This window comes from Acinetobacter sp. YH16040_T, from assembly GCF_024605785.1.
Lineage (GTDB): Bacteria > Pseudomonadota > Gammaproteobacteria > Pseudomonadales > Moraxellaceae > Acinetobacter > Acinetobacter amyesii.
This window is the reverse complement of the sequence record NZ_CP094541.1, coordinates 1-922746: the sequence shown is the minus strand read 5'-3', so window position 1 is coordinate 922746 and position 922746 is coordinate 1. Positions and strand designations below refer to the sequence as shown.

The window sequence follows — 922746 nt, the reverse complement described above, 5'->3', positions numbered from 1 at the left end:
ATTTCGATCTGCTACTAACTGCTGATCGGCAGGGCTAAGACGCGCTTTATTTTTTTGAGCCAAGCTGTATGTTTCATTGACTAAGTCTTGATATAGCCCACATACTTCCTGACGCTTTGCTTTTTTCAATTGGCGACCACCATACCAAGAACGCTCAAAATCGTCGGCTTTTAGTGTTTTTCCCCATTCCTCAATACGCTGATTTTGCCTTTGCTGCATTTCCAGCATGCCCTGCTGGATTTCAGCCTTAGTAAAAGGCTTGATCACCTCAACCTTCGGTACAACTGGAACATTTTCTGTAGTTGCAGTGACGGTCACTGGTGTCTGTTCTGTTGTGTTCGATACGGTTGGATTAGCCCAACTCATTGATGAAATGAATCCGGTCGCAATCACGACACCAAAAGCTTTTAAATTTATAGATTTCAAGTTTTAAGTACCCGTTTTATTTCTTCACAGTGTTCTTATACACATTTTTATATTGATGCTGAAGTTTTTAAGCCCTTATTTTACAAAACTTCATTGCTGTAAACGGTTCACTGTGTTCACTCCCAATAAAAAACCGCTCGATAGAGCGGCTTTTTGAACAGATCACACTTAGACCAATTCTTTAAAGTCTTGCTGACGCCAAGCTTCATATAAAATCACAGCAGTAGCATTAGACAAGTTTAAACTGCGTGAATTTGGTGCCATCGGCAGGCGAATCCAATGTTCTTTTGGGAACATCATACGGACATCTTCCGGCAAACCACGTGTTTCTGGCCCCATCAACAGCGCCACAGGACGATTTAAATTAGAGGTATGCGGTGTTTCAAAACCTTTGGTGGTTAATGGATAAATGGCATCCATCTCAATACCTTGTGCTTTTAAGCCCGCAAGGCATTCTTCAAAGTTTTCCCATACTTTCATGTGTGCCCATTCATGATAATCCAAACCGGCGCGGCGGAGTTTTTTATCATCCAGCTCAAAACCTAATGGCTTGACCAAATGCAACTGCGCTCCAGTATTGGCACATAAACGAATGATATTCCCTGTATTTGCAGGAATTTCTGGCTCGTATAAAACAACATGGATCACAGTTTTTTTCTCTACTCTTTAGTTAAATAATGACTTTAAGCTCGGGCTATAGTTACAAAGCTGAAGCATAAGTTTAGATGGTACTACAAGCGCTTGCTTATCTACGTTGCTTAGCTTTCGCTTTACACGAGGACAATCCACTTACTCATATCCTTTGTACTTAGCTTTCGCCTTGCAATTGGACAATACAATAACTTGCTTATCCTCTTTGCTCTGGCATAGCCTTCGCCTTGCACGTGGACAATTCAGCAGCCTGCTTATCCTCTTTGCTCAGACATAGCCTTCGCCTTGCATTTGGACAATTGAGCAGCTTGCTTATCCTCTTTGCTCAGGCATAGCCTTCGCCTTGCGCTCGGGCAACGCGTTGCGTTGCTTATCCTCGCTCATGCCATTGAAGCTGTTCACGCAGACTCACCACATCACCAATAATCGTCAATGTAGGCGCCTGAATTTGGTATTCACTGACTTTAGATGCAATATCTGCCAATGTCCCGACCACGACTTTTTGTTCAGGTGTCGTCCCTTTAGAAACCAATGCGACAGGCATTTCTGAACGCTGCCCATGCGCGATGAGTTTCTCACAAATTTTTTCTAGACCGACCAAGCCCATATACAGCACGAGCGTTTGATTTTGATAAACCAACTCATTCCAAGGTAGCTCAGGTGAACCTTCTTTGAGATGCCCTGTCAAGAAGCGTACACTTTGCGCATAATCTCGATGCGTTAAAGGAATCCCTGCATAAGCCGAACATCCAGAGGCAGCAGTAATTCCCGGAACGACTTGGAAGGCAACGCCTGCCGCAAAGAGTTCCTGAATTTCTTCACCGCCGCGGCCAAAGATGAACGGATCTCCACCTTTTAAGCGACAGACGCGTTTGCCTTCACTTGCGTATTTTACCAGTAAGGCATTAATGCCTTCTTGCGGAACAGCATGATTGGATCGTGCTTTACCTACATAGATTTTTTCAGCGTCACGGCGGCAGAGGTCCATAATCGGCTGAGAAACCAAACGGTCATAGATCACCACATCCGCTTGCTGCATTAAACGCAGGGCTTTTAAGGTCAGCAGTTCAGGATCACCCGGCCCTGCACCTACCAAATACACCTCACCTTTCGGCTGTTTCCATTCCAATAATGCCTGTTCAATCAAACGATTGGCTTCAGTCAAATTGTCATTGAATACCTGCTCTTTGAGCGGGCTTGCATACAAGTCTTCCCAAAAAATACGGCGTTCATCTGGATTGACGATTTTGGCTTTAACGGCTGCGCGCCATTGGCCTGAGAACTCAGCCAGTTTGCCCATGCCATGCGAAATCGAGCTTTCTAACTGGGTGCGTATTTGGCGCGAGAGTACTGGCGATGTGCCATTAGATGCAACGGAGATGACCAGTGGAGAACGGTCAATGATCGCAGGAACCATAAAACGGCAATGCGGCGGATCATCGACACTATTAACCAAGACATTTTCAGCTTCGCAGGCTTCAAAAACCGCCTGATTGACCGCTTTGTCATTGGTTGCTGCAATCACTAAACGAAACTGACGCAGCGCAATGGCATTTTCTTGATAAACCGATTCGTGATAAATCGAGTTGAGATATTGACCTTGAGTTTGATTAACCAAGCTCAATAAATCATCTTCAATTTCGGGTGAGCAAACAGTCAGCTGTGCGCCCGCTTTCGCAAGCAGCACAGCCTTTCGATATGCAATTCGACCACCACCAACAATCAGACAAGGTTGCTGCTGCAACTTCAAAGAGATTGGAAAGATATCCACACACGACCTCAATAGTTTAAATCTGATTGTCTTAAGCAATTTTTGTGCACAAATGTATGCACTTTATCGACTATTAATCGATAAATTCAGCACCGCCCATATATGGACGAAGTACTGCTGGAATTTCAATTGAACCGTCTGCACGTTGATAGTTTTCCATCACGGCAAGTAAAGTACGGCCAACTGCCAAACCTGAACCATTTAGCGTGTGTACAAACTCAGTTTTCTTTTGGTCAGTACGGTAACGTGCTTTCATGCGACGTGCTTGGAAGTCACCCATGCATGAGCAAGATGAAATTTCACGGTAGGTATTTTGACTTGGCACCCAAACTTCTAAATCATAAGTTTTGATTGCACCAAAGCCCATGTCTCCGCCACACAGAACGACTTTACGGTATGGTAAGCCTAATGCTTGAAGAATACCTTCGGCATGACCCGTTAATTCTTCCAAAGCATCCATCGAAGTTTCAGGTTTTACAATCTGAACCATTTCTACTTTGTCAAATTGGTGTTGACGAATCAAACCACGTGTATCACGGCCATACGAACCCGCTTCACTACGGAAACATGGCGTATGCGCTGCATATTTTAATGGCAAACGTTCTGGATCAATGATTTCATCACGCACGAAGTTGGTTACAGGCACTTCTGCAGTAGGAATCAGGTAGTATTCTTTTTCGCCTTGAAGTTTAAATAAATCTTCTTCAAATTTAGGCAATTGGCCTGTACCACGTAAAGAGTCTGCATTAACCAAATAAGGTACATAAGCTTCGGTATAGCCATTTTCCAAGGTATGTGTATTTAACATAAATTGGGTAATTGCACGTTGTAAACGCGCCAATGGGCCTTTGAGTACGCTAAAACGAGTACCAGTCAATTTGGTCGCGGTTTCAAATTCTAAACCGCCCATCATTTCACCCAAGTCAGTATGGTCTTTGATCTCAAAATCAAACTGACGTGGTGTACCCCATTTTAAAACTTCAACATTGTCGTTTTCGTCTTTACCTTCTGGCACAGACTCATGAGGCAAATTCGGAATCGATAAAGATTTGGCTTCAAGTTCAGCCTGAAGCTCAGAAAGTGCAACTTCTGCGGCTTTAATTTCATCACCAATAGCAGACATACGTGCCATGATTTCAGATGCATCACCGCCAGCTTTTTTAATTTGACCAACTTGTTTTGCACCAGCATTACGTTCAGCTTGTAACGACTCAGTTTTAGACTGAATTTCCTTACGGCGAGCTTCAAGGTCTGCCCACTCTGCTACGTTAAGTTGAACACCACGTTTTGCTAAGGCTAAGTTTACAGCCTCAATATTATTTCTGAGTAATTTCGGGTCGATCATAGCCAATCTTAAGTAAAGAAAAAAACTGGCTATAGTGTAAGCTCTTAACACTCAAAAATACAGTGACCGAGCTTACAGCTGCCCCTTATTAGACCAATAATCTTGCTGCAAATTGTCTTATTTGGTTTCGTAATTTGGCAAACTTGGTAAATATTCAGGTTTAAATAGCCCTTTAGCCGTAAAATATGGAAGTTTTAGCTCAGGCATGCCCTCTGCATAACTCGCCAATTCATACAGTGGATAAGCAAATACAATCCCATTCGCACCATAATAAAAATTATCGCTTAACTGAAGTTTTGAACGTTCAATATCATGACTATCTAACCACATATAGTTGGCATCAAAAAGTGCGCTAATCACTTTCGCATCTGCACCTTTGACCAAGACATCTTGTAAAGCCAAACGTTTTTTGGCTTTTAAATCAAAATTGACATATTCAACATGGGACATACCATGAGCCGCATGCGCTGCATAGGTATAGCTTTCGATCGCAAAAGTTGCAATATGCCCCCACTGACTAATGTATCGAACAGAAGTGGTACTTTGACTTAAGCCTGCATCCGTCTTGTCCGATAAATCAATTTTTTGATTCGGCTCAGTTGAAAATGCAATCGGGTCTGCTTTTTTAATCCGATCAGTAAAATATTGATTAATCCAATCAACATTGGTTTCAACCGTTTGAATCGTATATTGGGTACAACCTTCCGCATCGCAAGCTTGTGCTTTCGGCAATTGCATCGCAACAGATTTCGATTGAATAAGTGGAATCGCATCAGCGACGACCGCTGACTTCTGTTCCGTCGTTGCACCTTCAACAGGTTCATTTCGAGGATGACAGGCCGTTAATGACCCAATTAAAACCACAGCTGAAACAGCCCAAGCTATATTATTCATATGATTTTTTTTCATCCCAAAATTCCCTATAGCAACAGTCAAAACCACAAGTCACTTCATTTAAGCAACCTGCGAATATCAGCATACTACTAAATTTCACTTAAATTCAGCTTGCTTGCTTTACATTTCTCCATAAAAAAAGCAGACCGATGTCTGCTTTTTTTCGTTCATGAGAATTATTGATCAATAATGTCCGTACCTTTTGGAGGTACAAAGTTAAAGGTTGACGCTGGAATAGACGCATTCACCTTCACATTATTGAAACGTACATTTGTTGTTTGACCTAATGAGTCTTGGAGAATCATTAAGGTTGGTGCATTTTTCGCACCAAAACTAATGGTTAAGCTTTGAAATACGCCATCATCACTTTTTGGATATAAGGTGTAATAAGTTTTGGTCTTATTTGGCTGTGTAATACGATAAGACTTCATGATTTGAGCCGTATTACCTGACAATAATAATGCAGGTGTATTCGCAACTTGGTCATCTAAGCTTTGGCGTACCGCTTGTTGTAGGTCTGGGTCATAAATCCAAACTGTTTTACCTGTAGTCGCAATGGTTTGCTTAGATGGGCTGGTTGTTTCCCAATAGAATTTACCCGGACGCTGAACTTTCATGACCCCAGTAAAAGTTTGGTTCATATGCTGCGCACTTAAACCTTTCTTTTGAGTAGCTTTCGGGTTGGTCACTTTTGTAGTTTGCTGAAAGTTAGCAGTAAAACTTTTAATACCCGATAATTGTTTCACCAAATTGGCAGTTGCCTGCTGCTCCGACGCTGCAACTGGTGCCGCGAATACTGTCGTACTCATAACCGGTGCCAGTGTCGCTGCACCTAATGCCATAGCACAGATGGTTTTACGAAGCATTTTCATAGATTCACCTTTTATATTTGCATCAACGCAATTTGTTAGATGGCTCCATCTTAAACCACTTTCATTGACTAAATTTAGAGAAAATAAGAAGTTTTGTATGGTTATTAATGCAAATTGCTGTTTTTTATTCATCATGATGGAGAAATATAAACTAAAAAGGCACTTGATTTGACTCAAATGCCTTTCAAATAATTAAACCATGATTTAGCAATTTCAACATTCCAATTTTCAGTTATTTCCATTGCCACCCAATAGCAGCTCCTGCACCAAAGTCACTTTCAGAGTTGCTGGTTACCCCAATTTTATACACATATTTTTTGTTTTCAGTGACACCACTGAAGCCAAGAGCATAGCCTTGTTCACCGTCCCAAGTCCCCATACCTGCACTGAACATGTTGTAACCTGCATCTGTAGGCTGTGGTAAGGAAGCGATTGCAATGCTTGAAGCCACTGCTGCATAGGTTCGATCTTCGAGTTTTCGCATGTCTCTATTCAATGCGTTTACACGACTATTAGTATAGGCGTTTGCCTGGTTAAGAGTTTGTTGCCCAACTTGGTTCACATAAGTTTTTGCTTCATTGTGCTCCAGTATCACCTTTTACACCTTGTGGTCCTTGTGGTCCTTGTGGTCCTTGTGGTCCTTGTGGTCCTTGTGGTCCTTGTGGTCCTTGTGGTCCTTGTGGTCCTTGTGGTCCTTGTGGTCCTTGTGGTCCTTGTGGTCCTTGTGGTCCTTGTGGTCCTTGTGGTCCTTGTGGTCCTTGTGGTCCTTGTGGTCCTTGTGGTCCTTGTGGTCCTTGTGGTCCAGTATGAGGTTTTCCTCCGCCACTATGTCCATAACCATTGCCATTCCCATGACTTGTGTGCCCTTTTCCACCTGAATGCTGATGTGAATCATTACAGCTACTCGAACAGGTTGAACCACCTGAGGCATGCCCTCCTGAACCGCCAGCCCAAGTAATTGAACCCAATGACAGTAAAATACTTACAGCAAGTAATTTTGGTACAGCTTTAATAGCGATTGAAGTCGTTTCACCAAGTCCTAGTGTCTTTTCAAATGCAATTTATTGGCTTTTATCAGGATAATTCCTTTTCTGATAGTCAGTATTGATAAAAACCGTATTCAATATTTTATTCATGTCCTTATCCTTTTTTTGTATTTGTACTCCTCTATTACGCTCTTTATTTTTTGTGATTAAAATCACCATTTATGGTTGTTTATTGATGCATACATCGTTTGTAACAATCTAAAAAAATACCTCACATTTTCTTCAGACGAAAAAAAACCCGCAAAAATGCGGGTTTTTTCTATTAAAGCTTACGCTTCAACAGATACGTAGCGACGACCGAATTGGCCTTTCACTTCGAATTTTACAACGCCGTCAGCAGTTGCAAATAAAGTATGGTCACGGCCCATACCTACATTTACACCAGCGTGGAATTCAGTACCACGTTGACGAACGATGATGTTACCAGCAGTCACAGATTGACCGCCGTAGATTTTAACACCCAACATTTTTGGGTTCGAGTCACGACCGTTTTTAGTCGAACCACCGGCTTTTTTAGTTGCCATGTCTACTTACTCCTCGTAATTAGCCTGAAATAGCTGTAATTTTCAACTCAGTGAACCATTGACGGTGACCTTGTTGTTTACGATAGTGTTTACGACGACGCATTTTGATGATGCGGATTTTGTCGTGACGACCATGGCTAACTACTTCAGCAGTTACTTTAGCGCCAGCTACTACTGGTGCACCAATTTGAATGCTGTCACCGTTAACAAGCATCAACACGTCATCAAAAGTAACAGTTGAGCCAGTTTCAGCTTTCAATAATTCTACTTTAAGGGTTTCACCCTCAACTACACGGTGTTGTTTACCACCGCTTTGGATTACTGCGTACATTTAAGTACTCCAAACATGCCCGTGTTGTCGTGCCGGTAAAGGGATATACCGATCTTAAAACGATCGTCACTGGGGTTTTGCAAAGGCAAAGATTTTAAGGGATAACCCGAAAAACAACAAGTCATTTCCGTAAAATATTAGATGAGTCTGCGTTTATTATATAAACAGCGTCATTAAAACTATTAAAATGAGTGCTCCAATTCACTGAACATGCTTTTGGCAACGATTGACATAGATTTTTAGCAACAATTGGCTAATATACTCTGGATTAGCATCGACAGGATGGTCCTCAAACAACATGCTGTCGATAAAAGTTTGTTAAAAAATAAGTACAATACTTCCGCTTGATGAAAAAAATCACTTAAGATTAAGTCAATTGAGTAAGTTCTTATCTGTTATTCCTATAACAAATTGCTACACTACGTCTGTAATTCAAAAATTATTGAGGTTTCTCTTCATATGACCATCGACTTTAAGCAAGATATTCTCGCGCCTGTTGCCACTGACTTTGCTGCGATGGACAAATTTATTAATGAAGGGATCACATCTAAAGTTGCCTTGGTCATGGCCGTCAGTAAACATGTAGTTGAAGCAGGCGGTAAACGCATGCGTCCCATTATGTGCTTACTTGCAGCAAAAGCTTGCGGCGCAGAAGATTTAGAAAAACATCGTAAACTTGCAGCAATTATTGAAATGCTACATACCGCAACCTTGGTTCATGACGACGTAGTCGATGAATCGGGATTACGCCGTGGTCGCCCAACCGCAAATGCGACATGGAATAATCAAACTGCCGTACTAGTGGGGGATTTTTTGATTTCTCGCGCTTTTGATTTATTGGTGGATCTAGACAGCAAAGTATTACTCAAAGACTTTTCAACGGGCACCTGTGAAATTGCTGAAGGTGAAGTGTTACAACTTCAATCACAACACCAACCCGAAACTACTGAACAAACCTATTTAGATATTATTCACGGCAAAACATCACGTTTATTTGAGCTCGCTACCGAAGGTGCAGCGATTTTGACAGGTACACCAGAGTACCGTGAACCGCTTAGAAAATTTGCCGGACACTTTGGAAATGCCTTTCAAATTATTGACGATATTTTAGATTACACCTCAGATGCTGAAACATTAGGTAAAAATATTGGCGATGATTTGATGGAAGGTAAACCAACTTTACCTTTAATCTCTGCCTTAAAGAATACCACTGGCGAAGAACATGACATTATTCGCCGCAGTATTGCCACAGGTGGTACAGCAGATTTAGAGCGTGTTATTCAGATTGTACAAAGCTCTGGGGCACTTGATTATTGTAGCCAACGAGCGACTGAAGAAACTGAGGCAGCACTAGCCGCTTTAGCAGCTCTACCAGATACTGAATATCGTCAAGCTTTAATCAACCTCGCAAACTTGGCATTACACCGAATTCAATAATTAACAATATTCATCGTAATCCCACTTGCCTATGCATATAAAACTGAATGATATCTTTTTGACCATGCAGCAACAGCTCGATACCCCTCGGGCTGTGCTGGATGAAAACTTGCTGATCGAATTGGTCAACCGAATTCGACCAGAAGATACAAAAAATACCGACGAAATTAAGAAAAAATTTCAGGCTTTCATCCAAGCTTTACTCATCACGCCAGATGCAGCCTCTACCTTGCAAAGTTTTGTCCTAAAACTCATTAGCCGATATAAACAAACCAGTTTATATGCGGACACAGGTATTTTGTCTCTCGATGGTTTTTGGGGACAACTGTTCCAACGGCTTGGCGCACATTTTCTTCCTCTGATCAATGACGAAACTCAATTACAAGATTTAGTCCGTCGAGTTTTTTATCGTCATAGCGACAAATATTGGCTGGACAGTATTGATGATCAGCAATGGATGCAGCTCTTTCGACTATTTAATCAAGGTCATAGCAATCAGGAAGAAAAAAAGAAAATTCGCCGTGAGTTAATTAAAGCCATTACCGTTTTGTCCTATCGGGTAAGTGGTATTGGCTTATATCCTGAATTTATTAATGCACAGCCTGAACTGACCGAATATGAATCACCTTTTTTGGTGCAAAACCGTGAAATAAATGATTTTATTCAGCAGTATAAAAAGCTCCATCAAAGTGCTGAAGAAATGAGTGCTGTGCTACCGCCAGATGCTTCTCAAGCGTTGGTAATGCTGGAACAATGTCGTGATGTGGTGCTGAAGATTCGGCGTGCGACCAAACGAATTGGCGTAAGTGTCAGCCTAACGTACTTATTGTCGCTTTTAGAACAGTGTTTAGATCGCTTAGAAATCTTACTCAACCTGATTGTTGAAGAAGATGATGTCCGCTATGTGTCTATGGGTAGTTTACTCAGTGATGTGACGTCAGCGATTTATAACGAACGCAGTGTGCGCGATTTGCTCGCCACCAATAGTGAATTGGTTGCCCTACAAGTCACCGAAAACGCAAGTAAAACTGGCGAACACTATGTAAGTACGGACAAACAAGGCTTTATGAGCATGTACCGATCTGCGGCAGGTGCCGGTGTGATCATTGCATGTATGGCAACTTTAAAAGTGCTGATGGCCCGTGTCAGCATGGCACCGCTCATGCAAGCCATTTCATATAGTCTGAACTACTCTTTCGGCTTTATGCTGATTCATGTCTTACATTTTACGGTTGCTACCAAACAGCCTGCGATGACAGCTGCCGCCCTTGCCTCGACAGTTCAACATCGTAAAGGCTCGAAAATGGCGCAGATTGCCGAACTTGCCGCGCTGATTATTAACATCATTCGAACCCAGTTTATTGCAATCTTAGGCAACATTAGTATTGCGATTCCTGTTGCAGCATTGATCGCCCTCAGTTGGGACATGGCTTTACATGAGCCATTAATGAATCATACAAAAGCAGCTAAAACCTTACACGACCTCAATCCATTTACCTCATTGGCTGTGCCACATGCTGCGATAGCTGGGGTATGTTTGTTTTTATCAGGTTTGCTTGCTGGGTACTTTGACAACATGGCGATCTATCGCAAAGTTGGACCACGGATTCAAGCACATCCAAAGTTAAAACGCATCATGGGTCAAGAGAGACTGGATAAGCTTGCCGCTTACATTGAGCGAAACTTAGGTGCTTTAGCAGGTAACTTCTTATTCGGGATCATGCTAGGCAGTATGGGAACGATTGGATTTATTTTTGGTTTACCTTTAGATATTCGCCATATCGCCTTCGCCTCGGCCAACTTCATTCAAGGCCTCATCAATATTAATGGTTCACCAGACATTGGCTTAATCATTGTGTCATTCTTAGGAGTTATTCTGATCGGTCTGACTAACTTATTCGTCAGTTTCACGTTAACCATTATTGTGGCACTACGGGCACGTCGCGTAAGATTTGAACAATGGAAACCACTGGCTAAATTGGTGATGACTCATTTTCTAACGCGACCAAGTGACTTTTTCTGGCCACCAAAAGCCCCACTTGAAGTTGAAGATGGCACACAAGCCAGTAAGAACAATCATTAGCAGATTTGTGTTTTATTTTAGTAAGATGTAAATGAACACAAAAAATAAAATCAGTATGATTTACACATACTTGAAATAAAGTGTACTGATGAGTACACTTTAGTCCATTAATTAACCGAGCTCGAACCGGTTAAAATGACAAGGAATAAAATATGCCACGAACGCTACTGTTTGTTGGTTTTTTTGCATTAATTATCAGTGTGTTGTCGCTTTATTCCAGCCATTTAAATCTATTAGATTTGAATCTCGTGGAATGGATGAGTCAGCACCGTATTGCTGTTTTTAATCAAATTGCCATCGGACTTTCCGCGCTAGGGGGCATGCCTTTTGTATTATTTTTCACCACGCTATGGTGTTTACACTTTGCGTGGTATAAAAAATACACAGAGATTGTTTTTATCAGTATAGGGATCTTTGGAAGTATCGGCCTTGCATGGTTGCTTAAATTTACGTTCACCAGACCGCGTCCCCCAGAAATGTACTATCTTGTAGCGTCTTACGGGAGTTCATTCCCAAGCGCACACAGTTGTTATGCTGCATCGCTTGCGTGTCTTATGATCTTGATTTACCGACAACATGCTCAACATCGCTTGATCACCATTTTGGCATTGTTATGGATGCTGTGTATGGGTGTTTCGCGAGTTTATGTTGGGGTTCATTTTCCGACAGATGTCTTATCCGGTTGGAGCATAAGTTTTATTTGGATCACGCTACTTTATTTGAGTTACATCAAAATCAGTAAAGCGTAAACAAATGAATAATTTAGATAAATATCTAATTGAGGTGGAACAATGATGTCTGCAAAGCTTTGGGCTCCTGCCCTGACTGCTTGCGCATTGGCAACAAGTATTGCACTTGTTGGTTGTAGCAAAGATCCTAAAGATGCACAGCAAGCTGCTGCTGCACAGCAAATGCCACCAACTGAAGTCGGTGTCATTGTTGCCCAACCGCAAAGCGTTGAACAATCTGTTGAACTTTCAGGCCGTACATCTGCCTATGAAATTTCAGAAGTACGTCCACAAACCAGTGGTGTAGTACTGAAACGTCTATTTGCAGAAGGCAGTTATGTTCGCGAAGGACAAGCCTTGTACGAGATCGACTCGCGTACAAACCGTGCTTCAGCTGACAGTGCTCGTGCTGCTTTAACACGTCAACAAGCAAACCTAAACGTGTTACGTGTTAAAGAAGGTCGTTACCGTCAGCTTGTTGGCTCAAATGCGATTTCAAAACAAGAATATGACGATATTGTTGCGCAAGTAAAACTGGCTGAAGCAGACGTTGCTGCATCTCAGGCAGAACTTAAAAATGCAGAAATTAACTTAGGTTATTCAACTGTACGTGCGCCAATTTCGGGTCAAACTAACCGTTCAACAGTGACAGCGGGTGCATTAGTTACTGCATCTCAGGCTGATCCATTAGTCACAATTCAACGTCTTGATCCAATGTACGTTGACATTAACCAATCAAGTGCTGAACTTCTTCGTCTACGCCAACAGTTAAGCCAAGGCAACTTGGACAGCAGTAATAACACCAAAGTGAAATTACGTCTTGAAGATGGTAGCGAATACCCAATTGAAGGTCGTCTTGCATTTTCTGATGCGAGTGTAAACCCAGATACAGGTACGGTTACACTTCGTGCTGTTTTTTCTAACCCGAATCATTTATTACTTCCGGGTATGTTTGCCAATGCTCGCATCGTTCAAGGTGTGATTCCAAATGCTTACCTGATTCCACAAGCTGCCATTACGCGTACCCCTACAGGTCAAGCGATTGCAATGATTGTGAATGCAAAAGGTGCTGTTGAATCTCGTCCTGTAACCACTGTTGGTACACAAGGTGCAAACTGGATCGTGACTCAAGGCTTGAATACTGGCGATAAAGTGATTGTTGACGGTATTGCGAAAGTTAAGCCAGAGCAACAAGTTGTAGCCAAACCGTATCAACCTCAGGCTGCTGCACCTCAAGGTGCGCAACAACCTGCTGCAGCAAAGCCAAACGCTAAAGCCGCAGAACAAGCAGCGCCTAAAACTGAACAAAAAGCTACTTCAAACGCATAGGGAGTAGACTGAATGGCTCAATTCTTTATTCATCGCCCCATTTTTGCGTGGGTGATTGCATTGGTGATTATGTTGGCGGGTGTACTCACGCTATCTAATATGCCAATTGCACAGTATCCGACCATTGCGCCGCCAACGGTTTCAATCTCTGCGACTTACCCTGGTGCGTCTGCAGAAACAGTTGAAAACACCGTAACCCAAATCATTGAACAACAAATGAATGGTTTGGATGGCTTACGTTATATTTCGTCAAACAGTGCGGGTAACGGTCAAGCATCTATTACATTGAACTTTGAACAAGGGATCGATCCAGATATCGCCCAAGTTCAAGTCCAAAACAAACTCCAGTCTGCGACAGCGTTATTACCTGAAGATGTACAGCGTCAAGGTGTAAAAGTAACCAAATCTGGCGCAAGCTTCCTACAAGTTGTAGCATTCCACTCACCATCGGGTAAGTTGACTGCGGACGACATTAAGGACTATGTAAACTCGAATATTTCTGAACCTCTCAGCCGTGTGGCAGGTGTAGGTGAAGTCCAAGTATTCGGTGGTTCTTATGCGATGCGTATTTGGCTAGATCCGGCCAAAATGGCAAACCTGAAAGTTACACCGAGTGATGTGGCTACGGCTATCCGTACACAGAATGCTCAGGTTGCTGTTGGTCAGTTAGGCGGTGCGCCTGCAACTGAAGGTCAAGTACTGAACGCGACAGTTACAGCACAAAGTTTGTTGCAAACACCAGAGCAGTTTAAAAACATTTTCCTGCGTAACAGTAGTGATGGTGCTCAGGTACGTTTAGGTGATGTTGCACGTGTTGAATTAGGTGCTGACAACTATCAGTTCAACTCTAAGTTCAACAACAAACCTGCTGGTGGTGTAGCGATCAAACTAGCAACTGGTGCAAACGCATTAGATACAGCCGAAGCTGTTGAAGCACGTTTAAAAGAACTACGTCCAAACTACCCTGAAGGTTTAGAAGACACGCTTGCATTTGATACGACTCCATTCATTAAGTTATCGATTGAAAGTGTTGTACATACCCTTGTAGAAGCCGTGATTCTCGTATTCTTTGTGATGTTCTTGTTCTTACAGAACTGGCGCGCAACGATTATTCCGACATTGGCTGTACCTGTAGTGGTATTGGGTACTTTTGCTGTCATTAACATGTTTGGTTTCTCTATCAACACTCTCACCATGTTCGCGATGGTACTGGCGATTGGTCTCCTCGTGGATGATGCAATTGTTGTCGTAGAGAACGTTGAACGTGTCATGGTTGAAGATCATCTTGACCCAGTGACTGCAACTGAAATCTCAATGAAACAGATCTCGGGTGCCCTCATCGGTATTACCTCTGTGTTAACCGCTGTATTCGTGCCGATGGCATTCTTCGGTGGTACGACAGGTGTAATTTATCGTCAGTTCTCAATCACGCTGGTAACAGCAATGATTCTGTCATTGATTGTGGCATTGACCTTTACCCCTGCCCTATGTGCGACCATGTTGAAACAACATGATCCAAACAAACCAGAAAGCAACAATATCTTTGCCCGTTTCTTCCGTTGGTTTAACAGCTCTTTTGATAAAGTTGCGCATAAATACCAAGGCGGCGTGAACTTCATGACGCACCACAAGATTTTCTCTGGTGTGATTTATGCGGTTGTGATTGGCTTATTAGTGCTTTTATTCCAAAAGTTACCATCATCATTCTTACCTGAAGAAGACCAAGGTGTTGTAATGACACTGGTACAGTTACCACCGAATGCCTCACTTGAGCGTACGGATAAAACTGTCACTGCAATGACCGATTACTTCCTGAAAAACGAAGAAAAATATGTCGATTCTGTATTCAGTGTTGCCGGTTTCTCGTTCACAGGTGTAGGTCAAAACGCAGGTCTTGCATTCATCAAGTTAAAAGATTGGGAAGACCGTACATCACCTGAATCTCAAGTGGGTGCGATTATTCAACGTGGTATGGCATTGAACATGATCGTGAAGGATGCTTCATACATCATGCCAATCCAATTACCAGCAATGCCTGAATTGGGTGTAACTGCCGGCTTCAACTTGCAGTTAAAAGCTTCTGCAGGTCAAACCCATCAACAACTTATCGATGCCCGTAATATGGTGCTCGGTATGGCTGCTCAAGATAAACGCCTCATGGGTGTTCGTCCTAACGGTCAAGAAGATACACCACAGTACAAAATCACGATTGACCAAGCTCAAGCTGGTGCAATGGGTGTGAGTATTTCTGAGATTAACACCACAATGGGTATGGCATGGGGTGGTTCTTACATCAATGACTTCGTTGACCGTGGTCGTGTGAAGAAAGTCTATGTACAAGGTGAAGCTGCGGCACGTATGATGCCTGAAGACCTGAGCCAGTGGTATGTCCGTAACAACCAAGGCACAATGGTTCCATTCTCGACCTTCGCTACTGGTGAATGGACTTATGGTTCACCACGTCTTGAACGTTATAACGGTATCGCATCTGTGAACATTCAAGGTTCACCGGGTGTGGGTGTAAGTTCGGGCGACGCGATGAAAGCGATGGAAGAAATTGTACAAAAACTTCCTTCGATGGGCGTTCAAGGCTTTGACTATGAATGGACTGGTCTATCTCTAGAAGAACGTGAGTCTGGCGCACAAGCACCATTCCTATACGCACTTTCATTGTTAATCGTCTTCCTATGTCTTGCTGCCTTGTATGAAAGCTGGTCTATTCCGTTCTCAGTATTACTGGTTGTACCATTAGGTGTATTGGGTGCGTTATTACTGACTTTCCTTGGAATGGTGTTCTTCAAAAATCCAAACTTGGCGAATAACATTTACTTCCAGGTGGCTATTATTGCCGTCATTGGTTTGTCCGCGAAGAATGCGATCTTGATCGTAGAATTCGCCAAAGAACTTCAAGAAAAAGGTGAAGATCTGTTTGACGCAACATTGCATGCCGCTAAAATGCGTCTACGTCCAATTATCATGACCACTTTAGCCTTTGGTTTTGGTGTACTTCCGCTTGCCCTTTCTTCGGGTGCAGGTGCAGGTAGTCAGCACTCTGTAGGTTATGGTGTATTGGGTGGCGTAATCAGTTCTACCCTACTTGGTATCTTCTTTATTCCTGTATTCTACGTATGGATCCGAAGTATCTTTAAGTACAAACCAAAACAACAAAATAATCAGGAGCATTTATCGTGATGCAAAATGTATGGTCTATTGCAGGTCGTAGCATTGCGGTTTCTTCACTTGCGCTTGCTTTGGCTGCCTGCCAAAGCATGCGTGGTCCAGAGCCGGTTGTTCAGACCAATATCCCCGAAAGCTACATAGCAAGTGCTTCTGGTACTTCTGTTGCTGAACAAGGATATAAAGATTTCTTTGCTGACCAACGTCTGGTACAAGTTCTTGACTTAGCTTTAGCCAATAACCGTGACCTACGTACGGCTGCTTTAAATATTGAACGTGCACAGCAACAGTATCAAATCACTGCCAATGGTCAATTACCAACCATTGGTGCAAGTGGTAGCGTACTTCGTCAAGACACGTTGAATACGCAAAAGCCTATCACCTCTTACAATGTCGGTTTAGGTGTCACTGCCTATGAACTTGATTTTTGGGGTCGTGTACGTAGCTTAAAAGACAATGCTTTGGACAGTTACCTTGCAACTGCAAGTGCCCGTGATGCAACACAAATTGCGTTGATCGGTCAAGTGGCTCAAGCATGGTTAAACTACGCGTATGCCAATTCGAACTTGAAGCTTGCGGATCAAACCTTAAAAGCTCAGCTTGAATCTTACAACCTCAACAAAAAGCGTTTTGATGTCGGTATTGACAGTGAAGTTCCTGTTCGTCAGGCTCAGATTTCTGTAGAAACTGCACGTAATGATGTTGCAAACTACAAGACTCAAATTGCTCAAGCGCAAAACTTATTGAATCTATTAGTGGGTCAACAAGTACCTGCGAACTTGCTGCCGAACCAACGTGTCAATCGAATTACTTCGACCAATACTATTGGTTCAGGTATTCCAAGTGATTTGTTGAACAACCGTCCAGATGTCCGTGCAGCTGAATACAAACTGTCTGCTGCCGGTGCGAACATTGGTGCAGCTAAAGCACGTCTGTTCCCAACGATCAGCCTGACTGGTTCTGCGGGTTATGCTTCAACGGACTTAGGTGATCTATTTAAATCAGGCAACTTTGTATGGTCTGCTGGCCCTAGCCTAGATATTCCAATCTTCGACTGGGGTACACGTCAGGCCAATATTAAAGTTTCTGAAACTGACCAGAAAATTGCATTGTCTGATTATGAAAAATCAGTTCAGTCAGCTTTCCGTGAAGTAAATGATGCGCTTGCAGTTCGCCAAAACATTGGTGACCGTATTGCAGCACAGCGCCGTTTAGTTGATGCAACCAATACAACCTACAAACTATCAAATGCTCGCTTCCGTGCTGGTATTGATAGCTACCTAACTGTACTGGATGCGCAGCGTGCATCTTATGCAGCTGAGCAAGGTTTGTTGTTGCTTGAACAAGCAAATCTCAACAACCAAGTTGAATTGTATAAAACACTTGGTGGTGGTATCAAAGCCAACACTTCTGATGCTGTGCAATACCAACCGTCTACTGCTGAGCGTAAAGCTGCGTCAAAACAATAATTTGATTTAGCCTAGCCAGTAATATTTGAAAAGCTCACTTCGGTGGGCTTTTTCATTTTTAGATCGAAACTTCAAAATAAAAATGAACATATTGCTTTTTACTGAAGAGTTTCCTATCTTCAATTCACCTTTTTATATTGATAACTAAAAAATGCTTTTAAGTAATCTAGAATCTGTTCCGGGTCATACCATTACACAACAACTTGATGTCGTTTATGGCAGTACTGTCCGCAGTAAACATGTTGGTCGTGACTTTATGGCTGGCCTAAAAAATATTGTAGGTGGTGAGCTCAAAGGTTACACAGAACTACTCGAAGAATCCCGTCAAGAAGCCATGAGCCGTATGATTGATAAAGCACGTGCCTTAGGCGCGAATGCGGTCGTCGGCATCCGTTTTTCAACCTCAAATATTGCTCAAGGTGCTTCTGAATTATTTGTGTACGGCACAGCAGTTCGCGTAGAAGCCAACTCAGCAAAACTCCCAGACCCATTTCCAACTCAGGACTAAGTCATGGATGCCTTTATTTTTAAAGTCCTGATCTTTGTGGTGCTCTTTTGTATTGGTTGGGGCTTCGGTCGCCATATCGAACAAAAGCATCTCAAAGAACTCGAAGCTCAAGAAAGGCGATTGGCGCATATTCGCATAGACAACAACCGCTTTAAAACTACTGAACATTTCGGACAACTGATTTCAAGTAATGTAGTGATTTCACATGATTATTTTAAATATGTGATTGCCAATATTCAGAACTTCTTTGGCGGACGTTTAACCAGTTATGAAAGCATCGTCGATCGGGCACGTCGTGAAGCCGTGGTGCGTTTAAAGCAAGAAGCTGAAAAGATGGGCGCAACGCAAATTATGGGTCTGCGTTTAAGCACCACTGAGTTGGGTATGCAAGGCGGCATGGTCGAAGTCTTTGCGTATGGAACAGCAATTCAAAAGAGAGACATCTGATCTCTCTACTTCTCCCCAATTCATTTTTACTATTTAATTTACTTTACACAATGTGTTTTCAAACTCTTCATAACTCACATTTTCATTGCGACAAACTTTAAAACAAACTTCATTAAATTTCTTTTCATCAATATTTGGATCATGATAACTAAATGCAACATCTCCAGCATAAGCACGTGCCAGATCTTGCACCACAATGTCAGCTTTACATCCATATAAAGTTGGACATGCCTCTAATGTTCCTTCGTAATACTCTTTACACTGAGTCGGTTCGACATCCGCCTTATTGGTTTTTTGCATCGACACATTTAAACCATTTTCATTCATTAGAAGAAAATATTGAATTTTTCTAAATGGTTTTAAGTCAATCTCGAGTCCCGAATGATTGATACGAGCCAATTGATCTTTGTAAGAATTATGATCATCTGAGATTAACTCTGCATTACCAGCTTTGTCGATTTTGATAAAGCTATAGTTGACAGGCATATATGCGCCACTCCCCTTATGTGCAATCACTTCGATCAAATGATCTTTCGCAATAAATGCTCCCGTAAATACAGTCGATTCAACACTGGTCAGCAACTTACCTTTCACTAAAACACAATATCCAAAACATTGATCTTTGAATCTAGCCTGATCGCCCTTAAAATCATCAACAGGATGAAATTCAGCTCGCCATTTAAAATCACCAATTTTATTCGAGCTATAAGGTAATTTATCAACATCTGAATCTTGAGGATTTTGACTGTAATACTCAGACTTCAATAATCCTTTTTCATCAAACAGTGCTTCGATCGGTAACCACCCCTCATTTGGTCCTCGCATAACAACTTCTGCACTCGCCGCTTCAACTTTAGGTTCAATCTCAACAGATTCAATAACTGGTTCTGATACAGTTCCTATTTCTTTTTCAGGCTTTTCGAGCGTTGACTTCTGCTCAATTTTTTGAGTTTTCTGTTTAAAATAAAAATATGCCACTGTACCGATTGCACCAATGATTGCGCACAAAATGATGGCTATTCCCCATTTGTTAAAATTATTCTTTTTCATTTCTTATAATCTCGTTACTCATTAAAAAAGTCACTCTTAAAAGTGACTTTTAAACAATTTAAACTTGATAAAACTTACTTCACTTTGGTTTTACGAATCATTTTATACAACGTTGTCGGTGATAAACGTGACACCCAAACACCGAGCTTTTCTTTAGAACCACCCACCACGATGTATTCTTCCCCTCGTTGCAAAGATTGCACTACTGTTTCGGCAAACTCATTGGCTTCTAGACCATTTTCAATGGCTTCATCCTGATGCCCTTGTGGCTTGCCGGCACCATTGAGTGCATTAAATGAAACATTGGTTTTGACAAATCCGGGGAATATCACCGATACGCCCACCCCTTGATCCGCCACTTCTGCACGTAGACTGTTTGCCCACATATGAATGGCAGCTTTTGCAGCAGAATAGGTCGCGCGGTATTGTGTCCCTAATAAGCCTGCAACACTTGAAACAAAAGCAATTCGACCAGACTTTTGTGCTAAAAATGTCGGTAAAACGGTTTTGGTTAAATAGACTTGCGAAAAATAATCTACTTCCATGATGGCACGTTCAGTTTGCATAGTCGTATCCGTGATCAATGCACGCTGACTCAATCCCGCATTATTGATTAGCCAATCAATTCGGCCTTTATGCGCAAGGACTTGTTCATAAGCATGGCGAACTTGTTCTTCATTGGTAATATCTGCACACACTGAAAGATGCTGATCTGGATGTAATAATGAAACCCGGACTTTTTCCAACTCTTCAAAACGACGTGCGGTCAAAATGACCTGCGCCCCTTGCAAAGCACATTCTTTTGCTAAAGCTTCACCCAAACCTGACGATGCCCCAGTAATCCACACCACTTTTCCGTTCAAATCATCACGTTTTGCCATTTTGACATCCTTTTAAATAACTAATTTATTCATTTATATGTATTTTATGCTTTATGTAGTACAGGCTCATTGCTCAAAAACACCATAAAATGGTCAAAGTACTGACTCATCGATTGTGCATCATAAATTTTGCCGAGTTTATCAAAACGTTTATAACCGAGTTGCGTGGTGAGATTGATGACACCGGTTAAAGTTTTATCCACTACCATGTTAAATTTCAGCATTTTTTTCGGTTCTCGCACCAAATGCGTCACCCCGGCATCGACCACTTGTGTAAATGCCTTCAATGCGAGCGGCACATATTGATTCTGCCCTTCTTTCATTTGATTGACATAGGCAAGCAAGTCGGTGGCTAAAGAGGCATCGATCGGATAATGCATATAATGCTGACCATCTTCGCTGTAAAAACGTCCATATAAATAATTTACCATCGGTACAAGGCGGTCATTGCCAAAAAAAGACACCGACCACGGCATATATTTACGGGTCGTTTCACGTATTTGCTGAATAATTTTTTCGGATTCATTGTCTCCAGACTTATTCATGCGCGCCATTTGGCCAAAAACTTGATCTAAAATTTCACATGCAATATCCGCTAAATTATCCCCTAAGGCTTTGGACTGACTTTCTGTTTCACCTGCATTGAGTTTTTGATGAATTGTCTCAAAACGTTGATATGTCGTAGGTTGAACCTTTAAAGAAATAGAATAAGTCATTTGATATTGCTCCTTTTATCTTAGTTTTGGGATCAATGGATACTTCTTATCTTAGGTCCTATCATACGGACTCTTTTATTTACTGCCAAATCCTAAAAGTTAACATTCGCCCAACATCCCTAATTCACCATTTTTTTTGCTACAATAGATCTAATTTTTTATCCACTTTTGATCTGTTTAGACTATGACTGATTCAGCGCAAAATATTGCTACGACCTACGATCCGACCGAGATCGAAAAAAAATGGTACAAGACTTGGGAAGAGAGAGGCTACTTCAAGCCATCTCAAAAAGGTGATTCATTCTGTATTATGATTCCGCCACCAAACGTCACTGGTAGCTTGCATATGGGTCATGGTTTCAACAATGCCATTATGGATGCGTTGACTCGTTATAACCGCATGTCTGGCAAAAATACCCTTTGGCAGCCGGGTACCGACCATGCAGGTATCGCAACGCAAATGGTTGTTGAACGTCAATTGGGTGCTGAAGGCATCAGCCGTCACGACCTTGGCCGTGAAAAGTTCATCGAAAAAGTGTGGGAATGGAAAGAACAATCTGGCGGCAACATTACCCGTCAAATTCGTCGTCTAGGCTCATCTGTAGACTGGTCACGTGAGCGCTTCACCATGGACGAAGGTCTTTCTAACGCGGTTAAAGAAGTCTTTGTTAAGCTACATGAAGAAGGCTTAATTTACCGTGGTAAACGCCTCGTAAACTGGGATCCAAAATTACAAACTGCCCTATCTGACCTAGAAGTTGAATCGGATAAAGAAGAAGCAGGTTCACTTTGGCACTTCAAATATTTCTTTGAAGACAAATCAATCCGCACCCACGATGGTAAAGACCACATCGTTGTGGCGACAACACGTCCTGAAACATTATTAGGTGATACAGCTGTTGCGGTTGCACTGGATGATGAACGCTATGCAGCGCTTGTGGGTAAAAACATTATCCTACCTATTACAGGCCGAGCAGTTCCTATCGTGAAAGACGAATATGTAGACAAAGAATTTGGTACAGGCTGTGTGAAAATCACCCCTGCGCACGACTTCAATGACTATGAAGTGGGTAAACGCTGTGAACTTCCAATCATCAACATCTTCAACAAAAATGCTGAAGTGTTGGCTGAGTTTGAATACATCGCAAAAGCGGGCGAGCAAATTTCTAAAACCATTCCTGCACCTGCGGACTACATTGGTTTAGAACGTTTTGAAGCACGTAAAAAATTGGTTGCTCAAGCGGAAGCTGAAGGCTGGTTAGACCAAATTCAACCGTACACACTTAAGCCACCTCGCGGTGACCGTTCAGGCGTGATTGTTGAACCATTACTGACTGACCAATGGTATGTGAAAATTGCGCCGCTTGCTGAGCCTGCGATTAAAGCGGTTAAAGATGGCGAAATTAAATTCGTTCCTGAGCAATACAGCAACATGTACATGGCTTGGATGAATAACATTCAAGACTGGTGTATTTCACGTCAATTGTGGTGGGGTCACCGTATCCCAGCTTGGTACGATGCTGAAGGTAACGTATTTGTAGGTCGTGATGAAGCTGAAGTTCGTGCGAAAAACGGCATTGCACCTGAAGTTGAATTGAAACAAGACGAAGACGTGCTTGATACATGGTTCTCATCTGGTCTTTGGACATTCTCAACTTTAGGTTGGACTGGCGACGAAGCGAAAGATAAAGAAAACTATTTCTTAAATACCTTCCACCCAACTGATGTATTGGTCACTGGTTTCGACATTATCTTCTTCTGGGTTGCCCGCATGATCATGATGACCATGCACTTCATGAAAAATGAAGATGGCACACCGCAAGTTCCGTTCAAAACAGTGTACGTTCACGGTTTGGTACGTGATGGCGAAGGTCAGAAGATGTCTAAATCTAAGGGTAACGTACTTGACCCATTAGATTTGATTGACGGTGTTGACCTTGAAACTTTAGTACAAAAACGTACTACAGGACTCATGAACCCGAAACAAGCATCGAAGATTGAGAAATCTACCCGTAAAGAATTCCCAGAAGGCATTCAATCTTACGGTACAGACGCGGTTCGTTTCACGTTCTGTGCGCTTGCCAACACAGGCCGTGACATTAAGTTCGACATGAAACGTGTTGAAGGTTACCGTAACTTTGCCAACAAGATCTGGAACGCTACCCGTTTCGTGATGATGAACTGCGAAGAGCAAGTCATTGGTCAAGACGTTCGTCAAGACCTTTGGGAATTGCCTGAACAGTGGATCGTGAGCCGTCTACAAAAAGCGGAACAAGCGGTGCAAACAGCATTTGCAACATACCGTTTAGATTTGGCTGCACAAGCGATTTACGAGTTCATTTGGAATGAATACTGTGACTGGTATGTAGAACTCACTAAGCCAGTTCTCAATGACGAAAACGTATCGGTTGAGCGTAAAGCTGAAGTACGTCGTGTTCTTCTTTCTGTAATGGAAGCATCGTTACGTTTGGCTCATCCGTTAATGCCTTACCTAACAGAAGAAATCTGGCAAACACTTGCGCCAAAACTCAACATTTCTGGCGAAACCATTATGTTGGCGCAGTACCCAGTTGCTGAGCAAGCACTCATTAACGACCAAGCTGAAGCAGACATGCAATGGCTGCAAGGTTTGATTGGTGCGGTACGTAATATCCGTGGTGAAATGGGCTTAGGTAATGCTCGCTTGTTGCCTGTACTGCTTCAAAACACGACGGATGCGGAAAAAGCTCAAATCGCTCGTATTGAACCATTGTTCAAAGCATTGGCAAAAGTTGAAAGCATTACCTTCTTGGCTGATGCTGAACAACCGCCATTATCTTCTTCATCTGTTGTAGGTCATGTGTCTGTATTCGTTCCAATGAAGGGCTTAATTGACCCGAAAGCGGAATTGGGTCGTTTGCAAAAAGACTTAGACAAGGTTCAAAAGCAACATGACCAAATTGCCACTAAACTTGGCAATGAAGGTTTTGTGGCGAAAGCGCCTGCTGCTGTGGTTGAAGGCGAGAAAGTGAAACTTGCTGAATTTGCTGATCAGTTGGCGAAGATTAAAGCGAATATGGAGCAGATTGCAGCGCTTTAATGCTGTAGGTTGATTCAAAAAAACCCCTCTTAGTGAGGGGTTTTTTTATAACATTTTTTCTAAATCTTCAATCCATTTAGGCTTAGTCTCACTTTCCAATTCACAATAGATATTGCAAATTAGCTCTTTATTTTTATCAACAAAATTAAAAATCTCTAACTTATAATTTGATGGATTGCCTTCTAATTCAAATTCTCTTTTAGGATATATAATTGAGTTATCTCCCTTAATAAAACTGAATTTTTTAGTTTCGTCAAATTGGAAATTACTAAAGACTAATTTAATCCGATCATTACCAATGCTCTCAATTGCTTGTGATAATGCTTTATAGAAGGTTTTAGCATTAAGACTTTCTTCAATTTCTGTTGGAGAACGATTTAGATTTTCCAAACGACATAAATTTATTGTGTCACCTTCGATTTGTAATCTTCTTATAATTAAATCTTTCTTCTTAGTTTCAGATGAAAAATTATCTTCCAATGGCAATGCATTAAAATCAGTATCAACTAAACATACAACTTTTCTATTAATTTCCTTAATTTCACTTTTTTGAGAAAGTGGCGCATACAAGTAATTATATAAATTTAAAACAATGCCACACCCACCAACAGGCAAGACTATTAAATCATTTTTTTTATCTTCATCTAAATAATTCAAAATATATTTTTTATCCTCTTCACCTTCAACAATTAGCCAACTTTTATTATGTAATCTTAAAGAACTAACAATTGAGGACACTAGATCAAAAAAACTTTTAAAATGAATATCATCTGGATGACTGCCATTTTCCTGAAAGTAGTTTTTGAAAGAATATTGACTAATGTTTACACTGCTTTTTATTTCATGTATATGATGAAGATTACCTTTATCTAAAATTGGTAAAGCTCCATACCAATGTGTACTAATAAGCATTTGGACATTATATTTTTTTGCAAGTTCATGAAGTCTACTAAATTGTCCATAACACATGGAAATATGCAATGAAGCTTCAGGTTCATCAATTGCTAAAATAATATTTTGTGTAGTATCTCTTTCTTGTGTTAAAAAAGCATATGCAATATCAATTAGAGCTTTCTTCCTTTCCCCAGCCGACAAATGTTCGATTGGTTTTCTATCAATTTTTAAACGTCTTTTATCAAAAAATGTTTCTATAATAATATCGGTCAAATGATTTGCAGTAAGGTTTGACTTCGATTTGTATTCTCTAGCAAAAGAATAGTCACTATCTATTTGCTTAATTGTTTGTTGAACCTCTCCTACAAAACTCTCTAGATCTGAATTTAATAAGTCTAAAATACTTTTATTAACTGTTCTTTCAGCTTTGATTTGTAGTTTTGAAGTAAGAGTTTGCTCAATTCTTTTTTTTACATTTTCGCTCATTAACTCCTGCATACCTTTAGATTCTAAACGTAAGAAGTCATTTAAGGATGTCTCAACAGGAATGTATTGAAATGAATAATTTTTTATTAAATCATTTTTAAGAGTTGCTAAAACTTTATTTTGCTCTTTATCATCCTTTAAAAGCTGACTCTCTTTAATTCCCTTTTTTATATAACTATCAAAAGTTAAAAATAAATTATTTGTATCCTTTTCAGGATAGGGAAAAAATGCATAAGTAATTAAATAATGTGTATTTCTATATTTAAAAAAATTCTCTCTTTGTTTAAAAAAATCATTATAAGAACCATAATTTGTAGATTTACTCTGATCTAAATCAAATAAAAGCTCACTGATAACAGGGATTATTTTTTGTACCTGTCTATCAAATTTATTTAAATCTTCCTTTTTTATTAAGAATGTAGGTGCTACAAATGCTTCATTCTTTTTTTCGGAAAAGTGAACAATAAATTCATTATTATTAAAAAAACAATCCAAAGACTCGAGAATTGAACTCTTTCCTGCTCCATTTTGACCAATAAATAAATTAAAGTTTTCTAATTCATCTAATCCAAATGGAATATATCTTGCACCTTTATATATTTTAAAATGTCGAAGAAAAACACCAACTAGCATACAACCCCAAAGTATAAAATTATTTTATAATTCATAAATTTATCACAATTTAACTCTATTAACCATCCGTAAAATCAAACTGGCAAACTCAGGCTGACGACGAAATTTAAGATTCATAAGTCGCTTGGCACGGAGGAATTGCCACATGAAGTTTTCAGCATCGGTGGCTGTGTGACGCATGGTTTTGGCGAAAATTAAAAGTTGGGGGGCGAGTTTATTGTTCATTACGTTTTGCTTTTATTATTTTCTTTAAATTATCAAATTTTATAACCTCTCCCTAGCCCTCTGATGTGTGCTTAAAAAACAGGAGGGTTTAACTTGGTAAACTATACATACTCATTAGGAGTTTACCATGAGCAAGAAACAGAAGACTTACACCGCAGAATTTAAAGCTGAAGCCATAAAAGCCATTGAAGAGAACCAAGGTAATGTATCGGAATCCGCTAGACAACTTGGCATTTCAATGCAAACCCTTTCGAACTGGAATAACAAAGCAAAGGCTGGAACTTTAGCAGGCACAAAACAGTATTCGCCCGATCTAAACGCCTTACTCGAAGAAAATAAGAAGCTTAAACAACAGCTCAAAACAGCTGAAATGGAACGTGAATTTTTAAAAAAGGCAGCAGCGTACTTTGCCAAAGAAAGTCAGTGAGGTACGCCTATATGAAATCGCAAAGCCACTTATTTCCGATTATTTTAATGGCTCGATTACTTCGTGTATCCGTTTCTCGCTTTTATGATTGGCTAAAGCGAGGCATGAGTAAAAGATCAATTCAGCGAAATCAGCAGACAATTTTGGTCAAAATAGCCCATGAAGAAACCAAACAAAGCTATGGCTATGTTCGATTAACCAAGCATTTACAAGCGCAAGGTATCAAAATAAGTACGTATGCTGTGCGCCAAATAAAAAAATCAAATCAGTTGTATTGTAAGCGCCATAAGCGTTTCAAAAGAACCACGAACAGTGATCACAACCGTTCTATTTATGACAATTTACTCAAGCAACAGTTTTCAATGACGAAGCCTAATCTTGCGTGGTCGAGTGACATTACCTACATTTGGACGGCTGAGGGCTGGTTGTACTTGGCAGCTGTCAAAGATCTTTACACGAAACAGGTTGTTGGCTATAGCTTAAATGAGCGCATGACAGCCAAGCTTGTTTGTGATGCATTGAATATGGCTATTCGCAATCAGAAACCTGCTAAAGATCTCATTGTACATTCAGATAGAGGCAGCCAATATTGCAGTAATGAATATCGAAACTTACTTGAGAAATTTGATTTTCAGGGTTCAATGAGCAAAAAAGGCGACTGCTTTGATAATGCACCGATAGAGAGTTTCTGGGGCATACTCAAAAATGAACTAGTCCATCATCGCAACTACAAAACAAGGGAAGAAGCCAAAGCGGATATTACAAAATATATAGAGTTATTTTATAATCAGGGAAGAATTCAAAAAGGCTTGGATTTTAAGACACCAAATCAAATGGCAGAAGACTTTTATCGGTTAGCTGCCTAGAATCTCCCAAGTGAAAGTCTCCTGCTAATTCAGCACACATCACTCTCCTACAAGGAGAGGGAATATTCATTATTAAGCCGATTGACGGTATTTAATTAGATGCAGCTCCTTCTCCCTATGGGATGAGAAGCACTGCTTCGCAAGGGGGATGAGGGAAACGTGCTTTTAATGAAAAAAGTATCAAAGCACCCCATTCTCCAACAACACTTCCAGCCCCTTCACCTTCTCCATATATTTCAGCCGTTCTTTTTCCCACCTCACTTGTTCTTTCAACACTGAAACATCACCATTAATCACCTTAAACACATCTTTCACCTGCATATTTTTCGGCTTTGGTTTTTTAGTCCAGTGAAAACTATCCGTAATGTCATCTATCTGACTTGCAAGGCGTTGGCTTTGTGCCTCAAGCGCCATTTGATAAAACTTTAAATGTTCATCGGTTAAGGCTTTAGGGCTTTTGCCCTTATTAGTTTCTAGCTGTAATTGCAGTTTCAGTAAATAAAACAAATCCTGTGCTTCATAGGCTTGGTTCACCACTTGCAGCAACTCGGTTTTTTCCGCTTTTTTAGCTTCATCAGGTTCACGGTCCGGGTGAATCATGGCAGTGATTTTTAAATACACAGTTTTCAGTGATTGGTTCACTAACTTTTCAGCTTGCTCACGTTTTTGCGCAAGTCGTTTACGCTGATGCTCTTTTTTCTCACGTTGATATTGTTCGCTGTCCCACGCTTCATAAGACTCATATTCTTCTGTCGTTTCTTGTTCTATATCAACATGACCTTCTACTTTGCTCTGTTCAGTTTGGGCTGACTTAGCTTTTTTATTTGGCTTTTGATTATGCGCATGATGCTGCTGATAAAAGGCATCCACCTCAGTGACTTTTTCAAGTTCGGCAGTATTTAAATAGTTGGATTTTTTTAGCTGCTTAGCCAGTTTCGCAAGCTTTGCATCCAGCTGTGCTAAGTCTGCTTTAGCAAAGTCTTCTTGCTGTATGTGCAACCAAAGCTGTGCAAGCTGGCGGTAGTACACCGCATGCAAATCACGATAAATCGGCACAAGTTTTAACTGAATATAACTCTGAATCTCACTTTTGGCATTTTGCCAAAGATCTAAATCCAGCTTTTGCTGTTCGATTTGCTCAATCAGTTTATTCAGCTTTTTATGCTGTGGGGATAAAGCGTCAACACTCGGGAGTAAACTGACTTTTAACTCAAAAGACATAAGCAAATTTAACGCAAAAAGAAAATTATAGCTGATCTAAGCACGAAACTTATGAGCACCTTATATGAATCAACAATGGATTTTTATCAATTAACCATCAAACTGCTGTAAATATTGACTCAACTCTTCTCGAACAACCACTTCATATCCTGCATGACTTCGACTTTGTTCCAAGAGATGCTCTGAGTCGATCACTGCCACGCGATGACCATCTGCAATCAAGCGATCTACACCTTCAAATAACATACGTTCACCGACATCATGGATCAAAGAAATATTAGTGAGATCAAGGACAATTTGAGTCGGTTCGACAGCTTCATTTTGCAGTATGCGCAATAACATTTCAGACTCCGTAAATTGCAATACGCCGCGCAGTTCATACACCACCACCGAATGATCTATCCCGCAGGTATAGCGACTTTGGACAATCGTTTGCGCTGAAGGAGTTCCCTCCATCACATGCAGCCCCATGTCCTTCGACAGTCGTTCAAATATTTCGACGCCTCGAACACTATTCCCATGTGTATCGAGTTTCGGACTAAAGACTGCCAACCCAACCTGCCCTGGCAAAGCCCCCATGATGCCACCGGCCACACCGCTTTTGGCAGGAATACCGACCGTTGTCAGCCAATCCCCCGCAGCATCATACATGCCGCAAGTCATCATCACACTCAACACTTGGCGCACCACCGAACGTGACAGCAACCGTTTTCCTGTGGCTGCTTGCACACCACCATTGGCAAGCACACTGGCCATTTTTGCCAAATCTTTAACCGTCACTAATATTGCACACTGACGAATATAGCCGTTCACCACATCTTCAGGGTCTTCTTCAAGTACACCGACTGTGCGCAGCATGTAACCGATTGACAAATTTCGAAAAGCCGTCTTCACTTCAGACTGGTAAACCGCGTCATCAAAACTCAGCTCACGCCCTGCCAGTTCACTTAAAAATTCACGGAGTTTTTCAGCTCGAGTGCTGTGTTCGTCATGCGGTAAAAGTGAATGTGTGGTGATTGCACCCGAATTGATCATCGGGTTCTTGGGCAGATTGGTATTTTTATCTAAGGCAATTTGGTTAAAGGCTTCGCCGGAGGGTTCAACCCCGACTTTTTTTAATACCACATCCAAACCTTGATGACGTATGGCCAAGGCATAAGCAAAAGGTTTAGACATCGATTGAATGGTGAACTCGACCTCGTCATCACCTGTAGAATAAATCGTGCCATCTACGGTAGACAGTGCCAAAGCCAGTCTATTTGGATTGGCATTAGCTAACTCAGGAATATAATCTGCCAAAGCTCCGTGTTGATTGGCATCGCAGGCATTAAGGACATGCTGTAAATAATCTGGAACAGGCGTTTTCATAAGGTCTATTTTTTGTTGTGTGCTTTTTTATTTATAACAAATTGAGCTGCATCTGTATAAGTCCTTATGGTGAAGACGCATTCTGAGCTAAAACTTGTATGTGCTGTAGGTTTAAATGGTGCATCATTTCTCGAATAAAAATGAAATAACTAAGTTGAATGATTGCCTGCTCACCAAATAGATTTTGATAATATTCGGTATGTTCAATCATTTCATTAAAGCCATGTTCAAAGCTTTGTCGGTCAATGCGGGGCGCATGTTCAAAAAAGGTTTGCGCCAATATATGCAGCATCGCATCATTCGACTGAGCGTAGCGCTGCGTCTGATAATCAAGCTGTAATCGTTCTAAAATTTCTTCAATTTCATAGATCAAATATTCAATCGCTAAAGCATCGAAGCGCTGATGTCGGACACATTTTTGTACCAAAGCCACTAAGCCATGATCAAAATGAATATTCCGTTGCTCGGTCTGAAAGTCGAGCTGCGCTAATCCGAGCTGAAATTGTAATTGCTGCATAACTATCGTTTAAATTATTTAATCTTCTGCCAAGTTTAACTCACGAAAGCTACGCACTTGGTTACGACCTTGTTGCTTTGCCATATACAGCGCTTGATCGGCCATACGCGTGACCATAGCAGACGGTGTCCCCTCGATCGCAGTTGCTACACCAAAACTTGCACTAATCTTCAACATATGTTGGTTGGCTATCATGGTTTCAGCGTCAGAAATGGCCAATCGACAACGTTCAGCGACCTCTATCGCCTGCTCTAAACTCTGATTTTTTAGAATTAAAATGAATTCTTCACCGCCATAACGCCCAACCACATCTTGTACACGAGTATTGTCATTTAAAATTTGAGCAACACGTTGTAAAACGGCATCTCCTGCATCATGTCCATATTGGTCATTGATCAATTTAAAATGGTCGAGATCAAGCAAAACCACTGCAAATTCAGGCCGTGTCTGTTTGCTGAGCGTATCAAGTTCATGACTGACATAACGACGGTTAAACACATTGGTCAGGCCATCAACACGGCTGAGGACTTCCATCTTTTGTTCACGGTGTCGCCACTGTAAAAGCAAAATCTGAAAAAATACTGCACTGACGATCAATATGGGCAAATACAACTCCGCCATACTCATGAGCCAAAAGGCGTTGTCGTAAAACTCACTCTGTTTTAAAGCTGGGCTGAAAATCGGTGCATATTCTAGATGGTCAATCGAAGTTTGATAGCAAATGTAGCCAATAAACAGTGTGATCGGAAATGTAATACTGAGCATAATCGCAGGACGATAAAAAACCAAACCGACCATCAGCAGATTGACCGTCCCCGCCATAGTGGCAGGACTATAGATCCCGATCATATAGCCACCATAGATCATGCCGATCCCAAACAGGACGGGCGCAAAATAGCTAAAAAACAGTCTAAAATTTAAATATTTTTTGAAATAAAGACTGAGTACTGCCAATACGCCATAACTGAGTAGGACTATACAAGCGACGATGATCCTGAACTTGAGTTCACTCGGATTAAACCAAATCCGATTGGTCGAATAATAAAAATTTATGATGCACCACTTCAACACGCTGACTTGACTCAGCATGCCAAAGATGAGAAGTAAACGCCCTTATCGTAGTCAGACCAATTGATGATGAGATAGTCTGACTCAAACAAAAGATGCTTCAATTTACGCCATTGTACGCCCCATTTCGTACAGACAGCATTGCCCCAATTTTTCCCCATTAATCTTCTTTTTTATTTTATTATTTCGCTAGTTATACAAGGTTTTAACTTCAAAAAGAAAGCCTATTTTCACAGTTAAAAGTGCAACCTTTGAAGCCTTTAAACTTCACTTACACCACTATTCAAATTACTTTTCCGCTATTTTTTTTAGCTCAATTGGTCACTTTTATCTTTTTGAAATAGTACGGTTTATTATTCTAAACGCTCGGTGAATAAGATCCCGTTCAGATGATCGACCTCATGTTGTACGATCCGTGCAGGAAAGCCATTCAGGGTTTTCTCTTTGACTTCACCTTGAAGGGTCAAATATCGCACGTGAATTTGCTCGGCTCTCGGGACTTGCCCTCGTGCATTCGGCACACTTAAGCAGCCTTCTTCACCCAAAACCGTGGTCGTAGATCGAGATGTAATCACTGGATTGACCATCACGATCGCCTCCATTTCAGGTGCGTCTGGATAGCGTAAATTTGCACGTGAAGCCACGATAATCACCCGCTTTGAAACATAAATTTGCGGTGCGGCAATGCCTACGCCTTGACGCTCAAGCATAGTGGCATGCAGTGTTTCACTTAGTGCAGTTAACCATGCAGAACCTATTTCAGATGCTTGTACCTCTGCGGCAGTGAGCGTCAAAATTGCTTCACCACGCTGTGCAACAGCAGCAACATTACTCATGTTTTTATCCTTTTTAAGTCTAGCGGGCTGAAATCACTTTAAAAAAACAACCATGCAATATGCATTATTATCGGTTCTGAGTATAAAACAACAGCGTGCTATGGCTTTGAATCTTTTGTGGTTTATATAGAGCACAAAGTAAAATGACAGATCACACCACCCTATGCTATTGATATTTATCATTTATACATCAAGGTACGCCATTATCTATTACCAATCATTCTTTAAGTTAATGCGACTTTATCTATATTATTTTGTTCTTAATTAATAATATTTTCATAACTATAAGTTTTTAATAAGGCAAAAAAGTTTGATTATTCAATAAAAAATTGAATCACTAAAATCGTCAAATGCTATTTGCTGCTGGAAAATATTTGCATGGAAGCTCAGCCACGCCTGACTCGTCAAGATAAACGCACCCTCGGACTGTCATCCCTCGGTGGCGCACTTGAGTTTTATGACTTTGTCATTTATGTGTTTTACGCCAAAATTATTTCGGAACTGTTTTTCCCCACTGGCCTCAGTCCATTTTGGGCGATGTTGAATACCTACGGTATTTTTGCAGCAGGATATTTTTTCCGCCCATTGGGTGGTGTCGTAATGGCGCATTTTGGCGATTTGATTGGTCGTAAGCGTTTATTTAGTTTGTCTATTTTACTCATGGCTCTGCCTACACTGATGATTGGTGTGATGCCAACTTTTGAAAGTATTGGCTATGCAGCACCACTCCTGCTCCTACTGATGCGTGTGATTCAAGGCATCGCGATTGGTGGTGAAATCCCTGCTGCATGGACTTTTGTTTCAGAGCATGTGCCTGAGCAAAAAATTGGTATCGCCAATGGCTTACTCACTGCTGGCTTATCTTTAGGTATCCTATTGGGCGCACTGATGTCTTTGTTTATTTCATTACAATTTACAGAGTCAGAAATCCATGATTGGGCATGGCGGATTCCATTTATTTTAGGCGGGATCTTTGGTTTTATTGCGCTCTATCTCCGCAGTTATTTAAAAGAAACGCCAGTATTTAAAGCCATGCAAGAAAAGAAACAATTGGCTAAAGAACTTCCAGTGAAACAAGTACTGCAACAGCACAAAACAGGCGTTGTGATTGGTATGCTGTTTACATGGTTCTTAACCGGCTGTGTAGTTGTATTGATTTTAGCGATGCCAAATCTACTCACGGGCGCCTTTGGTTTTGAACGTGCCGATGCCTTCAAAATGCAAAGTGCCGCTATTGTGATGCAAATGGTCGGTTGTATCTTGGCAGGTCTTTTGGCAGATCGCTTCGGTGCGGGTAAAGTGATGCTATTCGGTTCACTCCTTGTTGCGATAATTGCGGGCGTGTTCTATAACAGCTTGGGCCATGTGGCAGCATCGACCGTGTTTGCGCTCTATATGCTGCTCGGTTTGGCATCAGGTACGGTTGGTATGGTGTCTTATAGTATGGTGAAAATGTTCCCTGCACAGATTCGTTTCTCGGGCATTTCATTTTCATACAATTTGGCCTATGCCATCGCGGGTGGTATCACTTTGCCATTGGTTCAATGGTTGAGTTTATACAGCAACATTGGCGCCATGTATTATATTTGGACCGTCTGTTTGGTGACCTTCTTTACTGCGATGCTTTATCGTCAACGTTTTGAAAAAACATCTCATTAAAATAATAAAAAAGCGGTCAATGACCGCTTTTTTTAAATCACTTTCAAATCAATTCAGGCTTTTAAATTTTTACGCAATTCATCTTCTACAATTTCAATCTCAAGCTGACTAAAACGACGAATTTCACCTTCTGCATGTTTTTCAAGTAATCCACCAATCAGTGGAACTTTGACTTTCACCGTCCAGTCCAAATTGAAACTCACTTGTGTTGCATCACCACTGACACTTCGTTTACAACTGGCTTCGAGCGGTAGGTTCGGATCTAGTTTGACGTCAGATGTTAATGCCGCCAAATTACTAATATCCGTACGTTTCAGACGAAACGCATCTTTTAAAAACTTCTTGGCAATATCTGGAATATTTACATCAAGGTTATAGGCACGTTTTAAGGTATACATATCGCCTGTTTTTTTTGATTCTAAAATTTCTAGATTTTCACCCGGTATGCGTTTGCACACCGCTTCATGCAAGCTGATATCTGCGGCTAGTCGTTTAAAATCTTCAAGTGAAACGCCATGAATTGTGGCATTGACGGTAAATTGATGTGCCATTCTCGTAATCCTTAAGGTCAATATTGGTTTTATTGTTTTATTTCGCCCAGTCTACAGTTGCTAAAACTGTGCTTTTAATTAAATCGAAAAGCGTTATGGCTGTCATTGACCTGAAACCAAGCTAGAAAAACAGAATTGCCATACAGCAACTCATTGGACTCTGCCTTAAAGGACTTTTTAATAGATTTGCCCATGCTTATCTTTAAACTCGAGCTGAAATTCCCAGCCCGCATCGATTTTTAAATACATCCCTGCATAGGACAACTTTGCGTACCAATGACCGAAGCCGAGGCTAAAAATATCAAAGCTGGCTTGTTCAGGCAGCTGTTGTATTGGTTTTGCATGTATCAAAGCGCTGGGTTCATAAGACGTGCAGTGCGAGCCATAATGATGAAAAAGTTCAATACATAGCTGATTAACTGATGTTATGCAGTAACCATCAAAGCGCAATTTACTTCAAATAAAAGAACGATACGCGGTAAGGTCATCCGCAAGTGTTTGAGACAGGACTACTTCTAATCAAAAATGTTTTTGCGATGCTTTGAATAATTTGACGGTAGTGAACGAGTTTTGTCGGTGAGGTGCATTGCACCGCAAGATGGTTTCTTTACGAAGCACGCTTCTCATTTTGCCGAATGAGAAACAATGTTCCGTAAGAGTACCTCCAGCCGAAGGCTAATCCCTTTATTCAATCTTTAGATGTAAGACTCCGTCGAATAGACTTAAAAATCATTTTAAAAGTGCATAAGTACTTTTACGTGCGTAACATCAGTTGTTAATTTAAGATCATGCTATGCACCACACCATCCCGATCACGGTGTACCAATTTGATTACTTGTGAATAATCGATCAAAACGCTTTGGTGTTTGTAACTGATTTGGATGCCGTATTCATCTGCACCATCATCCAAACCGCTGATGCTACATTGCGTGCCTTGTGGAAATGCATTGAGCCATTCAGCGTTATACACATCTGCTATTTGTTCAAACTGAAAAAAGCTCGCTTTTTGCTGCAATAGAAACCCAGCTTGTCGATCAAAACGCAGTTGCTGCTCAAGTTGAAAGTCGATAATCATGACTCTGCACGCTCTTTACTTATTCATCGGGTTCGGAATCGGCTATTAAAAGTAGCTTTGCCATCACCCAATGATCCTTATAAAGCTTTCATCGCCTGTTGCTGCTGTTTATTTTTGACTTGTGTCCATTGCCACCAACCAAATGCCGCCAAGCCCACAAAACCAGCATACAACGCCGCAGTGAGATACAGGTCTTTGTATATAAACATACCCACATAGATAATATCGACAAATACCCAAAGCACCCAAGTAGCAATATGTTTCCGGCTGGTCCAATACGTTGCGAGTAAGCTAAACGCGGCCAATTGTGCATCCAAAATCGGTACGGCTGCATCGGTAAAATAGTGCAAACTTAAACCAAAAATCAAACCGCCCACCGCTGCTAAGAGCATTTGAAAGATCACGAGTTTGGTCGCAATCGGTTCAATACGGATGTCATGATCTTGTTGTTTGCCCTTCAACCAGTGATAAAAACCGTAGAAGTTCACCACCACAAAGAAAAACTGCAAAATGGTTTCGCCATAAAGTTTGTAGGTATAAAACAAGTAGGCATACAGCAAAAAAGCTGCAAAGTTAAACCACCAACACCACATATTTCGCTTAATGGTTAAACTCACCCCGATTAAGCTAATAATAACTGCAAATATTTCTAAGTTCGACATGGTTGATTGGGCCTTAAAAAAGCTGCAGCTATTATGGAAAAAATCAGCCCAAAGGCAAGCTATATCACACACTATTTCATATCAACTCTGTAAATTTTAAATCAAACCACTCATCCACCAGACGATGATTTTGATGTTTTGAACGCATCAGTTTTGACAGTTTTCTAACAATCTTTTAAAAACTTAGCTATGCATAAAGAATAATTAGAAGGAATTATCCAAATGTCAGAACAACAAGGTCGTGTAAGTCGAGAAATTCGTGGTCATCTTTATTTAATCGGTTTGGACCGTGCAGATAAACGAAATGCGTTTGACAGTCATTTAATTCATGACCTTTCACTGGCGCTCACTGAATATGAAGATGATCCAAATTTACGCTGTGCGGTGATTTTTGCTCATGGCGATCATTTTACTGCGGGTCTAGATCTGGTCGAACTACAACCCAAACTTGGCAGCGGGCTGTTTAATTTTCCTGATCAGCAAATTAATCCGTGGGGAACCAACTCACGACAACGAAAAAAACCAGTTGTGGTCGCGGTACAAGGGTTCTGTTTTACAGCGGGTATTGAACTCATGCTGAATGCCGATATCGTGATCGCACAGCGTCACACGGAGTTTGCTCAAATGGAAGTGCAACGTGGCATTCTTCCTTTTGGTGGTGCAACAGTTCGTTTTGTCCAAGCAGCGGGTTGGAATAAAGCCATGCGCTATTTACTCACAGGTGAACGTTTCAATGCGCAAACGGCATATGACATGAACTTGGTGACTGAAATCACTGACCAAGCACCCTTATCTCGTGCCATTGAACTTGCGGAACAAATTGCGCAGGCTGCACCACTGGCGGTTCAGGCAACACTCGCTGCAGCACAGCAAGGTGTGCATTTGGGAGCCGATGCTGCCTTTGCTCAATTAGATCAGCACTTACAGCCATTACTAAAAACACAAGATGTACAAGAAGGCGTGATGGCCATGCTACAACGTCGCGCAGCCAATTTTCAGGGCAAATAAGCCTATGGATAAATCGAATAAACCTTTAACGCCCTGCAACATCAAGAGAAAAATTATGCCAACGGATTTAGAACAAGCAACGCAAGAAATACATAGTACACCTGTGAGTTTCACAGCAACCGATGGTTATACGCTTTCAGGCGTTGAATATCGGCCTAATACTGCCGCTAAGGCCAATATTATTATTTCAAGTGCGACAGGTGTACCTCAACAATTTTACCGTCGATTTGCCGAGTATGCCGCAGAACTCGGTTATCAAGTACTGACTTTTGATTATCGTGGTATTGGACGTTCTGCACCGTCAAAACTTAAAGGCTTTAAGATGTCTTATCTTGACTGGGGACGTTATGACCTTTCTGGTGCCATAGCTTATATGCAACAACACGGTCAGGAAACTTTTCTAGTGGGACACTCCTATGGCGGTCAAGCACTAGGCCTTACCTCAAATCATGATCAGATACGTGCCATGTATTGTTTTGGCACTGGCGCAGGTTGGCATGGCTATATGCCCTTTAAAGAAAAAATGAAAGTTCATGTGATGTGGAATATCGTTTTTCCGCCGATGGTTGCCGTCAAAGGGTATTTGCCTTGGAGCAAACTCAATATGGGCGCTGACCTTCCTGTCGATGTCTATAAGCAATGGCGTCGTTGGTGTAAAAACCCAACCTATTTCTTTGCCGACCCTGAGCTGAGTGAGCTATCTCAACAATATGCTGCAGTTCAAACGCCGATTTATGCGGTCGCTGCGCTCGATGATGACTGGGCATTACCCAATTCACGACATGCTTTTATGCAACATTATGCGCAAGCATCAATGCACTATATCAATATTGAAGCGCAAGATTATGGTCTAAAACAGATTGGTCATATGGGATATTTCCGCAAAGGTGCTGAACCCTTATGGCAGGAAGTCATTGGAAGGTTTGACGAACTATTAGTCGGTTAAACCAATTTACTTTATACACATCATAGTGATTTATTTGGATAGAGAGATACATGCGTCCACGGAAAAACACCTCAGAACATCTATTACTACAGTCAGCACACGCCTTTAAACGCTATGGCTATATGGGCTGCAGCATGGGGAAATTGGCTGAAGCCTGTGGACTTTCAAAAGCTGCGTTTTATTATGACTATCCGAATAAAGACGCTTTGCTGATGGAAATTTTAAACCTGACACACGTGAAGTTAAAGCACAGTATTTTTCAGCAATTACAGCAAATTACTACCTCACCTCAACAGGCTTTCTCGCACATCCATCAACAGGCCATCCAGTTTTTTAGCCAAGGTGGATTAGGCTGTTTGGTCGGGATCTTAAGTATGGAGCGGCAACATTTACCTGCCGAGATTTTTGCAAAATTACAGTCCATCTTTCAGGAGTGGCAACTCGCCTTTGAAGTGTTTTTTAAGCGATGCATGACCATCGAACACGCCGCTCAACTTGCCAAAATCAGCTTGGCTGATTATGAAGGCGCTATTTTAATGGCCCGAATAACCGATGATTTGAGTTATCTCGATTTAGTCCAAGATCGCATTTTGCTTCAACTTGCGGAGTCTTGATAGCGATATTCAATTTTATGTTCTTCGCCAAAACGGTCGACATGTGTATAAAAATCACCGTATCGGCCTAAATAATACTCGAGTGATTGATTGTAAAAATTCCAATAAATCGACCATTCATTCAAATCTAATTGGCGAATTTGAGTTTTACAATTCACTGGCATGCGACGTAAAAAGACTTCTTGTAACTGCTCGGCTGCCTGTAGCGAATCTAATTTGTATTGTTGTTGAAAGAAAATTTCCGCAATATCATCAAAAAGTTGCTGTTCATATTCATCAACTTCAATGACCTGATCGACTTGGCGTATAGCATCATCATTCGATGCTAAAGAGATACTGTTCGATTTTTCTGGTGCTTGGTAGCGCGTATATTTTTGACGATATTTTTCTGTTTTTAGGATTTTTTTGACCACAATGCCCGCTGCAGACAACGCGATCAGAATACATATCACAATGAGAAAATTAACCATAATAACAACCTACTGCCGATGACGCGCATGCACATCTTGAATCATCGAATATTTTTATGGACTAATATAACGCACAATAACGTTTAAAATTCATACAAAATTATTTTAAAGCTGAAATTTGGCCTATTTTCTTTGCTAATTTATTTCAAACTATTACACCTGCTGAAATCATTGAGTATGTATACATTTCTAAAAGATCTATTATTACTTTAAAAACAGTATAGTTAGATGCATTTATGTGGTTATTTATCCATATTTAATGATTAATTTATAAATATACATTTGTAAATTTTGCAACAATTTTGAAATAAAAACCCAACCCAACAGCGCAATGGCAGCAAAAAAAACATAAAACGCAACAATAAGCCTCTTTAAGCACAGGGCGATATCTTCTGAAATGGCAGGCTGTTGGAGTTTTTTATAAAAAGAAAAAATTATGATACGCGAAGCACAAATCCAGGACATACCCGAAATTATTCACGTGATTCACAACAGCATTCGTTCATGTATCCAGGACCATCAACGTAATGAAAGTGTGATTCAAACTTGGCTTGAGGAGGCAAACCAATCAAATATTTTAATGTGGATGCTTTACAACGACAGTTGGGTCTACGTCAGTGACAATCGAGTGGTCGGCTTTATTTTAGTCAGTGATCAGGGACAAATTTTACTGAACTATATCTGCCCTGAACGTCAGTACCAAGGCATTGGTAAGGCGTTATTGTTAAACATGATGCACTGCGTCCGGAAAAAGAATATTACCGAGATCAGTCTAGAAAGTACTCATACGGCACTCGCCTTTTACCAAAAATATGGCTTTGTCGCACATCAGGATTTTGAGCCTGCCGATGTTCCGCTCAAATTGGTCAAACAGCTCTGTTAGTAGAGAGGCAAACCTCATAAAAAGATAGATTTTCAAATAGGATGATTATGATAGGTGAATTTAAAGAGAGATCAATCTAAATAAGTATTGGCAATGGATACTACCGATACCTCCACAAAGTTTTAAACCGTTTACGACTAGGTATCAAGGCTTAAGTTGATCGCGTCCTGCCTGTTTGGCCATATATAAATAATGGTCTGCATGTTTCATTAAAGCTTCGATACTGTCAAAGTCATTTTGCTTATCCATCCATGCCATGCCCAAACTTAGAGTGACGTAATTTTTGTCATCACCCCGATTAACATGTTCAAGCTGTTCATTACGCATGGCTTCGAGTACCAATTGTAATTGCTCTTGGGCAATCGCATACGGAACATCATGCATCAATATGGCAAACTCTTCTCCCCCGTAGCGAGCCACATAGGCTGAACTTGGCAGGGTATTTTGCATGGTTTTCACGATCTGCTGTAACACCTCATCGCCTTTGAGATGTCCATAGTGGTCATTATAATTTTTAAAATAATCAACATCTAACATGGCAAAGACCAGTGTTCGATGGCTATGAAAACGGACTTCCGAATATAAGCGTTGAATTTCAGCATTCAGTGCACGGCGGTTGAATGCCCCCGTTAAGGCATCAATACGAATTTGTAGCTCTAGCTTTTTATTCAGCTCGTGAAGCTGTAAGGTGCGCTCTTTGACTTTCTGATCGAGTGAACTGTTTAGCTCAAGCAAACTATTATTCAACTGTTCCGTATGCATCGACTGCTGTGCATAATGATGCGATTGCTGAAACATGATCAACAAGGCATACAAACTGGTTGAAATGAACGATAAATTGACTGAATCAATCAAATTCATCATCAGCAAAAAGTCGTTTAAAAAGGTAATGCACAGGAAAATAACCGCGATTAAATTTAATTTTGAATACGGTTCTTTCTTTTTCAGTGTTAGGTAAAAACCATAAGCAAAATTACTCAGAACAACGATCACATAAGCAAAGCTGTAGGTTGCCAAAGGCTGAAAAATCTCAGGCGTCGAAACAAAAGTCACTGAAATATTCAAAGACAATAGCAACATCGCGATCTGATAATTTAGCGTAAATAAATAGCGACGACTAAGTAAGTGGATATAACTTAAAAAGAAAATCGACGCAAAATAAGTAAATAAATAGTCTAAACGCGTGCCCCATAACCAATTGATATCGGTAAACGTGGTATAGGCATAGGGTGCTGAAAATAAATTATGGAATGCTAAAAAGACAATAAATAAGCCAAATACCAAGTTACTTCGGCTGTTGCGGCCGCGTAAACCTCGGAAGACTGAAAATAGAATCGTAAATAGTCCCACACCCAAGACGGCGCCCGACACCATTCCAATACTCATCATTTGTTGTTGGAATTGGCGGTTTACTGTCTTAGCAATACCAATACGCATCGGGTTTTCAAACCCGCCATGCATACTGTTAAAACTCGAAGCTTGAATGGTTAAGGTGAAATATTCATCTTGTGCCACAAAATAGGCAATTCGCGGCGCATTTTCCGTTTTTTGTTCTGCTTCAGTTTGTCCCACTTCACCCAAACGGACGATCACATCACCATTTAAAAATACCCGATACGCACCGTACTGATTTGGAATCAATATTGCGATACGACGGCCAATAAATTGTTTGGGGATTTGGAAATGTCCAGTAAATGTCCCAAAGCCTTTACTATCCCCTGTGATGTCTTTAAATGAAGCAGGCAGATAGACCGTTTGACCGACCAGAACTGAACTTGGAGACGTTAAAAATTGATTTGGATAAAACAACCATTTGCCTTGCAATAGGCTACTGGTATCTTCTGTGAAGTAGATTTGGTTAACTTCGTTTTGATGCTTTAAATAAAATGATTTAGGCGCAGTTTCATACTGTGCTTGAACAGTCGATACAGTAAATGCCAGTGTAAAAATAATAAAGGTAAAAACCCAGAACAATCTGGTACAAGGCAACTGTAAATACAATGGCTTTGATTCCTGCGTTTATACTCGAGTAATTATTCTAATCTACGGTAAAAGACAAAAATAACAACATCTATTTTATCCAATTGATCAATAACGTCCATGTCATCGATCTAAAACAGTCACTGTATTAATCGCGAGTTTTTACGTCATACAATTCAATCTCAAAAATAAGATTTGAATTGGCAGGAATTACATTACCCATTTTACGCTCACCATAAGCCAAATGTGATGGTACGATTAACTTACGTTTACCACCGACTTTCATCCCCATGATGCCCTGATCCCAACCTTTAATCACACGGCCTGTACCAATTACCGTTTCAAAATAATTACCACGATCCAGTGATGAATCGAATTTAGTGCCGTCTTCTAACCAGCCTGTATAGTGTGTTGTAATCAAAGCGCCTTTAACCGCTTCTTTACCTTCGCCTACCACTAAGTCAATAATTTCTAATTCTTTGCTCATGCTCTCAACCTCAAATGCCGCAATCAAAATAAAACCCTATTATAAACAGGATTACTTTGGATGCCGTAGTAAATACGCTGTTAAAAATTGAGCTCCAGAATATCCTGATCATTCATTAGATCTTGAGTTAATTTTCTATGGTTTGTCGCAGAGCCAATTAAGATCCAACGCCCACTGATTTTATGTTCAGTTTTATGTCGCACACTACGAACCACTTGCATTTGATAGGTTTTAAACAGCTCTTCATAGTCATCCAGCGTTTGTTGTCGAAAGTGACAAACGATACGATAACTCCGTGCTTGGTTTTTCGCTTCAATCCACGCTTGAATATAAATCAAAACAATTAAAACGATCAGCACAATTACCGTACCAATCAAGCTCAGCATGACATAGCCCGCTCCCGCAGCCATGCCTAAGGCAGCGGTCATCCAAATGGTAGTTGCTGTGGTAATGCCTGAAATTCGATTTTCATCTTTAAAAATTACCCCCGCACCCAAAAAGCCGAGGCCAGTCAAAATATTGGCCGCAATTCGATCATGACTATCAACGCCGATACGTAACGATAAGATAGTAAATAAACATGAACTTAAACTGACCATAATCATGGTGCGCAGACCTGCCGACTTACTTCGGTACTCACGTTCCGTACCAATGACAGCGCCAATCATAAGCGCCACAAATAACAAATAAAAATCAGGGTACATCGGCTGCTCCCCATCTTTAAAATTTTCTCATTGTTTGTAGATATACCGAATTTTATAGTCAGGATGCAAGCCTGAACTCACATCCATCGTGATGAGTTAAATCACATCAAATGCTTATTGCAATTGTGTCCATTCAATCACCGCTTGAGCTTTATCACCAATCAAAGTCCATTCGCCGTCCATTACGTTTAATTGTAAAGACATGGTCCGTTCGCATAACTCTTGAATGGCAGCCGCACTCGCTTCAGATAATTGCCAAATTTCAACATTCTTCAGGGTTTTCAATTTGCTGTTGCGTTTATACCATTCGTCTACTGAAGAACCATAAGTAATCACAGCGACTTGTGGGCAACGAGCACTGGCTTTTTTGACTTTATCTTCGTCAGGACAACCGACTTCAATCCATTTCACCAATTGACCTGTTAAATCTTTTTCCCACAACGCAGGTTCATCTGTTTCGAAAAGATCTTTGGTAAATTCTAATGCTTCGTCAGCATAGCGTGCATATGCCAAGACACGTACCATCAAACGTTCAATCGTTTCAGAAGGATGCAAAGCCATCGTCAATTGATAATCACCATATTGGTGTACATCCATATTGGCAATGTTCAAATCTGCTTTATAAATTGTAGCTTTTAGCGCCATGTGAAAGTCCTCAAATTTGGCGCCTAGCATATAAGATTTAGCAAGCTTTTGCTGCGCTGATTTACTTATTTCTCCGCTTTCTCGGCATCAATCCGGCACTGCATTAAGCGATCTTCAAATTCGAGCCATTCACGTTCAGTCTGGTAAATAATTTCGACACGATTATCGATACTTTCCTCGCTTGACTGATAATTAAACTGATCGGGATTAAAGTTAAAGGTTTTCCATCCTTGGTCTGTCTGAAAAATACCTTTGATTCTTAGCCAATCTTGCTGTTCACAGAGTAAGTCCAACAGCTCAAAAAAGTCGAAAATCCATCGTTTTGGGAGTTTCCAACCTGCCACACTATAGCCCTGAGCGGATTCAACATAATGATAAGGCAACTGTTTAATTTCTGTGGGCACATCGACCAACGTTTGCTTTTGTATTGCCAATAAAGGCTGAATTTTACGAGGACTTCCCACATAGGCAAGATCAATATTTGTCAGTTTTAAATCACCTTTGACAACATTGATCCATTGCTGCTGATACGGTAAATACGCTAGTTTCAGTCGTTCTAAACCAGCTTGATCGGCATCACTCATACAATCAACATGAGACACCACAACGATTTGTGCCACTTTGAGTTGATCGGCATACAGGTTTTGCGAAGTCCACTCTTGATCATGTAAGCGTGAGCCATCGACCACGGTCACCAATGCTCGCATAGCTAAATGCGGATGCCAATGTGGCTCAGTCAATTGCTCCAAAAGTTGTCCCGGATGCCCCAAACCTGTCGGCTCAATAAACAGTCGGTCGGGTTTCACCTCTGACAATAACCGTGACAACGCAATTTGCATCGGCAGTTGGCTGCTACAACATAGACATCCACCCAATAATTCCTTCACCGCAAAGCCCTGATCTTGCGGCAACATCTGTTGATCGACCCCAATTTGCCCAAACTCATTCATCAGTACGGCCCAAGTTTCGCCCGCTGGCTTTTGCTTTAATAACTGCTGTAAAACTGTGGTTTTACCCGCACCTAAAAAGCCAGAAATAATATGAACCGGAATCGCACCGTGGGTAGAAACTAATTTCAAAAGTGAGTCACTCAAATAAATAGCCAATGATTGATGGCCTTTACCATAATGATTTCAAAAAAATGCTGCAAGCCTAGTCTTCATTTCTCCGTCTTCATTTTCCTAAAGCATAGATCAGCCTAGTATCCGAGGCATTGAATGATGATCTGGCTGTTAAACAGCCTATTTATTCCATTTGCATGAATGCATGACATATCTGGTCACATTTTATTGGCAAAGTTAACTCTTATATCTCTGTACACGACAAAAATAGATAACTCATTGAAATAATGTCACAATAATTGTTTTCTAACGACGAATACTATGACACATCTCAATGAGTTATATCTTATCTTAAACAAATCTCTAAAATGGAACAAGTCACATTTAAAGTGCTTTGCGCTCATCATGCTTGTGATTATTTTAAAGCAAACATGTAATCTTTCTTCTGCATCTAAAGCCTTGCCCATCAAGTGCTTACCACAATCATTTTATCGACGTATGCAGCGCTTCTTTGCAGGTCAGTATTTTGATTATCGTCAAATTTCTCAGTTGATTTTCAATATGTTTTCATTCGACCAAGTGCAACTGACTTTAGATAGAACCAATTGGAAATGGGGAAAACGAAATATTAATATCCTGATGCTCGCAATCGTTTATCGTGGAATAGCGATACCTATCCTTTGGACATTGCTTAATAAACGTGGAAATTCAGATACGAAAGAGCGTATTGCTTTGATTCAACGCTTTATAGCCATTTTTGGTAAAGACCGTATTGTGAATGTGTTCGCAGACAGAGAGTTTATCGGTGAGCAGTGGTTTACATGGTTAATTGAACAAGACATCAACTTCTGCATTCGTGTTAAAAAAACTTCATTGTCACCAATCATTTAGGAAAGAATCATAAAATTAGTGATTTATTTCGCCATCTTAAAGTTGGTCAAATTGAATGTCGTAAACGACGGATTTTGGTTGGTCGGGTGAAACTATATATAAGTGCACTACAGTTAGAAAATGGAGAGCTTTTACTCGTCGTTTCTCCTCAGTTTAATGCCAATGCTATTCAGGATTATGCATTACGCTGGGAAATTGAAACCTTATTCAGTTGTCTCAAAGGACGCGGGTTTAATCTTGAAAATACGCGCTTGACAGACCCTAGACGAGTGAAAAAATTGATTGCGGTGTTAGCTATAAGCTTCTGTTGGTGTTACTTAACGGGTGAATGGCAACATAATCAAAAAAAAGCGATAAAAATAAAGAAGCATGGACGACTCTCAATGAGTTTATTTCGCTATGGTTTAGACTATGTTCAAATGGCGATTCAGCGTTTAATTGGTTTTGGGAAAAAAGAAGAGTTTAAGGAAATTTTGGCAATTTTAAGAAAGCAGAATCCTGATAGGATAAGGGTTCTGTGAAATTTGTCGTGTACAGAGCTCTTATATTTAAAAAAATAGCCATATCGAAAAGAATCCTTACATTTGGATTTTAGTGAAAATTCTGGATTCAGCTTAATTACGACTTCGATGTAATCATCATGTAAACAATGAATGAATCATGAAGTCGATTTGGTCATTTTTTCTTGCAAAGTTAAATGAAGATTCCGATATTTTTTTTACATTTAAAACACAGGATGGACGGTTATGTATTCATCCAGTTAACCAGTCTGTTTCATTTTGTTGCTCGCATTGATCACTCGGTTTTCTCGATTTAGCATGAGTTCTCTCCTGATGGACGTGATGATCTTTTCAGGACTTACTAAAATATATAAGGATGCTCAAAATGAAATTAACTCAAATTTTACTTGCTTCTACTCTAGCTGCTGCAGCTGCAACAAGTTTTGCTGCGAGCAAAGATAAACAAGAAGCACCTGAACAAGAAAAAGTAGTGGTTAGCACTCAAGAACAGCCAGCGACTGAAACAACTGCTGCTGAAGGTACTGCTGCTCAACCTGCTTCAGAAGCAAATGCTGAAGGTTCTGCACCAGCTCAACCTGCTCAGTAATAGACGGATAGCGTACTCCACACGCTAAATTCATTTAGTCTGCTGCTCAACATTTATCCCTCACTAATAAAATGTTGTGCTAAATGAATTAAAGTCGCCGGATCATTGAAAAATGGTTCGGCTTTTTTATGCTCAAAGCCACTGATTGATAGATTTTAATGATCGATAAATCATTCAAAATGATTGATGATTTTCATATAAATAAATATATATCATTCACTTAAAATAAAACCCTGCAAAAAACACGACAATTCGATTCATCGTTTCGACTTATGCCTAGCTTGTTGAGAGTCTCTGTTTAGAACTTAATAGTGGCATATGTGAAGTGATTGGATGTTTACGCATGAGCAATAAAGCAAATTACACAACGGAAGTTGCCATTCTGGGCGCAGGTCCTGTCGGCTTAACCATTGCAAACTACTTAAGTAAGCAAGGCGTCAATGTCACTGTGATTGAACAACTGGACAGCCTGATTGACTACCCACGTGCGATTGGTATTGATGATGAATCATTACGTACCATCCAATCATTAGGTTTAGTGGATCAAGTGTTACCGCATACGACACCGAACCACGCGATGCGTTTCTTAACCCCTAAAGGCCGTTGTTTCGCAGACATTCAACCGCTCACTCGTGAATTTGGTTTCTCACGTCGTAATGCCTTTATTCAACCGCAAGTCGATAATGTACTGCTACAAGGTTTAAAACAGTACGAAACCACAAATGTTTTATTCTCTCGTCAATTGTCTGATTTTAGCCAAGATGCCAATGGTGTAACGCTCAATATTCAAAATAAAGACGGTGAAGCTGAAAAAATTCAAGCGCAGTATTTGATTGCTTGTGATGGTGGTAACTCAGTGGTACGTCGTACCCTCAACATCGGCTTCGATGGTAAAACTGCACCGAACCAATGGATCGTGATCGACATCAATAATGACCCACTTGCAACGCCACACATTTACCTATGCTGTGACCCTGTGCGTCCTTATGTATCTGCTGCACTTCCACACGGTATTCGTCGTTTCGAATTTATGGTGATGCCTGGGGAGACTCAAGAAGAATTAAGCAAACCTGAAAACATTGCAAAACTTTTGTCGAAAGTACTTCCAACGACCGATGGTATTGAAGTGATTCGTCAGCGTGTTTATACCCACAATGCCCGTATTGCAGATAAATTCCGTGTAGACCGTATTTTACTTGCAGGCGATGCTGCGCACATCATGCCAGTATGGCAAGGTCAAGGGTATAACAGTGGTATGCGCGATGCGTTCAACCTTGCGTGGAAAGTTGCAATGGTTGTACAAGGCAAAGCTGGCCCTGCGCTTTTAGATACGTACCAAGTTGAACGTAAAGATCATGCCAAAGCGATGATTGATCTTTCTGTAATGGCGGGTCATGTCCTTGCGCCACCAAAAAAATGGCAAGGTTTCGTGCGTGATGGTATTGCCTATGCGCTCAATTACATCAAACCGATCAAGCAATATCTATTGGAAATGCGCTTCAAACCAATGCCGAAGTACAACGATGGTGCATTGATCAATAACGGTGTTAAAGACTCACCTGTGGGTAAAATGTTCATTCAACCACATGTTCAACTTGAATCTGGTGAGAAAGTCCTACTTGATGAAGTCATCGGTAACGACTTTGCAATCATTGCTTGGGGCGTCGATCCAAAATGGGGTCTGTCAGATGCGACCATAAAAAAATGGCAAAAATTGGGCGTTAAATTTATCCAAGTATTGCCTGCTGTTCAGCTTAGCAATGAAAATCGCACCAAGTACGACAATGTAATTACGATTGGTGATATTGGTACTGATATTCGTGGTTGGTTTGGTAAAACCACTGAATCTGTTACGATTCTTCGCCCAGACCGTTTTGTTGCAGCGATTGCAATTCCACAAAATTTAGATAGCGTGAGCCAACAATTGTTTGCAAAATTGCATGCTTAATAATCTAAATAGATCTGCAAGAATTAAAAATCACCATGCATAAAGCATGGTGATTTTTTTCTACAATCACTATAAACATCAGATGCTATAATCGTTCAATACATAATTATAAGCTTCGCAAAATGCAAAAAAGATTTCAGAAATTATTCATTTATAGTTTGTTAGGTTTTATTTTTATCTGTTCACTCATTTTCGTAGAGATACATCATTTTCATGCCAATAGTTGGTTAGCTATTTTCGTTTTTTGCCTCTGTTTTCTTATTTCTTTGAATTGCTATTTATTAGGCTTAGAAAAAGATGTGAACAAAAACGAAGAATCTAATTTTTTGTCCTTCCATTTATACATTTCATTTTTTTATGCAGTTATTGCCAGCTTTTTTCTCACCACAGTGATTCTTGCTTTATTTGCATTACAAACTCAATATTTTGGTCAAGATAAAAATATCATTCTAAAAGGCCAAGTCTATTCACCCACATTTACACTAGAAAAGAAGCCCTGCCGAACTCGCCTTAAATTTCCCGAAAGTGGTTGGTCTACCTTCGCGTATCTCTGTCTAGATACCAAGAAACATAACTTTTCTGGTTATTACAAACTCCATTTGAAAACCAGTTTCGCAGGGGCTGCGGTTCAAGATTATGATTGGATTGATGATCAATTAACATATCAGCAGCATCGTGCCTTAGATATGGATCCACATCAAAAAAGACTGCTTGAAATATATGCCAAACTTGAAAGAGATTTAGGCCCACCTCTATCTGATGATGAAGCCCATGATTTTTTAAATAGAACCAACAATGATTGAGTCTATTTAATTTAGCTCAACATTTGCCATACATTATCTAGGCAATAATTAAAATCGCTTTACCATCTTAGTGATTGATATTTAAAACTCTTTCTTTGTAGTTCCAAAGAAAGAGTTACATGATTAGACATATAGCAACGCCACGTTCAGCCAACAATCAAATAAGCATCCAAGTTAAACCGACTGAAACCAATGCACATCTTTTACCGATTCACGTTGCTGAATCTGCTGAATAAAAGGTTTAAATTCATCTAAATATGGCAATATTTTGAATGAAATTGCATACACCATCCAATAAGCCAAATACAAATCTGCTGCGCTAATTTTATCCCCCAACAGATATGGCTGGGCCTGCGCAAGCCCTGTTTTAATAAAATCTAAAAGTATTTTTTCATTACCAAAACTCAAACTGCCACGTTTCTCATCCATCAACTCAGTGCTAATGCCGACATTTTTCATATCCATGTATTCAGTCAGCGGACCATGACAGAAAAACATCCATTTCAAATATTCACCCCGTTTTGGATCATCCAAGGCGGGAGCTAAACCTTTTTCACTAAATTTATCGGCTAAATAACTAAAGATGGCAGCGGTCTCACTAATCACGACAGTGCCATCGACCAAGCAGGGAACTTTGCCCATGGGATTAATCTTTAGATATGCCGCTTGATACATCTCTTCATATGGCACTTCAATAATGTCAACTTCTGACTCGATGTCTAATTCTTTTAATAAAGGCAGAATGGTATTACTGCGTGAGCGTGGATTGCTGTAGAGTTTCATTGTTGGGTTCATTGTAGATATCCTTATTTTCATCCTTGTTGTTCTGTCTATTACTATACGCGGCTTTATGTAGAATTATGTTGCGTTCATCCGTGCTTTAAACACTTTCCGATACAATACGCCCGACTAATAATTACGCTAAATTTGAATTTATATTTAAAGCAAAAAGTATTTACTCCGACTTTCTGATAATCAAACAATTGAGCTCTACATCGATGAAAAATAAATATTTAATTGCCATGTTTACGGTGATTTTAATTTCAGGCTGTTCCAAGAAAACCGAAGAAATGGCAACTGAAGCCAGCGCAGATGCACAACCTGCTCAAGTCAGTACACAGCAAGATCAAGCAGCGGAAAGCACTTCCAATGAGCCGTCTACCACGCCTGCAACAACACAAAAACCTGAAACTATTTTAAATGAGCAGGTCAACCCAGCCGAAGCCTCACGTAAAATGGTACGAGAAGCCAATGTCAGTTTTGAGTCGAAAGATGTCGTTAAAACGGCCTTAGAAATTGAAAAACTGACGCTAAGTTTAGGCGGCTTTATTGAACAGAAAAATATCGACTTTATGGTGCAAGAGAGTCAATCCTACCCGATTGCTGACGGCAAAATTAAAATCTTCGAAAAAGTAAATCCGCAAGCGGAAATGATCATTCGTGTGCCAAGTGAAAAAGCTGCACATTTCGTCAATCAACTGTTGCCACTAATGCATTTTTTGAACCGTCAGCAATATTCGGCAAAACGCTATGAGCTAAAACTACTCGAAGAAAAAATGTCGCAAACACAGGTCGTGCCCGACCATGTTTCTGCAGCGCAAGTCAATGAAATCTCACGCCTGACCCGCTTAGAAGTTCAAGATCGTGTCCGCTATAGCACGATTGTGATTAGCTTTACTCAACCTGCCACTGTCCGTGAACATATCGATATTAACCTTGATGCTGTTGCGCAGTTAAATGGCGATAGTTTCTGGCAAAGAGCATGGTACGGTATACAAAAAGGGTGGCAATTTGTGTTGAGCCTGTTGGTTGTTCTCATTACGATTTGGCCACTCTATCTGATTATACTCATCGGTTTGATTGCCTACCGCGTGATGAAACCCTATTTACAAAAATGGTTTAAATAAATCAGAGTGACAAAGGCTATGTATCATTGAGTCTTTGATTAAAAATACGATAAATAAAAAAATCCCGAAACTCTTAATTCGAGATTTTTTGTTTAACTGATGTTACACACGTAAAAGTACTTTCGCATTTTTAATATGCATTTTAAGTCTATTCGACGGAGTCTTATATCTAGGGATTGAATAAAGGGATTAGCCTTCGGCTAGAGGTACTCTTACGAAACATTGTTTCTCATTCGGCAAAATGAGAAGCGAAGCTTCGCAAGGAAACCATTTTGCGGAGCAATGCTCCTCACCGCAAAACTCGTTCACTACCGTCAAATTATTCAGAGTATCGCAAAAACTTTTTGATTAGAAGTTGTCCTGTCTCAAACACTTGCGGATGACCTTACCGCGTATCGTACTTTATATTTGAATCAAATTGCGCTTCTGATGTTACTGCGTAACATCAGTTATTTAGATCTTACGGCAATATGTAAAAGCTTAGAAAAAGCCCATATAGAACTGCTCTTTTAAGACTTTTAAAATCAATTCGATTGCATCATTTTTACGATCTTTTCGATAGCTCGCATACAAACCAATGGTCGGCAAAGGTTCAACGGTACTTTTAACCAATATTTTATCACCGAGCAATGGAATCACATAAGACGGTACTAAACTCCAACCGACACCCATACCGACCAAATTGACATTTAACAAAATATTGGTCGAATGCTGCACCAAGTTCACATTCAGTTTATTTTGCTTAAAGAAATCTTGAATAATTCGGTATAGCTCAGGTGATGAATGTTCATCACTAATAATAAAATCCTGATTATTCATGTTTTTAATGCTAATGTGCCGCTGTTCTGCCACAGGCGAATTTTTCGGTACAATCAGCGCCAAAGGCTCAGTAAAAATCTGAACAGATTCTATATCAGGGCTTTCTTCGACATAACGGATAAAGGCAATATCAATTTCCCCTTTACGCACTGCACTGATCTGATCGACATCCATTAAACTATGAAAATGAATTTTTAACTCAGGAAACTGAGCACGGATATTCGGCATGATATAAGGAAAGACCTTCATTTCAGCCACAGGAACAAAGCCGATATTCAGTTGTTCTTTACTGAGCTGCGCAATTTGACGCGCATCTATCATGGCTTTTTCAGCATGTTCTAAACTCAAACGCGCTTCTTTTAAAAAGGCCTGACCTTCTGCAGTCAACTCAACTTTTCGGTTGGTTCGCATCAATAATTGCACCCCAACTTCCTGTTCTAGGTCTTTAATTTGCTGACTTAAAGAAGGTTGCACAGTACACATTCGCTGCGCAGCCTTGGTAAAATTTAGCTCTTCGGCAACCGCAACAAAATATCGTAGATGTCGTAATTCCATTATTCAGCTCCTAAAGCACTGCGTTTAAATTGGTTTGCCACGAATAAACGATACATCCACAAAGTGAACAGCACCATCACCGCACAAAATAAATAGGTTGCCTGAAATCCAAAGTATGCAATTAGCACACCCATCATGACCGAACCAACAGCAAGGCCAATATCAAACAAGGCAAAAAAGGTGGATATTGCATGTCCCATTCGGGCTTTTTCTACCGTTTGAATCGCGACCGTTTGCAGACATGGGAACACTGAACCGTAGCCGATGCCCATAAAAACTGCCGATATCCAAAGCACCCATTGATTCGTGAGAAAACTCACAATCACCAAACCAATGGCAAAGCAAATAAAGGACGGATAGATGACTGCACTCGGGCCTTTGCGATCATAGACTTTGCCAACCCAAGGACGGACGACCAACATCGACACAGCAAAGACAATAAAAAAGATACTGGTATAAGCGAGTAAATGCTTCAACTCTGCATAAGCGGTGATAAAGCTCATCACACTTGAATATGCAAACGCAGTGAGTAGCGCCACAAAACTGATGGCAAGTACCCGTGTTTCGATCACATCACGCCATTGGATGGCAGCGGATTTGCTCGCTTGATCACTTGATTTAAGCTGTACGTGTTCTTGTATTTGAACTAACCACGTAAAAACATAGCCCACTGCAACCAAGAAGGCTAATACTGCAAATAAGGTACTAAAACTGCTGAATTGAATCATGCTCAGCGCTAAAAATGGCCCGATCACCACGCCTAAGTTGGTCGACATGACAAAGTAACCCATGCCCTCGCCTTTTCGGTGATCTGGAATGTAATCATTTACGATGGGAACATTGACCGTGGTTAATATACTGAACCAAAAACCATGTAAAAAACGAATGACCAACAACGACCACATGCTGTCAATCCACAAATAACTCAGCGCAAAAACGACAAAAATAAAGCCTGAAATACGTACAGAATTGGCTTTACCAAAACGCTCAATGATCATGCCGGAAAAGGGACGAATCGCAATGGATGACACCAAAAACAGCGTTAAAGCCATACCCGCTTGCTGAATCGAACCACCCAATTCTTTCATAATATAAATGGGTAATATGGTCAGCAGCGCAAAGTAATAGCTAAATAAAAACAAGTTATTACACAGACAAAAAACAAAAGACTTGTTCCATAGTGATGCATGATTTTGATGGATCATGATGTCCTTGCCTCACCACCATGTGTGGCTTCTGATTCAATCAGAATCGGCTTAAGCGCCAACTGCACCAGTCGCTTGATATAGTCTTCATCTGGCTGAGTATTAAAGAAAATGATCTGATAATGAATCGGGCCATACAACATATCTAACATCAGCTCAAAAGGATAATCCGCTCGAATTTCTCCACGTTGAATGGCCAATTGAATCAGCTCACGTGTCGCTTCGCGTCGAGGTAACAAATACTGTTTAAAAAACTCACCCGCTGCTTCACGATGCTCCGCCAAAACGACCAGCAATGCTCGACCCACATGCTGATTTAAAGCCCGTGATAGTTTGAGCAATTGTTGATTTAGATTGAACTCTAAACTTTGTGATAAATCGAGCTCAAACACCGACGCGGTGTGCGCTTTAAAAGCATCGAAAACCAGATCGGACTTATGGTTCCACCAACGGTAAATCGTCGATTTTCCCACGCCTGCGCGAGCCGCAATATCTTCAATGGTCATGCTTCGATAATCACTTTCCGCCAAAGCATCTGTGACCGCTTGTAAGATACATTGCTTACGCCGAGAAGTTTTTTCAGTTTCACTCATAATTTAAAAAACGAAACGATACGTATCGTTTTATATTAAACAGTATTGGACTGAATGACTATCTTTAACTGAGCTTTGAAGAATAAACTTTAGTCGCACACTCGGAATTAAAATCCTTACTGCACTATCCAAACAAATTTCAGATTAAAAAAAAGATCGCCTAAGCGATCTTTTCAAATATTCAGCCACCAAAGCGATTAGCTTTGTGTCGACTTTTTATAAATACTGCAAGAAGGATGATGATTTTCCTGTAAACGTGCCACTTTACGATGTTCCGCAGCTTCGAAACGACAACGTTTCCAGTCATTATCTAGATTCAATGCCGGAATTTGTTTCGGTTTACCTTGATCATCAACTGCGACCATTGTGAAATAGCAACTATTGGTATGACGCACTGTACGTTTTTGAATATTCTGCGCTTCAACACGAATACCAATTTCCATAGAAGTACGACCTACATGGTTCACACTTGCAAGGAAAGTCACTAACTCACCCACGTGAATTGGTTCTTTAAAATTCACTTTATCGACTGATAGTGTCACCACGTAGCTACCAGAATAGCGACTTGCACAAGCATACGCGACTTGGTCTAACAATTTTAGAATCGTTCCACCATGCACATTACCCGAAAAATTCGCCATGTCAGGAGTCATTAAAACTGACATCGATAATTCTGACTGGTCGTCTAGTGCATTCGCAATTTGATCTAATGGGGACATCTTGTTTCTCTAGACTCGTGATATAACAATGATTAATGTGATTATTATATAGATTTTAATCAAGATTAAATGTTCAAATCGGCAAAAAAACCATCATTATTATTTATAGTGATCATACCATCATTCAGTAAAATATATATCGATAACGATATACACCCGATAAACAAGTATTTATCGCGCTATCTATCAATTTTTTAATCCAAGCTATGCTGTGTTTTATATTTAAAACATATTCATTAAAACGCGTTGCTCCATCGATTCAACATAGCACGGCATTAAACTTAATCGTCTAAGACTTTTAACATCTCGAAAGATACGTTGTCATAGCTGGTTTTTTGTCCACCATCATTGGTACTTTCTAGCGTGTAAGAATTATCTACATGCACATGAGTGACAATAAACACGCTCTCTTCCATCATCGCAAGCTTTACTTTTTGTCCTACATCAAGCGTTTTCATCTATAGCCACCTTTAAAATATTTATTGGTTTTAAGTATTAATAACCTGATGATATTCTAAACACTTCAACAGTATTGGTAAACGTAAGCACATGAATAAAAACGCTAATATAGGTATATACTCTTAAAATCTACGTAAAACCAATTAATATGATTTTCTTAATTAATTTCAAATAATTAACTGTATATTTTCTTATTATTACGATTTTTATATTTGGCAAATCTTTTGATTAAGACCTAAAACCAATCATCATCCAATATATTAATGATTACTAGATACTATTGAGCATGGGAAGAGCTGAGAACAAAAATTAAAATGCTTTGCTGAAAAAAATTGCACCCTATTACGTGAACAGGATGCATGTCAATTTGCGAATCGTACCAGCCTAGTCTTTGGCTGCTAAATAAGGAATATGATGTCCCTTGCTATATTGATGTTCAGCATAAACCCGAGAAATCTCTCCAAGTTTTTCTAAGGTTGCCTCTTCACCTGCAAGCATCGTCGCTTCACGACCTTTTACATCAAATATATGTGCTTTTTCACGTAAATCAGGTTGAATCACAATGTCTGCTCGCTTGAGTTCTTCTTGAGCTAAACGATTTTGCATAATATTGATATTTTGGTTAAACAAGCCCCAAACATTCGACGTTTCGGTATGAATCGGTCGTGCCAAAATATCCACCGCAATAATAATATCTGCCCCTAAATCGCGTGCAACGTCCACAGGAACTGGACTGACCAAGCCACCATCGACATATTCTGTGTCTTCAATAATCGTTGGAATAAACATGCTCGGAATCGACACCGAAGCACGAACGGCCTGTCCCGTATTACCATAGTTGAACACGACTTTTTTGCCATCCTTTAACTCGGTTGCCACAACATACATTGGGGTTTTTAGCAACTCTAAAGGCACGTCATCAACTTGCTCATTAATATAATCTTCAACTTTTTTACCATCAAAAAAGCCTTTTTTGTCCAAGCGTATTTCTCGAACATCATTGGCTTTCATATTTAAGGCGATATCTCTTAACTCATTGGCACTTTTACCTGAAGCATAGATTGAACCCACAATGCTACCCGCACTGGTTCCAACAATAAAATCTGGGTGTATTCCCTGCTGTTCAAGTATTTGAATGGCGCCAATGTGTGCATAACCACGTGCCCCACCACTCCCTAAAACCAAAGCAACAATCGGACGCTTTTCCTGCTTTTTCACTTTTTTAAAGTCAATGCGGTTATTCGCCACTTGAGCAGGTGCTGCTGTATAAGTTCGAATTTGTGATGTTGTTTCAGCGCTGACCTTTTTTGAGCCCACACTTTGACAACCTACAAGGCTGATTGCGAATGCAGTCATCAAAACAGTTATGCTTTTCATTGAGAGATATTCCAAATGCAACTCGATATTTGAAGAGAAAAAGTAGTCTAATCAGTCCACATTCACGTCACTGTTATTATTCGTTAATGCCTCTGACCGATGCACATTATATTGACATACAACCTAGAAAGTCATTGGCTGTCAAAATTTCAATGTCTAGCAGAATTTCCACATCAGGATTCAAGCCCTTATCTAGCAAAAAAAGCCCCGATAACGGAGCTTTTTAAAGTTAATTTTTGACTTTACCAAATATCGGAATTAACGCGATCCTTATATTTTGGATGTTCATCCATTTTAAATACTGGCTCTTTTACACCCCGTTTTAACTGTGAGGTGTAGTCTTTCATCAGCATCAATAAGAATGGCGTCAGCAATAAAATCGCAAAGAGGTTAATACTCGCCATTACGCCCATGAAGAGATCCGCTAAGTTCCAAATCAGTGGCACACTCATGATTGAGCCAAAGTACACCATCATGAGGACGACTACGCGGAATATAAACATGACCTTAGGATTGTTATTGATAAACTGCACATTACCTTCAGCATAAGCATAGTTACCGATTACTGAAGAATAAGCGAATAAGAACAAGATTATGGCAAGGAAGTCATCTCCCCATGCGCCAATCTGGCTTTCAAGCGCCATTTGCGTCAAAGCAACGCCTTCAAAGCCTGCATTTTCATACAAGCCAGATGCCAAAATAATGATCGCCGTACAGGTACACACGACAAATGTATCGACAAAGACACCGAGCATCTGAACTAGGCCTTGATTGACAGGGTGTTTAACATCTGATGCTGCCGCAGCGTTGGGTGCAGAGCCCATACCCGCTTCATTCGAGAATAAACCACGTTTAATCCCCTGCATCATTGCCATAGAAACCATGGCACCGAAAAAACCACCTGCCGCAGCATCAAATTCAAAGGCTTTACTGAAAATTAACTGGAAAATATCTGGGAGCATCGCAAAGTTAGCAAATGCAACATAGAAAGCAACTGCGAGATAAAGCAACGCCATAAAGGGTACAAATCTTTCTGCAACTTTGGCGATTCGTTTAATCCCGCCAAAAATAATCAGCGCTGTTATAAATACAAGGAATAACCCTACCCATGAAATTTCAAAACTAAAACTGCCCAAACTCAATACTAGATTGGCTTTATCCCAACCCCAAGCATGTGAAGTTGCACCCGTAATGGCATTGGCTTGTACTGCATTAAACACAAAGCCATAGGTTGAAATCAGGGCAATCGCAAATACTACACCCAACCATTTTTGTTTTAAGCCTTGGGTAATGTAATAAGCTGGTCCACCACGAAATTGCTGATTTTGCGTATCACGCACTTTGAAGAGCTGTGCAAGTGAAGATTCCACAAATGCTGAACTCATGCCTAAAAATGCGGTAAACCACATCCAAAACACTGCACCTGGCCCACCAATTGCAATCGCAATTGCAACACCTGCGACATTACCTACGCCGACACGACTGGCCAGTCCCGTCACAAAGGCTTGGAATGGTGTAATCCCATGTTCATCATCGCCTTCTTTACGGCTAGATTTCATCACTTTAATACTATGAAAAAATAGACGAATCTGAACTGCGCCAGTGATTAAGGTATAGAAAATACCAACCGCCACTAAGAATACGACTAAGAAATCCCAAAGCGGATCATTAAAAACTTTGACCCAGCCCATGAGAGTTGCATTTAATTGTTCATCCATAATCAATACCTAAAATGCGAATAGAAAAACAAAGGCTCTAAATTAGAGCCTTTGTAGAATTAAGCGAAAAATTTGAGAATTAATTGAATAACCGTCGCATTAATTAAGTCAACAAAGAATGCACCACATAGCGGCACAATTAAGAATGCCTTATGTGAAGGGCCATACATATTTGTAATCGCTTGCATATTTGCCACAGCCGTCGGGGTTGCACCCATACCAAAACCACAGTGACCTGCTGATAAAACAGCAGCATCGTAGTTTTTACCCATGACACGGAAAGTAACAAAAGCAGCATACAAAGCCATCGTCAGCGTTTGTGCACCCAAAATGACTACAAGTGGGCCAGCGAGATCAGACAATTGCCATAACTTTAATGACAACAATGCCATCGCCAAATACAAAGATAGAGATGCATTACCAAATACATCGATAGCGCGGTCGAAAATTTGTACACGGAAAATACCTTCCAGTACATTTCGTAAAATTACACCACCAGCCAGTGCCCAAACAAATGTCGGTAATTCAAATACAGTACCTTTACTAAAATCGGTCATGAAGTCCGCAAATGCTAAACACCCTGCAAATAAACCTAATGTGGTAATCGCATTATCTGCTGTAATGAGACGAACTCGATGCGGATATTCAAACGGCACATATTCTGTTGAATTAATATCTGCTAAAGGAGTGTTATCACTTTTTTCAATTTGTTCATGAGTACGTGGCGTTGCAAGTTGATAGCGGTTAATTAATAGCTTAGCCAGTGGACCACCGATAATGCCGCCAATAATCAAACCAAATGTCGCACTTGCCATACCTAAGGCTAATGCACCTTGAATGCCATGTTGAACTTCTAAAATTTCACCCCATGCGCCTGCAGTACCATGACCACCAGTAAGGGTAATAGAACCTGCAATCAAGCCAATCAGAGGGTCAATACCTAGCACCGTCGCAAGACTGATACCTACGAGGTTCTGCACCATGATGAATGAAGCAACAGCGACTATAAAGATGACCAAGCCGATTCCTCCCTCTTTTAATTTGGCAAAGTTTGCACTTAAGCCAATAGAAGCGAAGAAAATCAGCATGAAACTCGTTTGTAATTCACTACTCGTTGTAATGCTATAGCCCCAAAGACTGTGCACCACCAAAGAAATAATCGCGGCAACTAAACCACCGGCAACAGGCTCTGGAATGTTGTATCGACCTAAAAATCCAATACGATTAACAAGAAATCGTCCCAACAAAAGCACAATTACCGCTGCGATTAAGGTATAAAACGCGTTAAAACTAAATTCCATATAATTTGTCCAAAATTATTTGAATATTTTTAAAGCTCTTCTATCAGCATTAGCTGCCTTTATGGTCTGAAATACAACTACATTTTGTAATTTCAAATCAATAATGCAATTCAACGACTCAAGCTAAAGAGTTTGAAAAATATTCATCATCTGATTCAAATAAGTAAGTCTGAGCTTTAAAAATTAACTCAAAATGACTAACAAATCGCTAAAAGTTTTAAATTGAGAAACAGCCTCAAATGAAGCAAATTCAATGACAGAACATTGTGTATGTCTGTACTGTTTCGCACTATTTCTGAAAAGTCGCACATTATGCAGCCTGAATAATAAAATTTCAGTACTTTTTATTACAAAAAGTTAATTTTTCTATAATTTAAAGTTATATCCAATTGTTTTTATTTAAATGCATTCGTATTTTTTATCTATATAAAATATTAAAGATTTAAGCGTGATCTATACACTGTACGTGGTTCAACGCCTGCTTTAACCAGTACGACATCATAACTCAGGCGATTTAATGAATCTATCTGTTTAGTGCTGTGAGTTCATTTGTGTTAATACATCCTCTGTTTAAACAAAAAAAGCCTGAACTAAGTCAGGCTTTTTTGATCGATTCTGATCGATGATTTGAGCTTAGAAGCTATATTTAGCCATTAAGCCAACGCGGTCATCGTTATAAGATTCACCAGCAAAGTTTTTGCGTTTACCGTTCACATATTCCAAGCCAAGTTCAACTGGTTTTACAGGTGCGTAAATAAAGTTAATCCAAGCTTGCTGTGCTTCTTCGTTCGCATTTGAATTCAATGCATCTTTCGCATACGCGCTGCCATCATCCGCAAATAGCGCGCCGTAAGCTAAAGTCGAACGTAGTTTTTCATTAAACTTATAAGTTGCACCCACTTGTACAGCAGTGAATTTGTTTTGCTCGATGTTGCCATCTACAACAGAGTAAGCCGAGTTAGAACCATATAAATAGTTGCTGTTGCCTTCTGTATACGAAACATCACCATTCAATTTCAATTGATCAGTCACTGCATAAGATGCACCCGCTGCTACGCCCCAAGCTGTTTCAGTATCATCTGCAGCTTTAGATTTGTAGTTTTCAACCAATGCACGAGCTGAAGCGGTACCTTTACCTGCGGCAAAACCTTGAGTCACTTTGGCAGTTAAGTTTGGAAGGCGATACGTCGGATCTGCAGCAACAGTCCCTTTACTATCCCCTTCTTCCGCAGAAACAAATAATTGAGTATCTGGAGCTAATTTGTAGTTATAACGAACTTGAGGAATACGTGTAGTACCACCACCCAAGTTTGTATTGAAATCAATCATTTCTGGTGCATGGCTAGACAAAAAGTTAGATGTCGTTTGACCAAATAACCAGTTATTAAAGGTTAAGTAACCGTGACGTAAGCGAAGTCCATCATTTGAACCACTTGCATCTGCAAAGTCGACTTCAATTTTACCGCCCACTTTATTATCACCACCGACAGGTGCTGTAAAATCTAAACCAAAACGTGTGGTTTTTGCAGTTGCGCGAAGTTTATCTCGTGCTTCTTCTTTAGACGTATGTACGTTATTAAAGTCGTTATCCGCACCTTCAATGATGTAGTTTGCATCACCACGAACAAAACCATAAAGACTTACATCTGCACCAGTTTTAGATTTCAAGCTTGCAGCTGGAGAAGCTGGTGGCGGTGGTGGTGCAACAGGACGCGCTTTAACTTGCTGAATCTCTGTTTGTTGCTGTTGTTGAACTTGCTGCTGCGCTTTAATCAAACTTTTTAGTTCTGCGACTTCAGCACGTAATTGTTCAATTTCAGAAGTATTGCTGCCTGCATGAGCCATTGAGACCGTTGCCAAACTCATTGCAACAACAAGGGTTTTCATTGGGTGGAATACAGTTTGAGTTTTCATCCTAAGCTCTCTATTGTCCTGTCATTGTTGTATACCCTAAATCCGGGTGCTTTGTTATTCAGCTATTTGAGCGGACAAATTTCAAGCTGCATATCCGTGCTTTAGTCGCATTAGAACCTTAACTTGTAGCCCCCAATAACGAAATACTTGAAAGCAAAAAGCAAGAAACCTGAATCCATTACTGAAAATAGACTGAAATATTTAGTTAAAATTCAGACTTAGCCGATTCAGATGGCAAAAAAGCTCATTATTCATACCTTAAAGGTAAAAATCCATACTTTATAGGTATGTTATAAAAATGATAAAATCCGACATATTGCCAATAGAGGCATTCGATATATAGTGATCTACATAAAGCACTGTGTTTAATGCAAATAATACTTATTTATCAGTTGCTCTATTTCATTCGAGTGGGACAACAGCGATCCACCGTATCACTAATTATTTCCAAGTGGATGATTGTTTAGATATAAGTTTCGAGTAAACAGCAATAGAATTCATAATGGGAAAATAGCGCCCTCATTCATCGTTATGGATGATGAACATTTATAATGAGTGACGCGGATACTTGATCAATAATACACGTACGTTGATGACCGACGTTTAAGTCAAATGACCTAAACATCATCACCTGCATTCAGCTCACCCCATCGTTGAAGCTTTTAAACTACGCATAGTAATCATTGCAACAACCACAAACAGCAACATAATCAGGGCCATATTGATGAGCGCTGACCATACTAAAAAGTTCAAAAACACTCCGGCCAATAGACCACAGACAAATTGCATACTTCCCATGATTGCACTGGCTGTGCCAGCTCGTGAGCCTTGTTCAGACATCGCCAAAGCCATTGCATTTGGACCAGTGAAGCCGATTGATGCAACACATAAGAACATGCCCAACATTACAACAACGATAGATGAAAGATTAAATAATCCTGCCGCCAATAAGATCAGCACACCACACAATTGAAGTGCATTACCCAATTGCAAACGATGTCGAACCTCCAGTCGATTGGCAAGTTTCTTGTTGAGGGTCGAAAACACCATAATCCCTAAAGCATTCGCCCCAAATACATAAGCAAATTGCTGTTGGCTCAGACCATAACCATCCATTAAAATGGCAGATGAGCCACTGATATAACAAAATAAAATTGCGCCAGAAAAACAGCCTGTGAGCATCGGTTTACGGAAAGTTTCGTCCTGTAAAATCGCACCATATAAACCTAAGACTTGTTTCAAACTTAATTTTAAGCGTCGCTCAACAGGCAGGGTTTCTTGAAAGAAAAAATGTACGCAGAAAAGACAAAAAATACCGACAAGTACCAATACCGCAAATATGTATTGCCATTCAAACACCTGCAATACCCATGCGCCTAAAGTAGGTGCAATGATCGGTGCAATTGTTGTCACGATCATCATACTGGCAAAGGCTTGAGCAGAAGCTTGCATACTTAAGCGATCACGAATTGCTGCACGGGCAATCACCACACCAACACAGCCACCCAAGGCTTGCAAAACGCGAGCCGCGATCAAGCTCCATTCACTTTTGGCAAAGACACACAGAAAACTGGCACAAATATATAAAACCAAACCGAAATATAGCGGTGTTTTACGCCCAATGCGGTCGCTGACCGGCCCGTAAATTAACTGTCCAATCGCCAAACCCAAGAAATACGCTGGAAGACTATTGGCCACTTGTTGCGTTGTCACACCAAAATCGTCGGCCATTTGAGGTAAAGCAGGCAAATACATATCGATTGAAAGTGGACCTAAAGCAGTCAGCAACGCCAACAAGACGATCCAGCGTTGAGAAAATTCCTTTTGTGATTCGACGCTTTTCATAAGAATAATTCATTTATCGCAAGCAAGTTTTGCAGACAAGTTTACACTGCACATAGTATTATTTCTTGGCTTCAATGTGAAAATTCACACGATACACATTGCTTACTGTCCCATCGCTTTAGCAAAGGAAAAATTTTGAACGCCTGGCTCGCACGACTGAAACAAGCAACCTATAACACGACCTTTATGTATAACTTGCGCATGGTCATTGCCTTCGCAGGAACAGCCTTTGTCCCATATTTTTTAGATCAGCAATTGATGACCATTCCCCTCACTTTGGGTGTGGTTGCCGCAGGTCTAAGTGATATCGATGACCGCTTTTCAGTCCGCGTGCTCAATCAAATTTATACCTATATTGGGTTCTTTGTTACTGCGGTATCCATTTATCTGTTGTTCCCGCATCCGATTTTATTTGCATTGGGGCTGATCGTTTCTTGTATCGGTTGGATTCTTTTGGGTTCATTGGGTCGTCGCTATGCCACCATTTCTTATGGCTGTTTGGTGATCTCCGTGTATTCCATGCTTGGGGTCGAACTTTTTGAAAATTGGTATACACAAGCAGGTTTATTGGTCATCGGTGCGATCTGGTATGGACTGCTCTCTACCTTGAGCTTTCTACTGTTTCCTGTACGCCAAGTTCAGGACAAATTGGCGCAAAGCTATTCGTCTCTGGGTGACTTCTTATTTGCAAAATCTAACTTGTTTGATGTCGATATGACACCGGAAAGTTATCAGCAAAGTTTGATTGAGCTATCGCTAGAAAATGGCAAATTAATTGGCATTTTCAACGATATGAAAACGGCCTTATTAACGCGTTTAAAAGGTGACCGTGGACAAAAAGATACGCGTCGTAGCCTGCAATATTATTTTGTCGCGCAAGACATTCATGAACGTGCCGATTCCGCACATATTGATTATCAAAAATTGACCCGTATTTTTGAACATAGTGATATTTTATTTCGCTTTCAACGCGTGCTCTCGATTCAAGGCAAAGCCTGTAAAGATTTGAGTATCAGCATCTTACAGCGAAAACCCTATCATCATAATCAACGTTTTAAGCATGCATTCCATAATCTAAAACTATCACTCGAAAAGCTGCGCGAAGAGCAAAAATACGATGAAGTTTGGATCAACTCTTTATTTGCTTTATACCAAAACCTAAAAGGCATCGATGCGCAATTACGCAACGTCGAAACTGAGCGTTATATTGACCGACAAGCCCTGATTGAAAATCGTTTAAAAGATGATGATTTAAAAGGTTGGGACGACATCGTCATTCGATTCAAACAACATTTGAGCCCAGAGTCCGTGCTGTTCCGTCATGCTGTACGTTTGTCGACCGTGTTATTTATTGGATATATTTTTGTCCAAGTCACCAATATCAGTTATGGCTATTGGATTTTATTGACCGCCCTGTTTGTCAGCCAGCCGAACTTTAACGCCACCAAGCGCCGCCTCTATTTACGTATCATTGGCACATTGGTCGGGATTATTCTAGGTTATGCGATTTTATATTTTGTCCCTTCTGTCGAAGGTCAGTTATTACTGCTCATTTTAAGTGGCGTGCTGTTTTTTGAATTACGTAGTAAGCAATATGCACAAGCCACTGCGTTTATTACGATTTTGGCGCTGATCAACTTTAACTTAGATGGAATGGGTTTTGCCGCAGCTATGCCGCGTATGATTGACACGCTCATTGGTTGTGCCTTGGCATGGTTTGGTGTGAGTTTCATTTTCCCAGATTGGAAATTCCGTCGCCTGCCTCGAACCATCAGCCGTTCGATTCAAGCGCAGTGTGATTATTTGGCCGAAGTGGTTGAACAATACAAATCTGGTCGTAATAACGGGTTGAATTATCGTGTGGTCCGTCGTGCAGCCCATAATACCGATGCAGAAGTGGCTTCACTGATTTCCACTTTAGCCACCGAACCCGATACCGATCCGACTCAAAAAGCTTTGGCCTTTGAGTTTTTGTGTCTCAATCATACCTTTATTAGTTATATCGCAGCCTTAGGTGCGCATCGTGAAAAAATTCAAGATCAACAAGTCTTAACCTTATTGGATAAAGCTACGGATGACATTCAAGGTGCATTACTACGTGACGAAGTACCGGACTTAACGGCGCAAAATATGTTGCAAGAAATCCGTCAGCGTTTGTCACAAAACAGTGAGGAAGATCAAAAATCCTTGATCGTGCTACAGCAGCTTTCTTTGATGTTTAACGTGTTGAACCAATTTAGTCAATTGAAACAAAATCTAAGTCATGAGCATGATCAGGCATCGACTGAACTGGCTTCGCTATAATTTGGATGATTTTGGAACAATATACTCACTGAATTGGTATAAATAATGCTAAACTTTTTACAGTTTTAAATCTGTTACTTTCACTATGACCGCAAAAAATTTATATGCCTACACGCTAGAGCCAGTGGCTTATGAAATTTCTGAAGAAGAACAACGTTATGCTCAACTTGTTCTGTCTCGCAGTAACTTCAAAATTGGCAAAAAAGCATGGCTAATTATGGGTGCAATTCTTGCACTGGCACTCTTGGGCCTCATCTTTATTAAGAACTATTCAACAGTATTTTGCTGGGTAGCTATTGTCTGTGTTGTGATTTACTTCCTTGTGCGTAAATTCGGTATCGAGTGGTATGCGAAACGCAAACTGAACGAAGTCCCTGTACAAGAAATTAAAGGCATTCGTATGGGTGTTCAGCCGCACGGGATCTCTATGCAGCAACGTATGGGCGCAAACATGGGGACGATGACTGTCGGTTGGAAAGACATTCATGAATGGTATGACACTAAAGACTTCATCCTTTTAAACTTTAAAGTGAAGGGTCAAGACGGTGCATACATCTTGCCTAAACGTATGGATAGCAAGAAGTTTCCATTTTCGACCATTCGTAAACACTTAAATGAAACTGTAGGCCCTGCTAAAGCTATTTAAGCCAAACAGACATTTATGTATAAAAAACCTCCGTTTTTTGGAGGTTTTTTATCAGTTTAATTTTCGAATAATCATTGATAATTACAATAATGAGAATGAATATTACTTACTTTTTCCACATTCTCTACTACATCATCGTTTATAATTCGTCGCAATTCAGCAACCTTTTATCAATATTAAATCCATCATGTTTAAGAAAACCCTTTTCCAGATTCACTGGTTCTTGGGGATTAGTGCCGGCTTAATACTCTCGCTCATGGGGGTTACAGGTGCCATTTATTCCTATGAACAGCAAATACTTAAAGCAATCAATCAGGACAGTTATGTGGTTCAGGCTCAACAGCAGCCTAAACTAACCCCTGCTGAGCTTTATCAGCACTTTAGTCAGTCTGATCCTGACATGAAAATTAACAGCATCTCTATTGCCTCAGATGCTACCGCCTCAAGTACCGTGAATATTGTCAAAGAAGGTGCTCGTCGTGGCTATAACATGATGGTTAACCCCTATACAGCCGAAGTTTTACCTGAAATCAAAGGTCAAAAATTCTTCCAATTTGTACAGCAACTACACCGTAATTTAACCGTTGGCCCTGTAGGTAAACAAATTACCGGCGCATGTACACTCATGCTGATTTATTTTGTATTGAGTGGTTTATATCTGCGCTGGCCAAAAAGACATTCAGTAAAACAATGGCTTGCAGTAAAACCAAAGCTCAAAGGACGTAATTTCCTATGGGATCTACATGCAGTCGTCGGCACATGGGTGATTATTTTCTACCTCATTTTGGCATGTACAGGTTTGTATTGGTCTTATGACTGGTGGCGTAATGGCATGTTTAAGGTCATGGGCGTTGAACGTCCACAGCCGCAATTACAAGAAGGTCCAAAACCGAATGGGCAACCTGCTGAACAGGCGGGTGAAAAGCAAAGTGGTGAAAAACAAGCCACTGAAGCAGGACAAGCTCGAGGTGAACACCAAGCACGTTCCGAAAGAAATCCTGCAACGTCAGGCCAATCTGAACACGGCGCTCAAGAAAATAAATATGGTGCTGAAGGTCGCGGAGAAAAACGTGGTCTAAAACCTGAACAAGTGAATATTGCCCTAACGCAAAGTTGGAACGGCTTTAATCAAAATATTGGTCGTGAATACTCAAGTGTCACTTTTAATATTCCGAAAAAAGCCAATGGTGAATTAGAAATTAACTTTGTGGATGCCGTCCCTCAACATGAGCGTGCGCGCAACAAAGCGACTTATAACTACCAAACGGCTGCACTCACCGATATCGAGTTATACGAAGATAAAAAGCTAAATGAAAAAATCATGACCAGCATGTTGCCTGTACATCGCGGTAGTTTCTTCGGACCGATTTATCAGTTCTTTGTGGTTATTGCATCCCTCATGATGCCGCTGTTCTTTGTCACAGGATGGATGCTCTATCTCAAACGTCGTAAACAGAAAAAACTCACACAGCAAGCCCGTCAAAGCTTAGCACCAGTTACCATCGACCCAAATGCACAGCCTTGGTTAATTTGCTATGCATCACAAACAGGTCAGTCTGAACAATTGGCATGGCGTACAGCAACAAGCTTACAAGAGGCTCGTCAGCCTGTCACAGTGAAAGCTGTTCAGCAACTTTCAGCAGATGACTTAACGCAAGCCTCTCAGGTTTTATTTGTTGCAAGTACCTATGGCACTGGCGAAGCACCTGACCTTGCTTCAAGCTTTGAACGTAAACTGATGACACAACGCCTCAATTTGAGTCATGTTCAGTTTGCCGTATTAGCTTTAGGTTCAGAAGAATATCCTGATACTTTCTGTAGCTTTGGTCATGCGATTCATCGCTGGATGCAAAGTAATGCTGCGAAGCCCCTGTTTGACACGATTGAAGTCAATAATGGCGACACCCAAGCCATTCAAGCATGGAATAGCGCTTTAGCCAAAGCGACTAAACTTGAACTTCAGCACATGCAAATTGAAAAAACTTTTGATGCATGGACATTGACCAAACGTGATCTGCTCAACCCGAACAGTTTAGGTGCACCTGCATTTAATATTGAGTTAAAACCGCAACATGAAGCCAACTGGCAAGCGGGTGATATTGCAGAGATTCAGCCGGGTAATAGTGCTGAACGTATTGCAAACTTCATGCAAAAGTACCAGATTCAAAGTCAGCAAGTGGTTGATTCGAATCAGCAACGCATTGAAGATGCATTATGGGATCGTAACCTAAATACGGATATTGAACCATTTGCCAACCTCGATCACTTGCTCGAACAGCTTCCACCGCTTCCAACTCGTGAATACTCCATTGCCAGTATTCCAAGTCAGCAAGTATTACGCTTAGTGGTGCGTCAGCAATCCAATGCGGATGGTGAACTTGGTTTAGGCTCAGGGTGGTTAACACAACATGCAGCGATCAATAGCACACTACAACTGCGTATTCGTACCAATGAATCATTCCATCTAATTGCAGATAATCGTCCTGTGATATGTATTGGTAACGGTACCGGTATTGCTGGTTTACTCAGCTTATTACATGCACGCGTTCGTCAGGACTATACGCAAAACTGGCTGATTTTTGGTGAGCGCCAACGCGCACATGATTTCTTCTATCAAGACATCATTGAAGCATGGCAAAACACGGGCTTAGTTCAACGCATAGACCTCACCTTCTCTCGTGATCAAGCAGAGAAACGCTATGTGCATCATGAGCTACGTGACCAAGCAACCTTACTAAAATCATGGGTAGAACAAGATGCCGTGATCTACGTCTGCGGTAGTATCAATGGTATGGCAACCGACGTTGACCACGCACTGATTGATATATTAGGTGAAGATGTTGTTGCCGAACTGCGTCAAGCTGGGCGTTACCGCCGTGATGTTTACTAATAAGATGTTTACTAATCAATAGCCCCAACTCAAAACCAGACCTCGTGTCTGGTTTTTTTCACGCTATACTTAGGCCAAATACGGATACTGCTTTAATTTTTTGAATGAAAAGAATACTACTGCTTTGTGTAGGCTTGCTGCTCTGTATAGATGCCATTTGGTTACTTACATTAGATAAAATTCATTTAGGCATCCTTTTACCCTTAGTCATTGGGTGTATTTTTATTTTATCGGGACTATTTGCAAGCCAAATCCACAATATTTTAGATCAACACCCCAAACTCAAAATGCTCTGGCATGCTGCATGGTGGTTGTTTTGGCTTTGGCTATTGAGCCTTTTGCTGTTTTTTGCGTATTTACACTTCAATAGCCAGCAATCCAAGCCATTTACTTCCGTCCAAGCCATCATCGTTTTGGGTAGCGGTATTGAAAATGGTCAGCCCTCTCCGACCTTAAAGGCACGTCTCGATGCCGCAGCACCGTATGCCTTGCAACAACCCAATACTATTATGATCATGACGGGTGGTTTAGGCTTTAATGAAAAAATGACCGAATCTTCTGTCATGAAGCGCTATTTACTTCAACACTATGACATTTCAGCGGCAGGCATATATGAAGAAAGTAAAAGTACCAGTACAGAACTCAACCTGATCAATAGTAAAATGATTTTAAAACGACATCAGATTTCGCTTGATGCCCCCATTGCGATTGCCAGTAGTGATTTTCATCTCCCACGTGCAAAAGCAATTGCACAAAAGCTAGGCTATACACAGGTGTATACCATTGCAGCGCCAACACCGCTGTAAATCCGCTACAATTCTTGGCTACGAGAATATTTTGCCTTTTTGAGCGGATTTGTACTCAATGAGTATTAAAAAAAGCCCTTGTTCGATTAGTGAACAAGGGCTTTTTTATGCTGTAAATAAACCATTAATTTAAACGAATGCTACGTGGCAAAGGAATTTTAAGGTTTTCAAAGATTTCTGGTCGCTGCTGGTAGACTTGATATAAATAATTTTTAATATCTAACAGCATCTTTTCAGGTGCAACCAAAATATTTTGCCCTTCCGGGGTCAAATCTAAAGACACCGTAGTGCTCTCGCTACGTAAAAACGGAATGACTTTTTCGATAAAGTCTTTTAATGAAATTTCCTGAATTTCATAATTGGACCAATTGTCTTTAATTAATAAACGTGCCAAACCACGGTTTTGCCAAATGGCGAAGGAACGCTGACCTGTAGGTGTCGCACAAAGTGCCCAACCATCTTGATATAACGCAATCACGCCACCTTGAGCGACCATATTTTCAATAAATTGTTTATAGGTTTCTTGAGGATTGTAATTTGTAGTTTGAGTTTTAGACGCTGCCTTGCGCTGATATGGATTTCTCATAGATCACATACAATATTAAAATTATTATAGAGCGAATTTTATGTAAATCAGAAAATTTAGGCAAGCTTTTGGATAAAGAAGTTTCTATAGAAGAATATGGTGGGCGCTGACGGGATCGAACCGCCGACATTCTGCTTGTAAGGCAGACGCTCTACCAACTGAGCTAAGCGCCCTGAGCGAAGAGTAACAAAGCGGAGCCTTGTCTGAGCGCAAGAGAAAAATCGAAGATTTTTCTAAAGGCATTCTCTTGAACAGAGATTTTTAAGATAAATGGCGCAGCGGACGGGACTCGAACCCGCGACCCCCGGCGTGACAGGCCGGTATTCTAACCAACTGAACTACCGCTGCATCACGTAGTTTCTTTCGAAACACAACCTATATCTTAAAAGATATGGTGGGCGCTGACGGGATCGAACCGCCGACATTCTGCTTGTAAGGCAGACGCTCTACCAACTGAGCTAAGCGCCCTTAAAGGGTACAACAATTATATTCTTTGAAATGGCGCAGCGGACGGGACTCGAACCCGCGACCCCCGGCGTGACAGGCCGGTATTCTAACCAACTGAACTACCGCTGCATCGCAAAAAAATATGGTGGGCGCTGACGGGATCGAACCGCCGACATTCTGCTTGTAAGGCAGACGCTCTACCAACTGAGCTAAGCGCCCTCAAAAGGTCTATCATGTAAATGGCGCAGCGGACGGGACTCGAACCCGCGACCCCCGGCGTGACAGGCCGGTATTCTAACCAACTGAACTACCGCTGCACTTACACAATGTCGCTATTGTGGTTCAAACGAATTAAGATTTAAAGTGGCGCAGCGGACGGGACTCGAACCCGCGACCCCCGGCGTGACAGGCCGGTATTCTAACCAACTGAACTACCGCTGCACTCTAAATATCTTAACGCTGAAAAGGTTTGGTGGGCGCTGACGGGATCGAACCGCCGACATTCTGCTTGTAAGGCAGACGCTCTACCAACTGAGCTAAGCGCCCTTTTCAAAACATGTTCATCGTTTGATGAGGTGCATTATAGAGAATCCTCACGGTCTGTCAAACGCTTTTCTAACTCTTTTCCACTTTTTCTGTTTGAGTGATTAAAAAATAAGTTATATTGCGGAAAAATCAGTATTTTTGAACATTTTTTAGCTATAAACCTGTAAATTTATTACTAAAAATAGGACTTATATTCTGCATCATTCACATAAAAACAGTTTTTCGCGTGGACTCATAACTAATCATTCAGCAAACCGACGATTAATTCACCACACACACTGCATTCTAAAACACCCTAGTGTACAAAATACATTCAAACACGATTTTCTGTTAGTTTGCGAGCATTAGTCCTGACAAAAGTCCTGACAAAAAAACGCCTTTCAAACTCACTTTAATTTTTCAAATCTTTGTTTTGATGCCATGAACTTCGGTTTTCATGGCTTATGCTTATAACGACGTGTTCAATGTTCAGTGATGTAAACCAGCGCATTTAATGGAATCAATTGATAAAGTTCTACAACATCGCTGTTTCGCATGCGAATACAACCATGTGACATCGGTATACCCATAGGCTCGCGATCTGGTGTGCCATGAATATAAATATAACGCTGATAAGTATCACAGCCCTCACCTGCATTAAAGCCGGGTTCTAAACCACTGAGCCATAATATTCGAGATAAAATCCAATCCCGATCAGGGTGTGATGCAGCAAGTTGCTCGTCGTAAACCTCTCCGGTCCACTGACGTGCTTTAAAAACTGCATTTTGAGGTTGTTGTCCACCAAACTTTTCAGCCACTTGATGCCAGCCTCGTGGCGTCTTGCCACTATTTTCCTGCTCACCAATGCCATTTTTACCCGATGAAATGAGGTAAAACTTATTCAGTTTCGGCAAAGTTAAAGTTTGATCTTTCAAGTTAATCAGGATATCTGCTTGATCTTGGGTATATTCAGACATGCTCTTGCTCTTTCTGCTTATCTTTATCTTGTGGTTGTGTCTGCGGCGATGTTTCAATAGTTCTAATCTTATTTGGCTCTGGTCGTGTCCATAACCAAATGCCAACAATCAACATGGTTAAGTCAGTGAATATCTTGACGGCAATCGGTGCTGATGTAAAAAGCATAATCAGGCCACTCACAAACATCATGATCGATGCGAACCATTTTGCTTTGCGGGGGACGGTGCCATTTTCGCGCCAAGCGCGTAGGGTTGGGCCGTATTTAGGATGATTCAACAACCAAGCATCCATTTGTGGCCAGCCTTTTGAAGCCGCCCATGCCGCTAAAATTAAGAAGACTGTCGTGGGCATTCCCGGCAATAAAGCCCCTATAAAGCCTAAAATGACAAAGACAACCACTAAGCTTCGCCAAAACAACGTCTTCATACCGCTACCCTGAACTTTCAATTCAGGTAGTATAAGATGTTTTTAACAATTATCCGTTGTTATTCTGCATTATTCGAAAGGTTTCAATATGGCTGTAACCCCGACAACGTCGTCTTATTTTGAGCCATGGTTGCAATTTAAACAGCCCTTAGTTCGCCAATTAGCTTTCTGTATTGCTAGCCCAAATATTCTGCAGCAAATTCCCTATGAACTCGAAATCCGCTATCCCTTTCATTTTCATCCAAGCGAGCTTTGGCAAAAACATTTTGAAGCCTACCTACCCCGTTTAAAACAACTCGAACAACACCCAAGTGCATTAGTAGAATTTTTACAAAAATTAAAAAGTACTCGTCTTGGTTTACGTTTCGAAATGTTTATGTGGTTTTGGCTTCTCGATCACCCATACCATCCCTACCAGTTACTCGGACATAGCATTCAAAAAATTGACGGCCCTCGTACAGTAGGTGAACTCGATTTTGTTTTAAAAAATACTGAAAGTGGTGAAGTTGAACATTGGGAAGTGGCTTTAAAATATTATCTAGCCGAGCGTGATTTTCAATTACCTTATTGGTATGGCTTAAATCGTAGTGATACTTTGGCTCGAAAGCTCAATCATTTCACCCAAAAACAATTCCAATTTGATGAAGCACTTGGGCAGCAGATTCAACAGCGCTATTGCGTTTTAAAGGGTCAATTATATTTACCTATTCAGCGTACCAGCACATTACCAAACTGGGTCAATCCTGCACGTAGAATAGGTCAATGGGGACATGTCATTCCATCTACGAGTCAAGGCTATTATCGCCTACAACGACATGAATGGATTTGCGTGAAGCAGCAACCGACAAGTGCAACCGCACATTGGTGGACAGATGGTTTATATAAAAAAGACAGTGAGGAAAGCTATTATATGTATAGACAACCACGCTTGGTTTTACCGCAAATCACTTAAAATAACGGAAGACGAAATTTGTAGTTTAGTAGAAATTACATTAATTTACTTAATCACCATAAAAACCACCTACTGTTTAATACGGCCATTTTTTAATCTAAATCTCACATCAGAATAATTTATTCCTCTAAAAATTATTCTTTCATAATGGAGAATACAGTCAATGAAAAAAATTCTAGCTGCATCACTTATGGTCGCTTTTATACTGACAGGTTGTAATACAGTAAAGGGTATGGGTCAAGACGTATCTAAAGCTGGAGATGCGGTAACCAATACTGCAGAGAAAACTTCAGAAGAAATTCGCCGCAATTAATTTATTTCCCAAGATTTTATAAAAGAGCCCTATTTTTTTAATAGGGTTTTTTACGTCTAAATTTCCCTTCGCTTGTTGATTCGCCTATTATATTGCGACATTTTTGACTTCTGTATTTAGCATGACCTCAACAGCAACTCTTGATCTCAGCCTAGAACTACTTCGCCAACCGTCGGTGACACCGATTGACCATACCTGCCAGAACATTATGGCGGATCGTTTAGCCAAAATTGGCTTTAACATTGAAAATATGCGTTTTGATGATGTAGATAATCTTTGGGCACGTAAAGGGACTGAAGCACCAGTATTTTGCTTTGCAGGTCATACGGATGTAGTACCTACGGGTAACTTGGATGCATGGGGTTCTGACCCATTTCTTCCTGAAATTCGCGACGGTAAACTGTATGGTCGTGGCAGCGCAGATATGAAAACCGCGTTGGCAGCTATGGTTGTTGCTTCAGAACGTTTTGTTGCAAAGCATCCAAATCATAAAGGTTCGATTGCATTTCTTATTACCTCTGACGAAGAGGGTCCTTCGATCAACGGGACTGTCAAAGTTGTTGAAACTTTAGAAGCGCGTAATGAAAAAATGACTTGGTGTTTGGTGGGTGAACCATCTAGCACCAACACACTTGGCGATATTGTTAAAAATGGTCGTCGTGGTTCGCTAAATGCCAATTTAACGGTTAAGGGTAAACAAGGGCACGTTGCTTACCCACATCTAGCGGTCAATCCAATCCATACAGCATCAAAGGCACTGGCTGAACTTTGCGATACCGTGTGGGATAATGGCAACGAATACTTCCCCGCAACATCTTTTCAAATTTCCAATATCAATGCCGGTACAGGCGCAACCAACGTTGTTCCGGGCACGATGAATTTACTCTTTAACTTCCGTTATTCAACAGAAGTAACGGCAGATGAACTCAAAGCACGTACTTTGGAAATTTTAGATCGTCATGGCATTGAATATGACATCTCGTGGACGTTATCTGGTTTGCCATTCCTAACCCCAGTAGGTGAGTTAGTAAATGCCGCACGTGATGCCATACGAGAAGTTACTGGGACTGAAACTGAACTTTCGACCAGTGGTGGTACTTCTGATGGTCGATTCATTGCGCCTACAGGAGCACAGGTGCTTGAACTGGGTGTTTTAAATGCTACGATTCACCAAATCAATGAACACGTTAATGTGGCAGAGTTGGAGCCACTTTCTGAAATTTACGAAAAGATTTTAGAAAACCTGTTGGCTTAAATATTCCCCACATAGTCAAAAAAAGGAACTCCATTGAGTTCCTTTTTTTATATCTCGTTTTTGCAAATATTAAGCCGCTTGAAGCCCAATGCTGTTTTGAATATTGGCTAAATTTGGAATATGAAATACCTGATCGGCCATGCGTACATATTGGAAAATATTGGCGTCTTTCACGGCTTTTTCTTCATCAACCACTTCAGAAATACGCAAACGAATGGTTTTCGGCATCTCATTACACATCAGTGCAAAACGCTGTCCAACATCATCCCCTTCAATGACCAAAGCCACACCCTGATTTTTTGCAGGATCATTGACTGAGAAAACAGGCAATTTCAATTCATGCCATTCAACAAAAGGAACATTGGTTGCACTATCGAGCGCTGAAAGAACAATATTTTGTGGCAACAACATTGGCTCTTTACCATGACAGTCAATGATATACGCATCGATAAAACCGGTAGAAACCGTAATGAGATGTTGCAGTTCCTGCTGATCAATTTTATCGCTGACAACCTGAGAAACAGTATTTTGGCTCATAGATTACCCCTGCTTTTCTGCAATTAAAGCTTCAATATTGGCAAGCAATTCAGCTTCTTGGAATGGTTTACCCATATAGTGAGTCACACCTAAGCTAAATGCACGCTCACGATGTTTTTCACCTGTACGCGATGTAATCATAATGATTGGCAAGTCACGGTGAATGTCATGGTGACGGACTAAGTTTGTCACTTCGAAACCATCCATACGTGGCATTTCAATATCGAGTAGCATCAAGTCTGGACGGACATTTTCAAGCTGTTCAATTGCATCCACACCATCTTTCGCTGTCACGATGTCATAACCTTGACGTTCAAGTAAGCGTGAAGTCACCTTACGTACTGTCACCGAGTCATCGACAATCATCACTAAACGACGCGCATTGGCTTGACGGCCCAAATCACGCTGTTCAGCTGAATGTTTAACACGCTGCGTAGTTTGAATTTGACGTGCAATATTTTGCCCATCCAAAATCAAACATACATGACCATCACCTAGAATCGTGGCACCTGCAATCGCGGCCACACTGGTAAATTGTTGACCAATTGGTTTCACCACGATTTGAGAACGTGAACCCACCAGCTGATCTACCAATAAAGCAATGGTTTGACCACTGTTGCCTTTTATTAGCAATACAGGCAATGAATGGCCAACATTATTTAAACGTGGAATTGGCTGATTACCCACAAACTCTGATAGATAACGTAGTTTGTAATTGGTGTTGTCAATTTTAAACACGTCATCCTTACTATTGAAGTAAGTTTCGAGTGCCGTCGGTGCAATACGGACAATACGTTCAATTTGCGCTAACGAAATTGCGTATTGTTGATCGCCGGCTTTCACCATCAAGGCATCGCTGACGGCTACCGTCGTTGGTACACGAATGGTAAAGGTCGTCCCTTTACCTAACTCAGACTCAACGGAAACATGACCACCCAAGGCTTTAATTTCACTTTGCACCACATCCAGACCAACACCACGACCCGAAATTTGCGTTACCGCTTGTGCCGTTGAGAAACCTGGATGGAAGATCAATTGCAAGATTTCTTGTTTATCGAGGAACTGATCTGCTTTGATTAAACCAAGTTTTAAGGCTTTGTCTTTAATCTTGGCTTCATCAATCCCTTTACCATCATCACTGAAAGACACCAGCACATCGGTACCCTGACGACTAATATTCAAGACAATGCTACCCACTTCTGGCTTTTTCAAAGCCAAACGGTCAGCAGGATCTTCTAAACCATGGTCGACCGCATTACGCAGCATATGTTCAAATGGTGTCACCAAACGCTCTAAGATCGTACGGTCCAATTCACCTTCTGTATTTTGAACAATCAATTCTGCAGGACGGTTCAAGGTCGAAGAGGTTTGACGCACAATACGTTGTAAACGTGGTAACAAACGATCAAATGGCACCAAACGGGTACGCATCAGACTTTCTTGAATTTCTGACTGAATACGTGATTGTTGTAATAACAAACCTTCCGCATCACGGATTTTTTCTGCCAAAGTACTCTTGAAGTCAACCAAATCCGACGCAGATTCGGCTAGAGATTTTGACAATTGGTTAATCGATGAATATTGGTCCATCTCCAATGGGTCGAAATCCGCATAGCGTGAATTTTCAGAACCATGTTTGGCAATAATTTGTGACTCAAGCTCACCATCCATTCGACGTAACTGGTCAGCAAGTCGCTTAATTGCTAACTCCATTTCATTCAAGGTATTGCCTAGCTGACCTAAGTCCATCTCAATACGTGAACGGTTAATCGAGTTTTCGCCTGATAAGTCAATCATCTTCTCGACGAGATCAGCCGAGATACGAATCATCTCATTACTGTTATCAGAAGAATTAGCTTCAGACCATTCACCCAACATAGATGGAGGTTCAACACCATCACCTTGAATAAATTCAAAGCCTTTACTGACAATACCTTGTTCTAATTCTGCAACACGGTTTGGCAATTGAACCGTAACATCCACATACTGAATGGATTCTAGGCTCAATTTGATGCTATCAAAATTACTATAGTCGTGGTTGAAGATCGCTTCTTTTAACCATGCCAACGTCGTTTTGAGTAAGCCGTCATATGCATTTGAGTTGAAATGATGAACCGCGAAATGCTCAAACGTCGTCTCAAGTTGATACGCAATTGCGGCAACAGGTTCATTTTCAACCATACGCGCACCACCCTTAATACTGTGGGCAGCACGTTGTAATTGAAGCAATACGTTACGGTCACTACGTTGTTCAGTCCATTGATTTAATAATTGAACGGCTTGTTCAAGAATTTCCTCAGACTCTTCAAGGAAGGTTTCTTCCATGACAGAACGTAGATCGTCATCTGGATGCTCAACATGTTCAGCAACCGCATGTTCAAGATGTTCAACAGCAGACTCAGTGTGAGCAGTCGTTTGAGCTTCAACCACTGCTTCTGCAGTGTCTTCAGCAACATCCATCGGCTCTGACACCGATACATCTGGTTCTACTGCTGTTTGTTCAGTTTCAGCAGAAATAGGGGCCGAAGCCAATGCAACAGCTTCTGAACGCTCTCCTGCCACAATTGACTGAATATTCTTGAGAATATCGATCACATTATTCGCTGGGTAGTCGATCCCTTGGTCACGAATGGTTTGAATACGATCTGAAATATCATCCTGCACTAAACGAATAATTTGAATTAACGCAGGCGTAATCGAAATTTGCTGACGAATAATGCGCTCATAAATCGATTCTAATTCATGCGAAATTAAACCCACATGAGATGCGGCAATCATATTTGCACCACCTTTTAGGGTATGCAAATAACGCATTAAATTATTCAAAGCTGAAGTATTGGTCTGATCACGTGTCCAAGTACTGAGGTCTTGATCAATCCCCACCAATAATTCTTCTGCCTCTTCAATAAAGATCCCTAAAAGATCTTCATCAAAGTCATTATTCGCATCCACCGCTTGCATCTGTTGATGATCAAGTTGAATACGCTGACTTAATTGTGCAAAGTCTACTGCTGTTGTATTTGGAACAGCGGCTTTATCTTCTACAGTGGCAACAGGTTCAGCAACTACATGGGCTTCTGGTGTTGTCGTCGCTGCAACTGCTTCAATGTCTTGTTGAACAAATGCAGTCAGCTCATTTAAGAAACGTTGAACATCTTCACTTAACACCACACGCTGACCCGCAGCTAAAGTGTCAAATAAGTGAATAAACTCCTGATGTGCTTGCGCAAATAACTCATAGCCATAATCAGCATGGAGTAATTCAGGCTTTTCAACTAAAGACTGATATGCTGCACGCAGTTGAGTTGTGAAATCATGGATTCCAACAGACGCACGATTATCCGTATGTTCAATCAACTCTAAAGCTTGTTGACTAAGCTGTTGAATATAGTCTGGGAATTCAGCAAGGGCACGTTTATCAAACTCAAATTCAGCATCTAATAACTGATCAATATTTAATTCGATTAGTTTAGAAACCAAACCTTGCGGATTATCTTCAGGCGCCAATTGATCTTGGCTAGCAAAACCATAATCATCCCAAGCAGCTTTGAAGGTTTCATAAATAGATGTAAGATTTGCCTTATCCCCTGAACGCAGCACGTGCAAATAATCACGAACAAATTCAGCATATTGAATCAATAAAGCAGTTTCTTTCGAGCTCGATACGATTTCGTCTTGTAATAAGGTTTTGAATAAGTTTTCAACTTTTGAACTGGCTTCAAAAATCTCTTCGATTTGCGCCATCGACGAACTACCACGCAAGGTGTGTAGCGCGCGAATCAAGCCATTATAATCTTGTGATTTACTGTCATCAGATTGGAGGAACTGATCAATCGTTTGTAGATGTTCTTCAGCTTCTTCAATAAAAATGCTCACTGTCTCTTCGACCAGTGATGCATCTGCATCCACTTGTTCAGGAGCAGGTTCTGATTCAACAACCGCATCAATTGTGCTTTCAAGCACTTCTACAGACGCTGTAGCTTCAACATCAGTCAGTTCTAAACCAGTGACACCATCTTCAGATTTTAATTGATCTGCCAGTTTTAATAATTCTTCGAGTGCAGGCTCAAGGCTAATATTTTGTTGTAATTGTTGCCCCATTAAAACCAATGGACGTAAGTCAACATCCAATTCGGCAACATTTTTAAACCGTGGATAGAGCTTATATTGATAAACATTTAAAACTGTTTGTGCAAACTTTTGAACGGTCGGCGTTAACTGTACTGAACCCGCAATGACACGGTTCAGCGTATCTTCAACTGCCCATGCAGTTTCACCCGCCGATTTTGCCCCAACCATACGACCTGAACCTTTCAGTGTATGGAAATGACGACGAATCGTCGTTAAAGTGTCTTTATCTTGTGGATTTTCCAACCAAGTTGTAAATAAACCCGCCAGTTCTTCAAAGATTTCTTCTATTTCTTCAACAAAAATCTCTAAAATTTCTGCATCTTGATCAAGATAACTATCTTCAGGAAGCGTAGTTGTTTCAACTAAATTTTTTAATATTTCTTTCATAGCTAAGGCTTCTTATGTTTTGCCACCAAGAAGGTTGCTCAAACTTAATTGTAACCATCACCTAAGACTTAACTGTGACGTTAAGTTCACCTTATCGATGTGTTATCTGTAATCGGTGCAGTACCCTAGCCGTAGCTAAGGTACTGCAGGTTTGCGCCTGACTTACTCTGGGAGTTTAAAGTCAGATACAGATTCACGTAATGATTCAGCCATGTTCGCCAATTCAGATACCGAACGTGCAGTATCAAATGTTGCACTGGTGGTTTGCGAGGTAATTTCTTGTACAACGTTCATCGTTGTCGCAATATGACCAGCTGAAGCAGACTGAAGTTTTGCGGCATCCGAAATGTTTGCAATCAGTTTCGCCAAGTTACCCGATACAGACTGAATTTCATCTAGTGCTACGCCGGCATCCTTAGACAAGTTCGCACCACGTACAACTTCCGAAGTCGTTTGTTCCATTGAAATTACGGCTTCGTTAGTATCCGTTTGAATGGTTTTTACCAAGCCTTCAATCTGTTTGGTTGCAGACGCTGAACGTTCCGCAAGACGCTGTACCTCATCCGCTACCACGGCGAAACCACGACCTGCTTCACCCGCCATCGACGCCTGAATCGCTGCGTTCAATGCCAGGATGTTGGTTTGGTCGGCAATATCGTTAATCAGTGCGACAATATTACCAATCTCTTGAGAAGACTCACCCAAACGTTTAATACGTTTAGACGTTTCTTGAATCTGCTCACGAATCGTGTCCATACCTTCAATTGAACGGTTTACGACATCTGCACCGTTTGCAGCAATTTGTACAGAACGTTCTGCTACGACAGCTGATTCTTCAGCGTTCGAAGATACTTGGTCAATCGACATTGCCATTTCGTTAATCGCGGCAGATGCACCAGCAATTTCTTGCGCCTGATGTTCAGATGCTTCTGCAAGCTGGTTGGTAATACCCTGCGTATTCGCCGTATATTGCGCAACTTCTTGAGAAGTTTCTGTAATACGCGATACAAGGTCACGTAATTGGTCGATTGCGAAGTTAATCGAGTCGGCAATCGCACCAGTAAAGTCTTCAGATACCGTCGCATACGAACGTAAGTCACCGTCTGCAAGATCGGCAATTTCATCGAGTAAACGTAAAATCGCGTTCTGGTTACGGTCATATTCTTCTTGAAGACGGGTTACACGGAATTTATCCGATTGACCACGTAAAGAAAGAAGTTTGAACACACAGATCAAGAAGGCCGTTAAAGCAAGAATCAACAGTACCGCAGGTAAAATGGTTTTCAAGCCTGTGCTAGAAGACAATTGATTTAAGTTGTCCAACAATTTGTCTGACTCAGCAAAAATTTGTGAAGATGCTTTACGTACGTTCACAATTTGCGTTGAGTTTTTCAAAATTGTCGCAGCCGCTGATTTTAATACATCGTCATATTCAGCTTTAATGCCTTCAAGTGACTCACGTAATTCAGGGCTTTCAATACGTTGTACACCAAGCTCTGTACTACCATCCAATTGGGCATTTAAGTACAAACCGAAGGTTTCAGTATCGGCACTGAAGTCATCTGCAGACTCACGTGAGCTATCAGAACCTGAAAGCACCGAACTGATCGAACGTAAAATACGTTCTGCAATGAATACTTGGTTTTTCGCAATCACCACCTGGTTCGAAGGCATGTCTTGACGTGCCATTTGGTCGACCATCAAGTTATATTCCGCCTGAATCCCCGGAATGGTTTCACCAATCGCGATGTTCGTGTCATATAATTTATTAATGATTTTTTGTTGCGAAGTAATCAAGTCAATACTTTTTGAAACCTCAGCCCACTGCGTATCTACAGATTTCAGCGCATCTGTATTTGCATGAATGTCTTTTACAGTTTCTAAGTTTTCTTTGAACGAATCTTGAGAGGCAATTAATTTTTTCATTGCATCTTCAGTACCTGATGCAGTTGCCTCAGTTGCTTGACGCGAAATTGTTTGCGAAAGAAGACGGAGTTCACCCAAACTTTGCGTTAATTGGTTACCGCGAGGAACGCTATAGAATAGGTATAATAAAATAATCGTTGCCAGTACTAATGAACCAATCGCACCATAAATAAATGGTTTGGATTTTTCACTATCACCAAAAACTCGAGATAATTGATCTGTCTGTGATTGCAGTTTTGCCAGAAAAGCATTACCGCCTTTACGACCACTGGTGCTTTCACCCGTATTTTTCTTTTTAAGTTTAAAGCCCATTCAGCTTCTCCCCGATTACGCCTTCTTTCGTTCGTGCGCGACAATTAATTTATAAATTTTATAGATGCGTTCATGTATTTTGGATTTTGCAGTAAACGACTGAAGAGAAATACATTCCACTGCTGGTTATGCTGGTGGAAATACCCCTGACAATATTCCTGCAAATTTCGATCCAACTCATTATCTTTAGAAAAATAACTTTTCTTATTAAAGTGTTGAATACCCAAAACTTGATCGACTATCAAACCGACATAATGGTCATTATGACTAATACATAAAACTTTTTGAGTGGGTGAAAAACTACTTCGATGACCGGTTATATATTGTGCTAGGTCAGACAAAGAAAGTAAGCGTCCCCGAATATTGGCTAATCCCATCACCCAAGGTTGGGTGTTGGGAACTGGCGTATATTTTGGTGGGTAGATCACTTCAGCTACTTCACCTAAAGGAGCAACGTAATATTGCCCCATCATCTCAAAAGCAATGCCTGACCATCGGTTTACTTCATTTTCAGTGGAAACGTAGTTTTTGTTTCCTCGTTTTGCGATTCGAAGTAATTCGATAAATCCATTTGCTGCCATAGAGCTTTATCCTGCATTGAGGTGTTGCTTAATCACATCAATTAATTGTTTTTCGTCTACAGGTTTAGTTAGATAATCAGAAGCACCTTGGCGTTTACCCCAAACACGGTCAGTTGCCTGATCTTTGGTACTTACAATGACAATCGGGATATGCTTGGTGGTCGCACCACGTGCAATTTGACGTGTTGCTTGGAAACCATTCACACCCGGCATTACCACATCCATTAAGACCAAGTCTGGTAACTCAGCTTGAGCCATTGTCACCCCATCTGCCCCATTTGAAGCTTCAATCACTTCAAATCCGTGTTTACCTAAAATTTCTTTAAAACGGAAAGTTTCTGTTGGTGAATCATCAACGATTAGGATACGTGCCATGCTTTTTCCCCAAAAAATAAAAAATCTAATTAAGCTGTAACGTGATTACGGATTGCATTCAGCAATTCATCTTTACTGAATGGCTTCGTTAAGTATTCATCCGAACCCACAACACGACCCTTCGCCTGATCAAATAAACCGTCTTTACTTGAAAGCATAATCACAGGAATATTTTGATAATTTTGAGAGTTTTTAATCAGGGCACAAGTTTGATAGCCATCAAGACGTGGCATCATAATATCGACAAATACGATATCTGGATTTGCATCGGCAATTTTTGACAGTGCTTCAAAACCATCTACAGCAGTGACGACTTCACATCCTTCACGCTGAAGCAGCGTTTCGGCCGTACGACGAATGGTTTTTGAATCATCAATTACCATGACTTTTAGATTTTGGAATTTATCGTCCATTTATTGACCCTACCCATTGAGGATGTACAAACAATTAAGTTAGCAGCATTATTATTTACAAGTTGTGAACATTTTTAACATATCTTTACTTGCGTTTTCAATGAACATTTTCTGCGCAAACACACAAGATTTCTTGTTTTTATTAACTGCTTCACACTTTCCGATGACCAACGATTTTTTTTTAACTTGGAATAGTATTTAATTGTCTTAATTAAGCATATTATAGCAAGATTATTACTTTAAAATAAGTAATTTAGTCAACTTTAAACTGGGGAGTACAAGGTTGAGTCCGTTTACAAAAAAAATTCACTTGATTGGCCTTAAACATTTCTCAAAAAAAGTCATTCTGACGGCTTGTTTGTTGGCTTATACCCCGCTTTTATTTGCTGCACCAACCAATACGCAGCAACCACAAAAGGCGACTTGGTATCGTTACTATGACAGTAAAGGCATAGCAAACATCAGTACCAATGTGACACCAAATCACATCCGCTATGGTTATGAAGCACTTGATCAAAATATGCAAGTGATTAAACGTAACCGCCCCTACAATGCTGAAGCGGACGTTAGACAAGCTCCTCAGCGTGCTGCCCAAGCACGTCAGCAAGCTTCAGATATCAAACTTAAAAAAGCCTATACCAATAGCCGAACTGCGGCCATTAAAAAGCGTGATGCACTGACTGGTATACGTAAACAGATCGTGTTTGAACAAGAACAATTAAAACAATTACAAAATGATCGTGTATTATTTGTTCGCCAAGAACGTGAACATTTTCGAAAAGGTGAAACCGTTCCGGCAAAATTAAAAACAATGTTGGATAATAATCAAAAAAATATGGTAGCGAAAAAAGAATACATTCAATCGTTACAAACTCGCTATCGAAATACAGAAGCTGAATACGACAGAATTATTACGCGTTTAAAAGCAATGGAATAAACTTGTTATTCAATTGCTTTTGTAGACCGCTGATATAAGGACCATTATGCAATCTGCACAGCAATCATCCCCATTTTTAAAGCTTAGCCTGCTTTGCATAAGCCTGACTTTGGCTGCATGTCAAAAAGAAGATTCGCAGCAAAGTGTAAAACCAGAAAATAAGATTGAATTGATTCAACAAGATCTGGTCACGATCGAACAAGGCAACGCCATTTCAAAAACAGCCTTTACAGGCACCATTCGGGCAGTCAATCAGAGCAGTATTCAAGCCCAAGTCACTGCGACTGCAACCAATGTTAATGCAGAGGTCGGACAACGTGTCAGCAAAGGCCAAGTATTGGTGCATTTAAATAATCAAGACAACGCAGCACGTCTTGCTCAATCTCAAGCGAACCTCGCATCCACGCAAGCTCAAGCCAATCAAGCCAAACTAATGATGGAGCGCAAACAGCGTTTGCTGAATCAAGGCTTTATTTCCAAAGTAGAGTTTGAACAAAGTCGTGTCGATTACCAAGCTCAAATGGAAAATGTTCGTGCCCAACAAGCCAATGTCGATATTGCACGTAAAGCCAATCAAGACGGCACCATTTATAGTCCTATCCAAGGCGTGATTACCAAACGTGATGTTGAACCGGGACAAACGGTTGCTGCCGGACAAACCCTTTTTGAAATCGTCAATCCAGACCAATTAGAAATTCAAGCCAAATTACCAAGTGATCAGCAGGCAGCGCTGAAAATTGGACAAAAGATTGAATATAACATCCAAGGCAATAGCAATTTACTCACAGCACAAATCAGCCGAATTTCACCGATTGCCGATCAAGCCAGTCGTCAAATTGAATTTTTTGCAGCCCCAAATGAAACCATTACATCATTAAGTATTGGTGCTTTTGTCGAAGGTCACATCTTAGGCACGGATAATATTTCAGGCCAAAAAATTCCACTCGATACCATTCAAAGTCTAAAAGATAAACCTTACGTCTGGGTCATTCGTCAAAATAAAATTGCCAAAGTACCTATACAAATTTTGAATCAGAGTTATAGCAATAACACCGCGATTGTTCAGGGCTTACAAAATAGTGATCTGATCAGCCGAATTAAATTTAATGATTCAGATATCAAACAAGATGTAAGTATCAGCCAAAATTAAAAGAATAAGGCAGGACAGTTGTTATGTGGTTAACCCGAATTAGTGTGAAATATCCTGTTTTCACCATCATGATGATGTTTTGTCTGATGGTGTTAGGACTTGCTTCTTGGCAACGTATGGGCGTTGAGGAGTTTCCTGATGTCGACTTCCCTTTTGTTGTAGTCTACACCAACTATCCGGGTGCTTCTCCTGAGTCTGTCGAATCTGAAATCACTAAGAAACTTGAAGATCAGATCAATACGATTTCAGGCCTCAAGCAAGTCATTTCACAGTCCAGTGAAGGTTTATCCACGGTTATTGTCGAATTTAATCTAGATGTCTCGTCCTCTGTAGCTGCACAGGATATTCGAGATAAAATTGCACCAGTAACCGCACAATTTCGTGATGAAATTGATGACCCGATTGTAGAACGCTACGACCCTACTACCAGTGCGATTATGTCGATTGTTTTTGAATCGAAGGACATGTCTTTACGTGATTTGAGTTCCTATCTGAATCAACGGATTGTGCCACAGCTTAGAACGGTTCCCGGTGTTGGTACGGTCAATTTATTGGGCGATGCGCAGCGTCAAATTCGGATACAAGTAAATCCACAAAAATTACAAAGTTTCGGGATTGGGATAGACCAAGTTATAAACACCCTAAAATCTGAAAATATTGAAGTTCCGGGGGGGACTTTAAAACAAAAGAACTCAGAATTGGTGGTCGAAATTAAATCTCGGGTTATTCACCCAAATTCTTTCGGAGATTTAGTGGTTGCCAATAAAAATGGCGCGCCGATTTATCTCAAACAAATTGCTGAAATCGAAGATAGCCAAGCTGAAATGGAGTCGAGTGCCTATCTGAATGGTAAAACAGCCGTCGCTGTCGACATTCTGAGAAGTTCGGACTCTAATGTAATTGAGGTGGTTGATAATACCGGTAAAACCTTAAGTAAAATCCAACAGCAATTGCCGCAAGGCACGACCGCAGAAATTGTGGTTGATTCTTCAAAAGGTATTCGTGGCAGCATTAAAGACGTGGCACGTACGATTATTGAAGGTGCAGTACTTGCGGTACTCATTGTTTTGTTATTTCTCGGTTCATTTCGTTCGACAGCTATTACAGGTTTAACCCTACCGATTTCGCTACTGGGCACCCTCACCTTTGTTTGGATTTTTGGTTTTACCATCAACATGATGACCCTACTGGCTCTCTCGCTGAGTATCGGTCTACTCATTGATGATGCCATTGTGGTTCGTGAAAATATTGTCCGCCATGCCGATATGGGCAAAGACCATGTCACCGCCGCACTCGACGGCACGAAAGAAATTGGTTTAGCTGTATTGGCCACGACCTTGACTATTGTCGCGGTATTTTTACCTGTGGCATTTATGGGCGGTATTATTGGGCGTTTCTTCTATCAATTCGGTGTAACCGTTAGTACCGCTGTACTGATTTCGATGTTTGTGAGTTTCACCCTTGACCCGATGTTGTCTGCTCACTGGGCAGAAAGCCACGATCCAAATAAAAAGCCCGGCAAAATCAAACGCTTTTTTAACTGGATTTCGGGCAAGCTCGATAACTTAAGCCATCATTATGAAAAATTACTCAAGCTTGCTTTAAAGTTCCGTCTCATCACCCTTTTAATCGCCGTTGCATCATTATTTGGTGCATTGGGTTTATCCAAACTGATCGGAACCGAATTTGTACCGGTACCAGACAAAGGTGAAATTCGGATCAAATTTGAAACACCCGTTGATGCAACCCTTGAATATTCACAGGCGAAGCTTAAGCAAGTAGATCGTATCATTCGCCAGCATCCAGAAGTCAAAGCCACTTATGGTGCCATTAATAGTGCTACTGACCGCGGCAAAAACCATGCCAGCATTCGTGTCACCGTTTCACCACGTACGGAGCGTAGTCAAACCTTAACGGATCTCAACAATGAATTCCGTACACGTTTAAAACATGTGGCAGGAATTACTATTACCTCGATTGCCTCAGCTGATGAAACAGTTTCGGGCGGTCAAAAGCCGGTCATGATCTCGATTAAAGGCCCCGACTTGGATGAGTTACAACGCATTTCAGATCGATTCTTGGTTGAAGTTGCCAAAGTCGAAGGTATTGTCGACTTAGAAAGCTCGCTTAAAGAACCTAAACCGACGCTAGGTGTACATATCAATCGCGTTTTAGCCAGTGATTTAGGTTTATCCGTCAATCAGATCGCCAATGTGTTACGCCCTCTTCTTGCGGGGGATAATGTAACAACGTGGAAGGATGATAAAGGCGAAACCTATGATGTAAATTTACGTCTCACTGAAGATCAGCGTCGACTACCAACAGACATTCAAAGCATGTACATCACATCGCAAAAAACCGATGCCACAGGCTTACCTATCTTGGTTCCATTGGCAAGTGTGGCTAGCTTTGAAGAAACACTCGGTGCTTCACAAATTAACCGTCGTGATCTGGCACGTGAAGTAATGGTTGAAGCCAACACAGCAGGACGTCCTGCGGGTGATATTGGTGCCGAAATCAATGAGATAGAGAAAAACTTCGACTTGCCACCGGGTTATAGTTTTGTCACGCAAGGTGCCAATAAAGATATGGCTGAATCAGCGGGTTATGCAATGACAGCGATTACGCTCTCTATTGTGTTTATTTATATTGTTTTGGGTTCACAATTTAATAGCTTCATTCACCCTGCAGCCATTATGGCGTCATTGCCCTTATCATTGATTGGGGTGTTCTTGGCCCTATTCTTATTTAATTCAACCATGAACCTCTTTTCCATTATCGGGATTATTATGCTCATGGGCTTGGTGACAAAGAACGCAATTCTACTCATCGACTTTATTAAAAAAGCCATGGATCATGGTGTAGATCGTTATGACGCAATTATTGAAGCAGGTAAAACCCGTTTACGCCCCATTTTAATGACCACCAGCGCAATGGTGATGGGTATGGTTCCGCTTGCACTTGGTCTGGGTGAAGGCGGTGAACAAAGCGCGCCAATGGCACATGCCGTGATTGGTGGTGTGATTACCTCTACCTTACTGACACTCGTGGTTGTTCCAGTGATTTTTACCTATTTGGATGATTTCCGAAACTTCCTTGCACGTCAGGCCAAAAAAATCATGTCATAATGACAAAATCTAAAATGAGGTGACTTTGGAAAATGTTCACCTCATTTTTTATTGTATACTCTCCACTTTAACGCTTAATTTTTTAGGACAGTTTCCATGCGCGCGAGTCGCTTTTTATTTGCAACGTTAAGAGAAACCCCAAACGATGCTGAAGTTATTTCACATCAGCTTATGCTTCGTGCCGGGATGATTCGTAAATTGGCTTCAGGTTTATACACTTGGCTGCCGATGGGCGTTCGCGTATTAAATAAAGTTGAAGCGATTATCCGCGAAGAGATGGATCGTGCTGGTTCACTTCAAGTCCTGATGCCTGTCACTCAACCTGCATCTTTATGGGAAGAATCAGGTCGTTTCGTACAATATGGTCCAGAACTTTTACGTTTTAAAGACCGTCATAACAATGACTTTGTACTTGGCCCTACACATGAAGAAGTGATTACAGATCTTGCTCGCAATGAGTTGAAAAGCTATAAGCAATTGCCTGCAAACTTCTACCAAGTACAAACCAAATTCCGTGACGAAATCCGCCCTCGTTTCGGTGTGATGCGTTCACGTGAATTCATCATGAAAGATGCCTATTCTTTCCATGTTGACCAAGCCTCTTTACAAGAAACCTATGACAACATGTATGCAGCTTACTGCAAGATTTTCACGCGTTTAGGTTTAAATTTCCGTCCAGTTCAAGCGGATACAGGTTCAATTGGTGGTTCGGGTTCTCATGAATTCCACGTACTTGCTTCTAGCGGTGAAGATGACATCGCATTCTCTACAGAGTCAGATTATGCTGCTAACGTAGAAATGGCTGAAGCCGTACTAGTTGGTGAACGTGCTGCTCCGACTAAAGCACTTGAAATTATTGATACACCAAATCAAAAAACCATAGCTGATGTTTCTGAATTCCTTAAATCAAAACCTGCTCAATCTGTAAAAGCATTGTTGGTTCAAGGTGTTGCTGAAGAAGGTAAAGCTGCGCCAGTGGTTGCCTTATTCCTACGTGGCGACCATGAACTGAATGAAATTAAAGCAGAAAAACACCCATTAATTGCTGCTCCATTAACTTTTGCAACTGAAGCACAATTAGCTGACTTAGGCTTAACTGCTGGTTTCTGTGGCCCTCAAGGCTTAACCCAAAAAGGCATTACCGTTATTGTTGACCGTGCAGCGTCTGTACTTTCAGACTTTGTTGCTGGTGCAAACCAAGTTGATAAACATGCTGTAGGTGTAAACTGGGAACGTGATGCACAATACACCGAAGTTTATGACCTGCGTAATGTTGTTGAAGGTGACCCTTCTCCAGATGGTCGAGGTACAATCTTGATTAAACGTGGTATCGAAGTTGGTCATATCTTCCAGTTGGGTCAAAAATACTCTGAAGCGCTTGGCTGCAAAGTTTTAGGTGAAGATGGCAAACCTCTCGTTGTGACTATGGGTTGCTACGGTATTGGTGTAACTCGTGTTGTTGCTTCTGCGATTGAACAAAACTTCGATGACAAAGGTATTATTTGGCCGTCTGCAATTGCTCCTTTCGAAGTTGCTATCGTGCCAATGAATGCACATAAGTCACCACGTACAATGGAAGCAGCTGAAGCACTGTATGCAGAATTAACTGCTGCTGGTTATGATGTTCTTCTTGATGATCGTAATGAGCGTCCTGGTGTTAAATTCTCTGATATCGAGTTAACAGGTATTCCACACCGTATCGTTATTGGTGAGAAAGGTTTGGATGCTGGTACATTTGAGTACAAAGGTCGCCGTGATGAAGAATCAAGCAACCTCAGTAAAGAAGACCTTTTAGCGAAAATTGCAAAATAATTTGCGCTAAATATAAAAAAATCCCGCTAAGTGCGGGATTTTTTTATATTAAATACTTTAAGCCTTAACAGAATTTCAGCCCGCCGAAGCAGTTAGAACGAAACTCCTGTCCAGAAAGTTTTAAATTGTTTAATGGGAAATCAATTAATGACGGGTTTTTAATTTCTTTAACATCTAAAGCCGAACCTGCAACACAACCAAAGATTAAATCTCCACAATTACGAACATTGGTACTTAAGTCATGGTTAATTCCAGCGATCGTTTGTTTCAACACTTCATCCGTAATCGCCACTTTATCTGAAGGTGTAATACTCCCCAAATCGACCTCATCTTCCATCGCCAACCACCAACCTCTTTCTGCTGCAACTGCAGCACCAGGCCAGAGTATTTTTTGAGCTTGTAAGGATAACGAAGCAGGGTTATTTAGATAAAGTGCATGGATCAAACCTAAACTTTGATTTACCGTAATATCGGTTTGTAGTCCAGTAAGATAGCCTGTTACGTCTTTATTCAAATTAATATTTAACCCAAGTAGAGAGATCTGAGCTTCTAATGGACCACTAAAATCTAGACGATCAACTGTACCTGTGCCTTTTAATACCGCAATATTATCCTTAATTCTATTCCCGCTCACGACAGTGGCTGGAATTGTAAAAGGTGCTGTGGTTGATTTTAAATTAAAAGAATAATTATCTGATTTGTAGTGAAGCGGTAGATCAACTTCAGCACCAAATAATGTCCCCTTAACTGCCCCTTCAATGTATTGCTGCGTAGAAGCATAGTCCATCACACGCTCGGCAGTTGTTGCAACACCCGCAGACGCTTTGGTTTTCATATACCCACTAAAGGTGTTGATACCATTGGGTGTATTACTATTTTCTGTACCTAATGTCATTAACCCAGAAATTTTTTCAGCGCTCAGACGAAAGCCCATCACTTCACGAGTTGCAGCTGATTTGGGATCTTTAATTGCAATTTCGATAAAAGGATTGGTCAACAAAGCAGAAGTTGCCGCACGTTCATCAGACGTATAATTGCTATTTACAGGCAATCCACTCAATGAAATATGATCGATATCAATATCACAAGCACCTGAGCCATTTGCACCACCACAACCCAATTGCAGCTTTTTAATATTGGCATTGAGCTCCATTTCAGCTTCTAAACCAAGCTTATAAAAGCCGACATTGGATTGGTCTACGGCTTGTCCACTCTCATCCACAGAATTATACCCCTGCGTATATTCCATGGAGAGTAATGCTTGACCATCAACTTTTGATAAGCTTTCATCATCTAAAGCCATCATTGCATGAGATAAGCTACTCATCGCAAATGTCGAGAAGATCAAACCTCTGATTAACTTCTTTTTCATAACAAATTCCCTGTTCGTTATTTTATTTATTTGTTATTGATTTAATATTATTAGCGTGGAGTAATCCCCATGGTGCTTCGCATTGTTCCACCGGTTAGGGCTATATCCGCCATCTTTTGCATATTGCCATTTGTTAACATCGATACTTCTGCACGAAACGCTTTAGACATATTATTGGTTGGATTAAATTTCACCTGATTATCAAACTCTACCGAATCTTGTTTCATTTTAATTCGAGCATCAAAACCTAGATCGCCCTGCATTTTATTAATATTGATACTTGAAGCTGAAACGACACCGCTGGCATTTACATCTTCATTCATCAAACTTAAATAGCTTCCCATAACTTTTTGATCTTTCTTTTCAGCATCTGTTAATGCTTTAAATTCAAAGCTGCCACGAAAAGATAAATAATTATTTTCTGCACTGTCATTTAGGCCCGGTACTATAAATAGCTCACCTTTACCATCAAGTTTAAACGCAATATTCGTCAACACATCATCACGTTTAGAGAAATTATCTAAAGGTACTGTAGTCCCACATTTGGCAGAAGCTGTAGTCGCACAGTTATAGGTTGAACCCGGAAGTTGACCAATCGCTAACTCGGCATTAGCTGCAATCAATAAATTATCTGCACGTACATAGATGCCATCATTTTCATAACCAATCACACCATCAGATTGAATAAGGGCATTGATGTTTCGTAAGCCTGCATAATAATTGACTTCTTGACCATTAATACCTTTTTTACCATCAATCAAAATAATGGAAGTTGTACTTGGTGTTCCTGTTTTTTTATCAACACCATAACCATCTGTGCTCATTACAAGGTTATAGCCAATACCTGATTTTTCAGCCGCATTTTTATAACTGTATTTTTTCTCTGATAATGCAACATTGGCATTCATATTATAAATCGGGATACCAATCCCCCAACTGTTGTCATTACTTGCAATTGCAGCAATTGAGTTATCAGAAATAAATCGTGCGGTACGCGCGATGGACTGAAAATCCATACCACGAATCGCCACAAGTGCAAAATTTCCACCCGCCGTTTGATTTGACAGATTCTGGGTTAAAACATTATTGGTTAAGCCTAATGTCGCTTTTAATTTATCATTTACCAGAAAATCAAGGCTTTTGGCTTGAATGGTATTGATATAAATATCGCCAAAATCAATATAGGCATTTTTATCAGCAACTAAAGACGTTAAATTAGAAAATTCAATGGCATAACTACCAATACCCGTATGGCCAATTTCTAAGGTTGTCGGTGCTTGACCTGCAACAAGACTCGGATCATCCTTTGAAGTAAAATCCGCGCGCACTCCTAAATGTAAACCACCTGAACCAACAGACTCATATCCTGAAGCTTTCGTTGCTAGACCAAAATCTTTGATTCCTTCTTGATTGGCGTTTAAGGCCACTCGTGCATTAGTGACAGCACCCGATGCTCCCATACGAATTAAATTGCGCTGTGCACCACCATCGGTACCGTATCGTAAATCGATATTAACGCCGGGGTTTGTGGCATCGCTACGTGAGCTATGCACATCTGATGTGTCCTTGACCCGCCCCAAATTGACCGTATGATCTTTGCTCCCTGTGGATTTTGTGGTGAGAACAATGCCTTCATCAGCTGCAACATACATATAACCTGAACCAGCAAAGTTAAAGTTAAAGTCCTTTAAGGTTACGCTATATCCATTCATACCATGACTAATACTGGCATTTTGCAATTGAAATTCCATATACGCCGTATCATTACGGTTAAATAGACCATTGCTGGTTTCAAGTAATACTTTTAAAGGTGAAGATGTTGCAATCGTAAGTGAACCTAAATTTTGTGTAGGCGTTTGGCACGTTGTTCCTTGACACAGCAACATAATATTTTGTGCAACAGCCGTAAATGGGCTGACACTCGCAGCTATACGCATGCCTACACCAGCATCCGTAGTCCCAACATCAAAATCTAATTTTGATGTAATGGTGCTTTGCCCAACGCCATCTATTTGCACATTGTGCAAACCCATTTTCATCTTATTTTGGTCGGTTGGGTCAACCCAATTTAATTGATCGACTTTGACTCTAGAAACTTCATGGGTAATCGAAATACCATCTTGGCCAGTAACTGCACCCAAGCTTTCGTCGGTCATTGCTTCAAAAGCATAGGTGTGTTGAGCAAGTAAAATACTGGTTGCGAGTGCCGTCAAAGTTGTTATTTTTTTCATCACTATATCCTTATATTCAGTCACAGCTGATTAACAGCGACCTGCACCATTTCCAGTGCAGTTAAAACTGAAGATGTTTAACTTTCCACTCATGTGCATGTTGCCATGCACATTAACACCCATAAATCCTTGTTCTGAACCACGATCAAAATCAGGCACAGCTAAAGTTGAAGTTGTTCCATCAGCTTTCTTTTCGGTATAGGTCGTATAAGTACTGGTATTCTCGTAACCTTCCTTACCTGTCGTACCTGTTTCCACCGCCAACGTAGCAAAGCCTAAATTCCTAATTTTTAATGGCTTATCATCATAAAATGTCAACTGCATAGCCGTTTGTGGATTACCTTCACGATTGATAATCGTCACACCATCTAGTGAAAATTGATCGATCTGTAACGTTCCTTGAAACTGTTTAAACACCAACCATTTCTTATTACCATTTGCATCCACATGATTATTGGGCGCAAGTGCTAAGCGACAAAACTCATTGGATGAACATTGATATCCATAAAATGCTTGCGTTGTTTTACCATTCGCATCCATGATTGATATGTTGTTTTTTGACATATCATTGGCATATTGATGATTTAAGGAAAGTGTCCAACTGAGATCTGCACCGCCTTGACCGGTTGCAGCGGTAAGTTCCCTATTATCCATAGACACTAAACCTGCATGAGTTTGTGTCAGTGCAGCACAAACAACAGCGCATAAAATTTTATACATGTGATTTCTCCTACAGCCCTGTTGTTCTTATTTTTAAGTGCTGAATCAATACGCCATCTATGGCAACAGATCCTAAATTCGTGCTTTGTCCATTGACACCTTTAAACACCACACCTGTCGCCGTATCCGTACTTTTTGCATTCAACAGATTACCAGGCAAGCGCTCTACTGTACCGATCGCAATGCTACTGTGTGTTGCATTACGTCCTTGATATAGTGCTGTCGCATCTGAAGAGTTTGCTTTTAACTCCGTGCCACAACTATAGACGTTACAGGTTGATCCTTTAAAGTCTGAGGCATTTAAACCCGATGTACCTGTGGTATTACCAGCGATATCCGTATAGTAAGTATAAATTTTACTGTAAATAGAAGGTACATTTGGAATACGTGTCACTTCCAAAATAATATTTCGACCTTCTGAACCCACAATAAAGGGCTGATACATATTTCCTAAAACTAAATTGATATTTGGGCTATATAAATATAGACCTTCAGTTTCATGAAAGATTGGAGCTGCAGATCGATCCATCGCTGGTGTCGCTGCTGTTCCATCATCCAATTCAGGGCGTGCAGCTGTACTGATACGCATGCCGCGAGCATCCAAATCTCCATCATTGATACTCAGTGACTCAGCACGATCATTGGTATTAATACGAATTAAACTGGCTAAACCTAAGGTTTGGTTGTAATTTGTATTTGTAGATTTTAGGGTTTGAAAAATTCGAACTTGTGATCCATTAAAACTCAGGCCATTCGCAACAATTTGAGTACGTAAACGATAGTCTTTATCTAAGCCGCTAGTCGGCGCACCGGTAATCGGATCGACGACATTGCTTGAATTCAACGACCGTGAAAATACATCCATCCACAAACCAAGCTTGATGTTGTTAGATGCATCATCTGCCGCAATTTTCTTTAATGGTGCCTCAATCGCTAAGTAACCAACATTCCCCTTATTATCTTTCGCAAATTGTTCAACATCTTGATTACCCGCATGGAAAAGCCATGGGTTTTCTGCTGTACCCCAATTAAATCCTTGGTCTGTATAGCGCGTTGCTAATGAACTTTTTCCATTTTTATCTTTGCTATTGGACAGGGCTAAGCCATATATAAATACATCTGCTTTCGATCTGAGGCTCGATACGGTCGCAGTCGAGGCAATTTGTTTTGCTGTAATTTCAGCATTTTTCTTCACCGTTGCTAATGCTGAATCACTCGCCTTTTGAGCTTCAAGCTTGGCATAGTCCGTTGCCAACTGATTGAGGGTTTCTGCAGCTTTGGCATTTAACTGAGCATCTTTTGTTGGATCAATAAGATTTGAACGTGTAATTTTTCCTGAGACATAATTTTTATAAAACGTAGACCCAGTAGGTAAATTACCCGTACTATTGTTACCGTATAGTAACTCAATCATTTCATAGGTATTTTTTAAAGCAGCAGCTTGAGACTTTTCTTTTAACCACGGTGTAATTGATTCTTTCGTTGTACCATCATCTTCTAATTTCAAACCAGACGATGAACCATCATAATAATCTGCATAACGCTGATCGTAATATGCCTGCATCGTTGGCGATTCAAGATAAGACTGTACTAATCGGCCACGATATTCTGTTGAATATGTTGCGATGGTTTCATTGGTTACTCGTGTAGCATTATTGGTCTCATAGGTGCTTTTAGAACTTAAAAAAGTGGAGTCATAAACACCGTTATAGCCCGTAACTCGGCCTTGCTGATAGGCATCAACATATGCAGCTTTATAGATTTTATCGTAAGCACGCTGGCCTAATTGTTCATAGTTTTCACCTGTAGGAATAATTCGAATAAAACCTGTATCATTTTTCCCGGGATCAACCATACCAGACGCATAACTAGAAGCCGCAGAACGGTCATTTGGGCCTTGAAAGACCATTTTGAAATTTTCTAAAGTGAGTGCAACACCTTCACCCGTTGTGGCTGAAAGTGCTTCATCTGATAAATCTTGAAGCGCATAAACAGATGGTGCAGCAAACATGCTGACTGCGGCTGCTAAGCAACTCTGGCGGAATAACTTAGCCTGGGTGAATTGAGTCATCTCGACCTTCCTTTTATCAGATGCTCTGCATCTCTCTTATATTTATTCCTGAGAACTGGCTTTGATGTTATTGTCCATTTATTCCTTAAATGGAGACTTGTGATAGACCAGTCACTTAACTTTTTATTATGCTGAATAATTACTCAATTGCAAAAACTTCCCCACCGAATGGTCTATTTTCCGATGAATGACCCAACAAAAAAGCGGGCTACTTCGCCCGCTTTTTTAAACTAAATCCGAAGGATTAAGCTTTCGGTAAAGTCACACCGGTTTGACCTTGGTATTTACCACCACGGTCTTTATAAGAGGTTTCACACACTTCATCTGATTCGAAGAACAACATTTGTGCGACACCTTCACCCGCGTAAATACGTGCAGGCAAGTTGGTTGTATTCGAAAATTCTAAAGTCACGTGACCTTCCCACTCTGGTTCAAGAGGCGTCACATTGACAATAATACCGCAGCGCGCATAGGTTGATTTACCCAAACAAACGGTTAACACATTACGTGGAATACGGAAATATTCGACTGTACGTGCTAGTGCAAACGAGTTTGGCGGAATGATACAAACGTCTGATTCGATATCAATAAAGCTTTTATCGTCAAAGTTTTTAGGGTCAACAATTGCTGAATGAACATTGGTAAAGACTTTAAATTCACGAGCACAGCGCACGTCATAACCATAGCTCGAGACGCCATACGAAATAAGCTTTTCGCCATTTTCATCATAACGGACTTGGTTTTCTGCATACGGTTCAATCATGCCGTGTTTTTCGCTCATTTCGCGAATCCAACGATCAGACTTAATAGCCATTTATCTCTATCCAAAAACTTAAATCAATTATTGCGTGGTACTTTAACTGAAATCCGACTTAATGAAAATAAGCTTTGCCGAACTAAGCGGATTTAGTCATTTTCAAATCAATTTAAGTTTTAAAATCGCAGAATAACTCAGTGGTATCGAAAAACTAACCAAGACTAGCGATGCTGTTCGTTGTAAATTGGCTTGATTGAGCCAACTAATTTTATTCGATGCCAAAACTGAACCAAGGAAGGTCCAAAAAAATGCAATAGGAACGATCAACAACAAAAAGATCAGCATGTGAGCTACATAATACTGCGCATTTTGCCAAGCCAATGCAGGAAAAATCGCAGATGCAAATAATAGTGCTTTAGGATTTAATAACGTCGCAACAAAGAGTTCGCGTGCACGAATGCCCTTTTGATTAAAATTTTCAGCAACAGTTGCTGTACGCCATAATCGCATAGCCAAAAATAGAATATAGCCAGCACTAAACAGTTTTAAAATGGTCGGCAGTAAAGGCAGATGTACGGAAATTTTACCAATGAGAAAACCCCATAGGCTAATCGAAATAAGATAACCAAAGGCTTCCGCTGGAATGAGTCGGAATGATTTACGTAGCCCAACTTGAATACCCGAAGATGCGAGTAAGGTATTGGTTGGTCCTGGCGTTAACAAAATACTGATAACTAGACCAATAAAAAAACCATGAAATCATACTTTGACCTCAAACTTAATCCGCGAAGATTAATTCAGTTGTTTCGGATTAGCAAAATAAAAAATAGAAATGCTTATAAAAAACTCCTTATTTAATTATAAATTCAGTAACTTAAATAGAAAAACAAAACCTTAGCTGAACAGTCATTCAGAGCACCTTACAATTCAAAGAAATATCTTGAACTTATATTTATAAAAGAAATTTCACATGATTCCATGTATACCCTACAGTTTTTACACGTAACAAAATATTATTAAAATAAACGATATAGCTCCATGCCATTCTTACGCATAACCATTATTTATTGGAGACTAAAAAATCAAAAAAAAATACTTTTCAAAAATAATTGATTAAGTTATGTTCAATTGAGTAGTGGAAATTAAAATTAAAACTCATCAAATCAATATTCAAAATTTATGTGTAAAAGGACGTTTCTATGAACCAATGGACAAAACTCACGTTACTCTCGGTTACTTTGGCGTGTATTACTGCTTGCTCAAATGATCAATCTACTTCAAAAAATACCACGGAAGGAAAAAGCGCAGAAACTGCTACATCTAACCAACTTCAAACCAAGTTCGTAACCATTGCAACTGGTGGGGCATCAGGACCTTACAATGTGATTGGGACAAGTCTTGCAGAAATTTATAACAAAACCTTTGGTGTAAATTCTAAGACTCAAACTACAGGTGCATCCGTCGAAAACTTAAACCTTCTGAAACAGAATAAAGTTGAAATGGCATTTGTTATGAGTGACAGCTTAACAGAAGCACTGAACGGAACAGGAAGTTTCGCAAATGGTAAAGTTGAGAATGTCAGCCAAGTCGCAGCGCTTTATCCCAACTACGTACAAATCGTAACCTCTAAAAAATCAGGGATCAAAAATATCGAAGATTTGAAAGGTAAACGTATCGCTGTAGGTGCACAAAATTCAGGTGTAGAAGTAAATGCACGTACACTGTTGAATGGTTTTGGAATCACCTATAAAGATATTAAAGTTGATTATTTAGGCTATGCTGAAGCCGCTGATGCTTTAAAAGGTGGCAAGCTTGATGCAGCATTCCTGACTAGTGGCATTCCAAATTCATCACTCATGGAACTTCAACAAAGCTTTGATCTACAGTTAGTTTCAATCAATGCAGATAAAGTCAAAGAAATAGCTAAAGATCAAAGTTATTTCTTACCGATGATTATTCCAAAAGGCACATATGGCAATACTGCGGACATTCAAACTGCCGCAATTAAAAATGCATTAGTTGTTCGCACAGATATATCGGATGATGATGTCTACAAACTAACAAAAACTTTCTTTGACAGTTTGCCTCAATTGGCAACTTCACACCAAGCAGCAACAGAAATCACGCTTGAAGGTGCTCAACAAGGCCTTGTAGCGCCTCTACATCCAGGCGCGAAACGCTACTATGATGAAGTGGCTAAAAAATAATAAGCTTCAAAAAAATGCAGTTTATACTGCATTTTTTATATTGTTCTTCTTAATCTATGCTAGCTATCCAACACTGTATACGCAGGTTAGAGTTGAAACTGATATATGCAAAATTTCAACTGATCAATTTGATTTACAGTGGAAGCATTCAGTAGAAAAGACGGCTTGGTCTGAACAATATCAGCGTCAAAAGAATAAGTTTTTACTGCGCCACACCGATTTGATTTCATTTGGTGCAGGTACACCCTCAAATTATCCCATTGAGTTTCAAAAAAATGGTGTGATTAGAATGCGGGTCAATCAAAATATAGATGAAATCAACTGGGTGATTTCTAGAAATATGCAAGGCACGATCCTCGCTGACCAAAAAATTTGGTCTATTTTTCAAAGTTACCCAGACTATAGTTTGGTCAACATCTCGGTTCAATATCAACCCAAATGGAAGTCTTGGTGGATTGGAGAATGCCTATGAATTCCAAAGAAGATAAAGTTGTATTAGAACAACTCGATGAGAAACAACAACAAGCCATATTAGAAAAATTTGATCGGGAATCTGTTACTCGAATCAATATGAGCAAATCTGTTACCTACTTTGTTGCATTTGTAGCGATCTTTTATTCATTATTTCATTTATTTATTACGTTTAATCCTTTACCTGAGTTAATACAGCGTGCAGCCCATGTCGCTATTGGCCTAGCACTCATTTTTTTACTCTATCCAGCTCGTCAAACAAGCTCCCGACAGCATATTTCACTTCTCGATTGGTTCTTGGCTTTGCTTTCCATCTTCAGTTTTTTATATTTATGGAAAGAATATCAATCTATTATGACCACTCGAGGTGGTATTCCAAATACCTTAGATATCGCGTTTGCAATTATGAGTGTGGTATTAGTCATAGAAGCAACTCGCCGGGTCATGGGGTGGATGCTGCCCATTTTAAGTTTAATTTTCCTGACCTATACATTTATCAGTCACTTTGATTGGTTGCCAGATCGATTAATTACTCGCCCTTATACCATCAGCGACATTTTCGGACATATGTATTTAAAAACCGAAGGCTTATATTCTTCGGCAATTGGTGCATCCGTCACTTTTATTTTCTTATTTATCCTTTTTGGTGCTTTTCTTGCAAAATCAGGTATGGGGAAATTGTTCAATGATCTTGCCATGGCATTGGCGGGTCATAAACAAGGTGGTCCTGCCAAAGTTGCTGTAATTTCAAGTGGATTTATGGGCAGTATTAATGGAACTGCTGTTGCCAATGTTGTTGGCACAGGCTCATTTACCATTCCATTGATGAAAAAAATTGGTTATCACAAGAATTTTGCTGGTGCCGTTGAAGCCAGTGCATCCGTCGGTGGACAAATTTTGCCGCCAGTCATGGGTGCGAGTGCCTTCATTATGGCCGAAACAACTGGCGTGAGTTATGGCACAATTGCACTAGCCGCATTATTACCTGCCTTATTGTATTACCTTGGCGTCATGGCTCAAGTTCATTTCCGTGCGGGTAAAGATGATCTGAAAGGCGTACCTAAAGCTGATTTACCTAAAGTAAAAGAAGTTCTAAAAGAGCGTGGACATTTACTTATTCCAATTTTGGCACTGGTCTTTTTCTTATTTCAAAATATTCCTGTGAGCTATGCTGCTGTCTACACCATCGTCCTGAGCATCTTTGTAGCAGCTTTAAGAAAATCAACACGAATGGGTGTAAAAGATATTTTAGATGCGCTCGTTGATGGAGCCAAACAATCATTATCTGTGATGGCTGCTTGTGCTGTCGTTGGTATTATTATCGGCGTAGTAAGTCTGACAAGTTTTGGTTCAGTAATGACTTCTTCAATTATGAGTTTAGGTGCAGGTAGTCTCTTTCTCACTTTATTTTTAACCATGATTGCATCGATGATTTTAGGCATGGGGCTTCCATCTATTCCGGCCTATATCATTACTGCCACCATGGCAGCACCAGCACTCGCAAACTTTGATATCCCTGTATTAGTCGCGCATATGTTTGTGTTCTATTTTGGTTTATTTGCAAACATCACCCCACCAGTTGCCCTTGCCGCCTTTGCGGGCGCAGGAATTGCAGGCGGTGATCCAATGCGCACTGGGTTTCAGGCCTTAAAACTATCTCTTGCTGGTTTTATTGTTCCATTTTTATTCGTTTATAACCCTGCCATGCTGATGATTGATACCACCAATGTTGCAGTCAATGCTCGAGAATTTGCCTTTCCTGCATGGACAACTATAGTGAGTATTACTGTCACTTCAGTGATAGGAATTCTCGCTTTAGGCTCCGCAGTTGAAGGTTATTTCAAGACTTATCTCAACTGGTTCTGGCGTATTTTTTTAGGTGTGGGTGCGCTGTGTATGATTATTCCAGAAACCATTACAGATATTGTAGGCATTATCATGGTCATCATCGCAATTACGGTGAATATTATCACTGCTAAACGTAAAGCAAACCCGTCTCTTTCCTCCTAAAAAACCAATTAAAAAGCCCGGTAATTACCGGGCTTTTTAATTTCTTAGACTAAGGCGTACCCTCATTTGATGGGTGGGTTTTAATGACTTCAAATAATATTTAAAATTATTTGTTCCTCTATATTTTTTCAATGCTAAGCCCCTTGTAACAGAGGACATTTGGCAAAAAATCTAAGACACAATGCGTTTGTACAGTTACTGCCGTTCAAAGAATTGATCCTAGCCAAAATAATAGAAATGTCGTGAAAGCTATTTTGTAAAAACTAAGTACAAACGCGACATCCTTTGATATGCCTCAAGAATTTTATCCTTGGCAGACGGCTTATAATCGCAAGGCAAATAAGAAATTGTGCAAATCTTTTTTTAGATGTGTAATTCATAGACATCATTGAATGTCTAAAGTTCAGTACTCATAATTTTCAAACACTCCCAATACCACGTTATAAAAAATCTGGCACGAGGCCAGATTTTAATACGGTCAACTTAAATTTCAGTTCACCCTTAGAAAATACGGTTTTTATCTTTTTCAGCCTGAGGCAATGCGTCTGCAATTTTTTGCGCAATCGCCATATAGCTTTCTGCAGCATCATCACCAGCAATCACGGACGGTTTCCCTGCATCGGCATTTTCACGAATTTGTACGTTCAGCGGTAAACGACCTAAGAGTGGAATGTCGTATTGGGCTGAAAGTTGGTCGCCACCACCTGTGCCAAAGATTTGCTCTTCATGTCCACAGTTCGAACAGATATGGGTCGACATATTTTCAACCACACCCATTACAGGGATGTGTACACGGTTAAACAACTCAATGCCTTTGGTCGCATCCATTAATGCAACGTTTTGTGGTGTCGTCACGATCACAGCACCTGTCACTGGTATACGCTGTGCAAGCGTCAACTGGATATCACCTGTGCCTGGTGGCATATCAATGACCAATACATCCAGATCAGGCCATAAAGTTTGGTTAAAGAGCTGCATTAACGCCCCCGTCGCTTTCGGCCCACGCCAAGCCACAGGGGTATTGTTATCACCTGTTAAATGGCCAATCGATAAGACTGCCAAACCATAAGCTTCAATTGGTACAAATTGTTCAGCTTCAATCATAGGCGTACGGCCAGCGTTACCGAGCATAGTTGGAATACTTGGACCATAGATATCCGCATCTAAAACGCCAACTTTTAGCCCCAATTGCTGTAATGCCAAAGCTAAGTTAACTGTCGTGGTTGACTTACCCACACCACCTTTGCCTGAAGACACTAAAATTACATTTTGAATGCGTGGATGTTTCGGCACATCACGTTGCAGAGGTGCCGCTTTTTGAATTGGTGGATTGTTTGGATCTTCTTCAGCCTTGGCTTGAGTAGCAGATGCATCCACAACAGGTGGCAGATTACTCGTAGTAGACTTTTGCTCAGTTTGTTCATTAGCTTTAGGCTGTGTTGAACAGCTTTCACCTTCTGCATGGTGATGACCGCAACCACCCGATGTATGTCCAGTTTTTTGCTGAATCACGTGCATATTTAATTCTGTGATGCCACATTTTTCCAATGCATCGGCCAAATCATCATGGATTTTTTGTAAGTCATCGGCTTCTGAAGGAAAGGTATTAATCGTGATCTGTAAGATCTGACCTTGCACATTTACCTGTGTAATACGGTCTTTTAAGGCATTATTTGAATTGGGAAGTACATAGTTTTGTAAAACCTGTTGGATTTCCTCCTCTTTCACCTCTTGGGAGGGTGAAAACACAGATTTTAGAGAAGAAAGCCACGACATTATGTTGTCTCCAAACAGGAACATCAAAAGATAATAGCGATAGTTTACCTGTTCATCTGCCACAGAGTAAGAGGGAGATGAATGACTTATCCCTATAAGCTTATAAAGTTGAGTAACTGATGTTACGCACCTAAAAGTAATTTCGCATTTTAAAAATGATTTTTAAGTCTATTCAACGGAGTCTTATATCTAGGGTTTGAATAAAGAGATTAGCCTTCGGCTGGAGGTACTTTTGTTTTGGCAAAAGTACCCAAAACCATTGTCATCCGCAAAACTCGTTCACTAGCGTCAAATTATTCAAAGTATCGCAAAACCATTTTTGATTAGAAGGAGTCCTGTCTCAAACACTTGCGGATGACCTTACCGCGTATCATTCTTTTATTTGAAGCAAACGGTGCGTCTGATGTTACTGCGTAACATCAGTGAGTAATTTAGTCAGCTTTCAAGCAAGTTTTCAAGCGTGTGCCACTTAAAATGCCCTTATAGTTGATCTATGCGGCTAAACCAAAGCCATTAAATTTTAAATTGATTACATATCAACCATACATTTTCAGCGTAATTTCAGTTTATATTTCAGTCGTTTCAACAGAATAATCAAAGCGATGGATGTGCAATCTAAAGGCACATTTTGTACTTTTAATTTTTAAAATGGGGAAAACTATGTATCAGAAGACTCTCTATAAGAAGTCTGTGTATAAAACGACTTTATGTGCCTTGATGCTCCTGACTTCAGCAGCCTATGCAGAAATTGCGACTGAAGCCATTCAAACACCTGACCGACAAACTGTGGCGATTGGTGATAGCCTCGATCTCATGCGCTCGCGTATGCAAGCTTCTCCGATGAAAATGGTGTCTTATCCGCTGCAAGAGAAAAATCTGCCTGCGAAACTAGCAGTAGATTACACCTATGAAATTGCCAATATGCGCTACGTGATTACCGTAGTCGATGATCAAGTCAAAAATATTAAGACTGAAAATTTAGATGGATTAAAACAATGAATCCTAAAAAAGCCGCTCTTGATAGAACGGCTTTTTTGATCAGCCCCAATTAAGCTTGATCATCTTTTTTAAACTTATGCAGTGTGTCAGTGGCTTTCTTTTTTAACTCGTCAAATTTCTCTGTCGCCTGCACTTTGAGTTCATCAAATTTTTCGACAGCCTCATGTTTAAGTTCGGAGGCTTTGACTTTGGCTTCATCTAATTTGTGACTGGCTTCAGCTTTTAACTGCTCTAGACGGTCTTTGGTTTCAGCATGCTGTTCTGCATGTTCATGTTTGGCGTCATTTAAGGTTTTTTCACCCTCAAGCTTGAGTTCTTCAACTTTATGCTTTGTACCATCGAGTGCTTTTTCACCTTCAAGTTGAGCCTCTTTGGCTTTGAGCTTTAGATCATCACCCAACTCTGACGCTTTATCTTTCAATTGATCAATTTTATTTTCAGTTGTCATCGTTCTCGCCTCTTCTCTGTTATTGTCTAACAATAGTTATAACGCGATTTGAAGCAGATACTTGAAATAGACGCATTTAGAAACAAATCAACCACAGGAAAACGCCATGTGATTGCCTATTTTCACAATGGCTTGATGCAAATATGCATGGTCGATTTTACTCTATGCTTTTAATTTTAAAGGGTGATGTAATGCAAAGAGACCAACACCATTCTGATGCATTGATCTCTTGAAATGAAACTTATTTGCTGACCGTACTCATAAAGCTCACTGCGGAAAACAGCCAAATAAACAGGATAAAACTCCGTCCCTGATTAAAATGCGCAACATCGGTCCCATGCAAAATATTATGACGGGTCATCGCTACGGTAGAGCTACTATCCATTTGATAGGCCGCCAATTCGGCAAAATACGGATTCAACTCATTGGCGATTTTAGATTTGTGCCACAGGCTTTTAATTTCGCTGCCTTTAAGCCCCGGTACAATTTTGTAGACATCGACAAATTTAGTGCCGTTTTGATTTAAGAAACCGGTTTGAATCAACACGTCTGTCAAGATACCTTCAAGCTGTGCATATAACACAGGGATACATCCTGCATGGATGTCTAATTTATACAGTTTAAACGCATCTAAAAGTACCTGACGTCGCGGTGCTTTATGTTCACCAATATTCAAAGCATCAAAGGCTTTCAACATTTCAGTTTGGAAAAACTCGCTATTGATGACATTCAGAAAATCAAAGTCTGCATCATTTTCATGTTGATGAAGCAGTTGCCAAAAATACAATAAATTTAAAGCATCATTCGCTACTTTCATTTCTACCGGCTGATCTAATTCATCGGCCAAAATATCGAAATAAGGCTCATCTTGTGCCAAATGACGCAGAGTTTGAATCAGTAAGGCATGCTCATCTGCTGAAATCTGTTCTAAATATTGCTGCGCATCTTTAATAATGTGATGCCCCAATTTATGACGCTGTTCATTTTGAGGAATACGAGTGATTGGCTGATCGTCTTCATAGTCATCTTCATACATGGGCTTGTTACTCTTAGGCATCACAGTTATGCCCTATTATCACTGTAATTGTGTCAGCAATATAGAATTTTTTACTTTTGCAAAGATTTCACCCATTCCCTTGTGCAAGTACTGGCTATCTCATGTAAAATTACAGCCCATTGCATAAATACGAATGAGAGAGTCATATCCGTGCGTAATATTTTAGTTACTAACGCCCTTCCATACGCGAATGGCCCAATTCATATGGGTCATTTACTCGGTTATATCCAAGCTGATATTTGGGTTCGTGCCATGCGTGCGATGGGTCATAACGTGACTTATGTATGTGCGGATGATGCTCACGGTACAGCGATTATGCTACGTGCGGAAGCCAATGGTATTTCGCCTGAACAGCAAATTGCCAATGTACAAAAAGAACATGAGCGTGATTTTGCTGGCTTTAAAGTTGATTTTGACCATTACGACTCAACCAACAGCCCTGAAAACCAAGCACGCGCTTCTGAGATTTACATTAAGAACCGTGAAGCGGACAACATTGCGGTACGCCCTGTGACGCAATTGTTTGACCCTGAAAAAGCAATGTTCTTGTCTGACCGTTTCATTAAAGGTACATGCCCGAAATGTAAAGCGGAAGACCAATACGGCGACTCATGCGAAGTGTGTGGTACAACATACAACGCAACTGAATTATTAAATCCAAAATCGACTTTAAGCGGTGCGACACCTGTAGAGAAATCTTCAGATCACTACTTCTTTAAACTGCCAAACTTTGGTGAATACCTGCAAAAATGGACACGTGACGAAGGTCGTCTGCCTGTGTCGATTGCCAACAAACTCGATGAATGGTTTGAAGCAGGTCTGTCTGATTGGGACATCTCACGTGATGCGCCTTACTTCGGTTTTGAAATTCCAGATGCGCCAAACAAATACTTCTACGTTTGGGTTGATGCGCCAATCGGCTATATGTCGAGCTTTGAAAACTACATCAAGACTAAACGTCCTGATCTAAGCTTTGAAGACTACTGGAAAAAAGATTCTAAAAATGAGGTGTATCACTTCATTGGTAAAGACATCGTTTACTTCCACGCGTTGTTCTGGCCTGCAATGCTTGAAGGTGCAAACTACCGTACCCCTACAAGCCTATTCGTAAACGGTTTCTTGACTGTAAATGGTCAGAAGATGTCTAAATCTCGTGGTACATTCATTAAAGCGGAAACATACTTAGAGCATTTAAACCCTGAATATTTACGTTACTACTTTGCATCTAAGCTTTCTGACAAAGTTGAAGATTCTGACTTGAACCTTGATGATTTCGTTCAGAAAGTAAACTCTGACTTGGTTGGTAAAGTCGTGAACATCGCAAGCCGTTGTGCCAAGTTCATCAATACTAAGTTTGATAACAAACTTTCTGCAAATTGTGCTGAGCCTGAATTGGTACAAAGCTTTATTGATGCAGGCGCTTCAATCGCAGCGCAATACGAAGCACGTGAATTCTCTGCGGCAATCCGTGAAATCATGGCGCTTGCAGATAAAGCCAACCAATACATCGACGAGAAAAAGCCTTGGGCACTTGCGAAAATTGAAGGCGAGGAACAGCAAGTTCATGATGTATGTTCTGTTGGTATTAACTTGTTCCGTCAATTGGCGGTTTACCTTGCACCAGTACTTCCTACCTTGGCAGCAGAAGTTCAAAGCTTCTTAAAATTAGAATCTTTCGACTTTGCGTCTGGTAAAACGATTTTGGTGGATCATGAAATTGCTCAATTCCAACCATTGATGCAGCGTGTAGACCCGAAAGCGGTTGCTGCAATGGTCGATGCGTCTAAAGATTCTTTAGCTGCGCCTGCTGAAGCACCAAAAGCGGAAAAGAAAAAAGAGAAGAAAGCTGAGAAAAAACCTGAACCTAAAGTTGGAGAAGCTGAGATTATTGGCATTGAAGACTTTATGAAAGTTGACCTGCGTGTCGCAGAAGTTTTGGAAGCTGCTACGGTTGAAGGTTCTGACAAACTTCTTCAATTGACTTTAAATGTCGGTGAAGCTGAACCGCGCAACGTGTTTAGCGGTATTCGTGAGTTCTACCAACCTGAAGACTTAAAAGGCAAATTAGTAGTCATGGTGGCAAACCTTGCACCACGTAAGATGCGTTTTGGTATTTCAAACGGGATGGTTTTAGCTGCGGGTAATGGTGAAGGTGTTTGGGTGATTTCACCTGAAACTGGTGCTAAAGCTGGTGATAAAGTGTCCTAGCCATAAATTATATTTAGGAATAATCCGTTTGTAATAAAACAAACGGATTGTTTGTTGCTGGAAATTTTTTAAAAGACTATGAATGCCATGGCAGAGCATGGATAAAGCTTTCTCTCTCGTCAATGTTATATAAAGGAAACTTAGCGATGTGAGCATTCAACATATTCCCACACATCTCTCGAATTTCCTTATCCTCATGGTTTTTATTATCTTCGAAAAAAGACATGTTAATTTCATTCTTTTTTGAAATATTATTTGTTTGCTCGCTGAATAGTTTAGCACCAAGGCTATTGGTATTAATTTCTACAATCAATCCAGATAAATCTAATTTAAATAATTCCTTCAATGTCTTAAGCTTTTTCATATTATTAGGATTGAATGAATCTTTGTGCATAAAATTATATTTGGGTTTAAAATAATTAATTAATGCTGCTTCTACTAAGTTGATCTTGGTTTTTCTTGGAACATTTCTAGTCCCCATCGACATAAAATGGTTTAATTCTTCATCACTACTAGCAGACACATCTGACATCATATTATTGGATGCCGTAGACATAATTGATTTCGTACTTTCGAATTTATAAAGCAGCAGAATAATGTCATCAGTTGGAAAATCCATCATTGTATCGCATAGAATTCTTTGCAATGTGCTGTGGTGTTTTAATCTATCTATTGCGGTTCGACTTTTTTTTGCACCAATACTCTGCCCAATATATAGCACTTCCAAATTTTCACGACCTTGCCAATCGGGTCTAATTAAAGAAACCAATTGATTCGTAGAGAGCATAAAACGTCCCATTTCCCTATCGATAAATTCAAGATAATTTCCAAGTGAATTTATTGATAGATGAACTATATCCAATTTAGGTCTAAAATTAGTGAAACCATTATTGTTAAATAGTCGAATTCTTTCGTCAAAATGTATACTTTTTAATGTAAAACTTTCTCTATCCCACTCATGATAAATATCACCATGAATAAAAAGATCACCAGTAATCTGCCCATATGAATATTTGATTTTATATGGATCTAAGGTAATTTTTCTTCTTTTACAAATTATATAAATATTATTATTTCTGATTAGTTCTTTTGAAAATTCACTATCCTGACTCATGTAAATATCTTGTAGGGATAGAAGCATCGGATCACTTGAATAAAAGTGTAAAGCTGATTCTGCTAAATATTTTCTATTCATATTTATAACTCCATTTTTTCATTAGTATATTTAAACATTCCTTTAAAAATTTAATAAAACGTCACAAAATGTCGCCACAAAACTAAATAAATGATTTTTATAACTTTATTTATTTTGACAGAATTTTTTACTGTAAATTTTTAAAACTCTTGATTTAGTATAAAATTAAATATTATATTTTTAGTGAATTTAAAATCATCGCCGATCAATAAACTCCAAATACCCTCGCCCCTCCGCTTTTTTACCTTTAAACTCACCTGTCCATTGATAACTTGTAACATAGCCCGCTGCCATATCATAACAATAAGGCGTATCGGCTACTGCAATAATATCTAGCACCTTTTCCCCCTGATGCTGCGCAACCCAGCGAAAATACTGCGGAACATCCATCGCATAACCATCAGGTGTCATTTAAGGCTCGGTTTTAACTGCAATTACTTCAAAGCTTGCTTCATCATATTGGATTGATGTCCCGTCAATATGGCAGTAAGAAATTGCGGTATAAGCTGGTTCGCTAAAAATACCAATAAAGGCTAAAACCAATTGTTCTTCATGGTTTAAGTTAATGATTTAATAAGTGAATGATGTGAGCGGCAAACTGCTTTCTTTAGGTAACAATGCTTGGGGCAGCATAGTTGTAGAAACGGCTTTCCAATGATCAAGCGTACATAAACTGCTGACATCTACTCTTTGGCCCTGCTGTATAAAAAAAACCTCATAATGATAATACGCTAAAGTGCTGGTAGAAAGCGCTATGCGCAAACCATTTCAGTGCTTTCGTCGGCGTTAAATTTATATTGACCTGCAAATCATCTCGTTCGGAAAGCAAATGATAGGTTCCATTTTCCTCACTCAATGAAGAATCATCGGCAAATTGCACTTTAAAAGGCTGCTGCTGAAACTTCAGATGATTTTGAGTGGAATACACGTGGTATGGCTCAGGTAAATCTGGAATCATGATCCCATAATGGGTACTGGAAAAACGCGAAGAAAAAATGTGAGCATCAAAATTATAGTCGCGCGGGAGCTGTGCCTGTAAATGCGGCGGCACAGCGCCTAGCACTTTAGTACTGGCCTGCCCAAGACTGGATTTAATTTTTTGCTGAAAACTGCAGCTGCCTGAAAAAGATTTTAAAAGCGAATGCATAAAACACTCAAAAATTCAAAAGATACTCTACACTAGCTGATTTTATAGCCGTCTGTTTATAGTGAATAAGGCAAGTAAAATGTGATTTAAGGTCAAAATCGTATTATTGTCCAACAATTTTACAGCAGAGAAATATTTCTTCAGCCTAGTTTACTTCATCCCAAAAATCAGCTTTAATCCAAGCACTGTCATCACTGCCCCTGCAGCCCGATCAAAACCCGCTTTAAACTTCAAATACACTTTGCGTGGTTTTTCTGCCGATAAAGCCACAGCGACCAATGAACACCACCCTGCATCAATAAAGAAACACAAAACTGGCAGTACAAAGTAAAAATACGTCGGAATCTCTTTCGGTAAAAGTGCCGTAAAAATACTGGCTAACACAATTGCAATTTTCGGATTCGACAACTGGGTAATTAAACCAGTGGTAAATGCACGATGGAGTGACATTTGCGAACTGCTCGAATTGCCTGCTTCGATGGGTTCTTTGGCATGTTTTATAATTTTAAATGCCATCCAAAGCAGATATAAACCACCACAAATTTTCAAGGCCAAATATGCAGAAGGTACAGCCAATAAAAATGCCTGCAAACCCAATACCGCTAATAGGCCAAATATTGCAGCGCCAAAACCTGTACCAAGAGCGGTAAATAAACCGTGTTTACGTGAAATCGCAATGGAATTCTTCGCCACATAAATTGACGTTGGCCCCGGGCTCATTGCACCAAGTAATAGTGCTGCCGCAATCGAGCCTAATATCCAAAATGATTCCACAGTTACACCGTTTTCACTTAAATTCGTGGCAATTTTACAGATAGAATCTCTGAATTTCTCCCTATAATTTGCAGTGTTTATTTTAATTGACCAAATTTTTCGCTATAAATAACTTGAATACCACATTAATCCATCGCATGATCGCTAAAAGTACAAATTAATATCAAGACAATGAAATTAGCCGAAGCCCTACTTTTACGCAGTGACTTACAAACTAAATTGGCCTCGCTGCAACAACGAATCAATAACAACGTGCTCATTCAAGAAGGTGATGCACCTAGCGAAGAACCGAATGCTTTAATTCAAGAAGCATTTGCCGTAAATACAGAACTTTATGGCTTAATTGAAAAGATTCACGCCACCAACGCACAGGCTAAAACCAGTTCTGGACGCTCCATACTTTCGGTCCTCAATGAACGTGATTTATTGACCCAGCAGCATCGAATCTTGCAACAAGCAATCGACAGCTCACGCCGTGAAAATGGTCGTTATAGCTCGAGTGAAATCCGTTGGATTAAAACCATTGCAGTGGCAGATTTACAGAAACAGGCTGATAGCATTAGTCAGCAACTTAGACAAAATAACTTAGAAATTCAGGCATCCAATTGGCAAATAGACCTGATAGATTGACCTGATTTAAGCATTTGAACCACGGTTCATTCCAGTTCGGGCATACTGGGCGAGTACAGAGCCTTTTTAAATGTTTGTAAGGCTTTAATCCAACAAACTAAACTGCAGAAGTAAGACGTCTACTTCAAAATGTTCACACATCTGACGTAGCACACTGCATCTGTGACTCTTTACATGTCACGTCTCACTACCGTGTACTGACAGTATGTCCACCCTAATTTTTTTACGGGATCCATCTGCTAGTCGTCATCCGCAGCGGCTTCATTGAGCGCAACATCGTCACGCGGTAATTTATAGTCATGGTCATTTACAGGGACACCACCAATAATCATGGTGCGATGTTCATTTTGAGGACGATGCAATTCGTCAGTCGTATCACAACCCACCATCCAAAAACTGCACAGGCACAGCATAGGCAGCACAGCCCGACTTAATTTGCTCATTGGATGCCCTCCATTTTTATAATTATCTTGCTTATAAATTCAGCATAGCATTTTTGTGCAGATATTCACCTTATTTATCTGCCGATTTAGGGTCAATTGTCAGGAATTATGTCTCGGCGGTCTTTCCAATGCGGATGCAGATTGATGCCGATAGAAAAATATTTTCTTTTTAAAATAAATAATTTATTCATTTTCTTATAACCACATAGAAGACAAGTTACAAAACTGCTATCGAATACGATTTTACTTCGGACACTTTTGTCCGTTTAATAGCTAGATAAATTTAGAATGATGATGTCAAAGAATAATGTCCACACGTCAACAACTCGCTGCGCAAAACCGAGAAGTGCTTTTAGAAGCTGCGATTGAGGTATTCCGTATTCACGGGATCAATGCGCCTTTACAACTCATCATCAATCAGGCTCAAGTTGGACGTGCGACGTTTTATCGTAATTTTAATGACCGTCGTGAGTTGGTACTCGCCTTAATGCAAGGTGCCTTGAACCGACTTGAACAGCGTGCGCTTAATTATGCACAGTTCGATGATGGATTTATTCGCCTCATTCAAGACCATATTTATAATATTCCCTATCTCACGGCTTTAATGGAATATTGGCGTGTGATCGATCGGGATGATCCTGCCATGGTTGAAATATACCAACGACGTGATGCCATATTACAACCGATGATTGATCAGGCCATTCAAAATGGTCGCTGTCGAGCAGACTTTAAACCGGCGGACTATGCCATGGTCACCTCTATTTTGCGTGCAGCTTTGCAAGGCCATACCGAAGCAGATCAGGAAAAACTCGCCAAACGTGCCGTGGAGTTTTTACTACATGGTATTTGCGGGTAATACGTCATGTCCAAATCTCCACGTTTATTGGAACCTGCTCCGGATTGGACACCCGAAGAAAAACCGACCCTGCCCGGCTCTCCCGCTGCGATTGCACATCCGACCTATAAGCGTTTTTTATACTTCTTTATCGGTTTATTTGTTGCGATCTCGGGGAGTTTAAGTAATGGATTTATCACGGCAAATTTACCCCTTCTACAAGGTGAATATGGTTTAACGCCTTCAGAAGCGGCATGGATCCCTGCGGCATTTGTTATGGCCAATGTCAGCTCCAACCTGATCTTATTTAAAGCCCGTCAACAATATGGACTTAGGCTATTTTCAGAAATTGGTTTGGTCTTATTTATCGCGGTGATGCTGCTGCATTTATTTGTCCATACCTATGAAATGGCAATTTTTGCACGGGTGATCAGCGGCTTACTTGCAGCTCCACTCAGTTCGCTTGGGATGTATTACATCATGCAAGCGTTTAAACGTGCTCATTTTGGTCGTGGGCTTTATCTAGCTTTGGGCTTTCAGCAGTTGGGGATTCCACTGGCATGGATCATGTCGCCCTATCTGGTCGATGTCAACGATTGGTCTATTTTTTACACCTTTGAATTAGGTTTAGCCTTATGTTGTTTGGCGATGGTGGTCTCTCTAAAACTGCCACGAAGCCTACGTATAGAAGTGTTTGAAAAGCAAGATTTATTCACCTTTGCATTATTGGCACCCGGCTTTGCTTTGCTATGTATCGTGCTAACTCAAGGCCCGATTCTTTGGTGGTTTGAGGCTGAATGGTTGGCCTATTTACTCATCGCCGCTTTGATTCTTTTAGTTGTCGGCCTGACCTATGAACATTTTCGGGTCAACCCCCTGATTGTCACACGCTGGCTCGGAACATCGTCTACCGTGAGTTTTATTATTGGTGCCTTTGCCATTCGCTTTCTCATGTCAGAACAAAGCTATGCGGCCGTGAATTTTTTGAAAACCATGGGCATGGGACCCGACCAATTCGTTTCTTTTTATACCGTTGTGCTGATCGGAATTGTCTTAGGCACAGTGTTTAGTGCCCTGACCTTTTCCAAAGAAAAAATTGTGCTTCATCTGCTCGGTGCAGCAGGTCTCGTGCTCTTTGCCTGTGCACTGGATTACCATCTGACCAGTGATGTACGACCACATGATTTTTATTGGAGTCAGTTTTTGGTGGGCTTTGCCAGTGGCATGTTTATTGGCCCACTTTTGCTTACAGGCATTGTCAGTGCTTTGCAAAAAGGCCCATCGCACATGGTGACGTTTATCGTACTATTTTCTGCAACGCAAACTTTTGGTGGTCTCGTCGGCTCATCGTTCTTTTCGACCTATCAGCAAATGCGTACCCAAACCTATCAGGCACAGATTTATAATGATTTATCGAAAACCTCCCCTATAGTCGAACAGCGCCTACAACAATTGGCGCAAAGTGCGCATCAATATTCTTTAGACTCAAATTTAGACCAACAACAAGCCATACGTAGCCTTAATCAAACCATCACTAGAGAAGCCCAAGTTCGAGCCTATAACGATGTGATTTTTTTAAATGGCATATTCGCCGTTTTATTGTTGCTTTGGGGTTTATTGCTGATGGGCAAAAATAAATATCAATTACGCCAACAGCAACGCACGGATAGTAGTTAAAATTTTCCCGACTTAAACAACATAAGCAACCGCCAAATGACCTAATCGATATTGAGAACAACATGACCGAAGACCATAAAGCCACTGAGCAAGCAGCACCGCAGCAACCACAAACAGCAACCGCTATGCCTGCGCCATCGAGCAAGCTTATTTCTACGCCGCAGCGTACCTTGATTTTCATGTTGATCATCTTCTTGCTGGGGATTGCACTGATCTTATGGACGTGGCGGATTGGTCCATTTCATAACAGTATCGAGTCGACTGAAAATAGCTATGTCAAAGGCAAAACCACGGTGCTTTCATCACAAATTAATGGTTATGTGAAAGATGTTATGGTGACGGATTTTGATCATGTGAAAAAAGGTCAAGTGCTTATGCATATCGATGCAACGACCTATGATCAAAAAGTCACACAGGCTGAATCTGGGGTGGAACAAGCACAGAACTCGCTTGCCAATCAAAGCCAGGCCATTGAACAACGCAGAGCAGATATTACGGCAGCCGAAGCGAAAGTGGACCAATCACGTGCGGCCTATGAATTAGCCCTTGCACAAATGACGCGCTACCAACAACTCGGCAATACTGGCGCTGCATCGAAATCAGAACAAGATAAAGCGATTGCAGACGCTAAAAATAGTTTGGCCCAACTTCATCAAGCAGAAGCCAATTTACTAGTTGCCAAAGAATCATTCAAAACTGCACAAGTTGCAGCGACAGGGCTTAAAGCGCAAGTGAATAGTGCCAAAGCACAATTTGATCAGGCTGTGACCACTAAAGACTACAGCACGATTGTGGCACCTATGGATGGTCAACTTGGCGAAGTCAGCCCACGGATTGGTCAATATGTTGCGGCAGGCTCTCAACTGATGTATTTAATTCCACAGCAGCGCTGGGTGACTGCCAACTTTAAAGAAACGCAAATTGCAGATATGCATATTGGTCAAAAAGCGTGGTTCAGCGTCGATGGCATGAAACATCAAAAATTTTACGGCAAAGTTGAGCAAATCTCCCCTGCGGCTGGTTCTGAATTTAGTGTATTGAAACCTGACAATGCCACAGGAAATTTCACCAAAGTCGTGCAACGCATTGCCGTAAAAATTGCGATTGATCCTAATCAACAAGGTTTAGAAAACTTAAGACCCGGTATGTCTGTCGTCACCTCCGTTGATGTTGCTAGTTAGCAGATATCGACAGTGAAGTGCTATAAGCAGAGTTGAACTGAACAAGATGTCATGGGTTTCATCTTCTGCAGCTCCCGTTTTACAATGCCTACCTATTTGACCTCCAACCACCAAGATAACGATCACCAACATGTTTGAATCTATCGCCCACGCCATTCCTGAGCAGACTATTCAATATCAAGGGGTTGATTTGTGTATTAAGCGTTTGGACTTGGTACACCTGCAAATATCGGGTAATAAATTTTATAAACTTAAATACAATTTTATTGAGGCGCAGAAATTAGGATTTAAACAGGTGCTTAGCTTTGGTGGTGCTTATTCAAATCACATTGCAGCCACTGCATATGCTGCACATTTATTTGGTTTAGGCAGTCTAGGCATCATCCGTGGGGAAGAACTACAACATCAAGCCCGAAATCCTACTTTAGCCACCGCCGAACAGTTTGGTATGCAGCTCAGTTTTGTCACACGCCAACAGTATCGGGAAATGAAACAAGTTGACGCTTTAGCGCAATTACGACAGGAATTTCCCGAACATTATGTCATTCCTGAAGGTGGAACCAATGCATTGGCAATCCGTGGCTGTACGGAAATCTTAAGCCATGAAAATCAACAAAATTTTGATCTCATCTGCTGTGCAGTCGGTACAGGTGGAACCATAACAGGCTTGATCGAAGCAAGTGCTGAACACCAACATGTTCTTGGCTTTTCTGCGCTCAAAGGTAATTTTCTTTGCGACGATGTTGCTCAGTTGACGCAGAAAACCAATTGGAACATCAGTGATGAATTTTGCTGTGGCGGCTATGCCAAAACAACGCCGGAACTTTTACAGTTTATGCAAGACTTTGAACATCGCTATGCGATCCCATTAGAACAGGTTTATACGGCTAAAATGTTGCGAGGTATTTTCAGCATGATTGAGCGGGGTCAGATTACAAACCATCAGCGTGTTTTAGTGATTCATACTGGTGGCCTACAAGGTCGCCTGAAAGGTTCAACCGAAGCGCTAAAAAGCGTATAATCCTGCGTCCTTTCTTCCACGCGGAAACTTACCATGTCGCAAAATCAATATGATGTCCTTGTTTTAGGTGCTGGTGCATCAGGCTTAATGACGGCATATAAAGCGGCGCAGCGTGGACGCAAAGTTTTGGTGGTTGAAAAAGCCAATAAAGTTGGCAAAAAGATCCTGATGTCTGGCGGTGGTAAATGCAATTTCACCAATTTGTATGTCGAACCAGAAAATTATATTTCACATAATCCACACTTTGTTATTTCAGCATTAACTCGCTATACCAACTGGGACTTCATTGGTATGGTCTGCGAATATGGCATTGAGTACGAAGAGCGCAAACATGGGCAGTTATTTACCCAAAATGGTGCAAAAGAAATTCTCGCCATGCTATTGGCAGAATGTGACAAAACAGGATTGGTAGATATTAAAACCAACTGTGAAGTAAAAGCAGTCAATGCCTTACCTGAACAAGGCTTTCAAGTGGCAACCAATCTAGGCTATTTTGAAGCAGAATCGGTGGTTATTGCCACTGGTGGTCTGTCTATTCCTACATTAGGCGGTTCAGGAATTGGCTATGAAATTGCCAAACAATTCGGACATTCCGTCTACCCCACTCGCGCAGGCTTAGTACCCTTCACTTTCTCAGATAGTTTTAAAAAAGTCACCACTCGCTTGAGCGGCAATGCTGTTGAAGCCACGTTATCGAATGAGTTAAACAGTTTTACTGAGGCTTTACTCTTTACTCACCGTGGTTTAAGTGGCCCAAGCTCATTGCAGCTTTCAAACTACTGGGATATCGGTCAACGCTTTAACATCAATTTCCTTCCAGCTTTAGATGTTTTAGATTTCCTCAAATCTAAGAAATCTAGTCAACCGAAAGTGTTACTGCGTACATTGTTTAATGAACACTTACCGAAAAGTGTAGTTACAGAATTACAAAATCTGATTTGGCCTGAACAAGCTGAATTAGCCATTGGCAATATCAGTGATGAAAAACTAGAACTCATTGCAAGCCGTCTGGAAAGCTTTGAAGTGAAACCATCAGGTACTGAAGGTTACCGTACTGCTGAAGTTACACTCGGTGGTGTGGATACCACTGAAGTCTCATCAAAAACCATGGAAAGTAAAAAACAGAAAGGCTTGTACTTTATTGGCGAAGTGCTCGATGTAACGGGGCATTTAGGTGGATACAATTTCCAATGGGCATGGGCTTCTGCGCATGCAGCTTCTGAATACGTCTGATCTCGACATAGCGTTAATTAAGCACTGAAGTTACGCCAGTAAGAGTAATTTCACATTTATAAAAATGATTTTTAGGTCTATTCGACGGAGTCTTACATCTAAGGATTGAATAAAAAAATTAGCCTTCGGCTGGAGGAACTCTTACGAAGCACGCTTCTCATTAGGCAAAATGAGAAGTGAAGCTTCGCAAGGAAACCATCTTACGGAGCAATGCTCCTCACCGCAAAACTCGTTCACTACCTTCAAATGATTCGATGTATTGCAAAAACATTTTTGATTAAATGTAATCCTGTCTCAAACAATTGCGGATGACATTACCGCGTATCATTCTTTTATTTGAATCAAATAGGACTTCTGATGTCACGCAGAAACATCAGATAATCATAATCCGCAGATGAACTCTGCATAAAAAAAGGCTGATTCATTCAGCCCTTTTTCTTGCCCAATCTGACTTATTCAAGATAGTCGGTTTTAAATAATGATACTGACGACGTCGAAGTTCGTTGAATTGTCAGATCCATTTTTTCAACAGCAACTGAAATATGTTGTGGTTGCACGCTTGCGGTTTGTTTGAGTGTCGAAACTAAAGTATTGAACATTGAAATTACCCCCATTTTGTCATTCCTTTGCACGGATCATAGGTGTCATTCATGACAGCAATATGAATCCTAAGTTTTTATATTTTAAGTAATATTCCATATATCACTATTACTTAAAATACCAATTTTCGAGTAAATTTCAATCATTATTTTTGGACTGATTGGTATAATTTTTTTCACTTTCTGGCGGTGATTGTTCTGTCTGCTCCAAATCAGTGCGTTCTGATTTTGCAAAAATAAAGCGTCGTGCGCTCGCCAAAAAACCCACCGTGATCCCTGCAATAATCACTGGGGCTAAAAATTTATTCGGTGCTTTTGCCATACAATATTCCTTATAGAGCATTAAAATCGACCACCTAAACGTGGCCGATTTTGTACAGACGGAACAGGTTAATTAGGGTCATCCGGTTTTGGCGGAGTTACAGGTGCCGAAGGTGCATCGACCTCTTTTTCAGCCTCACCAGTTGAACCAAATGGATTATTTTGGGGTTGATCACTTGGGTTTACATCCAATTGATCTGGCGTGGCAGTTTCTTTTTCACTGACGCCGGGAGCAGCCTGTTGAATGTTTGGATAGCCATCATCGGTTTTCACTTCAGAAGTCATCACAGATGTTGATGGCGTTGGACTTACTGCAGACGATGTAGGCGTATTAAAGGTGGTTTTTGCCTTCGCCTGTTCCTGTACTGGATTCGGTTCGTTGGCTTCACGTTTTGCTTTATCAATAAGATCTGATAACAATCGTTCCGCCGGATTGCGACCACCTAAACCAAAGGCCAAAGCGAAAGCAACTGCAACCGCACCGAGAGTTAAACCAAAGGCCAAATTCACGATCGAGTCGGCAATACCCATGGCACGCAAGCCCATGGCTACAACCAAGCCCATAATCAGCACACGGACCAAATTACCTAACCAACGTGAACTGTTATATTCCCCTCGTTGCACCACATTTGCCACAATATTGGCAAGCCAGAAACCCACCACCAAAATTACAGCACCAAGTAAAATACTTGCACCGAACTGGATAAACATAGCAATAAGGGAACTGATTTGCTCAAAGCCTAAACGGTTAGCAGCTTCAGATACCGCAAACAACATTGTGAAAAATACAATGAGGCAACCGACAACATCCGACACTTTGGTTTTGCCCAAAAAGCGTTGAATGTCTAATTTTTCTGGCACAGTATCAACACCTGTACCCGAGATCACATCCACCACTAGACGTGCTACAAAGCGTGACACCACATAGGCCAAGATTAAGATTAAACCTGCGGCAATGATGTTCGGTATCGCATACATGATCTCATGCAACATGGCTGTTGCAGGCTGAGAAATCGCCTCGATACCAAGTGCTTCGAAAGCCACAATTAAAGCCGTGATAATAACTATAGCAAAGACAAAATTACCCAAAACTTGAGCAAGTTTTGCGTTTTTAAACATGCCCACTTTTTCGACTTGCTGCTGCAAACTCAAACTGTTCACCAAGCCTTCCACGATACCTCGCACAATCTTCGCCAAGATGTACCCCACAAAGACGATGACACCGGCAATAAAGATATTGGGAAGATAAGAAACAACTTCAGTGACCATATTTTGGATTGGGAACAATAGACCGTTCAAACCCAAGATCGATAAAACAATCGGTAGGAAAAGTAACAAAATCAGCCAATATACAATTTCACTGATATTTTGACTGATTGGGCTGACACCAACCTCAGAACTAAGTTTTTCATCGAGTTGGGTTTTATCAAGCAGTTTCTTTGAACCGACTTTGACCAAACTCGCCACGATCCAACCAATAAAACCTACAGCTACCGCAGCCAAGAGCTGTGGAATAAATAACAAGAACTGCTGAATCATGTTACTGAATGGGCCACTGACACTAGTCAAATTCAGTACATTGAGTGCACCAATGACGGCAATGATCAAAATAATCCAGAACACTACTCTGGAGACTATATTTTCAACATTGGAACGGTGCCCAGTTGCATTTGAAAGTTTTTGATTTGTACCTAATTTTTGCAGAACTTTTTTGACGCCAGCAGCAACCAATAAAGCAATGACCCAACCTATCAGGAGAATTGCTACTGCACTTAAAATGGGGTGAAACTGTTCCCAATAATACATGGCATCAAAACGGCCACGCGGACCACCCAGATAATCATTCATACGTTCGCCCTCATTGTTATACATGATCTGTTGTTATGTGCATTTTTACGTATGCCGCGTATCACACAGCATTAATGCTTTGAACTTAAGCTTTCTTTTCCACCTTAGTTTTTGCGTATTTTTTAATCAACCAAAGTATGCATAACTCCAACAAAAGCTCACAATTGAATGTAAAAAAGCCTTGGCATAACCAAGGCTTTATTTGTGTCATTCTGATGAGATGCTTAAGGTTCAGATCTTGCAATCATGTAAATCTGACTCATGTATTTATCATCAATGATCTGTCGCAGTTGCAGTATTTGAATCATTGGCAACAGCTTCATCCCCCGCTGTACCGCTAGTCGTATCATTGGCAGTTGCAGTTTGTGCATTGGGTGCAGGATGATCAGGTGGTGCATCCGAAGCAGACGGTTTCATATCTGCAAACATATAAAACAATAACGCGATTAAGAAGATACCCACTAAAATTAGCATATACACTGGGATACGTTTTTTTTGTGTTGTTTCTTCTGCGCTGGTGGTATGGGGCGGTTTATTAAAATCGTGTGTCATATTCCCCTCGCTATTTTGTTGTTCGTCGTTCACTTTTTATACTAACAATACAATATCCTTTGTTGTGTGAAGAACAATTACAATCCGTGAAAACATGTAACTTGAAAGATCAGTTCAATTTACATCCGTCTTGCTGTTTAAATAGATGACTGATTTTTAGATTTAAAATCAATCACTAAGGTAAAAATATCGGAGCATGAAATGAATGTACCATTTCAATCGTATTCATTTTCAGAGTATCAAGTGTTGCAAAAATAAATGCTTTTTTGAGCTAGATGGAATTCTCTGCTTTTGATGAATGAAATGAGCTATAATCATGCACCTTATTTTTCACCTGTTATCAAATCTATGGCGTACCATCAACAAGGTGTAACGCTTGATCTTGACACTGACGTCACTCATCAATGTTCCCTTCATTACACTCGTGATCAGCATCTTATTGGCATTATTGAATTTAGTAAGCCAAGTTATGTGTTGAAATGGGGTGATTTGGAATATTTCCGCCGACGTACTGAAGAGTTTTCAGTGATGCCATTCCCTGAATGCATCAATGCGATGGTGATTGATATTCGAAATATTGCGGCTTTTTTAGATAATGAAGTGCCTATTATTCCTTGGCGCTTGCTCGAAGAAGAATGCCCGATTCGCTTAGTTGTTCCCCAAGATCGACTGGAGCATTATGCTGGCTTTTTTGAACCGACTTGGTTGACTTCCGACGTAGACACAGCGATTCAAGAAATTCGTGAATTTATGGATATGTTTGTGCATTAACACGGAGATTAAACTAAAGTTTAATCCCGAAAACCTCCATTTGGAGGTTTTTTTATGCCCTTTTATTTTAATGATTTATTTCACAATCAAATTAATTTAAATGATATTCAACAACTTACAACAAATTTACTTATAAAAAATCTTCATAACGTATCCCATTTCTTAGTAACAATTCGGCAATAAATTTTGCTTGAGCCTTGTTCGATTTATCACCTAAGATGTAGAAAATGATCTCTTTTTTATTGTTGAAACATTCTTAAAAACAGAGCAATAAAACTAAATACGTAACAAGATCATAAAAAGTGGATATTAAATCAGGGTAAAAGGAGTTTTAACGATGACGTCAAAAAAACATTTAGCAACTTTGTTCTGTGCAAGTGCGCTCACTTTAGGGCTTAGCGCATGTAGTGACAATAAAGCACCTACAACGGATAAAGCTGCAGGAAGTGAAGCTGCTGTTTCTGACTCAGGGACTTTAGATAAGATCAAAAAATCGGGCACGATTGTTTTAGGCTATCGCGATTCATCGATTCCATTTTCATATATCGCAGATAATCCAAACCAACCTGTGGGTTATGCGCATGATCTTCAATTAAAAGTAGTTGAAGCAGTAAAAAAACAATTAAATCTTCCCGATTTAAAAATCCGTTATAACTTAGTGACCAGCCAAAACCGAATTCCATTGGTTTCTAATGGCACCGTCGACTTAGAGTGTGGTTCAACCACCAACAATAAAGAACGCCAACAACAAGTTGATTTCTCAACAGGTTTCTTTGAAGTGGGTTCACGCTTACTTACTGCAAAAGACTCTGGGATTAAAGACTTCGCTGACCTTAAAGGTAAAAAATTAGTCACCACGGCAGGAACGACATCTGAGCGTTATATTCGTCAACATGAAAAAGAGTTAGGTATTGGTGAAGTCATTTCTGCCAAAGACCACGCTGAGTCTTTCCTCATGCTACAAAATGGTCGTGCAGCGGCATTTATGATGGATGATATTTTGCTGGCGGGTGAAAAATCGAAAGCCAAAGATCCAAATAAATGGGAAATCGTGGGTACAGCACCGATTCAAGAAATTTATGGTTGTATGCTACGTAAAGGCGATACTGGCTTTAAACAAGTGGTTGATGATGCAATCAAAGCGACCTATAGCTCTGGTGAAATCAATGACATGTATAAAAAATGGTTCCAAACGCCAATTCCACCAAAAAATATCAATTTGAATTTCCCGATGTCTGATCAATTAAAAGCATTGATTAGCAATCCACATGACCGTGACGAATAACTTTCCCTAAACATTCTAAAGATGCTTAAGCCAAACGGATTTTGGCTTAAGCTCATTATAGGGAGTTCCTATGAATTATAGCTGGAATTGGGGTGTGCTGTTCCAATCTACTGGTGTAGGTGATTCGACCTACCTGAATTGGATTTTAATTGGAATCGGCTGGCTGTTTGTCATCGCTTTGGTGGCATGGAGCATTGCGATGGTGCTCGGCAGCATCTTGGGTATTATGCGTACCCTACCGAGTCCTGTAGCACGAGGTATTGGTACGGCCTACGTAACTATTTTCCGAAATGTACCCTTATTGATTCAACTGTTTATTTGGTTCTATGTTGTACCTAACTTCCTCCCTGCTGCGATTAAAAGCTGGTGGATGAATGACCTTGGGGCAAATACGACCGCCTTAATTTCCGCAAGTGTCGGCTTGGGTCTTTTTACAGCTGCACGGGTCTGTGAGCAAGTCAGGACTGGTATTGAAGCGCTTCCTTTGGGGCAAACCAATGCAGGTTATGCCATGGGATTTAGCACGGCTCAACTATACCGCTATGTGATCTTACCGCAGTCATTCCGCACGATTTTGCCACCTCTCAGCTCTGAGTTGACCAACTGTGTCAAAAACACCTCAGTTGCGTCTTTGGTCGGTGTTGCAGAAATCATTTCACAGATGAAAACCATCAGTGAATACACGCAAAACACCATCGAAATTTATACCTACGTCACCATTATTTTCATCGTGATCAACATCTGTTTAATTGGTTTCATGAATTTTCTGGAAAAACGCCTACGCGTTCCTGGCTTAATTGCAGGAGATAAATAATGGAATGGCTCAGTTCTTTTATTCAAGACCTCCAAGCGTCTGGCCCTGCACTATGGCATGGTTTCAGCATCACACTCAAAGTGGTGATCACGGCAACCATTGGTGGTGTCTTTATTGGGACTTTATTGGCGTTGATGCGCCTGTCCTCGATTAAGGCTTTTAATATTTTTGCTAAAGGCTATGTGAACCTCTTTCGTTCTATTCCTTTGCTCTTGGTGCTGATGTGGTTCTACTTTGCAGTACCCTTTATCTACACAGGGATCACAGGTAACTATCTAACGATTGATACTGCCCTCGTTTCGAGTATCGTGGCCTTCATGCTATTTGAAGCTGCTTACTTTTCAGAGATTGTCCGTGCCGGGATTCAATCAATTCCTAAAGGTCAAACTTCTGCAGCTTATGCTCTCGGTATGAGCTATAGCCAAGCAATGCGCTTAATTATTTTGCCGCAATCTTTTCGCAAAATGACGCCACTGCTTTTACAGCAAACCATCATTCTGTTCCAAGATTCAACCATGGTTTATGCCATCGGACTGTTAGACTTTTTCCGCACCAACTATGTTCGAGGCGACCTCATGTCATTGTTAACTCAATACATTCTGTTTGCCGGTTTGGTGTATTTCACTATTAGTATGATCGCCACCTATGCAGTTAAAAAATTACAACGGAGGTTAAGTGTATGACCGATCAAAAAACGATGATTGACCTCCAAAATGTCAGTAAATGGTATAAAGATTTTCAAGTGCTTACCGATTGCACGACTCAAATTAAACAAGGTGAAGTGGTTGTGGTGTGTGGGCCTTCAGGTTCTGGTAAATCAACACTCATTAAAACCGTCAATGGACTTGAGCCTTTTCAAGCCGGTACGATTTTGGTCGACGGTATTTCCATTAATGACCCAAAAACCGATTTAAATAAATTGCGTAGTCGTGTTGGTATGGTGTTCCAGCACTTTGAACTGTTTCCACATTTATCCATTACAGAAAACCTGACCATTGCGCAGGTTAAAGTCTTGGGCCGATCAGAAGCCGAAGCCAAGAAAAAAGGCTTGGCTTATTTAGATCGTGTGGGTTTAAGTGCGCATGCCGCTAAATTCCCTGCACAGTTATCAGGTGGACAACAACAACGTGTTGCGATTGCACGTGCGCTCAGTATGGACCCGATTGCCATGTTGTTTGATGAGCCGACTTCGGCACTTGATCCAGAGATGATTAACGAAGTGCTTGATGTGATGGTCGGTCTTGCCAAAGAAGGTATGACCATGATGTGTGTAACCCATGAGATGGGCTTTGCGCGTCAGGTTGCGGACCGTGTGATCTTTATGGATCAAGGAAAAATTATGGAAGACTGCAGTAAAGATGATTTCTTTAATGCCCCTCGTGGTGAACGAGCGCAGCAGTTCTTAAATAAAATTCTGCATTAACATCAAAACGTTTATTTAACTGATGTTACACAGTAACATCAGAAGCGCAATTTGATTGAAATAAAAGTACGATACGCGGTAACGTCATCCGCAAGTATTTGAGATAGGACTTCTTCTAATCAAAAATTTTTTTGCGATACTTTAGATAATTAGACGCTAGTGAACGAGTTTTGTCGGTGAGGTGCATTGCACCGCAAGATGGTTTCCTTGCGAAGCACGCTTCTCATTTTGCCTAATGAGAAGCGTGCTTCGTAAGAGTACCTCCAGCCGAAGGCTAATCCCTTTATTCATTCTCTTGATGTAAGACTCCGTCGAATTGGCTTAACAATCATTTTAAAAATGCAAAATTACTTTTGCATGCATAACATCAGTTATTTAATTTCCGAAAATAAAAAAGCTCATCCATCGATGAGCTTTTTTCATGGCACCTTACCAATAGTTTTCTACAGCAATATTACCTTCACCACGGCGGTTCATGGTCAAACCGCGCGCCTTTAATGCTGCCTTGGTGTCATCAACCATTTGTGGATTACCACACAACATGACATGCGTCGTTTCCACATTAAACGCTAAGCCCGCCGCCTGTTCTAGCTCGCCATTTTCAATTAAAACTGGTAAACGATCATGCAGCGGTGCATTTGGATCACGTGTCACAATAGGTATAAATTTAAAACCCGTATGCCCTTCACCAAAGGTCTCGGCGATTTCTTGAATACGCTCGATATAAGCCAATTCTGATACGGTACGCACACTGTAGACTAGATTAATTTTTTCGTATTTAGACCACGTTTCAAAGTCTTGTAGCATTGATAAAAATGGTGCAAGACCCGTTCCTGTCCCCAACAGCCATAAGTCCTTCGGCAATGGCAACTGATAACGTGCCAAGGTAAGGAAGCCATAAGGGACTTTTTCTAAATACAGCTCATCACCCATTTGTAGATGCTGTAAATTCGAGGTAAAAGCACCATCTGGAACGACGATAGAGAAAAATTCTAAAGTTTCATCAAAGGGTGACGACACCACAGAATAGGCACGAACCACCAATTCATCGCCCACTTTCAAGCCGATTCGTGCGAACTGACCAGCGGTAAATTTAAAATGCGCAGGACGTGTCATGGTAAAACTGAACAAAGTATTGGTCCAACGGTGTACAGATAAAACCTTTTCTAAGCTAAATTTTTCAATTGACATGATTTGAACGTGGCGTGACAGACTGTGCTCATGTTAGCATGACAGCATAATTTATTAATATTTTTTAAATGTTAAGGCCTGATTCATGCGCATGACTTTACGCCAGTTGGCTGTTTTTGTAGCAGTCGCTCAAGAAGGTACCGTTACCAAAGCCAGTGATGCTGTCAAACTTACTCAAAGTGCAGCAAGTATGGCATTGGCAGACCTCGAAGATGGTCTCGGTGCTCCACTGTTTGACCGACTTGGTAAACGCTTGCAATTGAATGACTTGGGTCGTTTTTTATTGCCACAAGCTTTGGAAATTTTAGGGCGCTGTGAAGCTTTTGAACAAGCAGCGAAAGGCGAACTACAAAGTATTGATCTGCGTTTGGGTGCGACCCTAACCATCAGTGACTACTTGATGCCAGACCTCATGGCAGATTTCCTACAAATTCAGCCTCAAGCACATTTACAACTTCAAGTCGGCAATACCCGCCAAATGATTGAAGCGGTAAACCAATTTCAGTTGGATTTGGCCTTAATTGAAGGTTCATGTCATCTGCCACAGCTGCAATGTATTCACTGGCGTGACGATGAACTTGCTGTGTGCTGTTCACCTGAGCACCCTTTAGCGAAGCTGGATCGTGCACTCACTGCGGCTGACTTTGATAACGTAGAATGGATCTTACGTGAAGAAGGTTCAGGCACACGTGAAGTATTTGATAACGCAATTTTAAAAGACCTGCCAGATGCCAATATTCGTTTAACCTTGGGTCATAACGAAGCCATTCTAAAAATCGTGGCAGGTGGTCTTGGTATGTCATGTATTTCTAAACTGGCAATTGAGCCTTTACGTGAAAAAGGTCAATTGGTGGTTTTAGATACGCCGTTTTGGCAACTTGCCCGTCCATTATTCATGTTGGTACATCGTCAGAAATACCAAGGACCGGGTCTCAAAGCCTTTATGCAATTTTGTGAAAAATCTGTCTAAATAAAAAAAGCGCCTAATGGCGCTTTTTTTGTGAATGCTTCCATTACCACCTAGAATCATTCTCACAAGCAATACCGTCATTATCACCATCCATCTTCGTGTTTGGACAATTCTTAATAAACCACTGAGCTTCATCTCTTGAGCGCATTTGACTGCAATACTGTCGTCCATCACAACTAAACTGAGCTTTTTCTACTGCCCTTGGCGAATCACTTGAAGCAGGTGCCTGCGCAGTGTCTTGAACAACAGACTGAGCTTGCGTTGAAGCTGTTCCGTATAGATTTTTTTCACCTTGCTCAGACAGCACCCGATCGGGTAAATCCCCCTGAGCTTTACGTTGTTCTTTTACGATGTTTTCATTTTCTTGCATGAGCTGTTGTAAATGTTGTTGCTTCTGTTCTTGGTACTGCTGATATTTACTATAGACGGCCACAGCTAAAACTAGAATCACAATGAGTCCAATAATACTGATGATTTTACTGCCCCAAACTGTGCCTTTGGCTATATCGTGAGGAGTAACTTGATCGTTTACTCGATCTAGCATTGATTCAAATGACGGATTTATCTGTTCATGAGTGGACTGCTCTTTTTTCAAATCTAAACGGATGATATTTACAGCTTTAAATTTACCTTGATCTGCTTCAATCCTGTATTTGAGATTTTCTCCAACACGTGGTTCGATGTGTCGGCTAGGAAAATCACGAATATGAAAAAATAAATCCTTTGCTTGATCTTGTTGTATAAATCCAAAGCCGCGCTCAACGTTATAGCTTTTGATTTTCCCCTCTTTAAACATAAAAATTGTCTATCATCTTTTCTTTTAATGCTCTTATGATAATAAAAAAAGAGGCCCTATAGACCTCTTTCGATTTCAAAGAAATCTTAAAATTACATTATTTACGCAAATTTGAAAGCAATGCTGAAGTAATCGACTGGTTATTTGCCACGACTTTAGATTTTTTAGCTTTTGCAGATTTGTCTTCTTCACGCTCAATGTTAATGGCCTTATAACGATCACCATTTTCCACCACATTAAATTTCACGCGATCATTACGTTTTGGTTCGACACCATCTGCGGGAAAGTCAGAGATATGGAAAAATACATCACCTTCTTCGCATGAAAGAAAGCCAAAGCCCTTTTCAGGATTGTACTGCTTCACTTTACCTTTATATTGTTCGGACTTCATAAAGTACCCTATTCCATTTATTCCAATGTCTTTAGTATATAAAAAAAGAGGCTATAAAAGCCCCTTTTCTGTTCATGATGCAAAAATTAGTCTTTTTGAACTGAACCGAAAATTTTATCGCCTGCATCGCCAAGACCAGGAACGATATAACCGTTTTCATTTAAACCTTGGTCTACAGATGCTGTGTAAATGATCACATCTGGGTGAGCTTCATTCACACGTTTAATGCCTTCTGGAGCTGCAACAAGCACCATGACACGAATATCTTTACAACCACTGGCTTTTAGAACGTCAATAGCAGCAACGAGCGATGAACCCGTTGCAAGCATTGGGTCAATAATCATCGCTAAACGGTTTTGTACGTCTGGTACTAATTTTTTGTAGTAAGTACGCGCTTCTAAAGTTTCTTCATCACGCTCTAAACCCAATACAGATACTTTCGCACTTGGAATCAGGTTTAAGAAACCATCCAACATACCAATACCTGCACGTAAAATCGGTACGACTGTTATTTTTTTACCGGCAATACGATCTACAGTTACTTTACCATTCCAACCATCAATTTCATGATCGACCATTGGTAAATCTTTCGTTGCTTCATAAGTCAGAAGCATAGTCACTTCTTGAGCAAGCTCACGGAAGTTTTTAGTACTAATATCTGCACGACGAAGTAAGCCGAGTTTATGTCGAATAAGAGGATGACGGATTTCATGGATAGCCACGGGAGAACACCTAAAAGGTTAAGATAAAATTTCAACCATTATAAAGCTATTTAACAAATGATAAAAATAAAAAAGCCCCCTTTACAGGAGGCTTTTTTGTAATAAGCAAATTAATTGCTTAATTCATTAGTTAAAACCACTTTGAATTAAGCTAAAAATGAACTGTTGTAATTCAGGTGAGATCGCAAAGTATGCCACTTGAGAAACTGCAATGATTGGATCTGGATATACACCGATCAACAACACAAGAGCAGCTGCGCCAAGCACCATAATACCACCCACTTTTTGACCCCAATGATCGACAGCGTCGATACGTGGGTTTTCCGGTGGAGTCATGTACATCACAACCATCACACGTAGGTAGTAGTACAAACCGATACCTGAACCAAGGATAACCATCGCAGCTAAGAACCATGAACCACCAGCAACTGCTGTTTTGATCACAAGGAACTTACCAATAAAGCCCGCTGTTAATGGGATACCTGCAAGAGATAACATCATGACAGTGAGTGTTGCAGTCAACACTGGACGACGCCAGAACAAACCACGGTACTCAGCAAGACTACCTGCTTCGTCTTTGTTGTTGTAAGGGCTAGACATCAGTGTCACAACACCGAACGCACCAATCGTTGTTAATACATAAGTAATCACATAAACGTTGACGCTGCTAAATGTTGCAAAGCCTTGTACTTGAACAAAGTCAGTATTACGTGCACTTACAATCGCAACAAGTAAGTAACCAAAGTGAGCGATTGAAGAATATGCAAGGATACGTTTCAAGTTCACTTGACGTACTGCTAGTAAGTTACCCGCAAGGATAGACAATACTGCAATAATGGTCACGATTGTAATGAAGCTGTCAGAAAGGATTAAGCCAGAAGCTAAGAAGTAACGAACGAATAGACCGATCATTGCCACTTTAGCCACAGTCGCTAAGAATGTCGCGATTGGCGCTGGCGCACCGGCATACACGTCTGGTGTCCATTTGTGGAATGGCGCAAGAGACAATTTAAATGCAACAGCAAAGACAATTAGTGCAAGACCAAGGACTACGCCCGGTTGGCTGAAAGTTGTGAACATTTTGCCTGGTTCAGCAACGAATGCCATTGTACCTGTGTACGCATATACATAAGCCATACCCATCAACAACATCGCAGAAGCGGTTGCTGAAAGCACCAAATATTTCACACCCGCTTCAAGCGACTGTGAACGTTGGTGTGTATAAGCCAATAGGCCGTATACAGGAATCGACATTAACTCAAGACTGATAAAGAAAGACGCATAGTGCGAACTTGCAACCATTAACAATGCACCTGTTACAGAGCACAGCATCAAGATATAAAGTTCTTCACGGTTATCTTTATAGGTTTCGATATACGCATGTGACAATGTGCAGCAAGCAAGTGCTGCAATCAAAATCACGAATTGGTACAACATCGTAAATGGATCTACGATGAACAAATTCATTACGTTTGCAGGTGCATACTGCCCTGCAACGAAAACAAAAATAATATAAAAGGCTGCAAGGTTCAGACCGATAACGGAAGTCGTTGCAACTAAATTGTGGTTACGCTTGATTGCAATTAGCAACATCACGACGATCGCAGTTAAAGCCACGATCATCACAGGAGCTAATGGCATAAGCTCAGAAAATGACATTGTGAAGTCCATGGCTTATTGCATCTCCACATTTTCAGGTTGTACAGCAATCTGCTGCACAACATCAACGACTTCTTGAACTGGAATATAGCTATTTGCAATCCACGCCATGCTTGAATTTGAAATATCAAGGAACGTTTGTGGGAATAGACCAAGCCATACTAGACCAAGAGCACAGATTAAAAGAATCACAACTTCACGCGCATTTAAGTCTTTCAACGGATTTGCGTAATGCTGTTTTTGTTCTTCGTTTGGTGTACCAAACAACGCTTTGTGGATCAGGATTAAACCGTAAAGACCGGCAAATACTAAGCTTACTGCAGCAAAAATTGTATACACAGGGAACTTGTCATAAGAACCCATCAAGATCAGGAATTCACCGATGAAGTTACCTAGACCCGGAATACCTACAAGTGCCGCAACAAAGAACATTAAGAAGAATGAAAGGTATTGGAACTGACCACGGATACCGCCCATCAAACGCATGTCACGTGTATGCAGACGTTCGTAAACCTGACCACACATAATGAACAATGCAGCAGAAGATAGACCGTGAGCCAGCATCATAATCATCAAGCCTTGGAATGTCAGGATGTTACCTGCATACAAAGCAAGAAGTACGAAGCCCATGTGCGAAATAGATGTGTACGCAAGCAGACGTTTCATGTCTGTTTGTTGGAATGCACACCATGCACCGTAGAAAATACCGATTAGACCAAGAATGATCGCGATGTCAGCAAACTGAGCAGATGCTACTGGGAAGAATGGAATAACGAAACGTAAAAGACCATAAGCCGCAGTTTTAATCAAGATACCTGCAAGGTCGACAGAACCCGCTGTAGGTGCTTGCGCATGTGCATCTGGTAACCAGCCGTGTAAAGGGAAAACTGGAAGTTTTACCGCAAAACCAATGAACATACAGATCATGAATGCATACGCAAGTGCTGGAGCTTTCGCCTCAACAGTGTGTGCAACACTCATCAAGAAGTCATAGTTAAAGCTGATTTGACCGTGAAGTTGGAAGCCAACAACCACTAGACCCAAGATACCGATCAACATGATCAGACCCGCAACCTGAGTATAGATAAAGAATTTAGTTGCAGCGTAAACGCGTGACTTACCTTCTGCCCCTTTATGACCCCAAAGTGCGATCAAGAAGTAGATTGGTACTAGCATCATCTCCCAGAAGAAGAAGAATAGGAACATGTCAATCGCTAAGAATACACCGATCACACCACCTAAAGACCAAAGTAGGTTTAAGTGGAAGAAACCAACGTTCTTTTGAATCTCACCCCATGAACAGCCGACCGCAAGTACACCCAGTAATGCAGTTAAACCCACCATAAGCAGTGAAAGACCATCCACCGCAAGGTGAATGTTAATCCCTAAAGTGGTAATCCACGGTAGGTTAAATTGAGCAGCCCACTGTGGAGCTTGTGTACCCAACTCGTAGTTATAAGTACCGCTTTGCCATAAAACGACGGTTAACACCAACGTTAATAGCATACCAATTAAGGCAATATAGCGTGGTAAGTGCTTGTCGAGTTTATCGACAAGCCAGCATACAAAACCTGCAATGAACGGAATAAGGATCAGAGCGGGTAGAATTAAATTGTTTGGAGTTTCCATTTTATTTCCCCACGACCTGAATCACGACCAGGATCAATAGTAATGCAAACGTACCGAATGCCATACTAGATGCGTATTCACGCAATGAACCTGTTTGACGTGAACTTGTAAAGCTATTACCGCCTTTAACAAGTGCAGGCAATACAAGCCATAAGCCGTCAATTGGATCACGACCAAAGATTTTAGCCAGTAGCAAATAAGGCTTAACGAAAACAATGTTATACAAAGCATCGAAACCAAGTGCATTACGACAGATATTTGCAAGACCCGCGCCCAGTGAAGTTTTCGCGAACGATTTCACTGCACCATAAGCAAAGGCAAATAACACCACACCAACTGCAAGACCTGCAAGTGCAATACCAACAGCTGTGTATTCAGCGCTATGCATACCGTGTTCTAGTGCTTCTGGAATATTAAACGCTGGGATTTGTGCAGCATTTAAAATATTCGTTACTGGTGCTTTTAATACATAAGCTAAACCAGTTGAAAGCACTGCAAGAATCGCCAATGGACCCCAGTAAGTAACACCTTTGATTTCGTGGTAAGGCGTGTTTTCTTTACCAAAGAATACAACCCAAATAAGACGGAATGTATAAATTGAAGTTAAGAACGCACCTGCTACACCAGTCCAGTACAAGCAGTCATAAACTGCAATCGCTTGACCTTTCACCCATACCGCACCAAGAATCGCATCTTTCGAGAAGAAGCCGATCGTGATGAATGGAATCGCAGCCAATGCACCGCCACCAATCGCGAAACAAGCAAACAAGAATTTGTTTTTGTGGAATAGACCACCCATCTTGAAGATGTTTTGTTCGTGATGGTAAGCCAAAATCACTGCACCAGAAGACAAGAATAATAATGCCTTGAAGAATGCGTGAGTCAGCATGTGGAATAGACCAGCTTGGTAAGCTTCAGCACCTACAGCCATAAACATATAACCCAACTGACTCATAGTTGAGTAAGCAAGAATACGTTTGATGTCTGTTTGTACCAATGCAGCAAAGCCTGCAACTAACAATGTCACCGCACCTGTGATTGAGATGAACATCATCACTTCTGGCGCTTGTTCAAACACGCTGAACATACGGCTACATAGGTAAACACCTGCTGTTACCATTGTTGCTGCGTGGATCAATGCAGATACTGGTGTAGGACCAGCCATCGCATCTGCTAACCATGTTTGTAATGGGATCTGAGCAGATTTACCTGCAGCACCCAAGAACAACATCAATGCAGTCCAAATCGCAATTGAAGAACTCTGAACCAAAACTGTTGGCGCAGCAGCTACAACTTCTGCAATGTTTAAAGTGCCGAATTGTTGGTAGATCAAGAACAATGCGATCAGTAAGAATACGTCACCCACACGTGTCACAGTGAATGCTTTAATTGCAGCAAAACCGTTTGCAGGTGTTTGGTAGTAGTAACCAATCAATAGGTATGAACATAGACCTACACCTTCCCAACCGAGGAATAACAACGCTAAGTTGTCACCCAACACTAAAAGCAGCATGCTTGCTACGAATAGGTTGAAGTATGAGAAGAAACGTGCAAAGTCTTCTTCGCCACGCATGTACCATGTTGCAAAGATGTGAATTAAGAAACCCACACCTGTGATCATGCCCATCATCAATAATGATAAGCCATCTAAATGAAGCGTGAAGCCCGGTGCTAAGTTACCTGCACTGAACCAAGTCCAAAGATGCTGAGTTGTTGCAACTGAACCATTATTAACAAAATCGATACCGGCAATTAATGCAAATAAAGCTGAAAGACCAACTGAACCTGCACCAATAATTGCAGCAACTGATTCAGGAAGATTTTTACGACCTGCCGCCAACAGGATAAAACCAATTAGCGGGAAAAGTACTGTTAAATATAAATAACTCATCCGCGCATCTCACTAGCAGCATCCACATCCAGATGATGGAAGCGATGATAGAACTGAAGGACGATCGCAAGACCGATACAAGCCTCTGCTGCAGCAAGCGTTAAGATCAAGATAAACATCACTTGACCATCTGGCTGTGCCCATGCGCTTCCTGCCAAAACGAACGCTAAAGCAGCAGCGTTCATCATGATTTCAAGGCTCATTAAAATAAATAGTAGGTTGCGTCGAACCATCACACCGTAAAAACCCAGTGCAAAAAGAATGGTTGCAACGATCAAACCATGTTCTAAAGGGATGTTGCCCATTATTCTTTGTCCTCTTCTGCACCTGGCTCACGTTTGCCAAGATGGAATGCAGCGACAAGTGCGCCAAGCAATAACATCGCAGCAACTTCAACCAGCAATAAGTACTGAGTAAAGAGTGAAGTACCCACTTCTTTCGGACCGACAACTTGAGCACCCATGACAGTGCCTGCAGTTGTGTAGTCTGACTTCAACATCCAAACAAGGATTAGACCCATTAGAAAGCTCATCAACGCAGGATATGCCCACGCTGAAGAAGTCAGCCATTTGCTTTCTTGTTCAACTGTATTTTGACCAAGATTCAGCATCATCACGACGAATACGAATAGCACCATGATTGCGCCAGCGTAAACGATAATTTCGAGGGCACCGGCAAACGGCGCACCCACGATCATGAAGATACCTGCAACTGCAAGTAAAGAGATAATCAAGCTTAATAAAGCGTGTACTGGGTTCGTGTTAGTTACAACACGAACGGTAGAGACGATGGCCACAAGCGCCATCAAATAAAATGGCCACATCATGGTAATAGACTCCGTACATCAACTGGTGTGCTTTCGCGTTGAGCCTGACCTTTATCTTTACCAGCAACAGCCATACCTGTTACGCGGTAGAAGTTATAGTCTGGGTATTTACCAGGACCTGAGATAAGAAGGTTTTCTTTCTCATATACTAAGTCCTGACGAACATACTCACCTAACTCAAAGTCAGGTGTCATTTGAATCGCAGTCGTAGGACATGCTTCTTCACACATACCGCAGAAAATACAACGTGAGAAGTTGATACGGAAAAATTCCGGATACCAACGACCATCTTCTTTTTCAGCTTTTTGTAGTGAAATACAGCCGACTGGACATGCAACCGCACAAAGGTTACATGCAACGCAGCGCTCTTCACCATCAGGGTCACGCGTTAACACGATACGACCACGGAAACGTGGTGGTACGATGTCTTCCGCTTTAACCTCTGGATATAAAATGGTGTCACGTTTACGTGTCGCGTGTGAGAATACCATCCACAACGAACGTACAATTGACCCAAATCCAGCTAGAAATTTAAACATTTTATTCTCCCTGCTGTCTTAGGCCTGATTCATCAGAATCACAGCACCAGTTACCAGAAGGTTAACCAACGCCAATGGCAAGCAAATTTTCCAACCAAAGTTCATAACTTGGTCATAACGTGGACGCATTAAAGAACCACGAGCCAAGACAAACATCATTACAAAGAATGCTGTTTTAATAATGAACCAGAACGCAGCTGGAATGAATGGAATATCTAGGTTGAAAGGCGCTAACCAACCACCGAAGAATAAAGTCACGATTAATGCAGAGATCAATACGACGTTGACGTATTCCGCAACGAAGAACATACCCCATTTCATACCGCCGTATTCGACATGGTAACCTTCCGCCAATTCTTGTTCTGCTTCTGGTTGGTCAAATGGATGACGGTGAGTTACCGCAACACCCGCAACCACGAAGATCAAGAAACCTAAGAACTGAGGAATAACAAACCAAACATCACGTTGAGCTTCAACAATTTCACGCATGTTGAATGAGCCTGCAATCGCAACCACACCCATTAGTGAAATACCCAAGAACACTTCATAAGAAATGGTTTGAGCAGCAGAACGTAAACCACCAAGTAATGCGTATTTGTTATTTGATGACCAACCACCGAACAATACTGCGTATACCGCAATACCAGCCATTGCCATAAAGAACAATAGACCGATGCTCATGTCTGAAACACCTAGATAAGGTGAAACAGGAATAACCATGAACGATAGCACCGCAGTTGCCATCGCAACTGCTGGAGCCATACGGAAAGTCAATTTGTCAGCAAATTTTGGTGTCCAGTCTTCTTTGAACATGATTTTCAGCATGTCGGCAACAATCTGGAACATACCGCCCGGACCTACACGGTTCGGACCGTAACGGTCTTGCCACAAGCCGAGTAAACGACGTTCAATAAAAGACATCAACGCAGCGATCAATACCACAACCAGTAAGATCACAATTGCTTGAAGAACTGAATAGGCGATTGGCCAGTTTTCAGCCCACAGCGGCGTTTGACGGATTAATTCTTGTTCCATGAATTACACTCCTACCGCGACTGAAACAGGTTCTGCAAGCGATACTGTAGGTGCTAGACCCACTGGGTAACCGATATAACCTGTAGGTAAGTATTCAATCACTTGAACTGGAAGGACGATTTCAGCATCCCCTGCTTTCACAGCGATACGTTGACCATCTTGAACATTTAAGCGTGCTGCATCTTGTTCACCCACAGCAAACATTGCTTCAGGAATACGCGACTCCATCGCAGGTGTTTTCACTGTAAATTCACCAGAAGCGAAGATGTGATGCATCGGTACAAGACGGAAGCTTTCACCATTAACCGCAACTGGTGCAGGTGCAACGAATGTACGTGCTGGACGTTTCGCTAAACGATCGAATAAACGAACGCCTGCATCGCCACCTTTTAAGTGACCACCCACGTTGTCTTGGAATTTGTTCCAAGCTTGTGGAGAGTTCCAACCTGCAGACCAAGCAAATGGTACAAGTGAAGCTGGAGTTTGGTTACCTACATAACCTTCCATAGAGAACGTCAACGCAGAGTCTTTATCGACTGGTTGTTTTGGTTCATGAATAGAAAGTGGTGCGCGCATCGCAGTACGACCTGAGTAACGACGTGGTTCACGTGCCACTTTCAGACCATGTACACGGAAGCCAGCATCTGGTGCGACATCTTGAATCGCTTCAAGTGCAGGAACGTTTTTCGCTACTGACTCGATCACGTCATCAAGAAGTGTCCAAGAAATCGCTTTGCCTTTCACGCCAGTTTCAATGGCATGTAACCAGCGCCAAGATTCTTTGATCGCAAGTTCAGGTTTATAGTAGCTTGGGTCATACACTTGGTAGAAACGTTGTGCACGGCCTTCTTGAGAGACAACAGTACCGTCACCTTCAGCAAATGAAGCAGCAGAAAGTACGATGTTGGCTTTCTTCACAGTTTCAGTTTCAGAATGATCAAGTACAATCACTTCTTTACCAGAAAGTGCAGCATTCACCTGAGCGGCTGGTAAACGACGATAAAGGTCATTTTCCACCACGATCACGGTATCGTAATCTTGTGCAAATGCTTGTTCTAAGCTTTGACCACCAAAGATCGCTAAGCCCATTGAGTTCACTTCAGGAACAGTCAATGTTAAGCCCGCATTACCAAGGTTCTGTGCAACTTGTGCAGCAGCTTCCATGATTGATGCGTCTTGCAAGCTTGTACCAGAGATGATTAATGGTTTTTTCGCAGCTTTTAAAGTGTCAGCAATGGTTTGTGCAAATGCTTTTGCATCGTCATCCAAACCTAAGATCACTTCACCTTTGACAGCAGCAGCGACCGCAAAACCTAAACGTGCAATGTCGTTAGGTGATGCAACAACTTCACCTGTTGCAACATCAGCTAAACGTGTTTGAGTTGCAGCAAGGATGTAAATCGGAGATTTGGCATCTTGAGCAATACGTTGTACAGGTTCAGCCAACCACTCTTGCGTACGGCGCTCTGCAGCCATTTCTTTAGCTTTATTTTTCGCAGCTTGGCGAACAGATAGAGCCATACGAGGCGCAGTTTGAGTCAGATCTTCACCCAAAATCAACACAGCATCGTAGCTTTCGATTTCACGCATACCAGGGTTATAAACACCTTCGGTTTGCATAATAGAAGCTGCAAGTTCAACAAGTTTTTGCTCTTTTTGAGACATACCCGTTGAGAAGTTGTCTTGACCTACAAGTTCGCGAAGCGCGAAGTTTGATTCAAGTGATGCACGTGGTGAACCGATACCCAATACTTTTTTGCCTTGGATATTTTCAATTACGGTATCCAATGCTTGGTCTACAGAAACTGTAGTTACATTTGCACCAGAACGGAATTGTGGTTGACGTGGACGATCTTCACGGTTCACATAACCTGTACCGAAACGACCTTTATCGCAAAGGAAGTATTGGTTCACGTCACCGTTAAAGCGGTTTTCTACACGACGTAGTTCGCCATAACGTTCACCCGGAGAGATGTTACAACCTGAAGAACAGCCTTGGCATACGCTTGGCGCATACTGCATGTCCCATTTACGGTTATAGCGTTCAGAGTGAGTTTTATCTGTGAATACACCTGTTGGGCAAACTTCAGTCAAGTTACCAGAGAATTCAGATTCTAAAGTACCTGATTCTGGACGACCAAAGTAAACACGCGAAGCGTTTGCATACACACCAAAGTCCGTACCACCTGCATAATCTTTGTAGTAACGCACACAACGGTAGCACGCGATACAACGGTTCATTTCATGAGAAATGAAAGAGCCTAGCTCTTGGTTGTAATGCGTACGTTTTGTGAAGCGGTAACGACGACGGTCATGCTGAGTCATTACAGTCATATCTTGTAAATGACAGTGACCACCCTCTTCACAGACTGGACAGTCGTGTGGGTGGTTGGTCATCAAGAATTCAACAACAGAAGCACGGAAATTCTTTGCTTCGTTATCTTCAATCGAGATGTAGGTATTGTCAGATGCAGGCGTCATACATGACATAACTAAACGACCGCGAGTATCTTCAGGATTCGCGTATTGAGTCACAGCACATTGACGGCAAGAACCGACAGAACCTAAGGATGGATGCCAACAAAAGTATGGGATGTCGATGCCAAGGCTAAGACATGCTTGTAGCAAGTTCTCTGAGCCGTTGACTTCATACGATTTTCCATCGACATGAATTGTAGCCATAGTCGAATTCCTTAAGCTTGTTCTACGTTGCTAGTTTGAGCTGCCGCATTTACGACTTTAGCTTCAAACTCGCCACGGAAATGTTTGAGTGCGCCCATTAACGGTTCCATCGCACCTGGAGCATGCGCACAGAAAGTTTTACCAATCCAAAGCTTACGAGTAAGTTCTTGTAAGTGATCGATATCTTCTTTCTTACCTGTGCCATCTTCCAAGGCTTTAAGCGCTTTAACCGCCCAAGGTAAGCCATCACGGCATGGTGTACACCAACCGCAAGATTCACGCGCAAAGAATTCTTCTAAGTTACGTGTCGCAGAAACCATACACTGAGTTTCATCAACCACCATGAGCAAACACGTACCTAAACGTGAACCTGCTTTCATGATGCTTTCAGCATCCATAGGAAGGTCAATGTGTTCAGCAGCAAGGAAGTCTGTAGAAGCACCACCCGGTAACCATGCTTTGAGTTTTAAACCATCACGCATACCACCGGCATGATCTTCAATCACTTCACGCGCAGTTGTACCAAATGGAAGTTCCCAAAGACCTGGGAAAGTTACCTTACCTGATGCACCGTAGATTTTAGTACCTGGATCTTTCGACTTACCTTCAGATAAACCGATATACCATTCAGGACCACGAAGCATAATTGCTGGTAAGTTGTTGTAAGTCTCTACGTTGTTAACAATCGTAGGACGACCCCAAGCACCTGCAACTTGTGGGAATGGCGGTTTAGTACGAGGGTTCGCACGGCGACCTTCAAGCGAGTTAATCAATGCAGTTTCTTCACCACAGATATAACGACCCGCACCGGTATGCACGTGTAACTCAAAGTTCCAACCAGTACCTAGGATGTTTTCGCCTAAGTAACCTTTGGCACGAATTTGGTCCAATGCTTCATTTAAGTATTGAGCCGCTTCGATATATTCACCACGGATGAAGATATAACCTTGTGTTGCTTCTAATGTATAAGCAGCAATCAACATACCTTCAATCAACTGATGAGGAAGTTTTTCCATCAACAGACGGTCTTTAAAGGTACCTGGTTCCATTTCATCGGCATTACAGATGAGGTAACGAGGACCTGAGTTATCATTTGGTGCCATAAGCGACCATTTGATCCCTGCTGGGAAGCCCGCACCACCACGACCTTTTACAGTCGCAGCTTTGATCACTTCAAGCACTTCTTTCGGTTGCATGCCAACAGCTTTCTTAAAGCCAGCATAACCTTCAAGTGCTTCGTAATCATCTGCACTGCGTACGTGTTCCTGTTTGCTCAAACGCCAAGTTAATGGGTGAGTTTCTGGGTTACCGTCGCCATAAATTGGTTTTGGTTCAGTATTCATACATACTTCTCCAATAACTGTTTAATTGAAGTCACTTCAACTAGACCGTGAGTGTCTTCGTCAATCATTAACGTCGGACCTTTGTCACAGTTACCTAGGCAGCAAATTGGCAATAAAGTAAAGCGACCATCTGCAGTCGTTTGACCAAATGAAATGCCTAATTCACGCTGGAATGCTTCAGCAAGTGTTTCCGCGCCCATCAAGAAGCAAGCAATCGAGTCACATAATAAAATTACGTGGCGACCAACTGGTTGACGGTAAATACGGTTATAGAAAGTAGCAACACCTTCTAGGTCTGCAAGGCTCATGCTAAGCAATTGAGCAATAGCATTCATCTGTGCATCATCTACCCAGCCATTACGGCGTTGTACACACTTCAACGCATCAAGACATGCTGCGCGTGGGTACGGATAGTGACCAATGTGATGTTCGATATCGTGGATTTCTTCCGCAGTTAAAATCCCTTCAACGTTCACACGTGGTTTTTTGTCAGTCAAAATCATCATAATGCGATTACCCCTTAGCGATCCACGTCAGCCATTACGACGTCAATTGTCGCTAAATAAATGATTAAGTCAGACATTAAGCTGCCGTTAATCACAGAAGGCATTTGCTGTAAGTGCGTGAAGGTTGGTGTACGGATACGTGTACGGTAACTCATCGTTGACTTGTCTGAAGTCAAGTAGTAGTTCGACGCACCTTTTACCACTTCCGCCATTACAGAGCTTTCGCCTGCTGGCATTACAGGACCCCATGACACGCTCAAGAAGTGCGTAATCAATGTTTCGATGTCTTGTAAAGTTTTATCTTTTGGTGGTGGAACAGCCAATGGATGGTCTGCTTTGTATGCACCAGAAGGCATGTTGTCTAAACATTGTTTGATGATTTTCAGTGATTCTTCAATTTCACGGAAGTGAACAAGAACACGTGCATAAGCATCGCCTTCGTACTCTAAAGGCACATCGAAGTCGTAGTTTTCGTAGCCGCTATAAGGACGGTATTTACGAACGTCGAAATCAATACCTGTAGCACGTAGACCTGTACCTGTTACACCCCAAGCCAATGCTGATTTTGCATCATACTGAGCAACATTACGGGTACGACCGATAAACACTGAGTTTTTCAGTGCCGCAGTGTAGTACTCGTTCATACGCTTCGGCATCCAATCTAGGATTTCGCGAATGAGGTGCTGCCAGTTGTTTGGCAAGTCGTGCGCTGTACCACCGATACGGAACCATGCTGGGTGCATACGGTAACCCGTGATCGCTTCGATCGCGTCATAGATTTTTTGACGGTCAGCGAACATATAGAATACTGGGGTCATACCGCCGGCATCCTGAATCGCAGTACCAATGAACAATAAGTGGTTATTGATACGGAACAATTCAGACATCATGACACGGATACATTGTGCACGATCAGGAACGGTAATCCCTGCCATTTGCTCTACGCCAAGAACGTAAGGCATGTTTTGCGCACAACCACCTAAGTAGTCAACACGGTCTGTATATGGAATGAATGAGTGCCATGTTTGACGCTCAGCCATTTTTTCCACTCCACGGTGGTGATAGCCGATGTCAGGAACACAGTCTTTCACTTCTTCACCGTCCAACTGCAAGATTACACGGAAGGCACCGTGCGCAGATGGATGGTTAGGACCCAAGTTTAGGAACATGAAGTCTTCATCATCGTTCCCACGCTTCATACCCCAATCTTCAGGTACGAAACGAAGATGTTCTTGTTCGTAATCCTGTTTCGCTTGGTTTTGGCGATAAGGCGTGTATTCAGTCGCACGTGCAGAATATTCTTTACGTAACGGGTGACCTTCCCAATATGTTGGCAACAAGATACGACGGAGCATTGGATGCCCTTCGAAGTTGATACCAAACATGTCGTAAGCTTCACGCTCGTACCAGTTGGCATTCGGCCAAATATTGGTTGCCGTTGGAATGTTTACATCATTCTCAGCTAATGCAACCTTGATACGAATATCACTGTTACGCTCTAACGATAACAAGTGATAGAACACAGTGAAGTCAGATGCAGGCAGACCATCGCGGTGTGTACGTAAACGCTCATCAACCGCAGACAAGTCAAACAGCATCACGTATGGACGTGACACCGTACGCAAGAACATTAAAACTTCTTGTACACGTGCGCGCTCAACCCAGACTGTTGGAAAGTCTTCAAAAGTCGTTTGCACGTAGAAGTTCTCACCAAATTTGGTTTTGAGCTCTTCTACAATTGCAAATGCAGGGCGGGAATCAACTGGAGTTGATTCTGGCATAGCAATGTCAGTTTCAGCCATTGGCTTGGCTTCCTATTTAATACAAATTCAGTCAATCAAAACGACAATTACACCCAGTCCGGGTGTATCAATATTTCGTCGCAGTGATTATTTAATTTCATCCATTGAGCGTAAGTTTTTCACTGCAATACGCTGTGCGTTCTTACGGTCACGTTCTGGCATCATCTTTGGCTTATACACTGGCTTAAGATCATCACCAATCACGGCCGATAAAGGACGGCGCTCAAGTTGAATCTGGTCTTGCAATAACATCAATGCCTGAATTAAAGCTTCAGGACGTGGTGGGCAACCCGGGATATACACATCGACAGGGATGATTTTATCCACACCTTGTACAACTGAATAAATGTCGTACATACCACCAGAGTTTGCACATGCGCCCATTGAGATTACCCATTTAGGCTCAAGCATTTGCTCGTACAAACGTTGAATTACAGGCGCCATTTTCATGAAGCATGTACCTGCAACAATCATCAAGTCAGCCTGACGTGGTGAAGCACGAATAACCTCGGCACCGAAACGTGACAAGTCATGCACGCCTGTTAAAGTCGTTGCATACTCTACGTAGCAGCAAGATGTACCAAAGTTAAACGGCCAAACTGAGTTTTTACGACCCCAGTTTACTGCTGTATGTGCAACATCCTCTAAACGAGTCATGAACACATTTTTATTCACTTCTTCTTCAAGCGGATCGGTAACGATTTGACGCTCTTGAAGTGGATATTGATCAGCATCCGGATTCGCACGGGTTAATGTATATTTCATCCCGTCTTACTCCTTGTCAGATGATGCAGTCGGTGACTTAGATTTCACACGACCAGATGATTGCGCTGGAATTTGACCTGTAGGGTCCATAACCAACTCTTCAATAGAGTTAAAGCGTGTGATTTCTGCGATGTCCATATTTGGTGAACCAATTTTCAACGCTTTACCTGCAGCTTTACGCTTATCAGAAGGCGCCCAATCTAATGCACCTACTTTTACCGCGTAAATTAAAGCAATCAATAAATCGACCACAAAAATAACCACGGTAGTAAAACCAAACCAGCCTGCTTCACGAACAGAAGTAGACCATGCATATAGATAAAGTGCTTCGATATCAAACACGACGAAGAAAATTGCAACTAAATAGAATTTCGCAGACAAGCGAATACGTGCACCACCAGCACCTACTACACCTGACTCAAACTGCTCTTGCTTAGCACGACCCCATGATTTACCCCCAAGGAGTAAAGGGACGGTCAGCATAAAGACGCAAAGGAATGTAACGCCGATCACGAAGGCAATAATTGCCCAATCGTATGGAGTAATGGCACTCATGCGGGGATAACTCCTGGCAGGCCTATTTATTAACAAAGAATGTATGTATTGGCCTTCAAATACACCAAACACAAAATTAATCCCGCCAATTGTACCTGATTGAGGAGGCTTCTTGCTAGCTTATCGGTATTCGTCTTTAGGATGATTTTTTAATCATTTCAGCATTTAAATTGGGTTTACTCCCTTAAAATTAGGATTAATCGCTTAATTAGATTAGATTGCATTTTTTTATTAATTATTACATTTATGTGATTTTATCAGAAAATTATGACTGTTCAGTTTCATCAACAAACCCTTCATTTCTCAGCATACACGTTCAAATTGGCGTATTTTTATCAACTGTGTCATTTATTAAATAAATACTCCCCCACCTCAACCTTGTTGTTTCTTTATTCACTTCTTTTGCTTTTGATCTTTTCTTCAAATGAAAAGCCAGCTGTATTGGTTCTATGTAAAAAGACATTTTTTTAGCTTCTTGTGGCTTTTTTGCAATTCTTTGACACGACCTATAAAGAGTGTGATATTTGTAGTTAAAACACAAAAAGCAATCACAACGGAGAGACAATAATGACTTTAGAATTTACGCATAAACCTGATTATTTTCTATCTGCGCAATTGGTGATTCACCATATTAAAAACTACTTAGATAAGCACCCTGATGCTCAAAATGCCATTTTTGATTTACGTGATATCTATGAGTTATTACGTCAAGATTTAGCTTCTGCAACCACCAACCTTAGCGGGATTATGAATATTGTAGATGAATATAAAATTGAGACTCTAAACGGCGACCAAAAACTCATTAGCAATTATTCTATCGATGCTAAAAACAACTCTTTACTCATCGATTTCAATGCAGATGCCCTTGCTGCTCTGAAAAATGGCAAACCCATTATTGAACCTGATGCAACGATTACCGAATAAATAAAAACCTGATGTAAAAAAGCCATTCAAATTGAATGGCTTTTTATATGTACCACTCGCTAAATACAGCTGAGTTAGATTTCTTAGGCTGTTTAGCTTTCATTGGCACTAAGCTCTTTACCATCTAGCTTCGGCTTATTTTTCTTAAAACGTGTCGCAGGCCATGTAATGGTAAAACGCGCCCCACCCAATGTTGGACTTCCATCAATACCAACAGTTCCACCAAACCAGTAAGCAATACGGCTAACAATCGATAAACCTAAACCATAGCCCCCTGAAGCACGGGTACGACTATCATCTAAACGTGCAAAGGCATCAAAAATACGCTTACGATCTTCTTCTGGAATGCCGGGACCATCATCTTCAACACAGATATAAGCCATACCTTCATCATTCACACCACCACTGATCAGCACTTTATCATCACAATAACGCACTGCATTGCCCACTAAGTTTTGTACAACGCGATGTAAATAGCGACGCTCGGTTTCCACAATCACCCCAATCGGTGGTGCTTGCAATTCCAAAGTTTTCCCAGTCTTTAAGGCTTCGGTTTCAATCAAGACCTGATCTAAAACTTCAAACAAGCTGACATCTTCAAACTCTAAAGATGGCATGCCCTGTTCGAGCTTGGCATAAGTCATGATCTCATCAATCAAGGTATTGAGAGCTTCGATATCTTTGTCGATTTGTTCAACTTGCTGCTGACGGTAGTCGTAGTCGTCTTCATCCGCCATCATTTCTACACCAAAGCGAATCCGCGCCACAGGTGTTCGCAGTTCATGCGATACCGCGCGCATCAACTCACGCTGTGCTTCAATTAAACGTTCAATATGATCTGACATTGAGTTATAGCTCGATGCCAAGGTACCAAATTCATCGGTACTTTCGACAGGCAGACGTACAGATAAGTCCCCGCCCTTCATTTTATTTAACGCATAATTTACAGCACGTAACTTACGTTGCATCGGCACCAATAGACCATAAACACCCAAGCTCAAGACAAATAAGCTTAGTAGCGTAATACCGGCTGCCAACTGGAAAGGCATCCAATTAAATAATGGTACCGGCCCCATGACCAAGACTTCTGAAGTTGAACTTGGAATTGGCGATACAATCGAAATGGTCGTGCCGCGCTCCGTCGCACTGTCACGATACAAAATAATGCTGTGATCTAAGCGTAATCGGCCGATTTGCTCAGAATCTAAAGGTAAACTCTGAACATTTTGAATTGAAATTGGATATGAAAAATGATGCTGAATTTTTTCAAGATATTGTTTTTCTTGACCTGGGTAATAAACCAAATAATCCAGTATAAAGACAGGCAACGCCTTCATTTGGCGTTCTGAAATATTATCGGCTTTGATATACAGCAGATGCGCAGGGTCATCTTTTAAGCCAATAATAATATAGGCTGCCGTCGTTTGTGCATCCCAACGCACTACAGCTTTACGCTCTTCTATACGTTTTGTTTCCGCTCGGGTTAAATCAACCTGATTAGCTTTTACATAATAAATAGGCAACTCAAGTAGATCAGATGCATCTGACACCCAATCTGACTTTTGTTGTTCATTTGGCTGACGTGCAATACCTTCACTTATAATGAAAGCCAAACCGTCAGTAAGCGATTCACGATATTCTTGCGCGCGCTGGTAGTTTATGATTTGCACCAGCAAATAGCCAAATGTAGCGACTAAAAAGACTAAAATCAGTAGCCCCGCATAAACGCGCAAAAATATACTGTGTTTAAACACGTAAAAGTGTCCTACTTTGCCAAACTAAGGGACGGTATTTTACATTAAATGCCGTTGGTTTCTTTTACGAATAAATAACCTTTACTACGTACGGTCTTAATGCGTTTCGGGTTTTCTGGATCATCACCAATTTTTGGACGAATTCGCGAGATACGCACGTCAATTGAACGGTCTTGACCATCGTATTCAATACCACGCAGACGCTCAAAAATATCTTCACGAGAAAGAATGCGACCCGCATTAGATGCCAACAACCATAAAAGGTCATATTCTGCACTGGTAAAGTCAACCAACTCATTATTGAGTGTGACAGAACGACCACCATTATCAATTACAAGATCATCAAATTCGATGCGCTGTGCAACTTCATCTTCTGGTGCTTTGTCTGTACGACGTAATAATGCACGAATACGCGCAAGTAAAACGCGAGGTTGAACAGGTTTTGCAACATAATCATCTGCACCCATTTCTAGACCCAACACTTGGTCCATGTCTTCGGTACGTGCAGTCAACATTAAAATTGGTTGATGGTAGTGTGGACGAACTTCACGACAAATGGTTAAACCATCGGCACCCGGAAGCATCACGTCGAGTAATACCATATCTGGTTGTTCAGCGATAATACGGCGAATCGCACGATTACCGTCTGGTTCTACCCCAACTTCAAGTCCGTTACGGATTAAGTATTCTTGAGTTAAACGAGCAAGACGCTCATCGTCTTCAACAATTAAAATTTTAGGTAACTTTTCTTCTTGGCTCATTGATTGCCCCTTATTTGATTGGGCGTATCCTATTTGAAATCCGATAGATACGCTTAAACATAGTTTGCAATATACACACGTTTACATTGTAAACAAGATGGCATTCACCAAACTGATACATCAATATCGTATTTTGTAATAAATTTTAACCTGCTACATTTTTGCAGCCGTATTTACCAATCATTTCCATGCCCTATTGCTCACAATACCAACAATTATAAATTTGGATACATTTTCATCGAATAAAAACTGACTGATTAATTCACAACTTTTTAGGCTTTCTGAAGTTATCCACAATGTTATCTATAAGCACTCTTTTTCGAGTTTGCTATGCTATGCCCTTGTCGGATAAGGCATATATAACAAAGATAAAAAATAGGGATTTTTTGAGATGGATTTCTGCCAGAAATATTCAAAGCATTTAGTAAAATGTCAATATTGATATACCCTGAATTTTCCCGTATCTTGTGTTCAATAAATTTTTAAACCACTAGGTCTTGTGTTTAAACCTCAAACACTGTGGCATAAAAATTGCCCAGTTCAAACGGTCCTAACATAAAAATAGATGACAAATGGAGCTATGCTAGCATGAGCGTAACGAATTCAACCCCTGGTCAAATTCAGGTGATTAAACGCACCGGTGACGTTGCACCTTTTGATGCAGAAAAAATCTCTGTGGCGATTGGTAAAGCGTTCTTGGCCGTTGAAGGCCAGCAAAGCGCTGACTCCAGCCGTATTCATGACCGTATCTCTCAACTAACTGAGATGGTATTGAATACCTTTAACCGTCGTTTACCTTCTGGCGGTACCATTCATATTGAAGAAATTCAGGATCAGGTTGAACTTGCGCTTATGCGTACAGGTGAGCAAAAAGTTGCTCGCTCTTACGTGATTTACCGCGAACAACGTGCCGAAGCTCGTAAACAAACTGGTGCTCACCACCACCCTACTTTACAAGTGACAGGTTCAAACGGTCAGCTTAAACCGCTTGATCTTGGCGCACTTGAGGCAAATATTGTTAAAGCAGCTGAAGGTTTAGAAGGCATCGATGTTCGAGCGATTATCGATGAGACTGTAAAAAACCTTTATAACGGCGTAAAAGAGTCAGACATCTCAACAACTATGATGATGGCTACTCGTACACGTATCGAACAAGAACCAAACTATACATATGTGACTGCGCGTTTATTGCGTAACGACCTTGTTGCTACAGGGTTAGAGTTCTTAGGTTTAGATAGTGACACGAATGAAGGCGACGCTTTAGAAACTTTCTTGAAGAAAGGTATCGAGCTTGATCTTCTTTCTCCAGAACTACTTAACTTTGACCTTGCAAAATTGGCTGCTGCGATTCAACCAGAACGCTCAAACCAATTTACTTATTTAGGTCTACAAACTTTATTTGACCGTTACTTCATCCACTCAGATGGCGTACGTTTCGAATTACCACAATTATTCTTCATGCGTGTTTCAATGGGTCTTTCATTGAACGAAGAAAATCGTGAAGAACGTGCAATCGAATTCTATAACTTATTGTCTAGCTTCGATTACATGGCGTCTACTCCTACGCTATTTAACTCTGGTACTTTACGTCCACAGTTATCTAGCTGTTACTTAACAACGATTTCAGATGACCTTTACAACATTTATGGCGCAATGCGTGATAACGCAATGTTGTCTAAATGGGCGGGTGGTTTAGGTAATGACTGGACGCCAGTTCGTGCGCTTAACTCGTACATCAAAGGTACGAATGGTAAGTCACAAGGTGTTGTACCGTTCCTTAAAGTTGCCAACGATACTGCTGTTGCAGTCAACCAAGGTGGTAAACGTAAAGGTGCAGTATGTGCATACCTTGAAACTTGGCACTTGGACATCGAAGAATTCCTAGAACTTCGTAAGAACACAGGTGATGACCGTCGTCGTACACACGACATGAACACAGCGAACTGGGTTCCTGACTTGTTTATGCAACGTGTATTCGAAGATGCTGAATGGACTCTGTTCACACCATCTGAAACACCTGATTTGCATGACCTAACAGGTGCAGAATTTGCTGAACGCTATGCTTACTATGAAGGCATTGCGAAAGAAACCAACATGCTACATAAGAAAGTCCGTGCGAAAGACTTATGGCGCAAAATGTTGTCTATGTTGTTTGAAACTGGTCACCCTTGGATCACATTCAAAGACGTATGTAACTTACGTTCACCACAACAACACGTTGGTGTAGTTCACTCTTCTAACTTGTGTACAGAAATTACGCTGAACACTAACGAAGATGAAATCGCAGTATGTAACTTAGGTTCAATCAACCTTGTACAACACGTGCAAGGTGGTGTGTTAGATCGTGAAAAGCTTGCTCGTACAGTTAAAACTGCTGTTCGAATGCTCGATAACGTGATTGACATCAACTACTACGCTGTTCCACAAGCTCGTAACTCGAACTTGAAACACCGTCCAGTGGGTATGGGTATCATGGGCTTCCAAGATGCTTTATACGAAATGAAATTGGCTTATGGTTCTGATGCTGCGGTTGAGTTCGCTGACGAATCTATGGAAGTGATTTCTTACTACGCAATCCAAACGTCTAGCGACTTGGCACTTGAACGTGGTACTTACGAGACATTTAAAGGTTCACTTTGGGATCAAGGTATCTTGCCAATTGACTCTTTAGATATCGTACAAAAAGCACGTCCTGACCGTATGTTCGAAGTTGACCGTACAACACGTTTGGACTGGGATACTTTACGTACTAAAGTTCAAAAAGACGGTATGCGTAACTCAAACGTGATGGCGATTGCACCGACTGCAACCATTTCGAACATTTGTGGCGTGTCTCAATCAATCGAACCAACTTTCCAAAACTTGTATGTGAAATCTAACCTTTCTGGTGAATTCACAGTGATCAACCCGTACCTAGTACGTGCGTTAAAAGATCGCGGTCTTTGGGATTCTGTAATGGTGAACGACCTGAAACACTTCGAAGGTTCGGTTCAAAAAATCGCACGTATTCCTGAAGAGCTTAAAGCAATCTTCGCGACTGCGTTCGAAGTTGAACCACGTTGGATTGTTGATGCTGCATCACGTCGTCAAAAATGGATCGACCAAGCTCAGTCTCTTAACCTTTACATCTCTGGTGCAAACGGTAAGAAACTCGACATGACGTATAAAATGGCATGGTTACGTGGTCTAAAAACCACTTACTACCTACGTGCATTGGGTGCGACGTCTGCTGAGAAATCAACCATTAACACTGGTGCATTGAACGCGGTTAAGCCTGCTACTGTTGCAGCACCTGTAACTGCTGTTGCGAAAGAAGAACCTAAAGCTGAAGTTGCTGCTGAAGAAGAAGGTTTTGGTCAAGCAGCTCCAGTGCCAATGGCATGTTCAATTGACAACCCTGATTGTGAGGCTTGTCAGTAAGTTAACCCATTTAGGAATCAACCGAGATTTTCTCATTATTGCGGTATTAGCAATGGTTGATTCTTATGAGTGGTTAGCATAAGAACTCACTTTATTGCTAATTCGTTATGATTGATTCCCTTAGAGGAAAAGAACATGTCGAAAAAGCTCAAAGAATTTAAAAAGAAAGTTCGCATTGTACGTAAAGAAATTCAAACCTTTTGCTTCACATGCTTACTTCCTTGCTCAGTAGCAATATTTGTTTCCATAAACCAAACGAATGAGCAAAATATTGAAGACATTAAGCCAACTACCCAGGTAGTTGCTTAATAATAAATCCTCCCTAAGTCCCCCTTTTGCAAAGGAGGACTTCCGTGAAGCATTTAAATTCACGTGAAGCCCCTCCTTTATTAAAGGAGGGGTTTGGGGAGGATTCAAAGAAGATAAATAAAAAAGGAAACCACCATGCCACATATGACGCATAACTATCAGTTAGGGCTTATTGCTTTGGTGGTTTCCTTTATTTTGACTTTTTATGTCCCGATCGCCTATTTCTGGTTTAAGGCATATAAATCGCGTAATCAAAATAAGTAGTGGGGATATTTGCTCTACCGAACACTTTTAGAGCAGTGATCGACAAAACTTAATTTTGCTTACACAAATTGAGCGTATAGTAGGACATCTCAGCGACGCTGGATGTCTATAAAAGATATAAAGCAACGAAGAGAGAACTGTTATGTCTATCCTAAGTTGGGACGATTTCGAAGATGATGAACCGAAACAAGCTGCACAAGCTCACCAGCCTGCGCCCGTCGAACCGCAAAAAACGACTGATTCGCAAGTGGTATCTAATGCACAGCACTCATCGCCGAATTTGGCAGCTGCACAACCCGCTCGAACCAGTACAAATCGACCAACAGATCCAACCGATCCGTTGGCAAGAGCATCTAACGCTCTAGAAAATCTAGACGTTGCACCAGGCTTAGAAGAGCTAGAAATGGGTGCTCAGCGTGTTCAAGTTGATGATAAAGCGATGATCAACTGCCGCGCTGACTTAAACCAACTTGTACCATTCAAATACGAATGGGCTTGGCAAAAATATCTAGACGGTTGTGCAAACCACTGGATGCCGCAAGAAGTGAACATGAACCATGACATCGCACTTTGGAAGTCTGAAAATGGCTTAACCGAAGATGAGCGTACTATTGTTATGCGTTCTTTAGGTTTCTTCTCGACTGCGGATTCATTGGTTGCAAACAACTTGGTTCTTGCAATCTACCGTCACATTACCAACCCTGAATGCCGTCAGTACATCTTACGTCAATCATTTGAAGAAGCGATTCACACGCACGCTTACCAATACTGTATCGAATCTTTAGGTATGGACGAAGGCGAAGTCTTCAACATGTACCGTGAAATTCCTTCAGTGGCTCGTAAAGCGGCATGGGGTCTAAAATATACACAATCTTTAAGTGATCCTACGTTCAAAACAGGTACACCTGAAAACGACCAAATCTTGCTTCGCAACTTGATCGCGTTCTACTGCGTACTTGAAGGTATCTTCTTCTACTGTGGTTTCAGCCAAATCTTGTCTATGGGTCGTCGTAACAAGATGAATGGTGTTGCTGAGCAATTCCAATACATCTTACGTGATGAATCTATGCACTTGAACTTTGGTATCGACATGATCAACCAAATCAAGATCGAGAACCCTCACCTATGGACTGCTGAGTTCCAAGAAGAAATCATTCAAATGATTCTTGAAGGTACAATGCTTGAAATCGAATATGCACGTGACACTATGCCACGCGGTGTATTGGGTATGAACGCAGGCATGATGGAAGAATACTTGAAGTTCATCTGTAACCGTCGTTTAAGCCAATTGGGCTTACCTGAACAATTTGCAGGTGTGAATAACCCATTCCAGTGGATGTCAGAAATGATGGACTTACGTAAAGAGAAGAACTTTTTTGAAACTCGCGTAACGGATTACCAAACTGGTGGTGCGTTAAGCTGGTAATAAATTTTTCAGCGAAATATCAAAAGCGGAACCAAGTGTTCCGCTTTTTTTATGAAGAATTTCATTCACCCAAGCAAATCTATGCATTTAATTTAATTCATATTCTGCTAATATAAAACGGTATAAAAATACATCAATTAATAAAAATCACATAAAAAAGAGGACAGAATGAAAGGTCAGATATTAGATTATTCAGTACAAACCAATTCAGGCATCATCAGTGGAGATGATCAAAACCGTTATGAGTTTACAGGTGCAGAATGGCGTGGCCAGAACTCACCTAAACGCGGCGATCATGTAGATTTCGATATCAGTCCAGAAGGTCAAGCTGTTCAAGTATTCAATGCTCTTGGCAGCAGTAATCCTATTCAACAAATTTCACAGCAACTCGATAAAATTTCAAACCAAGACTAAGCTGAATCAAAATTCAACATGATTGATTGGTTTGTCAAATGTCTAAAAAATTATGCCAACTTTACTGGACGTGCACGCCGTAAAGAATATTGGTTTTTTGTATTGGTCTATCTTATCGCAATGATTATTACTCTGATTGTCGATTCAGTGCTTAGAACCAAAGGAATATTCACAGGTATTTTCATCTTAGCAATGGTTATTCCGTCCCTTTCTGTTGCAGTACGTCGTTTACATGATATTAATAAATCTGGTTGGTATTGGTTAATACAAATGATTCCGCTCGTTGGACCAATTCTGGTTCTAATTTGGCTTGCAACAGAAACCAAACCTGAAGTAAACCAATGGGGACAACCTGCCAAATAAATAAAAAATCGTGGCTACTATTTATGTAGCCACCCTATCTACAGCACATTAACTCAGGAAAAATATGAAAGGACAAATACTAGATTTTTCGATTCAAACTAATACTGGGGTGATTAGTGCTGAAGATGGAAAACACTATCAATTTGCTGGTCATGAATGGCGCGGTCAAAGACCACCTACACGTGGAGAACAGGTTGATTTTGCTTTGGATGAAAGTGGGCAAGCGATTCAAGTCTATATTGCATTACACCAACAAAGTTTTTCCACGAATACGCGAGCAAACTACAGTGAAGAAGAGGAAAACTATGACTTTTTCGCGTGGTCATTCAAACCACTGAAAAAGTTTGCTGAATTTGAAGGACGTGCTCGACGTAAAGAGTTCTGGTTCTTTTGGCTATTTTGTATATTGGTCACTATACTTGCCTCTATTTGCGATTTCGTTATTGGCAGTGAACCTTGGCTAGAAAATATTACCAATATCGTTTTACTTATTCCTAGCTTAGCTGTTGGCGCACGTCGACTACATGACACGGGACGTTCAGGTTGGTGGCAACTTTTAATGCTCACAATCATTGGGATCATCCCACTGATTATCTGGTGGGCTACAGACACCAAAGCCGAGAACAACCAATGGGGTCAACCCGCTAGAGATCTGCAACAATAAAATAAGGCGCACAATGCGCCTTATCTTTTAACACAAAAATTTAGCCATATTTACGTGCAAAATCTTCATCTGAAGTGCATAGATAAATAATAAATTCAATAAAAGCAACAATGGATGGAATAAAGGTCCAACAGAATAGTAGATACACAATCCCCCATCCAATACGACCCAAATAGAATTTATGGATACCAAATCCACCAAGGAAGAATGCTAAGAGTGCAGCAACAATTCGACTCTTTTGACCGTATTGCGTGCCTAAAGCATTCGGCACAGCGACTAAGTAAATATCGGTTGCGTAACCCATTCCACTTGTCTCAAAATCAACAAATTGTCCACGAGCAGGAACAGTTTGTCCTTTCCAATCGCTTCCAGAAAATTGATAACGATTCTGATCATCTCCGCTGATGATGCCTGTATTATTTTGAACAGAAAAATCGAGTATTTGCCCTTTCATATAATCCTCTATGTTTTATCTTTATTTGATGATTCTTGGACGTTATTTTCATCAGCAATATAACGAATTATTGATGAATATCATATCATTAACTTATCTTGCCAAATAGCATTTTGTAAACATCAACCTCAATGCATATACCACTGCCATCGCAAATATTGCATAACCTGCGGGTGTGATAAACAACGGAATACACAAAACAATCACCACGGTTAAAGGATATAAAAGTTTTCTAAAACCACTTTGATGATGCAATTCATGGAGTAAATATAAACTTGTCGTATAAATCACAAGGCTGATCGCCACAAAGTAGCTTTCTTTTTCAGAACTAATCAGTGCCTCATGCGAAACCACATCGACTGCCGCAGCTAAACTAGCACCAATCGCTGCAATACTAATAAAGACAAAGAAATGCCCATAGCCCCATGTAAATGCCATTTTGCGGCTATTTAAACGCTCTGCAATACTGGTATCAAAATAAGACCACCACATGGTGAACATCATCATCAGGCCGCCCACCATCAGAAAAATCAGTTCAGTACTAAAACGCTGATTTGTTAATGCATCGGTTATGGCAATCGAGCATCCGACAATAGATTCGCCTAAAACGATAATGGTAAGCAGTGAATATCGCTCTGCAATATGATGCGCATGCCAAGGTGTACGGCTTGCAGCTTCTGCAAAAACTGGGATAGACAGTTCAGCAATTGCGAGCAAAATGAAAAGATAAACGGTGAAATGCAGCGGTGAAAAATGAAAGAACAGCCACCCCACTTGCACCAGTATGATGCCAAAAGCATAGCGTAATGCTGTTTTCCGACGGGACAGATCATGCTTTGCAACGCGAAACCACTGCTGTAACTAAGCCCAGACGCATAATGGCATAACCAATCACAATTACGTCAAAATCCTGCTTTTGAAATGCGCTTGGAATACCTGCAGCAATGACCAAAGAACCAATAATCTGTACAAAAGTTAAGATTCGATAGAGCGCATCATCATTATCATACGCCGAAGCAAACCAACTAAAGTTCATCCACGCCCACCACAAAGCAAAAAACACCATGCCATACAGCGTTAAACCCTGAGCCAAATGATTTTCAACAATGGCATGATGCAGTTGCTGCCCTGCTGTTGCGATCGCGACAACAAAGATCAAGTCAAAAAGCAATTCTAAAGAGGTCGCAACACGATGATGCTCATGTGGATCACGTGGGTGCAATGGTTTGAGCCACTGACTAGGGAATAAAAATGATTTGGACATAGCATTCAGCTTTATTATTTTCTGTCTGAATTTTTTCAAAAGCTTGAAATAGTTACAAGGTCGATTACATATATCAGATGAGAAACAGTTTTCTAGAAAAAGGATAATGGCTTTAAAAACCTACTTAAGCGTTTGATATTTCAATCATGGAAGTAAAAATTCAAAGTGACAAAACTACGAAAGATGTTTTAAACAAAAACTCGATAGATCGATGTGTTTTTTATATCTCAACTATATTTTTCTCTAAATTTTAATGACATACTGCTAGCCACTAAAAACAATAATGAAACCTAAAAGTGATGTTAAAAGAAAAATTAGCGTCTTTTCCTGACGCTGTTTGGGTACAGATTCATTATGATCAAATGCAAGTTTTAACGCGTGATCATCAAATTGTAGCTGAACAAAACTGCCCTCTGGCGTTTATAGAACGCGGAAGTTTTGTCCGAAACTATCATATTGCAGAACAGTGCTTCAACCAACTCATACAACAGTTCCACTTCAAGTGGTATGAGTTTGGACAGCCGGTTATTTTTATTCAGTTAAAAGAACGCTTAAGTGAAGAAGTTAGCGCACTCGAGCTACAAGCCATTCAAGAAATGGCACTAAGCGCAAATGCACATTTTGTATTTGTCTACGATAAACATGGCATCGCACTCGAAGCAGAAACCATCCAAAATGATGAGTCTCCTTTGCTCAAATGGTTTCTCTGTGGGGTGATCTTGCTCATTTTGCTGATTATCTTTAAATAATCAGCATCATTCATTAGGTTCGGTGCAACTACGACACTTTCTGCTGCTGCAATTGCTCAATACTCGAAATCAAATCGCTAAAACGATCAATCACCAAAGCCGGTGCAGCCGTTTGAATTTCTTCTGCACTACCATAACCATAGCTCACAGCAATACTCGGCACAGCATTACGGCGTGCGCCTAAAATATCGTACTCACGGTCTCCCACCATCACACATTCCTTCGCATCCAACTGTTCTTGCTGCAAAATGTATTCAATTAAATCGCCTTTGTTGGTGCGCTCGCCATTTAGTTCACTGCCATAGATCACAGTAAAATATTGTGCCAAATCAAAATGTTCTAAAATTTGGCGAGCATAGACAGTCGGCTTTGCTGTAGCAACATACAAGTGAAAGCCTTGCTGTTGTAAAGTTGCTAGAGTTTCGGCAACGGCAGGATAGACTTTATTTTCAAATAAACCGGTAACGGCAAAGCGCTCGCGATAACCTAGTAAAGCCTGATCTGCAAGTACATTATGCACATCGACATTGAGGATTTTGGCCAAAGAGGCTTTCAAAGGTGGTCCAATGATCCAATCGATATTGGTCTCATCCGAAATGGGATGTCCAATTTTCGCCAGTCCATAGCGTGCTGAAGTGGTAATGCCAACTTTTGGATCTGTTAATGTTCCATCGAGATCGATCAATATATTCTTAATCACAGCTTTTACCTTATCCATTCACTTCTGCAAAAATACTATCGAGTGTTCGCTCAAAGTTGCCTATACTATCGTAAATTTTGTGTAATAAGGACATCATTGTGCGCCCTACTGTACTGTGCTTTTCAGGTCTTGACCCTTCAGGTGGTGCAGGACTGCAAGCGGACATTGAAGCCATTGGTCAAAGTGGTGCACATGCTGCCATTGCGTGTACAGCATTAACCGTTCAAAACTCACAACAAGTGTATTCGTTTGAAGCAACCTCTCGCGAGTTATTGTTGGCTCAAGCACATGCTGTCGTCGGTGACCTCCCTATTCGCTGTGTAAAATCAGGAATGTTAGGAACGACTGAAAATATCGCGGCTCTCGCTGAGTTTTTACGTGAACATCCCGAATATCATTATGTTCTCGACCCCGTTTTAGTTGCCAATAGTGGTGGTTCTTTGGGCGATCAAGCAACGTTGGTCAAAGCCTTTGCAGAACTAATTCCACTTGCCACTGTGCTTACACCTAATACCGTAGAATTACGCGCACTCACAGGTGAAGACGACATATCTAAAGCTACAGCAAAACTTTTTGCGATGGGAGCTCAAGCGGTATTAGTAAAAGGTGGGCATGAAAATACGCCAGACTATATACAAAACTCGTTGTACATTCAGGGTGAATTAGTTTCTGAAACCCGTTGTCCACGACTAGATGGGGAATATCACGGTTCTGGCTGCTCATTGGCGAGTTTTATTGCTGGGCGATTAGCCTTGGGTGATGAGCTCAAAACGGCTGTTCATCATGCCGAAACATGGCTATTTGGTGTGTTGAAAATCGCTGAATCACCTGTTGTGGGCGGACAAAAAATTCCAAAACGTTTTTAGTATTGTTGGTTATTCATGTTAAGCCGATAAAAACTACTTTATATGATTTAAAAGCCCTGTATATCAGGGCTTTTTGTAATTAAGAGTCGAGTTGAACCCAATATACTAAGGTTGGAATTTCCCATGCACCGCCAGCAAATCCTTTGCACTGTGTGGTTTTTGCCATATAAGTTTGGATAAAGCGCTGACCGTTCCATGACCATTCCCCTTTACTTTGACAATCGCCAATGCCTCGTCCACGTTGGTTGGAGAAAATTTGTCCTTCACTAAACCCACTTCCAGAAAAGGTCACAGATTGTTTGATTTGCTTTAGATTTCGATCCATTAACCAATAGCCATTGCCACTGTTATATGCCCCACGCCAACATGGTACTTCGACCAAGGCATTTTTTCCATTGATTGGAAACACCACGACTCGATCATCCTCTAAGAAATTTGCATCAAAGAGTTGAGGACAATCTTCCACTATGGTTTTTTTCTTAATCAATCCAAATAATTGTTTGGATGTGGGCGCATTGACGGCATACCGTGTTTGTAAGCCCTTACTATAATTTTGAATATACACTTTCGGAATACTTTTCGGTTTGAGTACATTGGCCGAACTGCTATTGGCTTTACGCAATAATGCCGAATTTGTCCCTATGCGCTTTTGAAAATCATCCATACGGAGCAAAACCGCACTAGCGCCCTGCACAGACAATAACCATGTTTTGTTGTTGCCTTTCCACACAATTGGTTGGTTGGCTTGTAAGGCTTGAATCAGTTTTTGAGTTTGAGCTGCACTTAACTGACCTTCCGCAGTTTTGGCATCAAGCTGCACAGTTCCCTGATTTTTACCTAAAGTGTAAAGTTGAAGTGGTTTATTTGCCGCACTTAACGTTTCAGGATCGAGTTTCACTCGTGCGCTGACTTGCGCTTGAGCGCCCGCAGCACGTTGTAATAATACAGAAATAGCGGGCTGATTGCCCTCCGCCTGATAACCTGCAACGCGACAAGTCCCCGTATTATCACAAGCGATTTCCCAATCCTTATGTGAAAAATAATTTCCTTGAATTTGAGCAAAACTCACACTACAACCCAATGCAGCAACGTAGCCCAATAAAAGTTGCCAGATGACATTATTTTTGTTCATGTCTTTGGCTCGAATAATTATATTAGAGCCATCTTAGAATGCTTTTCACTGAAACTCCAGTTTAAATGGATCTGCTACATGATTTAAATTTATAGAGATGAATCATTCAATTGCTGTATCTCCTCACATTTTTTTCGCTTCATATTTTCATCACTGAGCGTATTCATCAAATCTGCCGCCAGTCCTTTTAACAGACTCATATCATCATCTGTCATTTGATTCGGCTGCCGATCTAAAACACAAAAACTTCCCAAGGCCACCCCATTACGGTCTCTAAGTGCAACGCCTGCATAAAAGCGAATGCGGTTATGCATCAATTCAGGTAAATGCGCAAAGCGTGGGTCACGTTGTAGGTCTTCAATTATCAAGCGTTCATTTTGATAGACCAAATGGCTACAGATCGAGTCTTGCTTCGACTGGCGCACCTGCATCGGTTGCTCAGTAGCCTGAGCCAAAGGGCTACCTGGGGTATAGACCCAATCTTGCTTGACCCAAGAAATTTGCGCATATTTCACATCGAAGGCTTGTCGAGCTTCTTCAATATATTGTTCAAAGATCGGTAAATTCCGCTCATCCAAAACATTCAGTTCTTCTAATGCTTTTAAGCGCTGCGCTTCAACACTAGGATCAGGCTCATCCAACCAAGATTCACCCTGCTTCAATTGAAAAGCTTCAATGGTTAATAACAAGTCATTCATATTATTGACCACTGCATCGACGGTGAAATTTTCTTTGATTGCATCTAATTGCTTTACTTCATCACAGCTCCACAGTGCAAAAATCAGTTTTTTATCTGGAAACTGTGCCTTAAAAAAATGGCTTAATAGACGAATTTGAGCTTCTGGTGCTGTATGAAAAATCGAAATACATACGATCTGAATATACTCTTGGATATCACCCATACTTTGATGCTGATTTTGAATTAAGACGTCGCTAAAAGCCTGAGCCGGAATACCGCTTAAGCTTAGGCTATGCGCCAACATAGCCGATACTTGAACATCAATTTCCCAACGTGCGCCGATACACAAAACCTCAGTTTTCTGATCCTGCTGTGCCACTGGATATGCCCTTTGAAAACTATGATTAAACAGTTTTAATCCCTGATGTAAACGTAGTCGATGTTCAGCACTGGCCTCGGTGTTGTGGCCTCTCGAAAAAATCCGTATGGCTGGAAGCGCGACTTTGGCATAAAACGCATTAACCCGACGTGCCTTGATTTCATCCGTCGCATCCTTCGGTAACTTTTCAGCAATAAAATTTTGTGCGACATCCACGGCATCTTGCACATCATCAGCGACTAATCTTTGATAGAAGCGCTCATGTGGTGCCAATGCAGGCGTACTACCGATCAGGGTTTTAATAAAACCTAAGGATGGTACATAGCTCGAAAGCACCAATAAACACGCGGTTAAAGGCGTCGATAAAATTAAACCAATCGGCCCCCACACCGCCGTCCAAAACATGGCGGCAATAATAATGGCTAAGGTTGAAAGTCCGGTACTTTCCCCATATAACCAAGGCTCAATAATATTATTACTGACCAATTCCAAGAGCAAAATTAAACCCACTGTCCATAGCACCATATTCCATGTGGGATCTACCGCAAAAGCCAATGCAATGGGGAAAATCGCAGAAATCATTGGGCCGACATAGGGAACAAAGCGCATCACTATCGCCACCATTCCCCACATAATTGCTGCCGGCACCCCAATAAACCAAAGTCCCAAGGCCATCGGAATACCGTAGGTCACATTGACCATCAGCTGCATACGTAAATATTTACCGATACGATTGGCCGCTTCATCTAGTGCATCTGTACCGATATTTAAATTGCCGCCCAGCAGCTTAAGGAAACGGTCATGCAAATCTTTCCGATTGACCAAAATCAGAATCACAAACAAAAATACAATACCCGCGGTTGCCAAGGGATTGAGCACCCGCTCGCTCCAAGCCATAACCGCTTCAGCCGTGGTTTGTTGTTGCCCCACCACTTCCACTTGCTGAACTTTAGGATTTTTCTCTTCAGGCACCACATCATCTATCGAGTTTTCAACAGTATCTATGGTGGTTTTTGCGCCATCCCAAACACTCGGGCCGCGTGCAAATTGACGAATAGAATCCATTTTCTTTTGAATTGTGCCCTGATATTGCGGTAATTCTTGGCTTAATTGCCCCAGTTGATAACCCAAATAAGAGGCCGCGCCGGATAAAATCGCCAAAGCCAAACCGACCACAATAAATATAGATGGCATCTGCGGAAGTCCCCAACCGCGTAGTTTCATCACCAAAGGATCAACTAAAAAAGCCAATAAAATTGCGAGTGCCAATGGAATAAAAATATCTTTGCCAAGATATAAGGCGGCAATCAGCAAACTGCCGATGATAAACCCTGCTGTGATTCGAATCACTTTATGTAAATCTGCAGGGGGCATTTGCTTCGATGCGTTCAGGTCTTGCAAGCCTTGCTTTTGACCTGATGGTGATGATTCAAATTCTTGCGCTAATTTATTATTTTTATGATCCATTTTCTTATCCTGAACGATGGTCATTATTTTTTAATTTAGGCTGAAGTTTTAGGGCTGCATACGCATTTCATGTAATGATTTGCAAAGAAAAAAACAGAGCTTTATAGCTCTGTTTTCATACTGCGTTTCGAGAGGAATTAAAAGGTAATCACTTTACTTTGATGAGTCACAATATCCACGGGAACAGAAATATGTTGATGAACGATCTTCCATTGAGACTGCGTTTTTTTCATCCCAATGGTGTTACGACACCACGAGATCCCCGGCGTCGGTATCCCGCTCTGATCATCAATTTTGGAATAACAGTGCAGAAAGGCAATATCAGGATCTGCATGGATGACCAATTCCCGCCTAAATACCTTTAAGCCTTCACGAAAATACTCCCGATAAAATTCCCACATTTTTTGATATGCCATTAAGCCACGCATTTCACAACTGGCATCAAAAAAGTACACATCTGCTGCGCAGGATTCAGCAATATTCTCAATTTTCAATTGGCAGATAACCTCATCCCAATTGGCTAAAAATTGCAGAATTTCGTCAGCGGCCTGTTGGTCACCGACTATTTTGATTTTATCTTGCATCTCTGGCGCCTATTTCTTTTATTTTTTATGAAGTATTATTCTGTGAGGCGTTTGGAAGTTGAATTTCAACGATCTTCCAGCTCCAACCTCGGCGTTGCATAATAAATACGGTATATTTTTCTTCGCTTAGGCCTTGGAGCGGCACATACAGATCAAATCGATTCAAAGCGCTATAGCTTGCTTTGGGTTCAAGTGGCTGGCTTTGTTTTAAAGCGACAGCGGTTGTAGTTGCATCATTTTTGGATAATGTTGACGCATGAGGTGGTGCTGCGACCTTATTTTCAGCATGCGTGAATAGTTCAATCCCTGGGCTAATCATGCTCGGATTGGTCAGTCTGGTTATTTCTGGTAGTTGGATCGACTCTTTTAATGCTTTGCCTTGTAAAAGCAGCATGATACTGGTTGGATTGACCAGACTGTCGACTAGCGTTGCACTCAGGACTGTGCTGAGCTGCCCACCCCAAGACTGGGCGAATTCAGGTAAATGTAGCCCAGTTTTCTGTTGAATGAGGTCTTCGACTTGTGGTTTTAGACTCGATTTGACTGCCGAAAAATCGATATATTGAGCAATTTTTTCAGGTTGATTGTGCTCATAGGCTTGACGTATTTGGTAAAGCACCCAATACGGAGACGCAATCATCCAACCCACGACGATGATCAAGATCGCAATGAGCCCATAATACAAAATATGATTCTGCTTATTCATCTTTCACCACTCTAGCCAGTGAAGTTGTGGTACTTCCATGTACCGTCAAATAAGCCTGATCTAGATTGAATAGCATCCTACCTAACAGCGCTTATCTGAGAAACATATTGCTTTTGATCTTGTGATTTTGACGAGCCTTCAGGTTTTGTTCATCCTGCTAAGACTGTCTCGATCAGGTTGTTTCAAATTTAAGCCGTTAGGTCTTTAATTTGGGTACTTGCACCATTGGTTTTAACTGATTCAATGCCTTTATCTCGCGATTGCTCACTGGCATAAAATTGACTGGTCCCAATAATTTGATGGTTTGCCGCTTTCAAATTGAAATATGGTTTGCCATTTTTGGCCGTCAGTCGTTCAAAACGGCTGTCATCTGCACTGTTCTTTTGTACAGACTCAATCCCGTTTTGGGCTGATGCTTTCGCTTTATATAATTCACTCGTTAAAATGATTTCACCGTTCCCTGCTTTTAATACAAAACGAAACTGCTGATCATTAGAATGACTGATCTCGTACCATCCCGACATATGTTACCCCTTCATTTTCATTGTTTTATCTATTATTCGATCAGGATTTGTTGTTGGAAATTCAACCTGATCTACAGAATATAAATGAACTCGGTCACATTTTTCAATGTCTTTTTTGATCAGTGTCAAGGCTTAAAATTTAATCACTAAGAAAATGATTTTTAATAAATAATTCCAATAAAAAAGAATCCGACCGAAGTCGGATTTCATCATTCTTTCATCATGCTGAATTTGTGAATAGAGTTGCATTACTCAACGCATTGAATAAAGGCTTTAAGGACTGACGATCTGCTTTGAATACGTCGCTTTATTCATTTCTAATATTTCCACACAAAGTTGCACTTCTATTGCTGAAGCTGTGACATGTTGTTTCAACACGTCCAATAGTAACAATGAAATTTGCTTTTGAACTTCAACCGTTCTACCCGTCAATAATGAAACTTTGGCATGCATATACGCATGTTGAGCGTGTTCATCCAAACCCACAACAAACTCTTCCTGAGCGACAGCGCGGCTCTTAATATCATTGATGGCACTTACATGACCCGATTCAAATAAGGCAGCGTTCAGCGCTTTAAGTAAAGGACGAGCCTCAAGCTCAAGATTATTGGAATATTCCAAATGAATATGCGGCATAGTAAAGACTTTTCAAACCCGTAATGCGTCTATTATGCAGGCTGAAAAATAAAATCTATAGCGGATTAGTTATCTATTTCATCTTTAAGTAGACATCCCAAGCCAAGTGTGGCCTTGGCTTAGGATGATTGAAGATTGCTTTAAAGCGAACAATAACGAAAATTAAACTTTTTTCACGTATTCAGATTTGAGTTTCATTGCTCCTATACCATCAATTTTACAGTCAATGTCATGACCATCTGTTGCATCGGCTAAAAGACGGATATTTTTAACTTTTGTGCCCACTTTCACTACTGAAGATGAACCTTTAATTTTAAGGTCTTTCACCACAGTAACCGTGTCACCATCGGTCAATACATTGCCATTGGCATCTTTAATCACTATCTGTTCATCTGCAGCACTTTCGCCTTCACGCCATTCATGTGAACATTCAGGACAAATCAGTAAATCACCATCATTATAGGTATATTCAGAATTACATTGGGGACAATTGGGTAAAGACATACAAGACCTCAAAAAAAATGGATGTAAAAATCCACAAAAACTTAATATAACATTTTTATGTATTTCATGAACTTAAAAACCATAAAAATCGTATGGTTTAGTGATGTTGTGAAGACCTTAATCACACAACGACACAGAACTAATCAGTTTAAATTTTAGATCTCTAATGAGGTGTTTAATATTAACGCTTTTAAGATATGCGCATGATTTTTATCCATATGTTTAGCCGCTGTGAGTAAGGTTAGTGGCTCCTCTTTTTCCCATGCCCGCAGTTGTTCCAACTCGGCTTGATGTGGCTGTATTTCTTGCAAATAGCGCTGCTTAAACTCGTCCCATCGAGAAACCATTTCTTCGTCTTGATGGTACCAACGACGTAAATCTGTCGATGGCGTCAATGCCTTCGGCCACAAATCTAGCGCTGCGCTCACTTTCCTGATACCACGCGGCCACAAGCGATCGACCAAAATGCGTTTACCGTCATCTGGGCTGATCTCATCATAAATACGTTTAATGTGTACGGTCATTAAGCCCTCCCTCATCTATTTGCAGTTTTTCGATCATTCTTCAGATTATTCATCGGGGATCGCTGGATTTACTAAAAAAGCCAGTAACTGTAAAGACTCCTGCCAACCCAAATAACAAGCATCAGGTGGAATAACGCTCGGCAACCCTGCCTGTACAATCGTCACTTCGGTTCCTACTGATACCGCTTTAAACTCAACAGTGACCTCGATTTGACCGGCCAACTCTGGCATATCAAATTGGTCTGTATAGCGCAGTAAATGATTCGGCACGACTTCATGATAATCACCATGAAAAGCGTGTGTGGTTCCCGTTGAAAAATTTTGAAATGACATGCGGTACGAGCCACCTACACGCACATCCGAATGCTCCACATGGGCCGTAAATCCATGCGGTGCCATCCATTTCACCAAAGCATCTGGCTCCACAAAGGCACGATAAACGCGCTCTACAGGCGCACTAAAAACACGATGTAATCGAACAGTATTGCTCATGATGATGTCCTTGTGTCATTGTTTTCACTGAATCATCCACATGCATTCACCCTCGCTTTATCGTCCATTTTTATCACACTGAAACGTTCTAAATGAAACAGCTTTGAGACATGCGAGAAAGGTCATTGCTGTTCAATACTATAGTGAATCCTACAGATTGATCCCATCACTTTAACGCAATGCCGTGTTATGTTTTGTGAGCTGCATTCATATTGATTTTTTATAAAAATATTGAAAAATCAAAATTTTACACAATTTCTCTAAAATTTAAATAATAAAAAACCCAGTTGAAAGACTGGGTTCTTGTTGCTAAAGATGCAATAGTGAGACTTAGCTCAATTGTGCTTCATCTTCTTCCAGATCATCATCTTCATAGATATAAGCCATACAACCCCAGCCATCATATTCGCCCGAATGTTGTTCCGCAATTTTAATAAACCACTGCTCTAAATCAACGATATCTTCATAATCAGGTTCCATATAGACATAGACCGTGATAATCCATTCCACGCGATCTGATTCTTCATCTTGGAACAACGAAATTTTTTGCTCTTCTTTCAATAAATACAATGCACACTGTTCAGCCTGCGCTTCGTTCGAAAAGGCAATTGAATATTCGATTTCGTGCGGCACAGATAAATCATCACCATCTTGCTGCATCTGCCACAGCACATTGCCATTATCATCATCTGGAAATTGTTTAAAATCACGAGTCATTGTACTTTCCCTTATCGTTTATGAATTTTATTCTGTTGACTTAGATTAACGGATAATTGTTGCAATTTGCATTAGCTAAATCTCTTTAATCAGAAATAGACCGCCGAAGTGATCTTTCTGATAACAATTCAAATTAAACCACAACATCCATGTGGGCCTGAGTTTCTTTAAGATGTAAAACCAAAGCTGCCATTTTCAATTCTTCTAAGCGTAATTGTAGATAACTGTCGAGTACCCGTGCCTGACTAAAATGTACACCATGCGCATTGAGCAAGGTGAAATCATCCGCCAAAGCCTGCAATAGCTCACCTAAGTTTTTGGTATTTAATTGGGCTAAATACAAATCAGCACGACTATTAAACACCAATGTAAATAATTGCATCGCAGCCAAACGACGTTCTTCATCAACATAATTACATTTTGCAGTCGATTGCTGCTCCATTGCATCAATCATTTTGCAACGTACCGCAGTCAAATTTTGCTTTGCCGCAGATTCATTCATGCCATCCATCAGCTGATCTAAAATACTCTGTAAAGGTAAAAAGAATGCTGACTGATAGCCCCGTATTTTGTTGTCCAAAGCACGGTTGATATTTTCCAAATGCTGCTGATCCAGCGCTTGGCTATACAAACCCTTTAACTCAGCACGAGCTTGTTCCTGCGTTTGTAATTTGGCTTTTTCTTGATATTTGCTCAAATACTGACGCACTTGTTCGATCTGTGCGCGAATATCATTCAACATGATATCGGCATTGGCTTTGGTGACTTCCACCAAACCATCAGCCTGTAAAGTTCGATACTCAACATATTGTTCAATATCCACAATATGTTGATATTTCGCTACTTTATCGACTTGGATTTTTAAGCCACTGTTTTGAATGCGTAATTGACTGATTTCATAATTCAGTTCATCTTGTTGCGACTCTGTTTTAGCCAGTTTTAACCGCGCACGATCGAAGTTTTCCTGCAGTGAACGTAGGGTTTTATCATTTTTCAATTTGCGGTTATAAACAAAAAGGAGAGCCACAATTAATAGGATGATAAGGACGATTAAAGCAATATTGATCATTTGCCAATCCTCAAAATAAGCTTCAATAATTTAAGTTTATTCCCCAAAACAAACCTAATTTATAAAAATTAAAATCAATAATTTATTTCATATTAGCAGAATAAATGCAAAAAACTGTATTTATCTGACCAAATACACACTTGCACACAATTTAACTAAAATGCTGTTTTAAATAATTTTAATAAAATATTTTTATATTAAAAAATTAATCATTCAATATTCATTAGAAAATATAATAAAACCTTAAAAATGGCGTTTATTTACTAAAAGCTACAAAGAAATTTAATATCAATCTTTCTAAATTTTTCACATACTTTATAGAGATATTTAAATTATTTATATATCCCCAGAATTGGGGATATAGTGTATATCATGAATCATTTTTAAGCAGAAAAACCTATTTAAAGCTGTAGATATTCTGCGCTTTTTACGAGTCCCAAAGGTTTTAATTCAATGCAGCAGTTTTTATGAACAATGAGCATTCACATGAATATGCTTTAAAATTCTGCCGCACAATGAATATGAACAGCTTGTTGAGTTAAAGGCTGGGTAAATGCCAGATCGCAAGCATGTAACGCCATCCGTCCTAGTGAGCTCTGTTTTGCATTCGGGTGATACAGTTGATCCCCTGTAATTGGGTGCCCAATATGCATCATGTGTACACGTAGCTGATGAGAACGCCCTGTCACTGGTGTTAATAATACTCGGCTAATGTCCTTGCTTGCGTCATAGCTAATGGCTTGATACAAGGTTTTTGAGGGTTTGCCCAATTCAAAATGCACCATCTGACGTGGGCGATTTTCCCAGTCCGTAATGAGGGGCACTTCAACACTGCCCTCACCTTCAAGTTTGCCCTGAACTAAAGCCACATATTGCTTTTGAACCGTCCGCGCTTGGAACATTTTACTCACTGCCACTTCTGCATCGCGGTGTTTCGCAAACATCAAAATGCCTGATGTTGCCATGTCTAAACGATGGGTAATTTTTGCAGCAGGATACTGCTCCAAAACACGAAGGTAGGCACTGTCATGATGCTCAGGCAAACGTCCCGGAACCGACAACAATTCCGCCGGTTTTTCGATAACAACCAAGTCTGCATCTTCATACAAAATACGTAGAGGACCTTGAGGCGGCGCATAGACAAAGTTGGGATCTAAAGGCATGGATAGACTGTGTACTGGGAGAATGTCGGCAAAATAACAACTGACTAATTCGCTGTCAATCGACTTTGGCCGATCAGGTCTAACCCTAACGATTATTGGTCCCCAATTTACCAAAGGCTGGCGCTAATGAATGAGATAAATCATCCTCCAGTAACTGTAAGATGCTTGAACTCGTGGTTGATGGATACTGATGTAGTGTGATGCGATATTCGCCCTGAAACCACTGCGACAAATGCAAGGCATAGGTTTGTTTAGGCCCAAGACCTAAATGTTGTTTTAAACGGCTCTTTATCCCTGTCCGTGATGATCCGACATACAAAATGTGATTGGGTTGATTTAACTTGGCACAGGCATGGGTTTTCAATGCCTTAAATGCGGCATAGTCCTGATATGTCTGCTGTATATCGCCACCGACCTGCTCTATTACATAAATATAATGTGCGTGTTGAGCAAGAGCATCAAAACTTGAAAACTCAAATATACATTCCGCTTTAGTCTGCTGTGCCTGCAGACAATCCTGTATCAATTGATCCAGATAACCCATAACAAAATTATTTAAAATTTAGATAGTTAAGCATAACAACTTTGTTGAAAAGGACAATCTGAAGCTTAGATTAAGTTTAAGATCTTCTGCGTGATATTTATTACATCAGCAATGATCAAAGTGTGTTGGGAATACATGCGAAGTTTGGAATTTTGAAAAAGATGGAAGGATTTATTATTCGTTTGAATTCTTTAAAATTTTTTAGGGTGTAAGAGAAAACAGTGTTGTTTACTTCAACTATCATCACTTTGTAAGTCATGATCTTATAGCCTATAAACTTCTGGTTTATAGCGTCCTAAGCTGAATCGAGACCTTTTGGGTGAGTACTGTACACGTGTTTTGCACCACTGACAGCATGCTACTCTTTTCAATCTCTGTAACACCCTTGAGATATATAGTAGTGATATCGAAGAGGGATTGTTTCCCTGAAAATTACTGTTTTTGGCTTATTTTAAAAATATTTTTCACATTTAAAGATATATTGAAAATATTTTCTCCTTGTATCATTTTTTAGCATTTTTTCCATCTTATAAATGACTTTTTCCGAGAATTTCCGCCACAACTTAGTACTCAAACAACAATTATTTATGCTGTTCAAAGCAAACTATTACTTCTTTTTACTCATTTCAGACAGCAAATCCAGCTGAATTTCCTGAATCTTGGCAAGACGATCCCATTGATGCATCAACAAATGATCTATCTTTTCATGTAAATGGCGAATTTCTAATTCAGCTTTTAAATTCACCTGATAATCATTCTCCGAACGCATGCGGTCTTTAGCTTCTTGACGGTTCTGGCTCATCATAATAATGGGCGCTTGTATGGCAGCGAGGCAAGACAACATCAAATTCAGCAAAATAAAAGGATAAGGATCAGCAGGATGCTTCACCATCACCACAGTATTGACTAAAATCCACACCGCTAAAAACAATGTAAAACAAATAAGAAATGCCCAGCTACCGCCAAATGTTGCAATTTTATCCGCTAGCCTTTCGCCAAAACTCCACTACTGATCCAGCTTTTCTTCAACATTTTTGCTAATCAGATCATGCTGCTGCATGCTGTTCAGCACCTCATATTCTAAATTGGAGACTTCGCCTTGTTCGGAGTTCAGAATTGACTGCACATACTGCATACGGTATTTGGTTAAATCAGTTTGGCATATATAGTCCTGAGCACCAGATTCAGGAAAATCCTGAGCAATTTCTTCTGTAATGACTTTACGCACGGTTCCCATTGGAATCATATTTTTCAGTGGGAAACTTTTTTTGCACACCAAACAAGTACGGCATTCTACTTTCCCGTTCATTCTTGCCTTGCCCAATTGAATTTTATGTTCTTTTGAGCATACTGTTTTGCCTAAATTTAATGCAAGCAGCTTGTGCTTTTACACCCAATATTTTTTATGATTTAAGCTTATTTTAGATAGTGCAATGCAATGTAGGGGGTTAAATTCAAAAGTAAAATACCAATTTTATAGACAGCCATTCCACCATAATGAATAGCGTCAAACTGCTGATCGCTCAACTTAAACCACTGCCCATGCAGGCGTTTCATCCAATCTTTAGCAAAGACAAATACCACAAACCAAATGATTAAAATCAGATAGTTAATCACTAAGCTATACAGCAAGAAATCGCTTAAATGACTCAAGTTCATGGCAAATCTCCTAAGCGTATTTTTATCCTTAGTTTATGCCCCTTTCGAGCAATTGAATATTGCTTTTAAATTTCCGCTTAGATTTGGACTATTTTTAAGAGAGATGCCTGACGATCTTTGAGCTTGTGCTGATTTCACTGGTGTGGTTTGTTTTGTGCAGATTAAAGGAGTAATGATTCATTATTCTTTTTTATTTTGGCTTAAATTTTTGGGGTGGTATAAGAGAAAACAATGTTGTTTACTTCAACTATCATCACTTTGTAAGTCATGATCTTATAGCCTATAAACTTCTGGTTTATAGCGTCCTAAGCTGAATCGAGACCTTTTGGGTGAGTACTGTACACGTGTTTTGCACCACTGACAGCATGCTACTCTTTTCAATCTCTATCACACCCTTGAGATATACTTTAACCAAAGAGGATCGGGATTAATTTCCTAAGTTTTTCTAATTTTCTGCAAATTCAGCAAATTTTTTCAGCCATTTTAGGTTTAGCAGGATATTTTATCTTTTCAGCTCATTTCAGCGTTTTTTATCTGCAGATTTGCCCAATTATAAGAAAATTTTCTTTTACAACAGACAAAACGTCCAAACACAGCGTCAAATTTAAAAATATATCGCCGCTGAACATTCATCCCTTAACTTCATACAAAACTCCGCCCTTTGAGTAGAGCTCTAAGCCTATCCATGTTCTGCAGATATTAGGGTTGATCTTTTCAACGCATGATTGGTCATTGAGCTAAATAGCTTTGTACCCACTGTGCGCTAAACCACCAACCACTATATGCCGCCATGCCACAAAGTAAATTGGCCAAAATTTTATTCATTGGACTGAGGTCTGATGCATATATTTTGAGATTGATCAGATAAGCAATCACAGCATATACCAGTCCAATCGCACCACCAATGATGATCAGGATCAAAGGCCATGCTGCATAGGTATGTGCCTGTGCTGGATATTTTGTAGAACGGATGGTTTCTGTGGTCATGCTGCATATCCTATAAATAACGCGATTACCTGTTTTAGTTAGCAATTTCTGCGCCATTTTTCTTGGATATACAGCGTTATTTCAAGGTTAATGCATGTTCAATTTCTAGTTTTGATTACAGCATTTATCGCAACCAACAACTTTTTCTGTTGGCCAGCTCATACGCGCACGCTTATAAGCGAGTTCGAAATTGGCAAAATAACCAATCAATATTTGCTGGTCAAATTGCGGCATATCTACGCATCCTTGCGTGCCATTGTGAATTAAATGCGAGCCATTCGATAAGGCATTTTCATCCACTATAAATTTAATCATCTACCATTCCCCTCTTTATTTTTTATAAAATTCAAAAGATTAATAAATCCATATAAAAATTATGTGATTTATAATCACATATTAAAATTATGCCTTTATTGTTCAAAAATCAATCGAATTTAAAGATTTTTTTAGGCGTCTCTTGGATGACTTAAACGCATAATGATGTGCTCTTTTAGGACGGATAGGTGCGATTGATTGCTCGATTGCATTTTTTGCGCTTAAGCCAAGTGCTTGGAATGTTGAGTAAAGGTATTTTTCACTCGAACTGACATCAACAAATACGGCGTCCAAATCACACAACCGAAAGTACTGTCTCTAACTGTATGATGGTCTGTGTATCAGTAGCGCTTCTTATAATTTTTATAATCTTTATCAAACTTTGCTAATACTCAGTTTCTGATTTTTAATTTTATATTTATTAAACAAAACGCAGATCACCCACTCTAAAAGATGGATTCATTTTAGAGTGAAATATTGATTGGTTTATAAAGGGGTATCGACCTGTACAGTTCGTTTTTGGCGTATGCGGCGAACCAACCAGATCACGATTGCAATCACTAAGATCACCACGAAAAATGGGACTAAAAAGGCCAATACTGACAAGACTGCAGCACCAATCCATTCCCCTGTAGATAAGATTGGATTTGCAACACCACCTGTGGTTGCGGTAGATACGCCACGTGCAGCGACGGTACTCATTTGCACTGCTGTTGCTGTACCACCACCCACGATAATTGCTGCCGCCCAACTGGCAAACTGTGACATTTCACCTGAGCTTACTGCCATTGTAGCGATGGTCCCTGCAATCATGGCTGCAGGTGTTGAAATGGTGTCGAGGGCATTATCTACCCAAGGAATATAGTATGCGGCGATTTCACAAACCGTCGCAATTGCTAAGCCGATACATACTGCAGGCATAGACAACCATTCGAATCCTTTCATTGGTTCGAATAGTCCTAAAATGGAAGCAACACTCATCGCCAATAAAGGTACAAAGACACGGAAGCCACAGGCAGCACTTAAGCCAATACCGATACACAGTCCTAATATTGTTTCCATGGGCTTCTCCGAACGGTTAAACGTACAATTTGTTTTTATATATGCTGTGTTATACGTTAGCAAAAAGCCCTATCGAGTGATAGGGCTTTTCTTTCTAAACAGCGGATAACTGTTAGTGTTTTGCAGCTTAGGCATTCTTATTGTTAAATTGATTGCCTTGGCATTTGGTACACGGTGGTAAACGATCAGTACCAATTTCTAAGTAGACGCGGTGTCCGCATTGAACACAAAAATAGAAGCCTGTTCCGGGTTTTTGACCAGCAGTAACCATTTTTGTTCTCCATGTGTTTTTAGAAATGGTAGATTCAGTATAACTCTCTTGTGATGAATGTCTATTGGTCATTTCGACAATTGATAATGGCATTTAGGCAAAGCATAATTTCGAATGGAAATTTTGGTGGGTTTACAGCGATTTGCTGAGCCAGTTTTCTACTTGTAGTTCGTCTACACGCAGAAATTCTTTTTCATTGTTTGTGACCATGACCCAATTATTTGATCGTGCATGCGCAGCTAGCCATAAATCGTTATTGCCAATCATTTTCCCCTGAAGCGCTAACTGTTTTCGAATTTGAGCATAGTGTACGGCGGTGTGTTCATCTAACTCTATAACAGGAATGATTGAAGTTAATTCATCGATAACTTTGAAAGCTTTGTCTTTCCATTGGCTTTTTTCCGCACCAAAGCGAAGTTCACCTAAAGTAATCACTGAAATAAAAATATTGCCGTCAGGTAAATGTTTTTCAAAATGCTGACGTACAATTTCGGGTTGATGCTTGGTGATATAAATACAAATATTGGTATCTAATAAATATTGTGTTGGCATTAGAACTCTTCTCGTTCTTGCGGTGGTTCATCCACTCTTGTTTCTGCATAAAAGTCGTCTGGCATTTGTGCCAAAACTTTAAATAATTGATCTGCTGTGACCGGTTTTTCACGCAATATGACTTCGTCACCACGGCGGAAGATTTCAACTTCTTTGCCTTCAAAGCGAAATTCTTTGGGTAAGCGAATAGCTTGGCTGCGACCTGTCATAAAAACTTTTGCGGTAGTCATAGGGCTACTCCATCAGTTTTGATATATATCTTATGATAGGTATTTATTGAGTGTTTTTCAATCAAAAATATAAATATCTTGTAAAAATCAGTGTGAGTTTTTAATGTTAATAATTAGCATTGATATAATTACATAAGTGCTCATTCTCACTATCTAGCCAGTCTCCAAAAACATCTATATCCTCTGCTTTCTTTAGCAGTTGTGAGAGCGATTTATCATCCATTACTAGATCTAAGCCACTATTACAAAACATCCATGCAACCTCTAAGTTTTCTTTAAAAAAATTATCTACTTCATCAAAAAAAAGACAAATATTTTCAAATTCACTTTCATTCAGCGGTATAAAGTTAAAGTGAACACTATCTTTATAATCTGACATTGTCGCAGGAACTACTCCATAATTTTCTAAATGAAAATGAAATGATTGCCCTTTCTTTTCAAAACCACCATGAGCAAAAGTATTCCTATACTTCTCTTTAATTAAAGTGAGTTCATCATGTATTCTTTTACTATTTGGATTACTTAAGTCAAAAACTTCACTGTATTTTTTAGACCAAAACTCACCAATAAATTTCTTAATATCATATTCCTTCTTATTTTTTGAAAAAGGCAATGCAAGCACTAAAATATGTTCTAACCGACTAAAATATGAATCAATCATTGCCAAGGAGTTATACACTGCGTACTGCTCTAAATCTCTTTTAGCAAAAAATGTATTCAACATGCTAGAAAAGTCTTTATTCTTAATAACGTTATCAATTTCTTTTTTAAAAATTTTTTTAGATTGGTCGCGAAAATAATAATATTGACCACTTAATTTATGGAAAAGATTTGGAATTGTAAAATTATTTAATGCAACTTGATTTTCTGCATACTGATTCAAAATATTCTTTTCAATAAACTTAATATTTTTCTTTAATTTATTAATTAATTCTTTCTGAATAGCCTCAACATCTGCTATTCGTTCACTATACAATCTTAAACCAAATTTGTGAGAGCTAATTAAATTTACTGCACCTTTATATTCAAAAATTATCCCCCAATGCATTTTATCCCATCTGGATATTGTTCTAAATCCACATATTTTATGAAGAGTAAATAAGAGTATAGACTCTACTGGAAAATCTTCACGAGAAATAGATATTACTGTTTTTTCATCTAATTTAGTTTCAGATGAAGGATCTGTTAATTTGAAATCTTGAAATATTCTTTCTAATTGAACTTTTATCTCTTTAGTAAACTTCATATTCCCAACTCAAAAAAACCCTACATCAATGTAGGGTCTTTTTTAAACAATATCAAATACTTTAATCTCCCCCTTGCGAAGTAATACTTCTCATCTTTTAAAAAGGGGAACTCCCTCCTTTTTCAAAGGTGAGGAATATATTCCGTAAGGGGAGGATTTAAAGAATTACATCAAGCCACATTCCCTTCCAAGAAATCCTGTGCAAAACGCTGCAATACACCGCCCGCTTCATACACATGCACTTCTTCTTCGGTATCCAAACGGCAAGTCACAGGCACTTTAATGATTTCATTTTTACCATCAGCAGTTGAACGCTCTACCACCAAAGTCAGGTCAGAACGCGGCGCAATATTACCAATCACGCTATACAACTCAGTACCATCAAGCTTCAAGGTTTTACGGTCAGTCCCTGCTTTAAACTCAAGCGGTAACACACCCATACCCACCAAATTTGTACGGTGAATACGCTCAAAACCTTCCGCCACAATCACTTCCACACCTGCAAGGCGCACACCTTTGGCAGCCCAGTCACGGCTCGAACCCTGACCGTAGTCTTTACCTGCAATGATGATGAGCGGCTGCTTACGGTTCATATAAGTTTCAATCGCTTCCCACATACGCATCACTTCGCCTTCAGGCTCTACACGCGCTTTTGAACCTTGTTTGATCGTGCCGTCAGAACGAACCACCATTTCATTGAACAATTTCGGGTTAGCAAATGTTGCACGCTGCGCAGTCAAATGGTCACCGCGGTGGGTTGCGTATGAGTTAAAGTCTTCTTCAGGCACGCCCATTTTATGTAAGTACTCACCTGCAGCCGAATCCATCATGATCGCATTTGAAGGCGATAAATGGTCTGTGGTGATATTGTCAGGCAAGATCGCAAGCGGACGCATATTTGACAAGGTACGCGGTGCAGCCAATGCCCCTTCCCAATACGGCGGACGGCGGATATAAGTACTTTGCGGACGCCAGTCGTATAGTGGGCTTGCCGCTTTTTCACGCTCACCCAAATCAAACATTGGGATATACACTTTCTTAAACTGTTCAGGTTTAACCGCTTCTTTCACCAATGCATCAATTTCAGCATCAGACGGCCAAATGTCTTTTAAGTAAATTGGATTACCGTCTTTGTCATTACCCAGTGAATCGGTTTCGATATCAAAACGAATCGTCCCTGCAATGGCATACGCCACAACGAGTGGAGGCGAAGCCAAGAACGCTTGTTTTGCATAAGGATGGATACGACCATCGAAGTTACGGTTACCTGAAAGTACCGCAGTTGCGTACAAATCACGATCAATAATTTCTTGTTGGATTTTTGGATCTAAAGCACCTGACATACCATTACACGTGGTACATGCATATGCCACGATACCAAAGCCCAGTTTTTCTAAATCACCGAGTACACCTGCTTCTTCTAGGTATAAAGCGGCTGCTTTAGAACCCGGTGCAAATGATGATTTCACCCAAGGTTTACGCACTAAACCCAATTCATTTGCTTTACGTGCCAACAAACCTGCTGCAACGGTATTACGTGGGTTAGAGGTATTGGTACAAGAGGTAATGGCAGCAATAATCACCGCGCCATCTGGCATTAAACCTTCTGCTTCTTGCGCACGTGCTGCTTCTAAGTTTCCTGCAATGCCTTTCGCTTTTAAGTCAGCCGTCGATACACGCGCATGCGGGTTCGATGGACCTGCAATGTTACGGGTTACTTTCGACAAATCAAAACGCAGTACACGCGGGTATTCCGCAGCGGTCATATCAGACGCCCAAAGACCGATTTCTTTGGCATAGCCTTCAACCAATTTCACTTGATCCGCTTCACGGCCTGTCAAAGTCAGGTAATCAATGGTGTTTTGGTCAATGTAGAACATCGCAGCCGTTGCGCCATATTCAGGGGTCATGTTCGAGATCGTTGCACGGTCACCCACTGACATGCTGTCAGCACCTTCACCGAAGAACTCTAAATAAGCACCGACTACACGTTCTTTACGCAAGAATTCAGTAAGTGCTAACACGATGTCAGTTGCGGTAATGCCCGCTTGACGCTGACCAACAAGTTCTACACCAATGATGTCTGGCAGACGCATCCAAGATGCACGGCCGAGCATCACGTTTTCAGCTTCTAGACCGCCGACACCTACAGAGATTACGCCCAATGCATCAGTATGTGGGGTATGTGAATCTGTACCCACACAGGTATCAGGGAATGCTAAACCATCACGGTTTTGAATTACTGGAGACATTTTCTCCAAGTTAATTTGGTGCATGATACCGTTGCCCGCAGGGATCACATCGACATTTTCAAAGGCTGTTTTGGTCCATTCAATAAAATGGAAACGGTCTTCGTTACGGCGGTCTTCAATCGCGCGGTTTTTCTCAAATGCGTCTGGGTCAAAACCGCCAAACTCTACAGCTAAAGAGTGATCGACAATCAGCTGCGTTGGAACAACAGGATTGACTTTTGATGGGTCGCCGCCTTGGTCTGCAATCGCATCACGCAAGCCTGCAAGGTCAACCAATGCGGTTTGACCGAGGATGTCATGACACACCACACGTGCAGGGTACCAAGGGAAATCGTGGTCTTGTTTGCGGTTAATCAGTTCTTTTAAAGACTGTTCTAAGATTGCAGGGTCGCATTTACGAACCAACTGCTCTGCAAGGACTTTAGATGTATATGGGAGTTTTGCGTATGCGCCTGGCTGAATATCTTCTACGGCTTGGCGTACATCGAAGTATTCTAGCTGGGTGCCTTGCAGCGGTTTACGGTAGTTGTTGTTCATAGCGTTCCTGCCCTCGGTCTTTCATTTTTTTGCGTTGTCTTTTTCATAGACAATTCATCTTTGTTCGATAGGCATACTACACTGCCGAAAACCCATTTCCCAAATCTCATATATTTCATATAGTTAAATATAAAAATAGGGGTTTTTGAAATATTTAGTTACACTAACTTTGGAATATTCGCTCTAAATATGAATTTTTTTGAAAAATAGCTGCAAATCCGCCTCATTCTTTAGTCTAAGGTAAATTGCACTGCATAATATTTAATCTAAATATCAACCAAATTGATTAAAAATCAGTCTTATCAATTTTAGTATTTAATAATCAAGGCATTAAATTACTTCATTAGCTCATTGCGCCTCAAAGCCACAATGTGAATCAAAACACAGTTTTATTATTTATTTTATCTTAATTCTCAATTTATCCCTATTTGCAGGGATAGCGTCGAATCACCCCTCTCTCAGATAATAAAAGCACGACATACAAGAACAGTAATTCGCTGTACTCGCCAAAATAATCACAATATTTACAAAATCTTAGCTAAATAAATCAGCGATTACTGTTCTACCGTCATTATGCTTTGGGGAAAGATCATGACAAAATTTAAAACCATCATTGGGGCTGGCTGCCTCTTAAGCTGTCTTAGCTTCATTGCCTGTGGCGACAACGACCAATCGACAACGGATTCGACGATTCAAGAAGAGGAAGTAGACTCACCGACTGTCGTCTCGAATCCACCACGTTTGAAAGCCAATGCACAAGGTGAGCATGAACTGCTGATTGCCTATAAACGCCAAGCCTTATACGACCCTGAAACGGGTGAGAATGATCTATTACAAGTCAGAGGCTATCTGACTAAACCTGAACTCTGGAACTCAAAAAATACCGATGGCAGTGTTTCTGATGTACTGGTTGGCCCACAAATTCGTGCGAAACAAGGTGACAATTTAAAAATCCATCTGGTCAATCATCTCCCTGTTGAATCGACAGAGACCTGCCCAAGTCCAGTGACCAATATTAACCAAGGGAACTGTTTTAACACCACAAATTTACATACACATGGTCTTTGGGTTAGCCCGCAAGGAAATAGTGACAACGTATTTTTGAGCTTAAAACCTCAGCAAGATTTTCATTACGAATTTAAGATCGAACCGAATCATCCTGCGGGAACATTTTGGTATCACTCTCATGTGCATGGTTCAACCGCGATTCAGGTCTCAAGCGGCATGGCTGGCCCTTTGATTATTGAGGGAGAGCGGAAACCTGTCATTCGTCAGGGGCAAATTCAGCAGACTGGAGATTTGGACGTCTTATGGAAAAATCAAAAAACCCAGCAGTATGATCATGAAAAAATCATGCTATTCCAGCAGATTCAATACAATGAAGATTGCGACAGCAATTTAAGCCAAGTGAATGGTACACCCTGCATCTATAGCTTAGAAGATTATTCAAAACTCGATATACCCACCTCATGGGCGGATGAAAATCGTTTTACCAGTATCAATGGCAAAATGTTTGGTGAAATTAAGGTGGATCAGAACCAATACCACCGCTGGCGCATGATTCACGGCGGTATCCGTGACACCATTGCTTTGACCATCAAAGAACTGCCTGATTCTGCGCTCTTTACCGCAGAGCAAACCCTTAGTGAATGTCAAAAATATCAAAGCAAGTCGATGTCTTCACAGTTTAAAACGCTGAAAACATTACCATTATATACCCTTGCACAAGACGGCTTGACCATGAGAAAAATCCAAAAGCAAGGGATTGAAATTTTTCAGCCGGGTTATCGCTTTGATGCCATGCTCTCTTTCCCGACCACCAATAAATACTGTGTATACGATGCCAAGCTGAATCTAGAAGATGAAATTAATGCGCCTGAATCAAGTCCGCTACTGCGTCGCGCACCGGAAGAAAAACTCAATACGCAGCTCCTCGGTTGAGTCAATGTGCAAGCAACCCAACTACCGCAGCAAACGCCGTTTAACTTCTTAAAAAGTCAGGCCACCCAACTAAAACTGGCACCAGAAGTGATTGCACAGCTCGAACAGGGTGATTTATCAGCCTTTATCTCGCATGCGAGTTTAATGACTGCTGAAGTCGATGAAATGCTCAAAACGATGGCGAAGCAAATCACCAACTTTGACATTCTGTTCAATACAGATGGCAGCTTTAAATTTGGTATTCGTCATGCCGAAGAAGGTACCTTGATCAGCTTTGGCGATGCCTACCATGATGAAGACCATACCCACCATAGCTATGTCCGCAAGCTTCCAATCGGGCAAACCCAAGAGTGGGAGTTGAGCAGTAATGTTGCCAGTCATCCCTTCCATATTCATGTCAATCCATTCCAAGTCGTGAAAATATTGAATGAAAATGGTGTCGATGTCAGTGCGATCGGCAGCTCAGATAAAGATGGTGCAGGAAATATTGACTCGCAATATCATGGAATGAAAGGCGTTTGGAAAGATACGCTCTTCGTCAAACAGGGCTATAAAATCTTTGTGCGCAGCAAGTACGAAAAATTTGAAGGCGACTTCGTGCTGCACTGCCATATTTTAGACCATGAAGATCAAGGCATGATGGAAACCGTGCGTATTTGTGGCGACCAATATGATTGTAATAGTGAACCGCCTTCACATCATTCCACTATAGATATGACTGCAAGCGATATGCCGACACACAATCACTAAGACCGATCTATGCTGTACAAAAGCCCATATCAATATGGGCTTTTTGTTTGCCTAACACTGCGGCTTGCTGCAAAATAACATGATTAATGATATCTAAAATTTATACTGAGGCTGGTCATGACAACGTCTATGGCATTCACATCTTTTTCTCTCAACGGTGTCGATGCACAAAAATTTCTACAAGGGCAAGTTACTTTGCATGTTGAACGCCTTGAAGAAAATGCAACACGTTATACTGCAATCTGCGACCTCAAAGGCCGTATTCACTTTGGTTTATGGCTCACCAAACACAGTGCTGAAAGTTTTTCTATTGTCACTACAGCAGATCAAGCCGAAGAATTTGCCAAACATATTAAAAAATTTGGTGCATTTTCTAAGATGAAACTTGAAGAAACTGGTACAGTTTTTCCAAGTTTAGTCGGTGATGAAACGACATTTGCTTCGGAACCGACGGATGTTGCAGCATGGGAAATTCAAGCGATTCAAGCGGGTCAGGCCTATATTGACCAAGCCATTGAACATGTGTTCCAACCGCAAGAGTTACGTCTACATCAGCGTGAAGGCGTCCACTATGACAAAGGTTGTTATTTGGGTCAGGAAGTGATTGCACGTTTATGGTTTAAAGCCAAACCAAAAGCTTGGTTGCATGCAATTCAAGGCACAGGAACTGCGCCTGCACAAGGCGAACAGCTGAATAAAGGCGTACAAGTGGTCAATAGCGCGGCTGTAGAAAATGGTTATGTAGCTTTAGTTGTGGCACGCCCAGAAGCTTTAGAAGAGTTAGATGTAACTGTTTTAGCCTTGCCTGAAGCATTAAATGGTGATGTGGCACGTCCGCAGTCAGCTTAAATAAATTCAGAAGATAGCTACATTTAGCTATCTTCTTTTATAATAAATCTAAGTTTTAAATTTTAAAATTCATCATGTTAATTTGACTATTTTTAAACTAAAATGCACTCCGAATTTTAACAATAAACTATATAACGATGCATCAGACACAATTTCAAGACCCAAAGCACAAGATCATTGCCCTTTATTACGGATTTTTTGCTCTTCTAGGCATGGTCATACTCGGCAATCAATTGCTTTCAATTCAGCTATCTCTACTTGTTTTGATTATTATTATTGTACTGTATGTCCAACTCTTTTTCATGCTAATGGGCGCTATCAAATATTGGAAAAGAGATGTTCTAGGCTTGAAAATACTGTTTTGGATCAGCTTAAGCCTTGTCCCGATTATTATCACACCCTTAGTCATTTACTATCCAAAAGTAACAACTGGCTTTTTTCTCTTTATGCAAAGCTCTTTTGGCTTCAGTAGCACAGGCTTCGAGTTTCATGTTGCCTACGACACCCAACTCACCCTCTTAAATACATCTTTTTGGGGAATTGGAATCAATCTTATTGAATTTTTTCTATGGTTACGCTTTAAGAATATTGCAGCAAATAATCATATTTCGATTGCCCATTTCAAGAATGAAGACTTAGAACTGAAACGCTATGATTAGCCATTTTTGACCGTATATAAACTAGAATTTTGACATCTGGTCTGACCATCTAAATTTTCAGACTATCCCTAAGCACTCAAAGCCAAAGCCTAAAGACTTTGGCTTTTTATCACTCATTTTTTTCACTCACATAATAAATCACCCCTGCCCGATCATCCGAAAAATAAAAAGATTTTTCATCGATCTTATAAATATCCGCGGGTCGCCCATTTACCGTTTTACCGACTAAAAAACCATCCATAAAGGTTTCAAGTTTTTGTCCTTTACGCATCATTGCAATTTGATAGCCATGACCAATCGCCTCGTCGGTAGAGCCATGCAAGGCCACTAAAAATGCATTTTTAATGGTGGCATCTGTGTCTGGATGATCAAAATAATCAAAACCCAGTGCTGAGGAATGCGAAGGGAAATAAGCATAGGGCGATGGAACATTTTTACAGCCTGATGCACGTTTAAATTTAGCATCCGCCAAGACTTTGCCCTGCCATGAATAACATGCGGGCCAGCCATAATCGATATCCCGCTTTAACGCATAAAAAGTTTCATCTGGCTTTTTACTTCCCAAATGATCAGAACCTTGATTGGTCGCAAATAGAAATCTACCGATCCATTTTAATCCAACTGCATTACGCAAACCTGTCGCATACATCCGTTGCTCTGAACCATCAGGATTCATCTCGATGACTGAGGCTCGCACTTTTTCTTTTTCTACACAGGCGTTACAACTCGAGCCAACCGACACATAAATCTTCCCATTTCCACCGACTGCAATCGTCCGCGTCAGATGCCAACCGCCGTATTTATAACTCAAACCATAATCGGGAAATGTCGCTAAAACTTCAGCCTTACTCGAAGGCTGAGTTTCTCCTTTGTTGAATTTTTGCCGTGTCAGTTGGTGCGTTTCCGCCAAATAGAGCCAATCCTGTCCTTGAGCATCGGTATAAAACTGAACTGAATTTGGATTTCTCAAACCGGTCAGATAAGGAATGATTTTGCCAAATTTACCTGTGTCAGCATTCCAATCATCCAATATATATACAGTACCTTTTTTATTATCTGTTAGATCATACATATCCGTGACAAACATTCTGCGATCAGGCGCTTGCGCAAAAAAGCGTACCCGTTTGAGACCTTCAGCAGCAGGAATGATCTCGAAATTTGCAGGCAAATTTAATGAAAACTGCTTGCCATTTTTTAAATGGATTGGATGAGGTACAAGCTTGGGTTGTTGAGCCCAACTGGTCATTGAACAGACGAAACCAAGGATCAAGATGGCGCTTATTTTTATCATATTTAAATACATCTCAATGAATCATATATATCTGTATTCATCATAGATGCCTTGTATCTATTTTATTCAATTTATATTTTTAGAAAATATTATACTTTTGAAAATTAAAGTTTTTTTAATCACATACGCTGTTACAGTACACAACAGTCAAAATAAGGAGGAACTTTATTCCCCCTCACGTCTTCGTTTTTAAATCATGATTTTAATCAAAATCCATGAAATAACTTATTCATATCTTTGCATACATATTCTTTAAAATGATAGGCGCGCGCATGTTTGGCATCAAATTTAGCTTCTAAATCGCCTTTTTTGAAAATATAAACACGATCCTCTTTACTGACTAAAAACTCTGCACCCAGTTTCATCAAAAGCGCATCAATTTTATCTTCATCCGCAATCGATTCATCTGCATTAATTTTATCGTAATTGCGTTTAATGCCTTTAATAAACATCGCGCTGCCCCAGAGAAAATAACAATGCGCGATTAAATCAGAGTCCTGCTTTTTTGCAAAGGCTTTTGATGCAATAAAGTCATAGCATTTAAAGCGCTAAGGGCAATCAACATTATTTTATAAAAACGCTTTAAATCACAATTCCTCACTTTACATTTACGTAAATCTACCTATGATGTAAAAACCGACAAAAATAACCACCAAAACACATAAACGGAATTATGTGTATGATTTACAAAAGGTTTCAAGATGAAAAAAATCCTACTCGCAAGCATTATAGCAATGAGCGCTCAATTGGCTTTTGCTGAAACTAAAACAGATGCCGTCGATCCTGAATTTGCTAAAGTGGAAGCCATGGTCAAGGCCAAAGATATGAATGGCGCCTACCAAACACTGAGCAAACTTGCAGCAAAAGGTAATGCTCAGGCTATTTATAATTTGGGCTATCTTACTCAAACAGGTCAAGGCGTAGCGAAGGATGAGAAAAAAGCCATCCAACTCTATGAACAGGCTGCAGCCAAAGGCTACCCTGTTGCTAACTATGTTTTAGGTAAAAATTATGCAACGGGCACACTGGGCTTAAAACAAGACACCAATAAGGCCAAACAATATTTAGAACGCGCATCTTCGGCAGGTTTTGACGATGCCTCCATCGACTATGCCATTTTACTTTTTGCAGAAAATAAACCTGAGTCAGATAAATTGGCACTCAGCAAACTTGATCCGCTGATTAAAAAAGGCAACTACCCTGCGATTCATGCCAAAGCACTTTATGACATCAGTGCGGGCTTTAAAGCTAAAAATGAAAAGCCTATTCAGCAAGGTCTAAATAGCATTCAAGAGTTAGCAAAAAAAGGCTATGTCCCTGCATTGATGGCGGTGGGCAATATGTTTGTAAATGGCAATATCATCCCGCAAAATTTGCCTGAAGCTAAAAAAATATTCAGTGCATTAGCCAAAGAAAATATTCCGCAAGCCAAAGAATCTTTAGCAACCGTGGATAAAATGATTGCTGAACAAGCTAAACCACCTAAAGCCAATGCGAAAAAGAGTTAATTGAGCATTAAAAAAGCCCTGCACATGCAGGGCTTTTTCATGGGGTTAAGAAAATCTTGAGCTGATCAAAATCACGCCCACCACAGACTGATTAATACACCTGTTACGACAAAGCCCAAGATGGTACTCATCAACAAAGGCGTTAAGGTCTTTTCATTTAAGCCATAAACTTGTCCTAGCATGGCAAAAATCGTCGGCATCGGTAATGCGGCAATAATCGTCCCTGCATATAACATCTCTTGGCTGACATCAGTCAAATAGCGTAAGCCCAAATAAGTCAGTAAAGGCATCACCAAGTTGCTTGAAATCACCAAATAGAAGCTCTGAGCATTCACATACTTTAAGCTCATACCGACAATTCCCCCACCAATTGCAAACAGCGCCAGTGGTGAAGCCGTTTGACCTAACATCGCCAGTACATCATTGATTTGATGAGGCAAACGGATTTGGAAAATTGCAAATCCAATCCCTAACATTACCCCTGCAAAGAGTGGATTTTTTAACAGGGTAAATAAGGTATTTTTGATGATGTCGCCAATATTGGCTTTTTGCTGTGAACTTCCTAATTGCGCAAGGACCAGCACCGTTGGAATCAGCAGCACACTTTCAATGATGACGATTAATGAGGTATAGGTCATCGCATTTTGACCGACCAATAAGCTTAGGACTGCAGTGCCAATTAAGCCTGTATTTGACATGCCAGCGCCTAATGACAGTACCGCTGTTTGCGACATATTATTTTTAAAATGTGTCGACAATAGCCAATAGGCCATGCCATACAGTAAAAACGTGACTCCGGTATAAACAAAGAAATAGCCGGGATACCAAATTTGATGCAAATCTTTAGAAGCTAATGACTGAAAAAACAAAGCCGGCAGTGCAATCTTAATCACAAATGCACCAATGGTTCCGACCTGTTCTTTACTCAATAAACTACATTTTACAGACAGATATCCCAAGGCCAAAAGAAAAAAGATTGGACCAATCACCTCAAAGACCATACGAAATATCCTGTGTAATAGACTCTTCCATCCACACCCTCAACCTGAGAGTGTGGATCGGCCCGTTATAAATTTTGAAAATTAGAAAGCCGTAAATTGACTTCTTTGTGCATGTGGCTGACAGCGTAAATACTGCGGAGAAATTTTTAAATTTTCACCGAGTTCTGCACCAGCATGCCATGGCCAACGCGGGTCATATTGAATTGCACGAGCAAGACCAATCGCATCTGCCATGCCATATTGTAAGATGCCTTCGGCTTGCATTGCTTCGGTAATTAAACCCACAGCAATTACGGGAACCTGAACGGCTTGCTTAATAGCTTCTGCAAAGGGCACTTGATAACTGGCTTGTAATTGAATTTTTTGCGCAACATCTAAGCCGCCACTAGAAACATGAATATAGGCTGTGCCTAGTTGTGCAAGCGCTTTTGACAAGCCAACAGCCGAGTCTAGATCCCAACTCGGTGCTTCAGTATATTCCATCCAATCAGTTGCGGAAATACGTACCCCTATTGGATAATCTTCAGGCACGGCATTTTTCATGGCTTGGAACACTTCAAGGGTTAGACGAATGCGATTTTCCAAACTGCCACCATATTCATCGCTACGATGATTCGACAATGGTGACATAAATTGATGCAGCAAATAACCATGTGCGGCATGTAGCTCAATTAAGTCAAAGCCTGCATCTACCGCTCGTTTTGCTGAATCGGCAAAGTCTTGAATGATCTGCTGGATTTCATCTCGACTTAAAGCATGGGGTGCATGATCTGTGACATTAAAGGGCAAATCACTGGCTGAAACAGTTTGCCATCCTTGAGGATGATCTGGGGGTAATTGTCCACGTCCTGCCCACGGTTTATCTGTCGATGCCTTACGACCCGCATGTGCCAGTTGGATAGCAAATGGCATAGGTGAAAGTGATTTCACCTTGGCCAATAGTGCCTTCATCTGTGCACGTTGCATATCATTCCAAAGGCCGAGGTCTGCATAGCTAATGCGCCCCTCTGCCTGTACGGCCGTTGCCTCGACGATACAAAGTCCGGCACCTGACAAGGCATAATTCGCCCATTGTTGCTCATGCCAATAGCTTAACTCCCCTTGCTCATTGGCAGAATATTGACACATGGGTGCAATCACGATTCGATTACTCAGCCCCAATGTTCCAAACTGAATTGGTTGAAATAACAACGCCACATTACTCTCCTTTTAGAAGGCTTTGGTCACACTTAATCCTGCACTCCAATTCAAACCATCTGCGGGTTCAAAGAAGCGTCCGTTTCCATCATTGACGATCACTGAACCGACATAGTTCTCATCAAACAAATTATCTGCACGTACATAGGTTTTGACTTTCCAATCTGCTTGTTTCCACACATAACCTGCGTTGGCAGAAACCACGGTATAGCTCGACGCGGCATCACTGTTGGCATCATCGACATAGACTTTATCCATATAGCGAACATCTAGGCCGGCATTAAAGCCAATATCTGGCTGCCAATTCAGTGCGGCAAACGCTTGGTTTTTGGCGATACCCGGTATATAAGTGCCTTTGACGACATCACTGTCAGGAATTGCGGCATCAAAAGTGGCATCGATATAACTGTAGCTTGCTTGCGCGCTTAAATCTCGCCATAGCTGTTTATTCCACGAAAGCTCAACACCTTCACGTAAGGTTTTATCGGCATTTTTATAGGTTGCACGACCATTGATACTTCCTGCAGAGACGATGTCATCTTGAGTTTTGCTTTGGAATACCGCTGCAGTGAAATTCCCCCATGCATTTTGTGATTTAAGCCCAAGCTCGTAGTTATCGCTACTGGCTGGTTTTAAATCAAAATTCATGCCGTCATCTTTGGAATAGGCCATTTCTGTAAAGGTCGGTGTTTCAAAACCTTTTGCATAACTGGCATAGGCATTTAGTTGAGGCGCAATATTCCAGCTTACTGCTGCTGAAGGTAAAACTTTGTCATAATCTGTTTTACCGCTGTCATCCTTATTTAAACCCACGACATATTTATCGTCAGATTCATAATGAACATTGCTATATCGTAGCCCTGTATCTAAAGTCCAATTGGGTAAAAAATTCCACGAAGCTTGGACATAGGGATCTAAATTCCACAAGGTGTTGTTTTCATTTCGACGAATATTGCCTTTCTTGCCAAAATTTCCATTGGTATCAAAATTTTCATAGCCCTTACGGTCTTCATCCATATAATCAAAGGCAAGGCCTGCAGTAAAACGCGTATTCGGCAAGAGGTCTTTGCCTGTCCAGCGAATATCTGTTCCATAATAATCACGGCTAAAATCAATCACACCACCTGCATGTCTTTGATTTAATTGAATGGTATTCGGGATACAATCTTTTGTACCTATTTTTAAAGCACATTTTGGAATTGATTGATATTGGGTGACATCACGTTGCCCCATATACACCATTGCATTGAGTTCATGCTGCTCATTCAATGGTTTTTTCCACGTCAACCCAGTTTGAGTTTGGCTAATTTCCTTACGTACATCATAGGTATTATTGGCATCATTAACTTGTTTCGGATTTTGACGCAATTGCTCCCGATTCAGACCTTGTGGATCATCGGCATTGATATCCACATGATTCACAATCCAATTGACCTTGGAACCATCATCCAGATCCCAAGTCAGTTTTGCATTGCTGAGTACCTTATTTGCAGCACTATGATCACGGTAACCATCAGTTTCAAAATAAGAAGAACTGACAACATAGCTAGGCTCATTGGCCCGTTCTGAGCCACCTTGCAGCACAATATCAGCACGACTTTTATGATGACTGCCGCCCGAATAGCCGAGTTCGATAGAGTCTTTTCCAGTACCTTGCTTGGTTGTTGTTAAGATTGCCCCACCCGATGAGTTGCCGTATAAAGAGGAAAATGGACCGCCTAATACCTCGATATGATTTAAGCTACTCATGTCGATATTTGACGTCTGTCCCTGACCATCCGGCATGGTGGCAGGGATACCATCAACATATAAACGGATACCACGCACACCAAATGTTGAACGTGCGCCAAAGCCTCGCATAGACAGTTGCAAGTCTTGTGCATAGTTTTCACGGTTATTCAGTTGCAGTCCGGGCACACCTTTTAAGGTTTCAGACAGATTCACACCCGTATTGTTATTATTTTCAGCCTGCTGTACACGGTATACCGATGCAGGTGTTTTTAACCATGTGGTATTGGTTCGTGGTGCTTCAATGGTAATCTCAGGAAGTAAAACAGGTTCCGTAGAACCTGTTTCTGCATACAGCTGTTGGCTAATACATGCCGTCAGGCAAAGTAAATGTGTCTTAAATGATGTGACGTTAAATTTACTTTGCATAGAGCACCTATTTTGACATTAGAAGATTACCTTAGAGCTTAAACCAATTAGGAAAGCATCATCAACTCGATTTGTTGAGCCTGGGTTAATCACATATTGTAAACTAGGACGAATCATCAACCATTTCGTCGGGTTATGGCTATAGTTCAACTCGACGTTATATTCTGCACTTGCATCAAATTTTTCAGTAGAAAGGCGATCATTGACATGAACACGGTTCACGCCCAAGCCCACCATATCGTTAGGCAAACGATCGGCCAATCCAATGTATTTCAAACCCAACTGCTGTGAGTTATCAACTTTTGTGGTGACACGATCATGCCAAGTAAAATTAGCAAAGCTATGCAAACCACGTTTGCCTTCACCTGTAGACGTAAACTGTTGCTCAATCGCTATCCAACCACCAAAGGTACGATCTTCAGCTTCACCGGAAATAATGTCTTTTTGATTTTTTACATTATCTGCAGTGTTGTACATCGCACCAAAGCGGTAGCTCCCCGGTAAGCCATTGACCAATGATTTTGGTGTCCAAACCAATTCTACGGGAATAGTTACGCCATCAGCATGATCTGTATCTAGACTCCAACCTTGACCTTCTGCTTTGGCATTACCATTGTCAGGGTTAAATTCATAAACACCGACTTGTGCCGCAAGTTCTGGTGTCGCTTGGTATTTCACACGTCCACCCCATTGTGAAACTGGGGTATTCATCCACATAGAACCTTGCCATTTACCCATTTGTGCAGCACAAAAGGCATTGCTGGCAAAATCACACGCCATCACGTTAAAGTCCATACCGACACCAAGACGACCGGCTTTAACACTAATACCTTGTTCTTTAAAATTCTTTTCAATCGATAATTCAGTTAAGCGACTGTCCTGATTACCACGACCAAAATTGGCTTGTGCATTTGCCAATTGAGGAACATCCCCTTGCAAATCACGAACTGAGGTACTTTGACCTTGACGAGCAGTCATTACGGCACGCACAGTCACACCATCCCAACCTGCGAGTTTTTCCATATCAAGCTGTGTACCTAACCACAATTGGCTGGCTACCGTTGCTGAATGTCCCGGATTACGACCGCCATCGGCAAGATAGGCAGCATCAGCAGCAATATTGGCCTCAAACTTCACACCTTGTTGTGCAAGTTCGGTACGTTTACCATCCCAATCCCCGAGCATGTACTGACCTTTAGTGTCGAATGCTTCTGTGGCGTGAACATGTGTCATGGCTGCCGCAACAAATGCAGGTAGAAGAGCTAGACTGTATTTTTTCATGGTAAAACCTAAATCTGGAGAGAGTCTCTAGACAAGCCACATGGCTTGAAATCTAATGTCACAAAAATTACATAATTTTTCACGTTCTATCTCAGCATTATTTTTATCATTCACAAAACTTTAATTTATTAATAAGTGATTTTAAATAAATCTATTGTTATGCAATATTTTTAGTGATTATTTTTCAATATCTTATATATCTATTAATTCAATTGTTTAACTTCTGATCGCTTATTCAAACTCATTATTGTGACTTGTTGGTTTATTATTCTCACAATTAATAATCAATAACCTATTCATACACTCCCTTAGGCCGCGATGAAACTTGCATTCTGTAGGGCTAGGCCCAATAGTATGCATAACTTGAATGATCCATTGCTTCGACCTTTATGCCTGAATTACCAGAAGTAGAAACCACTAAAACCAGTTTATTGCCATTATTGAATGAAAAGGTTCTCAAAGTTGAGGTTTTTCAGTCGAGCCTGCGTTGGCCTATTCCTGACGACATTCAAAAACTCGTCGGTCAAAAGCTGCTTCAGCTCAGCCGTCGATCAAAATATATTTTGGCTGAATTTGAACAGGACAGCATGTTGTGGCATTTGGGCATGTCTGGCAGTTTTCGGATTTGTGAAGGTCATGAAGCATTACGAAAGCATGATCATCTGGTGATTCATTTTGAAGATATGCAATTACGCTATCATGATCCGCGCCGTTTTGGCTGTATTTTATGGTTAGATGCATCATCTCAAAGCAAACTGATTGACACGCTTGGCCCTGAACCGCTGAGTGATGCGTTTAATGCTGAATACTTATTCCAAAAATTTAAAAATAAACAGACCGGTATCAAAGTGTCGATCATGGACAATCATATTGTGGTTGGTGTCGGCAATATCTATGCAACGGAAAGCTTATTTAACTTAGGCATACACCCTGCGCAGCCTGCATCAAGTTTGAGTTTTGAACAAGTTGAAAAAATGGTCATCGAAATCAAACGTATTTTAAAACAGGCAATTGATTTAGGCGGTTCGACGTTACGTGATTACACCAATGCGATGGGCGAAAATGGTTATTTCCAACAAACTCTGCTCGCCTACGGACGTGCCGGTGAAATGTGCATCAACTGTGAAACCATCTTGCACAATATCAAACTAGGGCAACGTGCATCGGTGTTTTGCCCAGAGTGTCAGCCTTTAAAAAAGGTTAAAATGCTGACTAAGAAAACCGTGAAAGGAAATAAAGCATGAAGTCTGCGATTGTTCGCCACATATTAGTCAAAGATAAAGAACTATGTGAGCAACTGAAAAAGAAAATCAAAGGCGGTGCGGACTTTGCCAAAATTGCAAAGCAGCATTCGACATGCCCTTCGGGTAAAAAAGGCGGTGAGCTTGGCGACATTAAAAAAGGCCAACTGGTTGGTCCAATTGATAAGGCGGTATTTACCCTACCCGAACGTGAACTGCATGGCCCAATCAAAAGCCAATTTGGCTGGCATTTATTAGAAATTAAGTTTCGGATGTAACATAGCACCCACATTGAACATGCTATAACGAGTATATCGCGAATATGTGCTTTTCATCTTAAAGCACATAATCCCAGTATTTTTTTCAATCGTTCAGAACATTGGCTGGCGGTTTTCAATCATATAATATAAATCATAGCAACCAGATAACATTGCACTAAATCAATTCTACTTAATAATAAATAAAGGACATTCCATTGGGCTATTACAACTATTTTCGTCTTGGCACTGTCGATACAACAGATTTTACAATCATTCGAGGTGAACGAAAGCATGCACTTATCCAAGCATTATATGATGATCAAGATATGAACCCTCATGGTGAAGTCCAGTTGGCACTAGATTTAGATGGGAATCGTAACGATGAATCAAAATGGTATGATGCGATACAGCAAATTAGCAAATTATCCAAAAATCACCCTTTAGTCTTATTTATATTAGGTCAACAAGCCTGCGCACCCGAATCACCTGAAGAAGCAAATGAAGTATTTACAGGCATTCGAAATGGCATTGTTTTTTCGACATCAGAACCTAAGTTTATGAAAATGACGCCTCAACAAAATTCACAATAAAAAACGGCGCTTTAAGCGCCGTTTTCACTGCTAAAGGATTAACCTTTACGTTTTAATTCATCACGAATTTCACGAAGTAATTCGATATCTTCTGGAGTCGCCTCTGGAGCTGGCTCTTCAACTTTTTGACGGCGCAATTTGTTCATCAATTTCACTAACCAGAATACGACCCATGCCAAAAGCAAGAAGTTGATTAAGATAGTTAAGAAGTTACCGTAAGCCAAAACATTAAGGCCTGCATCTTGTGCAGCTTTGAGCGTGGTGAGGTTATTTGGATTATCGCCTAATACAACGAACCAATTTGAATAATCAACGTCACCACCAAGGATCCAAGAAATAAAAGGCATGATAATGTCTTTTACCATGGAATCGATGATTTTACCGAACGCACCACCAATGATGACACCGACAGCCAAGTCCATCACGTTGCCTTTTATGGCAAATTCTCTAAATTCTTGAATAATACTCATGTGATCTCCAGAAATTTTTTCAGCTTTAATTTTGTGACGAAGTATACATTATATCTGTATAACCATTTCCACCTAATTTACTTGGTTTATATTAGATTCTAAATACCATGTATAAAAATTCACACAAAACATTTTTCACTATAGTAATTCACTCTATTAAAAAGGATTTATCAATATTATGCATGTCGGATCAAATGAATAAAGTCATTCAAGTTTTCCCTTTTTATTCAAAACACCCATGCATAAAAAAACCGCTAACCTAAGTCAGCGGTTTTTTTTGAAACTGTAAAATTAACCGTTACGGTTACGTTTACGTTCGTTTTCAGTCAACCAGCGTTTACGGATACGGATTGACTTAGGCGTTACTTCAACTAATTCGTCGTCTTCAATGAATTCAAGCGCTTGTTCAAGCGTATATTCAATTGCAGGAACAAGAGTCAACGCATCATCAGTACCAGAAGCACGTACGTTAGTTAACTGTTTCGCTTTAGTTGGGTTAACAGTCATGTCGTCTGAACGTGAGTTAATACCAACGATCATACCTTCATAAACTTCTAACTGTGGACGTGCAAATAGACGGCCGCGGTCTTGTAAGCTGAACAATGCATAGCCCAAGCAAGTACCTTGAACCATAGAAATCAACACACCGTTTTGACGTTTCGCAACAGTACCTTGTTTCATTGGACCGTAGTGCGAGAAGCTTGAAGTCATGATACCTGTACCTGAAGTCATTGTTAAGAATTCAGAACGGAAACCAATCAAACCACGTGAAGGAACAGTTGCTTCAATACGGATACGGCCTTTACCGTCAACTTCCATATTGGTCATTTCACCTTTACGGTGACCCATTTGTTCCATTACAGCGCCTTGGTGCTGCTCTTCAACGTCAAAAGTTACGTTTTCGTATGGCTCTTGTTTTTCACCATCAATTTCTTTGATGATTACTTGTGGACGTGATACGCCCATTTCGAAGCCTTCACGACGCATGTTTTCAATAAGAACTGAAAGGTGAAGCTCACCACGACCAGACACTTTGAAACGGTCAGGACTGTCAGTATCTTCAACACGTAATGCTACGTTGTGAATCAATTCGCGATCTAGACGTTCACGGATATTACGTGAAGTTACGAATTTACCTTCTTTACCAGCAAACGGTGAGTTGTTTACTTGGAAAGTCATCGATACTGTAGGTTCGTCTACAGAAAGTGCAGGTAAAGCTTCAACTGCTTTTGGATCACAGATTGTGTCAGAGATATGAAGTTCATCAATACCCGTTACACAAACGATGTCACCAGCAGAAGCTGATTCAACATCGATACGCTCTAATCCATGGTAACCCATGATTTTTAAGATACGACCGTTACGTGTTTTACCGTCTTTGTCGATTACAGTTACAGGAGTGTTTAATTTCACTGAACCACGTTGAATACGACCAACACCGATAACACCTACGAAGCTGTTATAGTCAAGTGAAGACACTTGCATTTGGAATGGACCGTCAACGTCAACCGCTGGTGGTTCAACGATGTCTACAATTGTTTCGAACAATGGAGTCATGTCTTCAGCAAGTTCTTCTGGAGATGGACCAGCCACACCACGAAGACCTGAAGCATATACAACTGGGAAGTCTAACTGTTCGTCAGAACCACCAAGGTTGTCGAACAAATCAAATACTTGGTCAATTACCCAGTCTGGACGAGCGTTTGGCTTGTCGACTTTGTTAATAATTACGATTGGTTTCAAACCACGTGCGAACGCTTTTTGCGTTACAAAACGAGTTTGTGGCATTGGGCCTTCTTGAGAGTCAACAAGAAGAAGTACGCAGTCAACCATTGACATTACACGTTCTACTTCACCACCGAAGTCGGCGTGTCCCGGGGTATCCACAATATTGATACGGTATTCAGTGTTAGTACGCTTGTCTAACCATTTGATTGCAGTGTTTTTTGCAAGAATGGTAATACCACGTTCACTTTCAATAGCGCCAGAATCCATTACACGTTCGATCTCGCCTGCGCGATCGCCAAGAGCACCTGATTGCTGTAAAAGTTTGTCTACAAGAGTAGTTTTACCATGGTCGACGTGCGCGATGATGGCAATGTTACGGAGAGTTTTAATATCTGACATGTGAATTCGATACGCCTAAAGTTTGAGGGCAAATTATACAGAAAAAATATAGATTTTAGTAGTGACAGTTTATTGACAATCGCATTTTTTTTGACGACTGGCACGCTTTTGGTTTTGTAAAGCTGTGTAAACAGATTAGAATAGCGCCACCTAGCCTTAATTTTCAGTGCCGCATGTCTGATTTAAACCAATCTCCCGAAGCAAAAGATCAACTCGATTTAGTCTATGGATTGAATGATCGACCAAAACCTTTTATTGCTTTTCTCGCTGCGTTTCAACATTTATTGGCCATTATTGTCCCAATTGTGACGCCGGGTCTGCTGATCTGTTTGGCACTTGGTGTGTCAAAAGAAGACACCAATATGATTCTGTCGATGTCATTGGTGATCTCTGGTATCGCAACCTTTTTACAATGTAAAAAAGTCGGTCCATTTGGTGCAGGTCTCCTGATTGTACAAGGAACCAGCTTTAACTTTATTGGTCCTATTATCGGTATTGGTTCTGCAATGGTTGCGGCAGGTACACCTGTAGAAGCAGTTATGGCGGCAATTTTTGGTGTCGTGATCGCAGGTTCATTCATTGAAATGGGTGTGTCACGGATCTTACCGTGGGTGAAAAAACTGATTACCCCATTGGTAACAGGTATTGTGGTGCTATTGATTGGTCTGACTTTAATTAAAGAAGGCCTGATCAGCATGGGTGGTGGTTATCAAGCCATGGGCGATAAAACATTTGCCAATACAGACAACCTCATCATGTCATGTACCGTTTTGGCACTGATCATTTTATTGAACCGTGTGCGTATTACATGGGTAAAAAGTTCTGCCATCCTCATTGCCTTAGTCGTCGGTTACATCCTTGCAGGCTTTATGGGTCATTTAAACTTTGATGGTTTAAAAGATGCGCCACTGGTTCAAATTCCAACACCGATGCACTTTGGCTTAAGCTTCTCTTGGAGCTTGTTTATTCCAATGGCATTTATCTACCTTGTGACATCTTTGGAAGCGATTGGCGATATTACCGCGACTTCTAAGCTTTCAAATCAAGCTGTAGATGGCCCTGAATGGATGAAGCGTATTAAAGGTGGTGTATTGGTGAATGGTGCAAACTCATTCCTTGCCGGTATCTTTAACACATTCCCAAGTTCTGTATTTGCGCAAAACAACGGTGTTATTCAGTTAACAGGTGTTGCAAGCCGCTATGTAGGCATTTGGATTGCTGCCCTATTGGTTATTTTAGGCTTACTTCCTGCTGTAGCAGGTGTCATTCAGGCAGTTCCACAAGCCGTGCTTGGTGGTGCTGTAATGGTCATGTTCGGTGCCGTGGCTGCCTCGGGTATTAATATCTTGTCAGGCATTCATTTAGACCGCCGCGCACTATTAATCATTGCGATTTCATTGGCATTGGGTCTAGGTGTTGCACAAGTACCACAAATCCTTGAACATCTTCCTGAATTGTTCCGTAATATCTTCAGTTCAGGCGTTGCCACTGGTGGTATCGCTGCCCTTATTTTGAATATTGTTCTTCCTGAAGTGAAGAAGTAAGTTCATTTGTCAAAGAACACTGCCTAGGTTCCGCCCTAGGCAGTGTTTTTTATGATGGAGAAATCTATGGATCTCACAAGTGAAGTCGTTATACGACAGATCGATTTATTACAAGATCGCGTGCTTTTCGTAAATGCACCGACAGATGACTTACTCAGTCAATTGAATGACAATATTAAGCCATCGATTTGGTGCTGGAATTTTAATGATTTTCAGTACTTTCAAAATCAACAGTCAAACGTCCATTTTGGTGTCGATTTTCCTGAAGGTCAGTTTGATCAAGCGGTTATTTTTGTTCCGAAATCAAAAGAACTGCTGAATTATTTATTACACAATGTCGCAAGTCATCTTGCTCAAGGTGCGTCTATTTTCCTCGTGGGTGAGAAAAAAGGCGGTGTTGAACGCGCAGCAAAACAATTACAACCCTTTGGTAAAACCCTAAAAATTGATAGTGCGCGTCACTGTCAAATGTGGCAAACCCTCTTAGAAAAAACTGTAACACTCAAGCCACTGCAAGATTGGGTGCAAAAATATCCAGTTGAAACCCCAAATGGTGAGCTTACGATTTGCGCACTGCCTGGCGTATTTAGCCAGAACCGTTTAGATGTGGGTACGGCTACATTATTGCCTTATTTGTCACAGGTGACTTCTGGCAAAATTGCAGATTTTGGCTGTGGTGCGGGTGTTATCAGTGCTTATTTAGCCAAACTGAATCCTAAAAATCGTATCTTTGCCATGGATGTAGATGCCTTTGCACTAGCGTCTACACAAATGACATTTGAACAAAATTTGCTTGAACCTGAACAACTTGAGATTAAAGCGGTCACAGGAATCGAGGATGCTCCATTATTTTTACATGCCATAGTCAGCAATCCACCCTTCCATCAAGGGATTCAAACCGACTACAATGCCAGTGAAAATCTATGCAAAACTTCGCGCAGACATTTGAAGTCTGGGGGTGAGCTTTGGATTGTTGCCAACCGATTCCTCAATTATCCGACTTTAATTGAGCAACATTACGGTCAATGTACAATCAAAGCCGACCAACAAGGATTTAAAGTCTTGTTTGCGAGCACGCAAAAAAATCTTAAGGAACAATGATGAGCGAAACTCAAAAACCAGCTCAGCTTCAGCGTAAGTTGGGTGCTCGCCATCTCAACATGATTGCAATTGGTGGATCAATTGGTACAGGTTTATTCCTTGCCTCAGGTGCAACCATTGCCAATGCAGGCCCGGGTGGCGCCCTGCTTGCATACTGCTTAATTGGTATCATGATTTACTTCTTGATGACCAGTCTAGGTGAGCTTGCAACACATAATCCAACTTCGGGTGCATTCTTTACCTACGGCACCAAATATGTCGAGGGTGGTTTCGGCTTCGCTTTGGGTTGGAACTATTGGTATAACTGGGCGATTACCGTGGCATTTGAATTGGTTGCAGTCCAATTCATTATGAAATTCTGGTTTCCAGATATTCCGGGCTTCTACTGGAGTGCGATTTTCCTCGCAATCGTCTTTGCCATTAATGCACTGACCGTAAAAGGCTTTGGTGAATCAGAATTCTTCTTCTCCCTAGTTAAAGTGCTCGCAATTGTTGCCTTTATCATTATCGGTTTGTTTATGATTGGCAAAATCATGCTGACACCGGGCGTAGAAACATTTGCCAACTGGAGCAAGGGTGAAGCCCCATTTGTCGGCGGTTTATCTGCCTTGATTGGTGTAGCCATGATTGCCGGTTTCTCTTTCCAAGGGACTGAAATGGTTGGTGTGGCTGCTGGTGAATCGAAAGATCCTGAAAAGACCATCCCTATTGCCATTAAGCAAATTTTCTGGCGTATCTTGTTGTTTTATATCGTGTGTATTTTCATTATCGGTACACTCATTGCCTATGATGACCCACGTTTATTACAAGCGGCATCTACTGAAAATATTGCACTATCACCATTTACCTTACTGTATGAAAAAGCAGGTTTTGCCTTTGCTGCATCAGTAATGAATGCAGTGATCTTAACCGCGATTTTATCAGCGGGTAACTCTGGTATGTACTCCTCTACCCGTATGCTCTTTGATATGGCACGTAAAGGCAGTGCGCCGAAAGTCTTTGGTCGCTTAGATTCACGTGGTGTACCAATGAATGCACTTTATGCAACAACAGCGATTGCGGCACTGTGCTTCTTAACCACCTTTATCGGTGAACAAGCGGTCTTTAACTGGTTACTGAACATGTCAGGTATGTGTGGCTTTATTGTGTGGCTCGGTATTGCAGTTTCACATTATCGCTTCCGTAAAGGCTACTTGGCTCAAGGCAATAAATTAGAAGATCTTGCTTACCGTGCAAAATTCTTCCCATTTGCACCTTGGTTTGCCTTTATTTTGTGTGCCATCGTGGTCCTTGGTCAGAACTATCAAGCCGTTTTAGATGGTGAGTGGTTAGCCGTTGTTTCTACCTATATTGGTATTTTCTTATTCCTTGCCATTTGGTTTGGTTATAAGTGGAAACACAAAACCAAGTTGGTTTCATATCAAGAAATGGATGTAAAACCAATGAAAGTTGATCAAGAATAATGTGATCACTGAATAAAAAAAAGCAGCTCCTAAGCTGCTTTTTTTTATGGCTAAAATTGTATCTCAATACATTCACGCTTTAACAAAATATTTCGTGAGTGATGTTGAGGAATGATGTCTGATCTATCATCAACAACTGATAGGCTGACGCAATCATGTTAAGCAGCAAAATAAAAACGCCCAATGCAATGCATCAGGCGTTTGTTCAAAAGTCACAACCTTTTCAGGTTTGATTTTCAATACTTAAGAAGCATTATGCTGTTGTACAAAGGCAATAAACTCGTCTTCGCTCATCACCGGAATACCCAGTTTTTCAGCCTTTTCTAATTTAGAACCTGCCTTTTCACCCGCAACCACACATTTGGTTTTACCCGAAACACTACCACTGACACGTGCGCCTAAGGCTTGAAGCATTTGCGTCGCTTCATCACGCCCCATGGTACTCAATGTTCCAGTAATCACCCAACTCTCGCCATTCAGCGGCTGACGACTTGGTGCAACAGGTGCATCCCAATGAATCCCAGCTGCCAACAAACGATCAACCACTTCGAGGTTATGCGGCGCTTGGAAAAAGTCGACAATCCATTCAGCGGTAATATCACCAACGTCTGGCGTTTTTTTCAAGGATTCGAGATCTGCATGGCGAATCGCATCAAAGGTTTGGAAGGTATTGGCGAGCATGCGTGCCGTGGTTTCACCCACGCCTCGAATGCCAAGTGCATAAATAAATGCGCCTAGTGTCGTTTTCTTACTATTTTCAATAGAATCGATGAGGTTTTGAACCGACTTTTCACCCATTTTTTCAATGGTCAGTAATTTTTCACGATGCTCATGCAAGCTATAAATATCAGCAACATCTTTGAGTAGATCCAAATGTAAAAGTGATTCCGCCCAACGGTCGCCTAAGCCCTCAATGTCCATAGCTTTACGCGATACAAAGTGACGAATCGCCTCAATACGCTGTGCAGCACAGTACAAACCACCTGAACAACGTGCCAAGGCTTCACCTTCTGGCATCACGACAGGAGATGCACAGACTGGGCAACATGCAGGTAACTGAACTTCTACCGTATCTACAGGACGGAATTCAGGCCATACTTTTTCCACTTTTGGAATCACATCGCCACTACGGTAAACACTGACTGTATCACCTACACGTACATCTAAACGGTGAATTTCACCAATATTATGTAGAGTGACATTGGAAACCGTTACGCCACCGACTGCCACAGGGTTTAAACGCGCGACTGGGGTTAAAGTCCCTGTACGCCCCACTTGCCAATCAATATTTTCAACTGTCGTCAGCGCTGCGACTGCAGGGAATTTATATGCCGTTGCCCAGCGTGGTTCACGACTTAAAAAACCCAATGTTTGCTGCTGCTTCAGGCTATTTACCTTAATCACCATGCCATCAATTTCAACACTCAGGCTTGGACGATCAATGATCATTTGCTCATACTCAGCTTGTACGTCCTGAATGCTATCACAAATAAAGTGACGTTCACCGACAGCAAAACCAAACTGTGTCAACCACTCAAGACTTGCAGACATGGTGGTTTGCCCATGATGTGGTTCACACTGTGCAATGCCATAGGCATAAAAAGCCAAAGGACGCGAAGCCGCAATTGCAGGATCGAGTTGACGTAAGCTTCCTGCTGCTGCATTTCGTGGATTGGCAAAGGTTTTTTCACCTTTGGCTTCATTTTCAGCATTAAGCTTTTCAAAGCCTGACTTTGGCATCAGGACTTCACCACGGACTTCAAGCAGACTTGGAATTTCAGTCTGTGTAGAAGTCAGTACTTTAGGTAAATTACGAATGGTTTTTACATTTTGGGTAATGTCTTCCCCAGTTTCACCATCGCCCCGTGTCACACCACGGACTAAAATGCCATTTTCATACCAGAGAGAAATGGCCAGTCCATCAAATTTTAATTCGACATCATATTCAATTTTTTGATTCGGCAAGCGCTCTTCCGCACGACGCGCAAAGGCAAATAAATCTTCTGCATTAAACACATTACCCAATGACAACATGGGTACTGCATGGGTTACAGATTCAAACTTAGACAAGGCCTTTCCACCCACTTTTGTAGTTGGTGTATCAGGTTGTACTAAATCAGGGTATTGCTCTTCTAAAGCTTTTAATTGGTGAAAAAGTTGATCATATTCACTGTCCTCAATTTCTGGCGTGTCCATGACATAGTAGGCATGGTTATGCTTCGCCAAGAGTTGAATCAGTTGTCGCATCTGTGCAACGACAGTGGATTGTTGTGTCATACATTCACCATAAAAAAGGGCGGTTCATGCTCCGCCCTCAAATTTCATTATCTGTTGCTATTATAGAAACCCACTCGGTGAGTTTCAATCAAAGACGCTTAGACTTCGATAGCTTGACCTTGACGATAATCAATCGCTTGATGACGCCAATGTTCACGCATCTGCGGTGTAAATTCTTGGTTATTTTGATCATACACAGTACCGTCAATTTCACGTGCAATTAGACGTGAAATGCTGTCCATAGTATCAAAGGCATTTTGTACATCGCTGTGTGGAAGCGCCAAGAAGAAGGCCAAACCTTTTACTTCTTCAGTCGATAAAGTTTCAAGATCAAAACCTTGCGCAGCGCCATCATTATTCATTTGTAATACAGAGAATAATAACTTTGTCCCTTCTTCATCATAGCGATGGAAACAGGCCATTTCGCCAAAACGCAGACCGTACTTCAGCAACACTTTTAATGCTTTTTCACCTGACAAGGCACGGCTATCCGGGAACACATTTAAGGCGATATAAGTTTCCGCAGTTGCTAAAGCACTTTCTTCATCAACAATTTTTTGTTCATGTAAATGCGCATCCAAAATACTGCTTTCTTCATCAAAATCGCTAATTTCAGCTTTTTCAATTGCACTATTTACACTAAATTCTGGTGCTTTTTCTGCAGGAACAGCGTCAGCCTGAACATTCGTCGCAGGAGTCGCTGCGTGATTGGCATCGGTGGCTACAGTTGCAACCGTTGCAGATTCTGTTGTTTCTGTAGACAATGTATTGTCTTCTGTTGCAGTTTGAGCTTTTTCAACTGAAACGGGATCCGTCGTAGTCGTCTCATTCTTTGCAATAGCCTCAACGCTTTGCTCAGCTTGTTCTGTTGCCATTGCTTCTGGCGTTACATTCGCTTGAACAGCTTCAGTCGTTTCAACCGCTGTGACTTTTTCCTCAGCCAAAGTCGGCTCTACACGTTGCGTGGTTTCAGGTGTATTTAACTGATTTCGTACATGGCGCGGAATAACAGGTTGCTGACTATCAGGGTCAATATGTAATTCGGTGTCGAGTGATGGCGCTGCATCCGCAGGTTTACGAAACATCATTCGAATGCCCACAACCATGATAATTACAGCGATTACAATCCCAGCTATAGTGGTGATTTCCATGTTATGCCTCCGCAGCTAAACCGTATTCTTTGGCCTGCTCAATATTCACAGTCACTAATTTTGAAGTTCCTGGTTCTGGCATGGTCACACCAAGTAAGTCAGTTGCCATTGTCATTGCCAGTTTATTGTGTGTAATGTAGATAAATTGCACTTGTTCTGAAAGCTCTTTTACAAGATTACAAAATCTTCCTACATTTGCATCGTCTAAAGGTGCATCGACTTCGTCTAAAACGCAAAATGGTGCAGGATTTAAGCGGAAAATCGCAAAAACCAAAGCCAATGCGGTCAATGCCTTTTCACCACCCGACAATAATGCCAAAGAGCTATTTCGTTTACCCGGTGGTCGTGCCATCAGTTTTACACCTGATTGCCAACCATCTTCAAGGCTTAAACTTGCTTCACCACCATTAAATACTTTCGGAAATAACGCTTGAAGTTCAGCATTGACCTTATCAAAAGTAGTCATAAACAGCTTTCGCGTTTCCTGATCAATGCTTTTCATCGCGGCTTGCAGTTGTTCAACGGTCTTTTGCAAGTCATCAATTTGGTGGCTTAAATCATCAAAGCGTTTAGAAACTTCAGTATATTCTTCTGCCGCAGCCAAGTTGACTGCACCCAATTTATCAAACTGCTGCTGTGCTTTTTCTAGTTTTTGCTGATGGGATACCACATCAATGCTTAAACCTGTCAGCATTTCGCTGTTCATTTCTTTCAGCTGTTCAGAATAATGCTGCAAATCAGACTGCGCGGATTGCCAAGCTAGACGCTTTTCTTCCAATTGCGTACGCAATTTTTCATCTTGCTGTTGATGTGAATGGCGTTGTTCCGTCAATGTCTGTTGTTTACTCTGAACATTATTCAGTTCAAGCTGCCAGTCATTCCATGTTTTTTGTAAACGTTCAGTGACTTGGGCTTGCTCTGAATACTGTGACTCAAGCGCAGGCAATTCTAACTGTACCGGATCGACAAATTTCTTTGCCTGTTCCATCTGTCCAATAATTTGCTGAGTTTGCGCTTTCAAAAAGACCGTGTCTTTTTCTAATAATTCAATCTGTTGTTTCGTCTGTACAGACTGACGACGCACGATTTCCAATTCTTGCTGACTGTGTAGTGCCACTTGCTGAGCACTTTCCAGCGCTAGACTCAATTCCTCAACTTGGAATTGCAAGGTTTTATAATTGGGCAAGGCTTGCTCAAGCTTCATCGTCAGCGCATGCAGATCTATTTCCAAATCATCTTTTTGCATGGCATCTTCTTCAAGCTGTGCTTCAAGTTGCTGCAATTGATCTTGTAACTGCTGCTTTTGTAATGCAAAAGCCTGATGGGAACTTTGTGCCTTCGCAATCGCAACATCAGCATTTTGAATGTCTTTTTGCCAATTTTTTAATTGGCTATGTTGCTGTTGCAGATTTTGCTGTAAAGCTTGTACGGCATTTTGCAACTCAGGCAATTGGCCTTCTAGTTGCGTTAGCTTTGGCTGCTGCTCTGCAAGTAATTCAATCAATTCATCCAAGCGAATACGGTGGCTCAATGCACCTTGCCCTGCTTGGCTGTCCTCGTCATAGTCTAGACCAATCACCCAATCCACACCGACATGATAACCATCGAGCGTGAGTATCGACTGACCAACAGCCAGTTTAGCCTGATGACTCAATGCCATCGTCAATGTTTCAGCAATCGCGACCTGCTGCCAGATCGAAAGTTGTGGTGCTTCAATCCACGTCGCCAAAGCGTCTAATCCAACGATTTGTGCTGCTGTGTGATAACTGCCTTTGACCTGACGTGCAATACTGTCTTGAAAATTATCACTGTGTCCCAAGACTTGGGCACTCAGCCATTTAGACAAAAATTTCTCGACCAGTTGCGCATGCTGTTTACCTTGCGTGCTCAACTGCAACTGCTGCATTAAATGTTGACGCTGGCTTTGCTGCTTTGGACTGGCTTTAATCATCAATTGATTTAGGTTTTTCTGCTCGGACAACAGCACCTGTATTTCTGACTTTAACTGCAGCACCGTATTTTTGTGCTGTGCCTGCTGTTCTTGTGCAGCTGCAAGCTGTGCTTGAGTTTCGGCAATCACCTGCTCTTGTTGCGTAATTTGTTGTTCGAGCTGTTGCTTATCTTGCTGATACTGCTCCAACTCATCTTGCTGCGCCTGATGCTGAATTTGACCTCTTTGCTGTTGCAGGGTCTCACGTTGTTGCTCAATTCGACCAATATTTTTGGTCAATTGTTCACTCTGCGCCAACATCTGTAGCTTTTGCTGTTGCTGCTTTTCGACTTGCCCACGGCATTGTTCAAATTGTTGAACCGCTTGTTGATGCTGAGCTTTCAAATCGGCCAATTGTTGAGTCTGATCTTGACTACTGCTTTCTTGGCGCTGTAATTGCTCAACAAATCCATCTTGCTGTTCTTGCAGCGTTTCCAGTTGTAACTCTAATAGCTGTAAACGTTCTTTGGTTTGAGCTTTTTGCTTTTCAAGCTCCACCAAACTTGCCGAATTTTGTGCAAATAAACCCTGCTTTTGCTCCAGCGTCATTTTCAACTCAGACAGTTTCTTTTCCGCCTGTTGCCATTCGCTTTGTAATGGCGTGGACTGTTGAATAAGCCGTTGAAATAAAGCACTGGTGGAAGATAAGTCATGCTCAAGGGTGTTCAGCTCAGAACGAACCAGTTTGAAGGTTTCCCCGAGCTCATTCATGTCGAGCGTGTATTCTTGCTGTAAACGCGTGCTTTGTTCACATTGGAAAGACAACACTTCGATCTTAATGGTACGAATTTGGGTTTCTAATTCTTTGTATTGCACCGCCGTTTCAGACTGGCGTTTTAAGGTTTTCAGCTGAGATTTCAGTTCTGATGCAATGTCTTCGAGACGTTCTAAGTTTTGAGTGGTGTGTTCTAGATGCTGCAACGTTTCACGACGACGAGCTTGATAGCGAGAAACCCCAGCGGCTTCTTCAATATACACACGCATTTCTTCAGGTTTGGCATCGACCAAACGGTTGATCATGCCCTGTTCAATAATCGCATACGAACGTGGACCTAAACCGGTACCTAAGAAAATATCGGTAATATCACGACGGCGGCATTTGGTGCCGTTGAGGAAATATTCGGATTTACCATCACGATTGACCTGACGACGAACTGCTAGTTCAGTATAGGCATTATAAGCGCCACCTAGCTTGCCATAGGTATTATCAAAACGCAGTTCAACACTCGCCATCCCGACTGGTTTACGCTTGGCCGTTCCGGTAAAAATAACATCTTGCATGGTGCCACCACGCAATTGACGGGCACTGGATTCACCCATAACCCAACGAATGGCATCAATCACATTGGATTTACCACAGCCGTTCGGTCCAACAACCGCACTACGGTTGCCTTCAAATTTTAGAGTTGTGCTATCGGCAAAAGATTTGAAGCCGGAAAGTTTTAAACTGCTTAAACGCATAATGTCCTGATCAGCGGCGTGAACGTCTCGCCCACGCTAATTCGATTTGTTTCATCCGTGTTAGTGATTCCAACACAAGGTTGCGTAAGTGTCGACAAAAATCTTCCATAAATAAAGTGGCTTGATGTGATTTTCTGATTAAAACTGCATCAGTCACTAATTTAAACAAATCAAAAGATTCTTGTAGTTCACGTCGTGAAATATTCAGTGTCAGGAAATAACTACGTCTGAGTGATGGCAACAATTCTTGGTAATAACGCATCAGGTAGGTATTTCCCACCATTTCATGCTGACGAGCCATGCCCTGAAAAATCAGATCATAAAACTTTTCAGTATTGCCTTGGCGAGTTTCCACGTCTAATTGTTCAAGTAATAACTGAATACGCTCAGCTTCATGGCTGCGCCACGTTTCCGCCATACGATACACAATTTGACCCAACAATAATGCTGCAATATCAAATAATGAGCGCACTTGTAAAGCCGACATTTCAGAGACTAAGGCGCCACGTCGCGGGTAGATTTCAATGAGCTGGGTCCGTTCTAAAATCAATAAAGCTTCACGAACAGAGCCACGGCTCACATCCAATTCGGCCGCAATTCTGAGTTCCTGAATACGCTCGCCTTCGACCAACTCACCGCGAATGATTTGTTCACCGATGTGTTTGGCAATTTGTTCCGACAAACTGTCCGCTTCTTGTTGTTGCATACTGTTCCTATCTTTTTTTTATAAGATGCAATGTTCAGATTTACACTCAATCTATTTGCATTAGAAACGATAAGCAACCTAATTGAACATGACATTGTCTGACAATCTTGTGTCAACAAAGCCAATTTTGTCAGTCAAAACGGACAATCATGCGCCAAAGGCTTGCACACCTTGGTAAATAAAATAGCAGCCGACTGTTGTTAATAAACATGCAAAACAACGCTTTAGCATAAATGGCGACAACATATGAGCCATTTTCGCACCCAATTTCGCAGTGATGAAGCTCATTACACTAATCCCGATAAATGCATAAATATGGATATAACCAATGGTATTGGGAACCACGATATCGGCTTGATGACCAAACCACATAAAGCCGAGGGCCCCAGCAATCGCAATCGGTAAACCACATGCAGCAGACGTTGCGACCGCTTTTTGCATAATGACGCCATTTTTATTCAAATATGGGACGGTTAAGCTGCCACCACCAATACCGAAGATCGCAGAGGCAATCCCAATACCACCCCCTGCTGCCATTTGCATGGCTTGTGAGGGTAAATGTTTATTCGGATCGACTGGTGTCGCTGCACCGCGAAACATTTTAAAGGCTACCCAGACCGCAAAAAAGCCGATTAACAGTTGCAAACCCTGCCCTGATAAATAATCTGCAATGCCTGCACCGAGAAATGAACCGATCACCAAACCCGGTGACAAATTCCGAAAGACATTCCACAGCACGGCACCTTTTTTATGATGCGCCGAAACCGAGCTAAGTGAGGTGACAATAATCGTGGCTAAAGATGTGCCCACCGCCATGTGCATAATCACACTGGGATCATACTGAAGTTGGGTAAAGACGATGAATAAAATCGGCACAATAATCAGGCCACCGCCCACACCAAATAGCCCCGCAGCAAAACCAGCGATTGCACCAATCAGTAAATATATGATTAACTCCATCAATATTATTCCACAACTCTCAGATTCAAATGGATTTAGAGACCAGACACTTACAGCAATTGCTGAGCACAGTACCTCAGCCGCCTGAAGTTTTATTACTGAAGCCCATTACTACATCGACCAATGACGATGTCCGTGAGATTGCCAAAAAAGGCATTCAACATGTTTTGGTATGCAGTGAAGAGCAAACTCAGGGGCGTGGGCAACGCGATCATCAATGGGTCTCACCCGTTGGTAATATCTATTTAAGCACATTGCTGAATTTACAGACATCTATAGATGGGCGGCTTGCACTCGAAATAGCCTTAAATATCTTACAAATGCCTAGTTTGCAGAATCTCGCATTACAAGTGAAATGGCCCAACGACCTATATAGTCCACAAGGCAAATGGGGCGGGATTTTGATTGAACCGATTTCGCCACATCAAGCGATCGTCGGCGTTGGGATGAACTTATTTCCGATTCCATCCGCAGGAATTGAGCAACGTGCAACCTCGTTATCTGAACTCGGACTTCCCTCGCCAAACCGTTTGCAGTTAATTGCTGAACTCTATGCAGCGATTCAACTTGCAGGTGAATGGTTCGATCATAACTGCTATAACCTCGCTGCACGATTCAACCATTATGCTGCATTTATGCAACAGCCCGTTGAACTTGAACACCTGCAAGGCAAAAGCCAAGGTCTCTTTCTCGGTATTGAAAATGATGGTTCGATCAACATCCAAACTTCGCAGCGCTTAGAAAATCATTTCCAGGGTCGCTTACGTTTAGCAGATCAATCATAAACAGGATTGCAAAGGCCTACTGATGAAAAAATTATGGCTCGATGTCGGTAATACTCGGCTGAAATACTGGATTACTGAACACGATCAAATTATAGAGCATGCTGCGGAACTGCATTTACAGTCGCCTGCCGAACTCCTACTCGGTTTAATCCAGCACTTTAAAAGTTTGGACTTAGATCAGGTGGGGATATCTTCGGTACTCGACAAGAAAAATAATGATCGGATTCAAAAAATTCTTAAATTTTTAGCCGTTCCTGTCACTATTGCCAAAGTTCATGCCGAATATGCGGGCTTACGCTGTGCTTATGAAGACACCAGTAAGTTCGGGATCGACCGTTGGCTGCAAATGCTCGCAGTGGTCAAAGACCCTACACAAAAATACTGTGTGATTAGTTGTGGAACGGCACTCACCATTGACTTAACGGATGGCTTACAACATTTAGGCGGTTATATTTTGCCAAATTTGTATTTGCAACGTGATTCGCTCATCCAAAACACCAAAGGCATTAAAATTCCAGATGCCACCTTTGACGAGCTGTCTCCTGGTAAAAACACCATAGACGCTGTTCATCATGGCATCTTGCTCAGCTTGGTCAGCACCATTGAAAAGGTTCTCGACAAATATCCAAGTCGGTTAATTTTAACCGGTGGCGATGCTACGCTATTTGCACGTTATTTAGAACAATATCAGCCGGCTGTCGAAGCAGATTTGCTGCTTCGAGGCCTACAAAGTTATGTAAATGGTGTGTAATTTAGCCATTTATTTGATAGCAAACTGTGAAAGCGTGATGGCCAATGGTGATCACGCTTTTTTATTGATGGTTATTTCACACAAGCATAGTTACAAATTGTATCGCGATTCATGACCTTTTTTCGTCCAAGGAATTACAATAGCCTGCGATGATCAACAGATACATCAGCAACTTTATAATTTAAAAATGTCTTTCAAGATAGAATATAAGACGAAGAGTATAGATATGAAATTTAAAAATTTACTGGGTTTAAGCCTGTTCGCCTCTACATTATTCTTCGGCGGTTGTACCACGACACAAAATCTAGCCAACTCTAAAATCCCTGCCGAAATCAAATCACAGCTCAGCACATCTGAAGCAGTTTTGGGTTATTTCGGTGATGAAGATAATCCTGATTACTGCGGCTGCGTATCGTATATTGACTCAAGCTATTACATGACCCCAGTCAAAGACGGCTATTACCGTGTACTTTTAGGTCGTAATGCCACAGGTGATTTTTTAGTTCAAGATTTTTACCAAGAAACCAAAACCCCTCAATCCTCACCTGCTTGGGTTAAAGATCCGATGAAATTATTTAGTTTCAGTGGCAGTGACATCGAAGGTCCGGTAACGCTTTATCGTAAAAACGGCAAAGTAGAATCTACCTTTGTAAACCAAGATGGCGTGAGCATCCAAGGCGAAGAATTTTATCCAACAGGACAACGTGGCGCAGCGTATAAAGTCGATGAAAATGGTAATGACGCCTATCGCTTATGGTATGCCTCAGGAAAAATTGCGGCTGAATATGTGGTCGATACCGACGGTGAATATGTTGGTGGCTATAAAGCTTGGCAGGAAGATGGTCGTGAAGCCAATGACGACATTGACGACATTCGTGAACGTGTTGCTTTAGAACTCGACTGATCTTTCAACAGTTTGAACAAACAAAAAAGGCGCAGATTGCGCCTTTTTTCTCCTCAATTGCACCAATTGCATGATTGCAATCTCAGTCTTCACTAAATATCTTATCTACAAAACACGCGATCTATTAAACACGCGCACAGAACCTAGCTAAGCCGTTAAAATCGGCTTTAACACGTGCCACAGTTGTGGAATCTCAGAAAAGCCATCCTGTGCTGTGAAATGCCCCGCTTCTTTCACCTCATAAATTTGTGCATTTATAAAATTGCCCAATTGGATCGCAACCGGCGGCGGCACGATAGGATCATTGGATGAAATCAAACTAATACAAATTGGCATATAGGTCTGTAAAACACCACTATCCATTTTTGCACGTTGAATAAATGCGGTTAATTCAGGTTGTGTCGGTAAACTACTTTTAAAACCCGATACAAAAACGCCCGCTTTAATCCGTGTGCCATGCTGTTCAAAATATTGATTGAGATAATGCAGCGTGGTTAAACACCCCAAACCATGGGCAATCACAATGGTATTTTCATCCAAATCAGGCATTTGCAACGCTAGAAATTTCTGCCAATGGTCAAAATCAGGTTGTGCCGCATTTGCCATCACGATGCGTCGAGAATAATGTCCTGCTTCTTGCAGCTTTCGTCCCAACCAAGGAAACCAATGATCATTCGGTGATGCATCATGACCATGAACAATATAGATCTTGTGGCTTTCTGGCGTATGCGGTGTATTCATTATTTGATTCTTATTTTAGGTGATTATTTTTAGGAGAACCTTCAAATTTGCAGTTCGGCAAATTTTCACCTCTGTTTTAAACCCGTCACCTACACGCTCTCAATGTCAATTTGGCATCTTTTTGTAATGATTTAGCTCAGTTCGGTATCTATCGGCTCGTATAGCCAGATTCCTTCATCCAGTACTTGCTATCAAATGCACTCGATCACTTTGCTTAAGCGCACAGTCTCGTCAAATTGCAGCCATAAAAAAAGGCGCAGAAAGCGCCTTTTTTTCAGTCCAAATTACTTCGGATCTTTACTGCCAAACAATGGACCCATGCCACCGCCGCCAAATTGTTTTTGCATATTGCCCAATGATTTCATCATTTTTGCCATACCCGTTGGGTTGGCAAATTTCTTCATCATTTTCGCCATTTGCGCATGTTGCTTGATGAGTTTATTCACTTCAGCAACATCCATACCACAGCCTGCTGCAATACGTTTTTTACGGCTTGGATTCATCAAGTCTGGGTTACGACGTTCTTTAATGGTCATCGATTGAATAATCGCTTCCATTTTCTTCACTTGCTTTTCAGGATTTGCTTGTGCAATTGCATCTTGAATCCCTGAGTTGCTCATGCCTGGAAGTTTATCCAGGAAGCCCATCATGCCGCCCATTTTGTTCATTTGTTCAAACTGCATCAGCATATCTTCAAAGTTGAAGCTACCGCCTTTTTGCAGTTTTTTCGCCATTTTTTCGGCTTTTTCTTTGTCGATTTTACGTTCAACTTCTTCGACCAAAGAAAGTACGTCACCCATACCCAAAATACGCTGTGCGATACGTTCAGGATGGAATGGCTCTAGGGCATCGAGTTTTTCCCCCATACCCAAGAATTTGATTGGCTTACCAGTAATGGCACGAACAGAAAGTGCTGCACCACCACGTGCATCACCATCCGTTTTTGTCAGGATCACACCCGTCAAAGGCAAGGCATCATTAAAGGCTTTTGCCGTATTCGCCGCATCCTGACCAGTCATGGCATCAACCACGAACAATGTTTCAGTCGGCTTAATCGCTGCATGCAGCTCTTTAATTTCATCCATCATTTCGTCGTCTACATGTAAACGACCTGCTGTATCGACAATCAAGACATCAGCAAATTGAATTTTTGCTTGCTCAATCGCACGATTTGCGATGGTAATTGGTTTTTCGTCTGCGCTTGATTCAAAGAAAATCGCGCCAACTTCACCAGCAACTGTTTGTAGCTGTTTAATCGCCGCTGGACGATAAACATCGGCAGACACCATTGCTACTTTTTTCTTTTGACGTTCTTGTAAGAAACGTGCAAGTTTTGCCGCAGTAGTTGTTTTACCCGCACCTTGCAAACCTGCAAGAAGCACAACAACTGGTGGTTTTGCCGCTAGGTCTAGGCTTTCATTCGCCTCACCCATCATTTTGGTCAATTCGTCATGAACGATTTTGACGAAAGCCTGCCCCGGTGATAACTGAGTCATCACTTCTTGGCCCAATGCTTCTTCCTTAACTTTCGCGATGAATTCACGAGTTACAGGTAACGCAACATCGGCTTCAAGAAGTGCCATACGTACTTCGCGTAACGTATCTTTAATATTGTCTTCGGTTAGCTGCCCTGAGCCAGTAACATTTCTTAAACTCTGCGTGAGTCGTTCTGTTAAGGTATCAAACATTGCAAAATCCGCTTAAAATAGCCATGAGCAAAAAATTGTTTCTTAAAATAGAAAATTTATGCATAGAATGCTATAGGATACTTTAGTTCTTGCAGAATTTATATAAATGAATATTCAACATCCTGAAAAAGGTTTGACATGATCAGTCTCCCCTTGGTTTACACGATCCTAGCATTAATCGCTTATACCACGTCTTTTTGGTATTTATTCAGCCATTTAATGTCTAAACGTGCGCCGAACCATTGGTTTATTGGTGTTGTACTTGGTTTAGGCATGTTATTGCATGCAGGTGTTTTATATAACGACATGTTGACGCCTATGGGTGTGAACTATGACGTGTTCAACCTGATGTCATTTACTTCAGGTCTCATGCTATTGCTCAGTGTGTTATTTAGTACCTATCGACCTGTGCTTGCAATGAACCTGTTAGGCATCCCTGTGGCAGCGACGGGGTTGATTTTGGGCTTCGCATTTAGTCGACAAAATCAATTTATAGAACAACATTCGCTGGGTTTAGACATCCATATTATTTTATCGCTTTCCGCGTATGCCGTCCTGCTGATGGCAACTATTCAAGCGGTTATTTTGCGTTTACAAGACCGTGAACTGAAAAACAAGCAGAAAAAACGTGTATGGGTGAGCCTACTTCCGTCCTTCCAAGCCATGGAATCTCTGCTATTTGATTTATTGATTGCTGGTTTTGCACTACTGACCGTAGCGCTTGGGTTTGGTTTCTTCACCATCGATAACTTCTTTGCACAGCATTTGGCGCATAAAACAGCCTTTAGCATTATTTCATGGTTCGTCTATGGAGCTTTGCTCATTGGACACTATCGATTTGGTTGGCGTGGTCAAAAAGCCATTCGCTTTACCATTATTGGTTTTTGTCTCTTGGCAGTTGGCTTTATTGGCTCTAAGTTTATTTTAGAAATGGTTTTGGGCCGCTAAGTCGACGATGAAATGATTTTAAGTTTTATTACGAAGGGAGCTAAGGCTCTCTTTTTTATAGCTTGATTATTCACACAGAAATAACAGGCATAAAAAAAGCGCTATACAGCGCTTTTTTTTCATTACGTCTAAATTATAGAGCAACGATGTTTACAGCATTCGGGCCTTTTTGACCTTGAGCGATGCTGAAAGAAACCTTTTGGCCTTCTTGCAAAGTTTTGAAGCCAGAACCAGTGATTTCGCTGAAGTGAGCAAAAACGTCAGGACCGTTGTCTTGTGCAATAAAACCGAAACCTTTAGTTTCGTTGAACCATTTAACTGTACCAGTAACTGTATTAGACATAATAATACCTATTAATTTGTTGATTTAGCCATTGGCTGATGACTGACTATAACTTGGAAAATAATAAAGAATTGAACTTCATTTCTGTAAAAAACGAAGGATTATGACTAACACTGCGATACTTAAAGAAAATTTACGAAACAATACTTTTTTTCTAGTTGCAGCCATCATACATGAAATCTTAAAAGATTCAAGCACAGTATATGTTGTTGATTCCATTAAAAAACAACAGTAAAAGCCATCTTCTTATTATTACTATCCATCTGTATTTACTCATTTTATTGTTTAAGTTTTATGTCAGTCAAGACTTTACGACTTTGGTCCTAATTTCACCAAATAATTACATAAAATCTTGTGATTTCGTATTCCGCATCACCAGAAGCACAAAACCTAGACATCCCTTTCAAAACCACGTATAACTCCGTTTTTCAATTTTTGGCTGTGTGACCGTGAAACTTGTTCTTGCGCCGATGGAAGGCTTAACCGACCCAATTATGCGAGATGTGTTGACGCATGTTGGGAGTTTTGACTGGTGTGTAACCGAGTTTATCCGTGTCACGGACTCTGTCCTGCCCGACCATATTTATCATAGTTATTGTCCCGAACTGAACAATGACGGCAAAACTGCAGCAGGAACACCGGTTCATGTGCAGTTCTTAGGTAACAATCCGACCATGCTCGCGGCAAATGCTGTACGCGCAGTAGAACTTGGTGCACCTGCGATTGATATGAACTTTGGTTGTCCTGCAAAAACCGTCAATCGCCACCGTGGTGGTTCAGTTCTGCTAGATGAACCAGAAGTGGTGTATGAGTTAGTCAAAGCTGTGCGTGATGCTGTTCCGAGTCATATTCCTGTATCGGCAAAAATGCGTTTGGGTTATATGGATCATAACTTCACCATGGAAAATGCGCATGCCATCGAAGATGCGGGTGCCGCATGGGTTACAGTCCATGCGCGAACCAAAGCCGATGGTTATACCCCGCCTGCCTTTTGGGATCAGTTGCAACCCATTCGTGAAGCATTGAAAATTAACGTGATTGCCAACGGTGAAATTTGGAACAATGCCGATGCCAAACAATGCCAACTCGAATCTGGTTGTGAAGACCTGATGATTGGTCGTGCTGCGGTGACCACCCCTGACATTACACAGTGTATTCGTCGTAATACCGATGAGCCGCTGATTACATGGCATGAACTGCTTGGCTTACAAATTCGTTTCTTAAACGGTTCGTATAAAAAAGAAATGAATATGGTCGGTCGTTATAAACAATGGCTCGGCATGATGTCGAAACATTACCCAGAAGCCAAAGTCCTTTGGGATGAAGTAAAACGTGTCAAACCACTCGATGAAATCGTGGAAAAACTCAAAGCTGGTATGTAAGTTTTAAAGCACATATCTCAGCGTAGCCGCAGAGCCTTTGATCACACCTACAGTGTTCAAAGGCTTTGTTGTTTAGCAAACTCTAAAATTGCGTCGATCTCATCTGCCAAAAACTCTTTCGGATGTTCCGAAGTCGGGTTCATCACCAAGCTTGCGCCTTTGGTAATCGCAAATAATTTTTCAGCACTGATCATGACAAATTCTGCATCTGCGCCAACATCCTGTTGAAGCATCGCAAGACTCAGAAAGAATGGAATGGCTTGCTCGCCCTGCTCCGTTTCCATCAATTGAAAATGTAAATGCTGCTCAGCATCACGCTCACCCAAACAATACACTTGGTTGGCTAAAAGTTGCTGATAAAAGTCTTGGTATTGCTCAGGATGATCTAAAGTCGATTCATAAAGATGTTGAAGCGTGTCGTTCATTGTTATTGTCCGTCTATTTTTATCAGTCAGATACTGTTCACAATCCACAGCATACAGGAAGTTTATGAATTATGCCGTTGATTTAAATCTTCAACGTGCTGTCGATTTGTTTTCCACGATTTTTCTAAAATTTCTTTTTCTAAACGCAACTGTATTCGTTTAAGTTTCATTTCAGAGATCACGGGTTGCCGAAAAGTTTGAACATAGTCCACCCAAGCTGTACCCCGAAAAACATTCGACGGCATCTCTGTTTTAAACACCACTTCAGGCATAAAAACAATCACAGAATGCATATTGTCTTTATCCACAATATCGCTCAACACCTGTTGTAACACTTTCATATGTTTATAATTTTGGTGAATTGGATTTTGAAATTTAAAACTTTTTTTATAAATCTTTTGCGTCCATTGTTTTTGTCTCTCGCTCCCAAAAATCCAGCCCTTATAGTTTTTAGTTTCAATCACAAACACACCAAAAGGGCTTAAAAGAAGATGATCAATCTGAGTCGTAGCTCCCTCGCCATCTGGTAAGGTCAAATCATTTAACAATATATAATGGTCTTTCAAATAAAGTTTGACATGAACGGTGACAGCAAACTCCCCCATTTTCCCCTTTAAATATGGTTTAAATGCTTTGATTGCCCCCACAATCAGTAACAATGGAATTAGCCACCAAAACGTCGAAATGAGGGGGGCAAAAATTTGAGAAAGATTCATTGATTTGATTCATTACTTTAAATTACTGATGTTACCCACATAAAAGTAATTTCGCATTTTTAAAATGATTTTTAAGCCTATTCGCCGGAGTCTTACATCTAGGGTTTAAATAAAGGGATTAGCCTTCGGCTGGAGGTACTTTTGTTTCGGCAAAATGAGAAGCGAAGCTTCGCAAGGAAACCATCTTGCGGAGCAATGCTCCTCACCGCAAAACTCGTTCACCACCGTCAAATTATTCAAAGCATCGCAAAAACATTTTTGATTAGGCGGCATCCTGTCTCAAACACTTGCGGATGACGTTAACGCGTATCGTTCTTTCTTTGAAGCGAATTGTGCTTTGATGTTACTGCGTAACATCAATTAAATAAGTATATTTTCTATTTTATTGTAATTTCTCAATTTTTAACAATATTTCTTTCTTTTCTAGACCACCAGCAAAACCCACTAATTTTCCATTTGCGCCCACGACACGATGACAGGGTGCAATAATTGAAATTGGATTTTTACCATTGGCTGCACCGACAGCACGTACGGCTTTGACATTGCCGATTTGCTCTGCAATTTGTTTATAACTGCGAGTTTCTCCAAAAGGAATCGTCAATAAAGCTTGCCAAACTTGTTGCTGAAATGCGGTACCTTCAAAGTCTAGCGGCAAGTCAAATTGCTGTCTTTTACCCGCAAAATATTCATTTAATTGCTGTGCGGTTTTGAGCAAAATCGGGTGTTGCAGATCTTCAACCAAAGCCGCCAATCGCACACGATTAGGGTTTTCATTTTCCCAAAGAACAGCCACCAATGCGGTTTCATGTGCAACAAGTTTTAATTGTCCAACGGGCGAATTTAAAAACTGATAAGAAAGTTGCATGAGATACTCCAAGCTCAAAATCGCAGCACTTCATTATTCAGGAGGACGATAATTTCATCAAGACCAGTCCTGAAATAATCAGTACCGCAGCTAGCATGCGCATGGCATTGGCAGGTTCACCCAATACAACGATGCCGAGGATAAATGAACCCACTGCACCAATCCCTGTCCACACCGTATAGGCTGTACCCAGCGGTAAGGATTTCATTGCATAAGACAATAAAGCGAAACTTGCGATCATGAAAACGATGGTCAAAATACTTGGCGTCAGTTTGCTAAAGCCTTCAGAGACTTTCATACAATAGGCCCAAACCACCTCAAGCAATCCCGCTACAATTAATAAAACCCAAGCCATATTTTTACCCATAAAAAAAGCACAGAGGTCAATGACCGCTGTGCTTTAAAACATATTAACTTGAAGATAATTTCATCAAGATTAGACCAGAAATGATCAGTACTGTGGTTAACATCCGCATAGCAGTTGCAGGCTCACCGAGTATAAACACCCCCACGAGGAAAGAGCCAATCGCGCCGATTCCAGTCCAAATGGTATAAGCCGTTCCTAGAGGCAACGTTTTCATGGTATAGGCCAATAAACCAAAGCTCAGGATCATAAAAAATAAAGTGACTAAACTTGGGCCAAGTTTTGTAAAGCCTTCTGAGAGCTTCATCGAATAGGCCCAAACGATTTCAAAAATACCAGCGAATACCAGAACAACCCAGGCCATGATGCCTTCCTCCATATTAGTAGAGTCAGGTCGTCCTGACGATTTTTCTTACTGGCTTTGAACAAAGATGTAAGGGAGGTCGTTCCTCCGAATATTGTCTCAGTATAGCAAATATGCTGACTTTTAGTGCAGTCTTTACATTTTTTGACCAAATTCAGGGCGTTATTCAGTTGAGTAAAACTCTAGTGCAGATGATTTGCGCCAAAACATAGCATGTCTGTTCAAAGGACAGATTCAGAAATAAAAAAGGCATCACCAAAACCTGTTGATGATGCCCTCTTTATTTGGTCTATTCGCCGATTAGAACTTCAGACGTACACCTGCGCCATACCACCATTGCTTTTCACTTCCATTTTCAGCTTGCCATGCCGTATGCTGATTTCCTTTTTCATAGCTGTAAGCAACATCAATAAAGGGCATCAGCTTTTTATTGATTTCATAGCGTGTTTCTAGCCCTAGCCATACAGAACTGAGTCCTGTTTTTTGTGCATAGGCAGAATCATCACTCAGCACCACATCTAGGTTCAGATACGGTTTTAAAATCAATTTTTGCGTCAGCAGCAGATCACGTTCGGTTTCTAAAGAAAAACTGACCTGTTTATCTGCACCAAAATATAGATAAGCATCGGTTTCAAAGAAATAAGGTGCCAGACCATGCACACCCACCGCAGCATCGTACTGTTCCTTGTCCGTCACTTGATGTTCATCGACCCGATAACGTGCGCCAATTTGCGCATCCCAAAAGTCGGAGATCATACGGCTATACATCACTTGAGCCGCATAATCTGCGTCTTGAGATTCGGCTTTATCGGCATGTAGTTTGATGAAGAGCTTATTTTCATCGGTCCCGATTCGACTCTCAATTTCGGTCTTTAAACGTCCTCGGCCATCGGCATTATTGAGCCATCGACTGTCGATCTCAGTCGCTTGATAAATCTGTCCACCATGTTCACGCTTATGATCAACAGGGTGCTGCGCAGAAGCAGCACGTGACGCAATAGATGATGCATTTGCATGTTCTGCATGTTCTGCATGTTCTGCATGTTCTGCATGTTCTGCATGTTCTGCATGTTCTGCATGTTCTGCATGTTCTGCATGTTCTGCATGTTCTGCATGTTCTGCATGTTCTGCATGTTCTGCATGTTCTGCATGTTCTGCATGTTCTGCATGTTCTGCATGTTCTGCATGTTCTGCATGTTCTGCATGTTCTGCATGTTCTGCAGTATGCTCTATCTGGCTCGATTCAATCCCTGTTTGCATCTCTTGATGCGACGAATCATGTGAGGGATGCGGCTCATGCTGAGCTGACATCGGCATGCTGTGATGTGCATCTTGCGCCATGGTCATTTGAGTGACCGATGCCAAAGCTAAACTCAATACCGTATACGTGCATGGTTTAATGATGCGCATGAGACACCTCCTTTTGCGGCACAGATGCCGTTTTAGTATTCTCCGCGACATTTGCGACCACAAGTTTATTCATCATCCCTGCAGACATGTGATACAGCAAGTGACAATGAATCGCCCATTCCCCTAATTCATTGGCCGTTAACAGAGCCGTGACAGTTTTCCCCGGCGGCACAATCACCGTATGTTTATTTGGCATTTCAGAAGACACTTGCCCATTTTCCAATTGCATAAACATGCCATGTAAATGCATCGGATGCGCCATCATGCTGTCATTGACAAATTTCAGTCGAATTCGTTCACCATATTTCACCTGAAGTGGTTCGGCTTCACTGAATTTTTTGCCATTCATGGTCCACATGTAGCGTTCCATCGTTCCACCCAAATGAATAACCAAATCTTGCGTCGCTTCACGTGTATCAGGCTGCGGGGTTAACGCTTTTAGATCACTATATTGCAGTGCCTTATCACCCATAGGTGTTGATGCATTGGCCCAACCCATAACCGTTGCTGAATTTTCAACTGCCTGCTTCTCCTCTTTAGACTGTGCATGTTCCATCGCTGCATGCATATCATGCTTCGTTGATGAATCCATTAAAGAGTGGTTCATAGAGGAATGATCCATCACGCTATGATCCATATTGGCATACGCTGAATCAGACATGTTCTGTTTATGCATATCTGGATGCTGCATAGTAGTATGCGCAGGCATTGGGGAATGGTCCATGTCATGCCCCATTGCAGCATGATCATGTGCTTGATTCGGCTGAATATTTGATGGATTGACAGTATGCGCGCTGTGCTCATGAGCATTCGCTTGCTGGCTTGCTGAAGTTTGGGTTGAACCTGTAGCCGTATGTCCCATGTTGCTATGGTCCATACCCGACATTGAACCATGGCCCATATCTTCCATGGTCAGCAAAGCGCGTGGCCGAGCTTTTGGCATGTGAATGCCTGAGTGCTGAGGCTGCGTTTCATCATGTAAAGTGCCTATCGCAAATCCTGTCCGATCGATCGACTCAGCCTCTATCTGATAGTGCGCAGATTTAGGCTCTACGATCACATCGTAGGTTTCCGCAGCACCAATGCGGAATTCATCAACATTGACTGGTTTGACCGCTTGACCGTCTGCACTCACCACCGTCATTTTGAGCTGAGGAATACGCACATCAAAAAACGACATGGCCGCAGCATTTACAAAACGAAGTCTGACTTTTTCATTGGGCTTAAACATCCCCGTCCAGTTCTGCTGTGGTGTTTTGCCGTTTACTAAAAACGCATAACCCGTGACATCAGACAAATCCGTTTTCAGCATACGCATCTGATTCCACATCGAACGGTCTTGCCATATGTTTTTCAAACCCGTTTGTTGAATTTGCGTCCATACATCTGAAACTGTTTCACGCTGATTTTGATAATATTCGGCAGACTTTTTTAGATTTGCCATAATCTGAGTGCTAGATGATTCATGAAAATCCGACAGCATGACCACATAATCACGTTGCGTCTGTTCATGTGCTGCAAGTGCTTGTTTGCCTTTCGGATAAATTACCAAAGCGCCATACAATCCGTCTTGTTCTTGGCCTTTGGAATGCGCGTGATACCAATAGGTTCCGCTTTGACGGACCTTAAATTTATAAGTAAAGCTACCATCGGGCTGAATTTCATTGAAACCATTAAAACCGGGTACACCATCCATTAAACCGGGCAGCAATAGACCATGCCAATGCACCGAGGTATTTTGTTTTTTGAGCTGATTATGCACATGGATGACCGCATCATCGCCTTCTTCAAACTCCAGTAAAGGTGCTGGAAACTGACCATTGACGTTGATTTTCTTGACCGCTTTACCAGTCAAATTGATGGTCTTTTCATCAATATTCAGATGATATTCTTTAATGGCTGCAAACGCCCACGTTGGTGACAGCAGACATACCCCGAGCACGAGGCCTGATTTAAATAAATTAGACATGACTTAACCTTTATAAAATAACGAAAAAACGTATTTAAAACTCAGGTTAAGCTTGCGGGGGTCTTAGAATTTCTTGCCAAAAGCCTTTTAAATGCTGTCCAGCAAAAATGAAACGAGGGGGTTCTGCATAGTGATACACATGGAAGGTCTGCAATGCGACCAAGGCGCTATCGACATAAGAGGTACTGATTTGGCAATGTGCGAGTGTACAGTCCTGACGACAGTCTGTACTTTGTGTCGTTGAATGATGCGCCTGACCATCTTGCAGTGCAGATGGCGAATCTAAAGATTGATGACAATCCATCGTTAAAATGACTTCAGGTGTCGTCTGCTTGCCATGATGTGCTGCATGCTCAGGAACAGCTTGCCGCTGATTTTGATGGCAATTTGCCATTTTAAAATGCGAAGGATCAGTATGTGCTGCATGAACTGATGCCTGATGGGCATTCGCAGTCATCATTTGTTGATGTTGAAAATTTTGCTGTGCACTGACCACGCTGCTCCACCCCATGACAAACGCCATGAGCCAAGCAAAGCCAAGATGCTTACGCAAAAAATTGAACAATTTAGTATCCTAATTCAACCCAATGATGCACTGTGACAACATGTCCCGAATAACACATCCTTAGAAACATCACGCGATCAGCTCAGCCGAAATCTGCATGAAACACCATGATGAAGTTATTTACGATTCAAATGCAATTACATGACATTCGTATCAACATGACATGCAGCTGGACCGATTTATCCATCATGAAAAATACATTCAGAAATATCTAAAAGCATTATCCAGTGCGATCGATGATGTGTTTTGCCAGTCGCAGCGTATCTCAATAGTTGCTAACAGCATAATTAATTGTGCAGTTATTCACAACAGTTTTAAATTTATTGCGCTATCATAAAAATCAGCGCATATCGTCTAGTTAAAACATAAAAGTTATTTTTTAAACTGATTAATTATTTACCACAGATTAATAAATACACAATATTTCAAATACTTTGACCCATATAAAAAGGACTCAATTGAGTCCTTTTTATACTTAATACGTCTAATTATTAAACCATTGATGCACAATCGTTTATAATTTATTCAAGTTATCCATATACTTATCTACACAGATATCCATACGGTTATCCATATAGTTATCCACAAGCCATGAATAACTTATACCCAAAGGCTTAAGCCTCTTGAGCATGCACTTTTGCCAATTCAGAACGCATGTCATCAATCACAGCTTTATAATCAGGCTTACCAAAAATCGCTGAACCTGCAACGAACATATCTGCACCAGCTTCAGCAATGTCACGGATATTGGCTGGGGTAACACCACCATCCACTTCTAAGCGAATATCACGACCTGAAGCATCAATAATTTTTCGTGCTTGACGCAGCTTTTCTAAAGTCATTGGAATGAACTTTTGACCGCCAAAACCAGGGTTCACACTCATCAACAAGACTTGGTCAACTTTATCTAAAACATAGTCTAAATAATGCAAAGGTGTCGCAGGGTTAAACACCAAGCCTGCTTGCGCACCACCAGATTTGATTAACTGTAAAGAGCGGTCAATATGGTCAGTCGCTTCTGGGTGGAAAGTGATGATATCTGCACCAGCGTCTAAGAAATCACTAATCATACGGTCTACCGGTGAAACCATTAGATGCACATCAATTGGCGCTTTAATGCCGTATTTTTTCAATGCCTTACAAACGCCCGCACCAAAAGTTAAGTTCGGTACATAATGATTATCCATGACATCGAAATGAACAACATCTGCACCGGCTTCTAGAACATTTTCAACTTCTTCACCTAAGCGCGCAAAGTCTGCTGACAAAATTGAAGGTGCGATTAAGAATGGCTTGGACATGAAAAACCTAGCTTTGAAAAGGGAGTGATTGACGCATTATAGCAAATTGTCCCCCTATTCGCTGCCCATGCCCTTAGTCGTTTTTTCGATGCCAATGATTGAGATCTCTCTAATAAAGAAACCTAGGATGAACTGATGTTACGCAGTAACATCAGAAGCGAAATTGGTTCAAATAAAAGAACGATACGCGGTAACGTCATCCGCAATTGTTTGAGACAGCACGACTTCTCATCAATTTTTTTTTGCAATACTTTAAATAAATAGACGCTAGAGAGCGAGTTTTGCGGTGAGGAGCATTGCTCTGCAAGATGGTTTCCTTGCGAAGCTTCGCTGCTCATTTTGCCTAATGCGAAACATCGTTTCGTAAGAGTACCTCCAGCCGAAGGCTAATCCCTTTATTTAAGCCCTAGATGTAAGACTCCGGCGAATTGACTTAAATATCATTTTAAAAATGCAAAATTATTTTTTGCGTGCGTAGCATCAGTGATTAATATGGATAAAGATCTCAGGGATAGAAACACAGCGTTGCATTTTTAAACTTAACGGGCATCCATTTTCTTTACTAAGTTAAAGAACTGACGACTTAACAATAAAATTGCATCTATGAAAAGTTCAACACACATCACCACCGCCTAAGCAGCACGTGTTGCTAAGCGCTTAGTCAATCATTGGAAACATAAATTTGAAGTCAATGAACAGATCATTGGAGAAAATACTGCATTCAAGATTCAACTGCCCTCTCCAGAAGTCAGTCTTTTACCACAAGCTGCATTTTTAGACGTGATGATTTCAGCCCAAGATCCAAGTGCAAATCTAGATCAATTGGAACATGTGGTATTAGATCATTTGATCCGCATGGGGCAAGAAGAACTCAGTGCAATATGGCAACGCGAACCGTAGTCTACGTCGCCATATTGTCAAAGCCTTTCACTCAATGCTGATGTGATTGGTAATTTCTGACTGCATCAATACGGGCTTTCGTCGCTGGATGTGACTCAAAGAAGTCTGTCCAAGATCTCTGATCTTTGGCACTTTCATCCTTTGCACCTTTCTCTTTTGCTGTTTCACCATCAGCTTCATCTTCCATACGTTGTAAGAAGTTTGCAAAATGTGCCGTTGGAATTTGATGTTTTGAAAGTTGTTTTAGGGCATATAAATCTGCTTCAGATTCAAAATCTCGAGAGTAACTCGCACCCACCGCAGCCACCGGCAAACTGGTAAGAATGTCAGAGCCATCTCCTGTAATCATCAACAAAATAATACTGATGCCTAAACCTGACAAACTTTGCTGCAAACTATGGCGTTGAACTAAATGCCCCTGCTCATGTGCAAGTACACCAATTAACTCATAATCATTTTTCGCTAATTTAACCAACTCATCTGTCACGATAATGGTGTTATTGGGTATCGCCAATGCATTTGCACCGATGCTGCCACCACCGCGGAATAACAACTTCGCAGGACGATTTTCAGCCACGAATTGTTGATATTCTTGCTTCAACTTATCTTGGCGTGCTTGTGGCAATTTTGTGGGTTCAGTCATATCAATAATATATTTTTCAGCCTGATCGCCCCAACTCTTTAAAGCTGTCTCAGGCAGTTGATTAGCCACCACATGCGACGCCGCAGGTATGCCCCATTTAATCAATACAAAAGCAAACGCCACCACGAAAATCACACTAAAAATGATTAAGGAGGGTGAACGCTCTAACTTCCAAATCGAATGCCAACGCGACTTTACGTCGAGATTGAACCACTCTGGCAAAGGCTGATGAAACTCTAAACGAGCATCGTCCTTTAACTCGATCACCGGCTGAATATCCCCTAAAGCACCAATCAGCGTCATATCTTGATAGGTGTAATGCTGCGTTTGTTCTAGGTCTTGACCATAACGCACAATCACAGCATGTTCCCCATCTGCGCTGATTTGAGCAACAAAGGGTTTTGACACTTTCCCATCATAATAGGTTGCATTCACTACTGATGTTTTCATGTAATTCACCTGCGTTATAAGGAAATATCTAGGTCAAAAATATCGGATAATTCTTCAGCAATCGCATTGTGATCTTGCTGCATTTGATTGTGTAATTGGTCTGGATCATCGACCAACATTAAGTGCAAAGATTCAGTCTGATATTTATATAGTCGTACAACTGCCCATGGTGTCAGTAAACCGAGGCTAATCACTTTAGCCAACCAATTACTCAAGACAATCCATGCATAGCGCCATTGATTACAGTCCGTATGAAACTGGCTGCGGCTCAACGTGGTGTTATTCCAAGTGGTGATAAAAATACGTGCAGCGGTGAGTGGCCAAATAAACATGTAGCCAATCAAATACATCCCAAAAATAATGAAGACATAAGATGCGTCATTTAAACCATCTGAACTACCAAACAATATCGCAAAGATTACTGCCAGCAATGCACCAAAGCCCATAAACAGAAATAAAGGCACATACATGGCACGCATATAATCGCCCCAAGTATTATTCAGATTAAATTTCAACTGACCTAGATACAAATGATTCAGACATTCACGTTTATATAGCCAGACCGCAACTGGTGTAAACAAACCGAGGGTAAAGACAACTACCGCAAGACATTTAACAAAGCACCAATATGCGCTTTTATTTGTCCCAGAAAAAAAGAATCGGCTATTACTAAACTTACTGTTGCGAGCACGGAAACGAATCGTAGATCGGATGAGCCAAGGAACTGCGAAAAAGATCAGGACAAAGCCCGCTAAGAAAGCTTCCCAAGAATATTTTGCAGCAAAAGAGAAACCACCATAGACCACTAGCGCAATGATGCGTCCAACTAAAATTTTTGTAGGCAAACCAGTAAAGTCAAAACGACGCTGAAATACCCAAGTATTACCGTAAAAATAACGTAAACGGCGGACCTTTGCCCAAGGCGCATAAAGTCCAAGCGTGACAATCGTCAGTAAGATATTCACAATCCAAATACCGAAATATTCAGACGCATTACCTTTAAACCTAAAATGATAATTTCGTCCCAAAACATCAGCCTGTTCTGTCTCACCAAATAGACTCGGTGAATTCATCACGGGCAGCTCTGGCGGAAGCGGCGTTTCCATTTGTGAATTTTGCATAAGTACCCTAAATTATTTTTTTTGGTATGTCGAATTTATTCATTTGCATGGCAATGCTCATCACCATGCTTTATTTATACGTATATTAAAGCAAGCTATGCCTCAACAATTTTAACCACTGGCTTTTAGATTAATGAACTACTGTTTGCAATTGGACAGCGTGAAATTGCAAATGATCGTCCATAAAACTTTGAATAAAATAATAACCATGATCATAGCCTGCATGTTCACGCAGTTCGAGTGGCTGCCCAACTTGCTCACACGCTTTCTTAAACAAAGCTGGATTTAACTGGCTATAAAATTGATCATCAATACCTTGGTCAATCAAAATGGCTTTAAACAAAGTCCCTTTGGTTTGCACTAAAGCTGTAGCATCGTGCTGAAGCCACTGCTGACGGTCTGAACCTAGATATTGATTAAAGGCTTTTTCGCCCCATGGACACTGACTCGGCGCACAAATCGGTGCAAAAGCAGAAACCGATTTAAACAGGTCAGGATGCTTCAACGCTAAAGTTAATGCACCATGACCGCCCATACTATGTCCGAATATGCCAATCGCACCTTTTTGTACCGGAAATTCTGCCTGTACCAGCGAATACAATTCCTCAGTGATAAAACGTTCCATTTGATAATGCTCGGCCCAAGGTTGTTCCGTTGCATTAATATAAAAGCCCGCACCCTGCCCAATATCCCAATGATCGCCTTGCGCCACCTGTTCCCCACGTGGAGAAGTATCAGGGCTGATTAAAATCAGGCCAAGCTGCGCAGCTAAACGCTGAGCATGCGCTTTAATAGCAAAGGTTTCTTCAGTACAGGTTAATCCCGCCAAATAAAATAATGCAGGACACGCTTGGCCTTGCAAGGCTGTTTCTGGCAGAAAAATACCAAACTTTGTTGGGGTTTTTAGACTTGAAGAATCCAATTGATAAATACGCTGCTCACCCGAGAAACAGGCATTTCGTTGTACTAATTCCATGATCTTTATCCTAAACTTTTTTTATCTTTTAAGGCGTAACCGTCGTAGCCGGTGAAGTAGTCGTCGGCGGGAACAATCGTTGTTCTAATTGAGGCAACATTAATGCCATGTTTTTCCCTATCGACCACTGCGGTTCAGAAGGTTCGAAACCTTGCGCTGCTTCCCATTTCGCTACAGTCGCTTTGGTTTCATTAAATGCCGCTTGAATACTGGTCTGCTCACGCATCGCCTGATCAAAGAACGCACGGCCAAAATAGGTGTATTCAGCTTCATTCGAACAGCCAAAAGACTGACGATCTGCTGCCGATGCAGTAATGATTAAAGTATTATCATTTTGTAGCGCTGGAATAAAACTGCCTGAATAACATGAAGAAATCACAATTACACGCCAACGAATTCCGGATGCATCCAAGGCTTCTTTTAACCATTTAGGATCGACTTGCGCCAAATCCAAAGGTGCATTTTCCATTTCAAAGACATTTGGTAAACCATGTGAGGTCATATATAAAAATAAGACATCACTTTCTCGGTTCATCTGTTGACCAATACGACGCAGCGCCAACTCCATACTGGTTTTAGATGCCAGCGGAATTTCAGTGCGCGTTGCAGGGTTATTGATAAGCTCAACCGAACGCCCATAGGTGCCAAAACGTGTATCAAACTGTTCTTTAATCCGTTCAATTTCCAGTTTAAAGACATCTTGATAACTCGCACCCGCCACCCCTAAGAAGTACCAATGGGATTGGGCAAATTCACCATATTCGACTGCATCTAAGGATTTATTGAGCAAACGGCTTTGTGCATAGAAGGCATCTTCAGCAAAGCTTGGTGGAACTTCTTCCACTTTCCAAATCGGCTGATCTTTGACTGAGACTTGCCACACGACTAAAGTAAATAGCGTCGCACCCATAATCAGTGCCCGCTCCCACCATGGCCATTTCAACTCACGTGAAAATACCCAAACGACAGCCAAACTTTGCCAAACAAATAGAATAATGAATAACGTTGGAATGTAGTCATATAGGAAGTATGGGAGAAAATCGAGATCTCCCATATATTGAATCAAACATTGAAACAACATGATGTGCGTATCAAGCACCAACCAGAGCAATGCTGGGACCAACATTAACCGTGGATTATTCACACGTTGTGACAGGAAAATCCCCACGATTAAAGCAATAAATGGCCACAATGCGTAGCTAATGAGACCTTGGGCATTAAATTCGCCAATACGCCCAGTGCTGAGCCAACTAAATAAACTGTTGGCACAACCACCTAAAATCCCCCAAAACACCAATTGTAAAATCGATGGTCGAACGATTTGTAAAGAACGACGAGACCCCAAAAATAACCACATCCCCGCAGTTTGGTTGCTTTTAAAATCATGCCAAAAATTGATGGAGGGTTTGAAATCAATCATAGAGTTCTGATGGTGGCCTTGGCTTGCTTAATTGCACAAATAATTTTATGCCTGATGTCGTTTTTAGCAATGCTATTTTTTAACTATATAACAAATCTTTGAACAATATTGAAGCAAATATCATTTTAAGTCACAAGATCATGTTGGAAATATGCATCAAAGCGACAAGCATCACCTTGCCACTGATGTTGTGGCTCTTGATTCGCTAAAAAAACCGCCAATCGTGGACGTTTAACCACGACACGTTTAGCAATTTTTTGTGCTAAATCCAGTAAATTATCACCTAAATCCATCTCACCATCTTCAGGTAACAGCAAATGCAATAATTGCATTTGTTTTTTGACCTGAGCTTGCTTTTTGACGGCTTGCTGGTTTTGATCTCGCTGCGGAAACATCGGATCGAGATAAACCACGTCAAAGATTTGATTGGTCGTCGACAAATGTTTCAAATAATCTGCCGAATCTGAAAAGACCAATTCAATTCGAGCTACAACCGAACTTAAAAACGCATCTTGCTGCGCACGTTGATGTGAGTCTTCCAATAAGGTAAATAAAATCGGATGACGTTCCACAAGAGTCACATGCGCACCCAGATGTGCCATCAATAAACTATCGTGCCCTAGCCCTGCGGTTGCATCTACAAGCTGTGGTTTTTCAGCCAAATTACACGCACGTGCAATCATCTCAGACTTTAAGGATGCTCGCTTTAAACGCCCCACTTCTGCTGTCCAATCGGGTTGCATCTTCATGCCATTGGCCGCTAACCACAAACCATCTGCATCGACACACAAACTGAGTTCAGAGTTTAAACGTAAAAAACGCGCGTTTAATTTTTCAATCAATTCAATATTTACAGATACACCACGTGAAGAAAGCACAGCAGAATACTGCTGTGCTTTCTCATGAAACTCTTGTTCTGTGTATAAGCGGATTTCGCTTACCATAATTTCCAGCCTGTAAATGCGAACAATAAAATCAATAAACCTGAAACAATTCGATACCACGCAAAAATCATGAAATCACGTTTTGCCACATAAGCGACAAGCGCACGAATTAAAATCAATGCAGAGACAAATGAAACGATTAAACCAACGGCGATCACAGTCCAATCTTGAGTGCCTTGAAATACATCATAGCTTTGATATAAATCCAGCAAACCTGCACCGACAATAACCGGAATACCCAAAAAGAATGAAAACTCAGTGGCTGCTTTACGAGAAACCCCTAAGAACATGGCACCAATAATGGTTGCACCTGAACGTGAAGTCCCTGGAATTAAAGATAAAACTTGAATTAAACCAATCCAAATCGCATCTTTAATGGTTAAATCTTCTACTTCTTTGGCACGCACTTGCGGTGGATTTTTTTCGATCCAAATAATGATCAAACCACCGATAATCAACCCCATAGCAATCGCAATGTTATTGAACAGCAGCTCTTTCACCGTCTGACCAAACGTCAAACCAATCAATACGATTGGAATCGAAGCGAGAATTAAGCCAAAACCTAAACGGCGACCTTTTTCTTCACCAGTCACCATACCGGTTGCTGCGCCCCACAGGCGGCCCCAGTATTCATAAATCACCGCCGCAATCGCACCCATTTGAATTGCGATCACGAAAACATCACTTTTTTCTTTGGTCCAAAAGTTCATTAATTCTGAAGCCAGAATTAAATGCCCTGTACTTGAAATCGGTAAAAATTCGGTAATACCTTCAACAATACCCATGATTGCCGCTTTGAGCAGCAGTAGAAGATCCATATATAACCCTAATTATGGCTTGCCTTGTTCTGAAATTTTCTTCCAGGCGTTATCTCGTAAATATACGGGCAATGCAAGTTCAGCACTCACCCATGCTTTTCTTTGCGCCGCTTCGCGGGCAATAGTAGCAATATCTTGTGCTGTTGCACTTAAGTCTTTGTATTGTGTTTGTTCTGATTGAATGAGCTCACTACCAGAACCCACGACAGTAAATTTGATCTGTGGTGTGGCATCGGCGTAGCTTAATAATTGTTCTTCATCAACAGCCTGCATAATGCCATTGGCATCGAGTTGATAGCTGGCGATGTACACTTCTTGCATGCGTGCATCAAGGACTGCAGTTACTTCAGTCAAACCATGTACACGATGCGCCGCTTGAGCCAAAGCTTGTAAAGTCGAGACTGGAACAACAGGTACGTCATTGGCCCATGCCAAGGCTTGTGTTACCGCTGCATTAATACGAACACCACTAAATGAGCCAGGCCCACGACTAAAGGCAATCGCAGTTAAATTCGCTAACTCAATAGCAGTTTGATTAAGCCCTTGCTCAATCATTGGGAGAATGGTTTGCGTCTGCGCTTTTGCCCGTAAATCGAGTTGAAAATAAAGCTCTTGAGTTTCATCTACAATCGAGACGGAACACTGCTCATTGGCAGTTTCCAATGCCAGTAATTTCATGCGCAACCTTAATTAAAGTTAATCTTAAAAAACGTTGAATATGATACTCCACTCCATCGCAGTTCGCGAGATTTTCCACCTCAGACACAGCGCTTTCTGTATTTAATCTATAAAAAAGCCTCGACAAACGTCGAGGCTCTTTTGCTTGCCATATATAGCGCTCTAAAGTTCAGCGACTTCGAGTTGAGTAAAATGTTTAAAATGAGCGGCATAGTGCAAGGCACTCATTTTTAGACGTGCTTCCGCTTGTTCATCTAAAGTCTTAACAACTTTACCCGGTGACCCCATCACAACAGAGTTATCCGGAATCACCTTCCCTTCTGGAATTAAAGCATTTGCACCAATGATGCAATTTTTACCAATCACAGCATGATTTAGAACCACGGCATTGATTCCGATCAGACTATTATCACCTACGGTACATCCGTGTAGCATGGCTTGATGCCCAATCGTGACATAATCACCAATGATCATTTCAATGCCCGCATCGGTATGCAGCACCGCATTTTCTTGTACATTGGTAAAATCACCCAGTTTGATACGACTGTTGTCCCCTCGAATGACGGCTCCGAACCAGACACTCACTTCTCGGCCTAATTCAACTTGCCCAATGACCGTTGCATTTTCTGCAACCCAACCATCCCAAGGTTGATGCGTGGCTTTCGGGCTATATCCTTGAAATTTGTACAACATGATCAAACATCCTATTTTGACTTTCTAAAAAAGGTTTAAGGCTCACGGCCCAAATGAAATGAAGGAGAATTTAATAAAAAAGGCCATTCTTTTTGATAATTCAAACCATATTGAAATAAGGAAATCAACATCCGTGCAGTCAAGCCCCATACGATTTCATTTTCAACTCTTAAACTGGGGAAATATAGTGATTGCTGGGCAAAACGAACTTCATACGGCGTTGGTGGCGTTTCTAAAAGCTGTCTTAATGATGCAAAAAAAATACGGTCAATTTCAGTTGGTTGAGGTATCAAATTTACGTCAGGCGGGATCAATCCCACGATCGGTTTAACCAACATCCCATTCCGTGCTTTTTGCATTGGTAAATCACCCAAAAGCTGCACATCAAATGGATTTAGAGCGGTTTCTTCTTGAGCTTCTCTTAAAGCCACCACGATATTACTGGTGTCTTGGGCATCACGTTTGCCACCGGGAAAGGACACTTCACCGGCATGATTATTCATATAGAGCGAGCGGCGGGTCAATAAAATACGTGGATTATCTTCTTGGGTAATCGCAATCAATACAGCAGCATGCGCAGGTTGAATACGCTTAGAAAAACGTAAACTTTGCTGCAATCGCTGAGTCAATAAACCCTCATCCATCCACATTACAACCTTATAATTATCTTGTTTTCATCATAGCTGAATTTCGGCCAAGCTGGTTAGAAATGATGCCAAAGTTTTATTTTTAAGTTATTCTGACGGTTCACACAATCCATGACGATGAATATGAACTTTTGCTCAAACTGCGGACAAAAAACAAAAGAAGCGATCCCGCTTGGAGATCATCAGATACGCCGTATTTGTACCGCATGTGGGTTTATTCATTATGTGAATCCTAAAGTCATTTGTGGTGCTTTAGCCGTTTGGGACAATCAAGTTTTACTTTGCCGTCGTGCGATTGAGCCACGTTATGGGCTATGGACATTACCTGCTGGCTATATGGAACTCTATGAGACAATGGAGCAAGGTGCAGCGCGTGAAACTCGCGAAGAAGCTGAAGCAGAAGTCAATATTGAGCAACTGTATTGCATGTATAACATTCCCCGTATTGGGCAAATTTATGCCTTGTTCAAATCTGAACTAATCAATGGTGAGTTTGGTGCGGGTGATGAAACCATTGAATCTCGATTGTTTAGTGAAGAAGAAATTCCTTGGGATGATTTAGCCTTTCCAAGTGTGGAAAGAACGCTGCGGCATTATTTTGCTGACCGCAAAACAGGTCAATTTGAAATGCATCTCGAAACCCTTGGTACGCGACTCGATCACACAGGTTAATTTGCTGGTCTCTTGATTAAAAAACCCATCATAAGATGGGTTTTTATTTTACTCATATTTAACGATTATTTTGCCTTGATGGTGTAACAAGGGGCTAAATCTAAGGAAATATCACCGCCACTTAACTTCGCCGTTTGAGCAGCTGCAGTATCATTTGGATTTTTTAAGCTATAAATATAACTAAAGCTGGCCAAACTATTCCCCCATTTCACCACTTTATTATCCGAATCTGTCAAAGCAACGCCAGAGGGACGTGTGCCTGCATTGGCATTGATCATATTGTGTAACTGCACTAAAGCACCGCCCACAACCATTGAGGTGTCCGCTGAAGTTTTCACACTTGAGTTCATTCCAATTAACGCACCATCAAGCGTGTGGAAATATGGATCAGCTAAAATCATACGAATCGAAATGGTATTGGGATTAATATTCCCTTCAGGCGTAAAGGTACGGGTTGTCGTTCCGATACGGTATTGCTGTACACCTTTGTCATCTTTCATTAACAGTGGATCGAGCACATCTTTTCCACTACAGCCTTCCGTCGCGTGTGTAGACAAATCGACAATTTGACTATCTTGACGAGTAAATACATCATCTGGCACGCCAGATTTTATATTTGTGCGAATATCACCATTACGGTCAATCACCACACCCAATTTCACTGTTTTGATCGAGGTATCGGTAAATTTAAAGGTTAAATCTGCATATAACGGGAAGATATAATTTTGTCCAGCAGCAACATTTTCAACAGACTTAAAGACTTTTTTGTCTAAATACGACAGCGGATAGAGCTTGTATAAATCCATCGTGCCTTTAAATTGCACTTGGTTAATGTTTTGCTCCCATAGGCCTAATTTTTTCTTATCATCGGCCGTCAGAACATAATCGTCTTTTTTACCCATCAAAGTTTTATATAAACTTCCACCTGTACCGACCACCATTTTGTCGGCAAGTAGCGTCCCTTGTTTAATAATCAGCGGGCCAGAATTGGCTTCTTCCGCATCAAAACGGAAACCCAGTATGCCAGGTTTATCAATTTGCTTTGTAAGCGGATCAATCCAATTGTCCTGCGGCGTTGCTGTTAAACGTGTTGGTCGTACCTGTGTCAAGAGCAAGACATTCACACCACCAATGGTACTCAACTGTTGATCAACTTTGCCCTTCCACTGTAAACCACTACCAAAGGTCATACCTTGGCGGTCCGTCATTAACATGAAATGACCAAATAAATTGACTTTTGAACTATCGGTCGGCAAACATTCATTTTTATCACAGCCCACCAGTCCATTTGAACCACTGGCATTGGTAATCACGCCATCAGTTGAAAATAACGCAAACTCAGGCTGATATACCGCAGCCGTTGAGATATTCATGAGTTTTGAAACTAAGGTAAATGCATTTTCATTGCTGACTTCGGACAGGTCTAGCCAAGGTGTAAACAGGTCATTAAATTCCGTATCTGAACTGATACTGAAATCTGCTGTCGCGACATTTCGAGTGATTTGATCAATCAAAACTTTATCTGCATTGTTGATATAAACCGCTTGGATGTCTGTAGCTGTAACTGCGCTATTATTTTTCAATGCCAAGGCTTGAATGATTTTGGCTAAACGCATGGCCACTTTAACCGTTGCGTCGCTATTTGAAATCGTTGCAGCAGGTTTACCCGCGATGCCGGCAGCCAAATCCAATAAGGTCAAACGTGGGGGTGTCGTGCCACTGGCTACATTTGAAATTTGCTTCAAATCCACTTTACCCAAATCAATTCGACGTGATTTTTCACCTTGGACAAAGAAAGTTACCGTATCGCCAATCTTACAAGCACCTGTCGAAACACCTTCTTTTAGATCAAACAAGGTAATATAGGTATTTTTAACGTCGCTCGAACAATTAAAATTCAGACCTTCAATTGGATAATCTAAAACAAACTCGACACAGCCTTCGGTATTACTTTTACAAGTACCATTAGTCGTACTGGTATCATAAATTTCAGGATTCACATTTGCACTTTCACCGCCACAGCCACTGAGCGCTGCAACCAATGCCGTTAAAGCAAACGGTAATAAAATTTTATTTTTCATCCTAATTCTCTTTCTTATGTCCTTAACGGATTGCTGTTAATTTAAGTTGGCCTTGATTGGTTAATACGCGGCCATCGACGTCTATTGCTGTTGCTAAAGGCGTTAAGAATAAATACTGGCTACCTTTAGGCACTTGAATCACGCCTTCTATTTTTTCATGGTAAAGATGATCCGCTTCACCTTGGTTATTTTTGAATCCACCTGCGCCTTCCATGACACATCCATTTTTGTCTAAAAATACCGCAAATGGCCAATAAAATGTAGGATTTTGTACTTTGGATGCAAATGAATGTATACGAATATTTTGTAATGGTGATTTTAGTTTTACGACTTCGTAGTCAAATTCGTCCGACAATGGTGCTCGAGGCCATAAATTAATATCTTGAGCCAAGTCGAGCTCTTTGGCTTTCTTCATTTTTTTATTCGAAAAACATTGCTGACCTAAACCTTGAATGGTGTCAGCTTGTGAGACTCGATAATACGATGTGGCCAAAGTGATCGGCCCTGTATCTTCGGGTTGATTGCGTTTAAATAAATTATCAATGACGGAGCGACTGACACCTTTTTCACGTTCAATGGTTTGCATCCGCGTTTGCCCCATCTTGCTGTCAATAACGCCTTCGGGCATGGTGTAAAAGCGCTTTTTGCCTTCTAAGTTAAACTCTTTATCTTCAAGATATTCATTATTGACATACTTTTCACCAGCCATGGTCGAAAAGCCTTGCTCTTGTTTTGCCTTAGCCGATTGTTTTGAAGGATGATTTTCTAAGTTTTCACCTGAAGATTGTACGGCTTTATCAGTGCTAACAACTTTCTCAGCAAGGATCTTTTTTTCGACGATAGGTTTATCTTTTTCAGCCTGAACTTTGGCCTGATACGGAGCACTAGGTTGGGTTAGCTCTGATTGCTGTAACTTCTCTGTCCATGTTGTTGAAGGTAAGACTTTTGCTGAAGTATCTGACGCTTGTACTGACTTTTCAGATTTGGGAACTTTATCACCTGAGACGTTTTTAATTTTATCTATTGTGACAGCTTTAATTTCATCCCGTTTTTCCGGCTCACGTACACTTAAACGTTGAGACTTCAGTGATTCAACAGTCTGTGCTGTTGGACTCGTTTGACGTGTCATCGGTGTCTTGGTTTGAGACGGACTAATGCTTACAGATGGTTGAGTAATTTGTTGTACAGGTTGAGAGTCTATCGTTTTAGCAGTTGGACTTTCTTTAGGTTTCTTTGCTGGTTTTTCTTGCACTTGTACCACCATTGGGCGCCCATCTGGCCCAATAATGGTATGAAACGCTCCAGCGTTGGCATACGACACTTGCACCACAGACAGTGCAAGTAACGTTTTCATGAATAAAATCCTTTTCATTCTGTTTGCTTATCCTACCAACGAGTTCTGTAATTTAATCCTAGGATGGTGATTTTCGTATCGGTTTTTACATTCAGTCCAGCATATGGGTTTAAAAGTAAATTATTCACACCGGTTAAGTTTGCAAGACTACTAGTATTCGCTGGAATGTTATCTTTACTGCGTAAAAAGCCGATTGATAAATCTAAATCCGTATCTGCATCAAAACGATATCCAATCCCCATACCAAAGAGCTGCGCACCATTAATCGGGACCATGGTATTTCGCTTACCATCAGGAATAGACGTACTCCTTGGTTCATAGCCTGCACGTAATTTCAAACGATCTGTTGCAGAATATTCAATACCAATACCCCAGTTCCAAGGCGATGTAAATTTCAAAGGTAAGGCCAAAGAATTATCAGTCACATTTTCAGATAATAATTTTGCAATTTTCAGCGCTGAAATTTGACGGTCGAATTCAAAACGGAATTTGTCCCAAGCACGATAATCGGTCCAGCCCACATCAAAATTGATTTGTAAATCAGGCATAACCTTATATTTGATCCCCGCCTGTACATGCTGTGGATATTCAAAATCCATCGAAACCAAACCCGACTCCGAGTTTGGCACAGCATTTGGGAAACCTAAAATTGCAGCTAAAATTTGACCTGTTGGTGATGACATTAATCCCTTAATCATCTCCTGAGGTGCTTTCGCATTTTGTATGCGATAACGACCTTTCATGCGCATTTTCGCTGCACTTTGGTACACCATACCAAAACTAAAATCTTCGCGTGGCTCCCACAAAACCCCTAAGTTGTAACTTGGGCTCAGTGACTGCTCTAAAGCCAATTCCATCTGACCAAATTTGCCAAATGGATTCATCCCTTCTTCGGTATTACACATCCCCAATAGCAAGATGTCGGTAATAATGTCCGAATTTTCCTTAAATGGTGTACAGACGACTTCATCAATCATCCTTAACATGCCGATCAATTCATTGGGAAATCGCAGGTCAGATTTCAATCCAATGGCTTGATAGGACATCCCCACACCACCACCAATCGATAGCTCATCACTGACTTGATAGCCTACTGTTGGCGATAGATAAGTAATACGCTCTAGAGCAACTTGTTGCCCCATGAAATTACCTGGGTTACCATTTTCAGCACCAAAACCCGCAATCAAAGGTGCATAAACAGCTGATGCGAATGTTGCTTTAGAACCCGGTGGATTGTAGGCAATCCCCATCGTTGGCGCGGCAATGGGTTGTCCAGCACCAAAATCCACCATCTTTTTTAAGACAGGTACATATAAGGATGCATATTCAACATCACCAGAAACCTTATCTTTAAAGTCCGTACAAATATCAGCCGTCACTTCAGGACCATCATTACAGACTAATGGATCATCTGAATAACCAAAAACGTTATAACCCGCAGGAACGGTAAATTCACGTTGAATATCAAAGTTTGCAATGATGCCCTGCATATCTGTTTGCAAACCTTCAATCTTAGTTAATGCTGCAGGGTTAAAATGTACTGCACTAATTCCTGGAGGATCCGCAGTTACTGCATTACCTAATGCAAGTGACCGTACATCAACTGAAAGGTTGGTACCCAATTGTGCAAAAGCAGCACTAGAACAGCCCGTTAAAACGATCGCACTAACAAGTGGGCTGAGTCGAATTTTACGCATACGACAGCCCTCTTAACGAAGTTTTTTTCCAAAACCTAGAATATCCAACGGGAAAGACAACCCTAATGACACATCTGGTGCATCTTCAGTTAAACCTAACCCCACCGTACCATTCACAATGGTCTCTGGAGATACACGTACACCTAAAGAAATCGCTAGAGTTGAACTGGTTTGGTCTGCAGGTGAATAGGATTCGCCACTGCTATACGTAAATTCTGCGCCGGTATTGAAACTTTGTTGATATGACATGGTAAGGGAAACATCGTAGTTAAACGAGTATGCAAAACCGAATGCAAAACCGCCACTAATCCCCGGTTCAAACTCTTCAATGACTCGCGAACCACGACGTTGGTTTAAGTCAGTTTCTTTGAAACCATAGTTTGCCGAGACGGATGCAAACAACACAACGGGATCAATATATTTACGTGTGCTGGCACCGATACCTGCAGAATAGTAACCTTTACCTGTTGCTAGATCATTTACAGCATTAATTTCGTATGGACTATCACCAGTTTTCGTGGACAAATTACCAAATAAAATAAGAGGCAAACGACCTTGCTTCAGTGGGAATGGTTCCCAGCGTGCGCCTAAAGAAATATCCCCTAAACCTGCAGTTGAAGTATCTTTTAATAAATCAGTTTTCGCCACTAAAGGCAAAGATGCAGAGAATGTCAAATTATCCATTACACCGTATTGCACGGTAAATGTATTGGTCATCGAATGTGTTGCATTTTCTTGTACACGTAGTTGATAAAGCTGGCCTTGTGCCATTTCCATATCAAGCTGTGTATCACGGTAATAGGTGTAATCTATATCGTAAAAAGATGATATTTCACCTTTTTTAATCAATGAATACTGACGTTCATTCGAGCTAAATACTTCCTGTAAATTCGCTTCTTGGCTCGCATCACCTTCTTGTTGCTGAAGTGCTGTCGATGCTTTTTCATTGGCAGTAGCGACTTCGGATTGTGGCATTTCAGCTTGTACGGGCTCTTCTACAGATTCATACTGTCCAATTTCTGGCTCGGCAGTAGCTTCATGTGTAGTATCAGCTTGGGTTGCCGTAACAGGAGATGCCGACTCTTCAACAACTGTCTCTTGCTCAACCGGATCATACTCTCCTAGACTTGGCTCTTCAGCTGCATATGCAACCCCCATCACCACTTGAATACTCATGGCTAGTAGTGTTTTGTTCATCCATTTACGATTCATGTTCCTTCCCACCGTTTTTATTTTTTTAATCTTGACGCTTTGTTATACGCATTCATCTAATTATTTACTCTTATAGTAAAGCCTTAGAAAGTTGTAATTCGATTTACCATAAGACTCCGACTCTTCATTCATATTTTTATCAAGTCGTATCGTAGATGCTTTGTCTGCAATTTTATCCATGTAAAACTGCGGATATTGAATATCAACCAATGCATAACGGTTCACGGTTGCATCTTCAACATGTCGCAAGTCTGAATCTTGCAAAGCCAATAAATTTTTACGTTGCTCAGGTGCAACATTGATTAAGAATAAAGTATTGTTTTCCCATATTTCTTGGAATCGAACTTCATCGAAACTGATATTGCCCAGTGCTGGATCTGCAACATAAACACGCCCATCTTTATAGGCTTTAAACACCACAAAATGTTTAAAACCAGCATATGAAATGGGAACAATCGCAGGCTGACCTTGCTTAACTAGATCTGAAAACTCCCCTTTGTAGCCCCCACTTTCTAGCCCGACAGCAGCGACAAAACGTTTCATGTCTAATAAGGAGAAACTTCGACGTTCGATAATTTTTTCAGTTTCACCAAATTTCAGCAAACCATTCATGGTCTGTTGCTCAGTCAGCTGTGTACCTACATAACCATTTAATAAAGTAGTTAAGGCCGCCGAACCACAACTGTAGTCGTAGGCTTGCCGAACGATGCCTCGAAATTGATCTTCTATGGCAGGTTTAATTTTTACAGATTCACGGTGCATCCGAGTAAAGGAATCATTTCGTGAATCCAATGTTTCGGTATAGTGAACTGTTCCGACTGGCTTTTCTTTTAAATCGAAGGACTCTTTGGCAAAGTAATACATCAATGCCGAGCCTACAGCTATCTCTAACATATCTTCTAACTTTTAGTTATCGGCAATGATGTGCCTTTTTTCATTATTTTTTAGAGCTAATGCTCTACATCCATGTATTATGCAAGATACCTTTTTTTTTATAAAAAAACAGCATTTTTTTATGCTTTGTTGGGTCATTCCGCACTTTTTTGTAAAAAAAAGCGCGTGATCAACACGCGCCTTATTTTATTCTAAATTACTTACTAGAAATCGTAATCACAGAACCTGGATTATAAACACCTAAACTAGGGCTATAATATGTTTGCAAGCCTTGAACTTCGATATCACCAATTGAACCAGCGTCTTTACTGCCTAAATGAACACCTTTCACATAGTTATCAATTGGACCAGAGTTGCTCACCATTTGAATATATCCTTTTGATGCTCCTTCTGCACCATAAACACTAATATCTTGGTTAATGGTTAAGTCTGTTTTACCCGCATCAGCAACTTTTATGCTTTCAATAAAGATTTCACCAGCAGCACGTGTAGCGTTTTTAGTTGATGCATCCAGAATACCTAGATTTTGAATCTCTAAACCACCAATCATAGTTGTATTCAATTTGATCATTGCACCCTGTGGAGCTGCACCAAGTTGAATATTTGCAGCCATCTGACCTGTTTTCAAAGTTAAACCAGAAAGAATTGCATTGTAGTTGCTATCATCACCACCACGACGAATACCTGTTGTACCAGCCGTACCTGATGCAGTCACACCAATTTCACCAATTTTAATATCTAAGCCCGAAACTTGTGCTGCAATATTAACAAATGCTCCACCTTTTGCAGAATTACCAGCATCTGAGTCAATACGTAAATCAGCCAAATTATGACTTGCTAACAAAGCTTGTGAATTCGCAGTAATTACAAGACCATGCTTTTCATTAGCATCACCGGCTATCCCGTTCCCCTTAATTAAAAGAGCACCTGCTACACCTGTACCACCAACAATATTTGTTGAAGAAACTTCTGCATTTGCAGCAAAACCTGTTGGCGTAGGAGGAGTTGTAGTTGTATCAAAAGTAACTTTTGTACCTGTCACAACGTTTTTTGCATCAGTTGCTAAACCGTCATTATCGTGAATGTAAAGTTTCTCGATTGCAACTTTTGAAATACCAATCCCGATGTTAATACCATCTTGACCAGTGGTTGAACTAAGTGCAGCATCGTCCATTGCTTGCATAGCCATAGCATTCGCACTAAATGCGATTGAAGAAACTAGAGCTAATTTAGTGAAATTTTTCATACGGTACTCTCCCAAGAGTATTTATTTTTTTTTGATTTTCAACCACTCGATTTATTCAGCTGTAATATTATTTTGTGACAACTGTTAAATCTTTCCTTGAGTTGTTTGCTCGCTCGATTAAATTATATCCAAGCTGAAATTTGTTCAACTGTCGTTGGTCGCAATCTAATTCTTACCGATAAACGGTATTTGCAAACCAAATGAATTAGGAATGGTATAAAATCCATTTTATTCTTTAAAGTTAATTTTTCTGTTGATGCAAAAGCCAATTTCTTTTAAAAAATTTATTCTCAAACAAACTGTTAGTGCTCAAAAAATTTTGCAAGCGCTTGCACCCTTGTCACATGTGATTTTTTTAGAAGATCAAAACCAACCTGTTATTTGCTTTTTGGCAAATCAATATCAACAATTGAAGAATGATGAACTTAAAGCTTATGTCCGTACCAATTTAGATCAATATGAGGAATCTGATACTCAGCCCTTGCAAAATATTGCCTTCCAAGATTTATGTTCAAACTTAGGCAGTGGGTTTTCTGGGGGCTGGGCTGGCTTTATTAGCTATGATTATGCAGCGCAGCAACAGATTTCCTTGCACGCCAAAGCGCAACCTCGCTTGTTTTTAGGACAATTTTCCAGTTTTTTAAAATTAGAGAATGATGGTTGGTATTTTTATAGTTCAGATCATTCTGCAGCTAAGATTTACGACTACATTGATCACATAATTCAAACCGAGATCACTCAGAATCAATTTAAATTAAGACAAAAATGTACTGCAAGATGGTCTAAGTCAGACTACACGAAAGCCTTTGATCAAGTGCAGGAATATATTAAAGCGGGTGATTGCTATCAAATTAATTTAACCCAAGAGTTCACAGCTCAAGCAAACGGTTCACTCTTAGATACCGCTCAAGAATTTTGGTCACTGACTGATGCACCATATTCAGGCTACTTACGTATTAATGATTTTGAAATTTTAAGTTGTTCGCCTGAACTTTTTATAGATTTTAAGCCTAAACGCAAGATTATTACTAAACCAATCAAAGGCACGATGCCTCGCTATGAAGATCCAATTTTAGATGAGCAGTCAAAACAACGGTTAAAATCATCTGAAAAAGACATGGCTGAGAATGTCATGATTGTCGATTTACTGCGCAATGATTTGAGTATTTATGCAGAAACAGGTTCTGTAAAAACACCTAAACTTTTTGATATTGAAAGTTTTAACCAAGTGCATCATATGGTCAGTGAAGTTGAGGCAGTGCTGAAAACAGATGTAAACCCTTTTGAAGTTCTGATGTCTGCCCTGCCAGGCGGTTCGATTACCGGCGCACCCAAAATCCGTGCGATGCAAATCATTGAAGAACTTGAAGGTGCTCCTCGCGGCGCCTATTGCGGCTCGATGGGTTATTTTAATCACGATGGCACGGGCTCTTGGAATATTTTAATCCGCTCTATTCAAAAATACCAAGATCAGGTTTCGCTGTGGGCAGGTGGCGGAATCACCATCGCGTCAGATTGCGATGCTGAATATCAAGAATGCTTTGATAAAGTCGAAGCCATGCTGGATTTGTTAAATACGTGGTATACGCCAGATTAAACAAAAAAGCGATTCAATTGAATCGCTTTTTTGATCTATCTATCCCAACTTCCTTTTAAAAAAGGAAGATTAGGGTAGATTTAAATTTATAGTAGCTTGCAGCAATCAAGCCAAAATATCGTTTTTTAGCGTATCCACAAGGCGCTGATTTTGTTCATCTGTACCAATGGTGATACGTAGGAATTGATTAATCCGCGGCTTATTGAAGTAACGCACAATAATCCCGCGTTCGCGCAATTCAGCAGCTAATTCACCCGCGTCTTTCGTTGGCAATGATGCAAAAATAAAGTTTGCCGCAGAGGGTAATACTTTAAAGCCCAGCTCAGAAAGCTGCTCTACAAGTTTTTCACGGCTCACAATCACCTTGGCATTTTGTGCTTCAAAATACGCTTGATCCTCAAATGACGCCACGGCTGCTGCAATCGCAAAACGGTCCATCGGATAGGAGTTAAAGCTGTTTTTTACTGCCTCAAGCGCTGCGATTAAATGCGGCTGCGCAATCGCGAAACCCACACGCAAACCAGCAAGTGAACGCGACTTAGACGTCGTTTGACAAACCACAAGGTTTTCATATTTCGCAACCAAAGCCACAGCAGATTCTGCACCGAAATCGACATACGCTTCATCAATCACAACCACTGAATTCGGATTGGCTTGCAACACTTCCTCAATTGCAGACAAACCTAAAGCAATACTGGTAGGCGCATTCGGATTGGTAATGATGATACCGCCATTCGGCTGTTTATAGTCATCAATAACAATTTCAAAATCATCGTTCAGCGGCATAATTTTAGTATTGGCAGCTATACCAAAAAATTGGCTATATACCGGATAAAAACTGTAGGTAATATCTGGATACAAAACCGGCAGCTCTTGCACAAAAAAGGCTTTAAAAATGTGCGCCAGAACTTCGTCCGAGCCATTGCCGACAAAGACCTGCTCAACAGGTACATGCTGCTGTTTTGCAATCGCTTGCTTTAACTCAGACGCATCTGGATCTGGATATAAACGTAAAACATCAGCAGAATTTGCCAATACTTTTTGAACTGCTTCCACCACTTTTGGCGATGGCGGATACGGATTTTCATTGGTATTGAGTTTTAAAATATTATGAATTTTAGGCTGTTCACCCGGTGTGTACGGTTCTAATTCACGTACATCAGGGCTCCAAAAACGCATTTGTTCAGAGGTAATATTTGGCATTTTATTTTGCTCTTTTTCACCCTCTCCTAACCTCTCTTGCACTTCGCTTTAAAGGAATCCTTAAAGCTCGTTCAGGGAGAGGAATATTCATTTTATGAGATTTCCCCTCTCCTTTCAGGAGAGGGTTAGGGAGAGGTTTATAGTTTTGGAAAACTAAGTTTTTCACCTAGTCTATATTTTATTACTGATAACGATAGCGTGCTGAACGCGCATGTGCATCTAAATTTTCCTGCTGCGCTAATGTATCAGCCGTTTTCGCTAAAGTTTTCACGCCAGCTTCAGAACACATGATTAAACTTGAGCGCTTTTGGAAATCATATACACCAAGCGGTGATGAAAAACGCGCTGTGCCCGAAGTAGGCAACACGTGGTTTGGACCTGCACAGTAATCACCAATCGCTTCAGGCGTATATCGACCCATAAAAATTGCACCGGCATGGCGGATATCTTCAGCCATTTCCTGCGCTTGATCTAAGCACAGCATCAAATGTTCAGGCGCAACCTGGTTAATCAATTCAGCGCCTTCAGCACGGTCTTTGACTAAAACTAATGCACCACGGTTTTCAATTGAAGTGCGCGCGATATCTGCTTTAGGCAAAGCTTCTAAATGCTTTTCAATCCATTGCTCTACTTGATCTAAAAGATCCGCATCTGGCGTAATGAACACCGCTTGAGCCACAGTGTCATGTTCCGCTTGAGACAACAAATCCATCGCCAGCCATTCAGCGTTATTTTGACCTTCTGCATAGACCAAAATTTCGGATGGCCCTGCAATCATATCAATGCCAACTTGACCAAATACTGCACGTTTTGCTGCCGCAACAAAACGGTTGCCCGGGCCAGTGATTTTATCCACAGATGGGATGGTTTCTGTGCCGTAAGCCAATGCTGCAACCGCTTGCGCGCCGCCAATGGTAAATACACGGTGTACGCCGGCTAAATAAGCTGCCGCCAAAACCAATGGATTCAAATCACCGTTCGGCGCAGGCACCACCATAATAATTTCAGGCACGCCAGCAACATGCGCAGGTACAGCATTCATCAATACAGAAGACGGATAAGAAGCTAAACCGCCCGGCACATAGATACCTACACGGTCCAGCGGTGTGACTTTTTGACCAAGGGTATTTCCTAAAGCATCGACATAAGTCCAGCCGTCTTGCTTTTGTGCTTGGTGAAATTCACGAACACGGTTCGCAGCAAGTTCTAAGGCTTCACGCACTTCTGAACTTAAACCATCAAATGCTGCTTTCAGCTGTTCTTGTGTCAGCTCTAATTCTGAGAATTGATGCGCTGGATGTCGATCGAACTGCTGTGTCAATTTAAGAACATGAGCATCACCATGCTGACGAACATCAGCAATGATTTGGTCAACGGTTTTTAAAAGTTCTGGATCATTCACAGTTTCAAAAGCCAACAAGTCAGCAAAAGCTTGCTTGAAGTTTTGATCTTGAGTCGATAAACGTCGCATCAATTTACCCACAAGGTAATCTATTGGAAAAGATTAGTTTACCTGTTTTAGCGCAGCTTGTGGATATCTATCGCATGTGTTCATGTGGAGTTTTATTGAAAATAACTTTCGTTAAAATTGGTGAAAATACAGTTTTATCATTATTTTTCAGTTTTCATAAAAAAACCGCCCAGATTTGAGCGGTCTGATCAGCATAGCGCTAAGAATTTAACGACTTATGCTTTTTTTGTTTGCTCACGTTCTTCCACGGCTTTTTCTAGCTGCGCAAGAATCGGGTTCAACAAAGTTTGTTTACGTTTAAAGCTTGCCTTGTTCACGATTAAACGTGAAGACACTTTACAGATTTCTTCCAAAGGCTCTAAACCATTGGCACGTAAAGTATTCCCGGTATCCACAACATCGACGATGTAATCACCTAAACCAACCAATGGTGCAAGTTCCATAGAACCATACAGTTTGATCACATCAACTTGCTCGCCTAAGCTTGCATAATATTGACGGGTCAAATTCACGTACTTGGTTGCAATCTTTAAACGACCTTTCGGACGAACCATGCCGACTTTACCAGCCGTCATTAACTTACAGTTGGCAATTTTTAAGTCCAATGGTTCATACACATTTTGTGCACCATGCTCCATCAGTACATCTTTACCTGCCACCCCAATATCTGCAGCACCATTTTCAACATAAGTTGGTACATCAGAAGCACGTAAAATTAAAATACGTACGTGCTTATGGGTCGTTGGAAAAATTAACTTACGAGATTTATCCGGATCTTCCAATAAGTTAATGCCAGCTGTTTCCAACAATGGCAAAGTTTCTTTTAAGATACGTCCCTTACTTAATGCTAAAGTTAAACCATGATCAAAATTGCCCATTACGTCAAAATTGGGATCATCGTTTCTCATATCGCTCATTAACTTACTCGCTTAATTTGGGCACCTAAACCTTGTAACTTCGCTTCAACATCTTCATAACCACGGTCAATATGATAGATACGGTCAATCAACGTTTCCCCATCAGCGGCAAGTGCTGCTAAAACCAATGAGAAAGAAGCTCGTAAATCAGTTGCCATCACGGGTGCAGCAGATAATTTCTCTACACCTGTAACAACAGCATCATTACCTTCAACCTGAATATTGGCACCCATACGTGCTAATTCAGGTACATGCATGAAACGGTTTTCGAAAATCGTTTCAGAAATTGTGGCAAAACCACGACCAATTGCATTCACAGCCATAAGCTGTGCTTGCATATCGGTTGGAAATTCTGGGTGTGGTAAAGTCTGGAAACTAACTGCTTTCGGGCGTTTACCCATCATATCCAGTTCAATCCAATCTTCACCGCGCGTAACTTCCGCGCCCATTTCTTCAAATTTATCTAGCACAGACTCCAACAAGTTTGGATCAGTATGTGTGGTTTTGATTTTACCGCCAGTGATCGCTGCTGCAGCGAGATAAGAACCTGTCTCAATACGATCAGCAACAACGGCATATTCACAGCCATGTAGGCTTTCAACACCTGTAACAACCAAAGTATCTGTGTCCAAACCTTCGATTTTTGCACCCATCTTGATCAACATATTAGCAAGATCGGTAATTTCAGGTTCACGAGCCGCGTTACGAATGGTCGTTACACCGTCTGCAAGAACCGCAGCAGTTAGAATATTTTCAGTACCACCAACTGTGACCATATCAAAGACAACTTCGCCACCTTTTAGACGACCATCCACTTTGGCATGCACATAACCTGCTTCAACTTCGATCTCAGCACCAAGTGCTTCTAAAGCTTTTAAATGTTGATCTACAGGGCGTGAACCAATTGCACATCCACCCGGCAAAGACACTTTTGCACTACCATAGCGCGCCAATAACGGGCCAAGCACCAAAATAGATGCACGCATGGTTTTCACGAGTTCATATGGTGCAAATTGGTTATCTAAGCTAGAAGTATCAGCCTTAACCGTATCACCTTCATAACTGATTTGAACACCTAAACCTGCGATCAATTTCACTAAGGTGTTCACATCTTTTAGATTTGGCACATTAGTTAATGTAATAGGTGTATCCGCAAGGATAGTTGCAGCGAGTAATGGCAATGCAGCATTTTTCGCACCAGAAATACGAACTTCACCTTCGAGCTTAGTACCGCCCTGAATCAGAAATTTATCCATTAATTATTAAGCTCCGAATAAGCTTGCTTTGCGCCATTCTTCTTTGGTCATTGCACGAATTGTTACTGCATGTACTTCACCGCTGGCAATGTAGGAGTTCAAAGGTGCATAAACAGATTGTTGACGAGCAACAGGACGTTTGCCTTCAAATTGATCATCGACAATGCGTAGATCAAATTTGCCGCCTTGCCCACTAACTGCAACCTCAGCTTCTGGAAAAGCAGCTTTTAAAATTTCAGTGAGCTGTTCACTATTCATCACAAGACCCCATATAGGACTAACGGTGTAAAACCCGTCATTTTACTATAAATCTAAAAAATAATTCATTAGTCACATACATTATATATATAAAAAAAGAGGTTATAAAAAACCTCTTTTTGTACAATTTACAATCTAAACCGTTAAAGGCATATAAATGAGCTGCATTTTTCGATGTTTATGTAATTGTTTTTTTAATTTTTCAGACAATTTTTTGATCGAGGTATACATATCATCAGCGCACGCTTGTGCAAAAAGTTCTGTCCCAGGTAATCGTATAATCGCTTCCGCAATATGATTATCACTACCTTTTTTTGAACGTTTATCAACCTGATGATCTTTAGTCAGTTTGACTTGCATACTATTGACCTGATCTAAATGTTTGGTCATTTCCGCAAATTTAAGACGAATATTTTCTTCTATTGCTGGCGTAATTGTTAAATGATGGCCACGAATTGTAATCTGCATAATTCTATCCCTCACCTTCTTTCAGGACTGGAAAAGTTCAAGCCGAATCATCCAACTCAATATGCGAAGCATACATTTACACAATCAGATCATTTCGGCCATTCCTTATAAAAAAAGAGATTCATTATTTCGTCATAATGAACCTCTAGAATAGTCAGATTTTCAAATTTAGATCAACACTTTTCGCTCTGAAGATGATGGAATATGTAACGATTCACGATACTTCGCAACTGTACGACGAGCAACATCAATACCTTCTGCATTAAGCAAAACTGCAATTGCATTATCAGACAAAGGCTTACGTGTATTTTCTTCTGCAATCAACTTTTTAATTTTTGCACGAATTGCCGTCGAAGACGCTTCCCCACCAGACGATGTTCCAACATGACTTGAGAAGAAATATTTCAACTCAAATAATCCACGTGGTGTGAGCATATATTTATTTGTGGTTACACGGGAAACTGTGGATTCATGGAGTTCAACTTCTTCCGCAATATCTCGCAGGACCAAAGGCTTCATTGCCTCAGGCCCTTGTTCAAAGAACGCTCGTTGATGCTCCACAATACAGGTTGCCACTTTTAATAAAGTTTTATGTCGTTCATCAATGCTTTTAATGAAATTCTTAGCTTCAAGCATTTGATTACGTAAATATTGATTATCGTCACTTTGATCTGCACGCTTGATCATATTGGCATAGAAAGAATTCACTCGTAGCTTTGGCATTACATCAGGATTTAACTGTACCAACCAATGTTCATTCTTTTTTAGCACCACTACATCTGGAATTTGATAGTCTGAATCTTTATCTTCAAACTCTTGCCCTGGATGTGCTTTTAATGTTTTTAACAAACAAATGGCTAGTTTAAGTTGTTCCGTATTTAAACCCGTTTGCTTAATTAACTTAGGTAATTCATTGGTAATCAGCAACTCATAATTTTTCAATAATAAAATAGCTTCATATCGATATTCGACATGTTCAGGAAGATTTTCAACTTGTACCATTAAACATTCAGCGAGATTACGTGAACCTACACCTAAAGGATCTAGACGCTGAATATGCTTTAAAACCACCAAAACTTCGTCATCTTCGACTTCTTCTTCATAATCCATAGAATCTAAAAGATGCTGAACAGATTGGGTAATTTCATTTAAGTCACAATCTAAAAAACCTTTGTTATCTAAAGCATCGATAATACAGTGTGCAATTAGTTTATCGATCACAGAAAAGTGTAAAAGATTAACTTGCTCAAGCATATGTGCTTGTAAACTTTGATGCCCCTGCCGATTATCTTCGCGCTCTTCAAATTCAGCAGCACCTAAACTTGTAGGTTGATGCGTATAAACATCATCCCACTCCGTATCTACCGGTAACTCATCAGGCAAATGATCGGCATTTAATTCATTGGTTAAGTCTTTATTTTCCCTTTCTTGTTCTTGTAAGCTATTTAAACTTTCAACGGTATTTTGTTCTTCAACTTTCTCTAATAGAGGATTACTGTCGAGTTGGATTTGAATTTCTTGTTCCAATTCCAAACTTGAAAGCTGTAATAAACGAATGGCTTGTTGTAATTGAGGTGTTAATGATAAGGAATTGGCAACCTTTAACCCCATCGCTAATTTCATTAATAACTCCCCCTATAATTAACCGCACTTTATAAGCAATTTTTATGCCGTTTTATTTTTTATAGCATAATTTTGAACAGAACGCCCGATTTTTTGTCTTTTTTAGACACATTATTCAGCTAATTTATTCTTTTATTAGGAACAATTCGCCTTATAAATGAATTATTTAATTAGATATATTATTAATTTCACTCTATTTTCCTTTTCACCACACATAAAAAAACACCCCCAACGATTAAGTTGGGGGTGTTTCGAATAATGAGCTGGCGATGACTTACTCTCACATGGGTAACCCCACACTACCATCAGCGCTAAGAGGTTTCACTTCTGAGTTCGGGAAGGGATCAGGTGGTTCACTCTTGCTATTGTCGCCAGCACAACTGTTATGGATACTTGCTTAGTCTAATCTCAGAGCAGTGCTCTTCGTGCTAAGTTTTCTACCAAATGAGTTATTAACAGAAGTACTTGAGTTAATTTAAGGTGTTCATTTTATCTAGCTTTTCAACTAAATCAAGTTTGATTGATTATATGTGAATCAATTGATGCTATTTATACAACTGTTTGGGTGTTGTATAGTCAAGCCTCACGAGCAATTAGTATTGGTCAGCTTCATGCGTCACCGCACTTCCACATCCAACCTATCAACGTCGTAGTCTTCAACGGCTCTTTAGTGGACATAAAGTCCAAGGGAAATCTTATCTTGAGGTAGGCTTCCCGCTTAGATGCTTTCAGCGGTTATCCCTTCCGAACATAGCTACCCGGCGATGCGACTGGCGTCACAACCGGTACACCAGAGGTTCGTCCACTCTGGTCCTCTCGTACTAGGAGCAGATCCTCTCAAATTTCCAGCGCCCACGGTAGATAGGGACCGAACTGTCTCACGACGTTCTAAACCCAGCTCGCGTACCTCTTTAAATGGCGAACAGCCATACCCTTGGGACCTGCTTCAGCCCCAGGATGAGATGAGCCGACATCGAGGTGCCAAACACCGCCGTCGATATGAACTCTTGGGCGGTATCAGCCTGTTATCCCCAGAGTACCTTTTATCCGTTGAGCGATGGCCCTTCCATACAGAACCACCGGATCACTAAGACCTACTTTCGTACCTGCTCGACTTGTGGGTCTCGCAGTTAAGCGCGCTTTTGCCTTTATACTCTACGCGTGATTTCCGACCACGCTGAGCGCACCTTCGTACTCCTCCGTTACTCTTTAGGAGGAGACCGCCCCAGTCAAACTACCCACCAGACATGGTCCTCGTCCCGGATAACGGGACAGAGTTAGAACCTCAATATTACCAGGGTGGTATTTCAAGATTGGCTCCACCGAAACTAGCGTCTCGGTTTCAAAGCCTCCCACCTATCCTACACAAGTAAGATCAAAGTTCAATGTCAAGCTGCAGTAAAGGTTCACGGGGTCTTTCCGTCTAGCCGCGGGTACACCGCATCTTCACGGCGATTTCGATTTCACTGAGCCTCTGCTGGAGACAGCGCCCCCATCATTATGCCATTCGTGCAGGTCGGAACTTACCCGACAAGGAATTTCGCTACCTTAGGACCGTTATAGTTACGGCCGCCGTTTACTGGGGCTTCGATCAAGAGCTTCGCTTACGCTAACCCCATCAATTAACCTTCCAGCACCGGGCAGGCATCACACCCTATACGTCCACTTTCGTGTTTGCAGAGTGCTATGTTTTTAATAAACAGTTGCAGGGGCCTGGTTTCTGTGGCTGCTCTCAGCTCAGGAAGCAAGTTCCATCACCAAAAGCAGCGTACCTTCTCCCGAAGTTACGGTACCATTTTGCCTAGTTCCTTCAGCAGAGTTCTCTCAAGCGCTTTGGTCTACTCGACCTGACCACCTGTGTCGGTTTCGGGTACGATTCCAGTGTAACTGAAGCTTAGAGACTTTTCCTGGAAGTATGGTATCAGCCACTTCACTGTACAAGTACAGCTTGCTGTCAGATCTCAGCATAGAGTACCCCGGATTTGCCTAAGATACATGCCTACTTCCTTTCACCTGGACAACCAACGCCAGGCTGACTTAACCTTCTCCGTCCTCTCATCGCATTACACTGAAGTATTGGAATATTAACCAATTTCCCATCGACTACGCCTCTCGGCCTCGCCTTAGGGGTCGACTCACCCAGCCCCGATTAACGTTGGACTGGAACCCTTGGTCTTTCAGCGAACGGGTTTTTCACCCGTTTTGTCGTTACTCACGTCAGCATTCGCACTTCTGATACCTCCAGCGGACTTCTCAATCCACCTTCATCGGCTTACAGAACGCTCCCCTACCACTTACACTAATGTGTAAATCCGCAGCTTCGGCATATAGTTTTAGCCCCGTTACATCTTCCGCGCAGGCCGACTCGACTAGTGAGCTATTACGCTTTCTTTAAAGGGTGGCTGCTTCTAAGCCAACCTCCTAGCTGTCTATGCCTTCCCACATCGTTTCCCACTTAACTATAATTTTGGGGCCTTAGCTGGCGGTCTGGATTGTTTTCCTCTTGACTACGGACGTTAGCACCCGCAGTCTGTCTCCCGGATAGTACTCATTGGTATTCGGAGTTTGCATCGGTTTGGTAAGTCGGGATGACCCCCTAGCCGAAACAGTGCTCTACCCCCAATGGTATTCGTCCGAGGCGCTACCTAAATAGCTTTCGGGGAGAACCAGCTATCACCGAGTTTGATTAGCCTTTCACCCCTATCCACAAGTCATCCCCTGGCTTTTCAACGACAGTGGGTTCGGTCCTCCAGTTAGTGTTACCCAACCTTCAACCTGCTCATGGATAGATCACCCGGTTTCGGGTCTACACCCAGCAACTAAACGCCCTATTAAGACTCGATTTCTCTACGGCTCCCCTAATCGGTTAACCTTGCTACTGAATGTAAGTCGCTGACCCATTATACAAAAGGTACGCAGTCACCAAACAAGTTGGCTCCCACTGCTTGTATGCATGCGGTTTCAGGATCTATTTCACTCCCCTCACAGGGGTTCTTTTCGCCTTTCCCTCACGGTACTGGTTCACTATCGGTCAGTCAGGAGTATTTAGCCTTGGAGGATGGTCCCCCCATATTCAGACAAGGTTTCACGTGCCTCGCCCTACTCGACATCATTATCTAAGCCCTTTCGCGTACAGGACTATCACCTACTATGGTCGCACTTCCCAGAGCGTTCCACTAAAGCTTAGATAACTTAATGGGCTTTTCCCCGTTCGCTCGCCGCTACTGAGGGAATCTCAATTGATTTCTTTTCCTAAGGGTACTGAGATGTTTCACTTCCCCTCGTTCGCCTCATAAACCTATGTATTCAGTTTATGATACCCGCCTTATAGCGGGTGGGTTTCCCCATTCAGAAATCTCCGGATCACAGGATATTTGCCGCCTCCCCGGAGCTTATCGCAGGCTATTACGTCTTTCATCGCCTCTGACTGCCAAGGCATCCACCACATGCACTTAATTACTTGACTATACAACCCCAAACAGTCATTTGATCCTACAAGTAGATCAACCAACATTACAGTTTAGAGCTTCGTGAATTTAATCACTGTACAGCTTCAATTAGATTCATATACCAAAACGCTTGATTCAGTTAATTTCGCTAGTAACTCATTTCACTCAACTTTCACAATTGCTTGTTAGGTTAAATCAAACGAGTATGAACAAATTATTTCAACTCAAATATATTCTGTTAATGATTTTTCCAGCCTTCGTCAGGTCAGGAAACTGTGATAAATCACAGAGCTTAATAACAATGAAGCGAATCATACGCCACTTTGTTGCTAAGCTCTATAACCTAAACACTTGATCGCTTAGGAACTAAACAACTTCAACACTGTATGATCACATACTGCGCGAAGCGTAGCTTCTTGCTTAAATTTCAAGGAAAAGCATGCTTTTCTTGTCTTGAAATTTGGTGGAGACTAGGAGAGTCGAACTCCTGACCTCCTGCGTGCAAAGCAGGCGCTCTACCAACTAAGCTAAGTCCCCAGCTTATCAATAAGTCAATGTTTCTGATTTCCGTTTACTCTGCAATTGCTTACGTGTCAGTAGTGGTGGGTCTGACAAGACTTGAACTTGTGACCCCACGCTTATCAAGCGTGTGCTCTAACCAACTGAGCTACAGACCCTCAGATACATCGTCATGAAGAACAACTTGTTGTGGATTCTTACCAATCGTCAATCTTTCGTTAAGGAGGTGATCCAGCCGCAGGTTCCCCTACGGCTACCTTGTTACGACTTCACCCCAGTCATCGGCCACACCGTGGTAAGCGTCCTCCTTACGGTTAGACTACCTACTTCTGGTGCAACAAACTCCCATGGTGTGACGGGCGGTGTGTACAAGGCCCGGGAACGTATTCACCGCGGCATTCTGATCCGCGATTACTAGCGATTCCGACTTCATGGAGTCGAGTTGCAGACTCCAATCCGGACTACGATCGGCTTTTTGAGATTAGCATCTCCTCGCGGAGTAGCAACCCTTTGTACCGACCATTGTAGCACGTGTGTAGCCCTGGTCGTAAGGGCCATGATGACTTGACGTCGTCCCCGCCTTCCTCCAGTTTGTCACTGGCAGTATCCTTAAAGTTCCCGGCTTAACCCGATGGCAAATAAGGAAAAGGGTTGCGCTCGTTGCGGGACTTAACCCAACATCTCACGACACGAGCTGACGACAGCCATGCAGCACCTGTATGTAAGTTCCCGAAGGCACCAATCCATCTCTGGAAAGTTCTTACTATGTCAAGACCAGGTAAGGTTCTTCGCGTTGCATCGAATTAAACCACATGCTCCACCGCTTGTGCGGGCCCCCGTCAATTCATTTGAGTTTTAGTCTTGCGACCGTACTCCCCAGGCGGTCTACTTATCGCGTTAGCTGCGCCACTAAAGCCTCAAAGGCCCCAACGGCTAGTAGACATCGTTTACGGCATGGACTACCAGGGTATCTAATCCTGTTTGCTCCCCATGCTTTCGTGCCTCAGCGTCAGTATTAGGCCAGATGGCTGCCTTCGCCATCGGTATTCCTCCAGATCTCTACGCATTTCACCGCTACACCTGGAATTCTACCATCCTCTCCCATACTCTAGCTTCCCAGTATCGAATGCAATTCCCAAGTTAAGCTCGGGGATTTCACATCCGACTTAAAAAGCCGCCTACGCACGCTTTACGCCCAGTAAATCCGATTAACGCTCGCACCCTCTGTATTACCGCGGCTGCTGGCACAGAGTTAGCCGGTGCTTATTCTGCGAGTAACGTCCACTATCTTTAGGTATTAACCAAAGTAGCCTCCTCCTCGCTTAAAGTGCTTTACAACCAAAAGGCCTTCTTCACACACGCGGCATGGCTGGATCAGGGTTCCCCCCATTGTCCAATATTCCCCACTGCTGCCTCCCGTAGGAGTCTGGGCCGTGTCTCAGTCCCAGTGTGGCGGATCATCCTCTCAGACCCGCTACAGATCGTCGCCTTGGTAGGCCTTTACCCCACCAACTAGCTAATCCGACTTAGGCTCATCTATTAGCGCAAGGTCCGAAGATCCCCTGCTTTCTCCCGTAGGACGTATGCGGTATTAGCATCCCTTTCGAAATGTTGTCCCCCACTAATAGGCAGATTCCTAAGCATTACTCACCCGTCCGCCGCTAGCTCAGTTACCGAAGCAACCTTGCCCGCTCGACTTGCATGTGTTAAGCCTGCCGCCAGCGTTCAATCTGAGCCATGATCAAACTCTTCAGTTTAAAATCAATAGTACATATAGTGTACCAATCTTGGCTCATCAATTACTGACAAAAATTTGCTCAAATAAACTTCGAGTCATTTCTACCATCAATCAATGAAAATAATTTCGATCGATCAATCAGTAAAAATCCACACAAGTTGTTCTTCATAATCTCTTAATGATCTTCTTACTGGTTCGTCACCAGCAAGCTAGGTCGGCTATATTACTCTTTATTTCTAAAGAGTCAACCGGTAATTCAAATTATTTTTAAACTTATCAAATAAAACCAAACTTAATCAATTCAACCAAGTCATTGTTTTATCAGAAGTTTTAATCTTCATCACCGCCGATGGATGTGCATTCTACAGTATTTCAGCACCGTTGCAACACCTTTTTTAAAATAATTATTTTGAACGCACATTTTTCACTCAAATTACATTTTTTCATTCATATTTTGATCAAATTTGGTTTAATAGTAATAAATCAGGATTATTTGAACGTTTTTACTTATTATACGGCAAACATTTTGCCGCGCTAAAAGCGTCAGGACTATATATGCGCCAAACTTCTTTTTTATATGCAGGATTATTGTCACTTGTCGTAACAACACCTGTATTTGCAAATGACGAAGCTTCAGCACCTGTTGCTCAAGATTCAGAAGCTGCCAATAAATCAAAAACACAACAACTTGCGCATGCTGCGATGGTCAAGTCATCTGAAGTTGCAAAAAAATTATCTGTTAATGCGAATGCAGCACAATCAGAAGAAGATAAAGACCCTTTCCAACCGATCAACCGGAAAGTTTACGCATTTAATGATTATTTAGATGTCCATATTGCCCGCCCTGCTGCTGTGCAATATGTCGCAAAAACTCCAAAGGATATTCGTGAATCTTATCGTTTATTCCGTAAAAATTTGGGCGAACCGTGGAATGCGTTTAACCAACTCATCCAAGGACGACCGACACGTGCCGCAAAAAGTCTGGGGCGTTTTACTGTTAATACACTGACAACTTTAGGCTTTGCTGACCCTGCAAGCCGTCTAGGTCTAGAAACAGAAGATGAAAATTTTGGCGCAACTTTAGGTTATTACGGTATTCCTTCTGGCCCTTATATTGTTCTACCAGTGCTTGGTCCAAGCACATTGCGCCAAACCGTCGGTCTAGCAGTAGATAGTCAAGGACGTCCACAGAAATATATGCTTGATGGTCATGATGTGGCGTATTGGTCTGAGCAAACTTTACGTGGAATCGATACTCGCGCTCAATTACTGGATATTGAAGGTGTATTACAAGGCGATAAATATGCTCAAATTCGCGACATCTATTTACAACGCCTGAATTATTCAATTTCTGAGAAAAAAGGGATCGCTGAAGAAAACTTATTTATTGATGAAGAAGATGACGATATTGATGAATCTGAAGATAATTCAACAGATGTTTCATCTGATGATTCTACCGATTTCATTGATGACAGCAGTTCAGATGATACCGACACGGTAACAACTGAATAAATAAAATTTTTCAATTGGCTGGTGTGGTTTTTCCCTCCAGCCATCATTAGCTTGCTATAGTACACTTATTGTCTATCGAAGGATTCATCTAATTCTTTATGTATTTCATTCAACCTACTCGTGATATTCCATATTTAGATCAGGTACTTGATGCGCTTCCTAGCGTACAAATGATTAACATTGAAGATCTAGACTTGTATGATCCAACGATCATTGCAATTGCTGATGTTGCCGACTTTTTAAATCACCAATGGACACTTCCTACCATTGTGCTCGCTTTTGAGCATGAGGGCGCTGCATTGGCTCAAGCGTGGCAACAAGGTGCTTTAGCAGGATGGGTGTGGGACCATATTCCAACCAACCTTCAGGTGGCACTCACTAAAATTGATGCGCAATACAAACGCAATCAAGACAGCCGTGATCTCCCTTCTGCTGCAGATTTGCAAAAACGTTTACTGCCCAACCCGATTGAACTCCACAACTATAAAATTGAAACATTCTTCCAGCCTTCAGCCTATTTATCCGGTGATTGGTACGATTACTGGAAAATCAGCGATAAAGAAATCATGTTTTATCTTGCAGATGTATCTGGTCATGGGGTGACGAGTAGTTTACTGACCTCTTGGATGGCTGCTTTCCACGGTCGTTCAAAAACCCCGAGAGAACTCATCAAAAAGCTCAATGGCATGTTGGTTCAAGAAAATATTGAAAAGCACATTACCATGATTGCGGGGATACTCAATCTCGATACGCATGTCTTGAAATGGTCTAGTGCAGGCCATTATCCGCCGGCCATTTTATTTGAACCCGGTCTTCCCGCACGAATTTTAAATACCAGCAGCTTCCCACTCGGCTTAACTGAAGATCTAGAAGTTGAAGAGTTTGAATTTACCTTAAATCGTTATTCTCGCTTTGTAATTTGCTCGGATGGCGCACTTGAACCTTTTGACGGTGGATTGAATGAACAGCTAGGTCAATTGGTTTATCACTTGCAAAATCAATCATTTCAAGCACCAGACCATGTTGCTGATGATATTGCCATCCTAAGTTTACGTCGAATCAATTAATCACGAAATCAATCACTTAAACCGAATACGACTTTCTGATCATACTCGGCTACTTGAGTAAGCTGTGCCCCTATGGGATAATTTACTATCCTTCTCTGCAAATGGCATTTATATGTCAACAGGTCATGTTGAATATGCAAGCTTGAACGGAACGCATATTTTTAAGCTTATTGGCGAAGTGCGTGCCCAATCTTGTATTAGTCTAGACAAGTTATTAAACAAAATTGAACAGCAACAAAATGTCGTCGGTGCAATTGTTGATTTAACCCAAACGACATTTATCGATAGTACTGTCCTTGGCATTTTGGCTAAACTGGGTTTGAAGCTCAAACAAGTTCACCATATCCAAGCGGTAATGTTGTCTACAAACTCTGATATCACAACGCTTGCCAATAGCATGGGTTTAGGTCAGGTGTTTGTTATTTTGAATTATTGTGGTGATCCAAGTGTATGCACTCGCGCACTTATGGAAGAACACATTACCCATAGCAATATGCTGAATACGGTTTTAGATGCACACAAAACGCTGATGAAACTAAATGATAGCAACCAAAATATGTTTGAGCCTTTGGTCAAACAACTGCAAAAAGAGCAGGACAATCTAGAGCAACCCAAGCAGCAAAATGTCTAATTTAGGTTAATCACAGCAGAGACCCTCTTCGCATGACTTTACTTTCCGTTGCACAAATGAATTCTCAAAATGACATTGAAGATAACTTCAAAGTGATCGAATCATTGATGCAACAAAGTCAGGCTCAAGGTGCGAGTCTCATTGTATTTCCTGAAAATTTTGTCTGCTTTGCCGCAGGTAAACAACGTGAAACCGCGGCGCAATTTGAAAGTATTCAGCAGCGACTAGAACAACTCGCACATCGTTATCAACTTTGGATTGTTGCGGGCACACTCCCATGCCCTTATCGTCCAGATGGTTCAATCATTCAAGATGGCCGTGTCCGTACTGTTAGCCTGTGTATCAGCCCTGAACGTACCGAAGCACGTTATGACAAAATTCATTTATTTGATGTGCAAGTTGGTGACGCTGTCGGTGGCTATCAAGAATCAAAATTCTTTGAACCTGGTACTGAAACCGTAGTTGCAACAACACCTTTTGGCAATATTGGCCTGATGGTGTGCTACGACTTGCGCTTTCCTGAACTGGCTTTGAAACTTCGTAGCCAAGGTGCAAACATTTTAACGGCGCCTGCAGCTTTTACTTATACCACGGGTGAAATGCACTGGCAGTTGTTACTGCAAGCTCGTGCCATGGATAGTCAATGTGCTGTATTAGGTGCCGCACAACAAGGCTGGCATGGTGAAAAGCGTCAAACTTGGGGTCATGCTGGAGCAAGCAACAGCCGTGGTCAAATTTTAGCAATCACCGCAGAAGAAGGCGCTCAACTACTCACAGTTCCTTTTGACTTAGACGAGCAGCAACAGATTCGCGCATCAATGCCACTGATGCAGCACCGTGTTTTGGTTCAATATTGATTTTCACTCTGTATAAAATTACAAAAAAACTGAATATTATTTAAACAAAATCCCCCACGATATGATTTTGAACCATCATCTGAGGGATTAGAAAAATGACTTTAGAAAAAGCAGTTTATACAGCCCATGCAAAAGCCACTGGTGGTCGTGATGGTCGTGCAACGACATCCGATGGTCATTTAGATGTTCAATTGGCTGTGCCGAAAATTATGGGGGGTACAGGTAATGGTACGAATCCTGAACAACTCTTCGCCGCTGGTTATTCAGCCTGTTTTTTAGGTGCAATGAAATTTGTGTCTAACCGAGATAAAATTTCGATTACCCCTGCTGCCTACGTCGAGGGTGATGTTGGTATCGGCCCTATTCCAACAGGATTTGGTATCGAAGTGACGCTTAATATTCATCTTGAGGGTATGGATGCAAGCGAGGCACAGAAATTGGTCGATGCCGCGCATATTGTATGCCCCTATTCAAATGCCACCCGAAACAATATTAATGTCACTTTAAATGTTTTGACTTAAATCCATTTGCACCTATCTATACAAAGCACTGTTTTAATTCCTTATAAAATAGTGCTTTGAACTTTTTTGACTTCTACAAATCTACAGCTGAGCTCAAAATAAAGCCTTATCCATTTCCAATGCATTTAAATATTCTTATTCAGCTACCAAAACCTTGCTAAAATATATAACGATTATTATTTACATTCATTTGTTGATCTATGATGCTTAAACCTCTCCTTATCAGTACATTGCTCATCAGCGCATCTACACTAAGTTTTGCCGAATTAACCCTGTCTGAAAAAGTCCGTCCTCACATTAAATCCTTGGTCAATCCAGATATTCAACGTCTTGCGCTACCGCCAACACCGAACAACATGTCTTTACCTGCCTATGGTCAAGGCATCATTGGTTGGGGTACAGGCCCAGAAGGTGCTGCAGCGCGCTTAGCCAACATCACCAAAGCCGACGTTGAAAAGCTTAAAACTCAAGATGTCACTTTAGAGATGGTTCAAACTTGGCAAAAGTTTTATGAAAATGAAACGCAGCGCAATGCAGGTAACCCAACCGCGCCCATTCGTGCTGAATTGATGAAGAAAGTTGTCAGTTTGTGGTAAGTGAAAGACCGTACAGCCCATATTTTTGGGCTGTTTTTGTTCAAATTAAAATAAAAAATTATGAGACATTCGATAGAAAGAATAATGAATAAAATTTAAAAAATGTTTAATATTCAAACTATAATTAACTATACATCCATAAAAAATTAAAATCATTTTCAGGACTTTACAATGAAAACATACTTTTCGATGCTTTTTCTAAGCTTGGCCTTAGCCGCATGTAGCCAAACACCTGCGCCTGATTTTTCAGGGGAATGGAAACAAACACCTGACACGGAGAGCCTACGCAAACTTTCCATTAGCAAACAAGGCGATGACTACCAAATTAAAGACGAATTTTGGCTCGATAAAAATAATACTGAGCGCACTTCTAGTGCTTCATCCGGTATGGCCGAAGTGAATAATGATATTCTGAAATATAAAGAGAGCAATAGCATTGAAATAAAACTCAGTGATGCAACTCACCTCACTCTGACAGACAAAGCATATGATGCTGTAATTCATTTTGAAAAGATTAACTAAAGCAAAGCCCCGAATCCTTACACAGGCTTCGGGGCTTTATTTATATTTTACACTGACTATTCAGCCGCTTCATTCGTCACTCTAAGCACTTCTTCAATGGTGGTTTTACCTGCCAAAACTTTACGCAATCCATCATCACGTATTGAACCCGCATTTGCACGTACATGATTTTCTAACTCAAACTCAGCAGCATTTCCATGAATCAGACGACGTGTTTGCTCATCAATCGGGACGATTTCATAAATTGCGGTACGCCCTGTAAATCCAGTATGCGAGCATTGTTCACATCCTTTAGGTTGTGGCAATTTTAATTCGGCCGATGCATCGAGATGCTTAAATAAGTCTTTTTCAAAATCATCGGCATCATGCCAAGTCGCACAGTGACGGCACAAGGTTCGAACCAAACGCTGCGCCACCACACCGATCAATGAGCTAGAAAGTAGAAAGGGTTCAATCCCCATGTCTTTAAGACGGGTCACCGCACCGATTGCTGTATTGGTATGCAGCGTTGAAAGTACCAAATGGCCTGTTAATGACGCTTGTACTGCAATTTCAGCAGTTTCTAAATCACGAATCTCCCCGACCATCACCACATCTGGGTCTTGGCGGAGCATGGCTTTTAATGCACGAGCAAAGGTCATATCCACTTTGGTATTGACCTGCGTCTGCCCGATCCCTTCAAGTTGATACTCAATTGGATCTTCCGCAGTCAAAATATTTTTTGAACCATCATTTAGATCAGACAATGCCGCATATAAGGTTGTGGTTTTACCCGAACCCGTTGGTCCCGTAACCAAAATAATGCCATGCGGACGATGTACCAGTTGTTTCAATCGATCATAGTCATGCTGCATCAACCCCAAATGGGTCATGTTTAAACGCCCAGCTTGTTTATCGAGTAAACGCATCACCACACGTTCACCATACGAAGAAGGTAAGGTTGATACACGAACATCAACTTCTCGGCCCGCCAAACGTAGTGAAATACGACCATCTTGTGGAATTCGCTTTTCTGCAATATCGAGTTTGGCCATGACTTTGATACGTGACACCAACAGTGGTGCTAGTTCACGACGTGGCTGCACAATTTCACGTAACTGACCATCGACACGTAAGCGGACAGACAGCTTTTTTTCAAAAGATTCGATATGAATATCTGAAGCACCGACACGGATCGCTTCAGACAATAAGGCATTGATTAACCGTACAATCGGCGCATCATCCTCCTGATCCATCAAATCTTCAGCTTCTGGTACAGAGTCCGCAAGGCTAAGTAAATCAGGATGATCTTCCAGACCCGCTGCCACTTGTTGAGACTCACCGGTGTCTCCGGCAAAGCTTGCACTGAGTAATTGATTAAACTCTTGCTCACTACATAATTGATATTGTGCAGGATGCCCTAAATAGCGACGTGCTTCTTGTAAAGCCAGCAGTGGCGTGCTGTCACGACGTACAATAAAAGCTTGATCACCCTCATATCGAAGCAATACGCCATGACGTTTGGCAAAACTATATGGTATTTGTAATTGTTTAAGTACTTGCATCACGCATTATAATGATGAAAAAAGTTGTTTTGAGTGTACTCTAAGCATCTGACAGCGTGAAGTCTGTTTTTAGGATTTATCAGGACAAGGGATATACGCATTGCCATTAGAAAATGATTTGACTGAAAAGGAATCCCCAAAACGTAAATGGTGGGGGGAATATCAATTTGAACTGAATCACCCGCGCAGTTGGCAGTTTGGGTCTTTATTGTTCCGTGTAACGCGCGGCATGCAAGAGTGGCGTATGGAATATCATCGCCCGACCTTTCAGTTTGACTATGAGCAGCAATGGCATCCGATTCAAGACCCTGAATTTGGTTTTCCACAACCCATTAAAATGGAACGTTATATGTTCCGCCAGACGCATGACAAAATTCAAATCATGCCACGTTTGGCAGATCGGTCTGTGGTGATTAAACCGGTCGATCCGATTTATATTCCAGCGGGACAGCGCGGAACGCTGTATATCAGCACACCGCTGTGGATTGCTGGCTTTGTCGAAGGTCTTAGAGAACCTTTGTTTGATATACCTGTGATTCTACCAAAAGATACCTGGTTTGGTCCGAACCATCGAATGGGTGAAATTTGCTATGCCACAGCAGTTGATGGTCGTACAGAACTTAAACAACTCAAACCTCGTGCTTTTCGTGCAGTAACCCCTATTGAGTTTCATAACGTGAGTAATCAACAGATTCGTTTTGACCGTATGAATGTCCCTGTACCGGCTTTGCCATTATTTTATAGTGAAAGTACAGGACGTTTATGGACTTCACAAATTCGAGTCGTGCATGAAGGTCATGACAAACCGCCGCGGGTCAAAATTGAAAACCGTACACCGCCACAAGCCGGTGACGTAATTTATCTGCATCCGCCACGCGAGTCAGCTAATGTACTATTCAATATGTTTGATTCATTTTTCTAACGGTGAGCCATGGCAGATTTAAATATTTCGACAGAAATTACCAGCAGCCTAAAAGGAATGGTCGCCAATCTCAATACCGATCGGCTGACAGAATTATTGGTGGCTGTTTTACTGGCAGTCATCGGCTTTCTGATTGCACGTTTTATCTCAAACACCTTTATCCGCACTGTAGGTATGCGTTTCAATGCCCATCAGCAGTTGGTTTGGCGTCGCGGGATTTTCTATTTCATCTTTATCATCTTTGTGATGGCCAGTTTAAAAGAAGCCGGCTTTAAACTCAGCGTCTTCTTGGGTGCAGCAGGTATTTTAACGGTCGCACTGGGTTTTGCCTCGCAAACGTCCGCATCCAACCTGATCAGCGGGATGTTCTTGATCGGTGAAGGATCTTTTGAAGTTGGTGATACCATTCAATTGACACTGATTCGCGGGCATACCATTGAAGGTGAAGTAATCTCGATTGATTTACTGTCGGTCAAATTACTCACGCAGGACAATGTCTATGTCCGTTTGCCGAATGAACAACTGATTCGGGCACCTGTACATAACCTGTCTAAGTTTCCAATACGGCGAATTCCAATTACCCTTGCGATTAACTTTCATGAAGACATCATCAAAGTCCGTGAAGTTTTATTAGATGCCGTTAGTAAATATCCATTGGTCTTGGCCGATCCTAAACCTGCCGTGACCGTCACTGCCTTTCGAGAATCTTCCATTGAGCTGCTTTTTGCCATTTGGTGCCAAAGAGAGAATTTCCTGAAAGTCCGCGATGAGATGCAAGAACGGATTCGAAATGCCTTTGTCGAAAATAAAATTGAAATCCCTGTCCCGAAAATGGGTTTTGTTGACCACCCACTTTCTACACAAGCAAGCGATGCTAACGTCGATCAATATGCCAATGCGCAAGAGATTCAACGAGAGCCTCAACTCAAATAATGGTCTATCGACTTGATATGAAAGGCTCTGCATATCTTCAAATGTGCAGGGTTTTTTTATCATGTACTTTTATAGCCATCGACCTGTACAGCTTAGTGATCTCGTACCTTTAAGAATTTCATCATGGTTCAACCTTGTCATTCGGCATGGGTGCAATATAGGCAATCAAAAGCATGGCAAAACCTGCCGCCATAAATGAAATCACTCGCATGAGTGTGCCGACATGAGATAAATCCAGCAAGACCAGTTTCAAAGTGACCAAGACCAAAATACTGCCGCCGAGCAGCCAAACTGAACGTAATTGGCGCTGAGTGGCAAAGCGCATACTCACCAAAGCCAATAACACCCACAGCACAGTAAAACTCAGTTGAACGGTCGCATCGCTCCAAATGTCTAAACTGTTATAAGGCGTATCCAGATACCTATGTAAGGCACGAAGCACGACATAGCTACTTAACCAAAGTAGCCCAAGGACACTCAACACGGCAGCCAAGCTACGATCTAAACCAGCTTTTAACTGTTGATTCAACATCCATAAAAAAGCCGCTAACAACAGCAAACTCACAGCATCAAAAGGATTTAATATGGGCAAGATATATCCCACAAAGGCCTGCTGACTAAATAATTGCGAACTAATGATCCAACTCAAAGCCAAAAACAAACTGCTACGCGCTTGCCAAAACATTTTCCAGACCGGTTGCTGCGCTTGCCAATAACACCATGCACAAAATATCAGCGGCAAAATTACCACACTGATATACGGCATACTGGGTATCAGCGTCAGACTGGTCCACGCCAAGCTACTCAAAATTCCGAGACTGACCCATTCTTTTTCTTCACGCACACCGAGTAATGGTCGTAGCCAAAGCAGCGTCAAGCTCAGCCCAGCGAATGCAAAATACATCTGCTCCATCGCTGAATGCCAAAGTAACTGACCGTTCTCACTCACTGAAATAACTTGGTACAGCCCCATCACATAAACAGGCACTAGACCCGTCCACTTAATGATGGACCAACTCCACGAAGCTTTTCGTTTTAACAAGCCTTCATTCACCAACAGATAGGCCACACTGACAATCAATAGACTCAAAGCCAATTGATGACTACTCTGCAGCCGATCTAAGAGCAACATGATGAACATAGTAGTTGCTGAGAGCATTTGCACACATTGAAAGGCAATACTCGAACTTGAAAGCTGTTTATGAAATGCAGGAACAGCGTGCGTCACGATAATGGCCGCCAAATAGCTCAAACACACGCCCCAATACATCTGTGCAGGGAAATGTGGCAGTTGAACCAAATAATACAGACTTGAACAACCCGCCATCACCAAGAGCGCCATGCCTAAATAACGGCTGATATTGGACTGCTTGTATAGGGCATATATAAATATCAACGCACCTTCAACTGCCCAACCAACCACACTCCACTGCTCTTTCAATACTATCGGTGGAATCAATGCCAAGAATATTAAGGTCAAACTCAAATAACTTTGTGCAATCAGTGGGATCACAGCACTACGTTTACTGATGCTATACAGTGCGGCAAAAAGCGCCGCGAATAGCAAGCTATACCCCGCCTGCCATACGGTTTCCTCAAAATACATCAAATACAATGCCAGATAAGCAAGCACTGGCGAAGCAAATATCAGTGCAATATCCAAGGCTGGTTTGAGCTGAAAATGCGCAAGATCCTGTTTTGCCAATAACTGACTAAAACGAAAACCGAGCCAAATAAAAATCGCAGCGTGAGCTAAAACCAACACGCTCATCATCTGACGTTCGGTGGTGTATCCGTGGTAAAAAGCATATCCACCACCCATAATCACCGTCATCAAAAATGCGATTTGATTCAGATATTTCCACGGTCTTAAAGTACTCATGACTGCAACAGCCAGATTAATTACAAGATAATAGGCAATAAATTCCGTTGCAGTTGCATCACGAACAGGCAAGGTAAATGGCGCAAGATAGGCGATCAGCATTGCCATAATTGCCAGTTCTACCGACTGTTGTTTCAGACTGAGCCAAATCGTCAATGCCATAAGTGCAGCATACAGTAGACAAGCTATGCCAAAGCCCGGAATCACGGCATTGTAATAGGCAAAAAATAAAGTCAAAAACAGCGCTGCAAGACCTAGACCTTCTAGAGCCAAGGCAAAACTGCGGTTTTTGGTTTGCAGCCAAAAACCCAGTCCGACAACACCAGCACTGCTCAAACTCACAATCAGCAATTTCATGGCCAAGCTTAGTTGCCAATGCTCTGTGGCAAATCTAAGTAATAACACCACGCCAATCACCAAGACCAGTACCGCCACTTTCAACACGGGATTACCTTGAAAAAGCCATTGCTGAATTTGATTAGATAGATTTGGCGCAATCTTGGATGGTGTATTAGAAGGTGTTGAATTGAATGGTGTCTGATGTCTAGCTTTACCAATTTCCGTCGCGGGATGTACAGATGGTGTATCGTCAGAATCAAAATTTTCAGGACGGTCTATTGTCGACGCTGATATTGAAGTAGCTGCATGAATCGATTGCGACTGGAGCGCACGTCCTTGCAATAAATGCAGCTGATGTTCCAATCGTTTCAGCCAACGCAGAAAAAAATAAACCCACAGGCTAATCCCAATCGCAACCAAGTATCCCAGTTCTGTTAACAGCCCAACGACCGTTAATAACGATGCAATATATAACGGAACCTTTGATGTCACTTGGAATGGTTGTTTTGATGAACTCAGTGCATCAGCGCCGTGCTGTAAATCATCGACATAATTCATCAAACTGAGCATAAAACCAATGCCGCTGATATAACTCAAGATACGGATGTCTAAGTACCATGCCCCGATCCCTACCATAATCAGCGACATCAACCAAATCATCTTGAGTTCATTATTCTGTTTCAGCATACCTGCTTCGTCATTTTCCTGAATGTTTTGATGATACATGAGCCCGACGGATGGATTAAAACTATTCATCAGTGATTCGGTAAGTTACATATACAATCTAGACTCTGCGTGCGGGCAAAAAATCACGTACAATAAAACCGTTTTTAGGATTAGGAAATTATCAATGCCACCATTTGTCTTGGTCGATGGCTCATACTTTTTATTTCGTGCTTACCATGCACTGCCACCATTAACCACTTCAACCGGTTTGCATACCAATGCAATCCGAGGTGCCATTTCTGCCATCCAAAAATTAATGCGTCGTATTCAACCGACGCATATGGCCGTTATTTTCGATACACCTGAACCAACCTTCCGTCATGAATTGTCCCCAATTTATAAGGGTGACCGTCCAAGTATGCCCGAAGAATTATCACAACAAATTCCATATCTTCATGCATTAATTCGTGCTCTAGGGATTCCGCTGCATATGTTGCCGGGCGCTGAGGCCGATGACATTATCGGAACTTTAGCCAAACGCGCTGAAGCAGCCGGTCATCAAGTTTTGATCTCCACCGGTGACAAAGACATGGCGCAGCTCGTTACTGAGCGTGTCACTTTAGAAGACAGCTTCAAAGACAAACCGATGGACGTTCAAGGCGTTTTTGAAAAATTTGGGGTGTGGCCGAATCAAATCATTGACTACCTCACGCTGATGGGCGACGCCTCTGACGGCATTCGTGGTGTGCCCGGTGTTGGCGCAAAAACAGCAGCAAAACTTTTAACCGAGTACGGTTCGATTGGCGGCATTTTAGAAAATGTTGACAGTATTAAAGGTAAAGTCGGTCAAAACATTAAGGACAATGTCGAAGGGATTACTCTTGACCACCAACTGGCGAGCATTGTTTGCGACCTCGACATGGGCCTTAAATACGAAGATCTGAAACTTGCCGATCCAAATATTCCAGCACTGCGTGATTTATATACGGAACTAGAATTCCGTAACCAACTGCAGTCATTAGATCATCCGAACAACCCCAATGGTGCAACCTACAAACAAGCAGCCAAAGCCATCAACACCAAGGCGACTGTAGCCAATGCACCTGAAGTTGAAGATCAAGCGGACAAAACCAGTGTTGATGACTTACTTGGTGAAGCACGTTATCACACGGTATTGACTCAAGAAGATTGGGATGTGTTATTTAAACGTCTAAATACTGAAAAGCGTTTTGCCTTTGATACTGAAACCACTAGCCTCGACTACCGCGTGGCACAGATTGTGGGTTTCTCGGTGGCTTTAGATGCACATGATGCCTATTACGTGCCGCTTGCGCATGATTATGAAGGTGCGCCGAAACAACTTGATCGCGACACGATCCTGAATCAACTCAAACCTTTACTTGAAGATAATGACGTACAAAAAATTGGTCATCATCTCAAATATGATGCACATGTCTTAGAAAATCATGGTATTCATTTGGCAGGTTGGTATTTCGATACCATGTTGGCCTCTTATGTCCTCAACTCTGTGGCAACTCGTCATGGAATGGATGACGTCGCGCGTTTGTATTTAAGTCATCTCACAACGACGTTCGAACAAGTGGCGGGCAAAGGTGCAAAACAAAAGACCTTTAACCAAATTGAGCTTGAAACTGCAGCCCATTATGCCGCAGAAGATGCCCATGTGACCTATCGTCTGTATGAAGTACTCGATAAAAAGTTACAAGCCCATCCGGAACTGATCAATATTTTGCACAATATTGAAATGCCGGTTGCCCGTGTTCTAACCTCTATGGAAGAAAACGGCATTGAGCTAGATATGAACTTCCTCGACCAACTCGGTGTGGAATTTGCCAATACCATTCAAAATTTAGAAACAGAAATTACCGATCTTGCGGGTCAAAGCTTCAATGTCAGCTCACCAAAACAAGTGGGTGAGATTCTGTTTGATAAATTAGGTTTAAAAGGCGGTAAGAAGACCTCTACAGGTCAGTACAGTACCAGTGAAAGTGTCTTAGAAAAAATCGACCATCCGATTACCGACTTAATTTTGGAATATCGTGGTCTCTCTAAACTGAAAAGCACTTATACCGATGGTCTGTTAAAACAAGTGAATAATGACACACATCGTGTGCATACCAGTTACCACCAAGCTTTAACGGCTACAGGTCGTCTGTCATCTACCGATCCAAACTTACAGAACATTCCTGTCCGTGAAGATATTGGACGTCAAATCCGTAAAGCCTTTATTGCACCTGAAGGTCGCATTTTACTGGCAGCCGATTACTCGCAAATCGAATTACGTTTAATGGCGCATTTCTCGCAAGATCATGCATTGGTCGATGCTTTTAATCATGGACAAGACGTACATAAACGTACTGCGGCAGAAGTTTTGGGCATTCCACTCGATGAAGTGACCAGCAACCAACGTCGTCAAGCCAAAGCGGTGAACTTCGGCCTGCTCTATGGTATGTCTGAATTTGGTTTGACCCGTCAGTTGGGTTTCACTCGAGAAGAGTCGCGTAACTATATTGGTAAATACTTCCAACGCTACCCTGGTGTTTTGGAATATATGGAACGTACTCGCCAAGTTGCACGTGAACAAGGTTTTGTGGAAACCATTTTAGGTCGTCGTCTGTATACACCAGACATTATGGCGAGCAACAAAATGGTGAAACAAGGCGCTGAACGTGCAGCGATCAATGCACCACTACAAGGTTCTGCGGCAGATATTATTAAATTGGCTATGATTGCAGTCGATAAAATCTTACCGAAAGATCAAGCCAAAATGTTACTGCAAGTACACGATGAATTGGTATTTGAAGTTGATGCTGCAATTGCCGATGAACTCTCTGCCCAACTGGCTGAAGTCATGCAGTCTGTGTTGAAAATTTCCGTTCCACTGATTGTGGAAGTCGGTCAAGGTAATAACTGGGACGAAGCACACTAATTCATTCACGTTCATTCACGCCTTTCTCCCTCTAAGAGGAAGGTTGGGATAGAGGTGAGATATTTCTACTAACTAAGAAATTTCTTGTTTTACACCTCATTTTAAATCCACAAAAAAAGGACGCCTCGGCGTCCTTTTTAATTTAACTCGTCTTAGCTCAGATTAAAGACCAGTCAATAATGCAATTGCGACTTGCTTCATAATGGTTTCCGCAACCAACAATGCCAAAATCGCAAAAATTGGCGACAAGTCAATCATCCCCATATTTGGAAGAATACGGCGGAATGGTGCAAGTAGCGGTTCCGCCAGCTCTTGAACCACTTCAATATAAGGCGAACGTGACTGACTAAACATCACGACCCAACTCAAAATAATCGATGCAAAAATTAAGTAACGACAGAAACGGATTAAATCCTGAATCATGGTCACAAAGGTCATAATGATCAAATGGAATGGACTATTCACCGCCACTCCAGACAAATACATCAAACCAAACATTTTTAACAAATACAGAATCACCACCAACACCAAAGCTGCAGTATTCACTCGACCTTTGGCCAAAGTTGGGAAAATTCGGCTAAAGATATCGACAATTTTTGTTGCTTTTGCTGTTGCCAAAACCACAGGGTTATATGGACTCACGGCAGCAAGCTGCATTAAAAAACGGAAAAATACGAGCAAAATTGCAACGTTAATAATGATTCCAAAAATTTGAGCAGAGCCCATACTTGAACTTTCCTAAATCAAATCGAATTATTTGGTGCTTTCGCTTAACTCTTGTGCCAACTCTTGGCTACGCTTTTGCGCTGCGGCTAAAGCAGCCTGAATATTTTGTGAAATTTGAGCACGATCAAACACTTCAATCGCGGCTTGTGTTGTACCGTTTGGAGAGGTTACATTTTTACGTAACTCCGCAGGACTATTGGCACTGGTAATTGCCATTTGTGCGGCACCTAATGCAGTTTGCAAGGTTAGCGCTGTAGCTACCTTTTCATCCAAGCCCATGTTTTTACCTGCACGGATCATACTTTCCATCATATAGAAAAAGTATGCAGGACCTGAGCCAGAAACTGCTGTTACCGCATCAATTTGCGCTTCTGAGTTTACCCAAAGTGTTAAACCCGTTGAAGCCAAAACTTGACTTGCAAGATCACGATCTTCAGCTGAAACCGCTTCACCTGCATATAAGCCATGCGCACCGGTTTGAACTAAAGCCGGTGTATTTGGCATGACACGAACAATACGCTCTGTGCCTAATAGTTTTGAAATCGTTGCAATTTCTGCACCTGCAACAATTGAAATCACCAACTTCCCTTCTAGCAAACCTTGTAATGGTGCCAAAACTTTTGCCAACACCTGAGGTTTAACTGCAAAAAGAACAATGTCAGCATCTCGAATTGCCGCAACATTATCATCGGTCACATGCAAATCTTTTTCAGCCAAAAGCTCACGTACTTTTTCTACGGGATCTGAAACTGTAATACGTGTAGTCGGGACACCACGTGCAATTAGGCCACCAATTAAAGCCTGTGCCATGTTGCCGCCACCAATGAAACTGATATTACAATTTAGAATTGCGCTCATGATTGAAGATCCGATATTGCAGATTTAGCGTTAAGAGATAATGTCGGTTGCCAGCCAGCTTGAGTACAAAATTCAGACTGCGCCAACCAAAAGCCCTGAGGCGTAAAGACGCCTAGCATAACATTATCTCGGCTTAATATTTGAATAGTATGACGCTGCCATGGAAAAATTTGCGCCTGCTGAATGGCTTTTTTCAAAGGCCAACTTCCGACACGACCATATAAATGAATTTTTTCGCCGCCAAGGCGTGGGCGTATCTGCAGTTGCTGCCCCAATAATTCAGGTGATAAGCCAACCTCTGAGGGTTGAATCACAAAATGGCCGGCAGGCAACTTGAGGCACTGACCTGCAACACAAGTTACAACTTCAACCTCTTGAATGGATTCTGCTGGCAGATAATCCGCTTTGGCAATCCGATGAAGTTGCTGTTGAAAGCGCAGATAATAAAATCCATTCCAGTGTAGTGCCGCTTGCGAGTCTTCGCGTGAGTTAATCACTTCTGAAACTAAACGCTGTACCATTTCAAAGCTTGGACGATATTGCCCCTCACCTTTCACCCAGTGCGATAACAACTGACGCTGACGTGCCAGACTGAGCTGTTGTAAAACCACTAAAGATAAAGTTTGCGATGAACCACAGGCTGCCAAATCTTGTTGCAACACCTCGTGTAAAATTTCATCAGCATCTTGCATCAAATAACTGGTTCGACTCAGGGCTTGCTGCATTTTAGGAAATCGACCACTGAGTACAGGCCATAGAATTTCACGACTCCACGCGCGGTCATAGTCGGTATCAAAATTAGTGAGATCTTGAATATTTTGCACATGCAGTTGTGCTGCCCATTGGCAAATTTGCTCACGTGAAAGATCCAATAGCGGACGCCATAAAGCAAAATCTTCACGTACATCGAATTTTTTCATGGCAGCAAGGCCATGGACACCCGCACCTGAAAGTAGCCGCAACATCAGTGTCTCGGCTTGATCTTGCTGATGATGCGCGAGTACCAATATTTCATCTGCTTGTAAATGTTGGGCAAAGGCTTGATAGCGGGCCGAGCGTGCTTGATTTTCAAGGTTACCTTGCGCAACCTGAACTTTTTGTATGATGAATGGAAGATTCAGCGCTGCACACTGAGCACGTACAAACTCCCCCCAAGCGTGACTACTCTCTTGTAGTTGGTGATCAATATAAATTACCCGTATTTTTTCAGGGCACAAAAACGGCATAAGATGCAGCAGCAACATGGAATCCATGCCACCACTACATCCTATTAAAAATCGGCTTTGTTCAGGCAGCGCCTGAATTTGACTTAAGCAGTCAGCCCTAAATTGTCGCTGCCAAACTTCATTAAACGCTGATAACGCGCTTCGCATCGTTCGTTTGCATCCATTGGTTGCAGTTCTTCTAGAGCTTGCTTCAAGACCACTTTCAAATCCTGCATGACTTTTTCAGGGTTTAAATGTGCGCCTTCCGCTTCGTCCACCACGTATTCCACAATGCCCATCTTCTGCAATTTATCTGCCGTCAATGCCAATGCTTCACTTGCTTGTTCTGCTTTCTCTGCAGTTTTCCACAAAATAGATGCACAGCCTTCAGGTGAAATCACTGAATAAATACTGTGAGATAGCATAATCACACGGTCAGCCACGCCAATACCGAGCGCACCACCCGAACCACCTTCACCCAATACCGTTGCCACTACAGGCACTTTAAGTGAAGAAAGCTGAGCCAAACTGGTTGCAATCGCTTCAGCCTGACCACGTTCTTCTGCACCTACGCCAGGGTAGGCACCCATGGTATCAATAAAAGTAAAGACAGGCAGATTAAAACGCTCCGCCATATCCAATAAACGCTGTGCTTTACGGTAACCTTCTGGGTTACTCATACCAAAATTATGCTGTAATTTTTCACGTGTACTACGACCACGGTGCTGACCTACGATCATCACAGGCTGACCATCTAAACGAGCCAAACCACCAATCATCGCGCCGTCATCACCAAATAGGCGGTCACCGTGCAAAGCATCGAACTCTGTAAAAATTTCGCCAACATAATCCAAAAACTGCGGACGTTCAGGATGACGTGCGATCTGAACCGTAGTCCAGGCTTTAGATTGAGCTGCTTTATTTTTCATAGGTCGATCATTATCCCTAACTTAACTGGTCTGTTAATTGATAAATTGTTCCGACTGGATATTCAGTTCAATATCCCAATGCTTAAATTGCACTTGCTCATCATGCAAGTCTGCAACCAACAAAGGCCACTGTTTGGCATCACCAGAAACACTAAGTTGCCATTGTTGCGCATTGTCCACGCTTAATTCAATGGCAGGAAGCATCTCATCGCTGCGACTATGATTTAATAAAACTGCTAAACGAAGCAATAGACATAAGTAAACAAGTTTGTTACCACCGACTTTCATCACATCGACACGTGCATCATTGCGCAACTTACGACGATGATGCGCCACTAAATGTGACAAATGGTTTTGATCAATTTGCGAGAAACCCGGAATATCCGAATGTTGCAACAAATAGGCACCATGACGATGGTAACCACTATGACTAATCGCTAAACCAATTTCATGCAAATACGCTGCACGACGCAGTAAATCACTGTCATCACTGGTCAAATTCAGTGCGGTCGCCACACCATTAAACAGTTGTTGCGCGGTATTGACTACACGCTCAGCTTGTTTCACATCTGCGTTGTAGCGACCCATCAACGCATGTACAGAACGATCTCGAACATCTTCATGTTGGAAACGACCCAAGAGGTCATACATCACGCCTTCACGTAATGCGCCATCCGAATAGACCAATTTATCGATATTCAGCACATCAAAGACGGCATATAAAATGGCAATACCGGCTGGCAAAACTGCTCGACGGTCTTCTTTTAGACCATCAAATTCCATTTCATTGACATGCTTATATTTAAGCAATTTATCTTTGAGTTTAAATAGACCGTCACGTGTCAGTTCTTCCTGATCGTTACTCCAGCCCATATTGACACAAATCTGACGACACGCTTTGATCGTACCGCTTGAACCGACAACAGTATCCCAGCCCGCAGCTTTATAAGTGTTAGCAATACCTGCAATTTCCTTGCGAGCAGCATTTACCGCTTTATCAAAACTTTTCAGGTTAATTTCACCATCGGCAAAAAACGCTTTGGTAAAAGCGACACAGCCCATTTGCACGGATTCAGTATGAATCGGTTCAAACTCTTCACCAATAATCAGCTCTGTAGAACCCCCACCAATATCAATCACTAGACGACGACCACTGTTTGCCATGGTATGTGAAACTCCCAAATAAATGAGACGGGCTTCTTCACGACCAGCAATGATTTCAATCGGCTTAGGTAAAATTTCAGCGGCTTTTTGAATAAATTCATGACCATTTTTTGCTTGGCGCAAGGCATTAGTCGCCACAATACGTAAACGGTTAGCTTGTACAGGATTTAAACGCCCCACAAAACGTGCTAGGCAGGCTAATCCTCGTTGCTGTGCGGCTTCAGTCAAATTTTTATTTTCGTCTAGACCTGCGGCAAGCTGTACTTTTTCTGACATTGATGCAACTTTTTTCACTTCACCATGGTCTACACGTGCGATAGCCAAGTGGAAGCTGTTCGATCCCATATCGATAGCAGCAAGTAATTCTTCATCAATCAAAAAATCAGACATTATTCAAAAAAACCTGTTCAGAATTGTGCTTAGATTAATTCACATACATGCAATTTAAAAGCCATTTATGAGTAGTTCGGGCGGAACTTATCGATTTTTTATCTGAAGCAATGATAGTCATACACGATCATCGGCGTCGTGATCATCCATTAGACAAACTCGCCATTCAGGTCGAAAATTTACATAACCCCCTACATTGTTATAGTTGGCTATGTAATACTTATAAACATAGAGTCAACTTAAAAATTAATTCTGGAGCAAAATCCATGTCTGGCAATATCGTAAATACAACTGATGAAAACTTCCAAGCCGATGTACTAGAGTCTGATACTCCTGTACTTGTAGATTTCTGGGCAGGTTGGTGTGCTCCTTGTAAAGCCATTGCACCTGTACTTGAAGTACTTTCAACTGAGTTTGAAGGCAAAGTTAAAATCGTTAAAGTAGACGTAACTTCTTGCGAACAAACAGCTGTAAACTACAACATCCGTAACATTCCTGCATTATTAATGTTTAAAAACGGCGAAGTTGTAGCAACCCAAGTCGGTGCAGCACCAAAATCTAAATTGACAGCTTTCATCGAAGAAAACATCTAATATTTTTCCGATAAAAACACTCGAAAATACGCTGTTTTACACAGCGTATTTTTTTGGTTGATAAATTGACAAATGCTGTGTTCTCTCTTATATTGTTTACTCAAGAAATTAAGGATCTCAAATCCTGTCATTTTCTTACAACACAACACATAAAATGCCGCTCGGCAACAGAATTGTTTTTCACATCTCTCTTCATATAACGAATCAGATCTCTGAATTGTTTTGTGCAAACCAATTGCTATCGTTTCTTGCATGATCGCGGCACATTTGTTGCTCCCTTTTCCAACCTGTACCTCAGAATTTTAGATTCTATCTGACCACCTATGAACTTAACCGAACTCAAGAAAAAACCGATTGGCGAACTCATCAAGATTGCCGAGTTTATGGGCCTCGAAGGAATGGCTCGTAACCGTAAGCAAGATATTATTTTCGCCATCTTAAAGCGCCACGCAATGAACGGCGAAGAGATTTTTGGTGATGGCGTTCTAGAAATTCTGTCGGACGGCTTTGGTTTCTTACGCTCTGCAGCGGGTTCTTACCTAGCCGGCCCTGACGATATCTATGTGAGCCCATCACAAATCCGTCGCTTTAACCTTCGTACTGGTGACACCATTACAGGTACGATTCGTCCCCCTAAAGAAGGCGAACGTTACTTTGCATTATTAAAAGTTAATCAAATTAACTACGACACACCCGAAAACTCACGTAATAAGATTCTTTTCGAAAACTTAACACCTTTATTTCCAACCGAACAATTGGTAATGGAATTAGGTAATGGTACAACAGAAGACTTAACTGCGCGTGTCGTTGACTTGGTTGCTCCGATTGGTAAAGGTCAACGTTCAATTATCGTTGCACCGCCAAAAGCGGGTAAAACCATGTTGTTACAAAACATCGCTCAGTCGATTGTTCGTAACAATCCTGAATGTTTCTTGATTGTCCTTCTGATTGACGAACGTCCTGAAGAAGTAACAGAAATGGAACGTACTGTTCGTGGTGAAGTGGTTGCTTCAACATTCGATGAATCACCAGCTCGTCACGTACAAGTTGCAGAGATGGTGATTGAAAAAGCGAAACGTCTTGTAGAACACAAAAAAGATGTAGTGATTTTGCTTGACTCAATTACTCGTTTAGCCCGTGCTTACAACACCGTGATTCCGTCATCTGGTAAAGTTCTTACTGGTGGTGTGGATGCCCATGCTTTAGAACGTCCAAAACGTTTCTTCGGTGCAGCACGTAATATCGAAGAAGGTGGTTCACTGACAATTATCTCAACTGCGTTGATTGAAACTGGTAGTAAGATGGATGAAGTGATCTACGAAGAATTCAAAGGTACAGGTAACCAAGAAATTACCCTAGACCGTCGTATTGCTGAAAAACGCGTGTTCCCTGCGATGAACATCAAAAAATCAGGTACACGTCGTGAAGAGCGTTTGATGTCTGAAGATAACCTACGTAAAGTTTGGATTTTACGTAAATTGCTTCATACACAAGACGAACTTGCAGCGATGGAATTCTTGCTTGATCGCATGAAAGAAACCAAAACCAATGATGATTTCTTCGATCAAATGAAACGTAAAGCATCCAACTAAGTTGAATGTTTGACTGAAAAGGCCATCTATAACGATGGCCTTTTTATTTGGTTGACTTTAGTTACACAAAGAAACATTTAATAGATCTCCATGTAAACTTATTTTCAAGTTGATGATTATAAAAAATATATGTTAAAAAACCCTATTCTTTTTAGTAGTTTATTTGCTATTTCGCCAATATAAAACTTTCTCTTAATTGTTATTTTCTGTTAAAAAATGGCCGTTTTTCACCTATTTTTAACGGTTTTTTCAAAGTCACTAGTAGCATTTCAAAATACTCAGTGATAGCATACACGCAGACCAGTTAGACTGCTCTATGCATTTTTAATACCTATTCAAATTAGGCATAATAAAAGCACACAACAGACTAACGCAGGTTATTTTTTAATCTCATATTTTAGAGAGTGATGCCATGTTATTCAAAAAAATCGCTATTGCTGCTGCAGTTGCTACTACTTTAGCTTTCGTTGGTTGTGCTAAAAAAACTGAAGAAGCTGCTCCTGCTGCTGCATCTGAAGCTGCTGCTTCTGAAGTAGTTGCTGCGTCTGACGCTGCTGCTGTTGAAGCTTCTGCTGCTGCATCTGAAGCTACTGCTGCTGCTTCTGAAGCTACTGCTGCTGCATCTGAAGCTACTGCTGCTGCTTCTGAAGCTCAATAATCTAACCGATTATTCAGCACAAAAAGAGAGCCCTATGGCTCTCTTTTTTATTGCCTCAAACTTTAAACCCTAGTTCATAAAAAGAGCTAAAATTCAAAATACTAAGCCTATGCTTATTGAAAAATAAAAACTGACAATTTAGCTAAAGGAAAGCCACAATCAACCTCTACGACAACTCAACTCAAGTATATCGTCTCACTTTAAAACGAATATTCTTCAACATGAATTGTGCGATAGATGATGAGCACTGCGCCTCCTAAATCAAAGGAAAAAAAGCAGATCAATTGATCTGCTCATTTCCAACACGTTGACGGAATTTTTGTCCCGCACGGAAGGTCACTACACGACGGGCAGAAATCGGAATTTCTTCACCCGTTTTCGGGTTACGGCCTGGGCGTTGACGTTTATCACGCAACTCGAAGTTACCGAAACCTGAGAGTTTAACTTGTTCCCCAGAGATTAGCGCTTGGCTAATCTCATCGAAGAATAACTCGACCATTTGTTTTGCTTCACGACGGTTTAAACTCGTGAGCTCACTTAAATGATCAGCCATTTCTGCTTTTGTTAATGCTGTCATGAAGCCCTCAATGTCGCCTGGTAAGTGTTTTCCAACACCTGAAGTATGTTATCCATACCGGTTTTGATTTCAGCATCTTCTAATGTACGTGTTGGATGTTGCCATTGAATTGCAAATGCCAATGAGCGCTTGCCTTCTTCGACACCTTGACCAGTGTACACATCGAATAACCAAACTGCGTCTAAAAGCTCACCGCCTGTTTTTTCGATAAGTTGCTGAATTTCACTAACATTAATCTTATCACTAATTAAAAGCGCAATATCACGTCGAACCGACGGAAAACGTGATAATTCTGTAAAATTAGATACATAAGTTTGCAAAACAGCCGATTGATCTAATTCAGCGACCCAAGTAGTCGCCAAATCCAACTCATCTTCTAAAGAAGGGTGTAAACGACCGAAGTAACCAATTGATTGACCATTGACTAAGATTTCAGCAGATTGACCTGGATGCAACCACGTACGCTCTGAACGTACATATTCAACATTTAAACGTGCAGAATTTAAAATCTCTTCTACATCGCCTTTAAAGTCAAAGAAATCCATTGGCTGTGCTTTACCATGCCAAGATTCAGTCGTACGCGAACCTGTTGCAACCAGTGCAAATGTTGGGATCTGTTTAAGATCATGAATGCTGTTCGCACCTTGATAATCAAAACGTAGACCAAGCTCATAGAAACGCACACGGTTTTGTTGACGGTTCACGTTGTATTGCACACATGGGATCAAACTTGATAATAAGGTTGAACGCATCACTGCAAGGTCGCTAGAAATCGGGTTTGCAAGCGCTAGTGGTTGAACCTGTGGATTCAATTGTTTCTCTAGTTTCGCATCTGCAAAGCTAAAGCTAATCGCTTCTTGATAACCCAAAGCCACTGCAGTTTGACGTAACTGAACCAATTCAAATTGGTCTTGGTATTTCGCTAGTTTGACATCAATCACCGGCAAGCTAATTTGAATATTGTCGTAACCGTGAATACGTGCTACTTCTTCGATGAGGTCTTGATAAATCGCCATGTCAAAACGATGTGATGGTGGTAAAACAGTCCACTCACCTTCTGCTTTCACAGTGACATTGCAACCCAAACGCGTTAAAGCATCGGTAATAAATGCGGATTCAACTTTATAACCAAGCAGTTGATCGACTTGCGCTTGGTTCAGTTCAATGGCTTCACGTTTTGGTAATAGCTCTACTTTTTCAGCAACAGTAATTGGACCAAACTCACCACCAGCTAAATCAGCGATAAGTTGAGAAGCACGGTGCATTGCCGTCATCGGCAATTCAAAGTCTACACCGCGTTCATAACGCTGAGATGCATCAGTATGCAAACCAAAACTACGTGCACGACCTGCGATATAGAGTTGATCAAAGAACGCCGACTCAAGGAAAATTTCAGTGGTATCATCAGAAACCGCTGAACTTAGGCCACCCATGATTCCTGCAATCGCCAAAGCTTTTTGATCATCCGCAATCACCATCACGTTTTCAGATAATTCAACTTCTTGTTCATTCAACAACGTTAATTTTTCTGCTGCTGTTGCTTGGCGTACACGAACAGAACCTTCAACTTTACCGCCATCGAATGCATGTAAAGGTTGACCCAATTCCATTAAAACGTAGTTGGTAATATCGACCAAAATACTGTGCTGACGAATGCCTGCACGAGCTAATGCACGCTCCATCCACTCAGGAGTTGGTGCTTTGGTATTGACGTTTTTGATCACTCGACCTAAATAGCGTGGGCAACCATCAGTTTCAACAACAATTTTCTTCTCATCAGTAATTGTTGCAGCAACTTCTGTAATCACTGGTGCAGTCACAGGGAGTTGGTTAATCACACCAATTTCACGTGCAATACCACGAATACTGAAGCAGTCACCACGGTTTGGCGTGATGCTGATATCAATCACATTGTCATCAAGATCTAAATATTCACGCACATTTACACCAACAGGTGCATCGGCAGGAAGCTCTAATAGACCGTCGATTTTGTCTTCAAGATCAATTTCAGACGCACCGCACAGCATGCCTTGCGATTCAACACCACGAAGCTTGCCTTTTTTGATTTTGAAATCGCCCGGAAGTACTGCACCAATGGTTGCTACAGGAGCTTTCATGCCTACACGTACGTTTGGAGCACCACAAACGATTTGTAACGGCTCGCCTGAACCGATGTTTACAGTAGTGACACGTAAACGGTCAGCATCGGGATGTTGAACCACTGTTAAAACTTCACCGACTACTACACCAGTAAATGGTTTTGCAGCAGGAGATAAATCATCAACTTCTAAACCTAACATGGTCAGTTGGTCAGAAAGTGTATCGCTATCAATGGCTGGGTTAACCCATGTACGCAACCAATTTTCGCTAATTTTCATTGTATAAAAACCTATTAATTCTAAATTTCTAATCCCCTCTAGCGCCCCTTTAAAGAAAGAGGACGAACCCTAAGTCATGATGGACACCCCCTCTCCTTTTAGGAGAGGTTAGGGAGAGGTATAAAACTGTTTAAGCAAATTGGCGTAAGAAACGCACATCATTTTGGTAGAACATACGTAGGTCATTAATGCCATAACGCAACATGGCAAAACGCTCTACACCTAAACCGAAGGCGAAGCCTTTGTATTTTTCTGGGTCGATGCCAGCGGCTTGTAAAACGTTTGGATGCACCATACCGCAGCCCAAAACTTCCAACCATTTACCACGTTCATCCATGATATCCACTTCCGCACTTGGCTCTGTGAATGGGAAATAAGATGGACGGAAACGTACTTTCAAATCTTTTTCAAAGAATTCATTTAGCAAGTTCACCAACAAACCTTTAAGTTCTGCAAAGCTAGTGTTTTCAGCCACATACAAACCTTCGATTTGATGGAACATTGGAGAATGCGTTTGGTCCGAGTCACAGCGATAAACACGACCAGGACACACAATACGGATTGGTGGCTGACTCGTTTCCATGGTACGAATTTGCACGCCTGAGGTGTGCGTACGAAGTAAATGATTCGCATCAAAATAGAAAGTGTCGTGCATCGCACGTGCAGGGTGATGACCCGGAATGTTCAATGCTTCAAAGTTGTGATAATCATCTTCAACTTCAGGACCAGTTGCAACGGTAAAACCAGCTTTGGTAAAGAATTGGCAAATACGTTCTTGAACTTGAGTCACAGGGTGAATACTACCCACCGTTTGACCACGGCCGGGTAAAGTAATATCAATCGTTTCGCTAGCAAGCTTTTGTTCTAATGCAGCTTTTTGTAATTCAGCTTGACGAGCAGTCAGTGCGCCAGTAATCGATTCACGAACGGCATGAATTTGAGCACCAAAAACTTTACGTTCTTCTGGGTCCATTTTACCGAGCGACTTCGATTGTTCCGCGAGCTGGCTTTTCTTCCCTGTAAATTGCACTCGCACTTGGTCGAGTGTAGCAAGGTCCTCTGCTGCTGCAATCGCAGCGAGCGCTTCAGTGGTCAGGGCTTCCAGTGACATAGTAACTCTCAAAGCAACAATTTAAAAAAATAATATAAACCCCTTATTCTAACAGTTTTTAGCCGTTATGATGAAGCGCATTCACAAGTTAAAATTGCATTAGCATCAAGTTTTAAAAAAAGTATAAGATAAACACAATATCAATGGGATCCAATCTTTATGGCACTCGATCCAATCTGGAAACAACAGCTCACACTCGTCACTTATGGCAATGAATTTCTCAACCAAGGTTTGAGTTTTCAACGTTGGTTGAATCACCACATTTTTGATCAGCACAGTTTCCATTTTCGTGATTTGCTATCACAGCATTTATTGGCTCAACATTTCCAAATTTGGCTAGAAGGCTTAAAAAAACACGGGGTACAACGCTTAAGCTTACATAGCTCTAGCTTGCTAAATGATGAACAAAATCCGAATGCTAACGTTGAACTTCTTCCCTTTGCCCATTTTATTGTGAGCCACGAACAAAATAAAAAGCAGGCATGGATTTTTGGTAAAGAACTTGCCGAGTGGTATAACGCAGAAAATGACTATGAAGCACCTGTATCCCAACAACTACAAATACGTCGCGAAACTTTTTGGCGCTATGAGCTGAACCATAAACTCATTAAACGCATCGAAGCGGATATGCAGTTACCAAAATGGGATGATATTCATAACTTCACTGAAGCAGAATTATTTTTGCAAAAACCGGCGGAAGGTTTTATTGAGCCGGAGGTGTTAGGCACACCTTATTATGGTACGCAGCCTGATCTAAGCAGCGAATCGAATGAATCCGCAAAACTTGCACTCTTGCCAACGGATGCACAAGCGGATTTCGCACATGACAGCTTACATCGCCTAGAAGCATTAAACCGCCATATTCAGTCTAAAATTCAGCATCCCTATCACACAGATGGCAGCATCTATACACCTGAAGAACAGTTAAATTTGCGACATTTTGCTCAAAAAACTGAAGATTTAACGGCAAAATTTATTGTGAAAGTCGCCAATCACTATAAAACTGCACGCTTAACTCCTGTGGTCGAAAGCTCTCCTCTGGATGGTTTTAAAACTGAGCAAAGAAAATCAAATCCTCAGCATGCACACACGCCAAATCCAACCCATAAACCCGGTGCAGGTGGAGTGATTACCTTAATTATTATTACGGTAGTGATTTGCTTATTGGCTTATTACTTCGGACTTTAACTGTATAAATGTGATCAACACTAAAAAGCCCTTCTTATGGAAGGGCTTTTTTTATGAACATGCTTATGTATAAAAGACCTCAAAATTATGAGGTAATTAAATAATTAAATGGACGAATTTCTAATCGAACGCGATGCTGATCGGCATGTTGATTAATATAATGACTGACAGAGACCACTTCCCCCTCAAGCTCTGCATCTGCACCATACATGATTTTGACCGACTCACCTTTGCGGGGGATCATTTCAAGTTCTACTGTAATGCTACCTTGACCCATACCAACTATTTCAGCCAACATTTTATTTTCCTTTTGTTCTTTTCTATCCATACATTAGGCATGGCGCAAAGCGAGGTATAAAGATTATTTCTGTAACTTAACTGCACTTTTTATTGATAAAACATCAAAACTTAAACATCAAAAACATAAGAGTCCAATTGTTCTAAAAATGCATCAACTGCATTTGCAGACTTTAAACGAATCCATTGAATATGTTGATATTCAGGTGCATTCATCATCTGTAGATATTTTTCACGATTCGTTTTATGGGTTTTAATCATCCACCAGACAATGGAATCTCGACCAAACATCCGCCACAAACTTTCCTGATTATTTGAATCTGGCCAAAGATCTTGTTTGGACTTAGCCCGAGAAAATGCGCGCTTTACAGAGCGGTATAAATTGACTGGAAACGGAAGGTCTAACCATATCACCGTATCTATTTCAGACCATTTAACAGGAATCGCCCGAGTATAATTGCCATCAATAACATAACCATTTTTCGCTTTAGCAATTTCAGCTCCGATACGTGCAAAAAAGATTTCGTCAGGACACTCCTGCCAATCATCCAACCAAAATAGATTATCCAGTTCTATATAATTTAGTCCTAATTTGTCCGCCAAAGCTCTGGAAAAGGTTGATTTTCCAGTGGCCGATGTACCGACTACATTTATTCTTTTCATTGCCATGATGATCTACTTGAGTCTGGTGAATCTACTCCAAGATAACAGCATTGGATCTGTAGGTTAACTTTTATTCTTCATGATAATCCAAAAGATCTGCATCGATATTGATAAAGTCAGGTTCAATTGCAGTATAAAAACACACTTTTCACAGACTATATTGATCCAATAATTTTTCAGTTGGTATTTATCCATTCATTTATGGCCGTCCCCCCTATCTGCACGCCTTATAAAAAAAACAGATTCTAGCTGTCCCCAGATGAATGAATTAATTCTGCCCGCAATTATGATGAACATGCGCAATATAAATACCTTCCCGTTCTGAGCGAAAAGCACCGTGTGCATGTGCGGGCCTTCAACTGAGCATTAAACAAACCGGCCAGGCAACAAGATCGAAGCTAAACATTGAAATCACGACATAATACGCACAAACCGTGGCTCGGGGCGCAGCACCTACCTAGCCTATTCATTTTCAGATATAATTTAGCGCTAAGCATCGATCAAATATTCAAAATTTAAATATAGTAACCAAACACTTAAATATAAAATTTCAACATAATTATTATGAGACTTTATGAAAACAGAATTTGACATTTATGCTAAAAAACCGCTGATTTCATGGCCAACAATTTTAATGCTTATTTTACTAGGCATTGCGATGGTCTTTATTATACCTTTTTTCAAATGGTTTAGAGATCAAGCTCAACCGCTTAACGTCAGCATAGTGATTGAATACCTGCAATTCACCCTAAAAAATTTCCCGATTTACAAGCTGCAAGCCGATCATGCCCAGCTGATCCTGCTCTACATCGTATCTATAATTGTCATTGATTACTTAAAAACGCAGATTAAATTGGTCATTACGCCTGATAAAATTTATTACCGCTTGTGGAAAATACCTCTCAGCACATTCATTCAGCGGCAGGAGGTAGAATACTGTCAATTTGCCATTCTTGGTATAAAACGCCCAAAACGGATCTCATGGCTGCAGCGTCCTATTTATCAGACTGCCAACAAAGAAAATCCACAGCTTTTATTCTTCCCCCTTAAAAATGTTCAATCTCAACTGCACCTTGCATGCTTAAGTGAACATGAAAAAGGGCAGCTGATTCAAATACTCAAACAATATTATAATTTTCAGGATGAGATTGCGGCGCTGACGCTTTCTCAAGAAGATCTGCAAAATTTAATTCTGCAAACCAAGATCAGCCCGCGGATCGCCTACCTGATTATCGGCAGCGTTCCTATTGGTATTTTGGGCTTATATTTAAACGCGCAAGCGCAGTTCTTTTACATTTCCAATTATCCGGTTTTGCTGTGTTTGGCCATTATTTTTCTGCTGATTTTCATTCCAAGCGTATTGTGGATACAAAAAGATATTCCCAAAATGGCGTTTACAGGAAGCGTGCTGTCCAGTACATTTTTAACGCTGAGCCTGAGCTTTTTTCTAATGCCGGTATTGCATAGTTATTATGCTTTGCATTTTGGCACTCATAAAATGACCGATGCGCAATTACTCTCAATGGATGCAGATGGTCAGAAATGGTTGTTATTAGACAACCAGCAAACTTTTCATATTTTACCCAAAACACCTTTCTACAACACGCACTTTAAAATAAATGCAATTTATGAATTTCCCATTTATTATCATTGGCATAACTATCATTTTCAGCACCGAGACCTTGCTTATGTCCAGCTTAAAACAAAAACCGATTAATATTGGTTAAGCTTACATAAGAATTTAAAGCCCAAAAAAAGACCGCTAAAAGCGGTCCCTTTTTAAGTCATAAAGACTTATGCAGCTAATGCATCTTTAGCTTTAGAAGCTAAAGCAGCAAACGCAACTGCGTCATGCATAGCGATGTCAGCAAGTACGCGACGGTCGATAATCACTTGAGCTTTTTTCAAGCCAGCGATCATACGGCTGTACGACAAACCATTTTGACGAGCACCGGCATTGATACGCGCAATCCATAGAGCACGGAATTGACGTTTCTTTTGACGACGGTCACGGTAAGCATATTGACCTGCTTTGATTACTGCTTGGAACGCTACGCGATATACGCGTGAACGAGCGCCGTAGTAACCTTTAGCACGAGCAAGAATTTTTTTATGACGGCGATGAGCCTGTACACCACGTTTAACACGAGCCATTTATAATCTCCTTAGATGTATGGGCACATACGGCGAACTGAAGCAACGTCACTTACGTGAACCATTACACAGCCGCGTAATTGACGGATACGCTTAGCAGATTTTTTGGTCAAAATGTGTCGTTTGAACGCTTGGTGACGTTTAAAACCGTTTGCAGTTGGCTTGAAGCGTTTAGCTGCACCACGGCGAGTTTTCATCTTAGGCATAAGAACCTCTTTTGAACACCTGTTCGGCACGTCTGCACCATTGCAAAGACGCCCTGCAGGTAAGGGAGCGAGTATTCTAAAGCATCTTTGCTCAAAACAAAAGCGAATCTTTCTACCGAATATCGAACTTAATTAATTTTCTGATATAGATTTTCCGATGATTTTATAAGCGATGCCCAATAAGGCTTATATAATGTCGGCACGCCAACTATTAATGTCCATTATGAAACCTGCACAGGATGCTTTTGCAGCCCTACGTTATCGGGATTTCTCGATTGTTACGCTTAATCAATTTTGTCTGACCTTAGCCATTTTGATTCAAGAAATTATTGTTGCTTACTCACTGTATCAAATCACTAAAGACCCGCTAACACTGGGCTTAATTGGTTTAGCTGAAGCAATTCCTTTTATTGCTCTCTCTTTGTGGGGAGGATACTTTGCAGATCGTTTCAATAAACAGACCATTATGAAAATTTGTCTGTTTTTTTCTGTACCTATGCCACTAATTCTTTGGGGGTTATTTCACCAATATGGTCTCGGCCAAATTGATGTCACCCAACTGTCTTGGGGAATTTATGCGGTCATTTTTGGGCTTGGAACGATCCGTGGTTTCTATAATCCCTCGGCAACGTCGCTTAAACCTTTTTTAATCCCGCGGGAGCTCTATGCCAATGGTGCAACATGGACAACGATTGGTTGGCAAAGTGGGGTGATTATTGGGCCAATGCTTGGCGGTTTTATGTTGGCATTTTTAGGCCGTGAAACCAGTTTGCTCAGTGTTGCAGCACTACTAACGGTCTGCTTCGTCCTCATTAATCTGCTCAGTAAACGCAGTTTCCCTAAAATTGAATCTGACAATTTAAAAGATAGTTTAAGTGAAGGCTTCCGCTTTATTTGGAAAACTAAAATTGTGTTGTGGGCAATTTCACTCGATTTGGTTTCTGTGCTATTTGGTGGTGTGATTGCCCTGCTGCCTATTTTCGCTGAAGATATTTTAAAAGTCGGGCCTGAAGGTTTAGGCTATTTACGTGCAGCACCGTCTATTGGCGCCCTGATCACCATGATTGCATTGACCAAATTCCCTCCAACTCATCATGCATGGCGTAATATGTTATTGGCTGTAGCGGGTTTTGGTGTATTTACCATTTTATTCGCATTTTCAAGCCATCTTTGGTTATCACTCTTTGCACTGGCAATGACTGGTGCATGTGACAGTGTTTCTGTCGTCGTGCGTCAAACGATTTTACAGCTCTATCCACCTGAAAATATGCGTGGCCGTGTAGCCGCGGTCAATGGCATGTTTGTCTCCAGTAGTAATGAACTTGGAGCTTTTGAATCGGGACTTGCAGCAAAATATATAGGTACGATCATGGCGACACTTTTTGGTGGCTGTATGACCATGGCTGTAGTTGCGATCAGTTGGGCAAAAACTCGTGATTTGTTTGGGATCGACATTACCCATCAGTCAAAAAAATAATGGCATATTTTCCATTTAAACCTTGCCAGTATTTCCAATACAGGAAATACTGCGCAGCAATATCGACGCATTCATCACTCACATTGTGATCTTAGAATAGACTTATGAAACAATATCTGTGCTTAACCCTTTTGGCCTGCGCTCCATTTCCTACAGCGTTTAGTGCTTCAACCAAAACCCATCAACTTCCGGCACAGAATATTGAAGTTGCTCCTGCGCATTTAACCACGCGTTTAAATTGGTCGGTTTTTCCAAAACCGGTATATGCCAATGAAGACCTCAAGCAACGTGACCGCGCGGCCATTATTCGTGTCACAGCGAATGCAAAAGGTACAATTACCGATGCAAGTGTTGAAGAAAGTACAGGGGTCGATCAACTCGACCGAATCTTAATTTCTGCTGTCAAAAAAGCTAAAGTCAAGCCACATTTAGAAAATGGTGAATCCAAAGCCATTATTGGCTATCAAGCGTTTAATTTGAGAGTTAAAGGCAATACGCCTGAATGTGATTTCAACTTTGATTCAAAAGTTTGGAATGCACAAAGTGCAAATAAGAAAACGCCATTCCAATATGTATCTCAACCAAAATTAGATCTCACTAGTCATGAGTTGAAACAGCACGATCGTAAAGTCAAATTTAACTTTAAAGTGGACAAACACGGACAAGTGAAAAAGGTGAAGATCAAGCAAGGCTCTGGCATTTATGCACTCGATCAGAAAGTCGTTGAAGCACTAAGAAATAGTCAGATCTCGGTTAAACGTACTGCGAGCACCCTTTGGATCTACAAAAAGTCGAACTTTAAAGATGAAATTCAGTTTCAAGTAAATGGCTGTAAATAAGTAATAGATTCAACATTTCAAACAGGGATTGAATGTTTCAATGCCCTGTTTTATCTCAGAAGAAACCTAAAAATATAAGATAAATACAGAGATAACGCCCGGTTTTCGCTACGGTCACCATGAACACAAAGCGCCAGAAGTTTTCTTTCATTAAACCCGCAATTAAAGTAATAGGGTCTCCAATAATCGGCAGCCAACTCAGTAGCAAAGACCAATAACCATATTTGTGATAAATACCCTGTGCCTGCTGCATTTTCAGCTCTGACACGGGAAACCATGTTTTATTTTTATAATGTTCTACTTTTAAACCGAGCCACCAATTCACACAAGAACCGAGAATATTACCAATACTGGCCACCACAATCAGCAGCCATGGATTATGTTGACCATAGCTCAACAAGCCGAGCAATACGGCTTCGGACTGTAAAGGAAGTAAGGTCGCAGCCCCAAATGCCGCGAAGAATAAAACTAAAAACGACCACATCGAAACGAATGCTTAGAGACCTAATTTTTTCTTCGACTTCAAATATTCAAAATTTGACCAAAGCACTGCTGCAACAATTACAACGATTCTCGACCATTTATATTGTGAAGAAATCGGTTCAATCGCAGCTCGCATCAAGTTTTGATCTTTGGTATGTAAATCTGCAAGAATATTTTGAACATGCACAATTTCAGCGACAAATAGCACTAAGCAGCCTGCAATACCAAAAATAATACTCCAATAGATTCTTGGGTTATTTTCAACAATACGGGTAAAATTTAAGAAAAAGTCTTTCATCGCAAAATCGTCCAACTAAGCCGTCAACAACGCGTTCTTTTCGGCAGCGCCGCATTCTAACACAGCGTTAGAATTTTCTTCCGTCCTATCTAAAATCTTAAGGTGAGTCTTTCCGCACTTTACTTTTATACATGAGACTTCTAATCTGCCACGCAAATATTGAATAATTTTAACTCACTTTATGAAAAAAATTCTTTGCTTAAGTTTTATCGTGTTATTACAAATTTTGACCGCTTAATATGCACAAAGTCCTTCTGAAGTTGCCAAACAACACGTGATTACACAAGATCAAATGATTTGGAAAAAGCGACCTATTTTTAACTTCAACAATGACGATCTGGGCAATCAAAAACGTGACCTTAGTTTTAAATTATATGTTTTAGCCACCGGCGAAGTTCAAAAAGCTGAATTAATCAAAAGCTCTGGACTTACACACATTGATAAGCGGGTTGAGCAGTCACTTTTACGTGCCAAGTTCAAACCTTATATCGAAAATGGTGTAGCCTCCCCCCTTTGTTGCCTTACAGCCCTTCTCACTCAAGACCCTGAAAGAAAACCAAAGACCTTGGTGGAAAAAGCTTCTATTCATTTCATAAAAAAAAGAGCATGTTTCCATGCTCTTTTTTTAAACGTGTATTGCTAAGGCTTTTTGTACCGCTGGACGGGCCGTCAGTCGATCGATATAGTCTTTCACGTATGGATAATCTTCCAGCTGAATTTGCTGCCATTCATGACGCAGTGCCCAAGGCAGAATAGCCATATCTGCAATCGAATACTCTCCAGCCACAAATTTTTGACCAATCAACTGATGGTTCAAAACTTTATATAAGCGTTTAGACTCATTTACATAACGTTCAGTTGCATACGGAATACGTTCAGGTGCAAAACGACTAAAATGATGATTTTGTCCTAACATGGGCCCAAAACCACCCATTTGCCACATCAACCATTGTTCAACTTCAACGCGCTCAAACTCATCTTCTGGATAAAACAAACCTGTTTTACGTCCAAGATATTGCAGAATCGCACCAGACTCAAAAACTGAAATCGACTCTCCTCGTGGGCCATTCTGATCCACGATTGCAGGGATTTTATTGTTCGGAGAAATTCTCAAAAAGTCTGGCTGAAATTGATCATTTTCCAAGATATTAATCGGAAAAATTTGGTATTCCAAACCCATTTCTTCTAAAGCGATGGTAATTTTATGTCCATTGGGTGTACCCCAATAGTAGAGATCAATCATCTATATTCCTTTTTAATTTTCAGTAAGGCAATCTCATTTTGCTTTATGTATAACATGTTTAATCCAGTGAAAGCTTGTCAGTTTTTCTGCAAAGTAACGTTAAAATGTGAATTATCACTTTGCTTTTAAAATCACTTAAGGTACAAAAATTCAAAAAATATAATTTTTTTATAAAAATCCCTTGAAAAAAATCAGCACAGACCGATATTGATACATGTACAAGGATCAAACGATCTTGTTAGTGAACAGTGGATGCCAAGCATCACTGAACATTTCTTATTGTTACAACTTTGCTTATTAAAGAGAGTTCTAATTATGAGTAGTTTAAATCTTAACCCACTTTTCCGTCGTAGCATTGGTTTTGATCGTTTCAACGATTTATTTGATTATGCTATGCAAAGCGACACACCAAATTACCCGCCATACAATATTGAAAAAACGGCTGAAAATAGCTATCGCATTGTGGTGGCAACCGCAGGTTTTACAGAAGATGAACTTTCGCTAAACTTAGAAAATCAAGTGCTAAGCATTTCAGGTAAACCAACTGAAGCGCAAGATACAACTGTGGAATTCCTGCATAAAGGCATTGCTCGTCGTACATTTAAACTGTCTTTACGCTTAGATGAACATATAGAAGTGCAACAAGCCCTATATGAAAATGGTTTATTGACAGTGGACTTACAGCGTATTATTCCTGAAGAAAAACTACCACGCCAAATTCCAATTGGCAAAAAGGCATTGATAGAAAGTCATGTCCAAGAAAATATCGCTGAGTAAACCCTCATAAAAAAAAAGACCCTTCGGGGTCTTTTTTTTGAAAAAAATAGTTAAATTCGTAACATGATAAAAAAGAATTAAAATCATCCCATCTCAAGAATATAGTGTCTCGATTGCAAATTTTATGTTCTGATTTTCTATTCCAAACTAAATACTCCCTATAGGTGTTTTTAATGAATCTTTGGTGGGTCTGGCTTACAAGCTGTTCATCTACTCTTTTTAAATTTTGACGTATCTTGCAAAAAATAATCCTACTCTGTATTACTATCTATTTATATGAAATGTACTTTGTTCTGATTGCTTTTATGACATGGAATATACGACCTAATATTACCAAGATGAAAATCTATTGGAGGGTACTGAAAACCCCTATTTCACGGCCTGTTTTATGTAAATAGATCTCACATAGTTAGCTCAATAAAAAGCTTTGCTCACTTTATACCTACATTAAAACTAAATTAAAGCATTTCAAAACGTCTGAATCGAAACAACGATTGAATATCAATTAGAATATAATCAAATTTGTCTTTCTTAAAGAAACTTACTTAATACCCTCAGACATAAGTTCGCATTCATGAATTTTGCTCTATTTTCCAATCAATACGCAGCAAAAATTATTGGTGCCCTTGAACATCATTGAGATTAAAAAACCAAAATATAGGCAAAAAAAAGCACTGCAAATGCAGTGCTTTTTTAATGGATACTTACTTTTTCTTTTTAGGACCAAGCAGCATACCCATTTGACGGCCTTCCATTTTTGGTGTTTGTTCAACAACACCATAGTCAACCACGTCAGCTTCAATTTTTTGCAATTGAGCCAAACCTAACTGTTGGTGTGCCATTTCACGACCACGGAAACGAAGCGTGATTTTTACCTTATTGCCTTCTTCAAGGAACTTGATAATGGCACGTAGTTTAACGTTGTAGTCACCAACATCAGTACCAGGGCGTAGCTTGATTTCTTTCACCTGTACTTGATGTTGTTTTTTCTTCGCTTCTTTTTGCTTTTGTTTTAGATCAAACAAATGCTTGTTAAAATCCATGATTTTGCAGACTGGTGGCTCAGCATTAGCAACAATCTCAACAAGGTCAAGATCTACTGCTTCTGCAGCACGCAAAGCGTCAGCAAGAGATACAATCCCTTTTTGCTCGCCATTTTCGTCTACTAGACGGACTTCTTTTGCACGAATTTCATCATTCAAGGCAGGACGGTTTGATTTTCCGCCCTGTTGATTACGGTCAGGCTGTTTAATCGCTTTTACTCCACAATGTACCGGCCGCGTTCGGCTACGGCTGCTTTTACTAGGTCAACGAATGCATCAATTGACATAGTACCCAAATTTTTTCCAGAGCGAGTACGGACGTTTACAGTACCTTCCTCAACTTCACGGTCCCCAAGAACCAATAAGTAAGGAATACGCTCTAAAGTACGTTCACGAATCTTAAAGCCGATTTTCTCATTTCTCAAGTCTGAAATCGCGCGGATACCGCTTTCTTTAAGTTTAGCGACGACTGACTCACATGCTTCAGCTTGTGAATCGGTAATGTTCATCACACATGCTTGAATTGGAGACAACCAAGGTGGCATGAAACCAGCATAGTGTTCAATAAGTATACCAATAAAACGCTCGAAACTGCCAAGAATTGCACGGTGCAACATTACAGGCTGATCACGGTCGTTATCTTCAGTCACATAAGACGCATCTAAACGTTCTGGTAAGTTAAAGTCACATTGAATTGTACCGCACTGCCATACACGACCTAAGCAGTCTTTCAATGAGAATTCAATTTTCGGACCGTAGAATGCACCTTCACCCGGTTGAAGTTCCCACTCTAGGCCTGCAGCATCTAAAGCATCTGCTAAAGATTTTTCCGCCATGTCCCAAAGTTTGTCATCACCCACACGTTTTTCTGGACGTGTCGACAACTTCATTTGTACTTCTTCAAAGCCGAAGTCTTTATAAACATCTAATGTCAGTTTAATAAAGTCTGCAACTTCAGTACCGATTTGTTCTTTGGTACAGAAGATATGCGCATCATCTTGTGTAAAGCCACGTACACGCATAATGCCGTGTAATGAACCCGATGGTTCGTTACGGTGACATGAACCAAACTCAGCCAAACGAATTGGAAGATCACGGTAAGATTTCAAACCTTGGTTGAAGACTTGCACGTGACATGGGCAGTTCATTGGTTTTACTGCATAGTTACGGTTCTCTGAGTGAGTCGTAAACATGTTTTCAGCATAGTTTGCTGCGTGACCTGATTTTTCCCAAAGCGTGAAATCAACCACTTGCGGTGTACGGATTTCTTGGTAACCATTGGCTTGTTGAACTTTACGCATGTATTGTTCAAGCACTTGGTAAATAGTCCAGCCGTTTGGATGCCAGAACACCATACCCGGCGCTTCTTCTTGCATATGGAACAAGTCTAACGCTTTACCAATTTTACGGTGATCGCGTTTTTCAGCTTCTTCAATACGTTTGATGTAGGCAGCTAGCTGCTTTTTGTCCGCCCAAGCTGTACCGTAAATACGTTGTAACTGTTCGTTTTTCGCATCACCGCGCCAGTAAGCACCAGAGATTTTAGTCAACTTGAACGATTTTAAGAATTTAGTATTTGGAACGTGCGGACCACGGCACATATCCAAGTAGTCTTGATGGTAGTACAAGCCCATTTCAGTTTCTTCAGGCATGTCTTCAATCAGACGCAGTTTGTATTCTTCGCCACGTGCAGTGAACTCTTTGATCACTTCATCACGTGGAGTCATTTTTTTGATGACATCATAGTCTTGGTCGATGAGCTTTTTCATGCGCTCTTCGATTGCTGCCATGTCATCTAAAGTAAACGGACGTGGCATCCAGATGTCATAGTAGAAACCTTCTTCAATGACAGGACCAATGACCATCTTTGCTTCTGGGAACAATTGCTTAACTGCATGACCCACCAAGTGCGCACAAGAGTGACGAATGATGTGAATACCATCTTCATCTTTAGGCGTGATAATCTGTAGGCTAGCATCTTCTGTAATTAAATCAGACGCATCAACTAAACGATCGTTTACACGACCCGCAACTGTATTTTTTGCTAGACCAGGACCGATGCTTTGAGCAACTTCCATCACAGACACGGCATGATCAAATTCTTTTTGATCGCCATTTGGCAAAGTGATAATTGGCATATAAAAATCCTTAAGGAGTGATGCCCCGTACAATGGAGCATGTCACCGCGAGATTATGATCGAGGGAGACCCTCAAAAGATAAAAACGGTGGATAAATAAAATTCGACCTAAATTTTACACGCCCTGCCAACTTTAATAAACCTCTAATCCCATGGAAGTTGATTTTTCTACCGCCTTTTACAAGACTCCTGATAATTCAAGCAGATTTCAGCCGAAATGCGCTTTATGCTGTCAACATAATAATCACGTTCTAATTCATAAAATTATTCCGAATTTCGAACACCAATACCCACTGAAATCTTTATGTAGGCAGGTATCATGCAAGCACACTCACTTATATCTTGGTCTAGTTTAAAACCGCTCCAACCCGCTTATACCCTCGCAGCCAATGTCGATCTTGTGGTCTTAAGGCTCGAAGATGATGATGCAGAACAAGTCGTAGTCATGTATGGTCGCTGTCAGCATCGCGGCGCCCTCATGGCCGATGCCCATATTCAAGGAGATAAAATCGTCTGTGGGCTGCATGGTTCTCACTATATTTATAAAACTGGCATCAATCCACGTTATCTGAATAAAAATCTGCAAAAATTTAAAGCGTGGGTGGAAGGCGATCAGGTGTATGTCGATCTTGAAGAAATTACAGCTTGGGAAAAACGCAATCCACAGCAGTATAAACGCGATCAATACCAAGGTTTATATGCGGATTCGGCACCCGCACCTGAAGAACCACATAATAAATTGATCTTAGAACTCGCGCGAAATGGCTTGAAAAACTTTGGACATCATGGCCCGACAGCGGCGATGGGCGTGCCTTTCAATCAACTCCCGAAATGGGAGGACATTCAACTGATCACCGCACAACTGTGGAAAATTCCATTATTAGATGATGCACCCGTAGCAACCGAAGTAGTGATTGGCCCAAATGCTAAAAAACCCTTAAAACTCAAAATCCCCCTGTTTGTGTCAGATATGAGTTTTGGTGCGTTATCTCAAGAAGCCAAAGTTGCCCTTGCAACAGGTGCTGAACTTGCAGGTACAGGCATTTGTTCAGGTGAAGGTGGAATGCTTGCTGAGGAACAAGCGGCCAATTCACGTTATTTTTATGAACTTGCATCGGGTCGTTTTGGCTATGACATCGAAAAAGTTAAAAAGTGTCAGGCCTTTCATTTTAAAGGCGGTCAAGCTGCAAAAACAGGTACGGGAGGACATCTGCCAGGCCATAAAGTGGTTGGAAAAATTGCAGAAGTGCGCAAATTACCAGAAGGCACCGCAGCCATTTCTCCTGCAACTTTCCCCGACTGGACTCATCTTTCACAATATCGTGAATTTGCAGAATATGTCCGAGCAGAAACCGGCGGCATCCCGATCGGCTATAAACTTTCCGCACAGCATATTGAACGTGATATTGACGCAGCAATCAGCATCGGTGTGGACTATATTATTTTAGATGGTCGTGGCGGTGGAACAGGTGCAGCCCCAACCTTGTTCCGTGACAATATCTCTGTACCGACCATTCCTGCACTTGCACGAGCACGTCGTCATTTAGACCGTTTAGGACGGTCAGATATTAGTTTAGTGATCACAGGTGGACTTCGTGTACCCGCTGACTTTATTAAGGCACTCGCTTTAGGTGCAGATGCCATCGCGATTTCAAACTCTGCCATGCAAGCCATTGGCTGTTTAGCTATGCGTGCCTGTCAGACCAATGATTGTTCTGTCGGCATCGCCACACAACAAGATCATTTACGTCGTCGTTTAGAAATAGACAAATCGGCACAACAACTGGCGAATTTTCTAAATGCATCCGTTGAACTGATGCAAGTCATGGCTCGTGCCTGCGGACATCATCATCTGAATCAATTCTGCAAAGATGACCTGACCACATGGAAAAAAGAAATGTCGAACCTCACGGGTATTCACTACAGTGGATTTGAGTAAGCTTCAAATCATGAGCTTTTTTCAAAACAATTGAACCTAAAAAGAGTCCATACGAGCTCTTTTTTTATTCTCTGAAGGTCTCAAAGGCCATGAATTGATCGGATTGGTACAACCAAAGCTGTGCAAATTGAGGGATGATCATTTCACTCTGGGTAGGGCGTAAAAAAATATAATCATCTACGTTTATGCTGCTTGTCTGTGGAATTTGCACAAGCTCCTGATTACTACTGCGACCATATAACGCATGGGGCTGACTGCCTTGAGGATAAACATAGTCCCCTCGCCAATAGCCTCCATAAATAAACACAGCCTGAGATTTCGCCCAACGACTGAGCCACTCTAACTGTGGTAATTCAGTCCGCGGCAACACTTTTAACACAGGTGTGGCGATCCACAAGGCACTTTGGAAAGCGTGTAAATTTTTCAGTTCAAAATCTGCAGGTTTTAATAACATCGAGCCAAACGAGACTTCGTTACAGACACTCTGCTGACAATGAAAACTAAAACTAGGACTACCACCACCATTCCAACAGGTGTGTTCATCACATAAGGTTGGGTAGCGCTGTTGTACATAAGCTTTGAATTGTTGATAACTTTGCTGGGACTGTTGATAAGTCTGTTCAGCAGATTGGATCAGCCGTGGAATCTTCGCCACATGTGCGTCATAGCCCATTAATCCTGAAAATTTTAAATGTTGGGGATGTTGAACGATTACATCCAAAACAGCCTTTAGCTCATGGATCGTTTTCAGACCTCCACGGTGTAGCCCCACATCGATTTCAATATTGATGCGTAGACACAGTTGATGCTGCTCAGCAAATTTGAGGTATTGGGCTAAACGCTGTTCACTATCAATCAGCCATTGCACTTGCGATTGCGTTGCCTGCAAAAACGCCTTGTCTGCATGGTGCAAGGCCTGAATCGGCATCGGTTTTCCAAACAACACATCGGCTTGCGGAATCGATTCAAAAAGTGTTTTTAGATGTGCAAAATGAAATAGCATGAAACGCTCTGTCTTGAGCTGTGTAGCACAGTGTTGAAGCAATGCCATGCACGCCAAGGATTTCACCACCAAGCGCGGATGCAGACGCTCTGGCATTTGCTGCTGAGTGATCACCAAGTTGTGATTTAATGCATCAACATCCACGATTAACTGGGGCATCCCCGTACCATTTTGTTTTAACAGCGAATTCAACTTTTGAAAATATGCATCCATGCCATCCCCTTTTTCATATCGTTCAATTGGTCTTCAATGTTTAACTTCCACGATGCTTAATCAATCAGTAACTGCTGTAGCTCGGGACTGAGCCACTTTTGCTGAGGATCTAATTCTTGTCGAATATTCAAAAAATCTTGCCACTTGGGGTACACATTTTGAAGCTGCCGCGCATTTAGGCTATGCAATTTCCCCCAATGCGGACGCCCGCCATATTTTAAAAAAATCGGCTCCACGAGCTTAAAGATGACTTGATAATCTTGCTTATAGAACTGATGCACCGAAATTGAGGCCGAATCTTGCTGATAAAACGGACTGAGCCAAATATCATCCCCACGTACAAGTCGATATTCTAGCGGGAAAAACATCGGCACCTTATGTCGTCGAAGGGTATGCAAAATTTCTTCTAAACAATTCATCCCGTGTTGCAGCGGAATCTGGTATTCCGTCTCATTAAATTTGGTATTTCGAGCAGAAGGAAAAATTCGACTTGACCAGTCTACGCTCATCGAAGGTTTGACAAAAACACCTAATAATTTTTGTAGCCATGGATTCAGTGGTGGAAAGAATCACGTCAATTCTGCACAAAATTTGAGTAATACGTCGTCATCTAACCACTGTTCTTTCCGCGGTTGAAGGTTATCTTCCGTCTCATCTAAGGTTTTTAAAATAACCTGATCAGCATGACTAAATGCCCAGAACTCAATATGTCGATGTTCATATTGCCATTGCTGCATATTCTGCAAGACATCTTTCAGCGGACATAATCGCGTTTGTTCTTTGAGTTTATACATCGGTCGGTTTTGCAGCTGTACATGCGTCAGCACGCCTAAACTCCCGAGTGAAACACGCCCTGCTTGGAAAATTTCGCTGTTCTGTTCAGCACTGCATTGTATTAATTCTCCCTGCGCGGTTAATAATTCGAAACCCTTAACCAATGCCGATAAACACGGTAATTCGAGTCCGGTACCATGTGTTCCTGTTGCGATAGCCCCAGCCAAACTTTGACGATCAATATCCCCTTGATTAATCAGTGCTTGATCAAAAGACGCGAGCTTCTCACCCAAATCAAATAATCGTGTGCCAGCTTGGACGGTACTTTGGCAGTGTTCAGCATCGATATCTAGAATGCCTTTGAGATGATCTAAACGTACTAAGGTATCTGTGGTTTTTGCCAAAGGGCTAAATGAGTGCCCTGCGCCAACCAAGCGAATCTTAGGATGGTATTGCACCACATCCATTAATTGCTCAAGATTTTGCGGTTGTATAAATGACTTCGGGATCGACTTCTGAGCACCTGACCAATTTTCCCATGCAATGTCGTGTTGAATTGTCATATTCATCCTTGTCGCCATACTTTTTATTGTATTTAGCCGTATTGTTTTATTTTTGATTTCCGCTTTTGCAATGTTAATGCACAAGCCATCTTGATTTTTTACTTAGATTATACGAAGTTCAGCATCTTCTCAAACTTAAGTTTATTGTTATAAAACAGTAAATAAGCCACGATCAATTAAAGAAAAAATCATTCGTTTATACCCCCACAAAGACTATTCAAGGCGCTCTACATTATTCGTTAAGCATCATTCAAACCGAATCAACAAAGAGGATCACACACGGAAATATCTGCCAAATCAGTATAAAAAACCAACAACACCTGTATATTTTTCAACTAAATTATTTATGCTAAAAAATCAATTTTGAGAACCATAGGGTTCATTTTCTTCACCTTACTGTTTTTATTTTATTCAATTTCAATCACTTAAAAATTTAGTATAAATACTCGACTAAAGCATAAATGCAGAGAAGCTAAGGACTGAATTATTGTTAAGTCAGATTTAAAACAAATATACATGGACTTGGAGTACCACGATGGTTAGCGCATACGATGAATTGCCACGGACCCCGGCAAATTTTGTGGCACTTTCGCCTCTACGTTATTTAGAGCGTGCAGCCTATATTTATCCTGATCAGAATGCCATTATCCACGGCAATCGTCATATTTCATGGCGCCAAACGTATAACCGCTGTCGTCAATTTGCACATCAGTTGCAACAATTAGGCATTGGCAAAAACGACACCGTGTCTGTGTTATTACCGAACGTTCCAGCTATGGTTGAAGCACACTTTGCCGTACCGATGGCGGGTGCTGTACTAAATACGCTAAATACACGTCTTGATGCGAAAACCATTGCCTTCATGCTGGAACATGCAGAAACCAAAGTCCTGTTGGTCGACCCTGAATTTACTCAGGTTGCCACAGAAGCTTTAGCTTTAATCGATCAAGATATTTATGTCATTGATGTGGCAGATGCTGAATTTGAAGGCACAGCACAACCGATCGGACAAATTGAATTTGAAGACTGGTTGGCGCAAGGCGATGCCAACTTTGAATGGCATTTACCCCAAGATGAATGGGATGCCATTAGCTTAAGCTATACCTCAGGCACCACAGGGAATCCAAAAGGCGTGGTGTATCATCACCGCGGCGCATATATCAATGCAGCGAGTAACATCATTGCTTGCGGCATGACGCCACGTGCAACGTATCTGTGGACGCTTCCTCTATTCCACTGTAATGGCTGGTGCTTTGCTTGGACAATGGCAGCCAATGGCGGAACCAATATTTGTCTACGTAAAATCGATCCTGAACTGATTTTCAAACTGATTGCTGAACACAAAGTAGATTATTTCTGCGGTGCGCCAATCGTACTTTCAATGATGATCAATACGCCTGAAGAGAAAAAAGCACAATTTGACCATCGCGTTGAAGTGATGGTTGCTGGTGCAGCGCCACCTGCAGCGATTATTGAAGGGATGCGTAATATTGGTATCAATGTCACACATGTTTACGGTTTGACTGAAACATATGGTCCATCGGCACTTTGCGCATCGCAAGCAGGCTGGTCTGATCTTTCCATTCAAGAACAAGCACAGCTGCATTCTCGCCAAGGTGTACCATACCCGCTTCAAGACGGCATGAAAGTCATTGATCCTGAAACCATGTTACCTGTTCCGCATGATGGCCAGACCATGGGCGAAATCATGTTCCGTGGCAACATCGTAATGAAAGGTTATTTGAAAAACCCAGAAGCAACGGCTGAAGCCTTTGCCGGTGGCTGGTTCCATACCGGCGACTTAGCAGTCTGCCAACCTGACGGTTATGCCAAAATTACTGACCGCTCTAAAGATGTGATCATTTCAGGGGGTGAAAACATTTCATCGCTCGAAGTAGAAGAAATTCTATATCAACACCCTGCTGTACTGACCGCTGCAGTGGTTGCAAAACCTGACCCTCGTTGGCAAGAAGTGCCTTGTGCCTTTATTGAATTAAAAGCAGGTAAAGAAGCAACGCCTGAAGAACTGATCGAATTCTGTAAGCAGCACCTTGCACGTTTCAAAGTACCTAAAGATGTAGTGATTACCGAAATTCCAAAAACCTCGACAGGTAAACTTCAGAAGTTCGTTCTCCGTGAATGGGCTAAAGAGCGCGCTGTTGGTGAATTTGGTTAATGTTAAGACTCAAAAGCTAAGCATGATTTTTTCAATCATTTAAGCAAAAAAAGCGACCTAATCAGGTCGCTTTTTTGATGTGAAGTCTATAACTTCACGTTTTGCTTCAATGATCAGATCATGTTGAATTCTCTGATCATTGAGCTATCTAAGTACTTGGCTATCTAATCATGCATTAGTTATCAGATAATAAAGCCACTTGTTGAATGTAGTTAAACAATTTCAACTTTGACGCAGCCAGTTCTTCTTCGCTTACATTTTTGGCTATATCACGTTGAATACGCAAAATATGCTGACGAATAGGATGATGTTCAGCAGCATTATGTGCTTTCATGAACTCTTTAATGACGGGATCACCTTGGGCAATCATACGTTCAGTCCAGCGTTGAAGCTGCGCTGTTTTTTTCGCACCTTGCTGCGGGGTTAAGTAAGATAAAATCATGGTTTCATCTTCATTACGCAGTAATTTACCTACACGTTGAAACTGACGGCGTCGCGCTTCATGTGAAGTAATTGTTTGTGCATCTAGTAGTGCTTCGATCAGACGCTCTTCAACAGGAAGATTTTTAATCTGTTTAGGATTCAGTTTTGCAAGTTCCTCGCCCAAAGCAGCCATACGTTGTACAGCTTTCTTTTGCTCAGTTTTACTTGCACGTCCTTCTAAGGATTCAAAGTCTTCTTCGGTATAGCGATTCGGTCGACGTGCCACGTTTAATCTGCCTCGTAAAATTTTGCCGCAAACAGTGCTTGAATTTCAGATAAAGCTTTTTCTTCATCTGCACCTTCAATCACTAAGCGTAAAGTTGTGCCCTTGCCTGCGCCAAGCATCAGCAAAGACATAATATTTTTGGCATCTACTAATTTTCCACCCTTACCAATTTGAATCGACGAGCGAAATTTGGTCGTGACTTCGATTAGCTTGCCAGATGCACGCGCATGTAAACCCAGTTTATTAATTACGTCAACAGTTGTGTCGATCATGACCAGTGCTTCATTTCTCTATGTAGAACCTGAATAGACCATTTTGCCTCAAGTGCTTTTTTTAGTCTATCTACGATATATACCGAACGGTGTTGCCCACCTGTACAACCGATCGACACCGTCATGTAATGACGATGCCCTTCGGCAAATGCCGGCAGCCATTTATCCAAGAAATGATAAATATCTTGGAACATTTCATTGGTTTGTTCACTTTGTTGTAAAAACTGACGAACTGGCTCATCTAATCCTGAATACTTACGTAATTCCATATCCCAGTGCGGATTGGGCAAATGACGGACGTCAAAAACATAATCTGCATCGAGTGGAATACCATGCTTATAGCCAAAAGACTGTAAGATCAAAATTAAATTATCTGCCTGTCCAAGTTTAGACAGCAAGGTATGTTTTAAATCATGTACGCTCTTATCTGTAGTATCAATATGTACTGTCGAGCGTAATTGAATCGGCAACAGTAAAGATTTTTCTTCCTGTATACACTCATTTAAACTTTTGAAACGACTTGCCAACGGATGGGGACGTCGAGATGAACTGAATCGCGCAATCAATTCCTGATCACGCGTGGTCAAATAAATAATATCGACTGAGCCATGGCGTTGTAGCTGTTGAAAAACCAAATCGAACTCTTGTAAATCTGCACGTGTACTGCGGACATCCACACCCAGTGCCAATTGTTCAAGATTATTTTCTGAATCGAGTTTTTCAACAATTTCGGGGAGTAAGGCCAATGGCAAATTATCGATACAGTAATAACCCAAATCCTCAAGTATCTGTAATGCAGATGACTTTCCAGATCCAGATTGTCCTGTAACAATTAAAATGCGCTTCATCGCTTGCTACCCCATAGCCGTTTTAAACTGCAGTATATTTAACCTGCATATTATCAATAAGACGTGTTGCGCCTAATTTAGCCGCAATAAACAACACCACGTCTTGATCAAATTCTTCAATTTTCTGTAATTCAGGTGTACGTGCTTCAACATAGTCCACAACAAAACCCGCTGCTGTCAATGTTGCTTTAATATTCGCTAACACATCTGCCAGTTGAGTTCCAGCATGTAATTCTGCCTCAGCCGTTTTCAAGCTTTGGTAAATCGTTGGTGCAATCGCACGATTTTCCGCACTTAAATAACCATTACGTGAGCTCAATGCTAAACCATCTTCGGCACGAGTAATCGGCACACCAATCACTTCTAGTGGAATATTTAAGTCACGTACAAACTGACGAATCACTGCAAGTTGCTGGTAATCTTTTTGCCCAAAGAATGCAAAATTCGGTTGAACAATATTAAAGAGTTTTGTCACAACAACAGCAACACCGTCAAAATGACCCGGACGCTGTTCGCCACACAAATCATTGGTAATGCCGCCCACGCTAATATTGGTTAAGCGCGGTTTGTTGCCATACATTTGTTCAACAGTCGGCGCAAACACGATGTCACAACCCACTTCAGCCAATAAGTGCTGATCTTGTTCCAAAGTACGTGGATAGTTGTCAAAGTCTTCATTTGGACCAAACTGAATTGGGTTAACGAAAATACTCACCACCACGACATCACACAGTTTACGTGCTTCACGAACTAAATTAAGGTGACCTTCATGCAAGTTCCCCATCGTTGGTACAAAACCAATGATTTTGCGCGCAGCACGTGCTGGATTTAGCGATGCACTTAAACCTTGAATCGTTGTTTCAGTTTTCATGTCTTACAGCTCAATTTGGAATGTATGTTCTTTGGCAGGGAAGCTACCATCTAGTACGGCAGCATGATACGCCTTAAACGCATCCACAATTGCCGTTTCCCCTGCTTGCTCTTTCATAAAGTTGCGAACAAATTTCGCCACGTGACTAAACGTCAGTCCCAACATATCTTGTTGAACCAAGACTTGAGCATCCGTATCTGCACCGGCACCGATCCCAATCACAGGTGTATTTGGGAATAATTCACTAATTTCTTTACCCACTTGGGCAGGAACACATTCCAAAAGTAAAAGTGCTGCACCTGCATCAACCACAGCTTTACAATCTGCAATGAGTTGATCCGCGGTTTCGCGTGTACGTGCTTGCACTTTATAACCGCCAAACACATGAACCGATTGCGGAGTTAACCCTAAATGCACACACACCGGAATACCATTACGGGTCAATACTTCAACTGTTTCTGACAACCATGCGCCACCTTCCAATTTGACCATCTGCGCGCCTGCTTGCATCACGATCTTTGAATTTACTAAAGCGTCATTCAAAGTGGCATAGGTCATAAAGGGCAAATCAGTCAAAATAAAAGCATGTTTATTGCCACGACGCACTGCTGCAGTGTGATATACCATATCTTCAACAGTGACAGGCAAAGTTGAGTCATTCCCTTGAATGGTCATCCCCAATGAATCACCAATCAGAATACTATCGACTTCAGCAACTTCCATTGCTTTTGCCATGCTCGCATCATAGCAAGTCAGGCAGGAGAATTTGCGGCCTTCCGCTTTAAATTTTTTCAAGTCACTTAGACTAATCATTTCAATATTCCTCAGATGACGGCTTTCTCAAGTGGTCATACAAAAATTAAAGATGGGCCCAGTTTCCTGCATCCAATACAGTTAAATTTGGATTATTCAAAATAGGTAAATCTTTTAATGGTTGTCCTTTAATCTGTAGATTCTCATCTAAATCCAACAAAGGTTTCAACACAAAATCACGCTCTAAAACACCAACATGAGGCACCGTCAAACGTTCATTTTGAATGTGCTGTTCACCATAAATCAGTAAATCTAAATCAAGTGTACGCTCCCCCCAATGACGTAGGCGTACACGCCCCGACTCTTGTTCAAAGCGTTGCAATTCATCCAACAAAGCCAAAGGCGCTAGATGAGTTTCTAATGCAACCGCTGCATTTAAATAATTCGGCTGATCTTGTGGCCCCATTGGCGGGCTTTGATACAGTTTTGAGACTTTCACTTTTCCGAGTGTTGCAAGTTTATGCACCGCTTCACTAAGGATCTGTAGAGAATCACCTAAATTACTGCCTAAACCAATATATGTCAGCGTCATTGTGTTGGCCCAAAAATAACCTGAGTCAAATCTCGTTTCACACGTTTACGTTTTAAAATCGGATGATCTGCACCAATTTCACCACTGGCTGACGCTGCCACGATTGACACTGTCGCTGGACTGTTGGCATGTGATTTAGGCTTACGTTGACGGCGACTTCTGCTTTCTGGTTCATTCACCAGCGGTTCAATTTCAACTTGCTGATGAGTAGAAGTTTTGGCTTCCACATCTTCATGCGCCGCTTTACGACGACTCTTGGCACGTTGACGATTGTATTGGCTAATTGCCAGTTCTTTTTCGTCAGTGCTCATCTGCTGATAAGCATCCCACCACTGGCCCATACCTTGCGTGCTTGTATCGCCCGATTTTTCACGCAGCAGCAGAAAGTCAAAGCCTGCACGGAAACGCGCATGACCTGATAGTGCTTCAATTTGCTGTGGTTTTGGATTCAGCAAACGGGTTTGCATTTCCCAAACTTCACGAATAAATGTTTCTGCAAAGCGTGGAATAATGGTTCGTGTAGCCTGACGTTTCAATACATCTAAACCAGCTTGAGCACGCGCTTCAGCAGGAACTACACCTTTATTCAGATAGAACGTACAACGTTCTTGGAACGGGATCCACAATAACACGGCATAGAAAAATGCAGGGTTAATGGTTTTCCCAATCGAAATACGTTGATCGGTATTTTTTGCAGCCAACTCAATAAATGGGGTTACGACCGGTTTGATATCTGCAAATAATTGATACCAAATACCAAAATCGATCAGCATCGGTAAGACGCGATTGAGATGCCCCATGGTAAAGAGCTTTTGTGACTCATCGTATAAACGATGTGGAGACACATCACGCAGCAATTGAGTGAGTTCTGGAGTAAAAACATCCAGAATTTTTTCATCAATATTAAAGTTTAATTTGGCTGCAAAACGTAAAGTCCGAAGCATCCGCACAGGATCTTCTTCAAAACGTAATTGTGGATCACCCAATAAACGCAACGTTTTATGCTTAATGTCATCTACTGCATGACAAAAATCTAGCACTTCACCTTTGCGTGGTTGGTAATACATTGCATTGATCGAGAAGTCACGACGTGCAAAGTCTTGCTCAATCGTACCCCAATTATTATCACGTAAAATCATGCCCGCAGCAGAAGTCACGGCTTTTTTAGGTGGCGCACGAAAGGTCGCAACTTCGATCAGTTCACGTCCTGAGTAGACATGCGCCAGCTCAAAACGACGACCAATAATTCGGCAACGTCGCCCGAAGACTTCTTTCACCTGAGCTGGTGTCGCATTAGTTACGGCATCAAAATCTTTAGGTGCATAACCCAACATTAGGTCACGGACACCGCCACCCACGATATAAGCTTCATAGCCTGCCTTAGTTAAGGCATCAATCACATCTAAAATGGAAGAAGGTAATTGTGCGGTTGATAAACCACATTTGGACGCGCGCAAAGTTTGCAAAAGACGCTGTCTCCTACGTCTGAACGTAAAATTCTTAAGATGTCGCTAATGATATCTCTAACACAATCAAAGGGCAATTTGATTATCTCGATGCTCAAGCTGAGCTTAACCTAATTCTTTTTTTTACACTTCACTTAAAGTGCCAATTTTGCTTTATTTTTAGCAAACAGCGCAGGACCGATGCCCTTAACCTGTTGAATATCATCAATGCTTTTAAATAAGCCATTACTTTTACGATATTGCACAATGGCTTCTGCTTTTTTCTGACCAATCCCATGTAATGTTTGCAGTTCATCAACTGAGGCTGTATTTAAGCGTACTTGATCTGATCGGCTATTTTGCTGAGTGCTGGGTCGTGACAAATAATAGTTGGTATTGCTCGGTGCAGTTGTCGCTTTGGACTTAGTGGCCTCAGATTGCTTTTTTAATTGCTGATCTTGAGCTTGCTGCATGGCTTTCCATTCCGCGTAGCCCGAAGGGCTTTGAGCATAAGTCAAATCTGCCATTAAACCCAAAACCAAGACAAGTAGTTGCGTAAAGTATTTATTCTTTAGGATGCGGTACATATTTAGCCTGTTGTTTTAATTGTTGTTTTGCCTGTTCCCACAACTGATCCATTTCAGTCAGAGACAGGTCTTCTACATGTTTTTGTTGTAATGTGGCTTGTGCTTCAATATAAGCAAAGCGGCTTCTAAATTTATGAATGGTACTTAAAAGTGCCATCTCACTTGAGATGCCAATCTTACGTCCAACATTCACCAGAGAAAATAAGCAATCACCAAATTCATCAAATATTTCGTCGGATTTTTTGCCTGCCAAAGCCTCTTTTAATTCCCCCAGCTCTTCCTCAAGCTTGCCATAAGCCCCTTCAATATCTGGAAAATCAAAGCCAATTTTCGCCACATTTTTTTGAATTTCATCTGCTTGGCTTAATGCAGGAGCATGTTTAACCTCATCTAATCTTGATGCTAATTTCCCTCCTTTTTCTTGTTGTTTAATCTGTTTCCATAGTGTTGCCACATCATCCGCATTGAGTGCTGAGAACTGCTCTGCCTGAAACACATGGGGATGACGGCGAATTAATTTATCTGTAATGGCTTGCACCACATCTTGAAAATCAAACGCGCCTTGTTCGCTATATATCTGCGACTGAAAAACCACTTGCAGCAACAAATCCCCCAGTTCATCTCGCACATCGTCAATCTGACCTGAACGAACCGCCGCTTCAACTTCATAGGCCTCTTCTATAGCATAACGAGTCAGACTTTCTGGGGTTTGCTTTTGATCCCATGGACATTTTTCACGTAATTCTTTCATCACTGCTAATAATTGTTCCATGTGAACTCCAGCTATTTACTCATCAGTACATTGTTTCGATTACAGAATTTGATATGCTCAAAATTCACTCAGGGAATGAGCAACTCAATTCAGGGAAGCATAACATGCAAAGTATTTTTATTAGCGGTGCAGGACAAGGGATTGGCGCAGCAATTGCACGACTGTTCATACAACAAGGCTATAAAGTTGGGCTCTACGACATTAACCAATCTCAAGTCACCTCATTAGCTGCTGAACTCGGTAGCCATGCCAAAGCTGGGCTTTTAGATGTGACACAACCAGAGCAATGGCAAAGCGCTTTAGCTGAATTTGTTGCATGGGCAGGTCAGCTGAATATCTTAGTCAATAATGCCGGAATTCTGTATTCAGGTAGCTTTGAACATACGGAACTGTCTGCACACCACCGTACGATTGATATCAATGTCAAAGGGGTGATAAACGGTTGCTATGCGGCATTTCCCTATTTAAAACAAAGCAATTTTGCTCGTGTGATTAACCTCTCTTCGGCTTCAGCAATTTATGGACAAGCGGATTTAGCCAGTTATGCTACATCTAAATTTGCTGTCCGCGGGTTCACTGAAAGCTTGGATATTGAATGGCAAAAATACAATATTCGCGTTTTAGATGTGATGCCTTTATTTGTTCAAACCGCGATGGTGCAAGACATGGATGCACAAAGTGTTAAGAAAATGGGCGTCAATCTTCAACCGAGCGATGTCGCTCAGCAAATTTATGCCTTGGTACAAAAACGGGATTCGGTCTTAATGGCCACACATACACCTGTAGGGATGAAAGCTAAATTTTTATTTAATTTATCGAAGTTTAGCCCGCAATTTGTCAACCGCTTAAGTAATATTTGGATTGCACAAAAACCCAAATAGCAACGTGTTACTAATCATTTAATTTTGCAATCATATTTGTACGCAAATTACACAAAGTTACACAATTGTCACATTTTAACAGGACAAAATTCCTTTTTTTGAATAATATTCACCCGCCCATTACTTTCGGGCGTTTATTTTCTAACAATAAAAGTGAATTATTTCATGAAAAAATTACTTGTTCTTGCAACTGTTACTTCTATTTCAATTTCTGCTTTTGCTACAACTCAATTCGCATCTTCAGAATTAAAAGCGATGGATTGTGCAACTCTTGCTGTTGAAAAAGCGAATGCTAAGCGCTCTTTAGAAGCTGCTGACAAAAACATTGCAAACATCCAAGCATCTGCTCAAGCGCCAGGCAAATCATTGAGCAAATTTGCTGGTTTAGCGGGTGGCGCTCTTGCTGCTTTCGGTGGTAACTCTGAAAAAGCTGCTCGTGCAGGCAACATTGCAAACAGCTTGGCTGGTGAGCAAGATACTTCAGAAGCAGGTAATCTTGAACTTCAACAAGCGAACAAATCTGCTGCTCAAGCAAACATCGACAACATTGGTATCTACCAAGGTTCTAAAAAATGCAAAATCTAATCTAAAGCCAGTTTAGATTAATTTAAAAAAAAGCCCTGTTCAGCCAGAACAGGGCTTTTTTCATGATGATTTTATTTCATACCGATTTATAAGACATTCAACTCAATATTAGGCAAATGAAAGCCTCGGCAAGATTGTTCACTTTGCCATGCCACCGTCAACATCACATGCGGCAGTTGAATATTCTGATAAGCAAAAGTGCCAATTGCGGGATGGCTACACATCCCACCATTCTGCTCAGGATGACACTGTGTATTCAGTTCATTCAGGTTCACTCGAATCCCTAAACCTGACGCTTTAAGTACCGCCTCTTTGGTGGTCCAAACTTTAAACCAAAAATCAGGATCATGCTCACAACTGTCCCAATTGAGCAATTCTTCGGGATGAAAGCTATGTTGAGCCATCGCATCAAAACGAACTTTTCGATTTAAATCCTCAATATCCACACCAATATTGGCGATTTTTTCACTGCTGGCCAATACATAATGCTGCTGGCTATGACTATGATTAAAATGAAAATGTGGCAAATCAGGAAGAAAAGGCTTACCAAACGAAGACTTTGAAAAATCTGAATTTTCAACTGATCTATTAAGCTGCTGCGCAAGTAATTGATTGCGATATTGGTAAATGGCTTGTTTACGCACAGCAATTCCCTCTTGACGACTCAAGCCATGCGGCTCCACAAAGAAGTCAGTAATTGCACTATATTCAAGCTGAATTTTCGCCATAAGTTGTTGATCCAATATCTTTTACACTACATCCATGACGCTATATTTTATGCGACTGCCCGACACAAAATACACTACCATAGAGATGAGCGCATCGGTCATTTGACTCAGCTAAATTTTAAAACCCAGTTTAAGAATATATAATATTAATTAAGAAATACTTAATATTATAAATATATTCAAATACTTAAGTATAATAAATATTTCAAATACATCTTTAATTAGGTAAAATACTCTAGATTCTTATAACTTTAATTTAAAACTCGGGGTAAACCAGATGCTAAGAAAAATCACCTTAATCAGTTCACTTTGTGTCCTACCATGTTTCGCTCAAGCAGGTTTATTGGATGCGGCCGTTGCAGTGATGGGTGCCAAAAATGGCGCGATCATGGACCAAGCTGAAGCACGTATGAATCAAAGCCGTCAAGAAGCTGCCTATGCCGTAGCTCAAGCAGACCGTGGCTATGCCTCAAATTTCAATCAAGCTAGCCAAACCAACAATAGTGTTTATAGTACCAGTTATTTAAAAACCTTAGATTGCACTGACCTAAGCGTTGAACGTAAAACTTTCGAACGCACATTGGAAGCATCGCAACTGGCATTAAGCCAAGCGTCTGCACAGCAAAATAATCAAGTTTCAAAATGGGCTGGTCTTGCTGGCAACGCGCTATCCGCATTTTCAGGTCAATCTGAAACAGCCGCGCGTATGGGACAATTTGCGACAGCTTTTTCTGGCAATAAAAATACACAACAGGATAGCAGCAGCGCACAGCAAGCCATGGAAATTGCTCAAACTAATCTGGATAATATTGATATTTACCGCCAAGCTAAAAAGTGTAAAAACTAATTTCTACATCTTTTTAGATAAATAAAGTGAAATAAAAAAGCCTGCATATCTGCAGGCTTTTTTTGTTCATCTAAACTTAGCGTTTGAATTTCTTTTCCGCTTTTTTGAACTTCTGAACATAACGACGTTTACGTGCAGCCGTACGCTCATCGATTTGCGACTTACGACCCTCAAATGGGTTATCAGAGGTTTTAAATTCAATTTTGACTGGCGTACCTTCAAGTTTATAAACTTTACGGAACACGTTTTCTAGGTAACGACGATAGTCATTTGGCGTTTTATCGACTTTGTTACCATGAATCACAATCGTCGGTGGATTTTGTCCGCCCATATGTGCATAACGCATTTTGATACGACGACCTTGAACCATTGGTGGTTGGTGCGCATCAGTTGCATCATTCAAGATCTGAGTGATTTTCGCAGGTGATACTTTCAAATGCGAAGAATCATAAGCACGGTGGATCGATGGATAAAGATCACCAACACCTGTACCGTGAAGTGCAGAAATTAAGTGAATTTTTGCCCAAGGAATAAAGTCAAAACGACGTTCAACATCTAATTTACACTGTTTACGGTCGTAGTCAGACATGTTGTCCCATTTGTTGATGGCAATCACCATCGCACGGCCTGCTTCAAGCGCATAACCGATCAAATGCAAGTCTTGCTCAACGATCCCTTCACGTGCATCGACAACAATAACCACAACATGCGCATCTTTCATCGCTTGTAAAGTTTTCACAATCGAGAATTTCTCGATCATTTCGTCCACTTTACCTTTACGACGTACACCCGCAGTATCGATTAATGTGTATTTACGGCCATCACGTTCAAATGGGATATAAATCGAGTCACGTGTAGTACCCGGTTGGTCAAATGCAACCACACGGTCTTCACCCAACAAACGGTTCACTAAAGTCGATTTACCTACGTTTGGACGACCAATAATCGCTAAACGTAAGCCTGTGTCTTTATCGTGTTGTTCTTCACTTTCATCTTCAGGTACATCAGCCAACACTTCTTCAAGCATTTGCTGAACACCACGACCATGGCTGGCAGCCACTTGAAGTGGTTCACCCATACCCAATTTGAAGAATTCAACTAAAGCTGCTTCGGCATGTACACCATCAACTTTGTTGGCAACAAGATAAACTTTTTTACCTAGCGTACGTAAGTCACGTGCAATTTGCTCATCAGATGCCAATAAGCCTGCGCGCGCATCGACCACAAAGACAATAATATCTGCTTCATTAATGGCAGTTTTTGACTGTTCTGCCATGTACGAGTCGATACCGCCCTCAGTTTCGCCAATACCCCCAGTATCAACGACGATAAAGGATTTATTTTGATAAGTCGCGTCACCATACTTACGGTCACGAGTCAGACCTGCAAAGTCAGCAACGAGAGCATCACGGCTCTTGGTTATCTGGTTAAACAACGTTGATTTTCCGACGTTCGGACGACCAATGAGCGCAATTACGGGTTTCATAGATTAACCTTTATTCCAGATCAGCCAGTTTGGTCTGGTCTGAACATCAGAAAGCTTAGGAAGAATGGAAATAGGATAAATGCCTAAAATAAATAAAAACACGGGGCATTGATGATTCAATCCCCCGCGTTAAAAATACGGTTTGGCTTATTTTAACATAAGCCGCAGAAAAATTAACGGTTCTGCCAAATGCTTAATGCACCCTTACGTGTCGACACATATAATTGGTTGTCAATTACACGTAGTGAACGTACTTCACCACTGGTTTTAGAACGACCAACCAACTCGCCTGTCGCTGGGTTGATTAAGTGAAGTACACCATCCAGATCACCAACCACAAGGTCTTGACCTAACATCACTGGGTTACTCAAATTACGATTAAGCAATTGGTCATTTTCCCACAATGTTTGACCAGTGGTAATTTCGTAAGCCACAATTTTACCATCAGTTTGTGTCACAAAGACACCATTGCCTGCAACTTCAGGACGCTGAATACTGCTCGCATCATTACTCCAGATCACTTGTTGTGATGCAAGATCAAGTGCTGTCACTTGGCCTTGGTAACTGGTGGTAATTAAAAATTGACCTGCTACAGTCGGTTCACCGTCAATATCAATGAGACGTTGTACATCTGAACGACCGTCTGACACTGCAACACGACGCTGCATTTTCGGAATACCGCTCAATGCATCAATCACATAGATATAGGCATTTGAAGAAGCGATGAGAACATGACGCGCATCGAGTGATACCGGTGCTGCCATACCACGTAAACTAAACTGCACATTTGGCAAGTTATAGGTCCAAGTTTGTTGGCCCGTTGCCACATCGTTTGCGTATACCGTACCATCATTGGTAACTGAAATAACGCGACCTGCTTGAATCAACGACGGTGAAAGTAACGCGCCGGTTAATTGCGCAGTCCACTTTTGCTCACCTGTTGCCTGATCTAATGCAAATAATTGACCTTTTGCATTACCGACAACCACGATACCGTCAGCAGCTTCAACACCTGCAGTCAAACCTTGCTTAGAGATTTTCTTCTGCCATAAACGCTCTTTACCTTTGTAGGCTTGAACTTCACCGTTAGGGTTTACGCTAAAAACAACGCCATTATCTGCATCCATACGTAAACGCAGTGGATCCGCTTCCTCAGTTGAAGCCACACTGTTTGAAAATACAGGTGCTAAAGTTTTTGCCTGTTCCAATTTTGGTAAAGGATTTGGTTTTACTTTTTCTACTTTTCCTTTATTTGCACAACCAGCCAAAGCAAGTGTTAAAACTGTCAGCGCACAGGTAATTTTGTATTTTCTATTCATTCAGTTGCTTCCACTTGTGTATCTATAATCGGACGTTCAATTTCAGGATCATCAACTAAAACGCCTACACTTTCGAGTTTAATTTGTAAAATTTGACGTTCTTCTTGTCGCTCAACCAAAGCATCCCATGCACTTTGATAAACTTTCTTTGCATTTTCGATATCATTTTTCGCAACATAGACATCGCCACGGGCTTCATCTGCAGTTGCTTGAAAAGCAGGTTCTTTAACCGCTTCTAAAGTTTTTAATGCTTCATCAAATTTCTTTTGTGCCAATTGTGCATACGCTAAACGTAATTTCACCAATTGAACTAAGCCCGCATCGTCAACTTTTGAATTTTCAACTTTTTTCAAAGCTTTTTCAGCGTTGGCATAATCCGCTTTATCATACGCCAATTTTGCCATAAGCAACTGAGTTTGGATGGCTTGTGGCGAATCTGGCGCTTCTTTTACAATTTTATCTGCAGTCGCAGAAAGTTGTGTAAACGCATCGCCTGTCGCCGACTGAGCATCATCCATTAACTGCTGGACTTTGGCTGTTTGCATTTGTGATTCAGCCAAAGTTTTCTTCTGCCAGTATTCCCATCCGAAAAAGGCAATCAACGCAATTAAAATGCCGCTAACAATGGCAGAGCCATATTTTTTAGCAAACGATTTTAAATTATCAAGTTGTTCTTCTTCACTCAATGCGCTCATGAAATTACCTTTTTCCTTATGTTATAGGGATTATTTTGAAGAAATTTTTTCGATAATGAAGGCAACAAAGTCTGCCACATTCACTTCGTGTTGTTCTGCAATCGCTAGCTCTTTTACCAGCACTTGCCCTGCTGCTTGCTCACGTTCACCGTAAATCACAGCAAATAAAGCACCCGATTGGTCGGCTTTTTTCATTTGCGATTTCATTGAACCTTGTGAACCAACTTTTAAGCGAATGTTGCTACCGGCTGCTTCAAGTTGATCACGTATTTGTTCAGCAAGCACCAACGCTTTACCTTGAGTTGCAGGATCTGAAACCAAGAATAGCTCACAGTCACGTACAGGAGTATTGTCTTCCACTTGTTCAAGTAGAAGAAGCAAACGCTCCATACCCATTGCAAAACCAACAGCAGGCACAGACTGGTCTGCTTTACCTTTAAGCTGACCGACTAAACCGTCATAACGACCACCAGCACATACCGTTCCTTGAGAACCTAAGTGTGTAGTTGTCCATTCAAAGACCGTTTTATTGTAGTAGTCGAGACCACGAACCAATTTTTGATTGATCACAAAACCAACACCAGCGTCAGTCAAATACTGCTGCAATTGAGCAAAGTGAGCCAACGTTTCTTCACCCATAAAGTCGTGAAGTTTTGGCGCATTTTCCAAAATGCTTTGTGTTTTCGCATCTTTAGAATCCAAAATACGCAGTGGATTCGTAGTTAGACGACGCTGTGAATCTTCATCTAAGTCATTTTTATGTGACTCTAAGAATTCAACCAATGCCGCACGATAAGCTGCACGTTCATCAGACTCACCTAAAGTATTGAGTTCTAATTGAACTTTATCTGCAACGCCCATGCGTTTCCACAAACGCGCAGTCATTAAAATCAATTCTACATCTTGATCTGGTGTTGCAACACCAAAGGTTTCTACGCCAAATTGATGGAACTGACGGTAGCGACCTTTTTGTGGTTTTTCATAGCGGAACATTGGGCCGACATACCATACACGCGGTGTAGCACCACGAAGTAAGTTATGTTCAAGCATTGCACGTACACACCCTGCTGTTCCTTCTGGACGCAAAGTCAAAGACTCAGGCGGGTTACCTTTATCTAGGAATGTGTACATTTCTTTTTCAACGATATCCGTTGCATCACCAATAGAACGTTTGAACAGATGAGTCTGCTCCACAATCGGCAAGCGAATTTGCTGATAACCATAAGCATCCATCAGGCTTGATAGATGCTGTTCTAGACGTCTCCATGCAGGACTTTGCGTAGGGAGAATGTCATTAAAACCTTTGATTGCGACGATTGAACTCATGATCTACTCAGAAAAACTTGTGCGAATAATCTCTTTAGCTTTAGCGTCTTCAAGATCGCTAACACGTTGACGAACCATCGCTTCGATTTCGTCAACCAACTGATTTGTGTCAATTAAATGGCTCTTTTCGCCATTACGATACACCAGTGAACGCGGACTTGCACCTACTACACCAATATCGGCTTCTTTGGCTTCACCCGGACCATTCACTTTACAACCAATCACCGATACATCCATTGGGGTACGAATATCTTCTAAACGCTCTTCCAATGTTTGCATGACTTTGATGACATTAAACTCTTGGCGTGAACAACTTGGGCACGCAATAAAGTTAATGCCGTTTGAACGTAAGCCCAATGATTTTAAAATATCAAAGCCAATTTTGATTTCTTCTTCAGGCTCTGCTGCCAATGAAATACGCATGGTGTCACCAATGCCTTCCATCAACAAACCGCCTAAAGCGATAGCAGATTTGACTGAACCCGTACGGTAGACACCTGCTTCAGTCACACCTAAGTGTAATGGGTTATCAATTTGTGCAGAAAGTAATCGGTAAGCATCCATAGTCAGAAAGACATTGGATGCTTTGACTGACACTTTAAATTCATGGAAATTTAAACGGTCTAAAATATCAATATGGCGCATTGCAGATTCAAGCAAGGCCTGACCTGTAGGCTCACCATATTTCTTTTGAATATCTTTTTCGAGCGAACCTGCATTGACACCAATACGCATAGAGATGTCATTATGTTGTGCAGCAGCTACCACTTCACGAATTTTAGCTTCTGAGCCAATATTACCCGGGTTAATACGCAAACAATCTGCACCAAGGTCTGCAACACGTAAAGCAATTTTATAATCAAAGTGAATATCGGCAACCAATGGCACTTGCACACGTTTACGAATTTCACCAAAAGCTTCAGCAGCTTCCATACTCGGTACAGAAACACGCATGATGTCCGCACCGACGTCTACACAGCGCTGAATTTGTGCCACGGTCGCTTCGACATCACAGGTTTCAGTATTGGTCATACTTTGGATGCTGATCGGCGCATCACCACCGACATACACCGAACCTACTTTAATTTTACGCGTTGGACGGCGCTTAATTGGATTTTCAATCATTGTTCAGTCTGCTCTGTTGTCCCTTAACGTGATAAACGGAAATCTGCTTTGCCGTTTACGGTATATGGTGACAATGAAATATTTTCATTATTTAAGCTTAATGACACTACTGTTGCATCATCCAAACGAATTTGGAATGGTGTTTCACCGTTTAAGTTGAGCGTCGATGCTTGACGACCTGTCGCCAACACCTTACCCGTCGAATCAACAATATGTACTGAAGTCGGGCTACTGAAGGTCAATGTCAATTGATCGCCACTGACCGCTGCATTTCCGCCATTCATGTCGAGGACTTGAACTTCTGAAGCGACATCACTGGTCACAGCGTCTTCATTATCGCTGCCCGAGGTCATGCCCTGAATCGCTGCCACGATCGCACCAATGACCACCAACACCGCCAATGCAATCAGACCCCGTTTGATCCATTTACGATTACGGTCACGGTTAGAACCGGGTAATTTACCCATAATTTTAATCGGTGAATTGTTTAACGCGTGATTTGGCAACAATCCCGTATCATTGGCATAAATATCATCAAAACGTTGAATGATATTGGTGGCATCAACTTTTAAATATTTGGCATAAGTACGGTAGTAACCTTTAATAAAGGTTGCTTCAGGCAATGACTTATAATCATCTTGCTCAAGTGCAGTCAGTGTTTTTAATGGAATATTGAGTTCTGATGCGACAGCTTCAAGTTCCAGTTTTTGCGTAATACGTACTTGACGTAAATACTCACCTGGGCGTTGTACATTTCCTAATGCATTTGGAGCTACGCTCGAACCATTCGATTGCGGTGAATTAGGATTTACTTCCATACGGCCTCAGTACTGTACTGTAATTGCAAATAGCGTTGGTATTCAGGACTTTCTGGGAACAAAGCACGTAACTGGTTAACCAGTACTTGCATACCCAAATTGTCGCCATTGGCACGCGCTGTTCGAATGCCAATCCAGAGTGCACGCGCACCCTGATTTTTTTGTCCTACTGCACGTACAAATTGTTCATACATTTGTGTGGCAGCAGGGAACTGCTGATTCAAATAAAAGATTTCAGACAACTCTAACATTGAAACATAGGAATCACGATTAGCCTGCAAAGCTTGTTTGAATGATTTTTCAGCATTCGCCACATCACCCACTTTCAGGTAAATTCGACCTAAATTTTCCAATGCTTTGAAACGTTGATCATAACCTAAAGTTGAACCTGCGATGCTGAACTGTTCAATCGCATCATTATAGCGCTCAACTTGATATAAATACGTACCGTAGTTGTTACGTGCTTGAGAATTTTTTGAGTCTGCTGAAATTGCACGCTTAAAATAACTATCTGCTTTTTCTAAGTTGGCTGGACTGCCTTCTCGTTGTAGTAAGACACCCATCATCATATTGGCTTGGGAATCGCGAGAATCCACCTCTAAAGCCTGATCTAATGCACGTTTAGCAGAGTCCAAATCCCCTGCTTTCAGGTGTTCAACAGCCAATTGCGTTCTGATTTTTACGGCTTTCTCTGGGTCTTTTTTCCCAATCTCAGGCGTTTGACATGCTGTTAATGCCAAAACCGATGCACATAAAGCTGAAACGAAAGTGAACTTATACGTTAACTTTTTCAATTGGCTGCCTCTTTATTATCCTTGTGAGCGCAGTATCTCATTTTGCTGCGCAACTTTCTTTTTCCATTGCTCCGCACGACGAGTACGGTCAGCAACTTGCCCCACGAGTTGTCCACACGCAGCGTCGATATCATCACCACGTGTCTGACGAATCGTACACACAAAACCGGCATCAGACAAAGTTTTTTGGAAAGAAATAATACGGTTACGGCTTGAACGACCGTATGGCGCATGCGGGAACGGGTTAAACGGAATTAAATTAATTTTGCTTGGTAGGTTTTTCAACAGCTTTAACATTTGCTGTGCATGTTCAGGATGGTCATTTACACCATCTAACATCACGTATTCGATGGTCACGTGTTTACGCGAACTTTCATTACCATCTTTGGCGATATAACGCTGACACGCTGCTATCAACTGTTCCAACGGATATTTTTTATTGATCGGAACAAGTTCGTTACGTAGTTCATCATTTGGCGCATGGAGTGAAATTGCCAAGGCTACATCAATGTCTTGTGCCAATTGGTCAATTTTAGGCACCACACCTGATGTTGATAAAGTCACACGACGCTTCGACATGCCATACGCAAAGTCATCCAACATGATACGCATTGAATTCAATACAGCATCATAGTTCAACAACGGCTCACCCATGCCCATCATCACCACGTTGGTCACTGAACGTTCACGATCCGCAACTGGCACATCTTCCATATAAGAGAAGTTCGCCATCCACAGCTGTCCAATAATTTCAGCTTGGCTCAAGTCACGTTGAAAACCTTGTTTCCCAGTTGAACAGAATGAACAGTCCAGAGCACAGCCCACTTGTGACGAAATACACAAGGTCTTACGTGCGCCGGTTTTATCTTCTGCAGGAATGAGCACGGTTTCAACCAATGAACCTGCACCATCACCTACACGGAACACCCATTTACGAGTACCGTCTTTTGAATAATTTTTATGCACCACTTCAGGCGCTTTAATTTCACAAATCTTTTCTAGTTTTTCACGCAATTTACCAGAAATATTGGTCATTTCAGCAAAATCAGTCACGAAGAACTGATGAATCCATTTCATCACCTGCCCAGCACGGAACTTTTTCTCCCCCATTTCTTCGAAGAATTTTTCCATTTGCGGACGTGACATGCCCAGTAAATTCACTTTCTCCACAGTATTTTGCTGCGTCGGAGCGGATGGAGATTGTTGCTGTGCATCAGAAACAGCTGATGTAGCGACTACTTCAGTACTCATGTGTAATTACCTAAACCATGTCTAAAGATCAAAGGAGATGCTCAGTATTTGAGCGAAGAATTATTCAGAGAATAAAAAAACCAGACAAGCAGTATACCACTTATCTGGTTCGAATACTTCGAATTAACGAGTACGTGGAGCGATCTCAGTTTGAGCGAAGAAGTAGTTAACTTCACGATCAGCAGATGCTACAGAGTCAGAACCGTGAGCAGCGTTTTCGTCGATGCTTACAGCGAAGTCTGCACGGATAGTACCAGGAGCAGCTTCTTTAGGGTTAGTTGCGCCAAGGATTTCACGGTGAGCAAGAACTGCATTTTCGCCTTCAAGAACTGAAACTACAACTGGACCAGAAGTCATGAATGCAACTAGGTCACCAAAGAAACCACGTTCTTTGTGCTCAGCGTAGAAGCCTTCAGCTTCAGCTTGAGTCAAGTGTTTCATTTTAGTTGCAACGATTTGAAGACCAGCTTTTTCGAAACGAGCAAAGATGTCGCCGATGTGGTTTTTAGCAACTGCATCTGGTTTAACGATAGATAAAGTACGTTCAATAGCCATGAGAGGCTCCTTAAGTCAATTTGACGTGAAAAATTTGCCGCATTATACCGAATAATGCGCTATTTTCTGCTTTTGCTATACAAAAAAATTGCTTTTTTCGATGTAGGGATTAACTTGCCTCATCAATCCAGGCCATCTGAATTCCCTCAAGCAGACCTTCAGTCGACTTTTCAGGGTCATCAGTGAAATTTGGCAATGCACATACCCATGCATGTAGGTCAGTAAAGCGTATCCATTGCGGATCAACATCAGGGTGAGCTTCATACAGCTCAATTGCGATATCAATGGTATCTGTCCAGCGTAAACCCATGGGTCTTCCTAACATCGTCTATAGAATGATGGCTTACTTTAACAAATTTCAGCAATTGGACGTGATAAACCCTTTTAATTTTTTTATTACCAGATTTTGCAATTGAGATGTCCACTTCAAACTATAAAACCAAACCAAAAAGAGGTGCACAGAGAATAATCGCAGCACCGACGGCAGCACCTATAGCAGCACCGACAGCGACATCACTTGGATAATGCAAACCTAAGATCATGCGAGATAATGCCACCAATAAGCTAAAAGGCAACATTAAGACCAACAGCATGGGTTGAATATAGCCCAGCACTGTTGTTGCCATGACCGCATGTAGAGTATGCCCCGATGGAAAACTAAAATGATCTAGAGGGCGTTCACCTAAGCGAATCACTTGATGCACTTGGTACGGTCTTGGGCGCACAGTTTTCTTTTTGAGGAGTTTATAGATCGAGGTACCGACGAAACCACCCAGTAATACATAGACGATTTGCACACTGTAGGAGATGCCCTGCACGATCCAAACCGTCACCAACATGACATACCAAAACACACCATCACCAAGTCGACTCACCATTTTAAATATGTCAGCGACAACTTGTTGATGTGAAAAATGATTGAGATAAATACAGCCTTTTAAATCGAGATGCAGCATTCTTGTTTTTGCATTTTTAAAATTCATCGCTAATCTCCTATCTACAGTCAAAGTCTGACTATGTTGGGGTTGAGCTAGATTTGTGTTGTTATTTTTACAAGTTTAGTTCTGTGTTTGACTCAGCTTAAGTTGTCTTTTTGACAGTGCAATGATGCTTTGATGACAGTTCAATGAATATTGGTTATGAGGATGCTCAACCAGTATATAACCAATAGCGCTAGCTCCATTGGCTCATCATGGCTTGATCCACCACGCGATATAGCGCTTGCTCAAATTGCTGTACGGGATATTGCCATCCAATTTTAGCAGCGTCTTTTGCCGCCTCGATGCCCATGGTTTTTAATTTAGCGCGTTGCGGCAATTGCTGCATAAGACGTATAAATTTATCGGTTCGAGATAAATGACATAACCATCCCGTTTGCTGATTTCTCACGTGCAGTTGGGCACATGCAGCATTATATGCAATCACAGGCAATCCGCTAGCCATCGCCTCCAAAACCACATTACCAAAGGTCTCAACCTGACTTGCGAAAACAAAAACATCCGCACTGGCATAGGCTTCCGATAAAGCCTGACCACTTAAACTTCCCATAAAAATAACATCTAGGGATTTTGCCAGTTGCATTAGTCGTTCACGATCAGGCCCATCACCCACAATGACCAATTTCGTTCGTGCATCCATAGCCAACATCGAACGATAGGCAGAAATTAAAACATCCACTTCTTTTTCAGGAGATAGCCGTCCGACATAGAGCATCACGCGGGTATGTTCATCTGCTTGCCACTGTTGTCTCAGTTTTGCTCGATAATGTGAGGGAGAAAATCGACTATGGTCCACACCTCGTCCCACCACCACCAATGGACAACTAAAACCTAATCGATGCAAGGCATCTGCAGTATCTTGGCTCGGTACACAGGTAAGTTGAGTATTGTTATGAAACCATCGTAAATAATGTTGTACAGGCTTCATTAAAAACGCTAAATCAAAGAAGCGACTAAAATCATGAAAGGCCGAGTGAAAGCCACTGGAAACAGGAATCTGTAATGAACGCGCCAGTTGGAGCATAGCAAAACCCAAAGGCCCTTCAGTGACTATATGCACAATGTCGACTTGGGCTTTTTTTAAAGCTTTACTGAGTTTGATCAGTTGCGGCCAGCCAAATTGTAAACCTGAATATTTAGGAATCGACTGCGCTCGAACCAAACACTCTTGATCAGGTCGAAAATCCTGACAACTTTCGGACTGTTCTGGGCGTATTAAAAAAATGGAGTTGCCTTGTTGCTGCAAGCCCTTACACAGTTGCAATAAAGAATGTGCAACACCATTAATTTCTGGCGCCCACGTATCTGTAACAATGGCGATTTTTAGACCTGGACGGATTAATGTTGAGACCGTTTGCACATCCATTCGTGATTGCATATGCTTAAATTGGAACTGAAAGCGTGCAGGTTCATCCTGTATACGCCCCAAATTGATAGCCGATTCTGTCATGATCTTACACGCTTCTTATAAATGTTTATCCACAGTTTAAGCAGCAGTTTTTTGCATTTTGATGATTATTTGATGACAGTTTATTGAAAGAAATTATCTTATTTCTTCTACAAAATCATGGTTTATCCGTAATTTTTAATCACTTTTAAAATCGTCTGACCCACACGAGAAGTGATTTGCATATCTGCGTTCATCAGCTCTAAACGCCCACTCCTACTACGAAGCCCCACACTCAAACCGGCTTGATTGACCAGATCCACATCAAACCCCACGCCATTGTCTTCTACTTCCATTACCAATGCCGTGTTTTCATAATAAATTCGGATCTGCACCACGGTCGCATGACTATGCTTCACAATATTGGTTAATGCTTCTTCAGCTACACGCTGTAAGCTTAGACATTCCAATGGGGTAACATCCACTTCCCATTTTGCAGGAACTGACCATTTAGCGTGTATATCGAGCTCATCAAATAACTGATTAAAACGGTGTCTAAAGGATGCCATCCATAACAAAGGGGTTTCAGGCAGTTTAGTGCCTAAACTAGGACCACTATCAATGATCTGTCGTAAATCATCTCTTAAAATTTTCAACATCGATAAAAATTGTGGATTGGTCAGATCTTTGGCGCTCTGCTCAGCCTATGCCATTAATCGCAATGATCGAGCTGAGCCATCATGTAGGTCATGTGCTATTTGAATACGCTCTTGCAAGCGAATATTTTCCATTTCCAACTGATAATGATTGTGTAAAATGTGTATTTACTCTCATTTGTTTGTGCGACCAGTGTGGCCAAAGTGCCATTAAATTTTTCAATTCGTCTTACACTTTTAGTCAAGCGTAGTGCAAAAAAAATCGCCACACCCAAAGTAGTTTTCGGGGAAGCATATGCTGAAATCAAATTTCCTTCATTTCTGACTTTATATGCATAGCAGAAAATTAAGCTACTTAGATTAAAGCCCAAGATTCACCTAAATATCTATCATCAAGCTTCAATCTAGCGGTATGAACGAAATCAGCACTCCGCATATAATCACCTTGGGCTTGAAATAAATTTTGTCGCTAAGCAACTCAAAACACCATATTTACAAAGACTGTATCGCGGTAGATTCCTGCTGGTGTCGTTGCATTCACTCGCTCCACCAAACGCACAGCAATCACATAGTTATTTTTGCCAGCGCCTTGCTCGGTAGAAACATTCCACAGATTTTCCATCGCACCTGAAACAGTCATCCGTGTTTTGAGCTTAATCGGGCCATTCGTCACAAAACTACTGCCCGAAGTATCCTGCAAATTACGGCTATTAAAGCGTATGCGGTATTTACCGGAACAATCGACACTAAATGAACTTGCCGCTTGACTATTATAGTAATTCGCCAAGTGCATATTGGTTTCACTGATTCGTCCCATTTCACAACGACTCGGCGCTGCAAATGTCATTGAACTAAATAACGCTGCTGAGATGAGTAAAATACTTTTCATTGGAAATACTCCTTTATTTACACTGCAATGTAATTAATTCAGGAGTTTGGTTTTCTACCTTTTTCGGCACTGTTAAAGCTGTTTGGCAAGATCGACCACCACTGGTCCTCACCGTCAACTTGTAGTAGCCTTCAACCAAACCATATAACATTACCGTGCCATCTGAACCCACTGGATAAACATCAGCTTCTGGGGTATCAATTGCAACTTCACTTCCTGCCACAAATTGATGACCTTGTTCATCCAATATTTTGACCAATATTTGTTGTGTATCAAATACTGAAAAATTAATGTTATAACCACGCTGTCTTAACGCAACTAAACGATGTGCAGCATTCGGAACTTTGCTTTCGATCGGTAATTGATTTTCATCAAATGAAATATCGTAATTAATATAAGGAACGATATCGTGTACAAAGGCATAGCCTTTTTTATTGGTTTTCGCGACTGGAGACATTGAACGCATGACATCAATATCTTCACGACCACCAACATTCACTAAAGCAAAGGCATTATCGACAAAACTGGTCAATGCGTATTGACCACCCAACCACACCATAGCGCCACGGTAGCCAACCTGTGTTGTTGAATCATTTTCACTATAGAGATGACTTAAGGTTAAATCACCAACATCAGTGGACAAACCACCATAGGCATTTAATACCGTTTCATCATTACGATAATCCACACCGAGCGCATAATTTGCACCATATTCACCGAATGCATTTTGAATGAAACGGACACCGCCGGATTTATTGGTACCCGCATCAGCCTGAATACGCTTACCACCACCAAAATTATAAGAAAATGTAATAAAGGCACCTGAGTCATCGCTATCTCCAAATTCTTGGAAATAGTTGGCGGTATACATTAAATTCGGTGTAATTTCGCGACTCACACCCACAGTGAGCATTTTGCGATCCTCTAACTCAAATAAAGGATCATTAGATTCATACTGGGTTTGTTCGATATAGTTCAGATTTAAATTTTGAAAGAATGGAAAATTAGCAAAACTCAAATACGCCATATTTTCAAATTTTGGAAAAATATGATTATCTTCATAACCTAACGCCCGATAATCATTTGTAGCGTAGCGTGAACTCACACCAAAATTAAGTTTCCCGAAATTACGACTGATAGCCAAACCTGCAGAATAGCCATCGTCATTATCGGTTTTACTGCCTAAAAAAATACTGTCTAAAACAAACCATCGATTGACCGCTTGCGTCCATAGCAGTCCTGCATTTTTTACTTTGTCACTATAGGTAGCACTTGCACCCAACGTGGTACGACTGTTGACACCTCTACGCCAATAGGCTGAACTGAAAAAATCGCGATAATCACTATTTTCTTCGTCATAACTGAAGCGTAGTTTCCCTAATGAAATGTTGTAATCATTTAAGTCTTCTTTGAGCAATTTACTACTAATTAATACCGGGAAGCTTCGAACAGTGGTATTCCCCAATACATCTTGTACAACCATTTGCGCTGTACCGGCACTTTCAATATTGGCACCTGTTTGTAAGTTATAATCTCCAGGTGAAATCTTTTTCTGATATATATTTACGCCATCAATATATAAATCAACAGTCGAAGGTAAAACCGCACTACCTTTTAGACTTGGAATATTCCAATACACAAAATCTGGACGTGATGTATAGTCTGTACCAAAACTCAAACCACCAAATCGCACACCATGAATTAATGCGCTATAGGCAGAGGTCGTATCACCAATAATCAGCTTGGTCGCACTTTTAGAGAAGTCAAACTCAAGACTACTATTTAACCTTACAAATTTTTCTTCACGATAATCATCCCCTTTATTATTTCGATAAAAGGCATTATTTCTTAAAATCCAATTGTCTTTAAACACCCCAAGTTCAGGCAGTACACCAAAATTATTATGTTGAGTGTTATTTTCAAAGTGCATTTCATAATTGAGAAATGCACCAAAATTTGCAGGCATCGGCTGACTGATTAAGGCATCCGTTTCTAGCCCAAAGAAATATTTTGATGGAAGATTAATTTTGATAGCTTGCAATTGAGGATCAAATCCAGACTGAATATCTTGATCCGTTACCAAACAAAATGAATTTTTAGTTGCATGTCGTTTCAGAATTTCTACTTTGATTTGCAGCTTATCAAGATCTGCGCACTCTATATAAAACTTGTTATTTTCAGTCAGTAATAATACTTCGCTCTTGCGGTCTACTTCGTTTACCCAAATACTGGTTGGAAACAAATCATCAGGCATATCAACGGCTTCTGCATGAGCAGAATTAGCACATAAAATACAATATAGAAGCAATGTAATTCTATTCATAGCCACTACTCAACTAAATTAAACTCCAAAGGAGTGTCACCTTTATCAGTTTCCACAACGACTTTATAATTACTAGCGCCTTGTAAAGAAACATTCCCGATGTCGTATTGGTTTTTACCTAATGCCAATAAATATTTCATATCGGAAGATTCAGCGACTGTTTTCTTGCTTTTATCGATGACATAAAGTTTTTGGATTTGAATGTGTGATTTTGCTAAATTTTCAACCTGAATAATGGTGCGACCATTCGATTTTTTGGCAATAAATTTCAAATAAGCGGGTTCTTGTTTGCCGACAAAAAATGGCACATTAATACTTAATAACAGTGCAATTTTCGATTCAGAGTTCGTCACTTGTGGTAGCTCAGTATAAATAATACGCCATGCTTCTTCTTGTTGTAGATTCATACTTTCTACAGATTGAGTAAATCCCACACGAACCATTTGTTTTGAATTTGGTTTTAAAATAAAGTTTTTCGGATTGATAATAATATTGGATTCAGGTGAAAGAACATCTTCGCCTGCAGCATTTTGAGTCCATTTAAATGCTTGAGCCTCAAAAATACGTGGTGTCTCATCATCCCCTTTCGACTCCAAAGTAAATGTCGCACTACGTTGTTTAGATTTATCGGTTAAATATAACTGCACAGGGCTAATTGAAATACCTGCAAATATTTGAGGACTCAATAAGCAAGTCATTAAACTAAATGAAACGACTTTGAATAAACTTTTCATATACCCACCCCAGTACATTTAAATATTATTATCAATTCAAAAATAAAAAGAAGTTGACCCTAACTGTGTAGAATCAACTCCCTAAATTTGGATTAGTAAGCTACTTTGATATATAAAGTATCTTTGTATGTACCAGCACGTTGAGTACCTGAAATTGTATTTTTTGGAGCTACAGATACAGCAAAGTTATCAACGCTCATACCAGTTACAGGTGTAGAACCGATTGGATAATTCACACCACCTTTTGAAGTCGTGATTTTTGTAAATACTTTGTCACTAGTGGTTTCATGTTTTACAAAAGTATCTGCACTTGAACCCGCGTTTAGCGTAGATAGATTTAATGTATATGGAGTGTTCGTTGTAACTGTAAAGCCACTAGCACCCCTATAACTGTCTTCAACGAGTTTGATGTCTTTACCTACCAAAAGCTCACATGCTTTAAGAATCTGTAACTCGATGTCGATTTCGCCTTCACACGGCGCACCGCCACATTGTTTAGATTCTTTTTTACCACCAGCGATTGCAGATGTTGCTGGAAGTGCTACGAACAATGTTGCAGATAGTACTGCGGTTAAAATTTTAGATGTAGACATTTCACTTCTCCATTCTCATATGAGATTTATTAGTATGTGCATCAAAGGATATTTGTTAAGAAAAACTAATTAATCTTACTTTCCCTAGGTGCTGATTCATTCTTAATCATGTGGAGAAAAAAAGAACCTAATGTGGAATATTCACACGAATATTAATGTAATATTATTTTTTACGAAAATTTAAATTATGTGGCTGTAATATATTAAATATTTTTAATTTTTATATTTTTATTTAATTTTTCTCTTTATCCCAAATTTTGGGGATTTTTTTCATATCCCTATTTTTTGGTATAACATATCTTATTGTTTTTATTAAATTTAGTAACATTAAAAATAATATAGGCTGTTACATATTTCACCAAATATTTGTGAAATAGTTCAAAATAATTTTCAAACAAACCAATACTACGTGAATATTCAACTATATTAATAGTAAAGACCGATTAAATTTAAATTTTAAATAGAATCTCGAATGTATAATCACCACTTTCAGGTATGTCTTTTGAAACGCAATACAAGAATTACGTCACCAAATACTGAGCCTTTGTATTAAATTACAGGTTTTGAAACACGTCTTAGTTTCCAATGTTAAGCTTTTGTAAATCATATTTTCTTTCTTGAAATTTCAGTTTTTGTTTTTCAAATTTTTAGAATCTCATTTATTACGTGAATTATCACATATATAGATGTTAGCGGCAGTGTAAAAATGACCCCCTAATGGCATTTAAAAACTGACCCCCTTGGTTAATATAGCGGTCATTTTGGACTGCTCAACATGTTAACTTTGGAGCAAGCAGTGACAATCCAAATACTTCATCAACAAGGTAAATCTATTAAAGCCATTAGTCGTGAACTGGGGCTATCCAGAAATACCGTACGTAAATATTTACGGCAAAACACCACACCTCAGTATCAGCGTATACAGCCTAGAATAAGTATCCTTGACCCATATAAACCCTATTTACTCCAACGTGTAAACGCAGCTCATCCTGAATGGATTCCTGCTGTCGTGCTCTACCAGGAAATTTTAAGGTTGGGATATCCAGGAAAGATCAGGATCTTGAGGGAATATCTTGCAACATTAAAACCAGTTGCTCAACCGGAACCGATCATTCGTTTTGAAACCCAACCTGGCCAACAAATGCAAGTGGATTTCACCACGATTCGACGTAACAACACGACTTTAAAAGCTTTTGTCGCAACATTAGGGTATTCCAGAGCGACTTTCGTGAAATTTTATGATCATGAACGTACCGATGCATGGATCGATGGTCTAGAAAATGCATTTCAGTTCTTTGCAGGAGTACCTCAGGAAATACTGTTTGATAACGCTAAAACGATCATGATTGAACGGGATGCCTATCAGGAGGGGCAGCATAAATGGAATCCCAAACTGCTCGACTGCGCCAAGAAATACAGCTTTCGTCCTCGCGTATGTAAGCCCTACCGTGCACAGACCAAAGGCAAAGTTGAACGCTTTAATGGATACCTCAAATCAAGCTTTATTGTGCCATTGAAAGCAAGCCTGAAGACTTCGGGTTTACTGTTAGATGTTGATGTCGCCAATGCCCTCATTGGCCGGTGGCTGCATGAAACCGCCAATCAGCGGATTCATGCCACCACGCAAGAAAAACCGGCTGTTCGACTGCAACAGGAGCAGCAAAAATTTACGCCATTACCGCAATCAGATACGGGTTCTGGCACTGTACCTGTTGCAGCAGCACAGCATGTCATGCCCTACGAGAGTTTGCAGCATCCCTTATCGGTATATGACCAGTTGCTGGGAGTTTCCTGATGAATCTGCAATACGACCGTATAGAGCAACTTTGCCAAAAGCTCAATCTGCCTGCCATCGCATCACAATGGTCACATCATGCACAACAAACATTAGGTCAAGATGGAAGTTATGCCGACTTTGTTGAAGCGATCTTGACGCATGAATATGCTGCCAGGCAACAGCGCAGTCAGCAGGTACTGATGAAACTCTCAGGCCTGCCTCAAGTCAAAACCCTGGAAGACTATGATTTTAATTATGCCCTAGGGGCCCCTAAATCACAGGTGATTGAACTGTTCAATCTGAGCTTTATTGCTAGAGCAGAAAATGTGGTGTTTCTCGGGGCTAGCGGAGTAGGAAAAACGCACTTATCTATGGCATTAGGCTATAAGGCCATCATGAACAACATTAAGATCAAGTTCATTACCGCCGCCGATCTCATGCTGCAACTGAGTACAGCCTATCAGCAAGGTAAACTGAAAACCTATATGCAACGTGCGGTACTGGGACCAAAGTTACTGATTATCGATGAAATTGGTTATTTACCGTTTGGACGTGAAGAAGCGAATCTGTTCTTTAACGTGATTGCCAAGCGTTATGAAAAAGGCAGTACGATATTGACGAGTAACTTACCCTTTAGCCAGTGGTCCAAATCCTTTGCAGATGATGTCACGTTGACCGCTGCGATGTTAGATCGGTTATTGCATCACTGTCATGTGGTACAAATATCGGGTGAGAGTTATCGTTTGAAGGATAAAAAAAGAATTGGGATTCAGCCCCAGGTTGAAACTTAATACGAGATCAAAGGGGTCAATTTTACTTTGCCATTTGAAAGGTAAAAGGGGTCAATTTTAGAATGCCGTTGACATAGAAATTCCCTCCCTCTCTTTCAACACTCATTTTACTTTGCTTTTTTATTCAAAATACGGACTACCTCTTTTTAAACTGCCTGAATTCTTCTTTAGAAAATTCTATAAATAAAAAAAGCCCCAAGTTATGGGGCTTTTTAAAAAATTTAACTTACTCACTGACTGGATAAAGCAATCCTTGATCGACTCGAAAGATTTGACCTGATCCAAAGTCGATCTGCTGCAGCTCTCCTTTTAATTTTGGGAAGCCAGCAATTTTCTCCAATTGCGGTGAGCGTTGAAAATTCTTCGTTTTAGGATTGTACATCCAATAAATAAATCGCTTATCTTCTATTTTTCGACCATCAGAGGTATCCGAAAGTACAACATCATAGTATCCATCAAAGTTTACATCTAAGAATCCCATACTATTCCCAAAGGCATTAAAGCCTTGTAATGACTGTAGTACCTCGTCATTTGACTTATTAATTACATCTACGCGTTTTAGTGACTTCCCATAAGGTTGGTCTGCAGATTGCACCCCATAAAACTTAAACAGCAGGATAGGTTTATCTGCAGCTTTAAACGCAGGTTCAAACTGTAAATAACTTGTAGATGGTGGTACCGTTTTTTCCATCAGTTCAGCTTTAAACGAGCCTGTATTTGCATTCAATGTTCCTGCTAATCGATAAGCAGTTGCCGCACTTTGTTCAGTCCCAACATTGACTGAATTCAGATCTATAAAATCAGCTTTTTGAGTCCCTTTAAAGTTAATTTGTTTGGGCTCTTGCAGATCAGTCAAAGTCCCGTGCGGATTCCATATACCAGCATACAAATCTAAGAAATAGCGTCCTTCAGTCGAGCGAAGCATCCGCTGCATGGATATCCGAACATCAGGTAAATGCTTTAACTCAGGTTGTGCTATCTCAGCATCTTGTGCAAAACTAATCACAGGTAGACAAAGAGCGAGTAAAAAAGAGAGTTTTGACATTTTCATTGCAATTACACACTCCATGCAGCATGAATAATGCCTACTCTATCACAACCTAAATTCAACTCAGCTGACACAAATATAGGAGTTTTGAAACCACCCATGACTCAAAACCATCAAATTAAATTTGATTCGCTTTTAAAGACCATGTTTCCAAATCTAATGAAATGCATTTCAAACCAATATTAGATTCAATACTTAGATCTTTCAGTAATTCAAACTGATCTACCTCTTATGATCAATTACTGGCTTCACAAGCTCTTGCTTTCTTCTAAGATCAATATATGCATTTTTCCCAACATATACTTCAACAAAGGCTTCTTCAGGCAATTTTAATGTATAAATATTGGACGTGTTTGCAATAGGACTCTTTGCCAAAGTTGGTCATTGATATATGCATGTGTTTTTGTAGAAAAATAATACCCGAATTGAGCATCTCTAATATTTTTTACAATACTTACTTCCTCTTCGTATGCCCATTCCTGCATTTTATAAAGCAAACCATGCTTTATTAAAACCTCTTCATTATCCCAATTTAAAATATTTGAATTTCCTACCGACATTAATTTTTCAACACTTGCCACATTGGCCTGCTTCGCGCTGTTTTTAAATATCTCAACTCCCCTTTTGTTGAAGGAATAATAAATTGATCACCATCTTCAAAACCTGCTTTGCATGTGTCTATTCCGATCACAACACCTTTTTTAACTATCCCCATAATGTGACCAGATGAGTAGATTTAAAGCAGTTCTAGTCAAACTTAAAATCACATACTTTCTAGAAAACTGATTTCGGAATGCACTACTGCTACCGATGTCGGTACATCCAAATCATAAAAACCAAAACCAGTGCATTCAAATGGGTCATTAAAATCTTCTAAATGTGAAAAACATAGAGATTTTGTTTTTAAAATCGTTAAAGCAGTTTCAAAACTCACATATTTATATAAAATCATTATTCTAACCCACGCTAATATTGGGTTCCTTGTAGCATAAAACTCAAAAGATAATTAAATAAATTCTTTTCTTTGATTACGATTTTGTTCGCTTGGATCCAAAGTATGAACGAGTACAAAACATTGTTTTGTACGAAGTACAACGAGGCAGCACACTGTTCTGAGTGACGCGTAAGGAATGAAAGCACTACTTTTCTATTTTTAAGGCAAGTAACTTTAGATATTAAAAAACCCACTCAAAATGAGTGGGTCTTCGTATTCAAATCAATTGATTCAAGAAATTAGTTTTTCTCTTTATCAACGATTTTGTTCGCTTGGATCCAAGGCGCGAAAATGATGAAAGTATCGCTTACATCATTTGAGGCTCGTAGCCTTGATGCCGTCTTTTATAAGGGATAAAAAAGCCCCTGTTAAAAACAAGGGCTTTTTGACTTAGATATCAGAACTTCGTTCTTTTCTTTGTCTACGATTTTGTTCGCTTGGATCCAAGGTACGTAAAAATAGAAAAGCATGCTTTTCTATTTTTAAGGCACGTAACTTTAGATATTAAAAAACCCACTCAAAATGAGTGGGTCTTCGTATTCAAATCAATTGATTCAAGAAATTAGTTTTTCTCTTTATCAACGATTTTGTTCGCTTGGATCCAAGGCATCATCGCACGTAACTTGTTACCAGTTACTTCGATACCATGCGCCGCGTTTTGACGACGACGAGCAGTCATAGAAGGATAGTTCAACGCACCTTCTTGGATGAACATCTTCGCGTATTCACCAGATTGAATACGTTTAAGCGCATTACGCATAGCTTCACGAGACTGTTCGTTGATTACTTCAACACCAGTTACGTATTCGCCATATTCAGCATTGTTTGATACTGAATAGTTCATGTCCGCGATACCGCCTTCGAACATTAAGTCAACGATCAATTTAAGTTCGTGTAGACATTCGAAGTAAGCCATTTCTGGTGCATAACCAGCTTCAACAAGAGTTTCGAAGCCCATTTTAACCAATTCAACAGCACCACCACAAAGAACTGCTTGCTCACCGAAAAGGTCAGTTTCAGTTTCTTCACGGAATGAAGTTTCGATAATACCAGTACGGCCACCACCAACACCTGAAGCGTAAGAAAGCGCAACGTTACGTGCATTACCAGAAGCATCTTGGTGAACAGCGATAAGATCAGGTACACCTGAACCACGTTGGAATTCTGAACGTACAGTATGACCTGGCGCTTTTGGAGCAACCATGATTACGTCAAGGTCAGCACGTGGAACAACTTGGTTATAAAGAACAGAGAAACCATGAGCAAATGCTAGCGTTGCACCTTGCTTGATGTTTGGCTCAATTACGTCACGGTAAAGTTGTGATTGGAACTCATCTGGAGTCAAAATCATAACTAAGTCAGCTTGAGCTACAGCAGCAGGAACTTCTGAAACTTTAAGACCAGCATTTTCAGCTTTTTTCCAAGAAGTAGAACCAGCACGTAGACCTACAGTTACGTCAACGCCTGAATCCTTAAGGTTAAGCGCATGAGCATGGCCTTGTGAACCATAACCAATGATTGCTACTTTTTTGCCTTGGATGATAGATAAATCTGTGTCTTTATCGTAAAAAATTTGCATTGCTGTCTCCGCTAAAATGCTTTTGTTTCCTTTAACTTGATACCGTGATTCTGTTTGATTATTCACGTTTCAAGTACCTCACCCATAGGAGTGAGGTGAATATATAAAATTAGATAGTTAAAACTTTTTCGCCACGTGCGATACCTGAAACACCTGAACGTACAACTTCTAGAATTGTATTTTCAGCTAAGGCATCAATAAAGCCATCTATCTTTTCAGTTGTACCTGCGATTTGAATGGTATATGTCGTTGGCGTTACGTCTACGATTTGTCCACGGAAAATATCCGCAGTACGTTTAATTTCGGCACGTGCTGAACCGAGTGCTTTGACTTTAATTAACATCAATTCACGTTCAATATGAGCACCTTCAGACAAATCAACAACTTTTACAACTTCTACAAGCTTGTTGAGCTGCTTAGTGATTTGTTCAATTTTGTGCTCATCACCATACGTGGTTAAAGTCAAACGCGAAAGTGTCGGATCTTCTGTTGGCGCTACGTTTAATGTCTCAATGTTATAACCACGCTGAGAGAATAAACCTACCAAACGTGAAAGCGCACCTGCTTCGTTTTCTACAAGTACAGAGATAATATGTCTCATTGTGTGCGCTCTCCTTTGCCTAACCACATATCTTTCATTGACTGGCCAGCAACCAACATTGGATATACATGCTCTGAACGATCAACCATCACGTTAATAAACACGCACTTGTCATTGATCGCCATTGCTTCAGCAAGCTTCGATTCGAGTTCATCTGCATGATCAATTTGAATACCCACATGCCCATACGCTTCCATTAATTTAGGGAAGTCAGGAAGTGACTCAACATAAGAACTTGAGTGACGACCTTCGTAGTTCATGTCTTGCCATTGCTTAACCATACCTAATGCACGGTTATTCAAGCATAGAATTTTTACATTCAAGCCATATTGCTTACATGTAGAAAGTTCTTGGATACACATCTGAATCGATGCTTCGCCAGTAATACACACTACTTGTTGATCTGGGAAGGCAAGTTTTGCTGCCATAGCATATGGCAAACCTACACCCATGGTTCCTAGACCACCTGAGTTGATCCATTGACGTGGACGTGTGTATTTGTAGTAAAGCGCACCAAACATTTGGTGTTGACCAACGTCTGAAGTAATGATGGCTTGGCTATTGGTAATTTTATCCAACGCTTCAACAACTTGCTGTGGCTTCATTGAACCATCAGTTGGTTTATCATAGTTCAAACCATGAACTTGACGCCATTCATTGATTTGTTTCCACCAAGCCGCGATATCTTCTGGATTTGGTTTAGACACATTCAATTGCTTTAATTGAGCCAACATTTCAGTCAATACAGGCTCTACTGCACCCACAATTGGGATGTGCGCCATAATTGTTTTTGAAATCGTTGCTGGGTCTATATCAATATGAATGACTTTGGCATTTGGACAGAATTTCGCTGGATTATTGGTTACACGGTCATCGAAGCGCGCGCCCACACACAGAATCACATCTGCATTGTGCATCGTCATATTGGCTTCGTAAGTACCATGCATACCCAACATGCCGATGAATTGTTCATCATTGCCCGGATACGCACCAAGACCCATTAAGGTACTGGTTACTGGATAACCCAGTAAATGTGCAAGTTCTGTCAACTGTGCAGAAGCATTGCCTTGAACCACACCGCCGCCTGAATAAATAATTGGGCGTTTAGCATGAATCAATTCATCAATTGCTTTACGAATTTGACCTGAGTGACCACGATGCGGCGGTTGATACGAACGCATTTTCACTTTTTCAGGATATTCGTAAGCAAATTTCTCTGCAGGATTCGTTGCATCTTTTGGAATATCAACGACAACAGGACCCGGACGACCACTTGAAGCGATATAAAATGCCTTCTTAATAATCGAAGGGATTTCGCTTGCATGACGTACTTGGAAGCTGTGTTTTACGATTGGGCGCGAAATACCAACCATATCCGTTTCTTGGAACGCATCCTCACCGATAAGATGGCTTGCAACCTGACCTGACAAAATCACCATTGGGATTGAGTCCATATAGGCAGTTGCAATTGGAGTTACGGTATTTGTTGCACCCGGACCAGATGTCACCAGTACGACACCTGTTTTACCTGTGACACGTGAGTAAGCATCAGCCATATGACCAGCAGCTTGCTCGTGGCGCACTAGGTAATGATTGATTTTTTCTTGTTGAAATAGCGCATCATAAATATGCAGTACTGCGCCGCCTGGGTATCCAAAAACATGTTCAACGCCTTCGTCCGCTAAAGCGCGTACGAGCATTTCACCACCAGATAAAAGTTCCAACGTGATTCACCCTAATCTTTTTTCACGCACAAATGGAGGGCATTTGTCGTGGTTAATTCATTAACTGTGTGCTCTGTTATAGCACACAAATTTCATAGTTTTCATAGCAATAAGAAAAAAATCTGACCTGCTTGCTGTTTGAGCAATATGGGGTCTAAAACATGTTGGGATAAACATATTTTGTTGGCTTTGTTCAACGTCTCGGCTAGAGAAGAAGTCCATTGCTAAAATGCACTCATTCGAAGGGTGATCGATCTAAGGCATATAAAACTAAAGACAGCATTTTTGTAGTTTCAACCATTAAAGTCAAGTTTAAAAATCGGCTTTTTTCTGATTACTTACAGACCGTTTGTTTTTTAAGCACACTCCCGTTCTTTGCATTCTTTGTAGTTTGTTTATTTATAACCAGTTAGCATGTATTTAATAAAATACTTTTATAAATCTAATAAATAAATTAAATGAATGGATGTATGTTTTTAATTCAATTGCCTTACATTGAAGTTGCTGCATAGGTTAAATGATAAGAATCCAATATTTTTATTGCTTATAAATCCCCCAATTCATCATTCACAAAGTTATTCATCCCACACGATGTCCCTTTTATCCTTTGTGCTAAAAAATGCATAGATTCTACTGTCAAAAAAGCGCAAAATTTTCAGCATAATTTTGCATGATCACTCTAACTATGGGACTGAATTTATGATGAAGACGACGATTGTACGAACTGCATGTATTTTATCTAGCATGGCATTTTGCCTGACCAGTTTGGACCTTTCAGCGAAAGAATATTACAAATGGGTGGACGCTAAAGGTTCAACGCATTACACCACCACGCCACCGCCAAAAAATGCGCAGCGCAAAGGTAAAGTAAATACCTATGGTGCAACAACGACTACGCAATCAACTCCAGCAAAAAACCAAGAAGAGGTTTCACGTGAAGCCGAACAGTCGAATGAACAAAATGAGCAACTAGCGGAACAACAACGCGAAGCCAATGCAGCGCTCCGCCAAGCTCAAGCGGTAGCTGCCGCACCACAATAATTTACGCCAAAGCCTTCAATTTTGACTTAAATTATTTACATCTACACAGCATCGCAAAATTCACTCTAGGCGTATTTTGCGCTATGCTGTAGCACAAACTTTTTAACCGTTATTTCTATTTACGTTTATGACTACTCACATTGACCCTGAATATCAAGCCAGTGCGATTGAACCTACAGTCCAACAAGACTGGGAAAATCGCAAAGCCTTTAAAGTTGCCGACCAAGTAGAAGGACCACGTCGTTATATCCTCTCTATGTTCCCTTATCCAAGTGGCAAACTGCATATGGGTCATGTGCGTAACTATACGATTGGTGACGTGATCAGCCGTTTCCACCGTTTACAAGGTGAAACTGTGCTACAACCCATGGGTTGGGATGCTTTCGGCCTACCTGCTGAAAATGCGGCGATTGCCCATCAAGTCGCTCCTGCAAAATGGACTTTTGAAAACATTGATTACATGCGTAATCAGCTTAAAAAGTTAGGTCTTTCTGTAGATTGGGATCGTGAATTTGCAACTTGCACACCTGAATATTACCGTTGGGAACAATGGTTATTCGTACAGCTTTATAAAAAAGGTTTAATTTACCGTAAGCTTTCAACAGTGAACTGGGACCCAGTAGACCAAACTGTTTTAGCAAACGAACAAGTTGAAAATGGTCGTGGCTGGCGTTCTGGTGCATTAGTCGAAAAACGTGATATTCCAATGTACTACTTCCGCATCACTGACTATGCGCAAGAATTACTTGACGATTTAGAAACATTAAAAGACGGCTGGCCACAGCAAGTTCTTACCATGCAACGTAACTGGATTGGTCGCTCTCAAGGGATGGAAATCACCTTCCCTTCAGCGAATCCAGACGTTTATGCAGATGGTTTAACTGTATTTACCACTCGTGCTGACACACTCATGGGTGTGACTTATGTTGCAGTTGCAGCAGAACACCCAATGGCGTTAAAAGCTGCTGAAACAAACCCTGAACTTGCTGCATTTATTGAAGAATGCCGTATGGGTTCTGTTGCAGAAGCCGATCTTGCGACGGCTGAAAAGAAAGGCATGGCAACTGGTCTTTCTGTGAAGCACCCAGTTACAGGTGAAGAAGTTCCTGTTTGGATCGCGAACTACGTCTTGATGTCTTACGGTTCAGGTGCGGTGATGGCAGTGCCTTCACACGATGAACGTGACTTCGAGTTTGCCAACAAATATGGCTTAACCATCAAGCAAGTGATTGATGCCAAAGGTGCAGACGATGCAGACTTTGACGCAACAACTTGGCAGGAATGGTACGGTTCTAAAGAAGGCAAACTGGTGAATTCAGGCGAATTTGATGGTTTAGATTTACAAGGTGCATATGATGCATTCCTTGCAAAATTAGAACCGACTGGACTTGCCAACTCGAAAGTTCAATTCCGTTTACGTGACTGGGGTGTTTCTCGTCAGCGTTATTGGGGTTGTCCAATTCCAATGATCAACTGCGAAAAATGTGGTCAGGTTCCTGTACCTGAAGAACAGCTTCCAGTTGTATTGCCAACGGACGTGGTGCCGGATGGTTCAGGCAATCCACTCAACAAAATGCCTGAGTTCTATGAAACCACCTGCCCATGCTGTGGTGGCGATGCTCGTCGTGAAACAGACACTTTAGATACTTTCGTAGAATCTTCTTGGTACTATGCACGCTATGCATCTCCAGATTTCACTGATGGTATGGTGAAACCTGAAGCGGGTCAAACTTGGTTACCTGTGAATCAATACATCGGTGGTGTTGAACACGCGATTCTACATTTACTTTATGCACGTTTCTTCCATAAATTGATGCGTGATGAAGGTGTGGTACAAGGTAACGAACCATTCACTAACCTTTTAACTCAAGGTATGGTGCTTGCGGATACTTACTACCGTGAATCTGAGTCAGGTAAGAAAACATGGTTTAACCCTGCCGACATCGACTTAGAACGTGATGAAAAAGGCCGTATCATTTCTGCGAAATATCAAGGTGATGGTCAAGACGTCGTGGTTGGCGGTCAAGAAAAAATGTCGAAATCGAAAAATAACGGTATCGACCCGCAAGCGATTATTGATCAATACGGCGCAGATACTGCACGTGTATTTATGATGTTCGCTGCACCACCAGATCAATCACTAGAATGGTCTGACGCTGGTGTTGAAGGTGCAAACCGTTTCTTAAAACGTGTATGGCGCCTAGCAACTGGTTTCCTTGAACAAGGCAACTCTGCTGCAAACATCGACAAAGCGACACTTTCTACCGCTGCACAAGACTTACGTCGTAAAACACACGAAACCATTCAAAAAGTGGGTGATGACATTGCTCGTCGTCATGCCTTCAACACCGCCATTGCTGCGATGATGGAACTTTTAAATGCAAACAATAAGTTTGAAGCGAAAGATGACAATGACGTTGCCGTTGCACGTGAATCAATCATTACCCTTCTAACTTTACTTGCTCCGTTTGCACCACATTTAAGCCAAACCTTATTGGCTGAGTTTGGTATTGAATTAACATCAGCACGCTTCCCTGTTGTAGATGAATCTGCGCTGACTCGCAATACACAAACGATTGTGGTGCAAGTAAACGGTAAACTTCGTGGCAAATTAGAAGTATCTGTCGATGCCTCTAAAGATGACATTCTTGCACAAGCAAAAGCATTACCTGAAGTTCAACAATTCTTGACTGGTCCAACCAAGAAAGAAATTGTGGTGCCGAATAAATTAGTGAATTTGGTGGTTTAATAACCTTACAGCTCCTTCTCCCTTTGGGAGAAGGTTGGGATGAGGGTAATTAATAAAACTCACCTCTCCCTAACCCTCTCCTAACAGGAGAGGGAATATAAGGATTTCACAATTCCCAAACAAAGCCCGTTGCGAGTCAACGGGCTTTGACTTTACAATCCACACAGGATTTCAACATTATCCCTTCGGGAAACAGAGGACACTTTATGCACTTGGTTCAACGTGTTGCTGCAATTGTATTAACTATGGGCCTGAGCGCAGGCATGGTCGGTTGTGGTTTTCATTTAAAAGGCACCAACCCTGCTGCTGTACCTGTAGCCTATTCCAATATGCGATTGGCACTTCCTGAAGATACGGATGACTTACATGAAAAGTTAGCGATTTATTTAGGTTCTGCAGGCGTGCAATTGAGCAATAATCAAAATGCCTATGTCTTACATGTGTTGGATTACACTCCACGACGTTTAGAACTCAATGGTAAATTGGTTGAAACTTTACTGCGCTTGAATGTGACGTTCCAAATTGAAGATGCTCAAGGTAACCCTGTGACAGAACCACGTACATTGATGGCAACACGTAGCTACCAATACGACGTAGCAACCGTGAACACTGATGACCAAGAAGAAAAATATTTAAAACAAGTGATTATTGATGACATTGCACAACAGATCGTGCGCCAAATTTCATCAAACCGCTTACCAAAAGCAAACCCACTAACTGCACCGACCAAAGCTGAGTAATTTTGATTTATGAAACTTGACTATCTTCAGGCATTAAAACGTGTAGATGAAGCGCAAGGTACCTGGGTGCTACATGGTCAAGAGCCATTACTCGAACAAAATCTCCTCGATGCATTTCGTAAGAGTTGGAACGCTCGAGAAATCGAGCGTCAACGTTATGACATTAGCTCTGCTGCGGACTGGAAACATGTCTTTAATGCGTTAAACAGCTTGTCATTATTTTCTAGTCAACTGGCAATTGAGGCACATGGCAGCATTAAACCCGATGCCAATGGGCTAAAACTGTTAAAAAGCTATTTGCAGCAAAATGAAAGCAACTTGCTGCTCGTGGTAATGCCGAAGCAAGACAGTGCGAGTTTAAAGACCAGTTTCTTCCAAACCATTGATGCCAATGGGGTCAATGTTGCACTGACTGCAAACTATCCTAAAGATCGTCAGCAAATCTTAGCCACCGAGGCGCAAAAGCTCGGCATTCAACTCGCCAATGATGCTTGGCAATGGCTAGAGCAGCATCATGAGCATAATTTACTGGCTGCAAAAAATAGTTTAATGCGTGTCGCAGATACTTTTCCTGAAGCTGAAATGATTCAGATTGATCATCTGTACTCTTGCTTACAAGATCAGTCACGCTACACCACCTATGATTTAAATGATGCAATGCTGCAAGGCAATTTGGCGCAATCAATTAAAATTTTTCAATATTTGATTGCCTCTGGTGAGCCGATGTCACTCATTTTATGGAGTATCAGCAAGGAAATGCGCTTGCTGATGCAACTGTTTGAGCAACCACAAAATGCCTTACAAATTGGCATTTGGAAGACCAAGGTCGGGCTGTATCAACAAGCTTTACGCCGTTTAAATGCCAATGAGTTTTTGACGTGGCCTGCCCTGTTGTTACGTTTAGATGCCTCGATTAAAGGTTTGGGACATGAAAATGCCGAACATCTGATTATGCAAGCCATTGCTCAGATGTGCGGTAAAAGGTTATTTCCGTCCCTGTTGACTTAACTAAAAAAGCGAGCAAACCAACTTTTGCCTTTTTTCTGTTCCTGCGAGCGCAGATAGTGCAGCATATTGTCTCGCACTGAATCTACATAATCTTGATCATCATGCTGAATGTGATTAATCAGCCATTTAGACAATAAACGATATAAATCTTGTTCAACCGAAACACCATTTTCAAATTTGGTTCGATACTCATTCAGTCGCCTCACAAAATGCTCATGAATCCCACGATGAGACGGCAAATACTGATAATGTACCTGTTCCAATAAATTTTCTTCAAAGCTGAAATGCGATTGTGTATAGTCAATCAAATCATCCAAAACCTCTTTGATTTTCTCTCGACTGCCATTCACGAGGATTGCTTCCAACGTATTGATATAATCTAAAATCTGGCGATGTTGATTATCAATAACATCAATGCCGATATTATATTTTTCATTCCATTCCATATCTAACCCCGACTTATATTCCTATTTTATTTTGTATATTTAATGAAAAAAAACCACTTATCATTAAACCCATAATTTTTTTATGGGTTTTGATCTTAGCTGCATTTTTAGAACAAGACTATTGCAAAAAATCACACACGCTCAACAAAAACTGTGCACACTAAAGCACAAACACAATGCATATTTTTATTTTAATATCATTAACATAGGCTACAAAAAAGCTTTATAGCACCACTTTTTTTAATTTTCATTCAACTTTTTTCTAATTTGAAATTAGATTCAAATAAATAGGCATGAAATATGCTTTTTGTACTTTAATTGGCATTTAGTTACAGTTAAAAAATTATTTTACGCAGTAGAATGAGTCTGTTTACAGATTCTGCTAAGTCCCTTCATATCAATCGGAAAGCCTAAAGGGAAATAATAATCATTACTTCTTTGCTAAAATATTCACAATTTATCCGTATTTAAATCTTATAATTCAATCATCTTTATAAACTTTTAACTGCCAATCATGCCAAAAATAAAACCAGCAAAATTGATCGTAGCCATCATCGTTGCTTTGGCAATCGCTGTCACTGCATGGCATTTCCTAAAACCTAAAGAAACTCAGCCGCAATATATTACTGCTGAAGTGAGTCGTGGTGACATTGAAAACTCTGTACTTGCAACAGGTGTACTTGAAGCAACCAAAATGGTGAGTGTTGGAGCACAGGTTTCTGGTCAGGTTAAAAAGATGTATGTGCAACTCGGTGATGAAGTGAAACAAGGTCAGCTGATTGCTCGTATTGACTCGGTACGTCAGGAAAATGACCTCAAAACAGCCGAAGCCAGTATTAAAAATCAACAAGCGCAATTGGCAGTTAAACAAGCAAATCTTGCAAAAGTCCAAACTGAATATAATCGTCAACAAGCAATGTACGCTCAAGACGCGACTAGTCGTGCAGAACTTGAATCTGCACTAGCAAGTTATAAAACTGCGCAAGCTGATATTGCAGCCATTAATGCACAAATCGAACAATCACGTTTAACTTTAGCGACTGCAAAAGAAGACTTAGGCTATACACAAATTGTTGCACCTATGGATGGAACCATCGTGGCGATTGTGACTGAAGAAGGCCAAACCGTAAATGCTAACCAAAGTGCGCCAACCATTGTGAAATTGGCAAAACTCAACACCATGACCATTAAAGCTGAAATTTCTGAAGCCGATGTGATGAAAGTCCAAGAAGGTCAAAACGTCTATTTTACAACCTTGGGCGACAGTGAAACAAAACACTATGCTACCCTGCGCCAAGTTGAACCTGCGCCAAACTCAATTAACACCGAAAGTAACAACAACACCTCTTCGTCTTCAAGTACTGCGGTTTACTACAATGCGTTATTTGATGTCCCAAATGAAGACGGTAAATTGCGTATTGATATGACTGCTCAGGTGTATATCATTTTAGATGAAGCCAAGAATGTCTTGACTGTACCTGCTGCAGCCGTTCAAACCTCGAACCGTCCACAACGTAGCCGTAATAATGCATCTGCAAATGGTGAATCTGCTGATAAAAAAGCCAGCGCAGAAGCTAGATCGAACAAAGACAATCCAAACCGTCCTAAACGTTTAGAACTGACTGAAGCTGAAAAAGCATTGGTCAAACAAGGTAAAGCCAGCGTTGCGATGGTTCGTGTACTACAAGCCGATGGTTCAGCTCAACCACAACCGGTATTACTCGGTTTAAATAACCGTGTGACCGCACAAGTGATCCGTGGCTTAAAACAGGGTGACAAAGTCGTGATTGCCGACGGTTCTGATACTTCAAATGATTCAGCGAAACGCAGCAACCGTGGTGGTGCTGGCGGCCCAATGAGAATCTAATCATGAGTCAACATCAAACACCTCTACTCGAGGTCAAGAATCTGACGCGTGAATTCCCTGCCGGAGAAAACACCGTCCAGATTCTAAAAGGGGTGAATCTTGAGATTTACCCTGGTGAATTAGTGGCTATTGTCGGTCAATCTGGTTCAGGTAAATCAACCCTAATGAACATTTTAGGTTGCCTAGATAAACCCACAAATGGCAGCTACAAAGTCAAAGGGCGCGAAACGCGTGAACTTGAACCAGATGAACTGGCACAGTTACGCCGTGAATATTTTGGCTTTATTTTCCAGCGTTATCACTTACTCGGTGATTTGAATGCTGCAGGTAACGTTGAAGTTCCCGCAATCTATGCCGGTGCAGATGCAACCGAACGCAATGCACGTGCCAAGCAACTGCTGACTGACTTAGGACTGGGTGAAAAAACTCAAAACCGCCCGAGTCAACTTTCGGGTGGTCAGCAACAACGTGTATCGATTGCGCGCGCCCTCATGAATGGTGGCGATGTTATTCTTGCCGATGAACCGACCGGTGCACTAGATAAGAATAGTGGTATTGAAGTAATGCGGATTTTGCGCGAACTCAATGCCAAAGGTCATACCATTATTTTGGTCACGCACGACCATAATGTTGCAAAAAATGCGACTCGAATTATTGAAATTTCTGACGGTAATATCATCTCAGATCAGCCCAATGTACCTGAAACAGATGATGAACCTTTAGAAAAACAACAACTCGTTCCAAACACACAGAAAAAAACCTCAAGCTGGCGCTCTGCCGTTGACCGCCTTGGTGAAGCCTTCCGTATGGCGATCCTTGCCATGAATGCACACCGGATGCGTACATTTTTAACCATGCTCGGGATCATTATTGGTATCGCTTCTGTGGTTTCTGTTGTGGCTCTTGGGAATGGTTCGCAAAAGCAGATTTTAGAAAATATCAGCAGCTTGGGGACCAATACCATCACGGTGTATCAAGGTCGAGGCTTTGGTGATAATTCCAGATCCTCCCAAGTAAAAACATTGGTTCCAGCCGATGCGACGGCCCTTGCGGAACAGCCTTATGTTGACGGTGTCAGTCCATCAGTCAACTCATCTGTCACAGCACGTTTTAAAGACACAGAGGCTTCAACCACAGTGAATGGCGTGAGTGAAGATTTCTTCTATGTCAAAGGAATGAACTTCGCTTCGGGTCAGCCTTTTGATAAAGAAAGCGTGACTGAGCAAGCGCAAGATGTGGTGATTGATAGTAATACTAAAAATACCTTCTTTGCCGATGGCACTAACCCAGTGGGTCAAGTGATTTTATTAGGCAGTGTACCGAGCCGTATCATTGGCGTGATCGAAGAACAAAAAAGCATGATGGGTAACTCAGATAGCCTGAATGTGTATTTGCCCTATTCAACGGTCATGAGTCGTATGTTAGGTCAGTCGAATGTACGCAGCATCATTGTCCGCGTAAAAGATGAATACCCAAGTGCTGCGGCTGAGAACGCCATATTAAACTTGTTGGTGCAACGTCATGGCGCGCAAGATGTCTTTACACAGAACTCCGATAGTATCCGTGAAACCATTCAACAAACCACTGCAACAATGACTTTATTGGTGTCTGCGATTGCGGTGATTTCATTGATCGTCGGTGGTATTGGGGTCATGAACATTATGTTGGTTTCTGTGACTGAGCGTACTCAAGAAATTGGTGTACGTATGGCCGTGGGTGCCCGTCAAAGTGATATTTTACAGCAGTTCCTGATTGAGGCGGTGTTGGTGTGTATCTTAGGCGGTGTGCTTGGGGTTTTATTATCTTTAGGTATTGGACAATTGATTAGTCATTTTGCCGGTGGAACATTCCAAATGGCCTATTCAACGACGTCTATCGTTGCTGCATTTGTCTGCTCAAGTATGATTGGTATTGTGTTTGGCTTTATTCCTGCACGTAATGCCGCACAGCTGAACCCTGTCGATGCGCTTTCTCGCGAATAAGGAAATAATGATGCAAATGACCTTAACTAAACTTGCAAGTGCCTTCATTCTTGGAAGTAGCTTAGTCGGCTGTGCCGCTGTGGTTAAGACGCCGTATGAAGCTCCTGCAACACAAATCCCGACGCAATTTCAAAATGCGAAAGCCATGAGTCAGCAAGTTCATGCAGATACGTATGCTGACCAATGGTGGACATTGTTTAATGATGCTCAATTAAACCAGTTAGTGAATCAAGTTTTATCTGCCAATACAGACCTTGCGGTTGCAGGTATTAATTTACAGCAAGCTCGACTACAAGCAGGTTTAGCTGTAAATAAACAAGGGCCACGCGTGAGTTCAAGTGTTTCAACTGGACATAACTTTGACCTTAACTCAGGTGATGACTCATCAAAAGGTGTATCACTCAGCGGTGGCGTTAGTTATGAAGTAGATTTATTTGGTCGTTTGGCTAGCCAGACTGAGGCCGCAAAATGGGAAGCTTTAGCGACTGAACAGGACCTACAAGCCACGGCCCAAAGCTTGATTGCAACAACAGCAAACCTATATTGGCAACTTGGCTATTTAAATGAGCGCTACAGTATTGCGCAGCAAAACTTAGCCAGTACGCAAAAAACCTATGACTTGGTCAAGGTGCAATATAAAGCTGGCGCTGTGTCAGGTTTAGATCTAACCCAAGCGGAACAGTCGGTCCAAAGTCAAAAATCGACCTTAAGCCAAATTGCCCAACAAAAAGTGGAAACACGCACTGCATTGGCTGTGTTGTTACATCAACCTGTGCAACAACTGAATATTTCAGAGCCGCAGCGCCTACCTCGAATTGCATTACCGACGATTGCAGCAGGTTTACCAGCCGAGTTGTTGTCTCGCCGTCCAGATTTACAAGCGAGCGAATTAAGATTACGTAAAGCTTTGGCAAATAAAGATGCAACGAAAGCGAGTTACTACCCTTCGATCAGTTTAACTGGCAGTTTAGGTTCGAGTAGTACGTCTTTGAGTAATTTATTACAAAACCCTGCTTTGGCTTTGGGTGCAAGTTTGAGTTTACCGTTCTTGCAATATAACGATATGAAAAAGGATTTGGCGATTAGTGACTTAGACTATGAAAAATCTATTATTCAATATCGTCAGACCTTGTATCAGGCTTTTGCCGATGTGGAAAATGCGCTATCCAATCGTACTGAGTTAAGTCAACAAGTTGCATTGCAAGAGCGTAATGTACAGCTTGCAGAAAAGACTGAGCGTTTGACTGAAGTTCGTTATCGTAATGGTGCAATTGCGTTGAAAAACTTGTTAGATGCACAGGAAACCACACGTAATGCTCGATTGTCTTTGGTTCAGACCAAGCAGAGTCAATACAATGCTTATGTGACGTTAATGCAAGCTTTGGGTGGAAGTCCGATTAAGCAATTGCCTTAAACCCTTTACATATAAAAAAGCCCGAAAGGGCTTTTTATTTATCCATCATTTTAAACACCGTAAATTCAAAATTATCTTTTGCGCTGACTTCCTCTGGGCGCTCCTGATCCATCTTGTTTTTCTTAATTACATCTTCATGCCAAACGGGCAATGGTTTGATATGCAATAAAATTCTTCGTGCAACAAAGTTACACACATCAAATGGATAAGCAAATAAAGCTGGAACCCAATTATAATGATAAATGATTCGAAAAGATTGCCATGTTTCTTTCCAGCTTTCTTTTGCACCTTGAACATTTTGACAATAGGTTAGTTGGGTAAACGGATCGATGGTACCGTACATAGGATGCGGTTTGGGGTAAAGCTCCTCTGGTCCTTTCATCATAAAATGACAAATAAAAGTCCATAAACCTTGAGTACGAAATATTCCAATCATTGGAAAGCCAATCACAAAGGTATGTTTTAGGATGCCGTCTTCGATGATATGTGCCCGAAGCTCTCGTAATGGAATGCCAGACAACCCAAAACTACTGCCCATAATATAAACTACATCTGTCCATTTCTTTTCTATATATTAGATCTCTTTCATAAATCAAAAAACGATCTTATTTTTGGTTAATATTTGCACTCCGGATTTCTTAGCATTCGTGCATAATCTGCGGATGAAATACATCGATTCAAACAAGCTTTCTGATCCTCAGTTCAAGCGATACACAGGCATCTCATGGTCAACTTTCTATTTGATGGTTGAGCAATTGAAGAAACATGTCCCTGCCAAAGGCAGACCGCCCAAGTTAAGCCTGGAAGACCAGGTTCTGCTCTGTCTAAGCTATTGGCGGGAATACCGAACCTTATTTCACGTTGCGACGAGCTACGGGGTTTCAGAGCCCACAGCCTCAAGAATTGTCCATCATGTTGAAGACTGCCTGATTCGGTCCAATCTCTTTAATTTACCCAAAGATTTACCCGAGGGCGAAGGCATCGATTGGAATGTTGTGATCGTGGATGCCACAGAAATTCCAATCCAAAGGCCTAAAAAAACAGAAGAAAAGCTATAGCGGCAAGAAAAAGACCCACACTTTCAAAGTACAGGCCATCATTCATTATCAAACTCAAAAAATCCTGAGTTTATGTACGAGTCGTGGTGCCGTACATGATTTCGAACTCTTCAAACGTAACTTGAATCAGATTCCTGCAGGTGCATTTATCCTTGCGGATAAGGGTTATCAGGGAATTTATACAGTGTATCCAAATAGCTTGTTGCCATTAAAAGCAAAGAAGCGCTGTAAACTGGATTCCGAACTAAAAATCTATAATCAGGAAATCAATAAAAGAAGAATTGGAATTGAGCATGTATTTGGCAGTTTGAAAACCTTCAAAATTCTTGCTGAGCGATATCGCAATCGAGGCAAAAGACTAGCATTGAGATTCAATCTAATTGCTGGAATTTATAACTTAGAGCTGAGTGAAAAATGACTTATGAAAGAAATCTATTCTTGATCATTAATATAGAAAAAAACTTTACCTGTTTTTCTATTAAAAAGAACAGGCTTACAAATAGGTTGTTTATGATCATATTTAAAGTAAGGACGTAGAAATGCAACACAAGGAAGTCCTATTACAAAAAGTACAGCTATAAGGAAAAAAAAAGCCTCTCCTACACTAGAATTATCAAGAAAAGAAAGAATACCAATGTAGTAAAATAAAAATAAAAATAATGGAAACATTGGAATTAATAAACTTATTCCTTTTCCTAACCTTGCATAAGATTGATCAATCAATTCGATATAATCATCATTCATGCTAATAAATGACCAATTATGATTACGTTTAGAATCATTTTCTGGTTTAAGTAGAACGTCTCCTTCATCTAACTGAGAAAAAGGAACATCCTGTTTAAATACATCATAACCAAAGTCATGATTTTTTATTTTACTTTTCATATTAATTGTATACCGACTTTAGGCCCAACATTTGTTGTTGAATAGTATCAAACCTAATTATACTTTGATCCGTTGATAATAAACATTTACGAATCCATTTTTGGATATCATTATCTTGGGCAAAATATGCAATTAAAGATAAAATAGACTTTTTCATTTCTTATCAGAATAATCCTCAGGATAAGGATCATCTTTAATAACTTTTCGATAATCGTAAATAGACTCTAAAATTAATTTCTCTGATGTATCTTCATGTCGTGCAGTAAATAGATATATTTCTTGAGGATTTTTAAAGCCATACAGATCAAAAACTTGTTCAGAGTTTTCACTGAGATATATTAACGAAGCTGCGGAACTTTTAATAATATACATAAATAAAAAGTAAAAATCGCAGAAAAGAATATTAAAAAATTTACTAGATCAAAATTTTGAGGGAGTACAATGGCTTTGTTGAACAAACCTATCTGTAAAGGCTTTTTCAGCGATATAATTTTCAAATGAAGAAACCTACACACAAAATCTACCGCACAACCAATTGGCCCGCATATAACCGAGCACTCATGAGTCGCGGAAATATTGCCCTTTGGTTTGATCCTGCTACGCAATGGTATGCGCCATCAAAAGGCAAACAAGGGCGAAATCAAACCTACTCCGACGCAGCCATCCAATGCTGCTTAATAATTAAATCCTTATTTCGTCTGTCTTCACGTATGGTTACTGGCTTTATGCAAAGTCTGATTAAAATTTGCGGATTAAATTGGATAGCTCCAGATTACACCACGCTTTGTAGAAGACAAAAGCATATTGATATTGTAATCAGCTAACAAAAAAGTAGCGATGGGCTGCATTTACTCATGGACTCTACAGGCATGAAGTTTCGAGGTGAGAGCGAATGGAAGCGCAAGAAACATGGACCTGAATATCGTCGCCAATGGCGTAAACTTCATATTGGTATAGATACTAAAACCCTACAAATACGAGCAGTTCAGCTTACAACCAATAATGTCAGTGATTCACAGGTGCTTGGCGATTTACTTAATCAGATTCCACAAGATGAGCGGATTGACTCTGTTTATACTGATGGAGCTTATGACACCAAGCAATGCCGTCAGGTCATTGCAGATCGGCAAGAGGATGCGGTGATTCCACCTAGAAAAAATGCGAAACCATGGAAAGATACAAAGAGTAGCTCGCTAGAGGGAATGAATTATTTCGAACAATTAAACGTTTAGGCCGGACACTATGGAAAAAATGGTCAGGCTATCATCGGCGAAGTTTGGTTGAAACTAAGATGCATTGCATTAAATTATTAGGAGATAAACTCTTTGCAAGGAGTTTTGATAGCCAAGTGAATGAGATCCATGCACGTGGAGCAGTGCTCAACAGATTTACGGAATTAGGTCGACCACTTACCCAAGTTACGCCTTAAATTTGGCTCAATTAGGGGGGGCTTTGTATTTCAAATCTTTGTGCAACAAAGCCTTTTAAAAGTAACTGTAGGTCAAATTTATGTCTTTTGTGCAGTTAATCGGTTCCTTTATGCTTTTAAAACCGTCACACCAAGCGTTTATGTTATTAGTATTATTTTTTAGTGAACCAAGTAAAAAACATAAAAAATAGCCCTCCTATTATTCCTATACCAATGCAAGTAATGAAATATAATATTATCAAATGTGTTTCCATAATTTTATCATTAATAACATCAATCAACATCCCCAAGAGGAAAGCTGATATACCTAAAACTATTCCCTTTATGAAACCTGCTAGATAAGGATAATTTTCAGATTCATAATTGGATATAAAAAATGATAAAATTACTTCAACTAGAATTGTTAACATTTTATTTATCCTGCTTCTTATCATCAGAGGTGCTACTATTAATTGCTCTAGATGATGTTTGTTGTAATGCAAATTGATTTGCCCAAATTACTAATCCACCAGTATTTTTTCCAGCAATGGCTGTAGGCACACCCGTTGTACCAACAAATGGAACTTTAGCTGTTTGTGCCATCGCCCCCCCCCCCAAGCTCCAAAAGCAGCTCCCGTACCTACGGCAACTAAAGATCTAGATCCATCCCATTGTAAACATTTACATTTATACATATCTTTTGCTTGTAAACTACTATCCACCAGTACACTACCACCAGTTGTTTTTACCACAGCCTGTCCCACTGGCGTTGCCGATATATTTTTCGCATTTTGTAAAGCCGTTTTCGATAAACTCGGTATACTTTTTATTCCTTCTCGACCTACTTTTAAAACCACTGGTGCTGCCTCTTTTCCACCTACAATAGCATAAGGGGCATAACCCGCTACGGCTACAGCTCCTAGGTTATTATTTCTCATAGCACCTTGAGCCTTTAAATCCTGAGCGAGTTGCGGATCTTTAGCCAAAGGTGACATAGTATTTGGAAGTAATTTTGCTAATACTCCACCGTTACTGCTACCTCTACTATTATTGATTACAGGAAAATCATTTCTTTGACTTTCTGTAGGACTTACAGCAGGCGTATTTGCTCTTAAAACCCTCCCTTTTTCCGCATCACTTTGTATTAATTCTAGTTGGGTTTTATTATTTGGATTATTTCTAGATTGTTGCACCATATTCTTAATTTGATTGTTGCTTTCCTCGCTGGCAGAATCAGTTAACCAAAATAATCCATTATCTTTCCCACCCATCAACCCCATCGGATCTACCCACTGATTAGGATCACTTACATATTTAGTATTATGTAAGCCTTCTAGCAACCCAATCGGATCATTACTCACATACCTTGCCTTGCGTAATTTTAAAGCAGTGCTTTAAAATTTCTTAGGCTCATAATAACGGTAACGGTTATAATGTAATCCTGTCTCTCCGTCATAATATTGCCCTTGGAAGCGAAGATTGCTTTGCTCAAGTAAATTATGAGAAGCCTTTATTTCTAAAGCGTCACCCCATACATTCTGCTTAATTTCCCAAATACACTCACCTAATTCATTAGTTAATGTTTGTGGTGTACCAACTTGGTCACAGTGATAAAAAAGCACCCGTTCCAATTCAGCTTTATTTTTTCGTGTTTCCCTTTTCCATATGGGATCATTATAAAACGATATTCTTCATGCTGAAATTGAGCATAGTAAGGGATTTTTAAAAGCTTGATAAAACCGGTATAACCTGTCTGCAGTAACGGTACGAAACTCTGTGGTTTACAGACTTAATACACGATTTTTATGCTTCAATTTTAAATCAACAAATAAAAAGCTAAGTTGACAAAAATAACTAATCATGCGAAAAGGTTTTTTTAGTTAACAGATGTTCACACATGCCTCGGATTGTTTCTGTACCACTTAGTTTAGAACAGCGAGAACGACTCATTTTTCTGGCCAAACATGCAAAACATTGGCGTGAAAGACAACGTGCCCAAACTATTCTCTGGCTTTCCGAAGGTAAAAGTGTTGCAGAAGTTGCCACTCTACAAGAACGTATCCCAGAAACCATAAGGCTACTGTCAACGGCATTCTAAAATTGACCCCTTTTACCTTTCAAATGGCAAAGTAAAATTGACCCCTTTGATCTCGTATTAAGTTTCAACCTGGGGCTGAATCCCAATTCTTTTTTTATCCTTCAAACGATAACTCTCACCCGATATTTGTACCACATGACAGTGATGCAATAACCGATCTAACATCGCAGCGGTCAACGTGACATCATCTGCAAAGGATTTGGACCACTGGCTAAAGGGTAAGTTACTCGTCAATATCGTACTGCCTTTTTCATAACGCTTGGCAATCACGTTAAAGAACAGATTCGCTTCTTCACGTCCAAACGGTAAATAACCAATTTCATCGATAATCAGTAACTTTGGTCCCAGTACCGCACGTTGCATATAGGTTTTCAGTTTACCTTGCTGATAGGCTGTACTCAGTTGCAGCATGAGATCGGCGGCGGTAATGAACTTGATCTTAATGTTGTTCATGATGGCCTTATAGCCTAATGCCATAGATAAGTGCGTTTTTCCTACTCCGCTAGCCCCGAGAAACACCACATTTTCTGCTCTAGCAATAAAGCTCAGATTGAACAGTTCAATCACCTGTGATTTAGGGGCCCCTAGGGCATAATTAAAATCATAGTCTTCCAGGGTTTTGACTTGAGGCAGGCCTGAGAGTTTCATCAGTACCTGCTGACTGCGCTGTTGCCTGGCAGCATATTCATGCGTCAAGATCGCTTCAACAAAGTCGGCATAACTTCCATCTTGACCTAATGTTTGTTGTGCATGATGTGACCATTGTGATGCGATGGCAGGCAGATTGAGCTTTTGGCAAAGTTGCTCTATACGGTCGTATTGCAGATTCATCAGGAAACTCCCAGCAACTGGTCATATACCGATAAGGGATGCTGCAAACTCTCGTAGGGCATGACATGCTGTGCTGCTGCAACAGGTACAGTGCCAGAACCCGTATCTGATTGCGGTAATGGCGTAAATTTTTGCTGCTCCTGTTGCAGTCGAACAGCCGGTTTTTCTTGCGTGGTGGCATGAATCCGCTGATTGGCGGTTTCATGCAGCCACCGGCCAATGAGGGCATTGGCGACATCAACATCTAACAGTAAACCCGAAGTCTTCAGGCTTGCTTTCAATGGCACAATAAAGCTTGATTTGAGGTATCCATTAAAGCGTTCAACTTTGCCTTTGGTCTGTGCACGGTAGGGCTTACATACGCGAGGACGAAAGCTGTATTTCTTGGCGCAGTCGAGCAGTTTGGGATTCCATTTATGCTGCCCCTCCTGATAGGCATCCCGTTCAATCATGATCGTTTTAGCGTTATCAAACAGTATTTCCTGAGGTACTCCTGCAAAGAACTGAAATGCATTTTCTAGACCATCGATCCATGCATCGGTACGTTCATGATCATAAAATTTCACGAAAGTCGCTCTGGAATACCCTAATGTTGCGACAAAAGCTTTTAAAGTCGTGTTGTTACGTCGAATCGTGGTGAAATCCACTTGCATTTGTTGGCCAGGTTGGGTTTCAAAACGAATGATCGGTTCCGGTTGAGCAACTGGTTTTAATGTTGCAAGATATTCCCTCAAGATCCTGATCTTTCCTGGATATCCCAACCTTAAAATTTCCTGGTAGAGCACGACAGCAGGAATCCATTCAGGATGAGCTGCGTTTACACGTTGGAGTAAATAGGGTTTATATGGGTCAAGGATACTTATTCTAGGCTGTATACGCTGATACTGAGGTGTGGTGTTTTGCCGTAAATATTTACGTACGGTATTTCTGGATAGCCCCAGTTCACGACTAATGGCTTTAATAGATTTACCTTGTTGATGAAGTATTTGGATTGTCACTGCTTGCTCCAAAGTTAACATGTTGAGCAGTCCAAAATGACCGCTATATTAACCAAGGGGGTCAGTTTTTAAATGCCATTAGGGGGTCATTTTTACACTGCCGCTAACACTACAACGCCGACGTTGGGAATTGTATGAGTTTGAATCGATTAAAGAAGGTCATCGCTCAGGTCGACCCAATACATTGATCTCAGACTATCAGGCGAAAATCTTAGATTGGGTCAATACAAGTCCACTCAATGCAGAACAAATCCGAGTCAAACTACATGAAGAATACGAAGTGTCCGTGTCTGTTGAAACCATTCGTAAGTTTTTACGTGATTCAGGTATGGTCTTCAAGCGTACCCGTCATAGCTTGAAAAAAAAGAGATCCGATTGTATTTGAACAAGCAACACAGCAGATTGAAGAATTACGAGAGCAAGCGGCACGTGGTGAAATTATATTAGGTTATGTTGATGAAACAGGGTTTTCATCTACACCTGATAACCGCTATGCGTGGACAAAGATAGGTAATGTTCATGCGGTTGATGCAATAAGATTAAAACGAGTTAATGTCATGGGGTGTTTGCTTTCAACGGGGAAACTGGTGACAAGTTGTTTACAAGAGTCAGTTACAAGCACTTGGTTTTATGCCTATTTAACTGGAATAGCTCAACAAGTTAAACAGACGTATAACCTTCCATTGGTTCTTATTGTTGATAATGCCTCGATTCATAGAAGTAAAAAGATGGCTGATTACAGAGAGCTACTTAAAACTAACTTTTCGACGAATCTGTATTTTATTCCAGCTTATAGCCCTGAGTTAAATCGAATCGAGATGGTATGGAAGCAGATGAAATATTATTGGCGAGATTTTCAAGTCATGACAGCTGATAAAATAGAGCAATGGGTGGAGAAAGTATCAAACCAATTCGGAAAAGAATACATGTTTACTTTTTAATGACAACTTAATACAATGATTATGTAACGTTGGTGCAGGGATTAAGTGTAGTACTTTTTCCACAATTACCTTAATTCATATTAAAAAAGCCTAGAGAGGCTTTTTCTTTTTACATACCATTCTAGAAATATATTAAGATTTTATTTATATCAAAATATTAAGCAACAAATTAGCTAAAAATTTCTTTCTCAGTCATCCTAATGAAATCCATACACTTATAGCCATGTTAAACAAATACACAGAATTAGACCGACCTCATAACCAAGTTAATACTTGAATAAGATTAAGTCATGGATAACCTATCTTTAAAATTTTTATGTAATTAATAAAGTCAAATAAACCTATTAAAAAAATTATAAATAAGTTATCATAAATCCTCCAACTCTATATTTTCCAATTCATCATTGCGGCAATAATTTACTTTTCCTTCACTATACGACATAATGACTAGCCATTTTTTTTGATTAAATGGTAAAACTTCATTACCTGCAAAATTTCTATATTTTTCTTTTTCTGGAAATAGTGCACCCAAATAAATTTTCTCACCAAAACAATATTCAAAAAATTTATCTTTAGCTGATATTATTCTCCACCCATCTTTTTTTAATTTATTATCAATCTGTTTAAAATCACTTAAGGAAAGATCAGACTTATTTATTTGAGTCACTGAATATTTATTATCAATTTTATCTATTAAGACCTCTTCATTGGGTTCAAAATCTTTAAAGAATTTATAAGTAATTGTTTTAAAGTACTCCCCTTCTTTAGTAACTTTTGTATTTGTACAAGATACTAATATAAAAATACTCATTAATAATAAACTTAGTTTTGAAAAAATCATTTTCTATTAGCCTTATTTAAAAATTCAATTTGATAAATACGCTGACTTGAAGTTACACCTTCCGACATATCAATTCTTGGGCTACCGCCACCCACCTCAATTCCAATTTGGGCATTTGGGTCAAACCATTTTTGAGTATGTGGAACAGTCACACCACCAACAACACCAAAAAATCCAACAGATGTAGTAACACTCTTACCAGGTAACCATCTGTTAACAAATTCTGCTATATCCGCTCTATCTGCTTGGGATTTATTAGTAATAGTGCCAAAACTACAGCTCCCACCTTTAGCTGCCACACTTTGAGAAATTCCCTTTGCCAATTGAAATGGCGACAAGTTTTTCGTATTTAGCATTTTAGTAACTTCATTTGGAATAGATGTTCCACTAACGCTTCCTGTTAAATACACGCTACCATCATGTAAGTTAACTACAGCTCCTGTAGATAATGGCCCCATTCCACCTGAACAAACTGCATAGTCTAAGGTACATTTATTTTCTAATATACATTTTGCAACTCTATCAATATGATCTAACTCTCTATCTCTAGCTATACCAGTTGGACTATACTTTCCAAAGTTTTCATGACCTTTTTGTATTTGATCCCTTTTTTCACCAACCCACTTCTGGGTTTTTTCCAGAAAATTATAGCCTTTAAAATCAGGTTGTTGATTACTATTAATTTTATTTGTACCCTTTGATATCTTTTCCAGTTGTTTACTTCCACGATCCAAAGTTTCAAATGCTGCTTTATTTTGTTGTATAGCATTACGATAATCCTGACTAGCTTTATTACTATAATCTGATGATTTATAAGATGATGATTTATTTTTAGATGTAGCTTGTGTACTTGAACGTTGGTTAAGTTTGGCAATGTATTCCTGAGCTTCAGAATTTAAACCTTTACTTCCAGGCACATACCTATCGGAATATGTCCCATCGGGATGAATAAATACTTTCGCCAACCCCAACGCATCTACCCACTGATTCGGATCACTTACATAAGCTAAATTATTAAGTCCGCCAGCTAGTCCAATCGGATCTTTACTTACATATCTCGCACTATGCGGCTCATAATAACGGTAACGGTTATAATGTAAGCCAGTTTCACTATCGTAATATTGCCCTTGGAAACGAATATTGGTTTGCTCAAGTAAATTATGAGAAGCCTTTATTTCTAAAGCGTCACCCCATACATTCTGCTTAATTTCCCAAATACACTCACCTAATTCATTAGTTAATGTTTGTGGTGTGCCAACTTGGTCACAGTGATAAAAAAGCACTCGTTCCAATTCAGCTTTATTTTTTCGTGTTTCCGTTTTCCATAGCGGATCTTTATAAACCGAATAATCTTCATGCTGAAATTGAGTGTAATCTGGGGTTTCTAGAAGCTTGATAAAACCTGTATAGCCCGTTTGCAGCAGCGGTACAAAACTCTGCGGTTCATAGACATAATGCTTAGTGTAGTTTTCTTCAACGTCATTAGATTGCTGTGACTCCCAAATCATCAGGTCACCGTCCCAGCCGAATAAGGTCAGGGTTTGCGCATTTTGATTTTTCTTGTATAAACGCCTTCCAAATACATCATAACCATATTCAGTCGCCTGACCATTAAGCTCACTTTGGATCAAACGGTTCAGGTTATCCCACGTCAGTTTTAATGTTTTACCTGCATGGCTGCTTTCAATCACATTGCCTTGCGCATCGTATTTATAGTTTTTACCCTGATATTGAGCGATCAAATTACTTTTCACTTGAGACGCCTGCGTGGCAATCGGGTCAATTAAATTCCCCGCAGGGTCAAAAGTAAAGCTTTCCGTTTTATGCACACTTTGACTCTGTATCAAACGGCCAACCGCATCATATTGATAATTCAGCTTGCCTAAACGGCTGTCGTCCACCTGCGTGAGTAGATAATTTTGATCATAATGATACTGCCGTTCCGCCTGATGCTGTACTCGCCCTAAAGTCTCTTGCTCTGGCTGAATCAGCTGCGAACTGAGTAAACCCACATCATTATAATTTTTGGTTTGAACCAATCCATTGGCGAGCATCCGCGCAGTTTCACGGTGTAAATCATCGCGCTGAAATGCCACCATGTCTTTTTTATTTAACGCAATGCCATAAATATGCCCTGAACCATAACTCAAATTGCTTTGAACCTGTCCATCAGGGCGAATCGTTTGAGTTAAATTTCCCAGCACATCATATTCATAACGCAGCACAGCCGTCAGCGGAGTTAAATGCGGCACTTTATAATGCTGATGCTCACGGACCAATTGGCCAAGCGCGTTGCGATAAAAATCGATTTGACTGTCTTTATTCGTCGCCTTACTCAACTGATGATTCAGGTTGTATTCAAATTCTTCTGTTTGACTTACACGAGTTTGTGCATGGGTATAAGTTTTTGAAGCGATTGCACCATCAGCAAAATATGCAAATTGAGTAAACACATTCGGCTGACGGATTTGGAACAGCTGACCGTTTTCATTGTAGCTATAATATTTTTCTTCGCCGTCGAAGGCCTGTTCACGTGTCAATTGACCATAACGGTTATATTCAAATAAATATTCTGCATGGTTTTGATTGATCAGCTTTTGAATACGGCCTAGCTGATCCCATTGGTAGCCAATTTGATGACGGTTCGCATCTATACGCTGTTCGAGCAAACCCGCAGCATTATAACGGTACTGCGTGCTTAAACCTTTGGTATCCGTATGCTTCAGCAAGCGCCCTTCTTCATCATGCTCAAATTGTTCCTTTAAACCATCAGGATAGACAATTGCTCTAAGCTGACCTTTGTCTTTACCTTCTGAGCTGTAGATATATTTGATTTGCTGCGCAGCAGCAGACTGCTGGGCCGTCAGTGCGCCTTCTTCATCGTATTCCCATGCGCTTTCTTTACCTGAACAATCGCTATATGCGGTCATTTGCCCCAAATCATTGTATTGAATTTTTTTAGAGCCGCCTTTGGCATCAATGATTTCTACAACTTGATTATCGTTGTTGTATTTATATTGCGTGCTATAACCTAAAGGATTAATTTCCTTCGTTACATTACCGTCTGCATCGTATTCTTTTTTCCAAATATGACCTTCTGGATCTTTAGTTTCCGTCAAATTTCCTGCTTCATCATAGGCAAAACGGATGATGCCTCCATTCGGCTGTACGATTTTAACCAACTGATCTTGCTCGTTATAAACTTGTTCGGTTTCTAGGCCTGCAAAATCAATTTGACGGGTAATACGTTTTTGACTGTCACGCGATAGCCATTTTTCACGGCCATCGGCTAAGCGTGTGCGATAGGTAAAACCATCTAAATCAAAGTAGTAATAGGTTGGCACATCATAAGCATCGTACACAGCAACTTGGCGCAGTCTCGGGTGCCACTCCAAACGTGTTTTAAAACTACCATCATCTGCCCATTCTGCGATGGCTTTGGCATTCGCCTCTTTTGATTCATAACGGATATTTTGCCCACGACCAGTACGGTCGGTATAACGGGTCAGCTGATGCGCATCATTATATTCATAGCTGCGTACATGGCCATTTTGATCCACTGCCTGAATTAAATTACCTTGCGTATCATATTCATAGCGTGAAACTGGCTCTGCCTGTTCATCCACAAAAGCAGCGATAACTTTTACTTGATCATTAAAGGCAAACTTGAGCTGATGCTTGCCTCGTTTCAATTGAAAATCAATGCCTTGTAGATAAGCCTGCTGCTCAAACAAAATATAACTTAAAGCAACTTTTTCATCTGTTTCTTCATTAAATTGCTGAATCAACTGATAGTGTTTTCCGCCATTAAAGCTATGGAAATGAAAACTCCACGCTGAACCAAAATTCAGCAGCAAGTCTTCATTTTCTAATGGTTCTATACTAAAGCCTTCATAAGGCACCGTATAAGCCTCATACACAATTGATGCAGGCAGCTGATGCTTGCGGCCATTGCTGTCTATAAACAAATAGCCGTTTTTATTTTGGCAAATGACATTCGAAAAAGGCATCATCCAACGCGCACCCATGAGGCTTTGGTCAAACTCATGCATTTGCGAGTTATATTGACGGCTAAAGCTGAAACCCACTTTAGGTAAATAAAAATCGGTATGATTGACCCGTTCAGCACCGATAGAATAGCTGATACTGTGCTTAGACTGCGAGTCAGCCCCTTGGCAAGGCGGATTATTCAGTGCATCGGCCTGCAGCGTCACAAACTCTAAAGTATCCCCTGTGGTGTGCTGCTCATGTTCCCCAGTTTGATTAATCGGCACACTGGCATTGGCTTTGTTACCTTGCGTTTTAATGGCTTTTAAGGTTTCTTGAATTAGCCATGCCAAACTGTATTTTAGACCTGCGTTAGCTTGACGTTGAATTTCATTTGGAAATGAACTCAATGCCTGAGTTGCTTGAGTTTGTAGCAGCGTGCCTGTTTGTTCTTTCCTTATTTTAGGCAGCATATTGGCAAGTGCGCTAGTTTTACTTAAATCAATCAGCGGTTTTGCCCAATTGCTAAATTGTTCTGTCGGATCACGCTTTTCCGCAGTTGCACCAAAACTAATAGTGGGTGAAACCAGTCCTGACTGAATCGGCGCTGCAAAAGTATTTAGAATAGACGTGCCTAAAGTTGTTGCGCCACTTAATAATGCGGGAAGTTTGGCCTGTGTTTCAGTCAGAAACTTTTCTAAATCCCCTGCAATCTGTGCATTCAGATGCAAAGACATACGGCGAAGATCGGCCTCTTGAATTTTGCCATTTTCTGGATAGAGCTTTTCAGCCATTAGCCCCAACAAAGGACGTAATGCCATACGTACATGCGCTTCAGCTTTTGGCTCTAAATATAAGCCAATCAGGTTCATGCTCAGCAAAGCAGATTTTTGCACAGCAGCATCACCCTGTTCTTGCTCGGTAGCAAATAATAGTAAGTCCAACACTGCACCTGAAAGTGCAAAAATATTGGCTACAGTAGGGACATTTGCTTTGGCTTTTAACTGCTCTAAACTTGTATTACCACACGCTTTTAAATAATCCTGAATTTGATGGGCTATAAATTTATGATCTTCAGTATGCGTCACACTTTCTAAATTAAAAATTGCCAGTTCTACGGCTGGCTTATTTATTGTCTGTTGTTCTTTTTGAACATTTTGATCAGTTGTCATGTAAAAACCTATTACTCAAATTCTAAATATTTAAAACTGTGTTTGACGCTAGCTTTAGCAAATGCTAACCATTGTTCTTTTTCGGTCGTGTAGTTTCGCTATAAGTGAGATAAGGGCTTGAATATTGCTTCCTATCTACCCAATCATCGTCACTGGCAAGGACAGGTATCACTGGTGCAGGTGCAACTTCTGCTACTTTTATTTCAGTAACTTTAGGCACTGCCACGGGTGCAGCTGCTACATTCATGGGTGTTACCGCACCTTCTCGAATCGTTTCTGTGTAGGTCAATGCACGTGTAGAATAAGAAATTTTACGACCCACAATATCCTTATCAATAGTTGCTTGAGAGTTCTGAACTGCGGCAGCAGTTGACCCAGAAACGATGCCGTTACTCATTCCACTTCCACCTAATACGCTGGATAAGCCTTGTGCCCCCTGACCCAAACTTGCCATTTGTGAAGCAGAAAGCCCCAAGTTGAGTTTCGATGAAATTGCAGATAGTGCAGAGTTGGTGACTTGGTCTTTAAATTGATTTAACGCTTGTCCACCAACATCTTTTAATGCATTTTTTCCTATATTTTTTAAAGAATCTGCATTTAAATTGAATAAGTTATCTTTAAGCTGTGAAGTTAAATTTTGCCCCAACGACCCGAGTGCATTCTGAATCAAGTCTGAAGCTCCCGGTACAACGTTTTCTGCCCATTGATAGTCACGCTTAAAATGACTCGCTGAATCCCAAGCACTTCGAGGATCTTTGTCAAACTCAACTTTAGCCGGTCCTGGTGCAATACCCGTTACTTGAGCAAAGCCATTGCCGTCTAATTTTCCTGTAACTTGCTTGCCCAAAGCATCAATCACTTTAAATCCAGTTCCGCTAAAGAAATCTTGACCACCATAGCTCTTAAGCAGTTCTAAGGCCCCTTTCATCGGATTAGAAGCAGGAAGTTGTGCAGACTTGCTAGCACTCGATGCTGGTTTAAATAGATGCTGCCCTGCATTTACTTCAAATTTACCGCCTGTCTTAGCAAAAATTCCCGAGCCATTTAAAGTAATTTGGGAAGAAGCTCCTGTGATCACAATCTCTTTAGGACTGCTAATCTCTATTTTGTCTTCAGTAGAAGAAATCGTAATTCCTTTTTTTGCCAAAATATCCAAAGCATCAGACTGTGCATGAATTTCGACTTTACTTTGCGCTGCTATTGCTTTAATACCACCTTGAGCTGCAAATAAGCTAACCTTACCTAAAGCTTGTCCCACAATATTTTTTTGCGTACTCAGGTTAATGCTATCACCGGCAATTTGGTTGATCATGCCTGTTGCAGATAAATGAATATCCTCTGGTGTACTCAGTGCAATACCATCCACTGAGTTAAGTAAAAGAATGGCTTTTTTAAATTTAGCGATATCTTTTTCTATTTCACTGGCAAAAGCTTTTAGCTGTTCAACAGATTCAATTTCATCTGTTTTTTGTTGCTTTGCAATATCACTTAAAGACTTACTATTACTATGACTCGTCTCCAGCTGTGTTCTTGCAATCTCTGCATCTAAATGTTCACCATTGGCCTTTTCCTGTTTATAAGTCGACACCAATAAACCTTGTCCAGCTCGTACTGCCCCCCATTGATCGGTCCGCAGCTCAAAACCTTCACCCCGATCTTCACTTTCTGCTTTATCTTTTGGATGACTGAGCTTACCGAGGTTCAGTTGGCTCGCACCATGACTACTTTGTAGCTGGGTACTAATTTGCCCCGTGGTGTCATCAAAGCGTAATTGACCAAAACCCTCTCCCGCCACTTCTTTCGAGCGAATTCCCGCGAGTTTTTTGGTATCGGGTAATTGTCCTTTATTGTCAAATTTAGTGGGACTACGCTGCGCTTCATGAATACGCCCCACAACAAAAGGTCGGTCAATGTTGCCATCAAAGAAATCAACGACGACTATTTCACCAATTCGAGGTAAGAAGCGTGCGCCATAACCTTCGCCGGCCCACGGGGTCAACACATCAACCCAAGCCGAGTCTGTGTCGTTATTATTCGCACCTGCACCGCCATCATGGCCATGATCATCAGAACGGGTAAACAGAAAACGAACTTTTATCCGCCCCCATTCATCAACATGGATTTCTTCACCGGCAGGCCCCACAACTTTGGCACGTTGGGGATGTGTTACTGGTCGATGTGTAAGTGGATTAAATTCAGGGACGGTCGTTATATTTCGACGTTGTAAAGCCAAGGTATTGGCTTGGCGTTCATCCGCCTCGCTTTGTTTGACTTGCCACTGACTCTGATGAATCAGCTGGGTGACTTGATCAGTTAAGTCTTTAGGTAAATTATTTTGGTTATAAAAAGACTTGGATAAAATCAAAAACTCTTGATCGGCCCCACGATGCTGGTCAATCTCTGGATGCTCATCCAATTTGAACCAGTAACCAACTTGTGTATCACGCACGGTACTTTTAGCAATAAATTGTTTGGCTTGAGCCGCATAATAATCACTAAAATTTTGATTGAGACGTTCAACTTGAGCACTATTAGAGGCAGTTGCAGCATCTTCACCATTCAGATCTTGCATCCATGCAGGGCTCACATGCCATGCCTGCTCTAAGCTTAAGCTCGCATTATCTTGATTTTGGCTATGTAGGTGCTTGCTTTGTACTGCACCACCACCCTCGTCCTGTTCAAGCACATCCGCCTGCCACCGCTGCACATGTACCGACGTCGGCTGCAGACTGCGCTGACCGATAAAACTGGTCATACTGTCATTTTTTTCAGTCGCACTACTGCGATGAAAACGGATATTACGTCGCTCCAAAGCTTGATATTGACTATTATCATCAATCAAACGTAGCTTTTGGGCTGCTATGGGTGTCGCAGACGATGTTACAAAAGATTGAGCTTCATCAACCAACCAATGAATGCCTTCACTGCGTAATAAGCGGGTAATAAAATCATAGTCGGTTTCATTACTTTGCATCATGAATGGTCGAACGTCATACTCTTTTTTTAAGCCACTTAAGTCCAAACTTAAGCTCGCTGCAAAAAGTGGGCTCTTTTTTTGCCATTCCTTAAAAATAATCTCGACCACATCTTTGACCGATTTATTCATAAACACGCGGCTATTACGACGCTTATGCCATAATGCCGTTGCATCTTCTAAGGTCAACTTATATAGCGTTAATGCACCATCACTTTGGCCTTGAAATGCTTCTGTAATGATCCCGGTAATACGAAAAAGTTGCCCAGCATCGGTCACCTGATCGATTGCGACTTGCGTGCCAATAAATTGTTTCAGTTCGAGCGTGGCAGAAGTTGAGAGACAGATGAGCTGAACATTCAAACCTTCACTTAAGGCATGTTCCCCATCAATACGTTGCAAGAATACTTGTTCATTCAGCGTGGTATTGGAAAATTTAATATGCAAGGCACGTTTTTGTGGACTAATGCCCAATTTCTCAAGTGCAGAATAAATATTGTTCAGCATCGTTATTATCTAAAATCAGATTTTTATAAAATATGCGGGGTATTTAATCAAAAAAACTCATATTTTTCTAGGCATAAACTGCCTGCTTTGTTGGGTTTTATGTAAGTAAAAATTCAAATTTCCACATTAATTCTTTATGTTATTTTTACTCTATTTATTTCTGTATTAAAAATAGAAGAGACCATCAAACTAAACTTCAGGTCTCTTCATACCACCTTACTGCTTTGCATCACGATTAATTGGTATTTAAAAATGCGTGAATATTCTCCAATTGCTCTTGTGCTTCAACATAGCCTTGCAAGGCCGCTTTTTCTAAATATTGCTGTGCAATTTTAAGATCCCGCTCTACACCGATGCCATGAATATATAAATAACCCAATCGCGTTAATGCCGCAGCATTCATCCCCTGAGCAGCTTGTACATAATAACTATGTGCCTGAGTTAAATCTTGCTGCACACCCAAACCATGTTCTGACATTTCACCAAGCTGGTACAAGGCAGTCACATTTCCCAATGCCGCCGCTTGCGAAAAATACTGCGATGCTTGTTGGAAATCTTGTGCTCCCCATTGTCCTTTTAAATTAACTAGACCCAATTGCGTGAGTGCATCTGGATGGCCTAATTTTGCCGCTTTCAACAATGCTCGCTGTGTTTGACTATCATCAAATGAGAGATCAGGCAAGATATTGTCCACGGCTAAACGGTAGAGATACCAAGCAGCATCCTGCGAACCTTGTTCTGCGGCTTTTTCCAGATAGCTCAGACATTGATCACGATGTGCTAATGGATACTCTGGCAATGCATAAAAACGCCCAATCACATAGTTTTGATCGGCGACACAAGTAATGGACATATCATTTAAATGCCTAGCAGCTTCAACTAAAAATTGCTGTGCTTGCTTGATATTTCGCTCAACACCGACCCCATGTAGGTAGCATAGTGCCAAACCGACTTGGTTAATGAATAATGGTTTGAATTGATACGCTGTTTGATATAACTCAAATGCTTTTTGCGGATCATCACTAACCAAATACTTTTCAAAATACAGCGCGGCAATAAGACTAATCGCTTCAGCATCTTTAAGTTGAGCAGCTTCGGTCAGAAAGCGAAAACCTAAAGTTTCCTGCTTCTCCAAGTACCAACCATGAAAATGTGCAATGCCTAATAATCGGCTGGCTGCTGCAACTTTGTGCTCTTTGGCCTGCTGTAAAAGATCATGATACACCCGCTGACGCTGATCGACGTCGATCTTACCCATCAATACTGCTTGATAATATTCATACAACTGCTGCTGGTGCCCGAGTAGCAATCCTCGCTTTAAATATTGCAATGACTTTTCATCATTTTGCGCAAGATACTTTCCTTGTGCATAGAATTGCTGCAACTGCTGAATAGCCGCCATATGATCTTGTTGGCCAGCTTTCAGTAAATATTCCACTCCCAAAGTAATATTTGGCGTGGCTTGGTTTAAATAGAACTGTGCCAATTGATACTGTGAATTGGCATGTCCATTGTCCGCATTTTTTTGCAACAAATCCAAATGTTGCTGCTCGGCATGTGTTTGATCTTCTGGGTTTAATTCGGCGAGTCGATATTGTGCATCCAAATGACCGCGTGAAATCGCATGTCGATACCAATATTGTGCTTTTTCAATATTGGGCACACCGCCATAGATACCTTCTTCAACTTGCCCCAACACATATGCAGCATCATCGCTACCTAAACTATTGGCTTTTTCCAATAAAGCCAGCGCATTTTCCACACTGACTTCTCGGCCTAAGCCTTGTAAATGCATCTGCCCCATAGCGACATAGGCCTGCGGAATTTCATGCTGTTTGGCTAAATTTTGATACAACTCATAGGCACGCGCATAGTCGGTTGGTGCATCAAGCATTAAGCGTTCTGCGAATTTCAGCTGCGCATCTAATTGGTCTATCCACAAGTCATGCCCAACCGCTTTAGCCTGATCGCGTTTCACTGGATCGGGTCTTTTCCACATCCAAAACGCAAGTGCTCCCATCCCCAAAATTAGTATCAGTAAAAACCACATACTCGCCCCAAAAAAATCAATATTTTAATTATTCCAACATTGTGTCTGATTTTAATTCTATATACAAAAAAAGCACCGAATTCGGTGCTTTATTTTTTTCAAAATGAGATAACTGTCATGCTTTTGCTCGTTTTGCATCAAGTTTTTTGAGCACCTCTGACACAGCCACCATCGCAAAGCTGGACGTCACGACTACTGCTGAACCATATCCACCACAACGTAAGCCTGCACTTGGACAAACATCAGCACTGGAAAATGGATTATCAATCGAATAAACACAGGTAATCCCAAACTTTTCTTTCGGCTTTTTACAAATGCCTTTGCCGCGTAATTGTGTGCGCAATTTGGCTAACATCGGGTCTTGCTCTGTTCTTGATAAATCTGCGACTCGGATTTTCAGCGGATCAAGTTTACCCCCTGCTCCACCGGAAACGATCAACGGAATTTTATTAAAACGGCAATGTAGCATTAAGGCAAATTTGGCCTTCACATCATCAATACAATCTAAAATTAGGTCAGGAGCACCTGCCAAAATTTCTTTGACATTTTCGGGTGTGAGATAATCATCAATCAAATTTATTTTGATTCGGGGATTAATCGCACGGCAGCGCTCTGCCATCACTTCAATTTTTTCATGTCCCAGTGTCGTGCTCATGGCAGGCAATTGTCGATTAATATTCGATGCAGCAACTACATCCATATCGACCAAGGTCAGCTCACCAATACCAGTACGCGCTAAAGCTTCTACCGCCCATGAGCCTACACCACCGATCCCGATCACCATGACATGACTTTTTTCATAATGATGAAAACTTTCATCACTATATATTTTGGCTACGCCAGCAAAACGGCGGTCATATTCATCATCTTGGAGCAGTTCAGTCATAAAAGTACAAAAGCAGGAAACAGAAGCGCCATTCTAACAAAACTCCTTCATTTTGACTGCGGTAATATTTCTATCACACAGATGGCTTGATCCAACAAATGAAAATAAGCACAATAATTTCGATTAAAATTTATACTAAAACTCAAATAATATTGTTATCCGCCTATGTAGGATCGCCATGTTTTTTTCTATTTTATTGTGTCTGAATACCCTACTTATTTTGGCCTACGCCACACTGATCGTGATATATCAAAAGAAAAATTTGAATCTAAGCAATATCATCCGAATTCTATTTCTCACTCTGTTCGCATTGGTGGCTTTTGCACACTATGAAAGTGAACAACAATTTATAATTATGTTGTGTTTATGGGTAGTTTTCGAGGCATTAAACCTCAAAAAACTCAATGCAGAAAAGTTGAGAAAGTAGCGCTAAAAAAAGAGGCTTTCGCCTCTTTTTCGATCTTACAACCTTAGTCTTTATTCATAATAAAGAAATATTCACGGTAGTATTTAAGCTCTGCAATCGAGTCACGGATATCATCCATTGCTAAATGCGAGGCATTTTTCTTCAAGCCCCCCATGATCTCTGGGCGCCAGCGTTTCGCCAATTCTTTCACTGATGATACATCGAGATTACGGTAGTGGAAGTATTGTTCCATTTCAGGCATCAAACGATGCAAGAAACGACGATCTTGGCAAATTGAGTTACCACACATTGGTGATGATTTTGGATTTACCCATTTTTTCAAAAATTCTAAAGTTTGCTGTTCAGCATCTTGTGCTGTTAATTTACTACGACGTACACGTTCGATTAGGCCTGATTGACCATGTTGGCGAGTATTCCATTCATCCATCGCATTGAGCACACGGTCAGACTGATGTACCGCAAGCACAGGCCCTTCCGCCAGAATATTTAAATTATCATCCGTCACAATTGTTGCAACTTCAATAATCTGGTCGTTATCTGTATCTAGACCTGTCATTTCAAGGTCAATCCAAATCAGGCGTGTATCAGGTGTGCTGCTCATAAATGTGCAATCTTATTAGGCTGTAAAAATGAACATAGTAGCAAATTTATTGGGCTTGCGCTGTAAATAGACCCTGCTTTCATGCTATTTTTGCCATCTAGTTTTCATGGTTTTTTAGGATATGAATGGCTTTAATTCGTAAGCGCCGACTGACTGAACAGCAGCAACGTCGCATTCAGAAGCAACATAAATCTCGTCAGGAAGAAATCGATACTTCTGCAGATTTGGAAGGCTTGGTCGTCCAACATTATGGTCGTCAACTTGAAGTTCAAGCGCTGTCTACACCCGACCAACATCCTGAAAAACCAATTGTGCAAGCAGGTGAACCTGAACCACATTGGAAACCCATCGAATTAGGCAGTGTTTGGCGCTGCCATACCCGTACCAATCTCGAATTATTGGTGACGGGTGACCGTGTCAAATGGCAAGCTGACCCGATCACAGGTTTAGGGATTATTACCGCGATTCATCCACGCCAATCTTTACTGACACGCCCTGACCGTTATCACAAAGTGAAACCTGTCGCAGCCAATGTCAGCCTGATTGTGATTGTATTTGCACCACTTCCTGAGCCAGCGCCAGGCCTGATTGACCGCTATTTAGTGGCCTGCGCAGATGCCGATATTCCAGCATTATTGGTCTTAAATAAATCCGATTTGCTTAAAGACAATGATCCGATCTTAACGCTATTACAAGAATATCGTGACTTGGGCTATGAGGTCATGCAAACTCAATCTGATGGTGACTTAAGCGCACTTTCTGCTCGCCTTTCAGGTGAAACTGTCGCATTTGTAGGTCAGTCTGGGGTTGGTAAAAGTACTTTAATTAATGCCATTGTTCCGGATGCTGCGCAAAAAACCAATATTATTTCGGAAAACTCCGCGCTCGGTCAGCACACCACCACCTCTACGCGCTTAATTGCGTTTGGTGAAGGTTCTGCATTGATTGATTCACCAGGAATCCGTGAATTTGGTTTATGGCACCTAGAATTGGAAAAAGTTCAACAAGGTTTCCCTGAGATCGTGTCACATTTGGGCTATTGCCAGTTCCGTAACTGTACGCATAAACATGAAAAGCAATGTGCGCTTAGAATGGCGGCTCAAAATGGCGAAATTTTACCGCGCCGATTAGACAGTTATTTACGTCTGATCGACGAAATCACGGAAGCGCAGCAAAAAAATTAATTTTTATTCTGTTCATGCCCTTGAAGGGGTGATTTTGATCACCATATTTATGGGCTATACTCTTGGCAATTTAAAATTGTAGTTAGGTGAATTGTGGAACGTTGGTTCGAATTTATGGGGAATCACCCCTTCTTATTTGGAACGCTGGCTGTATTGGTCGTGCTGTTCTTTATTCTTGAAGGCCAGCGTAATGGTCGCAAAATTTCACCTCAATCTTTAGGGATTTTAGTTAAAGCTAAAAATGCTCAATTGATTGACTTACGTGATGCGAAAGACTTCCGCGAAGGTCATATTAGCGGTAGCCGTAATATTCCATATAGCCAAATTACAAAACACATTGAAGAGTTAAAAACTTCTGATCGCCCGTTGGTTTTTGTATGTAACCTTGGTCAAGTGGCAGGTTCTGCATTGCAACAAGTCGGTCATGCTGATGCATACCGTCTAGATGGCGGCATTAGCAACTGGAAAGCTCAAGGCTTACCTTTAGTTAAAAGCAAATAAGCGCTTCTTAGGAGATTAACATGGCTGAAGTTACGATTTATTCAACAACTGTATGTCCTTACTGCATTCGTGCAAAACAGCTCCTAGAGCGTAAAGGCGTGGCTTATAAAGAAATTAATTTATCAAATGAAGCGCCTGAAGTACGTGTTGAATTGATGCAACGCACCAACCATCGTACCGTTCCTCAAATTTTTATTAATGATCAGTTTATTGGCGGTTTTGACCAACTTTATGCTTTAGAGCGTGAAGGCAAACTCGACGGCATGCTATCTTAATTTTAAACATAAATCGTCACCTCATATTAAGGAATAAACAATGAGTGAAGAACAACAAGCTCAACCACAATTGGCATTAGAGCGTATTTATACTAAAGATATTTCTTTCGAAGTACCTGGGGCTCAAGTATTTACTAAAGAATGGCAGCCTGAACTAAATATCAACCTTTCTTCTTCTGCAGAAAAAGTTGATCCAACACACTTCGAAGTTTCACTCAAAGTTGTCGTTCAAGCAAACAATGCGGGTGACACTGCATTTATCGTTGACGTTACTCAAGCAGGTATCTTCCTGATCGATAGCGTTGAAGAAGAACGTCTTCCGTACATTCTTGGTGCTTACTGCCCAAATATCTTGTTCCCATTCCTACGTGAAGCAGTGAACGATATGGTGACTAAAGGCAGCTTCCCACAATTATTGCTTACACCAATTAACTTCGATGCTGAATTCGAAGCGAATTTGCAACGTGCGCAAACTGCTGCTGAAGGCCAAGCTTAATTACTTGATCTCAGATATAAAAAAGACCGCTTTTAGCGGTCTTTTTTATTGCTTTATTTATTCCCTCTTCTTCTAGGAGATGAGAAATACTGTTTCGCAAGGGTAGAGGATTTTATTCCCTCACCCTAGCCCTCTCCCAAAGGGAGAGGGAACTTAAAGAGAATTACTCAGCATCTGCCATCAGATCAGCGCTCATACCTACAGTATTAAAGCCAGCATCAACATACAGAATTTCACCTGTAATACCATTTGCCCAAGGCGAGCAAAGGAACAATGCTGCATTACCGACATCTTCAATAGTTACATTGCGTTTAAGTGGTGCGACTTTTTCATTTAGATCTAACATTTTACGGAAAGATTTAATCCCTGAAGCCGCTAAGGTACGAATCGGACCTGCTGAAATCGCATTTACACGAATACCTTCAGCACCAAGACTTGTTGCCAAATAACGTACGCCTGCTTCTAGTGACGCTTTTGCCATACCCATAACGTTATAGTTTGGCATTACGCGTTCAGAACCTTGGTAAGTCAGCGTCAATAAGCAACCTTGACGTGCAGCCAATAAAGGTTTTGCCGCACGAGCCATCGCAATAAAGCTATATGCGCTGATGTCGTGAGCAATTTTAAAACCTTCACGGTCGGTAATATCAGTGAAATCGCCATCTAAAGTATGTGCCGGTGCAAAACCAATTGAATGCACAACACCATCTAGACCATCCCAATGTTTAGCAAGTTCAGCAAAAGCGGTATCTATTTCAGCGTCCACTGCTACATCACATGGGAAAACTAAAGTTGAACCAAATTGTTCAGCAAAATCATCTACACGTTTTTTTAATTTTTCATTTGGGTATGTAAAAGCCAGTTCTGCACCTTCGCGATGTAAAGCTTGCGCAATACCAAATGCGATTGATAACTTACTTGCAATACCCGCGATTAAAAAGCGTTTGCCAGCCAATAGTCCTTGTGCCATGTGAAACTCACTCAAAATAATTTAACAGCATAATGCCAAGTCTAAAGCATTTTAGAAATTGCATAATGCGCCTTTTTTTAGAAAACCATCATTGTATAAACAATGTGGAGAAAACCTGATTCAATCAAGCAGCGTCAATATTTGTTGCCGCTTAAGCGTCCAAATGCAATGCTTGTAATGAATTTCTCCATAAGATCTGTGCAATCTCAGATTCAGTACGGTTTAAGCTCTGAGCCAAACCCTGCAAGACATAGGGCAAATTGACCGGCGTATTACGAGTACGCCCTTCCGTCGAATGCTGACAACATAAGGGTGTCATATCGGGACAGTCGGTTTCTAAGACCAAATGTGCCGCCCCTAAAGTCTGAACCACTTGATGTAATTTTTTTGCATTGGGATTGGTGATTTGCCCCGTTACACCAATTTTAAAACCTAGCTTGGTAAATGCCTTCGCTTCTTCAACACCACCACTAAATGCATGTGCGATACCACCGAGCTTAAATTGATGCTTTTTCAACATCGAAAGCACCTCCGCATGGGATTTGCGAATATGCAGCAAAATGGGTTTATCAAACTGCTGTGCTAATTCAAGTTGTGCGGAAAAATACTGCTGCTGCTTTTGAAAAAGTTCGGGCTGTTTATGCTGTTTCAAAAAGGTATCTAAACCTATTTCACCGATAGCGACACAATCATGCTGCTTTAGCAGCTGTTCCACATCGAACAAATGTTCTGTACGATGTTGCTCAATATAAAACGGATGTAAGCCGGGGGCTAAATAGCTTTTGGGAGCATTGGATAAACGAGCTAAAAACTCTTGGGTTTGCAGCAAATCGTGAAAACGTGACTGCACAAAACCAATCAATACCAAAGCATCGACACCCACCTGTTTGGCAGCATGCGCCAACTGTTCCCGATCAACGTCAAAATCAGGAACATCAAAATGCGTATGCGTATCAAACAGTGAGTAAGTCATTGAACTAATTAATTTGCTTTTACGGCTGAGGCTTCAGCAGCTTCAACTACTGGTAGATATTGCTTTTTCAAGATACTTTGCAATTGATCATACGGAATGGTCAAACGTGGTAAACCCGCCACATATGGCCCAATTTCATATTCGGCATATTGCAAAATTAGACCTTGCTGACTTAGATAAAAGTTATCAGACAGTTTAAATTTCCAAATCTGTTCATATTCTTGAACATTGTCCGCCAACTTGGCATCTTTCACCCAAGTTTTAAAGACTTCATAGCCCAGCTTTTCAAGTTTAGTACGTTGATTGGGCAGCAATATGTCATTGAGCTGTACCAATTTTTGAGTGCTTAAATCGAAGTTATAATATTGCTGTGCAGAAGAACCATGCGCCCCACCTAAATATGAGCTGGTATTTAAAACCACTGTTGCCAAGGGTTTTTCAGCATTCAATATTTTAGGTTTAATCATCAAACTGATTTGCTGATTGGCACTTAAAGATTTCAATTCTTTATCTAAATTTAAAAACGCTTGCATATAAGGCTGCGTGGCTTTTTCCAATTTTAATTTGGGCGTTTCAACCTTGGCCAAAGCAGATTTTGCTTCAGATGCTGCAGGAACTTCACTTGCAGCGGGAGCATCAGTGCTCAGCGTCTTATCTTCTAAAGGCGAAACAGATAGAATTTCGTCTAACTGTTTTAAGATTTTCGCATCAATAAATTCATCAATAAAGGCTTGATTACTGTTTAAGCGTTCAACTGAAATTTCAGGACAGACCCCGCCATCACATTCAGGTAAATTCAGTTGTAATTTTTCCGCATCACCAATCAGTTTTGCACTCAAATCTGGCTGTTCAGTTTTGGCTTGATCCGGCTTTTTTTCAGGTTCAGCTTGTTGTGGCTGACACGCCGTGAATGCAACAGAAACTGCCAATATTGAGCTTGCCCAAATTTTATTTTTTTGCACCATTGCTTCAACCTTTCATTTCGAATAATTGATATTTATCTCAGTAAATATCTCATCAAATTAAATACTTTCGTTGTTTAGAACATATGCTGATACACATCAGCTTTCAAGACTTGTTGTGTTTGCGCTTTGCTGAGATAAATATCCAGTTGTGTACTATCTTTGATAATTTCATCTGTACGGTAATGCAAACCGACACCTTCTTGATCAAAGAACCAATCTGCTTGGCCCCAATAGAGCTTTTTCGGTGCCGATTTTTTGACATCCACCTCTTGTTCATCTAACCATTTGCCATAGGCTTGCTGCACAATGGCATCCATATTTTGCTGCTGCTTTGCATCAATAATATCTAAGGGTTTGAGATTTTTTTTCGCACGACGGTCTGCCACAAAAAAATAATAGCGCTCTTTGACCGTGATATTTTCCTGTTTGGTATCGACACCGATTTGCAGCAGCACATATTGATTCCGTTGATATGGAACTCGTGTGTACATCGCCAATTCATAGGCTTTATTGGTTTTAAACTCGGCCTGCCAAGCATCTGATTTTTTCACATACGCATCGACAGCTTGTTGGAGATTCATATTCTGCTTTAGTGCAATCTGATCTTGTACGACGCTCGCCTGATTCTTTTCAATCCAGCTATTCAACCACGTATCTACGGTCTGAATGGTTTGTATCTCTAAATCAATACAACTTTTATTTTCACAAAACGGTTTGGCAATTTTAGCGGCTTGCTCTTGGATATTTAAATAAGGCAAAACATCTGGATTGATCACGGCCGCTTCAGAAGCGCCATCATCGGCCGGCTTTGTCGCTTTGTTTTCTTTTCCTGAATCACATGCACTGAGCAGCAAAACACTCCCCAAAAGTGCAAAAACTGTAGCATCCTTGAATATTTTCATGATGTCCTAAACGACCAAATGATTGCGTAATGTATGGATTTAAAAACTCTACCACAAAATAAAACAGCTTCACGAAGAAGCTGTTTTATTTCTGTAAAAGAATAACTTAGTGTTCACGTGTATTACGGAACACGATATCCGGATAACGTTCTTGCATTAACTGTAAATTCACACGACTTGGTGCAAGATAAGTTAAATGACCACCGCCATCGACAGACAATTGGTCGTGTGCTTTTTTCTTAAATTCGTTGAATTTTTTCTCGTCATCACACGATACCCAACGTACGGTATTGATGCTTACAGGCTCGTAAATACAATCAACTTTGTATTCTTCTTTCAGGCGATAAGCCACCACTTCAAACTGAAGCACACCCACAGCACCCACAATTAAGTCGTTACTGTTTTGCGGCATAAAGACCTGAGTCGCACCTTCTTCTGACAGTTCTTTTAAGCCTTTTTGTAGCTGTTTTGACTTCAATGGATCTTTTAAACGCACGCGACGGAACATTTCAGGGGCGAAGTGAGGAATACCAGTAAAGTGTAAATCTTCACCCGAAGTGAAGGTATCACCGATCTGAATCGTACCATGGTTATGCAAACCGATAATGTCACCCGGCCATGCTTCTTCAAGGTGCTGACGGTCACCAGCAAGGAACGTTAAAGCATCACTAATACGTACATCTTTACCTAGACGCACATGTTTCATTTTTAAGCCTTTTTCATACTTACCTGAACAGATACGCATGAATGCAATACGGTCACGGTGTTTTGGGTCCATATTGGCTTGAATTTTAAAGACGAACCCTGTGAAGCCCTCTTCAGTCGCTTCAACTTTACGGTCTTGAGTCGGATGTGCTTTAGGTTCAGGTGCATATTGACTAAATGCATCCAACACATGGTCTACACCAAAGTTACCGAGTGCCGTACCAAACAGGACTGGCGTTTGACGGCCTGCCAAAAATTCATCACGGTCTAAAGGTTCATTGGCCATTTGAACCAGTTCCAACGACTCTTCAAATGCAGCCCAAGCGAGATCGCCAACTTTTTCACGCAAATCTGCATAGTCATAACCATCACGGACTTCAATATCCGTAATTGTTGAACCGAAACCTGCCTTATAAACGTAGAATTTTTCTTCGAGTAGGTTAAATACACCCGCAAAGTCACGACCTGTACCCAGTGGCCAAGTAATCGGAACACATTTAATTTTTAATACGTTTTCGATTTCATCAAGCAGTTCTAATGGCTCACGAATTTCACGGTCCATTTTGTTGACGAATGAAATAATCGGCGTGTCGCGCATACGACACACTTCCATCAATTTGATCGTACGATCTTCGACACCTTTTGCACCATCAATCACCATAAGTGCAGAGTCAACGGCAGTTAATGTACGGTAGGTATCTTCAGAAAAGTCTTCATGCCCTGGGGTGTCGAGCAAGTTAATCATCTTGTCTTTAAACGGGAACTGCATAACCGAAGTGGTGATCGAAATCCCACGTTCTTTTTCCATTTCCATCCAGTCAGACGTTGCCGCACGATCAGATTTACGGCTTTTTACCATACCTGCAACCTGAATCGCCTGTCCCCATAACAACAGTTTTTCTGTCATTGTGGTTTTACCGGCATCGGGGTGGGAAATAATAGCGAAAGTACGTCGCTGAGCGACCTGTGTCGCTAATTCTTCTTTAAAACTCATGAAAGACACCTACTGCAAAACTCGCAGTGCAAAAGATCAGATCTGATCAATATGGAAAATTGGCGATATTGTATCAGATTGACCATTAAAAATAATCAACCACTTCGGGTTGAGTCAAAATCTTAGCGTGGCGTGTCTTGATGTTTTACATTGGATGACGACCTGTTTTTATCGACGATATAACGTATTCCACTGTCTTTTTTCTATACTCATTGGCAATGCGATAAGACTACAAATGACTTTATTCAACTTTCGCTTTCATGCTTTCTTCAAGCTGTGCCACTGGCATCGGCATTCCTAACAAATATCCCTGCAATTGTTGGCAACCTAAACGTTTTAAAATTTCTGCTTGTTGTTCTGTCTCTACACCTTCTGCAGTGACCGTTAAACCCAGTCGAATTGCCAAGTGAATAATACTTTCTAAAATAATTTCTTCTTTAGAGCCGGCGCTCAAATTGCGGATAAACTCACGGTCAATTTTCAGCTCATCTACAGGCAGTTCTTTTAAATACAAGAAACTTGAATGTCCCGTCCCAAAGTCATCAATCGCAACTTTAATTCCCATCTTTCTCAAATGTTCAAAAGTCAAGATACTGGCATCGATATGATGCATCGCTGTTGACTCGGTAATTTCAATAATTAAATGTGACGGGTTGATTTCATACCGTGCAAAAAGCGACTCTAAAGTACTAAATAAGTGTTTATGTTCAAACTGAATGGCTGATAAGTTGACCGCAATAGGATACAACGGCATATTCAGCTTTTCCCAGTGCTGAATTTGCTTACAGGCTTCTTCAAGCGCCCAATAGCCCATGGCAATAATTAGTCCTGTTTTTTCCGCGCCATTAATGAACTTATTTGGCGTCAGCATACCTAAGGTTGGATGATTCCAACGAATTAAGGCCTCAACCCCACAAATTTCACGATCAGTGGCATTAAATTTTGGCTGATAAAACAAGCTAAACTGCTGTTCTTCTACCGCTTTATATAAATCATTGATCAGTTTCGTCTGACTTTTTTCTTCAAATTGGTCGGCAGTATAATTAAAAAACGAATAGGTATTACGCCCCTGATACTTCGAACTCAGCATTGCAGTGTCTGCATTGATCAGCAGATCTTGCAAGTTCGCACCATGTTCAGGGTACATCGCAATACCAATACTGCCTGAAATATTGATTTCCTTGCCTGCAATCAAGAAGCTTTCTTGCATCAATTCCAATATTTTTTCAGACATTGCTGTGGCAGAGTCATTGCTTGCTGACTCAAGCACAATCAGAAATTCATCGCCACCGATTCGTAGCAATTTGGCTTGATCATTAATTAAACGGTGAATACGCGTAGCAATTTGAATCAGCAGTTGATCACCCACATGGTGTCCAAACACATCATTGACCGCTTTAAAACGGTCGATATCAATATAAATAAAAGCAATTTTATCTTGTCTTAAGCGATGCTCTGTAAATAGAAAATGTGCATATTCAGCCAAAAATAGTCGATTAGGTAAACGGGTCAAATTGTCCTGTACAGCTTGATTGGCTAGTTCTCGATTTGCGCGCATCAACTGTAAACTGCGATGCTCTAAACGTTGTTCTAATACCGCTACACTAAAGGCTGCCATCAACAATAAACTGGTGACAAATAAGACAATAAACAGCAATAAATTATGGTTTATCTGCGCTGCCACCAATACATCCATCGAGTTTAGCGGTACAAAATCAACAGCCGCCATACCAATATAATGCATAGCCACAATGCTAAAAGTCAGCATTAATGCGACAAAGACATTCAAAATATTCCGTTTTGGCGAATATTTATTTTTAAACGTCATCCAAAAGGCCAAACCCGAACCACAGATCGCAACTAAAATTGAACAGATAACAATTAAAGGTTCGTATCGTTGCTCATAACCCTGAACGTCTAAACTCAGCATACCGGTATAATGCATGCCGGAAATGCCAAGGCCCATTAACACTGAACCTAAAATTAAACGAGGAAAAGGTAATGTCTGTCGTGTGGTTAACCACACAGCAAAAGTGGAAGCAACGAAAGCAATAAAATAGGATATCAGGGTCAGACTGGTATCGAAACTATGGCTTGAAGGCAAATGGCTGGCTATCATGCTTACAAAATGCATGCACCAGATCGCAGCACCTAAAATTGCACCGCTGAAGAATAAAATGACATTTTCATATCTTGGTCGTGTTCCACGAAACAACATTTGTTCGAGTGAAACAGCTAAGTAACAACTTAATAATGCAACTACGATTGAACCAGCGACCAGACTGTAATCATAATGAATATGAGTCATATCAAGCGTTCCGCTTAGGTTATCGTGGCACTTTCTTTAACCGAATTACCCAATCTATCTCTTCCCTTTAACTTGTTACATTTTCAATTACTTACTTATTTTCTCTTAGAATCTATTAGTCTACGGTAATGGTCAAGTCTTTCTTTCAAGATTTTAAGCAACTGATTATTTTAAAAAAATAAAGCTTGATGAAGTTCACTAAAACTTAAACTTTTGATAAAAATTGCATCAGGTGTCTATTATTTTAGAACAGTTTCTAATCATAATAAAATGAATAAGTTAGAATCATTTATAGATTGCTTTCTAGATTTAAATCGAACACCGCCCTACTCACAAAAAAATAGCGAGCCGTAGCTCGCTATTTCTCAATGGATAAATTCATCTTTTCTGTCAAAAACTCAAGCAATCATCTCAATGTTATTTATGGATGAATTACTTACTTTTTGGCTGTTGTTGTATGCGTTTTGCCTTGTAATTTGGCATAGTCCATTAGCACGTTTGCTGCTTCCGTCACAAAGACTTCTTCTTCAGGCAGTGCTGGACGCTGGTTTGCCTTCATTTTTGCACGTGCCTCCACCAATGCATCCATAGACGCTTGGTAGCTTTCCCAGTTGGCATAAGGTTTTTGACCCACCACTTTACGACGCTGATTTTCAGCATCCAAAGACTTTTGCTCTAGTGCCAACAGCTCGGCTTTACGCTTCGCTAAGTCAAGCACCACACGCTTTTGCTCTTCTGTCTTTTTCGCAATCGCAGTACGTTGTTCTAAATATTTAAATTGCGGATCAATGCTGACACGTTGCTGAGATGACTTAATCAAATCGGGAACATAGCCTTGAATTGAACCTTCACGTTTAAACGGTGCGGTTGGAATAGTATCCCACTGTAAAGCATTTTTCGATTTACGCTCACCAAACTCTTCATTGTAAATATCGACCAGCTTAATATCCGGTACGACCCCTTTATTTTGGGTACTGCCGCCCGTCACTCGGTAAAATTTACGTTGCGTTAAGGTTGCTTGACCATAGGCTAAAGAGTCAAGTTGTACCTGCGCTGTTCCTTTACCCGTTGTGGTACTACCAATCACCACACCACGCTCATAGTCTTGAATCGCAGCAGAATAAATTTCACTCGCAGAAGCCGAAGCCAAATTAATCAATACCGCCAATGGGCCTGCATAAGTTTGCGCGCCACCATCATCATCTTCAAACACGCTGACATTGCCATTACCATCACGGATTTGCACCACTGGACCTGATTTAATCACTTGTCCAAGCATACGTGCCACTTCTTCAAGTGAGCCGCCTGGGTTGTTACGCAAGTCAATGATGATGCCTTCAACATTTTGCGCATCTAATGTTTTTAAGGCTTTATTGGTATCTTCCGACACAGAACGGTAGTCTGTACCCGCACGACGTGCACGATAGTTTAAGTAAAACGATGGAATTTCAATCACACCAAACTTATGTTTTTTGCCATCACGTTCAATTTCAACGGTACGTGAACGCACGCCTGCATCTTCTTCTTGAATTACATCACGTACAATAGTGACATTTCGCGCTTGATTCATGGACGCACCAGCACCCAATAAACGTAAAGTCACTTTGGTGCCACGTTTACCACGAATCAGTCCGACAATTTCATTGCTCGGCCAACCAATCACATCGACCATTTTGTCGCCATCTTGGGCAACACCAACGATGCGATCGCCTGACTTCACTTGTCCTGATTTGCTGGCTGGCCCACCTTCCACAATCGTCTCGATTTTGGTGTAGTCTTCATTACCACGTTCAGGACGGATCGATACCCCAATCCCTTCCAATTGCAGCGTGGTTTGACGGTTCAATTCCATCGCATCTACAGGTGGAAAGTAATTACTGTGCGGATCATACGTCAGCATCATGGCATTCAGAGTTTTATCAAGCACATCATCGCTTTTTAAACGACTAATCCGCTCTAACTGACGTGTATAACGCTTGGTTAAAGTCTGTACAGGTGTTAAGTCTTCAGGACCTGTTAAGTCTTGACCATTTGCCAGTGTTGGGTCATCTTTCAACGCTTTTTGTTTGGCTTTCTCTTCTTCTTTGCTGATGGTTAAGTTGATCAGCTGAGAGACCAACATTTTATTCCAATGCGCACGCTGCTCTTCTGTCGATTTAAAGAATGGTGCTTTTTCACGATCAGTTTCGATGTAGTTATTCGGTTGATTTAAATTCTGTGGCTTTTTCAGCTCTTCCAACATATAGGTGTAGAACTGTTTTAAGCGCTCACGATATTGCGCATGAATCGCATACGGCCCTGTTAAATTGCCCGCTTTGAGATTTGCACCAAAAGTTGAACCATAACGTTTTTTATAATTTTCAATATCCGATGCCAAGAACAACGTATGTTCAGCGTCTAAACTATCAATATAAAAATCTAAAATACGGTTAGATGTATTAACATCTAAACGCTGATTTAAATAGTGTTGACGGTCTACCAATGTTGCAAGCTGACGTGAGACCAAGGCTTGCTCTTGTGTGGGCTGAATGGTACCCGCGCTCACTGCTTCTGTATTATTGGCAGCAATTGCGTCATTCACCACATGAGTGAAAAAGAATCCACCTGTCGCAATCGCAACGGCACAAGCTAATGTTTGAAGTTTCATAAATAATTTGTACTTCCTTGGTATTAAGACCAATATTACCGTGTTGGTTTTCGACCTGAATTGAATAGATTCAAAATCTTAAACAACTTAATATGTTTATGTCGTGTAGTTTTATCATATTCTCTGCTGACAAAGTGTAGCAAATCATTGCAGAATTCAGGTATTGTTTTTCCTTAAAAATTCCAACACGGACACCGAATATGATTGGCGCATTAATGCTCGACATTGCTGGCACAGAACTCACCCAAGAAGATATTGAACTATTACAGGCACCACAAGTTGGCGGCATGATTTTATTTGGTCGTAACATTGAATCTCCTGAACAAGTTCGTGCCCTGACCGACCATATGCGTCAAATTCGTCCTGATATTTTAATTGCCGTCGATCAGGAAGGTGGTCGTGTACAACGCTTAAAACAAGGCTTCACACTCCTACCAGCTATGGGTAAGTTTGGAGAACTTTACTTAACTGAACCTGAAAAAGCTGTTGAACTGGCTGAACAATGTGGCTGGTTGATGGCAGCTGAAGTCCTTGCGGTCGGCATCGATTTTAGTTTTGCACCAGTGCTGGACCTAAATGATGTCAGTGATGTGATTGGTGACCGTGGTTTTGCCAAAAATATGCAAGACATCATTCCACTGGCAAGTGCTTTCTTAAAAGGTATGAAACGTGCGGGGATGGCATCTACAGGTAAGCATTTCCCAGGCCATGGCTCGGTGAAAGCAGATTCACATATCGCTGCTGCTATTGACCATCGTAGTTATGAAGAAATCTATCAAAAAGACATGCAAAGCTTTATTCAACTGCAACCACAGCTTGATGCCTTAATGCCTGCGCATGTGATTTATGAAAATATTGATCCTAATCCTGCTGGTTTCTCACCGTATTGGATTCAGAAGGTCTTACGTCAAGAGCTCCAATTTGATGGCGTTTTATTCTCCGATGATTTAAGCATGCAAGCCGCTTGTGTCGCTGGCGGTGCAGATGCTCGTATGCAAGCAGCATTAAATGCAGGTTGTGATATGGGCCTCGTGTGTAATAACCGTGAATCTGCATGCATTGCGCTTGATGGGATCCAAAACTTAGCTCTTCCAAATCAGGAACGCCTAGAACGTATGCGCGGAAAAATCCCACAAATTGAGATTGGACAAAACATTGAACTCGGGGCGGACTGGCAAAACGTGCGTAATCGTATTGTGGATTTTAAAAATCAATATTGCTAATCCAAGACTTTCAAAATTCTAGAAAATGGAGCACGACAAGGTGCTCCTTTTTGATTTATGATGAAGACAAAATAAATGCTTCGGCGCTATACAAAAATTGCCAATAAAAACAACATTAGGTCAGGACGACATGACACAAAGTTTATCGGAACATCGACATATTTCTTTTACTGCACATTACACTGGCTATATTTGGTACAGCATGGGGATTTCGCATCCCGTTTTTGCCACACGTAAAGGCAAATTTTTAGCACGTTTAGTCCATCCTTTAGAAAGCTGGGCAGAAAAAAATGTGGGCGGTAGCATGCGTTCGACGCTTAAACAGCGCCATGCCATGATCGATCAACATTTAGATCAACTCATTACCCAATATCCACAGCTACAAGTCCTTGAAATTGCCTGTGGCCTCTCCCCGCGCGGTTGGAATTTTCGCACCAAGCATCCTGAAATTGACTATCGTGAACTCGACTTGCCAGATATGGCAAAAATCAAAACACAGGCACTCAAACAGATTGACCCGCATGCCCCCGAGGTCTTAACTGGCGACATTTTCACACAAGATTTTGAACGTATTTTTCAGAGTTTCAACCCTGAACGTCCTTTGGTGGTGATTAGTGAAGGGCTAATTAATTATTTTGATCAAATCCTACTGAATAAATTATTGCAAGGGATCACCGAATATGGCGCCTCATTTCAGGAATTACATTATCTGACCGACATCTATCCTGAACCCGTCAAGAACCGTTTAGCACGTTTTATTTGGGCCAGTAGTAAATTACTCAAAGTCATGTCTCGCAGCGCTTTTACTTTTCATTTTCAATCCCCTGCTGAATTACAGCAGTTTTTCAGTCATACAGGATTTGAAGAAGTAGACGTCGTTCAGCCGGCCTTATACTTTCCACAACAGCAACAAGAACAAGTGATTCCTTTCCACGATGCAGAGCAGCACTGTGGCGATTTGGTTTGGATGGTCCATGCCAAAACAAAAAAACAGCGCTAACGCGCTGTTTTTTATATGTTCATGTTTTAACTTACGGCTTCTAATAACAACACATCTTCTTTTTGGCGTTGTACAAAGCGCAATAAACGCTCCGCCAACTCAAAACTACCATGCTTAAACAAAGCACGAACCTGCGTATCTACAACGTCAAAGATGAGACATTCAATTTTAAACTCACCTTCTTCATCTTCTAGATGTAATGCCAAATCCCGAGGATATGCGTGCATGCAGTCCAACATTTCAGTCTGTACATTCAGCAACACGCCGAAATAATTTAAATCCGTAATTTGAGTTTCAACCACGAGGTCTGAATGGCGATGAGATAAATGCGTGAATGGCTGTTGTACACTTACACGCGCTTCGCCACGGCGTTCAATATTTTGCATTTGCTCTCGGCTCATTGGAATGATCCCATCCAACTGCTGAATAGACTCACCGCGTAGATAAGTTGCAAACAAATTCATGGTTTCCTTACGGCGTTGCAACTGCGGTAAATGATCCGCATTGGCAATCATGGCAAATTGCATATTCGGACATTGCAAGGCAAAGCCCGCATTTTCATGTGGCAAAGTAAAACTGTCGTACTGCCCGCAAGACACCAATACATCACACTGTGGAATCGGCACGTCTTGCAAACGCAGCAAACGGTTACAGTTAATGTCATAACGCTCTTGTTCGGTATTGGTGAATTCAGCCATTTGTCTAAAGAACAAACGCTTCGCTGTCGGTGACATCCGCGTCACATCCAGTTTGGCATGATTGACCAAATACAAAATCACCGCTTGACCAAATTCATCCATGCGCTGTTCTTTCATCAAGTGCAAGGATTCTTCAAGCAACATGCGCCAGCTCTTGCGCGTTTTTTGCATCACGCCCATTAAAATCATGCGATCAATCAATTCAGGACGTTGATCGGCCAGACCTGCTGCCACCACTGAACCTAGTGACATCCCCATCACGGATACTTTTTCTAGCCCGACGATATCCAACCAAACGCCCAACATCTGCGCCAGATCACCCAACTCTAAAGTCCCTGCTGACACGGCTGTATCGACATTGGTAATTTGCTGGTTTGAGCCCATGGAGGGTAAATCAATTAAAATAATAGGGCCTGCCGCAAATAATTGTTCGACACAATATTTGTAGGAATTAAAGTTTTGAAATGCCCCACCAATAATAACAATCGGGGTGCGATGAATGGTTTCAGGTTGTGCAATGGCCATATATTCGACCTTCCAGCCATCAATCCATGTCGTTCTGGCAGGCTGTTTAAAGCTTTGCTTGTCATACAGATCGAAAAAACTGTAATGCGTACTTTCCTGTACGGTGGGATCCATTTGGATAATGGAATTCATATTCCTTTCCTCCATTCCTGCCTTATTTTTATTGTCAGGAATTCATTTAGAGACTCTGCTCGACTTAGCGTCCTGCTCTTTAATCGTTATTTGTACGACTTCAATGTCGCTATTGTTTCATTCTATACAGAGGTTCATTTTACAAGCAACTGATATCCCCGCCGCTTATCTACTTTTGTTCTAAAAACAATTTCAAAATGTTAATTCTGGTCAGCAAGTACAGTCGAATATGCACTTAAGTGCTTCATTGTTCAGTCACAGGCTGTTAATATCGAGTTGAAATTTCTAAGTGATCAAACCGCTATGCAAGAGTCTATTGAACAATACATGCAAACGGTAGGACAGCAAGCACGCACAGCATCACGTGTGCTCGCAGGGGCTTCTACCCAGACTAAAAATAATGCCTTATCAGCAATTTATACTGCTTTACAAAACAGTGAAACTGCAATTTTGGCAGCTAACCAAGTGGATATGACCAAAGCGCATAACAACAACTTGGATAGTGCTCTACTTGATCGCTTAGAACTTACCCCCACACGCTTTAAAGGCATGCTCCAAGGTCTAAAAGATGTGATCGCACTAACTGACCCGATTGGCGAAATTACCGATATGGCCTTTCGTCCGACAGGTATTCAGCTGGGCAAAATGCGCGTGCCGCTAGGTGTTGTCGGCATGATTTACGAATCTCGCCCCAATGTAACCCTTGAAGCCGCATCTTTAGCGCTTAAATCAGGTAACGCGATTATTTTACGTGGTGGTTCTGAAGCTTTGGAATCTAACCAAGCAATTGCAGCAGCGATTCAACATGGCTTAACTGCTGCAGGTGTACCTGAGCATGCCGTTCAAGTGCTTAATACCCCAGACCGTGCTGCGGTTGGCCAATTAATTACTATGCCTGAATATGTCGATGTAATCGTACCACGTGGTGGCAAAGGCTTAATCGAACGTATCACCAATGAAGCACGTGTGCCTGTTATCAAACATCTTGATGGTAACTGCCATGTTTTTGTGGAAGCTCAGGCTGATTTGCAAAAAGCATTACCTATTGCGCTCAATGCCAAAACACACCGTTATGGCGTATGTAATGCCATGGAAACCTTACTTGTCGATGAAAATGTCGCTGAAGAGTTTTTACCACGCATTGCTGAACTTTATGCGGAGAAAAAAGTTGAACTTCGTGGCTGTGCTGAAACGCAGCGCATTTTGGGTGAATCGATTGTTCCTGCAACTGAAGAAGATTGGTATACCGAATACTTAGGCCCGATTTTGGCAGTGAAAGTCGTTACTGGCTTAGATGAAGCGATTGAGCACATCAACAAATATGGCTCACACCATACCGACTCGATCATTACCGAAAACTTTAGTCTGGCGCGTCAGTTCTTGGCGCGTGTAGATTCGAGTTCAGTGATGATCAATGCCTCGACGCGTTTTGCAGATGGTTTTGAATATGGTCTTGGTGCTGAGATCGGCATTTCAACCGATAAAATCCATGCACGCGGACCAGTCGGCCTAGAAGGTCTGACTTCTCAAAAATGGATTGTATTTGGTGATGGTCAAATTCGCCAATAACACCCAATAAGACAATGAAAGCTGTGCTTTTCTAAGTAAAGGCACAGCTTTTTTTATGGCGATTTAAAAAACTAGACCCAGGGTTCACATATTGAAATATAATCCTGCAAACACACAGGATTTAGAATCGAAAACAGATTTTTTGACAATTAAATGCTTAAGAAGAATAAGAAAAGTTCAATTTACCTGCTTTTTTGCAACAATTTTAGGATTACAGCGCAGCAACCGCATGTTATGTTCTATGTATATCTCTTAAATCGTATAAATTTTGAGGATTATTTTATTAATAAATGAAAACTATGAACTGATAAATTTTAATTATTATTGTGCTCAGGGTCGATAGTGCTTAAGTCTAATCTCCTAAAGTCTATCTAGGACGATAAAAAAACCCATGATAAAACATCATCACAGATCTAAATTGCATCAATCAATACAACTGCAATCAGATCAACATTATGGATAAGTATTTCAATTAGAATTCGGGTATTTAAACGTGTCTACATCAGTATTAGTAATTAACTGCGGATCTTCTTCTATCAAATATGCGTTAGTTTCTGAGCGCCGTGAAGATCGTATTTTTGGTCTGGCCGAGAACCTAGGTTCTGCTGATGCACGTATTAAAGGGGTCACTACGGGTGGTGCTGCGCTTGAGCTGTCTATTCCACATGCTGACCATGAAAAAGCCCTCGAAACTATTTTAGAGCGTTTGGCTCACCATAATCCTCAAGCGATTGGTCACCGCGTGGTACACGGCGGTACATTAACCAAAGCTGAGCTATTAACACCAGAAATTATTGAACGTATTCGTGAAGCTACACCGCTTGCGCCATTGCATAACCCTGCTCACTTGGTGGGTATCGAAGCAACCATGCGTTTGTTCCCTGAACTTCCACAAGTAGCCGTATTCGATACAGCATTCCACCAAACCATGCCGTCTCATGCATACCGCTATGCATTACCAAAATTCTTGTACACACAGCATAACGTACGTCGTTATGGCTTCCACGGTACTAGCCATGCCTACGTATCTGAGCGTGGCTCAATGTTGGCAGGCAGCTTTAAACAAGGTGGCTGGTTAACTGCTCACTTAGGCAATGGTAGCTCGACTTGTGCGATTTGGAATGGTCAATCTGTAGATACGTCAATGGGTCTGACTCCACTTGAAGGTGTAGTCATGGGCACACGTAGTGGTGATGTTGACCCAAGTATTCACAGCTTCCTTGCAAGCAACTTAGGTTGGGATATCTACAAAATCGACAAGATGCTGAACAGCCAATCAGGCCTACTCGGTTTGTCTGATCTATCAAATGACATGCGTACATTGATCGAAGCATCGGAACAAGGCAATGAAGATGCCGCGCTTGCCATTGAAGTATTCTGCTACCGTTTAGCAAAATCTTTGGCAGGTCTCAGCTGTGGTCTACCACGTATTGACGGTTTATTCTTCACAGGTGGTATTGGTGAAAACTCTGCCTACATTCGTGAAAAAACGGTTTCATACTTACCGCACTTTGGTTTCAACCTGAGTAAAGAATTAAATGACAACTTAAAACGCGGTACTGAAGGTCGTATTGACCACGGTACTGGCCCACAAATTTGGGTTGTTCCAACCGATGAAGAAGGCCGTATTGCCAAAGAAACTGAGCATGTTGTAGACGAGGTGACAGCGTCTGCTACAAAAAAGTCTGATGCTGAAGCTGCGATTGCATAAGCAATCGCATCAGCCCCTTCGCCTTCAATATTAATTTTTAGCTTTAATTTAGACACCGTATGAAAACAATTTTACTCGTGCCAACTGGGGAAGGTGTAGGTTTAACATCTGCATGCTTAGGTTTAATTTATGCTTTGGAATGCCAAGGGGTCAAAGCAGGTTTTCTGAAACCATTTTCACAGGAAAATGTCGCAGATACTGTAGACCGTACAACGGCTCTTTATCGTCATTTATTTAATAATGAAACGGTAGAACCCATTCATCATGCCACCATCGTGAAACAACTGAGTCATGATGAAAGTGATGAATTGCTCGAAGAAGCAGTTCGTTTGCACCGTGAAATTGCAAAAAAGCATGATCTGATTATTGTTGAAGGCTTGGTTCCAAACAGCCGAGATAACTTTGCCTCAGAACTGAATGCGACTTTAGCAAAAGCACTCGATGCTAAAGTGATTATTGTCAGCACTGCAGATATTCAAAATGCCACGAAAACGGCTGAGAAAATTGATAGTTCTCTACGCCAATTCGGTGGTGCTGCATCTGAACGTACTGCGGGTGTTTTGTTTATGCGCACACGTGGCTTGCCAGAAGAGTCTGCGCAAATTCCTGTCACACTTGATCCAAATCTGCGTTTAATTAGTGACACCAATAAATTTGTACTCGAATTACAACAAAGTAATCCGCAAATTGGTTCTACACAGCTACCTGTTATTGGCCTCGTTCCATTTAGTAATACGCTCAGCGTACCGCGCATGTCTGACTTGGCGACGCATATTCAATCAGAATGGATCAACCAAGGCGATGCTGCTCATCGACGCGTACTACATAGCAGCTTAGTTGCCTCTAATATTGAACATGAACTTCACAAATTTGTGGCAGGTGAACTGATTATCAGCGCCTCTGACCGTATTGATGTGTTGTTGGCTTCTAGCCTTGCAAGTAGCAATGGTATTCCACTTGCCGGTTTGGTTTTGACTGAACACCATCAACCGAACCCACAAGTTTTGGATTTCTGCCAAACCGCGATTAAGCAAGGCTTACCGATTTTACATACGCCTTTAAGCACTTTTGAAACGGCACAACAACTTTCAAATTTAGGCAATGAAATTCCTGTCGATGACGTAGAACGTGCAGAACAAGTGACCCGCTTTGTTTCAAGCCACATCAATGCTGAGTGGATTACTGAAGTATTGAATGGTTCGTATCAACCCCGTTTGTCCCCTTCTGCATTCCGTCATGAATTAGTACAAAAATCTATTGCTGCGAAAAAACGAATTGTTCTACCTGAAGGTGATGAACCACGCACCATTCAGGCGGCTGCCATTTGTCAATCACGTGGCATTGCACACTGTATTTTATTGGCAAAACCTGAAGCCGTGATTGAAGTTGCAAAAGCACGTAATATCGAACTTCCACATGATTTGGAAATTATTGATCCAGATCTGATTCGTGAAAACTATGTGCCTAAAATGGTTGAGCTGCGTAAAGGTAAACTCAATGATCTACAAGCACGTGAACAGCTACAAGATACTGTGGTTTTAGGTACCATGATGCTTGCACTCGATCAGGTGGATGGCTTAGTCTCAGGCGCAGTACATACTACGGCGAATACTGTACGTCCTGCATTCCAATTGATTAAGACTGCACCTGATTATTCATTGGTTTCTTCAGTATTCTTCATGCTGTTACCAGATGAAGTCTATGTATATGGTGACTGTGCCATTAATCCAGATCCAAATGCAGAACAGCTTGCAGAGATTGCGATTCAATCTGCAGATTCAGCGAAAGCTTTTGGTATTGACCCACGTATCGCAATGATTTCGTATTCAACAGGTACTTCTGGTGCAGGCGCAGATGTCGAGAAAGTGGCTGAAGCAACACGTATTGCCAAAGAACGCCGTCCAGACTTACTTATTGATGGCCCGCTTCAATACGATGCTGCATCGGTGGAAAGTGTGGGACGCTCTAAAGCACCTGACTCTAAAGTGGCTGGTCGTGCCAATGTGTTTATCTTCCCTGACTTAAATACAGGTAATACAACCTATAAAGCAGTTCAACGTTCTGCAAATGTAGTCAGTGTTGGCCCTATGCTGCAAGGTTTAAACAAGCCTGTAAATGACTTGTCACGTGGGGCTTTGGTCGATGACATCGTGTTTACCATTGCATTAACGGCAATTCAATCCGAACAGCAAGAAGCTTAATTTTAGTTTCGAGTTCTAAACCACCCTTTCGAAAGATTGGGTGGTTTTTTTATTCATTCCGATTTTTCCGCATTTCAATCTTATTTATATTGCGATAATTTTCATCTTATTAATTCTTGTCATCTTAGAGTCAATATTATTGCTTATGGTATGAGCGCTTTTTTAATTATTCATAACTTAGCTATATCATGACAAACTTAAAATTTTATACTCCATGCGCCATCTCTACATTAATATGGGTTTGCTTAAGCGCACACTCCATGGCCGCAGATTCATATCTAACACCTGACTCAGCTCCAAATAGTCTTGAAATATTATCTACTCCTCCACAAGCCTATAGTGCAGATTTTATTCGTGATCAAAGTATTTTTAAACAATCTCAATATTTGAAAAATACAGCTCGCTGGCAGCAAGCACAAATTGATGCGGATGTTTCAAATGCACACTTAGGGCGACCTTTTTCACATGCATTTGGTGTAGAAATTAATGAGAAAAATACACCTATTTTATTTGAAATTTTAAGAAAGATTAAACTTGATAGTAGATACTCTACTCAAACTGCAAAAAAGAAATATAGCCGTGAACGTCCATATGGCTATTTTAATGTCAGCACTTGTACTCCTGAAGAAGAAGATGAAAAAAATCAATATGTTTCCTATCCTTCTGGACATACAACTATCGGTTGGACATATGCATTAGTCTTAGCAGAGTTACGTCCTGAGCGTCAAAGTCAAATTCTTAAACGTGGTATTGAATTTGGTCAAAGCCGAGTCGTGTGCAATATGCATTGGCAAAGTGATGTCGATGCTGGCCGTATTATGGGAGCAGCGCAATTTTCACGCTTGCAGGCAGATCCACAATTCCAAGCCGATATGATTAAAGCCAAAACTGAAATTAACCATCTTATTTCTGCCACACACAAAAAATCTGATTAAAAAAATCAGCATCTTGTCTCATTGCATAGATAGTAGATTAAATGCAGGGCAGTGGTTTTTAATAGATGTGCATGTCCAATATAAAAATAAAGCGCTTAGAACCATCTAAGCGCTTTATTTAATTTAGCAGAAGTATTTTGATACCGTTTTATTAAGATTCAATCTGCTTCAGTTCTGGCTTGCCGTAAGCCACTTCAAAACTTGCTACGGTCGTCATTTTTCCACCTGGTTTTTCAACAAAGTCTAGAACCTTTAAGTCTGTACGCATATAGTCTTTAAAAAAGTCTAAAGTCTGATAACCGCGTTGATCATTGATAAATTTGATGTGTGGATTTAACTTCAGCACATCTTCCTGCCCTGGACGGATTGGTTGACCATTGCCGGTAGAGGTTATCGATGTAGTTAAAAATTCGGTTGCAATCGATGGACTCTTAAAATCATTCAAATCACTTGGAATATTCGCTGCAAAATATTGATGCAAATCTCCTGACAAAATTACTGTATTACCATGAGGTGCATTTTTTTTGATAGATTCAATCAAGCGCTCGCGTGCGTATGGATAGCCATTCCACGTATCTTTCCCAAAATAAGCTTTGCCTGATTTGTTATAACGTACCCAAGGCATAACCTGAATTTGCTGTGCCAAGACATTCCAACGCTTATCATGGCGCATTTGCTTCGCCAACCATTGCTCTTGTGCTTTACCAAGAACCTGCTCATTTCGGCTATTCTCAGTACGGCAGTAATCTATTTTATCAAACCCATCTTCTAACTGAGCTTTGGTGCATAAAATTGGAGAACGGTATTGTCGTGTATCTAAAATATTCATCCGTAGCATTTTGCCATAATCTAAAGTACGGTAAGCAAGGATATCTGGACCGTTCGGCTTCTGTTTTAAGCGTACAGGCATATATTCGTACCACGCTTGAAACGCTGCTGCGCGGCGCAGCAAAAATATGTCTTTCTTCTCGCCTTTTTCTTCAATATCTGCAGCCCAGTTGTTATCTACTTCATGATCATCAAACGTCATCGCAAAAGGTGCAGATGCATGTGCAGCTTGTAAATCGGGATCCGCACGGTACTGTGCATAACGAATACGATATTGCAGTAAAGTTTGAATTTCCGGACCAATATGTTGACGTGCAGGAATTGAAATTCTTAAATCTCCAATTGCACGCCCCCCACCTTTACCCTCTGGTCCTTCATAAATATAGTCACCATAGTGGAAAACTAAATCTATCTCTTTTTCTTTGCTCAAGTAGTCATAGGCCGTGTAATAACCCGTTTCATAATGCTGACAGCCCACTACAGCGACTCGAACTCGTTCTGGCATTTGGTGCGCGGCAGGTGCTGATTTTGCTGTACCTACAGAACTTTCATAACCAGCCAATCTAAATCGATAATAATAGCGTGTCATCGGTGCTAAACCACTTATCTCTACATGTACTGTGTGATGTAAGTCAGGATGTGCCTGCGCCTTCCCAGTTTGCACAATTTTCTTAAATTCAATATCTGTAGCAATATCCCAATCCACTTCAACAGCTTCCTTCGGCATCCCACCATCTACAGAAAGTGGATATGGTGCAACACGCGTCCAAATCACAAAGCCATCTGGCCAAGGTTCACCTGAAGCAACGCCTAATTGAAACGGGCTAATCGGAAATTTGGCATTTGCCCACGTGCTTACTGGACTCAGTCCAGAAAATAACGCTAAAGACCCGACTCCCATCAAACCCTTTAAGAATTGACGACGATTCGAATTAATATGATTCATTTTTATTTCTCTATAAACTTATTAATAAATTAATCTGATCAGTTTTGGATTAGAAAATTGGCAGGGTGTAGGTTAAGTAGATACGGCTTTGTTCCTGCTTTGTTCCTGTACTTTTTTTGAATTTTCCGTACTGAGCGGTAAAACCTAAATTTTTGAATTTGCCTTCCGGCACTTTATAACGCAAGGTATAGTCAATTTCGGACTCAGTTGCACAACCACATTTACCAAAGTCACGTCCTTGGACTTTGATGAATGATAAATTCAGCCCTTTCAAGTATTGATCATTAAAGTCATATCGATAGCCATACCATGTGGACTTTTCACCAGCATTGGTAAAGTTCTGCAACAAACGGTTGGTTGGTAAGTAAATGAAAGTCCCATCTGCACCATTATCTAAACTGCCCTGATTCATATGCAGAAAATCGCCATCATCACCAATTTTTTGCGCGCCAAATTGCAGCTGATGATTTTTAAATTTGTATTTGAAATCCACACTGGCTGTCTGGTTATCTACTTTAGCTCCATAGCCTTTTTCACCACGCTCATTAGCTCCAGTCGCTTGAGTATCAAATAAACGTAAGTCCGTATTAAAACTCTGGTTTTCACTGAATGGAAATTTGTGTTTCACGCCGATAAATTGCTGTACATAAAAATCATCCAGCTCACCGGCATAGTACTGTAGCGTTAAATTTTTATTGGGCTTCCAGTCCGCACCGCCAAACATAAACCCATCACTGGTTTCGGTTGCGCCTTTAATAGAAAGCTTTGAAGCATCTCGTGATGCACGTGGAATTGCTTTAGTGACGTAACCACCCGTTAAAGTCAATCCCTTTACATCTTTAGAAGTGACTTGACCACCTAAATAGGCAGATTCGAGCAAGCGAGCAAAGCTTCGACTTAAAATGGGTAAATTAGGGCGTAACTCCCCGACTTTTACATCAGTTTTCTGATAGCGCGCTTTTAAAGTGGGATATGCACGTGTCCAATAATTTGTTGGACTACCATCACCTTCTAAAGGAAACATCAACGAATTTTTGGCTTTATCTTTACTGCCGTCTAAACGTATACCTGCTGCCGCAGTAGCATCTAAACCAAAACCGACTTGACCTTCGGTAAAGCCAGATTGATAACTCAATTCAATACCTTGTCCCCAAACTGTCGAATCTTTATCGTTAGGCTCTTGATCTTGATCAAAATAATAATTTTTAAAATCTATTTCTGCTTTACTATCTTTAATAAATTCTGCTTGTGCTGCCTGCATTGTCAGCATGGGGGTGAAAACCATACAGCAGATGAGTGCTTTGTAATTCAACGTCTAACCTCTTTGGTCCTTGAGAAATACTGCAATAACCTAAAGACTCTGTATGACAATACACTTGCAATCCCATGACAATTACATGAAAAATAAAACAAATGTTTAATATAAATATTTGATAATATAAAAATTAGAGTTATTTTTTTTAAGCACTTATATACGAAAAAAGTTGACCATTAAAAGAACTGCAAGCACTCCATTTTTTGACTGCTAAGCTCTAAGCCTGATTTTAAAGAAGATTGCTCAAGAACTTTTATAAAACCTTGTTTAGAATAAAATTGAGTAGCTCGTAAATTAGTTAATTCAACACGAAGTACAATTTTTGTATAACCTTGGTTTGCTGCATATTTTGTAGACTAGATATTAAAAGATCAGCAACACTGTTTCCCCGATAATTCTCATACAACCACATTGCAACTACAGTAAATTCATGCTGTTTATCAATAGTACCTCCAACCATGCCTACAGCTCTCATTCCGTCAAATGCCAATAGAAACTGGCATGGTCTTTTTTGCGCAACTCTATCACGCCATTCAGAATCACTATGAGTTTTGGTTTTTTCAAAAGTTGCTGTAAATGCATCGGGACTGTCTTGTAATGCTTCTAGCCGTAAATTTTTCAGTATCTCCCAATCTGATTCAACAGTTGAAGGTACAGTAATAGAGCTCATTTTTATTTTATCTCTCAAGTAATTACTTCAAAATTTAGCGTTGATAATTAAAGTTTAGTAAAAAATTGAAAGCTCTAGCGATCAACGATGATTATCACTCTGAGGCAAACTAATGCCAAGACTAAAAATTAGCTATTACTCATGATTAGATTTGAAGATTTGAAGATTTGAAGATTTGAAGATTTGAAGATTTGAAGATTTGAAGATTTGAAGATTTGAAGATTTGAAGAAGAATATTATTTTTATAAAATTTTAAGCAAAAAAAAAGAAGATAAAGCTTTAGGCTTGATCTTCTTGTTGACCATAGAACCAAGTTGCTGCGATAAACAGAGAAAAACCAATAACTGACAACACTGGAGTAACCATATAATTCACACTCTAACTTTGATGACGTCATTATGTAAAAGTTATATGACAGTTATATGACAAATATAAAATTTTCAAAAATAATAAATATTTTTTATTTTCAATATCTTAAAAATTAAAACATATCTCCTCCTCTAGTTATGTGACAAATATTTCATGAAATATGACAGTTAAAATGTCATTTTCAGGCCATTTATGACAGTTAAATATGGCGCTGTTTAAGCCTATTAAACTTTCGGCCAAAGATTAAGCGAAATACCCACACAACTGTATTTTTGTCTTATAATTTAGCCCGCTAGCTATCAGCCCGCTCAAGAGATATTTGTATGACAACTATTATCAAGCAAGATGACTTGATCACATCGGTAAAAGATGCGCTTCAGTTCATTTCTTACTATCACCCACAGGACTTCATCCAAGCGATGAGCCGTGCGTATGACCGTGAAGAAAACAAAGCCGCAAAAGACGCGATTGCACAAATTTTAATTAACTCTCGTATGTGTGCAGAAGGCCATCGTCCTATCTGTCAAGATACGGGTATTGTGAACGTATTTCTTGAAGTGGGCTTAGACGTTAAATTTGATTTAACCATGAGCCTAGACGATGCAATTAACGAAGGTGTACGTCAAGGTTATCTTGAAAACTCAAACATTCTTCGTGCATCAGTATTAGCTGATCCTGCTTTTGGTCGTAAAAATACCAAAGACAACACCCCTGCTGTAATTCACTACAAACTCGTTCCGGGTAATAAAGTTGATATTACTGTTGCTGCTAAGGGTGGCGGTTCAGAAAACAAATCTAAACTTGCAATGCTTAACCCTTCTGACTCTATCGTAGATTGGGTACTTAAAACTGTTCCAACCATGGGTGCAGGTTGGTGTCCTCCTGGTATGCTCGGTATCGGTATTGGTGGTACTGCTGAAAAAGCCATGATGCTTGCAAAAGAAGCATTGATGGAAGAAATCAACATGGACGAATTACTTCGTCGTGGCCCACAAAACCAAATCGAAGAACTTCGTATCGAAATCTTCGAAAAAGTAAATGCTTTAGGTATTGGTGCTCAAGGTCTTGGCGGTTTAACGACTGTTCTTGATATCAAAATCAAAGACTACCCATGTCATGCTGCGGGTAAACCAGTAGGTATGATTCCTAACTGTGCTGCAACTCGTCATGCACATTTCCAATTAGACGGTTCAGGTGTAGCACATATTCAAGCGCCTAGCCTTGAAGACTACCCAGCGGTGACTTGGGATTCATCAACATCTAAACGTGTTGACTTAGATAACATCACTCAAGAAGAAATGAACTCTTGGCAACCGGGTGACACACTGCTTCTTAACGGTACAATCTATACAGGTCGTGACGCTGCGCACAAACGTATGGTTGACATGTTAAACAAAGGTGAAGAACTTCCAGTTGACCTAAAAGGTAAATTTATTTACTACGTTGGCCCTGTTGATCCAGTCGGTGACGAAGTCGTTGGTCCTGCTGGCCCAACAACTGCAACTCGTATGGATAAGTTCACACGTCAAGTGCTTGAAGCAACTGGCATGTTCGGTATGATTGGTAAAGCGGATCGCGGCCCTGCTGCTGTTGAAGCAATCAAAGACAACAAAGCAACTTACCTCATGGCTGTTGGTGGTGCTGCTTACTTAGTATCGAAAGCGATTCGTGAAGCTGAAGTGGTTGCTTTCGCTGACTTAGGTATGGAAGCGATCTACAAATTTGTTGTAAAAGACATGCCTGTATCTGTAGCTGTTGACGTAAATGGTACTTCTGTTCACGCAACTGCACCAAAAATCTGGCAAGCAAAAATTGGTAAAATCCCAGTAGTTGATGCTGCTGCGAACTAATTTCGCCACGTTCAAGATCAAAAAAAAGCACCCCATCGGGCACTGCTGTCCCACAATTTTTCACAAGAGGAAGCTCATTTGAGCTTCCTCTTGTTTTATGGGTATTTTATCGGGTGAAAATAAAGCTTTTAAAGTTCTTCTTTCAAACAAATTCACTTGAATTATTCTGAGTAAACGTTGAACTGTCCAACCTGTTTTTCCTAAATGTTGAGCGAAACTCACCAATAAATAGGCGATCATCGCAATCCAGATTTGTGTCTGAATTGCGTTCCTGCTGCGACCTAGAAACGCTTTTAATTTGAGATTCTGCTTAATCGCCTTAAAGAACAGCTCAACTTTCCAACGATCTTTATAAATCGCCGCAATGGTGGAGGCGGCTAAATGAAAGTTATTGCTGAGAAAGCTAAAGTGCTTGCCACTTTGCTGATCTCTATATTCAATTCTTCTTAACACTGGGGCTTTTCTTTTTAGGGCATGTGCGCTATTCAGCTGAATGGTTTCATCTTTTAGAATACCTTTGGATTCAAGCACTGGATGTTGCTGGATCACCTGATACACAGATTTAGGCCTAAAACGTGTGACAAATCCAATGTTTTGAGCAGTCAGATTTGCATACCATTGGTAATCGACATAGCCTTTATCAAAAACTACAATGCTGCCAGCAGGAAACTGGAATTTGCGGCCTTGTACCATGTCATTTTCTTTGCCATTTTCAACTGCAACAAACTCAGGAATATCATTGCTGTGATTCAATCCTATACTGAGTTTCATGCTGGCTTTTGAGTCGTGAACTTTGGCCCATTCACATAAGGAAAGCGACAGGTCAATATGACTGGCATCCAAGGAATACAAGGGATTCTTAAAGCGAAACTTATGAGCGACTTTTGAGTGGTCATAGTATTTAAGCAACTTGTAAAATAGCTGTTGATACAAGGCAGCAGGCTGCTGCTCATTGATTCGTGCCAGCGTGCTTCGGGGAATAGACTTTGCTCCGAGATGACTTAGCTTTTCCTGTTGGCACTCCAAATTGGATTGAATATCTCTCAGACTTTGCCTACAAGAGAATTGAGACATCAATATGGCAATAAACTGATCCCACCGGGAAGCCGCTCTAAATTTCTGTCCAACATGGTGCACTTTAGCAAGTTGTTCAAAATCCTGTCGCACAACAGGTTTAATTAGCTCATGAAATACGGTATTCTGATGTGACAAAACCTGAATCCTGGTCGTTAAAGTGTTTGTTTGCACTCATATTTTAACTGTTAGGACTCAGGTTTTTTTATTTAAAGCAAACTATGGGACAGCAGTGCCCCATCGGGTGCTTTTTTTATTGTCAATATTTAGACTGTCTGTCGAATGACATTCGCTATTTAATGCTTTCACACACTCAAAAACACGAGCTAATTACATTACCAAGTTAATGGATTCCACAGTTTAAAAGGCTTGGTCAACTGCACATCTTCCGCAGGATCATAATGAGGTGCTTTCAACTTCTGCGCACTTTTCCGCACTTTTCCAGTGTTTTGATCTTCTGCCACAAAGTTAAAACTGTTGGATTTCAACTCTGTAAATGCGATTTCATTTCGACCAATTTTTTCAGGCATGAGCAGCAATGGCCCTGAAACCGTTCTTTTACTGGATAAATTCTCTTCATCATATTTAATGAAGTAAGTTTGACCTGCTTCAACATCAAAGTCTAAATATTTAGGTTTTTGAAAATGATTCACCCCCAAAGGGCGACTCGATGATAAGCGGTAATTCCCCGCAGGTAACTCCACCCAGTAATAATGATTATTCAATAAACTTGGAATACGCTCACTGTTCAGAAATAAGCTGCTGGCCACAATTTCTTGACGATTCCACTTACTGTCTGGACGATATAAATACACAATCGCTGCTTGATCATGCTGAGCTTTCACTTCTTGAAAATGTCGGCCTTGTTTCTGATTGACCCAACCACCAATGGTAAACATACCCAATCGATATTGCTCAATATGGCCCGGTGTACTTTCAGGATCCACGGGCTTTAATGTTGAAGCCAATGACGTTTGCTCAACGGCTGATTTTCCATGACAACCCAGCAGCGCTACACTGCTTAAAAGTAGAATTGCAACTCCACGCATGATTATCCCTCACTGCGTCTTTTTTTATTTTACACTTTTGTTTTCAGTTTTTTACATTCAGGCATCCACGCCATCCTGCTGAGATTAACATTCTGCTTTTATTTTTGGAAATAAAAAACGTGTGCAAATCTTGGATTTACACACGTTTCAGACGAATAGCGCTTAAGCAGATTTAGAGTTTACAACTTTTAAATCTGACTTCGGTGCAGCTTCTTCAGTTTTCTTTGGTTGACGTTCTGATTTAAATTCAGGTTCCGCTTCACCATTAATCACAGCTTCATTGACGACAACCGTACCCACATCTGAACGACTTGGTAAGTCATACATCGTTTCAAGCAATGAATTTTCTAAAATCGAACGCAGACCACGCGCGCCCGTATTACGGTCAAGGGCTTTTTTAGCCACGGCACGCAATGCTGAGTCTTCAAATACGAGGTCAACATTTTCCATTTCAAATAAATATTGGTATTGACGTGTCAATGCATTTTTCGGTTCTGTCAGAATCTGCATCAATGCTTCTTCGTCCAGTTCTTCCAAGGTAGCAATCACAGGTAAACGACCAATAAATTCAGGAATCAGACCGAATTTAACCAAATCTGTCGCTTCAACTTGGCGGAATAAGTCAGATAATTTTTTAGTTTCATCTTTCTTACGGACCTCAGCCGTAAAGCCAATACCGCCTTTTTCCTGACGCTGCTGTACGATTTTCTCTAGGCCAGAGAATGCACCACCACAGATAAATAGGATATTTGAAGTATCAATTTGAATAAATTCTTGCTGCGGATGCTTACGACCACCTTGAGGCGGAATCGACGCAACCGTACCTTCGATCATTTTCAATAATGCTTGCTGAACACCCTCACCCGATACATCACGAGTAATCGATGGGTTTTCAGACTTACGGGTAATTTTGTCGATTTCATCGATATAGATAATGCCTTTTTGCGCTTTTTCTACATCGTAATCGGCTTTTTGAAGGAGTTTTTGAACAATGTTCTCAACGTCTTCACCCACATAACCAGCTTCAGTTAAAGTCGTTGCATCTGCCATCGCAAATGGCACATCTAAAAGACGCGCAAGTGTCTGAGCAAGCAGCGTTTTACCTGAACCTGTTGGTCCAACCAACATAATGTTACTTTTCGAAATCTCTACACCGTCTTCTGGTTTTTTACCACTGGTGCCAATTTTTAGGCGTTTATAATGGTTGTATACCGCAACAGAGAGGGTCTTTTTCGCAACATCTTGCCCAATCACATATTGGTCAAGCGCAGCACGGATTTCATGCGGTTTTGGTAAAGGACGAGTTGCCCAGTCATTTGATTCAACTTGCTGACTGGTCTGAACTAGGTCAAGACATACGTCCACACACTCATTACAGATGTACGCGTCCTCACCTGCAATCAGTTTCCCGACTTCAGACTGCGTTTTACCGCAAAATGAACAATGCTTTTGTCCTTGAGGATGTTCGGACATATTCACTCCAATAATTAATTCTTTAAAACTTATGGGCGTTTAGATAAAACTTCGTCCACAAGACCGTATTCTTTCGCAGCTTGCGCTGTCATAAAATTGTCACGGTCAGTATCTCGAGCAACAGTTTCGTAGTCTTGACCACTATGCTCTGCCATTAAACGATTTAAACGTTCTTTGATGAATAGAATTTCACGTGCATGAATTTCAATATCAGATGCCTGACCTCGGAAACCACCGAGTGGTTGGTGAATCATGACACGGGCATTTTCAAGACAGTAACGTTTGCCTTTAGCACCGGCGTTAAGCAGGAATGCACCCATCGATGCTGCTTGCCCCATGCAGTAAGTCACAACATCAGGTTTAATAAATTGCATGGTATCGTAAATTGCCATACCTGCAGTAACCGAACCACCTGGTGAGTTGATATATAAATGAATATCTTTATCTGGGTTTTCTGCTTCTAAGAACAACATTTGGGCAACAATCAAATTTGCCATGTTGTCTTCAACTTCACCGGTTAAAAAAATCACACGTTCACGCAAAAGGCGTGAATAAATATCAAAAGAACGCTCGCCACGAGATGACTGTTCTACCACCATTGGTACTAGTGCGTTTTCAATTGTTGGAACATACATACGTTATTTATTCCTAAATTTTTCTGACTCAACCCATAATTCACAATATGAGGGATATTTGTCGAAATTGCAAAAGATTCCCAATTAAATAACAGATATTTTTTTCATAAGCATTGTGAAATCAGGACAACTTATTTGGGGGCAAATTTCGATAAAAAAAGGCGCTTAATGCGCCTTTTTTTGAAAGCTAGAAATTAGCCTTGTTGACGAGCTTGTTGCTCTTTCAATAAGTCTTCATAGCTCACAGTTGTATCCGTTACTTTAGCAGAAGCTAAGATGTGATCTACAACTTGGTCTTCTAGAATAACAGCTTCGATTTGAGCACGTTGCTGTTTATCGTTGTTGAAGTATTCAATTACTTCTTTAGGATCTTCGTAAGAAGAAGCCATGTCTTCGATGTAAGCATCAACACGTGCAGCATCAACTTCAAGTTTAGCTTCAGCTAATACTTTGCTGACTAATACGCCAAGTTTAACTGATTTTTCAGCTTGCTCTTTGAATAGGTCATCTGGAAGCATGCTTGAATCAAACGCTTTAGCGCCTTGAGCACCAAACTGTTGAGTGAATTGTTGGATCATTTGTTGACGTTGACGGTCAATTTCTTGAGCAACCATTGCTTCTGGAAGTTCTACTTCGTTTGCAGCTACAAGCGCATCAAAAGTTGCACCTTTCACTTGGTTACGAAGACCGTTTTTCACTTCACGTTCCATGTTTTTACGCACGTCAGCTTTCAGCTTTTCAACGCCTTCTTCTTCAGTTAGACCGAAGATTTTTAAGAATTCAGCATCAACTTCTGGAAGTTTTTGTTTTTCAACAAGCTTAACAGTGATTTTGAATTGAGCAGCTTTACCAGCAAGGTTTTCAGCTTGGTAGTCTTCAGGGAAAGTTACATCGATAACTTTCTCTTCGCCTTTCTTCATACCAACGATACCGTCTTCGAAGCCAGGGATCATACGACCAGAACCAAGAACGAGTTTAAAGTCTTCAGCAGCGCCGCCTTCAAACTTCTCGCCATCAACAGTACCTTCAAAGTCGAAAGTTACTTGCATGTCTTTTTTAGCCATGCCTTTAGTTTCAACCCATGAAGCGCGTTGTTTTTGAAGATTTTCAATCATCTTCTCAACGTCTTTGTCGTCAACTGAAGTTGTTTTACGTTCAACTTCTAGACCTTCGAACTTAACTTCAACTTCTGGATAAACTTCTACAGTTGCTTCATAAACTAAAGCATCATCTTTCATTTCAGTTTTTTCAATGTTTGGCATACCAACAGCATTGATTTTTTCTTGTTGGATCGCTTCGAATACTGTGTCACGAATGATGTCGTTTACAACTTCTTGATAGATACCAGCACCGTATTCACGACGAACAACGTTTACAGGTACTTTACCTGGACGGAAGCCGTTGATCTTCACAGTTTTGGCAGTGCGTTTCAAGCGAGCTTCAAACTGCTCGTTAATACGGCTCGTCGGTACAGATACATTTAAACGACGGGCAACGCCCGAAACCGCTTCAGAAGTTACTTGCATGGCTTCCTCGATAATTTGTTAGTTAAAACAGTTTTAAAAAAAAGTGCCACATTATATGACAACAATTAAAGATATACAAAAATGGATTATAACACTATAAATTCAGGCATGGATGCCCTTCTTATTTTTAGAATTTTTCAGCTTTTTTCGAAGAAATATTGATTATTTTTTAATTAATTGTTGAAAATGAGAAACTTTCTCACTATTATTCTTAATGATATTTTTTTTAATTTATTTTCATATATTTATCTCGTCCATATTTGGAATTCTTTTATGAGTAAATTTAATCTCAACCCTCTTTCCGCTGCTTTATTTGGGGCAATTGTAACTACTACGAGTTTCGCACATGCTGAAACGACTGAATCTCAAGCTCAACAGATGGAGACCATTGTTGTTTCTGCGGCTGGTTATGAACAAAAAGTAACAGATGCTCCGGCATCAATTACGGTATTAACTAAAGAAGATTTCAAAACAAAACGCATTACATCTCTTGCTGATGCGTTAAGTGATGTAGAGGGTGTTGATATTAGCCCTACAGCGGGAAAAACGGGTGGATTAGATATTAGTATCCGCGGTTTACCCTCTGAATATACGCTAGTTTTGATTGATGGTCGTCGTCAAAATAGTACTGGTGACATTACTCCAAATGGTTTTGGAGAAACGAAGAATAATTTTATCCCTCCACTTTCTGCAATTGAGCGTATTGAAATCATTCATGGCCCTGCCTCTACGCTTTATGGTTCAGATGCGATGGGTGGTGTCGTTAATATTATTACCAAAAAAGTATCACATGAATGGACAGGTTCAATTAGTTTAGAAGGCTCTATTCTTCCAAAAAGTTCAGACTTCGGTAATCAACGCAGTGTCGACCTTTACGCTACAGGACCAATCGTACAAGATCTGCTAGGTTTGCAAATTCGTGCCAAGCATTGGGAGCGTGATGAATCAAATGTTACACGTGACATTGACCAATCTGCTCTAGGTACCGGAAATAATCCATCTGAAGGCAAACTTGATACATTGGGTGCTCGCTTAACTTTAACCCCAACAGAGAATCATGATTTATCTCTCGATGTAGAATCACACCGTCAATCGTATAAAAACCCTAAAAACTCTACCGGCTTCCAATTGGGTACAGTCGGTCCAGCGGGTGGTTATGATGACGAAATGGAGTTTAATCGAGACAAGTATGTTGTTGCCCATCAATGGCGTACAAATATTGGTGATTTAGACAGTAGTTTGACTCGAAATGAAAGTGAAACTGTCGGCCGCCTTATCCCATCTCGTATGCAAAACGGTGATTTAACCACAAAAACTCCACGAACAATTGAGAGTGAAGATACGATTTTTGATACAAAATTATCGGTCAATGCAATTGAGAACCATCGTTTAACGCTTGGGGGACAATGGTGGGATGCCAGTGTTTCAGATGGATTACGTGCTGCAAAACCTGAAGTAAGTTTTACACAGATTGGTTTATTTGCTGAAGATACCTGGAATGTGTTACCAAACTTAGCACTGACACTTGGTTTACGTTATGACGACCACGACACATTTGGTGATTTCATTACCCCACGTGCTTATGCAGTATGGAATGTTAATGATACATGGACGGTTAAAGGTGGATATTCGGAAGGCTATAAAGCTCCTCGTCTAGAACAATTAACAAATGGGGTTGTTAATGTTGGCCGCCAAGGCGCTCTGCCTATTTTTGGTAATCAAAATCTAAAACCTGAAACAAGTGATAATTTTGAACTTGGCGTATATTTCACACCGAACAATAATTTAAATATTAACTTAACTGGCTTTTTAAGCACGGTTCAAGACAAAATTGTGAGCGGTGCAATTACAGATACATCTGTAAATACGGGTGGAAAACCAGGAGAGTGTTTAGTCAACCAAGCCTGTGCTGACTATTTGACTGGCCTCGGAACACCTTGGCAGTGGCTGAACCAATCAAGTGATCGTGCATTTACAGTTACTCGTCCAGACAATGTCGATGAAGTCGAAATTTATGGTACAGAGTTAGGTATTAACTGGGGCTTTGCCGAAGATTGGAAATTAAACTTTAATTACACTTGGACAGAAACAGAAGTAACTAAAGGCAAAGACAAAGGTAAAAAGTTACAAGACACGCCTGAACATATGTTCAATGCTACTTTAAAGTGGAATGTGGCAGACAATGCAGACTTATGGCTTCGTGGTGAATATCGTACTGAGCGCTCTCGTTTCAAAACCACAAATTTAACGGGTGATGATTTGACCGTTTATAATGCCCTAGGTGACTACGAAGCTTATGGCTTAGTGCATTTAGGTACAAATTATGCAGTTAATGATAAATGGGATGTTGGCGTAGCTCTTTATAATATCTTTGACAAAGACTTTAATAAGTATGAAGTTATAAATGGTAGTGCATATAATATTTACAGCAACACCCAAGAAGGTCGCCGTGTGCAATTAAGTACAACCTTTAAATTCTAAATAACACTTTATAAAAAAAACCTGCTTCGGCAGGTTTTTTTACATCAACAATTTACGATTTATTCTTATTTAATTCACAATCATGTCTATATTTATAATCTCAATTAAACAAATAAAAATAACTTATTTTTTCAATATTCAATAAAAACATTAGCTTAATTTTAGTTTGTTATATCATTACATTAAATACTACTATCACATTTTAATTATTCATCGTGATTTACAATCGTATAAAGATGAAAGAACAAATAAGAATCATTATTATTCGCATACAAATTCATTATTCCAAATCAGGTTTGAAATGGCCTTCATCAAAACACGTAAGAAAATTGTTTCTTCAGCAATTGCTTCGTCACTTTCTGTTATTGCTGTAAATGCAATCGCACAAGATCAAGTCACTCAACTTCCAACCATTAGCCAAGAAGTTGCTGCTGAAAAAGCACCGAGCTTTAAAGTTGATATATCAGCAAGTTCAAAATTTGTTGCCCCGCTCCTTGATACACCAAAATCAGTTTCAGTTATTTCGAAACAACTGATCGAAGATACTCAAGTCACAACTTTAAGTGATGCTTTACGTACGGTACCAGGCATTACTTTAGGTGCTGGTGAAGGTGGTAACCCAAATGGTGACCGTCCATTTATCCGTGGCTATAACACTGAAAGCTCGATGTATGTCGATGGTGTGCGCAACTCAACTTCACAAAACCGTGAAATGTTTGCGGTTGAACAGGTTGAAGTGACCAAAGGTTCTGCTTCTGCCATGGGTGGTGCAGGTACAACTGGCGGCAGTATCAACATGATTTCTAAGGTTGCGAAAAAAGGTGACTTTTTAGAAGGTTCAGTTGGTGCAGGTACAGACAATTATCAACGTATCACACTAGACAGTAACAAAGACTTTGGTAATGGCGTTGCTGCACGTGTTGCGGTCATGGGGCATAAAAATGAAAAAGCGGGTCAAGCAGATGGTGCTGAATATGCACGTGCCGGAATCGCGCCAAGCATTACTTTTGGTTTAGATACCCCTACTCGCGCGACTTTAGGTTATTACTACTTAAAATCTGACGATACACCTGACTCTGGTGTGCCATACAGCAATCCAACTGGATATTCGCAATATTCAGGAAAACCGATTGATGTCAAACAAGGCATCTACTACGGCTGGAAAGATCGTGATTTCCAAAAACAGGAAAACCAAGTCGGTACGATTAAGTTAGAACATGACCTCACTGACAATCTAACGATTAGTAATACTACTGTTTATAACAAGTCTAAAAATGATTACCTGTGGACAAACCCAGATGACTCGAAAGGCAACATCTACGATAAAACTACTGGTACCTTGACAGGTAATGTTTGGGCGCGTGTAAACTCACGTATCGCCGATACTGAAACCTTTACCGACCAGTTGGCTTTGACAGGGAAATTTAATACCGGTTCTCTGTTACATAGCTTTAACTTAGGCGCTGAATACTCAGATCAAGAAACGGATCGCACCCAATATATTATTAATGGAGACAACGCAACAGGTAGTGCAAGCCAAACGTGTCCGTCTACAGCTCCTGCAGGCTGGTGTACGTCTGTTCAAAACCCGAATCGTGGGCCATGGACAGGCAGTATTAGCACGGATGGCGCAGATTTATACAATATTAAATCAAAATCGACCTCAGTTTATTTTCTTGATAATATCGAATTCAACCCTCAATGGTTACTTGACTTAGGTGTACGTTGGGATAAATTTGAAACTGACTCGACCATGACTTATGGTGCTCGTAATAGTGCTGTATTAGGCAACCCAACAGCAAATCCACCGGTACTACCAACGGCTCAAGTTGGTGATAAGCTTAAACTAAACAGTGATTCAGACTTCTTCAACTATCAAGCTGGTTTAACATTTAAACCTGTTGAAAATGGCTCTATTTATGCGAGCTATGCAACTTCAGCAAACCCAGTTGGTGTAGATGCTGGTGATGGTTCAGAAGGTATTGGTGCACCAGGCCGTAATACGACTGAAGAACAAGCTCGTGCAATGAACAACCTAAAACCGGAAGAAATAAAAACTTACGAGTTAGGAACTAAGTGGGATGTCCTTAATAATCGTTTAAATCTAACTGCCGCAATTTTCCGTACAGAAAAAGAAAATACTCGTGCAACAGATACAGATGGCTTTACTCGTAATATCGGTGAAACTCGTGTAGACGGTATTGAACTTGGCGCTAATGGTAATATTACTGATAAATGGGCTATTGCTGCTGGTTATACCTATTTAGATAGCGAAATAGTCGATGATGGTACGGCGACTAATGATGGCAATCAAGTTCAAAACGTGGCGAAAAATAGCGCGACACTTTGGACAACTTACCAAGTCCTTCCACAGTTCACAATCGGTGGTGGCGCTACCTACATGGATAAAGTATTTGGTAATGCTACCAATACGAAATGGGTTCCAAGCTACGTACGCTACGATGCTATGGCGCGTTATACCGTTAACAAAAATGTGGATTTACAGTTGAATGTAAATAACCTTTCTGACAAACGTTATTTCACTAAAGCCTACGCATCTCACTATGCCACTGAAGCAGAAGGTCGCAACGCAGTTCTGTCTGTAAACTTCAAATACTAAGAAAAAATAAATACCATAAATAATTTATGGTATTGACTCAAATAGCCTCGCTTCGAGGCTATTTTTGTATATGATCAAAACATTAATATTACAGTTCCAAAGGGTTAGGCCGTGATTCACCATATCCCAAATGTATTGAGTAAAGAACAGGTCAACTACTTCCGCACAGAAATGCAAAAAGTAGAATGGATTAATGGTCAAAAAACTACGGGCTCACTGTCTAAAAATGTAAAAAACAACCAACAGCTAGATATAGACCATCCATTAACACAGCATTTAGGTGACATTATTCTGCATGAATTGTCACAACACGCGCTTTTTACATCAGCGGCTCTCCCCCTCAATATTTTGCCGCCCTATTTTAACCGCTATGAAAATGGTGAAACGTTTGGTTTCCATGTCGACAATGCCATTCGCTGGATGCCCGACAGCAATCAAAAAATTCGTACCGATTTGTCCTGCACGATTTTTCTAAGTGAACCCGAAGAATATGAAGGCGGTGAACTTGTGGTAGAAGACACCTATGGCTACCACGAAGTGAAATTGCCTGCCGGAGATTTGATTTTGTATCCATCTACCAGTGTGCATGAAGTTACTCCTGTGACTGCAGGCTGTCGTATTGCATCATTTTTTTGGTTGCAAAGTATGATCCGTGAAGATGCTGAGCGTCACATGTTATTTAATCTCGATCAAAGCATTCAAAATTTGCGTATGCAATTGGGTGATGCACATAGTGAAGTCGTCAAGTTGACTAGTCTGTATCACAACCTTATCCGCAAATGGGCCGAAATTTAAAGCTCAAGGTCAATAGACATGGACAAACTGACAATGACTGATCACAACATTTTAGCGCCACTCACTCAGATTCCAGCTCATTTGCAAACCATTGCAGATTATGAAGTCGAGGCTGAAAAACACCTTTCCAACATGGTGTGGCAGTACTTGCAAGGCGGCTCGATGGATGAACACAGTGTCCGTGGCAATTTGTCTCAGTTTGAACAGATACAACTGCTACCACGTATGCTGAAAGATCTAACCCAAGGTCATACCCAAATCGAAATCTTAGGGCAACGTTTCCCGCATCCTATTTTTGTAGCACCCATTGGTCACCAACAACAATTTCATCCTGATGCTGAAGCTGCAACAGCCCTCGCTGCCGAAGTCCTTGGCAGCAATATGATCCTCAGTACGTTTACCAATACAGATATGCGTGAGTTAAAGCAGGACAATCCTTACAAATGGTTCCAATTGTATTGGCAAGGTGAGCGCGAAAAGTCATTATCGCTGGTCAAGATGGCAGAAGAACATGCCTATACAGCAATTGTAGTAACCATTGATTCCCCGCATACAGGGATTCGTGACCGTGAACGTCGAATGTTTTTCCATTTGCCTGAAGGCATGCAACATCCGCATACCCCTGCACATATCCCATTGCCTGAGCTCAATGATGGCGACCATCCCGTATTTAACGGTCTGATGAAAATCGCACCAACATGGGCGGATATCCTTTGGCTCAGTCAAAACACCTCATTACCGATTATTTTAAAGGGCATTGTCAGTCCACATGATGCTGAACTTGCCCTGCAACACGGTGTACAAGGCATTATTGTGTCGAATCATGGTGGGCGCGTACTGGACGGTTGCATTTCCCCTCTCACCGCCTTAGAACTGATTAAAAAAGTTGTGCCTACGGATTTTCCAGTTTTATATGATGGTGGTATTCGTCGTGGTTCAGATGTGTTTAAAGCGATAGCCTTGGGTGCATCTGCCGTATTAGTTGGACGTCCTTGCATTTATGGTTTAGCTACAGCGGGCGCTTTAGGTGTTGCCCATGTACTCAAAATACTGAAAGAAGAATTTGAGATTACGATGGCATTGATGGGAACAGCCACCGTCGATGAGATCAATAAAGATTATATTTTTCAAAAAAGCTAATTTTATAGAAAAATATTTTCCAGTAATGGCATCTTGACGCAAAAATAGGAAATTATTTCCGGAATATATGGACTAATATTTAGTTATACATTTACGAGCTTACGGTAAAGCTAAGTCATGTGAATCTTTACAGATTTATTTCGACTTTCGACTAAAGACTCCGAAATTAAACTTGTAAATTGTTAGAATAGACACAATCTATATAAGTAGTACCTTGCCGTTTATCCACGACATTTATCCACGGTGCTATAAGGAGTTTTCACATGATGTTGGCAGATCCAAGCAAAAAATACCGTCGCATGTACCAACGTGTAGACTTACCAGACCGTCAATGGCCAAATAACGAAATCAATAAAGCGCCGATCTGGATGAGTACCGACCTTCGTGACGGTAACCAAGCGATCTTCGAGCCAATGAACATTGAACAAAAGTTCAAAATGTTCCAAATGCTTGTGAAAATTGGTTTCAAACACATTGAAATCGGCTTCCCTTCTGCATCACAAATCGACTTTGATTTCACGCGTTTGTTGATCGAAGGCGGTCATATTCCTGATGATGTGTACATCGAAGTTTTGGTTCAAGCACGTGATCATTTGATTCAACGTACATTTGAATCATTACAAGGTGCAAAACGTGCCATCGTGCATATCTACAACTCAAACTCGCCAACATTCCGCAATAAAGTGTTGAATGTTGACGTTGCTGGTGCAAAACAATTAGCGATTAATGCCGCAACGAAAGTCAAAGAATACGCTGCAAAACAGCCTGAAACTGAATTTGTATTCCAATACAGTCCAGAGTGTTTTACTGCAACAGAATTAGAAGTTGCTAAAGATGTCTGTGATGCGGTCACTGAAATTTGGGAAGCATCTCCAGAGAACAAAGTGATTTTAAACTTGCCTGCAACGGTTGAAGTTTCAGGTCCGAACGTCTATGCAGACCAAGTGGAATGGATGCACCGTAACATTCAACGCCGTGACGGTGTGATTATTTCTGTGCACTGTCATAACGACCGTGGCTGTGGTATTGCCGCTTCTGAGTTGGCCATTATGGCTGGTGCTGACCGCGTCGAAGGTTGTGTGTTTGGTAACGGTGAACGTACAGGTAACGTGGACGTTGCAGCGATTGCATTGAACATGTATACCCAAGGTGTTGCGCCAAACTTAGATTTCTCAAACATTAACGAAATCATTTCAATCATTGAAGAATGCACAGGCTTGCCGGTACACCCTCGTCATCCGTATGCTGGTGATTTGGTCTTCACCGCGTTCTCTGGCTCACACCAAGATGCCATTAAAAAAGGTTTCGAGTTCCAAAAGAACGAAGAAATGTGGGATATGCCTTATTTGCCAATCGACCCGAAAGACTTGGGCCGCGACTATGATGCCGTGATTCGTGTCAACTCACAGTCTGGTAAAGGCGGTATTGCGTACTTGTTAGAATCAAATTACAACGTGGTGTTGCCTCGTCGTATTCAAATTGAGTTCTCGCAAATCGTACAGCAAAAAACAGATGAAGACGGTACCGAGATTTCTGCGCAAGCAATCTGGTCTTTATTTAAAGACACGTATGTGGCTGCCAAAGACACGCATTATGCGGCGAAAAACTACCGCTTACATGATGAAAATGGCAAACAAGTCATTGAGCTTGATGTCGAAGTGAACGGTGAGATCCAGCAATTACGCGGTGAAGGCAACGGCCCAATCTCTGCTATCTTAAATGCCTTGCAGTTACCGATTGATGTCTTGAACTATGAAGAACGTAGCATCAGTTCAGGCGCACATGCTAAAGCCTTGGCTTTAATTGAGCTTCAAGTGAAAGGTACAGGTAAGTCTGCATTCGGCGCAGGTGTGCATGACAACATCGTGACCGCATCTATCGAGGCGATTATTGCCAGCACTAACCGTTTAATTGAACAAGGTGTTTTGAGTACTGAACAAGTGATTGCTGCTGCAGTCTAATTCAATGCTATAAATATCAAATAGCAATAAAATGACTTTAGAAGGATACCCTCAAGTGGTATCCTTTTATTATTCATACTAAAGATTTAAGGCGAATTATTCCTGTGTCTTTTCCAGCTGACTCAGTGGGCTTAGTTACCCCACAAAAGTTTATTTTTGAAGAGCCGTTAGAGCTCGAATGCGATCGCATACTCCCACGTTTTGAGCTCATGGTTGAAACTTATGGCGAACTGAATGCAGACAAATCCAATGCAATTTTGATTTGTCATGCACTGTCAGGCCATCACCATGCTGCAGGTTATCATCATGAAGATGACCGTAAGCCGGGTTGGTGGGACGCATGTATTGGACCAGGCAAAGCCATTGATACGTCAAAATTCTTTGTCGTAGCACTAAATAATATTGGCGGCTGTAGCGGTTCTACTGGACCGACCTCTCCAAATCCTGAAAATGACAATCGCCCTTATGGTCCTGATTTCCCATTAGTCACTGTACGTGACTGGGTCAAAACCCAAGCTATGTTATCTGATCGTTTAGAGATTCAGCAGTGGTATGCGGTGATTGGCGGCTCTTTAGGCGGTATGCAAGCTCTACAATGGTCTGTGGACTATCCAGATCGTTTACAAAAGTGCGTGATTATTGCCAGTACACCAAAACTGTCTGCGCAAAACATTGCCTTTAACGAAGTGGCGCGTCAGTCGATTTTGTCTGACCCTGATTTCCATGATGGTCGCTATTTAGAAAATGACAGTTATCCTAAGCGAGGTTTGATCTTGGCCCGTATGGTCGGTCATATCACTTACCTCTCTGAAGAAGCCATGAAACAAAAATTTGGCCGTGACTTAAAGTCAGGTAAATTTATGTATGGCTTTGACGTCGAATTCCAAGTCGAAAGTTATTTGCGTTATCAAGGTGAGCAATTTAGCCGTAACTTTGATGCCAATACCTATTTGATCATGACCAAGGCTTTAGATTATTTCGATCCATCACGTGAATATGAGCAATCATTAAAAACCGCTATGTCTAAAACCAAGTGTCAATTTTTAGTTGTTTCATTTACAACGGACTGGCGTTTTACCCCTGCTCGTTCGCAAGAAATTGTAGATGCATTAATTAGCAATCATAAGCCTGTGAGCTATGTCGATATTGATGCTGAACAAGGCCATGACTCTTTCTTGTTCCCGATTCCGTTATATGTGAAAAGCTTACGTGCATTCCTAGGCGGTGTAAAACACCTGCAAGAAACACCGAAGGAGACCAACTAATGCGTATTGATCATCAACTGGCTGAACGTTGGATTAAACCAGATTCAAGCGTACTCGATTTAGGGTGTGGTGACGGTGAACTGCTTGCACATATGAGCAAAAAGCACAATATTCGTGCATATGGCTTAGAAATTGATCAAGAAAAGATTGCAATTGCGGTCAGTCGCGGGTTAAATATCATCCAACAGGACTTGAACTTAGGTTTAAGTCGCTTTGCCGACCAGTCTTTTGACTATGTGGTTATGGCACAAGCCTTGCAAGCTGTAGATGCACCAGACGTTCTTTTAAGAGACATGGTGCGTGTGGGGAAACAGGCCATTATCACTTTTCCAAACTTTGCACATTGGAAGACCCGTTCTTTCCTTGCATTAAAAGGAATGATGCCCGTTTCAGACGCGTTACCTTATATGTGGTATAACACGCCCAATATTCATTTATGTACTTTCCGTGATTTTGAAGCGCTGTGTGCTGAAAATAACATCCGGATTATTAACCGACTTGCCGTGAATGGGGATCAACAAGACAGTTTACTCAGTAAACGTCTCCCAAATCTATTTGGTGAAGTCGCAATTTATCGAGTGAGCGCTCTATGAAAAAATTATTATTAAGCACGACGCTACTGATTGGACTTTTTAGCATACAAGCCCATGCGGATTATGTTGCTCCATCATCTTCAGTTTCTAGCCAAGCTGCTCAATATTCAATTATGGATATTCACAGCTTAAGTAAAGCTGCTAAAGCAGGTCAGCCCGGTGCTCAGTTTTACTTAGGCACTAAATATCAACAAGGTAAAGACGTTGCCAAAGATGAACGTCAAGCTTTTGCATGGTATAAGGCTGCTGCTGATCAAGGTTTATCTGCAGCACAGCTTAATGTAGGTCGTATGCTTGCAGATGGCATTGGGACTAAAAAAGATGAAGCGCTTGCTCGTCAATATTTCGAAAAAGCAGCCAGCCGTGGTGATAACCGCGCAAGCTTTAACTTAGCCATGATGGAAGAGCAAAAGAAAAACTACATGGGTGCATACCAATGGTATGAGCTTTCTACCCGTGATGGCATGCTCGACAACAAAGTGATTAGCTTGTCTGAAGGTAAGAAAACGGCATTGGCAGCCAACTTAAGCCAAGACCAAATTCGTCAAGCACGTGACCGTGCAGACAAATGGATTCAAGCGCAATAAGTTTTTGAATCTTAAAAAGCACCTTCGGGTGCTTTTTTATTGCCTGTCAACCACAGCATCTTGTTAAAATAGCCTCAAATCTTGTTTTATGGTGAATATTCACATGGCTTCAACTGATTGGTTATCTCAAGGCACTTTGGTGCTTGCAAGTAATAACAAAGGCAAAATTGCAGAATTTGAAAAAATGTTTGCGGAACTGAATTTGCCTGTTGAAGTGATTCCTCAAGGTCAATTAAACATTGAAGATGCCATCGAAGACGGTCTAAGCTTTGTTGAAAATGCCATTATCAAAGCGCGTCACGCATCGAAAATTTCAGGCAAGCCAGCCATTGCAGATGATTCTGGCATTTGCGTTCCTGTACTCGGTGGCTCACCAGGGATTTACTCTGCGCGCTATGCAGGTGAACATGGCAATGATGCCGCTAACAATGCCAAGTTGCTTGCTGACCTCAAACCGCTCCGTAAAGAGGGTGAAGCAATCGAAGGGATGTTTGTATGTGTCTTGGCTTTGGTCCAACATGCAGAAGACCCACTCCCACAAATTTTCCAAGGGGTTTGGCGCGGTGAAGTGATGGAAGCAGCACGTGGTGAAAATGGCTTTGGCTATGACCCACTGTTTTGGCTGCCTGAACTGAATGTTTCTAGTGCTGAATTATCAAAAGAAGAAAAAAATAAAATCAGCCATCGTGGTCAAGCGATGAAATTATTTAAAGCAAGTTTGAAATAAGTTAAATTGGAGTTAATCTTAATGCCAAAGATTAACTCCAATCCCTGAATAAAAATAGAATAATTATGGCACTTCAACCGATACAGATCATATGCAACACTTGCCATCACACTTCAACTGAAATCCCGACACGCTCTTTTCTTGGTTTTCAAAAACTAAGCTGCCCTCATTGCCATGCGCAACTGACCTACCCGCTCACCTCAGGCTTTCGTACCACTTACGCTATTTTTGCAGTGTTGATTGTACTGTCGATCATGCTTAATCTGTCGCAAGGTCAGGTTGGATTTCCAGGCCTGATAGGTATCGCAATGATATACGCCCTCGTGCGTGATTGGCAGATTCGAAAACAGCTCAAGTAGTCGCCCTTTGCGGGCATCTATAATTCACTTTTCATTTTAAAGCGAAAAAAGATGCAAAATTAACCCATAAAAACTAACGACGATGCAGCTCATAATCGTACCTGAAGCAATATAACGTGCCGAAGTGCCTGTTCCTTGATAATGCGTTTCTAAAGCCACAATATTGGCTGCAGGGGGTAAGCAGAACAGCATGAACATCACCCCAATATATTTCTCGATCTGGGGAATCGGAAGAAAGGCATAACTCAAACCACAGATCACCGCGCCAACGGTGAGTTTCATCGCATAAATACGACTACTGTTCATCAGATCACTCCACTGTACCTTAGTTTGGCGCAGCCACATGCCTAAGACGCACATCCCTGTGAAACTCATTCCAATTTTTGCAGCCTGATACAGCCAATCTAAGATCTGATGTTCTTCTAAATGTTGTAATCCAACTATTCGACAGACACCTGCAATCATCAAGGCAAATACAGGCGGTGACATCGCCACTTTTTGAATCACGCTCGACCATGGTAGTTGGGCTGAACTGACGGCTGTAACGGCCCACATATTGCCAAAGATAGAGCCACCGACATACAGAGCCACCATCGCTGCACTAATTTCAGGGCCGAACAATGCTAATGCAAAAGGAAAACCCAGCCAAGCCAAGTTCAAATAACTGACACACAAGGCACGTAAACTATCTTTTAACAGCCAGCGAAATAAATAAAACATCAGCACGGCAACACTAAAGCTAAAGAGCATCAGCGCTAAACTGCCTGCTTGATAGAACACCATGTTGTAGATGATTACGGCTGGAATAAAACAGCGTGCAAGTAAGCTAGAAAAAATCGATTTGAGCGATGCGGTTCCTGATAATGATGCCAATCCGAGGCCACTTAAAAAACCCAATATCGGAAGAAGAAACGCCACTACACCACCCTCACTGCTCAATCCATGCATAGTAACACTGAACATAAGCTTCGCGGCTGTCTTTAAACTGCAACATCTTGGTCACTTCACTGTCATCTACAACTGCTGAAATGTTGTGCAGACCAACAAGAGGATAACAAGATGGCTGGACTATCGATTTGGCATGTACTGATTTTTGCAATTGTGGTGATTTTACTCTTTGGTACATCAAAACTAAAAAACTTGGGCAAAGATGTCGGCGGCGCGGTCAAAGATTTCAAAAAGTCGATGCGTGATGAAGACACAGCAAACACACAGCTTAATGAGCCTCGCACGCTAGAGCATGAAGCTCAAAATAAAACCAATTCCTCAGTTCAAAGCTAAGGAGTTGTCATAATGCTTAATATTGGTATTAGCGAATTACTGGTGTTCAGCATTATTGCGCTGATCGTACTCGGCCCGGAAAAACTGCCTGAAGGTATCCGCTTTGCAGGCAAATGGTACGGGAAAGTTAAACGACTGATCAGTAACGTGCAAACAGATATTGACCGTGAACTTCGCATGTCCGAACTTCGTGAAGAAATGCAAAAAGAAATGCAACGTATTCAACACCTCGAAGCGCGTATGCAGGCGCAGATGAATGAATTGCAACAAACGCAACATCCCATAGAACAGACTGCGCAAAAACAACAAGAAGCAGTCCTACCTGACAATAAAAATTTATCCCCACGTTATCAGTACATCGAACGTGGTCAGAGCACGATATTTGCCGTGGTTACACCCCAAATGAAAATAAAGCACGAAATTAAAACAGATCAAGCTCCTATATTAAGTTCGACCGATGTATTAGCAGAATATCAGGTGGCCGTATGACAGATCTTTCACTAAATAATTCACAGAACACTGTGCCTGATTTGGAAGAAATGCCGATCACCAAACATTTGGTGATTTTGCGTCGGCATTTGATCAAAATTACAGGACTTATTTTGATTCTGTTCTTTTGTTTACTACCCTTTGCCAATCAAAGCTATCAATTGATGTCAGAGCCACTGCGTGCGCAGTTGCCGATGACCTCATCCATGATCGCAACGGATGTGACCGCCACGTTTATGGCGCCGTTCAAGTTGAATTTCTTTGTCGCGCTTATGCTCGCGATGCCCTTCGTGATTTATCAACTTTGGGCCTTCATCAAACCTGCACTGTATGAAAAAGAGCGGCATTTGGCGATGCCCTTATTATTCGGCAGTATCGTCCTCTTCTATGCCGGTATTGCCTTTGCCTATTGGGTTGCCCTGCCATCCATCCTGCATTTTTTTATGAGTGTTTCCCCTGAAACGGTCGCCCCAATGACGGACATCAATAGTTATTTAAGTTTCTGCTTAAAGCTATTTTTGGTGTTTGGACTGACCTTTGAAATTCCTATCATCACGTTAATTTTGATTTTGATCGGGGTGGTGTCTACTCAAACCTTGGTGGAGAAGCGTCGTTTTATTATCGTCGGCTGTTTTTTTGTCGCCATGTTTGCCACGCCACCCGATGCGCTTTCGATGATCATGCTGGCCATTCCCATGTGGATGCTCTTTGAGCTGGGTTTATTCTTTGGCAAGCTGATTGAAAAACGACGTGCATCTACAACTTTAGTAGACTAATGTTTCGACAATTTTGGTGAGTTTTACACCTAAGAGGCTGAGATAGCCTCTTTTTTTATGCGCCCATTTAATGTTTTGCAATTTTCATGCAGCGAAATCTAAACGCCTATTTCATCAGTTTGCAACATTAGCTTCAAAGCATTGTCATATTTTATCGATAGTTTTATGTGATCAACTTTTACCCAGCACACCTTTGCCAGGATTTAAATTCATGACAAACATGCCATATAACGAAGATCAAGAACTTGATAACAACACTTCGGATAACCTTCATTTTCGTGACATTTTAGAACAGCGCATCAGCCGTCGTAGCTTGATTACCAAGACTGCGAGTGGTGCAGTCGCACTTGCATTGGCATCTTCATTAACGGGGTGTAATGATGACAATGACTCAGATTCAAATAGCAATACCAAACCACCTGTCACTGATCCAAATCAAAAACCGACCAAGTTCAATTTCACACCAGTGAAAAAGAATTTAGACGATATTGTGACTGTTCCTGAAGGCTATCAAGCGCATGTGCTATATGCGATGGGTGACTCGATTAACCCTGCATACCCAGCATGGGATGATAACAATGTTCCTTCTGGCCCGAGCTTCCAATTCCGCTCTGGTGACTGCCATGACGGTATGAGCTTCTTTGGTTTAAATACCACCTCTGGACGCTATGATGCCAAGCAGTCAGACCAAGGTTTGTTGGTGATGAACCATGAATACATCAATCCAACCTTCTTACACCCACAAGGCCCAACCAAAGTGGAAGGCCGTCGCCCTGAAGATGAAGTCATTCGTGAAGTCAATGCACACGGTGTTTCTGTTATTCAAATTGAAAAAGACAGCAAGACTCAAGCCGTCAAACTAGTACAAAACTCTCCATTTAACCGTCGTATTACCGCATCGACCGTAATGGACTTTAAAGGTCCTGTTGCAGGCTCAAGCTTAGTCAGCACGAAGTTTTCAGCCAATAGTCAACAAACCCGTGGTACACACAACAACTGTGGTAATGGTTATACCCCTTGGGGCACTTACCTGACGACAGAAGAAAACTTCATTGGTTACTTCGCTCGTGCGAAAGAAGATGATGCCAAACGTAGTCCTGCTGAAATTGTGGCACTCAACCGTTATGGCCTAAAAGCGGGTGCAAACTCACGCTATGGTTGGGAAACGGCGATTGGAAGTAATGAGTCACAAGATTTATATGACCGTTGGTCAGCGAATGTTACCGGTACTCAGGCAGCAGAAGATTATCGTAATGGTCCAAACACCTTTGGTTGGATTGTCGAAATCGACCCATTTGACCGTCGTGAAAACCCCGTAAAACGTACAGCACTGGGTCGCTTTGCACATGAAGACTGCCGTGCAAGTCGCTTACGTGAAGATGACAATCTTGCATTTTACATGGGTGATGACTCACGCGGTGAATACATCTATAAATTTGTATCCGACCAAAAATGGAATAAAAAAGATGTCAACGGTGGCTATGCTGCAGGTGACAAATACATGAACAACGGTAAGTTATACGTTGCCAAATTTAACAATGACGGCAAAGGTCAATGGATTGAATTGAGCTATAACGTCAATGGTTTAAACCAAAGTAACAGCGTTTATCCGTTTAGCTCACAAGCAGATGTGCTAACCTTCGCACGTCTTGCCGCAGATGCTGTCGGTGCTACCAAAATGGACCGTCCTGAATGGGTCGCTGTGCATCCAGACAATGGTGAAGTCTATGTGACCCTCACCAATAACTCGAACCGTGGTACGACGCATGCACTAGATGCTGCCAACCCACGTAACTACACCGACCCTGAAGGTGGTAAAGGCAACGTCAACGGTCATATTATCCGTTTCCGTGAAGATGGTGATACAACCACAGCACTCAGCTTTACTTGGGATATCTACCTGTTTGGTGCTGAAGCAAAAATGGCGAGCAACATTAATTTATCTGGTTTAAATGACAACAATGACTTGTCATCACCCGATGGGATGTGGTTCGACCCACGTGGTGTGTTATGGATTCAAACCGATGACGGTGCTTATACCGATACCACCAACTGTATGATGCTTGCTGCGCTTCCGGGTCAAGTCGGTGACGGTACGAAAGCCACGACCTCATCGGGTCAAGAAACCATTGTGGGGGCAAAACTGAATGACGAAAACTTACGTCGCTTCCTGACTGGACCAAAAGAGTGTGAAATCACAGGTGTGACCATGACACCTGACTACAAAGCGATTTTTATCAATGTGCAACATCCCGGTGAAGATTCAGCATCCTATGCTGAACCGACCAGCCACTGGCCTGCATCACAAACCAATGCAGCAGCCACCTCACGTCCACGTTCTGCAACCGTTGTCATCACCCGTAAAGATGGTGGTGTGATTGCTGGCGAAGCGGTAGAACAAGCTCAGCCAACACAAAAAACCGCATAAAACACCTTTAAAAAATAAGCCGACGAATCGTCGGCTTTTTTTATACCTTTAAATGCACTTGTATCTGGGTGATCTGTCCTTGTTGCTCACCCTGCTGCTGTTTTTCCTGCCAATGCCACTGTGAATCCCGCATACACAATAAATTTGAACAGCGGGTGCCATACACCGGACTTTGAATAAAGGTTGAAGACAGCAAATGTTCCATTTCCGCCTGAATCCCAGTATTGGGTAACAATGATGGAATGATTTTACGTTCATCTTCCAAAATATCCCACGCAGCAGCGTCTATATCCGCCTGTGGTTGCTGGCTTTGTAGCATCGGCAAAAATTCTTGAGTGAAACGTTTGCGTAAATGTCGGGTCTTTTCCCAATGTTCAGTCATTAAACCATTGGATGTGACATACACCCCTTTGGCTAAGACTTGTGGTGCTTCACCGCGATTACTCATATAAACGGCTTGAGTGGCATCGCCAACGAATAAATTAAAGCCAGCATAATTACATTGGATTTGTTCCAGTGCTTGCGCAAACCGAATGGGCGTTTGCTCAGATTCTAAAAATTGCTGAATCAAAGCGCCACGTGAAGTGGGATATGTGGTCTGATCACGACCATCACGAAAATTGGTCACAATCGCCCAACGCCCTTGAGCGGTTATCCCCATCCATGTTCCACCAGACTGTAAGTCCTGCCCTGCAATAATCGGACTATCTACCCATTGCTTTAGGCCTGCCGTCGGTCGATGATAAAACTCATCACGATTCGAAATCAGGCAGAGTGGCATGTCATCCAAGACCTGCCAAGCAAAAGCCACAATGCACATATTCAACTCTCAATATCTTTACACATTGAATGTACAACATTTTTCAGCGCATTCAGCTAAAATCTGTGCAAAACATAATGACAAGGAACAGCAATGCTGACATATCCAAATATCGACCCTGTGGCGATATCACTGGGGCCACTACAAGTTCACTGGTATGGTCTGATGTATTTATTGGCCTTTTTATTTGCATGGGGCTTGGCAACCTACCGTGCAAAACAACGTGACGGCTGGAACGCAGAAATGGTCTCTGACCTGATTTTCTACGGTGCATTGGGTGTCGTGATTGGTGGACGCTTTGGCTATGTCTTCTTTTATGGTTTCGATCAATTCCTTGCCAACCCACTGTGGCTGTTCCAAGTTTGGACCGGCGGCATGAGCTTCCATGGCGGTTTCCTTGGGGTCATGATTGCCATGTTAGTGTGGTGCAAGAAATATAAAATGACTTGGTTCCAGACCCTCGACTTTATCGCACCCTGCGTTCCAACAGGCTTAATGTTTGGTCGTATTGGGAACTTTATTGGTGGCGAGCTATATGGTCGTGCAGTGACTGACCCTAATTTTGCTTTCGGTATGATCTTCCCGACCGATCCACTTCAGTTGGTGCGCCATCCGTCGCAACTCTATCAAGCACTCTGTGAAGGTTTAATTCTGTTTATCGTGCTGTGGTGGTTTAGTTCAAAACCTCGTCCACGTTATGCCGTTTCAGCCTTGTTCCTCATCGGATATGGTATCGCACGCTTCACCGTTGAATTCTTCCGTGAGCCGGACAATGGTCAACTCTTCATTGGATGGATGAGTAAAGGTCAGTTCCTGACAGTTCCGATGATTCTGATTGGCCTATGGATGATGTGGTATGCCTACCAGAAAAAAATCTATGACTGGGGTCCACAAAAAAATCATTAATATTTTATAATTGTCTTTAAGCAAGCGAGGTCTAAGCCTCGCTTTTTTATGCGCTGAAATTTATCCCTTCATACGTATTTACTGCACATGAAGTGACTGAATTAGACAACTGATCTGTGCTAAAGTTTATTCAGCTTATTTTTAAACTATCGATCCATGCTTGAATTTTGGTTTAACCCCAGCGTTTCTGTACTTAAAAAAATCTTGTTTTTTATTGCGATGGTCGTACTGACCAGTGTTCTGTATTGGATGGAACCCCTAACACTTCAAGCCATTCTAATGTTCATGGGTACAGGCGTCATTTTCCTGATTTGTCGTTATTGCAAGATTCATTTTGCAGCAAAAAACCCAACAGGTTTGCTCTATCGTTTATTGACCTGGATACCGATTGCACTGCTGTTAGCATTGGTTTTTATCAACATGAATAAGGGTGAAATTTTGATTCCGGGTGCTCAAGGCATTGGCTTTATGGCTTTGGCGATCTGCCTGCTCTCCCCGATTTCTCTACTGAATAAAAACGAGAAAACTTCACCCCAAGGTAAAGTTTAAATGCTGACGTTTTGGTACTCTGAGCGCTGTAACCGACAAATCAAGCTCTTCATTTGTATCAGTACCTGTGTGCTTATTTTTCTATGCGCTGAACAAAAACAACTTGATCCCCGCTTTGCGGGCATAAGTTTAGCCATTGGTTTGATGATTGATCTGCTTTATAAGCTCAGACAAGACAAACTAAAAACACTGTCTCCGTCATTAAAATGGGGTTTGGCTAGTTTGCCAATTTTATGTTTAGTGTGCTTAATTTATTTTCTACCCAATGAGCAACGCTGGATTTTAGCGCTGCAATGTATGGGCTTTGCGGCAATTGGATTATTTATCGTCTCGATCTACAGTCAGCGTGCAAAAAGGTTTGAAGACTAACCTTTTTGCAGCCATGGGCTGTTAATCCGCTAAGCGGTAATAGCTGTATTTCACATTTGGAGTTCGATAGACCGCATAACCCGCTTGACGATAATCAGACACCCAATCCTTACCTGAATATGCTGCGATATGACCATAACGGCTACTTTGATTGCGGTCGATAATATAAATATCGCCTTTCTTTGGTCGATCAAACGCTAAATTAATTTTTTGATAACCAATTTTTTGTAATGTGCTGCCCCAATCTGCTGCGGCAACGGGGTGACCGTTAAAACGTGCCCCTGCGGACTCAAGTGCTAAACGAACACTGCGGGCACATTTCTGAGTACTTCTTTGGCGGGTAATGCCTTGTAAAAATCCAGTCAAACGATCGATATCGATACGCTGACCATTGCGGGATACCACATTTTTAGTCGCTGCTTTTTGAGTGGTATTGGACTTGCCCGTATTTTTACTCGCCTGAGAACGAATTATGATATTTGCCTGAACTGGAGCATGCACTTCACTCAAGTTTACATTGTGATCATAAGCCATTCTTTAACCCACACTCCCGCCTGTATTTAGGCATTCAAAAATTTTAACGAGGGTGATAGTACCGCGTAAATTATGTTTTTTCATGTAAAAAATGTAAGATTTCTTAAACAAATCTTCACATTTAAATACGATCGTCTATTTTTAATTCAATTGGATTTATTTTTGATATCAAACTCTTAATCAAAAATAGCAGCCCAAAACCACCTCTTTAAAATGAGAAAAATCACGTGTATTTTTTTAATCAAACTTATCTGTATTTTTTTCAACGCTGCGAATGTAACATCGCTCAATATATAAACAATAGAGCTTAAGTTTTCTAATTTCATTCTTGATTTAACAGATATATTGTCTCGTTAACACTTGATGTAATTGTTATAAATAGGCGTCTTCAGCCCAGACAACTCAGCGCTTGTTGCCTGCAAAATTTGGTCATCACCCAATAAACACCGTATGTTTTGGATTTTTTAAACCTGACTATATTCAAGCGCCCATCACAGTTCCTTCCACACGCAAAACAAGCTAATATGTGCCACAAGAAATTTAGCAAATTATGAGAGAGACATGCGCCAGTATTTAGACCTTTTACAACACATTCTCGACAACGGCGGCGACAAGGGCGACCGTACGGGTACGGGAACACGTTCTGTATTTGGTCATCAAATGCGCTTCGATCTTTCTCAAGGTTTCCCTTTACTCACCACCAAGAAAGTTCATTTCCGCTCTATCGTGATTGAACTGTTGTGGTTCCTTAAAGGCGATACCAATGTTCAATATTTGCAAGACAACAAAGTCTCGATTTGGGATGAATGGTCTACAGCAGAACAAACTGCGCGTTTTGGTCGTCCTGCTGGCGAATTAGGTCCTGTTTACGGTCATCAATGGCGTAATTTCGGTGCAACCAAAAAAGCCGATGGCCTATATGAACAAGATGGTTTTGACCAAATTAAATGGTTGGTCAATGAAATCAAAACCAATCCTAACTCTCGTCGTCTAATCGTGTCGGGTTGGAACCCAAATGAGGCAGGTAATGTTGCATTGCCACCATGCCATACCTTGTTCCAATTTTTTGTCCAAAACGGAAAATTATCCTGCCAATTATATCAACGCAGTGCTGACGTTTTTTTGGGTGTGCCGTTTAACATTGCCAGCTATGCCCTGTTAACACACATGATTGCGCAAGTTTGTGGTCTAGGTGTAGGCGACTTCGTTTGGACCGGTGGGGATACACATTTATATGCCAACCATTTCGAACAAGCGCAGTTGCAATTGACACGTGAACCAATGGGTCTGTGCCAATTAAAACTCAATCCTGAAATTACCGATCTTTTCGATTTTAAATTTGAAGATATTGAAATCGTAGGTTATGAATCACATCCTGCGATTAAAGCCCCTGTTGCGGTTTAATTTCAGAAATCCCAAGTGAAAAGCAAAATCCCGCTTTACCTCAAGCGGGATTTTGCATTCTAATAGACGACAAATAATTCGGCTATTTGAGTTCAAACTATGGCATTTCAAAATTTAGAAATCGTGCACGTTGTCGCTATGGATCAGCAGCGCTGCATTGGTAAAGGTAATGATTTGCCGTGGCATATTTCTGCCGATTTACAGCACTTTAAAGCCATCACCCAAGGCGGTGTGGTGGTCATGGGACGCAAAACCTTAGAGTCTATGGGACGTACCCTACCGAAGCGTGTCAATTGGGTCATTACACGAGATAACACTTGGTCATTTGAAGGTACTAAAGTCGCATATAGTATCGATGAGGCGTTAACGCAAGCAGTTGCTGATGTCGCAAGTTCCGAAAAACCAACGAGTTTGTTTATTATTGGTGGTGGTGAAATTTTTAAGCAAACCATCGGCATCGCAGACCGTTTAGAACTCACGCATGTTGAACTGGATGTTCAAGGTGATGCGCATTATCCTGAAATTCCTGCGGACTTTCAAAAAGTGGCGTCAGAACAACATATCGACGACAAAACTGGGATTGCTTTTGAGTTCGCAACTTACCGAAAATAAAGAAAAATCTTAAGCTAAAAGAAAAATATGCAACAGAGTGACCAACAAGCAATGTTCAAAAAAATAGGGCGAAGTATTCTTCATGCTCTATTTAGTGTGTTTGTCCTCTGTTCTTCGATTTGGCTCTGTGCCGCCTTGTGGATACAGCAACCGGCAGGCTGGTTAGGCAGCCGCATTATCATTGGAATCTGGATTGCTTTTGCCCTGAGCATTTTAGGCATCTATATTACCCAACACTTTTTTAGCCGTCGTAAAGATGTCTTGATTTATATTGTGGGCTTTATCTGTGGTCTATTTTGGTATTTTGGCATGGAAGCGCATCAAGATCGTGAATGGAATCCTGAAGTAGCTGAAATTCTACATTATGAAAAGCAAGGTAATCTCGTCACCTTACACAATGTGCGTAATTTCGACTGGCATACCGATGGTAGCTTTACCCCGCGTTGGGAAACTCGCCAATATGACCTGAGTCAAATCAATGGCGTCAACATCATTACCTCGTATTGGATGGGGCCGCAAATTGCCCATACACTGGTCACTTTTGATTTTGCTGACCGACCACCGCTGACGTTTTCGATTGAAATTCGCAAAGAGAAAAACGAAGAATTCTCTGCGATTGGTGGTTTTTTCCGTAAATATGAACTGAGCCTCATTGCATCAGATGAAAAAGATATTATCTATACCCGCAGCAATACACGCGGAGAACAGGTCTATTTCTTCCCCGTAAACATGCCAAAATCTGAAATGCAGGCGCTGTTTATTGAATATCTACATAAAGCCGATGAACTGCAGACTCAACCCAAATGGTACAACACACTCACTAGTAATTGTACAACACTGGTGTTTGACATGATTCAAGCGGTTTCCAAACATCAACTTCCAACCGATTACCGCTTATTTGCATCCGGTTATTTGCCGAATTATTTGCACGACCTCCATGCCATAGACCAAAATTGGGATATGAAAACATGGTATCAAAAAGCCCATGTTAACCCCCGCGTCTCTCAAATTAAGCAACTGAGCAGTGAACAATATTCGAAGTTAATCCGACAAGGTTTGCCGCATTCACAGTCTAATCCAAGCGCCAATCAATTGTAATTCTTAAATATTGATACAAATATGGCTAGCTTATCTGTGCGATATTTGCTTAGATAATTGAAATGCTTCCACGGGGAAATTCCGATGCTAAAACAAATATTTGTTGCTGCAACTTTGGTTTCAACTTTAGTGGTGACAGGCTGTGAAAGCATGCCTGCACAAGACAACACCATAACTGAAAATTTAAACCTATTACAAAATCGTACTTGGATTGCCACTCAGATTGGCAATACCCCAATTAAAACAGCACCCAATGCGCATAATATTCCAAGCATTCAATTCGATGCGGCTTCAAAACGTGTCTCAGGTGCAGACGGCTGTAATCGTATAATGGGCGGCTATAACGCCGGCAAAGACACTATAACGTTTGGCCCGATTGCAGCGACACAAATGGCTTGTCTCAATAACAATGGGCTAGACCGACAGTACCATGCAGCACTCGAAAAGGTAACGCATTATCAAGTTTTTGGAAAAACCTTGAAATTGCTAGACCGTCATGGCAATTTATTAATTCAATATGAAAGCGCCGTTCAACCGCGTTAAATCATTTTAAAAGTCTGCTTCGGCAGACTTTTTTATTCACTGTTCAGTCATGCCAGAGACATTTAATGCACATAAACTTGTGATTAGTATACAGACGTACATTGCAGTTTTTAGCTATAACCCCATATTAAACATCAGGGAACAAGATAGGATTTCACTATGCAACAAGCGGTATTTGGTGGTGGATGCTTTTGGTGTGTAGAAGCAGTTTTTCTACAACTTCAGGGCGTGCAAACAGTTGTCAGTGGTTATGCAGGGGGAATTACTCAGCATCCGAGCTATGAGCAAATTTGTGAGGGAAATACCCAACATGCAGAAGTCATTCAGATCAATTTTGATGACAGCCAAATCAGTTTTAGCCAATTGCTGGATGTATTTTTCGCAACCCACGATCCCACTACGCTGAACCGTCAAGGCAATGATGTCGGTACACAGTATCGCTCAGTGATTTTCTATCAAGACGAATCACAAAAGCAAATCGCTGAACAACGTATTGAAGAATTAAAAGCTGAAGGCATCAATATCGTGACTGAACTCAGTCCAATGCCGACCTTCTACCCTGCCGAAGAATATCATCAGAACTTCTTTGCGCGTAACCCAAACCAAGGTTATTGTAATTTTTCAATACCACCTAAACTCATGAAATTACGTAGCAAATTTCAAGACCTACTCAAATCTGAGTGATCTATTTGTACGACATTTTTTCAAAATAGAGACATAAAAAAAAGCGACATTTCAGTCGCTTTTTTTTAGCTATCTTTGCTCAGTGCTTAGTTATCACTGGCAAAGGCGATATCGCTGAGTCCGGCTCCACTCGCACGCGACATCACTTGCGCAACTGTGTCATAACGTGATTCTTTATCGGCTTTTAAGACCAATGCAGGTTTACGCTCTTGCTGACCAGCTGTATTTAGACGACTTTCTAAATCTTCGAGCGTCACAATATCACCATTCCAAGCGATATCACCCGCTGAGTTAATACTGATGGTTACGCTTTCAGGCGGCAGATCAATCACTTCTGCAGTCGTTTGTGGCAAGGTTAATGGAATTGATGGGTTGGCAACAGTCGCAGTCACCAAGAAGATGATCATCAATACCAACATAATATCGATGAGCGGAATGAGGTTCATCTCATTCATGCCAGCATCGTTGTCTTCACCCAATTGAAAAGCCATTAAGCTTGACCTCCAGCTAAACTTTGCTGTGCAGTTTTCACGTCTTCTTTCTTCGCTGCAGATTCTTGTTGCAACATAGTATCAATCAATAAACCATGCGCTTGATCTTGCAATTCATTCGACAGTGTACGGTTAAAACGAACACAGATGTTATAAGCCAATACCGCAGGAATCGCCACAGCCAAACCAAGACCGGTCATGATCAAAGCTTCACCGACTGGAGTTGCCACTTGCGCTAAACCCGCTTGACCGCTTTTACCCACTGCTACAAGGGCATGGAAAATACCCCACACTGTACCGAACAAACCTACGAACGGTGCAATTGAAGCAATCGTACCCAATACAGATACGCCTTTTTCAGCATTAGCTTTTTCTACCGAAATTTGACGTAGTAATGCTTGTTCAGCCACAGCCTTACGTTGTTCAAAAGCCAAAGGAGCAAATTTCGCTTTCAGTTTGCTTAGTGCATCTGCAAGGTGGTTATACGCCACTTGTTTGAGCTGACGTGTGCCCATAATACGAAGAACGAAGATCGTCCAAGTCGCAATCGACATTGCAAGTAACACGAAATACAGTGTTTTGCTGACTGCATCTGCATGTTGCCAATAAACTGAAAAGTTCATATTCGAACTCCTAATGGGTTAGCCGGAATCTTAATTAAGTTTAAAGTTAAATGGTTGATCAACTCGCGTCGGAGTTGCCACACCATTATCAATATATTTGGATAAACGCGCACGCTTCACTGCTGCAGTCACTTTACGGTTCACAGCAGCGCCACAAGTCGAGTTTTTAATCGTTGCTGATTCGACTTTACCTTCAGCACTTGCTGCAATCGCAACTTCAACTGTACACGACGCTTTTAATTCACCATCTTCAAATTGAACATTAGGTTTCTTAATCCAACTGACACCATTACCGATGCTGACTATTTTAGGTGTCGGTGGCGCAGGTGGTGCTGGAGGCGCAGGTGGTGGTGCAACAGGTGCCGGAGGTGTTGGTTCAACACGAACGACTTTCGTTTCAGAAACCACAGTTGAAACAACAGGTGTTGGTGGTACGTTTTTGACCGCTTCAACAGTTGGTTTCGGCGCATCTTTCTTTTTCACCTGTTCCACTTTTTCCACTTTCTTCGGTGGAGGTGGTAACGGCTTATCTACAATTTTAACTTCTTTTGGCTTTGGTGGCTCTTTCTTCGGTTCTGGTTTTGGCTTCGGAGGTTCAGGTTTTTTCTCTTCAACAATCTTCACAAAACGAACTTTAATCGGATCTTTTTCAATCGGTTTAAGTTCTGGTGCTTTCATATTGCTGACCGCCCACAATACTCCCATATGCCCTACCACAACAGCGAGAAGCGCAGTAATGATTTTCTTTTTCATCGGGTTAGGTGATTGCATCATTGGAGCGGGAGATTGACTCATTAAACTCAGTTACCTTGAAGAAGCGATTGCATTTATTTTGTCAAAAATACAATCATGCTCATCGGTTAGCACAATTAAAGTACGGCAATAATAAATGAGAAGTGTTTTCATTTGCAACTATTAATTCGTCAGATTTAATGACTTTTTTTAATCATAATATAAAAAAGGCATACCTAAAGTATGCCCTTTTATTCAAAAATTCATCTCGTTTTATTGAAATACAACAGTTTTATTACCATCGACAATAATACGATCTTCAAGATGCCATTTGACTGCACGTGCGAGTACATTACGCTCTACGTCCTGACCTAACTCGCGCAATTGTTCAACGGTAAAGTCGTGACTTACACGCTCTACGTCTTGCTCAATAATCGGACCTTGGTCAAGATCAGCAGTGACATAGTGCGCTGTCGCACCAATCAACTTCACACCTTTTTCATGCGCTTGTTTATATGGGTTCGCACCAACAAAGGCTGGGAGGAATGAATGGTGAATGTTGATCACTTTCATTTCCCATTTTTGAACAAATTCTTCGTCTAAAATTTGCATATAACGAGCAAGAACGAGTAAATCATTGTCTTGCATCAACTGATCAATTTGCTCATAAGCTTCACGTTTGTTTTCTTTATTCACAGGAACAACTTCAAACGGAATACCGAAATTTTCTACAGATTCACGTAAAGCATCGTGGTTAGACACGACTTTGGTGATTTCACATGGCAAACCACCACGTGCATGACGCCACAACAGCTCAAGCAATGCATGGTCAACTTTAGACACCAAGATACCGACTTTCTTCACATCACTGACTAAAGCTAAACGCCAGTGCATGTTGTAACGCTCAGCAACATTGCTCGCAAATGTTTGAGTTAGACTTTCTTTACGGCTTTGTAAATTGTCCAATTCAAACTCAACACGCATGAAGTATCGCCCCCCTTGAGCTTCAGTCGCGTATTGATCAAGTGCGGTAATATTTGCTCCCTGATGATACAAAAAGCTCGATACAGCTTGCACAATCCCTGGTTTATCTTCACAGGTAATGAGTAAGCGTGCTGTGTTAGCGGTCGACATATTCATGTTGGTTTATATCACTAATCAGTTAAATTGAAAAAAGAGCCGAGTATTCTAACGCTTTTTAAAGCCAGACTAAATAGTCTTATTCAGTAACCTGATGCTTTACGTTTGAAAGACTTGCAAATAAGTCCGACGGCCCTAAAGTTTCGAGCAATCGCTCATAGGTTTCACGGCTTTCACCACGTAGATATGCACCTTCTAAGAACACCATTTGTCGTAGTGCTTGCCACACCCACTTTTCTTCCAAAGTGTTTGAGTCAGTAATATGGCCAGACATATAAAGGAAGTTGGTCCAGTTGGTCAGCACGATCCACAAGTTAATGGTTAAGGCCTCAATTTCAGAATCGGTCATCTGCATTAAGCCTGCGTCAACAAAGGCACGATAAATTTTCTGCCCTTGTTGCATGACTTGACCGGCAAAACGTGGATACATTTTGCGGAAATCTTCATTATTTTCGACCAAGTGATAAACATCACGATGTAAAAAGCGATAAGCCCATAATTGGCTACTTAACACTTGGAAATAGCGAATTTTATCATTGGCATCAAGCTGACGATCATCAGGAAGCGCTAACATTTCTAGCGTTTCATGCTGATATTGCTCCATTAATTCCTTAATAATTTCACTTTTATTTCGGAAATGGTAATACAAGTTACCTGGGCTCATTCCCAGTTCAGCAGCAATATGATTGGTTGTCACTGAACGCTCGCTACGCTCATTAAACAACTGCAAACTCAGCTGCAAAATACGTTCTTTCGTTTTTAAGGTTTTGGTGTGAGACATCCTAAAACAACCATTTATTTCAAAGCATTAGAACACTAACACATAAAGTAACTTGACTATTTAGAGTATTTACTCTAAAAATTAATTAATCGCTAATTTGGATATGGTCGTGCGACATGAATAGTCAGACAAAAACAACTTCAATGACACCACATTCTTTTGATCACCAGCATCTCAACAATATGTTGGAACAGCAGAAACAAGCGTATTTACGTTACCCATTGCCTACAGCGAAGGAACGTATTGATCGTTTGGCTCGGCTTAAGCGTATCTTAGTTAAGTATCAAGATCAATTTGCTGATGCAATTAATCAAGACTATGGTAACCGTTCTATTGGTGAAACCAAGATTGGTGAGTTACTTACATGTCTTGAACACATTAAATATTATAGCAAGCATTTGACAGACTGGATGAAACCATCCAAACGCCATGTCGGAATTATTCACCAACCTGCAAAAGCATGGGTGCAATATCAACCACTTGGTGTCGTCGGCATTATTACGCCATGGAACTACCCACTGCTTCTTTCTATAGGCCCACTGATTTGTGCTTTGGCTGCGGGCAACCATGCCATGATCAAAATTTCGAGTGCCTCTGCGGCATTCGGTGATGTGCTAGAAAAAGCTCTCGCAGAAGCATTTCCTCAAGAATTGGTCGCAGTCGTCAACGGTGGTGGCCCAATTTCAGATGCGTTTAGTCACCTTGCCTTCGACAAAATGATTTTTACTGGCTCGACCAATGTCGGTAAAACCGTCATGGCGGCAGCGTCTGAAAACTTAGTTCCGGTGATTTTAGAATTAGGCGGAAAGTCACCTGTATTGGTTCATCCGTCTATTGACCTTGCAGATGTCGCACAGCGTCTTGCTGTTGGTAAACTTTGGAATGCAGGTCAAACTTGTGTTGCACCTGACTATGTGTTCTTACCTCGTGGTAAAACAGCTGAATTTTTAGATCACTATAAAGTGTGCGTTGAAGCCATGTACCCAAGTATTGCCCAAAATCAGGACTACACCTCGATTATTAATGACAAGCAGTACAACCGCCTACAAGGTTATTTAGAAGATGCGCGTGATCAAGGCGCACAAATCATCAGTTTTAACCCACAAAATGAAGATGTGGACGCTGTACGTAAAATTGCACCGACTGTTTTAACGGGTGTCACTCCAGACATGCAAATTATGCAGCATGAAATCTTCGGTCCGATCCTTCCGATCATGGAATATGATCAAATTGACGAGGTTATTGCTTTTATTAATAGCCGTCCTCGTCCACTTGCTTTATACTATTTCGACTTTGATCAGGCACGTGCCGACTATGTCGCAACACGTACCCATTCAGGACATTTCGGACAAAACACGGTATTAACCCATGTTGCTCAAGATGACCTGCCGTTTGGCGGTGTGGGGGCTTCGGGTATGGGGAAATATCATGGTCCAGAAGGTTTCTTCAGTTTGTCGCATGAACGCTCGGTGATGTCGAATCCAAAACTCTATAGTTTGAAATTCATTCTTCCACCGTTCAATAAGCCGATCCACAAACTGATTTCGAAGACACTTCTTCGATAAACGATCAAGGCATGAACGATCACACTAGGTGATCGTTCGTTTTATGCAAAATCGCTTGTCTTTTAAGCGCATTTTTGATATAAAACGCCCCTTGAATGAATTCAATGTTTTTTTTGACTGGCCATACAGATTTGCTGTTGGCTAAATCAATGGAGTTACACCATGTCTAAGGTTTGCCAAGTTACCGGCAAGCGTCCAGTCGTTGGTAACAACGTCTCACACGCCAACAACAAAACTAAACGCCGGTTCGAGCCGAACCTGCATCACCACCGTTTTTGGTTAGAAAGCGAAAAACGTTTCGTACGTCTTCGTCTAACTACTAAAGGTATGCGTATTATCGACAAATTGGGCATCGAAAAGGTTGTTGCTGACCTACGTGCTCAAGGTCAAAAGATCTAAGGAGCTACGAACATGCGTGATAAAATTCGCCTAGTTTCTTCTGCTGGTACAGGTTATTTCTACACTACCACTAAGAACAAACGTACTATGCCGGAAAAAATGGAAATCAAAAAATTTGATCCAAAAATCCGTCAACACGTAATCTTCAAAGAAGCTAAAATCAAATAATTTTAGTTTTTTGAAAAAAACGACCTACTTAGGTCGTTTTTTTTTGCATTTTTTTTATTCGAATTGCTAAACTTTCAAAATGCTTTTGGCACTTTTTGTGCTTGTCTTTTTTACCCTTAACTTAGGCTTAAGGAGTTTTTAGTGCCTCATGATGTAGAACTCATAATATTACTTGCTGTTGGCTTTGGTTTTGCCTTAATTTTTGGCTATATTGCTGCACGCCTGCGACTTCCTCCCCTTATCGGCTATCTGATTGCCGGTATTATTATTAGCCCAAACACACCTGGGGTAGTTGGCGATATCCATCTCGCTAACCAATTGGCCGAACTCGGTGTGATGTTTCTGATGTTTGGCGTGGGTATGCACTTTTCACTCAATGATTTGATGCAAGTCCGTCGTATTGCCCTCCCCGGTGCCATTTTACAAATTGCAGTGGCGACCTTACTCGGTATGGGAATTTCCATGCTTTGGGGCTGGAGCATGGGTTCAGCTTTAGTGTTTGGCTTAAGTTTGTCGTGTGCAAGTACTGTCGTTCTACTCAAAGCCTTAGGTGATCGAGGCTTGCTCAACTCCGTCAATGGTAAAATTGCTGTGGGTTGGCTCTTGGTTGAAGACTTGGTGATGGTTCTGGTCCTGGTCCTTCTGCCTGCGACTGCCGTACTGCTTGGCGGTCAACCGCTCACATCAGGCAGTGCCGATGAAAATATTTGGCTGACCTTAGGTCTAACTTTACTCAAAGTTGCTGGCTTTATTGCCTTCATGCTGATCATTGGTAAACGCTTAGTGCCAATGATTATGCAAGTGGTTGCACGCTTAGGCTCACGTGAATTATTCACGCTCACCGTGGTTGCAGCAGCCGTATCTATTGCCTTTGGTGCCTACAAGGTATTTGGTGTATCCATGGCACTGGGCGCATTTTTTGCCGGTATGGTGGTCAAAGAGTCTGACTTTAGTCACCGTGCAGAAGAAGAAACTCTTCCGCTTCGTGAAATTTTTTCGATTCTGTTTTTCGTCTCCGTCGGCATGCTGTTTGATCCACGGATCTTGATTGAACAACCACTTCATGTCTTAGCAGTAGTCGGCATTATCATGATTGGTAAGACCATCGCTGCAATGGCGTTGGTGTTGTTCTTCCGCTACCCCATCAATACCGCATTAACCGTTGGGGCAAGCTTGGCGCAAATTGGTGAGTTCTCATTTATTTTGGCGACCTTGGGTGTATCTCTAAACCTCCTTTCTATGGAAGGACAAAATCTGATACTGGCAGGTGCTTTAATCTCGATTACGCTGAATTCATTTGTATTTTCTGCCATCGAGCCTATGCAGCGACTCATCCGTGAGCGCTCGAATTTGGCTCGTTTACTGGAACGTAGTAGTGACCCATTGGCCATGTTGCCGGATGAGGTCTCACAGGATTATCTACGTGATCAGGTGGTGCTGATTGGTCATGGTGAAGTCGGTCGTCGTATTACCCGCGAATTAATGAATGAAAACATTAAAGTGGTTATTGCTGAAGAAAACCGTGAAATCGTGGAAAACTTACGGGAAAAAGGCATCGCTGCGGTATCTGGTGTGGCAACAGAACCCGGCGTTTTAATTCAAGCCCATATTCAACACGCACGCCTTTTGGTCATTTCACCTATGGATATTTTAGATATTCATAAAATTGTCGACATTGCAAAAATGCTGAATCCATCCATCCAAGTATTGGTGTGTGCGGAAAGCAAAGAAGAAGCTGAAGTCATTCGTCGCGACAATGTCGGTGAGGTTTATTATGCCAAAGAGGAAATGGCGAAAAATATGAGCAATCATATTTTAAATCAAATCCAAATTGCCCATCACCAAACACCGACACACTAAGATGTCAAATTAAGTGCTTAAAGGTGATACCAAAAAGGCGATGCATTTAAGCATCGCCTTTTTTTAATGGATATAATTCATTAATTTTAAAATTACAAATAATTGAATTTAAAAAACATATTGATAAAATAAGCATCAAACGAAGCATCATTTTTAAAAACTTCAAACAAGAAACGAGAAAAACATGTACATCCTCTATTTAGGCCTTGCCATTATTTTGATTGGCGGTCTGGGCTTTCTCATCGCTGCATTTAAAACCAGTATTTTATGGGGACTGGGCTGTCTATTGTTTTATCCCATTTCCATCGTCTTTCTGATTCTGTATTGGCAAGATGCCAAAAATCCTTTTTTTTTACAGCTCATCGGGGTCTTTATTGTATTTTTAGGTTCGATACTGATCTCACCTGCTGAACTGAGCAAAGTCTAAGTGCCATTTTGAGTATAAAAAAACGCACCAAAAGGTGCGTTTTCATCAACATGATCCACAAAATCAGCAGCTATATGATTAGCTCATATATTTTGGCTTTTCATCGACCACTTCGGCATGCCATTCATCCACTTGTTTTTCTAACAAACCAAACAATGCAGCCTGAATCATTTGCTGAGCGATCACACTCATTTGATCGCCCAAAATATTGCGTAATTCTTCATTGAATTGGATAGTCACCAAAGGCTCTTTTTCTGAGCCTGCATTACGCAATGCCAACTCACCACCTTCCAATTGAACCAGCTCTAAAATTGCTTCCTGGTTCCCAAAGAGTTCTTTCAACTGTTCTATAGACATATATCCCTCCATGCGCAACATGGTGATAAAGGCATCTGCACTTTGTATTACTTAGATAATCTTATATCGGGTTAAATAAATTTATTTCAAGTAGCAATAGTCCGATTAGAATTCCACCATCTCGTTACGAAATCCATCAATCAATTGGGTTAGATCACGATGCCATTCACGCAAAATAGCGGTATCTGGCAACCATGCTTGCGGTGTTTGAGTGACTTTAATAATTAAATTTGAAGACGTTTCATCTTCTGGCTCTGGTGCAGACGGTTCAGGTGCATACTGACACATACGATGTGCGCGTTTCAGCTCTGCAATAAAACCCTGCTTTGCCAATTGCTGCATAACAGTCACTTCAGGTGATACCTGACCTTTTTCAGCCATCAGCGTTTCAATCGACTTTAACGTGGGCGCAGGATCATTTAAACGATAGTAACGCACCAACTCTTGTAAAAACGCAAGTACTGCACCATGCAAATGAAAAACTGCTGCTTCGCGATAAGCCTGAGCTTGTTGAACATGATCAGTCTGCTCGGCTTGCTGACATGCAAGACGGCTAAAATATAACTTTTGATTGGTACGATCAGCATGAAAGCGAGCAACACGAGACATGAACAATTCCCTAAATTTTGGCATTTTTCTACATGAATAAGCTTAAACGGATTTTTAGGAAATTCACAATAAATATTATGGATGATCGATTTCAATTAAATAAATGTCACGCTTGGCAGGAACAGGCATATCCCAATGGATCATCCTGATATTTTCTAGACGCCAAGCCCAATATCCTGCTGCCCAATATGTCGCCTGCGCTTGCTCTATCTCATTTTCAGTCCATGCATGAACGTCATACACATCGACCATCGCCACCGCACGTCCAAAATCTTCTTCTCCGCTTTCATGTAAGTAGCGTTGATTTTCCACGATCACTAAATCTTTTAAAGGCAAATGTTCGGGCTGCCATGAGCGGACTTCAAGCGTTTTAAGCCCACACGCAATGTTCGAACCAGATGGCGCAACAATAGACAAAGCCGAGTAGCGTTTTTTCATAGATCACCGATAAAAAAAGGAGCGTTACGCTCCTTTTTAAATTTATGCTTTAGGCTTATCTTCAGCCGCTTTTACGCGAATACCCGCACCTTTGACTTTCAAAGTATTCAGGCCTTTAATCGCTTTTACAGCTTCACGACCATTTGGCATTTCGACAAAACCAAACCCTTTCGATTTACCTGTGCTTGCATCCATAACAACAACAGCAGACTCTACTGCGCCAAATGGTTTAAACAGCTCAACCAATTCAGCTTCAGTAACTGAACGCTCTAAGTTACGTACTAAAATTTTCATTCAATCTTCCAAATAGACAGCATCATCAAAAAGCATTTGTCTATTTTGCTTTTTAACTTGCGTGTAAATCACGTCAAAAATCTATTTTAATCGAGATCGATACCAAAATCTAAATTAATCGATTTTCTTTCGATTAAGGCACTTTTTACAGTCTGTTGACGGGTTTTATAGTGTGTTTCCAAACTACATAAATTGCGAGTTAAATCATTCATAAAGTAACTTTCTACTTTACGCCCTTGCTCATCCACAGTTTCACGTGCCCAGTGGTTCAAGTTTTGCTTAGTCAAAATCAGTTCATTTTGCGCACGTGTCAGCGCCACATATAACACACGACGCTCTTCTTCCACTTCATCGAAATTACCTTGAGCACGTGCATGTGGATATTGCCCTGGCGTGACATTCGCCACATAACAGACTTTTTGCTCCGTTCCTTTTGCCGAATGAATGGTAATTAGCGTCACGACATCACTGTCAGATTGGCGTTCAATTTCAGAAATGGAAACTGGGTCAAGCACGTATTCTTCTAAGAATTCACTCAACTGGGTATGTTTTGATGCCAGTTGTTTCACCAGATCAAAATCACCGATACGGCGGTTCCAATCTTTTTTATAGTTTTCTTCCAGCTGCTCAGAAATCGCTTGAACAGCCAAGCTTACGCATTCTTTGACCTGATCTTTCAACACCGACATTTGCTTCATCATCAGAATCGCTTGGTCAGGCACTTTGCCAAATTTTTCCAACTTGGTTGCAATGGCTTGCATTTCTGGCTCAAGTAAAATCTGCTGCGATAACTTACTCGCACCGACATCACCCACACCATTCCACAAGGTTAAAAAGCGCATCCACGCGATATCATCTAAAGGATTGGCCACTACACGCAGTACACTGAGCAAATCTTTGACATGGGCTGTTTCAAGTAATTTCATGCCGCCGATAAAGCGATATGGCACGTTTGCGGCAATACAGGCTGCTTCAATATGACGAGCAGCAAAGCTTGAACGCACAAGCACCATATGATCCGACCATTTGCTGCCTTCGAGGTAATGACGCTCTTTGATGTCGATGGCAATCCATTTGGCTTCATCAAACTCATTCGGGAAAATATGCATTTTTGGCTTAATCCCTTCACCACGATAGGCATCTAAGCGTTTGTCATATTTAATTTCACTTTCATCCAACAACCAATTTGACAAGTCTAAAATTTCTTGGGTTGAACGATAATTTTGTTCGAGTTTGAAAATCTGTGCGTCGGGTACACGCTCTTTAAAATGGTGAATATTTTCAAAATCTGCACCTCGGAAGCCGTAAATGGACTGCGCATCATCGCCGACACAGAACAAACTGACACGTTCTTTTAGTGGCTCAAGTAACGCCCATTGCAGCGGATTGGTATCCTGCATTTCATCAACCAACATGTGGCGACAAATCGAAGCGACATAATCGACCAATCCATCTGATTCCGCCAAGGCTTTCGCCACAATCGCCAAGATATCGTCATAATCTAAAAAACTACGCGCACGTTTACGGGCTTCGTATTCTTTCATGATATCCGCGATTTGATCTTTCAACGCAAAGTACTCAGGCATTTGCTTTTCCATAGCAATGCTGAGTTTTTGGCGCGTATTCCGCGCAAAGGAATACAGATCACAGAGTTCTTTCGGCTTGGGCAAGTGATTGGGGTTTTTCTTATCATCACGACCACGAATCAGGCGGAACATCATGAGTTGATCATCACGATCAATAATCGAAAACTGTTCTAGGCCAAAGGCATTTGGAATACGGCGCAATAGGTACATACAAAAAGTATGAAAGGTTGATGCACGTAACCCTTTGGCTTGCTCACCTAGAGCCAACTCCACACGAGCGACAATTTCACTGGCCGCACGGCGAGTAAAAGTCAAAATTTGAATTTGATTGGCAGGCACGCCTTGATCAATTAAATAAGCTGCACGCGCTACGATGGTTTTGGTTTTACCACAACCTGCTCCTGCCAAAACCAAGCTATGCTGTGCTTCTGTTGTTGCGGCTTGTTTTTGTTGAGGATTTAATTCATCAATCAGGTTGGCTAAACTCATATGTACTCATCATTTCATGGATAGGTATAGTTTAGCAGATTGAAAAAAAATACATGCTAATGTAGGATCAAAATTAAAACTAGAAAACGATAAGTTTATGAAAAATTTTAAGCTAATTAACCATTTCCTTCAGCCAGTTTTATTACTCATAATATTTACAAATCATCCAACTTATGCAAAAAAATTGACTCAAACTGAATTTGATCAGTTGATAAATAAAAATAATCAGAAAGGAATTCAACTCCATGATGAGTTAGCTGTAGCTCTAATTTCTGGCAATCATAAACTTATATCCGATAATTTATGTGCAACTTATAAAATGAGTAAAGCACAATATGAAATTGCTTCAGAGAATTCTGAATTATTAAAAGCAAAGCCAGCAAAAGAAAATGCGATAGAAAATATAAAAAACATTGAAAATATAATTCCAAAAAATCAAAAACCAATGGAAAAATATTGCAAAAATTTTCAACAAAATTAATCTTATTTTCCAACTATGATTATCTTAAAACTCGCTAGATGCATTCATAAGTTTTACCTTGATTTTTATTTCAAACATCTCATCACATTTCGACAGCAATGTTCCAAATTTAGTTCCGCATTTTTTAATGCATCTTTCAACTTATAATCTGGTGGATTAATCCCAACAATCTGTGTGAAACCTAAATCATAGAGTTCTGCTATCCCCTCACCCACTAGACCAGTAAAGGCGATCACAGGTTTATTATACTTTTTTGCAACTTGCGCCACACCAAATGGTGTTTTACCTAACTTGGTTTGATGATCAATTTTCCCCTCACCAGTGAGCACATAGTCTGCCTGTGCTATTTTTTCATTCAACTGACTTTGTTCAATGACCAATTCCACACCTGATTGCATCGATGCACCTGCAAAAGCCATCAACCCAAAACCTAATCCACCTGCAGCACCTGCACCTGCGACATCACGTAAAGTACAAACCAGTGTCGCTTCAACCACATCGGCATAATGACTGAGGTTCTGATCTAACTGACGCACCATCTCCTGCGTTGCGCCTTTTTGCGGGCCAAAGATATGGGTTGCACCATTTTCACCACATAGTGGATTAATGACGTCGCTGGCAATGATAATTTCTGTATGCGCTAAACGTGAGTCGAGCTGCGTCAAATCAAGACTGTTAATTTGATCGAGACAACTACCACAAACTGCTATTTCCAAGCCATTTTCATCTAAAAATTGTGCCCCCAAGGCCTGCGCCATACCTGCACCGCCATCATTGGTCACACTCCCGCCCAAGCCAATGATAATTTTACTTACTCCAAAGTCTAGAGCAGCCTGGATCATTTCGCCCGTACCATAAGTTGACGTCAGTAATGGATTTCGCTGAGCCATATCGACAAGATGAATTCCATTGGCTTTTGCCATTTCAATCACTGCGGTTTTTCCACCGTCGATCAAACCGAAATATGTCGTCACAGCTTGATTGGGCAAAGGACCTGTAAGCGCTATCGTCACTTTTTGACCGTCGCAAGCACTGAGCAACGCATCTACAGTTCCCTCACCGCCATCTGCCATTGGCACAGCGATGACATTTGCATCTGGTATGAGCTTTAAAATTGCACGCTGCATCGCGTCACAGGCTTGTTGAGCACTCATACTTTCTTTAAATGAATCGGGCGCAAGAACAAAAGTGGTCATCTAAATGCTCAAAATAAAACTTGTCCTCAACCATAACGGTTTTAAAATAGCAGGTATATCTAAAAACATCAGAAAGGTTCGAAATGTCACGAATCAACCTAGGTCAGTCTGCACCTGAACTGTATAAAAAAGTTGCAGAACTTGATGCACTGGCTATGCAAAAAATAAATGAGTCTGGCCTAAGTGAAGGTTTAGCCCATTTACTGAAATTACGTGCATCCCAAATCAACGAATGTGCATTCTGTATTCGCATGCATGCGCAAGATGCACTTAAAACAGGTGAAAGTATTGAACGCATTAGCCTACTCAATGCATGGCGTGAAACTGCGTACTACGATGAAAAAGAACGTGCGGCTTTAAGCTTGATCGAAGCAATTACATTGATTGCCGAAGGCCAAGTTCCCGATGCAGTTTATGAAGATGCTCTACCCTTTTTAACGGATGATCAAATCAGTGCAATTGAATGGCTCGCAATTGTCATTAACACATGGAATCGTATCGCCATTAGTAGCCGCTATAGCGTGAAACCTTAACGGGTTGTACACATTAAAAGTGAATAAAAAAAAGAGTGCCTCAGCACTCTTTTTTTATTTATCAGATCCGCAAGCAGTTTACTGCTCTGCCGAGCTTTTCGGTACTTCACGTCGAATATAAGAAGCCAAAGTAAGGTAGTTGACCCCTTGGAATAAAATATCAACCGCCAAGAATAATCCTAATACCCAAAATGGTGCATCAGGTGACATCAAAATGATCACACCCGTAATCAAGGTCAATAGACCTGAAAATAGTGTCCATCCCCAACCTTGAAATGCTCGAAATAACACAGCATTAAAGATACGAATGACCCCTGCAATGATCAAAATAATCGCCAATAAATTGGTTAGGACAATGGCCGTTTTGACAGGCGTTGAAAATGCATAATAGCCTGCGACCAAATACAGCACACCAAATAGTGCCCAGAACCAGCGGTAACCGCCTTCAAAAATTTTAAATGCTGCAATGAAATGGATTACGCCACCTAACATCATCAGCACACCAAAAATATAAATCACCGTAAGTGTCGCAAATGGCAAAGCTGCCAAAAGGACCAATCCGAAGACCACCAATAAAGCACCTAAACCGAGATACCACTTACGGTTTTCATGGAGCTGACTGCGAATTAAATCGTTGCCTACTGTTCTCATGTTTTTTCTCAAGTTATTCGTTATTCAATGGATTATGCAACTTCATGATGAAGAAAAATGAAAGAAAAGTCCAAATCTTATCCACACTGCCAATTGAAACTGTGGATAAAATACGCTTTATCCACATTATTTGTTCCATCCCACTTCAATCGCTGTGACGTCATTCACCACAGTATCAGCTAAATCTTCAGGCATTTTACTTTGCGTCTGTGAGGTAGGAATATGCCCTGCCATTAATTCAGCTTTGCTTTGTGGAAACAAAGGCTGCCGCTGGGGCTCTGCATAACCGACAGGGAAGATTGGCTGACCTGTGGCCAAATCATACTTATCCGTTGCACCAAAAGCGTGTAATAACTCATGGGCTAAAACGATTTTATTCTGCGCAGTCTGTTTATTCGATGCAAATAAATTCACCGATCCAATTCGACCATTTTCCAAAGCTGTGGAATGTTTAAGTTCTTTGGTTTGAGTCGGATCGTAATAATTTAAAAATAGCGTCACACTCGAAACACCATCTACATTTTCATGCTGCTGCCAAGCATAGTAGCGGAATTTCAAACTCCATAAGATAACGTCCAACATGCCAGCATCATTGGGTACTTTGGGAGGTAAAACTTTCAGCTCACGACCTAACTTAAAATACACATAAGTCGGTTGTCCTCGGTATTTCTGTGCCGTCGTTTGTAAATATTGTTGAACATCGTTTAAATCATTGACAGAAAGCTGCTGTATATAAGCTTGTGTGCTCTCTCGACCATCTGCATTAATTGGATGTAACAATACAAAGATCGGTTTACTCCAGTCTTGATTTTTGTCTTTATAGGCATTGACTGCGACAACCAATAAAATCAACAATAAGCACAGTACCCGAATTTTTTTCCACATTTTAAATCATACTCTGCTTTTTTATCTTTCTTAAATACATTTGACTCATTTCTATTTTTGTTTCAAACAAATTTAGCGTTTTAATCAGTCCAGATAATTTTGCTCGACCGTAGTTTCTAGAATCAAAGTCAGGTTTGACTGCGCTGATATATTGCCCAACCATACTTAAATTGGCCCATCCATTTTCATCCGCATTATCTTTCACAGCTTTATAAATCAAATTTAATGTGGGTTTATCAATGATTTCAGTGATTGTATTCTCTTTAATCTGCACAGATGGCTTTGGTTCACTTACTTTTGTATTTTCAATGACTTCTTTAATTGGTGAAACAATAAGATCTTCTTCAGTATTTTTTAGCTCATTATCTTGCAGTAAGTTTTCAACATAAATAAATTTATCACATGCTTTTTTAAATGCCTCTGGCGTCGACTTTTTTCCAAAACCGTAAACACTTAGCCCATTTTCACGAATTCTAGATGCTAAAGGGGTAAAATCACTGTCGCTTGAAACAATACAAAAGCCATCCAATGCACCTGCATACAGCAAATCCATCGCATCAATGATCAAAATCATATCCGTTGCATCTTTGCCCTTTGTGTAAGCAAACTGCTGAACAGGTGTGATGGCATGTGGAAGTAAGACTTCACGCCAATTTTTTAAGGTTTCGCTGCTCCAATCTCCATAAACTCGTTTAACACTTGCGATTCCATATTTTGCAACTTCTTCCAACACAGATGGAATAGCATTGATCGATGAGTTATCCGCATCTATGAGTACAGCAAACTTTTTCGTTTGAATTTCCACTATTCCCCCCAATCATTTTTATCATTTAAATTTTGATTAATTCTGACATAAAAAATGCCGACCGAAGTCAGCACTTTATTGGTTTTAAAGCTTAAGCCTCAACCCACTTACCGTCTTGGTACACCAAAGACCATTTGGTTTGTTTGCCTTCAGCATTTTCAGAACCAATATATTGCGCTTGGTTTTTACGGCTGAATTTTACTAATGTTGGGTTTCCTTCAGGATCGACATCTGGTGCTTGTAAGATGAACTGATATTTCGCATCCAACTGATCTGCGACAGAACGTAGTTCCGCGACTTTAGGCGCACGAGTTTCACGTACTTTCGGGAACTTACTTGCAGCTAAGAATAAACCTGCTGCGCCATCACGAAGGACAAAGAAGTCATCATGTTTGGTTGAGCGTAAGTGTTCCATTTTAATTGGATCTACACGTGGAGGTGCAGGCTGACCGCTCTTCAACACTTTACGTGTATTGTCACAGCTATTACATGCAAAGTAAGGACCGAAACGGCCTGTCTTCAATTGCATTTCGCCATCACATTTGTCGCACGGAATGGTTGGGCCATCATAACCTTTGATTTTGAACTCACCTTCTTCAAGCTCAAAACCAGCGCAGTCTGGGTTATTACCACAGATATGCAACTTACGCCCACCATCAATCACATAGCTATCCATGGCTGTTTCACAGATTGGACAACGTTTTTTCGACATCAAATCTGCTGTTTCTGCCGAGTCATCGTCAGACAGTGCAGCCAATGATTCTACAGGTGTCAGGTTTAAAGTTCCCTTACAACGCTCTTTTGGCGGTAAGTTATAACCTGAACAACCCAAGAACACGCCTGTAGTCCCTGTACGAATCTGCATCGGACGATCACATTCTTTACAGTGCACCGCATCCACTTCTACAGGTAAATTACGGCGCATGCCATTTTCACCCTGAGCTGTGGTTAAACGTGTTTTAAAATCACCGTAGAAGCTATTGAGTAACTCTTTCCAGTTACGATCACCATCAGCGACTTTATCCAGCTGACCTTCAAGATCTGCCGTGAATGCATAGTTCATCAAGTTATTAAAGTTTTCATCGAGACGGTCTGTCACGATTTCACCCATTTTCTCGGCGAACAAACGACGGTTATCAAGCTTCACATAACCACGGTCTTGAATGGTTGAGATAATCGCAGCATACGTCGATGGACGACCAATCCCTTTTTTCTCAAGCTCTTTGACCAATGATGCTTCAGTGAAGCGCGCAGGTGGTTTAGTAAAGTGCTGCGATGGATCTAATTTTTCAAGTTTCAGTACTTCACCGACTTTTACAGCAGGTAACAGTACATCATCATCCGATTTGTTTTGGCCACGCACTTTAGTGAAACCATCAAAGACCAATGTACGGCCTTTGGCTTTGAGTTCGACGCCATTGGCATTAACTAAAATCGTTGATGATAAATATTCTGCAGGGGTCATTTGACATGCAACGAACTGACGCCAGATCAGGTCATAAAGACGCTGTGCATCACGCTCTACACCCACCAAACTATCGCCTTTTAGCGCGACATTTGATGGACGAATCGCTTCATGGGCTTCTTGCGCACCAGCTTTATTGCCGTAGCGATTTGGTTTAGCCGGTAAATATTTTTGACCAAACTCAGTTTCAATATGACCACGAACCATATTTACAGCGTCATCACTCAAGAATGTTGAGTCTGTACGCATGTAGGTAATAAAGCCGGCTTCATATAACCGCTGTGCCAACATCATGGTTTTCTTCACAGAAAAACCTAAACGTGTACTTGCTGCTTGTTGCAATGTAGACGTGATGTAAGGCGCGCTTGGATTAACCTTGGTTGGTTTGTCTTCACGTGCTGAAACTGTGTAGTCGGCATCTTTAATCAGGTTCAGTAAAGCATCCGTTTCAGCTTTATTGTGCAGTTTTAAAGTCTTGCCATTTTGCTTCACCGCTTCTAAGCGGATATCGTCTTTCTTCGACTTGGTATCTGCAAAAACTTGCCAAAATTCTTCTGGAACGAAGGCACGAATTTCACGTTCACGCTCAACCACAAGTTTAACAGCCACAGATTGCACACGACCTGCCGATAAACCACGGGCGATTTTTTCCCATAAGAGTGGCGAGATCATAAAGCCCACAATACGGTCGAGGAAACGACGGGCTTGCTGAGCATTGACTTTATCTGTATCCAGGCGAGAAGGATGTTTAAACGCTTCTTGGATGGCATTTTTGGTAATTTCGTTGAACACCACACGTTGATAACGTGAGTCGTCACCGCCAATCACTTCTTTTAAATGCCAAGCAATTGCTTCTCCTTCCCTATCCATATCCGTTGCGAGATAGACCTCGTCAACTTGCGATGCAAGCTTTTTCAGTTCCGCAACAACATGTTCTTTACCCGGTAGGACTTCGTACTGTGCCTTCCAGTCATTTTCAGGGTCTACACCCATACGATTAACCAAAGCTTTTTGTGCTTTTTTGGCTTTTTCAGCTTCAGTTAATTTTGCACGAGTTACTGGCTTTTTCTCTGCTGTTTTACTCGAGCCGCCTGTAGGTAAATCACGGACATGACCCACCGATGATTTCACGATGTAATCAGAGCCCAAATATTTATTGATTGTTTTCGCTTTTGCAGGCGATTCCACAATCACTAACGCACGCTTTTTCCCAGCATCGGCAGATTTTGCTGTGGTACTTTTAGATGTGGACCGAGGAGCGTTCGCCATAGTTAACCATCATTCCTGTTTAATAGGTTTTTTAAAATTTAAAGTTCAGCCAATGAATGTAAAAATGCTTTCATATCATCAAGCTGTGTGGCTCTTAAGTCAGATTCTTCGTTCCAATAGAGTCCTACACAGTTTGCCTGCATATCAATAGCATAAATGCCCTTTAATGTAATGGCTAAATCCTTGAACTTGTCATCACCATGCACCAGTTCAAGTTTGTCATCGACCACTAAAGCACGCATTAAAGGCAAACGCGCATCTGGAATCAGCACACTGTAATACGCCACCATACTGGCACGCTTTTCAGATGCCATTGGAATCTTGGTCCAAGCAGGTGCAGCCACTAAACGTGGGTGCAGCCCCATCTTACGCGCCTTCTCGCGCATAATGCCCAAGGCTTTTTCTCTAGGATTTACTCGAAGTCCAAAAATCGACCCAAGTACAAAGACCACAATAAAAACGGTAACCCAGATTCCAGTATTTTCCATAGCACAACCTTTATATTCCTTTATTAGAGTTGCATAAGCGCAATATAAAACGCAAGCATGCTTAATGAATAATATTAGTTAGCAATATCGGGTTATAACTAACTTGCCGTTTACTATTAACCTCTATCAATCTATATTTCCTCAATAATTCTAATGAGTTAATAACATCATCTTCAGGCAAACATCTCTTTAAAATACTAGTAAAACCACTTAAAGATTTAGGAGGAGTATGGTTATTTACATCCATATGAGCGAGTAATTTATTTCTTATCTCAATCAATTTTTGCTCAATAGTTTCAGCAGTTTCAGCAGTTTCAGCAGTTTCAGCAGTTTCAGCAGTTTCAGCAGTTTCAGCAGTTTCAGCAGTTTCAGCAGTTTCAGCAGTTTCAGCAGTTTCAGCAGTTTGTTTATTTGATTTCAAAAACTTCTGCAAACTTGGATCTTGATAATATATTTTACTATTATCCAAGCGGATAATTTTGTGTTTTTTTAATAACTCAACTAAAACCTTGGCAACATCATCACTCACTTTAAGTATAGCTTTAAGTGAGTTTAATAAACTTTCTAACTTTGCAGGTCTAGCTGCATTTTTTGTTAAATATTCACAATATTGAAAAATTAGCTCACCCACATTTTGCTCAGCTTTCACTTCGTTAATTACATGAGCAGAAACTAGCGGCTTTTCATGAATAATTTTAGCTTCAAATTTAGCTATTTTTAATAAATCAACAACATACCCCATGGAATGATCATTAGACATAACATCAAAACTAAATTCCTTAGCCGAAACTTGTGTAGAAAGTTGGCCTGCAATAAATGTTAGTCCAAAATCAGCTGCATCCTTCCCAATCTTTGGCATTTTTAATACTTTTAGTTTGCCATTCATAATAAATGGAGAGAGCTTAACCAAACCATCCAAGCTAAAACTTATTGGAGACTTGGCGTAAACTAAATAAATAGATGAGTATTGCTTTAAATAAGTTAGCAACTCATTTTCAGTTTTATGCAAATTTTCAATATCAAGTAATAATATTTTTTTCATAGCTCACCCATTTAATTATTTTATATTAATTCAGGAACATCTCGTGGCTATATAGCACTTCGTGACCATTCCAATAGATATATCCTTTTTCGATCAACTCTTTAAGTAATAATCGAACGTCAGATTGCGGGAACATTTGCTCCAATAAATCACGTAAGGCGTAGATATCTTTTGGTTTATCTGATTTTAATTCATGCAATTTTCGGATCACTTCCATTTGCACCGGGTCAATTTTATTGAAATTTTTAAATAAGCCTTGCTGTGCAGCCTGAATCATCGACGCCGTATCATCAGTATTTGAGGTTTGTTCTTCGAGTGAAGCAGTAAATGCATTCAGGTCTGTTTTTATCGGCAATGCTGTTTCAGCAGTCGTATTTAAATCTAGCTGTACCCATTGTTTGAGTACTTTTTTTCGAATCGAAATTTGCTCATCAAAGCGTTTGACGATTTTTAGATTGATCAACATACCGACCAAATGCTGAGCTTTTTCGCTAGAGACTTGCAAAATATTCATCAGCGAGTTTTTCAGTTTATCCAAACTGTTGGGCTTGCCACTGAGTTTTTCCAGACCATCACAATAGTGTTTAATCAGTAATAAATCAGGTTTATTCCGAATGGTTTCTAGGTCAGGAATCTTATACTTCACTTTATGTGAAACTTCTTGTTCTGACTGAATTTGAATGAGATGTGCACTGAGTCCAGAGCCATCCAATTGTTCCATCAGTAATGCAATATCAGGCATTGCTGAAATGACTTCAATATGCGCATCTGGATCCATCAAGGCCATCAGTTGCCCCACAATCACCGCATATTCAAATTCTTTTTGCGGCGTTTCTGGAATATCCAAAACCACCAATTGACCACTCGCGATCCACCCTGCAATTTCAGTCAAATCTTCAAGTGCATATTCAAATTTTCCGCTGCAGCTAAACACATACAAAGTACTGTAATGTTCAATGATATTGCGCAATAGATTTGCTGTGGGCGGGTTATTTTCCAAATCTAGCAGGACAACTTTTTGACTCATGAGATGAAATAATGGGTTTCGATCAGCAGATGCGGTGCATTAGACCTGTCACGCTGCAAAAGGTCAAATAAATTTACACCAATCCACAGCTTTGGCGCTGATTCGTCATCTGCCTGTCATTCAATAGTGACATTAATAATGCGGTGGGCGGTTGGTCATCGGGTCAAATGCCGCGATGCCTTCAGATAAATCTGCCGATTCAATACGACGATACAACATCTGCATTTGTTTCTTTAAATCAGCGATTTCGGCGTTTTGACGCGCAACTTGATCATTCAGTTGGTCAACTAAATCATCTAAAAATGCAATTCGGACTTGCAAATCTTCAATGGGTGCGGAAAATGACGCCTGTTCATCAAGATTTTGTTGTGTAGTCAATTTACACTCCTCATATAAGATTTCAGGAAACATTATGGCCTATATTACTTTAAGGGACGTCCAGCTTGCATTTGGCGGACCTTCCCTACTCGACGGCGCGAACTTCAGTTTAGAACGTGGCGAGCGAGTGTGTCTAATCGGTCGTAATGGTGAAGGTAAGTCTACTTTACTTAAACTGATTGAGGGAACTTTATTGCCAGACGGGGGTGAAGTTTCATTGCAAAATGGCATTACGATTTCAATGCTTGCTCAAGATGTGCCCATGGATTCGGGCAAAGTTGCTGATATTGTTGCCGATGGTGCAGGTGAAGCCGCTACTGTACTGCGTGCTTATCATGAAGCCAGCGAAGCCTGCGTACTCGGTGATATGGACGCCTGTGAGCGCATGGGTAACCTACAACATCAGATGGATCAAATGGATGGCTGGTCACTTGAAACTAAAGTGAATGCCATCCTCAGTAAAATGGGCCTAGACCCAGAAGCTGACCTTGCAGATTTGTCTGGTGGTCGTAAGCGTCGTGTTTTATTGGCACGTGCTCTCTTGACGCAGCCCGACGTATTACTACTCGACGAACCGACCAACCATTTGGACGTTGAAAGTATTGAATGGCTCGAAAAATTCCTGCTTGATCAAAACAACTTAACCCTGTTGTTTATTTCGCATGACCGTTCATTTGTCGACAGCATCGCAACCCGTATTGTGGAACTTGACCGCGGCATTTTGCGTAGCTATGAAGGTAACTATTCACGTTACCTCGAACTCAAAGCTCAGCAAATGGAAGCGGAAGAAAAGCAAAATGCGCTATTCGATAAAAAACTCGCTGAAGAAGAAGTATGGATTCGTCAGGGCATTAAAGCGCGTCGTACCCGTAACGAAGGTCGTGTTCGTGCCTTAAAAGCATTGCGTGAAGAGTCTAAAGCGCGCCGTTCACAACAAGGCAAAGTGAGCATGGCAACGCAAGATGCGCAGCGCTCAGGTAAAGTGGTCTTTGAAATTGAAAACTTAGCTGTGCAATTTGGCAACAGCGCGCCAATCATCAAAGATTTCTCGGCACTGGTATTACGTGGTGACCGTATCGGCTTAGTCGGTGACAACGGTGTGGGTAAAACCACTCTTATCAAAGCTATTTTGGGTGAGCAAGAACATACTGGTACAGTAAAAACAGGTACACAGCTTGAAGTTGCTTACTTTGATCAGCTTCGAAATGCACTTGATCTTGAAAAATCAGTGAAAGATAACGTTTCTGAAGGCTCAGACCATGTCGATGTCAATGGTAGCCGTCGTCACATCTACAGTTATTTACAAGACTTTTTATTCTCTCCAGAACGCGCACGTACACCAGTTAAAGCACTGTCTGGGGGTGAGCGTAACCGTATTCTGTTGGCGAAACTGCTACTGAAACCATCGAACCTTATCGTGATGGACGAACCGACCAACGACTTGGATATGGTAACTCTTGAACTGTTGGAAGAAATGCTCAGCGCTTACAAAGGCACACTGTTACTGATTTCGCATGACCGTGCCTTTATGGACAACGTGGTGACGTCGACTTGGGTATTTGATGGTAAAGGTAAAATCGATGAATACATCGGCGGTTACCAAGACTATTTGGAACAGCGTCCTGACCAAACTGTCGTGGATCAAAAAAGCGATGTGAAAAAAGCCATGGCTAAAGCCGAAGCAGCGGCTGCCGCTGCGGTGCCTAAAAAAGTCAAGCTCAGCTATAAAGACCAACGTGCCCTAGAACAACTGCCGACTGAAATTGAAGCATTGGAACAAGAGCAAGCTGAATTGTCTGAAAAATTAGCTGACGGTTCTTGGTTTATGACTGACGCTAATGCTGCGACCAAAGCATCACAGCGTCTAGCTGAAATTGATGACGAAATGCTGGAAAAAATGGAACGTCTAGATGAGCTAGAAACACTTGCTAAAGGCTAAGTCCACAAAGATTCCATACAGAAAAAGCCGTATTTCGATACGGCTTTTTTTATGTCATATGACTCGACTGGATGGCTAACCTAAATGACGCTGTTTTAAATTGGAGCATACAGCGTTTGTAAAGACGATTCCGCTAATGTGAAAAGCTTGCTATGGTGACGTTCAACATAAGATTGAGTCACGAGCATGCAAATTTCAGATCAAATTGTCTTGGTTACAGGGGGCGCACGTGGCCTCGGTTTGGCAATTAGCCAAACGTTAATTGCTGAAGGCGCACGCGTGGTCGTGAACTATCTATCCAGTCAAACTGCAGCAGAACAGTTGGCGACCGCATTTCCTCAGCAAGTGTTTGCCTATCAAGCAGATGTCACCGATAAAGCTCAAGTAGAACAGCTTTTTGCGGCGGCGGAAGTACATTTTGGTACCGCAATCACCTCTGTCGTGAATAATGCCCTCATCCATTTTCAATTTAATGGCGATGCCCGTCCTAAAATGGAAGAACTGACTGCACAGCACTTACAGCAACAGTTTGATGGCGCAGTCGTCGCTGCACTCAACACCACGCAAGCGGCGCTTCCCAAGATGAAAGCACAGGGTTTTGGTCGCATTGTCAATATTGGCACCAACTTGGTACAAAACCCTGTCGTGCCTTACCACGACTACACTGCAGCAAAAGCGGCACTTTTGGCCTTCACTCGCACAGCGGCGCATGAGCTGGGTGAGTTTGGGATTAACGTCAATATGCTTTCAGGTGGCTTATTACAAAGCACCGATGCCAGTAAAGCGACGCCCGATGCCGTGTTTGATTTAATCGCGGCATCAACACCTTTACGCACAGTGACCACGCCTGAAGAATTTGCTGCGGCCATCATGATGTTCTTGTCCCCTTACTCACGTGCGGTCACCGGGCAGAATTTGATTGTCGATGGCGGTTTAGTCAAAGGTTAAGTCTGATGCAGCATGAGGTTGAACTTTCTCTTTCAATTCAGCTTCATGCTAAACTGAACCCTATTTTTTAATCTTTGATTTAGCCCTATGAGTCAAAAGCCAACATATCAACCCGGAAAATTCCAATGGTCTTTCTTACTTCCTCAGTATTGGGGAATATGGATAGGGATTGTATTTCTTATGATTTTGGCGATTCTTCCATGGGCAATTCAGTATCGCCTTGGACAATTCCTCGGTTCTGTCGCATTTAACAACCTCAAATCACGTCGTAAAACCACGATTCGCAACTTGGAAGTTTGCTTTCCTGAATGGACGGCAGAACAGATTGAGGCCAATGCACGACAGGTTTTTATCGACCAAATGATTGGTATTTTTGAAACTTTAAATGCATGGTACAGCCCGCAGTGGTTCAAAAATCGGGTGCAAATTGAAGGCTTAGAACATATTCAAAATGCCCAAGCTGAAGGCAAAGGTATTTTACTCCTCGGCACACATTCTACCCTGCTCGATGCTGGTGGCTATTTATGCGCACAGTTCTTTGAGCCGGATGTGGTTTATCGTCCGCAAAATAATCCGCTGTTGGATATGTTGATTGTGCGTTGCCGTGCCACCATCTATGCCAACCAAATCGACCATGATGATATGCGTGGCTTGATTCGCAATCTGAAAAATGCCCATGCCATTTGGTACAGTCCCGATCAAGACTTTGGTTTAAAACAAGGGGTCATGGCACCATTTTTTGGTACTCCAGCAGCCACTGTTACTGCACATCGTCGCTTATTAAAAATTGCTAAAGCCGTGGCGATCCCGTTGTATTTTTATCGAGACGGCGACATCAGCAACCCTCAATATCATGTATTGATTGAACCTGCTTTGGACAATTTTCCGAGTGAAGATGAAGTTTCGGATGCTATTCGAACCAATAAAATTATTGAAAATCAGCTGCGAATCGCACCGACACAATACATGTGGTTCCATCGCCGCTTTAAAACCCGCCCACAAGGCTATGACAAAATCTATTGAGTTCAACTCAGCACATAAAAAAGAGAAATGCTATGAAAGTGATGCAGCTTTTACCTGAATTGAACAGTGGTGGTGTCGAGCGAGGAACCTTAGAAATAGCTCGTGCTTTAGTGACCGCCGGTCATGAGTCCTTAGTGGTTTCAAATGGTGGCCGCATGGTAACTCAATTGGAAGCTGAAGGTTCAACTCACCTCACGCTCGCAATCCATAAAAAAGCCTTATCAAGCTTATGGCAAATTCGTCCTCTACGTAAACTGATTGAGCAACATCAACCAGACATCGTGCATGTGCGCTCACGTGTCCCTGCGTGGCTCACGCATTTTGCCCTCAAAGGGATTCCTGCAAACAAGCGACCTCACCTGATTTCAACTGTACATGGTTTTTATTCGATTAATCGCTATAGTCAAATCATGACGCAGGCTGAAAAAGTCATTGCGGTCTCGGATAGTGTTGTCAAATACATCACGGACAACTACAAAAACTGTCCTACCAAGGACATTGTGCGTATTTATCGTGGCATTGACCCCGCTGCTTTTCCACATGGTTATCAACCCTCAGCACAGTGGCTCAATCAAACCCTAAAAGATTTCCCTGAACTAGAAAATAAGCGTCTGATTTGCTTACCAGGCCGTATCACCCGTTTGAAAGGTCATGAAACCCTGATCCATTTAATGGAACAGCTACAAACACAGTATCCCGACGTACATGCGGTGGTGGTCGGTGGTGCAGATCCGAAAAAAGCGGCTTATTTACAAGAAATGCAAGACAGTATTGCGGCTAAAGGGCTGAGTGATCGGATTACTTTTGTCGGTCATCGTTCAGATATCCGTGAATGGTTAGCTTTTAGCGATTTGGTTTTGTCTTTGTCGAGCCAAGCGGAAACCTTTGGACGGACCGTACTTGAAGCACTGTCTGTAGGTACACCTGTAATCGGTTGGAACCGTGGTGGCGTAGCTGAAATTTTATCGAATGTCTATCCGCAAGGTTTAGTCACTGTCGATGATGAAACACAATTACTCGACACCTTAAAGTTGCATTTAGACCAACCACAACACGTGCAGCCTATCAGCATGTTTAGTTTAAAAGAGATGTGTGATCAGACTTTGGAGTTGTATACGCAAGTGGTCTCTCAGCATTCAGCTTGATTGACTACACGCCATAGATCTTTGCTGTGCAGGATAACGCTCTGGAAATCTTTTTAATTCGGCAACTCGATCATCATCTACAAAGGATATTGTGAATTTCACAATATCTTTTTTTCTATTAGGATTTTTTAACTGGCGATTTAATCCTTCCATTTAGCCCTTCAATTTCGGGCTTCCACTTAGCCCTTCCATACACGGTATCGGGACATCAACCAAAGAATTAGCGGCAACAACATGACATTTAGAATATGTTTCAAACTTTGCCCTATACGCCAAAAGCCTCTATCTAAAATATCATGGCGTGCATTAAACAATTCCAATCCCATTGCGACGACCACAACCGTCCAAATCGCATAAGGTGATTTCAATTGGCGGTGATGGCAAAAGGCCACAAAAAAGAACAGTATTAAGCCAAGGTAAATGGAAAGTGCATCGGTGGATAAGTGTGTAATCTGCAATATTTTTTGGTGCCATTCGTACAGCATAGAACGTCTCATACCTATATTTTTATTGGAAATTCATCGTTTTTTTCTTGGCACACTGTATAAAGAAATTGATCAAAAGAAAAGCAAAAAATTCTATATCACAAAAGCAAAACCCGAGTTCTGCATCCTGCAAAACTCGGGTCTATGAGGTTGTGCTTTCACAAGTATTCTTTTTATTTTTTATTGGCTTTCCTTTCCTGCATCCGTTCCGTGATGCTTCCATCGGCTTCGTCTTCCTTAGTGGGATGTTCCGTTCCCAGTTCCATGTGCCGATGAACAAAGAATAAGTCAATACACTTGACCTGACCATTCGTCAGAAGCCGAAAGCTGTGTAAGCTATTTCTTACACTTTTCTCTTAAATCAAACAAAATCAAGATGCCTTCGTACCATCCTTATAATCATGGGCGATTTCATCGGTCACAATCTTCTCCTCTTTCTCAGCTTTTTCTATACCCTCCTGAATTGCCTCTTGCGCTTCTTGTTCATCTTCATCTGTTTGCTCTAATTCTTCTTGGATTTGCTCAAATACCCTGCCTGTTTGCAGCACCACATAGACTGGAAAATGGTCTGAACCAATATTGGGCAAGCGTTCCATATGTACCAATGCAAAATCTGTACTATGAAAAATATGGTCGAGCGACCAACGCAGCAGTGGATAATTGGCATGAAAGGTATTTACGAAATGACGTCCAACACGCGGGTCTAAAAGCCCACTGATTCGTTGAAAGAGTCGTGTAGTACGTGACCATGCCACATCATTCAGGTCCCCCATAACGATGCAACTTTCATCTAAATCTTTAATCTGATCGCCCACAATCAGCAATTCTGCATCGCGTAAAGTTGAATCTTTGGCTTCTGTTGGACTTGGTGGTTTGGGATGTAAACAATACAGTTGAACCTGATTTCCTGATGCTAAGGTGACTCGGGTATGGATCGAAGGAATTTCATCACTGAGAATAAATTTGACTTCAGTTTCACTAAGTTCTAACTTGCTATACAAATGCATCCCATACAAATTATCCAAAGGTACGGGTACGCGATAAGGATAATCAGCTTCAATCACTGCCAATTCATTTTGCCAAGTTTGATCGGTTTCTAGCGTGAGTACTAAGTCAGGTTGATGCTTTTGTATTTGTGCCAATAATAAGTGATATTGAGTATTCGGCGTAAGTACATTTGAGACAATGATTGAAATTTGTTTCTGTTTATCTAACTGGTCTGATCGAACTTTTTTGACTTGTTTTTTCCAAATAAAGGTATAAGGCAAAACCATTTTTAATTGATATGCCAAGGCAGCAATCAACCCAATTAAAATGATTTCACGCGCCAAGTCCCATTCAGCATTCCATAAAATTAAGCCTATGAAGGCAAATATGCCCAAAGCCAAGATTTGCAGACGCGGAAAATCTGCACCACGAAACCACCATTCATCTCGTGGTATGAGTGACCAAAATGTCAACCAAATGACGAAGCCCGCCAGTATTTCAATCCAAATCATTACGCCTCCCTTATATTCTTTATTTTTTATTGATTCATAAATTTATATCAGTTTTGCATGTAACATAAACAAGATATATTGCACAATATTATTGGTGTTTTCATTATGTAGCGCTTGCAGTTATGCGCCCTTTTGGTACACTCGAACCCCCTTTTTATTTTTTTAACGCACCGAGGCAAAGTGACATGAAAGTAGGTCTGGTCGGTTGGCGCGGGATGGTTGGTTCCGTCCTTATGCAACGTATGGTTGAAGAAAACGATTTCGCTCATTTCGAACCGTTTTACTTTTCTACCAGTAATGCAGGTGGTGAAGCCCCTGTGTTTGGTGGTAAGACTGCCCCAGCACTTATGGATGCAACGGACATTGATAGTCTGAAGCAAATGGATGTCATTATCACCTGCCAAGGTGGCGATTATACGACTGAAGTTTTCCCTAAGCTTAAAGCTGAAAACTGGAATGGTTACTGGATCGATGCTGCATCGACTTTACGTATGGATGATGAAGCGATCATCGTACTTGACCCAGTAAACATGAACGTAATCAAAGACGGCTTAGTGAAAGGCACAAAAACATTCGTGGGCGGTAACTGTACCGTTTCATTAATGTTAATGGGTTTAGGTGGTCTATTCCAAAATAATTTAGTGGAATGGGCAACCTCAATGACGTATCAAGCGGCTTCTGGTGCAGGCGCGCAAAACATGCGTGAACTGATTTCAGGTATGGGCTACTTGTACAACAATACCAAAGATTTGCTAGATGACCCACGTTCACCAATTTTAGATATCGACTCTAAAATTGCAGCCCTACAACGCGGTGAAGGTTTCCCATCTGCGAACTTCGGTGTGCCTTTAGCAGGTTCTCTCATTCCTTATATCGACAAACAGCTTGAAAGCGGTCAGTCGAAAGAAGAATGGAAAGGTCAAGTTGAAACCAACAAGATCTTAGGCAACCAGCAAATCGTTCCAATCGATGGACACTGTGTCCGTATTGGTGCAATGCGTTGTCACTCACAAGCATTGACTTTAAAACTTCGTAAAGATGTTCCACTGGATGAAATCGAAGATATTATCGCAAGTGCCAACGATTGGTCTAAAGTGGTTCCAAATACGCGTGAAGCTTCAATGACTGATCTGACTCCTGTTGCTGTAACCGGCACCTTGTCTGTTCCAGTTGGTCGTCTCCGTAAGCTCAACATGGGTAAAGAATACCTAGGCGCATTCACTGTGGGTGACCAATTGCTTTGGGGTGCTGCTGAACCTTTACGCCGTATGCTAAGAATTCTCATTGATTATAAAACTGCTTAAGCATTTTTAAGTCTATGAACAGGAAGCCGATCACAATTGATCGGCTTTTTTATGTAACTGTCGTGTAAATATTTTACAATTCTTTGACAACTCGCTAATCTATAATTTTCGCCATGCGACATATATTCGAGCTAAAGATTAAGATGACCGTATATAACAAATTAAAGATCGCCATTTTAGCCGTTATTGCATCTCAAAACCTTCAAGCGATCAGCATTGATCCTGTACAAGTCCAGTCAGCACCCGGGGAATTGCTGTACGCCGAGATTCATTTTCGCCACTCAAACACATCTGTGCCGCTCAATGCAAGTTTAGCCACTGCAGAGGATTTGTTGAGTATGGGTACAGGGCATCAACCACCGGGACATTTAAACTTCTTTACGCGTCGTGATGGTGCAGGCAACGGGGTAATTACCATTACCTCTTCGCGTCCAGTAACCGATGCTGAGCTTAATTTTATTGTCAATATTAAAGAAGGGAATGCTTCACGCCTGCAACAAATTCGCACACCATTAAAACGCAATCCAGCGCCGTCGAATGCGAATCAAACACGTGCCAATGAGCGTGCTTTAGCACCTGTCGTGATTGTAAATGAAAAAGATATTGCCTTAAATTTACCTGTCAGCACACTGTATACCGCAAAAGCACCCGTAGCTGCAGAACAACCCTTATTACTCAGTACCAAAGCACCTCCACAGTTAGCACAATTAGCAACGTCAACGCCTGTTGCGATTGAACCTGTCACGCATGTACAAAATTATAGTGTTACGCCTGCGGAGCAACATAGCGGAAGTACTTCATCAGGTGCTGAAACATCAATTTCGCAAGTTACAAAAACCAATTCGACCGGCTCTGTCAGTTCAGAAATGCAAGCTGCAACAGCATCAACTGCAAAGTCTCAAGACCCATTGGCACAAAAATTTGCTGCTGAGCAGGCAGCACAAAAACATGAAAACCCAACAACGACAGCTCCAACAGCATCTACACCAAAACCAACAAGTACTGCAGCTGCATCAACAGCAACACCAGCGGCAAAATATGTGGTTCGCTCGAATGAAAGTCTTTGGGGGATTGCCTCACGTATCGCGACAGAACAAAACCGCCCTGTCTCTGAAGTCATGCAACAGATTAAAAACAGCAACGAACATGCATTCATTCAGGGCGACGTAAACCGTCTGCGCCGTGGTGCGGCATTAAATCTGCATGGTATGCAGCAAGCAAAACAGCCTGTAAAAGTCTCTGCGGCAGAACTTGCCAAAGTGCCTTCGAAGCAGTCAGGCAAAACCAAATACCGTTTGAATCAAGCTGAAATGAGTCTGGTTGCAGAGAAAGCGCAAGATTCGGCACAATCTTCTGCCAACAGTGCAGCAGAAAAGAATAAAACTTCGAAAGAGTTGTCATTAAAAGTTATGACATCTCGTGAAAAAACCGTTAAATTACAGAGAAACGTAACTCAATTAGAATTGGCGCTAAATCAAAAGGATCACAGAATTCAATTATTAAATGCTCGTCTTGCTCAACTGCAACAACAGTTGAAAGCTCAACAAGCAGATAAAAGAAGCCAATAAACTAAAACGTTACCAATCAAGATTTTATAGGGATGAGTGCAACTGTATATCGCTCTATCTCCAAGGGGTTAAAACATGCTGATTTATGTGATTCCATTAGTGATCTTAGTGATCGTATTGGTTTTTTTAAACAAACGCCAAAAAGGTCAAGAATCAGATAAAGCCAAACCAACATCCACTAAAACCAAGAAATCGGGTGTTTCGGCCAAAGCGACTCCGAAGAAAACTCAAGTGGTTGAAAGCAGTGTCATTGAAAAAAAATCAATGACGCCGTTAACGACCGATGCTCGTGGTAAAATTGAAAAATTAATTGCGGAACGTAATTTCTTTTCTGCTGAAGCGCAAATTAATCAATCATTAAAACGTGACAACTCACAACATGAGTTGTATCTATATCTATTAGATATTCACATTTTACAAAAAGACGAATTTGCCATCAGCCAATTGCTGAGCCATATTCGTTCACTTGAACTTGATGAAATTTTAGAACAAGCTGAAGCAAAAAAAGTAGAGTTTGAAAATTCTCAAAATGTGAAAGATGATGCCATTAACTTTGTATCACCGATCACTGAAGAGGCTCCCTCAAAAGCCCAAAATACCTCTGATTTTGATGCTTTAATGCAAAGTTCAACTGCTGCACCTGTTGAGCCCAAAGCAGCCGAAATTAAACCACTAGATTTTAATTTCACCACTGAAACGCCTGCAAAAGCAGACATTTCTACCCCAGTTGAAAGTGCGCCTGCTGAAAAAATACAGCCGCTTGAATTTGATACGCTTTCAATTTCACCAGAACCTGCACTTGAAGCAACACTGAAAACCGAAGAGATTGCTCAGCCATCTCCTGCCGTTGAAGAAATCAAACCAATTGATTTTGCAATGGACTTTGCCCCAAGCACTGAAGCTGCGGCTGAAACTAAAACAGAAACTGTAGAAGAAAAAATCGAGCCTTTAGATTTTTCATTTACAACAGAAACACCAGTTGTAGAAGAAAACAAAGTTGAAGCTCCAACCTTAAACTTTGACTTAGGTGCTTTTGAAACAGCAAAAACAGAAGAAGCCGTTGTCGCTCCTGCAACAGAGTTTAACTTAGAGTCTACACCTGAAGAAAAAACTGCCGCACCTGCTTCAAGTGGTGTGAGTTTTGACATTAGCGGTTTAGGCACACCGTCAACCCCATCTGCTACAGACCAAAACGATCCATTGGTTCAATCTTTCCCTGAACTGGTTGAAGTCAATGAAATTGAATTGAATCTTGAATTGGCAGCGCAATACATCAAACTAGGTGCTTATGACGCTGCACGTGAAATTTTAACTGAAAAAGAGGCTGAGTTTTCTTCAGCTCAGCGTCAACAAGCAGATCAGTTACTGAATCAAATCGCATCTTAAGCAAAAGCGATTTAAACTAAAGCAGTCTTTCAAGGCTGCTTTTTTTATGATGAAAAAAATTGCTCTTATTTATATGGGTGGTACCTTCGGTTGTATCGGTGAACCGTTAAGCCCCATACCAGCGAATGCGTTTTTACCTAAATTACAGCATGTGCTGCCACTACACCTAAACATTGAATGTTTTGTTGCACCTGTCATTCGTGACAGTAGTGCTTGTACTGCGCCCGACTGGCTGGCACTGATCCAACAAATTCAAAGTTTACAATTACAACAATTTCAGCATTTCGTAATTATTCATGGCACAGACACGCTTAGCTATGCCAGCGCAGTACTTGCACACTTTATGGCACAGTCTGCTCATATCGTGCTTACAGGCAGCCAATATCCGCTGTTTAATGTGGCTGGTGACAACACCCGTGAATTTACCGATGCCATCGACAATTTAAATTTTGCATTGGAATCGGTACATCAATCGAGTGTTGGGGTTTATTTGGCCTTTCATCATCAACTGATGCATGCTCAATCCGCACTAAAAGTACATACAACCGATCTGAAAGCCTTTGATGGGCTGCCAGCCACACAGCCACTTTCAATGCTGACATCGCCTTATATTGTTCAAGCCAATGATTTAGACAAAGCAGCTCATTTCAATTGCCTGAATTGGATGTGGCAACCGATAGCAACTGATCTACACAATCAAAATTTAGTGGCTCTGCTTTCACACACGCCAGATGTTTTAATTTTGCAAGGTTTTGGTACAGGCAACATTGCCGTTGATGCTGAATTACTCAATGTATTGAAGGCTATACAACAAAAAAATTGCAAAATTATTTTAAGTACACAGGTTGTTCATGGCGGTATAGATCAACGCTATGCTGTGAGTGACTGGGTCAAAGACAGTGGAATATTACTGAGCAATTGTTTGGGTCATGCAGATCTTTATGCCAAATGTTTGAAAATGTATTTACAATACGGCAGTGCCGCAGACTGGACTGCGCATTGGAACGATTAAGTCATTTGAGGTAACTATGCAACGTTTTGCGATTGGGATTGAGTTTTGTGGCATGCAATACAAGGGCTGGCAAACTCAGCAACCGGGCGTACCAAGCGTGCAAGAAACCATTGAAACCGTCCTCAGTAAAGTAGCCAATGAGCCGATCATGTTGCATGGCGCTGGCCGAACAGATGCCGGCGTCCATGCAACCAATATGGTGGCACATTTCGATACTCAGGCGATTCGCCCCATTCGCGGATGGTTAATGGGCAGCAATAGCCAATTACCCCGTGATATTTCCATCCAATGGATTAAGGAAATGGATCAGGACTTCCATGCCCGCTTTAAAGCGCAAGCACGTCGTTATCGCTATGTGGTCTATAACAATCCACAGCGACCAGCTTTACTGCACAAGCAAGTGACCCATGTTTATGCAAAATTAGATGTGCTAAAAATGCAACGTGCCGCGGCCAAATTTGAAGGTACTCATAATTTCGAAAGCTTCCGTGCCGCAGCCTGTCAGTCCAATCAGCCTGTTCGTCATGTCAGCCATTGCCGTCTGATCCAACACGGATGCTACTTGGTCCTAGATATTCAGGCCGATGGTTTTTTACATCACATGGTGCGTAACATCATGGGCTGTTTGTTGGAAATTGGGCAAGGTATGTATGACGTTGACCATATTGACGATATTTTTGCTGCTGAAGATCGTAAAGCAGCAGGTGTCACCGCACCACCCGATGGACTATATTTTATCCATGCAGACTATCCAGCTCAGTTTGAACTTCCTCAAGTTCCGTTAGGACCACATTGGCTAAATATGCCTGAATAAACAATCCCTCCCAACCTCACTTTCACAGAGAGGGTGTTTCATTTCCGCCATTGCCAGATTCTAAAGATGAAAATCCCCCTTTGAAAAAGGGGGATTCTGTTTAGGGAAGGATTTTATCGAAGATCAACCTTAACGCTGCTTCCGCTTACGGTATTCCACGGGCGTTTCATTGGTCCAGCGTTTAAATGCGCGATAGAACGTACTTGGCTCAGAAAAACCCGTTAAGTACACAATGCGCTCCACACTTTCATTGGTATTGGCTAATAATTTTTTAGCCAAACGACAGCGATAGTCTGACAAAATTTGCTGAAAACTGGTATTGGCTTCTGACAACTGAGTCCGTAGACGACGCGGAGTAATGTTGAGCTGCGCAGCGACCGTTTCGAGTGTGGTTTCACCGCTTTCAAGCGTTGAACCAATAGCACGGCGAACTTCACCGACCAAATCATAACGCGCCAACTCCTGAAGTTTTTCAATCGCCAACTGCTCATGCAATTGTAATAACTCAGGTTCTGCCTGCCACAATTGATACTCTAAAATAGCCGGATCAAAATACAATCGGGTTTCTTTCTGCCCTAAGCTCACAGGGCATTCATAAACACGGAAATACTCATCATCTGGCGCGCCCTGACTAAAGTTAAAGTCGATATAAATCGGCTGAAAACGCCCTTCAGTAATAAACTTAAAGAAACGCAAAACACCGGACATCGCGCATTCAGAAAAATGACGATTCACGATATTTTCTGCCCAAGGCTGATGACCATTGGTCAAATAGCAGCGGTCATCTTCAATCACTAATTGTGCATGAAAGGCATCGCTAATTAGGCGTTGATACGCCAAAGCCCGCTTTAAACCTTCACCAAAATTCTCAGATGAAATAAATAAGTGTTCAATCACTTGGCCTCGATATAAAGGCAAATGCTCTCCCAGATGCAAACCAATATCAGGATCCTTACTGACCTCTTCTGCAGCCACCCAGAATGCAAATTGTGCATTCAATGGGGTACGGTCATTGGTTTCAACCTGATTTAATGCCACACCCGCTTTTGTTAAAATTTCTTCTGTTGGCAATCCGGCACGACGAATCGCTTGATACCCTAAACGCAACACAACAGATGCATCAGTTAGCTGACCCACTCCAGAACCTTCCTTGTATGTACTTCATTTATACTTAAAAAGATTGATTTTAGATTAACTGCGATTGACCAAACTGACAACTGTTACTACACATTTTTTGTTGAAAATATTTAACTGAATTGTTCGCTTATTTTACTGACAGTCGATCAGTTCAAAGCCTTTTACGGCTTGTATTCTGAAAAAAAATTGACTATAATTTGCGCCTTGCTAATTTATTCATTCAGGTAGGCTATGGCCAATAAAGAGGAACTCATCGAGTTCGAAGGCGTTGTCACCGAGACGCTTCCTAATACTATGTTCCGTGTACGTTTAGAAAACGGTCATGAAGTGATTGCTCACATCTCTGGCAAAATGCGTAAACACTATATCCGTATTTTGACTGGCGACAGTGTTAAAGTAGAAATGACACCTTATGATTTGACTAAGGGTCGTATCACTTACCGTGCGCGCTAAGTTTTAGCGAAGCGAAAAAGCCACTTTATAAGTGGCTTTTTTTTGTATTTATTTCAATGCGATGATAAAAATTGACTGCAAATTTGCTTTCCTTTACAGTCTAAAAACATAAAAAATTTGATTATAAAATTCAAAATATAAGGACATAAAATCATATGAAACATCTAGGATTAGTCGGTGCTATCTTTTGTGTTGCTTGCGCCACGACAGGCCAAAAGCAACTCAATCAATCCCTACAACACTATATTGGACAGCCGGCTGATCAAGTCCGTAAAGAGCTCAATTTAAGTCAATTGGGTTACAAAGTGATGGGAGCACCCGTACAAAGCAATGAAAAACTTAGCTATACCATTTTACGCTCGATGCCAATCCCGATTGGTACACCAAATATCGGCACCAGTATAGCCATGGGCGCCCCTATCCCAACGCCGTCTAAAGGTGGTGTCACTGTCGATATGGAATGTAAAATCGAGTTCAAATTACGCAATCAAATAGTTGAATCCATTGACTATGTTGGCAGAGCTTGTTGATCCTGCATGAGAATACTAGAGGCTAATCTTGCTCAGCTGACCGTGTATCAAATGACTACAGTGTTATACAGACCGATCTGACTAAACTGAATTTATTTCGTGAGAAACTGACCCATGAAATTTATTTTAGAACATCTGGTTTACGAAGATCAGCATTTTATTCGCCCGATACTGAGCATGGGATGCGTTCTAAGCATTGTATGGCTACATCAACGATATCCTCCGTTGAGCGTGAACGCTATTTAGCCTCATTTATTGGTCAATCGAGCCAAACGATTCAAGCAGAACTCGACCTCAGCAAACTCGGCTATCAAAGAACCTCTCCCGTGGAGGTCAGTTCAGACTACCTTCGTTATCGTGTCGCACGCCCGATCAGTATTCCTTTACCGATGGCGGAAAATCCTGCGATGGGCATGGGCAGCGGCGCTGCTGTGCCGATTCCCAGTGGAAATACACGCTATGAGGTTGAGTTAAACTGCCTTATTCAATTTCGCATAAAGCATAATATTGCAACTGATGTCCGATTAACTGGTCGCACCTGTTAGCGCATCAATTCTAGGATTGATAATTTGTAGGCATAAAAAAACGCAGCATAAACGCTGCGTTTTTTGATTCGCCATTAGTTCAATGCAGAAACTACAGCTTGACCCATTTCAACAGTACCGACTTGAGTACTGCCTTCTGACATGATGTCACCTGTACGTAAGCCTTGATCTAAGACATTACCTACAGCATCTTCAATTGCTTTTGCCGCCGCTTCTTCACGGAAGGTATAACGTAGCATCATAGCAACAGACAGAATTGTTGCTAATGGGTTCGCAATGTTTTGACCTGCGATGTCTGGTGCTGAACCGTGGCAAGGTTCATACATACCTTTACCATTTTCATCTAAAGAAGCCGATGGCAGCATGCCGATAGAACCGGTTAACATCGCCGCTTCATCAGACAAGATATCGCCGAACAAGTTACCTGTCACGATTACATCAAACTGTTTTGGCGCACGGACCAATTGCATGGCAGCATTGTCAACGTACATATGAGACAAGTTAATTTCAGGATACTGCTCTTCTTTTAACGCAGTTACGGTTTGTTTCCAAAGCTCAGTCACTTCTAGCACGTTGGCTTTATCCACTGAACACACTTTACCACCACGTAAGTTCGCCATTTCAAAAGCAACTTTGGCAATACGCTTGATTTCAGATTCAGCATATACGTCAGTATTGAAACCTTGTTTTTCGCCGTTTTCGAGTTCACGAATACCACGTGGTTGACCGAAATAGATCCCGCCAGTTAACTCACGTACGATCAAGATATCCAGACCTGCTACGATTTCAGGTTTTAAGCTCGACGCATCTGCAAGCTGCGGATAAAGAATGGCTGGACGTAAATTAGCAAATAAATTTAATTCTGAACGAATTTTTAATAGGCCACGTTCTGGACGAATTGAACGCTCAATGGTATCCCACTTAGGACCACCCACTGCACCCAATAAAATCGCATCAGCAGTCTTCGCTTGTGCTGCTGTTACGTCTGGATATGGTGAACCGTGCGCATCGATCGCTGCACCACCTAAAAGACCTTGTTCCCAAGTCAAACCTAAGTTGAATTTCTCGTTTACACGTGTCAGCACTTGTTCAGCCGCTTTCACGATTTCAGGACCAATACCATCACCTGGTAAAATCAAAATATGTTTTGACATGAGTCTTTCCATTTATACGCTGGCTTGATTACCAGTCAGATTTAAAGTTTCTTTTCTACAAACTCACCAAGTCCTGTGAGGACATTGTAGGGTCGGCAGAAACGTCGAATTGTTTTTGCACCTTGCTTTAAGTCTACACAGAGCGGATCAGGCGCAGATTTATCCAGTAAACTGCCTCTGTTTTTTGAACGCTCTCGGTACATTTTAAAGGTGTACTCGTGTTTGGACCTAAAGTTGTGAATGACATGCAAGCGCTCTGCTTTTTCCTGAGAAATTGGATAATAGCGAATCACGACTTCATGCTGACCTGAAGGTACGGACAAATACAAAGGATTAGGCTCAGACAATGAACGACCATTCAACCGTACAATGCCTGCTTTAATCGCAGCACGTTCTACATGTTGATTATTTGGATCAACCACCTGTATTTGATCAAAACGCTCAAATTCACAATGCGCTGTACCTGCACAGTAAATCAGAGCATTATTTTTTGTACTTTCAGTTTCTTTCACATTTTTAATGCGTGCCGTGTCAAAGCTTTGACAGGCAGAGAGCGTTGCAAACAGCGCTCCCGTTACAACCAGCTGACCGAAGAACTTTTTCATTTTTCGAACCCAACCTGATAAATTCTGGCTAACGTATAAATTTTGTTTCGCCTGATATTAACAAGACTTAAGCCGACTGACTACTAAGAAGTTCTACAGTGACACTGACTTAAGCTTTAATTTCTGCAAATACCCAAGGGCGAGATGCTTTGGTTTTTTCTTCATAAGCGCGAATATCATCGGCTGCTTGTAAGGTTAAACCGATATCATCCAAGCCATTCAATAGGCAGTGTTTACGGAATGGATCGACTTCAAATGTAAATGCTTCACCACTCGGTGTACGTACTTCTTGCGCAGCCAAATCAATGGTTAATTGATAGCCTTCAGATGCAGCACATTCTTTAAATAACTGATCTACGATCTCTTCAGACAAGATCACTGGCAACATGCCATTTTTAAAGCTGTTATTAAAGAAAATATCCGCATAGCTTGGTGCAATGACAGTACGGAAACCATATTCTTCTAATGCCCAAGGCGCATGCTCACGGCTCGAACCACAACCAAAGTTTGCACGAGAGATCAAAATCGACGCACCTTGATAACGCGGTTTGTTCAATTCGAAATCGGGGTTAATCGGACGTTTTGAAATGTCCTGACCTAAATAGCCTTCATCCAAATAGCGCAACTCATCAAATAAGTTGGCTCCGAAGCCTGTACGCTTAATAGATTTCAAAAACTGTTTTGGAATAATTAAATCTGTATCAACATTGGCACGGTCTAATGGTGCAACGATACCTTGTTCAACGGTATATTTTTTCATGTTTATTTCTCACTGAATCCGTGACCTCTCCCTAACCCTCTCCTAAAAGGAGAGGGAACTCCTTCTCCCTCAGGGAGAAGGTTGGGATGAGGGCTTAAACTAGAATGTACGCACATCCACAAAGTGACCAGCAATTGCTGCAGCTGCTGCCATTGCTGGACTCACCAAATGTGTACGACCACCATTACCTTGACGACCTTCGAAGTTACGGTTAGACGTCGATGCACAGTGCTCACCCGGTTGCAATTTGTCAGCATTCATTGCCAAGCACATTGAACAACCCGGCTCACGCCATTCAAAGCCTGCTTCGATTAAGATTTTATCTAAGCCTTCTGCTTCTGCTTGTGCTTTGACTAAACCTGAACCCGGTACCACCATGGCTTGTTTAATCGATGCCGCCACTTTTTTGCCTTTGGCCACTTCAGCCGCTGCACGAATATCTTCGATGCGTGAGTTGGTACATGAACCAATGAATACACGGTCTAATTGGATATCTGCCAAAGCTTGACCCGCTTCTAAGCCCATATAGTTGTATGCACGTGTCCAGTCATTACGCTGTACGTCATCTTTGGCTTGTTCTAAAGTTGGCACTGCTTGAGATACAGGAATCACCATCTCAGGAGAAGTCCCCCAAGACACTTGTGGCTCAATATCTTCACCTTGCAATACCACAACAGTATCAAAATGCGCACCTTCATCAGACACTAAAGTATTCCAATACTCTACTGCAGCGTCCCACTGTTCGCCCTTCGGTGCATACGGACGGTCTTTCACATAGGCAATGGTTTTGTCATCGACAGCCACCATACCCACGCGCGCGCCACCTTCGATCGCCATGTTACATACCGTCATACGACCTTCGATCGACATATCACGGAACACTTGACCACCAAATTCAATCGCGTGACCTGTACCACCCGCCGTACCGATTTTTCCGATAATCGCTAAAACCACGTCTTTAGGAGTTACGCCTTGACCCAATTGACCATCAACACGCACCAACATATTCTTCATTTTCTTTTGAACTAAGCATTGAGTCGCCAATACGTGTTCAACTTCCGATGTGCCGATACCATGAGCCAAGCAACCAAATGCACCATGCGTTGCAGTATGTGAGTCACCACATACCACGGTCATACCGGGCAAGGTTAAACCTTGTTCAGGCCCCACCACGTGCGCAATACCTTGACGTACATCGTTGATGTCAAACTGGGCAACATCAAAAGTTTTACAGTTGTCATCTAAAGTTTGCACTTGGATACGTGAGGTATCATCTTCAATACCTGCAATACCTTCAGCACGCTCCTTAGTAGACGTAGGTACGTTATGGTCTGGCGTTGCAACATTAGCGCTTAAACGCCACGGTTTACGACCTGCAAGTTGTAGCCCTTCAAAGGCTTGTGGAGAAGTCACTTCATGCAATAAATGACGGTCGATATACAATAATGAAGAGCCATCATCTCGCTGTTTTACTAGATGGTCATCCCACAATTTGTCATACAAGGTTTTTTTTATTTGGGTTTCCGCTTTTTGGGTTTCGCCTGCCATGTCGATTTGCTCCACTGGACTGGGTAAATTCTTTCGTTAAATCGATTATAACCACGTATTCACATAAATCTAATTTATCATTTTTATTAGTTTAAAAACTTATAGGAATGATATTTAACTGCTGATTTCCGCTACATTTTAAAGACCATTAATGCGTTTAAAACACGCTCACTTCAATACTTTCAGCAGATGAAACTTTAGAATTCTCTCCGACTTTTTTGTTCACTGTCTGCCATTTTTAAGCAGTAATTTAAAAATTCAATGATCATAAATCGAATTTTCTCTTTTACATTGCAAATAAGAATCATTATTATTAACTCATTACCAAGATTTATCAATTTAACAAGGAGCATTCTCATGGCACACATTAACAAGTTCGTCGAAAATAATCAGCGCATGTTCAAAAAAACCTTGAGCTATTACATCATGCATATCACGGTTGCGATGTTGGTTGGTTATTACGTGACAGGCAGTATTGCAATGGCCATTACCTTAAGTTTACTTGAACCAACTGTTCAAGCGGTTGCTTTTTTCTTCCACGAAAAAGCATGGGAAAAGAAAGATAAAGCAGCAGAGGAAAATATCCCCGCTTAATCCAACCCTGCTCCTTGTAAAAAAACCACCATCACGGTGGTTTTTTTATGACCTTTAAACGTTCTTTTATTCTATCCACTTTAACTTTCTATTCATTTCATCCTATAGATTCAATTGTAGACAGAACATCAAAGCTTGGTTTTTTGCTGTAAGGCCAGCTGATCATGCGCCTCAACCAATTGTTCTATCGCAAGAATTAGTTTGTTTTTTGCCGCATTACACTCGGCAGCTGCACGGTTTTCGTCGTCTTCATCATCTGCGATTTCATATATCGCACAGCGCTTTTCGACTGTCCCTTCAAAAATATCCAATAAATTTTTAATGTGTTTAATATCCATCGCCTTCTCCCTGTGAGGTACAACATTGCTAATCGATGCCGCCTTGACTGTACCTGTTGCTTTAATTATTCAATGAAAGTATGTCCCCCAAGCCATCAAAACTTGAGTTCATTTTTTGTTTTAGTTCAATGCCGAGTTAAAAAGAAACGCCATCGCTCCTCTTTAATTTAAACGGTTGACGTACTTTCCAGCCGTGTATTTTTTATATTATGCATAACTCTGGTTTCGGTTTAAAAAACAACTTTGTAACAACGCATTTGAGCTGAAAATGTCACAGCCCAATCTTAAATCATGCAGTGACCAAGTACTCAAATAACACTATTGAACCCTGAAAATCCCCTCAGATTTAAAGCGTCATCTGGCTTGAACGCCTAGTTTTAAATCAAAAGATACAACTTTTCCTTTGATTTATTCTTAAAATATTATAACAATGAGACTACGCATAAAAATTCTTTATAGGAATGAAGATGAATCTCGCAGCCTTTGAAGCCTTTGTAAAAGTCATGGAAACTGGTTCGATCTCCTTGGCAGCAGATCAGCTCTTCATTACGCAACCTGCTGTGACCAAGCGTATTCACAGTTTAGAAGAATACTTCGGTGTCAAACTTTTTGAATCCGCGGGTCGTGGTGTTCAAGCGACGCATGCAGCAAACTCTCTCTTGCCAAAAGTAAAAAGCTGGCTGAATGAATTGGGTGATATTCACCATACGCTCAGCCATGAGCAAGGTCAGGTTCAAGGTAAACTGAAAATTGGCACCAGCCATCATATCGGCTTACACCATTTACCGGCGCATTTGCGTCAATATGTACAACAGTTTCCAGAAGTGACCTTAGATGTACACTTTGTTGATTCTGAACAAGCCCATGAGCAAGTTTTGGCTGGCGACTTAGAGTTGGCATTTTTGACTTTACCACCACAAGGTGACAGCCGTTTAAAATACATCACGACATGGAATGATCCACTGGTATTCGTGGTTGCACCTTTCCATCCTTTGGCGCAAGTTGAGCATTTAACCTTAGAAGATTTGATCCAATACCCAAGTCTATTGCCTGCGGCGCAAACCTATACCAGTCAAATTACCTTGGCTGAGTTTGAAAAGTATGGCCTGAAGCCAAAAGTCACCATGAGCAATAACTCACTTGAGTCGATTCGCATGTTGGTTTCCATTGGTCTCGGTTGGTCAGTCCTTCCTAAAACATTATTGAACCAAGATTTAAAACAATTGAATTTACCTTCAAACATGAATCGTCAATTGGGGATGGTATGGCATCCAGGCCGTACTCAATCACTTGCTGCACAAAAACTGGTTGAATTGATGAAACACATCTAATTCATTTTTTGCCTACAAAATTCAATTATTAATCAAGCCACCGCTATGGTGGCTTTTTTTAGTGATCTGTTTGAGCATTTAGAAAAAGCGAATGATTTTCTATATGTTGAATGGTCGCTTAAATTTATTTTGCATTAAAAATGGGATCGCCTATTTCAGCCGATCCCATTAAAAAAACCAAGGAAGACCCGTCAGTTTTACTTCGTCAACGAATCTTCATGTAATGATTCATTCAATTGATCGACAATAATCGCCCATTCACCATCTGACTTAATTTTTTCGGCCAAGAACTGACGCTGAGCATCTGTCCAATAGTCTGCTTCGGTAATTTTAGTTTGGGCACTGAGTTGATGCGTCACGATAAATAAAGCAATCGCGTCTTCACTCGAATCTAAACCCAGTTGTTCAAATAGATGAGTCATGCGTGGACGTACACTCATTGTCATTCTCCGTGTTAAAACTTATTGTTTATGGATACAAAATTATTCTGTTTTAAGGATATAATACGGAACGGACACGCACTCAATTACAGAATTCTACAGCGGTGAAAATTGAATAAAAGGCAAACTGAGCATAATCATCACTACCGATTGAATAAATACCAACAACAAAGGCAGCCCCCAGTTCACTCCGCCTTCTTCAGCAAACACCTGCTCACTATATTTCGGCTGCTGCATATAGGCTTTGGTCTTTTGCACCGCAAAATCGCTATAAAGCCGCTTTCCGATGCCAGCGAGTATGAGGTTAGGAATCAATGCTAGCCCCATCAAGACTTGATCAGGCACTCCGATGATGAGTGCCAACATACTAATCAAAAAACCAACCGCAAAGAATAAGAAGAAATAGCGATACATCTTCCGATAGAGTAACCAATAGGGCCCAAAAATTAACCCCGCCCAACTCAGGCCACTGTTCTGCCCACCTTGTTGTTCTATGAACTTTAAATAAGATTGAGCACGTGGCCCTATAAAGATTTGAATTAAATGTTTAAAAGAAGCTTCTGTCTGCATATAGAGCGATAGTTCAAATTAGTGAGCTGAAGTTTAATCAAAAGGACGTCAAATAAAAAAGCATCTAATGATGCTTTTTTATCATATCTATTTTTAGGCTTGAATTGACCAGTCTTGAATGTCCCAACCTTGTTCTTTTGCAAGGACTTCTAAACGGTCATCTGGGTTAATTGCAAAGGCATGATCGGCATATTCCAATAGGAAGCGGTCATTAATCGAATCTGAATAGGCCCAAGATTCTGTCACATCACGACCTTCTAACCATTGATTCAAACGAACTAATTTGCCCTTTTGGTAGCACGGAGTATTAATCACTTTACCCGTATATTTACCATCCACAACTTCGGCATTGGTCGCAATGATTTCAGTAATACCAAATTCACGAAAAATCGGTGCGGTAATAAAATCAGACGTTGCGGTGATCCCGACCAATTGATGCCCTGCATCTTGATGGCGCTGAATGGCAGCAAAGCCCTCTGGACGCATTTGCGCACGAATGACTTTTTTCATAAACAACTGATGTAACTCAGTTAAGTAGGCATTGTCATGTTGAGTTAAAAACTCAAATACAAATTCATTATAAGCAATCGGGTCAAGCTGGCCTTTTTTATAATCATCATAAAATTTATCATTCATGGCACGATGATGAATTGGATCAACCAAGCCTTCATTGACCAAAAACTCCCCCCAAGAATGGTCTGAGTCGGTATTTAATAAGGTGTGATCAAGGTCAAACAGTGCCAATTTCATGAAAATACTCGTAAAAGCTGAAATTTAAGAAAAAAATTGTAAATCTATCTCCGCTAGTCGATAGAAATTCGTTAAGATCATAACAATTTTAACATTTTTACACTTTGCTTTTTCGAGATGGACACAGAAATAAACGTCCCCGTGAGCAAAGTCATAAATTACACAATATTTAGGTAGCCAAATGATCGATTCAGAAGGTTTCCGACCCAACGTCGGGATCATTTTGGCAAACGACATTGGACAAGTTTTATGGGCAAAGCGCATTGGTCACAATGCCTGGCAATTTCCACAAGGAGGTATCCAACATGGAGAAACCCCCGAACAGGCACTTTACCGTGAGCTGAGAGAAGAAGTTGGCTTACTGCCCCAACACGTCCAGGTGATAGCACAAACCCAAGGGTGGTTGCGCTATCGTTTGCCACATCGGTATATACGTACGGATTCAGACCCCGTTTGTATTGGTCAAAAACAAAAGTGGTTTTTATTAAAACTGACGGCTTCGGCACAGCATATTCAGCTGGATTTGTCAGACCCACCAGAGTTTGATCAATGGCAATGGGTCAGCTATTGGTACCCTTTGGGTCAAGTGGTGAATTTTAAACGCGATGTATATCGTAAAGCCATGGTGGAGCTGTGCAATCAGCTTCCGCAAAAACCGTAAAAATTTGCAGAATGGATGCAGATTTTTAGGATGAGTGTTGTTATAAATAAAGCAGAATAAATTTTGGAGCAGACACGATGTCGAACATGCAACTGGATACCTTAAGACGCATAGTCCAAGAGATTAATGCGTCGGCCAGTTTGCATGAATCTTTAGACATTATGGTCAATCAAGTGGCCGAAGCCATGCATGTGGATGTCTGCTCAATCTACTTGCTTGATGAACGAAATCATCGTTATTTACTAATGGCTTCTAAGGGTTTAAACCCTGAAGCCGTTGGGCATGTCTCTTTGCATACCAGTGAGGGTTTGGTCGGCTTAGTTGGACAACGTGAAGAAATCGTCAACTTAGACAATGCACCCAAACACGAACGCTTTATGTATCTGCCAGAAACGGGGGAAGAAATTTACAATTCCTTCCTCGGTGTTCCGGTGATGTATCGCCGTAAAGTTATGGGCGTCTTGGTGGTTCAAAACAAAGAGCCTCAAGACTTTAGCGAAGCTGCCGAATCTTTCCTCGTGACCCTGTGCGCTCAACTTTCAGGGGTGATTGCCCATGCACATGCCGTCGGGAATATTGAAGTCTTTCGTAAACCAAACAACCTCCCTGCCTATAAAACTTTCCAAGGTATTTCAGGTTCAGGCGGTATTGCGCTAGGTCGTGCAGTCATCCTGTATCCACCTGCTGATTTGGCTTCAGTCCCCGATCGTGAAGCCGATGACATCAGTGAAGAACTCGAATTACTCGACAATGCCATAGACGCAGTTCGTCAAGAAATTTTGTCTCTCGATGAAAAGATGCAAGATGCCCTCATGGCCGAAGAGCGGGCATTATTTAGCGTGTTCTTGCGGATGCTCGATGCCAATGCCCTCCCCGCGGAAATCAAAAGTGAAATTCGTGACGGTAACTGGGCACAAGGTTCGGTACGCATTGTTATTGATAAACATATTGCGCTCTTTGCACAGATGGAAGATGACTATCTCCGCGAACGTGTTTCAGACTTAAAAGATCTAGGGCGTCGTATCTTGGCCTTTTTGCAAGAAGCAGATGCCAGTCACCGTGAAATCACCGATGAAAGCATTTTAATTGGTGAGGAAATTTCTACGGCTGCCTTGGTTGAACTCCCTGTCGATAAAATAGCGGCGATTGTAACCACTGAAGGTGCCATGAACTCACACATGGTGATTGTGGCACGTGCCCTCGGTATTCCAACCGTAGTCGGTGTGACTGAACTACCAATTAATACCCTCGATGATGTCGAAATGATTGTCGATGCACATCAAGGTCGTGTATTCATCAATCCACCTCGTCGTTTACGCACACGTTATAAAGAGATTCAAAAAGAAGAAGAGCAAATTGCTAAAGATCTGAAGCAATACGAAACCAAAGATGCCATCACCCCTGACGGTGTTGCAGTTCGATTGTTTGTAAATACTGGCTTGATGATCGATGTGGTTCGCGGTGTACAACGTGGCGCCAAAGGTGTCGGTCTATACCGTTCTGAAATTCCGTTTATGCTGCGTGATCGCTTCCCTGGTGAAGAAGAACAGCGCGCTATTTATCGTCAACAGCTCAGTCATTTTGCCAATAAACCCGTAGTGATGCGTACCCTCGATATTGGTGCAGATAAAGACCTGCCTTATTTCTCGATTGAAGAAGAAAACTCAGCACTGGGTTGGCGTGGAATTCGCTTTACCCTCGATCATCCTGAGATTTTTTCAGCCCAAATTCGTGCCATGCTCAAAGCCAGTATTGGCCTGAACAACTTGCATATATTGCTGCCGATGGTGACCAGTGTCAGCGAAGTCGAAGAAGCGTTGTATTTGCTCGATCGTGACTGGCAAGCGGTGCAAGAAGAAGAACAGGTGAAGATTACCAAGCCAAAAATCGGCATCATGGTCGAAGTGCCGAGTGTGCTGTTACAGATCGATGAGTTTGCTGAATTGGTTGACTTCTTCTCAGTGGGATCAAACGATTTAACCCAATATTTACTTGCGGTTGACCGTAATAACCCACGTGTTGCCAATGTCTATTCACACTCACACCCAGCCGTACTTCGTGCGCTGACTCGCTTGGTGCAAGAATGTCATAAATACGACAAGCCGATTAGTATTTGTGGAGAAATGGCCGGTGATCCACTCACAGCTATTTTACTGATGGCGATGGGCTTTAACACCCTATCGATGAGTTCGAGTAACATTCTCAAAGTCCGTAAAGCCATCTGCCATGTGCCGATGCCAGATGCAAAAGAGCTCTTGGATCGTGCTTTGAGCATGAATAATCCACTGATGGTGAAAAGCATGATGGAGTACTACTTCAAGACTCATGGTCTTGGTGATATGGTGAAATCGGCAACCCGAATCGTGAGTGCTTAAGAACACTCATGTAAAATAATAAAATGAGGTGATGATGGATTTTTTATTTTTTCTGGCTTTTGTCGCAATTGCCTTTTATATGACAAAGATCCATCCACAACTCAAACAAAAAATGTTAGAGCTGCAACACGACACACCGATTGAAAAAGCATCCTCAACTCGACCTAGACCGTCCCAAGCACAACAAGTCAATACACGCCCAACCAAGCCAACAAAATCCAAAGCTCCGGTCAGCCGCTCTCGTATTCCCCCCTTACTCGGTATAGAAATTACTGCTTCACAGCAGCGCCGCTTAGGGAAAAATGATCCATCGGTACTGGCTGCACAGCGCGTCAAACAGCTAAATCACATGCAACATACTGACTCCACTTGGTTTGAGCAATTGACCAGTCAGGTGGAACACGTACTTCAGCAACCTAATAACGCCGTAAAACATCAAAGCACAGCGTCTAGACCACAACAAAAATCCACATTCAACAAAATGTTTGAAGACTTATTTTCAAAATAAGCGGTGTTTTAATGTTCAATATTTCAACTCAAAACCAATGCTTTAAATCCTGCATGGAACCATCTGAATGAACGTTGGTATCTTATTATTCAACGAAGTTGAAGTCTTAGATGCTGCGGGGATTTCTTCGGGGATCCATGCATCGCTTTATATTGTGGCCAAATTGCATGGCTTAGAGATTGCGAAGCAAACAGCAAAACGTATGGAATATGATGTGGAATTTGTTTAAGCAGATGTTGAAGCCGAATCATTTAGTAGACTAAAAACTGAGAAAATACACTGAAATAAAAAGGGAGATAATCATTCGAATATCCCCCTTTTTTGTGCTTTGCATAGCCGCGTTTTGCATTTTTCTTTCGATCTACAAAAGTTTGGCTTTTGTTAAAATCGTTCATGTGTTTTGCCACAAAGTTGCGAACTTCAACTTCAGGCAGGACTTTTTTCTTTGCCATTTGCATTCACCTTTTTGCCTATACAGCACCCTCGTGCTGTAGTGCATATATTGGTCTATTTTTAGATTTTTTCAAGCACTTTCCTATGGCTTTTTGATACAGCGTAGTTAGCCCCAAGGCCATAAAAAAATTGCTTTGCCACATTATTTCCCTCTCCCTAACCCTCTCCCATTGAGAGAGGGAAATACGTTGTATTTAGCTAGCAAAAGCCCGTTCTAATACTCGCTCTACATCGACCTTTTTAGCATCCAGCATGCCCACCACTTGCCCGTGTTTTGCGCTATAACGGCTTTGAATAAAACCATTTGCTACATAATCAGGCGCATAGCGTTTCAATAACACCGCTTGTGCAAGTACCGTTAAACGACTGACCAAACTGCGCCCCATAAATTGTAAATCTTCAGGCGATTGATGGAACAACCTGAACAAGTCCTGCAATTCTGTTTGCAAGCTTTCATCTGTACTTGCTGTACTGGCCAAATCTTTAAACAGCACCTCAATAGATTCAGGATCACGCCCAATCGCGCGCAGCACATCTAGGCACATAACATTGCCTGAACCTTCCCAAATGGTATTCACAGGTGCTTCTTTAAAAATGCGCGCCATGATGCCGTTATCGACATAGCCATTACCACCAAAGACTTCCATCATCTCACCAGTTAGTTCGACTGCACGTTTACAAATCCAAAACTTAGCTGCTGGGGTCATGATGCGTTTCCATGCCACAGACAAAGTATCATCCGATTCATAGCACTGCGCCAAATGGAAACTGAGCTGCGTCGCTGCTTCACTTTCTAAAGCCAAATCTGCCAAGACTGCACGCATAAGCGGTTGATCAATCAAATGTTTACCAAAAGCCTGACGCTGACGGGTATAGGCAATGCATTGCACCAAAGCTTGACGCAGCATGGCGCTCGAACCGACCGAACAGGTCAGACGGGTGTAATTCGCCATTTCAATAATGGTTGGAATGCCACGCCCTGCCTCACCAATCATAATGCCCCACGCATTTTTGAATTCGACTTCCGAGCTTGAATTACTGCGGTTACCGACTTTTTCTTTTAGGCGTTGCACCTGAATATTATTCTTCGTGCCATCTTCCAACCAACGCGGTACAAAGAAACACGCCAAGCCATCTTGTTCGGTTTTTGCCACCACCAAATGCGCATCACACATCGGCGCAGAGAAAAACCATTTATGCCCTGTGAGCAAATAAGCCTTGCCTCGTCCTGTTTCTGCTATAGGCACGGCAATGGTTTCATTGGCGCGTACATCCGAACCGCCCTGCTTTTCGGTCATGCCCATACCGAGCCAAATCGACTTTTTCTTCGCGATGGGTACATCACGTTCATCATATTCCGTCGATAATAGTTTCTCGCCAATTTTCGCCCATAGTTCAGGTTCACGTTGAATTAAGGGAATACTGCCCAGCGTCATGGAGTTCGGACATAAATTGCCACACTCGACCTGACCTGCGAGATAAAAACGTGCTGCCCATTCCACCCATTTAGTCTTGGAGTTAGGCTGATTAAAAGGATGCGCATGGGTATCAAACTGACGGTTGAGTCCCATCCATTTATGCCATGAAGGATGAAATTCGATAAAGTCAGTACGGCGACCACGAGCATCGAAGGCATGTAAAATTGGGGTATGTTTGTTGGCTAAAGCCCCATGCTGAAAGTATTCACTCGAACCTGCGACTTTGCCCATTTCGCATAAGATCGGCTGATCGTGGCTGCCATAGCGCTTTAAGATTTCATGTAAAACCGTATCACTTGAAAATAGATTGTAGTTTTCCAGTTCATCAAATTGGTTGCTGATTTGATGCGTCATCCATGTCTGTTCTAATGTATTCATCGTCTATATTTTCCGCTTGTTCTTGTTGGCTTTTCATTTCAGTATAGAGAAAATTTAAAGCATAGACGTTCGGTTTTCCGCGCTTAAAAATATGAAGCATTCAGCCATTCAAATACGGCGTAAGCCACGTCAATCACGTGCCAAACTGACGCAAGAAGCCTTACAGGACAGTTTTGTTCGGCTTTTGCATGAGCGTCCTGCCAGCCAAATTACCATTCGGGAAATTACCGACCTTGCAGGCGTGGGCTTGGGAACGTTCTATGAATATTTTTCTAAAAAGGAAGATTTGATTGCGCTAACCATTCATTTACATGTGAAACACAATGCGGAAAGCTTAAAAAGTTATGCACATAGCTTGATCAAGTTATCCACAGATTTGAAGTTTCAGACTTATTTAGAGCGAATTATTCATTTTCAAATTGAGCAAATTCAAGCACAGCAGTTTTTATGGTCACAGGTGTTTTTGTTAGAACGGCAGATTTCAGATATTGAAAGTTACCGTAAGAGTTATGCCATGATGGTGCAAATGTGGCGCAGTATGCTTGAGCCATTTATACAGGATGATGAACAGCTCAAACAGATGGCTTTAAATATGCAGCGGGTGTGTTATGGCTTTGTGTCGCAAACTTTATTGATTGAGCCTGATTTTGGGGAGTGGGATGAATTAAAGCGAGATATAATTCATATGTTGCGCGATTAGACTTCGCGGACAAGTCTAATGATGTTTCAAATGCATCGGTGAATAAAATAAAGTCATGTTATTTACAAAAAATCGGCTCTTAAACCAGTTATTTTAGATATTTAGGAAATTCATTTTTACGGTAGAAGAAAATCATTCATCACTTGTTTCATCCGTCAATAAAAGTGCTTTAGAAGTTAAGCTTTTATTGCCAGCTTACTTGTCTCATTTATACGCCTTTGCAATGCTGGCCAGTTGTAAGCTCTTTAAAAATTCAGCCGTATATTTTGGACTATGGCCTAATGCACCACGATGATAGCCATTTGGGATCGCCTGATAGACTACTGGCAATTTTTATTTGCACACTTTTTGGTAATAACTTTGAGTACCAAGGTGATCGACAAATGGTCTGCGGCGCCTTAAACAAACATCAGTGTTACGGTTAGGGTCATATATTCAATCGACTGCCGTTTTAAATAGCTTGGGGATGGCCTTAAGTCTGAATTTTTTAAAAGATTGGCTGAGGTGCTTATTTTAACTAATTTTTTTATTTCTGATAAACAACGTTTACGGGCCTGATTTAGTAAAGACTGCATATCTGGACTAACCTGTTGATCTACATTGATCGATCTGCTTCGGCTGCTCCCAACAACAGGATTGGGAAAAATGCCGCTACGTTGGTATCTGGATTTGGATTGGTTTCTACGTATTCAGCAATACATTCATATTGATAACCACCCGGTGCCAAGGGTATTGCAGCTTTAAGATTCAATTCAAGCGCATCTTTTTGTCCCTGAGCTGCAACCGCAATAGCAGCTGCACCACCTTGACTATGCCCCCATCACCATCCAGTCTTTATTAAATTGCTTCGGCTTCCAAGAATGCAGTGCATGTACAGAATCCACCAAATTATAAACTTAACTGCCTACATTCATATAAGGGTGCTGTTTTGGCTTACCTAGTCCTTGATAATCTGTTGTAACCACTACATAGCCATGCCTCAAACAACTGTCGATTGCACCATCTATGACTAGTTGCAAACTATACACAGGCCCATTGTATAATCACTTGAAGGAGCACTTGTATCAGCCACACAGTCGTGCCATGTGCTCATGCCAATACGGTCCAGCCTTGTTTAAGTGCTTATCCTTTTGGCAGTAAAATATATCCCGAGGTCAAAATGGGTTCGCCATTAACCCCCTCAACTACGATATGCGATCACGTAAGGTTGCCTAGTATGTTGATATGATATAAGAATCGATTCACGCTGGAGTGACAACACCTGACCTGACAACAATAAAGATAGCTGTAACAACTAGCATCACCCCATAAAGAATTTATTTACAATTTTCTAAAACAACTTAGACCACTTGCCAATATTTCTTCAGCTGTATTTTTAGCTTATTTTAAGTATTAAATAATGTCTTTAATGTTGAAAATCTCTGCAATATTAACAACATAAAATGTCTTTCATTAACTAGAATCAGCTAAAAAACCTATATTAAGGCCAAAATCCATAATAGAAATATGGATTTAGATATTTCGTCCTATTCTACCTATCATAGCGATATATTTGAGTTTAATTCATCGATAAAATATTAAAACAAAATATATAAATAAATAATATAAATTCAATAACTTGATTCATCGAATTAACCATTTATTCAAAACTATTTTTCCATTTGTCAAAAACCACAGAAAGCTTTAGAGTCAATAAGTATATAAAGATTTTTAAGCTTTTAACGGCTACAGTTTTATGACTTCTCTTCGATTGATTGCTGCTTGAAAAATTTTAGAATGAGAGAAAAACTGTTGTCACATTGTCACTTTAAAATGAATTAACAAAACGGTTAAGGTCATGTGCTGTTGAGCGTGTTATCAATTGAAAGGTTATAACTCCCAACTTTAATACATGATTATAATAATGGAGATACTCAATGAGCGACGACGTTAAAAAATGTCCTGTCACCCACCTAACAACTGATGCTGGTGCTCCTGTTGTAGATAATCAGAACAGTATGACGGCAGGTGCACGTGGTCCTTTACTTGCCCAAGACCTATGGCTTAATGAAAAACTCGGTAATTTCGTTCGTGAAGTAATTCCAGAGCGTCGTATGCATGCCAAAGGTTCTGGTGCTTTCGGTACGTTTACCGTGACTAACGATATTACCCAATATACCCGCGCTAAAATTTTCTCAGAAGTTGGTAAAAAAACTGAACTTTTTGCTCGTTTCTCTACCGTAGCGGGTGAGCGTGGTGCTGCAGATGCAGAACGCGATATTCGTGGTTTTGCCCTTAAATTCTATACTGAAGAAGGTAACTGGGATTTAGTTGGTAATAACACCCCTGTCTTCTTCCTACGTGATGCTCGTAAATTCCCTGACTTAAATAAAGCAGTGAAACGCGATCCTAAAACCAATAAGCGTAGTGCAACTAATAACTGGGATTTCTGGACTTTACTTCCTGAAGCTCTACACCAAGTTACTATTGTGATGTCTGACCGCGGTATTCCAGATGGTTACCGTCATATGCATGGTTTTGGTAGCCATACTTTCAGTTTTATTAATGCCAATAATGAACGCTTCTGGGTTAAATTCCACATGCGCACTCAACAAGGCATTAAAAACTTAACCGATGCTGAAGCTGAAGCGATTATTGCCAAAGACCGTGAAAGCTCACAAACCGATCTGTTCAATGCAATTGAACGCGGCGATTTTCCAAAATGGAAAATGTACGTTCAAATTATGCCTGAACTTGATGCAGAAAAAGTACCTTATCACCCATTTGATTTAACCAAAGTATGGCCTAAAGGCGACTATCCGTTGATTGAAGTGGGTGAATTCGAACTCAACCGTAATCCTGAAAACTATTTCCAAGATGTTGAACAAGCCGCTTTTGCACCAAGTAACTTGGTGCCGGGCATTAGCTTCTCACCTGACCGTATGCTGCAAGCGCGTTTATTCAACTATGCTGATGCTGCACGTTATCGCGTGGGTGTAAACCATTACCAAATTCCTGTAAATGCACCACGTTGCCCTGTTCACTCGAACCGTCGTGATGGTCAAGGCCGTATGGATGGTAACTATGGTGCAACACCGCATTATGAACCAAACAGCTTCAGCCAATGGCAAGAGCAACCACAATACAAAGAACCACCATTGAAAATTACTGGTGATGCTGACTTGTGGGATTATCGTGAAGATGACAGCGACTATTTCAGTCAACCACGTGCATTATTCAACTTAATGAATGATGAACAAAAACAAGCATTGTTTAATAACACTGCTGGCGCAATGGGCGATGCACTCGACTTCATCAAATATCGTCATATCCGTAACTGTTACGCATGTGATCCAGCTTATGGTGAAGGTGTTGCAAAAGCATTAGGCTTAACTGTAGCGGATGCGCAAGCTGCTCGTGCAACTGATCCAGCTCAAGGTAATCCAGGCTTGCTTTAAGTTTTATCTTTGAATAAAAAAACCACCTTTTAAGGTGGTTTTTTCTTGGCATTAAATATTCCAATTACCTTTTAATTAATCCTTAAACAATCAATTTTTTGCCTTCATGCATGGTTAAAAATGGATTCATTAACTTTGATGTTTTTCGCATTGCATGATGTAAGTCATGTTCAGGTTGGTCTCTAGCTTCATCAGTCAACTGAAACGTCCGATAATGCATTGCCAATGAACATTTTGACTGTAAATCTTTATGCGCCTGAAAAGCTTCTTCGGGATTCATGTGCAAATATTTCATTAAACGACGTGGCTCATAAGCTCCAATCGGTAATAACGCTACTCGGGGTGCACCTAAGCGTGTATGGATTTGTTTGAAATGTGCGGCATAGCCCGTATCTCCAGCAAAGAAGAAATGTCCTGTACTATGCACGATGGAAAAACCTCCCCATAAGGCATGATTTTGATCTCGCCAACCACGACCTGAACCATGCTGTGCAGGCGTATAAACGATACGCAAATCTTCAAACATTTCCGATTGCCACCAATCAAGTTCAATGACATTGAAATGTGTGGGTAAATAATAAGCATTGCCTAAACCAGTATAAATCGGCATAGCAAATTGTTCATGTAACCAATTCAAGGTTGCTAAATCCATATGATCATAATGATTATGGCTTAGTAAAACCCCATGAATTGTAGGTAATTCTTCTAAGGCAATTCCTGCAGGACAAGCACGTCGTGGTCCAGTCCCTTGACGTGGGCCTGCATACTCCGCCCATACAGGATCGGTCAAAAAATTATATGGCCCAATTTGAATCAAAACCGTCGCATGTCCGACAAACCAAACCAACCAATCATCCATTTTAGCCAATGGCCGATTGTGCGGAATGCTACGCGAAGAAGCAAAAAACTGTTGGTATTCTTGCTCACGATCTACTTTCCATGTATCGCTTTTACGCGTCATGATCCATTTCAGAATATCTTTACGCGTAAACGCATCTGGATTTCGAAGGGTATTAAAGAATTTTTCCCCATTAAAATGGTCAGTTGCCAGATAATCAAATACAGGCTTCGTCCACGTATGTTTCATACAGCGTTCAGTACTGATTTGAAACTGTGCTGATTGAGTTTTTTGATTCATGTGTATTTAAAATTCATTCACTATGCTGACAAACCTTGCAAAGTATTTAACCTCGCAGACCTATTGATCAAGACGACCTTTCATGCGCTCAAGCCAAACCTTCCGAGATTGAGGCTTGACAAAGAGTGCCACAATTTCAGGATGAAGCTGTTTAATTTGTGCTTCAATTCTGTTGACACAAGCTTCGATATCATCTGACGTTAAATTATCTTTAAATTCAAGACTCAAAGATGCCAAAACTTGATGTGCACCCATCTGCTCTGTTAACACCCCATTGGCAGAATGCACTGCTGGATCTTGCTCTGCAACCATCAAGACATTATGCCTCAATTGTGGGTCAGCAGTTTCTCCCATGAGCAATCCTTTAGTCTCACGTGCAAGTAAAATTGCTGAAATAGCGAGTACAACCCCAATTAGAATTGATGCCAGACCATCAAGCATTGGCATATTCAGCGCGTGTGATAAATAGATACCGATCAGGGCAATAAACAGACCAATCAGCGCTGCTGAATCTTCAAATAACACGGTAAATGTCGTCGGATCTTTACTGCGCCGAAATGCTTCAAAATAGCCCTGTTTCCCTTTGATTTTACGAAATGCTTTCAATGCCACAAACCAAGAGGTCCCTTCACACAAAATCGCAATACCTAATACGATATAGTTAATCATCGGATTTTGCATTTCTTCGGGGTGATAAATATGACTAATCCCTTGATAAATCGACACGATCGCACCCAAAGCAAAGACCATCAACGCCACAATAAAAGCCCAAAAATACAGCTCTCTCCCATAGCCAAACGGATGGCGTGCATTTGCTGGCTGCTGCGATTTTTTCATACCGTAGAGCAGTAAGATTTCATTTAAAGTATCAACCACAGAGTGAATAGCTTCACTCAACATGGCCGAACTATTCGTGATATAGGCAGCGACAAACTTCACCAGTGCAATCGCTAAATTGCCGAAGAGCGCTGCATATACCACGATTTTGTTAGATTCAGACATTTAAAATTGTCCTAAATTTATTTTTATCAAACAGATCTATTTGATTTTATAACTCATTCCATAGTACTCAAACTGACTGTAGCTGTTGTTTGTTATTTTGTTGTTTTTACACCAACTGTCGATTGTTTCGACAATGCCATCATGTTCCATGTGAAACACGCTCTTTAGCGCAAAGGTATAGAAAAAAAAGGAAGCCGCAGCCACTGCTGTCCCATAGTTTGCTTTAAATAAAAAAACCTGAGTCCTAACAGTTAAAATATGAGTGCAAACAAACACTTTAACGACCAGGATTCAGGTTTTGTCACATCAGAATACCGTATTTCATGAGCTAATTAAACCTGTTGTGCGACAGGATTTTGAACAACTTGCTAAAGTGCACCATGTTGGACAGAAATTTAGAGCGGCTTCCCGGTGGGATCAGTTTATTGCCATATTGATGTCTCAATTCTCTTGTAGGCAAAGTCTGAGAGATATTCAATCCAATTTGGAGTGCCAACAGGAAAAGCTAAGTCATCTCGGAGCAAAGTCTATTCCCCGAAGCACGCTGGCACGAATCAATGAGCAGCAGCCTGCTGCCTTGTATCAACAGCTATTTTACAAGTTGCTTAAATACTATGACCACTCAAAAGTCGCTCATAAGTTTCGCTTTAAGAATCCCTTGTATTCCTTGGATGCCAGTCATATTGACCTGTCGCTTTCCTTATGTGAATGGGCCAAAGTTCACGACTCAAAAGCCAGCATGAAACTCAGTATAGGATTGAATCACAGCAATGATATTCCTGAGTTTGTTGCAGTTGAAAATGGCAAAGAAAATGACATGGTACAAGGCCGCAAATTCCAGTTTCCTGCTGGCAGCATTGTAGTTTTTGATAAAGGCTATGTCGATTACCAATGGTATGCAAATCTGACTGCTCAAAACATTGGATTTGTCACACGTTTTAGGCCTAAATCTGTGTATCAGGTGATCCAGCAACATCCAGTGCTTGAATCCAAAGGTATTCTAAAAGATGAAACCATTCAGCTGAATAGCGCACATGCCCTAAAAAGAAAAGCCCCAGTGTTAAGAAGAATTGAATATAGAGATCAGCAAAGTGGCAAGCACTTTAGCTTTCTCAGCAATAACTTTCATTTAGCCGCCTCCACCATTGCGGCGATTTATAAAGATCGTTGGAAAGTTGAGCTGTTCTTTAAGGCGATTAAGCAGAATCTCAAATTAAAAGCGTTTCTAGGTCGCAGCAGGAACGCAATTCAGACACAAATCTGGATTGCGATGATCGCCTATTTATTGGTGAGTTTCGCTCAACATTTAGGAAAAACAGGTTGGACAGTTCAACGTTTACTCAGAATAATTCAAGTGAATTTGTTTGAAAGAAGAACTTTAAAAGCTTTATTTTCACCCGATAAAATACCCATAAAACAAGAGGAAGCTCAAATGAGCTTCCTCTTGTGAAAAATTGTGGGACAGCAGTGAAGCCGCAGCTTCCTTATAATTCTGTAGATGTACACGGTTCAACGTACTTTATTAAAATATTGCTCGCGCCACTCTTTCCAAAAGTACATCACAATACCAAACATCACGACCACGATTCCAACAAAGGCATTGGAGCTAATATGTTCACTGTTCAACGTCGCTCCCAAAACCAATGCTATGACAGGTGTCATAACATTACTGAGTGACACCGTTGATGCCGCCAAACGTTTGATCAGCCAGAAGTAACACAGCATTGCCACAATAGATGACAGGATCATGGTAAAGACAAAACCTATCATGGCACGGCCACTTGGCAATTCGGTTGGAAAATGCTGCCAGATAAAAGGAATGATGAGTGCCGAACCCAAGGCAGAAACAATCAGAGAACCTGTTGCCTGAGACATTGGCTTTAACGGTGCATTAATCTGCTTCACCCAAAAAATCGAACTAATATACGACACCATGCTGATTAGCATCAGTACAACGCCAATTGGATTGACTTTGCTATCAGCAGAATCTGCAAAGACAAAAGTTAGACCACCCACTGCAACCGCCATGCCCAACCACTGCAAAGCGACCAATTTATGTGTTTTTAAAATTACATGCCCAATCAAACCGGCAATTAAGGGTGAAAAACCAAAAATCAGTGCCATTAAACCAGAGGTGAGATAATTGGCTGCGAGATAAATAAACAACTGTGCGCCAATCAAATTCAAACTCCCTGCCACATAACTTTTTAATGAGGTTTCATCAAACGGCAAAGGATCACGCATCAATTTCAACAGAAACAGCGCAATAATAGATGCGCCGAAGTAACGGATAATCAACACCCACATCGGATGTATTTCCTGCACACTCCACACAATCGCGAGCGGCGTCGTCGCCCAAATCAGTACCAAAAGAGCATATATACTTGCCGTCAGCGGCAGTGAAGATTTCATTTCATTCTCAAATTTGATTGTTCTAACGACTTAACCTGAAACCCACTATTCAGATCTGGAACTACTCGTAAGACCATTAACTAATAAAGTTTAAGACCAATTATTGTTCTCCCCTTTATCAACTAAATTGGAGGCGTTATGAATGCCACCCGATCGTTTGGGGTATAAGGACTTCTCTTCAAACGATCAATAATCTCCCCTAACCCCTCTTAAAAAAAAGAGGAGGGAAACATCTAAACGAAATCCATTCTTCACAAAGACTACTCCCTCCTTTGAAAAAGGAGGGCTGGGGAGGATTAAAACCGTTGAATAGATCTACATAAGCTAAAACTATATACATGGACTACAAAATAGCTTTATAAGTGCGACGCTAAAACTAAAGACATAAAAAAACAGACCTACGTTACCGCAAGTCTGCTCCTCTTAGACATTCAGCTTACTTTACAAGTTTACGTAAATCTTGGCTTAAATCTAAATATTTATCCGCTTCAAACGCCGCATTCTTGCTAATCAATTTTTTCAAATGACGCATTTCTTTCGCAGCATTCACAGTGATACCACCCACGATTACACCATCAGTAACACCAAATAAAACAAATGATGATTCTGCAGCTAATTCAGGATTTACTTCGCCACGTGCAATCCATTCGCTTGCAGCCATATCACCCACAAATTGATAGTTGATATTTAACTGATCTGTCCAGAACCACGCTGGATTTGGGGTTGGATGTTCAACACCCATTACATGACGAGCAAAGATACCTGCTTGCAAGTTCGCATTTTCCCAAGTTTCGACACGACGGTGGTTACCACAGTCACGAAGCTGAGTCGCAACGTCACCCGCTGCATAAATATCTGGATGCGAAGTTTGGCAGTTATCATTCACTTTAATGGCAAAATCAACGTCTAAACCTGCATCAACCGCAAGTTGAGCATTTGGCACAATGCCAATACCATAGATCACTGCATCGGCACGAAGTTCTTCACCGCCTTCAAGCGTGATCACCACTTCTTCGCCATCAAACTTACAGTCAGCAATAGAAGTCGAAAGACGAACATCTACACCTGCAAGACGTTGCTGTGCCAATAAGAATTCACTTAAAACACGTGGAGATGAACGACCCATGACCATCGGACCCATTTCAATCACGGTCACGATACAGTCTTTAGAACGTGCTGAAGAAGCAAGCTCAAGACCAATCACACCACCGCCGATCAATACAATACGGCGACCCGCTTGTAATACAGGCACCAATGCTTGTGAATCTTCAAGGTTACGTAAGGTATAAACGTGTTTACCCAAAGCATCGAAATTCGGTAAACGGCGTGCTGCACCACCGGTTGCTAGAAGCAACTTGTCAAATGCAACAATTTCGCCATTTTTCAGTTCAACTGTTTTTGCATCGCTATGGATTTTCACAACGCCATTGCCACGAATATGTTCAACACCGAGTTCTGCCAATTTTTCTTCTGACAGAATTTCGATTTTGGTCTCTTCAGGTTTTAGAATTACGTCTTTAGACAAAGGCGGACGTTCATAAGGAAGATGTGTTTCATCACCCACCAAAATGATTTTGCCTTCATACTTGTTCGCACGGAGTTCTAAAATGGCGCTAGCACCAGCTTGACCAGCTCCAACAATAACGATGGTTTCGATACCATTTTGGCTCATGGGTTTGTTCCTTATTTCAATTCTGCAGATACGATGCCGAAGCCCGCAATCCACTCACTAATGTCTTCGTAGCAATGTGTTGTCATGTCGTATTCGCCCACTTCATGTAGTGCAGCAAAAGCAGCCATCCAAGAACGAACTTCTTGACCACCACGACCGCCTTCAACACGAATTTCAGCTTCAGTCATCGCTTCAATGGCAGCAAAGTCAGCTTTGGCGAAAGTATCAAGCAATGCACGATCCCATTCTGGGTTTAAAGGCACTGCGACAGAAGTATCACCCGCTGCGAGTTTTTGACCGACAGCAATGATTTTGCCTTGACGTGTATTACGTGCCTCTTCAGTTGGATTACGACCTGCAATCAGGAACTCTTCCACTTCTGGTGGAACTGAACCCATTTGCGGCGTTGGTGGATCATGAGACAAACCACCTGTACCCAAAACAAGTACACGTTCATTCTCTAAGTTCAATGATTTAATGAACTGACCGACTGCACGACCCAAAGCGACTGTACGCTTGGTTGTTGGCATCGGTGCAGCTGCACCATTGATAAAAATTGGAATCGTTGGATAACGATCAAGCTTGCCACCACAAAGGAAATGTAATGGTTGAGTCACGCCATGATCTGCTTGCATACGGTATGAGTACGCAACATCAACACCTTCATCCAACACACGACGAACCAGACTGATTGCTGTTTCTTCAGGCACATTGATGTGGTCATTGTCTTTACCATAATCCCAATCACCTGCTGCTTTGGCACGAATACCGACGCAGAAAGATGGCATGAGGTCATAGAAGAAACCATTGAAATGGTCTGGACCAAAAGTAATGATCAATGTTGGATTATAGTCTTCAACTTCTTTAGCAAGTTGGGCAAAAGTTTCGCGAACTTTTTCCTCTTTGTATTTCTCTTGCGGAGAAGCAAATTCCATTAGGGGACTGTGCGATGCACAAATGAGTTTAACGGCCATGGGTGACTCCTAAACGGAAGGCAGCCAAAACGGCTGCCGAGTAAGTCCTTTACGTTTTTGGCGAATTAAATCTCGTCAAAGAAGCCAGCACGTGGTTGTCGTAAACCACGGATACCCAGACCACATTCAGCATTAATTAAAACACCAGTTAATGGGCGGTTGTTTTGACGAGAAGCCAATAACACGTATGAACCAGTCATATCTTCAGGTTCGGGTAAGAAATTGAGCGGCATGCCGCGTGCAATCTTCTCAGGATCGCGTGCATCGAGTAGACCGAGGTTTTCTTGGCCTAAAGAAGCAGCACCTTTGATGTTTACATTCATACCCGACGGAGCAACAGCGTTCACTCGTACTTTAGGCGCAAGCTCGTAGGCTAATTCTTTCATGATCCCAACGCCAGCATGCTTAGACGCTGTGTATACAGGGCCTCCGCCTGCCGAATACAGTGCTGAGTTAGACAAAGTAAATATGATAGAACCTTCCGAAGCTATCAATGCATCAAGTGCAGCTTTGGCACCTAAGATGAGAGATTTGGTGTTAATACCCATAATCTCATCAAAAGCTTTTTCCAGCTGTTCACCCGATGTATTGACGATATCTGCGTAATGATCCCAGATACCTGCGTTTCCGACGAAACAGTCAAGTTTGCCATAATGTTCTACAGTTGCTTGAACTGCACGAACATTATCCTCATAGCTGGCTACATCTCCTGCGATCGCAAGCACGCGGTCACCAAAATGTTCTTTCAATGCATCAACTTTCGATTGAGAACGTTGAAGAACAGCAACTTGTGCACCTTCTTCTAAGAAACGTTCAACCAATGCCCAGCCTAAGCCTGAACCACCACCGGTAATAAGTGCAACTTCGCCTTGTAGCCAACCCATGATTACTCTCCTGCCATCTCTACGTATAAAGCACCATCTTCAACAATCACAGGGAATGTTTTGATAGGATCTGTTGCTGGTAAGCATAATGCTTGACCAGTTTTCAAACAGAATCGAGCCGAATGAAGTGGACATTCAACAGTGCCATCATCTTCAAGGTAACCTTCAGACATTGAAGCATTACCATGTGAACAACGGTCGTTCATCGCGAAAAATTCGCCATTGTTGTTGAATACTGCAAGCGCATCGATACCATTCACGCCGCAATCTACTTTCAATGCTTCGCCTTCGTCTAATTCGTCAACTTGGCAAACAAAAATCTTATTCATTAGAAGAACACGCTCAGGTTATGTGAGTTGTAAGTCACCTGATCAAGGGTAATCTTACGGTTGAAGATTTCGAAACCTTGCTCAGTGTCAACTTTGCGGATCTTGTCGTGACGCTTACCACAGTAGATTGTTACATCTTTCTCTTTCTGGGTACGGTACAACAAGTACGTTACGTAAACGTCGTATTCGCCTTCAACTTCTGTCGCTTCAACAATCACATTTGAAACCATGTGTGTTGTACGTGAAGGAGGTTCTTCAGCCCAAGCCATACCTGTCTCTAAACGAGCTACACGGCGTTCCAACAAATCTTTAGTATCGTTAAATACCCAAGTTGTTGGCGGCTCAATCGAACGACGACGGTCACGTGTTTGCGCGTTTGGTGTGGTGCGAAGCGTATAAGAAATATCTTCCGCTAACACAGCCAACCAATCACGGAACTTCCAGTCATCAAGAAGCTTGGCTTCTTGATAAAGGAACTGACTAATTTGGTGATGGAGTTCCAAACTAACTTGACTCATTTCATAAGCTCCTTCTCATATTCGTCAGCCGCAGCTTCAACGTCTTCCCATTTTTCATGAATCAATAGGTCAGCCCAACGACGGTACATACCGCGCGCTGCAGTTTCAGAGAAAATGTAGTTAGTGATACCCGGGATACCATCTTCACGTACTTTCTCGTTACCTTTACCCATTTCCATAATTAATTTGTTTTGACGGGCTTTATAACCACGTAAAACTTTTTGAATTTCAATCCAGTTCTCAGAGTCATCTTGCTCAAGGAAACCAGCAGGACCGAAGGCACGTGTTGCAGAACGTTCAAATGCTGCTTGTACATCTTCTGGCGCGTCCGCATCACAGATACAGAATGCCCATACTTCAGTCTTGTTTGGACCACGTGGGTGCCATACACGAAGCGTTGCAGTACCGTTCAACCAAGATAGTGTTGGGAACATGGTGTTGTGACCAGCAAGACGCAGTGCACGAGTTTCACCTAGGCGTTCTTTCACTTCTTCATACGTTTCACGGAAGTAGTTTGCTACTTCACCATCCACCCATACGTTTGCGTCTGGTTTCTCAGTGAAGAAGAAGCCTGAACCGTGACCACGTGAACCGTATTGGATCGCGTCTTTGGCAGTTTCCCAAACTGGACGGGCAGTTTGTGCAGCACCTAATTTCTTAGAAGATTCATCATCTGGTTTAGCACCAAGCACCTGAATCGCAGATGCATGAGAGAACAACGCGTGGTATTGGTCAGAAGCGAACTGTTCAGCTGCAAATTTCCAGTTACAGTCGATTTCCCATTTGTGTACACCACCAACGATCACAGTACCACCTTCACGACGGTCTACAACGCCGTCCAGGTACCAAGCGATATCACCCATGTATTCTTCTAGATCTGGAGTTGTTTCATCCCAGCAGCCGAATACTAAGCCTTTGTATGATTTAACGCGGTTAACTTCTACCAGACCCCATTGCTCTTTACATGCACCATGTGGGTAAGCACGATCTTCAAGCGGGATATCTTTTAGAGAACCATCAATGCCATAAGACCAGCCGTGGTATGGGCAAGTAAATGCACGTGTATTACCACAGTCCGCGAAGCTCACACGCATAGAGCGGTGACGACATTGGTTTAAGAATGCTTTGATTGAGCCATCTTTTTGACGTGCCACGATGATTGGATCTTCACCCATATAGGTATTGAAGAAATCGCCGGCTTTAGGAATTTGGCTCTCATGGCATAGGAATAACCATGTACGACCGAACACACGTTCTAATTCAAGTTCGTAAATGTCTGGATCGGTATAGATAGATGGCGTGATACGTCCATTTTGTGCATCGACTAAAGCATCGATTTCGCGCACATCAATTTTTCCACTCATGAAAAGCTCTCCTGTGACCATAAGGCACAAAGTAATAGACTCAACTTTTCAACGATGATGGATTTTAGAGCGATATTCGGGAAATATTTATTTTGTTTTAATTAAGAGATTTTATGGATTATTACGGTAGATTTTTTTTATAGCATTTTTTTTAAATTGCCGAGAACACCATTTATTTCGTGAATGGTAAAATAATCTTCACGCAATAGTTGTTTATAGATTATACTGAACGGACTTCTAAGTAAGACATTTTTTGGATTACTCCACGGGTTGATTATATGGAATTACGACACTTACGCTACTTTATTACTGTCGCTGAAGAACTCAATTTCAGTAAAGCTGCGTTAAAACTTTATACTGCTCAACCTTCTTTAAGCCAACAAATTAAAGATCTTGAAGAAGATGTCGGCGTAAAACTGTTGCACCGTACTAAACGTAAAGTTGAGCTCACAGAAGAAGGTGCCGTATTTCTAGAACAAGCACGTTTAACCTTGGCACAAGCAGACAAAGCTGTGGCTATGGCACGTCAGGTTTCACAAGCCAAACAGCAGATGCTGCGCATTGGTTTTGTCCCTGTTGCAGAGATGAAAATCTTCCCTTATGTGCTGCCAAATTTACGTGTTCAGAACCCAGAACTCAAGATTGAATTACTCAGTTTAAATAACCGTGATCAGATGAAATTGCTGCAAAAAGGTGAACTGGACATCACTTTTACCCGCAATAACTTCCACAGCGACGAAATTGAAAGTCAGTTTGTACTGCGTGAACCGCTGATCTTTATTTTACCCAAAGATCACCCTTTAGCGAAGTACGAGCGCATTCCAGTTAAAGCATTGAATGGGATTGATTTTATCATTCCTGCACGTGAACAATCTGGCACGTTGCATGAAGCCATTTTGGACTTTGCTTCGACCCATGATATTCAATTTAATATCGTGCAAAAAGCCGACAATATCCTGTTTAACATTAACTCCATCGGCATGGGCTTAGGCTGCACGATCCTACCGGGATACATCGCGCCATTGACCATGAACAATACGGTGATTCGTCCTTTAGATGTCGAATTACCGTATCTAGACTTGTATGTAAGTTACCGAAAAACGGCGAGTTCTGTGGCTGTAGATAAATTCCTTGAACTGCTAACCAAAGTTTTTTATCTCGATATTAATCGCGAACAGCGTTAATTTTCGCCAAGTCATAATTTATAGATATAGCACCATTATTTTTAAAATGAATAATGGTGCTTTTTTTATGGCTAAAAAGTCGCTTTTTTAATCGTTTAAATGTTTTAATCGACGCATTTTATCTATCATGCATATCGACTTGATGGAAAATAACTTATAAATTTTAGTTTAGACATTGATAAAAATTGCTAAAAATTGCCGATTTACAACTTAAGTCTAATAAATAATTCCCCTTCCCCAACCATTCAGATGAGCTTATTTTATGTCTTTTTACTGATTTAGACCGTACACTGTCGACCCATTAATGAGAATAATACTCATTTAAAGTATTTCTTTCAAAAGATTTATATAAAAAAAAGGATGGCAAAACCATCCTTTTTTTGAATTTCATGTCAGTGACAAGAAATTACACACCACGCGCTTTTAAATAATCTTTAATCACGGTGTTGAATTCTTCTGCTTTTTCAACTTGAGACCAGTGGCCACATTGGCTGAAAATATGCGCATCAGCATGAGGAACGGTATTCAAAATATCCCACGTACGAGATACTGGAATCACCACGTCTTGTACACCGTGAATCAACAATACTGGCACAGTAATGTCTTTCATTTTTTCAAAGTCGAGTGGGAATTCGAAACGGTCACGGTCGCGTGCGCCAACAACATCCATCAAACGATTTGATGCATAGTCATTTGCAGCAGAAGCGAAACGTACTTTTACCAATTCGTCTGTGATCAAGTCTTTGTTTACAACAAACATAGACAAGGTTTTCTTGATGCCTTCTTCGGTTAATACAGGGTTTGCATGTGCTTTAAGTGCTGCAGTTTGTTTAGCACCGCCTGTACCCATAGACACGATACCCAATACACGTTCTGGATAGTCCAAAGCCATTTGGAATGCTAACCAGCCACCGAGTGAGTTACCCACTAACCAAGTTTTTTCAATACCTAGGGCATCTAACGTACGTACAGCATGATCTACCCATGCACGGATGCCATATTGTGTGCCCGGTGCAACCACAGTTTGACCATAGCCGATGGTATCAATGGCGATACAACGTGCTTGCTCACCAATTTGTGGCAAGTTTAACCACCAGTTTGCAGCAGCCGATACGCCTGTACCTGAACCGTGTAAAAATAGAATAGGTGTACCTTCACCCACTTCATGATAATGCGTTAATTCGCCTTCTGCTGTTTCAATCCATTTATCTTCTAAGCCAAAGAATGGATCTGTTGTATAGTCAGGGATTTGAACAGTGCTCATATATACTCCTCGTACAGTCTTTAGCTTGCGTTTGGCTCTAGGTATAGAATTTGACGTCAAGTGGACTCATTCAACATTACTTTTACAGGCTTATATTACCTGTTCACACGGCATCAACTGATACAAATTTACGATCGCAACCTACAAAAAAACGATTAAACAACTCTTTGAATTTTATAAATTTAATAAAATAAAAGTCTTAATTTATATAAGGTATTTATTCAGTAAATATTAAAAAAAGAGCGACTATAAAAAGCCGCTCTAATTTTTATCTAGCTTTAGAATTTATAAGTGTAAGTCGTGGCGATACGGTGTTCTTCTAAGTCATTCGCAAAGTTAAAATTGGTATCGATGAACATATAATTAAAGCCTAAACCTTTAAGCTTACCTTCTGGCACAACATAGTTCACAATGACGTTATTTTCGTTTTCTTTACCTTCTGGCTTGCCTGCGCCCAGATCGATATTGTCACCGCGGAAATGACGTACTGTCGCTGTTAAACCAGGAACACCCACATCAGCAAAATTATAGGTATAACCCAAACTCCAAGAACGCTCATCTTTACGAATGAAGCTCGCCACAGACCAGTTGTCTAAGTAAGGCTGCGGCACCCACCCGCCCAAGGTCGGGAACATTGGGGCTTTTGTACCGTGCTCACCAAACATTTGTTGATAACCTAACTGTACAGTGTGCATCCCATTGTTGATTTTTGCACCCGCAGACACGGCCTGGCTGTCAATATTGCCATACAGCTTGTCACCCGATTCGCTGTTGTCAAAATAGCGTACATGGGTATCCAGCTTAGTTTTTTCAGCCAAAGTCGTTTTATAGTTTGCAGCGACATAATGTTGTTGATAGATGTTGGTTACATCCGCATACCAATAACTTCCACCTACTTTAGGGGTAAATTGATGATCTACTCCCACAAGATACATGCCATCGTCTGTGCTTAATTTATTCGCTTCAGCAGCAGAAAAATTATTTTGAGGGAACAACGTAAAATCTTGGTATTGGTTATCATAACGTGCATTAATACCGTCTAAATAAGCCAAAGTTAATTTAGTATCTTTTAAATCCTTTGATTCTAACCATGCACCGCTATAAGTCGTTAACAATTGACGCGATGGGTCAAAAAACACCACAGGTGACATTGGTAATAAGTCACCTACTTTTAATTCAGTTTCAGAAAATTTAACTTTTAGAGTTGCACCGACCTTACCAAAATGATCTTTTGACTCTTTACCATCGTGCGGCAAGATCCAGTCTGGGTTTTTATCGCGTGCATTAAGTTTAAATGCATGTTGAACCAAAAGGTCAGCACCCACTTGAATACCTGCACCAATATCTTGATACCCTGACTTGGCATCCAAAGTCACACCCTGTGACCATGAACCCCAGTTACCCGCCGGATTTTCTTTAATTTGACGGTCTAAGTAGAAGTTTTTAAATTTCAATTGTACTTGGCTGTCGTCAACAAAGTCCGCATAAGTTGCAGATGTTCCTAATGTTGCTGTCGCAGCAAGAATTGCTATCCATAAATTTTGACGACGCATGGCTTATTCCCAGTGATCAAATTAAGCTATGACATCATCATGCTCAACAATACCTTGGAAAAAAATCCGACTACAGTATTAAGGTTTATCAGGCTTTTGTACAACTTGAACTTTGGAAGCTATTTCTGCTTATTTTCCTTAGAGATTAAAACAATAACTCTTTTTTATCATTTAGAACGACTGATTAAATTAACCCAATGTTTTATTAACGTAAAATTTAAAGTTTTTTATTTTTCGCAATTACATACGCTGTATTAATTGCTTTTAAGTTTAATCAAAGTTTTCTACTGAGATTTATCCTTATTTAAGTTATAAAATTTAGCTATGACATGATATTTAATTTATATAATCATCAACAACTTAAAGTTAAATTTCACTATTATGACTGCTCGAAATCGACCATTGGTTCGCAGAATTTTTCTTATTTCAATCCGCTTTCTATGCATCAATTCAATCTCAACTAAAAACCAAGCCCATATAGTCAGTTGAGACATAAAAAAAGCACCCATTTCGGGCGCTTTTTGACTTAAAGCAAATTAAGCATTGGCTTCTTTTGCTTTAGACATGGTCAATGCCAAGTCTTCAATCATATCTTCTTGACCACCAACCGTACCACGACGACCAAGCTCAAGAAGAATTTCACGAGCAGATACGCCGTATTTCGCTTCAGCGCGTTTTGCGAACAATAGGAATGAAGAATACACACCTGCATAACCTAAAGTTGCTGCATCACGGTCAGCACGGATTTGATGTGTCATCATCGGGATGATCAGATCTTCTGCTACGTCTTGCACTTTAAACAAGTCAACACCTGTTTCAAGTTGCATACGGTTCGCAACTGCAACGAACAATTCAAGTGGTGTATTACCCGCACCTGCACCTAAACCTGCAGAAGCTAAATCGACACGCGTTGCACCAGCTTGAACCGCTGAAACAGAGTTCGCAACACCCATACCTAAGTTATGGTGACCGTGGAAACCGATTTCGATCTCTGAAGCCAGGTTGGCACGTAAAATACCCACGCGGTCAGTCACGTCTTGAGGCAACATATAACCAGCAGAGTCAGTCACATAAATACAGTTTGCACCGTATGACACCATTTTGCTGGCTTCTTCCAAAAGTTTTTCAGGAGTTGCCATGTGCGCCATCATCAAGAAGCCCACAGTGTCCATGCCAAGTTTACGTGCAGCAGTAATGTGCTGTTCAGAAACGTCAGCTTCAGTTGAGTGCGTTGCAACACGAATGGTTGCTACACCAACATCATGTGCCATTTTCAAATGGTCAACCGTACCAATACCAGGAAGTAAAAGTGCAGATACTTTCGCCTGTTTCAGGTTTGGAATCACCGCTTTTAGGTATTCTTCATCGGTTGCTGCTGCAAAACCGTAGTTCACAGAGTTACCGCCTAAGCCGTCACCATGCGTAACTTCGATTAAAGGTACACCTGCATCATCCAAAGCAGTTGCAATGGCAACCATTTGTTCAGGTGTAGTTTGATGGCGCATAGGATGCATACCATCACGTAAAGTCATATCATTAATAATAATCTTAGACATTTTGGTATTCCTTAAGCTTCAGCAGTGTTTAATACGCGTTCTGCAAACATTTCTGCAGTACGTGCAGCTGCCGCAGTCATAATGTCGAGGTTACCTGCATATTTAGGAAGATAATCACCTAAACCTTCAACTTCTAAGAAGATTGAAACACGGTTACCGTCAAATACAGGACCATTTACAAGTTTGTAACCTGGTACATATTTTTGAACTTCAAGAATCATCGCATGTACAGATTCAGTGATTGCTGCTTGATCTGGTTCACCTTCAACAAGACAGTGAACAGTATCACGCATCATCAGTGGTGGCTCAGCAGGGTTAATGATGATGATCGCTTTACCTTGTTTCGCACCGCCCACTTTTTCAATAGCGCCAGCAGTCGTACGAGTAAATTCATCAATGTTTTTACGTGTACCTGGACCCACAGATTTTGTTGATACTGTTGCAATGATTTCGCCGTATTCAACAGGCTGAACTCGTGAAATCGCAGCAACCATAGGAATCGTTGCCTGACCACCACATGTCACCATATTGACGTTCGGAACTTCACCGGCATCCAATAACGCTTCTAAGTTTACTGGTGGTACGCAGAATGGACCGATTGCAGCAGGTGTTAAGTCAATCATTAACACGCCAAGTTCATTTAATTTGCGGCTGTTTTCAGCATGAACATAGGCAGAAGTTGCATCAAATGCGATTTTAATGTCGTCTTCAATTACGTGTGCAAGTAAACCATCCACGCCTTCAGCAGTGGTTTTTAAACCCATTTTAGCAGCGCGAGCCAAACCTTCAGACGTCGGGTCAATACCAACCATCCATACTGGTTCTAAAAATTCGCTGCGTTGAAGTTTGTAAAGCAAGTCAGTACCAATGTTCCCTGGACCGATCAATGCACATTTAATCTTTTTCATGAATGTGTACTCTTAAAAATTCCGTAAAACCCAAGCTTATTTCGCTGCAAATGCTGCAGTCACAGAACCAAAGCCTTCAATTTCAACTTTGAATTCATCACCAGGATTTGCCACAACCATTGGGCCTAAAGCACCGGTCAATACGATGTCACCTGCAAGCAATGGACGACCACGACGAACCATTTCGTCAGCCAACCACACTGCTGCATTTAATGGGTTAGAAAGACATGCTTTACCCACACCTTGTGAAACCACTTCTTCACCACGAGTCATGACCATTTTGCAATTCACAAGGTCAAGATCTGCAAGTTTTACAGGCTTAGAACCCAGTACAAAACCTGCTGAAGATGCGTTATCTGCCACAGTATCAATCAACGAGATTTTCCAGTTTTCGATACGACTATCGACCACTTCAATGGCAGGCAGTGCATATTCTGTTGCACTAATAATGTCTGCATAGGTGTGTTTTTCTTTGGTCAAATCTTGGTTAATCACCAAAGCAATTTCTGCTTCAACTTTTGGCTGAATCAATAAACCAGCAGGGATTTCTTCACCATCGCCATACGCCATGTCAGCAAACAACATACCGAAGTCAGGTTGATCAACGCCTAACTGCGCTTGTACAACTTTTGAAGTTAAGCCAATTTTACGACCTACAAGGCGACGACCTTCTGCCACCGCACGTTTGGTATTCACTTCTTGAACGGCATAAGCAATATCTACATCAGCACTTTCACCACCAAGTTGTGGACGGATCGGTGCAATCGCAGCCTGATTTACTTCCGCATCGCGTAATGCTTGCGCAACTGATTCAACAACAGCAGAATTCGACATCAATGTTTCCTTAAACTGCAAAAATTGGATGCACAACGTGTTTCATCCCGATCACCATCAAAATCAAAGTGATGAAAGTCATGTCAGGATTCGCCTAAAGCATTTCACTTGACATACTACACGTTATGTTTAGATGCATTTAGCATCGAGATTTTAGAAAGTGAATACCAATACTTATTTTATTTATGACTATAGCTATTAGCTATAAATTAATCATTATTTATTATTAATATTCAAAAACTTAAGTCAAAATAATTAAATAAAATTCACTATTTTTTTCGCCCTTAAATCTGAATCTCTACTAAAAAACTTGGCTTATACGACTAAAAGATAAGATTAAAAGATTATTTTAGCGTCAGGCCAACTTTTACGCATAGGTGTTCAATTTCATATGATTTAGTTTAATAAATTGGAAATTTAAAAATAAATCAATAAACAACAATAAGATAAAACCAAAAATTCAAACAAAAAATCTATTCCAGCTTGTGGTAAAAGGCCAAATAGTTGCGCTCAATTTTTTAAGGTAAATTTGCTAGAAGACTGCTTGTTATTGTAGAAAAATCTAGTGTTATTACTTTTTTAAATAATTGAATTTACTCATTTCATCAAGTAGAGCTGGCATTACTATTCATTTGGTAACAAAAAAGGTGAAAACAAATTTCACCCTTTTTACTCGTTTGTATCTAAAACTATACAGCTAGACGTAATTTCACGTGTTCTAGTAGAAATTCAGTCAAATCACCTACGCTATGTGCAATATGTAAGGGTTGAAAATACTGGAGTGTTTCTACAGTATGCACTCCATAGCTCACGCCTACACGCGGCATCTGAATATTCAGTGCCATTTCCAAGTCATACGACGTATCACCAACCATAATGGCTTGATCGGCACGTAGTCCTGTTTCCGCCAAAATTTCTGCCAACATCAACGGATCTGGCTTAGATTTGGTTTCACTGGCTGCACGTGTCGCACGAAACAGCGCATGACTTTGCGTTTGAGCCAAGACTCGATCTAAACCTTTACGGCTTTTCCCCGTTGCAACAGCCAATTGTAGACCGGCATCGCGTAATTCCTGCAACATATCCGCGACACCATCAAACCACATATCCCCTTTGGAATGGGCCACATAGTGATCGGCATAACTTTGCAAAATGTCGCTGTGCAATTCGGGAACCGTCGGAAATAAACGCTGTGCGACTTCTGGTAGACCTAAACCAATAATACTTTTCGCATCAGCATCGGTCAGCGGCTGTGAATATTGATCCGCTGCGAATTTTAAACTCGCCACAATTTGACCCACAGAATCAAATAAAGTGCCATCCCAATCGAAAATGACTAGTTTTACAGCTGAGTTCATACGTTTTCCTAGATTTGATTCAGTGTTTGGTAATTCAGATTCTGGAGTGCATCAATTTATTTACCTCACCCCGGCCCTCTCCTTAAAGGAGAGGGAGAAAGAAAACTTACGAAGCAGTCCTGCTCAGGGAGAGAAGTCTCGTATTTAAAACTTACTCGTCATCTTCTGAAGACTTCACCACTTTGTCGGCTTTTTGCGCGCGTAGCTGCGCCACAAGGCTTTGCATATCTTCTGGCAATGGCGCTTCAATGGTTTGGTAACCCGGAATTTCTAAACGCATAGCATGCAGACATAAACGACGTGGCTTTGGACCACGGTATTCAGTTTCATGACCGTATTTTTCATCGCCCACCAATGGATGACCAATACTTAAACCATGTACACGGATCTGATGGGTACGGCCCGAAAGTGGAGACGCATACACCAATGTGGCATGCATAAAACGTTCTTTCACGTTCCACAGCGTCTTCGACTCTTTACCTTCTTTAGGTGATACACGAACACGACGCTCGCCATTTGCCAGTTCGTAACGATGCAAAGGCTGATCAATCAGCTGCTTATCCAGACTCACCACGCCTTTCACCACAGCAGCATAAGTTTTTTGGATTTTGTGCTCACGTAACATGTCTTGCAGGCTTTTTAACACACTACGTTTTTTCGAAATCATCACCAAACCAGAAGTGTCGCGGTCAATTCGGTGAATCAGCTCAAGGTATTTCTTCCCTGTTGCGGCACGTAAGCCTTCGATCAAGCCATACGCCACACCACTACCGCCGTGAACAGCAATACCAGAAGGTTTGTTTACCACCATTAAGCCTTCATCTTCGTACACCACACGGCTCAGTAAACTTTGTGCCACTTTGTCCGATACGGGAACCGCAGACTCATCTTTTTGCTCATAACGAATTGGAGCAACTCGAACTTGGTCACCAATATTGAGTTTGGTTTCCGCTTTGACGCGTTTTTTATTGACGCGGACTTGGCTTTCACGAATCAGACGATAAATGCGACTTTTAGGCACACCTTTCAGACGACTAAACAGGAAATTATCAATACGTTGACCCGCCTGATGCTCGTCCACTTCAAACCAGGTGACGCTTTGCCATTCTTGCGTAGAATTCATACAGTTACTGTGACCTAAAAAAATACTAAAATTGATTAAAAATTGATCATTTAAGCTATACTTTTCGCAAGAAACATAAGCTTAGCCCATAGGCAGATGATGCAAGGTTTGATATAGTCAGCGCACGGAAACCACCGTAACTGAGTAAAAGTTGATTCATTTCAGTATTTACTGTCATTGAACTTTCAAGCAATTACTCATTTAGCTCGGAAAGGTCCCAAAAGAATTATGCCGACGCCGAAGGCTTATTATATCGGCAAAACTGCAAACTGTTGCGTTTAATTGTGCCGTAGGTACATAAAACAGTTTGCCCCAAAAAAATATGTGCCAACCAAGGTTGGTTTTTAAACGTAAACTGATACACATCAGACCAGTCGCTCCCTGGAAATCGTGTTCAGGCCACAACGTTTGATGCATTGGATCTGCACAGTTTGTAAAGGTACGATGATAATTCCGTATCAAGACGCTCTATCAGATATGAATGGATGCTCTTCGAGCAATGTGACAGTGAAAGTTACTCACATCCAATGCACCGTTTGTCCGCCAGTGAAACGCGTTCAGGTGACTTTAATCGTTTAAAAGATTGAAGCCGTATTGCCATCATCAATACGTGAATCAAAAACCGTTGCCCACCCAAAGAAGGTCGGTACACATGCACAGAGGATGTTTTTCGATCTGTGTAACTTGATCCATGCTATCTGATGCTCGCTACGAGTCAGGCGATGTTCTTCTGTGTATCACTATTAGGTGTTACACCCATGAAACGTATGTTGATTAATGCAACACATGCCGAAGAAATTCGCGTTGCACTTGTCACTGGTCAGCGTCTTTACGATTTTGACTTAGAGAATCGTACCCGTGAACAAAAAAAATCGAATATCTATAAAGGTCATGTGACCCGCGTAGAACCTTCATTAGAAGCTGTATTTGTTGAATACGGTGCAGGTCGTCAAGGCTTCTTGTCGATGCGCGAAATTGCCAATTCTTATTACAAAGCAGATCCTCGCCAAACTTCAAACATCCGCGAATTGATCACTGAAGGCACTGAACTTTTGGTTCAAGTGGAAAAAGAAGAACGTGGTAATAAAGGTGCTGCCCTTTCTACATTTATCTCACTTGCTGGTCGTTATTTGGTATTGATGCCAAACAACCCGAAAGGTGGCGGTATTAGCCGTCAAATTTCAGGTTCAGTTCGTGAAGAATTGAAAGAAATGTTGGCGTCTTTAAATGTCCCTCGTGGCATGAGCGTAATTGTACGTACTGCAGGTATTGGTCGTTCTCAAGAAGAACTGCAACTTGACCTGCAACACTTGCTTGACCTTTGGGCACAAATCCAAAGCACATCAAGTTCAGGTCCATCACCAATGTTGGTTCACCAAGAAGCCGGTGTGGTTACACGTGCGATTCGTGACTATTTACGTGATGATGTTGCTGAAATTCTGATTGACTCTGAGCAAGCGTATAACGAAGCATATAACTTTGTTAAAGCTGTGATGCCACGTCAAATCGACAAATTAAAAACTTATACTTTAAATGAACCGTTATTTGCTCATTTTGGTATCGAAAGTCAAATCCAAACGGCCTATGAACGTGAAGTAAAACTTCCTTCTGGTGGTTCAATTGTGATTGACCAAACTGAAGCATTGGTTTCAATTGATATTAACTCTGCAAAATCAACACGTGGTAGCGATGTAGAAGATACAGCGCTAAATACCAACCTTGAAGCTGCAGAAGAAATTGCTCGCCAATTACGTTTACGTGATATCGGTGGTTTAGTTGTGATCGACTTCATCGACATGACCAAAGACCGTAACCAACGTATGGTTGAAGCTAAACTTCGTGAAGCAACACAAAGCGACCGTGCACGTATCCAATTCGGTCAATTGTCACGCTTTGGTTTGATGGAAATGAGCCGTCAACGCTTACGTCCATCGCTTGAAGAAGCCACAGGTTATGTGTGCCCACGCTGTCATGGTACAGGTATGGTACGTGACCTACGCTCTTTATCACTTTCAATTATGCGTAAAGTGGAAGAAATTGCGCTACGCGAACGTCATGGTGAAGTTCAAGTTGAAGTGCCTGTTGAAATTGCTGCATTCCTATTGAATGAAAAGCGTCACAGCCTTGTATATCTTGAGCAAACTTCAAATGTTCGTGTGACCGTACTTCCACACCCTCACCTTGAAACACCACATTACGAAATTTCGTATAACCCTGAAGGTTTTGCACCGACAAGCTATGAACGCACTGAAGCAACACGTTCTAGTGAAAAAGAATTGGGTTACGAAGCATCTGAGTGGCATTTAGGTGAAGAACAGGCCGCTGCTGCTCAGCAACAAGCACCTGTACAACAACAAGAAAAAGGCCACAAAAAGAATAAGCAACAACCTGTTGCTGCTCAACAAGCACCTGCACAAGTTGCAGCTCCTGCTGCATCATCTAGTCCATGTGCATGGTTAGAAAACTTATTTGTTCAAAAACAAGCTGCAACCGTTGACCAGTCTCGCACTGCAAACAATGCTGCTGCTGCAATTGAACAAATGGTGAATGGCGGTGCTGCAAGCCGTGGCCAGTTTGGTCAAATTACCCCTGCATCGGCAGCGCCTGCTGTTGTCGCAGATAATAATGCTTACCTTGCACCTTCTACTGTTGTGCATAAACAAGAACGTGACAGCCATTCAGAAAAAGCTGAACGTGAAGAAAAACGTCACAATAAAAAGCGTACTAAGCATAAAGAACCACGTGAACAAGAAGCTCAACCGCATCAAGTTCATGAAGAAGTGTTACAACCTTCACGTCAAGACCGTCAAGAACAGCGTAATAACGAAGCACGTCAAAACGAACGCCAAGAGCAACGTTCTGAACGTCAAGAACCGCGCCAAGACAACCGTCAAGACCAACGTGAAAACCGTCGTAACTCACGCCGTCAACACAACAACGAACAAGTGCAGCAAGATGTTCAAAACAATGAACAACCGCAGTCTGTTCCGCGTCGCGACCGCAACAACCAACAACGTCCAAATCGCCCAAATCGCCACCGCGATCAAAGCGTATTGAATGAGCAAGCGATTGCTCAGGAAGTTGCAGCTGAGCAACAACCTGAAAACCGCAATCAACGTCAACCTAAAGTTGAAGTTGTTGATGCACCACGTCAAGACGTGATGCCAACAGCACTTGTGGTGAATGTTGATCAAGCTCAAAGCGAAATCGTAGCACTAAATACTGCTCCAGCAGTTGAAAAAACTATAGAAACCCCAGTTGTCGAAAAGGCCGCTGTCGTTGAAGCAGCAAAAGTGGAAAAACCTGCGACTGAAACAAAAGAAGCAGCGCATAAACCACAGCATGCACAGCAAAAACCGTCTCGTGCAAGCAATGACCCACGTCAACGCCGCCGCGAACAGCGTGAAGCTCGTGCTCAACAAGCACAGGCTCCGAAAATTGCGCCATCTCAAGTGCCGACACTAAGTCAATACACTGTAAGCAGCTTGATTAAGCATGTATACGGTGAAGACTGCTCTGTACTGATTGAGCAATTTGGCTTAATTCCAACATTCAACCGTGCATTGCAAAAATTCACGGAAGAATATGCCGCGACTTTGACTACACCCGCAGCTGAAGCAGCTGTAGAGAAAAAGCCTGTCACTCGTGATGTTCAAGTTGCAAAAGCTGCACCTGAAGCTGAACCAGCGCCAATGTTGGATTTGACACCACCAAAGCCTGTGTCAGATAAACGTGTTGCTAATGACCCACGCGAGCGTCGTCGCCTTGCTAAACTTGCCGCTGAACAAGCGAAACACGACCAAGCAAAAGCACATGCTGAGGTGGAAGCTACGCCTGTCGCAGACACTGCTGTTGAGGCGCCTGTAGTTGCAGAAGCTAAAGCTGCTACAGTTGAAGCCAATGTATCCGACGTTGCAGTTCAAACTGAAGCACCTGTGCCCGCTCAAGCTGAAGTACCGACACCCGTTCAAGCTGAACTGGATGTGAGTGCGCAGCCTGAAAAGACGGAAGAAGTGTCTGAAGCTCCTACTAAACCAGTAGAAGAAAAAGCTCAAGCCGTTGAAGCGGAACAAAAAGTTGAGGTTCCTGTAGACGAGAACTCGGCCGCTGAAGGTGAAAAACCTGCACGCCCTCGTCGTCCTCGCGGTCGTCCACCGAAAAAAGCAAACACCGCAACTGAGCAGTAATTTGCTATTTTGCAGGTGAATAAAAAAATCCAGTCATTTCGGTGACTGGTTTTTTTTTGATACTTTTGTCAAATTAGGTTGATTGCACTAGATCGAAACGATTAAAAGACAATTGTAGAATTTGCTGCAAATTTCATTGCAAAGAAATAGACCGTATTGGATTACGAAAAATAAATAGGATTCACATGAGCCAAACTACACAACACGACCTTATTGGGATTGCTGATGTTGCAGCAAAAATTCCCGCGTTCATTAGCAAAGTACCCAACCTGTTGAGTGGTCTAAAGCAAGCCTATTTACGTACCCCAAATACTTCCGCAGGCTTGGGAATTGCATTTGAAAAAGCCGTAAAGCGTAATCCCAAGGGTTATGCACTTTATTTTGAAGAGCAAAAATATACCTATAACGAATTAAATGAATGGGCCAATCAAATTGGTCACTATTACCTTGCACTCGGTGCAAAAAAAGGTGATGTGATTGCAGTGATGATCGAAAACCGATCTGAACTCGTGGCAACCATCGTGGCACTAGCCAAAATTGGCGTCACCAGTGCTTTGGTCAACACATCACAAGTCGGCAAAGTCCTGACACACAGCATCAACTTAGTGAACCCAATTGCGGTAATTGTGGGCGAAGAATGCCGCCAAGCCGTAGAAGAGATTCGTGGTGATCTCAGTGTAGCTGCAGATCGTTTACATTGGTTCGCAGATCAAGCCACTCGTGTAGATGCTGGTCAAGCACCTAAAGGCTTCTTAAACCTTGCAGAAGCGATTAATGAATTTCCAAAATTCAACACACCCACCACTGCAAGTGTAAAAGGCAAAGACGGCCTATTTTATATCTACACCTCTGGGACAACAGGCTTACCTAAAGCGGTGATTTTCACCAACAGCCGTTGGACTTTGGCTTATGGAACATATGGTCACGTCCTTAATCTGAATAAAGATGATGTGATGTACGTAACTTTGCCGCTCTATCACGCTACAGGCACTGTAGTTTGTTGGTGTGGGGTGATTGCTGGTAGCGCCACCCTTGCCCTGCGTCGCAAGTTCTCGACCTCTTCATTTTGGAAAGATGTACAAAAATTTGATGCATCAGCCATTGGCTATGTGGGTGAACTTTGCCGCTACTTGATGGATGCCCCACATTCAGACCTTGAAAAAGGCCATCGTGTGAAAAAAATGATTGGTAACGGCATGCGACCAAACATTTGGGATAAGTTTAAAGAACGCTTTGGGGTCGAAGAAGTCCTTGAACTCTATGCTTCAAGTGAAGGCAACGTTGGCTTTAGTAATGTATTTAACTTCGACAATACCGTTGGTTTTTCACCAACGCCTTATGCGATTATTCAGTTTGATAAAGAAAAAAATGAAGCTGTACATGATGCTAAAGGTCGCTGCATTAAAGTGAAAAAAGGCGAAGTCGGCTTACTCATCGGTAAAATTACCCGTCGCTCACCTTTCGATGGCTATACCGACACGGAAAAAAACAAATCCGTCATTATGAAAGATGTGTTCAAGCATGGTGATTCATACTTCAACACTGGCGACTTGGTCCGTGACATTGGCTTCCGACATGCACAATTTGTCGACCGTCTAGGCGATACCTTCCGCTGGAAAGGTGAAAACGTCTCAACCACTGAAGTTGAAAACATGGTGAGTGAGTACGATAAAATTGCTGAAGCTGTGGTTTATGGCGTAGAAATTCCAGACACCAATGGCCGTGCAGGTATGGCTGCCATCACGCTCACCGATGGTGCCGAACTCAACGAACAAGATTGTAGTGAAATGGTTCTACAATTTAAAAAATGCTTACCAGCGTATGCTGTACCGGTATTTTTACGTGTACAGAAAAAAGTCGAAACCACAGGTACGTTTAAATACCAAAAAAATAAGCTGAAAGAACAAGCCTTTGATCCTCAGCAAACGGATGAGCGAATCTTGGTTTTACTGCCGAACGCGAGTGCTTATTGTGACTTGACCCCTGAAATTTATAATAATATTCAGGCCTATCAATACCGTTTCTAAATCAAACTTGCTCATTTTGACGACAATCACCCGTCAAAATGAGCCACATTGTTGTATTTATAATCAAACACAAGCAAGTTTATGATTTTTTACTTGCGCTTGAAGCAGATCTTGCTACAATACGCACCATCAAGCGAAATGGGTCGTTAGCTCAGTTGGTAGAGCAGTAGACTTTTAATCTATTGGTCCCGCGTTCGAGTCGCGGACGACCCACCATTTCCTTCGATACCACAAGATGGGTCGTTAGCTCAGTTGGTAGAGCAGTAGACTTTTAATCTATTGGTCCCGCGTTCGAGTCGCGGACGACCCACCATCTTTCTAAAATGCCAGTTTTAGATTACAATCTTGTGCATACCCCCTAAGGGTCGTTAGCTCAGTTGGTAGAGCAGTAGACTTTTAATCTATTGGTCCCGCGTTCGAGTCGCGGACGACCCACCATTCTTTCTTAGGGCTTCTTTCTTTCGGCAGTTGAAGAAAAAGAAACCTGCAGGTTCCGACCAAGACAAACCATCACCATTATTGGTTTTGATTCGCCATTCTCGAAATTTTGCTATAGCGATGTTGCGAAGTATCATTCTTGTCTTGCTAGATGAAGTATTTGACCTGAAAAATTTTAGATAACAAATATTCCCTAGTACTCAAAATTACGCGCTTCGTTTATCTTGCTAAAATTTTAAAATGTTATTTTAAAATTTTCTCAGGGTTGTTAGCTCAGTTGGTAGAGCAGTAGACTCTTAATCTATTGGTCGTGGGTTCGAACCCCACACAACCCACCAATTCTATGTCGTATTAATAATTCAATTTTTTATAAGCTAGTTGCATTCGATTAGCCAATGTCTGCGAATTTCACGCCAACGCTCAAACGCAATTTATAATTTTATTTACTTCATTCGCAGCATTTAATTCGGGTCTTTCACCAAGGTATAGGCATGTTGCGGCTGAGGATAACCCTTGGAAAATAATTCCTGATTTCGATCAACTTCACCTTGACGAATTTTGTCTAAATCCATGGTGATTTTATTTTCATTAATCACGTGATAATAAAAATTCACGCCTTCTTTTCGATGAACCACCAGCTCGGTATGTGCTTCATTGACACTCCACGTATCCTTTCGGTATTTCACATTAATGCCTGGCGTATTGGTTTTTTCAGCAAATACTTTTCCAATTTGAATAATACTGCGGTGTACCGTGCCATCTGGTAATAAGTTGAGGATGAACTCCGCATCGCCTTCTGGGCATGGAATAAAACTGTCATCGCATTTTACTTTGGCATGAAAACGTCCAATAAAAATTTTGGCATGTTCAGGAACAGGAGCTGACTTTAATTCATCATCATTCGGCAATGTCGCCTGCCCTGCTACTTGGGTTAATTTTTTTCCATGATCTTGCTTCGCTTGAACTTCCGATGCGACAGTTGATGCTGAACTTTCACCCTTATCCGCTGCGGGTTGATGCGTTGGACTACAGCCAATAAAAGAGAGGCTGAACACTCCTGCAAACACTGAAAGATATGCAAATTTCATCAAAAAAGGTGAAGCCGATGTTTTCATATAATGTGCCAAGACCAATCATTCATTGGTTTTTTCAGTTCTTGCTGACTTAATATTGTAATCAAAAAATCAACGCTGTATACATATATTTGCGATATATGTTAATCATATCTCATTGTTATCGTTGATATTTAATTAATACTCAAGCTATTTTAAAGGCAAACTAATCAAACCAATTCTTCAAATTACATAACTTTACTTAATTTTTTTTCTGCACCCTTTAAATCGTAAAGCTTGTCACCATTTCTATAATATGAATTTGGAAATATTCAAATTTATTCTTTTTTGAAGGAGACCTGAATGGCCAATGTTGGTTTATATCGCTCAAACCGCTCTAACATGATTGCTGGTGTGATGGGGGGTATTGCTGAACGTTTTGGTTGGAACGCAAATTTACTGCGTATTATTTTTATCTTTGTATCATGCTTAAGCGCAGCCTTTCCCGGTATTTTGGTGTACTTGGTTTTATGGTTAGTCATGCCTAAAGCACAAGATAACTTTTTCCGTACCAATGGCTATTCAGACCCGATTCGTACTGTGAATGATGACAGACGTTAAAATCCTTTGACCCAGTTTGGTCGCTACGGTTTCTCCCCCAAGATTCCGTAGCTTTTTTTTGCCTACATTTTGGCAAAACCATATTTAAGTCTGATGAATTTAAATCAAAGTTTAAGGCTTAAGATTTTGTTTGCTGATTTAACTGTTGATATAACGCTGCGATCATATCAGCACGGCTAATCATTCCCACCAACCGTTTTTGCTCAACGACTGGAATATAATTAAAAGATCTTTCCACAAAATACGGCACTAAATCTTGAATGGGTTGATCCGGCTGCACGGTCACCACTTTGGGATTCATAATTTGATAAACGTGATTTTCCCAACTGGCTTTGGGGTCTGCGGCACGTTTAAACCATTCCACTACATCATATAAAGCCAAATTTCCCACCAAGCGATCCAAATCACTCACCACTGGCAAACTCATCAAATTGACTTGTTTAAACTTTTCCAATGCTGACTGAATATCATCTTCTGCACGCAAGCTAATCACTTGCTGGCTCATGAGATCACGACAATGAAACTGGCTTAGACCACGACGACTAGCTAACTGCTGTGCTTCTAAAATGATTTTTTGTAGGTCGTATTCACTGATATCGAGTAACTGACTTTGCTGTTCTAAGACTTGCTGAATATCCGCAGGTTGAATCGACACTTTTTGTGTCGGTGTTGGATCTGTCGTCCGTGTATTAACTTGTGATTTTTGTGGATACTGCTTGCCTAGTAATCGGTTATAAATGATAGCAACCACCATCAAGAGGACCGAATTTAAAAGGACTGGATAAAAAAGAAAGGCATAGCCTAAATCATGGACTGCGTCTCCGCCCAATACCGCTGTAATCGCCACGGCTCCACTTGGTGGATGCAATGAGTCTGTGGTCATCATTAAGATAATCGCTAATGCAACCGCGATACTAAATGCTTCGGTTAAATTAGGAATAAACATCGCACACGTCACGCCAATCAAGGCCGCAAGACTATTACCGACTACCATATTCCACGGCTGTGCCAATGGGCTGGCAGGTACCGCAAAGAGCAGTACGGACGATGCGCCCATCGGGGCGATATACCACGCATTTAAGTCATCTAGCGCCAGCCAACTGATCAGTGAAGAAATACTCAGGCCCAGCAAAGCACCTACCCCACACAGGATGCGGTCTTTTAAAGGCAGAACTTTAAAGTTGGGTTTAAGCGTATTGAGCCAAGATGATTTTGCGTGAAACACGGTCATGCCTGATTTTTTGAGGATGAGAAATTATAGGAGATTTAGTCCTAAAATTTCATCAGCATCAGATGGAATTTTAAGGTTATTCTATTTTAACGTTCATATCCCATAGCTTTTACCCTCTTACTAATCCACAATATTTTTGCATTTATTTAAATAAGTTTCTTCTTCTTCCAATTTGAGACCAAAGACAGGTTGAATCGGTATTTCATCCGTTCTGTAATAGCATTTTTCACGCCATTTTATCGCCTCTTCCTCATCTTGAGGCAGTCCATTTAAACCGTGATAATAATTTTGAAACATATTCTCAAGCCCTTGTGAATATCCTAAATTACCTGACTTAATGTACCATTCGGTTGAGATTTTTCCATTTTTTTCAACTCCTAATCCTCTTTGGTAAAGTACACCCAAATTGTTCATTGCTGCTGGATTACCTTGAGCAATCGCCTTTTCATACCAATATTTAGCTTGTTGAAAATCAACTTCTGTACCTAATCCTGAATGATAGGACTCTCCAAGTTTAAACTGAGCATCAGCATTACCCGACTCGGCAGACTCTTTTACTAATCTAAAAATTTCAGGATACAGCTCTGGATCATGCTTATATGCATAAAGTCTTGCTAAATTTAATTTGGCGAGTGGACTTCCTTGCTGAGATGCTTTTTCAAATAGTTTTTCGATTTTTATGTCTTGTTCAGTCGGCTGATCATTTTCATCCTCATCTCGATTTCTAACGCCTTCATAGATATTTTTATAGTAGAGTAAAGCAGCATAGCGATTTAAATCATCGCCTTTAAGTTCCTGTGTCTTGTATTTAAAAGCAGCTTTAAGATAGTTAAGGTTATTTTTTACACTCGAAAAACCGATAAAAATCAGAAAAACGACACCAAGTAGGAGGTAATATTTTTTTAAGCTCATAATTTTATAGATTTTTTCAAATAATTTTTAAATTTTACTTACATATATTTCATCAAAACACGGTTCATTATGTATAAGATTCATTATCTAGACAATCACTTGTTTAAAATTTAAAATGTTTAAATCGAAAAATTATATAAAATACAGATAATGAATACAGAAAAACCTTTTAATTTCAAACCTAAAGAAGCACTTATTTTATCACCACTTATTCCTATACTACTTTTCATTGGATATTTTTTAATTAATGGTTCATTCAAGCTTGATGTTTTAGAAATTGTAGGAACTTTTGCTGGAATTTATTACGTTATCTTGTATCCAATTTTACTTAAAATTTGCCAAATTCTTATAGCCAAAAAATTATTTATTTTTCCTTTTATATGGTTAGGTGCGCATCTAACCCTAGTCATGATCTACTTTTTCATTACAACTTTTCAAAATTTCTACTATGGATTTCCAATTTTCGAATCTGTTGGTCGAACAGTGTGGGACACAGCATTTTCCTTATTCATAGCGATCGTTAGTTTTGTTCTTTCCATTATTTTTTGGAGTTTTTCAACATTGCAACCAAAGCTAAAACTCAAAAAATAAATAGCGCTATTAAAATCTTAAAAGGAACCAAGTAGCCTTTGCCACTCCTCTGCAAAATCCTTATACTTAGAGCCAATTTTTCACTAATTTTAATGGATGCTACATGAGTCGCGCCATATCGCATATTGATACATTTCAAGGCTTAATTCTTGCCTTACAAAACTACTGGGCTGAACAAGGTTGTGTAGTGTTACAACCTTACGATATGGAAATGGGTGCAGGGACATTCCACACTGCAACTTTCCTACGTGCCTTAGGCCCTGAAACTTGGAACGCGGCTTATGTTCAGCCATCTCGTCGTCCTAAAGATGGCCGTTATGGTGAGAACCCGAATCGTCTACAACACTACTACCAGTTCCAAGTCGTGTTGAAGCCAAACCCAGACAACATCCAACAGTTGTACTTAGATTCATTAAAAGCCATTGGTATTGATACCCTTGTTCACGACATTCGTTTCGTGGAAGACAACTGGGAATCTCCAACACTTGGCGCATGGGGCTTAGGTTGGGAAGTTTGGTTAAATGGTATGGAAGTGACTCAGTTCACTTACTTCCAACAAGTCGGTGGTGTTGAGTGCTACCCTGTGACAGGTGAAATCACTTACGGTCTAGAACGTCTAGCGATGTACCTCCAAGGTGTAGACTCTGTTTACGATTTGGTTTGGACTAAAGGTCAGTTTGGTACAGTGACCTATGGCGACGTGTTCCACCAAAACGAAGTTGAACAATCAACCTATAACTTCGAATATGCCAACGTTGAAAAAATGTTTGAACTCTTCGACTTCTATGAAGCGGAAGCGACTCGTTTAATGGAAGCTGAACTTCCACTGCCTGCCTATGAACAAGTAATTAAAGCATCGCATAGCTTTAACTTGCTTGATGCACGTGGCGCAATTTCAGTAACTGAACGTCAACGTTACATTTTACGTGTACGTACATTGGCTCGTGCGATTGCCCAAAGTTATGTCGCTGCGCGTGCGAAGCTTGGCTTCCCGATGGCAGAACCTGCTTTACGTGACGAAGTATTAGCTCAGTTAAAAGCACAAGTTGAAAGCGACGCAAAAGTTGAATCTAAGGAGAGCAAATAATGTCTAAACATACAGTATTGTTCGAATTAGGCTGCGAAGAACTTCCACCAAAAAGTTTAAAAAAATTACGTGATGCGCTTCATGCAGAAACGGTAAAAGGTTTAAAAGACGCAGGTCTTGCATTTGATGCGATTCAAGCTTATGCAGCACCACGCCGCCTTGCACTTAAAATTATGAATGTCGATGCTGCGCAAGCCGACACTCAAAAACGTTTCGACGGCCCTGCGAAGCAAGCAGCGTTTGATGCCGATGGCAAACCGACTAAAGCACTTGAAGGCTTTATGCGCGGTCAAGGCATTACGGTTGATCAAGTTTCAACTTTCCAAGCAGGTAAAGTTGAAAAAGTGTGCTACTTAAAAGATGTAAAAGGTCAAAGCCTTGATGTTTTACTTCCTCAAATTTTACAACACGCTTTAGATAACCTACCTATCGCAAAACGCATGCGTTCCGCAGCCAGCCGTACTGAGTTTGTACGTCCTGTAAAATGGGTTGTTTTGTTGAAAGACAGTGATGTAATTGAAGCAACCATTCAGGATCACCAAGCAGGTAACGTGACTTATGGTCACCGTTTCCATGCTCCTGAAGCAATTACACTTGCAAATGCCGATGCTTATCTTGATGCCCTGCGTACTGCAAAAGTGATTGCAAACTTTGAAGAGCGCCAAGCCATCATCGACCAACAAGTCAAAGCTTTGGCTGATGAAGTAAATGCCATTGCGATTGTCCCTGCGGACTTACGTGACGAAGTAACAGCATTGGTTGAATGGCCAGTTGCGCTTCGTGCAAGCTTTGAAGAACGTTTCCTTGCTGTGCCGCAAGAAGCGTTGATTACAACGATGCAGGACAACCAAAAGTACTTCTGCTTAGTAAATGCCGACAATAAGCTTCAACCTTACTTCATTACCGTTTCAAACATTGAGTCGAAAGATCCGTCTCAAATTATTGAAGGTAACGAAAAAGTCGTTCGTCCACGTTTGTCAGATGCTGAATTCTTCTTCTTACAAGACCAAAAGCAACCGCTTGCAGCTCGTAAAGAGAAACTTGCAAACATGGTGTTCCAAGCTGAACTTGGCACCCTATGGAACAAGTCTGAACGTATCGCGACTTTGGCTGTTGCACTTTCTGCAATCACTGGTGCAAACCCAGCAGATGCTGAAAAAGCTGCACTCCTTGCAAAATGCGACTTAACCTCTGAGTTGGTGGGTGAATTCCCTGAGCTTCAAGGTATTGCCGGTACTTACTACGCACGTATTGAAGGCGAAAATGATGAAGTCGCTGAATCTTTAGGTGAACAATACTTACCTAAATTTGCAGGTGACGTTTTACCAAAAACCAAGACCGGTACAACGCTTGCGCTTGCTGACCGTTTAGATACATTGACAGGTATTTTTGGTATTGGTCAAGCGCCTACAGGTTCTAAAGACCCGTTTGCATTACGTCGTTCTGCCATTGGTATTTTGCGTCTTGTGACTGAAAATGATTTAGACGTTTCGATTGAAGATCTAATCAAACTTGCACTTGCTGCTTATGGCGATGTATTGAAAGACCACGATAAAACTTTGGCGGATGCAGTTGCATTCCTTGAAGGTCGTTACCGTGCAAAATACGAAGACCAAGGCGTGGCTGTAGATGTGATTCAAGCTGTTCAAGCACTTTCTCCAAAATCGCCACTTGATTTTGATAAACGTGTAAATGCGGTAAATCATTTCCGTGACTTACCTGAAGCTGCTGCACTTGCAGCTGCCAACAAGCGTGTTGCAAACATTCTTGCAAAAGAAGCTGCACCTGAAGGCGCTGTGGTTGAAGCAAACTTGGTTGAAGATGCTGAAAAAGCATTGTTCGCTGAACTTGCGAAAATCACACCTGTAGTTGAGCCGTTATTTGCTGCTAAAGACTACACTGCTGCATTGTCTGCACTTGCTGCACTTCGTGCGCCAGTGGATGCGTTCTTTGACGGTGTAATGGTGATGGCGGATGATGCTGACCTGAAAGCAAACCGTTTACGTATGCTTGCACAGCTTCGTGACTTGTTCACGAAAGTGGCTGATATTTCGGTGTTACAACACTAAGTTTAAGCATTCATTAAAAACCCGCTTTAGAGCGGGTTTTTTATGCCATTTGAAATCTAGGTAGAATCCTGTTAGAAATAGCGGGATTTTTTAATAAGAAGAATATATGAAAAGTATTACAGTCAATCATCCTTACCGCCCAGATCTCTATCTTTTTATTTTACATGCAGTACTGATGGCATGCAGCTTTTACCTTTGGAAGGTTTATCCATACATTCCAACCAAGCCAGATATGGGGGCTTTATTCTTTTTGATTATTTCTGTTTTGGGTGGATTTATTGGAATCGTCATCGTTGCGGTCAGTTTGCCAAGATTAGACCGCACTGTGCGTTACTTAACGCTTTCAAAATTTGTTTTAAGTTTGGTGTATTGGTTGTCGAGCACAACCATTTTCGTTTTATTTGGCAGTACTAAATTTATATTCAATAATCCCCTCGTGCTATTTGTCTTTGTTTTTCTATTTTTTAGCAGTCTGTATTTTTCAATAATTCGTGTTGCTGATATGCGTAAGAAAGATTGGCTCATTATCGGTGGAGTATTGGGTGGCCTTGTGTTGTTGTTCTTTTTGTCAAAACTTTAATCGCTAAATAAACCAGCTAAGGCTTCATGGGTTATTTAGAATAACGTCCTGATAATCCAATGAGACGGTTTGAAACATTAGATAAATTACCAAGCGAAATCACTTCTTAATACATCAATGTGAAAAAGATCTGGCATTGCACTCAATATCTCGTTTTAAATAAAGATGAATAAGACTTGAGCAAATAAATCTCAGCATGCTAAAAATAACTCAACCTAAATAAAATGAAATACCGATGATGAATAAAAAATTACTTAGCTTTGGATTATTGATCCTATCTATTTCTTCTGCAAATGCTGGAACGGAAATGACTCATTCCCAAATCATCATTTCTTCACCCGATACCGTTGCAAGTTATAATTGCGCGGGGCGCTCAGTGAATATTCCTGCTCCAGATAGCCGTATTACTCTAAAAGGCAGTTGCCCGATGATTACGGTTGCTGGTCCAAATACAACAGTCTATGTAGAATCAGTCAATAAAATCAATATTTATGGGCCAAATTCGAAAGTGTATTATCAAAAAAGCACCCATCCATCACGCCAAGTCAGCATCAATGCCGTTGGTCCAGGAAGTGCGGCCTATAAACGTTAAATATTAAGTAAATGAAGTTGAATTTAGGCTTAAGACTTAAATCTATAGCCAATAATTCACCAATTCCCTATACTCAAAGACAACAACACTCAACAAGAATGAAACTTATGAAATTGAAAGCATTCCTTTTGACTGGTCTTGCGGGTCTAACACTTTCTGCATGTACATCTGCACCAACGATTCCACAACTTGAAACAGGTGTATTACAAGAAGTTCAAAACATTGATGTCTACCCAGATACCACGGATAACAAAGCAAAACTGACTAAATTTGTAGATAAATGCGTGATTGAATTTACAGGCAATTTAGAAGAAGCAAAATCTGTTGAACAATGGTCATTTAAAGGCTTAACCCTCATTTCAGGTGGTACAGCAACCTTTGCCAAAGATGGTACAAGTTCAGCGCACAATTTTGATTTAAATGCGGCGGATGTACAGAAAAACTTCCTTGCATTACGCGGTCATTTTGCAAAAGATGCGCTTACACAATGTGAATAAATAATAAAAACCATATCTCCAAAATGGAGGTATGGTTTCATTTTTCGTTTAATCTTGAATCATAATCAGTTCAAACCCATAATTTTTAATCATGAAAATCGTAACTAGAACCACACCACAGCAACGCTCAAAACACATATAAGCCACTGTATTTTCATAAAATTACAATAATGCATTAACTTAACCATGTTTCCACACTTCAAACTTCCGCGTATCTGAGCTGTTATTGCATTGTGTGACTTATCGCACAAAACCACTTTTTGCTTTTTTTTACTCTTAAGATGTCCTCTGCTCCAAAAGCGCAAATACTGAGTGCAACAGCAGCGTTCAATAAAAGAGGACAATTGCAAAGATGAAACCTTTATTTAAAACAACACTGATCACCGCAGCATTATTCGCAAGCACCCCACTATTTGCGAACACCGCAGTAGAAGCCAATGCGAAAGTTGAAACACAGCAACCGTCTGTACTGCAAAATCTAAAACAAGACATTAATCAGTCTGCGCATACAGCCGGTGACAAAATTGAAAAAGGCGTCGATAAGACCAAAACATTCACCCAAGAAAAGTGGCAAGACACCAAAGAATTCAGTGCTGACAAAAAGCAAGATGCAAAAAATAAATGGGCTGACCTAAAACAGTCTAAAGATGAAAAGTCAGATGCAGCGAAAGCCAAGATCGATGCCAAGGCTGAGCAAAATAAAGCTAAGCTTGATGAGCGCAAAGCACAGCTCGATGAAAAAGCTGCAAAAGACAAAGCAAAACTCGATGAACGTAAAAGCAATGTCGACAACAAAGTTAATCAAACCAAGAGTTATTTAGGTGAAAAAGCTCAGGAAGGTCGCCAATTTGCCAGTGAAAAATGGCAACAAACCAAAGCGAATTTCCAAAAAGGTCAAGAAGCTAATGTGAGTGGCAGTAGCAATGTACAGTTGCAAACGCCTGTCGCACAAGCTGAAGTCCATAGCTCACATGAAGCCAGCTTAGGTGCTCACAAATAAATAAACTGGCTTTCATACCCTCTCCTCCAGAGAGTAGGCTCACCCTTCAGTGGGCCTTTTTTTTACCCTAGGCAAAATACAAACGTGTACAAAGCTGTCATTTGCTGTATTGATTTTGCTACGGCAGGTTTTTTTCGCTGCAATTTTTCCTATAATGCGTTAAAACCGTTCATCAGATAGAAAATCTATAAAATTCAGAGGTGAAGCTGTGAAAATTTCATTAAAAGCAACGTTATGCCTAAGCTTAATATTCACGACACCCATGCTTTGGGCACAAGAAAACACAGCAGCGCAAAGTACTGAGCAACAAGCGAAAAAACCTGTGAGCCCTTATGGCGATAATCCAAATTTATTGCATGTGTGGGCCTATAAAGCCCAAGAAGGCGTGGTCGGTGCTGCTAAAAATATTGGCGAAATGACTGAACGTGGAATTTCTAAAATTAAGCCTTCGGTTGACCAAGCTTGGGACAATACGAAAACTGCTACTCAAAATACAGTACAACAGGTTGATCAGGGCGCACAGCAAGCCACTCAAAACGTCAATGAAAAATTGAAGCAAACCCGTGAAAATATCACAGGCAAAACCAGCCAACCTGCGCCCATTAGCCAACAGTCGTTGAGTGAACCGTCTTCAGGCAATACAATCAATACGGCTCCAAGCAACAATGCGGGGCAAAATAGTAATCAATATCCACAAAGTAGCTATCCATCGAGTTCGACGTCTACGACGTATCCAGTGACTGATTTATAATTTAACAGCACATTTAAAAGCTCAACTTTGGTTGGGCTTTTTTAAAACCAAAATTGAATGCTTTTGGTCTTTGGCCTATGCCTATAAAAACAATGAATTAATGAGAAAAAAATGCGAATTTTATTTGGTATCTTGCTTGGTATTCTGCTCTGTGTTGGCTCTGTGCTTGGCTTACAACGTTTTCCACAATTGTTAAAAAGTTATCCACAGTTGCAGGCCATTTTTCCCCAATTGTACAATTCTCACCAATATAACCATGATGCCGAAGGTAAATTATTACAAACCTTAGAGATGCTAGATGACGAAGAATACAAATCGACTGAAGGCAATGAAGCGACACTGTATCAACTCGATGATCAATGCAAAATAAACCTCTATGTTTTTGGTGAATCCAATCAATCCCTAACAAGTTTCTATTTTCACAATGATCAGATTTTACGTGCCTATGAGACAAATTTGATCTACCCAAATGGTGGCTTTAATCCTGTACCCAATACCAAAGATCCTTTTAAACTCGAAAAAAGTTATTTACGAATCATGATGCCAAACAGTATCAAGACTGAACTTGAATTTGAGCGGATCAAACATCACTTCAATGCTAAATTTTTGAAAAAATGCTGAAATTTAACTATTAAATTAAGCATTAATGCATTAAGCAGTAGGCTTGAGATATCGCCTACGTACAAACGATGCTGTACAAATTTGAATAAGCATCAACAGGCAAAATGGATAGTCAACCCAGACTGATAAATGATCAATATGAGCAACCTCTCCAAAGACAGAAAAATAGACCTGTCCCACAATAATAGGCACTACAACAAGCCATAGCCCCCAATACCAATAGAGATTCAAAAAATCAATAAGCGCTAAGACGAAATGCGCAATAAAAAATACCGAAACCAGCACAACTTGTAAGGTCGGCATGAATTTATGAACTTCAAAATCAGGATTCTGGAATAAATAATTTTCACTGATATTTAGTACATAACTGTACCATGCCCAAGTGATGCATGCGGTAAAGAGAATCAGCATGCAAAATAATCTTAAACTTTTTTTATTGGCAAGATCGACCTGCATAGACATTCCTATTTATACGGAGCTTTGTTCAAAAATAATATTCCTTAAACTCGATTTTAATTGACCTGTCGAATAACCATCCCCGCTTTAAAGGCCTCTACATTTTCCACCAATTGCTGCACAATGCGTTGTCGCGCATCGACGCTTCCCCATGCACTATGTGGGGTAATGATTAAATTTGGAATACTTGGGTCGAGCAACACATTGCCCTGCTTTGGTGGCTCAACCGTCAAGACATCGGTTGCTGCGCCTGCGATCCTCCCTAATTTTAATGCCTCGGCTAATGCCGATTCATTGACAACACCACCTCGTGCACAATTGATCACAAAGGCCGATGCTTTCATTTGAGCCAAGCTTTCATGATTGAGTAAATCACGAGTTTCCTCGGTTAAAGGACAATGCAAACTCAGAAAATCGACCTGCGCTAGCATCTCAGAAAATACCACTCGCTCAGCCGCCATGGGGCGATTCGGTAGCGCACCAATCATAATTTTCATGCCAAACGCTTTAGCCAAATGTGCCACGGCTTGCCCCAATTCGCCATAGCCGACAATCCCCAAAGTCTTACCAGCCAACTCAATAATTGGAAAATCCAGTAAGCAGAACTGATCCGCTTTTTGCCAATTTCCCTGTTGAACCGCCCGATCATACTGTCGAAATGATGTCGCCAAGTTCAACATTAACATCAAGGTATGCTGTGCGACCGCAGCGGTGCCATAAGCTTGGCAATTACACACCACGATGCCTTGTTGCTGTGCGTGTACAAGGTCAACGTTATTGGTGCCAGTAGCAGAAATCAAGATCAGTTTTAATTGCGGATTGAGCTGCATGTGCTCAGCATTGATGTGTACTTTATTGCTGATAATCACATCAGCCTCTTGTATGCGCTGAGTAACCTCTGCAGCCGTTGTTGCGGGATAGAGTGTCAATTCATCAAACTGTGCTTCTAGTCCGCTAAAATCTAAGTCCTGTTTATCTAGAGACTGATAATCTAGAAATACCGCTTTCATGGCTGCTTCCCTTCTGGCCGATTATAAAGATTCGATTGTGAATGATTAAAACCTGTGATGCACCAAAGTGCAATCGAACAGCATATAAAAAAACCCGCTATTTCGCGGGTTTATCGAGATGATGTTGCAGTGAATTTCGAATTTTGAGTATGACATAAATGGTCAGTATCGTAAGTAACAACATACTGCTGCTAAAAATCAGTATACTTGAACTAACCCCCTGTGCATAGGCTGAACCCATGGTCAGCACTAAGATGAATAATACAGCAAGCATCTGTGTTGAATGCATACTGATACCCCTCATATTCCTTATGATGTTTTGGGCAGTATGATTGTTTTTTATACTGCCTTTCTCTCATCATAATCTCTTCCTACAAATTAGCAAGCTTTGGATTTTCAACTAAATGTCGAGCTTAAATCTGTTCGGGTTGCACCACGAACTGACAAGATGCATCGGCATTTTCCACAAAGAAGACTTGACCAAATTCATCGCTACTCAAACGCAGTTCTTTATAGTTCAGTGTGTAATAGCCCACATATTTCTGCATTAAAATCGGATGCATACCTGCCGCCAGTTCATCTTGAGCTAAGACCAATTTCATTACCTGACGGTCATTCATCACCACCATGTAACGCTCATCTTGGACTTGGACGTAAACTAGACCTGTGCCCTTCGGCTGCAAAGGAATCAAAAACTTATGGTTCAGCGCAATCACACCGGCTGCATAGCTTTCAATTTTTTGGCTAATCACGTTAAACACTAAACCATGATCAAACTGGTCGAGTAACAAGCTACGATTTTCCTGTGGCACAAAAGTTGTGATCCCCAACTTTTGCAGATCTTGCTCACTGACTTGTTTGTTATTAAACAATACTCGTAATAAGGTCTGCTTTTGTTTGGCATCAAAAAATTGAGGGTCAAGCTGAAACGAATTGCTTTTTAAAATTTCACCCAAGGCATCACGATGGCGTGTCAGTAAATTTTCGATGACTTTTCGATAATAAAATTTGCTGTTCTTCTTAACCCGACGCATTTTTTGATAAAAATACGGCGCATCAAAAGGATGTCTCAAGAAATCATTTAACAGTTCAGAACTCGCCAACACTGCAATGGCATCATGCCCTGTAAACGGCAGATGCAACACATGCACATGCGGAATTAAAGCCTGTAGTTTTTCAAAGTGAGCGCGATCTTCTGGGCAATAAGGATCATACACTACGATATATTCACGTGTAGTCGATACGTCTTCAGCAAGTACCCGCATATTGGCATGCAGATTGGGCTGAAAGAACATGCCATAGCGTGTATCGACAATGTCTTCTGGGTCTATGGAGTACTGCGGCACCATACTGACCACGCGCTGAAAACCAAATAAATTGGCATACTTAATGGCAGCATAGCCGCCCATGGAACCACCATAGGCAATACGCATCTCAAATTGCTCTAGGATCGGCTTGATGGCTTGATACATCGGTTGCATTGACGATGCTGGAAACCACGATTTTTGTTTCGGCATCACACCGATCACATTAAAACCATATTTTTGCAAAGACTTCTCGGCATTGATGCTCAAGCCCTTGGCGCGGGTAATCAAATCACCGAAGGAGAAAATAAGCTCACGAGAACTGCCAGGCTGAAAAATGACACGAATTTGATCATCTTCAAAAATGATGTGCTTTTCCATTGTACTTTGCTCCAGTCCTTGTTGCGTCACGCTTTTCCTTCCTTGTTGCATTCAAAGTTTATCTTGTTCCGAATATGCTATTTTATAGAGGCCATACAGATTAAAAAGTGCAGAATATGACACATTCAATACATCCTGCCGCACAACAAGGCTTTAGCTCTGCAGCTGAACTCTATCAACAAGCCCGTCCTGACTACCCGATTGAAATCAGTGCGTGGCTACAACAACATTTAGCTTTAGCCCCTCAATCCCATCTGGCGGACTTAGGCGCAGGTACAGGCAAATTTCTCGAGTATATTCGCCCACTCAGTGAAAATATCACCGCGATCGAACCTGTGCATGAAATGCTGCAACAATTGCAGAAAAAACATCCGCATATTGCAACTTTAGCCGCCCAAAGTGATCAGATTCCATTGCATGATCATTCTGTGGCAGCGGTATTTTGTGCTCAATCTTTTCATTGGTTTGCCACCCCTGAAACCCTCAATGAAATCAGTCGTATCTTAGTTCCCAATGGGGATCTTGTTTTGATTTGGAACCAACGTGATATCCAAGTCAATTGGGTCAAACAACTCGCTGATGTCTTGAGTGAACTCGAAGGTGACACACCACGTTATCATAGTGGGCAATGGCAAAAAGTGTTTGAGCAGCAGCAAACATTTAAATTAATTGCCGAAACCACCTTTCAACAATTGCATCATGGTACAGTGGAACACGTGGTTTCCAAACGATTATTGTCCACCAGTTTTATTGCAGCGTTAAGCACGGATGAACAACAAAAACTGAAACAACAATTTGAAAATATCGTGGCTGAATCAACTCAAAAGACGGCACAGGATTTCATTGATTTCCCCTATATCACGCATGTCTATATCTTTAGAAAAACACATTAGGACACGATTATGCTCTTGCCAATCTCTTTAAAAAAACTCAGTGTCATCTTCCTCATGGGTACAGTCTTAGGACTCACTGCATGTGAAAAATCATCAAAAACGGTGGAACAAAATAGTGAAATCAGTTCCGACGATCAAATCATGAAAGAGCTGAATAGTGATCCTATTAAAAACTTTGCCAAGACCCCAGATGATCTACACGACCTAACGCTACTGACGCAATATGATGAGAGCTTTAGTCAAATTAGCGATGAGATGGAAGATGAGCTGATGAAACTGCGTGAGGAAGGCAAACTCACTGATGAATTTGCTACACAGCGTAAGCGTGACAACATCCAGTCAGCACTGAATATGCTCAAAGAACTCGAAATGAAAACTGAGCAAGGCCGTTATATTCAAGGCTTGATGTATCAGTACTGGGACAATCAATCACAAATTTATCGTGAGAAAAATCAAGCAGCCGATGGTGAGTTAAAAAATCCTAGTGATAGTGTCAAAGGTCTCGGTCAGTTTATTCATGCACAAGAACAATTAGGTCATTGGCAGGAACAATATCCTGAACTACAAAAAACTCGACAACCCTAATCATCCACCCTGTTGCAATCTATTTACCGAAATTCAACGTGGATGAATGAGAAGGTGACACGAGCTAAAAGACACAACATAAACTCAACTTCAAGGGCACATCCATGCCCTTGAAGTGATTGCTCAATCTTAATTTGCGCTATGGTCGTTCAGCATATTGTGGTAAATCGCCTGCGATATCATCCCATTCAGCTTTGGATGCGACAAAGATATGACAGGTCGGTTTCTGTGTCAGAGGCGTGTCTAAAGTGCCTATACGTAAGCGATAGTAATCCGGAGTATCGGCTTTAATACTCATAATTGGTGAACCACATTCCCCACAAAAACAACGCTGTGTGGTTGGTGAAGATTTAAACTTTTTCAATACCTGTTCACCCGACACAATTTTGAAATCTGCTTTGGCTATTGGAGCATTGGTCGCAAATGCCGTACCATTGGCTTTTCTACACCGAGAACAATGACATTGCACGATCTCACCAATCGGACCATTGATCTCATAACAAACCGCTCCACACAAGCAGCTTCCAGTATATTGTTCTTGTAAGCGCATAGTGGTCTTTCTTAGAAGAATTTCATCTCAAAATATCACAACTCCTCAGCAAGATTGTGACAATTTGAAGCGCTTAGCTCTGCAAAGAAACCAGATAGTTTTGAACCCCTTCACCCGCTGCTCGACCGGTTGCAAGGCATGCTGTCAGCAAATAGCCCCCAGTAGGTGCATCCCAATCCAACATTTCCCCGCAGACAAATACAAAAGGATTGCTCTTCAATTGTAAGCCATTATTTAGGACTGAACGCTTCACACCGCCCGCGCAGCTAATCGCCTCATCTATCGGGCGAAATCCGTCAAGTTGAATATCTAAATGTTTAATTTTCGCTGCTAGTAAGGCCGGCTCATGCCAAAAAGATTTATCCACCAGTTCACGGACCAGCGCAGCTTTCGCCGCATCTAAACCGGCTTTACGCCAAACATTGGTTAAAGACTGCTTCTTCGAAGGCTGTAGTTTCTTTGCCAATTGCTCAACAGATTGATCTGGCAATAGGTCCAAAGTCAGCTGCATGGGCTGAGCAGATTTCACCTGTTGACGCAGTGCTCGACCTTGTTTGTAGATCAATCCACTTTCCAGCCCATAGTGTGAAATGATGATATCGCCTTGAGTCGGCTCGGCTTGATCGACCCATGCATTGACTCGCTTTAAGGGCTGTCCAAACACAGGCTGCATAAACTTCGACCAAGCGCGTTCCACGCCAGCATTACTGGCTTGAAAAGTTTCAATGCTCTCAGGCTGCAGCCATTTTTGCCATGCGCCATCACTGCCTAAACGTGACCAAGACACTGCGCCACATGCCATAATAATCGCATCAAAGCCAAGCACTTGACTTGATTCATCAACAAGGTTTTGAATCGTTAGCTGATTGGACTGTAAGTCCAAAACTTGATGTCGATAATGAAACTGCACCCCGTCTAGACTAAGACGTTTTAACCAGGCTCGCAGCAAAGGCGCAGCTTTCATTTCAATAGGAAAGACCCGACCAGATGAACCAATATAGGTTTCAATGCCCAGCCCCATCATCCACTGTTGAATCCATGCTGCATCCCACTGCTTAACCCATGGGCTCAGCCATTCCACTTGATCATAGCGCTGCACAAATTGTTCAACGGGTTCTGCATGCGAAATATTCAGCCCCGTCTTGCCAGCCATTAAAAATTTACGGGCTGCCGATGGTTTTTGCTCATAAACATGAATGTCATAGTCAAATTGGCTAAGCACTTCCGCCGCCATCAATCCCGCAGGACCTGCCCCAATGATTGCAATACGCTGAGTCATGCCCAATTATTCCGCAGATGCTTCGGTGGGTTGCTTGCCTTGTAGCGGCTGAAAATCATCAAAACGTGTGGTATAGCCAGCGGGTTTAGTCACCAATAATTGTTGGCACAACTCACCACGTTCTAGATATTTAATCTCAAAGTGTGTACGTGCTGAAGTCTCTGCAATGCGTTCTTTGACAAAAGGTAGCTTCCAAACATCGATTAACTGCTGCTGCGCTTCCTCAATATATTCAGGAATATTACTGGCCAAGGTAATCTGACCACCCGGCTGCAAACGCGACAATAAAAATTCAAAAAACGGCATATTTAACCAGCGCTGTGCAGGATTATGCGGTTCAGGGTTTGGATACAAAATAAAGAATTGCTGTACTTGCGCAGGATGTAAGGCATGTACTACCCAAGGCAATGCATCAGCATGAATTGGAGCTAAATTGCTTTGCCCTTCAAGTTGATGCTGCTTTTGCATTGCCACAAATTTTTCACGTGTCCGCTCAACAGCAATCAATTGAAATTCAGGGTGATTGGCTGAAAACAATAATGCATGTTTACCTTTACCAGCCCCAATTTCCACACAAATCGGCGTGGAATCAATCGGCTGAAAATCACGGGGAGCTCGCATACGCTGCGCTTGAAATTGACGAATAGGCATAAACAGATCAAACTAAACAGAACGGCATAAGTCTAACAACTGCGACTGTATTTGCCTAATTGAATCATCCGTTTTTGCTGGAGTTAAGCATGCCCACCACCATGAATTGTCCACGCTGCGGCGCATTGACGACTTGGGAAAATAATGAATATCGCCCGTTTTGCTCAGATCGTTGTAAATTGATTGATCTCGGTGCATGGGCCAATGATGAATATCGTCTGCCGACACAAGATGCACCTCAGGCCGATGGTGGCCGTGAAGAAGACCAATTCTAAGGACTCAAGTGCATAACCCTATTATTTAGGTAAATAAAACAGGAATCCGTTTGGATTCCTGTTTTGTTAATTTAAGTTTCTCAATCTAGTTGCTTAACCCGCTTTACCAGCAACGAAAGGATTATGTTGTTTTTCATAACCAATGGTACTCATTGGACCATGCCCTGAAATAAACTGCGTGTCATCCGGCAAGCTAAAACATTCACGCTGAATGGAGTCGAGTAATTGTTGATGGTTACCGCGTGGAAAATCTGTCCGGCCTATCGAGCCTTTAAATAACACATCCCCCGTCCAAAGCACGGCATATTTTGCGTTATAGAACATGACATGACCTGGTGTATGCCCCGGTGCAAAACGAACTTCAAACTCTTCTGCACCCAGCTTCAAGGTTTCGCCGCCTTCCAACCATTGGGTCACATGGACATTTTCAGGGATCGGGAAACCGTATTTCGCAGAAACCTCCTGAATCATGTCCAACCAAAACGCATCTTCTTTATGCGGGCCAATCACTGGAACATTCCAAGCTTGGGTTAATGCCCCAACCGCACCTGCATGGTCTAAATGGCCATGCGTTAACCACAAGGCTTTGACCGTTAAACCGAGCGCTTCAACTTCGGCTTTTAATTTTTCAGGCTCTCCCCCTGCATCAATCAAGACCGCTTCTTTCGACTCAGAGTCCCAAACAATGGAACAGTTTTGTTGAAATGCCGTAACGGGCACGATTTTAACTTGCAACATAGGGCGAAAACCTCAAGGCGATGAATGGGCTAATGTTTGCTTTAAGGCATCAAGATTAGCTTGAAGTAATAAATTGAGCAATGCGACATGATCATCCCGCGCGTTTAATGCAGGAATATAACCATATTCACCACCGCCTGCAGCTTGGAAAATTTCAGCATTTTGCAGCGCCAACTCTTCTAGCGTTTCCAAACAATCCGCTGAAAATGCAGGGCTCATAACCTGTACCGATTTCACGCCTTGTTTGCCCCATGCGTCCAAAGTGGCATCAGTATAAGGTTTCACCCATTCTTGCTTACCAAAGCGAGATTGGAAACTGATTTCATATTGATCTTCAGTTAAACCAAGCGCTTGCGCGACTAAATGTCCTGTTACACGGCAACGGTCAGCATAGGGATCACCCTTGTCTGCATAAGGCTGTGGAATGCCATGAAAAGACATCAATAACTTATCCGCGACCCCATGCTCCGCTTGATAATCACGCACACTTTGCGCTAAAGCTTGAATAAATAGCGGGTGCTGATAGTAATCACGAATAATACTCAAGCCCGGCAAATTGCGTTGCTGCGGAATCCATTGTGCGATCGCATCATATAGCGGTGCAGTCGATGTTGCTGAATATTGTGGGAATAGTGGAAACAGGACGATGTGGTCTTGTGGCTGCTGTGCCAATTGATCTAAAGCTGCTTGAATGCCTGGATTGCCATAGGTCATGGCAGGAACCACCTTCAGTTCAAATTCTGGATACGCTTGAGTTAAATGTGCTTTTACAGCGTCAACTTGCGCCAACAATATTTCACGCATAGGCGAATCATTGCCCCAAACCATTTCATAGGCATGCGCCACACGCTTTGGTCGAAATGGCAAAATGAACAAACGCAAAATCAATTGCCAAATCGGTTTTGGAATTTCAATCACCCGCTGATCTGACAAAAACTGTTGCAGAAAACGACGCACTGCGGGCACAGTTGGCGCATCAGGCGTGCCTAAGTTCGCCAGAATAATGGTGACTTTAGCTTTTTCGGCAGACAACATTACACTTTTTCCATCAATTTGAATGACGCTAATGTAGCAGCTTTTTATCTATTTTATAAAACAGATTAATATACAGTTTTAAATTGGAAAACCCGATCATTATCCAACAAATTACTTTCCAGTAGTTTTTGACCTTTCGAGGTCACTTGCCACAACATGCGTTGACGGTCATCACGTCCATTTGGAATGATCCAATCATTTTGACGCATTTGACTCTTGATACTATGCAAAGCCCGAATATTCACCTGAGCACGAGCAACCGCATGCGCACGAGGCATTTCAACGCGGGCATCTTCCAAACCTGTTTCGTTTAGAAATTCATTCATGCGTTTAGAGAAAAACTCTTCTGGGGTCGGATTGACAAAAGTTGAACCTAAAATCGAAAGCAACTGTGCCCACGTCATTTTTTTCTGAACTTTCAGCTCTTTAAAATTGCCGTCTTGATAGGCATGCATGCGATATTCAAAAGAGAACACTTCATGCATAGACACTTTCGGTAAGCTCAGGAATGGGTCGACTTCTCGTTTTCCTGATTCTGTTTCGAGTTGAACTAACTGGGCTTTTAAGCGATCAATTTCATCATGCAAAGCTTGGGTATTTTGCGGACGAACCCAACCTGAAACAGGATAGCGCTCTAGCATTTGCGGCATGTTCAATCGCACTGCCATTTCTAAATCACGCAAGGTTCGATAGCTAAAGACTTGATCCACTTCATTTTGCAATAGCTTACGAAAGTCTTTGAATTTTTCACGTAGCTCAGGCTTTTCATCATGCAAAGAAAGATCACGTGAATTTGGATCATCATGCATAAACACAATGACAGGTTTTTGCTTGGTCACCGCATAGATGTATTCAAGGTGCATATAGCCCACACCAGACACAGACTGCTCACCGTATTGACTGCCCAATAAAATCATCACATAGTCACAATCGTCAATTTGACGACGTGCAAAAGCAGTGCTCAATGGTGTGCGTTGTTCTAGCCCCCATGAGAAAAACCCCATTCCTACAAGCGTCTGAGCCAAAATGATCCGTTCTGGCTGCATTTCGCTACCAGATGTGGAAATGAATACTTGATAACGCTTATCGAGCATTAGTGATCCTCTCCCGCTGCATAACGCACTCAGCATCGAATTGATCTTAGCTGGAAAATGCGACATGACTACCCCAATAAAAAACTAATTTTTTCATTTAACGTTGTCCAAAATGACTGATTTAGTCTTCTGAACTTATAAGTCCGATGTTGGCAATGTTCCAAGAAATATCATCTTGAATCAGGCGCGCCACAACCGGTTTTAAATTTTCCGCATTATTGCCACTGACATAGCACTCTATACGCAAACAATTTTCTCTTTTCTGATCAAATAATAACTCATTTTTAATCAAAATTCGGGCTGTTTGTCGTGCAACTGCAAAACCTGAGTCAATTAATGTCAGCTTCTGACCAAAAATATACTGAATTGCCGATTTTAGGAAGGGGTAATGTGTACATCCAAGCACTAAAAAATCTGCACCTTGATTTACAACTGGCTGTAAAACCTCAGTTAATGTGTTAAGACAAGCCTCACTCATCTGCGCACCTGCTTCTACAAAGGGTACTAATTCCAAACTGGTAACAGTCAGAACATTGACCCCTGCCGGCTCAGCAAAACGATGCATCACATCTTTAATCAACTTTCCACGAAATGTCGCAGGTGTTGCAAGAACAGCCACTGTTTTACTTTTTGTTTGCAGAACGGCAGGCTTTAACGCAGGAACTAAACCAATAATGGGGAAGTTCTCCCCATAATGTTCACGCAAATAATCTAAACTAAATGCCGATGCCGTATTGCATGCCACCACCGCGACTTTACACCCCTGACGGTATAACCACTCGATCGCATGCGCAGTCAATTCACGGATGTCCTGATCTTGACGCGGGCCATATGGAACATGTGCCGTATCCGCAAAATAAACAATCCGCTCATTTGGTAAATAACGTGCGATTTCCAATGCAACAGATAAACCACCAATACCTGAGTCAAATACCCCAATAGGCGCATCAGCAGTCGCTTTTGGCATGGGTACATTTAAGGGGTAAATGGGATGAATGGCGGTCATAGGGTCACTTATATATTGTTCAGAATGACAAGGTGGAAAGCTTAAACCTCAGGTGCCTAATTGCAAGTGCAAATCGCCACTTTGTAACACTAAAATGGACTCCCCTTGCTCATTTTCAAGCAGCTCACCCATCTCGACTAAATGAAAAAAAGCTGCACGTTGAATTAAGGCATTTATACCAAAACGAACATGCACATAAGGACGTAGTTCACCCTGATATTCACGCATAAAAATCGGATGTTCCTGATCAACAATAATCAGGTCTTGGGTGGTTGTGGTGAATTGAATATAGTTTTTAGCGTCAATCTCAACGTGATCCACCTGATTGACAAATAAAGGCTCATCTTCCACCTGTATTTCAATTTGTTCCACAGGGGTTTTTAAATAGAATTTCCCATCTTCTTTCCAAAGCACGGTTGAGAACAGATCTATGAGCGCTTGTCGCTTGATCAATTGACCATCGTGCCACCATTCTCCATTGGCTAAAACCTTCAAATCCATTGCACCACAATGCTTTGGATGCCATTGATCTAATGGGGGGATTGACCTTTTGTGACCGGACTGTCCATCTTTTAAGTATTGTGCAATGTTCATTAAATTTCTATCATCCCTATTAATGAATTTTTTCGTCGGGTTTTCGTTCAATTGCTGCTTCATCCGCCTAATAAATACCTTAGTGACGGAAAAATAATATGATTCAGCCAATTGGCTAGAACTCGGTTTAAAACTATACTAGCCCACAATATCAAAGACACGATAGAAAAATTGTGTCTGGGCATTAAGAACACTCATGGCAGCACCATTTAAATGAATTGAATGGATGCCACCTTCCGAAATATGAGGAGTCCTACATGGAACACATCGAACGTGAATCGATGGAGTTTGACGTAGTTATCGTCGGTGCAGGTCCTGCCGGCCTATCTGCTGCGATTAAAATTCGTCAACTTGCAATTGAAAATAACCTAAACGATCTGTCCGTTTGTGTCGTGGAAAAGGGCTCCGAAGTGGGTGCGCATATTCTATCGGGTGCTGTGCTTGAACCCCGCGCGATGAATGAATTGTTCCCAGATTGGAAAGAACAAGGCGCACCGTTAAATGTGCCTGTGACTGAAGATAAAACCTTCTTCTTATTGTCTGATGAAAAATCACAAGAAGCACCGCATTGGATGGTGCCAAAAACCATGCATAACGATGGCAACTATGTTATTTCTTTAGGTAACGTGGTTCGCTGGTTAGGTGCTAAAGCTGAAGAATTAGAAGTGTCTATTTTCCCAGGCTTTGCAGCATCTGAAATTCTTTACCATGAAGACGGGACTGTGAAAGGTATTCAGACTGGCGACATGGGTATTGGTAAAGATGGCGAACCAACGCATAACTTTACTCCTGGCTATGAACTGCATGCCAAATACACATTATTTGCTGAAGGCTGTCGTGGTCATTTGGGTAAACGTCTGATTGCTCAGTTCAATTTAGATAAAGATGCTGATCCGCAACATTACGGTATTGGTATTAAAGAACTTTGGGAAATCGATCCTGCTAAGCACAAACCAGGTTTGGTGATGCACGGTGCAGGTTGGCCTTTAAGTGAAACAGGTTCTTCAGGCGGTTGGTGGTTATACCACGCTGAAAACAACCAAGTGACGTTGGGTATGATCGTTGACTTGTCATACACCAATCCACACATGTATCCATTTATGGAAATGCAGCGCTGGAAAACACATCCACTGATTAAGCAATATCTTGAGGGTGGTAAACGTATTTCTTATGGCGCACGTGCGGTTGTAAAAGGTGGCTTCAACTCACTACCTAAATTCACTTTCCCAGGTGGTAGCTTAATTGGTGATGACGCAGGTTTCCTAAACTTTGCGAAAATCAAAGGCTCTCATACAGCAATGAAATCAGGCATGCTGTGCGGTGAAGCTGTATTTGAAGCGATTGCTGCGGGTGTGGAAAAAGGTGGTGACCTTGCCATTGCACGTGTGACTGAAGGTGAAGACTTCTTCGCTAAAGAGTTAACTGCGTACACAGACAAGTTCAACAACAGTTGGTTGAAAGAAGAGTTATATAACTCTCGTAACTTCGGCCCTGCTATGCATAAGTTTGGTCAATGGATGGGTGGTGCGTTCAACTTTGTTGATCAAAACATCTTTAAAGTGCCGTTCACGCTGCATGACTTACAGCCCGACTTCAGCGCTTTAAAAACTGTCGATGCTGCGAACTTCAAACCGAATTATCCAAAACCAGATGGTAAAATTACATTTGACCGTTTGTCTTCAGTATTCGTATCGAATACCGTTCACGAAGAGAACCAGCCTGCTCACTTGAAACTGACAGATGTGTCTATTCCTGTAAATGTGAACTTACCAAAATGGGATGAGCCTGCTCAGCGCTACTGCCCTGCTGGTGTTTATGAAATTATGGAAGAAAATGACGGTTCTAAGCGTTTCCAAATTAACGCGGCAAACTGTGTTCACTGTAAGACGTGTGATATTAAAGATCCATCTCAAAACATTACTTGGGTAACACCTGAGGGTGGTGGTGGTCCTAATTATCCTAATATGTAATCTCTTTTGAGATTGAAATAAACCCGCTTAATGCGGGTTTATTTTTTAATATACAATCACACTCTTTAAATAAATATTATTACAAAAAAACTAATTCCTATAAAAAATCAATTTCATAATTAGTTTATTTTAAATAATTATCAATGTGTCATTTTATATCCATTAGATTTAGATATTTTATAAATAATTAAAAGAAATAATTTCACTAAGCCTAAAAGGCTTTGTTGCATAAATATGTAAGCATCTGATTTAAATAAATTTAATTTTGGATCAAAAAATAATCAAAACCTTTAAAATCATATAGTTATGAACTCTTTGTGCAACAAAGCCCATCTATATTTAAGTATTATTTTTTTAAAACAAGTAATTTAATTTCACCAAAAATTTAAAATGATAGCTTTAAACCCAATATCTTTATTTAATAAACTTATAAGCCTATAAAATATTGAGTTTGCTTGAGACAACAAACCCGCTTAGGCGGGTTAATTTTAAATTATTATAAAAAAATCAACTACCTTCTTATTTCAAACGCTTGAAAGTTATTAGGATGCTTCTGTTTTCTATATTGTTCAGATTTTACAATAAATATAACATCAAACAATCCCTCATAAGAATATATATACCTATAATTACTTAATCTTGAGTCAAAATCAATTTTCTTAAAATTTAAAGAACTATTATTTTCAAAAAAATTGTCATTAAATTTTGGGATAAATTTAGTATAAAATACATTTTTACTATGTAATTTAATAACACTCCATTCAGAATCACCAACATTTTTAATTAAATTAACTTGCAAGTCTGGAAAGTTCGGGATATTAAAATATACTCCTTGCTCCTTCTTAAAGTTATTATTTTTGTGGGCTAAAATTTCTAACTTACCAAGCATTAAATCTGATTTATTAAAATCTCCATTTTTTACACAAAAAATAATTCTTTCAATTAATAATTGGTAATTAATATTATTTTTTGAAATAAATTCATTATTCATATTCAATCCATTTATCGACTTATCATTAACACTATTATTTGCATAACAGCCGAAAAAACTAGTACTTACCCATACGATTACTAGTAAAAAAATACGCATTCCATATCCCTTACAAGTATGATTTGAAATTAATTTTCGTAATAGCCATTCTCAAACAAAGGATCAAGTTGACCATTTTCCAACTTCCACGATGATACACTGAAATCATGCTCACCATCAGCATCAAATAAATCGACACCTTTACCATCCTCGGGATATTCAGGATAAATGTAAGCATTATCTCCATATTTTTTATAAAATTGACTACACCACATATATGGATTTACCACCCTAAAAGGGGGAATTTTTCCATCAATTTCAATGTATCCTTTTCCATTTGGCAAGTCATCAATGACATCATCTAAAATATCTTCTGCTTCTTCAGCACAGGTATCATTCAAAATTACATTATAAGGTTTTCCTTTAAGCACTGCCGCTTCAACTTTTGCTACTTTTTGTTTAATTTTATGAAATTTTTTTTCCGTGATATTTATTTTAAATATTTGAACAACTTCATAAATTAAATAAGAAGTTGTACTTGGCCTTTTATTTACGTATCCATTTGCATAAATTTTTTCATTTCCGTCTATCTCTTCTTCACCTTTTTTATATTCTATATCTCCCAACTCTTCTGTTGGGCCAAAACTAAAAAAGGCCTCCACAACATTATTTTTGGTTATGTAAAAGAAAGCATGGCCATAATCACTACCCTCCCCTTGCAAAATTTGAACTTTTTCAACTTTATTTTTTAAAATACCTACTTTGCGTTCAACAAAAGCTATTTCTGCTAAATTTGCTTCAAATCCAACCAACAAAGAATAATTATCAATTTTAATTTCAGTTTCAGGCTTTCCTTCTTGTGTATCAACCATTTGACTCATTTAATTATTATCCTTTAAAAAATCTTCAGCATCTTGACCAACCAAAATTCTTAATTTTTCCTTCTGCTGAGTAAAAATACGTTTTGTCATTGCGTTAATGTCACTTATTCCAGCCAAGTATTCTCCATTTGGTTTTACAATCACATATTTTTCATTTGGCATTATTTTTTGAGTATGATCTATGACCTTAATTTGTTGACTGAAGCTTTTCAGTTCATTTGGCAAGGTTGTGATTGGAACATTTACTTGTTGAGGCCCCACAAACTTATGCTGCCCTGCCTTCACCTCAAACTTACCGCTAGTAGTAGGCAATATACCCGCACTACTAATTTCAATCTGACTACCACCAGCAACTAAAACAATTTTTTTGCTTGCTTTGATTTCAACTTTATCTTCCGTGGAAATAATTTGAATACCTTTTCGTGCAATCAGATCCGCCCCATCTCCTTGGGCTTGGATTTCAACTTTGCCTTTGCCTGCATACGCGCGTAAACCTTCTTGTGCTGCAAATAGACTGATCTTGCTTTGTGCATGGGCAATCAAGGATTTTTGACTGCTAAGGTTGATGCTATCGCCTGCACTTTGGCTGATCTGCCCATCCGCTGAAAGATGAATATCTTCCTGACTACTCACAGCAATTGAGTTTGGTGCAGATAAAATCATTAAGGCTTGTTTAAAGGCATCCGCCTTTTCTTTACTGCCTTTTTCAATTTGTCCAAGAAAGTTTTTTAGGTTATCCAAGACTTCAAGTGGGTCAGTTTGTTGATTTTTCGCCACTTCACTTAAAGCTTTACTGCTGTTTAAGTTGGCTTCGATTTGATCTTTTGCAGCTTGTGCGTCGAGGTGCATTGCTGCTGCTTGTTGTTGTGGGTGTGTACTAACCAATAACCCTTGACCTGCACGCACCGCGCCCCATTGGTCGGTTCTCAGTTCAAAACCTTCGCCTCTTCCCTCACTTTCTGCGGTTTCTTTGGGATGACTGAGGTTCCCTAGGTTGAGCTGAGTGGCGCCATGGGTACTTTGTAATTGTGTTGAGATTTGTCCAGTCGTGTCATCAAAGCGAAGTTGTCCAAAGCCTTCACCTTGGACTTCCTTACTTTTTATTCCAGCCAGTTTTTTGGTGTCTGGCAGTTTGCCTTTACTATCAAATTGGGTTGGACTGCGCTGTGCTTCATGTATGCGCCCCACTACAAATGGTCGGTCAATATTACCGTCAAAGAAATCAATAACTACGATTTCATTAATGCGCGGTAAGAAGCGTGCGCCATAACCTTCACCTGCCCATGGAGTAAGTACATCGACCCATGCAGAATCCATATCATTGTCATTGCTGCCTGCACCACCATCATGGCTGTGATCATCACCACGGGTAAATAAGAAGCGGACTTTGATACGCCCCCATTCATCGACATGTATTTCTTCACCACTTGGCCCAACGACTTTAGCCCGTTGCGGATGGGTGCTTGGACGGTGTTCGAGTGGGTTATATGCAGGAACCGTCGCAATATTGCGGCGTTGTAATGTGAGCTGATTGGCCTGACGCTCGGCCTGTTCATGGATCGGTTTAATGTTCCACTGACTTTGTTCAATCAGTTGATTGACTTGTTCAGTAAGGTCTTTGGGTAAGTTATTTTGGTTATAGAATTTCTTTTCTGTGATTAAAAATTGTTTGTCTGCACCACTGTGTTGATCAATTTCTGGGTGTTCATTCAATTCAAACCAATAACCGACTTGTGTATCACGCACAGTCGATTGTGCATTGAATTTTTTCGATTGTAGCTCGTGATAGCGCGTTAGGTTTTGATTCAGTTTTTCAATCTGACTGTTTGATGAAGCGGTAGCTTGGTCTTCGCCTTTTAAGTCTTGCATCCATGCAGGGCTGATATGCCATGCTTGTTCCAAACTTAAACTGGCATTGTCTTGGGTTTGGCTATGCTGATGTTTGCTTTGAACTGAGCCTGCGCCTTCTTCTTGGCTCAGTCCATCGGCTTGCCAGCGCTGCACATGGACCGCAGTCGGTTGAATGCTACGTTCACCGATCAAGCTGGTGATGCTGTCTTGTTTTTCTGTGGCACTAGAGCGATGAAAGCGGATACTACGACGGCTGAGTGCTTGATATTGGCTATTGTCATCAATCAGGCGGAGTTTTTGTTTTTCGATCGGGCTACTGGAATGCATCACTTTCAATTGCGCTTCATCGATGAGCCAATTGATGCCTTCACTGCGCCAAAGACGCGTTAAAAAGTCATAATCGCTTTCATTCGACTGCATGATGAAAGGTCGTACATCATAGTTCTGACTTAAACCGCTTAGATCTAGCGTTAGACTGGCAGCAAAGAGCAGACTTTTGCTTTGCCATTCTTTAAAGAGAGTTTCACTGACATCGCGCACCGATTTGTTCATAAACACACGGCTGTTCCTGCGTTTATGCCACAGCGATGTTGCATCTTCTAAAGTGAGTTTATACAGCGTGAGTGAACCGTCACTCTGGCCTTGGGTGGCTTCGGTAATAATACCCGTGGTGCGGAAGAGTTCGCCCTGATCGGTCACTTGATCAACGGCGACTTGTACGCCAATAAATTGTTTTAGTGGAATAAGTGCATTCGTAGATAGGCAAATCAAAGTCGCTTGCAGGCCTTGGTTTAAGACATGCTCCCCATCAATACGTTGAATAAAAAGCTCTTCATTCAACGCAGGATTGGAAAATTGCACATGAATGGCACGTTTTTGGGCGGATAAGCCTAATTTTTCAAGTATAAGAGCAATCGAATTTAACATTTTAAAAGTCTGTTTTTTAAACTTTGTATAATTATGCTGCGAATGATATAGGCTAGCCATCAAACTTGACCAGCCTATTTTATTAATAAAAATGTAACATCTTAATAATTATTATTTTTTACAATCTCTTAAATTAACCTTTCTGAACCAAATAATGGAATTCTTTATTTCCATTTTCATCAAGACGTTCTTCTTGAAGCAAAAGCTCATGACCTAAATGCATACAAAATTTCGGAATATCCCAAGAGGTCGAATTATCTGTTGCAAAAACCTCAACAATATCACCCGATTTTGATTTACGAATGGCTTGATGCAACATCATCACAGGCTCAGGGCAACGTAAGCCACGGGTGTTTAATTGAATTGATGGGGGCACAGAAGGCTCAGACATTAGAAAACTCAGTATTAAAATCTAGGGCTATTTTAGCATAATCCTAACGACCGAATGTTAGCTTGAAAAATGCAGATGATAACGTCTTAAAATGACTTGATCGCTCATCATCTAGATCAACATTAACAATAGACAACTGTATTTTCTACGGTATGATAAAATCATCATTTATTAGATATTAAGAGTCTTTAGGAAAGATCATGCAAGAGGAATCCGGCCCGTCGTGGGGCATGCGCGGCTTACGTAAATGGCTGGGCACTGCACCAGAAACCCGTGACGAACTGTTGAAATTGGTACAAGATTCACGTCGCTTCTTAGAACCCGATACAGTTGCCATGCTCGAAGGGGTACTCGACTTACCTGCAACTAAAATCCGCGAGGTCATGACCCCCCGTACTGCGATGATCAGCTTACAAGAAGATGATGAGTTATTAGATATTTTGCATGTACTTGTTGAATCTGCACACTCACGTTTCCCTGTCTTTTCTTCAGACCAGCCAGACAATGTCGTCGGTATTTTATTGGCCAAAGATTTGTTGCCATTTTTGACAGAACCGACCACCAAAGTCGATATTCGTGCATTAATGCGCCAACCCTTATTTGTACCTGAGAGCGCGCGTTCTGACCAAGTTTTACGTATGTTGAAAAATACCCAAACCCATATCGCTGTTGTGATTGATGAATATGGCACAACTTCAGGCTTAGTGACTTTAGAAGACATTCTTGAAGAAATTGTGGGTGAAATTGAAGATGAACACGACAAAGTTGATGAAGAAGCTCAATTTATCATTCCAGATGAAGACCCGTTAAGTGCAAATACATGGTTGGTTCAAGCACTTACACCAATTGAACACTTTAACAATCTTTTAGATGCTGATTTTTCAGATGATGAAGTAGAAACTGTGGGCGGCTTACTGCTACAAGAAATGGGCTTGGTCAGTGATTTACAAGGTCAAGTGATTGAACTTGAAAACTGGGAATTTACCATTTTGGAGGCAGATGCACGTACTATTCATCTGATCCGAGCTGTCCGTAAATGAGAACCTACTTTGATAAGCTGCTAAACCACTCACAACAAAAAAAACAGCTACCTTTCATCTATCCTTTGCTGATTGCATTATTTTCAGGTGCCATCTTCAGCTTGTCGCTGGCACCTTATCATTATTGGTGGTTGGCAATTTTATCTCCAGCCATTCTGTATGCCTGCCTAAGTCAACGTGCACCTAAACAATCGTTTTTCATTGGTCTAGCGTATGGCTTTGGCTTATGGTTTGTTGGGGCTTTTTGGCTCTATACCTCGATCCATGTCTATGGTGATACCAATTCAGCACTGAGTGTTTTGATGATTGCCATTATGGCGATTGTGATGGGGCTGTTTACCGCAGTTCAGAGTTGGCTCTACCGCCGCTTCTTTCCAGAAACCCCACTGACCTTTGCGCCACTGTGGGTGTTTTTCGAGTGGAGTAAAACTTGGGTCTTTACCGGTTTTCCATGGCTGTTTGCAGGTTATGCATTTACTGAACGATTCCTCGATGGCTATGCGCCATTATTCGGGATCTTTGGAGTATCTTTTGCGGTCATTGTATTGGCCTGCGCCTTGGTTGAAATCCTGCGTAAACGCATCTTTTGGATTGTTCCCTCTGCCCTTGTTTTGCTCGGTGCATGGGGTGCAGCGCAATTGCAATTTGTTCAGCCTAAAAATGAAAAACCGCTGAGTGTTTCCTTAATTCAAGGCAATATTCCACAAGATTTAAAATGGTTAACAGAATACCAAGCTCAAACCTTAATGAAATATGCGTCATTAAGTCGGACCGAATGGGGCCGTGATGTCATTGTTTGGCCAGAATCCTCCATTCCAATGTTCCAAACCGATATAGAGCCGTTTTTGGATGCGATGAAAGTCCAAGCCAATAAAACAGGTACGGCTTGGGTGACAGGTATTCCCTATTGGGATCTGGCAGAATCACAGCAAAACCAACACCCTATGTATTACAACACCATCATGGCAACTGGTGATGAATCTTCTGGTTTATACAAGAAGCAACGTCTAGTTCCCTTTGGTGAATACATTCCGCTTTCAGGGATGTTAAGTTGGGTACTGCCTGCCCTACAAAATGACCCGTCGATGAGTGGCTTTTCACGTGGTGCAAACAACCAAAAGCCTTTGAATGTTAAAGGTCATGATTTAGGTGCAGCGATTTGCTATGAAGTGGCTTATCCCAACTTAACGCGCCGTAATGCCAGTCAAAGTGACTATTTGGTGACTATTTCCAATGACGCTTGGTTTACTGGAACAGCGAGCCCACATCAGCACCTACAAATGGTTCAAATGCGTGCCAAAGAAAATGGCCGTTGGTTTATTCGTGCAACCAATACAGGTATTACCGCCTTTATTGATCATAATGGTCACATTGTGAAACAGGCACCGATGGATAAAGATGCAGTACTGCGTGGTGATTTACCTGCCATGCAAGGCGAAACACTTTACACTCGCTTAAGTGATTGGCCTGTGTTGATTTTCTCATTCTTGTTATTGGTTCTCGGTTGGATTTATCGCCCGCGTAAAGTTGATATTTCTTTTAAATCACGCCGTTGATTCCGCTACAAAAGATCAAAAAACCGAGCCAAAGCTCGGTTTTTTATTGATAAACTTTCAGGGTGCCAGTTCACCCTACTTTTTCAAAGTAACTTGGTGCCTAGGGGAATCTCTGCATCAGGCACACAAAGAGCAACATGCCCCTCTGCATTATGAAAACCTGTGACCAAACACTCTGACTGGATTGGACCAATTTGTTTTTTTGGAAAATTCACGACGGCAACGACCAATTTTCCCAATAGATTTTCCGGCTGATATAGCTGTGTAATTTGCGCACTGGATTTTTTAATGCCCAGTTCCTCTCCAAAATCCACATAAATAATGTACGCAGGTTTACGTGCTTGCTCAAAGACTTCCGCCTGTACAATTTTCCCCACACGTAATTCAACTTTCAAAAAATCTTGCCAATCAATCTGTTGCATCTTTTCCTCTTGCTTTTCTTTGTTATGCTTCATCTGGCTATCTATGCATTATAAAAATTTGATTCAGGCTGACGATATGTGAAGCAGACATTCGATGCGTCAAAACGGACAAAGCAAGGTCATGTTAGAGCGCGTATCATGTAGAAGTATGCCTTGATGTAGGCTAACTGTTCATTAGCACGAGACATAAAAAAACTGGAGCAAGCTCCAGTTTGGAAGGTTTAATTTTGGGGTTATAACTGCGTAACTAAATAGGAAAGCATGGCAGCTAAAGACACCATTGGAATATATCGGTAAAGACGAACAACCATTTGTTCGATGGCAGATGCATGTTCTTGTTTTAAATTTGCCACAGTCGCTTTTAATGCAGACCAAAAACTTAAAGCCAGTAATGAGCTCATTAAGCTCATGGCAAAGAAGCCCACCATAATTTGGCTACTGCCCTCAGTGCTTTGCCATAAATACACAATGCCTTGACTGGTCGGCAGAATACTTAAAATCAAAAGAACAGATTTCAGCATAGACCAATGAAATTGGTTAATTTCATCCGTTAATAATAATGCTTTCATACTATCCTCCATGGCTAAAAAAGTACCATAAAAGATATTATGCTCGGTTTTATTTAAATGAAAAGCCTATATTTATTCATATTTTACGATTATTGTAATCAATAAAATTGGGAATAATTCTTATTATAAATATCACATATTTTATATTATATAATTTAAAGTAAATTCAACAACTTAATATTAATTTTATAATTAAGATTTATTATCACTTCACTCAATATTGAAACACCCTATTAAGTGAAGTGATTAATTCCATTAAAACTGAATTTATAATTATTCTCAGTTAGTGTTTATAGTAAATATCAGCATCATTTTCTTCACCACCAGACTGACCGTCCGCACCAAATGAATAAAGATCATAAGGACGGCCTTCAGAACCGGGAATCACATATTGAATGTCATTGTCCCAACTGTCTTTTGGATAGCCACCTTTGATGTAGCCACCTGGCAACCAGTTTTTAGCAGACTCAGGTTTAGTGACCAAAGCATTTAATCCGCCGTCTTGCATTGAAGGGAATTTACCATTGTCCATTTTGTATTGATCTAATGAGCCAGCGACACTTTTTAAAGTAATCGCCGTAGTATCGACTTTGGCTTTTTCACCACGGCCCATCACGTTCGGTACAATCAGCGCTGCCAAAACACCTAAAATGACAATGACCACCATCACTTCAATTAAAGTAAAACCTTGTTGCTTCATATTTTTTGTCTTCACTTGCATGTTACAAATCTCTGTTCACATCATTGTTCGAATGTCTTAAATCATATTATTCATATTCACGATTGGCAGCATCACAGCAATCACGATCACCAGTACAATGCTCGCCATAAATACCAACATCAGCGGTTCAAGTAACGCCAATAAAGTTGAAATTAAAGTCGTCACTTCTCGGTCTTGCATCGTCGACGCACGTTCTAGCATCCGGTCTAATTCGCCTGAACTTTCACCACTTTTGATCATTTGTACCATCATCGGTGGGAAATAACCACTTCGCTCAAGCTGTGTTGCTAAATTACCACCTTCTGTTACTTTCTCTGCCGCAAGGTTGACCGAATCTCGAATCACCCAATTATTACTGACCGCTGCGCCAATTTTTAAAGCATCGACCAAAGGCACGCCAGACTTGGTTAAAATCGATAAGGTACTGGCAAAACGAGCGGCATTAATGCCTTTAGACAGTTTGGAAAATAACGGTAATTTCAAGGTCAATCGGTCAAAGGCATAATGTCCCGCCGCTGTTCTGAGGAATCGAACCAAGAGAAAAATCGAGACTACGCTACCGACCAATAAAAATGGCCAGGCCATTCGAATAAAATCACTGGCTTTCATTAAAGCGACCGTTATCCACGGCAAGGCATCTTTGCTTTGGTCAAAGGTTTTGACAATATCTGGGACCACATAGGTCATGAGTCCCATCACAATACCGAAAGACATTAACATCAGGATGATAGGATAAATCATCGCACCCTGCACTTTTTTTTGCATGGCGAAGCGGTTTTCGGTGTAATCGGCAAGTTGATCGAGAATGAGATCGAGATGACCTGAACGCTCACCTGCTGCAATCGTGGCAATATACAGTTCAGGAAAGCGTCCCGCTTGTTGTAGTGCGTTGGCTAAAGAATGCCCTTCCAAAACTTTAGAACGCACCGACATCAACAGGTTTTGCACATGGGCTTTTTCGTTTTGTTTTCCCACAGCACGGATCGCTTCTTCTAATGGAATCGCAGCGGCAACCAAAACTGAAAGTTGGCGAGTTAATAAAGCCAAGTCATAGGCATTCAGCCCTTTTTGAAACCAGCGCTGCTGCGCGTGTTTGTCTTTTTGCTCTATCGGATCGACAGCAACTGGAATGAGTGACTGATCTCTGAGCTGTTGACGAATTTGACGCGCAGAATCACCCTCAAGTACACCCTTCTGCTGCTTCCCTGAAGCGTCTATGGCAGTAAACTGATATGCAGGCATTGTAATGCTCTAATTTTCCAAAATTTCTATCAGCGCAGTTGCGTCTGACCATCAAAATCATTCATATTCTTAGATATAAAATATGAGCTCACTCTAACACAACTCCTTTACGATCACGACGAAATTTAATCAGGAACTTATCCACGTTTTATGGCAAATTCAGCGAGCATTTCAACACCTATTTACCGCGTTCGAGTCGCCGTTCCGGTATATTTATACGACTGCTTCGATTACAGCTTAAGCCAAGAGCAATACCAACAAGCTGAAGTAGGTGTACGCGTTGCTGTATCTTTTGGTCGGCAAAATTTGACCGGTATCATCGTGGAAAAAATTGCTCCCGATGCACCACTCGATTCAAGATTTAAACTCAAGGCCATTACCGAACTTCTTGATGATCGTGCCATTTTAGATGAGAAAGTTTTAAATTTATTGACATGGTCTGCACAGTATTACCAATTTCCGATTGGTGAAGTGATGCAAAGTGCCCTTCCGACGCTGTTACGCCAAGGAAAGCCCTATAATTTATTGGCACGGACATGGAATCTGATTGACCATAATGCTGAAGCCAAAATTAAACGTTCAGAGCGTCAACAAGAGGCGTATAAAATACTAAAATTACATCCCACAGGCACAGGTGAAAATCTTTTAAATTTGTCAGGTGTGGAAACCGCGACACTCAAAGCATTAGAGAAAAAAGGCATCTGCCAATGTGTCTTGGCGGAACAGGACTTTAGCCCGATGCCCATGAGCATGGCGCAAATGCCACTCACTGCAAATCCTGAGCAAAAGAAAGCCATTGATCGGGTGTTAAAGGCGCGTAATCAATATCAGGCATTTTTACTTGATGGTCTGACCGGCAGCGGTAAAACCGAAGTCTATTTACAAATCATGCAAGAGGTTCTTAAGCAAGGCAAACAGGTCTTGGTTTTGGTACCTGAAATTGGACTCACCCCACAGACCATTAGCCGTTTCCAATCACGTTTTCATTGCAATATTGCCCTACTACATTCGGGGTTGAACGATTCAAAACGTATGCAAGCTTGGCAAGCGGCGCAAACGGGCAAGGCGTCTATTATCTTAGGCACGCGTTCTGCGATTTATACCCCACTGCCGAATCTAGGTTTAATTGTGATTGATGAAGAGCATGATCTGTCCTTTAAACAACAAGAAGGCTTTCGCTATCACGCTCGGGATGTCGCACTTTACCGTGGGCATCTGGAACAATGCCCTGTCATTTTAGGTTCTGCCACGCCTAGTATCGAGTGCTATGCACTGGCGAAACAAGGCAAAATGACCGTACTGGAATTGAACCAACGTGCGGGCACTGCGGTCATGCCGAAAATGCACATCCTTGATTTGAAAGTGGCACAGAAACAGTATGGAATCAGCCAACTTTTGATTGGTGAAATCCGTAAACGGCTTGAAAAAAAAGAGCAAGTATTGGTGTTTTTAAACCGCCGGGGTTATGCACCTGTACTGATTTGTGAAAGTTGTGCATGGCAAGCTAAATGCCCACATTGTGATGCCAATTTCACGGTACACCGCACACCCTATCAACACCTACATTGTCACCACTGCGGCACCATTCACCGTATGCCAGAGCATTGTCCACAGTGTAATCACCAAGAACTGAAATCCGTGGGTATGGGTACAGCGAAGGTTGAAGAAAGCCTAAATGAGCTATTTCCGCAGCATGACGTTATACGGGTCGATCGTGATTCCACCAGTCGGGTCGGCAGTTGGCAAAAAATCTATGACAAGATTCAAAAAAGCGAACCTGCCATTTTACTCGGTACACAAATGCTGGCCAAAGGACATCATTTCCCTTACGTCACCTTGGTGGCGATTTTAGATATCGATTCAGGTCTACTGAGTGTGGACTTCCGTGCCATCGAGCGTACTGCACAGCTCATTGTACAAGTCACTGGGCGTGCCGGCCGTGGTGAACGTAAAGGCGATGTGTTTTTACAAACCCTAAGACCCGACCATCCGCTTTTGAATATCTTGGTCAATGAGGACTATCGAAAATTTGCCAAAGAAACCATGAAAGAACGGGAAATGGCACAAATGCCACCGTTTCGCTATGCCGCATTGGTGCGCTGTGAGTCCAAAAACCAAGAACTCAATACTGAATTTTTACAGCAACATGCCCAATTGCTGCGTCAGGACTCTGCTGGAATTATTGACATTTGGGGGCCGATTCCTGCCCCGATGGAGCGCAAAGCGGGACGTTATCAATCCCACATGGTTTTACTGTCTACAGATCGTGCGCGCTTACATTATTATCTGCGTTATTGGTGGCAAAACATCTTGCATAACAAGCCATCAAATATGAAATTGAGCCTCGATATAGACCCACAGGAACTCAGTTAAACGCGTACAATTCAGTCTGAAAAATCAGTCATACTGAATTGTAACTTTCGACCAAAAACACAACTCTAGGACGAGTAAATGTCACTACTGTTACAGATCACAATTTTCCTTGGCGCATCCTTATTGCTTGTCCCTTTGCTCAAGCGCTTTGGTATTGCAACGGTTTTGGGATATCTGTTCACTGGTATTTTGCTCGGCCCCGATGTCTTTAACATTGCCAGTGATCCCGAAGCGATCCAAAAGCTCGCTGAGTTTGGCGTGATCTTACTGATGTTCCTGATCGGCCTCGAACTGCGTCCACAGCGGCTATGGAGTATGCGTAGTTCTATTTTCGGCATGGGCAGTTTACAAGTCGGTCTGACCGGTCTGCTTTTAGCGCTAGGCAGTTTTTTTGCCTTACAACAAGGCATTGCAGCCAGTATCGTTATCGGTTTCGCTCTGGCACTCTCCTCTACTGCCTTTGTCTTGCAGATGCTGAGTGAAAAACAGCAATTAAACACCACCTATGGGCAACAATCCTTTTCGATTTTGCTGTTTCAAGATATGGCCGCAATTCCCCTGATTGCAGTCATCCCCCTGCTCGCAGGTACAGAATCATCACATCACGGAATCGCCTATTTCGCTGCCATCATTGCGACTTTTTCAGGCTTATTTTTATTTAGTCGATACTTAATGCGGCCTTTTTTCCGTTTCGTCGCGAAAAGTGGCGCGCATGAACTGATCACTGCTGTTGGCTTATTTATTGTGCTGGGTGTCGTGGTGTTGATGGATGTACTGGGCATCAGTACCACACTCGGAGCATTTCTGACTGGCGTGCTATTGGCAGACTCGGAATTCCGCCATGAACTCGAAGCGAGTATTGCTCCGTTTAAAGGGCTTTTACTTGGTTTGTTCTTTATGACCGTGGGCATGACCACAGAACTGTCATTATTCGTTGAAATGCCATGGTTCATTATCGGTGGTGCATTGGCACTGATGCTCATCAAAATGGCGTCACTTACGGCGATTGCGCGTTATCTTAAAAATTCATGGCGCAACAGTATTTTACTGGCGACCTGTTTGGCTCAAGGCGGTGAATTTGCCTTTGTGGTCTTTAGTGTGGCGAAAAGTGAAAATGTCGTACAGCAAGCCATTTTGGAGCCATTAACCCTCATCGTCACTTTGTCGATGGTGTTGACCCCTATGTTGTACTGGTTAATACAATCACAAATTTTGCCACGTTTTAATCCAAAAACCATCCCCGAATATGACGACATTCCGGATGAACATAATCCTGTGATTATTGCGGGCTTTGGACGTTTTGGACAAATCATTGCTCGTGTGGCGCATTTACAGCATTTGTCTTTTACCGCCATTGATAGCAACTTAGACAAAGTCGATTTCGTACGTAATTATGGTGGTCATCTATATTATGGCGATGCCACACAACCAGATATTTTACGCGCTGCGGGCATTGAACATGCCAAAGTGTTCGTCCTTGCCATAGATGATATTGAAGACTCGATGAACGTGGCGCGTCATATTCGCCTGAATTACCCTCAGTTAAAATTATTGGTCCGTGCGCGTGACCGTCATCAGGTGCATCTGCTGCGTGATTTGGGGATTGAGCATATTTGGCGTGAAACCTATTTATCGTCTTTAGGAATGGCCTATCACATGCTGTGCGACTTAGGCATCAGCGATGAAGATGCCTATAAAAGTATCGAATTGTTCCGTGATTATGATGAAAAACTGCTGACTCAACAGCAGCAAATCTATACCGATGAACAAAAAATTTATGAAACGCATCGTAACGCTTTAGCTGAACTGGAACATTTGTTTGAAAGCGATGCGCAAGCCCTTGAAAAACCTACAGGTGTTGATTTACAACGCAGCTTACAACGTCATCGTATTGATGTCACAAGAGATGATAATGAATGACTTGTGTTTTACAATATCGTCACCATTAAAGCAGGGTTATGGAGAATTTTATGTCAGATTTACGCCAACGCTTTTTTATTGAAGATAGCCCTGTTCGTGGAGAAGTGGTTCATCTTGAAGAAGCCCTACAAACGATTCTTGCACAGCGTGACTATGCACCTGCTGTACAAATTCTCTTGGGTGAAATGCTCAGCGCGACTGCCTTGTTGGCCAGCACCTTAAAAATTAAAGGTCGTATTAGCTTACAAATTCAGGCTGCAGGCACTTTTAAATGGGCAATGGCGGAATGTAATCATCTCGGTGAAGTTCGCGCACTTGCAGATTATGAAGAAGACCCGCACTTTCAAACCGCTGAAGACAGCAGCACGGTACTCAAAGCCTTGGTAAACCCAGTACTTTTCATTAATATCGAGCCTGAATTTGGTGAGCGTTATCAAGGGATTGTACCTTTAGACAAACCGACTTTAGCGGGTTGCTTGATGCAATATTATGATCTATCTGCACAGATCCCGACACGCATCGTCTTAGCAAGCAGCAACAGCCGTTCAGGTGGTTTACTGATCCAGTTATTGCCGCGTAACAGCGAAGAAGAACAACGCCGAGTTGATGAAGATCTATGGCCACGTTTAACCATGCTGACCGAGACATTAAAAGCAGAAGAGTTAACGTCTTTATCTGCAAACGAAATTTTATATCGTTTATATAACGAAGAAGAAGTTCGTCTACCTGAAACTGAAGCCTTAAAATTTGGCTGCACATGTTCAAAAGAACGCTGTGCGACAGCACTTGAACAAATTGGTGTTGCTGCAGTTCGTGAAACTCTAGAGTTTCAAAACCCAATTGAAATGGACTGCCAATTCTGTAATACAAAATATACCTTTACGGCAGAAGAAGCTTTATCCCTTTTTGGTCAACACCTCAGCTAAATCATCGTGATGATTGAAAGCCTAAATCTAAGCATCCTTCGGGGTGCTTTTTTATTATTCCGATTAAATTCAAAACAGCTACTTTCTTCCGCTTAGTCGAATGGTTTCGAACTTTAGAACCTCAACATGATCAGCTGTATTTGCGATCAATTTTTTTTCGAGTAGAATCGCGCCAGAAATAAAGTCAATAAAACCAACAAAGCTTTATTTTTAATAGAAAAATAATGTAAAAAAAACTGGATAAATTATGAAACTCAAAACACTCGCTATTGCTTTAGCCATGTTCTACTTTGGCCCAATAACAGCACATGCAGCAGACCTCGTCGGGACATGGAAAACCATAGATGACAAAACAGGCTATGCCCGTGCTGAAGTCCAAATCACCAAATTAAAAGACGGCAGCTATAGCGGTAAAATCACCAAAGTACATGCCATCCCTAACCGCCCTGTCACCACGATTTGTGAAAAATGCGAAGGTAAACTCAAAAATGCACCCTTAATTGGTTTACCGATCTTCTCTGGCTTTAAACATAATGCAAAAGAGAATGCCTATACCGATGGCAAGGTGATCGACCCACTTTCAGGCAATACCTATCAAGGTAAAGGGCAATTGAATGCGCGCGGCAATGTCCTGACACTTCGAGGGTATGTCGGGACCACGCTTCTCGGCCGGACGGTATCCTGGATCCGCGTCAACTAAAGCGGCCATTCGGCTTTCATTGGCATGATGAACTCAACTCCAGACGAGTTCATCATGCCGATAATAATCGACTTTGAGATGAATTCCGACTATTTTACTAGTGCGTAGACGTTCAGCATAAACCTCATTTAGCGCCAACTCGTTCATGTTTTGGCTCAAAATATAAATACCAATTCTTAAAAAATCACTAGAATATTCATATTATTTCAGGCTACATTAAACCCATAATATTTTTATGCCTTTAAGTTTTAGGCATCCGCTTTTTGTGTAATGTGGGTAATTGTATGGCTGTTAAATTCCTCCCTTCTATCCTGTTCGGCATGTTCTCCATCTGCAGTTTATCCTCTGCTTTTGCAGCGATTGACCCCTTAGTGGGGACATGGAAAACCATTGATGATCGAACAGGTTATTCCCTTGCCGATGTGGTGATTCGTAAAGATAAGCATGACCTGTATTCGGCCACTATTATCCAAAGCCGAAGCGTACCGGGAACGGCAAATGTTTCGACATGCACGCAATGCACCGGTGCTCAGAAAAATAAACCCATGGTCGGTTTAACCACTTTAAGCGGCCTAAGCGCTGATCCAGAAAAGCCCAATGAATTTGTGGGTGGAGTGATGCTCGATCCCAAATCAGGCAAGCACTACAATGCACGCGCTCGTTTGATGAATAATGGTAAGCATTTGATCATCAATGGTCGTACTGAAGGCTCTGCAATTGGACGCAATGTCACTTGGGTCAAAAACTAAGCACGAGGCCTTTAAATCATTAAAGGCCATTTTTTAACTTAAAAATTAGAGTAAAAACTCCATATTAAAGCAGTGTTTTAAAAAAATATGCCAAATACATCACAAACTATCACATTGATTTTGTAGGACTTTATATATAACTTAGGCAAGTTACTCTAAAAACACAATTCTGAATTTTCAGGGGATGAAATGAAAAAAATATATCAACAATTATTTGCCGGAATACTACTTAGCACTTTGTCAGGATTGTCAATCGCTGCGGAAACCGATCCGCTAGTGGGGAAGTGGAAAACCGTCGATGACCGTACAGGATATTCGCGTGCAGACGTTGAAATTCGCAAAAAAGCCGATGGAAGCTATGAAGGCATCATTGTCACCACACGCAATGTCCCTGGCACTGAAAAAATGGGCGTCTGCTCGAACTGCCCAGGTGAATTGAAAAATAAACCTTTTATCGGCTTGCCATTTATTTGGGACTTTAAACAAGATCCAAAAAATCCACGTGAATTCCAAAACGGTAAAGTTCTGGACCCGATTGGTGGAAAAATCTATAAAGGCAAAGCAAGACTTAGTGCTTCAGGAAAACATTTAACTATACGTGGGTATGTTGGTGTATCTGTGATTGGTCGTAGTGTCACTTGGATAAAATATTAATTTTAAATGTGTTTTTAAAAGCCTCCTCGTGAGGCTTTTTTATTGTCATGTTTTGAAACAATAAGATGCTGTTTGCCCCTATGACAGTTTGATGAACCCTTCTATATTGATTTAAACATGATCAATATTTATACAGAGAGTATGCCAGACAATCACTATCAAACTTTAGGGATCGCCCGAGATGCTTCGGCAGATCAAATTAAAAAAGCCTATCGAAAATTGGCGCGTAAATATCACCCTGACGTCAGTAAAGAGGCTGATGCTGAAGCGCGTATGCAAGCGATTAATGTTGCATACGACACCTTGAGTGATGCCGAAAAGAAAAAACAATACGATTTTGAACTCGATCATCCTCAAGGATTTGCTGGGTTTAATGCTGGCAACCAAGATGGTTTTGACCAATCTCAGTTTTATCGCCAATCGACGACTGATGGTCAGCATGCGGACTTTAGTGGATTTGAAGACTTGTTTGGTCGTTTTGGGCAAGGCTTTGGTGGCGGTGACTATCAGTATCAACGTGCAAACCGCCAAACCAAGAGCTTCCGTGGTGAAGACCAACACGCCAGTTTAGAAGTGGATTTAGAAATCGCATTTCATGGTGCAACGCAGAATATCACCTTGCAGATTCCGAGCTTAAATGCCCATGGTGAGCCTGAAGTTCAACGTAAAACCCTACAAGTCAAAATTCCTGCAGGCATGAAATCAGGTCAACAAATTCGACTCTCCGGCCAAGGGCAAGCTGGCTATAACGGTGGAGCTGCTGGTGATTTATACATTGAAATTTTGTATAAACAAACCGAGCAAACCCGTGTAGAAGGTGCTGATATTTTCCAACAACTGAATATCAGTCCTTGGGAAGCAGCATTGGGTCAAAAAATTGCATTTACCAGTCCTGATGGCAAAACATTAGAGCTACAGATTCCTAAAAATGCGCGTACTGGACAGCAGCTACGATTAAAGGACAAAGGGATACCAAACAAAACACCCGGACAGCTTTACCTGGTTTTAAATATAGTGATACCAGCTGCACAAACAGAACAAGAGCAACAAGCTTATGCGGCTTTTGCTCAAGCTTTTCCGTCATTTAATCCACGACAGTCTTAAGGAGAGCACCATGACAACAATTCATTATCGTGAAATTGTCTGTGACGGATGTAAACAGACTGAAATCGTAGACGAAAAAAGTAGTTTTGATCTACAACACTTTGCCTCTGCCTGTGGGCAAAGTCCAGAATGGGTTCTGCAACTACTCGAATACGATATTCTGCCTAGCCGTTCAGAAGACAGGATTCATCAATTTTTTGGCGATGATATATCTCGCGCACGGCGTGCCTATCGGCTTCAACGAGATTTCGATGCCAGTTTTACTGCGGTCGCCATGATGCTCGACCTGATTGATGAAGTCCAACAACTACGTCGCCAAGTGAAACACCAACAGCTTCATTCGCACTAAATGTATTCGTGAACGCTCTGTCCTGCAGGGCGTTTTTCTTTTTTCTTGTAGAGGAAATGATCGACAACCATGAAAACACGAGATTGCAATAAAAAAGTCAAAAACATGTTTCCTGAGTACCGTGATTTGGTCACTCAGTTACGTGATGAAAATCCGCATTTTGCGCGGATCTTTGAAGAACATGATGAGTTGGATCGCGAAATCATTCAATTGGAATTAGATCCTGTTAATCACTACAACACGGATATTGAGACCATTAAGCGTAAGAAATTAAAGCTAAAAGATGAAATTTATCGCTTACTGAAAAGTAATGAAAATGATGATATATCTTGAGATATCGACTCGTATAGGGGAATTTTCATGATGCATGTCGTTCGCAGTACAACCCACGAGGCTAAGCAATTGAATTGCTAAGACCATAAGGATCGGTCAAATCGCGTTGTACTGCAGATTCTTTAAAAAACAAAATGTAAAACAATTACATCATGACAAAGGATTCATCATGCACATGCATCATGTCCTATTGGGTGGCATTACGCAGTTTCAGTAGTCTATTACATGCCAGTGATAAACGAGTATTTGAAAAACCATGGATGACCAAACAGGATATTCACGCGGTGATGTGACCATCGTCAAAAATGCCGACGGGACGTATAGTGGAACACTTACTGCAATACGCCCAATGCCGTACAAGCCCTTGGTCGAAGTGTGCTTAAAACGCAAAGGCAAACTCAAATATGCACCCTTGGTGAGTCTCGAAGTTATCAAAGGATTTAAAGCAGACCCACTCATCAGAGAAGCTGACACGAATTATTTGAGTTTCGTCAGCTTCTCAATTTCTTTCATGGTTTTAACCGTACCTTTGACTGTGCCTTTCACCGTCTGTTTGATTGGTTCATAATCCATAAACCAAAACAGATTCATGTGTTGATCGCCGTGCTGCTGTGCCAACATATCAATCACACTTTTTTCACCGCGCCCGACCAAATGCCGTCGATAAAAATAATACAGTAGTAAAATCGTGGTCATCAGCATGATGCCGAGCATGATCCAAAAACCGGTTGGCGATTTGAGTCCCGGAATAAACTCAAAGTTCATACCGTATATACCAGTTAATAAGGTTAATGGTGCAAAAATTGCCGTAATAATCGCCAGAATCCGCATATTTTCATTGGTTTGGTTAGCAACGGCTGAAAAATGCAGATCAATGGCGGCCTGCACGGCACTGCGTAATCGTGTGGTGTGTTTTTGAATGCGTTCGATATGGCTGGTTAAATCATCTACGCGAACCAGCATGATATCCTGCTTTTCACTGCGCTTTTTGCCTTTCAAATGTGGGTAATTATCCACAACTTCATCACGCAGTTCTTGCAAGGCTTCAATTTGCTCTTCACACAAATTTTCCACTTGCTGAAAAGCCATATTTTCCTGCAACAGTTGATGCCACTTGGTAAAACGCCGATGCCCTTGCAGCAATTCTTGCTGCCAAAACTCGACACGGCGGGTCAATGGAACACGTAAATCCAAGTATCCATCCACCATATTATTCAGTAAGCGCAATGCCAAATCTAAGGGTGTAAGGGCTAATTTTCGTGGTTTATTTTGTTCATCAATCGGCCGAGAAATTAAGGTTTCAATCCGTTGGATATAACTTTCAATGGCTTTGTTGCCTTTTTCGCGCACCGTGATCAGCACTTGGGGCGTGATCAAAAAACTGATCGGGGTGGTCGCCAAACCAAAGACCCGCTCATGCTTTTCAAGCGCATCGGCGCCGGCAGCAATTTGGTCATCGGGGGTGACCATTTTTCTAAAAATTAATAAATCGTAATCATCGAGTGTGTCAAAGGCACACGGATGCTCTAGATTTAAAATATCCCACAGATGATATTCATTGACCCGTAGATCACACGCCTGAATAATCTCACGCTGCCATTGCTCTGGGCGGTTGACGACATCTTCACGGGTACAATCAATCCAAATAAACTCAGGCTCAAGTTCAGGATGATGCTCACATTGCACTTGGTCTTGCACATAGATATGCGCGGCTGTTGGATGCTGAAAAAAATAATAGGTTTGCATATCTCATTTATTATTGTGTTTACTTTTTGCATGATGCCATAAAAAAAGCCTTGAGCAAGTCAAAGTTCATACTCTGACTGCACTCAAGGCTTTTTAGAATCCATTCACAGAGCCGAAACCCTGTGAATCAACAAACCATTAAGCTTGTTCGATGTCTTTCATGGTTAATTTGATACGACCGCGGTTGTCGACATCAGCAACTTGTACTTTGATCTCTTGACCTTCAGATAATACGTCTGAAACGTTCGCAATGCGTTCGTTAGAAATTTGAGAGATGTGAAGTAAGCCATCAGTACCTGGAAGGATGTTTACAAACGCACCAAATTCAACGATACGAATCACTTTACCAGTGTAGATTGTACCTGGTTCGATTTCAGCAGTAAGCGCTTGGATTTTCGCAACAGCAGCTGAAGCAGCCGCTTTAGTTTCACCAAATACGCGAACTGTACCGTTATCTTCGATATCGATTGCTGCTTTAGTTTCTTCAGTGATCGCACGAATCGTTGCGCCACCTTTACCAATCACATCACGGATCTTATCAGGGTTGATGTTGATCACTTGGAATGTAGGCGCGTGCATAGAGATTTCAGGACGAGCGCGTGAAATTACTTGGTTCATTGCATTTAAGATGTGCATACGACCTGCATACGCTTGGTTCAATGCAACTTCCATGATCTCTTCAGTAATACCTTCGATCTTGATGTCCATTTGAAGTGCAGTAATACCGTTTGCAGAACCGGCTACTTTAAAGTCCATATCACCAAGGTGGTCTTCATCACCCAAGATGTCAGAAAGCACTGCGAAACGCTCGCCTTCTTTGACTAGACCCATCGCAATACCAGCAACTGGCGCTTTAAGTGGAACACCTGCGTCCATAAGTGATAGAGAAGCACCACATACAGAAGCCATTGAAGATGAACCGTTAGATTCAGTGATGTCCGATACGATACGGATCACGTACGGGAAGCGGTCAGCTGCTGGAAGTACAGCTTGTACACCACGACGCGCTAAACGACCGTGACCGATTTCACGACGTTTAGGACCAGATTCACGACCAGTTTCACCTACAGAGTATGCAGGGAAGTTGTAGTGCAACATGAAGTTGTCAGTTTTCGTACCCGCTAATGTATCTACCATTAACGCATCACGTGTATTACCCAAAGTTGTTGTTACCAACGCCTGAGTTTCACCACGTGTGAATAATGCAGAACCGTGAGCACGGTCTAACACGCCAACTTGTACGTCAAGCGCACGAACTGTTTTAGTATCACGGCCATCAATACGTGGTTTACCTGACAAGATGTTGTCACGTACTGTACGGTATTTCAGGTCTTCGAATAATTCAGCTAAGTCGTCAGCGATACCGTCAACGTCTTCTTCTGGAACAAATTGAGCAACAGCTTCAGCTTGAAGCGCATCAAGTGCTGCATAACGATCGTGTTTAACAGCGATTGTGTATGCTTCAGAGATTTTCGCTTCAAACGCTTCTTTTAATTTTGCACGAAGGTCTTCGTTTTTCGCAGGTGCAGTCCAAGTAGACTCTGTTGCACCAGCAGCCGCAGCAAATTCTTTAATCGCTTGGATCGCGATTTGCATTTCGTCATGACCGAACAATACAGCGCCAAGCATTTGGTCTTCAGAAAGTTCTTTCGCTTCTGATTCAACCATCAATACTGCAGATTCTGTACCTGCAACCACAAGGTCAAGGTCAGATTCTTTAAGCTGTTCGTGGTTCGGGTTAAGGATGTATTCACCGTTGATTAAACCAACGCGCGCACCACCGATTGGACCACGGAAAGGCGTACCCGCAATTGCAAGTGCAGCAGATGTACCTAACATTGCAGCAATGTCAGCATCCATCGTTTTGTCAGAAGAAATCACAGTCGCAGTCACTTGGATTTCGTTGTAGTAACCTTCTGGGAACAACGGACGGATTGGACGGTCGATTAAGCGTGAAATAAGAGTTTCAGCTTCAGACGCGCGGCCTTCACGTTTACCGTAACCGCCCGGGATACGACCTGCAGCATATTGTTTTTCTTGGTAGTTAACAGTCAATGGGAAGAAGTCTTGACCTGCTTTAGCTGTTGGTTGAGCAACAACGGCAACAAGAACTTGTACACCACCCATAGTGATGATTACAGTGTTCGCTTGACGCGCAACACGACCTGTTTCTAGGACAACTTGATGCTGACCGTATTGGAATTCTTTACGAATAATATTAAACATCGACATGTTTTATTTTTTCCTGATTTTATTCTAGTGGAGACCCCTAAGGTTTGGCATTCACTCAACGCCCCAAACGCTGCAACATAAATGACAAAGCTTAGAAGCCGACCTCACTAGATATTAAAAACATTAATTAAAAATACTAATTTGAGACACAAAGAAGGAGCGAATCAACGCCCCTTCCCCATTATCCAACCAAGGTTGGATAGACTTTAGTTTTCAGTAATACAGCACTAAGCATGCAATAGTCCGAAAATAAAAGTTTAAATCGAATTAACGACGTAAACCTAAAGCAGCAATCAATGCGCTGTAACGAGTAGCGTCTTTACCTTTAAGGTAGTCAAGAAGCTTACGACGTTGGTTAACCATACGGATAAGACCGCGACGGCTATGGTGGTCGTGTTTGTGCTCTTTGAAGTGACCTTGTAAATCATTGATTTGAGCAGTTAAAAGAGCTACTTGAACTTCTGGTGAACCAGTGTCGTTTTCAGCGCGAGCGAATTTTGCAACGATCTCTGCGCGATCTGCGTTTGTTAAAGCCATTCGATTTCTCCGAGATGCTTATAAAGTTAACTTTTGATACGAATCAACTGATAAATCAGCTGACTGCCGTGCATCACTACAGCAAGTGCATTATATTAAGGGAAAATCGTCCCAATTGCAAAAAGAGATGGCCGACTTCGTCAGGTTTTCATGACGATAATAGCGCCTTTTTTTTCACATCGATTCCATTATAAATTTTTTATATGTTTCGATACTTTATGCGACACAAAACCGCATATTTCTAACATGTTGAATGCGATGTCATTGAATGAATTTTAAACTGATTTTTTGATATATTTTGCCACTCGATGTTTAGCATGCAAAACTCAAAGTGGAATGATTAAAAAAAAGCCCGAGCTAGGCTCGGGCTTTTTTGCGCTGTAGTTTCTTCTTTTTTAGTTATTGTTTTATTATTTATTGTTTTATGTGGCGCTTTTCCGCGTCCTTATGTCAAACATTCCATGTTTTAACTTGCACTTCCTTATGTGGTAGATTTTGCCACAACGGCTATTAGATAAAAGTCGTATTTTTCGTATCTATATGTAAGCTTTTTCGTACATCAGTTAAGCTCTATTTCTTTTCTGTTACAGCGTATAGGCATTTCTTATTTTCCAGACATAAAAAAGCCCTGTAGTCTCTCCCAAAACTACAAGGCTTAGCGGCTGTAAGTTTCCTATTTCCTTACTTCACTGTAAGTTCGCTGTCTTTTGACGTTATTCTTATACTTTTGCGATTTTACTCAACCATCCGTGTTGAGTTCTTTTTCTGTGAAGTCATCTTCTCAAAAAGCTCTAAAAAGCTCTATGCGCAAATCTCCTGAATCGATGTAAGCCATTTCTTACAAAATACGGTACATTTTGCCTAGGCTTTACAAAGGTAGGTGATTGTTAATTTTTTCTAACAGACCACTAACTCGCGCTGTTCTTTTTATAAGCGCTTTTGCCAATGCATCTTTTGCAACAAGCAAACTCACCACTTTTTTGGCACGAGTGATGGCGGTATAAATCAGCTCTTTACTCATCATTTCGGTAGCATGATTTTCCAAAACTACCGCCGTATGGGTAAATTCAGAACCTTGAGACTTATGTATGGTCAAGGCATAGGCGGTTTCTATACTTTTAGGTAACCGTGTTGCCACCACCCATTTATCCAAACTTGGAAAATAAACCTCAAACTGCGACTTTTCCGTCATCGGTCGTTTTAAGCAAATCCCGATATCACCATTTGATAGTCCAAGTTGATAATCGTTATAGGTCATCATGACTGGACGACCGACATACCAATCCCCTTGTTTCAACACACCCAAGGTATTTAAGACCCGAAGTTCAATCTGCTGATTGAGTTCGTGTAAGCCTAATTTTCCATGTCGAATGGCCGATAGAATCCGATAATCATCAAAATAGCGAATCAATTGGGCTGACCAATTTGCATATTCAGCGGGTTGCTCTGGCCATTGTTTTAACCATGCCACATAGGGCTGAAAACCATACATCAGTTGATCATAATATTTTGCCCAATGTGCCGCACTGTTCGTAGCGTCGGGGAGATATTGCAACTGAATCACATCGCTCATATTCGGTGTCAGTTGAATCGGCTGAAGTTCGGATGCAGATACCACCTGATGTTCGAATTTCGCCAGAACTTCAGTGGTTGTTTGCTGTTGTTCTTGTTGTTGAATAAAACGAGCAAACTCACCAATGGCTGCACCCTGTACAAAACGGCGGCTGGTCTGTAAATGGGTACGGTTGGCTTGTAAGGCATCGACATCCTGAAGGTTGGCCAAAACAGCGCCAACATCGACCGAAGCCAACTGTTCTGCATCCCCTAAGAGAATCAGCTTGCTGTGTTGAGGGATTGCCGCGAATAGCATCTGCGCCAAACTTAAATCCAACATGGAGGCTTCATCGACCACAATGACGTCATAGGGTAAGCGTTGGCGCTCATTAAACCGCGGGATAGCGCGCGTCCCTAAACCCAATAGACGATGCAAAGTTACGGGTTTCAAATGTTTGTGAATAATCGAATAATGCTGCAATGCAGGATCTTTAAACGCTGCTTGTAAGGCTTCTTCCATTCGCTGCGCCGCTTTTCCTGTCGGCGCTGCCATCGCAATTCTTAAATTTGGATTTTGCTCATTCAACACGGCAATAATCCGAGCCAAGGTATAGGTTTTACCTGTCCCAGGCCCACCGGTAATGATATTAAAATTGTGCTGACACACCATGTACAGTGCTTGGATCTGATGGGGATCGGTCAGTAAATCCTTTTCAATATTAAGCATCTGCGTTTGATTGAGATTTTGCTCTGTTTGCTGTTTTAAACGTGCAACTTGCTTGGCTAAAGCATTTTCTAGTGCCCAATAGCGATAAAGATAAAGTCGCTGTGAATCAAAAATAAAAGGCGCAACAGGTGTTTTTTCAGCTTGCTCGTGCTGAACCATCTGAGCCAAACATTGAATCTGCGCATCTTCGGCCAAAATACAACTGTCGCCTTTTTCCACGGCTTGCATCAATTGTTGAATTAACTGATTTGCAGCAGGATGACTGGCCTGATCGGGTAAATAATGTTGGATTAAATAGTCAATCCAATCCGGCAAAACCGCATCTAAATCAGCTTTTTCTTGGGTATTTTGGGGAACTAAAACCTGCGTTTCTACAGTATTTTCTTGTCCCGCGTGCAAAGGCTGTGCTGATAAGGCTTTTTGATCATTTTCCACACAGTTATCCTCAAACTTATCCACAATGCAACTTATTGTTTCAGCGTGAATATTTTTATCTTTTTCGTGCTTATTCACGTTTTAGCCACAACCTTTTCGCTCAATATTGCATCGAGGTTTTGAATGAATGTATCCGCCGGCTTCCAGTGATATACCCCACGATCGGACTGTCCATCCATACCGCGAAGATACAAATAACTCGCCCCACCCAAATGCTGCTTCATGTCATAGTCTTTCATCACGGCTTTCAAATAACGATGTAGGGCCACCAAATATAAAGCCGCCTGCAACCAGTAACTAGAATGACTCATACTTTCTCGAATATAGGCATGATTATAATGTGCGGTCTGATCGCCTAAGAAATTACTTTTATAATCGGCAATGTGATAACGCTGACCATCATAATATACCAAGTCAATCGACCCCGTCAGATAGCGTGCTGTAAACACATCATTCAAATCTTGTATCCGTAAATCTGGCTCATTTAGGCTTTCAAATAGCATGCGTATTTTACGTATTGCCAATGCACGATCTGCCATACTTAAATGAAAGTCCATTTCTGAACGATATTCACCATCGTTTAACTGATGCAGGCTAAAACCATCATGCAACGGTGTATGAATGATTTGACTGTACCATTCCTGCATTTCTTCAATCAGTTCAGCTTCGTCTTGTTCAGGGTTCGCCGTTTGCCCAAACTGTTTAATCAAATTTTGCAATATTTGCGGCGAATCAAACTCAACATCACTATGAAAACGCGTTGCGATGGCTTTGGCCAACTTATCTTCTGGGGTGCTAAATCGAACTTTTTCCATCAACTTGTGCAAGAAACTTCCGGGCTTGGTTCCCTTTGGAAAGTGCCGTTTAATCCAACTAATTTTCTCTGCAGTTTCTGCTTCAATAATTTCAAGCTGTTCCACTTCATCGGCAGCACTGTCTTCTGGCTCGGTCACAACCGCTGCCAATTGGTCACGTTGTATATGTGTCTTATGTGCCGTACGCGTGAGCGCGGTAAAACTGGTGGTTTCCCGTGGATAAAAATGGCTGTTGGGAATTTCTTCCGCGTCTAATACAACAGTTTCAACCTGAGTCTGAGTCAAAATTGGTGGTGCTGCACGCAAAACATCAGCATCCACACTTTCTGTATGTTGGAACAGATCAGGTTCGCTTCCACGCCAAAAAGTCAGTCCTGAACGCGCTTCTGCCATTTGTTTCTTTTCTACTTCATGATGACGTAGCACGGCATAGACACGATAACTGGCACGGGTCAACGCCACGTACCACAAGCGATGATGCTCTGCTTCATTGCGCGCATCATTTTGTTGAATATCATCTTCGGGTAAGTCCGAAGACTTCACGGCAATCACACGTTCTAACCCAAGGCTTTTTTGCTGATTGTCTTTAAGGGAAAAATTCAAATTGCCTTTTTCACTTAAGCCTGCATTTGCTCCCAATAAAAATACACAACCAAACTCTAAGCCTTTGGATGCATGAATCGTCATCAGTTGCACCCCCAATTGCCCAGTCAATTTTCGCTCCTGGGTACTTTCATTATTGATGCCTAAATTGATTTGGCGAATAAACCATTGATAAAGCTTATGTGCACCTGTGTAATGTTCACTTTGCTGACTTAATAATTCTGCGATATGGCGTAAATTCACCACTGTGCGTTCATTATCTCGACTTTGCCCAGCCACCAAACGCGTCCACACCTGAAAGACCGTCATGCAGCTATTCCACGCGCTGCGGAATCCTTGCTCATGCCAAATTTGTCGAATCTGTTCGAGTTTTTCGATGATGTCGCTCAGTTCATCTGCCTGCTGTTCGAGTGCGACCAGTTGTTTCAGATCAAAACCCAATAAACGGCTCAGCAGCGCACGTTTCACCTTGGCTTCTTGATAGGGATTCAAAATCGCGGTCAGCAAAGCGGCTACATCTTGTGCGACGGAACTTTTATAGACACTGTCCCGAGATGCTTTATAACAAGGAACGCCGAGCTGCAATAAACATTGTTGCACTTGCTCTAAGTCGAAATGGTTTTGCCCCAAGACCGCAATATCGTTTGCTGTCAGTGCTCGCTGGGTATTGTTGTCTTGAAAATATAAATGTCCTTGCTGCGCTTGGTTGAGCAATGACTGAATCTGCCAAGCCACTTGCTCAGCTTCATTCAGCGTTTCATCCAAAGCCAACCAACGCAGAGGTTGTGGATTGACTTGATCATGATCAATCAACGGCGGATGCTCACGCTCACCTGCTTGAATCGGGGTGTATTCAACTTGCTCACCAAAGTCCGTTTGCCGATGAAACAAGGCATCCACCACTTCAACCAAGTTTTTGACTGAACGATGGTTTTTGTTCAAGGTATAACAACGTCCACCCTTGGTTTGAATATCATGACGCGCTTTACGATAGGTCAGCATGTCACCGCCACGGAATCCATAAATCGCCTGTTTGGGGTCGCCAACCATAATCATACAGCCCTGATGTAAGCGCTCCTTGACCCGCCAAATACTGGATAGCATGTCATCTTGATCTTGGTTGGTGTCTTGAAATTCATCGACTAAAATCAGCGGATATCGTGCCAAAACATGAGCGGCAAAACTGTCTTTCCCTGCTGCTGAGCTTTGCTGTAAGGCTTCCGACAAGGTCCGAATTTGTTGTGAAAAGGTGGTTTCCCCAGCGTGGGACAACACTTGAGGCAAACGCTTTTTAACTTCCTGTGCCAAATAAAAGTTTAGAAATTGTTCTGCTTGATTGATATGTTCATAAGCATTGAGCACCGCTCGGAGTTGTTGAACAAAAGCATGTTGATAAAATTCTTTTGAGATATCCGGCTGTTCTTCAACGACTTTGTCTTTAAAGACACGTGGCTTAAATTCAGTTTTATTCGGATCATAAAACAATGAGCGAATGGCTTTCATCGTCGGTTGTAACACGTCGGACTGGGTCAAAACCCCTTGGCTACCCGCAGCTTCAAAGTGCTGTAAAAACTCGGGAATGCGTGTGTTAAAGGTGACAAAAAATGCCCCTTTATTAAAACGTCGAGCGTCCACCAGGTTTTTATAATGACTTGCGGCATCAAAACACGCTGCAAGCTCTACACGAGCGGCAGGCAGCATTTGTGCAAGCTGATGACACATCGCTTCAAAATGCGCCAAGGCATTTTCGGGTAATTCAGGGACGCGTAAATCCACCGATGGGAAATTTAGACTTTCCTTTACCACGCCCAGATAATATTCAGGACCTTTCAACTGATGATTCAACATCAAATATTCAATCAAATGTGCAGGCTGCTGCTGGATCCAATCTCTTAATAAATCATGAATGATCCGTTCAATATGCAGGTCTTCATCATCACTGATTTGCACCTGTTCGATACGACCACTTTCAAAGGCAAATTCACGTAATAACTTTTGACTAAAGCTGTCTAAAGTTCCGACAAAGAGTTCTTCATATTGTTGTAAGACCACGTTCAGACGATTGTAGGCATAATCTAAGTGATGCCCATGATCTTTCAGCACTTGCTGATACAAGGGGTCACTCAAACTTTGCTGAAGTTCGGCCAACTCACCTTGAGATGCCGCGAGCAGGCCATAAATAAAGTCACGGGTTTCTTCAATCCGCAGCCGAACCCGCGCTTTGAGTTCCGCTGTAGCCTTACGTGTAAAGGTAGTGGCAATGACCTGATTCGGCATATAACGATCGAGAAAAATCCGCACCATCAGACTGGAAAGCGTATAGGTTTTACCAGTACCCGCAGAGGCTTCAATCCAGTGCAGTCCGGTAAAGCTCATGTCTGCAATCGGGTTGGTGGACATTTTCATCGCTTGCTGTGGCATATTCATTTTTTCACCTCAGGCTTGATGACATTAAGTTTTTTTAGGCCGTCATCCGCCTCGGTATCCATCACATGATATAAACGTTCTGCATAATAACGACAGGACAATGCCAGAAGTTCATCTGCCGCTTGTTGCTGTAAAATAAAGCTCCAATCACGATGGTGGCTATTGGCTTCATTCGACTCCAACTCCACTCCACCAAAACTATGATTTTTCAGCCATTCCTCTTGAAGCTTTGCAAAATTATCAGGCATGAGTTGGCCTGTTTCATTTTCCACCCAAGTGCATTTTTCTTGGCGAATTAAGGCAGCAGGCAGCACCACTGGACGTTTTTGTGCATGTTTCCACATCGCCACCCACTCACTGAGCTGCAGCTTGGCTTGTGCAGAGCTTAATCCACAACAGACTATGCTTTTATCATTACAAATCACTTCACGACGATACGCAGCGCCCTCATCGCCTAAGTCTAAATAGCTCAACCACAATAGATATTCGAGCCAGGTTTGCGTCTGACGCTTAGGCTTTGCCCCAGACGCCATACAGCTTAACCAATGCATACTCTGAGAGTCTTCAGGCACGGTGATACTCAGTATCAAATGCGGTTCAAGCTGTAAGTTTTGTAGGGTGGTCACGGTTACACAACGTCCATCTAAACGCTCTAATAACTGTGCCTGCTCTTGCAAACTGAGCTTCCAAGTCGCTATTTGACTATGTCCCACAGGCAGTACATCTTGGAACAAGGCCATATCCGGTTCAGTTGGAGTCGTAGAGTTCTGATCCTCAGCTTGATGGACACGAGAGGCAGGTTGCACATAATGCTTTTGCAATAAGTCACGGACATGATATTGCTGTAAACGGTCGAGCAATAAAGGCTCTTGCTGCGGCAATTGGTCACCAGTATAGACACTGGCCACGCCAAGCGTTTTCAAATATGCACGGGCAGGAAACACCACATCTTTAATCCATTCTTGACCATCTAAAACCCGTACTTCTTGCTCATCATGCACAGGATAATCACGGTTAATCCACGATTGGCGTTGTCCAGACTGATCTAAAATATGTTCCGCCACAGCAAACCATTGATCTTTATATCGTAAGTTTTTCGACTGCTGAAAACCCATCGGGTCAAAAGGCTGCAAAGGATAAATATGGTATAGCGGCTCGAGCTGCTGTGGAATGCGTAAGCCATCCAAATCCAGCATGGCATCATGGGGTTGGTTCAATTGCTGCGGCTGAATCATCCGTGCGAGGAACTGGCTAAATTCATATATCACAGAGGATGGCTCCCGACTTTCACCATCATTGACATCAAAGCCATTATAGAAAATCCACAAGGACTGTCGGGCAAATAACAAGGCATCTAGAAATGCACCTTTATCATCTTCCAAACGAGAGCGATCACCCAAAACCGGTTTAAACACATCCATCAAATCAAAAGGCACTTGCTGATCACGACGCGGAAATTTGCCGCTATCCATGTTCATTAACACCACCAATGAAAATGGGACTTGGCGGATTTTCCCCATGTCCGCAAAGGTCACTGATCCTGTCGGTTCGATCTGATCGGCAGAGCTATCGATGCCTTGTTGTATTTCTTTGAGCAGCAAAGATAATGGCAAATTAAAGCTATTGGGGAGCGACTCAACTTTATCACTTTGAGCATTGTGCAGACGTTGCGTCATCGCACGCATTACACTGCGAATGGTTTCAAATGCACGACCACTGGCCTCCACAAAAGGCTTCAAATCTGCGTCTAATTGTTGCAACCATGCTTTGACCGTCTGTGCGCTGAGATTTGGATTGAGCCAATCTCGACGCGCACTGATATCTCGGTAGATCTGAATTAAAGTTTGCACCAACTCAAAATCACTACTCAACACCCCTGCAAAACTTAACGTGTCCTCAAATACGGCATGTTGTGGAATCGCAATCCCTAAAGCCAAACGGTCTAATGCAAATTTAAAGGTATAACGATAATCTCGGTCTTGCTCGGACAAATAAGCCAACATGTGCTGTTCGTCTAAACCACGACGGAAACCGGCTTGAATCAGCAGTTCCATCATACGTTCCATTTGCACATGGTCGAGCTGATACAGTTCTTGCACCGCATTCAAATTCAGCCAATCATGAAAATCTTCTGCGGTAAAACGACCTTGACTAATTTCAATGCGTCCAACAAAGGCTTGCCATGCATTTTGAATATCTTGACTGACCACCCCTGCAATTTTGACTGGGATATAAGGTAAATCCACAGCACTGCGACCCATGCCTCGAGTCGTCGAAAAGACCGTCCGAATATGCGGTTCCAGTTCTTTTAAGTTTGGCACCAAGACCAAGATATCACTCGGATGGCGTGGCTCTTGTTCCGTGCCATCGGCCAACCAATGCACCAACTGCTCACGTAAAACCTCTAACTGACGCAGGCTAGAATGACAGACATGAAATTGAATCGATTCATCTGCCCCCGCGAGTGCATATTGATGCTGCTCGGGTTCTTCTAAGGTCATGATGTCATATTGAATTTGAGCGAGCAGTGTTGTCGGCTCGGTGTCTGGAAAAATATCTTCCCAGCCTTCGCCACCAGACATATTCACCAATAATGCAAAGTTATCCCGCGCACGCTTGCCTAAACGCGTCAGTAGTGAATGCTGTGATTCACGAAATTCGGCATTGGTCGTACTCAGATAGGCCTGAATTTGCGCTGTGCTGACATTGGGATTTCGCTCAATATAACGCTGTTGTAATTTCAAGTTATAACGATCTTTCCAAACTGGATCGACCATGTCTGCCCAATACTCACGCGATGGGTTGAAATACAACAAATGTACTTCGGTATACGCCGCCAAGCGATATAAAAATTTCAGTTGTGCAGGTGGTAATTCTAAGGTCGTAAAAACAAAAATTTGTTCAGGCAAACCGTTATAGGTTTGATGACGCTCATCATCATCGCGTTCATCATCCTCAGCATCCAAATCAAACTGCTGCTGCCGATTTTGCTCAGCACGCGCCAAGGCAAACCAAAATTTATTGTCTATTTCCTGACGGTCATTAAAGTCTTTTTGGAATACTTGATGCCATAACCAACGCTGCCAATGCTCCAGTTGTCGAGCCTGCGTCGGTAGATATTCATCGGCTTGTTCAGGTTTCAGACCTGTGAGTTGCATGATATTTAACGGCTGATTGTGACTCCACGCCTTCAACCAATCGGTATCGCAATGTGGACAAATCCAGTGCTCAACACCTTCATCTGGGGTATGAATACAACTGCCACGAAAGGCCATGTAGTTGGTAAAAAGCCGAGTGACTTGAGCAGCGATCCAGTACAACATTTCTTGCCGCTTTTGCTCACGTTTTTTTCGATCTGAGAGCTGTGCTGTGCTGTCAAAAATACGCTGAACTAAGGGCTGAACATCTGTCGGAATCTGTGCTGCATCAAACTGATCAGCTGCAATAAAAACCGCTAAAGCATTATAAATACGCCATTGCATAATCAACGGCGGCATGTTGATACCTTTAATCCGCTCTCGGTCTTGTTTATTCGGCAAGGCCCAATCGTAGGCTTTCCACTGCAACCCTAAAATTTTACGATGATGCTTAATATTGGCACTAATACTGATTTTTTCAGCAATTTGTTTTTCTAACCATGCAGCAATGGCTTGATCGGGCACCACGATATGTCGTTCTTGCAAGACGGACAAAGCATTGGTCGATTGATTCGATTTCAATTTTTCGATTAGACAATCCACCAAAACTTCGATTCGTTGACTTTGAATTACATGTATTGCCATGGATTACCTTTACAGCCTGAGTGACCAACTACTACAAAACAACAATGATTATTTACTATACATCTTGGGCTGTCTATGCGACTTTGACAAGAGAATAGATTGCAAAAAATGCTTTTAAACAAGTATCTTAATGATACTTTATGAGAAAAAAACCAATCCAGTATCAAGGGTATCTGCTTATGAAAATTGATAACATTCCTGATTCCATCGACCCTAACTTAAATCTGGACATTATTCGCGCTGAATGCTTAGAGCTCGTCAAAAAACGTGCTTATTTTTCAGCAGGTGCAGCTATTATTCCTGTGCCATTTTTGGATGTGGTGATTGACGTCGGAATTTTGTCACAGCTCATTCCAGAAATTAATGCGCGTTTTGGTTTAGCGCCAGATCAAATTAGTGTGTATGATCCAAAAACCAAACAAATTCATTGGACAGAACTGCGTAAACGTGGTGTCGAATTTTCTGGTTTAGTGGTTGCACGAACCGCGATGAAAAAATCGCTAAATAACATTGCAGCAAAATATATTACCAAACAAGTCACTAAATTTATTCCATTAGGTGGACAATTGGTGGCAGCCAGTTTGGGTTATATTGTGATGAAAAAAGTCGCTGAAACCCATGTAGAAGAAAGCTACCAATTGGCGAAGCGTATTCAACAGAAATTTCCGAACCAACCTGTCCCAACGCCGAACAATGTTTAACGGCGATATCTAGCGCATCAACATCGTTTATAAATCAAAGTGATCTAAACCATAGATCTAAAGATTAAGTAGATCTGAAAATGAGCTAGTTTTGAAAATGAAAAAAGCCACGAATATCGTGGCTTTTTTCATGCATTCAATCTGCTTTCAATTGCGCTAAGATCGTCTCTAATACCTGTAAGCGCGCACTATGTTTGTCATTGGTCGCGATCACATGCCACGGCGCATATTCTGTATCCGTACGTTGCAACATATCTGCGGCAGCTTTGAGATAGTCATCCCAACGGTCACGATTCCGCCAGTCATCTGGAGTAATTTTAAAACGCTTATGCGCGGTTTCTTCTCGAGCTTTAAACCGTGCAGCTTGCTCATCCTTTCCTATGGCTAACCAGAACTTGATAACGACCGTTTGACTGTCATATAAGTCCTTTTCAAAACGGTTGATTTCATCATAGGCCCTCTGCCATTCAACCGTATTGGCAAAGCCTTCAATCCGCTCAACCAAGACGCGACCATACCAACTGCGGTCAAAAATCGTGATTTTCTCTTCAGGGACAATTTTATTCCAAAAGCGCCATAAGTAAGGACGGCGTAGTTCATATTTTTCAGGTGCTGCTATGGTATGAATTTCATATTCGCGTGGGTCTAACTTTTTAACAATACGTTTAATTGCTCCGCCTTTCCCTGCGGCATCCATCCCTTCAAACACGATCACCACGTTGCGTGAATCAAAACGTAAAGCTTCAGCCACCTTACGGCTTAATTTTTTTAATTCTTTTTTATAATCGGCTTCATCAGCGACGGCTGTACTTGGCTCCAATAAAGCCTGTGGTGTTTTGGCTTGTTTCCAGCGCCCCACCGCTTTGGTTTCATGTGCTGGACAATGTTTTAAAGTGCGTAAAATATGCTGTGCAAATTGTTGATCACGGACTTGCTCATCTTCACAGTCGATGATGACCCAGTCATGACTAAAACGCTGACGTAAACGTTGTAGGTTGTCATATTGTTTTTTATTGCGCCAATCTAAACCATGCAATTTATGCCAACGCGCTTCACTCGGGTCCATTTCATCCAAGCGCTTTTGTAAGGATTTCCAAGATAAATCGAACCAGACCTTAATCACATCGACATGATTATTTTTTAGGTCTTGTTCATAGGCTCGCATGTTCTCGACATATTCATCAAATAAGGTTTCATCCAAAGGCTTCGACACATGCATGGCGGTACTGAGCAAATCACTGTACCAGTTTCCAAACATCACCATGATTTGCCCTTCGGCAGGAATAAACCGTGCATAAGACTGCCAAAACGTTTGTTTTTGATTAAACATGATCGGGGCATCCGCTTTCACCCTTAAGTAGCGTGGATCGACCCATTCGCGGAGCTGTTTGACAGCCTCTCCCTTACCCGCAAGCTCGATTCCACTCACTAAAATCAACATGCTTTTGGCATTGGGCTGACGGCTGGTATTTTTCAGTTGATACTGCGCTTCAATCAGCTCAACCGAGAGTTGTTCTTCATCCATCAATTGAAATTCTGTTTCTTTTAAGCTCATGGCGGACCCTTGGTTTTATTCTGTTTTGAGTATAACCATGCCCTTCACCCCACAACAATGCTTTCATGTATATGCTGAAATGCAAAATATGACCGTTTCTGCAACAAACTGACTCATATTGACCTGTAATTTCGTCACTTTGTCATAGCCCTAAGCTCCAACACCCACTAAGATTCAAACATCTAAAAAATAATTGAGACACTCAATGTCCAAACTTGCGGTATTAGATGATTTACTTGAACTGTATTACCAGTTGAATTACCACAAAAAGCCAGAAATTTTACAGCGTTTACAAGATGTCCAGCAGTGGCAAAAGCAGCGCATGCAACGTACGCATGCTGTGCAATTTGCTGAAAAACACAATGTGCTGATGTCTGAATATTTTATTAACCGTTTATATGGCGGCCCTGATTTCGATGCATTAGCAGCACAAATTGCACGTCTCACCCGCTATGCGCATAAAGCAGAAAAACTAATTCCAGATAATGCCATTAAGACTGGCACTTCGGGCGTACAACTTGCGATATTGGCCGTACAGCTCGATGAACAAGTAGCCATGCAATTACTGCAAGATTATCCAAATAATCCAACCCTGACCGATGAAATGATGCGTCAGACCTATCTCAAGCTCGATCAAGGTAAAGACCGCATGTTGCAGCTGCAACTGTTAGACGATTTAGGTCGTAATTTAGATAAATATATGCGCTCGTTTATGGTCTATACCGCCTTTAAAATGTGTAAGGGCGCAGCAAACAAATACAACTTCGAAGTGATGTACGACTTTATGCAAGATGGCTTCTTGGCGATGAAACCGCTCAAGTCAGCAGAAAAATTTGTCCGCGAATTTACCGCTGTAGAACGCCAAATCATTGACCGTGTACATGCCGGTGACCCGAACCCGTTTCAGCCTGCGGCTTAACAAAACTCACATCCCACAAAGCCCATGTTTGATATAAAACAAACTGGGCTTGCAAGACTGAATTCAGATTTTTTATAGGGGATTTGCAAAGCAATTACAGCAGACCCTTATTTTTTCTGTATATTATTCACAACAAATGCAAATGACTGCTGTATAACAACAGAGAATCTGTCATCATGCTTGCAAAGCAACATTAACCCTATTTATAAGTTAGGAGTGACTCTAATGTCTAACGAGAATCAAACGCCTGCCCCTACACCTGAGTCGGCACAAAATACAGACAAAGTGAGTCCATTCTTAACTGAGCCTTTACCACAAGGGACAGCGCAAGGTCAGCAACAATCTTTAGAACAACGTCTGACCGACACACCTGTGACAGGTTCAGTACCCAAATATAATCTGCCACGTGGCGCGAATACTGGTAACGTTGGAGCAACCACGCACTTTGGTTATCAAACCGTGAGCAGCGAAGATAAAGCGCAAAAAGTAGCGGAAGTCTTCCACTCAGTGGCTGCAAAATACGACATCATGAATGATTTAATGTCATTTGGTATTCACCGTCTATGGAAACGCTTTGCCATTAACATGTCTGGTGTACGTCGCGGTCAGCACGTCCTAGATATTGCAGGCGGTACTGGTGACCTTGCCAAAGTATTTAGCCGTGAAGTTGGCCCGACAGGTCATGTGGTGCTTTCAGACATTAACGAATCGATGCTCAATGTCGGTCGTGACCGCCTCATTGATGCTGGTTGTACCAATGTCGATTTCGTTTTGGCCAATGCTGAAACTTTAGAACCTTTTGCAGACAACAGTTTTGACCTATTGACCATTTCATTTGGTCTACGCAACGTGACTGACAAAGATGCTGCACTAGCTGCCATGTACCGCGTACTTAAGCCAGGTGGTCGTTTACTGATTTTAGAATTCTCTAAACCGGTATTTGAACCTTTCTCAAAACTGTATGACTTGTACTCATTCACTGCATTACCGATCATGGGTAAAATCGTAGCGAATGACTCTGAAAGCTATAAATACCTTGCAGAATCAATTCGTATGCACCCAGACCAACGTACTCTTAAAGGTATGATGGAAAATGCGGGCTTCCAAAACTGTGATTACCACAACTTAACGGGTGGTATCGTGGCTGTACACCGTGGTTTCAAACTTTAATACTGCAGGCTGAACTATGTGGTCGATTCTCGCACTTGGTGCAGTTGAACGCTTAATTCATCATGTCATTGATTTGGATGCGATTACCCGCATCCAACTGAATGAATTGCAAGGCAAAATGCTTCGTGTGGTGATCGATTCACCACAGTTGTCGGTGGATGTGTTTTTTGACAATCAGAAAGTTCGCTTAGAACCGACGCCAACTGGACACTCTGAAACCGCATCTATCTTTGAGCAACGCCCTTTCGAGCAGCAGTCAAGTACAACCGAAGCAACGGCGACCTTACATGTCAAAACAGTAGTCGAGCTCCTTAAACTGCTGTTGGCTGAAGATGTCGGCAATATCCCATTGCAAGGTGATTATCACTTATTGCAGGATATCCAACGCATTATGCAGCAAGCTGAGCCCGATTTAGCTTCGCATCTAAGCCCTTGGATTGGTCCAAGCCTTGCGCATGAAATTGGTAAGTTACAACTTGCACCCAAACATCTCAAACGTACTTTACAAAGCCATTTGTTCTTTGCTGAAGACGCGTTAAAAGAAGATTCAGGCTTGCTTGCCCCACGTTGGCAAATGGATGACCTGAATCAAGACACCCGAATTTTGAATCAAAATCTGGACCGTGCAGAAGCAAAAATTCAGCAGCTGCACAGCCAAATTGACTCATTACAAGACAACACTTAAGACTAGGTAATTGCATATATGATTCCGCACGTTTCACGTTTACTCGACCTTTGGCGCATTGCTGCGCACTATAGACTCGACACGTTGTTTCCTGCGGAAGAATTACCGGAAAAAGCCCGTCATATTCTTTCTCTCATTCGCATGCACCCTGCGGCATGGTCAAGCCGCGAGCGAAAAAATCCGCTCAAGCTCAAAGAAGCCATGGAAGAGATGGGCCCGCTGGCCATTAAAATGGGGCAATTACTGTCTACCCGTCGTGATTTGATTCCACCTGAAGTTTTACAGCAATTGGTGCTTCTACAAGACCGTGTAAAACCTTTTTCGAATGACGTTGCCAAAATGCGCATTCAGGAATCACTTAAAGCCGATGTTAATACCTTATTTGCACGCTTTGACGAGCAACCATTAGCCGCAGCATCTATTGCACAAGTGCATACTGCTGCCCTGCATGATGGTCGCGAAGTCGTGGTGAAAGTGACTCGCCCGAATATTCGCAATCAAATTCTGCATGATTTTGAAATATTAGAGTGGCTTGGTCAGTTCCTTGAAAAACGCCTAGAAGCCGCTCGTGCCCTGCATCTGTCCGAAATTATTCAGGACTACCGTCAAATTATTCTCAATGAATTGGATTTGACTTTAGAAGCGGATAACACACGTCGTATGCGTCATTACTTCACCGGTTCAAGCATGATGTACGTGCCTGAAGTCTATATGGACAGCCGTGATGTCATGGTCGAAGAACGTATTACCGGTGTGCCGATTTCTGATATTGCGACCTTTGATCGCTTGCGCATGGATCGTAAAGATTTAGCCGAAAAAGGGCTCACCATTTTCTTTACCCAAGTGTTCCGCGACAACTTCTTTCATGCAGACATGCATCCGGGGAATGTCTTCGTCGAAACCATCAATCCAAGCAATCCACGCTTTATTGCCTTGGACTGCGCGATTATGGGTGAGCTTTCAAAGCACGACCAAATGACCGTAGCACGCATGCTGCTTGCGGTTATGAACAGCGACTTTATGCAGCTGATTCAAATCGTGCATCAAGCGGGTTGGATTCCACCGGGTACAGATCAAGATGCATTAGCACGTGAAATGCGTCGTACCGTTGGCCCGATGGTCTCTAAACCAATGCATGAATTGGACTTCGCCGGCATCCTGATTCAAGTGATGGATATTGCGCGTCGTTTCCATTTAGAGATTCCGCCACAATTGATGTTGCTGCTCAAGACCTTGGTCCATGTTGAAGGTTTAGGAACTGATCTCTATCCTGAATTGGATATTTGGAGTTTGGCAAAACCAATCCTCACCGATTGGATTAAAGCGCAAATGAATCCGCAGAAAAACTTAAAAGAACTCGGACAAAAAATTCCAGACTTACTTTTAGGTGCGCAAGATTTACCAACGCTGATGATCGACAGCCTGAATGGTTTAAAAAATCAGTCGGCTTGGCATGCCAAACAACTCAATGAACTGCAAAGCATGCGCCTGCAAATGGAACATCAGCAAAAACGTAGTTGGGTTTTTGGCAGTATTATGGCCATCTTCCTCTCCATCGCGATAATTGCGCCATGGTATGTTTCCATCGTATTAATTGCACTTTCAAGCTTACTTGCCATTTGGCGTGTGTTTAAATAATCTTGATGTATCCATAACTCCTTTAAGCCTTTTAACAATAAAGGGCTTAAAGCTATAAAAACAAAAATTTAAATAAGGCTGAACGCCATGTCATACAGTTATTTAGGGGTACTGTATGGTCGAAATCCACTCCGAGCATGTGCAACGGCCTTGCTGTATAGTTTTTCGACCCTGCTCGATGTGTTGGTTCAATTAAATATGCACATGCCTTTTCTAAACTGGCAACCGCCAGCCAACACCACCCTGTATCGGATGCAGCATAGCGCTACATTTTGGTGGATCATTCTCTTTAATGCACTTCCCTGTTTATTCCTACTTTGTTTGCCACAGCAAAAGCTGATGGCGGGGTTAAATTATTGGTTATTAGCTGGGGCCGTGATTTTTATCATTAACCTATTTGCTTGGGCGGTCTTTCCAATGGCGACATGGGCAATCGTCTGCCTCAGTTTGTTTCAATTGCATCGGCATAACGAACAACTATTACAGCATTCCTGAGAGACGCCCTGATATGACTGAGAAGTCATTTGTCGGAAGTTTCAGCCATTGGGTCTGTGCAAAAACGCATTAGAATAATTCTACGACTGTATTTTAAGCGACTACCATGACTCAAATTTTGCAAAAAAGACCGCCTGCGCTCAATATCCGTGCTGGCCATTTAGCCCGCCAACTGATTGAACAAGAGGGTTTAAACGCTGCTCAAGTGGATATCCTGCCCGGTGCTGCGGGTGGTCCGAAAGGCATTGGTATTCAAGGTTTAGATCAGGCGATTTTTGCTGACTTTTTGCCACGCGCGCAACAAAAGCGTACTTTAATTGGTTCATCGATTGGCAGTTGGCGCTTTGCCAGTATTGCTGCTTGGGGAGCCATTGAAGGGACGAAACGCCTCTCTGAGCTGTATACCAATCTGAGCTTTCATAAAAAGATGAGCCGTCAAGAAGTCAGCGATGTGTGTCGTGGCATGCTGATCGATTTGATTCAAGGTCAAGAAGCGGCACTGGTTAATCACCCGGATTATCACCTCACTGTGCTTTCAGTCAAAGCTCAGCATATTTTCCAAAGTGATAAAGCCCTGCCTCTGTTAGCCTCTGTCGCAGGGATCGTGGGCACGACAGCGCTCGCACGTAAACACAGTCGTTATTTCATGCAGCGTGTAATTAGTCAGCCTGTGTCAGGTCATCAATTTACCGTGGCGGATGATGGCTTTACCACGCATTACCATGCATTGACTCAAGACAGTGTCATGCCGTGGCTTATGGCTTCTGCATCTATTCCCGGTGTCATGGCCGCGATACGTGATATCCCTGATGCGCCACAAGGCAGTTACCGCGATGGCGGCCTGATTGACTATCATATTGACCTACCCTTCCAAAGTCAGGGCATCGTGCTGTATCCACATTTCACGGATAGCATCACCCCAGGTTGGTTTGATAAATTATTTAAACGCCAAGCCAATCCTGAAAATCAGGCGCGTACCCTGTTACTGTCACCTTCACAAGAATACCTTGCAAGCTTGCCGCTTGGCCGACTGCCTGACCGTAAAGACTTTACCCTCAAAGGCTTAGACAACCAACAACGCATTAAAATGTGGAATCAATGTGTGGCTGAAAGTCAGCGTATGGGCGATGAGTTTTTAGAGTTGGTTGAAAAGCAACATTTCCCAGCAGTCATGCAAGCACTCTGAGCGTTACAGTAATCTCTTGCGAGGGACGCTATAATCCTATTTCAAAATTTTGAGCTTATTTAGTATAGATTTATGCGGATATTTTTAACTGTTTTGCAGTATGCCTGCATCGCTTTTGCACTTTTCCTTGTTTATCAAGTGTCAACCGCCTTGATCAGCGGCCAATACGATTTAATGGAAGTGGTGGCAGATGTTGGTACGATTTTAATTTGTATCGATTTGGCGGTGTTTTTATTTACCAGTAATGCAAAACAAGGCATTAGCATCGAAGACTATGCGAAACAATTGGAACAAAAGCCGTCAAAATTGGTATATGTGACCCGTAAATTGGGACATTTCGGTATTTTGCTGATCATTACCAGTTGGATCGTACCGATGATTCGCTAGTGTATTTTAGTTCAATAAAAAGGATCATCATGTGTTCATGATGATCCTTTTTTATGTCATCAGATTTTATTTATCCGAAGAAATTAACCCGTCCAGTTCTTACATCATACACTGCACCAACAATCGCCACTTTACCTTCTTGCACCAATTGCTGTAGCACTTCACTATTTTGCAAAATATAGCGGATGTTGTAATGCACATTCATTTGCGTCACTTGCTCTAAAAATGCCGGACTCAGCGTTTGTGGTTGCATCAATTCGGCAACACGCGATACAGACTCATTGAGTGGCCCCAGCACATATTGAATATGCGGCATACGCGTCAGGCTCTGTATCGATTGACCAGCTAAATACAACTGACAAGCACTGCTAACCGCACCACAGTCCGTATGACCAAGCACTACGATCACTTTGGCGCCTTTGGCTTCGCAGGCAAATTCCAATGAACCCAAAACTTTTTGCCCCGCGACATTCCCCGCTATGCGCAAACTAAATAAATCACCAATTCCAACATCAAAAATCATTTCAGTCGGCGCACGAGAATCCATACAACCTAACACTGCCGCAATCGGATGCTGCCCTTCTTCTGCGGTCACCCGCAGTTGACGATAGATATCTCGTTGCAAACGCTCATTTTGTACAAAACGTTCATTGCCTGCTTTGAGCAAAGCGAGCACGGCCTCTGGCGTCAAACGTTGCTGTAAAGCTGCGGTACTGATATCTATATCTAATGCCGCCTCCTGCGCATCGGCATAGTGTGCCTTGAAACCAATCAACTGTACTTGCACTTTACGCTGCACAGCCTTTTCCTGTTGGTACTCTTGAATGAGTTGGAAAATATCAGCATCCATATCACTCACATGTGTGGCATCAATCACCACTTGTTCACCGCGATGGATATGTTCCAATGCCGAGATTAATGCCGACCGGTTGAGAAAACTGACTTGTGAAGGCAATTCAATCCGTGTAATCACCCCATGTAAATGATGCTCTTTATACACCTTCAGCCCCTTATTAAAATTGGCGTATAAAATGAAGGCCGCACTACTGGCTAAACCAATCAAGATTCCGAGCAATAAGTCTGTGAATAAAATCGCCAATAAGGTAATAATAAAAGGAATAAATTGTTTCCAACCTTTTAAATACAGCTGTTTAAACAATTTGGGATGTGTCAGTTTAAAACCTGTGAGGATTAAAATTGCAGCTAATGCTGAAAGCGGAATCATGTTCATCAAAGGCACTAAACACAGCACGGCAAACAAGAGCAACACGCCATGAAAGATAGCAGAACATTTACTTTTAGCTCCAGCACTGGCATTGACCGAACTACGGACAATTACTGAAGTTAGCGGCATCCCGCCTATAGCGCCCGAAACGACATTACCGATGCCTTGCGCCCATAACTCTCGATTGGGGGGGGAAGAGCACTTATGCGGATCTAATTTATCTGCTGCTTCTAAATTTAATAAAGTTTCTAATGACGCCACAACCGCCAAAGTGATAGCACCCGTGTAAATCAGTGGATTATTTAAAGCGGTCCAATCTGGAAAGATCATCACATTTTGTTGTGGTTGATCCCAAAGATTTGGAAGTTGGATGAGGTTCGATGGATGAACTGCATAAGACGAACCACTGAGTACCAACACGGCATTGCACAGTGCAGCGAGGACAACAGCAACTAAAGCAGAAGGCAGAACCCACTTTTTGCATGGGCTCTGCTCCCATAGCAACATCAGCACAAGGCTACCGATACCGATCAGAACGGCACCGATATCCCATTGCAAATCGAGCGGCTGTGACTGCCACAGCACAGACCATGAAAATTGGTTCAAGCCAAATAGATAAGGTATTTGACTCCCAATCAAGATCAGTCCGATGGCTGCCAATAAACCCAATATGACATTGTTTGGAATAAAGTTGGCAAAGAAACCGAGCCGAAATATGCCAAATCCAATATGTAAGATACCGGCAAAAACAATACACAATAAAAAGGCGGCATAGTTGCCGCCGAGTAGTTCAAGCTGTACCAAAATGACTGCTGTTAAACCTGCTGCTGGCCCTGCAACACTGATATGTGAGCCACTCAATGCTCCGACTAAAATACCACCGACAATGCCGGCAATAATGCCAGAGAGAATCGGTGCGCCAGAAGCCAATGCAATGCCTAGGCATAGCGGTAAAGCTACGAGAAATACCACTGTTCCAGATAAAAAGTCGTGAATATGAAATCGATGTCGTTCAATTTTAGATGTCATCATTTTACCGTTTATAATAAATATCAAATAATTAGATGTAAGTATGTAAAGCCTAAAGTTTGTGACCACTTTATGGCGTGACTTATATTGTCTGACAATCGAACGATTCTATAGTGTGTTTTGATACGTGATTTGTGTGATTTTTACACTTTATTGCGAAGTTTAAGATTCAGCTCATTTATCTTTGATAGGCCTTAAAAGAAATAAAAAAACCTCCCAAATGGGAGGTTTTTTATAGCGTATTGAAACCACATTGCTTCAAAAAATTATACGTCGAATCATAATATTTCTTGGGACGAGTCCAGTCACTGTCATCTACAGATGGTATATACAACACCATACCTTGTCGCGCCCGAGTCAGTAGCACTCGATATGCATTTAACAGGTATTTCTGCTTTTCAGTTTGCCTTATATTTTGCCATCGACTACCTTTAAAGGCTTGAAATTGCCAATCTTGATCAAAATAAAAATTAATATCCCATGCCACGCAACTGTAATCTATTTCCAAGCCTTGCACATCAAACTCAGTTGCAATATCTTCCAAATAATACGCAGAACGTACATCTGTATTTGAATTCAAAAACCAATCTGCAGGTGTTATTTTATTCTTTACATCAATACCTTCGGCTTTTAAACGTCTGGCACCCGAACTAGCAATAACCCCAAAGCGCTCTGAACCCTTAGCCTTTCTTTTTAACCACTGTTTAGCAACATTAAAATCACGACAAAGCAGAATAGGATAATCTTGGGACATCATATGGTAAGTTTCTTTCGCGGACTTTGCATCACCATCTAATACATGTTGAATCAAATGTGAAACTTGTTCGCTGCGAAATGACCGGACAGAAACAGCAAGATGTAAATCTTCCTCATTTTTTCCATTTTTTTGAACCCAGAATTGTTGTTTAGGATCAGTTAAATAGACTTTATCCTGCAAAATTTTGTTAGAAAAGTAGATCTTCCATTTCGGGTATTTATGTTCTAATGCTGATAGCCATTCAGAAACACCTGCTTCTCCAGTGTTAATCTCCTGCCCACCACCAATCAGGCAAACAACGACACACCAATCAGCGTGGCGATCCATAACACTAATGAGAAACTCTGGTTCAGACATCGAAAAATTATCAATACCTTTTTTCTGTTTCATAAAGTTTGAAACCTGATCCTTTTGCCAGGCCCTTTGAGCTTCATCAAAAATAACGACTTTTTCGATTGGCACCTCATTTGACTTCAAATAATGATCTCTAAAATGATGAATATTTTGTATAAAGGCTTTGGCTTCACGTTCTGCCTCAGATCGCGTCTTTTTTTCTGTTTGTTGCTTAGCAAGTTCCACGGTATTTCGAACCAATGCTTCACGTAAAACATCAACTAAAGGACCATTCCCAGATAAAAATACAGAATGTTCTTGTTCATTTGTTTTTAAACGCTGGTTCGCAATATTAAGACCGGCCAATGTCTTTCCTGCACCAGGTACACCCGTTAAAAAACAAATCGTTTTTTTATTTGTTAATTTTGCATCTTCAATAATTTGTTCGATTTTTTTCGAAGTGATCGCTAAATTTTTTGCACCGGCATCACTTCTAGAAATTTCATCCACTGTATGACCTTGATATAACGCCTGAGCTGCTTCAATAATTGTGGGTGTTGGTTTATATCGAGACTCAACCCACTGTTTGATATTAAGTTGCGTAAGACCTGCAAATTGATAAAGCGCTTGTTCGATTACAATCCGTAAATTATGGGTGTTACAGCATAAAGTATCTTGATAAGTGGATACCGCTGACCATGACTGTTCACAACTTTGAGCTTGGGTTGAAATTAAAAGTGGTATGACCTTTTGCTGATGACTACCTTCATGAAAATTCAACAAATCCAAACAATAATCTATTACCTGAGTCTTAGCATATTGTGGGTAACTCTTTTCACCTACTTTAAATTCAATAACAAAAATTAAATTACGTATCAAAAGAATGTTATCTACGCGCTTACCCATCCGTGGAATAGAGAATTCAAAAAAGATTTCTCCCTCATCTAAAAAATCCAACTGTTGTTTTAAAATCTCAATTTGTTTTAACCAAGCGTTCTTTTGTAAATCTTCCAATGCAAATTCATGCTGTAGTGCCAAAGCCCCCATAATTTCTTGTTCATTTGTATGTATGAATTGTTGCACTGAACCCTGATAATAACTACGTAACATCATGATCTTCTAAGTTTATTTAAGCTTTGATTGTTTTAATCTTATATAAAAAAACCTCCCATATGGGAGGTTTTTTTAACAGTTAAAGATTACTTCGAACCTTTAATCCCTGCTTGTAATAACAACGCACCTAAACCACCAATTTTATTTTCTTGTGGTTTCGCTGCTTGAGGTTTTTTATGACCTTGTGGGCGGTCGCCTTGCGGACGGGCATGCTGTGGACGTTTCGCATGTGGCTTACGCTCACCACGTTGTTCTTGCTGGGCATTGTCACGACGTGGTTGACGTTGTGGTTTCGCTGCAGCAGCACCTTCTGCACGCATAGACAAGTTGACACGGTTACGTTCAACATCGACATTCAAGACACGAACTTGAACAATTTGACCTGGTTTCACGACTTTGTGCGGATCTGCAACAAATTCATTTGCAAGTTCAGAAATATGCACTAAACCGTCTTGGTGTACACCCACATCCACGAATGCACCGAAGTTGGTTACATTCGTAACCACACCTTCAAGCTGTAAACCTTCAGTCAACTGCGCCACTTCTGTGATGTCTTCACGGAATTTCGCCGTGCGGAACTCTGGACGTGGGTCACGGCCTGGTTTTTCAAGTTCAGATAAAACGTCTTGAATTGTCGGTAAACCAAATTGGTCATTTACAAATGCTGCTGCATCGATCTGACGGATAATTTCAGTATTACCAATAATATCTTTTACAGTCGTCGCTTTTGCTTCCACAATTTTTGCCACCAAGTCATATGACTCTGGGTGAACTGCAGATGCGTCCAATGGTTCAGAACCATCTTGAATACGTAAGAAACCTGCTGCTTGTTCAAAGGTACGTTCGCCTAAACGAGGTACTTTCTTCAAACTTTGACGGTTGTCAAAACGACCATTTTCTTTACGGTAATCCACAATTTGCTGTGCAATTGATTTATTCAAACCCGCGATATAACCCAAGATTGCAGATGATGCAGTGTTGACATCGACACCTACTGAGTTCACACAGTCTTCCACAACCGCTTCTAGCGTTTTTGCCAAACCGGTTTGGTTCACATCATGTTGATATTGACCCACACCAATCGATTTCGGATCAATTTTCACAAGCTCCGCCAATGGATCTTGTAAACGACGTGCAATCGACACAGCACCGCGAATTGAAACATCCAACTCTGGAAGCTCTTGTGACGCCAATTCAGATGCTGAGTAAACCGACGCGCCTGCTTCAGATACCGACACACGAATCAAGTTTAAGTCTGTATTTGCTGCCATCATTTCAGCCACAACCGCTTCAGTTTCACGGCTTGCAGTACCATTACCAATCGCAATTAATTCAACATTGAATTCGCGGCAAAGGCGCGCAAGTTCAGCCACTGAACCAGCTTTGTCTTCTTTCGGAGCAAATGGGTAAATCGTGCTATGTGCAAGAACATCACCTGATGCATTCACAACAGCCAATTTCACACCCGTACGGATGCCTGGGTCTACACCCAAGGTGCAGCGTGCGCCTGCAGGAGCAGAAAGTAATAAATGACGTAGATTTTCAGCAAAGACATCCATCGCTTCAGCTTCAGCAGCCAAACGTTTTTCAGTCAATAATGAATGTTCAATCGCAGGACGAACTTTACCGAGCCAGAACAATTTTGCAGTTTGTTTTAAAAAATCTGCACGCGCTTGTGGCTGAGCTGTTTCTATATTGTATTCAGTTTCAATACGAACCAATGGTGCTTCATCTTCACCATCGACTTTTAAGCCCAAGACATTTTCTTGACGGCCACGGAGCATCGCCAGTAAACGGTGTGAAGGGACTTTGTTTAAGCTTTCAGAGAAATCAAAGTAATCACGGAATTTTTTACCGACTTCCTTTTTCTCATCACTTGCAACTAAACTTTTCAACACTGCAGTTTTCGCAAATGTCGCTTTTAGCTCAGTGGTTAATGCAATATTTTGTGCCCAGTCATCAATTAAAATGTGTTGAATCGCGTCTAATTGGCTTTCAACATCAGCATAATCTTCATGACTAAAACCCGCTAAAGCTTCGGTTGGATCAACCGCTTCATTAAAGATTTTTTCAGCGATTGGGCCTAAACCCGCTTCTTTGGCTTTAAATGATTTACTGGTACGTTTTGGACGGTACGGTGCGTAAATCTCTTCTAAAGCATTTTTAGTTTCTGCTGCATTCACGCGAGCAAGTAAGTCATCAGATAACTTGTTTTGTTCTTTTAGAGATTCGATTACCTTTTCACGGCGCTCAAATAAATCACGCAGGTAAGTCAGACGTGTATCAAGCTGACGTAATTGAGTATCGTCCAGACCTTGCGTCACTTCTTTACGGTAACGTGCGATAAATGGAACACTGGCACCTTCATCAATGAGCTTGATGGCAGCTTCAATTTGATTTGGACGTACGGCAATTTCTTTTGCCAACTGCTGAACTAAGTCAGTCATCGTATTAGATCCCTGCAAGGATAAGTTCTAAAAGCCATGATTATAAAGACCAAGACCATAAAATCCACAATTGTTTTTATAAATTTATTCGTGGTTTTTAATGCCAATTCATCTCAAATACACATTTTTTTACGAAACTGACTATGAAACAGCAAATTAGCGAGACTTAGACAAGCAAACTGATTCGAACAACATGTATACATTTGGTATCTATGTCTTGATTTTAACTGCAATATTTGTTGCTTTAGAGCATAGTAAATTTATATAAATGAATCGTATACTCAAGTGAAATCGACTTTTTGTTTACGATGACAATAAAGAATAAGGAGCACGTCATGAGTTTAGTTGTACCTGCTGAAAAAACAGATGCCGTACAAGCCGAAACCGACCGAGTCGAACGCATTCTGGTTGTCGATGATGATGTGCGTCTACGCACCCTCTTACAACGCTTCCTAGAAGATAAAGGTTTTGTGGTCAAAACCGCACATGATGCGACTCAGATGGATCGTCTGTTGCAGCGGGAACTCTTTTCCCTGATTGTGCTCGACTTTATGTTACCTGTTGAAGATGGCTTGAGTATTTGTCGCCGTCTGCGCCAATCTAGCATCGATACCCCAATCATTATGCTGACCGCTCGTGGTAGTGATTCAGACCGTATTGCTGGACTTGAAGCCGGTGCAGATGACTATTTACCAAAACCATTCAACCCGAATGAGCTTTTGGCACGTATTCGTGCCGTATTACGTCGTCAAGTGCGTGAAGTTCCGGGCGCACCAAGCCAACAAATGGAAGTGGTGTCTTTTGGTCCGTGGTCACTCGACCTGTCTACTCGTACATTAACCCGTGAAGGTCAAGTCGTCACATTAACAACGGGTGAATTTGCCGTACTTAAAGCATTAGTTCAACATCCTCGTGAACCACTGACACGCGACAAGTTAATGAATCTTGCTCGTGGTCGTGAATGGGGTGCTATGGAGCGTTCAATTGACGTTCAGGTTTCTCGCCTGCGTCGTTTGGTTGAAGAAAACCCAGCACGTGCACGCTATATCCAAACCGTTTGGGGCGTGGGTTATGTCTTTGTTCCAGATGGTGCTGAATAATCCAAATAAATAGTAATAAAAAATTCCGCCGTTCATTAGGCGGAGTCTTTTCATTGAACATTAAATTTATCCAATAACCTGCGGTTCGCCTTACTTTTGTTTCGGCAAAAGTAAGCAAAACCATTGTCATACGCAAAACTCGTCTCATTTCTGCTTCATATCAGAATCATCGCAGAAACATAATCTATTCCATGCTTCCTGCCTCGAACAGTTGCGTATGACCTGAACGCGTATCCAACAGGGTTAATTGATCTCACACTCTAAAATTTACTCTAGGGATATAGCGTGAAACTCGAACCCATCGACCCACAGGAATTTACCGACTACGTTACCTACTCCGAAAAAAAACGGACACCTTGGGAACGCTTCCTCGATAAAATCAAACCCCGCTCTGCAGCCATGCGGACCACCGTATTGGTCTTATTTGTGGTGTTTTTTAGCCTGTTTATGTCCTTATGGTTCTTTTGGCGCACACTCTATTTACCCGAAATTCAACAACATGCTCGTTACCTCGCGGTCGAGCTTGAAATCATTAACAATCCTGATTTACGGATTTTTCATAACAATGCCGAAGTGGATGTCGACGACTGGATGCGCAACCGTGTCGGGATCGAATATGTGACCGATCCGAAAGAATTCCCCAATGTCAAAGACAAAGTCATTGCAGAGTTCTTTACCAATCAAATTGAAAAGAAACTGGCCAAAGAAATGCGCATTGATAATGCGACCGTGTATTTCCAATTTAAACCTGACCCACGCATCTGGATTCAAACTCCAGAAATGAATGGCAACTGGGTTCGCGAGCCTTTAAAAACCTATGCCAACTATAGCGCAGAGCTGATTTTAGGCTGGTTATTGGGTATTCCGCTGATTGCTGGCATCATTATCTTAACCTTGGTTCGTCAGCTCAACCGTCCACTAAAACGTTTACAAGATGCGGCAAACAACTATAGTAAACACGGCACTGCACCTTATTTAGAAACCAACCATGGGCCACAAGAAATCCGTGAAGTAAACCAAGCCTTTAACCACATGGTCTACACGCTGGAACAAACTGAACGTGATCGCCGCATCATGTTGGCCGGTATTTCCCACGATTTGCGTACTCCGCTGACCCGTATTCGACTCAGCGCAGAAATGATGCCTGATGATGACTTCCTAAAAGAAGGTCTGATTTACGATGTTGAAGATATGGATGCAATTCTGAATCAGTTCATTTCGTATATGCGAGATGGCTCTGATGAGGTTCCGCAAGATACTGATTTAAATGCGCTATTGCAGGAATTAGTGATTCAATTTAAACCTTTAGATATTCGCTTTGAACCTCAAGACTTACCGATTATTCAAGCACGTAGCCTGTCCTTAAAACGATTAATAGGGAACTTAATCAATAACTCAAAACGCTATGGTGCCGAGCCGATTGAACTGTCTACCGAATATGAAGGTGACCATATTCAAATTCGCGTTGCCGATAATGGCGAAGGGATTCCTGAAGACCAAATTGAAGACCTGATGCAACCTTTTGTACGTGGTAATGATGCACGTACCATTCAAGGCAGTGGACTCGGTTTAGCCATTGTAAAACGTATTGTGGATATTCACGAAGGTCAACTTTCAATTCACAATCGAGCAGAAGGTGGACTCGAAGCGATCATTTCTTTACCACTGCAAAAACTCGAAAATGATGAAATATTAAACAACAGCCCATTGGAAAAAATTAAGCAAAGTTTAACTGAACGCTTTTAACAAGCGTTCAAAAAAGCAACGAACAGTTTTGTTTAAGCTTTAACCATTGATATTTTTAACTTTATTATTCAGTAGTTTAAAAAACATAATAAAATCTTATACCCACATTTTTTCAAAAAATTAGACCTTAGCCTAACAGGTATGCAAAATGGCTTTTTTGATCGGTACAATCCGTATCAGTTTTGAGAATTTCACGAGAGTATATGATGTCTTTAGATCGCATCCGTTTAGCTGCCCTTCACGACAAAGTTATCAGCGCAGAAAAAGCTGCTGAATTCATTCAGGATGGTATGACGGTAGGTATGAGTGGTTTCACACGCGCAGGTGAAGCGAAAGCTGTACCTTTAGCGTTGGTTCAACAGGCTCATGCTAATCCTCTTAAAATTACCCTAATTACTGGCGCGAGCTTGGGTAACGATTTGGACAAAAAATTGACTGAAGCAGGTGTTCTTGCTCGTCGTTTACCGTTCCAAGTAGACAATACATTACGTAAAGCCATCAACAAAGGCGAAGTGATGTTCATCGATCAGCATTTGTCTGAAACAGTTGAACAAATGCGTAACCTTCAGCTTAAAAAGCCTGATGTGGCAATTATTGAAGCTGTTGCGATCACTGAAGATGGTGGCATCATCCCTACAACTTCTGTAGGTAACTCTGCAAGCTTCGCAATTTTTGCTGAAAAAGTGATTGTTGAAATCAACACCAACTTAAGCCCAGCATTCGAAGGCTTACACGATATTTATATCCCAACGTATCGTCCAACACGTCAAGCGATTCCATTGACTCAAGTTGACGAACGTATTGGTACACATGCAATCAACATCGATCCTTCAAAAATCGTAGGTATCGTATTTAACAACGAATTGCATGACTCTCCATCTACAGTGACTGCACCTGATGATGAAACTCAAGGTATTGCAAACCACCTGATCGCTTTCTTTGAAAAAGAAGTAGAAGAAGGTCGTTTACCGAAAAACCTTGGTCCATTACAAGCAGGTATCGGTTCAATTGCAAACGCAGTATTGACTGGTCTTAAAGATTCAAACTTTGAAGACTTGATCATGTACTCTGAAGTACTTCAAGACTGTACATTTGAATTGATCGACGCAGGCAAAATGAAATTTGCTTCAGGTTCTTCTATTACGCTTTCTGCTAAATATGGCGAAAAAGTATTTAATAACCTTGAACAATACAAAGACAAACTTGTATTACGTCCACAAGAAATTTCGAACCATCCAGAACTTGTACGTCGTTTAGGTATCATCGGTATCAACACTGCGCTTGAGTTTGATATCTACGGTAACGTGAACTCAACTCACGTTTGCGGTACAAAAATGATGAACGGTATCGGTGGTTCAGGTGACTTCGCACGTAATGCACACTTGGCGATCTTCGTGACTAAATCAATTGCAAAAGGCGGCGACATTTCTTCTGTTGTTCCATTTGCTTCTCACATTGACCATGCTGAACACGACGTTGACATCTTAGTTACTGAACAAGGTCTTGCTGACTTACGTGGTCTTGCTCCACGTGAACGTGCTCGTGCAGTAATCGACAACTGTGCTCACCCTATGTACCGTGATGCGCTAAATGATTACTTCGACCGTGCATGTGCGAAAGGTGGTCAAACACCTCACCTTCTACGTGAAGCATTGTCTTGGCACATCAACTTCGAAGAGAACGGCCACATGTTAGCTGCTCAACCAGAAGTTAAAACTGCTTAATTGACAGTGAAATAAGAAAACGCTCTTCGGAGCGTTTTTTTTATGGCTTTTATTTTTCAATATGACTTATCAAGTCTGCAAAACTCGACTAATCTAAATTGGTCAAAATACATGCTAAAACAAAAATTATGTTTATTATCCGCCCCTATCTCGAATCTGATTTAGATGATGTAATTGCACTTTGGGAACTGTGTGATCTGACCCGTCCATGGAATAACCCTGAAATTGATATTTTTCGAAAACTAGCGCAACGTGATCAATTATTTTTATTGGCTATCAAAGATGATCAATTGATCGCAACTGTGATGGGGGGCTATGATGGACATCGAGGCTGGGTCAATTATCTTGCTGTACATCCACATTTTCAGCGTAATGGCGTTGCCACCGCCCTCATTCAACAATTAGAAAAACGCTTAATTGCTTTAGGTTGCCCAAAACTTCAATTACTGATTCGCCAAGACAACATTGACGTACAAAATTTTTATGAACAATTGGGCTATGAAGAGGTTGAAGTGATTTGTTTGGGTAAACGTTTAATCACGGATTAATAGTCCGACAAATCTTCGGTCAATCCTTGAAGCAACATAAAAAAAATTCGACATTGCACCATCGAAACAAAAATGGATTGCATTGCTTGGCTTTAAATTTTAGGATTTGCCCCCATCATTTTCCCAGAACATAGAAAAGAGATTTCCCATGCGTGTAGATATCTGGTCAGACGTGGTTTGCCCATTTTGTTATATTGCGAAAAAACGCCTTGAAGCTGCTGCCGAAGAATCGGGTGTAGAACTTGAAGTGTTTTGGCATAGCTATCAACTTGATGCAGATGCGCCCGCTCGCCTAGAAATTTCCAATACTGAACGTCTGGCTCAAAAATATGGCCGTAGTATTGAAGAAGTTGAAGAAATGCAGCGCAATATTGCCGAAATGGCAAAAGCTGAAGGTATTGAATTTAACTGGCAAAAAGCCAATTCAGGCAATACTTTCAACGCGCACCGCTTGATTCATCTTGCACAAAGCAAAGGTCTCGGTAGTGAAGCCAAAGAAGCGTTCTTCTATAGCTATATGACGCAAGGCTTGGCCATTGGTGAACGTGAAACCATAGAAGATGTTGCATCTCGTATTGGTCTAAACCCTGTTGAAGTCGATGACTTATTAGACTCAGATGAATTTGCCGATTTCGTTAAATACGACGAAGAAGTAGCACGCGACCAACTTAAAGTCACCGGTGTACCGTTTTTTGTCTTTGAGCAACGTATTGCATTAGCTGGCGCTCAACCGAAAGACGTGTTTAAACAAGTGATGGACAAAGCTGCGGAACTTCCTGAACTTGCTCCGACACCTGTATGTAATGATGAAAGCTGTGAAACGCCTGAAAAATAATTCAGCGTGTTCAAACAAAAATCCCCGAACTTCGGGGATTTTTTATGATCAGTTTTTAACTTCAATAAAACTAAACTTATTCAACCAAGAAGCTGATTTTTAAGTTCACTCGATATTCCGCAATTTTATTGTCTTTCACCACAACTTTTTGTTCATTAATCCATGCACCCTGAACGTTCTTTACGGTTTCAGTGACTTTATTAATTCCCGTTTGGATCGCATCTTCAAAACTTTTTGTGCTACTTGCATTTACTTCAACGACTTTAGCAACAGACATTGTATTTATCCTCATTGTTATGATTTTGAATCTTCATCATATGATTAAGTCACTTATTTTGGTTATTTTTTAAACATCAAAACAGCAAAATATTACATGTCTTACACAGGAGTGAATTCCACTTCGGTGGATTACAAACTGACCATCATTTATTACATGCTTTCTGTTTAAGCCAAGGCCACTACCGATTAGGCTAAAAGCTTCATTCTTCTAACGATCATGCTCGGGAGTAATGTCATGACTATTGAACCTCAAGCAACTTCTGCTGAAACCGAACTATCTACCAATACAACCCCTCAAACAACCACCAACGAGTCCCAAACAGGGAAGAATAGCTTTCTCTCACGTTTTTCTCCGACCGTCAAAGGTGCTGCGATCGGTGCTGTTGCAGGCAGTATTTTGCCTGTTTTTGGTACGATTAGCGGTGCCATTATTGGGGGTATCGCAGGCAAAGTCTATGAAAAGAAATGTGCCAAACATTCATAGATTTTTCATCTATATCTGAGTGATACAACGCTGTCACTCAGCCCCTAAAAGCTCTAGAGCAATAACTCTAATAGACTGTTTTATATAAATATTAATTCATACCGTTTATCTTGCGTTGCCGAATCGATCATTTTTAATTGATTATTTTTTGATATTATTTTCACATAAATTCAAGTGATTAATTTTCTCCCTGACTCATTTTTTGAGTGACTAATGATTGATAGGAATACACAAATGAACGCAATCAAATATGCTATGGCTGTTGCTGTGATGGCGCTTTCTGCAACTGTTTCTGCACAAATCGTTTATGTACCAGATTTTCCAGTAAAAAAAGCTGTGACTGCTGAAACTGCCAATGCAGATAACAAAGCACCTGCTGCAGATACAACTAAAGTTGTAACAAACACAGAAAAAAAAGCATAATTTTTAGCTGATTTTTCCATAAAAAACCGATGGCTCCCACCATCGGTTTTTTATTTTATGTGCCTTTACTTTGGGCTTTATTCTTTACTTAACATTAAAAATGAACATCTAAAAGCGCTCGATCGCTGATGATGACTTCAAAAAAATTGATCAAACCATACCGCTATATCTTTTGCAAAACCTATCTTTAAGCTAATGATTTGGTATTATTTTTAAACAAAATGCGCATTAATTGTCATATTTAACGCTTAATTTGTAGAAGCTGACATTTATTTCCATGTTTTTTTTAATGAAATCTCTATAATCAAATGAACTAATCGACTTCTTTATTTTTAAATTTACATTGTCCTATGCAAGAACTTCAGGCACTGATACAAGGAAAAATTTCACCGCAGGTTATAGATATTGAACGCCTGATTGAATTGGCCAATACATATCGAAACCCGAATTCGGCTGAATATAAATTAGTAGAACTTGCAACCAATATTGTATTGGCTAAATATTTAGAAAAAGCACAAAAAGTCCTTTAGGAAGTGGACAAATGAATTTACAAGAGAAAGTACAATTAATAAAAGAAATCCATGTACTGACCCATCAACTTGAACACCGTGCTTTGAGTTTTTATGAAACTGCGCTTTCTAAACGTCGGATTCATGAAATTTTTGCCTTATGCGATGAACCGATTTTTCAAAAGCAAATATTAAGTTATCGTGCATTAACTAAGCCACAAATGGCTGCCACTGAATTTTCCAAACAAACGCCATATTCATTGTTATTTCGTGGCTATTTTAACCATGATGCTGCACTTGAAAATGCTTTATATCAATATCCAGAGATGGGTTGGGCCTTGCTGCATGACCATGAATTAGGTTGGCAAGTGTGGATGATTCCAGCCAAACAGCGCACGGCTTTACTCAGTGAATGGGGCAATTTTAGCGAATGCTATGATTGGTTAATTGAACAACAACAGCTATATAAATGTTTAATCAGTGATACCGATCTACGTCTACATGCCTTACGCCTAAAGGATGAAATCATCACAGCGCCAAGCTGTGTTGCAGCAAGTGTGGACGACCTACTGCCAATTGAAGCGATAAATAAAGACGGATCTGTCGATCTAGATCATTGCGATAAGCAAATCAATGAAGCAGATACGTTGCTTGATAACTCAAATACAAATAAACCAGAGCTTTCTGCACCTGATACCGTTCCTCTTGTTCTAATTGAGCAGCCAACACATGCCCCATCGGAGGAAAATCTCAACTCGACAATGGCAGGCGTTGAACTTCCTGAACAGGTTCCAATCGCTCAATATACCGCTCGCGTTCAAACGCTGCAAAACATCGATGCGCAATTGGCCTTGTATGAATTGCAGTTTATAGATCAGCCTGAACTCACAACGCAACTTGATGTTCTATTGCATACGACAGATGGTACAGATTGGAAAAACCAGCCACTGTATTTAGCAGAGCAAATCAATATCGAAGGTCGCTTCATCAAATATCTCTTGTTGTTTGGTGCGCAAACGCAAATGGAAGCCATTCGACTCTCTCAGCTGTTTTGCCAACAACATCAACATGAACTTGCTGCGATTAAAGTCTTATCATGGGACAATCTAGAGCAACTCTGTGCTGCACCTGATCAGCTCTATCAACAGTCTCAGCATGCTGAAATGATTTGGTCGCAAAACGACTATTATCCATTTATTCCGGCACAGTTAATTCATACGCAAAAATTCATTCATTTTGATGAACCTGAACCGACACTACATACCCCGTTGTTATTATTACAAGAACGTCAAAAAATACGTTTAATCCACGGTCAAAAACGCATGGCACTCTTGCGTACCGAACAAGCCCTTCCTTATTTGATCCTCCATCGACAGCAAGGTTTAAATTGGCAAAGCATCCAAAATGTGATCCAACAATTGCCTCAACCCATTGATGTGATTTCGCTTTATCAAGCACTTAAGCAAACGACCGAAGATTAATTGCATTTATTTTGTAGTTTGGCTTGCATTTATCCGACAAAAATAACAAAACTACAGATGCAGGATACTCAGATGATAATTAAATAGAGCCAAAACATATGCATAAAAAACAACAGTACTTTATTCGGACTTTGCTTTTTTCCGCATCAATAAGCTTGATGTATCAAGTTGCTTGGGCCAATGAAACTGATGCTGTCGTCAATGAAACTGAGGGGCAACATTCTCAGGATGTGCCTGCAACCGAGCAAAGTTCACCGTATATCATGCCAAAGACCTATGATTTTTTAGATCAAATTCCACGTTGGATTGATGCAACACCGACCTTCTTACCTGAACAATCAGATCACCCCATTGTTCCGACAACAGAACAAACGGAAAATAATAGCTGGACCGATCGACAACAGAAGAAAGTCCGAAATTGGGCAGATCGAACGGCCGTTCGTATGGATAATTGGTTTGGGCAAAGTGAGCCAGAAAAGCCTGCCAATGCAACCCTACGGGTGATTTTAGACAACAGTTGGAATAAGCACGATGAATACGAAATTAAGCCACGTATTCGCGGTAAAATTAAGCTTCCCACTTTAGAAAAAAAATTGAGTGTGGTCTTTGGTGATGACTCACTTGATAATGAATTAGAAAATAATGCTGCAATTACCAATGAAAACCCTGCGGGGCGTAGTGATAAAAATTATGACAATAAGCAAACCCGTGAAGATAACAGTTCACTGGCTTTACGTTGGTCAGAAATTTCAGATCGACTGCCCTTCGAAACTGACGTTGATCTAGGTTTACGTTCTGGTGATGACCTATATGTCCGCTTAAAAGCAGCTAAAAAATGGCAACTCGACAATGATTACAGTTTTTTAGCCGAACAAATTTATCGTTATGGTATCGATAGTGAAAATTATCTAAGAACCAATTTAGAATTAACCCATGCCCGTCCAGGCCAACCCTTTATCTCAAACCAATTCAACCTGACCTATGCAGATGCACAGGATGATGATCTGAAATGGGATAACTTCAGTTACCGCCAACACCAATTTTTTAAAGGTAACCGATTCAACTACGGCCTATATACAGGTGGTTTTTACAATAACGATCAACTGCGTTTAAACAGTTGGGGACCCTATGTATCATGGCGACAGCCCTTTCTACGTGAATGGTTTTATATCCAAGGTGATCTCAACTACCTCAACAACCATCGTGACGATAAAAGCCACTTTGTGGGCGCTTTAGTGCGCCTTGAAGCCTTGTTCTAATACCCTCTATTTCACAGCGAATAAAAAGCCCATCTCAACAGGATGGGCTTTTTTTAAATAACTCAGCTTCAATTTTTCTTAATCACACTCACACGATCATTACGTGCAATACGCGACTGCTTTTCAGCGACTTTTTTCACTTTAGGAAAGCTGTACTGAGCACGATCATTTCGTATCACACGGCGGCTATCGACAAAAGGGTTGATATCGTATTGTGCGATTTGTTTTGAAACCTGCACACGGTCATTACGCACCATTTTTTGCTTAGCGCTATCTGCCTGAGCAGATTGCATGAGGCCCATAGACAGCAGCGAGCCCATTACAGCGATCACTAAAATTTTCATCTTAAGATTCCCAATACTTAACGATCGTTATTATAGATTAATTATTTATTTTTAATTTATCTTAAAGATTAAAACATGGACGTTTTTATTCATGTGCTCTATCGAAAAACCAAATAAAAAACCTCCCGAAGGAGGTTCATTTCATATCTACCGTTACTTCAGCAATAAGCTGTTAATCCGTTTGATGTATTGGGCAGGATCTTCGGGTAAACCGCCTTCAGCAATCAACGCCTGATCAAAAATAACATTTGCTAAGTCATCAAACTGCACCGAACTTTCTAATTTTTGTACCAACGGATGGGATGGATTGATTTCCAAGACTGGTTTTGACTCTGGAACCGCTTGTCCTGCTTGTTTCAGCATACGAACCAGTTGCGGTGATAACTCACCCTCAGCCACCACCAAACACGCAGGAGAGTCCACTAAACGTGTTGTTACACGCACTTCAGAGGTCTTATCTTTTAACGCATCCGACAGTTTTTCAACAACAGGTTTAAACTGCTCAGCAGCTTCCTCAAGTGCTTTCTTCTCTTCAGCATCTTGTAGATCACCCAAATCAACTGCACCTTTTGATACATTCTGTAATGGTGTTCCATCAAACTCAAAAACAAATTCCATCGCCCACTCATCCACTCGTTCAGTCATGAGCAGCACTTCGATACCTTTTTTCTTGAACAATTCAAGTTGTGGTGAGTTTTTCGCAGCATTTAAACTATCAGCAGTCACATAGTAAATTGCCTTTTGGCCTTCTTTCATATTGGCTTTATAGTCTGCAAATGATGTTTTCACTTCATCATTATTTGACGAAGCAAAGCGTAATAATTTTAGAATACGCTCACGATTCGCTATGTCTTCGCCTAAGCCTTCTTTTAAGACTGAACCAAACTCAGCGTAGAATTTTGCAAACTTCTCTTGATCAGCAACATCTTCAGATTTCGCCAAACCATCTAGCACCGTTAAAATACGGCGGGCGTTACCTTCACGAATCGTTTTAACGTCGCGACTTTCTTGTAATAATTCACGGCTTACATTAAGTGGTAAGTCTGCGCTATCCACCACACCTTGAACAAAACGTAAATAATTAGGAATCAAATTATCCGCATCATCCATGATAAATACACGTTTCACATAGAGCTTAATTCCTGCTTTAGCTTCACGTGTGAAAATATTGCTTGGTGCGCGAGATGGAATATAAAGTAACTGTGTATATTCCGTACTTCCCTCTACACGGTTGTGTGTCCACGCAAGCGGAGCTTCAAAATCATGGCTCAGGTTTTTATAAAACTCAGTATATTGTTCTTCACTGATCTCATTTTTATTACGCGTCCATAATGCACTTGCTGAGTTAATCGCTTCCCACTCATCCGTCAGTACATATTGACCAGGTTTTGCTTCTTCGCCTTCGGCAGCTTCCTCTTGTTGCCAAACTTCTTTCTGCATCTCAATTGGCAAACTAATATGATCAGAGTATTTATTAATAATCTGCTTAACTTTGTAACGATCTAAATAATCTAAAGCATCCTCGCGTAAATGCAAAATGATGTCGGTTCCACGTGAAGCCTTATCAATTGGCTCTACATCAAACTCACCTGTACCATTACTAACCCAACGTACCCCTTCAGCGGCATTTACCCCAGCACGACGTGATTCCACTGTAATTTTTTCAGCAACAATAAAACCTGAATAGAAGCCCACACCAAATTGACCAATCAATTGTGCATCTGACTTTTGATCACCCGTAAGCTTCGACATAAAATCTTTAGTGCCAGACTTAGCAATCGTACCCAAATGATCAATCGCTTCTTGTTGTGTCATACCAATACCATTATCCGAAATGGTAATTGTCTTCTGCTCTTTATTTAAATGAATACGCACATGTAAATCTGGATCATTTTCATAATATTCAGGATGGTTAATGCCTTCAAAACGTAATTTATCGCAGGCATCAGATGCGTTTGATACTAACTCACGAAGGAAAATTTCAGGATTTGAATATAAAGAATGTGTTACTAAATGCAGTAACTGAGCCACTTCCGCTTGGAAGCTGTGTTTTTGAGATTGTTGTTCGCTCATCAGTCTCTCCGTTCATATTATGTATTACGATTGAATGCTATATGAATGGAGGGACTTCACTATTTTTCAATAGTATGAATGGAAAATTTTTATTCTGTCGCACTAAATTTTAAGGTTTAAAAAGGTCCTTGTTTATAAACGCGGTCCATGTAGAGATCCAGTTTTTGCTGCCGCATTTTATATACATCACTTAAACAACTGACATTGTCACGGCACTGATCGCGTAGTTGTAGCCATTTTATTTGTTGATCTTGAATTGCACCACGTGTCCCCATGGGAACTAAATGACGAATAATCGTATAGGTCGTGGCCATTTTGACATCGGCATCATTAATACTCCGGTTATCACAAACCGCATGTTCGGTAATGGTTTTCGCCTTTTTACAATCAAAACTTGCGGCATAACTTGTCGAAATAAAATAAGCACTGCCCAAGACCAGCATACCCTGAATAATTTTTTTCATCGTCTTTTCTCTTCTTCCAACTTGCTGATTTATTTCGACTCTAACAGTTCCACCTAAATTTTCTATTGCCTATTTGTTCAATTCGATCAACTGATGGATGGAATATGCTGCATAAAAAACCCTGCCTAATGGCAGGGTTTTAAGATCAGTTACAGCTTAGAATTTGTAGCTATAACCAATTGTATACACCATAGGATCGATATCTAAATCAAATTTAGGTACACCTGTAATTTCCACTTCTGGGCTAATCTGAGCATAGCGTGCATCAAAGAAAACACCCCAGTTTTTTGCATCAGCTGGCTGGTAGTTAAAACCGACTTGACCTGCAAAACCAAAGTCTTCTTTTACTTTTACTTTTACTTTAGCACCAGCTAAATCACCACTTGCTTTTTCATCCCACGCAACAAATGCTGTACCACCTACACCAATATACGGTGTGAAACGTGTTGAATTTTTGAAGTTATATTTTGCAGTAATTGTAGGTGGCAAATGTTTAACCTTCACACCAGCATCTACAGCACCTGTAACATTTACATCATGACTTATTGGCGTTGCCAAAAGTAATTCAGCTGAAATGTTGTCATTAAAGAAATATTCAATTGATGGTGTAAATGCATATTCATGATCTGCTTCAACATTTACTGCGCCGTTTAAAATACTTGTGTCAGAAGTAGGGGCTACCACAGAACCACCAACTTTCACTTGCCATTGACCAGCCATAGCTGATGCAGACATACCCAATAATGCAATAAGAGCAGCTTGTTTTAACATTTTAAAGCAACCTTCTAGAATGAATAATTAATATTAAACATTAGTATTAAAATTATGCAACATTATTATTTTATAAATTTTTACATTATTATATAAGTCATTATTAATTAAAAATATTTATTTTAATCATAGCACAATGCTTGGTTTTATATTTTCACCATTATAATTAATTTATTATTCATAATATACCAACCTTTTTAATCAGAATTAATAAAATGAATTATTTTAATCCAACCAAAATCCTCAGGATTAAATAACAAAAAAGGCGATTATATAATCGCCTTTTTATTTATCTTTGAAAATTTTTTAGAGTACCATTGCGGCAATCCAACCAAAGATCATTAATGGAATATTGTAGTGAATGAAGGTCGGGACCACACTGTCTTTCATGTGGTCATGCTGACCATCCATATTAAGGCCTGATGTTGGGCCTAAAGTTGAGTCTGATGCCGGAGAACCTGCATCTCCTAAAGCTGCTGCTGTACCAATAATGGCAATCGTTGCCGCTGGGCTAAAACCAAATTGAATACAAAGTGGTACATAAATAATGGCCAAAATTGGGATTGTTGAGAATGAAGAACCAATACCTAAGGTAATTAATAGCCCTATCAATAGCATCCAAAATGCAGCTAAACCTTGGCTGTTTCCAATCCATTCAACCGAAGCTTGTACCAGTATTGGTACTTGATTCGTAGCCTCAATCACAGATGCAAAGCCCTGCGCAGAAATCATAATGAAACCCACCAGTGCCATCATGCGCATACCACTGATAATGACATCATCGGCTTCTTTCCACTTAAAAATACCTGCACAGCTTAAGATCGCAACACCAACCAGACCCGCCAAAATCATCGACTCAGATATGACTTGAACAGAAAGCGTAGCAACTACTGCTACCGCAGCCATGATCAAAGTAAATTTAGCGACTTGTGGTTTACCATTTTCATCTGCTTTTACATCAGATGAGATGGTGTGCTGTGATTCCTTAACCTGAACGTCAGCATACTCTCGTGGTTTACGGTAGCTATAAAAAACAGCAATTAATAAGCCAACAAACATCCCAAATACTGGAATTGCCATAGCACTTGGAATTTGGTCATAGCTGATGTTGAAACCGTATGGCTTGCCAAAGGTATTGATGTTTTGACCTAAAATATCATTAAGGAAAATAGCACCAAAACCAAAAGGTACCAGCATATAAGTCGCCACAAGACCAAAAGTCAGAACACAAGCAATCAAACGACGGTCAAGTTTTAAATGATTAAATACGCTGAGTAATGGTGGAATTAATACTGGAATAAACGCGATGTGCACTGGAATCACGTTTTGTGAACATACGGCGGCTAAAGCGATAGTAGCGAAAATTACGTATTTCACGCGATTCTGGGCTTTCACATTACTGTTACCTTTGAGTTTAGTAATGAGTTGATAAGCCAGTAAATCTGGCAAACCTGAACGCGCAAGTGCCAAAGCAAATGCCCCCAACACGCCATAAGCAAGTGCGATTTGAGCACCGTTGCCTAAGCCACTATTAAACGCTTCGATGGTGCCATGAATACCAAGGCCAGCTAACAAGCCACCTGTTACTGCACCAATGATCAGTGCAAATACAACAGGCACGCGTGCCAGCGACAGTCCAAACATGACTGTAATTGCGGCAAGAATAGCAAACATAAGAAAAAAGGGAGTCTGACAAAAAACCGTATTTTATCAGAATTTGCTCGCTATTTAGCCCCCTATCGATGAAACTGACACTATTGAAAGATTTACTTAAAGCTGCTGTGATTGCGCAAATTGAGCGATGTAACCTGCAATTTTTTCGGGTTGGCTCAGCACAGCCCAATGATTGGCATTGACTTCAACCACCGATAAATCCTCAACCCATTTAGGTAATTCTTTAATGTAGTCTGGACTGACAAAATTATCATGTTTCAACACAATCGCTTGTACAGGACAGACGGCATGACGTTGTCTAGGCTGAGTTAAGCGGGGAATAAAATTAGCACGGTAAAGCGCAATACCGTGTTTACCATCATGCTGAATATTATGATTCAAAGGCAATTCTTGAGTACGTTCTAAATCATTCACAATTTTTCCCCAACGTTCAGCATTCAAAAAATGCCACGCGGTCGGTGCCAAAAATGGTAATTGGAATACCCCGATGTACCATGACTTACTTAATAATTTGAGTAATTTTTTCTGCTGATGCTTAAAGCTATTTCTGAGCAAAAATGCCGCATGATCCAAACATGGCCCAGAAATAGTTGAATAAGACAAAATACGTGAGCGAAATTTTGGCTCAGTCACCGATTCCCAAGATTGGATAGAGCCCCAATCATGCGCGGCCAAATGAAAACTACGCTCGCCTAATACCGCTTGCGTCACACTATCTAAATCAAGTGAAAGTTGTTCTAAACGGTAATCTCGTACTTTACGGGGCACAGATGACTGCCCTGCACCTCGCACGTCATAGCTCACAATATAAAATTCAGAACCAAGATGTTCAATAACCGGTTCCCATACTTCCTGATTATCAGGATAACCATGAACCAAAACCAATGCCGGCTTAGTTTCATCACCCCATGTCTTCACATAGAGCCGTTGTTGATCTGCGGTATTCACCCATTGCGTATTTAGTGGTTGCATTCTTCTTGTCCTTTTATCGATTCCATCGAATTGACGTTTTATTTGTGAACATGGGCAATGTGATCAATGCCACAGTTTTGAAACTCATTTAGTATGCAAAGTTCAGCATAAAAAAAATTGACCCAGTATGAGCATAATCCAGAAAATAATGACAATGCCTATTGTCTCTAAATTCTTACTCAATCATTATGCCCCTTATAAAGGTGCTGGCATTTCGATTGATAAAATTGATCTCGCCAATTATCACATTCGCGTCAAAATGCCATTAACTCGAAAAAATCAAAATATTGTCGGTGTACATTTTGGCGGTAGTCTATATTCAATGGTTGACCCATTTTATATGTTGATTTTGATGCATCACCTTGGCTCACGTTATATCGTGTGGGACAAAGCGGCAAATATCCAATTTTTATCTCCCGGGCGTGGAACGGTATACGCCGACATCCAGCTCGACCCAAATGAAATCAATCATATTAAAAACTTAGCAGATAACCACGCACCTGTTTTACGGAACTATAGCTTAAATATTTTTGATGAAGCAGGCTTACGTATCGCTGAAGTTCAAAAAACCCTATACATTCGTCGCAAGCAACCCCGTCCACGCAAATAAAAAAGGCGCTTATCTTTAAGCGCCTTTTCATTCAATTTTATCGGATTGGATTAGCGATTTTGCTCAATTGCAGCACCTGCACCACCACCGATTGCACCACCAATCGCAGCACCAGTGTTACCACCAAAGATACTTTTACCGACTGCAGAACCAATCGCACCACCTACACCACTATATGTAGCATTTCGGTTTGAACCATTTTGAGTTTTACTACCGACAGCTGCACCAGCGCCACCACCAACGGCTGCACCTACACCACCACCGACATTATTACCCACACCACCACCAATGGCACCACCTAAAGCTGCAGCACCAATACGCTGTTCATTGGGCGACATGCTTTCACAACCAGCAAGCATTAGGGTCGACATCATCGCGACTGCGCATACGCTCATTACTTTTTTCATTGTGATGTTCCTTGTCTTCTTCAATACCTATGATTCTAAAACCATTGTATGAAACAATTAAACATAGCTTGTTACGGCTTGGAGCATAAATGCTGCATTTTGTAAAAACCACGCCTAATCGCTTACGAATCACTCAGGGTTTTCATCCAAAATCATCAAATCTTTTGTTGTTTCACCATTTTCAGTCAGCACAGCATGAGAGAGTTTGGCTTTGCTTTCTGGATCTGTTACCTGATCTAGTTTTAGCGTGCGTTTAATCGGTTCCTGCCCTTTCTTAAACTCTACACCTTCTGCATCAATATTGGTGTTTTGACGAATAATCTGACCGTCCTGCTTCACCGTAGTCTTGGTTTCAATTTTAGAAGTCGGGATGATGACACCACCACGTTGTACTACTGGAATCGATAATTTCTTTTCAGAAAAATCACTTTGGTGATCTGAAAGTTCAATTTCACGTGCCACGATATCCTGACCTTTATTGGTCATTTCTAACACTGTTGCAGTTACTTGGCGTACAGGTTCTTGACCTGCAACACGGCGAATCACTTCTGTTTTTAGTACTGGAACTACAGCTTTATCTTCTACCACAATCGAATTGGGCATAGGTGCAGCAATCGCTGTCAATGAGCTGAATAATGCAGAAACTGCGAATAATTGCTGTGTGAATTTCATCAAAAGACCCCGTTATGTTTAAGTTTAAAAATCAAGAGATTTGTTATGTTCTATTTTTACTATAGGAAATATTTCAATATTAGGAAAGCTTTAATTTTCAATTCATCCACATAAAAAAAGCCACCCGAAGGTGGCTTTTTTGGAATGATTTAAGGGCTAATTAAAGACCGTTAAATTCATCGCTAAATGCTTGGCTTAACGCTTGATCTACATCAGAGAAGTCATTGTGAAGCTCAAGCTCTGCAGCTTCAGACTCTTGACGACGACGTTCTAAGTGGTATGCCAAACCTGTACCCGCTGGGATCAGACGGCCTACAACCACGTTTTCTTTCAGACCACGTAATTCATCTTCTTTACCTGTTACAGCAGCTTCAGTTAACACACGAGTTGTTTCCTGGAACGATGCAGCAGAAATGAACGAGTCAGTAGAAAGCGACGCTTTGGTAATACCCATCAATTGACGTTCAAACTTCGCTGGGAACTTGTTCTGAGCTGCCACAGCTTGGTTTTCTTGAACAACGCGGATGTATTCCACTTGCTCGCCTTTGATGAAGCTTGTATCACCACCGTCAGTGATTTCAACTTTACGAAGCATTTGACGTACGATCACTTCAATGTGCTTGTCGTTGATTTTTACACCTTGCAGACGGTATACGTCCTGAACTTCGTTCACGATGTAATTTGTCAGTGCAACTTCGCCTTTCAAACGTAAGATGTCGTGTGGATTTTGCGGACCATCAGAAATGGTTTCACCACGGTTTACATGTTCGCCTTCGAACACGTTAATCGTACGCCATTTCGGAATTAGCTCTTCGTAAATTTCAGAGCCATCATCCGGAGTAATCACAAGACGGTTCTTACCTTTGGTCTCTTTACCGAAGCTTACGATACCTGAAATTTCAGCAAGGATCGCGTGTTCTTTCGGTTTACGTGCTTCGAACAAGTCAGCTACGCGTGGAAGACCACCGGTAATATCACGAGTACGTGAAGATTCTTGTGGCACACGACCAATAACATCACCGACACCAATTGTTTCGCCATCGCGCACAGTCAGAATCGTGTTTTGTGGTAGGAAGTAGAACTGTTCGCCGCCATCTGTTGTATCCAATACAACAGCTGGACGCATATCTTTACCAGATGCTGGACGTGAAGTTACTGGAAGTACCTCAATAGTCGTCATACCTGTTGCATCATCAGTTTTCGATGTCACAGTTACGCCATCAGCGATTTGGCTGAAACGCACTTTACCTGCAACTTCGGTAACAAGTGGATGTGTATGCGGATCCCAAGTCGCTACGATACCGCCAGCTTCCACAGCTTCGCCATCTTTAATGATGATTGAAGCACCGTATGGAATTTTGTAACGTTCGCGTTCACGACCGATGTCATCTGCGATACCGATTTCACCTGAACGTGAAGTTGATACCAAGTGACCTTTAGCGTGTTGTACTGTTTTCACATTGTGGAAACGTACTGTACCTTTGTTACGAACTTGTACGCTGTTAGCAGCAGAAGTTCGGCTCGCAGCACCACCTACGTGGAACGTACGCATTGTTAACTGTGTACCTGGCTCACCAATTGATTGAGCAGCCATTACACCCACAGATTCACCTGGATTCACCAAGTGACCGCGAGCAAGGTCACGACCGTAACATTTCGCACATACACCGAAAGTAGATTCACAGTTTACAACTGAACGTACTTTCACTTCATCGACACCTTGCTCTTCTAAGTAGTTTGCAAGTTTTTCGTCGATTAAAGTATTACGTGGAAGAATCACATCATCCGAACCTGGTTTCTTCGCATCTTCAGCAAGTACACGACCCAATACTCGAGTACCTAAGTTCTCGATGACATCGCCACCTTGAATGAACGGAGTCATTACAAGACCGTCGAAAGTACCACAATCTGGCTCAGTAATTACCAAGTCTTGTGCAACGTCAACCAAACGACGAGTCAAGTAACCTGAGTTCGCAGTTTTCAATGCAGTATCGGCCAAACCTTTACGTGCACCGTGTGTTGAAATGAAGTACTGAAGTACGGTCAAACCTTCACGGAAGTTCGCTTTAATTGGTGTTTCAATGATCGAACCATCTGGTTTCGCCATCAAACCACGCATACCCGCTAACTGACGAATCTGAGCTGCCGAACCACGGGCACCTGAGTCAGACATCATGTAGATCGAGTTGAATGATTTTTGTTTCTCGTCTTCACCCTGTTTGTTTTTAACAGTTGTGAAAGACAAGTTGTCCATCATCGCTTTCGCTACTTGGTCGTTTGTACGTGCCCAAATATCGACAACTTTGTTATAACGTTCGCCGGCAGTTACGAAACCTTGCTCGAATTGTTGTTCAATTTCGCGAACTTCAACTTCAGCTTTTTCGATAATTGCTTGTTTTTGTGGCGGAATCAACATGTCTTCCATACCAACAGACACACCTGAGTGAGTCGCTTGACGGAAGCCCAAGTACATCAATTGGTCAGCGAAGATAACAGTATCTTTAAGACCTAATTTACGGTAGCAAGAGTTGATCAATTTAGAGATGTTCTTTTTCGTCATCTCAACGTTGATTTGTTGGAAATCCATACCTTCAGGTACAACTTCCCAAAGTAAACAACGACCTGGAGTTGTGTCTACAACAATGGTTTGTTGTTCACGGTTACCATTTTCGTCAATGACTGTTTGGTGTACACGTGCTTTTACGCGAGCGTGTAAATCAACTTGACCTGTTGCAAGTGCACGGTTTACTTCGTCAGTATCCGCAAACACCATACCTTCACCTTTGGCATTGATCGCATCACGAGTGATGTAGTACAAGCCTAAGACAACGTCCTGAGAAGGTACGATGATTGGCTCACCGTTCGCAGGAGAAAGAATGTTGTTTGTTGACATCATTAACGCACGAGCTTCTAACTGAGCTTCAAGTGTTAATGGTACGTGTACCGCCATTTGGTCACCGTCGAAGTCGGCGTTAAATGCCGCACAAACTAACGGGTGAAGACGGATCGCTTTACCTTCAATCAGGGTTGGTTCAAATGCTTGAAGACCCAAACGGTGAAGTGTAGGCGCACGGTTTAACATCACCGGGTGTTGACGAATTACGTGAGCAAGTACGTCCCAAACTTCTGGAGTTTCACGCTCAACCATTTTCTTCGCAGCTTTAATGGTTGTCGCTTGGCCAGATGCTTGTAGTTTCGCGAAAATGAATGGTTTGAATAATTCAAGCGCCATTTTTTTCGGAAGACCACATTGGTGAAGACGTAAAGTCGGACCTACAGTAATTACCGAACGACCAGAGTAATCGACACGTTTACCCAATAAGTTTTGACGGAAACGACCTTGTTTACCTTTGATCATGTCTGCCAAAGATTTAAGAGGACGTTTGTTCGAACCAGTAATTGCACGACCACGACGACCGTTATCAAGCAATGCATCTACAGACTCTTGTAACATACGTTTTTCGTTACGTACAATAATGTCTGGTGCTGCAAGGTCTAGAAGACGTTTTAAACGGTTGTTACGGTTGATTACACGACGGTAAAGATCGTTCAAGTCAGAAGTCGCAAAACGACCACCTTCTAGAGGGACCAACGGACGAAGATCAGGTGGAAGTACTGGAAGTACATTCATCACCATCCATTCTGGTTTGTTGTTCGACTCTTTGAACGCTTCCATCAATTTCAGACGTTTAGAGGCTTTTTTAAGCTTCGTTTCTGAAGTTGTATTTGGAATTTCTTCACGAAGACGTGAAATTTCAGCTTCAAGATCGATGTCTTTCAACAAATCTTGAACTGCTTCTGCACCCATTTTCGCAGTGAATTCATCACCGTGTTCTTCTAAAGCAGTGAAGTATTCTTCATCGTTTAGAAGTTGGTATTTCTCAAGTGGAGTCATACCTGGGTCAGTTACAACGTATGATTCGAAATACAATACACGTTCGATATCACGTAAAGTCATGTCTAAAAGCAGACCAATACGGCTAGGAAGTGATTTTAAGAACCAAATATGCGCAACTGGAGAAGCAAGGTCAATATGACCCATACGCTCACGACGTACTTTTGCAGTTGTTACTTCAACGCCACATTTTTCACAAATGACGCCCTTGTATTTCATACGCTTGTATTTACCACACAAGCATTCGTAATCTTTTACTGGACCAAAGATTTTGGCACAGAATAAACCATCACGTTCAGGTTTGAACGTACGGTAGTTAATGGTTTCAGGCTTTTTAACTTCACCATGAGACCACGACTTAATCATTTCTGGTGACGCAAGACCAATACGGATGCGATCAAACTCTACAGGAGCATGACCGTCTGAATCCGTCTTTTTGCGCATGATATCGAGCAAGTCTTTCAATTTTTTTCTCCGTGTGTTGTGGAGATTTTCACTTCACAACTGGGTCACAAATATTGTTTTTTAACTGAGAAATCCCCCTTGCCCCTCTTGATTAAAGAGGTGAGAAGCACTGCTTCGCAAGGGAGATTCAATGGAGCTAATTAGTCACCATTTTTCAGTTCAATGTTGATACCTAAAGAACGGATCTCTTTGGTCAATACGTTGAACGATTCAGGCATACCTGGGTCCATGTAATGGTTACCATCTACAATGTTCTTATAGATACGGGTACGACCTTCAACGTCATCCGACTTCACAGTAAGCATTTCTTGAAGTGTGTATGCTGCACCGTAAGCTTCGAGTGCCCATACTTCCATCTCACCGAAACGCTGACCACCGAATTGTGCTTTACCACCAAGCGGCTGTTGAGTTACTAGAGAGTAAGAACCAGTAGAACGCGCATGCATCTTGTCGTCAACCAAGTGGTTCAGTTTCAACATGTACATGTAACCTACAGTTACTGGACGGTCAAAACGTTCACCTGTACGACCATCATACAATACTGTTTGACCAGTACGTGAAATGCCACCAAGTTCTAACAATTCTTTAATTTGTGATTCTTCAGCACCATCAAATACTGGTGTTGCTAAAGGAACACCTTTACGCAAGTTACCTGAAAGCACCAAGATTTCTTCATCAGTCAAGCTATCAAGATCTTCTTGTTCGCCACCAACTTTGTTGTAAATCTTGTCTAAGAAATCACGAAGCTCAAGTACAGTACGTTGCTCTTTCATCATCTTGTCGATTTGATCGCCAAGACCTTTAGCTGCCATACCTAAGTGAGTTTCAAGAATCTGACCCACGTTCATACGTGATGGTACACCCAGTGGGTTAAGTACAACATCAACTGGAACACCGTTTGCATCGTGTGGCATGTCTTCTACAGGCAAGATGTTTGATACAACACCTTTGTTACCGTGACGACCCGCCATTTTATCACCCGGTTGGATGCGACGTTTTACAGCCAAGTAAACTTTAACAACTTTCAATACGCCAGTTGTCAGTTCATCGCCTGTAGAAAGTTTGCGTTTTTTCTCTGCAAATTTCTCGTCAATTTCAAGGCTCTTCTCTTTCAAGAACACTTGAATTTGAGTTAAACGTTCAGCAATCGCTTCGTCGACTGGTTGGATTTCAATAAGATCAACCAACTCAAGACCAGACAATAACTCTTCAGTTAATTTGTCACCGCGTTTAGTTGTACCGCCACCGTTAGATTCTTGACCTTTCAATAGACGAACAATACGTTCACGAGCCGCTTCTTCGAAGATTTTGTATTCTTCTTTCAAGTCTTTACGGTAAGCATCAAGTTGTGCTTTCTCAATTGCTTGAGCACGTTCGTCTTTTTCAAGACCGTCACGTGTAAATACTTGAACGTCAATTACAGTACCTTTCACAGATGAAGATACGCGTAATGAAGAGTCTTTTACGTCAGCCGCTTTTTCACCGAAGATTGCACGAAGCAATTTTTCTTCCGGAGTTAACTGCGTTTCACCTTTAGGCGTTACTTTACCGACAAGAATGTCACCCGCAGTAACTTCAGCACCGATATAAACGATACCTGATTCATCCAATTTAGAAAGTGCAGCTTCACCCACATTCGGGATATCCGCTGTAATTTCTTCAGCACCCAATTTGGTATCACGTGCAACACATGAAAGCTCTTGGATGTGGATAGACGTTAAACGATCTTCTTGAAGTACACGCTCTGAAAGTAAGATCGAGTCTTCGTAGTTGTAACCGTTCCAAGTCATGAACGCTACACGCATGTTTTGACCCAATGCCAATTCACCGCCATCTGTTGATGGACCATCAGCAAGAACGTCACCACGTGCAACTTTGTCACCTAAACGTACAACAACGTTTTGGTTGATACATGTATTTTGGTTCGAACGGGTGTATTTGATCAGGTTGTAGATATCTACACCTGCTTCGCCTGCCACCATCTCTTCTTCGTTTACACGAATAACGACACGAGAAGCATCAACGAACTCAATACGACCACCACGTTTCGCAAGTACACAAACACCCGAGTCATGCGCTACGTTTGCTTCCATACCTGTACCAACAAGCGGTTTGTCAGCACGTAAAGTAGGAACAGCCTGACGCTGCATGTTTGAACCCATCAATGCACGGTTGGCATCATCGTGTTCAAGGAATGGAATAAGTGATGCTGCTACAGATACAACCTGCTGAGCAGATACATCCATATGCGTTACTTTTTCTGGTGGAATACGTACGAATTCACCTTGGTGACGTACAGATACGAATTCTTCAGTTAAGTTACCGTCTTTATCGATACCAGAATCGGCCTGTGCAATTACAGTACCTACTTCTTCAATCGCAGAAAGGTATTCAACGTCATCCGTTACACGACCATCAACAACTTTACGGTATGGAGTTTCCAAGAAACCGAAGTTATTACATTTCGCATAAACAGAAAGTGAGTTGATCAAACCAATGTTTGGACCTTCAGGAGTCTCAATTGGACATACACGACCGTAGTGAGTTTGATGTACGTCACGTACTTCGAAGCCCGCACGCTCACGAGTCAAACCACCTGGGCCCAATGCTGATACACGACGTTTGTGTGTAATTTCAGACAACGGGTTGTTTTGGTCCATGAACTGAGACAACTGGCTTGAACCAAAGAATTCTTTGATAGCAGCAGCGACTGGTTTCGCATTGATTAAATCTTGCGGAGACAAGTTATCAGTTTCAGCTTGAGATAAACGTTCTTTAACAGCACGTTCAACACGAACTAGACCAACACGGAATTGGTTTTCTGTCATTTCACCAACAGAACGAACACGACGGTTACCCAAGTGATCGATATCGTCGACTTCACCTTTACCGTTACGGATTTCAACTAATGTTTTCAATACATCAGTGATGTCTTCGTTCGAAAGAATACCTTCAACTTCACGAGACTTCTGATCCGTACCCACTTCGTAAGGACGACCCAAACGACGGTTGAACTTCATACGACCTACTGGTGATAAATCATAACGTTCAGAAGAGAAGAACAAGTTGTTGAATAAGTTTTCAGCAGCTTCTTTTGTTGGTGGCTCACCTGGACGCATCACTTTGTAGATTTCTACAAGTGCTTCTTCACGACCAGTTGTAGTATCTGCACGTAAAGAATCCGCAATGAATGGACCACGGTCGATATCATTGGTATAAAGTACGTTGAATTGTTTAACGCCGCCTTCAGCCAATTTCACCATAATTTCATGGCTAAGCACGGTATTTGCCGCAACAACTTCGCCATCACGTAACGTTACATCTTCAGCAACAATACGTTCATATAGGTATTCATCAGGAACAGAAAGTTTTTCAAGACCTGCTGCTTCCATTTGACGAACATGGCGCGCGTTAATACGTTTACCTTGTTCAACAATTGTTTTACCGTCTGTACCCACGATATCAAACTGTGCCATTTCGCCACGTAGACGTTCTGGAACCAAGTCAATTTGATAGCTACCCATATCAAGATATACAGGTACTTTTTCGTAGAACATGTCTAGGATTTGTTCGTTGTTATAACCCAAGGCACGAAGCACAACAGTCGCAAGTAATTTACGACGACGGTCAATACGAACATATACAAGATCTTTTGCATCGAATTCAAAGTCTAGCCATGAACCACGGTAAGGAATGATACGAGCAGAATAAAGAACTTTACCGCTAGAGTGAGTTTTGCCTTTATCGTGGTCAAAGAATACACCTGGTGAACGGTGTAATTGAGATACGATTACACGCTCAGTACCATTGATTACAAAGGTACCATTGTCTGTCATAAGTGGCATTTCACCCATGTAGACTTCTTGCTCACGCACATCTTTGATTGTTTTAGTTTCGCGATCTTTAATGATCAGACGAATTTTTACACGCATTGGCGCCGCATAAGTTGAGCCACGAAGAATACATTCGCGCACATCAAATTCAGGCTTACCAAGACTATACTCAACAAATTCTAAAGCAGCATTGCCAGAATAACTTTCAATAGGAAAAACTGAACGAAATGCGGCTTGGAGACCGATATCTTCGCGGTTTTTTGGAGTTTTGCCGTCTTGAAGGAAAGTTCGGTACGAGTCGACTTGAATCGCGAGCAAGTACGGAACATCCATTACCTTGGGCAATTTACCAAAATTCTTACGGATCCGTTTCTTTTCGGTATATGAGTATGCCATCTGGAGTCCTCGGAAAGTAAACTAAGTCCGCCTGCAGAACGAACTTAGAAGGAATTACGCAGGCCGATATGGCCACCACTTTCACAAATGCTGCAATTTTTAGTGGTATTAAAACGCTTAACAATATTTTTTTACTGAAAAATATTGGTAAGCGTTTGGTTTTATAAATTATTTTTAATTTGTATGATTTTTATATCATGCAAACAAAAATCGAGCCGATAATTGTAACGCAAAAAGGCTGATGACCCAAGGGCCACCAGCCATTTTTTGGAGCCGATTATAAAAAAATCGACTCCCCTTAAGATTACTTAAGTGTAACTGTAGCACCAGCTTCTTCAAGTTTTTTCTTAAGTTCTTCGCCTTCTTCTTTAGAAACGCCTTCTTTAAGAACTGAAGGAGCGCTTTCAACAAGATCTTTAGCTTCTTTAAGACCAAGGCCAGTAGCTTCACGAACTGCTTTAATTACAGCAACTTTGTTAGCACCGAAAGAAGTCAACTCAACGTTGAATTCTGATTGTTCTTCAGCAGCAGCACCAGCAGCGCCAGGAGCAGCAGCAACTGCTACAGCAGCAGCAGATACGTTGAATTTTTCTTCGAAAGCAGAAATAAGTTCAACAAGTTCAAGAACAGTTTTTTCAGCAACTGCGTTTAAGATTTCTTCGTTTGTTAAAGCCATGAGAGTAACTCCAAATGGGTATTGAATGGTGTGTAAATTGATTTAAGCTTAAGCAGCTTCTGACTCGTTTTTCTCTTTGAGCGCTGTAATAAGGCGACCCAATTTCGAAATAGGAGCTTGAAGAACGTTTGCAAGCATAGTAAGCGCTTTCTCTTGGTTTGGAAGGTTCGCGATAACGCTAACTTCAGCACCTTGATAAACTTTACCGTCAAATGCAGCAGCTTTAAGTTCAAATGCTTTATTAGTTTTAGCAAATTCTTCGAACAAACGAGCAGCTGCGCCCATGTCGTCTTCAGAAGTTGAGAAAGCTAAGATTGTTGGGCCAACAAGGTTGTCGCTCAAGATATTGAATTGAGTATCTTGAAGAGCACGTTTAGCCAAAGTGTTACGAACTACGCGAGTAGCAACACCTAGTTTACGAGCTTCAACACGTAGAGCAGTTAATTGCTCAACAGTTAAACCTTGATAGTCAGCAACAACAGCAGCATACGCAGTAGAAGCAACTTCAGTTACTTCAGCTACGATCTGTTTTTTGCCTTCGATAAGAAGAGCCATTGTAAAACCTCCTAACGGTGATTTATGCACCTATACAGATGCACTCCCAATTCGTTAGCTCATCACTGAACCAACACGCGGAGGAGGAACAAATCACACCACCGCGTCTACTCAGGCTGGGCTATTAAGAAGAAAGCATAAAACTCCCCTCGCCTGAGGTCTTTGACGCTGATAAATCTAAATTTATCAATTCAAAGTTTGCCTGAGGGGCGATCAGCAAAGTACCGCTTTGCCGACCCGCAAGACGAGAAACTATGCTTCGAGTGAAGCAAATATCTTTTCTTGCGTAAAAATCAAAGCAGCGCTTTGATTTTTACTCAGGGCTTTAAAATTCTGTAATAAGTCGAAACTTATTTAGAAACGTTTGCTACATCAACAACAAGACCAGGACCCATAGTTGAGCTTAAAGTGATCTTTTGGATGTAAACACCTTTAGAAGTAGCAGGTTTTGCTTTCTTAAGGTCAGCTACAAGAGCTTCAACGTTTGAACGAACAGCTTCAGCAGTGAAACCTACTTGACCGATCGCAGCGTGGATAATACCCGCTTTGTCTACACGGTAACGTGCTTGACCAGCTTTCGCGTTTTTAACAGCAGAAGCTACGTCAGGAGTTACAGTACCCACTTTAGGGTTTGGCATTAAGCCACGTGGACCAAGAATCGTACCTAACTTACCAACAACGCGCATTGCATCCGGAGCTGCAATTACTACATCAAAGTCAAGGTTACCCGCTTGGATGCTTTCAGCAAGGTCATCAAAACCAACAACGTCCGCGCCTTCAGCTTTAGCAGCTTCAGCAGCAGCGCCTTGAGCAAACACAGCTACACGTACAGTTTTACCAGTACCTGCAGGAAGTGTAGTCGCGCCACGAACAACTTGGTCAGATTTACGAGGATCAACACCTAGGTTTACAGCAACATCCAAAGATTCTTTGAATTTTACTGCTGGAAGGCCGTTAAGAACTGCAACTGCTTCTTCCAAAGTGTAAACTTTGTTAGCTTCAACAGCAGCAACAATGGCTTTTTGACGTTTAGTTAATTTAGCCATGTCTTATAGCTCCACTTCCAAGCCCATAGAACGCGCAGAACCAGCAATGGTACGTACACGTGCGTCTAAATCAGCACCAGTAAGATCTGGTTCTTTAGTAGTCGCAATTTCTTCTAATTGAGCGCGAGTCAACTTACCAACTTTAGTTTTGTTAGGTACAGCTGAACCCTTTTGGATGCCCGCAGCTTTCTTAAGAAGAATCGCAGCAGGAGGAGTTTTCATGATGAATGTGAACGACTTGTCGTTGTACACAGTGATCACTACTGGAATTGGAAGACCAGCTTCAACTTTTTGTGTCGCAGCATTGAATTCTTTACAGAATGCCATGATGTTAACACCACGTTGACCTAGTGCAGGACCAATCGGTGGAGATGGATTTGCTTTACCAGCTGGAACTTGCAGCTTGATATAGCCGTCAATCTTCTTAGCCATTTCAATTACCTCTGGGTACTAACGCCGCTAGGCTCCCCATACATATAAGTAACGATACCGTTACAACAACAATGCCCGACTCATAACAAATCGGGCGTTTATCAACCAAGTTAAATTAAACCGATTTTTCGACTTGGCGAAATTCCAGCTCAACCTGAGTTGGTCGATTAAATACATTAATCGTCAACGTTAAACGTGACTTATCGTATAGAACTTCTTCCACCACGCCTTTAAAATCGGTGAATGGACCGTCAATTACGAGTAATTCTTCACCTGGTTCAAACATCGTCTTAGGACGAGGTGCTTCGCCAGTATTGCGTACACGTGCAAGAATCGCATCAGCTTCTTTTTGCGTAATTGGTGCAGGTTTTTCTGCAGTACCACCAATGAAACCTAATACTTTTGGACATTCTTTAACAATGTGCCAAGTTTCATCATTCATTTCCATCTCGACTAATACATAGCCTGGAAAGAATTTACGCTCAGATTTACGTTTCTTACCATCCTTCATTTCCACTACTTCTTCAGTAGGGACAAGGACTTCACCAAAGCTATCGGCTACAGCGCTACGCTGGATTCGATCATTAAGTGAGCGTAACACTTGTTTTTCATAGCCTGAATAGGCATGAATAATGTACCAACGTTTCATAGCTCTCTTACCCGATAATAAACTTCATTAACCAGCTCAAAGCATAGTCAAAGCACCATAATAAAATAGATGCCACTAAGACTACCGCAAGTACCTGCCAAGATGTGGTCATGGTCTCTTGCTTGGTTGGCCAAGTCACTCGACGTAACTCAATTCGAGCATCTTTCAACAATCGAACAAAGCCTTTGCCTTGATGGGTGGCGTATAATAAACCTAAAGCCACGATGATACAAGCCAAAATTACCCCAACACGGACCCAGACATCATTCGCTGGTGCCCAGTATGCTGGCAAATGTTGATTCACCATCATAGAACTACCGAGTAAAATCAACGCGATAACCCACAGAACATAGTCTAAAGGGGAACCAGAATTAACAACTTCAGCAGGATTATTTCTTTGAGGAATTGGCGCGTCGCTTAATGCGTCACGCGATTTATCATTCGACATTTTTGTACTCGTCGTAGGATTCGCGACTTATTATATGACCAGTTGAGCCAGCATCAAGCTTCTTTTTAAAAAAATTTGGCAGGCCAGGAGGGACTCGAACCCCCAACATTCGGTTTTGGAGACCGACGCTCTACCAATTGAACTACTGACCTGCAGAGCAAATCGAGAGTCGAAACTCTCGATCTGTACAAAGATAACTGTATTATATTATGCAGTTACTTTAGAAACAACACCCGCACCAACTGTACGACCACCTTCACGGATCGCGAAGCGTAAGCCAGCGTCCATTGCGATTGGGTGGATTAATTCTACTGACATTTCTACATTGTCACCAGGCATAACCATTTCTACGCCTTCTTTAAGCGCGATCGCACCAGTTACGTCAGTTGTACGGAAGTAGAACTGTGGACGGTAACCGTTAAGGAATGGAGTATGACGACCACCTTCGTCTTTAGAAAGTACGTATACTTCTGCGTCGAATTTAGTATGCGGTTTGATTGTACCTGGTTTAGCAAGTACTTGACCACGTTGAACGTCTTCACGTTTAGTACCACGTAGAAGAACACCACAGTTCTCGCCCGCACGACCTTCGTCAAGAAGTTTACGGAACATTTCTACGCCAGTTACAGTTGTTTTAACTGTATCTTTAATACCAACGATTTCAACTTCTTCGCCTACTTTCACGATACCAGTTTCAACACGGCCAGTTACTACTGTACCACGACCTGAAATTGAGAATACGTCTTCGATTGGCATAAGGAATGCAAGGTCGATAGCACGTTCTGGCTCTGGGATGTAAGAGTCAAGAGCTTCAACAAGAGCAACTACAGCGTCTTCGCCGTATTGACCAGCTTCACCATTAAGCGCTGCAAGAGCAGAACCACGGATTACTGGAGTGTCGTCGCCTGGGAAGTCATAAGTAGAAAGAAGTTCACGAACTTCCATTTCTACTAATTCAAGAAGCTCTTCATCGTCAACAAGGTCGCATTTGTTTAAGAATACAACGATGTAAGGTACACCTACCTGACGAGAAAGAAGGATGTGTTCACGAGTTTGTGGCATTGGACCGTCAGTCGCAGCACATACAAGGATCGCACCATCCATTTGCGCAGCACCAGTAATCATGTTTTTAACATAATCGGCGTGACCTGGGCAGTCTACGTGAGCGTAGTGACGGATTGGAGAATCGTATTCTACGTGTGAAGTATTAATTGTAATACCACGTGCTTTTTCTTCTGGTGCAGAGTCGATTGCAGCGTAATCTTTCGCTTCACCACCGAATTTTTTTGCACATACAGTTGCAATCGCAGCTGTTAAAGTCGTTTTACCATGGTCAACGTGACCGATTGTGCCCACGTTAACGTGTGGCTTATTACGTTCAAACTTAGCCTTAGCCATGCTTTTCTTCCTCGTTTACGTCGAACACAATTCTGAGTAAAACCCAGCTCCGACATATCGCCTAAAAAAATAAACACCCAATACTTGAAAAGCAGACTAAAAAGCCTGCTTCTGGAATCTTGTGCAACATTTAAAGTTGCTAAACTGTAAAATCTGGAGCTCTTATCGAGATTTGAACTCGAGACCTCTCCCTTACCAAGGGAGTGCTCTACCACTGAGCTATAAGAGCAAATATAAGCACTTCAATAGATATGGAGCGGGAGACGAGGGTCGAACTCGCGACATGTAGCTTGGAAGGCTACCGCTCTACCAACTGAGCTACTCCCGCACGATGTTGGTACAAACCACTTATTGAAGTCTTAAAATTGGTGGTGAGGGAAGGATTCGAACCTTCGAAACTTTCGTAGCGGAGTTACAGTCCGCCCCCTTTGACCGCTCGGGAACCTCACCATTTTACACTTACTTCAGTGTCGTTCTTTCTACTCACTCTCAAACTTTCTAAGATGGTGCCGGCACACGGATTCGAACTGTGGACCTACTGATTACAAGTCAGTTGCTCTACCAACTGAGCTATGCCGGCATTTCTTAGTGTTTCGTACGTTTCGTATCGGAACGGTGTGCAGTTTAGCAAATCTTGAAATCCTTGCAAGTGTTTTTTCTAAAAAAAACGTGAAAAACTCATAAAATCAATCCATTTGATGATAATTCAACCGCTTTGATCACTGCGCGAGCTTTTATTTGGGTTTCATTCCACTCTGATTCAGGATTTGAGTCATAAACTACCCCTGCCCCAGCTTGAACATAAACCTTATTTTCTCGAATGACACAGGTACGAATCGCAATCGACATGTCCATTTCGCCATGCCAGCCTAAATAACCAACAGCACCACCAAAAATTCCACGTTTTACTGGTTCAACTTCGTCAATAATTTCCATAGCACGGATTTTTGGTGCGCCTGAAAGCGTGCCCGCAGGGAATGTTGCCTTAAAAACATCCAAAGCATCGACATCATCACGCACTTCACCTTGTACATTTGACACAATGTGCATGACATGCGAATAACGCTCGATCACCATTTGATCAGTCACGTGAACTTTACCGATTTTAGAAACGCGTCCGACATCATTTCGACCCAAATCGATCAACATCAAATGCTCTGCAATTTCTTTTTCATCAGATAGCAAATCTTTTTCGAGCGCTAAATCTTCTTCTTTGGTTTTACCCCGTGGTCGCGTTCCCGCCAAAGGACGAACTGTTGCTACACCATTTTCTAGGCGGGACAAAATTTCAGGTGATGAACCGACGATATGAAAGGGAATGTCATTCTCAAGTGTTTGCCCTTGCACCAAGAACAAATATGGAGATGGATTGAGGTGACGTAGTGCACGATAGACCTGCAAAGGCTCACCATCAAAATCGGATACCATACGATGACCTGGGACAACTTGCATCACATCACCAGCTTTAATGTACTCTTTTACTTTTGCAATAGAGTCAATAAAGTTGTCGTGCCCAGTGATGGATTCAAACTGTGGTGCAGTATGCTTATTTGCTTTAAGTGCAATCGGTGTTGCCAAAAGTTCTTCCAGCTCATCCAATTGTTGCTGCGCTTGGGTATAGGCCTCGGCATCATTTACATCGGCATGCACAATTAAGAATAAGGTATCTTTGAGGTTATCAAAGACGATGACGGTTTTAGACAGCATCATCCAAATATCTGGAATCCCGACTGGGTCAGCTTCTGGAACGTTATTGAGCTTCGGTTCGATATAACGCACAGCGTCATAACCAAAGTATCCAACTAATCCGCCGGTAAAGCTCGGTAACGCTGGTAAATCTTGCTGTGTAGGGACTTTATATTGTGCTTGGAAGTCACGGATGTATTGAAATGGGTCTGCACATTGTTGTTTTTCAATCGAACCATCAACATGTTGAACGGTCAACTGCCCTTCATTACACGAAAATACGGTGGACTCACCCAAACCAATAATGGAGTAACGTGCCCAGTTTTCGCCACCCTCTACAGATTCAAATAAATAGGCTTGTTTATGTTGTTTTAATCGCGCAAAGACAGACAGCGGAGTTTCTGTATCTGCCAAGCGCTGACGATAGACTGGAATCAAGTTATATCCAGCAGATTTCAGTTGTTCAAATTGAGTTTGTGTAGTCATCTCGGTTTCTCTATATTTCGCGTGGTCAATTTCAGTTAATTTCTTCTCATGCTGATTGAGTGACGCCATCGAAAACCTACACACTTGCTCATTTTCACTTCCTTAACCCTAATTATTTCAACCCAATAATTCTTTTAAGTTATCGACCACATGCTGCGGCTGACAATCTCGAATATTTTCACCATGATTATAGCCATAGCTGACCACAATACAATCAATACCAGCACGACGTGCTGCCTCTACATCATTGACAGAATCACCCACCATCAAAATTTGCTGTTTTGGTAAGGCATAATGTTCCGCACAATACTCTAGCTGCTTGGGATGTGGTTTCCGCTCTTCAAAACGATCTCCGCCTATCACATCATCAAAGTAATCATGCATACCCAGTGCTTGCACAATACTGCGTGCCGGTTGCTCTGGTTTATTGGTTACACAAATCAGAATTTTCTGCTCTGCTTTTGCCCAATCCAAGAACGATAGAATGCCGTCAAAGGGCTGCGTCAAGACACAAGGATCGGCATTGTAAATCTTTAGAAAAGTTTCCAGTAAAAGATGGTGCTGTGCGGCATCCACCTTTCCGGTCAAGTATTCAAGTACGCTATGACAAAATAATGAAGTCCCTTTCCCAATCCAGTTTCGCACCTGCTCTTCTGTGACCAAAGGTAATTGCAACGCATTTAGACTCATATTCATCGCACGATGTAAGTCAGATGCTGAATCGACTAGCGTTCCATCCAGATCAAATAAAATCATTTGGCGTTCTGCTAAACGAACTTCAAACATAATATCCCTCTATTTTTTTGTAAATTTTCCCCATAAAAAAGGCATGCCCATGCATGCCTTTTGAGGAATGTCTCGGTTTATTTAAACAACACCCATGCAATAATTGCAAGAATGATTAAAACAATGACTGAGATTAAGCCTACAGAGGCATTTTTTTGCGCTTCACGCTCTTGCTCTACACATGTCGCTGGAATTTCTACATCACATGCTTCATTTTTCGGAGCAGCAGTAATGTCAATTCCCTCAGGGATTGGCGCAGGTTTAGGCACACCCACATTGGTCGGCATACCATCACGAGTCAATTGAACTGAACCATCACGCTCTTTCAACTCTGGCATCCCTTGATCATTCATTTGTTGTGCTGCAGTTTTAACGATAGGCTCTTGTGTCTCAGTTTCAGACGTTTTAACAACAGGTTCTTGTGCCGCAGTTTCAGAAACCGCAACAGCTTCAGACGGCTGCTGAACAGGTGTAATTTCTTCTGTTTGCAACGCTTCAACGCTTTGTTCAATATCCGCTGGGATCTGAACAGCTTTAGCTGGAGCCAATAAACTAAACTTCACACTGGCAAACTGTACAATATCACCTTCTTTTAAAAGTGATTCACCAGTCAAACGGACATCATTAATAAACGTCCCATTGGATGAATTGAGATCTTGCAACCAGAGTGCCTGATCTTTCAGTACAAAGGCAGCATGTTTACGCGATACATCAGATTCTTGTAAAACAATATCTGCTTGTTGATGACGACCCACCAACATATCTCGCTCAATACTAATTTCTTGTCCTGTTAAATCACCAGAAATTGCTTGAATTTTCCAAGTCATGAAGTTAATTCTCTATTGCTCGTTTTTTTCATCATAGCATGCAGTGGTTTCAAAGCTAAACCACCCTACTGTCTAACCTAAGGAGTTTCCGCCACTTTGCCATTCGGTACGGTTATGGTTTGGCGCTTCACTGCAGGTTCAATGGCGACTGGCGTGGAGACCACTGCCGCTGGCTGTGTGGTTTGTGGTGCTGTAGGTACCGTCTTATACACAGGGGCTGGTGCTGTACCTTTTGAAACAGGTATGCGCTGCTGATACACATCGTCCACATTTTCAGGTAATTTCGCAAAATTACCGTCATTATCCAGTGCCAGTTGCAGACTATAGAGCTGACTGTAACGTTGCTGAGACATTTTCTTCACATCAGCAGAATTTCCAACAATGGTCGGATGAATAAAGATCAGCAAATTGCGTTTACTGTTGGATTTTCCTTCCGAGCTAAAAAGTTTGCCCAGTACAGGAATAGCCCCGAGCCCCGGAACGGATTGACGCCCATGCAATGTATTGTCCGAGATCAAACCACCCAACACAATCGTTTGACCATGCTCTGCCAAGATCGAGGTTTTAATCGCACGTTTAGTCGTAACTAAGTCCGACGCTTGACCTTTATTGTCTTTTACATCAGAAACTTCTTGCTCGACCTCTAAACGCACCGAGCCGCCATCACCAATATGCGGCACAACTTTCAAAGTAACACCGACATCTTTACGCTCAATCGATGTATACGGATTGGCTGTACCACCATTGGTGGTGACCGAACCTGTCACAAATGGAACGTTTTCACCCACCACAATATAGGCTTCTTCGTTGTCCATCGTCACTATCGACGGTGTAGATAATAAATTGGATTTGGTCTTTTCTTTTAAGGCCTGAATCATCGCACCATAGAGTTTGCGCGAACCATCACTGCCTTCACGATAATCACCAAGAACTACAGAAGTACCCGCACTCACCGCGCTACCCGCACCCGCAGCACCACCAGTTAAATAACCTGCGGCAATATTTTTTAAACTAGAACCAAAGTTATCAAAGTTAATTAAGCCGATACCACTACTGATATCTCCCAACGCCCATTGCACACCGAGCTGATCGGTATCCGTGCCTTCAACTTCAATAATCGCCGCTTCGATCAGCACTTGCTGACGACGAATATCGAGCTGCTGAATCGCAGATTCAATTTCACGCATGAGCTGCGGATCTGCTTTCACAATCAGTGCATTTTGTGTGGCATCAGCAATAATACTCACGCCATTGGCATTAAAGCTTGAGATACCGTTTTGCGTATTATTGGAAGAGTTATTACTGTTGAGGTTAATACCTGAACTGGTGTTATTTTGTGAACTGAATGACTGTGAATTCGAACTGTTACTATCATTCATTAAACTGTTCATCGTGCTGCTATTTGAGCTATTCGATGAATTTGTACTCGAAACGGCCTGCCCTGTGACCAAGCCTTGTAAGATTTCTGACAAGTTTTTGGCACTTGCATACTTTAGACGAAAAACTTTCAATCCACCCAATCGATCTGCAGCAGGCACATCTAAGGTCTCAATAATCTTACGAATACGCTTACGTGTCGCTGTATCACCTTTAATGATAATACGATTGGTTCGATTGTCCGCAATAATACGAATTCGTGAACCTTTCGGGTCTTTTGATGCGCCGGTCGAACTCATCGACTCTAACAGCCCAATCATTTCTTCGGCCTGACTCGATTGCAGCGTCACGGCTTCGATATCATTTTGACCCGTTCCATCTAAATTACGAATAATCGTTTCGAGCTGGTAAATATTACTAGCACGGTCTGAGACGATCAGCGCATTGGTCCCCGCCACTGCTGACAAATGTGCAAATTGCGGCATCAGTGGACGTAGGGCTGGAATTAAGTCGTTGGCATTGGTGTTATCAAGCCAAATTACTCGGGTGACAATTTGGTCTCCAGACGCACGGTGGCGCGCATCATAAGGAATGCCCGAGCTTTTTACATTACTGTCTGGAACCAGTTTAATGGTGTTGCCCGATGGAATCGCCACCACGCCATTGACATTCAATACACCGAGAAACAGGTCATAGACTTCATTTTTATTTAAAGGCTTATTGGAAATAACCGTTACATTTCCTCGTACCCGTGGGTCAACTGCAAAATTTTTCCCCGTAATATCTGCGACTTCATTAATGAATGCCGTAAGATCTGCATCACGTAAATTGATTTTCCATGTTTGTGCATAACTTGCTGTGCTGACCATAGCAACCAAGGGCACCATGGCATAGGCAGCTAAAGTTGAACGGTTATTATTAAATAAAGCCATATACGCCTGTGTTTCCTAACCCTATAAAGTGATGAAACATCACTAAAAATCCTGTTGTATGGTCATCACTTGATCACCACGTTTGACTTCAAGTTTCACCTGCCCTTCACGGCGGGCTTGTTCTAATAATTGCGCCTCAGATTGTCCTGCACCGACTGCCTGCCCATTTAAAGACATAATGCGGTCACCCGGTTGCAAACCCAATTTATTTCTCAAGGCAGCAGGTGTTCGATTTGAAATCTCAAACCCACCATTACCTGATGGATTCACCCCCATTTCCTGCAGATATTGCTCACGATTTTCTGTCATGCGTTGTACGGCCTGACCAATCGCGGACTGCGTCGTGCCTTGCCCTGAATTTGCAGGATTAGCTGCATTTTGCATGCTGTTATTTTGCAAAGATCCGCCTGATGTTGCATTGGCTGTAGGGACAATCGGTTGATCTAATCCGTTTTCAATACCTTGGAACGCTAATTCACGCCGTGCACCATTACCCTGCGTTAAAATCACCTTATCCCAATAAACTTCAGCCAGTTGATATGATGAACCTTGAATGGTTTCTCCAACCAAGTAGCGATCTGAACTCTCATTGACCTTAATCACTGCCGACGAGTAGCGACTTGGCTGTCCAACCACCACACCTTGTAACACCATATTTAACTGCGCGTCAGCTGCTGAACTGCGGTTTTCCTGAAACAAGGCAAAAGAGCTAATATTAGGAACTTGCGTTTGCTGTGAACCCAATTCAACTCGGTCTAACTGCATGGCTTGTGGCGGTGCAATCAATAACCAAAATAAAGCGGCTAACTTCCAGCACAGGTACAAAATTATTAAAGCCAAGACCACAGGTGCAAGTCGATCTGTTTGCTTCCAATTGATCTCGCGGATTTTTTCGAAATAGTCAGCCATCAGTTCACCCCACTCAATAGAGGTTGACGCGAACTAATCACATACGTATCTAATCCTGCCTTACCTTCATAGGAAGCAACATTCATCAAAAAGCGCTGGGTTAATTGCACATCCAACATGAGGTCTGGCTCAAGTGATAAATTCATCATCTTTTGTTCGCGTTGATCTCGAACATCAATCGACAATTTGCCATTATCATCTTTTAATTGAGCTAACATGGCAGGCACATTCATTGACTCTTGACGCTGTGCAAAGCTAAAGGATAAATCCCCACCTGCCCACTGCATCTCGCCTAATGACTGACTAAATCCCTGTTGTGGCTTATATTTAAACTGCACATCTTTTAATTGAATGGCATTCGTTGGCCATTGCCAATCGGCAAAACTTTTTAAAGTTTCAGGGGCAATTTGACCCTCTAAGTTTTTGATGCTGATACTTTTGCCAAAACCATACCCCATAACACCTTGCAGTTTGGTATTGCCACTATGAATTTCAACATTTGCACCCAAGCGTAATAAAATCAAGTCCCACGGGCGTGTGTTCCAGTTTAACGAGCCTTTCAAATTTCCTCGTGTCCAATCTGCTTGCCCATGCCAAATATTGCCACTGACGTTATGTAGCATTTGGTTATTTTTATAAAACTTTGTAATGAGCCACGCTGCTGGCACTTGCAGCATAACGAAAATTAAAAAACTGATCGCAGCAAAAATGAGCCACCGAATATTATTAGTTTTATTGATCATCCCACCACAACCGATCCATCAATTTTTTTCCATCATTTAAACATTTTTCTTTATAGACACATTATGCATACTTTTTCTGCATAGCCAATTCAAAGAGATAAAAAAACCAGGCATTTGCCTGGTTTAATTATCCTGAACTCAGGATATGACGATTTCATGAATTGTTCTTAAATTAAGAAGTCTTCTAGTTTCGCGCCTTTTTCTAACTCAGCCACTAACCAACGTGGTTGTTTACCACGACCAGTCCACGTGTCATCTGCATTGGTTTTGCTACGGTAACGTGGCTCAACCGCTTTACGCGTTGATTTTTTACGTTTGCTTAAACCAAATTCAAGAATTTGTTCAACGCTTAAATCTAAATTTTCTGCAATTTCAACAATACGGTTATACGCATCTTCAATCGCTTGATCTTTTTTAGATGCAATCAGTGCTTCAGCTTCTACTTGAAGCTTCTTTAACTCTTCAACTGATAAATTACTAATATCAGGCATAATCTTTAACTCCGAAATTTCATTTTAATAATGCTTATGAAAACTCGCTCATAATATTATAATAAAATTTTTATTCAATAAATAATTTTCATTTTACTACAATATTTTAACACGACTCCTTAAAATATATAAAGTTAAATTGTATTTAAATATTATTTCCCACTGAATTTTCTAAGGCTTTTATTTTGGTTTTAATATTTTCTGGAATAGAGGTTTTTTGCAGGGTCATTTTATCCACGCACACAATAACCGCATCGCCTGTTGCAACGATTTTTTGTTGCTGTTCACTCCATAATATATAACTCATACGAAATGCACTATTTCTTAATTCTTCAACGCGCGTTGCCACTTTTAAAATATCAGGATAAACCACGGGGCTTAAATATTTACATTGGCTTGAAGCCACAACCGTAATCACAGACTGATTAAATATATCCAACTGATCTAAATAACCAATCCGCGCACTTTCCATATAACGATAATAATGCACGTTATTTACATGACCAAAAGCATCCATATCCCCCCAAGCGACGTGTTGAGTATGAACCAATGAATATTGAGCTAAATCTTCTTGCATATAATGTCCTTATATTCGAATTTCCATAAAATTAGCATTATTTTCAAATATTAAATTTAATTGTTTGGTCAAATATTCCTGCTGATTTAAAGCTGACTTGATACGTAAATAACTCATTAATACATCATCTGGATATAATTCTAATAATGCATCCGCCTCAGCTTGGCGTTCTGTCGCTTGGTAAATATTCCATTTTGCAAAACTAAAAACAGGTAGTGCAGGATACTTTTCTTCCCAACGTTGAATCTGCTGTTCTACAGCCACATAGTCAGGGTTTTGCTTCAACATTTTTTGCTGGAACCACAAAAAGAACACTTCTTTGTTAAATTGCTGTTCAAGTAAATGAATAGCCAATTGCTCATGTTCCTGACTCATCTCTGGCATACGAGACAAGACTTTTAACCACAACACTTTGACCGCATATTTACGCTCTGTTATTTGATCTTGCAAATCCAAATAACGCTGCTTTAAATGCTGTAAGTCATCGACATCAGCTTGATCAAATGCAGATAATAATTGCTCCAACCAAGCTTGTTTTGTCAGCTCATCTAAATGCCCATAACGTGTCGAACGCAAATACAACCAAGGAAACTGCAACGCAAACATGCCCCATAGCGTGGTTAAACGCTGCTCATAGGCAGTGCTGACTTTTTGCAACCATGGCGATAATTCATGTTGATTCAAAAATTCGAGATGCGTTAAAGCCTTTTCACCCTCTTGTTGGGATAAATAAATTTCAATCCGTTGCAATTCTGCGAGTTCAAAAGCCATTGGATTGGTCTGAGTTAATGCATTTAATGCTGTTTCATATTGTTGCTGAATCCAATATAAACGCGCATCAATCACCCCTTTTAATAATCCAGACTCAGTAAAAGCTTGCTGAATAAAGTTTTTTTGATCTTGCGCAGCATTTAAAAGCCAAATGACAGCCAATTGTTCATAGGGATGCAGTTTATTAAAACTAAAGACTGTTTCAGATTTACGCTGCTCTCGACTTAAATAGCGTTTAACCGCATACCAAAGCATTTGCACGAACAAACTCAGTAGTGCCAGCAATAATGCTAAAAACCAAATATTGGATTGAACTTGCCATTCACGCCAGTATAAATAGACATAGCCTGCACCATGTCCAAAACTCAGCAAACTAATAATGGCAACAACCAATAAGCTAATAAATAAATAGGCCAATAAAATATGTTTCATAGTCGATTATCCTATGAGTGCCCGAGTATTTAATAGCGGTACAGAAATAACCGGAATGTCCTTTAATTGTTCTAGACGTTGGCGTATCGGTTTTAATGAAGCATCTGGCAATTGCTGCATAATTTGCATAATTTCAGTGATTTCTTGTTGAAATTGAGGATATTGTCCTTGATTTAAAACTTGCTGAGCCAAAATTAAACGTAACTGCATTTCTTTTAATACCAAGCTACGCTGCATTAATACGGGACTCGGTTGCTCGACCGATTCGACTTGAATCCATTTTTGCCAAAAAGAAAGACCCTTTTGCTGCTCTTTAGAACTATAGGGCTTTAATATTTCTTTTTCTAACAATTGATCGATCGATTGCAGGGTATTTTTCACTTTATCAGATTGCAACTGACGCTCTGTCACATATTGCTTTAAGGTCTCACGATCTTTTTGAATCACCTGATGCAAACTCATGCGAAGTGCAGGTGCCAAGCTCAACTGATCTAATTGTTGGTCTAATTGGTTTAATTTTTCCAAAGCGACAGCAAATTGTTGTTGCTGCATGGCAAATTCAACCAAATCAAGTTGCTGGCCCACAACCATCATTGGCTCAATGCTATGGGTTGCCTCAGCAGCAATCGAAGTATTCGATGTCGTTGCAGCCGCCATCTCGGTCGCTGTGCCGCTCAACCGGCGTTTCAAAGCCACGACCTGATCATTCAAACCTGCATTGCGCTGTTGCAATAAAGTTTGTTGTTGCATCAGTTCGGTTTGTTGAGCATTGACTTGAAATAGGTCAAAACTGAGTTTAGCCAACCAAAGTACTGCGGCAATGACCACGACGACAAACAACTTCTTCATGTATTTCCCTGCACGACCTGCACATGCTGCAATATGTGTGTCGCGTTTAAATCTTCGAGTTGAATAATTTTAAAATCTTTGTTCAGTGTTATACGACTTTGCTCAAGTAGCTCGAACAACCTTACACCTAAAACTAAAAAATGTGCATGACTCAGCACTGATAAATGCGACTGAATCAAGTCAAGCCAATTGAGCCAACTGGCCTCACTGGTGATCAACATACAATACGGAGATGACAACTGATGTTCAGAAATGAGTGTTTTTACTTTTTGAGTGGTCTCTTCCGGTAGATGGCGTTCGTATAGCACAAAATTAAGAATCTGAATGCCACGTGCTAGCAACTGCTGCATCATAAATTGACGACCACCTTCACCGCGCCAAAATGCAACGCAAGCCCCGGCCTCCAATTGTTCTAAATGGCTTAAAGTGAGCATTCCCTCCGAGGTTTCCACCTGCGGTACGACACTGTGAATGCCATAATCAGCCAGTTTTGCTGCGGTTGCGTCACCAACTGCAACCCATTGAATATGTTCGAGCTGCTCAAGTGAAATGCCTGCCTTACGCAAACCTTGCATACCAAAGGTGACCGCAGAGGGGCTCACCACAACCAATACATCCGCAGCACTCAACTGGGCATAGCACACTGCCAATGCTTCTGACCATGCCCGCGGCTTAAGCTCAAGTAATGGAAGCTCAGCCACAGCAACACCCGCAGAGCGCAGCGTCAAGCTAAGCTGCGCTGCACGATCTGTCGGACGTGTATTGATAAAAAGCATGTATTAATACAGTGCCTTTAAAATTTCACCGGCACCTTGGGCTAACAAGTCTTGGGCCAATTTGACACCGAGCTGTTCAGCCTGTTCGGGAAGACCTACTTGCTGTGCTTTCAACAAGGTTTGACCGTCAACACTACCGACTCGACCTTCCAAATGAATCTGACCATTTTCTAAGGTTGCATAACCTGCAATCGGTACTTGGCAGCCACCTTCTAGATATGCATTAAAAGCACGTTCTGCACGTACACAAGCATTGGTCTCTGCATGCATTAAGGGCAAAATTAAATCCAATACAGCTTGATCTTGGCTACGACATTCTAGGCCCAATGCACCTTGTCCAACTGCAGGTAAACTCACAACAGGCTCAAGAGTATGACGAATACGCTCTGCTAAGCCCAAACGCTTCAGCCCTGCACTCGCCAAAATAATCGCATCATAGTTACCCGCATCGAGTTTAGATAAACGCGTACCCACATTGCCACGCAGATCAATAATTTCAAGGTCTGGACGTTGTTTTAAAATTTGGCATTTGCGGCGCAAGCTCGACGTCCCCACCTTCGCACCCTGGGGTAAATCATCAAAACTGTTATAAGTATTTGAAACGAAAGCATCTAATGGGTCTTCACGCTCACAAATCACGGCCAAGCTTAAACCTTCAGGCAAAGCCATTGGCACATCTTTCATCGAATGAACTGCCAAGTCTGCACGACCATCCAACAACGCCGCTTCTAATTCTTTTACAAATAATCCTTTTCCCCCAATTTTGGCTAAAGGGGTATCTAGAATCTTGTCACCTTGGGTCACAAAGGTCACCAACTCAACTTTCAAATTTGCATGAAGTGCTTCTAAGCGTGCACGAATATGTTCCGCCTGCCAAAGTGCAAGCGGGCTTTGTCGAGTTGCGATCTTAAGGATATTCATAAATTTTAAAATACAGTCTATAGGGCTATTATTCTAAACTTAACTTGCTCAGTTGAAAATGCAAGCTTAATTCGCAATGTGCTTTGACCCTTGCCCTATAATTTTTGTATTCGCTCACGTAAATTTGGTAAATGTCGACGGCTGACCGCCAAACGCTCTTCTAAATCTCGACAACGCACCTGATATTGCCCTGAGCTTACGACTTCCAAACCATCTAAAAAGCTCACAGACACCAAGGCATTGCGATGAATGCGTATAAAGCGATCACCAAATTCATGCTCTAAATCCTTCAGCGTTTCATCAATAAGTACATTGCCATTTTTATGCCGAACAGTGACATATTTCTGATCTGCAAGAAAATAATAAATATTTTCCACAGGGACCAGTTCTACACCACGATAAGTCTTTGCCGCGATTTGATGGCGGCTGATTTTAATTTCGTCCATATTTTCTTTTTGTTTTATCGTGCTCAATTGAGCTTGGGTTAATTTAGTTAAATGATCTAAAACCTGCTGCAATTCCTGTTGCATAACCGGTTTTAGTAAATATCCCTCTGCATTCGACTTAAATGCATCAAGTGCATGATGATCATATGCAGTACAAAAAATAATAGCGGGCATGGGGTCTAATTCACGCAACAATTTAGCGCAAGTCAGCCCATCCATTTCAGGCATTTGTATATCTAGTAAGATGACATCAGGCTCGAGGCTTTGAGCCAAGTCAATCGCTTGTTGACCATGTGAGGCTTTCGCAACCACTTGATGTCCAAGTTGAGTGACTAAACGTGACAATCGCTCTACTGCTAGAGGCTCATCATCACAGATCAGGATGTCCATTTCTCCTCCTTATCTCGTTAACGTCATTTATTTTTATTGGTCAACTGAGATTTCTATTTATATTGATATTGCACCACAGTCGTATACATTCCCTCGCCTGCGTAGGTTTGAAAAGTGACATGCTGACCATAATATGCCTCAAGTCGCTGTTTCACATTTTCGATGGCAATACCATTCCCCTGACGTAATTTAATTGTATCCTGTGTATAAGGATTTGTAATAACGATATTAATTTGATTTTGTAATATTTCAATCAATATATTTATCGTACTCTTTGTCAAAATCTTTTCGACTCCATGAAAAATACTATTTTCTAATAAAGGTTGTAAAGTTAATAGTGGAATTTGTACTTGAGCGTACTGTTCAATGTCGGCCAGTTTCCACTCCACATTGAGCCGATCGCCCAATCGCATTTGTTCGATGGCCAAATAACGCTGACACAAATCGATCTCATCTTTGAGACTCACCAGTTTCAATTCTTGAAAACTCGCACGGAACAATCGAGATAAATTCAGTAGCATTTGCTCCGCTTTATCTGGGTCAATCGCAATCAAGCTAATCACATTGTTTAAGCTATTAAATAAAAAATGTGGATGAATCCGAGCTTGCATAGCCTGAATGCGTGAGTTTAATTCACTATGATGTTGTCGACCCCACTGTTCTCTTAAATATAAATATCGAAAACAAAATGCCCCAAGTAATACCCCATAGCTCAGATTTAAAACCACACTAGCAGTTAAAACATCTGCACTCAAACCAGCTAAACTGAAATTTTCACCAAAATAGATCAAAACATTTAAAATTAAGGTGGTGAATAACACCAAAGCTTGCAATAAAACAAACCCGCTAAACATGAGCATTTTCATGCTTAAACCACGCGTCTTGCTCTGCAAAAGCTCTGAAAATGCTGCAAATGCCAATAATATCCAGTTAATAAACAACACATGCTGCATGACACTGTAAACACTTAAGGCTTGCCACGATTGAGCTTGTGCCAAAGCCAAGACCAACGCCACAATATTGCCCGCAAGAAAAAGCTCCCACAAATAATGCCAACGGCCCATTTTTCTTGAAAATACAGAAATTGTCATAGGCCCAAACCTTGTCTAAAAGTTTGATCAACTTGCCCTTCGGCAACTGGGTTCGAATTTGCTATACTCTTGTTCAGTTCTATGCTTTTTATCTTATTGAGCCGACATGACCACATCTTCTAATTCCTCAAATCCGTCACAAGCCCAAACTTCAGGCATGTGGGGCGGTCGTTTTTCCGAAGCTACTGACGCTTTTGTTGCTGAATTTACAGCATCTGTACAGTTTGACCAACGCTTTTATAAACAAGATATTGCAGGTTCAATTGCACATGCAACCATGCTTGCAAAAGTTGGCGTTCTAACTGAACAAGAGCGTGACGATATTATTAATGGCTTAAACACTATTAAAGCAGAAATTGAAGCGGGTAACTTCGAATGGCGCATTGACCTAGAAGATGTGCACATGAATATTGAGTCACGCTTGACTCAACGTATCGGTATTACAGGTAAAAAACTACACACCGGTCGTAGTCGTAATGACCAAGTTGCAACCGATATCCGTCTGTATGTTCGCGACGAAATCGATGCGATTTTAGAATTATTGAAAAAATTACAAAAAGGCATCCTAGGCTTAGCGGCGAAAAATACCAATACCATCATGCCGGGCTTCACGCATTTACAAACTGCACAGCCAGTGACTTTTGGTCACCATTTAATGGCGTGGTTTGAAATGTTGGTACGTGACTCAGAGCGTTTAATCGACTGCCGTAAACGTACCAACCGTATGCCTTTAGGTTCTGCTGCACTTGCAGGAACAACCTACCCAATTGACCGTGCATTCACTGCCGAATTACTAGGTTTTGAAGCTGTCGCTGAAAACTCTTTAGACGCCGTATCTGACCGTGATTTTGGTATTGAATTCAATGCGGCAGCATCACTCATCATGATGCATTTATCACGCATGTCAGAAGAAATGATTCTTTGGACATCGGCTCAGTTCAAATTTGTGAACATCCCTGACCGTTTCTGCACTGGCTCTTCAATCATGCCGCAAAAGAAAAACCCAGACGTTCCTGAGTTGATCCGTGGTAAAACTGGCCGTGTATATGGTGACTTGATGAGCCTATTGACCCTGATGAAAGGTCAACCATTGGCATACAACAAAGACAACCAAGAAGATAAAGAACCACTATTCGATGCAATCGATACTGTTCGTGGCTCACTCATGGCATTTGCCGACATGATCCCTGCACTAGTGCCAAACATTGACATCATGCGTGAAGCAGCGCTGCGTGGCTTCTCAACTGCAACTGACCTTGCCGACTACCTCGTTAAAAATGGCGTAGCATTCCGTGATGCGCATGAAATTGTGGGTAAAGCGGTTGCCCTCGGTGTTCAAGAAGGCAAAGACCTTTCAGAATTAACCCTTGAGCAACTTCAACAGTTCTCTGACTTGATTCAGGCCGATGTCTTCAAAAAAGCTTTAACACTCGAAGCATCTGTCAATGCACGTAACCACATTGGTGGTACTGCACCTGCTCAAGTTGAAGCAGCAATTGAACGCGCGCACGCACGTTTAGAAAAACTTTACGCATAACTTTTTCAAGTTAAATGGAGTATTGATATGTCTCGACAAGTTTTTTGCCGTAAATATCAGGCTGAAATGGAAGGTTTAGACTTTGCACCATTCCCGGGTGCAAAGGGACAAGAATTGTTTGATACGATATCTAAACAAGCTTGGCAAGAATGGCTAAAACACCAAACCACGTTGATCAATGAAAAACGTTTAAACGTGTTTGAAGCTGACGCGAAAAAGTTCCTTGAAGAGCAACGTGAAAAATTCTTCAGCAATGATGAATCTTTAGAAAAAGCCGAAGGCCTAAAGCCTGAGTAAAACTTAAAGCATTGCTTTAAGTTTTACGCAAGACAAGCGAAGCGCGTAGTTTCAAATGTCATGAAGGAGTCCAAAGGGGCTCCTTTTTTTATACTCCGCCACGCCGCAAGACAAGCAGCTATGCTGCGCGTGGGCTTTAATTGAAAAGAATCTCCAAGTTTGGGGATTCTTTTTTACTACTCTACAAATGATGCAAGACAAGCGAAGCGCGTAGTTTCAAATGTCATAAAAGAGTCCAAAGGGGCCACTGCTGTCCCATAGTTTGCTTTAAATAAAAAAACCTGAGTCCTAACAGTTAAAATATGAGTGCAAACAAACACTTTAACGACCAGGATTCAGGTTTTGTCACATCAGAATACCGTATTTCATGAGCTAATTAAACCTGTTGTGCGACAGGATTTTGAACAACTTGCTAAAGTGCACCATGTTGGACAGAAATTTAGAGCGGCTTCCCGGTGGGATCAGTTTATTGCCATATTGATGTCTCAATTCTCTTGTAGGCAAAGTCTGAGAGATATTCAATCCAATTTGGAGTGCCAACAGGAAAAGCTAAGTCATCTCGGAGCAAAGTCTATTCCCCGAAGCACGCTGGCACGAATCAATGAGCAGCAGCCTGCTGCCTTGTATCAACAGCTATTTTACAAGTTGCTTAAATACTATGACCACTCAAAAGTCGCTCATAAGTTTCGCTTTAAGAATCCCTTGTATTCCTTGGATGCCAGTCATATTGACCTGTCGCTTTCCTTATGTGAATGGGCCAAAGTTCACGACTCAAAAGCCAGCATGAAACTCAGTATAGGATTGAATCACAGCAATGATATTCCTGAGTTTGTTGCAGTTGAAAATGGCAAAGAAAATGACATGGTACAAGGCCGCAAATTCCAGTTTCCTGCTGGCAGCATTGTAGTTTTTGATAAAGGCTATGTCGATTACCAATGGTATGCAAATCTGACTGCTCAAAACATTGGATTTGTCACACGTTTTAGGCCTAAATCTGTGTATCAGGTGATCCAGCAACATCCAGTGCTTGAATCCAAAGGTATTCTAAAAGATGAAACCATTCAGCTGAATAGCGCACATGCCCTAAAAAGAAAAGCCCCAGTGTTAAGAAGAATTGAATATAGAGATCAGCAAAGTGGCAAGCACTTTAGCTTTCTCAGCAATAACTTTCATTTAGCCGCCTCCACCATTGCGGCGATTTATAAAGATCGTTGGAAAGTTGAGCTGTTCTTTAAGGCGATTAAGCAGAATCTCAAATTAAAAGCGTTTCTAGGTCGCAGCAGGAACGCAATTCAGACACAAATCTGGATTGCGATGATCGCCTATTTATTGGTGAGTTTCGCTCAACATTTAGGAAAAACAGGTTGGACAGTTCAACGTTTACTCAGAATAATTCAAGTGAATTTGTTTGAAAGAAGAACTTTAAAAGCTTTATTTTCACCCGATAAAATACCCATAAAACAAGAGGAAGCTCAAATGAGCTTCCTCTTGTGAAAAATTGTGGGACAGCAGTGCCAAAGGGGCTCCTTTTATAAATTTAGAAGCACTGTTATTTTCACAAAACAAAGATGACGTCTGTGTAAGCTTTCATTGGGAAATGATCTTCATCATTGCTGGAATATCTTTTATCCATTGATCAATTTTATTTAAACTTAAATAAATGAATTTATTATTTAAATAATGTTAAATGTATTTTTATCATCACATATATCGATTTTCATTGTTTAAATCCAAACAAAACCTACCAAAATTACTGGCCAATTTGTATCAAAAATTCTTAATGTAAATTTGTGATACATTTCTCAATAAAATACAACATTACACTACAATAAACTCCATGTATTTCTAAATCTGCTTTCCTATAATAGCAATCAAGAAGATGGAAACATCTTCCATAATAGCGATAAGTAACCCCGATTTTCCTTCCCAGATTTCCCCCAAAATCTGGGAATTTTTTTATCCAAAATTTGCGCCAACGTCTCACATTTAACGTCAAGCTCTAATCAAATGAAGCGCTGTTCAAACTAGTCAAACCCTCAATTTTTTTAAAAACTCGGCAATAAAAAAGCCCCGATCACGGAGCTTTTAATAACTTACTTTAAATCAAGGTTGCTTTAAATACGGCCATGCGGCTTTTAAATAAATAAACATCGACCATAACGTTAAAACTACGGCTGTATAGAGCAATCCATACGCCAACATTTCTAACGGTTGCCAATTTAGCAAAAATACTGAGATCGCAATCATCTGAAATGCTGTTTTATATTTACCAACGGTTGAAACCGCAACACTGGTACGCGCGCCTAATTCAGCCATCCACTCACGTAGGGCAGACACCGTGATTTCACGTGAAATAATTACAATCGCTGCAAAGGCCATTGAAATGGTCGGTTGCCATTGCACCAAGACGATCAACGCAGTTGCGACCATCAGCTTATCTGCTACAGGATCGAGAAAACGTCCAAATGCTGAAGTCTGATTTAAACTTCTTGCAAGGTAGCCATCAAACCAGTCAGTGACAGCTGCGATCACAAAAATAGCAGTCAGCAATATATGACGTGACATGCTTGCGGCATGCTCACCCACGCCCATTGCAGGTGGCCAATACGCCACCAACAAAAACACAGGAATTAAAGCAATTCGTGCCAATGTTAAAATATTAGGAATATTCAGGATTCGACCTGTTGTCATAGACACCCCAGTTTTCCCCTCATGCACGATGAAAATGCAGAATAATTTGAGGATTTATCCATCGTTAGTTGCACTCACTTTATACGAAATGCCCCGCAGTGTCACTAGGCAAACACCGTAACAGTCTGTCGCGCAATCGCAATCAACTGGTCATTTTCATCCCATAAATGAGCATATTCCGTAGCGTAACCATCCGCTGCATAATCGGTAAATACTTTATATTTAAACCAATTATGCAAGCTTGATTGCAAGGGATGCACATAGGTTAATGTCCATGTTAAAGAACTCGCAGGCGCCATGGTTTTGTACATAGGCAGCACGCCGGGCGGCCACATATCCATCGAGACCATTAGGTCAGCAACAGTCATCTTACGGTTATCATGACGTTCTGGGTTAAAACGCATCCAACCACTAAAGTCAGGCTTTTGACTTGCTGTACATGGATACTGCCCATCTACCCAGACCAAATCCATTTGCTGAAAGCACTGGGGTGCAAGTGGATGATGTTCGGCAATCTTTAAGCTGCTCACTTCAGGAAAATCGGGTGCTTGACGCTCCTGATTGACGGCAATGCTTGATTCACGTGGAACACCAAAGCTCGCCAATAAAATGCTTTGTACGGCATCATCTTGCCAAAGTCGAACTTCGATAGTGGTGACGGATTTGCCCTGTCTTAAAATTTCAGCACTTAAACGCACGGGCGCCAATTGTACTGGCCCAACAAAGGTCACATTACAACTGAGTAAACGTCGCTGCGGATCGGCAATGGTGGCAACGGCTTTGTGCATCATCATGCCAGCCACTAAGCCGCCATAGATCGTACGTCCTTGCAACCATCCTTCTGGAATCTCAACCCATTCATTGTGTTCAATATGTTGATACAACTGTGCGAGTGACATCATCATCCCTGATCATATTTTTGATTTTTATATCATTGTATAAAAATCAAATGATGTGAATGATCAGTGACTCATGCGTCAATGAGCATTTTGGCAAATTCAGACTTGATGCGTCATCGATTGGGGCTAGTTCACTCTATTCATGCAGAATTTTATAAATGGTACGTGCCATCACATCGCCTAAGCCCGGCACTAGTTTTAAATCATTTTCAGAAGCTTTGAGTACCCCCTGAATGCCACCAAAATGGGTCAACAGATCCCGACGACGTTTTGGCCCTAAGCCCGGAATCACCTCAAGTACCGATGAGCCGCGCTTTTTATCTCGTTTCGCTCGGTGTTTGGTAATGGCAAATCGGTGGGCTTCATCACGAACCTGTTGAATCAAATGCAGGGCTTTATGGTCTTCGGGCAATTGAATTTTTTCACCATCGGTAAAGTGCAAAGTTTCCAAACCTGGTTTACGCCCCTCACCTTTGGACACCCCGACCATAAAGGCGTCAAGCTCGAGTTCTTGCATGACTTCCATCGCCATGTGTAATTGACCTTTACCCCCGTCAATTAATAGCAAATCGGGCAGCATATGCTTTTTATAGCGGCGGGTCAGCGCTTGACGCATTGCAGCATAATCATCGCCTTCGGTGATGTCATTGATGGAAAATTGGCGATAGTCGCGCTTTCTTGCACCTCCAGCATCAAAGACCACACAAGACGCGATGGTTGCCTCGCCCATGGTATGAGAAATATCAAAACACTCAATACTGTCAATTGGTCGCCCTACCACTTGTTCTAACTGATGAAAACGTTCATTCAATTCAAAATGATCAGCCAGTCTACCTTTAATCGCATGCTGCACATTCATTTGTGCAAGCTCTTGCCATTCGGCACGAGTTTCTCGCACTTTATGTTTGATTTGAATTTTTTTATCAAAGTGCTGATGTAGTGCATCTTCCATGTCTTTGCGATCTGGAATATCGACATTGATGATGAGTTCAGTTGGAATCTCATCTGCAACTTGAAAGTAGAAATTGGCAATGAAGTCCGAGAGCATTTGACCTAGATCATCACCCTGCATATCAGGGAAATAACTCTTTCCGCCGAGCATTTTGCCATTGCGCACATGCATGATTTGCACACAGGTCACACCGGCTTGATAAGCAATGGCAATGATATCAGCCTCACCTTTGACTTTATAAATCGCTTGCTGAGTTTGCACATCACGCAGCAGCGCCATACGATCACGATAAAACACCGCCTTTTCAAACTCGAGTGCTTCGGCCGCAGCTTCCATTTTCCCAATCAGCTCTTGATTAAGCTCTTTAGTGTCGCCTTGTAAAAACCGAATCGAGTTATTGACATCCTCTTTGTAATCTTCGGGTGAGATCAAACCCACACAAGGCGCGGAACAGCGTTTAATTTGGTATTGCAAGCATGGTCGTTTGCGCTGCGAAAAATAGCTATTTTCACACTGACGCACATTAAACAGTTTTTGCAGCACCACCAAAGTATCACGCGCGTTATAAGCACTCGGATAAGGCCCAAAAAACTTACCAGCTTGATGCTTACCTTTCCCACGTCCTGCGGCAATTCGTGGATAGGGTTTATCGGCAGAGATAAAAATATAAACATAAGACTTATCATCACGCAGCATGATGTTATACGGCGGACGATGCAACTTAATCAGGTTTTGTTCGAGCAATAGGGCTTCCGTTTCAGAACGCACCACCAAACTTTCAATATCATAAATACGGGCAACCAAAGCCTGCGTCTTGGGATGCTCAATGGTTTTCACAAAATAACTCGACACACGATTTTTTAAATTCTTTGCTTTACCCACGTACAGCAACTCACCGTCTTTACCCAGCATGCGGTAAACACCGGGTAGAGTCGTCATATTGGCAAGAATTTTTTCAATATGTTCGCGTGCGTTTTCGTTCACTTTTGCCTTGTTCCATCTTCGATATTGCTCTTTGACATGATGTGATGCTTTTACCTGCATTTTCAAGCAATCCCGCAAATTTATTGTTGCTCATAGCAATGATCTGATTGCTAAAATCTATTAATGCAAAATTCTAAATTTGCTATGCTCAAAACATCCCGCTTTAGGAACATGATGCATGACGAACGCCAATCCCGCCATCCATGTCGTACACCCGACAACTTCGACGCATAGCACTGCTGAAAAAAACCGTTTGATGGGTAAGCCGCGTTTTCATTTTGAACCGCATGACGTTATGCAACGCTTAAAGCAACGGATCATTGGACAAGAAGCAGCATTAGACGAAATTGAAAAAATGCTGCATGTGGTCAAGGCTGATTTTTCCAGTCCTGAACGACCGCTCTCCGTAACATTAATGCTTGGACCGACAGGTGTTGGTAAAACCGAAACTGTGCGTTTAATCAGTGAAGTGATTTATGGCCGACCTGATGCCTTTTGCCGTATTGATATGAACACACTCGCACAGGAACATTATGCGGCTGCCATTACTGGTGCGCCTCCGGGCTATGTCGGTTCTAAAGAAGGCCATAGTTTATTTGATGAAGTTGCCATAGCAGGTAGTCATACCCGACCGGGCATCGTGCTTTTTGATGAACTGGAAAAAGCATCAACCGAAGTTCTTCGCGGCTTAATGAATGTGCTTGATAGCGGAAAATTAACCTTAACCTCAGGTACAAAAACAATCGACTTTCGTAATTGTATGATCTTTATGACCAGCAATGTAGGTGCGCAAGCGGCACAGCAATATCTAGATAAGTTAAATTTTTTACCCGAAAAAATACAGAAGGTTTGTCTCAAACGCGTGCCGGTCAGCAGCATTATTGAAAAAGTCATGCAACGTAAATTCGACCCTGAATTCATTAACCGTATTGACCGTGTACTGCAATATCAACCCGTTCAAGATGATGCTTTACCTTGCTTGGTCGAAATTGAGCTGGAAAAACTTAATCAACGCCTACAGCATCAAAAACGCAGTATCAAACTCACAGATGCAGCCAAAGCACATTTTTATCAGAACCATGATATTCGTTATGGCGCACGACATTTAGCACGAAAAATGCGGGTCGAGCTTGAGCCTATTTTGGCGGTGTATTTTTTGAATCATCCCGAACAAACTAAAATACACCTAGATGCACAACTTGGACAATTGGTTATTATTAAATAATTCACTGGTCTTTAAAAGGCATGCTCACATACCTTTATTCAGCATTCTTATATTTATTGGATTGGAACACCAATCGCTTTAGCAAAAGCTTGCGGATCTTTCGGTGAAACCATGACGAATTTGCGTTGTCCATTCTGTATATATTCAATTTTTAAACGTTTAATGGAAAGCGCAGGTGCCGCAGACAAATCCTGACTTGCACTGATGCGTTGGATATCCTGCAAAGGAATCTGCCAACGTAGAAACATGCTACGGATATTTAATTCTGTAGCGGAAATTTGATAACGTGTATTGAGTATTGGCCACCACAGCAGTAACACCGTCAAAATATACACCGCGGTATGAAGAGGATATTGCTGCATCGTACCTTTGGCTTGCATGGTGAGTAATAATTGAATGAGCAAGCCACTCATACAAATAATAAATGCCACCACCCACCAATCTTTTTTTGAACGAAAAACTTGCATCTTATCCCCCATCAACTGCTTTTATTCTATACAAGATTTTGCAGGATGCATCTGCTATTTCAGCTTTTATTTTTGCAGGAAATAAGCGTATTTATCACATTATTTTCAAGAATATGGAGAACCATTTCGCTCAAGTACCGCTATTCATCTATTGTTATTTTTGGCGTTCTTTACGCTCGAATCACGCTTCTTTCGATATAGGTTGTTCCTGCAAACGTTTATAATTCTTTTTCTCTTGATACATTTTAGCATCGGCTTGTTGTACCAAACTCATGACATCTATATAGCCTTGCTGATGGTCTGTTTGACACAGCCCAATACTTAAACTTAAGCCTGCTTCCATTTCAGCCACCGCTTCTAATAAACGCGGGATAAAACTCGCTTCCACATGCTTTTCACTACATCCCGGCAAGACCAAACAAAATTCGTCTCCGCCATAACGGAAGCAATGATCATCTAAACGTGCAACCGACTTTATGGCCGCAGCAACCGTTTGTAGTACCTGATCTCCACGTGGATGACCTTGTTCATCATTGATCTTTTTAAAATCATTGATATCAATAAACACTACTGTTACGGGTTCATGATTACGCTGTGCGGTATATAAAATACTGGTCAATAAGGTCGATAAATGCCGGACATTTAACAGTCCTGTTAATGGATCGCGCTGTGAAAGTTCTTCCATTTCTTGTGCACGAAACTCTAGCGCATGCGCATACTGTTCCATTTTTTCACGGGAGATCTTCACCTCATTAATCAAACTCCACACATAAGTTTCCACCACCAATGTAGTATCGAACATAAAGAGCTTTTCCAAGGTGTTAATAATCCGCTGATATTGTTCCGTATCATTAAAGGTTCGCTGAATTAAGCGAAACAACATGGTCTTTAGGGTATGCACCGCAGAGAGATACAACTTCGGCTCTACACCTATGCGCTTATGAACCAAACCAATCCGTAAACGGTTATTCACATACGCGCTGTCATAGCGCCCGGAAAATAAGTCCAATAAATATTGGTGCTGCGCGCGTTGCAAACGCTTCAAGGTATCAAGATCACCAATCAATGTTGCAATTTCTGGAATTGAGGTCTGATTTTCATAAAATTCATCGACCATACTGTCGAGTATAGGCGCCACAATCCCACCAATCGAAGCCAGTTCCGCCAGCTCTAAATCAGTCAAGCCAAGCAACTGTTTACGTCGTTCTATATCTTGCATCGAAATATGCATTTGATGCATCAATGTTTGGTTGGTTGCTTTCATGAACGGATCCCCTTCCCGCCAAATCCCTCCCTTCAGGCGTTTACACAGGGTTTCTATGCAGTAGGTCTTCATGCCTGCATGCAAAGCTTCCACCGCTCACCTTTGGGTTTTGGCTATCATTGATGATGACGCTTTTCTTTCAGCTCAACGGTTTTGCATGGGCTTAAGTTCGGACGTCAACATCATATTCCTCGTCTATTGGCTCATTTTTTCTGGCTTATTCTGATTCTGGCTTATTTTGGCTAACACGATTCCTGTATTTAGCTGATTTGCTCTGCATAATTATTTTTATTCTGCTTCCACGATAACTGATATTTCACTGACTGTCAGCATAAAAAAACGCCCCTAAGGGCGCATTTTTTCGATATTTATTCCACTTTTAAAATAAATATGGACGTACAAAAATCAGGAAGAACAGCCCCAACATCAGGAACCACTTTAAAAAGTAATACAGTGAACGATTGGTTTTTTTCAAGGCTTTGGCTTTTATGCGAATTTGATAGACATAGCCAAATACTTTATTTAAACCACCTGTTTTATCACCGCTTTCATTCGGTGAACTTGCAGCAGTCATGACATTTTTACCAAACCAATGGTTAAAAGCTTCCATCCACTTTGACTTTAATGGCCGTTCAACATCTGCAAAGAAAATGATCCGGTTCTGATCCGTTTTATTTTCAGCATAGTGAATATAAGTTTCATCAAACACCACACTCTCGCCGTCACGCCATGAGTACCGCTGACCATCGACATCAATAAAACAACGGTCATCATTGGGCGTCAGTAAGCCCAAGTGATAACGCAATGAACCAGCATAGGGATCTCGATGACGGACTAAACGACTGTCTGGCGCCAACTCAGTAAACATCGCGGCTTTAATAGTGGGTAAATTTTTTAACAAGGCCGTAGTTTTTGGGCAAAGTTCAGCAGCCGAAGGATGGGCTGAGTCATACCATTTTAAATAAAAGCGTTTCCAACCTGTTTTAAAGAACGAGTTAAATCCAAGATCATCATAAGTACTCGATGCTTTGATGCCCCCTTTTTCATACAAGGCCTTGGCTTCATCACGAATCATTTCCCAGTTTTCATCTAAGACTTTTAAATCTTTAAAATGCTGCGTGTCGATATAGGGTTGACTCGGCACTTTTGAAAACATGTACATGAGAAAATTGATCGGTGCGAGCAATGTCGAATGATCAAAAAACTGACGATAAAATGAATGACGGACTTTACCGCGTTGCTGAATATAAAACGCAGAAATGACAAAGACCGCCAGGATAATCCACTTAATCATATGAGGACCTGGTGCTAATAAGCATTGTGCTTAATGAAAAATTAACTTTTGAGAACGCGGCGAGTATAGCATAGTGCTCAGTGATGCCTAAATAAGCAGCATAGAACACTGTGTCTCAGCAAAGATGGACGACAATGTTAAAAGTGAATTGACCATTCTGCCGAAAAATACACTTGCTTTTTTATTGAATTTTTCTTTTGCATCTCAATCTATAGCTTACATTTATAAAAAAATGTGAACTGAAACATAAGCTTCAACATATTTAATTAGAGCGATAGCGATTAAAGGCAGATCCAAAGTCTATTTCCAAAAGAAATTTTGATGACCCTAGCGTCACGGCTTGATACAACTTGTTATGTTCTTTTTAGATATAGTTATCGTAAGATTAGCGAGGCATAAAGTGTACGCAGGAACCGCGTACTCGCTTCACAACATCAACTTAGAAGTCCTCCAAAATAAAGGAGATCAGGCATGATCCACGCTGGCAATGCCATTACCGTCCAAATGCTTTCGGACGGAATTGCAGAATTCCGCTTTGACTTACAAGGTGAGTCGGTCAACAAATTTAACCGCGCAACAATTGAAGATTTTAAAGCTGCAATTGACGCTGTTAAAGCAAACGGTGACATCAAAGGTTTAATCGTTACTTCAGGTAAATCTACATTTATCGTGGGTGCAGATATCACTGAATTCGGTGACAACTTCGCTCAAGGCGAACAAGCGATTGTGGATTGGGCATTGCCTGTTCACGACATCTTCAATGCGTTTGAAGATCTAAACGTTCCTAAAGTTGCTGCAATCAATGGTATGGCATTGGGCGGCGGTTTTGAAATGTGCTTAGTGTGTGACTATCGTGTGATGTCAGATGCTGCACAAGTTGGCCTTCCAGAAATCAAACTGGGTATCTACCCTGGTTTTGGTGGTACGGTTCGTTTAAGCCGCGTGATTGGTATCGACAATGCGGTTGAATGGATGGCAATGGCTGCACCGAAAAAGCCGGCTGCTGCGCTCAAAGACGGTGCTGTTGATGCAGTTGTTGCTGCAGACAAACTACAAGACGCTGCAATTGACCTTGTAAAACAAGCGATTGCTGGCCGTGTAGACTGGAAAGCAAAACGTCAAGAAAAATTAGATCCTGTTAAATTGAACATGCTTGAACAAATGATGGCATTCAATACAGCGAAAGGTGCAGTTCTTGCAAAAGCAAATCCTGCTCAATACCCAGCGCCAAAACTTCTTTTAGACTCATTACAAGCAGGTGCAAGCCTTCCACGTGATGAAGCATTGAAAATCGAAGCGCAAGGTTTTGCTAAAGCGGCTGTAACTCCACAAGCAGGTGCGTTAATTGGTTTATTCCTTAACGACCAAATTGTGAAGAAAACTTCGAAGAAATATGAAAAAGGTGCGCACCCTGTCAACCAAGCCGCTGTATTAGGCGCGGGTATCATGGGTGGTGGTATTGCTTACCAAGCGGCAAGCAAAGGCACACCAATCATCATGAAAGACATTGGTAACCCACAACTTGCTTTAGGTATGAAAGAAGCAAATGGCTTACTGACCAAACAAGTTGAACGTAAGAAGATGAAACCTGCTCAAATGGGTGAAACTCTTGCTCGCATCCGTCCTACATTAAGCTATGACGAATTCAAAGAAGTGGACATCGTGATTGAGGCAGTAACAGAGAACCCGAAAGTTAAGGGTATCGTACTTGCTGAAACTGAGAAAAATGTTCGTGAAAACACGATCATTGCGTCTAACACATCAACCATTTCAATCACACGTTTGGCTGAAAACCTACAACGTCCTGAAAACTTCGTAGGTATGCACTTCTTTAACCCAGTTCACATGATGCCATTGGTAGAAGTGATCCGTGGTGAGAAAACATCTGCTGAGGCAATCGCAACGACTGTAGTTCTTGCTCAGAAAATGGGTAAAACACCAATCGTGGTTAACGACTGCCCAGGCTTCTTGGTGAACCGCGTATTGTTCCCTTACTTTGGTGCATTTGACCTTCTATTGAAAGACGGTGCTGACTTCCAACAAGTCGACAAAGTCATGGAAAAATTCGGCTGGCCAATGGGTCCTGCTTACCTCATCGACGTTGTGGGTATCGACACAGGCGTACACGGTGCGGAAGTAATGGCAGAAGGTTTCCCTGACCGCATGAAGCCAGACTACAAAGGCGCAACTTTAACCATGTACGAAAACAAACGTCTTGGTCAAAAGAACGACGTTGGTTTCTACAAATACGAACTTGACCGTAAAGGTAAGAAAGCCAAAGTGGTTGATCCTGTGGCTTACGAACTTGTGGCTTCTGTTGCAACTGCGGAAAAACGTGAATTTGACGCTCAAGAAATCATTGACCGTATGATGCTGACTTTCTGTAACGAAACTGTTCGTTGCCTAGAAGACAACATCGTAGCGACTGCTGCTGAAGCAGATATGGCGATGATCATGGGTGTAGGTTTCCCTCCATTCCGTGGTGGTCCATGCCGTTACATCGACCAAACAGGTGTCGCTGAATACGTAGCGCTTTGCGACAAATATGCGTATTTAGGTAAGGCTTATGAAGCGCCACAAATGTTGCGTGACATGGCTGCTAACAACAAAAAATTCTACGGTTAAGGAGCAACGTGAATGGCTACTTTAAATCCACGTGACGTTGTCATCGTTGATGGCGTACGTTCAGCAATGGGTAAAACCAAAAATGGTATGTTCCGTAACGTACGTGCTGACAGCTTATCTGCTGAATTAGTACGCGCGCTTGTTGCTCGTAACCAGTTTGATACCAATGAAGTTGAAGACGTTATCTGGGGCTGTGTAAACCAAACCCTAGAGCAAGGTATGAACATTGGTCGTAACATTGCATTGTTAGCAGACCTACCACGTACTGTTGCAGGTCAAACAGTGAACCGTCTTTGTGGTTCTTCTATGCAAGCAATCCACACAGCGGCTGCGCAAATTGCAACCAACCAAGGTGATATCTTCATCATTGGTGGTGTAGAACACATGGGTCACGTTGGCATGATGCACGGCATCGACATCAACCCTGAAGCGTCTAAGCACTATGCAAAAGCATCTAACATGATGGGCTTAACGGCTGAAATGTTAGGTCGTATGAACGGTATTTCTCGTGAAGAACAAGATGCGTTTGGTGTTGAATCACACCGCCGTGCTTGGGCTGCAACACAAGAAGGTCGTTTCAAAAATGAAATCGTGGGCGTTGAAGGTCACGATGCAAATGGCTTCAAAATTCTGTGCGATATTGATGAAGTGATTCGTCCTGATGCAAACCTTGAAGCATTCCAAGCTTTACGTCCAGTATTCGATCCGAAAGGCGGTACAGTAACTGCTGCAACATCTTCAGCGTTGTCTGATGGTGCGTCTGCAATGTTGCTGATGTCTGCTGAACGTGCTCAAGCTTTAGGTCTTAAGCCACGTGCTGTGATCCGCTCTATGGCAGTTGCAGGCTGTGATGCTGCGATCATGGGTTATGGTCCTGTACCAGCAACGCAAAAAGCACTTAAACGTGCTGGCTTATCGATTGCTGATATTCAAACTTTTGAATTGAACGAAGCGTTCGCAGCACAAGGTTTGTCTGTTCTTAAAGGCTTAGGCATTTATGATCAACAAGACCGTGTGAACTTGAACGGTGGTGCAATTGCATTGGGTCACCCATTGGGTTGTTCTGGTGCGCGTATCACAACAACATTGTTGAACGTAATGGAACAGCAAGATACGCAAATCGGTCTTGCGACTATGTGTATCGGTTTGGGTCAAGGTATCGCGACCATTATCGAACGTGTTTAATTTTTAATTAAATACTGAGATAAAAGAAACCCCGTTTAGTGCGGGGTTTTTTATTTGTTAACTAAACTCGCATGAATAATACTAGAAGCCCCTTCTCCCTCTGGGGTGAGCAGCATGCACCACAAGAGGATGAGGGGAAATTTTTCATATAAATCCTATCCCTGAGCGGTATTCTGCGCAAGTCTCCTTAAAAGGAGAGGGAAATTTCATAGTGCAATAAATTTTGTTCAAAAATCTTCAACAAAAAACCGTGCTAAACAAACCGTAAAAACGCCTCAGCATATTTTTAAAGTTAATACGTTAATTCTCGATTTTCAGCGATTTTTGAATTATGGTAAGGCCTGAACCAAAACTTAAATATGCATAATAATGATAAATAAACGACTTCACTACCTCTTAAAGATGAGCTGCCTAAGCACTTTTATTTTTCTTACAGCTTGCGTTACAAATAATCAAATCGGTGAACTCTCCCGTGATCTGTTTCAAAAATACGAAACAAAATATGCATGGAGAACAATCCTTGAAGATGATGTGATCGCATTTGGCAAACCCGCTAAAGCAATACCCAATGAACCAATCGATAGCATCGTAGTCGCAGGCAATAAATACAGCTATGTGATTAATAAAGGCGGTGCTGATTTTATTCAACTGATTAGCCAACTCAATCCACAATATATTCGTCTCCATCGAGAACTTGACTTTAATTCTCCGAGCCCGAACAGCACTAAATTTAGCGGAAGCTTTAAATTTTATTATGCGCCTCCCAATGGAACACTAAGTCCTACGGAAAGGGCATTATTCAACCAATATGGCGTAGCACCATGTGATTGTTCAAAGGCAGAACAGCAAGATCATCTCTTTAACTTAGAAATTGCAGGTACGGTTTACCCAAAAGTTGCGAATGCCGCAGATTTAAAGCCCTTAAGCCATCCCTATAAGATCCGTATCCAGCATTACGAAGACCAAAGTGGCTATGTCAAAAAGTCAGGGCAGGAAAAATTGGCAGAATTACCACTATTGCCTTTAACACTCACAATCGACATCATTCAATTGCCTTTAAAAGCTTTGGGCTTTATTTATCAGCCTTAAATCAGAGTAGGATCATATTCAATTGGTTGAATTTTCTAAGTACACATACACCCTGACTAGCTCAAAAATGGTTCCCTTTTTCCAATTTAAGTAAAGTAAGTGTTGAGTTGATCCCCATCCCTTCAACTCAACATCCTACAATTCTAAGCTTAAATTTTCTGCGCCAACAAAGTCGCAAAATGCTGTTTAATCCGCTGCCCTTCTGAATCCACCCGATGCAGCTCCCCGACATTTTCATTGTATTTCACAATGTTCCAGCCCTCATACAAGGCACTTAATTCCCCTGCTTTAAAGCTGAATGGAAAGTCAGACTGCGCAGGAATATCAGGCGTATCCATAGCGCAAACTATCAGGTTATAGCCATTTACACTTGTCGCTTGCTGCATCTGCTGAATCAGTGGCTTCACTGTCTTGGCCTCTAAAAACATCATCACCACGGTACAGCAAATAAAATCATATTTCCCCGTAATGCTTTGGTCTGCATTTAAATCACGCTGCTGTACATGAATATTTTCAATACCTTCCGCAGCGATCACCTCTTGCAGCTTGTGCAAACTGTGTGGATTGACATCCCATGCATCCACCTCAAAGCGCTGCTCAGACAGCTGACTTAAGTACAGCGAATTACGCCCCTGCCCACAGCCGACATCCAAAGCACGACCACCTTGCAAATATGGTGTTGCTGCCAAAATCTCTGAATGTGTTGCGCTGAGTTGATATTTCTTATAAAAATAGTCCTGTACTAAGCAATAAAAACTCAACTGACATTGCACATCGTCACTCGCAGACACAATTTTGTGCCACGCCTGCGGCTCAATAAACGGCGGTGGCTGATCTGGGCTAAATACATGCGTCGAGAGGATATTTCCTGACGCATCCAGCATGGCAAAGTTCACTTCACCTTGCAGTACGGTGAGTTTTGCCCATGTGCCTGCTTTGGTATTGTGCTGTTGTTTAAAACCTTGTGGAATCGACTGCTGCGTCCACACAGGGAGCTGTTTATAACAAATAAGCTGCTGCATCTGTAGTTATCCCTCATGCGACTTTATTTTTATGCCATACCAATGGCGGAAATGTATATTCACCATAACGGCTTTAATAGTGATTTTAAATCAGCTTTAAATTGAAAATTTCGAATGCTGTGCAATGCACGCTGTTCTTGTTTGTTTTTCTGCGTAACACCATGTTATCCGTTTGTAACATTGGTGGAATATTCACGCAATCAAATCCCTCACTCTGTGCCGTGTAACCTAAGCGCTGTTGATAAGGCATAAAATTTACAATGCCTTATTTTAACTAAGTTTTATAGAGTGATGACTATGAACGCGATCAAAACTACTTTAGCTGTTGCTTTAGTTGCTGCTACAACTTCTGCTATGGCAACTACTGCTGTAGAACAAAAACCTGCGACTGCTGTTGAAGCTGTAAAAGCTCAAGCTGCACAAGCGAAAACTGCAACTGTAGCTGCTGCTCAAGCAACTAAAGATGCTGCTAAAACTCAAGTGGCTGTTGCAGAAAAAGCGACTCAAACTAAAACTTTAACAGTGAAAGAAACCACTAAAGCAAAAACTGCTGACATGAAAAAAGCAGTTGTAGAAAAAGCAGCAGCAACTAAAGAAACTGCAGTTGCAGCAAAAGATGCAACTGTAGCAAAAACTGTAGCGGCTAAAGACGCTGTTGTTGCGAACACTGTTGCAGCAAAAGACGCGACTGTAGCAAAAACTGTGGCAACTAAAGATGCTGTCGTTGCAAAAACTGTTGAAGCAAAAGATGCAGCTGTAGAAAAAGCAACTGATGCAAAAGAAGCTGTTGAAACTAAAACTGAAGAAGTAAAAGCTGAAGCGAAAAAAGACTGCGCTAAAAAATGTGCAGAGAAAAAAGCTGAAGCAGCTAAAGCTGAGAAAAAAGGTTTCTTTTCTTGGTTCAAAAAAGCAGCTTAATCGTTGATTAAATGCAAAAAAAAGATGCCTTCACGGCATCTTTTTTTTTGCCCATTTAGACTGCAATACTGCTTTCTGACAACGGAATAATCTTTTGATAAACAAACTGATTTTTCCCTTGTGATTTCGCCTGATATAGGCAGGCATCGACATGTTGTAAAGTCGTGGAGTAATTGGACAAACTCAACTGTTGAAACTTGGCCAAGCCCATACTAAAGCTGACATCTAGCCTTAATTGATCTTTTCGAAACGGCACATGTTCGCAGCGTTCCAAAATTGTTTCACACAACATTTTACCCTGCTCCAAATCGGCACCTTCGAGCAAAATTAAAAATTCTTCACCGCCCCAACGACTAATAAAACTCGCGCGTGGACTACAATTTTTTAAGATTTTTGCCAAATGCACCAAAACACTGTCCCCCATTTGGTGTCCATATTGGTCATTAATTTTTTTAAAATTATCGACATCGAGCAAAATGACACAGCCTTTATCAACCGCACCCTCTATAAATATTTGTTCTTTAAAGGCATGGCGATTTTTCAGTCCCGTCAACTCATCGCAAAAACTTACACGTTGCAAAGCCAAATATAGACGTTTATTTCGTGCATACAGCTCACAAATAAACAGAAAAATGATCAAATAAATACCCAATGCCAAACGATAAGAACTGATCCGCGAGAGCATATGTACCTGTGCATCCGACCAATATTCCCCAGCCAATGGCATGGCACCATACCAGCCACAGATCAGCGTCATTAAGCCAATCAGCCAGCAAAAGGTTTTGAAGTCATATTTGATCGCGTAGTAACACATCAATAAAGGCAAGACCATGCAAGCATAGAAGATCTGATGGCCAGTGCCACGATCAGATAGCCATAATCCACCCACGGCACATTCATCCAGCGCTGAACACCAAACAGTAAACACACCACAGCCAAACTTGTTGCAAATTGCTCTAGAAAATAATCAACAAAGGCAAAGTATTGGTTGTCCATCTGAAAGCACGCCACAAACAAGAGACTGCCTGCAAAAGCACTCACGATACTCGGAACAGCTAACATTAGGGTTCGCTTAAAGCGGCGTTTTTTTAAATGGCTCAGCGCTAAATAGGCTTTAATAAATACCCAAATCTGAAATGCCGAAATCGCACACAGGAGAAATTTATCTTCTAAGATTTTGGCAGGATCGACCATCAGCGAAGCCACAAAGATCGCACTAAAAGCATAAAGCACGATCAGTAAATCGTGACTTAAATGCTTTCGCATTAAAACCATGCCATAGGCAGCGAATGCATTTACCACCCAAACAGGGCTAATGAATAATTCATAGGTATAGCCTATCGACACCAATGAAACCGCACATATGGCAAGCCATAGCAGTATTAATTTTTTCATACGCTAAAAAAATCGTCTCTAAAAATGGCGATAAACCTTTCATTCAAAGCCAATCGGTCTAAGGTTAGAATTTTTGCAAGTTCAATACAGCTCAGCTTCTTATGAGTTATGGGCTGCTGGCTAAAAAGTTATGTTTAAATTTTCGGCGTATTTTAAGTGATTTAAGTCACACTATTGGTTGATAGTTGTATTAAATTTGCAATTTAAACAATCAAAGACTGTTTTAAAGCCAATGTTTTTTGCGCCATTCGTGCTAGTTCGGAACTCAGTTCCCAAAATGATGCTCGATAACAACAAAAAAGCCATCCGCTAAAGGATGGCTTTCACTTGCATAACATGTCTCGAAGTTGTGCTGAATAATTTGAATGAAAAGGACTTATTTTAATATTTGTAATTGTTCCATCAACCAAGCCATGTATTTATCTTGATCCATAAAGTCAGGCGCCGTCCCTGTATCCAAACTATAAAATTGTTGATTAAATTCAATCACAATCTGTTCAGTCAGATGCCAATCTTCAATCATGCGAAAATACTGACTGAAGAAAAAACGGTTCTTGCCCCAATTGTTTAAACTTTCCAAACGTGGATATTGGCGGTTCGCGATAAAGTCGATATAGACCTGCTGAATATCATCAAAAATCTGAATAGCTCGCATGAGCATGGACCTCTATATGATGTAAAACCTTGCTATAAGCCACTTTATCGCGCAATTTTGAAAGAGAGATGACAGTCAGTTAAAGCTTTTGTTTCAACTCTGAACGGTTCTTTTGGCGGATCTCATCCATTTGTGCATTGAGCGCTAACATCTCTGTATAAAGCTGATTAAACTGCTTTAAAGGCGCATCTTCATAGAACATAAATAATTTATTTTTCTTTTCCCATTTATTGGCTTTCAGCACAGCAAAGAGCTCATCAGCCTTCGCCAAGCTTTGCTTTTCTAACTCAAATAAAGCATGCGACTCATCACTATCACGACTGTCTCTTAAACTCTGCGCAATTTGCTGACGAAACACCTGTTTGACCGCCAACTGTTTGGCCTGCGCTAAACCATTTTCCTCTTGCTGTGTGGTTTTTTGTTCATAAGCATCGACCACTGCATGCACCTGCTGCAGCATTTGCTCAGTCTCTTGATATTGGTTTTTTTTATCTTTTAATAAGCGATCGATATCGAGAAATTTATCCCAATTCAGTGCTTTAAGATCACGAATATATTGATTCCGTGCTTCTGCACGCTGCAGCATTTGGCTCAAAATAAAATCCGACATGATTTTATAATCCCCCGTTAGCCGTGCATCTGTCACATTGAGTTGTATCGGCTCTTCCCAGTGCTGAGCTTGCTGAAAAATTTGCTCGGTTTTTTCACGCAAAACCGTTTCATAGGTCGAGAGTTGCACAGCTTCTTTTTGCTGTACTGAATATTGATAAAACATCCATCCAAAGACCAATACCGTAGCACTGGCCAAGACAACAAAGATACGCGGCATAATGAGCTCCGAATGCCCTTTTATTCAGTTTAACCAAAAGTTTGAAGATTGACGATAAAATAGCCATGCTTTTTAAGAAGGCTATTTGAAAACATCAATGTAAATAGACTTAAATTGCGCATGCCATCAAAACGAAAATTCATGGATAAAACATGAATTTTCGCCTTCAATGTACTGTAGAGATGTATTCGATTATGGGGTCTTAATCGGATTGGTATTTAACTGACGGTCGATGTTTCCGAGATTGATTTGCTCACGACTGATTTGCACATTGGTCGCATTACGGTCAATCCCAAAGGGTTGCAACATAATATATAAACCATTGCGTGGGTCAGAAGACTGCAAACCTGCGGCAATATTTAAAACATGCTGTTGCATCAAAGGCGATAAATTCGACATATCTGGCACTGCTGTGGCAGGTAAGATATCAATATTTGACACGATTGTTGCATCGACACCTTTGTTTTGAGTATCACGCTCAAGTTGCATCACCCGTTGCTGTAAGGCTTTACGGCGATCCACCTGCTCTTGATACTCAACAATGCCCGTCTCTGCACGCATTTCACGCTCTGCCATAATGGTTAAAGCAGGCATCTGAATAGCTTGTTGTTCGGTTTCATCAGCTTTTGTAGTGGCTTTTTCCGCAGCCAATGTACTCATAGCCGTCATTGCTGCACTAACAAAAACCAAAACGGAAACAGATTTAGGGAGATTCATCATGTTCATTCCAAGAGATTTAAAAATAGAAAATTGAAAAAATTTACACTGCTATTATTGTACAACAATTAATCAATTCACTGGATTTAACCCCGACAAACGGCAGGATAGCACAGCTAGTTTAAACCTCACGTTGCTCATTCTGGACTTGAGATATCATCCTTTACCTATCTGCATTACCACTGCTTTTTCTTTTTTATACTGTTCCAATTCTTAACAGCACAGGAAATGACAAAGCAAACTCTTGCTGCGGATGACGGCTAAAGAAGTCGTGCAAAGCTGCACATGGTTGAAGTATCGGATGTTGCTGTTGATAATGTTTTAACCCAGACCATGTTTGCAAATAGTCCAAAATTTGCTGTGAACTCCACCTGTAATTTAAAAACAGCTGAGGTGTCGCTAACTCCTGAAATGGAAACGGAATACTGCGATATTCTTCGTCGATGTAACAACGTTCAGCATCCCAATAGCCTTTTAACGTGACAAAATACAGATCCTGTAAAAGCTGGTTCAATTCCGCGTGTTCAAATTGAATCAGACCATAACCCACAATGGCGATATGACCTTGGGGTTTCAATACGCGTCGTACTTCTGCATAAAATGCAGCAAAATCGAACCAATGAATCGCTTGCGCGACTGTGATTAAATCCGCTGAATGGTCGGCAAGCGGACAATGTTCGGCGCTAGCTTGCTCATAACGCACATTATCTAAATTGGGTGCTTGTGCCAATTGCTCAGCACTCAGATCTGTCGCTAAAACCTGTTGAAAATAGGGTGCCAAACCTTTGGTAAATTGACCTGAACCTGCACCGCAGTCCCATGCCAGTTCACGCACGGCAACATGCTGCAAGATGCTATCGACGACTTCAGCAGAATAACTTGGACGTGCTTGTTGATACAGCGCACTCCCTGTAGAGAAAAGATCTTTCATTGCGGGGATTCATTGGTTGTTTTTTTATCACTTTAATCGAATTTTTAGGGTCGGAAACTAGCACTTAAGTCATAGCTTCAGCGATAAAATTTGAGCTTCAAATATTTACTCAATCACATGCTGTATATAAAAACTGGTCTGCGCAATCGGGCTTAATTGATCATTCATTTGATAATATTTCACATCATAATGACCAGTTTTCCATCCAGTCATAGGATAGAAACTCACCCAGTTTTGTTGCTGTTGCTCACTGACTTTGCGTGGCGTAAAGAGCAGCACTTCACCGCTATCACGATGCGTCCAACGCACCATGACTTGCGTATTGTTTGGAACTTTACCCAAGGTATCAAAATGTGCATATAGCGGCTGTGTGACATAGATTTCACGAGGTAAAACCTGATCTACATCTAACTGTGATTGTTCTGTCACATAGGCCTGCCCTGCCAATCGCTGCTGCGGATCATTTTTAGCTTGCAGAAACTCGTCTAACATCTGCTGCGCAAACTGTTGCTTATTTTGAATCCCTGCAAAACTGTAATTGGGAAATGCCTGCTGTAAATATCGCCCCAATTGTTGATCTGAAGTCTGCTGAATAATGCTCTTTAGCTGACGATGTTGGCTTTTGAGTTGTTGCTGTATATCTTTAGAATGAGGTTGATCCGAGGCATCTTGATCTAAAGCCAAGAGTGCCACAGGATTACTCGTCGCCAAAGTTACAAGCGAGTGCTCAGGTGGCGGCGACGTCAAGCTTGGTTGGTCATTCCACGATGCCGCAATATAGCCCAGTGCAAAACAGAGCAGTCCAATCGCCGCATATTGAAGTCGCTTCAACTGTCACTCCACGAATCTATGTTCATTTGATTAAAGCCTACAGCGGAGCACTTCTGTGCCGACAATATATTCACCAGAGCTCATCGTCGTACCCGTGTTAATCACCTGATTTAAGCTAAAGTTAGATCCAACTTTTAATTTAAGCAGACCATTATCACATGCTGCAGTTATTCTGCTGCCCGATTTCATATTGGATACACAGCCCGTTTTGGTCACGGCAAAAATTGTTTGCCCTGCGGAAATACTGGTGCTGCATGATGCTGTGATTATTTTATCGAGCGATGATTCACAAGAAGAACAATTGCCATTATCACAAAGCGCTGCTGCATTTTCACTTTTACATTCATAGGTCACACCATTTTGAATAATGGTTTTAGAATAGGAAGAATCGACATTACTGCCGCCCCCGCCACCACATGCGCTCAGCAAGACACTCATACCGATCAAAACAGGAAATAATATTTTCTTCACAACCTTAACCCTTATTTTTTAATAATTTTCTTATAGCTATTGGGCTCATCATCTGGCATGGATTGTAGCAGTTAAACTGTGCGAAATATCAACACCTGAAAAACAGCAGACGAAAAAAAACCTCAAACAATGGTTTGAGGTTTTTTCGAATATGGTGGCGAGACCCAGGATCGAACTGGGGACACACGGATTTTCAATCCGTTGCTCTACCTACTGAGCTATCACGCCGATGCGGTGTATTAAGCCGCATCTCAGTTAATTAGTCAATCATATTTATAAAAATATTTTTCGTATGCATATTTTTTAGGCAAAAAAAATCCCTGATGGGATCAGGGATTGATAAACTGAAAAATCAGTTTTGAATATGGTGGCGAGACCCAGGATCGAACTGGGGACACACGGATTTTCAATCCGTTGCTCTACCTACTGAGCTATCACGCCGATGGGGCGTATTAAACAATTTCAGTCTCATGGCGTCAAGCATCCGTTGCGATTTTTTATGCAAATGTTTATTTTTAAATCAATATTTCACATTATTTGCTTATTTTTTGAGTGATTTCAAATTTTCACAGCTGAAACCACTGTGACGACAACGTATTTATCCAACAAAAAAGCAGCTCAATGGCTGCTTTATATTGGAGGGCAGGTTATTCTGCCGCAGTAATTTTTCCAATGTGTGCCAAACAGCGATGGATCGCGCCACAACCTGGTTCAAAAGTTTTCACCCCTTTTTCTTCTTCCATACGGGTGGCCTCACTGACCAAGCGCTCTGCAACACCACGCCCACGATTTGCAGGGTGTACCACAATATATTCAAGGGTTTTGCTTTCACCTTGGCCTGTACACCAAATCGCGCCAATCAATTTTGTATTAAATTCTGCAGTATAAACTAAGGTATACTGAGCTAAGTTCTGCTCAAGTTGTTCAATCGCATCGGAACCGTCGCTAAACTCAGGGCTGGTGTCATACAGTCGCTCAAGCTGGCTGCGCACTTCATCATTTTCCAAAGAAGTATAGGCATGTACGGTAATAGGCATTGATAAACCCTCCTGAGCAATCTAATATGCGGTGACTTTTCGTCACAGCGAAAATATTTTTACATCAATCATTTTGACGTATTTGAGGAACGTGTCTATGACAGATCGTATCAGTGAAGTGGTAAGAAACACCAACGAAACCAAAATTCGAGTTCGTGTGAATCTTGATGGTACTGGTCAAGGCACTTTAAACACTGGTGTTCCATTTTTAGATCATATGATTGATCAAATCAAGCGACATGGTCTGTTTGATATTGATATTCATTGTGATGGCGATCTTGAAATTGACGATCATCATACTGTAGAAGACTGTGGGATTACACTGGGTCAAGCCTTTGCGCAAGCACTGGGCAATAAAAAAGGCTTACGTCGCTACGGTCACTTCTATGCGCCACTTGATGAATCACTGAGTCGTGTCGTGGTGGATTTATCTGGCCGTCCGGGTCTTTGGATGGATATTCCATTCACTCGCGCGCGCATCGGGACTTTTGATGTGGATCTTTTCTCTGAATTTTTCCAAGGTTTTGTGAACCATGCGTTAATGACGCTGCACATCGACAACCTAAAAGGTAAAAACAGCCACCACCAAATTGAAAGCGTATTTAAAGCCTTTGCCCGTGCATTACGTATGGCGTGTGAAGTTGACCCGCGTGCCGAAAATACTGTTGCGTCTACCAAAGGAACATTGTAATGACCCGTATTGCCCTTCTTGACTATGGCATGGGAAATCTTCACTCAGCAGCAAAAGCCCTCGAACACGTGGGTGCAACTGTTGATGTCACCAATGATCCTAAGCTGATTGCACAAGCAGATAAAATTGTGTTCCCCGGTGTGGGAGCAATGCGTGACTGTATGCAAGGCATGCATGATGCAGGCATTGATGATGTGGTCCGTAAAGCGGCATTTAATAAACCTGTGCTTGCGATCTGTGTCGGCATGCAAGCTTTAATGCAGCATTCCGAAGAAAATGGCGGTGCAGATGCATTGGGTATTTTTGAAGGTTCGGTTAAACGTTTTCCTGATGTAGAGGGATTAAAAGTGCCGCACATGGGCTGGAACCAAGTGCATCAGGCAGACCCTAGCCACCCGATGTGGAAAAACATTGAGCAAGATGCACGTTTCTATTTCGTACATAGCTTCTATGTAGAGCCGCAAGATTCAAGCATTGTCGCTGCTACCTGTGACTATGGTTTGGAATTTTGTACCGCAATTCACAAGGAAAACTTGTTTGCGACACAATTTCACCCAGAAAAAAGTCATACAGCCGGTCTGCAATTGCTGAAAAACTTTGTGGAATGGGATATTTAAAATTCCTTCACCGCAAAAAAGCCCGCTCCTTGCGGGCTTTTTTGTACTGTTTATTTTTCATCCTTTTATTTTCTACATATTCATTTTAGAATTTGCCTACTTATAAAAATACCAAAGCCTAGGAATAATAATGAATACCTTCACATCTGACTCACCGACCCAAGCCAGTGGTCGCTTTAGCCGGCGCGCATATCTTGCATGGAATCTACTTCTCGGCATTATTTTTACGCTAATTGCTGTTGTAGTCGGCCTGCTCATACCCGGTGCGCAAAATGCGTTGACTGAGGGTGCAATGTCGACGCCACTCATGATTATTTTCTTTATCATGTATGCCATCGTCATTTATTACAGCGTCATTTTCTTAATCCGTCGTTTACATGATCGTGACCATTCTGGATGGCTTGCACTGCTGATCTTAGTTCCTGTAGTGAATATATTATTTGCGCTCTATGTGTTATTTGCACCGGGTAATAGCGGTAGTAATAGCTTTGGACAACCACGCCCGACCAAAGGCTGGGAAACCGTGCTGGCTGTTTTGTATATCGTGGTGTTTATAGTCGGGATACTTGCTGCGATCATGATTCCGTCTTACCAAAACTATGTGATCCGCTCTCAACAAACCACGATTCAACAACAATAATGATAAATCATTAGATGCCGCCGAGATCGTCCTAAACAGCAATACATCTACTCAAACAAGCTCACACAAGTGGGCTTTTTTTGTACTTTACCTTTATAATCAACGCGCTTTTTTGGTACAGGATCAAATCCTGTACTTTTTCACATTTTTATGTCGTTTTTAGCTCAATTTTTTGCGGCTAAAAATGAATGATAACAATACTTTTTACGATAATTTAAGATCATTTAATATGAATAATTCACCCAATATTAACTCTGGCTGGAACCGTGACGGTCGCTTTAATCGCATGTCATTTATCGGTTGGAATGTCTTCTATGGCCTCATGCTAAGCATACTGATGCTGCTGATTGTCAGCATGATGCCCAATACTCTCAATGCCCTAATAGCTCACGCTGAAAATCCAATGACGCAAGTGATTGGATTTATCCTAAATGTTTTAATGCTGATCCCTTTGATGATTTTTTCAGTGCGTCGTCTGCATGACTTTAATCTCTCAGGCTGGTTTGCACTCTTAGAGTTGATTCCGTTGCTCAATATCGTCATGTGCATTGCGCTGATGCTCATCCCCGGGTCTGCAAATGCCAATCAATATGGTGAGCCACGTGAATCCAAAACATGGGAGGTGGTTCTCGCCTTTCTCTTTATCGGTTTATTCTTACTGATCTTGGTAAATGTATTATTTACTGCGCGTTTTCTATTTTAAGTCGTCACTGACTTTAAGCCTATTGGTCACTGTCTTTAAGTCCTCTCATCACTGTCATAGCAACGCGCTATGACAGGCAGGTGAGTCAAAGGCTCATGCTCAACGCCGCATCTCGGTATTTGCATTTCCCTACTAAACGCTCTAGGCTGCAACAACAAGCCTTTGAATTAAATCACAATGACTGATGCTCTACCGACACCTATTTTGCCAACAAAAGAACAGATTAAAAATTTTCCATTGTTCCAAAATTTAGTGCCAGAGCAGATCCATGTCATTCACAATGCAGAACAATGCCAACACTGGGCCGATGAATTGCAGACGACTGCCTTATTCGGTTTCGACTCTGAATCTAAGCCGACTTTTCGTAAAGGTGAGGTCTCTACCGGTCCACATTTAATCCAACTTGCGACGGCGCAACAGGCGTGGTTGTTTCAAATGAACGAATGCACTTGGGATTTTTTAAGACCAATCTTGAGTAATCGTGATCAAATTAAAGTGGGTTTTGGCTTAAAAAATGATGCGCATTTATTTCGTAAAAAAGGCATCGAACTGAATAGTGTATTGGAACTCTCCAAGTGCTTTGCTTCTTTTGGCTTAAGCCAACCCGTCGGTTTAAAAAATGCCATGGCACTGCTTTTTCGTGTGAATTTTCCAAAATCTAAATCGGTCAGCACTTCGAATTGGGCCAAAAAGCGCTTAAGTCCGGAGCAAATTCGTTATGCCGCTGCCGATGCCTATGCCCCTGTTTTGGTCTTTGAAGAATTATTACAACGTGGCTTATTGCCCAAAACCATTCCCAATACTTCTCTCAAACTAAGAATTCGTCCGCACATGAATTTATAAATCCTTAATTATTTTAATGATTTAATTTATATTCAGCGATGTAACCGCTCTGTAACTGGATATTGCCCCAATCTATGGCATGACCAAGTGCAAAGATCGGCTGAAGAGTGCCAATGAATTTGCAGTTTATTTGCACTAGAGATTTAAACAGTACGTTATTGCCTTAAAAATAGTCACAGCACAGTCTAAAAACAATAAAATCGCACCTTTTAAGTACATTTATATCTTTGATTTAACTCATTTTAATTACATTAATATACATTTATATTTTTATTCAGCTAAGGTTTTGATCTCTCTGGGTTTTCTAGCAGAATTACATGATTTATCTCCTTCTTTCTATACTTTCATAATTTGTTTTCATCAATCTCCTTTTGCTAAAACAAGTCTGCCAAATACATAACACATCATAATTTAAAAGCTTGGAGAACCTGACATGTTGAACTTATTTACAGGAAAAATCAGCGGTGTACTCAGCCTGACTTTACAAGGGATCAGCAAAGCGGTTGGACTGGTTTTAAATACTGTTTTGGATACAGTAGACAGCGTATTAGAGACCGTAAGTAGCTTAACAGCGCCCTTAACGGATGCACTGACTGAGCTTCCGCTCATTGGTGGGACCATCGAAAAAGTACTCGCGGTTGAAAATCAGTTGGTCGGCACCTTAGGTGATGGCTTACATGCGGTAGCTGATCAACTGGCGACCGGTGATCTTCTCGGAGGTGTACAGACCGCTCTCAATGGCGTAACTGGTGTGGTCGGCCAAACCGTGACGGAAGTTGCAGGTTTGGTTGATCATCTCAGTGGCGTGGCTGCACCAATCACAGATGTACTTTCTGACCTGCCATTGCTGGGCGGTCTATTGGATGCAGTAGGCGAAACTACGGGGAATTTAACAGGCTTGTTGGCTGAAACGGGCGACTATGTAGCCAGTATTAATCCTACCGAATTATTAACATCCGTCCTGAATGATCCATTAGCAAGTGTAGGTGGTGTCGTGCAAGATGTTTCAGGCACTTTAGATGCCTTACTGGATGACATTGCACCGATTACATCGATTGCCACTGAACTTCCTGTGGTCGGTGATCTCGTTCAAGTGGTCGGTGAAAGTACCACAGCCCTCAATCATGGCTTGTACGATGTCGGTAGCTTACTTCAGTCCGTAAACAGCGATTTATTACAAACAACCGCTTATGTTTAATGACTAAAAACGCGAATACACAGCGCATTTTTTTAGACCAAGAATAAAATCCAATCCTTTATTCGCACTAGCCTGACACATGTCAGGCTTTTTTAATTCATCAATTCTGATATTAGCATTTAGTGAATAGCCGTTTATTTGATAAGATTAGGCACAAATTCATTCTTAATTTGATTGAGCAAGGAGCGAAAGCATGCTGATCATCCCTGCAATTGACCTGAAAGATGGCAAATGTGTCCGTTTAAAACAAGGTCGTATGGAAGACGATACCGTATTTTCTGACGATCCAGTGGCAACTGCACAGCATTGGGTAAATGAAGGCGCGCGTCGCTTACATTTGGTAGATTTAAACGGTGCTTTCGCTGGTACACCGATTCATAAGCCTGTGGTTGAAGCGATTGCTAAAGCACAGCCTGAATTGCCAATTCAAATTGGTGGTGGTATCCGCTCTCTTGAAACCATTGAACACTACCTTGATGCAGGCGTCTCGTTTGTCATCATTGGTACAAAAGCGGTAAAAGAGCCTGAATTTGTTGAAGAAGCGTGCAAAAAATTTGCAGGCCATATCATTGTCGGTATCGATGCCATGAACGGCATGGTGGCAACTGATGGTTGGGCAAATGTCACTGACGTGAAAGCGACTGATTTGGCAAAACGCTTTGCAGATGCCGGCGTATCGAGCATCGTCTACACCGACATCGCACGTGATGGCATGATGCAAGGTGTGAACGTTGAACAAACCGTTAACCTTGCAACGTATTCTGGCTTACCTGTTATTGCATCTGGTGGTGTGACCAACCTTGACGACGTGCGTAACTTAAAAGGCCAACCGGGTATTTTAGGTGCGATTACCGGTCGTGCAATTTATGAAGGCACATTGAACCTTCGTGAAGCTCAATTACTGCTTGATCAACAAAGCTTATAATTTACCCGAGCAGAAAAGAGGTCTTCGGGCCTCTTTTTTTATTTCTCATTTTTATTTCCCCTCTTCGAACAATCAAATACACATGTCAACCGTCCAATCTGCTTGGAAAGCCAAGTTTCCGCAGCTCGCACTCATCCTGATTACCATGATTTGGGGCGCCAGTTTTATCACCGTGCAATACGGTTTAAATTTTAGCAGTCCAGTGCTGTTTGTCGGTCTACGTTTTGCCGCAGCTACACTGGCTGTGAGTCTGTTATCGCTCAAATATCTTAGACATTTTTCTCAATATGATGTCATTGCGGGCGCAAGTATTGGCGCGGTAATTGCAATCGGCTATGCGACGCAAACAGTCGGCTTGCAAAGTATCAGCAGCAGCGAATCGGCTTTTTTAACTGCGCTGTATGTACCGCTGGTTCCGATTTTTATGTGGCTCTGTTTTCGGCATAAACCACATGTGATGACATGGCTAGGTGTAAGTTTGGCTTTTGTCGGTTTGGTCTTTTTAACGGGTAATGGTTTTGGCGCTATTCAGCTCAATTTTGGACAAATCATTACGCTGCTCGGTTCGATTGCCATTGCCTTTGAAATTATCTTGATCAGTTATTTTGCACCCCGCGTCAATCTACGCAGAGTGACGGTTCTACAATTGGCATTTGCCTCACTGTTCTGTTTTTGCTTTGCTCCAATGGTAGGTGAAACCACATTGCCCAAATTTGAATGGCCATTAATCGCTGTACTGTGCGGATTGGGGCTGGCCAGCGCCGTGATTCAACTGGTGATGAACTGGGCGCAGCGTATGGTTGATCCTGCACAGGCGGCAATCATCTATGCAGGTGAACCGGTTTGGGCCGCAATCATTGGGCGACTTGCGGGTGAACGCTTAACACCGCTCGCTCTCATTGGCGGACTGTGTGTTGTTCTGGGTGTGATTGTGAGTGAATGGCGGCCGAAATGGTTAAAGAAACGCTAATTTCTGCATCCTCTATTAGATCAAAAAAGCGGCCCATACAGCCGCTTTTTTGATGCCAAGATTTTTATGCCAAAAAGTTCTGAACTCGCATTAGTCATACATCGGTCTGTTGTCATTGACACGAATTAAACCTTTAATCGCGCGGTACACAATCCATAACCAAGACAGTCCGATCACCGTGACACAGAAGGTACTCGCTCCCAGTGCCACACCCGCAAAGGCATTGGCATTATTGCCGGTAAAGAACAGAAAAATAAAAGGCACGAAAGCAATGATGTTCCAAATGAGATACCACCAAAACGTACGGATCTGCCAAATGAAATGGCTTTCAAAAATCGTGCCTCGGACATCACTGCGTTTGACGTAATTAATAATCAACGCGAGGACCGCAAGCAAGCCGGCAGAAAAAATCGCCACAATATAAAGAATATACAAAATAATCGTGAGCAGGCGGTTTGGATCTTTATCAATGGAATAATTCATTTCGCTCTCCGTCATGATGATTTTGCGGATCATTCCACCCTAAATATGTAGGATATTAAATGGTGAAATTAGCCATAAAATCAGTAATATGTTAAAGGCTATAGTACAGAAATATATTTTTCGAAATGGTTGTTTTTGTGTTTTATGCCGCAAACGTTGCTGAGCCAGCCATGCCGCCGGCCACCCACCTAAAAAAGACAAAAGATGCAGTGTATTTTCTGGCACACGTCGGTTCCCCATTTGCGCAGCTTCTTTATCTTGAGCATAGAACCAATAGGTCAGGACATTAATAATACTCACAAAAAGCAGCACCATGCCACTGAGTAAACCCGCCACAGATAAGCCCGCCAAGGCTAGGATATACACAATGCACAAGATTTGCATCGGCTGTGCCTGACGCGGCATCTGCACCACATTTTTTTTATTGGGGCGTTGTGTAGCTTTGGTTTGTGAGGCTTTTAAATAATGCACTTGCTGCGCACGAAAGCGTCCGCGTTCGTCTAAGATCACAGCATAATCCAACGCGCAGCCCACGATTGGTCGTGGGCCGGGACGGGAAAAGTCTTTGATGTGCAAAAATACGCGATCTTTGGTGCTATCGTTCGGTTGAATGAAGCCGTAGCCTTTGTCATCAAACCATTCTACTAAGCGTCCTTGATCACGCATGCTTTTCCCTCTCGTTGTTTTTAAAATTTATGCTGTGACGAATTTTAATCGTTCAATCAGCATATTACGCATTTCAGCAGGGTTTTTCTGCAAAATATCATCCCCTGTACGGCCTTCTGCCGCATTTTTCTGTGCCACCTGTAAACGCATCATCCAGAAGCGACCCGCCGCCATCGCCAAATATAACTCTAGGCATGATTTTTCATCTGCGGTTAATGGACGCACGCTTTCATAGGCATTTAAAAAGGCAATGGCTTTGTCTTCATTCAAATGTACATCCGGATATTCAGTACAAAAGTCATTTAAAGTAATAGCAATATCAAACAAGAGTTCGTCTTTATTTAACTCATAAAAGTCTAAAATGCCGTTGAGTTGATCGCCTTCAAATAGAGTATTGTCACGGAACAGATCAGAATGAATAAAACCAGTAGGACGGTCTGGATACATCGCCGTTAAGATGTCATATAAGCCCAACAGATTGTTAAGTAACGTGGTATCTGCTTCATTTAATGTTGGACGTATATTACGTGAAACTTGTAACCAATAAGCATGATCACGATATTCTGCACGTTCCAAAGGGAAATCTTGTAAAGCCACATGCATTTTCGCTTGGGCTACAGCAATCGCTTCTGCTTGCGCTAAGCTCGCAGGCATGGGATGGTGACCTTGCATGCGTGGCGCAATTTGTGCAGGTTTATCCTTTAAACTATGAATCGCTTTACCTGAATGATTCAATGGTACAGGCACAGCTAGACCAGCCTGCCCCAAGTGTTCGAGGACAGGCACCAATTCCCCTGCACCTTGCTCGTCCATCTCTTCAAAAACGGTTAATACATACTGCGTGCCATTTTCGCAAACAATAAAATAGTTGGTATTTTGAATACCGCCTTGAATCGGAATCAGGTCAATCACCTCCAGTCCATAAGGTGCTGCAAAATCCTGAACTTCCTTTAAAGTCAAAGTGGTATAAACCGACATAGAAAACCTGCGAAAAAACTTACATATTTTTGATAGAATAACCGCTCCGACTACTAAGGTGTAGCATCTAAGTCGCGAAGTTTCATAATCGGCTGTTATTTTTGGAAAAAATTATGCTTGCTAAACGTATTATTCCTTGCCTCGACGTGGACAACGGTCGTGTAGTGAAAGGTGTTCAATTTCTTGATATTCGTGATGCAGGCGATCCAGTTGAAGTTGCACGCCGTTATAACGAACAAGGTGCGGACGAAATTACCTTCTTAGACATTACCGCAACCTCAAATGGTCGTGATACCACTTACCGTACGGTAGAGCGTATGGCTGAGTCTGTATTTGTGCCATTAACAGTCGGTGGTGGCGTGCGTAAAGTAGAAGATATCCGCCTGTTATTAAATGCGGGTGCGGACAAAGTTTCGATTAACTCTGCGGCTATTTATAACCCTGAATTTGTACAAGAAGCCTCTCAGCGTTTTGGCGCACAGTGTATTGTGGTTGCTATTGATGCGAAAAAAACCGGCGACAATAAATGGGAAATTTTCACCCACGGTGGTCGTAAAGAAACCGGTATCGATGCCATCGAATGGGCGGTGAAAATGGCGGACTTCGGTGCAGGTGAATTATTAGTAACCTCAATGGATGCCGATGGAACCAAAGCCGGTTATGACCTTGAACTGATGCGTAATATCAATGACCGTGTGACCATTCCAACCATTGCTTCTGGTGGTGTCGGTAATCTACAACATTTGGCCGATGGCATTTTAAAAGGTGGCGCAGATGCAGTTCTGGCAGCCTCTATTTTCCACTTTGGTCAACACACCATTCCTGAAGCGAAAAAATATCTAGCAGAACAAGGCATTGAAATGCGTCTTTAATTGATTCATTTTCAATGAGGATTGAAAAAGAGCGATGATTCGCTCTTTTTTTTGCTTTGGAATTTTCGATGCAACGCCATTCATTTGTAGCAGAGCATCGCCCATGCAATTGATTTACTATAGACATAAAAAAAGGAGCCTTGTCGGCTCCTATAAACCAAGAAAAACTACAGCACTTGGTCTGATACTTAAAACAAATGAAAAAATATACATAGCAACTTCATCAATCAACTCGTCGTGTACAAGCCTTTTGATCATTTAAATATAGGGCATTTGCACTGCATTTGATTGACAGTAGATTCATAATTTATTGACAAATTGCGACAGCTCAATTGAATGGCAAAGCTAGTTGTCAAAACCCATGGTGCGTTCATATTAGACCGTTTCAAGAAGTGCAGCTGGCTTTTCACGCTCAGCGACCCACTTTGCAGGAAATACCCGATTGACCCAGTGTGACAATGGTTTAGCAATCGCTGTCGGCAGTAGCACACCCAATGGGTTCTGCTCCTGTAATTTCGCCGAGGAGATCACTCGAGTCCCTAAAATATAGTCAAACCACGGCTTAGTCACACACCAATTGGCATCCTGATTTGAATTCATATGGTGGTCATAGTGCCATGGAATCTTTTTCATCGCCCACTCTGGCTCAAGATGTGCGCGACGATGGATATAATAATAATTCCCTGCGCAATACAGCACAGACAAACTCATTCCTTTGGAAATGGGATAAAATAACGGCGTAAATACACCTGCAACTATAGCCAAAGATATAATTTCATTTTTCGTGCGCCAGTTCTGTACACCTTCAACATAGCCATGATCATGAAAATCTGTTTTTCGAACTTCACGATGATGTTCCCAATGTGATTTCATGCTTTTCGGTACTGGACTAAAACGTGGCTTGCCTGACCGATGTGTCCCATGCAAAACATATTTATGCGCGAACCATTCAAAGGCATTGGCGACGACCAACCCTGCAATAAAACCTTTTAACATGACCAATATCTCCTTTTCTTAGCTCCACTATAGGTAATGAAAAGGGCTAGATATTGACCGTTTTTTTTAATATTATTGACAAAACACGACAAAATTTAGAATTAAAAAAATATGCAACAACTCAAGGACTATACAGGATCAGTCTATGGAGGACTGGGCCATTTGCTCTATGCTTATCACCAAGCTCAAGGCATTGCTATTCCTGAAAAATTGAATAAAGTTCAAAACTTAGAGCGTTTTGATTATGCCATTTGGCGTGATTTATTGATGGATTTAGATCAAAAGATCCAAAAGCCGGCGCTGGGTTTAGAAATTGCAGAACATGTGCAACCCAAACATATTGGCATTATTGCGTATATTGCCCTGTCCTGTGAAAACTTGGGCGAAGCGCTGCTCCGCTACCATGATTTTCATCGCTTAATCTTCGATGGCAGTCCATTGCTGATTGATATTCAAAATGATTTTTTCTCGATCGGTTGGAATGATTTACCCATGAATATGGCCAATCAATTGACCGATGAAATTGCGATTGCCTTAATGCTGCAGTTTCTAAAATTATTCATGCGTTTTGAAGATATCAATTTACACGAAGTGCATTTTCATAATCCTGCACCGAAAAATGTCGCTCAGTATGAACAATATTTTCGCTGTAAAGTTCGATTTTCCCAAGAAAAGTCGAAGGTTATTATTCCCATTCAAGAACTGTCTCGCCCCTTTTCCCAAGGCGATCAGACCTTACAAAAACTGTTAATGCAACAGGCACAGTCTTTATTAGAAAAACTGCCGAATACCACGCAAATCGACCAACGCTTACAGCAAGCCATCTTAATGGGTTTACAAAAAAATCAGTTCCAAATTGAACATGTCGCTACTCAACTGAATCTGTCCGTCCGACAATTACAACGCCATTTACAACAACAAGGCAGCACCTATCAGCAACGCATGCAGGAGGTCCGCTGTATGATGGCTGAAGAATTTTTAAGAGACCCACATTTAAGTTTGCAAAAAATTGCGCTACTGCTGGGTTATTCAGAACAGAGTGCATTTCAACGTGCTTTTAAACAATGGCGAAATTTAACCCCACAGCAATGGCGCTTATCGCAAATTGAAGCAGCAAGTTAAAATGTGACGCAGTTATCATTTTATATATTGTGATTTTCAGCAAAATCCATTAAAGCTATGCATATTCAATAAATGAATAAAACAACACTTCACAACTATATTGCACTCATGCTGAGTGAAAGATTGAAAATCTATTCCAAATGACAAAAACAAATGGAATTTTAAATGAATAAATATTTAGCAGAACTGATCGGTACGTTTTGGCTGGTCTTTGGTGGTTGTGGTAGTGCGGTCTTGGCTGCGGCCTTTCCTGAACTTGGCATTGGCTTCGCAGGCGTGGCACTGGCCTTCGGTTTAACGGTGTTAACGGCTGCTTATGCGCTGGGTCATATCTCAGGGGGACATTTTAACCCTGCCGTGAGTATCGGCTTGTGGGCCGGTGGTCGTTTTGAAGCGAAAGAACTAGCACCCTATATTATTTCTCAATTGCTGGGTGCAACCCTCGCCGCATTTATTCTATTCATCATTGTACAAGGTCAGGCCGGATTTACAGGAGTCGGCGGTTTTGCCACCAATGGCTATGGTGAATTATCTCCAGGTAAATACTCTATGCTCTCAGCGTTAGTCATTGAAATTGTGCTGACGGCTGGCTTCCTGATTGTGATCATGGGAGCAACGGATAAACGTGCCCCTGCTGGATTTGCCCCAATTGCGATCGGTCTTGCGCTTACATTGATCCATCTGATCAGCATTCCCGTCACTAATACTTCGGTCAACCCAGCGCGTAGTATGGGTGTGGCATTCTTTGCTGAAACTGCTGCGCTATCACAAGTTTGGCTATTTTGGGTAGCCCCAATCATTGGTGCGGTGATTGGTGCGGTCATCTATAAACTGATGGCAAAAGACGAATAAATAGAAGAAGACACCATAAAAAAGCTCACAATCTGTGAGCTTTTTTTCATTCATCCCGAATTGAGCTTTGCTTCCTTCGACGGCCGATGACACAGCTTTAAAGAAATGGATTTTCTACTTCGTTTTCTTCACCGCCCTGCGCTATTTTTTCAGCTAAGTTGGTTTCTGCCTCAAGCGTGGTCACCACATCATTGAAAAATGCCTGTAAAGCTTTCGCTGCAGCTAAACCTGCTTGGTCTTTCGTCACCTGTAAATTGCCATAAATATTAATTCGATCTTGGCCATTTTCTAGTGTTAAGTCATGAATTGCATGCGACGCAGTGTCATTTTCAAATGCTTTGAACATGATGGATATCCTTGTTTTTTGTTGTAGTGATGCAGCAATAGAAATACGTGAAAAAGATTTCAACTGCAAGCAATGATCCTCTTCATCGCTCGCAGTTCAGCGCTATTATCTACTCAATTATTTCAAAATCTGTAGCAGATATTGCAGAATTTCTTCAATCAATTGTTTGACCAAGGCATCTTGATTGTTGTCATTTTCACTGCTTGCCATGGATGTCTCTCCCACAGAACCACCACTCGATTTAAACTCTTTTTGCAAACTTAAAATCTTGTCTTCTGCGACATCTGCAGCACACTGGCTTTCAGCATCCCAATGCAAATAAGCGATATCTTGATTTGCTTTTACTTGGGTGGCTTTGAGTGGCAAACGGTAGGTATTACGCTTTTGGTCTTCAGTTAATTCTGGAAAGAAATTAATTCCAGTCAGTTCTTCTAGCGCACAAATACTCATGACTTTGACTGTCGGTGCCGTATCACGCAAGGTATTGTCCGCATAGTACACGCCTGCAACACCTTTTTTCGGCAAATAGATCGCCTTATAAGTAGCGGTCGGCACGATGACCCCTTGCCCGATGGTTTTTAATTTTTTCGCACTATATACCGGCCCCGTTACCACATAGACATCTTGCTTTTGTTTGGTCACTATCGCCCGTGTGGCTTCTTCTAACTCACGCCACACTTGCTGATTATTTTTTGGAGCTTGCGGCACCATATTGGCCAAAGAAAAACTATCTAACTGCGCAGCTTTATTGGGCATATCGGCATTTGGCGCCATGTGTCCACGGTCATAGCCTGAAGATTTATAGTCTGACAGCAAAGCCCGATATTCAGACGGCACGCGAGTCTCTTCATGAAAGTTATCTTCACGCGGAATTTTTTGACTCAGGCGTGCGGGGGTTAATGCTTCTGCAACCCAAAGCGGTGTCTTGGATATCCCTGAATACATGACATTAAAGCCATTAAAACACAGTGGAAAACTGTTTTTATGTAGGCTTTCACGGACCAAATAAGGTGGCACTTCACGATAAAATTGGTCCAAACAGGCGCTATTTGAAGTGCTGCTCATAGAAACAAGTTGTTGAATTTTTTCTTGCCCGAAAGCAATAGCAAAGCTTCCTGTTGCCACCAGACCCAACAGCACTTTTATGCCATTTTGCCCAAATAACTGTGAAAGTGGATTTGCTGAATTGCGTTTCTTTTTGACCATGACTTACAACAATGACTTCTAAAAGGACTATTTTTCCGCAGCTTAGCAAGGGTGCATATTTTAGTACACTTTTCTTTTTTAATTTGCTTAACAATCACACAAATATTGTTTAACAAAGCAGCAGTTGATGTAACTTTATGTCGCAGTTGTGCAGGTCTTTATAGGAAGTCATGAAGCAGTTGCGTATGTTTCATTGAATTCGCCTCAAGAATTATGACAAGGTAAAAATACGAAAAATTGCGATAAAAATATACGGAGTGACTATGCATTCTAAAATTTTAGGTTTAGGTTTAATTTCAGGTTTAATGAGCGCAGCAGCATTTGCAGAGCCGCCGATTCAACCCGGTGACACTTTAGAAAGCTTGTCTAAAGTCAAAATTGTGACCACTGTGAATGGTCAACCCGGTTCTATTCAGGACTTGGTATCAAGTGGTCAAGTTCAATTGCTTGAAGCACCTGCCGGACAAGTCAATGCCGCTGCAACAGAACAGCCCTTAAACCCTGAACAGGCTCAGGCAAACCAAATCGATCCGAATGCCCCTGCAGTCCCTGCAAATGCTGAACAAGCGGCGACTGAAGCGGAAAATGCACTCGCAAATGAACAGCAAAGTGTAGCAGCTGTACCTACAGAGCAGTCTGTGCCAACTGAACAAACGGCAGTGGCCAATCCACCCGAAGCCACGGTAACTGAAGCACCTGTGGAAACAGCACAGCAAGCACCTGAAGCCGTAGCAACGGATGCCAATGCTGCACCCGTCATTGCCTCTTCTGCAGAAGCGCCAGTCAATGCCGATAGTGCATCAGCGGCATTGCCTGAAGCACCTCAAGCACAGCAGGATGCTTTTATGGCAGCACCTGAAACTCAAAGTGCAAATCCTGCAGACGCATCAATTCAAGCCAACCCAGAAGCACCTGTTGCTGACGAAGCCATCCAAGCTGCGCCTGAAGCCTCTGCAGATGTAGACGCGACAATCAACTAATCAGCGTATTTTCAAGGATGAAATAACGCAACATGTTCATTCTGTTGCTTTGCTCGCATACTCCTCCCAAGAAAAAGCAACAGAATGATCTCTATGTCTTTGGACTAAAAAGTTTAATTATTACAGATAAAAAAAAGCCAGAATTGATCTGGCTTTTTCGTGTCTAACTTTTAAATCTATGCCTAAAAGTTCAATCTACGTCTTAAATTTCAATCTGACTGCCCAACTCAACCACACGGTTGGTTGGAATTTGATAAAAATCGCTGACTGGACTGGTATTTCGCTGCATAGAGATAAACAGCTTTTCTCGCCAAGGTGCCATGCCTTCACCCAAGGTATGAATAATACGGTCTCTGGAAATAAAGAAACTGATTTGCATTAAATCAAATTCAAATCCCAATTCACGATACGCATGCTCCAAAGCGGCAGGAATATTCGGCTGATCTTTAAACCCATAAAACATCGTGATTCGATAGAATCGATCATCTAGTTTTTCCGTGATCACCCGCTCATTTTCGGGTACAAATGGCACATCTCGGGTGTTGACCGTAACCATAATATTGCGTTCATGCAGAACTTTGTTGTGCTTAATATTATGCAACATGGCATGAGGCACGATCTCAGGCGTTCCTGTCAAGAATACGGCATCACCTGGAACAAACTTGGTTTCACTACCCATGCTAACACTGCGAATAAACAGGTCAATAGGCAAAGCATCTTTACCGAGCCGATTGAGCACCAATGCCCGTCCATCTTTCCACGTCATTAAAATCGTAAACAATACCGCACCAATCAGGATTGGAACCCAACCGCCCGCTGCGATTTTTAATGATGTCGATGCAACAAAAATCAAATCAATCAATAAAAATGGAACTGCAAAAATCGCCACTTTCCAAACCGGCCAACGCCATAAACCATAAGCTAAAACTGAGATCAAAATCGTACCGCAGAGCATGGTCATGGTCACAGCTACGCCGTACGCACTGGCCAAATTCGCACTGTTTTCAAACAGCAAGATCAAGATCAGCACCGAGATAAACAATGCCCAGTTAATAAATGGTAAATAAATCTGACCACGTTCAACTTCAGAGGTATGTTTCACTGTCAAACGCGGCAAGTAACGCAATTGAATCGCCTGATTGACCATGGAGAATACCCCTGTGATCACCGCTTGAGAGGCAATCACCGCGGCCGCAGTTGCCAAAGCAATCATTGGATACAATGCCCATTCAGGAATCAGCATATAGAATGGATTGGCTAAAGCTTCAGGATTACGCAGTAGCAAAGCACCTTGACCCGCATAGTTCAACAGCAAGCACGGCATCACCACAATAAACCATGCCAAGCGGATTGGGAGTCGGCCAAAATGCCCCATATCGGCATAGATTGCCTCACCACCCGTCATCGTCAAGATAACCGCACCCATAGTCAAAAATGCAACATAAGGCTGCTGAACCACAAAATTGAAGGCCCAATGTGGACTGATCATGGTCAACACAAATGGCGTTTGCGAAATACTCCATAGTCCAAAACCACCAATGGATAAAAACCACATGAGCGTTAAAGGCCCAAAGAATTTACCCATCGTGCCTGTGCCATGGCGTTGCACTAAAAATAGCCCCGCTAAAATACCGATCGATAAGGGTTGCAGCCATTGGTTAAACATCGGCGTCGCAATACTTAAGCCTTCAATCGCGGATAACACAGAGATTGCGGGGGTAATGATCCCATCACCAAAGAACAAAGATGCCCCAATAAAGCCAAGGGCAATCAGGTAGATTTTTTTGTTTTCGGCAATTCGTGTGGTTCGTAGATTCAAGGCCAACAGCGACATAATACCGCCCTCGCCATTGTTATCTGCGCGCATGATGATGCTGACGTATTTAAAACTAATCGTCAGCATGATGCACCAGAAAATCAGGGACAGAATACCCAGCACAGACGCTTCGCTAATCGCCAAGTGTGCTGTGAGGAAACATTGGCGCAGCGCATATAATGGGCTCGTCCCAATGTCTCCGAATACTACGCCCAAAGCTGCCAAGGTGATGGCAGGCAATGCGGCTTTTTGTGCAGTACTTTGCATATAATTGTCTTCAATTTAGACAGGATTTTTGCGAATCATAGCACCGCTCAAGATGTTTTTGTCTAATTCAATTGTTTCTCTTGGCAGAATATATTTTTTTCGCTATTATCCACCGCGCAAAAGGTGAAGTGTCCGAGTGGCTGAAGGAGCACGCCTGGAAAGTGTGTAAACGTTTATAGCGTTTCGAGGGTTCGAATCCCTCTTTCACCGCCAAATTCAACTCTTATGAAGTCCCATAAGGTCTAAAAAAGCTTAAATCTAAAGGGTTTAAGCTTTTTTTTTACGTCTTATACAATCTACTTGATCTATTGCAAGCTTGATGCAGTTGGGGGTATAACTAGGGGTATAATATTTTACCCCTAAAATTATACCCCCAATTCTGCGGAATTATTGCCATGCTTACAGATGCTCAAGTCAGAAAAATAAAACCTTCAGAAAAGAAAACTAAATACTCTGACGAAAAAGGTATGTATCTAGAGGTCACTCCTTCTGGAGGAATGCATTGGCGAATGAAGTTTCGTTTGAATGGTAAAGAGAATATCTTCAGTATTGGTACATACCCTGAAACTACGCTTGCACAGGCTCGCCGTGCTAGAGATGAAGCACGATTAAAACTTAAAGATGGGATTAATCCCAATAAAGAGAAAAAGCAAAAGAAACAACAAGCCGATGAAAGCATTCTTTTCAAAGCGCTTGCTATGGAGTGGATGGAGGATCGTAAAACTGTTATTAAAGAAGGTACATATTTACGTGACCTATCTGTATTTGAAAAAGACCTGTTCCCTGCTTTAGGTAATATACCTATTGATCAGATTAAAGGAAAAGATGTCCTTGCTTGTGCTAAGCAAATTGAGGCACGTGGTGCTCAGGAGATGGCTAAACGCTCTATTCCTTTAGCTGGGCGTATTTTTCGTTATGCGATCCGTAAAGGACTCATTGAGAATGACCCTACACCCCACCTTCAAGAAGCTCTCAAGCCACGTAAAGTAAAACATATGGCTCGCCTAGATATTTCTGAGTTTCCGCCTTTCTTAGAACGGATGGATCGTTATCACGGCAATATCTTGGTTAAGACAGCTTTACAGTTTATGACTCTAACATTTGTAAGAACTGCCGAGCTCATTAACATGGAATGGAATGAGATTGATTTTGATAATCGTTTATGGAGAATTCCAGCTTATAAGATGAAAATGGCTTTACCACATATTGTTCCTTTATCTAGGCAGGCTATTGAATTACTCAAAGGGTTACAGCCCATTACTGGTAATAAGCAATTTGTTTTTTATAACCACAGTACAGCTAAGCCTCTGAGCAACAACGCTCTGTTAAGTGCGATTCGCACCATGGGATATACGGGAAAAATGACTGGTCATGGCTTCCGTGGACTTGCATCTACTACACTACATGAGCAAGGCTATATGCATGATGCAATTGAAATACAGTTAGCACATACTGTCGGAAATGCCGTCTCTCAAGCCTACAACCATGCACAACATTTAGAATATAGAACTAAGATGATGCAGGAATGGTCAGACTTTATTGATAGTTTGAGAAACAAAATAGTGCCTTTTCCGAAGCAAAAGATAGGGTAAATAGTCTATGCAATAGGCTAAATTTTTGGGCTATTTTGCAACCATGATATTTTTTCTCTTCAAAACTTCTAAAAGTTTCTATAGTAGGCTTTTTATTCCAGTAGCCACCGAAGTGGCTACTGGAATAAAGTTAAATGTCATTTTAATAAATAATTAAACAATATATTGAATATGTAGAATGATCTAAGATTACCTTGACTTACAGTTTCCTTATAATACAGCTGTAACAACTTGATCTATGTTTGTACGTTGCTCATTTTCATCAGCAAATTTATATTGGTCTATTCTTTGCCCATTAATTGTCCAAGCCAAAAGAGCTAAATTCAATAAAACTTGCTGACGCTGTAGAATCTGCTCCTTTTTCCATTCAGTAAAAGCATACTTATAATCATGGATAAATTGATTGGTTGAGGTATTTTTACCAATACTAAACTCATTATCTAGCATTTTACTCAGTACTAATGCTGAATTTTTATACTCAGATTGCTTTTGTTTAAACCAATCTGCACTTAGGTTATTAAAATTATTAACCGCCTGATTAATCTGACTTTCTAATAATGTCACATTACCTAACATATAAACTTGGCCACTATATTCTAAATAGTCAGCCCCATACTCTTCAGGAATTACATCAGCCTTAGGTGTCTGAGGTAAAATATGTTCAACTTGCAGACTTTGGATAAATCCATGGTCCTTGAGTGGCATATTACAAAGCTCAGCCGCTTTATTTTCCAATGTACCTAGAATATAACGCAGACGATAAAGCGGATTAAAAGCATCATGACGTTTCGTTAAGAAGGTTTGTTTAAATTCTGCCGCCTTTTTAGTTATATATTTTGCAATAGTTTTTTCAACAGCAACTTTTACCTGTTCAATGGTTTTTAAGCCACGGAAATATTGCACCCATATACTAAAATTGTTCTCGTTATATTTTGCCTGTATACCTAATGTATTACTCACAAAAAACAAAGTTTCTAATTGTTTTGCAAGATAATTGATCACTTCATCTTCACAATTAACATCTAAGGCCAACAACAGTAATAAGTGCTGTCTGGACATATATTTATTAATGTAGCCTATATTAACTACAGCAGGGTAAGCTTGATGATGATCAGCTAAACTTGTCGCATTAACTAATTTTGAATAGCGTTCTGAAGCACTCAATAATGCATTTACAAATTCGATTGGTTTATTTTTATAGTTGATTAATGGCTCACCCTCAGAAATGATCCATTTATAAATATCTTCCTCACGTAGAATTCCATTATTACAGTAACGTGCCATTAAGAAATATCGTAGGAAGCGTAATGGGTTCTCCCCTTCCTTACATGCATGGATATTTCCAACAACCATTTTCCATTTAGATTTGATATCCGGAAAATCTTTTTCATTAGCTTCACTAAAAATAAGATTTTTAACCAAATCCATAGCATCCAGGCTTGCCCCACGCTGATTACTGGTTTCAAATATTTTCAATGCGCCATGAAGGTCCGCAGAAACAATAAAAACTAGGACAATTTTATTAAAAAAGAAAGTAATAAAATCAACCAGATGCTCTTGTCCTTCATTCTTCAAACTTGCAATATATTCATACATCGCATCATAGGCAGCCTGCATTTTTTGAATAGATGGCGTAACTTTACCTTTGTATTCTTTTTTATGAATAAGATAGCCTAAATAATTTTGGCTTTCTTCGTATTGCAACTCTACACGGTTTTGATGGGTTGCCGTTTTCATATTGAAAGTCGATAACCATGATTTAATCGCGTTATAAAAGTTTTCAGCAGATTCAGTACGGGTAATACTTTCTAAAAAATCTTTTAATGCACAGAGAGTTAGTACAATTGTAGTAAGACGTTGCTGACCATCTATGACATCATAATTATCCTGTTTTTTAACAATAATTACAGACCCTAGATAGTAGCTCGAATCATTATTTGAAGTTTCAAAAGCATTATCTATATCTGTGATGAATTGTTTTACTTGATCATTAGCTTTCCATACATATTCCCTTTGATAATCAGGAACAATAAAGAATTGATTAATATCTGAAATACTTTTTACTTGGGCATCAATTTGCATTCTCTTTCCCCCTCTCTCTAAAATTACCCACCACTCAACATATCAAAGATCACTCTCGCAAAGATGCTGGCCTTCGCCGGATCAGACAGCAACTGCATCATCTGTTCCTGATGTGCCGCACTACTGCCAAGAATGGCATCATCCATCGCTTTCGGGAAATCACCCAGCATGGCTTGTTCACGGGTATTGTTGGCAATCTGCTTCATGACTATTTCATTCTCAGCCAGTTTGTCACGTACCGTATAGGCATAGTTCAGCATGTCTTTATCGGTTAGGTTATCGGTGATAAAGACATCATTCAGACGCTCAATGATCTGAGACAGGAATTCTTCTTTCTTATCGCGTGGCTTGGCTGCACCGAGGTCATTGCCCGGTTCCAGCTTAAAATCTTCAGCATCTTCTTTCAGCTTGATGTCTTGCTGACGGATCTTGGACAAGCGGTAATGGCTCATACTGACATTACTTAGATCCACCTCATCGTCTTTCGTTGCGGTTTCTCGCAGCAATGGACGCAGGTTACGCGCATACAGACTGAGCTTCTCCAGTTCTTTGTCATCGTAGTCCACGATCTGCGACATAAACTCGTAAAAACGAGTAAAGCTTCCCAAGTCTTTTTTAAAGATTTCCAGCTTGTCTTTTTCAAGCTTAGCCTCTTTAAAGGCATTGTCGGCATTGGCAATCAGCACTGCATCATTGGTTTTCTTGCAGCGTTCCAGCATGTCACGGGTGGTGTTATAGGCTTCGATGGCCTGACTATAACGTTTCTGCCAGCGTTCAACCGCGGGTTTGCAGATATTACTGATCGCAGCATTGGATTTGTTCTTGGTAAAAAAGGCTTCTACAAACTGTTCAACTTCCGTCCACAGAAAAATCTTGGTAGCTTTCAGCTTTTCAAACAAGTCAAAGATCTGATCCGGATTCGATACATCAGCCAGTTCTGCGGTTTGATAGTAAGGCTGGAAGGCCCCAAGAATGTCTTCAGGATCGTTAAAGAAATCCAAGACAAAGGTGCCAGATTCCGCTTTGCCCGGATAGGTACGGTTCAAGCGTGACAAGGTTTGTACGCACTCAACACCACCCAGCTTTTTGTCTACGTACATGGCACACAGTTTCGGTTGGTCAAAGCCAGTCTGGAACTTGTTGGCCACCAGCATCACCTGATAGTCATCACTATCAAAGGCCTTACGCATTTCCCGCCCTTTCAGTCCCGGGTTCATGTTGCGTTCATTAAAGGTCTGCCCGACTAAACCACTGCTGTCGGTATCCTTGTCATTAAACTCAACCTCACCCGAGAATGCGACCATAGCCTGAATGGACTTATAGCCCTGATCCGTCACGTATTTATCAAAAGCGAGCTTGTAACGCACCGCTTCTTTACGTGAACTGGTCACCACCATGGCTTTGGCTTGTCCACCCAATAAGCCCATCACGTTATTTTTGAAATGCTCGACAATGACTTTCACTTTCTGAGAAATGTTGTGGTCATGCAGGCGCACCCACTGATTCAGTCTGATCTTGGCTTTTTTGGCATCGACCTGTTTGTCGGCTTCTTCAATTTTCTGTTTGAGCTTATACACCACTTTATAGTTGGTATAGTTTTTCAGCACATCCAAAATAAAGCCTTCTTCAATTGCTTGGCGCATGGAGTAGACATGGAAAGCTTCCGGCTTGTTTTGCTTGGATGGCGGTAGCTCAGGATTGGGTACACGGCCAAACAGTTGCAGGGTTTTGTCTTTAGGTGTCGCGGTAAAGGCATAGTAGCTGAGGTTATTACTGCCCTTACGTGCAGCCACCACCGCATCCAGAATATCTTCCGAAGACAGTTCAGCATCCTCTTCGCGCTCTTCCAGCATCAACACTTCTTTGAGTTGTCGTGCCGTAGAGCCGCTTTGTGAAGAATGCGCTTCATCGGCAATCACCGCATAACGTCGCTGTTTCAGATTGGTACTGTTTTCAATCGCACGCAGCACAAAGGGGAAAGTCTGGATGGTCACAATAATAATCGGCTGTGAGGTTTCCAGTGCCTTGGCCAGTTTTTCCGATTTGGAGCCATCGCCTTCTTTATTATTGATGCGTCCGACCACGCCATCGGCATGTTCAAACTGGTAGATGGTGTCCTGTAACTGGGCATCCAGAATAGTACGGTCAGTGACCACAATCACCGAATCAAACAGTTTCTGATTGTGTTGATCGTACAGGGTCGACAGCTGATGTGCTGTCCAGGCAATCGAGTTGGACTTACCTGAACCTGCACTGTGCTGAATCAGATATTTCTGTCCAGTGCCCTCCTCTAAGGCGGCATTGATCAGTTTGGTGACCACATTCCACTGGTGGTAACGCGGGAAGATCAGCAGTTCTTTTTTGTACTTGCGGCCTTCCCAGTCTTCTTTTTCTTCAATTTGCAGATGGACAAAACGTCCAATGATATTCAGCAAATTGTCCGGTGTGAGAACTTCGTTCCACAGATAGGCCGTAGCGTACTGATTCTGGTCTTCTGGCACATCATTGCCTGCGCCACCGTCATGCGTGCCTTTATTGAATGGCAGGAAGAAAGTATCTTCTCCGGCCAGTTGGGTCGCCATATAGACTTCGTATTGACTCACGGCAAAATGTACCAATGCGCCACGCTTAAACGTCAGCAAGGGTTCAGGCTTGTTGGTTTCTGGATCTTTCGGCAAGCGGGTGCGTTTGTACTGCAACATGGCATTCTGCACCGCCTGCTTAAACTCGGACTTGAGTTCCAGTGTTGCCACCGGAAAGCCGTTGATAAACAATACCAAGTCAATACGCCATTTCTTGGCCTGTTTGCCCATGTCCTGTAACTCGGCAGCCGTAGCATACGGGCTATAGACCAACTCTGGCACAATGCGGCAGATGTTCTTTTTGTAATTGGCTAAGGTATCGGGATTCAGCGCATGTTCTGGTTTAAACTGACAGAGGAAAAAACGTGCGCTGCGGGTTTTAACTCCGTGACGCAGTACACCTAAAGTGCCATAGCTACGTGACTGTTCATCAGTGGCATTGATGTCGGCTTTCTTCAGCTGGGCAACCACGGTTTCTAGAAAATGCCGTTCGGTATCTTGCGGAAAGATGCGCTGAAACTTCTGCCAGTCTTGTGCTTGGGTTTGTTGCACAAAATCTAGTACGTCTTGCTCATACAAGGCGGTTTCACGGTTGTAGCCTTGTGGCGTACCGAGTTGCCAGCCCTGAGCCAGCATCTGCTGAATGATGTCGTTCTGGAAAATGCTTTCACGGGTGGCATCTAGACTCATGCGCTTAACTCCGGGTGTGCCTCAGCAACCGTTGGGGCTTGCCAGTGGCGAACGTCAATCTTTCCAGTCACTGCGGCTGAGATTAAGGCGGTTCGGCGCTCTTGCATGAGCTGAATTGCGGATTCTGCTTTTAATATCATTTCATCAAATTTCGTTAATTCCATACCCACAAATTTCACTATTTCACATTGCTCACTTAGTGGAGGTAACGGAAATTTTTCTGGTGCAATATGTTTATTATTTATTTGAGGTACAGTTGATACATCTGCAATATCATCCAATCCTCTCGTTTTTAACAATAACGCAAAATATTCCGTTATCCCTTGTTTCCCAATTTTCCACCCCATTAAATTAGGATCAATGACTGAATCAACTTCTATAACATTAACTTTATTCGTAAAGATTGCTGCTCCACGTTTTGGAAAAACAATATAATTTTTTTCAGCTTTACAAAATTTAGCTCTTCTTTCTGAGACAAACCAGTCAATATTACTTAGTTTGAATGTTTCTGCCGATAAGGATGAAACCTTAATAAAGGGTAATGATCCTTGATCAGTAACATCATCTTCTTGAATAGATTCAGAGCCAAATAAGGTTCCTATATAGCCACCTTTTATAATTTTCCAATGCTCCGGCACTTCCCCTAACCATTCCACACCCGAATCTTTCATCGGGACATTGGGATCGAGTCCTTTGGTCACGGCATGGCTAATCACCGCCTGGCGTTTTTCTTTGAGCAGTTCAATCAGTTGTTGTTGTTGTTCAATCAGGTGATCGATTTTGGCGGTTTCATGGTCGAGGAAATTTCTAATCTGATTTCGTTCGAAAACACTGGGAGGTACAGAAAACTCAAAATTATTGAGGTTCTCTTGTGTCATACTTGGTAAAGCTGTATTAGTTGAATAGCGATTAAAGAGAATAGTTTTGCTTAAGTAATAAAAATATTTTACATCAATGTCCTTATTCACTTCAGTGTAATACATCGTATCAACTGTCCAAAATGGCTCATCAATATAAAGTGGTTTATCAATTGTCCCTTTGCGCCCCAAGAGCACTGAAGGCCTATTAAACATATAAGTAGAGCTAAAAGTAAATTGCCCACCCGATCCCATAACAGGGAAGCCTGTTTCAGTTTCTACATGCTTATAATCTTGACCATTTCTAATTTTTGCCAAGAATTTTAATCGCGTTAATTTCCAATGACTCGGAATCTCACCTAACCATTGAACACCTGAATCCTTATACTCCGCATAGGCCTGATACTTTGCCATTAGGAATGCACCTCTTGCAGCAGCTGCATAATCTCGGCACTCACTGCATCCAGATCGGCATCAATCTCAGCTAAGTCACGCGGTGGCTGGTACACGTAGAAATGACGGTTAAACGGAATTTCATAACCCACAATACCAATCTCGCCATCTTTTTCATCGCGCTTGTCGGCATTGATCCATGCATCAGGCACGTGTGGCTGTACTTCACGTTTGAAGTAATCTTCAATCAGTTCCGTGGTACTGACTTTTGGATTCAGTGCAATGTTCTCGGCATCACGCAAATCCCCATCCTGCACAAACTCGACCACTTTGCCCTGGTAGCTGAACTGGCCATATAGTGGATTTTCCGCCTGTTTCACGACCTTGTTAATCACTGGTTCTGCTTCCGGATTCTTCCAAGTAATGACATCTAACAGCTGTTTCTTCTCTTTGGCATCCAGCTTGATGTCGGTCTGCTTGAGGGCTTTTTTCAGCACTTCATCAAACTGGTTAAAGTCATCAAACTGCTCAGTGCCGATCACGGCCTGTAACGCTTGGGCTTTTTCCATCAGGGCTTTCTGCAACAGCCAGATTTTGCTGTCCAGTACCTCTTTAATGTCTTTTTCTTTTAGCTCAGGGAATTCCGCTTTAATCAGGGCACGCACCTCAAGGGCAACGTCCTGCAACTGACCATAAGTTTCAGCAGTCCATGCTGTACCAAAGGCTGTGCCCAATTGCGCATCGATGCTTTGCATCACGGCATTAAACGGTTTCGGGGCAAAGCGTAATGCAGCAATCGCGCTATCCGTGATCTGTGCCGATAAACGTAATGGACGTTCAATGGTCACGCGACGGTAGCCAAATTCATGGCTGTCAAAAATCTTGCTGGCGAATGGTTTTTGCTGTTCGGTTTCGCCATCGTTTGCCAAAGTATCTACCGCGACAAAGTCACCGTAATTTTGGGTAATGGTGGCAATTTCAGCTTCAGTCAGATAGTTACGTTTTGAACCCAACGACTTACGCATTTTGGTACTGAGGTGGGAGGCATTGATCAGTTGTACCTTGCCTTTGCGTTCAGCGGCTTTTTTATTGCTGAGTACCCAGATATAGGTGGCAATCCCGGTGTTGTAGAACATGTCGTTCGGTAAGGCAATAATGGCTTCAAGCAAGTCGGCCTCTAAAATGTAGCGACGGATCTCGCTTTCGCCACTGCCTGCACTACCGGTAAATAAAGGTGAACCATTCAGGATAATGCCAATGCGGCTACCGCTCTCGCTACTACTGGCATCACGCATCTTGCTGATCAGGTGCATCAGGAATAATAGTGAGCCATCCGATACCCGTGGCAAGCCTGCACCGAAACGGCCATCAAAGCCCTTGTGTTCATGCTCGTCCTTGATGTCCTGTTCGATCTTTTTCCAGTCCACGCCAAAGGGTGGATTCGACAGCATGTAGTCAAACTGATCCACAGCAAGCTGGTCATTCGACAAGGTATTGCCCAGTTTGATTCGGCTTACATCCTGACCTTTAATCAGCATGTCGGCTTTACAGATGGCGTAGGATTCTGGATTGAGTTCCTGACCAAAAGCACGCATCACCGCATTCGGATTCAGCTCATGCAGATATTCCATACCGGAAGAGAGGAAGCCACCTGTCCCCGCTGTAGGATCGTAAATGGTGCGGATAATGCCGTCCTTGGTCAGTACGTCATCATCTTCCATAAACACCAGTGCCGTGGTCAGACGTACAATGTCACGCGGGGTAAAGTGTTCCCCTGCGGTTTCATTAGAACCTTCGGCAAAACGACGGATCAGTTCTTCAAACACCAAACCCATGTCATGGTTGGATACGTTCTTTGGACTCAGATCTGTGGTGGCAAACTTTTGCACGACTTTATACAAAAGGTTGGCATCATCGAGTAAGCCTGCAAATTCGATGAAGTTAAAGTATTCAAAAATCTCACGGGCATCTTTAGAGAAACTTTGCACATAAGTGCTTAAGTTGGCCTTGATATCACTCTGCCCCATTTTGCTGAGATCCATTGGGGAGGTGTTAAAGAAGGCTAGACCGTTGGTGGCACGCAGCAATAACTTTTCTTGTGCTTCTTCTGGCAGATTCAGCTTGGAGACTTTTTCATGTTCTGCCAGTACCGCCGCCTTGCTTTCTTCCAGTACACATTCCAGACGACGCAACAAGGTGAATGGCAGAATGATGCGGCCATATTGCGATTGTTTGAAGTCACCACGCAGCAGGTCGGCAACCGACCAGATGAAAGAAGCGATTTGTGAAAAGTTATTGTTGGTCATAGTGTTCTGAAAAATCCTGGTTCTTATTTGACGCAGTAGCATCAACTGAAAACTTGCTTACCTTTATCTTACTGAAATTTTGTTGAACTTTTGGAAAAAAATAGTGATTAATCACTGAATTGATTTCACTCAGCGACAGAAAATGTCGTTTAAAGCATCTTTTGATTGTAGTAGTGAATGGCTTGATTCATTTTATTCTTTAGATTTTTAACATTTCCATAGTTTACTGAAAACCAAAAAATAAGGGAGCCGAAGCTCCCCACTTTTATTCACGATTTTCCAGCTTATCTTCAATCCATTGATTTATTTCCCAAGCTGACCAGCCAATACGAGATTCACTTAGTCGCACAGGCTTTGGAAAAGTAGGATCGTAGTATTTTGATTTCTCATTGATCATTTCATAGATTTTAGCTCGACTAATACTTGTAAATTGAACCACCTCTTTAATATTAACGATTTGATTCATCGGGAAAGTTTGACCAACAAATGCATTCATGATGTTTACTCCTATCTCATGATTTCGAGCAACTCGCTCATGAGATACGGCAATCTCGTAAGGTTTTACCCTGTACGATTTAATTTAAAGCCGTCACTGATCCTTTCAATCCCTGCTGAATATTAAATTCAGGCTGCGTTTCCTCAATCTGCTGGCCTTCAACAGGCTGATAAAACTCCTCAATTACATCCAAACCTTCCTCCATGTCTACGTCCATCCTTCCATTCCCAAAGCCCTTCCTTGCAGTAAAGTCCAAAGCCTCCTGATAAAACCCCGCCTGCTTGCTCTGTTCATCAATTTGCTTCGCCTGAATAATCGCATCATTCAGGCTAATGCCCTCCTGTAAAGTAAGACACACCTAGTAAACAGTTTGATGAAACTCTGTACGGTGGACGTTCCTCTGAGCATCACTTGCATCAATAGGCACGAGAGTAGATCAATTTGATTCAAATTCAAAATGAAGCTATCTCGTATGTTGAAAGAAAATTATAGTTTTAGAATCTTTTATTTTCAGGGGAGATTACCCAAGCAGTCTAACTATTAACTTAAGTTGAATATTCTTTTGGTTAAAAAAACTATAATATTTCGTTGAAACTTTAAAACGGATATAAGTGTTACTTTTCTGAATTGAACTAATCTATTCAACAAAGTTAACACTTTAAAATTATCTCATTGTTATAGAAGAATTGCGTGAATTGTATTATTCTAGGTATGAAAAATACTTGTTGAATATTAAAGTGTTGGGGATATAAATTATGAAAAAATTAAAATACTCTTTAGGTTTCATAATCTTACTATCTTCAATTGCCTACACCCAGATAAATGATAATTCTTCAACCAACTTCAAAGTGCAACTCACTGTAACAGAACGTTGTGAAATTCAAAGCAGTCAGTCTCAAGAAATTGATTTTGGATCTATTCAGAGATCTACCAATAATGTTACTAGCTCAGGTAATTTAAATATTAGTTGTACTCAAGATACACCTTACTCAATAGCTTTACATAGTGATAAGGTATTGAAAAACACTCAAGACAGCTCTATACAGATTCCTTATCAACTCTATCAGGATGCTGGCTTCAAAACTGTTTGGGGGAATTCATCAGAAGCAGTTTACTCAAATACGGGAACAGGCACTGACCAAGCTTTTAAAATTTGGGCAAAAATTAATGATGGTGCGACAAATGTTCCAGCGGGTGTTTATAGCGATAACGTAATAGCGACTATAACCTATTAATAAGTGAGTGTAATAGTAATCGTGTCATGATAGCTGCCTGCACTTTTAATTGATTGTACTGGTACGCTTCCATAGACTGGAATAAATTCTGGATTATTATTACCACTACCCTTTCTTAAAGTAAATTGATCCCACTTCTGAGCTCTTCCACTATCTAAATATAAATCATAATTAATATAATCACGGCCATTAAACATACGTCTTTGGCTACCCGAGGCATATCTCCCATTATTTAAGCTGACATTCCATGATACCCGGTTTGGACACTGCAATGAAATTTGCCCACTCGTACGTAGCTCAGTTGATAAATTACTGATCTGTCCAAAGTCTAAATCACTAGCTGAGAGTAAAACACATGCATTTTCATACTCAGCCAATACAGTCATATTAGCAGAATGACTTAAACGAGAAGTTAAGACATTATTATCAGTAGGTTGAGTATTACCTCGAGCAAATGCATATAAAATTTCTGTTGATAAAGTTAAGGATCTATAAGTTCCTGCAAAAGTATTTTGGTTAGGGTATAAATATCCATATATTGGAATAGTACCTCTCACTTCTTGTCCCGAAGTCGCCCTATAATCATAACAACCGGATGTATTGAGCTGATTTCTAATTACATTATTGTAACCAGCATCATAAAAAAGGTTATATGACAGACTGCTGAATAAATTATAGATGTAGCGTCTTGTTTCATTAGAAAACCAACTATCTGCTGTCAAACATACTCTAAAGTTTGTTGGTGCATTATTTTCCGGATCACACACCACTTCAACTGTAGTAAAAGCTCGCCCTCCTCCAATATTAACTTCGCCGAAATTCAAAGTAGTGGGTGATGAGATTCTACATTTAGCTGCTTGAGTTTCACCTGCCAGCATTACACCTAAAAAGAGACTGGATATAAAAGTGAAATTTTTAATTGATAAATAATAATGCATTGGTTTTTTTATTATTCGCATATCAATTCTCCTAAATCAATAATACCTTTTTGGTCACTTAAGTCTTTTATTTCAAAGCTACAAATCTGATCATTTTGCTTTAAATAGAATTTATTAGCTTTAGGATTCTCAATATAAATCATGCCATCATGTGCAACTATAGTAAGAGGTCCGGTATCTTCTAAATTAAAATCTTCGGTAGCCCAAACATTAGTTCCGGCTTTTATGAAATTTCCATTTGCTTGTTTAATGACTGCTTGAATGGCTAATATTTGAGAAATAGGAAACTCAAGGAATACTCCACTCGCATATCTTGGAACAGCATTCTTGACTGTGGTTTCAATATGATAATCTGGAGGTAATTCTAATGGATCAATTGTAATACGGTTATTTTGATATGGGTTTAGGGAAGTAACCACTAACTCCCCATTTTTATTCGTTTTTCCTACATATCTATTTTCTAATTTAACGGGAATATCAGAAATTTGCGAGGTTGAAATTAAGGCAAAAGAATCAAAAGAACGCTGCATTGGAAAAAAACTTTGATTCATCATCAATACACTACCACTTAATGCACTATTGGCTATCCGAGATGAAATGTTTTTTGATTTGACTTCCTGAAAACCAATGTTCCACTCACCATAATCATGCATTTGAGCAATCTGAGCCTGAATATTTTGTGTATCTCTAGCCGTGTCTGCTTGAAGCTGCCAGCCCCATCCTCCAACATCACGTGAAATAGCCTGACGTGCGTTTAAGGATAGTTTTTCCTGTTCTTGATCTTGCTGATAAGAAAAATTCACAGTACGCTTCTTTTCTAGCGGAATATTTAGACTCAAGTAATATCTTGTATCTTCTTGAGTTAAGTCATGATTTGCACTTAGATTAAGATAATAGTTATTAGGAAACGAATAGGACCAGTTGAATGTTATAAACTCATTCGATGAAGCTGGAGAATATTCTTGATATATATAACTTGTGCCAAATTGACCTAATCTATTATTAAAGCCTAGAAAAACCTGATCAGATCTTTTAGGAAAATTAGAACTATTGAGGCCTGCAATATCATAATACTGACCAGACTGACGGGTTGTATTATAAAAGAAATTCAAATATTGAGAATTCCAACTATACCCCAACTGGTAAAGAGTCCCGTTAGAATGTCTATAGTCGCTGAATGAGTAAGCAGCATTAAGCATACCAGCCCGCCCCCCTAATCTTTGAATTACTCCTCCACCTATTAAATAAAGATCAGGGGCAAATTCTATATGGCTTTCTATAGTTAAATCTTTTGTTAAACCATAACGATAACTTGCATTCCCCACAAGATCATCATCATATTTGAAAGACTGTTCACCGTAAGCTAAACGTGTTTGGCCTAAACTAAAAGACCAATCACTTAATTTATCCTTCAAAAGCTGATTAGTGCCATATAAAGAAAAATTTAAAATTCGTTGTTGTCCATTTATATCCGTAACAATAACTTGAGCCTGTCCTGTTCCAGTAATAATCGGAACAGTTTCTATTTCAAATTGCCCGGGTACAACTTGTTGACTTGTCTGCTTTAACCCATTAATAAATAGATCAACAGTAGAAGGTAAGCTTACTTCACCTTTGAATGATTCTAATGGGGTAGTGATTTGATAAGGTTGGAGAGAAAAATTTTTAGAAAAACTTACTCCGCCCAGACGCGTAGATCTAGACCAGACTAATGATTTAGATTGCACATCGCCAATTCTTATTGTTAACATTTTTTCAGGAAAATCACGTTGCCAATAGGTATCCAACACCAAAGCATTCAACTCAGAATTTTGATTTGTATGCGTATAGCTATAGTTGGAGGACACACTTAAAATCCCCCCCTCACCTAACCCAAACAAGCGAAATTCGTTAGTTCCATTAAGACTAAAATAGTCTTCCGAATATTGGCTATAAAAATCATAATTCAATAAAACTCCCGGCCTATCCTGAACCGGATCTAGTTTTGCGGGTTCAATAACATTATAAGCTGTATACTGAGAAATTTTATTTAGAGCTCTAATATCAACATTAAAATATATTTTTTGATTTAAACTATCATAATTATAGTCTATAAAAGGTATATCTTCTAAAAGATAATATTCAGCTGAGCTAGCATTTATATTAGTAGGTAAATTTAGTTTAAGTTGTTGTAGGGTATCTTTAAATACGAAAAGCTGATCATCTTTTTGAAGAAATCGCCCCAGAACATTAGGATCAGATTGATTCAAAATAACATCTAAAAATAGCTCTTGCTGAATGGGCGAGTTAAAATCAGGAATATTTATTTGATTGGCCTCTACTTCCTGTGTAGATAGGATTCCCAACAAAATTAAATGACAATAATTACCTTTCATCATTATAAAAATTTATTTATTTTTAATAGGTAATACTTGTTCTTTAATATCGGAATTAATAACAGCCTGAAATTTTCCTAACCCATTATCAGGTAATTTTTGAGGAAGTATCCATGACATAGTTTGACCTGCTAAAACATATCCCATTAAGCCGGGAATCAAGGGTGTTTTTTTCCCGTTTGCTGCTACATAGTTAAGCTGGCTTATACGTATATAAGAATTAGAGAGATTTTTTACTGAAAACTGCCCTTGCGTATATTTAAATTGAATACTATCAAGTGCAGTTACTCCATTATTAATCTTAGAAGTCTGAGAACTCTTATAGAATACAGGAATTGAATATTGCAAAAGTATATTAAGGCCAGAATTATTTTGTTGCTGAGAGTTATCTGGTAATTCATCCACTAGAAGACGAAAAGCTTGCTCTTGGGAGATATTTACACTGGCAGGCTTGATTAATCGAACTAACTGTCTTTGGCCAGGCTTAATTTCAGTAATAAGCGGACTAGCAATTAAATCTTTTGTTGGGATTAGGGTTTCTTGGCTCTTTAGTTGAGACCATTGTTGTACACGCACTTGAGCACGTATATTGGTCGAACCTGTATTTGTAAGCCAAAATTCTTTCGCTTTATCGCTAGGTGTGAACTCTACCAAAATTGGGGATACTTGCAAACTAGCTGCTTGAGCCAAAGAAAAGGAGGAAACTAAGAAAGCCGAAAAAGTCAAAGTATGAAAAAATTTTACATACAATACTTTTTTAAGAACAGTTTTCAATAGCCCCTTCTCCTTGTTATAAAACCAAATTAGTAAAGAATTTTAGCAGTTACAGTGTCAGTATAAACACCAGCCTTAACGTTGGTGTTTCCTTTTAGTTTTGCATGCACAGTAAGACTATCTACTCCGCCTGTACCTGTTTTTACTAAAGCAGCATCCTCTGTATCACCCCAAATTTTTTGAGTACCAGCATCTTGGAATAAATCATAGTTGATAAACGATGTACTATCATTAGCATGAGTCATTTTTCGTTGACTATCCAGTACAACTTTATAAGGAGTACCAATTGTACAAGTTGCCGTTAATGTACCTGTTTGCAACTTATTAGCATCAGTAGAGCGATCCAAACTTCCAAAATCGATATCTGTAGCTGAGTTAAATTCACATGACTCATTAATCGTTAACTTTACTTCAAAAGTCTGAGTAGGAGCTGTTGCTGCTTGAGCTACAGAAGTACCTAAAATGGCTGAAAGAAGAACAGAAACGTATGTAATTTTACTCATGAGAATAACCCTATATATTAAGTTGTACTTCACTTGAAAAATTTAATGAAGTTTTAGAATACAGTAGACGACAGAATATACGCTCATTTAATAGACAAGTACATAATTTTTTATAATAAATTAAGTACTTTACCATAAATAAACACACCCAAAAAGGTTGGATTTAAAACAAACTCCTTCTATCTTCTTACAAAAAAAAGAGTGATGAAAACCACAATCAGGCATCATATTGTGATTTTTTAGCAATGATATAAAATTATTCAAAATATGTAAACATGATTAAAACCATAAAAAAATCGAGAAAAACGATTTTGATTTTGTACATTAGATATGCTTATTAAAGTATTGAGAGGACATATCATCAGTCAAGCAAAATCATGAATGAAATAAAGTCACGAATAAACAATTTTTTAACCCTCTCAATACTATCTAAGATTTTACCCTTTTCGATCTAATTCAAAGCCGTCACTGATCCTTTCAATCCCTGCTGAATATTAAATTCAGGCTGCGTTTCCTCAATCTGCTGGCCTTCAACAGGCTGATAAAATTCCTCAACCACATCCAAACCTTCCTCCATGTCTACGTCCATCCTTCCATTCCCAAAGCCCTTTCTGGCAGTAAAGTCCAAAGCCTCCTGATAAAACCCAGCTGCTTTACTTTGCTCATCAATCTGTTTGGCTTGGGTAATCGCATCATTCAGACTAATCCCTTCTCTTAAAGTCAGATCCACGTAATAGACTGGTTGACGATAACTCTGTGTCGTACTCTTGCCCCGCAATATCAATTGCAAGGGTAGACATGACAACAACCCTCCTGAAGCTGCATGGTAATAGTTCAACCGTGCTGCCAAAGTCCGAATACTGTTAAAGCCTGTAGTTCTAAAGACGAAGGTACCAAACTCATCCGATTCATCTAAGTTCACATGCAAACGCCCGTAGGGCTTGCAGTTCCCTCCTTGAGCCAATGGACATAAATCGGGGGATGGACAGGGATGTTGCTCCACGCCTTGGTTGGTTAAACGTTGGCAGGTTTCTCCATTACCGACACAGATAGGTCTTCCAGTCTGTCGGTCAAATAAGGTGTATTCAGCGCGTAAGTTCAGATCAGGATCATTAAAGATCATTCTGACGGGGATTGAGCGCAACTTTTGATTAGGCGTATTGGCTCGAAGCTGATCATCTAATGGATGTTTGATCCAGCCTTCTTTGCTTTGAATCTGGGAAGTAATGGTGAATTGATCATCTTTTTCCGGTAAGCGTTTGCCACTCTTTTCAACCATACGACCGATACTGATACGCCCCAAAATTGGAGGGGTAATTGCTAAACCTTTAATCATGTTGATATTCCTTAATGTATTACCTTACAAATTTGGGTCTATGTATGTAGGTCAGAACAAGGACCAAATAAGTTACCCAAAGAATGTAGAGCCAGATAAAGTGCTACAGAGATCGCGACCGATTTGCTCTCTACCGAAGGGTAGAGAGCGGGGAGCGATTTTTGTGAATTTTTGATTTGGTGCTGTAGATAGGGCTTAGTCGGTATAGATGTTAAATCGACGACTGCCTTGCTTTTGAAGTGGATAAAGCTCGATGAGTTCAGGCTGGTGCTGAAGCAATGCTTTGGTATTGAGGCTGATAGAGTCCTTGGCTTTCTTCCAGACTACTGAGCCATGAGCAAAGACCGCCCTTTCCTTGTCTTGCATCATCATTTGAATTTCATGTTTAAGCTGGTCAAAGCGTTCCTGCTTATGCTGAATCTCTTCTTTCATTTTGATGAGCTGGTCGAACATCAAATTGGCATTTTCATTTTGCGAAAGATCCTCTACCGTTAAAGGTACATGCGCTGGATAAAGTTGTTGAATCGCTTTAGCTGCGGATTCACTTGCATCCACGGATGGTGGTGTATCCTTTTCCACGCATTCCCAGAAATATCGTTCTGCTTGAACAATATGTTCAATCACGGATTCTGATCGTGTCACTTTGAAGATCTTGGTTTCATGCCCACAGATCAAGACACAAACATGCGCTGCCTGTTTACCAGTCACCGCCAGTTGATGTTGCACCTGACACAGCACATATAAAGGTACACCATCACGCCACAATTTTGCTCCATGCTCACCTGCGGTTTTGCATTCCAAAATTTGGACTTCATCGCTGCCGACTACGCTGTAATCCAGATTGGCTAGCATAAAGTGTTTATCGGGATCAGGATGCTGAAGTACCGCATTGATCCGTCGCACCTTGTTATAGGTGCGCATGCTATAGAACTCTGCCACCAAAGGTTCCAGTTGCTTGCCCCAATACAACGGTGCGACACCTGAGCTTTCATCTTCTATGAATTGAGCCTGCCGTCCTGTTTTGATCAGCCAGAGTTCCAACATCGACATGTAGGGATTGAGACCACAGGCAGTCGCAGCATCACTACTACCAATGCCTTGCTTACGCACTTCAAGCCAGTCCTGATATTCCATCCCTTTGGTATTAACCAATCGCTTGGCTGCTGTTGAGCGTTTGGTGGTGATGGTTGGTGTGACTACAATCTTTGATCCTATAGTCGTAGGCTGATGGGAAATAGATACAATTTGATTCATGGAATTATCCTTATAAATTCTGATCTCTGTAAAAGAAATGCATAAAAAAGCCATACCCGACACGAGGTCGGGTATGGCGATTTGTTTGCTGTTTTAATTGAAAGGGGTTACATGAGTGCTCTGATGAGCATTTGTTTGGGGTGACTTGATCAACATGAGTGAGACAGTTAATTTCAGGCGATCAAAGCAAGTGCTTGCTCTAATCCTCGTTGTTTCACACCCGCACCTGCACCGAACCAAGCTGAGTCAAGACGGTGATCTGTACTCATGGCACGTCGTTCATGATCCACAAATTCCGTGATCGAACACAGTAAGCCATAAGCAGTGTCTTTGGCGGATGACAGGTCAGCACCGCGTCCTTGCCCATTAAACATCTCTAAAGCTTTATTCATAGCACGACCATTCGGTTCAGGCTTTTTCTCCTGAGCTTGCTGCGCGACATTACGATAGAACTGAATGATGTTTTCTTCAGGATCGGAAATTGACATGGTGCTATTATTGAATACGGCATCAAAATAAGCTTTGGCTTCCTGCTGACTCACCTTACGCTGTGTGAGCTGTTTCATCTCATACATGTGCTCATCCCATGCATGCACTGAAATACCCAATTGTTGTTTCACTTTCTCTGCGTCAAACTTGGTACTATGTGGGACCTTCACTACTCCAGCACTACTGCTCTGCCCACGTAGCGCAATAGCTAAAGTGTTGCTACAGACCACCCGGATACTTGTGAACTGTGCTGTCGTTGCCAAGGAGCCATCACACGCAGTAGCCAGCAGGATATAACCATTACTGACATCCTTAGACTTTAAAGCGGAACTTTGACCTGTACGTGCCAACGCCCAGAACTTCTTCCCACCTTTCAAAACCCCTGCGGTTTCTAACTCAAAGCCAGATTGCTCTGTCAGATCTCGGTAGAACTCCAGAATCTCTTTAGGCTGAACTTCCTGATAACGCTGACTGACCACAGACAAGGGTGCATGGGTATCTGAGCGATACAACACTCGCTGTTCTTCAAATGGCATGATGATGCTCTGACCACGTTCATTCTGCGCCATATAGCTGACATCGGAGGATTCAATCCGCCAATCCATCCCGGCTTGCTGCGCCCAGACTTCCAGTGGTTGTTTCGGACTCAGCTGATTACCGAGACAATGCCAAGGGGTTTCGCCAACATAGGCGATTTGTTCGATTTGATGTGCCATCGTTCTTATCTCCTAGGTTATTAGCGGAAGTTCTGCTGACATTGATTACAGTGATAGTAGGTCATAGTGATTGGCTTTTTAGACTCATCAAACACGCTGCTAAATAGACCACCAATGACCGCACCTGCAAGCCCGCCAAGCAGTGGGGATATAGGCAATGGAAAGCTTTTAGAAATGGATGCACCGATGGTTGCGAACGAAGCTGATGCTGCTAGACCTGTAGACTCAGATCCACTCACCTGCTGATTAACCACTTGAATAACCTGATCGGAAAAACAATAAGGACAATTTAAACTCATAATATATACCTCTAGAAATGACAAAGGCTCACCGATTGGCAAGCCTTGCAAAGTTAAAAAACTCGTTTTCATCTAGATAATGTATATCTGAGATTATTTTCATTTAGCGTCTATCATATTGCGTTATTAACTGACCTTTACCAAATACTCTTCGTCCTCTCGGTTTAACTCGTAAGTATTGAAGGGTACGTTTGTGATGATCAGTAAGGTATTCCATTGCCTCAATGAAATTTGTCACTTGGGTTGAATCACGACGATAGATTACACCAATCCCCAGCTTATTCTCTCTTCGAAGTTTCGCTACACGTTCCCGGTTCCAGCAATTATAGCCTTGACCATAACCTCTAGTAATATCCCTCCATAACTCAATAATTTCATCTCCCCAATATGCTGCGCTTCCATCACGATAGGCATTATCATAAATGATTGCTAAGTGACAGTGAAAACCTTTACTTTTACCGCCTTGCTCCACTCCCCATATATACCCGACCACATGTTTAAATATGCCATCTTTATTTTGGATACGATTAAGTAGTACATCTAAGTCCTTATAAATATCTTCAACTCTGATTCGATTAGAATATTCTTGCAAATAACCCAAGTCCACCCGAGCAACTAATATTCGGCTATATTTACCAATTATTGACTCACAATATTTCTGCACTTCAATTTTATTTTCATCTTTCTGTTTTTCGATAATTTCATAATCTCTTTCGAAACTTTTAGATAACTTCAAAAAGTCCGATCTCAATTCTCTATACCCAATCGATTCCAATTCATTTTTAAGATCAACTTCATCAGAGTCTATGCTTTGTAAGTCATATATCAGAATAATAAAGAACTGAAGATAACCTGGGTATTCATCATCAGGATCATAAATATCATTAAAGTCTAATAACAGATTAGTAAGCTGTGAATAGAATCCATCCCATTCCCTACTTCTTCTTTTTAGACATTTTAAGAAGTTCTCAATATCAAGTGTAAGTTGTGCCTGATTAAATAAATTTCTCATGTTTAAACCTATGTGTGTGATAGTTACATAGGTATAGGGAATTCAGTATATGTATACGTTTACTTTTCAATAGGGTGTTAGCTAATAAACGATTAGATTAATAACCAAAGCTCTAGGGAGTCCAAATTCCTCCTGTAGTACAGCATCCCTTCCCCACATGAAAAACATTTCCTCCCTGCTCTACGCTTAAATTCATGCAGGCTCTAGTCTCAAAAAAGCTAGAGTTAAGCTTAACTCTAATAATAACTAGTAAAAAAATGCGTATAGGCTATGATTTATAGGAATCTGCCATAACTTTAGTATTGAAAAACACTTGCTTAAATACTAGTATAAATACTACAAGAAATACTACGGATATCTTTTAAAAAATGGCTCTAAGATCTATAAATTCCCATAATGAGAAAGATTTTTTAATTAATAATTTTTTAAGAGGTTTTAATAAGTGTGATTATGTATGGATTGCTTGGAATTTAGATAATGAGGATAATCACCCGCAGCGTTACTTATTAGATTTTTTCAACAAATATTCTTCTTTTGAACTTCTATATGAATATATAAAAAATACTCTATTAACATTTGAAGAAGAGAGCCTTAATTTAATTATAGATAAATATAATAATAAAAAGGAGAAGTACTTATTAAAAACTGATCTTAACTCATTAAAAACTAGCCATAGATTATGCTGGTTTCTAGTTAACAGATTTTCAAGCGAACACAGAATATCCTTAATCACCGGTTCAAGGACATATAAACAAATTCACAATCCATATATTTTTTTCTTAGTAATTATTTTTATATATAAAGAAAAACTAGGGGGAGTAGACGAGATAGACTTAGTATTAAATAAATATATAGCCGACTATAGAGAGATTAAGAATGAAAGAAAGAATTTAGAAAAATATATTAATAATAAAGATTTTACTGAATGGTCTGTAAATTATATTGATAAAAATTTTAGATATTCAGTTTTTCCTAAAATTCATATTGATACCCATGAATTACATCAAGAATATATTTATGCATATTTTGATGATTTATATATTTATAATGAAGAAAAATATATTAATGATTTAAATAAACTTAAAAAAGCTTGGCAGCAAAATGTTTTTAGAAGGAAAAATAAAGATAACCCTAAAAAAAGTTATCATTTACCATTAAAGAAAGAATCGAAAAAGTTTTTAGAAAAATTAGCACATTTCAAAAACATTTCTGAAACCGAAGTTCTAGAGAAACTAATTAATGAGGCGTATAAAAAGGAAATGTGTAATGAAAAAGGAAAGGCTAATTACTGAGTAATCCACCTTTTCACCTGCTCCCCATACCACTCCATCAACCTCACCCGCTCATCCTAATATTGCACTCGGTTATATGCCGAGCGAATTCTATTTTGAGGCACATGAGCAAGCTGCCTTTCAATGGCATCGGGATTAAATAAATTTGATTCGTTTACGACTGTACTGAATAGAGATCTAAAACCATGTGTGGTCATTCTTCCTGCATTGCCTGAACGCTTGATCACCGCCAAAATAGACTCACTACGCATAGGTTCTTTGTTATCCAAACGATGTGGAAAAAGCAGTTCCTGATTGTAAGTAAGTCTTAAAGCCTGCAGCTCCTCAATCATCATGTCCGTCAATGGCACACGATGTGGCAATCGGTTCTTCATACGCTCCTCAGGAATATCCTACTTACGCCATTCCAGATCAAATTCTTCCCAGTGTGCTTGTAGTAACTCACTAACACAAACACCTATCAGTATAACGACACAGTACATCTGAGAATCATTTAGTGGACTACTATTAACATGTCATTTTGAAAAATGTATGTGAAATAACCTTATAATTGTTCTATGGTTCCATGAACTTAAAAGAACACCGCCACCTCGATCTAATTGGGGGTAAAAATGGGGGTAAAATAAAAATATAATTTTTTATTTTAATTAATTATCATATGCTTAATACAAAAATATGACTCCCTCTTTCGCCAGAATAAACTGCAATGCCAAGCAGAATGAAGGTCTAAATTGATAAAATTTAGGCCTTTTTTAATTTTATTGTTCTCAATATTAAATATCCCCCTAATTGATCTTCTATTTGTTTAGCTCAATAACTTCACAGTATTTAAGTCCTGATTGACGGATTTCAATCACACGTTTTTTTCCTAATGCACGACTTATGGATTTTTTATTGGCAGCAATAAGTACACGTATATTTACAAATACAAATTTTATATTCTAAAGACAATTACTTAAGCCTATGCTAAAAATAAATCATCCTCTCAATATAGGTACTATTCAAAAAATTATTCATTAATTTAAACATCATAGAACTGAAACGCGATTGCGGTACTTTTAACTTGATCAACGAAAAACTTAAAAAACACATTTCATATATCACTGCTATTCGGGAGAGAACATGAATAACAGCCAGAATTATGTTAAGCAGATCAAGAACGCCAAACGTGGTGGCTATACCCCAACCCTTGCCAAAGACATCAATAAACATAAAATTCAAAAAGCACAGCGTCTGATTGACGAATGGCGAAAGCTCGCCAATGAACTCCGCCCCCAAATGCAACTGGAGATGGCATATACACTTGAAGAATGCGCACAGGATCTAGACCAAATTTTAAGAATGAAATAGCACTCAACGCTCACCCATCCTATTTTTTCGCCTACATCTTGTGGGCGAAACATTACCTATTTTTATTTCTCTGGTTTTTAGAGCCAAACATCGGTCGAATGCTGAATAAATCAAACGTATAAATTACATTCGATTTGCTGTTTTTTTAACTTGCACCACTTCAAAAAATCTGTAGAATGCATTCCACAACGCCGGCATAGCTCAGTTGGTAGAGCAACTGACTTGTAATCAGTAGGTCCACAGTTCGAATCCGTGTGCCGGCACCATTTCTTAGCCTCGCTTTTTAGTGAGGCTTTGATGTTTTTAAAGCCTCTTTTTTATGGCTTCCTCGCGCTAATCTGCACATAACGAATCAGCCCGTCTCGATACAACTTCTCACACAATTTTGCCGTCATCTTGATTTTGAATTGATCCACATGACTCAGGCTCATCTGACTTTTTTGTTCTTGAATATAATCGGCAAAACCCTGAAATACGAATTCGCTGATATCTTCAATCTGGATATTTTCGAAACCTGCCTGTTGCACTTGGTGTTGTAAATTTTGCTTTGAATTTAAATTTTTCAAATTCACATCTGCTGCTTTCAACAGACTTTGATATTTCAATCGTTGCACTGAATTTAAATTCAAAAACGCATCGGACAACATCAAATAGTGAAAAGCAAAGCGTCCCTTTGAATTCAAAACATTAACAACTGATAAAAGCAATAAATTCAAATCACTATGATACGCAGCATCAATACACAGTACGGCATCCATACAGTTTTGTGGATAAATATTTTTTAAATTCAAAAATGAATCTTGTTGTATTTTGATTTTTGAATTTAAATTTTTTTGGATTTTTTCCACACATTCGGTTTGCAATTCGACTGCGGATAAGTTTTGAATTTGAAAATGTTCCATCCAAAAAACCAAGCTCGCGCCCTGCCCACAACCAAGGTCTAAAACACGATCTGTAGATTTTAATTGAATGGATTCGGCAAGATGGAAAGCGAGTTTTTGACAGGCTGCAGGATAGGATGATTTTGCATCATTCCAATAGCCCAAATTGCTCCAAGCAAGCTCCGCATCATCTCCGAGTAGTCGACTGTTAATCGCATATTTATGGCTAGGGATGTGCTGACGAATTGCTTGAAGCCATTTCATGTTAGTAACCGAGTTGAGGGGCTACCTCCACTTTAGGTTTTAAACCCACAAACGGCAATGGTGCACCAAAAATTTCTGCAATATGCATAGCAGACGTTACCGCAGACTCTAAAATCGGCAGACCGTCACAAGACCATGAACCACAGAAGAAGACTTTACGTTCAGGGGATAAATGTCGTTGCTGTAACTCTTTATTCAGCGCCACGGTATGTGAATCCACCACTGCACGTGTCAAACTGACCGAAGAGATCACTTTTTTAGGATCAATCGGTGTCACTGGCTGCCAGGTTTGGAACACAGGGGTTTTACCCACCAAGCTCGGCTCAATGGAGTTGAGCCATACGGTAAATTGCTGACGGGTAAATTTACGATCCATCATATAACTTAGTACAGACCAATCTTTACGCTTCGGCGGCATCACTGTTTGATCGGTGTGAATCACCAATTGACCTTGCTCAAATTTAAATTTCTTTAAGAGCTCAATATCGTCAGCAAACTGGGTTGAATCTAAAAATTCTTCCGTTTTGGTGGTTGGTGTCGCAACAACCACACGATCGAATAGATGATGTGCTCCGGCCTCAGTTTCCACCAAGACTTTATTGTCTTGCTCGTGCACTTTGGTAATTGCCGTACCACTTTGAATATTTAAACCTTCAATCAGTTTATCAACCAACGCAGGTGTACCACCTTGGATACGCAGCAAGGCATCGCCATTGGTCAATTGACGCAAGAAAATCAACAGCGGTTTAGCAGGCCATTCGCCAATCGTTTTCGGGTTACAGGTGCAAATGGTATACAACACTGGCATGACCGCACCATGCCAAAATACTTCTTCAATTTCATTTTTATTAATGAACTCGGCAAGCGTGATGTCCTGATTTTTTGATTTAAAAAATCGAGTGATCGCGGCTTTGAGTTGCAACATTCCTTTGACTAAACGCCAGCCATATTGTTGTAAGCCTTTACGGTTATTAATAATTGGGAAATTACCAATACGGCTACGACTGGTGGTCAACCACGTTTCTGTACGATCTTCAAATAGCCAACTGCATGCCATATAGGTACGGACGGGGAAGGTTTTAATCCCTAAATGGGTCGCCAAACTTAAGGTATTTTTCCAGAGGTGTGGATTCATCACACGCAAAGGGGCATCGATCAAGCCGCCTTCAAACTCAGTGCTGTGGCTATCCATACCACGACCAGGCAGAGCTTCGAAAATTGTAATGTTATGCCCTGCGTCTTTAAGAATTCTTGCGGTAGCCAGCCCAGCCATGCCACTACCGATGACTGCAATTTCCAATTTTCTTTTCCATCTATAAAACACAGTTTAAAAGTATGACTGATCAGAAGTTAAAAATAGCTATTAAAAAATACCAGATTCGCACTTTTTGTATGGATTTCAGTACAGCCGTTTTTAAGTTAAATTTACAAATATTTACAGTCAAAAAGCACACAATTTAAGCTTTGTTTTTTAAACATATTTTTCTTTAAAATTTTAATTACCCTATAAAACCAAACAATTAAATTAACCATTTTTATAACTTTCGGTTTACTTTAAAGCCAAGTCTCGCTAAGATGCGCCACATAAGAAAGTGATAAATTCATCACAATTTATCAAAAGTAAAATGATATTTAAATCATGACAACTATAAATACTACAGCGCTCAATAAAAAAGCCTCTGACTGTTCAGAGGCTTTTTTTTCGGCTACTTCAACGACATGATTTTCGCTTAAGCTTCATGCGCCAGCGCAATTTCACCAAATTTTCCGTTATTGAAATCATCAAAGGCTTGAATGATTTCAGCTTTGCTATTCATCACAAATGGGCCATAACCTTGAATCGGCTCATTTAGTGGCTCACCGCTAAGCAACAAAAATTGTGTGTCCTGCAACGCTTGTAGCTGAATGGCGATATCGTCTTTGGCAAACATGACCATCGAACTGTCTTGCACTTTATGGCTTTCATTCACCACAACCTCACCCTTCAAGACCACCAAAATGGTGTTATGCCCTTCAGGTACATGTAAGGTGGTTTCATATTGAGCTTTCAACTCACCATCCCAGACATTCACTGGACTAAAGGTCTGTGCTGGCCCAAGGTGACCACCCATTTCACCGGCAATCACCCGAATATGGCCTGCACCTTCATCCATGTCTATGCGTGGAATATCTTGGCGCGTGATCGCTTGATAACGAGGCTGAGTCATTTTGTCTTTTGCCGGTAAATTCACCCACAATTGAACCATCTCAAAAAGACCACCTGCTTGAGCAAATTCAGGCGAATGAAATTCTTCATGTACCAAACCCGAACCTGCGGTCATCCATTGCACATCGCCCGTTTGAATTGTGCCGCCACCACCACTTGAGTCTTTATGAGTCACTTCACCGCTGTAGGCGATAGTCACGGTTTCAAAACCACGATGTGGATGTGAACCCACGCCATGCTGTGCAGTGGTGGGATCGAACTGATAAGGTGCCGCATAATCCAAAAGCAAAAATGGGCTAATGGCCTGACCTAGACGATCATAGGAGAATAAGCTTTTGACTGGAAAACCATCACCCACCCAATGCATTTGCTGATTACGATAAACACCAATTACTTTTTTCATTTCTTAGCTCCTATATTCATACGATAGGATGAACATAGCGCTTATTTTAAGCTTTGAAATACTTGATGGCCATCATCCAGATAGCATTCTATATCTCAAATTTAGAACAATACTCAGACATACAATCTGCACCTCACTCAAAACCAAGCATTAATTTCGAAATTCTAAGGTTTAAGACATATACAACGATGAATTATCCCAATTTTATGATTGAGCTTCTCATTTAAACCCATTTCATTGTCTCATTTTTACAACTATTCTAAATCTAGTTAACACGCAGATTTCATCTGATCCTGCGTACTTGCAAACAGGAAAGAGGACAATAAAATGGGGCAAACCTTACGTTCGTTTAGACAAAGATAATGCCGCGGTACTTTTAGTTGACCATCAAACAGGTCTACTTTCATTGGTTCGCGACATTGATCCAGATAAATTTAAAAATAATGTGCTCGCACTGGCTGCAGCCGCAAAATATTTTAATCTTCCAACGATTCTCACCACCAGTTTTGAACAAGGTCCAAACGGTCCATTGGTTCCAGAACTCAAAGAGATGTTCCCTGACGCACCTTATATTGCACGCCCAGGTCAAATTAATGCTTGGGACAATGAAGACTTTGTGAAAGCCGTCAAAGCAACCGGCAAAAAGCAATTGATTATTGCCGGTGTAGTGACTGAGGTTTGTGTTGCATTTCCAACCTTGTCTGCTTTAGAAGAAGACTTTGACGTCTTTGTGGTGACCGATGCTTCAGGTACATTCAACCATTTAACCCGTGACTCAGCTTGGCAACGTATGACGCAAGCGGGTGCGCAGCATATGACGTGGTTTGGTACCGCGTGTGAATTACACCGCGACTGGCGTAATGATATTGAAGGTTTAGGTGCGCTTTTCGGCAACCATATACCGGACTACCGCAACCTCATCAACAGCTATACGCAAAATACTGAAAAGAAATAATCCTTCAGTAGTAAAAAGCGGCTTCGAGCCGCTTTTTTTATACCTGATGTATAAATTGACGTATGATGATTTGAATTGAAATAATTTTCACTGCATAAGGTGATCCATGCATTCATTTGATGATTATTACTACTTTTACTTGGTGGTGAAACATGGCGGTTTTAGCGCTGCAAGTGAAGCATCGAATATTACAAAATCAAAATTAAGCCGACGCATTTTAGATCTTGAAGCCAAATATAATGTCACCCTTATTCAGCGTTCTACCCGACACTTTAAGGTCACGACATTAGGCCAAGAATTGTATGAAGAATGCATAAAAGTAATCGAACAAGTTGAATGTGCGCATCAGGTGCTCCTGAAGCAAAAAAGTGAACTTGAAGGCTTGGTTAAAATTAGTTGTCCACCGGTCATGATGGAACATCAAATTCGCCCCTTGTTAAATCAATTTTTAAAAGATCATCCCAAAGTTCAGGTCGAACTTGAGCTGTCTAGCCGCCGTGTAGATGTCTTGCATGACGACATTGATTTAGCGATTCGTACCAATTTTAGTAAAAATGAAGACTCGAGCATTATTGTACGTGACGTGATTAAAACCGTGCATTGCTTAGTGATTAGTCCTGAACTTTTACAAGGACGCGAGTTAAAGCATATTTTCGAATTGACAGAATTTCCGAGTATCGTTTTGGGTACACAGAAAAACCGCTATCAATGGCATTTGCATCATACGGGACAGCAAGAGCAGATTGAAATTGCCTTACAACCTCGGATTAAAAGCAATGACTTAGCCGGTGCTTATTATGCGGTACTCGATGGTTTAGGCATCGCAGACTTACCGTATTTAACGGTACAAGCAGATATTGAGGCAGGTCGTTTAATTCACCTCTTCCCCGAATGGTGCTCAAATGTCGGTACGGTACAATTGGTATATGCTTCGCGAAAAGGTCAGCGCCTAGTCATGGAAAGATTAATTGACTATTTAGTCGCTGGAATTCGTGACTATGCTCCGGAGCATGATGGCTATTTAGTTTAATGTTCTAGACCACAAAAAAAAGCCAGAACTGAGTTCTGGCTTTTTTAAATCTACGGTTGGATCACTAAATTAGATTTTACCCACTAGGTCGATCGATGGTGCAAGCGTCGCTTCACCTTCTTTCCATTTTGCAGGACATACTTCACCTGGGTGTGCATGTACATATTGAGCAGCTTTTACTTTACGCATCAATTCAGAAGCATCACGGCCGATACCACCTGCGTTGATTTCAACGATTTGGATTTTACCTTCAGGGTCGATCACGAAAGTACCACGGTCAGCAAGACCATCCGCTTCAATTAAAACATCAAAGTTTTTCGCAAGTGTCCAAGTTGGATCGCCAACCATTGGGTATTCGATTTTCTTAATTTCTTCAGAAGAATCGTGCCAAGCTTTATGCGTGAAGTGTGTATCAGTAGATACTGAATAAATTTCTACACCCATTTTTTTGAATTCAGCATAGTGATCAGCAAGATCGCCTAATTCTGTTGGACATACAAACGTAAAGTCAGCAGGATAGAAGAACACCACAGACCATTTACCGTAGAAGTCTTTTTCTGAAACTTCAATAAATTGACCGTCTTGGTAAGCGGTAGCGTTAAATGGTTTTACTTCAGTATTAATTAAACTCATTTGATATTCCTCTAACTCATTTCAGGGATTGCTTATCTGTTGAAGCTAGAATACGAAATATCAAACCATAGGTAAAACCGAACTTTTTTATAAAAACTATCGGATTTTTAGATTTGTTATTTAAATCAATCTTTGCCTTTCCATCGTGCAAACCAATCAAGTTCAATGGGTGCAAGCCTTTATATCCATAAAGAGGGTCTGCCAAGCAGCCTGTGTAAACTGTTGTTTATAGTGTGATGGTGGCGTTTTGACTTTATGTGATAACCATGCCCGACAATAACTTTCGGTTGCAGGGAACCATACTTTCTTAGATTCCATTGGTTCAACATTTGAGCCCATGATGCCCGGTATAAAAATAATAGGCACAACCAATTTAGGCCCAATAACGGCATTGCAAATAGTTTTATTAGTGCTTGGAGTCACAACAGACTTGAAGCAATCCCCCAGTACTATCAATAGGAGTTTTTTCAATCGTCATAATTATTCCTAGAATTTTTTTATTGTTTCAAGAATTGATTCATATATTTTTAGGGCTTCTTTTTCTGAAAGGTCTGAAGTCCGAACATTACTTCCATCGTATCCAGAATCAAACTCATACTTTACCGCTGGATCATTAATCTTCTGAGCTGTTCCTGCATGTTCCCAAGTTGCAATAATCCCATTTCTGCCTTTCATTGGAGCTTTGCTTACCCATTCCGATCCAGTGAGTTGATCACCACTAGTTTGGTTTTTTGTACCTTTTCTGATTGTTTTGAATGATGTGTACGTTAAATGAAGAATTCCATCACGTTTTAGATTGCTTTCTGTGCGAGTAATTAAATCTGGCAATTGATGAGCAACAGCATCGACTTGCATACTTGTTCTCACAGATGGCATATCGCTCATTTTGAATGCAATCGTATGTGTACTTCTTCGGAACTGTGAATCAGAATCTTTAATAAATCCATTTAAGATACAAACACCTTTCTCAGAAGGAACTGTATCGTTGTTGCGAGCACTGATATTCGCAATGATCTTGTTCATTTCATCAAAAACTAGACCTTTCTTCTCTGGCATGTATGGGATCTCAAACTTGAACAATGTATTCCGATCTAAGACCCAAAAATGAAGCTGTAAAGGAGCACCTTCAATAGTTCCAGCTTTCCCTGAGAAAATACGTACTGACTTAGACCCAAATATTTTTAATTCTGTGTCCAAAGTAATTTTAGATACTTTACTAGTAAAGTAATCTTTTAATGATGCATATTCAGCATTTAATTCAGCAACGGATGATCCAGTTTTACTCTTGATTTGGAATGAGTTGAATATATCACCACCAGCGATCTGCTCGACATTTTTAGGCAATTGGATCGTATATCTGCCAGCACAAAAACTTTTAGCGTTTTTTAAGTCAACCATTGGACTAAATACCTTAGAATTATTGTTTGCGTGGGAGTAACTAGCACTTATAAACATTGAAGTCATTAAAGCTAGTTTAACAATTGTTTTCATTGGTATTTCTCTCGAATATTAAATAATGTTAGTGTTATTAATTTCTAAACTATACGTTTAAATTATATTTATCAAAATTTGTAAAATTTAATTGATATATTGATAAAAAATTAAGTACTAAGAGAATGTAATGAATAAATATAATTTATATTAGACATCTTGCATAAATCAAAAAACGAGCACCTTTTTGATTGATATTTGTACTCTAACTTTCTTAGCATTCATGCATAATCTGCGGATGAAATACATTGATTCAAAGAAGAAGCTTTCTGAAACACAGTTTAAGCGATATACCGGCATCTCATGGTCAACCTTTTATTTAATGGTTGAGCAATTGCAGAAGCATGTTCCAGCTAAAGGCAGACCACCCAAGTTAAGTGTGGAGGATCAGGTTCTACTCTGTCTGAGCTATTGGCGGGAATACCGAACTTTATTTCACGTTGCTACGAGTTACGGGGTTTCAGAGTCAACAGCCTCAAGAATTGTACGTCATGTTGAAGATTGCCTGATTCAATCCAATCTGTTTAATTTACCGAAGAATTTGCCTGAAGGCGAAGGGATCGACTGGAATGTGGTGATCGTGGATGCCACAGAAATTCCAATTCAAAGGCCTAAAAAAACAGAAGAAAAGCTATAGTGGCAAGAAAAAGACGCATACCTTTAAAGTACAGGCCATCATTCATTATAAAACTCAGCAAATTCTGAGTTTATGCACTGATCGCGGTATGGTGCACGATTTCGAGCTATTAAAACGCAATTTAAAGCAGATTCCTTCAGGTGCTTTTATCCTTGCAGATAAAGGCTATCAGGGAATTTATGCTGTGTACCCTAATAGCCTATTGCCGTTAAAAGCCAAAAGACGCTGTAAACTGGAACCTGAACTCAAAATCTATAATCAGGCAATCAACAAAAGAAGAATCGGGATCGAGCATGTATTTGGTCGCCTGAAGACCTTTAAAATTCTTGCTGAACGTTACCGAAATAGAGGTAAAAGGCTGGGTTTGAGATTCCGTTTAATCGCAGGAATCTATAACTCGGAATTGAGTAAAAATGATTTATGAAAGAGGTCTATTTTTTAACAGTAATTTGTATTTTATTATCAGGCTGCACTACTTGGAACTAATGGGGCACTGGTAAAAGTCACAAATATTGTCATGTAGTTACTGATAATCAAATAAAACTTTTGAACTGTAAAATAATAAAAAAGTTTACAGAATTATTTCTAATATCTGTAAACTTTCTTTTAACTTACTATATATAAAGAATAATTTTATAAACTTTACAAAACTATATCTTTAGAGTGTGTCAAAACGGTAAGTCATCATCTAAATCTGCTGCTGCAGGAGCCGGTGTCGGTGCAGGCTGTTGTTTTGGCGCAAAACCACCTGGGTTGTTGTTGCCATAGCTATTGCCTTGAGCCGGTTGGTTATTGCCATAACCGCCTTGGTTTGAGTTATTACCGTAGCCACCTTGGTTTTGGTTATTGTTATAACCACCTTGTTGGTTATTAAAACGAGGCTGACCAAAATCACCGCCTTGACCTTGTTCGCCTTGTTGGCGATTATTGTCAAGCATTTGCATTTGTTCACCACGAATTTCAGTCGTGTAACGCTCTTGACCGCCTTGATCTGTCCACTGACGAGTACGTAATGAACCTTCAATATACACTTTAGAACCTTTGCGCAAATATTGCTGTGCAATTTCACCTAAACGGTTATGCAACACAATACGGTGCCATTCTGTTTGCTCTTTACGCTCACCTGTATTTTTATCAGTCCATGAATCACTCGTTGCAATTGAGAACTGAGTGAGAGAACCACCATTTGGGAAAGTTTTTGTTTCAGGGTCACGACCTAAAGTACCAACTAAAATGACCTTATTTACACCACGCATCAGACGTATTCTTCCTATTTGTTTCTATTATTTACTTTATAAGAGTTATGCTTAAATGGCTACCTCTTTCCCTAACAAGTGCGTTAAATGTTGTCGCGCAGATTCATCCATCTGCTGCTTATCCACTTTTACATAAGCCACTTGCTGGTCAGACATCACCACAACTTCTTCAATACCACGAATTGCTAAAAGCTGAGAAGTCCATTCATCCGTTTCTTTATCTTCAGGCAAACTAAACACCATAGACGATAAATAACGCGGTTGAGCCAATCCAAAACTAATGATCAACCATAAAATGGCTAGCCCTGTCAGGATGCCCCATCCCATTGCCGTATCATTTAGCAACAGAAGTTGCCCACCAATCATACCACCAAAAAATGCCCCCAGAAACTGACTGCTGGCGTTCACCCCCATGGCAGTCGCTTTGGATTGAATTGGAGCCGCTTTCGATAACCATGACGGTAATAATGCCTCCATCACATTAAATGCAATAAAGAATAAACCTAAGCCTGTCAGCAAAATATATTTTGATTCGAAACCAAAAATTAAGATGCCCAATCCTAGAATAATGCCACCAATGGCGGTCAAGAAAATGCCGCGCATTTTGCGATATTTTTCCGCCAGAATAATACTTGGAAATGCAAAAAACAGGCTCACGACCAAAAGCGGCAAATACACCAGACCATGTGAATGTAATGGAATATTGGCAAAGTCAATCAACTGAGACGGCACATAGATAAACATCGCTGTGAGCAGTAAATGCAATGAAAAGACTGAAACATGTAAACGATTTAGATCAGGCATTTTCAGTACTTGCTTTAACTGCGTCAGATAACCTTGTTGAAAATTTTTATGATGACGCGTTACTTTCGGTACCAATAGCAACATCGCAATCGCGGCAAGTCCCATGATGGTGGTCACCCAAAATAAACCCGAGATGCCGACTAAACCTGTGAGCCAAGGCCCAAGGCTGAATGCGACCACAAAGGACAAACCGATACTCATCCCCATCATGGCCATGGCTTTAGTACGCTGTTCTTCACGTGTGACATCGGCTAACAAAGCCATCACCACCGCAGATACAGCGCCACCACCAGCAATCGCACGCCCGATAATTACGCCATAGATACTATCGGACATCGCCGCAATTGCACCGCCTAAAGCGAACAACAGCAGCCCGATCACCACCAACGGTTTCCGGCTATAACGGTCTGCAATCAGACTAAACGGGATCTGTAAAATCGCTTGGGTCAAACCATAAACACCAACCGCTAAACCAATGAGTGCCGGTGTAGCCCCTGCATATTGCTGACCTGCCACAGAGAAAACAGGAATAATCATGAACAGCCCCAGCATACGTAAGGCAAAAATACTACTCAAAGCAAAAGTTGAGCGTCGTTCAAGAGCATTCATCATAGCTGGTTAAAAATTCATTAATCTTGGAATGGGATTATAGGACATTCAGCTTAAAACGAAGCAGGATTTTTATTGATTTTAAATATCCTGATAATTGGACAAATAAAAAGCGCAGCTAATGCTGCGCTTTTTGGGAGATTTCAGGCAAATTTAAATTAGCCTAGACTTTCTTGGCGCTTTTTATATTGAATTGAGGCAATCACCGCCCAAACAATAAATGCCACACCAATCAGGCCCGTTACCACTTCAGGGACATGCAGACCTGTGCCACTCGCCAACATAATGAAGGCCAAAGCACCAATCGCATAATGCGCACCATGTTCAAGGAAGATATAAGCATCTAAGGTGCCTTTATCCACCAAGTATATGGTCATCGAACGCACGAACATAGCACCAATAGCAAGACCGAGCATAATGATTACCACATCAGAGGTAATCGCAAATGCACCAATCACACCATCAAAACTGAATGAGGCATCGAGTACTTCAAGGTAAAGGAAACCACCAAAACCTGCTTTGATCACGCCCGTCGGTACGCCATTTGCGTCATGTCCAACCGCATTACCGTTTTCATCAACTTCAGGTTCACCACCCAATAAATGACTCAGTACTTGGACACCGATATACACCACGATCCCCCAGATACCCGCCATCACTACCGCTAGACGAGAGACTTCGGCCACGTTTGCTGCCATTACCAATAACGCAATTAGAGCAATAAACACGGACATCGCAGGAACGTTTGCAAGATTGGCCAAACGGCGCTCTAACCAACGGAACCAATGGGTATCTTTCCCTTCATCTAAGAAGAAGTTCAGGAACACCAACAATAAGAAAGCACCACCAAAGGCCGCAATTTCTGCATGATGTGCCATCAATTTTGCAGAGTATTCAATTGGATTATTCAATGCCAATTGCACCACTTCCATTGCCCCCATGTCAGCCGTTACAGCAACAATGACGATTGGGAAAATCAAACGCATACCGAATACAGCAATCACGATCCCGACGGTTAAGAAAATCATTTTCCAAAAATGATCCCAACCACGGAGTACCGATGCATTCACTACAGCGTTATCAAATGACAATGATACTTCCATCACCGCTAAAATGGCAGTAATGGTCAGTGCTGTCAGCATGGCTTGCACGCCCGCATTTGGGCCATGATTCAGACCCCAATATGCAGAAATAGCAAGACACACGATCGTAAAGACGATTGAGAAACCAAAATGTTTCATCATGATAGATCGACCTATTCATTCAATAAGATTTCAAAATGAGGGAATACCCAGTTTGAAGCTAAGTTTATGGCGCAATTATGCCGCTTTTCAGAATTGAAACCAAAAATTATTCGTTACATTTTGAATAAACACTCTAAGATGAAGGCTCTCAAATACATCGCATCATGGTGTAGACCCGTCTTTCATTTTTAACGACAGGAATGTTCAATGCGTTTTTCTGAAGAAGTTTGGCAACGTAATACCGCGTTATATCAGCAGATACTCCATCTACCGTTTAATCAGGAATTGGCTCAGGGCAGCTTAAGCCGCGATGCCTTTTGCCACTATGTCATTCAGGATGCCCATTATTTATTGGCCTATGGTCGTGCGCTTGCAGTATGCGCAGCCAAAGCATTTGATGCCGACGATGTGATTCAGTTTTCTGAAGCGGCAAAAATTGCCATCGTGGTGGAACGTAGTCTGCACAATGACTTTATGCAAGGTTTCAACATCAGCAAAGAACAGTTTGAAAATACTCCACTGACCCTTGCCTGTCATCATTACACTTCGTTTCTAACGGCAACAGCATGGTCAGAAAGTTACCCTGTGGTCCTTGCCTCACTCCTGCCTTGCTTTTGGATCTATGCGGAAGTCGGCAAAGCCATTGTCAGCCAATCTGTACCGAATAACCCTTACCAAGCATGGATCGATACCTACTCAGGTGAAGACTTCAATACTGCTGTGCAAAACGTGATTCAAACTATTGATCGAGTGGCGGCTCGCTGCGATGCAGATACACGTGAAAAAATGCATGCGGCTTATACGAACGGCGCAAAATTAGAATGGATGTTCTGGGACAGCGCGTATCAACAGCGGACATGGCCTGTAGAATAAACCTTTGATTTAAACTGTATAAAAAATTAAGGATCTAAAATTGCTTTTAGATCCTTTTTTAATATGGTTAGATTCGGTTTTTAGAATGACCATGCACGATCATTTCAGGCATTAGCGTTTAAAACGATACCATCCGAGAAAAATCCCCATCGCGATAATCACCAAAAAAATCGCAAAACGTGCTTCACGCAACTCACTGCGTGCTGCTTTGCGTTCCTGCATCTCTTCTGAATGAAATTGTGATTTGACCATCGGATCTAGTTGAGCAATAGCCAATAAATCTTTGGGCTTTTCACCTTTGCCTAAAATGAAATAAAGCCCTTTGACTTGCATTTCATTGAGTTTTCCCAGTTCAATATTCAGTTGAGTAGCTTGTGCATTATAGTCAGGCACCCAATCTTCTACGCGGGCATATACATGGGCACGACTGGTATCAAAGAGTGATGCATCCAGCACTTTCTTGCCAGTTTGATCTTCCAGTTGTTCACTCAAATCTGAGAATTGGGACAGTACATAGTCTTTTTTCTGTGCCAACTGTACACCATCAAAAGCATACTCTTGTATTTTTTGTGCAGGATTATTTTTCAACAATAAACCTTGCGGAACGACTTTAAAGTCCAGAACAGTATTGTCAGGGACTTGGTTGGTTTGTAGCACCATATAGACCACAGACCATAGCTGTTCATTTTGCCCGACCGCAGGCACGCTCACGCTATAACGCTGCTCGGCTACCGGGTCAATAAACTGTTCAAACGCGAGGATTTGACTGTCTTCAGCCCACAGGATTTGACTTGAAAACATGAGGCAGATGATCACCCAAAATTGTTTTAACATTATTTGCTCTTATCATGATTATTTTCTGTTCTGGCAGAATTATAATTAATTATTCAAATACTTACATTTTAAATCACACATTTAGTGATTGGAAATTCATCATAATTTAATACAAATCTATTGTTTTATAAATGATCTAGAACCGATAAAAAGTTAATCTGAAACAGCATCGATATAGGCTTTTGATGCTTACTGAAAACTCTGCCATGCATAAATCAAAACAGCCGCAGCAAGCACCCAACTCAAAGTTGCTACACTCAAACATGCCGTTAAGCTCAAACGTGTTGCGAGCAGGTACACCATCAATAAATAAATGAAATATGGGATGAGAGACCAGAGTCCAAACAGCGCAGTTTTTTGTAATGCGGCTGCACCCTGATCATTTGCCACAATTACATGAGCAATCAACGCAAAAGTCGGAAACAATGGAACCAAACCTGCAATATAAAACACCTTACTTTTAGACAGCAAAGCAATTAATACCACAACAAAGGCACCCATTAAGCTTTTGAGAAATAAGGACAACATGGCATTCTATGGTTTCGATAAAACTGCATTTTACGCCTTTTCTGCGATAGTCCTGAGATTTTCTAATGCATTTTTATGCGCATAGCACAGGAGATTTAAACGATGAACTTAAAACAGTCATAGTGCCGTGATCTTTATGCACCTTTACACCATAGGCTAGATGTAAAGCGCGCTTTTTGTTGCTCAGCCATGTGCTTAAACTGCGCTTGAACTTTTAAATCTTCAGCACTCATCAAATGTTGATTGTTTTCAACAATTGCCAAAACCAAATCAAACTGTTGAGGAATTTTTTCGCAAGCCAGATGCTTTTTTTCAGCTTCTGTTTTGGCTTGACCTAATTTTGCAATATACAGATCAATTTTTTCACTTTCGGTATTCAGCGCCAAAGTTGCTTGTTCTAAGCTGTCATAATTTTGCGCTTTCGGTGTGTGGTTCGGGGTACATGCACTCAAAAACACACTACACATCAATAAACCCATCACACCTAATGTTAGATTGAGATGAAGTTGCCATTTCATGTTAAAAGTCCTAGATTGCTGATTTGCGGATGTTTTAGGGCATCGGCACAGACAGCTATATTTTGATTCGGCCATTTTTCTCACAAAGTCACGCATAAATCTAGGTTTAAATTACACTTGAACATTTTTCATGCGCTATCATATATAGGTTTTTCGATGAATATTTTAGGACCCCTTGCATGAGCCAAAGCCATATCCGTATTCGAGGCGCACGTACCCATAACTTAAAAAATGTGTCACTCGATATTCCACGCGACAAGTTTGTGGTCATTACGGGTCTTTCTGGTTCAGGGAAGTCCTCTTTGGCTTTTGATACCTTGTATGCTGAAGGTCAACGTCGCTATGTTGAGTCCTTATCTGCCTATGCACGCCAATTCCTTTCGCAAATGGAAAAGCCCGAAGTTGACTCGATTGAAGGCTTGAGTCCTGCGATTGCCATCGAACAAAAATCAACCAGCCACAACCCACGCTCAACAGTGGGAACAATCACCGAAATTTACGACTATTTACGTCTACTCTATGCCCGTGTCGGCACGCCGTATTGTCCTGAACATGACCTCCCGATGGTGGCTCAGACTGTGTCTGAAATGGTCGATACCGTCAAAGGTCTAGAAGAAGGCACGGCGCTTATGTTGCTTGCCCCTGTGGTCCGTGACCGTAAGGGTGAATACACCAACTTATTTGAACAATTACAAGGTCAAGGTTTTGTCCGTGCGCGTGTCGACGGTGAAGTCATTGATATTGATACTCCGCCTGAACTCGACAAAAAGAAAAAGCACACCATCGAAGTCGTTGTTGACCGTTTTAAAGTTCGTGATGACCTCGGTAACCGTATTGCAGAAAGCTTTGAAACTGCACTACGTATGGGTGGCGATATTGCCATTTTGTCGTGGATGAAAGGCGAACAAGAAGATCGCGTATTTTCTGCGAAACACTCTTGCCCTGAATGTGAACGTGCCGTTGGTGAACTGGAACCACGGCTATTTTCCTTCAACAATCCATTCGGTGCATGCCCTGTTTGTGATGGTTTAGGCACACGCAGCCATTTTAGTGCTGACAAATTGATTCCCAATAATGAAGTTTCGATTAGCCAAGGGGCAATCCGTGGTTGGGACCGTCAACGTCCGTATTACTACAGCATGATCCAAAAAGTTGCCGATCATTTTGGTTATTCTCTAGACACACCGTGGAATGAACTCGATGCCGAGACCAAAAAGAAATTCCTTTATGGTACAGGCAAGGAAAAAGTTGACCTCAGCTATATTGATGAACGTGGTCGTTCGCACAAACGTGTGCAAGCCTTTGAAGGGATTCTACCTCACCTAGAGCGTCGCTATCGTGAAACGGAGTCGAACTATGTGCGTGAAGATTTAGCACAGTATTTATCCAATGCTGCATGTGATGCTTGCGGTGGCTCACGTCTCAATGAAATTTCACGCCATGTCCGAGTTAAAGATAAAACCATCGCGCAAATCACCAAAATGTCGATCGGCGATGCTGAAAGCTATTATCAAGACCTCAACTTAAGCGGTGCCAAAGGCGAAATTGCCGACAAGATTTTCAAAGAAATCCGTGAACGTTTGCACTTCCTCGTCTCTGTGGGTTTGAATTATTTAAGTTTATCGCGTTCGGCAGAAACACTGTCGGGTGGTGAAGCACAGCGTATCCGTCTGGCTTCACAAATTGGTGCGGGCCTCATGGGCGTGATGTATGTCCTCGATGAACCGTCTATTGGTCTACATCAGCGTGATAATGACCGCTTGCTTGAAACCTTAGTTCGCCTACGTGACCTTGGTAATACCGTGCTCGTCGTTGAGCATGATGAAGATGCAATTCGAGCGGCTGACCATATTATTGATATCGGCCCAGGTGCAGGTGTGCATGGCGGTCATGTGATTGCCGAAGGGACGTATGACGAAATTTTGGCAAATCCAGATTCATTAACCGGTCAATATCTATCAGGAAAACTCAGTATTGATGTGCCGAAAACACGAACACAACCGCCAAAACCTGAAGAACAAATCAAGTTAATGGGCGCTGCAGGTCATAACCTAAAAAATGTCGACCTGACCATTCCTTTAGGGGTAATGACCTGTGTAACGGGTGTGTCGGGTTCAGGTAAATCGACCCTGATTAACCGGACATTATTGCCACTTGCAGCAACTCAATTGAACGGTGCAACCACACTGACTGCGGAAAAATTTGACTCGATTGATGGCTTACAGTTCCTCGATAAAGTCGTCGATATTGACCAAAGCCCAATTGGTCGTACACCACGTTCAAACCCAGCAACTTACACCGGTTTGTTCACCCCAATTCGTGAACTGTTTGCGCAAACTCCTGAAGCCAAAGCACGTGGTTATGCGGCAGGTCGTTTCTCATTTAACGTGAAAGGTGGTCGCTGTGAAGCCTGCGAAGGTGACGGCATGATTAAAGTCGCAATGCATTTCTTACCTGATATGTATGTGCCTTGTGATGCCTGCCACGGCAAGCGCTATAACCGTGAAACTTTAGAAGTTGGCTATAAAGGTCGTAACATTTCTGATGTCTTAGAAATGACGGTTGAAGATGCAATGCATTTCTTCGACGCTATTCCTGTGATCCACCGTCGTTTGGAAACCTTGAACCAAGTAGGCTTGGGCTATATCCGTTTGGGTCAGTCTGCAACCACACTTTCAGGTGGTGAAGCGCAGCGTGTGAAATTGGCTCGTGAGTTGGCAAAACGTGATACAGGTAAAACCTTGTACGTGCTTGATGAACCAACGACAGGTCTGCACTTCCATGATATTGCCAAATTACTCGACATCCTGCATGAGCTTCGCAACAAGGGCAATACCATCGTGGTGATTGAGCATAACTTGGATGTGATTAAAACTGCGGATTGGATTGTGGACTTAGGCCCTGAAGGTGGTGCGGGCGGCGGTATGATTATTGCCGAAGGTGCGCCAGAGCAAGTGGCGAAGAATAAAGTGTCGCATACAGCGAAGTTCTTAAAGCCGATGTTGAAGTAACAATCTCCCCTTGCAGAGCAATGCTCCTCATCTTTAAAAAAGAATGGGATTCCCTCTCCTCAAAGGAGAGGGTTTGGGAGAGGTATTTATTAATAAAAATCACTAGGATATGTAAAAAAATTTTTCGAAACTTCCTATTAAATCCGTACGATAAAAAGCATTTACCGTAATCTCAATTGGTAGATAAAACATGAAAATTTTAAGCTTACTAATTTTACTTTTTTCAACAAATATTTTTGCTGATCAATTACATGAACCACTTTATTTAATTAAAAAGCAAAATTCCTTGTGTATTTATACAAACAACCCTAGTTCTAAATTACGTGATGATCATATAACACTTATATCTCTAGGTATTCCTGGTTCTAATGCTGGATCTGTTTCAGAGACTATTATTAAAAATCTCGTACATCCTCCTATATACGAAGAAAATTGCCTCTCATTTTCCTTAAAAAATATCAGAAAATCTGGGCCATACTCTGTAGTTTTAGATATGGATAAAACTTATGCTGCGAATTTCTGTATAACTGTTGATGATCAAAAAAAGATATCAATCCATAAGCAAGGCAGCCAATTACAATGTCAAAAATCTATATATAACAACCCCTTTAATATTTCCTTAGAAATTAAAAAAAAATTTATAAAAATTAAGAGTTTTTTAAATGAAAAAACGGACAGTAGTAAATTTTAAAGTTATTTCTAAGAGATATGCTTTTTAATTAAAAAAACTCAACCACATGACGGCGACATGGATGTCGCCTGTTTGACTGGGGCAGCACGGATGTGCCCTCAGTCAAACAAAAGCATTTTGCTTACTTTTGTGCTTTCAAAAGTAAGATAAATCCTACGCAATGGAAGCTAAAACCTAATGCAAAGCGAGGACGTTTAGAAAGCATATTTTTTTGAAAATAACCTGAACTAAATCCATCCACAAAATTCGCACCATTATTTTATACATTCAACTGGAACTGTTCGGACTTACCTTCAACCAAACAAAAGCATTTTGCTTACTTTTGTGCTTTCAAAAGTAAGATAAATCCTACGCAATGGAAACTCAAACCCAATGCAAAGCGAGGACGTGCCAACTCAAAATTCAAAATTCAAAATTCAAAATTCAAAATTCAAAATTCAAAATTCAAAAAATTAACGTAAATAATGAAACACACCCAACTTATCCAACACATCCAACGTCAACTGCTTACGCTCCGCCACATCATCCCCTGCAGCCATCTGCAAATTCAAACTAAACGCCGTGATCTTGCCATGACCATCATCTACCCAACCGGTATACCACCCAACTTGCGGCTCTACATCCATACCCCAACCACTCTTGGCATATAACTTCGCATCTCCACGGCTTTCAATATAAAGCATGTCTTTGACTTGCTTCTGTATAGCAACATCAAAAGGCAAGGTTTGTGTCGCAAGTTGATAAGCAAATTGGACTTCTTGCTCGGGCGTAATCTTTAACGGCCCAACCAACCAAAAATTATCCACCTGTTTGCCAATATTGGCATTGCCAAAACCGACCCGTTTGACTTCTTGTTGCATTAACGCCAAACCTATTCGCCTTGCCAGTTCCTGATAAACAGGCACCGCAGACGCTTGCATCGCTTCACCCAAAGTCAGGTCTTTTTCCCATGACGGGAAAGCACGTTTTTCACCTTTCCATTTAAAAACTTCAGTGGTTGTCGCCTTCTGATGCTGCAAACCAATTAAAGCATTTAACATTTTAAAGGTAGATGCAGGAATGTATGCTGTCTGGGCGCGCTGTAAGTCATTGCCATAATGGCTCATGCGCTGACCATCAAATGTGACAAATACCGCCTGTGTCTGTGCTTGATTAAATAAAGACGGAATTTCACTCACCCGTGAATTTGCTAAATTGGCTTGAGCCGTTTGTTTTAAGTGTTGAGATGAATCCAACATGCCTTCATTTGCTGTACATGCTGTCAAACTCAGGACAGTCATCAACGATAGATATATTTTTTTCATTGCACTATTTTTATGGCGTTTAAAGTCCACAGTATAAGATGAAGTTCAAACCTGAATTGTGTACTTTTCAACAGTCTTGTATCTGTTCCAAACTTAGCATATCGACTATTTATTTTTAAACAAAACATCCTTATGATGACGCCTATCGTGGACTCAACAACGAATAATTTTTAACTTTTTAAAATATAAAAGCATACTAACAATGAATAAATTTATCTTAAGTTTCAGTCTCTTATTATGTCCAATATATAGCTTTGCCGATGGCTATCTAAACGAATACATGGTGCTGTTTGTCTCACAAGAAGACCCCGATCTTAGCCCATGGAAAGATAAGCCGCAGTGTAAAGCCCTCAGCACCCCGACTTCACACAAAGGGATCTATGAAAATCAATATGTCTATGCCAATGGCAATGCCCTAACCACCATCTTTCTGAGTAATAGCAAAATTAAAAACGGTGAATGTGAACATTTAATTCACTTTCCAGATGGTATTCAAGGCTCAGGCGTATTTGAAAGTTTCTTCCCCAACGGCAAACCCCGTAGCCGCATTGCTTATAAAAATGGGGAGTACGAGGGCAAACTTGAGTTTTGGTTTGCCAATGGGATAAAAGAGCAAGAAAGTAGCATCATCAATGGTGAATCTCAGGGGGATTACAAAATTTGGCATCCAAATGGGCAACTGGCTTTTTCTCAAAATTATAAAAATGGTCTCGAAAATGGCCTGCGCCAACGCTGGTATAGCGATGGTAAACCGTGGACCTATGCCAATTTTCAAAACAATAAATTGATTGGCGAGCTGAAAATGTGGTTTGAAAACGGCAAACTAGAACGCCAAGGTTATTATCGTAATGGCGTTCGTCATAACAGTTATAAAATTTGGTATGACAATGGGCAACCTGAAGCGGTGCTTCAGTACGATTTAGGCAAAATTACCCAAGCCCAGTGTTGGAATGAAGATGGTAGTCAAATGAACCAACAAACCTGCAATAAATTATATAAAGATGAAGATTAATTGATTTTTCTAGCTAACTTTATGAATCTGCCAAGATATTTATGAATATCAAGCTGCGTTTAGGCTGAAACACGGTCACGCCCCGCAGCTTTGGCTTTAAATAATGCTTGGTCTGCGCGCTCTAATAAATCGATCCAGCTTTTGGCACCCACTGCAACACCAATACTCACCGTCACGATGAGATCTGCTTCGTCTTCTGCCAAATTGAAATTCACATGCTGAATATCATGCCGTATGGTTTCGGCAATGTGCTGGGCTTTGAGCATATCAATCCCCTCGATCAGGACTAAAAACTCATCTCCACCATATCGCACCACCAAGTCGGATGAACGAATATGTTGTCGTAATTGATTGGCAACATGTTGAATCACCAAATCGCCGACAATATGCCCATAGCGATCATTCACCTGTTTAAAGTGATCAATATCAATCACGATCAGTGCTGTATGTAAAAAGCCTGAATTTTGGCTGTCGCGAAATTTAATATATTCATCTAAGGCAAAACGATTGGCGACATTGGTGAGTGAGTCAGTATTGGCAATATGTTTCAGCTGAAATTCAAAGGCATCACGTTGTTCCAACATGTTTTCAATATGCTGAATGGCATCAAATAAACTGAGATAACCTACTTTGGCAGGCTCAATCACGCCTTGATCCATTTGTCGGTGCCGAGCCAGTTTAAATAACTGATTACGAGCACGAATTAAAGGTTCAAACACCCATTTCTTGGCATAGAACATCGTTAATAATGCAGTCAGTAATGACACGAGCGAGACAAAAAGCGTGAAAATCAATTTATTTCGCGCTTCACGTTGTTCATCCGCAGCTACTTTGAGACTGTAATCTAAAATATAACTTTGCAATTCCACCACTGTAACAAATTTATTGACCATTGCATCAGTGAGCTGGGTGCCATCCATGTGATAACGCTGATGTTGAAGACTTTTTTGAGCCAAACCATCAATAATTGGCAAACCTTTATCTAAAAATTCCGTTCGTACCGCATGATGTAACTGTTTAAACTCGGGTGTTTTGTCATGTTCGGACTGCACGACATTGATCAATTCCCATAAATAGCGTGCTTGACGCTGGGTCTGTAAAGTCCGTGCTAGATTTTGCTCTGGAATTTCCTGTTGAAATGACACTGCAGCCATAATGTTTGATGCAACTCGTCCCGCCTGATCACGTAATTCAGCCAGTAATAAAATCAGCGTGTAATAATTCGATACACGGGTATCTTTACCATGTGAATGATTGACCAATTTCTGCATGGCAATATAGCTTTGATCCCAAGCTTGGAACATCGCCAAAATGGCATGATCCAATTTTTTAGCTTCACGCTGTTGTGTCGGCAGCGCAATATATTGATCGACCGTTTTGCGACCCTGCAACAAATATGGATATAAATTGGACTCTAACTGCTGGGCGATCGGTGCAAAGCCCGTTTCTTTTAAAACTTTCAGTGTATCTTGATATTGCCGATCAACGCCTTGACGATATTCAGCCAACTCAATAATTTTTTGCTCGCGCTGTTCACCTTGACTCGACATTGCACTGTTAGCTGGCGCACGTTCACGAGAAATTTGGTTGGTTAAATCTGCCACCATTTTTAGCATCTGAATTTCTTTCAGCGCTTGAGCATTTTTGAGGTAGTTTTGATAACTGCTCACAATCAGTGGAACACTAATAAATACGATAGACAAGACGATTACTAGCATCGCAAGTTGCAAGCGCTTACTAATATGCTCTGTTCGTAATGTTTCCATCTATTTTATGCCCCACACTTGTTGCATACCCCAACCCACTTATCAACTAAACGCGGGAATATTTAAATTAATGATCAATAATTTATTAATTTATAAAATGAACATTTATACAGCTAAATTCTATACAAATGTGTTGAATCTGTCACATTTTTATCATTTTAAAACGAGATAATTTGCTAAAAAACAGCAACATATTTGAAAGGAATAAATTTTTTTATGAACTTGCTTAAATAAATATTTACAATTGCAATAAATTGGTGCAGAATGCACCGTATTAGGGCACACTAAATTTCTTCCTCAGCAGAATATTTTAGTTTCCCGAAAATTTTGGCTAAAAAATCCTGATTTTCCATGAAAATCAGGATTTTTTTTGTCTATATCACTTTAATTGAAAGATAAATAAAATTATTGATGCACCATAAAAGTGCATTTATTTTTATTCCATCTCCGTTTTATCTATAATCTTTGCGGTAAAGTTCCATTTTTAGAAAAAAAAAGCCCAACCTTGGGGAAAGCTGGGCGAATAAAAAACAAATGATGGAGAATCAGGGTCAAAGTCACACTTTTAAACTGTGTGACGACTCGATTGGCAAATTATGAATCAAATAAAACCTGATGTAAAGCCAAGTATTTCACAAGGATATTAAAAATATCACAAAGACACATATTTAAGTGACATATCCCTCAAACTTAAAACAAAAATGTCTATTTAATATACAAATAAGTGGTTTTAGCCCAACAATTCAGCAGCCAAAGTCCCGATTTATTACCTCAAATGCGTGAAAAGCGTTAGAATTTGCCCTTCGTATTAAATGTTATTTTAAATAAAAATAACAATAATAATTGTTATTTCAGATTGAAAAGTTGTGTATTTTTTCAAGTGTATTTTTTTAATTAAGAATTTAATCAAACTTACTTAATTGTTCTCAATGATTTTTTTTCAGTGACTTATTAGTTAGAGTAAAAACTGAATTTCTTATTATGAAATAAAGATCTGAGTCAGAGACTGAATAATAACCTTTAGGATCATTGACTTAATATATTGTTACAATACAATGCTCAATGTTTAATCCATTTGTAACAACTGGTAGAAAATCATGAAAAAACTCGGTTTAGCCACTGCTTTATTATTAGCCATGACCGGTGCTCAAGCTTACCAATTTGAAGTTCAAGGCCAAGCAGAATACATCGACACAACTGCAAATGACAAAGATTTCATTGGTGGTGTTCAAGGTACTTACTACTTCAAAAATGTTGACTCTACAAAAGGTCCTTTAGCAGAAGCTGCATTCTTAAACCAAGCTTCTAACGTAGCTGTTGCTTACAACTACGGCGAAGTTGGTTCACAAGGTGTTGACGTAATTGCTCATAACTTTGGTGCTAAAGCTGAAGCTTATGTTCCAACTAAAATTGTTCCTGTATATGCAAGCGCGTCTTACAGCCACACTATTTTAGATTCTAAAAACCAAGTATCTAAAGAATTAGAAGGCAATGGCGACCGTTATGCATTAGAAGTTGGTGCGCTTCCAACTCAAAACTTCTTAGTTGCTGTTGGTTACACTAGCGTTGCTGACCAAGCTGCTGTTGACGCGTTCAACGTTATGGGTAACGGTGTTGCTAAAGCTGCTGCAGAAGCTGCGACTATTGGTCAAGACCAAGACGCAATCACTGCACGTGCTAAATATGTTGGCGCAATCGACGACACTAACATGGCAATTGGTTTCGAATCAGGCATCATCTACGGTGATGACACTGCTTACCAATTCAAAACTGATCTTTTCGTAACTCCTAAATTAAGCGTTGGTGCTTCTTACGCTGAATCTAGCTTTGAAGGTACTCCAGACTCAGCTTGGGGCGCGAATGTAAACTACTTCATCACTCCTGCTGTTGCAGTTGGTGCTAGCTATGTAAATGCTAATGCTAAAGAAGTTGTTGCGCTTGATACCCAAACTGTTGGCGTAAATGCTAAATTCCGTTTCTAATTTATATTAGATCCTGAAGACAAAAAGGACGCATGTGCGTCCTTTTTTACTGCCATTATTTGTCTTTAGGTTCATGACGTTCGGGTAAATGGGCAATATATTGCAAGGCGATTAAGCGTGAAACGATGAGAGCCAAATACATCACCCCGCAGAACATTTGAAGCATGGCCAAGACCCGTGCTGGCGCACTCACGGGCATGAGATCCGACAAGCCCGTTGCGGACTGCAAACTAAAACTTAAAAATAATAAATCTAACCACGACTGCATGCCCGGCGCTGCAGGATTCACAAAACTATCCGGATAAATCAGCTGACAAATACTATAGAGAAAGGCAAAACCCCATGCGATGAGGGTAAAAACTGCTCCTGCTGCAAAGAGTTCATCTTTGGTTAAATAGCGATCTGCAAACATATAACGCAATACGCCATAAGCGGCACTAAAATACGCACAGGCTTCAAAACCATGCGCAATAATTTGAATATTCGGATGATTTACACCCAGCATAATCAAAGTAGAAAACAATACTGCACAGCCAACAAAACTCAGCCCAAGAATCGTAAACATCGGAGTTTGGCGAATCACTTTGGCAATGATCAATAGTACCGACACCCCAAGTACCCAAATTAGCGCACGAAAAGACAGACTTTCTCGGGTAATCGCGGTTAAAACCAAGATCAGAAACTGCACCAGTAACAGCCATGCTGAGGGTAAAAGTCTAAAGCTTTTCCAAAAATCCACGAATCCTTGCATTATGTTCAATCTCTATATTTTTTTATCATGCGCTGAAATGATCAATCTGAAGCATCATCAACTGATTGATTTTAAATTAGCATGAAGTAAGTTTCTTCTACTGCAAAGATTTGTTGAGCGTGTCCTGAAAAACATCACATATGCATACTGTTCAGCCTCAGTTTTTTTATCACCTATGAGCCTCAAAAAGCCTATTGTAAGTTTCAGCATTCAGGCGCACATTTAAAGAAATCTCCTGCGTGGTAGATTTCATTATGAAAAAACATCTCGTATTTGCTCCCCTCTGTCTGCTCATGCTCTCTGCCTGTACACAAAACAGTCCGCTCCTCAAAGGCCATGAAAATTATGTGGGGACTTGGCAAAACAACCACAGTGAATTAGTGATCAAATCGTCGGGCGAAGTGACGTATTACCATCAAGAACATACTGAAAAAAGTATTGCCAACCAAACCTTCAGTGGTGCTGAACAGTCGCGAATAAAAGCCCATTTGAGCAGTTTTGGTGATCAGAGCTTTAGCATCGGTCAGGATAATTTCTCTCAACAATTCACCATTCAGCGCTCGCCTTATCAAGATGATCAAGGCCATTGGAAAATGTCGATCAATGGAGAAAATTATACACGCAAATAGGACAGAGATTTGTCTACAAACCTCTGCGTCATATCATTCACTAAATATAAAAAAAGCCCCTTATTAGGGGCTTTTTAGGCGATTAAGATTAGTGATCTGAAGCACCAGAGATACCAATACCAGTTTGTGAACGTACATACTGTGCATCGAATGCTTTACGCTCAGCTTGTGCTTGTGCTGAATTATCAGTCACAGAGAACAACCAGCAGCAGATGAATGCCAATGGCATTGCAAAGATAGCAGGACCATTGAATGGGTTAATTGGTGTTTCAGAGATTGCGAATGTATCTACCCAAACTGCTTTAGATAAGATAATTAGGGTCACTGCTGTAAGCAGACCTACTAAACCGCCAATCACTGCGCCGCGAGTGGTCAAGCCTCTCCAGAACATAGACAATACAAGTACTGGGAAGTTTGCACATGCTGCTACAGAGAACGCCAAGCCAACCATGAATGCAACGTTTTGTTTCTCGAACAAGATACCTAAAATCATCGCGAAGATCGCAAGACCTAAAGTCGCGATTTTAGACATACGAAGTTCAGATTCTGGCGTTGTTTGACCTTTCTTGAATACGTTTGCATACAAGTCATGTGAAATAGCTGAAGCACCAGACAATGTTAGACCTGCAACAACTGCAAGAATCGTTGCGAATGCCACCGCTGAAATGAAGCCCATGAACAAATCACCGCCTAATGCATCAGATAAATGCACCGCAGCCATGTTGTTACCACCAACAAGCTCTAGCTTGCCAGTTACCGCCATTTTTGCAACATCAAGGAATTGTGGGTTGTTTGAAACGTAAAGGATCGCACCAAAACCAATGATGAAAGTCAGTAGGTAGAAGTAACCAATGAAACCTGTTGCTACAACCACTGATTTACGCGCTTCTTTGGCATCTTTAACCGTGAAGAAACGCATTAAGATGTGTGGTAAACCTGCTGTACCGAACATTAATGCCAGACCTAGAGAGATCGCATCAATTGGGTTCGCAGCCAATTTACCAGGCCCCATAATATTGCCCGCTTCTGCCAAAGTCACTTCGTGAACTTTAGAGAAAACTTGGATCGATTGAGTGAACATTTCAGAGAAGCTGAAGCCCACGCCCTTCATGACCATGAATGCCATGAACGTTGCGCCAGAAAGTAGCATCACTGCTTTAATGATCTGTACCCAAGTCGTTGCCAACATACCGCCGAAGATTACATACGCCATCATCAGCAAGCCAACAATCACAACCGCAATGTTGTAGTTTAGACCGAATAACAATTTGATTAACTGGCCTGCACCTACCATCTGTGCAATCAGGTAGAACGCTACAACCACCAGCGAGCTCATTGCTGCCAATGTACGTACTGGTTTTTCAGCCAAACGGAACGATACAACGTCAGATAAGTTGAATTTACCTAAGTTACGCAGACGCTCTGCTACTAAGAACAATACAATTGGCCAACCCACCATAAAGCCCAATGAATACAGCAAGCCATCAAAGCCTGAACTGAATACCATTGCGGAAATACCGAGGAACGATGCTGCTGACATATAGTCACCGGCAATCGCTAGACCATTTTGGAAACCTGAAATACCACCACCAGCAGTATAGAAATCTGCAGTGTTCGTGGTTTGTTTTGCAGCCCATTTAGTAATTAGCAGCGTAAAACCTACAAAGATGGCAAACATGATAATTGCGTGCCAGTTGGTCGCTTGCTGCTGTGCTTCACCTAAATCTGGTCCTGCCATTGCCATGCTTGACATGAGCAGAGCGGGAGCCGCCAGTGCTGTTGCTTTCAATGAATTCCATTTCATCTTAGTGAAGTCCTTTTTCTTGAGTAATTGCTTCTACTTCACGCATTGCTTCTTCGTTTAATGCATCTAATTTATTATTTGCAATGTACGAATACACACCACAGAGCAGGAATGACAATACAATAATGCTCAAACCTAATGGCATACCAATCGTGGTTACACCACCACTCACGGATTGCATCAAGAACTCTTTGTTATAGCCCACAAGTAGCATGAAGCCGACATAGACCACCAACATGATGATCGTCAAAGTCCAGCTCAACTTACTTTTACGGCTAACCATTTCCTTAAATTTTGGATTCTGTAGAATTTGTTCTACCTGTCTCTCATCCATAATGTTCTCCTTACGCCGAACCTTGGCGCGCAATTTTCTAATTCGAATTATTTCGAAGCTAAACTTACCAATGTTCCTTATCTCTTGTAATTTAGACTTTGGTCGTTAAATTTTGAGCAATAACCTCCCTAAGCCTATGGATGCGTTATCATTAAGCGAGAATTAATATGCTGCAGGCTCTATGAATAGTTGGCTTATCGTCGGGGTATTGGCCCTTTACATCGCATTACTCTTTGTATGTGCATTCTTTGGTGAAAAGCATGCCAGCAGGCTCAGTACTCGCGGCAGAATGCTTCTCTTTAGTCTAACTTTAGGGGTTTACTGTTCATCTTGGACGTTTTATGGCGCAACAGGTGCCGCGGTTCGTGAGGGCATTATTTTCCTGCCGATCTATCTAGGACCGCTGCTATTTGTTGCGCTCGGCTATGATATTTGGCGACGTTTAGGCCGTGTCCGTCAGCATCATGCCATTTCATCGATTGCCGACTTTGTAGCAGCACGATATGGTAAAAGTGGCCCCTTAGCGTCATTAGTCACGATCCTTGCCGTGATTGCCATTATTCCCTATTTAGCCTTGCAACTACGTGCAATTGCCCTAAGTGCAACGGTCATTTTAGAACCGACCGCTGGTCTGACCAGCACCACCAATAGTGTGCTGTTTTTGACTGGTGTATTGGCGATTTTGGCGATGATGTTTGGGACACGACAGATTGCCAATACTGAACAGCACGGCGGCTTAATGTTGGCTGTGGCATTTGAGTCTTTCGTCAAGCTGTTTGCACTACTTGCAGTCGCATTTTTCTTTGTTTTTGAATCACCTGAAAACATGGCTCAAATCAGCCATGACATCAACACCACCTTTAAAGATGTTCAGCTCAAAGGTGTGCCAGAAAGCTTTTGGATTCAAACTTTATTGGCTGCATTAGCGATTATTTGTCTACCACGTCAGTTCCATGTCGCGGTGGTTGAACTGCGAGATGAAAAGCATATCCGTGGTGCTCGTCGTTGGTTTGCCATTTATCTGATTTTAACCATTATCGCGATCATCCCGATTGCCAGTTGGGCGCTGCATGCAGCACCTGCCTACTTGGCAATCCCCGATGTTGCCGTGCTCTCACTGCCTTTGAGTTATAACCAAGACTGGTTGACCTTACTTGCGTTTCTCGGTGGTTTTTCAGCATCGACAGGTATGCTGTTGGTGTCGTCAGTGGCCTTGTCGATTATGCTCAGTAATGACTTGATCATGCCTGCACTGTGGCGTACACGCTTATTGTCACGTCATGACAAACGCCTACCACTCGTACTGAAATTCACACGTCGTGTATGTATTTTAGCGGTCATGTTATTGGGCTTCTTGTTCTTCCATTTCTTCAATGACATTGACCAATTATCGGTATTTGGCCTATTGGCCTTCAGTGCTGTGGCACAGTTTGCACCGGCGTTAATTGGTGGTTTATATTGGCGCGGCGGAAGTAAGCAAGGCGTATATGCAGGTCTGTTGGTCGGCTTTGGCATGTGGGCTTATACCCTGTTATTACCAACCGTATTGCGTAGCCTGCCTGAACAATTTAAAACATTTACCGAAAATCTTTTAAGTCAGGGTCCGCTAGGCTTGAGTTGGTTACGTCCTGAAGCACTGTTAGGGTTTGAATCTTTCGATCCACTTACCCATGGCGTAGTTTGGGCACTCGGTTTAAATATCACCCTCTATATTTGGATTTCCCGCGTCTTCCGTCCAAGTGTTGCCGAGCAAATTCAGGCCGAAAGTTTCTTTTATTATGAAACCAAGCCCCTCCCGGCTCAAAGTACATCAAACGACATCAGCTATATTCACCATGATGTGGCACGCTTAAAAGTAGGTGATCTGATTACTTTGGCAAAACGCATTACCGGTGAAGGTCCAACTATGCGCGCCTTCAACCAGTTCTGCGCACAAAACAATGTGGTTTTGAATGAAAATAGCAGCGCCAACGGCATGTGGTGGCGTTTTACCGAACAGTATCTTGCCGGCACCATCGGTGCGGCATCTGCCCGTACCCTACTCACCACAGCCATGGTCAATAATGGTTTAGCACTCGGTCAGGTCGCCAATATTCTTGACCAAGCCTCACAGTGGCAGCGCTTTAACCAAAACCTGATCATGACCATGATCGACCATATGACTCAAGGTGTGTCCGTGGTTGATGAAAATATGTGTTTGGTAGCATGGAATAATCAATACCTCAAACTGTTTGATTATCCAAAAGACATTGTCTATGTCGGTTGCCCAATTTCAGACTTGATTCGTTATAACGCTGAACGCGGCGAATGTGGTCCTGGTTCAGTCGAAGAACATGTGCGTAAACGTATGCATTGGATGCAAGTCGGCAGCGCACACGAATTTGAACGGATCCGTAAAGATGGCCGTGTAATTCAGATGCGCGGGAACCCAATCGAAGGCGGCGGTTTCGTGACGACCTTTGCCGATATTACTGCATTCCGTGAAAATGAAGCCTTGCTTGAAGGCCGTGTGCAAGACCGTACCCAACAGTTGGCAGATGCCCTGTCTGAACAACAATTGGCACGTGAGCAAGCCGATAAAGCCAATATGTCGAAAAGCCGCTTTATCGCTGCCGCAAGCCATGACTTATTGCAACCGATGCATGCTGCGCGTCTGTTTAGTACCGCCCTCGAGCAAAGCGTACAAAATGACGATGATCTTAAAACGCTTCAGCAACTAGATCGTGCGCTGCATGGTGCGGAAAGTATGCTCTCTGCCCTATTGGACATTGCACGACTCGAAGGTGGAACCATTCAACCAAAACGTCAGCCTTATCCGCTGCATGACTTACTCAGTGATCTTGAACTGCAATTTAAATCGATTGCGGCACAGCGTAATATCAAACTGACCGTACACGATGCTCAGTTTTGGATTGACACCGACCCACAGTGGATTCGTCGTATTATTCAAAACTTCGTCAGCAATGCCCTACGCTATACGGCGCGTGGTCGTGTTGTGGTGGGTGTGCTACGTTCAGCACGTCCAGGACATATTCGTATTGGCGTTTGGGATACGGGTCCTGGAATCGCGGAAGAACAGCGCATTAAGTTGTTCCAAGAGTTCGAACGCTGTGGACATACCTCTCCTTGGGGCGAACAGGGTCTGGGCTTAGGTTTAGCCATCGTGCAACGCATGACCAGCCTACTCGACTACCCAGTGCATGTGTTCTCAGAACTTGGTCATGGTTCGTGTTTTATGATTGAAGTGCCTGTGGTCGCTGCGCCAAAAGTGGTCGCTGCACCGACTCAAGCGGTTCCGCTGAAGACCAAAGCCTATAAGATTCTGTGCTTAGACAATGATGAAACCATTTTGGAAGGGATGTCGACCTTACTGACCAAATGGGGCTATCAAGTCTTTAAAGCCACTGAACCTGAACAGGCCATGGAGTTGATTCAACAAGAAAATATTCAAGTTTGGTTGGTTGACCAACACTTGAATAACAACAAGATCGGTCTCGACTTTATTTTAGATAACCGTCAGGAAAATGTCCCTGTGGCGCTGATTACCGCAGATTCTGATCCTGAACTACCGCAACGTCTAAAAGAGTTAAACATCGTCTTACTGAAAAAACCATTGAAACCGGCTTCACTGCGTTCATGGTTATCTGGTTTAAAAATTTCAAATCAGTAGCGTTGTTACAGGACATCGCTCTGTGAAAAGTAGCCCATTTCATTCACATGAAATGGGCTTTTGTTTACCTTGCTTTTACTTAAACTTACCTAACTGGCAAAAAAATTTGTCTCAACGGCAAGACCATTCAAAATAGCCCCGATATTTCGTCTATTTATTAGCCATAAATATCAAATTAACATTGCCTATGGCAAAAGATATCGAATGCGTGAGTGAACACTTGTACACTTAGTTACAATTAAAAATCTATTTGATTTAAATCATATTTTTATAACCAAAAATAAAAACTAAAACTTTAGTCGTATATTTAGCTGCGGCCGTTCGTTTTAAAAATATTCATAAGAAGTTGATCAGTTTCAAGCCAATTCAAGAAGCGTCATAACTCAACACTTGAGAAGCTGATCTCCCCCGCATATTAGGAGTGATCTTGTGAATATTTCAGAAACAATGCCGCATGGTTTTGATCAAAATCTACAGTTTCATCGTCAGTATGGTGCCAATGCTATTTTGCCAGAGATCGATTGGCGTCAGCTATTTAAGTTCAGCAAATTAAGTGATGTGCAAGTCGAAGCGCTGGAAACGCTCTATCGCAGTGCCGTTCCTCTCGCGTTACAAGTGTTTGATGAACTGAATTTTGATGTCTTTGCGCCGAATGCCTACAAACCTCAAGGCCTTGGCTTATTCGATCGACTGGCAGAGCAAGAAGACCTACTGCTGCAAAATTTAGAAGCAGAATCCAATGGCTTGGGTTTGGACACCCGTCATCAGATTTGGAGCATGCTACTGCGTGGTGGTGCGGTTTTGGTGTTTAAAGCGTGGCTCGGTAAAGTCAAAACCGACAAAAACCAGCTGGATAAAACACAGTTTGATGAATTATCTGATTTACTATTTATTAAAACAGCGCCATTTGAATTGGCACAACGTTTGAATGTCGATGCCAACTCCAAGCAAGACCATATCTTCCTGATGTATGACAATGATGTTTATCTGGATCGTTTTAACAGCTTAGAAACTGCAGCCCTATTTGTGGATTTGGGTGTTTATGATGCGGCTTTCCTGAGTTTACGTGATGACCGTGTCGCGGATTATCTCAAAGCGCGCGGCTATGTGTCCGATGAACAAATTGATGAATTACAATGTGCGCTCAACCCTTTGTACTGTACCGATCTGACGCCTAAGCAAGACTATATTGCTTAAGTTATTGTTGAAGTTGTTTATATAAGGTATTAACTGATGTTACGCAGTAACATCAGAAGCACAATTTGATTCAAATAAAAGAACGATACGCGGTAACGTCATCCGCAAGTGTTTGAGACAGGACAACTTCTAATCACAAATGTTTTTGCGATACTTTGAATAATTTGGCGCAAGTGAACGAGTTTTGCGGATGACAATGGTTTTGGGTACTTTTGCCGAAACAAAAGTACCTCCAGCCGAAGGCTGATCCCTTTATTTAATCCCTAGATGTAAGACTCCGTCGAACTGACTTAAAAATCATTTTAAAAATGCGAAATTACTTTTAGGTGCGTAATATCAGTTATTGGTTTAATTCGCATTGTTCTATCGCTTATGTCTTGTCCTGAAATAGATTGACAGTATTCCACTTCAAACCGAGTTAAGCAATTAGCTCGGTTTTAGTTTGCTCATACGTCTGATTCGGGGTGTTCATATTTAAACTTAAATGTGGTCTATAACAATTATAAATCATAATAGATTCCGCAATTAAGTGATCTAACTCCTTCATGGTTTGACATCGTGTAATTAAAAACTCCTGCTTTAATATTCCATTAATCCGCTCTGCTAATGCATTCTGGTAACAGTCTCCTCCATCTGTCATAGAAGGACATACCCCATAATGGCGTAATGCCGATTGATATAGTTCAGAGCAATACTGAGAGCCTCTGTCTGAATGATGAATCATCCTTGTCGCTCGATCCGTCACATGCTGCATCGCCATATGTAGAGCCTGCACAACATTCTCCGCACACATATCATTCGATAACTTATAACCTTTAATCTGACGGGTATAAGCATCTGTCACTAAGGATAAATAATGTACGCCTTCAGCACTCTCAACATAAGTAATATCACTAACAAAGACTTCGTTGGCTTGCACTGCTGAATAATCCTTTAATAAATTTGGATGCTTCTTCATCCAATGCTTGCTATCCGTAGTTTTTGTATAGCGACGCTTGGGGCGAATCAATAAATTATGCTCTTTCAATATTTTAAATAACTGATCCCGTCCACACTTTAAACCACGCTGCAACAATTTTCCTTTAATAAGCCAATACAGCTTACGTGTTCCGATACTTGGCATGAGACAACGATATTCCATAACCAACTCAAGTATTTGTTCAGTTGCTTGTGCAGTCATTTGAGCACGTTTTTCTGCTTGATAATAAGCTTGTCGGGTGATTCCCAACCACCGACAATAACGAGAAACGCTTAGTCTTCTTTGGCTTTGCCAATCTTTGAAACGTGCTCGGTATACTTTTTTCCAAGATCAGTCCCACATTCTTTATCAATGTGATAAATCACATCCTGAATAAATTCAGTTTTAAGCTTTTCTGCGGCTAACTGCTTTTCTAATTGGCGGATTCGTTGTTGGGGGGTTAATTGGCGTTTAGAAGAAGTCGGCATATTCGAAGTCCAGTCCTGTTGTCCGTGCTTGCGTAACCATACCAGCACAGTTGATCTTCCTTGAATACCATATTTTGCCTGAGCTTGTTTATAAGTAATTTGCCCTTTTTCTACTTCATGTACAACCATCATTTTAAAGGCGAAGCTATAATCACGTTGTGTGCGTTTAACTCGTTGTTCTTGTGCATGTTCCATAAAATAAGTCTCTTAAGGTGTAAACTTATTTCAGGACGGGACATTAAACAGCATAAAAAAAGACCTCCACGATGGAGGTCTTTTTTTTGGAAAAAATCCTTAGATTTTCTTTTCTTCAATATTCAATGCATTAATTGCCAATACAGCTTGAGTTCGGTTTTGTACGCCTAACTTACGGAAAATCGCCGTTACATGCGCTTTAATAGTTGCTTCAGATACATCTAACTCATAGGCAATTTGCTTATTCAACAAACCTTCCGCCACCATCATTAACACACGGAATTGTTGCGGTGTTAAAGACTGAATACGTTCTGCCAATGCTGTTTCATCTGCAGCACGTGGGTCAAAGTTCATGTTGGCAGGTAAATTTGGTGGTAACCAAATCTCGCCTTCTAAGACTTGACGAATCGCTTCACCAATGTGGCTCGGATGTGCAGATTTTGGAATATAGCCCATCGCGCCATGTGCAATCGCACGTTGGATAATCGACGCTTCTTCATGCGCAGAGACCACAATGATAGGAATCGATGGATATTGTGCGCGAATATGCACCAAGGCAGAAAAGCCTGAAGCGCCTGGCAAGTTTAGATCCAATAACACAAGATCAGGCTCAGGGCCATTTTCAAGACGTTCATAGCATTCATTGACTGCTGCAGTCTCATGAATTTGCGCCTGAGGCAAACTATAACGAACCGCCTGAATTAAAGCATGACGAAACAGCGGGTGATCATCAACGATTAAAATATTCATAAGCAACGTGAGAGATCTTGTGCACAATGACCCTATTCTAACCACACATGCTATGTGAAGGATATGCAAGAACTTATTTTTTTGCATTTAAAATGTAGATTTTCACCTAAAATGCGTCTTTTTTCGCATTTTCTATAAATCTTTAAATCTAATCATATTTTCATATAAATTTTATCAACACAGTAAAAATGCTTATATCTAAGCATTATATGTTGAAATATCAACAGTTTAAAATTTGAAATTTCACGAATCTTGAGGTTTTTCCAACATATCTAAAAATCAGATAACTTTTCTGATTTTCGTTATTTTACAGTGATCCACGCATCGGGATTAATAAAAGGCATTCCGAGAAACCACACTTTTAGGTTTAAAAAATGTCTCAAGTTAATCTACAAAAACCCCTGAATATTGTTGCTGTGTCAGGTGGTCTAAACAATCCATCTAAAACTGAAGCTTTGGTACAAGCCATTGTTGATGAGCTCGGTGATGCGACTCCAATCAATGTGCATTTTATTAAGTTTAGTGAAATTGGCAATTTATTAGGTGGCGCGATTTACCGTAACCAATTGCCACAACGTGTACAAGATGACCTTGCTGCCGTTGAAGCTGCTGATGCACTGATTGTTGGAACGCCAGTTTACCGTGCTTCATTTACAGGTCTATTTAAACACTTCTTTGACTTTGTCGAACAAACTGCATTGGTCGATGTACCTGTCTTGCTTGCAGCTTCGGGTGGTTCTGAACGCCATGCTTTAGTGCTTGAACATCAACTGCGTCCATTGTTCAGTTTCTTCCAAGCGCAAACATTGCCGATTGGGGTCTATGCAACAGATCGTGATTTCACCCCTGAATACACCATTCATAGTGAATTACTCCGTGACCGCATTACTTTAGCCGTAGCACGTGCGCTGCCGATTTTGGAATGGGCTCCAGCCAAAGGTCAGCGTGCTGAAGTGGTGAAAGCCAAGTCTCAACAAGCCAACCAAAACTTGGGCATTAATAAGCAAATCGAGCAAGAAGAAGTCCTTCCTTCTGCAGCTGTTCCAAATTTGGATGCCGCTGAAGCTCGACTGCATAGTAAAAAGCCAAAAACGCAAGTGGCCTAAACACCACAGCATAACAATTCGATCCCGAGGGTTTGCAAAATGTCAGTACAAGAAAAAAACATTACATTTGCGTACTGGGTACCAAACGTCAGTGGTGGTTTGGTGGTCAGTAATATTGAACAGCGTACCGATTGGAGCTATGACTATAACGTGCGTTTGGCACAAGCTGCAGAAAAAAGTGGCTTTGATTATGCGCTGACTCAAATTCGTTTTACCGCAGGCTATAACGCGGAAAATCAACATGAGTCGGTGAGTTTCAGTCATGGTATTTTGGCCAAAACTGAAAAGCTCAAAGTCATTGCCGCGATTTTACCCGGCCCTTGGAAACCAGCTCTGGCTGCGAAACAATTGGCGACCATCGATCATCTCACCAATGGCCGTATTGCAATTAATGTCGTGAGTGGTTGGTTCCGTGGTGAGTTTGATGCGATTGGAGAAGAATGGCCCGAGCATGATCAACGCTATGCGCGTTCTGAAGAATTCATTCGTAGCCTAAAAGGCGTTTGGACGCAGGATATAGCTAAATACCAAATAAATCATTACAGTAATCTTTAAATAATTTATCAATATCTTTAACTCTAAACTTAGTTCGAATCGCCTTGACTCGTGACCACATATTTTCTATTGGATTTAAATCTGGACTATATTTAGGAAGCCACACAATGTAATGGCCTGCACAACGTATCAACTCTTGAAGTCTTTTCCCTTTGTGAAAGGTCGCATTGTCCATAATCAAAACACTGCTTTCTTTCAACTTAGGTAATAAATCCTGTTCAATCCAACATTCAAATACTTCTGTATTCACAGAACAATTAAACACACCAACTGTCAACAATCTATTTTCGATAATTGCACCGATCGCATTACTGCAATTCTTCAACTGCCAGTTAAATTCACCTTCAGCACGTGTTCCTTGAAGGCTATAACTATGAGTTCTGGTACTTTCACTTTGAAAACCACTTTCATCTATGTAAATCAGAGGCAATTTCCCTTCTAAACACTCTATGAGATTTTGAAATTGCTGACGTTGATTTTGATCTGCTTTAGGATGCTTTAACGTCTTTTTTTACGCGATATTCCTGCGGCATGTAATGCATTAAATACCGCATGAGTGCTTACTCCTAAACGTTCAGCTCGCTCATACTGATAATCATCAGGATATTGTTCAACATCCTTCAATATTTGCTCTCTGCTAATTTTAGCTGGACGGCCAGGAATAGGTTTGTTTGTAGTGGACTTTTTCCAGTTCTGAATCGTTTGTATACAGATGTTAAAATGCTGTGCTGCTTTTCGCACAGACATTTCATCTCGAATCATAATTTCTATGACTTTGTCTTTAAAATCTTTTGAATATCCCATATCTCTATTGTTCTATAGTTTTTAGGATTTGGCTATAACTTTAGTTTTGATGGTAAATACTATCAATTTAAAGACTACACCCTATCTCCAAAACCGGTGCAAAAACCGCATATCGAGATCTTTCAAGGTGGCAGTTCACGTGCAGCACGTGACATGGCATCCCGTGTTTCCGATTGGTACTTCACCAACGGCAATAGCCCTGCTGAGTTGAAAAAGCAAATCGATGATATTCGTGAAAAAGCCAAAGCCAACAACCATCAGGTCAAAATCGGGGTGAATGCCTTCATTATTGCCCGAGATACGGGGGAAGAAGCCCAAGCGGTGCTTCAAGCGATTATCGACAATGCCAATACCGAAGCGGTCAATGCCTTTGGCGATGCAACTCGTGAAGCAGGTGCATCCACCAAAGAAGGCGAAGGAAACTGGGCAAAATCTACTTTTGAAGATTTGGTTCAATATAACGACGGCTTTAAAACCAATCTGATTGGCACGCCACAACAAATTGCAGAACGCATTGTGGAACTCAAAAGTGTAGGCGTCGATTTGGTTCTCTCAGGTTTTCTCCACTTCATTGAAGAAGTGGAATACTTTGGCGAAAAAGTGTTGCCACTGGTTCGTGAACTGGAAGCTCAACAGCAGCAAGTTGTGCAGGCTAAATCAGCATAATTGTTGATGCAGTCACAGCTCATGTAATCAGCATAATAATCACAACCGGCTCACTTCACTTTCCTCCCCTAAGGCTCGGCTTAGGGGATTTTTTATCTCGAGTACCATTTAAAGACATGCTCTGATTCTAGAAAATGAGCTGACCTGTAGACAAAGAAAAAGCCCGACATCCTGTCGGGCTTTTTCTATATGGATACTTAAGCATGACTCCTGTCTTGCTTCACAGTCCTGATGGTGAACACTTTGTTATTGTTTTATGTTCCGGAACGTCCTGTTCCTGTATGAGTTCATCTTAGGTAAAATTTAAAAGTGCGCCTAGCGTCAAAAACTTCGTTGCTTGTACGCTTAAGCTGACAGAATTGTGCGCAATCGGTTAAGTTAAACGATAGATATTATATGGTTTTTTATAGAAATCGATTTTTTAGATAATTTCATTACCAATAGATACCCCCGTAATTCTGGTGATATTTCCAACAAAAACGAGGCAATAAACATGCAACTGGTTTGGTTTCGACAAGATTTAAGACGACATGACCATAGCGCACTGTGGCAGGCGACACAGTCTGGTCCAACGATTGCCTTTATTGCGCTTTCTCCTGAACAATGGGCAAGGCATGACGATGCCCCCATTAAAATCCATCGCTATCTTGCCCAACTGGAACTTTTGCGACAGCAATTGGCTGAACTAAATATTCCACTGATTATTCAGCATATTCCCCATTGGTCAGACATCGCCAATGAGCTATTAACCCTATGTACTCAGCTCAATATACACACTGTTCATGCACATATTGAACATGGTGTGAATGAACTTAAACGAGATCGCGAAGTACAACAGTTATTAGAACAGCAGCACATCTCTGTTGAGCTGTACCATGACCGCACCCTGTTTCCTGTTGGCAGTATTCGCAATCAATCTGGACATCCTTATCAAGTTTTCGGTGCATTTAAGAAAAATTGCTACGAAAAATTAAGCATCAGTCTGCCTACTTGTTATCCCGCTATTGAAGCCCAAGCGGCTCTCGAACCGCATCCGCTGTGGCAAAATCAATTTGATTTAACTCCTTTTTATCCCACATCGCTGTTAGCTGCTCAAATCGAGCTTTGGCCGATTGGAGAAGATCACGCACTACAGTGCTTAGATGAATTTATTGAACAACATCTGCATCGTTATGCTGATGATCGGGACTTTCCTGCGCTCAATGGAACCAGTCGAATTGGCATGTATTTAAACTTGGGCATCTTGTCTATTCGCCAATGTCTGCAAGCCCTGTTTCGTGAACAAGGCGGCTATTTCCAGATCGACTACAGAGGACAACAAACTTGGCTCGATGAGCTGCTTTGGCGTGAATTTTACCAGCACATTTTATTTGACTACCCGCAAGTTTCTCAGCACCAGCCGTTTCAAACCAAAACCTTAAAAATAAAATGGCGCCATGCACCACAAGACTTTGCTGCGTGGCAATACGGCCAGACGGGCATTCCGATCGTCGATGCAGGGATGCGTCAACTACTGGCTACGGGTTGGATGCATAATCGGGTGCGGATGATTTGTGCCATGTTCCTTAGTAAGAATCTACTGATCGATTGGCGGTTGGGGGAGCAATGGTTTATGCAGCACCTTGTCGATGGTGACTTAGCAGCCAATAATGGCGGTTGGCAATGGTGCGCCTCGACGGGTACAGATGCTGTACCTTATTTTCGGATTTTTAACCCGATCAGCCAATCTCAGAAATTTGATCCGAACGGAGATTATCTACGTCAATGGCTACCTGAGCTGGCAGATTTGGATGCAAAGCAAATTCACCAACCCTTTGCCAAAAATCCTCAATTGGAATTGAACTACCCTCAGCAGATCGTTGACTTAAAACAGTCTCGCCTAGCGGCAATTGAAACATTCCGAGCATTGTAGATATTGCCAAGATCGAACTGCGACAGATCAAAACGCCGTACTGAAATGATCACTGTAAAGCATAGCCGAGCGTTCGTTTTGTCCCTACAATATAGAAAACGCAAATCATTTTAGAGACGCTCACATGTATACAGGCATCGTGCAAGGTTTAGAAAAAGTCTTAGACATTCGTCAAGGCAATGGCTTCACAACCTTGGTGATTTCAAATCATCAGAATTTTTTTCATGATGTCTTTATCGGAGCAAGTGTGGCGATTAATGGCGTGTGTTTAACGGCCACACATATTGATTTGGCAGCCAACCAAGTACATTTTGATGTTTCTGAATTGACCAATCAACTCACCACGCTAAAAGCTCTCAAGGCCGGTGATGAGGTCAATGTCGAACGCTCAGCCAAAGTTGGCGCAGAAAATGGTGGTCACAATCTATATGGACATATCGAAGGCACAGCCACGATCAAAAACTTAGAACATCGTGGGAAAACCTTTCATCTCGATATTCACATTCCGGCAGGCAATATTAAATATTTCTTTCTCAAAGGTTTTATTGGACTCAATGGTTGCAGTTTGACTGTGAACCGTGTTGATCGTGCCAATAGTGAAATTTCAATCGATCTCATTCCTGAAACACTGCGCCTCACTACATGGAAAGATGTCCAAGTCGGTGATGCCGTGAATTATGAAATTGATCAAACAACGCGAACCTTAGTCGATACCTTAGAAAATATTCATCAGCGTTAAAATCGACTGACAGCACATTGCAAAAAGCCTCCCTTTCGGAGGCTTTTTATTGGCTCATTTGCAATATACGTTTAAGAATAAAAACTTGGATCTGGCACTTTGGCTGTGAGCACCCATTCACCAACTTCCTGATATTTATAATCAATCGGATCGTGCAGGGTCTGGGTACGCACATTGCGCCAGAAGCGGTCTAAATTCAGTTTGGCCGTCGTGGCACGTGCGCCCATCACTTGGAAAATATTTTGCGTAATGTACAGCGAACTATTGGTGGCCGCAATTTTGGCTGTTGCAATCGCAATAGAGACTTCTCCACGTTGTTCCGCCGTCAAAGCTTCACCAATCTCCCAAGCCCCTTGCAAACGCTGAACCGCTTTATCTGCCAATAAACGTACACTTTCTAATTGCACATAAAACTCAGCAAAATGCTTTTGAATAAATGGGTCATTCACTGCATTTTCAGCCAATGATTTTGACCACGCCTTTTGGTTTTGAACCGTCTGTTTTGCTGTTTCAAAAGCCCCTTCTGCCACCCCTAAAAACAAATGCACAAAGATCAACTGTGCAATCAATGGACGCAAGCTGGAATACGGCGTACTCAAAGGCCCCGGGTTCAGGAGTAATTCATCTTTGGAAATTTTTACCTGTTCAAAATGACTGCTTCCACTGTCGGTTTGACGTTGTCCCATATTGTCCCAATCGCCGAGAAAACTGACGCCTTCACGTGCTGTAGGAATCACCCCGATCAATAATTTTCCGTCATCATTGAACCCAGAACACAGCAAAATGTCAGAATCCATGGAACCCGAACAAAAACTTTTATCGCCATGAAACACATATTCATGTTCAGACAGTTGCGTCACTGTCGTACGACGGTCCAAAGGGTTTAAGGTGTTGCCCCAAAATAAATGCTCACGTGCAGTCTGTTCAAACCATGGGCCATATTGCTCTGGCTGCGCGAACAACTGTACGGTTGCAATCAATAAATGATGGAAACCATAAACATGCGCCAATGAGCTATCCACTTGGGCAATGGTTTGAATGGTTTTAAAAATCGTCTGCCAATCTGCACCCTGTCCACCATATTGCTGTCCAATGGACAGTGCAAGCAAACCACTTTGACGAATCAAATCACGTTCAGCTTTGGGATTTCCCCCCTGCTTATCACGCTGAGCAGCCGTGGTGGCAAATTCTGCCGCCAGTTTTTGGGCAATATCGATTGGATCTTGAGTCAATGGAGTTGAAGCGTTCATATGTCTATCTGATTATTCTGTTACCGTTTTAGCTTAACAAAGCGCAGGCATTCAGCTTATCTCAATGCCTGCAGTCTATATCTGTAAAATCTATATCTCATGAAATCTAAGTCACCTAAATTCAGGCGACTTATGGCTTGGTCTTTGTTATCCATCGTATGTACGGTGGATGAAATGCATCATGAACGTCACCTCATCCTAATCAACATTTCTAGGGGAAAGGACGTTCAATATTGCCTTAATAACCCGTCGTATGAGCGATAGTGAACTTTCATCAGAACGCTATCACTCATGCTCAAATTGCTCTTATGACTTCGGATAAACCGTCACAATCAAATGTTCAACCACTTGAGGTTCTGCCAAGGTCGAAGTGTCGCCTAAAGAGTCCAGCTCATTGGCCGCAATTTTTCTTAAAATTCGGCGCATGATTTTACCAGACCGCGTTTTAGGTAAGGCTGGCGCCCAATGCAGTGCATCTGGCGTTGCCACTGGTCCAAGGACTTTTCGTACCCAAGCCACCAGTTCCTGACGCAACTCATCCGTCTCGGCTGTCCCGGCTTGTAAGGTCACAAAGGCGCAAATCCCCTGTCCCTTAATATCATGCGGCATACCCACCACCGCAGACTCTGCCACAGCATCATGTGCAACCAGCGCACTTTCAATTTCAGCCGTTCCTAATCGATGCCCTGAAACGTTTAAGACGTCATCCACACGGCCCGTAATCCAATAGTAGCCAGACTCATCACGACGTGCGCCATCACCTGTAAAATACGTCCCCGGATAAGTGGAGAAATAAGCTTCAATAAAGCGCTCAGGATCACCCCAAATGGTTCGCATTTGTCCCGGCCAAGAATCCTTAATCACCAAGTTACCTTCTACGGCGCCTTCAAGCTCATTGCCTTCAGCATCAACTATCGCAGGTTGTACACCAAAAAATGGACGCGTCGCCGAACCCGGTTTTAAATCAGTTGCCCCCGGCAATGGCGTAATCATGAAACCACCTGTTTCTGTTTGCCACCATGTATCCACCACTGGGCAGCGGCTTTCACCTACCACGGTGTAGTACCAATTCCATGCCTCTGGGTTAATGGGTTCACCCACTGAACCTAGTAAACGCAGACTACTACGGTCACTTTCTCGGACAAAGGCATCCCCTTCTCGCATCATGGCGCGAATTGCAGTCGGTGCCGTATATAAAATAGTGACGTTGTGTTTATCGACAATATGTCCGGTTCGAGCCCAACTTGGATATTGTGGTACACCTTCAAACATCACGGTCGTGGTGCCATTCGACAATGGCCCATACAACACATAAGAGTGTCCCGTAATCCAACCAACATCGGCAGTACACCAAAACACATCATCTTGTTTAAGGTCAAAAACTTCACGGAAGGTACAATTCACATAGGTTAAATAGCCGCCTGTGGTATGCAATACACCTTTCGGTTTTCCTGTCGAACCTGATGTATACAAAATAAATAGCGGGTCCTCGGCATTCATAGGTTCAGGTGGACAAATATCATTGACCGACATGATTTCCATGTGATACCACAGGTCACGATCCGCTTTCATTTCGATCGGGTTACCTGTACGGTGCACCACAATGACATTTTGAACCGAAGATGTGCCTTCAATGTCGAGTGCAAGATCGACATTTTCTTTGAGTGGAATGGGCTTGCCACCACGCATCCCACAATCCGCAGTAATCACGACTTTCGCCTGACTGTCATCGATACGACTTGCCAATGAGTCTGGTGAGAACCCGCCAAAAACCACGCAGTGTACTGCTCCAATTCGGGTACAGGCCAACATCGCAATTGCCGCTTCTGGCACCATTGGCATATACAGCACCACACGGTCGCCTTTGCCCACGCCATGTTTTTTCAGCACATTAGCAAAACGGCAAGTTTCATCATGCAGTTCTTCAAAAGAAATGATTTTATGCCGTGAAGGATGATCTCCTTCCCAAATAATGGCTGGTTTATGTGGATGTTCTTTTAAATGTCGATCGAGACAGTTGGCACTGACATTCAGTTCACCGTCAGCAAACCACTCAATCTTGAAATCATCTTGCTTAAAATTTGTATTTTTAACTTGGGTAAACGGTTTGATCCAATCGATCTTTTGCGCTTGCTCCGCCCAAAACTCATCTGGTTGTTCAATCGATTTTTGATAACGCTCAAAGTACTCCGACTCATTGATGCGCGCGGTTTTTTTAAAACTTTCAGGTACTGGATAGATCTCTTTCATATTGTATTTTCCTTGATCTGATTCATCTCATCACGAGATGCCATGCCACATTTCTACTTTTATAATTTCTGCATCACAGCAGTATGACGATTAATTTTTAATCGCAGCAATCATGCTTTGGTCGTATTATTCTTTCCCATTTAAAGCACATCTATAAGCAAAATTTCAACAAAAACATGTTTCAATTCAGTATCTGATCAGTTCATTTGAACCTATAATGCAAAGGTAATTTTACTCAGCATTCCACTTTTTTATTCTTCCATACACGTTGAGTTGACCCAAGCATGAATACCAATGACTCTTCTTTCTTTTCCCGTCAGACGACCACTACATCGGATAATCCCCTGAAACCAGATGGACGTTTTGGTCGACTGAGCATGATTGGTTGGTATGGCTTTCTCAATATCATCAGCTTTTTTGCCTTGATCGCTTTAAGCCTTGCCGTGGGTATTTTCAACATCAATACCATGACGTTAAATGAGCAATTTGTTGGCATATTCACTGGGGTATCTGGCCTCGCCTATTTGGCGATTATTATTCTCTATATCTATTTTTATTGTGTCTTTGTCGTGCGTCGGCTGCATGACCTCAATAAAGCCGGTTGGTTGCTACTGCTCTTATTTATCCCCGTGATCAATCTATTCTTTATCCTGTATTTATTATTGGCCTCAGGCACACCGACCGTAAATCAATACGGCGCGCCACGCCCTGCTGCAGTTTGGGAAAAAATTCTGGCATGGTTGATGATTTTAATCAGTGTCTTGTCGCTCGTGGCTACAGGTAGCATCACGTCTTATATGATGGGTAGCGGAGAAATTGAATCGCCTACAGAAATCATTCAACAAGGTACTGAATATTTCTAAGCCACTAACCGAATTTGAGCCTGTCTGAATTTTGATACATCCGTTCGCAAGCCTGTAAATGAGGGTTATTTTCGCCACTAATTTCAGGCAAAATAGCGAAAAATCTGAACATTTGGAAAACTCGTGGCTGAAAAAGAAAATGCCTTGAGTGATGTCACTCAAGGCACGACTCAACTTTTGCAAGAGGCAACTGAAAAAACTGCACAAACCGTGCTGGAACATACCTCTAAATATAATGACGCATACTCAACGATCGATAAATTTGTCGATGGATTTTGGGAACGCCTACCTTATATTTGTATCGCATTAATTGTTTTTACGATCTTCTATCTACTGTCTAAACTCTTTAGATTCTTTGTTCGTAAAGCGCTCACTGACCGTTCTTACTCAAAACAAAATCTAGTTTTGGTCCTGAACCGTGTGGGTAGCTCAGCCATTATGTTCTTCGGTTTCCTGATTGCGATGGTCATTGCGATTCCTGGGTTCACACCGGGTCAACTCATGAGTGCCTTGGGGATTGGTTCGGTTGCAATCGGTTTCGCGTTTAAAGATATTTTCCAGAACTTACTGTCGGGTATTTTGATTCTCCTCGGTGAACCTTTCAAAATCGGTGATGATATTATTGTGTCAGGAATGGAAGGTACGGTTGAAGATATTCAGATCCGTGCAACCTTTCTACGCTCTCCAGATGGTCGTCGTATCGTGATTCCAAACGCGACGGTTTACACCAGTGCGGTAACGGTGAATACCGCTTATCAACGTCGTCGTTGTGAATTTGTGGTGGGTATTGGTTATGAAGATGACATTCAAAAAGCTAAAAATATTGTTTTGGCTATTTTGGACAAAGACCCAACCATTTTGAGCCAACCTGCGTTTACCGTAAACGTGAATGCTTTGGCTGATTTCTCGGTCAATCTGAATGTCCGTTGGTGGGTAGATACCACAGAAACCACCACTGCGAACTCGATCAGTGAAGTGCAAGAACACGTTATCCAAGCATTCAATCAAAATGGTATTTCAATTCCGTACCCTGTACAGGAAGTGAAAGTTTACCGTGGTGATCAAGCTGAGGCAGAAGCTTCAACAGCTAAATAATCGCCCTAAAACGTACGGAATCACAGTTTCTGTACGGATAATTCGGTTGCCTAAGCTGACTGCTTGGCAGCCGTTTTTTATGAGTAAATCTACCTCATAAGGAATAAATCCACCTTCAGGTCCAATGATGATCGTACATCCATGTTGAATCCCTGTAGGCATCACATCTTCGACATAAGGATGCGCCACATAAGCGGGATAGTCCGAGGAGATCATGCTCGGTAGAACATCCTCCACAAAGGGCTTAAAGCGTTTATACAGTTCAATTTTGGGCGCAATGGTGTCACCTGCCTGCTCCAAACCCAACGTCACATAGTGATCGAGCTGCTGTAAAAATGGCGTCTGCCAATAGCTTTTATCCACGCGATAACTGTGCAGCAAAATGATTTTTTCTACACCTAAGGTGACGGCATCCATGATCAGACGGCGCAACACTTTCGGACGAGGCATTGCCACAATTAAAGTCACCGGATGCTTTGCAGGTACTTCTTCTTCTTGTAAGGGTTTAAGTTGAATGCGCTCATCACTGATACTGACGATTTGGGTTAAATAACGCTTTCCTTCCCGAATACCGACTTTGAGTGTATCGCCCACCTGTATATTCACATGGTTTTTTAAATGCTCAATTTGACGTTTGGCGCTAATACTCCAAAGTTCAGATTCAGTTTGACGAGGATCAAGCAAGACGATGTTCATAAATAACCATATCAATTCACGCAAAGCATATGTCATTGAGGACAGGCGACATGGATGTCGCCTGTGCGCTGAGGTACAGGAAGTACCTTCAGCGTACAGAGGATTTTTGCTACTTTTAATCCTTTAAAAGTAGATTATGCCTACGAATAGGATGTTCAACGATCACCATAAAATAAGGCCGTGATAAAACTTGCCTAATAAAAATTAATGTATCGCAAAATTAAAACTTAAAGGTACTGATCAATCACTTGAATATGTTGAGCCAATGACCCTGTATTCTTTTGCATAATCTGCTGCGCTGCAGCATTCAAACACTGAGCTTGAAGCTTATCTTCGATTAACTCAAACAACACCTGAGCAGCCTGTTCTGCATCTTGCACTACTCTCACGCCTTGAGCAGCAACGAACTCATCCACAATGGTTTGAAAATTAAAATAATGCTGACCTAATACTGTCGGGACATGCAGCGCGATAGGTTCCAAAATATTATGTCCACCGCCCGGTACATTTAAAGAACCACCGACAAAACACGCCTGACTCAGTGCCAGCCAAAGCCATAATTCACCCATACTATCCGCTAAATACACTTGCGTTTCAGGCTGAATCGTTTGCTTTAAACTGCGGCGCTGTGTGCGTAAATTCAGTTTCTGCGCTTCTACAAAAACCTCATCAAAGCGTTCGGGATGCCGTGGTACGACGATACATAACAGCTCAGGCTGTTGTTGCAAAATCGGCTGCAGTGCCGCGAGCAGTTTTTGTTCTTCGGGTGCATGCGTACTGGCAATGGTGATGATTTTACGGCCTTGCAAATCCCAATCTTTTCGTAACTGCGCTGCTTGTTGCACAAAGCTATCGGGTGCATGAATATCAAACTTGATACTTCCCACGACCTGACTGGTATGGGGGTTTGCACCCAACTCAATAAATCGCGCTAAAGTTGCCTGATCTTGCGCTAATAATTGTTTTAAACTCTTTAGCATCGGCTGCGTCAAACTCGGGACTTTGCCATAACCCTTCGCCGATTTTTCAGATAATCTGGCATTAATTAATAAACTCGGAACGTTAGCCTGATCGGCTTCAATCATCAAATTTGGCCAGAGTTCAGTTTCGACTAGAGCCAACATTTTCGGTTGATATTTTTCGATAAAACGACGGACTAATTTTTTTTGATCTGCCGGCAAATACACGGCCTGAAACAGCGATTCATACGGTGCTTTTAAAAATAATTGTTTCGCACGCGCTTGTCCGGTTTTGGTGGTATTGGTAACTAAGACCGGATGACCTGCTTTGAGATAATGTTCAATCAGCGGCTGCGCAGCGTTAGTTTCTCCGACGGAAACCACATGAAACCAAATTGCATTACGGTTTTTAACTGGCTGAAATGGCCCAAAGCGCTCAATACACTCTTGCTGATATAGTTGGAAATCTTCAGCACGTTTTTTGATGCGCCATTGATATAGCGGCTTAATCAGCGCCAAAGCTGCGTTATACCAAAAAGGAGTAGTCAAATTATTACGCTCAAAAACGGTTTGAATCGGCAGAATATATCAGAGCATTATCCACATGTTAATGGATAATGCGTATTCAAGTGTCGATTAATAGGTTGAACGACCTGAACCAAATTTATTTTTCATGCTTGGATAATCAATATAGCCTTCGGCTACATCTGTTCCAATCATATTTTCCAACTGCAATTCATTCAGTGCAGCATTCGCTAGCAAACGTTCAAACAAATCTGGATTGGCAATATAAGCTTTACCAAAAGACACCGCATCGGCTTTACCTGAGGCCAATAAATCTACAGCATCTTCACGGCTTAAACGCATATTGGCAATATATGGCACACCATTTGAGCGCTGTTTCAGATAGTCACTAATACTGTCATCCGCCAGATATTCACGGGTAAAGAAAAATGCAATCTTCCTCTGCCCCAACTGCTCTAAAGCATAGCCAAAGGTTTCACGTGGATCATGATCGCCCATGTCGTGTTCATCACCACGCGGCGCAAGATGCACACCTACACGACCTGCCCCCCACACTTCGATCAGCGCATCCACCACTTCAAGCAATAAACGTGCGCGGTTTTCTACAGAACCACCATACTCATCTTCACGTAAATTGGTTTTGCTTTGTAGGAATTGATCGATCAAATAACCATTGGCCGCATGCAATTCCACACCATCAAAACCGGCTTCTTTGGCTTTGATCGCAGACTGTTTGTATTGTTCTACAATGCTTTTGATTTCTGCAATCTCTAATGGACGTGGCACGACATATTCGCGTTTTGGGCGAAGCAGACTGACATAACCCGCCTGTTGTACCGCACTGGCAGAAACTGGTGTATCACCATTCAAAAGGTCGGGATGTGAGACACGTCCGACATGCCACAATTGTGCCACAATTAAACCTTGCTGTTCATGTACGGCTTGGGTCACCAATTTCCAGCCCTGAACTTGAGCATCGGTAAATAAACCCGGCGTCTGCAAATAGCCATTAGCTGCTTCTGAAATGACTGTTGCTTCTGAAATGATTAATCCAGCACTTGCACGCTGTGCATAATATTCAGCCATCATCGGCGTTGGAACACGGTCAATGGTTGCACGACTACGGGTTAGTGGCGCCATTACAACGCGATTTTTGAGGTGTAAATCACCCAAAATGAGAGGAGTATTAAGTTCAGCCATATATGTCTCGCCTAACACTTCAAATGCGAAAAATGATTTAAAGTGAGTTCTGCAGATAATCAATATATTGCTGAATGAGTTCTTCATTGCGCGAAAAATACGACCATTGACCATATTTCTCGGCTTGAATTAAGCCCGCCTGTTGTAACACAGACAAATGATTAGACATCGTAGACTGCGAAACATTACCGAGTTTTTCGATATTGCCAGCGCATACACCACGATTAAAGCCGCCACATTGTTCTTCTGACAAAAATTGTTCAGGTGTTTTCAACCATTCCAAGATTTGACGTCGAGTCGGATTGGCAAGTGCTTTAAAAATTAAATCAATATCCATAATTTAAACGGGTTTAATTAAATAAAAATTTGGACAACAAAGTTCTATTCAGCATCTTGAATACACTATATCGTATTTTTTCGATTTTTATATCGATTTTTTTAGATATGATGATCAAAAACAGATAGAACTTTGTTTTCTATATAAATTTAAATTACAAACCTTGTTTGAGGCTGGCTTCAATAAACTTATCTAAATCACCATCAAGTACCGCGCCGGTGTTTGAACTTTCCACACTGGTACGTAAGTCTTTAATACGCGAGTCATCTAAAACGTATGAACGAATTTGGCTGCCCCAACCGATATCGGACTTGGTGTCTTCCAACGCTTGTGCCGCATCATTACGTTTTTGCATCTCAAGTTCGTACAATTTTGCACGTAACTGTTTCCAAGCATGGTCACGGTTGGCGTGCTGTGAACGTTGGTTCTGACATGCCACCACAATCCCTGTTGGAGCGTGAGTTAAACGTACTGCAGAGTCTGTTTTGTTAATGTGCTGACCACCCGCACCAGATGCACGATAGGTATCAGTACGAACATCAGCAGGATTGATTTCAATTTCAATATTGTCATCAATTTCAGGCGATACAAAAACCGCTGAGAATGAAGTATGGCGACGGTTACCCGAGTCAAAAGGTGACTTACGGACTAAACGGTGTACGCCAGATTCTGTACGTAACCAACCATATGCATACTCACCTTCTACACGGATCGTTGCAGACTTGATCCCTGCCACATCACCATCAGACTCTTCCATCACTTCTGCTTTAAAACCATGACGTTCAATCCAACGTAGATACATACGTAGTAACATCGATGCCCAGTCCTGTGCTTCAGTACCACCTGAACCTGCTTGAATTTCGACATAGCATGGGTTCGGGTCCATCGGATTACTGAACATACGACGGAATTCTAATTTCGCAAGTTCTGCTTCCGCTGAAGTTAACTCTGCTTGCACATCTGCAAGTAAGCTTTCTTCTTCTGCTTCAACCGCAAGATCCAACATCGCTTGGGCATCTTCTAGTTGAGTTGAAAGCCCTTCGAGCACGTTAATGACGTTTTCGAGTTCACCTTTTTCTTTTGCCATTGCTTGCGCACGGCTTTGATCATTCCAAATTGCTGGGTCTTCCAGCTCACGTAGAACCTCTTCTAAACGCTCTTTTTTCAGATCGTAGTCAAAGATACCCCCGTAATGTTTGACCACGGTCGTTTAAGTCTTTTAGCTGTAATAGATACGGATTAATTTCCACGTGAATTACTCTCAATCAAAAAATTTGGCTTAAATAGCCGCCTATTATATCACAGAGCATTTGCACAGTTTCAGCCAGATTGATCATCCAAATCATTGACTTCAATGCACATAATATGAACAATACGCTCGCGTTACTATTTATTACATTTTATTTACAACAATAATGTTTCGAGGGTTTTATGAAAAAGACATTACTTGCACTAGGATTAGCTGTTATCACTTCATCAACTTTTGCTTATGATGCGCAAATTGATGGTGGCTATACATATACTGATTGGGATGATGACTATACAGATTCAGATCATTCTGTTGATGTAAAAGGTACATTGTACTTTGAGTCAGTAAAAACTGGTAATGGTCCGTTAAATGAAGCCGCATTCCTTGGACATAACAGCAACGTCTATGCGCAATATGCTTTTAATCGTAAAGAAAGCGTTGATTATATTGCATTTGATGAGTCTATTTCAGAATTTGGTTCAGGCAAAGATGAACAAGATACACATTCGATTTCGGCGGGTATCGAATACTACTATCAACAATTTTATGTAAATGGTGAAATTGGTACTTCTCGAGTTAAATACCAAGAAAATTATAAATTCCCTAGTTGGTCAGGTTCTTATAAAGACGACTATGATTCAACAACATACCGCGCATTAGTAGGTTATTTACCTGTCTCTAACCTTTTACTTGCTGTTGGTATTGATGGCTATCAAGGCGACAACGATGAAGACGAAGACAACCGTTTTGCTGTCAAAGCAAAATATGTTGCGCCTCTGAACAATGGTCAATACATCAACCTGGAAGCAGATGGTGCTTTTGGTGATTTAGATTCTGTTACGATTGGTGCAGACTACTACTTCGACCAAGCATTTAGCGTGGGTGCATCTTACAACATCGAAGATGATGGTGATGTAGACACGGATTTCTTCGCTATCCGTTCAAAATACTTCCTTAACCCGAACCTAGCAATCGGTGGTCAGGTTGGTTTTGGTGACGACGTTCAAGCGTTCAACATCAATGCAACTTTCCGTTTCTAATTTCGTTTGAATTAGGAATGTGCATAAAAAAGCACCTCAAAATTGAGGTGCTTTTTTCTTTTGGATGTAATATTTACTTTAAAAAAAGTCCAGTTATTGACCAAATAATCTACAAATTCATAATATCTACACAGTTTTAATAAAACAAAACATTAATAATAATTATATATTTTTCAACATCTTAAGTAATTAAAATTACATAAAATTACCGAATACACAGTTCTGCAACTTTGCAGCGATTGACCATCTTTAAAAATTCTCTAGACTAAAACTTGTAACAAAAAATGTATTAAATTTAGCCAAACAATTTAGAGGGGTAGTTTCCATGAAAAAACTCGCAATTGCTTCAGCACTTCTTTCTGCACTTGCTATTACAGGTACAGCTCATGCTTATCAAGCAGAAGTAGGCGCTTCAGCTGGTTACATCGACCCAGATAATGGAAGCTCTGGCAGTGAATTTGGTGTAAACGGTACTTATTACTTCAACCCTGTTCAAACGCGTAACGCTCCTCTTGCAGAAGCTGCATTCTTAAACCGTGCAAGTAACGTAAATGCACACGCAACTTTCGCTGACCGTGGCAATGTTGACGACAATACTTATGGCGTTGGTATCGAATACTTCGTACCAAACTCGGATTTCTATGTATCTGGTGATGTAAGCCGTAATAATGTCGAAGTTGACACTCCATTCGGCACAGTAGACAACGATACAACTTACTACGGCGCTGAAGTCGGTTATCTTCCTGCACCAGGCTTCTTAGTTGCAGTTGGTGTGAAAGGTTGGGATAACGATGAAGATGACGGCGTAGATCCAACTTTACGTGCTAAATACGTAACAACTTTAAGTAATGGTAAAGACATCAACCTTGAAGCGGGTGCAGCATTCGGTGATCTAGATGAATTCAATCTAGCAGCGGATTACTTCATCGACAAAACATTCAGTGTTGGTGCTGACTACTACAACAACGATGTCACTGATCGTAACGAAGTAGGGATCAATGCACGTAAATTCTTCAACCAACAAGTGAGCCTTGAAGGTCGTGTTGGTTTCGGTGAAGTTGGCAACAATGACTACAATTCATTTGGTGTAGCAGCGAAATACCGCTTCTAATCCATTGAAGTCAAAAACATAAAAAAAACCGCTCTTCTGAGCGGTTTTTTTATTTGCCTGTAAAAATAGAATTTATTGAGCCAAGTGTAAAACTCTCAATTGAACACTGACATTTCCTCTAAATTCATTTTTATCGAGTTCGTAGACCAAGCGGATTTGATCTTGCATAGGATTAAATTCATACTTTTCTGCCGCATTAAATGCAATTGCGTCCACCATTAAGCCATTATCTAAAGCAAGTTTTAATTTCAGATGCACATCTTTCAACCAACGATAATCTAAAACTTTAAATAGACCTTCATAGACCGGTGCAGGAAATTTTTGTCCCCATGGACTTAAATTTTGTAGCAGATCGACGGTTTCGACATTAATGGCCGAATCAGGCAATTCACCATCTGTCCAAATAGTCGCCTGAAATAAACTTTCATCTTGCGCAGCGATCAGTGCCTCAAAGGCAGTTTTAAATTCAGAAAAATGCTGCTTTTGAATGGTTAGTCCTGCTGCGGCTGCATGTCCACCAAAATGACTGACCAAATGCGGATGTAATTCAGCAATACGCTCAATACTGTCTCGAATATGAATACCTTCGATAGAACGCGCAGAGCCTTTAATATGTACGCCATCCTCATCTGCGGCAAAGACGATTGCAGGTCTATGGAATTGTTCTTTCAAACGCCCTGCAACAATCCCAATCACCCCTTGATGCCAATGCTGTTCAAACATGATCAAGGCTGCAGGTAAGTTATCCTGATCAAGCTGAATATGTTCTAACTCAGCCAGAGCTTCCTGTTTAATCTGCCCTTCGACTTGGCGTCTTTCAATATTGAGTTGATTCAACTGCTGCGCAATCGGATAAGCCGTACTTAAATCCGCCGCAATCAGACACTCAATCCCAATATCCATAGTCTCCATACGCCCAGCTGCATTGAGTCGTGGGCCAACTACAAAGCCCAAGTCCTGTGCTTTTAACTGTGCGGGATCACGACCAGCGATATCCAATAATGCACTGATCCCTGGACGACATAGTCCTTGCTGAATCCGCTTCAAACCAGCATCGATCAAGATCCGATTATTCAGATCTAGACTTGCAACATCGGCATAAGTGCCTAAAGCCACCAAGTCCAAATATTGGCTGAGGTTGGCTGTGGATTTAGCATTTTTTTTACGCATACTGGCCAAATTGGCCAACACATAAAATGCGACACCCACACCAGCCAAGGCTTTACTTGGAAATTCACATCCCAACTGATTCGGATTCACCACCGCTTCTGCTAGTGGTGTTTCCTTTGTGGTCAGGTGATGATCGGTAATGATCACCTGCATACCATGCGCCTGCGCCTGTGCTACACCGGCATGACTCGAAATTCCATTATCGACTGTAATCAACACATCTGGAGTAAAGCTCACGAAGGCCAAATCAGCAATGGCAGGTGTCAGACCATAACCATATTTGAAACGATCTGGAACCAGATATTCAACATCCGTACCCATATCACGTAGTGCCAAGACCATCAATGCAGTACTGGTCGCACCGTCGGCATCATAATCACCAACAATGACGATTTTCTTTTGAGTATCAATTGCTTGATCGATTATTTCAATCGCTTGCTCTAAACCCTTTAAGTTTGGCGCATGTAAGTGCTTAAGCTTCAATTCCAGCTCTTGTGCGGAAGAAACCCCGCGACGTGCCAATAAATCAGCAATAAACGGGGCAACGCCCTGAATATCTTCAGGGCGCGTCAAATAGGGTCTTTGTTGAATTAAAAGTTTAGACATTTATGGCATCAGTCGCTGTAAAACCCATTGACCATCCTGTAGTTTATAACTCAAGCGGTCATGTAAACGATTCGGACGGCCTTGCCAAAATTCATAATAATCCGGAACTAAACGATAGCCACCCCAAAACTCAGGTTTCGCCAATACGTCTTTGCTTTCCACTTGATCATGCAAATTTTGGAACCGCAGTTGTAATTCTTCACGACTGGCGATAACACCACTTTGCGGGGTGCTAATGTGTGCTGCGATTTGGCTGTCACGCGGTCGCTTATGGTAATAATCCGTAGATTCTTCTAGAGATATCTTTTCCACACGACCACTGACCCGAATTTGACGCTCCTGCTCTTGCCAATAAAACAATAACTCTGCATAAGGATTATCGAGCAGATCATTGCCTTTTTGACTGTCATAGTTGGTGTAGAAGTCATAACCTGAATGGGTCGCACCGCGCAACAAGACCGTCCGCACGTGCGGACGACCTTGGGCATTTGCCGTAGCCAAAGACATAGCATAGGGTTCATGCAATTGTGCTGCTAAGGCATGGTTAAACCATAATAAAAACTGCTCATGTGGATCACGGTTCACCTGATCTTCATGCAACTCACCTTTTTGATATGTTAAACGCAGTTCACTTAAGTCCTTAATCACATCATTCATGCAATTTCCCCTCTTGATTTAAGCTGCATTGGCACGAACAGCATCGGCCAAATGATTTGCCAACGCGGTGACTTCTTCAAGGTCATTACCTTCAACCATGACACGAATGACCGGTTCTGTGCCTGATTTACGAATCAAGATGCGACCGCGTCCTTTGAGCTGCGCTTCAGCTTTATCAAACTCGCTCACCAGTGCAGGTACGGCGTAGGGATCAAACATCTCAGCCAAGCGAACATTCACCAAGACGTTAGGTAATAACCTAAAACCTTCCACTAATTCATGTAAAGCTTTACCTTGCTCAACCATCACTGTTAACACCTGAAGTGAAGCAATGATCGCATCACCTGTGGTGCTCTTGTCCAAAGTCAAGATATGACCTGATGGCTCACCGCCAGTTACCCAACCCTTTTCTTCGAGGCCTTGTAATACATAGCGGTCACCAACTTTGGCACGAAGCAACGGCACTTTCGCTTGATCTAAAGCAATTTCAAGCGCCATATTGCTCATCACGGTACCCACGATACCCGCAGGTTTTTGACTCGCTTGAGTGGCTAAAATATAGAGAATATGGTCACCAGTAATTTGCTGACCGTTTTTATCGACCATAATCACGCGGTCAGCATCACCGTCAAAGGCAATCCCTAAATCCGCCTGATGTTCAACAACTGCTTTTTGTAAAAACTCAGGATGCGTCGAACCACAGTCTTTATTGATATTCAAACCATCCGGTTCGTTAAACAGCGCAATTACTTTTGCACCGAGTTCACGATATACCGAAGGACCGACGCTATAGGCTGCACCATTGGCACAGTCCACCACAATTTTTAAGCCTGTCAGGTCAAAATGGTACGGGAAGGTTGATTTACAAAACTCGATATAACGACCATTGGCATCTTTTACACGCACACTTTTACCTAAGTTTGCAGGGTCTTCGATCACCAAGTCATTTTCAAGTTTTTTGTTTATGGCTTCTTGAATTTCATCCGGCAATTTTTTACCTTCGCTCGAGAAGAACTTAATGCCATTATCAAAATACGGATTATGCGACGCCGAGATCACGATGCCTAAGCTGGCATGTAATGCACGGGTTAAATGGGCAATTGCGGGTGTAGGTAATGGACCCAACAAGTGAACATAAACACCTGCTGCGTTTAAACCGGCTTGTAATGCTGACTCTAAAATATAGCCCGATAATCGGGTATCTTTACCTAGTACAACGATGGGCTTTGCTTTTTTACTGTATTGTTTTAATACTTTACCTGCGGCAAATCCTAGTTTTAATGCAAATTCAGGGGTAATAGGCAATTCACCGAATTTGCCACGAATGCCATCTGTACCAAAATAACTCATGTTGTACTCACTTCTTAATGGTGATCTTAATCATCACTTTTTACTGTAAATACTTTACACCAAAAACAAAAAGGCCGTCATATTAATGACGGCCTTTTCGGCTAAAAGCTACTAAATATCAACCAACACGGTAGTTTGGTGCTTCTTTAGTAATAGTCACGTCATGTACGTGAGATTCAGACATACCTGCCGCAGTAATTTTGACAAACTGTGCATTTTTACGTAAGTCATCGATCACCGCAGAACCGGTATAACCCATAGATGAACGTAAACCACCCATCATTTGATGAACGATGTTACCCATTGGGCCTTTGTACGGTACGCGACCTTCAATACCTTCTGGTACAAGTTTTTCAGCACCGGCTTTTGAGTCTTGGAAATAACGGTCAGCAGAACCTGTTGCACCTGCCATCGCACCCAATGAACCCATACCACGATAAGCTTTGTAGTAACGACCTTGGAAGAATTCAACTTCGCCCGGTGCTTCTTCAGTACCTGCCATCAATGAACCTACCATGATGGTACTCGCGCCTGCACCAATCGCTTTTGCCATATCACCAGAGAAACGGATACCACCGTCTGCGATCAATGGAATTTGATCTTTTAGTGCATTGGCAACGCTGTCAATCGCAGAGATTTGTGGCATACCAATACCAGCCACAATACGTGTAGTACAGATTGAACCCGGGCCAATACCCACTTTCACTGCATCTGCGCCAGCATCTAATAATGCAAGAGCTGCATCACCAGTCGCGATGTTACCGCCAATCACTTGAACTTGTGGATAGTTGGCTTTAACCCAACGTACACGTTCAATTACACCTGCAGAGTGACCATGTGCTGTATCAACAACAATCGCATCAACACCCGCTTCTACCAATGCTTCTACACGGCTTGGTGTTTCTGCACCTGTACCAACTGCAGCACCAACGCGTAAACGACCTAAGTCATCTTTGCAGCTGTTTGGATAGTTTTCAGCTTTACGGAAATCAGTAACCGTGATTAAACCTTTCAGTTCGTTGTTGTCATTTACAACAAGGACTTTTTCAATACGGTGCTTTTGAAGTAATGCTTGGATGTTTTCTTTTGATTCGTTTTCACGAACAGTCACCAAACGATCATGACCTGTCATGATGTTACTAACAGGTTGCTCAAGATTGGTTTCAAAACGAGTGTCACGACCAGTAACAATACCCACCACTTGACCGTCTTTCACCACTGGTACACCGCTGATGTTATTTGCTTGAGTTAAAGCAATCAGCTCACGTACAGTCGTTTCTGGTGTAACGGTAATTGGGTCTTTCACCATACCTGCTTCAAATTTTTTCACGCGGCGAACTTCTGCAGCTTGTGCAGCAATATCCATGTTTTTATGCAGGATACCGATACCACCGTTTTGCGCCATTGCAATCGCCATACGTGATTCAGTCACAGTATCCATTGCAGCAGAAACAAGTGGAATATTCAAATTGATGCCACGTGTGAAACGTGTCTTAAGAGAGACATCTTTTGGGAGAACAGTAGAATAGGCAGGGAGTAATAAGACATCATCAAAGGTTAGGGCTTCTTGAACGATGGTCAACATAACAGTCTCGCTGGTAATTTCCGTGAGCCATTATATACAAATTTCCGTTCAATTTTCATTTTAATTGCGGCAATTCTTTACAGAGTTTTCAATATTAACCATCGAATATGCTGTTTTCAGCAAGAATACACTGAGGGTTAGTCAGCAACTTGTTCAATACAGGCAGAATCCGAAGACTCTACCGCTTAATTTCAATAAATTTATTCTGGAACTAAAGCCTTAACTGACTTGATCGAAATCTTCATCATTTTCAGCGTCATGCAGTGGAATACTGATCAATGGAATCATTTGATGCGCGATGCGTGCTTTATTACATTGCTCATCAGCTATCTGCACACTTTTACATGTGGAACTCCGAGCCTCGTACACCCTACAACTCACTGCTTGCCCAATTTTCCCACCCAAAGCGATACAACGAGACTGTGTTTGATTGGTGCCCGCCATACATGAATACACGGCATTAACCGGTTCAGTATAATGTTCGGGCATATTCAGCCCTTCTGCCCAATAAAAAGAAACGCGATAGTGGGCACAACATGCTCCACAGGTTAAACATGCATCCTGAGTCGGTATTTGAGACAACATTTTTATCTATTCTCGTCATCTAAAAGCTTATTTTATGGACGAAAAATACTAAAAAATGTTATCTGCAAACTCAATTATTTTTTCTGAATTTTCAAGTCATTATACTGGGCAAGTAAAGACTGTTTCATCCATTAAATCGACACCACACTGCAAGGTTTCGATCCAATCTAAGAATTGGTTGATCTGTTCTTTACCAATAAATGGCGTGCCGTGCTGCGGTACGATCATTTCCACATCCATCGTCCGTACCATGTTGACCCACAGACGGATCACTTTGTTCGAACACATGTAGCGCTGATGGAAGCCTTTCATTTTAGGAATATGAGCGGCAAAATTTTCTAAAGGTTTAGAGGCATCATCCACCATAGATGCGCCCATATCCCCTGAGAATAAAATTTTGGCAATCGGGTCATAAAATTGGAAGTTACCAACCGAATGTAGGAAATGTGCAGGAACAGCCACCAAATGACTATTGCCTAATGGAATCACCTGACCATGATCTGGCAGTTCGATCAGACGATCCAACCAGTTGCCTTTCATCCGGTCACTCATAAATGCAGAGTTTAAATGCGGTAAGAAACGCGCCCACAGCTTAGATGCCACCACTTTGGCGTCAGTATAAACCAACCAACGCGGCATCGAGGTAATAATGTCTGGGTCCTGATGCGAGGCCATCACATAGTCAAGATTGGTCAAACGGGTATATTTATTCAGTTCCATAGTCAGTGGGACATAGGTCAAGTCACCACCCGGATCGAGCACCGCTGCGCGCTCATTATCCAAAATCAGGAACTGGTTCGCCTGTACGCCCTCGCCTTTTACCAAGCTGGTAAAGCTAATACATTTATGCTTTCCATCATCATAAAGTACCTGTGATGTTGTGCGTTCGAAAGCCATTCCCATTCCCCAAATTTTTTATCAAAAAAAATATATTCTATAGGTGAATAACATATATTTATTTAGGGAAACTTACAATAAATATTAAGTCAATATTATCTGAAATATCAGTGAATTGGGTCTCATTTATTGGCAAAGAATCCTGAGTTTTTAACTCAGGATTTCATGTATTTTTAATATGGTGAGATCATTATTTAAAATAAATAGTGTTGTGCCAACGCAGCCAAACCAATCACCAAGAATACCAAGGCGCCAATTTTATGAATCAGTGAAATCGGTAGTTTTTCAGCTAGCTTGTTCCCAATAAATACCGCAGGCGCATTAACCAACATGATGCCTAATGTCGTCCCCAAAGTCACCCAGCCAATACTGTCAAAGCGTGCAGCCAGTGCAACAGTGGCAATTTGGGTTTTATCTCCAATTTCAGCCAAGAAGAACAAAACGAAAGTGGCGCCGAAAACCCCATATTTTTGCCACTTATTGATACTTTCAGATTCATCATCCAATTGATCGGGGATCAACATCCACACCGCCATAGCAATAAAGCCCAGAGAAACGATCCACAATAAAACGGTTGGACTTAAAACAGTGGTAATCCATTGACCCAGCACAGCAGAAACCCCGTGGTTCACCACAGTCGCGAGGAAAATTGCAATTAAGATCGGAACGGGTTTACGAAAACGTGCAGCAAGCAGTAAGGCAAGTAATTGTGTTTTATCGCCCATTTCTGACAGGGCAACAACAGCAAGGGAAATGAAGAAAGCGGTTAACATGGTGCATTTCTCTGGCTAGCAATAACATATACCGATGACTTATCCCTCCTGCTAGCCAATGTGCAGAGTGATAAATCAAAGGTCTTGCCAACAAAAGAAAGCTACGAAGAGCTCATTTGGTTCTTTGCTATGATGACCATGCTCGTTTTAGAGCAAATATGTTGACCATCACCTTTTTACTTTGCGTAAAAAGCGGCTACTCCCCAATGAAGTAATGCTATTCTAGCGAGGAATGCATGTTTTCGCAATTTTAATTTTCGATGACTCAATTTGATATGCAAAACAATAATCAAAAATTTCAAGAATTTATTCAACACTATATGCATGTGCAGGATGTATTAATCATTGCAGGCGGCCCGTCTCAGCTCAGTTTTGACTTAACCACCATTCAGCCCTCAAAAAAGCTGCTAATCATTTGCTGTAATCAAAGTTTTCTTCAACTTCCTCAGGCTCAAATTGCCCATCATTCAGATTATGCGTGGTGGTTACACTATCAACCCATGCTCAAAGCCTGCTTTCAAGGTGACATCATTAGCGGATGTGGTTTAGGTCACAACCGTCCATATCCTGAACATGAAGTGATTAACTTCAAAACCGTGCGCATCGATACGCAAGCGGAGTTATTTCATTCACCGTACTTTGTGTATGGTAATAATTGCGGCCTTCAAGCCTATTCACTCGCACATCTCTTTCAACCGCAGCGTATTTGGCTGATGGACTATGACTTCCAGCACCAACAGGGCCAAACACATGCGTATCAACATGTACAAGAACTGGGGCATTATGAAAAGTTTTAGGGCTTATTTTTAAAAGACTTCCAACGCTTTGAACATTTACGACATAAGCTTTGGTCGACGGCGCACCCACATCGTACGCTTCCACTCACTTATAACCTCAATGCAAACTCAGCATTAAAGCTCTACCCTTCACCCATTGAACTTCCTGATTGGCTTTGTCAGTCCACCACCACGACGCCATAAAAAAACCCTGCCAAAGCAGGGTTCATTTTGAAACTTAAACAGGTCAGATTAGATCAATAAAGTTCGGATATCTTTGAGCAGCTTCGTCAGTTTATTGGCAAAACGTGCAGCATCCGCACCATTAATTACACGGTGATCGTATGACAATGACAGCGGCAGCATCAAACGTGGATCAAAGCCTTCACCATTCCACACCGGCTGCATAGTTGCAGGTGAAATACCTAAAATCGCCACCTGTGGCCAATTAACCAGCGGTGTAAATGCCGTACCACCAATTGAACCCAGACTGGTAATGGTAAAGTTCGCACCTTGTAGATCTTTCGGCGACAGTTTTTTGTCACGTGCTTTTTGACTCAGTTCACCCAGCTCAATTGCAATCTGCTTAATCGATTTTTGATCTGGATTACGCAGTACAGGCACGGTCAAACCATCAGGCGTTGCCACGGCAATCCCCATGTGGATTTCATTGCGTAGCAATACTGACTTGCCATCATCAGACAAATGACCTGCAAATTCACGCTCTTCTTTCAACAAATAAGCCACTGCTTTGATGATGAAAGCCATAATGGTTAAGCCAATACCTTCTTTCTTAAAGTTAGCTTTTAAATCATTACGCCAAGCTTCAAGATCGGTAATATCCGCAGCATCGAATTGCGTCACTTGCGGGATAAAATTGTTTAAAGACAATTGCGGAATCGACACTTGTTGTAAACGTGTCAAAACTTTCTCTTCGACACCACCAAAAGCATCAAAGCTTGGTAATTTCGGCAAGCCTGAAACCTGTGCCACAGCTTGAGCTGCAGGTGCCGCTTGCGGAGTAGTCAAACGGGTTTTTACATAAGCGAATAAATCTTCTTTCATTAAACGCTCATGCGGGCCCGATGCTTTGACTTCTGCCAAAACCACACCCAATTCACGTGCAAGCTTACGAACGGCCGGTCCTGCATACACTTTGGCATTGGCAGCATTTTGCTCTTTGGTGAGTTTATCTGCGCCTTGTGGTTGCGGTGCTGCTGCTTCAACTTTGCTTTCAGCTTTTGGAGCAACTGTCGTAGGCTGTGCTACTGCTGGAGCAGGTTTCGTTGCTGGCGCGGGTGCCGCAACAGCTTGACCTTCGGCGTCAATCGTCACTAAAGCGACGCCTTCAGAGACACTTTGCCCTAACTGAACATGAATCGCGGTGATTTTACCAGCGGTAGAGCTTGGTACTTCTACCGTTGCTTTGTCTGATTCCACCACGATGATGCTTTGGTCTTTTTCAACCACATCACCCACAGCGACTAAAATTTCAGCCACTGCTGCTTTATCAACACCTAAATCAGGCACTGCAATTTCTACAGGTCCAGACGCTGTAGCCGTAGACGGCGCTGGTGTTGCTTCTGCAACAACAGGTGCAGCAACAGGCTGTGCAGTTTCTTGCACAGCAGCCGATTCAACCGCAGCAGATGAAGCCGCCGTTTTCACCGTTAAAATCACTACACCTTCTTTCACTACATCGCCAGCACTGATCGTGATCGATTCAACACGGCCTGATACAGTACTTGGGACTTCGACTGTCGCTTTGTCTGATTCCACCACGATAATGCTTTGATCAACATCAATCTCATCACCGACAGAGACCAAAATCTCACTCACCGTAGCTTTCTCTACGCCAATATCAGGGACTTGCACATCGATACTTTGCGACTGAGGAGCATTGGCTGCAACAGGTGCTGCTGCAGCTTGTTCTGCTTCCACAACCGGAGTTGGTTCTGCTGCATGGTCTTCAGTTGCATTTTGTACTGGCTCAGCTGTAGCAGCACTTTGACCTTCTGCTTCCAACTCGATCAGCACAGCACCTTCAGCAACACTGTCACCCAGATTAACTGCAATGCTTTTCACCACGCCTGCCAAAGTGCTTGGCACTTCAACAGAGGCTTTGTCAGACTCTAACAACACAATGCTGTCATCAACGCTAATGGTGTCGCCGACTTTCACTAAAATCTCAGCGACCGTTGCTTTATCTACACCAATATCAGGAGTCGTAATTTGCATGATTAGTTCTCCTCTTTGTAGTCAGCCACAGCATGCAGTTCCGGCGTTTCCTGCGGAGCCCATGCCACTGGACGGTCAGTATCTAGTTCAAAGCTTGAGATGGCATCTTTAACTAAACGTGCATCAACTTCGCCTTCATCCGCGAGTTTTTTCAATGTTGCTACCACAATATGTGCAGCATCGACACCAAAGTAGCTACGTAAGTTGCCACGTGTATCTGAACGACCATAACCATCTGTACCTAATGCAACAAATGGACGATTGTCTGGAAGATAGGCACGGATTTGTTCGCTATACGCACGCATGTGATCAGTTGCCGATACCACAATACCGTCTTTTTCACGAAGTAATTGAGAGACCCAAGCTTCTTTCGTATCTTCAGCCAACGGATGTAAGCGGTTGTATTCTTCACACGCCATACCATCACGAGCTAATTCGTTAAAGCTAGTGACGCTCCATACGTTTGAATGAATTTGATATTCATCACGAAGGATTTTCGCTGCTTTAATAACTTCGCGCAGAATCACACCTGAACCCATCAACTGAACCGTTGCCTTCTCATCTTCTTCGAAGAGATACATACCACGTTTAATGCCTTCTTCAGCACCTTCAGGAATAGCTGGATGTTCGTAGTTTTCATTCATTACTGTTAAGTAATAGAACACGCGCTCTTGGTTCACGTACATGCGTTTTAAACCATCATGTACGATCACTGCCAACTCATAACCAAAACATGGGTCATAAGAGATACAGTTTGGAATCGTATTTGCCAAGATGTGTGAATGACCATCTTGGTGCTGTAAACCTTCGCCGTTCAGTGTTGTACGACCCGCAGTTGCACCGAGCAAGAAACCTTGCGCCTGCGCATCACCTGCCGCCCATGCAATATCACCAATCCGTTGGAAACCAAACATCGAGTAGTACATATACATCGGAATCATTGGCAAGTTATTGGTTGAATAACTGGTTCCTAACGCAGCCCAAGCACTCATCGCACCTGCTTCGTTAATCCCTTCTTGTAACATGTGACCATCTTTGGCTTCACGATAGTGCATCAACTGCTCTTGGTCTTCAGGGGTATATTTTTGACCATGCGCTGCATAGATCCCCAACTGACGGAACATACCTTCCAAACCAAAAGTACGCGCTTCATCTGGTACGATTGGCACGACACGGTCTTTAATGGCTTTTTCTTTCAATAACGAAGAAATCAAACGCACCATCAACATAGTCGTCGATTGTTCTTTACCGCCACTGCCTTTCAGTACCGCATCAAACACAGACAACTCAGGAATCGCCAGCTGCTCACTTTCTTTACGACGTGCAGGTAAATAACCACCCAATGCCTCACGACGCGCCTTCATGTATTTCAATTCAGGTGAGTTTTCGCTCGGACGATAGAATGGCACTTCTTCAAGCTGTTCATCGGTAAATGGCAAATTGAAACGATTACGTACATATTTCAACGACTCAAGCTGCATTTTCTTGATTTGATGCGTCTTGTTGACGGCTTCAATCTCTTCAGACAAACCATAGCCTTTCACTGTTTTCGCTAGGATTACAGTTGGCTGACCATTGGCCTTCATCGCTTCTGCATACGCCGCATACACTTTGTACGGGTCATGCCCACCACGGTTCAGGTTATCAATATCTTCATCGCTTAAGTTGCGAACCAACTCTTCAGCTTCAGGATATTTACCAAAGAAATGCGCACGCGTATACGCACCGCCTTTCACTTGATAGCGCTGGAAGTCACCATCAACTGCTTCTTCCATCACAGCTTTTAAGGCACCTGTATCATCTTTTGCCAGTAGCGGATCCCAATGACGACCCCATACCACTTTAATCACACGCCAGCCTGCACCACGGAACAATGATTCAAGTTCTTGAATAATTTTACCGTTACCACGAACTGGGCCATCTAGACGCTGTAAGTTACAGTTCACGACCCAAATCAGGTTGTCGAGCTTTTCACGGCCTGCAAGTGAAATGGCACCTGTACTTTCAGGCTCATCCATCTCACCATCACCGAGGTAAGCCCAAACTTTACGGTTTTCTTCTTTGATCAGCCCACGGTTCATCAAGTACTTTTGGATGTGTGCTTGATAAATCGACATGATTGGGCCTAGACCCATCGATACGGTTGGGAACTGCCAATAATCTGGCATCAAGTACGGATGTGGGTATGACGGCAAACCTTTACCGCCAACTTCACGACGGAAATTATTTAAGTGTTCTTCAGTCAAACGACCTTCTAAGAACGAACGTGCATAGATACCTGGCGCACAGTGACCTTGATAATAAATCATGTCACCGCCAAAGCTGTCGCTATTGGCACGGAAGAAGTGGTTAAAACCCACGTCATATAAAGTGGCAGATGATGCAAAACTTGCCAAGTGACCACCTAAGTCATCACCGGTTTTATTGGCACGCAGTACCATCGCTAAGGCATTCCAGCGGATCAGCGCACGAATACGGCGCTCCATATCCGAATCACCCGGCATAGGCGGTTGTTCTTCAACTGAAATGGTATTTAAGTAAGGAGTATTTAGTCGCTGAATGGGGACGTGCTTAGCAATCGCTTGTTGATAGAGTTTTTCAAGCAAAAATGCAGCGCGGTCAGTTCCCATGTGCTGTAAAACTGAATCAAATGCGTCCTGCCATTCTTGGGTTTCTTGCGCATCTGTATCGCCATAAAACGCCATACTTCACCTATCCTATGTGCTAAATATATGGCTCTATTAGTACCATATTTTGGCTAGGCTCAGTTATCGCCACAGATGAATACGAAATAGCTCTATTATTTATTTACTAAATACTTATTGATTAACAATTACACAAATTTACATTTTTGGGTCAATTTTCGCCATTTTTCATACAGACAATATTTTTTAAAATGATAATTTTATAGTTATTAGCGATAAATAAAAAAGCCATTGTCTGTAGAGGTTCAGACAATGGCTTCGTATATAGATGTTATATGTGCTTATGGTAACATCGCTAAATACGTTGATGGGTTTTTACGTTGACCATCTTTCACTACTTCGTAATGTAAATGTGGGCCAGTACAACGACCAGTACAACCAACGTTAGCAATATGCTCACCCGCAGCAACACGGTCGCCTACACGTGCAATTAAGCGTGATGCATGTGCATAACGTGTCAGGTAACCATTACCATGGTTAATTTCAACATATTGACCATAACCTGTGCCCCAACCTGACTTTGTTACAATGCCTGGACCCGTTGCATAAATAGGTGTGCCACTAGCCGCAGAAAGATCTAAACCTGAATGATTTTCTGCACGGCCACCCATGGTACGACCACCATAGTTTGAACTTACACGCTTCATGTCTGGAAGTGGGTGGGCAATTAACCATGAATATGGATTATTTGAACTTGCTGAATAGTTTTTAGAGGAATTGCTTGAACCGTATTTTTTTGCGATTGTCGCATTGTTGAGTTCAATTGATTTTTCACGAATTTGAACATTCAACTTTGTTTCTGCTGGAATATCAATATCATTGCTTTCAGAGTAAGCACCTTGAGACAAAGTGCGAGTTAACTGTTCAATACGATCTGATGATGAATCTGCTTGATTTAATTCAACTAAATCTGCAAAAGCGACTGAAGCGGCCGAAGCAGCCAATGAAAACGCCAATAAAATACGTCGTAAATGCATAAAAAACCTCTATAAACTGTTCTCTTTTGTTCCTTGTGTGATTTCGTCCTTGATATCAGCCAAAAGGAGCGCATAAGATTAAGACATAAACATGTAGGAAATATGTATGTCAGAACCTGTCAACGTCTTTCAACCAACAAGAAAACACATAAAAACAGGAAACTTTTCGTTTCTCTCAACGCAAGTTGCTGCATGGCAGAAGCTTACGAAAATTGTCCAACCGCTATTACCCCAACCGGATCAATGGCAAGTCGTTTGTTATATAAACGGTGTACTTATATTAACTGGAGAAAATCAGGCACTGATAAGTCAGTTGGCCTATTTACAAAAGCAATATATTGCACAGTTATCACAAATATACGAATTCAAGGATTTACACAAGATTCAAGTCCGTCTGAGAACTCCGTCTCCAACGCCCCATTCCCCTGAAAAAATTTCAAGAACCCTCAGTACAGAAACTCAGGATTTACTCCGTAATGCTGCTGACTTTGTGAGCGACCCTAAGCTTAGCCAAGCAATGCTGCGTTTGGCAAGCAATAAAAAGTAACCACCGAGTTGTAACAGATAAATTTGAATATTCAGAATGTGACAGACTTAACACTTAAAAATGATACAATATAACATCACTATTATAAGACAATGACTTATGTCACATTCACATAACTAATTGGGCAATCATTAATGTCATCAAATGTTACAATTTCATAGCTGTCTGGATCACTTTTGACATTGCGTAATAACTGATTATTTAATGCATGACCTGACTTATAGGCATCATATTTCGCAATAATTTGATGACCAAGCAAATATAAATCACCCACAGCATCTAATATTTTGTGACGAACAAACTCATCCGAGAAGCGTAAACCCTCTTCATTGACCACACCATTTTCATCTACGCCAATGGCATTTTCGAGACTCGCCCCCAAAGCCAAATTATTGGCTTTGAGATAATCCAAATCTTTCATAAAGCCAAAAGTCCGCGCTTCACTGACTTCATAGACAAATGTTTCGGTTGAAAAGTCGATGGTTGCCGATTGAAATTCTTTCTTAAATGCAGGATGGTCAAAATCAATCGTAAAATTTAATTGGAAACCGTCATGCGGTTGAAAGGCAGCACGTTTATCATCAATCAGTGCTTCGACAGGTTTAAGTATTTTTATGAATTTTTTAGGTGCATTTTGTTCTTGTAGTTCACCTTGCATAAGCAAATAAATGAACGGGCCGGCACTCCCATCCATAATGGGCACTTCAGACGCCGACACTTCCACGATCAGGTTATCAATCCCTAAACCAGCAATCGCACTCATAATGTGCTCAATTGTACCCACCTTGGCATTTTCTTGCACCAAGTTAGAACACATGAATGCTTCTTGAATCAGCATAGCATCGGCTGGAATATCAATCGGTGGATTTAAGTCGATACGACGAAACACAATCCCCCCATCGGCATGATGTGGCACAAAGTTAATCATCACTTTTTGCCCACTATGCAGTCCGATGCCACTCGCTTTCACGATGCGTTTCAGGGTACGTTGTTTCAACATGTGTCTTCTATCATCAGTTCACAAAACCGCTATACGTTAGCATATTTAGCCATTGATAAAAAACAAAAAGGTAGCTGATCAGCTACCTTTTGTAATCAACAGACATTTAAGTCATTGAATTTATGTCATTTACGTTGCTGATTTTTCAAATAGTCTTGAATACTCATTGGCGTAGGGCGTGAATTGGATGCTGACGCCGCTGCTGCAGCCGGAGCAGCTGCTTCATTGTGCTGACGTTGAATCGCTGGCACATCATCTTCATCTACAGGTACTTGTGCAGAAGCGACTGTACGCGTTGCTTGTGCGACAGGGCGTTTCACTGGCTCAGCAGAATCGGCAGAATTACGAGTTAAACCCGTTGCGATCACCGTTACGCTAATTTCATCACGTGCATCTGGATCAAATACCGTACCGTAGAACACTTGACCTTCATCAAGATCGACAATTTGGTTCACCACATCAGTGATTTCTTCAATTTCACCGAAGGTTACATCATCGCCACCAGTAACGTTAATCAAAATGCCTTTTGCATTCATGATGGTCACGTTATCTAACAATGGGCTGCGGATCGCTTGTTCAGCAGCTTGACGTGCACGGTTTTCACCACGACCAGAACCTGCACCCATCATGGCATAACCACGTGTACTCATCGCAGTTTTCAAATCGGCGAAGTCAAGGTTGATATGACCAGGACGCACGACAAGATCAAAGATACTACGTACAGCATTTAACAGTACGTCGTCTGCTTTTTTGTAAGCATCTTTCATCGAGATATCACGGAACACTTTTAGCAGGCGTTGGTTCGGAATAATAATTAGAGAATCAACATGTTGCTCAAGGGCTTCGATACCTTTCTCAGCAGATTGCTGACGACGTTTACCTTCAAAGTTAAACGGAGTCGTCACCACACCTACAGTTAAGATACCCATTTCTTTGGCAATTTCAGCAACAACCGGCGCAGCACCTGTACCAGTACCACCGCCCATACCTGCAGTCACGAACACCATGTCCGTACCTTCAAGGTGTTGGCGAATCAACTCACGGCTTTCTTCAGCAGCAGTTTGACCCACTTGTGGATTTGCACCTGCACCCAAACCACGCGTGCTTTGCTCGCCGAGTTGGATTTTAAATTGTGCATTCATGCGGTCGAGTGCTTGTTTGTCTGTATTGGCACAAACAAATTTTACACCCTCGATATCTGATTCCAACATGTGTTGCACAGCGTTACCGCCAGCACCACCCACACCGAATACTGTGAAACGGGCTTGACCGTTGCTGTCGCTTTGATCATCTTCTAAAAATTCAAATGAGGCCATGCCTAAAAAATTCCTAATCCATAATTGGCAGACACTTCAGCCCGTATACTGCCTTGATCTTAATAAAAATTGTTTTTTAGAATGCTGTCCAAGTTCCAGCTTGTCAAGTACAAGCAATAATCCGTACAACTTCCCAACAATATTCCCAAATATTTCAACTTAAAAGATCGACTTCAAGGTGTCATTGAAGCCCGACCATGCCCGTTTTACCCGATTCAATACTGAAAGTTTTTCCGTATCTTCTGGCTCAACGATCGTATCTTGTGTTTCGCTTTGACTGAAAATTAACAGACCTGCGGCAGTCGCGTATTGTGAACGACGTAAAGCAGCTTGCTGTTGATCATCGGCATACACTTGCATAGGTGGATTACCTAAATGTGCAGAGACACCTAAAATCCGACGTGCAAATGTCACCATCCCTTCAATTTGGCAGGCATCACCTGTGAGTACAACACCATGATATAAACCATGAATCGCACCATGATCGACCAATTCATTACGCACTTGATTAAAGATTTCTTCATAGCGCGCAATAATGATTTCGGTCAGTTCAATACGGCTAATGGTTTGTGGACCATCAATCCCTTGGAACTGAATCATACTTTCAGGTTTAACCACTTTCAGGTCAACACAACCATACAACAGCTTAATGCGTTCAGCTTCTTCTGTTGTGGTTTGCAATACAGCAGCAATATCACGTGTTACATGCTCACCGCCACGTTGCAAGGTATGTGTCATCGCCAAGCGACCATCTAAATACACCGCGATATTGGTCGTACCTGCACCAATATCGACCAAGCACACACCATATTCTTTTTCATCTTTAAGCAAACTGGCTTCAGCTGTTGCTAATGATGAAATGACCATGCGTTCAACACCAATATTGGCGCCTTTTAATGCACGATCCAAATTCTGCATGGTGCTGATGGGCAACATCATCAAATGATAATGCCCTGTCATACTCCGTGCTGACATGCGAATCGGGTTTAATACCCACTCAGGTTCATCATCTAGTTCAAAACCTAAAGGTACAGCACTCACCAAATAGTGGTCAGACGTTAAATGACTGGCTTTGGCCAGTTCTAATGCACGCACCACTTCATTGGTGGTAATCGCATGGTCATTATTTTCAATTGGAGTGCGACCAGAGGCATAAAAACTTTTTAGTTCAGCACTTGGAATGGAAATCCACGCAGAATGTACACGACATTCCGCCATATCTTCCGCTTCCTGCACTGCATTTTTAATTGCGGTAACAACTTTATCGAGACTGACAATTTTCCCTTTATTCATGCCGCGGTTACGAGCGGTCGCCATCCCTACCACTTGGATATTGTCTGGCGCGTGTACCTTACCAATCAAAACTGAAACTTTGTGTGTCCCAATGTCAATCGCAACAACCGAGGGAACAGCTTCATTCATTATTTACTACTACCATTCACATGTTTGTTTAATTTATGGCTTAAAGCCTCTACTTATAAAGCCGATCATTATGGCTTTACCGGCGCTGCATTCGCAATGCCTATGTCATCACTGGTTACAACAAACTGACCATTTACCGACTTTGCTGGCACAGAGTTTTTCCATTGAATCGCTAAACCATTTCGGTAGCGCAAATCGATGGCAGAAATTCGTGGCCATACAGGTTTTAAGTCACTGTGTGCGAGATAACTTAAACGCTGCAACTTACTCATGGTCTGATCTTGATCGACAATCACGCGTAAGCCTGAATCAAACTGCATAAACCAAGTCATTCGTTCGGTTAAATATAATTCTTTTAAACGAATGCCAACAGGTATAAATAATTGATTAATTTCATTATAGCGACGCATCATCATTTTGGACTGACTCGTCGGCCCATGCAATAACGGCAAATTCTGATGATTGGTCGGGGTTAATTCGGCAAATACATCACCACTGTCGCTTAACAGTCGCCCAGTTCCCCAACGTGCAATCGCTTGACGCGGCATCACCCGTACACGAATTGCATTTGGCCAAGCACGTGATACCACCACGCGATCGACCCATGAAATTTCTAAAGTACGGTCACGAATGACACGTAAATCAGAGGTAAAATAGTTTTCAGTCATCATCGGTGAAACGTATGACATGACTTGTTGTTTTTCTTGGGCGCTCCGCACACCCACCACATCAAGTTCAGCCACACGTGCATCCGTCATGACTTTATATAGCCCCCAAATTCCGGCAATCAAAACCACACATGCAATAAACAACAACAGCCATCCACCCACATTGGTAAGCTTTTCCTTACGTGTCGGTGGTTTGTCATGTATCGATGTCGTTGCTGCACGTTTACGGCGCATAGACGCAGGAAGTTGAGCCATAATTTAATGTGCCGCACCTGTTAAGGTTTGTTCCAAAATTGCAACACAAAGATCTTCAAAACTATAACCTACAGCATTAGCAGCTTTTGGCACTAGAGAATGACTGGTCATACCCGGAACAGTATTTACCTCAAGTAACCAGAAGTTTCCTTCTGCATCCTGCATCGCGTCAATACGGCCCCAACCACTCGCACCTACCGCTTGGAAAGCGCGTAAAGATAAAGCTTGTAGACGCTTTTCTTCATCTTCAGTCAAGCCACATGGAATACCATATTGCACATCGTTACGGTTATATTTCGCTTCGTAATCGTAAAAAGCCACATCTGCAGGCGGTTCTAAACGAATCACCGGTAATGCCTGACCATTTAAAATCACAATGGTAAATTCACGTCCGGTAATCCATTTTTCAGCCATCACGACGGCATCATGCTGGGTCGCTTTGGCAATTGCGGTTGCAAAGTCTTCAATTTTTTCAACTTTGCTCATACCAATGCTTGAGCCTTCATGCACTGGCTTGATAATAAATGGCAAACCAATTGAATCTACAATTTCTTGTAAATCTGAATCTTTGCTGACAATACGATAAGGTGCTGTCGGTAGTTCTGAACCTTGCCAAACTTGTTTAGTTTTGACTTTATCCATACCAATCGCTGAGCCTTGAACGCCCGTTCCAGTGTACGGAATGTTTAACCATTCCAAAGTACCCTGAATTTGACCATCTTCACCACCACGGCCATGAAGTACGATAAATGCACGGTCATAAGCCACCAACTCAGTCACACTGCGTTGCTGCGGATCAAATGCTTCGGCATTTACACCCGAACGCACCAATGCTTCAAGTACAGCTTTACCACTATCGAGAGAAACCTCACGTTCGGCAGATTTCCCACCTAATAACACGGCAACTTTGCCGAATTTTGAAGCATTTGACACGTTTATATCCTTAAACTTTTATCTACAGTCTAAACAAACTTTGGATCACCAAGCGGTGATCATTTTACATAGAGATTGTTTTGAGCAAGTTCGATTGAGATTGCTCCAACATTACCTGCGCCCTGTGTTAATAACAAGTCATTTGCTTGTAACACTTTTTTCATTACTGCTTGTAAGTTGCCTTCTACTGGATCGATGAGAATCGGCTCAACTTCACCACGGAGACGAATGCTTCGAGCCAACGCACGACTATCCGCACCCACAATTGGTTTTTCACCTGCAGGATAAACTTCTAATAACAACAGTTGATCGACTTGAGACAAGACATCGACGAAGTCATCAAAACAGTCACGCGTACGACTAAAACGGTGTGGCTGGAACATCATCACCAAACGGCGATCAGGATGACTTGCACGTGCCGCTTTAATGGTCGCTTCCACTTCTTTTGGATGGTGACCATAGTCATCCACCAATTTTACCAAGCCATCTTCAACTTCAAATTCGCCTTGTACTTGGAAACGACGACCTACGCCACTGAAGCTTTCTAAGGCACGTGCAATCGCAGCATCAGAAACGCCTTCATCCGTTGCAATACCAATCGCTGCCAAGGCATTTAAGATATTATGAAGACCCGGCAAGTTAATGGTTAAACGTAACGGCTCACGGTCTTTACGCAAAACTGTAAAGTGTGATTGCATGCCTTCTTGAGCCACATCAACGGCACGAATGTCATTGTCTTCATTGAAACCATAAGTCACGACAGGACGACCAATACGCGGCATAATTTCACGGATGTTGGCATCATCACCACACATCACAGCTAAACCGTAAAATGGAAGGCGCTGTAAGAATTGTACGAAGGTATCTTTCAATACATCGAAACTACCGCCATAGGTATCCATATGGTCAGCGTCGATATTAGTGACAATCGTTGCCATCGGCTGTAAATGCAGGAATGACGCATCTGATTCGTCTGCTTCAGCCACGATATAACGGCTTGCACCCAATGCAGCATTCACACCAGTACGATTTAATAAACCACCAATGACATAAGTTGGGTCCAGATTTTCTTCTGCCAACATGCAGGTCACCAGACTGGTTGTCGTGGTTTTACCATGCGTCCCCGCAACGGCAATACCATGACGGTAACGCATTAATTCACCCAACATTTCTGCACGACGCACGACAGGTGTACGGGTTTCAATCGCCGCTTTCACTTCTGGGTTTTCAGAATCAATAGCTGTTGATACAACGATTACATTGGCGCCTTGAATATTTTCAGCAGCATGACCGATGAAAACTTGAATGCCGTTTTCTTCAAGCTGAGCCGTGGTTTTCGACGCTTTAATATCTGAACCTGAAACTTTATAGCCTTGGTTTTTCAATACTTCGGCAATACCGCACATGCCCGCACCACCAATCCCAATAAAATGGATGTGTTTAATACGGCGCATTTCTGGCACTTTAATGAGCTTTTTCGCTTGATCGGCAGGCGTTGATGGAGACATAGATTACTCGAATTTTACAAATCTTGAATTAAACCAACCACGTGCTGTGTCGCATCGGGTTGTGCCTGTTGTCGAGCCTTAACCGCCATTTCCATAAGTCGTTGGCGATTCATCAGCGGCTTCAACAACGCTGTTAAACTTTCTGCGGTCATGTCCGCTTGTGGGCAAATTTTTGCGGCATTGATATTGGCCAAGAACCCTGCATTTGCAGTTTGATGGTCATCCACTGCACTTGGCAGAGGAACAAACACGGCTGCTACACCTGCTGTCGCAATTTCAGTGACGGTTAGCGCACCAGCACGGCAGATAATCAAATCCGCTGCAGAATAGGCTGCTGCCATATCTTCAATAAACGGCTGAACTTCAACTTGCATATGTTCAGGTGCATTTGCATAACGAGCCAATGTGCTTTCAGCGTTATTTTGACCACACTGGTGATATACACTGAGTGGCTGTTCTAATTGCTGCAAGGCTGCCGGCACACATTCATTTAAGGCACGTGCGCCCAGTGAGCCACCCACAATTAAAACCCGTAATGGCAACCCAGCTTTTTCACGCTCTTGGTAACGCCATGACGGATTTAAAATTTCTGTAATTTCTTTACGTACAGGATTCCCTGTGGTTACGATTTTATCTTGTGCTGGAAAGGTATTTGGAAATGCCTGACAAACAATTTTGGCCACACGTGACAACTGCGTATTGGTAAACCCAGCCACAGCATTTTGTTCATGGATAATGACTGGTATGCCCAATGCACGAGCTGCCAAGCCACCTGGCCCAGCCACGTAACCCCCAAAGCCTGCAACTGCATCAACTTTGAGTTGTTTCATATAACGCATGGCACTCAAAGTAGCTTTGAGAATTTTAAACGGTGCCATCAGCTTACGCACGACTCCATTGCCGCGTACGCCTTGGATATCAATTTGATAAATTGGAATATTATGATTTTTAAGCAGGCGATTTTCCATGCCTGTTGGCGTTGCGAGCCAAGAAACTTCACAGCCTTGTTGTTGCAACTCTTTGGCAACAGCGAGCGCTGGAAAGACGTGACCACCGGTTCCGGCAGCCATCATCATGACATGTTTCGGCTTTACTTGCGTTACTTCGGTCACTGTCTAATTCTTCAATTCTAAAAAGAGGCTAATGATATTCGATTTTAAGCAAACAATTGTAATCACAAAAGCATGACCGTGAAAGGTAATTTACTTTTTTTCAACAGGCGTATGATTGTTTTTTTCTACTATTTTAAAAGTTTAAACTAGTTTTATTATTAATCTATGAGAATTGAAAAAAAATCAGACAATTTTTCACTTTAATTGCATTCACTTACATTTTTTTGCTTTTTAAGCTCCCCTCCCCTGAGGGCAGGACAAAAAAAGAGCCCGTGGAGGACTCTTTTAAATCTAGTGCAAAATTAAGCTTTTAAACCTGCCTCAAGGACATCAAATAAATCATCGGCAATCGAGGTTCCAAATTGCGCATCAATTTCACGTACGCAGGTTGGACTGGTGACATTAATTTCAGTCACGTAATTACCAATCACATCCAGACCAACAAACACTAACCCTTTTTCACGAAGGAATGGCCCAACTTTGGCTGCAATAGCTTTATCATTTTCGGTCAATGGACGCGCCTCGCCCAAACCACCTGCCGCCAAGTTGCCACGCACTTCGCCATTTTGCGGAATACGCGCCAAACAATACGGTACGGGTTCGCCACTGATCATCAAGATGCGCTTGTCGCCATCCACAATTTCGGGGATATAACGCTGCGCCATAATCGGCTGTGTGCCGTTATTGGTCAGGATTTCAATAGTTGAACCGATATTAACGCCATCTTGGTATAAACGGAAAATGCCCATGCCGCCCATGCCGTCTAATGGTTTCACGATCACATCGCCATGTTCTTGTAAAAATTCACGAATCAGACTTTGCTGTGAAGTCACCAAGGTTGGTACTTGAAGTTCAGGGAATTGTGTCGCAAACAATTTTTCATTGCAGTCACGTAGGCTTTGTGGCTTGTTAATAATCCATGCGCCTTCGCGTTCAGCCTGTTCCAAAATATAGGTGGTGTAGACAAAGTTCATGTCAAACGGCGGATCTTTACGCATCAAAACCACGTCATAAGCAGCAATTGATTCTTTTTGTTTTTCGCCGAGTTCGTAATAGTGGTTGTAGTCTTCAAAAACTTTTAGCGGAGAAATCAAACCAAAGGCTTTGCCTTGATCGATATATAAATCTTGCTGTAATGCATAGCCTAGCTCATGTCCACGACGTGCTGCTGCCCATAGCATCGCCATTGAGGTATCTTTTTTTAGGTTTACATTTTCGATGGGATCCATCACAACAAGTACACGCATTATTCAGTGCTCTGTTCATTATCAATTTATGAACGAGTATAGCCGAGATTTTTCTTTTGTTTATTCTGATTTTGCATGTGTATGTATGGATTCGTGTGATGCAGGCGATAATTCAAAACATTTCTATCATCGGCTTTATCTCAATAATGGAAATAAGCTTTAATAATATCATTTGATAGGTCTGCATAAATAAATACCAAAGCATTGCTACCTGTTTAATTACTTCCAAATATACTTAGCCCTATTTTTGGTTAAAAAACACGTGCTTTTTATTTTTTTTAGCTATTGTGTTAATTATTGTAAATAAAAAATAGAATTCATTGATGATCAACATTGAGCAGATGGCTATCATTCTTGATGCTTTACCAGACCCTGCATTTGTCATATCACGTAGTGGAAAATACGTTGCAGTTTTTGGCGGGCGCGATAATCGTTATTACCACGATGGTTCCGGTCTTGTTGGTACCTATATTTCAGATGTGATCAAGCCAGATAAAGCCAACTTGTTTATGCAACTGATCGACCAAGCTCTAGCGTCAGGAAATCTACTCATCGAAGAGTATGAACTGAGCAATAGGGATGTAAAAGGTCTGCCCGATTATGGTCCTGAAGAGTCCATTTGGTTTGAGGTGCGCATCCAAGCTCTCAGTTTTTCGGTAGATGAAGAAGACGTTGTACTTTGGGTCGCAAGTAATATTTCAGCGCGTCACAACCTGGAAATCAAGCTGAAAGAACTCAGCCATACAGATCAGTTAACCGGTCTTTTCAATCGAAGAAAATTAGAGCATGACTTAGCATTACATTATGAGTCATACCTACGACATTCCATACAGACCTCGATTTTGATGTTCGATCTTGATAACCTCAAAAAAATCAACGACAGCAAAGGTCATCATGTCGGTGATGAGGCAATCCGAGCAGTCGCAGATATTCTTCGTTTAACGCTGCGCAAGACTGATTGCGCCTGCCGCTTAGGTGGAGATGAGTTTGTGGTCGCATTACCCAACACGGGCTGTGAACAAGCCATTCAATTTGCCAAACGGATTCATGAACATTCCAGAAAAGAATTAAGTCGGTTTTCAATAGATAACGCCCATGTCACCGTGAGCATAGGAGTAACAACCATCATGCCTGAAGATTGTACCTACGAAGATACAATTAAGCGTGCTGATCTAGCGCTGTATAAAGCCAAACATGGCGGGAAAAATAGAATTGTCGCGGCGTAAGCGTGCGGCAGAAATAAACCAAATTTCACAGTCTATTTAGCAATTTGATATTCAAGCCGTTGTGATTGCTCAGCATGAGCTCTCTCCCCTTTTCAACATAAGTTCAGTTTAGATAGGTGTCCGATATGCAGCAAGCCATTGTTGATTTTGCCTTGGATGATGAAAATCATTGGTATGCTATTTTAGCTTGTGGCCATACACAGCATGTCCGGCATGATCCGCCTTGGCAAAACCGTCCTTGGGTTATCACTGAGCAAGGACGGAACGAAAAGTTAGGGGTAATGTTGGAATGTAAGAAGTGTGATGAAGAGATGTTATTCCCAAGTAGAAATGTCCTACCTAATAACCAAATAGAAATGTCCTATATGGACATTTCCAAGTCAAGCACAGGATTTAGATTTCGTTGTTCAATCGCTGTTTTCTGTGCTTGTCTACGTGGCATCTTTTGAGAACGATTGCGTTTGTTTTGGTGTTCCAGTTGTTCATGCTGTTGTTGAATATGTGCCAGCACAGAACCCAAACGTTTATTCTCAACGATCTCTCTCTGGTTGAGCTGACTTAATTTATCAAAGATGCTGTAATTGATTTTTCTTCCCTGATATTCAATGGCTACAGTACCATCCGGATATTCCAAGAACTCAAGATACTTGCCGACCAATCTTTGATTTTCTTCGCTGTTTTCCAAGATATATACGCATTTATCATAAGTAATCGTCAAGCTGTTCGTGACCCTGCGGGGTTCACGCCAGGTAAAAACATCATCTAATTCTTCGGCTGTTTCAGCGATAGGCCGATGTAGATCCTTGGGATTAAAAGCCATCTTGGCGAATTTACGATTAAATTGCTCAATAAAGCACGGCAGCCACTTATTGGCATCTGCAATTGAACTGATGCCTTCTAAACGCATCTCCTTAATCAGACGATCCTGAAGTGTTCTATTCGCTCGTTCTACACGACCTTTGGCTTGAGGGGAGTTAGCGAAAATGATATCGATATTGAGAGTGCTCAGAACACGTCCAAACTGGGTAATCTTGGTGTCTTTCTTGCTACTTTGATTCACCCTAAAAACTGAATGTTTGTCACTGTAAAATGCCAATGGCTTACCATGCTGTTCGATATATAAACGTGTCGAAATCATATAGTCAAAGGCTGACTCTGACGCACAGAAGCGTAAATGCTGCAAGTTTCCTGTGGCATCATCGATGAATACTAGCAGACAGCATTTAGGTGCTCGACCTTCAAACCAATCATGGTGTGAGCCATCAATTTGGATCAATTCACCATAACAATCTCGGTTATAACGAGGCTGATATGGTCGTTTCAGGCGCTTGCAGCGAGGGATCCATAAATCGGCTGCAATCATCCAAGAACGTAGTGTTTCCACTGAAATATCAAATCCATGAACAGTGGTGAGCTTTTCATGCGCTAAAGTGGGTCCGAAACCATAAAGTTGATCTGAAACAATATTGAGACACTTAAGTCTGAGTTCTTCAGGAAGTTTAGAATTGCTGATTTGGCCACGAGCGGCATGGGCTAATGCAGCGGGACCTTGAGCTTTGTATTTCTGCAGTAAGCGTCTGATCTGACGTTCTGAGATATGAAGTAGCTGAGCAGCCTGAGGTTGAGTTATGCGTTGATCGCAGATTTCTTGCAAGACCGACAATCGTTTAAGTTCTTTATCCGACATAGACACCAACATATCAAACCGTCCGCTTCGATAATCGCAAAAGCGCATATTCTAAAAGCGGACATTTTTACTTTGGAGAAACCGGACATTTCTACTTTGGGCTTACAAGAGAGTTTCGTATAAGAGATTTTATGTTAAACGAGTGATGAAAAGGCTCATGAATTGTGCCTTTCATATAACATCTATTATTTAATTTTAAATTATGAATGTTGAATATCGAATACCGTACCTAATCGAGCTGATATTTTTTCAATAGTAGACTCCAATACTTCAGAGGTTAGATCTAATTTAATTTCTTCTGGATAAAGATTTAATAATTCCTTAATAGAGGGTCGCTGATTTAAAGGTAGACAATCAATTAAGGCCATCAAAAATTTAGGATCAAAAGATCTTATTGATTTAGCCTTTAGAACTAAACGAGGCATTCTATATATTTATTCTAATAATGTACTTAATGTAAATTATATCAATTAATTAAATATACTATAAATGACTTTTTGTATCAAAAAATTGAATATTTATTTACCTTTTGGTTGTAATTTCTATTACCTAAAAATCAAAATTGAAGCTAATCACGTAAGATAATTTCGGTTATGAGAAATGAGAGCTACCTTTTCTCGTTTTTTTATTCTAAAACTGCTAAAATTCTTATACGCCATTGACGTACTTGAGCTCATGTTATTCATTGAAACCAGTGTTTTTACCAAGCAAATTAAAGAGCTTGTAAGTGATGAAGAGTATCGTCAGCTCCAGCAAGATCTTTTGGTACAACCTGATAAAGGTGACTTAATCAAGAATGGTGGTGGAATTCGTAAAGTACGCTGTACTCAAGGCAATAAAGGTAAAAGCGGCGGCATCCGGGTGATCTATTATTGGGTCACAGAAGATGATCAGATATTTTTCCTGGTGGCTTATCCAAAGTCTGTGAAAGATAATCTGACAGACAAAGAAACATCGATCCTGCGTCAATTAGTAAAGGAGCAATTTCATGGATAACAACTTATTTGATGACCTGGTTGCTTCAATCAAAGAAGCTGGTGCCATCAAACGTAATGAGATAAAGGCCAGTCGAGTCACAGAGCTTGAATTGCCAGATATTAAAGAAGTACGTGAGAAAACTGGATTAACGCAAGCAGAGTTTGCTGCACGTTTGCATATTAGCGCGAGAACGCTACAGAACTGGGAACAAGGCCGACGCTATCCGACTGGTCCTGCAGCGACTTTAATTCGCATTCTGGATGCCCATCCAACTTTGATCTAAATATTTTAGATAATAAAAAACCCCGGCATCCTGCCGGGGTTTTTCGTATGGGTTCGCTCGGTATAACTCCTGTCGTACCTTACAGTCCTTGTGCTTATCTATTGTTATTCTTGTATGGAACTTCCTGTTCCCGATGAGTTCATCATAGGAAAATTCACCTATCCTGGATAGCCGCAAAGGGCCGAGTTTTATGTGAGCCAAAGCGTACAAAATAGCCTAAATTTTATCCCCAGCAATTGGGGATAATTTTGAACATTCACGCATTGATAAAATTTAAAAAATCACAAAATTGCCTACTTTTTAAACAATTTTATTGGCGGAATATATCAAAACTGCTCATAAAAAAGCCGACTTGTTTCAAAATCGACTTTTTGCTGATTTCTTAGTCATGACTAAATTTTTAAGTTATTGATATTTATATTAATATACAAGTGTACTTCGTATAACCACCATTATGTTAAATAGATTAAAATTGAGTCATTTATCTGAAAGGATTTTTAAGATATTCCTTTAATATAGAAATAATTAATAGTGTACTAATCAAAACTAGAACTGCTATAAGAATCCAAAACATACAAACCACAAATATTAAACATTAATAACACAATAATAATAATATTTTTCTGAGAATTAAGTAATTGATATTTAGATTATTTTACAAGTTCAGGTTTTTGTTAAGTTTTAATGGCTTTGTTGCATAAATATGTAAGCATCTGATTTAAATAAATTTAATTTTAGATCAAAAAATAATCAAAACTTTTAAAATCATATAGTTATGAAATCTTTGTGCAACAAAGCCATTCTTAATTGATGGAGATTTCACTTCACCTGGTAACAATATAAGCGTGTTATTTATTTTTTGGGATTTAGATGAGTTCCTTCTTCACTACTTTATTTTGGACTACTTATTTTGGCTTAGTTTTCTGTTGATTTGTTATTTATATCTCAAAAAGAGAAAAAATCGAGTCTAATCTATCTTGTAGCGTTCCTAAAATTAACATAATACACCTTATGCGAAATCAAAAAAGGGAGCTGTAAGCTCCCTTTTTTACTAATTTTTTTCAATTTTTAGATGTCAATCTAGGCTTCAATAAATTAAGCACCTAAACGCATTAATTTCTCTTGAATCGCATCGCTTACAAAAGCATTAAGAGAATTATCACTTGATGCTAAAACAGCTTTACGGTGTAACTCAGGACTAATACGGACATTAAATGTACCTTTGAATGGCTGATCGGGTTTTTTACCTAATTCAGCACAAGACTCTAAATATCCATCGACAGATTCCTGAAAAGCTTGTTCAAGAGTTTTTAATGTTTCTGCTTCATAAGTGATGAGATCACGGATAAATGCAAGCTTTCCAAATAACTCACCTGTTTCAAGATCAGGTTCAATTGTACCTAGATAACCTTTGTATTTTAAATAGCTCATAAAAATCCCTCCTGCTTGAGTGCCTGTTTTACAGATTTCAAAGCCCCACCTTTGATTTCATTTTCAGGGTGTGGCCTGTGCAGTAAAATCATGTGTTCAGTTTTCGTATTAAAAAAACGGACACGAGAGCCTGCCATTTCAAATTTTTCATAGCCGAGCTGATTCAGTAAAACGACTAAATCTTTATACGGAAATGTATTTTTTGAATTTCCAAATTTTTCCAGTAACTTTTCCGTTTTACCCATACTTCAGCCCTACTGCTATTGCAACTAAGTATAGTTACTTTTAAATAATAATTGCAACTATATTTAGTTGCAATTTCGTATAACAGCCCTTATGTTAAATAAGGTTTAAAACTTAATATCATGTGAATTAAAGTAGGTCGGATCAAACTCTATCTCTCCTATTTCATCTTCGATAATTTGCATGTAATCGTCATATCTTGGATGTTTGGGGTCTTGTAATGCATCTAAAATATCAAGATATCCAAAAATTCCTCCAATATCTTCAAATGGAGCATGATTTTGACCATCTATACAACATGGATATTTTTTATTTAAATCAGGAGATTGTCTGCTTTCTACAGTAATCAAATGTTCCCAACAATCGCCAAAATCATATGTATATATAATTTTTTTACCTACACGTAGAACTTCTTTCAATTTTTGTCTTTTATTGATCTTTTCATGCTTAATAGTCGTGAATTCATGTAAATGGCTATCTTCCCAATCAAAAGCGGATTGAATTGCCTTATGGAGCCTAGATAAAGTAGCTGCCGATGAAATTTGAATAGTTCTCCAGATTTCAGGATCACTACCTAGCAGACTAATTTTTAATTGAAAAACTTCATCAGAAGATTTGAGCTTTACAGTTCCCATAACAGCCTAGTTCTCAAAAAATAGTTTTAGTAAATCTAAAATTAACATAATACACGTTATACGAAATTCTTTAAATTTTCTATAAGCATCAATAGTTTAACTAAAGCCGTTTCAGTAAATAGCGCACTGAGACGGCTTTTTATTGATTCTTCACGTTTAACGCCTACTTTTTAAGCAATATTTCACGTTTTTTGTTAGTTAGATGCAACAATCATCATTTAAAGACGTAAAAAAGGCAGCTTCAGCTGCCTTTTGAAATCCCGAAAAATTAAATGCCGTATTTAACACGGTACGCTTCCATTTTCGCTAAAGCTTCAGTTTCACCTTTAGCCTCTAAGAAAGTCATCAAATCTTTCATGGTAATTAAGGCATGAACTGGGATTTCGAGTTCTTTTTGTACTTCTTGAATCGCAGACAAATCGCCCTGACCTTTTTCTTGACGGTCTAGCGCCACCAATACGCCCGCAATTTGTGCACCGGCATTTTTCAGAATAGTCACTACTTCACGAATCGCAGTACCTGCAGTGATCACATCATCAATGATCCAGACTTTTTTGCCTTCTACTGATGCACCCACAAGCACACCGCCTTCACCATGGTCTTTCGCTTCTTTACGGTTAAAGCCCCAAGGTACACTCACACCATGGTTTTGTGACAGTGCGACAGCCGTTGCTGCTACAAATGGAATACCTTTATAAGCTGGGCCAAAGACCACTTCCACATTATCGCATTCTGTTAATTTAGCTGCATAGCCAGAAGCCAATAACGACAATGCTTCACCGTCATTCAAAAGACCCGCATTAAAAAAATAAGGACTCACACGACCCGATTTTAAAGTAAACTCACCAAATTTAAGCACACCACGTGATAATGCCAGTTCGATAAAAGCTTGTGGATTAAATGCCGCTTGCGCTGTCATGAGGTGCTCCATTTTTTTAAGTTTGAGGTTAAACCTGAGCATGATACCAAAGAGTAGCTATCCAAGTGATCAAAAAATTTTACGTGTCGTTTCAATTAATGTGAATGGTCTGCGTTCCGCTGAAAAAAAAGGTATTTTTGACTGGATGGCAACTTCAGATGCCGATGTCATCTGCATGCAAGAAAGCCGCATTACCCATGAACAATGGACCGATAAATTTAAACCCGAAGGTTGGTTTACACACCTTTTCCCTGCAGAACGCCCAGGCTATGCCGGTACTGCGATTTATAGCCGCCTACCTTTTGTTTCAGTGACAGATGGTTTAGGTTTTGAATTGGCAGACACTCAAGGCCGCTTTATTTCTGCTGAGTTCGATTTAGGACTTGGACAAACTGCACATATTTGCTCGCTCTACCTGCCTTCTGGTTCATCGGGTGAAGAAGCTCAGGCGCGCAAAGACCTATTTTTAGGCGAATATCAACAAATTTTGAAGCAATGGCGTGCTGAAAATAAGTCAGTGATTGTTTGCGGTGACTACAACATCGTGCATAAACGTATTGATATTAAAAATTGGTCTGGGAACCAAAAGGCTTCAGGCTGCTTACCACATGAACGTGCATGGCTCGATCATATTTATGATGAGCTTGGCTATGTCGACACCTTCCGTGAGGTACGTAAAGAAGCCGAGCTTTACTCTTGGTGGTCTAACCGAGGACAAGCGCGTGCCAAAAATGTGGGTTGGCGTATCGACTACCATGCATGTTCACCAGACTGGAAAGAACGTACAGTCAATGCTTGGATATTTAAAGATGAATGGTTTAGCGACCACGCCCCTGTCATTATTGATTATAAAATTTAAGCTTCCAACAATTAATTGAGTGAACGATTGTTTACTCAATTAGAGCTTATTTCTCACATTACATGACGAATTTGTGGATTTATCTCATAACTTGAACATAGCATTATGGTCGCACGGCAAAGGGACATGTCAGGATGACATAAAAGGATTGGACGCCGAAGGAAGTATAAAAACAAACTAAATGATTTAGCTTGTTTTCAAGGATGTGACAATGGACGTTGGATTGAGACCCGCATGATCAGGATGATTAAATGCGGGTTTTCTCTTATCTAGCCCCCACATCTATAGACTCAAACATCCCCCAAATAAAACAGCTAAAAATTCGATCTGCACAGCATTTTCTTATTCTCGGTTTCTTTCTACTTTTGACTGTGCAACCTTAAGCTGAATTTTCTTGTTATTGAATCGCTTTCTTTTCTGAGCATCGTTTTGTTCTGTAGGCTATTCTAAAAGACCAAAATGTCGTTTTGATGACAATACCCAATATTTATTACATGCGACTTTTACAGCAAAACATTTATTTCTCAATCCACATCAAGATCGAGCTTTGAGCATTGATGAATTAGCCTGTAGGATAATGCTGAAGTGTATTTTTATCTTATTGTTTGAATAATTGAGGACATCTGTTCATGCTTAAAATTTATGGCATCAAAAACTGTAATACCATGAAAAAAGCTTTCGACTTGCTCAACGAATTAGGCCTAAGTTACGAATTTCATGACTATAAAAAAGAAGCGATTGATGCTAAAACCGTAAAAAAATGGCTCGATGCCAAAGGCGCTGATGTGATTCTCAACAAAAAAGGCACCACATGGAAAAAACTCAGTGAAGAAGAGCAACAGACAGCCTTAGCCAGTGAAGAAAATTTGATTCAGTGTTTAACAGCGCATAGCAGCATGATTAAACGTCCTGTACTCGATACAGGTAGCGATTTATTGGTTGGCTTTGATGAAAGCGCTTACCGTGCATTGAAATAAATTTTTTTATCACACTCATGCACGGCTCTAGTTCAATTGTGGCTGAAAATAGGCTATAAAAAAGCCTGACATTGTCAGGCTTTTTTTGTTTGAATCATGTCAAATTAGTTGGCACGAATCCATGTTTGATTACGACCTAAAGCAGCAACGCCAATAAAGCCGCGAAGCTCTAGTTTTTTGCCACCATCAGCCAATTGACCTTTTAACTTGTAAGTTTTACCTGATTGAGGATCCAAAATTGAACCGTCTTCATAGCTTGTACCACCTACATTTTTAAGACCTGTCACAATACGTAAGCCTTTTAATGATTTGTTGTGATATGGGCCTTCACATTTTTTACAAGCGTTTTCTTCACCTGGTGTCAAAACTGACTGAATGCTCGCAGAAAGCGTACCATTTTTTTGTTCAGTGAATTTTACAATCGCTTTTGGCTGCTTGGTTTTATCATCAATGGTTTTCCAAGTTGTACCATTTAGCGGATCTGCAGCATTTGCAAATGCGGCTAAACTCATCAATCCTAATGCTAGTGCAATTTTTTTCATTTTTGTTTATTTCCCTGGTCTGATATAGACGACATTAGTATCCAAAAGTCACAACAATTTATCAATTTTTGTATGTGACCGTTTAGTGTAACCTTGTAATTTGTGTTGGTAAATATGCTCACACGATTCCAAAAATAGAAAAAGATGGAAAGACAATGAAGATATCACCACTGACGAAACAACTGATTACAGAAAGCATTTTAAAAACCACAATTCGTGGACCGAGCCAGTTCAATTTACCGCCCAATACTTTACGTTTTGCTTTGGAACAAATGTGTCGTGCATTTCCTCAAAACCCGGATGTACAAATTCGTCCTATTCGCTTAGCCGGCTTAAAAGCCGAAGAAATCAAACCTCAACAGGCATCGACCCAACTCATTTTTCATATTCATGGGGGCGCATTTTTCTTGGGTTCGATGAACACACATCGGGCGTTTCTGACTCAAGTTGCGGCACGCACGCAAATGCAAGTGTTACATTTGGATTATCCTTTATCCCCTGAAGCACAGTTCCCTGAAGCACTCGATGCCCTTTTTGATGTGTATGCGGTGTTATTAGATCAAGGGGTTCAAGCCAAAGATATTATTTTGTCAGGCGACTCTTGTGGTGCAAACTTGGCGCTTGCCTTAGCCCTTAAAATTCAACAGGACCAACTTCCACAAGTCAGTGGTTTGGTGTTGATGTCACCGTTTTTAGACCTGACGTTGAGCAGTGAGTCCATACGCTATAACCGTAAGCATGATGCGCTGTTAAGCATAGAAGCCCTCGAAACAGGCATTGATTATTATGTACCACGCTCGGTCGATCGAGCTGATCCATTGGTCTCGCCTTTTTTTGCCGAGCTCAAAGGACTGCCTCCGATTCATATTCAAGTGGGTTCTAAAGAAATTTTATTGGATGATGCGCAGCGTTTTAAAGTCAAAGCAGAAGAAGCCGGCCTAGATGTCGAATTTAAGCTGTACACTGGCATGTGGCATAACTTCCAAATGTTTAGCTCTTGGTTTGAAGAAGGACAACGTGCGCTGAGTGATTTAGCCGATTTTGCACACCGACTGGATCAGGACTAATCCCTGAAAACTAATTCCCTGAAACGGATCAAAGTCACCATAAAAAAAGGTCAGCAGATGCTGACCTAAGAGGGAAATATCAATCAATTAAATGGCTTGAATTTGAGCCTGAGCTGTCGCCATTGCTTGTGCTTTCATGTCAGGTCCCATATTGACACCTTCGGCACGAATCACATCAATATCGCTAACACCTGTAAAATTAAATACGGCTTTTAATAAACCTTCTTGATAATCTACAGGGCTGTTATCGCCATACACGCCGCCACGACTGCTGGCAATATAGACTTTTTTATCACCTGCCAAGCCCACTGGACCTTGTTCTGTATATTTAAAGGTACGACCAGCAACACTGATACGGTCAATCCATGCTTTCAAAGTTGATGGCAAACCGAAGTTATACATAGCAGCACCAACCACAACCACATCGGCATCTAAATACTGTTGCAACAACTGCTCGCCTAAAGCCGATTGTTCTGCATTTTGACCCATCAAAATTTCACTGCTGAGATGTGGAATCTGCTGTACAGCTAAATCGAGATGTTGAACCTGTGCCGCATCACCATGTTTTTGCTGTAGCTGTTGTACAATTTCAGCGCTGAGTTGACGTGAAACTGAAGCGTCGCCCATGATGCTTGAATCAATATGCAGAATTTTCATGACTAAAACCTAAAGCTGTTGTTATTAACTTGAGCCTAGTGTAATCACTTTTCATAAATAGAATAATCCCGATCCTTATGACACTATGTTTTATTTTTAGAACAATCATTTTGAACTCGCAAAAAATTTAAAATTACTGAGCGGTTCTTGACCGTTATCAAGTGTTAATTTTCATGCTAATGTAAGCCTATAAAATGATATCTATATAAACTTTAAGAAAAAAACTGATAACTCGAACAGGGCAATGACACAGGATGACGGTGAAATCAAGCATACGTGACATGATCCTCCGCAATAGAATCGCCCAGTATTTACTGGAAGATGAAGTGGTGATGAATTGGAGTATCCTGAAAAAGTGTATGCTCATGCTGATGCTTGGCTCAGCCATTCATCTGCTTTGGATCATCTGGAAATTTTATGTTTATGTCACGCCAGAACTTTGGCAGTGGGTTAACCTTGAGCTCATCCACTCTCAATTGTGGACCAACATCGTCTTTTTTTGCTTAATGGTCCTGCTGATTTGGCCTTGCTATGCTGGAAAAGATAATCCCAAGATTCAGCTAATTTTACCTTATCTTTCGGTCGGCTTATTCGTCATTTCTTTATGTCGTGATGGTTATTTAATTGGCGTCATGAGTCCAGCCACTATGATCTCCTACGTGAGCCTTGTGACCGTTGGATTGGTACTATTTACACGAAAAATCGTCTATAGCATGCTGATTCCAGCCACGATTTTTTTATCCATTTGTATGTATTTAAGCATCCGCGGCATTATCCCCTATGCCCCGATTTTTCAACCTCATGCCTATGGCTATCAAAATAGTTTTTGGCTCTTCTCAATGATCTTTTTCATTGTTCCTATTTTATTAACCTGTTTGGCTTTATTTGAAATCTTACTCAGCCAATGGCGTCACCGAGAGCATCTGATTCAAAAACTTAGTCAAGTCGACCCACTGACCAATTTATTTAATCGACGCAGTATCAATCAATGTTTGGAACAGCTCGATAGTGCTAAAACAGATACATATGCACTGGTCTTATTGGACTTAGACCATTTCAAACGCATCAATGATGAATATGGACACGATAAAGGCGATGAAACCTTGATTCTCGTCAGCCAAGTATTAAACCAACATTTACGCGGTAGTGATGTGGTTGGGCGTTTTGGCGGGGAAGAGTTTATTTTGGTGTTAAAAAATTCTAACTTAGAACAAGCGATATTCATTGCAGAGCGCTGTCGAAAAGCCATTGAGCAGCTTGAAATTTGGGGACATGATGGTCAGTCAATTCATGTGACAGCCAGTTTTGGCATTGCGATTTCTACGCCAGAATTGGTACCGCAACAATTGCTGACCCATGCAGATCAGGCGCTATATGCAGCTAAAGCTGGTGGCCGCAACATGGTGATGGCCTACACCGAACAACAAAGCTTTAGCCATTTGGTTTAAAACTTTTCTACAGCTCAGATGCGTCGTTGAGCTTTTAACGTGGATACTGTTCCATTCGACGGACTGGCTGTTCCAGTTGAGCAGCCGCGATCCATGCCTCCACAGAAGGATGCTGCAAAATCTTTTGCATATAACGACGTGTGTTGTCACTCAAGGGTAACTGAAAGGTCTGTAAACGTGTTACCACGGGTGCAAAAAAAGCATCGGCAATAGTAAATTCACCGCATAGAAAGCCATCCACCGCAGGACGACTCGACCAAATCTGTTCGATTCGCGCTACTTCAGCACGCAATTCGGCATGTTCAGACCATAATATTTGACCATGGCGACCATAATCCGCCTGCAAATTCATACTGCATAAGCTACGCAATTGCATAAAACTACTGTGCATTTCCGCGCAAATACTCCGTGCCCATGCACGTTGTGTGGGATCTTTGGGCCACAGTGGAAGCTCTTGAAACTGCTCTGCCAAATATTCACAAATCGCCAATGAGTCCCAAATCATCACAGCGTCATGTTGCAGTAGGGGCACCTTGCCATTGGCATGTAGGGCTAACATTTGCTGCTTGAACGCTCCGCCATCTGCTTCTTCAGAAAAAGGGATCAAGATCTCTTGAAAGGGTAAATTAAACGCGTGTAACACCAACCACGGTCGCATAGACCACGTCGAATAGTTTTTATTGGCAATATATAATTGCATCATTTTTATTCTCCACGCGATTTAAATTTTTCCAATTGCGCGAGCAATTCTTTCTCACTAAAAGCGCCCGTCAAACGCAGTCCACGTATCTCTTGATGCGCTGTATCTAAAAATAAATAGGTCGGTGGCCCTAAAATATCCCATTGATTAAGCAGTACTTGATGGGTTGCATCATACTGACTCAAATCCAACTTAATTAAATAATACGGTGCCAAAGCCTGTTGCACTACTGTCGATTTTAAAACTTTATGTTCAATCGGCTGGCAGGCCACACACCAATCGGCATAGACATCAATAATTGCGGATTGACCTTGAGGAATTTCACTTAATAAACGTTGAAACTCTTCCGCTGTATGTGCCACATGCCAAGCACTTTGTTGTTGATTTTCTTCGACTAAAAAACGTTGGCTATGTTGATATTGACTGTACACAATATAAGGTACGGCGGCACAGAACACCAAGATATACAGCCATTTGAGCTGAGTACTGCGCCATAAAATGCGCCAAAGCACATAAGCGCTAAACACCAGACCCAGAGCAAGGGATAACCACTGTAACCAAGCTTCACTGATCAATGGTCGAATAAAATACAAAGCCAATGCCAACATAATGAAAGCAAAGAGCACCTTGATTTGATTCATCCACAAACCCGCTTTAGGCAATACCCGTGAGCCAAGGACACTGGCCAACAATAGCGGGGTCCCCATGCCAAAGCCGAGGGTGAATAACAATAACGCACCTTGCCACTGACTTTGGGTTTGGGAAATAAATAATAATGCGCCTGCCAACGGTGCTGTCATACAAGGACCGACCAGTAATGCTGAAATCATCCCCATGACCCCAGCGCCAACGAGACTACCGCCCTTTTGCATCGACTGAGCTTGGTCTAAGCGATTGACCCAACTGCGTGGCAATTTCAGTTCAAATAAACCAAATAAATTCAGGGCAAAAACCACAAAGAGTACGCTAAAGGCAATTAAGGTCGAGGGTTGTTGCAACCAACGCTGGAAATTCAAACCTGCAGACGACGCCACCAAGCCGAGAATGGCATACACCATCGCCATACTGGTGACAAAAGTCAGTGCAATCATCCATGCTTTTAAACCTCGGCTGTCGCGGACAATCAGTGAGGTTAAAATCGGCAGCATTGGCAATGAACAAGGGGTAAAGGCCAACAAAAAACCCAAGCCAAAAAACAGGAAAAGGCCATAAAATATTGAGCTTTGTGCTAATTTTTCAGACCACATTTGGTCACTTGCGGTATAGCGATCAGAAGCCAGTGCAGCATTATCTGCCCGCTGCTGATCTAAACGATTCGCCGTAGGCTGTTCGGCAGTATTTTCTGCTGCAAAATCGAGTAAGCGTTTATTTGGACTGGCAAGATTTTGCTGTGTGACCAAGCCAGAAGCATCCGTTTCAAAGCTGATGCTCTGTGGTGGATAACACACCCGATCCTTGGCACAGCCTTGCCAACTGACTTGATAGGTCTGCAGTTTTTGAGTCGGAATTTTAAAACTCAACTGTTGGTAATACACCTGCGTATGACCATAGTTATCATCTTTCAAATCCTCAGCAGCAGGCAAATCCAAAGCTAAAACTTGATTGCCCTGCTTCACCTCTATTTTGTGCTGATACAGATAATAATGCGCTGGAATATCCCAACTCAGCTCCGCCTGATCTGCACGATCGGAGACGACCGAGAAAGGAAAAGCATCTTCAGCTGAAAGTAATGCATCCTGAGCAGAGACGCCCATACTGAACGACAGCACAGCCGCTGCCGCAACATAAGTCCATTGTTTCATTCAGCTGAATTCATCCTCAGTCTGTATTTATACATTTTAAAATTTAGGGTTCTTTTAGAACAGGTAAGATACGCCTAAACCTGACTGATAATTTTTATGACCGCCCGTGAGTTCTAGACCGACGCTCGCATCCAACTGCATACGATCCGAAACGGCATACGTCAGACCTGAAGCCAAAGACACTTCCTGATCGGTACTCTCTGCTTTGCGATAAACCAGCTCAGAAAAACCCGATAAATTACCCGCAATGTGATATTCCATTCCCGGAATAGCACTCACAGCCCAATCACCATCTTGAACTTCATAACGCATGGTCATTGAAGTCCCAATTGTATCGCTATAATCATAAGCCACGGCTGAAGTCAGACTATAAATGTCATCTTCAGCACTAAAGCCTTGATTGCCTGTTGCAATAATGGCTTCTGCAAGAATGGCCATCGATAATTTCTCATCATTCAAATCAATGGCTTTTTTCAGGCCAATGCTGACATCACCCAAACCATCTTCTTCAACTGAGCGACCCGCAACTTTGGTTTTAGACCATGCAGGACCTTGCCAACCCAATTGCAATTCCAAATCTTTTGCCAAACCAGTACGGAATAACATGTCTGCATTTAAAGTGGTGTTTTTTACTTTTTCACCATTGTCATCACGACTTTCACTATAGCTCGCTGCTGGCAAACTTTGTTCCCATGCCAAACGACCTACAGGGGTAATGCCTGTGCCCATACCCGCGCCTGGACGGTCAAATGAAAAATCCGCCGCAAATGCAGACAGGCTCAAACTGGATAATGTTGCAATGCTTAAAACTTTAAATACAGTCATGTTTTTACTCACAATTATGCTAATTCTTTGGTCATTTTTGCGCCATGGCTACGCAAAAGCTCCAAGGTTTGTTTTTCTTCTTCCAATGCTTCTGACCAATTTACCGCATCAAAATCACAGTCAAAAAATAATTCACTAATCGACGATAAAATGGTTAAACCATCGCTATCAATCATATTTGGATTCACTTTTTCATCCAATAAACGCTGTACCGCAGGGACACATGCTGCACTCGCAGCATCCCATAATGGACCATAAATTTCTTCAGCATCCCATAAATGCACATTGGCTTTGGCTTGAATCAGCGCTTCCAAGATTTGCATATGTACATCTAAATGTTGTGTTTTCTGTTCTGCTGTTAAAGGTTGGCCTGCTTCATACGCTTCGCAAACCATTTCCCACCATTTAAACAAACCATCAGACCATACAGAAACCGCAGGTCCTTTCTCAAAGTCGATAAAATTTGGATTAAGACCATCTGCCAACAGGCGTTGCACCTGTGCAAGATCTTGTTCTTCTAACGCTTGCACAAAAAGCTGTTGTTGCGCTGTTAACATCTGGAAAGCTCACTTCAATTTATTTTGATCTATTATGCCGAATAAAGCTGCGTTTGTTTGAATTTCATGTAAAACAAAATACAAAACACACAAAAAAAGCCCCGCAGGGCTTTTTTTAAATTTTGAGACTTATTCGTCGTCTACGCTGTCATCCGCTTCAGCAAAAGCAGGTTGTGTACTGCGTGGGTTCTCTTTCTTTTCGAACACATGTTCAAGACTACGTTTAAGTCGATCAATTGCACCGTGAATAGCTGTATCTACATTATGACCACGATGGTTGACCACGACAGGCTTCAAACCAGCAGGACGCGCTTCAATCATACATTTAATGTCGTCGCTACCGCCCTTGTCCCCATTTTCATCACTTAAATGCACCGAAAAGTGGGTAATGCGTTCACTATGGCGCTGAAATTCTTCATTAAGTTCTGCACGAACGTATGTAATTAGTCGATCACTGTTTATAATGTTTTTATCTGTACGGATTTCAATGTTCATAATATCATCCTCATATCTATCTGTATTAGCTATAAAAATTTGTGCAAAACTTATTATCTTGGCACGTTACATTTGCTGTAAATGTTACAGCAATGACCATCTTCAACTTTGTATGGAACGTCGTCCTCCACATTGAATGATGAACACTTTAGAGTCTGCAGATCCGTGTCCTTATACTTCGAATATCGGTCTTAAGTTAGAATTTTGCAAGTGCTATTTTGATATTTTTTTAATATCCATAAAAAAAGTAAGACTTTATTGTAGATTTGCATTGTTTTAATTGATTTGGGTCATATTTTTGTGCATTTCCTCGACGCCCACCTTCTATTTGCACAATTCCATTCAAACTCAAAATCTCGCTTTTACCGTCATCGATCATTCACAGCGTATTTCCCCTTCAAATTACAAAACAATTTTGCCGTTGAGTAAAATTTGGCTTTATTTTTGCTTAATAATCTGTATGCTTTCAGTGCTTCTCGGGGGAGATATTTTTTAATGAAACTTACACAAATCGTTGCATCATGTGCATTAGCATCTGCTGCTGCTTTCACTCAAGCTTCACCTATCGTATGGCAAGATTTCAGCTTAACTGGCCTATATGGTGAAAATTATGTTGTGCCTTTTGATGGTGACAACAATGAACAGAAAACGATCACAGCTGAATATGCCGCTAAACTGAAATATTCAGATGTATTCTTCTTCGTTGACCAAGCTTGGGACAAAGATGATGAAGCATCGACTTACCTTGAGCTTGCACCGCGCCTTAGCTTAGGCGAAGTTTCTGGTAAAGACCTTTCTATGGGGCCGATCAAAGACGTTCTGATTGCAACGACTTGGGAACATAATGCCGGCTACGACAAAAATTCTGAGTTTAATAACTTCTTGTATGGTATTGGCTTTGCTTTAGACATTCCATATACACAGTATGCAAACATCAACTTCTATAAAGCCGATAATGATTCTAAATCAGCCGGTACTAAAGATGATTATCAAATGACGATCACTTATGCTGTGCCATTTAAAATTGGCTCTGAAGATTTTCTAGTAGATGCTTTCCTTGACTGGTCAACAGCTGAAAAAGGGGCGCAAGCTAGTGAATTAAACTGGACAAGCCAATATAAATGGAATATAGGTAAGCATATCTCTCCTAAGACTAAGCTCTACGTAGGTGTTGAACACTCGGTTTGGAACAACAAATATGGCCTGAAAGGTCAGGACCAAAACGATGTCAGCGCGTTGGTGAAATACCATTTCTAAGTTCAACTCAGAACGCGATGAAGAAAAAGCAAGGTTCATCACCTTGCTTTTTTTATGCCTAAGTTTTTAAATTGACTTTATTTTTATCAGAAATTTGCGCATGTCTTTTCTCATTCGACCTGCAATTCCACAAGACTTAGCGGCCATTCTCGCAATCTATAATCATGAAGTTCTCAACGGCTTTGCGACATGGAATGATCAAGCTTACACTCTTGACTCTTTTCAACAGAAATTGCTGGATTTCCAAAAGCAAAATTTTCCTTTTGTGGTGATTGAAGATCAGGATCAACAGCAAATCGCCGGTTATGCTGACTATGGTTCTTTCCGCCATTTTGCTGGCTATCGACATACTGTTGAGCATTCTGTCTATATTGACCCAAACTATGCTCGACTGGGTCTCGGTCAGCAATTATTAGAGCACCTAATTCAGCATGCTAAAAGCCAAAATATGCATGTCATGATCGCTGGCATAGATTACGGCAATAGCGCCTCGATTGCCCTGCACAAAAAATTAGGCTTTAAGCAAACAGGTTATATGCCTGAAGTGGGACAAAAGTTTGGTGAATGGCGTGATCTGGTCCTGATGCAACTTCAGTTATAGCCCGTGTTGAGCTGTGTTTATGGTAATTTATCCAAACGAATACCATCTTGTATCACACTCAGCACCGATAGGTTATTATGCACCGCATCACGATAAAGATCTTGTAACTGTAAAAAAAGCAGTTTTAATTCGGCCAATTTAAGCTCTTGCTCAGGTGCGGTTTCTACAATCGTGACCAAATAACGTTTTTTGATTTCATCCACGCTTAACTGTTGTAATGCCTGATGGATTTCTGCAACGCGAACTACAGTATTGTAATGCACTGCAAGGCTCAGTCCCGGTCGTCGCTCTGACAATGGATGTTCTGCCTGAATGGCATAATTCAGTGCCGCAGCTGAATCCCTTTTCACGCTTAATAATGGATTCAACTCTTGCCATGCCTCCCCTAAAAATAAGGAATGTTGTACAAAGGGTGAATCCAAGACATCTTGAGGGGTTTCTGCTTCTAAAATCAGTGTTTCCAAATCATTCGGTGGGATCAAATATAATATCGCGTCCATATTCTTATCTTCTTGTTATGTCGTACATTTAGATTAATGTAATCCACACAAAAATAAAGCAGATATTTTGTATATTCGGCCGCATTTGATCGAATACTGATGGATGCCCATTCGCCTTTTACCCAAGTTTCAGTACTACGCTTAGCATCACTTAAGCACGACATGCTGAAACTTCAAATGACGATACTGAGAACAACGCAAGCTTATGGCTTAAAACAAAAAAAAATTTTATGCCACTCGTTTTTTTGATTCAACTGCCATGACCAGCAACGATTTTTTGATCGTAGTAAATTGAATGAAAAGAGTAACGAGCTTGATTCATACAAGCCCGCCACACATCGTAGTCAACTAAATGTTAAATCGCCACCAATTCCCGAATGCCTTTTTCAGGCATTTCACTACCGACACCTTGTGCAATCACTTGCCCCCGCGACATCACGGTATATTCATCTGCCAGTTCTTCTGCAAAATCATAAAACTGTTCAACCAAAACAATCGCCATTTCTCCGCTATCGGCTAACTGACGAATCACACGGCCAATGTCTTTAATAATCGAGGGCTGAATACCTTCGGTCGGCTCATCTAAAATCAATACCCTCGGTTCGGAAGCAAGCGCACGGGCAATCGCCAATTGTTGCTGCTGACCACCAGATAAATCTCCACCTCGTCGATGTTTCATTTCATCCAATACGGGGAAAATCTCATAGAGATGTTCTGGCACTTTTCGGGTTTTAGCGCCTTTAAATTTTGCCATCCCAATCAAAATATTTTCTTCAACGGTCAAGGTTGAAAAAATGTCCCGTCCTTGCGGTACATAAGCCAATCCTTCGCGTACACGTTGCTCTGGACTCAGTTTAGAAATGTCTTTGCCATCCAGTAAGATCTGCCCAGACTTGATCGGTAAAATGCCCATTAAACATTTTAAGAGGGTGGTTTTACCCACACCATTTCGCCCGAGCACCACCGAACATGCGCCCACAGGAGCGGCAAATGTCACATCTCTTAAAATATGACTGCCACCATAGAACTGATTGACGTCTTTGACTTCTAACATGGTCTGCTCCTTAACGTCCGAGATATTTTTCAATGACATCTTCATTGGCTTGAACTTCGGCCAATGTACCCTCGGCCAAAATCGCACCTTGCGCCAATACGGTGACTTTTTCACTGATGGTGTCAATAAAGCTCATGTCATGTTCAACCACAACAAGGGTATGGTTCTTTTTCAACTCTAAACACAGGTCTGCGGTACGCTCTGTTTCAGCATCGGTCATCCCTGCTACAGGTTCATCTAGCAGAATCAACTTTGGACGCTGCATCAGTAGCATGCCTATTTCTAACCACTGCTTTTGACCATGTGACAACAGCCCTGCCGGTTTATGGATCAATTCTTCTAAGCGGATTTGTGCTAAAGAGTCGTCCAAGGCGTTTTGCGCATCTGGATGGAGTTTGCTGAAGAAACTCTTTTTCACCCGTTTATCTTTCGGTGCTGCCAATAACAGGTTTTCCATCACAGTAAAATTTTCAAATACAGTAGGCTTTTGAAACTTACGACCGATCCCGGCTTCTGCAATTTGCTCTGTACTCATTTTTGCCAAATCATAGGTTTGCCCAAAAAAAGCCGAACCTTCTGTTGGGCGAGTTTTACCGGTAATCACATCCATCAGCGTGGTTTTGCCTGCACCATTGGGACCAATGATGCAGCGCAGCTCACCTTCTTTGATATATAACGACAAATCATTTAATGCACGGAAAGAATCAAACCAGACACTGACTTTTTCTAAATACAAGGCAATCCCGTGACTGAAATCCGCACCCTGCTCCTTTGGTCGTCCATAACCTTCAGCAGCATGACCGCCATGCGGTTGAACCCATTGATCATTCATTCGCTGCGCTCCTTTTTAAACCGCTCTAATAACCCAATCACACCTTTTGGCAGAAATATCGTTACCACAATAAACAGCGCACCTAAAATCAATAGCCATGCCTCTGGATAAGCCACCGTGAAATAGGTCTTCACCCCGTTGATTAAACCTGCACCCAATATCGGGCCAATCAGCGTACCGCGCCCCCCTGCAGCCACCCACACCGCCATTTCAATCGAATTGACAGGGTTCATCTCACTCGGATTAATAATGCCGACTTGAGGGACATACAAAGCACCTGCAATCCCTGCGATCACGGCAGACAACACCCATGCAGAGAGCTTGTACCATAAGGTGCGGTAACCTAAATATTGCAAACGGTTTTCACTGTCACGAATTGCACCAAGTACACGACCATAAGGTTTATTCATCAGGTGGCGTAAGCCGACAAAACAGACCAGCAAAGTCAGTGCCGTGAGGAAACACAAGGTTGCACGCATTGGTGCAGAGGTAATATCCATGCCTAAAATCGTCTTAAACCCAGTAAAACCGTTGTTACCGCCAAAACCTGTTTCATTGCGGAAAAACAGTAGCGCAGCGGCAAAAGTCATGGCTTGGGTAATAATTGAAAAATACACGCCTTTAATTTTGGAGCGAAAGGCAAAGAAGCCAAAAATGAAGGCAATCAGTCCCGGGACCAAAACCACCAAAGCCAATGCCCACATGATATGTTCAGTGCCCATCCAGTACCACGGTAGCTCAGTCCAACTCAAAAAGCGCATAAAATCGGGTAAGCCATCGCCTGCCGCTTCACGCATGAGATACATACCGAAGGCATAGCCGCCCAAGGCAAAGTACAGACCATGCCCCAAACTTAAAATGCCGGCATAGCCCCAAACCAAATCTAAGGCCAATGCCACCAAGGCGAGACACATAATCTTGCCAATGAGCGTGACCCAATACGCAGATAAATGCAGTGCTGAATCGGCGGGTAAAACATGTAGCCAAGGTAAAATCAGTAAAATGGCAAAGCACACGGCAATCGCCATACCGCTATAGGGTTTATCCGATAATAACGAAGTGATTTTCATGCGCTTACTCCACAAAACGGCCTTTGATGGCAAACAAACCTTGTGGACGTTTTTGAATAAACAAAATCACAAGAACCAGTAGAATAATTTTCGCTAAGACCGCACCCATGCCGATTTCCAGCACTGTGCCACTGACACCTAGACCTAAGGCCGCCAGTACTGCGCCCCATACTTGGCCAACACCGCCAACCACAACCACCAAGAACGCATCGATAATATAGTTTTGTCCTAAATCAGGACCGACATTGCCGACTTGTGCTAAGGCACAGCCTGCTAGACCTGCAAGCCCCGAACCTAGGCCAAAAGCCATCATGTCAATGCGGCTAGAACGGATACCTACGGCCTGTGCCATTTGACGGTTTTGCGTCACGGCACGAACAAATAAACCAAAACGGGTTTTATTTAGTAAATAAACCAGCAACAACAGTACCGCAACGGTAAAGCCAATAATGGCAATGCGGTTATAAGGCAGCATCAGGCTCGGTGTCACAGCGATCCCTCCTGACAGCCATGAAATATTCGACACCTCAACGTTCTGCGCACCAAAAACCATGCGCACCAATTGCATCAAAATTAAGCTCACACCAAAGGTGGCTAATAGTGTTTCCAATTGACGGCCATACAAGGGACGAATAACGGCACGTTCAATCAACATGCCAATCAAAGCGCTAACAAAAAACGCAGCAGGAATCGCGGCAATCAAGTACCAATCGACATAGCTACTGAGATAACTCTTAAACAGGCTTTGCACCACATAAGTGGTGTAGGCCCCGATCATGATCAGTTCACCATGCGCCATATTAATCACGCCTAGCAGGCCATACGTAATGGCTAGTCCCAACGCTGCAAGCAGTAAAATACTGGCCGTGCTGAGACCTGAAAAGACATGTCCAGTCCATTCACTGGCTTGAATCCGAGTTTTAATATTGCTCTTGGCTTCTGTCAGTGCGGCTTTTAACTCGGGATGCAGATTGGCTTGTTGTAATTCCTGCTCCACCATTGCCAACACATCGGGACGGTTAGAATCTTGCAGCACTTTGGCCGCCTGTATTTTTTGTAATACATCAGGGTTTTGATAATCCAAGCGTGCTTTGAGCTGCGCTAAACGGGCTTTAACTTTGTTATTTTTTTCATTTAAATACAATTGATTAATATTTTTAACATCCAACTCAGCCAAGTTATTTTCTAAAATATCGATCGCATCTAAACGCTGGTTTAAATCATCCGATTGCAGCTTTTCTTTCGCTTGCGCAAACGTTAAGGCTTTACGAAGGGTATTCACCAAGGTGATTTGAGATAAATCGGCAGGCCAATCCGTCACGATTTGCAAATCTGGATAGCTCAATAATTTTTCTTCAGTTTCTAAAATATAGGTTTGACCGCTTTGACCACTATATAACTGGTTTTTTTCGACCAATGCGGCCAACTGATCTAAGGATTCAATATCGCCCGGCCATTGATTTAGTAAACTACGTCGCTCGGTAAAACTCCCGCGAACAAATTGCTGAATGGCGTCACCTTGCTGCACAGATTGCACCGTAGACACCACATCCGCTGCAGTTTCTGCATGCACAATTTGCAGACAGAATAATTGGCTCAGGAATAGAAAAAGGATCGGGAAATTGCGTAATTTTTTCATCTTATAAGCATCCCTATTGAGTAATAGAACAACCCCATCTAGGGATCACATCAAAACATGCCCACTACACAATGGCAGTAGGCATTTGGATTGAATTATTTCGGGATGTACGGGCTCCATGGCTCTGCAGCAATGGTTTTTGCGGTTTTGTGCACCACATCAAACTGACCATCGGCACGGATCTGACCAATCATGACTGGTTTATGCAAATGATGGTTCGACGCATCCATTTGCAAGGTATAGCCCGATGGCGCTTTAAATTCTTGGCCGGCCATAGCTTCACGCACTTTATCGACATCTGTGCTTCCTGCTTTTTCTACCGCTTGTTTCCACATATTGATACCGACATAGGTAGCTTCCATCGGGTCATTGGTCACAAATTTATCGGCATTTGGCAATTTGTATTCCACGGCATACTGCTTCATTTTATTGGTGAATTCAGTATTCACTGGATTTTTCACTGACATGAAGTAGTTCCACGATGCCAAATGTCCGACCAGCGGCTTGGTGTCGATACCGCGTAACTCCTCTTCACCTACAGAGAACGCCATCACTGGAATATCCGCAGCTTTGATGCCTTGGTTGCCCAATTCACGATAGAACGGCACATTTGAATCGCCGTTAATGGTCGAGATCACAGCCGTCTTTTTCCCTGCCGCAAACTTCTTCACATTGCCCACAATGGTTTGATAGTTGCTATGACCAAATGGGGTATATTCTTCCATGATGTCTGCATCGGCAATGCCTTTTGACTTCAAAAATGCACGTAAGATTTTGTTGGTGGTACGTGGGTAAACATAGTCTGTGCCCAATAGTACAAAGCGTTCTGCCTTACCACCCTCTTCACTCATCAGATATTCAACAGCAGGAATCGCTTGCTGATTCGGTGCTGCACCTGTGTAGAAAATATTTTTAGACTGTTCCTGACCTTCATACTGAACAGGGTAGAACAATAAGCCATTTAATTCTTCAACCACGGGTAAAACCGACTTACGAGATACCGACGTCCAGCAACCAAAAATCACGGCTACTTTGTCTTGGGTAATCAACTGACGGGTTTTTTCCGCAAATAGTGGCCAGTCCGATGCCGGATCCACCACCACAGGTTCTAGTTTTTTGCCCAATACCCCGCCATTGGCATTAATTTCATTAATCGCCATCAAGGCCGTATCTTTTAGAGAAGTTTCTGAGATCGCCATCGTGCCTGACAGCGAATGTAAGATCCCGACTTTAATAGTATCGCCACTTGCTGCAGCGGCTTTTGGTTCTGATGTAGCGCTTTCTGTTTTTTCTTCTGCAGGTTTTGAACAGCCCGTTAAAGCAATCGCCCCAGTCATCGTTGCCGCTAAAATACTTTTAGCAAATACATTGCGTTGAAACATTATTCACACTCCCAACCTAAGCTTGTAATTCACATTTTTAAAATGCATTTGTTGTCTTTCATCACAACAGAGCAATTCAATAACTGTGCCAAGCCTTATTTTTTATTTTGATTGAGTGCTTTTATTTATTTTTAAATGTTATTTTTCACATAGTTACAATCATAAAATTTGCTTTTAATTTTTTATGGGTCGATTCAAAAATCGTAAAATCACCGCAAAGATGCATACAAACTTGTATCCAACATTTGACCTATAATTGAACAATTTTGCGACGTTTTTCAAAAAACACGGTGTTTTGGCACACAAATCATGCAGCTTTTCCTAAATTTGAAGCAAAAAAAAAACCACTTGCGTGGTTTTTTCCTTGTTGCAATTTTAAACCGCTAAATCGGCCAAATTACCCTTCTGTTCCAACCAATATTTACGGTCTGAAGAGCGCTTCTTCGCCAATAATTTGTCGAGTAAACCTGAAGTAAACTGTACGTCATCCAAGTCCAGTTGCACTAAACGACGTGTATCGGGATCCATAGTCGTTTCACGCAGCTGACTCGCGTTCATCTCGCCCAATCCTTTAAATCGTGTGATTTGAGGATTTTTGGTTTTACATTTCTTTAAGATGCTTTCTAGTTCATCTTCATCCAAGGCATAGTGCACATCTTTATTGTCATCTATACGGAACAGCGGTGGCATCGCCACAAACAGATGTCCTTCCTCAACCAAAGTATGGAAATGTTTGACGAACAATGCACAGAGTAACGTTGCAATGTGCAAACCATCTGAGTCGGCATCGGCCAAGATACAAATCTTGCCATAACGTAGTTCTGACAAGTCATCACTGCCCGGATCAACACCAATCGCAATCGCAATATCATGTACTTCTTGCGATGCTAAGACTTCATCAGAAGACACTTCCCAAGTATTTAAGATCTTACCACGGATCGGCATGATCGCTTGGAAGTTCTTATCACGTGCTTGCTTGGCAGAACCACCTGCAGAATCCCCTTCCACAATAAACAGTTCTGATTCTTCGAGGGTATGACCCACACAGTCAGCCAATTTACCTGGTAAGGCTGGACCTGAAACGATCTTTTTACGTTCAACTTTTTTCGCAGCTTTTAAACGGCGACCAGCCTTAGCAATCACCATTTCAGCCAGTTGCATAGCAATATCGGAGTTTTGATTCAGCCACAGTGCAAAAGCATCTTTGGCAATATTTAACACCACACCAGAGGCTTCACGGCTTGAAAGTCGTTCTTTGGTCTGACCTGAGAATTGTGGCTCTTGGAATTTCAAAGACAGAATAAAGTTGACGCCATCCCAGACATCTTCGGCAGATAGCTTCATATTCCGTGGCAATAAATTCCGTAATTCACAGAATTCACGAATCGCATCTGTCACACCCGAACGTAAACCATTGACATGGGTACCGCCTTGCGCAGTCGGGATGAGGTTGACATACGACTCTTGAATGGACTCACCACCTTCCACATTCCAACAAATCGCAAACTCAGCGCTGGCACGCTCTGCCTCACCGGTCGCCACAAATGCAGGGGCAGGAACGATGTCACGGTCTTGCAGTTCATCCATCAAATAGTCAACCAGACCATTTTCAAACTGCCATTCAATTTTTTCGTTATTGATTTGATCGACATAAATGATTTGTAGACCGGCTGCCAATACTGCTTTAGCTTTTAAATTATGTTTAAGCGCTTTTAAGGCAAATTTAGGTGAGTCAAAATATTTCGCTTCAGGCCAAAAATGCACGGTCGTTCCTGTCGCACGTTTGGCACATTTACCTTCTAAAACTTCCAGTGGCGCAACTGGCTCACCGTGTTCAAAGGCCATTTTATACAGGTTGCCATGACGTTGAACTTCCACCTCAACACGGTTGGACAATGCGTTGACGACAGAAATCCCCACACCATGCAGACCACCTGAAAATTGATAATTGTCTGTGCTGAATTTACCGCCGGCATGTAGTTTGGTCAGAATGATTTCAATCCCGCTTTGACCATACTCAGGATGGATGTCAACTGGCATCCCACGACCATTATCTTCAACTGACAATGAGCCATCTTTATACACTGTCACGGTAATTTTATTGGCATGTCCTGCAAGCGCTTCATCGACGGCGTTATCTATCACTTCCTGCGCCAAATGGTTTGGTCGTGTAGTGTCTGTATACATCCCCGGACGACGACGTACCGGATCTAGGCCAGATAAAACTTCAAGTGATTGAGCCGTATATTGCGTCACGTTGCAAAATTCCCTGCTTTTTTGGTTAAAACATTTCTTCAAGCGCTACAGTATATGCTTTTTTATTAAAATGCATATCTCTTGCGATCAGCCGCCATTTTCTTAAACAATTTAAACGTCAAATGATGTCGTAACTGCCCATTTTTTGTATGTTGGATCTAGCTTTTCAGCATTTATATTGGATCATTTTATTTAGGCATATTTTTGACAGCATCGGACAAAAACTGCAAGAGCATCGGTATTTTTTCTGCAAAATCATCCATGCCATGTGTTCCTCCAACCTCAGTGATCAGCATAGCCATACCGGCTTGAGCCGCACTATAAAAACCAGTGGCATCTCGATAATCCAAGGTTTCATCGCCTTGTTGGAGCAAGACCAACAGTTGATCTGCGTTCTCAACCTTAGATACAGCCAAAGCCTGCATTTGATTGAGCTGTGCATCATCCAAGCACCACGTTTCAGTCACCTGATAAGGCAATGCCGTCTCGCCAAATAAATCACGAAATAATTGCCATGGATAGACCGCAGGATTGATGAGCACCGCAGGAATGTGATGGCGCGCCATCAACTGCGTCGCATAAAAACCACCTAAACTGCTACCGACCAAAACCACATCATCCAAACCTTCAATCAGCTCTGACATCTGCTGCATCACCTGTAGCGGTGGCATATTCAAATCTGGCAAATGCACATGCAGACCATTTAAATCTGCGCAATAGCGCCGCAATATCTGTCCTTTCACTGAATTTGAGTTACTTTGAAAACCATGCAAATACACAATATTCATCATTTTGATTCCAAATTGATCTTTAAATTGCTTTAAAAGTGGCATATAAGTGCTAACTGCGTCACATTTTCTAAATTTGAATTTTTAGTAAAATTGTCAGACAAAAGGCATTCACCGACAGGTCTGTTATCGGTATTGTAAAAGCTGTTCGTGAGGATTTTATAAAATAAACAATGAAACTTCAGGCTATTCCAGTAATAAATACAATCGAGGGATAGCATTGAATGTAAGGATAGGAACATTATGCCTAGCTTAACACCATTGCATGAAACCTATTGTAAATGGGATCGCACACCACCCAGTCAAGCTGATGTTCTGGAAGGTTTGGCACAGCTCGTGACAATGCGTTTTAGTGATGTCGTGCATGACTTGATCAAAAACATTCAACGTGAAATTTTAATCAGTATTTTTGGAATGAGCGAACAAGGCTCGAAAGCCTTTCATAAGCAGCCGACCATTGCACGGATTTATGAATTTTCTTACAACACCTTTTTCAATTATGGCAATTATTTACTCGCACCAACGCTGCGTAGCATTATTGAAAAATTCCCACGCTTACACGACAAACCGCTCACGCCATCTTTACATTTTTTAGTGGGCGCGCTGAATGGGGTCTTGGGCGACTATTTACTGAAATATCACAACCCGATGGCCTTACCCATGGTGGTTTACGACCATTATGGTGCGGTACAAAAAGGCGAATTAACCGGTCGTATTACCCTGTTGATTCATGGGCTCTGCATGAATCATCTGTCATGGTCGACAGCCAAATATGGCGGCATTGGTGAAAAATTACTGTCACAACGTGACCACAACACCATGCTGTATTTAAATTACAACACGGGTCGTCGTATTTCGACCAATGGCCGCAGCCTAGCCAATACATTAGAAGATTTGGTCCGTCGCAACCCCGGTATTACCAGTATCGACTTAATTGGTCATAGTATGGGGGGCTTAGTGTCCCGTAGTGCCATTTTTTATGGCAAACAAAATATGTATCAATGGATTCATCAGGTTGAAAATCTAGTCTGCTTGGGCTCACCACATCATGGTGCGGTACTTGAACGTGTCGGATTTCATCTGCAAGATCAATTGGGGCGTTTCCCCTTGGTCAAAATCGTGGGGCACGTGGTGAATATTCGTAGTAACGGCATTTTAGATTTGCGCTATGGCAGCGTGCGTGATGATGATTGGGAACATAATGATGTCCGTATTGGACTCATGGATGACAACCGTAAACCAGCCCCGATTCCATCGCATATCAATACCTACCTCGTTGCAGGGACCATCGAATATGAACATCGTCGCAATAAAACGCGACATATGATTGGAGATTACTTGGTCAGTGTGAAAAGTGCGTTAGGAGAACACCCAAATGCACGGTATCAACTGAAAGTGCCAGATTCACATAAAGCAATTTTTTATGGCTTGAACCATTTTGAAATTCAGCATCATCCGCAAGTGGCTGAGCAAATCGTGCATTGGTTCTATCCAAACAATGACGATAAAGCTTGTGATCATATCTATGAATTTATGATGGACTTGGAAAGTGTGGAAGGCATTGCCCTAACGTAAAATTTCCACCATGTGTATGCGTAAAAAAGCCCTCAACTAAGGGCTTTTTTATATATCACTGAATTAAAACTTATCACGTAAACGTGGCACTGGTTTGCTTGTGTATTTACGTATTAACTGCCAAAGACTGAGCAAAGTTAAGACCGTAAAAAACACCAATGACCAAACCGGTAATGATTGTCCCAAGAACGTCCAATCCACTTTGGCACATTCACCAGAGCCGGTTAGTACTTGTTCAAAGACTGATTTTAAAGGCAGCGTTTCTACCCAATAATCCAGTCCTGGGCCACAGCTAGGTACTTTGTCTGGCGGTAAGTTTTGCAGCCAAATATGACGCGCAGCCACCCCAGCAGACCAAAGAATTGATAGTGTCCCCAACAATGCGTAAATGCGTTTACCCCAATTTGATGTTGGATTGTGAATCAATGCAATCAAGGAAATGATGCCGAGTCCAATCAAACCAATACGTTGGAATACGCACAACGGACATGGTTCTAAGCCTTGTACATGTTCTAAAAACAGCGCAAAAGACATACCGATCACGCTGGTTAAAAACAACAAACCACTCACGAAGCGGAAACTCCATTTCATGGTAAATCCTCTTAAAATTTTTTATCTGAAGTTTTTCAAATATTCTTCAAAACTCAAGGTACAGTCTTGCTCAAGTTCAGCCTGTTTTTCTAAAGACTGCTCAGCAGCTTGTGCAAAGTATGCTGCAGTTTCAGGGCTCAAGACATGCTGCTCATACACTTCAGCATGTTGTAAGGCCATAAAGCTACCAAAGCCCCAAGTTCCACCTTGTTCTAAAGTATCGCTAATCATACGTGCCGACAATGTTTCATCGACTTCATCGATGCGTGATTGCATCACAGCCATTGCCTGAGTGTAAATATCTGTATTGTAAGAATCATCTAGCAATTCAGCCAACGGTTGCATCGCAGCAACATGTGTACGACACCATGTTTCAATTGGAATCGCTTGCCCTTGCTGTAAAATCACTGCATTTGGCGCACGACCACGGTTCACTACTTCCGCCTGATTTTTCTCAATTTCATTTTGTTCGGCATCTAACAACGCTGGACTGTCTTGCAATAAACAGTACAAAGCCACCACTTCGAGCAAGCCTGCCGTGTCTTCATTGATCCCAATGGGGCTATAAGGATTGACGTCTACTGCGCGTAATTCTACATAACCCACACCACGATTTTGCAGGGCTTCAGACGGTGTTTCACCATCCTGCGGCACTTGTTTCGGACGAACCAAACTGTAGTATTCATTTTCAATTTGCAACACATGGTCATTAATTTGAATCGGTTCACCCTGTTCATCATTTAAACCTAAATGACTAAATGCGGCATACGGGGTATGCACCGCTTTTTGCAAACCTTCCAAATATGCCTGAATATCGTTGTAGTGAATCCCTAACTGTTTTTGTGCTGAATTTTGATAGCCAAAATTTCCCATACGCAGCGCCGTTGCATAGGGTAAAAATAGCGTGCCTTTTAAGAGCGGTAACAGCTGATGTTCACGTCCAGTCATAAAACATTTACACACCGACGGGCTCGCCCCAACCAAAAACATTACCAATGGCGTTAAACGAATAAAATTACGGATCAGGCCAAAATAACGATGACTGCGATAATCCTGTAAGCTCAATGCCTTGAGGGCATCGTCAGTTTCGTGTTGTTGCAGTGCTTCAAAGAAATGATCTGGGAAGGATAAATTATAATGCACCCCTGAAATGGTCTGCATCCGGCGACCATAGCGCACCCCTAAACCACGACGGTACAAGGTTTTAAAACGTCCTATATTCGAGCTGCCATATTGCGCTAAACGAATACTGTCTTCGTCTTTATCCAACATGCACGGCATCGACAACGGCCAAAGTTTTTCGCCATGTTCCAAATGCGTATGCGCAACAGCATGTATATCTTGCAGATAGTTCAACGCCTCTGTAATGGTTTCTTTTGGCGGCGTGATAAATTCCATTAAAGCTTCAGAATAGTCTGTCGTGATATGCGGATGAGTCAAAGCCGCACCCAAAGCTTGGGGATGGTCGGCCTGAGACAAGAAACCGTTGCTTTGCATACGCAAGCTTTCACGCTCAATACCGCGCAACATTCCTTTAATCAGCGAAGAATCTACCCAAGTCGGTAAAATGTCTTGAGAGGTCGATTCGGGTTGACTCATTGCTATCTCGCTTAAATGGAAGAAACTACTAAAATAAAATCATCAGTTTATATCAGTATAACGCGATTTGAAGTGGGCAAATGACCCACTGTATAGTTTTGAGACAAACCGTGATTTTATTTTGGCAATTTTTTATCACAAACTTACTCTATATGACATTTGAAATTTGTGATTTTATAAACAAATATATGCTAATAATGCTTAAAACTTATGAATTATCAAGATATTCTCGAATTTTGGTTTAACCCAGAAAATCAGCCCAATTGGTTCGCTAAAAGCAATAATTTTGATGTTTTAATCGAAAAAAAGTTTAAAGACATCCATCTTGCGGCGAGTAAAGTAGAACTGTGGCAATGGCGTACTACTGCCGAAGGTCGTTTGGCTGAAATTATTGTTTTAGATCAATTTTCTAGAAATTTATTCCGTGACTCTGGCTTGGCTTTTGCCCAAGATGCACTGGCTTTGGCGCTTGCACAAGAAGCCATCGCGCAGGGTTTAGATCTACAATTAAGCCCTGAACAGCGCTCATTTTTATATATGCCCTTTATGCATAGCGAATCGACAAAAATCCATCAAAGCGCGTTAAAATTATTTGAGCAACTGGGCAATCCGATCAACTTAGAATTTGAAAAAAAGCATAAAGTGATTATCGATCGATTTGGACGTTACCCGCATCGCAATGCGGTATTGGGCAGAACATCTACAGCAGAGGAATTGGAATTTTTAACCCAGCCCAATTCTAGCTTTTAATTGACGGCTTTTGGCCAGTATCTCCCCTTGCCATGAACCGACTAAACAGGAGTATGCGCATGAACAAACTCATTATCGCAGCAGCCATAACCGCAGCACTCGGTTTGACTGGCTGTGCCACAACCCCATCAAAACCTTTGACCTTTGAACAACTCGGTCAATATTCTGCGACACCATTAAATGCGCAAAGCTATCGTATTAGCTTCCAAGCTAGACCCAATATGAGCTATGGCACTGCCGAAGAAATCACCTTGGTTAAAGCCGCTCAAACCACCCTACACAATGGCTTTCAATATTTTAAAGTCATGGATGATCCGAGTAATCGGAGTCAAAAACCACCGCGTCAAGCGGTGATTTACCCAGACCCTATGCCTTATCCATATGGCTATTATCGTCGCCATCCCGGATTTTGGCCAGGCCCGTTTTATGACGTTCCACAGGTGGTCACACTCGATCCGACTCAAGTTTCCTACAGTATTACTTGCTATAAAGATCGTGCCAAAGCCCCTCAGGATGCCTTTGATGCTCGCTTGATTTTGCAGTCACTCGGAGCTAAATATGGTTTAGACAGCCAAGGAAACCCTTTGCCTGTAGCTGCTGAGCCTACCCCCAAATAAGTCAACCCATAGAGACCCGATCATTGATGAACCCAACTGAACAGCCCGCTGTTTCGCCCAATCTGCAACGCAGTAAACGCTTCGCCACCATTGCTTTGGTGGTGGCGGTGCTGGCGTGGATTGCATTGATGATCGCAGCTAAATTGCTGCCTGAATACGTCTGGCTTATTCATATTTTGATGCTTTCAGCAGAAGCTGGCGTGGTTGGTGGTTTGGCAGACTGGTACGCGATAACCGTCTTATTTCGCAATCCTTTTGGTCGGATTCCGATTCCCAAATTTTTACGTGATCACACTGAAATCATTCCACGCAATAAAGCACGCATTGCCGAGTCTATGGGCCGCTTTGTTCAGGAAAATTTTCTTTCACCCCAAGTGGTTGAAAAAAGTTTAGCGGAGACAGATCTCTCTCTTGCCGTCGGGAAATGGTTGGCCAATCCGCACAATAATGCGCAAGTGACCCAAGTCATTCAGCAAACGGTCCCGAAAATTTTCGAATTTGTCGGTCAGGAACAAATTGGACGCTTTATCCAAAATAACAGCGTGCAATGGGTGCGCAATACGCAAGTCAACCATCTAGCCAGTGAAATGCTGCGAGCAGTTTTAGAAAATGATTTCCATCAAGATGTCCTGCAACGTGGACTAGATTTAGCCCATGATTGGATGTTACAGCACCCTGAACAAACTCGTGATTTATCACGTCAGTTGTTTAAAGAACTCGGGGTTTGGAAGCTCGCCAAAGGTGCGAGTTGGATTGGTATTGATGTACAACAGCGCACCATTGATTCACTGGTCAGTCGTGTCGAGTCCATGCTTGCCGACCATGAACATCCGTGGCGCCGTAAAATCGAAGACATGGCACAGCAGCTTATGCAGCAACTGGCGGACAATCAGAGTGTTGCCAGCCAACGCCTAAATAGCACCAAAGATGCCATGCTCGATAGCCCACAAATGTTGAATTTTATCAGTGGTGCAGTGGTGATTTTATGCGATGCGATTCGTTCTGATTTAGAAAAACCCGACTCTGGCATTGCACAAAACCTACGTGTCGCCATTCAACAAGTAGGCGAAAATCTTGTCTCTAACGTTGCTGTACGCCAATTGCTGAATGAAAAAATGAGTGATATTGCCATCAATCTCTCCGACCAATACAGTGAAAAAGTCATTCGGTTTATCAGTGAACGTATACACGAATGGGACTCACGTGAAATGATCGATAAGATCGAAAACGAAGTCGGTGGCGACCTGCATATGATTCGAGTCAATGGTGTCGTGGTCGGTGGTTTTATTGGCCTTGCACTGGGGGTTATTCGTGCCTGTGTAGAATGGCTGCTTTAGCCGCCCGCTACAGTCCTTCTCACAGGAGATAGGTCGTAGGTTTGAGCTTTATGCGTAGAACCGTTAAACTTTGCCGATCTGAAAATTTAATAGAACAATAAAATCTATGCATTTACCTGCCATCTATACCCTACCTTTCATTATTATTATCAGTAGCTTAAGCGCTTGCCAGACCATTTCCAAAACCAGTAGCACAGTCAGCGACAAAGTGATGGGCATGCTCGGTAAAGAAAAAGCCCCTGAAATCGATAAAAAAGGCACAGTCGATATCAGCAAAAGTACCCAACAACAGTTAGAAACCCTACTGACCAATATGCCGAAAAATCAGTGGGTCTATATTGAAAATGATCAACAAGGCACATCTACCCTCAAAAATAAATCGGCAGACAATTTCACCTTGAGCCTCAAATTGAATTGCAAAATCAGCACTCAGCGCCCAACTTTCAGTATAAGCAACGCGGATGGCCAAGAGATCCTAAAAGCACATGATACAAATGTGGGGCAAATTCAAATTCTGCTCGACAATAAAAACTTTGGAAATCCGTTTGAGACAGCCCATCAGCAAAAGTTCCAAAGCTTTAAAACCGCTGTCGCTCAGGCCAAAGTCATTAAAGTGTTTAATTCCTCAAAACTCTATACCTTCCAAAACAACAAAGCCGAATTACTCTCTAAAGCAGTAAGTTGTCGCGATAGCCTATAAATATTTAAAACGAAATGCAGTAAGTCACCTTTTGACTCAGCTGTGACTTACATGCAGGCTTATTTTGCAGGTGGCTGTGGCCCTGACATATCGACCAACAGGCCTGTAAATTTTCGAACAAACGGCAATAAAATCAGCACAATGGGAAAAGCAATTGCCCAAGAAATCATCCAATTATGCAGCCATAGGGTAAGAAAACCCTCAAACCAACCTAAATTTCTGAGCATATTAATAAACGAAATAATGCCGCTCATGAGACAAGACAAAATAAACGGCACGATAATCAGCGCCCAGCGTGCAGCTAACTTCGGCACATTGCCAAAAATTTTAGGGGTGGGTTGTGACATGTCCATATACTCAAGCAGTGATCCTGAATCGCTAAACCACTTATATCGTTTTACTTCGATATAAGCAATGCTTCACTTTTATCGAATATTTTTTATTCGCAACAAATGGGTTCACCTAAAGAGCCTGAAATTTGCTATATTTACCGTTTTTCTGCGACATTTATTTTTCGACTGATTATGAATACGGCAATACAAGCAGCGCTCGATCATGCAGTGCAATCCCTTCAAGCTGAAGGTGTACTCCCAACTGACTGGAACAATACTAGCAATTTGACCCGAACCAAAGACCGAAGCCACGGTGACTTTGCGTCAAACATTGCCATGATTGCCTCTAAAGCTGCAGGTATGAAGCCGCGTGATTTAGCCGAAAAAATTCTGGCAAATCTTCCAGAAGTCGCAGATATCAGCAAAGCAGAAATTGCAGGTCCTGGCTTTATTAACTTCTTTTTAAATGCTGACCAACGTTTTGCTGTCTTAGACCAAATTCAAGCTCAGAAAGATCAGTTCGGTCGCACACAGGCCAATGCTGAAAAACGTGTTCAAGTGGAATTCGTTTCAGCCAACCCAACATCTAGCCTACACGTTGGCCATGGTCGTGGCGCAGCTTACGGTATGACCGTTGCCAATCTCCTTGAGGCAACAGGTGCCAAAGTTGACCGTGAATACTATGTCAACGATGCTGGCCGTCAAATGGATATCTTGGCAACATCGACTTACTTGCGTTATTTAGAATTGACGGGTCAACAACTGGTCTTCCCTAAAAATGCATACCAAGGCGACTACGTTAAAGAAATCGCACAAAGCATTATCGACAAAGATGGCGATGCTTATGTACGCCCTGTGGCGGACATCTACAAAGATGTTCCAGAAGATGTGCAATATGCCGCTGAACTCGATAGCGAAGGCAATAAAGTCGTAGTTTCAGGCGATAAAGAAAAACACATTGATGGCCTAATTCATAATTCACAAAACCATTTGGCTGCGGGTTACCGTGTGTTCCATCAAGCTGCGCTGAAAGCCATTCTCGATGACATTAAAGATGACCTCGGTGAATTTGGCGTGACTTTCAATCAATGGTTCAGCGAAGCAACCTTGACTGAAAAAATTGATGAAGCATTACAAATGCTCGATCAACGTGGTTTCTTATACGAAAAAGATGGCAACATCTGGTTCAAATCAACTGATTTTGGTGATGAAAAAGACCGTGTTGTGAAACGTCGTAATGGTCAAACTACATACTTCGCATCCGACATTGCTTATCACTTAAATAAACTACAACGCGGCTATACCGATATCATTGATATTTGGGGTTCAGACCACCACGGTTATATTGCACGTGTGAAAGCAGCGATTGATGCGCTTGGCTATGATTCTAAAAAATTGACCGTACTTTTGGTTCAATTTGTGAGCCTATGGCGTGGCGGCGAGATGGTTCAAATGTCATCTCGTTCAGGTCAATTCGTGACTTTACGTGACTTACGTAAAGAAGTGGGCAACGATGCTGCTCGTTTCTACTACGTCATGCGTAAATCAGAACAACACATTGACTTCGACTTAGACCTTGCTGTGTCTCAAAGTAAAGACAATGCGGTGTACTACATCCAATACGCACACGCACGTATCTGCCGTATGCTCGAAAAAGCTGCTGCGACAGACGTTCAATTCTCTGCTGAAGCTGCACGTCAATTTGCAGCTAAACTTGAGTTAGAAGCTGAAACTGAAGTTCTTGCTAAACTTGCGGCTTACCCTGAAATTGTGGTTCGTGCAGCAAACAGCTATGAACCACACCAAGTGGGTAACTACTTGAAAGAGTTGGCGGCGTTGTTCCATGGTTGGTACAACGAAAATAAAGTCTTGGGTGATGATGCAGAACTGACTCAAGCTCGCTTATTACTGTCTGTAAACGTACAGCAAGTTTTACGCAATGGTCTTGAATTATTGGGTGTGAGTGCGCCTGAAAGCATGTAAGCAACCCTTTATGTTGCGAGCACAATAGAAATTCATCGGCATCGCCCATGCACAAACACAGCGCATGGGTTTAAGCGTCATCAATTGCATTGTGCTAAAAAGAATCCTTTTCAATACAGGCTCGAAATGAGCCTGTATTTCGTTTATATTCAGCAATATGTCCGTGTCATCTTGGCTGTGCTGAAATTGTGAAAATTAAACAAATTCCTGATGACACTCATGTAATATATAACAATCAAGACTTGCTACTTTGGGCTGCCCCAAAGTGGTTCGTGACAATTAAAATTAAATGAGGTTTCCACGTGTTTGGAAAAACGCAGCGCGGTGTATCTGATCGGCCAAATAAGCCTAAAAAACCATTGATTCCAGCATGGCTAGGTACACTTGTCATCATTTTAATCGTGTTGAGTTTCTTAGTTGCGCTCATGCTTTGGAAACCTTGGGAGCCTGTGAAGCCAAAAGGTCAAATTACCTCTGAACACTACCAAGAAGAAACCAATAAAGACTATCGTTTCTACGACCTATTGCCTCAGCAACAAGTGACGCCAATTCCTGAACAAGCTGTGCCTGAAACCGAAAATAAAGAAACGGTGGTGATTGTTGATGCACCAGAACAAAAGCCAGTTGAAACCACAGAGCTTGGACTAGAAACCACAGAAACTGCGCCTGTTGCTGCAAGTTATATTCTGCAAGTGCGCAGTTATGATGATCCTGATCAAGCCGATGCACGACGTGCTGAAATTATTTTGAACGGTTTATCTGCCGATGTGATTCAAAGTAATGAAAACGGCAAAGTTTGGTATCGCGTTGTGTCTGGCCCCTATGATTCACAAGAAGCTGCTGTGATTGCACAGCAAACTTTACGTCATAGCAGTATCGACTCGATTGTCGTAAAACGCTAAATTTTGCAATTAAAAAAAAGCGCCTGATGGCGCTTTTTTTTATTCATTCCTTTAATAAAGGGAGGTTAGAAGGGATTCTTTTTTGAATACATCAGCTTAGCTCAAAAACCTCTCCCTAACCCTCTCCTAAAGGGACAGGGAATTCATTAAATGGTATGCCCTAAAGCTTCGCCCATCACCACAGTCGAGTTGGCTTTAAAGGTCGCATCCCATTGCATTTTGTTTTCTTCAAACAACACAACCGCTGTTGAACCTAAATAGAAACGGCCCAATTCTGCACCTTTTTCTAAGAATAAATCGTGTTGATTCAGTTCCAAACGCCCTGTCGGTTTAACTTTACCTGTAGCCACGGTTTCAATACCTGCCACGATCATTGCACCTACCAGTACGACCGCCATACGACCAACTTCTGTATCAAATAAGCAGACCATGCGTTCATTACGAGCGAATAAACCCGGAATATTTTCAGCAGTGGTTTGGTTTACAGAGAATAATTCACCCGGTACATACAAAGTTTCTGTCAATGTCCCTGCAAATGGCATATGTACACGGTGGTAGTCTTTTGGAGACAAATAGACCGTAGCAAACTGACCATTTTTAAACGGCTCAGCCAATTGTGGATCGGCAATCAGGTTTTCAACAGTGAACTTCTGCCCTTTGGCCTGAAATACATCACCATTTTCAATTTTACCCAGTTGTGAAATCGCACCATCTGCGGGTGAAACAACACTGTTGGCATTTGCATCAACTACACGTACGCCTTCTTTTAAAGAACGAGTGAAAAATTCATTGAATGATTTAAATTTCAGGGCATTACTTTGCTCAGCAATCGACATGTCGATGCCATACTGTGCTTTAAATGCAGTAATCACAGCATTTTTCACCACAGGGTTTTCACTCGCAGCCAATTTACCCACGATACGTGATAATTTGTGCTGCGGAACAACACGCTGAGCTTGAATAAAAATTTGTTTTTTTAACTGAGATGTAAGGCTCAAGACGGCAACTCTCCGGTGATCACAGGACTATCGAGTCGGTTGCCCCACTCGCTCCACGCACCATCATAAGCTCGAATATTCCAACCGAGTAAACGTCCCAGTATATAAGCTAGGCCCGACCGATGATGGGACTGACAATATACCACCACAGGTTCGTTTAAATTGAATCCCAATTGTTCTAAGCGTTGTTGTGTGCGTTCTAAAGGATGCAATTTTAAATGATTTTCCCGGTTAAGGGCAGTACTCCATTCGAAATGTCGTGCCCCCGGAATGTGACCGCCGCGTCGCGCAGCCAAACGTAGGCCTGTATATTCATCTTCGGTACGGCAGTCCCATACTTGGATTTGCTCCTGCTGCACACGAGCCAATAGCTCATCATAATCTGTTTGATACTGAGCACGCGCCTCTGCACTTACTTCAACCAATGGGCTCACGGGTTCAAATTGCTCAATTTCAGACGAGGTCGGTAAGCCTGCCCCAAGCCAAGCATGGATGCCACCATTGAGGAGACTGGTATTTTCAAAACCGAGGCAATGTAAGTTCCAAATCAGTCGACCAGCCCATGCCCCACCTTCATCGTCATACACTACTACATGATGTTCTGGACTGATATTCAGATAGCGAATGAGCTGTTCTAAGCCAGCTTGGTCAGGTAATAGCCCCATCGCTTGTTCTTCTTGGCGCACTAACAGTTTCGGCTGTACATGCAGTGCATGTGGAATATGCAATTGGTCATAAACCGAACGACGACTCAAATCGACGATCCGTAGTTTTTCATTACCAAGATGTGGAACCAATTCTTCCGCTTCAATCAGCAGACCAAAATTCAGTGTAGATGCTGTCATCGTTGTTCGTGTTGTATTTTGTGCGATTAAATTCGATCTTAGCATAAGTCATTTTCACTATTATTCTGAATTTTTGCATTCCTTTAGCAATATTTTAGATATAAAAAAGCCGAATCATTGATTCGGCTTTTTTATTTTTATCTAATGCTGTGTTTAAGCGCTAACTTCAGAGATGTCAAACACCTGACGTAGATACGCTAAGAAAGTATCATTATCCGTCATGGTTTTACCCGGACTATCTGAAATTTTTGCCACAGATTGACCATTACATTCAACCAACTTCAGCACGATATTCAGTGCAGTTTGTCCCATATCATTGGTCAAGTTGGTGCCAATACCAAAACTCACTTGGAAACGGTCTTTAAAGTAATTGTGTAAATCCCAAGCTTTTTCAATGTTCAAGCCATCACTGAAAGTCAGCATTTTGGTTTTACTGTCAATTTTAAGCTTTTTGTAATGTGCATAGGCTTTATCGCCCCATTCATACGGGTCGCCACTGTCATGACGTAAACCGTCGAATAGTTTGGCAAAGTACAAATCGAAGTCACGTAGGAACGCATCCATACCGACAACGTCCGTTAAGGCTATTCCTAAGTCACCGCGGTATTCCTGTACCCATGTTTCTAGCGCAGACTTCTGGAAGTTACGTAGACGAACATCAAGCGCTTGGAATGCTTGTAGGAACTCATGCGCCATTGTACCAATTGGAGTAATGTTCAAGTCTTTGGCAATCAGAACATTACTTGTACCGCGGAAAATATACGGTGAAGCCTGATTTAATTCTTCAATTACATGCTTTTGCCATGCATAACTATAACGACGACGCGTGCCAAAATCAGAGACCAAGAATGGTGGATCATTTGGATTTTGCCGTGCTTCATACTGCTTCAGCAAGGCAATCTTATGTTGCAAACGGCGCTCACCTTCGGCTAAAACTTCGGGTGTACGAATACGTTGGAAATATAATTCATTGACGATGGCTAAAACAAAGATTTCAAACATCATCGCTTGAACCATTGGGCCTTCTACCCAAATGTCGAGTCGACCTTCATCATCAATACCCGCTTTAATAAAACGGCGTTTAAGCTGAAATAATTCAAGATAATCAACAAAATCGCTTTTAATAAAACGTAAACTGCGTAAATACTGCAATTCATCTTCTTTAAACTTCAACTGACAAAGCATGTCGAGCTGCATGTTTAAATCATCCAAAATTTCAACCAGTGGATAGGCTGTATCATCCAAGTTACGGCAACGAAAGTGATACACACTATGGGTTTGCGGAAATTTGTGTAACACCACCTGAAGCATGGTGAATTTATACAGATCTGTGTCTAATAAGGATTGGATGATTGGAGACATAAAGACTTTCAGTTTTTATCAACTCTTTGCATTAAAGCATACTTTATTGATAAAAAGCCGATTGATTTAGTGGAATAACTTATAAATCACCGCGATTCATCGACTTTTTTCAATTTTTTTGCTGAAGCTGAGCGCGATCAAGCTCACTATTTTTTGAGTAACTGTCGATATTTTTCTTCTTGACCAAATTCACGCGCAAACTGTTCTGCAGTCTTTTGCCCCATTTTTTTGGCATTTGCATCGCAATCCACTTGGCGTAATTGCTTTGCAATCGCCCATTCTAATTTAAACATGGCACCCATCAATGCGGTGTTGCCTTTATTGTCACGTGCGCAGCGGTCTGCACCTTGTTCTAGCAAACGAGTCACAATATTTTGATGACCATAATAGGTCGCCATCATCAGTGGTGTAAAACCCGAAGCATTGCGCACATCGACCGGAAAACCGTGCTTAAGAAATTCATTGATGACTTCTTCATTGCCAGTTTTGGCTGCAGCAAAGAAAATTGCGATCAATTCCTGTTGTGAGGTCATCTGATCGCTTGCAGTTGCTTTAGCGGGGGAGATATCTTCCGCGATTGCCACGTTTGCGAATGCGGAACCAAACGCTAGAAGACTGGCTAAAGTCAAATGTTGCATAACTTTCATGATGAACTCCAACAGAAATCGAATGTAGAATTGAATTGGAAACAATTCATTTCATTAAAAAAATGAATATTTAAGGAGTGCCTATGAAACTCCCCCTAGGGTGCAGGAAAGGTATGGAGCTTCATAGGACTTTTTTGAGGTAACGTTCTAGCCCCTAGTTACCAATCCTTCAGACTGATCGAAATTAGTCTTTCAGTTGTGCTGCTTTGGCTTTTACAGTTGCAAGGTTACCGTTTACTGCTTTGGTCATACGCATACCGTAATCTGCATCTGCTTTGTAGAAGTAAGACAACATGATGTGCTTGGTCTCAGAATCTTTTACGTTGCCAAGATCCGCAGCCAAGTTCATGATTAAATCGTCTTTTTCTTTAGCAGAGTATGAACGGTAAAGCTCACCCGCTTGCTTGAAGTTTTGCTCTTTGGTACCGATCTGTTGAACTGTGCCAGTCAGCGGTGTTTGAACTGCACGTGCTTTCTCAGTGGCAGCTTTAGGCTCTTTACGGCTTGGCTCGTAGTTCACGTCAGAATCACGCTCGCTAACATTCATGTAGCCATCTTGGTTGTTGTTGTTAACAGCAACAAGCGGACGGTTTACTGGAATTTGCTGGTGGTTCGCGCCTAAACGGTACATTTGAGTATCTGAGTAAGAGAAGATACGACCTTGTAATAGACGGTCTTCTGATGGCTCGATACCTGGGACTAAGTTACCTGGAGCCAATGCCACTTGTTCCGTTTCCTGGAAGAAGTTTTTCGGCATACGGTTCAGCGTCAATGTACCCACTTTAGTTTCTGGAACTAAGTTCGTTGGCCAGATTTTAGTTGGATCTAGCGGATCAAAATCAAAGCTGTTTAAATCTTTAGGATCTAACACTTGGATGTAAAGATCCCATTTCGGGAAGTTGCCCGCGTTGATGTTTTTGTAAAGATCGTTGGTTAAGTGGTTGAAGTCTTTACCTTGCAGCTCCATCGCTTCTTTAACGTTCAGACCTTTCACGCCTTGTTTAGTGTCAACGGCATTCTAAAATTGACCCCTTTTACCTTTCAAATGGCAAAGTAAAATTGACCCCTTTGATCTCGTATTAAGTTTCAACCTGGGGCTGAATCCCAATTCTTTTTTTATCCTTCAAACGATAACTCTCACCCGATATTTGTACCACATGATAGTGATGCAATAACCGATCTAACATCGCAGCGGTCAACGTGACATCATCTGCAAAGGATTTGGACCACTGGCTAAAGGGTAAGTTACTCGTCAATATCGTACTGCCTTTTTCATAACGCTTGGCAATCACGTTAAAGAACAGATTCGCTTCTTCACGTCCAAACGGTAAATAACCAATTTCATCGATAATCAGTAACTTTGGTCCCAGTACCGCACGTTGCATATAGGTTTTCAGTTTACCTTGCTGATAGGCTGTACTCAGTTGCAGCATGAGATCGGCGGCGGTAATGAACTTGATCTTAATGTTGTTCATGATGGCCTTATAGCCTAATGCCATAGATAAGTGCGTTTTTCCTACTCCGCTAGCCCCGAGAAACACCACATTTTCTGCTCTAGCAATAAAGCTCAGATTGAACAGTTCAATCACCTGTGATTTAGGGGCCCCTAGGGCATAATTAAAATCATAGTCTTCCAGGGTTTTGACTTGAGGCAGGCCTGAGAGTTTCATCAGTACCTGCTGACTGCGCTGTTGCCTGGCAGCATATTCATGCGTCAAGATCGCTTCAACAAAGTCGGCATAACTTCCATCTTGACCTAATGTTTGTTGTGCATGATGTGACCATTGTGATGCGATGGCAGGCAGATTGAGCTTTTGGCAAAGTTGCTCTATACGGTCGTATTGCAGATTCATCAGGAAACTCCCAGCAACTGGTCATATACCGATAAGGGATGCTGCAAACTCTCGTAGGGCATGACATGCTGTGCTGCTGCAACAGGTACAGTGCCAGAACCCGTATCTGATTGCGGTAATGGCGTAAATTTTTGCTGCTCCTGTTGCAGTCGAACAGCCGGTTTTTCTTGCGTGGTGGCATGAATCCGCTGATTGGCGGTTTCATGCAGCCACCGGCCAATGAGGGCATTGGCGACATCAACATCTAACAGTAAACCCGAAGTCTTCAGGCTTGCTTTCAATGGCACAATAAAGCTTGATTTGAGGTATCCATTAAAGCGTTCAACTTTGCCTTTGGTCTGTGCACGGTAGGGCTTACATACGCGAGGACGAAAGCTGTATTTCTTGGCGCAGTCGAGCAGTTTGGGATTCCATTTATGCTGCCCCTCCTGATAGGCATCCCGTTCAATCATGATCGTTTTAGCGTTATCAAACAGTATTTCCTGAGGTACTCCTGCAAAGAACTGAAATGCATTTTCTAGACCATCGATCCATGCATCGGTACGTTCATGATCATAAAATTTCACGAAAGTCGCTCTGGAATACCCTAATGTTGCGACAAAAGCTTTTAAAGTCGTGTTGTTACGTCGAATCGTGGTGAAATCCACTTGCATTTGTTGGCCAGGTTGGGTTTCAAAACGAATGATCGGTTCCGGTTGAGCAACTGGTTTTAATGTTGCAAGATATTCCCTCAAGATCCTGATCTTTCCTGGATATCCCAACCTTAAAATTTCCTGGTAGAGCACGACAGCAGGAATCCATTCAGGATGAGCTGCGTTTACACGTTGGAGTAAATAGGGTTTATATGGGTCAAGGATACTTATTCTAGGCTGTATACGCTGATACTGAGGTGTGGTGTTTTGCCGTAAATATTTACGTACGGTATTTCTGGATAGCCCCAGTTCACGACTAATGGCTTTAATAGATTTACCTTGTTGATGAAGTATTTGGATTGTCACTGCTTGCTCCAAAGTTAACATGTTGAGCAGTCCAAAATGACCGCTATATTAACCAAGGGGGTCAGTTTTTAAATGCCATTAGGGGGTCATTTTTACACTGCCGCTAACATTAGAGCGGAAGTTGAACTTCACGTATTTATATTCGCCTTTGTCGTTGTACAGTTTGAATGCGTGTACACCGAAACCATCTTGCTCACGGTAGCTAGTTGGAACACCTTGGTTACCATACACATAAGTCAACATGTTGGTTGCCCATGGTTGGCTAGACAAGAAGTCAAATACGCGGTTCGCGTCTTGAACGTTGTCAATTGGGCTTGGCTTCATTGCGTGAATGAAGTCAGGGAATTTAATTGCATCACGAATGAAGAAGACTGGAGTTTGGTTACCCACTAAATCCCAGTTGCCTTCTTGCGTATAGAACTTGATCGCGAAACCGTGCGGGTCACGTAGAGTTTCTGGAGAATGTTTACCGTGAATTACAGTCGAGAAACGTAAGAAAACTGGAGTCTTAGTACCTGCTTTGAACAATGAAGCAATGGTGAGATCAGATAAATCTTTAGTTGCAACGAATTCACCATACGCACCTGTACCACGGGCATGTACCACACGCTCAGGAATACGCTCACGACCAAAACGTTGTAATTTTTGAACCAATTGCACGTCTTGAAGTAGAACTGAACCATTTGGACCCGCAGTAATCGAGTTTTGGTTATCGCCTACTGGTGCACCATTGTCTTTGGTTAATGGCGCTGCTTGAGTCGCCGCTGTTGCTGTTGCTAACATCGCAACCAATAAAGAACGCTTAAACATCGTCTTAATCTCTCTGTTAAATACCTTTCCTGCCCCGCAAAGATACTGATATTCAATAAATAGATAAAACAGATTATTTTTATAAATTCAATCGTATTATTGGATTTATAAAAAATATACAGTTAATTTTCAAATGTTTGAGCCCAAAAAATTCTACACATCGCCTCGAAAGAAGGATGCATTTGCTACAATCCCTGCCCTATGTTCAATTTTCTACTCGGAAGAAGTTATGCGGGCCTTGTTACAACGTGTTTTAGAAGCCAAAGTGGTGGTCGATGGTGAGATCACGGGTGAAATCAATCACGGTATTTTAGTGTTTTTAGGCCTTGGCAAAGCGGATGATTTAGAAAAAGGCAAAAAGCTGATTGATAAGATCTTGAAATACCGCTTTTTTGATGATGAACAAGGCAAGATGGGCTGGAATGTCAGTCAAGCCGGCGGCGGTATCCTCTTGGTGTCTCAATTTACCCTGATGGCGCAAACGCAAAAAGGCCTGCGCCCCGATTTTGGCCCTGCCATGCCGCCAAACGATGCCAAAGCACTGTATGAACAGCTGGTCGATTACACCAAGAGCCAATATGACCATGTACAAACAGGCATCTTTGCTGCCGACATGAAAGTGCATTTGGTTAATGACGGTCCAGTGACCTTTAATTTAGAAGTTGAATAACCACTGAAGCATTAAAAAAGCCCTCTTTTGAGGGCTTTCACAAGCTAGAATAATACGGTCTTAAATGGTTGTAATCAGTTTTGCACGTTGCATTACTTCCACAGGGATATCTTTCACAAGCATGACTGTTAATGACTGATCATTTTTCTTTGACGTTGTTGTTTGATTTGCGTCTAGAACAGTATTTACATCAGCGGGATTCAATGTATACATTGCACCAGTAGCTGGATCAACAATTAATAAACCAATTAATCCACCAAAAATAATATTGGCTACATACCAACCATTTACTGTCCCTGTTACCTGCACAGTTTTTGTTTGAAAACCATCTTTTTTGAACGTTACTTCATAAGCTGCTGGTTTAAAATATCCTGTACCGCGTTTTAAAGTTACAGTTGCAGGTGTGATACCTGTATGTACCTTTTCCCCCGCTTTATTTGTAATTGAAATCGATGCTTCATCAGGAACTGACTTAAAGGTTAAAGTTTGAGTCGATCCAGAAATGATACTTGCACAACCTGTCAAAGTAAGTGATGCAGCAATTAAACCCGACGTAATTAATTTTTTCATAAAAATACCCCCTAAAAAGTGGGGGGTATTTTTACCAAAAAAACGTTAATTTTCAACGAAAATTAAAATTATTTTCCTGTTTTTTCTTTAATAAACGCACGTGCGATTTTGATTTTTTCTTTAACCGGTTTTGGAAGTTTAGGTGGAATTAACTTCGCCACTTGGTTAAACCAGACCAGTAGACCAAAATCACCTTCCATTTTAATACTGCCATTTTGCATACCCGTCATAAATGCTGTTGGGTCACCTTTCATCAAGGTTTTTACACCCTGTTCGCTGTCCGCAAATTGCAAAATAAAGTCTGCTTTTTCCGCATCGCCTGAAACAGTATCAATCTGTCCATTATTTACAATAATTTGACGTGCAACACCCAAATCTGTACCGATTTGAATGCGGAATTGACGTTCATGAACCAATTCAATGAATTTAGGGCTAGTACGTGCAAGCTGTTTCATACGAAGCGCTAAACCTGCCACGAGTAAATCAAGTGGATCCGTACTGACATCAACTAAAGGTAGTTTTACGACAGGAATTGATGATAGTTTCATGACTTAAAGCCTATTGTAATTGTTGGAAAATTGACTGGTTTCATCCTACCATAACTTGGCTTTTGAGAAGTAAGGCTTTGTATCTCAAATCGGACTAATGCGTTCATAAAAAAAATGCGCCCTCAGGCGCATTTTCATTGAAATTTTGTTCTGGCATTTATCGGCTCGAACATTGCTGCTCTTCATCATATACAGGCGTATGCTCTATACATTGACGCTTTGCCATCGCACGCTCTGCACGACGGTCTTCACGTAACAATACTAAAGTGAATACCACCATTGCGGCCATTAATGCCGTTAAATAACTATAGGTCACTGATAATTCAAACATGGTTTGTGTGCCAAATCGAATCACTTCAATGAGTCCCCACACCAGCATCCCCGCCAGCATAAAACTTAACCAGCGACGATAAGGCGAGAAGAAAACAGCAATCACAGCCGCCGATACCAAGCTCAGGCCAACGATTGTTGCTAAATTCGCTGTTAACATAAAAACCTCCGTCATTTGACAGCTGACATCTCTTGTCTTACAGGATGCTGAGCCGTCTCACTACTGTATCTTCAGTAAATAGATTTGGTCGATCTCAATCTCTTGCAAGCATTATGCTGAGTTTTTTGCATAAAAAAAGTCTCGTTTTTTGTCCATGCGACACACCTTGTCGCAACATTATTTTGTCATTACATTTTTTCTTTTTAAAGAATTTCTAGAACAATGATGGCATCTCGTTTCGAGTGTCATTACAAAAAAAACAGCTGGTTTTAGGCTAAAAAAATTAATTTTTCGAATGCTGTTAATCGTTGTTTTTATCGACAATTTTCTTCTACCGTTCATCGGATGAGCTGAATTCTTGGCATAAAAAAACGCAGCCTTTTGGCTACGTTTTTTAGTATGAATTAAATGGTTTTAAGCGCGATTTAAATCTTTATCATGCACACCAAGCAGGTAAAGAACACCATCTAGACCCACGCTTGAAATGGCTTGATTGGCATTTTGACGCACCAAAGGTTTCGCACGGAAGGCAACGCCTAAGCCGGCTAAAGACAACATTGGCAAGTCATTCGCACCATCACCGACCGCAATGGCTTGTTCTAATGAAATCCCCATTTCCTCAGCGATTTGAGTCAATAAGAAGGCTTTGCGCGCACCATCCACAATATGGCCTTTCACTTCACCGGTTACCGCGCCATCTTGGACGTCCAGTACATTGGCATGGACTTCATCGATACCCAGTTTTGCTTGTAGATATTCAGCAAAATACTGAAAACCACCTGACAAAATAGCCGTGCGATAGCCCAGTGATTTCAGCGTTGAAATGAGACGTTCCGCACCTTCTGTGACAGTCAGACGTTCTGCAATCTTAGGCAATACCGAAGCATCCATACCTTTGAGTAGTGCCACACGTGCACGGAAACTTTGTTGGAAATCGAGTTCACCTTGCATAGCACGTTCAGTGATTTCAGCCACTTGAGCGCCGACACCCGCTTCAATCGCCAATTCGTCAATCACTTCTTGCTCAATCAGCGTCGAGTCCATATCAAAGCAGACTAAACGACGATTACGACGGTAAGCATTGTCTTCTTGAACGGCAACATCTACCCCTAGTTCAGTAGATAGACGTAAACATGCTGCACGCATCGCAGTGGCATCCAACATCTGGCCTTTTAGACCAAATTGAACGCAGGCACGGCGCGGACCTTCACTTGATCCATCTAACTCTGGACGGCCAGATAAACGAGTCACAGTTTCAATATTGAAGCCTTGGCTCGACACAATATTTGTAACTGCCTGTAAATGAGACGCCTGTAATTCTGGCGCAAGTGCCGTAACGATATAGCGTGTGCGGCCTCCCTCATTTACCCATTGTTGATATTCTGTTGTAGAGATTGGTTTAAAGCGCACAGTTAAGCCAATATCATGTGCTAAAATCAACATCTCCTTCATGGCTAATGCTGTCGCAGTCTGGTCTTCCGACGAAACAACAATACCTAAAGTCAGCTGATTGTGGATGACTGCTTGTCCGACATCTAAAATCTGTAAGGAATGTGCGGACAAAACCTGCATTAATCGTGTAAATTGATTAGGTTGGTCAGGTCCTAAAAGTGATATAAGAATGATTTCTCGCATGAATTGACTCGGGTCTGAGCTACAACTAATGTAAGAATCATAATCTAAATTGAATAGAATTGCCTTGGAAGTTTACGTTGAATGCGCCTAGACAAGGGCTATTTGCTAGCCTATTAGTAGTTTGTTTTGCTTTGCATACCTTTTTATTGGTATTGGCAACAACCCACCAATTGAACGAAAACCGTGCCAGTCAGGGACAACTGATGACCAGTCAATTGGTTACAGACAGCCTATCTGAGCTTGAGCCGGCCAATACCGTATCATTAGCCTTACTTGCTGACCGCTATGCAACCAACCCGAGCGTGGCTTCCATCCGCATTTTAAATGCCAATAATCAAGTTTTGGCCACAGGCGGTTTGACCAAAACCCGTGACGGTGAAATCTTTGTTCGTGATGCGCTGCAAAACGAAAAGAAAGTCGGAACGGTTGAAATCACCTTAATTAAACCAAGTATTGGTGAAATCTTACGTACGCAGTGGGCTGCGATTCTATTTTCATTATTCTTACATGGCTTGTTATGGTTGGCGTATCGCGCTATTGCGCGTCCAAGTCGTACTGAATATTTAGCGCGAATCAACAATGAATCACGTCTAAAACATGAAATTCAAACGCTAGCGCAGGCTTTAGAACAAGAAAAACATAATGCCGCTCTGGCGATTGCTCAAGCGCAGCAAAATGCGCAAGCCAAAGCAAAACAGCATAAAGACATGAAACCAGTGGTTCTCGACAGCAACAGCTTGGCATTAAATATTCAATTTTATGATCCGAAACAGTTGCTCGATAGCGTCAACAAAACCGTGTCTGTGCCGTATTTTAATCTCTGCCAAATTTTCTTGAATAAAACCACAGAACTCTGTGTTCAACATTATAAATTGAACAGTTCTGACATCAGTACAGTGCATAAGTTTGATGAACATGGCGCAACCATCAGCATGACTGCTGACACTCCAGATGCGCTGCGTTGCCTCACCATGATCAGCTCAGTATTCCAATTGCTTTCAGATGTTTTATATAAACGCTACCGTGAAGAAAAACGATTCGTTTTACAAACCCGTAGTGCAATTTCAAGCTCTGTCGAAGCTATGCAATTGTCTTCTGTACAAGCGGCTGAACGTTTAGTCCAACAATTGGTTGCCAAAGAAAGTGCCATTCATGTGCCGACAACTTTGCTCAAAGAGATTTCAGATCATTTCCAATTGGTCAGCTTACCAAATCCGACCAATGTGCTCACTCGTCATGCGTTTATGCTCAATGGAATGGACAGTGATGCCGCTGAATTGGCTCAAAACTTCAGAACTGAAATTTTAAAATCCAAACAATCAAAAGCCTCTTAAAGGTTTTAGCAAAATCAAAAATCCCGACTTGAATCGGGATTTTTTTGTCTTAAACGGTCGAAATTTTCTGTGCAATCAAATATTTTTGCGCGTTATGCAGCTCGTCACCTGCTTCAACCGCGACTCTCTCCCATTGCCCATTCGACTGCATTTCCCATGCATTTTGATTATCGTCCAAATAGTTAAGTAAACCATCTTTCATAATGCGTTTTTTCAAACGGCTTTCTAAAATGGGAAAACAGGTTTCGACCCGTGAAAATAAGTTACGTCCCATCCAATCGGCACTGGCACAGTACAATCGTTTTTCGCCTGCATGCTCAAAATAATACACTCGAGTGTGCTCTAAGAAGCGCCCAACGATAGATCTCACATGAATATTCTCAGACATACCTTTGACCTGAGGAATCAAACAACAAATCGAACGGATAATTAAATCTACACGTACCCCTGCTTGCGATGCACGATACAAAGCAGCAATCAGTTGCGGTTCCGTAAGTGCATTGACCTTCACAATAATTAGTGCGTATTTTCCCGCTTGTGCAGCAACAATTTCCTGTTCAATTAGTTTCAATAATTCAGTATGCAGGGTAAATGGTGCATGCAATAAAGCTTTCAGCTTCGCCATCTTGCCCATACCGGTCAGTTCCTGAAACATGCGATGCACATCTTCGCAAATATCGGGATGCGTCGTCATCAGGCCATAATCGGTATACATCCGCGCATTGCCTGCGTGGTAATTACCTGTTCCCAGATGGGCGTAGCGTAGCAGCTGATTATTTTCACGGCGCACAATCAAAATCATCTTGGCATGGGTTTTATAGCCCACAATGCCATACACCACGACAGCCCCAGCTTCTTGCAATATATTGGCCACAGTAATATTGGATTCTTCATCAAACCGTGCCCGAAGTTCGATGACGGCGGTTACTTCCTTGCCGTTGCGAGCGGCCTCCGCCAAAACTTGTACAATGTCCGAATCTGGCCCACTGCGATAGAGCGTCTGCTTAATGGCTAGAACCTGTGGGTCTTTTGCAGCTTCACGTAATAGGTTAATGACCGGTTGAAAGGAGTCAAACGGATGATGTAACAAGACATCTTGTGTTTTTAATACATCAAAAATCGCGGTTTGTTTACGAAAAACTTTAGGAATAATCGGTGTATAGACCGGATATTTCAGTTCAGGTCGATTAAAACTGGTACTGAGACGCGATAAATTGATCGGGCCGTCAATGCGATAGAGCTCCTGCTCACTCAAATCAAATTCATCTAACAAATAATCAATAATGCTTTGCGGACAATCATCTTCAATTTCTAAGCGAACTGCCCGACCAAAACGCCGTGAAGACAATTCATCTTTTAATGCCACCGCCAAGTCATCCACATCCTCAGCCAAAACCAAATCTGCATTGCGTGTCACTCGAAAGGCATAACAGCCCGTCGCTTTCATCCCCGGAAATAAATCATTGATGTGTTGCTGAATAATGGCGGTCAGGAAAATTTGTGTCTCTGCACTGCCTTCAACTTCGATGGGCATTTTGATTAAACGCGGCAACGAACGTGGCGCAGGCACAATCGCCATTTCAATGGCACGACCAAAGGCATCTTTGCCTTCTAGGCTCACAATAAAGTTGAGGCTTTTATTGACCAAGCGTGGAAACGGATGGGATGGATCTAAGCTAATCGGTGTTAAAACTGGTTGAACTTCTTTACTAAAATAATGGCTAATCCACGCCCGATGTTTTTCTAAAATATCTTTAAATTGAATAAAGCGAATGCCTTCACTTTGTAATGCAGGCAATACAGCATGATTGAGGGTCTGGTATTGCTCTGCAACCGTGTCATGAATCACTTGGGAAAGTTCATCTAAGACCACTTCAGTCGGAATGGCATCTGGCGTCCGTGCAATCGCATTCAAATCTCGTTGTTTCATCAGCCCCGCAATGCGAATTTCAAAGAATTCATCTAAATTGCGTGAAAAAATGATGAGAAAATTCAAGCGTTCAAGTAAAGGTAAACTTGAATCGAGTGCCTGAGCCAAGACCCGCCGATTGAAATCTAAAAGTGACAATTCACGATTATAATAGGTCTCTGATGAATGCTGAAAATGTTGCATACCCTCTCAATGCTGTTTGAAACAGTCTATATCTAAAGTGTTTGCCGGCATGTTAGGCAGCGGATATGACACTTATGTTACAAATAGCATTAATCAATTAAAAAAGCATGCAATTCCCTAAAGCCCTGTTCATCAAATCGTAAAATTTATTTTCGACATCAAAAAAGAGGGACATTGCCCTCTATTTTACTGAATTGTTTATTGCACAGGCTTGTCTTGTTCCAATGCTTTGGGCTCACTCGTCCGTGCTGCCCAATAGGTTGCCAGTGCGGGACCCGAAATATTGTGCCACAAACTAAAAATCGCACTCGGCACAGCGGTCAGAGGTGAAGCGGCAAAATGGGTCGCCGCCAATGCCACACCCAAACCTGAGTTTTGCATCCCAACTTCAATCGACACTGCTTTACAGTCTGCATAGGGCAATTTAAACAGTCGGCTGGCCCAAAAACCCAATAGATAGCCCAAGCCATTATGTAAGGCCACTACCCCAAGAATCAGTAAACCTGATTGCAAAATCTGTGTTCGACTACCCGCAATGATTGCTGCCACAATCGCTACAATTGCCACAACAGAAACCAATGGCATGACCTGTATATAGGCATCCACTCGGTGCTTAAAGACAGTTCGAATCATTAACCCCACAATGATCGGAAATAAAACCACTTGTAAAATTGAAACCAACATCGATGCCGCATTAATTTCGATCCATTGGCTTGCCAGCAAATAGAAAATCGCAGGGGTTAAAACCGGTGCGAGTAATGTCGAAACAGAGGTACAGGCAACAGATAATGCGGTATTACCTTTTGCCATATAGGTGATGACATTAGAAGCCGTTCCACCCGGACAGCAACCGACAAGAATGACCCCGATCGCGATCTCTGTCGGCAGTTGTAATAATTTACACAAGAAAAAAGCCAATCCCGGCATCACAATAAACTGTGCCAAAACCCCGATCATCACAGCTTTAGGGCTTTGCAATACACTTTTAAAATCTTGCAGTGTCATGGTCATGCCCATACCCAACATAATGATGCCTAGCATCCATGGGATATATGCTTTTAACCAAACAAATACATCGGGAAAAAACATGGCGAGCGCTGCAAACAGCACCACCCAAATCGCAAATGTTTTCTGCACAAATTGAGTGAATTTTAAGAAAGCCGACATAGGCATCTTCCATTTAAATACAGGGACAAAAAAAGGCACACCCTTGTGCCTTTTCTCAACTGAGCCCACTGGGTCATGCCAAAGATAATGCCTGTGCATGCTGCTGCACAATATCTTTCAGGTAAATACGCTTCACCCCATTCGCCAACATGTCTTGCCATGCATGCTGTAAAGAACCCTGTAAATCGATCCCTTTGGTCAAATCAGCAATCACAAAAGTTTCAAAACCAAGCTTACGTGCATCCATTGCCGTCCATGCAACACAGAAATCCGTGGCAATGCCCACCACAAAGACTGTATCAATACCACGTTCGCGCAAATAGCCCGCCAAACCTGTTGAAGTTTTCTGATCTGCTTCCATAAAAGCAGAGTAGCTGTCGATATGCTGATGAAAACCTTTACGGATAATTAGCTGCGCCGTTGGTAAATTTAAATCAGGATGCAATTCGGCATCCTGTGTGCCTTGTACACAATGCGTCGGCCACAGTACTTGCGTTCCATAATTCAGCTCTATGCTGTCATAAGGTACATGCTCAGGATGATTTTCAGCAAAAGAGATATGGTCGGCTGGATGCCAATCTTGAGTCAGCACAATATTCGTAAAGTATTGCCCCAGTTGATTAATCCCTGGAATAATTTGATCGGCATTGGCAACAGCCAACTGACCACCCGGGGTAAAACCATTTTGTACATCGACCACAATCAGCGCTGTATTTTTTTGCATATCTCTCCATCCGTTGTCATGCATTGTCGGCGACTCTACTGATTCGCTCATATTTTAAAAGCCTTAGTATTCAGTCCTGTGCATAAAAATAAAATGACTGTCCTTCCTGACAATACCGATACTTGGGCAAATGCTCAACCAGCCGCTGTGCAAATCGTGGGTAAATACGGGCTTTTCGCCGAGTCGAAGCATGAAAATAAAAATATCGCGGTTGATGTTGAAAGATATATTTTAATAAATGGCTGCGTGTCTGTTGCATGACCTCAAATGCATTAATCTTTTCAGCAACATCTTCTAGGGTAGGTTCATCGGCAAAGGCCAACCACGCATTTTGTCTCGGCTGTTGGCGATTTCTTTGAAATACAGGTTTGAGTTCCAAGATAAATTCGTATTGATGTAGATACAAACTGAATTCACGTTGATCAACTTTAAAAATTGCGACCAGTTTTCTTGCTGACATAGCCCCTCTACGTTGATTTTTATTTTCTCTTTATGCTGTATTTTTACATAAAATACCTTTATTTATCTTGATTTAAAGCATTTGCGCGACTTCTATTGTCGCCATAAAAAAGCCCGCAATATGCGGGCTTTTTTTGATATGGCATGTTCCTTATGATGGAATACGACGTACCAATAACAACATAAATATTGCAGAGATTGCGATACATGGAATTGCAGCGGTAATCACCCCTGCCGCACCAAAACCTGCTGCCAATAGCTGACCCGCAATTGCAGGGCCTAACATTGCACCGACACGACCAACGGCTGAAGCTACACCAACACCCGTACCACGTAACTGTGTCGGATACACGATACCACCGAAGGCATACAATACACCTTGGCAACCAATCACGAATGCACCGACTAAAGCTGACGCCATGTACATTTGAGTCAATGAACCTGCACCATTCAGCGCAAATAGACCTGCCAAAATACCGCCGTACATCAAAATGATCACATAAGCTTTCTTCCAACGATCAGTCAACATACCTAAAATGATCGTACCAATGGTTGCACTCACCATGAAGTAGAACTGCGCAGTTGCACCATCTTTACGAGTGAAACCGAGTTCGGTGAACAACGACGGTAACCAGCTCAACATGATGTACACCACCATCAAGGTGAAGAAGTAGCTCACCCAAATTGAGAAAGTACGTAAACGGTTTTCTGTGTTAAAGAGGTTTTTGAAAGCACCTTGTTGCATTTCGCCATTGGCGGTCGCTTGAACCGCTTGATCTTTGGCTTTCAAGAATTCACGCGATTCGGGCAGGAACCAAATCATCAATGGAATCACAACAATCGGTAATAAACCGCCTAAATAGAAAATATTTTTCCAGTTTGCACCGAAGTCCGTCATTGCGACCAATGATAAGATTGCCGCACCCACAGGCATACCACAGTACATCAAACCGACTGCACGACCACGATTTTGTGGCGTTACCGATTCAGATGCCAAGGTAATTAAAATTGGCATTGCTGCACCTAAACCTGCACCTGCAAGAAAACGTACAGCGAGTAAGCTATGGAAGCTATTTACCCATACCGTACATAAGGTAAAGATGGCGAACATCCCCGTAGACCAAATTAATACTTTTTTACGGCCCATTCGGTCTGCAATCCGACCACCCACCAAAGCACCAGGTAATAATCCTAAAATACCGGCACTAAAAAACACCCCTAGCTGCGAGCTATCCAGCCCGAAATATTCACGAATCCCTGCTGCTGCAATACCTGCAGCCTGAATATCCAGACCTTCGATTACGGCAATAAGGAAGCAGATTGCTACCGTGACAATAGCATGCTTATTATCTGACTTTTCCATTGGAGAATCCTTGTTGTCATCAGCGTTCAAATTAAGTCGCATCATCGCTGAGCCTTATAAAGGATATAACTACCAATAAGTTGAAGCCTTTCGTCCAAAATTGGATTACGTGCATGGTGTAATAGTTTTTGTGCTTTAAGTCACAAAGTCGTAAAAACAATTAAAAATTTAAAATAAAAAAATATGAATCGTGCAATGAACAGTCAAATCAAGCGATCTTTTTAAACACTCATAAAAACATGTCTATTTCTATTAGATATAAAAAAGATTATTACCCAAGTTTTTAACAATCATTTGTAATAAAACCCGAGCGAATTGATATAGTTTTTAAATCTTTAGTCATTGTTATTTAATCTTAAATTCTGATTAAAAAGCACGGAATACACATAGATCAACCTTTTGCTGATGATTTAATCAATCCCATCAACCATGCCAACCCTCTCGATTGAATAAAACATTTTCAAGATTCAGCCCTTGCTGAACAATTTTCAGGCTGCAAAAAAACCGCTATTTTACACTTGATTGTTTTAAGTTTGATTTGTATAAAGAATTTTATGGCTTTGACCAAAGCATATTGTTCTTATGCGTTTGATCAGTCATAATTTGCGTAAGCATTATTCAACTTGGGTATAGCCCAATGAACATGCTACAAATCAAAATTCGAAACCATCCAGAAATCAATATTTCATCTTGTCGGATGGACAAATAGGATAGCTTTTCAAAATGACTCAGCAAGCTCAGACCATTCAAGGTTCAATTGTCGCAATCGTCACCCCAATGTTTGAAGATGGCAGCGTAGATTGGAAGAGCCTCGAGAAGCTGGTTGAGTGGCATATAAAGCAAGGCACCAATAGTATTGTTGCTGTAGGGACTACAGGTGAAGCTTCTACCTTGAGCATGGCCGAACACACTCAGGTGATCAAAGAAATCATCCGTGTGGCGAACAAACGCATTCCAATTATTGCCGGCACAGGTGCAAACTCAACCCACGAAGCAATTGAACTCACCAAAGAAGCCAAAGAATTAGGTGCAGATGCGGCATTATTAGTTACACCATACTATAACAAACCTACCCAAGAAGGCCTGTATCAACACTACAAAGCGATTGCTGAAGCTGTTGATTTACCTCAAATTTTGTACAATGTACCTGGCCGAACCGGTGTAGACATGCACAACGACACCGTGATCCGTCTTGCTGATATTCCACAAATCGTGGGCATTAAAGACGCCACTGGCGATGTTCCTCGTGGTCAAGAACTCATTGAAGGCCTTAAAGGCAAAGATATGGTGGTGTACTCAGGTGATGATGCAACGGCTTATCAGTTAATGGGTTTAGGTGCTAAAGGCAACATTTCGGTTACTGCGAACGTGGCGCCAAAAGAAATGAGCGAAGTGTGTGCAAGCGCTTTGGCGGGTGACGCAGTCCAAGCCGAGCAACAAAACAATACTGTTGCAAATTTACATCAAATTTTATTTTGCGAATCGAACCCAATTCCTGTGAAATGGGCACTTCATGAGATGAACCTGATTGAAACAGGCATTCGCTTACCATTAACACCCCTTGCAGAACAATATCGTACTCCGCTTCGTGAAGCACTCATCACTGCGGGCGTTATCAAATAAAGAAGAGCAAACATCATGCAATTACGTTTAGGACTTAGCCTGGCACTTTCAGTATTTACATTAGCCGGTTGTAGTTCACTTGCCTTTAATAATGGCACACTGGACTATAAACAAACCACAGATGTTGAACCGCTGAAATACCCTGAAGGGTCGATGGTTCGTCCTGCAACGCCTTTGTATCCTGCTCCATCTGTTGACCCACTAGCAATTGAGCATGCACCAAAGCTTGAAAATAAGCGCGGCAATCGCTATGCCCTTCCGCGTCCAGCCGCGGAAAAAAATAATGTCGTTGCAGATTCCTCAACAGACAGTACAAATATTAGCCGCCCTCAACTATTGGTGGATGGAAATCAAAATCCGCTGATCAAAGTTGAAGGAAATTCTGCTACAATTTGGCAATACACACTTGCTACCCTCAGCAGCCTTAACCATACCATTGTTGGTCAGAGCAAAAACCGTTACGAAGTAACCGTCAAGGTCGATCAACAGACCTATGTTTTAAGACTTTCTTCTGTAGGTTCAAGCAATAACATCGCTGTGTTCAATGCCGATAACAGTTTTGCAGACAAAGAAAAAGCTGCAGATCTGTTAGCTCAGATTTACCAAAATTGGCCAGCCTAGTCGTACTAGGCATTTTTTCTCGAAAAAGGTTCCCTCATGTTAAAACAAACCTTGCTCTATACTGGTAAAGCGAAATCTGTTTATGAAACAGATAGTTCTGACCACCTCATCCTAGTTTTCCGTGACGATGCTTCTGCATTCAACGGTGAAAAAATTGAACAACTGGATCGCAAAGGTAAGGTGAACAACCGTTTTAACGCCTTTATCATGGAAAAATTGGCTGCGGCTGGTATCGAAACTCATTTCGAAAAACTTCTTTCTCCAACTGAAGTTTTAGTGAAAAAATTAACCATGGTTCCTGTAGAGTGCGTAATCCGTAACTATGCAGCAGGTTCACTTTGCCGTCGTTTAGGCGTTGAAGAAGGTAAAGAACTTACTCCGCCAACTTTCGAATTGTTCTTCAAAGACGATGCGTTAGGCGACCCAATGGTGAATGAATCACAAGCGATTGCTTTAGGTTGGGCGACTGCAGAACAACTCGCTCAAATGAAAGAATTGACTTATAAAGTAAACGAAGTACTTAAAGGTCTATTCGATGCAGGCAACATGTTGCTTGTTGACTTTAAACTTGAATTTGGTGTGTTCCACGACCGTATCGTATTGGGTGACGAATTCTCTCCAGACGGCTGCCGTCTATGGGACAAAGACACTAAGAAAAAACTCGACAAAGACCGTTTCCGTCAAGGTTTAGGCGGTGTGGTTGAAGCGTATGAAGAAGTTGCTGCACGTTTAGGTATCGACCTTTCTGATATCTAATTCGTTCATCGATTTAAAAAACCGAGCTCTTTAGCTCGGTTTTTTAATAAAATATTACTCGATTAATCCATGATCGAAAAAACAAATGTTAACCATAAAAATCCTCTGTTTCACATTTAGCCAAGTTCACACTAAGATAGCCACATACCAGGCAGCATTAGGATCTATAAGTTTCCAATGTGTATGCCGACCAGATTTTCCATCTACCCTCTAGGATGTATCTCCCCAAAGGCATCCTATTTTTTCAGCCCAGCTCGCCTTGAGTTGGGCTTTTTTTTGCGTGAATTAGACATAAAAAAAGGCACCGAAGCGCCTTTTCATTATGATCATTCAAATCATTGTTGCTGTTGTTGTTGCATCCAACGGCGTTGCTGCAAACGCTCACCTTCGACTTCACGTTTATTGCGTGCAGACTCATACAGCTTAGTGCCTTTCAGTTCAGGCGGCATATAGTCTTGCATGACAAAATGTTCAGGATAATTATGTGGATATAAATAGTCCACGCCATAGCCTTGCTCTTTCATCAATTTGGTTGGTGCATTTCTCAAATGTAGTGGCACAGGTAGATTCGAGGTTTTTTCTGCCAAATCTAAGGCTTTGTTGATGGCCAAATAAGTACTGTTACTTTTAGCACTGGTTGCCAAATACACCGCACATTGCCCCAAAATGATTCGACATTCAGGCATACCAATTGCCTGCACAGATCGGAAACATTCTCCAGCCAACAGTAAAGCATTTGGATTTGAGTTGCCAATATCTTCAGATGCCGCAATCAACATACGACGGGCAATAAAAACAGGATCTTCACCACCTTTGAGCATTCGAGCCATCCAATACAAAGCGGCATCTGGATCACTGCCTCGAATCGACTTAATAAAAGCCGAAACTAAATCATAATGCTGTTCGCCCGATTTGTCATAGCGTGCAATATTTTGCTGCGCAACTTTGACCACCACCGCATTGTTAATGATATTTTCTAAGTCTGGCTCAAACGTACTGGCGATTAAATCTAAAAGATTTAATGCTTTACGAGCATCACCTGCGGCAAATTGAAATAAAGCTTCATATTCTTCGATTTGAATATAACGCTCTTTTAAAAACGAATCTTGCTGAATCGCTTGATCCAATAAGCGCTGAATTGCGTCATTATCCAGAGCATTTAAGGTATAGACCTGACAACGCGACAATAAGGCATTATTAACTTCAAATGAAGGGTTTTCTGTGGTTGCACCAATCAGGGTAATTTTGCCCTTTTCAACTGCATTCAGTAAGGCATCTTGTTGTGACTTATTAAAACGATGAATTTCATCAATAAACACCACAGGTGTCAATAAATCTCCACCATCGGCGATGATTTCACGTAACTCTTTCACCCCAGTATTAAGCGCAGATAAACTAATAAATGGTCGGTCAACGGCCTGCGCTAACAACAACGCAATTGTGGTTTTACCTACACCCGGAGGTCCCCAAAAAATAATCGATGGCAAATGCCCTTGGTCAATCATCTGGCGTAACGGTGCATCTTCACCCAAAAGGTGATCTTGTCCAATAATTTGAGATAAATCATGAGGACGCATGCGTTCAGGAAGAGGAATTTGGCTGTCTGACATCTTATTATTTCGTTTCCGGCAATTGGGGACGTTTTTTCTATTCTAACACTGCCTTGGCAGAATCTTTGCTTTATTCGATATTCAATTTAAGAGGCTGGTTTGATGTCATTATTTAAGTATCTTGCATGTAAAAATCCTTAGGCGAATGTTAACTATAATGTAACAAGAGATCTTATCCCTTATCGATCAAATTAAAGTATGATCGGCTAGATATCCCATTTTTAGCTTGCCTGACCCAATTGGACAGATTGTATGAAGCAATCATTAAAGCAAAAGCAAATACCTCAAGTTCAACAAGGCATTGATCTATCTATATATTCATTTCAACAAATGCCTCAAGCCAAGAATATACAATTACAACATACCCAATGTGCAGAATTACGCGAAAAACTCGACAGCCGTAATCAAATGTTAGATGCCAGTGTCGACTGTATTAAATTATTAAGCCTAGACGGTCATATTCTGCATATGAACCGCGCTGGTTGCTTAGCTCTCGGTGTGTCGCCGACTGAAACTGAGTTTGGTATGTCATGGCACAAATTATTGCCTGAAGAAGTCCGCGACGCGTGTCTGAATGCTTTTGCCGAAGCCAAAGAAGGCAAAATATCTCGCTTTGTCGGCATGAGCCAAGTGGCCGATGAACCCATGGCTTATTGGGATAACATGCTCAGCCCAGTATTCAATGAATATGGTCAAGTCAAAGAAATTCTCTGTGTCTCCCGTGATATTACGGTACAGCGACTGGCGGAAAATAAACTCCAACGGATCATTGAACAGGATGATTTAACAGGTTTATTAAACCGCCGTGCGTTTAGTCGAGTCTTTAAAAGTCACTTAAGAGTGGCACGAGAACATCAGCAACAACTGGGTTTGTTATTGATCGATCTGGATTATTTTAAGCATATTAATGACACCTTAGGGCATAGTGCTGGAGACCATTTACTGCATACCCTTGGACAGCGTTTTCAGCACTGTTTTGATGCAAATATCGTGGTTTCACGCTTAGGTGGCGATGAATTTGCCATTTCTATTCCGAACTTAAAATCGCAACAACAATTAACAGATATTGCCAGCATCGCCTGTCAGCAAATGGATATGCCGATTTTCTATAATGGACAAAGCATCAATATAGGTATGAGTATTGGCTGTGCGATCTACCCACGCGATGCACAAAATTCCTCGAATTTACTTAAATGCGCTGATATTGCGCTAAATGATTTAAAAGGCAGTGGTCGTGGTGGGGTGCGAATGTTCAACCACACCATGTTTAAAATTCTTGAAAACACCACTCGCCAATTAACGCTAGCCCGCAGCCTGATTAAGTCCAATCAAATTATTCCGTTTTATCAACCCAAAGTTCGCCTTTCTGACAGTCAAGTGGTCGGCTTTGAAGCTTTGCTGCGTTGGTACGATAAAGACCAACAATTACAATTACCTTCTCAAATTTTTGCTGCATTTCAAGATTATGAATTGGCTTCACGCATTAGTGAAACAATGCAAATTAAAATCTTTCAAGATATTCAAAAATGGATTGAACTTGGACTGCAACCGCTACCGATTTCAATAAATGCTGCACCTGTCGAATTTTTACGTGATGATTATGCGGAAAAACTACTGAATCGCTTAAAGCAGTTTGGTATATCACCAGATATTATTGAGGTCGAAATTACCGAGCAAAGCCTGTCAGAACGTGGCTCAAATTATGTGATTCGCGCCCTCAATTTATTGAAAGACCATGGCATCCACATTTCTTTAGATGATTTTGGTACAGGTCATTCATCATTAACACGTCTAAGTAACTACCCTGTCGACTGTATTAAAATCGACCGTAATTTTGTGGAACGCATGCATACCGACTGTTCAGCACTTGCCATTGTCAAAGCGATTACACAAATTGGTGCGAGTGTTTCCCTGAATATATTAGTCGAAGGTATAGAGAAACCGGAACAGGTCGATACCTTAAAAGAATGTAATTGTCATACTGGACAAGGTTTTTACTTTTATCGTCCGCTCAGTTATGACCATGCGATGGAACTTTTGAGTCACTAAAACTTGTGGAGCAAGACACGATGACACTGAAGTATTTAGTCAGTGCCTGTCTGGCAGGCCAACCCGTTCGTTATGATGCCAAATCAAATACACAACAAGCAATTTGCCAACTGATGCAGACTCACCAAGTCATTACGGCCTGCCCAGAAATGATGGGCGGCCTGAGCTGTCCACGTTTTCCTGCAGAAATTCAAAATGGTCAAGCCAGTGATGTGCTCAATGGCACAGCCCAAGTCAAAGATGTCTTGGGCACAGATGTCAGTGCTGAATTTATCGCGGGTGCCCATCGCATGTTGGAATTGGCCCAATTGCATAAGGTTGATGTGGTGGTCTTAAAAGATCGTAGCCCGTCGTGCGGCAGTCATTATATTTATGATGGCACCTTTACGCGTACAAAAATTGAAGGCTATGGAGTAACCACAGCACTCCTTAAACAGCATGGATTTCAGGTTCTGTCAGAACAAGACTTTCTGGCCATGATACAAGATCAACTCTAGACCCAAAATTGAGCGTATCTGTGTCCTTTAGCGTACCCAACGCACAATATAATCTTCAATATCATCAGGGTTGACGTCTTCTTCACTGATGCAACGCCCTGCGGCAGACTTTCGTGCCTTCAAAATACTGTCACGACTTCCCGTCACTAGATGATGCCAACGCGGTAAATCTTTCCCTTCAGAAATTCTACGATAAGCACAGCTCGGCGGTAGCCAATGAAATTGGTGAATTTGTTCAGGTGTCAGCTGTATGCAGTCTGCAACGTGTGATTTGCGATTTGGATAATCGGAACAACTGGCGGTTTCACAATCTAAAAGTTTGCATGCCACTTTGGTGTAAGCCACCTCTTGCGTATCTTCATCTTCAAGCTTGATTAAACAACAAAGCCCGCAACCATCACAGAGGGACTCCCACTCCAAATGGGTGAGTTCAGTCAAAGCATGCTTTTTCCAAAAATGTGGGCGTAGAGTATCGGTCATCTTCTCGCTCGCAACGAAGGTGGCAGGCATATTAACTGAACCCGCACATAAATTCCTTGTTTAAGTTACCGAATATTGAACATTAAATAAACAAAAGAATACATAGCATGCTTTCTGTGACTCCTATACTGATGAGACAGAATAAAAAATCACATGGAGATAAAACTATGTTCCGCTGGGCTATTATTTTCGCTGTAATTGCTTTGATTGCGAGTCTGCTAGGTTTTGGTGGTGTGGCAGGCTTATCCAAAGACTTTGCTGTTATTCTTTTGGTTATTGCAGTCATTCTCGCAATTGTTGGTTTCCTCTCTCGAGGAAAAGTTTAGGCGACTGATTGAATGTCGTTTTAAACTACAAATTACTCCCCTCAGACTCATGAATCAGAAACGTATGTTTTTATCATCTTGAGTCTCAATCAAAAAAATAAGAGCCTATAGGCTCTTATTTTTTTACATCCACGTAAACTTACTACGTTGTATGGTTTTAGCTTTATGGTTTTAAGTGACGTGGTCTAAAGCCTGTTGCAATTAAGGCGATACCATAAGCAGCAACACCAATCACACATAAGATGATCACTTCCGCGACACGCATCCACGCAGATACATCACCGTTGTACCATGTTAAGCCATACCACAGTGCAGCAATCATCACAGCATTGGCTATCGCAAACTGAATCACCAACTTTTTCCAATGTGCGCCAAAGCGAAAAATATTGCGCTTATGTAAATAAAAATACAGCATCCCTGCATTCACTAATGCGGAACCAGAGGATGCCAATGCCAAGGCCATATGCTCAGCATGCCAATCAATCAGTTTAAAGAATCCAATAAACACCACGTTAAGAATGGCATTGGCTGCGACCGCCATTAAACCTACACGTACAGGAGTTTTGGTATCTTGTTGCGCATAAAACCCTGGTGCAAACACTTTAATGAGCATGAATGAAATCACACCGGCACTCATACATTGCAATGCCAATGCGGTCATCTGTGTATCTTCAAAGCTAAATTGACCACGTTCAAATAAGGCCTGAATAATAGGTGTAGAGAGCATGAAAAGCGCAATACTTGCAGGCACACCCACCAAGATAATGACCTTAGCTGCCCAATCAATCATACGACGGAATTTTTCTTGATCTTGTTCAGCATGACGCGCAGACAACGAAGGTAAAATTACGGTACCTATCGCGACACCAATTAAGCCCAATGGCAATTCGGTCATCCGTTCGGCACTGTATAACCATGACACCGAACCATCTTGCATGAAAGACGCCCAAATGGTGTTCAACAGTAGGTTGATCTGCGTCACTGAGACACCAAACAGTGCTGGCAGCATCAACTTCATGATGCGATCAACACCTTCGTGTTTGAAGTCAACTTTCGGTGGAATCAGTAATTTTTTACGCCACAGCTCTGGAATCTGAATCGCCAATTGTAAGAAGCCTGCAGCGACAACAGACCAACCTAAAGCCATAATTGGCTCGGCCATATAAGGGGTTAACCATAGCGCACCGGCAATCATCGCGACATTAAGTAACACTGGAGCGAACGCAGGTGTACTGAATGAGCCATAACTATTCAAAATACTGCTGGCAAATGCCGTTAAGGACATAAACAGTAAGTAAGGAATCGTTAGGCGGAACATATCGGTAGCTAACGCAAACTTGTCTGCATCACCATGGAAACCCGGTGCATAGATATAAATAATCGCGGGTGCCGCCACCATTGCGATGAACGTCAAACTAGTCATCACCAGACCTAAACAGCCAAAAACACGGCTAATCAGAATCTGGACTTCGGCATGGGTTCGACTGGTTTTATATTCAGTCAATACAGGAATAAAGGCTTGTGAAAATGCCCCTTCTGCGAATAAGCGCCTAAAAAAGTTAGGAATACGAAAGGCAACCACGAAGGTATCGAAGTCTTTACCTGCACCAAATACATTTAACAGGACAATATCCCGTACCAGTCCCAATACACGGGACAACATAGTCATTGCACTGACAATAACTGTCGAACGCCAAAGCGCCATCGGTATTTCTCACTTTTGAAAGTGCGCCTATTGTAATGAAACTCGTCAAGGAATTTCATTGGTTTATTAAACGCAGTGTGTATTGTTTATTTGTTTTTAAAATGATGCAGCTGCTGACGAAAAGCGTTCCACTCAAAAAATGGACCCGGATCAGTTTTACGTCCCGGTGCAATATCTGAATGCCCTGCAATATGTTGTTGAATTTTAGGATAAGCCTGTTGTAAACACGCCACGACCTCTGTCAGCACGGCATATTGTGCAGCTTCAAAAGGTAAATCATCACTTCCTTCGAGCTCAATACCTATCGAATAATCATTACATTCTTTTTGCGCTAAATAGGTTGAACGACCAGCATGCCAAGCCCGATCATTAAAATTGACAAACTGTAGGACTTCGCCTGTACGCAGGATCAATAAATGTGTCGATACCTGCATCCCTTCAATGGTTTGAAAATAAGGATGTTTCGACCAATCCAACTGATTTTGGAAAAATTGTTCGATATAACCACCGCCAAACTGAGAAGGTGGCAAACTAATATTATGAATGACGACAAGCTGAATTTCGGTATCTTCAGGACGCTGGTTAAAATTCGGTGATGGAACTTGACGCGCACCTAGCAATTGCCCATCCTGCACCTGAAATGTTGTTGCTTGTGACATAAAAAAATCCTGTGTCTAAGCCGGCCTGCAATGCTGCAGATCAAAACGCCGAGCCCTACTTGAAAGTTTTAATGCTAAAACTTTCACATTGAAATCTCAATTCAAGTCTGTGAAAGGAGTTAAAAATCGCTCATTTTTAAGGAACAATGCTAATATAACGCGCACATTTTCCTGGGTTAAAAAGATACGGAACTTCTTATGAGCATATCGCAATCTTTGCTTGAACAATCAATCCAAATCAATATTCAACACGCACTACAAGAAGATATTGGCGAAGGCGATATTACAGCCCTGTTAACTCCAGAAGATGAACAAGCGACCGCAACAATTATTAGTCGTGAAGATATGGTGCTAGCAGGGCAACCGTGGGTCAATGCGCTCATTCAAACTTTTGATGCAAGTGTACAAGTCACATGGTTAAAAAATGATGGGGAACGTGTCTCAGCAGGTGAGGCTTTCTTAAAATTAGCAGGTTCTGCACGTAGCCTATTAACCGTTGAACGCCCTGCACTGAATTTTGTGCAAACATTATCGGCTGTAGCCACTAAAACAGCTGAATATGTTCAACAACTGGAAGGTTTGAATACTCGTCTACTCGATACCCGTAAAACCTTACCAGGCCTACGTATTGCACAAAAATATGCAGTTGCTGTCGGAGGTGGTCAAAACCATCGCTTAGGTTTATTTGATGCGTTTTTAATTAAAGAAAACCACATCATGGCTGCTGGTGGCATTAGCCAAGCTATTGCTAAAGCGCATACCATTGCTCCGGGTAAACCCGTTGAAGTGGAAGTAGAAACTTGGGACGAACTCAACCAAGCGTTGGAAGCAGGTGCGGATATTGTGATGTTGGATAACTTTAGTCAGCAACAAATGATTGATGCTGTCAAACACGTGAATGGTCGCTGCAAACTTGAAGCCTCAGGCAATATCACCATTGCAAACTTACGTGAAGTGGCAACGACAGGGGTCGATTATATTTCGATGGGTGTACTCACCAAAGATGTCACAGCGATTGATTTATCGATGCGCTTTAATGCCTAACGCTCTAGACTTACTCTAAACATAAATAAAGGGTGCTGTAGCACCCTTTTTGATGCTTAAGATCTAGCATGACTTAATCATCATCTTGCTGTTGTTTTGAACTTCGTCGAGCTTCATCTTCATGCTCGGAGTCCTTTTCATGCTCCGCATCGTCTTCATGCTGCTCGCGCTCATCTTGATCATCGTCCTGATCTTTTGAGTTTTCACTTTGTTCAGAAAAACGACCACCTTCACGCTCTTGATCCTGATTTCCAAAAAAATCACAACCACTGATCAACAATACGATGAACAAAGAAAAATACATCATCCAATTTTTCATTTTTAGTCCTTCAAAGCATCCTGATCCTATTAATTTGAGCCAAAGACACGCTACTGAATAGCCGATTCGTGTTGGATTTTCTATATTCAACGCATAAAAAAACGCATCCGAAGATGCGTTCTTTATTCAGTTTGAACTGAATCAAACAACTTACCAGCCTAAAGCTTCTTGTTGTTTTTTGATCAATTCTTGAATGCCTTTTTCAGCAAGTTCAAGCATTTCATTACACTGTGTACGTGTAAACGGTTTGTCTTCTGCTGTACCTTGAAGTTCAATGAACTCACCAGCTTGTGTCATCACTACGTTCATGTCTGTTTGGCAGCTTGAATCTTCTTCATAGCAAAGATCAAGTAATGCTTCGTCTTGATACATCCCTACAGAAATCGCAGCAACTAAACCTTTTAATGGATCTTGTTTAATTTTTTTATTTTCAAGCAAGACATTCATTGCATCAACCAAGGCAACAGCTGCACCTGTAATTGATGCTGTACGTGTACCGCCATCTGCCTGAATCACATCACAGTCGATACTGATGGTATTTTCACCCAATTTTTTCAAATCCACCATCGCGCGTAAGCTACGACCAATCAGACGTTGAATTTCTTGAGTACGACCGCTTTGTTTACCACGCGCCGCTTCACGGTCAGTACGTGTATGTGTTGAACGAGGTAACATGCCATATTCAGCAGTCACCCAACCCTGACCTTTTCCTTTAAGGAAACGCGGTACTGAGTTGTCAACACTTGCAGTACAAAGAACTTTTGTATGACCAAATTCAACCAATACAGAACCTTCCGCATAACGTGTGTAGTTACGGGTAATTTTTACTTCACGTAATTGATCTAATGCTCGTTGGTCGATACGCATAATGAGTCCTTAATCTGACAAAATTGATTGCGGCACATTATAACAGAAGGTACAGCCAGATTCGGGATGCATTCGTGTGCATTTACAAAATCCATTCATCCAAGTTTTGATAGGCCCATCGTACGACATCAGGAAATTTGTTAGACTGAAGCCACGCAAAATTCAGGACGAATTGCATGTCGATACGGGAAGAACGTAAGCAACAAAGTCGTAAAGCTATCCTTGATGCAGCGCTTGCATTGAGTACCACAGGCCGTTCTTTTAGCAGTCTGAGCTTACGCGAAATTTCCCGTCATGTCGGCTTGGTTCCTGCTGCGTTTTATCGCCATTTTCAGGACATGGATGAGCTCGGTTTGGAACTAGTCGACCAAATGGCCCTGCACCTTCGGAATGTCCTCAATCAACTGAGTCAGCAATGCTTTCAAGCACCAGATGCACGCACACGACAAAGTCTGGATTATTTATTTCATGCCGTTGAGCAATTTCCTGAGGCATGGATGTTTCTTATTGCTGAACGTTGGGGTGGTTCAGCATTCTTAAGACAAGCCATTACTCGTGAGTTTAATTTTCTCAGTACCGATTTGGCCCATGCACTGGCTCAAGTTGAAGCGACTCAACATATTCAATCCGAACAAGACCTCAAAGTATTGGGACAAATTTTGTTTGAATTGGCCTTAAGTTGGGCAATGCAGTGGATTGACATACATCGACATATTGACCTTCCACAACGTACGGATGCGCTACAACAATTTCGCCGCCAAGCTCAGACCCAAGTTCAGCTCTTATTTCGTGGCATCTTACATTGGGATCGATCTTTGGCTCAAATCTCTGATCCACAAAATTTATCGCCATAAAAAAGCCGCATCGAGTGCGGCTTTTTTATGACATCTGTTATTTCGCTTTGCGTTCTTTATCAACAAGGAATTTCACGATTTCAACGGTACGTGCATCTTCACCTTGTACGATGTATTTACCATTGACGGTAATCGCAGGCACGCCGCTCAATTGATATTGAGCCGCTAAGCTTTTCGCTTGAGCAATTTTTGAAGACACAGCAAATGATTTAAATGTGCTGTTAAATTTCGCTTCAGGAACACCATAACGGGTGTAGAACTTAGCAAATGCGCCTTGTTCTAAGATATTTTTTTGACCCACATGAATGTCATGGAACAATTGTAAATGTGCTTTTTGACGAACACCCAGTGCTTCCGATGCATAGTAAGCACGCGCGCCTTGTTCCCAAAGTGGATTCATTGCTGCAGGTGTACGGACAAAACGTACATCTTTAGGCAATTGCTTTAACCACGTTTGCATATGCGGTTCTAATGTAAAACAATGTGGGCAGCCATACCAAAAGAACTCACGGACTTCGATTTTACCCGGACGTTCGACTTTAATCGGTTTTGGAATAACTGTGTAATCAGTCCCCGCGACAAATTGCGCTGCCATCGCACTGCCAGAAAAAGCCAAAATAGCTGTTGTAATCGTGCCTAAAAGGAATTTTTTCATTGAACTTATCGTCCTCAAAATCATTATGATTAGTTTATGGCAACACTATAAATCAAATCTGTCGATTTCGTTTTCATTCTGTGAACTTTTTTAAGGCTTTTATCGCTTTTTTTTCAGGACGCGCTACACTAACTCCCATAAACTTTTTTCTAAAATATAAAGACTTGATTGAGGTGCAACCGATGTCGCAATTGAATGTTGATCCACAAGAAATTGCCAAATTTGAAGCTTTCGCAGCCATATGGTGGGATCAGCATTCTGAGTTCCGCCCTTTGCACATGATTAATCCCCTGCGTTTGAACTGGATTGATGAGCATTCAAATGGTATCACTGGCAAGAAAGTATTAGATGTGGGCTGTGGCGGCGGTATTTTAGCTGAAAGCATGGCACGTCGCGGTGCGCAAGTATTGGGTATCGACATGGGCGAAGCGCCGTTGAATGTTGCACGCTTACATGCCGAACAAGAAAATGTACAAAATATTGAATATCGCCAAGTACCTGTAGAGCAATTGGCAGAAGAGCAAGCAGGTCAATATGACGTCGTCACCTGTATGGAAATGCTCGAACACGTACCCGATCCAGCTTCGATCATTTTAGCCTGTCAAAAGCTGGTAAAACCGGGTGGTCATGTGTTCTTCTCGACCATTAACCGTAATCCTAAAGCCTATTTGTTTGCGATTATTGGTGCGGAATATGTTTTACGCATGTTGGCGAAAGGCACTCATGATTATTCGAAGTTTATTAAACCTTCAGAATTAGCTCATGATATTCGTCAAGCCGAGTTAAAACTCAAAGATATGACAGGTTTACATTATAACCCGATTACCAAACGCTATTGGCTCGCACCGAATGTGGATGTGAACTACATGGTTCATACGGTGAAAGAAGCCTAATGAAAGCTGTACTCTTTGATCTTGACGGTACACTGATTGATACCGCGGCTGATTTTATTCGTATTATTCAAGACATGTGCCGTGACAAAGGCATTGCGGTGGTCAGTGCAGAAGACATTCGTGTACAAGTGTCTGAAGGCGCGCGTGCCATGGTCAAACTGGTCTATCCTGAGTTAGATGTGGAAGACCCTATTTTTCTGGCACATCGTCAACGTTTTTTAGCGCTTTATGGTGCGGATATTGCCGTCGATACAGACCTTTTTGAAGGCATGTATCCGCTACTCGATGAACTTGAACAGTATCAAATTCCGTGGGGTATTGTCACCAATAAGCCGCGTTCACTCAGTGAAGCGTTGCTCAAAGCGTTGAATTTGACTGAGCGCTGCTCGGTATTGGTTTGCCCAGACGATGTCAGTAAAACCAAGCCAGACCCAGAGCCGATGTATTTAGCAGCCAAGCACATTCATCTAGATGCTCAAGACTGTATCTATGTCGGTGATCATCCACGTGATATCGATGCAGGTCGTAATGCGCAGATGTACACGATTCTTGCGGCTTATGGCTATTTACCTTTACAACACAAAGATGACTTAACAGCTTGGCATGCAGATTGTATAGTGAAGACTGTTGCTGACCTGCATGAAGCCATTCATGATTTGGTCATCAAACCGAAAACGCTCAACACAGCGACTTTATAACGATAGAACACAACACAATAAAACGAGGAGGTACGGATGAAATATTCAGAATATCAACCTCGCCCCGATCTGCTCAAAGATCGCATTATCCTGATTACAGGTGCGGGCGATGGTATTGGCCGTGCGGCTGCCCTCAGTTATGCCTTACATGGCGCAACCGTGGTCTTACATGGACGCACACTGAATAAACTAGAAGTGATTTACGATGAAATTGAAGGCTTGGGTGCCCCCCAACCGGCGATTTTACCGCTACAACTGTCTAGTGCCTCTCCTCGTGATTATGAGCTGTTGGTCGATACCTTAGAAAAGCAATTTGGTCGCCTAGACGGCATTTTGCATAATGCTGGGATTTTGGGTGAGCGAACTGAACTAGAACATTATCCTGTGGATGTATGGGATGATGTCATGGCGGTGAACCTTCGCGCGCCCTTTGTACTGACTCAAGAGCTGATGCCACTACTACAAAAATCTGAGCATGCCTCAGTGGTCTTTGCCAGTTCGGGTGTGGGACGTGAAGCCCGTGAACGTTGGGGCGCGTACTCGGTTTCAAAAATTGCCATTGAAGCCGTAAGCACATTGTTCGCTAAAGAAAATGAACACCCCAATATTCGTTTTAACTGTATTAACCCTGGTGCGACACGTACTGCCATGCGTGCAAAAGCTTATCCAGACGAAGATCCAAAAACTTTGCCTACGCCTGAAAGCATCATGCCTGCATATTTATATTTAATGGGTGACGACAGCTTGCATTTAACCGGTGCCAGCATAGATGCCCAAGATGAATAGGGTGAAAACCCAATTTAAAAAGGAAGATCGCGCTTCCTTTTTTTATGTCTTGAATCTTTACAACGCATCATTAACCGAATGATTTTGCAGTGACCACGCGAAAGTCGACTTGAGTTTTTAGCAAATTTGCCGATACTTGGGGCATTCTTTAAAAACATTGGATTGATACATGTCTGACTTTAGCAATATTACAGTGACTCCAACTGAGGATGGCATGGTTAACCTACTGGTCGATGGTCAACCGATTTCAGCAAAATATGGCATGAAATTCGACCCGAGTATCATGGACGATTTAAAAGGCTTAGATGTCGGTCAAAATGCAAAATTATTTGAACAATTTATTTTTTCGCATACTGACTTAAACTTTGAGCATGCCTATTTCTATGTCACTTGCATTCAAAAGCAAGAAGCAGGCTTTCAAGTGATCACTAACTTTGTTTATCGCATCATTGCGCAAGATCAAGCACCGTTTGAGCATGTGATTACCAAACAAGGTGCAGCAATGACACCTGAAGATATTAATGAATTTATTCAAGCTCATATTCAAAAATCATTAACGGATTATACCGACCTGAAATACGCATACTAATTACGTTCCAAGTGACACATTTAGAACTAAAAAGGGCCATTTGATGCCCTTTTTTTAAACCCTTAGATTAGCATTTGAAATTCAACAAGCTTTGATCAATAGACAGCTTCATTACCCAACTTTCCATTAATCGCATTTTTAAATCAATTTTATAATAATATTCGGTTTTTCAAATTAAGTATAAAAGCATAGACTGTTGGCCATGACATAGACCGACGGCAAGGAGACCCAAATGGCTGATCAAACACGTAAAATTGAAACCATTCGTTCAATTGAAACCTTACAACTGACTGAAAATTTGATCTCTGCAATGGACGATGCCGAGCAAGCTGAATCTGTGGCTCAAGCGATTTATTCACTCCAATGCCTCAATGAACAGTGGTACTAAAACCCGAATTTACCCACCGTTTTCATTCCAGTATCTCTACCCTATTTGCCCATCAAGACTTGATGGGCGTTTTTGATCGTGCTTACAATAGACCTCAAATTTGATCAAGACTGCATTGCAAGGATAAAAAGCACGCATTATCGGACCATCGCTTTCAAGATGGAAAGATTGTTCTCGGCGCGAAATTTATCGCATAATATCCGCAATCTCTTCGTTTTATTTAAAGAAATATTCATCTTTCTTCACAGTTTCTCTGCATTTAATGCGTACAGTAGTGATATTGAAGATAAATTACTCATGAGGGTTGAACATGAAAAAGATTTTGCCAATTTTGGCTCTTTCTTTCAGTGCTTTAATAGCAAGCAGCATCACGTCTGCAGCGCCTCACTTCAAGAACGATGAACGTGGCTTTGATGGCCCACGCGGCAATGCATATGGTCAAATGAAAAAAGATCGTGATTTCCGTGGTTATCAGGACGATGACGATCTTGAAGATCGACGCCGTATGCGTGAACAACGTGGAGTCAAACGTTTGCAACAACATAAATGGCAAACGGGCTATGTGATGCCACAGCATTATCGTGGTAATGGTTATAAAGTCGATTATAAAGACCATAACTTACCTAAACCATCGCGTAATCAGCAATGGTATAAAATCAATAATGACTACATATTGGTCAACTCAGATAGTAACAGTATTCTGAAAATTTTAGGTATGTAAGCCGTTTTGAATTTAATTTCGCCATATTTTTAAAGTCCAGATCAACTCTGGGCTTTTTTATGAGTTTTTTTTAATGTTTAACCGCAAAAGCTGATGCTGCCTAGCGTTCAGATCATTTACACACCTTCAAATTTCCTCCATACATTTCACAATTCAACTATATTGCCCCCACGCTTTCTCTGAACTTTCTCGCTAATTTTGAATCATCGAAAAACAGATTAGAAATGTATAGAGGTGTCCCATGAACAAAATCGTATCGAGTTTAGTTCTTTCCGTATCGGCTTTGATGGCAACAACAGCAGCCATTGCTGCGCCAGACCATCGTCAAGATGACCGCCGTTACCATCCGTCATACCAACATCAAGACAACCGTTGGGATAAAGATCACCGTCCGAGCAATTGGAATAACAACAACCGTTATGACAATAATCGCTACGACCGTAATGACTTTCGTCGTGTAAATCCAAGCCGCGATTGGCGTGTTGGTCAAAGCTTTCCTCGTTATTTCGATTCAAGCCGCTACAAAGTGAGTGATCGTGAAGCGCGCCGCTTACCAAACACCGGTCGTTATCAACAATGGTACAAAATCAATGGTGACTACGTGCTAGTCAATGATCGTACCGATCGCATCATTCGTATTAAGAATGGCTAATCATTCAACGATCTCTTAAGTCCCTTTCCCAACATCTGAACACTGTTCAGGTGTTTTTTTATCAAATGGAGGGTAAAACTCTGTCCTTCAGGTCAGAGATATAAGCGACACGACATGAAGTGTCGTTTGATTTAACTAAGGACTATTTTCCTTGAGTTTTGATTGTTAATATAAGTACATGAAAACCCTTAAATTACGTATAAAAGACAAACATTGCAAGGTGTTAGACCAACTAGCATCAGAAGTGAACTTCGTCTGGAATTATGTCAATGATTTAGGGTTTAGGCATTTGAAGCGGAAAGGTGAATTTCTCTCTGCTTTTGATATTGCCAAATATACGAAAGGCACATCCAAAGAATGTAATTTACATAGTCAAACCATTCAGGCTGTAACTGAAGAATTAGTCACCCGAAGAAAGCAATTTAAAAAGGCAAAGCTGAAATGGCGTGTCAGCAATAAAAAATCAGCAAGGCGCTCTTTGGGATGGGTTCCCTTTAAAAAGGTGGCTATCAAATATGCCAATGGATATGTCCAGTATGGAAAACACCAATTTAAGCTTTGGGATAGCTACGGTTTAAGCAAATACACGTTAAAAACAGGTTCATTTGTAGAGGATAGCCGTGGGCGTTGGTATGTATGTCTTGTTGTTGAATCGCCTAAGCAAGATAAATCGACAGCAACCAAAGCGATTGGTATTGATCTAGGCTTAAAAGATATTGCCACCTGTTCTGATGGCACTGTAATTTCAAATCCAAAATTCTATCGAAAATATGAGCAGAAATTAGGTATTGCTCAGAGAGCCAGGAATAAGAAGCGTGTTCGTGCATTACACGCCAAGATTGCAAATAGTCGAAAAGATCATTTGCATAAAGCAAGCACCAAGCTTGTGAATGAAAATGCATTGATTATTGTAGGTGACTTGAGTGCTAAAAAATTAGTAAAAACCAAAATGGCAAAATCTGTTTTGGATACAGGATCTTCTGCACTAAAAACAATGCTCAAGTATAAATGCGAGAACGCAGGCGTATTGTTTGAAGAAGTCCAAGAAGCCTATACCACCCAAATCTGTTCGTGCTGCGGTGAGATCACCTCAAGTAGTCCCAAAGGTAAGACAGATCTTGGAATAAGAGAATGGGAGTGCATGAGCTGTGGTACAGCTCATGATCGAGATATAAACTCAGCTCTAAGCATTCTTGCGCTTGGGCATAAGCGTCTAGCTGTAGGAATCACCCTCGTTTAAGGGGGTGAGGATGTCAAATTTGCTTTCCGCTGTCATATGTTTTTGTTTAGAATCATCCATACCAAAGCGAATAAACAGGCATAGGCATGCAAACGAATATCACTGAACCATCTTCCAGCACAACCTTACAGTATGTGCATTGGTTCCGTCATTCTGCACCCTATATTAATGCGCATCGCAACAAAACCTTTGTCATCATGTTTGATGGTGAAGCGCTGCAACATGAAAATTTTCAACACATTATTCATGATATTGCCTTATTACACTCACTTGGTATTCGTCTAATTTTGGTGCATGGTGCTCGTCCGCAAATCAATCATAATTTACAAAGCAGCGGCATCAAGACACCATTTCATCATCACCGTCGCATCACCACTCGCGAATCCTTACCTGCGGTGATGAATGCCGTCGGTTCCATTCGTCTGCAAATTGAAGCCCTCCTGTCTATGGGTTTAGCCAACTCACCGATGTACGGCGCGCGTATTGATGTGGTCTCAGGCAATTTGGTCACGGCAAAACCGTATGGCATTCGTGACGGTATCGATTTTCAACTGTCTGGTGAAGTTCGTTCCGTCGATATCCATGCGATTCAACGTCATTTAGAGAGCCAAAATATTGTGGTGCTTGGGCCAACAGGTTATTCCACGACAGGTGAAGTGTTTAATTTATTGGCTGAAGAAGTTGCGACCAAAACCGCGATCAGTTTAAAAGCGGATAAGTTGATTTTCTTGGGCAAACAACACGGTTTGCACAATGAACATGGGCAGCTACAACGCGAAATTACACCTCATCAACTTGATCAGCATATTTTGCAATATCAAGATTCTAATCCCGATATTGCCCTGCATTTAAGCGTTGCCAAAGATGCCTCCCTACAAGGCGTGCACCGTGTTCATCTTATTTCCTATGCTTATGATGGCGCATTGATCGAAGAATTGTTCACGCGTGACGGTTCTGGCACCATGATCACTGATGCGCATTATGAAGAAGTGCGTACTGCCGATATTCAAGATGTGGGTGGCTTAATCAATCTGTTACGCCCTCTCGAACAAGAAGGTATCTTGGTTTATCGCTCACGCGAACGTTTGGAAAATGAAATTGGACAATTTGCAGTGATTGAACGTGACGGTACGATTTTGGCCTGCGCTGCGTTATACCCGATTCCTGTCACAGGGAATGAAAAACGCTCTGCTGAAATCGCGTGTGTGGCTGTGCATCCGGGGTATCGAAAATCAAATCGCGGTAGCCAAATTTTGCATTATTTAGAAGAAAAAGCGCGAGATATAGGTATTGAACAATTGTTTATTTTGACCACACGAACAGCGCATTGGTTCCTTGAACAAGGTTTTGAACAAGTCAGTGTCGATGACTTACCGAATGCCCGTCAGGCCTTATATAACTATCAAAGAAACTCATTGGTTTGTAAAAAGTCACTTTAAAGTGGCTTTTTCTATGCGCTGAATAGCATTATTTTGCATAAGGTTATGCCGAATCCTTTGTCTAGGCTCTCAAATCACTATGCAAGCCACAGAATAACGATATCTATCATTTAAATAAATACAATAAATGAATAAGTTTCAATAACTTAAAATAATACTTTGACACATTATATGTTTTTCTAAAATCATAATTTTTCATAAGTTTTGCTGATTTTTATTTATCTTTTTTCCTGATTTTAAATTTAAGTTTTCTTATTTTTTTCGAAAAAGAAAACTCTTTAGCTTATGTGTTCATAAATCAACAGTTCTGCACATTTAGACCTTTATAGGAGCAACACATGCGTACTCACAAAGTAAAACTTTGGACAAAAACACTTGTACTGTCTACAGCGGTTGTGGGTGCCATGATGATGTCGGGCTGTGGCAAAAAAGAGGCTGATGAAAATGTCACCTTAAATATTGGCTTCCAAAAATATGGCTTATTGCCAATTTTAAAAGAACGCGGAACCTTAGAAACAGCCTTAAAAAGCCAAGGTGTAAATATCAAATGGGTGGAATTTCCTGCGGGTCCACAGCTGCTTGAAGGGCTCAATGTGGGCAGCGTGTCATTTGGTGAAGTCGGTGAAGCACCGCCTATCTTTGCTCAAGCCGCTCAAACCGATTTGGTTTACATTGCCAACCAACCTGCAGTTCCAAAAGCTGAAGCGTTAATTGTGCAAAAAGATTCGGCTATTCACAGTATTCAGGACTTAAAAGGTAAACGTGTGGCCTTAAACAAAGGCTCAAACGTGCATTACCTGTTGCTCAAGCTGTTGGAAGCCAATCAGCTTAAATTTAGCGACATCAATGTCGTGTATTTACCACCTGCCGACGCACGTGCTGCTTTTGAAAAAGGTGCCGTTGATGCATGGGTAATTTGGGACCCGTTCCTTTCTGCTGCTGAGCATCAACTTAATGCTCGCACCATTGCCAATGGCGAAAACTTGGTGAAGAACTACCAGTTCTATTTGGCCGATCGTAAATTTGCTCAGGAAAATCCAAAAGTGCTGCAAGCTGTGGTGAATGAGTTGAATTTGACCACGCAATGGGTCTCAAAAAATCAAGACGAAGCGGCCAAGTTACTCGAAGGCAAAACCGGCTTAGGTCTAGATGTGCTTAAAACCTCAATTTCCCGTTTAGGCAATCAAGTGACGCCGATTACTACACAAGTGGCGCAAGAGCAGCAGCAAGTCGCTGATGCGTTTTATAACGAAAAATTAATTCCCAATAAATTAAATATTGAGTCGGCCATTATCAAATAAGCCGACTACAGCATAAGGGCGATGCCATGCGTATTCTAAGAACATTTTCCATACTGACTTTAGCCACTTTGTGCCTTGGACTCAGTGCGTGCCAAAAACAAGAAACAGCACAGCAGGATCGTGAAAAACCAACTGAAACAGCCGTAAAAACCTTGGTTATTGGTTTTCAAAAATCAGCCTTAAATTTATTGGTTGCCCGTGAACAAAAGCTCTTTGAACAACAATTTCCCGGTGCTCACATTGAGTGGAAGGAGTTCCCTGCTGGCCCACAAATGTTAGAAGCCCTTGCGGTCGGTGCGGTGGATTATGGCTATGTCGGCAACACCCCGCCTATTTTTGCCCAAGCTGCCAATAAAGACCTGAATTATATTGGCTATGAAGTGGTGCCTGAACAGTCGCTTGCTGTCGTGATTCCAGCGGATAGCTCAATCAAAACCATTCAAGAATTACGTGGCAAACGCGTTGCTGTACAAAAAGGCTCGAGTGCGCATGAGTTATTAGCCAAAACTTTAGAAAAAGCCGGTTTGACTTGGAATGACATTCAACCGATTTGGATTCCACCAGCAGATGCACGTGCCGCATTTGATAAAAAATCAATTGATGCATGGGCCATTTGGGACCCGTTTTTATCTGCAGCGGAGTTGGATGCTCAGGCTAAAGTGCTGATTCAATCCGGTGATTTTCCAAAGACCTATTCATTTTATGTGGCAAATCCAAAAGTTGTTCAAGCGCACCCTGATGCCCCAGCTAAATTTTTAAAGGCCCTAGATGCTTCCGATCAGTGGATTGTGAAGAACCAAAATGTGGCTTTAGAGATTTATCAAAACAGCACAGGGCTGCAAAAGAACATTGCTGCGCAAGCCTTTTCTCGCCGATCTAAACCCTCTCCTGTGCGCCCGCTGACACCCGAGGTCATACAAGCACAGCAAAATATTGCGGACTTATTTAAACAAGTCCAACTGATTCCAAACAACATTCAAGTCCAAAAGCAAGTTTGGACACCTTCATCACATTGATACCCGAGCCATCAAAAATACAAGGAACTGAACATGAAAATTTTCTGGTTTATCCCTACCCACGGTGACAGTCGCTACTTAGGAACAAGTAAAGGTGCACGCCAAGTCGATCATGCCTACATGAAGCAAATTGCAGTAGCGGTGGATAATCTTGGCTATGAAGGCGTTCTGATTCCAACAGGTCGTTCATGTGAAGATCCATGGCTTACAGCTGCAAGCTTGATTGATGCCACTAAAAATTTAAAATTTCTAGTGGCGCTACGTCCGGGGGTGACAACGCCTGCACTAACCGCACGTATGGCTGCAACTTTTGACCGTTTATCTGGCGGCCGTATCTTACTGAACTTAGTTACAGGCGGTGATGAGCAGGAACTCAAGGGTGATGGTGTCTATGAAGATCACGCAACGCGTTACCAAACTGCCGCGGAATACACCACCATTTGGCGTGAAATTTTAACCCGCTCACATACCGGTGAAAGCTATACCTTCCATGGTGAACGTTTGAGTGTGGACGACGCCAAATTACTCTATCCGCCGCTACAAAAACCGTACCCACCATTATGGTTTGGCGGTTCTTCAGAGGCTGCTGTTGAACTGGCAACAGATCAAGTTGACACCTATTTGACTTGGGGTGAGCCACCTGCTGCGGTAAAAGAAAAAATTGCAGTGGTGCGTGAAAAAGCCAAAGCCAAAGGACGTGAACTGAATTATGGCATTCGTTTACATGTCATTGTGCGCGAAACCAATGAAGAGGCATGGAAAGCAGCAGAAGAGCTGATCCAATATGTCGACGATGCCACCATTGCAGCCGCGCAAGCCAAGTTCAAAACCATGGACTCTGTTGGTCAACGCCGTATGGCTGAACTGCACAATGGCGACCGTAGCAAATTAGAAGTATCGCCAAACTTATGGGCCGGTGTTGGTCTGGTTCGTGGTGGTGCAGGTACGGCACTCGTTGGTGATCCTGAAACCGTCGCCGCACGTATCCAAGAATATGCCGATCTCGGGATTAGCACCTTTATTTTCTCTGGTTACCCACACCTTGAAGAGTCGATCCGTTTTGCAGAATTAGTGTTCCCATTACTGCCATTGGAAACACGTCAGAAATTGGTTCAACCTAACTTAACCGGCCCATTTGGTGAGATTGTCGCGAACAACTACACCCCAGATGAAAATAAAAAAGCTGAAAAGATTCAGGAGCCGGCCTAATGTCCAAAACTGCTTCTGTTGAAACCTTCAAAGCACCGAAGGTTTCACGTGGAACACAACTCGGGCAGCGTTTGCTGCCTTGGTTGTTTCCTATTGCATTAATTATCGGGTGGCAAATTGCCTCTGTTACAGGGCTGTTAGAAAGTCGTATTTTGCCTGCGCCAAGTGCGGTGGTGGTGGCCTTTTGGAACTTACTGATCAGTGGTGAACTGTGGAAGCATGTTCAAATCAGTGCCGGTCGTGCTTTGGTTGGGCTTTTAGTCGGTGGTGGATTAGGTCTTTTTTTAGGGCTGCTGAATGGTTCATCCAAAACAGCATCGACGCTACTCGATACCACGCTGCAAATGATCCGTAACATTCCTGCTCTTGCCCTGATTCCATTGGTGATTTTATGGTTTGGGATCGATGAATCGGCCAAGCTGTTTTTAGTCGCTATTGGCGTATTCTTTCCCATTTATATCAATACCTATCATGGTATTCGTTCTGTAGACCCTCAACTGATTGAAATGGGCAAAAGCTACGGTTTGAGTGGCTGGCAACTGTATAAAGAAATCATTCTACCGGGGGCGATGCCGTCTATTTTAGTTGGTCTGCGTTTTTCACTCGGGCTCGTTTGGGTTTTGTTGATTGTGGCAGAAACCATTTCTGCACAAGCCGGCATCGGTTATATGACCATGAACGCACGCGAATTCCTGCAAACCGACATCGTCTTGGTCGGGATTTTATTGTATGCCCTACTCGGTAAATTGGCCGATGTACTGGCTGTTACCTTAGAAAAATATTTACTCCGTTGGCACTCGGGTTACCAAAAATAAGGAGCATATGATGACCGATTTAAGTATAAGCCGTCATGCAGACGACTCAACCCAACCTCAGCGTTCTTCTGTCGAGGATATCAACCCCCATGCGGTGTTGGGCGCAGAGATCCTGATTGAACAACTACACAAATTTTATGGCGATGTTAAAGTCCTTGAAGACCTTGACCTGCATATTCAACCCGGTGAATTCTTGGCGATTGTCGGTCGTAGTGGCTGTGGTAAAAGTACCCTGCTTCGCCTCATCGCCGACTTAGAAAAACCGAGTTATGGCGAAATTAAATTTAAGTCTGCACGTCATATTCGTGAAGGCATCACCAGTGATGATATTCGTGTGATGTTCCAAGACCCTCGCCTCCTGCCTTGGCGTAGCATTGAGAAAAATGTACAACTTGGTTTAAGCAAAGACCAACACGCCAATGCTACAGCACTCCTCGAAAAAGTCGGTTTAAAAGACAAAGCGGGGCTTTGGCCAACACAGCTGTCAGGGGGGCAACGTCAACGTACTGCACTGGCACGTGCTTTGTCACATAAACCACGCATTTTGCTGCTAGATGAACCACTGGGTGCGCTCGATGCCTTAACACGTTTAGATATGCAGAATTTGATTGAAAAACTCTGGACTGAACAAGGTTTTACCGCAATTTTGGTCACACATGATGTAAGTGAAGCCGTGCAGTTGGCAGACCGTATAATCTTGCTCGATAAAGGCCATATTGCCAAAGAATTTCGTGTCGATTTGGCCCGTCCACGAAAAAAAGGCATTGAATTTACTGAACTTGAACAACAGGTCTTACAAGCAGTGTTGGCCACTTAAGCTGTACTTGTGCAGGAAATCATCACTTAAACTGTGTGACTTCCTGTCCTGTTCTAGAGCAATATCGCAACATAACCACGTTTAGCATTTAGGGGAGATTTATCGCCTGTTGACAAATACATCACAAAAATTACGACAAATCATATAAATCCATGACTAAAAATAATGATTTATTTAAATTTCACCCTAAAATGATTATTTGAAATATTATGGCATTCGTCGTATTTATTTGACCGTTGAATAGAATAAACTGCCAAAATTCATAAAATTAGAAACGATGATTGTGCACAAATCTGTTGATTTGCCGTACAATTCAATATTCCCTTTTCATTTTCTTAAAAGAGCTAATGGAACAAAAAAAGAGTACCCAGAAACGCCACCAGTTGCTTAATGCAGCACTGGATGTCTTTTCCCTGTATGGCTTCAATGGCGCCAGCTTGGATGAGATCGCACAGATTGCAGAAATGCATAAATCGAATATTTTCTATTACTATGAAAATAAAGAAGCGCTTTATGTTGAAGTTCTGACAACGGTTCTACAAAAGTGGCTTGCTCCGCTACAAATGTTGGAAGCAGACCTTGAGCCTGAAGAAGCGATCACCAATTATCTATTGCAGAAAATTGAAGTATCTCGTACGCAACCGAAAGCCTCACGTTTGTTCGCACTTGAAGTCATTCAGGGCGCACCACACATTCTTGAAATTTTAAAAGGCCCACTAAAAAAATTAGTGAAACGCAAAGCCAAAGTCATTAGCAACTGGCAAGAGCAAGGTAAAATTTCAAAAGATATTGATCCAGAACTTTTAATTCTGAACATTTGGGCAATTACGCAAAACTATGCTGACTTTGCAACCCAAATGGAAATGGTCACTGGAAAAACCTTACGTAATCGCAGTATGCAACAACGGATTATTCAACATACCGTTCATATGATGCTTTACGGTGTAATTCCACGCCCAGAAAAGTAAATTGAATTGGGTCGAATTGGCATACGACCATAGCATTCTATGGTCGCCGACCGAAATTAGCTAAATGCCTTATTTGACTGTTTGATATAATTTCAATAATTTCTTTGCGCCGAATAATAAATTTTCTTCCCAATCCAGATGCGCTGTGTCATTCGCACCATCGGTAATATATTTTACCGATACAAAGCGAACACCCAGTTTTTTACATACTTTAGCGATTGCGTAGCCTTCCATATCGACAAGATTACACGGTACTTTCGGCAGCCCAGTTTCAAAGCTGTCGCCTGTACCACAAATTCCTTTAGGCAAATGGCTAAACATGCTCTCTGGCTGAATTTCAGCAGGATGATCGGTATCCATCGGCGTCACCCCCACATCAAAACCCAAAGGCGATACATCCATATCCCGTTGTACAAATTGAGCTACTTCAACCAAAGCATGTGCATCAAAATGTGAACTTCCCGCAGTGCCCAAATTCAGCAAAGTATGACATCCGGTTTTTTGAATCACATCAAAGGCTTTAAATGCGGCATTGACTTTACCAATACCACTGTAATGTACTTCAATGCCTGCGGCTTCAAACAAGCCTTTAGATTCACTCGGCAGTGCCATAATTAAAGCGATTTGCTGACGCATAGCGGTCTCCTCAAATTGATGCCTTCATATAGCATACATTTGCACGTGCGCAGAAAAAATCATCTTCAAAAATCACATTGCTCAGAAAATAAATTCCTCACGCAGATTTGAATGCTATCAAATTTGAAATTGCATCGGCCGCTTGCCAATAAAAGATGGTGCCAATTGTTGGTCATGACGTAAGGCATCTAAAATCTTCTCTAATGCAATATGTGCCATATCCCCTCGTACACTATGCGAATGGGTCATCGGCATATGCTCGATGCCAGCTCTTCGCGCTGACAAAATTTTAATGTCTTGTTTGTTGACCACCCAAGTATAGGCATTCACAGCCGGCATCAATGCCTTAGACAACAATTTTGGAATCGGAAATTTATAACTGACACAGGTATAAACCCGTGACTCATACGGCCCCACAGGGCTAATCAGACTATTAAACACCATGCCCGATGGCTCTCCCCAATGGTATTCCACCAAGGTAATATTCGGCGCGATAAAACTGTCGCGGTGGACCTGTTCAGCACCATGCGGATTGGTCAGCCATGGCATCATGCCGACATCTGCATCATGGTCATGATAGTCAACGACTACTTTGCGCGGCCCGACATCTATGGTGGCATCCACGGCTTTTCCCGACTCTGAACGAAACCAGCCTTCATGGACAAATATGGTATGGGTTACATCCATTATATTCTGTGCAACAGCGCCCATCTCGCCATCATAACTGCCGACCATGTAATAACTGACCCAGCCGGCTTGATCATAAAACGGTAATTTAAATATTTCCGGGCGTTCCTGTTTGGGCTTTTCACCGAGATAAATCCATACCACCCCATCTTGCTCACACACATCAAAACTACGCTGTTTAAAAGGATGCGGTTTTTCTGGAAAAAATTGTCCATTGACACTAGGAATATGCGCCACATGGCCATCACCCTGATATGACCAACCATGATATGGACATGTCACGCAGCCATCAGTTATTTTACCCTTTGACAAAGGCACACCACGATGCACACATTGATCGAGCAATGCAGCAGCTGTCCCATCTTTTTGTCGGAACAGGACAATTTTTTTACCATACAGGGTGGCTGAAAATGGTTGATCTTTTTTGAGTTCTTTAGAGGTACAAGCGACGTACCACTCTTCTAATAATCCTTTGGCATCATCCCAAAAACGGGTTTGATTACACATAATTCGATCCTTATTTTTATCTTTTTTGTTTTAATCCATAAGCCTTGCTCTAGCACCTACACTTCAAGCAAGTTTATATCTCGAAGCCAGTTGATCTCTCGAAAATACGCGCAAATTTTATACATGAATGTTTTGCTTGGATAGCAAAATAACGTAACTGCATCACACGCTTGCACAAGCTCTATATTTGTTTGCTGAAATCCGTCAAAGCCAACGCGCTATAGTTTTCTTCAACGGATTTACATTCACCCGACATCATTTAAGATGCGCGCTGAGCATCACAATACGCATTTAAACACGGAGAAAAAAATAAGCTGCCACGATAAAACCCTTGTATAGTTTTCAGCATCACCAATAACCAAAGCGTACAGAGCAAAACTGCAAAAAAGGTGCCGAACTGTTGAATAGCGTGTAATTGCGTATGTTCCGCCAAATGGATGACCGCCAAACTAAAAACGCCGAATGGAAATGTCATCGCCCACCACCCGAGATTAAAGGGTAAATCTCGTAAATGTTTTAGCGTGATGAGTATAGCGATTCCAAACCACCATACACCAAATCCGAGCAGAACAAGGGCTGCGAACACGCCGCCTTGAAGCAACACCTGTCCTAAATCAGCCAAGTCTACCGCTGTCAAAATACGTGGGGCTTGCTCTCCTAAAAGTAACAGCGCTAAAGCCCCTGTCCCAATCGGCCCTAAGGCCAACCAACTGCTGATCGCCATATCCTTGCTTGGCAATTGATGTAAAGCCAGACGCAGCAACAAGATACTTAAGATGGCAAATGCAGGAAATACTGAGATCCCCCAAAGCAGATAACTCCCCAGCAAAATATGGACAGCATGGGCCTGTGCAGGTAAATGCGCCAACAATAAACCGCCTGAACTGGCAACCACCTCGCAAGCCACTATCGGCAATAACCATACTGCGGTCATGCCTTGCAGCGCATGTTGCTGACGACTAAACATCAGAAATGGAACACACCATGCAATCGCTATTGACATCAACACATCGACATACCATAAATATTCAGCCCATGTGATGATGCTCATGCCCAAAAACTCTGTGTATAGCGTGGTGCCAAATTTCAATGCGCCATTGATCAGGGTTGCCAGTGCCATGGGGATCGCCCCAAGAAATAAACTCATCACTGGATGCTGGAAAATCTGCTTGTGGGTACAATATCCATCGGCTGAGATACATCCCACTAAACAATATGAACAACACGATGCTGATCTGCCACAGCGCTGCTCCGAAGGACCACATCCACTGCGGCGCCACCGCTATAGATGGTAAAATGAGGGCCACCACACCTGTGCCCATCACCACCGTAAACCAGTTTGGGGTGAAATGACGAATCAAGTCTTGTTTATGCTGGAGTTGATAAAATGGCATTTTCATCGCATGATGCTCATCAAAATGGAATGTCTATAGTTTAAGCACACCATTAAACAAGAAAAATTGATTAATATTTATTTTTATAATTTATTTTATTGATAGTAAATTCATCTCTGCATAAAAAAACTTGAGTAAAAACACAACAACAAGACGAACGCAGAAGATTATGGCAATATATAGCCCTCAAACATTTTCAACAATTGATTCGCCCATGAAGCTGCTCCGTCTGAATGCTTTAGCGCCCCACTTAGAACTCCCCAAAACTGCCGTGACCATTGGCAATTTTGATGGTGTACATTTGGGTCATCAAGCGATGGTCAGCCAGCTCAAAGACATAGCACAGCAACAAAACTTAAAAACAGCTGTGATGATTTTTGAGCCACAACCGCTTGAATTCTTTAAAGCTTATGATGCACCGCCTCGAATCAGTTCACTACGTGAAAAAGTCGAATATTTAACTGAACTAGGCGTCGACTATATTGTGGTGGCGAAATTTGACAATGCCTTTCGTAATCTCAGCGCCGAAGAATTTGCCGATATTTTAAAAAATAAACTCAATACACAAAGTTTAGTTTTGGGCGAAGATCATCACTTTGGCAAAAACCGCCAAGGCAATAGCGAATTTTTACGCCAATACGGCTTCCAAGTCACAGCCCTGCAAAATGTCGAAGTTGATGGCGAACGTGTCAGTTCGACACTGGTTCGTCAGACATTACAAGCAGGCGACCTTGCCCATGCCGCAAAACTTTTAGGTCGTCCTTATAGCATCACCGGTCGTGTGCAGTATGGCGATCAAATCGGTCGCACCATTAATTTTCCTACCATTAATGTGCGTTTAAACCGTCATAAACCTTGTTTAAATGGCATTTATGCAGTCGATGTCATTTGTGAAACCGAATCTTTAACAGATAAAGTAAAAAACGAAAATGCTGACAAATTAGGGGTTGCAGGTTATGCACCCTCTGCCCTGTTTGGTGCAGGGCATGTTGGTACGCGTCCCGCAATTAAACAGGAACATCCTGAATGGCGATTAGAAGTACATTTTCCTGATGTTTCTGCTAATCTGTATGGCCTGTTAATGCGGGTGACGTTCTTGAACTTTTTACATGGCGAAAAGGACTACCCTTCGCTTGAAGCACTGAAAGCCGGAATTGATGACGACGTCGAAAAGCTCCTTGAGTTTCGAGGTCAGCACCCTCATTTCCCCTTTTAAACCCCGATTATTTATTGTAAAACGCGTCAGTCAACGGGCTGATAAATTTGGAAGACAACTTGCATGAGCGATAAGCAAACTCCTGAAAATGCAGTGGATTATAAAGCCACGCTAAACCTCCCAGGTACTGAATTTGCGATGAAAGCAAATCTCGCAGTACGTGAAGCGAAATGGTTAGAAGAGTGGTATGCCGACAACATTTATCAGCAGATTCGTGCATCGCGTATTGGCAAGAAAAAATATGTGCTTCATGACGGCCCTCCATACGCAAATGGCCAAATTCACTTAGGCCATGCGGTGAATAAAGTCCTGAAAGACATCATCATCAAAAGCCGTGTAATGGACGGTTTTGACGCACCGTATGTACCAGGTTGGGACTGTCACGGTCTTCCAATCGAACTGAAAGTTGAAGAAAAAGTCGGTAAAGTCGGCGTGAAAGTAGATGCCTCAACTTTCCGTAAAGCCTGCCGTGAATATGCCTACACCCAAGTTGAATTACAGAAAAAAGACTTCGTGCGTATGGGTGTGTTTGGTGATTGGGACAACCCTTACCTCACCATGAACTTCAAACAAGAAGCCGACATCGTTCGTTCGCTCGGTGAAATTGCCAAAGCAGGCCATATTGAGCCGGGTCTTAAACCTGTGAACTGGTGTTTGGACTGTGGTTCTGCCTTAGCTGAAGCTGAAGTGGAATACGAAGACAAAAAATCAGATGCGATTGACGTTGGTTTTAGCGTTGTTGATTTAGCTGATTTATCTGCACGCCTAGGTGTTACAGTTAGCGATTCTACAGATATCGTAATCTGGACAACCACACCTTGGACTATGCCTGCCAACCAAGCGGTTGCTCTACACGCTGAACTTGAATACCAATTGGTGAAAGCAACTGGCGAAGACAAAGCAGCGCAAAACTTCATCCTTGCAAAATCATTGGTTGAATCTGCAACTCAACGTTATGGTTTTAACGCAGTTGAAGTAATCGCTGAGTTTGCTGGTGCAAAACTTGAAAATCTAGTACTACAACATCCGTTAATTGCTGAACGCCAAGTACCAGTGATTTTAGGTGAGCATGTCACAGACGGCAGTGGTACAGGTGCTGTACATACCGCGCCAGGCCATGGTGTGGACGACTATAAAGTTGGCTTACAGTACAACCTGAAAGTCGACAATCCAGTTGGCGGCAACGGTGTATATTTACCGACTGCGCCAATTTTTGCAGGCGAACACATCTACAAAGCCAATCCAAAAATCATTGCTGCTTTAACCGAAGCAGGCAAACTTTGGGCACATGTGGTGATCAAACATAGCTACCCACATTGCTGGCGCCATAAAACACCGATTATCTTCCGTGCAACACCGCAATGGTTCATCAGCATGGATGCAAAAGGTTTACGCCAAGGTGCATTGAACGCGATTGAAAATGACATCAGCTTCGTACCGGATTGGGGTAAAAACCGTATCCAATCGATGATTGAAGGTCGTCCAGATTGGTGTATCTCACGTCAACGTACATGGGGCGTGCCAATTCCATTCTTCGTGCATAAAGATACCAACGAACTTCACCCGCGTACCCCTGAGCTAATCGAAGAAGTCGCGAAGCTGATTGAACAAGAAGGTATTGACGGTTGGTATAACCGTGATGCATCTGAGTTTATCGGTGCAGATGCAGAGCAGTACAATGCGGTTCGTGACACTCTAGACGTTTGGTTTGACTCTGGAACAACACACTTTGCAGTACTTCGTGAACGTGAAGAATTGCAAGACCCTTCTGACTTGTACCTTGAAGGTTCTGACCAACATCGTGGCTGGTTCCAGTCTTCATTGTTGACGTCTATGGCGATTAATAACCGCGCACCGTACAAAGGCTTATTGACTCACGGCTTCGTTGTGGACGAAAAAGGCCGCAAAATGTCGAAGTCGATCGGTAACGTGATCACTCCGCAAGACATCATTAAAGACATGGGTGCAGATGGCCTACGTTTCTGGATTGCGTCTGCAGACTACCGTTATGAAATGACTGCAGGTAAAGAAATCTTCAGCCGTGCATCAGATGGTTACCGCCGTATCCGTAATACGTTGCGTTTCTTGTTGGCTAACTTGAATGGCTTCAAACCATCGACTGATGCTTTGCCTGTCGATCAATTGATCGCACTGGATCAATACATCTTGCAACGTGCTGCGGAAGTACAAAAAACTATTCAACAAGCTTATGAAGATATGAACTTCCATATCGTGACTAGCGCATTGACCAACTTCTGTATTAATGACTTGGGTGGTTTCTACCTCGACATCATCAAAGACCGTCAGTACACCACCAAAGCAGACTCAGCAGCGCGTCATTCTGCACAAACGGCGTTGTATCACTTGGTTCAAGCCTTTGTCCGTTGGATGTCTCCTATCTTGAGCTTTACCGCACAAGAAGCTTGGCCGTTGATTCCAGAGCAATCTGAGAAATATGTATTTACTGCGGAGTGGTATGACATTCCTGTAGCCTCTACAGCGAATCTGGTGACTGAAGCTGAATGGCAAACCTTGATCACCGTCAAATCTGCAGTAAACAAGTTTATTGAAGCTGCACGTACTGCAAAAACTGTGGGTTCAAACTTGTCTGCCAAAGTTGAACTTTGGGCCAATGCTGAACTGAAAGCTGTTTTAGACAAATTCGGTGAAGAACTGCGTTTTGTCCTCATCACCTCTCAAGTGATTGTTAATGAATTTGACGCAGCACAAGGCGAAGCCTCTGACCTTGACGGTTTAAATGTCAAAGTCTCTGCTGCTGACGGTGAAAAATGTGCACGCTGCTGGCATGTACTGCCAGATGTGAATACACATCACGAACATCCAGGTCTTTGTTCTCGTTGTATTATTAACCTTCCTACAGGTCAAGGCGAAGAGAGAAAATATGCCTAATCCACAAGAAAAAAAGGGCTTCTTTCAATTCTACCCACACAATTTAGTGTGGGTGGGCTTATCCATTGTTGCCATTATTTTGGATCAATGGACCAAATGGATTGCAAGTACACATCTGAACTACGCAGATCCTGTACCTGTCATGCCCTTTTTAAATTGGACATTACTACATAACTATGGCGCTGCCTTTAGTTTCTTGTCCGATGCCGGTGGATGGCAACGTTATTTCTTTACTTCACTCGCAGGACTTGTGTCTGTCATTTTTGTATTTTGGCTCATGCGTATGCCAAAAAACGTGAAAGTCCTTCCAATTGCCATTGCCCTGATTTTAGGCGGCGCAATAGGCAACTTAATTGACCGCGTATCTTTAGGTTATGTGGTGGATTTCATTCACGTGTATTACAACAACAGCCACTTTCCTGCATTTAATATTGCAGACAGTGCCATTACATTAGGCACGATTCTGCTTCTTATCGATACGTTTTTCTTAGAAAAACACCGAATTCAACGTGCGGAAGCGCAAAATGACTGATTTTATCAATCCTAACGAGGAAACTCGTATTGAAGAAGGTTCTAAAGTAGACCTTCACTTTTCTGTTGCTATTGAAAATGGCGTAGAAATTGACAATACCCGTAGCCGTGCTGAACCTGTCAGCCTTGTCATGGGTGATGGCAGCTTATTACCGGGTTTTGAGAAAGCTTTATTCGGTTTACGTGCAGGTGACCGCCGTACTGTGAGCCTTCCTCCTGAAGATGCTTTTGGTCCATGGAACCCGGAAAACGTACAAAAATTTGATACTGTCAAATTTGAGCAACGTCCTGTTGAAGGCCATATGATTGAGTTTGAAGATAAAGCCAAACAAAGTCTGTATGGGGTGATCAAAACTGTAGGTGAAGACATTACCGAAGTGGATTTCAACCACCCTCTAGCCGGTAAAAATATCACCTTTGAAGTTGAAATTTTCAAAGTGACCCCTGCCGGTCAACAAGGCGTAAAACTGATCTAAGTTTCAGCAAATGAAAAGCTCCTTCGGGAGCTTTTTTTATCACTATTTTTATAACTATCAATCGACTCGATACATTTTCTGTATATGCAACGGACCGAATTCATATTAATTTAATGCAAGACTTTAAAACAAGACGGGAAATATGATGAAACTGCATATTATTGTCGGCAGTGTCCGCGAAGGCCGTACGGCAATTAAAATTGCCAACTGGCTACTTTCAGAAATCGAAAGCTATGACTACAGTACCGTAGAAACTGAAATTGTCGATTTAAAAGAATGGGATCTGCCAATTTTTGCAGGCGCACATCCGCCATTAACAGGCATTTATGACCAACCCAAACAACAAGCATGGGCAGTTGACATCCTCCCCCCCTTAAAAGAGGGTGATTCCTACAGCTAGACGCTTATGCCCAAGCGCAAGAATGCTTAGAGCTGAGTTTATATCTCGATCATGAGCTGTACCACAGCTCATGCACTCCCATTCTCTTATTCCAAGATCTGTCTTACCTTTGGGACTACTTGAGGTGATCTCACCGCAGCACGAACAGATTTGGGTGGTATAGGCTTCTTGGACTTCTTCAAACAATACGCCTGCGTTCTCGCATTTATACTTGAGCATTGTTTTTAGTGCAGAAGATCCTGTATCCAAAACAGATTTTGCCATTTTGGTTTTTACTAATTTTTTAGCACTCAAGTCACCTACAATAATCAATGCATTTTCATTCACAAGCTTGGTGCTTGCTTTATGCAAATGATCTTTTCGACTATTTGCAATCTTGGCGTGTAATGCACGAACACGCTTCTTATTCCTGGCTCTCTGAGCAATACCTAATTTCTGCTCATATTTTCGATAGAATTTTGGATTTGAAATTACAGTGCCATCAGAACAGGTGGCAATATCTTTTAAGCCTAGATCAATACCAATCGCTTTGGTTGCTGTCGATTTATCTTGCTTAGGCGATTCAACAACAAGACATACATACCAACGCCCACGGCTATCCTCTACAAATGAACCTGTTTTTAACGTGTATTTGCTTAAACCGTAGCTATCCCAAAGCTTAAATTGGTGTTTTCCATACTGGACATATCCATTGGCATATTTGATAGCCACCTTTTTAAAGGGAACCCATCCCAAAGAGCGCCTTGCTGATTTTTTATTGCTGACACGCCATTTCAGCTTTGCCTTTTTAAATTGCTTTCTTCGGGTGACTAATTCTTCAGTTACAGCCTGAATGGTTTGACTATGTAAATTACATTCTTTGGATGTGCCTTTCGTATATTTGGCAATATCAAAAGCAGAGAGAAATTCACCTTTCCGCTTCAAATGCCTAAACCCTAAATCATTGACATAATTCCAGACGAAGTTCACTTCTGATGCTAGTTGGTCTAACACCTTGCAATGTTTGTCTTTTATACGTAATTTAAGGGTTTTCATGTACTTATATTAACAATCAAAACTCAAGGAAAATAGTCCTTAGTTAAATCAAACGACACTTCATGTCGTGTCGCTTATATCTCTGACCTGAAGGACAGAGTTTTACCCTCCATTTGATAAAATCGCGCAAGGCGACGCATTTATTTTCATTAGCCCTGAATATAACCACGGCTACAGCCCTGCGCTCAAAAATGCATTGGATTACCTCGGTAAAGAATGGGGCGGAAAACCTGCGGCATACGTTAGCTATGGAGGCACCAATGGTTCACGTTCGATTGATCAAATTCGCCAAGTGGCAACTCAATTGGGCTTAATTGACAGTAATGCTGTAGTTGAAATTCGTGACATTTTCACGCGTAATCAAACAGATAAATTCGAACCGAATGAATTTGACAACAAAGCGGTTAAAGGGATTTTCAAAAAATTACTGCAATATGTGAGTGCTTAATTATTGCCGTTCGCGTGATAAATGCCGCCTTTTGTAGGTTCAGGCTTACATTATTTTCGGCAGATGGCAGCTATACGCCATGCATCATCCACGATAAAGTTAAAACATACAGAGACAGGATGTCACTGAACATAAAACAACAATGATAAGACTAAGCAGGAAGCTTACGGTAGGACAGGAGTTATACCGCTAGAATGAATCTGAAAAAAGCCTCGACAGGATGTCGAGGCTTTTTTCATTTCAAATGCTACACAAGAATAGCTCTAACATGAGCCACAACCGAACTCAGGGCCATGGCTCAATGGGTCTCACCCAATCGGATACGATTACTTTTTAGAACTCTCCACAATTAAACGCGTCACCAGGTACAAACGCGGTACGATAGAATCTGTCAAAATATATTCAGCTTTATCTGAATGTAATCCATCACCTGACATGCCTAGTCCCTCAATGATCGCGGCTCTCGAACTAACCCCAGCAAAAGCGGCATCAGTACCACCACCCCAAGCGGTCGTTTCAACTTTCATCGGCAGCTTTAATTCGTTTGTGTAAATCTGCTGGGCTGTCGCGGCCAATTTTTTGGCTTGTGGACTGGCTTCTAAAGGTGGTCGACGGACTTCAAATTTGACCTCGACCTGACTTTCCGCCAATTTTTTGGTTTTGACTTTTTGCTTCAAGGTTTTTTCCAACTCAGCAAAATCTTGTGGTTTTAAGGAACGAGCATCTGCCTGCGCTGTCGCATGGTCAGGAATCACATTTCGGGTTTTTCCAGCCGTCGCAACAGTCCAATTCAGCTTTAAACCCGTTTTCGGATTGGATAGATTTTCTAATTGTTGAATCTGAAAAGCCAGTTCTGTCAAGGCATTGACCCCTGCTTCAGGTTTTACCCCCGCATGCGAACCCCGCCCTTTAATATCTAAATAAGCCGCACCAATCCCACTAGTGGCTAACATCAAACTTCCCTCTAAACCACCGGTTTCAAAGGAGAGGACAACGTCCTGATTTTGAGCTGTATCCATAATCAATTGGCGCGAGCCGGGTGAACTGATTTCTTCATCTGAATTAATTAACACCGTAATGGTGCCGTAATCTTGGTACTTCAGCTGTTTCAGCATATCCAAGACATGAATCACTGCAGCAACACCTTGCTTGTCGTCCAAAATACCTAAACCATAGGCTTTATTACCATCTATACGAAACGGTTGACCCTGTAATTGGCCCTTTTGATACACCGTATCATTATGTGCCAACAACATAATGTTCGTTTTACCTTTGCCTTTCAGTACCGCCTTGACAATCGGCCCTGTCTGATCTGGCGCACCATCGAGTTTCATGATGTCTTTGGGCTGAATCACGTTCACCTCAGCCCCTGTGGCTTTTAATTGCTCTGCGACCACCTTAGCAATTTGATTCAAACCCTCAATATCTTTACTGCCAGATTCAATATTGACCAAGGTTTTCAAGGTCTCTAAATAACTTTGCTTTTGACTTTCCGCAATTTGCTTAATCTCTTGTGGAGATGCTGCCCAACTTGCTGAAGCACTAAGCGCAATAACGCAGCCTAATGCGAGCTGAAGATTTGATGTCGTCAGTTGTTGTGTAAGTATTCTTAGCATCGATCTTATTCCCTGTATATTTTTCATTATGAATTTTTAATGTCTGATAAATTAGTTCACCATTCAACCAATTAATCGCAAAAATATGTAACACCGCTGATAAAGCTTTTAGTCACTTCAAAACCAGCTTCCTGCTGTTTTAAAAGCGGTTTAGATCAATATGGATACATAGATCTAACGATCGAGAGCCTTAATGCTGTGCAATATATTGACGCGACGGACAGAATGATAATTTAGGTGTTGTACGTTTTGGCTTACATCAGATGCGGATAATAGACACTATTCACGTTATTGGATTACTTTTATATTAAGGTCATACAGCGACAGGATGTCACTGAACATAAAACAACAATGATAAGACAATGAGCAGGAAGCTTACGGTAGGACAGGAGTTATACCGCTAGAATGAATCCGAAAAAGCCCCGACAGGATGTCGGGGCTTTTTTCGTTTAGGCGATGTGAAAGCAACATTCCATGTATTTGCACAGACTAAACATCGACCTGAAAACCTAAATCGACATCACAAGCGGCTTGACCACCTCGTATCCCCCAATTTTCTAGAGGGCTTTCACGTAATGTTATGATGATATGGTCGGCTGGAATGCCAAATTCCACCAAATTATGCACCAACATTTGATATAACTTACGCTTGGTTGCTACGGTTCGTCCCGCAAAACAATCAATGGTGATATGTGTAAAGCGCTCAGGCTGCGTCAAATGATCAAACACCTGAAACCGATGTGGCGCATGCACTTGCAAACGCATATTGCGGTCATATGAAGGTAGTTGAAAACTCTGTTGTAAGGCGTCAAAGACAGCATTTATCAACTGTTGTTCTTGTTCTATGCTGTATTGCATCCGTATATCGATTTGTGTTGCAGGCATGCGCGAAACTCATTGTTGTTATTTAAATCACTACACTAGCAGGATTTAGCGACGTTCTGCTGTAGGCATTTACCTACAGCGCTTGCAGTATTTACGCCTATGGCCTCAACAGCAACGCGCCTATAGTAAGAACATACAGAGACAGGATGTCTTGCAATAAAAATAAATAATGCACATGCAGCAGGAACGCTGATCGGTATGACAGGAGTCATATCTTTAGAATGAATCTAAAAAGCCCTCGATAGGATGTCGAGGGCTTTTTTCATGTCGTCATTCATTCAGCTATCGCACTCTATTCGTCGAAAAATCGCAATTTATCAACAATACTTACATCGCAACAGTAAAACTGTACTTATAATCGGCAGAGATTTTAGACAGAATAACGGCTGCGAGTTCAGCAGCTCGAACTGTCAGCGCTTAGGGATTAGGCGACAACAATAAAAATTGAATTAAAAAATTAGAGAATGACCTATGCAATTGCAACAGCAACAACTGAATAGTTTTACCCGCATTTTTCATGCCGCTCCAGAACACAATAGCCCGCAAGATCTTGCACAATATATTGGCGCGCATCGACAAGAGCTTTTACAACAAATCCATGAAAATGGCATCTTGCTGTTCCGTGGTTTTAACATCGAGCAACCCGAACAATTTAACCAACTGATTGAACAATATTTTCAGTTTACGCCATGGAATGCATTTAACCCCAACATGCCCAGCTGGGTTGCATCTTGGATGCGAAAATACAGCGAGAAATTGCTCGGCGCAGGCGACTACCGTCGTTATATCGATCGCAACACAGTGCAATTGGGTCCAGTCGAAAACTCGGTACAAGGCCCACATGTTGAAGGTGGCGTGCGCTCAGAACGCTCGCGTTATATCGCCTTATTTTGTCAGGAACCTTCGACGTATTTGGCAGAAACAGGATTTAATAACTTAGAGCAGATTTGGGAGAATTTTCCGAAACATCTACAGGAAAAATATCTTGGTGCATGGAACCATTTTTCTTATGTCTCGGCGCGCGAGGTGGGGCTATTTGACCGATTATTGCTGAAAAAGAGCCCGTTTAGTCTAGAGATTCGACAAGATAAAAAAGCCAAACTGACCTTGCAGCGTTCGCCACTGGTGATTCATCACCCCGATACGAAAAAGCATGTGATTCAGCCGTGGGCTTTTGCTAATAATACCAATCCATTTACCCATCAGGCGGCCAAAAATTGCTTTGAAAATCGCGGGGAGATTGAAATCGATTCGACAGCGGACGGCATGCAACTGACTTGGGAAATTTACACGCCAGAAGGTCAACAAATTGAATGGAGCGATGCCGAAAAGCAGCAATTTTTTGATGCGATGTATAAAGATGCCCTGCTTTTGCAGTGGCATAAAGGTGATGTTGCGATCGTCGATAATATTAAAATTGCGCATTGGCGAATGAATGGAGAACAAGGAAATCGTAAATTAATTCAAATTCAAGCCAATGCATTTAATGCCGATGAGCACTATGCGGCTTAGGTGACGGATTTGAAATTCGTGCAGGCCTGTATGTGAGAAGCCCCGGAGGGGCTTTTTTTTATTTTTTGAATTTTTTGTTTATTTTTTAGTCGCTATTTTGGCTCAATTTTGAATAACCATGCTTTTTCACCATCCTCAATCCCCCAAATTGCGCCATCTTTGGCCTCAATCAAGCCACGGATCCGCTGTTTCATGTCGATACGCTGGATTTCTGTTGCCGGTTGATGTGCTGTGTCCACAATCACGATTGCTTGAGACGACAAACCACCAATCAGCGCTTTATTTTTCCACAAGGGGAACTTTTGCCCTTGGTAAAACATCAAACTCGACGGTGAAATCACCGGTGTCCAACTGATGGCAGGGGCTTCAAATTCAGGCCGTGTATGATGATCAGGAATCGGTTGATCATCATAATGATCGCCATTCGACACATGCGGATAGCCATAGTTTTTCGCTCGCTGCACGAGATTTAACTCATCACCGCCTTTCGGGCCCATTTCAGCCACCCAAAGCTGCTGTTTTGCATCAAATGCCATGCCTAAAGGGTTACGGTGCCCGAAGCTCCAGACTTGCTTGGCAACTTCGCCTTGGGTCTGAAATGGATTATCCGCAGCAGGCGTTCCATCACTATTTAAGCGCAACACTTTACCCAAATTTGACTGCAGATCTTGTGCAGGATCAAACTTCTGACGTTCGCCCGAACTCACCCATAATTTTCCATCTGTTCCAAATTGCATACGGTGTGAATAATGGCCTTGACCTTCTACTTTTGGAATTTGCCTCCAAATGATTTTTCGCTGTTTTAAACTTGGCACAGCTTCATTGAGGTTTAATGTGGCTTTTTCGATGACAGCGCCAAAACCGCCCTGTCCTGCTTCTGCATAGCTCAGGTATATCTGATGATTTTTTTCAAACTGTGGATCAAGTGCAATATCACCTAAGCCGCCTTGTCCACCATAGGCTACTTTGGGAAGGTTTTTCACCTGTATTTTCTGCTGATTTTGCGGGTTAAAGATGATCAGTTGACCTTTTCTTTCAGTTAGCAATAAGCGTCCATCTGGGAGTTGTTGAAACGCCCAAGGTTCATTAAATTGAGCGATTTTTTGTATTTTAAAGCGTTGTTCTTGCTGGATTTGTGCCGATTTTTGAGCTTGTCTTGGTGTTTGATCTTGTGCTGTAGTTGTGGTGTTTTCCGCATGGCATGCGGCTGTCATCAAGATACCGACGATGAGGCTAGGCGTTCGAAAATATTGTATACATTGTTTCATTTATTGTTCCCTTCCCTTTTATAATCATTTGATTCTAATCAATTAATCAGATGATTTTTCTTTGGAAAGGTAACAGAATAATTTTGTACGTTTTGGCTTACATGGCATGCAGAAAATTGCTGCTATTCAATTTATTCAAACAGGCCTAATCTACAGTTATCAGGAAACAGGAAGTTTCCGAAACATAAAACAATAACAATAAGTTTCTGCATCAGGACGTGAGATATGACATGGAGTTGTATCTAAAATACGAAATACGAAGAAAACCCCAACAGGATGTTGGGGTTTTCTTTTTCTAGCTGATTTTTAAAAGTTCGCTCTAATCTAGAACTTTCGCATAACATCTCTGTCAAAACTTCTTACAGTTTCCTGCGAAATTATTACATACCCAAATCCGTCAGCTTGTTAGCGTGGTAGACAATCCTCATTGCAAGGAGTCAATCATGACTTTAAAAGCTTTAGTGATAACTTCAAATGTCGGTGTTGAACATGACGAGCTGATCCAACCATTAAATTATTTAAATGAAAAGGGAATTGAAGCCATTCATGCCGCTATTAAACATGCGGTTGTCCAAACAGTAAAAGCCGACAAAAAGGTCGAAGCTGAAGTTCAACCCAATGCCCAATTGAGCAACGTAAATGCTGAAGACTATGATGTGTTAGTAATTCCAGGCGGAACTGTCAATGCAGATCATCTACGGATCGATGAAGATGCACTGCGACTTATTCAAAACTTTGCTGACCATCAAAAACCTATTGCTGCAATTTGTCATGGTCCTTGGGCGCTCATTAATTCTGAAAGAATTCGTGATAAAACTCTGACGTCTTATAAAAGCATTCGTTTGGATTTGGAAAATGCGGGTGCACATTGGGTCGATGAGCAGGTGCACCGCTGTAATACGGGCGGTTGGGTGCTCATTACTTCTCGCTGTCCAGATGACTTGCCTGCGTTTAATCAAGCGATTCAGCAGGAGCTTGAGCAACAGCAACAGCAACAGCAACAGCAACAGCAACAGCAACAGCAACAGCAACAGCAACAATAATTATAAAATGAAAATAACCGCATATTGCATGCGGGTATTTTATGAATCTACTTTATAAGATGTATGGCTTACAAATTTTTTAAGTATGCCACTACATCATCATTGCCTGCCATTTCTGCAAGCTCTAATGCTGTGTATTGGGTCTTATGCTGTACATTTGCACCTTTCTCTACCAACAGCTTCACTACGTCTAAATAGCCATTTTCTGCTGCTGCATGCAGTGCGCTATAGCCTTCGTCATCGGCAGAGTTTACGTCTGTGCCATTTGCCAATGATTTTTCGACTTCTGCAAGTTCACCTAAAGATGACCAGTACACCAGTTCAGGCAAATGCAGTTCTTCATCGTCTTCAGGGATTGGGGAGATAGAATTAAATTGCATGATCATAATACCTATTTGTAATTTCTATAAATATCGCTTGTTAATTAATGACCATGGCAGAATTGGTCATATAAATCAGTTTATTTAACGAATTTTATCAAATCTATTTAAAGCGTAATTCACAGTTTCCTTTGAATTTAATAAATATTTTCCATTTTTATCGCGTTCAATACGAATGGATAATTTAGCCGCTTGTGTAATAGTTCCAGATTCCAGTAATCGGCTGATATCACTATTTGGAAGAATAATAGATTTCTTTCATAAGTCATTTTTCACTCAGCTCTAAGTTATAAATTCCAGCAATTAGATTGAATCTCAATGCTAGTCTTTTGCCTCGATTGCGATATCGCTCAGCAAGAATTTTGAAGGTTTTCAAACTGCCAAATACATGCTCAATTCCAATTCTTCTTTTATTGATTTCCTGATTATAGATTTTTAGTTCGGAATCCAGTTTACAGCGCTTCTTTGCTTTTAATGGCAACAAGCTATTTGGATACACTGTATAAATTCCCTGATAACCCTTATCCGCAAGGATAAATGCACCTGCAGGAATCTGATTCAAGTTACGTTTGAAGAGTTCGAAATCATGTACGGCACCACGACTCGTACATAAACTCAGGATTTTTTGAGTTTGATAATGAATGATGGCCTGTACTTTGAAAGTGTGGGTCTTTTTCTTGCCGCTATAGCTTTTCTTCTGTTTTTTTAGGCCTTTGGATTGGAATTTCTGTGGCATCCACGATCACAACATTCCAATCGATGCCTTCGCCCTCGGGTAAATCTTTGGGTAAATTAAAGAGATTGGACCGAATCAGGCAGTCTTCAACATGATGGACAATTCTTGAGGCTGTGGGCTCTGAAACCCCGTAGCTCGTCGCAACGTGAAATAAGGTTCGGTATTCCCGCCAATAGCTTAGACAGAGCAGAACCTGGTCTTCCAGGCTTAACTTGGGCGGTCTGCCTTTGGCAGGGACATGTTTCTTCAATTGCTCAACCATCAAATAGAAAGTTGACCATGAGATGCCTGTGTATCGCTTGAACTGAGGATCAGAAAGCTTGTTTGAATCGATGTATTTCATCCGCAGATTATGCACGAATGCTAAGAAATCCGGAGTGCAAATATTAACCAAAAATAAGATCGTTTTTTGATTTATGAAAGAGATCTAATATAATTATTTACATAAGATGGACCATTACATGATCGTAATACAAAAATATAGAAAGTAGATGATGCATCCTTTGAATCATAAGATCTCAGATTTATCGTGAATCTATACTGATTATTTGATTCAGATATATTGGCTGTTTTAACCTGTATATGAAAGTATTTAACCTGAATCCTGCTTAAGCCAATCATTCCATTACTCGAATGGTTGGCTTGTTTTGATGGCATAACTGGTAAGCACATAGAGATGCATAAATTCCAGCTAAGTATCCTTCAATGCTTCTCGCTTTACTCGTCACCAAATGATATTTCCCTTTTAACAGGCTAAATAAAGTCTCTATTTTATTACGCTGCTTTAAGTGATATTCATCTGCTGTTGAGAGTTGTACAGATTTCATATTCTTTCGGTGATAGGTAATTAAATCAGTACTTTGTACTTTTAATCTACTCTTTAATTCCTGACTGATATAACCACGATCAGCATAGAGCTTGGCTTTTAATCCTTCTACCAACTGTTCAACCATTTTAATATCTGCTGTATGCCCATTTGATAAAGCTGTACTGACCATGTCTCCTGACTGATTCATGATTAAATGCAGCTTACAGCCAAAGAACCATCCCATTGAGCTTTTGCCGCGTGTTGCAATTGCTGCTAGAGATTTATGCCGTTGAATCCGCTGATTTTTACATACAGGTAGTGTGGTCGAATCGATCCATAAATACTGACTCTGACAGTCTTTCATTAAGGCAAAATGTAAAGCATGCAGTGCCAATTGATGTGCTCTGATGAGATGAACCATTCGTTGGTAACACGGTAAATATCGAAAGAGTTGACTATGATTGTGCTTTAATGAAAAGAAGAATGCTTTGAAGTTATTGAAATGAGAGCATTTATACCAAATTGCGATGAATACGATTTCTGAAATTTTCAATTGAGAAGACCGCATTCTCAAACGCTTGTTGTTGTGTTTTAAAAATTCCCAATAGCTTGCTTCAAATTTCTGAAAAAAGTCATCAACGATGCAGAAGAAATATGTAAAATCGAACATGGTGGCTGAAGGCTTAGGTTGTGTGGTAACTCCCTAATGGTTTTCAGTCACCTTTTTTTCAAGTTAATTTCTTATCCGCGATTCAGGTTAATTATTATCTTTTGCTGCGACAAGATCAATATCATCATCAACAGCCATATATGATGTATTAAATCCAAAAAATAATAATTCAGCCATCACTGCAAACTCGCCAGCCTTGCCCGTATACAGTGCATTAACTGTAGGTGGCGGTGGAACAATATCAGGTACAACTTTTTTGATTTTTAATCTGTAAATTCCCCCGTCTTGGAGCACCTTTAGAATTTTTTGGTTTTGTGAACTCTGATTTTGTTTTATATTTGTCAATATCCTTTGAAAGTATCGAAGAGATTTTCTTAGATAAAACATCTAGATGCTGCTGAGTATGAGGATATTTCGCTACGATTGCTTCTGCTATTTGATCAACATGCATTTCTTTTCGCGCTTCCTTCATTACTTCTTTAATTTGCTCAATAAACTCCATCTCTCCCCCCATAAAATAGTCATAGTTAAGTTTTTATATCTTTTTTAAAAACTTATAAATATAGAATATTAGAAAATATAAAATAATTATTTTATTAGCATTTTAAATAACCCAAAAAAGCCCCCTTTCGGAGGCTTTTCTTTTTAAAGAATCACAACTTAGGCTTTCGCTGTAGTTGCCTCTTTAACATCAATTTTATCACTGTCGTTTTCATGCATGATCAATGCAACAGCGATCGCAGTAATCAGTACAGGTAAACCTACCGCCATAAAGTTGAAATGCGCAGGTAAATTCATACCGAGCAAACCACCAATCAAAATTGGCCCTACAATCGCGCCCATACGACCAATTGCAGAAGACCAACCAATACCCGTCGAACGTACAGCAAGTGGGTAATACTGCGCCACATAGCTGTACAGCAGCATTTGCGAACCAATAGACGCAGCACCAGCTAATAACACCAAGATGTATAGCAAGAACTGATTTGACTGGAAGCCCATCAAGCTCATCACAATCGCGCCCATCATACCCAAAACCATCAACACAGGTTTTAAGTGGAAACGGTCAGCTAAAATACCACCGCCAACAATACCCACAACTGCGCCCACGTTCATGACCATCATGAACATTAAGCTGTTATCCATAGAATAACCGGCTGCCATCATCAGTTTTGGTAACCAGCTGCTTAGCGCATACATGGTCAATAGGCACGTAAAGAACGCCACCCAAAACAGCAATGTATTTACGGCACGACCACGGCGGAACAAACTCACCACGTTAGCAGCTTCAGGCACGCTTTCTTGAGGCAAAGTGAACACTGTATTTTCAGTCACTTTCACTTCAGGTGCTAAGCGCTTCACGATACTGCGGGCTTTTTCCTGTTTGTTTTCTTTCACCATAAATGCCAAAGATTCTGGTAAAAATCTCCAAATCACAGGTAAAAGGAAAAGAGGAATACCCGCAATAAAGAACATGATTTGCCAACCAAAGTCAGGGGTGAACCATGAACCTAAAAGTGCCGCCATCACACCACCGACTGCATAACCACTAAACATCGTCGTTACCAGTGTGCTACGCATCTTCTGCGGCGCGTATTCAGACGTTAAAGCCACAAGGTTAGGCATTACACCGCCAATCCCTAAACCAGCCAAGAAACGCAAAATACCAAATTCTGTTGGATTCGACGCAAAACCACCGGCAAAGGTCAAACCACTAAATAAAACGATACAGATCATAATGACTTTTTTACGGCCAATCTTATCCGCTAAAGAACCAAAGAACATGGCACCAAACATCATGCCTGCGAGCGCAGTACTGGCAAGCATCCCCGCTTGCATTGCACTTAAGCCCCAGTCTTGCATCAATAATGGTAAAACCACGCCATTAATCGCTAAATCGTAGCCATCAAATAAAATAATCAATAAGCACCAAGCCACTACATTGAAGTGGAACGGGGTAAATTTAGCCTTATCGACTACAGAATTTATGTCTATTTTTTCCGTTGTCATCGTTCTCATCTCCCATGAGTACTTGTCCATAACATTCATTGAATTTTTAAGTAAAATTCAACAGCCACGGAATATACGGAACAGTGTTTTCTAGGGATATTAGACGTATGTTTAATAAATCTAGTCGCTTATAAGTACATGTTAATTGTGTTATTTTTCATGCTTTAGTTTAATTATTAAACATTATCAATATATGATTATTTAACTGATTTTTTTAAATAATAATACCCTTATTTTCAGGCCTAATTCTTCTATTCTTTCATTAAACTTCAGAACGACACACCATCATTTATTTCTATCTTTAGTTTAGAAAAATTTTAAATGTCTAAAAAACAAACGCAATTACATCTTTAGAAAAGCTCGCTTTAACGCACTTGATTGTTTTAAAAACATTTATAGCACTGAGATTAAGCGATCACCAGCTTACAGCGAAATCCACGAGACGCATAATATGACTGCGCGCCATTATGGTAGCTAAATACATGATCATAACGTCGATCACAAAACAGTGCCCCGCCCTTTTGCCGAATATCCGCTGGCGTCACAATCCAGCTCGAAGTCTTTAAATCGAAATGAAAAACTTGCTGTATCGCTCGATAGTCTTCTTCTGTCAGTAGCTCAGCACCGATGTCTCGCACCATATCTATAACGTTATTTTGGGGAGGATGATCCTTCCGATTCTCCAAGGCATCACGGTCATAACACAAGCTTCGTCTAAGCTTTGGTGACTCTAAGCTGCAATCATAAAATATCAGGTCTTGAGATTGCTGATTCAGCGTCACAATATCTGGCTCACCGCCTGTTTTTTCCATTTCGATTAAAATTTTTAGTTTTGAGGGCTGTGCTATCAATTGTTTTTTTACATCATCCCAAAGTAATTCTGGATGCCGCTGCATATTTGCCTCAAAGCGTTGCTGCAATATCTCTAAAATAGAGACTTTATCGAGATCTTGGAGCATTTGCACATCCTATTGTTTTTATACCTTGGCGACTAAACTTCACTATAAAGAATATAGGCTTGCCTTGATGTAAATTTTTAGCGCTGTTTAGCCTCATTCTTTTTTAATATCTCTCGTTTTCCTATTTTTTGAATTTGCTTCTCTTATTATTTTTCTATTTTGATAACTTTCCCTTTTTCCCCGCATAAAAAAACACCCCCTGACGTATCAGGGGGTGTTTCGAATAATGAGCTGGCGATGACTTACTCTCACATGGGTAACCCCACACTACCATCAGCGCTAAGAGGTTTCACTTCTGAGTTCGGGAAGGGATCAGGTGGTTCACTCTTGCTATTGTCGCCAGCACAACTGTTATGACTTTGCATTTGGTCTTATCTTTTCAGTGCCGTTGCTTGGTCAAATGAGTTATTAACAGATCATATCTAAGTTGCATATTTTGTTCTTAAGCGTTAACTAAATCAAGTTATTTTGCTTAATATCGAATCAATTGATGCTTTACATACAACTGTTTGGGTGTTGTATAGTCAAGCCTCACGAGCAATTAGTATTGGTCAGCTTCATGCGTCACCGCACTTCCACATCCAACCTATCAACGTCGTAGTCTTCAACGGCTCTTTAGTGGACATAAAGTCCAAGGGAAATCTTATCTTGAGGTAGGCTTCCCGCTTAGATGCTTTCAGCGGTTATCCCTTCCGAACATAGCTACCCGGCGATGCGACTGGCGTCACAACCGGTACACCAGAGGTTCGTCCACTCTGGTCCTCTCGTACTAGGAGCAGATCCTCTCAAATTTCCAGCGCCCACGGTAGATAGGGACCGAACTGTCTCACGACGTTCTAAACCCAGCTCGCGTACCTCTTTAAATGGCGAACAGCCATACCCTTGGGACCTGCTTCAGCCCCAGGATGAGATGAGCCGACATCGAGGTGCCAAACACCGCCGTCGATATGAACTCTTGGGCGGTATCAGCCTGTTATCCCCAGAGTACCTTTTATCCGTTGAGCGATGGCCCTTCCATACAGAACCACCGGATCACTAAGACCTACTTTCGTACCTGCTCGACTTGTGGGTCTCGCAGTTAAGCGCGCTTTTGCCTTTATACTCTACGCGTGATTTCCGACCACGCTGAGCGCACCTTCGTACTCCTCCGTTACTCTTTAGGAGGAGACCGCCCCAGTCAAACTACCCACCAGACATGGTCCTCGTCCCGGATAACGGGACAGAGTTAGAACCTCAATATTACCAGGGTGGTATTTCAAGATTGGCTCCACCGAAACTAGCGTCTCGGTTTCAAAGCCTCCCACCTATCCTACACAAGTAAGATCAAAGTTCAATGTCAAGCTGCAGTAAAGGTTCACGGGGTCTTTCCGTCTAGCCGCGGGTACACCGCATCTTCACGGCGATTTCGATTTCACTGAGCCTCTGCTGGAGACAGCGCCCCCATCATTATGCCATTCGTGCAGGTCGGAACTTACCCGACAAGGAATTTCGCTACCTTAGGACCGTTATAGTTACGGCCGCCGTTTACTGGGGCTTCGATCAAGAGCTTCGCTTACGCTAACCCCATCAATTAACCTTCCAGCACCGGGCAGGCATCACACCCTATACGTCCACTTTCGTGTTTGCAGAGTGCTATGTTTTTAATAAACAGTTGCAGGGGCCTGGTTTCTGTGGCTGCTCTCAGCTCAGGAAGCAAGTTCCATCACCAAAAGCAGCGTACCTTCTCCCGAAGTTACGGTACCATTTTGCCTAGTTCCTTCAGCAGAGTTCTCTCAAGCGCTTTGGTCTACTCGACCTGACCACCTGTGTCGGTTTCGGGTACGATTCCAGTGTAACTGAAGCTTAGAGACTTTTCCTGGAAGTATGGTATCAGCCACTTCACTGTACAAGTACAGCTTGCTGTCAGATCTCAGCATAGAGTACCCCGGATTTGCCTAAGATACATGCCTACTTCCTTTCACCTGGACAACCAACGCCAGGCTGACTTAACCTTCTCCGTCCTCTCATCGCATTACACTGAAGTATTGGAATATTAACCAATTTCCCATCGACTACGCCTCTCGGCCTCGCCTTAGGGGTCGACTCACCCAGCCCCGATTAACGTTGGACTGGAACCCTTGGTCTTTCAGCGAACGGGTTTTTCACCCGTTTTGTCGTTACTCACGTCAGCATTCGCACTTCTGATACCTCCAGCGGACTTCTCAATCCACCTTCATCGGCTTACAGAACGCTCCCCTACCACTTACACTAATGTGTAAATCCGCAGCTTCGGCATATAGTTTTAGCCCCGTTACATCTTCCGCGCAGGCCGACTCGACTAGTGAGCTATTACGCTTTCTTTAAAGGGTGGCTGCTTCTAAGCCAACCTCCTAGCTGTCTATGCCTTCCCACATCGTTTCCCACTTAACTATAATTTTGGGGCCTTAGCTGGCGGTCTGGATTGTTTTCCTCTTGACTACGGACGTTAGCACCCGCAGTCTGTCTCCCGGATAGTACTCATTGGTATTCGGAGTTTGCATCGGTTTGGTAAGTCGGGATGACCCCCTAGCCGAAACAGTGCTCTACCCCCAATGGTATTCGTCCGAGGCGCTACCTAAATAGCTTTCGGGGAGAACCAGCTATCACCGAGTTTGATTAGCCTTTCACCCCTATCCACAAGTCATCCCCTGGCTTTTCAACGACAGTGGGTTCGGTCCTCCAGTTAGTGTTACCCAACCTTCAACCTGCTCATGGATAGATCACCCGGTTTCGGGTCTACACCCAGCAACTAAACGCCCTATTAAGACTCGATTTCTCTACGGCTCCCCTAATCGGTTAACCTTGCTACTGAATGTAAGTCGCTGACCCATTATACAAAAGGTACGCAGTCACCAAACAAGTTGGCTCCCACTGCTTGTATGCATGCGGTTTCAGGATCTATTTCACTCCCCTCACAGGGGTTCTTTTCGCCTTTCCCTCACGGTACTGGTTCACTATCGGTCAGTCAGGAGTATTTAGCCTTGGAGGATGGTCCCCCCATATTCAGACAAGGTTTCACGTGCCTCGCCCTACTCGACATCATTATCTAAGCCCTTTCGCGTACAGGACTATCACCTACTATGGTCGCACTTCCCAGAGCGTTCCACTAAAGCTTAGATAACTTAATGGGCTTTTCCCCGTTCGCTCGCCGCTACTGAGGGAATCTCAATTGATTTCTTTTCCTAAGGGTACTGAGATGTTTCACTTCCCCTCGTTCGCCTCATAAACCTATGTATTCAGTTTATGATACCCGCCTTATAGCGGGTGGGTTTCCCCATTCAGAAATCTCCGGATCACAGGATATTTGCCGCCTCCCCGGAGCTTATCGCAGGCTATTACGTCTTTCATCGCCTCTGACTGCCAAGGCATCCACCACATGCACTTAATTACTTGACTATACAACCCCAAACAGTCGCCCATCTCCTACAAGTGAAGATGTTGCGTTGCGAACTTAATCGCCACAGTTAGAGTCTCGTGAACTTAATCACTGTATAGCTTCAATTAGATTCATATACCAAAACGCTTGATTCAGTTAATTTCGCTAGTAACTCATAGCTTTTATCTTCACATCACAGTAATAAATCACTGTTAGTGTTAATGTCAGTTATGAGTATGAACAAATTATTTCAACTCAAATATATTCTGTTAATGATTTTTCCAGCCTTCGTCAGGTCAGGAAACTGTGATAAATCACAGAAGTTAACAAGACGCGCATATTACGCTAACTTCTTATTAAATTCTATAATCTACGGCTTCGTTTGATTAAAGCCTGCACGAAGCGTAGCTTCTTGCTTAAATTTCAAGTAAAAGCTGCGCTTTTATGATCTTGAAATTTGGTGGAGACTAGGAGAGTCGAACTCCTGACCTCCTGCGTGCAAAGCAGGCGCTCTACCAACTAAGCTAAGTCCCCAGCTTATCAATAAGTCAATGTTTCTGATTTCCGTTTACTCTGCAATTGCTTACGTGTCAGTAGTGGTGGGTCTGACAAGACTTGAACTTGTGACCCCACGCTTATCAAGCGTGTGCTCTAACCAACTGAGCTACAGACCCTCAGATACATCGTCATGAAGAACAACTTGTTGTGGATTCTTACCAATCGTCAATCTTTCGTTAAGGAGGTGATCCAGCCGCAGGTTCCCCTACGGCTACCTTGTTACGACTTCACCCCAGTCATCGGCCACACCGTGGTAAGCGTCCTCCTTACGGTTAGACTACCTACTTCTGGTGCAACAAACTCCCATGGTGTGACGGGCGGTGTGTACAAGGCCCGGGAACGTATTCACCGCGGCATTCTGATCCGCGATTACTAGCGATTCCGACTTCATGGAGTCGAGTTGCAGACTCCAATCCGGACTACGATCGGCTTTTTGAGATTAGCATCTCCTCGCGGAGTAGCAACCCTTTGTACCGACCATTGTAGCACGTGTGTAGCCCTGGTCGTAAGGGCCATGATGACTTGACGTCGTCCCCGCCTTCCTCCAGTTTGTCACTGGCAGTATCCTTAAAGTTCCCGGCTTAACCCGATGGCAAATAAGGAAAAGGGTTGCGCTCGTTGCGGGACTTAACCCAACATCTCACGACACGAGCTGACGACAGCCATGCAGCACCTGTATGTAAGTTCCCGAAGGCACCAATCCATCTCTGGAAAGTTCTTACTATGTCAAGACCAGGTAAGGTTCTTCGCGTTGCATCGAATTAAACCACATGCTCCACCGCTTGTGCGGGCCCCCGTCAATTCATTTGAGTTTTAGTCTTGCGACCGTACTCCCCAGGCGGTCTACTTATCGCGTTAGCTGCGCCACTAAAGCCTCAAAGGCCCCAACGGCTAGTAGACATCGTTTACGGCATGGACTACCAGGGTATCTAATCCTGTTTGCTCCCCATGCTTTCGTGCCTCAGCGTCAGTATTAGGCCAGATGGCTGCCTTCGCCATCGGTATTCCTCCAGATCTCTACGCATTTCACCGCTACACCTGGAATTCTACCATCCTCTCCCATACTCTAGCTTCCCAGTATCGAATGCAATTCCCAAGTTAAGCTCGGGGATTTCACATCCGACTTAAAAAGCCGCCTACGCACGCTTTACGCCCAGTAAATCCGATTAACGCTCGCACCCTCTGTATTACCGCGGCTGCTGGCACAGAGTTAGCCGGTGCTTATTCTGCGAGTAACGTCCACTATCTTTAGGTATTAACCAAAGTAGCCTCCTCCTCGCTTAAAGTGCTTTACAACCAAAAGGCCTTCTTCACACACGCGGCATGGCTGGATCAGGGTTCCCCCCATTGTCCAATATTCCCCACTGCTGCCTCCCGTAGGAGTCTGGGCCGTGTCTCAGTCCCAGTGTGGCGGATCATCCTCTCAGACCCGCTACAGATCGTCGCCTTGGTAGGCCTTTACCCCACCAACTAGCTAATCCGACTTAGGCTCATCTATTAGCGCAAGGTCCGAAGATCCCCTGCTTTCTCCCGTAGGACGTATGCGGTATTAGCATCCCTTTCGAAATGTTGTCCCCCACTAATAGGCAGATTCCTAAGCATTACTCACCCGTCCGCCGCTAGGTCCAGTAGCAAGCTACCTTCCCCCGCTCGACTTGCATGTGTTAAGCCTGCCGCCAGCGTTCAATCTGAGCCATGATCAAACTCTTCAGTTTAAAATCAATAGTACCTATAAGGGTACCAATCTTGGCTCATCAATTACTGACAAAAATTTGCTCAAATAAACTTCGAGTAATTTCTACCATTAATCAATGAAAATAATTTCGATCGATCAACCAGTAAAAATCCACACAAGTTGTTCTTCATAATCTCTTAATGATCTTTCTAACATCTCGTCAATGCTAGAAGCTGGACTTCGATAAACTCAACAACTCAACGCTTCGCGTTTCGTTCGTTTCCGTCTATCTCGTCGGTATGGTGCTCATTATAGGGCAATTTCTTACACGTGCAAGTGCTTTTCACTCACAAAGAACACGAGTGTTTTATTTTTATGCACCATTATGGTTCAAAAAACACACTTTACTCACATAAATACATGATATTTATTACAAATATCATGTAAAATATTTTTCCTATTTTGTGTGCTTAGTTTTTTACAGGTGCTGCTTTAATCACCACACTCTGTATAACTACTGGGTTTACAGGGACATTCTGATGCATTCCATAGTTCGCAGTTGGAACTTTTACGATTTTATCGACGATATCCATACCTTTAGTGACCTTACCAAAAACAGCATATCCCGCATTCATTGCACTTTTATTGAGAAAGTCATTGTCTGCAACATTAATAAAGAACTGACTACTTGCTGAATCAGGATGATTCATCCGTGCCATTGCCAATGTGCCGCGCTTATTGCTCAAGCCATTACTTGATTCATTCTTAATAGCCGCTTTTGTTGGCTTCTCCTGCATTTTGACATCCATGCCCCCACCCTGAACCATAAATCCAGGAATCACGCGATGAAAGATCGTGCCGTTATAAAATTTTTCTTTTGCATAGCTTTCAAAGTTTTTAGCTGAGATAGGTGCCTTGTCATTGAATAGCTCAATTTCAATATTGCCTTGAGAGGTTTTCATTTCGACAATAGTATTGGCAGCAAAACTGCTTAAGCTCACACAGCCAAGTGCTGCGGTAAATAAAATCTGTTTTAACATTTGCTAACTCTTCTGGTTGATCTCGTACTTGTTATTGACTGTATATTAGTCTTTGATGATTAAAAAGTAATTATTCTGCCATTATTAAAACGAGAACAATGATGACGCAAATAATACCGTCGGACACTGCATTGACACATTTACCGCCTTGGCAACTGCGTGGCGATGCTTTTATTTTGAATTATTGGATCTCTCCGAGTTTTATCCAACAAGCGCAGATGTTCCGTTTAGCGACATCGCCTTTAGGTCGTGTGGTTCAGGTGTTATTGGTCCGATACCATGATTCACCTGTGGGCCCTTATGACGAATTGCTAATTTTAGATCACCCTTTATGGAGTAAGAAAAGGTTAAGTTCGATTCCTAAGATTTATGTTTCGACAAACATCTCTGTCATTCATGGTCAAAAGCTCTGGGGTATTCCTAAAGAGTTGGCAAAGTTTGAATGGCAACAACATGACAATGAAGTGGTCTGTAATATCGAAGTTGAACAACAAAAGATGCAGATTCGTTTAAAAAAATCACGTTCACAGCGTTCTTTCTATATTAATAGTCATCATATCCCTGCTGCGATGTTGCAAATCAGACAAGCGTGGGAAGGTAAGCGCTATCAATTTTCACCCCAGTTTCGTGGACGGCTATCTAAACTGAAACAGGTAGAATGGCACAACACACAGGACATTTTTCCAAATTTTTCTGAAGCACGATTATTGCAAAGCTTTTATGTCCCCGAATTTAGCCTCGTATTTCCTGCTGCAAAAATCCAAGATAAGTAACCTAATATAAGTAACCCAATAAATAAAAACCCAGTGTTTCACGTGAAACACTGGGTTTACTTTATATAAAGGAATGATTAGCTACGTTTATCCCAAAATTTACGGAACTTCGTACTGATCTCGATCACGTATTTTTTAGCTCGGTGCGAAACCGGGGTTAAATTGATAAAACCATGGGTTTGATCGGTATATTCTTGATAAAACACTTTCACCCCTTGCTGACGGAGTTTATGCGAATAAATTTCACCTTCGTCATGTAAAACATCATGCCCTGCCGTCACGATATACGCGGGTGCGATACCTGCCAATTTTCCATAGGTCGGTGAAATTAATGGATCATCCAAGGCCACTGCATGTTGTTCCGCATATAAAGCGGTTACGACATCAATATCTTTTTCAGTCAGAACCAGACCATCTTTATACGCATAGAAAGATGGGTGGCGACTCTTAAAATCCACTACTGGGTAAATTAATAGCTGAGCTTGCGGGGCAAAAACTTTCTGAGCACTGCGCTGCGCAACCGCAGTAGCAATATTGCCGCCTGCACTATCCCCTGCCACCGCAATTCGATTTTTAAGAATTTTAAACTGACGACTATTTTGATAAGTCCAGGCCAAGGCATCTTCACAACTTTGCATTAATTGAGCTGGGCTGGCCTCTGGCGTGAGTGGATAATCAATACTTAAAACTTGTGCTTTGGCATGCACGGCCAATAAACGACAAACTTCATCATGCGTGTCTAGACCACCCACCACAAAACCACCACCGTGATAGAACACGATCATCGGTAATTTTTTATTTGGAGCAGGATGATAATGACGCGCAAACAGCGTAGCACTTTGTAAAGGTAGACGTATATCTTGCACTTGTTTCACAAAGGTCGGCTTGGTCTTGATCGACTCCATCTGTAAATCAAATAATTTACGAGACTTCACATAGTCTTCGGTCACAAAGCCTGACTTACCTTGCTTGAGTTGAGCCGCCATCATGCATTTCACCAGCGGATCTAATTCTGGAAAAATAAACGGATAATCGAGACGTTTTGCGAGGCTTTCTTTGGCAAAGTTAGGAAGACGATCAAGTAACCGAGCAGCCGTACCTTGGCCTTTATCTTTCATATTTTTAAGTGATTCATTCAATGCAAACATGCTCTATCCTTCGAATTATGCTCTTCATACTTTCTACATGATCTAGGTCAAATGTGACCATATTCACATATAAGTCTCAACATCGACATACATAGTACAGACCTAGTTAAGCTAATCTTCTTTTATAGAGTTGTCATTGACAATTTACCCAAGTTTTATGGGTTGATTATGCTAACCCATTCTCGATAAAGGATACTCACCATGGCTAAAAAGATCATCCTTCTGTCTTTTGCGACTGCTTTTTTGGCTGTAGGCTGCGTAGCATTCCCTGAAGATGGTTACTACGATGGACGTTATGATCAACGTTATGACCGCCGTTATGATAATAATGATCGACGCTATGACAATCGTTATGATCGCCGTTATGACAGTCGTTATGAACAAGACCGCCGTACATGGGAACGTCAGCAACAACAACGTAATCGTTTAGAGCTCGAACGTAGAAAGCAGCAACTTGACCAGCGTAACTGGGAACAAAATCGTAAAAATCAACAAGAGTGGGATCGTCGTAAAAACGAACTCGAACGTCAACGTCTAGAACAACAGCGTAAATACTCTGAAGCTGAACGTCGTAAACGTGCTGAACAAGATCGTCAAAAAGTCAGCAAAGAGCGTCAGCGCTTAGAAGAACAGCGCCGTAAAGCCAGTCAAGATCGTAGAAAACAAATTGAGCAAGAACGCAAAAAAAATATTCAAGATTTAAGAAAGGCATCAGATCAACAACGTAAAGCGGCTGAAGAACGTCGTCGCGCGTGGGAAAATCGCCGTTAATTGATGTTTTTTGCAGATCGGTTAAAAGTAAAAAGCTCATCTACATGATGGGCTTTTTTTTGCTCGCTAAAAATAGAAAAGGGCGTAAAAAAAGCTATAGAAAAGAAAATAGACAGAAGAGGCATCCTATCTTCTGTCTATTCTTGACTGCCTGTTGTTACAGGTCAGAGAGCATTAAACAATCTTATTGCTGAACTGTAGGTTGCGGTGCAGGCGCAGATTGAACTTCAGCACCTTGAGCTGATGGATCTGCTTGAACCACAGCACCCGATTGCTCTGTTGTTACAGATGCTTCAGTTGCAGACGTTACTTGTGCGGTTTCCGGAGATTCTACAGTTTCTTGAGAAGTACAACCCACCGCAGCTAAACCAAAACCTAAAACTGCGACAGCGAATAAACCAATTTTTTTCATCTTCATTATTTCCTTCATTGAATCATTAAAAGCAAAGCTCAACTTTGCCCGAGTCATAATGGAAAATAATTCTGTGAAGTTCCCACCTTCTGAGTTGTACTTTGTACGAGGCACGGTACAGCTTATGAAATGTTTTATTAATTAGGCGGTTTTCTTTCATTTTAAGGCTTTACATCATTTTTTTTAACTCAAGTGCTTTGTTTTTTATTAAAAAAATAAATATAAATGATTTTGAATAAAGCGTGATCACAGCTTTTGAATACAACAAAGTTCAACAAAACTTGCAACTCAGTTACTTAAGTGGCTGTTTTTATAAATTTCATGCAAAAAAAAGCCTGCTTATGAGAGAAGCAGGCCATGAAAAACACATTTGAAATAAATTAAGAAACTACAGCGATAGAATCTGAAACAAAGAATACTGTGCTGATCATTTTTTGTGAAATATTTAATAAAACTGATACTAAGAGTTTTTATGTATAAATATTAACCACTATTTTTTGAGGCAAAAAAAATGCTGATTCTTGGGAAATCAGCATGGAAAAGTGTTTCTAAAATCTAGAGGTAGTCACCATATCCCTCTCTCCAATGGATATGGTCACTTCCGATAGATAAATTATGCAAATTTTCAGGCACAAAGAGAAACCGTTAAAATTTATGATGAAAATCTATAAATCCGATCAAAATATGATTATACATTCAAATCAATAATTTATATTTTCATAGAATTTAATTTTGCAGTCGATATTTGGCTGAAAAACCATTTATTTGAATAAAAAATTGCATTTAATCGCTGACTTCGCTTGAATTTTTATACCCTGCCCCGATTTCTTTTATTAATCATGAATTCAAAACGCATGGCAGTTACGCATCGATGTCGTTTGAACGCACAGCTATAAGGACTGAACATGTTTAAGAACCCATTTAAACGGAGTAAATCAATGGCGACTGAGCAAAACCAAGACGCTCAAGATCTTCAACAAGAGCAAGCAGAACAGCAAACTCAAGCTGAAAACGAGCAAGCTGAAGTTTCAGTTGAAGATTTACAAGCACAAATCACCAATTTAGAAGAAAGCTTAAAACTTGAAAAAGCACGTACTGCAAATGCCGTATATGAAGCGCAAAAAAGTGTAGAGCGCATTCAACGCGAATCTGAAAAGCATAAAGATACTGTGCTGGAAAAATTTGCAAAACAATTGCTTGAGTCAGTTGATAACCTTGAACGCGCGATTGCTGCGGCAGGTGATGAAAAATCAGGTTTATCTGAAGGTGTAGAACTTACACTGAAATCATTGCTCAGCACTTTAGAAAAATTTGGTGTGGTTGCTGTGGATACTGCAAATGGTTTCAATGCAGATCTTCATCAGGCTGTGGGCATCGATCCAAATGCCAAATCGAATGAAATCGGAACAGTATTGCAAAAAGGCTATAGCTTAAACGGTCGTCTATTACGTCCAGCTATGGTTATGGTTGGTGCATAAACCCAAATTTTCTGAGACGAATTAAAAATTTTAACCAATATTACTTGAAAATTTTTGATTGGCTCTCATATCGGATAACAAGCGAAAACATCGTAAAAGAATTTTAGAGGAAACATCCAAATGGCGAAAATCATTGGTATTGACTTAGGTACTACAAACTCTTGCGTAGCAGTACTTGAAGGCGACAAAGTAAAAGTAATCGACAACGCTGAAGGCGCTCGTACAACCCCATCTATTATTGCATATAAAGATGGTGAGATCCTTGTCGGTCAATCTGCTAAGCGTCAAGCAGTGACTAACCCTAAAAACACATTATTTGCAATCAAACGTTTGATCGGTCGTAAGTACCAAGACCAAGCTGTGCAAAAAGATATCGGCCTTGTACCTTACAAAATCATCAAAGCTGACAATGGCGATGCTTGGGTTGATGTAAACGACAAGAAACTTGCACCACAACAAATCTCTGCTGAAATCTTGAAAAAGATGAAAAAAACAGCTGAAGACTACCTTGGTGAAACAGTAACTGAAGCGGTAATTACTGTTCCTGCGTACTTTAACGATGCTCAACGTCAAGCGACTAAAGATGCAGGTAAAATTGCTGGTTTAGATGTTAAACGTATCATCAACGAACCAACAGCTGCTGCACTTGCGTTCGGTATGGACAAAAAAGAAGGCGACCGTAAAGTTGCGGTTTACGACTTAGGTGGTGGTACTTTCGACGTATCAATCATTGAAATCGCTGACCTTGATGGCGACCAACAAATCGAAGTATTGTCTACAAACGGTGATACATTCCTTGGTGGTGAAGACTTCGATAATGCGTTAATTGAATACTTGGTTGAAGAGTTCAAGAAAGAACAAAGCGTAAACTTGAAACAAGATCCGCTTGCACTTCAACGTTTAAAAGAAGCTGCTGAAAAAGCAAAAATCGAGCTTTCTTCTTCGAATGCAACAGAAATCAACCTTCCATACATCACAGCAGATGCGACTGGTCCTAAACACTTAGTGATCAACGTGACTCGCTCTAAACTTGAAGGTTTAGTTGCTGAATTGGTTGCTCGTACAATTGAACCATGTAAGATTGCACTTAAAGATGCAGGTCTTTCAACCTCTGACATCTCTGACGTAATCTTGGTGGGTGGTCAGTCTCGTATGCCACTTGTACAACAAAAAGTACAAGAGTTCTTCGGCCGTGAGCCACGTAAAGACGTGAACCCAGATGAAGCTGTAGCGATGGGTGCTGCGATTCAAGGTGCAGTACTTTCAGGTGATAAAACTGACGTACTTCTTCTTGACGTAACTCCGCTTACACTTGGTATTGAAACAATGGGTGGCGTGTTAACAGCGATCATTGAGAAAAACACGACGATTCCTGCGAAGAAATCTCAAGTGTTCTCAACTGCTGCAGACAACCAACCAGCTGTAGACATTTCAGTTTACCAAGGTGAACGTAAAATGGCTCAACAAAACAAATTGTTGGGTAACTTCCAATTGGGCGATATTCCACCTGCTCCACGTGGTGTACCACAAATTGAAGTATCATTTGACATCAACGCTGATGGTATCTTGAAAGTATCTGCAAAAGATAAGAGCACAGGTAAAGAGCAATCAATTCAAATTAAAGCTAACTCTGGTTTGAGCGATGCTGAAATTGAAGCGATGATCAAAGATGCTGAAGCGAATGCTGAAGAAGATCGTAAATTTGAAGAATTAGCGAAAGCACGTAACGAAGCTGATGCACTTGTTTCTTCTGCTCAAAAAGCAGTAAAAGATCTTGGCGAACAGGTAACTGCTGATGAGAAATCTGCAATCGATGCTGCTGTAGCTGAGCTCGAAGCAGCGACTAAAGATAACGATGTAGATGCAATCAAAGCGAAAACTGAAGCACTTCAAAACATCATTATGCCGATCACTCAACGTGCTTATGAAGCTGCACAAGGTCAAGGCGGTGCTGAAGGTTTTGATCCTAACGCTTTCCAAGGCGCTGAAGGTCAAGCTCAAAAAGCAGATGACGGCGTTGTAGATGCTGAGTTCACTGAAGTGAAAGATGACAAAAAATAATTTGTCGCTTTAACTGAGTCTTTCAAAGCTCAAAAAGACCGCGCGAAAGCGCGGTTTTTTATGTTATTTTTCATTATCTTTAAAATAAAACATAATTTACATGAAAAATTTTATCAAGCTTTTGCTCTTAGCTGCGGGAATGTCCGTGATGTTTCATTATCCGATGGGTAATCTATTAATCATTCTGCCTTCAAACATACTATTATCCCCTCTCAATTATCTACAATTTTTGGGGCTTGATGCGGCCTTCACACTTGGACTCCTCATAAGTTGCCTAATTTTATATATGTTTAATATTCAGCAGCGCTACACATGGAGCTTAGGATTTATCTCACTATTTATCGGCATTATTTTTTATACATTAGCTCAATGTTTTAAACTCGAAATATCGATCTATAGTTTGGAACACGTTAAAGAATATGGATTTAATTTCAAATATCTCATTGAATTGGTTTTTTTCATATTTATCTCTATAGGATTCATTCTTATTTATAAATCCAATTTACCAGCCAAATTAACTGGAAAAAAAGCGTAATGCTATTGTTAAGACAACGCTAAAATTTCAAGATGGTATATATTTGACTATGACGTGGACAAAATTCAAGCTAAATTAAACCCCTATTATTGTGTTCATTTACTATGCGCTTTGTCTCAGCACTCATAACAGTGGGGATACTGTATTTAGCTTATTTACAGTTTCAAGTTAAATCCCATCCACAGCTTCGCTTTAATTCTGCGTGGGATCGAATTTCCCATCCTTTTGACACACGATTACGCTTTCGTGTTGCAGACGTCGACCCACGCTTTGGTTTAACCCAGCAACAGGTGATCCAACTTAGCCAAGAGGCTGCAGAGATATGGCATAAAGGGACGCTCAAACCGTTATTTATCTATGACCCAGATGCACAACTGGCGATCCATCTAATTTATGATGACCGCCAAGAACAATACAATGCCTATAAGCAAGTCCAAAAGACCTTAGCCGCAGATAAAGCCCGTAATGATTTATATGCCGAGAACTTAACAAATTCGAGAAAAGGTCTGGAGATGAATGAGCAACAGCTCCGATCAAAACAAGCCATGATCCGTGCTGAAATAGTACAACTGTCGCAAGAACGTATGGGTTGGAGCCGAATCGAGCATGCGCAAGGCCCCAATATGCAACGCGTTGAAAAAGAACTTGCGCAAGTCAAAGCACAAGCGATGCAATTAGACCAAGAAATAGATCGATTTAATCAGCAAAATGATCAATTTAACCAACAAGTCTCAAGTTATAACCAGCAAATCGATCAATATAATGCGGGCGTGATACAAGCCAGTCAGCGCTTTCCTGCACGAGAGTTTCATAAAGGCGTTTTTATGGGCGATCAGATTCAGATTTATCAATTTGATGCCGAAGATGATTTACGCCTCACCCTTGCCCACGAACTCGGACATGCTCTCGGCTTATCTCACCATAATGACCCTACTGCATTAATGTACCCAATCTTGGGCGCGCAACAATTAGAAAACTTTAAACTGATGCCAGCAGACCAAAGCTTACTGTATTATCGCTAGTGTGCCCTGAGCATAAAAAACCATACAATTTATAAGGATATTGCAGGATTCACCAACAAAAATCAGCATTTCATGTTATTGTTGATATGCAATAATTTCCTTATATCAATGACATCTTCCGTGGAGAGCAATGTGAGTTACTACCATATCTTAATTGAAGTGAATGACCACATCAGCACGATTGAACAAACCCGTGATATTGAACTTTTTGATATTACCGAAATTCAACCTTATCTCCATGCAGTACTTTTACCATTTTTTAATGAGCAACTCATCGAACTCGAAGACGAAAATCTTGAGTTTAAAGATGTCTTGCATTTACAAGTCAAACAAACCCTATTGCCGATCCGTGACCTCATCGAAGAAGAACAACGCCTGCTTCCGAGTGATACCGATATCACCATTACGGCTTATGAAATTTTTAATAATTATCAATTGAGTCAAGACGTGACCACAGTGATTTTAGATCTGTTAGAAGCGCTAAAATTTGAAGCCTAATATCGATTTTAAACATTAAAAAAGCCCTCAAAATGAGGGCTTTTTTATGGCTCAATTCATCATCGTGATTAGATCGAGAATGAAGATCCACATCCACACGTGGTTGTCGCATTCGGGTTTTGTACCACAAAACGAGAACCCTCTAAACCTTCAATATAGTCGACTGTTGAACCAACTAAATATTGATAACTAAGTGAATCCACCAACATTTTCACGTCTTCATTGATAAATTCAGCATCATCTTCGTTTTGGCTTTCTGCAAAATTAAATCCATATGAGAAACCTGAACAACCACCACCAGTCACATATACACGTAACATGAGGTCTTGATTACCTTCACTGTCACGCAATTGGCGTACTTTATTGGCAGCATTGTCAGTCAGCACAAGTGCTTGAGCATTCATGATGGATTCCTCTGAGTCATTGGGGTGTCTTTAAAAAGAAAAGACCATGTTTCAAGTATAACATACTCAATATATGGTCAGTCTTCACAGTTTAAAGTTAAATCAGAGTATTTTTCTCAAGATTCATTTAAAACTTATTTATAGTTTTCGTCCTGTAATGCACATTCGAAGTTTTTCGGGTCTTGTTTACAGCGGAATTGCCATAATAGTTTCATCATTCGCTTGTCGTAGATACCACGTTTAGTCAAATCGATACGCGCTTCACGCATCATTTTTTGATAACCAGCTTTGTCTGCTGTTGGAACATCCATCCAATATTTGGCTGGAATTTCTGACTTCATTTTGCCTAATATCGTGAATGCACGCGGTAATTGTGTTTTGACCCAATCACGTGATTTTTGCCCATACCCCGCTGGGAATTTATCTGGGCGAATAATAATATTTCCCGTCACTTGTAAAATTGGATAATTAACAATTGCACCTTTACTACCTAAACCTTTATGTAACTCCAAGGGTTTAAACACCGCTGCAGGTGCACCAATAATATCCACCTGACCATTGTTAAATTTAGAGCCAAAATTGGTCACGTCAGCACTGACCGCTTGAGCCCCCACCTGTTGCACCATAATTTTCTGCGCTTCATCATAATCAAGCACCGCAATTTTTTTACCTGCTGCTTTAGCGACAGTATTGATACTACGGTCATTCACCAACAGGTAGGCATCACCTACAGGAATCACACCTACCACTTCATATTTACTATTGACCATGCTCTTTGCAAACGTTGGACTCGCAAGGCCTTGCATCACTTTAACCGCAAGTTTCAAATCTGGAATTGCACCAATCGCATCTAAAGAACCGGTAAAATTATTAAATTGACGACCACGCATACCTGTGACACTGATCCCATCACATTTACCGGCTTTAAAATCTTCCGCAATCACCGCTTCATTTTGACTGACGCGGAGCTCAATGTCTGCGCCCCAGTTTTTTGCCGCCAATTGGTAATCTCTCATCAGGGTAAAAACATCACCATTTTTACCCACCAAATCAAATACACACACCACTTGCTTTGCTTGAGCTACGCCATTCACCGCCATTAACGCAGCAGCAATACTCAATGCCTTTGTCCATTGTTTCATACTGACTTTCCTTGTTTTTTACTGTTTTTGTTTTAACCATTTTTTGATTTTTGGGTCATGCGGAGTATGATTAAATATACTCACAGCCCTCGATTTCAATTTAGATTACCTGAATATTTTGCTGACTCAATGGCGAAAATGACCTGTGCATTTGCGAAAAAAAGCCCGGATAAATCCAGGCTTTTTTCTTTAAATATCAGTTTATTCGCCGCTAAGTGAACATTCAAAATTGGCTTTATCGACAGAACAACGTGCCTTTTTCAATACTGACATCATGCCCGCATCATAAATGCCACGTTTCGTCATATCCATACGACCTTCACGCAATAATTTTTGATATTTGGTTTTATCTTCTGCACTTAAGTTAAGTTTATATTTCGCAGGAATACCCGCCTCTAAACGGTTAATCATCGCAATACTCTTCGGTAAATGTTTCACAAACCAATCACGAGATTTTTGACCAAAGCCTGCTGGGAACTGATCAGGACGAATAATAAAGTCCGCGGTCACTTGTAAAACTGGGAAGTTAAACATCGCACCATTGGTACCTAAACCCTTATAAATCTCTAATGGTTTGTAGGCATACGCAGGCGCACCCACCATATCGACCTGACCATTATTAAACTTCGCCACAAAGTTAGATACATCTGAAACCACAGCTTGAGCGCCGACACGTTGCACCATGATTTTTTGTGCTTCGTCATAGCCTAATACTGCAAACTTTTTACCTGCTGCTTTTTCAATTGAGTCAATTTTTTTGTCTTTGACAAAGATGAATGCTGAACCCAGTGGAGCAATACCCGCCACTTCGTATTTCTTACCACCTAGGTTGCTGACCATTTTTGCAGCATTACGTTGGTCTAATGCAAAGGTAATCGCACGTTGCGCAATTGCATTGCTCGGTGCGCCACCAAGCGCATCAATCGAACCTGCAAATTTATTGTATTGACGAGCACGCATTGCCGTCATAAATACGCCATCACATTTACCCGCTTTAAAATCATTGTCGGCTACTGCTTCATCTTGACGCGGAATTAAGTTAATTTCAGCACCCCAGCCTTTTGCTGCAAGCGCCCATTCCTGAGCCATTTGGTATGACTCACCTGACTTACCCAGTAAGTCAAATACACAGATATCTACTTTTGCTGCCTGAGCTGAACCAGCAAAGCCAATTGCAGCAAATGTAGCCAATGATAGGAGCGTTTTTTTCATTCTATTTTCCTTTCAAATCTTTTTATGGTTCAGAGGTGTCCTTACACAACGCCGATATTAAGCAAGTTAATTTAAAAAAAATAGAGCATTTACTCCATTTATTTATGTCATTTTGGCACATTCTGTTTTTTTGTGATTAATATCACTTTTTTATTTAAGGCAAAATTATAAATATAATCATCATGTTGTATGCAAAAAAGGCTTTTTGCATTTACAGCCTTTTTATGAAACTTTACAAAGAAATACAGAAAAAAGCTTATTCACCCGCCACTGAACACTCAAAATTGGTTCGCTCAATCGTACAACGTGCTTTTTTCAGTACCGTCATCATGGTGGAGTCGTAGATTCCTTGTTTGGTTAAATCCATCCGTCCTTCACGCAAAATTTTCTGATATTTCAACTGATCATCTTTGCTGAGATTCATCTTATATTTGGCAGGAATTTCAGCTTCCATGCGTTTTACCATGGCAAAACTTTTCGGTAATTGTTTAACGAACCATTGCCGAGAGGGTTCAGCAAAACCATCTGGGAATTTATTGTTACGAATAATCAGGTCTGCCGTGACATTCACCACAGGAAAATTCACCATCGCCCCAGTAGTGCCTAAGCCTTTTGAAATTTCGAGTGGCTTAAAGGCATAAGCCGGCGCAGCCACAATTTCAACTTCGGCCTGATTAAATTTGCGAATAAAATTGGAAATTTCCGACATGACTGGCACAGCGCCGACACGGTCGACCATCTCTTTTTGCGCATAGTCATAATGCAAAATGGCAAATTTTTTACCTTCAGCTTTTTCTAAATTATTGATATTGCGATCACGGACAAAAATATAGGCTGAACCAATTTGCCCAATCCCTGCCACTTCATAACTATCTTTACCTGAATTGGTAATCAGTCGCTTACTGTTCCGCTTATCTAAGACATAGGTAATGGCTTTTTGTGGGATGGTATTGTTCGGTACACCGCCAATGGCATCAATCGAACCAGCAAATTTGTTATACGCACGTGCCCGCATCGAGGTCATATAAAATGCGTCACATTTCCCTTCTTTAAAATCTTTATCGACTTTGGATTCATCTTGATATGAAATCAGTTGAACTTGTGCTCCCCATGCCTTACTGGCTAGAGACCACTCTTCCATTAGCTTATAAGATTCCCCTGCTTTTCCAAGTAAATCGAACACACAGACCTTCTGATTGGCATAGCTTTGTGCAGACATCACACCTGAAAGAAGCGATAAAATTAAAATTCCTTTTCTCATTTCTTATATTCCCAATATGTTTTATTAATCCATTTAAAACAACAACTTGAAATATTTTTTTAATACTAAAGCCCATTCAATATACCTAAATACGTGGAATCTGTCACATTTTTTCAGATGGTTGCGATGCTTTGTTTTTTCTTTTGCAAAGCCATCCATTAGAATAGCCTCACATTCTTCTTGTTTAGTTAGTTCCATGATTCAGTTAGACCAACTTTCCATTCGTCGCGGTGGGCGTGTTTTATTTCAAAAAGCATCTATGCAATTGCATCCAGGCTGGAAAATCGGCTTAACCGGTGTAAATGGTGCAGGTAAATCGACTCTTTTTTCTGCACTTTTAGGTGGAATGGAATCTGATGGTGGTTCATTAACTCGTCCTGCGGTATGGACCGTCGCGCATATGGCGCAAGAAATCAAAGCGCTCGATATGAAAGCGATTGATTTCGTTCTTTCAGGCGATGAAGAATATTGGGAAATACAACATAAACTTGAACATCCAGAACAATTAGACAATGAAGCGCTGGCACACTTATATGGCCGATTTGATGAAATCCATGGCTATACAGCTCCATCAAAAGCCTCACAACTGATGGCCGGCCTGGGTTTCTTTGAACATCAGTCCCAACTCAATGTTTCAAGCTTTTCTGGTGGTTGGCGTATGCGTTTAAACCTTGCGCGTACCCTGATGAGCCGTTCTGACCTATTATTACTCGATGAACCAACCAACCACTTAGACTTAGATGCGATTTTGTGGTTAGAAGATTGGTTAAAAGCTTATGAAGGCACACTGATCTTGATTTCACATGACCGTGATTTCTTAGATGCGGTGACTGATCATATTTTACATATCGAAAATCAAGAGCTGACGCTTTACACCGGCAACTATTCAACCTTTGAACGCACCCGTTCTGAGCGCTTGGCACAACAACAACAAGCCTATGAAAAACAACTTGAAACCCGTGCACATCTCCAAAAATTTATTGACCGTTTTAAAGCTAAAGCCACTAAAGCTAAGCAGGCTCAAAGTCGTATTAAACAATTAGAACGCATGCAGGAACTTTCTGCCGCGCATGTCGATACGCCATTTACCTTTAGTTTCCGTGAGCCAACCAAAATGAGCTCACCACTGTTACAAATGGAACATGTCGATATAGGCTATGGTGACAAACTGATTGCCACCAATGTGAATTTACAGATTACCCCAAACAGTCGCATTGGTTTACTGGGAATGAATGGTGCTGGTAAATCAACCTTAATTAAATCCTTGGTTGGTGATCTTCCCTTATTACAAGGGACACGCAAAGCCTCGGAACTGTTGAATATTGGCTATTTTGCACAGCATCAAATGGATGCTCTAGATGGCAATGCCAGCCCAATGTTGCAATTATCTCGAATCGCTGACAAAAAAATCAGTGAAGCGGCATTACGTTCATTCTTAGGTAGCTTTGGTTTTAGTGGCGAACGCATGGATACGCCAAGTGAAGGATTTTCAGGCGGTGAACGAGCACGATTGGCTTTGGCTTTGATTGTTTGGCAGCGCCCCAATGTTTTAATTCTAGATGAACCGACCAACCATTTAGACCTTGATATGCGTCATGCGCTAACTATGGCATTACAAGACTTTGAAGGCGCTGTGGTTTTGGTTTCGCATGAACGTCAATTGATTGCCAGTGTTTGTGACGAATTATTATTGGTACATCATGGGAAATGTCGCGAATTTGATGGTGACCTCGTGGCTTATGCCGATTGGCTGCGTCAAGCACGGATCGACATGATGAAAAATAGTCAACAAGCCCCGACTCCCATCAAATCTCAAGTTGAAACTAAACCGACGATTTCCAAAGTCGATAAAGAAGCGCAACGTAAAGAAGCTGCACGTCAGCGTGAATTGACCCGCCCGATTCGTAAAAACATTGAAAAAAATGAAGCGCAAATCAGCAAAATTCAGCCACGCTTAAACGAAATCGAGGAATTATTAGCAGACAGTGCTTTATATGAAGCCAGTCGTAAAGATGACTTACTCAAACTGATGAATGAGCAAACAGAATTAAAAGCCAAACTTGAATCTGTCGAAGAGCAAATGCTTGAATTAATGATGGAATTAGAAGAAATGGAAAGTAGTTTTGAGGCTTAATTTAAAAAGCAAAACCCTAGATTTGCATTATTAAGAAAACCTAACTTAAGCTCAAAAAATCAATCGCCGTGAAATTTAAATGTTCCACGGCGATTTTTTATTTATACTTCACAATAATAATCACACTATAAATCTAAAAAATATTTAAAAAATCGAATGTTCATATCCAACTGGTTATTGCATCGTTAAGGCATTTCTATTCGGAAAGAATCTAAAAATTCAGCGATAGCTTTTACCCTAACTTTGTAAATGAATTCAAAAAATATACTTCACATCAAACTCATTGCCATAGTTATCCATAAAAGCCATTTTTCAATTCAAATCTTGGTTTTAAATTCATTTTTATTTTTTAAATTCAAAATATCGAACCACCTTTTTTTGTGGATAAATATTTTTAAATGATATTATCCACAATTATAAATGACTTTGATGTTGAACACTATTAAATGTGAAAATTCACAAAACTTATCCACATTTGCAAGATGGATGCATTTTATCTCCATTCACGACATCAATTTAAACTTTTTATTGTTTAAGATAAGGCAGAAGGATGGGCTTTTTTTGCCTTTAAAAAACGTAATTCTTGTATTTTCCAGGTCTGATCAAAATGCCAGATTTCCTGTATTTGCTGCTGTGTTTCGGCTAAACCAATTAAAATTTTGCACTCAGTTTGGTCACGATTAAACTCATATTCTTCAAATTCTACGTCTGGTTTTTGTGGTTTCCAAACCCCATTCTTCACTGCATGTGCAATACGTTCATAGCGGACATAATTACTTTCGACACGCCCGTCTTGCTCATAAACCACCTTAAAGTGCTCATCTTCGTATTTGGCAAGAACGGTATAATTTCCGGTAAAAAATGCATTTACCCAGATGTCACGAATGTGTTCAAGTTGATTGTCCATCATATATAGACCTCTTATTTTTAGCTGCTAAGTTCAAATAGATTTGAGCTTAGCATCAGAATAAGTCAATTTTATAAAACACAAATTGGCGATTTAATATTCAATTTTATTTAAGATAGCACAAAAAAAAGCACTCCGAAGAGTGCTTTTTTGAATGATTCTGTAATCAGAATTTAGGCATCAATATCCGCATTTAACGCATTTTCTTCAATGAAAGCACGACGTGGTTCCACATCATCACCCATCAAGCAAGAGAACATACGATCAGCTTCAATCGCATCCTGTACCGTTACTTGCAGCATGTTACGGTTCTCAGGATCCATTGTGGTTTCCCAAAGCTGTTCAGCATTCATCTCACCCAAACCTTTATAGCGCTGAATCATCATGCCACGGCGTGAGTCTTGTAGGATGTTTTGCCAAACCTGATGGAAGCTATTTACTGGAATTTTGCGCTCACCTTTTTGTAGGTAAGCACCTTCTTCCAATAAGGTGAACCAACTCTTCGAATTTTTGAGTAAACGTGCATATTCACCTGAACCCAATAGACCTGAATCTAACAAGTATTGGTGCGGTAAGTTATGAACATAGATGGTAATACGCGGGAAATAGGTCGCTGACTTATTGCCTTCGGTATCTTCATGCTCAAAAGTTTCTAAGCTTAATTCAGGACGTAAGCTAGGTTGAGTTTTCTCAATATTGGCACGTAGTTGCTCACCCCAAGTCTGTACATAGTCTTGGTTATTTGCGTGATCTAACTTAAAGCCTTCTACTGCCAATAAACCATCCAACACACTTGCAGGATAACGTACAGTCAGACGATGCAAGCTCTTTTGAGAGGTTTGATAATCCGCAATCACACCCGCTAAAGCCTCACCACGAATGGCTGGTGCTTCTGCACTGATGTGTAATTCAAGCTCATCAATTGCATTTGAAATCAGGTAAGTCTCAAGCGCATCATTATCTTTGATGTACTGTTCTTGCTTGCCTTTTTTCAGCTTATACAACGGTGGCTGTGCAATATAAATATATCCACGTTCCACAAGTTCTGGCATTTGACGGAAGAAGAAGGTCAACAGTAGCGTACGAATGTGCGAACCATCGACGTCGGCATCGGTCATGATGATGATTTTGTGATAACGCAGTTTATCTGGGTTATATTCCTCACGGCCAATACCACAACCCAAAGCAGTAATCAGTGTTCCCACTTCTTGTGAAGAAATCATCTTGTCAAAACGTGCACGTTCCACGTTGAGGATTTTACCTTTCAGCGGCAAAATCGCTTGCATCTTACGGTTACGGCCCTGTTTTGCAGAACCGCCCGCAGAGTCACCTTCGACTAAGTAAAGTTCAGACAATGCAGGATCTTTTTCCTGACAATCGGCCAATTTACCTGGCAGGCCTGCAATATCAAGCGCACTCTTACGACGAGTCATTTCACGTGCTTTACGTGCTGCATCACGCGCACGTGCTGCATCAATAATCTTGCCTGCAATCGATTTAGCGGCTTGTGGGTTCTCTAAAAGATATTCAGCAAATGATTTATTCATCGCTTGCTCAACCGCAGTTTTCACTTCGCTCGACACCAATTTTTCTTTGGTTTGCGAAGAGAATTTTGGATCAGGCACTTTCACCGAAACAATCGCAGTTAAACCTTCACGTGCATCATCACCAGAAACTGCTACTTTCTCTTTTTTGAGTAAGTTTTCGCTTTCCATGTAGCTGTTTAAGCCACGAGTTAATGCAGCACGGAAACCCGCTAAATGCGTGCCACCATCTTTTTGTGGAATGTTGTTGGTAAAGCAACGAACATTTTCCTGATAAGAATCATTCCACTGCAATGCAACTTCTACACCAATGCCATTATCCGCTTGAGTAGTAAAGTGGAAGATATCATTCAGATGGGTTTTGCCTTGGTTAATATATTTTACAAACTCAGACAAACCACCTTCATAGTCATAAACGTGCTCTAAATTGATACGTTCGTCACGTAGCACAATTCTCACACCTGCATTCAAGAAAGATAATTCACGTAAACGACGCGCCAAAATATCGACATTAAAAATCGTTTGACTGAAGGTTTCAGCACTTGGCCAGAAACGTATACGTGTACCTGTACGATCTGTCTCACCCACCACCTTTAATGGATACACGGAATCACCGTGTTTATATTCTTGCTGGTGGATTTGACCCGCACGATGAATAGTTAATTCGAGCTTGCTTGAAAGCGCATTCACCACGGATACGCCTACACCATGTAGACCGCCTGAAACTTTATAGCTGTTATCATCAAATTTACCGCCCGCATGCAGAATCGTTAAAATCACTTCTGCTGCAGAAACACCTTCTTCTGGGTGAATGTCGGTAGGAATACCACGACCGTTATCCGATACGCTTACAGATTCATCTTCATGAATGGTGACTTGAATTTCGTCACAATGACCTGCCAACGCTTCATCAATTGAGTTATCGACAACTTCAAACACCATGTGGTGTAGGCCAGTACCATCGTCAGTATCACCAATATACATGCCCGGACGCTTACGTACAGCGTCTAGACCACGTAATACTTTGATGCTAGAGGAATCATAAGCTTTTTCTATGGTTTGTTCTGTTTGAGAAGCAGCTTGATCTTCTGAACTCATGGTTTCTCCCTAGTGAAAAATAGGTCTATCCAAAGGTGGTATTTCATTGCACAACAGCCTGCACCGTACCATTTTCAACTTTGAATAATTGATAAGAAATAGATAAATCATGTAAGTGTTTTTGCACTGAATCATGGTCTAAAGTGGTAATAAAAACTTGACTACCAAGATGGCTTAAACGCTCAATTAAACGCTGTTGTGCGGTTAAATCTAATTCTGCTGTCAGATCATCTAATAATACCACAGTTTCCTTATTACAAGCATGTAGCATTGCAATCTGTGACAGTTTTAACGCCATGATCAATAACTTTTTTTGCCCACGAGAGAGCACAACATCTGCATCACCCATAGCGGTTTTCAACCTTAAATCTGCACGGTGCGGACCATACTCAGTATAGCCACGTTCGCAGTCTTTAAAGTGCTGATTGGTCAGATCATTCAGCAGTCCTGTTTCAGCATGAAAGCCTGCACTATATTCCAATGTCACTGTTAAATGCGGCAATAATGCTTGGAGATCTTGTTGGAAATATCGCGTCCACTGTTCCACCACATTACTGCGCAGACTATGTAATATCTCACCATAATCACTGAGCATTTTGTTCCACGGTTCTAGGTCAGACAAACTCAAATGACGTCGTGATTTCAGCAAACTATTCCGCTGTTTTAATGCCCGCGCATAATATTGCCATGCATGGTAAAACTCCGGTTCCACGTGGAACATCAACCAATCTAAAAGTTGACGTCGTGGCTTCGCACCATGATCAATAATATCGGTACTTTGTGGGTCGATGAGTTGTAGTGGTAAAATCTTAGCCAACTGCCCTTGTGTCCCCACAAGGTCGCCATTGACTTTAATCACTTGCTCGCCCGACTGCATTTTTTGCATACCAATGCGGTCTGTTGCAGACTGCGCAAAGACAACAGCGTCAGGGCTATTATTTTGAATATAGTTTTTCGGAATATGGGTTCGAAAAGAACGGCCGGTTGCCAGCAAATGTACTGCTTCTAATACAGAAGTTTTGCCAGAACCATTTTGCCCATAAAAGACATTAAACGGCTGCAACCCAGAGAGTGCAACCGTCTTTAAATTTCGAACACGTTCTACATGTAAACGCGTGATATGCATAATAATTGAGACGTCAGTCCGAATTAAACACGCATTGGCATCACAACATAGGTTTGATCTTGTTGTTGTGGATCTTGTACCAATACAGATTGGTTGGCTTCTGTCATGGTCATTGCAACATCATCACCATCCAACACATTCAGAACTTCCAATAAGTACTGTGCATTGAATGACATTTCCATCGGTGCATCAGCATATTGAATCGCGAGATCTTCGATCGCTTCATCTTGTTCAGGGTTATTGGCACGAAGTTGTAAAGTGTCCGCATCAAACTTCAAGAATACGCCGCGCAATTTTTCATTACTTAAAATCGCCACACGTTGTAGTGATTGTTTAAATACATCATGTGCAATGCGCACATTTTTATCACCACCACGTGGAATCACACGGCGGTAGTCAGGGAATTTACCATCGATCAATTTTGTGGTGAAACGTACGGTAATATCACCCTGCTCTTTATCACGGCTGGCAATGGTAATCGTTACATTTAATAATTCACGACCAATCAACAACGATAATTGCTCGTCTTCAACACTCAATAGACGCTGCAATTCACCTACAGCTTTACGTGGAACAATCGCTTGCATTGCTTGTGTCGCATTCGAGCTTGCCGCTGTTTCACACATCGCCAAACGGTGACCATCGGTCGTTACTGCACGCAATTGATTTTCATCAATTTCAAGCAAAGTACCTGTCAAATAGAAACGCACATCTTGAACCGCCATGGCAAAAGATGTTTTCTCAAATAAACGCTTTAACTCACGCTGAGTCACACCGACTTGAGTGCCTTGAGTATTTTCAGTGGTTAATAATGGATAGTCTTCTGCAGGCAAAGTACCCAATACAAAACGACTGTTTCCAGATTTTAAAATACAACGTTGATCTTCAGTAATTTGCAAATCAATCAATGCCGCTGACGGTAATGATTTACAGATATCCATCAATTTACGTGCAGGAACAGTCGTCACACCTGCTTGTAAACATGCACCTTCAGTAAGTGATGTGCTTGCAACCAGTTCCACTTCAAGATCCGACCCCGTAATGGTCAAAGCTTGCTCTGTTACCTGTACTTTTACATTGGATAAAATATTTAAGGTATGGCGACGTTCAACCGCTCCTACGACATGTGATAGAACATTCAGTAAGCTTTCTTTCGCGATTTTTAAACGCACGATACATTCCTCTAAAAACTGAAGACAGACAAAATAAATTAATTTTTTAGCAGTGTACTATGCGGCAGAATATACCGCATTGCAAGAACAGAATTTGAACGAAAAGACTTAACTTTGCAGCAGACGTTGCAAGTTTTTATAGTCCTCATTGAAGATTGGATCTTCTTCACGCAGGCTTTGTACTTTTTCACAGGCATGCATCACAGTACTGTGGTCACGATTACCAAAAGCCATACCAATTTCAGGAAAACTATCCCCTGTCAGCTCACGTGCTAGCCCCATAGCCAACTGACGTGGACGTGCATAAATGCGTGTACGTTTTGGACCAATCAATTCTTTCAGTGGAATACGGAAATATTCACTCACCACACGCTGAATATTTTCCGTGCTGATGGTGCGCGCACGAATTGCCAACACATCTTTTAACGATTCACGCACCACATCTAGATCGATTGGGGTGCCTTTAAAACGAGAAATGGCTACGACTTTATTCAGCGCACCTTCTAGTTCACGGACATTGGCAACCACTTGTTGAGCAATAAACAACGCACAATTCCGTGGAAGTTCCACCCCATTGCTTTCCGCTTTTTTCAGTAAAATTTCAATACGGGTTTCAATATCAGGCGGTTCAACACCCACCGATAAGCCCCACGAAAAACGTGAAACCAAACGTGGATCAAGTTCAGTCAGTTCTTTTGGATAACGATCTGAGGTTAAAATGATTTGCTTAGATTCATCTAATAACGCGTTGAAGGTATAGAAAAACTCAACCAAGCTGGCCTCTTTACCCGCCAACAAATGAATATCATCCACCAATAACAAATCTAACGAACGACAGTTTTTCTTAAATTCTTCGACCTTACCTTGCTGTAACGAGCTCACAAAGTCTTGTACAAAACTTTCAGCCGTCATGTACATCACACGTGCATTCGGCTTCGCTTGCAATAATGCATTACCTACGGCTTGCATTAAATGGGTTTTACCTAAACCAGTCGGTCCATATAAAAATAACGGGTTATGTTGCGAAGCACCGGGCTGCGTCAAGACTTTACGACAGGTTTCTGCCGCCATCTGATTGGAACGACCTTCAACAAACAAGGAAAAGGTAAATAATGGGTTAAGCTGACGCTTACGGTTATTTTTTGAAGACGTCTCTTCTTTTTCTTTTTTAGGACGTGTTGGTGCCGACACTTGTGGCGTTGACTCTAATGCTGCGGTGGTTGTTGCCGGTTGCTCAGCTGCAGATAAAATTGCACCAGGCCGTGAATCGACCAAAATCTCGACTTTACGTACCCGACCTTCAGACAACTGTTCCGCTAAAATTGAAATCAGTTCTAAATGGTGCTCTTGAATATAGCGTGTCCAATACGGATTCGGTGCATAGAGTTTTAGACTATCACCTGCATCTTCTGCCACCAGTGGGCGTATCCACATTGTATAGACATTTCCTGAAAGCTCTTGTCGCAAGCGAGTTAAGCAGTCTGTCCAAAGCAT

827 protein-coding genes, 25 tRNA genes, 6 rRNA genes, 22 pseudogenes and 1 riboswitch (1 of these 881 only partly in view) are annotated in these 922746 nt (G+C 41.4%); of the genes and pseudogenes, 332 read left to right on the top strand and 548 right to left on the bottom strand.

Translation table 11 applies throughout. The features are described from left to right. From MST16_RS04385 to rplU, 10 genes are all read right to left on the bottom strand, one after another. Window positions 1-426 carry the 5' portion of a hypothetical protein gene (locus tag MST16_RS04385; RefSeq protein ID WP_218946185.1) on the bottom strand. Its footprint begins 75 nt before the window's first position, so the window shows 426 of its 501 coding nt (coding positions 1-426); the start codon lies at window positions 424-426; the stop codon falls past the left edge of the window. A gap of 168 nt (window positions 427-594) precedes the next feature. Continuing rightward, complete coding sequence (locus MST16_RS04380; RefSeq protein ID WP_111885295.1) at window positions 595-1074, bottom strand: tRNA (cytidine(34)-2'-O)-methyltransferase; 480 nt, start codon at window positions 1072-1074, stop codon at window positions 595-597. 373 nt (window positions 1075-1447) lie between these two features. Then, complete coding sequence (gene cysG / locus MST16_RS04375) at window positions 1448-2848, bottom strand: siroheme synthase CysG (RefSeq protein ID WP_180011513.1); 1401 nt, start codon at window positions 2846-2848, stop codon at window positions 1448-1450. 73 nt (window positions 2849-2921) lie between these two features. Then, complete coding sequence (gene serS, locus MST16_RS04370) at window positions 2922-4193, bottom strand: serine--tRNA ligase (RefSeq protein ID WP_078192204.1); 1272 nt, start codon at window positions 4191-4193, stop codon at window positions 2922-2924. A 117-nt stretch (window positions 4194-4310) separates the two neighbouring features. Further along, a complete protein-coding gene (locus tag MST16_RS04365) occupies window positions 4311-5102 on the bottom strand; it encodes an RsiV family protein (RefSeq protein WP_180011511.1) in 792 nt (263 codons plus the stop codon). A gap of 161 nt (window positions 5103-5263) precedes the next feature. Continuing rightward, the gene (gene lolA, locus MST16_RS04360; RefSeq protein WP_180011509.1) at window positions 5264-5959 is read right to left on the bottom strand and encodes an outer membrane lipoprotein chaperone LolA; all 696 of its coding nucleotides are present in this window, start codon (window positions 5957-5959) and stop codon (window positions 5264-5266) included. Window positions 5960-6191: 232 nt separating this feature from the next. Further along, a complete protein-coding gene (locus MST16_RS04355) occupies window positions 6192-6443 on the bottom strand; it encodes a YadA-like family protein (RefSeq protein WP_257222244.1) in 252 nt (83 codons plus the stop codon). 91 nt (window positions 6444-6534) lie between these two features. Then, complete coding sequence (locus MST16_RS04350; RefSeq protein ID WP_257245676.1) at window positions 6535-6927, bottom strand: hypothetical protein; 393 nt, start codon at window positions 6925-6927, stop codon at window positions 6535-6537. A gap of 347 nt (window positions 6928-7274) precedes the next feature. Beyond that, window positions 7275-7529: a 50S ribosomal protein L27 gene (gene rpmA / locus MST16_RS04345; protein ID WP_067764378.1), complete on the bottom strand. Its 255-nt coding sequence runs from the start codon at window positions 7527-7529 to the stop codon at window positions 7275-7277. Window positions 7530-7548: 19 nt separating this feature from the next. After that, window positions 7549-7860: a 50S ribosomal protein L21 gene (gene rplU / locus MST16_RS04340; RefSeq protein ID WP_078191390.1), complete on the bottom strand. Its 312-nt coding sequence runs from the start codon at window positions 7858-7860 to the stop codon at window positions 7549-7551. Between the two features lie 459 nt (window positions 7861-8319). Here rplU and sdsA point away from each other — a divergent pair, with 459 nt between their 5' ends. From sdsA to MST16_RS04300, 8 genes are all read left to right on the top strand, one after another. After that, the gene (gene sdsA / locus MST16_RS04335; RefSeq protein WP_078191391.1) at window positions 8320-9297 is read left to right on the top strand and encodes an All-trans-nonaprenyl-diphosphate synthase; all 978 of its coding nucleotides are present in this window, start codon (window positions 8320-8322) and stop codon (window positions 9295-9297) included. Between the two features lie 31 nt (window positions 9298-9328). Continuing rightward, on the top strand, window positions 9329-11380 hold the full coding sequence (locus tag MST16_RS04330) for a site-specific recombinase (protein ID WP_180011507.1): 2052 nt from the start codon (window positions 9329-9331) through the stop codon (window positions 11378-11380). A gap of 152 nt (window positions 11381-11532) precedes the next feature. Further along, window positions 11533-12129: a phosphatase PAP2 family protein gene (locus tag MST16_RS04325; protein WP_180011505.1), complete on the top strand. Its 597-nt coding sequence runs from the start codon at window positions 11533-11535 to the stop codon at window positions 12127-12129. 42 nt (window positions 12130-12171) lie between these two features. Beyond that, the gene (locus MST16_RS04320) at window positions 12172-13437 is read left to right on the top strand and encodes an efflux RND transporter periplasmic adaptor subunit (protein WP_180011503.1); all 1266 of its coding nucleotides are present in this window, start codon (window positions 12172-12174) and stop codon (window positions 13435-13437) included. A gap of 12 nt (window positions 13438-13449) precedes the next feature. Continuing rightward, window positions 13450-16629: an efflux RND transporter permease subunit gene (locus tag MST16_RS04315; RefSeq protein ID WP_180011501.1), complete on the top strand. Its 3180-nt coding sequence runs from the start codon at window positions 13450-13452 to the stop codon at window positions 16627-16629. Beyond that, window positions 16629-18083 carry a multidrug efflux RND transporter AdeIJK outer membrane channel subunit AdeK gene (gene adeK / locus MST16_RS04310; protein WP_180011518.1) on the top strand — a complete coding sequence of 485 codons (1455 nt, stop codon included), beginning with the start codon at window positions 16629-16631 and terminating at the stop codon, window positions 18081-18083. Before MST16_RS04315 ends, adeK begins: the two co-directional genes overlap by 1 nt. A 151-nt stretch (window positions 18084-18234) precedes the next feature. Next, a complete protein-coding gene (locus MST16_RS04305) occupies window positions 18235-18591 on the top strand; it encodes a YbjQ family protein (protein WP_078192212.1) in 357 nt (118 codons plus the stop codon). Between the two features lie 3 nt (window positions 18592-18594). Next, window positions 18595-19038 (top strand): YbjQ family protein, encoded by a 444-nt coding sequence (locus tag MST16_RS04300; RefSeq protein ID WP_180011499.1) that lies wholly within the window; start codon window positions 18595-18597, stop codon window positions 19036-19038. Between the two features lie 33 nt (window positions 19039-19071). Here the strand turns inward: MST16_RS04300 and MST16_RS04295 are convergent, their stop codons facing one another. The 3 genes from MST16_RS04295 to MST16_RS04285 form a co-directional block, all read right to left on the bottom strand. Continuing rightward, window positions 19072-20088: a hypothetical protein gene (locus MST16_RS04295; RefSeq protein WP_180011498.1), complete on the bottom strand. Its 1017-nt coding sequence runs from the start codon at window positions 20086-20088 to the stop codon at window positions 19072-19074. 74 nt (window positions 20089-20162) lie between these two features. Beyond that, on the bottom strand, window positions 20163-20969 hold the full coding sequence (locus tag MST16_RS04290; RefSeq protein WP_078191399.1) for an SDR family oxidoreductase: 807 nt from the start codon (window positions 20967-20969) through the stop codon (window positions 20163-20165). A 44-nt stretch (window positions 20970-21013) separates the two neighbouring features. After that, window positions 21014-21685 (bottom strand): hypothetical protein, encoded by a 672-nt coding sequence (locus MST16_RS04285; protein WP_180011496.1) that lies wholly within the window; start codon window positions 21683-21685, stop codon window positions 21014-21016. A gap of 184 nt (window positions 21686-21869) precedes the next feature. Between MST16_RS04285 and MST16_RS04280 the strand changes: the two genes are divergently transcribed. Beyond that, window positions 21870-24764, top strand: a complete 2895-nt coding sequence (locus MST16_RS04280; RefSeq protein ID WP_180011494.1) for a valine--tRNA ligase — start codon at window positions 21870-21872, stop codon at window positions 24762-24764. Window positions 24765-24809: 45 nt separating this feature from the next. On the opposite strand, the gene MST16_RS04275 is transcribed toward MST16_RS04280, so the two are convergent. Both MST16_RS04275 and MST16_RS04270 read right to left on the bottom strand, forming a co-directional pair. Beyond that, entirely contained in the window at window positions 24810-26777 is a 1968-nt protein-coding gene (locus MST16_RS04275; protein ID WP_180011492.1) for an AAA family ATPase, read from the bottom strand. Window positions 26778-26846: 69 nt separating this feature from the next. After that, window positions 26847-27002, bottom strand: a pseudogene (locus MST16_RS04270) (DUF559 domain-containing protein); the annotation flags it as partial. A gap of 127 nt (window positions 27003-27129) precedes the next feature. Here MST16_RS04270 and MST16_RS04265 point away from each other — a divergent pair. Next, window positions 27130-28295 (top strand): IS3 family transposase gene (locus tag MST16_RS04265; RefSeq protein WP_180006168.1). Its coding sequence is split into 2 segments (ribosomal slippage): window positions 27130-27388 and window positions 27388-28295, totalling 1167 coding nucleotides; the frame shifts between segments, so codons are not numbered across the junction. Between the two features lie 180 nt (window positions 28296-28475). On the opposite strand, the gene MST16_RS04260 is transcribed toward MST16_RS04265, so the two are convergent. The 5 genes from MST16_RS04260 to def form a co-directional block, all read right to left on the bottom strand. Then, window positions 28476-29516, bottom strand: a complete 1041-nt coding sequence (locus MST16_RS04260) for a molecular chaperone DnaJ (protein ID WP_180092593.1) — start codon at window positions 29514-29516, stop codon at window positions 28476-28478. 90 nt (window positions 29517-29606) lie between these two features. Then, window positions 29607-30884, bottom strand: a complete 1278-nt coding sequence (locus MST16_RS04255; RefSeq protein ID WP_180011487.1) for a glutaminase — start codon at window positions 30882-30884, stop codon at window positions 29607-29609. Window positions 30885-30948: 64 nt separating this feature from the next. Continuing rightward, a complete protein-coding gene (locus tag MST16_RS04250; RefSeq protein ID WP_180011485.1) occupies window positions 30949-31401 on the bottom strand; it encodes a hypothetical protein in 453 nt (150 codons plus the stop codon). A gap of 18 nt (window positions 31402-31419) precedes the next feature. Further along, entirely contained in the window at window positions 31420-32490 is a 1071-nt protein-coding gene (locus MST16_RS04245) for a GGDEF domain-containing protein (protein ID WP_180011483.1), read from the bottom strand. 332 nt (window positions 32491-32822) lie between these two features. Then, entirely contained in the window at window positions 32823-33305 is a 483-nt protein-coding gene (gene def / locus MST16_RS04240) for a peptide deformylase (RefSeq protein ID WP_180011481.1), read from the bottom strand. Between the two features lie 378 nt (window positions 33306-33683). Here def and MST16_RS04235 point away from each other — a divergent pair, with 378 nt between their 5' ends. Continuing rightward, window positions 33684-34964 (top strand): MFS transporter, encoded by a 1281-nt coding sequence (locus MST16_RS04235; protein WP_180011479.1) that lies wholly within the window; start codon window positions 33684-33686, stop codon window positions 34962-34964. Window positions 34965-35017: 53 nt separating this feature from the next. Here MST16_RS04235 and MST16_RS04230 read toward each other — a convergent pair whose 3' ends face one another. The 4 genes from MST16_RS04230 to pnuC form a co-directional block, all read right to left on the bottom strand. Beyond that, complete coding sequence (locus MST16_RS04230) at window positions 35018-35515, bottom strand: DUF2505 family protein (protein WP_078192225.1); 498 nt, start codon at window positions 35513-35515, stop codon at window positions 35018-35020. A gap of 177 nt (window positions 35516-35692) precedes the next feature. Continuing rightward, entirely contained in the window at window positions 35693-35866 is a 174-nt protein-coding gene (locus tag MST16_RS04225) for a hypothetical protein (protein WP_180011477.1), read from the bottom strand. Between the two features lie 424 nt (window positions 35867-36290). Beyond that, window positions 36291-36590, bottom strand: a complete 300-nt coding sequence (locus MST16_RS04220) for a hypothetical protein (RefSeq protein ID WP_180007552.1) — start codon at window positions 36588-36590, stop codon at window positions 36291-36293. 77 nt (window positions 36591-36667) lie between these two features. Next, window positions 36668-37252, bottom strand: coding sequence for a nicotinamide riboside transporter PnuC (pnuC, locus tag MST16_RS04215; RefSeq protein WP_180005315.1), 585 nt, complete (start codon window positions 37250-37252; stop codon window positions 36668-36670). A gap of 222 nt (window positions 37253-37474) precedes the next feature. Between pnuC and MST16_RS04210 the strand changes: the two genes are divergently transcribed. Genes MST16_RS04210 through MST16_RS04200 form a run of 3 tightly spaced genes read left to right on the top strand, consistent with a single transcriptional unit; the run spans window position 37475 to window position 39820 of the window. Continuing rightward, window positions 37475-38260: a crotonase/enoyl-CoA hydratase family protein gene (locus tag MST16_RS04210; RefSeq protein WP_180007551.1), complete on the top strand. Its 786-nt coding sequence runs from the start codon at window positions 37475-37477 to the stop codon at window positions 38258-38260. Between the two features lie 55 nt (window positions 38261-38315). After that, window positions 38316-39206 (top strand): alpha/beta fold hydrolase, encoded by an 891-nt coding sequence (locus MST16_RS04205; protein WP_180011475.1) that lies wholly within the window; start codon window positions 38316-38318, stop codon window positions 39204-39206. Window positions 39207-39256: 50 nt separating this feature from the next. Then, on the top strand, window positions 39257-39820 hold the full coding sequence (locus MST16_RS04200; protein WP_180011473.1) for a TetR/AcrR family transcriptional regulator: 564 nt from the start codon (window positions 39257-39259) through the stop codon (window positions 39818-39820). On the opposite strand, the gene MST16_RS04195 is transcribed toward MST16_RS04200, so the two are convergent. Further along, window positions 39802-40290 carry a hypothetical protein gene (locus MST16_RS04195; protein ID WP_180011471.1) on the bottom strand — a complete coding sequence of 163 codons (489 nt, stop codon included), beginning with the start codon at window positions 40288-40290 and terminating at the stop codon, window positions 39802-39804. The genes MST16_RS04200 and MST16_RS04195 overlap by 19 nt on opposite strands. Before the next feature lie 436 nt (window positions 40291-40726). On the opposite strand from MST16_RS04195, the gene MST16_RS04190 reads away from it, so the two are divergent. Further along, window positions 40727-41173, top strand: coding sequence for a GNAT family N-acetyltransferase (locus MST16_RS04190; protein WP_078191420.1), 447 nt, complete (start codon window positions 40727-40729; stop codon window positions 41171-41173). 144 nt (window positions 41174-41317) lie between these two features. On the opposite strand, the gene MST16_RS04185 is transcribed toward MST16_RS04190, so the two are convergent. The 5 genes from MST16_RS04185 to MST16_RS04165 form a co-directional block, all read right to left on the bottom strand. Next, on the bottom strand, window positions 41318-43174 hold the full coding sequence (locus tag MST16_RS04185; RefSeq protein WP_373687874.1) for a diguanylate cyclase domain-containing protein: 1857 nt from the start codon (window positions 43172-43174) through the stop codon (window positions 41318-41320). A 127-nt stretch (window positions 43175-43301) separates the two neighbouring features. After that, window positions 43302-43640: an FKBP-type peptidyl-prolyl cis-trans isomerase gene (locus tag MST16_RS04180; RefSeq protein ID WP_180005310.1), complete on the bottom strand. Its 339-nt coding sequence runs from the start codon at window positions 43638-43640 to the stop codon at window positions 43302-43304. 80 nt (window positions 43641-43720) lie between these two features. Then, entirely contained in the window at window positions 43721-44344 is a 624-nt protein-coding gene (locus MST16_RS04175; protein WP_180011469.1) for an MgtC/SapB family protein, read from the bottom strand. 114 nt (window positions 44345-44458) lie between these two features. Then, a complete protein-coding gene (locus MST16_RS04170; RefSeq protein ID WP_180011468.1) occupies window positions 44459-44989 on the bottom strand; it encodes a YaeQ family protein in 531 nt (176 codons plus the stop codon). A gap of 65 nt (window positions 44990-45054) precedes the next feature. Further along, the gene (locus MST16_RS04165; RefSeq protein ID WP_180011466.1) at window positions 45055-46068 is read right to left on the bottom strand and encodes a GTP-binding protein; all 1014 of its coding nucleotides are present in this window, start codon (window positions 46066-46068) and stop codon (window positions 45055-45057) included. Window positions 46069-46371: 303 nt separating this feature from the next. Here MST16_RS04165 and MST16_RS04160 point away from each other — a divergent pair. The 4 genes from MST16_RS04160 (at window position 46372) to MST16_RS04145 (ending at window position 50799) form a co-directional block, all read left to right on the top strand. Then, a protein-coding gene (locus tag MST16_RS04160) for an IS4-like element ISAba1 family transposase (RefSeq protein ID WP_085940648.1) occupies window positions 46372-47462 on the top strand; the annotation gives its coding sequence in 2 pieces (ribosomal slippage) (window positions 46372-46912 and window positions 46912-47462; 1092 coding nt in all). Between the two features lie 364 nt (window positions 47463-47826). Further along, window positions 47827-48048, top strand: coding sequence for a hypothetical protein (locus MST16_RS04155; protein ID WP_078191424.1), 222 nt, complete (start codon window positions 47827-47829; stop codon window positions 48046-48048). Between the two features lie 343 nt (window positions 48049-48391). Then, a complete protein-coding gene (locus tag MST16_RS04150) occupies window positions 48392-49996 on the top strand; it encodes a bifunctional 3-(3-hydroxy-phenyl)propionate/3-hydroxycinnamic acid hydroxylase (RefSeq protein ID WP_180011464.1) in 1605 nt (534 codons plus the stop codon). A gap of 122 nt (window positions 49997-50118) precedes the next feature. Further along, window positions 50119-50799 (top strand): hypothetical protein, encoded by a 681-nt coding sequence (locus MST16_RS04145; protein WP_180011462.1) that lies wholly within the window; start codon window positions 50119-50121, stop codon window positions 50797-50799. A 174-nt stretch (window positions 50800-50973) separates the two neighbouring features. On the opposite strand, the gene MST16_RS04140 is transcribed toward MST16_RS04145, so the two are convergent. Then, entirely contained in the window at window positions 50974-51582 is a 609-nt protein-coding gene (locus tag MST16_RS04140; RefSeq protein WP_180011514.1) for a glutathione S-transferase family protein, read from the bottom strand. Between the two features lie 215 nt (window positions 51583-51797). Between MST16_RS04140 and MST16_RS04135 the strand changes: the two genes are divergently transcribed. After that, window positions 51798-52706: a DUF4349 domain-containing protein gene (locus MST16_RS04135; protein ID WP_180011460.1), complete on the top strand. Its 909-nt coding sequence runs from the start codon at window positions 51798-51800 to the stop codon at window positions 52704-52706. A 480-nt stretch (window positions 52707-53186) separates the two neighbouring features. Here the strand turns inward: MST16_RS04135 and MST16_RS04130 are convergent, their stop codons facing one another. The 10 genes from MST16_RS04130 to MST16_RS04085 all read right to left on the bottom strand — a co-directional run bounded on the left by MST16_RS04130 (window position 53187) and on the right by MST16_RS04085 (window position 65211). Further along, window positions 53187-54080, bottom strand: coding sequence for a LysR substrate-binding domain-containing protein (locus tag MST16_RS04130; protein WP_180011458.1), 894 nt, complete (start codon window positions 54078-54080; stop codon window positions 53187-53189). Beyond that, window positions 54080-55285, bottom strand: coding sequence for an MFS transporter (locus MST16_RS04125; RefSeq protein WP_180064922.1), 1206 nt, complete (start codon window positions 55283-55285; stop codon window positions 54080-54082). The genes MST16_RS04130 and MST16_RS04125 overlap by 1 nt, the downstream gene beginning before the upstream one ends. Further along, complete coding sequence (locus tag MST16_RS04120; RefSeq protein WP_180009821.1) at window positions 55282-55878, bottom strand: TetR/AcrR family transcriptional regulator; 597 nt, start codon at window positions 55876-55878, stop codon at window positions 55282-55284. The genes MST16_RS04125 and MST16_RS04120 overlap by 4 nt, the downstream gene beginning before the upstream one ends. A gap of 197 nt (window positions 55879-56075) precedes the next feature. After that, entirely contained in the window at window positions 56076-56597 is a 522-nt protein-coding gene (locus MST16_RS04115) for an acyl-CoA thioesterase (protein ID WP_078191431.1), read from the bottom strand. A 281-nt stretch (window positions 56598-56878) separates the two neighbouring features. Continuing rightward, on the bottom strand, window positions 56879-57055 hold the full coding sequence (locus tag MST16_RS04110) for a hypothetical protein (protein ID WP_180009822.1): 177 nt from the start codon (window positions 57053-57055) through the stop codon (window positions 56879-56881). Window positions 57056-57440: 385 nt separating this feature from the next. After that, window positions 57441-58433 carry a patatin-like phospholipase family protein gene (locus MST16_RS04105; protein ID WP_180009823.1) on the bottom strand — a complete coding sequence of 331 codons (993 nt, stop codon included), beginning with the start codon at window positions 58431-58433 and terminating at the stop codon, window positions 57441-57443. A 242-nt stretch (window positions 58434-58675) separates the two neighbouring features. Then, window positions 58676-60151, bottom strand: coding sequence for a sodium:alanine symporter family protein (locus MST16_RS04100; protein ID WP_180009824.1), 1476 nt, complete (start codon window positions 60149-60151; stop codon window positions 58676-58678). Window positions 60152-60210: 59 nt separating this feature from the next. Further along, window positions 60211-61452 (bottom strand): sodium/glutamate symporter, encoded by a 1242-nt coding sequence (gene gltS / locus MST16_RS04095; RefSeq protein WP_168379287.1) that lies wholly within the window; start codon window positions 61450-61452, stop codon window positions 60211-60213. 633 nt (window positions 61453-62085) lie between these two features. Then, complete coding sequence (locus tag MST16_RS04090; RefSeq protein ID WP_180009825.1) at window positions 62086-63366, bottom strand: DcaP family trimeric outer membrane transporter; 1281 nt, start codon at window positions 63364-63366, stop codon at window positions 62086-62088. A gap of 642 nt (window positions 63367-64008) precedes the next feature. After that, window positions 64009-65211: a multidrug effflux MFS transporter gene (locus MST16_RS04085; protein ID WP_180009826.1), complete on the bottom strand. Its 1203-nt coding sequence runs from the start codon at window positions 65209-65211 to the stop codon at window positions 64009-64011. Between the two features lie 135 nt (window positions 65212-65346). On the opposite strand from MST16_RS04085, the gene yccS reads away from it, so the two are divergent. From yccS to MST16_RS04065, 4 genes and pseudogenes are all read left to right on the top strand, one after another. Next, window positions 65347-67515 (top strand): YccS family putative transporter, encoded by a 2169-nt coding sequence (yccS, locus tag MST16_RS04080; RefSeq protein WP_180009827.1) that lies wholly within the window; start codon window positions 65347-65349, stop codon window positions 67513-67515. 85 nt (window positions 67516-67600) lie between these two features. Continuing rightward, complete coding sequence (locus MST16_RS04075; RefSeq protein WP_078191438.1) at window positions 67601-68161, top strand: YcxB family protein; 561 nt, start codon at window positions 67601-67603, stop codon at window positions 68159-68161. A gap of 187 nt (window positions 68162-68348) precedes the next feature. Then, window positions 68349-71051, top strand: coding sequence for a sulfite reductase flavoprotein subunit alpha (locus MST16_RS04070; RefSeq protein WP_180091944.1), 2703 nt, complete (start codon window positions 68349-68351; stop codon window positions 71049-71051). A gap of 104 nt (window positions 71052-71155) precedes the next feature. After that, window positions 71156-71926, top strand: a pseudogene (locus tag MST16_RS04065) (YdcF family protein). Between the two features lie 55 nt (window positions 71927-71981). On the opposite strand, the gene MST16_RS04060 reads toward MST16_RS04065, so the two are convergent. The 11 genes from MST16_RS04060 to MST16_RS04010 form a co-directional block, all read right to left on the bottom strand. Continuing rightward, window positions 71982-72443 (bottom strand): DUF2750 domain-containing protein, encoded by a 462-nt coding sequence (locus MST16_RS04060; RefSeq protein ID WP_078191441.1) that lies wholly within the window; start codon window positions 72441-72443, stop codon window positions 71982-71984. Window positions 72444-72540: 97 nt separating this feature from the next. Beyond that, window positions 72541-72616, bottom strand: a tRNA-Val gene (locus MST16_RS04055). A 98-nt stretch (window positions 72617-72714) separates the two neighbouring features. Further along, window positions 72715-72791 (bottom strand) — tRNA-Asp (locus tag MST16_RS04050). Between the two features lie 44 nt (window positions 72792-72835). Further along, window positions 72836-72911 (bottom strand) — tRNA-Val (locus MST16_RS04045). 31 nt (window positions 72912-72942) lie between these two features. After that, a tRNA-Asp gene (locus tag MST16_RS04040) sits at window positions 72943-73019 on the bottom strand. A 14-nt stretch (window positions 73020-73033) separates the two neighbouring features. Continuing rightward, window positions 73034-73109: transfer RNA gene (locus MST16_RS04035), tRNA-Val, on the bottom strand. Window positions 73110-73130: 21 nt separating this feature from the next. Beyond that, window positions 73131-73207 (bottom strand) — tRNA-Asp (locus MST16_RS04030). 47 nt (window positions 73208-73254) lie between these two features. Continuing rightward, a tRNA-Asp gene (locus MST16_RS04025) sits at window positions 73255-73331 on the bottom strand. Between the two features lie 29 nt (window positions 73332-73360). Beyond that, window positions 73361-73436, bottom strand: a tRNA-Val gene (locus tag MST16_RS04020). Window positions 73437-73897: 461 nt separating this feature from the next. Beyond that, window positions 73898-74392, bottom strand: a complete 495-nt coding sequence (gene elsL / locus MST16_RS04015) for a cell wall-recycling L,D-carboxypeptidase ElsL (protein ID WP_078192250.1) — start codon at window positions 74390-74392, stop codon at window positions 73898-73900. After that, the gene (locus MST16_RS04010) at window positions 74385-74819 is read right to left on the bottom strand and encodes a YbaN family protein (RefSeq protein WP_180004991.1); all 435 of its coding nucleotides are present in this window, start codon (window positions 74817-74819) and stop codon (window positions 74385-74387) included. Before MST16_RS04010 ends, elsL begins: the two co-directional genes overlap by 8 nt. Window positions 74820-74907: 88 nt before the next feature. On the opposite strand from MST16_RS04010, the gene MST16_RS04005 reads away from it, so the two are divergent. From MST16_RS04005 to dapE, 3 genes are all read left to right on the top strand, one after another. Then, window positions 74908-75771, top strand: coding sequence for a DUF1853 family protein (locus MST16_RS04005; protein WP_180009830.1), 864 nt, complete (start codon window positions 74908-74910; stop codon window positions 75769-75771). A 163-nt stretch (window positions 75772-75934) separates the two neighbouring features. Further along, entirely contained in the window at window positions 75935-76084 is a 150-nt protein-coding gene (locus tag MST16_RS04000; protein ID WP_180004989.1) for an entericidin A/B family lipoprotein, read from the top strand. A 121-nt stretch (window positions 76085-76205) separates the two neighbouring features. Further along, entirely contained in the window at window positions 76206-77339 is a 1134-nt protein-coding gene (gene dapE, locus MST16_RS03995; RefSeq protein ID WP_180009831.1) for a succinyl-diaminopimelate desuccinylase, read from the top strand. Between the two features lie 69 nt (window positions 77340-77408). Here dapE and MST16_RS03990 read toward each other — a convergent pair whose 3' ends face one another. From MST16_RS03990 to pilG, 6 genes are all read right to left on the bottom strand, one after another. Continuing rightward, a complete protein-coding gene (locus MST16_RS03990) occupies window positions 77409-77876 on the bottom strand; it encodes a hypothetical protein (RefSeq protein ID WP_180004987.1) in 468 nt (155 codons plus the stop codon). Window positions 77877-77879: 3 nt separating this feature from the next. Continuing rightward, entirely contained in the window at window positions 77880-82394 is a 4515-nt protein-coding gene (locus MST16_RS03985; protein ID WP_180009832.1) for an Hpt domain-containing protein, read from the bottom strand. Window positions 82395-82556: 162 nt separating this feature from the next. Next, entirely contained in the window at window positions 82557-84632 is a 2076-nt protein-coding gene (locus MST16_RS03980) for a methyl-accepting chemotaxis protein (RefSeq protein ID WP_078192256.1), read from the bottom strand. 44 nt (window positions 84633-84676) lie between these two features. After that, complete coding sequence (locus MST16_RS03975) at window positions 84677-85213, bottom strand: chemotaxis protein CheW (protein ID WP_111884922.1); 537 nt, start codon at window positions 85211-85213, stop codon at window positions 84677-84679. A 6-nt stretch (window positions 85214-85219) separates the two neighbouring features. After that, window positions 85220-85588 carry a response regulator gene (locus MST16_RS03970; protein WP_078191059.1) on the bottom strand — a complete coding sequence of 123 codons (369 nt, stop codon included), beginning with the start codon at window positions 85586-85588 and terminating at the stop codon, window positions 85220-85222. Window positions 85589-85617: 29 nt separating this feature from the next. Continuing rightward, window positions 85618-86001, bottom strand: a complete 384-nt coding sequence (gene pilG / locus MST16_RS03965) for a twitching motility response regulator PilG (protein WP_078191060.1) — start codon at window positions 85999-86001, stop codon at window positions 85618-85620. 343 nt (window positions 86002-86344) lie between these two features. On the opposite strand from pilG, the gene MST16_RS03960 reads away from it, so the two are divergent. The 4 genes from MST16_RS03960 to MST16_RS03945 all read left to right on the top strand — a co-directional run bounded on the left by MST16_RS03960 (window position 86345) and on the right by MST16_RS03945 (window position 93028). After that, window positions 86345-86938, top strand: coding sequence for a hypothetical protein (locus tag MST16_RS03960; RefSeq protein ID WP_373683440.1), 594 nt, complete (start codon window positions 86345-86347; stop codon window positions 86936-86938). Window positions 86939-86984: 46 nt separating this feature from the next. Beyond that, window positions 86985-88088: an efflux RND transporter periplasmic adaptor subunit gene (locus MST16_RS03955; RefSeq protein ID WP_180009834.1), complete on the top strand. Its 1104-nt coding sequence runs from the start codon at window positions 86985-86987 to the stop codon at window positions 88086-88088. A 23-nt stretch (window positions 88089-88111) separates the two neighbouring features. Next, complete coding sequence (locus MST16_RS03950; RefSeq protein WP_180009835.1) at window positions 88112-91216, top strand: efflux RND transporter permease subunit; 3105 nt, start codon at window positions 88112-88114, stop codon at window positions 91214-91216. A 96-nt stretch (window positions 91217-91312) separates the two neighbouring features. Next, window positions 91313-93028, top strand: coding sequence for a proline--tRNA ligase (locus MST16_RS03945; RefSeq protein ID WP_180009836.1), 1716 nt, complete (start codon window positions 91313-91315; stop codon window positions 93026-93028). A gap of 64 nt (window positions 93029-93092) precedes the next feature. Here MST16_RS03945 and MST16_RS03940 read toward each other — a convergent pair whose 3' ends face one another. The 6 genes and pseudogenes from MST16_RS03940 to MST16_RS03915 all read right to left on the bottom strand — a co-directional run bounded on the left by MST16_RS03940 (window position 93093) and on the right by MST16_RS03915 (window position 100942). After that, a complete protein-coding gene (locus MST16_RS03940) occupies window positions 93093-94400 on the bottom strand; it encodes a hypothetical protein (protein WP_180009837.1) in 1308 nt (435 codons plus the stop codon). A 50-nt stretch (window positions 94401-94450) separates the two neighbouring features. After that, a complete protein-coding gene (locus MST16_RS03935) occupies window positions 94451-96631 on the bottom strand; it encodes a DUF6160 family protein (protein ID WP_168379305.1) in 2181 nt (726 codons plus the stop codon). A 30-nt stretch (window positions 96632-96661) separates the two neighbouring features. Further along, window positions 96662-97351 carry a hypothetical protein gene (locus MST16_RS03930; RefSeq protein WP_168379306.1) on the bottom strand — a complete coding sequence of 230 codons (690 nt, stop codon included), beginning with the start codon at window positions 97349-97351 and terminating at the stop codon, window positions 96662-96664. Between the two features lie 10 nt (window positions 97352-97361). Then, window positions 97362-99422 (bottom strand): hypothetical protein, encoded by a 2061-nt coding sequence (locus MST16_RS03925; RefSeq protein ID WP_180009838.1) that lies wholly within the window; start codon window positions 99420-99422, stop codon window positions 97362-97364. A gap of 244 nt (window positions 99423-99666) precedes the next feature. Next, window positions 99667-100236 (bottom strand): dCTP deaminase, encoded by a 570-nt coding sequence (dcd, locus tag MST16_RS03920; protein WP_005008040.1) that lies wholly within the window; start codon window positions 100234-100236, stop codon window positions 99667-99669. Between the two features lie 102 nt (window positions 100237-100338). Next, window positions 100339-100942 (bottom strand): annotated as a pseudogene (locus tag MST16_RS03915) (LysE family translocator). 436 nt (window positions 100943-101378) lie between these two features. Here MST16_RS03915 and MST16_RS03910 point away from each other — a divergent pair. Genes MST16_RS03910 through MST16_RS03900 form a run of 3 tightly spaced genes read left to right on the top strand, consistent with a single transcriptional unit; the run spans window position 101379 to window position 104867 of the window. Next, window positions 101379-102386: a TAXI family TRAP transporter solute-binding subunit gene (locus MST16_RS03910; protein ID WP_180009839.1), complete on the top strand. Its 1008-nt coding sequence runs from the start codon at window positions 101379-101381 to the stop codon at window positions 102384-102386. Continuing rightward, on the top strand, window positions 102364-102858 hold the full coding sequence (locus MST16_RS03905) for a DUF1850 domain-containing protein (protein WP_227591861.1): 495 nt from the start codon (window positions 102364-102366) through the stop codon (window positions 102856-102858). Before MST16_RS03910 ends, MST16_RS03905 begins: the two co-directional genes overlap by 23 nt. Then, complete coding sequence (locus MST16_RS03900) at window positions 102855-104867, top strand: TRAP transporter permease (protein WP_180009840.1); 2013 nt, start codon at window positions 102855-102857, stop codon at window positions 104865-104867. Before MST16_RS03905 ends, MST16_RS03900 begins: the two co-directional genes overlap by 4 nt. Before the next feature lie 501 nt (window positions 104868-105368). Here the strand turns inward: MST16_RS03900 and apbC are convergent. Beyond that, the gene (gene apbC / locus MST16_RS03895) at window positions 105369-106643 is read right to left on the bottom strand and encodes an iron-sulfur cluster carrier protein ApbC (RefSeq protein ID WP_180009841.1); all 1275 of its coding nucleotides are present in this window, start codon (window positions 106641-106643) and stop codon (window positions 105369-105371) included. Between the two features lie 660 nt (window positions 106644-107303). Between apbC and MST16_RS03890 the strand changes: the two genes are divergently transcribed. Beyond that, window positions 107304-107642, top strand: a complete 339-nt coding sequence (locus MST16_RS03890) for a hypothetical protein (protein WP_180009842.1) — start codon at window positions 107304-107306, stop codon at window positions 107640-107642. Between the two features lie 49 nt (window positions 107643-107691). Here the strand turns inward: MST16_RS03890 and MST16_RS03885 are convergent, their stop codons facing one another. Together MST16_RS03885 and MST16_RS03880 are read right to left on the bottom strand one after the other, a co-directional pair. After that, the gene (locus MST16_RS03885; RefSeq protein WP_180009843.1) at window positions 107692-108090 is read right to left on the bottom strand and encodes a hypothetical protein; all 399 of its coding nucleotides are present in this window, start codon (window positions 108088-108090) and stop codon (window positions 107692-107694) included. A gap of 241 nt (window positions 108091-108331) precedes the next feature. Further along, complete coding sequence (locus MST16_RS03880; RefSeq protein ID WP_180009907.1) at window positions 108332-109126, bottom strand: hypothetical protein; 795 nt, start codon at window positions 109124-109126, stop codon at window positions 108332-108334. A 171-nt stretch (window positions 109127-109297) separates the two neighbouring features. Between MST16_RS03880 and metG the strand changes: the two genes are divergently transcribed. Beyond that, window positions 109298-111355 (top strand): methionine--tRNA ligase, encoded by a 2058-nt coding sequence (gene metG, locus MST16_RS03875; protein ID WP_180009844.1) that lies wholly within the window; start codon window positions 109298-109300, stop codon window positions 111353-111355. 76 nt (window positions 111356-111431) lie between these two features. Here the strand turns inward: metG and MST16_RS03870 are convergent, their stop codons facing one another. The 4 genes from MST16_RS03870 to MST16_RS03855 all read right to left on the bottom strand — a co-directional run bounded on the left by MST16_RS03870 (window position 111432) and on the right by MST16_RS03855 (window position 114471). Continuing rightward, window positions 111432-112550, bottom strand: a complete 1119-nt coding sequence (locus tag MST16_RS03870) for a hypothetical protein (RefSeq protein WP_180009845.1) — start codon at window positions 112548-112550, stop codon at window positions 111432-111434. A 195-nt stretch (window positions 112551-112745) separates the two neighbouring features. Continuing rightward, window positions 112746-112961 carry a DUF6670 family protein gene (locus tag MST16_RS03865; RefSeq protein ID WP_218946114.1) on the bottom strand — a complete coding sequence of 72 codons (216 nt, stop codon included), beginning with the start codon at window positions 112959-112961 and terminating at the stop codon, window positions 112746-112748. A gap of 304 nt (window positions 112962-113265) precedes the next feature. Next, on the bottom strand, window positions 113266-113697 hold the full coding sequence (locus tag MST16_RS03860; protein ID WP_180009846.1) for a hypothetical protein: 432 nt from the start codon (window positions 113695-113697) through the stop codon (window positions 113266-113268). A gap of 150 nt (window positions 113698-113847) precedes the next feature. After that, on the bottom strand, window positions 113848-114471 hold the full coding sequence (locus tag MST16_RS03855; RefSeq protein WP_180009847.1) for a LysE family translocator: 624 nt from the start codon (window positions 114469-114471) through the stop codon (window positions 113848-113850). Between the two features lie 171 nt (window positions 114472-114642). On the opposite strand from MST16_RS03855, the gene MST16_RS03850 reads away from it, so the two are divergent. Next, complete coding sequence (locus MST16_RS03850) at window positions 114643-115101, top strand: DIP1984 family protein (RefSeq protein WP_180009848.1); 459 nt, start codon at window positions 114643-114645, stop codon at window positions 115099-115101. 239 nt (window positions 115102-115340) lie between these two features. Here MST16_RS03850 and MST16_RS03845 read toward each other — a convergent pair whose 3' ends face one another. Then, the gene (locus tag MST16_RS03845) at window positions 115341-115544 is read right to left on the bottom strand and encodes an NF038215 family lipoprotein (protein ID WP_180009849.1); all 204 of its coding nucleotides are present in this window, start codon (window positions 115542-115544) and stop codon (window positions 115341-115343) included. Between the two features lie 307 nt (window positions 115545-115851). On the opposite strand from MST16_RS03845, the gene MST16_RS03840 reads away from it, so the two are divergent. From MST16_RS03840 to MST16_RS03820, 5 genes are all read left to right on the top strand, one after another. Continuing rightward, window positions 115852-116400, top strand: a complete 549-nt coding sequence (locus MST16_RS03840) for a TetR/AcrR family transcriptional regulator (RefSeq protein ID WP_180009850.1) — start codon at window positions 115852-115854, stop codon at window positions 116398-116400. A 6-nt stretch (window positions 116401-116406) separates the two neighbouring features. Further along, window positions 116407-118056 carry an MFS transporter gene (locus MST16_RS03835; protein ID WP_180009851.1) on the top strand — a complete coding sequence of 550 codons (1650 nt, stop codon included), beginning with the start codon at window positions 116407-116409 and terminating at the stop codon, window positions 118054-118056. A 62-nt stretch (window positions 118057-118118) separates the two neighbouring features. Then, entirely contained in the window at window positions 118119-119237 is a 1119-nt protein-coding gene (locus MST16_RS03830; protein ID WP_180009852.1) for an HlyD family secretion protein, read from the top strand. Between the two features lie 130 nt (window positions 119238-119367). Then, entirely contained in the window at window positions 119368-120258 is an 891-nt protein-coding gene (locus MST16_RS03825) for a 1-aminocyclopropane-1-carboxylate deaminase/D-cysteine desulfhydrase (protein ID WP_180009853.1), read from the top strand. 33 nt (window positions 120259-120291) lie between these two features. Continuing rightward, window positions 120292-121491: an NAD(P)/FAD-dependent oxidoreductase gene (locus MST16_RS03820; protein ID WP_180009854.1), complete on the top strand. Its 1200-nt coding sequence runs from the start codon at window positions 120292-120294 to the stop codon at window positions 121489-121491. 452 nt (window positions 121492-121943) lie between these two features. On the opposite strand, the gene MST16_RS03815 is transcribed toward MST16_RS03820, so the two are convergent. The 4 genes from MST16_RS03815 to MST16_RS03800 form a co-directional block, all read right to left on the bottom strand. Beyond that, window positions 121944-122105, bottom strand: a complete 162-nt coding sequence (locus MST16_RS03815; protein WP_180009855.1) for a hypothetical protein — start codon at window positions 122103-122105, stop codon at window positions 121944-121946. A gap of 124 nt (window positions 122106-122229) precedes the next feature. After that, complete coding sequence (locus MST16_RS03810; RefSeq protein ID WP_180009856.1) at window positions 122230-122412, bottom strand: hypothetical protein; 183 nt, start codon at window positions 122410-122412, stop codon at window positions 122230-122232. Window positions 122413-122480: 68 nt separating this feature from the next. Then, on the bottom strand, window positions 122481-124259 hold the full coding sequence (locus MST16_RS03805; protein WP_180009857.1) for a mechanosensitive ion channel: 1779 nt from the start codon (window positions 124257-124259) through the stop codon (window positions 122481-122483). A gap of 273 nt (window positions 124260-124532) precedes the next feature. Continuing rightward, window positions 124533-124811 (bottom strand): hypothetical protein, encoded by a 279-nt coding sequence (locus MST16_RS03800; protein WP_078191085.1) that lies wholly within the window; start codon window positions 124809-124811, stop codon window positions 124533-124535. A 348-nt stretch (window positions 124812-125159) separates the two neighbouring features. On the opposite strand from MST16_RS03800, the gene MST16_RS03795 reads away from it, so the two are divergent. The 5 genes from MST16_RS03795 to MST16_RS03775 all read left to right on the top strand — a co-directional run bounded on the left by MST16_RS03795 (window position 125160) and on the right by MST16_RS03775 (window position 129104). Then, window positions 125160-125582, top strand: a complete 423-nt coding sequence (locus tag MST16_RS03795) for a hypothetical protein (RefSeq protein ID WP_078191199.1) — start codon at window positions 125160-125162, stop codon at window positions 125580-125582. A 337-nt stretch (window positions 125583-125919) separates the two neighbouring features. Beyond that, a complete protein-coding gene (locus MST16_RS03790) occupies window positions 125920-126867 on the top strand; it encodes a transporter substrate-binding domain-containing protein (protein WP_180004747.1) in 948 nt (315 codons plus the stop codon). 70 nt (window positions 126868-126937) lie between these two features. Then, complete coding sequence (locus MST16_RS03785; RefSeq protein ID WP_078191087.1) at window positions 126938-127681, top strand: amino acid ABC transporter permease; 744 nt, start codon at window positions 126938-126940, stop codon at window positions 127679-127681. Then, entirely contained in the window at window positions 127681-128364 is a 684-nt protein-coding gene (locus MST16_RS03780; protein ID WP_078191088.1) for an ABC transporter permease subunit, read from the top strand. Before MST16_RS03785 ends, MST16_RS03780 begins: the two co-directional genes overlap by 1 nt. Continuing rightward, the gene (locus MST16_RS03775; protein WP_373683439.1) at window positions 128361-129104 is read left to right on the top strand and encodes an amino acid ABC transporter ATP-binding protein; all 744 of its coding nucleotides are present in this window, start codon (window positions 128361-128363) and stop codon (window positions 129102-129104) included. Before MST16_RS03780 ends, MST16_RS03775 begins: the two co-directional genes overlap by 4 nt. A gap of 429 nt (window positions 129105-129533) precedes the next feature. Here MST16_RS03775 and MST16_RS03770 read toward each other — a convergent pair whose 3' ends face one another. Beyond that, complete coding sequence (locus MST16_RS03770) at window positions 129534-130295, bottom strand: ferredoxin--NADP reductase (protein WP_180009858.1); 762 nt, start codon at window positions 130293-130295, stop codon at window positions 129534-129536. 85 nt (window positions 130296-130380) lie between these two features. Between MST16_RS03770 and gigC the strand changes: the two genes are divergently transcribed. Beyond that, window positions 130381-131265 carry a LysR family transcriptional regulator GigC gene (gene gigC, locus MST16_RS03765; RefSeq protein ID WP_078191091.1) on the top strand — a complete coding sequence of 295 codons (885 nt, stop codon included), beginning with the start codon at window positions 130381-130383 and terminating at the stop codon, window positions 131263-131265. Window positions 131266-131308: 43 nt separating this feature from the next. On the opposite strand, the gene MST16_RS03760 is transcribed toward gigC, so the two are convergent. The 16 genes from MST16_RS03760 to ndhC all read right to left on the bottom strand — a co-directional run bounded on the left by MST16_RS03760 (window position 131309) and on the right by ndhC (window position 148406). Continuing rightward, window positions 131309-132061 carry an excalibur calcium-binding domain-containing protein gene (locus tag MST16_RS03760; protein WP_180009859.1) on the bottom strand — a complete coding sequence of 251 codons (753 nt, stop codon included), beginning with the start codon at window positions 132059-132061 and terminating at the stop codon, window positions 131309-131311. Between the two features lie 97 nt (window positions 132062-132158). Next, the gene (locus MST16_RS03755) at window positions 132159-132452 is read right to left on the bottom strand and encodes a cold shock domain-containing protein (protein WP_168378567.1); all 294 of its coding nucleotides are present in this window, start codon (window positions 132450-132452) and stop codon (window positions 132159-132161) included. 86 nt (window positions 132453-132538) lie between these two features. Then, a complete protein-coding gene (upp, locus tag MST16_RS03750) occupies window positions 132539-133174 on the bottom strand; it encodes a uracil phosphoribosyltransferase (protein WP_078192289.1) in 636 nt (211 codons plus the stop codon). Window positions 133175-133300: 126 nt separating this feature from the next. Next, window positions 133301-134845, bottom strand: a complete 1545-nt coding sequence (gene nuoN, locus MST16_RS03745; protein WP_078192290.1) for an NADH-quinone oxidoreductase subunit NuoN — start codon at window positions 134843-134845, stop codon at window positions 133301-133303. A gap of 3 nt (window positions 134846-134848) precedes the next feature. After that, window positions 134849-136462, bottom strand: a complete 1614-nt coding sequence (gene nuoM, locus MST16_RS03740; RefSeq protein ID WP_180009860.1) for an NADH-quinone oxidoreductase subunit M — start codon at window positions 136460-136462, stop codon at window positions 134849-134851. A 1-nt stretch (window position 136463) separates the two neighbouring features. Next, on the bottom strand, window positions 136464-138353 hold the full coding sequence (gene nuoL, locus MST16_RS03735; protein ID WP_180009861.1) for an NADH-quinone oxidoreductase subunit L: 1890 nt from the start codon (window positions 138351-138353) through the stop codon (window positions 136464-136466). Continuing rightward, entirely contained in the window at window positions 138350-138658 is a 309-nt protein-coding gene (gene nuoK / locus MST16_RS03730) for an NADH-quinone oxidoreductase subunit NuoK (RefSeq protein WP_067665227.1), read from the bottom strand. Before nuoK ends, nuoL begins: the two co-directional genes overlap by 4 nt. After that, complete coding sequence (nuoJ, locus tag MST16_RS03725; RefSeq protein WP_171262661.1) at window positions 138658-139176, bottom strand: NADH-quinone oxidoreductase subunit J; 519 nt, start codon at window positions 139174-139176, stop codon at window positions 138658-138660. Before nuoJ ends, nuoK begins: the two co-directional genes overlap by 1 nt. Next, the gene (nuoI, locus tag MST16_RS03720) at window positions 139176-139718 is read right to left on the bottom strand and encodes an NADH-quinone oxidoreductase subunit NuoI (protein ID WP_078191099.1); all 543 of its coding nucleotides are present in this window, start codon (window positions 139716-139718) and stop codon (window positions 139176-139178) included. Before nuoI ends, nuoJ begins: the two co-directional genes overlap by 1 nt. An 18-nt stretch (window positions 139719-139736) precedes the next feature. Further along, window positions 139737-140753, bottom strand: coding sequence for an NADH-quinone oxidoreductase subunit NuoH (nuoH, locus tag MST16_RS03715; protein ID WP_078191100.1), 1017 nt, complete (start codon window positions 140751-140753; stop codon window positions 139737-139739). Between the two features lie 3 nt (window positions 140754-140756). Then, window positions 140757-143435 (bottom strand): NADH-quinone oxidoreductase subunit NuoG, encoded by a 2679-nt coding sequence (gene nuoG / locus MST16_RS03710; RefSeq protein WP_180009862.1) that lies wholly within the window; start codon window positions 143433-143435, stop codon window positions 140757-140759. An 11-nt stretch (window positions 143436-143446) separates the two neighbouring features. Then, window positions 143447-144778, bottom strand: a complete 1332-nt coding sequence (nuoF, locus tag MST16_RS03705) for an NADH-quinone oxidoreductase subunit NuoF (RefSeq protein ID WP_168378564.1) — start codon at window positions 144776-144778, stop codon at window positions 143447-143449. Next, the gene (gene nuoE, locus MST16_RS03700; RefSeq protein WP_078191103.1) at window positions 144775-145284 is read right to left on the bottom strand and encodes an NADH-quinone oxidoreductase subunit NuoE; all 510 of its coding nucleotides are present in this window, start codon (window positions 145282-145284) and stop codon (window positions 144775-144777) included. Before nuoE ends, nuoF begins: the two co-directional genes overlap by 4 nt. A 14-nt stretch (window positions 145285-145298) precedes the next feature. Then, complete coding sequence (gene nuoC, locus MST16_RS03695; protein WP_078191104.1) at window positions 145299-147086, bottom strand: NADH-quinone oxidoreductase subunit C/D; 1788 nt, start codon at window positions 147084-147086, stop codon at window positions 145299-145301. A gap of 87 nt (window positions 147087-147173) precedes the next feature. Beyond that, entirely contained in the window at window positions 147174-147851 is a 678-nt protein-coding gene (locus MST16_RS03690; RefSeq protein WP_078191105.1) for an NADH-quinone oxidoreductase subunit B family protein, read from the bottom strand. 6 nt (window positions 147852-147857) lie between these two features. Further along, the gene (gene ndhC, locus MST16_RS03685; RefSeq protein ID WP_078191106.1) at window positions 147858-148406 is read right to left on the bottom strand and encodes an NADH-quinone oxidoreductase subunit A; all 549 of its coding nucleotides are present in this window, start codon (window positions 148404-148406) and stop codon (window positions 147858-147860) included. A gap of 567 nt (window positions 148407-148973) precedes the next feature. Here ndhC and MST16_RS03680 point away from each other — a divergent pair. Next, window positions 148974-149330, top strand: coding sequence for a hypothetical protein (locus MST16_RS03680; protein WP_180009319.1), 357 nt, complete (start codon window positions 148974-148976; stop codon window positions 149328-149330). A gap of 92 nt (window positions 149331-149422) precedes the next feature. On the opposite strand, the gene bfmS is transcribed toward MST16_RS03680, so the two are convergent. Further along, window positions 149423-151084, bottom strand: a complete 1662-nt coding sequence (bfmS, locus tag MST16_RS03675) for a sensor histidine kinase BfmS (protein WP_180009863.1) — start codon at window positions 151082-151084, stop codon at window positions 149423-149425. 44 nt (window positions 151085-151128) lie between these two features. After that, entirely contained in the window at window positions 151129-151845 is a 717-nt protein-coding gene (gene bfmR / locus MST16_RS03670) for a response regulator transcription factor BfmR (RefSeq protein ID WP_067764711.1), read from the bottom strand. Window positions 151846-152433: 588 nt separating this feature from the next. Between bfmR and MST16_RS03665 the strand changes: the two genes are divergently transcribed. The 5 genes and pseudogenes from MST16_RS03665 (at window position 152434) to MST16_RS03645 (ending at window position 158705) form a co-directional block, all read left to right on the top strand. Then, window positions 152434-155265, top strand: coding sequence for a ribonucleoside-diphosphate reductase subunit alpha (locus tag MST16_RS03665; RefSeq protein WP_180009864.1), 2832 nt, complete (start codon window positions 152434-152436; stop codon window positions 155263-155265). A gap of 135 nt (window positions 155266-155400) precedes the next feature. Continuing rightward, window positions 155401-155574: a hypothetical protein gene (locus MST16_RS03660; RefSeq protein WP_180009865.1), complete on the top strand. Its 174-nt coding sequence runs from the start codon at window positions 155401-155403 to the stop codon at window positions 155572-155574. 406 nt (window positions 155575-155980) lie between these two features. Next, window positions 155981-157264: a ribonucleotide-diphosphate reductase subunit beta gene (locus tag MST16_RS03655; RefSeq protein WP_078191110.1), complete on the top strand. Its 1284-nt coding sequence runs from the start codon at window positions 155981-155983 to the stop codon at window positions 157262-157264. 168 nt (window positions 157265-157432) lie between these two features. Further along, window positions 157433-158041: pseudogene (locus MST16_RS03650) on the top strand (DUF805 domain-containing protein). A gap of 64 nt (window positions 158042-158105) precedes the next feature. Next, window positions 158106-158705 (top strand): DUF805 domain-containing protein, encoded by a 600-nt coding sequence (locus MST16_RS03645; protein WP_168378560.1) that lies wholly within the window; start codon window positions 158106-158108, stop codon window positions 158703-158705. 40 nt (window positions 158706-158745) lie between these two features. Here the strand turns inward: MST16_RS03645 and MST16_RS03640 are convergent, their stop codons facing one another. Together MST16_RS03640 and MST16_RS03635 are read right to left on the bottom strand one after the other, a co-directional pair. Then, window positions 158746-159159: a TM2 domain-containing protein gene (locus MST16_RS03640; RefSeq protein ID WP_228144741.1), complete on the bottom strand. Its 414-nt coding sequence runs from the start codon at window positions 159157-159159 to the stop codon at window positions 158746-158748. Window positions 159160-159252: 93 nt separating this feature from the next. Further along, window positions 159253-160423: pseudogene (locus tag MST16_RS03635) on the bottom strand (low temperature requirement protein A). A gap of 299 nt (window positions 160424-160722) precedes the next feature. Here MST16_RS03635 and MST16_RS03630 point away from each other — a divergent pair. Continuing rightward, a complete protein-coding gene (locus MST16_RS03630) occupies window positions 160723-161172 on the top strand; it encodes a hypothetical protein (RefSeq protein WP_180136570.1) in 450 nt (149 codons plus the stop codon). Window positions 161173-161200: 28 nt separating this feature from the next. Here the strand turns inward: MST16_RS03630 and MST16_RS03625 are convergent, their stop codons facing one another. Next, the gene (locus MST16_RS03625) at window positions 161201-161872 is read right to left on the bottom strand and encodes an HAD-IA family hydrolase (protein ID WP_180009909.1); all 672 of its coding nucleotides are present in this window, start codon (window positions 161870-161872) and stop codon (window positions 161201-161203) included. A 98-nt stretch (window positions 161873-161970) separates the two neighbouring features. Here MST16_RS03625 and MST16_RS03620 point away from each other — a divergent pair, with 98 nt between their 5' ends. Beyond that, window positions 161971-162738 carry a hydroxymethylpyrimidine/phosphomethylpyrimidine kinase gene (locus tag MST16_RS03620; RefSeq protein ID WP_180009867.1) on the top strand — a complete coding sequence of 256 codons (768 nt, stop codon included), beginning with the start codon at window positions 161971-161973 and terminating at the stop codon, window positions 162736-162738. Window positions 162739-162817: 79 nt separating this feature from the next. On the opposite strand, the gene MST16_RS03615 is transcribed toward MST16_RS03620, so the two are convergent. The 24 genes and pseudogenes from MST16_RS03615 to acnD all read right to left on the bottom strand — a co-directional run bounded on the left by MST16_RS03615 (window position 162818) and on the right by acnD (window position 182969). Next, window positions 162818-163870 (bottom strand): DUF1176 domain-containing protein, encoded by a 1053-nt coding sequence (locus MST16_RS03615; RefSeq protein ID WP_180009868.1) that lies wholly within the window; start codon window positions 163868-163870, stop codon window positions 162818-162820. A gap of 89 nt (window positions 163871-163959) precedes the next feature. Next, on the bottom strand, window positions 163960-166395 hold the full coding sequence (locus MST16_RS03610) for an AI-2E family transporter (protein WP_257224565.1): 2436 nt from the start codon (window positions 166393-166395) through the stop codon (window positions 163960-163962). Window positions 166396-166532: 137 nt separating this feature from the next. Further along, window positions 166533-166979, bottom strand: coding sequence for a nuclear transport factor 2 family protein (locus MST16_RS03605; protein WP_218946117.1), 447 nt, complete (start codon window positions 166977-166979; stop codon window positions 166533-166535). Between the two features lie 25 nt (window positions 166980-167004). Beyond that, complete coding sequence (locus MST16_RS03600; protein ID WP_180009869.1) at window positions 167005-167685, bottom strand: DUF2939 domain-containing protein; 681 nt, start codon at window positions 167683-167685, stop codon at window positions 167005-167007. A gap of 188 nt (window positions 167686-167873) precedes the next feature. Then, window positions 167874-168209, bottom strand: coding sequence for a YegP family protein (locus MST16_RS03595; protein WP_078191118.1), 336 nt, complete (start codon window positions 168207-168209; stop codon window positions 167874-167876). A 273-nt stretch (window positions 168210-168482) separates the two neighbouring features. Beyond that, on the bottom strand, window positions 168483-168845 hold the full coding sequence (locus tag MST16_RS03590) for a 5-carboxymethyl-2-hydroxymuconate Delta-isomerase (RefSeq protein WP_180009870.1): 363 nt from the start codon (window positions 168843-168845) through the stop codon (window positions 168483-168485). Between the two features lie 162 nt (window positions 168846-169007). Next, the gene (locus tag MST16_RS03585) at window positions 169008-169349 is read right to left on the bottom strand and encodes a zinc ribbon domain-containing protein YjdM (protein WP_180009871.1); all 342 of its coding nucleotides are present in this window, start codon (window positions 169347-169349) and stop codon (window positions 169008-169010) included. 155 nt (window positions 169350-169504) lie between these two features. After that, window positions 169505-169873, bottom strand: coding sequence for a DUF488 domain-containing protein (locus MST16_RS03580; RefSeq protein WP_180009872.1), 369 nt, complete (start codon window positions 169871-169873; stop codon window positions 169505-169507). Between the two features lie 45 nt (window positions 169874-169918). Continuing rightward, window positions 169919-170365 carry an SRPBCC family protein gene (locus MST16_RS03575; protein WP_180009873.1) on the bottom strand — a complete coding sequence of 149 codons (447 nt, stop codon included), beginning with the start codon at window positions 170363-170365 and terminating at the stop codon, window positions 169919-169921. Between the two features lie 330 nt (window positions 170366-170695). Further along, window positions 170696-171082 carry a ribonuclease E inhibitor RraB gene (locus MST16_RS03570; RefSeq protein WP_168378552.1) on the bottom strand — a complete coding sequence of 129 codons (387 nt, stop codon included), beginning with the start codon at window positions 171080-171082 and terminating at the stop codon, window positions 170696-170698. A 133-nt stretch (window positions 171083-171215) separates the two neighbouring features. After that, entirely contained in the window at window positions 171216-172151 is a 936-nt protein-coding gene (locus tag MST16_RS03565; protein ID WP_180009874.1) for a hypothetical protein, read from the bottom strand. Window positions 172152-172648: 497 nt separating this feature from the next. Next, window positions 172649-173314 (bottom strand): pseudouridine synthase, encoded by a 666-nt coding sequence (locus MST16_RS03560; protein ID WP_078191125.1) that lies wholly within the window; start codon window positions 173312-173314, stop codon window positions 172649-172651. A gap of 85 nt (window positions 173315-173399) precedes the next feature. Next, entirely contained in the window at window positions 173400-173858 is a 459-nt protein-coding gene (locus MST16_RS03555) for a GIY-YIG nuclease family protein (protein ID WP_180009875.1), read from the bottom strand. A gap of 607 nt (window positions 173859-174465) precedes the next feature. Beyond that, window positions 174466-175167 (bottom strand): annotated as a pseudogene (locus tag MST16_RS03550) (DUF1003 domain-containing protein). Between the two features lie 107 nt (window positions 175168-175274). Beyond that, complete coding sequence (locus MST16_RS03545) at window positions 175275-175517, bottom strand: DUF6868 family protein (RefSeq protein WP_078191128.1); 243 nt, start codon at window positions 175515-175517, stop codon at window positions 175275-175277. A 729-nt stretch (window positions 175518-176246) separates the two neighbouring features. After that, a complete protein-coding gene (locus MST16_RS03540; RefSeq protein WP_180009876.1) occupies window positions 176247-176504 on the bottom strand; it encodes a hypothetical protein in 258 nt (85 codons plus the stop codon). 105 nt (window positions 176505-176609) lie between these two features. Then, window positions 176610-176819 carry a hypothetical protein gene (locus MST16_RS03535; RefSeq protein ID WP_180009877.1) on the bottom strand — a complete coding sequence of 70 codons (210 nt, stop codon included), beginning with the start codon at window positions 176817-176819 and terminating at the stop codon, window positions 176610-176612. A gap of 221 nt (window positions 176820-177040) precedes the next feature. Further along, window positions 177041-177118, bottom strand: a complete 78-nt coding sequence (locus tag MST16_RS17505) for a DUF2569 family protein (protein ID WP_180009911.1) — start codon at window positions 177116-177118, stop codon at window positions 177041-177043. 187 nt (window positions 177119-177305) lie between these two features. Further along, on the bottom strand, window positions 177306-177881 hold the full coding sequence (locus tag MST16_RS03530) for a DUF4126 domain-containing protein (protein WP_180009878.1): 576 nt from the start codon (window positions 177879-177881) through the stop codon (window positions 177306-177308). 127 nt (window positions 177882-178008) lie between these two features. Next, window positions 178009-178152 carry a zinc ribbon-containing protein gene (locus tag MST16_RS03525; RefSeq protein WP_078191132.1) on the bottom strand — a complete coding sequence of 48 codons (144 nt, stop codon included), beginning with the start codon at window positions 178150-178152 and terminating at the stop codon, window positions 178009-178011. Between the two features lie 132 nt (window positions 178153-178284). Then, window positions 178285-178704, bottom strand: a complete 420-nt coding sequence (locus MST16_RS03520; RefSeq protein WP_180009879.1) for a type II toxin-antitoxin system VapC family toxin — start codon at window positions 178702-178704, stop codon at window positions 178285-178287. Next, on the bottom strand, window positions 178704-178934 hold the full coding sequence (locus MST16_RS03515) for an antitoxin (RefSeq protein ID WP_078191134.1): 231 nt from the start codon (window positions 178932-178934) through the stop codon (window positions 178704-178706). The genes MST16_RS03520 and MST16_RS03515 overlap by 1 nt, the downstream gene beginning before the upstream one ends. Window positions 178935-179040: 106 nt before the next feature. Next, complete coding sequence (locus MST16_RS03510) at window positions 179041-180180, bottom strand: hypothetical protein (protein ID WP_257222575.1); 1140 nt, start codon at window positions 180178-180180, stop codon at window positions 179041-179043. Between the two features lie 170 nt (window positions 180181-180350). Beyond that, the gene (gene acnD, locus MST16_RS03505; protein WP_180009880.1) at window positions 180351-182969 is read right to left on the bottom strand and encodes a Fe/S-dependent 2-methylisocitrate dehydratase AcnD; all 2619 of its coding nucleotides are present in this window, start codon (window positions 182967-182969) and stop codon (window positions 180351-180353) included. A 591-nt stretch (window positions 182970-183560) separates the two neighbouring features. Between acnD and MST16_RS03500 the strand changes: the two genes are divergently transcribed. The 4 genes from MST16_RS03500 to MST16_RS03485 all read left to right on the top strand — a co-directional run bounded on the left by MST16_RS03500 (window position 183561) and on the right by MST16_RS03485 (window position 187168). Next, window positions 183561-184910, top strand: coding sequence for a multicopper oxidase domain-containing protein (locus MST16_RS03500; RefSeq protein WP_180009881.1), 1350 nt, complete (start codon window positions 183561-183563; stop codon window positions 184908-184910). A 6-nt stretch (window positions 184911-184916) separates the two neighbouring features. Then, window positions 184917-185660 (top strand): multicopper oxidase domain-containing protein, encoded by a 744-nt coding sequence (locus MST16_RS03495; RefSeq protein WP_257245674.1) that lies wholly within the window; start codon window positions 184917-184919, stop codon window positions 185658-185660. 117 nt (window positions 185661-185777) lie between these two features. Continuing rightward, window positions 185778-186509 carry a folate-binding protein YgfZ gene (locus MST16_RS03490; protein WP_257222577.1) on the top strand — a complete coding sequence of 244 codons (732 nt, stop codon included), beginning with the start codon at window positions 185778-185780 and terminating at the stop codon, window positions 186507-186509. A 137-nt stretch (window positions 186510-186646) separates the two neighbouring features. Continuing rightward, the gene (locus tag MST16_RS03485) at window positions 186647-187168 is read left to right on the top strand and encodes a hypothetical protein (protein ID WP_180009882.1); all 522 of its coding nucleotides are present in this window, start codon (window positions 186647-186649) and stop codon (window positions 187166-187168) included. Between the two features lie 109 nt (window positions 187169-187277). Here MST16_RS03485 and MST16_RS03480 read toward each other — a convergent pair whose 3' ends face one another. Together MST16_RS03480 and MST16_RS03475 are read right to left on the bottom strand one after the other, a co-directional pair. Next, the gene (locus MST16_RS03480; RefSeq protein ID WP_180009883.1) at window positions 187278-188459 is read right to left on the bottom strand and encodes a sorbosone dehydrogenase family protein; all 1182 of its coding nucleotides are present in this window, start codon (window positions 188457-188459) and stop codon (window positions 187278-187280) included. 206 nt (window positions 188460-188665) lie between these two features. Further along, on the bottom strand, window positions 188666-188911 hold the full coding sequence (locus tag MST16_RS03475) for a hypothetical protein (RefSeq protein WP_078191141.1): 246 nt from the start codon (window positions 188909-188911) through the stop codon (window positions 188666-188668). 249 nt (window positions 188912-189160) lie between these two features. On the opposite strand from MST16_RS03475, the gene MST16_RS03470 reads away from it, so the two are divergent. After that, on the top strand, window positions 189161-189967 hold the full coding sequence (locus MST16_RS03470) for a tetratricopeptide repeat protein (RefSeq protein WP_180009884.1): 807 nt from the start codon (window positions 189161-189163) through the stop codon (window positions 189965-189967). Between the two features lie 71 nt (window positions 189968-190038). On the opposite strand, the gene MST16_RS03465 is transcribed toward MST16_RS03470, so the two are convergent. The 4 genes from MST16_RS03465 to MST16_RS03450 all read right to left on the bottom strand — a co-directional run bounded on the left by MST16_RS03465 (window position 190039) and on the right by MST16_RS03450 (window position 195603). Then, window positions 190039-190968: an AEC family transporter gene (locus MST16_RS03465; protein ID WP_180009885.1), complete on the bottom strand. Its 930-nt coding sequence runs from the start codon at window positions 190966-190968 to the stop codon at window positions 190039-190041. Window positions 190969-191049: 81 nt separating this feature from the next. Next, on the bottom strand, window positions 191050-192165 hold the full coding sequence (locus tag MST16_RS03460; protein WP_180009886.1) for an NADH:flavin oxidoreductase/NADH oxidase: 1116 nt from the start codon (window positions 192163-192165) through the stop codon (window positions 191050-191052). A gap of 12 nt (window positions 192166-192177) precedes the next feature. Then, window positions 192178-194322: a TonB-dependent receptor gene (locus tag MST16_RS03455; RefSeq protein ID WP_180009887.1), complete on the bottom strand. Its 2145-nt coding sequence runs from the start codon at window positions 194320-194322 to the stop codon at window positions 192178-192180. Window positions 194323-194340: 18 nt separating this feature from the next. Next, the gene (locus tag MST16_RS03450; RefSeq protein WP_180009888.1) at window positions 194341-195603 is read right to left on the bottom strand and encodes a carbohydrate porin; all 1263 of its coding nucleotides are present in this window, start codon (window positions 195601-195603) and stop codon (window positions 194341-194343) included. A gap of 389 nt (window positions 195604-195992) precedes the next feature. On the opposite strand from MST16_RS03450, the gene mutM reads away from it, so the two are divergent. From mutM to MST16_RS03435, 3 genes are all read left to right on the top strand, one after another. Continuing rightward, a complete protein-coding gene (mutM, locus tag MST16_RS03445; protein ID WP_180009889.1) occupies window positions 195993-196847 on the top strand; it encodes a bifunctional DNA-formamidopyrimidine glycosylase/DNA-(apurinic or apyrimidinic site) lyase in 855 nt (284 codons plus the stop codon). Then, complete coding sequence (locus MST16_RS03440) at window positions 196844-197122, top strand: peptidylprolyl isomerase (RefSeq protein ID WP_078192338.1); 279 nt, start codon at window positions 196844-196846, stop codon at window positions 197120-197122. The genes mutM and MST16_RS03440 overlap by 4 nt, the downstream gene beginning before the upstream one ends. A gap of 197 nt (window positions 197123-197319) precedes the next feature. Next, a complete protein-coding gene (locus tag MST16_RS03435; RefSeq protein ID WP_005007840.1) occupies window positions 197320-197694 on the top strand; it encodes a hypothetical protein in 375 nt (124 codons plus the stop codon). A 38-nt stretch (window positions 197695-197732) separates the two neighbouring features. Here MST16_RS03435 and mscL read toward each other — a convergent pair whose 3' ends face one another. Further along, on the bottom strand, window positions 197733-198164 hold the full coding sequence (mscL, locus tag MST16_RS03430; protein WP_180009890.1) for a large conductance mechanosensitive channel protein MscL: 432 nt from the start codon (window positions 198162-198164) through the stop codon (window positions 197733-197735). 291 nt (window positions 198165-198455) lie between these two features. Beyond that, on the bottom strand, window positions 198456-200291 hold the full coding sequence (typA, locus tag MST16_RS03425; RefSeq protein ID WP_078191150.1) for a translational GTPase TypA: 1836 nt from the start codon (window positions 200289-200291) through the stop codon (window positions 198456-198458). Window positions 200292-200464: 173 nt separating this feature from the next. On the opposite strand from typA, the gene MST16_RS03420 reads away from it, so the two are divergent. The 3 genes from MST16_RS03420 to MST16_RS03410 all read left to right on the top strand — a co-directional run bounded on the left by MST16_RS03420 (window position 200465) and on the right by MST16_RS03410 (window position 204399). Then, a complete protein-coding gene (locus MST16_RS03420) occupies window positions 200465-201835 on the top strand; it encodes a uracil-xanthine permease family protein (RefSeq protein ID WP_180009891.1) in 1371 nt (456 codons plus the stop codon). A gap of 66 nt (window positions 201836-201901) precedes the next feature. Continuing rightward, window positions 201902-202936, top strand: coding sequence for a methyltransferase (locus tag MST16_RS03415; RefSeq protein WP_078192341.1), 1035 nt, complete (start codon window positions 201902-201904; stop codon window positions 202934-202936). Continuing rightward, entirely contained in the window at window positions 202936-204399 is a 1464-nt protein-coding gene (locus tag MST16_RS03410; RefSeq protein WP_180009892.1) for an amino acid permease, read from the top strand. Before MST16_RS03415 ends, MST16_RS03410 begins: the two co-directional genes overlap by 1 nt. 243 nt (window positions 204400-204642) lie before the next feature. Here MST16_RS03410 and ligA read toward each other — a convergent pair whose 3' ends face one another. The 5 genes from ligA to MST16_RS03385 form a co-directional block, all read right to left on the bottom strand. After that, window positions 204643-206676 carry an NAD-dependent DNA ligase LigA gene (gene ligA / locus MST16_RS03405; protein ID WP_180009893.1) on the bottom strand — a complete coding sequence of 678 codons (2034 nt, stop codon included), beginning with the start codon at window positions 206674-206676 and terminating at the stop codon, window positions 204643-204645. Between the two features lie 98 nt (window positions 206677-206774). Then, window positions 206775-207827, bottom strand: a complete 1053-nt coding sequence (locus tag MST16_RS03400) for a cell division protein ZipA C-terminal FtsZ-binding domain-containing protein (RefSeq protein WP_180009894.1) — start codon at window positions 207825-207827, stop codon at window positions 206775-206777. A gap of 1 nt (window position 207828) precedes the next feature. Continuing rightward, window positions 207829-211278, bottom strand: a complete 3450-nt coding sequence (gene smc, locus MST16_RS03395; protein ID WP_180009895.1) for a chromosome segregation protein SMC — start codon at window positions 211276-211278, stop codon at window positions 207829-207831. Window positions 211279-211288: 10 nt separating this feature from the next. Beyond that, a complete protein-coding gene (locus tag MST16_RS03390; RefSeq protein ID WP_180009896.1) occupies window positions 211289-211984 on the bottom strand; it encodes a GntR family transcriptional regulator in 696 nt (231 codons plus the stop codon). Window positions 211985-212131: 147 nt separating this feature from the next. Beyond that, window positions 212132-212944 (bottom strand): sulfite exporter TauE/SafE family protein, encoded by an 813-nt coding sequence (locus tag MST16_RS03385; RefSeq protein WP_180009897.1) that lies wholly within the window; start codon window positions 212942-212944, stop codon window positions 212132-212134. A 29-nt stretch (window positions 212945-212973) separates the two neighbouring features. Between MST16_RS03385 and MST16_RS03380 the strand changes: the two genes are divergently transcribed. The 3 genes from MST16_RS03380 (at window position 212974) to MST16_RS03370 (ending at window position 215384) form a co-directional block, all read left to right on the top strand. After that, window positions 212974-213729, top strand: coding sequence for a biotin--[acetyl-CoA-carboxylase] ligase (locus MST16_RS03380; protein ID WP_180009898.1), 756 nt, complete (start codon window positions 212974-212976; stop codon window positions 213727-213729). A 22-nt stretch (window positions 213730-213751) separates the two neighbouring features. Then, entirely contained in the window at window positions 213752-214480 is a 729-nt protein-coding gene (locus tag MST16_RS03375; RefSeq protein WP_180009899.1) for a type III pantothenate kinase, read from the top strand. A gap of 226 nt (window positions 214481-214706) precedes the next feature. Continuing rightward, entirely contained in the window at window positions 214707-215384 is a 678-nt protein-coding gene (locus MST16_RS03370; RefSeq protein WP_180009900.1) for a hypothetical protein, read from the top strand. 147 nt (window positions 215385-215531) lie between these two features. On the opposite strand, the gene MST16_RS03365 is transcribed toward MST16_RS03370, so the two are convergent. Then, entirely contained in the window at window positions 215532-216125 is a 594-nt protein-coding gene (locus MST16_RS03365; protein WP_180009901.1) for an alpha/beta hydrolase, read from the bottom strand. A 284-nt stretch (window positions 216126-216409) separates the two neighbouring features. Continuing rightward, entirely contained in the window at window positions 216410-217813 is a 1404-nt protein-coding gene (ffh, locus tag MST16_RS03360; RefSeq protein WP_078191163.1) for a signal recognition particle protein, read from the bottom strand. Between the two features lie 138 nt (window positions 217814-217951). On the opposite strand from ffh, the gene MST16_RS03355 reads away from it, so the two are divergent. Beyond that, entirely contained in the window at window positions 217952-218761 is an 810-nt protein-coding gene (locus MST16_RS03355; RefSeq protein ID WP_078191164.1) for an inner membrane protein YpjD, read from the top strand. A 133-nt stretch (window positions 218762-218894) separates the two neighbouring features. Here MST16_RS03355 and MST16_RS03350 read toward each other — a convergent pair whose 3' ends face one another. After that, entirely contained in the window at window positions 218895-219104 is a 210-nt protein-coding gene (locus tag MST16_RS03350; RefSeq protein WP_067761877.1) for a cold-shock protein, read from the bottom strand. A 449-nt stretch (window positions 219105-219553) separates the two neighbouring features. Here MST16_RS03350 and MST16_RS03345 point away from each other — a divergent pair, with 449 nt between their 5' ends. Beyond that, a complete protein-coding gene (locus MST16_RS03345) occupies window positions 219554-220486 on the top strand; it encodes a tRNA-dihydrouridine synthase (RefSeq protein WP_180009902.1) in 933 nt (310 codons plus the stop codon). Between the two features lie 56 nt (window positions 220487-220542). Here MST16_RS03345 and MST16_RS03340 read toward each other — a convergent pair whose 3' ends face one another. From MST16_RS03340 to rpe, 9 genes are all read right to left on the bottom strand, one after another. Beyond that, the gene (locus MST16_RS03340; protein ID WP_180005011.1) at window positions 220543-220911 is read right to left on the bottom strand and encodes an SseB family protein; all 369 of its coding nucleotides are present in this window, start codon (window positions 220909-220911) and stop codon (window positions 220543-220545) included. Window positions 220912-220973: 62 nt separating this feature from the next. Next, the gene (locus tag MST16_RS03335; protein WP_180009903.1) at window positions 220974-221627 is read right to left on the bottom strand and encodes a nuclease-related domain-containing protein; all 654 of its coding nucleotides are present in this window, start codon (window positions 221625-221627) and stop codon (window positions 220974-220976) included. A gap of 382 nt (window positions 221628-222009) precedes the next feature. Then, the gene (locus tag MST16_RS03330) at window positions 222010-222492 is read right to left on the bottom strand and encodes a methylated-DNA--[protein]-cysteine S-methyltransferase (RefSeq protein WP_180009904.1); all 483 of its coding nucleotides are present in this window, start codon (window positions 222490-222492) and stop codon (window positions 222010-222012) included. A 37-nt stretch (window positions 222493-222529) separates the two neighbouring features. Continuing rightward, window positions 222530-222847 carry a quaternary ammonium compound efflux SMR transporter SugE gene (sugE, locus tag MST16_RS03325; RefSeq protein WP_078191206.1) on the bottom strand — a complete coding sequence of 106 codons (318 nt, stop codon included), beginning with the start codon at window positions 222845-222847 and terminating at the stop codon, window positions 222530-222532. A gap of 55 nt (window positions 222848-222902) precedes the next feature. Beyond that, window positions 222903-223220, bottom strand: coding sequence for a multidrug efflux SMR transporter (locus MST16_RS03320; RefSeq protein WP_180009905.1), 318 nt, complete (start codon window positions 223218-223220; stop codon window positions 222903-222905). A gap of 300 nt (window positions 223221-223520) precedes the next feature. Next, entirely contained in the window at window positions 223521-224630 is a 1110-nt protein-coding gene (locus MST16_RS03315) for a copper resistance protein B (RefSeq protein WP_257245673.1), read from the bottom strand. Next, window positions 224617-226599: a multicopper oxidase domain-containing protein gene (locus MST16_RS03310; RefSeq protein WP_180009917.1), complete on the bottom strand. Its 1983-nt coding sequence runs from the start codon at window positions 226597-226599 to the stop codon at window positions 224617-224619. Before MST16_RS03310 ends, MST16_RS03315 begins: the two co-directional genes overlap by 14 nt. A 46-nt stretch (window positions 226600-226645) precedes the next feature. Continuing rightward, on the bottom strand, window positions 226646-227164 hold the full coding sequence (locus tag MST16_RS03305) for a hypothetical protein (protein WP_180009918.1): 519 nt from the start codon (window positions 227162-227164) through the stop codon (window positions 226646-226648). A gap of 614 nt (window positions 227165-227778) precedes the next feature. After that, the gene (gene rpe / locus MST16_RS03300) at window positions 227779-228465 is read right to left on the bottom strand and encodes a ribulose-phosphate 3-epimerase (RefSeq protein WP_180005004.1); all 687 of its coding nucleotides are present in this window, start codon (window positions 228463-228465) and stop codon (window positions 227779-227781) included. Between the two features lie 603 nt (window positions 228466-229068). Here rpe and MST16_RS03295 point away from each other — a divergent pair. Next, window positions 229069-229365 (top strand): annotated as a pseudogene (locus MST16_RS03295) (DUF2218 domain-containing protein). Window positions 229366-229396: 31 nt separating this feature from the next. Here MST16_RS03295 and MST16_RS03290 read toward each other — a convergent pair. From MST16_RS03290 to MST16_RS03250, 9 genes are all read right to left on the bottom strand, one after another. Next, window positions 229397-230458, bottom strand: coding sequence for a M48 family metallopeptidase (locus MST16_RS03290; RefSeq protein WP_180009919.1), 1062 nt, complete (start codon window positions 230456-230458; stop codon window positions 229397-229399). A gap of 14 nt (window positions 230459-230472) precedes the next feature. Next, entirely contained in the window at window positions 230473-231579 is a 1107-nt protein-coding gene (locus tag MST16_RS03285) for a YjgN family protein (RefSeq protein WP_180009920.1), read from the bottom strand. Between the two features lie 130 nt (window positions 231580-231709). After that, a complete protein-coding gene (fghA, locus tag MST16_RS03280; protein WP_180009921.1) occupies window positions 231710-232555 on the bottom strand; it encodes an S-formylglutathione hydrolase in 846 nt (281 codons plus the stop codon). Between the two features lie 28 nt (window positions 232556-232583). Continuing rightward, window positions 232584-233975: a C13 family peptidase gene (locus MST16_RS03275; protein WP_180009922.1), complete on the bottom strand. Its 1392-nt coding sequence runs from the start codon at window positions 233973-233975 to the stop codon at window positions 232584-232586. A gap of 125 nt (window positions 233976-234100) precedes the next feature. Next, entirely contained in the window at window positions 234101-234919 is an 819-nt protein-coding gene (locus MST16_RS03270) for a class I SAM-dependent methyltransferase (RefSeq protein ID WP_218946124.1), read from the bottom strand. Further along, complete coding sequence (locus tag MST16_RS03265) at window positions 234913-235737, bottom strand: undecaprenyl-diphosphate phosphatase (protein ID WP_078191179.1); 825 nt, start codon at window positions 235735-235737, stop codon at window positions 234913-234915. Before MST16_RS03265 ends, MST16_RS03270 begins: the two co-directional genes overlap by 7 nt. A 12-nt stretch (window positions 235738-235749) precedes the next feature. After that, window positions 235750-236415 carry a tRNA (adenosine(37)-N6)-threonylcarbamoyltransferase complex dimerization subunit type 1 TsaB gene (gene tsaB / locus MST16_RS03260; RefSeq protein ID WP_180009923.1) on the bottom strand — a complete coding sequence of 222 codons (666 nt, stop codon included), beginning with the start codon at window positions 236413-236415 and terminating at the stop codon, window positions 235750-235752. A 162-nt stretch (window positions 236416-236577) separates the two neighbouring features. Continuing rightward, window positions 236578-237108 (bottom strand): gamma carbonic anhydrase family protein, encoded by a 531-nt coding sequence (locus MST16_RS03255; protein ID WP_180009924.1) that lies wholly within the window; start codon window positions 237106-237108, stop codon window positions 236578-236580. A 35-nt stretch (window positions 237109-237143) separates the two neighbouring features. Continuing rightward, a complete protein-coding gene (locus MST16_RS03250; protein ID WP_078191182.1) occupies window positions 237144-237752 on the bottom strand; it encodes a CoA pyrophosphatase in 609 nt (202 codons plus the stop codon). Between the two features lie 126 nt (window positions 237753-237878). Between MST16_RS03250 and MST16_RS03245 the strand changes: the two genes are divergently transcribed. Next, window positions 237879-238427 carry an NUDIX hydrolase gene (locus MST16_RS03245; RefSeq protein ID WP_180009934.1) on the top strand — a complete coding sequence of 183 codons (549 nt, stop codon included), beginning with the start codon at window positions 237879-237881 and terminating at the stop codon, window positions 238425-238427. 65 nt (window positions 238428-238492) lie between these two features. On the opposite strand, the gene MST16_RS03240 is transcribed toward MST16_RS03245, so the two are convergent. The 6 genes from MST16_RS03240 to MST16_RS03215 all read right to left on the bottom strand — a co-directional run bounded on the left by MST16_RS03240 (window position 238493) and on the right by MST16_RS03215 (window position 246911). Continuing rightward, complete coding sequence (locus MST16_RS03240; RefSeq protein WP_180009925.1) at window positions 238493-240508, bottom strand: hypothetical protein; 2016 nt, start codon at window positions 240506-240508, stop codon at window positions 238493-238495. Between the two features lie 22 nt (window positions 240509-240530). Beyond that, window positions 240531-241862 (bottom strand): putative pilus assembly protein FilE, encoded by a 1332-nt coding sequence (filE, locus tag MST16_RS03235; RefSeq protein ID WP_257222579.1) that lies wholly within the window; start codon window positions 241860-241862, stop codon window positions 240531-240533. Between the two features lie 32 nt (window positions 241863-241894). Then, window positions 241895-243559: an OmpP1/FadL family transporter gene (locus MST16_RS03230; RefSeq protein ID WP_180005461.1), complete on the bottom strand. Its 1665-nt coding sequence runs from the start codon at window positions 243557-243559 to the stop codon at window positions 241895-241897. Window positions 243560-243571: 12 nt separating this feature from the next. Beyond that, window positions 243572-244771 carry a hypothetical protein gene (locus MST16_RS03225; RefSeq protein ID WP_180009927.1) on the bottom strand — a complete coding sequence of 400 codons (1200 nt, stop codon included), beginning with the start codon at window positions 244769-244771 and terminating at the stop codon, window positions 243572-243574. A gap of 60 nt (window positions 244772-244831) precedes the next feature. Next, the gene (locus MST16_RS03220; RefSeq protein WP_180009928.1) at window positions 244832-245665 is read right to left on the bottom strand and encodes a C39 family peptidase; all 834 of its coding nucleotides are present in this window, start codon (window positions 245663-245665) and stop codon (window positions 244832-244834) included. A 196-nt stretch (window positions 245666-245861) separates the two neighbouring features. Beyond that, window positions 245862-246911 carry a DUF6160 family protein gene (locus MST16_RS03215; protein ID WP_180009929.1) on the bottom strand — a complete coding sequence of 350 codons (1050 nt, stop codon included), beginning with the start codon at window positions 246909-246911 and terminating at the stop codon, window positions 245862-245864. A 256-nt stretch (window positions 246912-247167) separates the two neighbouring features. On the opposite strand from MST16_RS03215, the gene MST16_RS03210 reads away from it, so the two are divergent. After that, entirely contained in the window at window positions 247168-248508 is a 1341-nt protein-coding gene (locus MST16_RS03210; protein WP_180009930.1) for an anthranilate synthase component I family protein, read from the top strand. Between the two features lie 105 nt (window positions 248509-248613). Here MST16_RS03210 and hisC read toward each other — a convergent pair whose 3' ends face one another. From hisC to MST16_RS03150, 12 genes are all read right to left on the bottom strand, one after another. Next, window positions 248614-249711 carry a histidinol-phosphate transaminase gene (hisC, locus tag MST16_RS03205; protein ID WP_180009931.1) on the bottom strand — a complete coding sequence of 366 codons (1098 nt, stop codon included), beginning with the start codon at window positions 249709-249711 and terminating at the stop codon, window positions 248614-248616. A gap of 181 nt (window positions 249712-249892) precedes the next feature. Then, a complete protein-coding gene (hisD, locus tag MST16_RS03200) occupies window positions 249893-251194 on the bottom strand; it encodes a histidinol dehydrogenase (protein ID WP_180009932.1) in 1302 nt (433 codons plus the stop codon). A gap of 203 nt (window positions 251195-251397) precedes the next feature. Continuing rightward, window positions 251398-252099 (bottom strand): ATP phosphoribosyltransferase, encoded by a 702-nt coding sequence (gene hisG / locus MST16_RS03195; RefSeq protein WP_168378495.1) that lies wholly within the window; start codon window positions 252097-252099, stop codon window positions 251398-251400. Continuing rightward, complete coding sequence (murA, locus tag MST16_RS03190) at window positions 252099-253355, bottom strand: UDP-N-acetylglucosamine 1-carboxyvinyltransferase (RefSeq protein ID WP_078191193.1); 1257 nt, start codon at window positions 253353-253355, stop codon at window positions 252099-252101. The genes hisG and murA overlap by 1 nt, the downstream gene beginning before the upstream one ends. A gap of 6 nt (window positions 253356-253361) precedes the next feature. Further along, window positions 253362-253613, bottom strand: coding sequence for a BolA family iron metabolism protein IbaG (ibaG, locus tag MST16_RS03185; RefSeq protein ID WP_078191194.1), 252 nt, complete (start codon window positions 253611-253613; stop codon window positions 253362-253364). Between the two features lie 135 nt (window positions 253614-253748). Continuing rightward, entirely contained in the window at window positions 253749-254081 is a 333-nt protein-coding gene (hpf, locus tag MST16_RS03180; protein ID WP_078191195.1) for a ribosome hibernation-promoting factor, HPF/YfiA family, read from the bottom strand. Between the two features lie 168 nt (window positions 254082-254249). Then, window positions 254250-255704, bottom strand: a complete 1455-nt coding sequence (locus MST16_RS03175; protein ID WP_180005468.1) for an RNA polymerase factor sigma-54 — start codon at window positions 255702-255704, stop codon at window positions 254250-254252. A 261-nt stretch (window positions 255705-255965) separates the two neighbouring features. Then, window positions 255966-256080 (bottom strand): 5S ribosomal RNA (gene rrf, locus MST16_RS03170). A 196-nt stretch (window positions 256081-256276) separates the two neighbouring features. Next, a 23S ribosomal RNA gene (locus tag MST16_RS03165) occupies window positions 256277-259170 on the bottom strand. 444 nt (window positions 259171-259614) lie between these two features. Beyond that, a tRNA-Ala gene (locus tag MST16_RS03160) sits at window positions 259615-259690 on the bottom strand. Window positions 259691-259753: 63 nt separating this feature from the next. Further along, window positions 259754-259830, bottom strand: a tRNA-Ile gene (locus MST16_RS03155). Between the two features lie 61 nt (window positions 259831-259891). Beyond that, window positions 259892-261429: ribosomal RNA gene (locus MST16_RS03150) — 16S ribosomal RNA — on the bottom strand. The 16S, 23S and 5S rRNA genes sit together here with 2 tRNA genes alongside, the layout of an rRNA operon. Window positions 261430-261965: 536 nt before the next feature. Here MST16_RS03150 and MST16_RS03145 point away from each other — a divergent pair. From MST16_RS03145 to MST16_RS03115, 7 genes are all read left to right on the top strand, one after another. Continuing rightward, window positions 261966-262922, top strand: a complete 957-nt coding sequence (locus MST16_RS03145) for a VacJ family lipoprotein (RefSeq protein WP_180011797.1) — start codon at window positions 261966-261968, stop codon at window positions 262920-262922. Window positions 262923-263020: 98 nt separating this feature from the next. Continuing rightward, window positions 263021-263989, top strand: a complete 969-nt coding sequence (gene gigA, locus MST16_RS03140; protein WP_078192616.1) for an RsbU family protein phosphatase GigA — start codon at window positions 263021-263023, stop codon at window positions 263987-263989. A 112-nt stretch (window positions 263990-264101) separates the two neighbouring features. Then, the gene (gigB, locus tag MST16_RS03135; protein ID WP_078189558.1) at window positions 264102-264620 is read left to right on the top strand and encodes an anti-anti-sigma factor GigB; all 519 of its coding nucleotides are present in this window, start codon (window positions 264102-264104) and stop codon (window positions 264618-264620) included. Window positions 264621-264652: 32 nt separating this feature from the next. Further along, a complete protein-coding gene (locus MST16_RS03130; protein WP_180011795.1) occupies window positions 264653-265477 on the top strand; it encodes a carbon-nitrogen hydrolase family protein in 825 nt (274 codons plus the stop codon). Between the two features lie 95 nt (window positions 265478-265572). Beyond that, a complete protein-coding gene (locus tag MST16_RS03125; protein ID WP_111884709.1) occupies window positions 265573-265998 on the top strand; it encodes an organic hydroperoxide resistance protein in 426 nt (141 codons plus the stop codon). A 203-nt stretch (window positions 265999-266201) separates the two neighbouring features. Next, window positions 266202-266594 (top strand): DUF4951 domain-containing protein, encoded by a 393-nt coding sequence (locus MST16_RS03120; RefSeq protein ID WP_180009661.1) that lies wholly within the window; start codon window positions 266202-266204, stop codon window positions 266592-266594. Window positions 266595-266765: 171 nt separating this feature from the next. Continuing rightward, a complete protein-coding gene (locus MST16_RS03115; RefSeq protein ID WP_180011793.1) occupies window positions 266766-267116 on the top strand; it encodes a hypothetical protein in 351 nt (116 codons plus the stop codon). A gap of 56 nt (window positions 267117-267172) precedes the next feature. Here MST16_RS03115 and gspE read toward each other — a convergent pair whose 3' ends face one another. Further along, window positions 267173-268660 (bottom strand): type II secretion system ATPase GspE, encoded by a 1488-nt coding sequence (gene gspE / locus MST16_RS03110; RefSeq protein ID WP_111884711.1) that lies wholly within the window; start codon window positions 268658-268660, stop codon window positions 267173-267175. 100 nt (window positions 268661-268760) lie between these two features. Here gspE and MST16_RS03105 point away from each other — a divergent pair, with 100 nt between their 5' ends. Further along, window positions 268761-269582 carry a hypothetical protein gene (locus MST16_RS03105; protein WP_078192622.1) on the top strand — a complete coding sequence of 274 codons (822 nt, stop codon included), beginning with the start codon at window positions 268761-268763 and terminating at the stop codon, window positions 269580-269582. A gap of 9 nt (window positions 269583-269591) precedes the next feature. Beyond that, window positions 269592-270515 carry a mechanosensitive ion channel family protein gene (locus tag MST16_RS03100; RefSeq protein WP_078192623.1) on the top strand — a complete coding sequence of 308 codons (924 nt, stop codon included), beginning with the start codon at window positions 269592-269594 and terminating at the stop codon, window positions 270513-270515. Window positions 270516-270636: 121 nt separating this feature from the next. Here the strand turns inward: MST16_RS03100 and MST16_RS03095 are convergent, their stop codons facing one another. After that, a complete protein-coding gene (locus MST16_RS03095; protein WP_180011799.1) occupies window positions 270637-273423 on the bottom strand; it encodes a DUF2339 domain-containing protein in 2787 nt (928 codons plus the stop codon). Window positions 273424-273586: 163 nt separating this feature from the next. Here MST16_RS03095 and polA point away from each other — a divergent pair, with 163 nt between their 5' ends. Next, window positions 273587-276352 carry a DNA polymerase I gene (gene polA / locus MST16_RS03090; protein WP_180011791.1) on the top strand — a complete coding sequence of 922 codons (2766 nt, stop codon included), beginning with the start codon at window positions 273587-273589 and terminating at the stop codon, window positions 276350-276352. Window positions 276353-276514: 162 nt separating this feature from the next. Here the strand turns inward: polA and MST16_RS03085 are convergent, their stop codons facing one another. From MST16_RS03085 to ppx, 5 genes are read right to left on the bottom strand one after another with little or no spacing between them, the layout of a single operon-like run. Continuing rightward, complete coding sequence (locus tag MST16_RS03085; RefSeq protein ID WP_078189567.1) at window positions 276515-277078, bottom strand: YggT family protein; 564 nt, start codon at window positions 277076-277078, stop codon at window positions 276515-276517. A 27-nt stretch (window positions 277079-277105) separates the two neighbouring features. Next, entirely contained in the window at window positions 277106-277936 is an 831-nt protein-coding gene (gene proC / locus MST16_RS03080; RefSeq protein WP_168378486.1) for a pyrroline-5-carboxylate reductase, read from the bottom strand. Further along, window positions 277933-279309 (bottom strand): tRNA lysidine(34) synthetase TilS, encoded by a 1377-nt coding sequence (gene tilS, locus MST16_RS03075; RefSeq protein WP_180011789.1) that lies wholly within the window; start codon window positions 279307-279309, stop codon window positions 277933-277935. Before tilS ends, proC begins: the two co-directional genes overlap by 4 nt. Beyond that, entirely contained in the window at window positions 279246-280070 is an 825-nt protein-coding gene (locus tag MST16_RS03070; protein WP_078189570.1) for an acetyl-CoA carboxylase carboxyltransferase subunit alpha, read from the bottom strand. Before MST16_RS03070 ends, tilS begins: the two co-directional genes overlap by 64 nt. 33 nt (window positions 280071-280103) lie before the next feature. Then, window positions 280104-281624 carry an exopolyphosphatase gene (gene ppx / locus MST16_RS03065; protein WP_180011787.1) on the bottom strand — a complete coding sequence of 507 codons (1521 nt, stop codon included), beginning with the start codon at window positions 281622-281624 and terminating at the stop codon, window positions 280104-280106. Window positions 281625-281890: 266 nt separating this feature from the next. On the opposite strand from ppx, the gene trxA reads away from it, so the two are divergent. The 3 genes from trxA to MST16_RS03050 all read left to right on the top strand — a co-directional run bounded on the left by trxA (window position 281891) and on the right by MST16_RS03050 (window position 284467). Then, window positions 281891-282217, top strand: a complete 327-nt coding sequence (gene trxA / locus MST16_RS03060) for a thioredoxin (protein ID WP_078192629.1) — start codon at window positions 281891-281893, stop codon at window positions 282215-282217. A 323-nt stretch (window positions 282218-282540) separates the two neighbouring features. Next, window positions 282541-283809, top strand: coding sequence for a transcription termination factor Rho (gene rho / locus MST16_RS03055; protein WP_067731074.1), 1269 nt, complete (start codon window positions 282541-282543; stop codon window positions 283807-283809). Window positions 283810-284221: 412 nt separating this feature from the next. Further along, on the top strand, window positions 284222-284467 hold the full coding sequence (locus tag MST16_RS03050) for a hypothetical protein (RefSeq protein ID WP_078192631.1): 246 nt from the start codon (window positions 284222-284224) through the stop codon (window positions 284465-284467). Window positions 284468-284747: 280 nt separating this feature from the next. On the opposite strand, the gene MST16_RS03045 is transcribed toward MST16_RS03050, so the two are convergent. From MST16_RS03045 to pheS, 3 genes are all read right to left on the bottom strand, one after another. Next, entirely contained in the window at window positions 284748-285044 is a 297-nt protein-coding gene (locus tag MST16_RS03045; RefSeq protein ID WP_004783565.1) for an integration host factor subunit alpha, read from the bottom strand. Then, complete coding sequence (pheT, locus tag MST16_RS03040) at window positions 285041-287422, bottom strand: phenylalanine--tRNA ligase subunit beta (RefSeq protein ID WP_180011785.1); 2382 nt, start codon at window positions 287420-287422, stop codon at window positions 285041-285043. Before pheT ends, MST16_RS03045 begins: the two co-directional genes overlap by 4 nt. A gap of 130 nt (window positions 287423-287552) precedes the next feature. Beyond that, window positions 287553-288533: a phenylalanine--tRNA ligase subunit alpha gene (gene pheS / locus MST16_RS03035; protein WP_078189575.1), complete on the bottom strand. Its 981-nt coding sequence runs from the start codon at window positions 288531-288533 to the stop codon at window positions 287553-287555. Window positions 288534-288692: 159 nt separating this feature from the next. Here pheS and MST16_RS03030 point away from each other — a divergent pair, with 159 nt between their 5' ends. Beyond that, entirely contained in the window at window positions 288693-289721 is a 1029-nt protein-coding gene (locus tag MST16_RS03030; RefSeq protein ID WP_180011784.1) for a hypothetical protein, read from the top strand. Window positions 289722-289806: 85 nt separating this feature from the next. Here MST16_RS03030 and MST16_RS03025 read toward each other — a convergent pair whose 3' ends face one another. Then, the gene (locus tag MST16_RS03025) at window positions 289807-290019 is read right to left on the bottom strand and encodes a hypothetical protein (protein ID WP_180011782.1); all 213 of its coding nucleotides are present in this window, start codon (window positions 290017-290019) and stop codon (window positions 289807-289809) included. Between the two features lie 110 nt (window positions 290020-290129). After that, window positions 290130-290681, bottom strand: a complete 552-nt coding sequence (locus MST16_RS03020; protein ID WP_180011781.1) for an adenylate kinase — start codon at window positions 290679-290681, stop codon at window positions 290130-290132. A gap of 574 nt (window positions 290682-291255) precedes the next feature. On the opposite strand from MST16_RS03020, the gene MST16_RS03015 reads away from it, so the two are divergent. Beyond that, window positions 291256-292398: a hypothetical protein gene (locus tag MST16_RS03015; RefSeq protein ID WP_180011779.1), complete on the top strand. Its 1143-nt coding sequence runs from the start codon at window positions 291256-291258 to the stop codon at window positions 292396-292398. A 77-nt stretch (window positions 292399-292475) separates the two neighbouring features. Here MST16_RS03015 and rplT read toward each other — a convergent pair whose 3' ends face one another. Both rplT and rpmI read right to left on the bottom strand, forming a co-directional pair. Beyond that, on the bottom strand, window positions 292476-292835 hold the full coding sequence (gene rplT / locus MST16_RS03010; protein ID WP_004647525.1) for a 50S ribosomal protein L20: 360 nt from the start codon (window positions 292833-292835) through the stop codon (window positions 292476-292478). Between the two features lie 11 nt (window positions 292836-292846). Then, window positions 292847-293041 carry a 50S ribosomal protein L35 gene (rpmI, locus tag MST16_RS03005; protein ID WP_065994397.1) on the bottom strand — a complete coding sequence of 65 codons (195 nt, stop codon included), beginning with the start codon at window positions 293039-293041 and terminating at the stop codon, window positions 292847-292849. Window positions 293042-293264: 223 nt separating this feature from the next. On the opposite strand from rpmI, the gene MST16_RS03000 reads away from it, so the two are divergent. Further along, window positions 293265-294518 carry an MFS transporter gene (locus tag MST16_RS03000; RefSeq protein ID WP_180092136.1) on the top strand — a complete coding sequence of 418 codons (1254 nt, stop codon included), beginning with the start codon at window positions 293265-293267 and terminating at the stop codon, window positions 294516-294518. Between the two features lie 104 nt (window positions 294519-294622). Further along, on the top strand, window positions 294623-295357 hold the full coding sequence (locus tag MST16_RS02995; RefSeq protein ID WP_180012432.1) for an energy transducer TonB: 735 nt from the start codon (window positions 294623-294625) through the stop codon (window positions 295355-295357). Window positions 295358-295412: 55 nt separating this feature from the next. Here MST16_RS02995 and MST16_RS02990 read toward each other — a convergent pair whose 3' ends face one another. Further along, the gene (locus tag MST16_RS02990) at window positions 295413-295841 is read right to left on the bottom strand and encodes a YqaA family protein (RefSeq protein WP_168378474.1); all 429 of its coding nucleotides are present in this window, start codon (window positions 295839-295841) and stop codon (window positions 295413-295415) included. Window positions 295842-295853: 12 nt separating this feature from the next. Next, window positions 295854-296138 carry a hypothetical protein gene (locus MST16_RS02985; protein WP_078192639.1) on the bottom strand — a complete coding sequence of 95 codons (285 nt, stop codon included), beginning with the start codon at window positions 296136-296138 and terminating at the stop codon, window positions 295854-295856. Between the two features lie 274 nt (window positions 296139-296412). Between MST16_RS02985 and MST16_RS02980 the strand changes: the two genes are divergently transcribed. Next, a complete protein-coding gene (locus MST16_RS02980; protein ID WP_180012434.1) occupies window positions 296413-296781 on the top strand; it encodes an energy transducer TonB in 369 nt (122 codons plus the stop codon). Here the strand turns inward: MST16_RS02980 and MST16_RS02975 are convergent. Then, entirely contained in the window at window positions 296764-297381 is a 618-nt protein-coding gene (locus MST16_RS02975; protein ID WP_168378472.1) for a glutathione S-transferase N-terminal domain-containing protein, read from the bottom strand. The genes MST16_RS02980 and MST16_RS02975 overlap by 18 nt on opposite strands. A 315-nt stretch (window positions 297382-297696) precedes the next feature. Here MST16_RS02975 and MST16_RS02970 point away from each other — a divergent pair, with 315 nt between their 5' ends. Further along, window positions 297697-298158 carry an Hsp20 family protein gene (locus MST16_RS02970; RefSeq protein ID WP_180011698.1) on the top strand — a complete coding sequence of 154 codons (462 nt, stop codon included), beginning with the start codon at window positions 297697-297699 and terminating at the stop codon, window positions 298156-298158. Window positions 298159-298862: 704 nt separating this feature from the next. On the opposite strand, the gene infC is transcribed toward MST16_RS02970, so the two are convergent. Both infC and thrS read right to left on the bottom strand, forming a co-directional pair. Beyond that, window positions 298863-299411, bottom strand: coding sequence for a translation initiation factor IF-3 (gene infC / locus MST16_RS02965; protein WP_078192643.1), 549 nt, complete (start codon window positions 299409-299411; stop codon window positions 298863-298865). 5 nt (window positions 299412-299416) lie between these two features. Then, window positions 299417-301339: a threonine--tRNA ligase gene (thrS, locus tag MST16_RS02960; protein WP_078189589.1), complete on the bottom strand. Its 1923-nt coding sequence runs from the start codon at window positions 301337-301339 to the stop codon at window positions 299417-299419. 319 nt (window positions 301340-301658) lie between these two features. On the opposite strand from thrS, the gene MST16_RS02955 reads away from it, so the two are divergent. Beyond that, window positions 301659-303278: a glutamate synthase-related protein gene (locus MST16_RS02955; RefSeq protein WP_180011696.1), complete on the top strand. Its 1620-nt coding sequence runs from the start codon at window positions 301659-301661 to the stop codon at window positions 303276-303278. Window positions 303279-303342: 64 nt separating this feature from the next. Here the strand turns inward: MST16_RS02955 and MST16_RS02950 are convergent, their stop codons facing one another. Both MST16_RS02950 and MST16_RS02945 read right to left on the bottom strand, forming a co-directional pair. Beyond that, complete coding sequence (locus MST16_RS02950; protein ID WP_180011694.1) at window positions 303343-304494, bottom strand: alanine racemase; 1152 nt, start codon at window positions 304492-304494, stop codon at window positions 303343-303345. Window positions 304495-304550: 56 nt separating this feature from the next. After that, window positions 304551-305831: pseudogene (locus MST16_RS02945) on the bottom strand (D-arabinono-1,4-lactone oxidase). A gap of 535 nt (window positions 305832-306366) precedes the next feature. Here MST16_RS02945 and MST16_RS02940 point away from each other — a divergent pair. Beyond that, the gene (locus MST16_RS02940) at window positions 306367-308007 is read left to right on the top strand and encodes an acyl-CoA synthetase (RefSeq protein WP_180011692.1); all 1641 of its coding nucleotides are present in this window, start codon (window positions 306367-306369) and stop codon (window positions 308005-308007) included. Between the two features lie 175 nt (window positions 308008-308182). Here the strand turns inward: MST16_RS02940 and yjgA are convergent, their stop codons facing one another. The 9 genes from yjgA to mazG form a co-directional block, all read right to left on the bottom strand. Continuing rightward, the gene (gene yjgA / locus MST16_RS02935; protein ID WP_180011690.1) at window positions 308183-308716 is read right to left on the bottom strand and encodes a ribosome biogenesis factor YjgA; all 534 of its coding nucleotides are present in this window, start codon (window positions 308714-308716) and stop codon (window positions 308183-308185) included. A gap of 2 nt (window positions 308717-308718) precedes the next feature. Further along, complete coding sequence (locus MST16_RS02930) at window positions 308719-308988, bottom strand: HPr family phosphocarrier protein (RefSeq protein ID WP_067763492.1); 270 nt, start codon at window positions 308986-308988, stop codon at window positions 308719-308721. After that, the gene (rapZ, locus tag MST16_RS02925) at window positions 308985-309836 is read right to left on the bottom strand and encodes an RNase adapter RapZ (protein WP_180011688.1); all 852 of its coding nucleotides are present in this window, start codon (window positions 309834-309836) and stop codon (window positions 308985-308987) included. The genes MST16_RS02930 and rapZ overlap by 4 nt, the downstream gene beginning before the upstream one ends. A 22-nt stretch (window positions 309837-309858) precedes the next feature. Further along, window positions 309859-310707, bottom strand: coding sequence for a pantoate--beta-alanine ligase (gene panC, locus MST16_RS02920; protein WP_078192648.1), 849 nt, complete (start codon window positions 310705-310707; stop codon window positions 309859-309861). A gap of 3 nt (window positions 310708-310710) precedes the next feature. Next, the gene (gene panB, locus MST16_RS02915; RefSeq protein WP_180011687.1) at window positions 310711-311520 is read right to left on the bottom strand and encodes a 3-methyl-2-oxobutanoate hydroxymethyltransferase; all 810 of its coding nucleotides are present in this window, start codon (window positions 311518-311520) and stop codon (window positions 310711-310713) included. A 46-nt stretch (window positions 311521-311566) separates the two neighbouring features. Further along, complete coding sequence (folK, locus tag MST16_RS02910) at window positions 311567-312052, bottom strand: 2-amino-4-hydroxy-6-hydroxymethyldihydropteridine diphosphokinase (RefSeq protein ID WP_180011685.1); 486 nt, start codon at window positions 312050-312052, stop codon at window positions 311567-311569. Then, complete coding sequence (pcnB, locus tag MST16_RS02905; RefSeq protein WP_180011683.1) at window positions 312049-313518, bottom strand: polynucleotide adenylyltransferase PcnB; 1470 nt, start codon at window positions 313516-313518, stop codon at window positions 312049-312051. Before pcnB ends, folK begins: the two co-directional genes overlap by 4 nt. A 134-nt stretch (window positions 313519-313652) precedes the next feature. Continuing rightward, window positions 313653-314084 carry a ComEA family DNA-binding protein gene (locus MST16_RS02900; protein WP_180011680.1) on the bottom strand — a complete coding sequence of 144 codons (432 nt, stop codon included), beginning with the start codon at window positions 314082-314084 and terminating at the stop codon, window positions 313653-313655. Further along, complete coding sequence (gene mazG / locus MST16_RS02895) at window positions 314062-314856, bottom strand: nucleoside triphosphate pyrophosphohydrolase (protein ID WP_180011678.1); 795 nt, start codon at window positions 314854-314856, stop codon at window positions 314062-314064. The genes MST16_RS02900 and mazG overlap by 23 nt, the downstream gene beginning before the upstream one ends. Window positions 314857-314960: 104 nt before the next feature. On the opposite strand from mazG, the gene MST16_RS02890 reads away from it, so the two are divergent. Together MST16_RS02890 and MST16_RS02885 are read left to right on the top strand one after the other, a co-directional pair. Further along, window positions 314961-315737 carry an SDR family oxidoreductase gene (locus tag MST16_RS02890; RefSeq protein WP_180011676.1) on the top strand — a complete coding sequence of 259 codons (777 nt, stop codon included), beginning with the start codon at window positions 314961-314963 and terminating at the stop codon, window positions 315735-315737. 165 nt (window positions 315738-315902) lie between these two features. Further along, the gene (locus MST16_RS02885) at window positions 315903-316322 is read left to right on the top strand and encodes a hypothetical protein (RefSeq protein WP_180007221.1); all 420 of its coding nucleotides are present in this window, start codon (window positions 315903-315905) and stop codon (window positions 316320-316322) included. An 86-nt stretch (window positions 316323-316408) separates the two neighbouring features. Here the strand turns inward: MST16_RS02885 and MST16_RS02880 are convergent, their stop codons facing one another. After that, a complete protein-coding gene (locus MST16_RS02880) occupies window positions 316409-317050 on the bottom strand; it encodes a 4'-phosphopantetheinyl transferase superfamily protein (protein ID WP_180011674.1) in 642 nt (213 codons plus the stop codon). A 277-nt stretch (window positions 317051-317327) separates the two neighbouring features. Here MST16_RS02880 and MST16_RS02875 point away from each other — a divergent pair, with 277 nt between their 5' ends. Further along, on the top strand, window positions 317328-317897 hold the full coding sequence (locus MST16_RS02875; protein WP_180011672.1) for a hypothetical protein: 570 nt from the start codon (window positions 317328-317330) through the stop codon (window positions 317895-317897). A 76-nt stretch (window positions 317898-317973) separates the two neighbouring features. Here MST16_RS02875 and der read toward each other — a convergent pair whose 3' ends face one another. From der to MST16_RS02790, 17 genes are all read right to left on the bottom strand, one after another. Continuing rightward, window positions 317974-319383: a ribosome biogenesis GTPase Der gene (gene der / locus MST16_RS02870; protein WP_111884742.1), complete on the bottom strand. Its 1410-nt coding sequence runs from the start codon at window positions 319381-319383 to the stop codon at window positions 317974-317976. A 173-nt stretch (window positions 319384-319556) separates the two neighbouring features. Beyond that, the gene (gene bamB / locus MST16_RS02865; protein ID WP_078189607.1) at window positions 319557-320702 is read right to left on the bottom strand and encodes an outer membrane protein assembly factor BamB; all 1146 of its coding nucleotides are present in this window, start codon (window positions 320700-320702) and stop codon (window positions 319557-319559) included. Then, complete coding sequence (locus MST16_RS02860) at window positions 320699-321397, bottom strand: tetratricopeptide repeat protein (protein WP_078189608.1); 699 nt, start codon at window positions 321395-321397, stop codon at window positions 320699-320701. Before MST16_RS02860 ends, bamB begins: the two co-directional genes overlap by 4 nt. Window positions 321398-321427: 30 nt before the next feature. Next, a complete protein-coding gene (hisS, locus tag MST16_RS02855) occupies window positions 321428-322723 on the bottom strand; it encodes a histidine--tRNA ligase (RefSeq protein WP_180011670.1) in 1296 nt (431 codons plus the stop codon). A 3-nt stretch (window positions 322724-322726) separates the two neighbouring features. Then, complete coding sequence (gene ispG / locus MST16_RS02850; protein ID WP_180011668.1) at window positions 322727-323848, bottom strand: flavodoxin-dependent (E)-4-hydroxy-3-methylbut-2-enyl-diphosphate synthase; 1122 nt, start codon at window positions 323846-323848, stop codon at window positions 322727-322729. Window positions 323849-323871: 23 nt separating this feature from the next. Then, window positions 323872-324666 (bottom strand): RodZ domain-containing protein, encoded by a 795-nt coding sequence (locus tag MST16_RS02845; protein WP_111884744.1) that lies wholly within the window; start codon window positions 324664-324666, stop codon window positions 323872-323874. Then, the gene (gene pilW / locus MST16_RS02840; protein WP_373691629.1) at window positions 324657-325406 is read right to left on the bottom strand and encodes a type IV pilus biogenesis/stability protein PilW; all 750 of its coding nucleotides are present in this window, start codon (window positions 325404-325406) and stop codon (window positions 324657-324659) included. The genes MST16_RS02845 and pilW overlap by 10 nt, the downstream gene beginning before the upstream one ends. 69 nt (window positions 325407-325475) lie before the next feature. Then, window positions 325476-326711 carry a 23S rRNA (adenine(2503)-C(2))-methyltransferase RlmN gene (gene rlmN, locus MST16_RS02835; protein ID WP_078189613.1) on the bottom strand — a complete coding sequence of 412 codons (1236 nt, stop codon included), beginning with the start codon at window positions 326709-326711 and terminating at the stop codon, window positions 325476-325478. A 123-nt stretch (window positions 326712-326834) separates the two neighbouring features. Continuing rightward, on the bottom strand, window positions 326835-327266 hold the full coding sequence (ndk, locus tag MST16_RS02830) for a nucleoside-diphosphate kinase (protein WP_078189614.1): 432 nt from the start codon (window positions 327264-327266) through the stop codon (window positions 326835-326837). A 109-nt stretch (window positions 327267-327375) separates the two neighbouring features. Continuing rightward, window positions 327376-327576, bottom strand: a complete 201-nt coding sequence (gene iscX / locus MST16_RS02825) for a Fe-S cluster assembly protein IscX (protein WP_078189615.1) — start codon at window positions 327574-327576, stop codon at window positions 327376-327378. A gap of 121 nt (window positions 327577-327697) precedes the next feature. Further along, window positions 327698-328249: a phosphatase PAP2 family protein gene (locus MST16_RS02820; RefSeq protein ID WP_180011666.1), complete on the bottom strand. Its 552-nt coding sequence runs from the start codon at window positions 328247-328249 to the stop codon at window positions 327698-327700. 190 nt (window positions 328250-328439) lie between these two features. Beyond that, entirely contained in the window at window positions 328440-329717 is a 1278-nt protein-coding gene (locus MST16_RS02815) for a glycosyltransferase family 4 protein (RefSeq protein ID WP_373683470.1), read from the bottom strand. Between the two features lie 119 nt (window positions 329718-329836). Next, window positions 329837-330310, bottom strand: a complete 474-nt coding sequence (locus MST16_RS02810) for a sensor histidine kinase (RefSeq protein ID WP_180011662.1) — start codon at window positions 330308-330310, stop codon at window positions 329837-329839. 475 nt (window positions 330311-330785) lie between these two features. Next, window positions 330786-331196: a hypothetical protein gene (locus MST16_RS02805; protein WP_180011660.1), complete on the bottom strand. Its 411-nt coding sequence runs from the start codon at window positions 331194-331196 to the stop codon at window positions 330786-330788. 13 nt (window positions 331197-331209) lie between these two features. After that, window positions 331210-333519, bottom strand: coding sequence for a fimbria/pilus outer membrane usher protein (locus MST16_RS02800; RefSeq protein WP_180011658.1), 2310 nt, complete (start codon window positions 333517-333519; stop codon window positions 331210-331212). 5 nt (window positions 333520-333524) lie between these two features. Next, window positions 333525-334253: a molecular chaperone gene (locus MST16_RS02795; RefSeq protein WP_180011656.1), complete on the bottom strand. Its 729-nt coding sequence runs from the start codon at window positions 334251-334253 to the stop codon at window positions 333525-333527. 92 nt (window positions 334254-334345) lie between these two features. Beyond that, the gene (locus MST16_RS02790; protein WP_180011654.1) at window positions 334346-334846 is read right to left on the bottom strand and encodes a hypothetical protein; all 501 of its coding nucleotides are present in this window, start codon (window positions 334844-334846) and stop codon (window positions 334346-334348) included. A gap of 775 nt (window positions 334847-335621) precedes the next feature. Here MST16_RS02790 and istA (MST16_RS02785) point away from each other — a divergent pair. Both istA (MST16_RS02785) and istB (MST16_RS02780) read left to right on the top strand, forming a co-directional pair. After that, window positions 335622-336641 (top strand): IS21-like element ISAba8 family transposase, encoded by a 1020-nt coding sequence (gene istA, locus MST16_RS02785; protein ID WP_180008621.1) that lies wholly within the window; start codon window positions 335622-335624, stop codon window positions 336639-336641. Next, complete coding sequence (gene istB, locus MST16_RS02780) at window positions 336641-337414, top strand: IS21-like element ISAba8 family helper ATPase IstB (RefSeq protein WP_001053379.1); 774 nt, start codon at window positions 336641-336643, stop codon at window positions 337412-337414. The genes istA (MST16_RS02785) and istB (MST16_RS02780) overlap by 1 nt, the downstream gene beginning before the upstream one ends. Window positions 337415-337640: 226 nt before the next feature. Here the strand turns inward: istB (MST16_RS02780) and MST16_RS02775 are convergent, their stop codons facing one another. The 6 genes from MST16_RS02775 to MST16_RS02750 all read right to left on the bottom strand — a co-directional run bounded on the left by MST16_RS02775 (window position 337641) and on the right by MST16_RS02750 (window position 343360). Next, window positions 337641-338465 (bottom strand): hypothetical protein, encoded by an 825-nt coding sequence (locus MST16_RS02775; RefSeq protein WP_373683941.1) that lies wholly within the window; start codon window positions 338463-338465, stop codon window positions 337641-337643. A gap of 326 nt (window positions 338466-338791) precedes the next feature. Then, window positions 338792-339043: a hypothetical protein gene (locus MST16_RS02770; RefSeq protein WP_180012084.1), complete on the bottom strand. Its 252-nt coding sequence runs from the start codon at window positions 339041-339043 to the stop codon at window positions 338792-338794. Between the two features lie 182 nt (window positions 339044-339225). After that, window positions 339226-339414 carry a hypothetical protein gene (locus MST16_RS02765; protein ID WP_257224680.1) on the bottom strand — a complete coding sequence of 63 codons (189 nt, stop codon included), beginning with the start codon at window positions 339412-339414 and terminating at the stop codon, window positions 339226-339228. A 604-nt stretch (window positions 339415-340018) separates the two neighbouring features. Continuing rightward, a complete protein-coding gene (ilvC, locus tag MST16_RS02760; RefSeq protein WP_078192867.1) occupies window positions 340019-341035 on the bottom strand; it encodes a ketol-acid reductoisomerase in 1017 nt (338 codons plus the stop codon). Between the two features lie 109 nt (window positions 341036-341144). After that, window positions 341145-341636, bottom strand: a complete 492-nt coding sequence (gene ilvN / locus MST16_RS02755) for an acetolactate synthase small subunit (protein WP_078189625.1) — start codon at window positions 341634-341636, stop codon at window positions 341145-341147. After that, window positions 341633-343360: an acetolactate synthase 3 large subunit gene (locus MST16_RS02750; protein ID WP_168378448.1), complete on the bottom strand. Its 1728-nt coding sequence runs from the start codon at window positions 343358-343360 to the stop codon at window positions 341633-341635. The genes ilvN and MST16_RS02750 overlap by 4 nt, the downstream gene beginning before the upstream one ends. Window positions 343361-344059: 699 nt before the next feature. Here MST16_RS02750 and MST16_RS02745 point away from each other — a divergent pair. The 4 genes from MST16_RS02745 (at window position 344060) to holA (ending at window position 348898) form a co-directional block, all read left to right on the top strand. Continuing rightward, the gene (locus MST16_RS02745; protein ID WP_180012081.1) at window positions 344060-344401 is read left to right on the top strand and encodes a DUF4124 domain-containing protein; all 342 of its coding nucleotides are present in this window, start codon (window positions 344060-344062) and stop codon (window positions 344399-344401) included. Between the two features lie 127 nt (window positions 344402-344528). Then, window positions 344529-347150 (top strand): leucine--tRNA ligase, encoded by a 2622-nt coding sequence (leuS, locus tag MST16_RS02740; protein WP_180012079.1) that lies wholly within the window; start codon window positions 344529-344531, stop codon window positions 347148-347150. 206 nt (window positions 347151-347356) lie between these two features. Continuing rightward, window positions 347357-347890, top strand: coding sequence for an LPS assembly lipoprotein LptE (lptE, locus tag MST16_RS02735; protein ID WP_078192675.1), 534 nt, complete (start codon window positions 347357-347359; stop codon window positions 347888-347890). Window positions 347891-347899: 9 nt separating this feature from the next. Beyond that, the gene (holA, locus tag MST16_RS02730) at window positions 347900-348898 is read left to right on the top strand and encodes a DNA polymerase III subunit delta (protein WP_180012078.1); all 999 of its coding nucleotides are present in this window, start codon (window positions 347900-347902) and stop codon (window positions 348896-348898) included. Here holA and MST16_RS02725 read toward each other — a convergent pair. After that, complete coding sequence (locus tag MST16_RS02725) at window positions 348895-349344, bottom strand: bacteriohemerythrin (protein WP_180007206.1); 450 nt, start codon at window positions 349342-349344, stop codon at window positions 348895-348897. The two genes, holA and MST16_RS02725, sit on opposite strands and share 4 nt — an antisense overlap. Before the next feature lie 514 nt (window positions 349345-349858). Between MST16_RS02725 and MST16_RS02720 the strand changes: the two genes are divergently transcribed. The 3 genes from MST16_RS02720 to MST16_RS02710 are packed head-to-tail and all read left to right on the top strand — an operon-like array spanning window position 349859 to window position 354607. After that, window positions 349859-351211 carry a MacA family efflux pump subunit gene (locus MST16_RS02720; RefSeq protein ID WP_180012076.1) on the top strand — a complete coding sequence of 451 codons (1353 nt, stop codon included), beginning with the start codon at window positions 349859-349861 and terminating at the stop codon, window positions 351209-351211. A 2-nt stretch (window positions 351212-351213) separates the two neighbouring features. Further along, a complete protein-coding gene (locus tag MST16_RS02715) occupies window positions 351214-353193 on the top strand; it encodes a MacB family efflux pump subunit (protein WP_180012074.1) in 1980 nt (659 codons plus the stop codon). Window positions 353194-353203: 10 nt separating this feature from the next. Continuing rightward, a complete protein-coding gene (locus tag MST16_RS02710) occupies window positions 353204-354607 on the top strand; it encodes an efflux transporter outer membrane subunit (RefSeq protein ID WP_180012088.1) in 1404 nt (467 codons plus the stop codon). A gap of 34 nt (window positions 354608-354641) precedes the next feature. On the opposite strand, the gene MST16_RS02705 is transcribed toward MST16_RS02710, so the two are convergent. Next, on the bottom strand, window positions 354642-355145 hold the full coding sequence (locus tag MST16_RS02705) for a hypothetical protein (RefSeq protein WP_257224679.1): 504 nt from the start codon (window positions 355143-355145) through the stop codon (window positions 354642-354644). Between the two features lie 124 nt (window positions 355146-355269). Between MST16_RS02705 and MST16_RS02700 the strand changes: the two genes are divergently transcribed. Together MST16_RS02700 and MST16_RS02695 are read left to right on the top strand one after the other, a co-directional pair. Continuing rightward, a complete protein-coding gene (locus tag MST16_RS02700) occupies window positions 355270-355665 on the top strand; it encodes a transposase family protein (RefSeq protein ID WP_257245633.1) in 396 nt (131 codons plus the stop codon). Next, the gene (locus MST16_RS02695; protein WP_039254797.1) at window positions 355613-356083 is read left to right on the top strand and encodes an IS5/IS1182 family transposase; all 471 of its coding nucleotides are present in this window, start codon (window positions 355613-355615) and stop codon (window positions 356081-356083) included. The genes MST16_RS02700 and MST16_RS02695 overlap by 53 nt, the downstream gene beginning before the upstream one ends. Window positions 356084-356097: 14 nt before the next feature. Here MST16_RS02695 and MST16_RS02690 read toward each other — a convergent pair whose 3' ends face one another. After that, window positions 356098-356550, bottom strand: a complete 453-nt coding sequence (locus tag MST16_RS02690) for a hypothetical protein (RefSeq protein WP_180012420.1) — start codon at window positions 356548-356550, stop codon at window positions 356098-356100. A 497-nt stretch (window positions 356551-357047) separates the two neighbouring features. Between MST16_RS02690 and MST16_RS02685 the strand changes: the two are divergent. Further along, window positions 357048-357979 (top strand): annotated as a pseudogene (locus MST16_RS02685) (IS5 family transposase). Window positions 357980-358131: 152 nt separating this feature from the next. On the opposite strand, the gene MST16_RS02680 reads toward MST16_RS02685, so the two are convergent. The 3 genes from MST16_RS02680 to MST16_RS17495 all read right to left on the bottom strand — a co-directional run bounded on the left by MST16_RS02680 (window position 358132) and on the right by MST16_RS17495 (window position 359580). Continuing rightward, a complete protein-coding gene (locus MST16_RS02680; RefSeq protein WP_078192682.1) occupies window positions 358132-358389 on the bottom strand; it encodes a hypothetical protein in 258 nt (85 codons plus the stop codon). Between the two features lie 90 nt (window positions 358390-358479). Further along, window positions 358480-359319 (bottom strand): hypothetical protein, encoded by an 840-nt coding sequence (locus MST16_RS17500; RefSeq protein WP_373683945.1) that lies wholly within the window; start codon window positions 359317-359319, stop codon window positions 358480-358482. A 33-nt stretch (window positions 359320-359352) separates the two neighbouring features. Next, entirely contained in the window at window positions 359353-359580 is a 228-nt protein-coding gene (locus MST16_RS17495; RefSeq protein WP_373683453.1) for an RHS repeat domain-containing protein, read from the bottom strand. 275 nt (window positions 359581-359855) lie between these two features. Between MST16_RS17495 and MST16_RS02670 the strand changes: the two are divergent. Beyond that, a pseudogene (locus tag MST16_RS02670) lies at window positions 359856-360038 on the top strand (helix-turn-helix domain-containing protein); the annotation flags it as partial. Window positions 360039-360113: 75 nt separating this feature from the next. Here MST16_RS02670 and istB (MST16_RS02665) read toward each other — a convergent pair. Together istB (MST16_RS02665) and istA (MST16_RS02660) are read right to left on the bottom strand one after the other, a co-directional pair. Further along, on the bottom strand, window positions 360114-360887 hold the full coding sequence (gene istB, locus MST16_RS02665) for an IS21-like element ISAba8 family helper ATPase IstB (RefSeq protein WP_001053379.1): 774 nt from the start codon (window positions 360885-360887) through the stop codon (window positions 360114-360116). Further along, window positions 360887-361906: an IS21-like element ISAba8 family transposase gene (gene istA / locus MST16_RS02660; protein WP_180008621.1), complete on the bottom strand. Its 1020-nt coding sequence runs from the start codon at window positions 361904-361906 to the stop codon at window positions 360887-360889. Before istA (MST16_RS02660) ends, istB (MST16_RS02665) begins: the two co-directional genes overlap by 1 nt. A gap of 82 nt (window positions 361907-361988) precedes the next feature. On the opposite strand from istA (MST16_RS02660), the pseudogene MST16_RS02655 reads away from it, so the two are divergent. Beyond that, a pseudogene (locus MST16_RS02655) lies at window positions 361989-362270 on the top strand (helix-turn-helix domain-containing protein); the annotation flags it as partial. Further along, on the top strand, window positions 362260-362826 hold the full coding sequence (locus MST16_RS02650) for an IS630 family transposase (protein WP_111886146.1): 567 nt from the start codon (window positions 362260-362262) through the stop codon (window positions 362824-362826). The pseudogene MST16_RS02655 and the gene MST16_RS02650, both read left to right, overlap by 11 nt. A 367-nt stretch (window positions 362827-363193) precedes the next feature. On the opposite strand, the gene MST16_RS02645 is transcribed toward MST16_RS02650, so the two are convergent. The 6 genes from MST16_RS02645 to orn form a co-directional block, all read right to left on the bottom strand. Continuing rightward, window positions 363194-363667 (bottom strand): hypothetical protein, encoded by a 474-nt coding sequence (locus tag MST16_RS02645; protein WP_180010225.1) that lies wholly within the window; start codon window positions 363665-363667, stop codon window positions 363194-363196. Next, window positions 363664-368826, bottom strand: coding sequence for an RHS repeat-associated core domain-containing protein (locus tag MST16_RS02640; RefSeq protein ID WP_180010224.1), 5163 nt, complete (start codon window positions 368824-368826; stop codon window positions 363664-363666). Before MST16_RS02640 ends, MST16_RS02645 begins: the two co-directional genes overlap by 4 nt. Before the next feature lie 64 nt (window positions 368827-368890). Continuing rightward, window positions 368891-372307, bottom strand: a complete 3417-nt coding sequence (locus tag MST16_RS02635) for a type VI secretion system Vgr family protein (protein WP_180010223.1) — start codon at window positions 372305-372307, stop codon at window positions 368891-368893. A gap of 235 nt (window positions 372308-372542) precedes the next feature. Further along, window positions 372543-374357 carry a tetratricopeptide repeat protein gene (locus MST16_RS02630; RefSeq protein ID WP_180010222.1) on the bottom strand — a complete coding sequence of 605 codons (1815 nt, stop codon included), beginning with the start codon at window positions 374355-374357 and terminating at the stop codon, window positions 372543-372545. A gap of 115 nt (window positions 374358-374472) precedes the next feature. Next, the gene (locus MST16_RS02625; protein ID WP_180004537.1) at window positions 374473-375243 is read right to left on the bottom strand and encodes a ThiF family adenylyltransferase; all 771 of its coding nucleotides are present in this window, start codon (window positions 375241-375243) and stop codon (window positions 374473-374475) included. A gap of 470 nt (window positions 375244-375713) precedes the next feature. Then, window positions 375714-376271 carry an oligoribonuclease gene (gene orn / locus MST16_RS02620; RefSeq protein WP_067763591.1) on the bottom strand — a complete coding sequence of 186 codons (558 nt, stop codon included), beginning with the start codon at window positions 376269-376271 and terminating at the stop codon, window positions 375714-375716. A gap of 125 nt (window positions 376272-376396) precedes the next feature. Here orn and rsgA point away from each other — a divergent pair, with 125 nt between their 5' ends. The 4 genes from rsgA (at window position 376397) to secB (ending at window position 378727) form a co-directional block, all read left to right on the top strand. After that, entirely contained in the window at window positions 376397-377455 is a 1059-nt protein-coding gene (gene rsgA / locus MST16_RS02615) for a ribosome small subunit-dependent GTPase A (protein WP_180010221.1), read from the top strand. A 93-nt stretch (window positions 377456-377548) separates the two neighbouring features. After that, window positions 377549-377956, top strand: coding sequence for a rhodanese-like domain-containing protein (locus tag MST16_RS02610; protein WP_078189639.1), 408 nt, complete (start codon window positions 377549-377551; stop codon window positions 377954-377956). A gap of 20 nt (window positions 377957-377976) precedes the next feature. Then, on the top strand, window positions 377977-378231 hold the full coding sequence (grxC, locus tag MST16_RS02605) for a glutaredoxin 3 (protein ID WP_078189640.1): 255 nt from the start codon (window positions 377977-377979) through the stop codon (window positions 378229-378231). Between the two features lie 40 nt (window positions 378232-378271). Beyond that, window positions 378272-378727 (top strand): protein-export chaperone SecB, encoded by a 456-nt coding sequence (gene secB, locus MST16_RS02600; protein WP_078189641.1) that lies wholly within the window; start codon window positions 378272-378274, stop codon window positions 378725-378727. A 163-nt stretch (window positions 378728-378890) separates the two neighbouring features. Here secB and MST16_RS02595 read toward each other — a convergent pair whose 3' ends face one another. From MST16_RS02595 to MST16_RS02565, 7 genes are all read right to left on the bottom strand, one after another. Next, a complete protein-coding gene (locus tag MST16_RS02595; protein ID WP_078189642.1) occupies window positions 378891-379697 on the bottom strand; it encodes an enoyl-ACP reductase in 807 nt (268 codons plus the stop codon). Window positions 379698-379848: 151 nt separating this feature from the next. Further along, entirely contained in the window at window positions 379849-380670 is an 822-nt protein-coding gene (locus MST16_RS02590) for a TatD family hydrolase (protein WP_180010220.1), read from the bottom strand. Window positions 380671-380678: 8 nt separating this feature from the next. After that, a complete protein-coding gene (locus MST16_RS02585) occupies window positions 380679-381635 on the bottom strand; it encodes an RsiV family protein (protein WP_180010219.1) in 957 nt (318 codons plus the stop codon). Between the two features lie 74 nt (window positions 381636-381709). Further along, window positions 381710-382537 carry a hypothetical protein gene (locus MST16_RS02580; RefSeq protein ID WP_180010218.1) on the bottom strand — a complete coding sequence of 276 codons (828 nt, stop codon included), beginning with the start codon at window positions 382535-382537 and terminating at the stop codon, window positions 381710-381712. Between the two features lie 106 nt (window positions 382538-382643). Beyond that, window positions 382644-384236, bottom strand: a complete 1593-nt coding sequence (locus tag MST16_RS02575; protein WP_078189646.1) for a peptide chain release factor 3 — start codon at window positions 384234-384236, stop codon at window positions 382644-382646. 241 nt (window positions 384237-384477) lie between these two features. After that, on the bottom strand, window positions 384478-386544 hold the full coding sequence (locus MST16_RS02570; protein ID WP_180010217.1) for a bifunctional diguanylate cyclase/phosphodiesterase: 2067 nt from the start codon (window positions 386542-386544) through the stop codon (window positions 384478-384480). 436 nt (window positions 386545-386980) lie between these two features. Next, window positions 386981-389191 carry a carboxy terminal-processing peptidase gene (locus MST16_RS02565; RefSeq protein ID WP_180010216.1) on the bottom strand — a complete coding sequence of 737 codons (2211 nt, stop codon included), beginning with the start codon at window positions 389189-389191 and terminating at the stop codon, window positions 386981-386983. Window positions 389192-389391: 200 nt separating this feature from the next. Between MST16_RS02565 and nagZ the strand changes: the two genes are divergently transcribed. Both nagZ and MST16_RS02555 read left to right on the top strand, forming a co-directional pair. Continuing rightward, window positions 389392-390414, top strand: a complete 1023-nt coding sequence (gene nagZ, locus MST16_RS02560) for a beta-N-acetylhexosaminidase (RefSeq protein ID WP_168378409.1) — start codon at window positions 389392-389394, stop codon at window positions 390412-390414. Between the two features lie 130 nt (window positions 390415-390544). Then, entirely contained in the window at window positions 390545-391414 is an 870-nt protein-coding gene (locus tag MST16_RS02555; RefSeq protein WP_180010215.1) for a class I SAM-dependent methyltransferase, read from the top strand. Between the two features lie 26 nt (window positions 391415-391440). Here MST16_RS02555 and MST16_RS02550 read toward each other — a convergent pair whose 3' ends face one another. After that, a complete protein-coding gene (locus MST16_RS02550) occupies window positions 391441-392769 on the bottom strand; it encodes an alpha/beta fold hydrolase (protein ID WP_180010214.1) in 1329 nt (442 codons plus the stop codon). A 303-nt stretch (window positions 392770-393072) separates the two neighbouring features. Between MST16_RS02550 and MST16_RS02545 the strand changes: the two genes are divergently transcribed. The 4 genes from MST16_RS02545 to MST16_RS02530 all read left to right on the top strand — a co-directional run bounded on the left by MST16_RS02545 (window position 393073) and on the right by MST16_RS02530 (window position 399185). Continuing rightward, a complete protein-coding gene (locus MST16_RS02545) occupies window positions 393073-394338 on the top strand; it encodes a glutamate-5-semialdehyde dehydrogenase (protein ID WP_078189652.1) in 1266 nt (421 codons plus the stop codon). A 493-nt stretch (window positions 394339-394831) separates the two neighbouring features. After that, window positions 394832-396049, top strand: a complete 1218-nt coding sequence (locus MST16_RS02540) for an acetate/propionate family kinase (protein WP_180010213.1) — start codon at window positions 394832-394834, stop codon at window positions 396047-396049. Between the two features lie 59 nt (window positions 396050-396108). After that, window positions 396109-398250, top strand: a complete 2142-nt coding sequence (gene pta / locus MST16_RS02535; RefSeq protein WP_078192701.1) for a phosphate acetyltransferase — start codon at window positions 396109-396111, stop codon at window positions 398248-398250. Window positions 398251-398510: 260 nt separating this feature from the next. Next, complete coding sequence (locus tag MST16_RS02530; RefSeq protein ID WP_180010212.1) at window positions 398511-399185, top strand: phosphatase PAP2 family protein; 675 nt, start codon at window positions 398511-398513, stop codon at window positions 399183-399185. A 151-nt stretch (window positions 399186-399336) separates the two neighbouring features. On the opposite strand, the gene MST16_RS02525 is transcribed toward MST16_RS02530, so the two are convergent. The 3 genes from MST16_RS02525 to MST16_RS02515 all read right to left on the bottom strand — a co-directional run bounded on the left by MST16_RS02525 (window position 399337) and on the right by MST16_RS02515 (window position 402944). After that, window positions 399337-400959 (bottom strand): alkaline phosphatase, encoded by a 1623-nt coding sequence (locus MST16_RS02525; RefSeq protein ID WP_078192703.1) that lies wholly within the window; start codon window positions 400957-400959, stop codon window positions 399337-399339. A 49-nt stretch (window positions 400960-401008) separates the two neighbouring features. Further along, a complete protein-coding gene (locus MST16_RS02520; RefSeq protein ID WP_180010211.1) occupies window positions 401009-402229 on the bottom strand; it encodes an OprD family outer membrane porin in 1221 nt (406 codons plus the stop codon). A gap of 343 nt (window positions 402230-402572) precedes the next feature. Next, the gene (locus MST16_RS02515; RefSeq protein WP_180010210.1) at window positions 402573-402944 is read right to left on the bottom strand and encodes a GNAT family N-acetyltransferase; all 372 of its coding nucleotides are present in this window, start codon (window positions 402942-402944) and stop codon (window positions 402573-402575) included. A 692-nt stretch (window positions 402945-403636) separates the two neighbouring features. On the opposite strand from MST16_RS02515, the gene MST16_RS02510 reads away from it, so the two are divergent. Continuing rightward, complete coding sequence (locus tag MST16_RS02510; protein ID WP_078189659.1) at window positions 403637-405163, top strand: fumarate hydratase; 1527 nt, start codon at window positions 403637-403639, stop codon at window positions 405161-405163. A 60-nt stretch (window positions 405164-405223) separates the two neighbouring features. On the opposite strand, the gene MST16_RS02505 is transcribed toward MST16_RS02510, so the two are convergent. From MST16_RS02505 to tig, 5 genes are all read right to left on the bottom strand, one after another. Beyond that, complete coding sequence (locus MST16_RS02505) at window positions 405224-406375, bottom strand: IS4-like element ISAbe18 family transposase (protein ID WP_104425765.1); 1152 nt, start codon at window positions 406373-406375, stop codon at window positions 405224-405226. A gap of 197 nt (window positions 406376-406572) precedes the next feature. Continuing rightward, on the bottom strand, window positions 406573-407286 hold the full coding sequence (locus MST16_RS02500) for a DUF2846 domain-containing protein (RefSeq protein WP_180007185.1): 714 nt from the start codon (window positions 407284-407286) through the stop codon (window positions 406573-406575). A 162-nt stretch (window positions 407287-407448) separates the two neighbouring features. Further along, window positions 407449-408759 carry an ATP-dependent protease ATP-binding subunit ClpX gene (gene clpX, locus MST16_RS02495; RefSeq protein WP_180010209.1) on the bottom strand — a complete coding sequence of 437 codons (1311 nt, stop codon included), beginning with the start codon at window positions 408757-408759 and terminating at the stop codon, window positions 407449-407451. Between the two features lie 29 nt (window positions 408760-408788). Beyond that, window positions 408789-409394, bottom strand: a complete 606-nt coding sequence (gene clpP, locus MST16_RS02490; RefSeq protein ID WP_078192707.1) for an ATP-dependent Clp endopeptidase proteolytic subunit ClpP — start codon at window positions 409392-409394, stop codon at window positions 408789-408791. Window positions 409395-409588: 194 nt separating this feature from the next. Next, window positions 409589-410920: a trigger factor gene (tig, locus tag MST16_RS02485; protein ID WP_180010208.1), complete on the bottom strand. Its 1332-nt coding sequence runs from the start codon at window positions 410918-410920 to the stop codon at window positions 409589-409591. Window positions 410921-411193: 273 nt separating this feature from the next. On the opposite strand from tig, the gene MST16_RS02480 reads away from it, so the two are divergent. The 10 genes from MST16_RS02480 (at window position 411194) to MST16_RS02435 (ending at window position 423448) form a co-directional block, all read left to right on the top strand. Beyond that, window positions 411194-413401, top strand: coding sequence for a TonB-dependent receptor domain-containing protein (locus tag MST16_RS02480; RefSeq protein ID WP_180010207.1), 2208 nt, complete (start codon window positions 411194-411196; stop codon window positions 413399-413401). Between the two features lie 301 nt (window positions 413402-413702). Next, window positions 413703-416021 carry a TonB-dependent siderophore receptor gene (locus MST16_RS02475; RefSeq protein WP_180010206.1) on the top strand — a complete coding sequence of 773 codons (2319 nt, stop codon included), beginning with the start codon at window positions 413703-413705 and terminating at the stop codon, window positions 416019-416021. Window positions 416022-416132: 111 nt separating this feature from the next. Next, on the top strand, window positions 416133-416816 hold the full coding sequence (locus tag MST16_RS02470; protein ID WP_078192711.1) for a Fe2+-dependent dioxygenase: 684 nt from the start codon (window positions 416133-416135) through the stop codon (window positions 416814-416816). A gap of 33 nt (window positions 416817-416849) precedes the next feature. After that, window positions 416850-417956, top strand: coding sequence for an alpha-hydroxy acid oxidase (locus tag MST16_RS02465; protein ID WP_180010229.1), 1107 nt, complete (start codon window positions 416850-416852; stop codon window positions 417954-417956). 263 nt (window positions 417957-418219) lie between these two features. After that, complete coding sequence (gene leuA, locus MST16_RS02460) at window positions 418220-419917, top strand: 2-isopropylmalate synthase (protein ID WP_111884051.1); 1698 nt, start codon at window positions 418220-418222, stop codon at window positions 419915-419917. 104 nt (window positions 419918-420021) lie between these two features. After that, the gene (locus MST16_RS02455) at window positions 420022-421182 is read left to right on the top strand and encodes a homoserine O-acetyltransferase (RefSeq protein WP_168377871.1); all 1161 of its coding nucleotides are present in this window, start codon (window positions 420022-420024) and stop codon (window positions 421180-421182) included. Then, on the top strand, window positions 421182-421775 hold the full coding sequence (gene metW / locus MST16_RS02450) for a methionine biosynthesis protein MetW (protein ID WP_067763682.1): 594 nt from the start codon (window positions 421182-421184) through the stop codon (window positions 421773-421775). The genes MST16_RS02455 and metW overlap by 1 nt, the downstream gene beginning before the upstream one ends. Beyond that, the gene (locus MST16_RS02445; protein ID WP_078189669.1) at window positions 421772-422362 is read left to right on the top strand and encodes a tetratricopeptide repeat protein; all 591 of its coding nucleotides are present in this window, start codon (window positions 421772-421774) and stop codon (window positions 422360-422362) included. Before metW ends, MST16_RS02445 begins: the two co-directional genes overlap by 4 nt. Before the next feature lie 103 nt (window positions 422363-422465). Then, window positions 422466-423089: an RdgB/HAM1 family non-canonical purine NTP pyrophosphatase gene (gene rdgB / locus MST16_RS02440; RefSeq protein ID WP_180010205.1), complete on the top strand. Its 624-nt coding sequence runs from the start codon at window positions 422466-422468 to the stop codon at window positions 423087-423089. A gap of 65 nt (window positions 423090-423154) precedes the next feature. After that, a complete protein-coding gene (locus MST16_RS02435) occupies window positions 423155-423448 on the top strand; it encodes a hypothetical protein (RefSeq protein ID WP_180010204.1) in 294 nt (97 codons plus the stop codon). Between the two features lie 36 nt (window positions 423449-423484). Here MST16_RS02435 and MST16_RS02430 read toward each other — a convergent pair whose 3' ends face one another. Continuing rightward, on the bottom strand, window positions 423485-424366 hold the full coding sequence (locus MST16_RS02430; RefSeq protein WP_180010228.1) for a permease: 882 nt from the start codon (window positions 424364-424366) through the stop codon (window positions 423485-423487). Window positions 424367-424507: 141 nt separating this feature from the next. Here MST16_RS02430 and tatA point away from each other — a divergent pair, with 141 nt between their 5' ends. The 4 genes from tatA to MST16_RS02410 all read left to right on the top strand — a co-directional run bounded on the left by tatA (window position 424508) and on the right by MST16_RS02410 (window position 428422). Then, the gene (tatA, locus tag MST16_RS02425) at window positions 424508-424729 is read left to right on the top strand and encodes a Sec-independent protein translocase subunit TatA (protein ID WP_180010203.1); all 222 of its coding nucleotides are present in this window, start codon (window positions 424508-424510) and stop codon (window positions 424727-424729) included. A 12-nt stretch (window positions 424730-424741) separates the two neighbouring features. After that, a complete protein-coding gene (tatB, locus tag MST16_RS02420) occupies window positions 424742-425218 on the top strand; it encodes a Sec-independent protein translocase protein TatB (RefSeq protein WP_180010202.1) in 477 nt (158 codons plus the stop codon). Continuing rightward, entirely contained in the window at window positions 425215-425994 is a 780-nt protein-coding gene (gene tatC / locus MST16_RS02415; protein WP_180010201.1) for a twin-arginine translocase subunit TatC, read from the top strand. Before tatB ends, tatC begins: the two co-directional genes overlap by 4 nt. A gap of 211 nt (window positions 425995-426205) precedes the next feature. Beyond that, window positions 426206-428422 (top strand): PhoX family phosphatase, encoded by a 2217-nt coding sequence (locus MST16_RS02410; protein ID WP_180010200.1) that lies wholly within the window; start codon window positions 426206-426208, stop codon window positions 428420-428422. Window positions 428423-428462: 40 nt separating this feature from the next. Here the strand turns inward: MST16_RS02410 and MST16_RS02405 are convergent, their stop codons facing one another. Further along, the gene (locus tag MST16_RS02405) at window positions 428463-429242 is read right to left on the bottom strand and encodes an NRDE family protein (protein ID WP_218946139.1); all 780 of its coding nucleotides are present in this window, start codon (window positions 429240-429242) and stop codon (window positions 428463-428465) included. A 93-nt stretch (window positions 429243-429335) separates the two neighbouring features. On the opposite strand from MST16_RS02405, the gene lgt reads away from it, so the two are divergent. The 3 genes from lgt to MST16_RS02390 all read left to right on the top strand — a co-directional run bounded on the left by lgt (window position 429336) and on the right by MST16_RS02390 (window position 431066). Continuing rightward, window positions 429336-430148, top strand: coding sequence for a prolipoprotein diacylglyceryl transferase (lgt, locus tag MST16_RS02400; RefSeq protein ID WP_180010199.1), 813 nt, complete (start codon window positions 429336-429338; stop codon window positions 430146-430148). 156 nt (window positions 430149-430304) lie between these two features. Next, window positions 430305-430697, top strand: a complete 393-nt coding sequence (locus tag MST16_RS02395) for a hypothetical protein (RefSeq protein WP_180004560.1) — start codon at window positions 430305-430307, stop codon at window positions 430695-430697. Next, window positions 430698-431066, top strand: coding sequence for a hypothetical protein (locus MST16_RS02390; protein ID WP_180010198.1), 369 nt, complete (start codon window positions 430698-430700; stop codon window positions 431064-431066). Window positions 431067-431087: 21 nt separating this feature from the next. On the opposite strand, the gene MST16_RS02385 is transcribed toward MST16_RS02390, so the two are convergent. Continuing rightward, the gene (locus MST16_RS02385; RefSeq protein ID WP_168377881.1) at window positions 431088-431600 is read right to left on the bottom strand and encodes a peptidoglycan amidohydrolase family protein; all 513 of its coding nucleotides are present in this window, start codon (window positions 431598-431600) and stop codon (window positions 431088-431090) included. Between the two features lie 561 nt (window positions 431601-432161). Here MST16_RS02385 and thyA point away from each other — a divergent pair. The 5 genes from thyA (at window position 432162) to msrA (ending at window position 435941) form a co-directional block, all read left to right on the top strand. Beyond that, on the top strand, window positions 432162-433004 hold the full coding sequence (thyA, locus tag MST16_RS02380) for a thymidylate synthase (RefSeq protein ID WP_078189681.1): 843 nt from the start codon (window positions 432162-432164) through the stop codon (window positions 433002-433004). Window positions 433005-433103: 99 nt separating this feature from the next. Beyond that, window positions 433104-433616, top strand: coding sequence for a dihydrofolate reductase (locus tag MST16_RS02375; RefSeq protein WP_180010197.1), 513 nt, complete (start codon window positions 433104-433106; stop codon window positions 433614-433616). A gap of 27 nt (window positions 433617-433643) precedes the next feature. Further along, window positions 433644-434714 carry a DUF4105 domain-containing protein gene (locus tag MST16_RS02370; protein WP_180010196.1) on the top strand — a complete coding sequence of 357 codons (1071 nt, stop codon included), beginning with the start codon at window positions 433644-433646 and terminating at the stop codon, window positions 434712-434714. An 84-nt stretch (window positions 434715-434798) separates the two neighbouring features. Then, window positions 434799-435257, top strand: a complete 459-nt coding sequence (locus MST16_RS02365; protein ID WP_168377884.1) for an META domain-containing protein — start codon at window positions 434799-434801, stop codon at window positions 435255-435257. Between the two features lie 159 nt (window positions 435258-435416). Further along, complete coding sequence (msrA, locus tag MST16_RS02360; RefSeq protein WP_180010195.1) at window positions 435417-435941, top strand: peptide-methionine (S)-S-oxide reductase MsrA; 525 nt, start codon at window positions 435417-435419, stop codon at window positions 435939-435941. Window positions 435942-436027: 86 nt separating this feature from the next. Here the strand turns inward: msrA and MST16_RS02355 are convergent, their stop codons facing one another. The 5 genes from MST16_RS02355 to MST16_RS02335 form a co-directional block, all read right to left on the bottom strand. Continuing rightward, entirely contained in the window at window positions 436028-436432 is a 405-nt protein-coding gene (locus MST16_RS02355) for a biopolymer transporter ExbD (protein ID WP_078189686.1), read from the bottom strand. Then, complete coding sequence (locus tag MST16_RS02350; protein ID WP_078192725.1) at window positions 436432-437055, bottom strand: MotA/TolQ/ExbB proton channel family protein; 624 nt, start codon at window positions 437053-437055, stop codon at window positions 436432-436434. The genes MST16_RS02355 and MST16_RS02350 overlap by 1 nt, the downstream gene beginning before the upstream one ends. A gap of 30 nt (window positions 437056-437085) precedes the next feature. Next, the gene (locus MST16_RS02345; protein ID WP_180010194.1) at window positions 437086-437850 is read right to left on the bottom strand and encodes a TonB family protein; all 765 of its coding nucleotides are present in this window, start codon (window positions 437848-437850) and stop codon (window positions 437086-437088) included. 210 nt (window positions 437851-438060) lie between these two features. Continuing rightward, complete coding sequence (purU, locus tag MST16_RS02340) at window positions 438061-438927, bottom strand: formyltetrahydrofolate deformylase (protein ID WP_180010193.1); 867 nt, start codon at window positions 438925-438927, stop codon at window positions 438061-438063. Between the two features lie 79 nt (window positions 438928-439006). Continuing rightward, window positions 439007-439708, bottom strand: a complete 702-nt coding sequence (locus MST16_RS02335) for a TetR/AcrR family transcriptional regulator (RefSeq protein ID WP_180004567.1) — start codon at window positions 439706-439708, stop codon at window positions 439007-439009. 116 nt (window positions 439709-439824) lie between these two features. Between MST16_RS02335 and MST16_RS02330 the strand changes: the two genes are divergently transcribed. The 5 genes from MST16_RS02330 to MST16_RS02310 all read left to right on the top strand — a co-directional run bounded on the left by MST16_RS02330 (window position 439825) and on the right by MST16_RS02310 (window position 444127). Next, window positions 439825-441273: a coniferyl aldehyde dehydrogenase gene (locus MST16_RS02330; RefSeq protein WP_180007171.1), complete on the top strand. Its 1449-nt coding sequence runs from the start codon at window positions 439825-439827 to the stop codon at window positions 441271-441273. A 162-nt stretch (window positions 441274-441435) separates the two neighbouring features. Next, a complete protein-coding gene (gene rpmB, locus MST16_RS02325; protein ID WP_000048256.1) occupies window positions 441436-441672 on the top strand; it encodes a 50S ribosomal protein L28 in 237 nt (78 codons plus the stop codon). A 12-nt stretch (window positions 441673-441684) separates the two neighbouring features. Further along, window positions 441685-441840 carry a 50S ribosomal protein L33 gene (gene rpmG / locus MST16_RS02320; RefSeq protein ID WP_001205031.1) on the top strand — a complete coding sequence of 52 codons (156 nt, stop codon included), beginning with the start codon at window positions 441685-441687 and terminating at the stop codon, window positions 441838-441840. A 141-nt stretch (window positions 441841-441981) separates the two neighbouring features. Continuing rightward, window positions 441982-443700, top strand: coding sequence for a cation:proton antiporter (locus MST16_RS02315; protein WP_180048845.1), 1719 nt, complete (start codon window positions 441982-441984; stop codon window positions 443698-443700). A 184-nt stretch (window positions 443701-443884) separates the two neighbouring features. After that, complete coding sequence (locus MST16_RS02310) at window positions 443885-444127, top strand: hypothetical protein (RefSeq protein WP_180010191.1); 243 nt, start codon at window positions 443885-443887, stop codon at window positions 444125-444127. 78 nt (window positions 444128-444205) lie between these two features. Here MST16_RS02310 and MST16_RS02305 read toward each other — a convergent pair whose 3' ends face one another. The 5 genes from MST16_RS02305 to MST16_RS02285 form a co-directional block, all read right to left on the bottom strand. Then, window positions 444206-444484 (bottom strand): hypothetical protein, encoded by a 279-nt coding sequence (locus MST16_RS02305; protein ID WP_078192732.1) that lies wholly within the window; start codon window positions 444482-444484, stop codon window positions 444206-444208. Between the two features lie 105 nt (window positions 444485-444589). After that, on the bottom strand, window positions 444590-445093 hold the full coding sequence (locus tag MST16_RS02300) for a DUF6586 family protein (RefSeq protein ID WP_180010190.1): 504 nt from the start codon (window positions 445091-445093) through the stop codon (window positions 444590-444592). Window positions 445094-445168: 75 nt separating this feature from the next. Beyond that, entirely contained in the window at window positions 445169-445531 is a 363-nt protein-coding gene (locus MST16_RS02295; RefSeq protein ID WP_180010189.1) for an ASCH domain-containing protein, read from the bottom strand. 42 nt (window positions 445532-445573) lie between these two features. After that, the gene (locus MST16_RS02290; protein ID WP_078189697.1) at window positions 445574-445825 is read right to left on the bottom strand and encodes an RNA-binding protein; all 252 of its coding nucleotides are present in this window, start codon (window positions 445823-445825) and stop codon (window positions 445574-445576) included. A gap of 86 nt (window positions 445826-445911) precedes the next feature. After that, window positions 445912-447900, bottom strand: coding sequence for an ATP-dependent helicase (locus MST16_RS02285; RefSeq protein ID WP_180010188.1), 1989 nt, complete (start codon window positions 447898-447900; stop codon window positions 445912-445914). Between the two features lie 97 nt (window positions 447901-447997). On the opposite strand from MST16_RS02285, the gene MST16_RS02280 reads away from it, so the two are divergent. Continuing rightward, entirely contained in the window at window positions 447998-448381 is a 384-nt protein-coding gene (locus tag MST16_RS02280) for a hypothetical protein (RefSeq protein WP_180010187.1), read from the top strand. Between the two features lie 65 nt (window positions 448382-448446). On the opposite strand, the gene MST16_RS02275 is transcribed toward MST16_RS02280, so the two are convergent. After that, on the bottom strand, window positions 448447-449577 hold the full coding sequence (locus MST16_RS02275; protein ID WP_180010186.1) for a glycerate kinase: 1131 nt from the start codon (window positions 449575-449577) through the stop codon (window positions 448447-448449). Between the two features lie 83 nt (window positions 449578-449660). Between MST16_RS02275 and MST16_RS02270 the strand changes: the two genes are divergently transcribed. Beyond that, window positions 449661-450110 (top strand): carboxymuconolactone decarboxylase family protein, encoded by a 450-nt coding sequence (locus MST16_RS02270; protein ID WP_180005282.1) that lies wholly within the window; start codon window positions 449661-449663, stop codon window positions 450108-450110. Between the two features lie 78 nt (window positions 450111-450188). On the opposite strand, the gene MST16_RS02265 is transcribed toward MST16_RS02270, so the two are convergent. The 8 genes from MST16_RS02265 to MST16_RS02230 all read right to left on the bottom strand — a co-directional run bounded on the left by MST16_RS02265 (window position 450189) and on the right by MST16_RS02230 (window position 458120). Beyond that, the gene (locus MST16_RS02265; protein WP_180010185.1) at window positions 450189-450761 is read right to left on the bottom strand and encodes an HdeD family acid-resistance protein; all 573 of its coding nucleotides are present in this window, start codon (window positions 450759-450761) and stop codon (window positions 450189-450191) included. Window positions 450762-450887: 126 nt separating this feature from the next. Beyond that, complete coding sequence (locus tag MST16_RS02260; RefSeq protein ID WP_180010184.1) at window positions 450888-451646, bottom strand: hypothetical protein; 759 nt, start codon at window positions 451644-451646, stop codon at window positions 450888-450890. 1 nt (window position 451647) lies between these two features. Further along, window positions 451648-452451 carry an NYN domain-containing protein gene (locus MST16_RS02255; RefSeq protein ID WP_180010183.1) on the bottom strand — a complete coding sequence of 268 codons (804 nt, stop codon included), beginning with the start codon at window positions 452449-452451 and terminating at the stop codon, window positions 451648-451650. Window positions 452452-452542: 91 nt separating this feature from the next. After that, on the bottom strand, window positions 452543-455185 hold the full coding sequence (topA, locus tag MST16_RS02250; protein ID WP_078192741.1) for a type I DNA topoisomerase: 2643 nt from the start codon (window positions 455183-455185) through the stop codon (window positions 452543-452545). Between the two features lie 38 nt (window positions 455186-455223). After that, the gene (locus MST16_RS02245; protein WP_078189705.1) at window positions 455224-455673 is read right to left on the bottom strand and encodes a hypothetical protein; all 450 of its coding nucleotides are present in this window, start codon (window positions 455671-455673) and stop codon (window positions 455224-455226) included. Window positions 455674-455734: 61 nt separating this feature from the next. Continuing rightward, complete coding sequence (locus MST16_RS02240; RefSeq protein ID WP_180062921.1) at window positions 455735-456715, bottom strand: PIN domain-containing protein; 981 nt, start codon at window positions 456713-456715, stop codon at window positions 455735-455737. A gap of 25 nt (window positions 456716-456740) precedes the next feature. Continuing rightward, window positions 456741-457742, bottom strand: a complete 1002-nt coding sequence (locus tag MST16_RS02235; RefSeq protein ID WP_180010181.1) for a hypothetical protein — start codon at window positions 457740-457742, stop codon at window positions 456741-456743. Window positions 457743-457874: 132 nt separating this feature from the next. Next, the gene (locus tag MST16_RS02230; RefSeq protein ID WP_078189840.1) at window positions 457875-458120 is read right to left on the bottom strand and encodes a SlyX family protein; all 246 of its coding nucleotides are present in this window, start codon (window positions 458118-458120) and stop codon (window positions 457875-457877) included. 34 nt (window positions 458121-458154) lie between these two features. Here MST16_RS02230 and MST16_RS02225 point away from each other — a divergent pair, with 34 nt between their 5' ends. The 4 genes from MST16_RS02225 to MST16_RS02210 all read left to right on the top strand — a co-directional run bounded on the left by MST16_RS02225 (window position 458155) and on the right by MST16_RS02210 (window position 463175). Continuing rightward, window positions 458155-460059 carry an ATP-binding cassette domain-containing protein gene (locus tag MST16_RS02225; RefSeq protein WP_180010180.1) on the top strand — a complete coding sequence of 635 codons (1905 nt, stop codon included), beginning with the start codon at window positions 458155-458157 and terminating at the stop codon, window positions 460057-460059. A 186-nt stretch (window positions 460060-460245) separates the two neighbouring features. Further along, entirely contained in the window at window positions 460246-461007 is a 762-nt protein-coding gene (locus tag MST16_RS02220; protein ID WP_180007158.1) for a 3-oxoacyl-ACP reductase, read from the top strand. Window positions 461008-461094: 87 nt separating this feature from the next. Further along, complete coding sequence (lpxL, locus tag MST16_RS02215; protein ID WP_180010179.1) at window positions 461095-462030, top strand: LpxL/LpxP family Kdo(2)-lipid IV(A) lauroyl/palmitoleoyl acyltransferase; 936 nt, start codon at window positions 461095-461097, stop codon at window positions 462028-462030. Between the two features lie 32 nt (window positions 462031-462062). Continuing rightward, a complete protein-coding gene (locus tag MST16_RS02210) occupies window positions 462063-463175 on the top strand; it encodes a glycosyltransferase family 4 protein (RefSeq protein ID WP_180010178.1) in 1113 nt (370 codons plus the stop codon). Here MST16_RS02210 and MST16_RS02205 read toward each other — a convergent pair. The 3 genes from MST16_RS02205 to MST16_RS02195 form a co-directional block, all read right to left on the bottom strand. Continuing rightward, window positions 463167-463328, bottom strand: coding sequence for a hypothetical protein (locus tag MST16_RS02205; protein WP_180010177.1), 162 nt, complete (start codon window positions 463326-463328; stop codon window positions 463167-463169). The genes MST16_RS02210 and MST16_RS02205 overlap by 9 nt on opposite strands. Before the next feature lie 26 nt (window positions 463329-463354). Further along, on the bottom strand, window positions 463355-463660 hold the full coding sequence (locus tag MST16_RS02200) for a hypothetical protein (protein WP_257224589.1): 306 nt from the start codon (window positions 463658-463660) through the stop codon (window positions 463355-463357). Between the two features lie 371 nt (window positions 463661-464031). After that, window positions 464032-465159 (bottom strand): endonuclease/exonuclease/phosphatase family protein, encoded by a 1128-nt coding sequence (locus tag MST16_RS02195; protein WP_180010175.1) that lies wholly within the window; start codon window positions 465157-465159, stop codon window positions 464032-464034. A 185-nt stretch (window positions 465160-465344) separates the two neighbouring features. On the opposite strand from MST16_RS02195, the gene asd (MST16_RS02190) reads away from it, so the two are divergent. The 5 genes from asd (MST16_RS02190) (at window position 465345) to truA (ending at window position 471243) form a co-directional block, all read left to right on the top strand. Then, on the top strand, window positions 465345-466463 hold the full coding sequence (asd, locus tag MST16_RS02190) for an aspartate-semialdehyde dehydrogenase (RefSeq protein ID WP_180010174.1): 1119 nt from the start codon (window positions 465345-465347) through the stop codon (window positions 466461-466463). A 143-nt stretch (window positions 466464-466606) separates the two neighbouring features. Further along, on the top strand, window positions 466607-468031 hold the full coding sequence (locus tag MST16_RS02185; RefSeq protein ID WP_180010173.1) for a hypothetical protein: 1425 nt from the start codon (window positions 466607-466609) through the stop codon (window positions 468029-468031). Between the two features lie 75 nt (window positions 468032-468106). Then, complete coding sequence (locus tag MST16_RS02180) at window positions 468107-469417, top strand: fimbrial protein FimV (RefSeq protein ID WP_180010172.1); 1311 nt, start codon at window positions 468107-468109, stop codon at window positions 469415-469417. Window positions 469418-469466: 49 nt separating this feature from the next. Further along, the gene (locus MST16_RS02175; RefSeq protein ID WP_180010226.1) at window positions 469467-470429 is read left to right on the top strand and encodes an asparaginase domain-containing protein; all 963 of its coding nucleotides are present in this window, start codon (window positions 469467-469469) and stop codon (window positions 470427-470429) included. A 16-nt stretch (window positions 470430-470445) separates the two neighbouring features. After that, on the top strand, window positions 470446-471243 hold the full coding sequence (gene truA, locus MST16_RS02170) for a tRNA pseudouridine(38-40) synthase TruA (RefSeq protein ID WP_078189716.1): 798 nt from the start codon (window positions 470446-470448) through the stop codon (window positions 471241-471243). Between the two features lie 129 nt (window positions 471244-471372). On the opposite strand, the gene MST16_RS02165 is transcribed toward truA, so the two are convergent. Continuing rightward, entirely contained in the window at window positions 471373-472380 is a 1008-nt protein-coding gene (locus MST16_RS02165) for an AraC family transcriptional regulator (RefSeq protein ID WP_078189717.1), read from the bottom strand. 231 nt (window positions 472381-472611) lie between these two features. On the opposite strand from MST16_RS02165, the gene infA reads away from it, so the two are divergent. From infA to MST16_RS02150, 3 genes are all read left to right on the top strand, one after another. Continuing rightward, entirely contained in the window at window positions 472612-472833 is a 222-nt protein-coding gene (infA, locus tag MST16_RS02160; protein WP_001284370.1) for a translation initiation factor IF-1, read from the top strand. Window positions 472834-472988: 155 nt separating this feature from the next. Then, window positions 472989-473363 carry a hypothetical protein gene (locus MST16_RS02155; protein ID WP_078189718.1) on the top strand — a complete coding sequence of 125 codons (375 nt, stop codon included), beginning with the start codon at window positions 472989-472991 and terminating at the stop codon, window positions 473361-473363. Between the two features lie 182 nt (window positions 473364-473545). After that, a complete protein-coding gene (locus tag MST16_RS02150; RefSeq protein WP_180010171.1) occupies window positions 473546-473908 on the top strand; it encodes a hypothetical protein in 363 nt (120 codons plus the stop codon). A 74-nt stretch (window positions 473909-473982) separates the two neighbouring features. Here MST16_RS02150 and leuB read toward each other — a convergent pair whose 3' ends face one another. The 4 genes from leuB to leuC form a co-directional block, all read right to left on the bottom strand. Then, the gene (gene leuB / locus MST16_RS02145; protein WP_078189719.1) at window positions 473983-475062 is read right to left on the bottom strand and encodes a 3-isopropylmalate dehydrogenase; all 1080 of its coding nucleotides are present in this window, start codon (window positions 475060-475062) and stop codon (window positions 473983-473985) included. A 41-nt stretch (window positions 475063-475103) separates the two neighbouring features. Then, window positions 475104-475667, bottom strand: a complete 564-nt coding sequence (locus MST16_RS02140; RefSeq protein WP_180010170.1) for a hypothetical protein — start codon at window positions 475665-475667, stop codon at window positions 475104-475106. A 109-nt stretch (window positions 475668-475776) separates the two neighbouring features. Next, on the bottom strand, window positions 475777-476427 hold the full coding sequence (leuD, locus tag MST16_RS02135) for a 3-isopropylmalate dehydratase small subunit (protein ID WP_078189721.1): 651 nt from the start codon (window positions 476425-476427) through the stop codon (window positions 475777-475779). 99 nt (window positions 476428-476526) lie between these two features. Beyond that, window positions 476527-477975: a 3-isopropylmalate dehydratase large subunit gene (gene leuC, locus MST16_RS02130; RefSeq protein ID WP_180010169.1), complete on the bottom strand. Its 1449-nt coding sequence runs from the start codon at window positions 477973-477975 to the stop codon at window positions 476527-476529. A 357-nt stretch (window positions 477976-478332) separates the two neighbouring features. Here leuC and MST16_RS02125 point away from each other — a divergent pair, with 357 nt between their 5' ends. Continuing rightward, complete coding sequence (locus tag MST16_RS02125) at window positions 478333-478569, top strand: DUF2061 domain-containing protein (protein WP_078189723.1); 237 nt, start codon at window positions 478333-478335, stop codon at window positions 478567-478569. A 128-nt stretch (window positions 478570-478697) separates the two neighbouring features. Here MST16_RS02125 and MST16_RS02120 read toward each other — a convergent pair whose 3' ends face one another. Then, window positions 478698-478907 carry a hypothetical protein gene (locus MST16_RS02120; RefSeq protein ID WP_180024477.1) on the bottom strand — a complete coding sequence of 70 codons (210 nt, stop codon included), beginning with the start codon at window positions 478905-478907 and terminating at the stop codon, window positions 478698-478700. Window positions 478908-479374: 467 nt separating this feature from the next. On the opposite strand from MST16_RS02120, the gene MST16_RS02115 reads away from it, so the two are divergent. After that, complete coding sequence (locus MST16_RS02115; RefSeq protein WP_078189725.1) at window positions 479375-480238, top strand: LysR family transcriptional regulator; 864 nt, start codon at window positions 479375-479377, stop codon at window positions 480236-480238. 197 nt (window positions 480239-480435) lie between these two features. On the opposite strand, the gene MST16_RS02110 is transcribed toward MST16_RS02115, so the two are convergent. The 3 genes from MST16_RS02110 to MST16_RS02100 all read right to left on the bottom strand — a co-directional run bounded on the left by MST16_RS02110 (window position 480436) and on the right by MST16_RS02100 (window position 481998). Then, window positions 480436-480678: a DUF2789 family protein gene (locus MST16_RS02110; protein WP_078189726.1), complete on the bottom strand. Its 243-nt coding sequence runs from the start codon at window positions 480676-480678 to the stop codon at window positions 480436-480438. Between the two features lie 96 nt (window positions 480679-480774). Next, the gene (locus tag MST16_RS02105) at window positions 480775-481248 is read right to left on the bottom strand and encodes a DUF2628 domain-containing protein (RefSeq protein WP_168377917.1); all 474 of its coding nucleotides are present in this window, start codon (window positions 481246-481248) and stop codon (window positions 480775-480777) included. A gap of 93 nt (window positions 481249-481341) precedes the next feature. Continuing rightward, window positions 481342-481998, bottom strand: coding sequence for an HAD family phosphatase (locus tag MST16_RS02100; protein ID WP_078189728.1), 657 nt, complete (start codon window positions 481996-481998; stop codon window positions 481342-481344). A gap of 181 nt (window positions 481999-482179) precedes the next feature. Between MST16_RS02100 and MST16_RS02095 the strand changes: the two genes are divergently transcribed. The 4 genes from MST16_RS02095 (at window position 482180) to MST16_RS02080 (ending at window position 485771) form a co-directional block, all read left to right on the top strand. Continuing rightward, the gene (locus MST16_RS02095; protein ID WP_180010168.1) at window positions 482180-482659 is read left to right on the top strand and encodes an RNA pyrophosphohydrolase; all 480 of its coding nucleotides are present in this window, start codon (window positions 482180-482182) and stop codon (window positions 482657-482659) included. Between the two features lie 77 nt (window positions 482660-482736). Then, complete coding sequence (ptsP, locus tag MST16_RS02090) at window positions 482737-485034, top strand: phosphoenolpyruvate--protein phosphotransferase (RefSeq protein ID WP_180005299.1); 2298 nt, start codon at window positions 482737-482739, stop codon at window positions 485032-485034. A 79-nt stretch (window positions 485035-485113) separates the two neighbouring features. Continuing rightward, entirely contained in the window at window positions 485114-485542 is a 429-nt protein-coding gene (locus MST16_RS02085; RefSeq protein WP_180010163.1) for a hypothetical protein, read from the top strand. Between the two features lie 67 nt (window positions 485543-485609). After that, the gene (locus MST16_RS02080; protein ID WP_180010167.1) at window positions 485610-485771 is read left to right on the top strand and encodes a hypothetical protein; all 162 of its coding nucleotides are present in this window, start codon (window positions 485610-485612) and stop codon (window positions 485769-485771) included. Between the two features lie 22 nt (window positions 485772-485793). Here MST16_RS02080 and MST16_RS02075 read toward each other — a convergent pair whose 3' ends face one another. Together MST16_RS02075 and MST16_RS02070 are read right to left on the bottom strand one after the other, a co-directional pair. Next, window positions 485794-485994, bottom strand: coding sequence for a hypothetical protein (locus MST16_RS02075; protein ID WP_067764150.1), 201 nt, complete (start codon window positions 485992-485994; stop codon window positions 485794-485796). A 195-nt stretch (window positions 485995-486189) separates the two neighbouring features. Beyond that, a complete protein-coding gene (locus MST16_RS02070; protein WP_180010166.1) occupies window positions 486190-487851 on the bottom strand; it encodes an acyl-CoA dehydrogenase family protein in 1662 nt (553 codons plus the stop codon). Between the two features lie 91 nt (window positions 487852-487942). Here MST16_RS02070 and MST16_RS02065 point away from each other — a divergent pair, with 91 nt between their 5' ends. Next, window positions 487943-488551, top strand: coding sequence for a TetR/AcrR family transcriptional regulator (locus MST16_RS02065; RefSeq protein WP_180002945.1), 609 nt, complete (start codon window positions 487943-487945; stop codon window positions 488549-488551). Between the two features lie 204 nt (window positions 488552-488755). Here MST16_RS02065 and MST16_RS02060 read toward each other — a convergent pair whose 3' ends face one another. Together MST16_RS02060 and MST16_RS02055 are read right to left on the bottom strand one after the other, a co-directional pair. After that, a complete protein-coding gene (locus MST16_RS02060; protein WP_257223144.1) occupies window positions 488756-488881 on the bottom strand; it encodes a hypothetical protein in 126 nt (41 codons plus the stop codon). A 265-nt stretch (window positions 488882-489146) separates the two neighbouring features. Beyond that, window positions 489147-489302 carry a hypothetical protein gene (locus MST16_RS02055; protein WP_180010165.1) on the bottom strand — a complete coding sequence of 52 codons (156 nt, stop codon included), beginning with the start codon at window positions 489300-489302 and terminating at the stop codon, window positions 489147-489149. Window positions 489303-490467: 1165 nt separating this feature from the next. Here MST16_RS02055 and MST16_RS02050 point away from each other — a divergent pair. After that, entirely contained in the window at window positions 490468-491988 is a 1521-nt protein-coding gene (locus MST16_RS02050) for a catalase (RefSeq protein ID WP_111884100.1), read from the top strand. A gap of 82 nt (window positions 491989-492070) precedes the next feature. On the opposite strand, the gene MST16_RS02045 is transcribed toward MST16_RS02050, so the two are convergent. Further along, window positions 492071-493126, bottom strand: a complete 1056-nt coding sequence (locus MST16_RS02045) for an MBL fold metallo-hydrolase (RefSeq protein ID WP_180010164.1) — start codon at window positions 493124-493126, stop codon at window positions 492071-492073. 60 nt (window positions 493127-493186) lie between these two features. After that, entirely contained in the window at window positions 493187-494128 is a 942-nt protein-coding gene (locus MST16_RS02040; protein ID WP_078192768.1) for a cation diffusion facilitator family transporter, read from the bottom strand. A gap of 298 nt (window positions 494129-494426) precedes the next feature. Here MST16_RS02040 and MST16_RS02035 point away from each other — a divergent pair, with 298 nt between their 5' ends. Then, a complete protein-coding gene (locus MST16_RS02035) occupies window positions 494427-495578 on the top strand; it encodes an IS4-like element ISAbe18 family transposase (RefSeq protein WP_104425765.1) in 1152 nt (383 codons plus the stop codon). A 59-nt stretch (window positions 495579-495637) separates the two neighbouring features. On the opposite strand, the gene MST16_RS02030 is transcribed toward MST16_RS02035, so the two are convergent. From MST16_RS02030 to hcaE, 7 genes are all read right to left on the bottom strand, one after another. Next, the gene (locus tag MST16_RS02030; protein WP_180010273.1) at window positions 495638-496540 is read right to left on the bottom strand and encodes a DMT family transporter; all 903 of its coding nucleotides are present in this window, start codon (window positions 496538-496540) and stop codon (window positions 495638-495640) included. Window positions 496541-496976: 436 nt separating this feature from the next. Further along, entirely contained in the window at window positions 496977-498212 is a 1236-nt protein-coding gene (gene hcaD / locus MST16_RS02025; RefSeq protein WP_180010272.1) for a 3-phenylpropionate/cinnamic acid dioxygenase ferredoxin--NAD(+) reductase subunit, read from the bottom strand. Window positions 498213-498223: 11 nt separating this feature from the next. Next, window positions 498224-499186: a 3-carboxyethylcatechol 2,3-dioxygenase gene (locus tag MST16_RS02020; protein ID WP_180010271.1), complete on the bottom strand. Its 963-nt coding sequence runs from the start codon at window positions 499184-499186 to the stop codon at window positions 498224-498226. A gap of 65 nt (window positions 499187-499251) precedes the next feature. Then, the gene (gene hcaB, locus MST16_RS02015; protein WP_078192772.1) at window positions 499252-500070 is read right to left on the bottom strand and encodes a 3-phenylpropionate-dihydrodiol/cinnamic acid-dihydrodiol dehydrogenase; all 819 of its coding nucleotides are present in this window, start codon (window positions 500068-500070) and stop codon (window positions 499252-499254) included. Window positions 500071-500072: 2 nt separating this feature from the next. Next, window positions 500073-500399, bottom strand: a complete 327-nt coding sequence (hcaC, locus tag MST16_RS02010; protein WP_067763933.1) for a 3-phenylpropionate/cinnamic acid dioxygenase ferredoxin subunit — start codon at window positions 500397-500399, stop codon at window positions 500073-500075. After that, complete coding sequence (gene hcaF, locus MST16_RS02005; protein WP_180010270.1) at window positions 500399-500917, bottom strand: 3-phenylpropionate/cinnamic acid dioxygenase subunit beta; 519 nt, start codon at window positions 500915-500917, stop codon at window positions 500399-500401. The genes hcaC and hcaF overlap by 1 nt, the downstream gene beginning before the upstream one ends. Then, window positions 500914-502281: a 3-phenylpropionate/cinnamic acid dioxygenase subunit alpha gene (gene hcaE / locus MST16_RS02000; protein ID WP_078192774.1), complete on the bottom strand. Its 1368-nt coding sequence runs from the start codon at window positions 502279-502281 to the stop codon at window positions 500914-500916. Before hcaE ends, hcaF begins: the two co-directional genes overlap by 4 nt. Before the next feature lie 278 nt (window positions 502282-502559). Here hcaE and hcaR point away from each other — a divergent pair, with 278 nt between their 5' ends. Next, window positions 502560-503465, top strand: a complete 906-nt coding sequence (gene hcaR, locus MST16_RS01995) for a DNA-binding transcriptional regulator HcaR (RefSeq protein WP_180002937.1) — start codon at window positions 502560-502562, stop codon at window positions 503463-503465. A gap of 406 nt (window positions 503466-503871) precedes the next feature. Here hcaR and MST16_RS01990 read toward each other — a convergent pair whose 3' ends face one another. From MST16_RS01990 to MST16_RS17490, 8 genes and pseudogenes are all read right to left on the bottom strand, one after another. Beyond that, a complete protein-coding gene (locus MST16_RS01990) occupies window positions 503872-504729 on the bottom strand; it encodes an alpha/beta fold hydrolase (RefSeq protein WP_180010269.1) in 858 nt (285 codons plus the stop codon). A 278-nt stretch (window positions 504730-505007) separates the two neighbouring features. Next, window positions 505008-506282, bottom strand: a complete 1275-nt coding sequence (locus tag MST16_RS01985) for an OprD family outer membrane porin (protein WP_180010268.1) — start codon at window positions 506280-506282, stop codon at window positions 505008-505010. A gap of 536 nt (window positions 506283-506818) precedes the next feature. Further along, on the bottom strand, window positions 506819-507838 hold the full coding sequence (dmpG, locus tag MST16_RS01980; protein ID WP_180010267.1) for a 4-hydroxy-2-oxovalerate aldolase: 1020 nt from the start codon (window positions 507836-507838) through the stop codon (window positions 506819-506821). An 11-nt stretch (window positions 507839-507849) separates the two neighbouring features. After that, window positions 507850-508746: an acetaldehyde dehydrogenase (acetylating) gene (locus tag MST16_RS01975; protein WP_078192779.1), complete on the bottom strand. Its 897-nt coding sequence runs from the start codon at window positions 508744-508746 to the stop codon at window positions 507850-507852. A 36-nt stretch (window positions 508747-508782) separates the two neighbouring features. Beyond that, complete coding sequence (gene mhpD / locus MST16_RS01970; RefSeq protein WP_078189749.1) at window positions 508783-509580, bottom strand: 2-keto-4-pentenoate hydratase; 798 nt, start codon at window positions 509578-509580, stop codon at window positions 508783-508785. A 689-nt stretch (window positions 509581-510269) separates the two neighbouring features. Then, window positions 510270-510938, bottom strand: coding sequence for an HAD-IA family hydrolase (locus MST16_RS01965; RefSeq protein ID WP_180010266.1), 669 nt, complete (start codon window positions 510936-510938; stop codon window positions 510270-510272). Window positions 510939-511089: 151 nt separating this feature from the next. Continuing rightward, window positions 511090-512061: an RluA family pseudouridine synthase gene (locus tag MST16_RS01960; protein ID WP_078189751.1), complete on the bottom strand. Its 972-nt coding sequence runs from the start codon at window positions 512059-512061 to the stop codon at window positions 511090-511092. Between the two features lie 55 nt (window positions 512062-512116). After that, a pseudogene (locus MST16_RS17490) lies at window positions 512117-512425 on the bottom strand (hypothetical protein). A gap of 394 nt (window positions 512426-512819) precedes the next feature. On the opposite strand from MST16_RS17490, the gene MST16_RS01955 reads away from it, so the two are divergent. From MST16_RS01955 to MST16_RS01930, 6 genes are all read left to right on the top strand, one after another. Beyond that, window positions 512820-516248, top strand: a complete 3429-nt coding sequence (locus MST16_RS01955; protein WP_180010265.1) for an Rne/Rng family ribonuclease — start codon at window positions 512820-512822, stop codon at window positions 516246-516248. 185 nt (window positions 516249-516433) lie between these two features. Then, window positions 516434-518275 (top strand): long-chain-acyl-CoA synthetase, encoded by a 1842-nt coding sequence (locus MST16_RS01950; protein WP_180010264.1) that lies wholly within the window; start codon window positions 516434-516436, stop codon window positions 518273-518275. A gap of 140 nt (window positions 518276-518415) precedes the next feature. Continuing rightward, window positions 518416-518491, top strand: a tRNA-Lys gene (locus MST16_RS01945). Between the two features lie 21 nt (window positions 518492-518512). Continuing rightward, window positions 518513-518588 (top strand) — tRNA-Lys (locus tag MST16_RS01940). Window positions 518589-518637: 49 nt separating this feature from the next. Then, a tRNA-Lys gene (locus MST16_RS01935) sits at window positions 518638-518713 on the top strand. A gap of 262 nt (window positions 518714-518975) precedes the next feature. Beyond that, window positions 518976-519051: transfer RNA gene (locus MST16_RS01930), tRNA-Lys, on the top strand. A gap of 123 nt (window positions 519052-519174) precedes the next feature. Here the strand turns inward: MST16_RS01930 and MST16_RS01925 are convergent. Beyond that, window positions 519175-519828 carry a hypothetical protein gene (locus MST16_RS01925; RefSeq protein WP_180010263.1) on the bottom strand — a complete coding sequence of 218 codons (654 nt, stop codon included), beginning with the start codon at window positions 519826-519828 and terminating at the stop codon, window positions 519175-519177. 300 nt (window positions 519829-520128) lie between these two features. On the opposite strand from MST16_RS01925, the gene MST16_RS01920 reads away from it, so the two are divergent. After that, window positions 520129-520386: a PspC domain-containing protein gene (locus MST16_RS01920; RefSeq protein WP_078189754.1), complete on the top strand. Its 258-nt coding sequence runs from the start codon at window positions 520129-520131 to the stop codon at window positions 520384-520386. Between the two features lie 118 nt (window positions 520387-520504). On the opposite strand, the gene MST16_RS01915 is transcribed toward MST16_RS01920, so the two are convergent. Next, complete coding sequence (locus MST16_RS01915) at window positions 520505-521617, bottom strand: HPP family protein (protein ID WP_218946143.1); 1113 nt, start codon at window positions 521615-521617, stop codon at window positions 520505-520507. A 120-nt stretch (window positions 521618-521737) separates the two neighbouring features. Next, on the bottom strand, window positions 521738-522529 hold the full coding sequence (locus MST16_RS01910; protein ID WP_078189755.1) for a tetratricopeptide repeat protein: 792 nt from the start codon (window positions 522527-522529) through the stop codon (window positions 521738-521740). A 150-nt stretch (window positions 522530-522679) separates the two neighbouring features. On the opposite strand from MST16_RS01910, the gene MST16_RS01905 reads away from it, so the two are divergent. The 9 genes from MST16_RS01905 to MST16_RS01865 all read left to right on the top strand — a co-directional run bounded on the left by MST16_RS01905 (window position 522680) and on the right by MST16_RS01865 (window position 530317). Continuing rightward, window positions 522680-523120 (top strand): hypothetical protein, encoded by a 441-nt coding sequence (locus MST16_RS01905; protein WP_180010262.1) that lies wholly within the window; start codon window positions 522680-522682, stop codon window positions 523118-523120. 103 nt (window positions 523121-523223) lie between these two features. After that, a complete protein-coding gene (gene glyQ, locus MST16_RS01900; RefSeq protein ID WP_180010261.1) occupies window positions 523224-524207 on the top strand; it encodes a glycine--tRNA ligase subunit alpha in 984 nt (327 codons plus the stop codon). Beyond that, window positions 524207-526276 (top strand): glycine--tRNA ligase subunit beta, encoded by a 2070-nt coding sequence (glyS, locus tag MST16_RS01895; RefSeq protein WP_180010260.1) that lies wholly within the window; start codon window positions 524207-524209, stop codon window positions 526274-526276. Before glyQ ends, glyS begins: the two co-directional genes overlap by 1 nt. A 106-nt stretch (window positions 526277-526382) precedes the next feature. Beyond that, the gene (locus MST16_RS01890) at window positions 526383-526856 is read left to right on the top strand and encodes a hypothetical protein (protein WP_180002923.1); all 474 of its coding nucleotides are present in this window, start codon (window positions 526383-526385) and stop codon (window positions 526854-526856) included. A 235-nt stretch (window positions 526857-527091) separates the two neighbouring features. After that, window positions 527092-527448 (top strand): DUF3060 domain-containing protein, encoded by a 357-nt coding sequence (locus MST16_RS01885; protein ID WP_180002921.1) that lies wholly within the window; start codon window positions 527092-527094, stop codon window positions 527446-527448. 107 nt (window positions 527449-527555) lie between these two features. Beyond that, window positions 527556-527945 carry a hypothetical protein gene (locus tag MST16_RS01880; RefSeq protein ID WP_078189759.1) on the top strand — a complete coding sequence of 130 codons (390 nt, stop codon included), beginning with the start codon at window positions 527556-527558 and terminating at the stop codon, window positions 527943-527945. Between the two features lie 352 nt (window positions 527946-528297). After that, window positions 528298-528945, top strand: coding sequence for a hypothetical protein (locus MST16_RS01875; protein ID WP_180007117.1), 648 nt, complete (start codon window positions 528298-528300; stop codon window positions 528943-528945). A 262-nt stretch (window positions 528946-529207) separates the two neighbouring features. Next, window positions 529208-529696: a hypothetical protein gene (locus MST16_RS01870; RefSeq protein ID WP_180010278.1), complete on the top strand. Its 489-nt coding sequence runs from the start codon at window positions 529208-529210 to the stop codon at window positions 529694-529696. Between the two features lie 111 nt (window positions 529697-529807). Continuing rightward, window positions 529808-530317 (top strand): hypothetical protein, encoded by a 510-nt coding sequence (locus MST16_RS01865; RefSeq protein ID WP_180010259.1) that lies wholly within the window; start codon window positions 529808-529810, stop codon window positions 530315-530317. Window positions 530318-530347: 30 nt separating this feature from the next. Here MST16_RS01865 and MST16_RS01860 read toward each other — a convergent pair whose 3' ends face one another. From MST16_RS01860 to MST16_RS01845, 4 genes are all read right to left on the bottom strand, one after another. After that, window positions 530348-530728 carry a hypothetical protein gene (locus tag MST16_RS01860; RefSeq protein ID WP_180092072.1) on the bottom strand — a complete coding sequence of 127 codons (381 nt, stop codon included), beginning with the start codon at window positions 530726-530728 and terminating at the stop codon, window positions 530348-530350. A 101-nt stretch (window positions 530729-530829) separates the two neighbouring features. Further along, on the bottom strand, window positions 530830-531783 hold the full coding sequence (locus MST16_RS01855) for a 2-hydroxyacid dehydrogenase (RefSeq protein WP_180010257.1): 954 nt from the start codon (window positions 531781-531783) through the stop codon (window positions 530830-530832). A 97-nt stretch (window positions 531784-531880) separates the two neighbouring features. Next, window positions 531881-532072 (bottom strand): hypothetical protein, encoded by a 192-nt coding sequence (locus MST16_RS01850; RefSeq protein ID WP_078189765.1) that lies wholly within the window; start codon window positions 532070-532072, stop codon window positions 531881-531883. A 124-nt stretch (window positions 532073-532196) separates the two neighbouring features. Beyond that, window positions 532197-533468 carry an alpha/beta fold hydrolase gene (locus MST16_RS01845; RefSeq protein WP_180010277.1) on the bottom strand — a complete coding sequence of 424 codons (1272 nt, stop codon included), beginning with the start codon at window positions 533466-533468 and terminating at the stop codon, window positions 532197-532199. Window positions 533469-533584: 116 nt separating this feature from the next. Between MST16_RS01845 and MST16_RS01840 the strand changes: the two genes are divergently transcribed. Together MST16_RS01840 and MST16_RS01835 are read left to right on the top strand one after the other, a co-directional pair. Further along, on the top strand, window positions 533585-534361 hold the full coding sequence (locus MST16_RS01840) for a class I SAM-dependent methyltransferase (RefSeq protein ID WP_180010256.1): 777 nt from the start codon (window positions 533585-533587) through the stop codon (window positions 534359-534361). Window positions 534362-534370: 9 nt separating this feature from the next. After that, on the top strand, window positions 534371-534946 hold the full coding sequence (locus tag MST16_RS01835; protein WP_168377944.1) for a hypothetical protein: 576 nt from the start codon (window positions 534371-534373) through the stop codon (window positions 534944-534946). 139 nt (window positions 534947-535085) lie between these two features. Here the strand turns inward: MST16_RS01835 and MST16_RS01830 are convergent, their stop codons facing one another. The 3 genes from MST16_RS01830 to MST16_RS01820 form a co-directional block, all read right to left on the bottom strand. After that, complete coding sequence (locus MST16_RS01830) at window positions 535086-535496, bottom strand: GFA family protein (RefSeq protein WP_180010255.1); 411 nt, start codon at window positions 535494-535496, stop codon at window positions 535086-535088. Between the two features lie 73 nt (window positions 535497-535569). Continuing rightward, on the bottom strand, window positions 535570-536775 hold the full coding sequence (locus MST16_RS01825) for a TIGR03862 family flavoprotein (protein ID WP_180010254.1): 1206 nt from the start codon (window positions 536773-536775) through the stop codon (window positions 535570-535572). Window positions 536776-536781: 6 nt separating this feature from the next. After that, on the bottom strand, window positions 536782-537432 hold the full coding sequence (locus MST16_RS01820; RefSeq protein WP_180002966.1) for an SAM-dependent methyltransferase: 651 nt from the start codon (window positions 537430-537432) through the stop codon (window positions 536782-536784). Window positions 537433-537515: 83 nt separating this feature from the next. Here MST16_RS01820 and MST16_RS01815 point away from each other — a divergent pair, with 83 nt between their 5' ends. After that, the gene (locus MST16_RS01815) at window positions 537516-537701 is read left to right on the top strand and encodes a DNA gyrase inhibitor YacG (protein WP_078189771.1); all 186 of its coding nucleotides are present in this window, start codon (window positions 537516-537518) and stop codon (window positions 537699-537701) included. A gap of 93 nt (window positions 537702-537794) precedes the next feature. Here MST16_RS01815 and MST16_RS01810 read toward each other — a convergent pair whose 3' ends face one another. The 5 genes from MST16_RS01810 to MST16_RS01790 all read right to left on the bottom strand — a co-directional run bounded on the left by MST16_RS01810 (window position 537795) and on the right by MST16_RS01790 (window position 542231). Next, window positions 537795-538439: an MBL fold metallo-hydrolase gene (locus MST16_RS01810; protein WP_078189772.1), complete on the bottom strand. Its 645-nt coding sequence runs from the start codon at window positions 538437-538439 to the stop codon at window positions 537795-537797. A 12-nt stretch (window positions 538440-538451) separates the two neighbouring features. Next, the gene (hemH, locus tag MST16_RS01805; RefSeq protein WP_168377948.1) at window positions 538452-539474 is read right to left on the bottom strand and encodes a ferrochelatase; all 1023 of its coding nucleotides are present in this window, start codon (window positions 539472-539474) and stop codon (window positions 538452-538454) included. A 65-nt stretch (window positions 539475-539539) separates the two neighbouring features. Beyond that, window positions 539540-540568, bottom strand: coding sequence for a DUF4062 domain-containing protein (locus tag MST16_RS01800; RefSeq protein ID WP_180010253.1), 1029 nt, complete (start codon window positions 540566-540568; stop codon window positions 539540-539542). Window positions 540569-540689: 121 nt separating this feature from the next. Then, a complete protein-coding gene (murI, locus tag MST16_RS01795; RefSeq protein WP_180010252.1) occupies window positions 540690-541574 on the bottom strand; it encodes a glutamate racemase in 885 nt (294 codons plus the stop codon). A gap of 48 nt (window positions 541575-541622) precedes the next feature. Further along, on the bottom strand, window positions 541623-542231 hold the full coding sequence (locus MST16_RS01790; protein ID WP_168377951.1) for a DUF1285 domain-containing protein: 609 nt from the start codon (window positions 542229-542231) through the stop codon (window positions 541623-541625). Between the two features lie 194 nt (window positions 542232-542425). Here MST16_RS01790 and MST16_RS01785 point away from each other — a divergent pair, with 194 nt between their 5' ends. Then, a complete protein-coding gene (locus MST16_RS01785; protein WP_180002900.1) occupies window positions 542426-544138 on the top strand; it encodes an electron transfer flavoprotein-ubiquinone oxidoreductase in 1713 nt (570 codons plus the stop codon). 511 nt (window positions 544139-544649) lie between these two features. On the opposite strand, the gene MST16_RS01780 is transcribed toward MST16_RS01785, so the two are convergent. The 4 genes from MST16_RS01780 to tusA all read right to left on the bottom strand — a co-directional run bounded on the left by MST16_RS01780 (window position 544650) and on the right by tusA (window position 549218). After that, the gene (locus MST16_RS01780; protein WP_180010251.1) at window positions 544650-545129 is read right to left on the bottom strand and encodes a hypothetical protein; all 480 of its coding nucleotides are present in this window, start codon (window positions 545127-545129) and stop codon (window positions 544650-544652) included. A gap of 128 nt (window positions 545130-545257) precedes the next feature. Continuing rightward, complete coding sequence (locus tag MST16_RS01775; protein WP_180002896.1) at window positions 545258-546049, bottom strand: hypothetical protein; 792 nt, start codon at window positions 546047-546049, stop codon at window positions 545258-545260. Further along, window positions 546050-548827, bottom strand: coding sequence for a type VI secretion system Vgr family protein (locus tag MST16_RS01770; RefSeq protein ID WP_180010250.1), 2778 nt, complete (start codon window positions 548825-548827; stop codon window positions 546050-546052). Between the two features lie 133 nt (window positions 548828-548960). Next, the gene (tusA, locus tag MST16_RS01765; protein ID WP_078189780.1) at window positions 548961-549218 is read right to left on the bottom strand and encodes a sulfurtransferase TusA; all 258 of its coding nucleotides are present in this window, start codon (window positions 549216-549218) and stop codon (window positions 548961-548963) included. Between the two features lie 200 nt (window positions 549219-549418). Between tusA and MST16_RS01760 the strand changes: the two genes are divergently transcribed. Together MST16_RS01760 and lnt are read left to right on the top strand one after the other, a co-directional pair. After that, on the top strand, window positions 549419-550258 hold the full coding sequence (locus tag MST16_RS01760) for an HlyC/CorC family transporter (protein ID WP_078189781.1): 840 nt from the start codon (window positions 549419-549421) through the stop codon (window positions 550256-550258). Then, the gene (lnt, locus tag MST16_RS01755; protein WP_180002894.1) at window positions 550255-551814 is read left to right on the top strand and encodes an apolipoprotein N-acyltransferase; all 1560 of its coding nucleotides are present in this window, start codon (window positions 550255-550257) and stop codon (window positions 551812-551814) included. Before MST16_RS01760 ends, lnt begins: the two co-directional genes overlap by 4 nt. Window positions 551815-551897: 83 nt before the next feature. Here lnt and MST16_RS01750 read toward each other — a convergent pair whose 3' ends face one another. The 4 genes from MST16_RS01750 to gspF form a co-directional block, all read right to left on the bottom strand. Continuing rightward, entirely contained in the window at window positions 551898-552236 is a 339-nt protein-coding gene (locus MST16_RS01750) for a tRNA-binding protein (protein WP_180010276.1), read from the bottom strand. Window positions 552237-552469: 233 nt separating this feature from the next. Next, on the bottom strand, window positions 552470-552805 hold the full coding sequence (locus MST16_RS01745) for a hypothetical protein (RefSeq protein WP_180010249.1): 336 nt from the start codon (window positions 552803-552805) through the stop codon (window positions 552470-552472). Between the two features lie 283 nt (window positions 552806-553088). Then, window positions 553089-553526, bottom strand: a complete 438-nt coding sequence (gspG, locus tag MST16_RS01740) for a type II secretion system major pseudopilin GspG (protein ID WP_078189784.1) — start codon at window positions 553524-553526, stop codon at window positions 553089-553091. A 36-nt stretch (window positions 553527-553562) separates the two neighbouring features. Then, the gene (gene gspF, locus MST16_RS01735; RefSeq protein ID WP_078189785.1) at window positions 553563-554768 is read right to left on the bottom strand and encodes a type II secretion system inner membrane protein GspF; all 1206 of its coding nucleotides are present in this window, start codon (window positions 554766-554768) and stop codon (window positions 553563-553565) included. Between the two features lie 150 nt (window positions 554769-554918). Here gspF and MST16_RS01730 point away from each other — a divergent pair, with 150 nt between their 5' ends. The 9 genes from MST16_RS01730 to MST16_RS01690 all read left to right on the top strand — a co-directional run bounded on the left by MST16_RS01730 (window position 554919) and on the right by MST16_RS01690 (window position 563876). Beyond that, the gene (locus tag MST16_RS01730; protein WP_180010248.1) at window positions 554919-557141 is read left to right on the top strand and encodes a primosomal protein N'; all 2223 of its coding nucleotides are present in this window, start codon (window positions 554919-554921) and stop codon (window positions 557139-557141) included. A gap of 78 nt (window positions 557142-557219) precedes the next feature. Further along, the gene (locus tag MST16_RS01725; RefSeq protein ID WP_180010247.1) at window positions 557220-559061 is read left to right on the top strand and encodes a monovalent cation:proton antiporter-2 (CPA2) family protein; all 1842 of its coding nucleotides are present in this window, start codon (window positions 557220-557222) and stop codon (window positions 559059-559061) included. Between the two features lie 50 nt (window positions 559062-559111). Beyond that, a complete protein-coding gene (gene hslO / locus MST16_RS01720; RefSeq protein ID WP_078189788.1) occupies window positions 559112-559987 on the top strand; it encodes an Hsp33 family molecular chaperone HslO in 876 nt (291 codons plus the stop codon). Window positions 559988-560234: 247 nt separating this feature from the next. Next, window positions 560235-560687, top strand: coding sequence for a DUF2147 domain-containing protein (locus MST16_RS01715; RefSeq protein WP_180010246.1), 453 nt, complete (start codon window positions 560235-560237; stop codon window positions 560685-560687). A gap of 284 nt (window positions 560688-560971) precedes the next feature. Beyond that, window positions 560972-561436 (top strand): DUF2147 domain-containing protein, encoded by a 465-nt coding sequence (locus tag MST16_RS01710; RefSeq protein WP_168377964.1) that lies wholly within the window; start codon window positions 560972-560974, stop codon window positions 561434-561436. Window positions 561437-561625: 189 nt separating this feature from the next. Continuing rightward, window positions 561626-562090, top strand: coding sequence for a DUF2147 domain-containing protein (locus MST16_RS01705; protein WP_078192815.1), 465 nt, complete (start codon window positions 561626-561628; stop codon window positions 562088-562090). Between the two features lie 141 nt (window positions 562091-562231). Continuing rightward, window positions 562232-563194: a DnaJ C-terminal domain-containing protein gene (locus MST16_RS01700; protein WP_180010275.1), complete on the top strand. Its 963-nt coding sequence runs from the start codon at window positions 562232-562234 to the stop codon at window positions 563192-563194. 10 nt (window positions 563195-563204) lie between these two features. After that, window positions 563205-563543, top strand: a complete 339-nt coding sequence (locus MST16_RS01695) for a chaperone modulator CbpM (RefSeq protein WP_078189792.1) — start codon at window positions 563205-563207, stop codon at window positions 563541-563543. Window positions 563544-563612: 69 nt separating this feature from the next. Continuing rightward, window positions 563613-563876, top strand: a complete 264-nt coding sequence (locus MST16_RS01690; protein ID WP_180002890.1) for a YdcH family protein — start codon at window positions 563613-563615, stop codon at window positions 563874-563876. Between the two features lie 477 nt (window positions 563877-564353). Here MST16_RS01690 and MST16_RS01685 read toward each other — a convergent pair whose 3' ends face one another. The 6 genes from MST16_RS01685 to MST16_RS01660 form a co-directional block, all read right to left on the bottom strand. Further along, window positions 564354-565622 carry a magnesium transporter CorA family protein gene (locus MST16_RS01685; protein ID WP_180010245.1) on the bottom strand — a complete coding sequence of 423 codons (1269 nt, stop codon included), beginning with the start codon at window positions 565620-565622 and terminating at the stop codon, window positions 564354-564356. 138 nt (window positions 565623-565760) lie between these two features. Continuing rightward, entirely contained in the window at window positions 565761-567848 is a 2088-nt protein-coding gene (gene pnp / locus MST16_RS01680; protein WP_171262611.1) for a polyribonucleotide nucleotidyltransferase, read from the bottom strand. A 273-nt stretch (window positions 567849-568121) separates the two neighbouring features. After that, window positions 568122-568391, bottom strand: coding sequence for a 30S ribosomal protein S15 (rpsO, locus tag MST16_RS01675; protein ID WP_005007057.1), 270 nt, complete (start codon window positions 568389-568391; stop codon window positions 568122-568124). Between the two features lie 868 nt (window positions 568392-569259). After that, entirely contained in the window at window positions 569260-570987 is a 1728-nt protein-coding gene (gene recD / locus MST16_RS01670; protein ID WP_257220725.1) for an exodeoxyribonuclease V subunit alpha, read from the bottom strand. 194 nt (window positions 570988-571181) lie between these two features. Continuing rightward, window positions 571182-574952, bottom strand: coding sequence for a UvrD-helicase domain-containing protein (locus MST16_RS01665; RefSeq protein WP_180010244.1), 3771 nt, complete (start codon window positions 574950-574952; stop codon window positions 571182-571184). Then, a complete protein-coding gene (locus MST16_RS01660) occupies window positions 574949-578734 on the bottom strand; it encodes an exodeoxyribonuclease V subunit gamma (protein ID WP_180010243.1) in 3786 nt (1261 codons plus the stop codon). The genes MST16_RS01665 and MST16_RS01660 overlap by 4 nt, the downstream gene beginning before the upstream one ends. Window positions 578735-578913: 179 nt before the next feature. Here MST16_RS01660 and MST16_RS01655 point away from each other — a divergent pair, with 179 nt between their 5' ends. After that, the gene (locus MST16_RS01655; RefSeq protein ID WP_168377972.1) at window positions 578914-579435 is read left to right on the top strand and encodes a hypothetical protein; all 522 of its coding nucleotides are present in this window, start codon (window positions 578914-578916) and stop codon (window positions 579433-579435) included. Between the two features lie 136 nt (window positions 579436-579571). On the opposite strand, the gene MST16_RS01650 is transcribed toward MST16_RS01655, so the two are convergent. Further along, the gene (locus tag MST16_RS01650; protein WP_180010242.1) at window positions 579572-580990 is read right to left on the bottom strand and encodes a phosphate--AMP phosphotransferase; all 1419 of its coding nucleotides are present in this window, start codon (window positions 580988-580990) and stop codon (window positions 579572-579574) included. Between the two features lie 205 nt (window positions 580991-581195). Between MST16_RS01650 and MST16_RS01645 the strand changes: the two genes are divergently transcribed. The 7 genes from MST16_RS01645 (at window position 581196) to MST16_RS01615 (ending at window position 587470) form a co-directional block, all read left to right on the top strand. After that, window positions 581196-581909 (top strand): hypothetical protein, encoded by a 714-nt coding sequence (locus MST16_RS01645; protein WP_180010241.1) that lies wholly within the window; start codon window positions 581196-581198, stop codon window positions 581907-581909. A 225-nt stretch (window positions 581910-582134) separates the two neighbouring features. Further along, entirely contained in the window at window positions 582135-583079 is a 945-nt protein-coding gene (gene ubiE, locus MST16_RS01640) for a bifunctional demethylmenaquinone methyltransferase/2-methoxy-6-polyprenyl-1,4-benzoquinol methylase UbiE (RefSeq protein ID WP_078189802.1), read from the top strand. Between the two features lie 16 nt (window positions 583080-583095). Next, window positions 583096-583764, top strand: coding sequence for an SCP2 domain-containing protein (locus tag MST16_RS01635; RefSeq protein WP_180010240.1), 669 nt, complete (start codon window positions 583096-583098; stop codon window positions 583762-583764). 18 nt (window positions 583765-583782) lie between these two features. Then, complete coding sequence (locus MST16_RS01630; RefSeq protein WP_180002880.1) at window positions 583783-585402, top strand: AarF/ABC1/UbiB kinase family protein; 1620 nt, start codon at window positions 583783-583785, stop codon at window positions 585400-585402. An 87-nt stretch (window positions 585403-585489) separates the two neighbouring features. Further along, window positions 585490-585897, top strand: a complete 408-nt coding sequence (locus tag MST16_RS01625; protein ID WP_180010239.1) for a hypothetical protein — start codon at window positions 585490-585492, stop codon at window positions 585895-585897. Between the two features lie 106 nt (window positions 585898-586003). Then, window positions 586004-587083 (top strand): patatin-like phospholipase family protein, encoded by a 1080-nt coding sequence (locus MST16_RS01620; RefSeq protein WP_180002876.1) that lies wholly within the window; start codon window positions 586004-586006, stop codon window positions 587081-587083. A gap of 72 nt (window positions 587084-587155) precedes the next feature. After that, window positions 587156-587470 carry a hypothetical protein gene (locus tag MST16_RS01615; protein WP_078189807.1) on the top strand — a complete coding sequence of 105 codons (315 nt, stop codon included), beginning with the start codon at window positions 587156-587158 and terminating at the stop codon, window positions 587468-587470. Between the two features lie 70 nt (window positions 587471-587540). Here the strand turns inward: MST16_RS01615 and MST16_RS01610 are convergent, their stop codons facing one another. From MST16_RS01610 to MST16_RS01600, 3 genes are all read right to left on the bottom strand, one after another. Further along, window positions 587541-589724 carry a SulP family inorganic anion transporter gene (locus MST16_RS01610; RefSeq protein ID WP_180092075.1) on the bottom strand — a complete coding sequence of 728 codons (2184 nt, stop codon included), beginning with the start codon at window positions 589722-589724 and terminating at the stop codon, window positions 587541-587543. A 232-nt stretch (window positions 589725-589956) separates the two neighbouring features. Further along, entirely contained in the window at window positions 589957-591924 is a 1968-nt protein-coding gene (locus MST16_RS01605) for a DUF2075 domain-containing protein (protein ID WP_180007251.1), read from the bottom strand. An 89-nt stretch (window positions 591925-592013) separates the two neighbouring features. Then, window positions 592014-594374: a Tex family protein gene (locus tag MST16_RS01600; RefSeq protein WP_180010238.1), complete on the bottom strand. Its 2361-nt coding sequence runs from the start codon at window positions 594372-594374 to the stop codon at window positions 592014-592016. Window positions 594375-594709: 335 nt separating this feature from the next. Between MST16_RS01600 and ompR the strand changes: the two genes are divergently transcribed. The 5 genes from ompR to MST16_RS01575 all read left to right on the top strand — a co-directional run bounded on the left by ompR (window position 594710) and on the right by MST16_RS01575 (window position 600327). After that, window positions 594710-595474 (top strand): two-component system response regulator OmpR, encoded by a 765-nt coding sequence (gene ompR / locus MST16_RS01595; protein WP_078189809.1) that lies wholly within the window; start codon window positions 594710-594712, stop codon window positions 595472-595474. A gap of 285 nt (window positions 595475-595759) precedes the next feature. Then, window positions 595760-597220 carry an ATP-binding protein gene (locus MST16_RS01590; protein ID WP_111885830.1) on the top strand — a complete coding sequence of 487 codons (1461 nt, stop codon included), beginning with the start codon at window positions 595760-595762 and terminating at the stop codon, window positions 597218-597220. 206 nt (window positions 597221-597426) lie between these two features. After that, entirely contained in the window at window positions 597427-598944 is a 1518-nt protein-coding gene (locus MST16_RS01585; RefSeq protein ID WP_180007250.1) for an acetyl-CoA hydrolase/transferase family protein, read from the top strand. A 128-nt stretch (window positions 598945-599072) separates the two neighbouring features. Then, the gene (locus tag MST16_RS01580) at window positions 599073-599492 is read left to right on the top strand and encodes a GNAT family acetyltransferase (protein WP_180007058.1); all 420 of its coding nucleotides are present in this window, start codon (window positions 599073-599075) and stop codon (window positions 599490-599492) included. 148 nt (window positions 599493-599640) lie between these two features. Beyond that, entirely contained in the window at window positions 599641-600327 is a 687-nt protein-coding gene (locus MST16_RS01575; protein ID WP_078189812.1) for a DsbA family protein, read from the top strand. A 76-nt stretch (window positions 600328-600403) separates the two neighbouring features. Here the strand turns inward: MST16_RS01575 and MST16_RS01570 are convergent, their stop codons facing one another. Then, window positions 600404-600604: a dodecin family protein gene (locus tag MST16_RS01570; protein WP_067761311.1), complete on the bottom strand. Its 201-nt coding sequence runs from the start codon at window positions 600602-600604 to the stop codon at window positions 600404-600406. A gap of 237 nt (window positions 600605-600841) precedes the next feature. On the opposite strand from MST16_RS01570, the gene MST16_RS01565 reads away from it, so the two are divergent. From MST16_RS01565 to MST16_RS01545, 5 genes are all read left to right on the top strand, one after another. Then, window positions 600842-601090 (top strand): glycine zipper domain-containing protein, encoded by a 249-nt coding sequence (locus tag MST16_RS01565; protein ID WP_218946142.1) that lies wholly within the window; start codon window positions 600842-600844, stop codon window positions 601088-601090. A gap of 234 nt (window positions 601091-601324) precedes the next feature. Beyond that, entirely contained in the window at window positions 601325-601513 is a 189-nt protein-coding gene (locus MST16_RS01560; protein ID WP_180010237.1) for a hypothetical protein, read from the top strand. 350 nt (window positions 601514-601863) lie between these two features. Continuing rightward, entirely contained in the window at window positions 601864-602043 is a 180-nt protein-coding gene (locus MST16_RS01555; protein WP_078189814.1) for a hypothetical protein, read from the top strand. A gap of 11 nt (window positions 602044-602054) precedes the next feature. Then, window positions 602055-603503, top strand: coding sequence for a hypothetical protein (locus MST16_RS01550; RefSeq protein ID WP_180010236.1), 1449 nt, complete (start codon window positions 602055-602057; stop codon window positions 603501-603503). Between the two features lie 98 nt (window positions 603504-603601). Continuing rightward, window positions 603602-604762, top strand: coding sequence for a hypothetical protein (locus tag MST16_RS01545; RefSeq protein WP_180010235.1), 1161 nt, complete (start codon window positions 603602-603604; stop codon window positions 604760-604762). A 68-nt stretch (window positions 604763-604830) separates the two neighbouring features. On the opposite strand, the gene MST16_RS01540 is transcribed toward MST16_RS01545, so the two are convergent. The 6 genes from MST16_RS01540 to MST16_RS01515 form a co-directional block, all read right to left on the bottom strand. Next, window positions 604831-605106 carry a hypothetical protein gene (locus tag MST16_RS01540; protein WP_180010234.1) on the bottom strand — a complete coding sequence of 92 codons (276 nt, stop codon included), beginning with the start codon at window positions 605104-605106 and terminating at the stop codon, window positions 604831-604833. 153 nt (window positions 605107-605259) lie between these two features. Beyond that, on the bottom strand, window positions 605260-607179 hold the full coding sequence (gene htpG, locus MST16_RS01535) for a molecular chaperone HtpG (protein WP_180010233.1): 1920 nt from the start codon (window positions 607177-607179) through the stop codon (window positions 605260-605262). A 116-nt stretch (window positions 607180-607295) separates the two neighbouring features. Beyond that, window positions 607296-607643 carry a lysozyme inhibitor LprI family protein gene (locus tag MST16_RS01530; protein WP_078189819.1) on the bottom strand — a complete coding sequence of 116 codons (348 nt, stop codon included), beginning with the start codon at window positions 607641-607643 and terminating at the stop codon, window positions 607296-607298. 156 nt (window positions 607644-607799) lie between these two features. Next, complete coding sequence (locus MST16_RS01525) at window positions 607800-608414, bottom strand: OmpW family protein (protein WP_180010232.1); 615 nt, start codon at window positions 608412-608414, stop codon at window positions 607800-607802. A gap of 306 nt (window positions 608415-608720) precedes the next feature. Further along, window positions 608721-610088, bottom strand: a complete 1368-nt coding sequence (locus tag MST16_RS01520) for a Na+/H+ antiporter family protein (RefSeq protein ID WP_180010231.1) — start codon at window positions 610086-610088, stop codon at window positions 608721-608723. 96 nt (window positions 610089-610184) lie between these two features. Further along, window positions 610185-611060, bottom strand: a complete 876-nt coding sequence (locus MST16_RS01515; protein ID WP_180010230.1) for an alpha/beta fold hydrolase — start codon at window positions 611058-611060, stop codon at window positions 610185-610187. Window positions 611061-611187: 127 nt separating this feature from the next. Here MST16_RS01515 and MST16_RS01510 point away from each other — a divergent pair, with 127 nt between their 5' ends. Beyond that, window positions 611188-611670, top strand: a complete 483-nt coding sequence (locus tag MST16_RS01510) for a DUF4442 domain-containing protein (RefSeq protein ID WP_078189823.1) — start codon at window positions 611188-611190, stop codon at window positions 611668-611670. 50 nt (window positions 611671-611720) lie between these two features. On the opposite strand, the gene MST16_RS01505 is transcribed toward MST16_RS01510, so the two are convergent. The 30 genes and pseudogenes from MST16_RS01505 to MST16_RS01360 form a co-directional block, all read right to left on the bottom strand. Continuing rightward, window positions 611721-612077 carry a DNA transfer protein p32 gene (locus MST16_RS01505; protein WP_078192840.1) on the bottom strand — a complete coding sequence of 119 codons (357 nt, stop codon included), beginning with the start codon at window positions 612075-612077 and terminating at the stop codon, window positions 611721-611723. A gap of 129 nt (window positions 612078-612206) precedes the next feature. Then, window positions 612207-612749 carry a hypothetical protein gene (locus MST16_RS01500; RefSeq protein ID WP_180002852.1) on the bottom strand — a complete coding sequence of 181 codons (543 nt, stop codon included), beginning with the start codon at window positions 612747-612749 and terminating at the stop codon, window positions 612207-612209. A gap of 160 nt (window positions 612750-612909) precedes the next feature. Next, on the bottom strand, window positions 612910-617109 hold the full coding sequence (gene rpoC, locus MST16_RS01495) for a DNA-directed RNA polymerase subunit beta' (protein WP_078192842.1): 4200 nt from the start codon (window positions 617107-617109) through the stop codon (window positions 612910-612912). 140 nt (window positions 617110-617249) lie between these two features. Further along, window positions 617250-621338, bottom strand: coding sequence for a DNA-directed RNA polymerase subunit beta (gene rpoB, locus MST16_RS01490; RefSeq protein WP_180002850.1), 4089 nt, complete (start codon window positions 621336-621338; stop codon window positions 617250-617252). A gap of 304 nt (window positions 621339-621642) precedes the next feature. Beyond that, window positions 621643-622014, bottom strand: a complete 372-nt coding sequence (rplL, locus tag MST16_RS01485) for a 50S ribosomal protein L7/L12 (protein ID WP_078189828.1) — start codon at window positions 622012-622014, stop codon at window positions 621643-621645. 48 nt (window positions 622015-622062) lie between these two features. After that, window positions 622063-622569, bottom strand: coding sequence for a 50S ribosomal protein L10 (gene rplJ / locus MST16_RS01480; protein ID WP_111885844.1), 507 nt, complete (start codon window positions 622567-622569; stop codon window positions 622063-622065). Window positions 622570-622919: 350 nt separating this feature from the next. Beyond that, window positions 622920-623615, bottom strand: a complete 696-nt coding sequence (rplA, locus tag MST16_RS01475; RefSeq protein ID WP_078189830.1) for a 50S ribosomal protein L1 — start codon at window positions 623613-623615, stop codon at window positions 622920-622922. A 3-nt stretch (window positions 623616-623618) separates the two neighbouring features. Further along, window positions 623619-624047: a 50S ribosomal protein L11 gene (rplK, locus tag MST16_RS01470; protein WP_004868049.1), complete on the bottom strand. Its 429-nt coding sequence runs from the start codon at window positions 624045-624047 to the stop codon at window positions 623619-623621. Window positions 624048-624162: 115 nt separating this feature from the next. Next, the gene (nusG, locus tag MST16_RS01465; RefSeq protein ID WP_078189831.1) at window positions 624163-624696 is read right to left on the bottom strand and encodes a transcription termination/antitermination protein NusG; all 534 of its coding nucleotides are present in this window, start codon (window positions 624694-624696) and stop codon (window positions 624163-624165) included. A gap of 7 nt (window positions 624697-624703) precedes the next feature. Beyond that, window positions 624704-625144 (bottom strand): preprotein translocase subunit SecE, encoded by a 441-nt coding sequence (gene secE / locus MST16_RS01460; RefSeq protein WP_078189832.1) that lies wholly within the window; start codon window positions 625142-625144, stop codon window positions 624704-624706. 76 nt (window positions 625145-625220) lie between these two features. Then, window positions 625221-625296 (bottom strand) — tRNA-Trp (locus MST16_RS01455). Between the two features lie 55 nt (window positions 625297-625351). Further along, entirely contained in the window at window positions 625352-626542 is a 1191-nt protein-coding gene (tuf, locus tag MST16_RS01450; RefSeq protein ID WP_078190047.1) for an elongation factor Tu, read from the bottom strand. A gap of 154 nt (window positions 626543-626696) precedes the next feature. Continuing rightward, a tRNA-Thr gene (locus MST16_RS01445) sits at window positions 626697-626771 on the bottom strand. A gap of 23 nt (window positions 626772-626794) precedes the next feature. Continuing rightward, window positions 626795-626870, bottom strand: a tRNA-Gly gene (locus MST16_RS01440). A gap of 38 nt (window positions 626871-626908) precedes the next feature. Continuing rightward, window positions 626909-626992: transfer RNA gene (locus MST16_RS01435), tRNA-Tyr, on the bottom strand. Window positions 626993-627046: 54 nt separating this feature from the next. Further along, a tRNA-Thr gene (locus tag MST16_RS01430) sits at window positions 627047-627122 on the bottom strand. A 98-nt stretch (window positions 627123-627220) separates the two neighbouring features. After that, the gene (gene trpE / locus MST16_RS01425; RefSeq protein WP_168379029.1) at window positions 627221-628714 is read right to left on the bottom strand and encodes an anthranilate synthase component I; all 1494 of its coding nucleotides are present in this window, start codon (window positions 628712-628714) and stop codon (window positions 627221-627223) included. A gap of 117 nt (window positions 628715-628831) precedes the next feature. Continuing rightward, a complete protein-coding gene (locus MST16_RS01420) occupies window positions 628832-629500 on the bottom strand; it encodes a phosphoglycolate phosphatase (RefSeq protein WP_180002846.1) in 669 nt (222 codons plus the stop codon). Between the two features lie 77 nt (window positions 629501-629577). Continuing rightward, window positions 629578-630327 carry an FHA domain-containing protein gene (locus tag MST16_RS01415; RefSeq protein WP_180012116.1) on the bottom strand — a complete coding sequence of 250 codons (750 nt, stop codon included), beginning with the start codon at window positions 630325-630327 and terminating at the stop codon, window positions 629578-629580. A gap of 77 nt (window positions 630328-630404) precedes the next feature. Then, window positions 630405-632636, bottom strand: coding sequence for a type II secretion system secretin GspD (gene gspD / locus MST16_RS01410; protein WP_180002842.1), 2232 nt, complete (start codon window positions 632634-632636; stop codon window positions 630405-630407). Window positions 632637-632678: 42 nt separating this feature from the next. Continuing rightward, window positions 632679-633545 carry a type II secretion system protein N gene (locus MST16_RS01405; protein ID WP_180012118.1) on the bottom strand — a complete coding sequence of 289 codons (867 nt, stop codon included), beginning with the start codon at window positions 633543-633545 and terminating at the stop codon, window positions 632679-632681. Then, a complete protein-coding gene (gene gspN, locus MST16_RS01400; RefSeq protein WP_180012120.1) occupies window positions 633545-634288 on the bottom strand; it encodes a type II secretion system protein N in 744 nt (247 codons plus the stop codon). Before gspN ends, MST16_RS01405 begins: the two co-directional genes overlap by 1 nt. 167 nt (window positions 634289-634455) lie before the next feature. Next, on the bottom strand, window positions 634456-634782 hold the full coding sequence (locus tag MST16_RS01395; protein WP_180007248.1) for an H-NS family nucleoid-associated regulatory protein: 327 nt from the start codon (window positions 634780-634782) through the stop codon (window positions 634456-634458). 142 nt (window positions 634783-634924) lie between these two features. Beyond that, window positions 634925-635356, bottom strand: a complete 432-nt coding sequence (locus MST16_RS01390; protein ID WP_180012122.1) for a thioesterase family protein — start codon at window positions 635354-635356, stop codon at window positions 634925-634927. Between the two features lie 9 nt (window positions 635357-635365). Then, on the bottom strand, window positions 635366-636559 hold the full coding sequence (locus MST16_RS01385) for a heme biosynthesis protein HemY (RefSeq protein ID WP_180007025.1): 1194 nt from the start codon (window positions 636557-636559) through the stop codon (window positions 635366-635368). A gap of 6 nt (window positions 636560-636565) precedes the next feature. Beyond that, window positions 636566-637408: a hypothetical protein gene (locus tag MST16_RS01380; RefSeq protein ID WP_180012124.1), complete on the bottom strand. Its 843-nt coding sequence runs from the start codon at window positions 637406-637408 to the stop codon at window positions 636566-636568. Then, window positions 637405-638184 (bottom strand): uroporphyrinogen-III synthase, encoded by a 780-nt coding sequence (locus MST16_RS01375; RefSeq protein WP_180012126.1) that lies wholly within the window; start codon window positions 638182-638184, stop codon window positions 637405-637407. Before MST16_RS01375 ends, MST16_RS01380 begins: the two co-directional genes overlap by 4 nt. 3 nt (window positions 638185-638187) lie before the next feature. Further along, window positions 638188-639105, bottom strand: a complete 918-nt coding sequence (gene hemC, locus MST16_RS01370; RefSeq protein WP_218946203.1) for a hydroxymethylbilane synthase — start codon at window positions 639103-639105, stop codon at window positions 638188-638190. Window positions 639106-639200: 95 nt separating this feature from the next. Beyond that, window positions 639201-639941 (bottom strand): LytTR family DNA-binding domain-containing protein, encoded by a 741-nt coding sequence (locus tag MST16_RS01365; protein WP_180012128.1) that lies wholly within the window; start codon window positions 639939-639941, stop codon window positions 639201-639203. Between the two features lie 53 nt (window positions 639942-639994). After that, window positions 639995-641148 (bottom strand): annotated as a pseudogene (locus MST16_RS01360) (sensor histidine kinase). Here MST16_RS01360 and argH point away from each other — a divergent pair. The 3 genes from argH to MST16_RS01345 all read left to right on the top strand — a co-directional run bounded on the left by argH (window position 641139) and on the right by MST16_RS01345 (window position 644360). Then, window positions 641139-642569, top strand: a complete 1431-nt coding sequence (gene argH, locus MST16_RS01355) for an argininosuccinate lyase (RefSeq protein WP_180007020.1) — start codon at window positions 641139-641141, stop codon at window positions 642567-642569. The pseudogene MST16_RS01360 and the gene argH overlap by 10 nt on opposite strands. Before the next feature lie 27 nt (window positions 642570-642596). Continuing rightward, window positions 642597-642866, top strand: a complete 270-nt coding sequence (locus MST16_RS01350) for an oxidative damage protection protein (protein ID WP_180007019.1) — start codon at window positions 642597-642599, stop codon at window positions 642864-642866. Window positions 642867-643208: 342 nt separating this feature from the next. After that, window positions 643209-644360: an IS4-like element ISAbe18 family transposase gene (locus MST16_RS01345; RefSeq protein WP_104425765.1), complete on the top strand. Its 1152-nt coding sequence runs from the start codon at window positions 643209-643211 to the stop codon at window positions 644358-644360. 609 nt (window positions 644361-644969) lie between these two features. Here the strand turns inward: MST16_RS01345 and pgsA are convergent. From pgsA to uvrC, 3 genes are all read right to left on the bottom strand, one after another. Continuing rightward, the gene (gene pgsA, locus MST16_RS01340; RefSeq protein WP_078190467.1) at window positions 644970-645557 is read right to left on the bottom strand and encodes a CDP-diacylglycerol--glycerol-3-phosphate 3-phosphatidyltransferase; all 588 of its coding nucleotides are present in this window, start codon (window positions 645555-645557) and stop codon (window positions 644970-644972) included. 104 nt (window positions 645558-645661) lie between these two features. Continuing rightward, a complete protein-coding gene (locus MST16_RS01335) occupies window positions 645662-646456 on the bottom strand; it encodes a thioesterase family protein (protein WP_180010639.1) in 795 nt (264 codons plus the stop codon). Window positions 646457-646592: 136 nt separating this feature from the next. Then, on the bottom strand, window positions 646593-648392 hold the full coding sequence (uvrC, locus tag MST16_RS01330; RefSeq protein ID WP_180010641.1) for an excinuclease ABC subunit UvrC: 1800 nt from the start codon (window positions 648390-648392) through the stop codon (window positions 646593-646595). A gap of 178 nt (window positions 648393-648570) precedes the next feature. Here uvrC and MST16_RS01325 point away from each other — a divergent pair, with 178 nt between their 5' ends. Beyond that, the gene (locus MST16_RS01325) at window positions 648571-649617 is read left to right on the top strand and encodes an AAA family ATPase (RefSeq protein WP_180010555.1); all 1047 of its coding nucleotides are present in this window, start codon (window positions 648571-648573) and stop codon (window positions 649615-649617) included. Between the two features lie 53 nt (window positions 649618-649670). Here the strand turns inward: MST16_RS01325 and MST16_RS01320 are convergent, their stop codons facing one another. The 3 genes from MST16_RS01320 to lpxO form a co-directional block, all read right to left on the bottom strand. After that, window positions 649671-650084, bottom strand: coding sequence for a PH domain-containing protein (locus tag MST16_RS01320; RefSeq protein ID WP_180010556.1), 414 nt, complete (start codon window positions 650082-650084; stop codon window positions 649671-649673). 181 nt (window positions 650085-650265) lie between these two features. After that, window positions 650266-651348 (bottom strand): diguanylate cyclase domain-containing protein, encoded by a 1083-nt coding sequence (locus MST16_RS01315; protein ID WP_180010557.1) that lies wholly within the window; start codon window positions 651346-651348, stop codon window positions 650266-650268. Between the two features lie 379 nt (window positions 651349-651727). After that, a complete protein-coding gene (lpxO, locus tag MST16_RS01310; RefSeq protein ID WP_078190472.1) occupies window positions 651728-652642 on the bottom strand; it encodes a lipid A hydroxylase LpxO in 915 nt (304 codons plus the stop codon). Window positions 652643-653113: 471 nt separating this feature from the next. Here lpxO and fadB point away from each other — a divergent pair, with 471 nt between their 5' ends. From fadB to MST16_RS01295, 3 genes are all read left to right on the top strand, one after another. Further along, complete coding sequence (gene fadB, locus MST16_RS01305; RefSeq protein ID WP_180010559.1) at window positions 653114-655267, top strand: fatty acid oxidation complex subunit alpha FadB; 2154 nt, start codon at window positions 653114-653116, stop codon at window positions 655265-655267. A 12-nt stretch (window positions 655268-655279) separates the two neighbouring features. Next, window positions 655280-656452, top strand: coding sequence for an acetyl-CoA C-acyltransferase FadA (fadA, locus tag MST16_RS01300; RefSeq protein ID WP_180010561.1), 1173 nt, complete (start codon window positions 655280-655282; stop codon window positions 656450-656452). Window positions 656453-656821: 369 nt separating this feature from the next. Further along, window positions 656822-657541 carry a hypothetical protein gene (locus MST16_RS01295; protein WP_168379007.1) on the top strand — a complete coding sequence of 240 codons (720 nt, stop codon included), beginning with the start codon at window positions 656822-656824 and terminating at the stop codon, window positions 657539-657541. A gap of 149 nt (window positions 657542-657690) precedes the next feature. Here MST16_RS01295 and tehB read toward each other — a convergent pair whose 3' ends face one another. Then, the gene (gene tehB / locus MST16_RS01290) at window positions 657691-658563 is read right to left on the bottom strand and encodes an SAM-dependent methyltransferase TehB (RefSeq protein WP_180010563.1); all 873 of its coding nucleotides are present in this window, start codon (window positions 658561-658563) and stop codon (window positions 657691-657693) included. 297 nt (window positions 658564-658860) lie between these two features. Here tehB and MST16_RS01285 point away from each other — a divergent pair, with 297 nt between their 5' ends. Then, on the top strand, window positions 658861-659481 hold the full coding sequence (locus tag MST16_RS01285) for a hypothetical protein (RefSeq protein WP_180010565.1): 621 nt from the start codon (window positions 658861-658863) through the stop codon (window positions 659479-659481). Between the two features lie 55 nt (window positions 659482-659536). Here MST16_RS01285 and MST16_RS01280 read toward each other — a convergent pair whose 3' ends face one another. The 11 genes from MST16_RS01280 to MST16_RS01230 form a co-directional block, all read right to left on the bottom strand. Then, entirely contained in the window at window positions 659537-660370 is an 834-nt protein-coding gene (locus MST16_RS01280; protein ID WP_180010567.1) for a GGDEF domain-containing protein, read from the bottom strand. After that, window positions 660295-660876, bottom strand: coding sequence for a hypothetical protein (locus tag MST16_RS01275; RefSeq protein WP_180010568.1), 582 nt, complete (start codon window positions 660874-660876; stop codon window positions 660295-660297). Before MST16_RS01275 ends, MST16_RS01280 begins: the two co-directional genes overlap by 76 nt. 376 nt (window positions 660877-661252) lie before the next feature. After that, window positions 661253-661531: a hypothetical protein gene (locus MST16_RS01270; RefSeq protein WP_078190480.1), complete on the bottom strand. Its 279-nt coding sequence runs from the start codon at window positions 661529-661531 to the stop codon at window positions 661253-661255. A 79-nt stretch (window positions 661532-661610) separates the two neighbouring features. Then, window positions 661611-662360: a hypothetical protein gene (locus MST16_RS01265; protein ID WP_111885958.1), complete on the bottom strand. Its 750-nt coding sequence runs from the start codon at window positions 662358-662360 to the stop codon at window positions 661611-661613. 192 nt (window positions 662361-662552) lie between these two features. Further along, window positions 662553-663080, bottom strand: a complete 528-nt coding sequence (locus tag MST16_RS01260; RefSeq protein WP_373683023.1) for a hypothetical protein — start codon at window positions 663078-663080, stop codon at window positions 662553-662555. Window positions 663081-663273: 193 nt separating this feature from the next. Then, complete coding sequence (locus MST16_RS01255) at window positions 663274-664008, bottom strand: class I SAM-dependent methyltransferase (RefSeq protein WP_180010569.1); 735 nt, start codon at window positions 664006-664008, stop codon at window positions 663274-663276. A 105-nt stretch (window positions 664009-664113) separates the two neighbouring features. Continuing rightward, a complete protein-coding gene (locus tag MST16_RS01250) occupies window positions 664114-664839 on the bottom strand; it encodes a hypothetical protein (RefSeq protein WP_180010570.1) in 726 nt (241 codons plus the stop codon). A gap of 30 nt (window positions 664840-664869) precedes the next feature. After that, window positions 664870-665310 (bottom strand): hypothetical protein, encoded by a 441-nt coding sequence (locus MST16_RS01245; RefSeq protein WP_257245672.1) that lies wholly within the window; start codon window positions 665308-665310, stop codon window positions 664870-664872. Window positions 665311-665462: 152 nt separating this feature from the next. Then, a tRNA-Phe gene (locus MST16_RS01240) sits at window positions 665463-665538 on the bottom strand. 137 nt (window positions 665539-665675) lie between these two features. Further along, window positions 665676-665751, bottom strand: a tRNA-Phe gene (locus MST16_RS01235). A gap of 206 nt (window positions 665752-665957) precedes the next feature. After that, the gene (locus MST16_RS01230) at window positions 665958-666347 is read right to left on the bottom strand and encodes a GNAT family N-acetyltransferase (RefSeq protein WP_078190486.1); all 390 of its coding nucleotides are present in this window, start codon (window positions 666345-666347) and stop codon (window positions 665958-665960) included. A 97-nt stretch (window positions 666348-666444) separates the two neighbouring features. Here MST16_RS01230 and hisB point away from each other — a divergent pair, with 97 nt between their 5' ends. The 8 genes from hisB to MST16_RS01190 all read left to right on the top strand — a co-directional run bounded on the left by hisB (window position 666445) and on the right by MST16_RS01190 (window position 672934). Then, the gene (gene hisB / locus MST16_RS01225) at window positions 666445-667038 is read left to right on the top strand and encodes an imidazoleglycerol-phosphate dehydratase HisB (protein ID WP_078190487.1); all 594 of its coding nucleotides are present in this window, start codon (window positions 666445-666447) and stop codon (window positions 667036-667038) included. After that, a complete protein-coding gene (gene hisH, locus MST16_RS01220) occupies window positions 667038-667655 on the top strand; it encodes an imidazole glycerol phosphate synthase subunit HisH (RefSeq protein ID WP_180002797.1) in 618 nt (205 codons plus the stop codon). Before hisB ends, hisH begins: the two co-directional genes overlap by 1 nt. 130 nt (window positions 667656-667785) lie before the next feature. After that, window positions 667786-668295, top strand: a complete 510-nt coding sequence (locus MST16_RS01215) for a DUF805 domain-containing protein (protein ID WP_180009276.1) — start codon at window positions 667786-667788, stop codon at window positions 668293-668295. A gap of 229 nt (window positions 668296-668524) precedes the next feature. After that, complete coding sequence (locus tag MST16_RS01210) at window positions 668525-668998, top strand: DUF805 domain-containing protein (protein ID WP_180002795.1); 474 nt, start codon at window positions 668525-668527, stop codon at window positions 668996-668998. Between the two features lie 177 nt (window positions 668999-669175). After that, window positions 669176-669841 carry a 3'-5' exonuclease gene (locus MST16_RS01205; protein WP_180010571.1) on the top strand — a complete coding sequence of 222 codons (666 nt, stop codon included), beginning with the start codon at window positions 669176-669178 and terminating at the stop codon, window positions 669839-669841. A gap of 433 nt (window positions 669842-670274) precedes the next feature. Next, window positions 670275-671039, top strand: coding sequence for a hypothetical protein (locus MST16_RS01200; RefSeq protein WP_180010572.1), 765 nt, complete (start codon window positions 670275-670277; stop codon window positions 671037-671039). A gap of 193 nt (window positions 671040-671232) precedes the next feature. Continuing rightward, on the top strand, window positions 671233-671964 hold the full coding sequence (gene hisA, locus MST16_RS01195) for a 1-(5-phosphoribosyl)-5-[(5-phosphoribosylamino)methylideneamino]imidazole-4-carboxamide isomerase (RefSeq protein WP_078190493.1): 732 nt from the start codon (window positions 671233-671235) through the stop codon (window positions 671962-671964). Window positions 671965-672046: 82 nt separating this feature from the next. Further along, a complete protein-coding gene (locus MST16_RS01190) occupies window positions 672047-672934 on the top strand; it encodes a DMT family transporter (protein ID WP_180010573.1) in 888 nt (295 codons plus the stop codon). A 90-nt stretch (window positions 672935-673024) separates the two neighbouring features. On the opposite strand, the gene MST16_RS01185 is transcribed toward MST16_RS01190, so the two are convergent. Genes MST16_RS01185 through MST16_RS01175 form a run of 3 tightly spaced genes read right to left on the bottom strand, consistent with a single transcriptional unit; the run spans window position 673025 to window position 675061 of the window. Further along, on the bottom strand, window positions 673025-673417 hold the full coding sequence (locus MST16_RS01185) for a hypothetical protein (RefSeq protein WP_078193309.1): 393 nt from the start codon (window positions 673415-673417) through the stop codon (window positions 673025-673027). 39 nt (window positions 673418-673456) lie between these two features. Further along, complete coding sequence (locus MST16_RS01180; RefSeq protein WP_180010574.1) at window positions 673457-674083, bottom strand: DUF1294 domain-containing protein; 627 nt, start codon at window positions 674081-674083, stop codon at window positions 673457-673459. Window positions 674084-674110: 27 nt separating this feature from the next. After that, a complete protein-coding gene (locus MST16_RS01175) occupies window positions 674111-675061 on the bottom strand; it encodes a homoserine kinase (RefSeq protein ID WP_180010576.1) in 951 nt (316 codons plus the stop codon). 110 nt (window positions 675062-675171) lie between these two features. Between MST16_RS01175 and hisF the strand changes: the two genes are divergently transcribed. Then, window positions 675172-675933, top strand: coding sequence for an imidazole glycerol phosphate synthase subunit HisF (gene hisF / locus MST16_RS01170; protein WP_306670495.1), 762 nt, complete (start codon window positions 675172-675174; stop codon window positions 675931-675933). A 375-nt stretch (window positions 675934-676308) separates the two neighbouring features. Here the strand turns inward: hisF and MST16_RS01165 are convergent, their stop codons facing one another. Next, a complete protein-coding gene (locus MST16_RS01165) occupies window positions 676309-676929 on the bottom strand; it encodes a hypothetical protein (RefSeq protein ID WP_180010579.1) in 621 nt (206 codons plus the stop codon). A 111-nt stretch (window positions 676930-677040) separates the two neighbouring features. Between MST16_RS01165 and MST16_RS01160 the strand changes: the two genes are divergently transcribed. Both MST16_RS01160 and aqpZ read left to right on the top strand, forming a co-directional pair. After that, the gene (locus MST16_RS01160) at window positions 677041-678051 is read left to right on the top strand and encodes an AraC family transcriptional regulator (RefSeq protein WP_180010581.1); all 1011 of its coding nucleotides are present in this window, start codon (window positions 677041-677043) and stop codon (window positions 678049-678051) included. Between the two features lie 165 nt (window positions 678052-678216). After that, on the top strand, window positions 678217-678903 hold the full coding sequence (gene aqpZ / locus MST16_RS01155; protein ID WP_180002782.1) for an aquaporin Z: 687 nt from the start codon (window positions 678217-678219) through the stop codon (window positions 678901-678903). A 97-nt stretch (window positions 678904-679000) separates the two neighbouring features. Here aqpZ and MST16_RS01150 read toward each other — a convergent pair whose 3' ends face one another. Beyond that, window positions 679001-679249 carry a hypothetical protein gene (locus tag MST16_RS01150; protein ID WP_180002780.1) on the bottom strand — a complete coding sequence of 83 codons (249 nt, stop codon included), beginning with the start codon at window positions 679247-679249 and terminating at the stop codon, window positions 679001-679003. Window positions 679250-679366: 117 nt separating this feature from the next. Continuing rightward, the gene (locus MST16_RS01145; protein WP_078193159.1) at window positions 679367-680455 is read right to left on the bottom strand and encodes a DNA/RNA non-specific endonuclease; all 1089 of its coding nucleotides are present in this window, start codon (window positions 680453-680455) and stop codon (window positions 679367-679369) included. A gap of 263 nt (window positions 680456-680718) precedes the next feature. Between MST16_RS01145 and MST16_RS17485 the strand changes: the two genes are divergently transcribed. Continuing rightward, the gene (locus MST16_RS17485; RefSeq protein ID WP_180009245.1) at window positions 680719-681435 is read left to right on the top strand and encodes a hypothetical protein; all 717 of its coding nucleotides are present in this window, start codon (window positions 680719-680721) and stop codon (window positions 681433-681435) included. A gap of 202 nt (window positions 681436-681637) precedes the next feature. Here MST16_RS17485 and MST16_RS01135 read toward each other — a convergent pair whose 3' ends face one another. Beyond that, window positions 681638-683518, bottom strand: coding sequence for a potassium transporter Kup (locus tag MST16_RS01135; RefSeq protein WP_078193161.1), 1881 nt, complete (start codon window positions 683516-683518; stop codon window positions 681638-681640). A 122-nt stretch (window positions 683519-683640) separates the two neighbouring features. Between MST16_RS01135 and MST16_RS01130 the strand changes: the two genes are divergently transcribed. Together MST16_RS01130 and MST16_RS01125 are read left to right on the top strand one after the other, a co-directional pair. Next, window positions 683641-683731: transfer RNA gene (locus MST16_RS01130), tRNA-Ser, on the top strand. 182 nt (window positions 683732-683913) lie between these two features. Further along, window positions 683914-685110, top strand: a complete 1197-nt coding sequence (locus MST16_RS01125) for an integrase arm-type DNA-binding domain-containing protein (protein WP_180010583.1) — start codon at window positions 683914-683916, stop codon at window positions 685108-685110. Between the two features lie 210 nt (window positions 685111-685320). Here MST16_RS01125 and MST16_RS01120 read toward each other — a convergent pair whose 3' ends face one another. From MST16_RS01120 to MST16_RS01095, 6 genes and pseudogenes are all read right to left on the bottom strand, one after another. Further along, entirely contained in the window at window positions 685321-687192 is a 1872-nt protein-coding gene (locus MST16_RS01120) for a DUF262 domain-containing protein (RefSeq protein ID WP_110974203.1), read from the bottom strand. 23 nt (window positions 687193-687215) lie between these two features. Beyond that, window positions 687216-690464, bottom strand: a complete 3249-nt coding sequence (locus MST16_RS01115; protein WP_180010585.1) for a type I restriction endonuclease subunit R — start codon at window positions 690462-690464, stop codon at window positions 687216-687218. Then, window positions 690461-691735: a restriction endonuclease subunit S gene (locus MST16_RS01110; protein WP_180010587.1), complete on the bottom strand. Its 1275-nt coding sequence runs from the start codon at window positions 691733-691735 to the stop codon at window positions 690461-690463. The genes MST16_RS01115 and MST16_RS01110 overlap by 4 nt, the downstream gene beginning before the upstream one ends. Beyond that, window positions 691735-694020 (bottom strand): class I SAM-dependent DNA methyltransferase, encoded by a 2286-nt coding sequence (locus MST16_RS01105; RefSeq protein ID WP_180010589.1) that lies wholly within the window; start codon window positions 694018-694020, stop codon window positions 691735-691737. The genes MST16_RS01110 and MST16_RS01105 overlap by 1 nt, the downstream gene beginning before the upstream one ends. Window positions 694021-694285: 265 nt before the next feature. Then, entirely contained in the window at window positions 694286-694516 is a 231-nt protein-coding gene (locus tag MST16_RS01100; protein WP_004884796.1) for an AlpA family transcriptional regulator, read from the bottom strand. A 79-nt stretch (window positions 694517-694595) separates the two neighbouring features. Next, window positions 694596-694951 (bottom strand): annotated as a pseudogene (locus MST16_RS01095) (hydrolase or metal-binding protein); the annotation flags it as partial. A 320-nt stretch (window positions 694952-695271) separates the two neighbouring features. On the opposite strand from MST16_RS01095, the gene MST16_RS01090 reads away from it, so the two are divergent. After that, window positions 695272-695751 (top strand): spore coat U domain-containing protein, encoded by a 480-nt coding sequence (locus MST16_RS01090; RefSeq protein WP_180010591.1) that lies wholly within the window; start codon window positions 695272-695274, stop codon window positions 695749-695751. On the opposite strand, the gene MST16_RS01085 is transcribed toward MST16_RS01090, so the two are convergent. The 9 genes from MST16_RS01085 to MST16_RS01045 all read right to left on the bottom strand — a co-directional run bounded on the left by MST16_RS01085 (window position 695748) and on the right by MST16_RS01045 (window position 705447). Next, on the bottom strand, window positions 695748-696710 hold the full coding sequence (locus tag MST16_RS01085) for a spore coat protein U domain-containing protein (RefSeq protein ID WP_180010593.1): 963 nt from the start codon (window positions 696708-696710) through the stop codon (window positions 695748-695750). The two genes, MST16_RS01090 and MST16_RS01085, sit on opposite strands and share 4 nt — an antisense overlap. After that, window positions 696701-699067, bottom strand: coding sequence for a fimbria/pilus outer membrane usher protein (locus tag MST16_RS01080; protein WP_180010595.1), 2367 nt, complete (start codon window positions 699065-699067; stop codon window positions 696701-696703). Before MST16_RS01080 ends, MST16_RS01085 begins: the two co-directional genes overlap by 10 nt. Window positions 699068-699076: 9 nt before the next feature. Next, window positions 699077-699838 carry a molecular chaperone gene (locus MST16_RS01075; protein WP_180010597.1) on the bottom strand — a complete coding sequence of 254 codons (762 nt, stop codon included), beginning with the start codon at window positions 699836-699838 and terminating at the stop codon, window positions 699077-699079. A gap of 29 nt (window positions 699839-699867) precedes the next feature. Next, on the bottom strand, window positions 699868-700341 hold the full coding sequence (locus tag MST16_RS01070; RefSeq protein ID WP_180010599.1) for a spore coat U domain-containing protein: 474 nt from the start codon (window positions 700339-700341) through the stop codon (window positions 699868-699870). Between the two features lie 451 nt (window positions 700342-700792). Beyond that, the gene (locus MST16_RS01065) at window positions 700793-701677 is read right to left on the bottom strand and encodes a hydrolase or metal-binding protein (protein ID WP_180010601.1); all 885 of its coding nucleotides are present in this window, start codon (window positions 701675-701677) and stop codon (window positions 700793-700795) included. 195 nt (window positions 701678-701872) lie between these two features. Continuing rightward, window positions 701873-702931 (bottom strand): YqaJ viral recombinase family protein, encoded by a 1059-nt coding sequence (locus MST16_RS01060; protein WP_180010603.1) that lies wholly within the window; start codon window positions 702929-702931, stop codon window positions 701873-701875. Between the two features lie 173 nt (window positions 702932-703104). Next, the gene (locus tag MST16_RS01055) at window positions 703105-704136 is read right to left on the bottom strand and encodes a DUF932 domain-containing protein (protein WP_180010605.1); all 1032 of its coding nucleotides are present in this window, start codon (window positions 704134-704136) and stop codon (window positions 703105-703107) included. Window positions 704137-704156: 20 nt separating this feature from the next. Beyond that, window positions 704157-704435, bottom strand: coding sequence for a hypothetical protein (locus tag MST16_RS01050; protein ID WP_180010607.1), 279 nt, complete (start codon window positions 704433-704435; stop codon window positions 704157-704159). Between the two features lie 103 nt (window positions 704436-704538). Next, a complete protein-coding gene (locus tag MST16_RS01045) occupies window positions 704539-705447 on the bottom strand; it encodes an inovirus-type Gp2 protein (protein ID WP_180010609.1) in 909 nt (302 codons plus the stop codon). Between the two features lie 368 nt (window positions 705448-705815). Between MST16_RS01045 and MST16_RS01040 the strand changes: the two genes are divergently transcribed. Further along, window positions 705816-706739 carry a hypothetical protein gene (locus MST16_RS01040; protein ID WP_168378966.1) on the top strand — a complete coding sequence of 308 codons (924 nt, stop codon included), beginning with the start codon at window positions 705816-705818 and terminating at the stop codon, window positions 706737-706739. Here MST16_RS01040 and MST16_RS01035 read toward each other — a convergent pair. Continuing rightward, window positions 706733-707209, bottom strand: a pseudogene (locus MST16_RS01035) (tyrosine-type recombinase/integrase); the annotation flags it as partial. The gene MST16_RS01040 and the pseudogene MST16_RS01035 overlap by 7 nt on opposite strands. 652 nt (window positions 707210-707861) lie before the next feature. Between MST16_RS01035 and MST16_RS01030 the strand changes: the two are divergent. Together MST16_RS01030 and MST16_RS01025 are read left to right on the top strand one after the other, a co-directional pair. Further along, window positions 707862-708089 carry a hypothetical protein gene (locus tag MST16_RS01030; protein WP_078190515.1) on the top strand — a complete coding sequence of 76 codons (228 nt, stop codon included), beginning with the start codon at window positions 707862-707864 and terminating at the stop codon, window positions 708087-708089. A 190-nt stretch (window positions 708090-708279) separates the two neighbouring features. Next, window positions 708280-708355: transfer RNA gene (locus MST16_RS01025), tRNA-Thr, on the top strand. Between the two features lie 51 nt (window positions 708356-708406). On the opposite strand, the gene MST16_RS01020 is transcribed toward MST16_RS01025, so the two are convergent. The 3 genes from MST16_RS01020 to MST16_RS01010 all read right to left on the bottom strand — a co-directional run bounded on the left by MST16_RS01020 (window position 708407) and on the right by MST16_RS01010 (window position 711843). Continuing rightward, window positions 708407-709234 (bottom strand): cyclopropane-fatty-acyl-phospholipid synthase family protein, encoded by an 828-nt coding sequence (locus MST16_RS01020; RefSeq protein ID WP_180010611.1) that lies wholly within the window; start codon window positions 709232-709234, stop codon window positions 708407-708409. Window position 709235: 1 nt separating this feature from the next. After that, window positions 709236-710534 carry an FAD-dependent oxidoreductase gene (locus tag MST16_RS01015; RefSeq protein ID WP_180010613.1) on the bottom strand — a complete coding sequence of 433 codons (1299 nt, stop codon included), beginning with the start codon at window positions 710532-710534 and terminating at the stop codon, window positions 709236-709238. A gap of 430 nt (window positions 710535-710964) precedes the next feature. Beyond that, window positions 710965-711843 carry a pirin family protein gene (locus MST16_RS01010; protein ID WP_078190517.1) on the bottom strand — a complete coding sequence of 293 codons (879 nt, stop codon included), beginning with the start codon at window positions 711841-711843 and terminating at the stop codon, window positions 710965-710967. Between the two features lie 322 nt (window positions 711844-712165). On the opposite strand from MST16_RS01010, the gene ycaC reads away from it, so the two are divergent. Together ycaC and MST16_RS01000 are read left to right on the top strand one after the other, a co-directional pair. Next, the gene (ycaC, locus tag MST16_RS01005; RefSeq protein WP_180010645.1) at window positions 712166-712798 is read left to right on the top strand and encodes an isochorismate family cysteine hydrolase YcaC; all 633 of its coding nucleotides are present in this window, start codon (window positions 712166-712168) and stop codon (window positions 712796-712798) included. 106 nt (window positions 712799-712904) lie between these two features. Continuing rightward, the gene (locus tag MST16_RS01000; protein ID WP_168378962.1) at window positions 712905-713828 is read left to right on the top strand and encodes a LysR substrate-binding domain-containing protein; all 924 of its coding nucleotides are present in this window, start codon (window positions 712905-712907) and stop codon (window positions 713826-713828) included. A 69-nt stretch (window positions 713829-713897) separates the two neighbouring features. Here MST16_RS01000 and ahpC read toward each other — a convergent pair whose 3' ends face one another. Together ahpC and MST16_RS00990 are read right to left on the bottom strand one after the other, a co-directional pair. Further along, on the bottom strand, window positions 713898-714461 hold the full coding sequence (ahpC, locus tag MST16_RS00995) for an alkyl hydroperoxide reductase subunit C (protein ID WP_078190520.1): 564 nt from the start codon (window positions 714459-714461) through the stop codon (window positions 713898-713900). 486 nt (window positions 714462-714947) lie between these two features. Further along, entirely contained in the window at window positions 714948-715952 is a 1005-nt protein-coding gene (locus MST16_RS00990; protein WP_180002755.1) for a T6SS immunity protein Tli4 family protein, read from the bottom strand. A 238-nt stretch (window positions 715953-716190) separates the two neighbouring features. Between MST16_RS00990 and MST16_RS00985 the strand changes: the two genes are divergently transcribed. Beyond that, a complete protein-coding gene (locus MST16_RS00985) occupies window positions 716191-716589 on the top strand; it encodes a transposase family protein (RefSeq protein ID WP_180010615.1) in 399 nt (132 codons plus the stop codon). Further along, window positions 716537-717013, top strand: coding sequence for a transposase family protein (locus MST16_RS00980; protein ID WP_218946159.1), 477 nt, complete (start codon window positions 716537-716539; stop codon window positions 717011-717013). Before MST16_RS00985 ends, MST16_RS00980 begins: the two co-directional genes overlap by 53 nt. Window positions 717014-717257: 244 nt before the next feature. On the opposite strand, the gene ssb is transcribed toward MST16_RS00980, so the two are convergent. The 3 genes from ssb to MST16_RS00965 all read right to left on the bottom strand — a co-directional run bounded on the left by ssb (window position 717258) and on the right by MST16_RS00965 (window position 720502). Next, on the bottom strand, window positions 717258-717845 hold the full coding sequence (gene ssb, locus MST16_RS00975) for a single-stranded DNA-binding protein (RefSeq protein WP_078190523.1): 588 nt from the start codon (window positions 717843-717845) through the stop codon (window positions 717258-717260). A gap of 51 nt (window positions 717846-717896) precedes the next feature. Next, window positions 717897-719261 (bottom strand): MFS transporter, encoded by a 1365-nt coding sequence (locus tag MST16_RS00970; RefSeq protein WP_111884498.1) that lies wholly within the window; start codon window positions 719259-719261, stop codon window positions 717897-717899. 155 nt (window positions 719262-719416) lie between these two features. After that, window positions 719417-720502 (bottom strand): DUF475 domain-containing protein, encoded by a 1086-nt coding sequence (locus MST16_RS00965; protein WP_180010617.1) that lies wholly within the window; start codon window positions 720500-720502, stop codon window positions 719417-719419. Window positions 720503-720709: 207 nt separating this feature from the next. On the opposite strand from MST16_RS00965, the gene tenA reads away from it, so the two are divergent. After that, complete coding sequence (gene tenA, locus MST16_RS00960; protein WP_078193179.1) at window positions 720710-721375, top strand: thiaminase II; 666 nt, start codon at window positions 720710-720712, stop codon at window positions 721373-721375. Window positions 721376-721486: 111 nt separating this feature from the next. Here tenA and MST16_RS00955 read toward each other — a convergent pair whose 3' ends face one another. The 3 genes from MST16_RS00955 to MST16_RS00945 form a co-directional block, all read right to left on the bottom strand. Then, on the bottom strand, window positions 721487-722209 hold the full coding sequence (locus MST16_RS00955; protein ID WP_180010619.1) for a hypothetical protein: 723 nt from the start codon (window positions 722207-722209) through the stop codon (window positions 721487-721489). 189 nt (window positions 722210-722398) lie between these two features. Next, on the bottom strand, window positions 722399-722737 hold the full coding sequence (locus tag MST16_RS00950; RefSeq protein ID WP_180002743.1) for a GlpM family protein: 339 nt from the start codon (window positions 722735-722737) through the stop codon (window positions 722399-722401). 134 nt (window positions 722738-722871) lie between these two features. After that, window positions 722872-723255: a hypothetical protein gene (locus tag MST16_RS00945; RefSeq protein WP_180010621.1), complete on the bottom strand. Its 384-nt coding sequence runs from the start codon at window positions 723253-723255 to the stop codon at window positions 722872-722874. A gap of 179 nt (window positions 723256-723434) precedes the next feature. Here MST16_RS00945 and uvrA point away from each other — a divergent pair, with 179 nt between their 5' ends. After that, window positions 723435-726266: an excinuclease ABC subunit UvrA gene (uvrA, locus tag MST16_RS00940; protein WP_180010623.1), complete on the top strand. Its 2832-nt coding sequence runs from the start codon at window positions 723435-723437 to the stop codon at window positions 726264-726266. A gap of 190 nt (window positions 726267-726456) precedes the next feature. Further along, window positions 726457-726957, top strand: coding sequence for an NF045616 family extracytoplasmic (lipo)protein (locus tag MST16_RS00935; RefSeq protein ID WP_180010625.1), 501 nt, complete (start codon window positions 726457-726459; stop codon window positions 726955-726957). Window positions 726958-727409: 452 nt separating this feature from the next. Here MST16_RS00935 and blaOXA read toward each other — a convergent pair whose 3' ends face one another. Beyond that, window positions 727410-728261, bottom strand: coding sequence for a class D beta-lactamase (gene blaOXA, locus MST16_RS00930; RefSeq protein ID WP_373683930.1), 852 nt, complete (start codon window positions 728259-728261; stop codon window positions 727410-727412). A 202-nt stretch (window positions 728262-728463) separates the two neighbouring features. On the opposite strand from blaOXA, the gene MST16_RS00925 reads away from it, so the two are divergent. Continuing rightward, a complete protein-coding gene (locus MST16_RS00925; protein WP_180010627.1) occupies window positions 728464-729273 on the top strand; it encodes a toxin-antitoxin system YwqK family antitoxin in 810 nt (269 codons plus the stop codon). Between the two features lie 59 nt (window positions 729274-729332). On the opposite strand, the gene MST16_RS00920 is transcribed toward MST16_RS00925, so the two are convergent. Beyond that, the gene (locus tag MST16_RS00920; protein ID WP_180010629.1) at window positions 729333-731039 is read right to left on the bottom strand and encodes a diguanylate cyclase; all 1707 of its coding nucleotides are present in this window, start codon (window positions 731037-731039) and stop codon (window positions 729333-729335) included. A 1097-nt stretch (window positions 731040-732136) separates the two neighbouring features. On the opposite strand from MST16_RS00920, the gene omp33-36 reads away from it, so the two are divergent. Continuing rightward, on the top strand, window positions 732137-733021 hold the full coding sequence (gene omp33-36 / locus MST16_RS00915; RefSeq protein ID WP_180010631.1) for a porin Omp33-36: 885 nt from the start codon (window positions 732137-732139) through the stop codon (window positions 733019-733021). A 55-nt stretch (window positions 733022-733076) separates the two neighbouring features. On the opposite strand, the gene MST16_RS00910 is transcribed toward omp33-36, so the two are convergent. Continuing rightward, entirely contained in the window at window positions 733077-733772 is a 696-nt protein-coding gene (locus tag MST16_RS00910; RefSeq protein ID WP_180010633.1) for an ion channel, read from the bottom strand. A 254-nt stretch (window positions 733773-734026) separates the two neighbouring features. Between MST16_RS00910 and MST16_RS00905 the strand changes: the two genes are divergently transcribed. Then, entirely contained in the window at window positions 734027-734401 is a 375-nt protein-coding gene (locus MST16_RS00905; protein WP_180008801.1) for a hypothetical protein, read from the top strand. 88 nt (window positions 734402-734489) lie between these two features. Here the strand turns inward: MST16_RS00905 and MST16_RS00900 are convergent, their stop codons facing one another. Both MST16_RS00900 and MST16_RS00895 read right to left on the bottom strand, forming a co-directional pair. After that, window positions 734490-736205, bottom strand: a complete 1716-nt coding sequence (locus tag MST16_RS00900; protein WP_180010635.1) for a cation acetate symporter — start codon at window positions 736203-736205, stop codon at window positions 734490-734492. A gap of 1 nt (window position 736206) precedes the next feature. Further along, complete coding sequence (locus MST16_RS00895; RefSeq protein WP_078190540.1) at window positions 736207-736539, bottom strand: DUF485 domain-containing protein; 333 nt, start codon at window positions 736537-736539, stop codon at window positions 736207-736209. Between the two features lie 181 nt (window positions 736540-736720). Between MST16_RS00895 and MST16_RS00890 the strand changes: the two genes are divergently transcribed. Together MST16_RS00890 and MST16_RS00885 are read left to right on the top strand one after the other, a co-directional pair. Beyond that, a complete protein-coding gene (locus MST16_RS00890; protein ID WP_168379420.1) occupies window positions 736721-740209 on the top strand; it encodes a PAS domain-containing hybrid sensor histidine kinase/response regulator in 3489 nt (1162 codons plus the stop codon). A 447-nt stretch (window positions 740210-740656) separates the two neighbouring features. Then, a complete protein-coding gene (locus MST16_RS00885; RefSeq protein WP_171525947.1) occupies window positions 740657-741406 on the top strand; it encodes a hypothetical protein in 750 nt (249 codons plus the stop codon). Between the two features lie 418 nt (window positions 741407-741824). Here MST16_RS00885 and MST16_RS00880 read toward each other — a convergent pair. Further along, a protein-coding gene (locus MST16_RS00880; protein WP_180092089.1) for an IS3 family transposase occupies window positions 741825-743047 on the bottom strand; the annotation gives its coding sequence in 2 pieces (ribosomal slippage) (window positions 741825-742711 and window positions 742711-743047; 1224 coding nt in all). A gap of 99 nt (window positions 743048-743146) precedes the next feature. Beyond that, complete coding sequence (locus MST16_RS00875) at window positions 743147-743797, bottom strand: response regulator transcription factor (RefSeq protein WP_078190543.1); 651 nt, start codon at window positions 743795-743797, stop codon at window positions 743147-743149. Between the two features lie 374 nt (window positions 743798-744171). Between MST16_RS00875 and msuE the strand changes: the two genes are divergently transcribed. Then, entirely contained in the window at window positions 744172-744903 is a 732-nt protein-coding gene (gene msuE / locus MST16_RS00870; RefSeq protein ID WP_180012447.1) for an FMN reductase, read from the top strand. A gap of 39 nt (window positions 744904-744942) precedes the next feature. Next, complete coding sequence (locus tag MST16_RS00865) at window positions 744943-745458, top strand: LLM class flavin-dependent oxidoreductase (RefSeq protein WP_257224726.1); 516 nt, start codon at window positions 744943-744945, stop codon at window positions 745456-745458. Here the strand turns inward: MST16_RS00865 and MST16_RS00860 are convergent. Then, window positions 745424-745909 (bottom strand): transposase, encoded by a 486-nt coding sequence (locus tag MST16_RS00860; protein WP_227554803.1) that lies wholly within the window; start codon window positions 745907-745909, stop codon window positions 745424-745426. The genes MST16_RS00865 and MST16_RS00860 overlap by 35 nt on opposite strands. Window positions 745910-745956: 47 nt before the next feature. After that, window positions 745957-746262, bottom strand: a complete 306-nt coding sequence (locus MST16_RS00855; RefSeq protein WP_087547287.1) for an IS630 transposase-related protein — start codon at window positions 746260-746262, stop codon at window positions 745957-745959. Between the two features lie 36 nt (window positions 746263-746298). On the opposite strand from MST16_RS00855, the pseudogene MST16_RS00850 reads away from it, so the two are divergent. From MST16_RS00850 to MST16_RS00840, 3 genes and pseudogenes are all read left to right on the top strand, one after another. Beyond that, a pseudogene (locus MST16_RS00850) lies at window positions 746299-746928 on the top strand (LLM class flavin-dependent oxidoreductase); the annotation flags it as partial. A 493-nt stretch (window positions 746929-747421) separates the two neighbouring features. Beyond that, window positions 747422-748840 carry a deoxyribodipyrimidine photo-lyase gene (locus tag MST16_RS00845; protein WP_180011580.1) on the top strand — a complete coding sequence of 473 codons (1419 nt, stop codon included), beginning with the start codon at window positions 747422-747424 and terminating at the stop codon, window positions 748838-748840. Between the two features lie 124 nt (window positions 748841-748964). Beyond that, window positions 748965-749579, top strand: coding sequence for a riboflavin synthase subunit alpha (locus tag MST16_RS00840; RefSeq protein WP_180011582.1), 615 nt, complete (start codon window positions 748965-748967; stop codon window positions 749577-749579). Window positions 749580-749650: 71 nt separating this feature from the next. Here MST16_RS00840 and MST16_RS00835 read toward each other — a convergent pair whose 3' ends face one another. Together MST16_RS00835 and acs are read right to left on the bottom strand one after the other, a co-directional pair. Beyond that, window positions 749651-750829 carry an acyl-CoA dehydrogenase family protein gene (locus MST16_RS00835; protein ID WP_168379415.1) on the bottom strand — a complete coding sequence of 393 codons (1179 nt, stop codon included), beginning with the start codon at window positions 750827-750829 and terminating at the stop codon, window positions 749651-749653. A gap of 306 nt (window positions 750830-751135) precedes the next feature. Beyond that, window positions 751136-753079: an acetate--CoA ligase gene (acs, locus tag MST16_RS00830; RefSeq protein WP_180011584.1), complete on the bottom strand. Its 1944-nt coding sequence runs from the start codon at window positions 753077-753079 to the stop codon at window positions 751136-751138. A 284-nt stretch (window positions 753080-753363) separates the two neighbouring features. Here acs and MST16_RS00825 point away from each other — a divergent pair, with 284 nt between their 5' ends. Then, the gene (locus tag MST16_RS00825; protein WP_180011586.1) at window positions 753364-753942 is read left to right on the top strand and encodes a DUF805 domain-containing protein; all 579 of its coding nucleotides are present in this window, start codon (window positions 753364-753366) and stop codon (window positions 753940-753942) included. A 123-nt stretch (window positions 753943-754065) separates the two neighbouring features. Further along, window positions 754066-755037, top strand: coding sequence for a mechanosensitive ion channel family protein (locus tag MST16_RS00820; RefSeq protein ID WP_078190551.1), 972 nt, complete (start codon window positions 754066-754068; stop codon window positions 755035-755037). Here MST16_RS00820 and MST16_RS00815 read toward each other — a convergent pair. From MST16_RS00815 to prfB, 5 genes are all read right to left on the bottom strand, one after another. After that, window positions 755023-755733, bottom strand: a complete 711-nt coding sequence (locus MST16_RS00815; RefSeq protein ID WP_180011588.1) for a 16S rRNA (uracil(1498)-N(3))-methyltransferase — start codon at window positions 755731-755733, stop codon at window positions 755023-755025. The genes MST16_RS00820 and MST16_RS00815 overlap by 15 nt on opposite strands. Window positions 755734-755960: 227 nt before the next feature. Further along, window positions 755961-757241, bottom strand: a complete 1281-nt coding sequence (locus MST16_RS00810; protein WP_180011590.1) for a 3-deoxy-D-manno-octulosonic acid transferase — start codon at window positions 757239-757241, stop codon at window positions 755961-755963. Window positions 757242-757328: 87 nt separating this feature from the next. Beyond that, window positions 757329-758417 carry an alkene reductase gene (locus MST16_RS00805; protein ID WP_111884475.1) on the bottom strand — a complete coding sequence of 363 codons (1089 nt, stop codon included), beginning with the start codon at window positions 758415-758417 and terminating at the stop codon, window positions 757329-757331. Between the two features lie 37 nt (window positions 758418-758454). Continuing rightward, window positions 758455-758754, bottom strand: coding sequence for a helix-turn-helix transcriptional regulator (locus tag MST16_RS00800; RefSeq protein WP_078190555.1), 300 nt, complete (start codon window positions 758752-758754; stop codon window positions 758455-758457). Window positions 758755-758908: 154 nt separating this feature from the next. Next, window positions 758909-760004, bottom strand: a protein-coding gene (prfB, locus tag MST16_RS00795) for a peptide chain release factor 2 (protein WP_111884474.1) whose coding sequence is annotated in 2 segments (ribosomal slippage) — window positions 758909-759931 and window positions 759933-760004 — 1095 coding nt in all. Because the reading frame shifts where the segments join, the coding sequence is not laid out codon by codon here. Window positions 760005-760185: 181 nt separating this feature from the next. Between prfB and MST16_RS00790 the strand changes: the two genes are divergently transcribed. Both MST16_RS00790 and MST16_RS00785 read left to right on the top strand, forming a co-directional pair. Next, complete coding sequence (locus MST16_RS00790; RefSeq protein WP_180011592.1) at window positions 760186-761043, top strand: putative porin; 858 nt, start codon at window positions 760186-760188, stop codon at window positions 761041-761043. A gap of 325 nt (window positions 761044-761368) precedes the next feature. After that, window positions 761369-762154, top strand: a complete 786-nt coding sequence (locus MST16_RS00785; protein ID WP_180011594.1) for a putative porin — start codon at window positions 761369-761371, stop codon at window positions 762152-762154. Between the two features lie 72 nt (window positions 762155-762226). On the opposite strand, the gene recJ is transcribed toward MST16_RS00785, so the two are convergent. The 7 genes from recJ to MST16_RS00750 form a co-directional block, all read right to left on the bottom strand. Beyond that, entirely contained in the window at window positions 762227-763930 is a 1704-nt protein-coding gene (gene recJ, locus MST16_RS00780) for a single-stranded-DNA-specific exonuclease RecJ (protein ID WP_180011596.1), read from the bottom strand. Continuing rightward, window positions 763931-764587: a pyridoxamine 5'-phosphate oxidase gene (pdxH, locus tag MST16_RS00775; RefSeq protein ID WP_180011598.1), complete on the bottom strand. Its 657-nt coding sequence runs from the start codon at window positions 764585-764587 to the stop codon at window positions 763931-763933. Between the two features lie 18 nt (window positions 764588-764605). Beyond that, window positions 764606-765937 (bottom strand): phosphoglucosamine mutase, encoded by a 1332-nt coding sequence (glmM, locus tag MST16_RS00770; protein WP_180011600.1) that lies wholly within the window; start codon window positions 765935-765937, stop codon window positions 764606-764608. Window positions 765938-766055: 118 nt separating this feature from the next. Continuing rightward, a complete protein-coding gene (gene guaB, locus MST16_RS00765; protein WP_078190562.1) occupies window positions 766056-767522 on the bottom strand; it encodes an IMP dehydrogenase in 1467 nt (488 codons plus the stop codon). 219 nt (window positions 767523-767741) lie between these two features. Next, window positions 767742-768107 carry a YkgJ family cysteine cluster protein gene (locus tag MST16_RS00760; protein WP_168379406.1) on the bottom strand — a complete coding sequence of 122 codons (366 nt, stop codon included), beginning with the start codon at window positions 768105-768107 and terminating at the stop codon, window positions 767742-767744. A 99-nt stretch (window positions 768108-768206) separates the two neighbouring features. Then, the gene (locus MST16_RS00755) at window positions 768207-769004 is read right to left on the bottom strand and encodes an MBL fold metallo-hydrolase (protein ID WP_078190564.1); all 798 of its coding nucleotides are present in this window, start codon (window positions 769002-769004) and stop codon (window positions 768207-768209) included. Between the two features lie 194 nt (window positions 769005-769198). Beyond that, window positions 769199-769777 (bottom strand): TMEM165/GDT1 family protein, encoded by a 579-nt coding sequence (locus tag MST16_RS00750; protein WP_078190565.1) that lies wholly within the window; start codon window positions 769775-769777, stop codon window positions 769199-769201. 74 nt (window positions 769778-769851) lie between these two features. Next, window positions 769852-769994: riboswitch (yybP-ykoY riboswitch) on the bottom strand. Between the two features lie 58 nt (window positions 769995-770052). On the opposite strand from MST16_RS00750, the gene MST16_RS00745 reads away from it, so the two are divergent. After that, the gene (locus tag MST16_RS00745; protein WP_168379405.1) at window positions 770053-770574 is read left to right on the top strand and encodes a hypothetical protein; all 522 of its coding nucleotides are present in this window, start codon (window positions 770053-770055) and stop codon (window positions 770572-770574) included. A 231-nt stretch (window positions 770575-770805) separates the two neighbouring features. Here the strand turns inward: MST16_RS00745 and MST16_RS00740 are convergent, their stop codons facing one another. The 3 genes from MST16_RS00740 to MST16_RS00730 all read right to left on the bottom strand — a co-directional run bounded on the left by MST16_RS00740 (window position 770806) and on the right by MST16_RS00730 (window position 776473). Then, window positions 770806-772791, bottom strand: coding sequence for a 2-oxo acid dehydrogenase subunit E2 (locus tag MST16_RS00740; RefSeq protein ID WP_180011602.1), 1986 nt, complete (start codon window positions 772789-772791; stop codon window positions 770806-770808). A gap of 2 nt (window positions 772792-772793) precedes the next feature. Then, window positions 772794-775496 (bottom strand): pyruvate dehydrogenase (acetyl-transferring), homodimeric type, encoded by a 2703-nt coding sequence (gene aceE, locus MST16_RS00735; RefSeq protein ID WP_078190568.1) that lies wholly within the window; start codon window positions 775494-775496, stop codon window positions 772794-772796. 281 nt (window positions 775497-775777) lie between these two features. Next, window positions 775778-776473, bottom strand: coding sequence for a M23 family metallopeptidase (locus MST16_RS00730; protein ID WP_180008772.1), 696 nt, complete (start codon window positions 776471-776473; stop codon window positions 775778-775780). Between the two features lie 106 nt (window positions 776474-776579). Here MST16_RS00730 and MST16_RS00725 point away from each other — a divergent pair, with 106 nt between their 5' ends. Then, complete coding sequence (locus tag MST16_RS00725; protein WP_111884464.1) at window positions 776580-777020, top strand: DciA family protein; 441 nt, start codon at window positions 776580-776582, stop codon at window positions 777018-777020. Between the two features lie 97 nt (window positions 777021-777117). Here the strand turns inward: MST16_RS00725 and lpxC are convergent, their stop codons facing one another. The 8 genes from lpxC to gshB form a co-directional block, all read right to left on the bottom strand. After that, complete coding sequence (gene lpxC, locus MST16_RS00720; RefSeq protein ID WP_168379401.1) at window positions 777118-778020, bottom strand: UDP-3-O-acyl-N-acetylglucosamine deacetylase; 903 nt, start codon at window positions 778018-778020, stop codon at window positions 777118-777120. 125 nt (window positions 778021-778145) lie between these two features. Next, a complete protein-coding gene (gene ftsZ, locus MST16_RS00715) occupies window positions 778146-779336 on the bottom strand; it encodes a cell division protein FtsZ (RefSeq protein ID WP_078193216.1) in 1191 nt (396 codons plus the stop codon). A 159-nt stretch (window positions 779337-779495) separates the two neighbouring features. Further along, window positions 779496-780758 carry a cell division protein FtsA gene (ftsA, locus tag MST16_RS00710; RefSeq protein WP_078190573.1) on the bottom strand — a complete coding sequence of 421 codons (1263 nt, stop codon included), beginning with the start codon at window positions 780756-780758 and terminating at the stop codon, window positions 779496-779498. 68 nt (window positions 780759-780826) lie between these two features. Beyond that, window positions 780827-781681 carry a cell division protein FtsQ/DivIB gene (locus MST16_RS00705; protein ID WP_180008770.1) on the bottom strand — a complete coding sequence of 285 codons (855 nt, stop codon included), beginning with the start codon at window positions 781679-781681 and terminating at the stop codon, window positions 780827-780829. 3 nt (window positions 781682-781684) lie between these two features. Continuing rightward, entirely contained in the window at window positions 781685-782614 is a 930-nt protein-coding gene (locus tag MST16_RS00700) for a D-alanine--D-alanine ligase (RefSeq protein ID WP_180008768.1), read from the bottom strand. 59 nt (window positions 782615-782673) lie between these two features. Continuing rightward, window positions 782674-784122, bottom strand: coding sequence for a UDP-N-acetylmuramate--L-alanine ligase (gene murC, locus MST16_RS00695; protein WP_078190576.1), 1449 nt, complete (start codon window positions 784120-784122; stop codon window positions 782674-782676). A gap of 14 nt (window positions 784123-784136) precedes the next feature. Further along, the gene (murG, locus tag MST16_RS00690; RefSeq protein ID WP_171525945.1) at window positions 784137-785198 is read right to left on the bottom strand and encodes an undecaprenyldiphospho-muramoylpentapeptide beta-N-acetylglucosaminyltransferase; all 1062 of its coding nucleotides are present in this window, start codon (window positions 785196-785198) and stop codon (window positions 784137-784139) included. A 338-nt stretch (window positions 785199-785536) separates the two neighbouring features. Next, window positions 785537-786481, bottom strand: a complete 945-nt coding sequence (gene gshB, locus MST16_RS00685; protein WP_180008764.1) for a glutathione synthase — start codon at window positions 786479-786481, stop codon at window positions 785537-785539. Window positions 786482-786804: 323 nt separating this feature from the next. Between gshB and MST16_RS00680 the strand changes: the two genes are divergently transcribed. Together MST16_RS00680 and MST16_RS00675 are read left to right on the top strand one after the other, a co-directional pair. Beyond that, complete coding sequence (locus MST16_RS00680) at window positions 786805-787707, top strand: sensor domain-containing diguanylate cyclase (protein WP_180008762.1); 903 nt, start codon at window positions 786805-786807, stop codon at window positions 787705-787707. A 125-nt stretch (window positions 787708-787832) separates the two neighbouring features. Next, a pseudogene (locus tag MST16_RS00675) lies at window positions 787833-788018 on the top strand (DUF3565 domain-containing protein); the annotation flags it as partial. Between the two features lie 50 nt (window positions 788019-788068). Here MST16_RS00675 and MST16_RS00670 read toward each other — a convergent pair. After that, the gene (locus MST16_RS00670) at window positions 788069-789394 is read right to left on the bottom strand and encodes an ISNCY family transposase (protein WP_180012554.1); all 1326 of its coding nucleotides are present in this window, start codon (window positions 789392-789394) and stop codon (window positions 788069-788071) included. A 200-nt stretch (window positions 789395-789594) separates the two neighbouring features. Next, window positions 789595-789819 (bottom strand): hypothetical protein, encoded by a 225-nt coding sequence (locus tag MST16_RS00665; RefSeq protein ID WP_100329926.1) that lies wholly within the window; start codon window positions 789817-789819, stop codon window positions 789595-789597. Between the two features lie 250 nt (window positions 789820-790069). Between MST16_RS00665 and MST16_RS00660 the strand changes: the two genes are divergently transcribed. Together MST16_RS00660 and nadS are read left to right on the top strand one after the other, a co-directional pair. Further along, on the top strand, window positions 790070-790390 hold the full coding sequence (locus tag MST16_RS00660) for a type II toxin-antitoxin system RelE/ParE family toxin (RefSeq protein ID WP_067765721.1): 321 nt from the start codon (window positions 790070-790072) through the stop codon (window positions 790388-790390). Next, entirely contained in the window at window positions 790383-790655 is a 273-nt protein-coding gene (gene nadS, locus MST16_RS00655) for a NadS family protein (RefSeq protein ID WP_004641921.1), read from the top strand. Before MST16_RS00660 ends, nadS begins: the two co-directional genes overlap by 8 nt. Window positions 790656-791750: 1095 nt before the next feature. On the opposite strand, the gene MST16_RS00650 is transcribed toward nadS, so the two are convergent. The 4 genes from MST16_RS00650 to pyrE form a co-directional block, all read right to left on the bottom strand. Further along, entirely contained in the window at window positions 791751-792086 is a 336-nt protein-coding gene (locus MST16_RS00650; protein ID WP_035270373.1) for a type II toxin-antitoxin system HicB family antitoxin, read from the bottom strand. Next, window positions 792083-792331: a type II toxin-antitoxin system HicA family toxin gene (locus tag MST16_RS00645; RefSeq protein ID WP_044425274.1), complete on the bottom strand. Its 249-nt coding sequence runs from the start codon at window positions 792329-792331 to the stop codon at window positions 792083-792085. The genes MST16_RS00650 and MST16_RS00645 overlap by 4 nt, the downstream gene beginning before the upstream one ends. A 105-nt stretch (window positions 792332-792436) precedes the next feature. Next, the gene (locus MST16_RS00640; protein ID WP_000537572.1) at window positions 792437-792964 is read right to left on the bottom strand and encodes a plasmid pRiA4b ORF-3 family protein; all 528 of its coding nucleotides are present in this window, start codon (window positions 792962-792964) and stop codon (window positions 792437-792439) included. 268 nt (window positions 792965-793232) lie between these two features. Beyond that, window positions 793233-793883, bottom strand: a complete 651-nt coding sequence (gene pyrE / locus MST16_RS00635; protein ID WP_078190583.1) for an orotate phosphoribosyltransferase — start codon at window positions 793881-793883, stop codon at window positions 793233-793235. 40 nt (window positions 793884-793923) lie between these two features. Between pyrE and MST16_RS00630 the strand changes: the two genes are divergently transcribed. Continuing rightward, a complete protein-coding gene (locus tag MST16_RS00630) occupies window positions 793924-794742 on the top strand; it encodes an exodeoxyribonuclease III (RefSeq protein WP_078193225.1) in 819 nt (272 codons plus the stop codon). 629 nt (window positions 794743-795371) lie between these two features. Continuing rightward, the gene (locus MST16_RS00625; protein WP_180008661.1) at window positions 795372-795719 is read left to right on the top strand and encodes a Spx/MgsR family RNA polymerase-binding regulatory protein; all 348 of its coding nucleotides are present in this window, start codon (window positions 795372-795374) and stop codon (window positions 795717-795719) included. Between the two features lie 104 nt (window positions 795720-795823). Here the strand turns inward: MST16_RS00625 and MST16_RS00620 are convergent, their stop codons facing one another. After that, window positions 795824-796261: a DUF2147 domain-containing protein gene (locus MST16_RS00620; protein ID WP_078193227.1), complete on the bottom strand. Its 438-nt coding sequence runs from the start codon at window positions 796259-796261 to the stop codon at window positions 795824-795826. A 155-nt stretch (window positions 796262-796416) separates the two neighbouring features. On the opposite strand from MST16_RS00620, the gene MST16_RS00615 reads away from it, so the two are divergent. Beyond that, window positions 796417-797328 carry an alpha/beta hydrolase gene (locus tag MST16_RS00615; RefSeq protein WP_180008659.1) on the top strand — a complete coding sequence of 304 codons (912 nt, stop codon included), beginning with the start codon at window positions 796417-796419 and terminating at the stop codon, window positions 797326-797328. 87 nt (window positions 797329-797415) lie between these two features. Here the strand turns inward: MST16_RS00615 and MST16_RS00610 are convergent, their stop codons facing one another. After that, a complete protein-coding gene (locus tag MST16_RS00610; protein ID WP_078190588.1) occupies window positions 797416-797985 on the bottom strand; it encodes an FMN-dependent NADH-azoreductase in 570 nt (189 codons plus the stop codon). Window positions 797986-798266: 281 nt separating this feature from the next. Here MST16_RS00610 and MST16_RS00605 point away from each other — a divergent pair, with 281 nt between their 5' ends. Continuing rightward, entirely contained in the window at window positions 798267-799433 is a 1167-nt protein-coding gene (locus tag MST16_RS00605) for a GGDEF domain-containing protein (RefSeq protein ID WP_257222616.1), read from the top strand. A 34-nt stretch (window positions 799434-799467) separates the two neighbouring features. On the opposite strand, the gene MST16_RS00600 is transcribed toward MST16_RS00605, so the two are convergent. From MST16_RS00600 to MST16_RS00580, 5 genes are all read right to left on the bottom strand, one after another. Continuing rightward, window positions 799468-800136 (bottom strand): glutathione S-transferase family protein, encoded by a 669-nt coding sequence (locus MST16_RS00600; RefSeq protein WP_180008655.1) that lies wholly within the window; start codon window positions 800134-800136, stop codon window positions 799468-799470. A 2-nt stretch (window positions 800137-800138) separates the two neighbouring features. Continuing rightward, on the bottom strand, window positions 800139-801935 hold the full coding sequence (gene dsbD, locus MST16_RS00595) for a protein-disulfide reductase DsbD (protein ID WP_180008653.1): 1797 nt from the start codon (window positions 801933-801935) through the stop codon (window positions 800139-800141). 54 nt (window positions 801936-801989) lie between these two features. Next, window positions 801990-802760, bottom strand: a complete 771-nt coding sequence (locus MST16_RS00590; protein ID WP_180008651.1) for a transporter — start codon at window positions 802758-802760, stop codon at window positions 801990-801992. 14 nt (window positions 802761-802774) lie between these two features. Beyond that, window positions 802775-803317 (bottom strand): ankyrin repeat domain-containing protein, encoded by a 543-nt coding sequence (locus MST16_RS00585; RefSeq protein WP_078190592.1) that lies wholly within the window; start codon window positions 803315-803317, stop codon window positions 802775-802777. Between the two features lie 129 nt (window positions 803318-803446). After that, on the bottom strand, window positions 803447-803812 hold the full coding sequence (locus tag MST16_RS00580; protein ID WP_078190593.1) for an HPF/RaiA family ribosome-associated protein: 366 nt from the start codon (window positions 803810-803812) through the stop codon (window positions 803447-803449). 495 nt (window positions 803813-804307) lie between these two features. Here MST16_RS00580 and MST16_RS00575 point away from each other — a divergent pair, with 495 nt between their 5' ends. Both MST16_RS00575 and MST16_RS00570 read left to right on the top strand, forming a co-directional pair. Next, window positions 804308-805069 (top strand): outer membrane protein OmpK, encoded by a 762-nt coding sequence (locus MST16_RS00575; protein ID WP_168379688.1) that lies wholly within the window; start codon window positions 804308-804310, stop codon window positions 805067-805069. A gap of 100 nt (window positions 805070-805169) precedes the next feature. Further along, entirely contained in the window at window positions 805170-805670 is a 501-nt protein-coding gene (locus MST16_RS00570) for a GNAT family N-acetyltransferase (protein WP_180008649.1), read from the top strand. A 17-nt stretch (window positions 805671-805687) separates the two neighbouring features. Here MST16_RS00570 and MST16_RS00565 read toward each other — a convergent pair whose 3' ends face one another. The 8 genes from MST16_RS00565 to MST16_RS00530 form a co-directional block, all read right to left on the bottom strand. Then, on the bottom strand, window positions 805688-806170 hold the full coding sequence (locus MST16_RS00565; RefSeq protein WP_180008647.1) for a DUF1877 family protein: 483 nt from the start codon (window positions 806168-806170) through the stop codon (window positions 805688-805690). A 355-nt stretch (window positions 806171-806525) separates the two neighbouring features. Then, window positions 806526-807224 carry an urea ABC transporter ATP-binding subunit UrtE gene (urtE, locus tag MST16_RS00560; protein ID WP_180008645.1) on the bottom strand — a complete coding sequence of 233 codons (699 nt, stop codon included), beginning with the start codon at window positions 807222-807224 and terminating at the stop codon, window positions 806526-806528. A 10-nt stretch (window positions 807225-807234) separates the two neighbouring features. Next, entirely contained in the window at window positions 807235-808056 is an 822-nt protein-coding gene (gene urtD / locus MST16_RS00555; RefSeq protein ID WP_180008643.1) for an urea ABC transporter ATP-binding protein UrtD, read from the bottom strand. Beyond that, window positions 808053-809126 carry an urea ABC transporter permease subunit UrtC gene (gene urtC, locus MST16_RS00550; RefSeq protein ID WP_180008641.1) on the bottom strand — a complete coding sequence of 358 codons (1074 nt, stop codon included), beginning with the start codon at window positions 809124-809126 and terminating at the stop codon, window positions 808053-808055. Before urtC ends, urtD begins: the two co-directional genes overlap by 4 nt. A gap of 4 nt (window positions 809127-809130) precedes the next feature. Then, window positions 809131-810765, bottom strand: a complete 1635-nt coding sequence (urtB, locus tag MST16_RS00545; RefSeq protein WP_180008639.1) for an urea ABC transporter permease subunit UrtB — start codon at window positions 810763-810765, stop codon at window positions 809131-809133. Between the two features lie 95 nt (window positions 810766-810860). Further along, a complete protein-coding gene (gene urtA / locus MST16_RS00540) occupies window positions 810861-812147 on the bottom strand; it encodes an urea ABC transporter substrate-binding protein (protein ID WP_180004371.1) in 1287 nt (428 codons plus the stop codon). Window positions 812148-812522: 375 nt separating this feature from the next. Next, window positions 812523-814403, bottom strand: coding sequence for a DNA topoisomerase IV subunit B (parE, locus tag MST16_RS00535; RefSeq protein WP_180008637.1), 1881 nt, complete (start codon window positions 814401-814403; stop codon window positions 812523-812525). Between the two features lie 188 nt (window positions 814404-814591). After that, window positions 814592-815191, bottom strand: coding sequence for a YqiA/YcfP family alpha/beta fold hydrolase (locus MST16_RS00530; protein ID WP_180008667.1), 600 nt, complete (start codon window positions 815189-815191; stop codon window positions 814592-814594). A 243-nt stretch (window positions 815192-815434) separates the two neighbouring features. Between MST16_RS00530 and MST16_RS00525 the strand changes: the two genes are divergently transcribed. Beyond that, window positions 815435-816766: an alpha/beta hydrolase gene (locus tag MST16_RS00525; RefSeq protein WP_180008635.1), complete on the top strand. Its 1332-nt coding sequence runs from the start codon at window positions 815435-815437 to the stop codon at window positions 816764-816766. 63 nt (window positions 816767-816829) lie between these two features. Here MST16_RS00525 and MST16_RS00520 read toward each other — a convergent pair whose 3' ends face one another. Continuing rightward, window positions 816830-817357 carry a disulfide bond formation protein B gene (locus MST16_RS00520; protein WP_180008633.1) on the bottom strand — a complete coding sequence of 176 codons (528 nt, stop codon included), beginning with the start codon at window positions 817355-817357 and terminating at the stop codon, window positions 816830-816832. A gap of 21 nt (window positions 817358-817378) precedes the next feature. Further along, entirely contained in the window at window positions 817379-818956 is a 1578-nt protein-coding gene (gshA, locus tag MST16_RS00515) for a glutamate--cysteine ligase (RefSeq protein WP_180008631.1), read from the bottom strand. Between the two features lie 210 nt (window positions 818957-819166). Here gshA and MST16_RS00510 point away from each other — a divergent pair, with 210 nt between their 5' ends. The 4 genes from MST16_RS00510 (at window position 819167) to MST16_RS00495 (ending at window position 822360) form a co-directional block, all read left to right on the top strand. Next, on the top strand, window positions 819167-819706 hold the full coding sequence (locus MST16_RS00510; protein WP_180008629.1) for a DUF924 family protein: 540 nt from the start codon (window positions 819167-819169) through the stop codon (window positions 819704-819706). Window positions 819707-819765: 59 nt separating this feature from the next. Further along, the gene (locus tag MST16_RS00505) at window positions 819766-820323 is read left to right on the top strand and encodes a hypothetical protein (RefSeq protein WP_180008627.1); all 558 of its coding nucleotides are present in this window, start codon (window positions 819766-819768) and stop codon (window positions 820321-820323) included. A gap of 26 nt (window positions 820324-820349) precedes the next feature. Continuing rightward, on the top strand, window positions 820350-821660 hold the full coding sequence (locus MST16_RS00500; protein ID WP_180008665.1) for a DUF445 domain-containing protein: 1311 nt from the start codon (window positions 820350-820352) through the stop codon (window positions 821658-821660). 106 nt (window positions 821661-821766) lie between these two features. Beyond that, entirely contained in the window at window positions 821767-822360 is a 594-nt protein-coding gene (locus tag MST16_RS00495) for a hypothetical protein (protein WP_180008625.1), read from the top strand. A gap of 59 nt (window positions 822361-822419) precedes the next feature. On the opposite strand, the gene MST16_RS00490 is transcribed toward MST16_RS00495, so the two are convergent. Next, entirely contained in the window at window positions 822420-822707 is a 288-nt protein-coding gene (locus tag MST16_RS00490; protein ID WP_372491143.1) for a DUF2798 domain-containing protein, read from the bottom strand. A gap of 177 nt (window positions 822708-822884) precedes the next feature. Here MST16_RS00490 and argS point away from each other — a divergent pair, with 177 nt between their 5' ends. Next, window positions 822885-824675, top strand: a complete 1791-nt coding sequence (argS, locus tag MST16_RS00485) for an arginine--tRNA ligase (protein ID WP_078193315.1) — start codon at window positions 822885-822887, stop codon at window positions 824673-824675. A 302-nt stretch (window positions 824676-824977) separates the two neighbouring features. Next, window positions 824978-825577, top strand: a complete 600-nt coding sequence (locus MST16_RS00480; RefSeq protein WP_180004357.1) for an SPOR domain-containing protein — start codon at window positions 824978-824980, stop codon at window positions 825575-825577. A 146-nt stretch (window positions 825578-825723) separates the two neighbouring features. Here MST16_RS00480 and asd (MST16_RS00475) read toward each other — a convergent pair whose 3' ends face one another. The 8 genes and pseudogenes from asd (MST16_RS00475) to MST16_RS00440 all read right to left on the bottom strand — a co-directional run. Beyond that, window positions 825724-826575 carry an archaetidylserine decarboxylase gene (gene asd, locus MST16_RS00475; protein ID WP_078193251.1) on the bottom strand — a complete coding sequence of 284 codons (852 nt, stop codon included), beginning with the start codon at window positions 826573-826575 and terminating at the stop codon, window positions 825724-825726. Then, a complete protein-coding gene (locus tag MST16_RS00470) occupies window positions 826572-827420 on the bottom strand; it encodes a sulfurtransferase (protein ID WP_180011651.1) in 849 nt (282 codons plus the stop codon). The genes asd (MST16_RS00475) and MST16_RS00470 overlap by 4 nt, the downstream gene beginning before the upstream one ends. Window positions 827421-827573: 153 nt before the next feature. After that, window positions 827574-828782, bottom strand: coding sequence for a nicotinate phosphoribosyltransferase (gene pncB, locus MST16_RS00465; RefSeq protein ID WP_180011649.1), 1209 nt, complete (start codon window positions 828780-828782; stop codon window positions 827574-827576). A gap of 146 nt (window positions 828783-828928) precedes the next feature. Beyond that, window positions 828929-829429 carry an ankyrin repeat domain-containing protein gene (locus MST16_RS00460; protein WP_078193253.1) on the bottom strand — a complete coding sequence of 167 codons (501 nt, stop codon included), beginning with the start codon at window positions 829427-829429 and terminating at the stop codon, window positions 828929-828931. A gap of 184 nt (window positions 829430-829613) precedes the next feature. Next, window positions 829614-830435: pseudogene (locus tag MST16_RS00455) on the bottom strand (catalase); the annotation flags it as partial. Window positions 830436-830508: 73 nt separating this feature from the next. After that, window positions 830509-831282: an IS21-like element ISAba8 family helper ATPase IstB gene (gene istB, locus MST16_RS00450; RefSeq protein WP_180008623.1), complete on the bottom strand. Its 774-nt coding sequence runs from the start codon at window positions 831280-831282 to the stop codon at window positions 830509-830511. After that, window positions 831282-832301: an IS21-like element ISAba8 family transposase gene (istA, locus tag MST16_RS00445; RefSeq protein WP_180008621.1), complete on the bottom strand. Its 1020-nt coding sequence runs from the start codon at window positions 832299-832301 to the stop codon at window positions 831282-831284. Before istA (MST16_RS00445) ends, istB (MST16_RS00450) begins: the two co-directional genes overlap by 1 nt. A gap of 90 nt (window positions 832302-832391) precedes the next feature. Continuing rightward, a pseudogene (locus MST16_RS00440) lies at window positions 832392-833090 on the bottom strand (catalase); the annotation flags it as partial. A 229-nt stretch (window positions 833091-833319) separates the two neighbouring features. Between MST16_RS00440 and dtd the strand changes: the two are divergent. Beyond that, window positions 833320-833760, top strand: coding sequence for a D-aminoacyl-tRNA deacylase (gene dtd / locus MST16_RS00435; RefSeq protein WP_168379709.1), 441 nt, complete (start codon window positions 833320-833322; stop codon window positions 833758-833760). Window positions 833761-833820: 60 nt separating this feature from the next. Here dtd and MST16_RS00430 read toward each other — a convergent pair whose 3' ends face one another. From MST16_RS00430 to serB, 4 genes are all read right to left on the bottom strand, one after another. Continuing rightward, window positions 833821-834330: a hypothetical protein gene (locus MST16_RS00430; RefSeq protein WP_168379710.1), complete on the bottom strand. Its 510-nt coding sequence runs from the start codon at window positions 834328-834330 to the stop codon at window positions 833821-833823. Window positions 834331-834398: 68 nt separating this feature from the next. Next, entirely contained in the window at window positions 834399-834878 is a 480-nt protein-coding gene (locus tag MST16_RS00425) for an SCP2 sterol-binding domain-containing protein (protein WP_078190615.1), read from the bottom strand. Between the two features lie 157 nt (window positions 834879-835035). After that, on the bottom strand, window positions 835036-835368 hold the full coding sequence (aciT, locus tag MST16_RS00420; protein WP_078190616.1) for an AciT family ciprofloxacin tolerance protein: 333 nt from the start codon (window positions 835366-835368) through the stop codon (window positions 835036-835038). 414 nt (window positions 835369-835782) lie between these two features. Next, window positions 835783-837003, bottom strand: coding sequence for a phosphoserine phosphatase SerB (gene serB / locus MST16_RS00415; protein ID WP_078193257.1), 1221 nt, complete (start codon window positions 837001-837003; stop codon window positions 835783-835785). A gap of 77 nt (window positions 837004-837080) precedes the next feature. Between serB and MST16_RS00410 the strand changes: the two genes are divergently transcribed. Then, window positions 837081-838337 carry a hypothetical protein gene (locus MST16_RS00410; protein ID WP_168379711.1) on the top strand — a complete coding sequence of 419 codons (1257 nt, stop codon included), beginning with the start codon at window positions 837081-837083 and terminating at the stop codon, window positions 838335-838337. A gap of 49 nt (window positions 838338-838386) precedes the next feature. On the opposite strand, the gene ppk1 is transcribed toward MST16_RS00410, so the two are convergent. The 5 genes from ppk1 to mhpT all read right to left on the bottom strand — a co-directional run bounded on the left by ppk1 (window position 838387) and on the right by mhpT (window position 844163). Then, on the bottom strand, window positions 838387-840450 hold the full coding sequence (gene ppk1 / locus MST16_RS00405) for a polyphosphate kinase 1 (RefSeq protein ID WP_180011821.1): 2064 nt from the start codon (window positions 840448-840450) through the stop codon (window positions 838387-838389). 198 nt (window positions 840451-840648) lie between these two features. Continuing rightward, window positions 840649-841617 carry a bile acid:sodium symporter family protein gene (locus MST16_RS00400; RefSeq protein ID WP_180008617.1) on the bottom strand — a complete coding sequence of 323 codons (969 nt, stop codon included), beginning with the start codon at window positions 841615-841617 and terminating at the stop codon, window positions 840649-840651. Window positions 841618-841690: 73 nt separating this feature from the next. Continuing rightward, window positions 841691-842341 carry a bifunctional nicotinamidase/pyrazinamidase gene (pncA, locus tag MST16_RS00395; RefSeq protein ID WP_078193259.1) on the bottom strand — a complete coding sequence of 217 codons (651 nt, stop codon included), beginning with the start codon at window positions 842339-842341 and terminating at the stop codon, window positions 841691-841693. A 70-nt stretch (window positions 842342-842411) separates the two neighbouring features. Next, window positions 842412-842801, bottom strand: a complete 390-nt coding sequence (locus MST16_RS00390) for a hypothetical protein (protein ID WP_180008615.1) — start codon at window positions 842799-842801, stop codon at window positions 842412-842414. 150 nt (window positions 842802-842951) lie between these two features. Next, window positions 842952-844163: a 3-(3-hydroxy-phenyl)propionate transporter MhpT gene (mhpT, locus tag MST16_RS00385; protein ID WP_180008613.1), complete on the bottom strand. Its 1212-nt coding sequence runs from the start codon at window positions 844161-844163 to the stop codon at window positions 842952-842954. A gap of 723 nt (window positions 844164-844886) precedes the next feature. On the opposite strand from mhpT, the gene dapA reads away from it, so the two are divergent. Genes dapA through purC form a run of 3 tightly spaced genes read left to right on the top strand, consistent with a single transcriptional unit; the run spans window position 844887 to window position 847163 of the window. Next, window positions 844887-845786: a 4-hydroxy-tetrahydrodipicolinate synthase gene (gene dapA, locus MST16_RS00380; protein WP_078193262.1), complete on the top strand. Its 900-nt coding sequence runs from the start codon at window positions 844887-844889 to the stop codon at window positions 845784-845786. Window positions 845787-845801: 15 nt separating this feature from the next. Beyond that, the gene (locus MST16_RS00375; RefSeq protein ID WP_078193263.1) at window positions 845802-846407 is read left to right on the top strand and encodes a lipoprotein-34 precursor (NlpB); all 606 of its coding nucleotides are present in this window, start codon (window positions 845802-845804) and stop codon (window positions 846405-846407) included. A gap of 36 nt (window positions 846408-846443) precedes the next feature. Then, a complete protein-coding gene (purC, locus tag MST16_RS00370; protein WP_078190626.1) occupies window positions 846444-847163 on the top strand; it encodes a phosphoribosylaminoimidazolesuccinocarboxamide synthase in 720 nt (239 codons plus the stop codon). Window positions 847164-847498: 335 nt separating this feature from the next. Here the strand turns inward: purC and MST16_RS00365 are convergent, their stop codons facing one another. After that, window positions 847499-848773, bottom strand: a complete 1275-nt coding sequence (locus MST16_RS00365) for a replication-associated recombination protein A (protein ID WP_180008611.1) — start codon at window positions 848771-848773, stop codon at window positions 847499-847501. A gap of 252 nt (window positions 848774-849025) precedes the next feature. Here MST16_RS00365 and MST16_RS00360 point away from each other — a divergent pair, with 252 nt between their 5' ends. Next, window positions 849026-850822, top strand: a complete 1797-nt coding sequence (locus tag MST16_RS00360; RefSeq protein ID WP_180008609.1) for an EAL domain-containing protein — start codon at window positions 849026-849028, stop codon at window positions 850820-850822. Window positions 850823-850842: 20 nt separating this feature from the next. Continuing rightward, complete coding sequence (locus MST16_RS00355) at window positions 850843-851319, top strand: DUF523 domain-containing protein (RefSeq protein ID WP_180008607.1); 477 nt, start codon at window positions 850843-850845, stop codon at window positions 851317-851319. A 27-nt stretch (window positions 851320-851346) separates the two neighbouring features. Here the strand turns inward: MST16_RS00355 and MST16_RS00350 are convergent, their stop codons facing one another. Then, window positions 851347-851799, bottom strand: coding sequence for a YcgN family cysteine cluster protein (locus MST16_RS00350; protein ID WP_168379729.1), 453 nt, complete (start codon window positions 851797-851799; stop codon window positions 851347-851349). A gap of 167 nt (window positions 851800-851966) precedes the next feature. Here MST16_RS00350 and MST16_RS00345 point away from each other — a divergent pair, with 167 nt between their 5' ends. Continuing rightward, the gene (locus tag MST16_RS00345; protein ID WP_005006601.1) at window positions 851967-852125 is read left to right on the top strand and encodes a DUF1328 domain-containing protein; all 159 of its coding nucleotides are present in this window, start codon (window positions 851967-851969) and stop codon (window positions 852123-852125) included. 163 nt (window positions 852126-852288) lie between these two features. On the opposite strand, the gene murJ is transcribed toward MST16_RS00345, so the two are convergent. Continuing rightward, window positions 852289-853830: a murein biosynthesis integral membrane protein MurJ gene (gene murJ / locus MST16_RS00340; RefSeq protein WP_078193266.1), complete on the bottom strand. Its 1542-nt coding sequence runs from the start codon at window positions 853828-853830 to the stop codon at window positions 852289-852291. Between the two features lie 86 nt (window positions 853831-853916). After that, entirely contained in the window at window positions 853917-854489 is a 573-nt protein-coding gene (ampD, locus tag MST16_RS00335; RefSeq protein WP_180008605.1) for a 1,6-anhydro-N-acetylmuramyl-L-alanine amidase AmpD, read from the bottom strand. A 198-nt stretch (window positions 854490-854687) separates the two neighbouring features. On the opposite strand from ampD, the gene nadC reads away from it, so the two are divergent. Next, window positions 854688-855533, top strand: a complete 846-nt coding sequence (gene nadC, locus MST16_RS00330) for a carboxylating nicotinate-nucleotide diphosphorylase (protein WP_180008603.1) — start codon at window positions 854688-854690, stop codon at window positions 855531-855533. 73 nt (window positions 855534-855606) lie between these two features. On the opposite strand, the gene MST16_RS00325 is transcribed toward nadC, so the two are convergent. Both MST16_RS00325 and rph read right to left on the bottom strand, forming a co-directional pair. Further along, window positions 855607-855852, bottom strand: coding sequence for a hypothetical protein (locus MST16_RS00325; RefSeq protein WP_180008601.1), 246 nt, complete (start codon window positions 855850-855852; stop codon window positions 855607-855609). A gap of 150 nt (window positions 855853-856002) precedes the next feature. Then, window positions 856003-856719 (bottom strand): ribonuclease PH, encoded by a 717-nt coding sequence (rph, locus tag MST16_RS00320; RefSeq protein WP_078190634.1) that lies wholly within the window; start codon window positions 856717-856719, stop codon window positions 856003-856005. Window positions 856720-856895: 176 nt separating this feature from the next. Between rph and MST16_RS00315 the strand changes: the two genes are divergently transcribed. Continuing rightward, complete coding sequence (locus MST16_RS00315; RefSeq protein WP_180004330.1) at window positions 856896-857573, top strand: TetR family transcriptional regulator; 678 nt, start codon at window positions 856896-856898, stop codon at window positions 857571-857573. 37 nt (window positions 857574-857610) lie between these two features. Here the strand turns inward: MST16_RS00315 and MST16_RS00310 are convergent, their stop codons facing one another. After that, window positions 857611-858228 (bottom strand): thiol:disulfide interchange protein DsbA/DsbL, encoded by a 618-nt coding sequence (locus MST16_RS00310; RefSeq protein ID WP_111885097.1) that lies wholly within the window; start codon window positions 858226-858228, stop codon window positions 857611-857613. A 182-nt stretch (window positions 858229-858410) separates the two neighbouring features. On the opposite strand from MST16_RS00310, the gene ubiG reads away from it, so the two are divergent. The 15 genes from ubiG (at window position 858411) to MST16_RS00235 (ending at window position 871760) form a co-directional block, all read left to right on the top strand. Continuing rightward, window positions 858411-859121, top strand: a complete 711-nt coding sequence (gene ubiG, locus MST16_RS00305; protein ID WP_078190637.1) for a bifunctional 2-polyprenyl-6-hydroxyphenol methylase/3-demethylubiquinol 3-O-methyltransferase UbiG — start codon at window positions 858411-858413, stop codon at window positions 859119-859121. Then, a complete protein-coding gene (locus tag MST16_RS00300; RefSeq protein ID WP_180011823.1) occupies window positions 859121-859819 on the top strand; it encodes an HAD family hydrolase in 699 nt (232 codons plus the stop codon). The genes ubiG and MST16_RS00300 overlap by 1 nt, the downstream gene beginning before the upstream one ends. 36 nt (window positions 859820-859855) lie before the next feature. Next, window positions 859856-860605, top strand: coding sequence for a YciK family oxidoreductase (locus tag MST16_RS00295; protein WP_078190639.1), 750 nt, complete (start codon window positions 859856-859858; stop codon window positions 860603-860605). 169 nt (window positions 860606-860774) lie between these two features. Then, entirely contained in the window at window positions 860775-861194 is a 420-nt protein-coding gene (locus tag MST16_RS00290; protein ID WP_180008595.1) for a hypothetical protein, read from the top strand. Between the two features lie 232 nt (window positions 861195-861426). After that, complete coding sequence (locus MST16_RS00285) at window positions 861427-861582, top strand: hypothetical protein (protein WP_180008593.1); 156 nt, start codon at window positions 861427-861429, stop codon at window positions 861580-861582. Between the two features lie 310 nt (window positions 861583-861892). Then, entirely contained in the window at window positions 861893-862303 is a 411-nt protein-coding gene (locus MST16_RS00280) for an RcnB family protein (RefSeq protein ID WP_180008591.1), read from the top strand. Between the two features lie 241 nt (window positions 862304-862544). After that, window positions 862545-862955 (top strand): RcnB family protein, encoded by a 411-nt coding sequence (locus MST16_RS00275; protein WP_168379728.1) that lies wholly within the window; start codon window positions 862545-862547, stop codon window positions 862953-862955. Between the two features lie 178 nt (window positions 862956-863133). Further along, a complete protein-coding gene (locus MST16_RS00270) occupies window positions 863134-864195 on the top strand; it encodes a transposase (protein ID WP_257245669.1) in 1062 nt (353 codons plus the stop codon). A gap of 86 nt (window positions 864196-864281) precedes the next feature. Then, complete coding sequence (argA, locus tag MST16_RS00265) at window positions 864282-865634, top strand: amino-acid N-acetyltransferase (protein WP_180009572.1); 1353 nt, start codon at window positions 864282-864284, stop codon at window positions 865632-865634. Window positions 865635-865972: 338 nt separating this feature from the next. Further along, window positions 865973-866935: a sulfonate ABC transporter substrate-binding protein gene (locus MST16_RS00260; protein ID WP_168379805.1), complete on the top strand. Its 963-nt coding sequence runs from the start codon at window positions 865973-865975 to the stop codon at window positions 866933-866935. A 26-nt stretch (window positions 866936-866961) separates the two neighbouring features. Beyond that, a complete protein-coding gene (locus tag MST16_RS00255) occupies window positions 866962-867951 on the top strand; it encodes an aliphatic sulfonate ABC transporter substrate-binding protein (protein WP_180012134.1) in 990 nt (329 codons plus the stop codon). 33 nt (window positions 867952-867984) lie between these two features. Further along, entirely contained in the window at window positions 867985-869160 is a 1176-nt protein-coding gene (gene ssuD, locus MST16_RS00250; RefSeq protein WP_180009570.1) for an FMNH2-dependent alkanesulfonate monooxygenase, read from the top strand. Beyond that, window positions 869160-869975 carry an aliphatic sulfonate ABC transporter permease SsuC gene (gene ssuC, locus MST16_RS00245; protein WP_180009569.1) on the top strand — a complete coding sequence of 272 codons (816 nt, stop codon included), beginning with the start codon at window positions 869160-869162 and terminating at the stop codon, window positions 869973-869975. Before ssuD ends, ssuC begins: the two co-directional genes overlap by 1 nt. 10 nt (window positions 869976-869985) lie before the next feature. Further along, window positions 869986-870792, top strand: coding sequence for an ABC transporter ATP-binding protein (locus tag MST16_RS00240; RefSeq protein ID WP_078190648.1), 807 nt, complete (start codon window positions 869986-869988; stop codon window positions 870790-870792). A 347-nt stretch (window positions 870793-871139) separates the two neighbouring features. Continuing rightward, window positions 871140-871760: a TetR/AcrR family transcriptional regulator gene (locus MST16_RS00235; RefSeq protein WP_078190649.1), complete on the top strand. Its 621-nt coding sequence runs from the start codon at window positions 871140-871142 to the stop codon at window positions 871758-871760. Window positions 871761-871829: 69 nt separating this feature from the next. Here MST16_RS00235 and MST16_RS00230 read toward each other — a convergent pair whose 3' ends face one another. The 3 genes and pseudogenes from MST16_RS00230 to MST16_RS00220 all read right to left on the bottom strand — a co-directional run bounded on the left by MST16_RS00230 (window position 871830) and on the right by MST16_RS00220 (window position 874990). Beyond that, a complete protein-coding gene (locus MST16_RS00230; RefSeq protein WP_111886021.1) occupies window positions 871830-872396 on the bottom strand; it encodes a 5'-nucleosidase in 567 nt (188 codons plus the stop codon). 117 nt (window positions 872397-872513) lie between these two features. Continuing rightward, window positions 872514-873590 carry an aromatic ring-hydroxylating dioxygenase subunit alpha gene (locus tag MST16_RS00225; RefSeq protein WP_180012132.1) on the bottom strand — a complete coding sequence of 359 codons (1077 nt, stop codon included), beginning with the start codon at window positions 873588-873590 and terminating at the stop codon, window positions 872514-872516. Window positions 873591-873849: 259 nt separating this feature from the next. Further along, window positions 873850-874990 (bottom strand): annotated as a pseudogene (locus MST16_RS00220) (TDT family transporter). 208 nt (window positions 874991-875198) lie between these two features. On the opposite strand from MST16_RS00220, the gene ribF reads away from it, so the two are divergent. From ribF to MST16_RS00195, 5 genes and pseudogenes are all read left to right on the top strand, one after another. After that, a complete protein-coding gene (gene ribF, locus MST16_RS00215; RefSeq protein ID WP_168379800.1) occupies window positions 875199-876200 on the top strand; it encodes a riboflavin biosynthesis protein RibF in 1002 nt (333 codons plus the stop codon). A 63-nt stretch (window positions 876201-876263) separates the two neighbouring features. Further along, the gene (gene ileS, locus MST16_RS00210; protein WP_180009564.1) at window positions 876264-879110 is read left to right on the top strand and encodes an isoleucine--tRNA ligase; all 2847 of its coding nucleotides are present in this window, start codon (window positions 876264-876266) and stop codon (window positions 879108-879110) included. Further along, window positions 879103-879642, top strand: coding sequence for a signal peptidase II (gene lspA / locus MST16_RS00205; protein WP_078190655.1), 540 nt, complete (start codon window positions 879103-879105; stop codon window positions 879640-879642). The genes ileS and lspA overlap by 8 nt, the downstream gene beginning before the upstream one ends. Beyond that, entirely contained in the window at window positions 879635-880117 is a 483-nt protein-coding gene (locus MST16_RS00200) for a peptidylprolyl isomerase (RefSeq protein ID WP_078190656.1), read from the top strand. Before lspA ends, MST16_RS00200 begins: the two co-directional genes overlap by 8 nt. A 145-nt stretch (window positions 880118-880262) precedes the next feature. Beyond that, window positions 880263-880472, top strand: a pseudogene (locus tag MST16_RS00195) (NADPH-dependent FMN reductase); the annotation flags it as partial. 18 nt (window positions 880473-880490) lie between these two features. Here the strand turns inward: MST16_RS00195 and MST16_RS00190 are convergent. Then, the gene (locus tag MST16_RS00190; RefSeq protein ID WP_257245667.1) at window positions 880491-881552 is read right to left on the bottom strand and encodes a transposase; all 1062 of its coding nucleotides are present in this window, start codon (window positions 881550-881552) and stop codon (window positions 880491-880493) included. 115 nt (window positions 881553-881667) lie between these two features. Here MST16_RS00190 and MST16_RS00185 point away from each other — a divergent pair. Beyond that, window positions 881668-882000: pseudogene (locus MST16_RS00185) on the top strand (NADPH-dependent FMN reductase); the annotation flags it as partial. 326 nt (window positions 882001-882326) lie between these two features. Here the strand turns inward: MST16_RS00185 and MST16_RS00180 are convergent. Further along, window positions 882327-883616 carry a glutamate carboxypeptidase gene (locus MST16_RS00180; RefSeq protein ID WP_180009618.1) on the bottom strand — a complete coding sequence of 430 codons (1290 nt, stop codon included), beginning with the start codon at window positions 883614-883616 and terminating at the stop codon, window positions 882327-882329. Window positions 883617-884105: 489 nt separating this feature from the next. After that, a complete protein-coding gene (locus tag MST16_RS00175) occupies window positions 884106-884501 on the bottom strand; it encodes a tautomerase family protein (RefSeq protein ID WP_180005605.1) in 396 nt (131 codons plus the stop codon). A 471-nt stretch (window positions 884502-884972) separates the two neighbouring features. Here MST16_RS00175 and MST16_RS00170 point away from each other — a divergent pair, with 471 nt between their 5' ends. Next, window positions 884973-886013 carry a TauD/TfdA family dioxygenase gene (locus MST16_RS00170; protein ID WP_180009619.1) on the top strand — a complete coding sequence of 347 codons (1041 nt, stop codon included), beginning with the start codon at window positions 884973-884975 and terminating at the stop codon, window positions 886011-886013. Window positions 886014-886105: 92 nt separating this feature from the next. Here MST16_RS00170 and MST16_RS00165 read toward each other — a convergent pair whose 3' ends face one another. Then, complete coding sequence (locus MST16_RS00165) at window positions 886106-887281, bottom strand: PQQ-dependent sugar dehydrogenase (protein WP_373683473.1); 1176 nt, start codon at window positions 887279-887281, stop codon at window positions 886106-886108. A 443-nt stretch (window positions 887282-887724) separates the two neighbouring features. On the opposite strand from MST16_RS00165, the gene MST16_RS00160 reads away from it, so the two are divergent. After that, window positions 887725-888324, top strand: coding sequence for a type 1 glutamine amidotransferase domain-containing protein (locus MST16_RS00160; protein WP_180067049.1), 600 nt, complete (start codon window positions 887725-887727; stop codon window positions 888322-888324). A 68-nt stretch (window positions 888325-888392) separates the two neighbouring features. Here the strand turns inward: MST16_RS00160 and MST16_RS00155 are convergent, their stop codons facing one another. The 13 genes from MST16_RS00155 to MST16_RS00095 all read right to left on the bottom strand — a co-directional run bounded on the left by MST16_RS00155 (window position 888393) and on the right by MST16_RS00095 (window position 900554). Further along, on the bottom strand, window positions 888393-888704 hold the full coding sequence (locus tag MST16_RS00155; protein WP_180009621.1) for an ankyrin repeat domain-containing protein: 312 nt from the start codon (window positions 888702-888704) through the stop codon (window positions 888393-888395). Window positions 888705-888969: 265 nt separating this feature from the next. Continuing rightward, window positions 888970-889440, bottom strand: coding sequence for an IS5/IS1182 family transposase (locus MST16_RS00150; protein ID WP_039254797.1), 471 nt, complete (start codon window positions 889438-889440; stop codon window positions 888970-888972). Further along, complete coding sequence (locus tag MST16_RS00145; RefSeq protein ID WP_257245633.1) at window positions 889388-889783, bottom strand: transposase family protein; 396 nt, start codon at window positions 889781-889783, stop codon at window positions 889388-889390. Before MST16_RS00145 ends, MST16_RS00150 begins: the two co-directional genes overlap by 53 nt. Window positions 889784-890057: 274 nt before the next feature. Continuing rightward, window positions 890058-890918: an IS982 family transposase gene (locus MST16_RS00140; RefSeq protein ID WP_179992267.1), complete on the bottom strand. Its 861-nt coding sequence runs from the start codon at window positions 890916-890918 to the stop codon at window positions 890058-890060. Window positions 890919-891159: 241 nt separating this feature from the next. Next, window positions 891160-891420 (bottom strand): hypothetical protein, encoded by a 261-nt coding sequence (locus MST16_RS00135; protein WP_180009690.1) that lies wholly within the window; start codon window positions 891418-891420, stop codon window positions 891160-891162. A gap of 158 nt (window positions 891421-891578) precedes the next feature. Further along, a complete protein-coding gene (locus MST16_RS00130; protein ID WP_180009691.1) occupies window positions 891579-892928 on the bottom strand; it encodes an aromatic acid/H+ symport family MFS transporter in 1350 nt (449 codons plus the stop codon). A gap of 407 nt (window positions 892929-893335) precedes the next feature. Then, window positions 893336-893887, bottom strand: coding sequence for a DUF4256 domain-containing protein (locus MST16_RS00125; RefSeq protein ID WP_180009692.1), 552 nt, complete (start codon window positions 893885-893887; stop codon window positions 893336-893338). Window positions 893888-894116: 229 nt separating this feature from the next. Continuing rightward, a 5S ribosomal RNA gene (rrf, locus tag MST16_RS00120) occupies window positions 894117-894231 on the bottom strand. Between the two features lie 176 nt (window positions 894232-894407). After that, window positions 894408-897301 (bottom strand): 23S ribosomal RNA (locus tag MST16_RS00115). A 438-nt stretch (window positions 897302-897739) separates the two neighbouring features. Next, window positions 897740-897815 (bottom strand) — tRNA-Ala (locus tag MST16_RS00110). A gap of 63 nt (window positions 897816-897878) precedes the next feature. After that, window positions 897879-897955: transfer RNA gene (locus MST16_RS00105), tRNA-Ile, on the bottom strand. A 61-nt stretch (window positions 897956-898016) separates the two neighbouring features. Then, window positions 898017-899554, bottom strand: a 16S ribosomal RNA gene (locus MST16_RS00100). Window positions 899555-899984: 430 nt separating this feature from the next. Further along, window positions 899985-900554 (bottom strand): peptidylprolyl isomerase, encoded by a 570-nt coding sequence (locus tag MST16_RS00095; RefSeq protein ID WP_180005529.1) that lies wholly within the window; start codon window positions 900552-900554, stop codon window positions 899985-899987. Between the two features lie 101 nt (window positions 900555-900655). Here MST16_RS00095 and MST16_RS00090 point away from each other — a divergent pair, with 101 nt between their 5' ends. Beyond that, entirely contained in the window at window positions 900656-901327 is a 672-nt protein-coding gene (locus MST16_RS00090) for an acetoacetate decarboxylase family protein (protein ID WP_180009157.1), read from the top strand. A 77-nt stretch (window positions 901328-901404) separates the two neighbouring features. Here MST16_RS00090 and MST16_RS00085 read toward each other — a convergent pair whose 3' ends face one another. Continuing rightward, window positions 901405-902475 (bottom strand): alpha/beta hydrolase, encoded by a 1071-nt coding sequence (locus MST16_RS00085; RefSeq protein ID WP_078194436.1) that lies wholly within the window; start codon window positions 902473-902475, stop codon window positions 901405-901407. A gap of 201 nt (window positions 902476-902676) precedes the next feature. Here MST16_RS00085 and MST16_RS00080 point away from each other — a divergent pair, with 201 nt between their 5' ends. After that, entirely contained in the window at window positions 902677-903246 is a 570-nt protein-coding gene (locus MST16_RS00080) for a hypothetical protein (protein WP_168379529.1), read from the top strand. A 184-nt stretch (window positions 903247-903430) separates the two neighbouring features. Here the strand turns inward: MST16_RS00080 and MST16_RS00075 are convergent, their stop codons facing one another. After that, complete coding sequence (locus tag MST16_RS00075) at window positions 903431-903658, bottom strand: hypothetical protein (RefSeq protein WP_228144800.1); 228 nt, start codon at window positions 903656-903658, stop codon at window positions 903431-903433. 938 nt (window positions 903659-904596) lie between these two features. Between MST16_RS00075 and grpE the strand changes: the two genes are divergently transcribed. The 4 genes from grpE to MST16_RS00055 all read left to right on the top strand — a co-directional run bounded on the left by grpE (window position 904597) and on the right by MST16_RS00055 (window position 909252). Then, window positions 904597-905136, top strand: coding sequence for a nucleotide exchange factor GrpE (gene grpE / locus MST16_RS00070; RefSeq protein ID WP_111885723.1), 540 nt, complete (start codon window positions 904597-904599; stop codon window positions 905134-905136). Window positions 905137-905256: 120 nt separating this feature from the next. After that, the gene (dnaK, locus tag MST16_RS00065) at window positions 905257-907197 is read left to right on the top strand and encodes a molecular chaperone DnaK (RefSeq protein WP_180009109.1); all 1941 of its coding nucleotides are present in this window, start codon (window positions 905257-905259) and stop codon (window positions 907195-907197) included. Between the two features lie 639 nt (window positions 907198-907836). Continuing rightward, entirely contained in the window at window positions 907837-908754 is a 918-nt protein-coding gene (locus MST16_RS00060) for a matrixin family metalloprotease (RefSeq protein WP_180009111.1), read from the top strand. 120 nt (window positions 908755-908874) lie between these two features. Beyond that, window positions 908875-909252: a hypothetical protein gene (locus tag MST16_RS00055; RefSeq protein WP_180005534.1), complete on the top strand. Its 378-nt coding sequence runs from the start codon at window positions 908875-908877 to the stop codon at window positions 909250-909252. A gap of 68 nt (window positions 909253-909320) precedes the next feature. Here the strand turns inward: MST16_RS00055 and erpA are convergent, their stop codons facing one another. The 4 genes from erpA to MST16_RS00035 all read right to left on the bottom strand — a co-directional run bounded on the left by erpA (window position 909321) and on the right by MST16_RS00035 (window position 913271). Then, window positions 909321-909656, bottom strand: a complete 336-nt coding sequence (gene erpA / locus MST16_RS00050; protein WP_078189499.1) for an iron-sulfur cluster insertion protein ErpA — start codon at window positions 909654-909656, stop codon at window positions 909321-909323. A gap of 134 nt (window positions 909657-909790) precedes the next feature. Beyond that, the gene (locus MST16_RS00045) at window positions 909791-910798 is read right to left on the bottom strand and encodes a putative solute-binding protein (RefSeq protein ID WP_180009113.1); all 1008 of its coding nucleotides are present in this window, start codon (window positions 910796-910798) and stop codon (window positions 909791-909793) included. 201 nt (window positions 910799-910999) lie between these two features. After that, the gene (locus MST16_RS00040; protein WP_180005536.1) at window positions 911000-912010 is read right to left on the bottom strand and encodes a putative solute-binding protein; all 1011 of its coding nucleotides are present in this window, start codon (window positions 912008-912010) and stop codon (window positions 911000-911002) included. 256 nt (window positions 912011-912266) lie between these two features. Then, on the bottom strand, window positions 912267-913271 hold the full coding sequence (locus MST16_RS00035; protein WP_180009115.1) for a putative solute-binding protein: 1005 nt from the start codon (window positions 913269-913271) through the stop codon (window positions 912267-912269). Window positions 913272-913467: 196 nt separating this feature from the next. Here MST16_RS00035 and MST16_RS00030 point away from each other — a divergent pair, with 196 nt between their 5' ends. Further along, window positions 913468-915405: an ATP-binding cassette domain-containing protein gene (locus MST16_RS00030; RefSeq protein WP_180009122.1), complete on the top strand. Its 1938-nt coding sequence runs from the start codon at window positions 913468-913470 to the stop codon at window positions 915403-915405. A 532-nt stretch (window positions 915406-915937) separates the two neighbouring features. Here MST16_RS00030 and MST16_RS00025 read toward each other — a convergent pair. From MST16_RS00025 to dnaA, 5 genes are all read right to left on the bottom strand, one after another. After that, the gene (locus MST16_RS00025) at window positions 915938-916315 is read right to left on the bottom strand and encodes a hypothetical protein (RefSeq protein ID WP_180009124.1); all 378 of its coding nucleotides are present in this window, start codon (window positions 916313-916315) and stop codon (window positions 915938-915940) included. A 170-nt stretch (window positions 916316-916485) separates the two neighbouring features. Then, window positions 916486-918954 (bottom strand): DNA topoisomerase (ATP-hydrolyzing) subunit B, encoded by a 2469-nt coding sequence (gene gyrB / locus MST16_RS00020; RefSeq protein ID WP_180009128.1) that lies wholly within the window; start codon window positions 918952-918954, stop codon window positions 916486-916488. A 43-nt stretch (window positions 918955-918997) separates the two neighbouring features. Next, window positions 918998-920080 carry a DNA replication/repair protein RecF gene (gene recF / locus MST16_RS00015; protein WP_180009130.1) on the bottom strand — a complete coding sequence of 361 codons (1083 nt, stop codon included), beginning with the start codon at window positions 920078-920080 and terminating at the stop codon, window positions 918998-919000. 23 nt (window positions 920081-920103) lie between these two features. Continuing rightward, entirely contained in the window at window positions 920104-921252 is a 1149-nt protein-coding gene (dnaN, locus tag MST16_RS00010) for a DNA polymerase III subunit beta (protein ID WP_168379516.1), read from the bottom strand. A gap of 108 nt (window positions 921253-921360) precedes the next feature. Next, the gene (gene dnaA, locus MST16_RS00005) at window positions 921361-922746 is read right to left on the bottom strand and encodes a chromosomal replication initiator protein DnaA (RefSeq protein WP_168379515.1); all 1386 of its coding nucleotides are present in this window, start codon (window positions 922744-922746) and stop codon (window positions 921361-921363) included.

Excerpts from the sequence above, each read along its gene's own strand:
- ligA (WP_180009893.1), bottom strand. The coding sequence starts at position 206,676 with ATGACACAACAATCCACTGTCGTTGCACAGATGCGACAACTGATTCAA.
- MST16_RS04180 (WP_180005310.1), bottom strand. The coding sequence starts at position 43,640 with ATGAGCAAAGAATTAGAAATTATTGACTTAGTGGTAGGCGAAGGTAAA.
- MST16_RS04010 (WP_180004991.1), bottom strand. The coding sequence starts at position 74,819 with ATGAAGACGTTGTTTTGGCGAAGCTTAGTGGTTGTCTTTGTCATTTTA.
- MST16_RS02515 (WP_180010210.1), bottom strand. The coding sequence starts at position 402,944 with ATGAGCTCTATTACTGTACCTTCAACTGTTGAATCAGATTGGGAGATA.
- MST16_RS01845 (WP_180010277.1), bottom strand. The coding sequence starts at position 533,468 with ATGGAAAAGCACATCATTTTTGAAGATGATCAAATTCGTGTCATTTTT.
- MST16_RS01190 (WP_180010573.1), top strand. The coding sequence starts at position 672,047 with ATGTCAACCGTCCAATCTGCTTGGAAAGCCAAGTTTCCGCAGCTCGCA.
- dsbD (WP_180008653.1), bottom strand. The coding sequence starts at position 801,935 with ATGAAACAATGGACTTATGTTGCGGCAGCGGCTGTGCTGTCGTTCAGT.
- MST16_RS03285 (WP_180009920.1), bottom strand. The coding sequence starts at position 231,579 with ATGCAAAATTCACAAATGGAAACGCCGCTTCCGCCAGAGCTGCCCGTG.
- MST16_RS02555 (WP_180010215.1), top strand. The coding sequence starts at position 390,545 with ATGACACAAAGTTTATCGGAACATCGACATATTTCTTTTACTGCACAT.
- argS (WP_078193315.1), top strand. The coding sequence starts at position 822,885 with ATGAATACGGCAATACAAGCAGCGCTCGATCATGCAGTGCAATCCCTT.
- tenA (WP_078193179.1), top strand. The coding sequence starts at position 720,710 with ATGCGTTTTTCTGAAGAAGTTTGGCAACGTAATACCGCGTTATATCAG.
- leuA (WP_111884051.1), top strand. The coding sequence starts at position 418,220 with ATGATGTTGGCAGATCCAAGCAAAAAATACCGTCGCATGTACCAACGT.
- thyA (WP_078189681.1), top strand. The coding sequence starts at position 432,162 with ATGCGCCAGTATTTAGACCTTTTACAACACATTCTCGACAACGGCGGC.
- MST16_RS02310 (WP_180010191.1), top strand. The coding sequence starts at position 443,885 with ATGTACATCCTCTATTTAGGCCTTGCCATTATTTTGATTGGCGGTCTG.
- MST16_RS01255 (WP_180010569.1), bottom strand. The coding sequence starts at position 664,008 with ATGAAAGATCTTTTCTCTACAGGGAGTGCGCTGTATCAACAAGCACGT.
- MST16_RS03120 (WP_180009661.1), top strand. The coding sequence starts at position 266,202 with ATGCTTAAACCTCTCCTTATCAGTACATTGCTCATCAGCGCATCTACA.
- leuS (WP_180012079.1), top strand. The coding sequence starts at position 344,529 with ATGACTACTCACATTGACCCTGAATATCAAGCCAGTGCGATTGAACCT.
- MST16_RS02395 (WP_180004560.1), top strand. The coding sequence starts at position 430,305 with ATGCTTGAATTTTGGTTTAACCCCAGCGTTTCTGTACTTAAAAAAATC.
- MST16_RS00495 (WP_180008625.1), top strand. The coding sequence starts at position 821,767 with ATGCATTTACCTGCCATCTATACCCTACCTTTCATTATTATTATCAGT.
- MST16_RS03130 (WP_180011795.1), top strand. The coding sequence starts at position 264,653 with ATGACTTTACTTTCCGTTGCACAAATGAATTCTCAAAATGACATTGAA.
- MST16_RS01405 (WP_180012118.1), bottom strand. The coding sequence starts at position 633,545 with ATGGCTGACTATTTCGAAAAAATCCGCGAGATCAATTGGAAGCAAACA.
- MST16_RS02690 (WP_180012420.1), bottom strand. The coding sequence starts at position 356,550 with ATGAAAAGTAAAATAAAAAATCATGACTTTGGTTATGATGTATTTAAA.
- MST16_RS02630 (WP_180010222.1), bottom strand. The coding sequence starts at position 374,357 with ATGTGGTTTTTACTGATACTAATTTTGGGGATGGGAGCACTTGCGTTT.
- fadB (WP_180010559.1), top strand. The coding sequence starts at position 653,114 with ATGATCCACGCTGGCAATGCCATTACCGTCCAAATGCTTTCGGACGGA.
- MST16_RS02405 (WP_218946139.1), bottom strand. The coding sequence starts at position 429,242 with ATGTGCATTGTGGCTTTTGCTTGGCAGGTCTTGGATGACATGCCACTC.
- MST16_RS02500 (WP_180007185.1), bottom strand. The coding sequence starts at position 407,286 with ATGCGTGGAGTTGCAATTCTACTTTTAAGCAGTGTAGCGCTGCTGGGT.
- MST16_RS00030 (WP_180009122.1), top strand. The coding sequence starts at position 913,468 with ATGATTCAGTTAGACCAACTTTCCATTCGTCGCGGTGGGCGTGTTTTA.
- MST16_RS02195 (WP_180010175.1), bottom strand. The coding sequence starts at position 465,159 with ATGATTTGGATTGAAATACTGGCGGGCTTCGTCATTTGGTTGACATTT.
- MST16_RS02635 (WP_180010223.1), bottom strand. The coding sequence starts at position 372,307 with ATGCTGAACAATATTTATTCTGCACTTGAGAAATTGGGCATTAGTCCA.
- ampD (WP_180008605.1), bottom strand. The coding sequence starts at position 854,489 with ATGTCACAAGCAACAACATTTCAGGTGCAGGATGGGCAATTGCTAGGT.
- argA (WP_180009572.1), top strand. The coding sequence starts at position 864,282 with ATGCAAACGAATATCACTGAACCATCTTCCAGCACAACCTTACAGTAT.
- clpX (WP_180010209.1), bottom strand. The coding sequence starts at position 408,759 with ATGTCCGAACATCCTCAAGGACAAAAGCATTGTTCATTTTGCGGTAAA.
- hcaD (WP_180010272.1), bottom strand. The coding sequence starts at position 498,212 with ATGAGCCAAAATGGTATCGAAACCATCGTTATTGTTGGAGCTGGTCAA.
- rpe (WP_180005004.1), bottom strand. The coding sequence starts at position 228,465 with ATGTCCAAGCCATTCTTAATCGCACCTTCAATTTTGTCAGCAGACTTT.
- MST16_RS02050 (WP_111884100.1), top strand. The coding sequence starts at position 490,468 with ATGAGCGACGACGTTAAAAAATGTCCTGTCACCCACCTAACAACTGAT.
- MST16_RS03780 (WP_078191088.1), top strand. The coding sequence starts at position 127,681 with ATGGAATGGCTCAGTTCTTTTATTCAAGACCTCCAAGCGTCTGGCCCT.
- dtd (WP_168379709.1), top strand. The coding sequence starts at position 833,320 with ATGCGGGCCTTGTTACAACGTGTTTTAGAAGCCAAAGTGGTGGTCGAT.
- MST16_RS03385 (WP_180009897.1), bottom strand. The coding sequence starts at position 212,944 with ATGGAGTTAATCATATATTTACTGATTGGTGCAATCGCTGGTTTTGCT.
- MST16_RS01525 (WP_180010232.1), bottom strand. The coding sequence starts at position 608,414 with ATGTTAAAACAAGCTGCTCTTATTGCATTATTGGGTATGTCTGCATCA.
- MST16_RS01055 (WP_180010605.1), bottom strand. The coding sequence starts at position 704,136 with ATGGCACATCAAATCGAACAAATCGCCTATGTTGGCGAAACCCCTTGG.
- MST16_RS02520 (WP_180010211.1), bottom strand. The coding sequence starts at position 402,229 with ATGCTGACAATGCAGGCAGCACAAGCAGAATTTATTAAAGATAGTAAA.
- MST16_RS01020 (WP_180010611.1), bottom strand. The coding sequence starts at position 709,234 with ATGAAATGGCTTCAAGCAATTCGTCAGCACATCCCTAGCCATAAATAT.
- MST16_RS00825 (WP_180011586.1), top strand. The coding sequence starts at position 753,364 with ATGAATACCAATGACTCTTCTTTCTTTTCCCGTCAGACGACCACTACA.
- msuE (WP_180012447.1), top strand. The coding sequence starts at position 744,172 with ATGTCTCAAGTTAATCTACAAAAACCCCTGAATATTGTTGCTGTGTCA.
- MST16_RS03230 (WP_180005461.1), bottom strand. The coding sequence starts at position 243,559 with ATGCGTAAAATTCGACTCAGCCCACTTGTTAGTGCGATCGTTTTAACG.
- MST16_RS00935 (WP_180010625.1), top strand. The coding sequence starts at position 726,457 with ATGAAAATTTTAAGCTTACTAATTTTACTTTTTTCAACAAATATTTTT.
- MST16_RS00600 (WP_180008655.1), bottom strand. The coding sequence starts at position 800,136 with ATGATGCAATTATATATTGCCAATAAAAACTATTCGACGTGGTCTATG.
- MST16_RS03605 (WP_218946117.1), bottom strand. The coding sequence starts at position 166,979 with ATGCAAGATAAAATCAAAATAGTCGGTGACCAACAGGCCGCTGACGAA.
- MST16_RS00085 (WP_078194436.1), bottom strand. The coding sequence starts at position 902,475 with ATGTTTGCATTGAATGAATCACTTAAAAATATGAAAGATAAAGGCCAA.
- MST16_RS01655 (WP_168377972.1), top strand. The coding sequence starts at position 578,914 with ATGAAAATTGATAACATTCCTGATTCCATCGACCCTAACTTAAATCTG.
- MST16_RS02525 (WP_078192703.1), bottom strand. The coding sequence starts at position 400,959 with ATGAATCATATTAATTCGAATCGTCGTCAATTCTTAAAGGGTTTGATG.
- MST16_RS03450 (WP_180009888.1), bottom strand. The coding sequence starts at position 195,603 with ATGAAAAAATACAGTCTAGCTCTTCTACCTGCATTTGTTGCGGCAGCC.
- MST16_RS01715 (WP_180010246.1), top strand. The coding sequence starts at position 560,235 with ATGAAACTCAAAACACTCGCTATTGCTTTAGCCATGTTCTACTTTGGC.
- def (WP_180011481.1), bottom strand. The coding sequence starts at position 33,305 with ATGAGTAATGTTGCTGCTGTTGCACAGCGTGGTGAAGCAATTTTGACG.
- istB (WP_001053379.1), bottom strand. The coding sequence starts at position 360,887 with ATGAATCTGCAATACGACCGTATAGAGCAACTTTGCCAAAAGCTCAAT.
- MST16_RS02860 (WP_078189608.1), bottom strand. The coding sequence starts at position 321,397 with ATGAGCGCATTGAGTGAAGAAGAACAACTTGATAATTTAAAATCGTTT.
- MST16_RS01065 (WP_180010601.1), bottom strand. The coding sequence starts at position 701,677 with ATGATTAAAGGTTTAGCAATTACCCCTCCAATTTTGGGGCGTATCAGT.
- MST16_RS01315 (WP_180010557.1), bottom strand. The coding sequence starts at position 651,348 with ATGAAAGCAACCAACCAAACATTGATGCATCAAATGCATATTTCGATG.
- MST16_RS00310 (WP_111885097.1), bottom strand. The coding sequence starts at position 858,228 with ATGAAAAAATTCCTTTTAGGCACGATTACAACAGCTATTTTGGCTTTT.
- MST16_RS01650 (WP_180010242.1), bottom strand. The coding sequence starts at position 580,990 with ATGAGCTTAAAAGAAACAGAATTTCAATTGATGGATGAAGAACAACTC.
- MST16_RS04220 (WP_180007552.1), bottom strand. The coding sequence starts at position 36,590 with ATGATTATCGACTTTCAACTTGAGCAGCAACTGCGTTTTGATCGACAA.
- MST16_RS01420 (WP_180002846.1), bottom strand. The coding sequence starts at position 629,500 with ATGTTTGAAGTTCGTTTAGCAGAACGCCAAATGATTTTATTTGATCTG.
- MST16_RS03580 (WP_180009872.1), bottom strand. The coding sequence starts at position 169,873 with ATGACCGTACACATTAAACGTATTTATGATGAGATCAGCCCAGATGAC.
- MST16_RS01985 (WP_180010268.1), bottom strand. The coding sequence starts at position 506,282 with ATGCGTCGTCAAAATTTATGGATAGCAATTCTTGCTGCGACAGCAACA.
- MST16_RS02220 (WP_180007158.1), top strand. The coding sequence starts at position 460,246 with ATGCAAATTTCAGATCAAATTGTCTTGGTTACAGGGGGCGCACGTGGC.
- MST16_RS02955 (WP_180011696.1), top strand. The coding sequence starts at position 301,659 with ATGCAAGCACACTCACTTATATCTTGGTCTAGTTTAAAACCGCTCCAA.
- MST16_RS00615 (WP_180008659.1), top strand. The coding sequence starts at position 796,417 with ATGAAGATATCACCACTGACGAAACAACTGATTACAGAAAGCATTTTA.
- rpmG (WP_001205031.1), top strand. The coding sequence starts at position 441,685 with ATGCGTGATAAAATTCGCCTAGTTTCTTCTGCTGGTACAGGTTATTTC.
- MST16_RS00680 (WP_180008762.1), top strand. The coding sequence starts at position 786,805 with ATGATCAACATTGAGCAGATGGCTATCATTCTTGATGCTTTACCAGAC.
- gigA (WP_078192616.1), top strand. The coding sequence starts at position 263,021 with ATGTATTTCATTCAACCTACTCGTGATATTCCATATTTAGATCAGGTA.
- MST16_RS01060 (WP_180010603.1), bottom strand. The coding sequence starts at position 702,931 with ATGAATCAAATTGTATCTATTTCCCATCAGCCTACGACTATAGGATCA.
- MST16_RS01185 (WP_078193309.1), bottom strand. The coding sequence starts at position 673,417 with ATGAATTATTCCATTGATAAAGATCCAAACCGCCTGCTCACGATTATT.
- MST16_RS00285 (WP_180008593.1), top strand. The coding sequence starts at position 861,427 with ATGGCTGATCAAACACGTAAAATTGAAACCATTCGTTCAATTGAAACC.
- MST16_RS01855 (WP_180010257.1), bottom strand. The coding sequence starts at position 531,783 with ATGAAAGCGGTATTTCTAGATTATCAGTCTCTAGATAAACAGGACTTA.
- MST16_RS02290 (WP_078189697.1), bottom strand. The coding sequence starts at position 445,825 with ATGAAAATTTTAGTACGTAACTTAGAGCGTTCAGTTACTGAAGCTGAA.
- MST16_RS03000 (WP_180092136.1), top strand. The coding sequence starts at position 293,265 with ATGAAACCTGCACAGGATGCTTTTGCAGCCCTACGTTATCGGGATTTC.
- MST16_RS00355 (WP_180008607.1), top strand. The coding sequence starts at position 850,843 with ATGACACTGAAGTATTTAGTCAGTGCCTGTCTGGCAGGCCAACCCGTT.
- typA (WP_078191150.1), bottom strand. The coding sequence starts at position 200,291 with ATGTCAGATATTAAAACTCTCCGTAACATTGCCATCATCGCGCACGTC.
- adeK (WP_180011518.1), top strand. The coding sequence starts at position 16,629 with ATGCAAAATGTATGGTCTATTGCAGGTCGTAGCATTGCGGTTTCTTCA.
- MST16_RS00805 (WP_111884475.1), bottom strand. The coding sequence starts at position 758,417 with ATGGCTGAACTTAATACTCCTCTCATTTTGGGTGATTTACACCTCAAA.
- mhpT (WP_180008613.1), bottom strand. The coding sequence starts at position 844,163 with ATGGAAAAGTCAGATAATAAGCATGCTATTGTCACGGTAGCAATCTGC.
- MST16_RS00520 (WP_180008633.1), bottom strand. The coding sequence starts at position 817,357 with ATGAAATGGAGTTTCCGCTTCGTGAGTGGTTTGTTGTTTTTAACCAGC.
- MST16_RS02375 (WP_180010197.1), top strand. The coding sequence starts at position 433,104 with ATGGCATTTCAAAATTTAGAAATCGTGCACGTTGTCGCTATGGATCAG.
- MST16_RS03835 (WP_180009851.1), top strand. The coding sequence starts at position 116,407 with ATGTCCAAATCTCCACGTTTATTGGAACCTGCTCCGGATTGGACACCC.
- MST16_RS01905 (WP_180010262.1), top strand. The coding sequence starts at position 522,680 with ATGAATACAGAAAAACCTTTTAATTTCAAACCTAAAGAAGCACTTATT.
- MST16_RS00270 (WP_257245669.1), top strand. The coding sequence starts at position 863,134 with ATGAAAACCCTTAAATTACGTATAAAAGACAAACATTGCAAGGTGTTA.
- ubiG (WP_078190637.1), top strand. The coding sequence starts at position 858,411 with ATGTCGCAATTGAATGTTGATCCACAAGAAATTGCCAAATTTGAAGCT.
- MST16_RS00650 (WP_035270373.1), bottom strand. The coding sequence starts at position 792,086 with ATGAGCTATTTAAAATACAAAGGTTATCTAGGTACAATTGAACCTGAT.
- MST16_RS01880 (WP_078189759.1), top strand. The coding sequence starts at position 527,556 with ATGAAATTGAAAGCATTCCTTTTGACTGGTCTTGCGGGTCTAACACTT.
- MST16_RS04130 (WP_180011458.1), bottom strand. The coding sequence starts at position 54,080 with ATGGAATTACGACATCTACGATATTTTGTTGCGGTTGCCGAAGAGCTA.
- truA (WP_078189716.1), top strand. The coding sequence starts at position 470,446 with ATGCAACGTTTTGCGATTGGGATTGAGTTTTGTGGCATGCAATACAAG.
- MST16_RS03945 (WP_180009836.1), top strand. The coding sequence starts at position 91,313 with ATGCGCGCGAGTCGCTTTTTATTTGCAACGTTAAGAGAAACCCCAAAC.
- lptE (WP_078192675.1), top strand. The coding sequence starts at position 347,357 with ATGCACTTGGTTCAACGTGTTGCTGCAATTGTATTAACTATGGGCCTG.
- MST16_RS03320 (WP_180009905.1), bottom strand. The coding sequence starts at position 223,220 with ATGGCCTGGGTTGTTCTGGTATTCGCTGGTATTTTTGAAATCGTTTGG.
- MST16_RS04060 (WP_078191441.1), bottom strand. The coding sequence starts at position 72,443 with ATGAGAAATCCATATCAGCGCAAGGCAGCGTCTAAAACTCAAACTACA.
- MST16_RS01960 (WP_078189751.1), bottom strand. The coding sequence starts at position 512,061 with ATGAATTCTACGCAAGAATGGCAAAGCGTCACCTGGTTTGAAGTGGAC.
- purC (WP_078190626.1), top strand. The coding sequence starts at position 846,444 with ATGTTAAAACAAACCTTGCTCTATACTGGTAAAGCGAAATCTGTTTAT.
- rplU (WP_078191390.1), bottom strand. The coding sequence starts at position 7,860 with ATGTACGCAGTAATCCAAAGCGGTGGTAAACAACACCGTGTAGTTGAG.
- MST16_RS04280 (WP_180011494.1), top strand. The coding sequence starts at position 21,870 with ATGACTGATTCAGCGCAAAATATTGCTACGACCTACGATCCGACCGAG.
- MST16_RS02795 (WP_180011656.1), bottom strand. The coding sequence starts at position 334,253 with ATGAAAAGTTTATTCAAAGTCGTTTCATTTAGTTTAATGACTTGCTTA.
- MST16_RS02280 (WP_180010187.1), top strand. The coding sequence starts at position 447,998 with ATGAAAAATTTTAAGCTAATTAACCATTTCCTTCAGCCAGTTTTATTA.
- MST16_RS02350 (WP_078192725.1), bottom strand. The coding sequence starts at position 437,055 with ATGAACTTTTCAGTTTATTGGCAACATGCAGATGCAGTCAGCAAAACA.
- MST16_RS02940 (WP_180011692.1), top strand. The coding sequence starts at position 306,367 with ATGGTTAGCGCATACGATGAATTGCCACGGACCCCGGCAAATTTTGTG.
- MST16_RS02295 (WP_180010189.1), bottom strand. The coding sequence starts at position 445,531 with ATGAAAAAACGCTACTCGGCTTTGTCTATTGTTGCGCCATCTGGTTCG.
- hemH (WP_168377948.1), bottom strand. The coding sequence starts at position 539,474 with ATGTTGTCTGCCGAAAAAGCTAAAGTCACCATTATTCTGGCGAACTTA.
- MST16_RS01120 (WP_110974203.1), bottom strand. The coding sequence starts at position 687,192 with ATGCAAATTGATGCCCAAGTAAAAAGTATTTCAGATATTAATCAATTC.
- MST16_RS02100 (WP_078189728.1), bottom strand. The coding sequence starts at position 481,998 with ATGAAATTGGCACTGTTTGACCTTGATCACACCTTATTAAATACCGAC.
- MST16_RS01365 (WP_180012128.1), bottom strand. The coding sequence starts at position 639,941 with ATGGACATCCTGATCTGTGATGATGAGCCTCTAGCAGTAGAGCGATTG.
- der (WP_111884742.1), bottom strand. The coding sequence starts at position 319,383 with ATGAAACCCGTAATTGCGCTCATTGGTCGTCCGAACGTCGGAAAATCA.
- rpmI (WP_065994397.1), bottom strand. The coding sequence starts at position 293,041 with ATGCCTAAGATGAAAACTCGCCGTGGTGCAGCTAAACGCTTCAAGCCA.
- MST16_RS02640 (WP_180010224.1), bottom strand. The coding sequence starts at position 368,826 with ATGACAACTGATCAAAATGTTCAAAAAGAACAACAGACAATAAATAAG.
- MST16_RS00725 (WP_111884464.1), top strand. The coding sequence starts at position 776,580 with ATGTCAGAACCTGTCAACGTCTTTCAACCAACAAGAAAACACATAAAA.
- MST16_RS02810 (WP_180011662.1), bottom strand. The coding sequence starts at position 330,310 with ATGTTGAAAATTTTAAGAGATGATTTACGACAGATCATTGATAGTGGT.
- MST16_RS03455 (WP_180009887.1), bottom strand. The coding sequence starts at position 194,322 with ATGCAAAGTAAATTTAACGTCACATCATTTAAGACACATTTACTTTGC.
- htpG (WP_180010233.1), bottom strand. The coding sequence starts at position 607,179 with ATGAGCGAACAACAATCTCAAAAACACAGCTTCCAAGCGGAAGTGGCT.
- MST16_RS04235 (WP_180011479.1), top strand. The coding sequence starts at position 33,684 with ATGGAAGCTCAGCCACGCCTGACTCGTCAAGATAAACGCACCCTCGGA.
- MST16_RS03350 (WP_067761877.1), bottom strand. The coding sequence starts at position 219,104 with ATGTCTAATACAGTTACTGGTACAGTTAAATGGTTCAACGAAACTAAA.
- MST16_RS02095 (WP_180010168.1), top strand. The coding sequence starts at position 482,180 with ATGATCGATTCAGAAGGTTTCCGACCCAACGTCGGGATCATTTTGGCA.
- MST16_RS01390 (WP_180012122.1), bottom strand. The coding sequence starts at position 635,356 with ATGCAAGAAGATTTAGCTCAATATTCATTGGTTCATACTCAACACGTC.
- MST16_RS02710 (WP_180012088.1), top strand. The coding sequence starts at position 353,204 with ATGCAAATGACCTTAACTAAACTTGCAAGTGCCTTCATTCTTGGAAGT.
- MST16_RS17485 (WP_180009245.1), top strand. The coding sequence starts at position 680,719 with ATGCATTCTAAAATTTTAGGTTTAGGTTTAATTTCAGGTTTAATGAGC.
- MST16_RS00175 (WP_180005605.1), bottom strand. The coding sequence starts at position 884,501 with ATGCCTGCAACACAAATCGATATACGGATGCAATACAGCATAGAACAA.
- MST16_RS03490 (WP_257222577.1), top strand. The coding sequence starts at position 185,778 with ATGACAACGTCTATGGCATTCACATCTTTTTCTCTCAACGGTGTCGAT.
- msrA (WP_180010195.1), top strand. The coding sequence starts at position 435,417 with ATGCAACAAGCGGTATTTGGTGGTGGATGCTTTTGGTGTGTAGAAGCA.
- MST16_RS03980 (WP_078192256.1), bottom strand. The coding sequence starts at position 84,632 with ATGGGCTTTAAACTTAAAAAGAAAAATACGGGTGAAAGCACCAGTGGT.
- MST16_RS03330 (WP_180009904.1), bottom strand. The coding sequence starts at position 222,492 with ATGCAACTTTCTTATCAGTTTTTAAATTCGCCCGTTGGACAATTAAAA.
- ndk (WP_078189614.1), bottom strand. The coding sequence starts at position 327,266 with ATGGCTATTGAACGTACTTTATCTATCGTTAAACCAGATGCAGTTGCT.
- MST16_RS03955 (WP_180009834.1), top strand. The coding sequence starts at position 86,985 with ATGCAATCTGCACAGCAATCATCCCCATTTTTAAAGCTTAGCCTGCTT.
- MST16_RS02235 (WP_180010181.1), bottom strand. The coding sequence starts at position 457,742 with ATGAGTCAAAAAGTTGTCCTGCTAGATTTGGAAAATAACCCGCCCACA.
- MST16_RS02900 (WP_180011680.1), bottom strand. The coding sequence starts at position 314,084 with ATGTACCGCATCCTAAAGAATAAATACTTTACGCAACTACTTGTCTTG.
- MST16_RS01635 (WP_180010240.1), top strand. The coding sequence starts at position 583,096 with ATGTGGTCGATTCTCGCACTTGGTGCAGTTGAACGCTTAATTCATCAT.
- MST16_RS01810 (WP_078189772.1), bottom strand. The coding sequence starts at position 538,439 with ATGTTGCAAGTTAAAATCGTGCCCGTTACGGCATTTCAACAAAACTGT.
- MST16_RS03240 (WP_180009925.1), bottom strand. The coding sequence starts at position 240,508 with ATGAAAAATAAAATTTTATTACCGTTTGCTTTAACGGCATTGGTTGCA.
- MST16_RS01215 (WP_180009276.1), top strand. The coding sequence starts at position 667,786 with ATGAATACCTTCACATCTGACTCACCGACCCAAGCCAGTGGTCGCTTT.
- MST16_RS01320 (WP_180010556.1), bottom strand. The coding sequence starts at position 650,084 with ATGCAAGTTTTTCGTTCAAAAAAAGATTGGTGGGTGGTGGCATTTATT.
- pta (WP_078192701.1), top strand. The coding sequence starts at position 396,109 with ATGAAAACAATTTTACTCGTGCCAACTGGGGAAGGTGTAGGTTTAACA.
- MST16_RS03025 (WP_180011782.1), bottom strand. The coding sequence starts at position 290,019 with ATGTTGGCTGAAATAGTTGGTATGGGTCAAGGTAGCATTACAGTAGAA.
- MST16_RS01875 (WP_180007117.1), top strand. The coding sequence starts at position 528,298 with ATGAAACCTTTATTTAAAACAACACTGATCACCGCAGCATTATTCGCA.
- ilvC (WP_078192867.1), bottom strand. The coding sequence starts at position 341,035 with ATGCAAATTTTTTACGATAAAGACACAGATTTATCTATCATCCAAGGC.
- MST16_RS02930 (WP_067763492.1), bottom strand. The coding sequence starts at position 308,988 with ATGATCGACACAACTGTTGACGTAATTAATAAACTGGGTTTACATGCG.
- MST16_RS01710 (WP_168377964.1), top strand. The coding sequence starts at position 560,972 with ATGGCTGTTAAATTCCTCCCTTCTATCCTGTTCGGCATGTTCTCCATC.
- MST16_RS00095 (WP_180005529.1), bottom strand. The coding sequence starts at position 900,554 with ATGTTAAAACAGATTTTATTTACCGCAGCACTTGGCTGTGTGAGCTTA.
- MST16_RS01815 (WP_078189771.1), top strand. The coding sequence starts at position 537,516 with ATGCCCACCACCATGAATTGTCCACGCTGCGGCGCATTGACGACTTGG.
- MST16_RS03270 (WP_218946124.1), bottom strand. The coding sequence starts at position 234,919 with ATGGTAAGCGAAATCCGCTTATACACAGAACAAGAGTTTCATGAGAAA.
- MST16_RS02975 (WP_168378472.1), bottom strand. The coding sequence starts at position 297,381 with ATGATTGATCTCTACTATTGGGGTACACCCAATGGACATAAAATTACC.
- ppx (WP_180011787.1), bottom strand. The coding sequence starts at position 281,624 with ATGTCTGATTTTTTGATTGATGAAGAATTACTTGCTGCTATCGATATG.
- murA (WP_078191193.1), bottom strand. The coding sequence starts at position 253,355 with ATGGATAAATTTCTGATTCAGGGCGGTACTAAGCTCGAAGGTGAAGTT.
- dmpG (WP_180010267.1), bottom strand. The coding sequence starts at position 507,838 with ATGTCTAAGATTATTATTAATGATATGACTTTACGTGATGGTATGCAT.
- MST16_RS01550 (WP_180010236.1), top strand. The coding sequence starts at position 602,055 with ATGAATTTACAAGAGAAAGTACAATTAATAAAAGAAATCCATGTACTG.
- MST16_RS01690 (WP_180002890.1), top strand. The coding sequence starts at position 563,613 with ATGAAAACACGAGATTGCAATAAAAAAGTCAAAAACATGTTTCCTGAG.
- MST16_RS02020 (WP_180010271.1), bottom strand. The coding sequence starts at position 499,186 with ATGGCCGTTAAACTCATTTGTGCATCGCACAGTCCCCTAATGGAATTT.
- MST16_RS00135 (WP_180009690.1), bottom strand. The coding sequence starts at position 891,420 with ATGGAGTTTATTGAGCAAATTAAAGAAGTAATGAAGGAAGCGCGAAAA.
- MST16_RS02790 (WP_180011654.1), bottom strand. The coding sequence starts at position 334,846 with ATGTCTACATCTAAAATTTTAACCGCAGTACTATCTGCAACATTGTTC.
- MST16_RS01870 (WP_180010278.1), top strand. The coding sequence starts at position 529,208 with ATGCTTTGGGCACAAGAAAACACAGCAGCGCAAAGTACTGAGCAACAA.
- MST16_RS00565 (WP_180008647.1), bottom strand. The coding sequence starts at position 806,170 with ATGGACGCGATATTATATTTGATCCCACCGAATGATTTGGAAACACTG.
- MST16_RS01135 (WP_078193161.1), bottom strand. The coding sequence starts at position 683,518 with ATGCAAAGTACTGCACAAAAAGCCGCATTGCCTGCCATCACCTTGGCA.
- tusA (WP_078189780.1), bottom strand. The coding sequence starts at position 549,218 with ATGTCTGAGCCTTCTGTGCCCCCATCAATTCAATTAAACACCCGTGGC.
- smc (WP_180009895.1), bottom strand. The coding sequence starts at position 211,278 with ATGCGTTTAAGCAGTTTAAAACTTTCCGGCTTCAAATCTTTTGCCGAT.
- MST16_RS03810 (WP_180009856.1), bottom strand. The coding sequence starts at position 122,412 with ATGGCAAAAGCACCGAATAAATTTTTAGCCCCAGTGATTATTGCAGGG.
- MST16_RS04195 (WP_180011471.1), bottom strand. The coding sequence starts at position 40,290 with ATGGTTAATTTTCTCATTGTGATATGTATTCTGATCGCGTTGTCTGCA.
- MST16_RS00925 (WP_180010627.1), top strand. The coding sequence starts at position 728,464 with ATGAATAAATTTATCTTAAGTTTCAGTCTCTTATTATGTCCAATATAT.
- rpoB (WP_180002850.1), bottom strand. The coding sequence starts at position 621,338 with ATGGCATACTCATATACCGAAAAGAAACGGATCCGTAAGAATTTTGGT.
- MST16_RS00865 (WP_257224726.1), top strand. The coding sequence starts at position 744,943 with ATGTCAGTACAAGAAAAAAACATTACATTTGCGTACTGGGTACCAAAC.
- MST16_RS01950 (WP_180010264.1), top strand. The coding sequence starts at position 516,434 with ATGAGCCAAACTACACAACACGACCTTATTGGGATTGCTGATGTTGCA.
- gigC (WP_078191091.1), top strand. The coding sequence starts at position 130,381 with ATGCGCATGACTTTACGCCAGTTGGCTGTTTTTGTAGCAGTCGCTCAA.
- MST16_RS03175 (WP_180005468.1), bottom strand. The coding sequence starts at position 255,704 with ATGAAATTAGCGATGGGGTTAAAGGTTGCCAATTCCTTATCATTAACA.
- MST16_RS00630 (WP_078193225.1), top strand. The coding sequence starts at position 793,924 with ATGATACCAAAGAGTAGCTATCCAAGTGATCAAAAAATTTTACGTGTC.
- MST16_RS01570 (WP_067761311.1), bottom strand. The coding sequence starts at position 600,604 with ATGTCTGTTGCTAAAGTCGTTGAAGTAAATGCAAGTAGCACAAAAAGT.
- MST16_RS03555 (WP_180009875.1), bottom strand. The coding sequence starts at position 173,858 with ATGGGTTATCTGGATCAATTGATACAGGATTGTCTGCAGGCACAGCAG.
- MST16_RS02575 (WP_078189646.1), bottom strand. The coding sequence starts at position 384,236 with ATGAGTTTTAAAGAAGAATTAGCGACACAGGTCGCTCAGCGACGTACT.
- MST16_RS00525 (WP_180008635.1), top strand. The coding sequence starts at position 815,435 with ATGCCTAGCTTAACACCATTGCATGAAACCTATTGTAAATGGGATCGC.
- MST16_RS00360 (WP_180008609.1), top strand. The coding sequence starts at position 849,026 with ATGAAGCAATCATTAAAGCAAAAGCAAATACCTCAAGTTCAACAAGGC.
- MST16_RS01615 (WP_078189807.1), top strand. The coding sequence starts at position 587,156 with ATGCGGATATTTTTAACTGTTTTGCAGTATGCCTGCATCGCTTTTGCA.
- MST16_RS04275 (WP_180011492.1), bottom strand. The coding sequence starts at position 26,777 with ATGCTAGTTGGTGTTTTTCTTCGACATTTTAAAATATATAAAGGTGCA.
- MST16_RS01705 (WP_078192815.1), top strand. The coding sequence starts at position 561,626 with ATGAAAAAAATATATCAACAATTATTTGCCGGAATACTACTTAGCACT.
- MST16_RS03590 (WP_180009870.1), bottom strand. The coding sequence starts at position 168,845 with ATGCCGCATATTCATTTGGAATATTCCAATAATCTTGAGCTTGAGGCT.
- MST16_RS02775 (WP_373683941.1), bottom strand. The coding sequence starts at position 338,465 with ATGAAAATGTCAAAACTCTCTTTTTTACTCGCTCTTTGTCTACCTGTG.
- gltS (WP_168379287.1), bottom strand. The coding sequence starts at position 61,452 with ATGGAATTTAGTTTTAACGCGTTTTATACCTTAATCGCAGCGGTAATT.
- orn (WP_067763591.1), bottom strand. The coding sequence starts at position 376,271 with ATGAGCAGCACACCTGATACACGCCTGATTTGGATTGACCTTGAAATG.
- MST16_RS02200 (WP_257224589.1), bottom strand. The coding sequence starts at position 463,660 with ATGCTGTACGAATGGCACCAAAAAATATTGCAGATTACACACTTATCC.
- uvrA (WP_180010623.1), top strand. The coding sequence starts at position 723,435 with ATGAGCCAAAGCCATATCCGTATTCGAGGCGCACGTACCCATAACTTA.
- asd (WP_180010174.1), top strand. The coding sequence starts at position 465,345 with ATGAAAGTAGGTCTGGTCGGTTGGCGCGGGATGGTTGGTTCCGTCCTT.
- MST16_RS02185 (WP_180010173.1), top strand. The coding sequence starts at position 466,607 with ATGACCGTATATAACAAATTAAAGATCGCCATTTTAGCCGTTATTGCA.
- MST16_RS03380 (WP_180009898.1), top strand. The coding sequence starts at position 212,974 with ATGGATTTAGAGACCAGACACTTACAGCAATTGCTGAGCACAGTACCT.
- mhpD (WP_078189749.1), bottom strand. The coding sequence starts at position 509,580 with ATGTCGAATTCTGCTGTTGTTGAATCAGTTGCGCAAGCATTACGCGAT.
- MST16_RS03480 (WP_180009883.1), bottom strand. The coding sequence starts at position 188,459 with ATGATAAAAATAAGCGCCATCTTGATCCTTGGTTTCGTCTGTTCAATG.
- MST16_RS04290 (WP_078191399.1), bottom strand. The coding sequence starts at position 20,969 with ATGGCAAAACGTGATGATTTGAACGGAAAAGTGGTGTGGATTACTGGG.
- MST16_RS03885 (WP_180009843.1), bottom strand. The coding sequence starts at position 108,090 with ATGACAACTGAAAATAAAATTGATCAATTGAAAGATAAAGCGTCAGAG.
- MST16_RS04155 (WP_078191424.1), top strand. The coding sequence starts at position 47,827 with ATGAAATTAACTCAAATTTTACTTGCTTCTACTCTAGCTGCTGCAGCT.
- MST16_RS00610 (WP_078190588.1), bottom strand. The coding sequence starts at position 797,985 with ATGAAAATTCTGCATATTGATTCAAGCATCATGGGCGACGCTTCAGTT.
- MST16_RS00325 (WP_180008601.1), bottom strand. The coding sequence starts at position 855,852 with ATGAAAAATTGGATGATGTATTTTTCTTTGTTCATCGTATTGTTGATC.
- MST16_RS02530 (WP_180010212.1), top strand. The coding sequence starts at position 398,511 with ATGGCCGCAGATTCATATCTAACACCTGACTCAGCTCCAAATAGTCTT.
- MST16_RS01200 (WP_180010572.1), top strand. The coding sequence starts at position 670,275 with ATGTTGAACTTATTTACAGGAAAAATCAGCGGTGTACTCAGCCTGACT.
- rplJ (WP_111885844.1), bottom strand. The coding sequence starts at position 622,569 with ATGGCTCTTCTTATCGAAGGCAAAAAACAGATCGTAGCTGAAGTAACT.
- MST16_RS00800 (WP_078190555.1), bottom strand. The coding sequence starts at position 758,754 with ATGGATATTGATTTAATTTTTAAAGCACTTGCCAATCCGACTCGACGT.
- nuoE (WP_078191103.1), bottom strand. The coding sequence starts at position 145,284 with ATGATGATTTTGACTGACAAAAAACCACGTGTGAACGTTGAAGGGATT.
- glyQ (WP_180010261.1), top strand. The coding sequence starts at position 523,224 with ATGAGTCGCGCCATATCGCATATTGATACATTTCAAGGCTTAATTCTT.
- MST16_RS03660 (WP_180009865.1), top strand. The coding sequence starts at position 155,401 with ATGTCGAAAAAGCTCAAAGAATTTAAAAAGAAAGTTCGCATTGTACGT.
- MST16_RS03790 (WP_180004747.1), top strand. The coding sequence starts at position 125,920 with ATGACGTCAAAAAAACATTTAGCAACTTTGTTCTGTGCAAGTGCGCTC.
- nagZ (WP_168378409.1), top strand. The coding sequence starts at position 389,392 with ATGATTGGCGCATTAATGCTCGACATTGCTGGCACAGAACTCACCCAA.
- MST16_RS01530 (WP_078189819.1), bottom strand. The coding sequence starts at position 607,643 with ATGAAAAAAATTATTCAGGGTATGCTGGTCTTGGGCAGTGCTTATTTT.
- dapE (WP_180009831.1), top strand. The coding sequence starts at position 76,206 with ATGACCTCAACAGCAACTCTTGATCTCAGCCTAGAACTACTTCGCCAA.
- apbC (WP_180009841.1), bottom strand. The coding sequence starts at position 106,643 with ATGTCGTGGCTTTCTTCTCTAAAATCTGTGTTTTCACCCTCCCAAGAG.
- MST16_RS04285 (WP_180011496.1), bottom strand. The coding sequence starts at position 21,685 with ATGACTTATTCTATTTCTTTAAAGGTTCAACCTACGACATATCAACGT.
- MST16_RS01885 (WP_180002921.1), top strand. The coding sequence starts at position 527,092 with ATGATGAATAAAAAATTACTTAGCTTTGGATTATTGATCCTATCTATT.
- MST16_RS04325 (WP_180011505.1), top strand. The coding sequence starts at position 11,533 with ATGCCACGAACGCTACTGTTTGTTGGTTTTTTTGCATTAATTATCAGT.
- MST16_RS00945 (WP_180010621.1), bottom strand. The coding sequence starts at position 723,255 with ATGAAATGGCAACTTCATCTCAATCTAACATTAGGTGTGATGGGTTTA.
- MST16_RS00730 (WP_180008772.1), bottom strand. The coding sequence starts at position 776,473 with ATGCATTTACGACGTATTTTATTGGCGTTTTCATTGGCTGCTTCGGCC.
- gshA (WP_180008631.1), bottom strand. The coding sequence starts at position 818,956 with ATGAGTCAACCCGAATCGACCTCTCAAGACATTTTACCGACTTGGGTA.
- nuoG (WP_180009862.1), bottom strand. The coding sequence starts at position 143,435 with ATGGCTACAATTCATGTCGATGGAAAATCGTATGAAGTCAACGGCTCA.
- hslO (WP_078189788.1), top strand. The coding sequence starts at position 559,112 with ATGTCAGATTTACGCCAACGCTTTTTTATTGAAGATAGCCCTGTTCGT.
- MST16_RS01515 (WP_180010230.1), bottom strand. The coding sequence starts at position 611,060 with ATGCAACCACTAAATACGCAATGGGTGAATACCGCAGATCAACAACGG.
- MST16_RS00605 (WP_257222616.1), top strand. The coding sequence starts at position 798,267 with ATGATCCTCCGCAATAGAATCGCCCAGTATTTACTGGAAGATGAAGTG.
- MST16_RS00965 (WP_180010617.1), bottom strand. The coding sequence starts at position 720,502 with ATGATGAAACATTTTGGTTTCTCAATCGTCTTTACGATCGTGTGTCTT.
- MST16_RS03870 (WP_180009845.1), bottom strand. The coding sequence starts at position 112,550 with ATGAATAGAAAATATTTAGCAGAATCAGCTTTACACTTTTATTCAAGT.
- MST16_RS02180 (WP_180010172.1), top strand. The coding sequence starts at position 468,107 with ATGCTGATTTATGTGATTCCATTAGTGATCTTAGTGATCGTATTGGTT.
- MST16_RS02040 (WP_078192768.1), bottom strand. The coding sequence starts at position 494,128 with ATGTCTGAATCTAACAAAATCGTGGTATATGCAGCGCTCTTCGGCAAT.
- MST16_RS01575 (WP_078189812.1), top strand. The coding sequence starts at position 599,641 with ATGCGTGTAGATATCTGGTCAGACGTGGTTTGCCCATTTTGTTATATT.
- murJ (WP_078193266.1), bottom strand. The coding sequence starts at position 853,830 with ATGGCGCTTTGGCGTTCGACAGTTATTGTCAGTGCAATGACTATGTTG.
- MST16_RS04295 (WP_180011498.1), bottom strand. The coding sequence starts at position 20,088 with ATGAAAAAGAATAATTTTAACAAATGGGGAATAGCCATCATTTTGTGC.
- nuoJ (WP_171262661.1), bottom strand. The coding sequence starts at position 139,176 with ATGTGGCCATTTTATTTGATGGCGCTTGTGGCCATCGTCTCTACCGTT.
- rdgB (WP_180010205.1), top strand. The coding sequence starts at position 422,466 with ATGGCTTCAACTGATTGGTTATCTCAAGGCACTTTGGTGCTTGCAAGT.
- MST16_RS03690 (WP_078191105.1), bottom strand. The coding sequence starts at position 147,851 with ATGAAATATACATTAACCCGTGCGAATCCGGATGCTGATCAATATCCA.
- MST16_RS00500 (WP_180008665.1), top strand. The coding sequence starts at position 820,350 with ATGAACCCAACTGAACAGCCCGCTGTTTCGCCCAATCTGCAACGCAGT.
- MST16_RS02140 (WP_180010170.1), bottom strand. The coding sequence starts at position 475,667 with ATGAAAAAGTTCTTCGGTCAGCTGGTTGTAACGGGAGCGCTGTTTGCA.
- ribF (WP_168379800.1), top strand. The coding sequence starts at position 875,199 with ATGAAGCTGCTCCGTCTGAATGCTTTAGCGCCCCACTTAGAACTCCCC.
- ftsZ (WP_078193216.1), bottom strand. The coding sequence starts at position 779,336 with ATGGCCTCATTTGAATTTTTAGAAGATGATCAAAGCGACAGCAACGGT.
- pyrE (WP_078190583.1), bottom strand. The coding sequence starts at position 793,883 with ATGACAGCGCAAGCGGCATTTAATCCACAAGCTTTTATCGAACTGGCA.
- MST16_RS02805 (WP_180011660.1), bottom strand. The coding sequence starts at position 331,196 with ATGAAAAGTATTTTACTCATCTCAGCAGCGTTATTTAGTTCAATGACA.
- MST16_RS03880 (WP_180009907.1), bottom strand. The coding sequence starts at position 109,126 with ATGTATGAAGATGACTATGAAGACGATCAGCCAATCACTCGTATTCCT.
- MST16_RS00375 (WP_078193263.1), top strand. The coding sequence starts at position 845,802 with ATGCAATTACGTTTAGGACTTAGCCTGGCACTTTCAGTATTTACATTA.
- MST16_RS02480 (WP_180010207.1), top strand. The coding sequence starts at position 411,194 with ATGAGTAAATTTAATCTCAACCCTCTTTCCGCTGCTTTATTTGGGGCA.
- MST16_RS02765 (WP_257224680.1), bottom strand. The coding sequence starts at position 339,414 with ATGATTTTATATAAATATGTGAGTTTTGAAACTGCTTTAACGATTTTA.
- MST16_RS04135 (WP_180011460.1), top strand. The coding sequence starts at position 51,798 with ATGAAAAATAAATATTTAATTGCCATGTTTACGGTGATTTTAATTTCA.
- MST16_RS02645 (WP_180010225.1), bottom strand. The coding sequence starts at position 363,667 with ATGATTTTTTCAAAACTAAGTTTATTATTAATGAGTATTTTTATATTA.
- MST16_RS00530 (WP_180008667.1), bottom strand. The coding sequence starts at position 815,191 with ATGAATATTGTGTATTTGCATGGTTTTCAAAGTAACTCAAATTCAGTG.
- rlmN (WP_078189613.1), bottom strand. The coding sequence starts at position 326,711 with ATGAGTACTGAAGTAGTCGCTACATCAGCTGTTTCTGATGCACAGCAA.
- ahpC (WP_078190520.1), bottom strand. The coding sequence starts at position 714,461 with ATGAGTTTAATTAATACTGAAGTAAAACCATTTAACGCTACCGCTTAC.
- MST16_RS00130 (WP_180009691.1), bottom strand. The coding sequence starts at position 892,928 with ATGACAACGGAAAAAATAGACATAAATTCTGTAGTCGATAAGGCTAAA.
- MST16_RS03970 (WP_078191059.1), bottom strand. The coding sequence starts at position 85,588 with ATGGCACGTATCCTAATCGTTGATGATTCACCAACAGAAACTTTCCGT.
- MST16_RS03595 (WP_078191118.1), bottom strand. The coding sequence starts at position 168,209 with ATGTCGGGATGGTACGAGATCAGTCATTCTAATGATCAGCAGTTTCGT.
- MST16_RS00140 (WP_179992267.1), bottom strand. The coding sequence starts at position 890,918 with ATGTTCGATTTTACATATTTCTTCTGCATCGTTGATGACTTTTTTCAG.
- MST16_RS00460 (WP_078193253.1), bottom strand. The coding sequence starts at position 829,429 with ATGAAAGTTATGCAACATTTGACTTTAGCCAGTCTTCTAGCGTTTGGT.
- MST16_RS04150 (WP_180011464.1), top strand. The coding sequence starts at position 48,392 with ATGAGCAATAAAGCAAATTACACAACGGAAGTTGCCATTCTGGGCGCA.
- MST16_RS03415 (WP_078192341.1), top strand. The coding sequence starts at position 201,902 with ATGGATCTCACAAGTGAAGTCGTTATACGACAGATCGATTTATTACAA.
- MST16_RS01600 (WP_180010238.1), bottom strand. The coding sequence starts at position 594,374 with ATGACTGACTTAGTTCAGCAGTTGGCAAAAGAAATTGCCGTACGTCCA.
- MST16_RS01915 (WP_218946143.1), bottom strand. The coding sequence starts at position 521,617 with ATGACCGTGTTTCACGCAAAATCATCTTGGCTCAATACGCTTAAACCC.
- MST16_RS04200 (WP_180011473.1), top strand. The coding sequence starts at position 39,257 with ATGCGTCCACGGAAAAACACCTCAGAACATCTATTACTACAGTCAGCA.
- elsL (WP_078192250.1), bottom strand. The coding sequence starts at position 74,392 with ATGTCTGAATATACCCAAGATCAAGCAGATATCCTGATTAACTTGAAA.
- MST16_RS02445 (WP_078189669.1), top strand. The coding sequence starts at position 421,772 with ATGAAAAAATTATTATTAAGCACGACGCTACTGATTGGACTTTTTAGC.
- MST16_RS01580 (WP_180007058.1), top strand. The coding sequence starts at position 599,073 with ATGTTTATTATCCGCCCCTATCTCGAATCTGATTTAGATGATGTAATT.
- MST16_RS01760 (WP_078189781.1), top strand. The coding sequence starts at position 549,419 with ATGCAAGAGGAATCCGGCCCGTCGTGGGGCATGCGCGGCTTACGTAAA.
- MST16_RS00150 (WP_039254797.1), bottom strand. The coding sequence starts at position 889,440 with ATGCCACAGAAATTCCAATCCAAAGGCCTAAAAAAACAGAAGAAAAGC.
- urtB (WP_180008639.1), bottom strand. The coding sequence starts at position 810,765 with ATGAAAAAATTACGCAATTTCCCGATCCTTTTTCTATTCCTGAGCCAA.
- MST16_RS00280 (WP_180008591.1), top strand. The coding sequence starts at position 861,893 with ATGAAAAAGATTTTGCCAATTTTGGCTCTTTCTTTCAGTGCTTTAATA.
- MST16_RS00845 (WP_180011580.1), top strand. The coding sequence starts at position 747,422 with ATGCAACTGGTTTGGTTTCGACAAGATTTAAGACGACATGACCATAGC.
- ispG (WP_180011668.1), bottom strand. The coding sequence starts at position 323,848 with ATGATTGAAAATCCAATTAAGCGCCGTCCAACGCGTAAAATTAAAGTA.
- gspD (WP_180002842.1), bottom strand. The coding sequence starts at position 632,636 with ATGGCTTTATTTAATAATAACCGTTCAACTTTAGCTGCCTATGCCATG.
- leuB (WP_078189719.1), bottom strand. The coding sequence starts at position 475,062 with ATGTCAAAACATATTTTGATTTTACCAGGTGATGGTATTGGTCCTGAA.
- MST16_RS02590 (WP_180010220.1), bottom strand. The coding sequence starts at position 380,670 with ATGACTTACTCACTGTTTGATACGCATACGCATTTTGATGTTCCTGAT.
- MST16_RS03805 (WP_180009857.1), bottom strand. The coding sequence starts at position 124,259 with ATGAATGATTATCTGGGTGGTCCGCGTGGCCGTTTTGATGCCATGTAT.
- MST16_RS01645 (WP_180010241.1), top strand. The coding sequence starts at position 581,196 with ATGTCCAAACTTGCGGTATTAGATGATTTACTTGAACTGTATTACCAG.
- MST16_RS03245 (WP_180009934.1), top strand. The coding sequence starts at position 237,879 with ATGAACTTTTGCTCAAACTGCGGACAAAAAACAAAAGAAGCGATCCCG.
- MST16_RS03820 (WP_180009854.1), top strand. The coding sequence starts at position 120,292 with ATGTCGCAAAATCAATATGATGTCCTTGTTTTAGGTGCTGGTGCATCA.
- MST16_RS04100 (WP_180009824.1), bottom strand. The coding sequence starts at position 60,151 with ATGGATGAACAATTAAATGCAACTCTCATGGGCTGGGTCAAAGTTTTT.
- MST16_RS03850 (WP_180009848.1), top strand. The coding sequence starts at position 114,643 with ATGAAATTAGCCGAAGCCCTACTTTTACGCAGTGACTTACAAACTAAA.
- MST16_RS00060 (WP_180009111.1), top strand. The coding sequence starts at position 907,837 with ATGCGCTTTGTCTCAGCACTCATAACAGTGGGGATACTGTATTTAGCT.
- nuoI (WP_078191099.1), bottom strand. The coding sequence starts at position 139,718 with ATGTTTAAATTTCTAGCTGGATTTGGGTCAATTGTACGTTCGTTGTGG.
- MST16_RS04315 (WP_180011501.1), top strand. The coding sequence starts at position 13,450 with ATGGCTCAATTCTTTATTCATCGCCCCATTTTTGCGTGGGTGATTGCA.
- MST16_RS00900 (WP_180010635.1), bottom strand. The coding sequence starts at position 736,205 with ATGAAATGGAATTCATTGAAAGCAACAGCACTGGCGGCTCCCGCTCTG.
- gspE (WP_111884711.1), bottom strand. The coding sequence starts at position 268,660 with ATGCAAGTACTTAAACAATTACAAATACCATATAGTTTTGCCAAACGT.
- bfmR (WP_067764711.1), bottom strand. The coding sequence starts at position 151,845 with ATGAGCCAAGAAGAAAAGTTACCTAAAATTTTAATTGTTGAAGACGAT.
- MST16_RS00815 (WP_180011588.1), bottom strand. The coding sequence starts at position 755,733 with ATGAACATCGTCTTGCTTGATCCTCGTCAAACTGAATCTGAACTTTGG.
- MST16_RS00290 (WP_180008595.1), top strand. The coding sequence starts at position 860,775 with ATGTCTGACTTTAGCAATATTACAGTGACTCCAACTGAGGATGGCATG.
- MST16_RS04210 (WP_180007551.1), top strand. The coding sequence starts at position 37,475 with ATGTCAGAACAACAAGGTCGTGTAAGTCGAGAAATTCGTGGTCATCTT.
- ubiE (WP_078189802.1), top strand. The coding sequence starts at position 582,135 with ATGTCTAACGAGAATCAAACGCCTGCCCCTACACCTGAGTCGGCACAA.
- MST16_RS00315 (WP_180004330.1), top strand. The coding sequence starts at position 856,896 with ATGTCGATACGGGAAGAACGTAAGCAACAAAGTCGTAAAGCTATCCTT.
- infA (WP_001284370.1), top strand. The coding sequence starts at position 472,612 with ATGGCCAATAAAGAGGAACTCATCGAGTTCGAAGGCGTTGTCACCGAG.
- rplK (WP_004868049.1), bottom strand. The coding sequence starts at position 624,047 with ATGGCTAAGAAGATTGACGGCTATATCAAGCTGCAAGTTCCAGCTGGT.
- MST16_RS01730 (WP_180010248.1), top strand. The coding sequence starts at position 554,919 with ATGGCAAATTCAGCGAGCATTTCAACACCTATTTACCGCGTTCGAGTC.
- MST16_RS03935 (WP_168379305.1), bottom strand. The coding sequence starts at position 96,631 with ATGAAAAAAATAACAACTTTGACGGCACTCGCAACCAGTATTTTACTT.
- MST16_RS01840 (WP_180010256.1), top strand. The coding sequence starts at position 533,585 with ATGACACATTCAATACATCCTGCCGCACAACAAGGCTTTAGCTCTGCA.
- MST16_RS03800 (WP_078191085.1), bottom strand. The coding sequence starts at position 124,811 with ATGACACACGATTTTAATAAACCGCCCCATACCACCAGCGCAGAAGAA.
- MST16_RS03275 (WP_180009922.1), bottom strand. The coding sequence starts at position 233,975 with ATGATTGATTTCAAACCCTCCATCAATTTTTGGCATGATTTTAAAAGC.
- MST16_RS03145 (WP_180011797.1), top strand. The coding sequence starts at position 261,966 with ATGCGCCAAACTTCTTTTTTATATGCAGGATTATTGTCACTTGTCGTA.
- MST16_RS00490 (WP_372491143.1), bottom strand. The coding sequence starts at position 822,707 with ATGTCACAACCCACCCCTAAAATTTTTGGCAATGTGCCGAAGTTAGCT.
- hcaF (WP_180010270.1), bottom strand. The coding sequence starts at position 500,917 with ATGAGTCAAGTTAGTTTGGAACTCCATCACCAAATTAGTCAGTTCCTT.
- nuoF (WP_168378564.1), bottom strand. The coding sequence starts at position 144,778 with ATGAATACTGAACCAAAACCAATTTATGGCGACGGTAACCCAGAAACT.
- MST16_RS03050 (WP_078192631.1), top strand. The coding sequence starts at position 284,222 with ATGTTATTCAAAAAAATCGCTATTGCTGCTGCAGTTGCTACTACTTTA.
- MST16_RS03510 (WP_257222575.1), bottom strand. The coding sequence starts at position 180,180 with ATGAAGTTTACTAAAGAGATAAAAGTTCAATTAGAAAGAATATTTCAA.
- MST16_RS03365 (WP_180009901.1), bottom strand. The coding sequence starts at position 216,125 with ATGAATACACCGCATACGCCAGAAAGCCACAAGATCTATATTGTTCAT.
- MST16_RS02045 (WP_180010164.1), bottom strand. The coding sequence starts at position 493,126 with ATGAATCAAAAAACTCAATCAGCACAGTTTCAAATCAGTACTGAACGC.
- MST16_RS02700 (WP_257245633.1), top strand. The coding sequence starts at position 355,270 with ATGAAATACATCGATTCAAACAAGCTTTCTGATCCTCAGTTCAAGCGA.
- MST16_RS03540 (WP_180009876.1), bottom strand. The coding sequence starts at position 176,504 with ATGACCACAGAAACCATCCGTTCTACAAAATATCCAGCACAGGCACAT.
- ptsP (WP_180005299.1), top strand. The coding sequence starts at position 482,737 with ATGTCGAACATGCAACTGGATACCTTAAGACGCATAGTCCAAGAGATT.
- MST16_RS03030 (WP_180011784.1), top strand. The coding sequence starts at position 288,693 with ATGGCACTCGATCCAATCTGGAAACAACAGCTCACACTCGTCACTTAT.
- MST16_RS01040 (WP_168378966.1), top strand. The coding sequence starts at position 705,816 with ATGGCTCTAAGATCTATAAATTCCCATAATGAGAAAGATTTTTTAATT.
- MST16_RS01975 (WP_078192779.1), bottom strand. The coding sequence starts at position 508,746 with ATGAAAAAGATTAAATGTGCATTGATCGGTCCAGGGAACATTGGTACT.
- MST16_RS04000 (WP_180004989.1), top strand. The coding sequence starts at position 75,935 with ATGAAAAAAATTCTAGCTGCATCACTTATGGTCGCTTTTATACTGACA.
- guaB (WP_078190562.1), bottom strand. The coding sequence starts at position 767,522 with ATGTTGACCATCGTTCAAGAAGCCCTAACCTTTGATGATGTCTTATTA.
- MST16_RS03990 (WP_180004987.1), bottom strand. The coding sequence starts at position 77,876 with ATGAGCCAAAATACTGTTTCTCAGGTTGTCAGCGATAAAATTGATCAG.
- MST16_RS02155 (WP_078189718.1), top strand. The coding sequence starts at position 472,989 with ATGAAACATCTAGGATTAGTCGGTGCTATCTTTTGTGTTGCTTGCGCC.
- MST16_RS02105 (WP_168377917.1), bottom strand. The coding sequence starts at position 481,248 with ATGCAGACAGAAGCTTCTTTTAAACATTTAATTCAAATCTTTATAGGG.
- MST16_RS01555 (WP_078189814.1), top strand. The coding sequence starts at position 601,864 with ATGCAAGAACTTCAGGCACTGATACAAGGAAAAATTTCACCGCAGGTT.
- MST16_RS03795 (WP_078191199.1), top strand. The coding sequence starts at position 125,160 with ATGGCGTACCATCAACAAGGTGTAACGCTTGATCTTGACACTGACGTC.
- MST16_RS02085 (WP_180010163.1), top strand. The coding sequence starts at position 485,114 with ATGACAAAGATCCATCCACAACTCAAACAAAAAATGTTAGAGCTGCAA.
- MST16_RS00660 (WP_067765721.1), top strand. The coding sequence starts at position 790,070 with ATGTTATTCATTGAAACCAGTGTTTTTACCAAGCAAATTAAAGAGCTT.
- MST16_RS00390 (WP_180008615.1), bottom strand. The coding sequence starts at position 842,801 with ATGTCAGCAAGAAAACTGGTCGCAATTTTTAAAGTTGATCAACGTGAA.
- MST16_RS02110 (WP_078189726.1), bottom strand. The coding sequence starts at position 480,678 with ATGAGTGTACGTCCACGCATGACTCATCTATTTGAACAACTGGGTTTA.
- MST16_RS01080 (WP_180010595.1), bottom strand. The coding sequence starts at position 699,067 with ATGATGAAAGGTAATTATTGTCATTTAATTTTGTTGGGAATCCTATCT.
- MST16_RS03340 (WP_180005011.1), bottom strand. The coding sequence starts at position 220,911 with ATGAACGACACGCTTCAACATCTTTATGAATCGACTTTAGATCATCCT.
- MST16_RS02625 (WP_180004537.1), bottom strand. The coding sequence starts at position 375,243 with ATGACTGAACTGCTCCAAGATGATGAATATGACCGCCGTTTTGCTGGC.
- MST16_RS00200 (WP_078190656.1), top strand. The coding sequence starts at position 879,635 with ATGACTGATTTTATCAATCCTAACGAGGAAACTCGTATTGAAGAAGGT.
- MST16_RS04250 (WP_180011485.1), bottom strand. The coding sequence starts at position 31,401 with ATGCAGCAATTACAATTTCAGCTCGGATTAGCGCAGCTCGACTTTCAG.
- MST16_RS03440 (WP_078192338.1), top strand. The coding sequence starts at position 196,844 with ATGAAGTCTGCGATTGTTCGCCACATATTAGTCAAAGATAAAGAACTA.
- ibaG (WP_078191194.1), bottom strand. The coding sequence starts at position 253,613 with ATGAATAGTGAACAGCTCACTGAAATTTTAAAAGCTGCTTTTCCAGAA.
- secE (WP_078189832.1), bottom strand. The coding sequence starts at position 625,144 with ATGTCGAATGATAAATCGCGTGACGCATTAAGCGACGCGCCAATTCCT.
- MST16_RS01700 (WP_180010275.1), top strand. The coding sequence starts at position 562,232 with ATGCCAGACAATCACTATCAAACTTTAGGGATCGCCCGAGATGCTTCG.
- MST16_RS00585 (WP_078190592.1), bottom strand. The coding sequence starts at position 803,317 with ATGTTAACAGCGCAACAACAGCTTTTTGTGCAAGCGTTAGAAGAACAA.
- aceE (WP_078190568.1), bottom strand. The coding sequence starts at position 775,496 with ATGGCGTTTTATGGCGATACAGATGCGCAAGAAACCCAAGAATGGCAG.
- MST16_RS03100 (WP_078192623.1), top strand. The coding sequence starts at position 269,592 with ATGGCAGATTTAAATATTTCGACAGAAATTACCAGCAGCCTAAAAGGA.
- MST16_RS03905 (WP_227591861.1), top strand. The coding sequence starts at position 102,364 with ATGATGAAGTGGCTAAAAAATAATAAGCTTCAAAAAAATGCAGTTTAT.
- MST16_RS03470 (WP_180009884.1), top strand. The coding sequence starts at position 189,161 with ATGAAAAAAATCCTACTCGCAAGCATTATAGCAATGAGCGCTCAATTG.
- MST16_RS01860 (WP_180092072.1), bottom strand. The coding sequence starts at position 530,728 with ATGCTGATTCTCTTTACCGCATGCATCACTTGGGCATGGTACAGTTAT.
- MST16_RS03225 (WP_180009927.1), bottom strand. The coding sequence starts at position 244,771 with ATGAATCGTAAATGGATGAACAAAACACTACTAGCCATGAGTATTCAA.
- MST16_RS01585 (WP_180007250.1), top strand. The coding sequence starts at position 597,427 with ATGTCTTTAGATCGCATCCGTTTAGCTGCCCTTCACGACAAAGTTATC.
- MST16_RS03410 (WP_180009892.1), top strand. The coding sequence starts at position 202,936 with ATGAGCGAAACTCAAAAACCAGCTCAGCTTCAGCGTAAGTTGGGTGCT.
- MST16_RS02510 (WP_078189659.1), top strand. The coding sequence starts at position 403,637 with ATGACAACTATTATCAAGCAAGATGACTTGATCACATCGGTAAAAGAT.
- MST16_RS01115 (WP_180010585.1), bottom strand. The coding sequence starts at position 690,464 with ATGAGTCTAGATGCCACCCGTGAAAGCATTTTCCAGAACGACATCATT.
- MST16_RS01560 (WP_180010237.1), top strand. The coding sequence starts at position 601,325 with ATGAACGCAATCAAATATGCTATGGCTGTTGCTGTGATGGCGCTTTCT.
- MST16_RS01830 (WP_180010255.1), bottom strand. The coding sequence starts at position 535,496 with ATGCGCTTACAAGAACAATATACTGGAAGCTGCTTGTGTGGAGCGGTT.
- clpP (WP_078192707.1), bottom strand. The coding sequence starts at position 409,394 with ATGTATGTTCCAACAATTGAAAACGCACTAGTACCAATGGTGGTAGAA.
- MST16_RS00235 (WP_078190649.1), top strand. The coding sequence starts at position 871,140 with ATGGAACAAAAAAAGAGTACCCAGAAACGCCACCAGTTGCTTAATGCA.
- MST16_RS01030 (WP_078190515.1), top strand. The coding sequence starts at position 707,862 with ATGAATAACAGCCAGAATTATGTTAAGCAGATCAAGAACGCCAAACGT.
- MST16_RS01265 (WP_111885958.1), bottom strand. The coding sequence starts at position 662,360 with ATGCCGCGTATCTTTGTTGTCTTGGCCAGTGCTACGGTATTGGTCTTT.
- MST16_RS04085 (WP_180009826.1), bottom strand. The coding sequence starts at position 65,211 with ATGAAAAGCGTCGAATCACAAAAGGAATTTTCTCAACGCTGGATCGTC.
- hisA (WP_078190493.1), top strand. The coding sequence starts at position 671,233 with ATGCTGATCATCCCTGCAATTGACCTGAAAGATGGCAAATGTGTCCGT.
- MST16_RS01335 (WP_180010639.1), bottom strand. The coding sequence starts at position 646,456 with ATGTCACTCGCACAGTTGTATCAACATATTGAACACAATGAATGGGTT.
- MST16_RS03645 (WP_168378560.1), top strand. The coding sequence starts at position 158,106 with ATGAAAGGACAAATACTAGATTTTTCGATTCAAACTAATACTGGGGTG.
- MST16_RS02150 (WP_180010171.1), top strand. The coding sequence starts at position 473,546 with ATGCGTTCTAAGCATTGTATGGCTACATCAACGATATCCTCCGTTGAG.
- MST16_RS02390 (WP_180010198.1), top strand. The coding sequence starts at position 430,698 with ATGCTGACGTTTTGGTACTCTGAGCGCTGTAACCGACAAATCAAGCTC.
- MST16_RS00180 (WP_180009618.1), bottom strand. The coding sequence starts at position 883,616 with ATGCTAAGAATACTTACACAACAACTGACGACATCAAATCTTCAGCTC.
- rsgA (WP_180010221.1), top strand. The coding sequence starts at position 376,397 with ATGGCTTTAATTCGTAAGCGCCGACTGACTGAACAGCAGCAACGTCGC.
- gspN (WP_180012120.1), bottom strand. The coding sequence starts at position 634,288 with ATGATCAATAAAACTAATAATATTCGGTGGCTCATTTTTGCTGCGATC.
- MST16_RS04320 (WP_180011503.1), top strand. The coding sequence starts at position 12,172 with ATGATGTCTGCAAAGCTTTGGGCTCCTGCCCTGACTGCTTGCGCATTG.
- MST16_RS00160 (WP_180067049.1), top strand. The coding sequence starts at position 887,725 with ATGACTTTAAAAGCTTTAGTGATAACTTCAAATGTCGGTGTTGAACAT.
- MST16_RS02285 (WP_180010188.1), bottom strand. The coding sequence starts at position 447,900 with ATGAGTTTAGCCAACCTGATTGATGAATTAAATCCTCAACAAAAACAA.
- gigB (WP_078189558.1), top strand. The coding sequence starts at position 264,102 with ATGTCAACAGGTCATGTTGAATATGCAAGCTTGAACGGAACGCATATT.
- MST16_RS00165 (WP_373683473.1), bottom strand. The coding sequence starts at position 887,281 with ATGAAACAATGTATACAATATTTTCGAACGCCTAGCCTCATCGTCGGT.
- MST16_RS02680 (WP_078192682.1), bottom strand. The coding sequence starts at position 358,389 with ATGTTAACAATTCTAGTTGAAGTAATTTTATCATTTTTTATATCCAAT.
- MST16_RS04115 (WP_078191431.1), bottom strand. The coding sequence starts at position 56,597 with ATGTCCCCATTAGATCAAATTGCGAATGCACTAGACGACCAGTCAGAA.
- MST16_RS04105 (WP_180009823.1), bottom strand. The coding sequence starts at position 58,433 with ATGAAAAGCATAACTGTTTTGATGACTGCATTCGCAATCAGCCTTGTA.
- MST16_RS01565 (WP_218946142.1), top strand. The coding sequence starts at position 600,842 with ATGACTATTGAACCTCAAGCAACTTCTGCTGAAACCGAACTATCTACC.
- tatA (WP_180010203.1), top strand. The coding sequence starts at position 424,508 with ATGGCTGGACTATCGATTTGGCATGTACTGATTTTTGCAATTGTGGTG.
- tatC (WP_180010201.1), top strand. The coding sequence starts at position 425,215 with ATGACAGATCTTTCACTAAATAATTCACAGAACACTGTGCCTGATTTG.
- MST16_RS00045 (WP_180009113.1), bottom strand. The coding sequence starts at position 910,798 with ATGAAACAATGGACAAAGGCATTGAGTATTGCTGCTGCGTTAATGGCG.
- MST16_RS03485 (WP_180009882.1), top strand. The coding sequence starts at position 186,647 with ATGCATCAGACACAATTTCAAGACCCAAAGCACAAGATCATTGCCCTT.
- MST16_RS03615 (WP_180009868.1), bottom strand. The coding sequence starts at position 163,870 with ATGAACAAAAATAATGTCATCTGGCAACTTTTATTGGGCTACGTTGCT.
- panC (WP_078192648.1), bottom strand. The coding sequence starts at position 310,707 with ATGAAAACTGAAACAACGATTCAAGGTTTAAGTGCATCGCTAAATCCA.
- gyrB (WP_180009128.1), bottom strand. The coding sequence starts at position 918,954 with ATGAGTTCAGAAGATCAAGCTGCTTCTCAAACAGAACAAACCATAGAA.
- topA (WP_078192741.1), bottom strand. The coding sequence starts at position 455,185 with ATGGCGAACGCTCCTCGGTCCACATCTAAAAGTACCACAGCAAAATCT.
- MST16_RS03220 (WP_180009928.1), bottom strand. The coding sequence starts at position 245,665 with ATGTTAGAGATAGCTGTAGGCTCGGCATTGATGTATTACTTTGCCAAA.
- MST16_RS01625 (WP_180010239.1), top strand. The coding sequence starts at position 585,490 with ATGTCATACAGTTATTTAGGGGTACTGTATGGTCGAAATCCACTCCGA.
- MST16_RS02300 (WP_180010190.1), bottom strand. The coding sequence starts at position 445,093 with ATGTCTCGTGTTGCTCGCTTTCATGCTGATCGTACCAATCAAAAGTTA.
- pheS (WP_078189575.1), bottom strand. The coding sequence starts at position 288,533 with ATGTCACTGGAAGCCCTGACCACTGAAGCGCTCGCTGCGATTGCAGCA.
- MST16_RS00760 (WP_168379406.1), bottom strand. The coding sequence starts at position 768,107 with ATGTTGTCTCAAATACCGACTCAGGATGCATGTTTAACCTGTGGAGCA.
- MST16_RS03535 (WP_180009877.1), bottom strand. The coding sequence starts at position 176,819 with ATGATTAAATTTATAGTGGATGAAAATGCCTTATCGAATGGCTCGCAT.
- MST16_RS00240 (WP_078190648.1), top strand. The coding sequence starts at position 869,986 with ATGACCGATTTAAGTATAAGCCGTCATGCAGACGACTCAACCCAACCT.
- thrS (WP_078189589.1), bottom strand. The coding sequence starts at position 301,339 with ATGCCAATTATCACTTTGCCAAATGGCGATCAAAAAGAATTTGATCAT.
- MST16_RS03815 (WP_180009855.1), bottom strand. The coding sequence starts at position 122,105 with ATGGGGGTAATTTCAATGTTCAATACTTTAGTTTCGACACTCAAACAA.
- hisH (WP_180002797.1), top strand. The coding sequence starts at position 667,038 with ATGACCCGTATTGCCCTTCTTGACTATGGCATGGGAAATCTTCACTCA.
- MST16_RS01500 (WP_180002852.1), bottom strand. The coding sequence starts at position 612,749 with ATGAAATTCACACAGCAATTATTCGCAGTTTCTGCATTATTCAGCTCA.
- MST16_RS01790 (WP_168377951.1), bottom strand. The coding sequence starts at position 542,231 with ATGAAGCAGCAATTGAACGAAAACCCGACGAAAAAATTCATTAATAGG.
- MST16_RS00645 (WP_044425274.1), bottom strand. The coding sequence starts at position 792,331 with ATGGGTAAAACGGAAAAGTTACTGGAAAAATTTGGAAATTCAAAAAAT.
- MST16_RS03390 (WP_180009896.1), bottom strand. The coding sequence starts at position 211,984 with ATGCAACAACAAGAAGCGGACAGTTTGTCGGAACAAATTGCCAAACAC.
- MST16_RS00155 (WP_180009621.1), bottom strand. The coding sequence starts at position 888,704 with ATGCAATTTAATTCTATCTCCCCAATCCCTGAAGACGATGAAGAACTG.
- MST16_RS02875 (WP_180011672.1), top strand. The coding sequence starts at position 317,328 with ATGCTAAGAAAAATCACCTTAATCAGTTCACTTTGTGTCCTACCATGT.
- MST16_RS00950 (WP_180002743.1), bottom strand. The coding sequence starts at position 722,737 with ATGTTGTCCTTATTTCTCAAAAGCTTAATGGGTGCCTTTGTTGTGGTA.
- tsaB (WP_180009923.1), bottom strand. The coding sequence starts at position 236,415 with ATGAAATTACTGGCATTGGAAACTGCCAATGAGCAGTGTTCCGTCTCG.
- MST16_RS03250 (WP_078191182.1), bottom strand. The coding sequence starts at position 237,752 with ATGGATGAGGGTTTATTGACTCAGCGATTGCAGCAAAGTTTACGTTTT.
- MST16_RS00875 (WP_078190543.1), bottom strand. The coding sequence starts at position 743,797 with ATGAATATTTTAATCGTTGATGATCACCCGCTGTTTCGTCATGCTTTA.
- lpxL (WP_180010179.1), top strand. The coding sequence starts at position 461,095 with ATGAGTCAAAAGCCAACATATCAACCCGGAAAATTCCAATGGTCTTTC.
- ompR (WP_078189809.1), top strand. The coding sequence starts at position 594,710 with ATGAGTTTAGTTGTACCTGCTGAAAAAACAGATGCCGTACAAGCCGAA.
- MST16_RS04260 (WP_180092593.1), bottom strand. The coding sequence starts at position 29,516 with ATGTCTTTTGAGTTAAAAGTCAGTTTACTCCCGAGTGTTGACGCTTTA.
- MST16_RS01780 (WP_180010251.1), bottom strand. The coding sequence starts at position 545,129 with ATGAATAATGAATTTATTTCAAAAAATAATATTAATTACCAATTATTA.
- MST16_RS00790 (WP_180011592.1), top strand. The coding sequence starts at position 760,186 with ATGAAAAAGACATTACTTGCACTAGGATTAGCTGTTATCACTTCATCA.
- MST16_RS00705 (WP_180008770.1), bottom strand. The coding sequence starts at position 781,681 with ATGGCTCAACTTCCTGCGTCTATGCGCCGTAAACGTGCAGCAACGACA.
- MST16_RS04255 (WP_180011487.1), bottom strand. The coding sequence starts at position 30,884 with ATGAAAACGCCTGTTCCAGATTATTTACAGCATGTCCTTAATGCCTGC.
- MST16_RS03770 (WP_180009858.1), bottom strand. The coding sequence starts at position 130,295 with ATGTCAATTGAAAAATTTAGCTTAGAAAAGGTTTTATCTGTACACCGT.
- MST16_RS04190 (WP_078191420.1), top strand. The coding sequence starts at position 40,727 with ATGATACGCGAAGCACAAATCCAGGACATACCCGAAATTATTCACGTG.
- tuf (WP_078190047.1), bottom strand. The coding sequence starts at position 626,542 with ATGGCTAAGGCTAAGTTTGAACGTAATAAGCCACACGTTAACGTGGGC.
- MST16_RS00980 (WP_218946159.1), top strand. The coding sequence starts at position 716,537 with ATGCCACAGAAATTCCAATTCAAAGGCCTAAAAAAACAGAAGAAAAGC.
- hemC (WP_218946203.1), bottom strand. The coding sequence starts at position 639,105 with ATGAATATCCTTAAGATCGCAACTCGACAAAGCCCGCTTGCACTTTGG.
- MST16_RS01045 (WP_180010609.1), bottom strand. The coding sequence starts at position 705,447 with ATGAGAAATTTATTTAATCAGGCACAACTTACACTTGATATTGAGAAC.
- urtD (WP_180008643.1), bottom strand. The coding sequence starts at position 808,056 with ATGAATGATCAATGGGTTCAACCGCATGGCGGTCATGCTGCTGAAGGT.
- murC (WP_078190576.1), bottom strand. The coding sequence starts at position 784,122 with ATGTCTCCATCAACGCCTGCCGATCAAGCGAAAAAGCTCATTAAAGTG.
- MST16_RS01105 (WP_180010589.1), bottom strand. The coding sequence starts at position 694,020 with ATGACCAACAATAACTTTTCACAAATCGCTTCTTTCATCTGGTCGGTT.
- MST16_RS02065 (WP_180002945.1), top strand. The coding sequence starts at position 487,943 with ATGAAGCATTCAGCCATTCAAATACGGCGTAAGCCACGTCAATCACGT.
- MST16_RS02595 (WP_078189642.1), bottom strand. The coding sequence starts at position 379,697 with ATGGCACAAGGACTATTGGCTGGCAAACGCTTTTTAATCGCGGGTATT.
- istB (WP_180008623.1), bottom strand. The coding sequence starts at position 831,282 with ATGAATCTGCAATACGACCGTATAGAGCAACTTTGCCAAAAGCTCAAT.
- mazG (WP_180011678.1), bottom strand. The coding sequence starts at position 314,856 with ATGGAACAATTATTAGCAGTGATGAAAGAATTACGTGAAAAATGTCCA.
- MST16_RS01865 (WP_180010259.1), top strand. The coding sequence starts at position 529,808 with ATGCGAATTTTATTTGGTATCTTGCTTGGTATTCTGCTCTGTGTTGGC.
- MST16_RS00745 (WP_168379405.1), top strand. The coding sequence starts at position 770,053 with ATGCAAAACAATAATCAAAAATTTCAAGAATTTATTCAACACTATATG.
- pnuC (WP_180005315.1), bottom strand. The coding sequence starts at position 37,252 with ATGTCGAACTTAGAAATATTTGCAGTTATTATTAGCTTAATCGGGGTG.
- mutM (WP_180009889.1), top strand. The coding sequence starts at position 195,993 with ATGCCTGAATTACCAGAAGTAGAAACCACTAAAACCAGTTTATTGCCA.
- MST16_RS00040 (WP_180005536.1), bottom strand. The coding sequence starts at position 912,010 with ATGAAAAAAACGCTCCTATCATTGGCTACATTTGCTGCAATTGGCTTT.
- rho (WP_067731074.1), top strand. The coding sequence starts at position 282,541 with ATGAACTTAACCGAACTCAAGAAAAAACCGATTGGCGAACTCATCAAG.
- MST16_RS00910 (WP_180010633.1), bottom strand. The coding sequence starts at position 733,772 with ATGCAAGGATTCGTGGATTTTTGGAAAAGCTTTAGACTTTTACCCTCA.
- MST16_RS04075 (WP_078191438.1), top strand. The coding sequence starts at position 67,601 with ATGACCGCAAAAAATTTATATGCCTACACGCTAGAGCCAGTGGCTTAT.
- sugE (WP_078191206.1), bottom strand. The coding sequence starts at position 222,847 with ATGGCTTGGGTTTTATTAATTGTAGCGGGATTGCTTGAGGTGGTTTGG.
- MST16_RS00665 (WP_100329926.1), bottom strand. The coding sequence starts at position 789,819 with ATGCCTCGTTTAGTTCTAAAGGCTAAATCAATAAGATCTTTTGATCCT.
- MST16_RS03500 (WP_180009881.1), top strand. The coding sequence starts at position 183,561 with ATGACAAAATTTAAAACCATCATTGGGGCTGGCTGCCTCTTAAGCTGT.
- MST16_RS03085 (WP_078189567.1), bottom strand. The coding sequence starts at position 277,078 with ATGGGCTCTGCTCAAATTTTTGGAATCATTATTAACGTTGCAATTTTG.
- secB (WP_078189641.1), top strand. The coding sequence starts at position 378,272 with ATGAGTGAAGAACAACAAGCTCAACCACAATTGGCATTAGAGCGTATT.
- argH (WP_180007020.1), top strand. The coding sequence starts at position 641,139 with ATGACCACATCTTCTAATTCCTCAAATCCGTCACAAGCCCAAACTTCA.
- MST16_RS01775 (WP_180002896.1), bottom strand. The coding sequence starts at position 546,049 with ATGAGTCAAATGGTTGATACACAAGAAGGAAAGCCTGAAACTGAAATT.
- MST16_RS02335 (WP_180004567.1), bottom strand. The coding sequence starts at position 439,708 with ATGTCTCACACCAAAACCTTAAAAACGAAAGAACGTATTTTGCAGCTG.
- MST16_RS01100 (WP_004884796.1), bottom strand. The coding sequence starts at position 694,516 with ATGAATGCATTTGTTGGTCAAACTTTCCCGATGAATCAAATCGTTAAT.
- MST16_RS01745 (WP_180010249.1), bottom strand. The coding sequence starts at position 552,805 with ATGAAAGCATTATTATTAACGGATGAAATTAACCAATTTCATTGGTCT.
- MST16_RS01605 (WP_180007251.1), bottom strand. The coding sequence starts at position 591,924 with ATGTTACGTAGTTATTATCAGGGTTCAGTGCAACAATTCATACATACA.
- MST16_RS02720 (WP_180012076.1), top strand. The coding sequence starts at position 349,859 with ATGCCAAAAATAAAACCAGCAAAATTGATCGTAGCCATCATCGTTGCT.
- polA (WP_180011791.1), top strand. The coding sequence starts at position 273,587 with ATGCCACCATTTGTCTTGGTCGATGGCTCATACTTTTTATTTCGTGCT.
- MST16_RS01325 (WP_180010555.1), top strand. The coding sequence starts at position 648,571 with ATGACGAACGCCAATCCCGCCATCCATGTCGTACACCCGACAACTTCG.
- MST16_RS02365 (WP_168377884.1), top strand. The coding sequence starts at position 434,799 with ATGCTAAAACAAATATTTGTTGCTGCAACTTTGGTTTCAACTTTAGTG.
- hcaC (WP_067763933.1), bottom strand. The coding sequence starts at position 500,399 with ATGAATAAGATTTTTGTTTGCCAAGTTGACGAATTAGACGAAGGCGAA.
- MST16_RS02070 (WP_180010166.1), bottom strand. The coding sequence starts at position 487,851 with ATGAATACATTAGAACAGACATGGATGACGCATCAAATCAGCAACCAA.
- MST16_RS03095 (WP_180011799.1), bottom strand. The coding sequence starts at position 273,423 with ATGCTGAAACAGAATAATGAACTCAAGATGATTTGGTTGATGTCGCTG.
- MST16_RS01695 (WP_078189792.1), top strand. The coding sequence starts at position 563,205 with ATGACAACAATTCATTATCGTGAAATTGTCTGTGACGGATGTAAACAG.
- pgsA (WP_078190467.1), bottom strand. The coding sequence starts at position 645,557 with ATGACAACAGGTCGAATCCTGAATATTCCTAATATTTTAACATTGGCA.
- MST16_RS02245 (WP_078189705.1), bottom strand. The coding sequence starts at position 455,673 with ATGGAAAATACTGGAATCTGGGTTACCGTTTTTATTGTGGTCTTTGTA.
- hisS (WP_180011670.1), bottom strand. The coding sequence starts at position 322,723 with ATGAGTTCAATCGTCGCAATCAAAGGTTTTAATGACATTCTCCCTACG.
- MST16_RS02305 (WP_078192732.1), bottom strand. The coding sequence starts at position 444,484 with ATGTCTATAGAACAGTTGAAAGAACTCTTTGGGAACCAGGAAGCAATT.
- MST16_RS01925 (WP_180010263.1), bottom strand. The coding sequence starts at position 519,828 with ATGAAAACATCGGCTTCACCTTTTTTGATGAAATTTGCATATCTTTCA.
- omp33-36 (WP_180010631.1), top strand. The coding sequence starts at position 732,137 with ATGAAAAAACTCGGTTTAGCCACTGCTTTATTATTAGCCATGACCGGT.
- MST16_RS04120 (WP_180009821.1), bottom strand. The coding sequence starts at position 55,878 with ATGAGTGAAACTGAAAAAACTTCTCGGCGTAAGCAATGTATCTTACAA.
- urtA (WP_180004371.1), bottom strand. The coding sequence starts at position 812,147 with ATGTTTCAACGCAATGTATTTGCTAAAAGTATTTTAGCGGCAACGATG.
- MST16_RS03825 (WP_180009853.1), top strand. The coding sequence starts at position 119,368 with ATGTTTGAATCTATCGCCCACGCCATTCCTGAGCAGACTATTCAATAT.
- lgt (WP_180010199.1), top strand. The coding sequence starts at position 429,336 with ATGCTGACATATCCAAATATCGACCCTGTGGCGATATCACTGGGGCCA.
- glmM (WP_180011600.1), bottom strand. The coding sequence starts at position 765,937 with ATGAGTTATTTTGGTACAGATGGCATTCGTGGCAAATTCGGTGAATTG.
- MST16_RS00125 (WP_180009692.1), bottom strand. The coding sequence starts at position 893,887 with ATGCTCCAAGATCTCGATAAAGTCTCTATTTTAGAGATATTGCAGCAA.
- MST16_RS04205 (WP_180011475.1), top strand. The coding sequence starts at position 38,316 with ATGCCAACGGATTTAGAACAAGCAACGCAAGAAATACATAGTACACCT.
- MST16_RS00425 (WP_078190615.1), bottom strand. The coding sequence starts at position 834,878 with ATGAAACTATCATCAATTCCTGTCGTAAAACTACCTTTAGTTGATGTC.
- MST16_RS01770 (WP_180010250.1), bottom strand. The coding sequence starts at position 548,827 with ATGTTAAATTCGATTGCTCTTATACTTGAAAAATTAGGCTTATCCGCC.
- MST16_RS03950 (WP_180009835.1), top strand. The coding sequence starts at position 88,112 with ATGTGGTTAACCCGAATTAGTGTGAAATATCCTGTTTTCACCATCATG.
- MST16_RS02210 (WP_180010178.1), top strand. The coding sequence starts at position 462,063 with ATGAAAGTGATGCAGCTTTTACCTGAATTGAACAGTGGTGGTGTCGAG.
- MST16_RS00625 (WP_180008661.1), top strand. The coding sequence starts at position 795,372 with ATGCTTAAAATTTATGGCATCAAAAACTGTAATACCATGAAAAAAGCT.
- hisB (WP_078190487.1), top strand. The coding sequence starts at position 666,445 with ATGACAGATCGTATCAGTGAAGTGGTAAGAAACACCAACGAAACCAAA.
- MST16_RS00990 (WP_180002755.1), bottom strand. The coding sequence starts at position 715,952 with ATGAAAACAATTGTTAAACTAGCTTTAATGACTTCAATGTTTATAAGT.
- MST16_RS03775 (WP_373683439.1), top strand. The coding sequence starts at position 128,361 with ATGACCGATCAAAAAACGATGATTGACCTCCAAAATGTCAGTAAATGG.
- MST16_RS02080 (WP_180010167.1), top strand. The coding sequence starts at position 485,610 with ATGAACGTTGGTATCTTATTATTCAACGAAGTTGAAGTCTTAGATGCT.
- ssb (WP_078190523.1), bottom strand. The coding sequence starts at position 717,845 with ATGCGTGGTGTAAATAAGGTCATTTTAGTTGGTACTTTAGGTCGTGAC.
- MST16_RS02205 (WP_180010177.1), bottom strand. The coding sequence starts at position 463,328 with ATGGAAGGATTAAATCGCCAGTTAAAAAATCCTAATAGAAAAAAAGAT.
- MST16_RS04365 (WP_180011511.1), bottom strand. The coding sequence starts at position 5,102 with ATGAAAAAAAATCATATGAATAATATAGCTTGGGCTGTTTCAGCTGTG.
- MST16_RS03545 (WP_078191128.1), bottom strand. The coding sequence starts at position 175,517 with ATGAACTTGAGTCATTTAAGCGATTTCTTGCTGTATAGCTTAGTGATT.
- MST16_RS02820 (WP_180011666.1), bottom strand. The coding sequence starts at position 328,249 with ATGAATTTTAAAAATGCAAAAACAAGAATGCTGCATCTCGATTTAAAA.
- trpE (WP_168379029.1), bottom strand. The coding sequence starts at position 628,714 with ATGACTACACAAACTCAATTTGAACAACTGAAATCTGCTGGATATAAC.
- MST16_RS01850 (WP_078189765.1), bottom strand. The coding sequence starts at position 532,072 with ATGCATTCAACACAGATGCTTGCTGTATTATTCATCTTAGTGCTGACC.
- tatB (WP_180010202.1), top strand. The coding sequence starts at position 424,742 with ATGCTTAATATTGGTATTAGCGAATTACTGGTGTTCAGCATTATTGCG.
- MST16_RS02270 (WP_180005282.1), top strand. The coding sequence starts at position 449,661 with ATGTCACGAATCAACCTAGGTCAGTCTGCACCTGAACTGTATAAAAAA.
- istA (WP_180008621.1), top strand. The coding sequence starts at position 335,622 with ATGTTAACTTTGGAGCAAGCAGTGACAATCCAAATACTTCATCAACAA.
- MST16_RS03760 (WP_180009859.1), bottom strand. The coding sequence starts at position 132,061 with ATGTTTAAAGAGGGGAAAATCAAAAGCTATAACGTTGAGCGCGGCTTT.
- glyS (WP_180010260.1), top strand. The coding sequence starts at position 524,207 with ATGTCTAAACATACAGTATTGTTCGAATTAGGCTGCGAAGAACTTCCA.
- MST16_RS02950 (WP_180011694.1), bottom strand. The coding sequence starts at position 304,494 with ATGGATGCATATTTTCAAAAGTTGAATTCGCTGTTAAAACAAAATGGT.
- MST16_RS03530 (WP_180009878.1), bottom strand. The coding sequence starts at position 177,881 with ATGGAAACAATATTAGGACTGTGTATCGGTATTGGCTTAAGTGCTGCC.
- MST16_RS01050 (WP_180010607.1), bottom strand. The coding sequence starts at position 704,435 with ATGAGTTTAAATTGTCCTTATTGTTTTTCCGATCAGGTTATTCAAGTG.
- MST16_RS00345 (WP_005006601.1), top strand. The coding sequence starts at position 851,967 with ATGTTCCGCTGGGCTATTATTTTCGCTGTAATTGCTTTGATTGCGAGT.
- MST16_RS01800 (WP_180010253.1), bottom strand. The coding sequence starts at position 540,568 with ATGCTCGATAAGCGTTATCAAGTATTCATTTCCACATCTGGTAGCGAA.
- MST16_RS03860 (WP_180009846.1), bottom strand. The coding sequence starts at position 113,697 with ATGCATTCGCTTTTAAAATCTTTTTCAGGCAGCTGCAGTTTTCAGCAA.
- MST16_RS00400 (WP_180008617.1), bottom strand. The coding sequence starts at position 841,617 with ATGTCGGCTTTCTTAAAATTCACTCAATTTGTGCAGAAAACATTTGCG.
- ppk1 (WP_180011821.1), bottom strand. The coding sequence starts at position 840,450 with ATGCAACATTTTCAGCATTCATCAGAGACCTATTATAATCGTGAATTG.
- MST16_RS02705 (WP_257224679.1), bottom strand. The coding sequence starts at position 355,145 with ATGGGCAGTAGTTTTGGGTTGTCTGGCATTCCATTACGAGAGCTTCGG.
- MST16_RS01210 (WP_180002795.1), top strand. The coding sequence starts at position 668,525 with ATGAATAATTCACCCAATATTAACTCTGGCTGGAACCGTGACGGTCGC.
- MST16_RS03890 (WP_180009842.1), top strand. The coding sequence starts at position 107,304 with ATGTATCAGAAGACTCTCTATAAGAAGTCTGTGTATAAAACGACTTTA.
- MST16_RS00570 (WP_180008649.1), top strand. The coding sequence starts at position 805,170 with ATGTCTTTTCTCATTCGACCTGCAATTCCACAAGACTTAGCGGCCATT.
- MST16_RS03125 (WP_111884709.1), top strand. The coding sequence starts at position 265,573 with ATGACTTTAGAAAAAGCAGTTTATACAGCCCATGCAAAAGCCACTGGT.
- pdxH (WP_180011598.1), bottom strand. The coding sequence starts at position 764,587 with ATGAATGATGTGATTAAGGACTTAAGTGAACTGCGTTTAACATATCAA.
- MST16_RS01955 (WP_180010265.1), top strand. The coding sequence starts at position 512,820 with ATGAAACGTATGTTGATTAATGCAACACATGCCGAAGAAATTCGCGTT.
- MST16_RS01275 (WP_180010568.1), bottom strand. The coding sequence starts at position 660,876 with ATGAAAAAATTAATACTGCTATGGCTTGCCATATGTGCGGTTTCATTG.
- MST16_RS00840 (WP_180011582.1), top strand. The coding sequence starts at position 748,965 with ATGTATACAGGCATCGTGCAAGGTTTAGAAAAAGTCTTAGACATTCGT.
- MST16_RS02115 (WP_078189725.1), top strand. The coding sequence starts at position 479,375 with ATGAATCTCGCAGCCTTTGAAGCCTTTGTAAAAGTCATGGAAACTGGT.
- MST16_RS03840 (WP_180009850.1), top strand. The coding sequence starts at position 115,852 with ATGTCCACACGTCAACAACTCGCTGCGCAAAACCGAGAAGTGCTTTTA.
- hisC (WP_180009931.1), bottom strand. The coding sequence starts at position 249,711 with ATGCCAAATATTACCTCTGAACAAATGCGTTTTTGGAGCCCTGATGTA.
- MST16_RS03355 (WP_078191164.1), top strand. The coding sequence starts at position 217,952 with ATGATCAGTCTCCCCTTGGTTTACACGATCCTAGCATTAATCGCTTAT.
- MST16_RS02695 (WP_039254797.1), top strand. The coding sequence starts at position 355,613 with ATGCCACAGAAATTCCAATCCAAAGGCCTAAAAAAACAGAAGAAAAGC.
- MST16_RS00350 (WP_168379729.1), bottom strand. The coding sequence starts at position 851,799 with ATGACCGATACTCTACGCCCACATTTTTGGAAAAAGCATGCTTTGACT.
- MST16_RS01230 (WP_078190486.1), bottom strand. The coding sequence starts at position 666,347 with ATGCCTATTACCGTACATGCCTATACTTCTTTGGAAAATGATGAAGTG.
- MST16_RS01260 (WP_373683023.1), bottom strand. The coding sequence starts at position 663,080 with ATGATGAATCTCCCTAAATCTGTTTCCGTTTTGGTTTTTGTTAGTGCA.
- nuoK (WP_067665227.1), bottom strand. The coding sequence starts at position 138,658 with ATGGGCAACATCCCTTTAGAACATGGTTTGATCGTTGCAACCATTCTT.
- MST16_RS02330 (WP_180007171.1), top strand. The coding sequence starts at position 439,825 with ATGAATAGTCAGACAAAAACAACTTCAATGACACCACATTCTTTTGAT.
- MST16_RS03400 (WP_180009894.1), bottom strand. The coding sequence starts at position 207,827 with ATGGAAATCACCACTATAGCTGGGATTGTAATCGCTGTAATTATCATG.
- MST16_RS03900 (WP_180009840.1), top strand. The coding sequence starts at position 102,855 with ATGAATTCCAAAGAAGATAAAGTTGTATTAGAACAACTCGATGAGAAA.
- nuoM (WP_180009860.1), bottom strand. The coding sequence starts at position 136,462 with ATGGAAACTCCAAACAATTTAATTCTACCCGCTCTGATCCTTATTCCG.
- trxA (WP_078192629.1), top strand. The coding sequence starts at position 281,891 with ATGTCTGGCAATATCGTAAATACAACTGATGAAAACTTCCAAGCCGAT.
- MST16_RS02410 (WP_180010200.1), top strand. The coding sequence starts at position 426,206 with ATGACAAACATGCCATATAACGAAGATCAAGAACTTGATAACAACACT.
- MST16_RS03210 (WP_180009930.1), top strand. The coding sequence starts at position 247,168 with ATGCAAAAGCCAATTTCTTTTAAAAAATTTATTCTCAAACAAACTGTT.
- urtE (WP_180008645.1), bottom strand. The coding sequence starts at position 807,224 with ATGTTAGAAGTCAAAGACGTCAATCAGTTCTATGGTGGCAGTCATATT.
- MST16_RS00620 (WP_078193227.1), bottom strand. The coding sequence starts at position 796,261 with ATGAAAAAAATTGCACTAGCATTAGGATTGATGAGTTTAGCCGCATTT.
- MST16_RS01085 (WP_180010593.1), bottom strand. The coding sequence starts at position 696,710 with ATGCGAATAATAAAAAAACCAATGCATTATTATTTATCAATTAAAAAT.
- MST16_RS01000 (WP_168378962.1), top strand. The coding sequence starts at position 712,905 with ATGCATTCATTTGATGATTATTACTACTTTTACTTGGTGGTGAAACAT.
- MST16_RS02565 (WP_180010216.1), bottom strand. The coding sequence starts at position 389,191 with ATGAAACTTCAAACATTAGCTTGTGCCGTTGCGATTGCGACAGGTGGA.
- MST16_RS02275 (WP_180010186.1), bottom strand. The coding sequence starts at position 449,577 with ATGACCACTTTTGTTCTTGCGCCCGATTCATTTAAAGAAAGTATGAGT.
- MST16_RS04355 (WP_257222244.1), bottom strand. The coding sequence starts at position 6,443 with ATGCGAAAACTCGAAGATCGAACCTATGCAGCAGTGGCTTCAAGCATT.
- MST16_RS03985 (WP_180009832.1), bottom strand. The coding sequence starts at position 82,394 with ATGAAAGAAATATTAAAAAATTTAGTTGAAACAACTACGCTTCCTGAA.
- MST16_RS03585 (WP_180009871.1), bottom strand. The coding sequence starts at position 169,349 with ATGTCTTTACCCAATTGTCCCCAATGTAATTCTGAATATACCTATAAT.
- dapA (WP_078193262.1), top strand. The coding sequence starts at position 844,887 with ATGACTCAGCAAGCTCAGACCATTCAAGGTTCAATTGTCGCAATCGTC.
- MST16_RS04300 (WP_180011499.1), top strand. The coding sequence starts at position 18,595 with ATGGATGCCTTTATTTTTAAAGTCCTGATCTTTGTGGTGCTCTTTTGT.
- rph (WP_078190634.1), bottom strand. The coding sequence starts at position 856,719 with ATGCGTATCGACCAACGAGCATTAGATCAATTACGTGAAGTAAAAATT.
- MST16_RS03975 (WP_111884922.1), bottom strand. The coding sequence starts at position 85,213 with ATGGCAGCAAATGGATTTATCGAATTACTTCGAATCGCAAAACGAGGA.
- MST16_RS02545 (WP_078189652.1), top strand. The coding sequence starts at position 393,073 with ATGCAAGAGTCTATTGAACAATACATGCAAACGGTAGGACAGCAAGCA.
- dnaK (WP_180009109.1), top strand. The coding sequence starts at position 905,257 with ATGGCGAAAATCATTGGTATTGACTTAGGTACTACAAACTCTTGCGTA.
- pnp (WP_171262611.1), bottom strand. The coding sequence starts at position 567,848 with ATGTTTAATATTATTCGTAAAGAATTCCAATACGGTCAGCATCAAGTT.
- MST16_RS02385 (WP_168377881.1), bottom strand. The coding sequence starts at position 431,600 with ATGGCTTATGATCACAATGTAAACTTGAGTGAAGTGCATGCTCCAGTT.
- nuoL (WP_180009861.1), bottom strand. The coding sequence starts at position 138,353 with ATGAGTTATTTATATTTAACAGTACTTTTCCCGCTAATTGGTTTTATC.
- MST16_RS03665 (WP_180009864.1), top strand. The coding sequence starts at position 152,434 with ATGAGCGTAACGAATTCAACCCCTGGTCAAATTCAGGTGATTAAACGC.
- MST16_RS01385 (WP_180007025.1), bottom strand. The coding sequence starts at position 636,559 with ATGAAACATATTTTATTGGCCTATTTATTTATTAGCTTATTGGTTGTT.
- MST16_RS00090 (WP_180009157.1), top strand. The coding sequence starts at position 900,656 with ATGACGCAAATAATACCGTCGGACACTGCATTGACACATTTACCGCCT.
- MST16_RS00430 (WP_168379710.1), bottom strand. The coding sequence starts at position 834,330 with ATGAAAAAATTAATTACGTCGGGTTTAATTGCTGCATCACTTACTTTG.
- ileS (WP_180009564.1), top strand. The coding sequence starts at position 876,264 with ATGAGCGATAAGCAAACTCCTGAAAATGCAGTGGATTATAAAGCCACG.
- urtC (WP_180008641.1), bottom strand. The coding sequence starts at position 809,126 with ATGAAAATCACTTCGTTATTATCGGATAAACCCTATAGCGGTATGGCG.
- MST16_RS01785 (WP_180002900.1), top strand. The coding sequence starts at position 542,426 with ATGGAACACATCGAACGTGAATCGATGGAGTTTGACGTAGTTATCGTC.
- MST16_RS01090 (WP_180010591.1), top strand. The coding sequence starts at position 695,272 with ATGAAAAAATTAAAATACTCTTTAGGTTTCATAATCTTACTATCTTCA.
- MST16_RS02355 (WP_078189686.1), bottom strand. The coding sequence starts at position 436,432 with ATGGCTTTTCAATTGGGTGAAGACAACGATGCTGGCATGAATGAGATG.
- ndhC (WP_078191106.1), bottom strand. The coding sequence starts at position 148,406 with ATGAGTGCCATTACTCCATACGATTGGGCAATTATTGCCTTCGTGATC.
- MST16_RS00275 (WP_168379728.1), top strand. The coding sequence starts at position 862,545 with ATGAACAAAATCGTATCGAGTTTAGTTCTTTCCGTATCGGCTTTGATG.
- MST16_RS01125 (WP_180010583.1), top strand. The coding sequence starts at position 683,914 with ATGCTTACAGATGCTCAAGTCAGAAAAATAAAACCTTCAGAAAAGAAA.
- rpmA (WP_067764378.1), bottom strand. The coding sequence starts at position 7,529 with ATGGCAACTAAAAAAGCCGGTGGTTCGACTAAAAACGGTCGTGACTCG.
- MST16_RS00470 (WP_180011651.1), bottom strand. The coding sequence starts at position 827,420 with ATGACAGCATCTACACTGAATTTTGGTCTGCTGATTGAAGCGGAAGAA.
- MST16_RS01520 (WP_180010231.1), bottom strand. The coding sequence starts at position 610,088 with ATGTTTGCTATTCTTGCCGCAATTACAGTCATGTTTGGACTGTCGCTG.
- MST16_RS03630 (WP_180136570.1), top strand. The coding sequence starts at position 160,723 with ATGTTAAAAGAAAAATTAGCGTCTTTTCCTGACGCTGTTTGGGTACAG.
- MST16_RS02475 (WP_180010206.1), top strand. The coding sequence starts at position 413,703 with ATGGCCTTCATCAAAACACGTAAGAAAATTGTTTCTTCAGCAATTGCT.
- rpmB (WP_000048256.1), top strand. The coding sequence starts at position 441,436 with ATGTCTAAGGTTTGCCAAGTTACCGGCAAGCGTCCAGTCGTTGGTAAC.
- nadC (WP_180008603.1), top strand. The coding sequence starts at position 854,688 with ATGAGCATATCGCAATCTTTGCTTGAACAATCAATCCAAATCAATATT.
- MST16_RS01415 (WP_180012116.1), bottom strand. The coding sequence starts at position 630,327 with ATGACTTGGAAAATTCAAGCAATTTCTGGTGATTTAACAGGACAAGAA.
- grxC (WP_078189640.1), top strand. The coding sequence starts at position 377,977 with ATGGCTGAAGTTACGATTTATTCAACAACTGTATGTCCTTACTGCATT.
- MST16_RS00505 (WP_180008627.1), top strand. The coding sequence starts at position 819,766 with ATGAACAAACTCATTATCGCAGCAGCCATAACCGCAGCACTCGGTTTG.
- MST16_RS01380 (WP_180012124.1), bottom strand. The coding sequence starts at position 637,408 with ATGAAGAAGTTGTTTGTCGTCGTGGTCATTGCCGCAGTACTTTGGTTG.
- MST16_RS01160 (WP_180010581.1), top strand. The coding sequence starts at position 677,041 with ATGCAACAACTCAAGGACTATACAGGATCAGTCTATGGAGGACTGGGC.
- MST16_RS01350 (WP_180007019.1), top strand. The coding sequence starts at position 642,597 with ATGTCTCGACAAGTTTTTTGCCGTAAATATCAGGCTGAAATGGAAGGT.
- MST16_RS00885 (WP_171525947.1), top strand. The coding sequence starts at position 740,657 with ATGCCGCATGGTTTTGATCAAAATCTACAGTTTCATCGTCAGTATGGT.
- MST16_RS03525 (WP_078191132.1), bottom strand. The coding sequence starts at position 178,152 with ATGGTTACTGCTGGTCAAAAACCCGGAACAGGCTTCTATTTTTGTGTT.
- MST16_RS00225 (WP_180012132.1), bottom strand. The coding sequence starts at position 873,590 with ATGTGTAATCAAACCCGTTTTTGGGATGATGCCAAAGGATTATTAGAA.
- MST16_RS00255 (WP_180012134.1), top strand. The coding sequence starts at position 866,962 with ATGCGTATTCTAAGAACATTTTCCATACTGACTTTAGCCACTTTGTGC.
- MST16_RS00750 (WP_078190565.1), bottom strand. The coding sequence starts at position 769,777 with ATGTTAACCGCTTTCTTCATTTCCCTTGCTGTTGTTGCCCTGTCAGAA.
- MST16_RS03865 (WP_218946114.1), bottom strand. The coding sequence starts at position 112,961 with ATGACACCTGATGGTTATGCGATGGATGTTCCGCAGTATTTTCGCTGG.
- MST16_RS01750 (WP_180010276.1), bottom strand. The coding sequence starts at position 552,236 with ATGCAACAGATTGATTGGCAAGATTTTTTGAAAGTTGAATTACGTGTG.
- MST16_RS03310 (WP_180009917.1), bottom strand. The coding sequence starts at position 226,599 with ATGTCTAATTTATTTAAATCAGGCCTCGTGCTCGGGGTATGTCTGCTG.
- MST16_RS04140 (WP_180011514.1), bottom strand. The coding sequence starts at position 51,582 with ATGAAACTCTACAGCAATCCACGCTCACGCAGTAATACCATTCTGCCT.
- istB (WP_001053379.1), top strand. The coding sequence starts at position 336,641 with ATGAATCTGCAATACGACCGTATAGAGCAACTTTGCCAAAAGCTCAAT.
- rapZ (WP_180011688.1), bottom strand. The coding sequence starts at position 309,836 with ATGAAGCGCATTTTAATTGTTACAGGACAATCTGGATCTGGAAAGTCA.
- MST16_RS01665 (WP_180010244.1), bottom strand. The coding sequence starts at position 574,952 with ATGAATATGCCACAGCAAGCGATGAAAATGTCCACCAACCCGATTGCA.
- MST16_RS02580 (WP_180010218.1), bottom strand. The coding sequence starts at position 382,537 with ATGAAAATATTCAAGGATGCTACAGTTTTTGCACTTTTGGGGAGTGTT.
- leuD (WP_078189721.1), bottom strand. The coding sequence starts at position 476,427 with ATGAAAAAATATACCGTTGAACAAGGTATCGTTGCACCATTAGACCGT.
- metW (WP_067763682.1), top strand. The coding sequence starts at position 421,182 with ATGCGTATTGATCATCAACTGGCTGAACGTTGGATTAAACCAGATTCA.
- nusG (WP_078189831.1), bottom strand. The coding sequence starts at position 624,696 with ATGAAACGTTGGTACATTATTCATGCCTATTCAGGCTATGAAAAACAA.
- acnD (WP_180009880.1), bottom strand. The coding sequence starts at position 182,969 with ATGAACAACAACTACCGTAAACCGCTGCAAGGCACCCAGCTAGAATAC.
- MST16_RS03755 (WP_168378567.1), bottom strand. The coding sequence starts at position 132,452 with ATGAAGTCCGAACAATATAAAGGTAAAGTGAAGCAGTACAATCCTGAA.
- MST16_RS03420 (WP_180009891.1), top strand. The coding sequence starts at position 200,465 with ATGTCTGATTTAAACCAATCTCCCGAAGCAAAAGATCAACTCGATTTA.
- istA (WP_180008621.1), bottom strand. The coding sequence starts at position 361,906 with ATGTTAACTTTGGAGCAAGCAGTGACAATCCAAATACTTCATCAACAA.
- fadA (WP_180010561.1), top strand. The coding sequence starts at position 655,280 with ATGGCTACTTTAAATCCACGTGACGTTGTCATCGTTGATGGCGTACGT.
- MST16_RS02240 (WP_180062921.1), bottom strand. The coding sequence starts at position 456,715 with ATGAAAAAAATATTATTACTTGATATTGAAAATTTGCATAAAACTGAA.
- MST16_RS02125 (WP_078189723.1), top strand. The coding sequence starts at position 478,333 with ATGGCACACATTAACAAGTTCGTCGAAAATAATCAGCGCATGTTCAAA.
- hpf (WP_078191195.1), bottom strand. The coding sequence starts at position 254,081 with ATGCAGATTACAATTCGTGGCCATCATTTAACAATTACGCCAGCAATA.
- aciT (WP_078190616.1), bottom strand. The coding sequence starts at position 835,368 with ATGTTAACAGCGAATTTAGCAACAATCGTTGGCCTGAGCTTGGTATCG.
- MST16_RS00170 (WP_180009619.1), top strand. The coding sequence starts at position 884,973 with ATGCAATTGCAACAGCAACAACTGAATAGTTTTACCCGCATTTTTCAT.
- MST16_RS01285 (WP_180010565.1), top strand. The coding sequence starts at position 658,861 with ATGAACGCGATCAAAACTACTTTAGCTGTTGCTTTAGTTGCTGCTACA.
- MST16_RS01295 (WP_168379007.1), top strand. The coding sequence starts at position 656,822 with ATGATAAATAAACGACTTCACTACCTCTTAAAGATGAGCTGCCTAAGC.
- MST16_RS00970 (WP_111884498.1), bottom strand. The coding sequence starts at position 719,261 with ATGATGAATGCTCTTGAACGACGCTCAACTTTTGCTTTGAGTAGTATT.
- MST16_RS04305 (WP_078192212.1), top strand. The coding sequence starts at position 18,235 with ATGCTTTTAAGTAATCTAGAATCTGTTCCGGGTCATACCATTACACAA.
- MST16_RS01685 (WP_180010245.1), bottom strand. The coding sequence starts at position 565,622 with ATGCAAACCTATTATTTTTTTCAGCATCCAACAGCCGCGCATATCTAT.
- MST16_RS00575 (WP_168379688.1), top strand. The coding sequence starts at position 804,308 with ATGAAACTTACACAAATCGTTGCATCATGTGCATTAGCATCTGCTGCT.
- nadS (WP_004641921.1), top strand. The coding sequence starts at position 790,383 with ATGGATAACAACTTATTTGATGACCTGGTTGCTTCAATCAAAGAAGCT.
- MST16_RS02995 (WP_180012432.1), top strand. The coding sequence starts at position 294,623 with ATGAAACAATATCTGTGCTTAACCCTTTTGGCCTGCGCTCCATTTCCT.
- MST16_RS00895 (WP_078190540.1), bottom strand. The coding sequence starts at position 736,539 with ATGGATGAGAGACAGGTAGAACAAATTCTACAGAATCCAAAATTTAAG.
- MST16_RS03845 (WP_180009849.1), bottom strand. The coding sequence starts at position 115,544 with ATGAGCAAATTAAGTCGGGCTGTGCTGCCTATGCTGTGCCTGTGCAGT.
- lnt (WP_180002894.1), top strand. The coding sequence starts at position 550,255 with ATGAGAACCTACTTTGATAAGCTGCTAAACCACTCACAACAAAAAAAA.
- MST16_RS03315 (WP_257245673.1), bottom strand. The coding sequence starts at position 224,630 with ATGCGCATCATTAAACCATGCACGTATACGGTATTGAGTTTAGCTTTG.
- MST16_RS01990 (WP_180010269.1), bottom strand. The coding sequence starts at position 504,729 with ATGAGCACTGTTCAAATCCCTGACTATACAACAGATCCATTCTTTGGC.
- MST16_RS00740 (WP_180011602.1), bottom strand. The coding sequence starts at position 772,791 with ATGCAAATTACGACTCCTGATATTGGTGTAGATAAAGCAACGGTCGCT.
- MST16_RS00640 (WP_000537572.1), bottom strand. The coding sequence starts at position 792,964 with ATGGGAACTGTAAAGCTCAAATCTTCTGATGAAGTTTTTCAATTAAAA.
- MST16_RS03370 (WP_180009900.1), top strand. The coding sequence starts at position 214,707 with ATGAAATTTAAAAATTTACTGGGTTTAAGCCTGTTCGCCTCTACATTA.
- MST16_RS02715 (WP_180012074.1), top strand. The coding sequence starts at position 351,214 with ATGAGTCAACATCAAACACCTCTACTCGAGGTCAAGAATCTGACGCGT.
- MST16_RS03655 (WP_078191110.1), top strand. The coding sequence starts at position 155,981 with ATGTCTATCCTAAGTTGGGACGATTTCGAAGATGATGAACCGAAACAA.
- MST16_RS03925 (WP_180009838.1), bottom strand. The coding sequence starts at position 99,422 with ATGACTCAATTCACCCAGGCTAAGTTATTCCGCCAGAGTTGCTTAGCA.
- MST16_RS02845 (WP_111884744.1), bottom strand. The coding sequence starts at position 324,666 with ATGGAAGTAAATCCTAATTCACCGCAATCGAATGGTTCGAGCGTAGCT.
- MST16_RS01540 (WP_180010234.1), bottom strand. The coding sequence starts at position 605,106 with ATGAAAATTTTAGTGATCGCTGTAATGGGCTCGCTGCTGTCTATGGGC.
- MST16_RS00835 (WP_168379415.1), bottom strand. The coding sequence starts at position 750,829 with ATGAACGCTTCAACTCCATTGACTCAAGATCCAATCGATATTGCCCAA.
- MST16_RS04070 (WP_180091944.1), top strand. The coding sequence starts at position 68,349 with ATGTTTAAGAAAACCCTTTTCCAGATTCACTGGTTCTTGGGGATTAGT.
- MST16_RS02370 (WP_180010196.1), top strand. The coding sequence starts at position 433,644 with ATGCAACAGAGTGACCAACAAGCAATGTTCAAAAAAATAGGGCGAAGT.
- tilS (WP_180011789.1), bottom strand. The coding sequence starts at position 279,309 with ATGCGAAGCGCGTTATCAGCGTTTAATGAAGTTTGGCAGCGACAATTT.
- MST16_RS01270 (WP_078190480.1), bottom strand. The coding sequence starts at position 661,531 with ATGCGAGCTATTCAGATTTTTGATGATATTCAGCAGGTCTATATCGAC.
- MST16_RS00955 (WP_180010619.1), bottom strand. The coding sequence starts at position 722,209 with ATGTTAAAACAATTTTGGGTGATCATCTGCCTCATGTTTTCAAGTCAA.
- holA (WP_180012078.1), top strand. The coding sequence starts at position 347,900 with ATGAAACTTGACTATCTTCAGGCATTAAAACGTGTAGATGAAGCGCAA.
- MST16_RS01890 (WP_180002923.1), top strand. The coding sequence starts at position 526,383 with ATGAAAAGTATTACAGTCAATCATCCTTACCGCCCAGATCTCTATCTT.
- MST16_RS02120 (WP_180024477.1), bottom strand. The coding sequence starts at position 478,907 with ATGGATATTAAACACATTAAAAATTTATTGGATATTTTTGAAGGGACA.
- MST16_RS02030 (WP_180010273.1), bottom strand. The coding sequence starts at position 496,540 with ATGAAATCTTCACTGCCGCTGACGGCAAGTATATATGCTCTTTTGGTA.
- MST16_RS03045 (WP_004783565.1), bottom strand. The coding sequence starts at position 285,044 with ATGACAGCATTAACAAAAGCAGAAATGGCTGATCATTTAAGTGAGCTC.
- MST16_RS02985 (WP_078192639.1), bottom strand. The coding sequence starts at position 296,138 with ATGAAAGACTTTTTCTTAAATTTTACCCGTATTGTTGAAAATAACCCA.
- MST16_RS00230 (WP_111886021.1), bottom strand. The coding sequence starts at position 872,396 with ATGCGTCAGCAAATCGCTTTAATTATGGCACTGCCGAGTGAATCTAAA.
- MST16_RS01205 (WP_180010571.1), top strand. The coding sequence starts at position 669,176 with ATGACTGATGCTCTACCGACACCTATTTTGCCAACAAAAGAACAGATT.
- pilG (WP_078191060.1), bottom strand. The coding sequence starts at position 86,001 with ATGGACGATAAATTCCAAAATCTAAAAGTCATGGTAATTGATGATTCA.
- ssuD (WP_180009570.1), top strand. The coding sequence starts at position 867,985 with ATGAAAATTTTCTGGTTTATCCCTACCCACGGTGACAGTCGCTACTTA.
- acs (WP_180011584.1), bottom strand. The coding sequence starts at position 753,079 with ATGAAAGAGATCTATCCAGTACCTGAAAGTTTTAAAAAAACCGCGCGC.
- MST16_RS01660 (WP_180010243.1), bottom strand. The coding sequence starts at position 578,734 with ATGGCAATACATGTAATTCAAAGTCAACGAATCGAAGTTTTGGTGGAT.
- MST16_RS02890 (WP_180011676.1), top strand. The coding sequence starts at position 314,961 with ATGCAAAGTATTTTTATTAGCGGTGCAGGACAAGGGATTGGCGCAGCA.
- MST16_RS00025 (WP_180009124.1), bottom strand. The coding sequence starts at position 916,315 with ATGATGGACAATCAACTTGAACACATTCGTGACATCTGGGTAAATGCA.
- MST16_RS03600 (WP_180009869.1), bottom strand. The coding sequence starts at position 167,685 with ATGAATAAGCAGAATCATATTTTGTATTATGGGCTCATTGCGATCTTG.
- MST16_RS01910 (WP_078189755.1), bottom strand. The coding sequence starts at position 522,529 with ATGAGCTTAAAAAAATATTACCTCCTACTTGGTGTCGTTTTTCTGATT.
- MST16_RS02800 (WP_180011658.1), bottom strand. The coding sequence starts at position 333,519 with ATGAATAGAATTACATTGCTTCTATATTGTATTTTATGTGCTAATTCT.
- lpxC (WP_168379401.1), bottom strand. The coding sequence starts at position 778,020 with ATGTTGAAACAACGTACCCTGAAACGCATCGTGAAAGCGAGTGGCATC.
- MST16_RS00145 (WP_257245633.1), bottom strand. The coding sequence starts at position 889,783 with ATGAAATACATCGATTCAAACAAGCTTTCTGATCCTCAGTTCAAGCGA.
- MST16_RS02075 (WP_067764150.1), bottom strand. The coding sequence starts at position 485,994 with ATGGCAAAGAAAAAAGTCCTGCCTGAAGTTGAAGTTCGCAACTTTGTG.
- lspA (WP_078190655.1), top strand. The coding sequence starts at position 879,103 with ATGCCTAATCCACAAGAAAAAAAGGGCTTCTTTCAATTCTACCCACAC.
- iscX (WP_078189615.1), bottom strand. The coding sequence starts at position 327,576 with ATGGGTTTACGCTGGACAGATACCATTGATATCGCAATTGAGCTGTAT.
- MST16_RS03375 (WP_180009899.1), top strand. The coding sequence starts at position 213,752 with ATGAAAAAATTATGGCTCGATGTCGGTAATACTCGGCTGAAATACTGG.
- MST16_RS04005 (WP_180009830.1), top strand. The coding sequence starts at position 74,908 with ATGGCTGTAACCCCGACAACGTCGTCTTATTTTGAGCCATGGTTGCAA.
- MST16_RS01920 (WP_078189754.1), top strand. The coding sequence starts at position 520,129 with ATGGCCAATGTTGGTTTATATCGCTCAAACCGCTCTAACATGATTGCT.
- MST16_RS00365 (WP_180008611.1), bottom strand. The coding sequence starts at position 848,773 with ATGTCAGACAGCCAAATTCCTCTTCCTGAACGCATGCGTCCTCATGAT.
- MST16_RS03560 (WP_078191125.1), bottom strand. The coding sequence starts at position 173,314 with ATGCCTTTAGATCCCAACTTTGTCTATGCGCCGCCTCAAGGTCCTCTA.
- MST16_RS03475 (WP_078191141.1), bottom strand. The coding sequence starts at position 188,911 with ATGTTTATTAAAGGCATTAAACGCAATTACGATAAAATTAATGCAGAT.
- blaOXA (WP_373683930.1), bottom strand. The coding sequence starts at position 728,261 with ATGAAAAAAATATATCTATCGTTGATGACTGTCCTGAGTTTGACAGCA.
- MST16_RS00920 (WP_180010629.1), bottom strand. The coding sequence starts at position 731,039 with ATGGAAACATTACGAACAGAGCATATTAGTAAGCGCTTGCAACTTGCG.
- serS (WP_078192204.1), bottom strand. The coding sequence starts at position 4,193 with ATGATCGACCCGAAATTACTCAGAAATAATATTGAGGCTGTAAACTTA.
- MST16_RS01165 (WP_180010579.1), bottom strand. The coding sequence starts at position 676,929 with ATGTTAAAAGGTTTTATTGCAGGGTTGGTCGTCGCCAATGCCTTTGAA.
- rplL (WP_078189828.1), bottom strand. The coding sequence starts at position 622,014 with ATGGCTTTAACAAACGAAGAAATCTTAAACGCAGTTGCTGAAAAAACT.
- MST16_RS00190 (WP_257245667.1), bottom strand. The coding sequence starts at position 881,552 with ATGAAAACCCTTAAATTACGTATAAAAGACAAACATTGCAAGGTGTTA.
- MST16_RS02585 (WP_180010219.1), bottom strand. The coding sequence starts at position 381,635 with ATGGTGCAAAAAAATAAAATTTGGGCAAGCTCAATATTGGCAGTTTCT.
- MST16_RS03215 (WP_180009929.1), bottom strand. The coding sequence starts at position 246,911 with ATGAAAAATTTCACTAAATTAGCTCTAGTTTCTTCAATCGCATTTAGT.
- MST16_RS00035 (WP_180009115.1), bottom strand. The coding sequence starts at position 913,271 with ATGAGAAAAGGAATTTTAATTTTATCGCTTCTTTCAGGTGTGATGTCT.
- MST16_RS03640 (WP_228144741.1), bottom strand. The coding sequence starts at position 159,159 with ATGAAAGGGCAAATACTCGATTTTTCTGTTCAAAATAATACAGGCATC.
- MST16_RS02550 (WP_180010214.1), bottom strand. The coding sequence starts at position 392,769 with ATGAATTCCATTATCCAAATGGATCCCACCGTACAGGAAAGTACGCAT.
- MST16_RS01630 (WP_180002880.1), top strand. The coding sequence starts at position 583,783 with ATGATTCCGCACGTTTCACGTTTACTCGACCTTTGGCGCATTGCTGCG.
- ftsA (WP_078190573.1), bottom strand. The coding sequence starts at position 780,758 with ATGAATGAAGCTGTTCCCTCGGTTGTTGCGATTGACATTGGGACACAC.
- rplT (WP_004647525.1), bottom strand. The coding sequence starts at position 292,835 with ATGGCTCGTGTTAAACGTGGTGTACAGGCTCATCGCCGTCATAAAAAA.
- MST16_RS00905 (WP_180008801.1), top strand. The coding sequence starts at position 734,027 with ATGAAAAAACATCTCGTATTTGCTCCCCTCTGTCTGCTCATGCTCTCT.
- folK (WP_180011685.1), bottom strand. The coding sequence starts at position 312,052 with ATGACGCTGACATATATTGGTTTAGGCAGTAATTTAGGTGATTCTCTA.
- MST16_RS01545 (WP_180010235.1), top strand. The coding sequence starts at position 603,602 with ATGCATAAAAAACAACAGTACTTTATTCGGACTTTGCTTTTTTCCGCA.
- MST16_RS03515 (WP_078191134.1), bottom strand. The coding sequence starts at position 178,934 with ATGACTACCGCAAAAGTTTTTATGACAGGTCGCAGCCAAGCTATTCGC.
- MST16_RS01510 (WP_078189823.1), top strand. The coding sequence starts at position 611,188 with ATGAGCATAATCCAGAAAATAATGACAATGCCTATTGTCTCTAAATTC.
- rplA (WP_078189830.1), bottom strand. The coding sequence starts at position 623,615 with ATGGCTAAATTAACTAAACGTCAAAAAGCCATTGTTGCTGCTGTTGAA.
- istA (WP_180008621.1), bottom strand. The coding sequence starts at position 832,301 with ATGTTAACTTTGGAGCAAGCAGTGACAATCCAAATACTTCATCAACAA.
- MST16_RS03610 (WP_257224565.1), bottom strand. The coding sequence starts at position 166,395 with ATGGATCATAAAAATAATAAATTAGCGCAAGAATTTGAATCATCACCA.
- nuoH (WP_078191100.1), bottom strand. The coding sequence starts at position 140,753 with ATGGAACAAGAATTAATCCGTCAAACGCCGCTGTGGGCTGAAAACTGG.
- MST16_RS00300 (WP_180011823.1), top strand. The coding sequence starts at position 859,121 with ATGAAAGCTGTACTCTTTGATCTTGACGGTACACTGATTGATACCGCG.
- MST16_RS04230 (WP_078192225.1), bottom strand. The coding sequence starts at position 35,515 with ATGGCACATCAATTTACCGTCAATGCCACAATTCATGGCGTTTCACTT.
- hcaR (WP_180002937.1), top strand. The coding sequence starts at position 502,560 with ATGGAATTACGACACTTACGCTACTTTATTACTGTCGCTGAAGAACTC.
- MST16_RS01110 (WP_180010587.1), bottom strand. The coding sequence starts at position 691,735 with ATGGCAAAGTATCAGGCCTATGCGGAGTATAAGGATTCAGGTGTTCAA.
- MST16_RS00580 (WP_078190593.1), bottom strand. The coding sequence starts at position 803,812 with ATGAACATTGAAATCCGTACAGATAAAAACATTATAAACAGTGATCGA.
- MST16_RS02725 (WP_180007206.1), bottom strand. The coding sequence starts at position 349,344 with ATGGAATGGAATGAAAAATATAATATCGGCATTGATGTTATTGATAAT.
- tig (WP_180010208.1), bottom strand. The coding sequence starts at position 410,920 with ATGCAAGTAACTTCTGAAGCGGTTTCGGGCGTTGCCCGTCGTTTAAAT.
- grpE (WP_111885723.1), top strand. The coding sequence starts at position 904,597 with ATGGCGACTGAGCAAAACCAAGACGCTCAAGATCTTCAACAAGAGCAA.
- filE (WP_257222579.1), bottom strand. The coding sequence starts at position 241,862 with ATGAAAACGTTACTTGCACTGTCTGTGGTGCAAGTGTCGTATGCCAAC.
- pncA (WP_078193259.1), bottom strand. The coding sequence starts at position 842,341 with ATGCAAAAAAATACAGCGCTGATTGTGGTCGATGTACAAAATGGTTTT.
- MST16_RS04145 (WP_180011462.1), top strand. The coding sequence starts at position 50,119 with ATGCAAAAAAGATTTCAGAAATTATTCATTTATAGTTTGTTAGGTTTT.
- MST16_RS04175 (WP_180011469.1), bottom strand. The coding sequence starts at position 44,344 with ATGTACCCTGATTTTTATTTGTTATTTGTGGCGCTTATGATTGGCGCT.
- MST16_RS04110 (WP_180009822.1), bottom strand. The coding sequence starts at position 57,055 with ATGAAAACGCTTGATGTAGGACAAAAAGTAAAGCTTGCGATGATGGAA.
- MST16_RS02435 (WP_180010204.1), top strand. The coding sequence starts at position 423,155 with ATGGCACTTCAACCGATACAGATCATATGCAACACTTGCCATCACACT.
- MST16_RS03565 (WP_180009874.1), bottom strand. The coding sequence starts at position 172,151 with ATGATCAATATTGCTTTAATCGTCCTTATCATCCTATTAATTGTGGCT.
- fghA (WP_180009921.1), bottom strand. The coding sequence starts at position 232,555 with ATGGAATTAGTACAACGAAATGCCTGTTTCTCGGGTGAGCAGCGTATT.
- MST16_RS00075 (WP_228144800.1), bottom strand. The coding sequence starts at position 903,658 with ATGAAAAAAATTGGTTTATTCGCTGTCGCAGTTTTAGGTTTTGGTTTA.
- MST16_RS00855 (WP_087547287.1), bottom strand. The coding sequence starts at position 746,262 with ATGGGATATTCAAAAGATTTTAAAGACAAAGTCATAGAAATTATGATT.
- MST16_RS01175 (WP_180010576.1), bottom strand. The coding sequence starts at position 675,061 with ATGTCGGTTTATACCACTTTGACTTTAAAGGAAGTTCAGGATTTTGCA.
- aqpZ (WP_180002782.1), top strand. The coding sequence starts at position 678,217 with ATGAATAAATATTTAGCAGAACTGATCGGTACGTTTTGGCTGGTCTTT.
- ssuC (WP_180009569.1), top strand. The coding sequence starts at position 869,160 with ATGTCCAAAACTGCTTCTGTTGAAACCTTCAAAGCACCGAAGGTTTCA.
- purU (WP_180010193.1), bottom strand. The coding sequence starts at position 438,927 with ATGAATATGTCGACCGCTAACACAGCACGCTTACTCATTACCTGTGAA.
- ffh (WP_078191163.1), bottom strand. The coding sequence starts at position 217,813 with ATGTTTGATACCTTAACAGAACGACTCACGCAGAGTTTAAGAAATGTT.
- murG (WP_171525945.1), bottom strand. The coding sequence starts at position 785,198 with ATGATGATGGCTGCCGGAACCGGTGGTCACGTCTTTCCAGCGCTCGCT.
- MST16_RS03265 (WP_078191179.1), bottom strand. The coding sequence starts at position 235,737 with ATGGATCTTCTACTGCTGCTCAAAGCGGCAATCATGGGTATTGTTGAA.
- MST16_RS00985 (WP_180010615.1), top strand. The coding sequence starts at position 716,191 with ATGAAATACATTGATTCAAAGAAGAAGCTTTCTGAAACACAGTTTAAG.
- MST16_RS03680 (WP_180009319.1), top strand. The coding sequence starts at position 148,974 with ATGACTTTAGAATTTACGCATAAACCTGATTATTTTCTATCTGCGCAA.
- MST16_RS02225 (WP_180010180.1), top strand. The coding sequence starts at position 458,155 with ATGGCCTATATTACTTTAAGGGACGTCCAGCTTGCATTTGGCGGACCT.
- MST16_RS01505 (WP_078192840.1), bottom strand. The coding sequence starts at position 612,077 with ATGAAAAAAGTAATGAGCGTATGCGCAGTCGCGATGATGTCGACCCTA.
- MST16_RS02745 (WP_180012081.1), top strand. The coding sequence starts at position 344,060 with ATGATGAAGACGACGATTGTACGAACTGCATGTATTTTATCTAGCATG.
- dcd (WP_005008040.1), bottom strand. The coding sequence starts at position 100,236 with ATGGCTATTAAGTCTGATCGTTGGATTCGCGAAATGAGCGAAAAACAC.
- nuoN (WP_078192290.1), bottom strand. The coding sequence starts at position 134,845 with ATGGACTTCACAATGTCATTTTCTGAGCTTATGCCATTAGCTCCTGTG.
- panB (WP_180011687.1), bottom strand. The coding sequence starts at position 311,520 with ATGATTAGTCTAAGTGACTTGAAAAAATTTAAAGCGGAAGGCCGCAAA.
- pheT (WP_180011785.1), bottom strand. The coding sequence starts at position 287,422 with ATGAAAATTAGCGAAAATTGGTTGCGTACATGGGTTAACCCAGCCATT.
- MST16_RS01965 (WP_180010266.1), bottom strand. The coding sequence starts at position 510,938 with ATGAACTCAGCTGTAAAACTAGTCATTTTCGATTGGGATGGCACTTTA.
- MST16_RS00670 (WP_180012554.1), bottom strand. The coding sequence starts at position 789,394 with ATGTCGGATAAAGAACTTAAACGATTGTCGGTCTTGCAAGAAATCTGC.
- MST16_RS03830 (WP_180009852.1), top strand. The coding sequence starts at position 118,119 with ATGACCGAAGACCATAAAGCCACTGAGCAAGCAGCACCGCAGCAACCA.
- murI (WP_180010252.1), bottom strand. The coding sequence starts at position 541,574 with ATGACCGCCATTCATCCCATTTACCCCTTAAATGTACCCATGCCAAAA.
- MST16_RS03940 (WP_180009837.1), bottom strand. The coding sequence starts at position 94,400 with ATGAAAAAGAAGTTAATCAGAGGTTTGATCTTCTCGACATTTGCGATG.
- MST16_RS02885 (WP_180007221.1), top strand. The coding sequence starts at position 315,903 with ATGAAAAAATTACTTGTTCTTGCAACTGTTACTTCTATTTCAATTTCT.
- MST16_RS01375 (WP_180012126.1), bottom strand. The coding sequence starts at position 638,184 with ATGCTTTTTATCAATACACGTCCGACAGATCGTGCAGCGCAGCTTAGC.
- MST16_RS03255 (WP_180009924.1), bottom strand. The coding sequence starts at position 237,108 with ATGTTGTACAAATTTCAAGGATATAGCCCGAAAGCCACGCATCAACCT.
- MST16_RS00260 (WP_168379805.1), top strand. The coding sequence starts at position 865,973 with ATGCGTACTCACAAAGTAAAACTTTGGACAAAAACACTTGTACTGTCT.
- hcaE (WP_078192774.1), bottom strand. The coding sequence starts at position 502,281 with ATGAGTGGAAAAATTGATGTGCGCGAAATCGATGCTTTAGTCGATGCA.
- ilvN (WP_078189625.1), bottom strand. The coding sequence starts at position 341,636 with ATGAGACATATTATCTCTGTACTTGTAGAAAACGAAGCAGGTGCGCTT.
- MST16_RS02345 (WP_180010194.1), bottom strand. The coding sequence starts at position 437,850 with ATGAGTCAATCTCCCGCTCCAATGATGCAATCACCTAACCCGATGAAA.
- MST16_RS02990 (WP_168378474.1), bottom strand. The coding sequence starts at position 295,841 with ATGTGGTCGTTTTTAGTTTTATTCTTCGCGGCATTTGGGGCTGCGACC.
- MST16_RS03575 (WP_180009873.1), bottom strand. The coding sequence starts at position 170,365 with ATGAGCAATACTGTTCGATTACATCGTGTTTTTAGTGCGCCTGTAGAG.
- MST16_RS00080 (WP_168379529.1), top strand. The coding sequence starts at position 902,677 with ATGGCTAAAAAGATCATCCTTCTGTCTTTTGCGACTGCTTTTTTGGCT.
- MST16_RS01610 (WP_180092075.1), bottom strand. The coding sequence starts at position 589,724 with ATGACATCTAAAATTGAACGACATCGATTTCATATTCACGACTTTTTA.
- MST16_RS03335 (WP_180009903.1), bottom strand. The coding sequence starts at position 221,627 with ATGAATCTTTCTCAAATTTTTGCCCCCCTCATTTCGACGTTTTGGTGG.
- mscL (WP_180009890.1), bottom strand. The coding sequence starts at position 198,164 with ATGAGTATTATTCAAGAATTTAGAGAATTTGCCATAAAAGGCAACGTG.
- MST16_RS02175 (WP_180010226.1), top strand. The coding sequence starts at position 469,467 with ATGAAAAAAATTGCTCTTATTTATATGGGTGGTACCTTCGGTTGTATC.
- gspG (WP_078189784.1), bottom strand. The coding sequence starts at position 553,526 with ATGCAAGTGAAGACAAAAAATATGAAGCAACAAGGTTTTACTTTAATT.
- lpxO (WP_078190472.1), bottom strand. The coding sequence starts at position 652,642 with ATGATTAAGTGGATTATCCTGGCGGTCTTTGTCATTTCTGCGTTTTAT.
- MST16_RS03910 (WP_180009839.1), top strand. The coding sequence starts at position 101,379 with ATGAACCAATGGACAAAACTCACGTTACTCTCGGTTACTTTGGCGTGT.
- MST16_RS04245 (WP_180011483.1), bottom strand. The coding sequence starts at position 32,490 with ATGCTGAGTCAAGTCAGCGTGTTGAAGTGGTGCATCATAAATTTTTAT.
- MST16_RS02570 (WP_180010217.1), bottom strand. The coding sequence starts at position 386,544 with ATGACTCATATTCATTATGATTACAGTCTGGTCGCTGGTTCAATCGTA.
- MST16_RS03930 (WP_168379306.1), bottom strand. The coding sequence starts at position 97,351 with ATGTATAAAATTTTATGCGCTGTTGTTTGTGCTGCACTGACACAAACT.
- hcaB (WP_078192772.1), bottom strand. The coding sequence starts at position 500,070 with ATGGGTTGGCTACAAGGCGAAGTTGCACTTATTACCGGTGGTGGTTCA.
- MST16_RS03020 (WP_180011781.1), bottom strand. The coding sequence starts at position 290,681 with ATGAAAAGAATAAATGTAGTCGGTACATCGGCCACTGGAAAATCAACC.
- recF (WP_180009130.1), bottom strand. The coding sequence starts at position 920,080 with ATGCATATCACGCGTTTACATGTAGAACGTGTTCGAAATTTAAAGACG.
- MST16_RS02970 (WP_180011698.1), top strand. The coding sequence starts at position 297,697 with ATGAGTAGTTTAAATCTTAACCCACTTTTCCGTCGTAGCATTGGTTTT.
- MST16_RS01150 (WP_180002780.1), bottom strand. The coding sequence starts at position 679,249 with ATGTTCAAAGCATTTGAAAATGACACTGCGTCGCATGCAATTCATGAC.
- sdsA (WP_078191391.1), top strand. The coding sequence starts at position 8,320 with ATGACCATCGACTTTAAGCAAGATATTCTCGCGCCTGTTGCCACTGAC.
- MST16_RS03015 (WP_180011779.1), top strand. The coding sequence starts at position 291,256 with ATGAAAACAGAATTTGACATTTATGCTAAAAAACCGCTGATTTCATGG.
- MST16_RS03520 (WP_180009879.1), bottom strand. The coding sequence starts at position 178,704 with ATGCCAACACAATATTTATTAGATACCAATATTTGTATTTATATCACC.
- lolA (WP_180011509.1), bottom strand. The coding sequence starts at position 5,959 with ATGAAAATGCTTCGTAAAACCATCTGTGCTATGGCATTAGGTGCAGCG.
- MST16_RS02260 (WP_180010184.1), bottom strand. The coding sequence starts at position 451,646 with ATGTGGAAAAAAATTCGGGTACTGTGCTTATTGTTGATTTTATTGGTT.
- MST16_RS03290 (WP_180009919.1), bottom strand. The coding sequence starts at position 230,458 with ATGAAAACATCAGTAGTGAATGCAACCTATTATGATGGGAAAGTGTCA.
- bamB (WP_078189607.1), bottom strand. The coding sequence starts at position 320,702 with ATGAATAGAAAATACAAAATTACCTGTGCGCTGACAGTTTTAACACTT.
- MST16_RS03070 (WP_078189570.1), bottom strand. The coding sequence starts at position 280,070 with ATGAAAAATAAAGCAGCTCAATCTAAAGCCTGGACTACGGTTCAGATC.
- MST16_RS02880 (WP_180011674.1), bottom strand. The coding sequence starts at position 317,050 with ATGGCGAAAATTCAGCTTGAATATAGTGCAATTACTGACTTCTTTGTG.
- erpA (WP_078189499.1), bottom strand. The coding sequence starts at position 909,656 with ATGAATGCTCAAGCACTTGTGCTGACTGACAATGCTGCCAATAAAGTA.
- MST16_RS00755 (WP_078190564.1), bottom strand. The coding sequence starts at position 769,004 with ATGGCTTTCGAACGCACAACATCACAGGTACTTTATGATGATGGAAAG.
- recJ (WP_180011596.1), bottom strand. The coding sequence starts at position 763,930 with ATGTCTAAACTTTTAATTCAACAAAGACCCTATTTGACGCGCCCTGAA.
- MST16_RS03570 (WP_168378552.1), bottom strand. The coding sequence starts at position 171,082 with ATGACTCGTGATTTTAAACAATTTCCAGATGATGATAATGGCAATGTG.
- nuoC (WP_078191104.1), bottom strand. The coding sequence starts at position 147,086 with ATGGCTGAAACTGACATTGCTATGCCAGAATCAACTCCAGTTGATTCC.
- rpsO (WP_005007057.1), bottom strand. The coding sequence starts at position 568,391 with ATGGCTTTAACAAACGCAGATCGCGCAGAGATCGTTGCAAAATTCGCT.
- MST16_RS01070 (WP_180010599.1), bottom strand. The coding sequence starts at position 700,341 with ATGAGTAAAATTACATACGTTTCTGTTCTTCTTTCAGCCATTTTAGGT.
- MST16_RS04090 (WP_180009825.1), bottom strand. The coding sequence starts at position 63,366 with ATGAAAACTCAAACTGTATTCCACCCAATGAAAACCCTTGTTGTTGCA.
- MST16_RS04125 (WP_180064922.1), bottom strand. The coding sequence starts at position 55,285 with ATGATCCATCAAAATCATGCATCACTATGGAACAAGTCTTTTGTTTTT.
- gspF (WP_078189785.1), bottom strand. The coding sequence starts at position 554,768 with ATGCCTGCATATCAGTTTACTGCCATAGACGCTTCAGGGAAGCAGCAG.
- MST16_RS01620 (WP_180002876.1), top strand. The coding sequence starts at position 586,004 with ATGACTCAAATTTTGCAAAAAAGACCGCCTGCGCTCAATATCCGTGCT.
- MST16_RS00785 (WP_180011594.1), top strand. The coding sequence starts at position 761,369 with ATGAAAAAACTCGCAATTGCTTCAGCACTTCTTTCTGCACTTGCTATT.
- MST16_RS03465 (WP_180009885.1), bottom strand. The coding sequence starts at position 190,968 with ATGGTCTTTGAGGTGATTGGTCCAATCTTTTTTCTTTTGGCCTTGGGA.
- hisG (WP_168378495.1), bottom strand. The coding sequence starts at position 252,099 with ATGAGCGATATGAGAAACGATGATCCCAATTTTGACGTAATGGGCAAT.
- MST16_RS01825 (WP_180010254.1), bottom strand. The coding sequence starts at position 536,775 with ATGACTCAGCGTATTGCAATCATTGGGGCAGGTCCTGCGGGATTGATG.
- MST16_RS02465 (WP_180010229.1), top strand. The coding sequence starts at position 416,850 with ATGACTGATCACAACATTTTAGCGCCACTCACTCAGATTCCAGCTCAT.
- MST16_RS00590 (WP_180008651.1), bottom strand. The coding sequence starts at position 802,760 with ATGACTGTATTTAAAGTTTTAAGCATTGCAACATTATCCAGTTTGAGC.
- tehB (WP_180010563.1), bottom strand. The coding sequence starts at position 658,563 with ATGCAGCAGCTTATTTGTTATAAACAGCTCCCTGTGTGGACGCAGCAG.
- MST16_RS00295 (WP_078190639.1), top strand. The coding sequence starts at position 859,856 with ATGAAATATTCAGAATATCAACCTCGCCCCGATCTGCTCAAAGATCGC.
- dnaA (WP_168379515.1), bottom strand. The coding sequence starts at position 922,746 with ATGCTTTGGACAGACTGCTTAACTCGCTTGCGACAAGAGCTTTCAGGA.
- proC (WP_168378486.1), bottom strand. The coding sequence starts at position 277,936 with ATGAGCGCAATTCTAAATTGTAATATCAGTTTCATTGGTGGCGGCAAC.
- leuC (WP_180010169.1), bottom strand. The coding sequence starts at position 477,975 with ATGGCAGGCGAAACCCAAAAAGCGGAAACCCAAATAAAAAAAACCTTG.
- MST16_RS04170 (WP_180011468.1), bottom strand. The coding sequence starts at position 44,989 with ATGGCGCTAAAAGCTACAATTTATAAAGCAGATTTGAACATTGCCAAT.
- MST16_RS00890 (WP_168379420.1), top strand. The coding sequence starts at position 736,721 with ATGAATAGTTGGCTTATCGTCGGGGTATTGGCCCTTTACATCGCATTA.
- gshB (WP_180008764.1), bottom strand. The coding sequence starts at position 786,481 with ATGCGTGTACTTGTTGTGATGGATCCCATCGAAAATGTAAACCTAAAA.
- MST16_RS01725 (WP_180010247.1), top strand. The coding sequence starts at position 557,220 with ATGTCACTACTGTTACAGATCACAATTTTCCTTGGCGCATCCTTATTG.
- MST16_RS02265 (WP_180010185.1), bottom strand. The coding sequence starts at position 450,761 with ATGAGAACAGTAGGCAACGATTTAATTCGCAGTCAGCTCCATGAAAAC.
- pncB (WP_180011649.1), bottom strand. The coding sequence starts at position 828,782 with ATGTCTCCAATCATCCAATCCTTATTAGACACAGATCTGTATAAATTC.
- MST16_RS01145 (WP_078193159.1), bottom strand. The coding sequence starts at position 680,455 with ATGGTCAAAAAGAAACGCAATTCAGCAAATCCACTTTCACAGTTATTT.
- serB (WP_078193257.1), bottom strand. The coding sequence starts at position 837,003 with ATGCGAGAAATCATTCTTATATCACTTTTAGGACCTGACCAACCTAAT.
- MST16_RS01835 (WP_168377944.1), top strand. The coding sequence starts at position 534,371 with ATGCTCTTGCCAATCTCTTTAAAAAAACTCAGTGTCATCTTCCTCATG.
- MST16_RS04330 (WP_180011507.1), top strand. The coding sequence starts at position 9,329 with ATGCATATAAAACTGAATGATATCTTTTTGACCATGCAGCAACAGCTC.
- MST16_RS03785 (WP_078191087.1), top strand. The coding sequence starts at position 126,938 with ATGAATTATAGCTGGAATTGGGGTGTGCTGTTCCAATCTACTGGTGTA.
- MST16_RS01180 (WP_180010574.1), bottom strand. The coding sequence starts at position 674,083 with ATGCGTGATCAAGGACGCTTAGTAGAATGGTTTGATGACAAAGGCTAC.
- MST16_RS01010 (WP_078190517.1), bottom strand. The coding sequence starts at position 711,843 with ATGAAAAAAGTAATTGGTGTTTATCGTAATCAGCAAATGCATTGGGTG.
- MST16_RS00510 (WP_180008629.1), top strand. The coding sequence starts at position 819,167 with ATGAATTATCAAGATATTCTCGAATTTTGGTTTAACCCAGAAAATCAG.
- MST16_RS03115 (WP_180011793.1), top strand. The coding sequence starts at position 266,766 with ATGAAAACATACTTTTCGATGCTTTTTCTAAGCTTGGCCTTAGCCGCA.